This is a genomic window from Pseudomonas sp. MYb193 (genome assembly GCF_002966775.1).
Lineage (GTDB): Bacteria > Pseudomonadota > Gammaproteobacteria > Pseudomonadales > Pseudomonadaceae > Aquipseudomonas > Aquipseudomonas paracarnis.
In genome coordinates this window covers 1,951,007-2,873,752 of sequence record NZ_CP023269.1, presented here as the reverse complement: position 1 = coordinate 2,873,752, position 922,746 = coordinate 1,951,007, and the positions used below count along the sequence as shown (strand labels likewise).

Sequence of the window (922,746 nt, the reverse complement as noted above, 5' to 3'; positions counted from 1 at the left end):
TGATGCCCGGCATGACCGGCGTGGCCATGGCCAGGTTGCTGCGCCAGCGCCGCCCGGACCTGCCCGTGGTACTCGTCTCTGGCTACAGTGAGGAACTGGCAGACAGCGGCTACGAAGGCTTTGAGTTCCTCGCCAAGCCCTACTCCGCCGACCAGGTTGCGCGGGTGCTGGCCAAGGCGATGTGCAAGGATCAGTCGACGACCGCTACCTGATTGCGACCCGATGCCTTGGCCTGGTACAGGGCCTTGTCGGCGCTGTTCATCAAGCCATTCAGGTCCAGATGCTCAGTGCAGGTCGATGCCACGCCCAGGCTTGCACTCACCCCTTGTACCGGGGCGGCGGGCAAGTCATAAATCGTCTGGATCAACTGCTCGGCGATGCTGCGTGCAGTCTCCAACGAAGTGTTGGGCAGCAGCACCGCAAACTCTTCGCCCCCCAGGCGACCGTAGATATCGGTCTGGCGAAAGGACGCGCTGATCACCGCGCCAATCTGGCGCAACACCTGGTCGCCGGCCTGGTGGCCGTAGGTGTCATTGATGGCTTTGAAATGGTCCATGTCCATCATCAATGCACACAGCGGCTGCTGCTCGCGAAGGCACTGGGCATATAGCAACTGGGCCTTTTCGTAGAACGCCCGACGGTTCATCAGCCCGGTCAGTTCATCGGTCTGGGCGGCACGGGTGGAAATATGATGGGCGCGCTCCATTTGCCTCGTCAGGCGGAAGGCTTTTTCCAGGGCATCGGAGAGCTTGCGCGTCGCACCGACCACAAACGAAGCAAACACCAGCACCGCCAGCGCCACGCCAACCTGCATCGGCGAAGGCTGAAACAGCATCCATACCGTACAGGGAAGCAACACCAGCGCCATCGAGCCCAGCGTCATGTAGCGATAGGCTGAATAACAGGACACCGCGCTGACCGACATGCCCACGGTAAACAGCATCACCAGCACCTGGGACAAGCGGTCATCGACCGGCATCACCGCCAGCGCCCCGCCGCCCCAGATACCCGCCGACAGCATCAGCGTGACCCAGTAGTGGCGCTCCCAACGGGCGGGTGTGCGCCCCGCGTCAGGGCAGCGAAACCATTGCACAAACAGATGCAGGCGCACCAATGACGAGCCCGCCAGCAGTACCAGCCACACCAGGATGACCTGGTGATCGAATCGATCCCAGCACAGCCAGCAGAGCATGACGGCGCCCAGGTAGCTGCCGAAGATCGCCGAGAATGATTGACGAAAGAGCGGGTGCAAACGGTCGGTTCGCACCTGCTCTTCGATGAGGTGACCCTGATCTTGCCCAAGGTTATTCATGGGGTTGGCCTGTTTGACCGGCGACGGCAAAGGCGCCATTGTGGCACCTTGCCAGCAAGCCGAACAGCGGCATACGCTGCGCTAGAGCGTTTCAGGCTCCTGAGGTCGCAAAATCAGCACGCCCAGGGGCGGCAGGTTCAACGACAGCGACACCGGTTGCCCATGGCGCGGCTCATCCTGGGTAAACACGGCTCCGCCATTCCCGTAGTTGGAGCCGGCGTAGGTGTCGGCATCACTGTTGATCACCTCACTCCACCGCCCGCCAAACGGCACACCGACTGCGTAGCCTTCACGGGGCACCGGGGTGAAGTTGGCAACCACCAACACCGGCTTGCCATCCTTGCTCCAGCGCAGCCAGGCGTAGACGCTATTGATCGCGTCATCACCGATCAGCCATTGGAAGCCCTGGGGCGCATCGTCCTGTTCGTGCAGCGCCGGCTCTTCGCGGTACAGGCGGTTCAAATCGCCTACCAGCTTCTGCACCCCACGGTGCTCAGGGTATTGCAGCAAATACCAATCCAGTTGCTGGTCGTGGTTCCACTCACGCCATTGGCCAAATTCGCAGCCCATGAACAACAGCTTCTTGCCGGGGTGCATCCACATGAAACTGAGGTAGGCGCGCAGGTTGGCAAATTTCTGCCAGCGGTCGCCGGGCATCTTGTCGATCAGCGAGTGCTTGCCGTGCACCACCTCATCATGGGAAATCGGCAGGATAAAGCGCTCCGACCAGGCGTACACCAGCCCGAAACTCAGCTCGTTGTGATGATGGGCGCGGTACACCGGGTCTTGCTGGATGTAATGCAGGGAGTCGTGCATCCAGCCCATGTTCCATTTGTAATTGAACCCCAGGCCACCCTGTTGGGTAGGCTGGCTGACGCCGGGCCAGGCCGTGGACTCTTCGGCAATCACCAAGGCGCCCGGGGCTTCAAGGGCAACCACGTCATTCAGGTGCCGCAAGAAGTCGATGGCTTCCAGGTTCTCGCGACCGCCATGGCGGTTGGGCACCCATTCACCGGCCTTGCGCGAATAATCGCGATACAGCATGGAGGCCACTGCGTCCACGCGCAGGCCATCGACGTGAAAATGCTTGAGCCAGTGCAAGGCCGACGCGAGCATGAAACCGTGGACCTCGGTGCGGCCCAGGTTGTAGATCAGCGTGTCCCAGTCCTGGTGAAAGCCTTCCAGGGGGTTGGCGTATTCGTACAGCGCGGTACCGTCAAATTGCGCCAGGCCGTGGGTATCGGTGGGGAAATGCGCGGGCACCCAATCAAGGATCACGCCGATATCGGCCTGATGGCAGGCATTGACGAACCAGGCAAAGTCTTCCGGCGAGCCAAAGCGAGCACTGGGGGCAAACTGGGATAACGCCTGATAGCCCCAGGAGCCACCAAAGGGGTGTTCCATGATCGGCATCAGCTCGATATGGGTGAAGCCCAATTGTTGAACGTAAGGAATCAGCCGCTCAGCCAGTTCGCGCCAGCCATATTGACGGGCCACTTCACCGGCCTCGTCCAGCTCGCACTGCCAGGACCCCACATGCAGCTCGTAGATCGACAACGGCGCGGTGGTTTTCTGCTTGTCTCCCCGCGATTGCATCCACTCATGGTCCTGCCAATCCACTTGCAAAGGTGCGGCGACCTTCGAGGCGGTGTCCGGCGGCAGTTGGGTGGCCAGCGCCACAGGGTCGGCCTTGAGCGGCAGAATGCCGTGGGCGCCGAGAATTTCATACTTGTAGGCCGCGCCCGGCTGCAGGCGTGGAATGAAGATTTCCCACACGCCCGATGGATGGCGCAGGCGCATCGGGTGGCGGCGCCCGTCCCAGATATTGAAGTCTCCCACCACCGAAACCCGCCGTGCGTTCGGCGCCCAGACGGCAAAGCGCACGCCTTGCACGCCATCGACGCTGACCACCTGAGCCCCCAGGCAGTTGCCCAGGTCACGGTGATTGCCTTCGGCAAACAGGTACAGGTCCATTTCCCCCAGCAGCAATTGGCTGAAGCTGTAGGGGTCTTCGGTGATCTGCTCACCGCCGGCCCATTGGATTTTAAGCAGGTAGGGCTGGCGAGTGCGCAAGTGCCCGACAAACAGACCCGGCACCTGGGTGGCGTCGAGGCTGCCAACCGGTTCGCCCGTGTCACGCGTCAGTACTTGGACACTCAGGGCCTCCGGCAGGAACGCGCGGATAAACTGGCCGCCCTGCTCGTCATCATGGGGCCCCAGGACCGAAAAAGGATCGGGGTGCTCGGCGCGCACCAGCGCATCGACGTCCTTGGACGCCGGCAATGCCGTCAACTTGGGCTGCAGCGGTTCTCTCTGTGTAAAACTCATGACGTCTCCCCACCGCGTACAGGTTTAGATATAGGTGTCAGCCCGCTCAGCAAGCCGTGCAGCCCTTGCAGGGGCACCGGCAGCCAGGTCGGGCGGTTTTCTGCTTCGTAGGCCACTTCGTACGCGGCCTTTTCCAGGCTGAACAAGGTCAGCGCTGCGTCTTCGCCGTTGGCATCCTGCCAGTCATGCGCCAGTGTAGACGCAGCGGCCTGGTAAGCCTGGGTAAATGCTACGCGGGCTTCATTCAGGTAGCGGTCGGTCACACGTTTACGCGCAGCGTTCGCTTCTGGCGTGTGATCCACCCCCTGCACATTCAGCGCCATGGCCGCGGCATAATCGAAGGAACGCAGCACACCGCTCACATCTTTATAAGGGCTGTGTTTGCCGCGCCGTTCATGCAGCGGTCGCGCCGGTTCGCCCTCGAAGTCGATCAAGTAGGCATCGCCCTTGACCACCAATACCTGGCCCAGGTGCAAGTCACCATGGACGCGAATGCGCAACCCGCCCGCCGTGGCTTTGGCCAACGCCTGGACATGCGCCGCGATGGCTTTTTTCTGCGCCAGTAATTCACTGACCAACGCCTGGTCGGCGGGGTTCAACTGGCTTTGATTAAGCTTGAGCAACTGCAAGGCGCGGTCGATCTGGGCGCCGACATCCTTGGCCCAGGCTTGGGTGTCTTTGGCTGTGGTGGGTTCGGGTTTGAAAGCCTTGTCGGCGGTTGGCGCACCCAACACCAGGTGCATTTCACCCAGGCGCTGACCGAGCAAACCGGCAAAATCCGCCAGTTCGCCGAGGGCGTTGTAGTGCTGTTCCTGTTCAGAGATCGCGTCGGCCAGCTCATCGCGGATCGCGCGCTCCAGATTGTTCTGGGTCCAGCTCCAGGCATCGCCCTGATTGCTCAGGTAACCCTGGGCAATCATCAGCAGGTTGTCCTGCCCCTGCCCGTCGCGGCGGCTCATAAAGCCCAGCAGCGGCGAGATATTCGGGTAGCCGGCGCCGGTCAGGTAGGCACTCATTTCCAGCTCCGGGTGCACACCGGCGCTGACTTTACGAATCAGCTTGAGCACCAGGCTGTCACCGACCACCACCGAGCTGTTGGACTGCTCGGCAGACAAATAACGCACCGGCGATTCACGGGTCAGTTGCAGTGCGGCCAAGTGCTCAGTCGCCTCGAACCGCAGATCGCCGTCAGGGGTATTGAGCACAGTGCCGGCCTGCATGGCCTGGATCACCTCAAGGATAAAATGCTCAAGGCTGAAGGCATCGGTCACCAAACCTACCTGGCGAGTGCGTCGCACTCGGGCCAACGCCAACTGCTGGGGCAAGGCGCTGGTGAACTGGTCTTCGCCAAGGAAGCCCAAGGGCAGTTGGTAGCGGCTGACCTGGCCAGCACTGGTCACTTCGATCTCACTGAGCAACACCGGATGCTGCGGGTCGCCAAAACGCACGCCATACGCGATGTGCACCGTGTCGATTGCCGTATCTTTGCCGGCAAACCAGCGACGCTTGGGCAGCCAGGCGGGCAGTGAAGTCTGTTCCAGGCTGGTGCGGCAAGGTTCTTCCAGTAACTCTTCCATGCGTTTTTTCAGTACCAAAGTGGTGAAGTCAGGCATGCTTTGCGCCGGTTCCACATGCCAGCTGGGCATCTGGTTTTCCGCTGCCAGCACGAACCAATAGAAACCATAGGGCGCCAGGGTCAGCAGGAAATTCAGCTGGCCGATCGGCGGGAAGGCATTACCACCGAGCATCTCCACCGGCACCATGCCGGCAAAAGCCGACAGGTCCAGCTCCGCCGCCTGGGCGCTGCGCGACACATTGGCGACGCACAGGATGATCTCGGTGTGGCCGTCTTCGCCGGTGTATTCACGGGTGTAAGCCAGGATGCGCCTGTTAGTCGGCGAGAGCATTTTCAGGCTGCCACGGCCAAACGCTTTGGACTGCTTGCGCACTGCGAGCATGCGCCGGGTCCAGTTGAGCAATGAGTGCGGGTCCTGGGCTTGGGTCTCGACGTTGACCGACTGGTAACCGTATTGCGGGTCCATGATCGGCGGCAACACCAGGCTGGCCGGGTCGGCACGGGAAAATCCGCCATTGCGGTCGATGGACCATTGCATGGGCGTGCGCACGCCGTCACGGTCGCCCAGGTAGATGTTGTCGCCCATGCCGATTTCATCGCCGTAGTACAGGGTCGGCGTGCCCGGCATCGACAGCAACAGGCTGTTGAGCAATTCCACCCGCCGACGATCACGCTCCACCAGCGGCGCCAGGCGTCGCCGAATGCCCAGGTTGATACGGGCGCGGCGGTCTGCAGCGTAGTAGTTCCACAGGTAGTCGCGCTCTTTGTCGGTGACCATTTCCAGGGTCAGCTCATCATGGTTGCGCAGGAAAATTGCCCACTGGCAGTTGGCGGGAATCTCCGGGGTCTGGCGCAGAATGTCCGTGATGGGGAAGCGATCTTCCTGGGCCAACGCCATGTACATGCGCGGCATCAGCGGAAAGTGGAACGCCATGTGGCATTCATCGCCGTCGTCACCCTTTCTGTCGCCAAAGTACAGCTGCGTGTCTTCGGGCCACTGGTTGGCTTCGGCCAGCAGCATGCGGTCGGGGTAATGGGCGTCGATCTCGGCGCGGATCTGCTTGAGGACGTCGTGGGTTTCCGCCAGGTTTTCGTTGTTGGTGCCGTCCCGTTCGATCAGGTAGGGAATGGCGTCCAGGCGCAGGCCATCGATGCCCAGGTCGAGCCAATAGCGCATCACCGACAGCACCGCTTTCATGACCTGCGGGTTATCAAAGTTGAGGTCGGGTTGGTGCGAGTAAAAGCGGTGCCAGAAGTACTGGCCGGCCACCGGGTCCCAGGTCCAGTTGGATTTTTCGGTGTCGAGGAAAATAATGCGTGTGCCGTCGTATTTCTGGTCATCGTCCGACCACACGTAGAAGTCCCGTGCAGCCGAGCCTGGCTTGGCCTTGCGCGCACGCTGGAACCAGGGGTGCTGGTCGGAGGTGTGGTTGATCACCAGTTCAGTGATCACGCGCAGCCCGCGTTGGTGGGCTTGGGCAATAAAGCGCTTGGCGTCGGCCATCGTCCCGTAGTCGCTGTGCACGCCGCGGTATTCGGCAATGTCGTAGCCGTCATCACGCCGGGGAGACGGGTAGAACGGCAGCAGCCAGATGGTATTCACGCCGAGGTCGGCGATGTAGTCGAGCTTGGCGATCAGCCCGGCAAAGTCACCAATGCCGTCGTTGTTGGAGTCGAAATAGGATTTGACGTGAACCTGGTAGATCACCGCGTCTTTGTACCAGAGCGGGTCTTTGATAAAGGTGGCTGCCTTGGGTTTCTTGGCCATTGCAAACTCCTGAAAAACTCAACATTTTGCTAACTGAACCCGCTCCCTCACTTTCGATCCTCATCAGATTCAGGATGTGCTGATGCGCCAGATCCCGAACGGCATCTGCGGCTCCAGCCGGGTCCATTGGGTCTTGCCGTACCAGGTCCAGCGGTGGCCGTTCATCAAGTCTTCGCCCTGGGTCTGGGCATCGTCGGGCAAGCCCATCTCCCACAGCGGCAATTCAAAGTGGGCTTCCTGGGCGTTGTGCGGGTCGAGGTTGACGGCGACCAGAATGAAATTGCTGCCGTCTTCGCTGCGCTTGCCGAAATACAGAATGTTGTCGTTCCAGGCGTTGTAGAGCTTGAGCCCCAGGTGCGTGTGCAACGCCGGGTTCTGGCGGCGGATGCGGTTGAGCTGGGCGATCTCGGCGATGATGTTGCCCGGCGCGGTGAAGTCCCGAGGGCGGATTTCGTACTTCTCCGAGTCCAGGTATTCCTCTTTGCCCGGCACCGGCGCGGCTTCGCATAACTCAAAACCCGAATACATTCCCCACAGGCCCGAGCCCATCGTGGCCAGCGCAGCGCGGATCAGGAAGCCTGCGCGACCGGACTCATGCAGGAAACCCGGGTTGATGTCCGGCGTATTGACGAAGAAGTTCGGGCGGTAGCACTCACGCCAGGGCGACTGGTTCAGTTGGGCAAGGTACTCGCTCAGCTCAGCCTTGGTGTTGCGCCAGGTGAAGTAGGTATAGCTCTGGGAATAGCCGACCTTGCCCAGGCGCGCCATCATCGCCGGGGTGGTGAAAGCTTCGGCGAGGAAGATCACCTCCGGGTACTTGGCACGCACGTCGCTGATCAGCCATTGCCAGAACGGCAGCGGCTTGGTATGTGGGTTGTCGACGCGAAAGGTCTTCACGCCCTCTTCCACCCAGCCCACCACGATGTCACGCAGCTCGGTCCACAGGCTGGGGATGGCATCGGCCGCATAGAAATCGACGTTGACGATGTCCTGGTACTTTTTCGGCGGATTTTCCGCGTATTTGATCGTGCCGTCCGGGCGCCAGTTGAACCAACCCGGATGCTGTTTGAGCCACGGGTGGTCCTGGGAGCACTGGATGGCGAAATCCAGGGCGATTTCCAGGCCGTGTTCGGCAGCAGCCTTGACCAACCGGCGGAAATCATCGCGAGTGCCCAACTGCGGGTGAATAGCCTCGTGACCGCCCTCCTCACTGCCAATGGCGTAGGGGCTGCCCGGATCATCAGGGCCGGCGGTGAGTGAGTTGTTCTTGCCCTTGCGGTGGCTACGGCCGATAGGGTGGATCGGCGGGAAGTACAGCACGTCGAAGCCCATGTCGTGGATCATCGGCAAGCGTGCGTGCACGTCGTTAAAGGTGCCGTGCCGCGCCGGATCGTCAGTGATCGAGCGGGGAAACAGCTCGTACCAGCTGGCAAATTGTGCGGCTTCACGTTCCACGTCAATCGAGTACGCGGGGCTGACGCTCAAATAGGCGCGATGGTCGGCCTGGGTCATCAGGTGTGCACTGTCTTCGTGCAGGAACAACGCCACCTGCTCGGTTTCCAACAGGCCGGACAGCTCATGGTGCAACAGCATCAAGCGGTCACGCAGTTCGTTGTCACTGCGTTCGGCGGCCTGCAGCACCAGGCTACGGCCCTCCTGCAATTCGAGGCTGACCGGCACGCCAGCTTCATGCTTCTTGCGCAGTTCGTAACAGAAGCTGGCAAAGGTGTCGATCCAGGCTTCGATGCAGTACTCATGGCGGCCTTGGTGGGCCACGGTAAACGCGCCCTCCCAACCGTTGTTGCCGATATCCAGCATGACCACGCTGTGCCAGCTTTCGTCTCCCAGGGCGCGCCAGCGGATCAACACCGCCAGCTTATCGTGGCCATCGGCGAACACTTTGCTGGTGACATGAACCCGCTGGCCCACCACCGCCTTGACGGCAAACTCCCCGTTGTCGATGACCGGCATGGTGCTTTCGATCGCGATCCTGGGTAACAGCAGCGCCTGCGACAACGGCAGCACGGAGTCTTCTGGAACCAGTGTTTCGGCAGTCATCGAGCAGCTTCCCCTTACGCCCTTTGGACGCTCTTTGCTTGATACGAATTCAGAGACGGCGACGCTATCCTTGAGCTGGGCCGTTTAAAGTCCGAGCCTGGGCGCTGTCCAAAAGTTCAGGTGGATATACCGCCCCTGGGCGGAATCATTTCCAGCAGGCAATGGTCCACCGATAGAGCAAAGCACAAACGAGGCCATACCCATGAGTATCCCGATCCCCCCTGAACCCGAAGATCCGAATATCGACGCCCCCCCATTGCCCCCGCCCGAACCGGAACGCGACCCTGAACAGGAGCCGCCTGAAAACCAGCCGCCACCGGTGCAGGAACCGCCCACGACGATGCCGCCGGTTATTGCCTGACTCACAGACACGCAAGCACTTGCCCGTGAACACAATATCGCGGGCAAGCGCTACTGAGCTTTCCTACTTCAATCACCGACAATACCGAGATCCCGCTCTTGATGAACAAGATAGATTCAGTCTCCCGTACGCTGCCTCGCCCCCTTGCCGGCCGCAGACTATCTTGTCCGTTAAGCGAGTACCTTCTATGCGCACCTCACTACTGCCCCCGTTCTCGGATGTTCACGGCATCCAACAACCGCCAGTCAACGATCATCGGGAAAAACTGAACGATCTGTTCAGGGCCGGCCCAAGCGCAATCATGCGCACGAAAGAGCCTGACACGCCCGCCTCCACCCCTTCCACGGCGCCGCAAACCTTTACCTTGCCCAACCCAGCCCCCTCTGCGGACGTAGAGCCGAAGACGGCCGGTGCCGACGCCACCCAGCTTGCCCAACTTCGTGCGCTGACCAGCCAGCAGAACATTACCAATATGCTGCGCGCGCCCAACTCACACGAGACCTCCGGGCAGGTGATCACGATCCGACGGCTGTTAAGCAGGGAAACCGTCAAATCCTTGCTGCACGGCCCGGATGCAGACGAAGCGCGTAAATTGATTACCGATGTGAAGGAGCGTTTAGGTCAGTCAAGCCTGCAGATGATTCATGACCGATCCTCACATATCGAGGACCCGGGCTTGAGCCTTGAAGAAATTCGCGAGCGTACCTCCACTCTTGATCCCGAGGCAGGTTTCAACTGCGCTATGCAAATCGAGCGTGATCTACGCATTGAGAAGCTTTCTGCCATACAGCGAATGCGGCAAAGTACGCCTCTGGCTTCAGCCCTCTTTGATATCGGCAAAGAGGCGGACCTCGGCAACCCGCCCCCTCAACCGGATAATCCACCGCCCCCGGCAGAAAGCCTTAAACACAACAACAATGCCAGAATTGACAATGGTCAGACCTTTACCTTCCGTAGTACCCGCGAATCAAGCTTCGACGCACCTGTGCAAGTGATGGATTTTGATCGCCTCAGAGACAAACTTGATGTATCGGCAATCAGAAACCAACTCGGCAACAATCCATTGAAATTGGTAAGAAACTTCTCGGGAGCCAGTAGCGAGGTACAGATTCACTATAGCCCCGCCAACAATACAAGCGTGGTGATGATTTCCGGCAATCCGGGAGAGTCGCCCTTTGTGGTGAAAGCCTTCGGTGAGGTGAGATACGGCAACCTCATCACGTGACCTGCGTCACTCATCCTTCTCCAGCAGCTTGACGATCCGTGGCATCACGCTGAATACCGCCAGGGCCAGCAGCGTACTGAGCACCGCCGTCGATTCACGCCCCATTCCCGCCGCAACCCCAATGGCGGCGGTCATCCATAACCCGGCCGCGGTGGTCAGGCCCTTTACATGCTGGCCCTCGTCGTCTTCCTTGCCCTTGAGGATGGTGCCAGCGCCGAGAAAGCCAATGCCCGCGATAACCCCTTGAACCACACGACTCATGGCATCCGCCTGGTTGCCGGACATCTGCGGCACCAGCACGAACAGCGCGGCGCCCAGCGCCACCAGCATATGGGTGCGCACTCCGGCCGCCTTGCCCTTGTGTTCACGCTCAAACCCCAGGATGCCGCCGAGGATCGCCGCGATCAGCAGGCGCACGGTCACTTGGGTGAGTTGCCGGGCATCGCCAATGTCTGCGAATTCGGCTTGCAGCGTTTGCCACACCAGATGCCACCAGGCGTCCATGGATGCGCTCCTTTTTATTATGGATAGATAAAGGATGGACAGCGCAGACCGCCAGTCAGTTGCCTGGAACCCGTGCGCATGGCGGCCGCCTAACGCTGCATAGCCCACAAAACGGAGATTGTCATGACCGTACGCATCGAAAATCATCTGTGCTACTTCACGCTCGACGACAACGGCCAGGAACAAAGCCTGCCAGCCACCCGGGTGACCATCCTGACCGATCACGACAAAGCCATGTCTTATCTGGAACTGGCAGGTTCGCGCATCTACATCACCGAAGCCGAGGCGGACGCGCTGACGGTTGAAGGCGCAACCGATGGCCGTGAGCATGTAAAGGCGGACCAACCTGGTTCGGTGATTTAATTGATCTGCATCATCAGACCCGTTTAACCCCTGCACCCCTTTGGCCATGGGGTGCAGCAGATTGCCGCACAAGAACGCGTCAAGCCGATCTGATCCGCTTTTTATCACGCCACCTGAGTCTGTTATGCAAACAGTCTGTCGCCCATAGTTCGTCGGCCTGATGGAGGCTGATGAGCGAATGACCATGAGCGAACGAATCCCAACCGTGGAAACCTTTGAGCCCATTCACCCCAAGAAAGTGAAGGCCAAATCCAGCGACAACCTGATCCATACCCGCAGCTTTACCGGCTTGTTTCGCACCCTGCGAGTGGGCGGTGCCGGCCTGCTGTTCCTGGCTTTTTTCGGCACCGTGTGGCTGAACTGGGGTGGGCGCCAAGCGGTACTGTGGGACCTGGCCGAGAGCAAGTTCCACATTTTTGGTGCGACGTTCTGGCCCCAGGACTTCATCCTGCTCTCGGCGCTGTTGATCATCTGCGCCTTCGGCCTCTTCGCGATCACGGTGTTTGCCGGCCGCGTATGGTGCGGCTACACCTGCCCGCAAAGCTCGTTCACCTGGCTGTTCATGTGGTGCGAGAAGGTGACCGAAGGTGAGCGTAACCAGCGCATCAAACTTCAGGCCGCCCCCTGGAGCCTGAATAAGCTGGCGAGGCGCTCGGCCAAGCACACATTGTGGCTGGGTATCAGTGTGTTGACCGGGTTGACGTTTGTGGGCTACTTCACCCCGATCCGCCCCTTGGCCGCCGAACTGTTGACGTGGCAGATCGGTGGGGTGAGCCTGTTCTGGGTGCTGTTTTTTACAGGCGCCACCTACATCAATGCCGGCTGGCTACGCGAAGCGGTGTGCATGCACATGTGCCCCTATGCACGCTTCCAGAGCGTGATGTTTGATAAAGACACCCTGACCATTTCCTACGACACCGCCCGCGGCGAGCATCGTGGCCCGCGTAAACGTGACGTGCAGCCAGCCGAGGTTGGCCTTGGCGATTGCATCGATTGCCAGCTGTGCGTGCAGGTTTGTCCCACGGGCATCGACATCCGCGACGGCCTGCAAATGGAATGCATTGGTTGTGCGGCCTGCATCGACGCCTGTGATTCGATCATGGACAAAATGGGCTATGCCCGTGGCTTGGTCAGTTACACCAGTGAGCATCAATTGCAGGGTGGCAAGACCCACCTGCTAAGGCCGCGCCTGATCGGCTACAGTGCCGTGCTGCTGGTGATGATCGCGGCGTTGGTGGTGGCGCTGATTGAACGGCCGATGGTGTCGCTGGATGTGACCAAAGACCGAGGCATGTTCCGTGAAAACAGCCAGGGCTTGATCGAAAACATCTACAGCCTCAAGGTGATCAACAAGACCCAGCAGCGCCAGGACTACCGCCTGGAACTGGTGGATGCCGACGGGTTCCAGCTGCAAGGCAAGACCCAGGTCAGCCTGGCTGCCGGGGAAATTGTCGATATACCGGTGTCGGTAGCATTGCTGGCGGACACACCGGCCAGCAGCTCTCAAACCCTGCGTTTTAAAGTCACTGATGTGGATGAGCCTTGGATTTATACCGCTGCTGACAGCCGCTTCGTTGCGCCCTTGAATCGCTGATACTTGATCAACAATAAAAATCAAATGTGGGAGCTGGCTTGCCTGCGAAAACGGTAGAGCAGTAACAGATGCAGTGACTGACACACCGCCTTCGCAGGCAAGCCAGCTCCCACAGTTCGCCCTGCGTACACATTCAAAAAGCTAATTAGGCCGCCATGAAACGCTACGAAAAATTCGCCGACGACATCGCAGAACTGATCCGCTCCGGCGTCCTCGGCCCCGGCCAGCGCGTACCATCGGTACGCTATGCCAGCCAGGCCTACGGCGTCAGCCCGTCCACGGTGTTCCAGGCCTATTACTTGCTGGAGCGTCGTGGCCTGATCAGGGCACGCCCGCGTTCTGGCTACTTCGTCAACACCCACGCGCCGAGCCCGTTTTCCGAGCCGGTGGTGAGTGAGCAGGTGCATGAGTCCACCGATGTGGGTGTCAGTGAGCTGGTGTTCTCGGTACTGGACTCGATCAAAGACCCCAACACCGTGCCCTTCGGCTCGGCCTTCCCCAGCCCCATGCTGTTCCCGCTGCCGCGCCTGGCCCGCTCCCTGGCCAGTGCCAGCCGCGACATGGACCCACGCCTGGTGGTCACCGACATGTCGCCAGGCAACCCACAACTGCGCCGCCAGATTGCCCTGCGCTATATGGTCGGCGGCCTGATGCTGCCGATGGAGGAGTTGCTGATCACCAACGGCGCCCTGGAAGCACTCAACCTGTGCCTGCAGGCCGTGACCGAACCGGGCGACCTGGTCGCCATCGAAGCGCCGGCGTTCTACGCGTGTTTGCAGGTGCTTGAACGCCTGAAGCTCAAGGCTGTGGAGATCCCGGTGCACCCGCGCGACGGTATTGACCTGAACGCCCTGGCCCAAAGCCTTGAGCGCTATCCGATCAAGGCCTGCTGGACCATGACCAGCTTCCAGAACCCCATGGGCGCCACGTTGCCTGAAGAGAAAAAACAGGCGCTGGTGGAGCTGCTGCGCAGCCATCAAGTGCCGCTGATCGAAGATGACGTCTACGCCGAATTGTATTACGGGCAACAAGCCCCGAAACCGGCCAAGGCCTTCGACACCGAAGGGCTGGTGATGCATTGCGGCTCCTTTGCCAAGAGCCTGGCACCGGGTTACCGCGTGGGCTGGGTCGCCGCCGGGCGCTTCGCACAGAAGGTCGAGCGGCTGAAACTGATGACCTCATTGTGCCCGTCAATGCCGGCCCAGGCGGCGATTGCCGACTACCTGCAACACGGCGGCTATGACCGGCACCTGCGCAAACTGCGCTACGCCCTGGAAGAACAGCAGAGCGCCATGCTGGCGGCCATCGCTCGTTATTTTCCGGCGCAAACACGGGTCAGCCAGCCGGCGGGAGGCTATTTTCTGTGGTTGGAACTGCCGGAGCAGACCGACTCGCTGAAATTGTTCCAGATGGCCCTGGCCCAGGGCATCAGCATTGCGCCGGGGCCGATCTTTTCCGCCACTCAGCGGTTCAGAAACTGCATTCGCCTGAATTACGGAAGCCCTTGGAACGAGGCGTCGGAAAAGGCCATGGAGACATTAGGGCGGATCGTGCGCTCGTTTTAACGGCCGCCGCCCAAGTCGATAAACGTTCCGGTGGAATACGATGCCTTGTCCGACAGTAACCAGATAATCGCCTCTGCCACTTCATCCGGGCGCCCGCCACGCGCCATCGGGATACCGGATTCCAGCTTGCTGACCCGGTCCGGGTCTCCGCTCAGGGCATGGAAATCGGTAAAGATATAGCCAGGGCGCACGGCGTTGACGCGAATGCCCTCGCCCGCCACCTCCTTGGACAGCCCCAGGGTAAAGGTGTCCAGCGCGCCCTTGGAGGCCGCGTAGTCGACATACTCACCCGGCGAGCCCAGCCGCGCCGCCACCGATGACACGTTGACGATACTGCCGCCCTGCCCGCCATGCCGGGGCGACATGCGCAATACCGCGTGTTTGGCACACAGGATCGGGCCCAGCACATTGGTCTTGAGGATTTTGAGGATACGAAACTCGGACATCTCATCGACCCGCGACTTATGCCCCACGGTGCCGGCGTTATTCACCAGCGCGGTGACCCGACCCAGTTCCGTATCAACGCGATTGAACAGAGCGATCACTTCATCCTCGCTGCTGACATCGGCCCGCACGGCAATCGCCTGCGCACCCAGCGCGCGAACCTGATCCAGTACACGCAGGGCAGCGTCTTCATCAGACTGGTAGTTGATGCAGATGCGATAGCCTTGGCGAGCGGCGAGCAAGGCCGTCTGGGCGCCGATTCCACGACTGCCCCCGGTGATGATGACGACTTTGTCCATGGCTGCGGTCTCCCGATTCAACCGGATGTTCAGGGTTGGATCCAAGAATACCTGTCACAGACTGCTTTTGTCAGGCGCCGCCTGTTCAGCGCCCCGGATATTCGCCATGAAGCTATCGGCCGGCAGTGGGTGCCCCAACAAGTAACCTTGCAAAGAGTCACACCCCAGGCGGGTGAGGAAGTGCTGCTGCACATCGGTTTCCACCCCCTCGGCGACGATGCGCAGGCCCAGGGCCTGGCCGAGGGCCACGATGGCCGAGACGATGGCCGCGTCATCGCTGTCGTGTTCCAGGTCACGCACAAAACCGCGATCGATCTTCAGCTCGTTGGCCGGCAGGCGCTTGAGGTACATCAGGCTGGAGTAACCGGTGCCAAAGTCATCGATGGACAGGTCAACCCCCATGTCCGAGAGCTGCTGCAATACCGTCATGCTTGCATCAGCATCGCTCATGGCGGTGGTCTCGGTGATTTCCAGCGTGAGGCTGTTGGCCGGCAATTGGTGACGCTCCAGCGCGGCCGCTACGCTGTTAACCAACCCAGCATGGCAGAACTGCAACGCCGAGAGGTTAACGGCAATGCGCCAGTGCTCATAACCCTGGGCGTACCACTGGCTCATCTGGCGACAAGCTTCATCGAGTACCCATTCGCCGATGGGAATGATCAGCCCGGTTTTCTCCGCCAGTGCAATAAACGTAGCGGGCATCAGCAAGCCCTGATGCGGATGCTCCCAGCGCAACAGCGCCTCGGCCCCCACGGCAAGACCACTGACGGCGTCGAACTTGGGTTGGTAATGCAAACGAAATTGCCCCTGCTCAAGGGCAATGCGCAGGTCCTGCAGCAATTGCAGTTGTTTGCGTGCATTGGTGTTCATCGACACATCGAAGAAGCTGTAGCCATTCTTGCCCATGCCCTTGGCGTGATACATCGCCGCGTCGGCGTTCATCAGCAGCTCCTGGGGGTTGCTACCGTTGCCCGGGAACATGGCGATGCCGATGCTGGCCGAGATCTGCAACTGATGCTCGGCCACCGTGAACGTGCGGTTGATCAGGCCCACCTGGCGTTCGGCCAGGCCCATCGCATCATCGGGCTGGGTGAGTTGCACCAGCAACACGAACTCATCACCGCCGATGCGGGCCAGAGTGTCCTGGCTGCGCAAGTCCTCGCGCAGGCGCAAGCCGACTTCGCGCAGCAACTGGTCGCCCAGGTGATGACCAAAGGCATCGTTGACCGGTTTGAAACCATCCAGGTCGATAAACATCAAGGCAAAGCAACCGCCCCGCTCGTGCACCGCCTGGATGCCTTGTTGTATGCGATCTGCCAGCAAGGTGCGATTGGGCAGGCCGGTGAGCATGTCATGCAGGGCCAGGTGGGTGAGTTCCTGGTTGGCCAGGGTCAGGGAATCGGCGAGTACGGCGGTGCGCGCTTCCAGGCGCGCATCCAGCACCGAGGTCAACAGCGCAATGACCAATACCGCCAGCGAAGTAACCAAGACCAGGTTATCCAGGCCCTTGCCGCTCAGGCCCGTCAGTGCGGCACCGCAGAAGCTGTCATCGGCAAAGCGCGCCGCAGCCATCCCGGTGTAGTGCATCCCCACGATGGCCACGCCCATCACCACGGCTGCGCCGCCCCGAGCCAAGCGCACATAAGGTGTGTTACGTCGCAGGTTGAAGGCGATCCACAGCGCGGCGCCGGAAGCCACCACCGCGATCAACAACGAAGCGCCGAACAAGGCCGGGTCGTAGTCGATGCCCGGCGTCATGCGCATCGCGGCCATGCCGGTGTAATGCATGCTGGCGATACCGGCCCCCATCACCAGCGCGCCAAATGCCAGTTGCCAGGCCGGCAAGCGTGGCTGGCTGACCAGCCATAACGCGAAGCCGCTGGATAGCACCGCGATCAACAGCGAGAACAGGGTAATGCCTACCTCAAACCCGAGGGCAAACGGCAGACGCAGGGCCAACATCCCGATAAAGTGCATGGACCAGATGCCGACGCCCATCGCCACTGCGCCACCCGTGATCCACAGGTAAACGGCACGCCCCTTGGCGGTCGCGATACGCCCGGCCAGGTCCAAGGCGGTGTAAGACGCCAGAATGGCCACGCACAGGGAAATCACGACAAGGGAGGTTGAATAGCTACCGATCAGCATGGGACGTCTCGCAGGCGACCGGCGCAAAAGCCCGTGCCGGGTGGTAAATCGGGCGATTGTAGCGAGATTGATTCTGAGCAGGTGATTAATTAATCAGTTGGCCATTAGTGATTTTTTGGCGTCAATCGGATGGCTTTGTCAGGCTGTTCTCAACGACATCATGGACATCAAGACGTGCGGGGCTTGCGCAGATCCCCTGTGGGAGCGGGCTTGCCCGCGAAGGCGGTGTGTCAGTCACCGCATCTGCTACTGCACTAACGCTTTCGCAGATCAAGCCAGCTCCCACAGGGTACTGTGCTTGACTGACTGGCCTTGGGGCAAGCCCACACATTTGATCTTGCTCCCACAGGATGCGCGGCGTATCCGGTTACTCCTTTTCGGCCAGGGAGGTCTGGCCATCCCAGCCTCCGCCCAATGCTGCGATCAACTGCACACTGGCCACCAGCCGCGACTGCAGCAAGGTCAATACCGTGCGCTCGTTGCTCAATGCCGTCGCCTGCACCGTGACCACATCCAGATAGGCAATCAACCCGGCCTTGTACTGGTTTTCGGTCAAGCGCAAGGATTCACGCGCGGCTTCCAGTGCTTCATTGCTGACCACCGCCTCATCGGCGAGCACCTTGAGCTGGACCATGTAGTTTTCCACCTCCCGGAAACCGTCCAGTACGGTCTGGCGGTATTTGGCTACGGTCTCGTCATAGCTGGCCACGGTGCGGTCGACTTCCGCCGAGCGCTGGCCGCCATCGAACAGGGTCATCGCCAGTTTCGGCCCTACCGACCAGAAGCGGTTTGGCAGGCTGATCCAATCTTCATAGGTGCTGCTGGAGTAGCCCCCCGCCAAGCTCAAGGTCAGGTCGGGGTAATAGGCAGCCTTGGCCACGCCAATATTGGCGTTGGCGGCGATGACCGAGCGCTCGGCCGAGGCGATATCGGGGCGACGCTCCAGCAACTGGGACGGCAGGCTCACCGGTATCTGCGGCAGGGCCGGGATGTCTTTGCTCACCGCCAGGTTGAAGTTGGCTGGCGCCTCACCGATCAGTACGGCGATGGCGTTTTCCAATTGGGCACGCTGCCAGATCAGATCGATCAGGCTGGCCTGAGTGGTCTTGAGCTGGGTTTGCGCCTGGGCGATGGCATCCTTGCCAGCCACACCGGCACGGTATTGGTTTTCGGTCATTTTCAATGAACGCTGGTACGTGTCCAGCGTGGCTTGCAGCAGGCGCGTCTGTTCGTCCATGACGCGCAGTTGCAGGTAGCTCTGCACCAATTCCGATTGTTGGCTCAGGCGCATCGCGGCCAAGTCCGCGGAGCTCGCCTCGGCGCTGGCTTCGTTGGCCTCCAGGCCTCGGCGCAACTTGCCCCAGATATCGGCTTCCCAACTCACGCCCAACTGGGCGTTGAGGGTGTCGCGGATACCGCTGCTGGAACTGCTGAGGCTGGCACTGCTGCTGCCGGTGCCCTGGCTGGCGCGGGTCTTGCCGACGCTCAGGTCAACGCTGGGGTAAAAGGCCCCCCGTGAGCTGCGTACCAGCGCCTGTGCCTGGCGAAAACGCGCCTCGGCCTGGGCGACGGTCTGGTTGGACGTGTTGAGGCGCACCACCAGGTCATTGAGTTGTCGGTCACCGTACAGCTCCCACCAGGCGCCGCGGGCCAGGGAGTCGCTCGGGTTGGCCTGGCGCCAGCCCTGGGCCTCCTTGAACTGCACCGGCTCGATGACGTCCGGGCGTTTGTAGTCAGGGCCGATGGCGCAGGCGCTGAGCAACACACCACACATCATCACGGCCAATAACTTCATGCCATTGCCGGCAGCTTTATTGTGGCGAGGGAGCTTGCTCCCGCTGGAGGGCGAAGCACTCCCAGGCTTTTTTGGGGCCGCTTCAAAGCCCAGCGGGAGCAAGCTCCCTCGCCACAGCAGGCCCGCAGCTACGAGGGATTGGGTTGAGTCGGTCATAGCGCAGTGTCCAGGGCAGCATCGGTACGCACGCCGCGCCAGGCGTTGAAGCGATGGCGCGCGCGGTCCAGGTAAAGGTAAACCACCGGGGTGGTGTAAAGGGTCAGGACCTGGCTGAACACCAGGCCGCCAATAATGGTCAGGCCCAACGGGTGGCGCATCTCCGCACCATCACCACTGCCGAGCAGCAACGGCAAGGCACCGAGGATCGCGGCCAGGGTGGTCATCAGGATCGGCCGCAGGCGCAACAGGCAGGCGCTGCGGATCGACTCCAGCGGGCTCATGCCATCGTTGCGCTCCAATTGCAGCGCCAGGTCGATCATCAGGATCGCGTTCTTCTTCACCACGCCGATCAACAGGAACAAGCCCAGCAGGGAGATCAGGCTGAACTCGCCCCCCAGCAGGTAGATCGCCAACAACGCACCGACACCAGCCGACGGCAGCGTAGACAGGATGGTCAGCGGGTGGATGTAGCTTTCATACAAGATACCCAGCACCAGGTACACCGCCACCAGCGCGCCGAGAATCATGAACGGCTGGCCTTTCTGGGTCGCGGCGAACGCATCGGCAGTGCCGGCCATCTTGGCGATCACATCCTCGGGCAGCCCGACTTTGGCAATCGCACGCTCGATAGCCGCCGTGCCCTGCTCCACCGTGACCCCGGGCGCCATGTCAAAGGCGATATTCTCCGAAGCGAACTGGCCTTCATGGCTGACGCGGTCGTCGGCCAGGCTGTTCTCATAGTGGGCAATGGTCGACAATGGCACCCGTGCACCGTCGGCCGTGATCACCTGCATCTGGTTGAGGGTGATCGGGTCCTGGGCGTATTTGGGGTTGACCTCCATCACCACCTGGTACTGGTTGAGGCTGTCGTAAATGGTGGAAATCTGCCGTTGGCTGTAGGCGTTGTTGAGCACCGCCGTGACCATGTCCATGTCGATGCCCAGGCGCTTGGCCTGGTCGCGGTCGACAATCAACGTCACCTGGGCCGCGCCGCGGCCTTCGCGGGCGTCGATGGCGGTCAGCTCCGGCAACTCACGCATCGCCGCCACCACTTTCGGGTACCACAGGCGCAACGCGGCCAGGTCGCCACTTTGCAGGATGTAGGAATATTGCGCGCTGGTCTGGTCGCGGCCGCCCCCGAACTGCAGATCCTGGTCGGCCATGAGGAACAAGCGCCCGCCCGCCACCAGCGGCACCTCCTTGCGCAGGCGCTCGATCACCGCCTGGGCGGAGATCTTGCGTTCGCCAAGCGGCTTGAGGCGCACCAGCATCACTGCGTTGTTAGTGCCTTGGTTGCCACCGATAAAGCCGGCCACACTGAGCACCGCCGGGTCCTTGAGCACCGCCTGGCGAAAGATCTCCATCTTCGGCTGCATGACGCTGAACGACAGGCCATCGTCACCGCGCACAAAGCCGATCAACTGGCCGGTGTCCTGCTGGGGCATGAAGGTTTTGGGCACCACCACGTACAGCGCGATATTCACGCCCACTGTGACGAACAGGCTGAGCAAGGTCAGGCGCCGATGGCGCAGCACCCAATCCAGGCTGGTGGCGTAGCCGGCGACCATGCGCTCGTTGATCTTCTGGCTCCAGCGCTGCAAACCGGTCTGCCGGTCCTTCACATGCGGCTTCAACCAGCGAGCGCACAGCATGGGTGTCAAGGTCAGCGAGACAATCAGCGAGACGATGATCGCCGCCGACAAGGTGATGGAAAACTCGCGGAACAGGTTGGTAACAATGCCGCCCATGAACAGGATCGACAGGAACACCGCCACCAGCGACACGTTCATCGACAGCAAGGTAAAGCCCACTTCCTGGGCGCCCAGGTAGGCGGCTTTCATCGGTGGCACGCCCTCGTCGATGTGCCGGGAAATGTTCTCCAGCACCACGATGGCATCGTCCACGACCAAACCGGTGGCGAGGATCAGCGCCATCAGCGAAAAGTTATTCAGCGAAAAGCCATACAGGTACATCACCGCAAAGGTGCCCACCAGCGACACCGGCACCGCCAGGGTCGGGATCAGCGAAGCACGGAAGTTACCCAAGAACAGGTACACCACCAGGATCACCAGCCCCACGGCAATCAGCAGGGTCATTTCCGCCTCATGCAGGGTGGCAGTGATCACTGGCGAGCGGTCCATGGCCAGGCTGAGCTTGACGCTGGACGGCAACACCGCCTGCAACGCCGGCAACTGCGCCTTGATCTGCCGCACGGTTTCGATGATGTTGGCGCCGGACTGGCGGTTGATCACCAGCAACACCGCCGAATCATTGTTGAAGAAGCCGCTGTTGTAGCGGTCTTCCACCCCATCGGTGATCTTCGCCACGTCCTTGAGACGCAGGGCCGCGCCATCCTGATAACGAATCAGCAGGGGCTCATAGTCCTTGGCTTTCTCCAACTGGTCGTTGGCCTGGATCTGCCAGTTGCGCTCGCTGTCTTCCAGCGAGCCTTTGGGCCGGCGCTGGTTGGCATTGGCGATGGTGTTGCGCACATCGTCCAGGGCGACGCCATACTGATCGAGGGCCTTGGGTTCCAGTTCGATGCGCACCGCCGGCAGCGAACTGCCGCCGATCTGCACTTCGCCCACACCCGGCACCTGGGACAGGCTCTGGGACAGAATGGTCGAGGCCAGGTCGTACAACTGGCCCTTCTGCAACACGTCGGAGGTCAGCGACAGCACCATGATCGGCGCCTGGGACGGGTTGATCTTCTTGTAGGTGGGCATGCTGCGCATGCCACTGGGCAGCAGGTTGCGCGACGCGTTGATGGCCGCCTGCACTTCCCGCGCCGCACCGTTGATATCGCGGTCGGAATCGAACGCCAGAATCACCCGGGTAGAGCCCTGGCTCGACGAACTGCTCATGGTGGTGATACCGGCAATCGCGCCGAATGAGCGCTCCAGCGGCGTGGCCACCGTAGACGCCATCACCTCGGGGCTGGCGCCGGGCAAGCTGGCCGACACCACGATCACCGGAAAGTCGATCTGCGGCAATGGCGACACCGGCAACAAATTGAAGCTGACGCCACCGAGCAACATGATCGCCAGGCTCAGCAGCATAGTCGCGACCGGCCGGCGGATGAAAGGTCCGGACAGGTTCATGGCTCAACCGGCTCCAGGCGTTGTGGCTCTTTGCGCCAGCGCCGGCCAAGACGATCGAAGTACAGGTAGATCACCGGCGTGGTGAACAGCGTCAACACCTGGCTCACCAGCAACCCGCCGACCATCACCAGGCCCAGGGGCTGGCGCAGTTCGGCGCCGGAGCCGCTCGCTAGCATCAGAGGCACCGCGCCGAACAAGGCAGCCAGGGTGGTCATCAGGATTGGCCGGAAGCGCAACAGCGCGGCCTGGTAGATCGCGGTTTGCGGGTCCAGGCCCTGGTTGCGTTCGGCATCGAGGGCGAAGTCGATCATCATGATCGCGTTCTTTTTCACGATACCGATCAGCAGGATGATGCCGATGATCGCGATCATGCCCAGGTCATTGCCACTGAGCAGCAACGCCAGCAAGGCCCCCACCGCCGCCGACGGCAGGGTCGAGAGGATGGTGATTGGGTGGATATAGCTCTCATAGAGCACACCGAGCACGATGTACATGGTGACCACCGCCGCCAGGATCAACAGCAAGGTGCTCGACAACGAGGCTTCGAACGCCTGGGCCGCGCCCTGGAACTGGGTTTGCACGCCCACCGGCATGCCGATGTCCTTCTGGGTCTGGTTGATCAGTTCCACGCCTTTGCCCAGCGCTACGCCGGGCGCCAGGTTGAACGACATCATCACCGCCGGGAACTGGCCGATATGGGCAATTGCCAATTGCGCCTGGCGCTGTTCCACATGGGCCAGGCTCGACAGCCGTACCTGACCACCGTCAGTGGTTTTCACATGGATCTGGTTGAGGGCCGCCGGGCCGAGGGTTTCGCCGGACTGGGCCTGCAACACCACTCGATACTGGCTGGCCTGGGTGTAGATGGTGGAGATCTGGCGCTGGCCGAAGGCGTCATACAGCGCATCGGTGATGGTCGAGACACTTACGCCCAGGCGCGAGGCCGCGTCGCGGTCGATCACCAGGTACACCTGCAAGCCTTTGTCCTGCAGGTCACTGGCCACGTCGGTGAGTTCCGGCAACTGGCTGAGGGCGTGTACCAGTTTGCCGCTCCATAACGCCAACAACTCGGCGTCCGGGGAGGACATGCTGAACTGGTACTGGGTACGGCTGACCCGGTCCTCGATGGTGAGGTCCTGCACCGGTTGCATGAACAGGCGGATACCCACCAGCTTGTCGATCTGCGGTTGCAGGCGGGTGATGACCTCGGCTGCGCTCAAGTCGCGCTGGCCGTGAGCCTTGAGGTTGATGAGCAAGCGGCCGCTGTTGAGGGTGGCGTTATCGCCATCCACGCCAATGTAGGACGACAGGCTCTCGACCGCAGGGTCGGCGAGAATGATCTTCGCCAGTTCCTGCTGGCGCTGGCTCATGGCCGCAAAGGAAATCGACTGCGGCGCCTCGGAAATACCCTGGATCACCCCTGTGTCCTGCACCGGGAAAAAACCCTTGGGCACCACCAGGTACAGCACCACCGTAAGCCCCAGGGTGGCGATCGCCACCAGCAACGTCAGCGGCTGGTGCTTGAGCACCCATTGCAGCTTGCGGCCGTAAGCTTCGATCAACCAGTCAATCCAGGCGCCGCTGGCTTTGTAGAAGCGGCCCTGCTCTTCTTCCTTGGGTTCGCGCTTGAGCAGGCGCGCGCACATCATGGGCGTGAGTGTCAGCGACACTACCAGGGAAATCAGGATCGCCACTGCCAGGGTGATGGCGAACTCACGGAACAGCCGCCCGACCACGTCGGCCATGAACAGCAAAGGAATCAACACCGCGATCAACGACAGCGTCAGGGACACCAGGGTGAAACCGATCTGCTTGGCGCCCTTGAGCGCGGCCGCCATCGGCGTCTCGCCCTCCTCGATATAGCGCGAGATGTTCTCCAGCATCACGATGGCGTCGTCCACCACAAACCCGGTGGCGATGGTCAGGGCCATCAGCGTCAGGTTATTGATGGAGAATCCGGCCAGGTACATCACACCAAAGGTGCCCACCAGGGACAGCGGCACGGCGATGGACGGAATGATCGTGGCGCTGACTCGGCGCAGGAACAGGAACGTCACCATGACCACCAGGGCAATGGCGATCAGAAGCTCGTGTTGCACGTCTTTGACCGAAGCGCGGATGGTCTGGGTGCGGTCGGTGAGCACCGTCACGTCCAGGCCGGCCGGCAGGTTGTCGGTGATGCTCGGCAGCAGCGCCTTGATACGGTCTACCACCTCGATCACGTTGGCGCCCGGCTGGCGCTGGATATTGAGCAACACAGCCTGGTTCTCGTTGGCCCAGGCGGCGAGGCGCTCGTTTTCAGCGCCGTCGACGATCTGCGCGACATCCTTGAGCCGCAACGGAGCGCCATTGTTGTAGGCCAGGATCAGTTCGGCGTATTGCTCGGGCGAGACCAGTTGGTCGTTGGCGTCGAGCATCGAAACGCGGGTGGGGCCGTCAAAGTTACCTTTGGGCTGGTTGACGTTGGAGGCGGCGATCAGGGCGCGTACGTCCGAGAGGTTCAAGCCATTGGCCGCCAAGGCCTCGGGGTTGACCTTGATACGCACGGCCTGGCGCTGGCCACCGGCGATGCTGACCATGCCGACACCGCTGATCTGCGCGATTTTCTGCGCCATGCGTGTGTCGACCAAATCATTGAGCTTGGGCAGCAACATGGTCTTGGAGGTGATTGCCAGGGTCAGCACCGGGGTATCCGCCGGGTTGACCTTGTTGTACACCGGCGGCGCCGGCAGATCCTTGGGCAACAGGTTGGTGGCGGCGTTGATCGCGGCCTGCACCTGTTGCTCGGCAACGTCCATATTGATGTCGAGGTTGAAACGCAGGGTCAGCACCGAGGCGCCGCCGGAGCTGGTAGAGGCCATCTGGGTCAGCCCGGGCATCTGCCCGAACTGGCGCTCCAGCGGTGCGGTGACCGCGCTGGTCATCACATCGGGGCTGGCGCCGGGGTACAGGGTCATCACCCGGATAGTCGGGTAATCCACCTGGGGCAACGCCGACACCGGCAGCAGGCGGTACGAAATGATGCCGGCCAGGACAATGGCCAGCATGCTCAGCGTGGTGGCGACCGGGCGAAGGATGAACAGGCGCGACAGGTTCATGAACCGACCTTTTGCGCCTTGCCGGCGTCAGCCCCGGTCTCCCCTTTCGCTGCGGGCTTGCCTTGCAGGTGCTCGGTCGGCGTGGTCGGCACCTCGCTGCTGGCGTTGACTACTTCGATCTCGCTGCCGTCCTTGAGGCGGTCGGTGCCTTCCAGCACCACGCGGTCGCCAGCGACCAGGCCTTCCTTGATCACGGTGTTTTCACCATCGGTGTCACCTACCACCAAGGGCTGGACCTTGACCTTCTTGTCGCCGTCGAGCTTGTAGACAAAGGTGCCATTGTTGCCGAACTGGATCGCCGCAGATGGCGCCAGCACCACGTTCTTCAAGGTATCAGCCAGCAGGTGCACATTGACGAACTGGTTGGGGAACAGCGCCTGGTCCTTGTTATCGAAACGCGCCTTGAATTTCAGGGTGCCGGTGGTGACGTCAATCTGGTTGTCCAGGCTTTGCAGTACACCGACCGCCTGCTTTTTCACATCGCTACGGTCCCAGGCTTCCACTGGCAATTTGTTGCCAGCGTGGTAACGGGCCAGCACGGTTTCCAGGGTATTTTCCGGCAGGGTGAAGGCCACGCTGATTGGCTGGGTCTGGGTGATTACCGCCAGGGCGGTGGTGTCGTTGGCGGCGACGAGGTTGCCGACGTCAAGCTGGCGCAAACCGACCCGGCCGCTGATGGGCGCGCGGATTTTGGTGAACTCCAGGTTGAGCTTTGCGTCGTCCACCGCGCCCTGGTTGGTCTTGACCGTGCCCTGGTACTGCAATACCAGCGCTTCGGCGGTGTCCAGGGTTTGCTTGGCGATACTGTCCTGGGCGTACAGGTCGCGATAACGCTGTACATCGACCTGGGCGTTCTTCAACTGGGCCTGGTTCTGCAGCAAGGTGCCCTGGGCCTGGAGCAAGGCGTTCTGGTAGCTGCGCGGGTCGATTTCTGCCAGCAGGTCGCCGGCCTTGACCATTTGCCCTTCCTCGAAGGCGATCTTGACTAGCTCGCCGCCCACCCGGCTGCGCACATTAATGGTGTTCAGCGCCGTGACCGTACCCAGCGCCTTGTAGTACACCGGGAACTCACCCAGCACTGCAGGAGCCACGCGCACCGGCACTGGGCCAGTGGACCCGCCGAAGCCAGGGCGCGCCATGCCGGTTTTACCCGTGTGCCCGGCCGGAGCGTCTTTATGGGCCGCGCCGCTGGGCCAGAATTTCCAGCACAGGCCGGCGATAACCAGCAGCACGAGCAGGCCAAACAGCCAGCGGCGGGAGTTGCGGGGGGAGGATTGCATGGAGTGATCAACCATTGGGCGCGAGAGCTTCTACTTTGGGAGGCTGAAAGATAAGCACTGGGGGGCCTTAAGAAAAGCACCTTTACCGGCTATTTACCTTGGGCTTACAACTCTTAACTTCTGATCTTAGTCCACCGGCTATTTCGCTAAACCGCTGACGCTCAAATAAAAACGGCCTGGACTAGGCCAGGCCGCAATCATGCATCATACGTGTTACTGCCAAACGACAGTCATACGTAGAAACAGTTACTTCAACACAGCCAGGGCGGCGTCGTAGTTTGGCTCTTCAGCGATTTCCTTGACCAACTCGCTGTGCAGCACGTTATCGTTTTCATCCAGCACCACGACAGCGCGAGCGGTCAGGCCCTGCAGCGGGCCGTCAGCGATGGAGACACCATAGTCAACGGCGAAGTCGGCATTGCGGAAATCCGACAGGTTCTTAACGTTTTCCAGGCCTTCGGAGCCACAGAAACGCGCTTGGGCGAATGGCAGGTCGGAGGAGATGCACAGGACCACGGTGTTGGCCACATCGTTGGCCTGGGCATTGAACTTGCGCACGGAAGTGGCGCAGGTTGGGGTATCAACGCTTGGGAAGATGTTCAGCACTTTGCGCTTGCCGGCAAAGGTAGCCAGGGTGGCGTTGGACAGGTCGCCGGCAGTCAGGGTGAAGTCTGCAGCTTTGGCGCCGACTTTCGGCAGTTCGCCTTCAACCTGGACCGGGTTGCCTTTAAGGGTGACTTGAGCCATGAACGGAATCCTTATGCTGGTTTTTGGTTAAACAAATTCGAGAGGCGGAAGTTAACCACAAAGTGCCGACGCTACCTACCGCCAGACACAAATTGTCATGTCGTCAGGTTGTGGTTTAATTGCGCGCTTTTCGCCCGCCCTTCAAGGAAACCGTCGTCGATGAATCAGCCTGTCACCAAAGTCCTGGTCATTGGTTACGTCTGGCCGGAGCCCCGCTCCTCGGCCGCGGGCGGGCATATGATGCAAATCCTTGAGAGTTTTCTTACGCAAGGTTGGGACATTACCTTCAGCAGCCCCGCCACCATCGGCGAACACAAGGCCGACTTGCCGGCACTCGGGATCGCCGAACGCACCATCGAACTGAATAACAGCAGTTTCGATGACTTTGTCCGCGAACTGGCCCCGGATATCGTGCTGTTCGACCGTTTCATGATGGAGGAGCAATTTGGCTGGCGCGTAGAACAATGCTGCCCCAACGCCCTGCGCGTGCTGGAGACCTCCGACCTGCAAAGCCTGCGCGACGCCCGTCACCAGCGGCTCAAAGAGCAGGTGAAAGCCAAACCCGACAGCGACGACTTCAGCGCCCTGTTCGCGCCGGCGCTGGAAGACGAGTTCCAGCGCATGGCCGACACCGACCTGGCCAAACGCGAAATCGCCGCCATTTACCGCTGTGACATCAGCTTGATGATCTCCGACGTGGAAATCCGCCTGCTCACCGAACAGTTCAAGGTGCCTGCCGCCCTGCTCCACTGGTGCCCCTTGATGCTGCAACCGCCCACCGACGCATTTGCGCCCTTTGAAGACCGTGCGCATTTCCTCAGCATCGGTAACTTCCGCCACGCGCCCAATTGGGATGCGGTGCTGTGGATGAAGCACCGCCTGTGGCCACTGATCCGCCAACAACTGCCAGGCGCCCAATTGCATATCTACGGCGCCTACACCCCGCCCAAGGCCACCGCCCTGCACAATCAGGCCCAGGGCTTCCATGTAATGAACTGGGCCGAAGATGCGCTGCAAGTCATGACCGCCGCGCGCATCTGCCTGGCACCGTTGCGCTTTGGCGCGGGCATCAAGGGCAAGTTGGTCGACGCCATGCTGTGCGGCACGCCTAGTGTCACGACCCCAATCGGCGCCGAGGCCATGGGCGATGACCAGCCCTGGCCCGGCGTGATTGCACAGGATGCGCCGGCCCTGGCTGCGGCTGCCGTGGCCCTTTATCAGGACCGTGAGCGCTGGACCCGCGCCCAGGAACACGGGCGCCAACTGCTGGCCCGGCGCTATGACCAGAACATCCACGGGGCCGCCTTGGTGGAATGCCTGGAACGCTGTCGCCGCGACCTCGCTGCCCATCGCCGGGACAACTTCACCGGCAGCATGCTGCGCCACCACGCGCATAAAAGTACCCAATACATGTCCCAGTGGATCGAGGCGAAAAACCGCACCCTGTAAACACTGCTGCTGGCGAGGACGTGCGTGACGGGGCATTATCCCACGCAGCGATCACAATAAAGCGACGGCAGCATGACCCGAGCAACGCGCATTACTGACCCTTCCTACGAGTTGATGGACGACCACAACGGCCTGTCCATCATCTATCGCCAACACGGCTTCCCCTGCCCGCTGGTGCGCTGGCACTTCCACAAGGAATACGAGCTGCACCTGATCGTCGCCAGCTCCGGCAAGGTGTTTATTGGTGACTACATCGGCAACTTCTACCCGGAAAGCCTGTTCCTCACCGGCCCCAACCTGCCCCATAACTGGATCAGCCAGGTGGAAGAAGACGAAGTGGTGCCCAAGCGTGACATGCTGGTGAACTTCACCGATGACCTGTTCGAGAGCGGCAGCCATATTTTTGCTGAACTCAAGAACCTCGCACCGCTGCTGGAGCGCGCGCAGTACGGCATCGAGTTTCGCTGCAAAAAAACCATCACCCAGGCCATGACCTTGATGCAACACATCGAGGACGCCAAGGGCATGGCGCGCCTGGGGCAGTTTTTTATCTTGCTGGACGTGTTGAGCGTGTGCGAGGACTACCAATTGCTGTCCGGCGTAACCACGCCGCAATTGGCCGACGAGCACAGCATAGACCGCACCAACCGGGCAGTGGATTACATCTTTGCACATTACGCCCGCGAGCTGCCGCTGGAAGAAGTGGCGCAATACCTGGGGATGAAGCCGACGTATTTTTCCAGGGTGTTCAAACAAGCCACCGGGCGTACGTTCGTTGAGTTCGTCAATCGCCTGCGCATCAGCAAGTCCTGCGAGCTGCTGGCGGACGGTGATAAAGCCGTGACCGATGTGTGCTTCGAGTCCGGGTTCAACAATATCTCCAACTTCAACCGGCGCTTTCAGCAGCTCAAGGGGATGACGCCGTCACATTACCGGCGCCTGGCGGTGCAACGGTTGACTGAGCAGAACCTGGCTTGAGCAGGCATCCGTTCGTCTGAACTGGTAGATGTGACAGTTTCCTGCATCACGGCGATTGTTAACTCTGGCTCTGTGAATAGTCCATTGGAGCCCCGTCATGAAGAAAACACCCACCCCTCGTTCAATCAATGAGTTCAGCCGCTTTGAAATACCCGGAGAGACCTTCGGCTGGACCGGCGAAGGCCAGATACATATCGACAATTCCGACAAACAAAGTCGCTGGTTTTCGACATCGGTCAATAGAGACTGGGGCAAAGCGCTGACCGGGGCCGCCGACGTTGAAGTGGTCATCAGGCTGCGCGGCGAACAAGCCGGTGAAACACTCGTTGCCATACATCCGGAAGGAACAGGACGGCTCAACGACATATCAGTCGAAAAGCCAAGCCTTTATCGGTTCTACATCAGGTCCAAGGCGACCGGCGAGGTGTGGGTAAGCTTCAAATTTGACTCCAACCGAAAAATGGTGATCGAGAGCATCAGCGTGCTGGGGCCCGTTCGAAAAAAAACCGCTAAAGCACCCATACGCCCCTGACGGTCTGTCCACCACGGAAACATGGCGAGCAATAACTCTGCTGAAACGGCGCTGTTTCATACTCACCTCATGGAACCTTCCGAAGCCCTTTGTCACTCAGCCAAAGCGTCACCCAAGTACCTCAACAGGTGATGCTTTTGTGAAGCAGATAAAAGAGCCTCTATGATCAACGTTCAGTCGTCATCCGGTCCCCCCCCTCTCACTCGCTCAAACGTGACAAGTTTGCCCGTTAAGCTTGTGCACTCAATAGCACCGCACGTCATCGAGCTGTTCAAAACCCTGAACGATCGCCAAACCCGGACCTCAGACGCGCCGCGTGTCACGCAACCGTCACAAACACAGCCGCTTATCGAACAGCTGCTCAGGTTCGCAGCTTCCCCGACACAGCCGAGCCTGGCCGAGCAGATCAGCCGCCTGGTTGAAAACACGCCCGAACCATTGACCGACCCCGCCCTGCGCAACAAGGTGGAGCAACGTCTGAACCAGCCAAGCGCGCTCAACCCACAAAAAACCTACGCCCAGCTTATCCAGACCCTACTCGACAATCCTCAGCGCGGCGCATCCAACACGAACAGGCTCGTGTCGCGTGCACGACGGGATTTGCAGAACCTTGAATCGGCCCCAGCCTCACGAGCCGCGGCAATCCGCGCGTTCGCCGACGCCCTGGTTGATCGGGGTGACCGGCAACTGGCTAGCAATGTCGCCAACAGCCTGATCCGCCAGCGCCTCGACAGCGAGAATCGGCGTTCAAACAATGAGTCCGACAAGGTCGCCGTGCCCGCCGATTCCACCTTCGGCCAAGCCTGGGGCGAGCTGGCTGACGCGCTGAATGCAGAGCCGTTCAAATCGTTTGCCGAAGCCCGGAATATCGACATCTCCCAACTGATCATCCACCCCAGTGGAATCCTGAGGGAACTGCGCAACAACCGGGTTATCAACTTCCATCCGCACAACGACGCCGACTGGGCAGCCGCTTCGGGAGCGGTACTGGCAGCCGTCAAGAAACTGAGTGGTGAGCGTGCAGACCCGATTGTGTTCTACGGCCGCACACAGGCATCGGCGTATAACATCGCCAGCTTCTATGGTTTACAGCTGGGTAGTATCAGTGGCAACGACACGCTGTTCAGCATTGGGCAACTTTTGCGCGACGGCACATTCACGGCTTTGAGCAATACAGACGAACTCTTTGCGGCTCGCTACGCGCCCATCAAACATCAACAGAGGGAGGCCGGCCGATACATTGCCCAGGCGCCGACGCAACGGTTGAACGAGCGCCTGGCTGAGTTCGCGCATGCGCCTGCAGCGCAGAAGGTCCAAGAGGCCGATCAGGCACTCGCGCGGCTGTGCAGTCATGGGCTCATGAAACTGGTGCCGGGAACCGGCGCAAACGAATTTCCCGTGATGATCAAAGACATTCCTGAATATTCGACCTTCAATCAGCTGCGCAAACAATTGGCAGCGGTATTGACTGGTGATGCCTTTACAGCCTTCGCGCGGGAAAAGAACCTTGACCCAGCCAGTATTTGGATCAACCCGGTCAGCGGTGACCTGACCGGTAAAGTCAATAACGTCGACACCACCTTTACCGCCAATGATCTGTCCGGTTGGTTCGAGGTCTGGTCCCAGATAAAGGGCGCGGTTCAACAGTGGGCCGGTGGATCGCAGGCGGACGTGACATACCCCTCGCCGACGGTCGCATCGCTGTACGATGTGATGCATTTTTACAACGAAAGCATTCCATCCCAGCAAGACACCCGCCAGCACGACTGGCGACAACGCCAGCTCATCGCCTTGCTGACCCGAAGCACCCAGATGACCCGAAACAACGGTTTCCAGGCGCTGCTCGCAGAGACCGGAAGCGACACCCAGGGTGTCAAGGCGCGTCAGCAGTCGGTCGTGCGACAACTCACCGACGCGCCCTTATCTCCCTCTCCCCTTGAGGCCCTCGCCGCGGCGGTCGAGGCCAGGCCGAACATCGCAGTAAGCCCCGTCGACACACACGTCGAAACCCTGGAAAACGCGGACAGCGCACTGGCCGTCACTGTGCACCAAGCCCTGCTCGAACTCAAAGCCGACCCAGGCAAGGCCACATCTAAAATGATTGAGTCGATACCGGCCAACAGCCTGTTCGGTCACTGGCAGGCTTATTTGGGCAAAGCACTAAAGGCACGCGGCTTTACCGAGTGGGCGCGCAAACACAACGTCGAGTTGACGTCGCTGCGTTTCGACCCCAGCGACAAGGCGCTGATCGGCACAGTCAATGGCGTTGACCAGCGCTTTACCGCCCAGGACTTTGCGCAAAAGTATCCCGAACATTTCGACGTACTCGCCCCCGTACTGAATGCCGCCGAGGTGTTCAGCGCCCATGGCAAGACCATCAAATTGGTTCAACCGAACAACAGCGCTCCGCTCGAGTGGCTGAGCAGTTTTTATGGCATCAGTAACGACCCCACCAGCATGGCATTCGCTCGGCAGACGGAGTCGATGGGGCGGACTCAACAGTTCCCCAAGCCGCCGGAACACCCGGAGCGCCTGCTCAATTGGCTGAACACTCAACGCACGGCAGTGGGCAACAGTAACGACCGATATGCGCTGATCGGCCAGTTGCAAAGCGGCATCATCAATCGCGACGAAACGCAGAACTCGATGCGCTTCGTGGTCGATCCGGATTCATCCCATCACCCCAAGGGCGTCAAGACCGCCAGGGCATTTCTGACTGAAAACGGCTGGAAGGTCCCGCAATGGAAAGCCGAGACCGACAACCTGTTATTGGCGTTGCGCACACCTTTACCGCAATCGCCGCCTCTGGGCAATCTCTGGGGCTTTTTGTCCACGGATATCTCGCTCAGCACCGAACAGCGCAGCGCAGTAGTACAGCACGTCAAGCAGGGCATTGGCGCCGAGCAAAGCCTGCTCAACTACCTCAGCAAAGCGGTGCCCGACCTCAGTACCGAGCCTGGGCAGGCATTGGAGCAATTACTGTCCACCGACACGGCATTAGCGTTTGCGACCACACTGCAGACGGCGATGAAAGGCGCGCCCACCACCACCAGCCTCAAGCAATGGCTATTGACCGCCCTGGTGCTGGAGATCGACCCAGCGGCCAGCACACGGCGCAATGAGGTGGCGGGCTTCGACTTTACGCGCAGCGAAAACTGGGGGATGAACAACGAGCAAATAGTTGAGCAATTCAACCAGCACTTGGCGGGCGTGGAAAACTCCGAGGCCAATCTCACCTCGATTGCCGGGCATGTGCTGATGGCTGGCATGGCGCCGCAGTTTCGGGTCAAGAACATTCCGTCCTCTCTTACCATGGGTTCACCCCAGTGGGTCGCCTTTGTAACAGCGGTAAACCGCATCGAACAATTGGCCCCCGGTGCAACGGTAGGCGCCGACTACGCGAAAATCATGGATTCCCACAGGATCAAACCAATATCAAGGCCTGAAGCACTTCGGCTGGTCACCGCTCAAATGGCTCCCGTCCTGGATTGGGCTGCCGCCAACAACGTCATCGGCCCAAGCGCCAATCATGTCTACACCCAAGCGCAACTGGAGCAAGCCTTCGCGCGTTTGAGCACCCAAACCAGCCAGGTCAGTGAGGCAACGCGCTTTTTACGCGATGTTCCCCCGCCTCAACGGCGGAAAATGACGGTTGAGCTCCTCAAGAAAGCCTTCCCGCACATGCCTTCTGAAGTCAAAGGCCTCTGGAGAGAGGACGGCACGCTCTACGGCACCGTGGCATCACCCGCTGAAGCCTATGAAGCCGGGCAACTGGGCGACACCTACAAGCCCGCAAACCTGATTGATAAATGGATGACCTCGGCGAACAAGCCAGCCTGGGAAGCCAGGGACCCGAACATTCCTATCCAGGCATTGCATGACCGCGCCGCCGAACTGCCCGATGTCAATGAGGCGTTTGACGCGGCTATCGAAAAAGACTACCCGGTGCGTCGTGGTCACTCGATCGTCATGATCAAGCATCTGCTATCCAAGCTGCCCCAGGAGGACCGTAGAAGCCTGGCATTCGGCCGTTTGGAGTATTTCAGCGTTCGAGAAGCCGACGCCGGACCCTGGCATAATGCGAACCCCAAACAAAATAAAAAGGGCAAAAAAGGCAGCCACGGCCTGATTATTCGCTCCACCGACAACGCCGGCAACGTGCGTGATTACGGGGTCTACCCTGATGCGGGGATAGTAAAAAGAATCAATGGGCTGCCAGCGGACATTCCCCTGGGCGGCACCAACAAGGCATTTGGCAAGATCTACGACGGGAAAGACGAGGGGGCGCACACGCTGCCCCTGGACTTTGCTGCGTTCAGCTCATCCGCACCGCCGCGCGACGGGGTCAGCACCAAGGTCATCGTTGAATCCACCACACCAAAGACGCAGATCGATGGGGAACTGGTCAGCCAAAGCAGGGCAACGTTCGGAACACCCGACCAGAGCGTAGCGCCTGGCTATTTCGATGCCGAACTCGAAGACGTTGCCACTGTCTGCATCGATTCTCACTTTCTGAAGAAAGACGAGTTCAAGGCCATCAATACCGGGTTCAACCACCTGGAAAAAGAAGACCCTGGCCTGGCTGAACGACTCAATGCTCTGGCCTGCATGATCCCCGGCGTCAGCAGTATTGAGGACGTGATTCGAGGCGATTATGACGCTGCCACCAAGGACCTTCTGAACGATGCACTGAGCATTATCATTCCTGAAGGGCTTGCACGATTAGGCTCGATGGCCGCGAGGGCATTTGAAGGTGCCGCCTCTGAGATAGGCAGAGGGTTAGTGCAGGTCGCAGAGTCGGGTGAGCGGCAGGCGATCAGGGACATGACCGTTGCCAGCGCCTCCAGATCTTTCGGCGCGACCCATCGTATGCAAGGTGGGCAACTGGCCGAACAGAGCGCGGGTAAATTTGCTCAGCCGGCCGATATGGCGGAAGGTATTCTGCGCTCCGGAGCCAATGAGCCGGTCAAACTCAGTGCGGTACGCCAGGACGGTAGCTGGTATGCCTATGACGCGAAAGCACAGACAGTTTACGGGCCTGTGCTGGAAGGCTTTGTATCGGATACATCGTCGACGCTGCGCCTGGAGACCTTTTCAGATGGCGCTCAAGCGCTGGTGGTTGATAAGCCGCTGGCTGCCGACGCGTACACCATCCCTCGCGCCAATGGCTTTGATCTGGTCAACGAAGGCAAGGTCTACAGATATGACCCGAGTAAGCCCGGTTTATTAACTGACCTGGAATCTGCTGACCATTTCACACCGCGCGATGATTTTGAAGCCTTCTGCCCTGCCCCCTCTCTACCTGGTAGAAGCAGGCGAGGCGCCAATGACGAATGTTTTGTGAAAGTCATCAATGACGTGGAGGGTGAACTCACGCAGGAGTTGCAAGCGCTTGAACACTGCCGCCTTTATCCCTCCCCAGGCAAATCCATTTTCAATAGAAGCCGATACACTATTTTCGAGCGACGCCTATATAAAGTAACTGAAAGTGATGTAGGCGCCCGATTGACACCTACACTTGAGACTGCCCCCATCACCTATAAGCCTATTATTAGCGGAGAAATAATAAACGCTCCTGAATTCGGCTTCTATGGTGGACTTTCGAGTCAAGCATTTGAAGCGGAAACGTGCGTTGTAAAATTGGGAAGCATAAGTCAAATCTGTAATGACCAGCGCGAAATACGTGGACTGATACTGTCGGATATGCATGGCGACAAACAACTGATTATAGAGGCTGACACCAATGTATTTTATCGAGCAAAACTAACGAAACCGCCGCAAAGCACTCTATTTTTTGTACAGTGTAAGTTCTCCCCCTTCGACACAGACCTTGTAAAAAAATATCGAGGAAAACTGACCTTACGTCAAAGCGGCACTGCGGGGCGGCCTATAGATGCCAACCTTGTTTCGCTACCCAAGCTGAATACCGCCTATAAAAATCTTGAAAAGTCAGGTTTTACAAAGGAGTCCATTGCTACGCTAAAGGATCGGTGCGCGCGCATGACAGCGGAGCAACAGCGGGAAGTGGCCTATCAACTGCTTCAACACGGTGCGATTGAGACACCTGTGGCCCTGAAGCCGGGTAAAGCTCTACCGCTGGAAATACCGGAAAATTTTTCGCAACGCCCCCTTGCAGCGCAAAACCAATTTTATGCAGAACAGGCAAAAAACTCCGTCCGTCAAGCGCTGAGCGCTACAGGCCTAGGCCCAAGTAATTTGGTACTCTCACCAAGCGACCTTGCAAGAGCGGATGCGGCACAGGAGGTTATTCTCTGGTTACGCAATGCATATTCCAAGCTCCCGTCTAATTACGGCGACTTGATCATCAAGTCAGGGGCCGGAAATTGCGGAGAGATGAGCATTCTTTCAGCCGACCTCATCAATAAAAGTGGCGGGCGAGCTTACCGCTGGGAAGCAGGGGATGCCCATGCACTAACAATTGTGGGTGGCCCCTCTACCCGCCCTCGGCCAACAATCGATTTCTCCGAACCTGAATGGGCAGATGCATGGGTCGTGGATCCGTGGGCGAATATCGCATGTCGCGCCTCTGAGTACACTAAAGAGCTACGAGTGGTAATGAATAAATGGAATGAAAGTGGCTTGGTTATTCGTGAGGGTAATAATTTGAAAATGAGCCCGCTGGATGACACTTGGATTGATACGCTCATCAATAAGCCAAAAAGCCCGGTCAAGAGTGCCTATCAATAGAAAATAGGCATTGCACCTCTTCGGGCGCCTGAGCGGCGCTCGAAGACTATCAGTGCAAAAAAGTATCAGTCCCAGTGCTCCCAAGGATTTGTCACCGCCGCTTTTGAAGGCTGTAATCAACGCACACTCTTCCTGTCTCCTTGTAGGAAGACACAACAACAATAACCGTCCTTCTGTAGCCCCCTGGGCGCGGAAATGGAGTGCGCGATGAAGTTCACAGTAAAAACTCTGCTTGCCTGTTCTTGCATGACTGCATGCATGACCCTCAGCGCCGTCAGCCTTGGCGCGCAAACCCTGACCATTGCCACCGTCAACAACAGCGACATGATCCGCATGCAGAAGCTCTCGAAAACCTTCGAGGCCGAGCACCCGGAGATCAAGCTGAACTGGGTGGTGCTCGAAGAAAACGTCCTGCGCCAACGCCTCACCACCGACATCGCCACCCAGGGCGGGCAGTTTGATGTATTGACCATCGGCATGTACGAAGCCGCACTGTGGGGCGCCAAGGGTTGGCTGGAACCGATGAAAGACCTGCCGGTGTCCTATGACCTTGATGACGTGTTCCCTTCGGTGCGTGATGGTTTGTCCGTCAAAGGCTCCTTGTATGCCCTGCCGTTCTACGCCGAAAGCTCGATCACCTATTACCGCACCGACCTGTTCAAGGACGCCGGGCTGACCATGCCTGAGCACCCGACCTGGAGCCAGATCGGCGAATTTGCCGCCAAGCTCACCGACAAGTCCAAAGAGCAATATGGCCTGTGCCTGCGCGGCAAAGCCGGTTGGGGTGAGAACATGGCGCTGATCACCACCCTGGCCAACGGCTTCGGCGCGCGCTGGTTCGATGAGAAGTGGCAGCCGGAATTCAACGGCCCCGAGTGGAAGAACGCGCTGAACTTCTACGTCGACAACATGAAGAAATCCGGCCCGCCGGGTGCTTCCAGCAACGGCTTCAACGAGAACCTGGCACTGTTCAACAGCGGCAAGTGCGCGATCTGGGTGGATGCCAGCGTGGCGGGCTCGTTTGTTACCGACAAGAGCCAGAGCAAGGTCGCCGAGCATGTCGGCTTCACGTTTGCGCCCCACGAGAAGACCGACAAGGGCACGTCATGGCTGTATTCCTGGAGCCTGGCGATCCCGACCAGCTCCAAGGCCAAGGACGCCGCCAAGGTATTCACCACCTGGGCAACCTCCAAGGAATACGGCCAGCTTGTGGCCAAGACCGATGGCATCGCCAACGTACCACCGGGCACACGCACCTCGACCTACAGCGAGGAGTACATGAAGGCTGCGCCGTTCGCCAAGGTGACGCTGGAATCGCTGAAAGTGGCCGACCCGACCAAGCCGACCGAGAAACCGGTGCCGTATATCGGTATCCAGTTGGTGACCATTCCGGAATTCCAGGCGATTGGTACTCAGGTGGGCAAGTTCTTCTCGGGTGCGCTGACCGGTCAGCAGAGCGTCGATGCTGCATTGACCGCCGCGCAGACCACCACCGAGCGGGAAATGAAGCGGGCTGGTTATCCCAAGTAACCCAGCTTCACCCCCGCAAATACAGGAGCAGGGCTTTTGTGGGCGCTGGCTTGCCCGCGATGCAAACAACTCGGTCTATGAGTAGCACCGAGGCGATGCCATCGCAGGCAAGCCAGCTCCCACAGTGACCGCGCTCCGACGCAGATTCTGTAGGCATCTGACTGGTTCTGATCACCATGAATACACCTCCAAAAAACCGCCTGGCCAACCCCGGCTGGTTTCTCGTCAGCCCCTCGGTGGCCTTGCTGCTGCTGTGGATGATCGTGCCGCTGGGCATGACCCTGTACTTTTCGCTGATCCGCTACAACCTGCTCTACCCCGGCGAAAACCAATTCGTGGGGCTGGAGAACTTCAGCTACTTCATCACCGATTCGGGGTTCCTGCCCGGCGCCACCAATACCCTGTTGCTGGTGGGCAGCGTATTGCTGATCAGCGTGGTGTTGGGCGTGTTGATCAGTGCCCTGCTGGAGGCCAGCGAATTCCTCGGGCGCGGCATCGTGAGGGTGATGCTGATTTCGCCGTTCTTCATCATGCCCACCGTCGGCGCGTTGATCTGGAAGAATCTGATTTTCCACCCGGTGTCGGGGATTCTCGCCGCGGTGTGGAAGTTCTTCGGCGCCGAACCGGTGGACTGGCTGGCGCATTACCCGCTGCTGTCGATCATCATCATTGTGTCGTGGCAATGGCTGCCCTTTGCGATCCTGCTGCTGATGACCGCGATGCAGTCACTAGACCAAGAGCAAAAGGAAGCGGCACGCCTGGACGGTGCCGGCGCCATTGCGATTTTCTGGCACCTGACCCTGCCCCACCTGGCCCGCCCGATTGCCGTGGTGGTGATGATCGAAACCATCTTCCTGCTCTCGGTGTTCGCCGAAATCTTCACCACCACCAACGGTGGCCCCGGCTACGCCTCGACCAACCTCGCCTACCTGATCTACAACCAGGCGCTGGTGCAGTTCGACGTGGGCATGGCCTCGGCCGGCGGCTTGATTGCCGTGGTCATCGCCAATATCGCGGCGATCATCCTGGTGCGGATGATCGGCAAAAACCTGACTGACAAGCCTTGAGGGCCGCGCCATGACGCTTCAACAATCCCGCCGCCTGCAAAGCCTGTTGCTTGGCACGTTGGCCTGGGCCATTGCCATCCTGATTTTCTTCCCGATCTTCTGGATGGTGCTGACCAGTTTCAAGACCGAAATCGACGCGTTCGCCACGCCGCCGCAGTTCATCTTCACGCCGACGCTGGAGAACTACCTGCACATCAACGAGCGCAGCAACTACTTTGCCTACGCCTGGAACTCGGTGGTGATTTCGTTCAGCGCCACCGCCCTGTGCCTGCTGATTTCGGTACCGGCCGCCTACTCCATGGCGTTCTACGAAACCCAGCGCACCAAGGGCACGCTGCTGTGGATGCTGTCCACCAAGATGCTGCCGCCGGTGGGCGTGCTGATGCCGATCTACCTGCTGGCCAAGAGCTTTGGCCTGTTGGATACGCGCATTGCGCTGATCATCATCTACACCCTGATCAACCTGCCGATTGTGGTGTGGATGGTGTACACCTACTTCAAGGACATCCCCAAGGACATCCTCGAAGCCGCCCGCCTGGACGGCGCCACCCTGTGGCAGGAAATGGTGCGCGTGCTGCTGCCAATCGCCAAGGGTGGCCTGGCGTCCACGGTACTGCTGTCGTTGATCCTGTGTTGGAACGAGGCGTTCTGGTCGCTGAACCTGACCTCCTCCAGCGCCGCGCCGTTGACCGCCTTGATCGCCTCCTACTCCAGCCCCGAAGGCTTGTTCTGGGCCAAGCTGTCCGCCGTCTCCACGCTGGCCTGCGCGCCGATCCTGATCTTTGGCTGGATCAGCCAGAAGCAGTTGGTACGCGGTTTGTCCTTTGGCGCCGTCAAATAATAATTCGAAAAGGAGGCTCATCATGGCCAACCTGAAAATCAAGAATCTGCAAAAAGGCTTCGAAGGTTTTTCCATCATCAAGGGCATCGACCTGGAAGTGAACGACAAGGAATTCGTGGTGTTCGTCGGCCCGTCGGGCTGTGGCAAGTCCACCCTGCTGCGCCTGATCGCCGGCCTGGAAGAGGTCAGCGACGGCACCATCGAACTCGATGGCCGCGACATCACCGAAGTGACCCCGGCCAAGCGCGACCTGGCCATGGTGTTCCAGACCTACGCGCTGTACCCGCACATGAGCGTGCGCAAGAACATGTCGTTTGCCCTGGACCTGGCGGGCGTCGACAAGAAGCTGGTCGAGAGCAAAGTCAGCGAAGCGGCACGCATCCTTGAGCTGGGGCCTTTGCTGGAGCGCAAGCCCAAGCAACTCTCGGGTGGCCAGCGCCAGCGCGTGGCGATTGGCCGAGCGATTGTGCGCAACCCGAAGATCTTCCTGTTCGACGAACCGCTGTCCAACCTCGACGCCGCCCTGCGCGTGCAGATGCGCCTGGAGCTGGCGCGCCTGCATAAAGAACTGCAAGCCACCATGATCTACGTGACCCACGACCAGGTCGAAGCCATGACCCTGGCCGACAAGGTGGTGGTGCTCAACAGTGGACGCATCGAACAGGTCGGCTCGCCGCTGGAGCTGTACCACCAGCCTGCCAACCTGTTTGTGGCCGGTTTTCTCGGCACGCCGAAGATGGGCTTCCTCAAGGGCCAGGTCACCCGCGTCGACAGCCAAGGCTGTGAGGTGCAACTGGACGCCGGCACCCTGATCAGCCTGCCGTTGAGCGGCGCCACCCTGAGCGTGGGCAGCGCGGTAACCCTGGGCATTCGCCCGGAACATCTGGAAATCGCCGCGCCAGGGCAAACCACCCTGACCGTGACCGCTGACGTCGGCGAGCGCCTGGGCAGCGACACCTTCTGCCACGTCATCACCCGCAACGGCGAACCGCTGACCATGCGTATCCGTGGCGACATGGCCAGCCAATACGGCGAAACGCTGCAGTTGCACCTGGACCCGGCGCACTGCCATCTGTTCGACACCGATGGCGTAGCCGTGGCCCGTCCACTGCGCGCTGCCGCCTGATTTCGTGAGTATTTCCAGATGAAATTGAATAAAGCCAACCTCACCCAACTGGCGCCCGAAGTGCAGGTGCCGACCTACGCGCTTGCCGATATCCGCCAGGGCATCGCGCACATTGGCGTCGGCGGTTTCCACCGTGCGCACCAGGCGTTCTACACCGATGCCCTGATGAACACCGGCGAGGGCCTGGACTGGGGCATCTGCGGCGTCGGCCTGCGCAGTGAAGACCGCAAGGCCCGCGACGACCTGGCCGGCCAGGATTATTTGTTCACCCTGTATGAACTGGGCGACACCGACGACACGCAAGTGCGCGTGATCGGCTCGATCAGCGACATGCTGCTGGCCGAAGACGGCGCCCAGGCGCTGATCGATAAACTTGCCAGCCCCCAGATCCGCATCGTCTCGCTGACCATCACCGAAGGCGGCTACTGCATCGACGACAGCAACGGCGAGTTCATGGCCCACCTGCCGCAGATCCAGCATGACCTGGCGCACCCGAGAGCGCCGAAAACCGTGTTCGGCTTTATCTGCGCCGCGCTGACCCAGCGCCGCGCCGCTGGCACCCCGGCCTTTACGGTGATGTCCTGCGATAACCTGCCCCACAACGGCGCCGTCACCCGCAAGGCCTTGCTGGCCTTCGCCGCCCTGCACGACGCGGGGCTGCATGACTGGATCAAGGCCAACGTGAGCTTCCCAAACGCCATGGTTGACCGCATCACGCCCATGACCAGCACCGCCCACCGCCTGCAACTGCATGACCAGCACGGGATCGACGATGCCTGGCCGGTGGTGTGCGAGCCGTTTGTGCAGTGGGTGCTGGAAGACAAATTCGTCAACGGCCGCCCGGCCTGGGAAAAGGTCGGCGTGCAGTTCACCGATGACGTCACGCCTTACGAAGAAATGAAGATCGGCCTGCTCAACGGCAGCCACCTGGCCCTCACGTACCTGGGGTTCCTCAAGGGCTACCGGTTCGTTCACGAGACCATGAACGACCCCGTGTTCGTGGCGTACATGCGCGCCTACATGGACCTGGACGTCACGCCGAACCTGGCGCCGGTACCTGGTATCGACCTGACCGAATACAAGCAGACCCTGGTGGATCGCTTTTCCAACCAGGCGATTGCCGACCAGTTGGAGCGCGTATGCTCCGATGGTTCATCGAAGTTTCCCAAGTTCACCGTGCCGACCATCAACCGCCTGATTGCCGACAGCCGCGAGATGGACCGTGCCGCCCTGGTGGTGGCGGCCTGGGCGCTGTATTTGAAAGGCGTGGATGAAAACGGCGCGCGCTACAGCATCCCGGACCCACGGGCAGCGTTCTGCCAGGAGCTGGTGAGCGATGACGCGCTGATCAGCCAACGGTTGCTGGGGGTGGAAGAGATTTTTGGCACGGCTATTCCCAAGTCGGCGGCGTTTGTGGCAGCGTTCCAGCGTTGCTATGAAAGCCTGCGCGACAAAGGCGTCACCGCCACACTGCAAAACCTCCTGAACAAACCGGATTAAACATGTGGGAGCTGGCTTGCCAGCTCCCACATTGACCGTATTTTCAATCCAACAATAAGACTGCTGAGCACTCCATCATGACCCAGCAAAACCTCTACCTCGGCATCGACTGCGGCACCCAGGGCACCAAGGCCATCGTCCTCGATGCGTCCAGCGGCAAGGTGCTGGGCCTGGGCGCCGCGGCGCACACCTTGATCAGCGGCGCCAATGGCCGTCGTGAACAACATACCCAGGAGTGGCTGGACGCCTTCACCGCAGCCACCCATCGCGCCCTGCAACAGGCCGGCGTGGATGGCCAGGACATCCTCGGCATCGGCGTATCCGGCCAGCAACACGGCCTGGTGTTGCTGGATGATCAAGGCCAAGTGCTGCGCCCGGCCAAGCTGTGGTGCGACACCGAAACCACGCCGGAGAACGACCGGCTGCTGCACCATCTGGGCGGCGAACGCGGCTCTCTGGAGCGCCTGGGCGTGGTCATCGCACCAGGCTACACGGTGTCCAAGCTGCTCTGGACCCGCGAGCAGCACCCGGACGTCTTCGCGCGCATTGCCCATATCCTGCTGCCCCACGACTACCTCAACTACTGGCTCACCGGCCGCGCCTGCGCCGAGTATGGCGATGCGTCGGGTACCGGTTACTTCAACGTGCGCCGCCGCGAATGGGATGTGGCGTTGCTCCAGCACATCGACCCCAGTGGCCGCCTGCAAGCCGCTTTGCCGACACTGATCGAGGCCGACCAAGCGGTGGGCACGATCCTGCCGGCCATTGCCGAGCGCCTGGGCATCAACCCCGACGCGGTGGTGTCCAGTGGTGGCGGCGACAATATGATGGGCGCCATTGGCACCGGCAATATCGCCCCCGGCGTGATCACCATGAGCCTGGGCTCGTCGGGCACCGTGTATGCCTTTGCCGACCAGCCAAACGTCAGCCCCCAGGCCTCTGTGGCGACCTTCTGCTCCTCCAGCGGCGGTTGGCTGCCGCTGATCTGCACCATGAACCTGACTAACGCCACCGGGGTGATTCGCGAGCTGTTCGAACTGGACCTCGACACCTTCAACGCCCTGGTCGAACAGGCACCCATCGGCGCCGATGGGGTGAGCATGCTGCCGTTTCTCAACGGCGAACGCGTACCCGCCCTGCCCCACGCCACCGGCAGCCTGCAGGGCCTGACCATGACCAACCTGACCCGCGCCAACCTGTGCCGCGCGGTGGTCGAAGGCACCACCTTCGGCTTGCGTTACGGCCTGGACCTGCTGCGCCAGACCGGCCTGCAAAGCCAGAGCATCCGCCTGATCGGTGGCGGCTCGAAAAGCCCGCTGTGGCGGCAGATGGTCGCCGATATCATGCACACCGAAGTGGTGTGTACCGAACAGAGCGAGGCCGCCGCCCTGGGCGCGGCGATCCAGGCGGCGTGGTGCCAGAGCGGCGAACCGCTGGCCAGCCTGTGCGACAAATGCGTGAGCATTGACCCGTCCAGCCGCACCTTACCCGTGGCCGCCAATCTCAGTGCCTATCAACAGGCGTATCAGCGTTATCAACAGCACGTGGCAACCCTTTAAGAGCGAGCAACTATGTATCTGGTGTGTGGTGAAGCGCTGTTTGATTTCTTTAGCGAGGAGGATGCCAGCGGGCAGGCCGCCAAGCTCAATTACAAGGCGATTGCCGGTGGCTCGCCGTTCAACGTCGCGGTGGGTTTGCGCCGCCTGGGGATCGAGTCGGGGTTCTTCGCCGGCCTGTCCACCGATTACCTTGGACGGCGCTTGCAGCAAGTACTGAAAGACGAAGGTATCAGCGAACGCTTTCTGGTTGAGTTCGACGCGCCGACCACCCTCGCGATGGTAGCCGTGGGCGCCAATGGCTCGCCGCAGTACAGCTTTCGCGGTGAAGGCTGCGCCGACCGGCAATTGCAACTGACCCACTTGCCACCTTTGGGCGACGAGATTCGCGGGCTGCATGTGGGCTCGTTTTCGCTGGTGGTGCAACCGATTGGTGACACACTGCTCAGCCTGGTCAAGCGTGAAAGCGGCAAGCGCTTGATCAGCCTCGACCCCAACGTGCGCCTTAACCCGCAGCCCGATATTCACCTGTGGCGCGCACGCGTTGCAGAGCTGGTGCAACACGCCGACCTGATCAAGGTCAGCGACGAAGACCTGCATCTGCTCTACCCCGAGCAGTCACCAGAAAGCGTGCTGCAAGGTTGGCTGCAACACCGTTGCCAACTGGTATTTCTCACCCGCGGGGGCGATGGCGCGTCGGTGTTCAGCCGCCAGCATGGCACCTGGTCGCAACCTGCGGTCAAGGTGGTGATGGCCGATACGGTGGGCGCTGGTGATACTTTCCAGGCGGCGCTGATTGCGTGGCTGACGGAGCAGCAGTTGGATTCGGTTGACGGGCTGCAAAGACTGAGCCGCGAGCAGATCGACGCCATGCTGGGCTTCGCCATTCGTGCTGCCGCACTGACCTGCGGCAAGACCGGCCCGGACCTGCCCTATCGTCATCAGTTGAGCTGAACCGAGCGCCAAAAAACCAAAGTGCCATCACGCAGGCCACGTATTCCGTGGCCTGCGCATTATTCATCGAAAAAATTGCCATGCTGAAAAACTGTGCTAAACCCAAAACCAGGAGTAGTTATTACAACAAACACAGGATAGTTCCATGCCAAAGACCACAGGCCTTTCAACCCGTGCCGTTTTAGCTGTTGGCTTCCTTTCACTGCAGTACATGACCCCTCAATCCGCTCACGCCGCCTGCGTTCTCAGCCCGGGAACCGGTAACGATACCTACACGTGCGACAGCGGCAGCAGTCCCGGCCTGACCGATCTTTCCGGGGATAACAGCCTGACGCTCTCCACAGGCGGCACCATCAATGGCAACGTCACCTTTGGTCCGGGAGTGGATAGGGTGGAAATCCGCGACGGCCTGATTACCGGCGTGGTGCAGCAAGGTGCCGGTATCGATGATTTTCTAATGACAGGCGGGCAGATCCAGGCCCTGTTCCAGGGCGATGGCCTCGACACCTTCAGAATGGAGAACGGCAGAATCGTCGGGGCTTTTGAGGACGGCGATGTGGCCTACCAGAGCGGTGGCGCTATCGGCCGGGTCAATATGAAGCTGGATAAAAACTTCTATGAAATGACCGGGGGGACCATTGAAGGCAACCTGGTCACCGGCTTTGATGTCGACACGATCCGCATATTAAACGGCTTCATAGGTGGCAATATCAGCACCAGTGGCGGCGACGACAGCATCACCGTCAGTGGCGGCGTGATCAATGGCGAGATCCGCGCCAGCGTCGGCAACGATACGTTTAACTGGCTGGGTGGCGGCCAGATCAACTCGTCGGTATTGATGGGTGATGGCGACGACACCGCCCTGCTCCGTGGTCTCAGCGAAAGCCTGCTGGCCAATACGCCGTCCGTCGATGGTGGCCTCGGCAACGATCAACTGACGTTCGATAACACCACCGCCAGTACGCCCGCACGCTATGTCGGCTGGGAGACGGTCAACCTCAACAACGCCTCGCGCTTTGACCTGGCCGGGGATTTTTTTCTTGGCGACAGTGCGAGTAATACCGGTACGTTCAACATTGATGGCAGCAGCACGCTAGCGGTGACCCAAGGCGGTATCCGCCCCTACACCGCCGGGCAACTGGCGACGTTCAATAACGCCGGCACTGTCGACATGACCACCGACAACAGCGCGACCAGCGTGTTGACGGTGCATGGCAACTACGTGGGCAACAACGGCCAGTTGCATCTGCAAACCGTACTCGGCGACGACAACTCCGCCACCGACAAGCTGGTGGTATCCGACGGCAGCATCAGTGGCCACACGCAATTGGGCGTCAGCAACCTCGGCGGTGTCGGTGGGCTGACTCAAAATAACGGGATCGAGGTGGTTCAGGCACTCAACGGCGCCGTCAGCAGCACCGATGCGTTTGCCTTGAACGGCCAGGTCTCTGCCGGGGCCTATCAGTACATGCTGTTCAAGGGCGGCGTCACCGCCGGTACGGAAAACAACTGGTACTTGCGCTCCTCGGTGGTGGCCGTGCAACCGCCGGCCGTTCCGTCGCCGCCGCCGCCCGTTGTGCCGCCGGTTGTGGCGCCGCCTCCGATTCCAGTCACCCCACCTCAAGTGGACCCCGATGAACCGCCGACCGAACCGCCCACTGCACAGCCGGTGGCACCGATCGAGCCGCCCGCGCCACCGCCTAGCCAAGTCGCCGCAGTCACTTCGCCGCAATCGGCGGCCAGCAACCCTGTGCTTCCGAGCGCCGTGGCCGGTGCCGCGCCTATTGCGCTGTATCGCCTGGAGGTGCCGGTCTATTCAGTGGACATCCCCGCTGCGCAAGTAATGACGCTGCAAGCCCTCGGTACCTTCCATCAACGCCAGGGCGAGCAAAGCCTGCTGACCGAGACCGGTGCAGTGCCGGCAGGTTGGGGCCGCGCCTATGGCAGTGACTTCAACAAAAGCTGGTCGGGCACGGTAACGCCGAGTTTTGACGGCACGTCCAAGGGCTACCAGGTCGGTCATGACCTCTATGCCAGCGAAACCAGCGGCGGGCAGACCCAACGCTTTGGCCTGTTTATCGGCCAGAGTCGCCTGCGCGGCGACGTACAAGGGTTTGCGCTGGGGTGGCAGAACCATCGCTCCGGGCGGGTCAAACTCGACGGCGACAACTTCGGCGCCTACTGGACCCTCACCGATCCGACCGGCTGGTACGTCGACCTGGTCGCCATGGGCACTCGCCTGGACGGTGACAACAAGTCCGACCGAGGCGTGAAGATGGACATCGAGGGCCACGCTGTAACGTTATCCGCCGAGGCCGGCTACCCGCTCACGCTGTCCGAACATTGGGTGGTGGAGCCACAGGCCCAGGTGATCGGCCAGAAAATCGACTTGGATAGTCAGCACGATGGCATCTCCAAGGTCTCTTTTGATTCCCAGGAGTATTGGACCGGCCGCCTCGGCGCACGCCTCAAGGGCCGCTATCTGGTCAGCAATATGCCAGTAGAGCCGTACCTGCGGGCCAATGTCTGGCACACCTTCGGCGGTAGCGACACGGTGACGTTCGACGATGTGGACCGGATCAAGAGCGATCACAAGTCCTCCACGGCCGATGTCGGCGTCGGCGTCGTGGCTCAGTTGTCGTCCGCGTTCAGCGTTTATATGGAAGGGAGCTACGGGACCCAGCTCGATGACAATAATTTTGAGGGTGGCAGCGGCACGGTCGGCATGAGGGTGAAATGGTAAACGTGCTGACCGTCGCGGACAGCATTGGGCCTGGTCAATACCAGGCCCACAGGGTCACTCAAGCGACCAACTAGTGATAGTGACAACCTCGCCCGCCTGCTCGTTGCAGCACCGGTGCGTGGTTATGCTTGAGATCTTCACGCAACTCGGTGATCAGGTTGCAAATGGCTCGACTGCTGTCGAGTTTGTCAGCGTTTATGCCTTTGACTTCCAAATCCACCCGGTCGCGATCACGGTCGTCGTAGACTTTAATCGTCAACGAGGCATCTTCGGCTTTGGTGCATTCGCACCGTTTAGGCAGGAAACTGCCTTCAATAATGCTGCGAAGCTCTAGTTCTGAAAGCATGGCTAACCTCTCCTTTTTTGAGACTGCCAACAGTTATGTGTATCCGACAGGCACTTGCCTGCCACGTCTTGCCAACCCTGGAAGACGCTTTCAATCAATAAGCCTACTCGGCAAAAACTGCCGTGGTTGTAACCATTCCTCATAAGCAAACCGCTTCCTCATATTAAAGAAAGCCACCCTCCAGGCATCATCGTCGAACCGCTCCGATTAAACGTTTAACCCGCGGCATCGAGCCAAGCGCTTATGTGAAAAGCTTTTTTTCGGCAACATATAGCAAACAATCAACCCATCACCACTGAGCCGAAGGAGGTTTGCGATCAACATACGAAACATATACGATTCGTATATCAAATAAACACAGTGAACCTCATGGGCATCGTCAAGATCACCGATCAGCTGCACGAACAACTGCGCTTGGCCAGCGCCGCCATGGACCGTTCCATCAACGCCCAGGCCGAGTTCTGGATCAAGATCGGCCTGCTCGCCGAACTCAACCCGCAACTGCCCTACAACGAGCTGATCAACAAGCTGTTGCTGGACAAACCCGACCTGATCCGAGGGCGCAGCTGATGATCAAGACTCCCGCACAATTGGCCGTAATGCGTGAAGCCGGGCGCCTGTTGGCGCAAGTCTTCGACATGCTCGACGGCTTCGTCGCCGCCGGCCGCTCTACCCTGGAGCTGGACAGCGCCGTCGAAGCCTTCATCCGCAATGACCTCAAGGCCCGCCCTGCCAGCCTTGGGCAGTACGACTACCCCTTCTGCATCAACACCTCGATCAACGAAGTGGTGTGCCACGGCATGCCCAGCGCCAAGCAATTGCTCAAGGACGGCGACATCATCAACATCGACATCACCCTGGAAAAAGGCGGCTTCATTGCCGACTCCAGCAAGATGTACATGATGGGCAACGTGACGCCCAAGGCCAGGCGCCTGGTGGACATGACCTTCGAGGCGATGTGGGCCGGTATACGCCAGGTCAAGCCCGGGGCGCGTCTGGGCGATATCGGCCATGCTATCCAGAGCCATGCGCAAGCCAACGGCTACAGCGTGGTGCGCGAATACTGCGGCCACGGCATCGGCCGACAAATGCACGAAGAACCGCAAATCCTGCACTTCGGCCGACCTGGCACCGGCCTGGAACTGCGCGAAGGCATGGTGTTTACCATCGAACCGATGCTTAACCAGGGCAGCGCTAAAACCCGCAGCCTGAAAGACGGCTGGACGGTGGTCACCAAGGACAACAGCCTCTCGGCGCAATGGGAACACACCGTGGCAGTGACGGCGGACGGGTTTGAGGTGTTGACCTTGCAAGCCACTGCTTGAGTGGCAGAACGCTCTACCACACCTGACCCCGGCGCTTGAGCTCCAGGCGCCGCACGAACTCCTCCAGCACCAGGCTATACAGGTCGTCCTGCAAGTAGGCATCTTCGATCCCAGCATCCAGGTTGGGGTTGTCGTTGACCTCGATCACCACAACCCTGTCGCCCGACTGTTTGAGGTCCACGCCATAAAGCCCATCGCCGATCAGGTTGGCGGTTTTCACCGCCAGCTCCACCACCGCCTTGGGTGCCTCATGGACTGCCAGAGTGCGGCATTCGCCATTGATAGCCTGACCGATGGCCTTGTGGTTGTAGATCTGCCAATGGCCCTTGGACATGAAGTACTGGCAGGCAAAAATCGGCTTGCGATTGAGCACGCCGATGCGCCAGTCGTAGTCGGTGTAGAGGAATTCCTGGGCCAACAACAGCACCGAGTGCTCGAACAACTCAGCCGTGGCCTTGAGCAACGCCGCCTGGCTTTCCACCTTGATCACCCCACGGGAGAAACAGCCGTCGGGGATCTTCAACACCAGCGGGAAGCCCAGACGTTCGCCGATGCGTTCAAAGTCTTGCGGTCGTTCCTTGTAGAGAATCTCGGTGGCCGGCATGCCCAATTGGTGGCTGTTGAGCAGATCGGTGAGGTATACCTTGTTGGTACAGCGCAGGATCGATGCCGGGTCGTCCATCACCACCAATCCTTCGCTTTCGGCTTTCTTGGCAAAGCGATAGGTATGGTTGTCGAGGCTGGTGGTTTCGCGGATCAACAAGGCGTCATATTCGGCCAGACGGGCATAATCCTTGCGTTCGATCAAGTCCACATCAATGCCCAGGCCCTTGCCGACCCGCACGAAATTTTCCAGTGCGCGAGGATTGGAGGGCGGTAATTGTTCGTGAGGATCGTGCAGGATCGCCAAGTCATAACGGGCCAGACGGCGCAAGCGTGGCTGACGCCAGATCTTGCGGCTGAAGTTATCGAGGGCGTGGGCGAATTGATCTTCCTGATCGTCGCGCAACTTGTGCAATACACCACACTTGACCCCGCCGATATGCCAGCCGTTATGGTGACGAAACTCAACTAACAAGATCGGACTGGGAAAGGTTTCAAACAACTGACGAGCCAATTCCTGCAAGAGTTCTATATCCGTTCGACCGAAATAAAGTGTCAGAGTAAAGCCTTCGGTACTGCGATAGAGTTGATGGTTCAGGGCTTTTTCCAGGGTTTTATCCAAGTCATCCAGGGCCAACCCATACAGGGCTTTTTTGGTCAGCTCGCTGATGGTGCGTACCGAGGGAATCACCTTGTGCCCGCGTGCCTCGGCCAGCAAGGAGCAATAGTACCCGTGCCCCAGGTACTTGTAGCTGCGGCACAGGTTGATCACCTGGACACGCTTGCCCGTGTCGCTATCCCGCGTGTGCTCCAAGTACTCCTGAGCGGTGACGACGTGTTCACAGGGAAAGTAAGAGGCCCAATCTTCCTTGCGTTCGACAATAATGACAACGTGGCTCGAACGTTGGGCCGCAGCAGAAAAATAACTGTTGGATGTTATTGTCGCCGCAACGGTTTGCTCGGATACTTGACGCCAATGACTTTGTACCGCCGACATAATAATTGATCCGCTTTAGAGAACTCGACCTTTTCTATTAAGCACGATCATTTAGAGAAGTCCCGTTTCATTACGCAACTTTTACGGCGGTCTTATGGCTCTTTTCTTTCGCGTTGCAACCCTTGACGATATGTCCGACTTGGTGGCGTTGGAGCAGCAATGTTTCAGCAGCGACCGGCTGTCACCGCGCAGTGTGCGCTGGATGATCAGCCGGGCCAACGGCCAATTGTGGGTGGCGCAACAGCACGGCCAACTGCTTGGCTACGCGCTGGTGCTGTTTCGGCGCGGCACCCGGTTTGCGCGCTTGTATTCCCTGGCCATTGCCGAACATGCCCGCGGCCTTGGCCTGGGCAAACAGTTGCTGGCGCATATCGAAACCCGCGCGCTGGAGAAAGGTTGCGCGTACCTGCGCCTGGAAGTGCGCACCGACAACCCCGGCGCCCTCGCCCTGTATGAGCGCAACGGCTATCGACGCTTTGCCGTAGTCGACGATTACTACCAAGACCACAGTGACGCCCTGCGCCTGGAAAAAACCCTGCCCCCTGCGGGAGCGAGCTTGCTCGCGAAGGATGCCCAGGCACAGCGTTAAACCAGGCTACCCACTTTCTCGTTGAGATTATTTACGCGCAAGCCCACGCCGACATCAGCCTTGGCTTCCAACTCACGCACCAGCGGCAATACACGTTTGCCGAAATACTCCACTTCTTCCTGGAAGTGCAGAAAGCCTGCCAGCACCAAGTCCACACCCACGGCCTTGAGTGCCACGATGCGCTCGGCGATCTGCTGCGGCGTGCCGATCAGGTTGGTCTTGAAACCATCGTTGTATTGCACCAGGTCCTCAAAGCTGGACTTGGCCCAGTTCCCCTCGCCCTCCGGTGACGCCTTGCCCGCTTGCCTGGCCGCGTCACCAAAGGCGTTGACCGCCTCCGGGTCGGCTTCGTCAATGATCTGCGCCAGCACCGCACGTGCCTCCTCCTCCGTGTCGCGGGCGATCACGAAGGCGTTCACGCCCACCTTCACCGAATGGTGGTTGGCAGCGGCCTTGGCACGGATATCATCGACCTGGGCCTTGACCCCTTCAGGCGTGTTGCCATTGGTGAAATACCAATCCGACACCCGCGCCGCCATGTCCCGAGCCGCCCGCGAACTGCCACCCTGGAAGATCTCCGGCTGGCCCAGGGGCTTGGGCTTGAGGGTGTATTGGTTGAACCGATAGAAATCGCCCTTGAAGGTGAAATCGTCCTGGGTCCAGATGCCTTTGAGAGCACGGATAAACTCTTCGGAACGCCGATAGCGCTCATCATGCTCCAACCAATGCTCGCCAATGGCCTGGAACTCGCCCTTGAACCAGCCACTGACGATATTCACCGCAATACGGCCATTGGTCAGTTGGTCGATGGTCGCCAATTGCTTGGCCGCCAACGCCGGTTGCCACGGCCCGGGCAGGATCGCCGCGATGACCTTGAGGGTGGTGGTCGCCGCCAGCAACGCATGGCTGAACGCCACAGACTCATGCTGGTTCTCGGCGCCGTAGCCTGCGGTGAAGCGAATTTGCGTCAAGCCATATTCAAAGCCCGCCGCCTCCGCCAGTTGCGCCAGTTTGCGGTTGTAATCAATACCCCAGTGGGTGCGTTGTTCAATCTTGCTGACGACCAACCCACCGCTGACGTTGGGCACCCAATAGGCAAATTTCACGGCTTGCTGACTCATCGGACGCTACCTCGTACAGGGGATTTACAAGGGCTTATGCAGCAAGCGTGCCAGGGGCAGGCAAATGCCCGTAGCCTGGGGGGTTGCGGAAAAAAAGGGGGATTGAAGCGATGGCTTGCCAGTGTCTGGGATCGCAGCCGTTTGTGGATCTGCTGTTGCTGGAGCAACAGTGGCGACCAGCGCCGTCAAACGTATCCACGATGCGAAGCGAGTCGCTCTTGATCTTGCTCTTGCTCTTGATCTTGCTCTTGATCTTGCTCTTGCTCTTGATCTGCTTTTGATCTTAGGCGCCCCATCAAACCACGCTGGCCGGAATTCGACAGGGATTTGGGGGGTAAACCGGCAGGGATGCCGGTTTAGCCGCCCCGCGCCATGGATGGCGCGTGGCGGCGCCCCCCCAAATCACTGGCGGATTACGGGCACACCGAGCCTAGGCGAGGTGCCGAGTGGTGGGGCAAGAGCCCTTTGGTTACTTTGGGGCTTTTCCAAAGTGACCCGCCGTCAGGGCGGAACCCTAAGTGGCCGTTACCGCAGGAATGGATATGTACACAATCCAACTGCGTTGACTGTGAGGCCGTCATCGCAGGCAAGCCAGCTCCCACAGTTGGAGCGTGGGGTGTCAGGTTAGCAGGCGTCGGCTGTGAGGCCGCCTTCGCAGGCAAGCCAGCTCCCACAGTTGGAGCGTGGGGTGTCAGGTTAGCAGGTGTCGGCTGTGAGGCCGTCATCGCAGGCAAGCCAGCTCCCACAGTTGGAGCGTGGGGTGTCAGGTTAGCAGGCGTCGGCTGTGAGGCCGCCTTCGCAGGCAAGCCAGCTCCCACATTTGGAGCGTGGGGTGTCAGGCCACTTGCTCAGAACGCCAACTTGTACCCCACCGCCATCAACATCACCGCCAGGCACGGCCGCAGTACCCCGTCGGGAATCCTGCCGGTCATATGGCTGCCAACGTAGATCCCCGGCAGCGACCCCATCAGCAAAAAGCCCAGCAGATGCCAGTCCATGTTCCCCATGCTGGCATGGCCCAGGCCCGCCACTAATGTCAGGGGCACGGCATGGGCGATCTCGGTGCCAACCAGGCGCCGCGTGGCCAGGAACGGGTACAGGATAAACAGCGCCACCGTGCCCAGAGCGCCGGCGCCGATCGAGGTCAGGGCCACCATGGTGCCAAGGATCGCACCTGTCACAACAGTGAGCGCATTCAGATTGCGCGGGCGCAGATGGTAGGAATCGCCAGCATGACGCTGGGCAAAGGCCAACAGGCTTTTCTTGAACAGGATCGCCAGGGCCGTCAGCAGCAATACCACGCCAAGGGCCTGCTTGATCACCGCGTTCATCGCGCTGGGGTCGGTGTGCAGGCTGGCCAGGAACCATAACGTCAGCAACACCGCCGGCACGCTGCCCAGGGTGAGCCAGCCGGTGATGGTCCAGTCGATGTTCTTGTTCTTGCTGTGCACCAGCACACCACCAGACTTGGTGATCGCGGCGTACAGCAGGTCGGTGCCCACCGCAGTGGCTGGGTTGATGCCAAACCACAGCAGGATCGGGGTCATCAGCGAGCCGCCGCCCACCCCCGTCATGCCCACGATAAAACCCACGATCAGGCCGGCAACCACGAAACCAATATTACCTACATCCATTCCAGCTACCCGAGACCTTATAAATTTCTGGCCGCAGGATAGCGATTTTTCTTATAACCACTTATACCGATGCGATCTGAGTTTATGCTTTTTTGGCAATCTTCACTTTTTTTCGCAAAGCTCTGCATCCAATGGGCGGGCCTGGGCCGTAGTCATCAACGTAACCCTGCTGTTCTACCCAATGGAGAAACACCATGAACGCTAAAACACTGCTGTGCCTGTCCAGCTTGCTCCTCGCCGCACCGTCGGCGTTTGCCCAGGCGGGCCTGCCGGACAGCATCAAGGTGCCGGATGGCCACAAGGTGGCGATGCAAACCACCGGGGTCGGCGAAATCACCTATGAATGCCGCGACAAGGCCAACGCTGCCGGCCAGACCGAGTGGACCTTCGTCGGCCCCAAAGCCGTGTTGAACGACCGTAATGGCCAGCAGGTCGGCACCTACTTCGGCCCACCTGCCACGTGGCAGGCCAAGGACGGCTCGACCATCACCGGCACGCAATTGGCCGTGGCGCCGTCGAGCCCCGGTAACCTGCCCTATCAACTGGTCAAGGCCAACCCGGCCGAGGGCAAAGGTGCAATGAGTGGCGTGGCGTATATCCAGCGGGTGGCCCTCAAAGGCGGGGTCGCTCCCGCTACGCCGTGCACCACCGCGAACAAAGGCGCCAAGGAAGTGGTGAAATACCAGGCGGACTACATCTTCTGGGCCGCCAACTGAGCAAACTCAGCTACGCTGGCCTTGTAGGCGCGAGCAACCTCGCGCCTACAAGGCGTAGACGTCTCCTCAGTGGCAGGAATTCTGGTTTGGCTGAACTCATCTTTGATTATGAAGTGTGCCTGTTAGCCTGCGCCCGCGGCGATCATCGCGCCCTGCACCAGCTCTATGAGCAGGACAGCAGCCGCTTGCTCGGTGTGGCGCTGCGCATTACCCGCAACAAGGCACTGGCCGAGGACATCGTGCATGACGCCTTTATCAAGATCTGGCACGGCGCACGCAGTTTCGACCCCCTGCGAGGCTCCGCACGGGGATGGGTGTTCAGCGTGACTCGCCACCTGGCCCTGGACGTTGTACGCAGCACCGCGCGTGACGTGCCGCTGGACGATCAGTACGAGCCGCTGACAGAGCCTGCCCAGACCGTTGAGTTTGCGGCACGCTCCGGGCAGATCCACCAGTGCCTGGAGCGGCTCGACCCGACACGCCGCACCTGCATCCTGCACGCCTATGTGGACGGTTACTCCCACAGCGAAATTGCGCAAAAACTCAGTACTCCGCTGGGTACCGTCAAAGCCTGGATCAAACGCAGCCTCGCCGCCTTGCGGGAGTGCATGGCATGAACGACAGCCTGGATGAACTGGCCAGTGAATACGTGCTGGGGACCCTGCCCGCCGAACAGCGCGCTGAGGTGCAACAACGCCTGGCCCATGATGCGGCACTGCGTGCAGCGGTGGATGCCTGGGAGCAGCGTCTGTTGCCTCTGGTCGCGCTGGCACAACCAGTGCCGCCTTCGGCACAGCTGTGGCGGCGCATTGAACGCCGCATCAAAGCCCCCGAAACGAGCGTGGCGTGGTGGAACCTGCTGGCGTTCTGGCGCGGGCTTTCTGCCGCGGGCCTGATGGCAAGCGTGGTGCTGGCGGTTTTATTACTGACGCGCCCGCCCATCACCACACCCAGCTTCGTGGTGGTGCTGATGGCGCCGCAAAGCCAGGCACCGGGCTGGGTGGTGCAGGCCAGTGATAATCAGCAGATCCAATTGATTCCACTGGGGGTGATGGAGATTCCTGCCGACAAAGCCCTGGAGTTCTGGACCAAAGGCGATGGCTGGCAGGGGCCCGTATCCCTGGGGCTGGTCAAGCCGGGGCAGACCTTGTCGGTGCCGCTGGACAAGCTGCCGCCGCTGGCACCGAACCAGTTGTTTGAACTGACGCTGGAAGGGCCCAATGGCTCGCCCACCGGCAAACCCACCGGGCCGATTCACGGGATCGGCCGCGCAGTCAAAGTGCTTTGATCACGAAAGGTTAGGTAGCCACACACGAAACCGCGCCCCGCCCAAGGGAGACGCCAAGGCCGTCAAAGTGCCGCCTTGGGCCTCCAGGGCGCGCCGGCTGATCGCCAGGCCCAGGCCAAAGCCACCGGTTGCGCGGTCGCGGCTACGGTCCAGGCGGTAGAACGGCTCGAAGATGCGCTCGCGCTGGTCCGCCGGTATGCCGATGCCATCGTCGTCCACCCAGATTTCACAGCCTTTGGGGCATACGCGCACGCCCAACTGGATGCGCTTGTCGCAGTAGCGCGTCGCATTGCGCAGCAGGTTCTGCAAGGCCCTGGCAGTCAGGCGTGGGTCGAGGCTGAAGCGCTCCACGGCACAATCGAGGACCACATCGATGACAATATCGGGGTTTTCCAGCTCATCGTCGACGCTGCCCAACACGCTGTCGATAAACTCGTCGAGCGCCACCTCTACTCGCTCGGGCAGTTGCGCCGGGTTTTGCAGGCGGCTGTAAGACAGCAATTCCAGCACCAGCTCGTCCAGCTCCCGAATATGCGCCACCAGGCTTTGCAGGCGCTCGCGGCTGGCCGGGGGCAAGTCTTCGGAAAGCGCCAGGGCCAGCCCGAAATCCAGACGGGTGAGCGGCGTACGCAATTCATGGGAGACCGCATTGAGCAAATCGCGCTGCTGGTTCAAGAGGCGCTCGATATCGTCGGCCATGGTGTCGAATACCGCCGCCAGGCCGCCGATGCTGGAGCTGGGTGCGAGCCCCGTACGCGCCTCCAGATGGCCCTTGCCCAATAACGCGGCGGTACTTTTCAAACGCTCCAGGTCACGCCAGTGCGGACGCAGCCACACCAGCAGGCACGCCAGCAAGGCGGCACCGACCAGCACGTTCATCGACCAGTACAGCAGGTTCATGTCCAACGGGTCTGGCGGTACGGTCAACTTGACCGCGAACTGCTGGTTGATCGGCGAGCTGATTTCTTCCATCCAGCCCCACTCGCCCAGGCGGATCACTGGCTTGCCTTGCTCCAGTAACTGTTCTTCCTCAGGGGTATAGCGGGCGTCTTGACGCAGTAACAGTTGCACCCTCAACGGTGCAAAATCGCGGCTCAACTGGTCGGTGACCTGGGACCAACGCTCTACCGGTGCGCGCTGGTACTGCTTGACCATCAGCTTTTGCAGGCCACGGGACTGTTCGATGTTGTAGTCCATGTAGCGGTGTTCGAACAGCTGGATCACCAGCTTGGGAATCAGGTAAATCGCCGCACTGTAGGTGACGATGGTGATCAGGTAGAGGCGCAGCAGTACGCGAAACATGGTTCAGCATTCCCACTCGGAACGGCTGAACAGATACCCCTTGCCCCACACCGTCTTGATCTTGCGCGCCTCGCCCGCATGATCGTCGAACTTGCGCCGCAGCTTGGAGATGGCCACGTCCACCGAACGGTCGGTGCCGTTGAACTCGATACCGCGCAGGCGTTGCAGGATCTGATCGCGGCTGAGCACTTCGCCGGCATGCCGGGCCAGCACCACCAGCAGGTTGTATTCACCACTGGACAGCTCGACCGCCTGTTCGCGCCAGGTCACGGTGCGTTCGGACAGATCAATGCAGAGGTTGCCCATGACGATCTGGTCGCTGGCCACCTGAGGTTCGGACAGGCTGCTGCGACGCAGCAATGTGCGCACCCGAGCCAGCAATACGCGCGGCTCGCAGGGTTTGGTCACGTAGTCGTCGGCGCCCATCTCAAGGCCCAGAACCTGATCGTGGCTGTCATCGCGGGCGGTCAGCATCAGGATCGGCAGCCCCGCCGAATCGGCGCGCAGCAAACGGCACACCTGCAGGCCGTCGAGGCCCGGCAGCATCAGGTCGAGGATCACCAGGTCCGGCGGGTTCAGGCGTGCGCGCTCACGGACATGGTCGCCGCGGCTGAGCACGCTGACGTGGTAGCCATTGCGTTCCAGGTAGCTGGCAATCAGCTCGGAGAGTGCGGCGTCGTCTTCCACCAGTAGGATGTTGGGCATGGTGTTTCCAAATAATGCTGTTTGTTGGTGTGTTGCAGGATTGTGCAAGGATATACGCCCCCGACGCCCTGCGCGCCGTACCTTACACTTCTTCACAGACCCGCTACACAGCTTCACAGCACCACGGCGCAGGTGACCTTAGGATGCGCCAGTCAATATTGGGATAAGAGCATGTCGAAGAATCTGTTTGCGCCGTTTTGCCTGTTGGCCCTCACACTGGCGCTGAGCGCGTGTGGTCAGTCGGCAGACGAGGCGCCACAAATGCCCCTGGCCAAAGTACGGATCGAAACCCTGCAGGCCAAGCCACTCTCAATTACCAGCGAACTGAGCGGGCGCATCGCCGCACCGCGTATCGCCGAAGTACGCGCCCGGGTCGCCGGGGTGGTCATGCAGCGGGTGTTCAACGAAGGCCACGACGTCAAGCAAGGCGACGTGTTGTTCCGTATTGACCCGGCGCCGTTCAAGGCCGACCTGGACAGTGCCCAGGCCAACCTGAGCAAGGCCGAGGCCAATGCGTTCCAGGCACGCCTGCAAGAGCAGCGCTACAGCCAACTGGTCGAAGGCAACGCCATCAGCGGCCAGGAGTACGACAACGCCCGCGCCGCCCTGCGCCAGACCAACGCCGAAGTGGCCGCCAACAAGGCCGCCGTCGAGCGTGCCAAGCTGAACCTGGGCTATGCCACAGTAACCGCACCGATTTCCGGGCGCATCGGCCGCGCCCTGGTGACCGAAGGCGCGCTGGTCGGCCAGAACGAAGCCACGCCGCTGGCGATTATCCAGCAACTGGACCCGATCCACGCCGACCTCACCCAGTCCACCCGTGAGCTGAACGACCTGCGCCGCGCCTTTCGTGCCGGCAGCTTGAAGCAGGTCGGCCAGGACCAGGCCAAGGCCACCTTGATCCAGGACGACGGCAGCCTGTACCCGTTGCCAGGCAAATTGCTCTTCGCCGACATCAGCGTCGATCCGGGCACCGGGCAGATCATCCTGCGCAGCGAGTTCCCCAACCCGGACCTCGACCTGTTACCCGGCAGCTTTGTGCGGGTGCGCGTGGAACAGGCCGTGGACAAACAAGGTATCAGCTTGCCGCAACGCGCCATCACCCGCGACAGCGCTGGTATCCCGATGGTGTTGCTGCTGGACGCCGAACAGACCGTCAGCCAGCAACCGGTGGAGTTGGGTGCAGTGATAGACGATCGCTGGATCGTCACCAGCGGCCTCAAGCCCGGCGACCGCATCATCGTCGAGGGCCTGCAACACGCACGCCCCGGTGAAAAAGTTGAAGTGGACGACAGCCCGCTCGTAAAGGAATAACCCGTCATGCCGCAGTTCTTTATTGACCGCCCGATCTTCGCCTGGGTGGTGGCCCTGTTTATCCTGCTGGCGGGCTTCCTGGCGATCCCGCAATTGCCGGTGGCGCAGTACCCCAACGTCGCGCCACCCAAGGTGGAAATCTACGCGGTGTATCCCGGTGCCTCGGCCCAGACCCTGGATGAGAGCGTGGTCAGCCTGATCGAGCAAGAGCTCAACGGCGCCGATCACCTGCTGTATTTCGAATCCCAGAGCAGCCTGGGTTCGGCGACGATCACCGCCACGTTCCAGCCGGGCACCGACCCGGAAATGGCCCAGGTGGATGTGCAGAACCGCCTCAAGGTCGTCGAGCCGCGCCTGCCCCAGGCCGTGACACAGCAAGGCTTGCAGGTGGAAAAAGTCTCCGCCGGTTTCCTGCTGTTGGTCACATTGACGTCCAACGACGGCAAGCTTGACGACGTGGCGCTCAGTGATTACCTGGCGCGCAACGTGATGAACGAGCTCAAGCGCCTGGACGGGGTCGGCAAGGCCCAGTTGTATGGCGCCGAGCGAGCGATGCGTATCTGGATCGACCCGCAGAAGCTGATCGGTTTCAACCTCACGCCGGCCGACGTCAACGCCGCGATCAGTGCCCAGAACGCCCAGGTTTCAGCGGGCAGCATCGGTGACTTGCCGGGCACCCACACCCAGGAGATCACCGCGGCGGTGCTGGTCAAGGGGCAACTGTCCACCCCGGCGGAGTTTGCCGACATCGTGCTCAAGGCTAACCCCGATGGCTCCACCGTGCGCATCGGCGATGTGGCACGGGTGGAAGTCGGTAGCCAGGAATACCAGTTCTCCACCCGCCTGAACGGCAAGCCGTCTACCGCCGTCAGCGTGCAACTGTCGCCCGGCGCTAATGCCTTGAGCACCGCAACGCTGGTGCGGGCGAAAATGGACGAGTTGTCGCGCTACTTCCCTGCCAATGTGGAATACAAGATTCCCTACGACACTTCGCCCTTTGTCAAAGTCTCGATCACCAAGGTGGTCTACACCTTGCTGGAGGCGATGGCGCTGGTGTTCGCGGTGATGTTCCTGTTCCTGCAGAACGTGCGCTACACCTTGATTCCCACGCTGGTGGTGCCGATCGCGCTGATGGGCACCTTCGCCACCATGTTGCTGCTGGGCTTCTCGATCAACGTGCTGACCATGTTCGGCATGGTATTGGCTATCGGCATCCTGGTGGACGATGCCATCGTGGTGGTGGAAAACGTCGAGCGCATCATGGCCACCGAAGGCCTGTCGCCCAAAGAGGCGACGAAGAAAGCCATGGGCCAGATCACCGGGGCCATCATCGGTATCACCCTGGTGCTGGTGGCAGTGTTCCTGCCGATGGCCTTCATGCCGGGTTCGGTGGGCGTGATCTACCAGCAGTTCTCACTGTCGATGGCCACCTCGATCCTGTTCTCCGCTTTCCTGGCCCTGACCTTGACCCCGGCACTGTGCGCCACGCTGCTCAAGCCGATTGCCAAGGGCGAGCACCATGCCAAGGGTGGTTTCTTCGGCTGGTTCAACCAGCGCTTTGACCAACTCACCAACCGTTACGAAGGTTGGGTGGCCTATGCCCTCAAGCGCAGCGGCCGCTACCTGCTGATCTACCTGGTATTACTGGTGGGCATGGGCCTGTTGTTCAGCCGCCTGCCCTCCTCGTTCCTGCCGGTGGAAGACCAGGGCTACACCATCACTGATATCCAGTTGCCGCCGGGCGCCAGCAAGAACCGTACGGTGCAAGTGGCCGAACAGATCGAGGCGCATAACGCAGGCGAGCCTGGGGTGGGTGATACCACCATGATCATGGGCTTCAGCTTCTCCGGTTCCGGGCAAAACGCCGCGCTGGCGTTTACCACGCTCAAGGATTGGTCAGAGCGTGGCAGCGATGACTCCGCTTCCTCGATTGCCGATCGCGCCAACATGGCCTTCAGCGAACTCAAGGACGCGATTGCCTATGCAGTCCTGCCGCCACCGGTAGACGGCCTGGGCACTTCCAGTGGTTTCGAGTTCCGTTTGCAGGACCGCGGTGGCGTCGGCCACGCCGGGTTGATGGCCGCACGTACCGAATTGCTGGACGCTGCAGCGAAAAGCCCGATCCTGGCCAACGTGCGTGAAAGCGCCTTGGCTGAAGCACCACAAGTGCAGCTGGAAGTGGACCGCAAGCAGGCCAACGCCCTGGGTGTGTCGTTTGCCGACGTAGGCAACGTGCTGTCGTCGGCGATAGGCTCGGCGTATATCAACGACTTCCCCAACCAGGGCCGTATGCAGCGCGTGGTGGTGCAAGCCGAAGGCGACCAGCGCAGCCAGGTGGCCGACCTGATGAAAATCCACGTGCGCAACAACGCCGGGAAGATGGTGCCGCTGTCAGCCTTCGTCGAAGCCAAGTGGACCCAGGGCCCCACGCAGTTGACCCGTTACAACGGCTACCCGGCCATCGCCATCAGCGGCGAAGCCGCGCCGGGGCACAGCACCGGTGAGGCCATGAGCGAAATCCAGCGGCTGGTCAGCCAGTTGCCTGCAGGGCTGGGCCAGGAATGGACGGGTTTGTCGTTGCAGGAGCGCTTGTCCGGCTCTCAGGCACCGCTGCTGTTGGGCCTGTCGCTGCTGATCGTGTTCCTGTGCCTGGCCGCGCTGTATGAAAGCTGGTCGATTCCCACCTCGGTGTTGCTGGTGGTGCCGCTGGGGGTACTGGGTGCGGTGTTGGCCGTGAGCTTGCGCGGGATGCCCAACGACGTGTTCTTCAAGGTCGGCTTGATCACCATCATTGGCCTGTCGGCGAAGAACGCGATCTTGATTATCGAGTTCGCCAAGGACCTGTATGACCAGGGCGAGGATTTGATCGACGCCACCTTGAAAGCGGCACGGTTGCGACTGCGGCCGATCATCATGACGTCCCTGGCATTCATCCTCGGCGTGGTGCCGTTGGCGATTGCTACGGGGGCCAGCTCGGCCAGCCAGCAGGCGATTGGCACCGGTGTGATTGGCGGAATGATCACGGCGACATTGGCGGTGGTGTTTGTGCCGGTATTCTTCGTGGTGGTGATGAAGCTGGTGCGCAAGCGCCATAAACCAGACTGATCAGTGGGAGCTGGCTTGCCTGCGATGACAGCGGCACAGGCGACATAAGTGTTGCCTGAACCAGCGCTATCGCAGGCAAGCCAGCTCCCACAGGGTTATTGATTGCATTCATGATCAGGTACACCCGAATAAGCTATGGTGCTCACAAATAGTTATCTGTGAGCCACCATGCCCTTCCTCGCCCGCACCCACCCTCGCCTCTCATCCGCCGCCGTACTGGGCCTTGCGGTCGGCCTCCTGGTGCCGGCCGACACCCTTGCCAGCAAGATCCTGATCGGCTGGAACGCCGGGGTCTGGACCTACCTGATACTGATGCTCTGGTTGACCATTCGCGCCAAGGCCGAAGACGTCAAGCGCATCGCCGAAGTCGAAGACGAGAACGCCGGCCTGGTGCTGTTCATGGTGTGCATCGCCGCCATCGCCAGCCTGGCCACCATCACCTTCGAACTGGTGGGCAGCAAGGACCTGGCCACTTCCGAACGTCTGCTGCATTACGCTTTTACCGGGCTGACAGTGATCGGCTCCTGGCTGCTGATCGGGGTGATTTTCAGCGTGCACTACGCCAGGCTCTATTACACCTGGCAAGGCAAGGAGCCGGCGCTGCGCTTTGCCGAGGGCTTGCTCACCCCCAATTATTGGGACTTCCTGTATTTCTCCTTCACCATCGGCGTGGCCGTGCAGACCTCGGACGTGGGTGTCGCCACCCGTAGCTTGCGTAAAGTGGTGCTGGGGCAATCGTTGATCCGGTTTCTGTTCAATACCGCGATCCTGGGGTTCTCGATCAATATTGCGGCCGGGTTGTTTGGTTGAGCCTACCGATAAGATCCGACGAATGGAGGTCAATACCTGTTAGTTCTGACAGTTGCCAAGCGCCTAGTTGTAGCGCGCAATAGGCACACTCAGAAGGCTAGCGGAGCAAGAACATGGGTGGGCAAGGCACATTGATCAACAATCTGTTGGGCAACGGCAGCTTTAGCAAATATGGCGCCGAATGGACCACCCAAGACACCGTGGACTACTCGCGCCAATATTGCCGGGTACTCAACGGGCAGGCCTCTCAAGCCATCAATGCCACGGCGGAAACCACCTACCTGTTGAAATTCTGGAGCCAGGTCTTGTACCAGGGCAAGGGAGAGCTTCTGATCCAGCCCGATATTCCCGGTGCCGACGTGCGAATCGCACTCAACGACTTTCATCTGTGGAGAAAACAAGAGATCCGCATCACCACCCCGCCTGCAACAACCCTCATGACCGTGGCAATCACGGGGATAGCTGGCGAAGTGTGTGTCGACGAACTGAACCTGACTCAGGATACGAGCACTCCACCTCGGCCCGAGCTGGTACTCAATGGAGATTTTTCTGCAAACAGCGACCATTGGGATACGTCAGGCTCACCGATCGGTTCAGGCAGGCACTTTGACGGGGATACGTTTCAGGCAACTTTACAAGGCCAGGCCGGCCAGACCATCGCCGTGACCGGGGGAATCACTTACGAATTTTCGTTTCGTTCCCGAAGTGAATTCGGCGGGCACGGTTTTGCCCGATTCCAGGTGACCCCTACGGGGACATTCCCGGAAATCCGTGTAGGCGCGGCTGCCTGGACAACCTACACGGCAGACCTGGCAATGCCGCCCGCCACTACGGCCGTCACGATCGTCCTGATCGGTATAGATGGCGCAGTTTTTTTTGATGATGTTTCGTTGAAACGCAAAGCCTGATCCTTCCAGTACACCCAAGCGCCTCCTACCTTGACGCGGAGTCGCGAAACTACGCAGAGGAGATGCACCTATGTCAGTCGTTCAGTTGATTCGCAAACAAAAACCAAGGATTGCCAACCGGTATTTCAAAGGCGAAATTGATGGGGCAGACTTCACTGCCAAGGTGTTTGACATAAAAAAGAACGAAGACCGATGGACCCTTACCGCCAGCAAGGTAGACGACGATTTAGTCAAACATCAAATCCAACTCGTGTTTCCTGCCTCTTTTGAAAAACGCATCTACAAGTTGGAGGAGCATCTGGACGACATCAGACTGACGTATTCGACGAACAGTTTGTTGGACCCCATCCTGAGATATGGTGCCAGCGGCCTCATTGATTTGACCACTGTAGATCCCGCGAACACCCATGTTGCTGGCGCATTGCAACACATCCTCACCCGTGACGACGGCAACCCGGTGTCCACCATCACGGCCTTGTTCGACCTGAGTTGAAACTCAGGCACTCATGACCCAGCGTTTGCTATAAACCCAAAAAAGGAAGCCGAAGCTTCCTTTTTTGGGGTTCCCACTACTACTTACCAGCTGTAACGCAGACCTACGTTTGCCCCCCATGGCTGGTCAACGTGCTTGCCTTTGCTGTGTTCGAAATCAGCGTGCAACTGCAAGTTCTGCGATACCGCGACCGACACACCCGCGCCGAACTCGGCACGCGAACCCGACAAGTCGTTATTGAACACATGTCCGTTGACCGACGCCTTGTTGTTCTTGGCAAACTCATGGGCCACGGCCGTGCGCAGGTAGGGCTGGACGATGCTGCCATCGTTCATGATGAAATCGCGCCCCACCGTCACGCCGAGTTTGCCCAGCACCGAATGGGTGTTTTCACCTTTGGCCTGCAGCCCGTTGTCCAAGCCGTATTTCTTACCTTTGACCACCACTGTCGACGCCTGTGCAAACGGTTCGACAAAGAACTCATTGTCCAGTTTTATATTACGGCCCACCTCCGCCGATGCTCCCAGACCATTGGTTCCGTACTTGCCCTTGGCCTGAACACCATCGCTCATGGCAACCTTGGCATCGTTTTCGAAGCGGTTGGCTTTGACGACGCCGTCAAAGTAGTAACCGCTGTCGGCGTTCATCCACGTCGCATACAGGCCAGCGTAGTAGCTTTTTACGGCGCCTGAAGTACCCCGGCCCAAATCCAGGTCCGAGTCACTGTGCCCTGCCATTACACCGATTAACCATTGGCTGTCTTCACTGAGCGGCGTATCCACACCCAGGGAGAACCCACGCTGAGTCTGTTTGACACCCACGCCATTGGCATCCGCTACCGAATATTTGTTGCCATAACTGCGGATCCAGCCACCGGCCATTGCGTCGTTGTGACGCAGCTCGCCCATGCGACTGCGCAACGAGCTCATCTCGCCGTACCATACGGTCGGCGCAGTGTTGAACAGCGCCAGTACCGAGCGCGTGCCCGGGCTGATGGTGCGGGCATTGGGGTCAAGGAACCAGTCATTCCCCTCCTGTTTGAGCCCGTAAGACCAGGCACCGACATCCACAGCCCCTCCCACCAGGGAGAACTGCGCGTCGCCGCCGCCGGTGTGCACGATCTGTACGTCGCCTGGCGACACGGGTTCGAGCCCCGTGCTGGCCACCAACAGGCTATGTTGGCCAGTGGCGTCCCCCGCGATATTCAGAAAGTCGTTCAAGCCTGCGGCGAAATCGGCCCCCATCACAAAAGTACCGTTGCCGCTGAGCGTGTCCAGGTTCAACTGGTAGAACTCATTGGTTTCACCAAACTTGACGGTACCACCGGCGAGGTCCAGGTCGCCCACCAGGCTATTGCCAGTCAAATTCCACAACGAGCCATCGCCTATGCTCAAGCTGCTGACGTTCATCAGGGCGCCCGTCAGCGATGCATGGTTCTGCAAATTCAAGTTGGCGGTGCTGCCGGCCTCGACGATCACATTGCCAGTCAAGTGGCTGTTATTGACACGCATATTGGCCGTGGCCGTGCCGGTGACTTCGAGCAAGTTGCCGTTGCCACCAATCAGTTGCGAACCGTTGTTTACCTCTATATTGGCCGTCGGCACCCGCCCAGGTGCACCAGCGACCAGGATCGCAGCGCCTGTCTTGCCTTCGACCGTCGAGCGATCCAGCACCAGCGAGCCATCCTGGGTAGTGCTTGATCCACGGTTAAAGCGAACGCCATTGAGTTCACCAACCAGCATGCTGTTGTTCTGGGCAAAAGCCGAACCCCCTTGCAAAAGAACACCGGTACTGTTGGCGGCAGTCCCTTGCACCAGTGAGTTATCCAGAAACAGCTCGCTGTGTTGGGAAGCAGTCACACCCGATTGCGCACCTTTTATGGTGCTGTTGCTGACATCGGCACGCGAGCCACCCGGTGTCGAGACGTAGCGGTTGAGCAGCAGGCCGGTCGATCGGGTGCTTTCCAGGTGGCTATCGGAGATCGTCGCAGTGCCATTGGTCAGCTCCATTGCCGCAACGCCTGCCCTCTCGGTTTTAACGGTTGCGTTGTTGATGGCCACCTTGGACCCTTCCTGGGCAACAATGCGTTCAATATTGCTACCGCTGTTCACGGTCAACTGAGCACCGAGTCCGAGGATTGAGCCGGCGGTGGCACCATTGACCGTCAGGCTGGAGCCGGCTTGCAGCGCCCAGTTTGTTACCGGTTCGCCAGCTTCAATCACTTTGGACTCGCCAGGCGCCACAACCTGCTGGCTTGCCTGGGCCTGTACCGCAACCCCCAGCAGCAGGCCCAGCGACGACACTTTGACGGCCGCACTTAACGGTGAGAGTTTAAAAAGATACTTGATGGACATGCTGTAACACTCGCTCTGACTAAATATGCCTAAACCCAATGGCATGGCTCGTTCCGATGGAGTGGAGCCAGACCTGTAGAGGCCGCGAGGTTATAGATCCAAGAGGAAGTGGTAAGTAGGATATATCCGAAGATTGCGGAGTAATTGAGTAGCGTATTGGTATTAACAAAACACCAAGGCGCCGTGCGCCTTGGTGCTTGCAGCTCTGCTGCTATGGCGTATAAGGATCGCCATCGCAGAAGTTGTTGGACGTCAACATTCGGACGGGAATGACTGCGGGTACTGATTTGGCCGGCGTCCCTGCGACATCCAGAGAGTACTGGAACCAAATCGAGTTATAGCTCGGCGCAACCCCCGGGACCTTAAGGTGCGGATCGAAAGGTTCAAGCTCGAAGATAAACCCATTGTCCGCCATGTTTTTATCCAATGTGAGTGATCGAGTGTCTCGAGTAGACTCTATCGGAGCATCCCCATTAAGGCCCGTCGAGGCCACGAACTCAAATGTAACTTCTACACCATCAGCGAAAAACTCAGCGCTGGGTGGAATCCAGACTTCAATGTGTTTTTCCCCCTCAGGCGTGCCTGTGCCTTGAGGCCGCAAGGATGAACACGTAATCCTGCCACGGGGGTCAACGGCCCAGGCAAGCGTGTTGCGAAACACTGCGGGATCGAGCGAGTGGATAATCGCATCGTCCACTTCAACGGACGTGCTTGGCGAAAAGTTGCTATTGGCCGCGCCAGGACGACTGACACCGTAGAAAACGGGAATGTCATCGCCATTGCCCGCGGCGGCGATCGCGTCCTTGTCTACCTCAATCATAAAGGAATCACCAGCCCCCTCGCCCGGCGCAACCGTACGCGAACCTGCCGGGTTCAGCTTGCTTCCCCAATACAGCGTAATGACCATTCCGTCTGTCGGCTGAGGGTCGGCAGCCCACAGATTAAAATTCGCCTCGATGGGGCTGGCATGATCAATGTCGGCGGAATTCAGGTAGTTTGGCGTGGGAGTAGACGCGGGGCCCACGATAGTGACAGCGTCCAGGTCTGGACTCGGGTCTCCCGGCGTAGGTGCGCCCGGCCCTTCAACACTCAGATCAACGTCAACCAATACCTCAGCATCAGGCTTATTGACTGTCCCTGTCCTGACGATTTCATAAGTGATCGGCGTCGACACCGCGCCTGTCTGAGTAGCATATTCATCCAGAATCAGTTGACTTGAGGCCGTGAACTCAAAGGGAAATACGCCATTGAGTGGCAACAACCCGGAGGATTGCGCCCCCCAAATCAACCTGTATTGATCACCAGACTCCCATGCATAGCTGGGTATCGCCAACCTTACACCCGCTTTCCAAACCTCGATATCCACCAACTCATTCTCTGGAGGCACTACGAGGTCAATAGGATCCAACACCAGGTTGGCACTGCGTTTAAGCCTGCGGCCCGTAGTGATCCTGGAAATTTCACTGAGATTCCCAGCAGCATCTATCAATCGGTAATAGCCAAAATAATTACCATCTTCAAAATCTTCAAACGCCGAAATGGGCAGGTTGAACTCCACACCGCCACTTTCCATGGGGACGCTGCCCAAGGACGGAGCATCATCGGGTGGCTGCAGAGAAGTGAACCAGACCTGCGCAACGCCATCGCCGTCTTCAAAACCCGCGTAGCTGGAAATCTCGAAGTCAAAACCTCCCGGATTAAGGTCCAGAGTAGCTTGGGTAATGTCGACCCCCAGAGGAAGCGCGGTGGGGAAAACAATCCTTGCGGGGGCCTCAGTACGACCCGATGACTTGTAAGGCCCGTATAGATCAATCCTGACGCGCTCTGCAACGGAGAAGTCCTTATAGTCAGTGTCCGAAGCGGGCTTTACCTTAAACCTGACTTCAAACTCCCCATGCCCCAGAATATTATAATCAATGGTCAACCGGACGAGCGGCTGAGTAGGGTCAGTTTCGAGAATCATCGGCTCCAGTGGTGTCCATACAGCAACCCCAACTGGGCTGTATTCAATCTGTATCTCGTCGCCAATCTCCGGAAAGCCCCCCAGGGGACAATCAACCCGCAAACCAGCATGTTCGTCCAGGTAAGGCCGCCAGATCAAACCACTTACGCCGTTGAGCGCCTGAGAAAATATCGGCGCGTCTAATTTGGGATCATCCCAACCAAGTGTCGTTATTTTTTTTGCACTGTTAATTGCCATCTTAGTTCTCCTTGCGTGTAATAAAGCGCTCAAGAAGTTCCCGGACTGATAACCACACCAGCCTCACATAAAATCACCGGCAAGCCACCTACAACCAAGTTCAGATTGAGCACACTGTAAAACAATCAACAAAGGCACAGAAAAAGTTCAGCCAACTGCTGGAGATTTTCTAATCCGGCCCATTGCCGTTCGGCCCGCAGAATACGGGATCCGAGGTTGAATACCGGCGATCGATTTTTACGTAGCGAATAGACGAACTGCCAATCCGTGTTCCGTTGCGCCATACCGTGAACTCGGCATACGCACCCGCCTCGTTCTTCATGGGCTGAACATAAGGAATATAAGGCACCACAAAAACGTGATAGCCCTGACTCTCGTCAACATCCAACCAATCTTCTTTGAACACTTCAGAGGTTTCAGCGATCGGGCGGTCACCCGCAAACCCCCAAGTGCCTTGCCATTTCAATCGGAGCTCATCGCCGACTGCAATAGCTGCATGTTTATTCACATGCACATGAACCCCCTCCCAGATAGGAGGATCGGTCTGGCAATTCAACCACCCCGTTGTGCTGGCATGCGCAAACTCAGGGCGAGGAAACCTGACCGGCGGCACTATATTAATATTCACGAACTGGTTTGGCGCCAATTGTTCATTCACGCCATTACTCGTGCGATAACTAACCGGAAAAGCTGGATTATTAGGTGTTTCGGCAACTATCTCCCAAGGCACCCCGGTAAATGTCACTAATTGCCCTGGTTTATCGTCGGACTTAACAGTGTAGGAGGCAACTGGGTCTTCTCGGTCGCCCCAGTACAAGTCCAACCACTTACCGACAGCAGGTCCCTCCGGCAAGGCCACTGTCGCCGTGACACACTGGTCCGAATCACTGAAGTCCAAGTGGTTAGCGGTATCGGAAACAGCGCCTCGAATTTCAACTTTAGCCAAGTGCCGATTGTATTCAGCCGGTGCTTGGTCATGGTCCACCCCAAATACCCGGAAGTCAGCGTCGACACGTCGTACCGGCGATGGAACAGCCGTCGCAACACCGGCACGGTAAATAAAGTACCGAACCGGAACCTGGGTCTGTAGGTAGCCATTCTGGATCAATACAGACCAGCTCACCGGGACCACTTTTGGAAAACCGTCAACCGGCTCCCTGGCCAGAAGGATTCCATTCCAACTGACGGCCACCTCGTCGGTCGGATTCCAGTCGAAATAGGCACCAAATCTCACGTTTACGCCACTGCGGGCATCCGCGCGATCAATCAGGCCGTCATAGTCATAGGCAAGCACCTCGGGCGGTTGCAGTCCACTGGGGAGCGCTTGCAGGTTGATATAGACCGGTGTTGCCCCCGAGTAATTGGACTGCTGGTTTCCTGCCCGATCGCGAAGACCGTAGCGCAAAAAACGCGGCCCATTTGGCAGTTGGCGAAACAGCCCGGAAGGCACAGGGACTATCAGCGCCTCAGTGGTGCTGACAAAGGTATGCGTATAGGCCGCCAGAAAAGGGTTTGACTCCTCAGTCTCCAACAAAAAAATCAACCCGTCGTCAAACGCCTGGCGATCCAGATAGGTCGGAATTCGCAGCTCAACGAACTCATGTTCACTGATATAGGCCTCAGTGATGCCGTTATTGGCGACCTCCGGATCGATGAACATAGGCGGCATCAGAGGAGCCATCCCACCCGGCGGCATCCAATCCAGGGTGAACGCAGTGACATGCGGGCTGTGCTCTATACCGCCCGGCCCGTCAACGTAATAACTGAGGTCATAAGAGCCGCTGATCTTCAGCCAATTACCGCCTATGGACAGTTCTACCGGGAAATCATCCTCGGTAACGGGGCCTAACAAGGGAATCGGCGGCAAGGGGTAGGCGGGTTCCGGCGTATGAGGTTTGATTGAGAAATGGACATTGTCCGTTTCGCCGTATTGTGCCGGAAACCGCCAGATCTGCTGGAGTTCAATTTTAATCGGGTGGTACAGGAACTCAGTAGGGATCAGGCCGTTGGGATCATCGGAAAACGCATCCACCACGACGGCAGCCTTGAGTTCGGACATCTGCCCTGCGCCTGTAGCGCTGACAGATGTGTTGGCTGTTTTTTTTGATCCCATCATTAGGCGCTCCTTGATTTCCACGTGGCTGAATCAATCCGCTTCGCTGGCTCAAATTAGGCGCTTGTTTCATCGCGGTGGATACTGTCAGAACTAACAGGTAGATCGCTCCACTCGTCGGACAGCCCCCGAGCGCGCCGAAGAGCAACGCTTGACGCATTGATTGAGTTGGTGTTTCCTGAAACCGGTTTCAAAGCAGCCATAACCAACTTCAGAATAAGAAAGGCCCGCGACCGTGACTCCTTTTTCCGCCGCCCAGCGCACCCGTGTCACCATGCTCGACGTCGCCCAACGCGCCGGCGTTTCCAAAGCCAGCGTGTCGCGTTTTATCGGCGATGACCGCGCCCTGCTCTCCGACGCGATCGCGCTGCGCATCGAGCAAGCCATCGAACAGCTTGGCTACCGCCCCAACCAGATGGCCCGTGGTTTGAAACGTGGCCGCACGCGCCTGATCGGCATGCTGGTGGCCGATATCCGCAACCCCTATTCCATCGCCGTGATGCACGGCGTCGAAACCGCCTGCCGTCAGCACGGCTACAGCCTGGTGGTGTGCAACACCGACCGTGATGACGAGCAAGAGCGCCAACACCTGGCGGCGCTGCGCTCGTACAACATCGAAGGCTTGATCGTGAACACCCTGGGCCATCACCTCGACCAACTGCTGGAGCTGCAACAGGAAATGCCCCTTGTGCTGGTGGACCGCAAGGTCGCGCCGCTGCACAGCGACCTGGTGGGCCTGGATAACCCGGCGGCGGTGCGCATGGCGGTGGAACACCTGGAGCTGCAGGGTTACCGCGACGTGCTGCTCGTAAGCGAGACCACCGACGGCACCAGCTCACGCCTGGAACGCCTGGAGAGTTTCAACCACGAAATTGCCAAGCGCCCGGCGTTGACAGGCGCCGTGGTTGAACTGGATGGCAACCTGGAAAAGCGTCTGCAAGCCTTTCTCGCCAACCCCGGCCCCAAGGCAGTGTTTTGCGCCAACGGCGTGGCCGCACTGGCCTGCACCCGGGTGCTCAAGGCGCTGGGCTGCGACCTGTTCGGCGAGGTGGGCTTGATCGCCCTGGATGACCTGGACTGGTACCCGTTGGTGGGCAACGGCATCACCGCCCTCGCCCAACCGACGCAAGCGATTGGCGCCAGCGCCTTCGACTGTTTGCTCAAGCGCCTGCGCGGCGATACCGCACCCACCCGCACCCTGGATTTCTTACCCGAGCTGATTATCCGCGGCTCGACGCCCCCTTATGACCCTGGCTTTACTGTGGCGAGGGAGCTTGCTCCCGCTGCGGTGCGAAGCGCCGCCAAGAGCCGGTGACTGCTGCGCAGTCAAACGGGAGCAAGCTCCCTCGCCACAAGCAGTCAGTGTGTTCTTGTTGATAAAAATGAAACCGGTTTCAGAGGTAAACAACAATGCATAAATACCCCGTCTCCATCAGCCTTTCCAGCTACGGCGCCGACCTGGTTCGCCAGCAGGGCCAATTGAGTTTTGTCGCGCTGCTCTGCGCTGCCGGTGCCCAGCGCATTGAATGGCGTGAGGAGCTGCTGACCGACGAACACCCCGCCACCCTGGCCCAGGCCGCTGCCGCGCAAGGCCTGGACAGCGTGTTTTCCTCGCCCCTGGAACTCTGGGTCGCCGGCCGTGCCCAGCCCAATGCCGACCTGGCCGCTACCCTGGACCGTGCCCAGGCCTTTGGCTCGGGCTGGCTGAAGGTGTCCCTCGGTTACTTCACCGACACAAACGACATGGAAAGCCTGCACGCCCTGCTCAATCGCCACCCGGTCAAGCTACTGGTGGAAAACGACCAGACCCTGCACGGCGGGCGCATTGAACCGATGCAACGGTTTTTTACCGAAGTCGAACGCCGGGGCCTGCCGGTGAAAATGACCTTCGATATCGGTAACTGGCAGTGGCAAGACCAGTCCGCGCTCACTGCTGCGCGGTTGCTGGGCCGGCATGTGGACTACCTGCACTGCAAGGCTGTGGCCCGTCGCGCCGATAGCAAGCTCGTCGCCTTGCCACCGGGCGCCACCGACCTGCATCTGTGGGAACAACTGCTTAAACACATGACTCAAGGTATTACGCGCGCGGTGGAATTTCCGTTGCAGGGCGATGACCTGATCGAGGTCACCGCACAACAGGTCGCGACCCTGGCCCGCCTTGGCCAACCCCATGTGGAGAACGCCCATGTCTGAGATCGATATCCTCTCGTTTGGCGAAACCATGGCGATGTTTGTCGCCGAACAGACCGGCGACCTGGCGCAGGTCGGGCAGTTTCACAAACGCATTGCCGGCGCCGACAGCAACGTCGCCATCGGCCTGTCGCGCCTGGGGTTCAACGTGGCGTGGCTGAGCCGCGTGGGTAACGACTCCCTCGGGCGTTTTGTGGTCGATACCCTTAGCAAAGAGGGGCTCGATTGCAGCCATGTGGCCGTCGACCCACTGCACCCCACCGGCTTTCAACTCAAGTCTCGGGAAGAGGCCGGCGCCGACCCTCAAGTGGAGTATTTTCGCAAAGGCTCGGCGGCCAGCCACCTGTCCATCGATGCCATCCATCCGACACTGCTGCAAGCCCGCCATCTGCACGCCACCGGCATTCCGCCAGCGCTGTCCGATGCCACTCGCGCACTGTCGTTCGAGCTGATGACCCAAATGCGCAAGGCCGGGCGCAGTGTGTCGTTCGACCCGAACCTGCGCCCGTCCCTGTGGGCCAGCCAGGCGCAGATGATCCGCGAAATCAATGCGCTGGCCGCTTTGGCCGACTGGGTCCTGCCGGGCCTGGGCGAAGGTCGTCTGCTGACCGGTTTTGACGACCCGCAAGACATCGCCGCGTTCTATCTCGACAAGGGCGCCGAAGCCGTGGCGATCAAGCTCGGCGCCGAGGGCGCCTATTACCGCACCCATATGGACCAGGGTTTTGTCGCCGCCGTACCGGTGGTCAAGGTCGTGGATACCGTGGGCGCCGGCGATGGCTTTGCCGTGGGCATGATCAGCGCCCTGCTGGAAAACTTGAGCTTCCCCGAGGCCGTACAGCGCGGTAACTGGATCGGCAGCCGCGCCGTGCAGAGCCGTGGCGATATGGAGGGTTTGCCGACCCGCGCTGAATTACCCACCCGATCCGTTGCGTGACCCATTACCTGTTGCCACAACTACAACAAGCTCAGGAGCAACCCCATGGAAACCGTGAAACTCGCCACCCGTCGCTGGTGGTACATCATGCCTATCGTGTTTATCACCTACAGCCTGGCCTACCTCGACCGCGCCAACTACGGCTTCGCCGCCGCGTCCGGCATGGCCGAAGACCTGATGATCACGCCAGGCATGTCTTCGCTGCTCGGCGCACTGTTTTTCCTTGGCTACTTTTTCTTCCAGGTGCCGGGGGCGATCTACGCGCAAAAGCGCAGCGTCAAGAAACTGATCTTCGTCAGCCTGATCCTCTGGGGCGGCTTGGCGACGCTGACTGGCGTGGTGTCCAACGCCTACATGCTGATCGTCATCCGCTTCATGCTCGGGGTGGTCGAGGCCGCCGTGATGCCGGCCATGCTGGTGTACCTGTGCCACTGGTTCACCCGTGCCGAACGCTCACGGGCCAACACTTTCCTGATCCTCGGCAACCCGGTCACCATGCTGTGGATGTCGGTGGTGTCGGGCTACCTGGTGCAGCATTTCAGCTGGCGCTGGATGTTCATCATCGAGGGCCTGCCGGCGGTGTTGTGGGCGTTTATCTGGTGGAAGCTGGCCGATGAGCGCCCCAAGGATGCCAAGTGGCTGAGCGACGCCGAAAAGCACAGCCTGGAAACCGCCCTCGCCGCCGAGCAGGTGGGGATCAAGGCCGTGAAAAACTACGCCGAGGCATTCCGTTCGCCCAAGGTGATCATTCTCGCGTTGCAGTTTTTCTGCTGGAGCATTGGCGTGTACGGCTTCGTGCTGTGGTTGCCATCGATCCTCAAGGCCGGTTTGCAGATGGACATGGTCGAAGCCGGCTGGCTCTCGGCCCTGCCCTACCTGGCGGCGGTGATTGGCATGCTTGTGGTGTCCTGGGGTTCGGACAAGCTGCAGAAACGTAAGCGTTTTGTCTGGCCGCCGCTATTGATTGCGTCGATTGCCTTCTACGCGTCCTACGTGCTGGGCGCCGAACACTTCTGGTGGTCCTACACCCTGCTGGTGATCGCCGGGGCCTGCATGTATGCACCCTACGGCCCGTTTTTCGCCATCGTCCCGGAAATCCTCCCAGCCAACGTCGCCGGTGGCGCCATGGCGCTGATCAATAGCATGGGCGCCCTGGGCTCGTTCGGTGGCTCGTACCTGGTGGGCTACCTCAACAGCAGCACCGGCTCGCCCGGCGCTTCGTACCTGCTGATGAGCGGCGCGCTGCTGCTTTCCGTGGTGCTGACGATTTTCCTCAAGCCCGGCGCCAGTGACCGCTCGCCGACGCCAACCCTGGAATTGAAGGTAAAAACCTCATGAAAAAGTCTGTCGTGCTGTACAAAAAACTGTCCGCGCCGCTCATGGCTCGCCTGCACGAGCAGGTCGACGTCACGCTGATTGACGCTCTGGATGAAACCGGCCTGGCCAAGCTGCGCGATGCCCTCCCCACCGCCCAAGGCCTGCTGGGTGCAAGCCTGCGCCTGGATGCCCAGTTGCTCGACCTGGCACCCAAGCTGGAAGCAGTGGCCAGCGTCTCGGTGGGCGTCGACAACTACGATATCGATTACCTGACCCAACGCGGCATCCTGCTCAGCAACACCCCGGACGTGCTCACCGAAACCACCGCCGACACCGGCTTTGCGCTGATCCTGGCCACCGCCCGGCGCGTGGTAGAGCTGGCCGACATGGTGCGCGCCGGCCAATGGAACAAAAACATCGGCCCGGCGCATTTTGGCAGCGATGTACATGGCAAGACCCTCGGCATCATCGGCATGGGCCGCATCGGCGAAGCCCTGGCCCAACGCGGGCATTTTGGCTTCGGCATGCCGGTGATCTACCACAGCCACTCGCCCAAGCCGGCGGTTGAAGCACGCTTTGGCGCGCAGTACCGCAGCTTGCAGGACTTGCTCAAAGAGGCTGATTTTGTCTGCCTGACCCTGCCGTTGACCGCTGAGACCGAGAAGTTGATTGGCGCCGAGGAATTCGCGCTGATGGGGCCGGAGACGATTTTTATCAATATCTCCCGAGGCAAGGTGGTGGACGAGGCGGCACTGGTGCAGGCGTTGCAGCAACGCACTATCCGAGCGGCGGGGTTGGATGTGTTTGAGAAGGAGCCGCTGGATCACGCGTCGCCGTTGTTGCGGTTGAACAATGTGGTAGCCACGCCGCATATCGGCTCGGCCACCCATGAGACGCGGGAGGCGATGGCCAAGTGTGCGGTGGAGAATCTCCTGGCGGCATTGGCTGGCGAAAAGCCGGTAAACCTGGTGAATCCAGGGGCATGGCGGCACTGACACAACACAAGAGCAAAGGTGGAAGCTGGCTTGCCTGCGATAGCCATAGGTATCTACACAACTCTGAAGCGATCGACGGTAACCACGATGCTAAGCGAGCCGCTCTTGATCTTGATCTGGCTTTTGATCTGAAGCGCCCCGTCAAACCACGCTGGCCGAACGCAGGCTTGAAGTCGTGGGCAACCCGGCAGGACGCCGGGTTAGCCGCCCCGCGCCATGGATGGCGCGTGGCGGCGGCCCACGACTTCAAGCCTGCGTTCGGGCACACCGAGCCTAGGCGAGGTGCCGAGTGGTGGGGCGAAGGCCTTTTGGTTACTTTTGGGCCTTTCCAAAAGTGACCCGCTGTAAGAGCGGAACCATAGGTGGCCGTTACCGCAGGAACGGATATGTACGCGGTCAGATCCAACATCCTGGTCGGCTGTAAGGCCGCCATCGCAGGCAAGCCAGCTCCCACATTTGGATTGCGGCGCGTCAGTTAGATCAGCGTCGGCTGTCAGTCCGTCACGGGAGCAAGCGCCCTCGCCACAGGTCCAGCACCGGCCCAAGTTGTGTAGATCCCTATGCTGCGATAGCGGTAAGCCAACCCATGATGTGCTGACTGCAAGATTGCTATCGCAGGCAAGCCAGCTCCCACAGGGTGTTGTGGCAGCAGTTAGACGACGAACCTGGCCACCATCCCATTCAAATCAACCGCCAACCTCGACAGCTCATGGCTGGCCGCGCTGGTCTGGTTGGCGCCCGCCGCCGACTGGGTGGCCAGGTCGCGGATGTTGACCAGGTTGCGGTCCACCTCGCGGGAGACCTGGGCCTGCTCTTCCGAAGCGCTGGCAATCACCAGGTTGCGTTCGTTGATCAGGCTGATAGACGCAGTGATCTGCTCCAATGAGGCGCCGGCTGCGCGTGCCATTTCCAGGGTGCTCTGGCTGCGCTGGTTGCTCTGCTGCATGGACTGCACCGCCTCCCCGGTACCGTTCTGGATGCCGGCGACCATCTTCTCGATTTCCTGGGTCGACTGCGCGGTGCGATGGGCCAGGGCGCGCACTTCATCGGCGACCACCGCAAAGCCACGTCCGGCCTCGCCGGCACGGGCGGCTTCAATCGCTGCGTTGAGCGCCAGCAGGTTGGTTTGCTCGGCAATCGCGCGGATCACATCCAGCACCTTGCCGATATCCCGGCCCTGTGCGGCCAGGCCTTCAATCATCGCGGAGGTATTCTGTACGTCCTGGGTCATGGTCTGGATCGCACCGACGGTTTCCATCACCCGATCACGGCCTTCCCGCGCCGCCTGGTTGGACTGCCCGGACGCCTCAGAGGTGGAAACCGCGTTACGCGCCACCTCCTCCACTGCCGCCGTCATCTCATTGACGGCCGTGGCGGCCTGGTCGATTTCATTATTCTGCTGTTGCAGGCCACGGGACGCTTCCTCGGTGACCGCGCTCAACTCTTCCGCCGCCGACGCGAGCTGCGTGGCCGAACCCGCGATGTGCTGGATAGTCTGGCGCAGGCTGGCTTGCATGGTCGACAGCGCACTGAGCAACCGTGCCGGTTCGTCCTTGCCATCGTCCTCGATGGTTTTGCTCAGGTTGCCGGCGGCGATGGTCTCGGCCACTTCCACGGCCTTGCGCAGCGGGGTCACGATGCTGCGGGTCAGCAACCAGACCAGCAGCACGGTGAGCAATGCCGCCACCACGGAGACCGCCACCACACCGGTGATCGCTCCTTCGTAGCTTTGCCCGGCATCCTCGTCGGCCTGCTTGGCGTCGGCCGCATTGATGGCGATCAGCTTGTTCAGTTGCTCGCCCATCTGGTCAGTGCCGTCCTTGATACGGCTGTTGATCAGGGCGCGCATCTCATCGACCTTGCCTTGCTTGGACAATGCCACCATCTCGGCCTGGGCTTTGAGGTAGTTCTCCAGGGTGACGCCAAAGGCCTTGTACAGCGCAGCCTCCTCCGGGCCGGCAGGCAGCGTGGCGTATTTGGCCTGGGCGGTCTTGACCTTGTCAGCCAACACGCCGATGCGGGTCTCGGCTTCCTGCAGGGCGGCAGGTTCGCGGTTGACCAGCACGCGAAACGACAGGATGCGCAAGCGCAGCACGTTTTCGGTGATGGTACCCAGGTGAGTCATGCTGGGCAGCTGGTTCGCGCTCATGTCCTGGGAGGATTGGCGCATCTGCGTCATGCGATTGACCGCAAACACGCCCAACAGCACCACTAGAACCGCAATGAAGGCAAAACCGATAAACGCGCGAGGGGCAATATTCAGGTGACGGAGGGACATAGGGCTGCTCTCAGAAGTAGTGTTTGCGAGCGTCCTTGCCGCGAAACGATCCGTCAGCGTCAACGCGCTGCCCAGACCTTGGTCACCACTGTTGTCGTTGTAGTGTGGGCCTATGCTTGATATCGGCTGGGCCACGGCTTTAGCGCAGGGTTTTTATAAATATTTTTTTACACTTCAGGCGCCTGGCACTTTCTGGCATTCTGCGCCTCCATTTTCTGACCCGAGCCATCATTTTGTCTGACGCTCAAGCCCCCCGCCCGCGCTATAAATCCGACCTCATGTACGGCCTCGAAGACCGCCCGCACTTCACCGCCGCGATTTTTGCCGCGTTGCAGCATGTGTTGGCGAGTTTTGTCGGCATCATCACGCCCACCCTGATCGTCGGCGGCGTACTGGGGCTGGAAAGCGAAGTGCCGTACCTGGTGAGCATGGCGCTGTTTGTCTCGGGGCTTGGCACCTTTGTGCAGGCGCGCACTTTCGGGCCGGTGGGTTCGGGGCTGTTGTGCCTGCAAGGCACCAGTTTTTCCTTTATCAGCGTGATTTTGAGCGCCGGGTTCATGGTCAAGGCCCGGGGCGGCGGCACCGATGAAATCCTCTCGACGATCTTTGGCATCTGCTTTTTCGCGGCGTTTATCGAAGTGGTGCTCAGCCAGTTCATCGGCAAACTGCGCAAACTGATCACCCCGGTGGTGACCGGCACCATCATCACCTTGATGGGCTTGTCACTGATCAAGGTGGCAGTCACCGACATGGCTGGCGGCTATGGCGCCAGCGACCTGGGCGCCGCAGGCAACATGGGCCTGGCGGCCTTGGTGCTGCTGACCATCGTGGTACTCAACCGCTTCAACAACCCGTTCCTGCGCCTGGGTTCGATCGTGATCGGCCTGACCCTGGGCTTCGTAGTGGCGTGGCTGCTGGGCCGCGTCGACATGGCCGCCCTACCCCAGGTGCCGCTGATCAGCGTGCCGGTACCGTTCAAGTACGGTTTCTCGTTCGACTGGGTGGCGTTTATCCCGGTGGCGGTGATCTTCCTGATTTCGCCCCTTGAAGCCGCCGGTGACCTAACCGCCAACTCGATGATTTCCCAGCAACCGGTCAAGGGCCCGCTGTATATCAAGCGCATCAAGTCCGGCCTGCTGGCCGACGGCCTCAACTCCGCGATGGCCGCCACCTTCAACAGCCTGCCGATGGTGACCTTTGCCCAGAACAACGGCGTGATCCAATTGACCGGCGTGGCTAGCCGCTACGTGGCGTACTTCATTGCTGGCCTGCTGGTGCTGCTGGGGCTGTTTCCGATGATCGGCGCGGTGTTGCAACTGATGCCCAAGCCGGTACTCGGCGGTGCGACCCTGATCATGTTCGGCACCGTGGCCGTGGCCGGGATCAAGATCCTCGCCGAAGCGGGCCTGCATCGGCGTAATGTGCTGATCGTGGCGATTTCCCTAGGCATGGGCCTGGGCGTCGCCGCGGTGCCGGAAGTGTTGCGCGAGCTGCCCAAGGCGCTGCACAACATCTTCGAATCACCGATCACCGTGGGCGCATTCTGTGCAATCCTGCTGAACATTTTCCTGCCCGAAGAGTTCATAGAGCTGGAAGAAGATGAATTCGAGCCGGAGTCCTCTACCCTCAAGGTCATGCAGGACCCGGACGTCACCCAAAAGTAGGAGCATTTATTTATGCGCAAGCTCATGGTTCTATCGCTGTTGCTGCTGACCTTGAGCGCCTGCGCACTGTTCCCCAACCGCGACCCGGTGAACATCAATGTGGTGGGTATCGAGCCGCTGCAAAGCCAGGACCTGGAAGTGCGCTTTGCCGTGAAGCTGCGGGTGCAAAACCCCAATGAAGCGGCAATCGACTACAACGGCGTGGCCCTGGACCTGGAGGTCAATGGCCGGCCACTCGCTTCTGGCGTCAGCGATCAGGCTGGCAGCATCCCACGCTTTTCTGAAACCGTACTGATGGTGCCGGTCAGCGTTTCTGCATTTTCGGTGTTGCGCCAGACCCTGGGCCTGAGCCAGACCCAAAGCCTGAACAACCTGCCCTACGTGCTGCGCGGCAAACTGGCGGGAGGCCTGTTTGGCACCATGCGCTTTGTAGAGCGTGGCACCCTGGACTTGCCGAACACCGCCACCTGGTAAGTGGCTGAAAACCAAATGTGGGAGCTGGCTTGCCTGCGATGGCGGCGTGTCATTCAATTCATCTGTTACTGACGCACCGCCATCGCAGGCAAGCCAGCTCCCACAGGTTGATTGCGTTCAGTCAGTGATATAGCGAACGCCTGGCTTGGCGCGCTCGTCCACCACCAATTCAAAAATATCCGCCCGGGCGTAATGCCCCACTACGTCGTAGTCGTAGCGGGCCCGCACCAGATCATCGGTATCGATCTGCGCCGTCAACAACCCCGCCTCGCCCACCAACGGCCCCGCCAAAATATCGCCCATGGGCCCGACGATCACGCTGCCGCCGGCAATCAACGGACGGTCATCCGGCCAATTGGCAACCTCCACACCCAAGGCTTGAGGCGATGCCTGCACCTGGCAGGCGCTGACCACAAAGCAACGCCCTTCATGGGCGATATGGCGCATGCTCACCTGCCACATTTCGCGCTCGTCCACGGTGGGTGCACACCACACCTGAACGCCCTTGGCATACATCGCGGTGCGCAGCAACGGCATCATGTTTTCCCAGCACACCGCGCCGCCGATACGCCCCACCGCGGTGTCGACCACCGGCAGGGTCGAGCCGTCGCCCTTGCCCCAGATAAGCCGCTCGGTGCCGGTCGGCATCAGCTTGCGGTGCTTGGCCACCAGGCCGTGCGAGGGTTCGAAATACAACACCGTGCAGTACAGCGTGCTGCCACTGCGTTCGATCACGCCCAGCACCAGGCTGACACCGGTACGCGCCGACATCCCGGCCAGCGCCTCGGTTTCTGGCCCCGGTACGTCGATGGCATTGGCAAAATACCGCGCAAAGGCTTCCCGGCCCTCGGGCAGGCGATAACCCAATTGCGTGCCAAAGCTTTCGCCCTTGGGATAGCCGCCCAGCAACGCCTCGGGCATGACCACCAAGTGCGCGCCACTGCGCTGGATTTGATCCTCATAGGCCAGGATCTGCGCCAGGGTGTCAGCCTTGCCGCCAGGCAAGGCGCCGATTTGCAGGGCTGCAACAGTCGATACGGGCATCAGGCTCACTCCGATAGATAGGGGTTGCCCATTCTCCGGCCAGACTCGATCATGAATAAAGCCCACCTCAGTGCTAAATGATATGAGCCAAATGAATATCGCCCAGGTTGACCTGAACCTGCTCAAAACCTTCGAAGCCCTGCACGACGAGTCCAGTGCCAGCCGTGCGGCGCTGCGCCTGGGTGTGACGCAGTCGGCGATCAGCGCGGGCTTGCGGCGCTTGCGTGAGCTGTACGGCGACCCTTTGTTCGTGCGCACCGGACGCGGCCTGGCGCCCACATTGCGAGCCAATCAGTTGAAACCGGTGATCAGTGAGGCATTGGATCGCTGCCGCCAGAGCCTGGCGATGATCAGCCCGCAAAACCTGCACTACGAGGGGCGCTCGGTGGTGCTGGGGCTGTCAGATGATTTCGAGATTGCCTATGGCCGAAGCCTGATGGAGGCCATCGCACTGCGCCTGCCCAAGCTACGGGTGATCTTTCGCCAGACCTACAGCCAGATCGTCGCCGCCGCTCTGCTCGACCGCACGCTGGACCTGGCCATTACCGCCGGCGGTTTTACCGAGCGCAGGCTGAGCCGACAGGTGCTGGGGGAAGGTGACTATCGTTGCCTGGTAGACCCCCATAGCCTGGCGCCGGGCGAGGAGACTATCGACCTGCAAGGGTTTGTCACACGGGAACATGTATTGGTGTCGTCAGGCGGGTTTATCGGCATTACCGATGAAGGCTTGGCGGCGCACGGGCTGCGCCGCCACGTGTGCGCGTCCACCAGCCACTTTGCCGCGCTGCCGTATCTGCTCAAAGGCAGCACCGCAGTAGCAACCATTCCCGGGCATGCGGCCCACGCCATTGCGCAAATGACCGGCCTGCGCGTGCTGCCCTGCCCGCTGGCGCTACCGCATTACCCGGTGGAGTTGGGCTGGCGCACCCAGGCTCAGTTGGACCCGCTGTTGCTCAAGGTGCGCGAAGCGATTGTGGCGTGCTTTACTTTGCCGCCGCCATCAGCTTGTTGACTTCACTGCGCACCATGTTGGAAAACTCCGGCGGCGACATGCCATCGAGTTCGGCACGTACCCATTCGGCCCACTTGCCCTTGCGTTTGGCGCGCTCACCGAACAAGCGCGCGGCTTCGCCTTTGGCCTTGCCCAGGTTGGTTTGCCACAGGTCGTAGAGGCGCGACTTTTCATCTTCCAGCTCGGCGCGTTCGGCGAGGGTCTTGTTGGCGAGATTGAAGCTCATGTTGAATTACCTGCTGCACAAATAGGTGACATCTTACACTGTAGGCCCAAAGTTCCCGATCCGGATTTTGCCTCGGATGAGCGCGCTGGCAAAAAAACTGCAACTTTTGCCACCGCCCGATACTCCATTGTTCACTGCCACATCCACCTGCAAGGAGTCACTCAATGGCCCGCAAAACCGCCGCCCAAGCTGTCGAAGATCAAATCAAGGACCAAGCGTTCAGCGAACTGAGCGCATTGATCGAAGAATCGGACAAACTGCTCAAAAGCAGCGCATCCCTGGTGGGCGAGGAAGGTGAAACCCTGCGCGAGCAGGTTGCCATCAAACTCAAGCAAGCCCTGGAATCGGTGTCCAACGTGCGTGAACGCAGCAAGCCGGTTGTGGATGCCACCGAGACTTACATCGGTGGGCACCCATGGCAGACCGTGGCCATTTCCGCTGGCTTTGGCCTGGTGGTCGGCCTGTTGCTGGGTCGCCGTAACTGATCCATTCAGGCTGCGCATCGCGCAGCCTGTTTCATCCCGCCGCCAAGGCCCTCAACTCGCGCAACGCCTGCGCGTCCAGTTCGATTCCGGTTTCCTGCGACTTCGCCCTCGTACGATGGCGTCGGTCCCCCGGCAATCGACGCAGCCCCGCCGCATGCATCTGCCGCACCAGCTCCTGGCTGCGTTGGGCGAAGCTTTGCCCTGCGGTTTTACTCGGGTCGATCACGATAAGAAGCTGGCCTGTCCACGGCGTACGCGCGCCTGGGTGGTCCGTCCAATCGAATTCAAAAGAGAAGTTGCCGCCCGTCAACGCTGCCGCCAGCAACTCGACCATCATCGACAGTGCCGACCCCTTGTGCCCGCCAAATGGCAACAGTGCGCCGCCTTCCAGAATGGCTTTAGGGTCCTGGGTCGGCTGACCGAGGCTATCGACGCCCATGCCCGGTGGCAACCGCTCGCCTTTGCGTGCGGCGATTTGCACGTCGCCGTGGGCCATGGCGCTGGTGGCCAGGTCAAACACAATCGGCGCACCGTCGGCCCGTGGCGCCGCAAACGCGATGGGGTTGGTGCCGAACAACGGGCGATCCGCGCCGTGGGGCACCACACAGGTCATGCTGTTGACCACGCTGAGTGCCACCAGCCCCTCCTCGGCAAACGGCTCGACGTCCGGCCACAAGGCAGCAAAGTGATGGGAGTTATGGATCGCCAGCAACGCGATGCCGGCGCTGCGTGCCTTCTCCACCAGCAACGGGCGCGCCGCTGCCAGGGCCGGCTGGGCAAAACCATTGCCCGCGTCGACGCGCAAAAAGCCTGAGGCCACATCGGTCACGCTGGGGACGGCGGTGCCGTTGACCCATCCACTGGCCAGCGTCGAAAGGTAACCGGGGATGCGAAAAATACCGTGACTGTGGGCACCGTCACGCTCGGCACTTGCGCAGTTGTGCGCAAGAATCGCAGCAACCTGCGGCGATGTGCCGTGCCGGACGAAGACCTGTTGAAGTAACTCCACCAGTTCAGCGAAGCGGATCGAGGCACAAGCGGTGGCAACTGTCGACTGCGCAGACATTTGAAGCTCCGTTTTTATGATTGGAAGGGGCGACGAATGGGACATCCAGACCCTCGATTAAACACCACGCACTCTCTGCGTTGTCAACGTGTGCAGCGCTGAATATTTAACGCCTTGCACCACGGGCGCCTGCCTACCCTGTGCTTTTCCTGGCACGCCGGAGACAGGCTGTGGTTCGCTTAACCCCCCCGTATTTCTTCCCTGAGTTTCTCAAACCCCAAGGCAAAGCCTCGCCCACCGCTCGTGAACGCACGCTGGGGCTCACCGCCAAAGACCTTGATTGGCTGTACAACCTTTACCTGGCTACCGACGAGTCTCGGCAGGACACAAGCCGGCATGATCACCCCATGCGCGTTGAAAAGGTCCTGATCAACATTTCCGGCAAGCCCCCCATCCCCCTTGCCGGCGCGTTCGCGATCAGCCCGACACCCGACGCCGCCAAGGCGTTGCTCTACACCCCGGATAACGGCATACAGGTCTATGACAGCCACGCTGCCCTGCTGAGCGAGTTGATCGAGCAATTGGAAGACCCACTGCAGAGCGCCCCTTTGCTGAGCTACCTGTCGATGGACCAACGCAATGCGCTGGGCGCTGACTCGCCCATGGTGTTGACCACTCAGCTCATCGAGGGTGAAGTCATGCCGGAGCAAGCACGCATGCTCCAGGCCTGCCAGCTGGATAACGTCAAGGCCATGCTCGACCACCTGCAAAAAAACCCGACCTTGCCCGACATGCTCGACACGCTGCTGAGCGTCATGGCCCGCCCCCATTTCAAACACCTGGATCAGTGGGACACACGGGTCAATGTCTTCACCCGCGAAGCTGAGCAAGCAACGCCACGTTGGGTCAACTCGCTGACCTTGAGCGAAGCGCTGCTGCAATTTTATGTGCGCCATGGGTGGCCCAAAGGGCAGACACGCGAATACTCGAACCCAAAACATGACACCACTGGCTTCACTGCCTCCGAACGGGAAGAAGATCACCAGCGTTGGGAAGGCTTGATCGAACAAAGCTCCAGTACTTTCTCGAAGCTGTTGGAAAGCCTGCTGCAGACCTACTGGAATGAAGATATCGACAGCGGCACCTCGCGCGTGGATTTTTTTGCCCAGGTCGTGGCGCAGAAGTTTCGCCTCGATGTATTGCTCAGGCGCCAGGGCGAGATTATTACCGCCGAGGAAAGCCACGCACTTCAGGCCCTGTTCCTCCGCGACCAAAGCGCCCGCACTGCCCATGCCAAAAACCTCAGCGTGCAAAAGGTGCGCCTTTATGCACCCCATCAACATTACGTTGAACCAGCTAGCACCTTGATGCTCACCGAGCACCACGCGTACCTCTACACCCAATCGCACGGGTTACAGGTGCTGGAAAACCTCGACGACCTCAAAGACCGGTTACTGAGCATGCTCAAGGCCGAAGGCTACGAGGACGAATGGCTCAACTTCCTCTCATTGGATGAGCGCGACACGCTGCTCGGCCTGGACCCGATCGCCGTCGCGGCAAGGCCGATACCCGGCAATGTGTTCGTGACCTTGGTACAAGACATTGCGCGCAAGCAAACGGAGAACCTTAACCACGCCCTGGAAATCTACCGGCGCAGCGATGGCCAAGTGGACCTCGCAGCCCTGCTCGACAGTGCCCTGGACGTACGTGCCTTGCTCGACAATCAACTGGCCACACTGGAGACCAACGGGCGCTGGACCTTGCATCCGGTCACCCGCGGTAATGGCCGCCCTTCGACCGTCAAGGCCGAGCGCGCCCGGCTGCAGCTTCAAAACCTGCGGGCGATTGAGCGTGCGCTGGCGATGGAGCGCGCGCAACACCCGACCTTACGTAGCATCGTCGCTGACACGCTCAACGCTGAACTGCAACTGCAGCAACAGCCAGTCAAAGCCGACGACGTGTATATCAATACCTACGCTACGCGTGCCCAGGAGCGTGAAGAGCGTCCGGCAGTGCAGTCATTGACCATGCTTGAGCACTTCATTGAACGCCTGGCCCAAGAGGCGCCTGCGGTGCCCTTCTCGTCCAGGACGAAGTTCTATACACGGGGCGAAGGCAATGTCTTCATGCAATTGCCAAGCATGACGCTCAAGACGTTCAACACCGTCATCGAGCGCGTCCTGCTGCTGTTTTCCAAGCACGCCATGCGCCAGCAACCCCATGAATTTCTCGTCAAGACTCACGCCAAACACGCCCACTCGATGCTGGTGGGGTTACGCAGCGAAGCCGAGCTGAGGTCGCTGGATAAAACCCTGGCGCCCACAAGCCAGGCCATTCTCGACACGCTACTTCAGCCCGACAGTCTGTCGCGCTTGACACGCCATGGCCTTAACGAATTTTTGCCGGATGCCTATGGGTTGACGTTGGACTTGAACGCCGTGGATACGCCACAACCGCTGGCCAATACGTTCGTGATCACTGAGCGCGGCGGTATCGACCCGCAGCGCTCGGGCCAGGCGCTGCTCTGGACCCCGCGCCTGGGCTACGAAGTCTTTGCCTCGATCAACGCCCTGCGCGATGAAATCACCCAGCGCCTGGCGCACCCACTCAACAGCTTGAGCCTGCTGGAGAATCTGCCGTTCTGCTTGCGCGAGCCCCATCAGGCATTTCGCCAGGGCCCGCTGCAACGTATTGATCAGGACCTGTTGAATGACCGAGTAGACAGCTACAACGACGCGGTCATGGAAGGCGTGGATCACCTGCAATCCATGGGCCTGCGCGCCCGTGCCTTGCAGGACCGGTTGGACGCCGTCATCGAACAGCCTCCGCCCATCAACCTTGGCAGGGCAATCACACTGGCCGATGCCATGGTCAACCAGCAGGCACTGCCACTGTGGCTGGGTATGGCGCCGGCCCAGGACCAAACCCACCAGGCCGAGCTTCTGGAGCAATACTGCAACAACGCCGACGAGGAACACGACTACCTGCATGACATCCAACCCCTGCGTGCTTATGCCTTCACCACGCTGATGGCGCTGCTTGAGGCGCGCTTTCCCGGCCAGGCGCTCAACCCCGATCACATCCTGATCCCCACCGATGCAGTGCTCGATGTGAATGTCGACAACCTGACCGACTTTGCGTTGCGGCACTGGCCAAATCTGACGGTTCAACACATCCGCCCGCGTTCACGCACGGCAAAGCCATTACCGCAAGCCCTCGACGCAAGTGCCGTGATACAAATGGTGCGACAGTTGGATCTCAAAAGCGCTTATCAGCAACAGGTGCGAAGCCACCTTGAGGCGCAAACCGATGATGCACGCCAACGCAGGCGTCTGTTTTGCCGTCAGTTGCCGTGGCAAGCGCTGCAACACGCCCACGAGCAAAGGTTGCAGGAGCAGCTTTCCACCCGAGTCTTGAGCCTGGTCCAGCAGATTTTCGATATGCCGGACGCCGTGGCCCGAGCTTCACTCAGCGGGGCCACGGCGACGATTCGACCGCTGGAGCTGATCGCCACCGAAGGCGCCAGTACCGCCAAGGTGTTGGGCGTGTACCTGATCGGCCCGCAGTTTCCTGGCGAGGGTCCCCGGGTGCTCTACGCGCCGTACAGCGAACAGCATGTGTTCAAGGAATACGCGAATGAAACGGCCTTGCTGGATGAGATACAAAGGCCAGGCGCCCTGCAAGACTGGGTGCTTATGCACCTGGAAGATCCGCACCAGGCCACTTACCGCCACTTGCTGAAAAACAACCGGCATAGCCCGTCCGATATCCGCCTGGCCGCTTCGGCAGTGACGGGCAATGTGCTGCATTACCTGTTCAGCGAAAACACATTGATGTTGCTCAAGGTACTGGGCAGCCAATTCGAAGAGGGCGCCAAGGCCCTGTGGGATCACGCAACGCGTCTGTTCGGCAAGGACATCCCGACGGCGGTGCAGTTCATGGCCGGCAAACTCGCCTACCCGCTGGTGGTATGGCGCAGCTACACCTTGTTCAAGCGCTCGGCCGAAGCCTTGCAGCTACACCAGTGGAAGGCTGCATTCAAGGATTTCGTCAGGGGCGTGGCGCAAATGGCCGCCCTGCGCAGTGCGCTGGACGGCACCGCCATTGCCCCACCCACTGAAAAGGAGCGCTCGCTGGCCGAGCTGACAGATGGGTCACTGCCCGCAGCCACCACCCTCGCCACCTGGCATGTCACCTGCCCTTCGCGCACCCGGCTGCAGCCGTTCGAGGCACAGGATGTGGCGTTGCAAGACCTGAAAAAGAGCACGTTCAGCCAGGTGTATGAAGACCAGGAAAACTCGAAATACTACGTGCCGCTGGCCGGCAAGGTGTATAGCGTCAAGAAAGCCGCACAACACTGGCGCCTCGCCAACGACGAGCAGGTGGGGCCGTACATCGGCCGTAATGCGCAGGGCATATGGGTACTGGAGCTGGGCGGCCAGGAGCCGCGCTTCGGCAGGGCTCAGTCGTACCTCAAGACGTGGCGCAATGAAGTACGGGATATCAACATTGAAGCGGTCGGCATCCGCGATATTGGCGCGTTGACCTATTGGAAAGCCCAAGCCATCACTGAAGCGTTGAACTTTGCGACTTATTACGCGCTGAACTGCCGCCGCAACGTTGCGCGTTTTGCTGTACAACGCGACCCTGACAGCCGGGTTGGGCGATTTTTAGGGGAAATGTTTGGTGTCGTCACACTGACCCCGGACCAGGTCTTGAGAGTCACAAAAATAATCGACGAGATCATCGATGAACTCACCGACCCCAGCTTGACCGGTCCGAACTCCATGCGCTTTGTCGCGGGCACCAGCCGACAGGATCCGGCGTCGGATTATGCATTCATGATTCCCGCCGACAGAGAACGCAAGCTGTATCTGCTGAGCCGATTCTTCGACCCCAATCTGGACGTCTACCAGAACCGTCTGCTGGAGAATGTGGCGTTCAACATATCGACGCACGCCAGGGCCAGCACGCTGATTCACGAATTATCGCACTTGAAGCTCGACACCGTGGACATTGCCTATCTGGACAGCATGCGACCCTTCCCAGACTTGATCAATATCGCAAGGCCCGGCGCCGAAGTGCTTAAAACCACCCTGGAAGACCTGCGCAGCACCGCGTTATCGACGATGACGCCTGCAACGATGCTGTTCAAGACTCAAGACAGCCTCACCGAATTGTGGGAAGACTTTAAGCCTGGTTCTGCAATTGAAAAGAAAATTTTCAAGGCCACTGGCGCCAAGACCCTGCAGGACGCGAGGATCATTTTCATGTCAGTCCCTGATAAGCGTATTGACACCATCCTGGCCAACGCCGACTCGGTGACGTACCTGATCACCCATCTTGGCCGCCAGTTGGAGCCGGGGGCCTGAACGGCCCCCGGCGAGTGCATCAGTCTTTCTGGTCACGCAGCACGTTACCGGAAGCGCCGTCGATGCGCGCTTCATACACGATGCCATCGGACTTGCGACCTTTGACTTCCCAATAGCCATTGTCATCCGCTTCAGCGGCGTAGACCTCAATGTAGCCGGCCTTGGTTTTCGCCACCTCGATGGCTTTCTCAATGGTGATCCAGCCTGCACCCGGCTTGTCGGCCATGGCGGCGCCAGCGCTCAACAGCGCGGAAGTAGCACACAGGGCGATCAAGGTTTTCTTCAACATTTTCGTACTCCATAGTGGACGACAGGTTAATTCCTGATTTTTTAGGCGCACACAAACAAGAATAAGTTCCAATTGATGTGCAATCGCCATGATGCGGTTCTCGCCGTCTACCTTGGGAGGTTAGAATGTGGGAAATCAGGATGAGTTAATGAGCGAAAAGCCCCTTTCAGAAACCGAATATGACGCCATCACCGACGCCGCCGCGCATTGGTGCATGCGCCTGCATGCTGCAGATTGCACGGCGTACGAACGTCAGGCTTTTACCCAGTGGCACGATGGCCATCCGCTGCACGCCTTCGAATATGCAGCCATGCTCGAGATCTGGGACGTGGCCGACCATCTGCCCCGCGACAAGCCTGAGGCGGTGGTGGTCCCAATCAAGAAGCCGGCCAGCCGCTTGCGCACCTACGCGGTGGCCGCAGCGGTGTGCCTGGCAGCATTGCCGCTTGCCGCCTTCACCGGCTGGGAAGCGGGCTGGTTGCCCAGCTCATATGAACGGTTCGAAGCAGCCAATGGCTTGAAAAAAGTCACCCTGGGCGATGGCAGCCAAGTGGAGTTGAACCTGGGTACCGAGTTGGTCTACAGCCATTACAAGGATCAGCGCCGTGTCACCCTGAAAAAGGGCGAAGCGTTCTTCAACGTCACGCACGACAGCAACCACCCGTTTATCGTGCGGGCCGGCGAAGGCCAGGTGCGAGTGACCGGCACGCAGTTCAATGTCTGGGAATATGAAGATCAGGTGCGGGTGATGTTACTGGAGGGCTCGGTGCAGATCTCCAGCGACGGCGAGCATGCCAGTGTGCCGCTTAGCCCAGGCATGCAAGCCAGTTTCCGCCAGGGTGACGCCACCCCGCAGGTCGCCGCTATCAATCCCGATGACACCGCGCTGGCATGGCGCCAGGGCAAGCTGGTGCTCGACAACCTGCCCCTCACGGACGCCTTGCCCCTGATCAACCGCTACCTGAAAAAGCCGGTGATGCTTGCAGACGCCAGTACCGGTGCGATTCGCGTCGGCGGTATCTATAACATCAACGAGGTCAACAACCTCGTGCCCTCCCTGCCCAAGGTGTTGCCGGTCTACCTGACCCAAAACCAGGACGGCAACCCCGTGCTCAATTCCATTCCGCGTAAAACCCCCAAGGGCTGAACCCGCTCGCACGAAGCGGTACGTTTGGGCCGCGGGTGTCCGTTTTTGAAACACCTCCCTCACCTGCATCGCCCGCCGTGTGCGGATTCATGGTTCTGTCACAGGCAGTGTTACATGGCTGAGACAGCGTGAGGCGAGCACAGGTATGTCTCAAGCGCTCAGGACTGTTTCAAACCTGAAACAGGGGTGCCATCACTTTGCCTCGACTTTAGCCCAACCCCTTGAATATCAACATTTAATAAAAAGCGGCACGCCTTCTGCTCTTTCCCTGACAACGCTGTTTAGGGTCAGCGTTAAGAATAAGGACTGCCGCCGTGAACACACTCACACACGCCTCGTCGATAAACGTACTGCTGATCAGTTGCGTGCTCAGTGCAGGTGTCAGCCTGACGAGCCAGGCGGGTGACGGTGTGATCGTGACCGGGCGTACGGTACAGGGCCACATGTACGGGCGCACCTCCCTGCCCGACCCCTACCCCAATACCGCCAACGCCAACCCCAGCAAAGAGATCAACAGCGCCCTGACCGGCGAACTCAGTGACAGGGACATCGGCGGCATCAGCAGTGGTTCCAGCCTCGCCCGCACCCTTCAGCCCAATGGCAGCTTGTCGGGCCTGGGTGCCACCCAAAACAGCATGTCGACACTTGGCGCTGGCGCAGCGGCCGGCCACGGTGCGGGCAGCGGCGGCAGCATGGGCGGGCAGATCAGCGACTCGGTCCAGCGTGGCATGGCGCCGCTCAACAATCTCGGCAGCATGATGGGGGGCAAGTGATGAAGCGCGCCCTGTTGATATTCGCCCTGCTGGGCAGCGCCTCGGCAATGGCCGACAACAGCGCCGTGATCAACCACAGCGGCCAGCAGTATGACGGTGTGCTGTCGATCAACCAGGCCGCCGGCACGGGACAGCAAATGTCCAACAGCCGCGCCATCGCGCTCGGCGGCCAGGCCACCAACGTCGACATCCAGCGCGTCGACGGCAAGGTCGACCCGTCCCTGAACGCCAAGGCCGCGATCCAGGGCAACTCATTCAGCAGTGGCAACGGTGTGCTGGGCATCAACCAGTCTGCCGGGGCCAATAACCAATCCATCAACGCTGTGCGGATCAGCCTCAACCCTGGCCCGCAGAGCATCGATGACAGCGTCCTGTTGCAACAGAACACGACGACGCTGGCAACCGACTCAGGGCTCACCCCCACCACTGGCAGCCGCCAGGTCGTGACCAGCGACCAGGCCTTCACCGGCAGCCGAGGAGTGACACAGGTGAACCAGAGTGCCGGGGTGGGGAACCGAGTGGCTAACACCCTGGGCATCACTATCAAGTAACCGCTTGGTAGACGTTCGTTAGACCGTACCAACACTTAACCAACTAATTAGAAGCAAGGAGAAACACCATGAAACCTCAAATGGCTCTGAAACCAATGGTTTTCGCTCTCGCCGCACTCATGGCTGCTGCTGCTCAAGCGGGTGGCTGGCATCCAACCCCACAACCCACCGGTACCGTAGCCGCTGTGGTCACTGACGTACAAAAAAGCGAACACAACAAATTCGACGACACCAACACCGATAACAATGCATCAGCTGAAAATTCGGTAAATAGCAACAGCGGTAATGTCGGGGCCAACGTACAATCAGGTTCCGGCAACCAGGCTGACAACGCCGGCGCCATCTCCAGTGCCAAAGGCGACTTCGCCACCGTGTTTGCCGTGATTGATGTCGACCAAGGCAGCTCGCATAACAACTTCGTCAACAAAGGCACGCAAAACAACGCCTCCCTGGACAGCTCCATCACCGGCAACTCCGGCAACATGGGTTACAACGGCCAGGCCGGCCAGGGCAACCAGGGTAAAAACAACCTGGCCATCACCACCGCTGACGGCAAGAACATCGCAGCGGCTTCCAACACCGAGCAGAACTCGCTCAACAACAGCTACCTGAACACGGCCGCCAGCAGCCATGGTTATGGCAAGCCTCAGTACGTGTCCAACAACGCAAGCCTCGAAAACTCGGTTAACCGCAACTCCGGCAACGTAGGCGTCAACCTGCAATCCGGTGCGGGCAACCAAGGCAGCAACAGCCTGTCGATCGGCCAAGGTTGCAGCGTCTGCGCCAGCGGCGTGCGCTTCTGATCCAACGGGGCCTTGGCGACAAGGCCCTTTTTATTCCAGTGTCCAACAGGTCATTCGATCATGCGTATCGCGACCCTCACCCTCCTGATGTTACTCACCGGCACGACCTGGGCAGGCACCATGGCGATTTCCGCCATGCCCGGCGGTGCGGTGATTTTCAAGAAGGTGGAGAGCATTCGCGAGCGCCGGTTCGCCAACCTGGTGGAACAGAAAACCGATTTCAGCTGCGGTGCCGCGGCCCTCGCCACCATCCTGCGCCAGGCCTATTGGCTGGACGTCGACGAAGCACACATCATCAAAGGCATGCTGGTCACTGCCGACCAGGACCTGGTACGAACCCAGGGCTTTTCCATGCTGGATATGAAGCGCTACCTCGAAAGCATCGGCATGCGCGCCCGGGGCTACAAGATCGCGCCCGAGACCCTGCTGACCGTGAAAATCCCCGTGGTGGTGCTGCTGGAAATCCGCGGCTACAAGCACTTCGTGGTGTTGCAACGGGCCGACAAGGACTGGGTGTACATCGGTGACCCCGTATTGGGCCACAAGCGCTATTCCCATGACGATTTCGTCAAAGGCTGGAATGGCATTGTCTTCGCCGTACTGGGCGAGGGTTACGACAAGGCCAACGTCTTGCTCGACCCGCCCCTGCCGCTGACCGCCAAGAGCCAGATGAATGAGTTCCGGCCTGTGGGCGATGCCGAGCTGATGGATTTCGGTTTTATCCAGAGCGACTTCTTCTAGAAGCGCAATAAGGGGCAGGACGCCCCAGGAGCAGCAGATGAACACTTCCCGTTGGCTGACGGTCTTGTGTCTGGCCGCCTCAATGCCTGCTTATGCGTCCTCGGGGTTCAAGCCCATCGAACTCAAGGACGCCGAAATGGCCGAGCTGCGTGGCCGTTACGTGATGCCGGGGCGCATCATCAGCTTTGGCATTGTCATGAGCAGCACCTGGACCAATGCCGTCGGTGACAACATCACCGGCACGGCCAACATGCACATCGACAAGACCACCATTACTCCACAGTTCTACGTGCAAACCACCGGCTCGACCGGTACCGGCACGCGCCCCAACACCGGCACCGGAAATGTGGTCGGTGGTGCCGGCCTCGGCAGCGGCCAGGGCGTGACCCAAAGTGTACGCGCCGCCGGCGATGGCAACGCCGCCTACAACAATGTGGGCATCAACGTCGAAAATGGGGTTACCCCCGCCAATAATCTGCAGTCCGGCCAGGTGCTGGTGGCGGGCGGCACAGTGACCGGGGACAGCGCCGCGGGCCGTGTCAGCGTATCGGCCAACAGTGGCGGCGTGCAGATGGCCATCCAGGCCAATCACAACCAGGGCAACAGCCTGCAACAGATCGGCGCGGGGAATGTGCTGCAGGGCACGGTATTGACCGGCGATAGCAACCTTGTCAGAAACATCACCCAGATCAATGTCGTGATGAACAATAGCGGGCTGAATAACGCCGCGTTGAACTGCAACCTGGATCAACTCAAAGGCCTACGCACGCTAGGTTATTGAACTACGCTGACCCTCGACACTCACGCATTAGAAAAGGACGGCTTATTTCATGCATCGATCGTTATCGCTAAGTGCGGTGGTTTGTTTGAGTACGCTCTTGCCCGCATCCGTGCTGTATGCCGCGCCAGACGCTGACATCGAAACCCTGAAGAAGGAACTGCTGGAACTCAAGCAACGCTACGACGTGCAGCAAAAAGCCTTGGCCGTGCTGGAGCAGCGTGTGCGCCAGGTCGAGGACCAACCGGCAACGCCCGCCCCCAGGCGCCTGGCCAAATCACCGGCTGACTTCAAGAACGGCGCTAACACTGTCGCGGCTAGCGGTACGGGCGCAGCCGCGGCATCCGGTGGCGCTGGCGGGGGTGGCAGCTCCTACGGCCAGGCCCTCAAGGACGACTCGGCCCCTGCGCAAAGTGTGAGCAACCTGTACAACGAAGCCAGCGGCTTTTTCGGCAATGGCAAGTTCAGCGTGGAAACCGGCATCACCTATGCCCGTTATGACGCGCGCCAGTTGACGCTCAATGGTTTCCTGGCGCTGGACTCGATTTTCCTCGGCAACATCAACCTGGACCGGATCAAGTCCGACAGTTGGACCCTGGACCTTACCGGGCGCTACAACGTCGACAACCGCTGGCAGTTCGACCTGAACGTGCCGGTGGTGTACCGCGAGTCCACCTACCAGTCGGGCGGCGCCGGCAACGACGCCACCGCCACGTCCGAAGGTTCCGTGACTCGTGACCCGACCATCGGCGATGTCAACTTTGGCGTGGCGTACAAGTTCCTCGATGAAACCTCGACCTTGCCGGACGCGGTGGTATCCGTGCGCGTCAAGGCACCGACGGGCAAGGAGCCTTTTGGCATCAAACTGGTCCAGCAACCGAACAACGACAACCTCTACGTGCCCGAAAGCCTGCCCACGGGCAACGGGGTCTGGTCGGTCACACCGGGCATTTCCCTGGTCAAGACCTTCGACCCGGCCGTGTTGTTCGGTTCGTTGTCGTACACCCATAACTTTGAAGACTCGTTCGATGACATCAGCAGTCAAGTCAATCAGAAGGTGGGAGGCAAGGTGCGCCTGGGCGACAGCTTCCAGTTCGGGGTCGGCGTCGCCTTTGCCTTGAACGAGAAGATGAGCATGTCGTTCTCGGTTTCCGACCTGGTGCAGCGCAAGAGCAAGCTCAAGCCGGATGGCGGCGACTGGCAATCGGTGGTGTCCAGCGATGCCAACGCGGGCTACTTCAACGTGGGTATGACGATTGCCGCCTCGGATAACCTGACCATCGTGCCGAACCTTGCGATTGGCATGACCGATGATGCACCGGACTTTACGTTCAGCCTGAAATTCCCGTATTACTTCTGATTGGTTTGCCCGCAGGCGGTGGGTCAGTTGATGCATCTGTGACTGCACTCCCGCTTTCGCAGGCAAGCCAGCTCCCACATTGGCCCTGTATTGCCCACAGAATCAGCGCCTGGCACAGATCCCCTGTGGGAGCGGACTTGCCCGCGAAGGCGGAGTGTCAGTCACTGAATCTCTAACTGAACCACCGCTTTCGCAGGCAAGCCAGCTCCCACATTGGTTATGTATTGCCCACAAAATCAGCGCCTGGCACAGATCCCCTGTGGAAGCGGACTTGCCCGCGAAGGCGGCGTGCCAGTCACTGAGTTTTCAACTGAACCACCGCTATCGCAGGCAAGCCAGCTCCCACATTAGCCATGCATTGCCCACAGGATCAGCGCCTGGCACAGATCCCCTGTGGGAGAGGGATTGCCCGCGATAGCGGTGTGCCAGTCACCGAATCTTCAACTGAACCACCGCTATCGCAGGCAAGCCAGCTCCCACATTAGCCATGCATTGCCCACAGGATCAGCGCCTGGCACAGATCCCCTGTGGGAGCGGGCTTGCCCGCGAAAGCGGAGTGTCAGTCACTGAAGCTTTAACTGAACCACCGCTTTCGCAGGCAAGCCAACTCCCACTTTGGTTTTACCCGCCCTAGCGGATCTGGTGTTTGTGCAGCAACCGGTAGAACGTCGGCCGGGAAATCCCCAGCACGCGGGCCGCGACACTGAGGTTGTCGCTGTGCCGGTTGAGCACATCGCACAGCGCCTGACGTTCGGCACGGTGCTTGTAGTCTTCCAATGTCGCCATCGGCGCCGAAATGACCTGCTGGCCCTGCAGCCCCAGGTCAACCGCTTCGATCTGCCGCCCTTCGGCCAGCACCAGGCCGCGCCGTACGCGGTTGGCCAGTTCACGCACATTGCCCGGCCACGGGTGTTGCCCCATCGCCACCAAAGCCTCTTCGCTGAAACTGCGCGGGCGCCGTCCGGTTTCCTGGCTGTAGAAACGTGAAAAGTGGTTAGCCAGCATCGCCACGTCGCCATGGCGTTCGCGCAACGGCGCGGTGACCACTTGCAGCACATTCAGGCGGTAATACAGGTCTTCGCGAAAAGCGCCCTTCTCCACCGCGGCCTCGAGGTTGACGTGGGTGGCAGCCAACACGCGTACATCCACCGGGATCGGCTGGCTGCCACCAACGCGTTCGATGTGTTTTTCCTGAAGAAAGCGCAACAGGTTGGCTTGCAGCTCCATCGGCAGATCGCCGATTTCATCGAGGAACAGGGTGCCGCCGTTGGCCGCCTCAATACGTCCGATCTTGCGCTGGTGGGCGCCGGTGAACGCGCCTTTTTCGTGGCCGAACAACTCGGACTGGATCAGGTGTTCAGGGATGGCGCCGCAATTGATCGCGACGAACGGCTTGGCATGCCGTTGGGACTGGCGGTGCAAAGTCTTGGCCACTAACTCTTTGCCCGTGCCGCTGTCACCGCGGATCAGCACCGGGGACTCAGTAGGCGCCAACTTGGACAACAACTTGCGCAACTCTCGGATGGGACGGCTTTCGCCCAGCAATTCATGGGGCTCATCCACCGGGGCGTAGCCCTTGCCACGCAGGCGCGCCATGCCGAACGCACGGCCCAGGGTCACCTGCACCCGGGACACATCGAAGGGCAAGGTATGAAAGTCGAAAAACCATTCGCAGACAAAATCGCCGACGTTCTGCAAACGCAGTACATCCTGGCTGAGCACGGCGATCCACTCGGTGCCGCTGCGACCAATCAACTCTTTGACTGCTTCAGGGCGTTCCAGGTGATCGCGTTGCAAACGCAGCAGGCCCACATCGCAGGAGCGCTCACCTACCGCCTCCAAGGCACAGCTGTCCACTTCCCAGCCGGCGGTGCGTAAACCGGGTAATAACCCGTGGCAATCGTCACAGGGGTCGACCACCAGTAAGCGGCGTTGAGCGGGTGTCGCAACCATGACTGTTCCTTGGCGCCAATATTGTTAAAGTTATTTAGAAACAACAGTTTGTGTCGACTGTTGGTAACCCTAGCAAGATCTTGACGCTTACCTTGTACCCTTTCGCTATAAGCGTGGGCAAAAAGCCATGCCTGTTTCGTAGCGCGCCAGAAGTTGCTCGCCAGTGAAAGGTTTATTGCGCTTTCAAAACAGCCGCTTACATGACGTCAATCAGGGAACGTTAAAATTTCTTGCCCTAGCATGTGACCCGCACCCCACCATCGTGCATCAGTACAAGTAACCCACCGCACGGTCAGCCCAACCGCCGGTACTCACTTGAATGGGCATACAGAGAGAAGACCCAAATGAACGCTCCGCTGCGCATCAACGAAGCTCTTTTGATTGCAGACCGTGCCTTCCAGCCTTTTCAATGCGTGGCCTGGCACGATGGCGTTGGCGCCCTCAGCCTGAGCGTCATCGACCGCACCAACACCCGCATCGGCAGCAAACAGTTGCCGTCGACTGCCTATACCGACCCGGCCCAACTTGAAAACCTGCTATTGCAGGCCCGTGCCGAGCTCGATAAAGATGGCCACCAGTTGCAACACTGGGCGATGCCAAAGTAATGCAATGCAGCAACTTCCAGCCCAAGTAAAACTTGAGCTGGAAGTTGTACAGTCATACGTGCACGCTTAACGTGCGGCGAGAATAAAGCGTTCGAACGCCTCGGCAGCGCCGTCTTCGACATTGCTGCCGGTGACCACATTGGCCTGGCGCTTGACGGTTTCTTCGGCCTGGCCCATGGCAATCGACAACCCCGCCACATGAAACATCGCCGGGTCATTGCCACCGTCTCCAATCGCAGCCGTTTGTGCAAGCGGTACGCCCAGGTGTTCAGCCAGGGTTTTCAAGGCTTCGCCTTTATTGGCCAGCATCGCGGTCACGTCCAGATACACCGGCTGCGAACGCGACACCTGGGCCAACCCCTGCACTTTCGGCTGCAATTGCGCTTCCAGCTCCACCAGCAACTGGGTGTTGTTGCTGGCGGCGACGATCTTGTCGACCCTGTCCAGGTAAGGCTCGAAACTCTCCACCACTACCGGCCCATAGCCCAAGCCATCGGCTTCGCGCTGCACCATGGGCCCGGGCGGATCACGGCGCAGCCAGTCGCCATCGGCAAACACCCAGACTTCCACGTCCGGCTCGCTGGAAAACAGCGACAGGGTGATCAGCGCCGCTTCCGCCGGCAGATGATGAGCAATCAGGATGCTGCCATCCGGGTTGACCAACGTACCGCCATTAAAGCCAGCCACCGGCACATCGATGCCAAAGGTCTCGATCAAATGCCGCATGGCCTTGGGCGGACGCCCGCTGGCCAGGCTGAAAATCACCCCAGCCTCGCGCATAGCGCGAATGGCATCGGCGGTGCGTTGGCTGAGGCTGTGGTCGGGATGCAATAGCGTCCCGTCCACATCACTGAGGACAAACCGGGCGGGATGAATCGTCACGTCACTCATCCGAGGCTATGCCAGGCGCGGCCATCGCGGGCCAGCAAGGCATCGGCCGCCGCCGGGCCATCCTCACCAGCCTTGTAGGCCTGGATACCATCATCTTGCTTCCACGCATCCAGGAACGGCTGCACCGCACGCCAACCGTTCTCGATGTTGTCGGCGCGCTGGAACAGGGTCTGATCGCCGGTCATGCAGTCGTAGATCAGGGTTTCGTAACCCGTCGACGGCTGCATTTCGAAGAAGTCCTTGTAGTCAAAGCCCAACTCGATATTGGCCATCTCCAGGGTCGGCCCAGGCTGCTTGGCCAACAGGTCGAACCACATGCCTTCGTTCGGCTGGATCTGGATTTTCAGGTAAGTGGGCTTGAGCTCATCGACTTCGGTATCGCGAAATTGCGCATAAGGTGCCTGTTTGAAGCAGATCACGATCTCGGTGTCGCGGATGCTCATGCGCTTGCCGGTACGCAGGTAAAACGGCACACCGACCCAACGCCAGTTATCAATCATCACTTTTAGCGCGACGAACGTCTCGGTGCTGCTGTCCGGCGCGACGTTGGCTTCTTCGCGATAGCCGGGCAATGGCTTGCCGGCGATTTCGCCAGCGGTGTATTGGCCGCGCACCGAGTTGGCCCGCGCATCTTCCAGCGACCAGGGGCGGATCGCACCGACCACTTTGGCCTTCTCACCCCTCACCGCGTCGGCACCAAAGGCTGCCGGCGGCTCCATGGCGACCATTGCCAGCAGCTGGAACAGATGGTTGGGCACCATGTCGCGCAAGGTGCCGGTTTTTTCGAAAAAATTACCCCGGGTTTCAACGCCGACGGTTTCAGCGGCAGTAATTTGCACGTGATCGATATAGTGGTTGTTCCAGAACGCTTCGAACAGCACGTTGGAGAAACGGCTGACCAGGATGTTCTGCACCGTCTCCTTGCCCAGGTAATGGTCGATGCGGTAGATCTGCTTCTCGCTCATCACCTTGAGCAGGCAGGCGTTGAGCGCCTCGGCGGTGGCCAGGTCGGAGCCGAACGGCTTCTCGATAACCACGCGCCGAAAGCCCTCGTCCGTTTCATTCAACAAACCGGCACTGCCCAGGCGCTGCACCACTTCACTGAAGAAGCGCGGTGCAGTGGCGAGGTAGAACACCGCGTTGCCGGTGCCGCTGTCAGCGATCTTGCTGGCGATATCGGCATAGGTGCTGTCGTCGAGGAAATCGCCCTCGACGTAGCTGATGCCCTTGGCCAGTTGCGCCCACAACGCGGGGTCGAGGGCGTTCTCGGCATTGCCCCTGACTTTGCTGGAGGCTTCGGTACGAATGAAGTCCTCGAGTTTCTTGGCAAAGTCCGCATCGCTGATGGCGTTGTGATCAACACCGACGATACGCAGGCCATCACCGAGCAAACCGTCACGGCTGAGGTTGTACAGCGCCGGCATGAGCAGGCGCTTGACCAGGTCGCCATGGGCGCCAAACAGAAACAATGTGGTGGGTGGAGCAGGTTCGGCCTTGGGTTTCTTGCCGTTGGCGGTCATTTTTTGGAAGTCTCCACATGACCACCAAAGCCGAAGCGCATGGCAGACAGCATTTTGTCACCGTAGGTGCTCTGCTGGCGGGAACGGAAACGCGCGAACAGCGAGGTCGACAACACCGGAACCGGCACCGCCTGCTCCATCGCTGCTTCGATGGTCCAACGGCCTTCACCGCTGTCGGCCACGGAGCCCGAGTAGCCGTCGAGTTTCGGGTCGGTGGCCAGGGCGTCGGCGGTCAGGTCCAACAGCCAGGACGACACCACGCTGCCACGACGCCAGACTTCGGCGATGTCGCCAACGTTGAGGTCAAAGCGCTGGTCTTGCGGCAGGTTTTCCGAGTTCTTGGTCTTGAGGATGTCAAAACCTTCGGCAAACGCCTGCATCATCCCGTACTCGATGCCGTTGTGGATCATCTTGACGAAGTGCCCGGAACCCGCTGGGCCGGCGTGAATGTAGCCCTGCTCGGCACGTGGGTCGGCAGAGGCCGAACGGTCCTTGGTGCGCGGAATGTTACCCAGGCCCGGCGCCAGGCTTTTGAAGATCGGGTCGAGGCGATTCACGGTCTCGGTGTCGCCACCGATCATCATGCAATAGCCCCGTTCCAGGCCCCAGACGCCGCCCGAAGTGCCCACGTCCACATAGTGCAGGCCCTTTTCAGCCAGGGCCTTGCCGCGACGCACGTCGTCCTTGTAGTTGGTGTTGCCGCCGTCGATGATCACATCGCCGTCTTCCAGCAGTTCGCTCAGTGCGTTGATGGTGTCTTCGGTGGGCGCGCCCGCCGGCAACATGACCCAGACAGCACGGGGCTTTTGCAGGCCGGCCACCAGCGCTTTCAAGTCGGCAACGCCGGTGGCGCCCTCCTCGCTCAAGGCTTTGACGAAGGCTTCGTTACGGTCGTATACAACGGTGGTATGCCCATTGAGCATCAGGCGCCGCGCAATGTTACCGCCCATGCGGCCTAGTCCGATAATCCCCAGTTGCATGTGCTGATGCTCCTAACTTCTAAAAAATGTGTGACATAGTTTATAGCGCAATGAGGCTAATGAGGGTTAGTCCAGAGCGGATCCGTGTAGTTTCATGGCAAAAAAGTTGCCATCGTTTCACCATCACCCCGACAAAAGTCACACGACCACCAAAAATAAAAAAGTTCCCTTGCCACGAAAAAGAATTCAAACTTGCTTCCGACTGTTGCCAGAAACCTGTTTTGGCACCGCGATCTACCGGCTATTTGCGAGGTAAGCAATGAGCACAGCACAGATGACCCGTCCGCCACAGACCCTCTACGTCACCCTCCGTCGCGATGAATTGCGCCAGTTGAAAGACGAGCGCGATCAGTTGCAACAGGAAGTCCTGCGCCTGCGCTTGCACCTTCAAGCCCAGCTCGATCAGCCGTCGGATGCCAAGCCTGCCCTGTGCTGATGCCCGCGCCGAACGCGTTGTAAGGCAATACCTACAGAAAACTCACAAAGTTTTCACATTCCCCTCTTGATACTCCCGTTCCGCGATGCCGCTCACTTCCTGGGCGGCCCGATGTTGCGCGCCTGTGCGCGACAATCTATTTCTGATGGGGCGCTGGATGGCGATGTTCAAACGCAGCACGACGACTGCGAAAGGCTTTGATTGGGCCGGCCTTGGCTGGTTATTCCTGTTTTTCTGGTATTTCTCGGGTATTACCCAACTTCTTATCCAGCTGACCGGCACCTCCGGCTTCAGTGGCTTCCGCCAGGCCTTCTTCATGAGTGCGCTGTGGCTGGCGCCGATGCTGCTGTTCCCGCGTCGTACGCGCCTGCTCGCCGCCTTGATCGGCGTGGTGCTGTGGGCTTGCTCCATGGCGAGCCTGGGTTATTTCTTCATTTACCAGCAGGAATTCTCCCAGAGCGTCATCTTCATCATGTTCGAGTCGAACATCTCTGAAGCCGGCGAATACGCCACCCAATACTTTGCCTGGTGGATCGTGCTGGCGTTCATTGCCCACACCGCCTTCGCCATCTTCCTGTGGACGCGCTTGCGCCCGGTGTACCTGCCTCGCGGCCAGTCGATCGTGGCAGCCATTGCCATCGTCCTGGCGGTGGTGGGCTACCCACTGGTCAAGCAGATCGCCACCAGCGAAACCATGGAATTGGCCATCGATCGTTTTGAAACCCGCATCGAGCCTGCCGTGCCTTGGCAGATGATCGTCGCCTATCGTCGCTACACCGAGCAGTTGGACAACATGCAAGGCATGCTCACCAGTGCAAGCAAGATCCCGCCCTTGAACAACCTCAAGGACAGCATGGCCGGCCAGCCGTCCACACTTGTCTTGGTCATCGGCGAGTCGACCAACCGCCAGCGCATGAGCCTCTACGGCTACCCGCGCAACACCACGCCGGAGCTGGACAAGCTGCGCGACCAACTGGCCGTGTTCGATAACGTCATCACCCCGCGCCCCTACACCATTGAAGCGCTGCAACAGGTGCTGACCTTCGCTGACGAAGAAAACCCGGACCTGTACCTCAAGACACCGTCGATTGTCAGCGTGATGAAACAGGCTGGCTACAAGACCTTCTGGATCACCAACCAGCAGACCATGACCAAACGCAACACCATGCTCACGACCTTTTCCGAACAGGCCGACGAGCAGGTGTACCTGAACAACAACCGCAACCAGAACGCCCGTCAGTACGACGGCGATGTACTGGCGCCGTTTTCCAAGGCCCTGGCCGATACCGCCGAACGCAAGTTCATCGTGGTGCACCTGCTGGGCACCCACATGAGCTACCAGTATCGCTACCCGCAGACCTTCGACAAGTTCACCGACCGCCAGGGCGTGCCGGCGGGTGTCAGCGATGCGCAGTTGCCGACCTACAACAGCTATGACAACGCGGTGCTGTACAACGACTTCGTGGTCTCCAGCCTGATCAAGGACTACGCCAAGACCGACCCCAACGGCTTTTTGCTGTACCTCTCGGACCACGGCGAAGACGTGTTCGACTCCGCCGGCCACGACACCTTGGGGCGTAACGAAGGCAAGCCGACCGCGCCGATGTACACCATCCCGTTCATGGCCTACGCCTCGCCCAAATGGCGCGAAAGTCACGACTGGAGCTTCGCCGGCGACTTGCAGCGGCCTTACAGCAGTTCGCAGTTGATCCACACCTGGGCCGACATGGCAGGCTTGAGTTTCGATGAGCTGGACCACAGCAAGAGCCTGGTGAGCGACAGCTTCAAGCCTCGCCCCCTGTTGATCGGCAACCCTTACGAGACCAAGCAGAAGGCGCTGATCGACTTCAGCCTGATCAAGCCCAAGAAGGCCGACGGCGCCGAAGTGGTGGCCAAGTAAGCCAGGGTCTTGTAACAGAAAGATAACAATCATTCTCGTTTGAGCCTAAAGTTCCGCAGTTCCTTTCGTCTTTGAACCAAGCCCTCCCTGCCTGGGGAGGTATCAAAGACGACAAGGAGTCTGCAGCGATGTTTGCGCCCTTCACCCGTTCCATGACCTTCACCCTCGGCCTGTTCAGCCTGGCGCTGAGCCCGGATTCGCGGGCCGACACCGACCCCGATACAGCCCCCGCCAAAGCCCTGGAACTGGGCGCGACCACCATCAGCGCCGACGGCCTGGGCGCCACCACCGAGCACACCGGCGCCTACACTACTGGCTCGATGAGCACCGCCACGCGGCTGAACCTCTCCGTCAAGGAAACCCCGCAATCGATCTCGGTGATCACACGCCAGCAGATGGACGACTTCAATCTCAATACCCTGACGGATGTGTTGCGCCAGACCACGGGCGTCAACGTTCAGCATTACGACTCCGATCGTGTCTACTACTCCGCCCGAGGCTATGGCATCAGCAACTTCCAGGTTGACGGGATGCTCAACACTTTCGGCTACATGAAGACCGACGCCGACACCATCATCTACGACCGCATTGAAGTAGTGCGCGGCGCGACGGGCCTGACCACGGGCGCAGGCGACCCTTCGGCGACCGTCAACATGGTGCGCAAGCGCCCTACCGCCCAATGGCAGGCCAAGACCGGCATCAGTGGCGCCAGCCATGACAACTACTACAGCTACGTTGACGTGGGCGGCCCGCTGGCGTTCGACGGCAAACTGCGCGGGCGTAGCGTGCTGGCTTACCGCGACAGCAAGTCTTTTCGTGACAACTATGGGCTGCAGCGGGCGGTGGGCTACGGCATTCTCGAGGCTGACCTTTCCGACGATACCGTGCTGGCCGCAGGCTTTGATTACCAGGACAAACAGGTGCAAGGCACGTCTTGGGGCACCGTGCCCTACTGGAACAGCCAGGGCGGCAAGGCCAGGCTGCCCCGCTCCACCAACATGGCGGCGCACTGGAGTTCCTGGCCGCTGACCGACAAGACCACCTTCGCCACCCTCGACCATCGGCTCGGCGGCGACTGGCACCTGAAGGCCGCCTATACCCATCGCCAGAGCGACACCGATGGCAAGGTGTATTACGGCGGCGCCGGTTTCCCCAACCCCGACCGCAGCGGCATGACGGCTTGGGCCAGCCATATGCGCGGCACTTCGCGCATGGAGGCCATCGACCTCAACCTGGCCGGCAGCTACACGCTGCTGGGCCGCGAACACGCGCTGATGATGGGCTATGGCGAAGCCGCCCAACGGGATGTCTCGCCCTTCATGCGCAGCGACCTGCCAGCCAGCTATTACCCCATTCAGGACTGGAAGCACATGGGCGGCATCGGCAAGTTCACCGACCAGGTGACCGACCTGAAGGGTGAGCACAGCAAGAAACAACAGAAAGCCGGCTACCTGGCCACAAGGCTGAGCCTCACAGACAGCTTGCACGCCGTACTGGGCAGCCGTTACGGCAGTTGGGAGCTGGAAAGCGCAGAGCCCAAATACGATGCCAACGACCAACTGACCGCTTCGGGCAAAACCAGCCAGACCCACAATGATATGTGGACGCCCTACGCCGGCCTGCTCTACGACATCACGCCGCAGTACACCGTCTACGCCAGCTATACCGACATCTTCAAACCCCAGGACTACCGTGATGCCAACAAGAAGTACCTGGAGCCTGTGGTCGGCAGTAACTACGAAGTGGGCCTCAAGGGCAGTGTGCTGAACGAGCGTTTGAACCTGGCCGCCGCGTACTTCTGGAGTACCCAGGACAACGTCGCCGAGCGGGATGACTCAGTCCCGCCCAACCCGGTCACGGGCGAGGAGTACTACAAATCCGGCGGCAAAGGTAACAAGGTCAACGGCTTCGAGCTGGAAGCCGCCGGTGAAATCACGCCGGACTGGAACCTGTCCGCCGGCTACACCTACACCCATTCGGTCAATGGCTCTGACAAACGCAACAACACCAGCCAACCCTTGAACCTGGTGAAGATCTCCAGCGCCTATCGCCTGCCCGGCGCCTGGCGCAAACTGACGGTCGGCGGCGCCGTGAACTGGCAAAGCGAAACCTACGACTTCAGCAACCGCCCGACCGGGCAGCGCAACAGCGAAGGTAGGCCAATAACCACCCGGGCGAAAATCACGCAACAGGGCTACACCGTGGTCAATCTGATGTCGCGCTACCAGTTCGACGAACAGGTTTCGGCGTCGGTCAACGTGAACAACCTCTTTGATAAGAAATATTACGAGCGCGTTGGCTTTTATAACGGCGTGTATTGGGGCGAACCGCGCTCCGTCACGCTGGCATTGGATTGGAAGTTATAGCCTCGCACGTTGAAGTTAACAAAACTGTTAACTTCAACGGCATCTCCCGTTAATTCCCACTTAATAAGATAACGCCATAGTCGCTCCATGATCTGATCACGAAGCGACCAGACACCTATCACTTTAATGGGGATACCACTATGAAACTCTCGACCTTGATGCTGGCCAGCCTGATGACCCTGACCTCTGCCGCTGCCTTTGCAGAGGGCGGCGCAGAGCGCTCCAAGGAGTTCTACAACAACTTCAGCTTCATTCAGGAAAAAACCCACGGCAAGGCTGAGCAACAAGTTGCCAGCGCCGATGGCAAGTCGGTCAAGGCCGACTCGGTTGATCAGGCGCAACCGAACAGCTGAGTTAATGCTTACTTAATCCGTAGCACCCTGCGCCATTCTGCTCCGTTGGCAAAGGTTTATCGGGCGCCATTTAATGGCGCCTTTTTTTTGCCGGTTATTTATTACAACGATTTATTCCAGAACAACATCCGCCCATGGGCCGGATCAAACACTGAGTCGTCAAAACCGAACTTGCGGTACGCCGCCTGCGCCAGAGTATTGCCTTCCAGCACTTCGAGGGTAATCTTGCAGCAACCGCGCTGCCGGGCGATTTCCTCGACCTTTTGCAGCATCTTCTGACTCAACCCCAACCCCCGAAACTGCTCTTTCACCACCACATCATGGACATTGACCAAGGGCCGGCAGGCGAAGGTCGAAAAGCCCTCGAAACAATTGACCAACCCCGCTGGCTCCCCCCCGACGAACGCCAGCACACTGAACGCGTGTGGGCGCTTGGCCAGTTCGGCTGGCAACTGCTGCAAGAGATCGGCTGGCAGGCTATGGCCGCCGCCCATCGGATCTTCAGCGTAATGGTTGAGCAACAGGCCAATGGCGTCGGCGTGCACGGCGTTGGTATAGCTGGCTTGCAGCACCAGGATGTCTGGGGTGTCCATTTCCTTCCTCGATAGCGACAACCAGGGAATCGTTTCCCTTTGAGAGCTGCGATTGTAAGCGTGGAGTCGGCAGTAGATGAAGGAGATAAGCGACAAATCTCTGACAGAAAATGCGAAGCTTGCGCGCATCAAAGCGTGCAAAGAGCTTTGGAGCGGCGATTTTTCCTAGGTGGCGAAGCGTTCCAACTGCATCTCTTGCAGACGGCTCAGGGTGCGGCGGAAAGGAAACTCCAGGTAGCCTTCGGTGTACAGGCTGTGCAACGGCACCTCGGCGTCGATAAAGAGTGGCACTTTGCGGTCGTAGCATTCGTCCACTAACGCGATAAAACGCCGTACGCTGTCGTCATGCACCGACAACTGTGGCAACTCTCGATCCCCGGCCACCACGCGCTCGGCGCCGTCTTCGGTGCCACGGGCAATCCGGCCCGGGCGTTTCTGTGCACTGAGGTTGGGGACGTCTCCTAGCAGGATGGCGTGGAAGCGATCACATAACAGCATGAAATCCATCGCGGCCAGGGGCTGCTCACACAGGTCGGCATAGCGACACCAAAGCACGGTGTCACTGGCCTGCACCGTCATGATGGTGCGGTACCCTACGCTTACCACCCCGCTGGTCACGGTTTGGCCTTGGCTCAACTGTCGGAACAGCGCCGCCAGTGCCTCGGGCTGATTCACCCAATAGCGCTGCATGCCCACGCCGGGATGCAAGCGATGATCCTCGCCACCGTCCACGGCCACCACCTGCATATGCTGCTTGAGCGCGTCGATACCCGGCAGGAAACGCTCACGGTTGAAGCCACCGGCATACAACTGGTCGGGCGGCTGGTTGGACGTGCACACCATCACCACACCCTCTTCGAACATCACTTGGAACAGGCGGCCGAGAATGATCGCGTCACCGATATCATTCACAAACAATTCATCGAAGCACAGCACGCGCACCGCCTGGCTCAGTTCCCTGGCCAACGCCTGCAAGGGGTCCTGGGTGCCCGTGAGCTGGAATAAGCGCTGGTGCACCCACGCCATGAAGTGATGAAAATGCTGGCGCCGCGCAGGCACGCGCAAGCTTTGGTAGAACTGGTCCATCAACCAGGTCTTGCCACGCCCCACCGGGCCCCACAGGTAAACGCCGGCAATCGACGAACGCCCTTGATGCAAGGCCTCGTGACAGGTTTGCAAGGCTTGTACCGCCCGGCGCTGGGCGTCGTCGGCGACGAAACCTGGCTGGGCGATGGCATGTTGGTAAGCGGCGAGAGGCGAGTCAAAAGTCATGCTTGCCAGTATGACGGACGCAGAGCTGTCCAGGCGCGAAATCTTGGGCTGTTTGCCTGAGGCAAGCATGAGTATTTGCACAACGCTGTAGCGGTAGACGGTAACCACGATGCGAAGTGAGCCGCTGTCAGAGCGGAACCCTAGGTGGCCGTTACCGCAGGAATGGATATGTACGGTCTGATAACCCTGTGTCGGCTGGCATGCCGCCATCGCAGGCAAGCCAGCTCCCACAGTTGGAACCCGGCGTGTCAGGTAGAAATGCGTCGGCTGGCAGGCCGTCTTCGCAGGCAAACCAGCTCCCACAGTTGGAACCCGGCGCATCAGGTAGAAATGCGTCGGCTGGCAGGCCGTCTTCGCAGGCAAGCCAGCTCCCACAGGCCCCGCGTCGCATCGCGTTAGCGCAACACCGTGGCCCCCTTGCACGCCTGCCCCGCCCTCTCACAGATCTCCCACCCACCACCCAGCGCCTTATAGATCCCCACCACCGCCAAGCGCTGTTCCGTGCGCGCCGCCGTCAATGCCCGGCGGCTGGTGAAGTCCGCGCGTTCGGCCTCAAGCACATCCAGGTACACGCCCTCGCCTTGCGCAAACCGCTCGCGCGCAAAGCTGGCTGCCTCACGGTTGGCGGCCGCCTCCAACAGCCGCAAGCCCAGTGCGTTGCCGGCCGTACGGTTGGCCTGGAACGCATCATCGGTTTCCTGCAGGGCCCGCAACACGGTCTGGTCATAAGCGATCAACGCGGCCTGGGTGCGTGCCTCGCTGGCGGCAATCCGCGCTCGTACGCGCCCGGTGTCCAGCAGTGACCAGCGAATCACCGGCGCGATAAAGTTCGACTGCATGCCCGCATCGCCCAGGGCGCTGAGACTTCCGGCCAGCAAACCGATGGAACCCTGCACCTGGATATCCGGATACAAACCAGCGGTTTCCACGCCAATCTGCGCGGTCGCAGCCGCCAGCGTGCGTTCGGCCGCGGCAATATCGGCACGGCGCGCCAGCAAGCCGGCCGGGTCTCCCACCTGCAACGTGCGCAGGTTCAAGGTTTCACGCCCAGGCCGGGCCAGCGGTGGCTTGAACCCCTGGGGCGCTTGCCCCAGCAGCACCGCCAACGCGTTGGTTGACTTGGCGCGACGTCGCTCCAGGTCAGGCGCTACGGCCTCCACATTGCGCAACAAGGCCTCGGCACGCAGCCGGTCGAATTCGGTGGCGGCGCCGACGCTAACCATCTGCCCCACCAGGCCCAGGCTGTCGCGCTGGCTCTGGCTGATATCCGCGACCACCGCCTGTTCGGCTTCGATCCCTTGTAACTCGAACCAGGTAGCCGCGACCGTCGCCGCGACGCTCGCTTGCACGCTGCGCAGCAACGCCTGACGCGACCCCGCCTGGGCCTGGGCCGCCTCCACCGAGCGACGCACGCGCCCAAACAAGTCGATTTCCCAGGCTGCATCCACCGCCGCCCGAGTGGTTTCAATGGAGCGCTGCTCGCCGAACGGGGTCTCTACCTCGCTGCGCTGGCGGTGCTCGTAACCCAGGGCGGCGCCTCCGCTGGGCAGGAAGCCTTGGCGGCTTTCGCGCAACAGCGCCTTGGCTTCGTCCAGGCGTGCGGCGGCGATGCCGATGTCGTGGTTGGCCGCCAGTGCCTGTTGAATCAATTGGCTCAATGCCGGCTCGTCGAACACTTGCCACCACTGCACTTCGACCTCGCCCGCACCAAGCCCGGCGATGGGCGCGCCGAAGCTCGTCGCCCGCTGCGCAGCGGGCAGCACTGGCGCGGAATAGTCCGGCCCCACCGAGCCGCAACCGGCCAGCAGGGTCAACGACAACAGAAAAGCTGGATACGCCTGTTTCATGATGCGCTCTCCTTTAGCTGCACCGTCGGACTCGCCCCCTGACGCTGAACGCGCAGCGCCAGGCTGCGCATCACCACATAGAACACGGGCGTCAGGAACAGACCGAACAGCGTCACGCCCAACATCCCGGCAAACACCGCAACCCCCATGGCATGGCGCATCTCGGCCCCGGCGCCACTGGCAAACACCAACGGGACTACGCCGGCGATAAACGCCAGGGACGTCATCAAAATAGGGCGCAGGCGCAATTGGCAGGCGTGGATCACCGCTTCCAATGGGCTGGCGCCTTCGGCTTCAAGGCTGCGGGCAAACTCGACGATCAGGATGGCGTTCTTCGCCGCCAAGCCCACCAGCACCACCAACCCGATCTGCACGAACACGTTGTTGTCGCCCTCCACCAGCCACACGCCGAGGATTGCGCTGAGCAGGCACATGGGCACGATCAGCAACACCGCCAGCGGCAGCAGCCAACTGTTGTACTGCGCGGCAAGGATCAGATAAGCCAGCAGCACACACAGCGGGAAAATAAACAGCGCCGATGACCCGGCGAGCTTTTGCTGGTAGGTCAGGTCTGTCCATTCATAGGTCACGCCCTCGGGCAGTACCTCCTGGGCCAGGCGCTCCATGAGCGCAACCGCCTGCCCGGAGCTGACCCCTGGCATCGCGCCGCCAGAGATATCCGCCGAGGGATAGCCGTTGTAGTGAATCACCCGGTCAGGCCCGGAGCTCGGCGTGACCGTGACAAACGCCGACAACGGCAGCATGTCCCCGTCGGCGTTGCGCACCTGCAGACGACCGATGGCTTCGGCCTGCATGCGGTGGTCCGCATCGGCCTGGGCCGTGACTTTGTAGGTGCGACCAAACCGGTTGAAGTCATTGACATACAGCGACCCCAGATAGACCTGCAGCGACTCGAACACATCCGCCAGGCGCACGCCCTGGCTCTTGACCTGGGTGCGGTCGATGTCGACATTCAGTTGCGGCGCATTGACGTCCAGGCTGGTCATCAGCCCGGCCACCTGGCCTGACTCAGTGGCTTTGGTCATCAGTACCTGGGTCTGCTGCACCAGCGCCTCCAGCCCGACGCCGCCACGGTCTTCGACCTGCAGCTTGAAGCCCCCGGTGACCCCGAGACCCGGTACCGGTGGCGGCGGGAACACGCCGAGGAAGCCGTCGGGGATGCTCGCAAACTTGGCCTGCAGACGCCCGGCGATGGCGACCGCCGCCATATCCGGCGAGGTGCGCTCTTTAAACGGATCAAGCATGACGAACATCACCGCCGCATTCGGAACGTTGACGAAGCCGTTGACCGACAGCCCCGGGAACGCCACGACACTCTCGACCCCCGGCTCATCCAGGGCGATTTTCGACATTTGCCGCACCACCGCATCGGTACGCTCCAACGAGGCCGCGTTCGGCAGTTGGGCGATACCGACCAGGTAGTACTTGTCTTGCATCGGCACGAAGCCGGCCGGTACCGCGTTGAAGCCGAACCAGGTCAATGCGAGCAAACCGCCGTAAGCCAACAGCGCTACGCCACGACGGCCGACGACCTTGCGCACAGTGTTGCCATAGGCTTGCGGCGCACGCTGGAACGGCCGGCCCAGCACCTCCAACAGGCGTGCGGCGCGACCACGCAGGCTGCGCGGGTCATGCACCACAGCGGCATGCCGTGGCCGCAGCAACAGGCCGGCCAGCGCCGGGCTGAGGGTCAACGAGTTGACCGCCGAGAGGATGGTGGAAATCGCGATGGTCAGCGCAAATTGCCGATAGAACTCGCCTTGCAGGCCACTGAGAAACGCGGTGGGAATGAACACGGCCGCCAGCACCGAGGTGATCGCAATGATAGGGCCGGTGACCTCGCTCATCGCCCGTCGCGCAGCCTGCATCGGCTCCTCGCCGTTTTCGATATGCCGCTCGACGTTCTCCACCACCACGATTGCATCGTCGACCACGATGCCGATCGACAACACCAGGCCGAACAGCGACAAGGTATTGAGGGAGAAGCCCATCAGGTGCATGACCGCAAAGGTGCCGATGATCGATACCGGCACGGCCATCAAAGGAATCAGCGACGCGCGCCAGTTGCGCAGGAACACCACCACCACGAGTACCACAAGCAGGATCGCTTCCATCAGCGTGATGGCCACCGACTCCAGCGAAGCGCGCACAAACACCGTGGGGTCATAGGCAATCCGCGACACCAACCCCTCGGGGAAGCTGGTTTGCAGGCGCTGCATGGTATCGCGCACCGACTGCGCCACATCCAGCGCGTTTGCCCCAGGGCTCTGGATGATTTGCAAGGCCACCGCAGGCTCGCCGTCCAACAGGCTGCGCAGCGCGTAGGCATCGGCCCCCATCTCGATACGTGCCACATCGCGCAAGCGCGTGACCTGGCCGTTATCGCCGGTGCGAATGATGATGTCGCCGAACTGCTCTTCATCCGTCAGGCGCCCCAGGGTATTGACCGTGACTTGGAACGCCGCAGTGGAGTCCGGCGCCTGGCCGACCGAGCCGGCCGCCACTTGCACGTTCTGCTCGCGCACGGCAGCAATCACATCACCGGCGGTCAAGCCACGGGCGGCGATCAGGTCCGGGTCGAGCCACAGGCGCATGCTGTATTCACCCGCGCCCCACACCAGCACATCGTTGATCCCCGGCAGGCGCGACAACTCATCGCGCACCTGCAGGTAGGCATAGTTGGAGATGTAGAGCGGGTCATAACGTTGGTCGGGGGACAGCAGGTGGACCACCATGAGGATGTCCGGCGAGGTTTTCTGCGTGACCACACCCAGGCGCTGCACCTCTTCGGGCAAGCGCGGCAAAGCCCGCGAAACACGGTTCTGCACCTGGATCTGCGCCATGTCCGCATTGGTGCCCTGGGCGAACGTTGCGGTCAGGATCATGCGTCCATCGGTGGCCGACTGCGAGGTCATGTAAAGCATGCCCTCAACCCCGGTGATCACCTGTTCCAGCGGCGCCGCCACTGTCTGGGCAATCACCTGCGGGTTGGCCCCCGGATACGACGCCGTCACTTGCACCGTGGGCGGCGTGACGGCGGGATATTCGCTCAACGGTAGATGGAAGAAGGCCACGATGCCGCCGATCATCATCAACACCGACAGGACGATGGCGAAGATCGGTCGGTCAATGAAAAAGCGTGGGAAGCTCATTGCACGCCCCCCACCGCCAGCGGTGCTTCAAGCGGCTTGCCGTCAATACTGGCGGCCAGCGGTGTTACCTGCATGCCGGGGCGCACCAGCCCTTTGACGACAATGCGCTCGCCCGGTTGCAGGCCCTGCTCGATGACCCGCAGGCCGTCGACCACCGGGCCCACTTCCACCGGGCGGTACTCGGTCTTGTCGCCCTCACCGACAACCAGCACATAACGGCGGCCCTGGTCGGTGCCGATGGAATGGTCGGCAATCAACACCCGGGGTTGCGCTGCGCCGGTATCCAGCTTGACCTTGGCGAACAGCCCCGGCGTCAAGCGCCCGTCCCGGTTTTCCACCACCGCACGCACGCGCACCGTGCCAGTCTTGCGGTCGGCCGAGTTGGCCAGAAAATCCACGCGACCGGCCCGTGCATAGGTGGTGTCGTTGAGCATCGCCACCATGACCTTGGCGGCTTGGTCGCCCTTGGACCCGGCGTGTTGCCGCGTCGCTGCCAACGAATGCAGATAGGTGCGTTCATCCACATCGAAATACACATGCAAGGGGTCGATGGAAACAATCGTGGTCAGCGCTGTTTCCCCACGGGTGACATAGTTGCCTTCCGTCACCAGGGCGCGGTCGATACGCCCGCTGATAGGTGCGGTCACGCGGGTGTAACTCAGGTCCAGTTGGGCCGTATCCAGCGCAGCCCTGGCGGCCTCCACCTGCGCTCTGCCGGCGTTCAACGAAGCAACGGCGGTGTCGAGACGATCACGTGCCACCACCTTTTTGGCATATAACTGCTCGGCGCGGCCATGCTCGGCCTGGGCCAGCAACGCATTGGCCTCGGCCTCGCGCAGACGTGCCTTGGCTGCGTTCACTGCCGCCTGGAACATACGCGGGTCGATCACAAACAACGGGCTGCCCTTGGCCACGAACTGCCCTTCGGGCACGCTGACACTTTGCAGATAGCCACTGACTCGCGGGCGCAATTGAACCTGGTCGATGGCGGTCAACGAACCGGTGTACTCCACAAACGGCGTCACCGCACGCGCCACCACCTGGGCGACCGGCACGCCGGGTGGCTTGGCCGCTGCGGCTGGCGGCGCATTGTCCGAGCATCCGCCGAGCATCAACGCTACGGCCAACGCCCCGGTGATCAGGCTTACTGGTTTGGTGTACATCGTTCACCCTCCTTGGAATTTTCAAGACAAACCGACACTTGGGGTTTTTATCCGGCTTGCCATACTGGGAAGGTCAAGCGCTATAAAACCGGGGGGTGTGTTTTTGTCTGGGAAATACTTGGAGGTGAATCAAATGGCGGCCAGAGGGGCTTGGTGGCGCTCGGGGTTACCTGTCGAGGGTGGTTGAAGGTGGGAGCTGGCTTGCCTGCGAAGGGATCAACCCGGTTTGGCTGGTAGACCGAGGTGTCTGCATCGCAGGCAAGCCAGCTCCCACATTTGGATTGCGCGGTGTCAGCCAGGTATCTGTGGGCTCAGGCTCAGCTCCACGCCACCACCAGCAGGCCGGCGCCCAACACCAGGCACAACGGCGAATAGAAATAGGTATCCAGGCGAGCAAACCTCGACCCGCCGACCTTCTTGAAAAAACCCACCAGCTCCGAATCCCCGATCGCCCGGGCAAACATCAGCACGGCAATCGCGCTGATGCCCCATTGCAACGCCCCGTGGGACACCGGGGAGAAATACAGCCCGGCGCGCAGACACACGAGCAAGGCAATCGCCACCAGCCCCATCGCCACCAGAAAAGTCCCCAGCGCCGACGGCTTGAACGCCGGTCGCGGCCCGCTGGCAAACTCTCCGGGCAGTTGCGGGATAGCGGCCAGGCTGCCGAGCTTGCCACCCGCAGCCCAATACAGGTGCACCATGCTGATGAAGGTAAATACCCCGACGATCCATCGCGCAATCACAAAGCTCATGGTCGGCGCTCCATAAAAATGTGCGAATGAGGATAGTCGCCCTGAGTTTTTTTGCAGGCATTTCGTCGGTCGCTGATGATAAAGTGCCGCCCCATGAAACTCGCCCGTGCCGACCGCTCACTCATTGCCTGGATGCTCTACTGCTGCGTCCTGTTCAATGTGTTCGCCTGCAGCATTGGTCATGGGCAGATGGTGGGGATGCAGCTCAATGGCATCAGCGGCCAATTCTGTACGGTGGACCCACGTACCCAGGCGCCCCTGCCCAGCAATTCTACGGATGAGAGCCTGCCAACGCTGTCGAAGGCGTTTGGTTGCCCGCTGTGTTCTACCGGCGGCATGGGCCCGGCGCTCAACTCCCACCTGAATGTGGCAGTCCTGCCGCAACCCCATGCGCCGCCCGCAGCGGTGGTGCTCGCCGCCGACATTCCCGCCCGCTTCACCTGGCCTGCGGCTAATCCGCGCGCGCCACCTGCCTTCGCCTGATCCCTGCGCGTTCTGATCTGCACCGCTTCGTTTCCGTAAGGAGTACGGGAGCAGTGCGTTGTTTTCGAGCCAAGTTTTCAGGATTCAACCATGAAACATTTACCCCTGTTGGCGGGCCTGTTCGGCTGCCTGCCTGTTTGCGCCTCGGCCCTTGAGTTGGCGCCAACCACCATTGACGGCGAGCAAAGTGCCGAGCCTGGGCTGGCCCTGGACCAATCCAGCGGCATGGCCTCGCGCCTGGGCCTGAGCGTGCGGGAAACCCCGGCGTCGGTGGCCATTGCTAACCGCAACGATATCGAGCGCCACGGCGCCAAGACCTTCCGCGATGCGGCCAATACCCTGCCCGGCGTCAACGCCAGCGCGCCGCCTGGGTTTGGCGGGTTTGTCTCGTACCGAGGGTTTACCAGCAGCCAGATCACCCAGATGTTCAACGGCATCAATGTCGCCACGGGCCTGGCGCGGCCGGTGGATGCGTGGATCTATGATCGTGTCGAACTGGTAGGCGGCCCCTCCTCCTTGATCAACGGCGCAGGCTCAGTGGGTGGCTCGCTGAACTACGTGACCAAGCTGGCAAGCCGCGAGGAACAGGCCATCGAGGGCCAACTGAGCTATGGCAGTTACGACACCGCCGGTATGGCGTTCGGCCTCAACCATGCGCTGACCGAACCCGGCGCCGAAGTGCAGCACTACGCCCGCCTGGATGTGAGCCGCAACACCAATCACAGCTACATCGACCGCGACCGGCGCGATGCCTGGAGCGTGGCGTTTTCCCTGCTCAGCGACCTTACCCCGAACCTGTCCCACACCCTGGCGCTGGAATATCAGGACGAACATGAAGACAGCCCGTACTGGGGCACGCCGGTGCTCAACCCCAAGGCCGGTGAGCTGAAGATCGACAAGCACAACCGCTTCAATAACTACAACGTTGCCGACGGCCGTTATGAGCAACGCACGATCTGGGCACGCTCGATCATCGACTACCGGATCAACGACAGCACCACACTGAAAAATACCCTCTACCACCTCGACAGCCAGCGCGACTACCGCAACCTGGAGACCTACCAATACAACGCCGACAACAGCGCGGTGAACCGCTCGACGGCCTATCAGGTGCGCCACCAAGGCGCGCAGAACGGCAACCAGTTCGAACTGCGCCATGACACGAGCGTCTTCGGCCTCGCCACCACCTGGTCCGGCGGTTTTGAGTACAAGATCAACAGCACCACTAACAGCCCGTTGAACGTGCCGGGCAAAAGTACCGTAGACCCGAACCACTACGCCCCGGGGCACTTCTATGATATTCCCGGTACACAACCGGGTTTCGTCAAGGACAAGACCAACCAGGTGACTACCAAGGCACTGTTCGTGGAAAACCGTCTGGGACTGACGGATAAGCTCTCGCTGCTGACCGGCCTGCGCTATGACGCCATCGATCTGGACGTGACCAACCATCGTACGATCACCGCCACCAACCCGCGACACTTCAAGCGCAGTTGGGAGCCGGTAACGGGCCGGGCGGGCCTGACCTATCAGTTCATCCCCTCCGCCAACGTCTATGTGCAATACAGCACCGCCGTCGAACAGCCCAACACCACTACACAGGTGTTCGACGTGTCCACCGGCAAGCAATGGGAAATCGGCAGCAAGTTCGATTACCTGGAAGGCCGCGGTTCCGCCACGGTCGCCGCGTACAGGATCGAACGCAAGGACTTCGCCGTCACCGACCCGCTGGACCCGACCAGCAGCATCCCGGTGGGCGCGCAGTCGTCCAAGGGCATCGAACTGGCCAGTTCGTTGCGCATCACGCCGAGGCTATTGGCCGAAGGCAACTTCGCCTGGGTGGACGCGCAGTACGATGAGTTCAACGAGAAAATCGCCAGCGGCGCCGTGGTGTCGCGCAAGGGCAATACGCCAACCAACGTGCCCAAGCGCGTGGGTAACCTATGGTTGACCTATGACTTTGCCGAGGATTGGCAAGGCGGGGTGGATGCGCGCTATGTCGCCCAGGTGTATGCAGACAATGCCAACACCCAGACCGTACCGGCCTATACGCTGTTCGGCACCTTCCTGCGCTATAAGGTGGATGCGCATACCTCGGTAACCGGGCGCGTACGTAACCTGACTAACGAGGTGTATGCCGAGTTTGCCCATGTGTCGCCGGCGTACTATCTGGGGACGCCGAGGACCTTTGAGCTGGCCGTACAGACCAAATTCTAAAGCTTGAATACAGTCAAATGTGGGAGCTGGCTTGCCTGCGATAGCGGTGGGTCAGCATAAAAATATGTTGTCTGACACTCAGTCATCGCAGGCAAGCCAGCTCCCACATCTTGACCTTCACTCGATACAAAGACCGCCGGTTACTTGAGGCTCGCCTCGACCTTCCGCGCCACATCTTCCGTCAACCAGGCCTTCCACACCTGCGGATGTTCCTTGAGAAACGCCTGGGCCACCTCCCGAGGCGGCGTGTGGTGCTCGCTCATCGTCGCCAAGGCTTTGTTAAGCGGCTCGATGGGAAACTCGACCTTCTCGAAGAACTGGGCAATCTGTGGATGTTCCTGCTGGAACGGCGTCGACACGCCAATGCTCAGCTTGGAAGCCAATGAGCGTGTCGGCTTCGGGTTCGGGTTGTCTGCGTCAGTCAGGGTCTTCCACGCACCTGCATCAAATGGCGGTTCTTCCAGCTGGATCAATTTATAGCGCCCCATCAACGGGGTCGGCGACCAGTAATAGAACAGCACGGGCTTGCCCCGACGAATCGACGAAGCAATCTCCGCATCCAGCGCCGCGCCCGACCCGCTGCGGAAGTTCACGTAGCTGTCGTCCAGGCCATAAGCCTTGAGCTTCTGTTTGTTGACCACTTCGGAGGTCCAGCCAATGGGGCTGTTGAGAAAGCGCCCCTTGCCTGGGGATTCCGGGTCTTTGAACACGTCCTTGTAACGCGCCAGGTCCTGCACGCTTTTGAGGTCCGCAGCCAAGGGCTTGAGCCCTTTTGAGGGGTCACCCTTGATCACGTATTCCGGCACCCACCAGCCCTCGGTAGCGCCTTTGACGATATCGCCCAGGCCCGCCACCTTGCCTTCGGCTTCCGCCTTGACCCACACCGGGCTGCGGCCAGCCCATTCCTCGCCGATCACCTGGATGTCGTTCTTGGCCAGGGCGGTTTCCAGGGTAATGGTGGTACCAGGCAAGGTGTCGGTGGGCAGGTCATAGCCCTTCTCGACGATAAAGCGCAGCACTTCAGTGATCAGGCTGCCGCTTTCCCAGTTCAGGTCGGCAAAATGCACCGGTGCCTGGGCAGCCGATACCGGCAATGACAGACTCAGGGTCGTCAGGCCCGCCGCCAGCAGTGACTTCAATCCTTTCATGCCTGTGCACCTCGCGTTTTCGCAGTCATGGCGAACGGCTTTGCTGCGAATGCGCGAAGCCTCTGAATAGTTAAGTCAACTCAACTGTAGTAGAGGTTCCAAAAGACAAAGATGCACAGCGTATTTATCGCCTACTCGCTGGCCTTGAAGGTCACCAGTTCACCCTTGCGCCATTTGGCGGCTTTGCCAGTCACGGCCTTCAGGGTCTTGGTCAACCCTTCCTGCAATTGCTCATGGGCGGCGAATACCAGCATTACGCTGTGGCCTTCCTTGAACACAATACCCTGGCCTTCGTTCGACGACACAAAGGCGTAGTCGCCGAGGCCGTAGACGGTCAACTTGATATCGCGAAACCTCAATTCGAACTTGCCACCTTCGCGGCTGGGCAATACCGCTGCGCGAAAATGGTCACCTACTTTGAGTTCCAGACGTGGCTTGTCATCCACGACCAGCGCCGTTTCGGTATCGATTTCGGCGATATAAATACCTTCCGGCGTCTGTTCGGTGACGTAGACAAACCGAGATTGAAACTGCTTGACCAACTTTGCGCGCAAATCACCCAGCACGAATAACGCGTGCATATCCAGATTACTGACTGCCAAGGAAACGCCCCCACATCAAAAAAGCACTGGCCGCCAAAGCGAACAGCACAAAAAATGGCCGTTACGACACGATACAGAGTCATTAAAAAACTGAAGAGAACTCGTAAGGCTAGTACAAACCTCAACGGCGGACCTCATGGGAAGTCAACCGTGATACAGCAAATCACAGGTTCAACGACCCGAGAATACGGGTCTGCCGACTTCAGAGAATAACCCAATCAAAAATGCAGTTTTCCGACACCCCAACACAAAAAAACATCTGGGCATGGAACCAGTCACGAACTACCGACGACAATACTAGAACAGCAACCAGGGTGAAAACCACCCGAAACAACGCAGACAAGCTAACCGGATCGATCGACAGGAGCTGAGCATGCAACGACGTCAACACGACGCTACGTCTTTCCACACTCGTTCACCATGTCCCGACGAACAGCAATACTACTGCCTGCTGAACCTGAATGGGTACTCCAATTCGGTGCTTTACCAAGTTGTACCCGCAGGAAAGAACTTTTTTCATATTCTTGAAGTGCCCAGCGGCAAGATCAAGGGGTTTCGCAGCGATCACATCAAAGCCTGCGAACTGGCCAAGTCCCTTGAAGCCAAGCTGTACGCCTCAGGCGGCGGAATCGTTTCGTCGCCTGTATGACTTTACCGCGCCACAGCCCCTCAACAACTGCCATACTGGCCTGTCCATGGAAGTTTGCCCCCTCGCGGGTCAGGTTTCATCAACGCAGTTACCTTGAAGGGAAAGCCATACGTGACGGAATTTGATATTGGCGAATTTATTATCCACGGCGATGCGAGGGAAGTAGACGGTGAGTTTCAAGCGGTCATCATCATGCGAGCCAAACCACCGCTGAACAAGGTCACCGCGCACCAGGTGGAGAAAGACCGCTGGTTCAAAACCGCCGACGCAGCGGCCGTGGCTGGCAAAGAGGCGGCCAAGGCACTGAAGACCGCCGTGGATTGCGGCGCACTCAATACCTGACAACCCGATAGAACTCTAGCGTGCCCTGCCCCTCACATGTATGACGATAAGCCCGCATGGAGAACGCTATGGACACCACCATCCCAACCCTTGAAACCCTGTTCGAACAACTGGGGCTGGATTCCAGCCAGGAAGCCATCGAACGCTTTACCGCCGAACATCGACTGCCCGATGATGTAAAACTCATCGACGCGCCATTCTGGAGCGAACAGCAGGCGAACTTCCTCAGGGAACAATTGCAGGTCGACGCAGAATGGGCTCCCGCAGTGGATGATCTCAATGCGCTGCTGCATTAGCCTCCCCGCGCTTGATCAATGCAGGCTGTCTGACGCTTCCCTGCGCAACAGCGCTTGCCAGGCAGCCTGGCATTCTTGCGCCTCGTCCCGGCTGGCGAACGCAGTGCCGCGCTGCTCACCGTTGAGCAACACCACCCAGCAAGCTCGCTGGCCCAGGGCACGCAGGGTTTGGGGTACGCCACTGCCGATCATTACGGCCACATCGACTTTGTTTTGCATGGAGCTTCTCCGCAGCATTAGTTAGCTGGCTAACAATGTTGGCCATGCTACGGCTTTATTCCAGTTGGAAAAAGCTATCCACGGAATAGCTTCATTGCATAAACAGCAACAATGCCGATCCAGGGCGGCCAGCTAGAGAGCCGCCCCCTTCACCGCATCAGGCTTGACGCTGGTGCTTGTCGATCTGCTCGTGACGCTCTTGCGCTTCGATGCAGTACTTGGTGGTAGGACTGATCAGCAGGCGCTTGAGGCCGATAGGCTCGCCGCTGTCGTCACACCAGCCAAAGGAATCTTCCTTGATGCGTTCCAGAGCACGCTCAAGTTGCGGCAGCATGCGCTGGTCGCGGTCAATGGCGTTTACCAGCCAGGTGCGCTCTTCTTCGACAGAAGCCGCGTCAGCCGGGTCGGCCGGGGTGTCCAGGCTCTCAATGGCGATACGGTTCTGCTCAATGCGCTCGTGGTGCTCCACCTTCATGTCTTGCAGCAACTTCTCGAAAAAAGCGTGCTGTTCGGCATTCATGTAGTCATCCGCCGGCATGGCCAGCAACTTTTCCTTTGTCATTGATTTCTCTAATAAAAAAATACGTGCATTAAGGCGAATTAGGGAGCGTTCCGGCCGACCTGTGCAGGTCTCGGAAGGGCGCCATCCATTCCAAGCGCCACCCGGCACTCAATTTACGAGGGGCGGCAGTCTAAGGCCGACTTGAGGGCGCAGCAACTGAAAAGACAGGCATTTTTTCCCGATCAACCCCCAAAGGCACCAGGACGGGCTTGGCGAATGGTCATCGGAGTGCGTTTATAGCAAGAAATTCAGTGTTGTGGAGCTATATAGAAGACAAACGGTTGAAAGTGCCTGATCCCCTGTAGGAGCGAGCTTGCTGTGGCGAGGGAGCTTGCTCCCGCCGACCGCGCAGCAGTCTCCGGCTTTTGGGGGTGCTTCGCCCCCGCAAGCAAGCTTGCTCGCCACACAAGCTTGCTCCTACAAGGACAGGTACTCAGCGCTTGAGCTTGCGCTTGTTGCGGTATTGGTCGATCACCACCGCCACCACAATGATCAGGCCCTTGATGATGTCCTGGATATACGCATCCACCCCGACAAAGGTAAACCCGCTGGCCATGACGCCGAGGATCAGCGCGCCGATCACCGTGCCGGTGATGCGCCCTACTCCACCGGCCAGGCTGGTACCGCCGATCACTGCGGCGGCAATCGCGTCCAGCTCGTAGGACATGCCCATGCCGGCCTGCCCCGTCGCTGCACGTGCCGAGGCCACCACGCCGGCCAGGCCCGCCAGGAGACCGGCGATGCTATAGACGATGATCAGGTGACGCTTGACGTTGATCCCCGAAGTGCGCGCCGCCTGCATATTGCCGCCGATGGCATAGGTGTACTTGCCATACTTGGTGTAACGCAGGGCAATGTGGAAGATCACCGCCACCACCAGGAAGATAATCACCGGCATCGCGCCATGGCCGATCGCTGTGTAGGAGTCCGAGAGCATGCTCACCGGCTGGCCTTCGGTGTAATAGCGCGCCAGGCCACGGGCCGAGACCATCATGCCCAGCGTTGCGATAAACGGCGGGATGCCAGTGACCGCGATGATGCTGCCGTTGATCGCCCCCGCTAAAAGCCCTACGCCCAAGCCCATCGCCACCGGGATCCACACCGGCAAGTCGGTGAGGGACGGAAACACCGCCCGGGAAAAGTCGGAGGTCTGCGCCAGGCTGGCGGCGATCATCGCTGACAAGGCCAGCACCGAGCCGGACGACAAATCGATGCCCGTGGTGATGATCACCTGGGTCACACCGATGGCCAGCAGGCCGATGATCGACACCTGCAGGATCATCAGCACCAGGCGCTGGGAGTTCATCAGAAAGCTCTGGTCGCGCACGATCCAGCCGAACAATTCAAACACCAGGCCGATACCGATCAGCACCAGGAAGATACTCAGCTCGGTGGGCATGCGTCGACGGTTCTTGACCGGCGCGGTTGCCGGCTTGTTGTCTGTTATTGCGTTCATAACCCATCACCTTCTTAATCTGTAGATCAGTGGACTGCGGTCATCCCGGAAGCCAACTGCATGACTTTTTCCTGGGTCGCCTCGGCGCGATCCAGGGTGCCCATCAGTTCACCCTCGTGCATCACCATCACCCGGTCGCTCATGCCGAGCACTTCGGGCAGTTCGGAGGAAATCATGATCACCGCCATGCCTTCGCTGGCGAGGAAGGCGATCAAGCGGTAGATCTCGGCCTTGGCGCCCACATCGATACCACGCGTCGGCTCATCCAGGATCAGCAAGCGTGGGTTGGTCATCAGCCAGCGCGCCAGCAAGGCCTTTTGCTGATTACCGCCGGATAAGGTGTCGATGCATTGCTCCAGGGACGGGGTTTTCACCCGCAGCTTCTTGCACATGTCTTCACACAGGGCACGCAAGGCTTTCTGCTGGATAAAACCGTTGCCCGAATAGTGCGGCAACACCGCCATCTCCATGTTCTCCAGCACCGACAGGCACGGGAACAGGCCGCTGAGCTTGCGGTCCTCGGTCAACAGCGCAAAGCCTTTCTCAATGGCCATATGCGGGTCGGTAATGCGAACCGCCTTGCCGTCCAGGGTGATTTGCCCGCTGGAGCTTGGGGTGATACCGAAAATGGTTTCCGCCACGTTGGTGCGCCCGGAGCCCATCAGCCCGGCGATACCGAGGATCTCCCCGGCGTGCAGGTCGAACGATACGTCCTTGAATACGCCGTCCAGGCTCAGGTCGCGCACCGACAGCAGCAGGTCACCAATAGGTGTTTCGCGCACAGGAAACAGCTGGCTCAATTCACGTCCGACCATCATCGAGATGAGGCTGTCGCTGTTCATGCTGTCGGCCCGTTGCAAGCCGATGTATTGGCCGTCGCGGAACACCGCCACTTCATCGGCGATGGCGAACACTTCGTTCATCTTGTGGGTGATATAGACGATGCCTTTGCCCTGGGACTTAAGGTCGGCAATGATCGAAAACAGGTGGGCCACTTCCTTGTCGGTAATGGCCGAGGTGGGTTCATCCATGATCAGGATGTCGGAGTCGTAGGACACTGCCTTGGCAATCTCGACCATCTGCCGTTCGGCAATGCTCAGGTTGCCGACCTGTTCTTCGGGGTCGAGGTTGATGCGCAGACGCGCCAGCAACTCGGCGGTGCAGCGGTGCATTTCGCGGTGGTTGACCATGTGCAGGCTGTTGAGCTGTTCGCGGCCTATCCAGATGTTCTCGGCGATGCTCATATGGGGCATCAGATTGAGTTCCTGGTGGATCATCGCGATCCCGGCCTTTTGCGCGGCCAGCGGCGTTTCAAAGGTGATCGGCTTGCCACGCAGGCGAATTTCGCCGGCGTCGGGCTGGTAGATGCCGGCGATGATCTTCATCAGCGTCGACTTGCCCGCACCGTTCTCGCCCATCAACGCCAGCACCGTGCCGGGGCGCACCCGCAGCTGCACATCGTCCAGGGCCACGACACCGGGAAAGCCTTTGCTGATGTTGAGGATTTCCAGCAGGTAGGGTTCGTCCAGCGCCAGCGCCGGGTGGGCGGCGGGCTGAGACGTGGCGGCTTGAGCAAGCATAGGGAGGTACTCCATCTGCAGGGCGGCCGTGACCGCCCTGCCAGCTTTTGTTGTTATGTTGGGCTACTTAAAGTCTTTGACGTTGTCCGGAGTGATCAACTGGAACGGGATCACCACGTTCTGCTCAACCGGCTCCTTCTTGGCCATCTTGCGCGCTGCCTCCACGGAACCCACCGCCTGGCCCTTGGCGTCCTGGAAGGCCGAGGCGGCCATGTCACCCTTGGTGATCGCGTTCAAGCCATCGGGCGTGCCGTCGACACCGGCAATCAACACGCTGCCTTTTTCCTTGCCGGCCGATCTCAGGGCCATGGACGCCCCGATCGCCATCTCATCGTTGTTGGCCAGCACCGCATTGAAATCACGCCCTTGGGTCAGCCAGTCGTTGACCAGGGTCATGCCCCGGTCACGCAGCCAGGCGCCGGTCTGCTCCTGCTCGATCTTGATGTCCGGGTACTTGGCCAGCACTTCCTTGACACCCTTGGTGCGGTTGGTGGTGGAGTTGTTCGCCAGGTCACCCAACAGAATAACGACCTTGCCCTTGCCGCCGAGTTTTTCGGCGATGTATTGCATTTGCAGGCGGCCAGCCTCGACGTCATCGGAGGTCACGGCCACCACGTCCTTGGGCAAGTCTTTCTGGTCCGGGCGGCGGTTGACGAACACCAGCGGAATACCCGCCTTGGTCGCAGCCGCAATGATGTTCTTGGTCGACGCGGTATCGACCGGGTTGACGATAATGGCGTCGACTTTCTGGCTGATAAAGTTCTCGACCTGGCTCAATTGCTTGACCACATCGGCCCGCGCATCTTCAAACTGCAATTGCACGCCATCGCCCTTGGGATAGGACTTGGCTTGCTTGTCCATGTCCTCTCGCAGGTAGGTGAGGAAGGTGTCATCGAACGCTGACATCGTCACGCCCACCTTGAGATCGGCGGCGCCGGCAACGCCACTGGCCAGCAGCATGGACAAGGCCAGGGCGGTAAAACGGATCGGGGTCTTCATGAACGGTCTGTCTCCACTTTCTTGTTGGTTTTTTTTGACGTTGCGTTGATCAGGACTCGGCTGTCAGTCGCACCACCGGCGCGCCTGGAATGCAGCACACCAGCGCGCCCTGGTTTTCGACGCACAGCACATTCAGGAAGGAGAAGTAGAACGGCCGGGCGCGGGGCAGTCCGCGTGGCGCTTGGAGGGGGCGTAAAACTCGCAGTACAGCGTTGAAGATTTTCATCTGACGGTACCTGGTTGTTTTTGATCTTGTTTTTGTTGAGTCGCCCGTAGGTTCCGGGACGTACTTTATGCAACCTGGAAAAGACTGTATTAGAAAATAATTTCCATATCAACCTGTTTTAGAATTTTATTCTATTTTCGTCGAAACCACCTGCTGGCGCTCGGCACTCAGGCGCGCGGCGTCCAATATACGGGTGGTTTCCAGGGCGTCATAGGCATTGACCGGCAGCGCCCCCTGCCCCACCACGGCAGCTAGCAACTGCCGATAGAATTGGGGCCAGCAGCCCTTCTCCGACGGCACCCGCTCACGCTCCGGCCCTTGCTCAAACCAGCCCCAGCGTCGATGCTCCTCAGCGCCCCAGTGTTCACCTTCGGTTTTCGGTGACTTGCCGGCCAGCAGCGCTTCTTCCTGGCCATCCAATCCGTCGACGGTGTAACAGCCCAGGCTGCCACTGACGCGAAATCGCGGTGCCTGGCTGTTCTGCAACGCGTTGCCCCACAGGTGCGAAATCACGCCATTGGCATGGGTGAGGGAGACAAAGAAGCCGTGATCCACCGTGGGATGTTCTGGCGTGTAGTGCAATTGGGCGAACACCCGCTCCACCGGGCCGAACAGTTGCAACGCCTGGTCCACCAGATGGCTGCCCAGGTCGCGCAGCCAGCCGCCACCACTGGCATTGCCCACGGCCTGTGGGCTGTAGCGCTCCACGCGGGATTCAAAGCGGGTGATGGTGCCCAGGGCGCCGGCGTCGATCAGTTTGCGCAGGGTCAGGTAATCCGAATCCCAGCGCCGATTCTGGTAGACGCTGAGCAGCGAGCCCTGGCGCTCGGCAGCGGTAATCAGGGCCTGGGCTTGTTCGGCGTTGGCGGCAAAGGGTTTATCGCTGACCACCGCCACCCCGTGCTCGATGGCTTCCAGCACCAGGGCCGGGCGACCTTTGAGGGTGGTGGAAATCACCAGGGCATCGACGCCGGCTTCGACGATCTGGCCGATGGAGTCGAAGGCTTTGACACCCGGAAGGTCAGTACTCAGTTGCTGGCGACGTTCGGGTGAACGCGTCACCACGCCGACAAAGGTGGCGCCAGGCAGGGTGGCGATCAACGGCGCATGAAAAAAGCGTCCGCCGTGGCCGTAGCCCACTAGTCCGATTCGCATGCTCAACTCCAGAATTGATTTGGAAACCCAATCAACTGTGGGAGCTGGCTTGCCTGCGATAGCAGTGAGTCAGGCAATCAATCTATCACTGATAGACCGCTATCGCAGGCAAGCCAGCTCCCACAGTGTCAACCACTTTTCTGCAGTGAGTTAGCCGTAGAAGCGCGGGCGATCCGGCAGGCTGACTTTCACAATCTGCCCATTGCCCTGGGCTTCAATACACGCATCCGCCGCCACCGCCGCCGCAAACCCATCCCAGGCCGACGGCCCGCCAACCTGCCCGGCCAGCACGCTGTCGATAAACGCCTGCAATTCCACGTCATAGGCACCGATAAACCTATCCTTCCAATCCATCAGGATCGCGTTGGACAGCTTCGCGTCGCTGCGCAGTTGCACCTGAGATGGCTCCGGCAACTTGGCGATACCGCTCTCCCCCACCACTTCACACTGGATGTCGTAGCCGTATTGGCAGTTCACAAACACTTCCACGTCGATACGCGTGCCTTTGGCAGTTTCCAGCAGCACGATCTGCGGGTCGCGCAGGTGCGCCAGCGCCTTGCTGGTCTTGCGCGGGAACACCACCTGCACGGACACGTAGTCGTCGTTGAGCAGCCAACGCAGCACGTCCAACTCATGGATCAGGGTGTCGGTGATCGCCATGCCGGTGTTGTAGTTCTCGCCCACCGTGGGGTTACGGTGCGCGCAGTGCAGCATTAACGGCTCGCCGATCTGGCCACTGTCGATCACCGCCTTGAGGGCACGGTAGCCTTGGTCGTACGGGCGCATGAAACCCACCTGGACCAGGCGCTTACCGTGTGCCACTTCGGCCTCGACAATGTTGCGGCAGCCCTCGGCCGTCACCGCCAGGGGTTTTTCACAGAACACCGGTTTGCCGGCGGCAATCGCGGCCAGCACAAATTCTTCGTGGCTCGGCCCCCAGGACGTCACCAGTACCGCTTCGACCTCTGGCGAGTTGATCAACGCATGGCCGTCCGGGTATACCTCGGCGTCCAGCTTCAAGTCCGCCACCACCTGGGCCGCCTGCTCAAGGTTGATGTCGGTGACGGCCACCACCTGGCTGTTGAGCAAGGCCTGGCTGCAACGACGAATATGGTCCCGGCCAATGGCGCCCGTACCAATCACTCCAAGTTTCAAAGACATGCAAACACTCCTCTTGTTGTTAGTACTGCCGGGCCTTGGCCAGGTGTTCATTGAGTTTTTTGGCCGCTGCATTCGTACGTTCACTGGTGGACACTTGCGCCACACCCACACGCCACCACGACAGGTAGCCGTGGACCATGGTCTTGGGCAGCACCTTGATATCGATCAGCGTGGAGACGCTTTGCGTGCGGGCATCGGCCAACGCCGCTTCCAGCTGTTCCAGCGTGCTGACCTTGTAGGTCTTGCAACCGTAGGCCGCTGCGCTCATGGCGAAGTCCACCGGCACCAGGCCACCGTCGAGCTTGCCGCTCTCGGGGTTGCGGTAGCGGAACTCGGTGCCGAAGCTGTCCATGCCATTGCCAATCTGCAGGTTGTTGATGCAACCGAACGCCATGTTGTCCAACAGCACCACGTTGATCTTGCGGCGCTCCTGGATCGAAGTGGCCAGCTCCGAGTGCAGCATCATGTAGGAGCCATCGCCGACCAGGGCGTAGACCTCCTTGCTCGGCTCGGCCAGCTTCACGCCCAGGGCGGCATTGATCTCGTAGCCCATGCATGAATAGCCATACTCGACGTGGTAGGTGTTGACGCCCTTGCTGCGCCAGGCACGCTGCAAATCACCGGGCAGGCTGCCGGCGGCGGCCACGATGATTGCGTCATCGGCCAGGCGAGCATTGAGCACGCCAAGCACAGCGCTCTGGGTCAAGCACGAACCGGTCAGCTCGATGAATTCCCGCAGCACGGCACGGTCCAGATGGTCGTCGACTTCGGGGACAAACTCATCGCCCTGGTAGTGCACCTGATGCACGCGGTCGACTTCGGCGTCGAGTTGCGCCTTGGCGTCGGCGATCTGCTCGCCCCAGCCCGAACGGTAATCGCCCAGAGCATCTTCCAGTGCTTCAAAGGCGACTTTTGCATCTGCCAGCACTTGCACGCCGTCCAGCTTCAACGCATCGCAGGGGCTGATATTGAGGTTGAGAAACTTCACCTCGGGGTGCTTGAACAGCGATTTTGACGAGGTGGTGAAGTCGGTATAACGGGTGCCGATGCCAATAATCAGGTCGGCCTCAGGCGCCAGCAGGTTAGCCGCCAGGCAGCCGGTTTCGCCGATGCCGCCGACGTTCAGCGGATGGCTGGACACCACGGCGCTCTTGCCTGCCTGGGTCTCGGCGAACGGAATATCGAAACGCTCGGCAAAGGCTTGCAGGGCCTGGTTGGCGCCGGAGTATTTGACCCCGCCGCCGCAAATGATCAGCGGCTTGCGCTTGCCGCGAAACGCCGCCAGCGCGTCGCCGATCATGGCGCTGGTGGCCGGGCGTCGGTCGATGCGGTGCACGCGTTTTTGCAGGAAATAGTCGGGGTAGTCCCAGGCTTCGGCTTGTACATCCTGGGGCAAGGCCAGGGTCACCGCGCCGGTTTCAGCCGGGTCGGTCAGCACGCGCATGGCATGGATCGCCGCGGTCATCAGTTGCTCGGGGCGGTTGATGCGGTCCCAGTATTTGCTCACGGAGCGGAAGGCGTCGTTGGTGCTGATGCTCAGGTCGTGGAACTGCTCGATCTGCTGCAACACCGGGTCGGGCTGACGGCTGGCATAGACATCGCCGGGCAACAACAGCAACGGGATGCGGTTGGCGGTGGCGGTGGCTGCGGCGGTGAGCATATTCGCCGCGCCCGGCCCGACCGAGGCCGTACACGCATAAATCTTGCGGCGCAGGTGCTGCTTGGCGAACCCGATGGCGGCGTGGGCCATGCCTTGCTCATTGCGACCCTGATGCACCACCAGGTCGCCGCTGTCCTGCTCCAGGGCCTGGCCAAGGCCCAACACATTGCCATGCCCGAAAATAGTGAACACCCCGGCGACAAACTTGCTCTGTACGCCGTCGACTTCGATGTATTGGTTGTCCAGGAACTTCACCAGGGCCTGGGCCATGGTCAATCTTGTTGTGGTCATCACTTGCACCTATGAATGCAATTGGAATGTTCAACACCGATCCACGGTGGGAGCTGGCTTGCCTGCGATAGCGGTCTATCAGTTGCACAGGTATTGCCTGACACACCGCTATCGCAGGCAAGCCAGCTCCCACATTTTTGATCGCGTTATGGCAGGGGCTTTTGCAAATACGCCATGCTGCTGCCCAACGCCTGCCGGATATCCGCCAACCCGTGCACGCTTTCGGCAAACGGTTCGAACGACAGATAGCCGCTGTAGCCGGTGCTCAGCAAAGTATCGATCTGCGCCGCATTCCCGAGGATATCGTCCTCGCCCACCAGCACGCGGTGGCCGTCGCGGATCGAGTCCAGCGGCGCCTCGCGGTCTTCCACCCCGGAGATGTGCACCAGCCCGGTCAGTTCCGGGAAGAACTCATGCTCGCCGGCCAGGTGATGGTGAAAGGTGTCGTGCACCACACGAAACACATCCAGGCCACCGATGGCCTTGATTGCATCCACTGCCACGCGCTTGCGGCGCAGGGCGGATATGGTAAAGCCCAGGGGCTCGATGAAACCAAGAATCCCGTACTCGCGCAGGATCAACGCCAGCTCGCTCAACGCCGTGCGCAAACCAGCCGCGCGCTGCGCGTCGTTGCGCGTATCGCCAGGCTGATTGAACGGGCACATCACCAACCCCTGGGCCCCGCACTCACGAGCGTAGGTGGCCAGTTCGATTGCCTGGGCACGGCGTTCGTCATTCCACACATCAAAGGGGTACAGCGCGTTGATCGACAGCACCTTGATGCCCTGCGCTGCGCACAACTCACGCACGCGGCTGGCGGGTGTGCCGTATTCGATTTCACGGTTCTTGAGGTCGTTGCGGATCTCAATGGCCTCGCAGTTGAGAGCCGCCGCCAACTGGATGAAATCCGGCAGGGACAGGTTGGGGGCGACCATGCGGTTAAGGGCAAAACGTAGCGGCGACTTCATTGTTGTTGTTCTCCGTCCAACACCGTTTACAGGTCCAGCAGCCAGCTGTGCTGCGGGTCGTTATGAAAATGCCATGCACGCTTGGGGCCGGCCATCACGTTCAGGTAATAAGACTCGTAGCCGTACGGCACGCTGACCGGGTGATAGCCCTTGGGCACCACCACCAGGTCACTGTTTTCCACGGCCATGGCCTGGTCGATGCTGCGATCGTCGGTGTACACGCGCTGGAACACGAAGCCCTGAGGCGGGTTGACCTGGTGGTAGTAGGTCTCTTCCAGAAAGCTCTGGTGCGGCAGGTCGTCGGTGTCGTGCTTGTGCGGTGGGTAGCTGGAGGAATGCCCCGACGGCGTGCGCACTTCCACCACCAGCAGCGAATGGGCCGGCTCGCTGTCGGGCAAGATGTCGCACACATAGCGAGTGTTGGCGCCTTTGCCGCGCACACTGCGCTTGCACTGCTCGGGGCGGATCAAGCGCGGGGCAAAACCCGTAGCACCCGGCGCTGCGCAGACGGCAATCTGCACATCGCTCAGGGCCGTGACTCGGGCGTCAGTGCCCGGCGGCAAATAGGCGGCGAACGGTGACTTGTCTTCGAACACCGACTGGCGATCCCCCAGGTTCTGCCAATTGAAGCCTTCGCCTTCAATATTCACTCGACCGCTGAGCAGCACCAGGCACAGTTCCTGATCGCCCGCACTGACCGGCAGGGTTTCGCCCAGGCTCAGGCGATAGGCGGCAAAGCCTACGTACTCCAGGCGACCCGCCTCCAGGGCAACCATGGTTTGCCCGCGTTTGCTGCTTTTGACCAACAAGCTCATCACTCAAGTCCTCTGGTTGAGAAGCGCACGCAGGGTGTCGTAACCCTTCTTCGCGTAGATATAGCTGGGCGCCACGGCCGGGTCCTGCTCGGCTTCCACCACCAGCCAGCCCTTGTAGTTCGCCGCGAGCAACACATCCAGCAACGGTGCGAAGTCGATATCACCATCGCCGGGCACGGTAAAAGTGCCGTTGACGATGCAGTCCGGGAAGCTCCACATCTGGTTACGCGCCAGTTGCACCACGGGTTTGCGTACATCCTTGAAATGCACATGGCAGACGCGGTCGATATGCTTGCGCAGCACCTCAATGGGTTCGCCGCCGCCCATGTAGCAGTGGCCCGAATCAAACAGCAAGCCGACTTCCGAGCCCGTGCGTTTCATCAACTGGTCGATGTCCTCGGGGGATTCGACGTACGCGCCCATATGGTGGTGATAGGCCAGGCGCACGCCCTGGGACAAGGTGAAGCGCGCCAGCTCGGTAAGCTTGTCGGCGTAAGCCTGCCAGGCCTGTTCACTGTGAAAACGCGGACGCTCGATCAGGCGGATGCGCGAACCCTGGATCGAGTCGGCGACTTCACCGTACACCAGTACGTTGGCACCGTTTTGTTTGAGCAGTTCGACATGGCCGGCAATGGCCTCGATCTCCTCGGCCACCGAACGACGGGCCAGACGGCTGGAGTACCAACCGGACACCAGCGCCAGGTCATAAGGACGCAGCACGTCAGCGACGCCCTTGGCATCCTTGGGGAATTTGCCGTTGAGCTCAAAACCTTCGTAGCCGATGTCCTTGCCTTCGCTGAGGGCCGTGCTCAGCGGGGTCTCACCGCCGAGGGCCGGGAGGTCGTCGTTGCTCCAGGAGATCGGGTTGATGCCAATTCGGATTGCGGGCATGGCTGCACCTTTTGTTTTTATCTTCAGAATTCACTGGGATCTGCTTTGTGTGGGAGCTGGCTTGCCTGCGATAGCAGTGTGTCAGGCAGTACATTTGCAACTGATAGGTTGCTATCGCAGGCAAGCCAGCTCCCACATTTGATCGTATTTACCGTCGGGCGCTGAGCCAGGCATTGATGAGCTGTTCGAAGGTCGCCTGCACCTGCTGGATCAGCGTTTCATCATCAATCTCCCCCGCCATCCATGCCCGGCTCGGCTCGTGGAAGATCGTGCGGCCCACGGCAAACCCACGGCAGGTGCTGCTCTGGCTGGCTTGCTTGAAGCCATCGGCGAGAAACTCGGGGGAAGCATTCAGGCCCAGCAACACCACGCCACGGCAGTAGGGGTCGCGTTCCTGGATCAGTTCGTCGAGCTTTTTCCAGTCTGCGGCCGACTGGGTTTCGATCTTCCACCAAGCCGGGTAAATGCCCAGGTTGTACAGGCGCTTGAGGCTGCGGTAGAGCACGTCCGGGTAGGTGGACGGGTGATCCTTGGGCGGGATGACTTCCAGCAGCAGTTCGTGGCCACTGACCAACGACGCCTCGTACACCGCCTTGAGTTGCGCTTCCTGTTCAAGGCGCAGCATCGGCTCGTCATCGGGGTGAAACTGCACCAGGCACTTGATGATCTGTTCCTGGGGCCAGGCAATCAGGTTGCTGCCGATCGAACGCCCGTGCTCGAACGCCAGGGGCCGCGAGTTCTGCACTTCCACCGGGCGAGCGATCCACCAGCCGCGACCGCTGGCGGCGTTGAGTGCATCCTGGCCGAAGCGTTGGTCGGCGAGCAGGCCCACATCCGCCTCGACGCCCTGCTCGCTGAGTTTTCGCTCGACGCGTTCGATGGCCTGGATAAACAACTGCTTGATGTCGCTGATACGCTCAGGGGCCTGGCCACCTTTTTGCGCCAGCTCCACCAATTGCCAGCGGTGGTCGAAGGCAAAGATGAACAGTTGCTTCCAGGCTTTGCGCGGCACCGTGACACGGTGCAGGCGTTGCAGGGTCACGTCCTGGTCCGGCCGGGTGATGGGCACGGGGCTGTTGAACAGGTAATCGAGTTCGGCGGGGGTCGGCATCGCTGGCGCACAGGCGTGGCGCGATACCACCAGGCCGCCACAGGCATTGGCCAACTGGCTGCAACGCTCATCGCTGGCGTCATTGATCCAGCCGCTGAGAAAGCCCGACATAAAAGCATCGCCTGCGCCCAACACGTTGAGCACTTCAACCCGCACGCCAGGATAGATGGCCCCGTCTTCCAGGCGCGCCGGAATTGCGTCGTGAATCACCGTGCAGCCCTGAGGGCCGAGCTTGACCACCAAAGTGGCCGGGGTCAGTTCACGCACGGTGCGCAGGGCGGTGAGCAGGTCTTCACTGCCGCCGGCAATCAGGAACTCCTCCTCGGTGCCGACGATCAGGTCGAAACGCGGCAGGATCTTCTGCACATGCTGGCTCACATTCTGGTCGGCGACGAAACGGGTTTCGCCATCAGCCTTGCCCGCCAGGCCCCACAATACGGGGCGATAATCGATGTCCAGCACGCGCTTGACGTTGTGCTTGGCCGCATAATCCAGGGCCTGCAGACTGGCCTTGTACACGCCGTCGGTGGAAAAATGCGTACCGGTGATCAATAGCGCTTTGCTGGAGGCAATAAAGGCTTCGCTGATGTCTTCGGCGCGCAGGGCCATGTCGGCGCAGTTTTCGCGGTAGAACACCAGGGGGAAGGTTTCGCGGTCCTTGAGGCCCAGCAACACCAGGGCGGTGAGGCGCTCCGGGTCGACCTTGATGCCGCTGACATCACAGCCTTCACGGGCCAGGGATTCCACCAGGAAACGGCCCATATGGTCATCACCCACCCGGCTCAGCATCGCCGACTTGAGCCCAAGCCTGGCCGTGCCGAAAGCGATATTGGCGGAAGAACCGCCCAGATACTTGGCGAAGCTGGTCACATCCTCAAGCCGCGCACCGACTTGCTGCGCATAAAGATCGACGCCCAGGCGCCCGAGGCAAATCAGATCCAATTGACGCCCACTGGCAAAACGAGTCTGGCCCATGCTGGCTCCTGTTATTTTTATCAGCCTGCGTTGTGCCGCCGTGGCGACGGCAAACGCTCTTGGTGGGAGCAGACTAGAACGTCCGCTGGCAGCAATCAATATTTATTCCATAATTATTTTTAGTGGAATATTTTTTCCAATACCTCAGGATAGTGGCACGCCAGCGCCCATGCATCGTTTCAGCAGGCCACGCGGGCCGTGATGCCGGGGTATTTTTTTGCGCCTACCCTGTAGACTTGCGCCACCTATCAGCGCATCAGACGAACACGCCAGAAGGATTGCCCATGTCCCGCACCGATCCCGAGACTCCCCTGGAAGAAACTATCGCCAGCCCTCCGATCAATGCCGAACGCCTGTTGCAGCTGATCACCGACGAATATGAGAGCCTGCCGCGCCAGCTCAAGCGTATCGCCAGCTACATGAGCCAGCAGAGCGACCGGATCATGGTCGACCGGATCAGCGACATCGCCCGGGAATGCGAAGTGCACCCTTCGGCCATCGTGCGGTTTTCCCAGCGCTTCGGTTTCAGCGGGTTCAGTGAGATGCAGGCGCTGTTTCGCGAGGCGTATACGCACAAGACCACGCCGGTGCAAAACTACCAGCAGCGCATCCGCAGCATGATCGCCAACAAGTCCCAGAAGGCCAGCGGCGGCGACCTGGCGCGCGAGTGCGTCAACGCCACCCTGTCGGGCATCGAACGCTTGGGGCTGGAGTTGGACGACGCTGCCTTCGAGAAAGCCGTGGACCTGGTGGTCAATGCCGACAACATCTACGTGGTCGGCGTGCGCCGCTCCTTTGCGGTGGCCGACTACCTGGTCTACAACCTGCAGCACACCAACAAGCGCATCCACCTGATCTCGGGGCTAGGCGGCAGTTATCGCGAGCAGATGCGCAGCGTGCGCGCCAATGACCTGGTGATAGCCATCAGCTTCACGCCCTACGGCAAAGAGACCCAGCACTGCCTGCGCATCGCGCAGCATCACCAGGCCAAGACCCTGATCATCACCGACAGCAACCTGTCGCCCCTGGCCAAGCGGGCGAATGCGGTGCTGTTGGTCAATGAAGGTTCCTCGTTTGCTTTCCGCTCGCTGAGCGCCACGCTGTGCCTGTGCCAGGCGTTGTTTATTGCGGTGGCGTATCGGTTGGAACTCAAGGTGGATGAGATTCACGAACAGGTTGGGTTCGACGACTGACCCGCCACCTGTAGGCGCGAGCTTGCTCGCGAAAAACGCAAGAACGCCGCGGCCATTTTGAATGAACGCGGCGCCCAGCAGTTCTTCGCGAGCAAGCTCGCTCCTACAATTAGTGCATGAAAATTGCGATCAGGATGATCACCGGAATCGGCACGCCGAGGAACCACAGCAGTAATGAGCGCATCATGTTCTCCTTGAATTAACGAACGTAGTTTTCGGTTTCGACGTACACCACGGCATCTCGGCGGCGGCCGCCGAAGGTGGCGGCGAAGCTGGCGAAGAACGCACCAATGAGCAGGGCCACGAAGGTCCACAGCGAGGTGTAGGCCGCTACTTTCGCAGCGGTGTCAGCGGCTTGCTTGGCTTTGAGCTTGGCGTCTTCAACAGCCTTGCGCGCGTCGCCATAGACCTTGTCGATACGGGCTTCGGCATCGGCCTGGCTAAGGTTGGTGCGTTGGCTGATCAGTTGGGCCAGGTAGGCGCGATCTTCCGCTGCCAGTTGGCCGTCGTTGCTCAACGTACGCGTCAGGATACGACCGACCACGGCGTGGGCTGCATCATCGCTGACCGCCGCTGGGCGATCATCGCGGAACAGGCTGTCGACGTAGTAACCGAAGTCACCACTGTCGGCACCCTTTACAGAGCTGCCCGCAGCTTGGGTGAGGCCGCTGGCGGCGCCCGATGCCACGCTGGCGCCAGCTTTCACGCCGCCGCTGACCACACTGCTGACCGAGCCGACCACCAGCATCGCCGTGATCAATGTGGCCACTGCCCACGCCAGGAAGCCATGGGCGGTGTCGCGAAAGTACACCTCGTCCCCGTGCATATTGGCCCACTTCACCCGCAAACGACCGGCGATGTAACCGCCCAGGCCCGACGCAACGATCTGGGTGAACGCCAGCCAGACAATTGTGGAAATGCCAAGACCCTTGGCGCTGATACCGCTGTCAGCCCAGGGCGACACCGCCGAAAAGCCCAGGCCGAAGCCCAGCAATACCAAGATCAATGACAATGCAGCCGCCGCAGCGGCACCGGCGAAAATCGCCCCCCAGGAAACCCCGGAGAGCGTGCTTGACTCTTGCAGCGTGGATGAGGATGTGATCATTGTTGTTTTGCTCCAGGCACGAAAAATGATGTTACAAGTCTCAAAACGGACAGTGCAGGCAACGTGCCAGTCGCAACAAAAAATAAAACTCTTTAATTTCAATAACTTAATTAAATTGAACTTAACAAGATCATGCAGATTGCAATAAAAAGCTGCTCCAAGCGGGCGATCTGCATTCCCCGACTTGACGAGCCCTCCAGTGGGAGCGGGCTTGCTCGCGAACGCGGTGTACCAGTCCCTGAATCTTCAACTGAACCACCGCGATCGCAGGCAAGCCAGCTCCCACATTGTTCTGTGTCGAATGTGGAAGTTGGGGTCGGTTTCAGGAAGATGAAATTTTATTTAGGAAACATTCAGCAACTTCTTGGCAAAATGTCGCCACTTCTAGTGTGAACGCTCACCAGGTACTCCTATGACCCGCATTTTGACCATCGAGGATGACGCCGTAACGGCCCGCGAGATTGTCGCCGAGCTGAGTAGCCATGGACTGGACGTAGATTGGGTGGACAACGGCCGCGAGGGCCTGGTCCGTGCCGTGAGTGGGGATTACGACCTGATCACCCTCGACCGCATGCTGCCCGAGCTGGATGGCCTGGCCATCGTCACCACGTTGCGCACTATTGGGGTGTCTACGCCGATCCTGATGATCAGCGCCCTCTCCGATGTCGACGAGCGCGTGCGCGGCCTGCGTGCCGGCGGCGATGACTACCTGACCAAGCCGTTCGCCTCGGATGAAATGGCCGCCCGTGTCGAGGTGCTGCTGCGGCGTAAAAGCACGGTCCAGGAATTCGAAACCGCGCTGCGCGTGGCCGACCTGGAACTGAATCTGATCAGCCGCGAAGCCAGCCGGGCCGACCAGCCGCTGACCCTGCTGCCCACTGAATACAAACTGCTTGAATTCCTGATGCGCAACACCGGGCAGATCCTGTCGCGGATGATGATTTTCGAGGAAGTCTGGGGTTATCACTTCGACCCCGGCACCAACCTGATCGACGTGCACATCGGCCGTCTGCGCAAGAAAATCGACCCACCGGGCCTCACGCCGCTGATCCGCACGGTACGAGGCTCGGGCTATGTCATTGCTGAACCCCTCTAAAGGCTGGCGCTCTTCCAGCAGCCGCTTGCTGGCGCTGTACAGTTCGTTGTTCGTGGCGTGGAGTTGCATCCTCATGGGGGTGCTGTACTACGAGGTCTCAGGCTACCTCAGCGACTTGTCGCGCCATTCCCTGTTGCAGCGCCAGCATCTTTTCCAGCGTTTCGACGGCGAAGAACTGGTGGAAGCGCTGACCACCAGCATGACCTTCGACATGAAGGGTGTTGACGCCTATGGCCTGTTCGATGAGCAATTTCGCCCCTTGAGCGGGCCGATCCGCGCCGTACCACCCGACCTGCCGCTGGATGGCAAGATTTACGCCCTGACCAATTGCGTGCAATCCGATGACCCCAAACTGCCCAAGGACAGCTGCGATGCCGTGGCCACCCACACCGAAGACGGCCGCTGGCTGGTGTTGGTGCGCGCCAACGGCTCGTTGTTCGGAGTAACGCGGATTATCTGGCACGCCCTGCTGTGGGCGCTGTCCTTGACCATCATTCCTGGCGCTGCCGGCTGGCACCTGCTGCGCCGTCGCCCGTTGCGGCGCATTCGCGGGATCCAGGCCAGCGCCGAGGCCATCGTCGCCGGCGACCTCACGCACCGGTTGCCGCTGTCCAACCGGCGCGACGAGCTGGACATGCTCGCCGCCATCGTCAATGCCATGCTCGACCGCATCGAAAAACTGATGAACGAGGTCAAGGGCGTGTGCGACAACATTGCCCACGACCTGCGCACCCCGCTCACCCGCTTGCGCGCCCAGCTTTACCGCATCAAGCAACAAGCCGAGGAAGACTCGGCCCACGCGGTAAAGCTCGATGACGCCATCGCCGAAACCGACACACTGATGGCGCGTTTTCGCGGACTGCTGCGCATCTCGGAACTGGAAGACCACCAGCGTCGCTCAGGCTTCCTGGTGCTGGACCCGCTGCCGTTGCTGTGCGAACTGCATGATTTCTACCTGCCCCTGGCCGAAGAAGGCAAACTGGAGTTGGTGCTGCAGGGGCCTGATTCACTGCCGTGGGTTACCGGTGACCGTGCGCTGTTGTTTGAAGCCCTGGCCAACCTGCTGAGTAACTCGATCAAGTTCACCCCGCCCAAGGGCAAGGTGATCCTGCGAGCGGTCAACGACCTTGGGAGTACGCGCATCGAAGTGCTCGACTCCGGGCCAGGCATTCCGGCTGCCGAGCGCGCGTCGGTGTTCCAGCGTTTCTATCGGGTCGATGAGAGTGATCAGCAAGGCGGCTTTGGGCTGGGCCTGTCGATTGTGGCGGCGATCATCAACTTGCATGGCTTCAAGCTGGAGGTCGGCACCAGTGAGTTGGGCGGCGCCCGCCTGGTGCTGGAATGCCGCCAGCAACTGATGCCGGAATAAGCGTGCCCTAGAGCACGCTGCCCATGGCCTTGATCAACACCGGGTCACGCGCATAAATATCCGGCGCGTACACCAACTCGCCCTGGCGATCCACTTCTACGGTCCAATACCCCAACAGCACCGGTACCGGCGTGGCCAGCCTGAATTCATGAGTTTCGCCGGTCGCCAGCAGCTCATCGGTGCGGGTGCGTTCGGCGGGCGTTACGAGCAGATCGCGCAATAACAACGGTTGCTCGACCCGCACGCATCCCGAACTGAACGCCCGTGGGCCCTTGGTGAACAAGGGCTGGCTGGGGGTGTCATGCAGGTACACCGAATACGGATTGGGAAAGCGCATCACAATCTTGCCCAGCGGGTTACGCGGGCCGGCCTGCTGGCGCAGCAGGATATTGCCGGGGCGTGCCCAGTCGACTTGGTCGGGGGTCAATGGGTGACCTTCGGCGTCGAGCACTTGCAGGTTTTGCTGGCGCAGGTATTCAGGGTTGAGGCGGATGGCGGGCAGTTTGTCCTCGCGCATGATGGTCGGCGGGATGGTCCAGGTGGGGTTGAGGGTCAGCCGAGTGATGCGCGATTTGAGCAGTGGTGTCTGGCGTTCGGCACGGCCTACTTGCAGGCGGGTTTGCCACACCGGGATGCCGCTCTGGTACACGCTCAGTTGTGCGGCGGCCACATTGACCACGACACCTTCAGGCTCCAGGTCCTGGGCCAGCCAGCGGAAGCGCTCCAGGTTGATGCGCAGCTGTTCACGACGCACCGCCGGGCTGATATTGAGTTCGGCCACGGTGCCGGCGCCGACCACGCCGTCGGCCTGCAACGAGTGGCTGAGCTGGAACGCTTTCACCGCTTTGACCAGTTCGCCCTGGTATTGCTTGCCGTTGCCGCTGGGCAACTGGGCCAGGTAGCCACCGCTGTGCAGGCGCCGCGCCAGTTCCGGCACGCGGGGGTCGTTCATCCCCGGGCGCAACAACGCGCCCTCGGCGACCGGGTCCCAATGGGGCAGCGGTTGCTGGCGCACGCCGGCGTAGGCATTGCGCAGGCTGCGATACAAATCGGCGCTGGGCCGCGCCTGATCGAAGGCTTGGGCCATGTCTTGCAGGCCGGTGGCGGCGAACGCCAGTACCTCGGTATTAGGATCGCCGCTGGGCGGCTGTGAATGCCATAGAGGCTCAAAACGCGATTGCTGCAGGCGCCCGTAATGCAAATCTTGCAGGGCTTGCAGGTACTGCTGGCTGTTGGCGATATCGCTGCACAGCACGTTGGCCGTGGCATCCGCCGCAGGCAAGCTATAGTGGATGGGGTCCAGGCCATCGTCGGCAAGCATCAGCAACTGGCTGTGCAAGGCTTGCCGGCGTTCGTCAGCCGACCACAGCGGGGCATCGCCCTGCTGCTGATAAAAGGCTTGCAGGCGCACCAACGCGGCGGCATCGATACGCGGCGCAAGGTGCGGGCAGACACTGGTCAACTGCGCCAACGCCTGTTGCAGTGGCGCCAGCGCGACCGGTGCAGGGGTGGTGACGGGCAATGGCTCCACCGGCAGCGTTTCGGCTGTAGCGACCAATGGTGCAACGAGCAGGCAAATGCTCAAGTAACATGCGTGTTTTTTGAACAATTGACTTAGCTCCACTCCACAGCGGGGACTCGACTGTAGATGCTGACTTTTATACGCCTGCTCAGGCTAACCAGCCTGGGCTTGATCGCTGGGTGCCTGGCTTTATTGAGCAATGTTGCGCTCGCCGCCAATGGCACCTCTCCTTCCCTGTATAGCAGCCTGGCGCGCTCGGCTCCAGAACTCAATCCCACCGTACTGAAAAGCGCCCTGAGCGCCGTGCAGTGCGCGGTCAATAACGGCGAGGAACGTTCCGATCGTCTAGCGGTTATTGACTACTCCCAGCCCTCGACCGCCCGTCGCCTGTGGATCTTCGACCTGCGCAAAAAGACCCTGGTATTGCGCGACCTGGTGGCCCACGGTGCCAAGTCCGGGGAAAACTTCGCTACCCAGTTCTCAAATCTCGAGGGCAGCCACCAGTCGAGCCTGGGGTTGTTCCGCACCCAGGAAAGCTACCTGGGCGCCCATGGCTACTCGCTGCGCATGGACGGTCTGGAACCCGGCTTCAATGACCAGGCCCGCGACCGCGCCATCGTGATTCATGCCGCCGACTACGTCAGCCCCTTGTGGAGCAAGCGCGAAGGCCGCATCGGCCGCAGCCAGGGTTGCCCGGCCGTGCGCCCGCAAGTTGCCCGTCAAGTGGTGGACAAGCTCAAGGACGGGCAGTTCATGTTTTCGTGGTACCCCGACCAGCGCTGGCTGAAGTCGTCGACCTACCTCAATTGCAAACCCCAACAGGTGGCGAGTAGTCGTACAATCCGTGGCGGATAGCCTGTCCCCATAGATAAAAGAGAGCGTCGCATGCTTCTACACACCTCCACCTGGATCGAAATCGGGCAGTTCCTGGAACGCAGCCGCACGGTGGTGATTCCCATCGGTTCCAACGAGCAACATGGCCCCACCGGCCTGCTGGGCACTGACTGGATGTGCCCGGAGATCATCGCCCACCACGCCCAGAAGCACGCCGATATCCTGGTCGGCCCGACCTTCAATATCGGCATGGCCCAACACCACCTGGGCTTTCCCGGCACCATCTCCCTGCGCCCTTCCACCTTTATCGCCGCAATTGGCGACTGGGTGCGCTCGTTGGCCGGGCATGGTTTCGAAAAGATCCTGTTCCTGAACGGCCACGGCGGCAACATCGCCACGATTGAAGCGGCGTTCTCCGAGCTGTACGCCGAAGCCAGCTTCGCCCGCCGCCCGGCCGGGTTCGCGCTGAAGCTGGTGAACTGGTGGGACCTGGAAGGCGTCACTGACCTGGCCCAGCGTCAATTCCCGGTCGGGCATGGCAGCCACGCCACGCCGTCGGAAATTGCCGTGACGCAGTGGGCGTATCCGGACGCGATCAAGTCTGCCGACTACTCACCACGAATTGCCAACACCGGCCCGATCCGCGAGGCCCTGGACTTCCGGGCGCGCTTCCCTGATGGCCGCATGGGCTCTGACCCGGCGTTGGCCACCGTGGAGAAAGGCGGTGAGTTGGTGGCGTTGGCGGCGCAGGGATTGATCAAGACTGTCGACAGCTTCAGCAACGAAGCCAAACCCTGATCCAAATGGGGCCAATACCCTGTAGGACGTTGCCCCCGCCCACATTTGCATTTGCGTTGTGCCTGGTTTTATCTGCAATCCTGTGCGGCCTGCTCCAGCCGCGATGGCTTGATCGCCGAAGCCAGCGGCTTGCGCTCGTAAAGGAAGACCTTGGTGCCGTCCTGGGACTTGTAGGCCTCCAGCACATCATCGGCGGCAATCTTGCTGGTCAACAGCACCTTGGCGTGGCGCGAGTTCTGGGTGACGGTCGAGGTGATGCCGTGCTTTTCCAGCTTGGGCAATACGCATTGCACATAGCCGTCGGGGGTCTTGTTGGTTTGCAGGGTCAGTGATGGGGCATTGGGCGCCGTGATACAGCCGGTCAGCAATAACGAAGCACAAGCCAGGGCCGGGGCGAAGAAAGAGCGCATAAACATTCCTGAAAATAACCAAAAAGGGTTCACAACCATTCGCGGGTCAACCTGCGCGAACCAGGGCCTTGAGCGACGCATCGAACTGCTTCAGGGCATCTTGCTGTACATCGCGTTGTTGCTCGATCAGTGCAGCAATCTCCGGCGCCGCCTTGTCGTGCACCCACACTGACGGCACGTGCTTGTCCACCGAGCCTTCGGCCTTGGCGATAAACTGCAGGTTCGCGTCGTAGAAGCGTGCGACAAAGCGTGCTTCGACCCGGTCATTACGCTGGGTCAGCAATTGGTTATGGGTATCGAGCACCACAACCACATCCGGGTGCGCCTGCACCAGGGCATCCAGGCTGCTATAGACCGTCACCGAGAGAAAAGTGCCCTGCAACGAGTGCATCAACCAGTCGATCGCCAGTTCCGGGTCGGAGCTGTTGACGAACGCCTCGCGAATTCGCCCATCCAGGGCATCCTTGGCGCCGTTCAGCGCCATGGCGTGGTAGCGTTCAAGGTAGCTGAGGTTGTCGCGGGTGTTTTCACTGAACAACACCCCCACCGACTGGGCACGCTGCAGGGAGTCTACGCTACCCACCAGTGGCAGCAAATGGCCTGTACGCACTTCATCGGCCATCGCCGGGGTGGTCATGACCGCGGTGCCCAGCATCAGGGCCATCAAAGCCAACTGGATAATCGTCCTCATCGCGCATTTTCCTTGGGCTGCGTCTCGATGTGCAGATTCTGCGCGTTTGGCGAAAAAACAGAACTTGTGATCCTTGATGGTGACTATCATTTGAACCGATAGTGTCAGGCCGCCCATAAAATCTATAAGGACCCCGCCATGAAGCCCTACCAGAAAATCTTCGATCGTATCCGCGAGGCAGTACTGCCAGAGTTTCGCGAGCGAGTCGCCGACTACCTGGTCGAGTACGAAACCGTGCTGCTGGACTCACACGCCGACGCTGCAAAAGGCAGCGCCAGCGCTGAGCAACTGCGCGGCTACTTGCGCGGTTTGAACACCATGCGTGTTCTGGGCATGGCCGATTGGGAAGACCTCGACCGGCGCGTTGCCCAGCAGGCAGAGCTAGAGCGCGGGCCGTCGCAGCTCGACCCACTCGCGCACTGACGGCCGCTGCCACTGGCGTTGCGCGTAGGCCACCAGTTGCGCTGGCACCGGGTCGCCATTGAGGATCAGGCGATTGAGCATCACCGCCAGGTCCACATCGGCAATCGACCACTGCCCGCACAGGTACTCACGGTTATCCGCCAGCAAGGCTTGCGCCGCGCTGATCAACTTGGTCGCGGCGGCTTGAGCCTCTGCTGACAACGGCGGCCTCTTCTGCCCGCAGAACACCACCAGCGTCGAGCGCTCCTGGCGAATCGGCAGCAAGTCGCTGCGCAACCACGCTTGAACCTGTCGCGCCCTCGCCCGCTGCTGCACATCCGCCGGGTACACGCTGCTCTCGGGGTAGGCCTGGTCCAGGTACTCGGTGATGGCCGAAGACTCCGACAGCGCAAAATCACCGTCCAGCAGGGTCGGCACTCGCTGGGTCAGGGAGCGTCGGGCGTAATCTGCCGCCTGGTTCTGCCCGGCATCGAGGTCCAGGGTGAGGGTCTCGAACGTCAGGCCTTTTTCGCGCAAGGCGACAAACACCGACATGGCATAGGGGCTGGTGAACAGCGAATCAACGTAGAGGTGCAGCGGGCCTTGGCTCATGGGCAATCTCCTGGTGTGAGCCATCACGCTACGAGATCCGGGCCGATAAAGACAATGCAGGGTTTTTATGGGGGCATTCCTGGCGGGAATAGCGCGGCTAGTGGCAATATTATGGCTACCGCTGATTTTCAAGGAAGGAACAGCACATGAAACAAGCAGTTGTGGTTATCCACGGCATCGGCGAACAGCGCCCAATGGACACCTTGCGCGGCTTTGTCGAAGCGATGATCCCCACGGACACCACCGACGGCAAACCTCTGTACTGGAGCAAGCCGGATCGGCTGTCGCGCAACTTCGACCTGCGCGTACTGAAGTCCTCGGGCCGTACCTCGACGGATTTCTATGAGTACTACTGGGCCCACAAGATGCAGGGTACCAAGCTCGGCCATCTGCTGGGCTGGCTGTGGGATATCTTCAAGCGCCCGCGTCGCGACATTCCCGAGGCCATCGTACCGATCTGGCGCAGCACGCGCTGGACGGTGCTGGTGTTATTGCTGCTGGTTGCCAGCGGTACATTGGCCACGGCCTGGGGCCAATTGCCCCCCAGCGACAACCCTTTCGCCTTGATCCCCCTGCTGCTCGCGGCCATGGGACTGGGGCTGCGCTATTCGGCTCTGGCGTACCTGGGAGACGCCGCACGCTACCTCAGCCCCAACCCGCAGAATGTGATGGTGCGCGAGCAGATCCGTGCTGATGGTGTAGGCCTGCTGCGTGCCCTGCATAACCAGGGTGACTACGAGCGCATCATCGTCGTGGGTCACAGCCTGGGCAGCGTGATTGCCTATGACATCGTCGGCTACCTCTGGCATGAGTACCACGACCAACTGACCCAACTGATCCCCAGCAACCGTGAGCTGGCGGCCCGTTATGCCAACCGCGAACCGCTGCAATCGGTGGTCAAGGATGCCCTGCCCGCCGCCGGCGCCTTGCTGGACGGCAGCCTAAGCAGCCTGTTGAATTTTCGTCAGCAACAGGCCGAGGCGTTTGTCGAACAACGCGGCCTGGGCAACCTGTGGCGCATCACCGACCTGGTCACGGTCGGCAGCCCGATGGCTCACGCCAGCCTGTTGCTGGGCCGCAGCGTCAGTGACTTCAAACAGCGCATGGAACGTCGCGAAGCCCCGGCCTGCCCGCCGACCGAAGACACCCAAGGCTACGGCTACAACGCCCGCCAACCGCTGATGCTCGGCCAAAAGCCCCTCACCCCGCACTACCTGCACCACGCCGCAGCCTTTGCCGTCACGCGCTGGACCAACCTGTACTTCCCTGCCCCCTTCGGCCTGTTCGGCGATATCGTCGGCGGCCCGGTCAAGCCTGTGATGGGCGGCGGCGTGCTGGACTTGCCGGTGACCGTGGGCAACGGCAAAGGCTGGCTGGCCAAGTCCTGGCTCAGCCACACTCACTATTGGAGCGAACGCGGCGGTGCCCAGGGTTACCTCGACGCACTGGGCAAGGATGAACAGGCGATCACCCAAGGCCCGCGTCCTTCAGCCACTGAAGCGTTGCGTTGGGCGATAGACCTCAAGGGCGTGCGGCGGTTTCGCCGTATCGCCACACCGCAGAGCCTGGCGCCAGAACACGCCTAACCGGCGAAGCCACCGGCCTTGAGGAAGGCAAGTTCTTCATCGGTGCTCGCCCTGCCCAACACCCCATTACGATGGGGAAACCGCCCGAACCGCTCGATGATGTCGGCATGCTCCTTGGCCCAGTGGTAGGTGCTGGCATCCAACTGCTGGTTCAGGGCCAGGGAGCGTTGCTGGTCCTGCGGGTCTTCCGAATGTTCAAAAGGCAAATAGCAGAACGCGCGCAACTGAGGTTCAACCTGTTGATCCAATCCCGCGTCCACCATCTTTCGCGCATACAACCGCGCCAGCGGGTCGGTGGCGAACATATGCGCCGTGCCGCGAAAGGCGTTGCGCGGGTACTGATCCAGCAGGATCAATAACGCCAGCGCGCCATCCGCCGTGGTCAACCAATCTTCGAGTTCACGCCGTGCAGCCTGCATATGAGCCGCGTTGAATCTATCGCGAAAGTCCCTATCGAACCCCTCGTCCTTGGCAAACCAACGCTTGGGCCCCGCCTGTTTCCAGAACGCGATTACAGCTTCGGCCGAGTGTGGGGTCATGCTTGTCATCAGTGCCTCGCTTAATGTTATAGAATAACGTCAATATTTTGCCTGCGTGTGATCCTTAACTTATGACTGACGCTATGACTTTACGCAAACGCCTGCTCTCCATCGACGCCCTGCGCGGCCTGGTGATCCTGTTCATGTTGCTGGACCACGTGCGTGAAACCTTCTTGCTGCACCGCCAGGTCAGCGACCCCATGAGCATAGACAGCACCGAGCCTGCGTTGTTTTTCAGCCGCACCCTGGCCCACTTGTGCGCGCCGGTGTTTGTGCTGCTCACCGGATTGTCGGCTTGGCTGTACGGCCAGAAATATCAGGGTCGTCGCGACGTGTCGGCATTCTTGTTCAAGCGCGGGCTGTTCCTGGTGGTGCTGGAATTTACCCTGGTCAACTTCGCGTGGACCTTCCAACTGCCGCCCAGCGTGATCTACATGCAAGTGATCTGGGCCATCGGTATCAGCATGATCGCGCTTGCCGCGTTGGTCTGGCTACCGCGTGCCTGGCTGATCGGCTTGGCGCTGGTGATTATCGCCGGGCACAACCTGCTCGATGGGCTGCACTTCGCACCGGTTTCGATGTTGCATGTGCCGTGGGCCATCCTGCATGAACGCACCTGGATTGAAGTCTCTGAAAACCTGCGCCTGCGCACCACCTACCCGGTGCTGCCATGGATCGGTGTGATTGCCCTGGGTTACGGCCTCGGGCCATGGTTTGCCAACGCCACGCTGCCGGCTGTGCGTCAGCGTTATTTACTGGTCGCAGGGGTGGGCGCGTTGGTGGGCTTTGGGTTGTTGCGAGCGCTCAACGGCTATGGCGAGCAGCCTTGGCAGGCGTATGACAGCAGCGTGCTGACGCTGATGAGCTTTTTCAATATCACCAAGTACCCGCCTTCGTTGTTGTTCCTGGCGTTGACCCTGGGGATTGGCTTGCTGTTGCTGCTGGCGTTTGAACGCGCCGGGCATAAGCGCTGGATCGGTGTGCTGGCAGTGTTCGGCGCGGCGCCGATGTTCTTTTATCTGTTGCACCTCTATGTATTGAAAATACTCTATGTGGCTTGCGTTGCGTTGTTTGGCCTCAACCATGGCACTTACTTTGGCTTCGACGATATCGGTGCGGTGTGGTTGGCAGCGCTGCTGTTGCCGATTGCCCTGTACTTGCCCGTGCGTTGGTTCGCCGGCCTGAAAACACGGCGGCGAGACCTGGCGTGGCTCAAATACCTCTGACCTGATGCAGGCAAATTGTGCGGGGCGGTGTGTCAGTCACTGAATGTTTAACTGGACTACCGCTATCGCAGGCAAGCCAGCTCCCACACTGGTTACGCATCGCCCACATAATCAGCGCCTGCCACGGATCCCCTGTGGGAGCGGGCTTGCCCGCGAAAGCGGTGTGTCAGCCACTAAATATTCAACTGAACCACCGCTTTCGCAGGCAAGCCAGCTCCCACACTGGTTACGCATCGCCCACATAATCAGCGCCTGCCACGGATCCCCTGTGGGAGCGGGCTTGCCCGCGAAAGCGGTGTGTCAGCCACTAAATATTCAACTGAACCACCGCTTTCGCAGGCAAGCCAGCTCCCACACTGGTTACGCATCGCCCACACAATCAGCACCTGCCACAGATCCCCTGTGGGAGCGGGCTTGCTCGCGAAGGCGGTGTGTCAGCCACTACTGCTGTGACTGAAAGACCGCATTCGCGAGCAAGCCCGCTCCCACAGTTTTAACCGCGCCAGGCTCAGGAATCAGGCCAGTTCAGCACGCAGCTGTCGGGCCGCGGTGACCATATGAATGAGCGCCGCTTCAGTCTCCGGCCAGCCCCGCGTCTTCAAGCCGCAATCGGGGTTCACCCATAAGCGCTCTGCCGGAATCCGCTTGGCGGCCTTGCGCAGCAAGTTGGCCATTTCCGAGGCATCCGGCACCCGTGGCGAGTGGATGTCGTAGACCCCCGGGCCGATCTCATTCGGGTAGGCGAAGGCTTCGAACGCGTCGAGCAGCTCCATGTCCGAGCGTGAGGTTTCGATGGTGATCACGTCGGCATCCATGGCGGCGATGGACTCGATCACATCGTTGAACTCGCTGTAGCACATGTGGGTGTGGATCTGGGTTTCATCGCCCACGCCACTCGCGCACAAACGAAACACTTCAGTCGCCCAATCCAGGTAGTGCTGCCACTGCGCCTGGCGCAACGGCAAGCCCTCACGAAAAGCCGCTTCGTCGATCTGCACGATCTTGATGCCGGCCGCTTCCAGGTCCACCACTTCGTCACGAATCGCCAGGGCCAGTTGCCGGGCCTGCACTTCGCGGCTCAGGTCTTCCCGTGGGAACGACCACATCAACATGGTCACCGGGCCTGTGAGCATGCCCTTCATCACCTTGTCGGTGAGGCCTTGGGCATAGCGAATCCACTCCACGGTCATGGCTTTCGGGCGGCTCAGGTCGCCAACAATCACTGCGGGTTTCACACAGCGCGAACCATAGCTCTGCACCCACCCAAACCGGGTGAACGCGTAGCCATCCAGTTGTTCGGCGAAGTACTCAACCATGTCGTTACGCTCGGCTTCACCGTGCACCAACACGTCCAGGCCAAGGTTTTCCTGCACCTCGACAGCGTGCTTGATCTCACTGTGCATGGCTTCGACGTATTCGGCGTGGCTCAACTTGCCGGCCTTGTAGGACTGGCGCGCCAGGCGGATCGAAGCGGTCTGTGGAAACGAGCCGATGGTGGTGGTCGGGAACAATGGCAGATCAAGCCCGGCTCGCTGTTTCACGATGCGCTGGGCAAACGGCGACTGACGCTGGCTGTCCCGTGCAGTGATGGCCGCTACACGAGCTTGAACGGCAGGCTTGTGAATACGTGGCGATGCAGCGCGAGCTGCCTGTACTGCGCGGCTCTCAGCCAGGGCGGTGAGTACGCCAGGGGCTTGGGGCTGATCGACGGCCTTGGCCAGTAGCGCCACTTCCGCGCACTTCTGCACGGCGAAGGCCAGCCAGCTTTTCAGTTCGGCATCCAAATGGTCTTCCCGTTCCAGGTCCACCGGGCTGTGCAGCAGCGAGCAGGACGGCGCGACCCACAGGCGATCGCCCAACTTCTCATGGGCATGCTGCAAGGTGGCCAGGGCTTTTTCCAGGTCGCAACGCCACACATTTCGGCCGTTGACCACGCCCAGGGACAGCACCTTGTACGCTGGCAGGCGATCGAGGATGGTCGGGTACTGGTCCGGCGCACGCACCAGGTCGATATGCAGGCCATCCACCGGCAGGTTGGCAGCCAGGCCAAGGTTTTCTTCCAGGCCGCCGAAGTAAGTGGCCACCAATTTTTTCAGCGGGTCGCGCTGGATCAGGTTATAGGCGCGCTCAAAAGCGTTCTTCCAATCCTGAGGCAGATCGAGCGCAAGGATTGGCTCGTCGATCTGCACCCACTCCACGCCCAATTCGGCCAGGCGCTGGAATATCTGGCCATACAGCGGCAGCAGTCGCTCGAGCAGGTCGAGCTTGTCGAAGTCAGTGCCCTTGGCCTTGCCCAGCCACAAATAGGTCAGCGGGCCGATCACCACGGGCTTGACGCTGTGCCCCAGGTCGAGGGCTTCCTGAACCTCTTCGAAGAGTTGGTCCCACGCCAGGTGGAATTGCTGATCGACGCTGAACTCCGGCACCAGGTAGTGATAGTTGGTGTCGAACCACTTGGTCATCTCCTGGGCATGGGCACCGCCGCAGCAGCTGTCACTGACGCCACGCGCCATGGCGAACAAGGTATGCAACGTGGCCTGGCCATCGGCCGGCCGGAACCGCTCAGGGACCACGCCGAACATCAGCGAGTGGGTCAGCACTTGGTCGTACCAGGCGAAATCACCGACCGGCAACAGTTCGATGCCGGCTTGCTGTTGCAGGGCCCAGTGGGTGCTGCGCAAATCACGGCCAACGGCGCGCAGGCCGGCTTCGTCGAGCTCACCCTTCCAGAACGCTTCCTGCGCTTTTTTCAGTTCACGATCGCGTCCAATGCGTGGAAACCCGAGGGAATGAGCGACTGCCATGACTTACAACTCCGATGGTGTGATTGATGGCGGTCATTGTCGGCAGAGGGGTGTCTTGAGACAAACTCATTCTGTTCTAGATCATCACAAGATTTACTCATGTTCAGGTAAGCAGGATATTCGCGGCGCTATTGTTGATGTGTGGGGTGCCAGAACAGCCGTCATCGCGGCCTCGCTGAGGCTCGAGCGCTCCCACAGGAGGCGGCATGATTCTTATGAACGGTCATACTTACGCCCTATGCTTAACGTGGCGCGCAAAATCCGCCGGCTAACCTTTCGATCTGTTCCAAGTGCGGGCACAATGCGTGTCCTTTTTTGGCAGGCACCGCCGCAGGCTCTCAAAAATGATCAAAACGCCGTACTACCTCATCGATAAACAGAAGCTTCTGGTCAACATGCAGAAGATTGCCTACGTGCGCGAACAGTCCGGCGCCAAGGCTCTGCTGGCGCTCAAGTGCTTTGCCACCTGGTCGGTATTCGACTTGATGCAGCAATACATGGACGGCACCACCTCGTCGTCGCTGTATGAGCTCAAGCTCGGTCGCCAGAAGTTCGAAGGCGAAGCGCACGCCTACAGCGTGGCCTGGGCCGACGATGAAATCGAAGAGATGCTGGAGAACTGCGACAAGATCATCTTCAACTCCATCAGCCAGCTTCAGCGTTTTGCCGAACGCAGCGAAGGCAAGACCCGCGGCCTGCGTGTGAACCCGCAGGTGAGCAGCTCTGACTACCTGCTGGCCGACCCGGCGCGCCCGTTCAGCCGCCTGGGCGAGTGGGACCCGGTGAAGATCGATGGCGTGATCGATCAGATCTCCGGCTTCATGTTCCACAATAACTGCGAGAACGGTGACTTCAGCCTGTTCGACAAGATGCTCGGCACCATCGAGGAACGCTTCGGTGAACTGCTGCACAAGGTCAAGTGGGTCAGCCTCGGCGGCGGCATCCATTTCACCGGTGAAGGCTATGCACTGGATGCATTCTGCGCACGGCTCAAAGCGTTCTCCGAGAAGTACGGCGTGCAGGTCTACCTGGAACCCGGCGAAGCGGCGATCACCAACAGCGCCTCCCTGGAAGTCACCGTGCTCGACACTCTCTACAACGGCAAGAACCTCGCCGTGGTCGACAGCTCCATCGAAGCCCACCTGCTGGACCTGCTGATCTACCGCCTCAACGCCAAACTGGCGCCGAGCGAGGGTGAACACACCTACATGGTGTGCGGCAAATCCTGCCTGGCCGGGGACATCTTCGGCGAGTATCAATTTGATCGTCCGCTGGCCATCGGCGATCGGCTGTCGTTCATCGACACCGCAGGCTACACCATGGTCAAGAAAAACTGGTTCAACGGCCTGAAAATGCCGTCCATCGTAGTGAAACAACTCGACGGTACAGTCGAGTTGGTTCGTGAATTTGGTTACGACGACTACCTGTCCAGCCTGTCCTGAGCTGGCGGATAAAGGAGAGATAAAGCAATTGAAAAAGAACGTTCTTATCATTGGTGCAGGAGGTGTCGCCAAGGTGGTGGCCCACAAGTGCGCGCAGCACAACGACGAACTCGGTCGTATTGCTATCGCGTCGCGCAACATCTCCAAATGCCAGGCCATCATCGACAGCGTCAAGGCCAAGGGTAGCCTTAAGGTTCCCGCCGATATCCAAGCCTTCGCGCTGAACGCCCTGGACGTGGAAGCGACCAAGGCCCTGATCCGCGAGACCGATTCGCAGATCGTCATCAACGTCGGCTCCGCCTTCCTCAACATGTCGGTACTGCGTGCCTGCATCGACACGGGCGTGGCTTACCTCGACACCGCCATCCACGAAGAGCCGGGCAAGGTCTGCGAGACCCCGCCGTGGTACGGCAACTACGAGTGGAACCACCTGCAAGAGTGCAAACAGAAGAACATCACCGCCATCCTTGGCGTGGGCTTCGACCCAGGTGTCGTCAACGCGTATGCCGCGCTGGCGCAGCAACAGCATTTCGACCGCATTGATTCGATCGACATTCTCGACGTCAATGCCGGCTCCCATGGCAAATACTTCGCCACCAATTTCGATCCGGAAATCAACTTCCGCGAATTCACCGGGCAGGTGTGGAGCTGGCAGAACAGCCAGTGGACCAGCAACACCATGTTCGAAGTCAAACGCACCGACGACCTGCCGGTAGTCGGTTCGCAGAACCTCTACCTCACCGGCCACGATGAAGTGCACTCGCTGTCGAAAAACCTCGACGTGCCCAACGTGCGTTTCTGGATGAGCTTTGGCGAACACTACATCAACGTGTTCACCGTGCTGAAAAACCTCGGCCTGCTCTCCGAACAGCCGGTCAAGACCGCCGAAGGCCTGGAAGTGGTGCCGCTGAAAGTGGTCAAGGCCGTGCTGCCCGACCCGTCTTCGCTCGCCCCGGGCTACACCGGCAAGACCTGCATCGGTGACTTGGTCAAAGGCACCAAGGATGGCCAACCGCGTGAGATGTTCATCTACAACGTGGCTGATCATGAAGAGGCCTATGCCGAGACCGACAGCCAGGGCATCTCCTACACCGCAGGCGTACCACCGGTAGCCGCTGCGCTGCTGGTGGCGCGTGGCGAGTGGGATGTGAAGCACATGGCCAACGTCGAGGAACTACCGGCCGAGCCGTTCCTCAAGGCGCTGGATGTGATGGGCTTACCGACTCGGATCAAAGACGAGAACGGTGATCGGGCCTGGGATGCGACGCCCTGATAGGCCATAGCTGACCGAGCAAAAGAATGCGCCCCAAGGGGCGCATTTTTTGTTTTGGCTCACCTACAGCTCGAAGAACAATGAGGATCAAAATGTGGGAGCGGGCTTGCCCGCGATGGCGGCGTGTCAGTCAATGAGTCTGTCACTGAACCACCGCTTTCGCAGGCAAGCCAGCTCCCACACTGGTTATGGGTTGCCCACAGAATCGGCACCAGGCATAGATCCCTGTGGGAGCGGGCTTGCCCGCGATGGCGGCGTGTCAGTCAATGAGTCTGTCACTGAACCACCGCTTTCGCAGGCAAGCCAGCTCCCACACTGGTTATGGGTTGCCCACAGAATCGGCACCAGGCATAGATCCCTGTGGGAGCGGGCTTGCCCGCGATGGCGACCTGTCAGTCAATGATTCTCCAACTGAGCCACCGCTATCGCAGGCAAGCCAGCTCCCACACTGGTTGTGGGTTGCCCACAGAATCGGCACCAGGCATAGATCCCTGTGGGAGCGGGCTTGCCCGCGAAGGCGGCGTGTCAGTCACTGAATATTCAACTGAGCCACCGCTATCGCAGGCAAGCCAGCTCCCACACTGGTTATGGGTTGCCCACAGAATCGGCACCAGGCATAGATCCCTGTGGGAGCGGGCTTGCCCGCGAAGGCGGCGTGTCAGTCACTGAATATTCAACTGAGCCACCGCTATCGCAGGCAAGCCAGCTCCCACACTGGTTGTGGGTTGCCCACAGAATCGGCACCAGGCATAGATCCCTGTGGGAGCGGGCTTGCCCGCGAAGGCAGCGTGTCAGTCACTGAATATTCAACTGAGCCACCGCTATCGCGGGCAAGCCAGCTTCCACAAAAATAAAGATCTCACGGTCTCAAAACACCGACCACCCAATCCGCTCACTCAACAATTCCAATGCCTTCATCCCCGCCAGCGAATTGCCCGCTGCGTTCAGCTCCGGCGACCACACGCATACCGTGAACTGCCCCGGCACCACCGCGACGATCCCGCCGCCGACCCCGCTCTTGCCCGGCAGGCCCACGCGGTAGGCAAAATTGCCCGCCTCGTCATAAAGCCCGCTGGTGGCCATGATCGAGTTCACTTGCTTGGTCTGGCGCGCCGTCAGCACCTGCTCGCCACTGTGGGCACTCACGCCTTCATTGGCCAGGAAGCTGAACGCTCGGGCCAGGTCCAGGCAGCTCATCTGCAACGCGCAATAGTTGAAGTAGCTGTGCAGCACCGCGTCCACATCGTTATGAAAGTTGCCGAACGACTTCATCAGGTAGGCCATGGCCGCATTGCGCGCACCATGCTGGGCTTCAGATTCGGCCACGACGCTGTTGACCAGGATCTGCGGGTTGCCCGACAGGCGCCGTACAAAGTCGCGCATCGACAGAATCGGCACGGCGAAGCGCGACTGGTTGATGTCGCAGATCACCAGCGCGCCAGCGTTAATAAAGGGGTTGCGCGGGCGGCCACGTTCGAATTCCAGCTGCACCATGGAGTTGAACGGCTGCCCCGAGGGCTCATGGCCCAAGCGCTCCCAGATGGATTCGCCGCCATGGTCGATGGCCTGCACCAGGCTGAATACCTTGGAAATGCTCTGCACCGAAAACAGCGTGTCGGCATCACCGGCGCAGTAGGCCGCGCCATCGTTGCCGTATACCGCGATGCCGAGTTGGTTGGCGGGCACGTCGGCCAGCGCGGGAATGTAATCGGCGACTTTGCCGAGGCCGATCAAAGGGCGCACTTCGTCGAGGATCGACTCCAGCAGCGCCTGCATAGCTTGTCCTGTCATCTTTGTTCGAATCAGTGGTAAACGAGGCGCGGAGGATACTTCAGTGGGCGCGCAACACCCACACAATCTCTACCACCCGTTCGGCAATCACCACGTAGATCAGGATCAACAACAGTTGCAACGCCAAGTGATAACGCAATTTGGCCAGGCGGCGAATGCCGTCGCTGACGTTCAACAGCATCAGCACCGTGGACAGCACAATCAAGCCCCAGCCCGCGACGCTGGAGGCGAAGATACCGATCAGCAAGTCGCGCGGCCCCACTAGCGCGTTGGTCCCCGCCGCAAACAACAGCGCGCAGACCAACAGGTTTTTAACATTGTCGAAAATCTGCGTGCTCAGGTCGTTTTCCAGCAACGCCAGGTACCGCGTCCATAAAGTGCGCATGCTTGAGTACCGAGTGGGAAGGCTCGTCAATCAAGGTAGTTCAATTGTGGACGCTGTCGAGCTTTGGCCAGGCTCAGAAATACGCCACATCCGACACTTCTGCATCCAGCACATCCTGCGCCAACGCCCAGGCGCGGTCCTTGGACTCCACCACCAGCAGCGGGTAGCCCCAGGCCTTGCCGAACGTCACGGCAAAGGGCTTGAGGGCCAGGCGCTTGGCAGTGCTGGGCTCCACTTGGATCATGCCTTTGACGTAGGCGCGCAAGGCAGCCTTGTTTTTCTTCATCCAGATAGACGCGCGCTTGCGCTCTTCCTGAGCATGTTCGTGATTGTTCTCATCCACGGCTTTTTCGTGCAGCAGCAAGAAGGGCTGCTCACGGGCCAGCAGGCGTTCGAAAATCAGGAAGGCATCTTCCGGCCCGCCGTCGTCAGGCGCGTCGAAAAAGATTTTCACCACCGGGAAAGTTGAACTGTCGAGTCGCATGGCAAAGCTCCTTTGATGAGATTGGTTCTCATCATAGGGCGCGTGACGCTGGACAGCATTGCATAGAATAGCCAGAATATTTCGCAATCCAGCCAAGGCAGTTATCAGCATGGTTCATCACCGCCTCGACCAGTACGACCCCTGCCGGGTCCGCGACGCCGCCGCGATCCCTCGCTCGATTGTTGCAGTGGGCGCCTCGAGTACGTCCGAACGCTGGGAACATACCCCTCACCACCATCAACACGGGCAATTGATCTACACCTTGCGCGGCGTGGTGCATTGCGTGATCGAGGCGGGTATCTGGATCGTGCCGCCGCAATGCGCATTGTGGATTCCCGGCGGTGTGACCCACGCGGCCCGTGGCGCTGGCGAAGCAGATGTCTATTGCCTGTTGATCAACCCGGACGCCGCCAGCGCCCTGCCCCGGCAATGTTGCACGCTGTCGGTGTCGCCATTGCTGCACGAATTGATCGGCAAGGCGGTCAGCTTCCCGCAGCTCTACGACGAAGACGGCGCCCAGGGCCGGCTGGTGGCGACGTTACTCGACGAGTTGGCCCTGGCCCCCATCGAAGCCTTGCATTTGCCGATGCCCCAAGACCCCCGCTTGCATCGGCTGGCCAACAGCTTATTGGCCAACCCCGGCGATAAATCTACCTTGGGCGAATGGGCCGTGCGCATCGGCATGAGCGAACGCAGCATGACCCGCCTGCTGCTGGAAGAGATCGGCCTGAGCTTCGGTCGCTGGCGCCGGCAGTTGCATGTAATCCTTTCACTACAGCGCCTGGCCAACGGCGAGAGTGTGCAGAGCGTGGCGCTGGACCTGGGTTATGAAAATGCCAGCGGGTTTATCACCATGTTCCGCAAGGCCATGGGCCAACCGCCAGCCCGTTACCTGGCGGACCGTGCCAGTACCGTCGGGCCGCACAGCAACGCGTCAACTATCGCCTTGACGTGAGGTTTTGATGATCGTTCCCACGCTCTGAACTGACCCGACTCAGTTCTTGTAGTCGGTATCGGTACGCTCAAGCTGGCGCACCAGCGCACTCCAATGCCGCGCCACGCCCGGGCCTTCGCCATTGCTGAACACCTTGGCCTGCTGCTCGACCTTGGCCACCACCTCAGCCGGTGGGAAGGTCAACTCGGCATTCCCCGCTGCCTGTGCCGCAATCTGGATGTTGCAGGCCCGCTCCAGGCATTGTAGTTGCTGGAAGGCATGCTCGACGCTGACGCCGCCCGTCAACAAGCCGTGGTTACGCAGGATCATCACACTCTTGTCGCCCAAATCCGCCACCAGCCGTTCACGCTCGTCCAGGTCCAGCGCCACGCCTTCGTAACCGTGGTAAGCCACACGCCCCGAGAATGCGATAGCGTGCTGGGAGATCGGCAACAACCCCTGCTTCTGCGCCGACACCGCAATACCGTCGCGGGTGTGGGTGTGCAGCACCGCTTGCAAATCATGGCGTGCGCCGTGAATGGCGCTGTGGATCACATAGCCGGCGTAGTTGATCCCCAGGCCCGTAGGGTCATCGACAAGGGTGCCGTCCAGATCGACCTTGACCAGGTTGGAGGCGCTGATTTCGTCGAACAACAGCCCGAAAGCATTGATCAGGAAATGCGCCTCGGGCCCTGGCACCCGCGCCGAAAAATGCGTGTAGATATGATCGGTCCACTTGTACAACGCCGCCAGTCGGTAGGCCGCGGCCAACTTGACCCGCACCTCCCACTCTTGCGGTGTGACCCGCTGGCGCACATTGCTCAAGACACTGGAAATCGGCGTGACGCTACTCATGGCAAATCTTCCTGGATGACCTAAGGGACTTCCAGGCAAGACTAGGGGATGGTCATAAATAATAAAAAGCACATTTTAATCTAAGCTAATTATTATATTTTTTTATAAAAAATAGCAGTGGCAGCTTTCAGGCCGCCACAGGATCTCGTTCCTTTTCCACCGATCAACTCAGCAGGTTCAACGCCCGTTGTTGAGTTTCTCGTTGATTGCATCCGTTTGCCGTTCAATGTCCTTGATCGAGGTCGGCGTCACGACTTTGTCGATGGTTTCAGTCTTGGGGTTCGCAGGTTCAAGCGTCTGCCCTTTGGTGGCCTCGACATTACCTTTTTGCGCGTCTTCAGAGCTGACGGGGTCGGGGGTTTTATCGGCGGTTTTACGATCAGTCACAGTGCAATCCTCCTGGCAGTGGCAGGCCCCTGAGATGGCGGCCCTATGCAGCAGAACCCTGCGAATCCGGATTGGTTCAAGTCAATTGCCTCGTCTCACCGCTGGGCAAAAAAGCGCAAAAAAATTTAAACCTTTTACCCGCCTCTCGATTCAACAGTCAGGTAACGGCATCCCGCCATTTCCAAGGAGAGATACCATGAAAACTCGACTGATGAAACCGATGGGCCTTACCTTCATGCTGATTGCAGGCTCGATTTCCACCGCGATGGCGGCGACCTCCAACGACTTTGTCGACAACGCCGCCGAGGGCGGTATCACCGAGGTCGAAGCGGGCAAGCTGGCCCTGGAAAAAAGCAGCTCGGCGGACGTAAAGACCTTCGCCCAGCATATGGTCACAGACCATACCAAGGCCAATCAGGAACTGATGGCCCTGGCGAAAAAACTCGATATCGAAGTACCCGATGACGCTGCGCTCACCGACAAGGCGAAGAAAGCCATCCTGGAAATACGCGATGAATCCTTCGACAAGGCCTATGCCAACAACCAGGTAGCGGCCCATGAAAAAACCGTCGAACTGTTCAAGAAAGAAGCGGCCTCCTCGGACAATCCCGAGCTGAAAGCCTTCGCCACCAAGACCCTGCCCACCCTTGAAGCCCACCTGAAAATGGCCAAGGAACTGCAAACCAAATACGCCCATTAATCCATCCATGACCCAAGGAGACACTCGACCATGAGCTCGCAACTCAACGGCAAGCACATCCTCGTCATCACCTCCAACACCGGCATCGAGCGCGACGAGTTGCTCAAGCCTCTGGAGACGCTGCGTGGCTACGGCGCGACCGTAACGCACGCCTCCAGCAAAGGCGGCACTACCCAGACATTTGTCGGCGACACAGAAAAAGACCAGACCGTGGAATCCGACGTGCAACTGTCGGATGTTGTCAGCGCCGACTTCGATGCGCTGGTCATCCCGGGCGGTACAGTGAATGCCGATACACTGCGCCAGGATGCCGCCGCGCTGCGCTTGATCAATGAGTTCGTGCAGGCCGGCAAGACCATCGCGGCGATCTGCCACGGGCCATGGACCCTGATCGACGCTGGCGTGGTCAAGGGCAAAACCCTGACCGCCTATCAAAGCGTGCGCATCGACCTTGAAAACGCCGGCGCTGCCGGCGTGGTGGATGCCGAGGTTAAAGAGTGCCAGGCCAATGGCTGGACCTTGATCACCTCGCGTACGCCGGACGATCTACCGGCGTTCAATGAGGCGATTGCCAAGGCCGTCGGCGGCTGATCGGTTGACCGCAATGAAAACAGGCGCCCCATGGGCGCCTGTTTTTTATCACTCACCGCTTCAGCTTTTACGCTGCTGCGCCATTTCACGCTTGGGTCCGAACATCGCCCACGCAATCAACCCCAGCAGCGGCACGAACACCAGCACCACGACCCACAACCCCTTGGTCTCCCATCCGCCAGTGCTGCGCAAAACGATATTGATCGCCCAGAGTTCCAAGAGCAGCAGAACCACCGCCAATACGATCCAGATATACTCAATTTGCATGATTCACCTCCTGAAGTCTAAGCGTTAGGTCAAGCAGATGCCCCAAGGGTTCCATTAGAATTTTCCAGGCCACACTTTATGGCCGCCCCTTGCGCTGGAGCGTCAGCAACCGGTTGTGCGTTGTGCAACCTCAACGCGGCCCGACCATGCAAGCTGCACGACCTCCAAGCACACCGGAAAACACAACCAACTGATTTATAAGATAATTTTTAACAATAAAAGTTGGTACACCTGATGCAACCTTCCTCACCACGAGGCGTGCACTTCGACACGCCCGCATACCCCCCGTGAGGTTACCTATGAATGCCATCGACCTGCTCAAAGCCGACCATGAACGCGTCAAGACCCTGCTGACGCAGTTGAGCGAATCCACTGAACGCGGGGTAAAAAAGCGTACCGAGTTGTTGGCCAAACTCGAAATGGAGATCACCCTGCATACCCAACTCGAAGAAGAGATCCTCTACCCCGCGTTCAGAAAAGCCGGGGGCAAGGAACAGGACATCATGTACCACGAAGCCAAGGAAGAGCACCGTACCGTCGACTCGCTGGTACTGCCGGACTTGAAGAAAACCGACCCCTCGTCCACCGAGTTTTCCGGTCGCGTCAAAGTGGTCAAGGAGTTGCTTGAGCACCATATCGAAGAAGAAGAAACCGAGATGTTCCCTCAGGCCAAGAAACTGCTGGGTAAAGCGCTGCTCGAAGAGCTGGGAGCCGAGATGGAAGCGATGAAGGCCGCGCACAAAAAAGCCATGGCGAAAAAACCGCTGGCGGCGTAACGGCTACCTCCTCGCAGCAAGGTTCGCGCGCGCGCGACAGTGACCCACAGGCCCTGTCGCGCTATCGATTTGCACCGATGATTTCTCCTCGCTCACTCAGCGATCCGGCCGACCGAGCCGGCCTGGCGCCCCATGCTAGCGTGCCATTGCCCTTGGCAGTGGCCGGGGGCTTTCAGGAGATTCATCACAATGGACACCCATTCCCCCACCTATACCCACCTGTTCAAAGAGGACTGGCACCTGCTGTGTTCGGCCTCTTCCATGGCGGCAATCGACTCCCCGATCGCCTACCTGAAGGCGTTATACCTGTTTGCCCAAGCGCTGGAAAAAAGCGGTAAAGGCAAACAGCCCAAGATCACCCTCGACCGGCGACGACCCGAACTCAAGACACTGCCCCTGGACGAACGCAGCCTCAGCGCTGTGATTCCTCAACTCTCGATGATCAACGAAACCCTGTCCCGCCAGATCGACGCTCATCTCAAACAAACCCGCCGTGAATACCGCGGCCGCTCCCTTGATGAGGTGCTCGGCAGGCAACGCTTCCCCTTCGTGCTGCCGTTCGAACGCGCGCATCGCCAGTGCTGGCTCGGTTTGTCCGGCGGCAAGCCACAATTGGGCGAACTCAGTTACCGCATCAGCCTCAAGCTGCCCACCAGCCAGCGCGCGCAAAACACTTACGGCGTGGTCCGGCACGAGGCCTATGAAGCGCAACGTTTGCTGTCCGGGCTGAGCCCTGCCCAGCAGGTGTTATTGACCGAGCCTTTGTTAATAAGAACGGGAGACGTACAGGCAGAAGATTTTTTTACCCAGCACTATGGTACCCAGGAGCAGCCCCTTGAGGAGTTGTCCCACTGGTTGCAGAAAACCGGACTCACCGCCGATCAGACCGAAGCGCTACTGGCCTGCGGCAAGTATGTGCCGGTGCTGTCGAGCAATGTTCTGGCAAGCGCCCTGCCAACGCCGCCGGCCAAGCTGCGCCTGCACGACGGTGCCGCGTACGTGAACGGGCCGATCACCGAGGCTGGCGCGACCCAGTCGCCCCTGTCGATCACTACACAGGACAAGGGTGCTGCGCGCCTGCTCAATACCTCATGGGAACGTTACCAGCGCCTGCACCGAATGATCCGCCTGCAACGCTGGACGCAATTGCCCTTCGACGCACTCGACGCCCTGTCAACGAGCGTCGTGCGGCGTGAACACGAGGGCGACCCGGCGCGGCCCGCCAACGACAACACCCTGCGCGCACTGGGCGTCTATCGCTATCTGGAGCGCCGCTACAGCCTGTCATTGCAAGCCTTTGCCGCCGTGCTGGATGAGATACCGGTGTGGGCACCCGGCACTCGTCTGTCGCTGTACGACCAGCTGTTCAATCCCGCCCCGTTGCCAGGCCAGGCATTGACGCTGGACAGGCCGACACTGGCCTTGAGGGAGGAAATCCCGACAACCCTGCGCCACCAGCTCTGCGCCGGCCTGCACCTGAGCGACACCCCGGCCTCGTTGCACTGGCTGATCAAGCAGGCCCGCCTGCATCTACCCGCTGCTTGCCCGACGCTTACGTTTTATAGCGCGCTGTATCGCCAAACCCGGATCGCGCGGTTGTTCGGGCTGTCAGTGCTCGACAGCTACCATGTGGCAGCGCTGCTGGGCGGTAAGGATTACACCGCCCAACTGGTCAACCCGAGCCTGCGTCGCTCCGGCGTCAATGCCCCTGCCGACCTGCTCGATGTGCTGATGCAAATGGACTGGCTGGTCCGCTGGCTCAGCGACACGGGTCAAACGGTTGATCAGCTTCGCCGCCAATTGCTATTGGATGCCCAATCTCCAGCGCCCCACGTGCAGACGTACATCACCCAACTCGATGAGGTGGTCGAACTGACCCGGCATGGCCTGTTGGCGCAAGAAGACCTCGCTGACCTGTCATTGCCCCAGCCCGAGCCTGACACCAAAGCGGCGCCCATTGCCTGGCATGCCCTCATCGTACAAGGGCTGCTGCACAGCCAACCGCTGCTCAAGCCCGCGCCGCCCAAAGAACTGCCCAATGCGCTGGTGCAGCTTATCGAAGCCCAGACCCTGAGCCTCGACCCAGAAGGCAACACGGCTCTGCACAGCGATGCCAAACAGGCAGTGACCAAGAAGCTGGGCGCGTTCTACCAACAAATGCAGCCGCTGAAAGCAAAAATCGACACGCTGCTCAACGCTCCCTCACACCTTGCCGGTGACCCCGCCGCGTACCTGCAATGGCGCAAACTCGTGGTTCGACAAATTGCCCGAACCGCCACTGCCGAGTCCACCACGGAGCTGCACAAAAATGTACTGCTGAGCCTGCCGGATGCCGAAGTGTCCTTGGGGCTGGCAGTGAGCCGTGAGGCCTTGCAGGCCTTCGTGCTCCATCCGCACTGGCTGAGCCCGGACCACACCGCGGCCTCGCTGCTCAAGCTGACGCTGAGCACGCTGTACCTGCTGCAACGCTTTGCCCATTGCCTGAGCACCTACGGACTGGCCCAGGACAGCGTGCTCGCCTATTTGCAGTGTGCCAATTCATCCTCCGTCGAAGGCTCCGCCATAACTGACAATGAGGCTTGCACTTCGCAACTGGCCGCATTGCTCAAGTGGGATGTCGATGAAGTCAACCTGCTCGTTGAATCCCTGCCTGCCAAACAGGTGAAGACCCTGGCCGACCTGGACTGGCTCCTGCGTTGCCATGAAGCCGTCAGGCTCACCGGCCTCTCCGCCAGCGCCTTGCTCAAGGCTGCCGACCTGCATGCCACCTTGATGAATGAAGACTGGCAACACGTTGGCTCGGCATTGATCGCCACAGCCCCCTAACCCCGTTGTATTTCGCCTGGTTCAAGGAATGACCATGTCTGACACCCTCACCCAACACCTCAACGAACACCTGCGCGACGCGATGCTGGGGTTCTACCTCAACAGCGTGCTGCCTGAAGACACGGCAGTGGCCGATACCGTCAAGACCGTCGACGATGTCTATACCTATTGGCTGCTCGACCCCCAGGTCAGCCATACGGTGCCCACCACCCGTGTCGCCAGCGCCATTGCCAGCCTGCAGCAGTACATCACAGGCATTTACCTGGGCCTGGAGCCCGGCTACGACGAACAGGGCATGAGCGCTGACGAGCAGACCGAGTGGCGAGACCAGTTGCTGTCCTATTCACTGTGGCGCGCCCACCAGCAACTTCAGCACTACCCGGCCACCTACCTGAGCCCTACATTGCGCCATGACAAAAGCGACAACTTCAGGCAACTGGAGAACCAGCTCAACCAATTTCGCATCGAGCCTGCGCCGCTGCAGACAGCCGTCCACAGTTACCTCAGCCGCTTCGAAGCACTTGCCAACATCAAGACCCTCAATGGTTATATCGACGGTGATAAAGACAGCTTTGCCAGCAGCACTTATTACTTCACCGGCAAGTCCAGTCCGGAAAACACCTATTACTGGCGCACGCTGAAAATGGCCTCGGGCGACGCGGCCACTCCGCCAGCCTGGTCCTCCTGGCAAAAGATCCCGCTGTCGATTGACGATAACGTCCCCGAACAGACGATTCGCCCGGTGGTGTTCAACGGGCGCCTCTTCGTGGTGTGGGCCCAATGCATCAACCCGACGTCGTCGTCGAGGGACATCACCCCGATTGGACGAGGTGATGTCGAATCGGAGAAGGAATACCAACAACGGTTGGAAACCCGGATAAAGACCACCTATCTACAGTTGCGCTTGTACTTTTCCTATAAAAAACTGGATGACAGTTGGAGCGTGCCGCAGGCCTGCATTCAGGAATACAGCCTGGCACAGGGCCTTGACGAATTGAGTGCGGAAGACCTGATGAGTGCCACCGCGTCCATCGCCGTACTCGATTCACAAAGCCAACCGCCGTCCCTGTTCCTGGGCCTGAGCGCACAGCCGAACCATCAAACGGCTTCCTCGCACAACGGCCTGCATCGGCATTTCTTTCAAGCGGTACGGCTGGATCAACACTTCAACGTCCATTGGCTGGAAACCCTGGGCAGCACTCGGCGGATGTTCTCCTGGCATAAAGAGTCTGAACTGGCCGGGCGGTACCAGGCCCTGTTCGGGCACCACAACAGGTCAAGATTTCAATTCAGGGCGCCCGAAACGGTCCAGGTCAAAGTTCACTCCCTGACCAACAATGCGCCCCATGGCACCACCCATGGCTGGAATTACGAAGACAATCAACAGCATATCGGCAGTCTTTCGGCTGAGAGCGATATCCGGTTCAACCGAACGACGTCAGTACTGGAGGTCACCACCCGCCTGGCGAAACGCTTCGAACCGCACCGCACTGTCAGGTTCAGCAAGGCAGACGCACTGGTCAATTTGACCATGACCCTCAGCAGCAGCGGTCCTGCCCAGAACGAGACGCTGGCGTTAGGCCCCACCGCCGAGATTTTTCTGAAGAGCGCCAAGCTGGCAACCTTCTCCAACGTGCGCATTGACTTCACCCTCAAGTGCAACGAGACCGGCGTCAGCTATGCCCAATTCATAAAAAATGCAGCGAATCAGCCGACGACCTTTACCCTGCCGCAGATTGAAAAAGATCAAGAAAACCCGACAAGCACGACATTCAATCTGCGCGACCAACGCATTAGCCAAGAAGCCTTCGATTATTTTTTCAATACGCCGGACGCCACCTATACCGTCATTCTCTCGTTCTACAACAATCAAGCGGAGTCCAGCAGCCATGCCTACGACTTAGTACTGGACAAGGTCCAGGTCCAGCAGAAACAACGCCTGTACAAACCCGTGTTGATGTATCCCAGACAGGGAGACAGCGCTTTACCGGAAAGCCCTCACCGCAATAACACGGTACTCGTCGGCCTGGCAGACGCCTCTCGGCGCACCCTGCGCGACACGTTCACTGAACTCTCCGAAACGCACACGCTTGAGGCGCAGATCGAACTCTCCCCCTCGACCTTGCACCCCTACGACGAGGACTCCACTGACACGACGGCTTCCACATTGACGCTGATTCACGGCGTGTTGCTGCTGGAAAGCGATGTGCATTACCCCGACCCCATCATCCTGGGCTACGCGCTGAAAACCGCGACTTTCACCCTGCCGCCCGATAACAGCACCCCCATCATTCCACTGGCTCCGTTTATCCGGCGACTCGCTACCCCGCCCTATGGCACGGCAGAGTTCATCGACTTCAACGGGTCCACTATCGAGTCTCTCGATAAGCCTGAAAACAAACGGGCGCCCATACGCACCAACACCTGCGTGGCCGGGCTGCTGGCAAAAACCGCGGGCGCAGGTTTGCATGAGCTGTTTGCCTTGGCGCCGGATGCCTGGCGCGAGCCGCCATTGCCAGGCAAGAAAGACCCGAGCCCACTGGACTTCCACGGCCCCCATGGCACCTACTACTGGGAGTTGTTTCTTTACCTGCCCTGGCTGTTGGCACAACGCCTGAACCAGGAGCAGCAATACGCCGAGGCCGAAACGTGGATACGCTACGTGTTCGATCCCGTACACCCGTCCGGGTTCTGGCGCCTGCCTGCGCTGCTTACCAGTGCGCCACAACGCCACGACGTCTCGTCCGTGTCCCACCCATTGGCGACAAGCAGCGCGGTACATTTTCGTCAGGCGCTGTACCTGTTGTACGTCGACATCCTGCTCAATCGCGGGGATGCGGCCTACCGGCAAATGACCCGTGACGGCCTGGCCGACGCCAAGTTGTGGTACATCCGCGTCAAGGGCTTGCTCGGGCCAAGGCCGCCGCTCAACCCGGTCGATCCCTGGGCAGCCACGACCCTGGACAAACTGCAAAACCCTTCCACGCTCGATAGCACGACAGTACCTGCGGGCACCTCGCGGCTGTGTCGGTCCCTGAGCCCTGATCTGCTGCTGCGCTGGGACAAGATCGAATCTCGCCTGCACAACCTGCGCCATCACCTGGATCTGACCGGCAAACCCTTGAGTCTGCCGCTGTACGCCGCGACCCTGACGCCTCAAACGCTGCTTGCCGCGTACCAGCAAGGGGCGGTCGGCGCCAGCCTGCGCCCGTCGCTGCGCACCGCCCAGGCCGCGCACTATCGCTTCCAGGTGCTGCTGGGACACGCCTTGCAAGCGGTCGACAACCTGATCCAGTTGGGGACGACCTTACTGTCGTTGTTCGAACGCAAAGAGCAGGCCCAGTACCTGGAAACCCAGCAGCAGCAAGCCTGGGACTTGGCGAGGCTGGCCGTCGAGCAACAGGCCCAGGCCGTACAGTTCGATGCGAGGAACCAGGAGGCGCTGTTGGCAGGACGCCGCATGGTCGAAGCGCGGGTGGCGTTCTTCGAACAGCAGCTCAAGCGAGGCATCAGCCCGGCCGAGGCCCAGGCCACCCAGGAGTACCAAGACAGTGCGCGCTGGGACACCGCTGCCGCCGTGGCACAAGCCGGCGCGGGGCTGGCGATGCTGATACCGAATATTTTTGGCACCTCCAACGGCGGTGTGCGCTACGAGGGCGCTTTTCACGCCCTGCACGCGGCGTCCCAAGGCATTGCCAATGAAAAGCGCGCCAACGCTGCCCACCTGGACCGCACCGACCTGTTTGCCCGACGCGCCGCCGAGTGGGCCCATTCGCTGGAACAGGCACGCCTTGAGCTGGCCCAGGTCGACGCCCAACTGCAGGCTTATACCGAACAGCAAGCCCATACCCGCTTGCAACTGGGCCTGGCCCAGACCAGCCTGGCCCAGGCACGAAGCCTGTACGACCAGCTCGGCAAGCGCTTTACCAACGCCCAACTGTATCAATGGCTCAATGGCCAACTTTCCACTTTCTACTACCAAGCCTATGACTCGACCCTGTCGCTGTGCCTGGCGGCCGAGGCCTGCTGGCAGGAAGAACGGGCTCAGTGGGACAAGCACTTCATTCAAACCCAGCATTGGACCCATCAATATCGCGGCTTCAGCGCCGGCGAAGCGCTCAAGCAAAATCTACTGAGCATGAGTAACGCCTACGTCACCCACAACGAACGTTTGCTGGAGATCACTAAAACCGTGTCGCTGCGCCATCTGCACAGCCAAGACCCGATGGCCACGCGCGACATGCCCTGGGCCGCGCTTAAAGCCGACCTGGTAAAAACCGGCACCTTGACCTTTGAACTGACCCTCAAGCTGTTTGACGACGACTACCCAGGCCATTACCTGCGGCGTATCAAGCACGTCAGTGTGTCCCTGCCCGCCACGCTGGGCCCCTATGAAGACATCAAGGCCATCCTGACCCAAACCGCCAATACCACGCACGTCACCCCCGCGACCAGACACACCGAAGCTGCGGTAAAAAAAGACCTGCGCGCCAAACAGCAAATTGCCCTGTCCAGCGGGCTCAACGACAGCGGCTTGTTCACCTTGAACTTCGACAGCGACGAACGTTACCTGCCGTTCGAATACACAGGAGCGATCTCCACCTGGCAACTGACCTTTCCCAACCATGCCCGGCAAAACGCTCTACTCGAATCCCTCACCGATATCATCGTGCACCTGCGCTACACCGCTAAAAACACCGGAGGTCAACGATGAGCGTGCAGCCGCCCGAACTCTTGGAACCGAAGATTCCGGCGCTGCCCAAGGGCGGTGGCGCCATCCAGGGCCCCGGCGCGCAATGGGGCGCCGTGGGCACACGGGGTGAGGCGTGCCTGGAGGTGCCCTTGCCGATTTCGCCAGGCCGTGGCTTCACGCCGGCGCTGAGCCTGGGTTATCGCAGCGCCCTAGGCAACGGGCCCTTCGGCCTCGGCTGGGCGATGTCGGCAAGCGCCATCAGTCGTGATACCCGCAAAGGCATACCGGCCTACGGTGATGACGACCGTTTCATCAGCCCCCAAGGCATCGACATGATCCCTGAGCGTGATGCCGACGGCGAAATTCAGGCCACGACCTGGGACCACTATAACGGCCTGGCCCTGGGTGAATCCCACCGAGTGGTGCGCTATTTTCCGGTGATAGAAGCGCGCTTCGACCGTATCGAGCATTGGTCTTGCGACAGCGACAAGGCCGGGTTCTGGCTGGTTCAGGGGGCTGACGGCTGCGTGCACCTGTTCGGCAAGACCCTGATCGCGCGCTGTGCAGACCCGAACGACGACCTACGTGTTGCCCAATGGCTGTTGCAGGAAAGCCTCAACCCGCTGGGTGAACAGATCTATTACCACTACAAACACGACGACCAGCCGCCAAGCGCCGCCAGGGACTATCGCGCCCAGCGTTATCTGGCGCGGGTGTGCTACGGCAACCTCAAGCCCCTTGAGCATCTGGCGCTGTGGCGCGCGGACGCCCTTGCTGACAAGCAATGGCACTTCGAACTGCTGCTGGATTATGGTGAACGCCACACCGGCCTGAGCCAAGTGCCGACCTACGCCGAACAACACGCTTGGCCGGTCCGCAATGACCCGATCAGCAGTTATGCCTATGGCTTTGAACTCGGCACCCTGCGGCGGTGCCAGCAAGTGCTGATGTTTCATTACTTCCCCGACGAGCCGAGCCTGGGCGCCGAGCCGGTGCTGACGCGGCGTCTGTTGCTGGAGTACACCCATCGCCACGCCATCGGCAGTTGCCTGAACGCCGTGCACAACCAGGCCTTTGACGCCCAGGGGAACGCCAGTGCCTGGCCGCCTCTGGAACTGGCCTACAGCGCCTTCGTGCCGACGCTGGACGCCGCGCGCTACCAAGCGTTCGACGCCATGGCGGGCATCAACGACGGGCAGCATTATCAACTGGTCGACCTGTACCGCGACGGTTTGCCGGGCATCCTGCACCGCACCGATAAAAGCTGGTACTACCGCGAGCCGCTCAGGGCCCCCAACCCAGCCAGCAGCAATGCGCTGATCTATGGTCCATGGCAGGCCCTGCCACGCATCCCCCTCGCCGATACCGCCCAAGCCACGCGCCAGGCACTGGCGGATCTTGACGGCGATGGGCATCTGGAATGGGTGGTGGCGCAACCGGGGCTGAGTGGTTTTTTCAGCCTCGACTCGCAGCGGCAATGGTCGGGTTTCGTGCCTTTTGCGGCGATGCCCCAGGAGTTTTTCCATCCCCACGGGCAACTGGCCGACCTGATGGGCAGCGGGAGGCTGGACCTGGCCTTGATCGGCAGCGGTAGCGTGCGCCTGTATGCTCAGCGCCAGGACGGCGGGTTTGATCCTGGCCAGGAGGTGCGCCATGCGCCCGACGATGAGGGGCTACCCACCCTCAGCCATTCGCCGGCCGAATTGATCGCCTTTTGCGACCCCCTGGGCAGCGGCCAACAACACCTGGTGCGTATCCGCCATAACGAAATCAAATGCTGGCCCAACCTCGGCCGTGGACGCTTCGGCAAAGGGTTTGTCTTCGCCACACTGGCGTTCGACCACGCCAGCTTCGATGCCGCCCATATTCGCCTCGCAGACCTGGATGGTTCAGGCGCGGTGGACCTGATTTACCTGGCGCCTGAACACGTACAGATCTATATGAACCGCGCCGGCAGCGGGCTGGCATCGGAGCCACTGACACTGCGTTGGCCCGAGGGCGTGCGCCATGACGCGACGTGCCAGGTCAGCTTTGCCGACCTTCAAGGCCTGGGCTGTTCCAGCCTGATCCTGAGCGTGCCGCACATGACCCCCCAGCACTGGCGGTATGACTTCGTCAGTCTCAAACCGTATTTGTTAACCGCCACGCTCAACAACCGAGGGGCCACCACCCAGCTGAGCTACCGCAGCAGCGCCCAGGAATGGCTCGACGAAAAACAGCACTGGCAAACCCTGGGAGTGCCCCAAGGCAGTAGCCTTGCGTTCCCAGTGCAGGTGGTCAAGCGGCAACAGCAAAAGGACCTGGTCAGCGGCAACCGCTCCACCCAGTATTTTCGTTACCGGCAAGCCTGCTATGACCGTGAGGAGCGCCAGTTCCTCGGCTTTGGCCTGGTGTTGCACACCGAGCAGCCCCCTACGGCCGATGCGCAGCCTGGGGTGTTGACCAAACGCTGGTTCCACACCTTTGAGCCCTCGCAGGAGGCTTTTTACCCGGGCGACCCACAGGCGCCCGCGCTGGGGCCAACCTTGCTGGGCCAGTTGGAGACCGGGCGCACAGGAGACACGCTGATCGCCACGCCCGTCGCAACCACCCGCCGCGCGATGCAGCGTGCATTGGCGGGGAGCCTGCTGCGTGAAGAGGTGTATGCCGCCGCCGATGCGCCACCCCAGGCAGTGCCCTATTCGGTGCAGCAACAGCGCTATCTCATACGGCAATTAAGCCCGTCGGCCAAGGCCGGCGAACCGGCGGTGCTGCTGCCACTGTTGCTGGAGTCGCTAACCTGTCGCTACGAGCGCCAACCGGACGACCCGTGCTGTCGGCACATACTCAATCTGCGCTGGGACCGCTACGCCGGCAATCTGCACAGCGTGGTGGTCGACTATGCCCGTCGCAAGACAGCCAGCGACTCCCCACCGCCCGGGCCAGCCCACCAGCAGCAGTGGTGGCGTGACGCACACGACTCAGCGCAGCAGACGTATTACCTCAACGAAACCCGCGCCCGCTTCATTCACCTGGACGCCGCGCAGCGCTGGCGCTTGCACTTGCCCTACCAGCAACGAAGCAACGTACTGGTACTGAGCAAAGAGGCGTTAGCGATTGAAAAAATAAGCTATGAACACTTCATTGCGCAGGGCCCGTCCGATCCACTGGGAACATCTGCCGAACGCAGGCTGGGCGGCCTGTCGGTGCAGCACTACTGCGTGGCGGAGCACACCGAACCCTTGCCGGCCGGCACCGCGAGTTTTCAGGCGCTGCCTGCCTATATCGAGACAGCCGAACTCGATCAGCAAGCGCTGGAGGTGTATGAGGGCCGCACTGTCACTGCTACGCTGAGTGCGCAGCACTATCGGAGCATGGCCGCGTTCCTGTCACCGGACCCCGGGCAGGACGAGACTATCACCCTGTGGTCCCTCGGCCAGGGTTACACCCGTTACGGCCAGGCCGAAATGTTCTATCGGCCTCGTCGGCATCAGGCGAGCCTGAACCATGGATTCACGCAGTCCGAGTACGACCGCTATGGGCTGTACATCATCAAAGTGCAATTGGCGGACGGCTGCACGACCCAGGCGCAGTACGACTACCGCCTTGGCCTGCCGGTGACGGTGACTGACGCACAGCGTACACAACGCTACGCGCACTACGACGCCCACGGGCAGTTGCTGGCGACCGGCCTCAAGGGTGAGGAGCAAGGAAAACCCGTGGGCCATGATGCCCCAACGCCCTTCATCCGCACGCCCGATACGGGCCCGGCGCAGGCCCTGGCTGATCCGAAGGCGGCGTTGCTCAACGCTCAAAGCGCGTGCTTCTACGACGTGTTCAGTTGGATGGGGCGCATTCCACCCGCCAGCATCCAGGCGCAATGGGTAAGCAGCGGCTACCTGCTGCCCAGCGGGCATATTCGTGCCTCGGCGCTGGCACGCCTGAACAGCCTGAGCGCTGCGCTCCCCCATCATCAAACCCTCAAGCGCCTGATTCAGGCGGCCAGGCAAGTGCCGGTGCACGTCGTGGTACTGCACGCCGACCGTTGGCAAGGCACGTCGCAAACGGCGCAGATCCAGGTAGCCCTCGCCTTCAGCGACGGCTTTGGCCGCGTGCGGCAAACCCAGGAAAAGGCGCAACCGGGCCCGGCCTTTGCAGTCGATGACGCCGGTATGTTGAGCTCGGGTGCCGAGCCAACCGATGCCACTCGCCGTTGGCGGATCAGCGGCCGTGTGGAGTATGACAATCAGGGTTGCCTGGCGCGCACCTGGCGACCTTACTTTGCCGACCGTGCCGGCTATATCGACGATGCGGCCTTCAACACCTTGCGTCCCAGCGAGCAGCACTTTCATGACGCGTTGGGGCGCCCGGTACGCGTGCTCAATGCCAATGGCGACACGCGGCGCCAGACCTACCACGCCTGGTACAGCATCGCTGAAGACGAAAACGACACGCACGCGCCGGCCTGACAACAGAGCCGGGCCGTTACACGGCCCGCGCTCCTTGGCCTGACGTTGCGCGTATTAACGGCGGTGAGGGTCCATCACCCTGACCGCCCGATAGTTAAGCCCACTGATGTGCTGGATCATCACCCGATAGGCGCCACGACCGCGCTGCCCGCGATAACGCGGCAAGTCAAAACTGCGGACATTCTGCCCACCCGCCATGGCATGGCCGGTATGAAAATCCAGTGTGCGGTCTTCCAGCCGATCAATCACCCTTCTGAGAATTTCACCTCCGGGGCCATGTAATTCATTCTGAATAGGTGTGACGTCAATCTGGAGGGGCTCAGGCACCAGCCCGGAGGAAGGTCCCGGGCTTACCGGTTGCGCGGCGGGCACCTCAGAAGCGGAGCCTCTGCGGCCCACGCTCGTGACCCTGGTTTGCGGTTGTACTTCGGTATGGGTCAGCCCAGCCGCTGGCAGCGGGCTGGCGCCCACTTTGCGTGCCGGGGCGCGCAGTTCTATGCCTACAAACCCCAACCTGGCAAGCGTAAAGCTAGGGTTACGCTCCGTTCGTGAGGCTGTTTCAGCCCGGTCCCGATGCTCGGTGGGCCCAACGTACCCATAGAGACCGCCCCGCGCTGCCGGGGTCAGCCCGTAGGACAGTTTTTTAGTGTCGGCGGTAGCCAGACGGTGTTCCAGGAAAAAGTCCGCCAACTCGTTGACTTCATGTTCCGTAGCGCCCTGTCGGCGGCCCAGCTCTTGCGCGCCGGCCATTGCGGACTGCTCATAGAACGCTCTTCGCTGAACGTCAGTGGTGCTTAATCGCTGATGCGCGTAAAGCGCCACGCCCACCACACCTGAAATCAGCCCGAAATAAGCCAGTTCAGCCCTATAGCCTATCTCTACCCCTACTCCGTGCCCGATCAACAACACCAGGAGCAGAACCGTCACCACCTCCAGCATCGAGCGGCGCTGCAAACCGTCTTCGTCTACATAACCCATGGGGTTGTTCCCCACCATCGCATACAGGTTCAGCCCATCCACATCCCCCGCCGGGTCAGCGCTGATCCACCGCAACAACCACGGCGCGTAGTACCTGAAGCCGTAGTAATACAGCCCGCTGGCGTCGCGCTCCTTGCCCGAATAACGTCGGGTTTTATAGTTCGCCTCCAAGGCATTTTTTGCCGCCCACCAGGCAGTTGCGCCGAAGGGGTAATAACTTTCCTGGCTCAACAGGCCGGCTGCCTCGTCCAGCTCCAGAGTGCCGCTGCCCAAATGGTCGTCGAGGCTGAACCGCAGTTGCTCGTCCTGCATCTCCTCGGGGCGCTGCTGCTCCCACTGCAACCCTCTGACCGAATGGCGCCCGCCCGGAGCAAGCACCACGTTCAACCACTCGCCATCCGGCCCGTGGCGATGCAGCTCCAGCCCTGGCAGATAAAGCACTTCATGGGTGTGAGTCTGCGTCTTGCCATGTGCCACGCGACGCTTGATGACTCGCTGGCCGGCGCCGTCGTACAGATACACCTCATCGTCATGTTCGCCATTGTCACGCAGCACCTGCGCGACGCGAACCAACTGGTTGCGCCCGTTCCAGGTCAACGCCTGCCCAGGCGCCAGAGCCTGGAGATTGCCACTTTGGTCGAAGCCGTTGCCCAGGCCCGGCGCCTTTGCGCCCTCGCGGGCAATCACGCTGTGATTGCTGTGTTCGCCCACCTGCATCCGTTGGGTATAACCGCTGCCGGTGCTGGGCACATGGCGCATCTGCGTCAGGTTACTGGCCGAGTCGTAGGCATAGTGGCGGGTGTAGTTGCCCCAGAGGTTGTCGTCTGTGGCGCCGAACGTGATTCGCCCCGGCAGTGCGGATGCGCCAGTATTGCGCGCGTTTTCACGGCCAGTGGCCTTGATCAATCGCGACAGGCTGTCGTATTCGAATGTGCTTACTGCCTCCACCTGCACGTTGCTGGCCCAGCGGGTCGGCTGCGCCGCATCGCGGATGCGCAACACATTGCCGACCCGGTCGTAGCTGTAGAAGAGGTCTTGCAGTCGCTTGCCTGCCGAATCCTTGTGGTGGGCGCTCAAGCGTGTCAAACGTCCATCAGTGTCCGAATACTCGGCAACGCTGAGCACGCCATTACCCAAGCGTTCGCTCAACACCTGGCCCGAGGCGTTGACGCTGCGTTGATCCACCAGGGTCTTGCGCGCTCCGCTTTTGAACAGGATCTCGCTTTTCGTCAATTGGCCGTCGACACCGTATTGATATTGCTGGCGATTGCCGCGCGCGTCGACCTGCTCCAGGCGTTGCCCCAGCGCATCGTGCTGCCAGGTGGTGGTGAAGGTCTGGGCTTGCAACTGTGCATCCCGCTCACTCACGGGCAGCGGCCAGTCGGGCGCGGTGTGCGACGTGCACAGACGCCGGGTTTGCTCGGTGATGTTACCTTGCACGTCGTAGCGCTCAACGAGCAACGTGCCTGCCGGGTCATCGTGACGAATCATGCGGCCACAGCGATTGCGCGCCGCCTCCGTAGACGTCATGCCCGCGTAGGTCATGCGCTCGACACAGCGTTCAGCCGCCGCCTCCTCCGCGCGCTCGAATACCGCAACGGGGCGCAGCAACGGGTCGTATTCGAACCGCTGGCGCGTGCCTCGACTGTCCCACTGTTGCACGACCTGGCCGCCACTGCCGAGCAAGCGCGTCTGACGGCCCGCATCCACGCTGTCGGTGCTCAGCACTTGCCCGCCCAAGCTATAACGATGAGACAGATTGGGCTGCACGTCGGGATCGGCAGCGTGCAACTCGAACAGCCTGGGGTCCCACTGTTGCTGCAACAGGCCGCGAGCGTCGAACACCTGCCGCGTGACCTGCGCGCTGGGTGATTGCTGCGCGGTATTGCGATGGTACGCCACGCTGCGCACGGTCAACCCTCGCGGGTCGACCACCGTCAGCGTGGGCGTGTTGTGATGCAAAGAAGACATAACCTGATGACCTGGAAACCAAAGAAGCCTAGAGCCTAGTCATCAAGTCGGTGCCAGCCTGCGGGCCCCGCCCGCTGCGCAGTGTGCGGCGCTTCCGAGGCTGTCGTGAGGCTTACCGGGCGCGGCGCCTCAGGGCACTGGCCGCCAGCCGCTGAAGGCGCCTTGGGCGCCCAACGGGCACCAGGCAAAATCCCAGGCGGGCGGCGGCAATGCCGGTCGCGGCGCGGCTATCGAAGGGTGGCCCTTCCAGTCGAACAGGGTCCAATCGCGCCAGCTCAGGACAATGCCTGCCGCCGGGCTGTCATCCGTCAGCACCCAGCGCGCAGCAGCGGCGGCCATGAAGGCCTCGATCGGTTCCTCATCGATCTGTGTGCGGTACGCCGAACTCAGCAACCAGCGGCATACGTTCAGATGGTAGGTCCAGTCCAGCGGCGGCTGGTTGCGATAGGCCCAGGTCATGAAGGCGCGAAACAGGTTCAAGCCCTCCGGTGGGTCGAGCTTGAGCAACGCCGGGCAGATGTCGAACAAGGTATGCCAGTGAGGCAGCAGGCGTGCATCCAGGTGCACGAAGCAGCGCGAATTACTCGGGTAATCAGGCAGCGCCGGTTGCGCACGCAGGCGCCGCGACGCCTTGCTGACCAGGCGGCCGGCGCCGGCAGGCAATTGAGGGTTCATAGAGTGTTCTCACAATCGTGACGAGAGAATGCCTCCTGGTGACAGGAAGCCCAAGGCACACGTCAGGATGCGGAGAAGCGCGGGGGTTGGCCGAGGGCCAGGAATAGCGCGGAGGCGCCTTGTTGCGCCGCTCATGGGCGACACGCGGGGCTTGGGTGAGGCCGAGCAGCCAGGCCAGGCCGATCAGAAACACCAGGGCAACGGTAACCGCGTTGCACACCGGGCAGGCAAAGTAGTTCGAGATGTTGCTGGAGGACGGGTTCGCCAACCCTTTGTCGGAAATTGGCGACTGCCCGCCGTCCACCGAACAGAACAGCCCGCCGATGCCGTTGAGCTGCTGCCCCATCATCTGGCCATGCCCCAAACCGCAGGCGAACAGGTTCATCAGCACGCAGAAGTACAGGGCCCAGGCGATCAGTGAGCGGTCAGAGTGGCGCAATTTCATGGCGGCGACTCTACCACCGAAGCCATAAAAGGACGAAATGCGACGCGCCCCTGTGGCAGAACGTCGCAGATTACGCGCGCCGGCCAGGGTTGCTAGACTCTGCACCCTTCTCGTTACTCCTTTTCAAAGCCTGGCGGAGCAGCTCCACGGCCCTACAGGCGTTTCACAGGATGCACAGTTGATGAGTACGTTATTCACCCGCCGCAAAGTGCTGACCGGCATGGGCCTGTTGGGCCTGGGCAGCCTGCTGGGCGGCTGTGACTACAGCCCCAAGCTGAACTTCAAGTACGGCAAGGACCTCAGTGACAAGATCATGGGCCGCACCTTCAAGCTCAAGAACACCGACGGCGAAACCGTCACCCTGAGCTCGTACCGCGGCCTGATGCCGGTGGTGTTCTTCGGCTTCACCCAGTGCCCGGCCGTCTGCCCGACTGCCCTGGCCCGCGCCGCCCAGGCCAAGAAGCTGATGGGCCGCGATGGCAAGATCATGCAGGTGGTGTTCATCACCCTGGACCCCGAGCGCGACACCCCCGAAATTCTCGACAACTACGTCAAGGCCTTCGACCCAAGCTTCGAAGCGCTCTACGGTACCCCGGAAGAAATCGCCGTGGCCGCCAAGGAGTTCGGGATCTTTTATGAAAAGATCCCCGCCGGCGACACCTATACCCTCTCCCACACCGCCACCAGTTTCGTGTTCGACACCCGTGGCAACCTGCGCCTTGGCTTGCAGGCATCCCTTACCGCTCAAGAGTGCGCAGAAGACCTGCTCACCGTCATGGAGGTCTGCTAATGACTGCCGTTCAACACCTCAAGCGTCTCACCCTCGGTCTAACCCTGCTGGGCCTCGCTGCCCACGCCAGTGCCCAGGTACAAGTCACTGACGCCTGGGTACGCGCCTCCGTAGTGGGCCAACCGTCCAGTGGCGCCTTCATGACCCTCACCGCCGACAGCGACAGCAAACTGTTGAGCGTGGCATCGCCAGTGGCCAAGGACGTGCAGATTCATGAGATGAGCATGAAGGACGACGTCATGCGCATGGGCCCGGTGGACTCGGTGGCCTTGCCTGCCGGCAAAGCCGTCAAGCTCGACCCCAACGGCTACCACGTCATGTTGATGGGCCTGACCGGCCAGATCAAGGAAGGCGACCAGGTACCACTGACCCTTACGGTAGAAGATGCCAAGGGTGAAAAGCAGGCCGTCGAAGTGAAGGCAACGGCGCGTGGGCTGGATGGCATGGACCACAGCAAGATGGACCATAGCAAGATGCATTGATTGCGCAAACAAGCCTGCAGCTCTTGCTCTGCTCCCCAGTACGTTGGTTGAGGGTTGCCCCTCAACCATAGAATCTTCCACAGTTTGATTGCCGGGAGTGATCAGATAGGCTGTCAGGCCGCCCTCCCCAGGAATCATCGGTAATGCTGTTTGTCGTCATGCTCGGGGGCAAGCACCCGCGGGCCAGGATCGAAGTACACGATGTGGTGTTCGCCGTGGCGGACACCCTGCAAGCCACCTACCCGCAATTACGCGACGCCTGGTTCGGCAGCCCCAAAGGCGTACACATCGATTCATGGATGGCCGTCGATGGCGTCGACGGCTGGAAGGTTGAACTGAGCCACCTGGCGCCCCACGGCGATGCACACCGCCTGTACTTCATCAACCTGGGCGGTTACGAAGCCAATAGCTTTGGCGAGGCCCATCACTACTTGCTGGTGGTCGCCCGCAACAAACAGGAGGCCATGGGCAAAGGCAAGCAGCAGATGCTCAGCCACTGGTCCCAGGCCCACACCGACGCGGTGCTGGATATCGACGACTGCCTGCCCATCGACCTGGTGGACGGCCGCTATATCCACCTGGTGCAAGCGGCGCACCGACCGATCGTGCAGCGCAACGACTACCTTGTGCTGCCTTGAGCCCTCACGGCCAAAACAGTGCCAGCTGAAACCCAGTGGAACTTTGCCGAGAAATAACCGCCTGAATCCGGTACGCTCACCGTTTTTTACTCTAGGAGTTACTCACCATGGCCAAAGCCACCGCCCGTCACATCCTCGTTGCCTCTGAAGACAAGTGCAACGAACTCAAGGCCCAAATCGAAGGCGGCGCTGATTTCGCAGAAGTCGCTAAAGCCAACTCCAGCTGCCCATCCAGCCGCCAGGGCGGTGACCTCGGTTCGTTCGGCCCAGGCCAGATGGTCAAGGAATTCGACACCGTGGTCTTCAGTGCCCCGGTCAACACCGTGCAAGGCCCGGTGAAGACTCAGTTCGGCTACCACCTGCTGGAAGTCACCAGCCGCCAGGATTGATTCAATCCGCGCTGATGCTATAAACAACGGCCCGCCCTTTGGTGGGCCGTTGTGCATCTGATGACTGGCGATGCCCAGGCCGTTAGCGTACAAATCCTTATGACTCTTACCCGGCGCTCAAGGCTGATAATGCGATTGGCTTTTTCATCTCTACTCTGTTCCACCCTGGCCTTGCTAATGGCCAGCACTGCGGTGATCGCAGCCCCGCAAACCTACCTGACGGTGTACGGCGAGCCCGCCAAATACGCCGAAGGTTTCAGCCATTTCGACTATGCCAACCCCAACGCTCCCAAGGGCGGCAGCCTGCGGCGTTCCGCGCTGGAGGTGGGGCGGTTTGACCATGTGCTGCCGTATATCGACAAAGGCATCGGCGTTTCCCAGGTCGACGGCTGGGTGTATGCGCCCTTGGCGTTGCGCTCGCTGGATGAGCCTTACACCGTCTACGGCCTGGTGGCGCAAAAGATGGAGCGCGCCGACGATGGCCTGTCACTGCGCTTCTACCTGAACCCCAAGGCGCGCTTTGCCGATGGCAAGCCCATCACCGCGCAAGACGTGCGCTACAGCTTTGACGTGCTGATGACCCAAGGCAGCCTGCGCTTTCGCACGCTATTTGCCGACGTGAAGCACGTCGAGGTCGAAGGTGAGCGCCAGGTGCGCTTTGACTTTTCCAGCAACGAAAACCGTACCCTGCCCCTGGATATCGCCACCTTGCCGGTGTTCCCCGAGCACTGGTGGAAGACCCGCGACTTTGCCAACGGCGGCGGCTACGAAGCGCCACTGGGCAGCGGCCCCTACAAGGTCAGCAAGATCGACTCCGGCAGCACCATCACCTTCACCCGTGACCCCGACTGGTGGGGCAAGGACTTGCCGGTCAGCCGCGGCCTGTACAACTTCGATCACCTGAGCCTGGAGTACTTCGGCGACACCGAAGTAGCGCGCCAAGTGCTACGCGGCGGCGCCTATGATTTCAACCGTGAATTCTCCGCCACCGGTTACTCCATCGGCTACAACGGCCCGGCCCTGGACGATGGCCGCCTGCAGCGCGCGCACCTGGCCAAGGAGATGCCGCAGCCGGCCCAGGGCTATGTGTTCAACGTGCAAAAACCGATATTCAAGGATCGCCGCGTGCGCCAGGCCCTGGCGATGCTGTGGGATTTTGAATGGGCCAACCGGCAGATGATGCGCAACTTGTACATCCGCCAGCAGAGCTATTTCTCCAATAGCCCGCTGGCCGCCAGCCAGTTGCCCACCCCGGAAGAACTGGCGATCCTCGAACCCCTGCGCGGGCAGATTCCCGACGAGGTGTTTACCCAGGTGTTCAAGGCCCCGGTCACCGATGGCAGTGGCATGATCCGCGACAAACAGCTGCAAGCCTTGGCCCTGCTGGAAGACGCCGGCTGGAAACCTGTGGGCGACAAACTCGTCAATGCCCAGGGCGAGCCACTGGAATTCACCTTCCTCAACGTCCAGAACGGCCTCGAACGCCTGTTGCTGCCCTACAAACGCAACCTGGCACAGATCGGCATCACCCTGAATATCCGCCGCATCGACTCCTCGCAATACGTCAACCGACTGATGGCCCGCGACTACGACATGATCGTCACAGGTTTCCCGGTCACCACCTCGCCCGGCATGGAGCTGTACAACTATTTCGGCTCTGCCGCCGCGTTCGATTCGGGCGCCAACAACTACATCGTGCTCAAGGACCCGGCCGTCGATACGCTGATCCATGGCCTGGTCAAGGCTGACACCCAGGCCAAGATGCTCACCTATGCCCACGCCCTGGACCGCGTACTGCAATGGAATTACCTGTGGATCCCCAACTATTACCCACCGGGCACCTCCGCCGCATGGTGGAACCGTTTCGGGCGCCCGGCCATCGAGGCGAAGAACGACGAAGCCCTGGAAACCTGGTGGGAAGTCAGCCCCACCCCGCTGACGAACGAACAAATGCAGGCTGAGTTGAAAAAACGCGGAGAGGCCCACTGATGTTTGCCTATATCGTACGGCGCCTGCTGCTGATCATCCCGACGCTGGTGATCATCCTGCTGGTGAACTTCGTGATCGTGCAGGCCGCGCCCGGCGGGCCTGTGGAACAAGCCATCGCTCACCTGCAAGGCATTGGTAGCGGAGGTGTGGCGGGCGCATCCGGCGAAGGCATCAGCGGCTCGCGGGCCAGCCGCGGCCTGGACCCGAAGTTGATCAAGGACATCGAGAAACAATACGGCTTCGACAAATCCGCGCCGGAACGCCTGTGGTTGATGCTCAAGAACTATGCCCAGTTGAACTTCGGCAACAGTTTCTTCAGAGGCGCGACGGTGACGGACCTGATCCTGGAAAAGCTGCCCGTCACGATTTCCCTCGGCCTGTGGGCCACGTTGATTACCTACCTGGTGTCGATCCCGCTGGGCATACGCAAGGCCGTGCGCCATGGCAGCAGCTTTGATATGTGGAGCAGCACGGCCATCGTCATCGGTTACGCGATGCCGGCGTTCCTGTTCGCGATGTTCCTGATCGTGGTGTTCGCTGGCGGTACCTCGCTGAACTGGTTCCCGGTACGCGGGCTGGTCTCGGAAAACTTCGCCGAACTGAGCACCGTGGGCAAAATCGCGGACTACTTCTGGCACTTGGTACTGCCGGTAACGGCGCTGGTGATCGGCGGCTTTGCCACCTTGACCATCCTGACCAAGAACTCGTTCCTCAATGAAATTACCCGCCAATACGTGGTCACCGCCCGCGCCAAGGGTTTGAGCGAACGCCGGGTGCTGTACGGTCACGTGTTCCGCAATGCGATGTTGCTGGTGATCTCGGGGATTCCCCAGGCGTTTATCAGTGTGTTTTTTGCCGGCTCGCTGCTGATCGAGGTGATCTTCTCCCTCGATGGCCTCGGCCGCATGAGCTACGAGGCGGCCGTGTCCCGCGACTACCCGGTGGTGTTCGGCTCGCTGTTTATCTTCACCCTATTCGGCCTTCTGATAAAACTCATCGGTGACCTCTGCTACACCCTGGTGGACCCGCGTATCGACTTCGCCGCGAGGAACGCCTGATGCTCAACCTATCTCCCGTGGCTCGCCGGCGTTTCGAACGTTTCAAGAAAAACCGCCGTGGCTGGTGGTCGCTGTGGCTGTTTATCGGCCTGTTTATCCTGACCCTGGGCGGCGAGTTGATCGCCAATGACAAGCCGCTGGTGCTCAGTTTCAAGAACGAGCTGTATTTTCCGGTGTTCAAGCGCTACACCGAGCAGCAGTTCGGTGGGCAGTTGCCGTTCCAGGCGGACTACCGCAGTGACTACGTGCAAAAGCTCATCAAGCAGGATGGCGGCTGGATGCTGTTCCCGCCGATTCCGTTCAGCGATGACACACCCAACTATGAACTCACCCGCCCTGCCCCGAGCCCGCCGTCGGCGGTAAACTGGCTGGGCACCGATGACCAGTCCCGCGATGTGTTGGCGCGGGTGATCTTCGGTGCACGAGTGTCGATCCTGTTTGCCCTGGCCCTGACCGCCATCAGCGCGGTCATTGGCATTGCCGCCGGGGCACTGCAGGGGTACTACGGCGGCTGGGTGGATTTGCTCGGGCAACGCATCCTGGAGGTGTGGTCTGGCCTGCCGGTGCTGTACCTGCTGATTATCCTGTCGGGGTTTGTGGAGCCGAACTTCTGGTGGTTGCTGGGGATCATGGCGCTGTTTTCCTGGTTGGCCCTGGTGGACGTGGTGCGCGCCGAGTTCCTGCGCGGGCGCAACCTGGAATACGTCAAGGCCGCACGCGCCCTGGGTCTGGGCGACGGCAAGATCATTCGTCGGCATATCCTGCCCAACGCCATGACCGCGACCCTGAGCTATTTGCCGTTCATTTTGACCGGGGCGATATCCACCTTGAGCGCTCTGGATTTCCTCGGCTTCGGCATGCCCGCCGGCAGCGCCTCCCTGGGCGAACTGATCGGCCAGGGCAAGCAGAACTTGCAAGCGCCGTGGCTGGGCTTGACGGCGTTTTTCACCTTGGCGCTGATTCTGTCGTTGCTGGTGTTTATCGGCGAGGCACTGCGTGATGCCTTCGACCCCCGCTCATGAGTGACTGCGTATGAACCTGATCGAAATCCGCGACCTGTGCGTCGCCTTCAACGGCCAGACCGTCGTGCGCAACCTGAGCCTGGACGTGCGCCCTGGCGAGTGCCTGGCGCTGGTGGGCGAGTCGGGCTCGGGCAAGTCGGTGACGGCCCACTCTATCCTGCAACTGCTGCCGCAAGCCGGCACCGAAACACTGGGCTCCATCAAGTATCGCGGCCAGGAACTGATTGGCGCCTCACCGAGTACCTTGCAAAAATTGCGCGGTAACCGCATTGCCATGATCTTCCAGGAGCCGATGACCTCCCTGAACCCGCTGCACAGCATCGAAAAGCAGATCGGCGAAACCCTGCTGCTGCACAAGGGCCTGGGCGGCAAGGCGGCGCAGGCGCGCATCCTCGAACTGCTGGAACTGGTGGGCATCCAGAAACCCCAGGAGCGGCTCAAGGCCTACCCTCATCAATTGTCCGGCGGCCAGCGCCAGCGGGTGATGATCGCCATGGCCCTGGCCTGCGAGCCCGAACTGCTGATTGCCGACGAGCCCACCACGGCGCTGGACGTGACGGTGCAGCGCAAGATCCTGCTGCTGCTTAAATCTTTGCAGCAACGTTTGGGCATGTCGCTGCTGCTGATCAGCCATGACCTCAACCTGGTGCGCAGTATCGCCCAGCGGGTCTGCGTGATGCGTGCCGGGGAAATCGTCGAGCAAGCCGACTGCCAGGTCCTGTTCACCGCACCGCAGCATCCCTACAGCCGCCTGCTGCTGGACGCCGAGCCCTCGGGCGATGTGCTGTGCAGCGAGCCCCGTGAGACGGTACTGGAAGTGGATGACCTGAGCGTGCAATTCCCCCTCGGTGGCGGGCTGTTCCGGGCCAAGACCTACCTGCGCGCGGTGGACGGCATCAGCCTCAGTGTGCAGCGCGGCAAGACCCTGGGGATTGTTGGCGAGTCCGGTTCCGGCAAGTCCACCCTGGGCCAGGCGATCCTGCGCTTGCTCGACTCCAGCGGCAGCATTCGCTTTCAGGGTGAAGCTCTGGACCCGCTCAACCATCAGCAGATGCGCCCATGGCGCAAGCAGATGCAGGTGGTGTTCCAAGACCCCTATGGCAGCCTCAGCCCGCGCATGTCGGTGCAGCAGATCATCAGCGAGGGCCTGGAAGTGCACGCGCCGTGCAGCCTGGCCGAGCGTGACGCGCAAGTCATCCAGGTACTCAAGGACGTGGGCCTGGACCCCGCCAGCCGGCATCGCTACCCCCATGAGTTTTCCGGTGGCCAGCGCCAACGCATCGCCATTGCCCGCGCCCTGGTACTCAAGCCAGCGCTGATGTTGCTCGACGAACCCACCTCGGCCCTCGACCGTACAGTGCAGAAACAAGTGGTGGCGCTGCTGCGCGAACTGCAGGACAAATACGGCCTGACCTACCTGTTTATCAGCCATGACCTGGCGGTGGTGCGCGCCATGGCCCATGACATGATCGTGGTCAAGGATGGCAAGGTGGTGGAGCGTGGCGCGAGCCATGATGTGTTCGAATCGCCCCAACACCCGTACACCAAAGAACTGCTGGCAGCAGCGCACATCCCCTTGTGATGATTAACAGGATTTTGCCTCCATGAGCACTAGCCTCAAGGACTACCAACAGGTTCGCGGCCTGGCCATCCAGTCGCTGTTCAAGATCATCGAGCAGTCCAGCGAGGGCACGGTCATCGTCGACCGCGATGCAAATATCGTGTGGATGAACGAGCGTTACGCCAAGCGTTTTGGCCTCAAGAGCGCCGACCAAGCCATCGGCCAGCCTTGCGAGCAGGTAATTTCCAACAGCCTGCTGCGCCAGGTGGTGCGCAACGACCGGCCGATCCTGCTGGATATCCAGGACACTCCCAAAGGCCCGCTGGTGGTGATGCGCCTGCCGATCCACGACGAGGCCGGGGCGGTGATCGGCGCGATTGGCTTTGCGCTGTTCGATGAACTGCGCAACCTGTCGCCGTTGATCGAGCGCTACCTGAGCATGCAGCAGGAGCTGGCCTCCACGCGCTCGCTGCTGCGTTCGCGGCAAAGCAAATACAACTTCGCGCACTTTATCGGCACCAGCGCCGCCAGCCTTGAGGTCAAGCGCCGGGCGCGGCGCAGTGCGAGTGCCGAGTCGCCGGTATTGCTGCTCGGGGAAACCGGCACCGGCAAGGAACTGCTGGCCCAGGCCATTCACGGCGCATCGCCCCGGGCGCACAAAGCCTTTGTGAGCATCAACAGCGCGGCGATCCCCCATGACCTGCTTGAAGCCGAATTCTTCGGCACCGCACCCGGCGCCTTTACCGGTGCCGACCGCAAGGGTCGCCCCGGCAAGTTCCAGATTGCCCAGGGCGGCACGTTGTTTCTCGATGAAATCGGCGACATGCCGCTGCCACTGCAAAGCAAATTGCTGCGGGTGTTGCAGGAAAAGGAATTCGAACCGGTGGGCTCCAACGAGATGCTGCACAGCGATGTGCGGGTGATTGCCGCGACGTCCATGGACTTGGAAGCGGCGATCAAGCGTGGCGAGTTTCGCGCCGATCTGTATTACCGCCTCAACGTGCTGCCGATCCAAGTGCCGCCGCTGCGTGAACGGCTGGAGGATATTCCGGCGCTGAGCGAGGCGATTCTTGAGGAGTTGCGCAGCCAGCACGAACTGGACCGCGATGCCCTGGCGCTGTTGGCCCAACATGCCTGGCCGGGCAATATCCGCGAGCTGCGCAATGTGCTGGAGCGGGCGGCGTTGCTGAGTGATGACTTGGTGTTGAATGCCGAGGAGATACGCACAGCGATTGGCACTTTTACGCCGGTTGAACGCCGTGCGCTGGTGTCGATGGAGGAAGAGACATTCAGTGCGGCACGGGAACGGTTTGATCGGCAGGTGATCGCAGCCGCGCTCACGGCGTGTGAAGGGAATGTGGTAGAGGCGGCCAAGCGGTTGGGGCTTGGGCGGTCGACGTTGTATAAAAAAATGCTGGCGCTTGGAATAACCCAGTCTCATTAAAGAGACTACATTCCCACTATGGAGACAATCCTGTGTGGGAGCTGGCTTGCCTGCGATCGCGTTGGTTCAGCTAGAGAATATGGCACTGTGACACCGCTATCGCAGGCAAGCCAGCTCCCACAAGGGATCTCCACTCGTCTCTCGATTGAGACTGCCTTCTGGAAAACCGTCGTTAAAAAGTAAGTAAATTCATATATATCAACAACTTAAGAATCTGGCACACATCTCGCTATAGCGTCCTCCCAAAGCCTCACCCACAACAATAACAATCCAATGGAGACACACCATGAGTGTGATCATTGCCCTGGCCGCGCTCGCGCTGCTGATGCTGGCCGCCTACCGTGGCTATAGCGTTATCCTGTTCGCCCCCATCGCCGCCCTTGGCGCGGTGCTGCTCACCGACCCATCCGCCGTCGCACCCGCCTTTACCGGGGTGTTCATGGAAAAAATGGTCGGTTTTATCAAGCTGTATTTCCCGGTATTCCTGCTCGGTGCGGTGTTCGGCAAGCTCATTGAGCTGTCGGGGTTTTCGCGCTCGATCGTGGCCGCTGCGATCCGATTGCTCGGCACGCGCCAGGCGATGCTGGTGATCGTGCTGGTCTGCGCCCTGCTCACCTACGGTGGCGTGTCGCTGTTCGTGGTGGTGTTTGCGGTGTACCCGTTTGCCGCCGAGATGTTCCGCCAGAGCAATATCCCCAAGCGCCTGATCCCGGCGACCATCGCCCTCGGTGCCTTCTCGTTCACCATGGACGCCCTGCCCGGTACGCCGCAGATCCAGAACATCATCCCCAGCACCTTCTTCAACACCACCGCCTGGGCAGCGCCGTGGCTGGGGCTGATCGGCACGATCTTCGTGTTTTGCGCCGGCATGCTCTACCTCGCACGCCAGCGCAACAAGGCCCAGCGTGCCGGTGAAGGTTATGGCACCGAGTTGCGCAATGAGCCCGAAACCGCCGACAACCTGAGCTTGCCCAACCCGTGGCTCGCGTTGTCGCCGCTGATCCTGGTGGGGGTGATGAACCTGTTGTTCACCCACTGGATCCCGCAGTGGTACGGCAAGACCCACAGCCTCAGCCTGCCGGGCATGAGCGCGCCGGTGACCACCGAAATCGCCAAGCTCACCGCGATCTGGGCGGTGCAGGCGGCGTTGCTGGTGGGAATTATCGTGGTGCTGGTGTTCGGCTTCTCGGCGATCAAGAGCAAGCTGGCCGAAGGCAGTAAAAGCGCAGTAAGCGGTGCCTTGCTTGCGGCGATGAACACCGCGTCGGAATATGGATTTGGCGCCGTGATCGCCTCGCTGCCAGGCTTTCTGGTACTGGCGGACTGGCTCAAGGGCATCCCCAACCCGCTGGTCAACGAAGCGATCACCGTGACCTTGCTGGCCGGTATCACCGGCTCCGCTTCGGGAGGCATGAGCATCGCCCTCGCCGCGATGTCCGAGAGCTTTATTGCAGCCGCCCACGCGGCCAATATCCCCCTTGAGGTGCTGCACCGAGTCGCGGCCATGGCCAGCGGCGGCATGGACACCCTGCCCCACAACGGCGCGGTGATCACCCTGCTGGCGGTCACCGGGTTGACCCACCGCGAAGCCTACAAGGACATTTTTGGCATCACGATCATCAAGACCCTTGCGGTGTTCGTGGTGATCGGCACTTTCTACGCCACCGGCATTGTGTGAGGTTTTCATGACAACTTTGAATGGCAAGACCGCCCTGGTCACCGGCTCCACCAGCGGCATCGGCTTAGGGATTGCCCTGAGCCTGGCCAAGGCCGGCGCCAACCTGATTCTCAACGGCTTTGGCGACGCCAGCGCGGTGATCGCCCAGGTGCAGGCGTTTGGCGGCAAGGTCGGGCATCACCCGGCCGACGTCAGCGACCCCGCGCAAATCGCCGACATGCTCGCCTACGCCGAGCGCGAGTTCGGTGGCGTGGACATCCTGGTCAACAATGCCGGTATCCAGCATGTGGCAGCGGTAGAAGACTTCCCTGTGGAGCGCTGGGATTCGATCATCGCCATCAACCTGTCCTCGGTGTTCCACAGCACACGCCTGAGCTTGCCGGGCATGAAGGCCAAGGGCTGGGGGCGCATCGTCAATATCGCCTCGGTGCATGGGCAAGTCGGCTCAGTGGGCAAGGCGGCGTATGTGGCGGCCAAACATGGGGTGATCGGCCTCACCAAGGTGGTGGGCCTGGAAACCGCCACCAGCAATGTCACCTGCAACGCCATCTGCCCGGGCTGGGTGCTGACGCCGCTGGTGCAGAAGCAGATTGATGATCGCGTGGCTACTGGGGTAGACCCCCAGCAGGCGCAGCAGGATCTGTTGGCAGAGAAACAGCCGTCGCTGGAGTTTGTGACGCCGTCGCAGCTCGGGGAGCTGGTGCTGTTCTTGTGCAGTGAAGCCGGTGCACAGGTGCGCGGCGCGGCCTGGAACATCGATGGTGGCTGGCTGGCCCAGTAACTCAAACGCAGCCTATCTAATGTGGGAGCTGGCTTGCCTGCGATAGCATTGGGTCAGTTACCCGATCTATCACTGATACACCGCTATCGCAGGCAAGCCAGCTCCCACAATTTTAACAAGAGGCAGCTTATGTCCGACATCCTCTGGCAACCCTCCCCGGAACGCATCGCCAACACGCGCATGGATCAGTTCCGCCGCTTCATCAACCAGCGCCACGGCGTGCAGCTCCACGACTACCCTGCCCTGCACCAATGGAGCATCGACCAGCGCCCGGACTTCTGGCAGGCGATTGTCGCGTTCTTCGACGTGCAGTTTCGCAGCCCGCCCAGCGTCACGCTGATCGAAGACATCGAGATGCCCAGCGCCCAATGGTTTCCCGGCGCCACCCTGAACTTCGCCGAACACCTGTTGCGCCGCCGTGACGATCATCCTGCGGTGGTGGCTGTCAGCGAAGACGGCCAACGTGAACAATTGAGCTATGCGCAACTGGCGGAACAGGTTGCCGGCCTGCAAAAAAGCCTGCGGGCGGCCGGGGTCGGCATAGGTGACCGGGTGGCCGCGTGTATGCCCAACACCTGGCAAACCCTGGTTGGCATGCTCGCCACCACCAGCCTCGGTGCGATCTGGTCGTGCTCCTCGCCAGACTTCGGCACCCAGGGCGTCATCGACCGTTTCGGCCAGATCGAGCCCAAGGTGCTGATCACCTGCGCAGGCTACCGCTATGCCGGCAAGCACATCGACCAGAGCGCCAAGCTCAATGAAATCCTTGAACGCCTGCCCTCCCTGCAACAGCTGATCATCGTGCCTTACGCCAAGCCCGAAGCGCAGGCTGGGGACTACACCACCCACGCCCACGTCGCGCTGTGGGACGACTTCTATCAAGCCGGCGGCGAACCGGAATTTGTCGCGGTGCCGTTCGATCACCCGCTGTATATCCTTTATTCCAGCGGCACCACCGGCATCCCCAAGTGCATCATCCACGGCACTGGCGGCGTATTGCTGACGCACCTCAAGGAACACGGCCTGCATGCCGACCTGAACCGCGAGGACTGCCTGTTCTATTACACCACCTGCGGCTGGATGATGTGGAACTGGCTGGTGTCGGTGCTGGCGATCGGCGCCACCACGGTGCTGTACGACGGCTCGCCGTTCCACCCCGGCCCCGAACGCTTGATCGACCTGATCGATGCGGAAAAAATCAGCGTGTTCGGCACCAGCCCCAAATTCCTCGCCACCCTGGAAAAGTCCGGGTTGCAGCCGCGCCTGAGCCACGATCTGGGCAGCCTCAAGGGCTTGATTTCGACCGGCTCGCCGCTGTCGCCCCAGAGTTACGACTATGTGTACCGCGAGATCAAGGCTGAGCTGTGCCTGTCGTCGATGTCTGGTGGCACCGACATTGTCTCCTGCTTTGTGATCGGCAACCCGGTCCTGCCGGTGCGGCGCGGTGAGATGCAATGCAAGAGCCTGGCCATGGCCATCGAAGTGTGGGACGACCAGGGCCGGCCCCTGATCGGAGAGAAAGGCGAACTGGTGTGCACCCGGCATTTCCCTGCCATGCCCATCGGGTTGTGGAACGACCCGCAGCAGCAGAAACTGCGCGCTTCGTATTTCAGTCAGTTCCCCGGTGTATGGGCCCAGGGTGACTATGCCGAGCAACGCGCCAACGGCAGCCTGTTGATCCACGGGCGTTCCGATGCGGTGCTCAACCCCGGCGGCGTGCGCATTGGCACCGCCGAGATTTATCGCCAAGTGGAAAAGGTCCCGCAGGTGCTGGAAAGCCTCGCCATCGGTCAACGTTGGCAGGACGACGTGCGCGTGGTGCTGTTTGTGCGCCTGGATGATGGAATCGAACTGGACGAAGCGCTGCAACAGCAGATCCGCCAGGTGATTCGCGCCAACACCACACCGCGCCATGTGCCGACCAAGATCCTCGCTGTCACGGATATCCCCCGCACCATCAGCGGCAAAATCGTCGAATTGGCGGTGCGCAACGTGGTGCATGGTGAGCCGGTGAAAAACACCGATGCCCTGGCCAACCCCCAGGCACTGGAGCAATTTCGCGACAGAGCTGAGCTGGCTTATTAGATGAAAGGTTTCAGCGCTGATGCAGCGTTTTGAAGAAAAACCCTCAAGGCATGCTATTTTTCCGGGGTAGTCACCCGTTGTCTTTCCTTGGGGCAATGGGTGTTGTCATTTTTCAAAGCGTCATGCTCAGGGCTTTTTATGAATGGAACATCCACCGGTAGCGAAGCCGCTGCGTTGATCAAGCGGCTGGACTGGGCACAAAGCCCCCTCGGTGAGGCCAGTGAGTGGCCGCAAAGCCTGCGCACTGCCGTCGATATTGTCGTGCATTCACCCATGCCGATGGTGCTGCTGTGGGGCCCGCAGCTCACGCAACTCTATAACGATGGTTTTGCACACCTGATTGGTAGCAAGCACCCCGGCGCCCTGGGCCAGCCGGCGCACCACACCTGGCCAGAGCTTGAAAGCTTCGCCGCGCCGGTCTACGACGCCGTGCTCGGCGGCCAGGTGCGTACCTTCAGCGAGCAACGCTTTGTGCTGCACCGCCAGGGCTGCGATACCGAGATCTGGCTCGACCTGACCTACAGCCCGGTGCGCGACGAAAGCTGCCGGGTGGCCGGCATCCTGGTCACGGCCATTGAAACCAATGAGCGGCGCAGCAAAACCCTCGAACTGCAACAGCGTTCCGAAGCAAGCCTCAAGGCCCAGCACAACACCGAGCAACGCCTGCAACTCGCGTTGGCGGCCACCGACGCGGTGGGTACCTGGGACTGGGATATCGGTGAAGACCGTTTCATCGCCGACGCCCATTTCGCCTACCTGCATGGCGTCGACCCCAACGATTCAAGCCTGCTGCCCATCAGTGCCTACCTGCACGGCGTGCATCCCGAAGACCGGGGCACGGTGACGCGCAGCATCAAGCATTGCATCACCCATGGCACCGAGTACGCCGAGGAATACCGCCTGCAACAGGCCGATGGCCAGGTGCGCTGGGTGTTCGCCCGTGGCCGCTGCTACAAGGACCAACAGGGCCGGCCGGCGCGGTTCCTCGGCGCCGCGCTGGACCTCACCGAGCGCAAAAACACCGAACAGGCCTTGCGCCAGAGCCAGACCGAGCTGCAACTGATCATCAACGCCATGCCGGTGTTGATCGGCTACGTTGACCACGAACAGCGTTTTCGCCTCAACAACAGCGCTTACCTCGAGTGGTATGGCAAGACGCCCCAGGAGCTGTACGGCAAGACCATCCGCGAAGTGCTCGGCGACGAGGTGTATGCCGGGCGCGCAGACAAGATCGCCGCCGCGCTCAAGGGCAAGGCGTGCAGCTTCATGACGGTGACGCCTCATCGCGATGGCCGCCCCCGCCATGCGCTGATGAAGTACCTGCCGCGCTTTAGTAGTGACGGCTCGGTGAATGGTTTTTACATCTTTGTGATCGACGAGACCGAACGCAAGCTCACCGAAGAAGCCCTGCGCCACCTCAACGAGAACCTTGAAGAACGCGTGGCCCAGCGCACCCAGGCGCTGGCCGAGGCCAACCAGCGCCTGCAGAACGAGATGTTCGAGCGCGAACGTGCAGAAGATGCCCTGCGCCATGCGCAGAAGATGGAAGCGGTCGGCCAGCTCACCGGCGGTATCGCCCATGACTTCAACAATATGCTCACCGGCATCATCGGCAGCCTGGACCTGATGCAGCGCTATATTGCCGACGGGCGCAGCGACGATATCGGCCGTTTTGCCGATGCTGCCGTGTCCTCCGCCCACCGTGCCGCCGCCCTCACCCACCGGCTGCTGGCGTTCTCGCGGCGCCAGTCACTGGACCGTCGCCCCACCAACCCCAACCAACTGGTGGCGTCCCTGGAAGACCTGTTCCGGCGCACCAAGGGCGCGCATATCGAACTCAAGGTACAACTGGGCAAGGACATCTGGCCGGTGAACACCGACGCCAGCCAATTGGAAAACGCCCTGCTCAATCTGGTGATCAACGCCCGCGACGCCATGCCCGACGGCGGCGAGCTGCTGATCGAAACCGCCAACAGTTACCTGGACGGCACCGACATCACCACCCTGGAACCGGTCAAGGCCGGCGACTATGTGATGCTTGGCGTGAGCGACAACGGCAGCGGCATGGCGCCGAAAATCCTCGCCAAGGCGTTCGACCCGTTCTTTACCACCAAGCCCATCGGCCAAGGCACTGGCCTTGGGTTGTCGATGATCTACGGCTTTGCCCAGCAATCCGGCGGCCATGTGACCATCCAGAGCGAACCGGGCCAGGGCACCTGCGTGCGCCTGTACCTGCCGCGTTTGTATGGCACGGCGCTGGAAAGCAGCCTGCCCACCAGCCTGACCGAAGCGCCCGTGGCCCTGGCCGGTGAAGCGGTGGTGGTGGTCGAGGACGACCCGGCGGTGCGCATGCTGGTGGTCAATGTGCTCGACGAACTGGGCTACACCGCGCACCAGGCGGCGGATGCGCGGGCAGCGCTGCCGTTGCTGGAGTCGGATTTGCGTGTGGACTTGCTGGTGACCGACGTTGGCTTGCCCGGCATGAACGGCCGGCAACTGGCGGAAATCGCCCGCCAGCATCGCCCAGGCCTGCGCGTGCTGTTCATGACCGGTTATGCCGAGAAAGCCGCCGAGCGCCAGGGGTTCCTGGAGGACGGTATGGACATGGTCGCCAAGCCTTTTTCCATTGACCTGTTGGCCAACAAAATCCGTAGCATGATCGGCGTCGAGGCCTGAGTTCAGGCATAATCGCGCGCCGTCGCACAGCTGGTAGAGCCCCATGAAAGCCCAAGCCCGTCATATCCTGGTGAAAACCAGCGAAGAAGCCGAACAACTCAAGCAGCGCATTGCCAAGGGCGAAGCCTTTGATGTGCTGGCCAAGAAGTACTCCACCTGCCCGTCGGGCAAACGCGGTGGTGACCTGGGCGAAGTGCGGCCCGGGCAGATGGTGGGGGCGATTGATGCGGTGATCTTCAAGAAACCGGTGAAGGTGGTGCACGGGCCGATCAAGAGCAAGTTTGGGTATCACCTGGTGCAGGTGTTTTACCGGGATTGAGTGGATGGCTTCAGTCCGCTATCGCAGGCAAGCCAGCTCCCACATTTAGCGGTGTACACCCACTCAAATGTGGGAGCCGGGCTTGCCCGCGATCCGCCGCAGGCGGCCATTCATCTCGGTATTAAAGCCCCCGGCACCTGAATCACCCGGCTCGCCAGCCGATGCCCCGCCAAGGCAGCTTCTTGCGGCGAGCCACCGTTGAGCCGACTGGCCAGATACGCCGCACTGAACGAATCCCCCGCCGCCGTGGTGTCCACTACCTTCTCCACTTTCAACGCCGGCACCGCAAAACGCTCGCCCACGCAACGAATCAAGCACGCATCCGCTCCCCGTTTGAGCACCACTTCTGCAATCGACGGGTACGCCGCAAACACCTGCTCGCTATCCTCATAGCCAAACAACGCGCGCTCGTCATCCTCGGTGAGCAAGGCAATGTCCACTTCGGCCAACACCCTGCGATACGCCTCACGAGCCGTTTGCACATCAGCCCACAGCCGGGGCCTGTAGTTGTTATCGAACACCACCCTGGCGCCGCGCCGGCGGGCTTCGATCAGCGCCTGCAGTAAGCGCTCACGCCCAATGTTCCCCAGCACCGCCAGGGTAATGCCGCTGAAATACACCACGTCATAGCCCGGCAAGGCCGCCAGGACCGGCTCGGCGGCGGGCGTGGTGAAGCAGTCGCGCACGGCCGCTTCGTTGCGCCAGTAGAGGAATTTACGTTCGCCCTGGGCGTCAGTCTGGATGTAATACAAGCCCGGCAGGCGCCCAGGCAGACGCTGGACCCTGTCCAGGCCAAGGCCTTCGGCGCGCCAATGCGCGCACATGGCATCGCTGAAGCTGTCATCGCCCAGGGCGGTGACGTAGTCAACGCTGCCGGCATCGCCCAGCTCGCGGCGCAGGTACACAGCGGTGTTCAGGGTGTCGCCGCCGAAGCTCTGGTGCAGGCTGCCGTCGGCGCGGTGTTGCAGTTCGATCATGCATTCGCCGATGAGGGCGATGCGGGGGTGGGTGTTCATGGCAAAGTTCTCAGGTGTGCTGGAGGGCCCCATCGCGGGCAAGCCCGACTCCCACATTCGACTGCATTCCTTCAGTTAAAACGCGGTCACTGTGGGAGCTGGCTTGTCGGGTCGCCGCATCGCTGCGATAGCCGCGACTCGGTCTAGAAGCAGGTACGCAGAGACTCGACCACCTGCAACTGCTCATCCACCAGGCACCCCACCTGCCACTTGTCAAAGGTCAGGCAAGGGTGGGACGTACCAAAGGAAATGATGTCGCCAATACGCAATTCAACCTCCGGCGCCACAGTCATGAACGCATGCTGGTCCATCACCGCCGTGACCTTGCACCCGCTCACATCATCACCTTGCGCCGGCACGATCCCGGCCCTGTAGCGCTTGAGCGGCACTGGCAAACCGGCGTCGTAGGCCACGTCGCGCTTGCCCAGGGCAACCACCGCAAAACCAGGCTCCGGCAGCGACTGCACATGCGCCCAGACTTCCATTGCCGGGCGCAGGCCCTCGTTGAGGTCGCTGCGGCGTTCGAGTACGCAGCACTGCGCCTCTTTATAGATGCCATGGTCGTGGGCCACGTAACTGCCAGGGCGCAACACGCTGAGGAAACGGCCGGCGGCGTTTTGCGTTTCGAACGACTCGGCGATCAGGTCGTACCAGGCCGAGCCCGATGCGGTGATGATCGGCTTGGGCCGGTCGAACAGGCCGCTGTCTTGCAGCTCCACCGCCAGGCTCACCAGGCTGGCGGCGAAGGCGCGGATACCGCTGATGGCGTGCTCGCCGTGGATTACGCCTTCGTAACCCTCGATACCGGTGAGGGCCAATGCCGGCTGGGCCTGGATCGCCTTGGCCAGGTCGCGCACTTGCTGCTCGCTGCGGCAGCCGCACCGGCCACCGACCACGCCGTACTCGATCATCACGTTGAGGCGCTGGCCACGGGCGGCGAAGAACAGGCCCAGGTCGGCGACGTTATCCGGGTGATCGACCATGCAATGGAAGTCAAAATCCTTGTCGGCCAGCAGGTCCGCGATCAAGGCCATGTTCGCCGCACCCACCAGTTGGTTGGCCATCAGCACGCGACGCACGCCGCTGGCGTAGGCGGCGCGGGTCTGCACGGCGGTAGCCAGGGTGATGCCCCAGGCACCGGCGGCGATCTGGCGCTGGAACAGCGCGGGCATCATGCTGGTCTTGCCGTGGGGCGCCAGCTCCGCGCCGCTGCTGCGGACAAAGTCCTGCATCCAGCGGATGTTATGTTCCAGGGCGTCACGGTGCAGCACCAGAGCCGGCAGGCTGACATCGCGAACCAAATGGGCACCGACGGCGGCGGCACCTTTTTCAACGGCATTGAGGGCAGACATGGAAAACTCCTATTCGTTGATGCGCCGGGCCAGGCTGTTGGCACTGTCGATCAGTACCCGGCGATAGTCGTGGTAGTTTTTGCTCGCATCAGCCCGGGGGGCGACGATGCACAGGGTCGCGATGCTGACGCCCTGGGCATCGCGCACCGGGGCGGCAAAGCAGTGGGTGAAGGTGTCGGCCACACTGTCGAAGGAGAAGAACCCATCCAGACTGGCCTGGCGTATCTGCGCCAGGAAAGTGTCCAGCGGCAGGCGCAGGCCATCCGGCAGGATGAAATCGTCGGGATCGATCAGGTCGACGATCTGCTGATCGCTCAAATGCCCCAGCAACAAGCGTCCCGAGGCAGTCCACGGAATGGGCGCGTTTTCACCGATGTCCGAAGAAATACGGAAATGCCGCTGGCCCTCGCGCATCAGCGCCACCGTGTATTTGCGCCCGTTGAGCAGGCACATCTGCGCGGTTTCGTGGGTCTGGCTGACGATCTCCTGCAAGGCGTGGTCGGCCTCGCGGGTCAGGTCGAAGTGACGCAAGTGTGCCTGGCCGAGGAAATACAGCTGACGCCCCAGATACACGTGGCCGTCCTTGCCCACGGTCTCCAGGATGCGCCGCTCCAGCAACGACGCCACCAGTTCGTAGACCGTGGATTTGGGGCTGCCAATGCCGCTGGCAATATCATTCGGGCGCAGGGGTTGGCCGATTTCCTTGAGAAAATCGAGGATATCGAACGCACGGTCCAGGCCTTTGGCGCGGCGTTTGATGGTGTCTTCGGTCATGGTGGACTCGGTCCCCAGTGGTATGAATTCTTCTGTAGGAGCGAGCTTGCTCGCGAAAAACTCCAGGGCAACGCGTTCATAAACAATACCCGCGTTATCGTTGACGATCTTCGCGAGCAAGCTCGCTCCTACAGGGTTTGAATATTCAGTTTTTTTTCTTGTAGGCCACGCAATCGATCTCGACCTTGCAATCGACCATCATATTGGCCTGCACGCAGGCGCGCGCCGGGGCGTGTTCCGGGGTGAAGTATTCGCCGAATACCTTGTTGAAACTCCAGAAGTCCCGTGGGTCTTCCAACCATACGCCCACCCGCACCACATCCTTGAGTTCGTAGCCGGCTTCTTCGAGGATCGCCACCACGTTGCGCATCGTCTGGCGGGTTTGCTCGATGATGCCGCCATTGATGATTTCACCGTCCACCGCAGGCACCTGGCCCGACACGTACAGCCAGCCATCGGCTTCCACAGCGCGGGCGAACGGACGTGGCTGGCCGCCACCTGCGGTGCTGCCGGTGCCGTAACGAGTAATGCTCATAAAGTTGCTCCTTGTTAAAAACGAATGTTCTTGAGAAATTCTGCCAGGCGCGGCGACTGCGGCCGTTCGAAGATGTCCTTCGCACTGCCCTGCTCTTCAATGCGGCCCTGGTTCATGAAGACGATCTGGTCCGATACCTCGTAGGCAAAGCGCATCTCGTGGGTGACCAACAACATGGTCATGCCCTCCTCCGCCAACCCCTTGATCACGCTGAGCACTTCGCCCACCAACTCCGGGTCGAGGGCCGAGGTGACTTCGTCGAACAGCATCAGGCTGGGGTTCATGGCAATGGCCCGGGCAATGGCCACGCGTTGTTGCTGGCCACCGGACAATTGGCCGGGAAAGTGGTTGCGGCGCTCCAGCAGGCCGACGCGGTCCAGCCATTTTTCGGCCAGCGCCACCGCTTCATCCTTGCCCATTTTCTTGACCTTGAGCAAGCCGAGGGTGACGTTCTGCAGCGCGGTCAGGTGCGGGAACAGGTTGAATTGCTGGAACGCCATGCCGGTCATTGCGCGGTGCTGGGCGATCACCCGCTCCGGGTGGCGTACACGCTTGCCGCCGACATCGCTGTAGCCGATGGACTCGCCATCCAGGGTGATCTGCCCGCCCTGAAACTCTTCCAGCAGGTTCACGCAGCGCAGCAAGGTGGTCTTGCCCGAGCCGCTGGAGCCGATCAACGTCACCACATTGCCGCGCTGCATGGACAGGTCGACGCCCTTGAGCACTTCCACCTGGCCGTATTGTTTACGCAGGCCACGAATGTCCAGCAGCGCTGGGTTGGTTTGAGCTTGGTTCATGGCAAGGCCACCCGCTTTTCAATGTAGCGCCCGAATAATTCGATGGCGTAGTTGATGACAAAGAACAGAAAACCGGCGAACAGGTAGAACTCCAGGGTCATGAAGGTGCGCGCGATCACCTGCTGGGTACTGAGCAGCAATTCGGCCACACCGATCACCGACAGCAAGGTGGAAGCCTTGACGATTTCCGTAGAGGAGTTCACCCAGGTCGGCAAGATCTGCCGCAGCGCCTGGGGCAACAGCACGTAGCCCAGGGACTGATAAAACGTCAGGCCAATCGCCTTGCCCGCTTCCAATTGCCCACGGGGAATGGCCTGCAGCGCGCCGCGCACGATTTCCGATACATGGGAGCCACAGAACAAGGTGAGCCCGACCGCACCGGCCTGGAACGCACTGATTTGCCAGCCAAGGGCCGGCAGCATGTAGAAACATGCCAACACCAGCACAAACACCGGCGTGCCACGGATCAAATCGACATACAGACGGAACGGCGCACGCATCCAGAACTTGCCGTAGGTCAGGATCAACCCGGCGACGATGCCGATCAGGGTGCCAAAGACAATCGCCAGCGCCGAGACCGCCACGCTGGCCTGGAAGCCGGCCCAAAGGGTCTCGCGGGCGATCCACAATTCATGCAGCCAACTGGGGGATTCGTACATGGGACCCTTCCTTAACGACGGATAGCCAAACGCTGTTCCAGGTAACGGAGCAGCATGGCAATCAGGTAACAGGCAGCCACGTAGAGCGCGGTCGTGACCAGCCAGGTTTCAATCACCCGGTAGCTTTCGACGTTGATCTTGCGGGCGTAATAGGTCAGCTCCGGCACCGCAATCGCGGCGGCCAGGGAGGTGTCCTTGAACAGCGAGATGAAGTTGTTCGAGAGTGCCGGCAACACGTTGCGCAGCATCACCGGCACGGTGATGTAAGCGCGAATCCGCCACTCCCCCAGGCCGATGGCCAGGCCGGCCTCCCGCAAGCCCTTGGGAATATTCACCAGGCCTGCGCGGAATACCTCGGTGAGATAGGCGCCGGCATACAGCGACAGGGTGATGATGAACGAGGGAATCTTATCCAGCCGAATGCCCAGGGAGGGCAAGGCGAAGTAGATCAACAGGATCAACACCAGGATCGGGGTGTTGCGCACCACGGTGACATACACCGAGGCAATAATACGCAACGCGCGGTGCCTGGAAAGCATGGCAAACGCCATCAACAGGCCGATCACGCAGCCGATGGCGATCGACAGCAAAGCCAACTGTAGCCCAAGGCCGAGCCCCGCCAGCAAGGTGTCGAAATCACGCCAGACGGCGGCAAAGTTCAACTGATAGTTCATGGTCAGCAGCACCTGAAGGGGGCGTGTTCAAGCACGCCCCTGTTGTTGCGGGTCACTTGAATTCCACGGGAAAACCAATCGCCGGTTCTGGCAGGTCCACGCCGAACCACTGCTTGAACGAGGCTTTGTAGGTGGGGAATTCCACACCGGTCATGGCTTCGTGCAGCGCGGTGTTGACGAAATTCAGCCAGTCCTGGTCGCCGCGCTTGACCGCGCAGGCATAGGTTTGCGGGCTCCAGGCGTAGGTGGGGCTGCGGTAGCGGCCAGGGTTCTGCACCATCAGGTATTTGACCGAGGACTGGTCGGTGGCAGCAGCATCGGCGCGGCCTGAGTTCACGGCCTGGTACATCAGGTCAACGCTGTCGTACTGATCGACCTTGGCCTTGGGCAGTGCCTGGTGCACCAACTCTTCGGCATACACGTTCTGCAGCACAGCCACGGTGACGTCGTCGCCCGCCGCCTGCAGGTCTTCGATTTCCTTGTATTTGCTGTTATTGGGCAACAGCAAGCCGACGCCTTCCCGGTAGTACGGCAAGGTAAAGGCCACCTGCTGCGCACGGCTGGCGGTAACGGTGATGAACTGACAGCTCATGTCGACCTTGTCGGTGAGCAGGTTGGGAATACGTGCGTCAGACGACTGCACCACAAACTCCACCTTGCTCGGGTCATTGAACAAGCCTTTGGCCACGATGCGGCCGATGTCGATATCAAATCCCTGCAACTTGCCATCCGCTCCCTGGAAGTGCCACGGCGCATTGGTACTGCCTGTACCTACGATCAAGTGCCCACGCTTGAGCACATCATCGAGCTTGCTGTCCGCCGCCTGCACCACGCTGGCGAGGGAAGCCGATGCAGCGACGAGAAAAACACACGCTTTGAATACGGAAGGTCGGTGATGCATGACAAGCACTCCAGGGATTGTGTATTCCGCTATACCGGAACTTGGTATGTAACAACGGAATAGACAGCAGAAAGTGTGCCACAGGTACTGGAGGAAAAATATGTCGAGGTAAAAGTCTTTAGAGATCAGCGAGATAAAGATCGGATAGGCCCACGGGATTGCACCGACCTCGCAATCGGCTTGCTACTCAAAGCCACACACCGCTGTTACTGCGCACCCTTTTAGATCATTTGGGGCAGCAAGGTACACCTGTGAAGGTTGACAGTAGACGGTAGTCATCCACCGGCTTAGCGTTGGTAAAAACGACTGCGGCTTGAAGGGAGATCACCATGGGCGTTGCAACGAGCAGTATTTCCAGTGCCAAGGCGTTCGAACGGTTACTAAACACCCCACGCCCGGTATTCATTCTGTTCGTTTCAGAACACTGCCCCGCCTGCGCGCAGGCAGGCCCCTTATTCGAACTGCACGCCTGGAGGCATCCCAGAATCGTGAGCCTGGTAGTCGATTGCGCGCACACGCCGAGGCACCCTGAAGTAACAGGCACCCCGACGCTGCTGATCTACCTGAATGGCGCCCTGGTAGAAAAATTCAAAGGCTTCGGCCCCCTGGAAGAGCAGGCGCCGTTTGTGCAGGACATCTTCAGCCGTTATGACCTGAGCAAGGGCGCAAATGCACTTGCGTCACTCGACGCTCCTCCACTTCAGCCACAGTCAAACGCCAGCCTTCATGCTCCAGGCTATCGCCCACCACCGGCAAGCGGTCAAGCAGGCTCATCACCAAACCTGCCAGGGTTTGATAATCCTCGGTCGTCACCGCCTTGAAGCTCGTGCGTTGACGCACCAGGTTGAGGTTCAAGGCACCATTGGCACGGAAGCCATCGCCTTGCTCGACAATATCGGGCCCTTCGATTTCGCTGGCATCGGGCAATTCACCGGCGATGGATTCCAGAATATCCGTCATGCTCAATACGCCCATGAAGTCGCCGAATTCGTTGATCACGAACGCGATGTGAGTGGACTCCTGGCGCATCTGCTCCAGGGCATTGAGGATCGAAAAACTGTCCAGCAGGTTGATCGCCCGACGCGCCAGGTGTTCCAGGTTCGGCTCGTTGCCCGCCAGGTACTCCTTGAGTAACTCCTTCTTGTGCACAAAACCCAGGGGCTCATCCACCGCACCGTTACGGATCAACGGCAGACGCGAGTAGGACGAGTGCATCAGTTTCAGACGGATCGTCTCGGGGTCGTCCGCCAGGTCGATGCAATCAACCTTGGCCCTTGGCGTCATCAGGGTGCGAATCGGCCGCTCGGCCAGTTGCAGCACGCCGCTGATCATCACCCGTTCACGTCGGTCAAACAGCGGACCCTGCGCAGCATCCGGCTCGCCCAGCAGGTCAGCCACATCTTCACCCACCTCTTCCACCGCCAGGCTGCGGCCGCCCAACAAGCGCATCACCGCATGGGCGGTACGCTCACGCACCGGCAACACGCCCTGCGCCGACTTCTTGCGACGGGCTCGGGCGATCTGGTTGAACACCTCGATCAGAATCGAGAAGCCAATGGCCGCGTACAAGTAGCCCTTGGGAATATGGAAGCCCAGGCCTTCGGCGGTCAGGGCGAAACCGATCATCATCAGGAAGCCCAGGCACAGCATGATCACGGTGGGGTGCGCATTGACGAAACGGGTCAGCGGCTTGCTCGCCACGATCATCAGGCCGATGGACACGATCACGGCGATCATCATCACCGCCAGCTCGTCGACCATGCCCACGGCGGTAATCACCGCGTCGAGGGAGAACACCGCATCCAGCACCACGATCTGCGCGACGATCGGCCAGAACATGGCGTAAGCCACACTGCCCTTGTGCTGCGCCACATGGCCTTCAAGGCGCTCATGCAATTCCATGGTGGCCTTGAACAGCAGGAACACACCACCAAACAGCATGATCAGGTCACGGCCGGAGAAGCTCTTGTCGAACACCTCGAACAGCGGCTGGGTCAGGGTGACCAACCAGGAAATACTCGCCAACAGGCCCAGGCGCATCAACAGCGCCAGGGATAAACCGATCAAACGTGCACGGTCACGCTGCTCCGGCGGCAACTTGTCCGCCAGGATCGCGATAAACACCAGGTTGTCGATACCCAGTACCAGTTCCAGCACAATCAAAGTAGCAAGGCCGAGCCAGGCCGTAGGATCCGCTAACCATTCCATTTATAAATTCTCTGTCTTTAAAGTGTTCAGAACGCCGGGCACGGCAAAGTGCGGTCGTACGACCGGGACAAGGTTAGTTGACGGAATACGGGGTGCTTCAGCGGGAACAGCGACAGCGGTTGTCTTGGGGAAAGACGACTGGGAGGCTCCGAGAGGGTGTTCATGCAAGTCCTGAAATGACAAAAGGACTTGAATCCTACATTCGAAATACAAATTTCCCACAACGCAAAACTATTACAAAACCTGTAAACCCCCATCAAAAGCACAGCAACTCTTGTGGGAGCTGGCTTGCCTGCGATGCAGGCACCTCGGTGCATCAGGTAGACCGGGTCGATGCAATCGCAGGCAAGCCAGCTCCCACAGAAAGCCTGCCCGCCTGCGAGATAGACGACTCATCAGGTTTTACGAGTGGCATCGTCCAGCGCCAGGATGGTGTGGGCATTGGTGACGGTGGTCGCCAGCGTATTGATCACCCCCGAACGCAACGCCCCCAAGGTCGCCGCCGCCTTGGTGTTCTCGCTGGCAATCGCCACCACATCCGGGATGCGAAACAGCTCCTGCACCGTCAACCCGATCACGCGCCCCTGGATGGCGTTGACCGCCGGCTGGCCGTGAATGTCGATAAAGTCATAACCCATCATGTCGCCCACAGTGCCAGACAAACGCGCCTGGGCGATTTCCTGGGGCGAGAACCAGCCCATGCGCACCATGTTGCTGTTCTCGCTCATGTCGCCGATGCCGATCAAGGCAATATCGGCACGCCGGGCGCGGTCAAGGGTCGAACGCACCGTGTCGTTGTTGATCAGCACCCCGCGCAGTTCCGGGTTGGCCACCAGCGCCGGGGCGTACAGGCTTTCACTTTCGCCACCAAAGCGCAGGGCCAGGCGTCGGCAGATGTGGTCAGGGTTCATGTATTCGCCGGCCTTGAGCGAACCGCCGATGGCACACACGAAAGTGCAGTTGCGGGTCACCGGCAGAAACACGTTATCGGCCACCGCGCCGACGTTACGCCCCATGCCTACGGCAACGATCATCCCATCACTCAGGGTCTTGTTGAGGTAGTTGGCGACCAGGCTGGCAACCGCCGAGCGCTGGGTGTCGGGGTCGCTGTGGTCGACCGCGATCAAGGCGCGGTCGAGCTTGAAGCGCTCCACCAGCGCCCGCTCCAGCTCGTTGTTCATCGCCGGGTGCTGCAACACGCGCACCTCGACGATCCCTTCATCCCGAGCACGCTTGAGCAGGCGGCTGACTTTGGCCCGCGACAGGTCAAAGCGCTTGGCAATGGCCTCCTGAGTGACGTTCTCAAGGTAATAGAGCATCGCCACTTCGGTCATCTGATCGATATCACTGGCCATGCGCTGGGTACTGTCACTCATGGGGACGGGCTTCCGTTTCGGCGTCAAAGGCGCATTCTCCCGACTCTTGCCCCGCGCCGTCCACTACTGATGCCCATCGCGCTCGATCGCATTGATGCGTTCGACCTTGGCCCCGGACCGCGCCGCTTCGAACTCCGAGGCCAAAAACGCACTGACGATGCCTTTGGCCAACTCCGCACCGATGACCCGCGCACCGATGGAGAGGATTTGCGCATCGTTGCTCTTGCGCGCCCGCTCCGCCGAGTAGGTGTCATGGGCCTGGGCCGCACGGATGCCCAGCACCTTGTTGGCCGAGATGGCCATGCCTATGCCGGTGCCGCATACCAGCACGCCGAGGCGCTGTTGCCCGGCATTGATGGCGGTGGCCACGGCCAGGGCGATGTCCGGGTACAGCACCGGCGCCGTTGAATGCGTACCGAAGTCGGTCACCGGGTATCCCAACGCCTCGATATGGCGCTTCAACAACTCTTTGAGCTCAAAACCCGCTTCATCACATCCGATAGCCACCGGGAAAGGTGTGTTCATGGCGCCAAACTCCACTGATCAAATGATCACTTAGTGAAATATCTCTCACTCATTTCGCAAGCATTTACCCCTTGCTGTCAAGCGAGATTTAACTGACCTGCCAGTCAAAGCCCTATACCAAGGCAATAACCGCGTCAAAGATGAGAATCACACCTTTTAAGTGAAAGAGATTGACTGATCAGAATTTCATTTGATACACATATGATCACAGCGAAACATGACTGTGCGACCTAATAAGAATTCACAGCACGAGGACACGCCGATGGCCACGCCATTACTGCTCCAGGCTGAACACGTCGCCAAGGCTTACGCCGGGGTGCCAGCCCTGCGCGACGGGCGCCTTTCTCTGCGCGCCGGCAGCGTCCACGCCCTGTGCGGCGGCAACGGTGCCGGCAAGTCGACCTTCCTGAGCATCCTGATGGGCATCACCCAGCGTGACGCCGGCAGCATTCTGCTCAACGGCGCACCGGTGCAGTTCAATCGCCCGAGTGAAGCCTTGGCCGCGGGGATCGCAATGATCACTCAGGAGCTCGAACCCATCCCCTACATGACCGTCGCCGAAAACATCTGGCTGGGCCGCGAACCGCGCCGCGCCGGTTGCATCGTCGACAGCAAGGCCCTCAACCGCCGCACCCGCGAACTGCTCGAAAGCCTGGAGTTCGACGTCGACGCCACCAGCCCCATGCACCGCTTGAGCGTGGCGCAGATGCAATTGGTGGAAATCGCCAAGGCGTTCAGCCATGACTGCCAGGTGATGATCATGGACGAGCCCACCTCGGCCATCGGCGAGCGCGAGGCCGAAACCCTGTTCAAGGCGATTCGCCGCCTTACCGCGCGCGGTGCCGGCATCGTGTACGTGTCCCATCGACTGAGCGAACTGGCGCAGATCGCCGATGACTACAGCATCTTCCGTGATGGCGCCTTTGTCGAAAGCGGGCGCATGGCCGATATCGACCGCGACCACCTGGTGCGCGGCATTGTCGGCCAGGAACTGACGCGCATCGACCACAAGGCGGGCCGCGAATGTGCGGCCAGCACCTGCCTGCAAGTCGACAACCTGAGCCGCAACGGCGAGTTCCACGACATCAGCCTGCAGCTGCGCCGTGGCGAGATTCTCGGCATTTATGGGTTGATGGGCTCCGGGCGCAGTGAATTCCTCAATTGCATCTACGGCCTGACCGTGGCGGATTCCGGCAGCGTTACCTTGCAAGGCAAGCCCATGCCCATCGGGCAGCCCAAGGCGACCATCGACGCCGGCATGTCGCTGGTTACCGAAGACCGCAAGGACAGCGGCCTGGTGCTGACCGGCAGCATCCTGTCGAACATTGCACTGTCGGCCTATAAGCGCTTGTCGAGTTGGTCGCTGATCAACGCACGTAAAGAAGCGCAACTAGCCGAGGAGATGGTCAAGCGCTTGCAGATCAAGACCAGCTCCCTGGAGCTGCCGGTGGCATCAATGAGCGGCGGCAACCAGCAAAAGGTGGTGCTCGCCAAATGCCTGTCCACCGAGCCGGTATGCCTGCTCTGCGATGAACCCACCCGCGGCATCGACGAAGGCGCCAAACAGGAGATCTACCACCTGCTCGACCAGTTCGTGCGCGCCGGTGGCGCAGCCATTGTAGTGTCGTCGGAAGCACCGGAACTGCTGCACTTGAGCGACCGCATCGCCGTCTTCAAAGGCGGCCGGCTGGTCACTATCAGCACCGACACCGCCCTTTCCCAGGAAGCCTTGTTGAGTCTCGCCTCATGAATGCCAAAACCATCGTTGCTCCCGTTACTGCCGCGTCGCGCAACCGCCTGCGCCTGTCCCTCGACCGCTTCGGCCTGCCGCTGGTGTTTATCCTGCTGTGCGTGGTGATGGCGTTTTCCAGCGAATACTTCATGACCTGGCGCAACTGGATGGACATCCTGCGCCAGACCTCCATCAACGGCATTCTCGCCGTGGGCATGACTTATGTGATTTTGACCAAGGGCATCGACCTGTCGGTGGGGTCGATCCTGGCATTCGCCGGGTTGTGCAGCGCCATGGTCGCCACCCAGGGTTATGGCCTGTTGGCGGCGGTCAGCGCCGGGATGTTTGCCGGTGCGATGCTCGGGGTGGTCAACGGTTTCATGATCGCCAACCTGTCGATCCCGCCGTTCGTGGCCACCCTCGGCATGCTCAGCATCGCCCGGGGCATGACCTTTATTCTCAACGACGGCAGCCCGATCACCGACCTGCCCGACGCCTACCTGGCCTTGGGCATCGGCAAGGTCGGCCCGGTGGGCGTGCCGATCATCATCTTCGCCGTGGTCGCGCTTATTTTCTGGATGGTGCTGCGCTACACCACCTACGGCCGCTATGTGTATGCAGTGGGCGGCAACGAAAAAAGCGCGCGCACCTCCGGCATTGGCGTGCGCAAGGTGATGTTCTCGGTGTACGTGGTCTCGGGCCTGCTCGCCGGGTTGGCCGGCGTGGTGCTGTCGGCACGCACCACCTCTGCCCTGCCCCAGGCCGGGGTTTCCTATGAGTTGGACGCGATTGCCGCGGTGGTGATCGGTGGCACCAGCCTGTCGGGCGGTACCGGCAGCATTGTCGGCACCTTGTTCGGGGCACTGTTGATCGGCGTGATCAATAACGGCCTGAACCTGCTCGGCGTGTCCTCCTATTACCAGCAGGTCGCCAAGGGCCTGATCATCGTGTTTGCAGTACTGATCGACGTGTGGCGCAAGAAGAAACGCTGAAGAACGACCCATAACAATAACTGGAGTTCTACTTATGAAACTGGGTACCACCCTGGCCGCTGCGGCCGCCCTCTCCCTGCTCGCCAGCAGTATCGCCCTGGCCGCCGACGGCAAGACCTACAAGATCGGCGCAGCCGTCTATGGCCTCAAGGGTCAGTTCATGCAGAACTGGGTCCGCGAGCTCAAGGAACATCCGGCCGTCAAGGATGGCACCGTGCAGTTGACCGTGTTCGACGGCAACTACGACGCCCTGACCCAGAACAACCAGATCGAAAACATGGTGACCCAACGCTACGACGCGATTCTGTTCGTACCGATTGATACCAAGGCCGGCGTCGGTACCGTCAAGGCCGCCATGAGCAACGACGTGGTGGTCATCGCCTCCAATACGAAAGTAGCCGATGCCAGCGTGCCGTATGTGGGCAACGACGACGTGGAAGGCGGCCGCCTGCAGGCCCAGGCCATGGTCGACAAGCTCAATGGCAAGGGCAACGTGGTGATCATCCAGGGCCCGATTGGCCAGTCGGCGCAGATCGACCGGGAAAAAGGCGAGCTGGAAGTGCTGGGCAAACACCCGGACATCAAGATCATCGAAAAGAAAACCGCCAACTGGGACCGCGCCCAGGCCATGACGCTCACCGAAGACTGGCTCAACGCCCACCCCAAGGGCATCAATGGCGTGATCGCCCAGAATGACGACATGGCCCTGGGCGCCGTGCAGGCGCTGAAGTCCCATGGCCTCACCTCCAAGGATGTGCCCGTGACCTCTATCGACGGCATGCCGGATGCGATCCAGGCGGCGAAAAAGGACGAAGTCACCACTTTCCTCCAGGATGCCCAGGCCCAGTCCCAAGGCGCGCTGGACGTAGCGTTGCGTGCCCTGGCCGGCGACGACTACAAGCCACAATCGGTGATTTGGGAGCGCTATGCCAAGGACCTGAAATGGGCCGACGGCACGGCCAAGAACTACATCCTGCCGTGGGTGCCGGTGACCAATGCCAATGCGGACGCGCTGTACAAGCAAGTCAGCGGCGGTAAGTAGTCAGTGGCTTGAAACACAGTCAACTGTGGGCGCTGGCTTGCCTGCGATGCAGGCACCTCGGTGCATCAGGTAGACCGGGTTGATGCAATCGCAGGCAAGCCAGCTCCCACATTGGACCGCGTTCTACCTTTTGATCTGTAACGGGAGTTACTCATGTCTGGTTTCTGGAACCAAGCCTTCGACCTCAGCGGCCGTTGCGCGGTGATCACCGGTGGCGCCGCCGGCATCGGCCTGGCCTGCGCCACTTTGCTGGCGGAACGCGGCGCAAGGGTGGCGCTGCTGGACCGCGATCCGGCCGTGGTCGAGGTGGCCGCCAGCCTGGGTGCCGGGCACCTGGGCATTGCCGTCGACCTCGGGAGGATCGACCAGATACAACCGACCGTCGACAAGGTGTTCGCGCACTTCCAACGCCTGGATTATCTGATCAACAGCGCAGGCGTGGTGCTGCTGGACAAGGCCATCGAGGTCAGCGAAAGCGCCTGGGACACCACACTGGACATCAACCTCAAGGCCAGCTTTTTCATGGCCCAGGCCTGTGCCAGACATATGCTTGCCCAAGGCAGCGGGCGCATCGTCAACCTGGCGTCCCAGGCCGCCGTGATTGGCCTGGACCGTCACGTCGCCTACTGCGCCAGCAAAGCCGCCATCATCGGCATGACCAAGGTATTGGCCATGGAGTGGGCGCCGCAGATCAACGTCAACGCCATCTCCCCGACCATCGTCGAAACCGCCCTGGGCAAAAAAGCCTGGGCCGGCGAGGTGGGTGAGCGGGCCAAATTGCAGATTCCGGCAGGTCGCTTTGCCCAGCCGGAAGAAATCGCCGGGCTGGCGCTGTACCTGCTCAGCGACGCCGCACAGATGATCACCGGTGCCAACATGGTGATCGACGGCGGCTACAGCATTCAGTAATTCATCGTTATGTCGTGAGGTTTTGTCATGTCCACCGTCACCGAACGCACACCTGAACAACTCGCCCCGAGCATCCCGAAAACCATGCAGGCCGTGGTCTGCCACGGCCCGGAAGATTACCGCCTGGAAACCGTCGACGTGCCCACGCCCGGCCCCGACGAGATCCTGACCAAAGTCGAGCTGTGCGGCATTTGCATGGGCGATATCAAGACCTATCGCGGCGCGCCGTCCTTTTGGGGCGATGCCGAGCAACCGCGCTACGTGAAGCCGCCGATGATCCCCGGGCATGAGTTCGTGTGCCGCGTAGTCGCCCTTGGCCCAGGCGCCGAGAAACGCGGCGTGGCCGTGGGCGACCGGGTGATCTCCGAGCAGATCGTGCCATGCTGGGGCTGCCGCTTTTGCAACCACGGCCAGTACTGGATGTGCCAGAAGCACGACCTGTATGGCTTCCAGAACAATGTGCAGGGCGCCATGGCGCAATACATGATCTTCACCAAGGAAGGCATCATCCACAAAGTGCCGGAATCCATCGCCCCCGACGAAGCGATCCTGATCGAACCCTTGGCCTGCTCGCTGCACGCGGCGGAACGCGCCAACGTCGACCATGACGACATCGTGGTGGTCGCCGGCGCCGGCACCCTGGGCCTGGGCATCATCGGCGCAGTGCGGTTGCGCAACCCGAAAAAGCTCATTGTGCTGGACATGAAACCCGAACGCGCCGCCCTCGCCCTGCGCCTGGGCGCCGATGAAGTGTGGAACCCGGCCGAGGTGGACGTATTGGCGAAGATCCGCGAAATCACCGATGGCTACGGCTGCGACATTTATATCGAGGCGACCGGGCATCACAAGGCGGTGAACCAGGGCCTGGCGATGCTGCGCAAGCTGGGACGCTTTGTGGAATTCAGCGTGTTCAATGACGAGGCCACGGTGGATTGGTCGATCATCGGCGACCGCAAGGAACTGGATATCCTCGGCTCGCACCTGGGGCCATATATGTACCCAAGGGCCATAGACTTTATCGGCAACCGCAAGATCGACATGCGCGACGTGGTGACCCACAAGTTTGCGCTGGCGGATTTCAAGGAAGCGTTTGCAGTGATGGAGCGCGGCGATAAATCGCTGAAGGTGGTGCTCGAACCCTGATCTCAGTAACAACACAAAACCCTGTGAGAGCTGGCTTGCCTGCTCCCACAATGGAAGGGTGTCGCCCCTTAGAACAAGAACACAGGAACCCGCGTTATGAATCGAGTCATCAACGATCCCGACCAAGTGGTCGAAGACATGCTGCGCGGCATCCTGGTCGCGCACCCCGAACTGCGCCAGTACGAAAGCAACCCAAGGGTCATCGTCAAGGCCAGACCGTCCGCCCAGGGCCGCGTCGGCATTGTCACCGGCGGCGGCTCCGGGCATGAGCCGGCGTTCCTCGGCTATGTTGGCCCGGGCCTGGTGGATGCGGTGGCCGTCGGCGAGATTTTTTCCTCGCCCACCGCCAAGAGCTTTTTCGATGCCTTCCGCGCCGCCGACCATGGCGCAGGTGTTGCCTGCCTGTATGGCAATTACGCCGGCGACAATATGAACGTGAAGCTGGCAATGAAAATGGCCGCCAGCAAAGACATGCGCATCCGCACCGTGGTCGCCAACGACGACGTGGCCTCCGCGCCCAAGGCCGATATTGCCAAGCGTCGCGGCGTGGCCGGGGAGATCTTCATGTGGAAGATCGGCGGTGCCGCCGCTGCCCAGCATTACGACCTGGACGGCGTGATTCGGGTGGCGCAGAAAACCGTCGACCACTGCCGCTCGATTGGTATCGGCCTTACGCCCTGCACGATCGCCGCGGTGGGCAAGCCGAACTTCCAGATTCCCGACGGCCAGATGGAGCTGGGTATCGGCCATCATGGCGAACCGGGCATCGAAGTCATCCCGATTGAAGCGGCCGCCGCCATGGCCGAGCGCATGCTGGCGCCGATCCTCGCCGACCGCGATTTCAGCCAGGACGACAGCGTGGTGGTGCTGGTCTCGGGCCTGGGCGCCACCCCGGTGATGGAGTTGTATATTTTCTACGCCGAGGTGGAAAAACAGCTCAAGGCCAAAGGTTTGAAGATTCACCGTTGCTACGTGGGCAACTACTTCACGTCCCTGGAGATGATGGGCGTGACCTTGACCCTGCTCGGCCTCGACGCCGAGCTGAAAACCCTGATCGACCAACCCTGCCGCTCCATCGGCATGACCCAGGCGGAGTGAATCATGAGCCAGCGTTTTTCCACCCATGACGGTAGCGCCATTGTCGCCGACCTGGTCAGCGTGATCGTGGCCAACCGGGAGTACCTCAGCGAAGTCGACGGCGCTATAGGCGATGGCGACCATGGCATCAACATGGCCAAGGGCTTTGCCCATTGCGGCCGCACGATCGAAGGCCGCCAACTGACCCTGGCCGAAGCCCTGGATGAACTGACCCTGAGCCTGATGGAAGGCATCGGCGGCTCCATGGGGCCCTTGTATGGCAGCCTGTTTATCGGCATGGCCGACGAAGTGCGCGGCAGTGAAGACATCGACGCCGCCAGGTTCGCCCACCTGCTGCGCGGCGGCTTGACCTCGTTGCAGGACATCACCGAAGCGGGCGTGGGCGACAAGTGCTTGATGGACACGTTGATCCCGGCGGTGGAAGCCTTTGAACGGGCGCATGCAGCGGCGCGTTCTTTCAGCGATGCACTCGATGCGATGAAAAGCGCTGCTTCTCAAGGGCGGGATTCGACCAAGGACCTGGTGGCCAAGATTGGCCGAGCCAGTCGTTTGGGTGAGCGTTCCCTCGGCGTTCTGGATGCCGGGGCCGTGTCGTGCTGCCTGATCCTTACGCAGTTGGCGGACTCGATTAAACCCCGTTTGACCTGACATGGTCGAAAAACCAATGTGGGAGCGGGCTTGCTCGCGAATGCGGAGTGTCAGCCAGCAAATCTATTGACTGATATACCGCATTCGCGAGCAAGCCCGCTCACAAGGGACTACCTGGTTTTCAGTACTGGGTTACCAGAACCGCTGCTGGGTCAAGCGGCTCCACCAGGTCAACAGCACCCGGTCCACCGAACCGCTGGCCGCCAGGCCCACGCGCTCTTGCAGGCTCTTACGCTCGGCATAGTGCAGGTGGAACACTTCGGCGGTCTTGGCCTTGGTGGCCAGGTATTCATCGCTGGTTTGCAGCTCATCGACCAGTTGTTTGTCGAGAGCGGCAACCCCCAACCACACTTCGCCAGTGGCCACCTCGTCAATCGCCAACTGCGGGCGGTAACGCGAGACGAAGTTCTTGAACAACTGGTGGGTGATGTCCAGGTCCTCCTGGAACTTCTCCCGGCCTTTCTCGGTGTTTTCGCCAAACACAGTGAGCGTGCGCTTGTATTCACCGGCGGTCAGCACTTCAAAGTCGATGTCGTGCTTTTTAAGCAGGCGATTGACGTTGGGCAACTGCGCCACCACACCAATGGAACCGAGGATGGCGAAGGGTGCACTGATGATCTTCTCGCCGATGCACGCCATCATGTAGCCACCGCTGGCCGCGACTTTGTCGATGCACACGGTCAACGGCACGCCGGCCTGGCGGATACGCGCCAGTTGCGAGGAGGCCAGGCCATAGCTGTGCACCATGCCGCCGCCGCTTTCCAGGCGTAACACCACTTCATCCTTGGGCGTGGCCAGGCTCAGCAGTGCGGTGATTTCATGGCGCAGGCTTTCGGTGGCCGAGGCCTTGATGTCACCGTCGAAATCCAGCACGAATACCCGTGGCTTGAGCTCGGGCTTCTTCTTGTCTTTCTTCTTTTCAGCCTTGCTTTCGGACTTGCGCAGGGCCTTGAGCTGGTCCTTGTCGAGCAGGCTGGACTCCAGGCGCTCACGCAAGCCCTTGTAGAAATCATTCAGCTTGCTGACCTGCAATTGGCCGGCGGATTTACGACGACCTTTGCTGCGCAGTGCTGCAAAGCTGATCAGTACCACCAGAATAGCGACCACCAGGGTGACGGTCTTCGCCAGAAAGCTCGCGTATTCGGCCAAAAAATCCATATGTCTCCTTAAAAAATGCACTGCGCCAGGCGCGGATGGCCCCAGCATACCGACGCCACTGCGAAGGAGCCAGTGATCAAACCGCCAGCAGGCGGGCTCCAACGCGCTTTTAAAACAAGCGTATGTTTTTTCATTGACAGCTCGCAGGCATCCTCATAACCTCGCCAGACTTTCAACGTACCGGGAAAACGGACGTGGGCAGCATTTATCTGATTCGACATGGCCAGGCTTCCTTCGGTGCAGACGACTATGACGTCCTCTCGCCCATTGGCGTGGAACAAGCGCAAGTGCTCGGTCGCCACCTGGCAGACCTGGGCATTGCGTTTGACCGCTGCATCGCCGGCGACCTGCGTCGCCAGCAGCACACTGCCAGCGCCACGTTCGACCAGTACAGCGCCCTGGGCTTGCCGGTTCCGGCATTGGAAACAGACAGTGCGTTCAACGAGTTCGACGGCGAGGCGATCATTCGCGGCCTGTTACCCGACCTGCTCAGCAGTGAGCCGGATGCCGTGCACATCCTGCGCAATGGCCCGCAGAACCGCAGCGAGTTCCAACGCATTTTCGCCCTGATCATCGAACGCTGGCTGGCCGGCACCTATGATCCGCCCGGGCTGGAAAGCTGGCTGGGGTTTGTCGAGCGGGTCCAGGGTGGTTTGCAGCGGATCCTTGAAGCCGCGAACCACACCGACAAAATCGCCGTATTCACCTCCGGCGGCACCATCACCGCCCTGCTCCACCTGATTACCCGAATGCCTGCAGCCCAGGCCTTCGAAATGAACTGGCAAATTGTTAACACCTCGCTCAACCAACTGAAGTTCCGTGGTCGCGAGGTGGCACTGGCTTCCTTCAACAGTCACGCCCACTTGCAACTGTTGAAGGCGCCGCAGCTCATCACTTTCCGATGAACTGCGGCCAACCGTGACCCCAAGGTCACTGGACTCTACCCTTAAGGATCGAAACCATGACTGACGTAGCTAAAGCAGTAGAAGCAATGAAAGCCAAATTCAACCCAAGCGCTGCCGAAGGCCTGGACCTGGTGTTCGGTTTCCGTATCGACGACAGCAAGAATTTCTCGCTGGTGGTCAAGGACAAGACCTGCGAACTCAAAGAAGGCGAAAACCCTGACGCTCAGGTCACCCTGGTGATGGACAGCGAGACCCTGGAAGGCATCGTCGACGGCTCCACCGACGGCATGCAAGCGTTCATGGGCGGCAAGCTGCGCACCGAAGGCGACATGATGCTGGCGATGAAGCTGAGCGAGCTGTTCCCTTCCTGATTCACGGGTAACCCTGAATCCTGATCCCGCCTCCCCAGGCGGGATTTTTTTGCCTGCATTCTCGCGGTGAATGAAGATCCCCTGTGGGAGCTGGCTTGCCTGCGATGGCATCTACTCCATTTGCCGGACGCACCGCGGTGCCTGTATCGCAGGCAAGCCAGCTCCCACAGAAAAGCAAATCCGTAGGACTGCTCAGGTTTTTGGCTGTAGCAACAACGCCACCAACGCGCTCCACCCGGTCTGGTGTGAAGCCCCCAACCCTCGCCCTGTCTCACCATGAAAATACTCATGGAACAACACCAGGTCACGACTGGCCGGGTCTTCCTGCAACTGCGCATACCCCGCCATCGACGGCCGCACACCGTTTTCATCTTTAAGAAACAGCCGCGTCAGCCGCTCGCTGAGGCTGTCAGCCACTTCCTCGAGAGACGCCAGATACCCACTGCCCGTCGGGTACTCCACGGAAAAATGCTCTGCGTAATAGCGATGAAATTCGCGCAACGATTCAATCAGCATGTAATTGACCGGCATCCACAGCGGCCCGCGCCAATTGGAGTTGCCACCGTACAAGCGTGAGTCGGACTCACCGGGCTGGTAACTGGCACACAAGGTGTCGCCATTCATCTTCAACGCCAGGGGCTGCTCGGCGAACGCCTTGGACAGGGCGCGCACGCCAAAGGCCGACAAGAACTCCTGGTCATCCAGCATGCGTCGCAGCAAATCCTTGGTGCGTTCACCGCGCAGCAGCGCCAGCAACAGGCGGTTGCCCTGCCCCGGTTCGGTCCAGCGCGAAACCAGCCTGGCCAAGTCCGGCCGATGATGCATAAAGCCCAGCAGGCGCTCGCGCAAGCCTTCCAGGCCCTCGTGCTCGCGCTGTTCCAGCACCAGCACCGCGAACAGCGGCATTAACCCGACGATGGAGCGCAGGCGCACCGGTTCGCTCTGGCCATCAGGACGGTGCAGTACGTCGTAGAAAAACTGGTCCTGCTCATCCCACAAGCCTTCGGCGCTGTCATCGACGTGGTTGATAGCGCCGGCGATGTAGAGGAAATGCTCGAAAAACTTCACGGCAATGTCCACGTACACCACATTGCGCTTGGCCAACTCCAGGCCGATGCGCATCAGGTCCAGGGCATAGGCCGCCACCCAGGCGGTGCCATCGGCCTGGTCCAACTGGTAACCCGGCGGCAACGTGGCCGAGCGGTCGAACAAGGCGATATTGTCCAGGCCCAGAAAACCGCCCTGGAACAAGTTGCGGCCCTCGGCGTCCTTGCGGTTGACCCACCAGGAGAAATTCAGCAGCAGTTTGTGAAAGATCCGCTCCAGGAAATCCATGTCGCCCACGCCGGTCAACGCCTTGTCCTGCTGATATACGCGCCAGCTGGCCCAGGCGTGCACGGGCGGGTTGGCGTCGTCAAAGCGCCATTCGTAGGCCGGCAATTGGCCGTTGGGGTGCATGAAGCGGTCCTTTACCAGCAGCAACAGCTGTTGCTTGGCGTAACCGGGGTCGATCAGCGCGATGGCCACCGCCTGGAAGCCTTGATCCCAGGAGGCATACCAGGGGTATTCCCAAGTGTCGGGCATGGACAAGATGTCGAAGTTGCTCAGGTGCCGCCAATGAGTATTGCGGATAAACAGACGCTCGGGCGGTGGCGCGGGCTGAGCCGGGTCGCCGTCAAGCCACTGGTTCACGTCGAAATAGTACAGCTGCTTGGACCACAACAGGCCGGCCAGGGCCTGGCGTTGCACATTGCGCGCATCGTCATCGGCAAGGCCCTGTTGCAAGACCGCGTAGAAGTCATCGGCCTCCTGGCGGCGCTGTTCGAATAGCTTGCGCGCATTGACATCGGGCGCGTCCAAAGGCGCAAAACGCAGGTAAAGGGTTTTGCTTTCCTGGCCCGCCAGTTCAAGGGTGAAATGCGCGGCCACCTTGGTGCCGGCGTCCCGGCGAACGGCCGACTCAACCCCGCCCACCACGTAATCATTAATGCCATCCTTGAATGGCCCCGGCGCCGGTTGCCCGTCCAGTTTGGGCCGATTGGTTTCGTTTTCGCAGAACAGCCACTGCAACCCGTCCTGGCCCCAGGCACTGAGGTGGCGATCATCGAGCTCATGATGACGCGCCAGAACCCGCTCGCCGTCCAACCTCAAGCTGGGCTTGGGTGCATCGAAGGTCCAGCTCCAGTCATTGCGCGCCCAGAGCTGGGGCAGCACCTGCAGGCGTGTGGGTTGGTCCGAACGGTTATGCACGGTGACGCGCATGAAAATATCGTCGGGCTGATGCTTGGCGTATTCGACACTGACGTCGCAGTAGCGGTTGTCTGCAAACACACCGGTATCAAGGATTTCATACTCGGCATCCGCCAACCCACGACGGGCGTTTTCGGCGATCAGGTCAGCGTAGGGAAAGGCCGCATGGGGATATTTGTAGAGCATGCGCATGTAGGCATGGCTCGGCACGCCATCGACGAAAAAGTACAGTTCCTTGACGTCTTCACCGTGGTTGCCTTCGGCATTGTTAAGGCCGAACAGACGCTCCTTGAGGATTGCATCACGCTCGTTCCACAGTGCCAGGCCCAGGCACCAGCGTTGGGCCTTGTCACTGAAACCGGCCAATCCGTCCTCGCCCCATCGATAGGCGCGGCTGCGGGCGTGCTCATGGGGGAAGTAGGCCCAGGCATCGCCGTCGGCGCTGTAGTCTTCGCGCACCGTGCCCCATTGGCGCTCACTCAAGTACGGGCCCCACTCGCGCCACTGCCCGGCGTCTGGGGTTGCCAGGCGCTGGCCTTCGAGGGTGTCCAGCAGGTTGGTTGCGGGTTTGGCCGTCATTGGGTCCTCCTTCACCTACACAGTGGAGCGCAGTGTAGAGCCCAATGACGCCTGCTTGCACATGAAGACTTGGACGCAGGGTCAACTCATTCATTTGCAGAATGAAGTCCAGAGGAATCTTCGTTTGCAAGGCGGCCGGCGGCTCAACAAAATCAGACAAAGGCCACTTTCATCGCTCCAGTCATCAGGAATTTTTCTATGCACGCCACTGCACATGTCAGCCCTGACGAGATCCGCAAGGGCTTTTCCAAGGCCATGTCCGACATGTATCGAGATGAAGTTCCTTTATATGGGGCGTTGCTGGAATTGGTGGCCGAGACCAATGCACATGTGCTCGACAGCGAACCAGGCCTGGCGCACCAGCTGCAGCGTACCGGCGAAATCCAGCGCCTGGGCATGGAACGCCACGGCGCCATCCGCTTGGGCACCGCTGCGGAACTGGCGACTATCAGCCGTTTGTTCGCGGTGATGGGCATGCAACCGGTGGGCTACTACGACCTCACCCCCGCTGGCGTGCCTGTTCACTCCACCGCCTTTCGCGCCGTGCATGAACACGCGCTGCAAACCAGCCCGTTTCGCGTGTTCACTTCGTTGCTGCGCCTGGAACTGATCGAAAACCCCGACCTGCGCGCCTTCGCCGAAAGCGCCCTGGCCAAGCGCTCGATCTTTACCGCCGAGGCCTTGGCATTGATCGACCAGGCAGAGACCCAAGGCGGCTTGAATGCCAGCGATGCCGAGGCCTTTATCCGCCAGGCCCTGGAGACGTTCCGCTGGCACCACACTGCCACGGTCACCGGCGCCCAATATCAGCAACTGAGCGACCAGCACCGACTGATCGCCGACGTCGTCGCGTTCAAAGGCCCGCACATCAACCACCTGACCCCACGCACCCTGGACATCGACCAGGTGCAGGCGGCGATGCCCGGCAAAGGCATCACTCCCAAAGCCGTGATCGAAGGCCCACCTCGGCGCCAATGCCCGATCCTGCTGCGCCAGACCAGCTTCAAGGCCCTGGACGAACCCATCGCCTTCACCGATGCCCACGGCAGCCACAGCGCGCGCTTCGGCGAAATCGAACAACGCGGCGTCGCGCTTACGCCTAAAGGCCGCGCCCTGTACGACCAACTGCTGAACGCCGCCCGCGACGAACTCGGCGCGTTCCCCAATGAAGCCAACGCCGAGCGCTATGTGCAATTGATGGAACAGCACTTCCACGCCTTCCCCGATAACTACCCACAAATGCGCGAGCAGGGCTTGGCGTATTTTCGCTACTTCGTCACCGACAAGGGCTTGGCGGCACGCGGCCAGGCCGATCAGCCGCGCACATTGGAGGCGCTGGTCGGTGCCGGTCATGTGGCGGTGGAGCCGTTGGTGTATGAGGACTTTTTGCCGGTCAGTGCGGCGGGGATCTTCCAGTCAAACCTGGGGGATGGGGCGCAGAGTCACTACGCGGGCAACTCCAACCGAGATGCCTTCGAACAGGCGCTGGGGCGCAGGACGATTGATGAGTTGCAGTTGTATGAGCAGACGCAGCAGCGCTCAATGGATATATGCGTTGAAACGCTGTTGAAATGACTGGATGCAAGACCGAACGCCAAGCGTCACGGCGTTGATGGTAACCACGATGCGAAGCGAGCCGCTTTTGATCTTGATCTGCTTTTGATCTTAGGCGCCCCGTTAAACCACGCTGGCCGGAATTCGACAGGGATTTGGGGGGTAAACCGGCAGGGATGCCGGTTTAGCCGCCCCGCGCTATGGATGGCGCGTGGCGGCGGCCCCCCAAATCACTGGCGGATTACGGGCACACCGAGCCTAAGCGAGGTGCCGAGTGGTGGGGCAAGAGCGCTTTGCTTACTTTCGCGCTTTTCGAAAGTGAGCCGCCGTCGGGGCGGAACCCTAAGTGGCCGTTACCGCAGGAATGGATATGTACACGGTCCAACTGTGTTGACTGTCAGGCCGCCTTCGCGAGCAAGCCCGCTCCCACAGTTGGATCGCGGGGTGTCAGGTAGATAGGCGTCGGCTGGCAGGCCGCCATCGCAGGCAAGCCAGCTCCCACATTTGGACTGCGGGGGTGTCAGGTAGGTAGGCGTCGGCTGGGAGGCCGCCATCGCAGGCAAGCCAGCTCCCACATTTGGACTGCGGGGGTGTCAGGTGGATAGGCGTCGGCTGGGAGGCAGTCATCGCAGGCAAGCCAGCCACAGACAGCATTTTCAGCCGACCGATTCGGCCCGGTGTTGCATGAATTCTGAGGATGCCCACCCGGCTCAAACAACGCAATCCTTGCGCCGCAACAAGCCCCAGAGCCGAGTGGACGGGGCGCATCATAAGGAGAGAAGCGGCACTTGTCCTCCAGACAATTCTGAACAAATGTGCACATTCCGTGTGTGTAGCGAGGGAGCTTGCTCCCGCTCGGCTGCGCAGCCGCCGCCAATGGGGGCGCTTCGCACCCCAGCGGGAGCAAGCTCCCTCGCCACGGGTTGCGGGTTTGCTTAAGCCAGCCGCTGCGCGATTTTGTCTTTGATCGACAGCCGCTTCTTCTTCAGGTTCTCCACCTCTTCATCGCTGGCACTGGCTTTTTCCGCTTTTAGCACCTTGGCGTCGGCGTCGTCGTATTGAGTGAGCAGTGAGTCCAACCGGTTGTCTTGCGCCTTGCGCTTGTGAACGTCTTCCTTGCTCAATCCCAAGTCCTGATACAGGTCGTGTTTCACTGGCATGGCGTACCTCCACAGATTGATCGATGGTCTACGCCCTTGAAGCTAGCCCATTCCAACAAGACTTGTCATGTTTGAAGTCAAGAATGACCCGTTCGTCGCGCGAACGCGATGGGATCAAACCTTTGCCCCGCCCTGCCCTCCACTGTAGATCGCCACCCCAGGGAGAACGGTTTTATGAATCACGTTGCCACTGCTGCCGACACCCAATGCATCAATACCCTACGCACCCTGGCCATGGATGCCGTGCAGAAGGCCAATTCGGGTCACCCTGGCACGCCCATGGGCCTGGCGCCCGTGGGGTACACGCTGTGGAGTCGCTTCCTGCGTTATCACCCCGAACACCCCGACTGGCCCAACCGTGACCGTTTTGTGTTGTCGGTGGGGCATGCCTCGATGTTGCTGTATTCGCTATTGCATCTGGCCGGCGTGGTAGAGATCGACGCCCACGGCAAGCGTTCCGGCCAACCGGCCGTCAGCCTCGAGGATATCAAGCAGTTCCGGCAGATGGGCTCCAAGACCCCTGGTCACCCCGAGTACCGCATGACCACAGGCGTAGAAACCACCACCGGCCCGTTGGGCCAGGGCTGCGCCAACAGCGTGGGCATGGCCATGGCCGAGCGTTGGCTGGCTCAGCGCTTCAACCGCGACGGCCAGGTGCTGTTTGACTACGACGTCTACACCCTGTGCGGTGACGGCGACATGATGGAAGGCATCAGCAGCGAAGCCGCGTCCCTGGCCGGGCACTTGAAGCTCGATAACCTGTGCTGGGTCTACGACAACAACACCATCAGCATCGAGGGCCACACTGAGCTGGCGTTCAGTGAAGACGTGATCCAACGCTTCCAGGCGTATGGCTGGCACACCGTGCATGTCACCGACGCCAATGACTTGCAGGCCTTGAGCGTGGCATTGGAAACCTTCAAGGCCAACACCGGCGCGCCCACCTTGATCGTGGTGGACAGCGTGATCGGCTACGGCTCACCGCACAAGCACAATACCGCTGCTGCCCATGGCGAGCCGTTGGGGGACGATGAAATTCGCCTGACCAAGGCCGCCTATGGCTGGCCGCAGGATTCGAGCTTCCTGGTGCCGCAAGAGGCTCGCACAGTGTTGCGCGATGCCCTTTACGAACGTGCCGAGCCGTTGTATGCCGAATGGAACCAGGCCCTGGCCTCCCTCGACCCGCAACGGGCCGATGAACTGCAACGCATGCGCGCCGGGGAAATGCCCGAGCAATGGCAAGCGCACCTGCCAGACTTTGCCGCCGATGCCAAAGGCGTCGCCAGCCGTGCCTCAGGCGGCGAGGTGTTGAATGCCTTCGCCCAACAGATCCCCTGGCTGCTGGGCGGCTCGGCGGATTTGTCGCCCTCGACCAAGACCAACCTCACCTTCGACGACGCCGGGCGTTTCAGCGCGGATGATTACAGCGGGCGCAACCTGCACTTCGGTATTCGCGAACACGCCATGGGCGCAATCGCCAACGGCATGGCGCTGTCCTACCTGCGCCCGTATACCTCGACCTTCCTGGTATTCAGCGATTACATGAAACCGCCGATCCGCCTGGCGGCGATCATGGAATTACCCGTGATCTTCGTGTTTACCCATGACTCCATCGGCGTCGGCGAGGATGGACCGACACATCAGCCTATCGAACACCTCACCCAACTGCGGGCCACGCCGGGGCTGTTGACCTTGCGCCCGGGCGATGCCAATGAAACGCTGGAATTGTGGAAAGTCGCCTTGGCCCAGACTCATCGGCCCAGCTGTGTCGTGCTGTCACGCCAGCCGCTGCCCACCCTGGATCGCACCCAATACGCGACGGCCTGCGGTGCGGCCAAAGGTGCCTACGTGCTGGCCAGTGCGCAAAAGCCTGAGGTCATCCTGATAGGAACAGGCAGCGAAGTCAGCCTGGCGGTGGCCGCGTATGAGCAGCTCAAAGGTGAAGGCATTGCCGCCAGCGTGGTATCAATGCCCAGTTGGGAGCTGTTTGAAGACCAGGATCAAGCCTACCGCGACAGTGTGTTGCCGCCCGCAGTGAAAGCCCGCGTGGTGGTGGAACAGGCAGGTCCCTTGGGCTGGGACCGCTATGTCGGGCAGACCGGCGCCAAGGTGGTGATGAACAGCTTTGGCGCCTCGGCACCGCTGGCAAAGTTGCAGGAGAAATTCGGGTTTACCCTGGACAATGTGGTGAGGCTGGCCAAGCAACAGCTGCAGTTGGCTGAGCACTGACCCGCATAAGCGCGCGGGGCTGGTTCGCAGTCACGCCAGCAACCGCGCAAGTTCTTCACGGCAGTAGTCGACAAACAACTGCACCGGCTTGGTCAGCGGTGCACGGCGCAACCACACGGCCGACAACCCGGACCCCGTGACCGTTTCAGCCAAGGGAATGCACACCACCTTCTGCCCATCATAGGTGTACTCGCTGAAGGGTTTGGTCACCAGGACCGAGAACCCGAACCCGCGCCCCACCATGCCCCGCACCATTTCGATGGAGGGCGAGCTGAATACGATATTCGGGGTCAGCCCGCGCTCTTCGAAGATGCTCACGAAGTAGGTACGGCTGGGCAACACGTCCAGCAAAATCATTGGCTCCAGCACCAGGTCGGCCAAGGACACCCTGGCCTGCTGGGCGAAGCGGTGATCGGCCGGCAGCAACGCATAGGGCTGTTGGGGCGGCATCAGCGGCGTGGTCTCGATGGTGCCGCCCAGGTCGTGCTCAAACAACATCGCCACGTCGATACTGCCTGCGGTCAGCGCCTGCACCAATTCCTGCTGCTCGCCATCGCGGATGCGGATCTCCACCCCTGGCCAGCGCGCCTTGAAGCCGGCGATCAAGCGTGGCAGGTACAACGGCGCCACGGTTTCAAAGCAGCCGATGTCGATCTGCCCGGCCACCACGTCATTATCCGCCAGGGCGTTCTGCTCGAACTCATGGGCCACCCGCAACAGCTCCAACGCCTTGCGATAAAAGCGCGCGCCACTGGGCGTAAGGGAAACGCCCTGGGCGTGGTGGCGGATAAACAGCTGCACGCCAAAGCTGTCTTCCAGCTGTTTGATCGCCGTGGACACCGACGGCTGGGCGATATACAGCTTGCGCGACGCCTCGGCGACGCTGCCGCATTCGGCCGTGGTCACAAAATATCTGAGCTGGCGCAGGTTGTAGGCAGCCATCGGCACCTCCATAAACGTGGGTTTTCGCCCCAAACAGGTGCGCAGATACACCGGTTTTTCAAGCCATTGAAGCCCATGCAACATACCGGAGCAAAAAACCACGTGAGATATTTTTTTTAAGGTCTATAGCAACAAACTTACTAATTTACCTGCCTGCGTCCATTACAGATGATCACTCCAACAACAAAGCGCCGCCCGTGCAGCGCATAGCGAAGTACGTCCACGTACTCACCTTGCCTTGGAGCTCGTCATGGTTACCACTGCAACATCCTCCGCCCCACTCATCGAAAAACACACGATTGGATACGTGCCTCCGGAAGATCGCCATGGAAAGGTAAGAGACCTGTTCACCCTGTGGTTCGGCGGCAACATCGCGCCGTTGCCTATCGTCACTGGCGCACTGGGTGTGCAACTGTTCCACCTCAACCTGGTGTGGGGCATTGTCGCCATTCTTGTCGGCCATTTGGTCGGCGGTGTGTTGATGGCATTGCACTCAGCCCAGGGCCCGCAGATGGGCATCCCGCAGATGATCCAGAGCCGTGCTCAGTTCGGCTCCCTCGGCGCGTTGCTGGTGGTGGTGATTGCCGGGGTGATGTACATCGGCTTCTTCGCCTCCAACATTGTGCTGGCCGGTAAATCCCTGCATGGCGTGGTGGACGCCGTACCTGTACCGGTGGGCATCGTTATCGGCGCCATTGGTTCCGGGATCATCGGCATCATCGGCTATCGCTTCATCCACGTACTCAATCGCATCGGCACCTGGGTGCTTGGCGCCGGCATCGTGCTGGGCTTTGGCTACATCTTCACCCATGTACAGACCACGGATTTCCTCACCCGTGGCAGCTTCAACATCTCGGGTTGGCTGGCCACCGTTTCCCTGGCCGCGCTGTGGCAGATCGCCTTTGCGCCGTACGTGTCGGACTACTCCCGCTACCTGCCAGCCGACGTGCCGGTAGCCGCCACCTTCTGGACCACCTACCTGGGCTCGGCGCTGGGGTCGAGCCTGGCGTTCATCTTCGGCGCCGTGGCAGTGCTCGCCACACCGGTAGGCATGGACACCATGGACGCCGTCAAACTCGCCACCGGCGCCATCGGCCCGCTGATGCTGGTGCTGTTCCTGCTCAGCGTGATCAGCCATAACGCCCTCAACCTGTACGGCGCGGTGCTGTCGATCATCACCCTGGTACAGACCTTCGCCTACCGCTGGATCCCCACCGCGAAAAGCCGTGCGGTGCTCTCCATCATCGTGCTGGCTGCCTGTTCGATTGCGGCGGTGTTTGCCTCCCAAGACTTCATCGGTCACTTCGTCGACATGGTGCTGGTGCTGCTCGTGGTGTTGGTGCCCTGGACGGCGATCAACCTGATCGACTTCTACGCCATTCACAAAGGCCAATACGACATCGCCTCGATCTTCCGCGTGGATGGCGGCATCTACGGCAAATACAACCCCCAGGCGCTGCTAGCCTACGCGGTGGGGATCGCGGTGCAGATTCCGTTCATGAACACGCCGCTGTACGTGGGGCCGATTTCGCAGCACATCAACGGCGCGGACTTGTCGTGGGTGGTGGGGCTGGCGGTGACCTCGCCGTTGTACTTCTGGTTGGCGAGTCGGGACAGTGCGTATAAGCGCCGGATGGACAGTGGCAAGTTGGTGGGAGGGGTTTGATACAGACTCTCGGTCGCGCCTGCCCTACGCGTCACAACGTGTAGGCGCGCGTTATCGTTGACGTTTTTCGCGAGCAAGCTCGCTCCTGCAAGGGGTGATGAATGGCCGTGCGGTGCCATAGGCCCGATGTTTCTCTATGATGTGGCCTTTCACTGAACATCCCTGGAACCGCCCATGCCCACTCTCACCCTGCGCAACGCCCTGCCCACCGACGCCGCACGCTGCTTTCACATTGAAACCACCGCTTACGAAGGCGACGAAGCCGCAACGCTTGAAAAGATCGCCACGCGCATCGCGCAGTATCCCGAGGGATTTCTGATCCTGGAGGAAGATGGCGCAGTGGTGGGGTTCATCAACTCGGGCTGTGCCCATGAGGTGGTAATGTCGGACGAGGCCTTCAAGGAGTTGGTGGGCCATGACGCCGAGGCGCCGAATGTGGTGATTATGTCGGTGGTGGTCGACCCGGCCCATCAAGGCAAAGGCTATGCAAAAAGACTGATGACCGCGTTCGTGCAGCGCATGGGAACACTGGGCAAGCAGACGATTCATCTAATGTGCAAGCAACAGCATGTGCCGTTGTACACCCGCATGGGCTACACCTACGTGCGCCCTTCGCCGTCGGATCACGGTGGGATGGCGTGGCATGAAATGGTGATGGCGTTGAAAGCCACACCGTCGCAGTAGTGATTGTGTGTTGCAAGGCATGAAACTGCCGAAAAGCCGTGCAGGGAACGAATGCTTTTCAACAGGTAAAAATCCTGGATTTGTCTGTGCTGTCTGACGTCAAGCCTGACGCTGCAAAGCGTTATCTCAGATTGTGCCTACAGCAACTTCTCCCGCTGTATGAGCCAACCAAACAGGGGTTTCACACGCTTACATTCACGCGAAACAGGCCACATTGAGTGAAGGTTCCGGGCGCTGTAGCCTGCGAAACACCCCGCCAGGACCCTGCCCCGGCGGGGCATCTTCCTGGCTATCACAGAGGTGCAATCGTGTCTTCAATCAGTGGCTTCACCCCGTCCATCCCGACCTATCAACCTGTTTACGCAAGCAAGATCGATAACGATAAACCCAGGTACAACCCCTTGGAAGAAAACAGGGTTGGCGATGATGCAGAGGTGTCCGATGGCAAGTGCGGCTGGAAGAGCGTCGGCGACGAATATCGGGCCTACGCCAATCGCAATCGGTTTGATCGCCTCTTCCTGCCTTCGGACAAAAAAGCCATCCACGACGCGCAGATCCACCCTCTTCCCCATCGGTTTGATCAACACTTCCTGCCTTCTGACAAAAAAGCCATCCACGACGCGCAGTTCCACCCTCTTCCCCATCGGTTTGATCAACACTTCCTGCCTTCTGACAAAAAAGCCATCCACGACGCGCAGTTCCACCCTCTTCCCCATCGGTTTGATCAGATCTTCCTGCCTTCTGACAAAAAGGTCATCGACGACGCGCAGATCCACCCTCTTCCCCGTCGGTTTGATCACCTCTGCCTGCCTTCGGACCAAAAGGTCACCCACGACGCGCAGATCCACCCTCTTCCCCATCGGTTTGATCACGGTTACCTGCCTTCGGACCAAAAGGTCATCGACGACGCTCCGAGCGTCGCCAATCGCGCGCCCATAGATTCCTAAATCAAATCCGACGGCAAGGGCGGTTGGGTCAAGGCGTAACAGTGCAAACGACTGTTTGCTATCCAAGCCGTTGCGCCTCCCCATGGTATTGCCAAACACGCGCTTGCCATGGGTGGGGTGCGAAAGCGTGGGCATCCGCCAGCGAGTCACCAACTGCCGGAAGCCCCACCACCGCCACTGGAACCACCACCACCGGACGAGCTGCTGCTAGAACTGCTGGAACTTGAACCGGAGCCACCGCCCGAGCCAGATCCAGCCCCCTCGCCAACCTTGCCAAAGATAATCAGCGCGACAAACGATGCGATAGGAAACGCCAGCAGCCAGCCGTCGCGGCCGCCGTCAATCACCCATCCTGCCACCACGTACACCACTACCGCCGCCAGCAGCCGCACGATAAAACCGGCGCGGCTGGTGCGCCATGTCTCTCTCATGATCAGCAGCAGTACCAGGTACAACCCCAGCACCACCAAGACGCCCAATGGCCACAGCAGCCAATGGATGAAACTGACATCCACGTACTGGTTTGCCATAACCAACCCGAGGCTGTAAGCCAGCAGCCCGATCACACAGTAAAACAGCGTACGCACCTGCCACAGCGCGCCGAATATCGCGCCGCCTATCAACAGCGTCAGCGGCATGACAAACAGGAACATCGGCCACTCCAAACCGCCCGCCAGCAGCGTCAACAACAGCGTGGCCGCCACGGCGGCGATCAACGCCTTGCGCCAATGCAGCTTGCCGGCTGCAATCGCCACGCCGCCCAAGCCGCCCAGGATAAGCGCCGCCAGCAATGCGATGAATTGGGGGTTGATCCCGGCTCCCGCCAGTTGCGGCAGGTCACCGCCGTCCACCAGCACGGTCAGGGCGTCCACCCCCTGTTGCACACCGCCGGCAAAATCGCCCTGGCGAAACGCCGGGGTGATCTGTTCTTCAATAATACGATGGGCCAGCAGGTCAGTGACGATGCCTTCCAGGCCGTAGCCCACCTCGATACGTACCTTGCGGTCGTCCTTGGCCACCACCAGCAGGATGCCGTCGTTGACGTCCTTGCGTCCCAGTTTCCAGGCACGAAACAGCTGGTTGGCGTAGCCTTCGATATCGGCGCTGCCGGTGGTTGGCACCAGCAATACCGCCACTTGCGCGCCTTTGCGTTGTTCAAGGTCAGCCAGTTGTTGCTTGAGGCGCTGGGCGGTGCCCGAGTCGAGGGTGTTTGTCAGGTCAATGACCCGCTGATCAAGGGCTACCCCAATCGGCGAGGTGTCCGCATGAGCGGTGATCAACAGGCTGGAAAATACCAGGGCCAGTAGGCTGAACACCGAGTGCCGCACAAGCACGATCATGTATGGTTACCTGAAGTCTGTCCCTGAAGGCGCCGACTTTACCTTATCTGCGTGCAAACGCGTGACCCGGGGCCTGCGACTATCTAAACTGCCGATTAGCTGCATAGCAATAAGCCATCTACGGGACGCCCATGGACCTAAGTCACCGCAACAATGTACATGTGATGGGCAACGGTCCCTCGACCCTGGTGTTTTCCCACGGTTTTGGTTGCAACCAGGCCATGTGGAATGCCTTGGCACCGCACTTTTTCGACCGCTTTCGCGTGGTGCTGTATGACCTGGTCGGCGCCGGCATGTCGGACTTGAGTGCGTTCGACAAAGCCAAATACAGCCGCCTGGATGGCTATGCCCATGACATGAACGAGATTATCGACGCCTACGCCCAAGGCCCGGTGATTCTGGTGGGCCACTCGGTCAGCGCGATGATCGGCACCCTCGCCGACCGTTTCATCCCGCAGCGCATTGCCGCGCACGTGATGATTGGCCCATCGCCGCGCTATATCGATACCGAAGAATATGTCGGCGGTTTCAAGCGCGACGACATCGACGACCTGCTCGACACCCTCGACAGCAACTACCTCGGCTGGTCCAGCGCCATGGCCCCGGTGATCATGGGCGCCCCGACGCAGCCGCACCTGAGCGAGGCGCTCACCGACAGCTTCTGTCGCACCGAGCCGGACATCGCCAAGCAGTTCGCCCGCGTGACCTTCCTGTCGGATAACCGCCAGGATGTGTTCGGCCTGACCACCCCGGTGCTGATCCTGCAATCGACCGACGACCTGATCGCCCCCGTGGCAGTGGGTGAATACCTGCACACCGTATTACCTAACAGCACTTATTGCCTGGTCGAGAATGTCGGCCATTGCCCGCATATGAGCGCCCCCCAGGCGTGTGCCGCGGCGATGGACCGGTTCCTGGCCCCTTGGGCGGCTGCCGATGCCCGTTGACCCGCTGTTTGACAGCGCGGCCTGTGCCCTGGCGGTGACCCAGGAAGATGGCACGATCCTGCACGTCAACCCACGCTTGTGCGATTGGCTGGGCTTCACGGCGGCCCAACTGCTGGGCCGGCGTTTCCAGGACCTGCTGGCCATGGGCGGGCGGATTTTCTACCAGACGCACCTGGCGCCAATGCTGCGCATGCACGGCAGCGTCACCGAGGTGAAACTCGACATCCGCCATTGCAACGGGCACAAAGTCACGGTCTTGCTCAATGCCAACCAGCGCCAGCAGCCGGACGGCGTGGTGTATGACCTGGCGCTGTTCGGCACCACCGACCGTGACAAGTACGAGCGCGAACTGCTCAATGCGCGCAAGCAGGCCGAAGCCCTGCTGCAGGAAAAAACCGCCACGGAACTGGCCCTGCAACAGGCCCAGGCCGAGCTGAGCGAGGCCTACGCCATTGCCCAGCGCCGGGCGTTGTTTGCCGAACAGATGGTGGCGATTGTCAGCCACGACCTGAAAAACCCTCTGACGGCGATCCGCATGGCCGCCGACTTTCTCCAGCGCGGCGAGCGCACGGCCAAGGAGCGCCAGCTACTGGGACATATCGGCCAGTCTTCCGAACGCGCCCATCGCATGATCGCCGACCTGCTGGACTTCACCCAGGCCCGGGTCGGCCAGGGCATTACCATCAAGCCGCAACCGCTGGACCTGCATGGCGTTATTCATCGCAGCGTCGACGAACTGCGGGTGGCCTTCCCCAAGGCCACACTGGTGCATCACGCCGAGGGCCAGGGCGACGCCTGCCTGGACGCCGACCGTGTGCAACAGATGATCGGTAACCTGGTGGCCAACAGCGTGGCCTATGGCGACTTGCTGCAGCCGATTACCATCACCTCACGCCTGGGCGACAACACCTGCGCGGTTGCGGTGCACAACCACGGCCCGGCGATTCCCCAAACCCTGCTGGCCGGGTTGTTCGAACCCATGACCCGCGGCACCGACCAAGGCAGCGACGTGCGTAGCGTAGGCCTGGGCCTGTATATCGTGCGCGAACTGGCCAAAGTACATGGCGGCGACGTGGCGGTGAGTTCCTGTGCGAGTGCCGGCACCACGTTTACCGTGAAGTTCTAGTCCAGGTACGCGGTGCCCTGCATGATCGGCTCGACACGGCCGGTCAATATCACGCCGCCCTGCCCGTCCCATTGCACCGTGACCGCGCCACCGTCGCACTGGACTTCCACACGCTCATCGAGCAGCCCTCGCCGGATGCCGTTGACGACCGCCCCGCAACAGCATGAGCCGGACCCCAGCGGCACACCGCCGCCACGCTCCCAGATACGCAGGCGGATATGGCTGCGGTCCAGCACTTGCACGAAATGCACATTGGTCCTGGCCGGAAACAGCGGGTGAACTTCCAGGGTCGAGCCTATGGCCTCAATATCGAGCGCAGTCACATCCTCTACAAAAAACGTGCAATGCGGGTTGCCCATGCTGCACGCTGCCGGCTGGCCGTCGATAGGCAACACGCAGGTGTCCATCGCCTTGACCAAGGGTACCGACGCCCAGCCCAGCGAGGGTGCGCCCATGTCCACCGACACCCGCTGCCCATCAGCACGTGTGCATGTCAGCAAACCGCGGTCGCTAAGCAGCACAATGGCCTCGGCACCTGCCTCATGCATCAGGCGATCGGCCACGCCACGAGTCGCGCTGCCGCAGGTTTGCAGGCGTGTTCCGTCGGGGTTCCAGAACTGAACGCGCGCGGCGGCCTGCTCACAGTCGAGCACTACCGCCAGTTGATTGAAACCGATGCCGGTGCGGCGGTTACCCAGGTGGCGGGCAATCTGCGCATTAATGGGGTTATCCTCGCCACGGCGGTCGATGATAATGAAGTCATCGCCGTGGGCGTGCATCTTCACGAACGGCAGGGTCATGGGCGCTCCTGTGGGTGAAATGAGTCACGCGGTTCTAATACCACTGTAGGAGCGAGCTTGCTCGCGAAAAACTCACAGGCACCGCGTTTATCCAGGCAGTACGCGTTTTTGTTGGCGTTTTTCGCGAGCAAGCTCGCTCCTACATATGGGGTTGATGGGTCATGCTTATTGTATTCAGCGGCTTGCCTGGCAGTGGCAAGACCACGATTGCCAGGGAGCTGGCGCGACAGTTGGGCGCGGTTTACCTGCGTATTGATGTGATTGAGCAGGCGCTGCGGGAGGCTGCGGTGTTGGCGGGCGATGTGGGGGCCAGTGGCTACGGTGTGGCGAATGCGCTGGCGCTGAGTAACCTGCGCCTGGGACAGCGGGTGATCGCCGATTGTGTGAACCCGGTGAAGGAAAGCCGCGATGCCTGGCAAGCGGTGGCGACAGCGGCCGGCGTGGCACTGATCAATATCGAGGTAGTGTGTACCGATCAGCAGGCGCATCGGCGCCGAGTCGAAGGGCGTGTGGGCGATATTCCGGGGCTGGTGCCACCGACCTGGGAATCGGTACAGGTACATGAGTATGAACGTTGGGAGGCACCACCGTTAAGGCTGGATACGGCGCAGATGACGCCGGCAGAGGCTGTCGCGGCAGCCTTGCTCCATATAGGCTAAACCCCACCTGTGGCGAGGGAGCTTGCTCCCGCTGGGGCGCGAAGCGGCCCGCTCTTTGTGGGACTGCTACGCAGTCCAGCGGGAGCAAGCTCCGTCGCCACAATCTTTAGAAGTTACCGCGCAGCGCCTCAAGCCCGCCTTCGTAAATACCGGCAAACAATTCCTCGACTTGCGCATCGGTGGTACCCGCTGCCGGCGTGAACACGCCGGACCAGGTCACTTTCGCCGAGGTGTCCGTCAACGCTTCCACCTGCAAGGTCGACAGGTAAGCACTCACCGGAAACGGCGACGCTTCAATGGTGTAGCTGTAGGTGCGCGCCACGTTGTCGAAAGTCTGCAAGCGCTCGACAATCGTGCCGCCGTCAGCGGCGGTCAGGTGACGCACACGGCCACCCTCGCTCGGCTCGCTCTTGGCAATAAAAGGCAGCCAGTCGGGCAGGCTGTTGAAGCCGCCAATCAGTTGCCAGACCTGGTCGGCCGATACCGCAATTTCAATCACAGAAGAAGCTGTTGCCACAATCAATACTCCAGTCAGGAAAAAATCAGATTGCCATGCTGTCGACAACGCCGCCGTCGACCCGCAGCGCGGCACCGGTCGTCGCCGAAGACAGCGGTGAAGCAATGTACGCCACCAGGTTCGCCACTTCATCCACATTGGCCGCACGCTGGATGATCGAGGTGGGCCGCGCATGGCGCACAAACACATCTGCTTCGTCTCGGGCACTGCGCCCGGATTCGGCCGTGGCGTCCTTGAGCATGTGTTCCAGGCCATCGGTAAAGGTCGGCCCCGGCAAGATAGCATTCACCGTCACCCCTGTACCCGCCAGGCGCTTGGCCAGGCCGTGGGACACCGCCAGGTTGGCGCTTTTGGTCACTCCGTAGTTGATCATGTCAGCCGGCGTCGCCACGCCGGATTCGGACGACACGAAGATCACCCGGCCCCAGCCCTGCTCGACCATACCCGGCACATAATGCCGCGCCAGGCGCACGCCGGAGATCACATTGACCTCATAGAAGCGCGCCCACTCACTGTCCGGCGCGTCGAAGAAATCCACCGCGTCGAAGATGCCCAGGTTGTTGACCAGAATGTCGGCGCGGGGTTCGGCGACGAAGAGTTTCTGTGCGCCTTCAACGGTACCGAGGTCGGCCACTAAACCACGCAGTTGAGCAGCGGGAACCGCCTGGCGAATACTTGCCAAGGCGTCGTCCACCTTGCCTGCATCACGCCCGATCACCACCACCGTGGCGCCGGATTGCGCCAGGGCCTGGCTGATGCCTAGGCCGATACCGGCGGTGCTGCCGCTGACAATAGCCACTTTGCCGCTTACATCAATCTTCATGCTCAAGCTCCTTAACGTGAGAGAGGCAAAGGTGCACGGTCCGAGATCAAGCGGGCCTCGCGCAACGCTTGCCAGAAGGCTGCTGGAATCTGTTCAGACAACGCCGCGACGTCTTCGGCAATCCGCCCCGGACGACTGGCACCGGGAATCACCGCCGCCACCGCCGGATGCGCCAGTGAGAACTGTAGCGCAGCGGCCTTGATACTGACGCCAAACGTCTGGGCAATTGCCTTGATCTGCTCGACCTTGGCAATGATCGCAGGGCTGGCTTGCTGGTATTCAAAATGCGCACCACCAGCGAGGATGCCGGAGCTGTAAGGGCCACCGACGACGATCTCCACCTGCTGGGCGTGGGCCGCGTCCATCAGGCGCTGCAAGGCGCGGTCGTGGTCCAGCAGCGTATAGCGCCCCGCGAGCAGAAAACCATCAGGCCGGGCTTCGGTCAGGTCCAGGGTCAATTCGCAAGGCTCGACACGGTTGACGCCCAGCCCCCACGCCTTGATCACACCTTGCTCGCGCAAACGGGTGAGTACTTTGAAGGCGCCAGTGCGGGCCTGGTTGAAGTATTCCAGCCATTGGTCGCCGTAGAAATCCTGGGCGATGTCGTGAACCCACACGATGTCCAGGCGATCGGTTTGCAGGCGTGTCAGGCTGTCTTCAATGGAGCGCAGCGTGGCGTCGGCGCTGTAGTCATTGAGTATTTTATTCGGGCGGCCGTGTTCGAATACGCCGCTTTTTTCCCCAAGGTCACGGGCGGTTTCTTCGACTTCATCCAGAATCACCCGGCCGACCTTGGTGCTGAGCACGTAGTCATCGCGGTGATAGTTGGACAGGGCCTGGCCCAAGCGGATTTCCGACAGGCCCGAGCCGTAAAACGGCGCGGTATCGAAGTAACGCACGCCCTGGCTCCAGGCGGCCTCGACGGTGGCCTGGGCTTCTTCTTCGGGGATAGCGCGAAACATATTGCCCAAGGGGGCGGTGCCAAAGCCCAGTACGCCGGGCAGTGTGTCTTTCAAGCTCATGGTGGTTCCTCAATCGGCGCGAGGTCGCTGTGACCGTTGAGCAAATGCTAGATTGCGCTGATCAGACCGTCCAAGACATACTGCGACCAACTTGAGTCCTTGAAGGTCTTACATGATTGATCTACGCCAGTTGCGCTACTTCGAAGTGGTAGCCGAAGAAGAACACGTCGGCCGCGCCGCCGAGCGCTTGCACATTTCCCAATCGCCCCTGAGCCGGCAGATCGCCCAGCTCGAGGAACGCCTGGGCCTTACCCTGTTCGAACGCAGCCAGCAGCGTATCCGCTTGACCCGCGACGGCCAGACTTTCCTGGCCGAAACCAAGGCACTGCTGACCCACGCCAACCGCCTGGAGTCTCTGGGCAAGCGCCTGGGCCGCGGCGAAGAAGGCGGTTTGTGCATCGGTTATATCGAAAACGCCATGCACGCCGGTGTCTTGCCCAATGCCTTGCGCATACTGCGCGACGATCGGCCCGCCGTGCATATCAAGCTGTATAACCTGCCCTCCCTGGAACAACTCGAAGGTTTGCGCCAACGCAGCCTGGACATCGCCCTGGTGGGCGAACCACCTGCCGCCGACGACCCGGACCTGACCGCCTGGCAAGTACTCGATGACCCGATGCTACTGGCCCTGCCCGAACAGCATCCGCTGGTTCAACAACATGAGCTGTGGCCCGAACACCTGGCCGACCAACAATGGATCGGCGTGCAGCGCAAACCTGGCGCCAACCCGGCCGATGATTTCGTCGCCGCCTGTATCCGCGCCGGTTTCACCCCGCAGATCCCCATGGAGGCCAGCGAGCCCTTTACTGCATTAGGCCTGGTCGCGTCGGGGCTAGGGGTGGCGATGGTGCAAAAGGGCCTGAGCCGCAACGCTCCACCGGGCGTGGTATTGCGCGAACTGCCGTGGCTGGCCTACACCACACCGCTGTGGGCGGCCTGGCACCGCGTCAACTTGAGGCCGTTGGTGGAAACCTTTCGCAAAGTGCTGACCGAACCTGAGGCTATCTGACTGACGTCCCACAGGGTGTCTATGCCGGGTGATGACTTTGTGCGCAACGCAGAACCAGTGTGGGAGCTGGCTTGATCTGCGATAGCGGTGGTTCAGCCGCCATCAATGTTGGTGAACCGACGTCTTCGCGGGCAAGCCCGCTCCCACAGGCGACCTATGCCGGGTGATGACTTTGTGCGCAACGCAGAACCCGTGTGGGAGCTGGCTTGCCTGCGATAGCGGTGGTTCAGCCGCCATCAATGTTGGTGAACCGACGTCTTCGCGGGCAAGCCCGCTCCCACAGGGGATCTATGCCGGGTGATGATTTTGTGGGCAACGCCGGACCAGTGTGGGAGCTGGCTTGCCTGCGATAGCGGTGGTTCAGTTGAAGATTCAGTGACTGACACACCGCCTTCGCGAGCAAACCCGCTCCCACATTGGATCTCAGAGTGCTTCGCGCAACCGATACCACAACATCCCCAACGCCAGCAGTGGCGAGCGCAGCGCCTTGCCACCGGGAAAGGTCATGTGCGGCACCTGGCTGAAAATATCCAGGCCCTGGCTTGCACCCGCGTGTATCCCTTCGGCCAGCAACCGTGCGCACCAGTGCGTCACGTTCAAGCCGTGACCGGAATAGCCTTGGGCATAGAACACATTCGGGTATTGCTTGAGCCGCCCGACCTGGGGAAAACGGTTGGCGGTAATGCCGATCTTGCCGCCCCACTGGAATTCGATAGCCGTGTTGGCCAACTGCGGGAACACCTTGAGCATTTTCGGGCGCATGTACGCGGCGATGTCCTGGGGGTCGCGCCCCGAGTAGTGGCAGGCGCCACCGAACAACAGACGCCGGTCGGCGGTCAGCCGGTAGTAATCCAGGCCGACTTTCTGGTCGCACAGCGCCAGGTTCTGTGGGATCAACTGCTGGGCTACAGGCTCAGGCAGTGGCTCGGTGGCAATGATGTAGCTGCCCGCCGGCAGTACCTTGCCGCTCAAGCGCGGCTCCAGCTCTTCAAGATGGGCATTGCATGCCAGCACCAGGTTGGCTGCGCGCACGCTGCCGCCTGTGCAGCGCACCTGCACCGTCTCGCCATGGATCAGCTCCAGCACCGGGCTGTGTTCAAAGATACGCACCCCAAGGGCCTCGGCCGCCTGCGCTTCACCCAATACCAGGTTAAGCGGATGCAGATGCCCGGAACCCCTGTCGACCAGGCCGCCGGCATACGCCGTAGAGCCCACCACCTGTGCCATGTCTTGTGGGCCGACCAGCCGCGTTTCATGGGCATACCCCATGGCCGCCAGGTGCGCCTGTTCGCCCTTGAACGCCGCGAACTGCGCCGGAGTATTGGCGAGTTCGCAAAAACCCCAGCGCAGGTCGCAGTCGATGCCGTGCTCGGCAATGCGCTGGCCCACCAGAGCGACCGAGTCAATACCGGCACGCTCCAGGTAACGCACGCCCTCCTCGCCCACGTATTTGGCAAACCCGGAAACATCATGGCCAATGCCACGGATCAATTGCCCACCGTTGCGCCCGCTTGCGCCCCAACCGATGCAGCGCGCTTCCAGCAGCACCACCGAGAGCCCGCGCTGGGCCAGTTCGATGGCGGTGTTGACCCCGGTAAAGCCGCCGCCGATCACACACACATCGGCGCTCAGGTCTGCCTCAAGTGCGGGCCGCTGCGCCATGGCATTCGCCGAAGCGCGGTAATAGGACGGGGCGTGTTCATTGGGCTGCATCATCGGTTGGACTTCACTTTGCTCCAGGCGCGGGTCATCACGCGCATGGTCGCCGGCGTAGGCGTGGTGGAGATATAGAGTTTGTCGAGTACGTCCTGGGGCGGGTACACCTCAGGATTGTTCACCAGTTCCGCAGGCATGAACGGCTTGGCGGCCGGGTTGGCGTTGGCATAGCCCACCGAGGTGCTGACCTTGGCAATCACCTCAGGCTCAAGCAGGTAGTTGATGAACGCATGAGCTTGTTTGGGGTTGCTCGCGTCGGCCGGAATCGCCAACAGGTCGAACCACAGGTTGGAGCCTTCCTTGGGAATCGAGTACGCAATGTTCACCCCGTTCTTGGCTTCCTTGGCGCGGTTGGCGGCCTGGAACACATCGCCGGAATAACCGAAGGCCACGCAGATATTGCCGTTGGCCAGGTCCGAGATGTACTTGGAAGAGTGGAAATAGGTGATGTACGGCCGCAGCGTCAGCAGCTTGGCTTCGGCCTGCTTGTAGTCCTCGGCATTCTCGCTGCGTGGGTCCTTGCCCATGTAGTTGAGGATCGCCGGGAACAGCTCATCCGCTGAATCGAGGAAGGCCACGCCGCACTCATGCAGCTTCTTGATATTCTCCGGTTCAAACAGCACAGCCCACGAATCAATGCGGTCGATACCCAGCACTTGCTTGACCTTGTCGACGTTGTAGCCAATGCCATTGGTGCCCCACAGGTATGGCACCGAGTGAGCATTACCGGGGTCGTTCTGTTCCAGTAACTTCAGCAGCTTGGGGTCCAGGTTCTTGAAGTTGGGCAACTGCGCACGGTCAAGCTTGAGGAACGCACCGGCCTTCACCTGGCGTGCCAGGAAATGGTTGGACGGCACCACCACGTCATACCCGGTGCGCCCGGCGAGCAACTTGCCCTCCAGGGTTTCGTTGGAGTCGAACACATCGTAGATCACCTTGATGTCGGTCTTGGCCTGGAAGTCCGCCAAGGTGGTCTCACCAATGTAATCGGTCCAGTTGTAGACACTCACCGTCGGCGCCGCCTGGCCGGCACTGCTGAACGCCGCGACCAGGGCCAGTGGAAGAAGCTTGTTCACAAGACGCATATCGTCACCCCTCTTATGCTTGTTTTCAGACGCTCAACAGCAGGAACTCACGCTCCCACGAACTGATCACCCGCTTGAAATTCTCATGCTCGGCACGCTTGACCGCGACATAGCCGCGCACGAACTTCTCCCCCAGGTACTGCTTGACCGTGTCGCAATCCTCCATGCGCGCCAGCGCATCTTCGAGGGTGAACGGCAGGCGCAGGTTGCGGCGTTCATAGGCGCGGCCTTCCACCGGGGCACTGGGTTCGATGTGCTCGATCATGCCCAGGTAGCCACACAACAAGCTGGCAGCAATCGCCAGGTAAGGATTGGCATCGGCGCCCGGCAGGCGGTTTTCCACACGCATCGCCTCCGGGCTGGAAGTGGGTACGCGCAAGCCGACGGTGCGGTTCTCTTCGCCCCATTCGACGTTGACCGGCGCCGAGGTATCGGGCAGGAAGCGGCGGAACGAGTTCACATTGGGCGCGAACATCGGCAACAGCTTGGGGATGTACTTCTGCAAGCCGCCGATGTGATGCAGGAACAACGGGCTCATGGCGCCATCGGCATCGACAAACACCGGTTTGCCGGTCGCAATCTCCACCACGCTCTGGTGCAAATGCATGGCGCTGCCTGGCTCATCGGCCACTGGCTTGGCCATGAAGGTGGCGGCCACGTTGTGCTTGAGCGCGGCCTCGCGCAAGGTGCGCTTGAACACCGTGATCTGGTCGGCCAGGTCCAGGGCGTCGCCGTGGCGGAAGTTGATTTCCATCTGCGCCGGGCCGTCTTCGTGGATCAGCGTATCCAGGTCCAGGCCCTGGGCTTCGCACCAGTCATAGACATCTTCGAACAGCGGGTCGAATTCGTTGGCCGCATCGATAGAGAACGACTGGCGGCCGGTTTCGGCACGGCCGGAACGGCCAATCGGGGTTTTCAACGGCAGGTCCGGATCTTCGCAGCGCTGGGTCAGGTAGAACTCCATTTCCGGCGCGACAATCGGCTGCCAGCCTTGGTCGGTGTAGAGCTGCAGGACTTTCTTCAACACATTGCGCGGCGACAGCTCGATGGGGTTGCCCTGCTTGTCGAAGGTGTCGTGGATCACGATGGCGGTGGGTTCGATGGCCCACGGCACCACGTAAGTGGCGTTGGCGACCGGGCGGCAGATCATGTCGATATCGGCCGGGTCCAGCAGATCGTAGTAGATATCGTCGTCGACAAAGTCCCCGGTTACCGTTTGCAGCAACACACTTTCCGGCAGGCGCATGCCTCGCTCATGCAGGAACTTGTTGGTGGGTGCGATCTTGCCGCGTGCGATGCCAGTCAAGTCACTGATCACGCATTCGACTTCGGTAATCTTGTGTTCTTTCAGCCAGGTGGACAGCTGATCGAAGGGGGCGTTCATAAGGACCTCGTCTTGGGTGGGATGCGACGCCGGCTTGTACTCCCAGCGCATTGAGGTCTATCTTGGGCCAGCCTTGAAACGGCATCTATCCACTTTGCACGCGGCACAACGCACCAATAGAGTGCGCACGGATCACCATGACACAGGCAACCGCTTTGCGCGTACAGGCCTTCGCCACCGGCGATGTGGCCGCCCAATGCAGTGCGACACCCGGCTGGGTGCAGCAGTACCAGCAAATGTCCCCCGGGCATTTTGCCGGGCGGGTGCGCTACCTCGACCTGCAAGGGGTACAGGTGTACGAAGAGTGCATGAACACCCGCGTGGAGCAGCATTTCAACGCACCTGCCGGCGCCCTGGCGTTTTGTTTCGACGCCAGTGACAACGCGCTGTACCTGCTCAATGGCGAAAGCCGCAACACCTGGATCACCCCGGTAAACTACCGCGAAGTGGCCGTGGTGTTCGGCGCGCAGTTCGTCCAGCGCCAGGGCCTGGATATAGCCAAACTCGAAGGCTTGTTCATGGCACCGCTGACCTGTCGGCAAAATGCGCTGTTCACTCGCTGGCTGAGCGGCACCCTTACGCGCCTATCGGCACTGACCGACCCCATCAGCCGCGATGCCCTCACCCAGCAACTGCTCGACGACTGCCTGTTTATCCTCGATAACGCCTGCGTGTGCCTGGACGGCAGTTCATTGCAAAAGCGCAATGAAGAACGCCAATTGATGGCGCGCATCGGCGAATGGGCGGCGGATGCACCGGATGAAACCGCCAACCTGTTGGAACTGGCGCAGATTGCGGGTGTGCCGTTGCGCCAATTGCAGCAAGGGTTCAAGACCTACACGGGGATGAGCCCGGCGCAGTGGTTAAGGTTGCGTCGGTTGAACGGGGCGCGGCGTGAGTTGCTAAGTGGCGCTGATACCACCGTAGCCGAGGTGGCGATGAATTGGTCGTTCTGGCATTTGGGGCGGTTTTCAAACAGCTATCGGGCGCTTTTTCAGGAGCTGCCCAGCGAAACCCTGAAACGCTCCAGCTGAAAAAACACGCTTGACCTTGTGGGAGGGACAGGCCAAACCGTCCCTCCCTTGAACCTCAATCAGGGCTGCGCGTTCAAAAAGGTGGAGATCAGTTGATTGACCTGCTCCGCCGCCTCCAACTGCACCATATGCCCCTGCCCCGGCAATACATGCACCTGAGCCTGCAGCCCTTGGGCGTGGCTTGCCGGGATGATCGCATCGTCACTGCCCCAGATCACCAGGCTCGGCTGGCGGCCCACCTCGTTGCGAAGATCCAGCATCTGCCGCCCGCCATCGAACAGCTTGTGATCGAGCTGGCGCAACGCTTGATCCACCCCTTCCAGGCGCTTGAATTTGAGCATGTCCTCCAGCACTTGCCGCGTCACCAGCGCAGGGTTACTGAACAGTTGAGTCAATGGCGGCTTGAGCGCGTTACGGTTGTTGGCTTCGACAAAACCTCGCAGGTAATCGCCGTTGATATCGGCACCCAGACCGGCGCTGGCGATCAAGGTGATGGAGGCGATACGTGCAGGCGCCAGGCTGGCGACGGTGAGGGTCACCAGCCCACCCATGGAGTGGCCGGCCAAATGCACACGGTCGAGCGCCAGGTGGTCGAGCAATGCCAGTACGGCGTGACTGAGTTCGGCAGCGTCTCCCGTTTGCAGAGACTTGCCCGACTCCCCGTGCCCCGGCAGGTCCAGGGCAATCACCCGGCGTTCGGCGGCCAGGGCCGGTTGATTGAACAGCCAGTTGTTCAGATCGCCCCCGAAGCCGTGCACCAACACCAGCGGCGTGCCGCCCTCGCCCATGTCCAGATAACGCAGCAAGCGCCCGCCTACCTCGACTTTGTGTGCGCTGGGGCCGGCCTCTTCGGCTTCGGCGGCACTGGAGACGAACCCGGCGTTGAAGCTTTCGATCACGCTATCGATCTGAGCCTCTGTCGCCTCGCCCTCCACCACGATTCCCAGTAGAGCGCCCACCGGCAGGGTTTCATCACTGAGCGCCAGCACCCGACGCAGCACGCCGCTGAAAGGCGCCTCGACACTGCTGGAGATCTTGTCGGTCTCCACGTCCAGTACTTCCTCGCCCTTTTCCACTCGGTCGCCGGGTTGTTTGAGCCAGACATCGATGCGGCCCTCGGTCATCGACAGGCCCCATTTGGGCATGGTCAGGGTATGAATCATGCGGCGGTCCTCTTGTCGGCGATCTTCATCACGGCGGCTTCGATCTTCGCGGCGTTGGGGATGTACAGGTCTTCCAGGGCATCGGAAAACGGCACCGGGGTGTGCGGCGCGGTGACCATCTCGATGGGAGCGCGCAGGAAAGCGAACCCCCGCTGGGCCACCAGGGCACTGATGTCGGTGGCGACCGAGCAGCGCGGGTTGGATTCGTCGATCACCACCAGGCGCCCGGTTTTCTCGACGCTTTCAAGGATGCTGTCTTCATCCAGCGGGCTGGTGGTGCGCAGGTCCAGCACTTCACAATCAATGCCTTGACGCGCCAGGTTGGCCGCAGCCTCCAGGGCGATATGCAGCATGCGGCCGTAGGTCACCAGCGTCACATCCTTGCCCTCACGCACAAAGTTGGCTTCGCCAAACGGGACCGTGTACAGCTCTTGCGGTACGTCGCCCTGCATGCCGTAGAGCATTTTGTGCTCCAGGAAAATCACCGGGTCATTGTCGCGGATTGCCTGGATCAACATGCCCTTGGCGTCGTAGGGCGTGGCCGGGCATACCACCTTGAGGCCGGGGATATGCGTCCACATGGAGGTGAGCATTTGCGAATGCTGGGCAGCCGCCCGCAAACCGGCGCCGTACATGGTACGGATCACCAGCGGTGTAGTGGTTTTGCCACCGAACATATAGCGGAACTTGGCAGCCTGGTTGAGCAACTGGTCCAGGCAGCAGCCGATGAAGTCGACGAACATCAATTCGCATACTGGGCGCATGCCACGGGTAGCGGCGCCCACCGCCATGCCCACGTAGCCGACCTCAGACAACGGTGCGTCCAGCACGCGCCCGGGAAATTGCGGGTGCAAGCCCTTGGTCACGCCGAGCACGCCGCCCCATGCGTCCTGCTCACCGGGGGAACCGGTGCCACCGGCCACATCCTGACCGATGATAAATACGCTCTGGTCACGGCCCATCTCTTGGGCCAAGGCCTCATTGATCGCCTGCTGATAGCTGATTTTACGAGCCATTAGATTCTCTCCACGTCTTGTTTTTATAGGGTTGGTCAGCGGTAAGCCACGTAAACGTCGCTTAGCAGGTCGGCGGCCTGTGGCTTGGGATCGGTTTTGGCCAGGCGTACGGCGTCTTCGATCAACTGCGCCACTTCACCGTCGATGCGCTCGAACTGCGCTGCGTCCAGCCAGCCTTCGGCATGGCAGCGCTGACGGAACAAGGCCAGGCAATCGGCGCTTTCGCGCAGGTTTTTCACTTCGTCAGCGCCGCGATAGGTTTGCGCATCGCCCTCGAAGTGCCCGTAGAAACGGCTGAGCTTGACCTCGACCAGCGTTGGCCCGTCGCCTTGGCGCGCCCGCTCCACAGCAACGCCGAGCGCTTCATGCACCGCGAAAAAATCATTGCCGTCGACGATCACCCCCGGCATACCAAACCCGGCGGCGCGCTCGGCGATGTCTTTGCATGCCACCGACCAACCGGCGCCAGTGGCCTCGGCATAACCGTTGTTTTCGGCGACAAACAGACACGGCAGCTGCATGATCGACGCCAGGTTCATCGCTTCGAACACGGCACCTTCGTTGGAGCCACCGTCGCCAAAAAATGCCACTGCCACGCCCTGGCTCCCCTTGAGCTTGGCAGCCAGCGCCGCCCCCGCGGCCAACGGTGCGCCGGCACCGACAATGCCGTTGGCGCCGAGCATGCCTTTCTCCTGGTCGGCGATGTGCATGGAGCCGCCTTTGCCGCCGCACACGCCGGTTTTCTTGCCATAGATTTCGGCCATCATGCCGAACACGTCGACGCCCTTGGCGATGCAGTGTCCGTGGCCGCGGTGATTGGACGCGATGCAATCATCGTCATTGAGATGCGCCATGACGCCAGCGGCGCAGGCTTCCTGGCCGGCATACAGGTGAACGAAACCGGGGATCTCGCCGGTGGCGAACTCCACATGCAGGCGTTCTTCGAAATCGCGGATGGTGCGCATCACGGTGTAGGCATGCAGTAACTGATCGGTGCACAGGTGGGTGGACATCTTGTTGTTCTCCAGGTTGTCTCGACGCACAAAAGACTGGCTGCAGCCAGTGCCAAGCTGTTCAGCACAGCTTGTGCCAACCGTCGAGAAAACCTGGCAAAGCCTTGATCCAGAGCCGTGCCACACAGCGATGCCCAGGTAAGTGGTCGGCTAAATGTGAGACGCAACCACGCAGTTCGACCCTTGAGTCTCAGCGGCATGAGACGCAGCGTCTCAATGCAGGCGTTGGTCAAGGTGCCCTTGTCCGTGGGCGCACATGCGCGCTTAATGACGCGCATAACAACAAAGCTTGAGAACCGGAGGCTTTATGCTCGCCATGAACTCCAGGGAGCATGTCGACTGTGTCAGCCGCGTGGTCCGCAATGCCGAGCGCCTGCCCCAGGCGCCCGTGCCGTCGCTGATCTTCGATTCGTGGCGGCGGTCCATGGAGCAACACCGCCTGGACCCCGGCTCCCTGCAAGGTCCACGCATCCTCAGCGAACCCTTGCTCAAGGAATGCCGCGAGCGCGCCGAGCTGTTCATGCGCATCGCCGGCGAAGAAGTCGCGCAGTTGCACCACCGCGTGCGCCATGCCGACTACTGCGTGATGCTCACCGACGCCCAGGGCCAGACCATTGATCACCGTGTCGATGCGAACATTCGCACCGACTGCCGCAAGGCCGGCCTTTACCTGGGCACCTGCTGGTCGGAAGCCGAGGAAGGCACCTGCGGCGTGGCCACGGTGCTGACCAGTAAAACAGCGGTGACGGTGCACAAGCGTGATCACTTTCGCGCAGCGTTTATCGGCCTGACGTGTTCGGCTGCGCCCATCTTCGACCCGCAGGGCCACCTGCTGGGCGTGTTGGATGTCTCGGCGCTCAAGTCGCCGGATGACCGCGGCAGCCAGCACCTGATACGGCAGATGGTGGCGCAGAGCGCCCAGGCCATCGAAAACGCTTTTTTCATGCACAGCGCCCGGCAGCACTGGGTGTTACAAGCCCATAGCACTCCAGGCTTTGTCGACAGCCAACCCGACCTGCTGCTGGCCTGGGACCAGGACGGACGTCTGCACGCCTTGAACAGCAAGGCGCGTCAAGCCCTGCGCTTGCGCTTTGGCCAGTTGCCTGAGCATATCGGCGAAGTGTTCGACGTGGATGCATTGCGTGCAGCCACTGATCAGTCAACCCGGCAGTTGCACTGGCTGGGCAAGCCCGACGCGGTACACGTGAGGGTCAATGCACCCCGACGCCCCTCGGTTCGGGCGCTGCCAGAGACTCAAGTCGACCCGCGGATCCAGGAGCACCTGCGCCTGGCTGCGCGGGTCAAGGACCGCAACCTGCCCGTGCTGGTGCAAGGTGAAACCGGCGTCGGCAAAGAAGTCTTCGCCCGCCAGTTGCATGAGCACAGCACGCGCCGGGACGGGCCGTTTGTGGCGGTGAACTGCGCGGCGATTCCGGAAAGCCTGATTGAAAGCGAGCTGTTCGGCTATTCGCCCGGCGCCTTCACCGGAGCGTCCAGCAAAGGCATGAGCGGGCTGCTACTGCAAGCCGACGGCGGTACGTTGTTCCTCGACGAAATCGGCGATATGCCGCTGGCGTTGCAGACACGGTTGCTGCGGGTGCTGGCCGAGGGTGAAGTCGCGCCGTTGGGCGCAGCGAAAACCCGTGTGGTGAATATTCAGGTGATCTGCGCCAGCCACCGCGATTTAGCGGCGCTGGTCAGCGCGGGCCGATTCCGGGAAGACCTGTACTTTCGCCTGGGTTGTGCGCGCTTCTGCCTGCCACCGTTGCGCGAACGCACCGATAAGCTGGCCCTGATCAATCGGCTGTTGGAGCAAGAGGCGCGTAACAGTGGCGTGTCGTTGGGCATCGGCCAGGCCGCACTGCAATTGCTGCTGGGTTATGCGTGGCCGGGCAATGTGCGGCAACTGCGGCATGTGCTGGCGTACGCCTATGCGGTGTGCGAAGGCACTACGCTGCAAGTGGCGGATTTGCCGATTGATATCCGGGGCGAGCAGCCTCAAGGGCTGGCCGAACAGAGCGCCAGCCCCGAGCGTCAAATGGTTCTGGATGCGTTGATTCGCCATCGCTGGAAACCCTCACCTGCGGCACAGGCCCTGGGGATTTCAAGGGCAACCCTGTACCGACGCGTGAACCAGCTGGGTATTGATATGCCCGGCAAAACCCACTGATACAAGGGGTCGACTCCCACGCAGGCGAGTCGACCCACGCTGTCAGCGGTAGACCAGGCCACCGTCGATCAACGGCGCCTGCCCGGTCATATAGTCTGCGTCCGGGCCTGCCAGAAATGCCACAAACCCCGCCACATCCTCCGGCGTTTGCGCACGGCCCAAGGCAATCCCATCCACGTACTGCTTGTAGGTTGCCCCCACCTGCGCCCCGGTAATCTCGGCCATGCGCTTGTCGATCTCAACCCACATATCGGTGCCCACCACGCCGGGGCAATAGGCGTTTACCGTGATCCCCGCGCTCGCCAGTTCCTTGGCCGCCGCCTGGGTCAAGGCGCGCACCGCGAATTTGCTCGCCGAGTAGACTCCTAACAGCGCAAAGCCTTCATGCCCTGCGATTGAACAAGCATTGATGATTTTGCCCTTCTGCTTGAGCGCCTTGAACATGTTGGCGGCCGCCTGGATCCCCCAAAGCACGCCCTTGACGTTGATATCCAGGGTGCGCTCGACCTGCTGCGGGCTGACATCGAGCAATGAGTCGATCTGCGCCACTCCGGCGTTATTGACGATGATGTCGAATCCGCCCAGCGTCTGGTGGGCATGCTCGACCGCAGCCGTCACCTGTTCGCGCCTGGATACATCAGCGATGAACACAGAGGCTTTGCGGCCGGTGGCGACGATTTCGGCGGCCACGGCGTTGAGCTTGGCGCCGTCAATGTCCACCAACGCGACATCGGCGCCGTCCTGTGCAAGGCGCATGGCAATAGCCCGGCCTATGCCCTGCCCGGCGCCGGTGACCAGCGCGACTTTACCTGCGATACCCATGACAATCTCCTGAAACGATGAGGGGAGCCTTGTCTATCGCAAGCCGGCGCCTGGCTGTCGAGCCGCAACAGGATCGGCATCGCAGCTGAGACGGGTTGTCTCGCCGTGCGAACCTTGCGCGAAAGCTTGTAAAAGGCCGCGCTTATGCCTAGCTTAGGCGCCCCCCGCCCAGCGCTTTAAGGCCTTTACCCATGGTTTTGCGTTTTCGCCCCGTCGTCACTTCACGTTTCGCCCTCGGCCTGTTGCTCAGTGGCGGCATCGGCAGCAGCCTGGCCGCCGAGATCGAGTTGCCGACGGTAAAGGTCCAGGGCCAGGATGAGTCGGGCTACCGCAGTGAAACCGCGTCGGTGGGCGGCTTTGATGAAGCGCCGCTGTTGGACACCCCCGCCTCGATCACCGTGATCAACGCCGCGCTGATCAAGGACCAGCAGGCACGCTTGCTCAGTGAAGTGCTGCGCAACGATGCCTCAGTGGGCGACAGTTATGCGCCTATCGGTTATTACGAAAACTTCGTGGTGCGCGGCTTCTCGCTGAATGCAGCCAGCAGTTACAAGATCAACGGGCGCACCATCACCGGCGAGCAGAACGTCGCGCTGGAAAACAAGCAGCAGGTGGAAGTGCTCAAGGGCCTGGCGGGTTTGCAGAGCGGCATTTCCGAGCCCAGTGGCGTGATCAACTACGTGACCAAACGCCCCCAGGATGTGCGCTCGGTGACGGTGTCCACCGATGATCGTGGCAGTGGTTACATCGCCACCGATGTCGGCGGCTGGTTTGGCAGCGAGCAGCAGTTCGGCCTGCGCGCCAACGTCGCCCATGAAGACCTCAATTCCTATGTGGAACACGCCAACGGCCAGCGCGATTTCGTGTCCCTGGCCTTTGACTGGAACATCAGCCCCGACGCCGTGCTGCAACTGGACGCCGAGTACCAGAACAAGCAACAGCGTTCGGTACCGGGGTATCAACTGTTGGGGGGCACCGAAGTGCCCCACGGCGCTTCACCGAAGAAGCTGCTGGGGCACCAGACCGGCGGCAAGCAGGTGGGGATTGATTCACTGAACCTCAACGGCAAGTTTGAATACCGTTTCAGCGATCAATGGAAAGGCAGTGTCAGCGCGGCGCGTAGCAAGGTGGTGATTGATGACTACAGCTCGTTTGCCTGGGGTTGCTATGGTTCGGCCAGTTGCAGTTCCGCAAGCGTGCCGAACTACTTCAGCCCCGAAGGCAACTACGACGTCTACGACTACCGCAGCCCGGATGACACTCGCCGCGACGATGAAATCCAGGCGGCCATGACCGGCCTCTTCGACACCGCCGGCATCGGCCATGAACTGACCTTTGGCAGCAGCGCGTTTCGCCGAGTGATCGACAAACGCAAGTCGGTCAACGAATTCATCGGCACCGCCAATATCAACGAAGAGGTGCCGAGCTTTCCCCCGACCGACAAACCGTTGAACGACAGCCACCGCAACCTCGACAGCCGCCAGTACGGGCTGTTCGTCACCGACCGCATCCGCTTCAACGAGCACTGGCAAACCATCCTCGGCGGCCGTGAAGTGCGCCTGGACGAAAAAGCCTTCGACAGCGTCACCGGCAACCAGACGCGCCACACCCAACAGTACGTGTTCCTGCCCCAGGCCTCGTTGATCTACAAGCCGGTGGACAACGTTTCGCTGTACACCAGCTACAGCAAGGGCCTGTCCCTGGGCGGCACCGCGCCGTGGTTTGCAAACAATGCCGATGAAACACTCGCTCCCACCGTCTCGCGCCAGATCGAAGCCGGGGTGAAATACGACTGGCGCCGTATCAGCTTCACCGCCGCCGTGTTCCAGACGCGCCAGGCTTACCAGTACGCCAAGCCCGAAGGTGACACGTTCAACTACGTGCAGCAGGGCCAGCAAAAAAACACCGGCATTGAATTGTCCGCCAACGGCTGGGCCACCGACCGTCTGCAGATCGCCACCAGCGTGGCCGCGATCCGAGCGCGGGTGAGCGGCAGCGGCACGCCGGAATACGAAGGCCACCAGGCAATCAACGTGCCCAAGCTGCGCGCCAGCGTGTACGCCGACTATGCCCTGCCCTGGGTCAACGGCCTGGCGGTATTGGGCGGCGTGCAATACAGCGCCAAGAAGTCTGCCAATCGCACCGGCAACGTAGAAGTGGGCGACTACGCGGTGGTCAACGTCGGTAGCCGCTACACCACGAAGGTCGATGGCTACGAGACCGTGTTTCGCCTGAGCGTCGATAACCTGTTCGACAAGCGCTACTGGCGCGACGCGGGCGAGTATATGGGCGATGACTACCTGTTCCAGGGCGCACCGTTGACGGCGCGCCTGAGTGCTTCAGTAAATTTCTGAACCTGCGACTCTGTGGCGAGGGAGCTTGCTCCCGCTGGGGTGCGAAGCGCCCCCAAAAAACCGGCTCCAGCTTCGCTGTCGAGCGGGAGCAAGCTCCCTCGCCACAAAAAGCAGCAACTCTCCGATCGTTACTTGGGCATCTTGCGAAACCCCACCGCCAGGCGATTCCAGCTGTTGATGGTGGCGATGGCAACGCTCAGGTCGACTTGTTCCTGTGGGCTGAACTCCGCAGCCAGGGCGTTGAAGTCTTCGTCGGGGGCGTGGGTCTGGCTGAGCAAGGTCAGGCTTTCGGCCCAGGCCAGGGCAGCACGCTCGCGCGGCGTGAAGAACGGGGTTTCACGCCAGGCCGACACGGTGTACAGGCGCCGCTCGGTTTCGCCGCCCTTGCGTGCATCGGCGGTGTGCATGTCCAGGCAGAACGCGCAGCCGTTGATCTGCGAAACGCGCAGGCGCACCAGTTCCAGCAGTGGCAGTTCGATGGAGAGTTTGCCGACCGCCGCTTCCAGGGCGAGCATGGCTTTCATGGCGTCTGGGGAAGCGGTGTAGAAATCGGTACGGGTTTGCATGGTGTTGCTCCAGGACAGTGGGATTGGTGAGCAGGTTAGTCACCCCGGCGTCCTGGAGAAATAGCCAATCCGGGCGAAGAACAGGTGACCAATCTACAGGCCACGGTTCCTCAGCCATTGGATGAAGCCCTTCTTGACCGGTACCACGGGCGCGTCTTCGGTCAGGGCCTGGGCGGCATGGCGGCGGAAGTCCAGCAGCGCCTTCATGGCTTCGCCGATATCATGCCGGGCGTCCAGGCACGGCTTGAGGTATTCATTTTCGATGCGGTAGAGCGTGCAGTAGGTCTTGGCCGAAAAATCCGCCAGCGCCGCCTGGTCGGAGAGGATGCCGGACTCACCGATCACCTCCCCAGGGCCCATGCGCCCAGCCTCGAACTTGTGCCCGTCCTTGATCAACAGCACCGAGACCACGCCGGACTCGATGATGAACAGGTGATCGCTCACCTCCCCCGCCGCCAGGATCATCTCACCGGCGCGGTAGGTGTGCAGGGTCATGTTCTGGCTGAAGGTGTCTTTTTCTTCCTGACGCAAAGTGGAGAAGATCGACGAGCGCTCCAGCAATGCCCGGGCGCCAGACACCGCAGGCGGCGTGCTGCCTTCGGTGGCGGACAACAGCCCCACGCCCGCCGCCTGCAAATGCCGGTAGGCCAGGTCATAAAGCTGGTTGCGGGTTTCGCGCTTGAGGCCCATGGCCGGCACGAAGCCGCTGATCTCATATTCCACGCCACTGCCGGTGGACGCCTTGAACGCGACGCTGGGCGCCGGCTGGGCCAGCAACGGCCAGCAACGGCCGGCAGCCCTGCATCGCACGCTCCAGCGCTTCGATCACGGTTTGCGGGCGCGCATGGGGGCTGACTTGCAGGCTGACCGCCAGGCCGAACATGTCCGCCGGGCGCGAGAAGTTGATGATCTTGGCCTTGGCCGCCAGGGAGTTGGGGATCACCGCCAGGCTGCCCTGGGAGGTTTGCAGGCGCGTGGCGCGCCAGTCGATGTCGGTGACGCGGCCTTCGGTGCCGTCGATGGAGATCCAGTCATCGATCTGGTAAGGCTTGGTGGTATTGAGGACGATCCCGGAAAACACATCGCTCAGGGTGCTTTGCAAGGCCAGGCCGACGATGATCGCCACGGCACCGGAGGTGGCCAGCACGCCCTTGACCGGCAGGTCGAGCACGTAGGCCATGGCGGCGATGATCGCGATCAGGAAAATCACTGCGCCCATCAGGTCCTGCAACAAACGCCCGGTATGGCCGACCCGCTGCATCATCACCGCGCCGAGCAACACCGTGAGCGTGCGCGCGGCGAACAACCACCAGCCGATCTGCAGCGCCGTGGCGGCCAGGTGCAGGGTGGTGTCATCGGCATAGGGCGCCGCTTGCATGGGGTTCATGCCGTCGTTGAACAACACGGCACTGAATACCGCGAAAATCACCAGCCGCGCTGCGAGTTTCCAGTTGGCCAGGTTGGGGGAAATAAGGCGCCACACGGCGATGTCGATCAGGATCAACGCCACGGCGCACAGCATCGGGTGATCAGCGATAAATGAGGGCATCCAGGCGACTCCAGGGCGAATGCCGAGAAGATCGCATGAAATCAGAACCCTGGAAACAAAATGTAGGAGCTGGCTTGCCTGCGATGCAAACACCGCGGTGTATCAGCTACACCAGGGTGATGCTATCGCAGGCAAGCCAGCTCCCACAGGCGGCTGCGGTGAACCGTCAGGCGTGCATCTGCCCGAATTTGCCCGACTGGAAGTCGGCAAATGCCTGGTGAATCTCCTGCTCGGTGTTCATCACGAACGGACCGTGGCCGACGATGGGCTCGTCGATGGGTTCGCCGCTGAGCAGCAGCACCTTGGCGTCGTCGTTGGACTCCAGGGTCAGTTGCTTACCGTCGCGCTCGAACAGCGCCAATTGCCCCTGGCGTGCGACCTCGTCGCCGTTGATCAACAACGTGCCGCTGAGCACCACCAAGGCGGTGTTACGCCCGGCGTGCAGGTCCAGCGTGACCGCTTTACCGGCGTTGAGGCGCAAGTCCCATACGTCTATCGGCGTGAAGGTGCGGGCCGGGCCTTGAGTACCGGCAAATTCCCCGGCAATCAGGCGCAGGTGACCGGCGTCGTTTGCCAATGGCAGCACCGGAATGTCGCCATCGACGATGGTCTGGTAACCGGCATCCGCCATTTTGTCCTTGGCCGGCAGGTTGACCCACAGTTGCACCATCTCCAGTGCGCCGCCACTACGGGCGAAGTCTTGGGAGTGAAACTCTTCGTGCAGGATCCCTTTGGCTGCGGTCATCCATTGCACATCGCCCGGGCCGATTTTGCCGCCGGCACCGGTGGAATCGCGGTGCTCGACTTCGCCGTCGTAGACGATGGTCACGGTTTCAAAACCGCGATGCGGATGCTGGCCAACGCCGCGACGTTGTTCAGTCGGGGTGAATTCGGCCGGACCTGCGTGATCCAGCAACAGGAATGGGCTGATGTGCTTGCCCATGGTGTCGTAGGAAAACAGCGTGCGTACAGGGAAGCCGTCGCCGACCCAGTGGGCGCGGGGGCTGGTGTAGATACCAATCAGCTTTTTCATGGTGTACCTCCAAAGTGAGTACAGCTTAATTCGCCTCACCTCTGAGCACTAGACGGCAAAATTGGCCCTGATCGTTCTACATATAGAACGCTGTTTTAACCTGTGGGAGCGGGCTTGCTCGCGAAAGCGATGGGTCAGTCAGCACCAATATTGCTGACCCGGCCTCTTCGCGAGCAAGCCCGCTCCCACACGGGGACCTGCGCCTGAATGACCGGGATTATCCGAGGGCTGGATTAATTTATATTTCAACCATAATATAAGCAGAAAATTACGACCGTAATTTTTTGAACTATGGTCACCCTGGAGTTCGCCATGCCCCCTCTCCCCCTGCGTCTTCTCACGCCCCTGGCCCTGTTGATGTTCCTCAATGGCTGCAACAGCAAGGCCGATACCGCCCAGGTGCCAGTGCCGCGCCCGGTACTCGCCGCCAAGGTCGAAGCCGCCGGCACCCAGCAAAGTGCCTACACCGGCGTAGTAGCGGCACGCACAGAAAGCAACCTGGGCTTTCGGGTCAGCGGCAAGGTGATCGAGCGCAAGGTCGACCCCGGCCAGCACGTCTCCCGTGGTGACACCCTGTTGGTGCTGGACATCGGCGACTTCGAACTGGCGCTGCGCTCGGCCAAGAACCGCGTCAACGCCGCCCAGGCCCAACTGCGCCAGCGCCGTGACGATGAAAACCGTTACCAGCGCCTGGCCAGCACCGGCGCGGTGTCGCGGCAGATCTTCGACCAGTCGGCCACCAACCTGCGCGTCGCCCAGGCCGAACTGGCCGCGGCGCAATCGGATGCCAGCCAGATCGAAAACCGTCGCACTTATTCGGTACTCAAGGCCGATGGCGACGGCATCATCACCGACGTGCTGGCCGATCGCGGCCAAGTGGTGGCCGAAGGGCAAATCGTGGCGCGCCTGGCCCATGACGGCGCCCGCGAAGCCATCGTCAACCTGCCGGAGAACCGGCGTGACCTGGCTTCGCAAAAAGCCCTGGCGTTGCCCTTTGGCGCAGCGGACCAGGCCGTGACCGCCACCCTGCGCGAACTGTCCGCCAGCGCCGACCCGGTCACCCGCACCTACCGCGCACGTTACGTGCTGCAGGGTTCGGTCGAGCGTTTCGCCCTCGGCTCCACCATCACCGTGCGCCTGCAAGGCAACGGCCAACCCTTGCAAACCCGCGTGCCGATTGGCGCCTTGCAGGATGCGGGGCAAGGCTCGGGCGTCTGGCTGATTGGCGATGATCAAAAGATCAGCTTCGCCCCGGTGAAGGTCGCCAGCCTCGGCCAGGAAGACGCCTTGCTCGACAGCGGCGTAACACCCGGCCAAACCATCGTCGCCCTCGGCGCTCACCTGCTGCACAGCGGCGATACGGTGCGCTTGCTGCCCGCCCAGGCGCTGGCCCTCAACCGTCAGCAGGATCAATGAGTATGCGCGGGATCAACCTCTCCGAACTGGCCGTCAAGCACCGCGCCGTCACCTTGTTCTTGCTGATTGCGATCCTCGTCGCCGGGGTCATCGCGTTCGGTAAGCTGGGGCGCGCCGAAGACCCTTCGTTTACCGTCAAGGTCATGACCATCACCGCCGCCTGGCCCGGCGCCACCGCCCAGGAGATGCAGGAGCAAGTGGCCGACCGCCTGGAAAAGCGCCTGCAGGAACTGGACTACTACGACCGCGTCGAGACCATCGCCCAGCCAGGCTTCGTGTCGATGCGCATGACCTTCCTGGAGTCCACACGCCCGAGCGAGATTCAGGAGCTGTTCTACCAGACCCGCAAAAAACTCAGCGACGAAGCCACGCGCCTGCCCAAGGGCGTGATCGGGCCGTTTTTCAACGATGAATATTCCGACGTGTACTTTGCGTTGTACGCCCTGGAAGCCGAACACCTGCCCCATCGCCAACAAGTGCAAATGGCCGAGGAGCTGCGCCAGGGTTTGCTCAACCTGCCAGGGGTGAAGAAGGTCAATATCCTTGGCGAGCAGGCCCAGCGCGTGTTTGTAGAGTTTTCCTATGAGCGCCTGGCAACCCTGGGCATCAAGCCCGAACAGATCTTCGCCGCCCTCGCCGCACAAAATGCCGTGGCGCCCTCAGGCTTCGTCGAAACGGCGGGCGCCCGCGCTTATATCCGCATCGACGGCGCGTTCGACAGCCTGGCCTTGATCGAAAACGTGCCCCTGCAAGTCAATGGCCGCGTATTACGCATCGCCGATGTGGCCACCGTGAGCCGGGGTTATGAAGACCCGCCCAGTTATCGCATCCGCCATCAGGGCGACCCGGCGTTGATGCTGGGCGTGATCATGGAGAAGCACTGGAACGGCCTGGAACTGGACAAGAGCCTGCAGGCCCAGGAAGCCAGAATCCAGGCCGACCTGCCTCTGGGCGTGAACTTCGCCAAAGTCTCCGACCAGGCGAAAAACATCAGCCTGGCGGTCAACGAGTTCATGCTCAAATTCTTCGTGGCCCTGGCCGTGGTGATGCTGATCAGCCTGTTGGCCCTGGGCTTTCGCGTGGGGCTGGTGGTGGCGGCAGCCGTGCCGCTTACGCTGTCGATCGTGTTCGTGATCATGCTGGTCACCGGCCGTGAATTCGACCGCGTGACCCTCGGCGCATTGATCATCTCCCTGGGCCTGTTGGTGGACGACGCGATCATTGCCATCGAGATGATGGTGGTCAAACTCGAAGAAGGCTTTGACCGCATCCACGCGGCCACCTACGCCTGGAGTTCCACAGCAGCGCCGATGCTGACCGGCACCCTGGTCACCATCATCGGTTTTCTGCCGGTTGGGTTTGCGCGCTCCGGGGCGGGTGAATACGCCGGCAATATCTTCTGGATCGTGGGTTTCGCCCTGATTTCATCCTGGCTGGTGGCCGTGGTGTTCACGCCTTACCTGGGCGTGAAGTTGTTGCCGCAGATCAAGCCAGTGCCCGGCGGGCATGATGCGATTTATGCCGGGCGCTACTACCAGAAACTGCGCAGCCTGGTGGAGGCCTGCGTGCGCGGGCGCTGGCTGGTGACCGGGCTGGTGGTGGCCGCGTTCGTGGTGTGCGGCCTGGGTATGGCGGTGGTGAAGAAACAATTCTTCCCGGATTCCGACCGCTCGGAACTGATTCTGGAAGTGTATATGCCACCCGGCAGTGCGTTCAAAAGCACCGAAGCCGTGGCGGCGCAGGTGGAGAAGGCGCTGTTGCAAGAGCCGCAGACCAGTATGGTCGACACCTATGTGGGCGGCGGTGCACCGCGGTTTTTCCTGTCGTTGAACCCTGAAATGCCGGACCCGGCGTTCGCCAAGTTGATCGTGCAAACGCCGGACTCCCACGCCCGCGACGCGCTGAAACTGCGGATGCGTGAACGCATTGCGGCAGGCGAATTTCCGTCGGCGCGGGTACGGGTCACGCAGTTGGTATTTGGCCCGCCGGTGCCGTTCCCGGTGGTGTTTCGCGTCTCCGGGCCGGATCTGAATGTGCTGCGCGGGCTGTCTGAAGACGTGCGTCAGGTCGTGGCCGGCAACACGCTGACCAGAGACACCTTCCTCGAATGGGGCGAGCGTGCAAGCGGTTATCGCCTGGTGCTGGACCAGGATCGCTTGCGCTTGCTGGGTTTTACCCCCGACGAGGTCAAGTCCCAACTCAACGCCCTGCTCAGCGGCAACCCGATCACCGAAGTTCGCGAAGGCAACCGCACCGTCTCAGTGGTGGCCCGCGCCCAAGGCAGCCAACGCGAAGACCTGGCCAACCTCAACAACATGACACTGACCAACAGCGCCGGTACGTCGGTGCCGCTGGCCCAGGTCGGGCATTTCAAGGCGGTGATGGAAGAACCGATCCTCAAGCGCCGCGACCGCGCCACCACCGTGGAGGTACGCGCCGACATCATCGACGGCGTACAACCGCCCGATGTGGAAATGGCGGTGTACAAAGACCTGCAACCGCTGATCGCCAAGCTGCCCAGCGGTTACAAAATCGACATCGGCGGCCCGGTTGAGGAAAGCGCCAAGGCCAACGTGGCCCTGGCGGCGCTGTTTCCGATCATGATCCTGCTGACCCTCACGGTGATCATGTTCCAGGTGCGCTCGTTCGGCGTGATGTTCATGGTGTTCGCTACCGCGCCTTTGGGCCTGATTGGTGCAGTGCCGACTTTGTTGCTGTTCAACCAGCCGTTCGGCTTCAACGCGATCCTGGGCCTGATTGGCATCGGCGGCATTCTGATGCGCAATACGCTGATCTTCACCGACCAGATCCGCCAGAACCAGGACCACGGCATGGCGATTCGCGAAGCCATTATCGAAGCCACCGTGCGGCGTGCCCGCCCGGTGATCCTGACCGCACTGGCGGCGGCGCTGGCGTTTATTCCGTTGACGCTCTCGGTGTTCTGGTCGTCGCTGGCTTATGTGCTGATTGGCGGTGTGCTGGTGGGCACGGTGTTGACGCTGTTGTTCCTGCCGGCGCTGTGCAGCCTGGTACTGCGCGACAAGGTTGCTGAAACGTCCCACGTAACAGCCGGATAAGCTCTACTCCCCTCCGCTTTCCACCGCTGCAAAGTCCCTCGCCTGATCAAACAGTGCGAGGGATTGCAGATGGTTTTTCCTGTTAGTGCCTTGGTTACCTGGCCGCCCCCCTTGGGGAGCCGCCGCGTATGACCCAAGCAGCCCACATTACCTTTATCGAACACGAGCTGGATGGTTTCCATCAGAGCCTGGTGGAGTACCGCCAGCAGATGGGCGCCTGGTATTCGCGTGCGCTGGATACGGTCAGTCATGCGGCGGACATGCCTTCGTTGCTGGGTATGGATCGGGTGTTGCGGGTTGGGGATGCACAGCAGTCGGTCGGTCTTGGCGATGCGGACTTTTCCACCGTGGCCCGCTGTCCGGCAGGGGGTGTGCTGAAGATCCAGAGCAGGTTCGAGTCAGCGTACGACGTGGCGATCGGCAATATTCCGGTTGAAGTGATCGGGCTGGATGACGGCAGCTCCAGGGTCATCCTGCTCGACGAGCACGGCGACGGTTTCCACGAATGCGCCGCCGGCGGGCGCTATCAGGTAAGGGTTCAGGGCGGTGTTTCAGCGCAGCAAGTCGATGCCTTGTTTGCTTCCTATGCCGGGCTGACTGCGGATCTGGAGCAATGGCTGCGCGAGCAGTGGCAAGGCTTCAAGCCGCATTGGCAGCAATCCCCCGCCAGCGCAATAGGCAACGGCGTGCTCGCCGGCAGTTGGGCAGCGATCACGGAGGTGTGGGACAGCATCAAGCAGGTGCAGGCGATTCTTGAAGACCCGCTCAAGTTCGTCGAGCAACTGGGTAGCGAGGCGGCGAAGTTGGCGCAAATCGCCACCGATGCGCCCAAGGTCATGGAACAGGCGATGTTGCTGGCCAGTGATGAGGCGGCACTGTACCTGTTACTGCGCACCGCCATGATCTGGCTGGAGGCGTTACCGCCTAGTGAAGTTGCGCAAGCGGCCGCCGGTTTTATGGTATCGCTGCTGATTGACCTGGTGATTGGCGTGGTGTTGACCATCGCGCTGCCGGCAGCGGGCGTGGCGTATTTGAGTATGCGCCTGGTCAAGTACGGCGCAGGGATTCTTCAGTCAGCCGTGGGTTTCGTGACCGGTGTGCTGACGATCCTCACAACGTTCATGCGGGCGGTGGACCGCTACAAAGCGGTGGCGGTTCGCGGGGTGGTGGGAGGGCTGAAGCAAGGCACGGTGCAGATGCGCTGGCGAGCGCGGCAGAACGTAGTGCTGACGCAGAAAGAGCGTGTGGATGATGTGCCGGCGGTGGCTTCAAATCCTAAAGGCGATGCGGCGACGCCAGCGGACAAGACCGTTACCAACGGCTGCCCGGTGTCGATGGTCACCGGCGAGGAATTGCTGACCCTCACCGATGGCGCGCTGGATGGGATCTTGCCGTTTGCGTGGACGCGGCTGTACCGCACCAGTGCGGTGGAAGTCGATTGTGGGTTGGGGTTTGGCTGGAGCCATGCGCTGGCTCATCGGCTGGTGGTCTCCGGCGATTTGGTGGTGTGGACTGACCATGAGAACCGCTCGACTACCCTGCCCTTGCCCACCGTTTCTCGGCCCGCGATCACCAATAGCCTGGCCGAAGCGGCGATCTATTTGGGAGCCTCGCCTGATGAACTGGTGCTGGCCCAGGCCTCGCGTTTCTATCACTTTCGCGACGGTGTGCTCACAGCCATCAGCGATGCGTATGACAACCGGCTGCGCCTTTGCCGTGATCGCTCAGGACGGATTGAGCGGCTGGATAACGGTGCGGGTCGTTCGTTGCTGCTTCGTTATGAGCTGGACCGCATCGTCGCGGTGGACTACCAGGTTCATCGCGCCAAAGGGCGTGAGCCCTACGTTTGGGAAACCGAGCAGAACATCGTTTCCTACGCCTATGACGAAGCTGGACGACTGGTGTGTGCGACCAATGCCGTCGGTGAAAGCGAGCGTTATCGGTACGACGATCAGCACGTCATTGTCGAGCGGCAGTTAGCCGGTGGGGCGAGTTTCTTTTGGGAGTGGGAACGCGCGGGCAAGGCGGCGCGCTGCGTTCGGCATTGGGCGAGTTTTTCGCAGATGGACACGCGCTATGCCTGGGGCGATGACGGGCGTGTCACGGTGCATAACGCCGATGGTAGCCAGGAGGTGTATGTCCATGACCAGCGGGCGCGGTTGGTGCAGAGGATTGATCCGGACGGCGCCACGCACTTTAAATCCTACGACGACCAGGGCCGGCTGACCGTCGAGCAAGACCCGATGGGCGCGGTGACGGCCTATCAATATGACGACGCCGGACGCTTGGTGGCGCTGTTTCCGGGGGATGATGAGCCAACGTCCTACGAGCATGACAACGGTTTTGTACGGGTTGTCAGGCGTGGGGAGGCGGTCTGGAAATACGAGCGTAATGAGCAAGGCGATGTTACGCGTAGGACCGATCCCGATGGTGAGGTTACTGACTACAGTTACACCAAGCACGGGCAACTGACTGGAGTTTGGTACCCGGATCACAGTTGCCATCGACTGGTGTGGAGCGAACGCGGGCAGTTGCTTGAGGAGCAATTGCCCAATGGTGGGATCAAGCGTTATCGCTATGACGATCTGGGGCGGCAAGTTGCCTGTGAGGATGAACACGGCGCGCAGACCGGTTATGCATGGGACAGCGTCGGCAGGTTGATTCGCCTCGTCTTGCCAGGCGGTGCCACACGAGAATTCAGCTACAACCCCTACGGCAAAATCATCGCCGAACGCGACGAACTCGGCCACGTCACCCGCTACGAATACGCCGACGGCCTGCACCTGATCAGCCGCCGTCTCAACGCCGACGGCACCCAGGTCAAGTACCGCTACGACAACGCCCGGCTGCTGCTCACCGAGATCGAAAACGAAGCCGGCGAAACCTACCAACTCGACTACCACCCCAACGGCCTGATCCGCCAGGAAACCGGCTTCGACGGCCAGCGCACCGCCTATGCCTACGACCTCAACGGCAACCTGCTGGAGAAGACCGAATACGGCGACGATAACAGTCAGCTAATCACCCGCTACGAGCGCGACCACGCCGGTCGCCTCGTACGAAAAACCCTGCCCGATGCCAGCGTTGTCGACTATGGCTACGACCGCCAAGGCAACCTCCTCAGCGTCGAGGATGGCCACTGGGCGTTGGCCTACGAATACGACCGCCAAAACCGCCTCACCGCCGAACACCAGGGCTGGGGCACCCTGCGCTACGGCTACGACGCCTGCGGGCAACTGAAAACCCTGTGCCTGCCGGACAATAACCGCGTCACCTTCACCCACGACAAAGGCGGCCACCTCGCTACCGTCGAACTGAATGGCACGCTGCTGACCTCCCACCTTTTCCGTGCCGGTCGCGAGCACCAACGCCAACAAGGCCAACTGCTCAGCCACTACCACTACGACGACCAACACCGCCTGCACGCCCATGCGGTAACGCAGCAACAAAACCACCTCTACCAACGCCAATACGACTACGACAAAACCGGCAACCTCGCCCGCCTGCTCGACACCCGCAAAGGCGAACACCTTTACCGCTACGACCCGCTAAACCGCCTGACCCGCGCCGATCACTCCCAGGACGTCCAGGAACGCTTCGCCCACAACCCGGCCGGCAACCTGCTGATGCAAGACCGCCCCGGCCCGGACATCGTCGCGGCCAACCGCCTGATAATTCAGGGCGACCGCCATTACGACTACGACGCCTTCGGCAACCTTATCCGCGAACGACGCGGCAAAGGCCAGCAACTCGTCACCGAATATCACTACGACTGCCAGCATCGGTTAATCAGCATCACAAAACCGAACGGCGAAACCGCCAGCTATCGCTATGACCCGTTTGGGCGGCGCATCAGCAAAACCGTGGACGACAAAACCACCGAGTTTTTCTGGCAGGGCGACAAGCTGATAGCCGAACACCATGCAGAGCGCCATCGCAGCTACCTCTACGAGCCCGACAGCTTCCGCCCCTTGGCGCTGTTGGAAGGTTTCGGCCCAAGAGAAACCAAGCCCTACCACTACCAACTCGACCACCTCGGCACTCCGCAAGAACTGACCGACACCGAAGGCGAAATCGTCTGGTCCGCCCACTACCGCGCCTACGGCCAGATCGCCCGGCTCGACGTAGGCAAAATCGACAACCCGCTGCGGTTTCAAGGGCAGTATTTCGATGCGGAAAGCGGCCTGCACTACAACCGCCATCGCTACTACAATCCGGATATTGGTCGTTACTTGACGCCAGATCCAGTGAAGCTGGCGGGTGGGATCAATGGGTACCGGTATGTGGCCAATCCTACGGGGTGGGTAGATCCCTTAGGGCTGAGCTGTAAAGTTGGAATTTGTCCTGACTCAAAAGTCGGCGCTCCAGCAAAAAAAATACCCAGCAGCGTACTAGACGGGCATGAAAAAGCAGGCGGACATCTGATTAAGAAACACGTAGAGCGGACTGACTATCAATTGGTAGAACGGCTTGAGGCGGAGCCACATATACCTGCAGCGTCTACGTTCAAAACTTTAGAAGACGCAGAAGAACTTGTATCCAAAAGTTTGGCTTCGCATAGTCAGGAAATATCCAAATTCCTACAAGGAACAAAGGACAAGCATATTATCAGAGAACATTCGAGCCAACCCGTAGGCTTGAGCGTTATAAGAGGCACCACAGAATCCATACCTGTTTATAAGTTTATGCTAGTTTTAATTCGAAAACCAAAAATGCCCGACGGCTACCTTTTACTGACAGGATACCCAATAGAAAAATGAACAACCAACTAACTGAACTTCAGCAATTTTTTGGAGCTTACTTCCATCAAGACTGGGTAGATGAACACGCCACAGCTGACGAGGTCATTGATGCTTTTCTACTGGACTCCTCTACGGATGTAATCATCACCGTAAAAGAAGAAATTCTAGAACTGATCAAACACTATACAAACGAATCAAATCTTTTGGAGAACCTGCTACACAAACAGTATTGCTATTATTACTATCCGCACGAGTGGGCATCAGGGCCGCTTTGGCTGAGCCACATCGTAAGAAAAATTGAGAACTACTTAGTCCTCAAAAAATAATCGATCGCCCCCCTAAACAAATCAATACCGCCACTATAGGAAAAATCTTATGCAGTTAAGTACGCAGTTTAAAAGTCATCGAGCGCAGTTCGCTGTACTAAATGAGGTAACCACCAGAGCAGAACGCAATCTACCGCCTTTTACCGGGGAAGATTACTACGGCAACCCAATTGTCCGAATCGAAATGCAGGGTTGCGGAAGAGGATACATACCAAACCCTACTGATCGGGACAATCCAATACTTGATGAAAATATGGATGCAGCGATCGCAAAATTTGATCGCGAAACCAAAGAACTTTATACCGTATTCCCTGTGAGTAATGACCAATGCTGAAACACCCTTTTCTAGATGTCCCGTACGCACCGAAACTTCGACACCTACTCGGCCCGTTCGATATTTATGATCGCGAAGAGACTTTAGGCGAAGAGTTTTCACGTTACGACATCAACCTTGACACAGACAGAAGGCGACTGATCAAAAAACACATAATTGAGAAATCTTCAGATCTAAGCTATCGACATCGCAAGGTTTTATGCGACAAATTGGAGGCTGCACTTAGCGACGAAACCTTTGATTTTTCGCACTTATTGAGACAGGCTCCCGGCTATTATTGCACCCTGCCGTGGGGATGGAGTGAAATGGACAATCCAAAAGGTTTTTTCGAAGAAATTTATAGATTAACTAATGAATGGTGGAAAGAAGACCTCCAAAAAGCCAGCCTCGAAGACCCTGCCACATGGTGACTTCCACATTGAATATACCGAGTACTCAATGTGGGACGGGGCAAGCCCTAATACCAAATGTGTGAGCTGGCTTGCCTGCGAAAGTGGTACTGCAGTAACACATGCAGCGACTGACGCGCCGCCTTCGCGGGCAAGCCCGCTCCCACAGGGGGATCTGCGCTTACCTGGAACTCCTCCCACATTCAAACCCGCTTCGCTTTGCAATCCAATGATCTGTATGGAGAGGTTTATAGGTGAAGGGTATAAAAGGGATGAATTAGAATATGGAAAACAGAGATAACCCTTTGTGCATTTGAATGAAAACAGAAACCTCTTTACTGCTTACATGAACTTTTAAACATGAAAAGACAACCACAGCTATCAATACTTAAAGGATTATTATTTACCTACTGCATCGAAAACACCAGAGATGTGGACCGAGAAGAGCTAATTACTTCTATAAACGTGAACCATCACGAGGAACTCACATGGTTATTCAACAAGCTAACCAAGCCTGAATTCATCAAATATAAGCAAGATGAAAGAGAATGGCACATCAACACACTCCAGCATTTTCTCAGCGCGGACGAAAATTTTGAGTCCGTATTTTATCTATTTGACACTTACTTCGAAGATGAAATCATCGACAGAAGAGCCTTTATGAGAACATTACTTGAATGTCTAATTCGTTATCACGCTGAAGCGACAGCAGACGAGTAATCCAACAAAACAAAGCAAACACAACGCTCAAATCAACAAAGATCAAATGTGGGAGCTGGCTTGCCTGCGAAAGCGGTAGTGCAGTAACACATGCAGCGACTGACACACCGCCTTCGCGGGCAAGCCCGCTCCCACAGGGGATCTGCGTTTGCCGGACGGGCACTTCTCCCCCATTCAAACCCGATTCGTTCTGCAATCCAGTGTTCTGATCAGCGCTTGGAAAGCTCCATGATCATCCGACTCAACAAATAAACCCGCGGCACCACACTCTCCACCTCGGCATATTCCTCCGCCGTGTGAATATTACCCCCCACTATCCCAAACCCATCCAGCGTCGGCGTGCCTACCCCGGCGGACAAGCTGGCATCCGCCGCGCCGCCGCTGCCTTCGATGGTCAACTTGCGTCCCAGTTCGCCATAAATCCCTTGGGCTATCGCTACCAACTTATCCGACTCTGCGGTCTGCGGCATCGGTGGCAGGCCGCGCTGCAGGCTGGTTTTAACTTCGGTTTCCGGGATCAATTTGTTGGCTGAAACCCGCGCCAGGTCTTTCTCGATCCGGTCGAACTCTTCCGGCAAGGCCGCACGCACGTCGGCCTTGGCGGTGGCTTGGTCAGGGATGACGTTGGTGCGGTCACCGGCCTTGAGCACGGTGAAGTTGATGGTGGTTTTCTTGTCTTCATCGCCGAGTTTGCCCAGTTGCAGGATCTGGTGCGCGGCTTCCATGGCGGCGTTGCGTCCCAGTTCCGGCGCAACGCCGGCGTGGGCGGCCTTGCCTTTGACTTCGACCACCGCGGTGGCGCTGCCTTTGCGCCACACCACCAGGCCGTCGGCGGGGCGGCCGGGTTCCAGGTTCAGGGTCACGTCGTGGCCCTTGGCAGTGTTGCGGATCAGTTCGGAGGCGGCGTCGGAGCCGGTTTCTTCGCTGGCGTCGAGCAGGAAGGTGATCTGCGCGTAATCCTTGAAGCCCTGGCTTTTGAGGACCTTGAGCGCATAGATGCCCGCAACGATGCCGCCCTTGTCATCCATCACGCCGGGGCCGTAGGCGCGGCCGTCCTTGATGTGGAAGGGGCGCTCGGCAGCCGAGCCTTCCTTGAATACGGTGTCCATATGGGCCATCAGCAGGATCTTGGCCTTGCCGGTGCCTTTGAGGGTAGCGACCACATGGCTATTGTTGGCGGCTTTATCCGGCACCAATTCGATGGTGAAACCCAACTGTTTCAACTCATCCACGGCGATATCGCGCACTTGGGTCAGGCCCGGCTCGTAGCCTGAGCCCGAGTCGATATTCACCAGGCGCTCCAGCAGCTTCAAGGCTTCGGCCTTGTATTGTTCGGCCTGTTGCTGGATCTGTTTATGAGGCTCGGCGCTGTAGGCCGGCAGGCTGAAAGACAAGGCCAGGGTAGCGGCCAACAGGGTACACGGGAAGGTGAAGAGCATGGACCGATCCTTGTTTTTTGTTGGAGGGTGCCCCGCCACCCTACCCCACTAAACTGACCGCAACCAACTGCCCTGTACCGAACTGACCCGGTTGCGCCCGCTGCTCTTGGCCTCGTACAGCGCCTGGTCGGCGTCGTTGAGCCAACTGATGGAGTCGGCGTGGCTCGGCTGGTACGGCGCCAGGCCGATGCTCAGGCTCACTCGCAGTGTCGGGTCCTGGGCGTAGGCCAAGGCGTTGAAGCGACCGCGCAAGGCCTCCATCACCTCGGTGGCACGGTTGAGGGGCATGTCTGGCAGGATCACGCAGAACTCATCACCGCCATAGCGTCCGGCGAGGTCGGTAGTGCGCAGGTTCTGGCGCAGCACCTTGCTCAGTTGGCGCAGGACGATATCGCCAGTCACATGGCCGTAGGTATCGTTGATGGTCTTGAAGTGGTCGATGTCGATCAACGCGATGGCGGCACCGCCCGGGCCACGGCGACAACGTTGAAACTCGAGGTCCAGATGGTCCTTCCAGGCGCCGTGGTTGAGCAGGCCCGACAGGCTGTCGGTGCGGCTCAAGGCCAGCAGTTCACGTTTGTGGCGGGCCAAGGTGACGGCCTGGCGGTAGCAGATCCAGCCCAGGGCCAGGGGATACAGCATCAGGATCGGCAGGCAGGCATACAGCTGGGCCTGGGTGGTCACGGCGATAAATCCTGGTGTGAACAGCAGCAACGCGGTGCCCAGCCCCAGTGCCTGCGCCACCCAACCCGCGAACAGGAAGCGCGGCCCGCCAATGGCGACGTTGTTCATGCTCATCATCGACAAGGTGGTGACGCTGGGCAGCGGGTTGAAGTGCATCGCGCCAACCCAGAACCCACCGCAAAAGGAATCGAACAGCAGGCTGCGGCGTTCGCTGCGCAAGGTATTGGCCGAGCGCAACGAACATTGAAAAGCCAGGTGCGGCCACGCAAAGGCATTGATCAGCATCCAGGCCCACACCCACAGGGACGGATTCAACGGATACATGCCGAACGCCACGCACACAAAGCCGAGCGTCAGCCCCAGCACGCGAGATTTGTACAAGCGCAAAGCGAGCGGAAGTCCTTTTCCTCCGACGGCTGGCATGGTGGGGGCGATCCTGGGTGAATGCCTGGAGTCTATCAGGGCGACGTCAAATCGCCACTACCGCTTATTGGCTAATACTTCAGTGCGAAAACCCACGCGCCAGCATCAAGGCGACGCCCAGCAGCAACACGGCCGTGATTCGCTGCAACAACACCCGCCGCTTGGGGTTTTCCAGCACGTGTTTGATGCGCTGGCCGAAATAGCAATACAGGCAGCCGCTGGCAAATTGCAGCAGCAGGAAGGTCAGGCCAAGGATGGCGATGTCCGCCGCCGAACTGTGTTCACCGGCGCCGGCAAACTGCGGGAACACGGCGCTGAACATGATGATGGTCTTGGGGTTGGAAAACCCGGTCAACAGTCCTTTGCCAAACAAGCTGCGCGCGCCCTCGACCTTGTCGGCGTTGTTGATCGACACGCCACTGCTGGTCCACTGCTTGTAGGCCAGGTAAAGAATGTAGGCCACCCCGACAAACTGAATGGTCTGGGTAATGGCGAGGTTGCCCTTGATCAACTCCGAGAAGCCGACGGCAAAGATCAGGATTGAAATCAGGTACGACACACTGGCGCCGACCTGCGCCGGGATCGAACTGCGCAGGCCGTCCTTCAAGCCCAGGCTCAGCAACAGCAACGTCATGGGGCCCGGGCTGAAGGTCATGGTGGCGCAAAACAACAGAAAGTAGAGAAATGAAGACAGGGTTAACGCACTTGTCATGGCCAGCACCTTGAATAAAAAGAAACAGCAGCAACAGGGCGAACGCGGCCAGCGCTCGCCCCCGGCCAATCAGGCGACAGCGATTTCGGTGGTCAGGGAGTCGCGGTACATCACCGCCAGGTCAGCCAGGGCAGCCTTGGCGGTCTGGTTGCGGGTTTCAAACGCGACCAGGCCCTTCCAGTTGGTCTCGACAATGGCCTGCAGCACATCGGCGTAATCGCAGTTGCCGTCATGGATGCCGAAGTGCTGGTCTTGCACGCCGTTGTTGTTGCTGAAGGAAATGCCCTTGATCAGGTGGTGGTATTTGCGCACCACTTCTGCCGGCAGGCCGTTCTCGATGTTGGCGTGGCCGGCATCGAGGAAGAAATACACATTGCTGTGGGCTTGCAGGCGCTCGAACACAAAGGCGTATTCGGCTTCATGGGTAAAGATGTAGTGGAACGGCCGATAGTTGACGTAGTTGGACAGGTTCTCCAGGTAGATATCCGTGCCCTTGGCCTCGGCGTAGCGCGCCAGTTCCTGCACCGACTTGAGGTAATGCTCCAGGGCAACCTTCTTGGCCATCAGCACCATTTTCGGCTCGACGATGCAACCACCGTGAATGATCAACGGCGCGCCCAGGCGGCTGGCGATGTCGATTTCTTTTTTGACGTACTCCACAGCCGCACTACGGAAGGCTTCGACATCACTGCCCAACGGCGCTTTGAAGTTGCCATGGAAAACCGGCTTGACCCCCGTGGCCGCGATTTGCGCCTGCAGGCTCTCGATACGCGCCTCGGTCCAGTCATCGACCATTTCGCCGAACAGGCTGCCGTCGATGTACCAGTGGGTGCAGTCACCTTCGATGGCGGTTTGCAGGCCCTTTTCGGCGCCCAGGTACTTCTGGTGGGCCACACCGGTGCAGAACGGGACGGTGGCGTTGATCAGTTTGCTGTTCATGGGACGATTCCTTTCGTTGATGGAGTGTCAGGCAAATTGACGTTCAGGAAGATTGATGGCCATGAAATCGGCCTTGGTCACGCCGCAATCCGGGCATGTCCAGTCTTCAGGCACCTCTTCCCAAGGGGTGCCTGCGGGAATTCCGTCCTCCGGAATACCCAGTTCTTCTACGTACATAAAACCGCAGGGTGCGCACATATAAGTCTTCATGGAAATGCAAAATCCATTGCTCAGGTGTAGGAAATATCGCCATCTCCTGGCGAGATGCCGCGCAGTCTAGGGGAGTGGCATTGCGCAAGGCAGGTAAAGTGGTGCCTAATCCGGCCTAACTTCACCGGTAAAAGCACCGGCAAACACAAGGACGCGTCATGTTTGTATCCGCCATCGCTTTCGTAGAAGGCACGCCCAAGGTCCAGCAGATCGTCGAGGCGTTCAGCCAGGCCATCGAAAATGGCGAATGGGCACCGGGCAGCAAACTGCCATCCGTGCGTGAACTGACCCAGATCCTCGGCGTCAGCAAGTTCACCCTCAATGAGGCACTCGACCGCCTGCGCGGTCGCCACCTGCTCACCTCGAGCCAGGGCCGCGGCTACTTCGTGGCGATGGACAGCACCCGCCCTGCCTCGGTGACCTGGGTGGACCTATTGCCCCAAGACCTGCTCAGCGTATTGCGCCGGCCCTTGGCCACCGCCAGTGGCGAACTGCGCCCCGGTGGCGGGCACTTGCCGGAGGACTGGCTCAATGGCGAAGCGATCCGCCAGGCCATGCGCAGCGTAGTGCGTGCGCCGTCACTGCGCATCGCCGGGCTGGGCACGCCGGCGGGGCTGTTGCCGCTGCGCCAGGCGCTGCAACAGAAACTGCACGGCGAAGGCTTGTCGGTGCCGGTGGAACAGATCATCACCACACCCAATACCGTGCAGGGCCTGGACATGCTCATGCGCCTGCTCGCACGCCCCGGCGACACGGTGCTGCTCGACGCGCCGTGCTACTTCAACTTCCACGCCAACCTGGCGCTGCACGGCGTCAAAGTCATCACCATTGCACGCCGCCCCGACGGCTTTGACTTCAGCGCCCTCGAACAGCTGCTGGCCGAACACCGCCCCAGCCTGTATCTGACCACCAGCGTGTTGCACAATCCCACCGGCCACTCCTTCAGCCCCAGCCAAGCGTTTCGCCTGTTGCAACTGACCCAGCAGTACCACTGCCACATCGTCGAGGACGACCTCTACGGCGACTTGCACCCCAACCCTCCCCCACGCCTGGCCGCCGTCGCCGGGCTGGACCAGGTCACCTACCTGTCGGGGTTCTCGAAGATCCTGAGTGCCAACACCCGCGTCAGCTATGTCGTGGCCGCTCCGCAACTGGCCGCCAACCTGACCAACATGAAATTGATGAGCGGCGGCGTCACCTCGGAACTGTTCGAACAGATCGTCTACCGCATGCTCAGCGAAGGCAGCTACGCCAAGCACCGCAAACGCATGGTGCAGCGCCTGATGGAAGCCGGTGGGCGCGTCGAACAATGGCTCAAGCGCTGCGGGTGCGAACTGCCCATGGCGTATGAAGGCGGGATGTTCATCTGGGCACGCCTGCCGCCTGGCGTGAACGGCGAACTCCTGGCCCAGGAAGCCCTGAAACGCAGCATGGTACTGGCACCTGGCGCGCTCTTCGGCTACGACCCGGCCCACCGCGACTCAATGCGCTTCAATGTGGCCCACAGCGACGAACCACGGGTCCAGCGGGTGTTTGAGGCGCTATTGCTGCACGGTGTTGCACAGAGCAATCCCCGCGCAAAAAAGTGATACACGTCCACGGCGCAGCGCGCCTGCTTACCTGAGCGGCATCAAGGCAAATCAGGACCTCGGTGCATCAGGTACACAGGCGTCGCCCTGGGCGATCAGGAACTTCTTGCGATACGCCGCCGGCAGCATCCCCACCCGTTGCTGGAACAGACGCCGAAACGAGTTGCTGTCCTCATAGCCCACCGCATACGTGATGCTGGCGAGGGTCATGCGTGTTGACTCCAGCATCTGCTTGGCTCGTTCCAGGCGCAGGGTTTGCAGGTAGCCAATCGGCGTACAACCAGTGGCATCCTTGAAACGCCGCTTGAAATTACGCACGCCAAAACCAAAGCGCCGGGCCACCTCATCGATCACCATTGACTGGGCAAAGTGCTGCTCCAACCAATGCTGCACACGCAGGATCTGCGCATCACCGTGGCTTTTGGGCAGCGACCACATCGCGTAGGCCGACTGCTCGGTGCGGCCGGCATCGATCAGCAGGTACTTGCCGCAGGTATGAGCCAGCTCCGGCGAGCCGAAACGGCGGATCAGGTGCAGCATCAAGTCCATCGCCGCCGTAGCGCCCCCGCACGTGATCAGGCGATTGTCTTCGCAAAGGATCTGCCCCTCATCCAGGCTGACCTGGGCATATCGACGCCGGAAGAACCCGGCAAATGCCCAGTGAGTCGTCGCACGCAAGCCGTGCAATAGCCCGGTCTCGGCCAGCATGAAGGCCGCCGTGCACATCGACGCCAACACGGCGCCCTGCCCATGCTGCTCGCGCAACCAGGCGCCGTAGGCGGCAAACGTCGGCATGGCGTCCTTGAGGGTAAAGAGAAACCCGGGAATCAGCACCAGGTCGGTGTGCGCGATCTGCGCCAGTGAGCCCTGCACCTGCAGGCACTGCCCGCCCCATGCTGTCACCGGATGGCCGTCCATAGACGCGAGCATCACCTCAAACGGCGGGCTGTCAGCGAAGAGATTGGCCGCACTGAGCATTTCCATGGCCAGGGTGGCACTGGCAGCGGAGCATTGATCCGCCAGGAGCAAGGTGACATGCATGTAATAACTCCGGCTTGCACTTTTCGCATGTAATAAGTCATTTACGCATCTACTTTAGCCGATTCCGCCCCCGTACAGTGCGGCCATTGATCAACTGTCTGGCGTTTTTATGAATCTCTGGTTTCGATTACTGCACATGCTGTTGCGCCGCCCCTGGCGCAAACCGGTTCACGGCCTGGCCACCACGGTGGTGCGCATGCGGGTCTGGCCGCTGGACCTGGACCTGAACCGGCATGTCACCAATGGCCGGTATTTCACCCTGGCCGATGTGGCGCGTATGGATTTTGTGCTGCGCACCGGCGCCTTTCGCGTGGCACTGCGCCACAAGGCCATGCCGATAGTCGGCGATACCTGGGGCAAGTTTCGTCGGGAATTGAAGCTGTTCGAGGCATTCGAGGTGCATACCCGCATTCTCGGCTGGGACCACAAGTGGAACCTGATGGAGCACCGTTTTGTCAGCCATGGGCGAGTGGTCGGCGTGGTGGTGATGCGTGGGCTGTTTCGATCTGCCAAGGGCACCCTGCCCCCGGCCGAATTTATCCGCGAGTTGGGCTTGGACGACACCTCACCGCCGATGCCGCAATGGTTGAGCGACTGGGCACGCAGTTGCGATGAGATGAGTGCGCAATTGCGCGAGCAAGAGCAGGTTTAAAACCCCCTGCTAAGCCTCGCGTTTGAGTTTCAGATGCCGCGCATACCATGGCCGCTGCGGCACACGTTTGAACAGCCCCTTGAGCAGCGCTTCATCGGCACCGAAGGTAATGCGCAGGGCCAGCTTCATGATCTCTGGGTCCATCTCCATCGAGCGCCCCTGTTGCAGCCCCGGCGTGGTGCTGCAGCCGTGGGTGTCCGGGCCCAGCCACGGGTCACCTATTTCCACCCAGCGGCCTGGCGCAAACCAGGCTACGCCGTTGACTTCCAGTCGGCTCACCTCGCCTGGGTTGAAGCGCTCGTGGGCACGAAACCAGTCTTCGATGCGGTCATCGATCCAGCCGTGGAAATGCCAGAACACCGGGTTCACATGGGATGAAAACGGGTCGCCCAGAAAGTCGTTCTCCGGCGCATACCAACGTGCGGCAAAGTCTGCGGGGTCGCGGGCGAAGGGGACCGGGGCGCCGTTGGACGGGTCGCGGGGCACCGAGGCCCAGCGCATATGCAGCCAATCGTGCAGGCCCAGTTCCATTTCCGAGCCCAGTTGGCCCAGGGTCAACTTGGCCAGGTAACGCGGGTCGCGGTATTGCGATTCCCACACCTGGAAGTTGCTGTGGTAGGTCTCGGCCGCCTTGATATCGCTGACCCACTGGGTGTAGTCGGCGTCATCTGGCGCTGACCAACAGGGCGGCAGTGCGAAACCGTCGTGGTTGTCAAAGTAGCGTACAAATCCCAGGCGATCGCGCTCCAACGGCGGTTGCGGCTCGGGGAATTGCGGCCAGGAGGGCAAGTCCTGCATGGAACGTGCGGTGCCGAGCATGTGGCGGTGCATGAAGAAGAAGTCGATGCCCGAACCATTGCGGTCCTTGCGCTTGCCGCGGGCGTCGCGTTCCTGACCACGGGGCCCCGGTTGCCAGCCGATGCCACGCAGGGCCTCGCGTTTTTCTTCGGAGAGCTTGTGCCATTGGTCGCGGGTGGCGTGCCACAGTTGGTGAAACAGGCGGTGCTCGGGAGAAATCAGCCAGGCCAGCAAGGTCGGGTTGAGGCCGATGCGCTGGCGGGCTTCGGGGAACAGTTGTTTGTGGGCGATAAAACGGTTGTCGCGTTCGGTCAGCGCCAGGGGCCGCTCAAGGTCGAGGATGTGCCCGCTGAGGGTGGCGCTGCCGGCATTGCCGAAATCGGCCCAGACTTCATCCAGGGTCATCTTGAATTCATAGGCCGGCACGCCGCCGGCTGAATCGCGGTCGATCAAGCGCCAATAGAGCACGGCGCCCTCGCCCGTGAGCACATCACCCAAGACCCGATAGCGCGGCTCGCCTTCAGCGCGCAGCTGCTCGGCGGTGTCCAGGTAACCGCGCAGGCCACGCCCACGGGGGGCGATGTCGAGCAGCAACTCCAGGCCATGCAGCGGCAGGCCCGTAAGGCCCGCATCGCGGCCTTCCAGGCGCAGGCTCCAGACGCCCCGCAGGGTGTTCGCCAGGTGCTGGCCCTGGGTGTCAGCGAGGTCGACCGTGGCTTCGCCGGGGGTGATGGGAAACTCTTCTTCCCGTGTCAACTCGCGATGGGCATAAAAGGCCGCGGGCACGGCTGCACCGGTCAGCGCCAGGCCTGCGATGAACCCACGTCGGGAGATTGTCATTGGCTACCTTAGGAAACGGCTTGATCAGAGCTAGAACGTTTGCAGCCTGACGAAATTTACCGCCCTGCCCCCGCCACCTAAATTTCCCCCGTCATCGCTCGTTCTTCCCTGATAGCAAAGGCCTCAACTGACTGAGATGGCAATGACAAAATCACGTTCGAAAAAGGCGCTGTATATCGGCCTGCCGCTGGCCCTCGCTATCGGCGCCGGGGCCGGTTTCCTGGTCTGGGATCAGTGGTTCAAGGGCAACGCCGGCTACCCGCTGGAGGTGATCAAGCAGGCCAATGAAATGCAGGATCGCCTGTTGTCGTTCGACAGCCACATCACCCTGCCCCTGGATTTCGGCACGGCGGGCAACGAGGCCGACAAGGATGGCAGCGGCCAGTTCGACCTGGCCAAGGCAGCCCGCGGCCGATTGTCGGGCGCCGCGCTGACGATCTTCGGCTGGCCGGAAATCTGGAACGGCGCCAACGCCCCGCACAAGCCCACCGACGGTTTTGTCGAAGAGGCCCGGCACGAGCAGGAAGTGCGCTACAAGATCATCTCCGGCATGGTGCGTGACTTTCCCAACCAGGTGGGCATTGCCTACACCCCGGACGATATGCGACGCCTGCACGGCGAAGGCAAGTTCGCGATTTTTATCAGCATGCTCAACGCCTACCCCTTGGGCAATGACCTGAACCAGCTGGACTTGTGGGCCGCACGCGGCATGCGCATGTTCGGGTTCAGCTACATCGGCAATAACGCCTGGTCCGACTCGTCGCGCCCGCTGCCGTTCTTCAATGACTCCACCGATGCCCTCGAGGGCCTGTCGCCTATCGGCCAGCAAGCGGTGCATCGCCTCAATGACCTGGGGGTGATCATCGATGTGTCGCAGATGTCGACCAAGGCCCTGGAGCAAGTCGCGCAGTTGAGCCGCACGCCGATGGTGGCGTCGCACTCGGCGCCACGGGCATCGGTGGACATCCCGCGCAACCTCAGTGACAAGGAACTGCAACTGATCAAGAACAGCGGCGGCGTGGTGCAAGTGGTGGGTTTCCCCGCCTACCTGCGCCCCTTGAGCCAGCCGACCCAGGACAAGCTCAACACCTTGCGCGCACGCTTCGACCTGCCGCCACTGCCCAACCTGGCCATGGCCCTGATGCCCGGCGATGCAATCATTGCCGCCTGGCCCGAGCAACGCTTCGGCCAATACGCCAGCGCGCTGTACGGCATTCTCGAGGAAGAACCCAAGGCCACCCTCAAGGACCTGGGCGATGCCATCGACTACACCGTGCGCAAGATCGGCATCGATCATGTCGGCATTGCCTCGGACTTCAACGACGGCGGCGGCCTCCAGGGCTGGGAGAACGTCGGCGAGGTGCGCAACGTTACTGCTGAACTGATCCAGCGCGGCTACTCCGAAGCCGATATCGCCAAGCTGTGGGGAGGCAACTTCCTGCGGGTGTGGGACCAGGTACAAAAAGCCGCCAAGCCATTGGCCAATCGCTAACCACCACGAAGTAAGTCCATGACCGACCGCCGTACATTTCTCAAGCAGGCCGGCGTCTTTGCCGCGAGCCTGCCGCTGGGCACCGCGTTGCTGCCTCAGGCAGTAGCCGCTGTTACGAACGACCCATGGACGGGATTGAAGCAACTGTTCAACCAGGACCCCAATTACCTGCATTTTTCCAACTTTCTGGTGGCCTCGCACCCCAGGCCCGTGCGCGAGGCCATCGAACGCTACCGCCAACAGATCGACCGCAACCCTGGCCTGGCCATGGACTGGGACCTGCAGGAAGCCTGGAAGCGTGAGGGCCAGGTACGCGAGTGGGCCGGCCGCTACCTGAACGCCACGCCAGCGCAGATCGCCCTCACCGGCAGCACGTCCGAAGGGCTGGCGATGATCTATGGCGGGATCAAGGTGCGCGCCGACCAGGAAATCCTCACCACGGTGCATGAGCATTACGCTACCGAGTTCAGCCTGGACTTCCGGATACGCAAGGAGCAGACCCAGGTTCGTAAGATACGCCTGTTCAAAAACCCCAATCAGGTCTCGGCCGATGAAGTGCTGGGCAATATCCAGCGCAACATTCGCCCCAACACCCGTGTACTGGGCATGACCTGGGTGCAATCCGGCAGCGGCGTAAAACTGCCCATCGGTGAGATCGGCAAGCTGGTGGACGAACACAACCGCAACCGCGACGAGCCGGACCGCCTGCTCTATATCGTCGATGGTGTGCACGGCTTCGGCGTGGAAGACCTCGACTTCCCCGCTATGCACTGCGACTTCTTCATCGCAGGCACTCACAAATGGATGTTCGGCCCGCGTGGCACCGGCCTGGTGTGCGCCCGCGAGACCGAAAACAAATACGTCACACCGATGATTCCGACCTTCTCCGAAGACAAAAACTTCGCCACGACCATGACGCCTGGCGGCTACCACGCCTTCGAACATCGCTGGGCCGCCGACGAAGCCTTCAAGTTGCACCTGCAACTGGGCAAGGCGCCAGTGCAGACACGCATCCACGCCCTCAACACCGAACTCAAGGACCAACTGCTGGCCCACCCGCAGATCGAACTGGTGACGCCGCACAGCCCCGAGCTGTCAGCGGGCTTCACCTTCTTCCGGGTCAAGAACCAGGACAGCGATGCCATCGCGGCCTACCTGATGAAAAACCGTGTGGTAGTGGACGCAGTGGACCGTGACGTTGGCCCGGTGATTCGCACCTCGCCGGGCCTGCTTAACAACTCCGACGAGATCCAGCGCTTCATGACCCTGCTGAGCCAGCGGTTATGACCCCTTTTCCCTTTGAACGAGACGCCTCCATGATGCCATCCCGACTCAAACCGCTCACCGCATTGGCACTCACCGCCCTGTGCGGCGCCCTGCTGCCCGGCCTGGCCCAGGCCGCCGCCCCACAACCAGGCAAGGTCTTCAAAGACTGCAAGGACTGCCCGGAAATGGTGGTGCTGCCCGCCGGCACCTTCACCATGGGTACGCCGGACGACGAAGTGGGCCGCGAGCCTGACGAAGGCCCGATGCACGAGGTGACCTTCGCCAAGCCGTTCGCCATGAGCCGCTTCCATGTCACCGCCGGCGAATGGGACAGCTACGTGCGCCAGACCGGGGTCAAGATCGCCAATGGCGACGACCGCCCCGGCCGCGAATGCATCGCCAGCAAGCCGCGCTACCCCCAGGGGCCACGCCAACCGGCGGTGTGCATGGACATGGACGACATCAAGCAGTACGTGAGCTGGCTGTCGAAGAAGACCGGGCACACGTACCAGATGGTCAGCGAAGCCCAACGCGAATACGCCGCCCGCGCCGGCACCACCGGCCCGTTCCCCTTCCCGTTCGACGAAGGCAAGGGCTACAGCATCGCCCAGCACGCCAACACCTACGGCCCGGCGGACGGCTACAGCTATTCGTCGCCCGTGGGCAGCTACCCCCCGAATGCCTTTGGCATGTATGACATGCACGGCAATGTGTATGAGCGGGTGGCTGATTGCGAGCATCCGAACTACGTCGGCGCACCAACTGATGGCAGTGCCTGGGTGGAGCCCAACTGCGAGGCCTACCAGATCCGCGGCAATGACTGGGGCGAGGCGCCGGTGTTTTCACGCTCGGGTAATCGCAACAACATCTACCCGCAGACGCGCGGGGACTGGATCGGCTTTCGGGTCGTGCGCGAGCTCTAATACCTTGTAGGAGCGAGCTCGCTCGCGAAAAACGCCAACGATGACGCGTGTTCTCTGAATAAACGCGGCGTCTGTGAGATTTTCGCGAGCAAGCTCGCTCCTACAGGGTTCGCGCCCGCCTGTTCAGCCTTGTTTGGCCAACAGCTCCAGGCCTTCATGCAGCGCCGGGAACAGGCTGTTGTTGAAGTTGTTCCAGCGCAACTCAAGGATGGTGTCTTCGGGCGAAATCTCGGTCTTGAGCACGTCGTGGAACACCTCTCCCGAGTCGATGCCGTTATCCACGTAGTGAAATGACGCACCAGTCCAATACAACGGCTCGCACGCCTGAGTCGCTTTGGTTGCCCAGTCGGTGATCGCCTGCCCACGTGCGCCGTACAGCGCATTCCAGGTGGCGTACGCCCCACGGCGCTCGTAAGGCGACTCGAGGCGGGTGATGCCCGGATGAATGTTCATGATGCGCCGTGCAAACGGCGCACCCGGGCGCACCAGTTCGTCGAGGATCACCAGCAAACCATCCAGCACCACGATGTCAGCCTTCAACTCCACCAGGGTGTCATGCAGCCGACGCTCGAAATCCTGCTTGCCGGCGACATGTTCGGCGCTGCCTCGTGGCAGACGACGATAGGTCGACGGCACGCTGAGCAGCAGGTCATTGACCAACGTGCCTTGCACACGCAAATCCGCCGGGTACAACCACTGGCGACCCGGCTGGTAGGCGAAGCCGTAGTCCGCCACCAACTGCTGGTCCCGCGGGTTGTGCTCATCGTCGTCATACACCACGCCTACGAGGTTGTAAGCCTCGCCCAGAGACGTGTCGTTGAGCGAGCCCACCAGAAACTCCAGCACCGATTTCATATAGCGCTCGTGGTCTTTATAGGCCACCGGCTGCCCCGCCTTGTCGGCGGCGGCGTTTCTCAGGGACCAGACATACACCAGGTTCTTTTTCGTCATGTGTTTCGCTCTCGCTCAAAGGGCCACGCACGGCATTGATACACGTGCGCCTACAGAACAAGAACGAACCAGGCCCCGGGCAATTTATCGCTCACTGCCACCGCCCGGCACGCCGCGCTAAATAGTCACGCCACAGCTTCGTTTGTCATGGGTAAGGGTCTGTGTGCCCAGCCCCCTCTTTTCACTTTCCGGGAAGTATTTATGACCGACCCCAAGCGCGGCGCCTTCAAAGGTTTGCTCGCATTGCTCAGGCCCTTTCGCACCATCGTGACGGTCTCCGTCGCCCTTGGCATGGCGGGCGGCTTGGCCATTACCTTGCTGTTGGCGACGATTAACAATGCCCTGCATTCGGCGGGGGGGATGACTCAGGGTGTGGTGTTGACCTTCGCCGCGTTGTGCGTGGTGGCGCTGGTCAGCTCGATCATTTCCGACATCGGCACCAACTACGTCGGGCAACGGATCATTGCCGCCCTGCGCAAGGACCTGGGCGAAAAGGTGCTGTCAGCGCCCATCGGGCAGATCGAGCAATATCGCTCTCACCGCCTGATCCCGGTGCTGACCCACGACGTGGACACCATCAGCGACTTTTCCTTTGCCTTCACGCCCCTGGCCATCGCCGCCACCGTTACCCTGGGATGCCTGGGTTACCTGGCTTACCTGTCCGTGCCGATGTTCCTGATGATGGTGGTCGCAATCATCATCGGCAGCGCCGTGCAATTCATCGCGGGCGGCAAAGGCATCCAGGGCTTCGATCTGGCCCGTAGCCACGAAGATGAATTGCAGCGTTACTACAATGCGATTGCTTCGGGAGCCAAGGAACTGCGCATGCACCGTCCGCGGCGGTTTCGCATGAACACCCACCGCATCCAGGAAACCGCAGACCGCATCAGCGATATCCAGGTGCGTTCAGTCAACATCTATATCCTGGCCAAGACCTTTGGCTCGATGCTGTTCTTCGTGGTCATCGGCCTGGCCCTGGCAATGCAGGCCTACAACCCCAACCCCGACCCCACCGTGATTACCGGCTTCGTGCTGGTACTGCTGTATATGAAAGGCCCGTTGGAACACCTGCTGGGCTATTTGCCCGTGGTTGGCAAGGCGAAGATTGCCTTCGGGCGCATCAGCGAACTGTCTGAGCGCTTTTCTTCGCCCGAACCCCACTTGTTGATGGACGACAGTGAAGCGCCGAAGCCTGTGGTCAACAGCCTTGAACTGCGCGGCGTCAGCTACAGCCCGCCAGCGGTTGAAGGCAGCCAACCGTTCCACCTGGGGCCGATCAACCTGAGCATCAAGCAAGGCGATATCGTGTTTGTCGTGGGCGAGAACGGTAGCGGCAAAACCACCCTGATCAAGCTGCTGCTGGGCCTGTATCCGCCTCAGGCGGGTGAGATCCTGCTCAACGGTACAGCGGTGACCGACCCAGAGCGCGACGATTATCGCCAGTTGTTCACCACGGTGTTTTCCGACTATTACCTGTTCGATGACCTGGTACAAGGCAGCGCCACCCAGTCCCTGGACAGCGCCACCCAATACCTTGAGCGCCTGGAAATCGCGCACAAGGTCAGCGTCAAGGACGGCGTGTTCAGCACCACTGACCTGTCCACCGGCCAACGCAAGCGCCTGGCCCTGGTCAATGCCTGGCTGGAAGAGCGTCCGGTACTGGTGTTCGACGAGTGGGCCGCCGACCAGGACCCGGCCTTCCGCCGCATCTTCTACACCGAGCTGCTGCCGGACCTCAAACGCCTGGGCAAGACCATCATCGTGATCAGCCACGATGATCGTTATTTCGACATCGCCGATCATCTGGTGCGCCTGCGTGCCGGTCAGGTGGTGCATGAGATGGAGCCTGCATGAAGTACCGGAATAATTTTTTCCGGTTTTGCGAAGTAGGAACGTCTCACTAGTGGTAATGAGAACTAACCTCAATAAACACTTAGAATTGCCCACTTAAAACATAGAAGAGAAAGCATCCATGCCAGCACGACTCGGTCTCAGCCCCCTGAGCAAAGCGCTATCCATGCGCCGGGCCCTGAACATCAACCTCTTGCCCAGTGCCTTGGCGTTGGCTGTGTCGATGCCGATTGCAGGCTATGTGCAGGCCCAAGAGATCGAGTTGAATATTCCTGCGCAGTCGCTGGGGAGCGCACTGCAGGAATTTGGCCGCCAGACCAATGTACAAGTGCTCTACAGCCCGGGCGATGTGCAGGGCAAGAACAGCCCCGCCGTCAAGGGCAAGATGCAGCCGCAGCAGGCCATAGCTGCATTGCTGGCCGGTAGCCAGACCACCTATAACCTCAATGGCAATACCTTGACCGTCACTGCTGCTGGCAGCGGTGGTGGGCTGGAGCTGAGCCCGACGCAAGTGACCGCCAACTACTTGGGCAACGTCACCGAAGGTTCTGGTTCCTACACGCCTGGCACAATTGCCACGGCTACACGTTTGACGTTGACCCCACGGCAGACTCCGCAGTCGATCACTGTGGTGACTCGCCAGCACATCGAGGATTTTGGCCTCAACAACATGGATGACGTGATGCGCCATACGCCGGGCATCACCGTTTCCGCCTACGACTCCGACCGCACCAACTACTATTCCCGTGGTTTTTCGGTCAATAGTTTCCAGTACGACGGTATTCCATCGACTGTGCGTAACGTCGGCTATTCGGCGGGCAACACCCTGAGCGACATGGCGATCTACGACCGTGTTGAAGTCCTCAAGGGCGCTTCCGGCCTGCTCAACGGTGCCGGTTCCCTGGGTGCGACCATCAACTTGATCCGCAAGAAGCCAACCGCGGAATTCAAGGGCCATGTGCAATTGGGGGCGGGTTCCTGGGACAACTACCGCAGCGAAGTGGATGTCAGTGGCCCCTTGACCGACAGCGGCAATATCCGTGGCCGTGCGGTCGCTGCGTATCAGGACAAGAAGTCCTTTATGGACCACTACTCGCGCAAGACCGAAACCTACTACGGCATCACCGAGTTCGACCTGTCTCCCGATACCATGCTGACGGTGGGCTTCGATTACCAGGACAACATTCCGCAGGGTTCCAGTTGGTCCGGCTCCTTCCCGCTGGTCAACTCCAATGGCAGCATCAACAAAATGCCGCGCTCCTACAACAACGGCACCACCTGGAGCTCGTGGGAGCAAAACACGCGTACCGCCTTTGCCATGCTCGAGCATGACCTGGGCGACGGCTGGGTGACCAAATTCCAGCTTGACCACAAGATCAACGGCTACCACGCCGATCTGGGTTCGATCCAATTCGTCCAGCCGGCAGCAGATGGCACCGCTGAGATCAACGGGCAGAAATACACCGGCGAGACCAAGAGCACCTCGGCCGACCTCTACGCCACCGGCCCTTTCAGCCTGTTTGGCCGCGAGCATGAACTGGTGGTGGGCGGCTCGATCGGCACTTCACGCTGGCAAGGCAAGGGGTACTGGTCGCCGGAATGGCCTGGCGGTAACAAGGTCGATTTCTATAACTGGAACGGCCATATCGCCAAGCCTATTTACGGCCCTGCCCAACAGCACATCGACGACACTATCCGTCAAACCGGGTATTACCTGACCGCGCGTTTCAACGTGATTGACGACCTGAACGTGATCCTGGGTGGGCGCGTGGCCAACTATCACGTGACTGGCAACAACCCTTCCTACAAGGAAACCGGGCGGTTCATTCCTTACGCCGGTGTGATCTACGACCTCAACGACAACTTCTCGGTATACGCCAGCTACACCGATATCTTCCAACCTCAGGAAAGCACCTATAAGGACCGTAACGAGAAGCTGCTGGAGCCAGACGAAGGGCAGAATTACGAGTTGGGCCTCAAGGGCGAGTTTTTCGATGGCCGCCTCAACACCAGCATCGCTTACTTCGAAGTGCATGAGACTAATCGCCCCATCTCGGATGATGCCTACAACAACCAGACACCTGCCCCGAACAACTGGGCGTTCAAGAGCTCCAAGGCCGTCACCAAAGGCTACGAAGCGGAAATTTCCGGTGAGTTGAGCCCAGGCTGGCAACTTCAAGGTGGCTACACCCACAAGATCGTACGAGACGAAGACGACAAGAAACTCTCCACCTTCGAACCCGAGCATCAGGTCAACCTGAACACCACCTACAAACTCAAGGGCGACCTGGACAAGTTCACCATCGGTGGCGGTGTACGCTGGCAGACCAAAGGTTGGAACGAGATTTGGAACGGGCCACTTGAGAAAAACCAGGACATCACCCAGGAGTCCTACTGGTTGGTGGACTTGATGACCCGCTACCAGGTCACCAAGAACCTGTCGGCTACCGTCAACTTCAACAACATCTTCGACAAGTCTTACTACACCAACGTGGGCTTCTATAACTCGGCCGCCTACGGTGAGCCACGTAATGTGATGGTCAGCACGCGCTGGGACTTCTGATTCCACGCGTCGATCAATCAAACGCCCGGTGAGCGCCCCATGCTCACCGGGCTTTTTTTTGCGCGTGCAGAGATACTGGCGAAGAGGGATTGGAGCATAAAAAACCCGGACACTGGATCCGGGTTTTTGTGATTGAGCGGCGGCTTACCTCAACGCCTCTACCAAACTGCTGATAAACACCGCGCTGTCGATAATGCCGTCATGATCGGTCTCAATCATCACTGAGCGCTCGATGCGCCCTTGGCTGATCACCGTTGCCATTTGCTGCTCGATCAGGTCCTTGAAGCGCCCTGCCCGGCTCATGGACGCCCACCAACAAGTGACGGGCGCCTTGATCGGCTTGAAGTCAGCTTGCAGCAAACGCTCACTGAGTGCCCGGTCAACGTCCCAGGAAATCTGCGCCTCATTGCCACGCAGTAATTCATCCTTGATCACCGTGAAGGCTTCGCCCAAAGACTGTTCAGCCCAGTTCACAAATTCCTGCCATTGTCCCGCTTCATCCTCGCTATCCCGTTGGCATTGCTGCCAGGCGTGTTGGATGGACTCGGCGAACTCAGGAAACATAACCCCCAGCAACGCTGCGCGGCGCTCATTGGCTGAGATCTCGCGAGCGTCCTCGACCACCACTGCGTCCCAATAGGGTTTGACCCATTGCGGCGGCGCAGCGTCGATCCAGCCGACAAACTCCACTTCTCGGCCGGCTTGCTCCAGGCCGTAGGCTACCTCCATCGCCAGGTTGCCGCCCAATGACCAGCCACCCACGCGGAACGCACCTTGGGGTTGGGCCACCAACAATTGCGCGGTGTAGTCCTCGACCATTACCTGCCATTGCGGCACCGTGGCGCCCTCTTCGGCCAAGGCACGACACATGACCCCGAACACCGGGCGCTGCTCGCGCAAGGCCAGGGCAATCGCGGTGTAGCAATGCACCGAGCCGAAGCTTGGGTGGAACAGGAACAACGGCGTGCCTTGCGTCTGCTGGTTGAGCTTGACGATCAACGAAGACCGGCTATTGCCCTGCAGGCATTTGACCTGTCCCGCCACAGTAGGGTTAAGCATCAGTTGGCTGACAGACAGGTTCACGCCGCTGACCTTGCGAATTCGCTCCTTGAGCATCAGCACTCGCAATGAATGGCCACCGAGCTCGAAGAAGTTGTCGTTGAGCCCCACGCGCTCCACCTCCAGCACCTCGCGCCAGACCGCCGCGATTTGCTGCTCCATCTCGCTCACGGGCGCTTGGTATTGCGCGGCACCGTGAGCCTCTGGCTTGGGCAACGCCTTACGGTCCAGCTTGCCGTTCGGGCTCAACGGCATCTGCGCCAGTACCACCCACTGCGCCGGGACCATGTAGTCGGGCAACTGCTCGGCCAGGTGTGCAACCACCCATGCCTTCCACTCTTCAAGGGGCTGTTGCAGCACCAGGTAACCCACCAGGTGGGTACCGTCCACCGCCAGCACCGCGGCTTCGCGGACATTGTCGAGCTCCAGCAGGCGCGCTTCGATTTCGCCCAACTCTATGCGCAGGCCGCGCAGTTTGACCTGGTGATCGATGCGCCCGGCATATTCAATCACGCCATCATCGCGATAACGCGCCAGGTCACCGGTGCGATACAGACGTGTGCCGCTGCCGAACGGGTCGGTCACAAACCGCTCGGCGGTAAGCGCCGCACGGCGGTGATAACCCCGCGCCAAGCCAATACCGCCCAAATACAGTTCGCCCAGCACACCCACTGGCGCAGGTTCCAGGTTGTCGTCCAGCACGTAGCAGCCCAGGTTGGCAATGGGTCGGCCAATGGGTACGGCGTCGCGACCTTCCTCGACACAGGTCCAATGGGTTACGTCGATAGCGGCTTCGGTAGGGCCGTACAGGTTGTACAAGCCGGCGTGAGGCAATTTGGCGAACACCTGTTGCTGGGCATCCGCAGGCAACGCCTCCCCACTGCAAACGATGTGTTGCAGGCTCTGGCATGAAGTAACCGCCGCGTCTTGCAAGAACGCTTGCAACATGGAAGGCACGAAATGCAACGTGGTGACCTGTTGCTCGTTGATCAGCCGTACCAGCCTGGCTGGATCACGATGATCGCCCGGTGCCGCCACTACCAGACGCGCGCCGGTCATCAGCGGCCAGAAAAACTCCCACACCGACACGTCAAAGCTGAACGGAGTTTTCTGCAACACGCTGTCGTGCGGCGTGAGCCCATATGCCTGTTGCATCCAGCACAGGCGGTTGGTCAGCGCGATATGGCGGTTGCCAGCGCCCTTGGGCTGACCGGTGGAGCCGGAGGTGTAGATCACATAGGCAAGGCTTTCGCCGTGCACCGGGATATTCGGGTTGTGGCTGCTGAAGGTTTCCAGCCAGGTATCGCCACATTCCAGCACCAGGGTTTGTACACCGGCGGGAACCGGCAGTTGCGCCAGTAGATGAGCCTGGGTCAACAGCAGTTGCACACCACTGTCCTGCAGCATGTAGGCCAGGCGATCACGAGGATACTCAGGGTCCAGCGGCACATAAGCGCCACCGGCCTTGAGCACCGCCAACAGGCCAACCACCATCTCCACCGAGCGCTCTGCCGCCAGCCCCACCAGCACATCCGGGCCAACCCCGGCCATCATCAAGCGATGTGCCAGGCGATTGGCCCGGGCGTTCAACGCGCTGTAACTCAAGGCTTGCCCCGCGAAAATCAAGGCAGGTGCATCCGGTGTACGCAGCGCCTGAGCCTCGATCAGCGTGTGGACCGCTTGATCCAGCGGGTAATCCACCGCAGTCGCATTCCAATCATGCAATACCCACTGCCGCTCGGCCTGCGCCACTGAGGGCAACGCGCCAAGGCGTTGACTGCCGTCACTGGCCAGGGCCAGCAGCAACTGCTGGAAGTGCTCGGCCAAGCGCTGGATATGCGCGCCGCTGAAAGCCTGGCGGGAGTAGTTGAACTCCAAGCCCAGTGTCTGGCCTATAGCCAACAACACGGTCAATGGATAGTGGGTCTGTTCCAGGCTGTGCACTGCGCCAAAACGCAGCCCCGACGGTGCGCCCTGCTCCAGCGCCTCAGACACCGGGTAGTTCTCGAACACCAGGATACTGTCGAACAGCGCTTCTCCACCCAGCCCGGCCCAACGCTGGATCTCGAACAGCGGCGTGTGTTCATGCTCACGCAAGCCAACGTTCTGTTGCTGAAGTTGCTCCAGCCAATGGCTGACCGACATTTGCGCATCCGGCGTCGCCACCACCGGCAGCGTGTTAATGAACAAGCCGACCTGCTGTTCAATCCCACGCAGTTCCGCCGGACGCCCTGCTACCGTGGCGCCGAATGCTACGGTGGCTTGCCCGGTGTGGTGATGCAACAGCAACAACCAGGCGCCTTGCACCAGGGTATTGAGGGTCACCTTGTGACGTTGGGCGAAGGCTTTGAGGTGTTCGGTTTGCGCAGCATCCAGGCTCAAGCGATGCTCGCCATTGACCGCCTGGGCCGCATCCACCTCAGTCTCTACGGCACCGGCCAGGCGCGTGGGCGCCTGCAAGTTGACCAGTTGCGCCTGCCAGAACGCCTGGCTGACGGCTTTGTCCTGTGCCTGCAGCCAGGCGATGTAGTCGCGGTACCGCCCGGTCGGCGCTGGCAGCGGCTCACCGGCATACTGTTGCAACACCTCGCCGAACAGCTGCGAACCACTCCAGCCATCCATCAAAATATGGTGATTGGTGTAGATCAGGTGGTAGCTCATCGCCCCCGTGCGTACTAGCGTCAAGCTCAACAGCGGTGCCTGCTCCAGGACAAAACCTTGGGTGCGTGCCGACTCGGCCAGCTCATCCAGGGCCTGGTTGCAGTCCTTACGGGTCTGCCAATCCAACGCCATAAACGGCAGGCGCACCCGCTTGTAGACCACCTGCAAAGGCTGTTCAAGCTCCGCCTGCCAGACAAAACCGCTACGCAGGATCTCGTGGCGTTGCACCGCCACCTGCCAGGCCTGGTGGAAGCGCGCCACATCCAGGCCCTGCACATCAATGCGCATCTGGTTGATGTAGTCACCCGAACCCTCGCCGTACAGCGATTGGAACAGCATGCCTTGCTGCATGGGTGACAATGGGTACAGGTCTTCGACCTCAGCCACGTTCAGTGCCAAGCCATCCAACTGGTCCTGGGACAACCGCGCCAACGGGAAGTCCGACGGCGTCACGCCCTGATGCGCCGACTCACAACAATGATCAATCAGAGCCTTGAGTTCCAAGGCATAGTCGTCGGCCAAGCATTTGACGGTTGCTTCACCGAACATCGCCTGGCTGAAACTCCAGTTCAACTTCAGCTCGCCACCATAGACCTGACCGTTGATTTCCAGCCAGTTGCCCAAAGGTGCCTGCAGGCTTTGCTCGGCACCGCTGGCATCAGCGGTCGGCGTGAACAGTCCTGGCTGTTCGCCGCTGTCGAAGCTGGCATCGAACTGCCCTAGATAGTTGAAGGTGATACGTGGCTGCGGCAAGGCCGCCAACGCCTGTTGCGTTGCGGTATTACCCAGGTAACGCAGGGCACCGAACCCCAGGCCCTTGTCGGGCACGGCTCGCAGCTGCTCCTTGATGCGCTTGAGGGAGGCAGCCAGGGAATCGGCCGGTACCAGTTGCACAGGGTAAAGGCTGGTGAACCAACCGACAGTGCGAGTCAGGTCGATGTCATCGAACAGATCTTCGCGGCCATGACCTTCAAGCCGGATCAACGTCGAAGCCTCGCCGCTCCAGCGCGTAATAACTCGCGCCAGAGCAGTCAACAGCAGGTCATTGATCTGGGTGCGATAGGCACTCGGCGCGTCGTGCAGCAAGCGCCGAGTATAGGTGGCATCCAGGTGTGTGCTCACACTCAGGGCCAGTTGGTTGCTCAGGCTCGCCTGTGGATCGGCGCCCGGCAAACCGACCGGGCTGCCCTGCAATTGCGTCTGCCACCAAACCAGCTCGTGTTGTAACGCCGGGCTGTGGGCGTAGGTCTGCAGGCGAGCAGCCCAGGCGCGGGTGGCGCTGGTCTTGGCTGGCAGTGTCACAGGGGCGCCTTGGGCCAGTTGCTGATACGTGCTTTGCAAGTCTTCAAGCAGAATGCGCCACGACACACCGTCCACCACCAAGTGATGGATCACCAGCAACAAGCGCTGTGAACCGTCGGCCAACTGCGCCAACACCGCACGCAATAACGGGCCTGCGCCCAGGTCGAGACTGCGCTGGGCCTCTTCGCCCAAGGCTTCAAGTTCTTCGACGCTGTTCAATGTGGTTTGCCATAGCACCTGTTCAGCCTGGTGCTGATCCGGACCACGGTAGGCCGCGCTCCAGCCCTGTGCGCCCTCGACAAAGGTGCTGCGCAAGGCATCGTGATGCACGATCAACGCCTGCAGTGCGGCCAACAACAGCGGTACCTGCAACGGCTGGTGCGGTTGCAGCACCGCAGATTGGTTCCAGTGATGACGCTGGGGAATCTCATCGGCAAAAAAACTGTGTTGCACCGGCAACAACAGCAAATCGCCAGTCAGCGGCGACTGATCCATCTGCACCACACCGTCGCCTTCCCTCGCGACCGTCGCCAGGCTCTGCACTGTCTGATGCTGGAACAACTCCTTGGGCGTGAAACGCACACCCGCCTGGCGGGCGCGGCTGACCAGTTGAATCGAAATGATCGAATCGCCGCCCAGCTCGAAGAAATTATCATGCAGGCCCACCTGTGGCAGGCGTAGCACATCGGACCAGATCGCGGCGATCTTCTGCTCCAACTCGCTCTCGGGCGCCACATACACCTGCTGCATCTGGCTCACATCCGGCAGCGGCAAGCCCTTGCGGTCGAGCTTGCCGTTAGGGGTCAGTGGCATACGCTCAAGGAACATCAAGTGCGTCGGCACCATGTAGTCCGGCAAGCGGGCTTTCAAGGCGCGCCGCAACGTTTCGCGACCGTTTGATTGAGCGACAGCATCATCCAGGAGCGTCGGGTCCAGTGGTACTACATAGGCCACCAGTTGTTTGCCGGTCGGCCCCTCCTGAGCGACCACCACGGTTTCACCGACACTGGTTTGCTCGCGCAAGCGCGCTTCGATTTCCCCCAGTTCGATACGGAAACCACGGATCTTCACCTGATGGTCCACACGCCCCAGGTAATCCACTACGCCATCCGGACGCCCACGAGTCAGGTCGCCGCTGCGATACACGCGACTGCCGGGCTTGCCGAACGGGTCCGGCACGAAACGCTCGGCAGTCAGTGCCGGACGCTCCAGATAACCCCGCGCCACGCCCTCGCCGCCCAGGTACAACTCGCCGGCCACGCCGATGGGTTGCAGGTTCAGTTGCGCGTCCAAGACATAACCGCTGCGGTTACCCAACAAGGTGCCGATGGGCGCGTAGACGGCTCCGCAGGGGTCGCCCTTGCGTGCCTTCCACAGCAGCGGCGTAACCACGGTTTCGGTCGGGCCGTAGCCGTTGAACAGGTATTTAGGTTTCAGCGCGCGCCACGCCAGGTCATAGCTGGCTTGAGCAACGGCATCACCACCGAAGCAGTACACCCGCACTGGCGGTGGGTTGCCATCGCGCTCGGCATGTTCGGCCAACTGTTGCAGGTACACCGGTGGGAATACCGCCATGGTCACGTTGTGGCGATGCATCTGCTCGTAGGTGTATTCCGGCAGCCACAGGCTGTCATCACGGATCAACACGCTGGCGCCGTTGATCAACGGGTGCATCCAGCCTTCGTGGGAGCCGTCGAAAGCAAACGACATGAAGTGCAGTTCGCAATCGGCCGGTGAGGTTTCATAACGCTCGCCAGTGGCGATGATATGCGCCACCAGCGGGCCGTGTGACACCGCCACGCCCTTGGGCAAACCGGTGGAGCCGGAGGTGTAGATCACGTAGGCGAGGTTGTCGCCGTCCAGCGCCACAGTCGGGGCCGTATCGCTGTAATCCGCCCACGCTTGCACCTGATCCACCGCCAAGGCGTCGAGGCCGTCCGGGATCGGCAACCGGTGTTGCACGGCCGAATGGGTCAACAGCAATTTCGAGCGGCTGTCTTGCATCATGTACAGAAGGCGATCACGTGGGTATTCGATATCCAGCGGCACATACACACCGCCGGCTTTCATCACCGCCAGGAACGCCACCATGATCTCGGCACTGCGCGGCATGGCGATGGCCACCCGCACTTCCGGGCCGACGCCACGGGCGATCAAGGCATGGGCCAGGCGGTTGGCCTGGCGATCCAGTTCGCCGTAAGTCAGGGTTTGCGCGTCGAATTTCACCGCCACCGCGTCCGGGGTTTCGCGGGCGCGATCGCCGACCAATTCGTGCACCAGGCGCTCGGCCGAAAAGCCAGACTCCGTGCGGTTCCACAGTTGCAGGATCTGTTGTTGTTCGGTCGCGTCCAGCAGGCTTAACTGGCTGAGCTGCTGTCGTGGGTTGGCGACCATACCTTGCAGCAGGTTCTGCCAGTGACGCGCCATGCGTTGCACGGTGCTGGCTTCGAACAGGTCCTGGGCATAACCCAAAGTGGCCCATATACCTTCGGTGGACTCCTGAATATCCAGGTCCAGGTCGAAATGTGCGGTCTTGCTGTCCCAGTCCAGGCCTTCTACCCGCAGCCCTGGCAATTGGTGCTGAACCTGAGCCTGGCCGACGTCAGTCTGATGATTGAACATGACCTGGAACAGCGGATTGTGGCTCAGGCTACGCTCAGGTTGCAGGGCTTCGACCAGTTGTTCGAACGGTAAATCCTGGTGGGCCTGGGCTTGCAGGGCGCGTTGCCGAACGTGCTGCAGCAACTGCTCGACACTCATCTGCCCATGCACATCGGCCTTGAGCACCTGGGTGTTGACGAAGAAGCCAATCAAGCGCTCGGTCTCGCTGCGATTGCGGTTGGCAATCGGCACGCCGACGCGTATTTCTTCCTGGCCGCTGTAGCGGTGCAACAAGGTCTGGAACGATGCCAGCAACAACATGAACAGGGTCACGCCCTGCTGTTGGGCCAAAGCCTTGAGCCCCTGAGTGAGTTCCGGCGTCAGCTCGAATGCCAGGCGTGCGCCGCGGTGGCTCTGCACAGCCGGGCGCTGATGATCGAACGGCAACTCCAGCACGCTCTGCTCACCGCCCAACAGTTCACGCCAGTAGGCCAGTTGACGTTGCTTTTCACCGGCGTCCATCCAACTGCGCTGCCATACGGCATAGTCGGCATACTGGATCGGCAGCGCCGGCAACTGCACGTCCTGGCCCTGGCTGTAACCGGCATACAACTGCACCAGTTCCTCGACCACCAACTGCATCGACCAACCATCGGAGACGATGTGATGTTGCACCAACACCAACACATGCTCGTCGGCGGCCAGGCGCAACAGCGTGACTCGCAGCAACGGGCCTTGTTGCAGGTCGAACGGCTGGGCGATCAGCGCTTGCACCCTGGCTTTGAGCTGGGCGTCATCGACATCAGCCTGGGTGATCGGCAAGGACATTGGCGGCTCAATCACTTGCACCGCGCCGTCGTGATCCTGGCGGATATGGGTGCGCAGACTTTCATGGCGCGCCAGCAAGCTATCGAAACTGCGTTGCAACGCAGCCAGGTCCAATTGCCCTTTCAGGCGCAGCGCGCTGGGAATGTGATACGCCGCGCTGTGGGGTTCCAGTTGCCAGAGAAACCATTGTCGCTCCTGGGCGTAAGACAGCGGTAACGGCTGCACGCGCCCGGCCGACAGCAGGGCCGGCGCCGTTGGCGATGGGCTCTCCTGGGCTTGCATGGCCGCGACAAACGCCTCCAGCCGCGGGTGTTCGAACACGGCTTTGAGCGGCACTTCCAGGCTCAGGGTCTGGCGGATGCGTGACACCACCTGCATCGCCAACAAGGAATGCCCGCCCAGTTCGAAGAAGTGCTGGTTCAAGCCCACCCGTTCGACCCCCAGAATAGCCGCCCAGATCGCCGCCACCTGTTGTTGCAACGGGGTGACCGGCACCCGCCAATCCTGTTGTTCCACGCTGGCATCTGGCTTGGGCAGGGCCTGGCGATCCAGCTTGCCGTTGGGGTTGAGCGGCATGCGGTCGAGGAAGATCAGGTGCGCCGGCACCATGTAGTCCGGCAGGTGGTCGCGCAAGGTGGCCATCAGCTGTTCGCCCACCTCGGCGCGCTCGGTTTCAGACAGCGTCTGCGCAGGTACCAGGTAGGCCAGCAGTTGGTTGTCGGCAGCCAGCAACAGCGCTTCACGCACGCTGTCCTGGGCCAGCAGCACGGTTTCGATCTCACCCAGTTCTATGCGAAAACCACGGACCTTGACCTGGTGATCGACCCGCCCGACATACTCCACCACACCATCGGCGCGATAGCGCGCCAGGTCGCCGGTGCGGTACAGGCGCTCGCCGGATGGGCTGAACGGGTCAGCGACAAAGCGCTCGGCGGTCAGGCCTGGCCGCTGCAAATACGCACGGGCCAAGCCATTGGCGCTGGCGATATAGAGTTCACCCACGGCGCCCAGCGGTAGCAGGTTCAGGTCACGGTCCAGCACATACAGGCCACGCCCTGGTAGCGCCCGGCCAATGGGGCTGGCACCGCCGGCGCCGACGGCGCTCGGGTCAGTGCAGTCCAGCACGCTGGAAACCACGGTGGCCTCGGTAGGCCCGTAGGTATTGAGCAAGCGCACATGGCCAAGCCCGGCGCGCTGCCACAACAGCGGGCCGTCCAACGGCATGGCTTCGCCACCTATATGGATCTGGCGCAAGGCACCATAGGTTCTTGGGCCTGCTGCCAGGCAATCTTGCAGGAAAAGCTTCCAGTAGGCCGTGGGCAAGTCGGCCAGGGTAACGCCCTGGGTGATGATCTGCCGGTACAGCTCGGCACCGTCCCACAACTGCGGGCCACGCAGTACCACGGTGGCACCAAGGGTCAGCGCCGGGTACAGCTGCTCGACGAAACCGTCGAAGTTCAAGGTGGCAAACTGCAACACTCGGTCCTGGGCAACCAGCTGCGAGTAATCCGCCGCGATGCCAGCAAACTCACTCAGTGCAGCCTGGCTGATGGCAACCCCCTTGGGCTTGCCGGTGGAGCCGGAGGTGTAGATCACATACGCCAGGCTCTGGGGCTCGACATCAACCGGTAAATTACTGTCGGCACACAACGCCAACTGCGCCTGGACCCGGTCGATGTCCACCGCCAGCACCTGGGCCGGCAACGGCAGGCGCCCATGCAGGTGCGATTGAGTCAACACCAGGCCCACACCACTGTCCTCAAGCATATGCGCCAGGCGTTCGCGGGGGTACTCAGGGTCCAGCGGCACATAGGCCGCTCCTGTCTTGAGCACCGCGAGCAAGCTGACCACCATGGCAAAGGAGCGCTCCACGGCGATCCCCACCAGCCCTTGGGGGCCGACGCCCTGAGCCAGCAGGTAATGCGCCAGGCGGTTGGCCTGACGGTTCAGTTCTCCATAGCTGAGGGCCTGCTCATCCAGGGCCAGGGCCTGACGTTCCGGCTGCTGATCAGCCTGGGCTTCAAACAGCCGGTGTACAGCCTCAAAGGGGGTGACACCAGCCGGGGTGTTCCAATCCTGGAGCATCCTGTGTTGCTCAGCGGCGCTCGCCATCGGCAGTTCGCAGAGGCGGCTGCGGGGTGCACTCACCACCGCCTGCAGCAGGTGCTGCCAATGTTGCGCCAAGCGCTCGATGGTGGCGGCATCGAACAGGTCGGTGGCGTAGGTCAGCGCGGCCCAAAGCCCGTCGGCGGATTCATGGGTGTCCAGGCTCAGGTCAAAATGGGTGGTCTGGCTGTCCCAGTCCAGTTCCACCACACGCAGGCCCGGCAACTGTTGGCCTTCGCGGCCGCCCTGGGCCTCGGTCTGGTGGTTGAACATCACCTGGAACAATGGGTTGTGGCTCAAGCTGCGCTCGGGCTGCAACGCCACCACCAGTTGTTCGAACGGCAGGTCCTGATGGGCCTGGGCCTCCAAGGCGCGGCGTTTGGTTTGTTGCAGCAGTTCGGCAAAGCTCATCTGCCCGTCGAGGTCAGCCTTGAGCACCTGTGTATTGACGAAGAAGCCGATCAGCCGCTCGGTTTCGACGCGGTTACGGTTGGCGTTCGGCACGCCAATGCGGATATCCGACTGCCCGCTGTAGCGATACAACAGGGCTTGGAACGACGCCAGCAGTAGCATGAACGCGGTCACGCCCTCTTGCTGCGCCAGGCGCTTGAGGCCCGCCACCAACGTCGGTTGCAGATGCACCTGCAGGCTTGCACCGCGATGGCTTTGCTGCGCCGGGCGCGGGCGGTCAAGCGGCAATTCCAGCACCGGTTGCTCGCCGCCCAACAGGGCCTGCCAATACGCGAGTTGGCGCGCCTGTTCCCCGGCTTCCATCCAGCCGCGTTGCCACAGCGCGTAGTCGGCGTACTGGATCGGCAGTTCCGGGAGTTGCAGGTCATGGCCCTGGCTATGGGCGGCGTAGAGCTGCACCAGTTCCTCCACCATCACCTGCATGGACCAGCCATCGGAGACGATGTGGTGCTGCACCATCACCAGCACATGTTCATCCTCGGCCAGTTGCAACAACGTGACACGCAACAACGGCGCCTGGTGCAAATCGAACGGCCGCGCCACCTCCTCTTCCACCCGCGCCATCAACTGCGCTTGGTCGACATGCGCCTGCTGGATCTGCACCCGCGCCTGCGGCATCACTGCCTGCCACAGGCGTTCACCGTCCTCGACCAGTTGCGTGCGCAAGCTTTCATGACGTGCCAGCAGGCTGTCGAAACTACGTTGCAACGCTGCCAGGTCCAAGTGCCCGTGCAAACGCAGGGCGCCAGGGATGTGGTAGGCGGTGCTGTCCTTGTCCAGTTGCCAGAGGAACCACTGGCGTTCCTGGGCGTAAGACAACGTCGGTGTGTCGCTGTCGTGGCGGGTGGGAGCAATCGGCAGTTGAGCGAAACTCATGCCCCGGCTTTGCAGGCGCTGGTAAAACTGCTGGCGCTGCTCCAGAGGCAAGCGAAGAAAGCGCGACACCAGGTCGATATTAGGGTTGGAAAGCATGGTTCAAATCGCCTCTAGTTCGCTCAAAAAGTCACGAAGGTCATCAAAGTCTTCCACGCTGCCGGCGCGGAAAGTGGCTGCGGCCTGCACGTAGGCGCGCAGCGATTCAGTCTGGAACAGTTCCATCAACGGTACGTCCAGGCCGAGCTCGGCCTGCACCCGCGAGGTAATCTGGATCGCCAGCAAGGAGTGGCCACCGACATCAAAGAAGTTGTCGTTCAGGCCCACTTGCGGCAGGTGCAGAATGTCGGCCCAGATCGTGGCGATCTGCTGCTCAAGCTCGGTTTGCGGGGCCAGGTACTGCTGCTGCATCTGGCTCGCATCCGGCACCGGCAGGCCTTTGCGGTCGAGCTTGCCGTTGGGGGTCAGCGGCATCTGCGCCAGGAATACGAAGTGGCTGGGCACCATGTAGTCCGGCAGGTCGGCTTTCAGGGCACGACGCAGGGCGTCACGGAACTCAACCTGGTCGGCCAGGCTGGCGTCGGCCGGTACCACATAGGCCACCAGTTGTTTGCCGGTCGGCCCCTCCTGAGCGACCACCACGGTTTCACCGACACTGGCTTGCTCGCGCAAGCGCGCTTCGATTTCCCCCAGTTCGATACGGAAACCACGGATCTTCACCTGATGGTCCACACGCCCCAGGTAATCCACTACGCCATCCGGACGACCGCGGGTCAGGTCGCCGCTGCGATACACGCGACTGCCGGGCTTGCCGAACGGGTCCGGCACGAAGCGTTCGGCGGTTAACGCCGGACGCTCCAGATAACCCCGGGCCACGCCCTCGCCGCCCAGGTACAACTCGCCGGCTACGCCGATGGGCTGCAGGTTCAGTTGCGCATCCAACACGTAGCCACTGCGGTTGCCCAGCAAGGTACCGATGGGCGCGTAGACGGCTCCGCAGGGGTCGCCCTTGCGTGCCTTCCACAGCAGCGGCGTGACCACGGTTTCGGTCGGGCCGTAGCCGTTGAACAGGTATTTAGGTTTCAGCGCGCGCCACGCCAGGTCATAGCTGGCTTGAGCAACGGCATCACCACCGAAGCAGTACACCCGCACTGGCGGTGGGTTCCCATCGCGCTCGGCATGTTCGGCCAACTGTTGCAGGTACACCGGAGGGAATACCGCCATGGTCACGTTGTGGCGATGCATCTGCTCGTAGGTGTATTCCGGCAGCCACAGGCTGTCGTCACGGATCAACACGCTGGCGCCGTTGATCAGCGGGTGCATCCAGCCTTCGTGGGAGCCGTCGAAAGCGAACGACATGAAGTGCAGTTCGCAATCGGCCGGTGAGGTTTCATAGCGCTCGCCAGTGGCGATGATATGCGCCACCAGCGGGCCGTGTGACACCGCCACGCCCTTGGGCAAACCGGTGGAGCCGGAGGTGTAGATCACGTAGGCGAGGTTGTCGCCGTCCAGCGCCACATCCGGTGCCGTAGCGCTGTAACCGGCCCACTCTTCGGTGCGATCAATCGCCAGGGTATCCAGGCCCTCGGGGACTGGCAGTTGCTGCAACGCCCGGCTGTGAGTCAGCAGCAGTTGCGCACGGCTGTCTTGCATCATGTACAGCAGGCGATCACGTGGGTATTCGATATCCAGCGGCACATACACGCCACCAGCTTTCATCACCGCCAGGAACGCCACCATGATCTCGGCACTGCGCGGCATGGCGATGGCTACCCGCACTTCCGGGCCGACGCCACGGGCGATCAGGGCACGGGCCAGGCGGTTGGCCTGGCGATCCAGTTCACCGTAAGTCAGGGTTTGCGCGTCGAATTTAACCGCCACTGCGTCCGGGGTTTGCCGGGCGCGATCGCCGACCAATTCATGCACCAGGCGCTCGGCTGAGAAGCCGGCGTCGGCCTGGTTCCACAGCTCAAGAATCTGCTGTTGCTCGTCCTCGCCCAGCAGGCTCAATTGGCTGATGGGTTGCTGTGGGTCGATCACCATTGCCCGCAAGAGGTTCTGCCAATGCCCGGCCATGCGCTCGATGGTCGCCACGGCGAACAGATCGGTGGCATAACTCAGAGAGGCACGCAGGGCCGTCTGGCTTTCTTCCACATCCAGCGCCAGGTCGAACTGGGCCACGCCTTCGTCCAGATCCAGGACTTCGACGTGCAGGTCGGCCAGGCGATGCAGATGGCTGTCGGCAGCGCTCACACGGTGGTTGAACAACACTTGGAACAACGGGCTCAGGCTAAGGCTGCGCTCCGGTTGCAATGCCTGCACAAGCTGTTCGAACGGCAGGTCCTGGTGAGCCTGGGCCTCCAGGGAGCGCTGACGCACCTGGTGCAGCAGTTGCTCGGTGCTCATTTGCCCGTGGATATCGGCCTTGAGCACTTGGGTGTTGACGAAGAAGCCGATCAACCCCTCGGTTTCCAAGCGGTTGCGGTTGGCAATCGGCACGCCTACGCGCACATCTTCCTGGCCGCTGTAGCGATGCAGCAACGCCTGGTAAGACGCCAGCAGCAGCATCGGCAGCGTGACGCCAGCGTGCTGCGCCAGTGCGCGCAAACTGCCCAACAACTCCGGATGCAACTCGATACCCAAGCGTGCGCCACGATGGCTTGGCTGTGCCGGGCGCGGCTGGTCGAACGGCAACTCCAGCACCGGTTGCTCGCCGCTCAACTGCTCGCGCCAGTAGGCCAGTTGACGCGCCTGCTCCCCCGCCTCCATCCAACCGCGCTGCCACACGGCATAATCGGCGTACTGGATCGGCAGCGCCGGCAATTGCACGTCCTGGCCTTGGCTGTTAGCGGCATACGCCTGCACCAACTCCTCGACCATCAACTGCATCGACCAACCGTCAGAAACGATGTGATGCTGCACCAGCACCAGCACGTGGTCGTCCTCGGCCAGGCGCAGCAAGGTGGCCCGCAGCAGCGGCCCACGCAGCAGGTCGAAAGGCTGGGCGACCACCTGCGCGACCCGCGCCTTGAGGCCGGCATAGTCGCTGTCGACCTGCTCGATATCGACCCGGCCCTGGGCGTCAATGACTTGAACCGCGCCAGTGGCGTCCTGACGGAAATACGTGCGCAGGCTTTCATGGCGAGCCAGCAAGCTATCAAAGCTCTCTTGCAGCGCGGTCAGGTCCAACGGCCCCTGCAAACGCAAGGCGCTGGGGATGTGATACGCGGCGCCGGCCGGGTCCAGTTGCCAGAGGAACCACTGGCGCTCCTGGGCATAAGATAGCGGCAGAGGCTGCGTGCGGTCTGCCTTGATCAACGCCGGCGCGGTGACGCCCTCCTCGCCCAAGGCCCGCACGAAATCACCCAGTAGCGGCTGTTCGAACAAGGCCTTGAGTGGGACTTCCAGCGCCAGGGCCTGACGCACCCGTGACACCACCCGCGTGGCCAGCAATGAATGCCCGCCCAACTCGAAGAAATGATCGTCGAGGCCCACTTGGGGCAACTCCAGTACCTCGGCCCAGATCGCCGCCACCTGCTGCTCGCGCGGGGTGACGGGCGCTACATGGCCCTTGAGCGAGAGGCTGACATCCGGTTTGGGCAATGCCTTGCGGTCGAGCTTGCCGTTGGGGGTCAGCGGCAGGCTGTCGAGGAACAGCCACTGCGCGGGCACCATGTAGTCCGGCAAGCGCTCGCGCAGCGCGGTTTTATAGACCTGCGACGCCTGCGGCGCGGCGCTGACCAGGTAAGCGATCAGCCGGTCGTTATCGGCCAGCACCACGGCTTCGCGTACGCCGTCGAACTCACGCAAGCAGGCTTCGATTTCACCCAGCTCGATACGGAAACCCCGGACCTTGACCTGATGGTCGACGCGGCCGATGTATTCCACCAGGCCGTCGGCCCGATAGCGTGCCAGGTCACCGGTACGGTACAGGCGTTCGCCCGGAGCTCCAAACGGGTTGGGCACGAAGCGCTCAGCGGTCAGCGCCGGCTGCCCGTGGTAACCCCGCGCCAAGCCGACACCGCCGATCAGCAGCTCACCGGACACACCTTGGGGGCATGGCGTGAGACCGGCATTGAGGATGAACAAGCCGGTATTGGCGATGGGCCGTCCAACGAACGGCAATGCCTGGTGCAAACGATGAGCCGCCGACCAGATGGTGGTTTCCGTCGGGCCATAGAGGTTCCACAGTGGGCCTTGCAGTTCGAGCATGCGCTGGGCCAAATCGACGGGCAGCGCTTCGCCACCGCACAGGCAGGCGATGCCACGCAGTGAATGAGCCCGTGGGCTGTCGAGCAACATGCGCCAGGTCGAGGGCGTGGCTTGCAGCACATTCGCCGCCTGACGCTGAGCCAGATCGAGGATCGTCTCGGGGTCGAGGGCCGTTGCCTGGGTGCTCAGCAACACGGTACCGCCGACACTCAGCGGCACATACAGCTCCAGGGCGAAGATATCGAACGAGAAGGTGGTCAGCGACAACAGCCGCGCATCCTGGCCGATACTCAACGTGCCGGCCATGCCGCTGGTGAAGCTGCACAGCGCCTTGTGACGAACCATCACCCCTTTGGGCTTGCCAGTGGAGCCAGAGGTGTAGATCACGTAGGCCAGATGCTCCGGTGTCACGGCAACCTGGGGGTTGTGCTGCGCTGTGCCGGCCTCCTCCACCATCAGCACCTGCACGCCGTGCGGCTGAGCCAGGTGCCCCAGCAGGTGCGGTTGCGTCAGCAGTACTTGGGCGCGGCTGTCTTCAAGCATGTAGGCCAGGCGCTCTGCAGGGAATTGTGGGTCGAGCGGCACATAGGCGCCACCGGCCTTGAGGGTCGCGAGCAAGCCAACCACCATGTCCAGGGAACGCTCCACGTGTACTGCCACCAGCACGTCCGGGCCGACGCCCATGTCGATCAGACGATGGGCCAGCCGATTGGCGCGACGGTTGAGTTCGCCGTAGCTCAGGTGCTCGTCATTGAAGTGCAGCGCGATGGCGTCGGGTTGCGCCGCGGCCTGGGCCTCAAACAACTGGTGTACGCAGCGTTCGCGTGGGTAGTCGGTGTCGCTCCGGTTCCAGTCGTGCACCATGTGCTGCCATTGCGACGGGCTGAGCATCGCCAGGTCGTCCAAGGCCACCGAGGCATCCTGCAGGACTGCGCGCAGCAGGTTTTGCCAATGCTCGGCCAGGCGTTCCACGGTCGCCGCGTCAAACAGATCCGTGGCGTAAGTCAGCGAGGCCCAGAGACCGTCCACCGATTCCTCGGTTTCCAGGTTCAGGTCGAATTGCGTGCTGTGACCGGCCCAATCCACTGGCTGCAAAGCCAGGCCGGGCAATTGCACCGGGGCTGAACGCAGGCTGTCCTGATGGTTGAACATCACCTGGAACAGCGGGTTATGGCTCAGGCTGCGCTCGGGCTGCAACACTTGCACGAGCTGCTCGAACGGCAGGTCCTGATGGGCCTGCGCCTCCAGGGCACGCTGCTTGACCTGGGCCAGCAACTGGTCGAACGGCATCTGCCCGTGCACGTCAGCTTGCAGCACCTGGGTGTTGACGAAAAAGCCCAGCAGTCGCTCGGTTTCGAAGCGATTACGGTTGGCGACCGGTACGCCGACACGCACCTGTGCCTGGCCGCTGTAGCGGTGCAGCAAGGTCTGGAACGAGGCCAGCAACAGCATGAACAGCGTCACGTCCTGACGCTGGGCCAGGGCCTTGAGTTCAGTCAGCAGCGCACGCTCCAGATGAATCTGGCGGCGCGCGCCACGATGGCTCTGCACTGCGGGGCGTGGATAGTCCAGCGGCAGGTCCAGCAACGAATGTTCGTGCCCCAGACTAGCGCACCAGTAATCGAGCTGGCGTTGTTGTTCCCCAGCCGCCATCCAGTCGCGCTGCCACTGGGCGTAGTCGGCGTACTGGATCGGCAAGGCCGGCAACCCTGCGTCGCCTTGGTAGAGCGCCACCCACTCGTCGATCATCACTTGCATCGACCAGCCGTCAGAGATGATGTGGTGCTGGGTGATGACCAGCACATGGTGATCAGGCGCGACGATCAGCAACTTGACGCGCATCAGCGGGCCGTTGCGCAGGTCGAACGGGTGCTGGATCTCTTCGGTGACAGCCTGCTCGATAGCGCCGGCGTCGACCTCTTGTTGTTCAACCGGCACTGCCAGGCTTGGGTGGATGACTTGCACGGTGTGCTCGCCCGACTCCACAAAGGTGGTGCGCAGTGGTTCATGGCGCTGCACCAGGGCCTCGACGGCGCGCTCCAGCGCCGCGATGTGGAGTTCACCACGCAGGTGCAAGGCGCTGGGCACATGATAGGCCGCGCTGGTGGGATCCAATTGCCAGAGAAACCACTGCCGCTCCTGGGCAAAGGACAACGCCAGCGGCTGCTCACGGCCAACCGCCTGCATCACAGGCGCGGTATCGGCCTGCACGCCTGCGCACGCCGCTGCGAAAGCGGCCAGCGTCGGCTGTTCGAACAGGGCCCGCAACGGCACTTCCAGCTTGAGATCGTGGCGCACCCGGGAGATCACTTGGGTGGCCAGCAAGGAGTGGCCGCCGCGTTCGAAGAAGTGATCTTCCAGGCCAACCTGCTCGACCTGCAACACTGCTTGCCAGATCGCCGCCAACTGGATTTGCAATGGACTTTGCGGCGCCACGTAGGCGGCGCTGGCCTGGTTCAGGTCGGGTGTGGGCAGCGCACGGCGGTCGAGCTTGCCGTTGTGGTTCAACGGCAAGGCATCGAGGACCACCCAATGGCCCGGCACCATGTAGTCCGGCAACGTCTGGCGCAAGCGCGCCGCCAGTGCCTGGGCCTCCAGCGCTTGGCGTTCGGCGGGCACCACGTACGCCACCAACTGCACGCCGGTCGCGCTCGGCTGCGCAAGCACGGCGGCTTCTCGCACGTTGGGCAAGGCTTGCAGGCTGGCTTCGATTTCGCCCATTTCGATACGCAGGCCACGAATCTTCACTTGATGGTCGATACGCCCGACGTACTCCAGCGCACCCGCCGGGTTGTACCGGGCCAGGTCGCCACTGCGATAAAGCCGCGCACCGGGCATGGCGGAAAACGGGTCCGGCAAGAAGCGCTCGGCGGTCAGCGCCGGGCGGTCGAAATAGCGTTGCGCCAAGCCAACCTCAGCACCAATGCACAGCTCGCCCACGCCATCGGTGGCCAACAGTTCGAAACCGCTGTCGAGTACATACAGGCCGCGCCCGGCAATCGCCTGCCCGATTGGCACGCCGTAGGCATCGTTGGCATCGGCCAATTGGCACTCATGCACGCTGGAGACCACCGTGGCTTCGGTCGGCCCGTAGGTGTTGACCAGGCGCACATTGCCCAAGCCCGCGGCGTACCACGCACGCACGCCCTCCACTGACATGGCTTCACCCCCCACATGTACCTGGCGCAGCTTGCCCAGGGAGCGACGGTGCTCGGCGCACTCTTGCGCCAACAGGTACCAGTAGGCGGCGGGCAAATCGGCCAGGGTCACGCCCTGCTCGACAATCTCTTGCGCCAGTTGCCCGGCATCCCAGAGTTCGTCGCCACGCATGACCAACGCCGCGCCCGCACACAGGGGCGGGAAGCACTGTTCGACAAAACCATCGAAACTGAAGGTCGCAAACTGCAACACGCGGTCCTCGGCGCTCAGTCGGCTGTACAGCGTGGCGCTGTCACAGAACTGGCCAAGGGCGGCATGGTCGATGGCCACGCCTTTGGGCTGGCCGGTGGAGCCAGAGGTGTAGATCACATAGGCCAGGTCAGCCGCCGCCGCGTGATTAGGCGGATTGGTCGTCGGGTAGCCGGTCAGTTCGTCGCCACTGGCGCTGAAATCCATGCGGGTCAGGCCGCGGGGCAAAGGCAAGTCGGCGAGCAAGCCGGTTTCGCTGAGCAGCACGTCCAGGCGGCTGTCGGCGAGCATGTAGGCCAAACGTTCCGCCGGGTATTCAGGGTCCAGCGGTACGTAGGCCGCCCCGCTTTTGAGCACTGCCAGCAGGCTGACGATCAATTGCGGGCCACGCCGCGAAGCCAGGCCCACCCGTTGGCCGGGGCCGACACCCAGCGCCAACAGGCGATGGGCCAGGCGGTTGGCGCGCTGGTTCAACTGGGCGTAGCTCAAGCTGGCGTCACCAGCCTGTACAGCCAGGGCGTCTGGCGTCGCCTCGGCCTGGGCTGCGATACGCTGATGCACGCGTTCGTTGGCCTGGGGCGCTGCGGCTGAGCGGCTCAGAGCGAGCATCTGCCGTTGCGCAGGGACATCGAGAAGGCGCAGGTTGCCCAGCGGCATGTGAGCATCTGCGAGCAATTGCGCCAGCAGGTGTTGCAAGTTGGCGCTCAGCTGCGCCACGTGCGCCTCGCTGAACTGGGCACGGTCATAGCTGAATTCCAGGCGCAGGCTGGCGCCCAGTTCGATGCCCAGAGTCAATGGATAGTGCGTGCGCTCATGGTTGTGCAGTCGACCGAAGGTCAGGCCGGCCGGCGCGCCTTGCTTGAGCGCCTCGGCGACCGGGAAGTTCTCGAACACCAGCAAGGTGTCGAACAGCGCGCCTTGCTGGCCGGCCCAGCCCTGGATGTCGTAGAGCGGCACATGTTCATGGTCGCGCAGGCTGAGGTTGAGCGCTTGCAGTTCGCTGAGCCAGGTTGCGGCCGACTGGGCTGGCGAGGCTGCGCTGATGATCGGCAAGGTGTTGATGAACAGGCCCAGTTGCTGCTCGATCCCCGGCAGCGGTGCGGAACGCCCGGCCACGGTGGCACCGAAGGCGACGCAGTCCTGGCCGGTGTAGCGTTGCAGCAATAGGCTCCAAGCCCCTTGCAACAGAGTATTGAGGGTGACTTTGTGCTGGCGTGCGAACTCGCCGAGGCGGCGGGTAAAGTCGCTCTCCAGCGCCACGTGATGGTCAGCCATGCCCACCCCGTCTACCGGCGTGCGCAGCGCTTGCGCCAGCAGGGTCGGCGCCGGCAATGCCGCCAGGGCGTTTTTCCAGAACGCTTCGCCCGAGGATTGTTGTTGCAGCCAGGCGAGGTAATCGCGGAACTGCCCGAGCGGCGCCGGCACTGCCTGCCCCGCATAGTGAGCGATGACTTCACCGAGCAACTGCGCGTTACTCCAGCCGTCCATGAGGATGTGATGGCTGGTGAAGATAAAGTGCCAGGCCGCACCGGCACCGCGCGCCAGCGTCAGGCGAAACAGCGGCGCGGCATTCAGCGCAAAACCGCGTTCGCGTTCGGCTTGGGCCAGGGTGTCGAAATCGGCGTCGGGGTCTTCGATCACTTGCAGTTGCAGGTCGACCTGGCGCTGGATCAGCTGATGAGCACTGTCCAGGCCCAGCCAATGGAAGCTGCTGCGCAGGATGTCGTGACGGTCCAGTGCGGCCTGCCAGGCACGCCCGAAGGCGAGCAAATCAAGGCCCTCGATGTCCAGGCGCAACTGGTTGATGTAGGCCTGGGCCTCGGGTTCCAACAGGGTGTGGAACAGCATGCCTTGCTGCATCGGCGACAGCGGATAAAGGTCGGCAATCGCCGGCCCGGCCACGGGCAAGGCATCCAGTTGCTGCTGGGTGAGGCGTGCCAGCGGGAAATCCGACGGGCTCACCTGGCCTGCCGGCGTGGCACAACAATGCTCGATCAGCGCCCTGAGTTCGGCTGCGTACTCGTCCGCCAGACCTTGAACAGTTGCCGCCTCGAACATCTCCCGGCTGAACCCCCATTGCAATGACAGCTCGCCGCCATACACCTGACCTTCCAGTGTCAGCCAGTTGGCCAGCGGTGCCTCTGGATCCTGGGCCTGGCCACTGCCCTGACTGGCCGGCACAAACAGTGCCGACTCGTTGAACTGACGGTCGAACTGGCCCAGGTAGTTGAAGGTGATGCGCGGCGCGGTAAGGTTCGCCAGGCTTTCCTGCGCGTGTGGCGCGCCCAGGTAGCGCAGCAGGCCGTAGCCCAGGCCTTTGTCGGGCACGGCGCGCAGTTGTTCCTTCACCGCCTTGATCGCCTCGGGCAACTCGCCTTCGGCGTGCAGGCGCACCGGGTACAGGCTGGTGAACCAGCCGACGGTGCGGCTCAGGTCGATGTCGTCGAAGAGGTCTTCACGGCCGTGACCTTCCAATTGGATAAGCGCAGCAGATTGCTCGCTCCAGCGGCTGATCACCCGCGCCAAGGCGGTCAACAGCAGGTCGTTGACCTGGGTGCGATAGGCCGCTGGCGCGTCTTGCAGCAGTCGGCGGGTGTGCTCGACGTCGAGGCGTGTTTCCAGCTTGGCGCCCAGGCGGTTTTGCAGGCCGCCTTCGGGGTGATCACACGGCAGCTCGGCGTCGATGGATTGGGCTTGCCAGTAAGGCAGTTGCTCCTCGACGGTCTGCGCGTGGCGGTGCAACTGTTGCGCCCAGCGCTGGTAGGCACTGGTTTTTGCCGGCAGCACCTGTTCGCGGTAGGCCTGTTGCAGGTCTTCAAGCAGGATGCGCCAGGACACGCCATCCACCACCAAGTGATGGATCACCAACAGCACACGCTGGCTGCCATCGGCCATGCTCACCAACGCGGCGCGCAGCAGCGGGCCTTGGGCAAGGTCAAGGCTGCGCTGGGCTTCATCACACAGCGCCGCCAGCTCAGCGTCGGTGCCGGCCTGGCATTGCCACAACAGCGGTTCGCTGACATAGGCAGCATGGCTCTGCTGCCAGCCGCCAGCCTGCTGCACAAAGCGCAGGCGCAAAGCGTCGTGATGCTGGATCAACCGCGCCAGCGCGGCCTCCAACCGTGCAGGCTCAAGCACCTCACCGGGCACCAGCAACAAGGATTGATTCCAGTGATGCCGCGCCGGGATCGGCTGGTCGAAAAAACTGTGTTGCACGGGCGTCAGCATCACCTCGCCACTGACCGGGCCCTGGTCGATCAGGCTGACCTGCTCAAAGCGCGCCACCAGAGCCAGGCTGCGGATGCTCTGGTACTGGAACAGGTCACGCGGGCTCAGGCGAATGCCGGCCTGACGGGCGCGGCTTACCACCTGGATAGAGATGATCGAATCGCCGCCCAGCTCGAAGAAGTTATCGTCCTGGCCGACCTGCTCAACGCCCAGCACGTCGCTCCAGATGGCAGCCAGGGCTGTTTGCAGGTCGCCTTGGGGGGCGACAAATGCCTGTTGCAATGCCGCATCCGGCAGTGGCAACGCCTTGCGGTCGAGCTTGCCGTTGGCGGTCACCGGCAGCTTGGGCAGCGCAATGAAATGCGTCGGCACCATGTATTCCGGCAAGCTGCTGAGCAACCATTCCTTGAGGTCCGTTGGCGCCTCGCCTTCGTGTACAAGATAGGCGACCAACTGCTTGCCGCCCTGTACCAGTACCACGGCTTCGCGCACGTGTGGATGCTGCATAAGGCGTGCTTCGATTTCGCCCAGCTCGATACGCAAGCCGCGCAACTTGACCTGATGATCGAGACGGCCGAGGTATTCGATTACCCCATCGGCACGCTGGCGCACGCGGTCACCGGTGCGATACAGGCGTTCGCCCTTCAAGAACGAGCTGGGCACAAAACGTTCGGCGGTCAACGCCGGGCGTCGATGGTAACTGCGCGCCAGGCCGACGCCGCCCAGGTAGAGTTCGCCACTGACGCCGGCCGGCACCGGGTTGAGTTGCGCGTCCAGCACGTAGGTGCCGAGGTTGGCGATGGGGCGGCCGATGGGCACGCTGTCGGCGCCTTCGTCAATGCAGGTCCAGTGCGTGACGTCGATGGCCGCCTCGGTCGGGCCATAGAGGTTGTACAGCGCCGCAGCGGGCAACTTGGCGAACACTTGCTGTTGCGCATCCAGGGGCAAGGCTTCGCCGCTGCACACAATGCGCGTGAGGCTTGCGCACGCCTGTACGCCCGGCTCATGGATAAACGCCTGCAACATCGACGGCACGAAGTGCAAGGTGGTGATGGCGTGTCGGCCAATGGTGTCAATCAGGCGCGCCGGCTCACGGTGTTCGCCAGGCGCCGCGACCACCAGGCGGGCGCCGGTCATCAGCGGCCAGAAGAACTCCCACACCGACACGTCAAAGCTGAACGGGGTTTTCTGCAACACCGCGTCATTGGCACCCAGGCCATACGCCTGCTGCATCCAGCTCAAGCGGTTGACCAAGGCGCGATGGCTATTGCCGGCGCCTTTGGGCTTGCCGGTGGAGCCCGAGGTGTAGATCACGTAGGCCAGGTTCAGGGTATGCAAGGCCACGTTCGGCGATTCGCTGCTGTAGCCGTCGAGCCATAGCGCCGGCTGGTCCAGGGCAATTACCTGGATACCGGCGACGGGCAGCGACGCCAGCAAGCTCTGCTGGCTGAGCAGCAGTTGTATGCCGCTGTCTTCGATCATGTAGGCCAGGCGTTCCCGGGGGTACTCAGGGTCGAGGGGCACGTAGGCGCCACCGGACTTGAGAATCGCCAGCAGGCCAACCACCATTTCGATGGAGCGCTCGATGCAGATACCTACCAGCACGTCGGGCCCCACGCCCTGCTCGCCCAGGGCATGGGCCAACTGGTTGGCGCGCGCATCCAGCTGGGCGTAGGTCAAAATGGTGGTACCGAACAACAGTGCCGGTGCATCGGGGCTGCGCCGCGCCTGGTCTTCGATCAGGTGATGAATCCCGCGCTCGGTCGGGTACGCCTCGGCGGTCTGGTTCCAGGTGTGGACCAGCCGTTGCTGTTCAGCCGCGTCAAGCATGGGCAATTCGCCAATGCGCTGTTCGCCATCGAGCACCATGGCTTGCAACAGGCTGATCCAATGCCGGGCCATGCGCTCGATGGTGGGCGTATCGAACAAGTCATTGGCGTAGGTCAGCGCGGCATGCAGGGTGCCGGACTTTTCATAGGTGTCCAGGGTCAGGTCGAACTGGGTGGTGCGGCCTTGCCATTCCACCAGGGCCAGTTCCAGCCCCGATGCAGTGCTGACCGAGGCGATGTCGGCGACTACCGGCTGATGGTTATACATCACCTGGAACAGCGGCGTGTGGCTCAGGCTGCGCTCGATTTTCAGCGCTTCCACCAGCCGTTCGAAGGGCAGCTCCTGATGGGCCTGGGCGCCCAGGGCATGCTCCTTGATACCTTGCAGCAACTCGGCAACCCGCGTTTGCCCGGTCAGTTCGGTGCGCAAAACCTGGGTGTTGACGAAGAAACCGATCAGCCCCTCGACTTCGGTGCGATTGCGATTGGCAATCGGCACACCGACGCGAATGTCGCCCTGGCCGGTATAGCGGTGCAACAGCACATTGAAGGCACCGAGCAGCAGCATGAACAGGGTGACGTTGTGTTTTTGCGCGCAGCTGCGCAGTTGCGCGGCCAGTGCCGGCTCAATCGCGAAGTTGTGCCGTGTGCCTTGGTAGCTGGGCATGGCCGGGCGCGGGTGGTCGGTGGGCAGCTCCAGAACCGGATGTTCATCGCCCAGGCGAGCCTGCCAGTACTCCAACTGGCGGGCCTGCTCGCCCGCTTCCAGCCAGCGGCGCTGCCACAGGGCGTAGTCACTGTACTGGATGGGTAGCGCCGGCAGTTGGGGCGCTTCGTTGCGCTCATGGGCGTCATAGCAGCGGATGAACTCGTCGATCAGCACATTCATCGACCAACCGTCGGAAACGATGTGGTGCAGGGTCAGCAGCAGCACGTGTTCCTGCTCGGCAAGCTTGAGCAGTTGCACGCGCAGCAGTGGCCCGTGCTCCAGGTCGAACGGCAACAGCGATTGACGGGTGGCGGCGGCGTTGACGGCCTGCTCCCGTGCGTCGATGGCCAAGGCCGTGAAGTCCAGGTGCTCGACGGTCACCGACGGCTCCACCGCCACCTGCGCCAGCCGCTCATCAGCCTGACGCTGGAACACCGTGCGCAAGGTTTCGTGACGCGCCACCAGGCTGGCGAACGCTTGCTCCAGCGCTGGCAGGCTCAGCGCCCCCCTCAAGCGCACTGCGCCGGGCAAATTGTAGGCGCCGCTGGCCGGGTCCAACTGCCATAGAAACCACATGCGCTGCTGCGCGTAGGACAGCGCCTGGCGGTCCTCCACCTCCACCCCTGCCGGAATCGGAAACCTTGAAAAATCCACGCCTTCTTTCTGCAAGGCTTGCAGGAACAGTTGGCGTTTTTCCAGGGGCAGCCCGATAAACCGGCGAGCAAGTTTCAAGGAGTCTTCAGCATTCATTTCTTGGAATCCGGGGCAATAGGCGGGAAGCACAAAGGCACGTCGTCCCTATAAAACGAACCGGGCGGGGAAAAATTAGCGAGGGGATGGGTGGCGCCGAGTGAGCTGTCATCAGGGGTTACATCAATCCCCGGGAAGGGACGCGAACCTGAGCTAGGATTGACGAACACCACTTTTTGCAACTAAATTTAGTTACACGCAGGGACCGCCGTGTCCAAAAATGAAAAGCTGCTCGCCAAACTGCTCAATGAGCACATGGCATTTACCTGGTCTGAGCTCGTCACGTTATTACGCCGATTGGGATACACACAGATTGAAGGGGCTGGAAGCCGGGTCAAGTTCGACATTGGCGACCCCGGTGCAATGATCACCCTGCACAAGCCTCACCCCGGCAACGAACTGAAACACTACATTCGCCGCCAGATCATCGAACAATTGAAATCAGGAGAACTGATTCAGTGAACAACCAACTGAAACACAAAGGCTACATCGGCTCCATCGAAGCCAGCCTCGAAGACAACTGCCTGTTCGGCAAGATCCTCTTCATCAAGGCGCTGGTGAGCTACGAAGGCAAGACGGTCGCAGAGTTGGACGCCGCGTTCAAAGAGGCGGTGGAGGATTACCTCACTACGTGCCAGGCCCTGGGCCAGACACCCGAGAAACCCTGCAAGGGTTCATTCAACGTGCGTGTCGGCCACGACCTGCACCTGGCTGCGGCCCTGGCGGCGACTCGAAAAAAAGTAACGTTGAACGACCTCACGCGCCAGGCGCTCAACGAGTTCCTGCAGCAACATGGCGCAGAGGGGCTTGCCGCCGTTTGAACGCGAGCGTGCAGGCCAGGCGCCGGCGTCCCTGGCGTCTTTCGAGGCTAGGGGCGGGCGCAAGGGGCTAGGTCATGGTGCGCCCTTATCCCTTTCTCCAACGAAATTGATTCCAAACAGAACTAACGTATCCAATTGTATTTTTCGTCCAAGCTTCTAGATTGAAAAATCAAACGCCTTCCTTTCCTGACCCTTGGTCCGCAGTAACGTCCAATGGCATAGACACGCGGAGTCTTGCTATGAACGACATCACCCCACACTCAGCCCTGCCAAAAACCACAACCCGCCTCCAGCTTCCTGCCCTTGAATGCCCGCTACCGCTAAGGGTCGATGAAGCGCTAGGTGAGCACATCAATGAGCTGTTAGTCGGATGGGTGCGGCGAACCGGTATTTTCAAGGGTCAAGTGGCGCACGTAAGGGCCTCGAATTTCGGACGCTTCGTGATGCTGTGCCACCCCGACACCGACGACGTACAACGCTTGTTGTTGGCTGCAAAATGCATGGCCGCGTTGTTCGCGGTGGACGACCATTATTGTGATGACGAACGACGCGGCGCCAACCCCAAGTTATTGGGTGCGCGCTTATCACGGGCTCTGGCCACAATGGACAAGGCTTACCTGAACCCACCCTACGATCGCGCACTGAAACACACTCTTGAAGATGACCCCGTGCTGCGTGGCCTGAAAGGCTACATGAACCATCTGGACCGCTACGGCACGGCGTCCCAAAAGGCGCGCGTACGGCACGAGACCATCGCCATGTTCGTCAGCATGGGTGCAGAGGCGTCGTGGCGGATCGAACATAGCCTGCCCCACATCTGGGAGTATCTGGCGCATCGTCAGGTCAATAGCTTTATCCCCTGCATGGCCCTCATTGATATCGTTGGCGGCTATGAGCTTGAGGCCGATATCTATTTCTCTGCGCCTGTGCGTGAAGTGGTAACGCTGGCCGCCAGTACAACCATGATCGTCAATGACCTGTTCTCCGCCGCCAAAGAGCAACAGCCTGACCTCAGCGATTTCGACCTGCCCTCGTTGCTCGTACACGAACAGGGCCACTCGTTTCAGGATGCACTGGCGCTTAGTGCAGACATTCACAACGCACTCATGCGTCGCTACGAAACCAAGGCAAGGCAAGCCCTGGAAGGCGCCTCACCTTCGCTCCAACGATTCCTCGGCGGGGTAAAAGCGTGGCTGGCAGGCAATTACGAATGGCATCGGCACAGCGCTCGCTATCATGTTTGAACCGACCCGGCATTCAACCCAACCGTCGATACCCCAACACGGCTGAGCCCATGACGACGCACCCCGCCGCCAGCGCCACCCAAAAACCGCTGGTGGCGCCAAAGTGGTCGATCATCCATCCCGAACTGGCGGCGCCAATGGCCACGCCGATGCTCAGGCCGGTGATCAGCCAGGTCATGCCTTCGGTAAGACGGCTGGCCGGGACGATCTGCTCCACCATGGCCATCGACACAATCAAGGTGGGCGCGAAGAACAGCCCGGAGATAAAGATTGCAGCGGCCAAGCCGGGAATATTACTCACCAGCAGCAAGGGCAAGGTGGTCAACGCTGTGGCTACGCCGCAGTACAGGAACTGACGCGGCAACGGTGCCTTGAGTTTGAGGGCACCGAAGGCCAACCCCGCCAGGCACGAACCAATGGCATACACCGACAGCACGATACTCGCCGCCGCCGGCTGGCCTTGATGCTGGGCGAAGGCCACGCTGACCACATCCACCACGCCGACGATCACGCCCATGGCCAGCAGCAAAATCATCAGGATCAATACCGACGGCGCCGCAATCAGCCAGCGACCGTGTGCCCCCTGATGCGCGTGTACCGGTGGCTCGGTTTGCCGTTGCAACACAAAGGTGGTGACGCCCACCGCCAGCAACAGCGCCGCCACCAAGGGCCCGGCCTCTGGGAACACCGCCACACTCAACCCCACCGAAATGGGCGGGCCGATGATGAAGCACACCTCATCGAGTACCGACTCCAGGGCAAATGCGGTTTGCAGCCTGGGCTGGCCACGGTACAACTCGGTCCAGCGCGCTCGCACCATGGCCGACATATTGGGCATGCAGCCCGCCAGCGCGGCGAACAGAAACAGCGTCCAATTCGGCGCCTGCAACCGCGTACACAGCAGCAACATCAATAGCGCCCCGCCGCCGATCAGCGCGGCAATCGGCAGCACCCTGCCCTGGCTGTAGCGGTCCACCCAACGTGACACTTGCGGCGCGCAAATCGCCGTGGCCAGGGCAAACACTGCCGCCACCGAACCGGCCAGGCCATAGCCGCCATGCACCTGGGACAGCATGGTGATCAGGCCGATGCCGGTCATGGATATCGGCATGCGCGCCAGCATGCCAGCGAGCACAAAGGCCCGGGCACCAGGAACCTGGAATAATTCAGCGTAGGGGTTTGCCATCCTGCTCGACCTCTTGCTCGACGCCCTGGGCTTGCTATCTGAATCCATCAGGGCAAAATACATACGACGCGTATGTGGCAGATCATGCTTCGCATACGCAGCGTATGTCAATCACTTAGCCAAGAGACGCCCATGAGCCGAGCCCGAGCTGAAATGATCGAAGACACCCGCGCCCGCCTGATAGCGAGCGCGCGCCGGGCCTTCGCCACCCAAGGCTATGCCAATACCTCGATGGATGACTTCACTGCCCGCGCCGGCCTGACGCGCGGTGCGCTGTATCACCACTTTGGTGACAAAAAAGGGCTGCTGGCGGCGGTGGTCGCTCAACTCGACAGCGAGATGGACGCGCGCTTGCAACGCATCTCGGAGCAGGCCGTAGAGCCTTGGAGTGGTTTTTGCGAGCGCTGCCGGGCTTATCTGCGCATGGCCCAGGACCCGGAAATCCAGCGCATTGTATTGCAGGATGCACCGGCGGTACTGGGCGACACCGGCTCCCAACAACACTGCGTGGAATCCCTGCGCCAATTGCTGGAGGCCCTGATGCGAGCGGGCCTGATGCCGACGGCACCCAGCCACGCACTGGCGCAGTTGATCAACGGCAGCCTGGTCAATACCGCGTTGTGGATTGCCCGGGATGAACACCCGGGCACACGGCTGGAGGAAGGCTTGCAAGGCCTGGAGCTGCTCCTGCAGGGGCTGAGCCTCATACCAACCGTTTGATCTGCTTATGCCGCCACACCAGGCGGTAATAGGCGATCTGCAACACCAGCATCGCCAGGTAGGTCACCGGAAATGCCATCCACACCCCTTCCAATCCGAAGTGCGCGTTGAACAGATAGGCCATTGGCAGTTCCACGCCAAGCACGCAGAAGATCGAGATCGCCACCGGCATCAGCACCACGCCGCTGGCACGCATGATGCCGCCGATCACCGCCTGGAAGCCGAATACCAGAATGCTCCAGAGCATGATGTGCAGTAGGTGTTCGGCCCGCAGCCGTGCGCTGTCGTCGGTGATGAACAGGCCCAGCAACCAGTGGGACAGCCCATAGCCGAGCACGATCAAGCCACCGGTGAGGCACAGGTTGATCACAAGCCCCGTGCGCAGGATCGGCCCGATACGCTCCAGGCGCCCGGCGCCAATCGCCTGGGCGCCGAGGATCGAGGCGGTGATGGCAATCGACAGCGCCGGGAACTGTACATAGTTGACGATCTGCGTCACCGCGCCATAGGCCGCCGTGGCCTGGGAACCGTGGCCGTTGACCAGGGCCAGGATGACCAGCTCCGACAGCGATAGCACCACCATCTGCAAGCCCGTCGGCAGGCCGATGCGCAGGACTTTGCCGAGGATGACGCGGTCCAGGCGCAAGGCGGCAAGCAGCTCGCGGTCTGGCGCCATCACGTGGTTTTTGTGGCGCAGGCGCAGGACCAGAAACAGCATCGCCAAAGCGTTACCCACCAGCCCGGCATACACCGCACTCTGGATGCCCAAGGGCGGCAGGCCGATCCAGCCGCGAATCAGCGCAGGCGTCAGCAGCAAGCCCACCAGAGTTGAGACCATCAATGCCAGCAACGGCGAAATCGTGTCGCTGACCCCACGCAACAGTTGGGTATAGAGGATGAACACCAGCAGCAACGGCATGATCAACATCATCATCTGGGCGTAGCCCACGGCATCGTCGAGCACATCCACCGGCGTGCCCAACGCCTGCAATGCCGGGCGCGCAAACAGGCTGCCCAGCACGGCGGCCATCAGGCCCACCAACGCGCCCAGGGTCAGGGTGGCACCGGTAATCACCTTGACCATTCCGGTCTCCTGGGCGCCCCATGCCTGGCCGATCAACACCGAGGCGCCCGCCCCCAGGCCGATCACCAGGGCGATAAAGAAAAACACGATGGGAAACATCCCCGACACCGCGGCCAATGCCTGGGTGCCCAGCATCTGGCCAACGTAAATGCCGTTGAGGGTGCCGGAAAAGCTTTGCAGGAAATTGGACAGCACCATCGGTGCCAGGAACAACAGATAGATTTGCCACAGCGGGCGTTGCTGGGTGACGTCCATGAAGGTCTGAGCCCCTTGATTATTGGACTGGGAAGGCATTGCGCGACAGCCAGGCCAGGTAGGTGCGCACGTCCGTCGGCCAGTGCGCGATACTGTTCGAGAAGCCGTCCCTGTCCTGGGCAAACAGCGCACGCGAGGCGTCTTCAAAGCCCGGCAGATTGCCGCCAATCGCGCTCATGAAGCGATAGCTGGCCTCCTTGGCCTGGCGCAATTGATCAGCGCTGGCATGAGCCATACGCGCTTCATCCACCAACCGGCGCAAGGCAGCCGACGCACCACCACGCTGCTGGCCGAGCCACTCCCAATGACGTGGCAGCAATGTGACTTCCCGGGCGACGACGCCCAACTTCGGGCGGCCTACCGAGGGCGTTGCGGGTGGCTCGTCGTCGCTTTCGGCCTGGGGAGGGTGCGGCGCGTGACCTGCTGGCCACGGATAATCGACTTGAGTGCCCGTGGCGTCATCGAAGACCAGGAAGCTACCGGCGGGCAAAGCCTGGGCGACAAGGGACTCGGCCACATCGACATAGGTCCCCGCGGCGATGCATTGATGACCTGCGAACGCGGTGCAGAGGGAAAGGGTGTGCGTGGTCATCTTTTATTACCCGGATGTTATTTGTTTTACCCGGATAATATTAGGCTTAATTTGCCGACTTGCAAGGATCTTTTGCGGGCGCGATCTGCTTGTGGCACCTCGACCTAGGTGAACCTCTCTGGTCCCCCTGCTCCAGCAATCGCCGGACCTGCATCGATGGAAGCAAAACAGCGGACGCAGATTGATATCTCCCTCAATGCACTCACCAGTAGTGAGATGAGCGCCGGGGAAACCATCTTTGAATATCCCAATTGTCATTCCCTTACTTGCGAATGCATAAGAATGTAGAGCGTAAAGAATCAATACCTCGCAATCATGTAGGAGATTTTTCTTTTCTTTGACAGGTACTTCCCGTTCGCGGTTAAGCATCTTGTAGTTAATCGGAGGAATAGGAAAAGTACGCCACGCGCCACTACCGGCGAACGATCAGACAAGGAACGAGTATGGCGATTGATATGTTTGCGAAGCGTCTCGTTAATTCAGCGCACTTTCTTGATCTGCAGCCACTTTCCCGAGGTTCGGCACTATGAGTGGAAAGCCCGCCGCCCGCGTTACTGACCCTACGACATGTCCAATTCCGGGACATGGTGTCGCCTCCATCATCGAAGGTTCTCCTGACGTCTTCTTCGATGGTTTGCCCGCAGCGCGCCAAGGTGATCTATCTGCTTGCGGGAGCCCGATCAGTTCGGCCGTATCATCGACAGTTTTTATCAATGGAAAACCTGCCGCAACGCTCGGCAGTGTGGGTGAACATGGCAACGTGATCATCGGTGGATCGGGAACGGTGATCATAGGCGATCAATTCACACCGCCCCCACTCAGCCCCATGGTGCCATTGAGCAGTTCCAATACCCATTACTCTGGACGCTTTCAACTCATAGATCAGGAAACCGGAAAACCTATCGTTGGCCGCAAGGTAAAGGTTTGGTCGAGTGCCGGTTGGAACGCGCTCGACACCACGAATAGCGAAGGCATGACATCGTGGATTAGCCATGCTGCGTCAGAGTCTATCCATATTGACTTGGTGCAGGAAGGCGAAGAATGAATGGGCAACCCAGCCTTTCTCAGGGGGGCATGAGCCCAGACGGAAAGATTAACCCTGTGGGTATTCTGAAACCGAAGCTCGATCCCCAAGACAAGAACGTACTGTGCTCGGCAATTTGCTATTGCAGCGGCACGCCCAACATCAGCCAAGATGGCAAGCATCTCAAACAGGCCTGCGTGGCCCAGCGCCTTGGGGAGCTTGACGAGATTCTCCAGAGGCGCAGTCCGTATAAGCCCGAAGTCAGTTACGACATGACCAAGCGACCACCACGGCCAATCCTCGACAGCCAAACGGGGAATGGCCCTCATGGCTGGATACCGGGCTGGATCAACAAATATTGGAATGACGACCCAGAGCATCCACCGTTCAAACCCGGGAAAGGGATGATTCGCCGGCCCGATGTGGTGATCGTCAAGGACGCCAGCAAGCCGCCAACTCAGGACAACATCAAGCAAGTGGTGGAGATGAAGTTTCCACCTGACCCACCGAAAGTGGAGCAGGCGCAGGATTATGCGAACATTGCTGGCAACAAAAACAGGGTTGTTGAGATGACATCTACCGAATGCGACTGTAACCAGCAAAGTCAGCAGTCCAATGTGCCAGTGGAGCAGCTCGGGTGGGCCGCAGCCATCGCAGGGGGGATGATGTTTATCCTGACGCGTGGCCGCTCCCCTCGACCAATGACCCCCGCTTACTAATTCGGAGGAATGCCAATGGAACCGGAATTCAATGTGGCCGAAGAACTTGCCAAGCAACCACATCTGCTGGAAATACCCGGCCACTTGCTCATGAAGTGCGGACGCCAGAACTATATCGGCGCAGTGCTCTGCCTGCGCGGGACGCTTTATTTCAAGGATGCACACACACGTTTGGTACGGGAGGCACTGTGCCAGTGCTTTGACGACTTCAAGCGCTTGGCTGAGCCCTACCTCACTTGGGTCTGGCGCGAAGAGCCTCCTCAGGGTAAACCACTTTCAGCTTATGCCGAGGCAAAGCCATTACGCGACATGATGGAAGTAATGGATGAGGATGACCTTCTCAGCTTCTACTACCTCAGTGGTAAACAATCAAATGACGCCAGCGCTTGGCTCTTCAATGTGTTTGGTACGCGAGGATGGAAGGCAAAGATGGGGGATGAAATAAGCACTCTGGAGTTCTCAGTACCGCTTCTGTACCAAGAGCAAAACCCACTCAGCTTCCTGCGTTTGTACCTTGACTCAGCACGCCGATTGGCTCCAGAACAGGGTTACGCGGGACATGCCTTCAACCTTTCCGTCACCAACCGGGACGGCAACGAACCTACTGAAGCCTTTATGGCGGCACGCATGCCTGGTTTGGATGTGGGAACAGCCGGTCTACTGGCTAATATCCCCGAGTTCAAACCTACAAAAATCAAGACGGTCAGTTGGCTGACCTTGCTCGACCAAACTCGCCTGGAGTTGGTTGGCGGCCTGGAAGGATTACGTACGCAGCTACCCTCCAGCCATTTTGCATTCTATGACTACGGTAGCGGCGTAGTGATCCAGGCCGGCGCATACCCCTACCTTGGTGGTGATGCCGAGGATCCGAAGCCGGCCACCTACGTAATACTGAACCATGTACTCAAGGGCATTCGCTACGAGACGGTGGGTTCATTGCACGGCGGCTCTCATGACGGCGAGTTGCGGCTGGTGGACTGGTCGGCTGACCAGTGGCTCAAGCGCTTGGATGTGGATACAGGCGACATCCCCAGCTGGCATGCCAAGTTACTTCGCGACGAACCCTGCCTGGATGCTACAAATACTCTGCCAGGGCGCTTATAGACGCGGCGTAATTCTCGGAGCCCACCTGCTCGACCGCCAACTGACAGAGGCGATGGCCTCACCGGAATCTGCTTAACGCGCGACCACCACGACCAATTCTTCGCGGGTGCGACTGATGTTTGCACCAGCCTTGAGCAATTCGTCGACAGCCTGTACACCGCCCTCCTCGCTGATGCCTCGGCACGCCGGCAAATGCAGGACCACTTGCAATCCAGCTTTGAGCAACTGCAACGCAGTGGTCTTGACGCAATAGTCCAGGGCCAGGCCGCCGACGATTACGCGGGCCACGCCGTGGGCCTTGAGGTACTCGATGACGCCGGTGGACAGTTTGTCGTGCAGGTCGTGGTAACAGGCGCCGTAGGGGTGCAGGTCGGGCTCGACCCCTTTCCAGATGAAGTAGTCGTAGTCATAGGGCGTGGGCAACTCATCGAGCAGGGTGAACCCCTCGGTACCCGGCACGCAGTGGCTGACCCAGGTCACATCGGCATGGGCCAGGCCGGTGGGTTGCAGCATCTCGCTGTGCTGCGCAACCACCCAGGGTGCGTGGGGGGTGTGGGCGTCCTTGCTGCCGATGCGGTGGCCGGCGAGACTGGCCATGTAATTGAGTTCGGCACCAATGCCGTCGCCACCGGCCACTGGCAACTCGTTGGGACACAAAGGCGTGAAGCTCTTCTGGGCGTCGACGTCAAATGAAGCGATGGCGGCTTTCGAAAGGCTCATGGTCGTTCTCGGGGGGTCTGCACGTACGACCGCCTCCAGGCGAGCGTAGAAATCTTGAAGTATGGGACAGTTTACTGCGGGGATCGATGCGTTGCTGACTTACCCTATTCTCAAGAACGCTGAAGTTCAAAGGTGGGAGCTGGCTCGCCTGCAATGACGGGAGTGAATCCACCAACGCTATCGCAGGCAAGCCAGCTCCCACAGTTGGGTCAGCGTTAACCGCTAGTTCAGCCAATTGCCGCCATCGACGTTGTAGGTCTGGGCCACCACATAGTCGGCGTCCGTCGACGCTAGGAAGATCGCCATGCCAGTCAGGTCTTCAGCCGTGCCCATCCGCCCAAACGGCACCTCATCCCCTACGCGTTTTTTCTTCTCGCCAGGCGCCAGCCCTTCATGCCTGGCGAACAGCGCATCCACCCCATCCCAATGCTCGCCGTCCACCACACCAGGGGCGATAGCATTGACGTTGATGCCCTGCTTGATGAGATTCAAGCCCGCCGATTGCGTCAGGCTGATCACCGCCGCCTTGGTCGCGCAATAGACCGCCACCAAAGGCTCGCCCCGCCGCCCGGCCTGGCTGGCCATGTTGATGATCTTGCCGCCATGCCCCTGGTTGATCATCTGTCGGGCTGCGGCCTGCAGGGTGAACAGGGTGCCGGCGACGTTGATCGAGAACAGTCGTTCAAAGCTGTCGCGGGTGATGTCGACGATGGGCGCCAGGTCGAACAGGGCGGCGTTGTTGATCAGGATATCGAGCTTGCCGGCGTGGCTCACCACTGTGGCGATCGCCGCGTCGATGGAGGCTTGGTCGGTGACATCCATCGCCACGGCGTAAGCATGGGGCCCCAGTTCGGCGGCGGTGGCCTGGGCCTGCTGCAGGTTGATGTCGGCGATGGCCACGGTGGCGCCTTCAGCGATGTACGCCTGGGCGAACGCACGGCCAATGCCCCGCGCTGATCCGGTGATCAGCGCGCTTTTACCTTCGAGTCGTTTCATGGGTGATCCTGTAAAGGTTATTGCCGGTAGCCGGTGAGCACCGCCTAGAACAGCTTGCCGACCTTTGTTGTTGAGCCTCGATTACAGCAGCTTGGCCTACCGCCTCACAAACGGCTGGCGAATGCGAGGCTGATACTTTTTTAACCTGAGGCACAGGATCAAAAAAGTATCAGCCTCAGGCGAAACCAGGGCTAGCGCAGCGATTGCCAGTGCGGGTATTTTGGGAAAATTGCACCACCACAAGAGGCAGCACCATGCCCGTCAGCCCTGCTACCCTGTTCGAGCATCGCCCTGCGGAGCTTGAGGTGATCCTGCCAGAACCAGAACATGGTTTTCGCTGGTTCGAACATGACTATCCTTATGAACTGGCACGCTGGAACCACCACCCTGAATTCGAAATCCACCTGATCCGCCAAGGCAGCGGCAAGCTGGTGGCGGGCGACTATATCGGTGCATTCAGCGCCGGGCATGTCGCACTGATCGGCCCTGGCCTGCCCCACGACTGGATCGGTGACCTGGCCCCCGGCGAATACCTGCACGGGCGTGATGTGGTGCTGCAATTCGACGGCGCCGCCCTGCTCGCTCTGCGCACCACCCTGCCTGAGCTCGGTGATTTACAGTCACTGTTTGCACGGGCGCGACGGGGCATCGAATTCACCGGCGAGACCGCAACGAGCGCGGCACGGCTGATGGAGGCCATCGGCTGCGCCCATGGGCTGCAACGCCTGGCCCTGTTCCTGCAATTGCTCGACACCCTGAAGAACGCACCGCCTGCACAGGCCAATACCCTGGCCAGCCCGTGCTACGCACCGACCCTGGATGCGCGCAGCGCCGAACGTATCAACAAGGCGCTTGACTACCTGATGCGGGAACTGACCGGCGATGTACGCCTGTCGGACATTGCCCGGCAACTGGACATGAGCGAACCCGGCTTTTCGCGGTTTTTCAAACGCAACACCGGCCACGGCTTTATCGACCTGATGCGCAAGTTCCGCGTGCAGCGTGCCTGCCGCTTGCTGTTGCACAGCCAAATGTCAGTGGCGGACATCTGCTTTGAGGTGGGCTACGCCAACCTGTCGAATTTCAATCGCCACTTTCGGATCGAAATGCACCAGACGCCGAGTGAGTACCGGCGGCAGGCCGCACTTCAATTATTCACCCCGGTTACCCATCACCCGCCGCCTTACTCGCCCGCCCCTTGAGCCAGTGCCTGCTGTGCCAGACGGGCAACCTGCAACTCAATCATGGCACGCTCGCGCTCCTGGTCTTCCAGAAACCAGGCGGCAGACAACCCGGCATGAGCCACCACCCATTGCAACAAACGCGGACGTGAGAGGCCGGCCGCCAGGGCGATAACCCCAACCTGGCGGCGGAAACGCAGTGGATCGCTACTGGTCGGCAAGTCCGGATTGCAGATCAGATTAGCGTAATCGTAACCGCGCTCGCCCATCACCCGCTTTGGATCGATCGCCAGCCAGCCGCGAGGGCCAAAGTCGAGGATATTGTCGTGATGGCAATCACCGTGCAGTACCACAACCTCCTGTTGCGCAGCCAGCAATGTCCGGGCCGTCGCCGCGCAGTCGCGTAAGGCACCGCCCTCCTGTTCGGCGACGTGCCACAAGGATCTGAACCACTCATCCAGCCCAACCAACCCTTCGGGCGGCGACACACGAGGCGCATGCAGCCGGGCCAGGGTTGCGCAGGCGATCTGGCTGGCTTCGTCGTCCTGACCATTGAGGGCCATGCGCATCAAGGAACCTGGGCCCGTGGCGCGTTCCATTAACACTGCAGTGTGGTCATGGGCGAACACCCGTGCCGCACCGTCACCGGCCCACCAACTCAGCAGGCGGCCGCCGAGTTTTTCCTCAGGGGTATGAGCAATTTTCAACATCGCCGGCACGCCCTTCCAGCGGACCGGCAACAGGTGGCTGCCGGGTGTGACGATAGGCTCTCCATCGGCACTCAGCTCCCAGGCACGCAGGTAGTGTTCGAACATCAGATTCCTCCACAGGGGTGACGCATCAGGATGACAGAAATCCCACTGTTTTCCTGACCAAAGCGTCGGCTAATTGCTCTTTTTTCTAAACAGTTCAAGCCATTGACCCAAGTTGGTACAACCTGTGCAAACGTTTGCGGAACGAACTGGACCGCCAAGTTCACTCCTCCCCGTCGAATCGGGTTTAAACCGCGTAAGAATAAGGACTTTCAATGCACCCCACCTCAAAGCCTCGTGCTGGTCTTGGCGTTTCGTTGCTACTGGCTGCCGTTACGGGAGTACTCAGTGCACCCATTTTGGCGCAGGAAAAGCCCGTGGATGACTCAGCACAGGGCGAAACCCTCAGCCCTGAAGCCACCCCCCCGGCGAAAAAAGGCGTGTATCTGTCCGAGTGGTTTAACCAGGACCTCACACTGATTGGCAGCAAAGACATCAGTTTCGGCCCCAAGCCTCAAGATGACGTCTACCTGGAGTACGAGTACTTCGGGCGCAAGGGCCCCTTTGAGTTGTACGGCTATATCGATGTACCGAAGATCCTCACCATTGGTAACAGTAATGACAAAGGTGTGTGGGACCATGGCTCGCCGGTGTTCATGGAGCATGAACCGCGGATCTCCATCGACTACCTCGCAGGGCGCAGCCTGGCAATTGGCCCATTCAAGGAATGGTATGTGGCCTTTGACTGGATCTACGACCACGGCAGCCGCAAGGAAAACCGCGCCAACACTCTGTACAGCGGCCTGGGCACCGATATCGACACCCACTCGCGAGTCAACCTGTCGGCCAATTTCTACGGGCGCTACCAGTGGGAAAACTACGGCGCCAGCAATGAGTATTCCTGGGACGGCTACCGAGCGCAGATGAAGTACATCGTGCCCATCGGCAAGTTCGACAACGGCGCCTCGCTGACCTACATCGGTTTCACCAACTACGATTTCGGCTCGGACCTGCACAAGGACAACCCGGCGCGCACCGCCAACTCCCTGGTGGCCACCAACGTATTGCTGTACTCGTTTACCCACCTGCGCTTTACCCTGGTCGGCCGTTACTTTCACAACGGCGGCAACTGGGAGGATGGCAGCGAGTTGAATTTCGGCGAAGGCAACTTCCGCGCACGCTCAGACGGCTGGGGTTACTACGCTGGCGTGGGCTATCAATTCTGATCAAGGAGCTGTAGATGAACGCATTGACCCGTGTCTCGCTGGCCGTCGGCCTGGCCCTATTGCCTCACGTGGTGCTGGCGGATAACCCACCACCGATCAAACCCAAGGTGATGCTGATCACCATGTTCGCCCCCGAGGCGCAAACCTGGATCGACCGCCTCGAACTTAAACAAGAGGTACGCGTTCCGGGCTTGTCCGCCGAATATCCCGTGATTCGCTGCAACACCCAAGACGTGTGCCTGCTGGTGACCGGCATGGGCCAGACCAACGCTGCCGCGTCTACCCTGGCCCTGGCCTTGTCGCCCAAGTTCGACCTGCGCCAGAGTTACTTCCTGATCGCCGGAATCGCCGGTATCAGCCCCAAGCACGGCACCATCGGCACCGCCGCCTGGGCTCATTACCTGGTGGAGTTCGGCACGCAGTGGGAGCTGGATTCACGGGATGCACCCAAGGACTGGCCGACGGGCTATATCGGGATCAACACCAAGGGCCCCAACGAAAAACCACCGTTGGACTACAAGACCGAAGTGTTTGAGCTCAACCAAAAGCTGCAAGCCAAGGCGTTTGCTTTGTCGCACAAGGTGGAGCTGACAGAAAGCACAGAGTCCGCCGCCTGGCGCAAACACTACCCCGCCGCCCCGGCCAACCAGCCGCCGCAAGTCACCCGCTGCGACACCCTTGCGGGCAACACCTGGTTTTCCGGTACCCGGTTGAGCGAACGTGCCGAAGTCTGGACCAAGTTGCTCACCGACAACAAAGGCGAATACTGCACCACCCAACAGGAAGACAACTCCACCTACGAAGCGCTGCTGCGCGCCAGCCGCGAAGGCTTGGTGGATATCCAGCGTCTGGCCGTGGTGCGCGCAGGTTCCGACTTTGACCGGCCTTACCCTGGCTACAGCGAAGTGGACAACCTGCTCAAGTATGCGGACCAGGGTGGGTTTGTACCGGCGCTGGAAAACCTGTACCGCACGGGCAACCCGTTGGTCCAGGCGATCGTGAAGAACTGGTCGGCGTGGGAAAAAGGCGTTCCCGAAACCGAATAAAGATCAACACTGTGGGAGCGGGCTTGCTGTGGCGAGCAAGCTTGCTTGCGCTGGGGTGCGTAGCGCCCCCAAAAAAGCCGGCTCCAGCTGCGCTGTCGAGCGGGAGCAAGCTCCCTCGCCACAGCAAGCCCGCTCCCACATTTCTATCCATCACGGCAGGAAGATGATTTTGTCTGGGCTGCCGTTGTTCACTTCTGCATAGCACTGAACACCCTCCACCAACGCCACTTCACGCAACCCTGTAGGCAGCGGCAACAGGCCTTCATCAAAGAAGCGCCCAAACGCCTCCAGCATCACCGCGCATTGTTCGCAGCTATAGAGCAACGAGTTGATCCCCACCACCGACCCGCCCTTACGGTACAGCGCCAGGGCCGGTAACTGCACATGGCCGTCAACCGGTGCGGCGATGATGGCGATGCGGCCGAACGGTGCCAGCCCCGCCACCGCGGCAGGCAGCCAGAAACCGGTAGTGTCAAAGATCACGTCGGCGCCGCCCTTGAACACGGCCTGCACTTGCGCGCCCAGTTCCTCCGGCTTGCCCAAGGCAATCGCCTCCAGCCCTTGGGCCTGCAACATCTCGAGCTGATCGGCCTTGCGCACGGCCGCCAATACCTGCGCACCGCGTATCTTCGCCAGCGCCAACGCCGCACTGCCGACCGCGCCGTTGGCGCCGATCACCAGCAAGCGCGTGCCCTTGCCAACGCCGCTGCGCTCCAGGGCATCCCAGGCGGTGGTATAGGGCACACCGAGGCTGGCCGCCTGGGCAAAGCTCAAGTGCGTAGGTTTGTACGCCACGCCCTTGGCTGACACGCGCAGGTATTGGGCATGGGAACCGTCAGCGAAAAAGCCCAGGTCACGACCGGTGCCCCAAACCTCCTGGCCGAGCAATGCCTGCGGGCCTTCCACCACCACGCCTGCGAAGTCACGCCCAGGGATGCGTGGCAGCGTGGTGTAGGGGAAACGGCCAAGCACGTTTTTGACGTCGCTGGGGTTCAGGCCCGCCGCGTTGACCTTGACCAGCACTTCGCCGGCAGACGGTACCGGCATGGGCACCTCCACCAGGCGCAGGTGGGCGAGGTCGCCGGTGTCGGTAAATTGCAGTGCGTTCATAGAGGGCATCCGTGGAAGGGAAAAGGGATCAGGACAACCAACCACTGACCAACTGCCGCGCCATGGGCCAGAGCTTTTCGCCGAGCAGCATGCCCATCAGGCCGACCAGTGCGATAGCGGGCGGTGCAGGCGAGCGGAAGTCCAGCGCGCCGTAGATCACGCCGACAAACAGGCCGATGGCCAAGGAAATCAAATAGCTCATGAATGCTGTGCCCGGTTGATTGATGGGCTCAGTCTAGGGCGCGTCTACCGTGGGTATCGGCCAAGTGCTTCAGGATTTCGGCCATCCCCTGTACTGCGACGGTGACACTCCCAGTTCACGTCGGAACATGTCGCTGAAGCTGCTGGGCGAATAGCCCAGGGTACGCGCTATGCCGTTCACCGACTGGCCCTGGATCAACTCCGCCGCCGCCGTAGCCAACTGCACCTGACGGCGCCACTGGGCAAACCCCATGCCCAGGTGCTGCTGGAACAACCGCGCAAGGGTGCGCACACTGGCGCCCGCCGCCTCGGCGTGCTGCTCGAACGGGATGTCCAGGGAGGGCGACGCCATGACCGCCTGGCACGCATTGATCAGCCGACGATCCGCCGCTATCGGCATGGCGATGCGAATAGGCGAGCGACGTGCGCGTTGCAACTCCAACAGGGCCAGGCCCACCACAGCGTCATAGTAAACCGCATCACCGTGATCACCCTGCTCTACCAAGGTCACGATCAACTCCCGCAACAGGCGGCCCACTTCGATGACCTGCACCTGGTTGTCCAGCGTCGCCGCCAACGCCGGGCGCAGGTAGATATTACGCATCTGCAAATCGGAGACCACACGGATCCCGTGCTCCACCCCCGGCGGCAACCACACCGCGCGCTGGGGCGGCACTACCAGGGCTTCGCGGGGCGTCTCGACCCACATCACTCCGCTCATGGCGTAGAGCAACTGGCCCCAATCGTGGCTGTGCGGCTCTACGTACAACCCACGCGGGTAGGTACGCGCCAACGGCTGCACGGGAACGGCGTGATCACTGAGGTCGGGGGGCGCGGCCAGGGCCATGGCGGGTACACATCAATCGGGTCGGGAGACCATGGTAAAGACTGGTCGCCGGCAAGCGAACTGTTTTTACTCATCCTGCAGGCACCGGGTGCCCGGGCCTGCAGGTCAATCCTGTCAACCGTGGGCTGACTTGGCGCATTCGCAACCCGTCGCCGCCGCGCAGGGTTCACCATGAGCATGGTGCTCGGCACAGCCCTGGCAGCAATAGCCCTTGCCGTCTTTCATTATTGCGTCAGCGCCCAGTACACATTTGCAGTGAGGGCAAGCACAGGTTTGATCTGGCATGGTCAGACTCCTTTTTCATGGTCGTCCGGTGCGGCGAGCGCCGCACCTTAAGCAGTGACCCTGGGCAAGCAAGCATGGTTCAGCGCCGTCAGTCGGCCCGGCGGCTATTACTGCGGTACATGAACACCAACGCCAGGGCAAGCAATAGCATGGCGAGGATACGGCTGCCCGACAGCTCGATTGCCGGGTTGCCCAGCCAGCCAAAGTTGTCGATCAGCATGCCCATGCCCAGTTGCCCGACAATCACCGCCACCGTGGCGACGGCTGTGCCGACCACAGGCACCGCGCCGACCATCACCATCATGTACACCACGCCAAACAGGGCACCGGTCAATTGCCACTTTGGCACCTCCAGCAGGCTGACGGCCTGGGCCGGTTCGAAGAAAAATATCAACAGCGCCGTGGTCAGCGCGCCCACCGCGAAGGTCAACAGACTGCTGCGCAATACCCCCACCGTCTGGCCCAGACGCCCATTGATAGCGGCCTGCACACTCAGCACCGCCCCCGCTGCAATCACCACCACCAACAACATAAACAGATTCATCGCCTTAGCCTCGTGCAATCAGAACCAGAGCCGCCACAATCAACGCTAACGCGATCCAGCGGTCGCCATTGACCCGTTTGCGCGCCGTGCCGAACCAGCCGAAGTGGTCGATCAACACACTCTTGCCCACTTGGCCCGAGAGGATCGCGATCATGGTCATCGCGATGCCGATGTGCGGTGTAGCCAGGGTCAATACCACCACGTACATCGGCCCCAGAAACCCGCCGATCAGCTGCCAGCGCGGCAGTTGCGTGAAGGCCGGGCCCTTTTGCGGACCGCTGAACAGCAGCAGCAAAAACAGAATCGCCGTGCCAACACCAAAGATGCTCAACGTCGCCCACAAATGCCCGACCTGCGCGCCCAATGGCCCGAGCAACCCGGCCTCCACCGACAGGCCCATGCCCGCCAGAATTACCAACGGCAACAGCAGCAGCCGTAAAAGGTTATTGCTCGGCCTGGCCTGCGCCAAGCCTTCGGTAGAACGTGTCTGCATACATCACCCGTGTATCTCAAGAAGGGAAAAACATGGCGCGCATTATCCGGTGGCCGTGTTGTGCGATAAATGGGAATATGCGGACAACACCTTTGCGCAAAACGCACAGCCTGGAGAGATGATGCAGGGCTTGAATGAACTGAGCTTCAAGGCGCTACGCCTGTTTGTGGCCGTGCTGGACCAGGGCAGCTTTTCCGAAGTGGCCCGCCGCGAAAGCCTGGCGCCCTCCTCCATTTCGCGGCAGATTCAACTGATGGAACAGGCCGTCGGCCAGCAATTGCTCTACCGCCATACGCGCGCCGTCAGCCCCACCGAAGCCGGCCGCCTGCTGGGCCGTCACGCGCGCTTGCTACTGGAACAACTGGAGACCGCGAACCAGGCCCTGCAGGAGCAAGACAGCGAGCCCAGTGGCCTGGTGCGCATCAACGCGCCAATGGTGTTCGGCCAGCGTCACCTTTCACCCTGGCTGGGAGGGCTGTGCCGGCGTTACCCGAAGCTGCAACTGGATATCCAGCAGACCGACACCTTCGTCGACCCGCTGCAAGACGGCACCGACCTGCTGTTTCGTATCGGCGTGCTCAATGACTCGGGCATGCAGGCGCGCATCTTCGCGCCGCAACGCTTTCGCATCGCCGCCAGCCCCGCCTACCTGGCCCAGCATGGCACGCCGCGCCACCCCGACGAATTGGCCCACCACCACTGCCTGGCCTACAAAGGCATCACCGGTCAGCAGCGCTGGTTCTTCCGCCGCGGCCAGGGCGATTGGACCCCCTATAGCGTCAGCGGTCCCATCACCGGCAACCACGCCGACACCCTCACCCACGCCGCCGAACAGGGCCTGGGCCTGGTGGTGTTTCCGTCCTGGCTGATTGGCGAAAGCCTGCGCGCCGGCACCTTGCAGGCGGTGCTGAGTGAGTATGAGGTCGCGACAACCCTGGAGCCCCAACAGATCGCCGCGTTGTGGCCGGGCAGCCGCAGGCTCTCGTTGAAGGTGCGCACGGTGATCGACTATTTCGTGGAGTGTTTTGGGACGGTGCCGTATTGGGATCGGTGAGTGTGACCGCCCCCTGATGGAGCGCAAACTGTTCGAAGGCGGGGTTGAGAAAACGAGCACATGACTCAATCCTAGCTCAGAACACCCACTGCCCGATCAACCACGCATTCGCCCCACTGATCACCGCGAACAAAAACCACGCCAGCAGCCGCGTGGGTAGCCGGTTGACGAATGGCCCCATCAATTGCTTGTCGCCAGTCATGCGGATCAGCGGGTACAGCGCAAAGGGCAACTGCAGGCTCAGGACCACCTGGCTGAGAATCAGCAGCTTGCCGATGGCATCATCGCCCATCAGCCATACGCCTAGAAACGCCGGGATCAACGCCAGCCCACGGGTAATCAGGCGGCGCTGCCAGCAGGGTATGCGCAGGTTGAGGTAACCCTCCATGATCACTTGGCCGGCAATGGTGCCGGTAAAGGTCGAACTCTGGCCCGAAGCCAGCAAGGCTATACCGAACAGAATGCTGGCGAAAGCACCGCCGACCAAGGGATCGAGCAGGTGATAGGCGTCCTGGATCTCCACAACATCGGTATGGCCGGTCTTGTAGAAGGCTGCAGCCGCCAGCACCAGGATGGCGGCGTTGACCAACAGCGCCAAGGCCAGGGAGCCGATGGTGTCGATACGCGCCAGCTTGACCGCGTCCTGTTTGCTCGCCAGGTCCTTGCCGATCAGGCGGGTCTGCACGATGGAGGTGTGCAGGTAGAGGTTATGAGGCATGACCGTCGCGCCGAGAATACCGATGGCCAAGTACAACGGCGCCGCATCGCTGATAGCCGACAGTGACGGAGTGAAGCCACTGAGCACGTCGGGCCAGTAGGGTTTGATCAGCACCAGTTCGATGAAAAAGCACACGCCGATGGTGGCGACCAGCGCCAGCATGATCGCTTCCAGGCGGCGAAAACCACGATTTTGCAGGGCCAGGATCAACAGCGTATCGAAAGCAGTGATGACAATGCCGGTGGTCAGCGACACGCCCAGCAACAGGTGAAACGCCAGGGCGCAGCCGAGCACTTCGGCAAGGTCTGTGGCGATGATGGAGATTTCCGCCAACACCCATTGGGTACGAGCAGAGCGCTGGCTGTAGCGCTCACGGCACAGTTGCGCCAGGTCCTTGCCAGTGGCGATACCCAGCCGTGAACACAGGCACTGCACCGCCATCCCCGCCAGGCTAGCCAGCAGCACCACAAACAACAGGCTGTAGCCGTAGCGTGAACCGGCTTCAATGGCCGTTGCCCAGTTGCCGGGGTCCATGTAGCCGATTGAGATCAACAGGCCGGGGCCAGCGAACATCAGCACCCGTTTAAAAAACGAGGCCTTGGGATCAACAGCGACAGAGCCGGCCACTTCCGGCGGGCAGAACGGGGCGGTAGCGATTTTCGGCAGGCTGAATTTCACGCGGTATTCCAGGCAAATACACAAGACTTGGGCAGCAGCTTATCAGTCGGACGCGACCGTGCGCATCACCGTGTCTCGCGGCAGGTCAAACGCTTCCACCACTTGCACCACCAGTTCCAGTTCCTGGTTAAGGGCCTCGCGCTCCATGCGCTGGCGAATCACGCCGATCACCAGTACCGCCAGGGTGGTGATCGAATACGCCGGGCCGGAAAACGCTCGCACGCCGCTGACCAGCAACATCGCCGCAGCCAGCGCCTGGCCCACCACCGGAATCGCCGTGGCCGCACCGCGCCGCAGGATAAACCCGGTCAGCCCGGCCAACGCCGTGCCGCTCAAGGCGGTGGTGGCCGAACGCCCCAGATCAAAACGGTTGAACAGCCCCTGCTCTTTTTGTGCAGCCGCCTTGAGTTCGGCCTCGAACGCCTGGCGATCAGCGCGACTGAGTTTGTCCTTGTACTGCTCGATCAGTGTTTCTGCGACCTGCCCTTCGATCTCTGCCAGCGCCACGTGCTCAAGTGGTTGGTCGAATTTGATACCCAGGCGTTGCGCCACATCTTCGGCAATCTGGCGATAGCCCACGCCATGGCCACGGGCCAGGTTCATAAAGCTATCACCGCCCATGCGCTGCAATTCGATGGCCAGTTTCAACGGCTCGCGCACACTGGCATCAATCGCGGCACTGCGCTTTTGCGCCATCAGTTCGGCAAGAAACTTCAGCTCCTCCGGCCGCGCTTGCACCAATGCCGGGTACAGGTCCACGTCCGCTTCGGCAAAACGCACTTCACTGCTGCGTGAGTCCACACGGATCATGCCGCGCCGCTCCTGCAGCAAATCGGTGTACTGCACCACCGTCTTCAACTGCGGCCAATAGGCGGCATGATCGAAGCTGGCCAGGTGCACATTGGTGACCTTGGACTTGAGCGCGGGCGTTACGTCAATCGCATAGCGGCCAATGCAACGCTCGGTATCGGGTTTCATGGCCAGCGCCCAGTCCTTGCTGGAGTGGCAGTTGATCAACCGCCCCTTGAGCGGCGCCGACACATCATCCCAGGGGCTCGATGTACAAATCGCCCCGCCCATCAACAACAGGTTATCGAGCGGCAGTTCGCGAGCGATCTCGGGGCTGGCCAGCAAGCTCTTGACCAGGATACGCGCGCCCAGGGAGTGGCCGATCAGGTTGATGCGCCGTACCGGCAGCGACTGGTCGTGCAGGTAGCCGGCCAGCTCTGGCAATAACGTCTTGGCCACTTCATCGACCCGTGCCTCGACACTTTTGTAATGGTCGAGAAAATAGGCAATGGCCTTGCCCACGCCCACCGTCGCCGCGCCCAGGCCGCCACCGCCGAGCAACGAGGTGAGCACGTCCTTGAACGGTGCGAACAGGTTTTCCAGAAAATGCCCCGCCGGCCAGAACAACATCAGGTTGGTCGACCCTTCGATACCGGCCAGTTGCTCCTTGAAACTGCCCAGTTGCTGACGGTTGAAGAAGGCCGAATAACCGTGAACATAGAGATTGAGCACATCCCCCTGGGGCTCGCCACACAAGACGAACGTGGGTTTGCGGGTGCGGTGCATTTCATCCCACTGGTGTTGCATGGGGCGGTGACTCCTGGCGGCAAGGGATGGCGATAGTAACAAACAGAGCCGACAAGGAAGGTGAATCCTGACCAGCGTTCGCCACGCTCAGGACAATGGGAATAGCCTGAATCTGGCGAAGAGCCCAGCTACTTCAACAGGCAAAGTTGTCAATTTTGACCTGGCCATCCGGAAAAGTGGCGATGATTTCCAGCTCGCCCCCCATCGCACGTATGTAGTCACGCAACGTGCTGATGTACATATCAGTACGACGCTCCATCTTCGAAACCGCTGCCTGGTTGATATTCAATGCCTTTGCCAGGCTTGCCTGGCTCAGTTGCTGGGCTTTGCGCAACTCATGCAGCGGCATTTCTTTCAAGTGTTGCTGAAATATCTGCTCGGCATCGGCGCGCGCCTCAGGTGTCATGCGAGCTTTCAGTTCCGCGAATTTCTTAGCCATGGTCACGGCCCTCTTTACGCAATGAGTCTAAATGTACGTCGTACAGCTTCTCTGCCAAGGGTACGTACTCGTAGTACCAACGGTGCTGTGCGGTTTTATCGCCACCTATCAGCAACACTGCACGGCGCCGAAAATCGAAGGCATACAACACCCTGTAAGGTCGCCCTGCATGCTGTACCCGCAACTCTCGCAGGTTGCCGTGCCGAGCCCCCTTGATATCGCTGCTATGGGGAAAGCGCAGCCCAGGCCCGAACAGCCCCAGCAAATCAACACTGGCAGCCACCGACGATTGCTCCTTTGCATCCAAGCCATCCCACCACTCTTCGAATTCATCCGTGTATTCAACGTCCCAGACCATGCAAATATGCCACCCAAGGAATATAAACTCAAGTGCATAACTTTAGGCCGACATCGGTTGGTCGCCAGCCGTGTTCCGGAAGAAATTGTATTCACATCCTTCAGGCTGCCCGGTGAGCAATAAATGCCCTGCTTTCATGAACCAACGTACTTCTTCAAAAAATCCTCCAATCGGCATAGGGGGCGGCCTTCATAGGCCGCTCCCCTGCCACACCACCCGGCATGCGGGTCCGCACCGGGCGGTTCGAGAGATTGAGGTCAGGAGAGGCGTGGAAGTCCCAAGCGATCAAACCACGCGAGATTAAGCACCCAATTCAACGCCCATCGACTGTTATCCCACCAGCGACGGGTGTTGCATGCCACTTTCTGGGCGACTTCTTTACTCGCGCCAAGGGCTACTAGCTCTCGAAACACTGTCGTCCCTCGCTTCCATTGCTTGAGTTGGATCGCCCTAAGTCGATGCCGTATCCATTTGTCCAATTCACGCCAGACACCGGGTGTTTGCGACAACTTGAAGTAGGCTTTCCAACCCAACAAATAGGGACGTAGGAAGTCGATGACTTGCTGCAAGCTGCGGCCACATGAACGTCGGGTGAGCTGTCGGATACGTTGTTTGAATTGCTTTTGTGCCTTCTGAGATACCGCGTATTTGACTTCGTCACGAGCAAGCCAAAATTCGTAGCCCAGAAACTTACGGCCAAACGCACTCGCCACCGCGCTCTTGCTCTCGTTGACGATCAAGTGCAGCTTTCCATACAGACGTTTCAGCAACGCCATCACTCGGTGCCCAGCCTTCTTACTGCGAACATACACATTCGCGTCGTCGGCATAACGCACAAAACAATGGCCTCGGCGTTCAAGCTCTCGGTCCACTTCGTCCAGCAGCACATTCGCCAACAGTGGCGACAGCGGGCCGCCTTGCGGCGCCCCACAACGGCTTTTCTCGACCACTCCATTGATCTGCGCTCCCGCATCCAGATAAGCCCGGATCAGCCGTAGAACGGCGCGATCAGCAATCCGTTTGCCGAGGCGATCAATCAGAATGTCGTGATCAACCCGGTCGAAGAACTTCTCCAGATCAACATCCACGACTACTTTTCGGCCTGAAGATACGTAGCGCCGAGCCGTCGAAACAGCATCCTGAGCGCATCGTCCTGGCCGAAAACCGTAGCTGTATTCACTGAAAGTTGGATCAATAAGTGGCTGCAGGACTTGCAACAGCGCTTGCTGTATCAGCCGGTCGGTGACCGTCGGGATACCCAGTTCGCGCTCGCCACCGTCAGGCTTGGGAATTACCACACGCTTTACCGGACTGGGCCGGTAGGCGCCTGAAATGAGCTGTTCACGAACCTCAGGCCATTGGCACAGCAAACGTTCGGCAGTCTGGTCAATGCCCAGACCATCCACACCCGCTGCGCCTTTGTTAGCCTTAACCCGCTTCCAGGCCCGTTTCAGGTTCTCTCTCTCAAGGGCCCGTTCCAGCAGCCCTTGCCCTGCGTTATCGGGTTCATCTTGCGGGCGATTGACCTCGTCGCTGACAGGACTTCTCACGGCTTCACCGCTCGTTATCTCCATCCGCCCCGCGTTTGGCAGGCATCTGACTTCCGGTTTCTCGCATCAACATGGCCTATAACGCTCTCTCTCGTTCGGCCCTTCGTCAAAAAAAAAAAGACTACTACGGCCTCTGCTGACTTCTCGCTCCGGCTTGCGCCGTCGCCCTTTCAGGCGCAAGGCGAGATCTCCCCAGGTAAGAACGCAATCCTTCCCCGCACAACCGCCGGATTTACGCAGCCTGATCCTTGACCACAAGAGCTTCGCGATCTTTTGCTCGCTCGCCCTGATCGGCTTCGCCTTATATCCGATTCTTGTCCATCGGCTCGCGGTTTCGATTCACGCTTCCTCCCCACACTCGGTCACCCTCGTGCAGTTGCGCTTCACTTCGTTCGCTGTGGTCAGCTCACGGCGGGACTTTCACCCACAAGATTGCGCCCATGCTGGGCGCACAAAAAAACCGCCCTTTCGGGCGGTTCAAAAAACTCGGCCGTGATCAAAAACCGAGGGAGAAACTCACGGTCACTGCGTGGTCCTTGTCGTTACGCGAGAGTTGGCCCGAATAGCCCAGGCCGAGTCTGCCGTTCTGGCTGATCTGGTAATCCAGCCCCGCTTCCACCACTGCGCTGTCCTTGGCAATCGGCACGCCTTGGGTGCTGAACGAGCCACCGCCATTGATAAAGCTCAGGTCGGCGTCGGGCTTGGTATCACCGAAGGCATGGCGCCAGCCGATGCTGCCCCGCGGGGTGATTTTCGAGCCGTTGCCCAGGGTGATGGTCTGGCCAATGCGCACGCCCAAGGTCGAGTAGGTGATGTCCTGGTCGGCATCGCCACGCAGGGCTGCCGAACCGCCTTTTTCCTTGATGGTGTCGCTGTCGTAGTTGACGTAGGCCAGGCCGGCGAACGGTTCCAGGGCCACGCTAGGGGTTTGAATGGTGTAGCCGACTTCACCGAACACCTGCGCACTGCGTGCCTTGTAATCGGCTTTGAGGCGTTGGCCCTCGCCACCGACGGCCACGTTGCGTTTGCTTTCGACGTCATGCCAGCTGTACGCCACGCCCATGCGTGCGGCGAAGGCTTCCTGCTGGTAGGCGGTGTAGGCCATCAGGTGGTAGCTGTCCACATCGGCGCTGGAATTGCGGCGCTTGGCGTCCAGGTCGCTGCGGGTGTAGCCGGCGGCCACGCCCACGCGCCAGGCATCGTCCACTTGCTTGTCGGTGCCGAGCAGGAAGCCGCTGAGGTTGCGGTCCAGCTTGGCGGTGTTGCTGTCACCGCCCATATGGCCCCAGGTGCCGAGCACGCGCATCCAACCGACCATCTCGCCGTGGCAACCGGCGCTGCTCAGGTGGTTCTCGCTAGGTGCCAGGGCATTGCGCGGATCGTCCTCGCGGTAGCAACCGGGTTGGCGCAGACGCTCGTTGACCGCGTCACGCACGTAACGCGAATCTTCAAGCATGGCGCTGGCGGTGCTGGCGTGGATTTCGCCGGACAAGCTGTCGAAGGCTGCACGTGCCGCTGCCACATCTCCATTAAGCAGTGCGTTTTGCACCGCTGCGCCACCGACTGCGGTGCCTGTGCCCAACGCCGCCGCCACGCCGCGCTGGTTACCGGTGGCCGCCACGCTGGCGTAACTGACGTTGTTGCGGCTGACCGCCAGGGCCACTTGGGTTGGGCTGTAGTTCAATGCGGTATTAAGGAAAGCCAGGTTCTCCAGATTAGTGGTGGCAAAGGTACCGTTGACTGCGCCCGCGGTCAGCAGCGTATAGGTGGTGGCGCCGGCATAGGGTGCCAGGTTGACCACATTCAAGGTGCCGCCCAGGTTGGCGGTGCCGCCCACGGCCAGGGAGCCGGTGGTGGATGGGGTGATCACCAGGTTCAGCGCACCGGTACTGGCATTGGTGAAGTTGCCGGCCACGGTCAGCTTGCCGCTGTCGGGCGTCACCGAGCCGTTGTTGACCAGCGAACCGACACTGCCGTTACCGGTCAGCCCCGCACCGTTGGCCACGGTGACTTGGCCACCGAGCACGGCGCCTGGGTTGGCCGCGTTGCCCACTTGCAACACGCCCTCTTCCACCGCCACGGTGCCGCTGAACGGCTGGTTGCCGGTCAGCAACAGCGCGCCTGCGCCTTGCTTGATCAGCGCACCAGTACCGCTCAAGGTGCCGCTGAATTGGCCATTGGTGCGTTGGGCAAACAACAACCGCGCGTTGTTGAGGATCCTGCCACGCAGGCTGGTGGTGGTGCCCGCCAGCGTACCGCCACTGACGGTGGTGCCGCCGGTGTAGGTATTCGCGCCAGTCAGCAGCAAGGTACCGGCATCCAGTTTGTTGATGCCGCCGGTTCCCACCAGCGGTGCATCAATCTGGGTAGTCACGCCGGAATTGACTCGCACCGCCGCCAGGCTGCCATCCGCCGCGTTGGTCGGGCTCAAGCTGCCGCCTTCGCCGGCCGTCAGCACGTAGCCGGCGTCCAGCACTTGCAGGCCGGTGAAGCCTTGGTTGCCGACCACGGTCACGGTGCCGCCCTGCCCGCCAAATACCGCGAACTGGTTGGTGGACGCCTGCCCCTGGGTGCCGGTCGGGTCGGTCCAGTTGGTGCCCGGGCCCCAGGTGCCACTGCCACCTGTAATGGTGCCATCGGGATTGGTGGTGCCGCCGTTCCAGAACTGGATCTGGCCTGGCGCGGTTTGCACCACCAGGTTGAGCTGGTTGGCCAGCGCCGTCTGCAGGCTCAGGTTGCCCAGGGCCACCGGCAAGGTGCCAAAGGTGAGGCCGTTATCGGTCAAGCTGCCGCCGTAGCGGAACAGTTGGTACACGCCGACGCCGAAGCCGCCCGTATCGCTAACGTTGAGGGTGCCGTCCAGGGTCAGGTTGCCCGCCACGTTCACCGCCGTACTGGAGGCACCCGGTGCGCCGAGGGCGAAGTCCAGGGTGGTGCCCGATGACAAGGCCAGCGAACCCACCGACAGCGGCGTCGCGGCGCCGGCCTGGAGCACCGAGCCGTCTGCCATGTTCACCGCACCGCCCAGGGTGCCGCTGCCACCGAGGGTCGCGCCGCTGGCGACTTGTACCGCGGCGCTGTTCAAGGTGCCGTTGACCAGCAGGCTGCCGGTGTTGACGTTGGTGTTGCCGGTGAAGGTGTTAGTGCCGCTGAGCAGCAACGCACCGGTACCGGTTTTATTCAACACGCCGGTACCGGTGAGGTTGCCGGTGTAGGTGCCGTCGGTGGCTTGCTCAAAGGTCAACGTCGCGTTGTTGGCGATAGCGCCTTGCAGGCTGGTGGTGTTGCCCGTGGTGGTGCCGCCGTTGAGCGTGGTACCGCCGCTGTAGGTGTTGGCACCTGTCAGCAACAAGGCGCCGCTGCCGTTTTTCACCAGGCTGCCAGTGCCGCTGACCACGCCATTGAGGGCCAGGTCGTGGCTGCCGGCCAGGGTCAGCGGGCCACCCAGGTTGAGGGTATTGGCCAGTTGCAGGTCGGTGCTGCCATCCAGTTGCGCCGCGCCGCCGACCGTCAAGGCACCACTGCCCAGGGCAGCATTATTGCCAAGGATCAATTGACCGGCGTTCAGGCCAGTGCCGCCGCTGTAGCTGTTGACGCCATTGAGCGTCAGCGCTGCCGCACCGTTTTTCACCAGGCTGCCGCTGCCGCTGATAACCCCGTCGAGGGTCAGCGCGTTGCTGCCTGCCACCGCCAAGGCACCGTTGAGTACAGCCGCATTGGCCAGGCTGACCGCCGCGTTGCTGTCCAGGGTGGTGCCGCCGGCCGCCGTCAGAGCGCCTGTGCCGAGGGCACTGTTGTTGCCCACCACCAGGGTGCCGCCATTCAGCGCGGTACCGCCGGTGTAGCCATTATTGCCGTTGAGTACCAGGGTGCCGCTGTCGAGCTTGGCCAGGGTGCCAGCGCCGTTGAGGGTCACGCCCAGGGTCGCGGTGGCATTGGGGTCGACGCGCACCGCGGTGTTGCCGGTGCCGCCATTGACCAGGTTGAGCACGCCCGCCGTGCCGGAGCCCAGGGTGTAGCCATCAGTGACGAACTGCATGCCGGTGATGTTTTGCGTGCCGTCCACCGTCACGTTGCCCGCCGCGCCTTGGAACACCGCGAAGCTGTTGACCCAGCCTTGGTTGAGGGTGCCGTCGACATTGGTCCAGTTGGTATTGCCGGCGTTCCAGGTGCCGTTGCCGCCGTCAATCGCACCGTTGCCGATCAGGCTGTTGCCATCCCAGAACTGCACGGTGGTGTTGGGTGCAGTCACCAGCAGGTTGACCTTGCTGGTGATCGCGGTCTGCACTTGCAGGTCGCCCGGCACCACGCTGCCTGGCAGTGTGCCGAGCGCCAGGCCGTTATCGGTCAAGGCCCCGGTGTAGTTGATGAGGTTGTAGACGCCGCTGCCAAAGCCGCCGATATCGGTGACATTGAGGTTACCGTCCAGGGTCAGATTGCCGCCGACATTCAGCAGGCCTGTGCCGCCACCCAGCACCGGGGTGCCGAGGCCGACATCCAGGTTCGAGTTGCCACCCAGCACCAACGAGCCCACCGACAGTGTGCTGCCGGAGGCCAGGCCGATGTGCCCACCGTCGGCCACGGACACCGCGCCGGCCAATGAGCCGCTGCCGGCCAGGGTCGCGCCGCTGTTCACCGCCACCGTGCCGCTGGCCAGGGAACCTGTGACATTCAAGGTGCCGCCGTTGACGTTGGCTGCGCCGCTGATGCCATTGGTGCCGCTCAGGTTGAGCACCCCGCTGCCGTTTTTATCCAGGTTGCCGGCACCGTTGAGCGCGCCGCCAAAGCTGTTATCGAGGTTGCTGCCTCCCACCGCCAGCGTAGCGCCGCCCGCCACCTGCACCGTGCCGGTGCCAGCCAGGCTGTTGAGGTTGGCATTACCACCCAGGTTGAGGCTCGCTCCGCTGCCGACAGTGACGCCGGAGGTGGTGCCCAGCGCACCATTACCCGCCGTGGTCACGCTGCCGGCCGCCACGGTCAGTGGGCCGCTGAAGCTGTTGTTGCCGGTCAGCAGCAGGTCCGCCGCGCCATTCTTGATCAGCGCTGCATTGCCCGCGAGTACGCCGGCCAGGGTCAGGTTGTTGCTGCCAGCGACGCTGAGGTCGCCATTGAGGTTGACCGCATTGGCCAGCACCAGCGGCGTGCTATTGGCCAGGGTCGCCGCACCGCCGACGGTCAGCGCGCCCGAGCCCAGGGCCGTGGTGCTGCCGAGGGTCAGCGTACCGGCATTGAGTGCCGTGCCGCCGCTGTAGGTGTTGGCGCCGTTCAGGGTCAGGTTGGCGCCACCGGCCTTGGTCAACGAACCACTGCCGTCCACCACGCCGTTGAGGCTCAGGTCGTTGCTGCCGCCGACGGTGAGCGCGGCATTCAGGCTGGTGTTATTGGCCAGGGCCAACGCCGTGTTGGTGTCCAGGGTGGTTGCCCCATTGACCGCCAAGGCACCGCTGCCCAGGGCCGACGCATTGCCCAGGGTCAAGGAACCAGCATTCAATTGCGTGCCGCCCAGGTAGGCGTTGGCGCCGTTGAGCGTCAGGTTGCCCGCGCCGGTTTTGGTCAGGCCCCCGCTACCGCTGACCAGGCCGTTCAGGCTCAGGTCGGCGGTGCCCAAAATGCCCAGGTTGCCAGCCAGATTGACCGTATTGGCCAGGGCGACCGCCGTGCTGCTGTCGAGGGTGGTGCCGGCGGCCGCGTTCAGGGCGCCACTGCCCAGGGCCGTGTTGGAGGCCAGGATCAGGCCGCCTGCGTTGAGTGCGGTTGGGCCGGCATAGGTGTTGTTGCCACTGAGGGTCAGGTTGGCGATGCCATTCTTGATCAGGCTGCCCGTGCCCGCCACGGTGCCGGACAGGGTCAAGGCATTGCTGCCGCCGACGGTCAACGTACCGTTGACGTCCACATTGTTGGCCAGGTTGACCACAGCGTTGCTGTCCAAAGTGGTGCCATTGGCGGTGGTCAATACGCCGCTGCCCAGGGCACTGTCATTGCCGACCACCAGCGTGCCGCCATTGAGTGCGGTGCCGCCGGTGTAGCTGTTGGCGCCGTTGAGCACCAGGGTGCCGGTGTCGAGCTTGGCCAGGGTTCCACCGCCGTTGAGCGCGACGCCCAGGGTGGCGGTGACGCCAGGATCGACACGCACAGCGGTGTTGCCACCGGTGCCATTGAAGAGGGTCAAGGCCCCCGCCGTGCCACCCGCCAGGTTGTAGCCATCCGTGACGAACTGCAACCCAGTGATTGCTTGCGCGCCGTCAACCGTGACAGTGCCCGCCGTGCCTTGGAACACGGCAAAGCTGTTCGGGGTCCAGGCGGTGTTGAATGCACCGTTGACGCCGGTCCATTGGCTGCCGCCTGCACTCCAGGTGCCGCTGCCGCCTTCGATGGTGCCATTGCCCGTGGTTTGGCTGCCGTCCCAGAACTGCACGTTGGTGCTGCCGTTGACCAGCAGATTAACCTGGTTACCGATAGCGGTTTGCAGGTCCAGGTCGCTGGCCGGGATGTTCACCGGCAGGCTGCCCAGCAGCAGGCCGTTGTTGGTCAGGCCGCCGGTGTAGTCGATCAGGCGGTAGATACCCGCACCGAAGCCGCCGATATCCGTGACGTTGAGGGTGCCGTCCAGAGTCAGGTTGCCGTTGACCTGCACCAGCGCCGTGCCGCCCGTGGCGGGCGCGCCGAGGCCCGCATCCAGGTTGGAGTTGGCATTGAGCAGCAGCGAACCGGTGGTGAGGGTCGCGCCGGAATTGACGGCCAGGTGGCCGCCGTCGGCGATGCTCACATTACCCAGCAAGGTGCCGGTACCGCCGAGGGTGGCGCCACTGCCCACCGCCACATTGGCGCTGGCCAGTGAGCCATTGACGAGCAAGCTGCCGGCGTTGACCTGGGCATCGCCGGTCACCACGCTGAGGCCACCGAGGGTCAAGGCGCCTGTGCCGTCTTTGGTCAGGTTGCCGAGGCCTGCCACGACGCCGTCGAAAGTGCTGTCGAGGTTATTGTTGCCGACGCTCAAGGTGCTGCCGGCCCCTACTGTGGCAAGCCCGGTACCCGTGAGGGCGCCCAGGCTGGCGCTGCCGCCCAGGTTCAAGGAAGTACCGCTCGCCAGGTTGACCCCCGCGCCGACACCCAGTGCCCCATTGCCCAGCGTGGTGAGGCTGCCCGATTGCACATCGAACAGGCCGTTGAAGGTGTTAGTACCGGTGAGGCTCACATCCGCCGTGCCGGTTTTGACCAGGCTACCGCTGCCGGCCAGCACGCCGGCCAGGGTCAGGTTATTGTTGAGACCGCCCACGGTCAGCCCAGCGTTGAGGTTGACCGCATTGGCCAATACCAGCGGTGTGCTGTTGGCCAGCGTGGCCGCGCCGTTTACGTTCAAGGCGCCGGTACCCAGGGCCGCTGCCGTGCCCAGCGTCAGCGTGCCGGCGTTGAGGGTGGTGCCGCCCTGGAAGGTGTTGACGCCATTGAGGGTCAGGTTGGCTGCGCCGTCTTTGCTCAGGCCAGCCGTGCCGGTGACCAGGCCACCCAGGGTCAGGTCATTGCTGCCGGTGACGGCGAGGTTGGCGTCAAGCACGACGCCATTGCCCACGCTCAGCGCTGCCGTGTTATCCAGGGTCGCCGCGCCGCCAACGGTGAGGTTGCCCAGACCAAGGGCGGTGGCGCTGCCCAAGGTCAGCGTACCGGCGTTCAGGGTGGTGCCACCCAGGTAGGCGTTGGCGCCGCTGAGGATCAGATTGGCCGTGCCCTCCTTGGTCAGGCTGCCCGCACCGTTGATTGCGCCGCCGAGCGTCAGGTCAGCGGTGCCGCCGATGCCCAGGTTGCCCGCCAGGTTGATCGCGTTAGTGGTGGTGACCGCCGTGCTGGCGTCCAAGGTGGTACCGCCCGCGGCGTTCAATACGCCCGCGCCCAGCGCCGTATTGCTGGCCAGGATCAACCCGCCTGCGTTCAAGGCCACAGGGCCCAGGAAGGTATTGGTGCCGCCGAGTGTCAGGTCTGCCGCGCCATTCTTGATCAGGCCACCGGTGCCGCTGATGGCGCCATTGAGCGCCAATGCGTTGCTGCCGCCGACCGTCAGGCTGCCGTTGAGTACCGCATCATTGCCCAGGGTTACGGAGGCGTTGCTGTCCAGTGTGGTGCCCGCCGCAGCGGTCAGAGTGCCGGTGCCCAGCGCAGTGTTGCTGCCGACCACCAACGTACCGCCATCAAGCAAGGTGCCGCCGGTGTAGCTGTTGGCGCCATTGAGCACCAGCGTGCCGGTATCGAGTTTGTTCAGAACGCCCGCGCCGATGATATCGACGCCGAGTGTGGCAGTCGCCAGTGGGTCGACGCGCACGGCGAAGTTGCCACTGCCAGTGCTCAACTGCCCACCGGTGCCATTGACCAGGCTGTAGCCATCGGTAGCGAATTGCAGACCAGTGATGGTTTGCACGCCATTCACGCTGACAGTACCCGCCGCGCCTTGGAACACCGCAAAGCCGCCGCCCCAGGTCTGGTTGGAAAGGCCGTCGGCCGACGTCCAGTTGGTGCCGCCCGTTGTCCAGGTGCCGTTGCCACCGTCCACAGTGCCGTTGGCAATGGTGTTGCTGCCGTCCCAGAAACGAATATTCGGCGCCGCTACCACCAGGTTGACCTGGCTGCCCACTGAGGTCTGTACCAGCAGATCACCCAGGCCATAACCCAGCGGCACCGTGTTGATGTTCAATGCGCCGGTCAAGCCGCCGGTGTAGTTGATCAAGCGATACACACCAGCGCCGAAGCCACCGGCATCGCTCACATTGAGGTTGCCGGCCAGATTCACGTTGCCACCGACATTCATCAGCGAGGTCAGCGACGGTGCGCCAAGCGCCACATCCAGACTGGCCCCGGCACTCATGTTCAGGCCAGCGGCCGACAAGGTCGTGCCACTGCCCAGCGCCAACTGCCCGCCGCTATTGATATTCGCCGTACCCAAGAGCGAGCCACTGCCGGTGAGGGTGCCGCCGCTGTTCACGTCGACCAACGCGCTGCCCAGAGAACCATCGACATCCAGGGTGCCCGCGTTGATCGCCGTGTTACCGGTGATGCCATTGATTCCGTTGAGCGTGAGCGTGCCGGTACCCACCTTGATCAAGCTGCCCGCACCGCTCAGGTCACCGTCAAAGGTACTGCTGGTGTTCACGCCACCCACGGTGAGTTCCAAACCGCCGCCGACTGCCACGCCACCCGCACCACTGAGGCCGGCCAAGCTGGAATCGACGCCCAGGTTCAGCGCAGCGCCAGCGCTGACATCAACGCCGGAGGTGCTGCCCAATGCACCGGCGCTGCCGGTGGTGACGCTGCCGGAGACAATATTCAATGGCCCGGTAAACGTGTTGTTGCCGCTCAAGGTCAGGTCAGCCAAGCCATTTTTGATCAGCGCACTGGCGCCGCTGATCACGCCGCTGAGGTTCAGGTCATTGTTACCCGCGAGCGTCAGGTCGCCATTCAAGGCAATCCCGTTGCCCAGGGTGAAGGTCGCGCTGGTATCCAGAGTTGCCGCACCGCCGACCGTCAAGGGGCCTGCGCCCAAAGCGCCTGCCGTGCCCAAGGTCAACGTACCGGCGTTGAGGCTGGTGCCTCCGGTGAAAGTGTTGGTGCCGTTGAGGGTCAGGTTGGCCAGGCCATCCTTAATCAGCGCACCCGCACCGCTGACCACACCGCCCAGGGTCAGCCCATTGGTGCCGCCGACGGTCAGCCCGGCGTTGAGGACAATGTTATTGCCCAGCGCCACCGCCGAGTTGCTGTCCAGGGTTGCGGCGCCGCCAACGGTCAAGTTGCCCAGGCCAAGCGCCGTGTTGCTGCCGAGGGTCAGGCTGCCTGCATTCAGGGTGGTGCCACCCAGGAAGTTATTGTTGCCGCTGAGTGTCAGGCCGGCCGCGCCGTCTTTGGTCAGGCTGCCCGCACCGTTGACCGTGCCGCCCAGGGTCAGGTTGGCGCTGCCACCGATTCCAAGGTTACCGGCCAGGTTGATCGCGTTGGTCAGCGTGGCACTGGTACTGGCGTCCAGGGTCGTGCCCCCGGCTGCATTCAACGTACCCGCGCCCAAGGCATCGCTGGCGCCAACCACCAGCTTGCCGCTGTTCAGCGCAGTGTTGCCCAGGTAAGTGTTCGCTTGATTGAGGATCAGATCCGCCGGCCCGTTCTTGATCAAGCCGCCAAGGCCCGCCACCACGCCGTCAAGGGTCAGCGCGTTGCTGCCGCCGAGGGTCAGGTTACCGCCCAGGTTGAGGTTATTGCCCAGGCTCACTGCTGCACTGGCATCCAGCGTGGTACCCGCCGCGGCGTTCAACACACTGGCGCCGAGCGCAGTATTGGAGCCCACCACCAGCGAACCGGCGTTGAGGGCCGTAGCGCCGGTGTAGGTATTGTTGCCCGTAAGCGCCAGGCTCGATACGCCCTCCTTGATCAACCCGGAACCACCGCTGACAACCCCGCCAAGGGTCAGCGGGTTCACGCCGTCTACGGTCAGATTGGCGTTCAAGGTAATCGCATTGCTGGTGGTCAGCGCAGCATTGCTCTGCAAAGTACCTGCACCCGCCACGGTCAAGGCACCCGTGCCTAGCGCAGTGGCATTGCCCAGCGTGAGCGTGCCGGCGTTCAAGGTAGTGCCACCCTGGAAGGTGTTGGCGCCGCTGAGGATCAATTCGCCGGTCCCGGCTTTGTTCAAGCCAGTATTGCCCGAGATCAGGCCGCTCAAGGTCAGCCCGGTAGCAGCCCCCTGCACCGTCAGTCCACCGGTTCCGAGGGTCATCAGGTTAGCCAGCGTCAAGCCGTTGCCGGTGGCCTCGATAGCGCCGCCGTTAGACGTGAGCACACCGCTGCCAAATGTCGCGTTGTTATTGAATTGCGCCACACCGCCATTGAGCGTAGTGCTGCCGCTGACCAACGGCCCCTGCAACGTCCAGGTGCCACTGTTGATGGCCAGGTTGTTGAAGTTGACATAGTTGGCACTTGAAGCCGTGCCGGTGCCTGTACTGCCACCACCGACGCCCGTCGTGTTTTCAAGGATCAGCGAGTTGCTGCCGCCTGCGCCGCCGTCCACCTGGCCGGTGGGCGCGAACGTCAGGTTCACGCCGATCAGTCCGCCAAGGCTTAAGCCGAGGCCGCCGCCACTGGTCACTTGCGACCCCGTGACTGCCGTAAAGGTGTTGGTACTGGCGGTCCCCATCGACACGCCGCCAGAGATAGTGCCGGTGTTGCGGAACGTGTTTCCCGTAGCAGAGCTTTCGAACGCCACGCGCCCGGTTAGGGCGCCGTTGTTGGTCATATTGACCTGCCCGCCACCCTGCACGGCTACCACCGGGGTATCGGACGTGAACAGCGACAGACCGAGCAAGGAGGAAGAACCAATGACGCCGTCGTTGACAATCGTGGTGGTGCCGCCTGCGCCGTTGGTGGCATTGAGTGCCATGCCGCCCAGCGAGCCCAGGTTCAACCCAAGCACCGCGCCGGTACCTTTGATAACACCAGTGGCAGCGTTGGTGATGTTCAGCACATTGACTGCCGTGTTGCCGATCACCACACCACCGCTCAAGGCTGAAACCAACCCGAGTACCGCCGGGTCAATGGTGCCAGCGTTGTTCAATGTCGTGTTGTTGCCCGTCAGGTTCAGCGCAATGCCACCCACCAGTGTATTGAGCTGCGCGCCAGCGTTGACGTCGACCGTCAGGTTGTTTGCTGTACTGCTGAAGGTGTTGGGAAACAGCGGCAATATCGGCGCGCCCGTGCAGGTGACTGTCGCGCCGTCGATTGGACTCCCCGGGGTACAGGCGGCGAACACATCCGGGCTCGCCATGCCCATCACCAGCCCAGCCACTCCGAGGCGAATCGCGAGAGAAAGTGCAGAAATACGAGGTAAAGCGGCAGTCGCAAGTCTTCTATCCACGTTCTACTCCTTGTGGTCCAAGCCTTTCATCCGTGACTGCGTGCAAGCCTTGTTTCAACGATCCACACGCATCGAATTCGAAACACCTGACCGTGGTGACTACTGATCCAGTTTTTCGAAACGTTAGTAGACCCGCGCGAAAGCCATTGAATTAAATGGTATTAATACTTTCGTAAAACCGGCGTAAGAATGGGATGAGAGCCAACATCCATTGACTGTCGCGACAAAAATACAAGTTTCAAAATGTGAAAAAGCGCTCTAATAGCGCTCTATTTCCCCTGCTGTGGAATATTTTTGTGGCCCCCCGAGTTGATCTACGTAAACGATGGAGTTCGTGATGCCCCATGAAGGCAACCTGTTACAAGCAGCCGTGGTGTTCCTGTTCGCCGCCGTGCTGGCCGTGCCCCTGGCCAAGCGCCTGCAATTGGGCGCAGTGCTGGGCTATCTGTTTGCCGGTGTGATCATCGGCCCGTCGGTTCTCGGCCTGATCGGCAACCCGCAAAGCGTGGCGCAGTTCTCTGAACTGGGCGTGGTGCTGTTGCTGTTCATCATCGGCCTGGAGCTGTCGCCCAAACGCTTGTGGGTGATGCGCAAGGCAGTGTTCGGCGTCGGTCTGGCTCAGGTCCTGCTCACCGGTGTGGTGATGGGCGCGGTCGCTCTATGGCTGTTTGGCCAGTCGTGGAACAGCGCCATCGTGCTGGGCCTGGGCCTGGCGCTGTCGTCTACGGCGTTTGGCCTGCAAAGCCTGGCCGAACGCAAGGAGCTCAACCAACCCCACGGGCGTCTGGCCTTTGCCATCCTGTTGTTCCAGGACATCGCCGCCATCCCGCTGATCGCCATGGTGCCGTTGCTGGCCGGCAGCGATCATCCGACCACCGAAGCCCAGGGCCTGCAACATGTGTTGCAGATCCTCGGCAGCATCGCGGTGGTGATCATCGGCGGGCGCTACCTGTTGCGCCCGGTGTTTCGCATTGTGGCCAAGACCGGCCTGCGCGAAGTGTCCACCGCCACCGCGCTGCTGGTGGTGATCGGCACCGCCTGGCTGATGGAGTTGGTGGGCGTGTCCATGGCCCTCGGGGCCTTCCTCGCCGGCCTGCTGCTGGCGGATTCGGAATACCGCCACGAACTGGAATCCCAGATCGAGCCGTTCAAGGGCCTGCTGCTGGGGCTGTTTTTCATTAGCGTGGGCATGGGCGCCAACCTCAGTTTGCTGCTCAGCACGCCACTGGTGGTGATCGGCCTGACCCTGCTGCTGATCGGCTTGAAGCTGCCGCTGCTGTACGCCGTCGGGCGGATGGTGGGCGACCTCAATCGCGAAAGTGCCCTGCGCCTGGGCGTGGTGCTGGCGGCGGGGGGGGAGTTCGCCTTCGTGGTGTTCAAGATCGGTCGCGACCAGGGCTTGTTCGAACCGCAGCTGTACGACGTGCTGGTGCTCACCATCACCCTGTCCATGGCCGTGACTCCGCTGCTGTTGCTGGTGTGCCCGAAGCTGTTCAAACCCAAGGCCAAGCCGGTGGAAGTGCCCGAGGAATACCGCGCCATCGAAAGCGATGCGCCTCGCGTGGTCATCGCCGGCATGGGCCGGATGGGCCAGATCGTGGCGCGCATCCTGCGCGCGCAGAACATCTCGTTCATCGCCCTCGACACCTCGGTGGAAACCATCGAGCTGACCCGCAGTTTCGGCGGCATGCCGGTGTTCTACGGCGACCCCCAACGCCCGGAAATCCTCCACGCTGCCAAAGTCGATCAAGCGGAATTCTTCGTGATCGCCATGGACGACCCGGAGATCAACATCAAGACCGCCGAGCTGGTGCGCAACCTCTACCCGCACATGAAGATCATCGCCCGTGCGCGTAACCGCCAGCACGTACACCGCCTGGTGGACCTGGACGCTTCACCGGTGCGCGAAACCTTCTACTCCAGCCTGGAAATGAGCCGCCGTACCCTGGTCGGCCTCGGTTTGAGCCAGGCCCAGGCCGATGCGCGCATCAACCGCTTCAAGACCCACGACCAGCAGGTACTTGCCGCCCAACACGCGGTATACGACGACGCGGCCAAGGTCATGCAAACTGCCCAGGAAGCCCGTGCGGAACTGGCGCGCTTGTTTGAAATGGACAGGCTTGACGAGGAATCCTCCGACAAGCTGTGATGGGCTGGATGAACGAAATTGCGAATTTTCTGACAGAATACGCCGCAATTTCGTTCATTCCCGGAGTGCTTCATGGCCACGTTCACCAAAACCGCAATGCTGCTCGCCCTAGCGCTTACCGCCGGCAGCGTGTTCGCTGCCACCAAGCCCGCCACACAGACAATCTCCACCTTGGGTGGCAAGTTCACCTTCAAACTGCCCAAAGCCTACAGCGCCGACACCCTGCCCTCCGGCACGGCGCAAGACGGCACCGCTGACACCCAAGGCACCCTGTACGCCAACTCGACGACGAAAAGTGTGGTGATCGTCGCCGAAACCGTGCGCAACGATGGGGCAACTATCCAGGATAACGACCCGAAGTTCCTCGACGGCGCCGTGGCCGATTTCGTCAAGGACCAGAGCGCCGCCATGCCCGACTTCAAGAAACTGGGCGAGAAGAAACTCACCTACAAGGGCCTGGGCCTGCGCCAGGTGGACAGCAGCGCTACCCAAGGCGGTGGCAAGACCTTGAACTCCACGTTCCTGGGTGGTTCGGGCAACCATTTGCTGGTGATCCAGGCGATTTCCCGGGCGGACGATGTGAAGGGGCATGCGCAGTTGGTGAAGCAGATTACGGGCGGCAAATAACCCTCCTCTTTACAGCCAACACAAAACCCATGTGGGAACGGGCTTGCCCGCGATGGCGGTGTGTCAGTCACTCACTCTGTTACTGAGCCACCGCCATCGCAGCATAGGTATCTACATAACTCTGTTAGCTCAACGGTAACCACGATGCGAAGCGAGCCGCTTTTGATCTTGATCTGCTTTTGATCTCAGGCGCCCCGTTAAACCACGCTGGCCGGAATTCGACAGGGATTTGGGGGGTAAACCGGCAGGGATGCCGGTTTAGCCGCCCCGCGCCATGGATGGCGCGTGGCGGCGGCCCCCCAAATCACTGGCGGATTACGGGCACACCGAGCCTAAGCGAGGTGCCGAGTGGTGGGGCAAGAGCGCTTTGCTTACTTTCGCGCTTTTCGAAAGTGAGCCGCCGTCAGGGCGGAACCCTAAGTGGCCGTTACCGCAGGAATGGATATGTACACGGTCCAACTGTGTTGACTGTCAGGCCGTCTTCGCAGGCAAGCCAGCTCCCACATTGGATCGCGGGGCATCAGTTATATCTGTGTCGGCTGCCAGGCCGTCACGGGAGCAAGCTCCCTCGCCACAGATTTAGCGTCGTGCCGAAGTTGTGTAGATACCTATGGCCATCGCAGGCAAGCCAGCTCCCACATGTTCAAGCGCATTTCACTTCAGGCTTTTTTCTAGCCAGGCTTTCAAGTCCTGCACTTCCACTGCGCTGATGGTGTGATTCATTCCCGGGTACTCATGAAACTCCGGCTTGAGCCCCAACCCCGTCAGCACCTTGTTCGCCTGCGTTGCCGAGCTGAAGGGCAGCGCCTGATCCAAAGTGCCATGGCCGATAAAGATCGCCAGCTTGCCCATGGACGCATCAGGTTTGAGCGCAGACCTGAGCACCGGTAGCACGCTGCCACTGAGCGCAGCGATACCACGTACCAAGTCAGGTTCACGCAAGGCCACTTCATAGGACATGATCGCACCCTGGCTGAACCCCACCAGGAATACCCGATCACTTTGGGTGTGGTACTTGGCGGTAGCCTTGAGCACAAAGTCCTTGATCAGCCGGGCGCTGCTGAACAGTTCATCGGTCTCGCCGTTGTACTCAGGCTCATCGGTCTTGGTAAACCAACGATAACCTTGCGGCTCCACCGGCAGCGGCGCGCGCACCGACAGGTAGGTCCAGGTGGACGGCAACGCGTCCTTGATGCCAAACAGATCTTCCTCGTTGCTGCCAAACCCATGCAGGAAGATCACCAGCGGCTGGTTGCGCGCATCGCCCTGGGTCTGTTCCAGGTAGGACAACGGCAAGTCGGTGTGCAAGCCGGAGTCGGCATGAGCGGCGCCGGCCACCAGGGCCAAGGCGAGGGCAAGCTGTTTAAGCATCGGGTTTACCTCACGGTTTGCGCAACAAATAGGTGTCCATGATCCAGCCGTTTTCGAGGCGCGCCGCCTTGCGTACCCGTTCGATCTCTTCTGCCACGTGCGCCACTTTACCGCTGATCAGGATCTCGTCCGGGGTGCCCAGGTAGGCGCCCCAGTAAATATCCAGGTCCTGATCCGCCACACTGCGGTAGGAATCTTCGGCGTCGAGCATGACCACCAGGGTATCGGCATCACTCGCCTGCCCCGCCGCCAACCGGCGCCCAGTGGTGATTTCGATGGACTTGCCAATACGGTTGAGCGCCACCTTATGCTGCGCCGCCAGGGCTTGCACGCTGGTGATGCCGGGGATCACTTCAAACTCGAAGACACAGCGACCACTGGCAAGAATCGCCTGCAAGATGCGGATGGTGCTGTCGTACAGCGCCGGGTCGCCCCAGGCCAGGAACGCACCCACCTCACCGTCAGCCATTTCTTCGTTGATCATGCGTTCGAAGGTCTGCTGCTTATCGCGGTTGAGGTCTTGCACAGCGGTGGTGTAGTCGATTTCACCGCGCACACGCTCCGGGCAGTCGGCCTCGACAAAACGGTAGCCGGGCTCGGTGATGTAGGTGTCGCAGATTTCCCGGCGCAGGTCGATCAGCTTGTCCTTGCTCTGGCCCTTGTCCATCAGGAAGAACACGTCGGTACGGTTCAGCGCCTTCACGGCCTGCATCGTGATGTAGTCGGGGTTGCCGGCGCCAATGCCGATGATCAGGATGCGTTTCATGGGTTGCTCTCAGTACGGGGCGTTGATTTTGCCATGATCAACGCATCAGGCGTGAGTTTCCAGGCGCAGGCGCCAGACTGCATTGAAACGCAGCTCGGTGCGCGACAGCGGTTCGACATCGATCAGGTAGAACATCGATACTGGAAATTGCATGACGTACAGCATTGCAGCGCGGATGACCAAGGGATGTGTAACGGCCACCACATGGCCGGGTTGGCACTCCAGTGACCTCATCCATTCGCCCACGCGCGCGCAAATGTGGTCCACCGACTCGCCGCCATGGGGGGCACTGGCGCTGTCGGTGAGCCAAGTCATCAATTCATCGCGATCAAGCTGGGCAGTGTCCTGCCCCTTCCAATGGCCAAAATCGCCATCGCGTAACGCGGGCTCAACCACGGCGTGGTCACCGAACAACGTCGCCGTCTGGCGAGTCCGCGCTTCGGGCCCGCATATCAGGCGCACACTTTTGCGGAACCGATCCGCCAGTGACAGCCGCGCATTCTGCCAATCCATCAGCAACGATTCGTCATCGGGAAACCGCCCCTGCTTTTGCAAGGGGGTCACGGCATGACATACGAGAGTCAATCGGGTTGCTTGCATAGGCACCTCACTCTGTTCAGGGACGCGGCGCAGGGAAAACGGTGCCGTATTTCAACCTGTCACAACGAACAGGCAAAGGACTGTGGCACATGACGGCTCCCCGCATCAGCGGCTGTAACCCTTCGTATTAAGTGGATACGGAACACCTTCGTACAGAAAAGCCACGAAAATTCGCCACAGAAGGCGCGCTTTTCATAACGATAGACGGAGACTTCCATGACGATCCCGGCAGCCACGAACCATGTTCCACCCTCATCTTCGCAACAAACGCCAACAGGCACCTTTGCGTGGCCGGTCAACCCGGATGAAAGGCTGAAGTATGACATTGCTCAGCAGCCGGAAAATCCTGGTCGATCCGAGCCCGTTTCAAGACGCGCCCCAAGTTCGCCTCAATTTCTGCTCACTCAAGGACAAGTCAGCACGTTGGTGGAAAAGAGTGATGCCGAGCTGGCACAGCAGCTCAGCGCGGCATTGATGGGCCAGATCGCTGAGGAGCTCACAACCCACAGGCAGTCACTCACCGCCCCGACTCTCACCCAGGTTCCGCCTTTTTCCAGCTTCGGCCAAGCGTGGGCACGTTTTAACCAGGCGCTCAGGGCAGAGCCGTTTGCAACCTTTGCCAAAGCCCATCACATCGACCTGTCCAACTTCAGCTGGAACCCTCAAGAGGGAACCATGACGTGCATGATCAATGGCTCCCCCAACAGCTTCACGGAGTTCACCCCTGGCTGGTCACAGGCATCGGCGGACGTCGCCGCAGCGGCCAGAGAGCTGGGCGCCCCGTCGACAACCTGGTTCCGCTACACCGGCGAACACACGCCTCCCAGTTACCTGGTGGGAGACTTCTACGCTATCGCTAGAACCGAGCTTACGCGTAATCCGCGGGCCGTGATCGCGGCACTCCAGGACGCCGATACATTCCCCTCTCTGGTCATCCCCAACGGCCCTCTGCCATTGGACATCTCGCAACAGACCTTGCGTGCCAGGCAAGCACAACGCAGCGTGAAGGAGACGATCACCCAAGCCACCTTTGAACGCAGCGGCACACTTGCCGACTCCAGTCGCACACCGACGCCCGCCGAACGCGTCGAGGCGGCTGATCGGGAAGTGGCACGGGAGTGTGCCAGAATTCTCACGAGGATCGGCTATCAAAGGCGCATCGATGATCAGTCGCTAACCTTTCTCCCCTTCCTGAATGTGCCTGACGACTCTACCTACGCACACACACGCGAGGCGTTCGGCAAATGCTTCTCCAGCCCCGCTTTCCTGGCGTTTGCGAAAGAACATAATCTCGAGGTTTCATCCTTGTTTATCCACTTGCCGACAGGCCAGTTGGAAGGCTACGTACGAAACCCTGACGGCAGCCGTAAATCGATTGTTTTGCGCACGTCGACTTGCCCCCAATGGGCGGCCCTCGAACCCGACATTTCAAGCGCGGCCCGAAAATACGGGAGAAGCGGCTCGGTCTACGAGGGGCCCGTTCGTACCCAGCAAGCGCTGGATCTCTCTATGATGCTGGACTTTTACGGCGTGACTCGGGAAACCGGCTCAGAGCAGAAGTGGCTCGAACAAGTCGCAGGGCTCATCCGCGATGGCTTCCCCTCCTTGAAAAAAAACAACCCTTCTGCTGACACCTCGCGTGGGATTCGCGAACTGCAGCAGGCAGCCCTACAAACACTTGCAGGCATCACAACCCCTCCAACACCTACTGTCGTTCAAGCGCCTGCGCCGGTAACCACCGCCAAGCCGCCCGTCGCCAGCCCCGTGAGCGACATCGCCCACCGTCTGTTTAACGCAGAGCCCGGGTTGCAGTCGGTCGTATCGGGATTACTCAAGGACGCCATCGATGCGTCATTGAACCTCGATGTGGAGCAGTTGGCGTTCGCCGTTCCCGATCCGGACAATCCAGGTGAGTACATTGAAACACCGCTGATGGAAATGATCATCAGCCATGTCGCTGGAGGCGCCGCGCCGGTTTTCGACAGCGCTGGCAAATTCGTCGATACGCGCGAGGACGTGCTCGCCCGTACCGGCAAACCTGCGGGTACTGCACTTCCTATCGATAGGTCAGCGCTACAGAAGGCTATGAGCGAGTTGCCCGGCAAGCTGAACGAAACGCTTCGAGCGGCAAAGATCACGTATTGGAATGAGCCGCCGTTCAATGAGCCGGCCCCTGGGCTGAGTGCCGACACAGCGCTCAGTGTCACCCCGATTTACGCGGGTAGCCGGCGGTCAATGCTCGGCCAGCTGCTGCACAGCAACCTGCGCCTGGCCAGTTTAAAATCCCCAGGTCTCAATGACATACAGCGCGAAACACTGGATACGGTAGCAAGGTTTCCCCACGGGCACCTCAACCCCACAGACAACTCCAAGACAACCATTCACTTCATGGTCCGCACTGACCCGGCCAACCCAGACAGCCCGAACGTTCAAACCCCTAACCTGTTCATCGAACGCAAGGCTGGGGACCGCACCCTCGCTGTGCTGATGTGCGAACCCAGCGGAAAGGTTACCCCTTATGCTTCCCTGGATGCAGCCCAGCAGGCCTGGGAACAGCAAAACCCCGAGGCGCAACCACCGACCCGCACCGACAAGCCCAGCCTGAAAGCCTTCGACGCTGATGCGTTCTACCTGCAAGCGAACGTCATGATTAACAACGGGGACGCCAACGCCGACACTGATCCCGCGCTGATCGTGGCGCGACCATCCCAAGAGTCCGGGCTCAAGCGTCCCGAATGGTCAAAAACCGCCTCCGATGCCAATCGCTTTATTTACCATGACCTGCTTCTGGAGATGGCGGGCTTCGAGCGCCGGCACAAGGGCAAGAGCTTTGGCGGTGATATTCCGGACATTAGCACTTATATCCAGGATCAGATCAAAGCCCTCGACCCTCCACCTTTTCACTATGACATCAAGGATCTGGAAGTCATCTTTCACACGCCCTATGGCGCCCCGGCCAGCGGATTCGGATCAACCCAAACCACCACCCTGTCTTTCATCGAAACCTTCGTACGCAACCTTTCAGGATTACCACAAGGTCGGGTGGAGGTGCGTCACAAACCGACGGGCATTCATCTAGCCAAGCTCGGAAAAGAGGGCGAACTGGGTAAGCTGATTCAGCAAATCGATGCCGGCAAGAACTACCCCGAATTAGTCAGGCGCGAGCTGCTCGACGATCCTGAAAAAAAAACCAGGCGCCAAGCGCTGTTCGCCGAGCAAGTCCCGATTGAACTGAAAATGAGGGCCCTGGAACTGACGGCCAAAGGCGAGGCTGGCTTCGATAACGCCATGGGTTTTCGTTACCTCCAGGCAATACTGGATCCAACGCCAGGGAAGAAGTTCGTCAATGGCAACGAAATCACCGTGCGCCCGTTGGCGCTCATGCGCCTGCCCGGCGCGGTGCCCGATGTGGTCGAAAACATGTTCCTGATCGAACCCAAGGACATCACAGTCGGCCCGCACATTCTTTATCGCCCGTTGAATTCCAGCGCCCCCCTGCTGCAGTTTCCTTCGCGCCAGGCGCTAATGGAGTCTGTCCAGACACAGAAGGAACTACAAAAAGACATTCTTGCCTGGCTGCCTGATGAGACAACCCGCGCCGTCTACAGGCACGATGGCTTTCGCGAACCGCATATGCCGACATATACGCCCGTGTTCACGCCTGCGCCGCCCACACTGGCGACTCATGACCTGTCGTCCGAGCTGCAAACCGGGCAACTGATGGGCTACTTGTATGAAGCCAATTCAAGGGCGCTGACATCGCTGGCCGAACACCAGGCCGTATCCAACGGGGAAAGTCGCTGGGAAAGGATTAAAGAAGGGGCAGGCCTATTACTCAATACGGCATTTCTGTTCATGCCAGAGAGTGCCTTTTTAATCGGTATGCCGTTTCAGGCAGACAGCATCATAAGTGATATCAAGACGCTTACCGGGAGCAGGGAAGGAAACAAAGAAGCAGCTGCAACAGATTTATTCATCAACATAGCGATGTTAATGCTTCACCTCGCAAGAGCACACCCCACTCAAACCTCCTCACGTACTGGAGTCGCGGCCATTCATACGGTACCGCAGGAAACACGCGTAGGTGATTTACCGGCGGCGCCTTCGCCTGAGTCAGCATTACGTGAAGTGATTCGGTTGGGCGGTCCATGGAGGGGTTTCAAGGCCATCGATGGTGACATACAAACCTTCGAGGATATTTACAAAGGCGCCCCACGACTCAATATATTCGGACATGGGACTGAACCGGCCACCGGAGAGCCCGCGAAAGTCGTAGGCGCAAACGGCAAGTTCTATTCGGCGCAAGACATCGTCAATAAACTTCGTGCGGAAAAAATTGACTTCAGCAAATATAAAAACATTGTGCTTCGCGTCTGCTATTCCGGCGCAAACGGCCCGAACTCGCTGGGTGATGAAATCTCCAACCTGACCAACATACCCACCAAGTCATTCGCAGGTCCTGTGCACATGGATTATTTTTTGGGCAAAGACCCAACGGGCCTGTTCAAAACGTACTATCGGGAATTCAAAGCGAAATACCCCACGCTTTCTCCACGCGACATAAAGTTGCTCGCTGACTCGAAAGTGAAGTTGGATTTTGCCAAGAACAACCACCTTAATACGGTGGAAAAGACATCAGGAACGCTGCTGCGATTCAATATTGGCACCCAGAAAGAGCCTGAGATGGTTCAAGAACTTGTCGATTACCGGCCACATTACTCCTACCCTGCCCTGGACGCGGCCCACGTGTTGCCAGCCAATTCAGCCCGATAGCCTGTTTCGGCAGGTTTGCCAACACAACCCTGCCGTTTGATTACCAATATGCAAACACGGCGTCAGGCCAGCGCCGTTTTCGCAGACGCCACCCTAGGCGTGGCACCGACCACGAAGTCCTCCTTGCGCAACAACACCAGCGCTACCAACGACACCACCCCGGTCGCTACATAGAAATACCACGGCGAAGTAATGTCGCCTGTCACCTTGATCAACCAGGTGGAAATCAACGGCGCACTGCCGCCAAACACCGCGACGGGCACGTTATACGCCACGGCAATCCCAGTGGAGCGAATCCGCGTCGGCAACAGCTCACTCATCAACGCATAGGTTGACGACGCGTACAGCCCGAACAGAATCGCCACCGCCATCAACGGCGCGAAGAAGGTCGCCGGGGTGGCGGTCGGGGCGGATTTGAACAGCCATAACATCGCCAGGGTCGCCAGCGTGCCGATCACCATCAGGAACGGCTTGCGCCCGTATTTATCGGTAAAGGCCCCGCCAAACGGCATCACGAAAGCCGCCGAGAAGCTGGCGACGAACACGTAGAGCAAGGTGGTGCCACTGTCGAACTTGAGGATCTTGGCCATGTAGGTCGAGGCGAAGGTCAGCACCAGGTAGAAGATCGAGCTGTGCAAGGTGATGATAAAGAACACCAGGGCAATCGCCCGCTTCCACTGCCAGACCTCGCGCAGCGGCGCCCGCGAAGTTTGCCCGGCACGTTGCAGGGCCAGGAACTCAGGGCTGTCTTCGAGCTTGAGGCGGATGTACATGGAAATAAAGCCCAAGGGCGCGGCGATCAGGAACGGTACGCGCCAGGCCCATTCCTGCATGACCTCGGCGCCCAATACCCAGGTCATTCCGTTGGCCACGGCGCCACCGAGCAGCAGGCCGAGCACGGCGGTAACCATCAGCCAGCAGGTGGCAAAGCCCCGGCGACCGGGGCCGGCGTATTCAGAGATGAAGCTGGTGACGGTACCGATTTCGCCGCCCGCCGAGAAGCCCTGCACGCAGCGCACCAGGATCAGCAGGATCGGTGCGGCGATGCCCAGGCTGGCGTAGGTCGGCAACAGGCCCAGCATCACCGTGGAGCCGGTCATCATCACCAGCGCCATGATCAGGGTTTTGCGCCGGCCGATCTTGTCTGCCAGCGGGCCGAAGAACAGCCCACCCAAAGGGCGGATAAAAAAGCTCAGCGCAAACGCGGCAAAGCTGGCCAACAAGCTGGTGGTGGGGTCATCGGAGACGAAGAACGCCTGGCCGATATAGACCGCGAGAAAACCATACACGCCGTAGTCGTACCACTCGATCAAGTGGCCGGAGGTGGCGCCCAGAAACGCACGGCGGCGCTTGCGGACGGTGTCTTGTGCGGGATTGCCCATCGTGGGGACTCCTTGTCTGATTATCGATCCATGTTAAAGCGCGGCGATACTCGCGGTTTGCAGCCAATGTCGCAAGTCGGTCTTGAGAATCTTGCCGTAGCTGTTCTTCGGCAAGTCGCTGCGCCACACATATTTTTTCGGCTTTTTGAACGAGGCCATGCGCGCCAGGAACCACGCCGTCAGCTCGCCTTCGTCCAGCGGCTGGCCACTGCGGGTCACCACGAAGGCCACCACCGACTCACCCCATTGCGCGTCGGGCTCGCCCACCACGCACACTTCGAACACCTCGGGATGCTGGGCCAGCACTTCCTCGACTTCACGGGGGTACACGTTGCTGCCGCCACTGATGATCACGTCCTTGGAGCGATCCGTCAGGGTCAGGTAGCCGGCCGGGTCGAGGTAGCCGATGTCGCCGGTCAGCAGCCAACCGTCCACCAGCGTCTGGCGCGTGGCCTGCGGGTTGCGCCAGTAGCCTTGCATCACCGTGGCGCCACGCACCGCGATTTCACCGCGTAGGCCGGTGGGCAGTGGCTGGTGCTCGGCATCGAGAATGCGGATCTCGACACAGGCTTGCGCGTGGCCCACCGAGGCGGCCAGGGTGGCCCAGTCGGGGCGCTGGCGCTCGGCGATCAAGGCGCGTGGCAAGACGCTGATGGTCATCGGGCTCTCGCCCTGGCCGTAGATCTGCACCAGGCGCGGGCCGAAGGTGTCGACTGCTTCGCGCAAGTCGGCGAGGTACATGGGGCCGCCGCCGTAGACGATGGTCTTGATGCCGGCGCCGTGATAATCCTGGCGCCGGGCCTGTTCGACCATGCGCTTGACCATGGTCGGCGCAGCAAACAGCGACACCTGGCCCATGTGCTCGGCCAGCCCGAACAGCTCGGCGGCATCGAAGCCATGGGAGGCCGGGACCACATGGCGGGCGCCGCAGCGCACATGGATGAAGTTGTACAGGCCGGCGCCGTGAGACATAGGCGCGGCATACAGCGCCGCATCGTCGACGCTCACTTGATCGACATCCGTGGCGTAGCACAGCGACATGGCGATCAGGTTGCCGTGCGACAGCATCACGCCCTTGGAGCGCCCGGTGGTGCCAGAGGTATAGAACAGCCAGGCGAGGTCGTGATCCTGGCGGGGCACCGGCTGTTCCAGGCTGGGCCAACCATGGCTGGGCGGCAGCGGGTGGCCGTCCAATTCCGTGCAATGCGCGGGCAAATCCCGCGATGAAAACACCTGGCCGCCGTCGGTAAAGATCAACCGCGCCTCGGCATTATCAACAATCCACGCCGCTTCGCTGGGGTGTAGCTTGGCGTTGATCGGCACCGCCACCCCGCCCATCCACCAGATGGCGTAGAGCAGTTCCAGGTAGTCGCAGCTGTTTTTCATCAGCAGCGCCACCGCGTCTCCCGGCACCAGGCCATGCTGCTCCACCAGATGCGCAGCGCGTTGGCGCACGTGGGCGGCGAAGGTGGCGTAGTCGGCCACTTGCACGCTGCCGTCGAACAATGCCGGGCGTTGCGGGGCCCGACGCTGGGTGTCGTGCAGCCAGTTGGCAATGTTCATGACTCAGCTCCGGCGTGCCTGCAGGACCGAGGCGTAGTTGGCCACCGCCATGCCGCCCATGTTGAACACCAGGCCGAACTCCGGGTTGGGCACCGCCAGGCCAATCGGCTCGCCGGTCAATTGCCGGAACGCCAAGGCATGCATGGACACTCCCGTGGCGCCGACGGGATGCCCCTTGGCCTTGAGCCCGCCGGAAAGGTTCACCGGTAAGCGCCCGCCGGCGCGCACCACCCCACTGTCGAGCACGCGATGGCCTTCGCCCTTGGGCGCCAGGCCCATGGCTTCGTAGATCAGCAACTCGGCAATGGTGAAGCAGTCGTGCACTTCGGCGAAGCTCAGGTCAGCCAGGGTCACATTCGCCCCGCGCAGCGCTGCATGGATCGCGCGTTGCGGGCCCTCAAAGGCCAGAATGTCGCGCTGGGCGATGGGCAAGGTGTCGTTGACCTGGGTCATCGCCCGGATTTGCACCTCGCGACGGAACGCCCGCGCACGTTTGGGCGAGGCGAGGATGATCGCGGCGGCGCCATCGCTGATCAGCGAGCAATCGGTCAGGCGCAAGGAGTCAGCCACGAACGGGTTGCTTTGGGACACGTTGTTGCAGTGTTCGAAATTCATCTCCCGATGCATCTGCGCCAGCGGGTTGGCCATGGCATTGGAGTGGTTTTTGGTAGCGATGGCCGCCATCGAGCCCAGCGGGCAGTGATAACGCTCGGCGTATTGGCGGGCGGCGCGGCCGAACAACTGGGGGAAACTCAGGCCGGCTTCGGCCGGGTCGTTCTGGTAGCCGGCCCCGGCCAAGGCTTGGGTGACAGCGGCGGTGCTGGTGTGGGTCATCTTCTCGGCGCCCACCACCAGCACCAGCTCAGCACTGCCGGAGAGGATCGCATTGACCCCCGCCTGGATCGCCGCCGAGCCGGACGCACAGGCGTTTTCACAGCGAGTAGCCGGTTTGAAGCGCAGCCCGGGGTCGGCTTGCAATAGCAATGAGGCGGCAAACCCGTCGGGCACCAGCCCCGAGTTGAAATGGCCGAGGAACAACGCATCGATTTGCGACGCGTCAATCTCGGCGTCGCTCAGGGCTTCTCGGGTAACCTGGACGATCAGGTCTTCCAGCGTCGTGCCTTCCAGGCGACCAAAGCGGGAGTGACCAGCGGCAACAATGGAGACGCAATCAGCAGGCATAATCAATTTCTTCTGTTCTTGATTCGGACTTTACTTACAATGACCCACCCCTGATCGTGCGCCAATTCGTGTAACTACTTACACGGGTAAGTAGTAGCGCCCCAGGGCATTGAACAACGAGGCAGGATGCCCCATGACCGCGCTAGCCCAGCAATTTCCCGACCTCGAACGCCTGGCGTTCAAGCTGTCCCCTGCCCCGCAGATCGTCACCAGCGACCGCGTGATTCTCGACTGCAACGACGCTTTCCTGAAGCTGTTCGGCTATACGCGCGACGCACTGGTCAACCAGCTGACCCTGCTGATCTACCCGTCCCAGGCCGACTACCACGCCATCGGCAAGCGCAGCCATGACTGGCTTCTCGACAGCGACAACGGCTTTTATTCCGATGAACGCTTCATGCAGCACCACAATGGCGAAGTGTTCTGGGCCAAGTCCCACGGCTACACCCTCACCCCCAAAGACCCATTCAAACTGATGATCTGGCACTTCGAACGCCTGGACCGCATGCACCAGGGCACCGGCGACCTCACGCCCCGGGAGCGGGAAATCGCCATGCACATCGTCAACGGGTTCAAATCCAAAGAAATTGCCCTGCGCCTGGCGATCTCCCACCGCACCGTTGAGGTGCACCGGGCGCGGTTGATGAAGAAGCTTCAGGCCAAGACGGTGGTGGAGTTGGTGTCGAAGATCATCATGGTGGCCTGACCGATAAAGGCTGTTTAACCGATGCCCCGCGATCCAAATGTGTGGGCAGCCACAATGCCGCACAGTTAAACGAACGCAATGCCCAAAGCAACGAAGATCAAATGTGGGAGCTGGCTTGCCTGCGAAAGCGGTCGTGCAGTGATAGATGCAGTGACTGTCATGCCGCCTTCGCAGGCAAGCCAGCTCCCACAGTTTGATCGTGGGGTGTCAGCTAGAGAAGAGTCGGCTGGCAGGCCGTCATTTCAGGCAAGCCAGCTTCCACATTTGGATTGAGGGGCGTCAGGTAGACAAGCGTCGGCTGTCTGGGCCGCGTAGCTGAAACGTTCAACCGAGCACGTCCATACAATTCCCCACCGCCCTGCCCCCCTAACCTCACGGCTTTCGAACCCTCAGAAGCGCTGGAGAACGGGCATGGTTAACACAGCAACCAAGGTATCGCTGGCATTGACGCTGCTGGCAAGTGCGATGATGAGCAACGCGTTTGCCGCCACCCCGAACGTGGCCGTGGCGCCGCAGTACGACACCAGCCATGTGTATGTGGCGCCGGCCGATGTGGACCGTTTTGCGCAGAGTTTCCTCGCCACCTTCGGCGGCAAAAGCACGCCCCAGGTCGTGGTCAACGTGCTGCCGGTGCCGAGCAGCACCACCTCGCAATTGCTCCAGACCCCGGCGGGAACCGTGTCGTTGTTCGGCTTTACCACCCCCGTGCCTCACCCGTTCGGCCAGGAACGCAACGGCTATCTGGTCAAGGACATGGACGTAGCCCTCAAGGCCGCGCGGGACAATGGGGCCGATGTGATCGTCAGCGATTTCCCCGACCCCATCGGCCGTGACGCCGTGGTGCAATGGCCGGGTGGTGTGAACATGCAGCTGTACTGGCACACCAAGACCCCGGATTACACCGCCTTCGAAACCGTGCCGGAAAACCGCGTGTATGTGTCTCACGACAGCGCCGAGCGGTTTATCAAGGCGTTCCTGGGTTTCTCCCACGGCAAGGTAGTGAGCGACGATAAGCACGCCCCTGGGGTTGATGTCGGCCAAGCCGGCGGCCACTACCGCCGCGTCGAGATCGAATCGCCGTTCGGGCGCATGGCGGTGCTGGTCACCAACGGCCAACTGCCCTACCCGTTCGGCCACGACACCACCGGTTATCAGGTCAACGACCTCGCCGCCACCCTGGGCAAGGCCAGCGGGTCTGGCGCCAGAGTGCTGGTGCCGGCATTCGACAGCAAAGGTCGGCGCAGTGCGTTGGTGGAGTTCCCGGGCGGTTATGTCGCAGAAATCCACCAACTCAGCGCGGCAAAATGATTCGTCACGCAGGCTGGAGCCTGGCTGTGCTGTGGCCGTTGCTTGCTGGCAGCGTGCAGGCCGACGACCAGCCGGTACGCCCGGCGATCAAGGCCAACCGCTGGCAGGAAGACTGGTCTGTGCTCAAGGACCCGGCATTGCGCACGCAACCGCTGGACAACCTCAAGTACATCCCACTGTCCGCCGCCAACCCGTTCACCTACTTGTCGTTGGGCGCCACCTTGCGTGAACGCTTCGAGATGAACGACGCCAGCGGGTTCGGCGTGCGGGATGTACCGCGTGACCGCTACCTGATCCAGCGCTTTCAGGTGCACGCCGACTTGCACCTGAACGAGCACTGGCGGCTGTTCACCCAGTTGGAAGATGTGCGGGCCTATGACAAGACCACCATTGGCGGTGCCGACCAGAACCGCGTCGACCTGCGCCTGGCCTTTGCCGAATACGTGAAGACCTTCAACGCTGGCACCTTCAAGGCACGGGCTGGCCGCCAGGATTTCGCTTTCGACTTGCAGCGTTTCATCTCGTCACGGGACGGCCCGAATGTGCGGCAGTCGTTCGATGCGTTGTGGGCGGACTGGGAAACGCCGCAATGGCGCTTTATCGGGATCGCCAGCCAACCGGTGCAGTACCAGGATGGCCGGCATTTCGACGACAAGTCCAACAGCGACGCGCGCTTCCACATGCTACGGGTCGAGCGGCTGGTGGGCGGCACCAATGAGTTGTCGGCCTATTACGGCGTGTACGAGCGCAGTGCCGCCCATTACCTGGACGCCGACGGCGAAGAGACGCGCCAGTTGCTGGACGCCCGCCTCGGTGGCGCAGCCCAGGGGTTCGACTGGGACGTCGAAGCCATGCTGCAACGCGGCTCGGTGGGCAGCAAGACGATTCGCGCCTGGGCCGGTGGCAGCCGCACCGGCTACACCTTTGACACGCTGGCCTGGAAGCCGCGTATCGGCCTGCAACTGGATATCGCTTCCGGTGACCGCCAGGCCGGTGACGGCCGGGTCGGCACCTTCAACCCGCTGTTCCCCAATGGCTATTACTTTTCCCTGGCGGGCTATACCGGCTACAGCAACCTGATCCACGTCAAGCCGTCGATTACCGTCAAGCCCCTCGCCAAGCTCAGCGTGCAAACCGCTGTTGGCCTACTGTGGCGGCAGACCACCGCAGACGCCGTCTACGCCCAGCCCAACCTGGCCGTGGCTGGCACGGCGGGCCAAGGTGAGCGCTGGACCGGCGCCTACGCTCAACTGCGCACCGACTACGCCTTTACGCCCAACCTCAGCGGTGCGGTCGAGGCGGTGCACTACGCGGTCGGCCAGACCCTGCGTGATGCCGGTGGGCACGACAGCAATTACCTGGGCATGGAGCTCAAATTCAGTTGGTGAGACAAGCACATCCATACAAGCCTGGACACAGGTTTACGGCAATAGTGAGGCGGTTTTTACACCGCCCTTTTTCAGCCCTGCAAGGAGTTTCAGATGAGCACATTCGTTGCCAAAGACGGTACCCAGATCTACTTCAAGGACTGGGGCAGCGGTAAGCCCGTGCTGTTCAGCCACGGCTGGCCGCTGGATGCGGACATGTGGGAATACCAGATGGAATACCTGAGCAGCCGTGGCTTTCGCACCATTGCCTTTGACCGTCGTGGTTTTGGCCGCTCGGACCAGCCATGGACCGGTAACGACTACGACACCTTCGCTGACGATATGGCCCAGTTGATCGAACACCTGGACCTGCAGGACGTGACCCTGGTGGGCTTCTCCATGGGTGGCGGTGACGTGGCGCGCTACATCGCCCGCCACGGCAGTGCCCGTGTCGCCGGCCTGGTGTTGTTGGGCGCGGTCACGCCGATCTTCGGCCAGCAAGCCGACTACCCCCAAGGCGTGCCTGGTGAGGTGTTCGATGGCATCAAGGCCGGCCTGTTGAAGGATCGTGCGCAGTTCATCAGCGACTTCAACACGCCGTTCTTCGGTCTCAATAAAGGCCAGCACGTCTCGGAGGGTGTGCTCAGCCAAACCCTGCAGATCGCCATGCTCGCGTCGCTCAAATCCACCGTGGATTGCGTCACCGCGTTTTCGCAAACCGACTTCCGCCCGGACATGGCCAAAATCGACGTGCCGACCCTGGTGATCCATGGCGACGGCGACCAGATCGTGCCGTTCGACACCACCGGCAAAGCCGCGGCGCAGATGATCGAGGGCGCACAACTGAAGGTGTACAAGGATGCGCCGCACGGGTTTGCCGTAACCCACGCTCAACAGCTCAATGAAGACCTGCTTGGGTTCCTGAACCGCTGAACCACTTGAAACATCCTCTCCTTGTTTGGCCGGGAAAGCCCTGAGGGTGAGGGGTTGCTGGAGACCTTGGTATTCACGGCGGGTACGCAAACGCAAAAATAGTAAGCATCCATAAAAAAAGACGTCCAAAGACGTCTTTTTTTTGTGCCTGAAATCCAGTGACGCTTACAAGGCCAGGCGCAGTTCACCCCACCACCACGCCAGCCCCATAAGCCCTTTCATCGAAGCGGAGATCTCACCCACCGCTCTGCCGCTTCTTGCGCCCCTTCAACCGCCTGCTCATAACTCTCCCAATGGTCTCCCTCCACAAAGGCCGGTCGGGCATCCTCGCCTGGCAAGGTCAACCGGGCACCCACAGGAATATCCAGTGCCTGGCCCCAGCTGAAGCCAATCATCACGGTGACACCACTTTTTGTCACATATTCAATAGGATGGTCTCTATCAATACGTTCTGACATACGTCTCTCCTTGATCCGGCGCCACGTTCAGCGCTGGACGTTCGTTAGGTAAAATACCCCGTCAATGACTACTCATGCCGGCCATGTGCATGATCCCGCGAATACCACTGGCCACGATGCCGAGTGCAGCCACACTGGCGAGCCAAATAGCGATCAGCCAAAACACCCGCTTGTACCAAGGGCCTGCCTGATTTTGAGCGTGTGACACTTCAGAGCGTTCCATGGGCCAACTCCATTGTCAGGGCCGTCGCGGCGGCCAGCATGATCAGCGCCGTGCAAAACAGCAGGCTTAACTGCGCCACCTGCTTGTAAAACGGCATCGGTTTTTCAGCGTTAGTGGTAACCATCTCCAATCCTCACTTTTCCGCGGAAAACGTAGTAGCTCCAGCAGGTGTACATCAGGATGATCGGCAGGATAAACAGGGTGCCGATCAGGATGAACAGCTGGCTGGAAGGTGGCGATGCGGCGTCCCACAGGCTGATGGATGGCGGTACGATGTTCGGCCAGATGCTGAACGCCAGGCCGATATAGCCGAGGAAGACCAGCATCAGGGTGAACACGAACGGCCAGTGGGAATGGTGTTGACGCAAGGTCTTCAACAGCCCGACCAGGGCCAGTACGCCGAGCAGCAACAGGCCGCCGAACACCACGATGTGTGCGTGGGTGAACCAGCGCGTGGCGATTTCCGGGTGCAGCCAGGGGGTCCACACGCACAGCACGGCCACCACGGCCATCAGGGCGAAGGCCAGGTAATGGCTGAACAGGCGCATCCGCGACTCCAGCATGCCTTCGGTCTTGACCAGCAACCAGGTGCTGCCCAGCAGGGCGTACGCCACCACCAACCCTACGCCGCAGAACAGCGGGAACGGAGACAACCAGTCCAGGGTGCCGCCGGCAAACTGGCGATTTACCACCGGTATGCCGGCGATGTAGGTGCCGATCACCACACCCTGACAAAAGGTCGCCAGGAACGAGCCGCCGATAAACGCCATGTCCCAGATGTGCCGCTTCTGCGGGCTGGCCTTGAAGCGGAATTCAAACGCCACGCCGCGAAAGATCAGCCCGGCCAGCATGAAGATCAGCGGCAGGTACAACGCTTCCAGGATCACTGAGTACGCCAGCGGAAACGCGCCATACAACGCCGCACCGCCCAGGATCAGCCACGTCTCGTTGCCGTCCCATACCGGCGCCACGGTGTTCATCATCACGTCGCGCTCCTGCTCGTCCGGGATCAACGGAAACAGGATGCCCAACCCCAGGTCGAAGCCGTCCATGATTACGTACATCATCACCCCGAAGGCAATGATCACGCCCCATATCAACGACAGGTCTATACCTTGAATGCCCATGTGCAATCCCCTCGATCAGTTGGTGTGGTCGCCGGACGCGAGCGGCTCGGTAACGGCGGACAAGGGACGGCGTGGCGTACGGTCCTGGCCGGGGCCGCCTTGGGGCGGATGGTCGTGATGGGGCTGCGGCCCCTTGCGTACCAGCTTCATCATGTAGCCAATTCCCACGGCAAACACCGAGAAGTAGATCACCACGAACAACGCCAGGGAGATGCTCAACTGCGTGACGGTATGGTTGGACGCCGCGTCGGCGGTGCGCATCAGCCCGTAGACCACCCATGGCTGGCGCCCGACTTCGGTGGTGATCCAACCGGCGAGCATCGCGATCAGGCCGGTCGGCCCCATGAACAACACCAGGCGCAGGAACAGGCGATTGCGATACAGCGCGCCATTACGGCGCAATGCCAAGCCCAGTATCCCGGTGAGGATCATCAACATCCCCAGCCCGGCCATGATCCGGAAACTGAAGAAAATGATGGTCGAGTTCGGTCGGTCCTCTTTAGGGAAGCTCTTGAGCGCCGGGATCTGTTTGTCCAGGCTGTGGGTCAGGATCAGGCTGCCCAGGTACGGGACCTCGATCGCGTAGCGGGTCTTTTCGGCCTCCATGTCAGGGATACCGAACAACACCAGCGGCGTCGCGCCGTCACCGACGTTTTCCCAATGCCCTTCAATCGCGGCGATTTTTGCCGGTTGGTGCTCCAGAGTGTTGAGGCCATGGGCATCACCAACAACCGCCTGGATCGGCGCCACGATCAGCGCCATCCACAACGCCATCGAGAGCATCTTGCGCACTGCCGGGGTATCGTTTTTACGCAGCAAGTGCCAGGCCGCCGATGAGCCGACGAAGAACGCCGTGGCAACAAACGCAGCGATTGCCATGTGCGTCAGGCGGAACGGGAACGACGGGTTGAAGACGATGGCGAACCAGTCCAGCGGCATCACCCGGCCATCGACGATGGAAAAGCCCTGGGGAGTTTGCATCCAGCTGTTGGAGGCCAGGATCCAGAACGTCGAGATCAACGTACCGATGGCGACCATTACCGTGGCAAAGAAGTGCAACCCACGCCCAACTCGGTTCCAGCCAAACAGCATCACCCCCAAAAAGCCCGCTTCCAGGAAGAATGCCGTCAGCACTTCATAGGTGAGCAAGGGCCCGGTGATACTCCCGGCGAAGTCCGAGAACCGGCTCCAGTTAGTGCCGAATTCATACGCCATGACCAGGCCCGAAACCACGCCCATGCCGAAGTTGACGGCGAAGATTTTCGACCAGAAGTGATACAGGTCCTTGTAGACCGGATTGTCGGTTTTCAGCCACAAGCCTTCCAGCACAGCCAGGAAACTGGCCAGGCCGATGGTGATGGCGGGAAAGATGATGTGAAACGAGACCGTGAACGCGAACTGAATTCGCGCCAGGTCGAGCGCCTCGAGATTTAGCATGACGGTACCCTCATAGTGTCCAGTGATCAGCAAAACCCAGGGCGACCTGCCGGCCGCCCCGCCCGGCTCAAGCGCCGAGTGACTGAATCAGGTTGCTGGCCGGCGCAGGTTCAAGGCGAATAGCGATGAACTTCGACGTGGGAGTGAAGGTGCGGTCGCCATAGCTTTCCAGGGGCACCAGAGGGTTGGTTTCCGGGTAATAGGCGGCAGCCTGGCCAGGCGGAATGTCGTAGGCGATCAACGTAAAGCCGCTGACCCGACGCTCGCGCCCGTCGCCCCACAACGACACCATGTCGACCCTCTGCCCAGGCTCGTAACCCAGCTTGCGAATGTCCTGCTCATTGACGAACACCACGTCGCGCATGCCATAAACGCCGCGATAGCGGTCATCGAGCCCGTACAACGTGGTGTTGTACTGGTCGTGGGAACGCATGGTCTGCAGGATCAGGTCCGGCTTGACGTCAAGGTTGCGCACGCCTTCGCTGACCAGGTGGGCGGGCAGCTCACTCGGGGCAAACTGCGCTTTACCGCTGTCGGTTTGCCAGATGCGGTGCGCGGCGTTGTTGCGCAGGTGGAAGCCGCCCGGGTGCAGCAGTTTTGTGTTGAAGTCCTCGAAGCCGGGAATGGTGTCGGCGATCAAATCACGGATGCGGCCGTAGTCGGCCACCGTCCACAGCCAGTCAATGGGGTGCTTGCCCAGGGTCGCATTGGCGATCCCGGCGATGATGGCCGGTTCAGAGCGCATCAAGGGCGACTTGGGTTTCAGTTGGCCGTGGGAGATGTGCACCATGCTGAAGGTGTCTTCCACGGTCACGCCTTGCGGGCCTTCGGCCTGAATGTCGATATCGGTACGGCCCAGGCACGGCAGGATCAAGGCTTCGCGGCCGGTCACCAGGTGGCTGCGGTTGAGCTTGGTGGCGATGTGCACGGTCAGGTCGCACTTGCGCAATGCCGCATGGGTGCGCGGGGTGTCCGGCGTCGCTTGGGCAAAGTTGCCACCCAGGCCGATGAAGACTTTGGCGAGCCCCTGTTCCATGGCGGCAATCGCCATCACGGTGTTGTGACCATGGCGGCGCGGTACCTTGAAGTCAAAGCGCGCTTCCAGCGCATCGATCAGCTCCGGTGGCGCTAGCTCGTTGATGCCCATGGTGCGGTCGCCCTGCACGTTACTGTGCCCGCGCACCGGCGACAGCCCTGCGCCTGGCCGGCCGATATTGCCGCGCAATAGTTGCACGTTGATGATTTCCTGCACGGTCACCACCGAGTGCACGTGCTGGGTCACGCCCATCGCCCAGCACATGATCACCCGGTTGGCGCGGCGGTACATGCGCGCAGCCAGCTCTATATCGGCCAGGTTGAGGCCCGATTGTTCGACGATATGCTCCCACGAGGTGGCGTCCACCTGTGCCAGGTACTGTTCGAGACCCCAGGTGTGTTCGGCAATGAATGCGCGGTCGAACACCGCCTCTCCATTGTTTTCCAGGGCATCACGCTCCCACTCCAGCAGAAACTTGGCGATGCCTCGAAAGGCCGCCATGTCGCCGCCCAGCGCCGGACGGAAGTACGCCGACGAGGTGGGTTCGGAACCGTTGGTGAGCATCTCCAGCGGATGCTGCGGGTGTTGGAAACGTTCCAGCCCACGCTCCTTGAGTGGGTTGAAACAGATCACCTGGGCGCCGCGCTTCACCGCCTCGCGCAGTGGCTCAAGCATGCGTGGGTGGTTGGTGCCGGGGTTCTGGCCGATAACGAAAATCGCGTCGGCCTCCTCCAGGTCATCGAAAGTCACTGTACCTTTGCCTACGCCAACGCTGTCGTCCATGCCCAGGCCACTGGCTTCGTGGCACATGTTCGAACAATCGGGAAAGTTATTGGTACCGTAGGCGCGAACGAACAGCTGATACAAATAAGCCGCTTCGTTACTGGCGCGGCCCGAGGTATAGAACTCGGCCTGGTCCGGCGATTCCAGCTCGTTGAGGTGCTTGGCAATCAGGGCAAAGGCGTCGTCCCAACTGGTTTCGACATAACGATCCAGCGACGCGTCGTAGCGCATCGGATGGGTCAGACGCCCCTGGTATTCGAGCCAATAGTCACTTTGCGCCGCCAGCGACGACACCGTGTATTTATTGAAGAACGCCGGGTTGACCAGGCGCCCGGTGGCTTCCCAGTTCACCGCCTTGGCGCCGTTCTCGCAGAACTTGACCATGCCGCCTTCCGGCGATTCGCCCCATGCACAACCCGGGCAGTCAAAACCGCCATTCTGGTTGGTCTTGAGCATCGCGCGGATGTTCTTGAACGCGTTTTCACTGCCCAGCCAGCTTTGCGTCACCGCAATCAGCGCGCCCCAACCTGCGGCCGCCCCCTTGTACGGTTTATAACGTTCAACTTCGCTCATGGTAATTCTCCAAGACTTCACACGTAGGCGCGGGCCTAACTAAAGCCCTTATTGATGATTATTTTTCAGGCACTGCAAAACGCAAATCGGTTTAAAGCCCACTAAACCGGGTTCACGTCGACCGGTTTTAAGGGTCCAACATCGAGTTACGCATTTAGCCTATGCCGTGCATAAACAGCCTGTCTAATCACAAATAATGACCACTTCATCGACATGCTCTATTACGATAAATTGTTTTAAAAATCAAAAAGATAAAATAATAAAAGTCGAGTAAAACCCCCAATCAAAAGCCCATAGATTTCGTCGATCACTCGGTTGCTAATAGTGATTAGACGCGGCATTAAAACAACTCTAGCCTTGCTTTAAATAACGCGCTTACCTACATCGAGCGTCCAAACACCGTAGTTACACGCTCAGCGTCGCTGCCGAGGTTTTAATGACCGATCAAGTCTTGATGGATAGTTTTTCTCGCCGGGTCGACTACCTCAGGATGTCGGTGACCGACCGCTGCGATTTCCGCTGTGTGTATTGCATGGCCGAAGACATGGAATTCCTGCCACGTCAGAAAATCCTGACGCTGGAAGAGCTGTATCAACTGGCGCAGAGTTTTGTCGCACTGGGCACGCGCAAAATCCGCCTGACAGGCGGTGAACCCTTGATTCGTCCGGGCGTGGTCGAGCTGTGCAAGCGCATCGCGACGCTGCCCGGCCTGCGCGAGTTGTGCATGACCACCAACGGCTCGCAACTGGGCAAGCTGGCCGCGCCGCTGTTCGATGCCGGGCTCAAGCGCCTCAACATCAGCCTCGACAGCCTTGACCCCAAGCGCTTTCGTGAACTGACGCGCACCGGTGACCTGGCCAAGGTCATCGCCGGTATCGATGCGGCGAATGCGGCGGGCTTCCAACGCACCAAGCTCAACTGCGTGGTGATGAAGGGCCGCAACGACCACGAAATCAACGACCTCGTGGCGTTCGCCATTGACCGCGGCCTGGATATTTCCTTCATTGAAGAAATGCCCCTGGGGGTCATCAGCGAACACAGCCGTGCCGAGGCGTTCTATTCCAGCGCGCAGGTGCGCGAGCGTATCGCCGAGCGCTACACCCTGATCGACTCGGCAGAATCGACCCAGGGGCCTTCGCGTTACTGGCGCCTGGCCGAGGCGCCGCATATTCGCCTGGGCTTTATTTCACCCCACAGCCACAACTTCTGCGGCACCTGCAACCGCGTGCGCCTGACGGTTGAAGGCCGGTTGTTGCTGTGCCTGGGTAACGAGCATTCGGTCGACCTCAAGGAGGTGCTGCGGCGCTACCCGGGTGAACCAAAACGCCTGGAGAGTGCCATCGTTGAGTCGATGAAACTCAAGCCGTATCGGCACAACTTCGAGCTCAATGATGACGTGCAGGTTGTCCGCTTCATGAACATGACCGGTGGTTAACCCATCCGGTTTTATCCCTTCGCATTAAGGCCATTGCCCATGATCGTCAGAGCCAAACCCAACCTGATCGGTGTATTGACTTCGCTCAAGGGCTCCGTGGCCCGGCGTATCGCACTGCGCAGCCTGCTGGTGACACTGCTGGCCTCGGTGATTGTGCTGGTGGAGACGCTTCACCCGGCGTACTTCTCCAAGGTCAACGCCACGCCGTTCACGCTACTGGGCTTGTCACTTTCAATCTTCATGAGTTTTCGCAACAACGCCTGCTATGACCGCTGGTACGAAGGGCGCAAAGCCCTCGGCGCCATGGTGATGGATGTGCGCGTCATGATTCGCGAAACCCAAGTGATCAAGGATGCGCGCCAACGCAAAGAGATCCTGCGCAACCTGTGCGGGTTCGCCCACGCACTGAACGCCAGGCTGCGCAATGAAAATGAGTCCATCGCGGCAGCGCCCTGGCTCGACAAGCTGCCGTCGGCCAGCACCCCGAATCTCCCGGAAAGCATTATCGGCCGCGTGACCCAGCAGTGTTCGGCGCTGGCCGAGTCGGGGGGCTTCAGTGAATGGCGCTACCAACTGATGGCCAGGCACTTAAGCAACCTGACCCGTACGCAGACGATTTGCGAGCGCATCAAAAGTACGCCGCTGCCCTTCCCGTACACCCTCTTGTTGCACCGCACCAGCTACATGTTCTGCATCTTGCTGCCCTTCGCCATGGCCGAACCCCTGGGTTGGCTGACGCCGGTCTTCACCGCCATCGTGAGCTACACGTTTTTTGGGCTGGACGCGATTGGCGATGAGCTGGAAGACCCCTTCGGCTACGACGAAAACGACCTGCCAACCAATGCCATCGTGCGCACGATTGAACGCGAAGTGCTGCACGCCAACGGCGCGACACAACTGCCGCCCGTGCTCCAACCCATTGATTGTGTACTGAACTGACCCGAGGCCCCCATGAACGAACGCTCCCACACACTGACCCATCTGGACGCCGCAGGCCGGGCCAGCATGGTCGACGTCACGGACAAATCAGCAACCACCCGTGAGGCCCAGGCCCAGGCCTGGGTGCGCATGCAGCCGTCCACGCTGCAACTGATCCAGGCTAACGGGCACCCCAAGGGCGACGTGTTTGCGGTGGCCCGTATCGCCGGGATCATGGCGGCGAAGAAAACCCATGAACTGATCCCGCTCTGCCACCCGCTGATGCTCAGTTCGATTCACCTTGAACTGCGTGCTGTCGAGCCCGACAGCGTGCAGATCATCAGCACATGCCGGCTCAACGGCCAGACCGGCGTCGAGCTCGAAGCCCTGACCGCCGCCAGCGTAGCGGCCTTGACGATCTATGACATGTGCAAAGCGGTGGACCGCGGGATGATCATCGACCGGATCCAGTTGCTCAAAAAACAGGGTGGCAAGTCGGGCACCTTTGTCGCGGGTGACGCGCAATGATCCTGGTCAATTACTTTGCGCGCTATCGGGAACAGCTGGGCATCGGCGGCGAAAAAATCGCCCTGGACGGGTCGCTGCGCACCATTGCCGACCTCAGGCAGCACCTGTGCGCCCGAGGTGAAACCTGGCAGCAAGTGCTCGGTGAGACCAGCCTCATGTGCGCATTGAACCAGGAGCTGTGCACACCCGAAGCGCCGATAGAAGATTTCGATGAAATCGCCTTCTTCCCCCAAGTGACCGGAGGTTGATCAATGCCTGTTCAGGTTCAGACCGAGCTGTTTGATCTGGGTGAGCTGACCCGCAGCCTGCACGCCGAAGAACCGGGCGTCGGCGCCATAGCCACCTTTGTCGGCTATGTGCGCGATCTCAATCAGGGGGATCAGGTCAGCGAATTGTTCCTTGAACATTACCCGGGAATGACCGAACGCTCGCTGCAGCAGATCATCGATAGAGCCCATCAACGCTGGCCCCTGCAACGGGCGAGCATCGTCCACCGCGTGGGGGCATTGAAGGTCGGTGAACCCATCGTGTTCGTCGGTGTTGCCAGCGAACATCGCCAGGAAGCCTTCGATGCCTGCAATTTTTTGATGGACTACCTGAAGACTCACGCACCTTTCTGGAAGCGTGAACACACCCAGGCTGGTGAACGCTGGGTCGAGGGAAGGGAAAGTGACCAGTTGGCGGCCCAGCGCTGGCGCGCATAAAGCCTTTCGTTAATTGCCAAATACCCTGTGGGAGCTGGCTTGCCTGCGATGGCGGTTTTATCACTTACAGATTAGTTGACTGACCCACCGCCATCGCAGGCAAGCCAGCTCCCACACTTGGATCGCGGCGCACCCACTCGATACCTGCTAACTTAGCCTTAAAACAACTCGCTGAACGGAATGAACCGCGCCATGTCACCGACCCGCAGTGTGCAGCCCTCGGGGATTTCAAGCAGGCCGTCCGCCCACGAAGCTCCCAGCAGCACGCCCGAGCTCTGGTTCGGATACAGAATCGCCCGGCCCTCCTCCAGCTTGGCCCGCAGGTATTCGCGACGGCTGCCTGCTTTCGGCCAGTCAAACCCGACGTTAACCGGGAAGCTCAGGGGCGTGACGTCATCAACACCCTGGATACGCAACAGGTAAGCCCGTGCCAGCAGGCCGAACGTCACCAGCGCCGAGGCCGGATTGCCTGGCAAGCCGATGACAGGCACGTTACCGTAGTAGCCCACGGTCAAGGGCTTTCCCGGTTTGATCGCGAGTTTCCAGAATAACGGCTTACCGCTATCGCGCAGCACCTGGCCAAGGCAGTCGGCGTCTCCGGCTGACACCCCACCGGTGGTCAGGATCAAGTCGGCGACAGGTTGCAACTGTTCCAGCTTGAGCCGCGTGTGCTGCGGCTGGTCGGGAAGAATACCGCCATCGATGACGTCACAACCCAATGCACTCAGCCAATGGCTAAGCAAAATGCGATTGCTATTGTAGATACAGCCGGGCTTCAGCGTCGTACCCGGCTCAGCCAGTTCGTCCCCCGTGGACAGCAATGCCACCCGTGGGCGGAGTACCACCGATACATGGGTACAGCCTTGCGCGGCCGCGATGGCCAGCGCGAAAGGCCCGAGTCGCTTGCCGGCAGCAAGCAACACCTGCCCGGCACGGTTTTCCTGGCCTTGCGGACGGATATTCTGGCCCGCGCCAAGCGCCTGCTTGAAACGTATCCGTCCGTCCTCCAGTTGCTCGGCGTTCTCTTGCATCTCGACGCAATTGGCCCCAACGGGTACCGGTGCGCCGGTGAAGATTCGAGCGCAGGTGCCCGGCAGCAATGCCTCAGGTGAATGCCCGGCGAAAATCTGTTGCGACACGGTCAGCGGCTGGCCTTTCCAGTCGTCGACGTTCAAGGCGTATCCGTCCATGGCACTGTTCGGCCACGGCGGCAGATCCAGGGTCGCGATCAAGTCATTGGCCAGTACCCGTTGCCGTGCGTCGCTCAATGCTATCGACTCACTGCCTTGCAGGCGTCGCGCCTGCGCCATGGCCAACAGTGAAGCGATAGCCTCCTCCACTGACATGAGCTGTGACGGGCTCATCCCCGGGACTCGCACAAGGCCACCGATTTGAGGTGCGGCACAAAATTGCACGGCCTGTGGCGCGCATCCAACTGCTCGGCGAGGATACCCTCCCACGCCGTGCGGCAAGCGCCCGTCGAGCCCGGCAGGCAGCACACCAGCGTACCGTTGGCCAAACCGGCCAAGGCACGACTCTGTACCGTGGAGGTACCGATATCGAGGATGGATATCGCACGAAACAACTCACCAAAACCGTCAATCTGCTTGTCCAGCAAACAGTGGACCGCTTCAGGCGTACTGTCGCGCCCGGTGAAGCCTGTGCCCCCGGTAATCAGTACCACCTGAATCTGCTCGTCGGCGATCCAGGTCGCGACCTGCGCGCGGATTTTATACAGGTCATCCTTTAGCAGGTTGCGCTCGCTCAAACGGTGACCCGCCTCCAGCAGCCGGCTGACCAGCAGTTGCCCGGAGGTATCGTTGGCATATTCACGGGTATCACCGACGGTCAACACGGCCATATTCAGCGGAACAAACAATGCATCCGACTTCACGCTCATGTCACTCTCCTACAAGCCATTATTGAAACGATCACCAGAGGCTAAAGCGCCCATACAGCCACTGTCTAATCGTTACAGTTGACCGAATTATCGAGCGCTTCTATCACTGATATTTCCGGACGCCATTCACCGGTGATTGAGTGAGTCGATCAACCCTTCAATAGTCATGATTGGACGTACAGGTGCAAGAATGAGATCGTCTGCCTATCTCAATTCGCGGTATTCCTGCCATGCCAGCACGCTGCTCTCCTGAAGCTGCATCCAGCCCCTGTTCGATACTCCTGCTGGCGGGCGGACGCGGGGCACGTATGGGCGGGCGGGACAAAGGATTACTGGTGTGGAAAGATAAGCCGCTGATTGCCCATGTACAGGCCATCGTACGTCCGTTCACCGACGACTTGATCATTTCCTGCAACCGCAATGCAGCGCGTTATCGCGCGTATGCCGATCAATTGGTCGAAGACTCACAAAAGGATTTCCCGGGCCCCTTGGCCGGTGTTTTGGCCGGAGTTTCCGTTGCGCACCATCCCTGGCTGCTGGTGCTTGCTTGTGATGCTCCGAATATTGATGCCGCACTGATCAAAGCAATGCTCGAGGCGCGCCCCACGACCGGCGCCGCGCTAATGATCCAGCAGGCCGGGCAATGGCAGCCCATGTTCAGCCTGATCCCAACGGCGTTGTTGCCGCAGTTGAACCAGGCCTGGGATGAAGGCGAGCGCAGCCTGCTGCGCGCGCTGCTCAAGCATGAGCTGGTGGCATTGACCTGCGTAAGCGACGACCTGCGCCTGAGCAATTTCAATACCCCTGAATGGCTGGTTGGAAATCATTAGCGTGCACCGAAAAAGTCGACGGCACATTGATTAAAAGGGCAGAAACAGAATCGCTAAAATAATCCGTGGGTTCTGGCCACCAGCGTTAATAATTACCCCTCATTTATTCCGCAACAGGTGCCTTAGTGGATATCAAGCAGCTTAAATTCCTCATCGCGCTGGAGCAGACCCGGCACTTCGGCCAGGCGGCTGCGCGTTGCCACATCACCCAGCCGACCTTATCGATGCGTTTGCGTAATCTGGAGGATGAGCTGGGCCTGGAATTGGTTACCCGGGGCCAGCGTTTCGAAGGCTTTACACAGGCCGGTGAACGCGTGCTCGCCTGGGCCAGGACCTTGCTCGCCGCCCATGACGGGTTGTTCGCCGAAGCTGCAGCCTGTCGCGGCCAACTGGTCGGTAATTTGCGTCTGGGTCTGGTGCCGCTCAGCGGCTTCAATCCGATCAGCTACATTCAGGGCCTATCCCATACCTTCCCGGAACTCAAGTTCAACCTCACCTCGATGAGTTCGGACAAGATCATCGAAGCGCTGGGCACTAACCAACTGGACCTGGGGGTGTGTTACCTGGACCACGTAAACGCCAATTACCTAGAGTTTTTCGAACTGGGCGAAACCCGCGTCGGCCTGCTGTACGACACGCGCCACTTCCATTTCGAAGGTACCGAAATGAGCTGGGAAGACGCCGCCGAACTGCCCCTAGGCATGATCAGCAATGGCATGCACTATCGAAAGTCCATTGACCTGAGCTTTCGCAGCCGCGGCCTCGACCCTCAACCCATACTCGAGAGCGATTCGACGTATCAGCTGTTCCAGGCGATCCACAACGGTTTTTGCTGCGCGATTATGCCCCTGGACAGCGGCCTGGAAAGCCCGATCGAAAACCTGGCCTTTATCAACCTCCCGGACGCCAGCGTACTCGCGCCGCTGGGCATGGTGATGCGCAAAACCGAACCCCGCTCGGCCATCGCCGAAAAGTGTTTTGCGCAAGCCCAGAAATTGTTTGCGGCTAAGAGTACGGTCTAGCGTACGGGAGGGATGTTGATGGAGAGAGCAATGACTGCATTGCTACGCGAACCAGGCCTCATCGTGCTGAACTGCTTGCCCCGCCACACGGTCCCAACTCATACGCTCATCGCTACAGGAATTTTTCCATGACGCTTCCCCAAGAAATGACCCTGATCGAAATCACCACCCCTGGCGGGCCCGAGGTCTTGCAGCCGCGCAGCGCCGACGTGCCGGTGGCCGGGCCAGGCGAGATTCTGATTCGCGTGCACGCCGCCGGGGTCAACCGCCCAGACGCCTTGCAGCGCGCGGGCAAATACCCGATGAAGCCCGGCATGAGCCCGATTCCGGGGTTGGAAGTGGCCGGTGAAGTGGTGGCGCTGGGCACTGGCGTGAACGAATACAGCGTGGGCGACAAGGTTTGCGCCCTGACCAATGGCGGCGGCTATGCGCAGTATTGCGCGGTGCCGGCTACCCAGGCGCTACCGATCCCAGCGGGCATGGACTGGATTCAGGCCGCTGCCGTGCCGGAAACGTTCTTTACGGTCTGGGCCAACCTGTTCGGTCTCGGCGGTGCCCGCAAAGGCCAGCGCGCCTTGATCCACGGCGGCACCAGCGGCATCGGCACCACCGCGTTGATGCTTTGCCAGGAATTCGGCATCCAGGCATTCGCCACGGCGGGCAGTGCCGACAAATGCGCGGCGATTGCCAAGCTCGGTGCCGAGCCGATCAACTACCGCGAACAGGCATTTGCCGAGGTCGTCGCCAAACAGACAGATGGCAAAGGCGTCAACGTGATCCTCGACATCATGGGCGCCTCGTACCTGAACAATAACCTCAAGGCCCTGGGCATGGACGGCCACCTGGTGATCCTCGGCTTCCTCGGTGGTGGCAAGGCCAACGACGTCGACCTGCTGACCATCCTCGGCAAACGCGCGGTGATCACCGGCTCGCTGCTGCGGGCCCGCACGCGGGAAGAAAAGGCCGAGATTGCCGAGCAACTGCGCGAACATGTGTGGCCGGTACTCAGTGCCGGGCGCTGCCTGCCGATTATCGACCAGGTCTACGCCTACACCGACGCCGCCCAGGCCCATGCGCGGATGGAAGGTGGGGACCATATCGGCAAGATTGTGTTGCGGGTGGAGTGAGGCATTTTTGATGTAGAGAGGGGTCGCCTGGATGCCAGTCCGTCAAGCGCAGATCCCTGTGGGAGCGGGCTTGCCCGCGAAGGCAGTGGGCCAGTCAACATACATGTTTGCTGGGCCGACGTCTTCGCGAGCAAGCCCGCTCCCACATTTGATTTTCATTGGTTTGAGCATCGCGTGTCACTGGTGTACGGCATACACCGGATAGTCCACATACCCCGCCTGTGTCCCGCCATACAAGCCTTCGGTCTTCAACGCATTCAACGGCCAGCCATTGAACAGCCGCTGGGCCAAGTCCGGGTTGGCAATGAAGGGCCGTCCAAAGGCGATCAGGTCCGCCAACCCGGCCTCTACCAGCCGTGCGCCGCGCTCGGCGGTGTAGCGCCCGGCGTAGATGATCCTGCCGCTGAAGGTGGCGCGCACGGCCTGGCGAAATGTGTCGGGCAGGTCGGGGGCGTTGTCCCAGTCGGCCTCGGCAATGGACACATAGGCGAGGCCCGACGCTTCCAGCACTTTGATCGCTTCGATATAGGTAAGGTGCGGGTCTTCTTCCACCAGGCCGATGTAGACCCGGTCCTGATCGGTGCCACTGAACAGCGGCGAAAAGCGCACGCCCAGGCGTTCCGGCCCCACCACCTTGCACACCGCTTCGACAATCTCGCGCAGCAAGCGCAGGCGATTGTCCAGCGAGCCGCCGTACTCATCCTCACGGAGGTTGGAATGGGCCGAGATGAACTGGTTGACCAGGTAGCCGTTGGCCGCGTGAATTTCCACGCCGTCGAACCCGGCGTCCAGGGCATTGCGCGCAGCCTGGGCGTAGTGCCCTACCAGCTCTTCGATTTCCAGTGTGGTCAAGGCACGGGGGACGGGTGGCTGCACCAGTTCACCCCTACCCGGCCCGGTTTCAATGAAGGCTTTGGCTTGCAACGCCGGCAGCGCAGACGGGCCCACCGGGGCTCCACCGTCAGGTTGCAGCGGTGATGGGACACCCGCCCCACGTGCCATAGCTGGGCGAAGATCACACCGCCCTCGGCATGCACCGCTGCGGTGACTTTGCGCCAACCTTCGATTTGCGCCGGTGTATGAAGGCCCGGCGTCCACGCGTAGCCCTGGCCCCGGGGTTCGATCTGCGTACCCTCGCTAACCATGAACCCGGCACTGGCCCGCTGACGGTAGTACTCGGCCATCAGGTCGGTGGCGATATTACCCGGCTGGGCGCTGCGCTGGCGGGTCAGCGGCGGCAGTACGACACGGTTGTTCAAGCGGTGATGCCCCAGCTTGATCGGGGTGTTCAAGATGCATTCAGGCACGGCGATATTCCAAATTCAGGACGAACGAAAACCGTGGCGACTCCTGGGAGTCGCCACCGCGTAGAGCGGTTGATTAATTTAAGCGCAGAGTGTCAGCAGGGCCTTGGCCACTTCGCTGGAGCTGCCTGGGTTTTGCCCAGTTACCAGCAAACCGTCGACAATGACGAAGGATTGCCAGTCGGCGCCCTTCTCATACAGGCCGCCCAATTTACGAAACTCATCTTCAATCAGGAACGGCACGACCTCGGTCAACTGCACAGCGGCCTCTTCCGAGTTGGAGAACCCGGTGACGCGGCGGCCCTTGATCAACGGCTCACCGTTAACTGCCTTGACGTGACGCAAGGCACCCGGTGCATGGCACACAAAGCCAATGGGCTTGCCGGCCCGCTCGAAGGCTTCGATCAGCGCGATGGACACCGGCGACTCCGCCAGGTCCCACAGCGGACCGTGGCCGCCTGGGTAGAACACGGTGTCGAAGTCGGCGGCATTGACCGAGTCCAGCTTCACGGTGGTCGCCAGGGCTTGCTGCGCAGCCGGGTCTTTGCCGAAGCGCTCGGTCTGCTCGGTTTGCGCATCCGGTTCATCGCTCTTGGGGTCCAACGGCGGCTGGCCGCCGGCCGGAGAAGCCAACACCACTTCGGCGCCAGCGTCCTTGAACGCGTAATAAGGTGCGGCGAATTCTTCGAGCCAGAAGCCGGTCTTGCGCCCGGTATCGCCAAGCTGGTCGTGAGAGGTCAGTACCATTAATACTTTCATTTTCCAGTGCCTCGATCGATGTGAATAACAGGGTTTTCAGGGCTGCCCAACAACTGTTGGGTCAGCAGCAGCGCCTCGGCGAACGGCGCGGTGGTACGGGTGATCTTGCCCATGACGCTGGTTCCCAACCATAGCGCATACAAACGCCTGGCCAGGCTTTCGGGGGCCTGCTCGAACCTGAGCGAGCCGTCTTCGACGCCGCGTTGCAGGGCCACGGCAAGCAAGTCGATGGTGCGCGAAGTACCGCGTTGCAGCGCCAGCCGCATGGGTTCTGACAGATCGGAGACCTCCGCCCCAAGCTTCACGGCCAGGCATTTGCCGGCGTCGGTGCAGCCGGTGTGGTTGTCGATCCAGCCCTGCCAATAGCGCATCAGCCTGGCGTGGTGGGTCAATCCCGGCTGATCGAACAGCTGCTGCATGCCCTCGACGTAGTGGTCGAAATAGGTATCGAGTAACACCACGCCAAAGGCATCTTTGGAGTTGAAGTAGTGATAAAACGAGCCCTTGGGCACTTGCGCCGCTTGAAGGATCTCGTTCAAGCCCACCGCCGAAAACCCCTTGGCCCCGACAATGGATTGCGCCCGTTCAAGAATCGCTTGCCGCGCACTGCTGCTTGCGTTGCTCATGCTTGCCCCTCTGCGATTAGACCAGTCGTCTAGTGCGTTGGGCTCATGTTAGGCAGCGCGGCATTGGCTCACAATGTCATATCCGCAAGGATTCCGGACACGCACGAAAGTCGGTTGCCGTTTGCCGGGCACACGCCGACAATCGCTTCTCCCCCGCCCCTTGGAGAGATGCAATGCACAGCGTTGCGCTGATGGTTTACCCGAATTTCCAGTCGTTGAGCCTCAGCCTGGGCTCGGTGTTCGAGTGCGCCAACCTGCTGCGCGGCGAGCCGGCCTATGAGTTTCACCTAGTGTCGGAAAGCGGCGGCGCCGTGATGACCTCCCAGGGCTTTTCGGTGAACACCAGCGCGCTGCGCCCAGAGGGCTATGACACCTTGATTGTCAGCGGCTACCTGGAGTTTCGCCTGCCGGAAGCCAACCTGCTGGAACTGGTCAAGGCCGCGTCCGCGCAGTCGCGCCGGGTGGCGTCGTTATGCATGGGCATCTTTGTGCTGGCCGAGGCTGGCCTGCTGGCTGGCAAGCGCACCACCACCCACTGGATCCACGCCCCCGCGTTTCGCAAGCGTTACCCGGATATCCGCCTGGAAGAGGACAAGTTGTTCATTGTCGACGGCCAGGTGTGGACCGGTGCGGGCATGAGCGCCGGGGTCGACCTGGCGCTGGCGATGGTGGAGGACGACCTGGGCAGCGACCTGGCCCGTCGCATCGCACGCAAACTGGTGATTGCCCAGCGCCGTGGCAGCGAGCAGTCGCAACTGTCGGCCTTGCTGGAACTGGACCCCAAGTCCGACCGCGTGCAGCTGGCCCTGGCCTATGCCCGCGAAAACCTCACCCATGATTTGTCGGTGGACGCCCTGGCCGACGTTGCCCGGCTCAGCCCACGCCAGTTCAGCCGGGTGTTTCGCGAAGAAACCGGGCAGACCCCGGCCAAGGCCATTGAGGCCCTGCGCGTGGAGGCTGCGCGGGCAATGATGGAAACCAGCCGCCACCCGGTGGAAGTGGTGGCACGCGAAACCGGGTTTGGTGATCGCGAGCGCATGCGCCAGGCGTTCCTCAGGGCCTTCGGGCAGCCGCCCCAGGCGATGCAGCAGGTGCTGTTCAACCCGGGCTAGGCCCGTGACGGCCTGACAGCCGACTCCTATCTACCTGAAGTGCCATGATCCAAATGTGGGAGCTGGCTTGCCTGCGATGGCGGCCTACCAGCCGACACTTACCTACCTGACACCCCGCGATCACACTGTGGGAGCGGGCTTGCTCGCGAAGGCGGCCTGGCAGTCGACACAGTTGGATTGTGTACATATCTATTGCTGCGGTAACGGCCACTTAGGGTTCCGCCCTGACGGCGGCTCACTTTTGAAAAGCGCAAAAGTAAGCAAAACGCTCTTGCCCCACCACTCGGCACCTCGCTTAGGCTCGGTGTGCCCGTAATCCGCCAGTGATTTGGGGGGCCGCCGCCACGCGCCATCCATGGCGCGGGGCGGCTAAACCGGCATCCCTGCCGGTTTACCCCCCAAATCCCTGTCGAATTCCGGCCAGCGTGGTTTGACGGGGCGCTTAAGATCAAGATCAAAAGCAGATCAAGAGCAAGATCAAGATCAAGAGCGGCTCGCTTCGCATCGTGGTTACGGGGTTGATCGCCACAGCCTTGTTCAGATATCTATGCTCATCGAGAGAAAGCCCCAACCCCTCAATGCAACGAAGCCCGGGTAATCAGGTAGCTCACCAACTGCGGCTCATCGTCCAGTTCAATGCTCTGCACCGGACGCGGCAAGTTATCCAGTACGGTGCGCCAGAACGCCTGGGACACCTCGTCCTGATCATAGAAACGCACCAACCAATTGGCCGCGCCGCTGCACAGCACCTGGCTGGCGATGGCGCGGCCGATGCCTTTGCGGCGGTAGCGCTTGAGGATGAACAGGTCAGCCAGTTCCAACGCGTCGATGCCCGGCAGTTCGCTGCTTTCGATCAACAGGAAACCGGCGATATAGCCGTCTACCAGCAACAGGTTGGCGCTCCATTGCGGGTCGCTCCAATAGCGGGCCAGGTGTTCGTCATGGATGTAGTAACGCCCATCGGTCTCGACATCTTCTTGTTCCCAATCCGAAGACTCATAGGCGTAGTACTGGTAAAGATTACGGATCAGTTCAGCTTCTTCGGGGCCGGTCTGGATCAATTCGACGGTGGTTTCGGGCATGGGGCTCTCGGTGGAAAAACGCAGGGCGCCATTGTTCACAAAAGTGCTGCCCACGCCAATGGCTTGGCGAATCCTTTCTATTAGCTGAACCGATTGCAAATAGCGGTTGCCCTGGCCGAAATTCTGAAACATTTAGAATAAACTTCGCCGGTTTTCCCCTATTGCTCAAGGACACGTATTTTGACCAACGTCTGTACCGCCGGCCTGGATGTGGGCTTTGCCTCCCTGGATTACCTGCAAATCTTCATCCTTGGGGTGATCCAGGGCATTACTGAATTGCTGCCGGTGTCGTCCACCGCCCACATGCGAGTGGTGCCTGCCCTGCTCGGCTGGCAAGACCCCGGCTCGGCGTTTTCCGCGGCCATGCAATTGGCGGCGCTGGCGGCGGTAGTCAGCTATTTCTGGCGCGATGTGCGTCAGGTCACCACCGGCAGCATCAGTGCGGTGCGCCGGGGTGACTACAACGACCGCTGGTTCAAGCTCGCCGTGGCGATTGTGCTGGCAACCGTACCGATTGGCATTGCCGGCCTGGCGTTGTCGTCGACCTTGAATGCGTGCAACTCACCCTTGCGCGGGCTGATGGTGATCGGCATTTCCTGCGTGGTAATGGCGGTATTGCTGGCCCTGGCTGAAGTGCGCGCCCGCCATACCCGCGACGTAAGCCAGATGCGCTTGCGCGATGCGCTGATCGTGGGGGTCGCGCAGATCGGCGCGTTGATTCCCGGCGTATCGCGTTCGGGCTCCACGTTGACCGCGGCGCTGTTCCTGAACTTCAAACGCGAAGAAGCGGCGCGGTTTTCCTTCCTGTTGGGCTTGCCGGCCATCGCCCTGGCCGGCTTGAAAGAGTTGTGGGTGCTGCTGCGCGCCGACCTGCCCGCCCACGCCTGGCCGCACTTAATCTTTGGCCTGGTGGTGGCCAGCGTCTCGGCGTTTTTTGCCATCTGGGGCCTGATGAAATTTCTGGAGCGTTTCTCCACCTGGCCGTTCGTGATCTACCGTGCGCTGCTGGGGATCTTCCTGATTGTGGCGGTCAGCACCGGATTGTTGAGTTAAGCCGCCGGTTCGCGGTCGGCCAGCGCTTCGAGCAAGTCGGCCGAGGGCACGAAGAACAGGCCGCCGGTCACGGCCGTGCTGAAGTCGAGCAAGCGGTCGTAGTTGCCCACCGGACGACCGACAAACATGTTTTCCAGCATCTGTTCCAGAGGCTGAGGCGAGCGTGCGTAGCCGATGAAATAAGTGCCGAATTCGCCCGCGCCTGGGCGGCCGAAGGGCATGTTGTCGCGCAGGATCTTCACTTCTTCACCGTCCTGGTCAGTGATCACTGTCAGGGCGCTGTGGGAGTTGCTCGGCTTGGCGTCTTCGTCCAGTTCGATGTCCGATAATTTGGTGCGCCCGATCACCTTCTCTTGAGCCTCCACCGTCAAGCCATTCCACGCGGTCATGTTGTGCAGGTATTTCTGCACCAGCACATAGCTGCCGCCTTCGAACTCAGGGTCTTCATCGCCCACCAGGGTGAAGGCCTCGGCCTTGCGCCCCACCGGGTTCTCGGTGCCGTCGACGAAACCGATAATGCTGCGCATATCGAAGTAGCGAAAGCCCTGGACCTCGTCGACCACCTTCACGCTATCACCCAGGGCCGCCATCAGTTGGGTCGCCAGCTCGAAACACAGGTCCATCTGCTCGGCACGGATGTGCAGCAGGATGTCACCTGGGGTCGACACCGCCTTGCGCCCTTGCACACCGAACTCGCGAAACGGATGCAAGGCCGCCGGGCGCGGCGCGCCGAACAGGCGGTCCCAGGCATCCGAGCCAAACCCGCAAACGCAAGTCAGGTTGCCCGAGGGCACGCGCTTGCCTACCGAGCGCACCAGGCCTGCGATGTCGGCGCACCAGGCCCGCACGTTTTCAACCGCATCGGGCGCCAGGGTGGCGACCATGAAGATCGCGCTGCTGGTGATCGGGTGGCACACCGATTGCGGTTCGAGCGGAGGACGGACGGGGCAGGTTTTCATGGGCGTTCCACAGGCTGAGGGCGGTTTGAACCTGCGCAGATTAGCAGATCATCGATGGCAACTGGCCCACACCTGGCGAATCAGGGCTTTGAGCTTGAGCGCCTCGGCCCAGCGATCGGTGAGTTCGCGCCCCTGTGCGTCGCTAATCGCATAGGGTGGCGGGCCCAACTCGCAAGTGAAGGACAAGCTCTGCGGGGTGTCAGCGCGGCCCAGCCAGTGTTCGATCCCATAGCGCCACCAGCCGGTAAATCGCTCGACCCACGGTTGGTGCTGGGGAAAATCCAGACCAACCTGCACCTGTTCGCTGCTGGCGATGCGGCCATGAAAGCCCCAGCTGTGACGCAGGATGGTGCGTATCTGTTCGTCGTCTTCCACACTGCCGGGCTCGGGCAACTCGCGGCCAACCACGTAGTGGGACAGGTCTGCGAGCAGTTTCAGATCGGGCATCTGTGCCAGCAGGTCGAGGGTGAACAATAGGTCGTTGGTGAGCCGGTAACGGTGGGTTTCCAGCAGGATCGGGAAGTCCACCTGTTCGGCCAGGCGTTGCCAGCCGTCGATCAGCCTGGCCGCCTCGGCCTGGGTACGCGGGCGCACGTCGGCTTGCAAGGTGAGGTGGTGACAGCCGTAACGGCTGATCACCTCCAATGCCCTGGCCAGATCATCCACCGATTGCGGGAACAGTTGCCCTTCAATCTGCAAGCCCCTGGCCGTGGCCGCCGCGTGCAGACGCTGCACCGATGCAGGTGCCCAGTAATGGTCGGTGATGCCGTCATAACCGGCGGCGGCGATGCGGTCCAGTTGCGCTTCGAGGCTGCCGGGCTCGGTTTGCATGGCCCACATCGATTGGAATACTAACAACTGGCGCATGGTCAGCCTCGCAATAACAGCTTCAGGGATACCTCGGGGTCGGCCAGGCTGGCCGGGTTGAGCGGGATGTGGGCGGTGATCAAGCGCTCGCACAGCTTGACGTCCTTGGCTGCGCGGTTACCCAAGGCCCAACCGCAGGCACCCTGCAAACGGTGACGGTCGTCAAGGTAGAACAGCAGCAGGCCACCGTCGGGCAATTCCCGGCGAACCATCAGCGCAGTCATCACCCCGACGGTGTGCAAGCCCCACGCGTATTGATCGGACCAGAAACCCGGGATCGTCTCGAACGCCAACTCCCGCCCCAGCAGGTTCAACGCCGCGAGACGGCCCTGGGCTTCGGCGTTGCGCCAGGTTTCCTGGCGCTGATAAAGGCCCGCCAGGCGAAACTCGCACACATCCCCCGCCGCGTAGATATCCGCCGCACTGGTGCGCAACTGCGCGTCGACACGAATGCCCTGCCCGACTTCCAAGCCTGCCGCCGCGGCCAACTCGATGTTAGGCTGCATGCCAATGCCGACCACCACCAGGTCGCAGGGCAGCCGTTGCCCGTCGACCAGTTGCACGGCGTCGACGTGGATGCACTCCAGCGCGACGTTCAAACGCACATCCACACCCTGCTCACGGTGCAAGGCCAGCAACGCGTCACTGATCACCGGCGGCAAAACCCGCCCTGCCAGCCGTGGCCCGGCTTCCAGTAGCGTCACCTCGCAGCCCAGCCCCCGCGCTGTCGCCGCCACCTCCAAGCCGATAAAACCACCGCCGACCACCACCAGCCTGGCGCCTGGCTTTAATTCATTGCGCAAGACCAACGCGTCATCATGGGTGCGCAGGTAAAACACGTTGGCCTGCTCCTGGGGCAAGCGTCGCGCCCGGCCTCCGGTGGCCAGCAGCAGGCCGGCATAGCTCAACCATTGGCCGTCGGCCAGTTGCAGCCGGTGGTGCTGGGGCTCCAGGCGGCTGACCGGGTTGGCGGCGATATGCTCGACCCCGAGCACCGCCAACTGCTGGCTGTCGCACAGGCTGCATTGCGCCAGGTCGCTCGAACCTTGCAGCAAGCCCTTGGACAACGGTGGCCGTTCGTAGGGCAGATGCGCTTCATCGCCGATCAGGATCAGGCGCCCGCTGTAGCCTTCTTCACGCAGGGTCAGTGCCGCACGGCCACCGGCATGGCCGGCGCCGACGATGATCAGGGGGGCGTTCATCCTTTGGCCGTGACGGCGAGCAGCACCCGCCCCGCATCCACCCGCACGGGGTAGGTCTTGAGGTTGACGCACACCGGCGCGCCCAAGGCCTTGCCGGAGCGGTAATCAAAGCGCCCGTTGTGCTTGGGGCACTCGATCACATGGTCCATCACCAGGCCGTCGGCCAGGTGGATTTTCTCGTGGGTGCACAGGCCGGCGGTGGCGAAGAATTCGTTATCGGCTGAACGGAACACCGCATAGGTCTGCGCGCCGTGGTCGAAGCGCAGCACGTCTTCTGCTTCTATTTCGCCCACGGCGCAGACGTCGATCCATTGATCGTTCATACATTTATCTCCAATGACTGGCTCTTACTCTGTGGCGAGCGAGCTTGCTCGCGCTGGGCTGCGAAGCGGCCCTAGATTCGTCTGTACGGTGTAGGTCTGAAGGGTTATTGGGGCTGCTGCGCAGCCCAGCGGGAGCAAGCTCCCTCGCCACGGGTGGGGCGTTGGACGAAATAGCCGGGGTCGCTGCGCTGGCGCCAGATCGTCGGAATGATTTCCTGGTAGGCCTGCCACAAGTTGGCATACGGCGGCGGGCAGTCGCTGCGGATATCTTCGTGCAGTTGACTGAGCGCGTGGTAAGGCACCATCGGGTACATGTGATGTTCGAGGTGGTAGTTCATGTTCATGTAGATAAAGCGCAGCACGCGGTTCATGTAGATGGTGCGGCAGTTACTGCGGTGGTCGAGCACATCTTCGGCCAGGCCCACGTGTTGGCTGATTCCAAACAGGTAACCGAGCCAGGCGCCATAGAGGCTGGGCAGGCCCACCAGCATCAGCGGCAACCAGCTGTGCAGGTACAGCGCGGTGCCGATGATCAGGGCGTAGAGGCCGACCCAGATACGCGCATCTCGGTACACCTTGGGCCACTCGGATTCGGGGATGAAGTCCTGCTCCTGGGCGCTCATTCGTCCGAGCGCATGGCGGGCCACGCCGCTGAAGGTCTTCCAGGCCAGGGGCAGGTTGAACAGACTGAGGGCCATCATCCATAAGCTTGGCGGGCGCGGCTCGACGATCTCCGGGTCACGGCCGACGACGATGGTGTCGGTGTGATGACGGGCATGGCTCCAGCGCCACACGTGGGGTTCGAAGAGGCACATGAAGCTTGCCACCTGATACAGCGCATCGTTCATCCAGCGGGTCTTGAAGGCGGTGCCGTGGCCGGTTTCGTGCCAGCGCGGGTTGGAGGCCGTACCGTAGAGCACACCGTAGGCGATAAAGAATAGCACGCAGGCCCAAGTGCCCCAGAACCAGTAGCCGCCGACACCGGTGGCCAACAACGCCGAGAACCACAGGGCGGTGTCGCGCAAGGCCGGGCCGTCACGGCGTTGCATCAGGGCTTTCATGCGATTGCGCGGGATGGGCGACTGGTACCAACGGGCCGAGACCAGGCCCTTGTCGGCGGCGCGGGCCGCTTCGGGGCCGGTGAGGCTGTAGTCGCGCCGAGCGCGGTGAGCAGTGTGTCCAGGCATTGTTATTGTTCTCCGCAAGCGTGGGTTTCAGGGGCTTTGCGAAACCAACGATAGAGCGCGGCTAAATCACCCTCAAGGCCTTGAATCCATTCCCTATCAAGCTATCATCCAGGCCCAGCGGGGCTTGATAGTTTTCTATCAAGACGCTCAAGGGGCCTGCCATGCACAACAACAAACGCCCAACCATCGCCACCGTTGCCGCCCATGCGGGGCTCAGCGTTGCCACCGTCGACCGCGTGCTGAACGCCCGCGCGCCGGTCAACCCCGGCACGGCCGAACAGGTGTTCCAGGCCGCCGAAGCGGTGGGCTATTTCGCCGCACGTCTGATCGGCCAGCGCATTCGCGAACGTCGGCCCACCTACCGTTTCGGCGTGCTGTTGCTGGGCACCGCCCAAGCCTTCTATGCGCAGTTGGCCCACGCCATCAGCGAGGCAGCGCAGCATCACGCCACCGCCAACCTGAGCTGCCAGTTCGACTACATCAACGACCGCACCCCCGGCGCCATCGTCGCGCAAATCGAACAACTGGCCGTGCAGTGCGACGCCCTCGCGGTAGTCAGCTTCGCCCATCCGTTGATCAACGCCTGCCTGGCGCAGATCCGCACAGCGGGCGTGCCGGTGGTTGCCCTGCTCTCGGACATCCATGAACACGCTGCCGAACCCTATGTAGGCCAGGACAACCACGTGGTCGGGCGCACCATGGGCTGGCTGCTGGCGCGCACCTGCGGCGCACGCAAAGGCAGCGTGGGCATCCTGTTGGGCGGCCATCGTTTCCTCGGCCATCAGGCACGGGTCGAAGGCTTGCACAGCTACCTGGCCGAACACGCGCCGGGGCTCAAGCCGTTGGAGCCGCTGATCAACCTGGACAACTGCGATATCACCGAAGAAGCCACCCTCGACCTGCTCAGCCGCCATACCGATTTGCGTGGGTTATGTGTGGTCGGCGGTGGTGGCGATGGCGTGATCAACGCCCTGGCGCAACTGCCCAAGCGCCCGGCGCTGTGCTGCATCCTGCAAGAGTCCACGCCATTGTCGCGTCAGGCATTGAGCAACGGCTTGATTGATGTGGTGATGGACTCGCAACCACGGCAGACAGCGATAGCACTGGTGCAATTACTGGTGGCGCTGCAAAGCGCCGAAGCATTCGACCCGACGCGCCATAGGGTGCATATACCGCCGCAGATCGTGACCCCGGAAAACATGTCACCTGATTAATGACGAAGCCCGCTCCCACATTTTTTTACCGTGCCAGGACTTAATCCAAATCGCTGGCGCTATGCCGCTCGGGCAACTGATCATCCCCCGACACCCGGTTCACCCGCCGCCCACGCTGCACCGCCGGCCGCGCATCAATCGCATCCGCCCAGCGCATCACATGCTTGTATTCATGTACCGACAAAAACTCTGCCGCACCATACAAACGGCCTTTGACCAACCCACCGTACCAAGGCCATATGGCGATATCGGCAATGGTGTATTCATCCCCGGCGATGTATTGGCTGACCGCCAGGCGCTTATCCAGCACATCCAGTTGGCGCTTGGTCTCCATGGCGAAGCGGTTGATCGGGTATTCCATCTTGCTCGGCGCATAGGCATAAAAATGCCCGAAGCCACCGCCCAGATAAGGCGCGCTACCCATCTGCCAGAACAGCCACGACAGGCATTCAGCCCGGGCTGCGGGCTGCGTAGGCAGGAACGCACCGAACTTCTCGGCCAGGTACTGCAAAATCGCGCCTGATTCGAACACGCGAATAGGTGTGGCGCCGCTGTGGTCCATCAGCGCAGGAATCTTCGAGTTCGGGTTCACCGCCACAAAGCCACTGCCGAACTGGTCGCCGTCGCCGATCTTGATCAGCCAGGCGTCGTATTCCGCGCCGCTGTGCCCCAGCGCCAGCAGTTCTTCAAGCAGTATCGTGACTTTCTGCCCATTGGGCGTGGCCAGCGAATACAGTTGCAGCGGATGCTTGCCCACCGGCAGCGGCTTTTCGTGAGTGGCGCCGGCGATGGGCCGGTTGATGCTGGCGAAGGTGCCGCCGCTTTCGGCGTCCCAGGTCCAGACTTTGGCAGGTACGTACTCGGTCATAATCAATGCTCCAGAGGCGCTTGCGATCAACTAAGCGCTCCAGACTAAACCAAAGGTTGATGACTCGTCACACCTATCAGCATGGAAGATTCGGCATGAACGACCGACTCGACGACCGACTCGACGACCTCCTCGCCGACCACTTTCGCCCGCTAGACGGCACCATGCCCCGCGCTTCGTGGCGTTCCTCAGCAAGCCCGGTTACCAAGAGCCCTGTTCGCGTCGCTACACCCAACCGCCGTCGACGATAAAGTTCTGCGCCGAGCACATCGCCGAGGCATCCGAGGCCAAAAACAGCGCCATGTTGGCGATGTGTTCCGGCATCACGCTGCCGGGCAGGCACTGGCTGCGGGCGATGAGTTCCCTGGCGGCGTCGTCGACCCACATGGCCAGTTGTTTTTCGGTCATCACCCAACCCGGTACCAAGGTGTTGACGCGGATACGGTTGGGCCCCAGTTCCCGCGCCAGGGCTCGGGTCATGCCGTGGGCGGCGGCCTTGCTGGCGGCGTACACGGGGTAGCCGGCCGAGGCCATCATCCAGCCCACCGAGCCCAGGTTGATGATCGAGCCGCCACCGGCCTCTTTCATCATGGGCACCACCGCCTTGGCGGCAAAGAAGGCGTGCTTGAGGTTGACCGCAATGAGCTGGTCGAACATGTGCGAGTCGATTTCTTCCAGGCTGTGGCGCACATCGTTCGCTGCATTGTTGACCAATACCGTGATCGCCCCCAGGGAATGCTCGAAACGCCCGATCGCCGCACGGTAGCCGATCTCGTCGGTGATATCGCAGCACTCGAACTCGACACTGTGCCCTTTGGAGTTCAGCAACGCCGCCAGGCGTTCACCCTGGCTCTGTGCACGGTCCACAAACGCCACCTTGGCACCCTGCGCGGCGAAGGCCCGCACCATGAACTCGCCAATCCCCGAAGCCCCGCCGGAAACCAGCACGGTTTTGTCCTTGAGGTCGGGATAAATCGCTTGCTGGGTAGTCATAACAATCAGTGCTCCGCTTAATTAGTCTTATTTTATTTTGCAAGAACGGCGTTAAAGGCTATAAATCTGCTGTCATATCGACAAAATATCTCAAATTAGTAGAACTATTCCAGCAAAACAACAAAAGGAAGTTCGACCATGAAGCACCCTCGATACCTGCTGTCCGGCCTCGCGCTGTCCATGCTGATCGCCAGCGGCGGCGCGCACGCAGCCGGCCTTAGCAGCGAACACAAACCCTTCGGTAAAACCAACGATGGCACCGCCGTCGAACAGTACGTGTTGCGCAACAGCCACGGCATGCAAGCCACGGTGATCACTTACGGCGGTGTGCTGCAGTCGCTCAAGGTGCCGGACAAGCACGGCAAGCTCGACGACGTGGTACTGGGCTTCGACGACGTGCAAGGTTATCAAGGCGGTACCGCGTTTTTCGGCGCCACCATCGGCCGCTTCGGCAATCGCCTGGCCGGCGGCGCCTTCGAACTCGACGGCAAACGCTACCAGGTGCCGCTCAACGACGGCCCCAATTCATTGCATGGCGGCGCCCAGGGCTTCGACAAGCAGGTGTGGCAAGCCAAATCGGTCAAGGACAAAGACTCGGTGGGGGTCACCCTCACCTACCTGTCCAAGGACGGGGAAATGGGCTTTCCGGGCAACTTGAAGACCGAGGTCACCTACCGCCTCAACGACAACAACGAACTGCACATCGACTACACCGCCACCACCGACAAGCCCACGGTGCTCAACCTCACCAACCACAGCTACTTCAACCTGGCCGGCGCGGGCAACGGCGACATTCTCAAGCAGGTCGCCACCTTGCACGCCAGCCACTACACACCGGTGAATGCCACCTTGATTCCCACCGGCGAACTGGCGCCGGTCAAGGGCACGCCAATGGATTTCCTGAAACCGACCGCCATCGGCCAGCACATCAAGGACGACCATCCGCAGCTCAAATTCGCCGAGCCCAAGCAAGGTGGCTTCGACTTCAACTGGGCGCTGGATACCAAAGGGGACGTCAAGCAGTTGGCCGCCGAGGTGCATGATCCTGAATCAGGACGGCGTTTGCAGCTCTACACCACAGAGCCCGGCGTACAGTTTTATACCAGCAACTTCCTCGACGGTTCGGTGAAGGGCAAAGGCGGCAAGACCTATCAGCATTGGAGTGGGTTTACTTTGGAGACCCAGCATTTTCCGGATGCGCCTAACCAACCGAGCTTTGCCTCGACCCGCTTGAATCCTGGGCAGACTTACACCCAACACACTCTTTTCAAGTTCACCGCTGATTAAATTGTGGGAGCTGGCTTGCCTGCGATAGCGGTGGCACAGGCTACACAATTATTGCCTGAACCAACGCTATCGCAGGCAAGCCAGCTCCCACATTGGTTTTTCACAGCGCCTGGGCTCAGCGTTGTTTCATACGGTCGATGACCACGGCCAACAGCAGGATCGAACCACGGATCACATACTGGTAGAAGGTATCGATGTTCTTCAGGTTCATCGCATTCTCGATGATCGCCAGAATCAACACCCCGGCAATCACATGGCGGATCATGCCGATGCCGCCGCTCAGCGACACCCCACCCAGCACGCAGGCCGAGATCACCGTGAGCTCGAAGCCCTGGCCGATCATGGGCTGGCCGGAGGTCATGCGTGAAGCCAGGATCACTCCTGCCAGCGCGCCAATCAGGCCGTGCACGGCAAAAATCAGGATCTTGGTGCGGTCAACGTTCACGCCCGCCAGCAGAGCCGCCTCCGGGTTACCGCCGATGGCCATGGTGTTGCGCCCATAGGTGGTGTAGTTGAGCAGCCAGCCGAAGAACAGGAAGCAAACAAGGGTGATCAGGATCGGCACCGGCACACCCAACAATTGGCCGTTGCCGAACACGAAGAATTGCTCCTGGGACACGCCTACCGCCTTGCCGTCGGCAAAGATGTAAGCCAGGCCGCGCACGATCTGCATGGTCGCCAGCGTAGTGATCAAGGCGTTGACCCGCAGTTTGGCGATCACGATGCCATTGATCAGCCCCACCATCAGGCCCATCAGCAGCGCTGCGCCAATGCCCAGCATCACGCTGTCGGTATCGCGCATCACAATCGCCGCAACCACGCCGGCGCAGGCGATCACCGAGCCTACCGACAAGTCGAAGTGCCCCGAGGCCAGGCAGAACAGCATGGTGCACGCGGCGATGCCCACAGTGGAAATAGCCAGGCCCAGACCGCGCATGTTCAGTGGCGAGAGGAAGTTATCGATCAGCAGCGCGCACAGTATGAAGATGCCCACCGCCGCCAAGAGCATCGCCCAGTTATCGAGCAATGCGCGCATATCGAGGGGTTTGCGTGCCGAGGGCAGCGCGTTGTTTTGGATAGTCATGGTCGTCTCTCAGTTCGCCAGGCCGCGTGGCAAGGCCAGTTGCAGCAGGTTGGATTCAGTCGCGTGCTCGCGCAGTTGTTCGCCGCGCAGGGCGCCTTCGCACAGCACCAGGATGCGGTCGGAGATGCCCATCACTTCCATCAGGTCGCTGGACACCACGATCACCGCAATGCCACTGGCCGCCAGGTTATGGATGATCTGGTAGATCTCCGACTTGGCGCCGATGTCGATACCCCGGGTGGGTTCGTCCAACAGCAGGACCTTCATCGGCATCGACAACCAGCGGCCAAGGATGGCTTTCTGTTGGTTGCCGCCGGACAGGTACAGGATTTTCTGCTCGGCACTCGGCGTCTTGACCTTCATGGCCTGGATCTGCCGCTCGGCGTTGCCCCTCTCCCAGCCGTCGCGCAGCAACCAGCCGAACGAGGCATGGGCACTACGGGCGCTGATGTTGATATTTTCCGCCACGCTGGACAGCGGAATGATGCCTTCCTTTTTGCGGTCTTCCGGACACAGCAATACCCCGGCGGCGATGGCGTCGCGGGGTGAGCGCAGTTGCAGCGCTTGCCCGCACAGTTCCAGGCTGCCGGCACTGGCGCGCTCCAACCCACTGAGCAGGCGAAACAGCTCGGTACGCCCCGCGCCCACCAGCCCGAACAAGCCCAGGATCTCGCCCTTGCGCACCTGGAAACTGATTGGTTCACGCAGGCCGGGGCCGAGCAAGCCGTCCACCTTGAGCGCCACTTCGCCCTGCTCACGCGGTCGGTAATCGTAAATATCCTGGATATCGCGACCGACCATGCAGGTCACCAACTGATCGTGGGTCAGCGTGTTCATGTCCTCGAACGTGCGCACGTAGCGACCGTCCTTGAACACCGTCACTGCGTCGCAGATACGGAACACTTCTTCCATACGGTGCGACACGTAGAGCACCACTTTGCCCTCCTCGCGCAGGCGCGTGATGATCGCCATCAAGCGGTCGATTTCCCGCGCCGATAAACTGCTGGTGGGTTCATCAAAGGCGATCACATGGGCGCCACGGGACAGCGCCTTGGCGATTTCCACCAGTTGGCGCTGGCCCAGGGACAGGCGCCCGAGTTTCTCGTCGGGGTCGATTTCATCGGCCAGGCCCTTGAGGCAAGCCAGGGCCTGCTTGCGCAGCAGGCTCCGGTTGACCACGCCAAAGCGCGTGGGCAAATGCCCGAGGAACAGGTTCTCGGCCACGCTCATTTCCGGCACCAGGTGCAGCTCCTGGTGAATCACCGCCACACCGCAGGCGATGCTGTCGGCGGCGCATTTGAAGGCCATGGTCTGCGCGCCGATCTGCACCGTACCGCTGGACGGAATGTAGGCGCCGCCGAGGATTTTCAGCAGGGTCGACTTGCCGGCGCCGTTCTCGCCCATCAGCGCGTGCACCTGCCCCGGGTGGGCGGTGAAGCAAATGCCATCCAGCGCCTTGACCCCGGGAAAGGTCTTGCCGATGCCGTCAAACCGCAGGGCCGCAGCGGTCATTTCCACAGCCCGATCTTGGTCAGTTCTGCCTGGAAGTTTTCACGGGTGATCAGCGTCACTTCGTCCATGGCGGTGTATTTCGGCGGCTCGGTGCCCTGGGTGACCCACTCGTACATCATCTCAGCGGTTTTGTAGCCTTCAATGTGCGGGCTGGGCAGCATCGAGCCGAAGAAGCCGCTGTTGGCTTTCTTCAATTCGCCGATGGCGTCGGTGCCATTGATGCCGATACCGATCACATTGGCTGCGGCGAAACCGGCACTTTCGGTGGCGCGCACGCCGCCGAGCACGGTGTTGTCGTTCATGCCGCCGATGATCAGGTTCTTCGCGCTACCCGGCAGCTTGACCAGGGCCGAGTTGGTGGCGTCCATGCTGCCGGGTACGTCGAGGGTTTTCAGTGGGGCGGTGAGGATGTGATCTTTAGGAATGCCAGCCTCTTCCAGCGACTTGATCGAGCCGTCGGTGCGCTTCTTACCGGTGTCGAGCTCGTTGAAGGTGTTGATCACCGCATAGGTGTCCTTCCAGTCCCAACCGCGTTTTTTCGCTTCGGCGGCCATGGCGGCGCCCTGCTTCTGGCCCACTTCAAACGCGGCCATTCCAAGGTATGGCACGTCTTCCATGAAGTTGCCCTTGGCATCGACAAAGCGGTCATCCACGGCCATCACTTTCAAACCGTTGACCTTGGCCTTGGCAACGATGGCCGGGCCCAGGGACACGTCCGGCGGGCAGATCACGAAGCCTTTGGCGCCGTTGGCGGCCAGGCTGTCGATGGCCGAGAGGGTTTTCTCGCCGTCCGGCACCGCGATCTTGATGAGTTTGAAGCCTTTGTCCTGGGCGGCTTTTTCCGCAAACGCCCATTCCGTCTGGAACCACGGCTCTTCGGCCTGCTTGACCAGAAAACCGATCTTCACTTCTTCAGCGGATACGATGCTGCTGAGGCTGCTTAACGCAACAGCGGCAGCCAGAACGCGTAGAACCTTTTTCATGAACGACACCTCTTGTTGTTGTTTTTTGAGTCTTGGGGTTAACCGGCGAAACGATGGCAAGGCTTGCCAGGAACATCGACCTCAATGGCCAATACCGCACCATCAAGGGGGTGATCCAAGGGACTCGCCGCGCTGGTGATGTACAGCGTGGTGAGATCGGGCCCACCGAACACGCAACTGGTGGGACGGCTGACCGGTAGTTCGATGATGCGATCCACCTCACCTGAAGGCGTTAGCCGCAGCAGGCAACTGCCGTCCCAGCGCGCGTTCCAGATGTAGCCGTCGGCGTCCATGGCCGAGCCATCCGGCCCGCCGCGTGTGTGCGGCCCGAACCAGGCCTGGGCGGCGCCGAGTTGGCCGTCAGCCTGGATCGAATGCTGATAGAGCGTACCGTCCATGCTGTCGCCGAAATGCACCTGGCTGCCCGCCTCGTTCCAAAGCAAGGTGTTGGGAATGCCCAGGCCGGCCAGCAACGGCGTGACCCGCGCATCGGCATCGATGCGAAACAAGCCACCGGAGCGCCGGGTAATCGGCAGGTCTTCGCCCTGCTCGCCAATGTTGTTCTGCATGGTGCCCAACCACAGCCGGCCCTGGGCATCGCAGCGTGCTTCATTGCCGCGGTTGCCCGTTTGCGGGTCGGCTACGCACAGCAGGGTCAAGGCTTCGGTGGCCAGGTCCAGGCGATACACGCCGCTGCTCAAGGTCACCAGCGCATCGCCGCGTTCACAGGGGATGAACGCCGAGACGTGCTCGGGCAACTGCCACACCTGCAACTGCCCACCCATCAGACGCAGCGCCTGGCGGGCGGCGATATCCACCCAATACAGGGCCTGGGTCGGTACATCCCAGAACGGCCCTTCGCCCAACCGGGCACGGTGCGGGGTGACTGCGCTCAACGACATGAAGCCTCCTGATCAGTTACAGCGATTCGCGCGATGGCGTGCCATTTACCAGCCGCTGAATGCGCAAGGGGTTGGCGTTTTTCAACGCGTCGGGCAGCAGGCTATCAGGGTAGTTCTGGAAGCACACCGGGCGCAGGAAACGGTCGATGGCCAAGGTGCCGACCGAGGTGCCACGGGCGTCGGAAGTCGCCGGGTACGGCCCGCCGTGAACCATGGAATCGCACACCTCCACGCCAGTGGGGTAACCGTTGAGCAGGATGCGCCCGACTTTCTGTTCCAGCAGGGGCGTGAGTTCGGCGAACTGGTGCAGGTCGGTCGGTTCGCCGATGAGCGTGGCGGTCAATTGCCCGTGCAGCCCCTGCAGGGCGGCGCTGAGTTGGGCCTGATCGGCCACTTCGACGAACACCGTGGTGGGGCCGAAGACTTCTTCCTGGAGCACTTCATCGCCGTCAATCAACAGACGTACATCCGCCTTGAACAGTTGCGGTTGCGCCTGATTGCCCGATTGCGCGCTGCCCGCCAGATGCTGGATGCCCGGGTGAGACCGGAGTTTTTCCAGGCCCTTGCCGTAGCTGCCCAAGGTGCCGGCATTCAGCATGGTTTGTGGCGGTTGCTCGCCGATCAATTGCGCGACCTGCTGAGTGAACGCGGTGAACGCAGGCGAGGCGATACCGATCACCAGGCCTGGGTTGGTGCAGAACTGGCCGCAGCCTTGTACCACCGACGCGGTCAGGTCACGGGCAATGCTTTCAGCGCGGGCTTGCAGCGCCTGGGGCAGCACGATCACCGGGTTGATACTCGACATCTCGGCAAACACCGGGATCGGTTGCGGGCGCGCCGCGGCCATGTCGCAGAGGGCGCGGCCGCCTTTGAGCGAGCCGGTAAAGCCTACCGCCTGGATCGCCGGATGCTTGACCAGCGCCTCACCGACGCCGCCGCCAAAGATCATATTGAACACGCCGGCCGGCATCTCGGTGGCCTCGGCGGCACGAATGATTGCATCGGCCACGCGCTCGGCGGTCGCCATGTGCCCACTGTGGGCCTTGAACACCACCGGGCAGCCGGCGGCCAGCGCGGCAGCGGTGTCGCCGCCAGCCGTGGAAAATGCCAGGGGGAAGTTGCTGGCGCCGAACACCGCCACCGGGCCGAGGCCGATACGGTATTGGCGCAGGTCCGGGCGCGGCAGCGGCTGGCGCTCTGGCAAGGCCTTGTCGATACGCGCGCCGTAGAAGTCACCACGGCGCAGCACGGTGGCGAACAAACGCATCTGGCCGCTGGTGCGCCCGCGTTCGCCTTTGATGCGTGCGGCCGGCAAGGCGGTTTCGCGGCAGACCAGTTCGACGAAGTCATCGCCCAAGGCGTCCAGCTCATCGGCCACCGCATCCAGGAACTGCGCACGCCGTGCGGCGCTCAAGGCGCGATAGGCCGGGTAAGCCTGGGCCGCGGCCTGGGCGGCGGCGTCCACTTCCTGGGCAGTGGCCTGGTAGAAATCCTGGGGCAAGGCTTCGCCGGTGGTGGCATCGATACTGTGCAGCTTGGTGCTGCCGTTGGCGCTGCGCTGGCCGCCGATGTAGTTGTGGCCGAGGAACTGGGTCATGTTGATCTCCTTAAAGGGGGGTGACTTGGCCGGGTTCAAATGCCGCATCGCTGCTGCCGATACCGTTGATCAACGGCGCGCCGAATTCAGCCTGGCTGATCTCGAACACATCGCCCGGCTGGGTACGTATACCGTCGGCGAATGACAAGGTGGCGGTGCCGAAGAAGTGAATGTGCACATCACCCGGCTTGAGGAACTGGCTGTATTTGAAGTGGTGGTATTCGAGGTTTTCCAGGCTGTGGCACATATTGGCCTCGCCACTGAGGAATTCGTTCTGCCAGATGACCTCGCCGTTGCGCAGGATGCGGCTGGTGCCCGCCAGATGCTCGGGCAGTTCGCCCACGCGCAACTCCGGGCCATAGCTGCAACTGCGCAGCTTGGAATGGGCCAGGTACAGGTAGTTCTTGCGCTCCATCACATGGTCGGAGAACTCGTTGCCCACCGCAAAACCCAGGCGATAGGGTTTACGGTCATGCCCGATCACATAGAGGCCGCCGATTTCCGGCTCTTCGCCGGCGTCTTCGGCGAACGGCGGCACCGGGAAGGCCTGGCCCGGGCGCACGACGATGCTGCCATCGCCTTTGTAAAACCACTCCGGTTGCACACCGGCCTGGCCGGCGCCTGGTTTGCCGCCCTCCACGCCCCATTTGAAGATGCGCATGGTGTCGGTCATCGCGCTGTCGTCGCCGGCCTGCTGGTGCATCTTGTCGCGGGCCGAGGCACTGCCCAGGTGGGTGAGGCCAGTGCCGCTGATCAGCATATGGGCTGGGTCCGGGTGGTCCAGCGGCGGCAGGATTTTGTGTTCCGCCAACAAGGCGGCGTAGTCATGGCTGCCGCCCAGGCCGAGGGCTTCTACCTGTTGCTGCAACTTGCCGCCGGCATCGATGGCGGCCAGCGCGAGTTCACGCACGCTGTGGGCGCCGCGCACTTCGCGTACCTGGTTGCCTTCTACCACGCCGACGCGGCGCTCACCGTTGCTCAACTCGAACTGAACTAAACGCATGCAGGTTCTCCTGGATTTAAGTACGTGTGGCGCCACGGGCGCTGGCGGCGAATTGGTCAACGGGCAGCACGTGCTTGCGTTCCAGCAAGCGGTAGACCACGAGGGTCAGCAGCAACCCGAACACCATCACACCGGATAAGAAATACAAGCCTGAGGCCAGGTTGCCGGTGTACTCCTTGAGCGCACCGATCACGAACGGGCCGATGTAACCGCCGAGGTTGCCCACCGAGTTGATCAAGGCAATACCGGCCGCCGCACTGGCGCCGGCAAAAAAGCGCCCCGGCAGCGTCCAGAACACGGCGGTGCAGGAAAACATGGCAAACGCCGCCAGGCACAGCGCGGCCATTTGCAGCACTGGCACGGCAAGCCAGGCGCTGCAGAACAGGCCGATGGCGCCCAGTACATAGAGCACGGCGAGATGGCCGTAACGGTCGTTCAAGCGGTCGGAGCTGCGCGGGATGATCAACAGGCCGATGATGCCGAAGATATAGGGCACCGCGGAGATGAAGCCGGTGGTGAGGTCGCTGCCGCCAAACTGCTTGATCAGGGTCGGCAGCCACAGGCCGAGGCCGTAGATGCTCAGGGTCACCGGCAGGTAGAACAGCGCCAGCAGCAACACGCGCTTGTCTTTGAGCGCATGCAAGGGGTTGCCATGGCGCGTCTGGCCGTAGGCTTGCAGGTCTTTGTGCAGCTCGCCGGTGAGCCAGGTTTTTTCTTCCTCGCTCATCCAGCTGACCTGCTTCGGGCCGTCCGGCAGGTAGCGCAGCACCGGCCAGGTCAGCAGGATCGCCGGGCTGCCGATCACGATGAACAGCCACTGCCAGCCATGCAGGCCAAGGATGCCGTCCATGCCGAGCAAACCGCCGGACACCGGGCCGGTGATCATCATTGCAATAGGTTGGGAGAGGATGAACAGCCCGAGAATCTTGCCGCGATGGCGCACCGGGAACCACTGGGTGATGTAGTACAGCACGCCAGGAAAGAACCCCGCCTCCGCCGCGCCCAGCAGGAAGCGCATCACATAGAAGCTGTGCGGCCCCTGCACGAACGCCATGCCAATGGTGATGGCGCCCCAGGTGATCATGATGCGCGCAAACCAGCGCCGCGCGCCGAAGCGGTCGAGCATCAGGTTGCTGGGGATCTCGAACAAAAAGTAGCCGATGAAGAACAAGCCCGCGCCCAAGCCATAGGCAGCGTCACCGATGCCAACGTCGGCACCCATGTGCAGTTTGGCGAACCCTACGGCGGAACGGTCTACATAGGCGATCAGGTACAGCAGGATCAGGAAGGGAATCAGTTTCAGCGTGATGCGCCGAATAAGCCGCAGTTCCTGGCTCATGGGGTCGATCTCCGATTGTTGTTTTTATAGAAGCTCGGGGGACGCCTCTGGCGAAATTCGCCAGGGCCATACCTCAGTTAACATCGACTATATAGTATGACTATTTGCAAAACAACACTTCCAAAGCGGTGATTTTGCGCTTATGTTTAAGCACGCATAGAACATATAGTCATACAATAAGAGAAACGATCATGCCTGACAAAAAGCCCGGCCTACGCTCTGCCCAGTGGTTCGGTACCGCCGACAAAAACGGCTTCATGTACCGCAGCTGGATGAAGAACCAAGGCATTGCCGACCATCAGTTCCATGGCAAGCCGATCATCGGCATCTGTAACACCTGGTCGGAGCTGACCCCGTGCAATGCGCACTTCCGCCAGATCGCCGAGCACGTCAAGCGTGGCGTGATCGAGGCCGGAGGCTTCCCGGTGGAGTTCCCGGTGTTTTCCAATGGCGAATCCAACCTGCGCCCTACCGCCATGCTCACTCGCAACCTGGCGAGCATGGATGTGGAAGAAGCGATTCGCGGTAATCCGATTGATGGCGTGGTACTGCTCACCGGCTGCGACAAGACCACCCCGGCGCTGCTGATGGGCGCGGCCAGTTGTGATGTGCCGGCCATCGTGGTCACCGGCGGACCGATGCTCAACGGCAAGCACAAGGGCCAGGACATCGGCTCGGGGACGGTGGTGTGGCAGCTCAGCGAACAGGTCAAGGCCGGCACCATCACCCTGGATGACTTCCTCGCGGCCGAGGGCGGCATGTCGCGCTCGGCAGGCACCTGCAACACCATGGGCACCGCCTCGACCATGGCCTGCATGGCCGAGGCACTGGGCACTTCCCTGCCCCACAACGCGGCGATTCCGGCCGTGGATGCACGCCGCTATGTACTGGCGCACATGTCGGGCATGCGCGCCGTGGAGATGGTGCGTGAGGACTTGAAACTGTCGAAAATCCTCACCAAGGAGGCGTTTGAAAACGCTATCCGCGTGAACGCGGCCATCGGCGGCTCGACCAACGCCGTGATCCACTTGAAAGCCATCGCCGGGCGCATCGGCGTCGAACTCGACCTGGATGACTGGACCCGCATCGGCCGCGGCATGCCGACCATCGTCGACCTGCAGCCCTCCGGGCGCTTTCTGATGGAAGAGTTCTACTACGCTGGCGGCCTGCCCGCGGTGCTGCGTCGCCTGGGTGAGGCCAACCTGATCCCCCACCCCAACGCCTTGACGGTCAACGGCAAGTCCCTAGGCGAGAACACCAAGGATTCGCCGATCTACGGCCAAGACGAAGTGATCCGCACGCTGGACAACCCGATCCGCGCCGACGGCGGCATCTGCGTACTGCGTGGCAACCTCGCGCCCCTGGGCGCGGTGCTCAAGCCTTCGGCAGCGAGCCCCGAACTGATGCAGCACCGTGGCCGCGCCGTGGTGTTCGAGAACTTCGACATGTACAAGGCACGCATCAACGACCCGGAGCTGGACGTGGATGCCAATTCGATCCTGGTCATGAAGAACTGCGGCCCCAAGGGTTACCCCGGCATGGCCGAAGTCGGCAACATGGGCCTGCCCGCCAAGCTGCTGGCCCAGGGCGTGACAGACATGGTGCGCATTTCCGATGCGCGCATGAGCGGCACCGCCTACGGCACCGTGGTGTTGCACGTGGCACCGGAAGCCGCTGCTGGCGGGCCGTTGGCGACAGTGAAGGAAGGTGACTGGATCGAACTCGATTGCGCCAATGGCCGCCTGCACCTGGATATTCCAGACGCCGAGCTGGCAGCGCGCATGGCCGACCTGCCCCCCGCGCAGAACCTCATCGTCGGCGGCTATCGTCAGCTGTATATCGACCATGTGCTGCAAGCCGACCAGGGCTGCGACTTTGACTTCCTGGTGGGCTGCCGCGGCGCAGAAGTCCCACGGCATTCCCACTAATTGGGATGCTATGATGCGGCGAATCTAAGCCAGAGCCTCCCCGTCGTTATGGATCACCAGCCGCCCAAGCCGCGCAAGAGCCAGCATGCCCAGATCGTTCAGGACTTGGGCATGCACATCGTTTCCGGTCGCTTCAAGCCTGAAGAACGCTTGCCCATGGAAGCCACGCTGTGCGAGGAATACCAGGTCAGCCGCTCGGTATTGCGCGAAGCCACGCGGGTGCTCAGCGCCAAGGGCCTGGTGTATTCCAAGCCACGGGTGGGCGCGGTGGTACGGCCACGCTTGAAATGGCACCTGCTCGACCCGGACGTGCTGTCCTGGTTGATGCAGTCCACGCCCCACAGCGAGTTCTTCAACACCCTGGCCGGGGTGCGCCGCATTCTCGAACCGGAAATCGCCGCCATGGCCGCGACCACCGCCACCGACGAAGACATCGCCACCATCGAACAAGCCTACCAAGGCATGGAAACCGCCAAGACCCACGAGGACCTGTTACAGGCCGACCTGGACTTCCACCGGGCGATTGCCGACGCCACCCGCAACGACCTGCTCGCCTATATGTGCAACATGCTCTCGCTGCCGTTGCGCGAGTCGATCAACATCACCAACCGCCGTCCGGATATCCAGGGCCTGAGTCTGCCTCGGCACAAAGCGATCCTCACGGCGATCCAGAACCGCGATGCCCTGGGCGCACGGCATGCGTCGCTGGTGCAACTGGATGACACGCGGGTGGCGCTGGATACGGTGATGAACGTGTTGACGCCGTTGTGAGCCCGCGTCATTCCTGACTGTTATTGTTGGCCCTGGGGCAGGTGTTATCGCCCTCTTTTTTCAGCGCCAGCACGGCCTGGCGCTCGGACAGCAAGTGAGTGATAGCGCCGCCGATCGCAGCGGAAATCAACGCCAAGGCTTCTTTAGGCAGATTGATTGCCGCCCAGGTCAACCCACCGATCAGCAAGATGACAAACAGGATATTGAAACGTGACACGCCAAGTTTTATCGAGCGGACGATATCGGACGTGTCCTGCATTTTCTCGAAGCGTTTAAGGTCTTCGAACTTGCGCACCGATTCCAGGGTTTCCAGGTAATGGGTTTCGGCCCGCTTCAATTTCTTGATCACATCGGCTTCGAGCATGACCTCCTCTATCTCGATCCTGACCAGGCTGATATTGGCGCCTGGACGGCCGAGAATTTCCGAACTCAGCGAACTTTCGGCCAGCTCGGCCAGCAGATAGGTATAGGAGGTTTCGCTGATCTCCTTGGCATATTTTTGCAAGGCTGATGTGTAGCACTTGGTGGCGTACCGGGTGAACAGACGCTCGGCATCGTTGGTCTTTTTGATCAGGTCTTCAGCTTTCTCGATCAGTTCCCGTTCCATTTTTAATATCCCTATTAAGCGTGGCTTCGAAAAGCAATGAGCGCCGGCCGCTGCGCTGGCACGTTACGAGCAAACATCCCTCGATCGCCCGCCAGTGTCTACTGTCAAACCTGACAGGGAAGCTGATGCAGGCCACTGTGGCGAGGGAGCTTGCTCCCGCGACGGCCTGCCAGCCGACGCATATCCACCTGACGCGCCGCATTCCAAATGTGGGGGGGTCAGGTAGAGAAGTGTCGGCTGTCAGGCCGTCATCGCAGGCAAGCCAGCTCCCACAGTTGGAACGCGTAGCGTCAGGTAGATAGGGGCCGTTGCGGGAGCAATCTCCCTTGCCACAGGCCCTGCGTGGTACCGCAGCTGTTCATCACAGGGTGTAGGCGATGCCCACCTGCACGGTACGCGGTGCGCCGGGGTAGGCGTAGATATTGCCGAACGCGCCTTCTTCATATTCGCGGTTGAACAGGTTCTTCACATCCAGATTCAAGCGCACGTGCTCATTGACCTTGTAGTAGCCGAGCAGGTCGACCACGGTATAGGCGTCCATGGAGAATGCCGTATTGGCGGTCTGGCCGGCACGTTGGTCGACGTACTTGCCGCCGGCGCCCAGGCCCAGGCCTTTGAGCGCGCCGTCCTGGAACTCGTAGACGTTGAGCAGGCTGAAACTGTTGCGCGGGATGTTCATCAAGCGTGTGCCGGAGCGCAACGTGTTATCACGGGTGACTTCGGCATCTACATAGGCGTAACCGCCGATCACGCGCCATTCGGGCGTGAGGTTGCCTGCCACATTGAGGTCGAAGCCCCGACTGCGCACCTGGCCGGCCGCGACACTGAAGGTATTGTCCACGGGATCAGTGGTCAGCACGTTCTTCTTCTCGATCTGATAGATCGCCGCATCCACGCTCAACTGCCGGTCCAGCGCCTCCCACTTGATACCCATCTCGTAGGACTTGCCTTTCTCCGGCGCAAAACCACCGCCTTCGCGGCTGGCGCCAGTGTTGGGCTTGAACGAACGCGCAGCATCGGCATAGACCGCGAGGGTGTCGGTGAGGTCGTAGATCACACCCACGCGCGGGGTGACGGCGTTGTCGGCGGCCTGCCAGCTTTTACCTACATAGTTCTGGTAGTCATGCTCGAAACGCTCGAAGCGGGCACCGGCCAGTACTTTCAGCCGCTCAGTGAGGGCAACCTGGTCCTGTACAAAAGCGGCGTAGGTCTTGAGGTTTTCTTTGTCGTGGGTCGGCGTACGGGTCAGTGCCGGACGGGGTTGACCGTACACCGGGTCAAAGATGTCAATTGGATAGGTGCCCGCCGCGGCGCTGGAACGCTGGATAATCGACTTGTAGTCGTAGTCCTCGTATTCGATACCGGTGAGCAAGGTGTGATCGAAGCCGCCAGTGGAGAAGTGTCCTGTCAGGTTGAGCTGATAGTCCTTGTCGGTCCATTCCAGCTTGCGGTAGTTGAAGTTGCGTTGCAGGGTGCGGCCATCAGCGCCCAGGCTGCCCGGCCCGTTGGCTTCGATGGCATTGCCTTTCAAACTGCCATCCAACCACTGGAAACCGCCGCCCAGGGTCCAGTTGTCGCTCAGTGCATGCTCGAAACGCAACTGCGCCATGTTGTTGTCGTTGTGCAGCTTGCCAGCGTCCTTGTCGCCCCAGAACGTATCACGCGAGGGCGTGCCGCGCTGGTTGGGGAAGCGCGTCAGGCCACGGTCCAGCGGGTGGTTGTTGCGCATGAAGTCGCCTTCGAAGGTCACCTTGGTGTCATCGGTGGCCTGCCAGGTGATTACCGGCGTCACGCCGTAGCGTTCCGTCTCGACGTGATCGCGGAAGGTGTCGCCGCCCTCGCCCACTACGTTCAGGCGATAGGCCAGGCGGCCTTCCTCGTCCAGCGGGCCGGAGGCATCCAGGGTGCCGCGCTTCATGCCCTGGTCATTGAGCTGGCTGCCCAGGGTGACGGTGCGTTCGGCCAGCGGTTGCTTGGACACCACATTGAAGGTGCCGCCTGGGTCGCCACGGCCGTAGAGCATGGTCGCGGGGCCGCGCAGCACTTCCAGACGCTCGATGGTGTTGGCGTCCGGCATGTTCGGGTACCCGCGGTTGATCGGGAAACCGTTGCGGTAGAACTCACCGGTGGTGAAGCCGCGCACGGTAAAGGTGGTCAGGCCCTGACCGCCAAAATTGTTGGCACGGCCCACGCCGCCCGCGTAATCGAGGGCATCCTGCAAGCGCGTTGCACCGAGGTCTTCGACCACGTCCTTGGACACTACGCTGATGGACTGCGGGGTTTCATGAATGGCGGTGTCGGTGCGCGTCGCACTGGCTGAGCGTGTGGCGTGGTAGCCCTGCACGGGGCCTTGGGCCGACTCAAGGTCCGCGGTGGCGGTGACATTGGTCGCTTGCAGCTCGATACTGGGGTTCTCGGCAGGCATCTGCTCTGCCCACGCAAAGGGGAAAAACGCCTGGAGCACACAGATGGAAATCAGGGTACGACGCATGGGTGTAGAACCTAGTGAATGAGCCAGATGGGACGGCAAACCTGCCAAGAATTCGCCGCGCATCATATATCAAGGCATTCTCGTTTGATATCGGTTCTCATTTGTTATTTTTCACGTATCTGCTGTGTCTCCAGTGGGTAACGCAAAAACCACAGGCGAAAAAAAGCCACTCAATCGAGTGGCTCATGCAACGCGCAGGCATACCTCAGCGATAGCGTTCCAGCCAGTGCGCGTAAGGCGCCGGCAAGGTCCAGGAGGACTTGTCCACGCCCAGTTCCTTGGCGGCAAAGTAGGCCCAGTGCGGGTCAGCCAAATGTGCGCGCCCCACCGAAACCAGGTCCAGGTGCCCGGCCTGCAGTGCGCCTTGCGCCAGTTGCGGCGTGCCGAAGCCCCAGGCCGAGGTCACCGCAATACCGGCTTCACGGCGTACACGCTCAGCAATCGGGCCCATGAAGGCCGGGCCCCATGGGATGTTGGTGTCAGGAATGGTAAAGCCGACGCTGACGCTCAGCAGGTCCAGGCCACCGTCCTTGAAACGGCGGGCCAGTTCGATGGACTCGGTGAGGGTCTGCTCATCACGGCCGTCGTATTCGATCACACCGAACCGGGCGGTGAGCGGCAGGTTTTCCGGCCAGACTTCACGCACCGCAGCCAGGGTTTCGAGGAGGAAGCGGCTGCGGTTGTCGAAGCTGCCACCGTAGGCATCGGTACGCTGGTTGGAATGCTCAGAGAAAAAGCTCTGGCCCAGGTAGCCGTGGGCAAAGTGCAGCTCGATCCATTCAAAGCCGGCATCGCGAGCGCGGCGAGCCGCGTCGACGAAGTCCTGCTGCACGCGGGCAATGTCTTCCAGGGTCATGGCACGCGGTACGTTGGGCAAGTTGGCACCAAACGCGATGGCAGAGGGGGCGATGGTTTCCCAGCTACGGGGATCGGAGGCCGGGATGTGGTCATCACCTTCCCAGGGGCGATTGGCACTGGCTTTGCGACCGGCGTGGGCGATCTGAATGCCCGGCACCGAACCGGCGGCCTTGATGGCCTTGACCATGGGCACGAATGCCTGGGCGTGGGCGTCGCTCCAGATCCCGGCGCAGCCTGGGGTGATGCGTCCTTCAGGGGCGACCGCGGTGGCCTCGACTACCAGCAGGCCGGCTCCACCACGGGCCATGCCGGCCAGGTGGACGTGGTGCCAGTCGTTAACCATGCCGTCGTCGGCCATGTATTGGCACATCGGGGGGATAGCAATGCGATTGCGCAAGGTCACATCTTTGAGTTTGAACGGTTCGAACAAAGCCGACATTGAGAACTCCAGGAAGGGGTGGGTGATTCGATAGTTCGATGGTAATCGAACTATGGTATTGAACGCTACCCCCCTGTTATCATCCGCCCCATGCGAGCCTTCAAACACCCTACCCCGCAAGAATTGACGCTTGAGCGTGTGCTGTACGCCTTGAGCGACCCCGTACGCCTGGACATCGTGCGCTGCCTGGCCAACGTGCCAGAGGCCACCTGTGGCGAACTGGACGGTGGGCGACCCAAGTCCAGCATGTCCCATCACTTCCGGGTATTGCGCGATGCCGGCCTGGTGCACACCCGCAATGTGGGCACCACCCATATGAACTCGTTGCGCCGTGACGAACTGGAAAGCCGCTTCCCTGGGTTGCTGGCCAGCGTGTTGTCACAACACTAGACGCATAACTTCGGCGCGACGCCGGGCCTGTGGCGAGGGAGCTTGCTCCCGTAACGACCTGACAGCCGGCGCTGATCTAGCTGACGCACCGCGATCCAAATGTGGGAGCTGGCTTGCCTGCGATGGCGGCCTGACAGTCGCCCCATATCTACCTGACACCCCACAATCCAACTGTGGGAGCGGGCTTGCTCGCGAAGGCGGCCTGACAGCCGGCACAGTTATACCGAGTACATATCCATTCCTGCGGTAACAGCCACTTTCCGCCAGCGTGGTTTAACGGGGCGCTTAAGATCAAAAGCAGATCAAGATCAAGAGCGGCTCGCTTCGCATCGTGGTTGGCGTTGGCTGCTGCAACTTGGAAAGTTGTGCAGATACCTATGCACTAGACGCCAAGCCTCAGGACAAGACCGCCTTTAACAGCGCGCCGTCCAGGTGCACACAGTCCTTGCCATTGCGCTTGGCGCCGTACAGGTTCTTGTCAGCCATCTTGAGTACGGCCGACAACTCGTCGCCCGGCGAAAAACGCGCCATCCCCGCACTGCAGGTGTAATGGTGGGGCGCAGGCACACTGCTGCGGATCGCTTGCAACAAGTCCAGGGCATAATCACAGGCCACCTCCACATCGTCGCCCTGCAATAACACGCCGAACTCTTCCCCGCCGATCCGTCCAAAGCTGTGGCTGCCCTTGGCGTTTTTCAGGCAAAGGGCCATGGCGCGCAGAATCTTGTCCCCCACGTCGTGGCCATACAGATCGTTTTTTTCTTTGAAACTGTCGATATCCAACATGATGAAGTAGCCGCCCTGCTCCCCACCGAGCAACTTCTCGAAGCTCTGCATAAAAGCGCGCCGGTTGAGAATGGAGGTCAGGTAGTCGGTCTCGGCCAAGGCGCGAAACTCGCTTTCCACCAGCAATACCGAACGCAGGTTCTTCAAGTAGGAATAACTCAAGATAAACCCGATGGACACCGACGCCGCGCAGAACAGCAGCAAATACACCTCGGTGCCAACGTATATATCCGCCTGCATGGGCGGCCACAGGATCAGCCAGATCAATAGCGCATCGGCCAGGTAATCCTGGACACTGATAAACAAGATCGCGCTGCCCACCACCAGAGTCACGGCCAACGGCAGGCCATAGATACGCAACTCTTTGTTCATATGAATCAGATAAGCGAAGCCGACGGACAACAACACCATATAGGTGACCCCCAGCACTCGCCAGAGCAGAAAGTTCGTGGTGGTAGCATGTACCCGGCAAACAATCAGCAGGCCCACCGTGACGCCCAACATATAAAAATTCAACTTCAGGGCCGCAGGAATCAGGAGCATGCCGACCCAGGCAATAATCCCTACCCCTTCGGCTTGGGTCACCGCAGGTGACAACAAACTGCGCATTCTGGGCCGCAACTTCAAGTTAGCAGGCATCCTTACGCTCCCATCTCAATAGCATGCAGGCCCATCGCAAATGAAAAGGCCATGAACCGCTTTACCAGGCTGGCAAAGGGTGGCAGAACTTCCAGCCGGGTTTTGGAGTGGGCTTTGAAATAACCCTTTTCAACCCCCTCCTGCACCATACGGATAATGTGGGTCTTGGACACGGAAAGTTGCTTGGCCAAGGCCAGGTAGGAAGACGACCGGAAGGTGGCGCGGTCGTTCTCAGGGGCAAAGGCGTCGTTGTAGATCGCCAGCATCAACAGATGGCCGGCGTCGCGCTTCACCAGCCAATAACATTCGGGCAGCAAAACATCCACCGTCAATTCGGCGGCGAGAATCATGGCGAAGCCTTTGAAATAGAGCGCCAGGAACTCGCGATCATCCAGGTCCCGCATCTGCCGGAACACTTCCCTTTCGGGATAGAGCAGCGCCAACGACTCCGTGAGGGCGGTGAGCATCAACCGCGCTTCGCGGCAGGCTTCATCCGAGGGTGCATACACCCTGAAGCGACTGTCTTCGGGGTGCGGCGCAACCTCCATGAAACCCAGGGCCCGGAATAGCAAAAAAATCGATTCCAGGCTGTTTTTCGAACAATATTTGCGCGTTACGCACAAGGCTTTAACTTCTGCCAACAACGGCAGCGGTGTGGAAAAGTATTGGCTCAATAATGCAAACGACACCATCAAGCGGCTGTATTTAAGGGCACTCTTGTAGAAAAACGGTCGTCTCGAATAGGGCACGAGCAGCACGTGGTAATGCGCTCTCATGCACGATTCAAAATCCTTATGACGTTCGAGCGCTTGCGCGGTATTACACATAGCCAACTTCAACGAACTGACACGCATGAAAGAGCCCTGATCATCCAACTTGATGCCACTGATCTCAGCTACGAAATCCCTGCAGCCCGGCCCCAAAACAAATCACTTCAAAATCCCTGCCATTAATGGCTTTTTGCCTCGAACGCAATGTACAGCGATTGCCGGACAAGACGTCATCAGTACCAAAGTTGTTCCACAGTCAAATGCCCCGTGGCACACACTTGCGCGCAACCTTTGGTTACATTCTCTCCGCCTGGCGGTTAGAGAACTAATCGATTCAGCACACTGCGAACCTTCCTTCCTCGGCGGCGTCGTAACAGGGGATTGTTGCCAACCGCCCGCCGCGAGGTTCTCGTTTGAAAGCTGCCCTTCTGAAGAAATACCGCCTGATCATCAAGACCATGGGCTATGTGGGCTGGGCGTTGTTCTGGCTGTTGTTGTGGGATGTGGCAGTGACGGTGGATTTCATGCTGTTTCTCACTGCCAAGATCAATTTGCCGCTGATGCCCCTGACCTTGCTCGGCTCGGCACTGGTGGTGCTGATCAGTTTTCGCAACAGCAGCGCCTACAACCGCTGGTGGGAAGCACGCACGCTGTGGGGTGCGATGGTCAACAACTCGCGCAGTTTTGCCCGGCAAGTGTTGACCCTGCTCGATGACGCCCCTGGTGAGGTGAACCCGGTGAAGTCGACGCTGTTGCGCCGTCACGTGGCTTACGTCAATTGCCTGGCTGCGCACCTCAAGGGCCAGCCGTGCCCGGAGGAAGTGCGAGCCTTTATCCCCGCCGAAGAATTTGCGCGCAACGGCGCCACCAATAACTTCGCCAATGACATCCTCACCGGCTCGGCCTCGTTGCTGGCGCGCGAATACCAGGCCGGGCGCCTGGACAGCATCCGCCTGGCGCGGTTGGAGTCGACCCTGGTGGACCTCTCCAACGCCCAGGGCGGCATGGAGCGGATTGCCAACACGCCACTGCCCTACCCTTACGTGTACTTCCCGCGGCTATTTATTTCGTTATTCTGCCTGATCGTGCCGGTAGGCCTGGTCGAATCGCTCGGTTGGTTCACGCCGTTGGCCTCCACAGTCGTGGGCTTCATGCTGCTGGCCATCGAACGCATCGGCACCGACCTGCAAAGTCCGTTCAATTCCAGCGAACACCAGATCCAGATGGAAAGCATCTGCGAAACCATCGAGAAGAACCTGCAGTCGATGCGCCGCGATGCCCTGGTCGGTGACCCGATCGCCTGAAGCCCCCTCCTCAAGTGCCAACTCCCTCGGCCGATATACCGAGGGTACGCATGGCCTCGCCTCTCACAAAAACGCCTGCGACACGCAGTACCCATTTTTCTCCCCTTGCCAAAACTATAAATACCCGCGGGTGAAGTCATGAATATCAAGCAGAAGCTGACATGGGCGTTTGCGGCCATCGCGTGCGTGCCGGTCATCCTGGTCGCCATTATCGTGGTGCTGAACCTGCGCGAGGGTGCGCTGGCCAACTTCCTCGACAGCAGCGGCCGCGAGATCCGCCAGATCGACAATGGCATGCAGCAGTTTTTCGACGGCATCAGCCAGAATGTCGACTTCGTCGCCAAAGACCTGCGTGTGATCGCGGCCAAGAACCTCAAGAACTACGCCGGCGCCGATGCAGCGCAAATTCCGCTGACGCCGACCAACACCGAACTGCTGGCGATTTTTGATCAGTTCGCCAAAAGCCACCCCAGTACCGCCTACCTGTCCCTGGGACTGAGCGATGGCGGCTACGCCAGTTGGCCGGACGACGCCAAGCTGACGCAATACGACCCGCGCACCCGCCCCTGGTACCAGGCCGCCATTGCAGCGCCAGGCAAGACCGTGCGCACAGGCGCCTACTACTGGGCCCCGGACGATGTGGTGCTGATCGGCACCGTGCGCACCGTCGCGGATGCCACGGGTAACGTCCTTGGGGTGGTTGGCCTGGACGTGTCGCTCAAGCAACTCACCGAGCTGGTGCGCACCATCAAGCTGGGCGACAGCGGCTACCTGATGCTGGTGGAAGCCGACGGCAACGTGCTGGTGGACCCCAGCGATGCCACGCACAACTTCAAGCCCCTGTCGGGCCTGGGCGCGAACTACGCCGAACTGGCCAAGCACGGCGATGGCGTGACCGAGGTGAGCATCGATGGCGTGGCCTACATGGCTAACGTGGTCAGTTCCAAAGACTTGGGCTGGCGCTTTATCGGCCTGATCAAGCGTGACGAAGTGATGGCCGGCGCCACCCGCCTGACGTGGTTGATCGCGGCGATCGCCGCCGTACTGGCCGTGGTGTTCGCAATCGTCGGTGCCAGTTTCGCCCGTGTGATCGTGCGTCCGATTCGCGGTGTGGCCGACGGCCTGCAGGAAATCGCCGAAGGTGAAGGCGACCTCACGCGCCAGCTCAAAGTGCAAGGCAAGGATGAAACCGCCAGCCTGGCCGGCTGGTTCAACCAGTTCCTGAGCATGATCGCGCAACTGGTGCAGCGCATCGGCAACGCCTCCTCAGACCTGCAAACCGCCGCCGCCGACACCAGCGCCGTGGCCAACAATATGAACCAGGCCGCCGGCCGCCAGCGCGAAGCCGTGGAACTGGTGAGCACCGCGTTCAACGAGATGGTCGCCACCGCCAACGAAGTCGCGCGTTCATGCAGCGCCGCCGCCACGAGTGCCGATGAGGGCTATCGCGATGTGCACACCGGCCAGCAGCACATCGGCGAAGCCACCGGCAGCGTGCTCAAGCTCAGCGAAGACCTGCAAAAATCCACACAGACCATGCAGTTGCTCGAGCAAGACAGCCAGAACATCAACACCATCCTCGACACCATTCGTTCGATTGCCGAACAGACCAACCTGCTGGCGCTCAACGCCGCGATCGAAGCCGCCCGCGCTGGCGACCAGGGCCGCGGCTTTGCGGTGGTCGCCGATGAAGTGCGTGCACTGGCGCGTCGCACCGCCGACTCCACCGGCGAAATCGACAGCCTGCTGGGCAACCTCGCCCGCCGCACCCAGGAAGTCACCCAGCAGATGCAAGGCAGCTTGCTGGTGTCCAACACCAGCGTGGAGCGCATCCAGCAGGCCCGCGACAGCTTTGACAAGATCCGCGGCTCGGTGGACTCGATTCGCGACCAGAACACTCAGATCGCCACCGCCGCCGAAGAGCAGCACCAGGTGGCCGAAGAGATCAACCGGCATATCGCGCAGATCCACGCCGACGCGCAGTTGGTGGAAGGCTTTGCGCATTCGGCGCAGACCGGTTCAGGGCGGCTGACCGATATTTCCGGCCAGCTCAATGGGCTGGTGGGGCGCTTCAAGTTCTGATGCCCGCCCAATAAAGGCAGCGCTGTACCGTGGCGAGGGAGCTTGCTCCCGCTGGACTGCGTAGCAGTCCCAGTCTTTTAAATTAAGAGCGGGGCCGCTTCGCGCCCCAGCGGGAGCAAGCTCCCTCGCCACAGGGTACGCGTCGCCGGGTCCATCTATGCCGCCTCAGAGGCGGCCCTGCCCATCATCGCAGTACCTGCAGCAGTCTATTGCAGGACTCAAATGTACTAACCGGTTACTTATCTTGCTAAAATCGCGTCTTTGCCCTCTCTCACTCGAGTCCATTCGACATGAAACGAGCATCGCGCGCCGCTGGCGTCTCTAGATTCTTACTCCTGGGCCTGGGCGTCGTCATCGCCCTGCTCGGCCTTGCGCTTGCCGTCGGCGGCGCCAAACTGGTCAGCCTGGGAGGTTCCTGGTACTTCCTGCTGGGCGGCGTGGTCATGGCCATCTCCGGGCTGTTGATTGCCCGCTGCAAGCCTGCCGGCGCCTGGTTGTTCGCCGCGTTTCTAGTGGCTACCGCCGTGTGGGCGCTGGCCGACGTGGGCCTGCAATACTGGCCGCTGTTCTCGCGACTGTTCATGTTTGCGGTGATTGGCGTGGTGGTCGCACTGGTGTATCCGTTACTGGCCGGCAAACCGGCGCGGGGTGCCTATGGCGTCGCCGCCGTATTGGCGCTGGGCGTGGCGGTGGCAGCGGGCAATATGTTTGTCGCGCACCCCAGCGTTGCGCCCACCGGTGCAGGCCCGGGCATCACCCCGGTGGCTGCGGCCGATGCGCAGAAAGATTGGGCCCACTACGGTAATACCGAAGGTGGCAGCCGTTTCGCCGCGCTGGACCAGATCAACCGCGACAACATCGACAAGCTCAAGGTCGCCTGGACCTACCACACCGGCGACGTGGCCATCAGCGACGGTAACGGTGCCGAAGACCAACTGACGCCCCTGCAGATCGGCAACAAAGTGTTTATCTGCACCCCGCACAACAACCTGATCGCGCTGGATGCCGACACCGGCAAAGAACTGTGGAAAAACGAAGTCAACGCCAAATCGGCAGTGTGGCAGCGTTGCCGGGGCATGGCGTATTTCGACGCCAGCGCGCCGATTGCCCAGCCGACCCAGCCCGACAGCTCGCCGGTCCTGGCCGCCAGCGTGCCTGCCGGTGCGCAGTGCCAGCGTCGCCTGCTGACCAACACCATTGATGCACGCCTGATCGCCGTAGACGCCGACACCGGCAAGTTCTGCGAAGACTTCGGCACCCATGGCCAGGTGGACCTCAAGGCCGGCCTGGGCAATGTGCCGGACAGCTACTACCAACTGTCCTCGGCGCCGCTGATGGCCGGTACCACCGTCGTAGTCGGCGGTCGCGTGGCAGACAACGTGCAGACCGATATGCCCGGTGGCGTGATCCGTGGCTTTGACGTGATCACGGGTCAGATGCGCTGGGCCTTCGACCCAGGCAACCCTGAAGACAAGCAGGCCCCGACGGGCGATGCCACCTACGTGCGCAGCACCCCGAACAGCTGGGCGCCGATGTCTTACGACCCGCTGATGAACACGGTCTTTCTGCCGATGGGCAGCTCGTCCACCGATATCTACGGCGTGGAGCGCACCCAGCTCAACCACAAATACGGCGCTTCGGTGCTGGCACTCGACGCCTCCACCGGTGCCGAGAAGTGGGTCTACCAGACGGTTCACAACGACCTCTGGGACTTCGACCTGCCGATGCAGCCAAGCCTGATCGACTTCACCCCGCCAGGCAGCGACAAGGCCGTACCGGCCGTAGTCATCGGCACCAAGGCCGGGCAGATCTATGTGCTCGACCGCGCCACCGGCAAGCCGCTGACGGACGTGCAGGAAGTGCCGGTCAAAGCCGCGAACATTCCCAACGAGCCGTATTCCCTGACCCAGCCGAAATCCGTGGGCATGCCGCAGATCGGCGCGCAAACCCTCACCGAATCGGACATGTGGGGCGCGACGCCGTATGACCAGTTGCTGTGCCGCATCGACTTCAAGGGCATGCGCTACGACGGCCTGTACACCGCGCCGGGCACCGATAAATCCCTGAGCTTCCCGGGTTCCCTGGGCGGCATGAACTGGGGCAGCATTTCCACCGACCCGGTGCACGGTTTTATCTTCGTCAACGACATGCGCCTGGGCCTGTGGATCCAGATGATACCGTCGCAGAACAAGGCCCAGGCCTCTTCCGGTGGTGAAGCGCTGAACACCGGCATGGGCGCCGTGCCGCTCAAGGGCACGCCGTATGCGGTGAACAAAAACCGCTTCCTGTCGGTGGCCGGTATCCCATGCCAGGCACCGCCATTCGGCACCTTGACCGCCATCGACATGAAGACGCAAAAGGTCGCCTGGCAAGTACCGGTGGGCACGGTTGAAGACACCGGCCCCCTGGGTATCCGCATGCACCTGCCGATCAAGGTAGGCCTGCCGACCCTGGGCGGTACGCTGTCCACCCAAGGCGGCCTGATCTTTATCGCCGGCACCCAGGACTTCTACCTGCGCGCCTTCAACAGCGGCAATGGCGATGAAATCTGGAAAGCCCGCCTGCCCGTCGGCAGCCAGGGTGGGCCGATGACCTACGTGTCGCCGAAAACCGGCAAGCAATACATCGTCGTCACCGCCGGCGGCGCACGCCAGTCCACCGACCGTGGCGACTACGTGATCGCCTACGCCCTGCCGTAACCGCCCTCTGTTCGCGCGGTGCTCCGGCACCGCGCTTTGTGTTTGGAAAGATCCCCCATGACCCCTACTCCTCATACCGCCTGGCGCCTGGCGCTGGGCCTGGCCTTTGCGGCCGCCCTGCCCGTTCAAGCCGACGACACCACCCTGACCGGCGACTGGGGCGGCCTGCGCCGCGAACTCGACGCGCAAGGTGTGCGCTTTACCGGTGACTACAGCGGCGAGACCGCCTACAACGCCCACGGCGGCCAGCACCGTTCGGCGCGCTATTCGCAAAATATCAAGCTCGGCGTGCAGTTCGACCTGGGCAAGCTCTACGGCTTCAACAACGGCGACCGCATCCAGCTGACCCTCAACGACCGACGCGGCAACAGCGCCTCCGAGGACCTGGTGGGCAACCGCCTGCCGATCCAGGAAAACTACGGCGGCCTCTACACGCGCCTCACCGAGCTGAGCTACGAGCGCACGCTGTTCACCCCGGCGCTGAACCTCAAGCTGGGCTATATGGCCATGGGCAATGATCTCGGCGGCCTGGACAGCGGCATCCTGTGCAACTTCATGAACGCCGGGTTCTGCGGGCATCCGCTGAACATGTCCGGCGGCAGCGGCTGGGCCAACTACCCGAATGCGCACCTCGGTGCCCGGGTGAAATACGACTTTTCGCCCAACTGGCAACTGCGCGTGGCGGCGTTCAATGTCGACCCGTCCAGCAACGGCAACTCCAGCCGTGCCTGGCACCTGGGGCCCAAGCACACCACCGGCACCGTGGTGCCCATCGAGCTTATCTACAAGCATGCGGGCGCACTGCCCGGTGAATACAAGCTCGGTTATTACTACGACAGTTCCGATGTAAAACGCATTGGCAGCAACAAGGACGTCAGCGGGCGTGGCGGTCACTACCTCTTGATCGACCAGGCTGTGTGGGCCTCACAATCATCCCAAGGCCGTAGCCTGCACGCCTTCGGCCAGTACTCTGCCGCCAGCGAAGCGGCCTCGCCGTTCACCAAGTGGTATGGCGCAGGCGTGGTGCTGTACAAGCCGTTCGAAGGTCGCCCGCGCGATACCGTCGCCCTGGGCTATGGCCGCGCGGTGCCGAACCCGCGCAGCCGTGATGTGCAAGAGTTGGCTGCGTTCAATGCCGGGGCGTCCTACCCCTCAATCGACAGCGCCGAACAATTGATCGAACTCAGTTATGGCTACCAGGCCACGCCTTGGCTGACCTTGCGCCCGGATATGCAATACATCATCGAGCCGGGGGCGTTTTCCGGTGAGAGCATCGACAATGCGCTGGTGCTGGGCTTGCAGGTCAAAGCGATATTCTGACCGCCTGCCTCAGCCAGCCCCCAAGGATTTGCCGCGGCCACCGTTCTTGAGCATCGACGGGTTGATCCCGAACTGTTTACGGAACGCCGTGGCAAAGTGACTGGCGTTGGCATACCCCAGGTCCGAGGCGATGCGCATCACTGATTCATCGCCACTCATCAAGCGGCTGCGCGCCTGGATCATGCGGGTCTGCTGGAACATGCCGTAGACGCTGTTGGCGAACAGTTGGCGGAATCCGCGCGTGAGCTTGGGCTGGCTCAAACCGGATTCACGGGCCAACTCCGACAGGCTCGGCGCTTTGCCCAGGTCTTCCAGTAAACGATCGCGAGCACGCACCAACCGCTGACGGTCGGTGTGACTGACCCGGCAGGTGCATTCAGCGTCCTGGCGCGCTTCCAGGAACAAGCTCACCAGCGTGACACTCTGCCCGTACAACCACAGGCTGCTGCGTGGCTGGGCCGGCGCCAGCTGGGTGCCGTGGTCCATGGCCAGGCCGAGCATGTGCGCGGTGGCGCTCATTTCGCCGCTGCGATGGCCGTCGAGGAAGCAATGCTCGCAGGCCAAGGCTTTGTTCAGCAGCGGGTCGAGTTTCAATTCCCACTGAGCGAGCAGCTCGGGGCGGATCATCACGGTGATGTTGTCGATTTCGCCGTGCTGGTGATAAAGGCCATGGCGGCAGCGACCAAAGCTGATATTGCCCGCGCCTTCATCAATCGCATAGCGACGTTGCCGGCGCCCATCGTGAAAGCTGCACGCAGCCTTGCCCTTGAGCGAGTTGGTAAAACTGAAGTGAATGCATTCGCTGTCGTCCTGCAGCGGCAGTTCAACCGGCTGCTCGAACGTGCTTTGCCAACGCACGATATCCAAGCCCTCCTGCAGCGTCATGCGGGTGACGCGGCAATGCGCCCCTGGCCCCAGATCACTCCCATACCCGCCCGTAATGATTCGCGAGACTGGCATCGGCTCCCCTGCGCCTCCTTGAACGGCTGACATCGTAAATCTCCTGGCTGACCGGATACGGCTCGAATCAGATCACATCAGGGTAGAATCTTGCAATTGATAATTATTAGCATTTGGAGCGCCGCACGCTTTATCAAACCGCCGCTGCCCCTGCGCAACGCGCCTCGATCAACCTGTTCAGTCAAGGTCCCATCATGTCTGCACGAGGCAACACGACGGCTATCCGTCAATCTTGCTACAAATGTAATAGTATAACAATAGCGATTGCTTTGACACTGTCCCCTTCTGCCTTTGCCTCTGGCGAGCTATTGCAACTGCCAGCCTCGACAGTGACCGCACGCATGGCCCAGGAAGACCCCAAGGACGTGCCTATCAGCGTCAGCGTAATCAGCGGCGAACAGCTGCGCACACAACGCCTCGACACCCTCGAAAGCACCCTGCGCACCACCGCCGGCGTCAGCGTGAATTCTTCCGGCGGGCCGAATGATTTCAACGTGCTGATCCGCGGCGTCGGTTCGCTGTATCAAATGTCCATGGATGACAGCTCGGTGGCGTTCAATATCGACGGCGTGCCGGTGTCGTCGCGCAGCCTGGGCTTCGGCACACTGGATATCGATCGCATCGAAGTGCTCAAGGGTCCCCAGGGCACACTGTCCGGCGCCATCGGCCAGGCCGGCGCGGTGAATATCACCACGCGCCAACCCACCCGCGAACTGGAAGGTTATGTGCGTGGCGAAGTCGGCCAGAAAGGCCAGTTCCTCACCGAAGGCGCCATCGGCGGCCCGCTCAGTGATCGCTTCAGCGGCCGCCTGGCAGTGCGGCGTGCCGGCTACGACAGTTGGATCGACAACGACCAGACCCACCACCCCATCACCAAGCCACGCAATGAAGCCTATCGCGGCAGTCTGCTGTGGGACCTAAACGATGACACCCACCTGTTGCTCAGCGCCGAACGCCAGCAAACCGAACGCGCCACCAACTCCCTGGTGTTGCGCCCCTACGGCAGCCACCCGAGCCTGGACCTGACACCCGGCCTGTTCGACGACAACGACAAGACCACCGAGCGCTACACCCTCAAAGCCGATCACGACTTCGCCAACAGCCGCCTGACGTCCACCACGGCTACTGGCACCGCCGACTTCACGGGTTTGATCGCCTACGACAGCAAACTGATGGGCGCCCTCTACGGCACGCCCAGCGAGTTCTGGGTGGTGGACAAATCCTTCGAACGCAACTGGAGCCAGGACGTGCACCTGGGCTCATTGCCCGACGCTGAAGTGTTCTGGGTCGCCGGCGTCGCCGCCAGCCGCAACGAACGCAGTTACGATACCCCGCGCAACACCTACGGCACGTCCAGCGCCAGGTTCCGCGACTTCACCACCACCACTTACGCAGGCTACGGCGAAGTGACCTTCCCCCTCAGCGAACGCCTGAAACTCACCACCGGCTACCGCCACTCCTGGGACCGTAAGACTTACAACGGCCAATACTTCGCCGGCACCAGCGTCGTGGACGACTCGCGCAGACTGACCGACCACTACGGCACCGGCCGCGCCGCCCTGAGCTATGCGATCACCCCACAGACCAACGTCTATGTGCAACTGGCACGGGGCTATAAATCCGGCGGGTTCAACGACTATGCCTCCCAGGTCAGCGACAGCGCCCCCTACAAGGCCGCCGTCAGCAAAGCCGCTGAACTGGGCTTCAAAAGCACGACCGAAGAGGGTCGTGGCAGCCTCAATGGCGCGCTGTTCTATACCCGCGTGCACGATGACCATTTGCTCGGCTATGACGCGGCGACCTTCGCCACCAACGCCTTCAACGCCGACACCCGCACCCGCGGCGCCGAGCTGGAAGGCAGTTGGCGCTTCGACCAGGGCCTGACCGTGGCCGCCAGCGCCACCTACCTCGATGCCAAAATCACCCGTGGCGTGCAAGGCATCCAGGCCGGTGACGTCGCAGCCGGCAACCGCACCCCGGATGTGCCACGCTGGAGCGCCAACCTCAACGCCAGTTGGAAGCACCCACTGGGCAGCATCGCCAGCCTGGGTGATACCACTCTCAACACCAGCCTCAATTACCACCTGGTGGGTGAACGCGCGGCCGATCCGCAGAATCATTTCAACCTGGATAACTACGAGAAGCTCGACCTGCGGGCTGGGCTGGAGAGCAAGTTCGGGGAAGTTTATGCGTTCGCCGACAACCTGTTGAACCAGACGTACGACACCTACGGTTTCTACAGTGAGCCGGTAGCCTACGGCGGGCCATCGCGGCGGCGTACGTTGGGCGTGGGCTATACCTATCAATTCTGAACCGGCCAGGCTGTAGGAGCGAGCAAGCTCACTCCTACAGAGGGCAATGTATGCCTCAGAACTCGTAGCTGTACCCCACCCCCGCCGAACGCCCCCTGCCCGGCATCCCGGTCAGCACCGCGTCGGTGGAATAAGCGCCATACAAGTCATATCGCGCATCCAGCAAGTTATCGCCCCACAGATAAACTTCCGATCCACCGCTCTGCAGCCCCAAGTGCAAATCCAGCTTGGCGTAGCCCTTGAGGTCATAGTGATTCTGCGGATCAGCCGGGCGGTTTTTCTGCACGCGGTAGTTGAGCAACGTGTTCAGGCGCGGCGCCGGCAAGCCGAGCAGTTCACCCACGGGTTTGTTCCAGGCAATGCTGAAGTTGCCGCTCCACAGCGGCACGTCCGGCACGCGACTACCCTTGGCCACATCACCGCCGGACACCCCTGGCGCATCGGAGGTCACCACCGCGTTGGTGTAGCTGATGGCGCTGCCCAGGGTCAGTTCATCGGTGGCATGCCAGGTACTCGACAACTCGGCACCTTTGCTGCGGGTATCGGCATTCACCGCGCTGACCGCCAGGGACGTGAAGTCATAACCCAGCAAGTGGTCATCCTGCACGCGGGTGATGAACAACGCCCCTTCCAGGCTCAACGCACCGCCTTCGCTTTCATGCTTGAAACCGACTTCCGCGGAGTTCACCTTGGCTGCCTTGTAGGGTTGGCTGTCCTTGATTGACGTCGCGTAGTCGTTGAACCCGGCCGACTTGTAGCCCCGCGACAACACCGCGTACAGGTTGGTCTGGGGTGTCCATGCATAGCTCAGGGCCACGCGCCCGGTGTTGTAGTCGTCCTGCAAGCGTCGGCTGTCGTTGATCAGGTTGGCGCCACTGCTGTAATCAGCGCCGTAGGTCTTGCGGTCCCAAGTGTGGCGCAGGCCGGTGGTGAGCTTCCAGTCCTCGGCAATCGGGAAGGTCACTTCGCCGTACGCGGCATAGCTGTTGGTGGTGAAATCGCGCAGTTGCCGGGCGCCATTGGTGAAGTTGTTGGAGTCAAAACTGCGCTCGGAACGGGACAGGTTCACCCCGGTTACCCAGAACACATCGGCGTCAGCCAGTGATCCCAGGCGCAGGTCCTGGCTCCAGACTCGCTCATGGGCCGAGTCTTCGATCAGGTACTCAAAAGGCTGGCCGTACAACGCGCGGGTGATGTTGCGATCATAGCCCTTGACCGCATTGAAGTCGGTGCTGGTATAGGCGCTGATCGAGGTGATCCGGGCCTGGGCCAGGTCATGGTTGAGCTCGAAGGAATAACGCTCGTTGGTCTTCTTGTTGCCATTGAACGTGCCAGGGGTGTAGTCGAGGCTGGGGCGGTTGCCGAACGGTCGCAGGATCTCCAGGCCGGCATAGTGATCGGCGCGCTGGCGCTCAGCGGTCAGCAGGCCAGTGGTGCCAGCGTCGTTGTCCCACAACAGGCTGCCGCGCAGGGCCAGGTCGCGGGGTTTGGTCAGGGGGTCGCCGTCTTGTTGGTCATCGACCCAGTTATCAAAGCCGCTGCGACGCACGGCAATGCGCCCGGCCAACGACTCCGTCAACGGCCCGCCCACCGCACCTTCGGTCATGAACTGGCCTTGGTTGCCCACTTCGCCACGCACGTAGCCCTCCAGTTCGCGGGTGGGTTTGCGCGTGGTGACGTTGATCGCGCCCGCTTCGCTGTTACGCCCGAACAAGGTGCCTTGGGGCCCCTTGAGCACTTCCACTTGCTGCACGTCGAGGGTAGCCATCGCTGCGTTGCGCACCGACATCGGCACGCCGTCCACGTTCAGCACCACCGAGCCATCGTCCATGCTCATCTGGTTCAGCGAGCCAACCCCACGGATACGCACGTTGGCATCGTTGGCGCCGCCCCAGGAGTTCACATCCACCCCAGGCGTTGTGCGCAAGGCGTCTTCCAGGGTGCGTAAACGCCGGGTTTCGAGAGTTTGCCCATCGAGCACCGAAAGGCCGAACGGAATGTCCTTGGCACTTTCCTGGTTCAATCGCGCGCTCACCGTCACCGGCCCCAGCTCGATAGTCTCGGCATTGGCGGCCGGTTGAGCCTCAACGGCATAAGCCGCACACATCTGGCTGGACAAGGCCAGTGCCATGGCTTGGGTCAGCACGTTGGCACGCCAACCGATGGGGCGGCGTAGTGGCTGAATAGACAGTTCAGGTGACATGGCAAAGCTCCACAAGGCAGGGATGGTTCACATTCATTGCACAGGCCCCCAGCGCTTGAGCGCGGCGGCAATCGCGTGTTCGGAGGGCGCGCCCAGCAGGCGCTGAAGCTCAGTGGGCCATCCCTGGCCGTGACGGACGTCGGCGGTCATCGCCGTGAGGTGTTCGGGGGATTGCGCAGCCACCCAATCAAGGCTGACCAGCGCGGCATAGTGGGCCGCCCAGCCCTGTTCGCGAGCATCGGCCAGGGTGCCGACAGGCTCACCGTCATTACCCAGGGCGCGCGTCAGGTCGTCGGCCATCAGCTTGACCAGCGCGGCGCGGGCGCCAGCACCGTCGACGTCTTCCACGCACAGCAAGCCCACCGCCCCCGCCACACCCTGGCTCAACCCCAGGTAACCGGGGATCTGGCGCAGGTCGCTGGCCTCGATCAGCCATTGGCGGGCAAGCAGCTCGGCAATGTGGGCGCGACGCGTCCAGCGCCCGACGCCGACCGGCGCCACGTCCCAATTCGGTGACTGGCTGAGCAACAGATGGCCGTGGCTCAAACGGCTGGTGCCCATGCCAGCAGGCCACAGGCTCAGGTGCTCGACACGGGGCAGGCTGCCCAGGCGTCGTGCTACGCAGGCGCTCATTAAGTTCAGGTCTTGCTGTATTTCAGCACGGGTGTGCGCACGGCTGGGGTCTGCCTGAGTCGGCGTGACATAGGCAAAGTCCAGTGAGCCAAGGCTGCGACCGCTAAAGGTGCGGCCATCGACCTCGACCTGCCATTGCCAATCGCCGGCTGGGGCAACAGCCTCCACGGCCACCGCCGCGCCCGTCGGCAGTTGTGGCACCAACATTGGCAACCCGGCTTCACTGCGCTGGGCCGGCGCACGCAGTAGGCGCTCGCTGTCCAGGCCCAGGCGCGGCACCACGCGGCGCGCTTGCAGCCACACCCCCTGAGGCCCGAGCCAGAACGCCTCACCTTCGGCAGGCCAGCCGTCGGCGCGCACCGTCCAGTTCAATGCCACCTGGCAACCGCTCGCCGCGCAGCCGTCCAGAAGTACGCGCAGATGCTCGCTGGCCTGTTCGAACCTCACCGGCCGGCCCAGCACGCTGGCGCCTGTCACCTGCAGGCCCGGCGGAAGCTCGGCGTCCAGATGAGGGGCGACCACCCCCTGCAACGTCCATTGGCCCGCTACCTGTCGCGCCGCCGAATCAACCCGCAGTTGCAACTGCCCACCGGCCACCTGCCAGGCGCTCGCGCCGGGCAGCCAGCGCTGTTCCCAGTCAGCGCGTTCGGCACGTTGCGCAGCGACAGACTGGTAACCGCCCAACTCCACCAGATGCCGCTGCAACAGCACGCCGCTGCCAAGCATGCCCACAGCGCCGAGGGCCAGCAACGCCCCCGGCAAACCGAGCAAACCGTCGCGCACATCACTCAAGCGGCGCCGCTCTGGCCCACGGGGCAACGCCAGTGCCGCCACCGCGAGCAGCACCAGGCAACCGGCCAGTTTCCAACCGTCCAATGCGGCGAGAAACGCCACCCAAGGCGCCCAGCCGGTCAGCAGCGACACACTCACATGCGCGGGGATCGCCATGGCATAGGGCGGGTAACTGACCAGCCCCAATTCATGGTTGAGCACCAGGAAAAACGTCAGCAGCATCGAGGTGGCATACGCCAGGCCCGAGCGACGAATCAGCGCATGCACCAGCACCGTGAGCATCGCCAACTCCATCAGCGGCGGCGCGAACACCAGCGCTTGATAGACCAGCACAAAGCCCGGCGCCAGGCTGTCGGGCGCGGCAATCGCGCTGACCAGCAAGCTCGCCAGGCCCGGCACCAACGCCAGGGCCAGCGTCGCCAGCAGCACGCAGGCCACTCGCCCCAGCAGGCGCAACCACGCCGGCGCTGCAGTGGCCTGCAACATGGCGCCAATACCTTCGACATCATCGCGCCGGCACACCAGCCCAACCAAGGCTGCGACGATAAACGCGATCACCAGAAACAACGCGCTCGACAGCAGGGGCAGGGTCAGATCTGCCCGAGGCACCATCGGCCCACGCGCATGCCACACTCCGTGGACAAAACCACTGAGTACACCCATCACCAGCAGCAAGCCCAGGGCCACCCAGCCGATACGCCGGGCAAACACTTGGCGCGCCTGCCAACGCGCCTCGCACCACAAGGCCCGTGGCCACTGGCTGCCAACCAGCGGGCCAGGCAACGTCATGGCGTTCGCCAACCGCATCGGCGGCTCTGCCAACACCGCCCCGCTGCGCTTGCCCATCAAACCCTGACGTGTGGTACGGGCCAACACCACGGCCAGTAACAGCAGGGGCACTGCGCACCACAGCAGGCGGTTAAGCCAGAAACCCGAGGTCAGCGCCAACAGCGATTGGGATTTCTGCGCGGCACTCCAGGTTTCCACCTGGGCCTGGGCAAAGGTAAACAACGAGGGGTCCAGGCTGGCCGCCAACAGTGGGTTGATATGCCCGCCCTTGAGCACCACCACGGCAAACATCCACAACAGCATCAACACCGTCGCCAACCCGAATGGCGCGGCCAAGCCACGGCTGCGCAAGGCCAGCAGGTAATACAGCGCACCGATCCCGGTACTCACCGGCAATAACAAGGCGACCCAGGCAAATCCCAGCGCCGACCACATCGGCGCACCGATACTCGCCGCCGGTACCCAACCGAGCCAACCCAGCACCGGGCTGACCAAAAACCCGACGATCAGCGAACTGGCGAGCAAGCCGCCCACCAGCGCTGCACCAATGAACCGCCCCCACAACAATGCCGGCAACGACAGCGGCAAGGCCAGCAGCACCTCTTCCAACTGCGCCTTGCGGTCGCGCAGCGCCGGTTGTGCAAAAACCCAGGCCCAGGCGAAGAACAGAAAGAACATGCACCCGCACGACATCAGGTAGATCAGGCTCGGGGCATTGCGTGCAATGTCGCTGGCGCCCATTTTCTGCACGTAGTCGGCATTGGTCAGGGACATCAGCAAATAGCCGGTGAGGCCCAAAAACACCAGCAACGGTATGCCGCTGCGCAGCCCGGCGCGCACTTCCACCCAGGCTTCACGCATCAACAGAGCAAAGGTATTCATGCCTCGCCCGCCTCGCCGGCCTGGGCCAGCGCCAGGTAATAGATATCTTCCAGGCGCGGCGTGTGGGGCGTGAAGCGCGGATCAGCCGGGCGCTCGCCGTGCACGATTACCCGGCTGCCAACGGGGCTTGCGGCCACATGCAAGGCAGGCGGCAGCGGCTCACCACGGGCGAACGCAGCCTCCCACAAGCGGCCCTGTTCGGCGCGCAGCAAATCTGCCGGACGGCCTTCGATGATAATCCGCCCCCCGGCCAGCACCGCCAGGCGGCTGCACAGGTTCTCGACGTCTTCGACGATATGGGTCGACAACAGCACGATCGACTCGGCCGCCACATCCGCCAGCACCCGGTGAAAGCGGTTGCGCTCGGCCGGATCGAGGCCGGCGGTGGGCTCATCGACAATCAACAGACGCGGCGAGCCGATCAGGGCCATGGCGATGCCAAAGCGGCGCAACATGCCCCCCGAGTAAGTGGCGAGCGCGCGGTGCGCGGCTTCCTGCAGGTTGACCTTGGCCAGCAGGCCTTCGACTTCCTCACGGCGCTGGCGGCTGTGGGTGCGCCCCTTGAGCCAGGCGAACCGCTCAAGCAAATCTCGCGCACTCACCCCCGGGTACGTCCCCAACTGCTGCGGCAGGTAACCCAAGCGGCGGCGCAACTGCCCGGGCTCGGCGAGCACATCCAGCCCATCCAGTTCGATGCTGCCGACGTCCGGTTGCTGCAAGGTTGCCAGGGTGCGCATCAGGCTGCTTTTGCCCGCGCCATTGGGGCCGAGCAAACCGTACATGCCAGGGCCCACATTCAGGTCCACGCCGCGCAACGCTTGGACGCCATTGTTGTAGCGCTTGCGCAGACCGCGCACTTGTAAACCTGAATCGACTGACATCCACACCTCCATCAAGGGTCAAGCCCTGCAAAAGGGCGGCGAGCGACGGTAGTCAAGGGCGGCGGCGCGGCGCTACCCGATTCAAGTCATTTTCCAACCGTATCCCGCGCACTGATCGCCGCCATGGCCCGCCCCGGCGCCGCTGTCCCCCGCGCCAGGCAAACGGATACGGGGCAAAAACGATTCGATGCGGGTAGTCCACACAATGAGAATGACTAGCATCTTCTTCCACGCAGTTACCTGCCTTCAGCGCCTGGGCCAACGCCGGCCCGGGCCCTAGCGATGAGAAGACGTTGAGCCATGGCCACTCCCAGCACCTCAACCGCAACACTGTTGCGCCGTTCCCTGTCCGAAGCCCTGGGCCAGCCTGCCGAGCAGATCCCCCTGGAGGCCAACCTGATTGAATGGGGGCTCGATTCGGTGACCCTGATCCGCCTCGCCGGCCAATGGCGCCGCCAGGGCCTGGCCGCACGGTTCGCCGAACTGGTGGCCGACCCACGCCTGTGCGCCTGGCTGACGCTGCTGGACACCGAGCCGGTGACGCCCGCGCCCACCCATAGCCATGCGCACGACGGCCTACCCTTTGAACTGGCGCCCATGCAGCACGCGTACTGGGTCGGCCGTGCTCCTGGGCAACAGCTGGGCGGTGTGGCGGCGCACTTCTATAACGAATTCGACGGCCAGGACGTAGACCCGCTCCGCCTGGAAGCCGCCGTACAGGCCTTGCTGGCACGCCACCCCATGTTGCGTGCGCAGTTTCTGGAGGAGGGTCGCCAACAGATCCTGCCCCGTAGCCCATGGCCGGGGCTGAAGGTGCATGACCTGCGCCAGGCCGATGCCACACAACTGCAACAGCAACTGCAAGCCTTGCGCGCCGCGCTGTCACATCGCCAATTGGCGGTGGAACACGGCCAGGTGCTGGATATTCAGCTCTCGCTTTTGCCCCACGGCACCCGCCTGCACCTGAACCTGGACATGCTCGCCGCCGACGCCTTGAGCCTGCGCACCCTGCTGGGCGACCTGGTGCAGTTGTACCGCCAACAGCCCCTGCCCGCGCTGGCCTACAGCTTCCCGCGCTACCTGGCCGACCTGCGTCAGGAACAGGCCAGCCCCGAGCACCGAGCACGTCACCAACACGCCCGCGACTATTGGCTGCAGCGCCTGGACACCCTGCCCGGCGCCCCGCGCCTGCCCATCAAGCCCCAAGGCGATGAGCGCCAAGTGCGTCGCCGTCATCATTGGCTGGCGCCGTCCCAGCGCCAGGCATTTGAACGCCACGCCCGCGAGCACGCCCTCACCCCGGCCATGGCCCTGGCGGCGGTGTTTTGCGAAGCCCTCGGCGCCTGGTGCGAGACGCCCGAGCTGTTACTCAACCTGCCGCTGTTCAACCGCACGCCGTTGCATGAGGACGTCGAGCGCCTGGTCGGTGACTTTACCTCCTCGATCCTGCTGGCCTGGGATGGCCGTGTGACCGGCACCTTCGCCGCCCGTGCCACAGGGCTGCAACGACGCTTCCACAGCGATGCGACCCACAGTGCATTTACCGGGCTGGAGGTGTTGCGCGAGCTGTCGCGCCTGCGTGGTGAGCAAGTCCTGGCACCCGTGGTGTACACCAGTGCCCTGGGCCTGGGGGAGTTGTTCGCTGAGGGGGTGCAGGAGAGTTTCGGCCAGCCGGCCTGGATCATTTCCCAGGGCCCGCAGGTGTGGCTCGACGCCCAAGTCACCGAGCTGGATGGCGGCATTCTGGTTAACCTCGATGCCCGTGAAGGGCTGTTCGCCGAAGGCGTCCTGGATGGAATGTTCGACGCCTATACAGGCCTGTTGCAACGTTTGTGTCATGACGCAGCAGCCTGGGATCAAGCGACCCCGGCGCTGATCCCCAGCCGCCAGTTGGCCGCGCGCAGCGCCGCCCGGGGCCACGTTACGACGCTGCCGAGCCAACGTCTGCACGAAGGCTTTTTCACCCAGGCCCGGCTGACGCCTGCCCTCCCAGCCCTGTTGTACGGCGACCACGCCCTCAGCTATGGCGAGTTGGCCGAGCGCGCCCTGCGGGTTGCGGCGTACCTGGAGGGTCAGGGCCTGCAACACGGTGACGTGGTCGCCCTGCAACTGCCCAAGGGCCCCGAGCAGGTGATCGCCGTACTGGGAATCCTCGCGTGCAGCGCCACCTACCTGCCTATCGGCATCGACCAGCCCGCTGCGCGCTGCCGCACGATCTGCGACAACGCCGGTGCCCGCCTGCTGCTTACCCAACTGCCGCAGGCTGGCAGCGCACTGGCGGCGCCACGGGCCGGTGCGGTCAGCGACCTGGCCTATATCCTCTACACCTCCGGTTCCACCGGTGAACCCAAGGGCGTAGAGATCAGCCACCTGGCCGCCGCCAACACCCTGGAGGACCTGCAACGGCGCTTGCAGCTCAACCACGATGACCGAATCCTGTCGCTCTCGGCGCTGGAATTCGACCTGTCGGTATTCGACCTGTTTGCCCCACTGGCCTGCGGCGCGGCGGTGGTGTTGATCGAGCCCCAGGCCCAACGCGATGCCCTGCGCTGGCGCGAACTGGCCACTCAACACCGCGCCACCGTACTCAATTGCGTGCCGGCGCTGCTCGACATGCTGCTCGGCTGTGCCGATGCTCCGTTGCCCCTGCGGGCAGTCTTGCTGGGCGGAGACAAGGTTGCGCCGGAGCTGGCGCCACGCCTGTGGGCCCAAGCCCCCGGTTGCCGCTTCATGGCCCTGGGCGGTGCGACGGAAGCGGCGATTCACTCGACGCTGTTCGAAGTCGTGCCCGGCCAGGCGTTGCACTGGCACTGCCTGCCGTACGGCAAACCCTTGGATAACGTCAGCCTGCGCATCGTCGACCCGCAGGGTCATGACTGCCCGGACTGGGTGGCCGGCGAACTGTGGATTGGCGGGGCCGGAGTGGCCCAGGGTTATCGTGGCGACCCAGTGCGCAGTGCCGAACGCTTTGTGGTTTACAACGGCCTGCGCTGGTACCGCACCGGCGACAGTGCGCGCTACCACCCCGACGGTACGGTCGAGTTCCTGGGACGTAGCGACTTCCAGCTCAAGCTGCACGGCTACCGTATCGAGGCCGGTGAAGTGGAACACGCGCTGCTGGCCTGCCCCGGCGTCGACCAGGCGGTGGCGCTGCTCGTGGGCCAGCACCTGGCGGCGGTGGTGCGCCTGGCGAATGGCCCGATGCAACCTACCGCGTTGGAGTTCCCCGGCCTGGCCGAGCGCCTGCCGGCCTACATGATTCCCAGCCTGATCCTCGGCTGCGCGCAATGGCCGTTGACCACCAATGGCAAGGTGGACCGCAAGGTACTCCACGGCTGGCTGGCGGACCATCGCGGCACTTACCAGGCCTTGCTGTCGCCGCCCTGCGGCGCCATTGAACAACAGGTGGCCCGCGCCTGGCAGCAGTTGCTCGGCTGTGGCGAGGTGTACCGGGAGCACAACTTCTTCGCCCTGGGCGGCGACTCCCTGAGCGCCACGCGCCTGGTGCGCCTGTTAGCCGAACAAGGGCTGGGCGGCGCACGAATCGCCCAGGTATTCACCAAGCCAGTGCTGGCGCAGTTCTGCGCCGACCTGCATCAACAGGCCCAGGCCGAACCGCAACGCACCGTTGTCCCGGACCTGGCCCAACGTCACGCCCCCTTCCCCATGACAGAAGTGCAGCAAGCCTACTGGCTGGGTCGTGACCCGAGCCTGGTATTGGGCGGGGTGAGCTGCCATTTCTACCGCGAATACGACGTCGAAGACCTCGACCTGCCGCGCCTGCAAAACGCCCTCGGGCGCCTGATCGAACGCCACGAAATGCTGCGTGCGGTGTTCGATCAAACAGGCCAGGCACGCATCCTTCCCCAAGTACCCACCTTCGTGATCGGCCAACGCTACGTTTGCGTCGAAGACCTGCGTGAGCACTGTGCCCACCGCGTGTTCGATCCCGCCCAGTGGCCGCTGTTCGATGTGCAGGCGGTGACCCAAGGCCGGCATACCCGCCTGGCCATCAGCCTGGACAACCTGATCCTCGACGCCCTCAGCATCCTGCGGTTCTATGCCGAACTCGACGCGTTATATCGCGAACCGACGCTGGCCCTGCCACCGCTGCAGTTGTCCTTTCGCGACTACCAGATTCAGGCCGGCGTGGAACCCACCGAATTGCGCGCCGCGCAGCAGTTCTGGCAAGAACGCCTGCCCACCTTACCGCCGCACCCGCAACTGCCCCTGGCTGCCGACCCAGCCAGCCTGGGCCGACCGCGCTTCGAGCGCCTGCAAGGTCAGGTCAAGGCCCAGGCCTGGCAAGCGATCCTGGCCAAGGCCCAACAGCACAGCCTGACCGCCTCGGCGGTGCTGCTCTGTGCGTTTGCCGAAACCCTCGGGCGTTGGAGTACGCGGCCGGACCTGAGCCTCAACCTCACGCTATTCGACCGCCGGCCTATGCATCCGCAGATCGATCAGGTGATGGGCGACTTCACCTCCCTCACCCTGCTCGGCTACGTGCCCGTGGCCGGCGAACGCTGGCTCGACCGCGCCAGACGCACCCAGCACACCCTTGGCGAAGCCCTGGAACATCGCTGCGTGGGGTCGGTGAGCCTGTTGCGCCAATTGGCGCGCAGCAATGACGAGCACCAGGTGAGCATGCCGGTGGTGTTCACCAGCGCCCTGGGCGTACCGGATGGCACCGCCGCACCGGTGGACGGGCCCTTCGCCAGGCAGGTCTTCGGCCTTACCCAAACCCCGCAGGTGTGGCTCGACCATCAGGTGGTCGAAGCTGACGGCGGCATCGCCTTGAACTGGGACCGCGTGGTCGGGCTGTTCCCCGACGGGCTGGTCGAAGCAATGTTCGACGCCTACCTGCACAGCCTTGACTGGTTGGCCGAACACCCCTGGGACAGCGCCCCGCCCGACCTGCTGCCCCTGGCCCAGGCGCAGGTACGCGCACGGTTGAATGCCCCTGGCGCCAGCGTTGCGCAGGACCCGAGCCTGCACCAGGGCTTCTTCCAACAGGCGCACCAATCGCCGCTACGCCCTGCGCTGTTGTGGGGCGAGCATGGGAGCCTGAGCTACGGCGAACTGGCCGACCGCGCCCTGCGCATCGCCCGCAGCCTGATGGATGCAGGCGTGGCGGCCGGTGACCTGGTGGCAGTCTCCCTGGCCAAAGGCCCGCAACAGATCGCCAGTGTGCTGGGCGTGCTGGCAGCGGGCGCGGCCTACCTGCCGGTGGGAGTCGACCAACCCTTACAGCGCTGCCAGCGCATCCTGCAACAGGCCGGCGTTGGCCTGATCCTCGCCGAGCACGACCCACAACTACCTGGGGTCAAGCACCTCACGCCTTCAAAAGCACAATGCGCCGAACCGTTGTTAGCCCCCCTGGCCATGTGCGCCAACGAACTGGCCTACGTGATCTACACCTCCGGCTCCACCGGCCAGCCCAAGGGCGTGGAAATCACCCACCGCGCCGCGATGAATACCGTGGCCGAGATCAACCGTTGCTACGGCATCGACGCATCGGACCGTGGCCTGGCGCTGTCAGCACTGGACTTCGACCTGTCGGTGTATGACCTGTTCGGCCTGCTCTCGGTGGGTGGCGCCCTGGTGTTGATCGAAGAAGACCAGCGCCGCGACGCCCGCGCCTGGCTCAAGGCCCTGCAACACCATCGCGTAAGCCTGTGGAACAGCGTGCCGGCGCTGCTCGATATGTTGCTGGAAGCCAACGCGCTTGAGCGCCAAAGCCTGGGGTTGAAAGTGGCCCTACTGTCGGGCGACTGGATTGGCCTCGACCTGCCGCAACGCCTGCGCCAACAGGCACCGCAGTGCCGGTTTATCGCCCTCGGCGGCGCCACCGAAGCCGCGATCTGGTCCAACCACTTTGAAGTCCAGCAGCCGTTGCCGGGCTGGCGTTCAATCCCCTACGGCGTGCCACTGGCGAACCAGGCGTACCGGGTAGTGGACGCCCTTGGCCGCGACTGCCCGGACTGGGTCACTGGCGAGTTGTGGATCGGCGGCGCCGGCGTCGCACGGGGCTATCGCCATGCACCGCAGTTGAATGCCGAGCGCTTTATCGACGGTTGGTACCGCACCGGTGACCTGGGCCGCTACCGGCCCGACGGTTTGCTGGAGTTTCTTGGCCGCGCCGATACCCAGGTCAAGGTCCGTGGCCACCGTATCGAACTGGGAGAAATCGAAGCCGCGCTGGCCCGTCATCCCTGTGTAAACCAGGCCGTGGCGCTGGTCGCGGACACGCGCTTGCTGGCCGCAGTCGCTGCCAGCACCCACGCCGAAGTACTCGCCCAGCACTTGGAACACTGCCTGCCCGCGTATATGCGCCCGGAACAGATCCTGGTACTGGAACGCCTGCCCCTGAGCAGCAACGGCAAGGTGGACCGTCGCGCCTTGCTCGCCCCCTTGGCGGCTGCGGCACAGTCACGCCCCGCGCCGGACGAAGCCCCGTTGAGCGCCGCTGAACAGCGGGTCGCCGAGCTGTGGCAACAGTTGCTCAACGTGCCCAGCGTGTCACGCCACGACAACTTTTTCCGCCTGGGCGGCGACAGCCTGCTGGCCACGCGGTTTCTTGAAATGCTGCGCAGCCGCTTTGGCCTGGAACTGCCCATGGGCCAGCTGTTCGGCGCCGCCAGCCTGCTGGAAGTGGCGCACGCCCTTGAGCGCCAGCCCACCTCCGACACCGTTGAAGAAGGCCTCATCTGATGCCTGCGCAAACTCCCCCTCTTCCAGGAGCTGTCCCCATGCCCGCCGCCAAACTGTTAAGCGAACTCAAATCCCTGGGCGTCGAGCTCTGGCCCCAGGATGGCCAACTCAAATTCCGTGCGCCCCAGGGCCTGCTCAATGCCGAGCGCCTGGCGCAACTGCGTGAGCACAAGCAACAGATCCTGCACCTGCTGCTAACCCAGGAGCGGCCCGAGGTCGTGGCCGACCCGGCACAGCGCCACGCGCCTTTCCCGCTTACCGACGTACAGAACGCCTACCTGCTCGGGCGCCAGTCTTCGTTCGGCTACGGCAATGTCGCCTGCCACGGTTACCTGGAACTGAGCTGGCCGAGCCTCGACCCGCAGCAGGTGGAACAGGCGTGGAACCACCTGATCGCCCGGCATGACATGCTGCGCGCGGTGATCGCCAGCGAAGGCTCCCAGCGCGTGCTGGCCGAGGTCGCGCATTACCCGCTGGCCGTCACAGACCTGCGCGGCGCCACCCGCCAGCAGCACCAACACGGCGTACAACAGATTCGCCAGTCCATGGAGCAGAAGCTCTACCCGACCGAGGCCTGGCCACTGTTCGAGTTGCGCCTGAGTCGCAGCGACAGTGGTGACACCCTGCACTTTTCCATGGACTCGCTGATCGCCGACTGGGCCAGCGCGCAATTGCTGTTCAATGAGCTGGAGCAGTTGTTGCACGATCCAGAAGCCCGCTTGCCCACCCTGGACATCAGCTTTCGCGACTACCTGCTGGCCGAACGCGGCCTGCTCGAAGGCAGCCGCCACCAACGCGACCGCGACTACTGGCTGGCGCGCATCGACGAACTGCCCGCCGCACCGCAACTGCCGGCGCCCCTGAGCGGCGAAGACACCCGTGTACCGCGCTTTCAACGCCACTCGGCGCAACTCGACGCGTCGCAATGGGCCGCCCTGAAAAGAGCCGCCAGCGCCCTCGGTCTCACCCCTTCCATCGTGGTGCTCAGCACCTATGCCGGCACCTTGCAGCGCTGGAGCCAGCAACCCGCCTTCAGCCTCAACCTGACCCTGCTCAACCGCTTGCCCCTGCATCCGCAGGTGGGCCAGTTGGTGGGGGACTTCACCTCGGTCAGCCTGTTGCAGGTCAACGATCCCCAAGGCCAGGACTTCACCAGCCAGGCACGCCAACTGGGCAATCAATTGTTCGCCGACCTGGAGCATCGGCTGTTTTCCGGCATTCAAGTGATGCGTGAAATCGGCCGGCGTCGCGGCCGGGAAGCTGCCGCCATGCCGGTGGTGTTCACCAGTGCCATTGGCCTGGGGATCGAACCGCCGGCCAGCAGTCAGCGCCGGGTCGGCCACGGCATCACCCAGACACCCCAGGTCACCCTCGACTGCCAAGTGATGGACGACGCCCAGGGCCTGCACATTCACTGGGACGTGCGCCAAGGCGTGTTCCCAGACGGCCTCATCGAGGACATGCAACAAGCCTTCGTTGCCCAACTGCGATTGTTAGCCCTTGACCCGGCTGCCTGGGACCACCCCATGCACGTGCCGCTGCCGGCCTGGCAACAGCGTGAGCGTCTCGCCGCCAATGCCAGCGCCGCCCCGCTGCCCACCGGCCGCTTGCATGATGGCCTGCTGGCCATGGCGTGGGAACGGCCGCAGGCGCTGGCGGTGGTCGATGCCCACGGCAGCCTGACCTACGCCGCCTTGATGGAGCGCGCCCTGGCGGTGGCCGCGGCCTTGCATGCCGCCGGTTGCCGTGCCCAGGAACCGGTCGCAATCCTCATGCCCAAGGGCCGCGACCAAGTGATAGCGGCCTACGGTGTGCTACTGGCTGGCGCTGCCTACCTGCCCCTGGACAGCAACGCCCCGGCCGCACGCCGCGACCGCGTGCTGCACAGCGCCCAGGTTCGGCATGTGCTCGGCTGTTCCCAGGCGCTGCCCCAAGTGCCTTTACCCGACGGTCTGGCTTGGCATGCCATCGACCAATTGGCCCCAGCCATACAGGACTTCCCGGCACCCGACGGCAGCCCCGACGACCTTGCCTATGTGATCTACACCTCCGGCTCCACCGGGGAGCCCAAAGGGGTGATGATCAGCCACCGCGCCGCCCTCAATACCGTGCTGGACATCAACCGGCGCTTCGAGGTCAGCGCAACTGACCGCGTGCTGGGCCTGGCGCAACTGAGTTTCGACTTGTCGGTGTATGACCTGTTCGGCCCGCTTGCGGTCGGCGGCACCCTGGTGCTACCCGACCCGGCACGCGGCGCCGACCCGTCGCACTGGGCCGAGCTGGTGCAGCGCCATCAAGTGACGCTGTGGAATTCGGTACCGGCGCAGCTGCAGATGCTGACCCACTACCTGCAGGCCGAGCCACGGCCTTTGGACAGCCTGCGCCTGGCGCTGCTGTCGGGGGACTGGATCCCATTGAACCTGCCGCCCCAACTGCAAGCGTTGTTGCCAAGCCTGGCCCTGGTGGCCTTGGGTGGCGCCACCGAAGCCTCGATCTGGTCGAACCTGCACCCCATCGGCGCGATTGACCCGGCGTGGCGCAGCATTCCCTACGGCCTGCCGCTGGCCAACCAGGGTTTTCGCGTGCTGGACAGCCAATGGCGCGATGCGCCCACCTGGGTGCCGGGTGACCTGTATATCACCGGCGTCGGCCTGGCCCAGGGTTACCTGGGCGATCCAGCATTGAGCAACGCCCGGTTTTTCGCCCACCCGCTCGACGGCCAGCGGCTGTATCGCACCGGTGACCGGGGCCGCTACTTGCCGGGGGGGGAACTGGAGTTCCTCGGCCGTGAAGACGGCCAGGTCAAGATCCGTGGCCATCGTGTGGAGCTGGGCGAAATCGACGCCGCGTTGCTCGCCACGCCAGGCGTAGACAGTGCCGTCAGCCTGCTCAACGGCGAGCTGCTGGCCTTCGTCACCGCCGCGCGTGTCGAACCCGAACCGCTGCCGGGCGCGCCGTTGCTGAGCGCGGTGCAGCGTTACGCCGACACCCAGGTCGGCAGCTTCGATGCGCAGCAGGTACGCGACTATCAGGCCGACCTCAACGCCGCGGCATTGAGTTCCATGCTGGAGGTGATGCGCAAGGCCAAGCTATTTGGTGGTGCGTTGGCCGAGCCGGATACGGCCGCCATCCTGCAGGCCCTGCAAGCGCAACCCCGCCATCATTGGCTGGTACGCCGCTGGTTAGCGGCCTTGTGTGACGCGGGCCTGTTGCAACGCGAACAGTCCCGCTATCGCCTGCTGCACAGCGGGCCGACCCCGGCGCTGGCCTGGGGCCGGGTGGAACAGGCGGTCGCATGTGGGTTATGCAGCCAGGCGCTGCTCGACTACCAGCTCGACCATGTGCGGCAACTGCCACAACTGCTGCGTGGCGAGGTCAACCCGTTCGACCTGTTGTTCCCCCAGGGCCAGCAAGACCTGGCGTTGCAGCTGTACGGCGGGGATGCCGTCTCGCGCTACAACAACCACAGCATCGCCGCGTTGATCAACCGCCTCGCCACCCACCATGAGGGCGACGGCCCGCTGCGCATCCTGGAGATCGGCGCGGGCACCGGGGCCACCAGCGCCCCGGTGATCAGCCTGCTTGATGGCCTGGAAGTGGATTACCTGTTCACCGACATGACCGCCTTCTTCCTGCCGGCGGCCAAGCAACGCTTTGCCGACCACCCCTGGGTACGTTACGGCGTGCTGGACATTGACCAGGCCATTCGCCCACAGGGCTTGGCCAGCAACAGCGTGGACATCGTGCTGTGCGCGGGCATGCTCAACAGCGTCAAGGACATCGACAACGCCCTCGACCAGATCAGCGAATTGCTCAGCCCCGGTGGCTGGCTGGTGTTCAGCGAACCGACCGGTGAGTGGCCCGCCATCTTGCTGACCCAGGGCTTTATGATGACCCCGGTGGGCGGTGACCATGACCAGGGCCGCAGCGGCTTGCGCAGCGCCGAGACCTGGCAGGCACGGGTGCAGGCACTCGGCGGCGAAACTCTGCCAGCCCTGCCCGACGCCGACCACCCGCTGGCGGCTCTCGGCATGCAGGTGTTCGCCGCACGCTTGAAGGCCGGTTTCCAGCGTTTGAGCGTTGAGCACCTGCGCCGCGCCCTGGCGCAGCGCCTGCCGGACTACATGCTGCCGGCACACCTGCAAGTGCTCGACCGCCTGCCCCTGACCGCCAACGGCAAGGTCGACCGCCAGACCCTGGCCCTCTGGCGCCCCGCGGTGGATGCCCAGGCCGAAAGCAGCCAGGACGCGCCCAGCGACCCGCTCACCGCCGAGCTGTGCCGGGTGTGGGCCGAGGCCCTGGGCCTGGCGCAAATCGGCGCGGACGACAGCTTCTACGAGAAAGGCGCCGATTCGCTGATCCTCGCCCGCGTCGCCGGCCAGTTGCGCGAACAACTGCCCCAGGCCCACAGCCTGAGCTACGACACGCTACTGCGACAAATGCTCAACGAGCCGAATGTGCGGGCCCTGGCGCGCCTGCTCAACCACGGCCAAAGCACACCTGCCGCTGCGGCGCCTGACCAAGCGCAGCGCGCGCCCCACAGTAACGCCCTGGTAGTGCCGTTCGGCGGTGGCGAGAGCGGCCCGGTGCGGGTGATGTTCCATGCTGCCCTGGGCACGTTGGACTATTTCCATCACCTGGGCCGTGCACTGGCGGCTCAACAGGCCGGCCCGGTGATTGGCTTTGCGGTGGCCGACACCGCGCAATACTTGGCGCTGGAACCCAAGCGCCTGATCGAAAGGGTGGCCCAGGACTATGCCGATCGCTTGATCGCCGACGGCCATCAACGCTTCCAGTTGATCGGCTACTGCCTGGGTGGCCTGCTCGCCACCGAAGTTGCCCGGCGCCTGCTGGAGCGTGGCATGGAGGTGGTAAACCTGAGCCTGATCGACAGTATCCCGATGTTTATCGACACCGACGAAGAGCTGGCCTATGAGGCGATCTTCGTGCCCAACCTCAACCTGGACCCGGTGAAAACCGTGTTCGGCGCGCATATCGAAGACTACGACGTGTACCGCGCCATCGACCTGCTGATGGCCCGCGACAACCGCCGCGTACCCGCTGGTGCCATGGCCGCCCTGAGCGGCGATCCCGGCCTGGAGGCGCTGGCGCTGGCGGTGCAGCAACAGTCGGCACGCAGCCAGGAGGAGCGCCTGGCCGAGTACGCACGCCTGGCGTCTGGCCAGGCCGGCGTGCCCATCGGCCCCGAGCTGGTACCGACGCTGTTTCGCGTGTGCCGCCACAGCATGCGGGCGGCGCGGTTCGACCCGCCGCCGTTCCTCGGCAACATGACCTACTTGCGCTGCCTGGAGCAGCAATCGTTCGGTATCACCGGCGGCGTGGGGCACCTGGCGGCACCGTTCTGGGAAGACGCGTGCCTGGGTCAATTCACCCTGATCGACGTGCCCGGCAACCATTTCAGCGTGATCGAACCACCCCACGTGAACACCGTCACTGCCCACCTGCTTGAGGCCCTAGGGAAAAACTCATGACCACCGCCCTGGACACCCTCAAACGCCCGGTCAACCGCCTGATTCGCCTCGGTGTGGTGTTCGCCGCGATGGGCGCGCTGGTCAACCTGGTGCCCTTTATCGGCCTCACCGAACTGGGCCGCTTGCTGCTCGCCGGCAACGCCGACAGCCCCACGCTGTGGCGGTGGGCGGCCCTGGTAGTCATCGCCCTGAGCCTGGGGTGGATGGCCAGCGGCGTGGCGCTGTGGCTGACCCACCTGGCCGACCATCGCCTGCAATCGAGCTTGCGCGAAGCCATGGTGCGCAAGCTCGGCCGCGTGCCGTTGGGGTGGTACACCGACACTACCTCGGGCGCGGTGCGCAAGGTAGTGCAGGACGACCTTGAAGACCTGCACCACCTGGTCGCCCACCACGCGGTAGAACTCACCGCCGCCATTGTCACGCCGCTGGCGGGGCTGGTATGGCTGGCCACGTTGAACTGGCGCCTGGCGCTGCTGGCGGTGCTGACATTGCCGATCTATGCGGTGGCCTACGACCTGATGATGCGCGGCTTCGGCGCCAAGATGCGGTTGCTCGACAAGAGCATGACGCGGGTCAGCGCAGCGATTGTCGAGTTTGTCCACGGCATTGCCGTGGTCAAGGCGTTCGGCCAGGTGGGTCAGGCCCATCGCAGCTATCAACAGGCGGTCAATCAGTTCAGCACCCAGTACGCCGGTTGGGTCAAGCCGCTGCTGCGCCTGGAGGCGTTTTCGTCGATGGCCCTGAGCGTGCCAGTGATTCTGCTGATCAGCCTGGGGGTGGGCAGCGTGATGCTGGCCCAGGGCTGGATCACACCGTTGCAACTGTTCGCCGAAACTCTGGTGGCGGTGGTGATCCCGCAGTCACTGCTGGTGATCAACCAAAGCCTCACCGCGCAACGAACTGCCCTGGCGGCGGCCGACCGTATCGAAGCGCTGCTGGAGGTCGAAGAACTGCCCACGCCCAAGGTGAGCAGCCCCCCCCAGGGCAGCGACATAAGCTTTGAACAAGTGCAGTTCGGCTATGACCCCGCGCACCTGATCCTCAAGGGCGTCGACCTGCACTGCCCAGCCGGCAGCGTGACGGCGCTGGTGGGGGCTTCCGGTGCGGGCAAGTCAACCCTGGCCAAGCTGGTGCCGCGTTTTCACGACGTGAACGCCGGGCGAGTCTGCGTGGGCGGTGTGGATGTGCGCGAGATCGACCCGCGCCAGCTCTATCAGCACGTAGGGTTCGTGTTGCAGGACGCGCAACTGGTGCACGGTACCGTCGCCGACAACCTGCGCCTGGGCCGCCCCGAGGCCAGCGATGCCGAGGTCGAGGCGGCAGCGCGGTCGGCGCAGATTCATTCGCGCATTCAGGCACTGCCCCGGGGTTATCAGTCGGTGATCGGCGAGGACGCGATTTTTTCCGGCGGCGAGGCCCAGCGCCTGTCCATCGCCCGCACGCTATTGGCCGACACGCCGGTGCTGATCCTCGATGAAGCCACCTCCCACGCCGACCCCGAGTCCGAAGCCTTGATCCAGGATGCCTTGTCCGCCCTCGCTCGGGGCCGCACGGTGCTGGTGATCGCACACCGCCTGGCCAGTATCTGCGGCGTCGACCAGATCGTGGTGCTCGACCAGGGTCGCGTCATTGAAAGCGGGCGCCATGAACAGCTGCTGCAGGCCAACGGTGCCTACGCCCGGCTGTGGCGCGCCAGCGCCGAAACCACCGCCCCCGACCTGGAGATGTCCTTGTGATCCGCAGCCTCGTGACTTTATTGGGCCCGGCCCATGCCGCACGCTTGTACCGCTACCTGGCCTGGCTGGTGACCAGTGCCGTGCTGCAAGGGGTAGCCGTCGCGTTTCTGGTGCCGATCCTGCACGCGCTGTTTGCCGGTGACCTGCGCAGTGCCTGCCTATGGCTCGCCGGCCTGGCGGCGATGGCGGTGCTGACCTGCATTGCCCATTACCAGCAGGCCATGAAAGGCTTTGCGCTGGCCCTGGTGGTGTTGACCACCTTGCACGAGCGTCTTGGCCAGCACCTGGTGACCCTGCCCCTGGGCTGGTTCAACTCGGAAAAGGTCGGGCGCCTGTCGCGCAGCGCCACCAGCGGCACGCTGATGGTCACCGGCTTGTTTGCTCACTACCTGGGGCCAGTGGTGTCAGGTGTGGTGGTGCCGGCTACGGTGGCGTTGACCCTGTTCGTGTTTGACTGGCGCCTGGGCGTGACCGCGGTACTGTGCGCGCCGCTGATCTACTTTGCCCATCACTGGTCTGCGGTCGCCATCGGCAGCAACGATGCGCAGGTAGAGGCCGCCGCGACGCTGGCGGGTAACCGCGTGGTGGAGTTTGCTCGCTACCAGCAAGTGCTGCGCGCTTTCGGTCGCACCCAGGAGGGGTACGCACCTTTGCAGGCTGCCAACCTGGCGCAGAAACACGCCGGCGGCTCGATGCTGTCCCAGACCTTCCCGAAACTGCTGGCCGGTGGCTTGACGGTGCAACTGGCGTTTGCGCTGCTGGTGGGCGTGGGCATCGCCCTGGCCAGCCACGGCGAAATCGACGCCATCCAGTTGGTCGCCCTGCTCGCGCTGGCGGCGCGGTTTGTCGGGCCATTGGCCGAAGCGGCTGCGCGCAGCGGCTTGTTGCGCATGGCGGGCAACGACCTGGAACAACTGGTGAGTATCCTGCGCGAGCCGCCGTTGCCAGAGCCCGCCGTCAGCCAGCCCTTGACGGCGCCTGGCAGCCTGGCCTTCGACCAGGTCAGTTTCGCTTACCCCAGCGGGCCCAAGGTATTGCACCGCCTGTCGTTCAACGCCCCGGCCCACACGATGACCGCAATCGTCGGCGCCTCGGGCTCCGGCAAGACCACCGTCACGCGTTTGCTGATGCGTTTTTTCGATGCCAGCGAGGGCAGCGTCAAGGTGGGTGGCGTGGACGTTCGTGAACTGTCCAACGCAGCGCTGATGGCCCAGCTATCCCTGGTGATGCAGGACGTCTACCTGTTCGACGACAGCCTTGAGGCCAACATCCGCGTCGGCAGCCCCGACGCCAGCGCCGAACAAGTCGCCGAAGCGGCACGGCTGGCCGGCGTCGATGAAATCGTCGCGCGCTTGCCCCAGGGTTGGAACACCTCCGTGGGGGAAGGCGGTGCGGCGTTATCCGGCGGCGAACGCCAACGCGTGTCCCTGGCCCGCGCCTTGCTCAAGCGGGCGCCCATCGTGCTGCTGGATGAAGCCACAGCGGCCCTCGACCCGCACAACGAAGCCTTCGTGCAAGCGGCCATTGGCAGCCTGATGCAAAGTGCCACGGTGCTGGTGATCGCCCATCGCCTGCCAACCATCATGGCCGCCGACCAGATCCTGGTGTTGGATGAAGGATGCCTGGTGGAGTCTGGCACCCATGCCCAATTATTGGCCCGAGGCGGTCGCTACGCCGGGTTCTGGCATGACCGTCAGCGTGCCGGTGGCTGGCGCTTGAACGCCGAGGCCCAGCCATGCTGATCGGGGTGTTGGGCGCCAGTGGCGACGTGGGCCTGGCCAGTGCCCAGGCGTTGTTGACCCTGGGGATGAGCGATCTGCGCCTGGGCGGGCGCGATGCCGTCAAGGGCGCACACTGCATGCACCTGCTCCTGCAGCAATGGCCACAAGCGCGCCTGCAGTGGGCCTCGGTAGACTTCAACGACGCAAAAGCCATGGCTGCATTCGCCCGTGGCTGCGACGTGCTGCTCAACTGCGCGGGCCCATCCTGGCAGCTACAAGACCGTGCCGCCCACGCAGCGCTGCGGGCCGATGCTCATTACGTCGATGCCGCCGCCCCTGAGCAACTTGACCCGGCCCACTGGCGTGGCCGTTGCGCGGTGCTGGGCGCCGGCTTGCAACCGGGGCTTACCGGCCTGCTGCCGCGCTGGCTGGCCGAGCAAGGGTTTAGCCAAGTGCAGCGCCTCACCAGCTATTTCGGTTTGCGCGATCACTTCACTCGTGTGGCCGCCGATGACTTTTTGCAAGGCGCAGTGGATGGCAGCAGCGAACCGCTGGCAGCCTGGGAGCACGGCCGGCGTCATCGCGCCTTGCGCCGGCAACGCGACGTGTCGGTGCCCTGCTTTCCCGGCCGGGTTCACCTGCTGCCGTACCTCAACCTTGAGGGCGAACGCCTGGCCATGGACCTCAACCTGGACGCCGGCCAATGGTTCAACGTGATCGCCGACGGCCACGTTCTCAAAGCCCTCGACCAGGCCCATGGTTTGCCACGGGCCGACGCCGTGCAGCGGTTGTGCGAAGCCAGCCGGCTCGACCTCAGCGGCCAGGCGCCCTTCGTCACCCTGCTGCTGCAACTCGATGGAATGCACCACAACCAGGCCCTGACCCGCAGCCTGGTGCTCAGCGGTGCGGGCAATGCAGCGCTGACCGCCGCCATGGCAGCGGCCACGGTCATCAGCGTGGTGGAAGGTGAAATCCGCGCCGGCTGCCATGCCGCCGCCCAGGTCCTGCCGCCCGCCGCCAGCCTTGAACGCCTGCTGCGCACCTCGGCGATTCAGGCCCTGAACCTGCTGCACAGCCCGCTCGATCAACTGCATACCGCCGACGAAGGTTGCCTATGAACACGGCGTTGAACGAGCTGGAACAGCTGAGCCTGGGCGTGATGGCCCAGGTGTTGCTGCACACCCAAGCATTGCCGCTACAGGTATGGCGCAACGCCGAACAGGTCAACCAGGCGCTGGGCACAGCGGCACGGCATGCCTGGGTGGTACGGCGTTGGCTGGTGGCGTTGGGCGGTGCGGGCCTGCTGCGCGAAGCCGGTGAACGGGTGGCCTGGCGCACGCCGCCACCTGACCCGCAGCTCGGTGAATTGCCACGCCTGTATGGCGCGCTGGGCTTTCCCGCCAGCATGGCGCGCCTGCACACCCAAGTCATCGAGTGCCTGCCCGACCTGCTGCGTGATCAGTTCACCCTCACCCACTTGCTGATGCTCGGCGGCGACCCGGTAAAGGTATTGAGCGCCTACCAGCACAACCACTTCACCGCAACGATCAATCAAGCCCTGGCTGATCGCGCGCGGCAAATCAGCGCCGCTGATGGGCAGCTTAGGGTGCTGGAACTGGGTGGTGGCGCCGGCGGCACCACCGACGCAGTGCTGGCGGCGCTGCAAGCGTGCGAAAAGGACTATCGCTTCACCGACATCAGCTCGCTGTTTACCGGCGCCGCGCACCGCCAGTTTCGCCTTGAGACGGGCATGCAGTTCGGCCTGCTCGACCTCAATCGCAGCTTCAGCGGCCAGGGCATATTGCCAGGCACCCAGGACCTGGTGATCGCTGGCAATGCGCTGCACAACGCCCGCGACCTGCCTTACAGCCTTGGACAGATCCGCAGCAGCCTTCGAGACGGCGGCGCCTTGCTGTTCAGCGAATCCATCGCCGACAACCCGGCGATGCTGACCTTCATGCACCTGTTGCTGTCGCCCGCCGCCGATGCGCCGTTGCGCCCCCACGATGAAGCCTTCATGGCCGCCGATGCCTGGGACCTGGCCTTGCAGGCCACAGGTTTTGAGTTGCTTGAGGTATGGCCCCGCGCGTGCGACCCGCTCGCCGCCGCGGGGCAACGCTTGTTTCATGCCATAGGAGTTTGAGGATGAATGTCGATACCTTGCTCATCGACCTGCCCGCCGGAGCGCATCCCTGGCGTCTGCCGACCTTGACCGACCTGGGCGCGCATCAACAGGCACCGGCACGTTTGCTGGCGGTGCTTGAACGCCAGCGCCCGGCGGTGGTAGTGATGAGCGCCGAGCAGTTGGAGCGCCTGCTGGACTTTCCCGCCCTGGCCTTGAGTGATCTGAGCCATCTGGAGCAGTTGGTGTTCGTCAGCGAGCGCCCCGGCGACTGGCAACTGGCCGAACGCGCCGCAGCCCAGCTGGATTGCCACGTGCAGGGTTTCACCGAAGAGGGACGCGACCTGGCCGACCTCAAGCGTGAGCAACAGCGCTGGTGTGAGCGGGCCCTGGGGCACCCTCAGGTGAGTGCAGTTGCGCTGCACGGCCAGACCCTGTTCGCCGTGCCCCAGCGTTGTGAAGCGACTGCGGTGGACGATCATCTCGACGCAACCGAGGCAGCTGTCAATCAGCAGTTCAGCGTCACGCAATTGAACCAGGCCGTGCAGTTGAACCAACGCTTGAGCCACGCGGCCTTGCTGTCGATGCTTAACGGCCTGGAGCAATGCGGCTTGCTGCCGGCGCCGCTCAATGATGTGGCCCAAAGCCTGGCCAATGCCGGCATCGCTCCTGGTCACCGGCCCTTGATCGCACGCTGGCTGGACGTGTTGCACACCCAGCAACTGCTGCAGCGCAAGGGCGATCACCTGTATCCCAGCCTCGACGCCAGCGCCTGGAGCACCGCCACGTTGGACGACCTTTGGGCACAGTTGAGCCTGGACTGGGCACAAAACACTGGCGGCAGCACCACCCTTGACTATGCACGGGACAATGCCCGCCAGTTGCCAGCGCTGATGCGCGGCGAGTGCGCCGCCGTGCACCTGCTGTTTCCCCAAGGCCGCACCGATCGCGCAACGGCGCTGTACCGCGAAAGCCTGGCGGCGCAATACCAGCATCGCAGTGTGGCGCATTGGGTGGGGGCCTGGGCAGCGCGCCAACCCACCGATGCGCCGTTGCGGGTGCTGGAGGTCGGCGCCGGCACCGGCTCCACCACCCAGGCGGTGTTGCCGGCCCTGGCCAATGTAGCGGTGGACTACCTGTGCACCGACGTGTCGCGCTACTTCAGCGAACAGGCCGCCGAGCGCCTGCACGCCTGGCCATGGGTGCGCCACGGCGTGTTCGATATCGACCGCCCTGCCCTGGCCCAGGGTTATCACACCCAAAACTGGGACTTGATTGTCGCCGGCGGTGTACTCAATGCCGCCCGCGACACCGAGCGCTCCCTGGCCATTCTACTGACCTTGCTCAGGCCGGGCGGCTGGCTGGTGTTCAGCGAGCCGACCCAGGAGGAATTCTGGGTGATGGCGTCCCAGGCCTTCATGCTCAACCAGGCCAGCGATGAACGTGCACTCAGCAGCTGCACCTTCCTGGACCTCAACCAGTGGCAAGGCGCCCTGGCCCGTGCCGGCTTCCAGGGCAACCGCAGCCTGCCCGCCGCCCATCACCCGTTGGCGCGCCTGGGCCATCGCGTCTTCGTCGCCCAAGTGCCCGAGCAACGCCTGAGCCGTGCCGCGCTGGCGGCCCACCTGGAACACCCCGACCTGCAGCTTGAACTGCTCGACCGTCTGCCCGACCTGCCTACCGCCAAGGACTTGCCATGACCCCGCTGGCCTACCCCTTCAACGCCTTCACCGACCTGGCGCTGGCTGAGCCTTATCGCCATGCCCAGCAAGCGCCCGGCCTGCTGCGTATCCAGATGCCCATTGGCGCGCCCGCCTGGCTCGCCACCCGCTATGACGATGTGCGCCTGGTGCTGGGCGACCGGCGTTTCAGCCGCAGCGAGGCGTTTCGCCGTGACGATGCACCGCGGGCGTTCCCACGCATCGCCGGTGGCATTGTGATGATGGACCCGCCGCAGCTGACCCGCATTCGCTCCCGGGCTGCCCAGGCGTTTACCCGGCGCCGCGTCGAAGCCTTGCGCCCCCATGCGCGGGCCTATGCCCACCAGTTGATCGACCGCATGCTCGCCGCCGGCCCGCCGGCCGACTTGGTCAATGACTTTGCCTTGCCGCTGCCCCTGGCGTTGATTTGCCAATTGCTGGGCGTACCGCTGCACGATCGCGAACGTTTCAAACAGTGGAACGACTCGCTGCTGTCGACCCGCCCCGAAGACGCGGCCCTGACGCAACAGCACTTGGGCGAACTCGCGGTGTATATCAAGGGCCTGGTCGCCGAGCGCCGCCGCCACCCCCAGGACGACTTCATGACCGCCCTGGCCCAGGCCGACGAACAAGGCGAGTGTCTGAGCGAGGAACAGCTGCTGCTGTTGTGCATCGCCATCCTGGTCGCCGGCTACGAAGGCAGCGCCTCGCAAATTCCCAACTTCATCCTCGTGCTGCTGGACAACCCGCAGCAATGGCAACAGCTCAAGGCCCACCCCGAGCAGATCCCCCAGGCGGTGGAAGAGCTTTTGCGCTATATCCCGCTGGCCTCGGCGGCAATGTTTGTGCATTACGCCCTGCAAGACATTCAGGTGGGTGAAACCCTGGTGCGTCAAGGCGAGGCGGTATTCGCTTCAATCGGCGCGGCCAACCATGACCCGGCGCGCTTTGCCAACCCACAGGTCCTGGACCTGCAACGCGATACCCAAGGCCATTTCGGTTTCGGCCACGGCCTGCATCATTGCATCGGCGCGGCGCTGGCGCGGGTGGAGTTGCAGGAGGCGTTGCAGGCGCTGGTGCAACGCCTGCCCAGCTTGAAACGCTGCGGGGCAGTACAGTGGAAAACCGCGACCTTTTTTCGCGGTGCCCACTGCCTGCCGGTGACCTGGTCATGAGCCGCCCACGTCAACGCGTGATCGTTGCGGGCACCGCGTTTGGGCGCATTTACCTGCAAGCCCTGGCCCGGGCCCATGAGCGTTATGAGCTGGTGGGAATCCTGTCGCGCGGCAATGCCTACTCCCAGGCCTGCGCCGACCACTACGGCGTGCCACTGTACGAGGCCGTGGAACAGGTGCCGGACACCGTCGATATCGCCTGTGTGGTGGTGCGCTCCGGCGCGACCGGTGGCGCCGGCAGCGAACTGGCCCAGCAGTTGCTGCGCCGTGGCATCCATGTGTTGCAGGAACACCCGGTGCATCACCGCGAAATCGCCGCCTGCATGCAGGCGGCGCGCCAGGGCCAGGCGGCCTACGCGGTGAATACGCTGTACCCCAATATCCTCGCGATCCGGCGCTTTCTCGCGGTGGCCGACTACCTGCGCGAGCAACACGGGCTGGCCTATATCGACGCGGCCTGTAACAGCCAGGTGGCCTACCCCTTGCTCGACATTCTCGGGCGCCTGGCCGGTGGCCTGCGGCCTTGGGCATTTGCAGCACCCGCCGCCAGCGTCGGCGCACACCCCTTCACGCAGTTGAGCGCCAGTTTCAATGGCGTGCCCATCAGTCTGCGCGTGCAGAACCAAGTGCATCCCCAGGACCCGGACAACCATTCGTTTTTGATGCATCGCCTGGAAGTGGGCTGTGAAGCCGGCGTACTGAGCCTCTGCGATACCCACGGCCCGGTGCTGTGGAATCCGCGCCTGCATGCGCCACGGGACAGCACCGACCGCCTGATCATGGCGGGCACCGGCAGCGAACGACTGGCCGGGCCGACCATGGTGGTGCTCGACCCACAGATACCTGCCAGCTATCACCAGGTGTTCAACCAGGTGTGGCCAGATGCGGTCTGCCTCGCCCTGGACGCGTTGTGCGCCGACATCGAAACCTCCGCCCGACGCCTGCGCAGCGGCGTGTGGGCCACCGAGGTGTCGATGGCCTGGCGCGAAATGAACAGCCTGATCGGCATGCCCCAGTTGATTGAGCCGCCTGTTCCCCAGGCATTGCCGCTGGCCGAGTTGCACCGCCGCGCCGAGGCCATGCAACCCCCTGGCGCTGACCCCAGCGCTCAACTCTTGGGAGCCCTGCCCTTTTGAATACTGCCCAATTCCGTTCCTCCTGCAGCCACGTATTGCTGTGGGTACGCGACCTGCATCAGGCCGTGGCGAGTTTTCGCGCCGCCGGGTTCGAAGTCACCTACGCCACCGCCGAGGCCCGCGCCCAGCACGCGCACATTTGGTTCAGCCACGGGCCGATCATCGAGTTGCTCACCACGCCGCGCCACGCCTGGCTGTTCAAATGGCCCATCGACTGGCTGGCCGGGCGTGGTGCCGGGCGGCGCATGTTGCGCTGGGCCGCCCATGGCGAAGGCTTCTGTGACCTGGCGTTGCTGTGCGATGACGCAGCCCTGGCGCCGCGCCTGAAGGGCCTGGCGGCCAGCGGCGTGGCCATGGGCCGCGTGGTGAACTGGCAACGCACCTGTGCAGACGGCAGCCAGACGCGCTTTCGTTTTGTCTACCCGCGCCACGAGCGCCTGCCTTTTCTGGTGACGCCCTACACGCCCACGCAGCATCCGGCGCGGCTGATCCATCCCAACGGCGCCACTGGCCTGGCGGCCATTCACCTTGGCGTGAACCCCGCCGACCACACCGCCCTAAACCTGCTCGCGGGCGACGACCCTATGTTGCACCTGCAACCGGCCACCCACACCGGCGTCCAGGCGGTGCAGGTCGCCGGCCTGGCGCAACCACTGACCCTGCACGGCGCCCAATTGCTCGGCTGCCCGACTGCCCAAGGAGATCGCCATGCTTGATGGATGCACTGACTGGCCCGAAGATTTTATCCGCCGCTACCGCGAGCAAGGCTACTGGCAAGGCGTGCCCCTGGGCCAACTGCTGCGCGAGCAAGCCCAACGCACACCACAACGTGAAGCCCTGGTCGACGGCAACCGACGCTGGCGCTACGCCGAACTGGACCAACACGCCGACCGCCTGGCCGCTGGCCTCGCTGAGCGCGGGCTGGTCGCCGGCCAGCGGGTGCTGGTGCAACTGCCCAATATCGCTGAGTTTTTCAGCCTGACCTTCGCCCTGCTGCGCCTGGGAGTGATCCCGGTGTTTGCGCTACCAGCCCATCGCGAGCACGAATTGGCCCACCTGGCCCATCTGAGCCAGGCGGTGGCCTATGTGATTGTCGATCAGCACCTGGGCTTCGATTACCGGCCACTGGCGCGCACCCTGGTTGAACAGGTGCCGAGCCTGCAACAGGTGTGGGTGGTGGGCGCGGCCGAGGAGTTCGTGGCCCTTGCCGATTGTGTCGCCACACCCCGCGAGTTTACCGCGCCAGACGCCCGGGACGTCGCAGTACTGCTGTTGTCGGGCGGCACCACCGGCCTGCCCAAGCTGATCCCGCGTACCCACGACGACTACGCCTGCAACGCCCGGCTGGCGGCCCGCGCTTGTGGCTTCGACGACCACACCCGTTACCTGGCGGCGCTACCGGTGGCGCATAACTTCCCCTTGGCTTCCCCGGGCGCACTCGGCGTATTCAGTGTCGGGGGCACCTTGGTGCTGGCGCCGGAGCCGAGCCCGGACACCGCCTTCGAGCTGATTGAACGCGAACGTGTCACCCACACTGCGTTGATCCCACCCCTGGTGTTGCTGTGGCTGGAAGTGGCGCAATGGTCCGACAACGACCTCAGCAGCTTGCAATGGCTGCAAGTCGGCGGCGCGCGTCTCAAGGCGGAGATCGCCGCACGCATCGGCCCCGCCCTGGGCTGTGGCCTGCAACAGGTGTACGGCATGGCAGAGGGCTTGCTGTGTTTTACCCGGTTGGATGACCCGCAGAGGCTGGTCTTCGAAACCCAGGGCCTGCCACTGGCCGCTGCCGATGAGATCCGTATCGTCGATGCCGATGATGTAGCGGTCGCGCCCGGCGCCGTGGGAGAACTGCTGGTGCGCGGGCCCTACACCATTCGGGGCTACTACAACGCCGCCGAGCACAACCAGCGAGCGTTTACTGCCGATGGCTTTTATCGCAGCGGCGACCTGGTACGGCGCCTGCCCGAAGGGCATTTGGTTGTAGAAGGGCGCAGCAAGGATGTGATCAACCGCGGCGGCGAGAAGATCCCCGTGGAAGAGATCGAGAACCTGCTGCTGGGCCACCCGCTGATCCGCGATGTGGCGCTGGTGGCCCTGGCCGATGAGTTGCTGGGTGAACGTAGTTGCGCCTGCGTACTGGCCCACGACGAACAAATTGACCTGGCTTCGATCAACGCCTGGCTGCGAGAACGTGGGTTGGCCGCCTACAAGTTGCCGGACCGCTTGCAGGTGCTGCGCGAGTTTCCGCTGACACGCCTGGGCAAGGTCAACCGCAAGGCACTGGCGGAACAGGTGTTGGCATCATGAGCCGGTGGCTGCGCGTTTTGCGGGAGGGCCCGCAGCCCCGCGCACGCTGGGTGTGCCTGCCCCACGCCGGTGGCAGTGCGAGCTTCTACCGGCCGTGGCTGGCGCACCTGCCAGGGGATATCGACCTGCTGGCGGTGCAATACCCCGGCCGTGAAGAGCGCTTCAACGAGGCGCATGTGCCGTGCCTGGAGACCCTCGCCGAGCACATCAGCCAGGCGTTGCTGGCCTTGTCTGCGCGGCCCCTGCTGCTGTTTGGCCACAGCATGGGCGCGGCGCTGGCCTATGCCGTGGGCGTACACCTGGAAGCGGCCGCTGCCGGCCCGGCCCATGTGTTTGTCTCAGGCCATGCGCCGCCCCACCGGCAACCGCCCAGCGATCTGCACCGCCAGGACGACAGTGCACTGATCGCCGACATCCTGCGCCAGGACGCGCAGGCCGCCGACCTGTGGGCCAACCCGCAGTTGCGTGCGGTGTTCTTGCCCACGCTGCGCAGCGATTACCAGGCCATCGAAACCTGGCGCCCTGCACACCTGCCGCCCCTGGCGGCGCCGCTGGATGTGCTGCTGGCCCGCGATGACGCCGAAGTCAGCCTGGAACAGGCCCGCGCCTGGGCCGACCTGAGCGGCCATCTCCCGGATATCCGCCTGTTCGACGGCGACCACTTTTACCTCAAGCATCAGCCGCGACCGGTGATCGACCACCTGTTGCAACGCACCGCCTACCTTCAGGGAGACACATGATGAAAACCCCGGAACACTGCACCGGCCTTGCTGATATTCGCCACGCCATCGACAGCCTCGACCAACAGATCATCGACGCCCTGGGCCTGCGCATGCAGTACGTCAAGGCCGCCTCTGCATTCAAACCCGACCAGGCCAGCATCGCCGCCCCGGAGCGCGTCGCGGCGATGCTACCGCTGCGTCGGCAATGGGCGCAGGACGTCGGGCTGGATGGGGAGTTTATCGAAAGCCTGTTCAACCAGATCATCCATTGGTACATCGCCGAGCAGACCGCCTTCTGGCTGCAAAAAAAGAGCAAGGCCGTATGAACGCGGACGATTTGCTCAAAGTGTTCCAGGCCGCGCACCAACGAGCGGTGGCGTACCAACGGCCGGTGATTGCCGTCAGCGCATGCGCCGCGCCGACGCTCGCGCCCTTGGCGCTGTATCAAGCCCATCGGCAAGGTTTCTTCTGGTGCGCGCATTCGCCCGACCTGAGCCTGTTCGGCCTGGGCTGTACTTGGCAGATCGAAGCCAACGGGTCCCAACGCATGGCCGAGGTGGATCGCCAATGGTTCGCACTCTGCGCCGATGCGCTGGTACAAGGGCCACATGCGCCCTTGCTGCTGGGCGGCATGCGCTTCGATGACCAGCGACCCAGTGCCCCCCATTGGGCGCCCTTTGCCGACGCCAGTTTTCACCTCGCCCACTGGTTGCTCAGCGAGGACGCCAGCGGGCGCTGGCTGCGTTGCCAGCGCGTGATCGAGCCGGGCAGCGACCCCGCCGCACTGGCCCAGCAAAGCCTGGCCGCCTATGAACATCTGCTCAACCCCACCCACAACCCGGCAGCCACACCCACGGTGCTGGGCCGTAGCGCCTTGCCCCAATATCAATGGCAGGCCAAGGTCGAGACCGCACTGGACGCCATCGCCCAGGGTGAATTGAACAAAGTGGTGCTGGCGCGACATATCGACCACCGCCTGGACGCGGCCCTCGACACCGGCGCGGTGATGGGCCGCCTGTACGCACGCCGTAACGCCTCGCACCTGTTCGCGATCCACCGTGGCGACCATTGCTTCATGGGCGCCACCCCCGAGCGTTTGCTCAGCTGCGCGTCGGGCCACCTGAGCACCCACGCCCTGGCAGGCAGCACCCGCCGTGGGCTCAAGCCGAATGAGGACCAAGCGCTGGGTGAACGCCTATTGGCCGACCCGAAAGAGCAGCATGAGCATCAACTGGTGGTGCAGACCATCACCCAGGCGCTGCACGACAAGGTCAGCGACCTGCAGGCCGCATCCAGCCCCAGCCTCCTCAAACTGGCCACCGTGCAGCACTTGAGCACGCCGATCAGCGCCCGACTCAACGTGGGCAAGCGCCTGCTGGACGGTATCCAGGCCCTGCATCCCACGCCCGCCGTTGGCGGCCTGCCCAAGGCATCGGCTCTGGCGTTCATCCGCGAACATGAGGGTTTTGATCGTGGCTGGTACGCAGCGCCAGTGGGCTGGCTGGACGCCCAGGGCAATGGCGACTTCCTCGTGGCCCTGCGGTCGGCGCTGATCACCCCAAGGCATTGCCACGCGTTCGCCGGCTGCGGCATTGTCGAGGGCTCGCTGCCGGCCAATGAATACGAGGAAACACAGATCAAGCTGGCGAGTATGCAGCAGGCCTTGCAACTGGCCTGCCCTGCTGATACTGACGGGGCGTACAGCCAAATTCGCGGCGAAACACCGTATGCAGATACTGCGCAGAGGTGAAGCCGCAGCGTGCGGCAATGTCGGCGATAGCAAGGCTGTGGTTTTCCAGGCCTTTGGCGGCAGCGGCGAGTTTGAAGCGCAAAATCTCATCATGCACGCTGCAGCCACGCGCCTTGCGAAAATGCGCTTCCAGGGACGAGCGGGAAACACCGACATAAGCCGCGACCTGATCGGTCTTGATACCCTGGCAGGCGTACTGGCGGATAAACAACAAGGCCTGCATCACGTAAGGGTTGCCCAGGGGTTGATGCAGGCTGGAGGCCTGCACGTTGATGGCGTCCGGCGGCACCAGCACCTGCGTGCCCGTGCAGGGTTTGCCATGCAGCATCTGATGCAACAATGCCGCAGCGGTACGGCCCATGGTCTCCGTGCCCTGGATCACCGAGCTGAGCGGCACCCGCGTGAGGGTACGGGTCAGCGGGTCGTTGTCGATGCCGATCAACGCCACCTCCTCCGGCACCGCAATGCCCGCCGTCAGGCAGGCTTGCAGCAACTGCCGGGCGCGGGCATCCGTCACCGCGATAATGCCGATAGGCTTGGGCAAGCTGTGCAGCCAGGCAATCTGCTGCTCCACCGCGCTGTCCCACAACGGCGCACTGGTGCCCAGCCCGCGATACACCTCTACCTGCAAGCCATCACGCTGCATCAAGCGGCGAAAAGCTTTCTCACGCTCCTGGGCCCACCGATTGGCCTGGGCCTCGGGCAAGCTGAAACAGGCAAACCGCGTCAACCCCGCCTCCACCAGATGCTCGTAGGCCAACTTCATCAGGGCATGGTTATCGGTGGCCACATAGGGAATGCCCTTCGGGTACTTGCCCACGTCCTCATAAGACCCACCCACCGCCACCACCGGAAGCCGACTGCCGGCCAGCGCCTCGCCAATCAGCGGGTCATCGAAGTCAGCAATGATCCCATCGCCCTGCCAACGCTCGATACCGCGCAGGCGACAGAGGAAGTCCTCTTCCAGGAACAGGTCCCAGGATGCACGGGTGCTGCTCAGGTAATTGCCGATGCCGGCGATGATGCCGCGGTCGTAGATTTTGCTGCCGTTGAACAGCAAGGCGATGCGGTGAACGGGCGGTAGGGTTTTCATTGTTTTTGTCCTGGGGCCGGTCGGTGCAGATTAGGCGGGTAGGCCGGGGTTCTCAATCAATAGATGAGTGAACGGGTAGGCTTCAATTTGAGGTTTGCCTCGGCATAACCACCGAAACCCAATGATGTGTCAGGGCATGGGTGTAAAGTGCCGAGGGCTTTCAAGTTAAGAATCTCACCGCAGAACTACCTGAACTCCAGCAGAGCAACCCCGATCAACATCCAAATGAAGGCGATGATCATTGTTTTCAGATTAAGGGTAAGTCGAAGCTTTAAGTGAGGTGGGAAGTTTTCAAGATCGGTTGGGTCCAGCTCTCCATTAATGAGAGAAGCTTTTGGCCACAGTAGCATTCCCGAAATTTTACCCATCTCTAAAAGTGACCAAATCAAGCCTCGTTTTCCAAGGCTTGGCCCCCAGATATAGATATAACGGCTGTGCTTTAAGGCCTCCTTTATGGCGTCCATGTGACGATGGGTCAGGTACAGGCTGTATGTAAGGGTCAAAGTTGCAAGCAACATTGGCCCCCCTAGAAAGGAGATCGCGATCCAGAGAGGCCAAGTGTCAATACTGCTCATGGTTGATTAACTTGATAGAGTTTTTCTCCAATAGCTTCACCCGCCATCCCCCCGCCCGTCGTACCCACCCATGCGCCCGCTCCCACTATAGCCGCAACACAAATTACCCCGCCAACGCCTCCAGTCGCCACGCCCATTGCTATGCAAATAGAACCACTGGCAGCACCAGCCATCACTCCGCTCAAAGCCCCAAGAGAAGTAGACCCCACAAACTTTCCTACTTCCGTAAACTTGACCCTCTCGCAAGCCGCCCCAGAATCCCCGTTACACACCTGCTCAATAGCCAACAACGAAGACACTCCCCCAAGTCCAATACCGATATAACCCCCTGCCTTCATGTACTTCGTGGCACGGCTGACCGCCTCCACATGAGCGGCATACCCCGGAATCTGCCCCGGCCCACCCGCCTTGTCCCAGTGATGCACCAAGCTACGACTGGATATACCCAGGGCCGTTTTCAACTTTGGGTGATCGCCCAAGGTGGTCTGCCCGCGCAGGCGGGTGGAGTTGAGCAGATGAGCATCCAACTGGTTCATCAATCGTTGGCGATCAGTGAAGAACTGCGGTGACCTAAGGTGCCCGTGCTGCCGATAGCTGTCCTGATGCAGGCGTTCCATGGCCTGCAGCGTATCGCGCAAGTTGTTCAGGTGCTTTTCCATCACTACCGCACTGACGCCTAGCCAGGTTGAGGTCTGCCCGACGAACCCAGCGATTTCAGCTCCATGGCGATACAGAAAGTCGGCCTCGTCGGGTGTCAGCCCATCCAGTGATGCGCTGACATGTTGTGCAGCCTGCATCAGTTGCGCTTCCTGATAGGTGCAGGAGGTGTTGTTCGGGTCGCTGAGCACGATCATCGAGCCGGCTTTGACGTGGCTCGTACTCGGGTTCAGTGCTTGAAACTTGCGCATTACAGCCGGGTCGAGCGTCGGAAAAAGTGTGGCTTCCAGCGCCTCGCGGGGGATGCTTTTGGGGACGATATAAAAACCTGGTTCCTCGCCCTGCAAACCGGTAAATGCAACGGGGGACAAATTGGTTGAGGGGGTGTACGCAGACTGGGAGTGTGCAACGGGGTTGCCGCTGGCCACTGCTTGGGACATTTCGATTGTTCTACGGGGGCCTTGTGGTGCGGTGTTTCGGCTTTCATAGGTGGCTGTAAAAACCGAGGGAATCAGCCGGGCTTTACACGGGCAGTCACTGTGGCTGTCCAGCGTGCCCGCCATCAGCTTGCCGTGACTGTTCATGTAGTAAATGCCGCCAACGATCTTATAGGTTTTGCCATCTTTTCCGCAGCTGACCCGATCTCCTTCACGGGCGTGAAGGAGGCCATATAAGTTGATGCGGCTATCACCGTCCAGCACTTTGCCGCCGCAGGTGGTTTTATCACCCAGGCCAATGAAATAACCTACGCTCATGCTACTTCCTTACATTCATGTCGGATAAACCAGGGCGTTGCGCCCTGGCCAACTCATCACTCAATGGTAGGCAGGAAGTCTTCTGCCAATGGCACGCCGTGACGCTCGACAAAGAGTAACGAGTCCTGAAGTGTATTAACGATCTGGTCACCATTACTGAGGTGACTGCCTACCAATGCGAAGTCGCTATTACCTTCACCCGAGCCGGTCATGATAAGCGCCTGAGTGCCGTCGGCGTACTCCACGTAATCTCCTTTATGCGCGCCACGGACCTGCGAACCGTCAGCCAATCGAAATTCAAACTCCGATGCGGTTTTCTTGATGGTTCCACCGTTGCGGGTCTGACTGCCCTCAGTGGCGACTCGGTAAATAGCAATGGGCGGATGAGCGCTGCAATAAGCGCGTTGGTCTTTAACTAACTGCAGAGCCTGCTCATTAAAATGGGACAATTGTTGTTCCGTAAAGGGTGAACTATCTAATTGACTGAATACGTCAGACGTCAGGTCATTGGTATATAGCGAGGTGTGCGATGCGTTCATAAGTATTGCCCTTAGAGAGGTGGTCTTTGTTACCCCCAAACTTTGAAGAGGCATATCCCCACCGTAAAGTCAGACGTTTCCCTAAATCCTGTACTCCCTGCGCCGTTCTCAGCCCTTCACTCAAAATCGCACTCCCCTTTGGTGATTTTCATAATCAGCCGCCCAGGTGCCATTGCTAGTATCCAGACACCGCCCAGAACAATAAGGAAAACCCCATGCCGTACTTCCCCGGTGTCGAGAAGGTGTGCTTCGAAGGCCCTGCCAGCACCTCTGCCCTCGCGTTTCGTCACTACGACGCCAACAAACTGATCCTCGGCAAGCCCATGCGGGAGCACCTGCGCATGGCGGCCTGTTACTGGCATACCTTTGTGTGGCCGGGGGCGGATATGTTTGGGATGGGGACGTTCAAGCGCCCGTGGCAACGCAGTGGCGATCCGCTGGAGGTGGCCATCGGCAAGGCCGAGGCGGCGTTTGAGTTTTTTTCCAAGCTGGGCATCGACTACTACAGCTTTCACGACACCGATGTGGCGCCCGAAGGCAGCACGCTCAAGGAGTACCGCAACCATTTTGCGCAGATGGTCGACCACCTGGAGCGCCATCAGGAACAGACCGGCATCAAGCTGCTGTGGGGCACCGCCAATTGCTTCAGCAACCCGCGTTTTGCCGCCGGGGCGGCGAGCAACCCAGACCCAGAGGTGTTCGCCTTCGCCGCCGCCCAGGTGTTCAGCGCGATGAACGCCACGCTACGTCTCAAGGGCGCCAACTATGTGCTGTGGGGTGGCCGTGAAGGGTATGAAACCTTGCTCAACACCGACCTCAAGCGCGAGCGCGAACAGCTCGGGCGTTTTATGCGCATGGTGGTTGAACACAAGCACAAGATCGGCTTTACGGGTGACCTGTTGATCGAGCCCAAGCCCCAGGAGCCGACCAAACACCAATACGATTACGACAGCGCCACCGTGTTCGGCTTCCTGCATGAGTACGGCCTGGAACACGAGATCAAAGTGAACATCGAGGCCAACCACGCGACGCTGGCCGGGCACAGCTTTCATCATGAGATCGCCACCGCCGTGTCGTTGGGGATCTTCGGCAGTATCGACGCCAACCGAGGCGACCCGCAGAACGGCTGGGACACCGACCAGTTCCCCAACAGTGTCGAGGAGATGACCCTGGCCACCTATGAAATCCTCAAGGCCGGCGGGTTCAAGAACGGCGGCTATAACTTCGATTCCAAGGTGCGCCGCCAGAGCCTCGACGAGGTGGACCTGTTCCACGGGCATGTCGCCGCCATGGATGTGCTGGCCCTGGCGTTGGAGCGTGCGGCGGCGATGGTGCAGGACGACCGCTTGCAGCAGTTCAAGGACCAACGCTATGCCGGCTGGCAGCAGCCGTTGGGCCAGGCGGTGTTGGCCGGTGAGTTCAGCCTGGAGTCATTGGCTGAACATGCCTTTGCCAACGAGCTCAACCCACAGGCGGTGAGCGGGCGCCAGGAGATGCTTGAAGGCGTGGTGAATCGGTTTATCTACACCTGACTGTGGCCAGAGATTGCTCCCACTGGGGCGCGAAGCGGCCCCAAAAAATGGGAGTGCTACGCACTCCAGCGGGAGCAAGCTCCCTCGCCACGAAGAGGATCTTCACCTAGTGTCATTCCAACAACAATAAAAGGACGCACCACCATGAAGTCATTCAAACCTGCCCTGCTCGCCGCAGCCCTGGCGCTGCTCGCCCTGCCGGTGATGGCCGATCCTGCGCACCCGAAAATCGGTTTTTCCATCGACGACCTGCGCCTGGAGCGCTGGTCCCGCGACCGTGATTACTTTGTTGCCGCTGCGGAAAAGCTCGACGCCAAGGTGTTCGTGCAGTCTGCCGATGCCAACGAACAGAAGCAGATTGCCCAGATCGAAAACCTCATCTCCCGGGGCGTCGATGTGATCGTGATTGTGCCGTTCAACGCCACGGTGCTGACCAACGCGGTGGCCGAAGCCAAGAAGGCCGGGATCAAGGTGGTGTCCTATGATCGCCTGATCCTCAACGCCGACATCGACGCCTACATTTCCTTCGATAATGAAAAAGTCGGCGAAATGCAGGCCAGCGGCGTGTTGCAAGCGGCGCCCAAGGGCAATTACTTCCTGCTCGGCGGCGCGCCGACGGACAACAACGCCAAGGTGCTGCGCGAAGGTCAGATGAAGGTACTGCAACCGGCCATCGACAAAGGCGATATCAAGATCGTCGGCCAGCAATGGGTCAAGGAATGGAACCCCACCGAAGCCTTGAGCATTGTCGAGAACGCCCTGACCCGTAACGACAACAAGATCGACGCTATTGTCGCCTCCAACGACGCCACCGCCGGCGGTGCGATCCAGGCCCTGGCCGCGCAGAAGCTGGCGGGCAAGGTGCCGATCTCCGGCCAGGACGCTGACCTTGCGGCAATCAAGCGCGTGATCGATGGCACCCAGACCATGACCGTGTACAAACCGCTCAAGCTGATCGCCACCGAAGCGGCCAAGCTTTCGGTTCAGCTGGCACGCAGCGAACAGCCGACCTACAGCTCGCAATACGACAATGGCAGTAAAAAGGTCGACACCATCCTGCTCACCCCGACGCCGTTGACCAAAGCCAATATCGACCTGTTGGAAAAGGATGGTTTCTACACCAAAGAGCAGATCGCCGGGCAATGACCGTGGCCGCCGATTACCTGCTGCAAATGAACGGCATCGTCAAAAGCTTTGGCGGTGTCAACGCCCTCAACGGTATCGATATCAAGGTCAAGCCTGGGGAATGCGTGGGCCTGTGCGGTGAAAATGGTGCGGGTAAATCCACCTTGATGAAGGTGCTATCGGCGGTGTACCCGCACGGCACCTGGGCGGGGGAAATCCTCTGGGATGGGCAGCCGCTCAAGGCCCAGTCCATCCGCGAAACCGAGGCGGCCGGCATTGTCATCATTCACCAGGAACTGACCCTGGTGCCCGACCTGTCGGTGGCCGAGAACATTTTCATGGGCCACGAGCTGACCCTGCCCGCTGGGCGCATGAACTACCCGGCGATGCTGCACCGCGCCGAAGTCTTGATGCGCGAACTCAAGGTGCCAGACATGAATGTGGCGCTGCCGGTGTCGCAGTACGGCGGCGGCTACCAGCAACTGGTGGAGATCGCCAAGGCCCTGAACAAACAGGCACGCCTGTTGATCCTTGACGAGCCTTCCTCGGCTTTGACCCGTGGCGAAATCGAGGTGTTGCTGGAGATTATCAAGGGCCTGAAGGCCAAGGGCGTGGCCTGCGTGTACATCTCCCACAAGCTCGATGAAGTGGCAGCAGTGTGCGACACCATTGCGGTGATTCGCGACGGCAAGCACATCGCAACCACTGCCATGGCAGACATGGACATCCCCCGGATCATCACGCAGATGGTCGGCCGCGAAATGAGCAACCTCTACCCCACCGAACCCCATGAAGTGGGCGAGGTGATCTTCGAAGCGCGTAACGTCACCTGCTACGACGTCGACAACCCCAAGCGCAAGCGCGTCGACGACATCTCCTTCGTGCTCAGGCGCGGTGAAATCCTTGGCATCGCCGGCTTGGTGGGCGCCGGGCGCACGGAGTTGGTGTCGGCGCTGTTCGGCGCTTACCCCGGCCGCTATAGCGCCGAAGTATGGCTGGACGGCCAGGTGATCGATACGCGCACGCCGCTCAAGTCGATCCGCGCCGGGCTGTGCATGGTCCCAGAAGACCGCAAGCGCCAAGGCATCATCCCCGACCTGGGGGTAGGCCAGAACATTACCCTGGCGGTGCTCGACACCTACGCGCACATGACCCGCATCGACGCTGAGGCCGAACTGGGCAGCATCGACCAGCAGATCGCCCGCATGCACCTCAAGACCGCCAGCCCGTCGCTGCCGATCACCAGCCTCTCAGGCGGCAACCAGCAAAAGGCCGTGCTGGCGAAAATGCTGATGACCCAGCCCAAGGTGCTGATCCTCGACGAACCCACACGCGGGGTGGACGTGGGCGCCAAGTACGAGATCTACAAACTGATGGGCGCTCTGGCGGCCGAAGGCGTGTCGATCATCATGGTCTCCTCGGAACTGGCCGAAGTGCTCGGCGTGTCCAACCGCGTGCTGGTGATTGGCGACGGCCAGTTGCGGGGGGATTTCATCAATGACGGGCTCACCCAGGAACAGGTACTCGCCGCCGCGCTCAGCCATAACCCTAATGATCGGAAGACCGCGTAGATGAACCAGGTCAAACACCTTTTCACCCGCTACAAAATGCTCGCGCTGGTGATCGCCGTCGCGTTCATCTGGTTGTTTTTCAGTTGGCAGACCGAGGGCGGTTTTCTCACCCCGCGCAACCTCTCCAACCTGCTGCGGCAGATGTCGATCACCGGGATATTGGCGTGCGGCATGGTGCTGGTGATTATCAGCGGCGAGATCGACTTGTCGGTGGGCTCGTTGCTCGGGCTGTTGGGCGGGCTGGCGGCGATTCTGGATGTGGTCTATCACGTGCCGCTATTGGCCAACCTGAGCCTGGTGGCGCTGTGCGGCTTGATGATCGGCCTGGCCAACGGCTACATGACCGCTTACCTGCGCATCCCCTCGTTCATCGTCGGGCTGGGCGGAATGTTGGCGTTTCGCGGGATTCTGCTGGGGGTTACCGGCGGCACCACCATTGCGCCGGTGTCGCCGTCGCTGGTGTATGTGGGCCAGGGGTATTTGCCCCACAGTGTGGGCGCTGGGCTTGGCGTACTGCTGTTCGCACTGACGCTGTTCCTGACCTGGAAGCAGCGGCGCAACCGCGCACTGCATGGCTTGGCCGCGCACGCTTTGGTGCGCGACGTGTTACGCGTGGTATTGATCGGCGCGGTGCTCGCCGGGTTCGTCACCACCCTCAACAGCTACGACGGTATCCCCGTGCCGGTTCTGCTGTTGCTGGTGCTGCTCGGCGTATTCAGCTACGTCACCAGCCAGACCGTATTCGGCCGCCGCGTGTATGCGGTAGGCAGCAATATGGAAGCCACACGCCTATCCGGCATCAACGTGCAAGCGGTGAAACTGTGGATCTTCGGCATCATGGGGGTGATGTGCGCGCTGGCCGGCCTGGTCAACACCGCCCGCCTCGCTGCGGGTTCACCCTCGGCGGGCAACATGGGTGAACTCGATGCCATCGCGGCCTGTTTTATCGGCGGCACATCGATGCGCGGCGGCTCGGGCACCGTCTATGGCGCGTTGCTTGGCGCGTTGGTGATTACAAGTTTGGACAACGGCATGTCGATGCTCGATGTGGACAGCTACTGGCAGATGATTGTGAAGGGCAGCATTCTGGTGCTGGCGGTGTGGGTGGATGTGAGTACGCGCTCGGGCAGGCGATAACTCGTCCGCCAGAACACCACCGATCACCTGTGGGAGCTGGCTTGCCTGCTCCCACATTTGATCTTCATGGCTCCCCCACATTGATCTCATTTTTCCCTCAGGTTATTGCGGATAAAAACTAAAAGTCCATAATGGACAAATTAGTTTATCCGGAGAACCCCATGTCCACGACGCCCCTCGTCATCGACCAGGCCCAGGCCCGCACTTTATTGGCTCAAGTCGATGTACCCGCGATCCTGCGCAAACTGTTCCGCGACCTCGCCGCAGGGCAAGCGGTGCAGCCGGCGCAACAGCTGGTGGAATTTCCCCAAGGCGCCGGGGATTTCATCAACTACCTGGGCGTACTGGCCGGAGACGGGGTGTACGGGGTCAAGACCTCCCCCTATATCGTGCGTGATCAGGGCCCCCTGGTGACGGCCTGGACCCTGTTGATGTCGATGCACAGCGGCCAGCCGTTGCTGTTGTGCGATGCCGCTGAATTGACCACCGCACGCACTGCCGCCACGACGGCGTTGGCGGTGGATGCGCTGGCACCGGCGGCGGCGCAACGCCTGGCGATCATCGGCAGCGGCAAGGTCGCCCAGGCCCACCTGCGTTATGTGCAGAACCTGCGCGACTGGCAGCAAATCCGCCTGTACTCGCCAAGCCTGGGCAGCGCCAGCGCCGAAACGCGTGCGCAGTTGGCTAGCCTGGACCCGCGCCTGAGCCTCGTCGCAAGTTGTGAGGCCGCCCTGGAAGGCGCGGATGTGATCCTGCTGTGCACTTCGTCCGCCGGGCCGGTCATCGACCCCTCGCGCCTGAGCAAACCCGCGCTGATTACCTCCATCAGCACCAACGCGCCACGTGCCCATGAAGTACCGCCACATTGCCTCAACCAGATGCACGTATTCTGCGACTACCGCCAGACCACCCCAGGTTCAGCCGGTGAGATGCTGATCGCCAGCGAGCAGCACGGCTGGGACAAACGCACGATTATTGGCGACCTGCCCGAGTTGTTCAGCGACATGGCCCAGCGCCCCGACTACGATCGTCACGTCTTTTTCCGCTCCATCGGCCTGGGCCTGGAAGACATCGCCCTGGCCAATGCCCTGTACCAACGGCAGCGCTAATCAGGAGATTGTTATGCATCAGGCAGACTTCATCATCATCGGCGGCGGCATTGCCGGCGCGTCCACCGGGTTCTGGTTGTCGCAGCACGGCAAGGTCCTGGTGCTGGAGCGTGAAAACCACCCGGCCTATCACTCCACCGGGCGTTCGGCAGCGCTCTACACCGCCGCGTACGGCACCCCGCAAGTACGCGCGCTGACCTTGGCCAGCCGGGCCTTCTTCGACCAACCACCCGCAGGCTTTTGCGAACACCCCCTGCTGACGCCCCGGGGCGAAATGACCGTTGATTTCAACGGTGACCCGGCCGAACTCGACAGCCAGTACCTGAGCGCCAAGGCCACCGTAGAGCAGGTACAGCGCCTGACGGTCGATGAAGCCTGTGCACGCTTGCCGATCCTGCGCCGTGAAAAAGTCCACGGGGCAATCTACGACCCTACCGCCTGCGACATCGACACCGACGCCCTGCATCAAGGCTACCTGCGCGGTATCCGCCGCAACCAGGGCGAAGTGCGCACCGACAGCCATGTGCTGGGCTTGAGCCGCGACGCCGACGGCCTGTGGCAGGTGCGCACCCAGGATGCGACCTTCACCGCGCCGGTCATCATCAACGCCGCCGGTGCCTGGGCCGACCATATCGGCGGGCTGGCGGGCGCGGCGTCCATCGGCTTGCAGCCCAAGCGCCGCTCGGCCTTCGTCTTCGCTGGCCCCGAGGGCATGGACAGCCACGACTGGCCGATGCTGGTGGCCCTCGACGAAGCGTTCTACATGAAACCGGATGCCGGCATGTTCCTCGGCTCGCCGGCCAACGCCGACCCGGTAGAACCCCAGGACGTGCAACCCGAAGAGCTGGATATTGCCATGGGCATTTACCAGATCGAGGAAGCCACCACCCTGACCATCCGCCGGCCGACGCGAACCTGGGCCGGGCTGCGCAGTTTTGTGCAGGACGGTGATTTGCTGTCGGGCTTTGACCCGCAAGTACCGGGGCTGTTCTGGGTGGCAGCGCAAGGCGGCTATGGTATCCAGACCTCACCCGCCATGGGCCAGGCAAGCGCCGCCCTGGTGCGCGGTGAACCGCTGCCGGAGGCACTGACCCGGTTCGGCCTGGACGCTGGTATGCTCTCCCCGGTCCGCCTGGAGCCCCATTGATGAACACCGCTGAACAAGACAAGGTCATGCAGAACTTCCGCGCGATTGCCGATGCAATCGCCACGTTGTTCTTTCCCCATGCAGAAGTGGTGCTGCATGACCTGCGCACGCAAACCGTGGATTACATCGCCAATAACCTGTCCAAACGCAGCCTGGGTGACGACTCGTCCCTGGAGGACATGCTCGACGGCGACGTCAGCGAGGTGAATATCGGCCCTTACGAAAAGCTCAACTGGGACGGCCAGAAAATCCGCAGCCTGAGTACCGTGCTGCACGACCACAAAGGTCACCGGCTGGCTGTGTTGTGCATCAACCTGAATATTTCAATGTTCGAAACGGCCAAGGCAGCGCTGGATTTATTCCTGTCGCCAAGCAAGCTGATCGCACAGCCGGACGCGCTGTTTCGCGATGACTGGCAGGAACGCATCAACACCTTCCTGCATGCCTGGCTGCGCGAGCGGCAGTTGAGCCTGAACCTGTTGACCCGCGACCACAAACGCGAACTGGTGCTGGCGCTGCATGCTGAGGGAGCCTTCAAGGGCAAGAGCGCCTCCAACTATGTGGCCAATGTGCTGGGCATGGGGCGGGCGACGGTCTACAAGCATTTGAAGGAATTGAAGGCTTGAACCCTTTCTGACCACAGCGCCGATCCCCTGTGGGAGCTGTCGAGCTTTAGCGAGGCTGCGAAGGGGCCGGCAAGGTCAACATTTTCATCGCCTGACCCACCGCTTTCGCAGCCTCGCTAAAGCTCGACAGCTCCCACATTCACCGCGTATTTCCTTGGGTCAGTCGCCGTAGATATCGGCCTTGAAGTACTGCTGTGAAATCTTCTGGTATTCGCCGCTGGCGCGAATGCCGTCGATGGCCGCATTCAATTCGCTGACCAACTCGCCATTGCCCTTGCGTACTGCGATGCCGGCCCCCTCACCCACGTATTTCGGGTCTTTGAGCTCCGGGCCGACAAAGGCATAACCCTGCCCGCGCGGCATCGACAGGAAGTCGCTCAGGGGAATGGTGTCGGCAAAGATCGCATCCAGGCGCCCCGCTGCCAGATCCATGTAGATTTCTTCGTTATTGCTGTAGCGCTTGACGTTGATGCCCTTGGGCTCGAACACCTCGGTGGCATACCGGTCGGTAGTCGTGGCGCGCTGTACACCGACGTTCTTGCCCTTGAGGCTGGCGTACTGGTCATCCACCACGGCGCCGTCCTTCATCACCAGACGCGACGAGGTGAAGTAGTACTTGTGGGTGAAATCCACCGACTTCTTGCGGTCTTCGTTGATGGTCATGGACGACAACGCCATGTCGATCTTCTTGACCTTGAGGGACGGAATCAGCCCGTCGAACTCCCCTTCGATCCACACGCACTTGACCTTCATTTGCGCACACAGGGCGTTGCCAATGTCGTAGTCGAAACCCACGATCTTGCCGTCACCGGTTTTGGAGGCGAACGGTGGGTAAGCGGCCTCAATGCCAATACGCAGGGTTTTCTCGGCGGCCAGCAGGTGGCTGGCGGCAAACAGGCTCAGGGCCAGGACGGGAAGGAGATGGCGTTTCTTCATGGAGGGGTTCTCGCAAGTTGTTGTTGGTTTGGCAAGAGTGAAGAAAAACGTGCAGCGGCTATTTTGTACTTATAATTCCATACTGGACTTTTATGTGTTTGCCCGTCAACAGGCAAAAAAAATGTGGGAGGGCTTGAGCCTTCCCACATCAGATCCTGCAGCACAGCTTGAACGTTACTTGGACACCGGCATCGCAAACTCCGCGCCCTGCTCGATGCTCTCCGACCAGCGCTGCATGATCGACTTCTGCTTGGTGTAAAAACGTACACCCTCGGTGCCGTAGGCATGCATGTCGCCGAACAGGCTCTTCTTCCAGCCACCAAATCCGTGCCAGGCCATAGGCACCGGGATCGGCACGTTGATACCGACCATGCCCACTTCGATGCGCCGCGCAAACTCACGAGCAATGTTGCCATCGCGGGTGAAGCAGCTGACGCCGTTGCCGAACTCGTGATCGTTGACCAGCTTCACTGCCTCGGCAAAATCGTTGACCCGTACACAGGCCAGCACCGGGCCGAAGATTTCTTCGCGGTAGATGCTCATGTCCTGGGTCACGTGGTCGAACAAGGTCGCGCCGAGCCAGAAGCCGTTTTCCAGGCCGGGTTCGGTGGGCACGTAGTCACGGCCATCGAGCAGCAACTGCGCGCCCGCTTGTACACCCTGCTCAATGTAGCCACTGATGCGTTCCAGCGCGGCCCGCGACACGATCGGGCCCATCTCGGCTTTGAGATCGCGACCATCGGTGATGCGCAGCAGCTTGGCGCGTTCGGTCAAGGCGGCGATGACTTTGTCACCCACGTCGCCTACCAGCACCGCCACCGAGATCGCCATGCAGCGCTCGCCGGCACTGCCGTAGGCGGCGCCCATCAGCGCGTCCACGGTGCGTTCGATATCGGCGTCGGGCATCACCACCATATGGTTTTTCGCCCCGCCCAGGCCTTGCACGCGCTTGCCGTTGCGGGCGCCGCTCTCGTAGATGTACTGGGCAATCGGCGTGGAGCCGACGAAGCTCACGGCCTTGACGTCCGGGTGTTCGATCAGCGCGTCCACCGACTCTTTATCACCCTGCACCACGTTGAACACACCTTTGGGCAGGCCGGCTTCATGCAGCAACTCGGCCATGAACAGCGACGCGCTTGGGTCAGTCGGGCTGGGCTTGAGAATGAAGGTGTTACCCGCCGCAATGGCGATGGGGTACATCCACATCGGTACCATCACCGGGAAGTTGAACGGCGTCACGCCGGCGACCACGCCCAACGGCTGGCGCATCGTCCAGTTGTCCATGCCACGGGATACCTGGTCGGAGTGTTCGCCCTTGAGCAGGTTGGGAATGCCGCAGGCAAATTCGAGAATGTCGATGCCACGGTCGACTTCGCCCTGGGCATCGGTGAACACCTTGCCGTGCTCGGCGACGATGATGCGCGCCAGGTCGTCCTTGCGTTCGCGCAGCAGATGCAGGTACTCGAACAACACGCGGGCGCGACGGATCGGCGGGGTGTCGGCCCAACCGGCAAACGCGGCCTGGGCGGCGGCGACGGCTTCGGCCACGGTCTGGCGGCTGGCCAGGGCCACACGGGCGGTGACTTCACCGGTGGCCGGGTTGTAGACGTCCTGATAACGGTCATCGCGGCTGACGCGCTGGTCGTTGATGTAGTGCTCGATGGTTGCAGTCATGGCAGTCGATCCAGGTGGGTAGCGTTGGTCCACACGATAGGCTTTCGCTTTGTTCCGAACCAGAGCAGAATCCAGAACTTATTGTCCTTATATGCGAACAATACACCCATGGAAAAGGCTGAGATCGAAGGGCTGTGGACCCACATTCACTGGCTGTCAGTGCTGGAGGAACAAGGCACCTACACCGCCGCCGCCGCGCGCCTGGGGGTGAGCAAGTCAGCGGTGAGCCAGCGCATTTCCGACTTGGAAAAGGCCACGGGCACCCGGCTGGTGACGCGCACCACCCGCAGCGTGCGGCTGACCGATGCAGGGCTGTCACTGACTCGCGAAGTACGCAGCGCCTACGCGCAGATCGCCCGCAGTTTTTCCTCGGTGCGCGACTCGGTCGGGGAAATACGCGGGCTGGTGCGCCTGACCGCCCCCGTGGCGTTCGCCCGGCAACAACTGGTGCCGCACCTGTCTGGCTTTTTGCAGCAGTACCCACAGGTGCGTATTCAACTGGACGTCTCCGATGCCTTGAGCTCATTGGCCGCCGAGGGTTACGACCTGGCGGTGCGCCACGGCTTCCAGGTGCCCGAAACCCACGTGGCATGGAAGCTGTGCGACACCACCTCGGTACTGGTCGCCACCCATGATTACCTGCAACACCACGGTGAACCCCGCGAGCCGGGCGACCTGTCGGCCCACAACTGCCTGTTTTACCCACGCGGCACCGACCAACCCGCCTGGACCTTCGAACGCGGCAGCCACCCCATCGAGCGCCTCACCGTGCCCATCGCCGGCAGCTTCGCCACCAATAACAGCGAAGCCTTGCGCGACGCCGCACTCAACCACCTGGGCATCGCCCTGCTCCCGGACTTCAGCGCCCAGGCGGCGCTGGCCGCTGGCAAAGTGGTGCAGGTCTTGAAGGACTGGACACTCAAAGGCGCATTTGCCGATGAGATCTACTTGATACGGCCTTACTCACCCCATGTGCCCAAGTCGGTGAGTGCGTTGGTAGGCTACTTGAAAGAGAAGCTGTCGGGCGGGTTCCAATAGGTGCGAGCGCCTAATCCTGTCAAATACTTGCCTGATCCTCTGAACTTGAGGGCAATCGGATAGATAGCCCTTGCGCGTTGGTCTAGAGTTCGACGATGGGCGACCTGTAGTCGCACCACTCCTATAAGAACTCTGCAGTACCAACCGATGATCAGCAGGTGAGCCAGCCATGGAATTACGTATTAACCAAAAGGCCTATCAAGTCGAGGCCGAGGCAGACACGCCGTTGTTGTGGGTGATCCGCGACAATCTGGGCCTGACCGGCACCAAGTACGGCTGTGGCCTGGCCCAGTGCGGCGCCTGTTCGGTGCTAGTGGACGGCAATGTGGTGCGCTCGTGCGTGACGCCGGTAGCCGGGGTGGTCGGTCGCGAGATCACCACCATCGAAGCCATCGAGGCCGATGACGTAGGCAAACGCGTCGTCTCGGCCTGGGTCGAACATCAAGTAGCGCAATGCGGTTACTGCCAGTCCGGGCAGGTGATGGCGGCCACCGCGCTGCTCAAACATACCCCCGCGCCGACCAAGACGCAGATCGACGCGGCGATGGTCAACCTCTGCCGTTGCGGCACCTACAACGCGATCCACGCCGCCATGGATGCCTTGGCCGCCGGGAAGGAGACCGCCTGATGAACACCACCGAGATCATTCCCGGCGTTACCCTGGGCGAACCGATCAACCTGTCCCGTCGCCGCTTCCTGGCCAGCACTGCCGTGGGCGCGCTGGTGATCGGTTTCGGCTTGCCGCTGGGCACCTCCCGCGTGCAAGCCGCGACCGGCGCCGCCGCTGAACGCGGCACTCAAGTGCCCGCCTTCCTGGAGATTCGCCCCGACGGCAGCGTGCGCCTGCTCAGCCCCTTCATGGAAGGCGGCCAAGGCACCCACACCGCCATGGCGCAGATCGTCGGTGAAGAATTGGATGCCGACCCGGCCACATTCATCGTCGAAGCGGCCCCGCCCGGCGAAGCCTACGTGGTGATGGAAAATGGCATGCGCATCACCGGCGGCAGCATGTCGGTGCGCATGAGCTACCCGACCATGCGGCGCCTCGGCGCCCTCGCCCGCGCGATGCTGATGCAAGCCGGCGCAGAGCAACTGCGCGTACCGCTCAGCGAGCTGACCACCCAACCCGGTCGCGTGGTGCACGCCGCTTCCGGTCGCTCCCTGGGCTACGGCGAATTGGCAGGTGCCGCCCTGGATATGCCGGTGCCCGACCCGGCCAGCATCACCCTGCGCGACCCGAGCCAGTTCCGCTGGATCGGCAAGCCGGTCAAGCGCCTGGATGCCTATGACAAATCCACCGGCAAGGCGCAGTACACCATCGACCTGAAAATCGACGGCATGCTCCATGCCGCCGTCCAGCATGCGCCACGCCTGGGCATGACCGTGGGCAGCCTGCGCAACCAGGCGCAGGTGCAAGCCATGAAAGGCGTGCATTCGGTTCACACCCTGCCCGGCGCCGTAGCTGTGGTAGCTGAACGTTGGTGGCATGCCAAGCGGGCCGTCGAAGCCATCCAGGTGGAGTGGCTTGAAGCCGCCGCCGACTCCACCGTGCGGGCGATGCCAGCGGATTTCTCCAGCGACAAGTACCGCGACTTCCTCGCCGCCCAGCAAGGCCCGGCCCGCGATGACGAAAACGAAGGCGATGTGGCCGGCGCACTGGCCAGCGCCAAAACCCGCGTCGAAGCCACCTACCACAACCAGTACCTCAACCATGCCCAGTTGGAACCGCCTTCAGCCTTGGCACGCTTTAACCCCGACGGCACGCTGGAGGTGTGGCTGCCTAACCAGGCGCCGGATATGTTCCGTGCCGACATTGCCAAGCGCACCGGTCTGAGCATTGAGCAAATCACCCTGCACTCGCCGCTGCTGGGCGGCTTTTTCGGCCGGCATTTCCTGTATGACTCGGCAAATCCTTACCCGCAAGCCATCGCGTTGGCCAAGGCGGTGGGCCGGCCAATCAAGCTGATCTGGAGCCGTGAAGAAGAATTCGTGCGCGATGTATTGCGCCCGGTCGCCGTGGTCAAGTTCCGCGCTGCGCTGGATGACAAAGGCCTGCCTGTGGCCATCGAAGCGGTCAGCGCCACCGAAGGCCCCACAGAAGCCCTCAGTGGCAAACAAGGCGATCAGATCGACCCAACTGCCCTGGAAGGCTTGTCGGGCAAGAGTTATGCGATCCCCAACAAACGCATCGCGCAGATCTACGTCAAAGGCCCGGCCATGCTCGGTTACTGGCGTTCGGTGGGCAACTCGCTCAATGACTTTTTCTACGAGTCGTTCCTGGATGAGCTGGCGGACAAAGGCGGCCACGACCCTTACGAGCTGCGCCTGCACCTGCTGCGCGACAACCCGCGGCTGACTACCTTGTTGCAAGCGGTGGGTGAATTGTCGGGGGGCTGGAAGCGCGGCCCTTATACCGCAGAGGACGGTACACGCCGTGCTCGCGGCGTGGCCATGGCTTCGCCCTTTGGCTCTCACGCGGCGGTAGTCGCCGAAGTGTCGATCGAGAACGGCCAGGTCAAGGTCCACCATATCTGGGAGGCCATCGACCCGGGCAGCATCGTCAACCCGGCCATCATTCAAGCACAGGTCAGCGGCGCGGTAGCCTTGGGGCTGTCGCAAACGTTGCTGGAGGAAGCGGTGTACGTGGACGGTATGCCACGGGCGCGTAACTACGACCTTTATCCGATCCTGCCGCCCTCGCGTATGGCGCAGGTCCACGTGAAGATCGTGGAAAGCGGCGAAAAGATGGGTGGCATCGGTGAACCGCCATTGCCCGCCGTGGCACCGGCGGTGGTCAATGCGGTGGCACAGTTGACTGGCCAGCGCATTCGCAGCTTACCGTTGAGCCGCCACACCTTCAGCTAACCGACAGGGAACACCCATGAATAACCGCCGATTCGCAAGAACCGCAGGGTGGCTGGTGCTGCCCTGCGTGGTCGCCGCCGGCCTGCTGGCCTGGTACGTCACCCGCGAGCCTGCCTCGCCTTTTGAACAGCAACAGGCCACGAGTTTCGACCCCGCCTTGGTCAGCCGCGGTGAATACGTCGCGCGCGTGAGTGACTGCGTGGCCTGCCATAGCCTGGCCGGCAAGCAGCCTTTCGCCGGTGGCCTGGAAATGGCCACGCCGCTGGGGGCGATCCACGCCACCAACATCACCCCCGACCGCGAGCATGGCATCGGCACCTATAGCCTGGCGGACTTCGACCGCGCCGTACGCCACGGCGTAGCACCGGGTGGGCGACGACTCTACCCGGCCATGCCCTACCCGTCTTATGTGAAGCTCAGCGACGACGACATCCAGGCGCTGTACGCGTTTTTCATGAAAGGCGTGCAACCGGCCAACCAGCCTAATATCCCCAGCGACATCCCCTGGCCGCTCAATCTGCGTTGGCCCATCGCCCTGTGGAACGGTGTGTTTGCACCGACCGCGACCTATGCCGCCAAGCCCGGCCAGGACGCACTGTGGAACCGGGGCGCCTATATCGTCCAAGGCCCCGGCCACTGCGGCAGTTGCCACACACCACGGGGGCTGGCGTTCAACGAGAAAGCCCTGGACGAATCTGGCGCGCCATTCCTGGCCGGTGCCCTGCTCGACGGCTGGTACGCCCCCAGCTTGCGCCAGGACCACAACACCGGCCTGGGGCGCTGGAGTGAGGAACAGATCGTGCAGTTCCTCAAGACCGGTCGCAACCAGCATGCCGTGGTCTATGGCTCGATGACCGAAGCCTTCAACAACTCCACGCAGTTCATGCAGGACGATGACCTGGCCGCGATCGCTCGCTACCTCAAGTCACTGCCCGGCGACCCCCAGCGTGACGGCAGCCCCTGGCAATATCAGCCGGTAACGGCACGCTCGGATGTCCCCGGTGCCCACACGTACGCGACCCGCTGCGCCTCCTGCCATGGGCTCGACGGCAAAGGCCAGCCCGACTGGATGCCGCCTCTGGCCGGCGCTACCTCGGCCCTGGCCAAGGAAGATGCGTCCGCGATCAACATCACCCTCAACGGCTCACAACGCGTGGTCACCGCAGGCCTGCCGGACGCCTACCGCATGCCGGCGTTCCGTGAGCAATTGTCCGACTCGGAAATCGCCGACGTGCTGAGCTACGTGCGCGGTACCTGGGGCAACCACGGCGGCGCGGTCGATGCGAAGGCCGTGGGCAAGTTGCGCGGGCATACCGACCCGGCGAGCAGTAGCCCGATCATCCTGCATATGCGCTGATCGGTCGCGATCAACTGTGGGAGCTGGCTTGCCTGCGATGCAAACGCCTCGGTTCATCAGGTAAACCGAGTCGATGCATTCGCAGGCAAGCCAGCTCCCACAGTTGGGCGATGAGCATTCAGGTAGATAAGCGTCGGCTGCAAGGCCGCGCTATTTATTTTCGTCCGCCTTGCCTTCCTGCATCTGCACCGACGACTGGGTGCCACTGTTGTTGTCTTTAGTGGCGTTGTCGGCGTTGTCAAAACAGCCGTGCAGCATGAACGCGCTGCACAGGCCCAGGCACATATAAAGCTTCTTCATGAAGGTTCACCTGCTGGCGAGTGAGTGATATCCGCGTGACGACAGCAACATTCGTCCGCCCATGATCTATCTGTCTGGTACAGAGGCGCGTGCGTTCAAAAAACAGACCCTTGGCTGACGAATGGGGGCCGCGTATCAATCAAACGGGATCACCGAGATCTTGCCGTTGCGCTCAAGAATCGCGAAGCGGATCTGCTTGAGCTCGACAAGCCCTTGGGTGGACCGGGCCGCCTCAAGAATGTCACCCTCGTCCAGCCGCGCATGCTTGAGCCGTTTGTGCAGCACCTGGCCTTGCTCGACCAGCACCGTCGGCCCGCCATCGAGCACCCGCGCGAACCAGGCTGAACGCTGCTTGGCCAGCGAGAAGCCAATGTCGATGGCAATCAGGGTGGCGATGACCAGCACGGCGTTGGTCATCGAGAAATCTTCGCCCAGCAACGCCTGCTGGGTGGCTTCGCCGATGACCATCAACAAAACCAGGTCAAAGGTGGTGAGCTCGGCCAGCGTGCGCCTGCCGGCAACTTTGAACAGCACCAGCAGCACCAGGTAAATCGCCACAGCCCGCAGTACAGAGTCCATGGTTGCCCCTCGGAACAATGAATGGGAAACGACCGATTCATAGGGATTAGGTGACCACCGCGCCGCGGTGGTTCATTCTTTCGACGCTCCCCGGGGCACCATCTAAAAAGATGATGGTTTCAGCGCAACTGAATCGTTGAAATGATCGAAATTTCGGCGGCAACCCAGTTGATACCGGGGCGTTGGCAGCGGGTCACAGCTCTATATCGATCACGCTGAAGAAGGAACCCCTGTCATGCACGACTCACAACGCGCCTGGGAACTGGCCATGGTGCTGATTGCCAACGGCCGGATCCCCTTCGACCCCGCTAACCCGAGCGGTTCGGTGAAAATCCTCAACAAGCATTTGCAAGCGCTGGAAGCAGCGCTGCATGAAGAGGCAAGCACCGGCACGCCGCCGACAGATATCAGCACACGTGAGCGCCTGGGCAAAAACAGCAGCCGCAGGCCCTCATTGGTGTGTGCCGACTAGGCGTCAGGCTTTGGTTCGGTTACAGCCGATTCGACTCGGCAACTGGCCCTGCCTGGCCTTCAGCGTGGCTTGCATCGCTTGCGGCAAGGTGCTCCAGAACGTCAGCCCCGAGCGCTCCTCGATGTGATCCACGGTGACCTGGTAATCACAAAAATCTGCGCCCTTGGGGGTTTCCTGGTTCATCACGAATGAGGCGTAAAGACCCGTTTCCGGCGAACTGCCGACCACGATGATTTTCCAATAGCCGCTGGGGATGGTGTGCACTTTGTTCGTACCTGGCAACGAGCCAACAAAATGCTCATACAGCGGCCCGGTGGCCACATACACCTGATCGACGCCTGGCTCCTTGCTGAGAGTGCGCTCCTGGTCTTCCAGGCGCGCCCACGGCCCCTGGTTGAGTTCGGCTTTTTGCGGCGTGATGTTCGACAGGTAGTTGAGGGTTTGCCAATCGGCCACACCGGCCATTGACGCGAGGTTGGCCTGATGCCCCCGGTCGATTTTGAGCGCGACGTTGGCGCCGTTGTAATCCACCGGGTCCAGGGTTTCCCCGGCTGGAATATCCGGATCGGTGCGCCAGTCACGGGAGCGCCCGCTGGCGGCAGTGGTCTTAGTGATCTTGTAGGAGACCCAGTTGGCAAACTTGGTCGAGCCGTTGTTGTTCAACGTGTAGGCCTGGCGGTTCAACGTCACCGGGCTGCCGCCGGTGGGGCAGCCAACCGCGCAGTTATCGAACTGCAAGGGTGGCGCAGGGAGGACGGCGGATTGGCGTGTGGGCGTGGTACAGGCGGCCATCAACGGGATCAACGAAAACGCCAGGTACTTGAACGATGTGCTTCCTTGCATGGTGTTACTCCTTGGGATGTATCTGTTAAAAGACTGAATGGCCTCGGCCGATGCGCTTCCTGCGCAAGTCGAGATAACCATTGGAACACATAAACATTTCTAAACAACGACCGCAACCAGGCCAACAAACGTAACCCCTTCGCACCCTGTAACTGTGCTATAGCGGGCGATAGCATCGCCTCATCAATGCACAAGGGACTGTCATCAAGCACGTGGGGTCAAATGTTCAAACAGAGGATGCTCCACGACCATGGCTGAATACCTTCTGCCTCCCGCTGCCCCACACTGGCTGATCCGCCAAGCCACCCCCGACGATGTGCATGCCCTGGTCGCACTGGATGCCTACGCAACCGAGCATGCCAGCCGTCGCGTGTTTATCTATGACGCCGTGATTCGCCAGCAATGCCTTGTAGCCGCTGACGCTGACGTGTGCGCCGGCTACCTGGTGCTCACCCACGATTTTTTCAACCATGGGTTTATTGCGCTGGTGGTGGTTTCACCGTTGTACCAGCGCCAGGGCGTCGCCCTTCGTCTGCTGGCAGCGGCCGAAGCGGCCTGCAAGACGCCCAAGCTGTTCGCCTCGACCAATGCCTCAAACAGCGCGTCCCAGGCCCTGCTGATGAAAGCCGGCTTTATTCCCAGCGGGCAGATCGAGAATCTGGACGACGATGACCCTGAACACATTTACGTCAAATTCGTCCATTGATCCCGCTCAGGCCCAGGCAATCACCCGCGCGGCCAGGTAAAGACCCACGCCAAACACCCCATGGTTGATCACACTGCGCAGGCGATTCTTGCCTGGCGCGGCCGTCTTGGAGGATGCAAACCCGGCCCCCATCGCAGGCTGTATCAGCAACAGCGGGACGGCCACTGTCACCACACCGAGTATCAGTGCCGGCAAAATGGTGGGGGCCTGCAGCCAGGCAATCCCTTCAACCCACACTAGCGTGATCGCAAAAACAACGCCGGTGACGTAATGCGCGACCCAGCCCAGGGCCACTTCACCTCGAACGGATGACGCCCGCCCTATGCTGGCGTGAACAAACCGCCCTTGGCATGCATGGCCGACCCAACGCCCCACAAACGCGAAATTCAGCGTTGGAACCCCAAGAACCTTCATCAACAACATCCACATATCCATCACGGCGGTAGCTCCCACCCCCAACAGCACAACCTGTGCGACCACTTCCAGCGCTGCCATATCTACCTCTTATTCATGGACCCATTGAACGTGCGCAGGCATCATAGAAGTTGAAGTCAACTTCAAGTCAATGGGTTGCCAATGGATATCGCAGAGGTCGTCAAGCGCACGGGAGTCCCTGCCCATACCTTGCGTTTTTATGAGAAGAAAGGCCTGATCACCTCGATCAGCCCACCCGGTATTCGCCGCCAGTTTCCAGCGGCGGTGATTGAGCAGTTAGCGCTGATTGCACTTGGGCAGGCGGGTGGACTTTCGCTGGATGAAATACAGGCCATGCTATCGCCAAACGGCCAGGCCGATGTGGACAGAGCGGTGCTGCTGGCCAAGGCCGACGAGATTGATGCGACGGTCAGGCAACTGCGCGCCATGAGTCGTGGCTTGCGGCACGCGGCAGCCTGCCCTGCGCCTGATCACACGCAATGCCCGAACTTTCGTCGGCTGCTTAAAATCGCTGCCTCGGGGGTTTTTAAACGCGACACCGCCCGCCGACGCGCCGGTGTTCGCCCTGCTCATTCAAACGTTGAGGCCGTATGATTCGCGACTTTCGAAACGCTGATGTGGAACCTGTGCTGGACATCTGGTTGCAGGCGTCACTCCTGGCTCACCACTTCATCGCCCCCGCGTTCTGGCATGGCCAATTAAGCGCCATGCGTGAAATCTACCTGCCAAGCGCCGTGACACGCGTGTTTGAGGTTGATGGACAAGTGCGGGGGTTCAGTTGCGTGTATGAAAACACCTTGGCAGCGCTATTTGTCTCACCGGCTCATCAGGGCCGCGGAGTAGGCACGCAGTTGCTGGAAGATGCCATGGGGTCTAGAGCCGCTCTTCAACTGAGCGTGTATTCGCAGAATGTTGCCAGCATTCATTTCTACCAGAAGCACGGATTTATCGTCCTCAGCGAACAGCGGGACGAACACACGGGTCACCTTGAAAAGGTCATGCGCTGGGTATCTGATCGTTCACCCAGCCCACGGCCCTGAACCCGATGACCCGGCAAGATCAGCGGACTGGCCGGGGGAGCGCTACGCGGGAACCTTTTCTCGAATGCACAATCTGTGGTTCACCCTTTTGAACCGATCGAGACCCCGAGCATGCTAGTGAAAAAAGCCGTCCTCTGCCTGGCACTGCTGAGTGCCGGCTTCATCGCAGGCTATGCGGCCAAACCCACGCCGCAGCTGCAAGTCACCGCAGGCCAACTGATGGAGTGCGGCGAACTCATGATCCCGACGCTTGGGATGTAAGCCGCGCATACCCAGGTAAAAGCCGTTTCAGCCGCCCGAAGTCACGTCCGTAGGGGGCACGTTGAACCCATTGCGCCCCGCCGCCTTCGCACCGTAAAGCGCTGCATCGGCCGCCTCGACCAAACCCAACACCGGCTCCAGCCGTGAACTCGTGCCCGTCGCGATACCGATACTCACACTCACGCGCCCGAAAGGGCTGCCTGGGTGTGTAATGTTCTCCTGCTGCAGGCGCGCAAGAATGCGTTGCGCGACCACTGCAGCCCCTGCACTGTCAGTCGCGGGCATGATGATCGCCATTTCTTCGCCGCCATAGCGCGCCACCAGGTCCGACGGCCGCCGCACGCACGTTGCCAATAACGTGCTGACCGCCTGCAAGCAAGCATCTCCCGCGACGTGACCAAAGGCATCGTTGAAGCGTTTGAAATGGTCGATATCGATCATCAGCAATGCCAGTGACGTACCCTCGCGCTGCGCCCGGCGCGCTTCAACGGCCAGCGTTTGGTCAAAACAGCGGCGGTTGGCGAGGCCGGTCAGCGCATCCTTTTTCGCTAATAGCGCCAATTGCCGATTGGAGTCGAGCAACTGTTGCTGGGCGACACGCAACGCCTCTTCCGCCGCCGTACGCCTGCGGATATCCAGGATCAGAAACCAGCCGATCAGCCCCGTCAGCCCCAACAGCCCCACCACCACGACCGCTGACAGTGCCGCCTCGATGCGCCACGCCGCGAGGGCTTCGTGCTTGCCCAACGCGACCGTGGTGATCAGCGGCAGGGTTTCGCTCTTGCGAAAGGCATAGAGCCGCTCTACCCCGTCCAGGCTGGAGGTATAGGCCGCAGTGCCCACAGGCTGGTCGACGAGGTACTTGGAATAAATAGGCGAGGTGGAAAAGTTGCGGCCCATGTCCTGCTCGCGGAAGGGGTAACGCACCAGCAACGTGCCGTCGGCGTAGGACAGGCCGATGGCGCCCTCCTGGCCTACATCGAGTTTGCCGAACACCCGCAGAAAGTTTTCCACCCCCAGGGTCACAGCGACCACGCCAGCGAAGTTGCCCGCCGCGTCGTTGAAACGGCGGCTGATGGTCACCACCCATTCCTGGTTGGCGCGGCTTTGAATCGGCGGGCCAATAAAAGGTTCAGCGCTCGGATCGTCGCGATGGTGGATGAAATAGGCCCGATCACTGCTATTGGCGCCCTCCGGGATCGCGCGATTGGAAGACAGCAGCCACCGGCCCTGATGATCATAAATGGTGATGCCGCTCAACTGCGGCATCAGCGGCTGCTGTCGGTTGATCAGCGTGCTGATTCGCTGGATTTGCACCGGGCCACTGCCTTCGGTTTCCAGGCGCTCAACCAGCCCCAGCAACAGCAACGAGCTTTGCCGCACGATGCCTTCGGTATAGGTGTTAAGGGCCTGGGTCAGGTTCAAGCCATGCACATCCACTTCCGCCAGCGCACGGTCGCGGGAAGACAGGACTTTCCAAATCGTCAGCGAAGTCAGGGAACAGCCGATCACCAACAGCAACAGCATCACAAGACGGGTATCACGCTTCACGTCAGCACCTTAAGGAAGTCCGGTTTCCGTTCCAGCCATCATTCGAACGTCGGTACTCACAGGGGCAACCGGTTTCAGAGTGCCAGCATACAAGCAGTCTGTGCGGGCTGCAGCAACAGAGTGTGCGCGGAGCAGCATCAGGCGGGGCGCAACGCCATACGTACAGCCACGCCTGACCGAACCGGCCGGCTGGGCGCGCAGGGTATTCGGATTTTCGATTGTACTGATGTTGGCGCTTAAACTGGTGTTGGCGGTGCTGAGGTAGCTATGTGGGAGCGCGGGATTCACGGTTATGATCGGCGGCGAGCCCTAATGCCACTCTACCAAGCGAACGCAATGCTCAAAGCAACGAAGATCAACTGTGGGAGCTGGCTTGCCTGCGAAAGCGGTCGTGCTGTAACAGATGCAGTGACGGACACACCGCCTTAGCGGGCAAGCCCGCTCCCACATTTGGGGCGCAGTGGCCTGCTCGATCAGGCATCGAGCACTGCACGGATTTTCCGGGGAAGGTCAGCAGGCTGATACGGCTTGGGAATCAACTCGAACGCATGCACCTCTATCTCCGCGCGGGCCAGCGCGTCTTTCGCATAGCCGGTGGTCAGCAAGATCCTGATGTGCGGATACAAGCGCGACACCTCCCGCGCCAACGCCGCGCCATTCATAGCGCCGGGCATGATCAAGTCACTGAACACCAGGTCATACGTCGCCTGTTTGAGCATACCCAATGCCTCGGCGGCATTGAGGGCGATGTCGGTGTGGTAACCGTAGTCAGACAGAATGACCTGCACCAACTCGGCCACCTCGGGCCGGTCCTCCACGATCAGGATGCGTTCGTTACCTTGCGGTGAGATGGCTGTGGGGGTCTGCTCGACCCACAGCTGGCTGTCATCTGCAGGAAAGTACAAGCGAATCGTCGTACCGATGCCCGGGTCTGAATGAATCCGCGCCGTGCCGCCCGATTGCTTGACGAAGCCATACACCATCGACAACCCCAGGCCCGAGCCCTGGCCTTCTTCCTTGGTGGTGAAGAACGGCTGCATGACTTTGTCCTGAATACCTGCGTCGATGCCGTTGCCGTTATCGGAGACCGAAATACTCACGTAACAGCCCTCGGTCAACCCATCCCGCTCGGCACCGAGATCGCCGGGCACCTGGACGTTGCAGGTCTTGACGGTTACCGTCGGGTCAGCACGCCCGTGCAAAGCATCCTGGGCATTCGATAACAGGTGCTGCACTGCCAGTTCCGCCTGGACCGGGTCGATGCGGCAATTCCACAAATCGTCGGCAAGCTCCACATGCAACTCGACACCCTTCAGCGCACGCGCCATGAAGTCGGGGCGACCGAGCAAACTGTTCAAGTTGATCACCCGACTGTCGAGCCGTTGCTTGCGCGAAAACGCCAGCAACTGCTGGGTCAGGGTCTGAGCTTTTTGCGCCGCTGCCCTGGCACGGCTGGCACTGTTGACGATGCGCTGCGGATCGCTACCGGGGCGCTTGGCGCTCTGCTGGATCAAGTCGAGATAACCCATCATCACTTGCAGCAGGTTATTAAAGTCATGGGCGATGCCACCGGTCAGTTGCCCCAGTGCTTCCAAGTCTTGTGCGCGACGCACGCGCTGTTCAGCGTCGTGGCGCCGGCTCACGTCCAACTGCGAGGCGAAAAAATACACCAGCTGCCCACGTTCGTTGAACAACGGCGAAATGAACAGCTCGTTCCAGAAGGTCGAGCCGTCTTTGCGGTAATTGAGCACCTCGACACAGGCTTCATGGTGCTGCTCAACCGCGCGCTGCACCTGGTGCAGCGCGTTTTTATCGGTTTGGGGCCCTTGCAGGAACCTGCAATTGCGTCCGATCACTTCGTCCAGTTCAAAGCCTGTCAGGGTCAGGAACGCCTGGTTGGCAAAGATGATCGGGTTATCAAGCCCGGCGGGGTCGGTCACGATCATTGCACTGTGGCTGGCTTGCATGGCCGCAAAGAACAGGTCTTTGCGGCTGGCAGACAGCATTGCCAATTCCATACCGTCGACCACAGGCTTCTTCTTTGTCGCCAAGGTTCACCTCCAGATACGTGGTACGTGTTCCATGGACCGTGAAAACGCTGCGCAGTGCCATCTTCCCCCTGAAGGGCGCGGCGCCGTGGTTGGGCGCCGCGCCACCGTACAACCTTGGTCATGGCTCAGGTTTTGGGTGAAGTAACGGAACGCGACTGAAGTCGCTTGTTATGTAGAAGCATGAACAAATCTCCTCCGGCTTACGGAAAAAGGCGGCCAAGCATCGGGCGGCAACTTCGCCAACGACTGTGAAAACGCCTCGGAAGCATTCAACAACGAGCTAACTTTCAGCATAGGTTTCACGTAAAGGCTTTCGACGCTCAGTTGTGGACGACCCTCCTTCCAAAACCATTACTTTGCCAGTATTTACGCACAGTCATTGTGAGCTAGCCTTATCGCGCTGAGTCCTTTATGCGGTGAACTCATGGATACGTTAACGAAAGCCGAAATCGAAACGGCCCTTTCCGCTCGCCTCCCCAAGTGCGCGGTCAAGTGCGCGCTCAACGCGGACGGCAGCCTTTCAGTCACCGTAACGGCGCACGGTATGGATCAATTCACCGTCGCCAACATCAACCGCGCCCACTATCACGGCGTCTCGGGGATCAACCGGCTTGTTCGGGAAATACGTGAGGAAATGGTCATGGCCAGGCAGTCTTTCTGGCGGTCGTCGGTGGGGTAAAAGACATGGCGGACTCTACTGACGCAACGCTGCAACCGATCAAAGTTGATTACCTGCAAGACACGCTGTTCGGTGTGAACGCGCTCGCCAGCGATTGCATGGGGCAGCTTGTGCGCACTGCGCCAGACGTGCAGTTGCGGCTAGCGCCGCCATGGCCAGCGCAATTGCTGAAAGCCCACAGAGTTACCTTTGAATGGGACGGTCAGGTCTGTCGTGGCGTGGTGCAGCAGGTTGAAACCTTGACCAACGGCGACTTGCTGCTGGACATCGAACCGCAGCCGTAAACGCGCGCACTTGGCAGCATTAGGCGCGTTCACCCGCCATCGCCCGCTGGTGAAAATGCGGCAGCCATTTCAACGCGTGAAGGGAAGCGGCCAACTGCACCTGCTCACGGGAGCCCATGAAGCGTTCCTTGCGACTGAACACACTCAGCGCTCCCCCATTTCGATAGGCCCAGGCGAAACAAACGGTGCCTGGAGGAATGCCATCAATTCCATCCGGCCCCAGCAGGCCCGTGGTCGCTACCGCTACATCCGCAGGGCTGTCGCGCAGCGCGCCGTGAGCCATTTCCTGGGCGACCTCACAGCTGGTGAGATTGAAGGTATCGATGGTATAGCGACGCACGTTCAACAGCCGCTGTTTCGCCTCTGGCGAATACACCACGTACCCGCTTTCGATCCACGAGCCACTGCCGTCGATCTGCGAAAGCAAGGTGATGATCTTGCCAGCGGTACACGACTCGGCCGTCGTGACGACCAACTGATGGTGCTTGAGGTATTCAACGATAGAAGCAGCGACCGACATGCTGAGTGCTCCTGCGCAAAGGGTTTTTGCTGATTGATTTTTGTCAAAAAAACCGACTTGTAAAAAAGAATTTCGAAATTCTGCTGGGGTCTACAGAGGAACATCCCCCTAGGAGACAGCACCATGAAGTTCGCGAAATTCTGCCAGAAACTCTCCAACCAGGCGGGCAGCTCAAAAACCTTTCTGACGGCCGTCAGCTTGATAGCTGTCTGGGCGCTCACCGGGCCTTACTTTCATTACAACGACACCTGGCAGTTAATCATCAACACCTCCACCACCATCATCACCTTCCTGATGGTGTTCCTGATCCAGAATACCCAGAACCGCGACAACGATATTCTTCATCTGAAACTGGACGAGCTGATTCGTGCCACCAAAGAAGCTCACAATGCGGCGTTGAGCCTGGATAAGCTCGGGTCGCACGACCTGCAAAAATTGCGTGAGCAGTACAGCAAGCTGGGGCAACCCAAGCCGGTCGACGACATCAAGCAGGAGAAGAATTCTTCAAGCGGCCCGATCTGAGCCCTACGCCGGTCAGCGTACCTTGCGCCCTTGCACAACGTTGTAGGGATCGATGGTAACCATGATGCGAAGCGAACCCGCTCCAACGATTTGATCGCAGGGCGTCAGGTAGATAGGTGTCGACTGTCAGGCCGTCATCGCAGGCAAGCCAGCTCGCACATGAGTGGGTGTTCAACTCAAAGCATTTTGAACGCCCCGTACGCTCGTCTTTCCAATAAGAACAGGATCAAACCTGGCGCAGATTACCGGCAACAGGAGGCAGCCGACCATGACTGACACCCCAACCCACCGAGTAACCCAATCCCTATCCGCCGCAATAACACTGTCCCTGCTCAGCGCCTGCGCTGGCAACAACTCACCTTCGAATGTCGAGGCACCTGGGAAGCCGACAACGCCTTCGACCCGAACGCTGGAAGCCGGCGCCGCTCTGCTGCAATCACGCCCACCGATTGATGCCCTGAACGCCTACCTGGACGGTTTTCACTTCTACAACGGCCATCCCGATGTGCAAATGGAGGCGCATCACTACTGCGCAATCCTCAATGAGGAGGTCATCCAGTGTGTGATCTACGATGGCAACCGCAAGGATGCAAAGTTGATGGGCGTGGAGTACATCATCAGCGAGGCGCAGTTCAACACGCTGCCCGCGCCTGAACAGGCGCTGTGGCACAGCCATGTGCATGAAGTGAAGTCAGGGCAACTGGTCGCTCCGGGAATTCCTGAGGTGGCGGAACATGCGCTGATGGAGAAGCTGGTGCACACCTACGGCAAGACCTGGCACACCTGGCATACCGATCTGGATAAACGCCTGCCCCTGGGTGTCCCGCAGTTGATGATGGGGTTTACCGCTGATGGCCAGGCTGACCCGCGTATGGTCGCCGAACGAGATAAACGCCTGGGCATCGACAGTACAGAAAAGAAAAGTTCTCGCGCAGATATTGCCTCGCCGCCCATCGCACCCGGTGCAGACGCGTGGCGCCAGGGCAAGGTTATCCAGATCGCCGACCCAACACTGAAAGCTCATCAACATTGACACCGCCAGTCAGTCATTTGGATTGAACGATCATTTGCGGGCCTTTCTCTACCCAAGACCAGCCAATGATGATCCAGCCCTATGCCGTCGCCTACTCAACCAATGAACACACGGGCAACTGCCCCCTTTACATGAGGTAACCCAGCATGACTTACGACTACCAAGGTATTGCCAGTGTCATCACTGCCTCGCGCCATCTTGGAACGCCCTCAGATGAACGCCTAAACGAATCAAAAAACATCCAAATGAATAGTAGCGGTAAGCCGACCATCGCGCGTTTGGATTTTGACACGCCGTTGGATTGGCCCGGCAATCCCAACTTTATCACCGTCAATTTGCCCGACGGCTCCTCCGTCAGCGGGGTCATCGCCGAGCTGAACCGCCCGGCCGATGGGCCTGGATGGGTCACCTTCACGGTAGACGATTAGGTCTCGTCCACGCCCTGCGCCCAATCATCGAATTGTCGGACAACTTATTTGAATTATTTTTGACGTCAAATATCTGTAGTTCATGAGTATCAAGGAGGCCTCATGAAACACAACGACCTATTCACTATCGAGTACCAGCTGCATGGCGAGCCCAAGTCCTTCATCGTGCGCGCACCGCGCATGGACAATGCCGAGGCTTGGCATTGGGCCAGTTGCGACGCTGGTGTGGCGGTCATCCCCAAATTTGGGCAACACACGTTCAAGCGGGTGTCAAAACCGATGGCGGAGAAATACGGCATTACCCAGGTGCGCTGGAGTGGCGCGGCACAGATTCAATGGGCGGAGGGCCTCAGAGGATGAACAGTCAGACTCTTGGTTACACAACGACAAACAGGCGGGACGACGAGGTCACGCGAAACGCCGAGATGTTCTTCGAAGCGGATCGATTGGACGCGTTGGCGTACGAGATCATTGAGTCTTACAGCGGCGATGCGCAGACGTGGGCGCGGTTTACCGAGGCGAAGAAACGTGCGGATGCGCAGCGTACAGTGGCCTATCGAGAGTGGATGCGAATTCATCGTTCCAAGCGGAAATAACGTCAGCCGGCACGCATCAACCTGACACCCTACGATCCAAATGTGGGAGCTGGCTTGCCTGCGATAGCGGCCTGACAACCAATCAGGATGTCAGGCCGAGTGTATATCCCCTAGCGTTCACGCCCCTGACTCAGGGTCTGTCGAAGGGCCTCCAGGGGCAACACCGCCTTGCTCCCGTGCCTGTTGCCCGCCTGCCGGCGACTGCGATTTATCGTTTCGCTTAGCCGCCGGCGGGCGCACCTTGCGCTCAGAAGGATTCGGTTCGTGGTGCTTCGAGGCTTCGCTCATACCGCCCTCCTCAATCACTGATCAAAGTATCGGCTTGCCACCCGTCACGCCGTAGCGTTCGCCGGAGATGTAGCTGCCTTCATCCGACGCCAGCAGCACATAGATCGGCGCCACTTCCACTGGCTGGCCTGGGCGCCCCAGTGGGGTGTTGCCGCCAAAGTTTTTCACCATGTCCGGCGTCATCGTCGAGACGATCAATGGCGTCCAGATAGGCCCGGGTGCCACGCTGTTGACGCGAATCCCCCGCTCGCCGAGCATCTGCGCCAGGCCGGCGGTAAAGTTGGCAATCGCGCCTTTGGTGGCCGCATAGGGCAACAGGCTGGGGTTGGGCATATCGGAGTTGACCGAGCTGGTATTGATGATCGAACTGCCCTCGGCCATATGAGGCAGCGCGGCCTTGCAGATGCGAAACATCGCGGTGATGTTGACGTTGAAGGTTTTCACCCAGTCCTCGTCGGGGATGTCTTCCAGCGATTGATAGGTCATCTGGAACGCTGCGTTGTTGACCAGCACATCGATGCGGCCGAACTTCTCCACGGTGTCGTTGACGATGGCCGTGCACTGCGCCGCATCGCCCAGGTCGCCGGGCAGTAACAGGCATTGACGACCCGCCGCCTCGACCCAGCGTGCGGTCTCCTTGGCGTCTTCATGTTCATCCAGGTACGACACTGCCACGTCCGCGCCTTCACGTGCGAAGGCAATGGCCACGGCCCGTCCGATGCCGCTGTCGGCACCGGTGACCAAGGCGATTTTATTGGCGAGCCGGCCCGAGCCTTGGTACGACTGCTCACCGCAATCGGGCATCGGGTCCATCCTGCGTTGCTCACCGGGTACGGGCTGTTGCTGGGCGTTGAAGGGTGGTTTTGGATAGCTGTTCATCAGAACGTCTCCTGGGTGGGTTTCTCTTTGCGAGGGTTCGCCAGGAAGCGAAGTTCAGACGGATTTTCAGAAAATCGGATAACCGTGCAACCGCGGTGGCCACTCGTCAGTTTGATTAAACCTTCCGACGGTTGCGCGTCTCAACCGGGTCGTAGTGGTGTGTCGAATGACCGGGTGGCCTCAAGGCATTTTTTGTTGGCAGCAGGTTTTCAGCTATATTTCACTGTCGGTTCAGCCCTCGCCCTCGTTGTTCAAGTTCTTCCCTCTACACCCCGTCTTTTTGTGCGCCGTTAACCAAGGTTGGTATCTATGAAGTCTGCCCCCCGCGGTCCCCCAACGTACCGCAACGCAAAGATCTGACCCCCAGCAACTTGAATTTCCCGGTGGTGGGTATCGGTGCGTCGGCGGGCGGGCTGCAAGCCGTGAAAGCGTTTTTCGAGCACATGCCTAAAGACTGCGGCATGGCCTTCGTGGTGGTCCTGCATCTTTCGCCCGACCATCAAAGCGTGGCAGACAAGATCATCCAGGAAACGACCCGCATGCCGGTGTCGCAGGTCAATGACGCCACGCCCATCGAAAAGAATCACGTGTACGTCATCTCGCCAGCACAGCTCTTGAAGATGAATGATGGCTACCTCGCGGTCTCACCTTCCGTGCGCGAAGGTGGACCGCACATTGCCATCGACCTGTTTTTTCGCGACCTGGCAGACACCCATAAAGAACGCGCGTTTTGCCTGATCCTGTCCGGTACCGGCTCAGATGGCGCGGTGGGGCTGTCGCGCATCAAAGAGCAAGGCGGCATCACCCTGGTACAAGCACCGGAAGACGCCGAGTACGATGGCATGCCGCTGGCGGCCATCGAAACCCAGATGGTCGACCTGGTGCTGCCTGTGGTGGAAATGCCGCAGAAGCTGCTGGAACTGTGGCGCAATGCCCAGTCGATTGTGCTGCCCACCGCCAACGACCCTGAGATCAAGACCACCCCACCCAGCACCGAACGCGATGCCGCCGTGGCCGAGCAGCTGTTGCTGGATATTCTGATCCAGTTGCGCGCCAGTACCGGGCATGACTTCAAGCATTACAAGCGCGCCACGGTGTTACGTCGTATCGAGCGGCGCTTGCAGGTCACGGCCCAACCCGACCTCGCCACCTATTACAACTTCCTCCAGGCCAACCCGGACGAAACCAAGGCGTTGCTGGGCGACATGCTGATTGGCGTGACCAACTTCTTTCGCGACCGCGAGGCCTTCGAAGCGCTTGAGCGAGACGTGATCCCCAACCTGGTGAAGTCACTGGAAGACAGCGTGCCGCACCGTGAGGAAGTGCGTATCTGGTCGGCAGGATGCTCCACCGGCGAAGAGGCCTACAGCCTGGCGATGCTGGTGGCCGAGCAACTGGCGCTGGACGCCAGCGGTGCAAAGATGCAGGTGTTTGCCACTGATATTGATGAGCGGGCCATTACCCATGGCCGCAACGGCGTGTACCCCGAAGCGATCATCACCGACGTACCGCCTCAACGGTTGCGCCAGTACTTTGCCAAGGAGAAGAACCAGCACTACCGGGTGCGCAAGGAAATTCGGGAAAAGGTGCTGTTCGCCAAACACAGCCTGCTGGCCGACCCACCGTTCTCGCAGATCGACCTGATCGTGTGCCGCAACCTGTTGATCTACCTGGACCGCGAAGTGCAACGCGACATCCTGCAAATGTTCCATTTCGCGTTGCGTCCCGGTGGTTACCTGTTTCTCGGCTCCTCGGAGTCGGCCGACGGCTGCCTGGACCTGTTCGTACCGGTGGACAAGCGCAACCGCATTTTCAGGGTGCGTGCCGGCTCGTCCGCCGCGCGCCGCGCCCCGACGATGCCGCGAGGCGGCTATCTGCGCCCGAGCGCCACAACGCTGGCGATTGAAACCAAGGCGCCCAGCAAGGTCTCGTTCGCGGACATCCATCTGCGCGCTCTGGAAAAAGCCGCGCCGCCCAGCGTTATCGTGAATATGCAGGCCGATATCCTGCACATGAGCGAAGGCGCAGGTCGATTCCTGCGCTACGTGGCCGGCGAGGTGACGCACAACCTGCTGACGCTGGTGCATCCCGATTTACGCCTCGATATCCGCACCACGCTGTTTCAGGTCCAGCATTCAATAGCCCGGTGTCTTCGCGCAAGATCCGCATCCAACGCGAGCAAGGCCCCTTCCTGGTGGACATCAGCGCTCGCCCCTACCGCGATGAAGCGACCGAAAACGACTACGTGCTGGTGATCTTCCAGGAAACCGCCGTCGACCCACAGCTGCCCGACATCGACACTGTCAGCCAGGCCGAAAACGCGATCATGAGCAACCTGGAGCGCGAGCTGCAACGCACCAAGTTGCACCTGCAGGACACCATCGAACAGGCGGAAGTCTCCAGCGAGGAACTCAAGGCCTCCAACGAAGAAATGCAGGCCGTCAACGAAGAACTGCGCTCGGCCACCGAGGAGTTGGAAACCAGCAAGGAAGAGTTGCAGTCGATCAACGAAGAATTGCTGACCGTCAATTTCGAGCTCAAGACCAAGGTGGAAGAGACGGACAAGGTCAACGACTACCTGACCAACCTGATCGCGTCCACCGACATCGCCACGGTCTTCGTCGACCGCAACATGCGCATTCGCTGGTTCACGCCACGGGCCACGGATATTTTCAGCATGCTGCCGGTAGACACCGGGCGCTCGTTGCTGGACATCACCCACCGCCTCAATTATCCGCAAATGACCGAAGACGCCGCCAACGTGTTTGAGTCCTTGAGCATGATCGAGCGGGAAATCAGCAGCAACCACGACCGCTGGTACATCGCGCGGTTGCTGCCTTACCGCTCCAGTGAAGATCACATTGATGGCACCGTGCTGACCTTCATTGATATCACCAAGCGGCGCCAGGCCGAAGAGGAACTGCGCCTGGGTGAGGAGCGCATGCGCCTGGTTGCCGAGAGCACCCATGACTTTGCCATCATCATCCTCGATGACCATGGCGCCATCACCGACTGGAACACCGGTGCCGAACTGATCTTCGGCTACACCAAGGACGAGGTGCTGGGCGCTTACTACGACCTGATTTTCTCCCCGGAAGACCGCTCCGCTGGCGTGCCGGAGAGCGAACTGCGCACCGCCCGCGAACATGGGCGTGGCGAAGATGAACGCTGGCACGTGCGCAAGGACGGCAGCCGCTTCTATTGCAGTGGCGAGGTCACCCAGCTCAAGAGCAACAGTTTGCGCGGCTACGTCAAGATTGCCCGGGACCTTACCGGCCACAAGCGCACCCAGGATGAACAGAATCAGCGTTTGAAGGAAACCCAGACCAACAGCCACCTCAAGGATGAGTTCTTCGCGGTGATGTCCCACGAACTCAAGCACCCGTTGAACCTGATCCAGCTGAACGCCGAACTGTTGCGGCGCTTGCCCGCCACCAAAGTTGCGGGCCCGGCCATCAAGGCGGTCAATACCATCTGCGAAGCGGTGTCCAGCCAGGCGCGGATCATTGACGACCTGCTGGATGTCGCCCGGGTTCGCACGGGCAAGCTGAAGCTGAAAAAGCAACCGATCGACCTGATTCGCACCCTCAAGGACATTCATAGCGTGGTGCTTGCCGACGGCCATCGTCGCCAGGTCAGCCTTCAAACCCCTTCGGTGCCGGGGCCACTGATCGTTGACGTAGACCCCACGCGCATCGAGCAAGTGATCTGGAACCTGGTCAACAACGCCCTGAAATTCACCCCCGAGGACGGCCAGGTGCAGTTGGTGGTCAGCCGAACGGACGGGCGCGCGCAACTGGACGTCATCGACAGCGGCGCAGGCCTGGCCGCAGACAGCCTGGAGAAAATCTTCGACCTGTTCGGGCAAGCGGAAAACCAGCACCAGACCCACCAACGCGAAGGCCTGGGGATTGGTTTGTCGTTGGTGCGGCAATTGGTGGAGGCCCACGGCGGTTCGGTGAGCGTGCATTCGCGAGGGCTGGGCTTCGGTTGCACCTTTTCGATCTGGTTGCCGCTGTGCGAACAACAGGACTATCTGCTGGATAGCGGCGCTACCCAGAACGAAGATCAGCGCCTCAATGGCCTCAAGGTTTTACTGGTCGATGATTCAGCCGAAGTCCTTGAGGTGCTGAACATGCTGCTGGAAATGGAAGGCGCCCAAGTGAGCGCCTTCAACGACCCTTTAAGCGCACTTGAAACAGCCCGGGATGCCCAGTATGACGTGATTATTTCGGACATCGGCATGCCTAAAATGAATGGCCATGAGCTGATGCAGAAGCTGCGCAAATTAGGCCACCTTCGACAGGCTCCGGCTATTGCATTAACCGGCTACGGCGCTGGCAATGACCAGAAAAAGGCCACTGAATCAGGCTTTAATGCGCATGTCAGCAAACCCGTGGGCCATGACTCGTTGATCTCCTTGATCGAAAAACTGTGCCGCTCACGCCGTTAGGGTTGGGGTTGACGGTCAAGGGTAGATGAACTGAGAAAAGCGCACGGACGCCCCTGTTGGTCGCGACACCTGGGTATCCACACTGCCCACCGTGTCGCTGCGCAAGGTCAGGTACAGCACTGCCTGGCCGGCGCTGTCGCTCAGCATCCAGACGCTTACACCCTCCCCGGCCGCCCTGGCCTTGAGCGGCTGCGGCTGGAGCATCTCGATATTGAAACCGCGCAGCAGCTCACCGCTCAACTCGACCTCCAAGGGTTCTTGGGCCTTGCCTTGCACATGAATCACCAGCCCATCGGAGGCGCCATTGCGCAAAAAGCGTTGGTACTCCACGCGCAACTGCCCATCGGCACTGCGCACCTCGCGGGTGCTCAGCGGCCCGCTGGAAAACAGGCCCGCCAGGCTCAAACCCATCAGCACCAGCAGCGCGTACCAACCCACCCTTTCAAAGCGCCAGACCTTGCGCTGCAAGGCCATATCTTCCGGTACCGGGTAGTTGCGGCTCTGTAAGTCGTCGGGGTCTGGGTTGTTCATAGCGCGGCCCGGACTCAGCCCTTGCTGTGCTCGGGAGAAGACGGCCCCTTGGTGACACCCCGTGGGCCGGCAATCGCCCATATCGCGGCGCCCAGGAACGGCAGTACCACGACTACCGCACTCCAGCCTGCCTTGCTGGCCGAGGCGTTATCGCTGCGCCAGATGCTGTTGATGATCCACGCGTCGAGCAGTACGAGGATCACTGCCAGGCCTATCCAGAAGTAAGTGGTTTGCATGATGCACCTCCAGGTTATGTAACTTTTGGTGCGCAGGCGCAGGCAGGGTTCATTATTTTTGGGCTTTCTGCCTGGCGCTTGGTTTGCCGCCATCATGCGGGCAACTTCGCCGATCCATTCAGGAACGAACCTCTTTAAACGAGACGAGCTGAAACGTATCAGCTTTGGCAAAAGCACGAAATATGCACAAATGCATTTTTAACCTTGACCCATCGCGGCGAGTCCTCTAAATTCAAATAACTGTATATGAATACAGTATTTTGAAACCCTTCATGGACGAGGCTTACTATGAAAAGCACCCCTTCGAAATTTGGCAAAACACCCCATCAACCCAGCCTGTGGACCCGCGCCGATGCGCTCAAAGTCCATGCGGACGACCCCACCACCACCCAGCCGCTGGTCAGTGCGAACTTCCCGGTATTGAGTGACGAGGTTTTTATCTGGGACACCATGCCGCTGCGTGATATCGACGGCAACATCACCTCCGTTGACGGGTGGTCGGTGATCTTCACCCTCACTGCGGATCGCCACCCGAACGACCCGCAATACCTCGATCAGAATGGTAACTACGACGTCATCCGCGACTGGAACGATCGCCATGGCCGGGCAAAGATGTACTACTGGTTCTCCCGCACCGGCAAAGACTGGAAACTCGGCGGCCGGGTAATGGCTGAAGGGGTTTCACCCACCGTGCGCGAATGGGCTGGCACACCGATCCTGCTGAACGAACAAGGCGAAGTGGACCTGTACTACACCGCCGTCACGCCCGGCGCGACCATCGTCAAGGTGCGTGGCCGCGTGGTGACCACCGAGCACGGCGTCAGCCTGGTGGGCTTCGAGAAGGTCAAGCCGCTGTTCGAGGCGGACGGCAAGATGTACCAGACCGAAGCGCAAAACGCCTTCTGGGGCTTTCGCGATCCATGGCCATTCCGCGACCCGAAAGACGGCAAGCTGTACATGCTGTTCGAAGGCAACGTGGCCGGCGAGCGCGGTTCGCACAAGGTCGGTAAAGCCGAAATCGGCGACGTGCCACCCGGCTATGAAGAGGTCGGCAACTCGCGCTTCCAGACCGCCTGCGTCGGGATCGCCGTGGCCCGCGACGAAGACGGTGACGACTGGGAAATGCTGCCACCGCTGCTGACCGCGGTCGGCGTCAACGACCAGACCGAACGCCCGCACTTTGTGTTCCAGGACGGCAAGTACTACCTGTTCACCATCAGCCACACCTTCACCTACGCCGACGGTGTAACCGGCCCGGACGGGGTATACGGCTTCGTCGCCGATTCGCTGTTCGGCCCGTATGTGCCGTTGAACGGCTCTGGCCTGGTACTGGGCAACCCGTCCTCCCAACCGTTTCAGACCTACTCGCACTGCGTCATGCCCAACGGCCTGGTGACCTCCTTCATCGACAGCGTACCGACCGACGACACCGGCACGCAGATCCGTATCGGCGGCACCGAGGCACCGACGGTGGGCATCAAGATCAAAGGGCAGCAAACGTTCGTGGTCGCCGAGTATGACTACGGCTACATCCCGCCGATGCTCGACGTTACGCTCAAGTAAACGGAGGCTGTAAGACAACGGGTTTGAATTCGATGACAAACCCGTAGTGGATAGCATCGAGATATCCCGTCTGATGCAACTTACCCCACCTCACTGGCTACAAGGATGTAGCCAGTGAGGTGGGGTGTGCGCCGCACCTGTGGCGAGGGAGCTTGCTCCCGTAGCGGTTCGACAGCAGACGCTGATCTCACTGACACGCCGCGATCCAAATGTTGGGAGTACAGGTAGATACGCCTAGGCTGACAGGCCGTCACGGGAGCAAGCTCCCTCGCCACAGGTTCAGCGTCACATCACCGTTGCTTGGAGATTCAGGAAATATAAATCCCCGCCCCATTCAACTGAGTCATATTCACGCCAACCAACGTCACAGAATTGTCCCCGAAGGACAGCAGCGCGTTGTCCTCGAACATCGAGACATGGGAGCGATAATCGTATTGCTGTCCCAAGTCAGGAATACCCATGAACACCAGCTTATCGCTGGCCTGGTACCCCTCGACCCGGTCATTACCAAAGAGGCCGTTGAACAGGAAGGTATTGCTGCCACCGCCCGACACAATCAGGTCATTGCCCGCCCCGCCAACGGCGTGACCCACAATAAGCCAGGTCAGCGCCTGGCGGGTGATGTGTCCACGGCCTTTGCGCTGCTGCTCAAGGCCACCCAGGACGTGCGTCCGCAAGCCGCCACCAGCATCGTATTGACCTGCACGATTTCCATCACCAGCCATTGGCTGAGCAAACGCCTGCCGGACATCACCTCTTGTGTCGGCGGCGCAGTTGCGCGGAGGATCGACCCGAGTTCCGAAGTGCGCAACCTCGACCATGGCGATGCTGATCTGGCGATTCGCTACAGCCCTCGCAAGCATGCACTGAGCCATTCGGCGCTGTTGCAGCACTTCATCAACGGTTTGCTGCGCACCGCAGGGCAGCCGCCGGCATCCTCCGTCAGGTGTTTTTTTTCAGTTGCGCGAGGTAACGCTCCACTTCCCCCGATAACCAATGGGAGAACTCGCGTTGTTTATCTTCCGAACTTTCCCTGGGTGGCCACACCAGCCAATAGGGGTACGCGTACGGTGCACTGACGTCACACAGCTGGATCAGTTCGCCCCGCTCGATAGCGTCATGCACCAGGCTGCGCCGCTCCAGCGCGATGCCTTGCCCCAGGCGAACGGCTTCCAGCACCAGGTTGGAGTCATTGCTGCATAAACCCTTGCGCTCGCTGCCCATCTCGACACCTGCAGCCTCGCACCAGGGCAACCAGGACTCAGTGTTGTAGATGATGGTGCTGTCGACCACCTCCTGCGGTGTCTGCGGCAGGCGCCCGCCATTGAAATTTGGGGCGGCAACCACAACGACTTCATCATGAAACAACAGCTTTTGCTCGACGCCCTCCCAATCCCCCTTGCCCATGCGGATGCCGATATCCACTGACTCCTGATGCAGATTGGAGATGGTCAAGCTGGCTTGCAGACGAATGCCGATATCAGGGTAAAGCTGCTGAAAACCCGGCAGTCGCGGTAACAGCCAGGACCGGCCGAACGACGGCAGAACCGCTACCACCAACTCCCCCATCTTGGGCTGTGCCTGGATCAATCGGGTGGCCTCGGCGATGTCGCCCAGCGCTTTGCGGATCTGCAACGCATACAGGCGCCCATCCTCGCTGACTCGCAAGCCGCGCCCTTCGCGCACGAATAGCGTCAACCCCACAATTTCCTCCAGCACCTTGATCTGCTGGCTGATAGCAGAATGCGTGACGTGCAACTCCTTGGCAGCCAGGGTGACGCTCCCCAATCTGGAAGTGGCTTCGAAACTGCGCAGGCAGGTCAATGGAGGAAATGCACTCATGTAAGCTCAGCTAACCTGTTCTGGTAAAAATTATCGATATTTTGAGGGCTTTACCAACGTTAAAGTAACCTCAAATTAACAATCTCTGCCAGCCACGGGCGTCTTTCCGTTCCACCGTCACCTCGAGAACAGCGGAGCGTCTTCAATGAAAACCACCCTCATGGAACAAGGCCTCCGGACAGCCCGCCTCAACCAGGCCCCGCAGGTATTACTGACGAAAATAGACCAGGGGCGCCATGCCCTGAAATGGCTGGTGACCAAGGATCAACTACTCTCCTTCTGGCTGGAGCAGCAGGCCTATGTGATCGCGCTGAAGGGCCGCCATTGGATGACGTCCCAAGGCATTGATGTCTGCCTGAAACAAGGGACTTTCACCTGCCTTGCGCCGGGCCTGATCCTGCTGGAAGGCGAAGGGGAAATTGCGCTGTACCTGGCCGACCACAAGGCCACCCCCCGCGCCTGGGGGTTGCTGCTCAACCTGTACAAGTACCTCAAGCATCCCCACTGCACGTTGAAAATTACCCTGACGTAAATGGAGGTTTCATGAAACTGGTCGGCATGCTGGACTCGCCTTACGTGCGCCGCGTAGCAATTTCCCTGGATCTTTACGGCGTCGACTTTGAGCATCAGCCACTTTCGGTATTCAGCACCTACGAACAATTTGCCAGCATCAACCCGGTGGTAAAAGCGCCCAGCCTGGTGCTGGACGATTCAACCGTACTGATGGACTCAAGCCTGATTCTCGATTACTTCGAAGCGTTGGCCCCGACTGATAGAAAGCTGTTGCCACAGCAAGCCAGCGCGCGCGCCCAAGACCTACAGTTGATTGGCCTCGCCCTTGCTGCCTGTGAGAAAACCGTACAGATCGTGTATGAACATAACCTGCGCCCCGCAGAAAAACTCCACGAGCCCTGGCTCGACCGAGTAACCGGCCAGTTGCTGGCCGCCTACTCAGCCTTGGAAAAACGCCTGGCCCATGCGCCGGATGCAGGCTTGACCCAAGGTGCCATCAGCGCAGCAGTGGCCTGGTCGTTCAGCCAGTTCACAGTGGCCTCAGTGGTTAACGCCGAGGCCTTCCCGCACCTGCAGCGCCATGCTGGGAGGCTCGAGAAACACCCGGCCTTCAAGCGATACCCCATCGCATAAGCCCCCTGCAACGTACCACGAGCCGGCACCTGCCGGCTCTTTGCGCTGCGCTCACATGAACGGCCTCTATGTACACCGTCTTTTCCTCACCCACCGCCAATGGCTATAAAATCCTGCTGATGCTGGAGGCCCTGGCGGTCAGTTATGACATTTGCCACATCCATCTCGCCGGCGATGAACAACACCTTCCCGCGTATATGCAGGTGATCCCGCACGCCAAAATCTCGGTGCTGCTGGACAACGACAACCAGCAAGTGGTGGTGGAGTCTGCCACGGTGCTTCTATATCTGGCGGAAAAACACACACGTTTTGGCGGCACATCGCCCGTCCAACGCTGGCAAGTGATGCAGTGGCTGATCTGGCAAGTCAGCACATTGATCGCAAAGCCCCGCGCCGCAATCGGTAGCAGCGTCGCAGAGCCCGATAACCGCTTGGGTTGTAGCCGATTTCCGTCAGCCCCAGCACGGCCCACCGTAGCTTGCGTCTCGATTTCCTCCAGGTGATTGTTGAGCTCTTTACGCGCTTCTAGACTCCGCCGCCGTGGGGCAAGTCCCTTTCCCCTCATGATTCCCACAGGCGGCACGGCGCAGATTTTTTTGCCGCCGCCACTCGCAAGGAGAATTTCCTGGGCGGCGCTGAACTGAACTCAAAGCCACGACCGCCAAGGGCCGTGTGGTCAACTGCTCGACGGTCAATAACCCGAATTACTGCATCCTTTCCATCACCATGGATCAGGACAGGAAGGTTGTCGGGTTTGAGGCCGATGCAGGCGAACCGCTGCTGCCCAGTGGTTGCCAGTCAGTCAAATTTGGGCCGCCTTAGCCCTCTAGGTTGATGCTGGCGAACAAAAAGCGAAGCCTACCAACGTCATTTTCACCAATAAAGGATCGTTTTCGACAATGAAACCCGTCATCGTCGCCATCGCCCTACCGCTCTTTGCAGGCTGCGTCACGCCGAAATATTGGGAAGCTACCGGCGGCAACCCGTCCGATGGGCTGGTCCAACTCTCCTACGTACATACGCCATTCGAGCTCGGCCAAATCCGGGAATCCCAAGGTTTGGCGATCGCCACGGGGCGCTGCCAGTTTTGGGACTACGCACGCGCAGAACGCGAAGGTGCGGAGAAATCCGTGTGCCGAACGATGGGGCAATTTCATTGCCTGGAAACCACCGTGACTCAGGATTATCGGTGCCAAATGTGACATCCACCCAAAGCGCAACGAGGCAGTTTGGAAAACCGAATCAAAGGTGCAATGCGGGCGTGGACTCGCGAACGCCATGGACAGAAGGAACCCGGACACGCAGCGCAATCAGCAACGCAGCCAGCAGCATCAGCATCGCTGCCGCTATGAATACGCCCGCGCTGCCACCGAGGCTGAACACTGCTCCGCCAGCGGCGGCGCCCGTGGCGATGGCGGACTGCACAGATGCCACCACCATGCCCCCGGCGCTTTCCGCCTGATCAGGTACCGCGCTGGCGACCCAGTTCGACCACGCCACCGGCACACCGCCGAAGGCCAAGCCCCATATTGCCAGCAGTACTGCCTGCACCGGCAACGAGGGTGGCAACAGCACCAACGCCAGTGCTGCAACCCCGACCAGCGCAGGCATTAACACCAGAGTGGCCAGCGGGTGGTGCTCCAGCAGCCTGCCAGCCAACAGCGTGCCGAAGAAGTTCGCCACACCGAACCCCAGCAACATCAGCGACAGCCCTTGCGGGCCGATGCCGGTAGTGCCTTCCAGGAATGGCCGAACATAGGTGAACATCGCAAAGTGACCGCTATGCACCAGCACACAACCGAACATCCCCATGGCGATGCCCGGGCGCTGCAACACTTCGAAAACGGTGCGCAGACGTGCCGGCCGGCGCGGCGCGAGGCGCGGCAAAGTCAATGACTGAAAAGCCAGGGTCACCATGCCTACCGCCGCTGCTGCAAAGAACGCACTGCGCCAGCCGTATAGCCCACCCAGATAGCTGCCCAGCGGCACGGCAACAACCGTCCCGATAGCAATCCCGCTGAAAATGATCGAAAGCGCCCGAGGCAACAAAGCACTCGGCACCAAGCGCATCGCCACGGCCGCAGCCATGCTCCAGAACCCGCCTAGGGCAATCCCCAGCAAGATGCGCATCAACAACAGCACCGCGAAGCTGGAGGAAACGGCGACCAGAAGATTGGAGGCAACCATCAGCGTGGAAAACCCCAGCAACACCCAACGTCGGTCGATGCCGCGGGTCAGGCCTGGCACCAACAAACCGGCGAACAGCGCTACCACTGCTGTCACCGTTACCGCCTGGCCAGCCAGTGCTTCGGACACTCCCAGATCAGTCGCCATCAGTGTTAACAAACTGGCCGGAAGGTACTCAGCGGTCAGTAATCCGAACACCCCCATTGCCAGCGAGAAGACCGCCATCCACGCGGGGGCCGCAGGCTCTGCCTCCGAGAAGGCGCCGGGATGGCGGTTGGATACGGCATTACATATACAGTCAGTCATTGCATGGATCTCCAGTCTTCATTTCAAGCCGCAGTCTAGGCGCCGGAAACTGGATGATCTATGATCAAAAACCTCTACTTTTTGACTAAAACACCTGAACAATGTCTGCAGATCAGTTTGCTCTTTCCTCGGATCTCATCAACGAGCTGTTGCGCGGTATGCGCCTGCGTGGCGTCGAATACCGGCGTATACAAACGAGTCCGACTTTCGGTTTGGGTTTCGCTGAAAAACCTGGGCATGCCTGGTTCCATTTCATGGCGGTCGGCAATGCGGTACTGCGAATGGCGGACGGCACCACCTACACGCTGTCTGCCGGCAATGCCGTGTTCATCTCCCATGGCGCGGCCCATCAACTGTATTCCCATGCGGACGTACCCGTTCAGGACATCGACGGTCTAGACAGCGTCCCCCTCGGTGACACCGTGAGCGCGGTGCACACCGCAACCGATGCCAGCCCAACGCCGAGCACTATTTTGTTCAGTGGTTGCATGGAGTTTGAACTGGGCAGTATCCATGGCCTTGGCAAACTGATGCCGGGCCTGATGTTGATTGATGCCGGCGGCCAGCGCTACCCTGGACTGGTGCCTATCCTGACCACCATGGAACGCGAGGTCAGCGCCGCACGTGTGGGCTTCGCCGGTATCCTCGCGCGGTTGGCCGACGTGGTGGCCGCCATGGTCGTTCGCGGCTGGGTGGAGTGCGCTTGCGGTAATGCCTCTGGCCTGGTCGCCGCCTTGCGCGATCCACGCTTGGCCGGTGCGCTGCTAGCGCTCCATCAACAACCGGGCCGCGACTGGACCGTTGCCCAGTTGGCAGAGCAATGCAATACCTCACGCTCAGCCTTCGCGGATCGCTTCCAGGTGACGATTGGCATGACGCCGCTGCGCTATGTCACTGAACTGCGAATGCGGCTCGCAAGCCAGTGGCTGACCCTCGAAAGGCTGCCGATCGAAGAGGTAGCACAGCGATTGGGCTATACATCCCAGGCCGCTTTCAGCCGCGCATTCAAACGCATTACGGGCAAGACACCGGGATTAAGTCGCAAGGTGAGGCAGCCCGTTGTTACTTGACGCTGAGCGCATGTAGTCGAGGATCTGTGCCTCTGAATCATTTAACGCCCGTTACGTCGAGTAATGGGTCACGGCAGTGCAACAACGGCTAAAGGACTGTCAAGTATGACAGTAGACGCCTGCGACGACTCATCTGAGAATGAACGCCACGCGGCAAGAATTCCAGCCTCTGATCCTGGGCCTGCACGTTTGCCGCCAGCACTCGATGAGGGGCTCAGTCATGGAGATCACTGAATGCCGCGCCGCAGACAACGTCATCTTGACACTAAAGCAGCCGATGAACGCGCGACGCACACGCCTGCTGTGCGGGTATCTGCGCCAGATCAATCCGCCGGCCGAGTATTTGATCCTGGTCGAGGAATGGACGGCGCAAGCCCATTACGTGCAGTTCAACCAGATTACAAGGTGCGCGCGCATGACCAAAAAATTACGGCCACGCCTTGCCTGAGCATCCGCTCATGAACATGCGTTCACGTAGCATCAGCGTAACGCTAGCGATCGGCTTGTTCACCGCCATGGGGGTGGTGTAGGCAGAGCGCGGCCTCATTGAGCCGTCGCAGATACAAGAACTTTTATTGTATGGAGCAATCCTGCCCCCTTTACGAGCGCAGCGCCTCACCAATTTCTTCAATAGCAAAACCAACGTCATGCCCCGCACGAATCAACTCCGCAAACCGCAGCATCACTGAAGAGCCGACATCGTGGGACAGCGCCAAGGTCATCAGTTCGCGTATCGGTTCATCAAGCGCTGCTTCGACGCTGGGAGAACACGCCTGCCCTGTGAGCCAGGCAACAAGGGACGAGACCCTATGGCCAGGGGTATCTTCATCAACACCCAAAATCTCGCCTAACACCATTCCCAGTGTGCCTGCAGGATGTTGTTCCGGGCGGCTCCAAGTCTTGAGTTCAATTGACTCTCGCTGCACCTTTTCCAAGTTCCGCCGAATCTTTCCAGGAATGGTCGCCGCCGCTTTGGGGCGATTGTAGTACTCGCGGTTAGCTAAACTTGCGGCATCCCTGACAACCTTCCAGGCCACCGACCACAGCTGTGAAACACTGTAGGTATGCAAAGCTGCGCGCATAGTACTTTTAATTTCTGCCAGCTCTTGTTCCGACAGATCATGGTTATAGAGTTCGCACTGAGCGTCCAGATAGCGCATGACATCAGCGACTGCGTAATCAAGCCACAGGTTGAACAGCCCGTCAGCATCGGTATACACCCTATCCGACAGGTTACGAATGACCTCGTCCGCACGCCTTGATGCGACATCTGGCGCCAAACGATAGACAACCTGGTCCCTCAACACCCAAATCTCATCGCCCTCCCAATAGTAGGTGCCCGGGCTTGCTTTACTGGGGTCATCAAGGACGAGCCCAGCCTCACGCAATTGCAGCATGAAGTCATCGACATATCGAGGCGCCAGCCCTCGACAATCACCCGGTCTGAAGCCGCCACTGGTCAACCTCGGGGTAACAGCCCTGTCCAACGCCAGCAGAAGCACCACCTGATTATCCGGGACCGCTGAGTAGTCCACCGTACGAGTTAACTGCTTGCGTACGTATTCGGCCAACTGCCGTTCAAGCTCTGCGGCTTTGGTCTTTTTAGCCTCAAGCGCAATGGCGTCATGGTCGTTCTGACAAAGCGTACAAAGCTTCGTGGACCGTTGAGGGACCTTTTTGGCCTCTGAGCGATTTTTGATTTCGATCAATTCCGCACACTTGGGGCAGACCTGATTATCATCGAATGCATTGCAACGTTGCCGTACGAAGCTGGCGAGTGTAACGCCTGGAGCCATTTCAATAACGTCCGTCAGAGCGCTCACTTTTTCAAGGTACTGCCCTGACTCATCGACAGCCCAGTACCGCTCGATCAACTCAATTTCTTTAGGGTCTTCGGTCAACATTTGCAGCTTGATTGCCATCTAAGCAGTCCTGTTTCGCGTGTGATTATTTCGCACCCAGTCATCGCTGACTTATGGGCGTTCATAGGTGAGAGCTGTTGCGGCGAGCTTCTCGACCTTGTTCGGTTTTTTCTTTATTTGACGTTCTTCCAACAGAGTTCTGGGCAATACAAACCCTTCAAAACTGCGCTGTGTAATCGGGTTATTAGCCTTCTCCGCTCCAATCCGATAACGCATCAACCCATCGGCGACTGAAAAGGTCAGGTCCACACTGGTGTCGGTACGGCCATTTAGGTGCCCGCGACTCAACAGCCGGAACAACGACCACGGCCCGCGGTAGCTCAGGCTGGCGGTGTTGCCGGTGCTATGCACCAGAGTCAGTTGACTGCCATTGCTGTTGCCCAGGCTGTTGGGCCACACCAGACCGGTGCGCTGTGGCGCGCCGTGCTGGTAGGGGATCAGTTGGCCGTCGACGCTGAGCATGCTGCTCAGGCGAGTGGCACTCAGGGCCAGGGGTTCGATGGTGAGTTGCACGGCCAGATGGCCGCGGTGGTTGAAGAAGGTGTCGCGGATGCGCTCGGCCTTTTTCAGTTGCTCCAGCACGTCGCTGCGTACCAGGTAGCCGCCGAGGCTGTCGGAGTACAGGGCGTCGAGGTTGTCCTTGAGGAACACGTTCAGGTATTGGATCAGCATGGTTTGGGAGAATAAACTTCACACTTTCTTGCAGCAGTGACACGACGGTCATATAAGCAGCGCGGATCCCCGGCATTTCTTTCCTGACCGTGAGGGTCGACTGCTTGAATTGCTCCAGTGCATGCGCGGAATAGTGCAACGATTTAACCGACTCCATCACCCCTCCTTCACCTGATCAAACCAAAGTAGAAAGAAACAACTGTCGCCCACTTCCTACAAATAGAAAGTTAATGAACACAACACATGATTAAACCGCCCCGCAGGCGCAGAAAATTAACTATTGCCTGCAGTCAGCATGCGCTCAGAACTTCATCACACCATAGCGCAAAAAGACCATGCAACTTGTTCCAAGTTCGCAGTATTACGTGACTTCCCACAAATAAAAGCGAAATCAACGAAGCCACGCAAAGCCCTAGCTAGAGCTGTTTCGGAAAAGACTTACGAAACCAGAGAAAAATCTCACACAAAATTCAAGGATCGGTCCTACTTGCTACTTATATTGCATTCCGGCAAGTATTGTTCTCACATTGAGATGCAAAATTCGCCACGGGCTAGAAACTCACCCAAAGCAAGAAAAATCAGTCAACACGGCTACTTTCTACCGAACCGTTCATCATGGACGATATAATGTGAACCACGCCCATCCGCTCTGTACTCATTACTTGCAGTTAGCCAAGTGCGCTATCTCGTCCGATGACTTTATGGGAAGTGACCTACGGTATTGTCCAGAGTTTGAAGAACTCGAAAGCGAAGTGGGGCGCGAAGCCACATTTCATGAGACAGCGCAGACAGACTGGAAGCTGGTTCGCGAACGCAGCGAAACATTCCTTGAAACGCAGTCCAAAGACCTGCGCGTCGTAGCATGGCTGGCGTGGAGCCTGTTTCAGTGCGAATCCTATAAAGGCCTGCAAGCTGGCCTCGCCATGCTTCGCTATCTCATCAGCGACCATTGGGACGAGATCCACCCGCAGAAGCCGCGCACGCGGGCAGCGGCCGTCAGTTGGTTGTGCTTGCGCTTGGAGCAAATCCAATTTGAGCAGGTCGCCATCGCCGGGCAGCTTGCGCTTTTTCGCCAATTGATCGACGACCTACACGCCATTGAGGGCTCGCTATCTCATCACTTGGGCGAAGGGGCACCTCTGTTACTTCCGCTATGTCGTCGCCTGGACGAGTTGCTTACACGGGCCAGTCAAGGGCATCCAGAGCCCGGCACCCTGGGTGCCGCGTTCGCCCAGGTGAAGCACGTCGCGGAACAATTGATCACGCCTGGGGCACCGGTGGACAATGAAAAAACCGCCCATAAAACCCTTCGCACGCTTCAGGATCAGACCCGGCCACTGTGCCTGTACTGGCTCAAACAAAAATCCAGCGACATTCGAGCTTTACGCTTGGGCCGAACGCTACTCTGGCTGCCTATCGATACCCTGCCAGAACACAACGCCGAGAAGGTCACGGCACTGCGTGGCGTTCCCATCGACAAGTTGGCCGACTTTCAGGAGCGTTTTGCCCAACGGCAATACGCCGACCTGATGACTGAGCTGGAAGCCTGTACGGCCCGCTCTCCCTTCTGGCTGGATGGGCAACGCTTAACCTGGGAATGCCTTCAGGCCTTGCAGGCAGAACACGCCATGCGCGAAGTGGAAATCCAGCTGGCCCTGTTCCTGCAGCGCGTTCCCGGCTTGGAGGAATTACAGTTTCACGACGGCACCCCGTTCGCCGATCCGCAAACCCGATTGTGGATCCGCGCATCCGTCCTTCCCCACTTGAAAGCCAATGAGCCGCCGCCTGACCTTCACCCCAAAAATGGTGATGACACGACTGCACCGTGGGAGCAAAGCTTGCAGGACACCCTCCCCACCCTGCAGGCATCAGGCCTGAAAGCTGCCGTTCAGCACTTCAAAAAAGACATGCGCATGGCCGGGAATCGTCGCGAACACTTCCTCTGGCAACTGACACTCGCCCGCCTGAGCTTCCATGCCAAGAAATACGAACTGGCCAGGGTCCAGCTTAATGCCCTGGACACGTTGCTGCACAACAGCGGCCTGAATGATTGGGAGCCGGACCTCGTACTGGACGTACTCAATCTTTTGCATACCTGCTGCGAGCTGCTGCCGCAGAACCACGAAGTGCGCGAGCACAAAGAAGAAATTCACCGAAGGCTGTGCCACCTCGATGTTGAAGTGGTGCTCGACTAACCCCTCGGATCAACCCCGCGATGGAGAATGGACATGGCCAAAGAAGGCTCAGTTGCCCCCAAGGAACGTATCAACGTCACCTACAAACCTGCAACCGGAGGCGCGCAAGAACAGACCGAACTGCCGCTCAAGCTGATGGTGTTGGGTGACTTTACCCAGCGTCAGGACGAGCGCCGGATTGAGGACCGCAAACCCATCAGCATCGACAAGAACACCTTTGACGATGTGCTCGCCAAACAGGAAATACAACTGACCCTGGCGGTGCCCAACCGGCTTCAAGAGGATGCGGGCGACGACGAATTGGCCGTCCAGCTGAACATCCAGTCGTTGAAGGATTTTCATCCCGACCAACTGGTTGAACAGGTTCCTGAACTCAAGAAATTGATGGAGCTGCGCGATGCCCTGGTCTCGCTGAAAGGCCCCCTGGGCAATGCACCGGCATTCCGCAAAGCCATTGAGAGCGTGTTGGACGACGGCGATAGCCGTGAACGCGTACTCAAAGAATTGGGCCTAGCCGCCCGCCCTACTACGGACGCCTGATCCCCCGACAAGGAAGAGAGTACTCATGAGCACTCAAGCCGCCAAAGCCCAACAACACAGCACCGCCGACGTCGGCATCCTGGATCGCATCATTGCCGAAACCAGGCTGACACCGGATGACGATGCCTACCTGATTGCCAAGCGGGGCGTTTCAGCCTTTATCGAAGAACTGTTGAAACCGCAGAACAGTGGCGAGCCAGTCAAGAAAGCCATGGTCGACCGCATGATTGCGCAAATTGACGCCCGGCTCAGCGAGCAGATGGATGAGATCCTGCATCACCCGGACTTTCAATCGGCCGAATCAGCGTGGCGTGGGTTGCGGCTGTTGGTGGATCGCACCGACTTTCGCGAAAACATCAAGCTGGAAATCCTCAGCACGTCCAAACAGGACCTGCTCGACGATTTCGAAGACAGCCCCGAGCTGGTTCAGTCGGGTCTCTACAAGCACATCTACAGCGCGGAGTACGGGCAGTTCGGCGGTGAGCCCGTGGCAGCATTGATTGCCAACTACTATTTCGACCCCAGCGCACCTGATATCAAAACGCTGCAGTACGTTTCCGGTGTCGCCTGCATGGCGCATGCGCCATTCATTGCAGCCGCCGGCCCCAAGTTCTTCGGCCTGGAAAGCTTTACCGGCTTGCCGGACATCAAGGACCTGAAAGACCACTTCACCGGCCCGCAGTTTGCCAAATGGCAGAGTTTTCGCGAGGAGGATAACGCTCGCTACACGGCATTGACCGCGCCGCGTTTCCTCCTTCGTCAGCCCTACGATATGGAAGACAACCCCATCAAGCGTTTTGGGTACGCCGAGAACGTCGCACATAGCCACGAGTACTATCTGTGGGGCAACACAGCCTACGCGTTTGGTACGCGGCTGACCGACAGCTTTGCCAAGTTTCGCTGGTGCCCAAACATCATTGGCCCGCAAAGCGGCGGCGCGGTGGAAGACCTTCCCCTCCACCACTTCCAGAGCATGGGCGAGATTGAAACCAAGATTCCAACGGAGGTCCTGGTTTCCGATCGCCGCGAGTATGAACTGGCTGAAGAGGGTTTCATCGCACTGACCATGCGCAAGGGCAGTGACAACGCGGCGTTCTTCTCTGCCAACTCGGTTCAGAAACCGAAGAACTTTGGCAACAGCGACGAAGGTAAGGCGGCGGAGCTGAACTACAAGCTCGGCACTCAACTGCCCTACCTGTTCATCATCAACCGCTTGGCGCACTACATCAAAGTGCTGCAGCGCGAACAGCTCGGCTCGTGGAAGGAACGTACGGACCTGGAAACAGAGCTCAACAAGTGGATCCGCCAGTACGTCGCCGACCAGGAAAACCCCAGCGCCGAAGTGCGCGGCCGCCGCCCTTTGCGCGCTGCCGAGATCAGCGTCAGCGATGTGCAGGGTGAGCCGGGCTGGTATCGGGTCAGCCTGAATGTACGTCCGCACTTCAAGTACATGGGTGCCGACTTCACCCTATCGCTGGTCGGCAAGCTGGACAAGGAATAGGAGCACCACCATGTCGAGATACGGCAGCCTGTTTGAGCGGTTGAACAGCAGCGGAGCGCAGGCTCCCCGCCAGTCTCACGAGGCCGATCTCACGGCCTCGGTGGCCGGGCACCTGGCGAAAATGCTCAGTACCCGCGCAGGCAGCGTGCAAACCCTGCCTGACTACGGGCTGCCGGATCTCAACGACATGCGCCTGAGCCTGCATGACGCATTGAGCCAATCACGTCAGGCAATCGAACGCTTTATCGAACGCTATGAACCGCGGTTGAGCAAGGTTCAGGTGACCTCTTTACCCCGCGACCACCACCATTTGTCGTTGAGCTTTCGCATCTACGGCCTATTGGAGGTTGAAGGCGACAAACGTCCTGTTCAATTTGCTGCGAACCTGGATGGCAGTGGCCAGGTCACCCTACGCTGAGGAACTACTGATGTCTGCAAAACCTGCGGCCCGCAAGGGCGACCCAACCGCCGATGGCGACAGCAATCTGATTGATAGCGGCTCTCCCGATGTTCTGTTCGACGGTCTGCCGGCAGCGCGCGAAGGCGATACGACCGAGTGCGGCAGTGAGCTGTGCGATCAGCTGAGTTTGACAGTGCTGATCAATGGAAAAGCAGCGGTCATGGTGGACAGTGAAGGCAGTGCTGGAAATGTCGTGATGAGTGGGTCCAGGACCGTACTAATCGGAGATTCACCCTCCAAAGAGAATTCACACACGTCGCTGATCAATCTTCTTGCGAGTCCACCTACCCAAAAGCAACACGACAAACTCACCGAATATTTAGACTCCTTAATGTCACCCAAACCATCACCAAAACCTTGCCAGTGTAGCGGCACCGAAGTCACACAAATTTATGGTTACGACAGTATTCCAAGCTATTCAGGAGATATCCCCTCTCCATTCCCCTTGATGCCCTATGTTCCAGAAGCACACGAAGCCTTCAAGATCTACTTTCCCGCTAGCGAAATTCGCAGTTGGGTGCGTTCAGCCGCTGAGTACCACGGCATCCCACACGTTTTATTGGCTGTGATTATTCAACAAGAAAACTGGCCCAAAGCAGGTACTCTTCTGAAGATTGCCCAATTCGTCGAGCGCACCCTGACGACAATCTCTGCGATTACAGATGAGTTGATATTTGACCTATTCCCAGACAGGGTTTCCGCCAGCTCAAGTGGTTTGGCAAACATGAGCAGAGCAACGCTTAGAAATGCCGTGAAATATATAGAATTCAATTACAACAAGCCTCCCATGCCACCTGAAGTTCAGTACCGAATATTTGATTACAACCAAGATACCCGAATCCCTGGTGACGATTGGAAAGCTGATCTCTACTACTGCGCAGCGCACTTGCGAGAGTTGATTGATCGAGTCACTGGGCAGCTATGCCATAACGCAAAGGTCGACAAGGTACAACTTAGGGACATTATTTCCGCCTACAACGGGTCTGGCAAAGATGCAAGAAAATATGGGCGCGACGCTATCGCACTTCTAGAACGAGCAGACAAAGGCACGGACTATCTATATTTTTATGAAAAATAAAATCACAACCAAACGCATTTTTTATGCTTTCACGCTCTATGCAATATCAATGCTCATTACATTCACTAATCTATTCTCTAATACATTCATTCTCTTAACGGACCGAAGCAATTTCATCCCCGCCGAATCATCGATCCTATTTTTTGACCCCTACATCATTGACCAAGGCTCATCCAACAACTGGATATACGGAAAAGACAAAAAAAATTACTACTATTTTTCACACGACGACGACATACCTTACATCTATGTTTCAAAATCGAATACGTGCCCATACTTTGATAAAAATAATTATGAAACTTGGTGTAGCACTGTGAAAGGCCGACCAAATTAATCCCAACTTACAACTTGATTGCCCTACGACTTAGAACGGCAGGAAGTACAGATGTCACTCAACCACCACTACCAAAGTGAACTCACCGCCCTGCGCCAACTCGGCAAACGCTTTGCCGAGCGCAACCCGGCGTTGGCGCCGTTCCTGGCAGAAAGTGGACGTGACCCCGATGTCGAACGGGTGCTCGAAGGCGTCGCCTTCCTGACCGGCCGCTTGCGGCAAAAGCTGGATGACGAGCTGCCGGAACTGACGCATTCGCTGATGCATTTGCTGTGGCCCAACTACATGCGCCCGCTGCCCGCGTTCGGCATGCTGCAGTTTGAACCATTGACCCGCACCGGCCCGGCACAGTTGGTGCCGCGCCATACGCCGGTGCAGTCCACGCCGTTGCAGGGTGTGCAGTGCCGCTTCCAGACGGCCTTTGACACCGACGTTTTGCCGCTTGCGCTGAGCGGATTGGATTACACCATCACCAGTGACGGCGCGGTTCTGTCGCTGCGGTTGACACTGTGCGCCGACGGTCATCTGGGTGAGTTGAACCTTGAACGCTTACGCCTGCATTTGACGGGTGAACGCTACATCAGCCAACAGCTTTATCTGAGCCTACTGCAACAGTTGGACAGCGTGCAGTTGCGACTGTTGAGCGCAACAGGACAACCACTCGAAGACAGCAATGGCAATACCTACAACAGCATCCTGGAGCGTGAGCACGTGAAGCCGGTTGGCTTTGCCGAGAACGAGGCTCTGGTGCCCTACCCGCTCAACACATTCCGGGGATATCGGCACCTGCAGGAGTATTTCGCCTTCCCCGAGAAGTTTCTGTTTATCGACCTGGAAGGGCTGGATGTTCTGGCGACGCACCCAAAGGACGTGATCGAGCAGGCCCAGGGTCTAGAGCTGCGTTTTACCCTGCGTGGCGCCGGCACCCAGCGGATACAGCCTACCGTGGACAACATCCGGTTGTACTGCACACCGATCGTAAACCTGTTCAGCGACGATGCCGCACCGATCCGGCTTGATGGCAAACAGGACCGTTACCGGGTACTCCCCGGTACGCAGGATCCTGAGCATTTCGGTGTATTTTCGGTCGACAAAGTGATTGGCTGGAAGCCCGGCAACGCAGGGTACACCGAATATGCGTTGTTTGAGTCCTTCGAGCACGATGCCAGTTTCGAAGGTCCGGGAGCCAGGCCTCATTACAGCGTACGCCAGGAGCCGTCGATGGCAGCTGGCCGTCTGGACACCTATCTCAGTTTCGGCCAGCGCGATGCCAGCCAGAGCGAGACGATTTCGGTCGAGTTGACCTGCACCAACCAGAACCTCCCCAGCCAGTTAGGCGACGGCACCATCTGCTTGCCGTGTGTAGGAACGCCCTCTTCGCTGAGCTTTCGCAACATTGGCCTGATCACCCCCTGCTATGCCCCACCGCTGCACCGTGACTTCCTCTGGAAGCTGATCAGCAACATGTCGCTCAACTATTTGTCCTTGGCCAACGTCGAGGCCCTCAAGGTCATTCTCGAAACGTATGACTTGCCACGTTACTACGACAAGTACGCCGAGAAGATCAGCCGCCAACTGATGAGCAGCCTGATCGAGATCCGCCACCAGCACACCGATCGCCTCTACCGCGGCCTGCCCATACGTGGCGTGCGTACCCACCTGACCGTTGACACAAGTGGCTACCGCAGCGAGGGGGAACTGTACCTGTTCGCCTCGGTACTTAATGAGTTCTTCGCGCTGTACGCCAGCCTGAACTCCTTCCATCAACTGCACGTACACAGCAAGCAAGGAGAGGACTACGTATGGACGCCACGCATGGGGCAACAGCCTCTGCTCTAACGCCCTTGAGCCATGCGATCCGCGAGTACAGCCTGTTCCAGGGCGTACAGCAGGTGCTGACTCAACTCGCCAAAGCGGCCCCGGGCCTGAGCGATGAGGCACTGTACGAGCGCCTAGAATTTCAGGCCAATGCCAGCATGGGTTTCCCCGGCCGGGACATCGATCAGGTGCAGTTTTTTACCGAGAAAGGCGTCTCACGTGCCCGGCTGCGGATCAACCTGGTCAGCCTGCTCGGGGCGGGATCGCCGCTGCCATCCTTTTACAGTGAACAGGCGCTGGCCGACAGTGACGGTGGCCGCTGCACCCGTGATTTCATCAACCTGATCAACCATCGCTTGCAGTGCCTGCTGCTGCCTATCTGGCAGAAGTACCGCTATCACGCCCGGTTCCGCGCCGGCGCGCGTGATCCGCTGTCGGAACAGCTGTTTGCCTTGATTGGGCTCGGTGGGCAGCGCATCCGCCAAACCTCGGAATTGAACTGGAAACGCCTGCTTCCCTACCTAGGGCTGCTCAGCCTGCGTGCCCATTCCGCCGCGCTCATCGAGTCGGTACTGCGCTACTACTTCAAGCATGCCGACCTGTTCATCGAGCAGTGCCTGGTGCGACAGGTCGCCATTCCCCTGGATCAACAAAACGCATTGGGAAGAGCCAACCATCAACTGAACGAGACAGCTGTGCTGGGCGAGCAGACCGTCGACGGCGGCAGCCGATTCCGTGTGCACATCCGCCAACTGCGCTGGGACCAACTGCACGCCTACCTGCCGATCGGCGACGACTACCGCCCGTTGTGCGCCCTGGTGCGATTCACCTTACGGGACCCTTTGAGCTACGACATTCAGTTGCAGCTACGCCCCGACGAAATCCACGAACAACGCATTGGCGAAGACAACGAATGCCATCTGGGCTGGACCAGTTGGTTAGGCCATGAACACGCCGACGGCATCGTTTCATTGAATAGCGCACTAGAGGACAACTCCGATGATCAACGTTGATCTGCAGCATCTGGTCCAGGCATTGGATGCCGATTGCAAAGCTGAGCTGGAACGCAGTGCCGAACGCTGCATACGACGCGGAGGCCAGAAAGTTCTTATCGAGGACCTGCTGCTCGGGTTGTTGGAGCGCCCGCAAGGCATGCTCGTTCGCGCCCTGCAGGATGCTGCGATAGAGCCCGGTGAGTTGGAGCGGGTGCTGCATGCCACCAGCGGCCAGAGCGAATCCCGCAACCCGGTGTTTTCCACCGAACTGGTGCAATGGCTGCAAGATGCGCTGATGCTGGCGACGCTGGAGCTGCGCCAACCCTACATTGGTGAAGCGGCATTGCTGCTGGCCTTGCTACACAACCCTCAACGGTATGCCGGCAGCCAATACCAACCGCTCCTGGCGCGGTTGAATGCGACACGTCTTCGCGAGTACGCAGAGGCTACGGCCCCCGCTCTGACGCCCGACGCCTCCGGTACTTCTGCCGCCGCCGACTCCGCACTGCAACGTTTTACCCACGATCTCACCCAACAAGCAGTTGAGGGCAAGCTGGACCCGGTCTTGTGCCGGGATGACGAGATTCGGCAGATGATCGACATCCTCTCGCGCCGCCGCAAGAACAACCCCATCGTGGTCGGCGAAGCAGGCGTGGGCAAGACCGCCATCGTCGAAGGGCTGGCGTTGCGCATTGCAGCCAAAGAAGTCCCTGAGGCTCTCAGGCACATGCGCCTGTTAACGCTGGACCTGGGGTTGTTGCAGGCCGGGGCAAGCATCAAGGGCGAGTTTGAGCGGCGCCTTCAAGGGGTCATTGAGGAGGTGAAGAATGCTACCAAGCCAATCATTCTCTTCATTGACGAAGCCCATACCCTGATCGGCGCCGGCGCCCAGGCTGGCAGCTCTGATGCAGCCAACCTGCTCAAACCTGCGCTCGCACGCGGAGAATTGCGCACCATCGCCGCGACCACCTGGAGTGAGTACAAGAAGTACTTTGAAAAAGACCCCGCCCTGGCACGGCGCTTTCAACCCGTTCAGCTACATGAACCAACCGTCCAGCAGGCGGTAACGATTCTGCGTGGGCTTGCGCCGTTCTATGAGCAGAGCCACGGCGTCTACCTGCGCGATGACGCGGTCGTGGCCGCCGCTGAACTGTCGGCACGTTACCTGTCCGGCCGGCAGTTGCCCGATAAGGCGGTCGATGTCCTCGACACGGCCTGCGCCCGCGTACGCATCAGCCTCGCCGCAGCCCCCTCACTGCTTGAGCGCCTGCGCAATGAACTGGCCGAAGGTGAACGCCAACGTGAAGCGTTGCAGCGCGACCATGACGCCGGGCTGATAACCGACCCGCAAGTACTGGCCCAGCTGCATCAGCAGCTCGATGCCACGGCCACAGAAGTGACGGCCTTGGAAGCCGAATGGGTGACCCAGCGCGAGGCGGCAAAAAAGCTACTGGATCTGCGCCAGCAATGCGCCGCGCTGCGTCGCTCACCCGCCAACGAAGTACATTCATCATCGGCGCTGGAAGACCTTGAAGCACAACTGCTCGAAGCACAGTCGGCACTAGCAAACAGCCAGCGCTACAAACGCCTGGTCAGCCACGAGGTTTGCCCGCGCTTGGTGGCCGAGGTCATCAGCCACTGGACCGGCGTGCCCCTCTCCCATCTGGCGCGAGAGCACAACAGCGCCGTCGCCGAATTCGGCCACGCGTTGGGCCAGCGCGTGCTCGGCCAGCCGCAGGCGATCAGCGCACTGGATAGGGCGATGCGGGCCAATGCCGCCGGCCTCAATCGCAGCGACGCGCCGGTCGGCGTGTTTCTGCTGGTCGGCCCCAGTGGCGTGGGCAAAACGGAAACCGCCCTGGCCATGGCTGACCTGCTGTATGGCGGCGAGCGTTTCCTCACCACGATCAACATGGCCGAGTTTCAGGAAAAGCACACCGTATCGCGCCTGATCGGTTCACCGCCCGGTTATGTCGGCTATGGCGAGGGTGGCATGCTCACCGAAGCCGTGCGGCAAAAACCCTATTCGGTGTTGTTGCTGGATGAGGTCGAGAAAGCCGACCCCGAAGTGCTCAATCTGTTCTACCAAATCTTCGACAAGGGCGTGGCCAACGATGGCGAAGGGCGCGAGATCAACTTCCGCAATACCCTGATCCTGATGACCTCCAATCTGGCCAGCGAGCAGATCTCCGCCCGATGCGCCAGCGGTCAACCGCCCACCGCGCAAGACCTGGAACAGCTGATTCAACCGACCCTGGTTCGGCACTTCAAACCGGCGCTGCTGGCGCGCATGCGTGTCGTGCCGTACTACCCCATCGCGGGCGAGGTGCTGCACGCCCTGGTCGCACTGAAACTGCAACGCTTCGGTGAACGCCTGAAGTCGCGCAAGCTGCGTTTCAGCTTCAGCGACCACCTGATCGAGCACCTCGCACAGCAATGCACCGATGGCGCCAGCGGTGCCCGCCTGATCGATGCCCTGATTGATCAACACCTGCAACCTCAGATCGTGGACCGACTGCTCGCGGCAATGGCGGGTGGGCAGCCCGTGCAGCAGGTACACGCCAGCGTTGATGCCCAGGGAGCGGTAGCCTGTGAGTTCGCCTGAACCTGCAATCGACCAACTGATGCCCGACACCGAGGCGCTACTGCGTCACCTCGGTGAGCTGGCTCAGTTGACGGACGGCACCCGGCTTCAGGAGGGGCTGGTGACCACAGCGACGCAGTTGGCCCAATGCCCGCTGAGCTACCTGTTCGTGCTGGATGACACCGGCGCCGGGCTGAACCTGGCTGCCGCGTGGTGTGATGGTCAGTTACAAGCACAGGCCGCCGATAGCCAGCCGCGCAACTACATGAACGAGGCGTTGCTGCAGTACTGCCTGAGTCAGCAGCAAGCCTTGAACATCCCGTTGCTGAGCAACGGGCTGTATCAGACGGACTTTTTACCTGCCGGTGAGCCGGGCTGGCGCTGCCTGCTCTGCATCCCCTTGCATGATGTCTCACAGGGGCTTCGTGGGTTGCTGTTGGTCGCCGATCGCCACGCCCGTGATCTGAATTCGTCGTCTGCTTCGCTCTGCCATCTAGGGCATTTCGTACTCGTACAACTGGGGCGGCTGCGCCGTCTGCAACCAGCGCCGACAATACAGCCGAAACAGGCCAACACTTCCGATCAACCTGTCAGCAACTACGGCCTCCTTGGCAATAGCCCCTGCATGCAGGGTGTACGTGAGTTGATCAGCAAGGTGCTGGACTACCCGGTCAGCGTATTGGTCACCGGGGAGACGGGCACCGGCAAAGAGCTGGTGGCCCGTGCCATTCATGACAACGGCGCACGGGCCAGCAAAAGTTTTGTTGCACAAAACTGCGCCTCGCTTCCCGAGAACCTGCTGGAAAGTGAACTGTTCGGCTACGTGCGGGGCGCGTTCACTGGCGCCGATAGCCATCGCCCAGGTCTGTTCGATGCGGCCAATGGCGGCACCTTGTTCCTGGATGAAATCGGCGATATGCAACTGGCCTTGCAGGGCAAATTGTTGCGGGTATTGCAGGAGGGCGAAGTACGCCCGCTGGGCAGCAACAAGACCCACAAAGTGGATGTACGCATCATTGCCGCCACCCACCATAACCTGGAAGAGCTGGTGGAAGCCGGGCAATTTCGCCGGGATCTGTTCTATCGGCTGGCCTACTTTCCCATTGAACTGCCGCCACTGCGAGAACGTGGGGCGGATGTGCGGGCGCTCGCAGAACACTTCACTGCCACGTTCTGCACAACCTTGCAGCGCCCCACCTGCCACTGGTCACCGGAAGCACTGGCCTTGCTCGACAGTGAGAGCTTCCCAGGCAATGTGCGCCAGCTCAAGGCCCAGGTCGAGCGTGCGGTTTTGCTTTGTGAGCGTGGCGAACTGCTGCCCTGCCACCTCGATCCACGCCAGGCAAAACAAGTGGTGAAGCCCCCCACCAATCTTCAACAACGCCTCGACCAGCTCGAACGCGGGCTGCTGCTTGACTGCCTGCGCCGCAATGGAGGCAACCAAAGCCAGTCCGCGCGGGAGCTGCAGGTGTCCCGTCGCACCTTCCTCAATCGGTTGGCGCGTTTGGACATCAAGCCGGCCGAGCAGGACTTCAGACCGGTAAAAAAACCGACCAAACCCCACTTCCATGACCCGATGCTTCGCTCGAAAGGTATCTCAGGATGAGTCAATCCCCTCTCGCACTGTCACTACCCGATGTAGCCAATGACTTCAAAGTGCTGGCCTTCAAGGGCAATGAAGCCCTCAACACACCGTATCGCTTTGAGATCGAAGTGGTCAGCGATCGTGCCGATATCGACCTGGAAGGCCTGCTGCACCAACCGGCCTTCCTCGCCTTCGACGCCCAGGGCGCCGGCGTGCACGGTCAGATCCACAGCGTGGCCCAGGGCGAAACCGGGCGGCGCCTGACCCACTATCACCTGGTGTTGGTGCCGCGCCTGGCGTACCTGGCGCACGCTCACCAGCAACGTATGTTCCAGAACATGAACGTGCCGCAGATCATCGCCGCCGTGCTGGAAGGCCATGGCATCCTTGCCGACAGCTACCGCTTCCAGTGTGGCCCGACCGTGTACCCCGATCGTGACTACTGCACCCAGTACGACGAGACCGACCTCAACTTCCTGCAGCGCCTGTGCGCCGAGGAAGGCCTGAGCTACCACTTCCAGCACAGCGCCACCCAGCACCTGCTGGTGTTCGGCGATGACCAAACTGTATTCAGGAAACTGCCGGAGACGGCCTACCAGCCAAGTGCCGGGATGGCGGCCCAACATGCGGTGGTGTCACGTTTCGGCGTGCGAGTGGAAACCCGCGCCGCCCAGGTCAGCCGCCGCGACTACGATTTCCAGCAGCCGCACGTACGCCTGAGCGCCGAGCAGCGGGTAGTGGTGGCCGAGGGCGAACGCCCCCCGCCGTCGCTGGAAGATTACGACTACCCCGGCGAGTTCCGCGATGACGCCCGTGGCAGCCAATTGAGCAAGCGCGCCCTGGAACGGCACCGCCATGACTACCGCCTGGCCGAGGGCAAAAGCGACCAACCGGCCTTGGTCAGCGGCCATTTCCTACCGCTCACCGCCCACCCGCGCGCGGCCTGGAACGATCTATGGCTGCTGACCGCCCTCACCCATGAAGGCCGTCAGCCGCAGGTACTGGAAGAGGCAGTGACCAGCGACACCAGCAAAGATCCGGACGGTTTCCATCAGGGCTATCGCAACACCTTTACCGCCACGCCATGGGACACCCCCTATCGGCCGGAGCTGAAGCATCAACGCCATGTGATCCACGGCAGCCAGTCGGCGACCGTCACCGGCCCGGCCGGTGAAGAAGTGTTCTGCGATGAATTTGGTCGCGTCAAAGTGCAGTTCCCCTGGCAGCGCACCGGCCAGGCCGATGAACACAGCAGCTGCTGGTTGCGCGTGGCCAGCGCCTGGGCCGGCAACCAGTACGGCAGCGTGGTGATTCCGCGTATTGGGATGGAGGTCGAGGTGTCCTTTTTTGAAGGCGATCCCGACCGTCCCTACGTGTCGGCCTGCCTGCCCAACACCACCAACCCGGTGCCCTACCCGCTGCCCGCGAACAAAACCCAATCCGTCTTCAAGTCCTCCAGTACCCCCGGCGGTGGCGGCTTTAATGAAGTGCGCATCGAGGACAAGAAAGGCAGCGAAGAGATCCTCGTGCATGCCGAGCGCGACTGGCGCCAGATCGTCAAGCACGACCATACCCTGCATGTCGGCAATGTGCGGCGCACCACGGTTGGCGCCAATTGCTATACCGAGCTCAAGGCAGAGGAGCACCGCATCACACACGCGGAACGCATAGTTGCAGTGAAGGCAAGCGACCATTTGGATATCACGCTCAATCGTCACCTGAAAACGGGTGCAGGTGTGTTTGTTGAGGCAGGCCGGGAAATTCACTTCAAAGCAGGCGAGAAAGTGGTAATCGAGGCGCAGACCGAACTCTCCCTCAACACCTCGGCGGGATTTCTAAAAATAGACCCCAGCGGAGTCTGGCTCAACGGTGCATTAGTCGGCCTCAATTCAGGCGGAAATGCTGGCCTGGGAGCAGGCGTCACATTGCAAACGCCTCTCGCGCTCAATCCACCCGCCCTCACGAACGCTGGCATCAACTCGATGTCCCGGAATAAACCGTCGCCCCTGGCTGAAAAGCCAATGACTGCACAAAGCTTGCATAGCACCTTCGCCCTCGACCAACTGACAGATGTGGCAAAAGGTGCAACACCCGCTGAGTTTACATTGATGCTCGTACCGATCTTTGGCTACGACATCCCCGCCAAAACCTATATCAAGTTGCATGCCGCCCTCAATGAGGGAGCTATCGAAAACCCCAAGCACCGTGTGATGGAGATTGGCGACTACCCCGCCAGCTACGACAACCAAACTCGCACCATCAACGTACATCATGCGGCTATCAAGTCAGCGCACGAACAACCCGACGAAGCACGGCGGCTGCTGGCGATCCTGCTACACGAGTTTGGCCATCATATCGACAACGTACTTCGAACTGATCTGGCGGATAAGCACCCGGACGGCAGTTCCACCCTGGCAGAGGACGGTCTTCTGGACGAGGGCGCACGTTACGCCTATCGCATTGCGTTTTTTGACATCAAAAATAGTCACGAAACGATTTATGCCCACTACACCAGCGCAGACTACGACGGCCCCTTGAAAGTCGATTACAGCGAAGCGCAGGCGGCGATTCAGCGCAGCCAAGGCGCGGATGCCGAAGAACAGGAATATAAATCTGGTAGACGTGAAGGCTTTGGGGCTGGTCGTGGAGAGCACCATAAAGAGAAGCCCGGCAGTTCCTTTGGCCACGAGTCGATTGAAGATGCGTTAGAGAAAGTCGGCTTCACGGCGGAACAACGTAAGGCCATCTACTTCGGCAACTGGCTGCGCGACTACTCGCAGTTGGTTGATCCAAAGATTATTCGCGCAAAGACGGCGCCGAAGGATTTTTCGTCGAAGCGGTCGCGTGAGGTCATTACCCAGTTGGTGGATCTGCTGGCGTTTAAAGAATTTCATTCTCTTCGGAAGAACGACATAAGTGACGACTACGAGGTTGATGTAGAAAAACTGGGTGTCTATCGACCCACGCAACATATCGACAACCCCAAAAACCTGAGGCCTGATCCAGCCGATCCGCAAGCAATCGATCCCGAGTTTGAGCCATGGGTGCTGCCGGGTGATCCTCTGCTCGACATCCAGCCAAAACGCTCGATGAAGCGTTACATTCGCAACTCGGCAGAGTACATGCACGACAAGCTGCAAAAAGCAGCCACCAAGGGCGCTGATGCCGAAGGTATGCGTTGGTTTGGTGAGGCGCTGCATGTGCTGGAGGACTACTTTGCCCACTCCAACTATGTCGAGTTGAGCTTGCGTAAACTGGGTCATGACAAGGTATTACCTTGGACCTCCAAGACCGACTGCAAACATGGTTGGCCGGTCGTCACCGGCATGTTCAATTCCAGCGACGTGATTGCCAGCCTCGCGGAGCCGTTGGCAAAGATGCTGTTTCCGGTGAACCGGAATGACTTCGAAGCGAGTACTCCAGGCCATCGTTCCGACGCCGAAGAGATGATGTTGATTCTATTGGAAGATCACAGTGATCCGAGATGGAAGGAACGCCTCGAAGCATTATTGGCAGCCCGTGATAAATGGGCCGCCATGCCAGGCCACCAATACGTGGAAAAGGCCGGCTGGATCGTTGGCACGCCGTTACGCCTCTACATGAACGCTAATAACATGGCCTTTCAGGCGCTGCTGCAGTTGATCGGCAACAGTGTGGACGATGCACAAACCCTGTTGGAAGAAGACCCCAACACCAGTGGTTCAACCGACCCCAGCCACTCACAACTGGCCAAGGATCATGACAACCATCCGTTCCATGCCCTGGCCGCACAACTGGCGGGTCATGCCGTCGAACAGGTCGGTGCTGCCATGTACCGACACTGGCAAGGCGATACCGCCAGTGATCCTGCAACTCTGGCCAGCAGTTTTATCTGTCATCCCAACGACAGTACTTGGCAAGACTCGGTCGTTTCCAACTGGGCGAAAAGTCATCCCAAGGAAATCCTCCAAGGGGCCTCTGCAACAGATCTTGAGCACTTGCATGAAACTCATGCCAAACCAGCCTTAGAAAGGATCAAGCAAATAGGTAGCCGTGGCGAAGAAAACTGGAACTATATAAACAAGCACTACCTTGACTTATTTGGCGAACGGAACCAAATCAAATGAAACGCTTATTTTTAGTCACTATTTTTCTGGCATCGCCCGCATTTTTTGTACATGCCAAAGAAGCAAATTCGATATCACCCATTAATTACGCAGATTATTTCTTTGAAAAACTAAACAACTATTTGGATGAAGATGCAAACGAACGGCGCAAGCTTGATATCGCGCGTGCGCGCATTGTGCCCAAGGGGGCCAAACCTGAAGTCATTATTCGACGCACTGGCATAAGCTCATCTAAAGACCCTTACTTTTCCGACGGTATTTTATACAACGGCCAACGCATCACCATTACTGATCTACCCTCTCGTGCCATCGAAGTATTCGGTCCAGACTTCAGAGTTTATCAAAATCATCATGTTTGGGATAACTTGGGGATACGCATGTATGTCAGCACCCCCTCTCAGACCTATAACAACAAACCGAAGCCAGACTACATACAGTCTATCTCGATAGAGCTGAACCCCCCTCCTCCGGGAGAGCCGGTGTCCCCGGCAGAACCATCACATTATTTCAGTGGATATCTCGAACTGGATGGAGCAGGCATCGATAGCGAAACCAAAATATGGGAAGTACGAGCCCTTGTGGATCGTTCCGACCTTGCTGGCGGCCATCCCTATATCTTTTGCAAACAATCAATAACCATCTGCAAAATTCAAACTTACGGCGACGAGCGTACCGACTATGTTTCATTTTGGACTGACAAGGATCATGCCAACGGAAAGATTTATTCCGTCACTTATAGATTTGAAGGACATTATCGCTTTCGTCGTGACGAGCAGAACCGAATTATCAAATGAAAGACATAGATATTGGACAACTTTTTGCCGACCATAACTTTACGCCCCTTGCCCAGCCAAAGAAAAACGCCTGAAAAATCCTACATTATCCGTAGGACGCTTCTCGATTTGATTTCGACAGGCCAATTAACCCTGTAAGGCGTTCACACTTGCACGCCACAACTTTCGATAAGGACAGCGAATGTTCAACTCACAACAAAAAACAACTTTCAGCTTGACTATCGATAGCATCACGAACGACTTCAAAGTGCTGGCCTTCAAGGGCAATGAAGCCCTCAACACGCCGTATCGCTTCGAGATCGAAGTAGTCAGCGATCGTGCCGATATCGACCTGGAAGGCCTGCTGCACCAACCAGCCTTCCTCGCCTTCGACGCCCAAGGCGCCGGCGTGCACGGTCAGATCCACAGCGTGGCCCAGGGCGAAACCGGGCGGCGCCTGACCCACTATCACCTGGTGTTGGTGCCGCGCCTGGCGTACCTGGCGCACGCTCACCAGCAACGCATGTTCCAGAACATGAACGTGCCGAAGATCATCGCCGCCGTGCTGGAAGGCCATGGCATTCTCGCCGACAGCTACCGCTTCCAGTGTGGCCCGACCGTGTACCCCGATCGTGACTACTGCACCCAGTACGACGAGACCGACCTCAATTTCCTGCAACGCCTGTGCGCCGAGGAAGGCCTGAGCTACCACTTCCAGCACAGCGCCACCCAGCACCTGCTGGTGTTCGGCGATGACCAGACCGTATTCAGGAAACTGCCGGAGACGGCCTACCAGCCGGGCGCGGGAATGGCGGCACAGCATAGCGTGGTGTCACGTTTCGGTGTACGGGTGGAAACCCGCGCCGCCCAAGTCAGCCGTCGTGATTACGACTTCCAGCAACCGCACGTGTGCCTGAGCGCCGAACAGCGGGTGGTGGTGGCCGAGGGCGAGCGCGCCCCGCCGTCGCTGGAAGATTACGACTACCCCGGCGAGTTCCGCGATGACGCCCGTGGCAGCCAATTGAGCAAGCGCGCCCTGGAACGGCACCGCCATGACTACCGCCTGGCCGAGGGCAAAAGCGACCAACCGGCCTTGGTCAGCGGCCATTTCCTACCGCTCACCGCCCACCCGCGCGCGGCCTGGAACGATCTATGGCTGCTGACCGCCCTCACCCATGAAGGCCGTCAGCCGCAGGTACTGGAAGAGGCAGTGACCAGCGACACCAGCAAAGATCCGGACGGTTTCCATCAGGGCTATCGCAACACCTTTACCGCCACGCCATGGGACACCCCCTATCGGCCGGAGCTGAAGCATCAACGCCATGTGATCCACGGCAGCCAGTCGGCGACCGTCACCGGCCCGGCCGGTGAAGAAGTGTTCTGCGATGAATTTGGTCGCGTCAAAGTGCAGTTCCCCTGGCAGCGCACCGGCCAGGCCGATGAACACAGCAGCTGCTGGTTGCGCGTGGCCAGCGCCTGGGCCGGCAACCAGTACGGCAGCGTGGTGATTCCGCGTATTGGGATGGAGGTCGAGGTGTCCTTTTTTGAAGGCGATCCCGACCGTCCCTACGTGTCGGCCTGCCTGCCCAACACCACCAACCCGGTGCCCTACCCGCTGCCCGCGAACAAAACCCAATCCGTCTTCAAGTCCTCCAGTACCCCCGGCGGTGGCGGCTTTAATGAAGTGCGCATCGAGGACAAGAAAGGCAGCGAAGAGATCCTCGTGCATGCCGAGCGCGACTGGCGCCAGATCGTCAAGCACGACCATACCCTGCATGTCGGCAATGTGCGGCGCACCACGGTTGGCGCCAATTGCTATACCGAGCTCAAGGCAGAGGAGCACCGCATCACACACGCGGAACGCATAGTTGCAGTGAAGGCAAGCGACCATTTGGATATCACGCTCAATCGTCACCTGAAAACGGGTGCAGGTGTGTTTGTTGAGGCAGGCCGGGAAATTCACTTCAAAGCAGGCGAGAAAGTGGTAATCGAGGCGCAGACCGAACTCTCCCTCAACACCTCGGCGGGATTTCTAAAAATAGACCCCAGCGGAGTCTGGCTCAACGGTGCATTAGTCGGCCTCAATTCAGGCGGAAATGCTGGCCTGGGAGCAGGCGTCACATTGCAAACGCCTCTCGCGCTCAATCCACCCGCCCTCACGAACGCTGGCATCAACTCGATGTCCCGGAATAAACCGTCGCCCCTGGCTGAAAAGCCAATGACTGCACAAAGCTTGCATAGCACCTTCGCCCTCGACCAACTGACAGATGTGGCAAAAGGTGCAACACCCGCTGAGTTTACATTGATGCTCGTACCGATCTTTGGCTACGACATCCCCGCCAAAACCTATATCAAGTTGCATGCCGCCCTCAATGAGGGAGCTATCGAAAACCCCAAGCACCGTGTGATGGAGATTGGCGACTACCCCGCCAGCTACGACAACCAAACTCGCACCATCAACGTACATCATGCGGCTATCAAGTCAGCGCACGAACAACCCGACGAAGCACGGCGGCTGCTGGCGATCCTGCTACACGAGTTTGGCCATCATATCGACAACGTACTTCGAACTGATCTGGCGGATAAGCACCCGGACGGCAGTTCCACCCTGGCAGAGGATGGTCTTCTGGACGAGGGCGCACGTTACGCCTATCGCATCGCATTCTTTGACATCGAAAATAGTCACGAAACGATGTATGCCCACTACACCAGCGCAGACTACGACGGACCGTTGAAAGTCGATTACAGCGAAGCGCAGGCGGCGATTCAGCGCAGCCAAGGCGCGGATGCCGAGGAACAGGAATCTAAACTCGAAAGCCGTGAAGGATTCGGGGCCGGACGTGGGGAACACAATAAAGAGAAACCCGGCAGCTCATTCGGTCATGAGTCCATTGAAGATGCGCTGGGCAAAGCAGGCTTTACCGTAGCAGAACGCAAAGCCATCTACTTCGGTAACTGGCTGCGTGACTACTCACAATTGCTTGATCCGAAGATTGTACGAGCCCCCACAGCGCCTAAAGACTTCCCATCAAAGCTTTCTCGGGACACACTCACCAAGCTGGTTAATATCCTCGCCTTCAAGGAGTTTCACAGTCTTCAAACGACCAAAGATGGCCGCGAAGACTACACCGTTACTCAGAAAATGCTGGGTGTTTATCGACCAACAGAACATATCGATAATCCGAAAAATTTTAAACCCGATCCAGCTGACCCGAAAATTATTGATCGAGAGTTTGATTCTTGGGCACTGCCTGGCGACCCTCTACTCGCCGTACTGCCCCAAAAATCGATGAAGCGTTACATCCTCAACTCTGTTGAGTACATGCAAAATAGGCTGAATGACGCTGCGGCCGCAGGTCGCTCGGCCGAGGGCATGCGCTGGTTCGGAGAAGCACTGCATGTTCTTGAAGACTATTTTTCACATTCAAACTATGTGGAGTTAAGCTTACGCAAACTTGGGCATACAGAAGTGCTCCCTTGGACGGCAAAGACCGACTGTAAGCACGGTTGGCCAGTCGTTACCGGCATGTTCGGCTCTGCCGATATTATTGCGAGCTTGGCCGCCCCTTTTGCTCAGATGCTATTCCCAGTAGATAACAGTGACTTTGAAGCAACCATACCTGGCAAGCTCACAGAGTCAGATCAAATGATATTGATTCTGTTAGAAGAGCATAGCGACCAAAGATACTTCAAGTATTACAAAAAATATTTGGGATATCGAGATTGGGTGGCGGGCATCCCATTCAAGAGCGAAGCTGATAAAGTAGGATGGATTGCAAGAGCGCCAGTACGATTTGTGATCAATATCCAAAACATGGCCTATCAAGCAGTTCTACATCTCGTTGGCAACAGCGTTGACGACACACAGACCCTATGGGAGGACAACCCTAACATCTCTAACTCAACTGATCCCAGTCATTCTCAATTGGCGAAGGATCATGACAATCACCCTTTCCATAGCCTGGCCGCCGCTTTATCAATGCATGCAGTCGAGCAAGTTGGCCGTGCCATGCAAAAACAATGGCAAGGCGACAGTAACGCTTCCCCCGCCAAGCTGGCCAGCAGCTTTATCTGCCACCCCAACGACAGTACCTGGCAAGACGCAATAGTTGCGAATTGGGCGAAAAATCATGCCACCGAAATTCGTCAAGGCGCCTCCGCCACAGATCTAGAACACCTGCACAAGACTCACACCAAGCCCACTCTGGATAAAATTAAAAAGAAGGGAAAGGAGGGCGAGGAGAAATGGAACTACATAAAAAACAATCTCAAAGATCTATATCAAGAGTGGAGTCCATTTAAATGAAACCTAGCCTTCTACTGTCTATATCCCTTCTAGCTGTAATGAGTGCGGCCCATGCTGACATACCCCTCGCCCTTAACAAATTCGCAAGCCAGCTGAGCGAAAACTTTGAGAATTATATTAATGAAAGCCTTACTCGTCGTCGCCAGCATGACGCTGCGCGTGCGCGCATTGTGCCCAAGGGCGCCAAACCCGAAGTCATTATTCGACGCACCGGCATAGAATCATCTGGAAACCCTTACTTTGCCGATGGGATTTTATACAACGGGCAACGCATCACGATTACCGACACACCAGCTCGTGCCATTGAAGTGTTCGGACCTGACTTTAGAGTTTATCAAAGTCGTCATATTTGGGATAACTTAGGGATATCCATGCATGTCGCTACCCCCTCTCAATCTTTTAACAATAAGCCAAAACCAAAGTATATAAAGTCCATTTCTATAGATTTGAACCCTCCTCCTCCGGGGGAGCCTATTTCCCCAACAGAACCATCGCACTATTTCAGCGGGCATCTCGACCTGGATGGCGCGGGAATAGACAGCAAAACCAAAATATGGGAAGTGCGGGCCCTTGCGGATCGTTCCGGCCTTTCTGGCGGCCACCCCTATATCATTTGCATACAATCTAGAACTGTTTGCGAAGTCCAAAGTCTCGGCGATGAACGTAGCGACGAAGTCTCATTTTGGACAGACAAGGATCATGCAAATGGAAAGATTTATTCCGTCACTTACATGTATGAAGGTCATGACCGCTTTCGTCGTGACGAGCAGAACCGAATTATCAAATGAAAGACATAGATATTGGACAACTTTTTGCCGACCATAACTTTACGCCCCTTGCCCAGCCAAAGAAAAACGCCTGAAAAATCCTACATTATCCGTAGGACGCTTCTCGATTTGATTTCGACAGGCCAATTAACCCTGTAAGGCGTTCACACTTGCACGCCACAACTTTCGATAAGGACAGCGAATGTTCAACTCACAACAACAAGCAACTTTCAGCTTGACTATCGATAGCATCACGAACGACTTCAAAGTGCTGGCCTTCAAGGGCAATGAAGCCCTCAACACACCGTATCGCTTTGAGATCGAAGTGGTCAGCGATCGTGCCGATATCGACCTGGAAGGCCTGCTGCACCAACCGGCCTTCCTCGCCTTCGACGCCCAGGGCGCCGGCGTGCACGGTCAGATCCACAGCGTGGCCCAGGGCGAAACCGGGCGGCGCCTGACCCACTATCACCTGGTGTTGGTGCCGCGCCTGGCGTACCTGGCGCACGCTCACCAGCAACGCATGTTCCAGAACATGAACGTGCCGCAGATCATCGCCGCCGTGCTGGAAGGCCATGGCATCCTTGCCGACAGCTACCGCTTCCAGTGTGGCCCGACCGTGTACCCCGATCGTGACTACTGCACCCAGTACGACGAGACCGACCTCAACTTCCTGCAGCGCCTGTGCGCCGAGGAAGGCCTGAGCTACCACTTCCAGCACAGCGCCACCCAGCACCTGCTGGTGTTCGGCGATGACCAAACTGTATTCAGGAAACTGCCGGAGACGGCCTACCAGCCAGGTGCCGGGATGGCGGCCCAACATGCGGTGGTGTCACGTTTCGGCGTGCGAGTGGAAACCCGCGCCGCCCAGGTCAGCCGCCGCGACTACGATTTCCAGCAGCCGCACGTACGCCTGAGCGCCGAGCAGCGGGTAGTGGTGGCCGAGGGCGAACGCCCCCCGCCGCCGCTGGAAGATTACGACTACCCCGGCGACTTCCGCGATGACGCCCGTGGCAGCCAATTGAGCAAGCGCGCCCTGGAACGGCACCGCCATGACTACCGCTTGGCCGAGGGCAAAAGCGACCAACCGGCCTTGGTCAGCGGCCACTTCCTACCGCTCACCACCCACCCGCGCGCAGCCTGGAACGATCTATGGCTGCTGACCGCCCTCACCCATGAAGGCCGTCAACCGCAGGTACTGGAAGAGTCGGTGACCAGCGACACCAGCAAGGACCCGGACGGCTTCCATCAGGGCTATCGCAACACCTTTACCGCCACGCCATGGGACACCCCCTATCGGCCGGAGCTGAAGCATCAACGCCATGTGATCCACGGCAGCCAGTCGGCGACCGTCACCGGCCCGGCCGGTGAAGAAGTGTTCTGCGATGAATTTGGTCGCGTCAAAGTGCAGTTCCCCTGGCAGCGCACCGGCCAGGCCGATGAACACAGCAGCTGCTGGTTGCGCGTGGCCAGCGCCTGGGCCGGCAACCAGTACGGCAGCGTGGTGATTCCGCGTATTGGGATGGAGGTCGAGGTGTCCTTTTTTGAAGGCGATCCCGACCGTCCCTACGTGTCGGCCTGCCTGCCCAACACCACCAACCCGGTGCCCTACCCGCTGCCCGCGAACAAAACCCAATCCGTCTTCAAGTCCTCCAGTACCCCCGGCGGTGGCGGCTTTAATGAAGTGCGCATCGAGGACAAGAAAGGCAGCGAAGAGATCCTCGTGCATGCCGAGCGCGACTGGAACCAGATCGTCAAGCACGACCATACCCTGCATGTCGGCAATGTGCGGCGCACCACCGTTGGCGCCAATTGCTTTACCGAGCTGAAAGCGGAAGAGCATCACACGACCCACGGTGAACGCAAAGTAGCCATCAAAGCCAGCGATCACCTCGACATCGCCGAGAGCCAACATATCAAGGTGGGTATCGGGCAGTTTGTTGAAGCAGGTACCGAACTGCACTTCAAAGCCGGCGACAAGGTAGTTATCGAAGCCGGCGTAGAGATAACGCTGATGGCCGGTGGCAGCTTTGTGAAGATCGACCCCAGCGGGGTCTGGTGCAACGGCAAGCAGGTTGGGCTCAACGCTGGGGGCAACGCCGGCCAAGGTTCTGGCCTTCAACTGCTGTCCCCCCTGGAGCTGGCCCCCCCACCTCCGCCACTGGCCCCCGTACAGGCCAAGTTGATGCAAGTCGCACAGGAACAGGGCAGCGAACGCTGCCTGATCTGTGAAGCCTGCCAGGAGGGTGTATGCACACCAGCCTGATCTCCCTAACACACGCCACATATAGGAGCCCATCCGCATGAGCACGCCCTCCCTCCTGACCAGTCAGTGGCTGGGTGAGCAAAAGCGCCGCCAGCGCCAGTTGCTGGTCATTGCCAACCCGATGGCAGCGCCAAACCCGATACCAATGCTGTTTGCCAAGGCGCCGATACGTGATTACGTCAAGGTCTATCAAGGCACGCCGTTTGAAAACCTCGCGCCATTGGGACCATGGCTGGTACGCATCGACGTCAGCACAATGGCAGCCCTGTCTGCGCTACTGCAGTCGCCTGAGCACCACTGGGGGTGGGTTGCCAGTGCGGAGCAGTTGGACATGAACGAGGTGGTTGCGCACTGGCAAGCCCGCATGCTCATCCACTACGAGGACCAACGGGCGCTGTATCGCTTCCAGGACAACCGTGTCATCTCGCGTCATCTGAAAGCACTGGATAAAGAACAGATCCCGTTGTTGTTGGGGCCGCTTTGCAGCGCGTTGTGCTGGGACAGCAAACAATGGATAAGTGTGGACAACCCCTCCCCAGGCACCTACCCGGAGCCCTTCGATACGCCGTGGCTTCAAGTACCGCCTGCGGCTGAGCAATCTGCTGCAGCGCAGAAGGCCACGTTGGAAACATGGCTCTGGGAAAACCATCTGGACGCAACCCAGCAGTTACTAACCCGTGAGTCCCTGGCGACGTGGCTGCAGGTTCAGTTGGACAAGGCTGATAGCTGGGACTGGTCCAGGCAGAAGCAGGTTCACTTCCTGCTGGAACATCAACTCAACACTGACCTCGCCAACCTTCCGGCCTGGGCTCCGCGCGCGGAAGAGGATCCGGATGCACATTTTGTGAGAGCCCAACAAGAAATCCTGCTGGCCAACAAGGGAGCACTGGCATGAGGAGCCTTATCTCTGTGGGTTGTTTGAGCTTTCTGGCATTCAGTCTTAGCGCTTGCAGTTGGGTCGGTGCTCTCGCCACAGAGGGCCCGCTATCACTGACCGAACGTCGTGGCCTGGACAGTTTCACCCTGGTGGCCGATCTGCCCGATGGTTTCGGCCTCAGCATCACCGGTTGGTACGGCCCTGTCGACAAAACCCGACTCAATTGTCAGGTCACCAATCTTTACGACAACGAACAGCAGGCGCGCCATCTGGGCAAGGGCTTCGATATCCCGATTAATCCCGAGGCGAAGTCGACCTCACGCACTATTCCACTCACCTATTACGTCGGTGCGTGCGAGCTTCGATTAGGCAAAGTCAAGATGGACATCGACGGACGCTACGGCGAACAGATATGGCAGAAGACTTACGCCAACGCCAATTTTTACATCCACAAGCGCGCTCCCGAAGATGAGCAAGGCTTCGACGACAACGGCACTCGTCAAGTAGATGCTCAATGCACCTGGCTGTTCCAACAGAGCAAGGCCAAATCCCGTCTGGGTGAAATCAGCAAGCTGCTGACCTGCAAAGGCGCCGGCGCCAACCTGCAATACGACCAGTTAGCCGGCAAGACGGTGAAGCTGGCGATTGAGGTCAATCCAGTGGAGGAACCTTATCGTGATGACACTTGGATCAGGTTCCCTGAAGGATGGAAGCCATGCCTACCTAAAGATGGCTGGGAACGCTGCCAGAAGCCCCCTGTTTTTAAAACTTTCCAAATGAACGGCCAGACCTGCACGGTCTATCCCGGCTGCACGGAGTAATCACGGATGACTACTAAACTCAAGGAAACCTGTCCTAAACGTGGTTCGTGGTGCAGCTTTCGCCTGCTCTCACTGACACTTGCACTGTTCAGCCTAAATGCCTGCAGTTGGGTCGCCGTAGCCGCCAAAGAAGGCGCAGTCGCGGCCACCGGTCGATATGGCCTGGACAGCTTCACCTTCGAGGGCTCGCTGCCGGCGGAATTCGGTATGGACATCATGCCCTCATATGACCCGGTGGATCCAGAGAGCAGCGCCTGCCAGCGTCAGAACCTGTATGGCGAATGGAGCACGCGCTACTACGGCACCAGCGATAACGTACCCATTCAAGCGCAACCGCAGAGCTTTAAGCACAAGGTGCCACTGACCTACAGCGTTGGCCTGTGCACGATGCGGCTGACGGCGGTGGACCTGAATATCAATGGGCGCTACGGCCAGCAACGCTGGCAACAGACCTACGCCAATGGCGGCTTCAGGATTTTCAAACAACTCCCAGCAGACGCACCTAGGTTCAATAAAGACGGTGTGCGCTCTGTGACAGGCGAATGCAGCTGGGTATTTCAGCAAAGTCAGGCGAAATCCAGGTTTGGTGAAATCAGCAAGCTCCTCACCTGCGAAGCCTCCGGCACCCATCTGCAATATGACCAGTTGGCCGGCAAGACGGTGAAGTTGACCATTGAGGCCAATCCTGACGAGCGACCTTACTACAAAGACACCTGGATCAAATTCCCAAACGGCTGGAAGCCATGCAAGACAGAAGATAACGACTGGATTTGGTGCAGGACCCCTCCCACATTCCAAACCTTTCAAATGAACGGCCAGACCTGCACGGTCTATCCCGGCTGCACGGAGTAATCACGGATGATTAATCGCTTTTCCTGGAAGTGCCGGCTCCCCATACGCATTCGCCACTTGCGCCTATTCACGCTAGGCCTGGCGGCAACCACTCTGACCGCGTGCAGTTGGGTCGGTGTTTTCGCCACAGAAGGCCCGCTGCTACTGACGGAACGTCGTGGCCTGGACAGTTTCACCCTGGTGACCGACCTGCCTGATAACTTCGGCCTCAGCGTCACCGGTTGGTATGGTCCCGTCGATACAAACGGGCTCAATTGTCAGGTCACCAACCTTCACAACAACAAACAGCAAGCGCGCGAGCTGGGTAAGCGTTTCGATATCCCGATCAACACCGAGGCGAAGTCGACCTCACGCATTATTCCACTGACCTATTACGTCGGTGCCTGCAAGCTCCGGTTAGGCAAGGTTGAAATGGAGATTGACGGGCGCTACGGCGAACGGCCAAGGCAAAAAACCTATGCCGACGCGATCTTCTATATCCACAGGAAGGTTACCGATGATGAACAAGGCTTCGACAAGAACGGTACTCGTCAAGTAGATGCCCTGTGCACCTGGCTGTTCCAAGAAAGCAAATTACATCTTGAACTTACCAAACTGCTGACCTGCAGAGGCGCTGGCGCCAATCTGCAATACGACCAGTTGGCCGGCAAGACGGTGAAGTTGGCCATTGCGGTCAATCCGGAGGAAGAACCTTATCGCGATGACACGTGGATCAAGTTCCCTGAGGGATGGAAGCCATGCCAGCCCAAAGAAGGTTGGCAACGCTGCCAGAAGCCACCTGTTTTTAAAACTTTCCAAATGAACGGGCAGACCTGCACGGTCTATCCAGGTTGCACGGAGTAATTACGGATGACTACTAAATTCAAGGAAACCTGTCCTAAACGTGGTTCGTGGTGCAGCTTTCGCCTGGTGGACGAACATGGCGAAGGGACACCTTATGCCGGCCTTAATTACACTCTGCATGACCGCATGGGCATGGCCTACTCGGACACGCTTGATAGCGAGGGATACGCCCGCGTAGAAAATTTCTATTTCGGTCCGCTGGTGCTGGATCTTTCAATGCCTTACCAAGGTGGGGTAGACCCGTGGTATGAAGAGCTTCAAATCCGTAAGCATTTCAAGCTGCCACTAACAGCCCTCCAGATCGCCGCCGAGCAGTCTCCCACCGGCCCACGCACCAATGGCCTCACCTACAAGGCACGCGAACGCGCTGAAAAAGAGCAGGCCGCCTTTTTCCAGGTGGAAGTGCGTGACTTTACCAAGCCCGGCGAAGCCACCCACCTGCCAGACGCAGATACCACTTTCCAATCATGCCCGTCACCTTTTCTGAAAGAAGCCTGCACACACTCCAACACCCAACCCGGCGTCGCCTTGATGGCCAACAAGCACAATGTGCTCGAAGTCAAAGCCCTGCGCGCCTACAACCCATTGCTCTCACATGACAAAGGGTTCTGTGCACTCAACGCTTACCATTTATCGATCATGTCGCTGCTCAGCTACGCCCCGTTTCACAAGGACCGCGCCTATAACGAAGATCCAACTCCACCTCCCTATAAAGAAGCGGGCTGCATCGGCGCTGTGCTGCAGAGCCAGTTGGCTCGTTGTGAACGACCAACCCGCTTTAGTGACGGCGGGCCCTATCACCTACTCACAGAAGAGGTGCCTTACTCCAAACGCCTGGAAGTGGTCCCCTACAATCCGGTGCGCTATGCCAAGGAAGCTAAGGAAGGTTGGGAATACCCCGAGAAGGTGCATTTTCTTCACGATGAATCGGACAACCAAGCCTTCATCACCCATAACGACAAGGTGGTGCTGATCTCGGTAAGAGGTACCGCAGGTCTCAAAGATGCTCTACGAGACATGGACGCCAAGCAGGTTCCCTACCTTGCTGGCGAAGGGGGCAAAGGCAATGCCCACCGTGGTTTCTACAATTCCTTCGAAGTAACTCGCAAATTTGTCGAACGCTACATGGATGCGTTCTACACCGGCAATCAGACCATCATGGTCTGTGGTCACAGCCTCGGCGGTGCCATTGCTTTGTTGCTGGCGGAGTGGCTACGGCTGAGTGCAAGCAAACCCAAAGTCATGCTCTACACCATCGGCGCCCCTCGCGCCGGCAACCAATCCTTCGTCAAAGCCGCCGCCGACCTCACCCACCATCGCATCGTTAACCACAATGACCCGGTACCTGGGGTGCCCTCCACCTGGATGGACGCCGAATGGAAGATGGTACTCCCCGGCACCACCCTGCTGATCGCCTCCATCGGCTCGCCCTGGATCGGTCTGATGCTGACCCTTGGCGGCTTGCTCAACCTCAAGGACGATAACTACGAGCATCACGGCGAACAGTGGCACTTCATGCCACGCAAACTAGGTAAAAATTCGGTGCTGTGGCAACCAAGGTGCGCAGCCATCGAACAGAAGACGTGCGCCGAGTTCGCCGCCCATATCGAGCTCAAAGGCGATATGCCAAAACGGGCGGCGTTTCTCATGCAAGCCTTGTCGGCCGCTGAGCACTCCAGCGACGGCGGCTACAGTCGCAACGCGTTGACCACCCTGCTGCGCTGGCATGCCAGCGTTCAGCACCGCGGGGGGAAGTTGCTCACCCCCGACGAGCGCGAACAGATCGAAAAGCAGATCAAGCCGCTACGAGCAGAGATGGAAAAACCTATCAACCTTAGCTACGAACGTTTTAGACACAACCTTCGCAGCCGCCCCCATCCACGGCTCTCGCAAACCTCTGAAGTGGAACTGCGCGGACTTTTCCGAACAAGTCAGCAGCACCTTGAATCTCTTCAGAGTGATCAGACAAAAAGTCTGAGTCGAGCACAAGCACGCCTGAAAAATCAGGACGAACATCGACTCGGATGGCAACACGTTTTCGGTGACATCCCAAAGAGCGATGAACTCATCAAATTGATCGACGAGTGGCTTGATCGCCCTGAAAACAAAAAAGCCGCCGCGTTGGCCAAGGTATCCAGCCCCAGCGAAGAACAGCAGGCCTACGCCTGATTTAACCCCAAACAGTGACTTTCCTCATCGGCATGGGGCGGGCACCTGTTGCCAAAATTCAATGAAGGAGCGCCCGAATGCGTTGTTTTTCACCTGTTTTTCTTCTTCTCCTGCTGTGCATCAGCGGCTGTACCGGCAACTACGTATTCAGCGACCCGGATTACCGCCCACTCGGTGATCCTCGCGCGCTCAACCGCAGTCAATGAGGCAGAGATCTCGACATGCAAATGATCATGGAAATCCTCAATCCTCCGGCATCCCTGCCGGAGCACTCCCGCAGCCAAGTTTTCACCTCAGCCGGTGGCGTGGCGGGTCGCAACGATGACTGCCACTGGTGCATCCCCGACCCGACAAAACAGCTCTCCGGCCAACATGCACGCATCAGTTTTCACGACGGCGACTTTTACCTCACCGATACCAGCAGCAATGGTACCTGGGAGGTGGATACCGGCAAGCGCCTGACCAAGGACCGGCCGCTGCGCCTGCGCAATCGCGCCGTTTACCGGCTGAGCCAATTCGAGATCGGCGTCCGCCTGGTACAACCCTCGGACCTGCTCACCCTCGGCGCCGGGCGCCCACTGCCCGCCGACAGCGTGATCCGGGAAGACTACCTCGATGCCGACCCCATCACATTGCTCGACCGGGTAGCACATCAAGCCAGTGATGATGACCTGAGCGATGTGCTCAACACTTCGCCGAAAGTCGACCAGCACGATGATCACACTCAGCTGGAGGCCACCCATGTGCGGGTACCGACCCTGGCACCCGCGCCTACGGCCATGGCATCTCCAGCCCCGCTCTCCTCGACGCCTTTCTGGAATGAATTCGGAAGCGCCCTGGGTATGGACCTGCTCCATCTCTCCGATCACGAGCGTGAGACGCTGGCGGTCAATGCTGCCCACCTGCTGCGCAGTTGCACCACAGAGCTACAGCGATGCTTGCGCACCTGCGCCGAGCTCAAACACGACACCCGGATTGAATCGGACGCTGACGTTCGCCTGGACTCAGCAGCGGAGCTGGTGCATGCACCGCTGTCGGCCAGTTTGGCGCAAGTCGGTCGTAGCTGCCGCACGCTGCAACGCCATCAAGTGGCCACGCATGCCGCCAGCCGCACCGCGTTGCGTAATGCGGTGGAACAACTATCGCCGGCCAATGTGACCTTGCACTTCGAGCCAACCGCCTCGCGACGCTGGTTCATTGCACAAGGGCGATGGAAAACCTACTGCCGGCTGCATCAGGACCAACGCGAGGCACTCCTGCAACACCCTTTGGGAGAAGGCTACCCCCACGCCTACAACGAGCAGCAACGCCTGCTCGACACCTTTGAGCATCTGCCGACAGGAGAGATTTGATGCCTTACCTAATATCGTTGGCCTGCATGGCTTTGGGGCTGCTGCTGAGCGGGTGCTCGGCGCTATCCCCTTATTCTTCCATGACCAAACTGGAACTGTCCCTTGCCGCCAGCGAGGACGTGAATCCAGATATCCATGGCCGCCCTTCGCCCATCGTGTTGCGGCTGATGGAGCTCAAACACCCGGTGGCGTTTGAGAACGCCGACTTCTTCAGCCTGTATGAGCGCCCGAAGACTGCCCTGGCCGTCGATTTGGTGAACACCGAAGAGCTGGAGTTGAGCCCCGGCAAACAGGTCGAGCTCAAGTTGAGTGTGCAGCCCTCCAGCCACTACGTGGCCGTACTCGCCGCCTACCGCGATCTGCCAGAAACCCAGTGGCGCTATGTGATCCCACTGAAGCCCGCCGAGATCAACCGAACCCACCTAATACTCGATCAGCATGGCATACGCCCGCCTACCGATCCCAAGCCAGCCGCCGAGGGCAGACAATGAATACGGATAAGGCTGTCTGGAAAGATTGCCATCACTTACGCCTAATTTTGCTAGGCCTGCTGGCAACCACTCTCACAGCGTGCAGTTGGGTCGGTGTTCTCGCCACAGAGGGCCCGCTTTTATTGACCGAGCGTCGTGGCCTGGACAGTTTCACCCTGGTGGCCGACCTGCCTGATAATTTCGGCCTCAGCGTCACCGGTTGGTATGGTCCCGTCGATAAAAACGGGCTCAATTGTCAGGTCACCAACCTTCATAACAATAAACAGCAAGCGCGCGAGCTGGGTAAGCGTTTCGATATCCCGATCAACGCTGAGGCGAAGTCGACCTCACGCACCATCCCGCTTACCTATTACGTCGGTACCTGCAAGCTCCGGTTGGGCAAGGTTGAAATGGAGATTGACGGTCGTTACGGCGAACAACCCTGGCAAAAAACCTATGCCGACGCAATTTTCTATATCCACAAGCGCACTCCCGAAGATGAACAAAACTTCGACAACAACAGCACTCGGCAAGTAGATGCCCAGTGCACCTGGCTGTTCCAGCAGAGCAAAGCCAAATCCCGCTTAGGGGAAGTCAGCAAGCTGCTGATCTGCAAAGGCGCCGGCGCCAACCTGCAATACGACCAATTGGCCGGCAAGACGGTGAAGTTGGCCATTCAGGTCAATCCGGAGGAGCGACCTTCAGTGCGAAACCGCTGGATCAAAGGCGACAGTGGATGGAAGCCGTGTTTAGGCACAGAGAAATCTGATCGCTGCCAGCAACCGCCGATCTTCAAAACCTTCCTGATGAACGGGCAGACCTGCACGGTCTACCCCGGCTGCACGGAGTAATCACGGATGACTACAAAATTCAAGGAAACCTGTCCTAAACGTGGTTCGTGGTGCAGCTTTCGGCTGGTGGACGAACATGGCGAAGGGACGCCTTATGCCAGGCTCGATTACACCCTGCATGACCGCATGGGCATGGCCTACACGGGAACACTCGACGCTGAGGGTTATGCACGCCTGGAAAACTTCTATCTAGGTCCTCTGATACTCGACTTGTCGATGGCCTATCAATCCGGTGAGAAATGGTATGAGAACTTGGTCGAACGTGAGCATTTCCCGCTTCCACTGACTGCCCTCCAAGTCGCCGCCGAACAATCCCCCACAGGCCCACGCATTGATGGCCGCACCTACAAGGCACGCGAACGCGCCGAAAAAGAACAGGCCGTATTTTTCCAGGTTGAAGTAGGTGACTTCGTCAAACCAGGCGATGCTGCCCACCTACCGGAGGCCGATACCACGCTAAATTCGTGCCCCTCGCCCTTTCTCAAGGAAGCCTGCACCCACTCCAACACCCAACCCGGCATCGCCTTGATGGTCAACAAGCACAATGTGCTCGAAGTCAAAGCCTTGCGCGCCTACAACCCATTGCTCTCTCATAACAAAGGGTTCTGTGCACTGAATGCCTACCACTTGTCGATCATGTCGCTGCTCAGCTACGCCCCGTTTCACAAGGACCGCACCTATAACGAAGATCCAACGCCACCGCCCTATAAAGAAGCGGGCTGCATCGGCGCTGTGCTGCAAAGCCAACTAGCGCGCTGTGAAAGACCGACCCGCTTCAGCGACGGCGGCCCCTATCACCTACTCACCGAAGAAGTGCCCTACTCCAAACGCCTGGAAGTGGTGCCCTACAATCCGGTGCGCTATGCCAAGGAAGCTAAGGAAGGTTGGGCATACCCCGAGAAGGTACATTTTCTTCACGATGAATCGGACAACCAAGCCTTCATCACCCATAACGACAAGGTGGTGCTGATCTCGGTAAGAGGTACCGCAGGTCTCAAAGATGCTCTACGAGACATGGACGCCAAGCAGGTTCCCTACCTTGCCGATGAAGGCGGCAAAGGCAATGCACATCGTGGTTTTTACGACTCCTTCGAAGTAACCCGCAAATTTGTCGAACGCTACATGGACGCCTTCTACACCGGCAATCAGACCATCATGGTCTGTGGCCATAGTCTGGGCGGCGCTATTGCCTTACTACTAGCTGAGTGGCTACGACAAAAATATTCTGACGACATCCAGCTCTACACTATCGGCGCGCCACGAGCCGGAAATCAGTCCTTCGTCAAGTCCGCCGCCAGCCTTACCCACCATCGCATCGTTAACCACAACGACCCAGTGCCAGGAGTGCCCTCCACCTGGATGGACGCCGAATGGAAAATGGTGCTCCCCGGCACCACCTTGTTAATTGCCTCCATCGGCTCACCCTGGATCGGCCTGATGCTTACCCTTGGTGGGTTGCTCAACCTGAAAGACGATAACTACGAGCATCACGGTGAACAGTGGCACTTCATGCCACGCAAACCGGGTAAAAACTCAGTGCTGTGGCAACCAAGATGCGCCGCTATCGAACAGAAGACCTGCGCCGAATTCGCAGCCCATATCGAGCTCAAAGGCGATATGCCAAAACGGGCGGCGTTTCTCATGCAAGCCTTGTCGGCCGCTGAGCACTCCAGCGACGGCGGCTACAGTCGCAACGCGTTGACCACCCTGCTGCGCTGGCATGCCAGCGTTCAGCACCGCGGGGGGAAGTTGCTCACCCCCGACGAGCGCGAACAGATCGAAAAGCAGATCAAGCCGCTACGAGCAGAGATGGAAAAACCTATCAACCTTAGCTACGAACGTTTTAGACACAACCTTCGCAGCCGCCCCCATCCACGGCTCTCGCAAACCTCTGAAGTGGAACTGCGCGGACTTTTCCGAACAAGTCAGCAGCACCTTGAATCTCTTCAGAGTGATCAGACAAAAAGTCTGAGTCGAGCACAAGCACGCCTGAAAAATCAGGACGAACATCGACTCGGATGGCAACACGTTTTCGGTGACATCCCAAAGAGCGATGAACTCATCAAATTGATCGACGAGTGGCTTGATCGCCCAGAAAACAAAAAAGCCGCCGAGCTGGCCAAGGTGTCCAGCCCCAGCGACCAACAGCAGGCATACGCCTGAGTTAACCCCTAAGCAATGACCCTACCTCAACAAGATGGGGTTGGGGATCTGTTGCCAAAAAGTCAATAAGGAGCATCGGTATGCGTTGTTTTTCACCCGTTTTTCTTCTGCAGCCGTGCATAAGCAATGGCTGCCGCAACTACGTATTCAGCGACCCGGATACCCACCTGATACTCGATCAGCATGGCATACGCCCGCCTGCCGATCCCAAGCCAGCCGCCGAGGGCAGATCATGAATACGGATAAAACTGTCTGGAAAGAAGGCATGTTGCTGCGCCCGCAACACTTCCAACAGAACGACCGCTACTACGCGCACCAGCTGAACATGCGCACCCAGTTGACTAGCCCCTACAGCTGGGGCTTCTTCAATTTGGAAGTGGACACCAGCTACCTGAAACAGAGCAAGGTACTGGTTCGCGCCGCCTCAGGGGTCATGCCGGATGGCACCTTTTTCGAGCTGACCCATGACCATCAGGCACTGACACTGGATGTGCCGTCAAACACCTATGACGTGCCCGTCTACCTGGGGCTTCCGCTAGTCAGTGGCAGCCAGGTTGAGACCCGCGACCCCGCCCAGACTGACGCGCTGGCGCGCTACCTCAGCCATGATTGCGACGTGAGCGACTCGAACGCCGGCGCGCATACGACCAAGATGATGAGTTGTGCCCGCCCGGATCTCCAGCTACTGCTGGGTGAGCAGCGCCGTGACAGCGCGTTTGTCAAAATTAAGCTCTGCCACATCCAAGGCGTGGACAACAACAAAACTGTGATGCTGCAGTCAGGCTTTCAGCCCAGCCATCTGCATTTTCACGCCTGCAAAGTCCTGATTGAGAGCGTGGAGCAGGTACTCAACCAGCTCAACAGCCGCGGCGAAGCCATCGCTGACCGGATGCGCTCCACCGGCCAGATTGGGGGGGCCGAGCTGGGCGACTTCATGATGCTGCAGTTGATCAACCGCTCGGAGCTGCTGCTACGCCACTACCTGGCGATGGATCAGTTGCATCCCGAACAGGTCTATCGCAGCCTGCTAGCGTTGGTCGGGGACCTCTCCGCGTTCTCCAGCGCACGCAGGCCCGAGGCGGTACTCGCCGGCTATGACCACCAGGATCAGCTCGGGTGTTTCCTCAAGCTCCGGGACGAAATCAGCCAAGTGCTGTCGCTGGTTCTGGAACAGCACGCCGTCGAGCTGCCGCTGGAGCAACACAAATACGGCGTGCAGGTGGCGCGCATGGAAGACTCGTCCTTCCTCAAGAACGGCTACTTCGTACTGGTCGCCAGTGCCCAGTGCGAGATGGGCGAACTACGCCAGCGCCTGCCCCAGCATCTGAAAATCGGCACCGTCAACAGCATCCGCGACCTGGTCAATCTACATCTGCCCGGTATCAAGCTGAGCCCACTGCCTGTGGCACCCAGGCAGATCCCGTACCACACGGACAAATCGTATTTCAAGCTCGAACTCTCCACCCAGGACATCTCGGACCTGGAGAGCTCCCGTGGCTTCGCGCTTCACCTGTCGGGTGAATTCACCGCGCTTGAACTGCAATTCTGGGCCATCAGGAGCTGATCACCATGCAACGCGACACTTTTGGCAGCCTGGATAACAAGACCGTGATCGTCAACCTGGATGGCACGGCGCCCGCGCAGAGCGCATTGACCGACTTTGAACAGCCGCCGCGCTATGAAGAACTGGAATCGCACTATGTGTATTCGGCACGAAAGGAGGCCATCCAAACCTTCAGCATCAGCCCCAATCCCTTGGTGGCCGCAGCGGCAGATCTGCTTTCCGATGTGGTCAGGCTCAAGCAACGCAAACGCTGCAAGGACCTCATCAAGCTCAATAAACGCCTGAACAACGACATCAAGGCGTTCGAGCGCCGGACCCGATTGGCCGGGGTGGAACACTACGAAGTTCAGACCGCCCGGTACCTGCTATGCACCGTGGTTGACGAAGCGGTCCTGACCACCGAGTGGGGCAAGCACAGTGACTGGCCGCATCGCAGCCTGCTCAGCCACTTCCATAACGAGACCTCTGGCGGTGAGAAATTCTTCCTGCTGGTGGAGCGGGTGATCAAGAACCCGGCCCGGCACCTGCACATGCTTGAGCTGATGTACCTGTGCCTGTCGTTGGGGTTCAAGGGCAAGTACGCGATGGATACAACGGGCGGGAGCGTGGAGCTGGAAGAAATCCGCGACGACCTCTATCGGCACATTCGTCAATTGCGTGGCGACACCCCGCACGAGCTATCGCCGCAATGGCAGGGCCTGCTTCGAGAGCATCGAACACACACACGGTTGGTGCCGTGGTGGTTGGTAGCACTGTTCACTGTGATCAGCCTCGCCACGCTCTACGCCGGCTTTGCCTGGGTGCTGAAAGAGCAACGGGGAGCCGTGCTTGAGCCTTTCCAGTTGCCTGCGCCAACGGCGATTGAACCGACGAACAGCGTGCTGCCTAAGGAGGTTGCGAATGCGCCCTCCAATCGCTGATTCGGCTGCTGTGCCTGAACACAGAAGACCTCTGAAATGCCTGCGCCTGGGCATCCTTGCCATTGCCCTGCTCAGCCTGAATGCCTGCAGTTGGGTCGCCCTCGCCGCCAAGGAAGGTGCCGTCTCAGCCACCGGCCGCTACGGCCTGGACAGCTTCACCTTCGAGGGCACGCTGCCGGCGGAATTCGGTATGGACATCATGCCCTCGTATGACCCGGTCGATCCCGAGAGCAGCGTCTGTCAGCGCCAGGACCTGTATGGCGAATGGAGCCCTCGCTACTACGGCACCAGCGACAACATACCCATTCAGGCGCAACCGCAAACCTTTACCCATAAGGTGCCGCTGACCTACAGCGTTGGCCTGTGCAAGATGCGGCTGACGGCCCTGGATTTGAATATCAACGCTCGCCATGGCCAACAAAAGTGGCAACAGACCTACGCCAATGGTGGCTTCAGGATTTTCAAACAACTGCCGGCAGGCGCGCCTGGATTCGACGAAAAGGGCATTCGCTCCGTGAACGCGCAATGTAGCTGGCTGTTTCAGGAAAGCAAACTCTACCTTCAGCTATCGAAGCTCCTCACCTGTGAAGCCTCCGGCACCCATCTGCAATACGACCAGTTGGCCAGCAAGACGGTGAAGTTGGCTATCGAAGTCAGTTCGGAAGAACGACCTACGATGCGCAACAGATGGATCAAATCAGAAGCAGGTTGGAAACCCTGCCTCGGCACAGAAAAGTCTGATCGCTGCCAGCAACCACCGATCTTCAAAACCTTCCAAATGAACGGCCAGACCTGCACGGTCTATCCCGGCTGCGTGGAGTAATCACGGATGACTACAAAACTCAAGGAAACCTGCCCGAAACGCGGCTCGTGGTGCAGCTTTCGCCTGGTGGACGAACAGGGTGAAGCATCACCCTATGCTGGCCTTGATTACACCCTGCATGACCGCATGGGCATGGCCTACTCGGGAACGCTCGACAGTGAGGGTTACGCGCGCCTGGAGAACTTCTATTTCGGACCTTTGATACTCGATTTATCGACGCCCTATAAATCCGGTGAAAAATGGTATGAAGATTTAGTCGAACGTGAGCATTTCCCACTTCCTTTGACTGCCCTTCAGGTCGCCGCCGAGCAATCCCCCACTGGCCCGCGCAAAAACGACCGCACCTACCTGGCACGGCAACGCGCTGAAAAGGAGCAGGCCGCTTTTCTACAAGTGGAAGTGCGTGACTTTACCAAGCCCGGCGAAGCAGCCCACCTGCCGGAGGCCGATACCGCATTGGTTCCGCGGCCCTCGCCCTATCTCAAGGAGGCCTGCACCCACTCCAACACCCAGCCGGGCATCGCCTTGATGGCGAACAAGCACAATGTGCTGGAGGTCAAGGCTCTGCGTGCATTGAGCCCGCTGTTTTCACGCGATAAAGCCTTTTGCGCCTTGAACGCCTATCACCTGTCAATGATGGCCGTGCTCAGCTATGCATCGTTTCACCGGGAGCGCAAGCCCGAGGAAGCGCCGACGCCACCGCCCTACAGCGTGCCGGGCTGCATCGGCAGCGTTCTGCAGAGCCAGCTCGGGCATATGATCCCGCCGACCCAGTTCAAGCAAAGCGGTCCGTTCCATCTGCTGAGTGAAGAGGTGCCCTACTCCAAACGTCTGGAGGTAATGCCTTACGACCCAGAGCGTTATGCCAAGGAAGCCAAGGCCGACTGGAAGCACCCTGAACAGGTTCACTTTCTCCATCACAAGAAGACCGAAACCCAGGCCTTTATCACCCACAACGATAAGGTAGTGCTGATTTCGGTGCGCGGCAGCCAGGAGCTCGCCGACTTTCTGCGCGACGCGGATGCCCGACAGGTGCCCCATGCCGACGGTCAGGGAAAGATCCATCGAGGCTTTCATAATGCCTTTCTAGTCGCCCGGGCATTTGTAGAGCGATACATGGAAGCCTTTTATACGGGCAACCAAACCATTCTCGTCTGCGGGCATAGCTTGGGCGGCGCTATTGCTCTGCTTCTGGCCGAGTGGCTGCAACGCTTACCCAACAGTCCAGATATCCAGCTCTACACCTACGGATCCCCGCGCACCGGCAACCGGACCTTCGTCAAGGCTGCCCAGTCCCTGCCCCATCACCGACTGGTCAACCACAACGACCCGATTCCTGCCGTACCGGCCACCTGGATGGACGCCGAATGGAGAATGGCGCTGCCCGGCAGTGTCATCCTGATCGCCGGCATCGGCAACCCTTTGGTCGGGGCGCTCCTGCTGCTGGGTGGCCTGCTCAACCTGCGTGGCGATCCCTACCAGCACCATGGCGAACAGCGGCACTTCATGCCACGCAAAGCCGGCCTGACCGCCGCCTCATCAGTGCTCTGGCAACCCGGCTGTGCGGCCATCGAAGAACTGACCTGTGCGAAGTTCGCCGGCGCCATCGAGCTCAAAGGCGATATGCCCGCCCGCCAGTCCTTCGGCAAACAAATGCTGTCGATGGGCGAACACTTCAATGACCCCGGCTACGCCAATGCGGCATTGGCCACCGTGCTGCGCTGGTACGCCAGTGTTTCCCAGCGCGATGGCGCCCTGTTCACCGATTCAGAACGCAAACAGTTGGGCTTGCAAATCGACCTCGTTCAGACCGAGGTCGAGCAAGTCCCGGCGCTGACCTACACCCAGTTCCGCCACAACCTCAGACAGCGCACCGACCCCCGCTTTGATCGGTTGACCGAGCTGCAACTGCGCAGCCTGTTTCAGGACGGCCAGCAGCAACTGAACGCCTTGCGCACCCAGCAGCGCCAGGAGCTGAGCCGGGCGCAAAAACGCCTGAAAGCGCAAAGCGAGCGAACACTCGGTTGGCAGGATGTGTTTGGCGATGTCGCCGATAGCCCAGCCCTGCAGCAGTTGCTCAAGGCCTGGCTCACGCTGGACGCCAACCAGGCGGCAGCTGGCCTGGCCAAGGTCACCCCCAAAAAAAACGAACGGGCCTACGCCTGATTTCTGCCTCAGAGAGCCTCTTCGATGAAAAAGCTATTCACCTCACTGACCCGCCTCTTGGCCCAGACGTGGCTATGGAGCCTGCTCGTGGTTATCACTCTGGCCTTGCTGATCTGGTTCGCTGGCCCCTTGTTGGCGGTGGCTGATCACCGTTTCTGGGAAAGCGCCACGTCCCGGTTGCTGACCATCTGCGGGCTGTTGCTCGCCTGGGGCCTGTTTCTTGTCGCCAGTGATCGGCGCAAAGCCGCCGGTTCGGTAAACAACGACCAGGATCCCCTGCCGCCCTCACGGCGTGCTGTCGACAAGGAACAGGCCACACTGCGTCGCCTGTTCAAAAGCGCCGTGCAGACCCTGCAACGATCCGGGTTTTACAGCGGCCATAGTGCACGGTGGCGCAAAGAGTTGAAGTACTTACGCCTGGGTAGCCTTGCCATTGCCCTGTTCGGCCTGAACGCCTGCAGTTGGGTCGCCGTAGCCGCCAAGGAAGGCGCAGTCGCGGCCACCGGCCGCTACGGCCTGGACAGCTTCACTTTCGAGGGCACGCTGCCGGCGGAGTTCGGCATGGACATCATGCCCTCCTATGACCCGGTGGATCCCGAGAGCAGCGTCTGTCAGCGACAAAACCTGTATGGCGAATGGAGCCCGCGCTACTACGGCACCAGCGACAACATACCCATTCAGGCGCAACCGCAGAGCTTTAAGCACAAGGTTCCGCTGACCTACAGCGTTGGCTTGTGCAGGATGCAATTGACCTCCGTAGACCTGGATATCAATGGGCGCCATGGCCCTCAGCGTTGGCAACAGACCTACGCCAATGGTGGTTTCAGGATCTTCAAACAACTGCCGGCAGACGCACCTGGGTTCGACAAAGATGGCGTGCGCGCCGTGACCGCTGAATGCAGCTGGCTATTTCAGCAAAGCCAGGCCAAGTCACGCTTTGGCGAGCTTGAAAAGCTCCTCACTTGTGAGGCCACGGGAACCCATCTGCAATACGACCAGTTGGCCGGCAAGACAGTGAAGTTGGCCATTGAGGTCAATCCGGTGGAGGAACCCTACTACGACAACACCTGGATCAAGTTTCCGAATGGCTGGAAACCCTGCCTTCCCAAAGAGGGTGGATGGATCAAGTGCCAAGAACCTCCCATTTTCAAAACCTTTCAAATGAACGGGCAGACCTGCACGGTCTATCCCGGCTGCACGGAGTAATCACGGATGACTTTTAAACTCAAAGAAACCTGCCCTAAACGTGGCCTCTGGTGCAGCTTTCGCCTGGTTGACGAACATGGCGATGCGACACCTTATGCAGGCCTTGATTACACCCTGCATGACCGCTGGGGGATGTCTTACTCGGGCGTGCTTGATCATGAGGGGTATGGCTATCTGGAAAACTTCTACTACGGACCACTGATACTTGATCTTTCAATGCCTTATCGAGGAACTGTTGACCCTTGGTATGAAGTCATCCAGCAACGTAAAGCGTTCAAACTTCCCCTGACCGCCCTCCAGGTCGCCGCCGAACAATCCTCCAGCGGCCCACGCATCAATGGCCGCACCTACAAGGCACGCGAACGCGCCGAACAGGAGCAGGTTGCCTTTTTCCAAGTCGAAGTCCGCGACTTTGCCAAACCCGGAGAAGCTGCCCACCTGCCGGAGGCCGATATCACCTTGGATCCGCGCCCTTCGCCCTTTCTCAAGGAAGCTTGCACCCACTCCAACACCCAGCCCGGCATCGCCTTGATGGTCAACAAGCACAATGTGCTGGAAGTCAAAGCCCTGCGCGCATTAAGTCCGCTGTTTTCCCGTGACAAAGCCTTCTGTGCCCTGAACGCCTATCACCTGTCGATGATGGCCGTGCTCAGCTACGCCCCGTTTCACCGGGAACGCAAGCCTGACGAAGCGCCAACACCACCTCCCTACACCGTGCCGGGCTGCATTGGCAGCGTCCTGCAAAGCCAGCTCGGCCACCTGATCCCGCCGACCCAGTTCAAGCAAAGCGGTCCGTTCCATCTACTGAGTGAAGAGGTGCCTTACTCCAAGCGTCTGGAGATCATGCCTTACGACCCGGAACGCTACGCCAAGGAAGCCAAGGCCAATTGGAAGTACCCCGAGGAGGTTCATTTTCTCCATCACAAGAAGACTGAAACCCAGGCCTTTATTACCCACAACGATAAGGTGGTGTTGATTTCGGTACGTGGCAGTCAGGAGTTTGCTGATTTCCTGCGCGATGCGGATGCCCGACAAGTGCCCCATGCAGATGGTCAGGGAAAGATCCATCGCGGCTTTCATGATGCCTTTTTGGTCACCCGGAAGTTTGTAGATCAATACATGAAAGCGTTCTACCGCAATGGACAAACCATCATCGTCAGCGGCCACAGCCTCGGCGGCGCCATTGCCCTGCTGCTGGCCGAATGGCTACAACGCGAATACTCCGACGATATCCAGCTCTACACCTACGGTTCCCCACGCACCGGCAACCGGACCTTCGTCCAGGCCGCTCAGTCCCTGCCCCATCACCGCCTGGTCAACCACAACGACCCAATCCCGTCGGTACCGGCCACCTGGATGGACGCCGAATGGAAAATGGCGCTACCCGGCAGTGCCATGCTCATCGCCAGTATCGGCAACCCAATGATCGGTACCGTCCTGCTACTAGGGGGCCTGCTCAATCTACGTGGCGATCCCTACCAGCACCATGGCGAACAGCGGCACTTCATGCCACGCAAAGCCGGCCAAAGCGCCGCCTCGTCGGTGCTCTGGCAACCCGGCTGCGCGGCCATCGAAGAGCTGACCTGCGCGAAGTTCGCCGGCGCCATCGAGCTCAAAGGCGACATGCCCGCGCGCCAGTCCTTCGCCACGCAAGTGCTGTCGATGGGCGAACACTTCAATGACCCCGGCTATGCCAATGCCGCATTGGCCACCTTGCTGCGCTGGTACGCCAGCGTCTCCCGGGAGAAAGAAACGGGCGCGCTGTTCACCGACAGGGAGCGTAAGCAATTGGGCTTGCAGATCGAGTCCATTCAGGCCGAGGTCGAGCAGGTCCCGGCACTGACCTACACCCAGTTCCGCCACAACCTGCGAGGGCGAACCGACCTACGGTTCGATCGCCTGACCGAGCTGCAACTGCGCACGCTGTTCCAGGACGGCCAGCAGCAACTGAACGCCTTGCGCACCCAGCAGCGCCAGGAGCTGAGCCGGGCGCAAAAACGCCTGAAAGCGCAAAGCGAGCGAACACTCGGTTGGCAGGATGTGTTTGGCGATGTCGCCGATAGCCCAGCCCTGCAGCAGTTGCTCAAGGCCTGGCTCACGCTGGACGCCAACCAGGCGGCAGCTGGCCTGGCCAAGGTCACCCCCAAAAAAAACGAACGGGCCTACGCCTGATTTCTGCCTCAGAGAGCCTCTTCGATGAAAAAGCTATTCACCTCACTGACCCGCCTCTTGGCCCAGACGTGGCTATGGAGCCTGCTCGTGGTTATCACTCTGGCCTTGCTGATCTGGTTCGCTGGCCCCTTGTTGGCGGTGGCTGATCACCGTTTCTGGGAAAGCGCCACGTCCCGGTTGCTGACCATCTGCGGGCTGTTGCTCGCCTGGGGCCTGTTTCTTGTCGCCAGTGATCGGCGCAAAGCCGCCGGTTCGGTAAACAACGACCAGGATCCCCTGCCGCCCTCACGGCGTGCTGTCGACAAGGAACAGGCCACACTGCGTCGCCTGTTCAAAAGCGCCGTGCAGACGCTGCAACGATCCGGGTTGTACAGCGGCCATAGCGCACGCTGGCGCAAAGATTTGCCCTGGTACCTGATGATAGGCCCCGAAGGCGCAGGCAAGACCAGCCTGCTCGACCACTCCGGCGTCAAGTTCCCGCTCAACCAGCTGGACGGCCAGCAGAACAGCCCGCCGCCGGCGACCCAACAGTGTGACTGGTACTTCGCCGAACAAGGCGTGCTGCTTGATACCAGCGGCCGTTACCTGGCCGCACAGGAACCTGCGGACACCGAGGGGTGGCGTACCTTGCTGAAATTGTTGCGCCGTCGTCGGCGCAGCCGCCCTATCAATGGGGTGCTGGTCAATATTCCGATCAGCCTACTGCTGGACAGCAACCCCGAGCCGCTGAGACTCTTGGCCGGACAGGTCCGCAGCCGGCTACTGGACATCCATCAGCGCCTGCATAGCCGGCTGCCGGTGTACCTGGTACTCACCAAGGCCGATAATGTTCAAGGCTTCGATGCCTTTTTCAGTCAGCTCTCGCGAGAAGAAAGCCAACAGGTGTTGGGGATCAGCTTCAAGGAGGACCAGCAAGGCACCGACCCAGCGGTCCTGCATGAAACCTTCGAAGACCTGCTCCGGCGCTTGAACAGCCAGGTTGTGATGCGCCTGCAGCAGGAACGCAGCATCGAATCCAGGGGCCGCATTCTGGACTTCCCACACCGGCTCGGCCTGATCGGCACCCACCTGGCGCTGCTGGTTGAAACCGCCTTTGCCGGAAACCGCTATGAGCCTGCCAGCCAGTTACGCGGCGTCTACCTGGCCAGCGTTCCGCACTGGGACAGTGCCACCCCCAGCAGTGCCGCTGACCCGGAGGAGCTGGAAGCGCCGGTAGTAGCGCCACGTACGCTGCGCACAATGCGTGGTGCCCCGCGCTTTGTGCATCATCTGCTTACCCGCGTGGTATTTCCTGAAGCCGGATTGGCGGGGTTGGACGCACGGGAATCACGCCGCCTGCACTGGGGGCAACGGGCGTTGTACGCCGGCGCACTGGGTTGCCTGGCGTTGTTCGGGCTGCTGTGGATTGGTGGCTTCACGCAGAATCACCAACGCTTCGAACAGTTGCGCACCCTGGGCCAACAGTTCGGTCAGCAACTGGCGGCGATCACCCCCCAGGATGATGCACTGGGGGTCTTGCCCGAGCTGGAAACCAGTTACCGCGCCACACAGGTATTCCCGCCCCAGTCGGCACTGGCACTGCACGAGCGTACTGGCCTGTACCAAGGCGAGCCTGCCACCGCCGTTCTGCAGAAACGCTACCAGCATGAGCTGGACAGGCAATTGCTGCCGCGCGTTGCGCGTCAGTTGGAGGGGCAAATCCGCGCCAACCTGGGCAACCGGCAAGCACTGCTCGACAACCTGCGCACCTACCTGATGCTGGGCCGCCCGGAACACCGTGATAACGACACCCTCAAAGACTGGGTAGCCACGGACTGGGACCGGCGCTACGCGGGCAATGTGGCCGCGCAGGCAAGTATGAACGAACACTTCTCCCGCCTGCTGCAACAACCCTTCCAGTATCCACTCAACGACAGCCTGGTCACCCAGGCCCGCCAGGCGCTGCGCAAGGAGCCGCTGGCCCAGTTGGTCTACCGCAGCTTGCGCGAGCAGTCGCGCAACCTGCCGCCGTATCGTCTGGACGAACATCTTGGGCCGCAGGGGCTGGCGTTGACCGGAACCCATACGGTGATCCCAGGCCTGTACACACAGCAGGGCTATCAGCAGTACTTCCTGGTGCGCGGTGCAACGCTTGTACACGAGTTCCTGCGCGACAACTGGGTGATGGGCGAAAGCAGCAGCCTCAACCCCATCCAACTGCGCGACCTGCTGGCCGAACTGGAGCAACTGTACTTTCGCGACTACGGCGAGCACTGGGATCAGGCCTTGGCCAAGGTTGCGCTGCAACCGCTCAACAGCCTCGCCCAGGGGGCCGACCAGGCCGCCGCACTGATTGCCTCCAATTCGCCTCTGGTGCAGTTGTTGACGCAACTACGCGATAACACACGTTTCCCGACCGTCGGCGAAGCCGTAGCAGATGTAGCCGACGCCGCAGGCCAGATCGCGGACGTGGCAGGTCCTGTAGGCGGCCTCACGAAAGCGGTCGCCCAGAAAGCCACCACCACCCTGGCGGATAAACGTCCAATAACAGCCAAGGCCGCCCTGCAGCGGCGCTTCGAACCGCTCCATCGGCTGTTGGACGACAATGGCGGTACTGGCCCAGAACTGGCTCCAGCCATGGCCGCCCTCACCGACCTGCACCAACAATTGCTGGCGGTCAGCCAAGGCAACCAGCCCGATTACGCGGCCTTCGAACTGGCCAAATCCCGCCTCGGCGGCCAACGCAGTGCCCTGGATAGCGTACGCGCAGCGGCGGCCCGCTTACCCGCACCGATCACCCATTGGCTTCGCGGCATGAGCGACGACAACTGGCAACTGGTGCTGGGCGATGCCTACCACTACCTCAACAAGCGTTATCAGGGCGAGCTCTACAGCGTCTATACAACCGCGCTGCATGAGCGATATCCGTTCCATGCCCATAGTGCCAGCGATGTTGCGATCGCCGACTTCCGGGAGTTCTTCAAAGCCCAAGGCACTGTCGACAGTTTCTTCGATACCTACCTGAAACCCTTCGTCACCTTTGACGGTAACCAGTATCGCCTGCGCAGTGTCGAGGGCCGCAGCCTTCCGGTGTCCCGCGGCATCCTGCAGCAGATGAGCAACGTGCAACAGATCCGTCGTGGTTTCTTTGCCGAAAATGCCTCGGAACCCTTGATCAAATTCAGCCTGGAACCCTACTCGCTCGACGCCAACCTGAGTCGCGCCGACTTCCGCTTTGGTGACAAGCAGCTGGAATATCGGCATGGCCCCATCACGTCAGCCAACTTTCAGTGGCCCAACGAAGCGAGCGATGGCCTCACCAGCCTGCTGGTTGAAGATCTCAGCGGGCACCGCACGGGTATTCAGAAGAACACGGGGCAATGGTCATTGTTTCGGCTGTTCGACCTGATGGAAACCGAGGCGCATCGCGGGCGTGATGTGCTGATGCTGAAAGCCGATGTGGGTGGGCTGCGCGCCAACTACCTGCTGTTGAGCCAGCGTTCGCCCAACCCTTTCGACCTGACGGCAGTGCGCAACTTCCGTCTGCCGGCGGCGTTGTAATGATCGGGTCCTGGAGCAGTGCCGCCCACACTGACCCGGGCAAGGTGCGGGCGCGCAATGAGGATGCCTTTCTCAACTGCTCCGAGCGCGGGCTCTGGGCCGTTGCCGATGGCATGGGAGGCCACCAAGCCGGCGACCTTGCCAGCCGCCTGGTAGTCGACAGCCTGCTGGCCCTGCCGGCAGCGGGTGATTACGAGGAACGCCTGGCGCAGCTGCGCCAGTGCCTGCACTGGCTCAATCGTCGGCTCAATCAGGAGCTGACGGTGACGCCGCAGCGCCGGGACACCACCATGGGCAGCACGGTAGTGGCCCTGCTGATGCAGGACAACCGGCTGGCCTGTGTGTGGGCCGGCGACAGCCGCTGCTACCTCTGGCGCGACAATCGCCTCTACCAGCTTTCACGCGATCACTCCCTGCTGGAACACCTGGTGGCGCAGCAGCACATGAGCCTCGAACAGGCCTGCCTGCACCCCTCTGCCCAGGCGTTGACCCAGGCCATCGGCGCCAAAGCGCAGCTGGAACTGGACGTGCTGGAGCTCTCCCCCCGACCGGGTGATGTCTTCCTGTTGTGCAGCGATGGGTTGTATCAGGAACTCAGCAGCGAAACGGTCGGCCAGGCACTCAGCCTTGCCACGCCGCAGGCAGCCGTGAAGCAGCTGGTCGAATCCGCGCTACGCGGCCCGGCGCACGACAATCTGACGGCCGTGGTGGTGCGGCTATGAGCGACCTATACAGCGACATCATCACCGGCCTGCCGCCAGGGAAAAACGCCTCGCAGCCGACCTACTTCGCCTTCGCCGCACAACCTGATGTGGCCACTACCGCGACACCACTGGAACCCTTGCCGGAGCGGTTGAACGATCGCTATCGCCTGGAACGCCTGCTCGGCGTGGGGGGCATGAGCGCGGTTTACTGCGCCCACGACGCACTGCGTGCCCAGTTTGGTGACCCTCAGCCCTATGTGGCCATCAAGGTCATGAACGACAACCATGCGGCGTGCCCGGATGCCAATGCGTTGTTGTTCAGTGAATTTGCGCTGACCCAGCACCTGCACCATCCCCATGTGATCCGGCTTTACGACTATGCCGTCGATGGGCCATCGCAACGGGGTTTCATCAGCATGGAATGGCTGCAGGGTGCGCCCCTCGACCGGGTGATTGCCGAGTGCCCACAGGGGGTGTCCTGGGACCTACTGCAGCCGCTTGCGTTGGCCATGCTCGACGCCGTGGTGCACACCCACATCCACGGCGTGGTGCATGGCGATTTGAAGCCCAGCAACCTGATGCTGGGGGACAACGGTTTACGCCTGTTCGACTTCGGTTTGGCCGAATCGAATGACGCCCGCTTGCTCGGCCTGCCGCGATTGCAACGTGAGCGCATTGCCGCCTGGACACCCGGATACGCCGCACTGGAGCTGCTTGAGGGTGGCGAAATCAGCCAAGCCTCCGACCTCTACGCCCTCGCCTGTGTGCTGCACGAACTGGCCGGTGGCCAACATCCCTATCACCACCACAGCGCCAAGCAGGCCAAGACGCAGCGGCTGGACCGTACGTTGGTGTGCCCGCCACATCTGCCCCGTGCCTGCTGGCCGGCGCTGCAGGTCGCATTGAAGATCAACCCGGTCGCCCGGCGCATTTCAGCGCAGGAGCTACGCGCCGCCTTCAGTGAGGCGAATCGCCCACGCTGGTCAAGGTGGCTGCGCCCATGGCATGCCCCGCCGAACCGGATCTAGCGGAGGAGATGCACACGGAGCAATGCCACTGCCAAGAACTGATACGGCAGTGGCGATTCAAGGACAGAACAACAATTTGAAGGAGCTCATTGCCGATGAGCAGCGACAACTCAAAGAATTTGACGCCATCAGGTGTCTGCAGCCCCACACAGCCGAATAGCTTCCCCCCACACGTGCCGCTTGTACAACGGCAGTTTGATTGCGAGGATCGAGGGCCTCGAAAACCTGACAAAAACAAGCACATTGGCCACATCTACGAGTGGAGTAACGGGGAACGATTGGACCCGAACATAGATTGTCATCTCACGATCGGGGGAGAGACGACAATCCACAAACTTGCGAATGGTAAAGATCTTTTTTGCGAAGCTCCACCCGGCGAATATAAAGCTGAGTTGCTTCCGAATTTCGATGAGCAAAAGCTCACCACAGCCCGACAGGAACTCAAAGAAGCGCTTGACGCGATCATTAAACACGAGGAGGCCGAGACAGCTGCGCTACAGAAAATTCAAGACCAGCAGAGTGCGTTCAGCAATGCTCTTGATCTAACCGGCAGCGCCGTGAGTGGATTCTTTTTAAGTGGCGTTGGACTGATCAAAGACACCAAAGCGTGGTCAGACCTTATCAACCCGTTCAATCATTTTGCAAACGCTGCAATTTCTGCTTGGAATGCAAAAAGTAGCAATGGAAAATCTTGGGTCGAATCGTTCGCCAATAACTACTCAGAAGCACAGAAAAACGATCTCGTGAAGGCCCTCGGCTTTGATCCTTCAAAAATAAAACCTGAAGATCTTGCGCAAGCCTTTGAGATCGCTTGCTTCGTTTATGAAGACGCACCAAGCCAAGAGCTACTTAAAAATTTTTCGATTACCTACGTAAAAGTTCAGCACCGAAGGGAATGGGCGAAGGTTGCCGGAGCTGCAGTATTCGAGATCGTATTGGCTGCATTGTTGATTTTATTCACCGGAGGTGTCGGTCTTGCCGCTAGAGCGGCGGGATCTATTTCTACCAAGCTCCTGGGGCTTTTGAAAAAGCTTGGTGAAGTACTGAAAAAGCTGGGCGCCTGGCTAAGGTCCTACAGGATCAAATCAAATGGTACTGTGCGAGGCATATCGGGCAACGAGGCGGCTCCGGTTATCATTCCGCGGCCATCCCCAATCGTAATAAATGATATTCGAACACCATCATCCCCTCTTCAACAGGCAAGCGAAAGCACAACCAGCAACTCAACTAAGCCCGAATGGTTACGTCGAATTGATGCCGGAAACGAATTCAACAAAATTCAATCCGCTAACTATCCACACAACGAGGTTTACATCAACAAACCAGAAAGTAAAAAATACTATCGCCTAGACTCTTACAACCCAACAAGCGGAGAAATCATTTCCAGAAAGCATACGCAATTTTCAGATATCACAGAGCAGACAGGCAAAGACTATATTAGGGAAGCGGCAAATAAATACCCAGCGGGTTCCACAATAGCAAACGTTCCATCAAGTGGCGCACTGGCTGGACAAAAGCTTCAGGGCAGCTTAATATTAGAAGTTCCACCACAAGCAAAACCCGTCCCGCAGTCCATTCTGAAACTCGCAGACGATTCCGGAATACTAATTAGGGACACCAAAGGGGTTATTTACTAATGGAACACGAAATTTATTATTGCAAATCATGGTTTCGCTTAAAAAAAACCGCCATCGGAATCATGGATGAAGATACAGCAAAAGAAAAGCATATAGCGGGTGAGCCCTACGTCGCACTAATAGGATCCACTAGTACACCTTACAGTTTTATTGAAGTCATTCCTGACAAAGGGCTGATAGGTGTGGGGTTCCTCGACCAACAACAGCGAGAATATTTAACATATCAATTCCATAAAAAAACTGACAATCAGATATTTTTGAGCATGGCCATACATAGAGAATTTGAAACCGACACTGAAAAAGTAACGAATGGAACATGTTATCTCTTCAATGAAAACGGAAACGTCCTAGTTAGAAAAGAGACATTCACCCCTCACTCCATTGAGGAGATGACATCTACATTTGAACCAAGAAATAATTTTGAAAAATACCCATCATTTGGCGACTACTCTCGGCTTATAGTTGCCGACAGATAGGTACGTCTCAAATTCAGTGCAGCCAAGATCCAAGCTCGTACAGCTTGGCCTTAGCTGCATGGCTTATGTATACACTGCCTAATTTAATTATTTCTGTACCGACGCAAACTGCCGACAGCGGTAATAGCCAAACAAGATCACCAATGTCGGTGGGCTGCGCGCCAACTACCTACTGCTGAGCCTGCGTTCGCCCAACCCTTTCGACCTGACGGCAGTGCGTAACTTCCGTCTGCCGGCGGCATTGTAATGATCGGTACCTGGAGCAGTGCCGCCCACACTGACCCGGGCAAGGTGCGGGCGCGCAATGAGGACGCCTTTCTCAACTGCCCGAGCGCGGGCTCTGGGCCGTTGCCGATGCAAGGGCGGCCACCAAACCGGCGACCTCGCCAGCCGCCTGGTGGTCGACAGCCTGCTGGCCCTACCGGCAGCGACTGATTACGTGGAACGCCTGGCGCAACTGCGCCAGTACCTGCACTGGCTCAATCGTCGGCTCCATCAGGAACTGACGGTGACGCCACAACGCCGGGACGCCACCATGGGCAGCACGGTAGTGGCCCTGCTGATGCAGGACAACCGGCTGGCCTGTGTGTGGACCGGCGACAGCCGCTGCAATCAGCGACCTCTCATGGCACCACCACCAAGACAGCGGAAGAATGCAACTAATAGACAAAATCACTCATGACAAAACTGGCCACATTGGCGGCGACGCTATGAAAAATGGGAAATAACCATGTTCAAAATAAATAATTATAGTGATGAACAACTAGCTTTTGTCATTACCTGCTTGTTTCACGAATCAATCAACATGACTGAATTCCAAGAATGGTGCGTAAAAATATGCGAATCAGAGAGTGCACCAAGCTTTATTTATGACCTAATGACATTTGACGGAGCACTTTTTAAAATATTCAGAACTATTGGCTACACCCCCCATTGGGAGCACACAAAAAACGACGAGTACGCACTGTACGGCATTGCAGTGCTGCGCGGAATTCAGCCGTACGACATGCCAATAACTCCCACTGAAGCCTTAAACAAATTAGAAATATCCCCAGAAATCAAAAAACTTTTTACTGAGGTTTTTGACTTTATTAAACTTTAATGCACGGCGGTTGCAGGAACCGAGTGCAACACGGCTATTGAATTAAAGCAGCTGCGCCAGTGCCTGCACCGGCTCAATCGTCGGCTCCATCAGGAGCTGACGGTGACGCCACAACGGCGGGACACCACCATGGGCAGCACGGTGATGGCCCTGCTGATGCAGGATAACCGGCTGGCCTGTGTTTGGGCCGGCGACAGCCGCTGCTACCTCTGGCGCGACAATCGCCTCTACCAGCTTTCACGCGATCACTCCCTGCTGGAACACCTGGTGGCGCAGCAGCACATGAGCCTCGAACAGGCCTGCCAGCACCCCTCTGCCCAGGCGTTGACCCAGGCCATCGGCGCCAAAGCGCAACTGGAGCTGGACGTGCTGGAGCTCTCCCCCCGGCCGGGCGATGTCTTCCTGTTGTGCAGCGATGGCTTGTATCAGGAACTCAGCAACGAGGCGGTCGGCCAGGCACTCAGCCTTGCCACGCCGCAGGCAGCCGTGAAGCAACTGGTCGAATCCGCGCTGCGCGGCCCGGCGCACGACAACCTGACGGCCGTGGTGGTGCGGCTATGAGCGACCTGCACCGCGACATCATCACCGGCCTGCCGCCAGGGAAAAACGCCTCGCAGCCGACCTACTTTGCCTTCGCCGCACAACCTGATGTGGCCACTACAGCGATACCACTTGAACCCTTACCGGAGCGGTTGAACGATCGCTATCGCCTGGAACGCCTGCTCGGCGTGGGGGGCATGAGCGCCGTCTACTGCGCCCACGATGCACTGCGTGCTCAGTTTGGCGACCCTCAGCCCTATGTGGCGATCAAGGTCATGAACGACACCCATGCGGCGTGCCCGGACGCCAATGCCTTGCTGTTCAGTGAATTTGCGCTGACCCAGCACCTGCACCATCCCCATGTGATCCGGCTGTACGACTACGCCGTCGATGGACCATCGCAGCGGGGGTTCATCAGCATGGAATGGCTGCAAGGTGCGCCCCTCGACCGGGTGATTGCCGAGTGCCCGCAGGGAGTGTGCTGGGACCTGCTGCAGCCACTGGCGCTGGCCATGCTCGATGCGGTGGTGCATGCCCATCTCCACGGTGTGGTGCATGGCGATTTGAAGCCCAGCAACCTGATGCTGGGGGATAACGGGTTACGCCTGTTCGACTTCGGTTTGGCCGCCTCGAATGACGCCCGGTTGGTCGGCCTACCGCGATTGCAGCGTGAGCGCATTGCCGCCTGGACACCCGGATACGCCGCACTGGAGCTGCTTGAGGGTGGCGAGATCAGCCAAGCCTCCGACCTCTACGCCCTCGCCTGTGTGCTGTTCGAACTGGCCGGCGGCCAACATCCCTATCACCACTGCAGCGCCAAACAGGCCAAGACGCAGCGGCTGGACCGTACGTTGGTGTGCCCGCCGAATTTGCCCCGTGCCTGCTGGCCGGCGCTGCAGGTCGCCTTGAAGATCAACCCGGTCGCCCGGCGCATTTCAGCCCAGGAGCTACGCACCGCCTTCACTGAGGTGAATCGCCCACGCTGGTCAAGGTGGTTACGCCCTTGGCATGCCCCGCCGAACCCGATCTAGCTGAGGAGATACGCCCGAAGCATGCCACTGCCGAGAGTTGATACGGCAGTGGCTATTCAAGGACAGAACAACAATTTGAAGGAGCTCATTGCCGATGAGCAGCGACAACTCAAGGAAATTGACGCCATCAGGGGTCTGCAGCCCGACACAGCCGAATAAGTATGCCGCACATATGCCGCCTTCCCAACGCGAGTTTGATTGTCTGGAGGAACAGCGCCCCCGCGAACTGGATAAAAACCAACATATTGGACTTATCTTCGAGTGGGATAACGGGGAACGCTTGGACCCGAATATATCCTGCCATCTCACGATAGGTGGCAAAACAACAATTCATAGACTAGCGGATGGCAAAAACCTGTTTTGCCCGGCGCCAGCCAGTGAGTACGTAGCCCAACTACTTAAGGACGTTGACACCAATAAAAATCTTGACGAAGCCCGAGAGCAGCTCGCAAAAGCACTGGCCGAAATTATTGTTCATGAGAAAAAAGAAGCTGCGGCACTGAAAAAAATTCAAGATGAGCGAAATTTTGTTAGCAATTACGCACACCTGTACTACAAACAGGCACGCGGCTTCGCACTCACAGGTTGGAGATTTAGCAAAAACCTCAAGGAGTGGAACGATTTAATCAATCCATTCAACCAGCTGTCAAACGCACTCATTGCCGCATGGAATGCCGAAAGTACTGACGGAGCGTCCTGGACAAAATCACTTATTCAGAATTATTCGAAAAAACAGAAAGATGAGCTCATAGAGGCTCTTGGCTTCGACCCAAGCCAAATCGATATTGAGCAACTGGCCGAAGCTTATGAGTATGCGTGCTTTATTTACAGCGACTCACCCAGCAAAATACTAATTGGCAAATTTCTTCTGGAATATGTGATGGCTCAAAATCCAGAAGAAGTCGCCGAGTTTAGCGGAGCGGTTTTATTTGAAGTAGTGCTGGGCGCAATATTGATCTACTTAACTGGCGGCGTTGGCCTAGTGTTCAGGGCTGCGCGAGCCATAACCGACAACCTCTTGGCGCTACTACGAAAGGTTGGCGAGATCCTCATAAAAATCGCCAACCTCATCAAGAGTGCTACGATAAAATCAGCAAGCCTTGTACGAGGTGTCGCAGGCAAGGCGGCTAAGAGGGTCAGGATTCCAAGGCCCCAAAAAATCAACCCTGAGCCAATGCGGCAGCCATCGAACACGGTGCAACCCCCTTTGAGAACAGCCTATACTGAAGAAGTGGGTCAGCTCAAAAACCTCGGTGAACAAATGCGGCTAGAAGGAGAATCTCCAGAAAATATTGCTCGAAAACTCCATCAGATGCGCAGAGATCTCGGCGTCAAGTACAAAAATTTAACCCCTCCAGATAAACTGAAAGAAATACATATTCGAAACACAGAAAAATATGGCGACGAACTCGGACCAACGGTTGACTGGCTAAGGGGGCGCGGAAAAACTTGGGAACAAATTATCGAATCTTCCAGCCGCCCTGGTGGAAAGGATCTAGGACTCTAATATGAACGCACACACAAAATCAGCGATTCTCGGCGATGAATTCGACGAGATTCTTATCGACTCCATTCATACGACATTAGCCAGCTTGAAAGCATCCAGCGATGGAGCAGAGTGGGGCCTCGCAGGCTCTCAAGAGATAGAGACCTCAAAATTCATCATCGACGGTGTCGAAATCGAAATCGAGTCCGAGACATATATTGGAATTACGATCCGAGGAGACGTTTCGACTGTAGATCGTATTGCTGAACTGGTATCAATTGAATACGAGCGACGTACGACTGGGGAGCCGCAATCAAATTTCGAACCGATACTATCAAATGAGACTTATGGAGTTAAGCTATCAAATTTCGAGACCACAAAACAAACAATTGAAAAATTGCTAAATATTAATTTAAATATCGCATCTGACACATACGCGCCGCCTAGCGGTGCTCTCAAAAATATTTCAACCGAAACATTTGCGCTTTACCGCACCCCCCCTACCGACCCCAACGACCCCACTGGATACGACAGCATAAACTACCCGCACCTATTATATATAGCATCCACATCACGCCCCATTACCATAGAGCAATTACTTAAAAAAGATTCAAGATTCACCCTACTAAAATCCATAAGAAAGTCATAATAATTTTAGTCTTCGAAGAGGCCGTACTCATCCAAATCGTGAAGCACCACAGAAACAGTACAACTTCACGCCTTTATTTTTGAGTTGGTTGCGGCTACTTTGAAGTCTTTGCAGTTCATAAACTGCAGCAAGACAAAGCGACATCAGAATACGTTGAGAGTAACCCTACTTACGGAAAACCCTCGGAATAGCTTACTAATGGAATACGACATTTATCATTGCAAATCATGGTTTCGTTTAAAAAATCGCCATCGAAATCATGGGTGAAATGACAGCAAAAAAAGCACATTTCAGGTGAGCCCTACGTTGCACTAATAGGATCAACCAGCACACCCCTTTGCTTTATTGAAGTCATTCCTAACCAAGGAATGATAGGTGTTGGCTTCCTCGACCAACAGCAGCGAGAATATCTAACATACCAATTCCAAAAAACGACCGACGATCAAATATTCTTAAATATGGCCACACATAGAGAATTTGAAATTGACACCAACAAAGTCACGAATGGAACATGCTATATCTTCAGTGAGGACGGAAACGTCATCATAAGAAAGGAGGCATTCAGTCCTCACATCGTAGAGGAGGCCACGTCGACATTTGAGGCCAGAAACAACTATGAAAAATACCCTTCTTTTGGTGATTAGTCTCGACTTATAGTTGCCGACAGATAAGCACACTCCAATTTAATGTAGCCAAGAGCCGAGCTTTCCCTAATTAGTTTTTAGCTGCATTGCCTATGAATACACTGCAAATTGTCCTTAATAATTTTCTCTACCGACTTGAACGCGCCAGCAGGGTAATGGCCAAACAAGGCCACCACCCTTCTGACAAGAACCAGCCTTATGCAGCTACCGGATTCCGCCAGTCATCAGACCCCGTCGTCCCACTGATTTCATGGGTCCAAATGATTTTCCGATAGGTGAAATACACATCTTCAAGATGGGTAAAATGCGCCATCGCCGGGTCCTGGCAGTTGGGCATGCGCGACTTCACATCTACAATAATCGCGTCTTCCAGTTCGATTGAGTAATAGTGCTCTTGCTGCCCTTTTGCAGACGTTCGATACCAAGCAAGGTGACATTTTTCAAGACGCTCGCCCGAAGTCAAGGCGTTGAAAATCAGCGGTGAAGACTTGTCGAAGACCTTGGTGATCATCAACGGCTTGTGTACCCGCTGCCCGGTTGGTTGTCCCGACTGGGGGTCACGCGGGATGATCACTTGGTGATCAAACGCCTGAACCAGAATCTTATCTTCATGGCCTTGCTGGTAGATGTTGCCGACCGAATCCGCAGTGAAGGTACCGGATGTAATCGCTCCTTGCTTGCTACCCTCGATAATCATATAGGCAGGTGTTGGCATTGCATTTCTCCTTATTGGGTTGAAAGCACCGGCAAATGAACCTGTGCCCAATTTGAAACGCAAAACCAATGCCAATTACAAATATTTTTTTAATTCAACAACTTAAAATAACACCCATCTTTTCATCTATCACCACATAGCTCTGACCACTCAAAACTGTGCAGAGTTTTTCTCAACTTTCCAAGCCCACCTGTGTAACGTCCTGCATGCCTGAACCCCCTGATGAATCCGGGCGGGCCCTCGGCCAGAGGTGAGGCAAGAGTGCTAATGCTCAAAGCAAGCACAATACGACAATTCCCTCGAGCAGCTGCACGATCATCATCCACTCAAGGTGCTGGCCAGCGTCTATATCCCTACAAAGACGGGCGAATCAACTTGAGTTGCAGCGATGGTTGAGCATGGTCAATCGCATGCGTATGCACCAACACCGAGCGCGTTTTTTGACAGTAAATCCCGCCAGTAAAAAATATTTCACACGGCCGAGAACAGCTTTCTACACTCACCATAAATGCCCTTGATTGCTTGCCCAGACGGGCCCCAACACACCACACGATCAGTTGTTTTCCCCGCAAGTAAGGACGAGGCTCATGCCAGCTACCAAAAGTGTTTCACAACTGATTTTTGTGTTCTGGCCGAGGCACCGACTGTGCGTCCTCACGAGTGAAGAAACACGCTTGATTGAACATTTCCGTACGCTGTCGGAAACCGACCGGGTGGCGATGCGCTATTTGACCTGCGCCCTCAAGGAGGTGTCCCGTTTTTGACAGACTTGTACCTTGCCACCGCCAATCTGATGATGGATGCCAGATTGGTGGGCTTTCCGCTCAACCGCACCTCTATCCAGTCCGCCTCGAAAGATCGCTCCTACACCTTCGCCAAACACTTCCGACGGCCCCATCTGAAATACCCAACAGTCACGAAAAATGACGAGCCATTTTCTAAAATAAACGTTATTTATTCAGTTGTTTAGGGCAAGAAGCCCACGCGCCCGTTCATCTCATAAAGAAATAGTATCATGCTAAATACCTCATTTTTTCCCTCATTACGTACCGCCATCGGTACAGCCCTGCGGCCCCGACAGCTCAATCGAGAAGAAGAGCGCCTGGTCCACTACTACCGTTGCTTGTCGGAACAGGATCGTGAAGCGGTGCGCTGCCTGATGTTTGCGGTCAAGGAAACCAGCGAGGCGAACACCTTCACCCATAAAAAGTGACACCGTCATGGGTCAGCGAACGATGAAGTACCTGCGGGGTTGGACACGTTGCCAAGAGCCTGCCTCATGGAATTTTCCTACCCAGCCGAAACATACCTGCCGACCCCACAAGCCATGCCATTACGCACGTGTTTGTGACCGCGACCTCGCCGCCGAAACGTTCTACCTTGCTAGAGTACGAAGCCCCATCGCCGTGGAGGATCTGCATCTCCCCATGCCCGCCCTCGTCACCCTCCAGCCTCAATTCCCCTTCGGTGGCCTGACCATCTCCCGCTGTGTGGACGCCCTGATCCGACAGGATCTACTCGACCCGCTGCCCTATGTGCGCCGGCACATCTGCGGCGATTGGGGCGATGTGCGCGCAGAGCATCGGCGCTTCAACAACGCGACTCTGGAACTCGGCGGTTACCTACTGTCGTCCTACGCCATCAGTGACGGGTTGGACCTGTGTATCTTCACCGAAGCTGACCGGAACCTTACGGTAGTGTTCCTGCTGGATGAGTACTGACCACCGGCCATAAACCGGCATGTGCCTGATTCGGTTTGACAGACACCCGCCGCCAAGCATTCGATCACACTGCCCCCATGTTCGCTGGCGTCGCCGGCAACGTCCCAGGCGGTCAACGCCTTCAAGACCGCGGTGCGTCAATGGCACATTGGCCGCGTTATCCCTTCATCACTTCCGTCATCCCAAGGGACGCCCACGCTTGCGGTTGGGGAGTCCCGCGGTAGCAAGGAGGCCACCATGTCATTGCTCTTCAAAGGCAGCGATCTGAAGCCGGTGCTGGCAGAGGCTATCGCCAATCAATGTTCCATCATTCTGGTCAAGGACCAGGGCGTCTACTGGCTCGCCGAGCGCGGTGAACGCCAAGCCAATGGCCGCCAGAGGTTGCTTGCCTATGCGGTGGGCTGTAACCCCGATGTCGACGTATTCGACGACTGGTGGGCGTTGGCCCGCAAGGAGCTGGGCGGCGATGATTTCGCGGAACATTTCGACCCGCATTCGGAGGCGTTCACGCCCATCCTCAACGGTGAGGAGGATCTGGAACTGGCCGCCACGGCGCCCCATCTGATGTTGCGGACCGTCACGCCGTAACCCAATCAACCATCAGACCTTGAGCCCCCGCCTGCCGGCGGCTCTCTGCTACGTGCTCGCGCAGGGCTTCTCTACTCGCATTTCGCCCGGAATTTCTCGCCATCCCCTGTTTCCAGCCACTGTGCATTAACGCTCACCAGCCTGGCTATCTTATCGAGTTGCGAGTACGGGATACCACGAGAAAACCAATTGGTCAGCCGCTGTGGGCTGATCTTCAGAAATAGCGCGAAATCCATTGGCGCGATCTTGCACTCCGACAGCACTACCCGCAGACGCACGCCGGAACATTCCGCGCTGGCAGCGCGAAGCATCGTTGATCGTCGCCCTGTGTGCGTTTCTTTCCGTTGGCCGTAGACCATTCCTTGCTCCTTGTGTAGCTCCATGTGTTTTTTGCCCCTTTCACACTGCGGGTTCACTGAGTATAAACACCGCGTTCATGGGGTCCAATTCTCATGTCTCATAGCTTCTTCGGGTGAGCATTGGGGGCGCATCACGCAGCGAGGCCTTTTCAAGCAGTTGCCAGGATAGGAAGGTTGTCGGGGTTGAGCTGATGAAGGCGAGCTGCTGCTGTCGCATGATGGGGCAAGTCCACCGCCTGGAAACCACCGTGACTCAGGATTATCGGTACCAGAAGTGACGCGTGACCAAAGGTCGATGCGCGCCGGGAAGATGAATAAACAGTAGCAGGCTTGGTGACAGGTGAACTGAGCGAATCCAGGAGCAATACGAATTTGAGTCTTACCGGATCACCCTGAGCACCCACGGTTTTGCACACAAAAAAAGACGCCGAAGCGTCTATTCCGTAAATCACAGGCAAAAAAAAGCCACTCGTTAGAGTGGCTTTTTCTTTTATGCTTGGAGCGGGAAACGAGACTCGAACTCGCGACCCCGACCTTGGCAAGGTCGTGCTCTACCAACTGAGCTATTCCCGCTTGGTGATGCGCATTCTATAGAATCCTCAGCACCCGTCAACCCCTTGATTCAAAAAAGTTTTATTTCTTTTCAACGGTGGTTCGCAGATGGGGCCAGGCGGCGCGCAGATATTGCAGCATGGACCACAGGGTCAGACCGGCCGCGACCAGCAGCAAGGCGTAGCCCGTGAGGACCCAGAACGAAAAGTCCGACGGGTTGGCCAGCAGGATCACCAGCGCGAGCATCTGCGCGGCGGTTTTCCATTTGCCCATGTTCGATACGGCCACGTGGGCGCGGGCGCCGATTTCGGCCATCCATTCGCGCAGGGCCGAGACGACGATCTCGCGGCCGATGATGACGGCGGCCGGCAGGGTCAGCCACAGGTTGCCGTGTTCCTGCACCAGCAGCACCAGGGCGACGGCCACCATGAGTTTGTCGGCCACGGGGTCGAGGAACGCGCCGAACGGCGTGCTCTGCTCAAGGCGGCGTGCCAGGTAGCCGTCGAGCCAGTCGGTGGCGGCTGCGAAGGCAAATACCGAACTGGACGCGATGTAGCTCCATTCATACGGCAAATAGAACAACAAAATGAAAATCGGGATAAGCAGGACGCGTAGAACGGTGATCAGATTAGGGATATTCATCGGCACAACTGGCTACGAGGTGAGAAGGCATTCTATTCGCTATGCAGATTGGCATAAATCAATTCAGCGAGCTTTTTACTGATACCGGGTGCTTTGGCTATTTCGTCAATGCTGGCACGGGAGAGCTCCTGCAAGCCACCAAAATGTTTAAGCAAGTCGCGACGCCGCGTCGGGCCAACCCCCGCCACCCCTTCCAGGGTTGAGGTTCGCCGGGTTTTGCCACGGCGTGCGCGGTGGCCGGTAATAGCGAAACGGTGCGCTTCGTCGCGGATTTGTTGAATCAGGTGCAGTGCGGGTGAGTCGCCCTTCAAAGTGAACTCATGGGCGGCATCATTCAAGTACAACGTCTCGAAACCGGCCTTGCGCGTGGTGCCCTTGGCCACACCGAGCAGGATCAGGTCGGGCACCGCCAGTTCGTTGAGCACGTCACGGGCCATGGATAACTGGCCCTTGCCGCCGTCTACCAGCAGGATATCGGGCAACTTGCCCTCCCCATCCTTCAACTTGCTGAAACGCCGCGTGAGCGCCTGGTGCATGGCGGCGTAGTCATCGCCGGCGGTAACGCCTTCAATGTTGTAGCGCCGGTAGTCGGCCTTGATCGGCCCTTCCGGCCCGAATACCACGCAGGAGGCCACCGTGGCCTCACCGCTGGAGTGGCTGATGTCGTAGCACTCCAGGCGCTGGGGCGGCTCGTCCAGGTTGAGGACTTCGGCCAGGGCGTCGAAGCGTGCGGCAACGTGCTGTCGATTGGCCAGGCGCGCGCTCAGGGCCTGTTCGGCGTTGGTCACGGCCAGTTGCTGCCAGCGGGCACGGGTGCCGCGTACGCGGTGGCTGATGTCCAGCTCGCGGCCGCGCAAGGCGTGGATCGCTTCGATCAAAGTGGGGAAGTCTTCGTGCACCACATTGACGATCAGCTCCGACGGCAGGTCGCGCTCAGGGCTACTGACGTAGTACTGGCCAAGGAACGCGGCCATCACTTCTGCAACGTCTTCGTCGATACCGGTCTGCGGGAAGAAGTTCTTGCTGCCCAGCACCCGCCCGCCACGCACGCTGATCAGGTGCACACAGGCTCCCCCCGGGTTGACGAACGCAGCAATCACGTCGACGTCACCGGTGCCGCCTTCCATGCTTTGCTGGTCCTGGACGCGGCGCAGCAGGGAGATCTGGTCACGCAGTTCGGCAGCCTTTTCGAAATCCAGGGTGCTGGCCGCCTGCTCCATGGCCCCGGACAGCTCATCGGTGAGCGCGTTGCTGCGCCCCTCGAGGAACATCACCGAGTGGCGCACATCCTCGGCGTACTCTGCCGGCTCAACCAGGCCCACGCAGGGCGCCTTGCAGCGCTTGATCTGGTATTGCAGGCACGGTCGTGTGCGGTTCTTGTAGAAGCTGTCTTCGCACTGACGCACAAAAAAGGTTTTTTGCAGCAGGCTCAGGCTTTCACGAATCGCCCCGGCGCTGGGGTAAGGCCCGAAGTACTTACCCTTTTGCTTTTTTGCCCCGCGGTGAATGCTCAGGCGCGGAAAGTTGCCATCCGATAAAAACACGTAAGGGTAGGATTTATCATCACGCAGCAGGATGTTGTAAGGCGGCCGCCATTCCTTGATCAGCGTCTGCTCAAGCAGCAGCGCCTCGGTTTCATTGGCGGTGATGGTGGTTTCGACCTGGGCGATACGCGCCACCAAGGCGGCGGTTTTCGGCGCAAGACCGGTCTTGCGAAAGTAGCTCGCCAGACGGTTCTTCAGGTTCTTGGCTTTGCCCACGTAAAGCAGGCGCGCCTCGCTGTCGAACATGCGGTACACGCCGGGGCGGCCACTGCAGGTGGAGAGAAAGGCACTTGGATCAAACGGCGTAGTCATGTCAGGCGCTGGCGTCCACCATGCCGTGGCGCACCGCGAGCAGGGTCAATTCAACATCACTGCTGATGGCGAGCTTCTCGAAGATGCGATAGCGGTAGGTATTGACGGTTTTGGGCGACAGGCACAGCTTGTCGGAGATCGACTGCACTTTCTGGCAACCGACGATCATCAAGGCGATCTGGATTTCCCGCTCCGACAGCGTATCAAACGGCGAATCGCTGGTGGGCTGGAACGACTTGATCGCCAATTGTTGGGCAATCTGCGGGCTGATGTAACGCTGGCCGGCAAATACCAGGCGAATGGCTTGCACCATCTCGGCCAGGCCTGCGCCCTTGGTGAGGTAGCCGGCGGCACCGGCTTGCAGCAAACGGGTGGGGAACGGGTCTTCCTCGCACACCGTGACCACCACGACCTTGATGTCCGGGTGGCTGCGCAATAGCTTGGTCGTGGCACCAAGACCGCCAATCCCAGGCATCTTGACGTCCATCAGTACCACATCGGGCTTCAACTCCCGGGCCTTGATCAGGGATTCCTCCCCCGACTCCGCCTGGCCGACTACTTGCAGGCCGTCGATGTCAGCCAGCATTCGTGTAATGCCTGTACGAACGAGATCATGGTCATCGACTACTAGCACCCTAATCAAGCAGACACCTCGCGATATGGTCTTATAGGTTGCTGAACACCTTAGCAAAAAACCAAGGCGCAGACCTAGTTGCAAGTGTCATATATATAGAGATTCAACGTGCTGCGGCTGTTCGCCGGCTGGCGAACAGCACTGTTTCCTGGGCTAAAGGTCAGGAATCCTGGGGGTGCGACTTGGCTTTTCCGTTCACCACGGATGAATGCTCAGCCAAGGTACTGGTCAAGCGACGGATTGCGTCCTGGTCTTCCTTGAACATCGCTCGGTAATTGCCCAACACTTTTTCTTCGATCTTGCTCAGGTTATCCAGCTGGATCGGCGTTGGGCTGCCGGTCAACACGTACAGGATATCCACTCCTTTTTCGGCGACGCGAGACAAATAGTCGGCCTTGGGTGCACGACCACCGCTTTCATATTTGCCTTGGGCGTTCGCTTCAACGCCTCCAATCTCTCCAAAAACTTTCTGCGACAGGCCAAGTCGCTCTCTTTCTTGCCTTAAGCGCGAACCGATTCCACTCATTTGGATGTATGATCCTAAATTGGCACACCCCAAGAGGTGTCACACCATCACTTCGTTAAACAAACTTGAACGGTTTTGAACTATGCCCGGAATCCGTACTGCTGCACAAGCCAAGGCCTGGCTGGAACATCAAGGAAAGTCAGTTCAAGCGTTCGCCCGTGAGCATGGCGTAGACCCGGCAACCACCTATCAAGTGCTCGCCGGGCGAAAAAAGGGACGGCGTGGAGAAGCCCATAAAGTGGCGGTACTTCTGGGCATGAAAGAGGGCGTTATCGTGGATGAACCTGAAGCTCAATCCCACGATGAACAAAGCACTAGCTGACAGCAGTATGCGCTTATTTGTAGGACGTGCCTGTTTTAGTCCGATGTGAGTGCGCGACACTCACGCTCCATCCGCCAGAAGCCATCCTCTTCACCGACAATGCTCAACCCCAGGCGCTGATACAGCCTTCTTGCCGGGTTGGTCTTGAACACCGTCAAACGTAGAAAGCCCAGGCCCTCGACGCGTGCCTTGAGCGCCATTTGCTCCAGCACCCATGTGCCCGCGCCCTGCTTGCGGCAGCACGCCAGCAGGTGCAGCTCGCGGATATACAGGGCTTTCCCGTCGCGGCTCAGGCTGATAAAGCCCATCACGCCATCATCGTTGCAGATCAGCCAGTTCTCGCGGCCCGCCCAGGCCACGTCGAAGCCGTCGTTGGACCACAACAAGCCGTTCTGACGGTAGTAATGGCTCATGGCCTCCTGGGTCAGGGTGCGGGCAAACGGCAGGTCCTGCTCGGTGGCCCGGCGCAAATGAAACCTCATTCAGAGGGCGACCACTTGGCCGGTCCACTGCCCGCCATCGCGACGGGCGATCACCAACGCGTCGCCGACACCGGGGGCGGCAACAAGCAAGTTGCCATCGGCGGTCCAGATCGCACTGCGACCGGCACATGCCCAGCCTCCAGATGGGCCACCGTGGTTAGCCATCAGTACCAACAGGCCATGCTCGGCCGCATAGCCTTCAAGCAAAGCACTGTCCGCCGCGTAGCCTCCCTCGCTGATCAGTACGCCGGCGGCATACACCGTGGCGCCCGCTGCCGCCGCTTGACGTGGATGGCTGGCCTGGGAAAAGTCCGCACACACCGCCAATGCGATAAGCTCCTCTGCCAATCCCAGGGCTTCACCGCCCTGCCCCGCGGCAAATGCCAGCTCTTCGCCGGGGTGCAGATGCTGCTTGGTGTAGACGCCTACTGAACCGTCCGCCCCAAGCACCAGCGCGCCGATCAGCACACCTGTTTGTGGCGCCAGACGCACCGGCATGCCCACCACAGCCGTCAACCGCAGCTCCCGCGCCAGCTCACGCAACGGCGTCAACACGGCGTCTTGCGGGTCGATGGCCAAGTCGGCCGCCAGGGACGGCTCGTAGCCCGTCAGTGACAGTTCTGGAAACACCAGGCATTGCACGCCCTGTTCAGCCGCGGCCCGCATCAACGCCAGGTGCCGCTGGATATTGGCAGCGATATCGCCCGGGATGGAAACGGTTTGCGCCGCAGCAAGGGTCAAGGCAGTCATGGTCGCGTCCTGGCAATCACTGTTTGAGAGTTGTCAGCATATCCACACTTACCCCATAGCGGCATAGGTATCTACACAACGCTATAACGGTGGACGGTGCCTCGATGCGAAACGAGTCGCTCTTGATCTGCTTTTGATCTTGGTCTTAGGCGCCCCGTTAAACCACGCTGGCCGGCATTCCGGCTCTTTTCAAAAGTGAGCCGCTGTCAGAGCGGAACCCTAGGTGGCCGTTACCGCAGGAATGGATATGTACACGGTCCAACTGCGTTGACTGTCAGGCCGTCTTCGCAGGCAAGCCAGCTCCCACATTTGGATCGCGGTGCCTCAGCCAGATCAGCGCCGGCTGTCAGTCGCAGCAAAACTGTGTAGATACCTATGCCCATAGCGGTAAGTACTGCTACGCAATAGAAATTACTGATTGAATCCACCCGCACGCCTCTAGTAAGCTCCCCCCATCATTTGGAGAGCCCCATGTTGCCACTCACCCACACTCAGGTTTGCCCTGCTGCCAGCGCCTTGCGCTCGGTGTCGGCTATCCGTGTGAACGGTTCGAGCGCACTGGCCGGCTTTTATTTTGGGTATTGGTTTAGCCACTGGCGCGCCTGATACCTGAAATCGGCGCCCACTACTCAAGGGGTCGCCTACCAGAGAAATCTAAACCCCCGGTCGGCTCCCCGACCGGGGGTTTTGTTTTTTCAGCGCCTGATAACTTGTTTTTCACGCTCACTTAAAGGAATCACACCATGAACTACGCCACCTATTACCGCTACGACACTTGCACTGCATGGCGATTTAGCCAGCTCCGTTCGGGACAGCCTGCCGCCTCCGACCGGTCACCCCGTGGTGGCAAGCCAACACACGTAGCCGATACGGCCAATTGTCGAACACCCCAGTAGGCCAAGCGTGCGGGAATCGCCCGCCGCTTGCCCAGGAAGCCTTGAATATGAACTCCTCCGTCGCCGCTTTGCCCGTCTCTACCCTCAACAGCGCCAATGAAGCCTTGACCCAGCGTTTGCCCAGCGCTCTTGAACTCAAGCACCAACTCCCGCTCAGCCCGTTCCTCAACGAACAAGTCCACGCCCATCGCCAAGCCGTGCGCGCCATCCTCAATGGCGAAGACTCACGCTTGCTGGTGATTGTCGGCCCGTGCTCGATCCACGACCCGGAATCGGCCATGGAATACGCGCGCAATCTGAAGAAGCTCGCGCTTGAAGTCAGCGACCAGATGCTGCTGGTGATCCGTGCTTACGTCGAGAAACCGCGCACCACTGTGGGCTGGAAAGGCTTGGCCTACGATCCGCACTTGGACGGCAGCGATGACATGGCCGCCGGCCTGACCCTGTCCCGCGAACTGATGCGTGAAATGCTGCGCCTGGGCCTGCCGGTGGCCACCGAGTTGCTGCAACCCATGGCCGCCGGCTACTTCGATGACCTGCTCACTTGGGTCGCCATTGGCGCACGCACTACCGAATCGCAGATTCACCGCGAAATGGCCAGTGGCCTGGGCATGCCCGTGGGCTTCAAGAACGGCACCGACGGTGGCGTCGCCATTGCCTGCGATGCGATGCGTTCAGCGTCTCACCCGCATCGTCATTTCGGCGTGGACAGCCAGGGCCACCCGGCGATCATCCAGACGCCCGGCAACCCCGACACCCACCTGGTGCTGCGCGGCGGCCACCGTGGGCCCAACTACGATGCGCAAAGCGTGGCCGACGTAAAGCATGACCTGGCCAAGTCCAAGGTGGCGGCACGGATCATGGTCGATTGCAGCCATGCCAACAGCGGCAAGAACCCGCTGCGCCAACCGGCGGTATTCAATGACGTGCTGGAGCAGCGCTTGCAAGGTGATGCCTCGCTGGTCGGCATGATGCTTGAGAGTCACCTGTTCGAAGGCTGCCAGCCGCTGAGCGCGTCGATGAAATACGGCGTTTCGGTGACCGATGGTTGCCTGGGTTGGGACGGGACCGAGCAGTTGTTACGCAGTGCCGCTGAGCGGTTGCGGGAGCACGGCAAGGCCGACTGATCGGTGGGAATCAAAAACCTGGGAGAGGGCGGGACAGTTGACGAGCACTCGTGCGAGTGTTCAGATGCCCGCCTGTTTCAGGTGCCCCCTGCCGCCGTGCTTGGGGTGAAACGGGAAACCGGTACGCTCATATTGAGCAAGTCCGGTGCTGCCCCCGCAACGGTATATGCGTGATCCCTTCGACACACCACTGTGGCCCTCGCGCCATGGGAAGGTGAAGGTATCCATACGCATGAGCCCGGAGACCGGCCTGGAATTTCTGTTTGGCAAACTCCTGCGGTGGGCGGGCATGGGCCGGTATTGGCGTGTGCTCGATGCCTTCTCTTGCGTGCTTCTGCGAAGATACTTTCGAGAAGACTATGATCCGACATTCCTTCACTCCCTTGATCAGTTGCCTGTTCAGCCCGTTGCTGCTGGCCGACAACACGCCCCTGGTGCTCAACCCGCAAATCGTCTCGGCGCCCTCAGTGGAATCCGGCACTGTTGCGGCCATGGCCCAGTACGGCAGCAACGTCAACGTGGTCAGCCGCGAACAGATCGAGCGGGCCGGCCCTTCAGCCGACGTGTCGCGGGTGATGCAAATGTTCATTCCCGGGCTGTACGTGGCGCCGAAGAACGGCCCATTCGACTATGGCACCTATTCCCTGCTCGGCGGGCGCAACGATGACACCCTGATCCTGCTCGATGGCGTGCGCTTGAACAACCGCCTGTACGGTGGCCTGTACCTCGACACGCTGCCGGCCAATGCCATTGAACGCATCGAAGTGCTCAAGGGTGGCCAGAGCCTGCTGTTCGGTACCCAGGCGGTATCGGGCGTAATCAACATCGTGACTCGCAGCCCGCAGACGCGGACGGCTGCCGGCGAAGTGAATATGGGCCTCGACACCTTCGGCGGCACCACGGGTGACGCACGGGTCGAGAAGATTTTCGGCAACGGCTGGGGCGACCTGGGCGTGTTGGCCTACGTCAGCCGCAATGCGTCCGAGGGCTACCAGCCGTTTCGCAATCGCGATATGAAAAATGTCACGGACAAGAAACGCTCTTACGAAGTCACTACCTTCGGTACCAAGGCAGTTCAATCTTTTGGCGATGATTCGCGCCTGGAACTGTTCTACCAATACGCCGACGCCAACCTGGATTTCGCCCGTCCGGTAGCCTCTCACAAAACCACCAACGACCGTGTACAGCAAATCGCCACAGCCACGTTCGAGCAGAGCCTCGACGAACGCCTGAGTTATTTCGTCAAAGGCCACATCAACGATTGGGATACCCGCTATACCCGCATCAACAACCTAGACGGTGGTGGTACCCAGGTCATCAACCCTAACGACTACTGGGGCTTCACCGACTGGGGCGTGCAAGCCGAAGGCAAGGCCGAGTTGCCGGGCGGCCATGTAGTGATCGTCGGCAGCGACAACCAATGGTTCAAGGGCCAGGACGATGTGTTGGTGATCGACGATAACAAAGCCCAGGCCCACGCGCTGTATAGCCAACTGCGCCCGCAGATCGACGCCCTGCCCGACTGGCATCCCAGCCTCGGCGTACGCCACGAGGCAATGAGCGGCGGTGACAGTGCCACCGTTGGCATGCTCACGTCCCTCTACAACCTCAACGATCACTGGGCCTTGCGCGGCCAATACGGCACCGCCTACAAGCTGCCCAATGCCGAACAGCTGTTCGTCAACGAAGCGGACGAACAGGGCAACCGCCACCTCAAGCCAGAGAAAAGCCGCAACGCTGAACTGGGCCTCGACTACTCAGGGCAACTTGCGGAACGCGATTTCAGCGCCAGCGTCACCGTGTTCAAACGCAAGATCAGCGACCTGATCACTCTGGACGATGTGCAGTGGGTCAATGGTGAGGGCCAGATCCAAATGCGCGGTTTCGAGGCCGACGCCCGGTTGGCGCTCAACGACCAATGGAGCGTGCAGGCCGACATGACCCGCAACCTGACCGAATCCCGCGCCGGGGTCACCCTTAACGATATCCCCAGTTTTTTCTCCCGCTCACGCATCGGTTTTGAATCGCAAAACCGCCTATGGGGTGCAGGCGCGGCGCTGCGTTATATCCGCGATGTCATCAGCGCCAAGCAGGTCGAGTACGGGCATTATTCGGTGGTGGACGCCGACGCCTATCGCTATCTGGACAGTGCCCACCAGCATCGTTTGAGCCTGCTGGTGGAAAACCTGTTCGACCGCGACTACGTCACCAGTCGCGCCAACAACGTCGACAACCTCGGCCGCCCCTTCACCGCAGAGGTGCGTTACAGGTATCGCTTCTGATGGCCGACATCACGCCAATCGACGGGGTCGACACCCACCCCGACTGGTCGCGAATTCCTGACCACAGTCACCATGTGTTCCTGTGTACCGGCCCGCGCTGCACCCAGCGTGGAGCCTTGCAACTGTGGAAAGCCCTGCGCCGCCGGTTGCTGGAGCTGCAACGCATCGAAGTGCCCGACGGCGTGCTGCTGACCCGCACCCATTGCCAGTTCCCCTGCAACCTCGGGCCGGTGCTCACGGTTTACCCGCAGCGCTGCTGGTACGGCGTGCACAGCAAGGCGGATGTGATACGCCTGGTGGATATGCACCTGGCAGGCGGTGAAGTGGTTGACGATCTACTGCTCAAGGAGCGCGCATGAAAACGTGGTGCTTATGCTTGATCTTGATTGCCCTGCTCTGCGCAACACAGACGCTGGCAGACAATTACACCAATTGCGCCCAGGCCTGGACACTGCCACACGCGCCGCCCTCGCGCATCGTCGCCCTCAATCAACACGCGGCCGACCTCTTGCTGGCGCTGGATGCCAGGCCTTCAATGGTGGGCGTGGCCTATCTGGACGACAGCGACAACACGCATCGACAGGGCCGGTATTTCGAAGTGCCGGTGATTGCCGCCCAATATCCCTCCAGCGAAATGCTGTATGCACAGCGCCCCGACTTGGTGGTGGGCGGGTTCGCCAGCGCGTTCGGCAAGGGTGTGAGCTCACGCACTGGCCTGGCCGACAACGGCGTGGCGTCCTACCTGCTGGAGTCCGCGTGTGACGGGCACACCCTGGATTACTTCGCGCACATCCGCCAGGACCTGCTCACCCTTGGTGCCCTGCTGCACAAATCACAACGCGCCAAGGCCCTGAGCGACGCACTGGACGCCGACCTGCAACATGCCCAGGCATTGGCTGACAACGCCCAACCGGTATCGGTATTTTACTTGGACAGTGAGGTCAACGGCCTCGCCAGTGAAGGCCAACGGGGGTTTGTCACAGCACTGCTGGCCGCATCGGGTGCCCGCAATGTGCTGGCTGACATCCCCCTTTCACGAGTGACCGTGAACAGTGAAACCTTGCTGATGAAGGACCCTGACATCATTTTATTGGCCGACGCCCTGTGGTCCCCCGCTAACCGCAAGCGCCAATTGCTGACCACCGACCCGGTGTTATCGACGCTGCGAGCGGTGCGTGAGAACCGGATGATCGATATTCCGTTTACCCATTTAGTACCCGGCGTCGGCGGCGGCAAGGTGGCAATTGAACTGGCCAGTACATTTCGCGGCATACGGTAATCTGTAAGGAGCAAGCTCGCTCCTATGGCTGTGGACTAGGCCCGGGCCACCGGCATGCGGGACAACTCCCGCAGCCACGGCAACACCCGCAGGCCGTGGGCAGTCTCGCAGGGGTCGACGATGTCCATGAAGTGTTCGAGGTTGACGTGGTCCGGCACGCCCGGCAATCGCACTCGCACGGCCGGCGTTACGCCGCAAGGGGCGCCCAGGTCCAGATGCTCGTAGACGAGTACATGACGCACCTGGGGCTGAGGCTCATGGGCATGGGCCAACAGCCCTGCATTGGTTATCAGCACGTCGAAGGGTTCGGCAGGAATGGCAGTGAGAATCCGCACCTCTTCGAACGTTTGCACCGGCACGATCCGGTAATAGCCCAAGTGGTTGAGCATTTTCTCGATGTACAGGCGTTGCAGATGTTGTTCATCGGCAATCAGGATGGTCAATGCTTTGTTCGGCATGGCAAACCCCTGGGCAGGCAGTGCTCGACAGTGAGCGTCGCCCATTTTCCAGACATATGCCGACGAAAAAATCAGGCATATTCCCCCTTCATGTAAGAACTTTCCCAAATCCTCCGAAAGGCGATCAACCACAGTCAGGGCTGATTGCAATAAGCGCTTAAGCCATGATGCAAAACATCGATCGCCTCACCCACGCTTGCAACCGCTGGTCCCAATGCCTGACGGTCCTGCTGTTCACACGCCGCCTCCAATGCCTCACATACACTGATCAATGGGTTGGCCTTGACCATCCGCGCGCCTCCCTTGGCACGATGAGCCAGGTCGTGCAACTTGGCAAAGTCTGTCTGGCTTGCCAGCCGTGGCAGCAAGGCACGATCCGCCTCCAGGCTTTCGAGTAACGGCGCCAGCAATTCGACCAGCGCGGCATGATCATCCCCGGTCAGCGCAACCAGGGTGCTCAAGTTGAAGGTAGCCAAGGGTCGCGGGCTCGTGCCAACTGAACGCGACGCCAATGCCGCCCGCAAGTCGTCCAGCCCGGTGGGCTTGAACAGGCAGCCATCCATGCCAGCCTGCCGACAGCGCTCGGCTTCCTCCGGCTGGGCGTTGGCGGTGAACCCGAGTAACAGGCAGGGCTCCAGACTCCGCTCACGCTCCTGTGCGCGAATCTCCTGGGCCAGCTGATAGCCGTTCTTGAACGGCATGTTGCAATCGGTAATGACGCCGTCGAACTGCCCCGTTCGCCACTGCTCAAGCCCTTGGACACCGTCTTCGGCCGTGATGATACGGTGCCCCAGAAAGCTCAACTGTCGAGCCAGCAGCAAGCGGTTGGCCGGGTAGTCGTCCACCACCAGAATACTCAGCGCGCGCCCCTCTGGCGCCGCCTCTTGCACAGGCTCAATCGGGGCCGGCAGCGTGGTGGTCATGGCCAGGGTCAACGTCACGTCCACCCGAGTGCCGCGCCCCAACACACTACTCAAGTGCAATTGGCCGCCCATCATTTCGCACAGGCTGCGGCTGATCACCAACCCCAGCCCAGACCCGCTGCGTGCCGACTGCTGATTATTGCTGCCCTGGATGAACACACTGAACAACCGCTGCTGGTCGGTGACGCTGATTCCGATGCCAGTGTCTTGCACCCATAACTGCACGGCCAAGCGATCATCCTCGACCACCGCCTGCGCGACCAGGCTGACCTGCCCATGGGGAGTGAACTTGATGGCATTGCTCAGCAGATTCGAGACCACCTGCTTGAATCGCAGCGGGTCGACCAGCACCGCCTGGTCAATCAACGGGTCCAGCTCAACCTGCAGTGCCAACCCCTTGGCTCGGGCCAGCCCCTCGAATACACGTGCGACCGACGCCAACAACTCATGCAGGTTGGCGGGCTCCAGGGTCAGTGACAAATGCCCGGACTCGATCCGCGCTATATCGAGAATATCGCCGATCAGCTCCAACATACCCCGCGAAGCCACCGAGGCCACCTCCAGAGCATCGCGGTCGACCCGCCCCTGTTCGGCATTTTTCAAGGCCAGTTCGATCATGCCGATCACGGCGTTCATCGGCGTGCGGATCTCGTGACTCATGGTCGCCAGGAAGGTCGTCTTGGCGCGATTGGCGGCGTCGGCATCGTCCTTGGCTTCCTGTAGCTGGCCGAGCAGCCGGTGCCGTTCGCTCACGTCTACCCATCCGGCAATCATGCCCACCACCTTCTCGTCGCCGTCGCGGTACGGCAGCATCCACTGGTAAATGGTCAGCACATCGCCATTGGGCACCTTGAGTATTCGATCATGAATCTGCGGCTCGCCGCCGGCCATCAAGCGCAGGTAATCCTCATGAAACGACCGGGCCTGTGGCGGGTTTTCGATGTCGGTTTCCACCACGGTCCTGCCGATCACGTCTTCAAGTTTGTAGCCAAACACGTCGAGGTAGGCGTTATTGCAGGCCATCAGTCGCCCTTGGCGATCACGCACGTAAATCGGGTGCGGCGTGCCGTCGATCAATACGCTCATGAACCGCATCTGATCGCTCAGCGCTCGCTCGGCCTGCAGGCGCTTGCGAATCAGGCTGCGCAGGTAAATGGCCCAGCCCAGCGTGATTGCCAACAACAGCGCCGCCAACCCAAAGCCCTGAAGAATCACATTCCGATAACGCAACCAATAGCTGTCCTCGATGATGACCTCACTACGCCACTGGCCAATCAGTTCGTCCATTTCCTGAGGGGTGATGCTCAGCAGCGCCTTATCGAGGATCGAATACAGCTCCAACTGACTGCGATTTACCCCAAAGGTCACGCGTGCAGGCTCAATGCCAACCGTACTGCTGACACGCAGGCGGTCGCGGTAATACCGGCTGATCAGATAGCGTGCGCTGATCAACGAGTTGACCGCGCCGTCGGCGTCACCATTGGCCACCAGCGCCATGGCTTGCTGGGGGTTCTCCACGTCGACAAACATCACACCTGGAAAATTTTTCGCTATGTCCTCATGCAGGCCATTGCCGACCACCATGGCCAGGCGTTTGCCGACCATGTCCTCCAGCGTGAGCGGGCTGTGGGGACCGTTACGGGTTACCAGCACAAAGGGATTGGTCAGGTAAGGCCGGGTAAAACGCACTTTTTCAGCACGCTCCGCGCTAGGCGTGACGACCGCCAGCATGTCCGCCGTACCCGCACTGACGATATTGATCTGGCGCGGCAATGAGCCGCCCGGGACCACATCGAACTTCAAGCCGGTACGCAAGCTGATACGCGATAGTACCTCGGCACTCAACCCTTCGAACTGGCCTTGATCACCAATAAAAGATAACGGTAGAAAGTCATTGAGCACCGCGACTCTGACCCTCGGATTCTTTTGCACCCAACGTTGTTCGCTGGCACTCAAATGCAACCGGTCAACGCCGATTATCCCCAGGTTACCTCCGCTCCAGCGGCGCAGGATTTCCATCTGCTCGCTGGCGGGAATCGCCTCCAGCGCGGCATTGAGAATGGGCAGTAAACGTGTATTTTCGCGGGCGACGGCAAACGCAAACGGGTTGACTTCCAAGCCGGAAAAATCCGCCATACGTACATTGTTGAGGTGATTGCGATTGATCAGGTAGTTGCTGCTGATAGCATCCCCCAGATAGACGTCGGCGCGACCAAACGCTACGGCACCAATGGCTTCGAAAGTCGAGGCAAACAACTCCAATTGGGCCTGGGGGTAAAACGCCCGAACGGCGTCGGGCTGCATATAGTGATACAGCATCGCTACGCGCTTGCCCGCCAGGTCGTCATTCAACACCTGGCTATCGCCGCTGCGAGTCACCAGGGTCGGTTGATCGTTGGCGTAGGAGCGAGACAAAAGCAGTTGCGGGTCGGCCGCTTCGTAGCCATTGGCGGAACCGAGAAAATCCACACCTCCCTGCTTCAAGGCTTCGATCACTTCATCGCGGGTATCGTAACGCCGTACCTCTATGGAGATATGCAGGGCCTGACCCACCAGTGCGGCAAAATCGGCGGTGATACCTTCGAGCTCGTCGTTGTTATTGGTCAAGTCAAAAGGCGCGTAATCGGGAGCAGAAACCCCCATCAACAATGTGCGCCGCTCGCGCAGCCAGCGCCAATCAGACTCGTCCAGTGCTACTTGCGGGGTGTCAATACGTGAGTGCCCCAACAGCCGCAAAGCATGGGGCTCATCCAGGGCCACCGCGATCTGAGGTAACAGGCTCATCCAGAAGATCGTGGCGAACCTTATAAACGCGGTGGTGATCATCTCAATTCAGATCAGATGGTTGCGCTGGGCAAACTTGGATAAGTGCACTACCGAAGACATGCGTAACTTCTCCTTGAGTCGAGTCTTGTAAGTGCTGATGGTCTTGTGGCTCAGCAGCATCTGTTCGGCAATTTCCTTGTTGCCCAGCCCCAGGGCCAACATTTGCAATACGGTTAACTCACGGTCCGATAAGCACTCGATCATCTGCCGTTCCGTTTCTTGCAGATCATCGCGGCGCACCGAACTGGTCGGCAAACTGGGGAAGCAGCTGTAGCCCGACATGATCGCTTTGATAGCCTTTTGCAGCTCATCCAGCTCACCGGTCTTGGCGACGAACCCCATCGCACCGGAACGCATGCAACGGGTAGAAAAAAATACCGCCAGGTAGGAGGTCAGCACCAGAATCTTGCACGGCAAGCCCAACGCCTTGATGCGGCTGATAACCTCCAACCCGCCTAATTTAGGCATCGCCAGGTCGAGGATAATCAGCTCGGGACGTTGCTCCCTCGCCAACTGCATAGCGTCAGCGCCATCCCCCGCCTGAAAAATTTCATCAAACCCCTCCAATTGCAGGAGGTGTTTGACCGTTGCCCGGATAAACGGATGGTCATCCACAATTAATGCTTTGCTCATAAAACTTCCTTATGTGGACAAAATACCCTTACACATCACGCCGGACCTGGGTACCTGTGAGAAATGACAGTTCCGACAAGCGGCACTGCTTCCTTGGAGCGGTAACCAAGCAGTGTCTGGCCCTTTCAATTAACTCAACAGAGCGACGGACGCCGGACCTCAACGGCGCAACAGCCGCAAGTACCCAACTTTAGCAATGCAATGATGTTTCAACCGAAGGGATAATCCGGACAACATGTAGGATTTTTCCACATGCAAGCCTAGCCAATCCTGGCCAGCCCATAAGGATCAGTCGGTGGTGCTCGGACTCCAGAAGGCCTGCACCACCAGGGTTGACGTTGAGAGGCGCGCCACCAGCGCGTCCAGTTCGTCGCCATCCACCGACGTGGCGGCCAGTATGGCCTCGATTTCCACTTCGTCACTGCCGAACGGTCGCACGTCGACGTCGCTGGCAGGGTAGTTGCAGCGTGCCAGCTCGGCTTCCAGTAACACCATCACGGCCTGCTGCTGACTGCGGCGCGCAATGACATAGAGGATATTGGTGACCTCTGCCGACACCACGTCCAAGGGCTGACGATTGATGTTATTGACGATCGGCCGCAGCAAGGTATTGGCCGCCAGCACAAACAGCGTGCCCAGCAACGCCTCGAGGATCAGGTCGGCCCCGGCGCAGGCGCCCACCGCGGCCGAAGCCCAGAGGGTTGCGGCCGTGTTGAGCCCGCGCACATTGCCTTCTTCACGCATGATCACCCCAGCCCCCAGGAAGCCGATGCCCGACACCACGTAAGCGACCACGCGCACCGCGCCTTCCGCACCGCCCAGTCGGTTGGCCATGTCGACAAAGATCGCCGCGCCCACCGCCACCAGCACATTGGTACGTAAGCCGGCGGTGCGCTGGCGGTACTGGCGCTCGAACCCGATGAGGCCACCGAGAATAAACGCAGCGCTGAGGCTGACCACGGTGTCGACCAGGGAGTTGAGGTTTATGTTGTTGATTGCCTGCATAAGAAATCTCCATGAATGCAGCGGCACATTGGTAACTCGCAGGTCCCTGTGGGAGCTGGCTTGCCTGCGATAGCGGTATACCACCAATGAATCTGGCGACTGATACACCGTCATCGCGGGCAAGCCCGGCTCCCACAGGATTGGCGATGTTGCATGGAACCTGTTACTGCCAGCCAAACTTGCGAATGTAGTAGCCCTTCACCGCTTGGGTCAGCGCCATGTAAGCCAGCAAAATCACCGGCAGGAACACGAAGTACAGCGACGGCAGCGCCTGCAATTTGAAGTAGTGCGCCAAAGGCCCCATCGGCAGGAATATCCCCACGGCCATGATCACACCGGTCATCAACATCAACGGCAGCGCTGCGCGGCTTTGCAGGAATGGGATTTTCGGCGTGCGGATCATGTGCACGATCAGGGTCTGGGTCAGCAGCCCCACCACAAACCAGCCGGATTGAAATAGCGTTTGGTGGTCTGGGGTGTTGGCATCAAACACATACCACATGAGTGCGAACGTGGTGATGTCGAAGATCGAACTGATCGGTCCGAAAAACAACATGAAGCGCCCCACTTCCCCCGGCTGCCAGCGTTGCGGCGTGGCAAGCATCTCGTCATCGACGTTGTCGAACGGAATCGCAATCTGCGAGATGTCATACAGCAGATTTTGCACCAGCAGGTGCATCGGCAGCATCGGCAAAAACGGGATAAAGGCACTGGCCACCAATACCGAGAACACGTTGCCGAAGTTCGAACTGGCGGTCATCTTGATGTATTTGAGCATGTTGGCGAAGGTGCGCCGGCCTTCCAGCACGCCCTCCTCCAGGATCATCAGGCTCTTCTCCAGCAGGATGATGTCGGCCGCTTCCTTGGCGATGTCCACCGCACTGTCCACCGAAATCCCGATATCCGCCGTGCGCAACGCCGGAGCGTCGTTGATGCCATCGCCCATAAAGCCGACCACATGTCCGTTGGCCTTGAGCAGACGCACGATGCGCTCCTTGTGGCTGGGCGTGAGCTTGGCAAACACATTGGTGGTTTCCACGGCCAGGGCCAGTTCGACGTCGCTCATCGCTTCGATGTCGTTGCCCATCAGCAAGCCTTGTTGCTCCAGGCCCACTTCGCGGCAGATCTTCGCCGTGACGAGTTCGTTGTCGCCGGTCAACACTTTCACCGCCATGCCGTGAGCCTTCAGCGCTTTGAGGGCGGGGGCGGTGCTTTCCTTGGGCGGGTCGAGAAACGCCACGTAGCCGATCAGCGTCAGGTTGTTTTCATCGGCCAGGGTGTAGGTGTCACGTCCTGCCGGCATCGGCTGCGCCGCTACCGCCACCACCCGCAGCCCTTCTTCGTTAAAGGCCGCGGTCACCTGGCGAATGCGCGCCAGCAGTTCGTCGGTCAGTGCCTCATCGACGTCACCATGACGCACGCGATTGCACACCGACAAAATTTCCTCCACCGCCCCTTTGCAGATCAACAGGTGCGGTTGGTGCTCCTCGGCCACCACCACCGACATGCGGCGGCGGTTGAAGTCGAATGGGATCTCGTCGACCTTGTGGAACGCGGTACCGACTTTCAGCTCACGATGGATGTCCACATGCTCGAGCACGGCCACATCCAACAGGTTTTTCAGGCCGGTCTGGTAATAGCTGTTGAGGTAGGCCATTTCCAGCACGTCGTCCGACTCCTGGCCCCACACGTCCACATGGCGCGCCAGGAAAATCTTATCCTGGGTGAGCGTGCCGGTCTTGTCGGTGCACAGCACGTCCATGGCGCCGAAGTTCTGGATCGCGTCCAGGCGCTTGACGATGACCTTCTTGCGCGACAGAAACACCGCGCCCTTGGCCAAGGTCGAGGTGACGATCATGGGCAGCATTTCCGGGGTCAGGCCTACCGCAATCGACAGCGCGAACAGCAACGCCTCGGTCCAGTCGCCCTTGGTGAAGCCGTTGATGAACAGCACCAGCGGCGCCATCACAAACATAAAGCGAATCAGCAACCAACTGACCTTGTTGACCCCCTGCTGGAACGAGGTGGTCGCACGGTCCGTCGCCGTGACACGTTGCGCCAAGGCACCAAAATACGTGCTGTTGCCGGTGGCCAGGATGACCGCCGTGGCGGCGCCGGACACGACGTTGGTGCCCATGAACAGAATATTCTCCAACTCCAGCGGGTTGCGCGTGTGGGCGTCCTGCTGGTGGGCGAACTTTTCCACCGGCATGGATTCACCGGTCATCGCCGCCTGGCTGACGAACAAGTCCTTGGCGCTGAGCACGCGGCAGTCCGCGGGGATCATGTCGCCGGCCGACAATACAATCAGATCGCCTGGCACCAGTTGCTTGATCGGCAGTTCAATGCGCTTGGCAGTACCGCGGCGCAGCACCGTCGCGGTATTGCTCACCATGGCCTTCAAGGCGTCGGCGGCCTTGTTCGACTTGGCCTCCTGCCAGAAGCGCAACAGGGTCGAGAGCACCACCATGGAGAAAATCACCGTGGCGGCCTTCATGTCTTCGGTCAGCCAAGAGATCACCGCCAACAGGGTCAGCAGCAGGTTGAACGGATTCTTGTAGCAATGCCACAGGTGCACCCACCACGGCAGCGGCTGTTCGTGCTCGACTTCATTGAGGCCGTATTGCACGCGCAGGGCGTCGGCTTCCTGAGTGCTCAGGCCCTCGGCGTGGCTACCCAGCACGCCCAGCAATTGCACAGTGCTGCGGTTGGCAGAAGCCACCAGTGTCTGCGCCAGGCTGGGCGGTACTTCGCGGCTGACGCTGGCATCGGTCACGGTCTCCAGCATCGCCAGGCGGCGAAAATGCCGGGCGATATGCCGGGTCCGCAGGAAACCGGCGAAGAACTCTTTGAGCAAAGTGAGGTTCATGGTGTAACTCCTGCGCGAGGAAAAACCGTCGTGCAGGTACTGCCCGTCCACACCGCGCCCGTCACACAGGCACAGCCGAACCTGGCCCGCCCGCCGTAACAGGCAGGCGCGTCCGTAGCATCCAGGCGTTACCCAGGTGCTGGTCAGCGTCGATGAGAGGGAATCAGGCAGGTGCCAGGACTGGCCACCGCCGAGATGCCGCTTCTCGCTTTATGAGGCGAGACAACGGCATCAGGAAAATGCGCGTTACCTTGCCAAGTAGAGGCCGGTTACCGAAACCGGCCGACGACTGTCACTCGAACAAGTACCCACTGAGGGTCTCCGCTATTGATGAAAACGCGCGAAGCTTACGCCCCGATGTTGGCGGAGTAAACCGTAGGAAAGTGGCAGCCTGGTGAATTAAGAAGATTCTTCAGGATGGGTTCAGGAAAGAGCGTTTTGCTTACTTTTGTCTGGGCCGGCATTCCGGCTTTTCAAAAGTGAGCCGCTGTAAAAGCGGAACCCTGAGTAGCCGTTACCGCAGGAATGGATATGTACACGGTCCAACTGTGTTGACTGTCAGGCCGCCTTCGCAGGCAAGCCAGCTCCCACATTTGGATCGCGGTGCGTCAGCTCGATCAGCGTAGGCTGCCAGGCCGTCACGGGAGCAAGCTCCCTCGCCACAGGTCCAGCATCGCGCCGAAGTTGTGTAGATACCTATGCTGCGATAGCGGTGTGTCAGCTACAAATTCACTGCCTGGCACTCTGCATACGCAACGATACGGCGGCACGCCTAATCAGCGTCTACATGGGATTGATGTACATCCCTGGCTATGGCGTATCAGGTCGATCCCTTTCAACCAACGCCACGTAGTCTTCAATGCTAGCGCTGGCAACACCCTTTACCTGGATAGACACCTTATTCACCTGCCGACCCATCGTGATGCCCTCGCGGGTACGCACCTGTACATAGCCAAGTCTGGGCCAAAAACGCTCGGCCCTGGTATTGCCCACCACTACCGTCAGCCGCAGCCACTGGGCGCCCTTCGCCACCGCCCAGGCCTCAAGGTCCGCGTGCAAGCGCTGCGCCAGCCCGCTGCCGTGCCAGCGCGCCTGCACCAGCAGCAACCCGATGTGCCACACCCCGATGGCGAGCAAATCCGCGGCGATATTCACCACGGCGACCAGGTGGCCCTGCGCATCTCGGTAACCCAGCCAGTACAGGCGGCTGCAATGCCAGCCGGCGGGTAATTGGCCGCGTAATTCTTCCCGTGCTTCGGTCGGGGTAGCCGGTTCGCCATTCACCGCGATGAAGTAAGCCGGCGCCTGTTCAAAAAACTGCTGCAGCTCAGCTTCATCGCAGCCAAGCAGCTCAACCACCCGAATGCCTTCGAGGAAACTGCCAGGCAACTCCTGTGGATCAACGTCCATGTTCAACCTCTTCAATCATCCCGTGTCAGCACTTCCAGCAGTTCAATTTCGAAGCGCAGATTACTGTTGGGTTTGATATGCGCGCCCATCGAGCGCTCGCCATAGGCCAGGTGCGCCGGTACATACAACGAGCGTACACCGCCAACCTGCATGCCCATCAAGCCCTGGTCCCACCCCTTGATCACGCGGCCAGTGCCGATCACGCACTGGAACGGTTTGCCCCGTTCCCTGGAGGAATCGAACACCGTGCCATCTTCCAGGGTACCGGTGTATTGGGTGGTGATCAGCGCGCCCTTGACCACGGCTTTGCCGTCGCCCAGGCGGATGTCGGTGACCTGCAGTTCGTCGTTGCTCATGGGGTTCTCATTGAAGGGGCCAAAGGCTGGGGTTTTCCCAGAATCGGAGGGGTTTGGCAAGTGCAGGGAAATGGCCAACGTGATGGTGGACCGTTCGCTGGAATGCATACAGCCGCGTTAGCGCAATCCAATGTGGGAGCTGGCTTGCCTGCGAAGGCGGTGTGTCAGTCAATGCACCTGTGACTGCACGACCGCTTTCGCAGGCAAGCCAGCTCCCACATTGAATCTGCATGCATTCAGAGGTCGCCGTGTCGACCCTTTACAACCAATGCCAGAACCGGCTCCAGAACCCGCGCCCCAACTCATCCTTGCACCCGGCATATTGGCGCGCATACATCTGCGAACGCGCCTGTACCTTGCTCGCTACCGGCGGCAGCCAGGCTTTGCTGGCGTAGGTGCGCTGGCGGTAGCCGCCCCAGCCTTCGTGGTAGTTCAGGTACTGGCCGTAGGCATCGTATTTGTAGACGCCGTTGATGGTGTAGGTCTTGTCCATGTACCAGCCGATAAAGTCGATGGCGTCGTCGAAGTCTTCGCGATCAGCGCCGCTGCGGCCGGTGGCTTTGCGGTAGTCGTTCCATACTTCGTCCTTGGCCTGGGCATAGCCGGAAGCGGTAGAGACGCGGCCCCAAGGGATGATCCACAGCAGGTATTTACGCGGGGTCTTGGCGTCGTGGCGAAAGCCCGACTCCTGATACATGATGGCGAACGGCACTTGGATCGGCACGCCCCAGCGCTTTTGCGTGACCTTGGCGGCGTCGTACCAGTCGTCTTTTTCGCGGAAGATACCGCAGAGGTCGTTGGGCGTGCGTGGCGGCGAGGTGCCGCACGCCGCCAACAGGGAAGTGAGTAATAACAGTCCGACGGCTTTGCCTGCGCTCAAGGGTCACCTTTGTGGGATAAGGGTAAAATGCCAGCATTTTACCCCTTCACACCGGCGGCGTCCTTGCCGCAGACATCTTTAAGCCAACGGCACGCGACGGGTAGTCAGCGCGATACGACCAATAAAGAAGCTCAACGCCGCACCCAACAGCAGCATGGCCAAGGTGCTCCAGGCCGCGCGGGACAGTTGCTTGGCAGCGACTTCACCGGCTTCACGGGCTTTCTGTTCAGCCTGTTTTTTCAGCTCATCAACCTTTTGCATGGCTTGCTGATAAGCCTGGGCATAGTTGTCGACGATCCGCGTGGCTTCTTCTTTGCTCTTGCCAGTGCGGGCCGCGACGATGTTGACCAGCGCCTCTTTATCCGCTGCATTCAATGCTGGCTCGCCGGACGCTTTCACACGTTCGAACCATTGCTTGAGCTCATCACCGGCCTGGGCAGGATTGGTCGCTGCATCGGTAGCCGACTGCTTGCCATCGGCAGCTGCCTGATCGGCTTTCTGCTCGACATTGGCAGGGTCCAGTTCAGCCTTGCCGCTCTGCTTGAGCAAGGTATCCAGTTGGCCTTGCAGGCTGTTCCAGTCCAACTCGATGCCCTGCTCGTTCAACTGTTGCTTGATGCTATTGCCAATCCCTGGCGCGGCGGCAGCAATGCCACTGCCCGCAGCAGACAGACCTTTACCCACCACGTTGCCGGCCGTACCGACCACGCTGGAAGCCAGGCCCGCCAACAGCCAAGTGGTGAGCAAGGTGGTCAAGGTCCAGGTCAGCACCCCATGCAGGCCGCCACGATCCGGCGCGGTGCGGCCGGCCACGAACGCACCCAACGCGATGGCGACCAGTGTCGATACAAACAGCCAGATACCCGCGCCCGTGCCAAAACCGCTCAACGGGTTGCCCGCTTCCATCGGGTCAACGGCACTGGCGCCAATGGCGGTGCCCAACACACTCAAGACCAGGTAGGTGACCAGTGCGATTGCACTACCGGCCAGTACCGAGCTCCACGACACTCGAAACAGCGATCGATTGGTTTCATAGACAGTGGTCATACAAAGGTCCTTTTCAAATTGAGGAGCAAGGCAATGCGCCTTGATGGGTGTGAGTGTGGCGAAACGACATACGTTCAGTCCTGGCCCATATGCACCAGGTGATCTGGTGCATTCGCACTGCCCCGTGGGCAATTACTCTGCACTATCCTGAAGCCAGGATGTCGTAACCCAATGTGCCTTGCCCTGCCCTAATCGGAGACGTTATGACCCAGGATGTTCTCGCCAAAGAAACCAACCGCCGCCAACTGCAGACCATCATCTCGGGACTGTCCGACGGTGTGATTCTGGCCGAGGTCGACCAGACCATTCTCTGGGCCAATGAAGCGGCGTTGACCATGCATGGGGTCAGCGAGGTCAAGGAACTGGGCGCCAATACCGAGGCGTACGCCAAACGCTTTGCCCTGCGCTATCGCAACAACCATCCCTTGCCACTGGACAGCTACCCCCTCAGCCGCGTGGCTGCCGGCGAAGAGTTCAGCGATGTGGTGGTGGAAGTCACACCCGCCGACGACGAACACCGCAGTTGGGTACATCGCCTGCGCAGCCTGGTGCTGACCGATGCCCAGGGGGAACCTGAGTTGCTGGTACTGATCCTCAGCGACGCCACCGAATGGGCCAGCGCCGAGCAACGCTTTGAGAAAACCTTCAACGCCAACCCGGCGCCCGCGGTGATCTGTCGTCTAAGCGACCTGCGCTACATCAAGGTCAACCAGGGTTTTTTGGAGATGACCGGCTACAACCGCGACCAGGTCATCGGCAAATCCGTGTATGAACTGGATGTGCTGGAACAGGCCGAGCGCAAGGACCTGGCGATCCAGCGCCTGGGCGAAGGCGCGACCATCCCGCAGATGCAGGCCGAACTGAGACTGCCCGAAGGTGGCAGCAAACTGGTGATTGTCGCCGGCCAACCGTTGGACATGAACGAGGAAGACTGCATGCTGTTTTCCTTCACCGACCTGGAGCCACGGCGCAAAGCCGAGATCGCCCTGCGCCAGAGCGAAGAACGCTTCGCCAAATCCTTCCGCCTGACGCCCGTGCCGACCCTGGTATGCAGTGCCGACAACCGCCAGGTGGTAGACATCAACGAAGCCTTCATGAGCATCACCGGCTACATCAGCGAGGAATTGATTGGCAAATCCATCGAAGACATCAACTTCATCGACAGCCCCCAGGCCGGCGCGCAGTTGTTCGCCACCCTGGAAAAAGCCGGCAACCTTGAAGGCCAGGACCTCAAGGTGCGCAAGAAAGGCAACGAGGTGATCGACTGCGTGGTGTCCGCCGACACCGTGATTATCCAGGACGTACCCTGCTACCTGATGGTGCTGATGAACATCACCGAGCGCAAACGCTCGGAGCTGGAACTGGTGGCGGCCATCGAGGAAGTCATGCAGGACGCGTCCTGGTTCAGCCAGACCCTGATCGAGAAGCTGGCCAACGCCAAGAGCGTCAACAGCCCCAACCTGCCGAATGTTTCCTTCACCGACCTAACCGCCCGCGAGCGCGATGTATTGGGCCTGATCTGCGAGGGCCTGGCGGACAAAGAAATCGCCTCGCGCCTGAAACTGGCGCCCAACACCGTGCGCAACCATGTGGCTACGGTGTATTCCAAGCAGGGGGTGCACAGCCGTAGTGCAGCGATCGTCTGGGCCCGTGAACGCGGGCTGTTTGCCAGCGATTTGCGCCTGAAAAACAAACCCTGACCTTGCAAATGCACTAGTGCGACTAGTGCGAATTCGCCTTATTGCGCGAGGGTGCAAACAATAACCTTCAAGGGATCGTATTTATGCCTTGAAGGAACCCGCATGTTTACCCTCTCTCAACTGCGCAACTGCATCGAAGAAGGCCTGTCACCGCTGACGTGCGAATTCACCCTGTGCCGGGATGCGTCCTTGACCCTCAAGGTCTACGACGCCGAGACCGGCCGTGTCGACCTGGTGGTTACCGGCATCAGCACCAACCGCCTGCAGACCCCGCAGGAAGTGGCAAAAATGGTGGATGAGTTGCGCTACGAGCTGCAAAGCAACAACGTCGGCAAGCTCACGCTGGATGATTTGCCTTTATCGCCGCCCCAATGAAATAAAACACCCCGCCGGCAACGATAAACGCCCCCAGCATGTAGAACATGTAATGGGCCGGCAGGCTGGCCAACACCAGCCCACACAGCACCGGCCCCAGCGCGGCACCGAGGTTGGACAGGTTTTGCGCCCCGTAATACATGCCCCGCAGGTGGTCCGGGGCAATTCGGTCGATAAACATGTACTCGGCCGGGAACACGATGATCTCCCCGACAGTGAACACCGCCATCGCCAGCACCCAGCCCACCACGCTGGTGGACAGCCCGAAGCCAATCAACCCCAGCATGAACATGCTCAAGCCAGCGATCAGCCACTGGCTCAGGTAACGGTGCGAGATGCGCCGACCAATCAAGTACTGCAAGGCAATCACTAGCACGGCGTTGGTGGTCAGCACCGCGCTGATCACCGTGTAGGTGTATTCGGCGGTCGTGGTGGTCACCAGGTATTGCGACAGATAGGCCGTGAACTGGCCGAACACCACCGCGCTGAGTAAACCGCCGAGGGTGAAACACACCAGGCGACGGTCCTGCAGCAAAACGCGGGCGACGGCAAGGAACGGCACCGGCTTTTGCGTGGTGTCCACCGCGGCCAAGTTACGGTCACCCCAGCGCCCATACAGCAGAAAAAAACCCAGCCCCAACAGCGCCGACAGAATAAACGGCAGGCTGATATCCAGCTTGGCCACCAACGCGCCAAAGAACGGCCCTACGGCATAGCCAATATTGGTAAGCGTGTACTTGATGGAAAACACTTCGCTTCGCGCGTCTTCGGGCAGCAGGCTGGCGAAGCCGGCTTTCACCGCAATATCGATGACGGCGTAGGCCAGGTTGATCAGGATCAGGCAGCCATAGAACGACCAGATATTTTGCGCCAGCACCGTGCCGATAAACCCCAGCACAAACACCAGGCTCAAGCCGAGCAACAGGGGGTAACTATTGATGCGGTCGACCAGGAAACCGCCGTAGACACTGAGTAGCGAACCGACGATCAGCGAACTGCCGATTACCAGGCCGACCTGGGTAATGTCCAAGGCGAAATGGCTGGTGAGGTAGATCACGAGATAAGGAAAGGTGATGGCCTTGGCCAACGTCAGCAGCAACGTGGCGCACAGCAACAGGTTCACGGTGCGGGGGTAGTTTCTGATGGTGGCAAGCATCCTGCTCTCTTTTTGTAAAGGTAACGCGACCATTGCGGTCGGTTACCTTAACGCAAGAAACATGAAACGAGCAGGTGCCCAGGCGGGATTATTTCTTGACTGGCGTAATCTCGAGGATGGTGCCGTTGGTGGTCTTGAGCAGGACGTACTTGTCGCCTACGCGCGCCCACTGGCTTTCCTCTTCGGGCTGCTTGAGGCCGCGTTTTTTCCAATCGCTGATGGCCGACTCCTTGCGCATCAGGATATCCGGAGCGCGGTCGCCTTCTTTCAAATCACGAGCGTTGATGTTTGAAGGTTGCACGGTTTCCTGAGGGGTATCGCCGGCCTGCACTACAGCACTGACGGTGGAAAAGCTGGCAGCGACCAGCAGGCAAGCGGCTAAGGTTTTCGACTTCATGGGTGCTCCTTCAATTAATGGTGCGTACCCAGGTTCCGACCGCGGCGGCGCGTAATCATTCAGCCGTATTTCCCTGCGGCCAGAGATTGCTCCCGCTGGGCTGCGCAGTGGCCCCAACCCATTCACCGCATGTTTTCAGTGGGTACGCGGTCGGGCTTTTTGGGGCCGCTTCGCGGCCCAGCGGGAGCAAGCTCCCTCGCCACAGGGGGGGTACACCGTTATAGCCAGGCGGCGTCCCAGAGCGAGTAGGCGCCAACATGCTCGACCAGTCCGGCTCGAAGTGGGTTGGCGATGATATAGCGAGCAGCCTTGATAAGGTCGTCCTCCACTCGCACCGCACGATCGTGATAACCGTTCTGCCAGAAAGCACCCTGTGTGCGACGGGCTCGGTTGATGGTCAGTGTGCTTCGCGACTTCACTCGTTTCATCACTTCAGGCAGCTTCGCGCCTCGCAATTCAAATAACCAGTGAAGATGATCCGGCATAATGACCCAAGCCAAAGAGTTGACCAGCTCAAGGTCATGGGCTCGTTTGAGCTCGGCAACCAATAGCCGCCCCAGGTAAAGATCGGCAAATACCGGGCGACGTTGATAAACCACGGCAGTCACCAAATAAGCTCGACCAGGTTCTGAATAACGGCCACGTCGCAACAAATGAGAGTTGGGCTTGTGAAGCAATCCTTTGCTCCCCTGAATGGTTGAATGGTCCATTCAACCTAGCAGGCACCTGAGATGTCCCTGCCCAATACAGTTTCCCCATATTTCCCAATCCTTTGTGGCGAGGGAGCTTGCTCCCGCTGGGCTGCGCAGCAGCCCCAAAAAGCCACACCGCGCATCCACTGAACGCATGCGGTGAATGGGTTGGGGCCGCTTCGCTGCCCAGCGGGAGCAAGCTCCCTCGCCACAAGGGTTTGTGCATAGGGTTTGCGAGCGTGAAAATAATCGTGTAATTTTTCATGAAATTATTCGAATTAAATTTCATGACCCCTCAAGAAGAACTCGCCACCCTCGCGGCGCTGATCCACGACCTGCGCAAGCACAAGAAGCTCACCCTGGCCCAACTTGCGCAAAAAATCGAACGGTCGGTGGGGTTTCTGTCCCAGGTCGAACGTGGCCTGTCGCGCCCGACCGTGGCCGATTTAACCGCCATCAGTCACGCCCTCGATGTGCCCACCACCTATTTCTACAGCTTGCCCAAGCCCAAGGCGGTGGATTGGGTCACACGCCCCAACGAGCGGCGCACTGTGTATTACGCCAATGGCATCACCGACATCCTGGTGTCGCCGAGCATGCACGGCGCGTTCTCGATGCTCGATAGTCTGTTGGCCCCCGGTGCCAACAGCGGTGAGCAAAGCATGAGCGACCGCGCCGAGCAGGCCGGTTTTGTGCTGGAGGGCGAGCTGACGCTGTGGGTTGAGGGTGAGCCCGATGCGGTCACTCTCTACGAAGGCGACAGTTTCCACCTCGCCAGTTTCGCCCACTGCCGCTATGCCAACCTGACCGACCTGCCCGCCCGCGTCTTGTGGGTTTACAACTAGGAGCTGCACCCGTGAAAAGCCATTCCTCCACGTTGCTGGCCGAAGTACGGAGCTTTCGCCAGAACCACCCCGACGTGCGCTATGTCGACCTGATCGCCCTGGATATTCCCGGGCATTTCTACGGCAAGCGCTACCCCATGGAGATGCTTGAAAAAGTCGCCGCTGGCAGCCCGCTGAAGCTGCCGCAGAATGCGGTATTGCTGGGGGTCCAGGGGGGGTTGTTCAAGATTGGCGACTACTGCTTCAACGACGGCGACCCGGACGCCAATCGCCGATTGGTGCCCGGCACGCTCAAACCGGTGAACTGGGAGTCGCAGCCATTGGGACAAATGCTCATCACCTCGGACGGCACCGAAGCGCCCATCGAATTCGAACCCCGCGAAGTCCTGGCCAAGGTCCTGGAACGCTTGCAGCATCAGGGCATTCATCCCGTGGTGGCGTTTGAGCTGGAGTTCTACCTGTTCGATAAACAGCTGGAAAACGGCCTGCCACAATTTGCCCGCGACCCGCTCTGTGGGGATGCCGACGACCAGCCCAACCTGCATATCGAACGGCTGTCGCGTTTCAGCGACGTGCTCGACGACATGGCGCAAACCGCCAAGGACCAAGGCATCGACATCACGGTGATCACCGCCGAGATCGGCCCCGGCCAGTTCGAGATCAACTTCGGCCATTGCGATGACGGCCTGCGCGCCGCCGACTGGGCCGCCCTGTTCTGCCGCAGCACCCGTGGCGTCGCGCTCAAGCATGGTTACCGCGCCAGCTTCATGGCCAAACCCTATCTGCAATTTCCCGGCAGCGGCATGCACGTGCATGTCAGCCTTTACGACGCAGCGGGCAATAACTTGCTAGCGGCCCATCAGCAGCAGCCACTGCGCCACGCCGTAGCCGGTTGCCTGGAATTGCTGCCCCACTGCATGCCGATCTTCTCGCCCAACCACAACGCCTTCCGCCGCCTGGGCGGCACGGTCAACGCTGCGACGCGGGCGAGTTGGGGCTTTGAAGACCGCGATGCCTGTGTGCGCATCCCCGAGTCCGACCCGCGCAACCTGCGGATCGAGCACCGCCTGGCCAGCGCCGATGCCAACCCTTACCTGGTGCTGGCGGCAATCCTGGTGGGCCTGGAGCACGGGCTTGAGGCCAAGCGCGAACCCATCGCGCCATTGAACGAAGACCGCAACAGCGGCACCGATTTCCCGGTGGAAATGCTCGGCGCCGTGCGTGCCATGCAGCAACAACCAATACTGCGCGACAAGCTGGGCGCGGAATTTGTCGACGTGTATTGCGAGAACAAACGCCAGGATCACCTGGCCTTTCAACAAGAAATCCATGCGCGAGAATATCGCTGGTTTCTCTGACCCAATCATGGAAATGCAGATGAGCGACCAAGCCGCCCCGGCCCTCAAGGAAATCTTCAACATCGAACGCCTGCAACACATCGCCACCGAAATGACTGTGGTGTACCCGGCGTTCGACGCCAAGGGTTTTCTCCAGCACGCTTGCGTCGGGCTGGCCGATTTATCGGTGATGCAACGCATGGCCCGGGTCAGCGAGAGCCTGCACGCGGTGATCCCGCTGGATTATGCGCAAACCCTCAAGCTGCTTTACGCTCTGGCACCGCGCATCAACAGCGGCTTTGTCAGCCTGTTCCTGGCGCATTACGTGGCGAGTTATGGCCTGGGTGATTTCAAACGTTCAATGGCCGCGCTGAAGTTTTTCACCACCTTTGGTTCGGCCGAGTTCGCCATTCGCCACTTCTTACTGCACGATTTCGAGCGCACCTTGGCAGTGATGCAGCAATGGTCGCTGGATGGCAACGAACACGTACGCCGCCTGGCCAGTGAAGGCTCACGCCCTCGCCTGCCTTGGTCGTTTCGCCTCGCCAACGTGCAGGCCAACCCCGAGTTATGTGCGTCGATCCTGGATAACCTCAGGGCCGACAGCAGCCTCTATGTGCGCAAGTCGGTGGCCAACCACCTCAATGACATCACCAAGGACCACCCCGACTGGGTGCTCAACGTGCTCGAAGGCTGGAACCTGGCCAACGCCCACACCGCCTGGATCGCTCGCCATGCGTTGCGCAGCTTGATCAAGCAAGGGAACACCCGCGCGCTGACGATCATGGGGGCCGGAGCCAAGGCTGAGGTGACGATCCGTGGACTGAGCGTCACCCCCGCCGTGATCCGATTGGGCGAGCGGATCAATCTGTCATTCCAGCTGGAATCCACCGCCATCCACGCGCAAAAACTGGTGGTGGACTACGCCATCGACTACGTAAAAAGCGCTGGCCACAGCGCATCCAAAGTGTTCAAGCTCAAGGCTTTTACCTTGGGCGCCGGCGAACGGCAGACCATCAACCGCGAGCAGCACATCCGCGAATTGACCACGCGCAAGCACTACCCCGGCACGCATCGGATACATGTTTTGATCAACGGTGAACGCCTGGCCAGTGCAGAGTTCGAACTACTGAAACCTTGACACAAATCAAACAAAAGGCTCTAGCGCGGGCCTTTCAGCCCGATAAATTGTCGAACAATCCTGGCCTTTGCCGTTGAGATCCATTATCATCCGGCGCCTTCTCGCTACCCGCCGGGTAGCTGTTTCAATGTGTCACCCGAGGCGCCCATGTACCGTTTTTCGTTTCACCGCCCTTTGATTGCCATCAGCCTGGGGCTGGTTTCCCATTCCGTCAGCGCAGCCCTGCAACCCATAGCCGAAGCCCCGCTGGCCAGTGACACCGAGCTGCACTGCCACTTCAACCGCGACGCCAGCACCGACTGCACCACCACTTACCGCTACACGATCCTCAAGGCCAACGGCCGCGAAATGCTTTCGCGCATCGACTTCGACTACTCCGAAGCCGACACCTTTGAAGTGGTCAGCGCTCAGTCCACCCAGCCTGGCGCCAAGCCCGTCGCCCTGGCCGCCACGCAAATCGATACCCGCAGCGCACCCAACCCGGACCAAGGCTTCAGCCGCGACAAACAAACCTCCCTGGCCTTCCCCAACCTGCGCGTGGGCACGCAGATCCGCTACACGGTACGCCAGCATTACCCGGCCAAACCGCTGATGACTCAGTTCCACTATGTGCTCAAATTCGGGCCCAGCTCAGCCCGCCGCGATCGCTTCAAGGCGCGCTTTACCGCCGAACGGCCGATGCAGTGGCGCAGCGAATTGTTCGACGGTTTCAAGGTAACGCCTTCGAGCAACGGCAAGACCCTGGACGTGGTGCAAAAAGCCCCGACCTACCTCAACTACATCAATGAATCCTCCGCCGCCGCACTGCTGCGTGTCCCACGCCTGGAAGTGGGCAGCGCCGTGGACCGCCAGGCGTACTTCGGTGATTTCGCCCAGCGTTACAACCAGATCCTTGGCGCCACCCTGCCGGCGCAAGCCGCCGCCGCCGTGGCCGCCGCACGCAGCCTGGCGCCCGCTGAGCAAGTCGCGGCAATGATGCAGCACATCAATGATCATTACCGCTACCTGGGTGACTGGCGGGCGACCGAGCGCGGCTATGTGCCGTTCAGCCTCGCGGAAATCGAGCAGCACGGCTATGGCGACTGCAAGGACCTGGCGACGCTGCTGACGGCCATGCTCAAGGCCAGCGGCATCAAGGCTGAGACCGCATGGGTCAGCCGTGGCGACGTGGTCGATGCTCTGCTGATTCCTGGCACCCAGGCGCCGAACCACGCCATCGTGCGTGCCGAAGTGAATGGGCAGGTGTGGTGGCTTGACCCGACCAACCCGGTCTTCGCCCCTGGCCAGACCATGCCCGATATTCAAGACCGCTGGGTATTGGTCAACGATGCGCAGGGCCAGGTGCGTGAAGAACACATCCCACTGGAGCGCCCCGAAGTCTCGATACGCCTGGACAAACAGATGCAGTACGGCAAAGAGGGAGATGGCGCGGTCAAGGCGACTATTACCTTCAGCCGCCTGCCGCTGATGCAACTGAGCGTCGCAGACCGCCAGCAAGGCACCACCGCCACCGACCAGAACATCTGCGCCAACTTCGGCAACGATATCAGCGACTGCCAGATCACCCGCGAACCCACCCGCTTTGTGGTACATGACGGCTACAGCGTCACCGCTCGCATGAACGATCAGCGCGCCCTGGAAAAACTGGCCAATGACTATGTCTACACCGACCCGTCCTTGAAAGACCGCTGGGAGGGCTACATCAACTATCGCCGCCAGGGGCAAAAGGCTGACCTTTACCTGGGCAATCCTGAAACCTATGACTACACCTACACCCTGGCAGGCGGGAAGATGGAAAAAGCCATCCCCGGCTGCAAGGTGCGCTCGCCCTGGTACGACCTCGACCTGGACGGAAAACTGGAGGACGGCTCGCTGCGCTATCACTATCGTCTGAGCCAGAAAAAGCGCTGGCTGACCCATGCCGAAGTCACCAGCGATGCGTTCGGAAAGATGATTGAAGAGGCCCGGGCCTGTGCCGAGCAGGTGCATCAGGTAGTAAAGCTCTAGACTGTCCCTGACACACCACGATCCAAATGTGGGAGCTGGCTTGCCTGCGATGACGGCCGGTCAGCTTGCCCATCGGTGACTGACACACCGCCATCACAGGCAAGCCAGCCCCCACATTTTAATCCGTGTGTGTGTCAGCGGGATTCGCCGAGCAACAAGCCCTGCTCCCGTGCGCACAGCTCCACCACATAATCCCACAACACCCGCAGCCGCACCGACTTGTGCAGCTCCCGGCGCGAACTGATCCAATAGCTGCGCTGGATACCCTCCGCCGGCAGCAACGGCACCAACTCTCCATCCCCAGCCGCCATGAAACATGGCAACACCGCAATGCCCAACCCCGAACGCGCCGCCTGGTGCTGGGCGATCACGCTGGTGCTGTGGAACACCACCCGGGGGCTACGGCAGAAGCTGTTGAGGAACTTCAATTCCTGGCTGAACAGCAGGTCATCGACATAATCGATCCAGGCATGGGCAGAGAGGTCTTCACGTTTTTCGATGGGCGGGTTACGCGCCAGGTAGGCACGGCTGGCGTACAGCGCCAGACGATAATCGGTGAGTTTGCGCGTCACCAGTTGATCGGCGCTGGGGCGTTCCAAGTGAATGCTGATCTCCGCTTCGCGATTGAGGATGCTGACGAAACGCGGCACCGCGACCAGTTCCACCTCCAATCCTGGATAGCGTTCAAACAACCCGCCCATGCGTGCGGCCAGAAACATAACCCCCAGCCCTTCGGCTACGCCAAGGCGAATCTTGCCCAGGGGCGCCGCAGAGTGGGTGAGCTCGTCTTCGGCCAGCAGTGCCACATTTTCCATAGCCTCGGCATGTTTGAGCAATGCTTCGCCGGCAGGCGTCAGTTCATAGCCCTGGGCGTGCTGTACGAACAGCGCCGTGCCGAGGCTTTTCTCGATGGCGTCGATGTGCCGCGCCACGGTGGCATGCGTGGTTTTCAGGCGTTGGGCGGCGGTGAGCAGGCGGCCACTGCGCTGCAACTCGAGAAAAAACCGCAGGTCATTCCAGTCGAACATATCGCCTCCAGAGCCTGGGCCAGCCGGCGTTGTTTAAAAACGCACAGCGGGTGGGTAAAAACTAACATTTTTAAGACGAAAACTAACAACTAGGATGGGCCCAATAAGAAAAACAAGCGAGACCCCAGATGCCCAATGCAACTGCTGAATACGATTACATCGTCGTCGGCGCCGGCCCTGCCGGATGCCTGCTGGCCAATCGTCTGTCCGCCAACCCGGCTCACCGTGTCCTGCTGCTGGAAGCCGGTGGCCGCGACAACTACCCCTGGATCCATATCCCCGTCGGCTACCTGTTCTGCATCGGCAACCCACGCACCGACTGGTGCTTCAAGACCGAATCCCAAGCCGGCCTGCAGGGGCGCGCCTTGAGTTACCCACGGGGCAAAGTGCTGGGCGGCTGCTCGTCCATCAACGGCATGATCTACATGCGCGGCCAGGCCCAGGACTACGATGGCTGGGCGGCGGCGGGCAACGCGGGCTGGGCTTGGAAAGACGTTCTGCCGCTGTTCAAACAGAGCGAAAACCATTTTGCCGGCGGCTCTGAATTCCACAGCGAGGGCGGCGAGTGGCGCGTCGAGCAACAGCGCCTGTCGTGGCCGATCCTCGATGCGTTTCGTGAGGCGGCTGCCCAAAGCGGCATCGCCAATATCAATGACTTCAACCAGGGCGACAACGAGGGCTGCGGTTACTTCCAGGTCAACCAGAAAGCCGGTGTGCGCTGGAATGCGGCCAAGGCGTTCCTCAAGCCGATCCGCCAGCGCCCCAACCTCACCGTGCTGACTGAGGTAGAGGTTGAGCGTGTGCTACTGGAAAACGGTCGTGCCTCGCAGGTACTGGGACGCCAACACGGCCAGGCACTGAGCTGGAAGGCGCGCAAAGAGATCGTACTGTGCGCCGGCTCGGTGGGTTCGCCGGGCATTCTGCAACGCTCAGGAATCGGCCCTTCCCATGTGCTCAAGCCGCTGGGTATCAACGTGGTGCACGAGCTGCCAGGCGTTGGCGGCAACCTGCAAGATCACCTGCAACTGCGCCTGATCTACAAACTGGAAAATGCCCGCACCCTGAACCAGATCGCCGGCACATTGTGGGGCAAGATGGGCATGGGCCTGCGCTACCTGTACGACCGCAGCGGCCCGCTGTCGATGGCGCCCAGCCAGCTTGGCGCGTTTGCCCGCTCCGGCCCGGAGCAGACCTCGGCCAACCTGCAATACCATGTGCAGCCACTGTCCCTGGAACGCTTTGGCGAACCGTTGCACGGCTTCCCGGCATTTACCGCGTCGGTCTGCGACCTGCGCCCGCAAAGTCGCGGCCGGGTGGATATCCGTTCGACCAACCCGGCGGATGCGCCGCTGATACAGCCTAATTACCTCAGCCACCCCGAAGACTTGCGCGTGGCCGCCGACGCTATTCGCCTGACCCGGCGCATCGTCGCCGCTCCGGCCCTGAGCCAGTTCAAACCGGTGGAATACCTGCCCGGCGAAGCCCTGCAAACTGAAGAACAACTGCACGAGGCCGCCGCACGGATCGGCACCACGATTTTCCATCCGGTGGGCACCTGCCGCATGGGCGATGACAAAGACGCCGTGGTCGACAGCCAGCTGCGCGTACACGGCATTCCCGGCCTGCGCATTGCCGATGCGTCGATCATGCCGCGCATTACCTCCGGCAATACCTGCTCACCCACGCTGATGATCGCGGAGAAGGCCGCGCAGCTGATCCTGTCACCCAACACTGCAGGAGCGAGCTTGCTCGCGAAAAACCCACCAGCACCGCGCACCACAGGGCACCCCGCGTAACCATTAACGCTATATGAAGTTGAAAAACACCGGCGCCGAGGTCAGCGCCGACAGTGGAACAACAATAAATAATCACTGTGAGGGACACCCGATGTCAGAACATGCTCAACCCCTGGGCTCGGCGGCCAGTGCAAGTACCGCCAACGAATCAAGAAAGGTCATCTTTGCCTCCTCTTTGGGGACGGTGTTCGAGTGGTATGACTTTTTCCTCTACGGCGCCCTGGCGGCGGTGATCAGCAAGCAGTTCTTTGCCGGGGTCAACGACACCACGGCGTTTATCTTTGCCTTGATGGCCTTTGCCGCAGGCTTTGTAGTGCGGCCATTCGGTGCGCTGGTGTTCGGCCGCCTGGGCGATATGATCGGGCGCAAATACACCTTCCTCGTGACCATCATCCTGATGGGCGTGGCAACCTTCTGCGTCGGGTTGCTGCCGACCTACGCCAGCATCGGCATTGCTGCGCCGATCATCCTCATTGTGCTGCGCATGCTGCAGGGCCTGGCGCTGGGCGGTGAGTACGGTGGCGCCGCCACCTACGTGGCCGAGCATGCGCCACCGGGCAAGCGCGGCCTGCACACCAGCTGGATTCAATCCACCGCCACCCTGGGCCTGCTGCTGTCGCTGCTGGTAGTGCTGGCCTGCCGTTACTTCACCGGCGATCAGTTCGAAGTGTGGGGCTGGCGCATTCCGTTCCTGTTTTCCATCGTGCTGCTGGGCATCTCGACCTGGATCCGCATGAGCCTGCACGAGTCGCCCGCCTTCTTGAAGATGAAAGAGGAAGGCAAGGCCTGCAAGGCGCCGATTCGCGAGTCCTTCGGCAAATGGGAAAACCTCAAGGTGGTGCTGATCGCGCTGTTCAGTATCAACGGCGGGCAGGCGGTGACCTTCTACGCGGCGCAGTTTTATGTGCTGTTCTTCCTCACCCAGTTCCTGCGCATGGACCCGGCCCTGGCCAATATGCTGTTGATCATCAGCGTAGTGATCGGCGCGCCGTTCTTTATCCTGTTTGGCTGGCTGTCGGACAAGGTCGGGCGCAAGCCGGTGCTGATGCTCGGCCTGCTGCTGGCGACCGTGCTGTACTTCCCGATCTTCAAGGGCCTGGCGCACTACACCAACCCCGCAATGGACCAGGCCAGCCAACAGGCGCCGATCACCGTACTGGCCGACCCGGCCACCTGCACCTTCCAGTTCGACCCAGTAGGCAAGGCTCGTTTTGACAGCCCCTGCGACAAGGTCAAGACCTTCCTGGTCAAACAAGGCCTGCCCTACAGCAGCGCCGCCGCCCCTGCGGGCAGCCCGGTGCAAGTGAGCGTCGGCGATGTGCGTATCGACGGCTTTGATGAAGCGGCCCTGCGTGGCGCCGTGGCCCTGGCCGGTTACCCGTCATCGGCGGATGTGGCCCAGGTCAACAAGGTCATGGTGGTGGTGCTGATCGTCGTGCTGATCCTGATCGCAGCCATGTGCTACGGGCCCTTGGCGGCGCTGATGGTGGAGCTGTTTCCGACGCGCATCCGCTACACCTCGATGTCCCTGCCCTACCACATCGGTAACGGTTGGTTTGGCGGGTTCCTGCCGACGGTGTCGTTTGCCTTGGTGGTGTACACCGGCGATATCTTCTATGGGTTGTGGTACCCGGTGGTGGTGACGGGCGTGAGCCTGATCGTCGGGTTGTTCTGCCTCAAGGAAACCCGGCATGTGGATATCGAAAACAACTGATACCTCTGCCCTGTAGGAGCGAGCTTGCTCGCGAAGAATCTGAGAGCAACGCGGGGCACCAGGCGCCCCGCGTCATCGTTAACGACCTTCGCGAGCAAGCTCGCTCCTACAGCGGCGTATGGCACCCACACAAATTGCTGTACATCCATACAGATAATGGTTGCTCAAACCCCTTCAAATAAGCATCCTGCAAGGCATCAACCCGATCTGATGTGATGACCATGCGGCTGTACCTCTGTGAAAAACCCTCCCAGGCCAAGGACATCGCGGCCGTGCTCGGCGCCAGCCGCCGCGGCGATGGGTGCTGGCTGGGTAATGGAGTCACGGTCACCTGGTGCATCGGCCACCTGCTGGAAACCGCCCCGCCCGACGCCTACGACGCCAAATACAAACGCTGGGTGCTGGCAGACCTGCCGATCGTCCCGGAAAAATGGAAGATGCTGGTCAAGCCCAAGACCGCCAGCCAATACAAGGCCGTCAAGCGCTTGCTGGGGGAAGCCCAGGAACTGGTGATCGCCACCGACGCCGACCGTGAAGGCGAGATGATCGCCCGTGAACTGGTGGAACACTGCCGCTACCGCGGGCCGATCCAGCGGCTGTGGCTGTCGGCCCTCGACGACGCCTCCATTCACAAGGCCCTGGCGGCGCTCAAACCCGGTGCAGAAACCTTCAGCCTGTATCACTCGGCCCTGGGGCGCTCGCGCGCCGACTGGCTGATCGGCATGAACATGAGCCGCCTGTTTACCCTGCTGGGGCGCCAATCCGGTTACCAGGGCGTACTCCCCGTAGGCCGGGTGCAAACCCCGACCCTGCGCCTGGTGGTGGACCGTGATCGCAGCATTGCCGACTTCGTGCCGGTGGCCTACTGGGCCATTGATGTCGACCTGCGCCACGATAACATCACCTTCACCGCCCAATGGCGCGCCCCTGAAGATGCCTGTGACGACCAGGGCCGGTGCCTCAACCCGCAACTGGCGCGGGACACCGCCGACGCCATGCTCAACGCCGCCACGGCGCGGCTGGTGAAGCTGCGTACCGAGCGCATGCGCGAAGTGGCGCCCCTGCCCTTCGACCTCGGCACCTTGCAGGAGATCTGTTCGAAGAAGCTCGGCCTGGGTGCCCAGGAAACCCTGGATATCGCCCAATCCCTGTACGAAACCCATAAGGCCATCACCTACCCGCGCAGCGATTGCGGCTACCTGCCATTGAGCCAGCACAGTGAAGCGCCGAAGATCCTTGCGGCGCTGGGCCGTGCGGACACGGCGGTCAACGAGCTGATGTCGCACATCGACCCTCGGCGCCGTTCGCGGGCCTGGAACGACGCGAAAGTCAGCGCCCACCACGGCATCATCCCCACCGGAGCCGGCAAGGAGGTCAGCCAACTGACCGGCAAGCACCGTGCGGTCTATACGCTGATTCGTGCGCGCTACCTGGCGCAGTTCCTGCCCAACCATGAATACGACCGCACCCAGGCCGATTTCGACTGTGCCGGCCAGGCGTTGCGCGCGGTGGGCAAAGTCATTATTGAACCGGGCTGGAAACGCGCCTTGCCCGAAGCGCTGGCACCCGCCAAAGGTCGCGAAGCGCCTGCGCCCCAAGCTTTGCCGACGCTGGCGCAGGGCCACGACTACGCCGTGGCCAAGGTCAACCTCAAGGACCTGTGGACCCAACCGCCCAAGCCCTTTACCGAAGGCGACCTGATCAAGGCCATGAAAAACGTCGCCAAGCTGGTGGAGGACCCGTTGCTCAAGCAAAAACTCAAGGACACCACGGGCATCGGCACCGAGGCCACCCGCGCCGGGATCATCCAGGGCTTGCTGGATCGCGGTTATCTGGTGAAAAACGGCAAGGCCCTGTCGGCAACCCCGGCCGCGTTCAGCCTGATCGACGCGGTGCCCCGGGCCATCGCCGACCCCGGCACCACCGCCATCTGGGAACAGGCGCTGGACATGGTGCAAAGCGGCGAAATGAGCCTGGAGGAATTCGTCGCCAAGCAAGCGGCGTGGATGAGCAAGCAGGTGGCACGCTGTAACGGCATGCGCATGACTATCACTGGCCCCGCCAGCCCGGCTGGCCGAGGTGCAACGCCGTGGAAAAAGAAGCGCAAGGCCGCCCCACGTAAAGCTGGCACCAGCCCCAAGCGCGGAAAAAAACCGGCAAATCCGGGATAAATACCGAAAAAAACTGGCACATGACGTTTTTCGACAGGTTTAACGCCGCATTGGCCCTTGCTCCGGCGGGTTCGGTCTAGGATTCTGTAGGGGATCTGGACTACCAACAACAACACCGGAGTGGCCGCCATGAAGACCGTTGCACAACTGCTGAAAGCCAAGGACCAGAAAAACCAGGACGTCCACACGATCAAATGGGACCACACCGTGTTTGAAGCGCTGGTGCGGATGTCCGAGAAAAACGTCGGTGCCTTGCCAGTGGTCAGGGATGACGTGGTGGTCGGCATCATCAGTGAACGGGATTACGCACGTAAAATCATGCTCAAGGGCCTCTCGTCAGTTACCACCAAGGTCCATGAGGTGATGAGCTCGCCGGTGATCACTGTGGATACTCACAAGAGTGTCGAGGAATGCATGAACATCATGACCGACAGTCACCTGCGCCACCTGCCGGTGGTCGAAGACGGCAAACTGCTGGGCCTGCTGTCCATCGGTGACCTGGTCAAGGAAGCAATTGCCGAACAAGCGGCCTTGATCCAGCAGCTGGAACAGTACATCCGCGGCGAATAGGGGGAACCCATGCTCGACACGCTGGACCATCAGGAAGACCACCTCGACACCCTGCACCGGGCCATGACCGGCCGGCGTTTCCTGGTGCTGACCGGCGCAGGGATCAGTACATCTTCGGGTATCCCGGACTACCGGGACGGGGAAGGTGTACGCCGGGGCAAGCCACCGATGATGTACCAGGAATTCCTCGCCACTCCCGAGGCGCGGCGCCGCTACTGGGCGCGGGCGATGCTGGGGTGGCCACGGGTGCGCATTGCCCAGCCGAACAAGGCCCACCTGGCGCTCGCGACGCTGCAGCACCTTGGCCATATCAGCGGGTTGATCACGCAGAACGTCGACACCCTGCATGACCAGGCCGGCAGCCAGGATGTGATCGAGCTGCATGGCAGCTTGCATCGGGTGCTGTGCCTGGATTGCCAATTGCGTAGCGAGCGCGACGTGATCCAGCGGCAGATGGAGGTCGATAACCCGCACATGGCAAAGGTTCATGCGGTGCAAGCGCCGGATGGCGACACCTTGCTCGATCCGGCGTTTGAACAGCGCTTCCAGGTACCCCGCTGCCCGCACTGCAATGGCGAACGGCTGAAACCGGATGTGGTGTTCTTTGGCGAGAACGTCGCGCCGGCGACGGCGCTCAAGGCAATGACGGCGGTAGAGCATGCCGAAGGGCTGTTGGTGGTGGGGTCGTCGCTGATGGCCTATTCGGCGTTTCGCCTGTGCAAGGCGATGGTTGAACAGGGTAAGCCGGTGATTGCCATCAACCTGGGCAAGACTCGGGGGGATGAGTTGTTGCAGGTGAAGATCCAGGCGTCTTGCGAGCAACTGTTACCCTTATTGACCGAGAGATTGAGATAGCGACACATCAACATGTGGGAACTGGCTTGCCTGCGATAGCAGTGTGTCAGGCAAACATGTACCCACTCACGCACCGCCATCGCAGGCAAGCCAGCTCCCACAGGGTTCTGCGTAAATTCGCCACCAAAATCCCGCGACCCACCGCACAGAAAATGACGCCCAAGTCACGTTTTCGCGCATTCCCCCGTCCCCACGGCAATTTATGTAGTGAGTAAAAATAATCACTACATAACCGTTGACGTAACCTTTTTGTCCTTGCATGATCTAGACGTCTCTCGGATCGAGAGCGTTGGTAACAAGCGTTTCGAACAGGCTCGTCTGACCGCCGAGCTGTTTTTCCGGATGTGCACTGCCCACAAGGCAGATCGATGAAGCTGACCGGCCCCGAAAGGGACAGGTACAAGGCGCTCAAACGCGGCTTGTCTTCGCAATCAGAGCATTGCGTAGCAGTTCATCAGCAAGACTACATGCATCAGCTTCAAGACCCTGCCCGTATTCGGCAGCCCGTCGCTGACGCCCGGTTTTAGTGACCGGAGACAACTTACTGGTATTAACGAATCAACTGATAGATCGCCAACTGGTCAAGGGGCTTACACATGAATCTGAACAACCAACCAACTATCGATGAATTGGCTGAGATGTTCGCAGCGCAGAAAGACACACTCGACGACCATATCCTGTGGATTGGCAAATCGGGCGAAGTGCAAATTGACTGCCTGGCGCCCCATACCGAAGAAGCCGAGTTTGACCGTAACAACCGTGAGCTGGCGGCGCGCCTGAAGATGTACCGCCGCGGCCAGGGTTATGTCGGCAAGAAGGCCGCCGCTGATCGCAACTTTATCGAGCAAGTATTCGACACACTTAACAATGCCTGGGCGTCTTTCAAAGACAGCTCGCAAGTTAAAGTGATCGACCGTTACTACTAAGTAGTGCTCAATCAATGTGGGAGTTGGCTTGCCAGCTCCCACATTTGTATTTACCGGTTTAGAAAGTTGGAAACCTGCCCTTCCCCGCCTCATCCCGAAAGATATCAAACAACACCTGCGCCGCCGCCGACAGTTCATGCCCCGGCTTGGTCAGCACCCCAATCGGCCGCTCGATCACCGGGCCAGTCAAGGTAATGCAACGGGCTCCCGCCTCCTCCATCTGCCTGGCGCATAACGCTGGCACTGCACTAACCCCCAAACCGCTGGCAACCATCTTGCCCACCGTCGCCAGTTGATGGCTTTCCAAGGCAACGGGCAATTTCATCTGCAAGGCGCCGAGGTGTTCTTCCAGCATCACCCGCACAGTGGAAGGCCGCTGCAGGGTGATGAACGGCTGCTCCAACAAGGCTTTCCAGTCGATTTCAGCACGCTGTGCCAAAGCTGAATCTCCCGGGACCACGGCGACAAAGCGATCCAGGTACAACGGCGTGAACGCCAATGACGAACCTTCGGACGGCTCGAACGCCACCCCCAGCTCCACCTGACGGTCGCGCACCATCTCCAGCACCTGCTCATTGATCAGGTCATGCACCGTCACGTTCACCTGAGGGTAACGGGCGCGGAATATCTTCAGGATCGGCGGCAACAGGTTGCCGGCGAACGACGGCATAGCGGCCACCGTGACGCGGCCGCGCTGCAAGGTAAAACGCTGGCGCAGTTCGTCTTCGGCGTTGTCCCAATCGGCAATCAACCGGCGGGCCAGGGGCAGCAGGGACTCACCTTCAGGGGTCAGCGCGACGTTACGGGTATTACGGCTGAACAGGCGCCCGCCCAAGCCTTCTTCCAAGCCCTTGATGGTCAAGCTCAACGCCGATTGAGAGAGGTGCAAACGCTCGCAGGCCGCGGCAAAACTCAGGCTTTGCGCGACGGCGAGAAAGGCACGCATCTGTTTGACGGTCATGACGCAGCTCCGGACGACGATTGGACTATGCTGTTTTCTAAATCAATCAACCTTAAAAAACAACTTAACAAATCAATCCGCTGGCGCAACACTCAACTCACTGGCTGGACCACAAACAATAAAAGAGGTGCATATGGCAGGTTTCGATAAACGCGTGGCGTCCTATGAAGAAGCGCTGGCAGGCCTGGAAGACGGCATGACCGTGCTCTCCGGTGGTTTTGGCCTGTGTGGCATTCCGGAAAACCTCATTGCCGAAATCAAGCGCAAAGGCACCCGCGACCTGACGGTGGTTTCCAACAACTGCGGCGTCGATGGCTTCGGCCTGGGCGTGCTGCTGGAACAGAAGCAGATCAGCAAAGTGATCGCTTCCTACGTGGGTGAAAACGCCCTCTTCGAGAAACAACTGCTCAGCGGCGAGATTGAGGTGGTGCTTACCCCTCAAGGCACCCTGGCAGAAAAAATGCGCGCAGGCGGGGCCGGCATCCCGGCCTTCTTTACCGCCACCGGCGTCGGCACCCCCGTTGCCGAAGGCAAGGAGACCCGCGAATTCAAGGGTCGCCCGTATCTGATGGAAGAGTCCATCACCGGAGACTTTGCCATCGTCAAAGGCTGGAAAGCCGACCACTTCGGTAACGTTATCTACCGTCACACCGCCCAGAACTTCAACCCGCTGGCCGCCACCGCCGGCAAGATCACCGTGGTCGAAGTCGAGGAAATCGTTGAACCGGGCGAGCTGGACCCGGCGCAGATCCACACCCCTGGCATCTACGTCGACCGGATCATCTGCGGCACCTTCGAAAAGCGCATTGAACAGCGCACCGTCCGCAAATAATCCCCGTCCAGACAATAAGAGGAAACAATCATGGCGCTTACCCGCGAACAAATGGCTCAACGCGTTGCCCGCGAGATGCAGGACGGTTACTACGTGAACCTCGGTATCGGCATTCCGACCCTGGTGGCCAACTACATCCCCGACGGCATGGAAGTGATGCTGCAATCGGAAAACGGCCTGCTTGGCATGGGCCCGTTCCCGACCGAAGAAACCATCGACGCCGACATGATCAACGCCGGCAAGCAGACCGTCACCGCACGCATCGGCGCCTCGATCTTCTCTTCCGCCGAGTCGTTCGCGATGATTCGCGGTGGGCATGTCGACCTCACCGTACTGGGCGCATTCGAAGTGGACGTACAGGGCAACATCGCTTCTTGGATGATCCCCGGCAAGCTGGTCAAGGGCATGGGCGGTGCCATGGACCTGGTGGCCGGCGCAGAAAACATCATTGTGATCATGACTCACGCATCCAAAGACGGTGAGTCCAAGTTGCTCAGCCAATGCAGCCTGCCGCTGACCGGTGCCAACTGCATCAAGCGTGTACTCACGGACCTGGCGTACCTGGAAATCGAAAATGGCGCTTTTGTCCTCAAGGAACGCGCACCTGGCGTCAGCGTTGAAGAGATTGTGAGCAAGACCGCCGGTAAACTGATCGTCCCGGACCACGTTCCAGAAATGCACTTCCAGTGAGGACAGATTCCATGCAAGACGTCGTGATTGTTGCTGCCACCCGCACCGCCGTGGGCAGCTTCCAAGGTTCGCTGGCGAACATTCCGGCCCCGGAACTGGGCGCCGCCGTGATCCGTCGCCTGCTGGAGCAGACCGGCCTGGACCCGGTGCAAGTGGATGAAGTGATCCTCGGCCAGGTGCTCACCGCAGGCAGCGGCCAGAACCCGGCGCGCCAGGCTTCGATCCTTGCCGGCCTGCCCCACGCCGTGCCGAGCCTGACCCTGAACAAGGTCTGCGGTTCGGGCCTCAAGGCCCTGCACCTGGGCGCGCAGGCCATTCGTTGCGGCGACGCCGAGGTGGTCATTGCCGGTGGCATGGAGAATATGAGCCTGGCCCCGTACGTATTGCCCGCCGCGCGCACCGGGTTGCGCATGGGCCACGCGAAGATGATCGACAGCATGATCACCGACGGCCTGTGGGATGCGTTCAACGATTACCACATGGGCATCACCGCCGAGAACCTGGTGGACAAGTACGGCATCAGCCGCGAAGCCCAGGACGCCTTTGCCGCCGCCTCCCAGCAAAAAGCTGCCGCCGCTATCGAAGCCGGACGCTTTGCCGATGAGATCACGCCAATCCTGATTCCCCAGCGCAAAGGCGACCCGGTGGCCTTCGCGGTGGACGAACAACCCCGCGCCGGCACCACCGCCGAATCCCTGGCCAAGCTCAAGCCTGCGTTCAAGAAAGACGGCAGCGTCACCGCCGGCAACGCCTCCAGCCTGAACGACGGCGCTGCGGCCGTGTTGCTGATGAGCGCCGACAAAGCCAAGGCACTCGGCCTGCCCGTACTGGCGCGTATCGCCAGCTACGCCAACGCGGGCGTCGACCCGGCCATCATGGGCATCGGCCCGGTCTCGGCCACCCGCCGCTGCCTGGACAAGGCCGGCTGGCAGCTTGCGGACCTGGACCTGATCGAAGCCAACGAAGCCTTCGCCGCGCAATCACTGGCGGTGGGCAAAGAGCTGGAGTGGGACGCGCAGAAGGTCAACGTCAACGGCGGCGCTATCGCCATCGGCCACCCGATCGGTGCTTCAGGCTGCCGCGTACTGGTGACCCTGCTGCACGAAATGATCAAGCGCGATGCCAAGAAAGGTTTGGCAACGCTGTGCATCGGTGGCGGCCAAGGTGTCGCCCTGGCGCTCGAACGCAACTGAATCGGATCCCTATTGTGGCGAGGGAGCTTGCTCCCGTTGGGCTGCGTAGCAGCCCCATGCCAATAAGAGCAACACAGAAAAGGCCCGGCTCCACGAAAAGCCAGGCCTTTTCTTTTATCGATCCCCCTGAATGAACTCGATCAAAATGTGGGAGCTGGCTTGCCTGCTCCCACATTTGATCTCACTGCCTGTCAGCTTGCGGCACCGCGAACACCGCGCTCGCCCGCAGCACCACACGCTCCTGCTCCTGCTCCTGCACCTGCACCTGCACCCGCACCCGCACCCGCACCCGCACCTGCAAACTCAGCGTGGCAAACGCCATCAGCCGGGCAAATCCCGGGCAATGCTTTGCGTTAATGGGCCAGACCCGCTTTAATCTCGGCCAATTTCTCCTGCACATTTCAAGGAAACGCCATGCGCCACCTGGACGGCAACTCCCACCCGCTTCGCGCGCCGCTGTTGATCTTGCTCGCCGGCCTGGCCTTGGCCGGTTGTTCCCCCAAGGACCACTCTCGCGCCACCGTCATCAATGGCGAACAGGGCAAGGCCGGGGCGCAACTGGCCTATGAGCATGAATTGACCCTGGCCCTGCCCGGCGCCCTGCTTGCGCCGCGTATGCAGGCCACTCGTGAGGCGTGTGAAACGGCGCGCTTTGGTGCCTGCAATATCCTTGGCATTACCGAAGACGGCCAGGGTGGCCAGATCATCCTGCGAATCGCGCCCACGGGGGTGGAGCCGATGGTCGCCCTGGCGGCCGAAGGCGGTAAGCTCGGCCAGCGCATCACCACTGCCGAAGACCTGGCCGATGCCGTGGCAGATGTGCGCCGCCGCCAGGACCGCCTGCAAGCCCAGCAGCAACGCCTCGATGAACTGGCCAAGCGCAAGGACATCACCGTCAGCGACCTGATCGTCCTCAGCAAAGAGCAAGCCGGCATTGAAAACGAGCTGCAGGAACTGGCTCAGGTTGCCGCCGGCCAGCAACGCCGCCTCGACACCAACCGCGTGACCTTGAACTTCCGTTCCTCCGACGGCGCCAACCAGGTGTCAAGGTTCACCCGGATGTTCAGCAACCTGGGAGACAACCTGGTGAACGGCACCGCAGACGCCCTGGAACGTGCCAGCTATGTGCTGCCCTTCGTGATCCTGGCGTTCCCGGTGGTGTGGTTGTGGGTGGGCTTGTGGCGCCGGTTCGTCAAGCGCCGCAGTTGATCAGCGCTTCATGCAGCGCTGGTAACGCTCATCCACGCGTTTGGCAAACCAGGCCGTGGTCAGGTTGCGGGTGATCTTCGGGCTCTTGAGCACAATACCCGGCAGGATCGCCCGTGGCAGCGGCTTGCCGGCCGCCTGGTCAGCCAAGGCGAAGACGCGCTTGTACAAGGTGCTGTCCTCAAAATCCAACTGCTCGCCCTGCTCCAGTTGGCTGCGGATGCTCGGGTTGCGCATATCCAACTTCGCCCCCAGTGAACGCACCGCCAGCTCGGTGGTGCCGGGCAACAATGAGCCATAGCGGATCAAATCCCCATCCAGCGCCAGCTCTTTGCCTGAAACACGGCTGACCGCGGCCTGGAACGCGGCATTGCGGCTGGCGTACCAACCGGCGTTGAAATCGGCAAAGCGGTACAGCGGCTGATCGTAGCTCACCGGGTAACCGAGCAAGTGGGCGATGCCGAAGTACATGCCGCCGCGACGGGTGAACACTTCGCGGCGAATCGTGCCGTCCACCATGTAGGGATAACCCCGCGCCTGTTTCTGCGCAAAGTCGATACTGACCTGCATGGGGCCAGCAGTGTGTACCGGGTTGAACCCGCCAAACAGCGTATTGCCCAGGGGCACCATGCTGATGAAATCGTCAAAAATCGCGCTCAGGTCCTTTTCCGTACGGGCGGCATTCAAACGGTCGGCGTAGGTTTTGCCGGTGGGCGAGCGCAGTTGCAAGGCGCTGCGCACCACGAAGGCCGGCACATGCACCTTGCCGGCGCGGCGCAGGATTTCATCCTGGGCGATCTTGCCCATGCCCGGCACCGGCGGGTCGACCTGATAGGTGGACTCCTGCTCGGTCACCGCCAGCACCGCACAGATGTTTTCGGTGCTGGGGTAGATTTTCTGGGTGTCGAACGCGGTGTAGATGTCCTGGGCCCAACCGTTACGGTCCGCAACCTTGGCCGGCAGCAGGCGCACGATCTGCGCCTTCACCTCGGCTTCACTGCGCTCGGGCTGCTGGGGGCCACGGGAAGTTGAGCACCCGGCCAGTACCAGTAAAGGAATAAGGCAGAGCAGCAGACGGGTTGAATACATGAGGCTTCCTTGGTTAACGACGGGCCGGGCAGTGCTGATATCGACAGGTAAGTCTAACCGGGGTTCGTCGACATGCCGAACCCAGTGCCTGACAGTAACTGAAACATCCCACACCACTGCCGGATAAGCTCTACTCCTCGCCCCGGCAAACCTCTGCAAAGTCCCTCGCCTGATCAAACGGTGCGAGGGAGTGCAGATGGTTTTTTTCGTGACGCGTACGGTTGACGGGGCCGCCACTTGAACCCGGCCATTGGCAGGCTGGCGCTGACGCCAATGAACGTGGAAACGGTCGACGTCGAGGGCGTCTTCCGTGACTTTCGCGATTGCTTGAACACCTTTGACGAGTGGGCCAAAAGCTTTTGGAGCTTCTCCGCGCTGGACGTCGAACAGGTGTTCAAGGTCGGGGATGACGTCGCGCTGGTTGCCCCGGTCAATCGCTCCCTGTTTCCCAGCAGCACCGTCGCCACCTGCCAGGCCACGGGTACCTTGACCCTGGTGCATATGTTCCAGAGCACGAGGTTCGTACCCATCGGCAACACCCCGGTGATCGTGCAACGCGTTGATCCAAACGGCGGCCCGCTGGGCGAGCCCCTCCATAAGACCATCGGCCCCAGTGGCATCCTCGAAGTCACCGAGTGCGATCGCAACCAGCAATACCGGGTGAGTTTCTACCCCAACGTTTCCCAGGATCACCTCAAGGCGCTATATGCGTCCTACCAATCGGTGATCGCAGCGTTGGAAGCCCGGCTGCGCGAAGAGTGGACCGACACCTTCCAGGCCCAATGGAAAAATTACACAGACGCCCGCCCGCTTGAGCGGCGCCGCCTGCTGGAAGCGGCTTTTGCCAGTGGGTTAGGCAAGGCGCTTTACAGCCTGTGGGACAACATTGGCGAGCTGTCTGCGCTGCTGGCGGACCTCAAGCCCAACAGCGAAAAGCTACTGCACTACCTTTCGCAAACTGAGCTCGACGAACTGCTGACCCTGGGCAGTGATGCGATAGCCCAGGGCTTGTTGGTACTCAGTGACGAGCCGCTGCTGTTTATCTACCTGTCGGCTCTGGTCAGCTGGATGCGCATGCTCCCGCCGCCGGAGATGGCGGAACTGTGGGGTGAAATTACCGGTGAGGTGCTGATCAATCTACTGCTGATTCGCGTCTTGGGTGCGATGGGCGTGGTGGTGCGATTGGGGGCTCGTATGCTCAGCCACGTCAAATCCGGGCGGGCGCGGGCGTTGTTGGAACTGCTGGCCAAGCAGGTGGCGGGGCCTCGGCTGGAGCCCCATGTGGAGGCCGCAAAGCCGGTGTTGCTGAGCAGTGCGGCGACGCCGGTCAAGGTAGTGCCAGTGGTGCCCTTGAAGGCAGGCGACACGCTGGTTTCGAACCCGGTGCCGATGGTGCGCGGCAAGACCCAGCGCACCACGTTGGTTCGTCAGGAGCCTGTCGATGATGTGCCGGCTGTGGCGTCGAACCCGAAGGGGGATGCGGCGGCGCCTGCGGATAAGACCGTTACCAACGGCTGCCCGGTGTCGATGGTCACCGGCGAGGAATTGCTGACCCTTACCGACGGCGCGCTGGATGGGATCTTGCCGTTTGAGTGGACACGGCTGTACCGCACCAGTGCGGTGGATGTGGATTGTGGGTTGGGGTTTGGCTGGAGTCATGGGCTGGCTCATCGGCTGGTGGTGTCGGGCGATTCGGTGGTGTGGACCGACCATGAGAACCGCTCGACTACCCTGCCCTTGCCCACCGACTCTCGGCCCGCGATCACCAATAGCCTGGCCGAAGCGGCGATCTATTTGGGAGCCTCGCCTGATGAACTGGTGCTGGCCCAGGCGTCGCGTTTCTACCACTTTCGCGACGGTGTGCTGACAACCATCAGCGATGCGTATGACAACCGGCTGCGCATTTGCCGGGATCGTTCCGGGCGGATTGAGCGGCTGGATAACGGTGCTGGTCGTTCGCTACTACTGCGCTATGAACTGGACCGCATCGTCGCGGTGGACTACCAGGTTCATCGCGCCAAAGGGCGTGAGCCCTACGTTTGGGAAACCGAGCAGAACATCGTTTCCTACGCCTATGACGAAGCTGAACGACTGGTGTGTGCGACCAATGCCGTCGGTGAAAGCGAGCGTTATCGGTACGACGATCAGCACGTCATTGTCGAGCGGCAGTTAGCCGGTGGGGCGAGTTTCTTTTGGGAATGGGAACACGCGGGCAAGGCGGCGCGCTGCGTTCGGCATTGGGCGAGTTTTTCGCAGATGGACACGCGCTATGCCTGGGGCGATGACGGGCGTGTCACGGTGCATAACGCCGATGGCAGCCAGGAGGTGTATGTCCATGACCAGCGGGCACGGCTGGTGCAGCGCATCGATCCAGACGGCGCTCAGCATTACAAATCTTACGATGACAAAGGCCGGCTGACCGTCGAGCAAGACCCGATGGGCGCGGTGACGGCCTATCAATATGACGACGCCGGACGCTTGGTGGCACTGTTTCCGGGGGATGATGAGCCAACGTCCTACGAGCATGACAACGGTTTTGTACGGGTTGTCAGGCGTGGGGAGGCGGTCTGGAAATACGAGCGTAATGAGCAAGGCGATGTTACGCGTAGGACCGATCCCGATGGTGAGGTTACTGACTACAGCTACAACAAGCACGGGCAACTGACCGGGATTTGGTATCCGGATCACAGTTGCCATCGACTGGTGTGGAACGAACGGGGGCAGTTGCTTGAGGAGCAATTGCCCAATGGTGGGATCAAGCGTTATCGCTATGACGACTTGGGGCATCAAGTTGCCTGTGAGGATGAACACGGCGCGCAGATAGCCTATGAATGGGACAGCGTCGGTAGGCTGATTCGCCTCGTCTTGCCAGGCGGTGCCACACGAGAATTCAGCTACAACCCCTACGGCAAAATCATCGCCGAACGCGACGAACTCGGCCACGTCACCCGCTACGAATACGCCGACGGCCTGCACCTGATCAGCCGCCGTCTCAACGCCGACGGCACCCAGGTCAAGTACCGCTACGACAACGCCCGGCTGCTGCTCACCGAGATCGAAAACGAAGCCGGCGAAACCTACCAACTCGACTACCACCCCAACGGCCTGATCCGCCAGGAAACCGGCTTCGACGGCCAGCGCACCGCCTATGCCTACGACCTCAACGGCAACCTGCTGGAGAAGACCGAATACGGCGACGATAACAGTCAGCTAATCACCCGCTACGAGCGCGACCACGCCGGTCGCCTCGTCCGAAAAACCCTGCCCGATGCCAGCGTTGTCGACTATGCCTACGACCGCCAAGGCAACCTCCTCAGCGTCGAAGACGGTCACTGGGCGCTGGCCTACGAATACGACCGCCAAAACCGCCTCACCGCCGAACACCAGGGCTGGGGCGCCCTGCGTTACGGCTACGACGCCTGCGGCCAGCTGAAAAACCTGTGCCTGCCGGACAATAACCGCGTCACCTTCACCCACGATAAAGGCGGCCACCTCGCTACCGTCGAACTCAACGGTGAAGTGCTCACCTCACATCTATTCAAGAGCGGCCGAGAGCATCAGCGCCAGCAAGGCCAACTGCTCAGCCACTACCACTACGACGACCAGAATCGCCTGCACGCCCACGCCGTTACGCAGCAGCAAAACTACCTCTACCAACGCCAATACGACTACGACAAAAGCGGCAACCTCACCCGCCTGCTCGACACCCGCAAGGGTGAACACCTTTACCGCTACGACCCCCTCGCCCGCCTGACCCGCGCCGATCACTCGCAAGACGTACAGGAACGCTTCGCCCACAACCCGGCCGGCAACCTGCTGATGCAAGACCGCCCCGGCCCGGACATCGTCGCGGCGAATCGTCTGATGATCCAGGGCGACCGCCATTACGACTACGACGCCTTCGGCAACCTCATCCGCGAACGACGCGGCAAAGGCCAGCAACTCGTCACCGAATATCACTACGACTGCCAGCATCGGTTAATCAGCATCACAAAACCGAACGGCGAAACCGCCAGCTATCGCTATGACCCGTTTGGGCGGCGTATCAGCAAGACCGTAGACGGCAAGACCACCGAGTTTTTCTGGCAAGGCGACAAGCTGATAGCCGAACACCATGCAGAGCGTCATCGCAGCTACCTCTACGAACCCGACAGCTTCCGCCCATTGGCACTATTGGAAGGTTTCGGCCCAAAAGAAACCAAGCCCTACCACTACCAACTCGACCACCTCGGCACCCCGCAGGAAATGATCAGCCCCGAAGGCGAAATCGTCTGGTCCGCCCACTACCGCGCCTTCGGCCAGATCGCCCGGCTCGACGTGGGCAAAGTCGACAACCCACTGCGGTTTCAAGGGCAGTATTTCGATGCGGAAAGCGGCCTGCACTACAACCGCCATCGCTACTACAATCCGGATATTGGTCGCTACCTGACACCGGACCCGGTGAAGTTGGCGGGTGGGATCAATGGGTACCAGTACGTGCCCAACCCTACTGGATGGGTGGATCCGCTAGGACTCAGTAAATGCCCCGGCGAATGCGGCTCCATTGAAGGCGTTGAAGATTCGACAACCAGCGCAAAAACCAAAGACAGCCAGCCGGCGCTGCCTGCACCTGATGAAATTGAGTGGACAGCTCATGGCTACAAGCACAGCCCTTCAAAGAAAATGCCTTGGAAAGATATTTTGGCAACAACTAAGTCTGGTCCTGCAAAGTACAAGCCAGGTATAAATATTGAAAATATAGAAAGAGAAGCCTATAAAAATGGCAGAACGACTACCAATGGAAAGCCGTGGAAAGTGATGGAGTATCCTGAGACCATTGGCGCTAGCGAAGGAGTATCCAGCCGCTGGATACGCATTGAATTGAGTGCGAAAACAATTCACGGCCACCCTATTTCAGAGCAAGAATTTCGGAGATTAACTAAATGATCTCGTTAGATTTCCTACAAGGCAAAATCACTTACGACGAGCTATCGACGTTGCAGGACTCAGGGATTGAACATCAAGCCCACAACCTGAAGGAGGATATGCTTCAGGTGGAGTATCCAGACGGCTTCCTCATTGACGTAGGTTGGTACCCTTCATTCGATGCAAAAGGACACTTCCAAATCAAGGTCGTCAAAGACTATGAATGGGACTATCCCACCTTAACGCTTACCGCGCAGTCAATTGGGGCGCTAAGCAAACTACTGCTGCTCGCTCAAATATCGATTAACACAGAACTTCAAAAAAACACCGCTTCGTTGATTGCTTGATAACATCCAATAAAGCGCTACCTCTCAAGTTTGCACCTGTGACGAGCAAGCTCGCCACAGGTTCAGCGACGCCCTTAAATCCCCGCCACCGCCAAATCCATCGCAAAATACGTAAATATCAAATCCGCCCCCGCCCGCTTGATCGACCCCAACGTCTCGCGCACCACTCGATTCTCATCAATCGCCCCGGCCTGTGCGCCGAACTTGATCATCGCGTACTCACCGCTCACCTGGTACGCCGCCACCGGCAGGCGCGAGGCTTCGCGGATGTCGCGGATGATGTCGAGGTAGGCACCGGCAGGCTTGACCATCAGCGCATCGGCGCCTTCCTGTTCGTCCAGCAGCGATTCGCGCACGGCTTCGCGGCGGTTCATCGGGTTCATCTGGTAGCTTTTGCGGTCGCCCTTGAGCGCGCTGCCGCCGGCTTCGCGGAAGGGGCCGTAGAGGGCCGACGCGAATTTGGTGGAGTAGGCCATGATCGGGATGTGGGTGAAGCCGGCGTCATCCAGGGCGCGGCGGATGGCCTGGACCTGGCCGTCCATCGCGGCTGAAGGGGCGATCACGTCGGCGCCGGCACGGGCGGCGGCCACGGCTTGTTTGCCGAGGTTGACCAGGGTCGCGTCGTTGTCGACATGGGCACCGTGCATCACGCCGCAGTGGCCGTGGTCGGTGTATTCGCAGAAGCAGGTGTCGGACATCACGATCATTTCCGGCACGGCGTCCTTGATGATCGAGGACATGCGCGAAACCAGGCCGCGTTCTTTCCAGGTGTCGCTGCCGCTGGCGTCGAGGTGGTGGGAGACGCCGAAGGTCATCACCGACTTGATGCCGGCGCGGGCGTAACGCTCGATCTCACCGGCGAGTTTTTTCTCAGGAATGCGCAACACACCCGGCATGCTGGTGATGGGCACGAAGTCGTCGATTTCTTCTTCGACAAAAATCGGCAGTACCAGGTCGTTGAGGGTGAACTCACTTTCCTGGAACAGGCCACGCAGCTCCGGGGAGCGGCGCAGGCGACGTGGGCGGGCTTGGGGGAACTGGCTGGTCATGGCAATCCTGAAAAATGGCTGAACACTTTGGGGCGAAAGCTTATGCCCCCAAGTCCCGGCAACACAAATGCCGAGGGGCCAATAGTGTATTGCCGGGTGCGTAACAATTCATTGATCTACAGCTGTAGACGCCCTTCGATGCACAACGCTACGGCGCCGCCCACCCAGATTTCATCGCCCTGACGCTCGATATTAATACGCCCCGCTCGCCCGATCGCCGTGCCTTGGCTGACCACGTAACGGCTGGGCGCCAGGCCCTCGGCGAGCAGCCATTGGGCCACGCCGGCATTCAAGCTGCCGGTGGCCGGGTCTTCGGCGGCGCCATCGCCAGCGACAAAAGCGCGCACTTCAAATTGCGCGTCCACCGCATCACGCGTCGGATCACAGGGAGCGATCACCCCTACGGCCAGACCCAGCAGTTGCGCATAGTCCGGTTGCAACGCAAGCACCGCGTCACGATCAGCCAGCATCACCGCCAGCCAACCCGCACCATTGTCGACCCACTGGCTGCGCACAATCTCCTCGGGCGCCAGCTTTAATGCCAGGCGTACGCGCTCCAGCAACGGCGCCTCCACGGGTCCTGTACGCAACAATGGCGGCGCGATGAACGCCAGTTGGTCAGCTTGGCGACGAATACGCACCAAGCCGATTTCGCACTCCTGGATAATCTCCTCCCCACGTGGCACGCCGCCAGCCTGCAACCAGGCGTGGCAACTGCCCAAGGTCGGATGCCCGGCGAACGGCAGCTCTTTGAGGGTGGTGAAGATTCTTACCCGATAGTCAGCACGTGGGTCGCGCGGCGTCAGTAAAAACGTGGTTTCGCTGAGGTTGGTCCAATTGGCAAAGTCCGCCATCTGCTGGTCGGTGAAGCTATCGGCCCCCAGCACCACGGCCAAGGGGTTGCCTTTGAGCGGCACGCTGCTGAATACATCCAGTTGTTGAAAATCGAAAGTCGGCATGCTTTAGCTCGGAATGTTCAGGCCACGGATCACCGCAGGACGTGCGACAAAGCCGTCCAGCGCGCGCAGTACGTTAGGGAAATCGGTGATGCCTACCAGGTCACCGGACTCGTAGAACCCGATCAGGTTGCGAACCCACGGAAAGGTCGCAATGTCGGCGATGCTGTACTCGTCGCCCATGATCCAGGTGCGGCCCAACAGACGCTTTTCGAGCACGCCCAGCAAGCGTCGCGATTCGGCGGCGTAGCGATCACGCGGGCGCTTGTCCTCATACGCCTTGCCGGCGAATTTGTTGAAGAACCCCAGTTGACCAAACATCGGGCCAATGCCGCCCATCTGGAACATCAACCATTGCAGGGTTTCATAGCGCGTGGCCGGGTCTTCGGAGAGCAACTGGCTGGTCTTTTCCGCCAGGTAAATGAGGATCGCGCCGGATTCGAACAACGCCAACGGCTGCCCGCTCGGGCCGTTGGGGTCGATGATCGCAGGGATCTTGTTGTTGGGGTTCAGGGACAGGAACTCGGGAGACAACTGGTCCTGGGAGTCGAAGCTGACCTTGTGCGCCTCATAAGGCAGGCCCAGTTCTTCGAGCATGATCGACACCTTGACGCCGTTGGGCGTAGGCAACGAATACAACTGCAGGCGTTCCGGGTGCTGGGCGGGCCATTTGCTGTTGATCGGGAAAGCGGCGAGTGCGTTCATCGAGAACCCCCTGGTCGGAAAGTCCCCATGATAGTCATCTGCCTGCCATCGTGCATGGGTCATCGTTGCGCAACATTTGCCAGCTAGTATCCCGCGTGGGCGAACCAAAGCGCCCGAATACACTCTTAAGAACGCCCGAACAATGAATGGAGGCTGCTTGCTATATCGACAGGGAACACCGCAGGACGCTGATGCGTCACTGGGGCCGGGCTTGTCCGCCTTAACCCGACGCACGAAGACTCGAACCTATCATGAAGATCAAGCCTCTGCGCCTTGTGCCACGACTCAAACGTTATTCCTACATGGTATTGCCGCTGCTGCTGGTCAGCGCTGCCATCGTCACCGCCCTGGACGCCCGTGAAAGCCGTGCGCAACCGGTCGATGGCGTGCAAACCCTGGTATTCCTGCGCCACGGCGAAAAACCGGCCGGAGGCCTGGGCCAACTCAATTGCCAGGGCCTGAACCGCGCCATGAACCTGGCGACCCTGCTACCGGAAAAGTTCGGCAAAGCCAACTATGTGTTCGCTGCCAACCCGACGCGTAACGTCGAGGAAGGCGAACTGGATAACTCCTACAGCTACATTCGCCCACTGATCACCATCAGCCCCAGCGCGATCAAGCTCGGCCTGCCGGTGAATATCGAGTTCTCAGCGAATGACACCAGTGCCCTGGCCGAAGAACTGGTCGAGGACAAGTACCGCAACGCGACCATCTACACGGCCTGGTCCCATGGTTACTTGCCGGAACTGATCAACAAAGTCGCCAGCGAAGCGGCAGGCGAAAAACACACCATTACCGATGATTGGTCTGGAAATGACTACGACTCCCTGTACGTGCTGACATTGACCTGGCACAACGGCAAGGCTTCGCTGCTCAGCCGCAACTACAAGCAAGGGCTGAATAACGGTGGGGAAAACTGCCCGGACCCGACCCAGGTCAGCGCAGATATCTGAAGCTTGGACCGCAGGGGCGTATGATGCCGGGCTATCGACTCACCTGCGGATCCTCTCCATGTCCAACCTCGCTTCCACCCAGCCCAACCGCGGCTGGGCATTCTGGTGCAAACCTGCGCTGTTTCTCCTGGTGGCCTGCATCGGCCTCTACTATGTGAAGTGGTCGCCCTACTACCTCAAGGCGTTTGTAGCGGCCGACAACCACAGCATTGGCGCCTCGATTCTCAATGACCAGCAAAGCTCGCCTCTGGCGGCGGCGCTGGCCTATGCCCAGGTGTATTTCCTGGCCATCTGGAAAGCCGCCGTACTGGCAGTGATCCTCGGTTCATTGCTGCAGGTATTGATCCCCCGCGACTGGCTGCTACGCCTGTTTGGCCGCGCCGGGCTGGGTTCGACCCTGCGCGGTGGGCTGTTCGCCCTGCCGGGGATGATGTGCAGTTGCTGCGCGGCCCCGGTGGCGGCGGGCATGCGCCGCCAGCAGGTGTCGGTCGGCGCGGCGCTGGCGTTCTGGATTGCCAACCCGGTATTGAACCCGGCGACATTGGTGTTCATGGGCTTTGTGCTGGGCTGGGGTTTCACCGCGCTGCGGCTGGTGGCGGGGATTGTGCTGGTGGTGGGCGTGTCCCTGGTGGCACAGCGCATTGCGCGCCCGGACCAGGTGCCGGAAGCAGCACTTGAAGCCGTTGCCGACGTCAGCACAGTGGAGTCGCAACCGTTCCTGAGCCGCTGGTTACGCACGCTGTGGCAGCTGTTCTGGAGCACTATCCCGGTGTATATCCTGGCGGTGCTGATCCTCGGCGCGGCGCGGGTGTGGCTGTTCCCTCATGTGGACGGGGCGATGGCCGACAGCCTCGTGTGGCTGGTGCCGCTGGCGATTGTGGGCACGCTGTTCGTGATTCCGACAGCGGCAGAGATTCCCATCGTACAAACCATGATGGCCCTGGGCATGGGCACCGGCCCGGCCGTGGCCTTGCTGATGACCCTGCCGAGCGTGAGCCTGCCGTCGCTGTTGATGCTGCGCAAGGATTTCGATGCGCGGGTGCTGGTGACGGTGGCCGGCTTGACCATGCTCGTGGGGGTGGTGTGTGGGTTGATTGGGGCGGTGATTCTTTAGAGTTTCAGTGGGGCTGATGGCCTCATCGCAGGCAAGCCAGCTCCCACCTTTGTATGTATTCACACTTCAAAAGGTGGGAGCTGGCTTGCCTGCGATGGCGTCCGAAAGGTCACCCCACCCGAGATGCTCGCTCGCGCAAATACTCCACCACCGCACCCTGCTCCCCGGCAAACTCGATACGCGCGCCCTTGCTCTCGCGCTGGAACGCATACATCGGGTCGTAATACTCACGCAGCAAGCCTTCAATCCATACCCGATGCAACTCCACTGCGCCGCTGCGTGCCTGTTCGGCCAGGGCCTCCTGCAACACCGCCTGCAGCCGTTGGAAACGCTCACCGCCCAGGCGCTTGTGAATATTGGCCAGGCTCTGCGTCAGGCGCTCGGCAAATAATCGCTGGCCGGTTTCCCCAAACACCTCAATGAACTCGGCGCACAGATCCACCACGTAATCCTTCAGGATGCGCTCGACACGGCCCTCGACGCTGTCTTCCAGCCACACCATAGGAAACGTCTGCATGCCCTTGTGCAATGGCAGCGGCAGCGCACAGCTGCCGATCATGCGGCTCTCGTCCTCGACCACAAACTGCTCGATACCACCTGCGCGCTTCTTCAGCAAATCCACCGCCAGGCGATTTTCGAAGTCGATATTGGAGGGTTGCGCCGTGGCGCGCTTGCCAAAACTGGAACCGCGATGGTTAGCGTGCCCTTCCAAATCCAGGGCATTGCGCAGTTGGCCGAGCACTTCGGTCTTGCCGGTGCCGGTCATGCCGCCCAGCAGTACGAAATCACACTGGGCAGTCGCCTGCTCCAGGGTTTCCAGCAGGAAGGTACGCATGGCCTTATAGCCACCGCCGACGCGGGGGTATTCGATGCCTGCTTCGGTTTTCAACCATTGCTGCACGATCTGCGAACGCAAACCGCCCCGAAAGCAGTACAGGTAGCCATTGGGGTTAGCCTGGGCAAACTGCGCCCACTGTTCGATGCGCTCGGCCTTGATTGCCCCCGACACCAGTTCATGCCCCAGCACGATTGCCGCTTGCTGGCCTTGCTGCTTGTAACAGGTGCCGACCCGCTGGCGCTCATCGTCGGTCATCAGCGGCAGGTTGATCACCCCGGGGAACGCGCCCTTGGTGAATTCGACCGGCGCGCGGGTATCCATCATCGGGCGGTCATTGAGGAAAATGTCGCGGTAATCGGTGATGTCCGTCGCCATCAAATCACCTCAACCGCGTTGGTCTGTCGCTCCAGCAGTTCACCGATAGGCTCAAGGGCCAAGCCCAGCTCGGCAGCCACGGCGTGGAACTCGGCATCACCTTCCGGGGTAACGGCGATCAGCAGGCCACCGCTGGTCTGGGGGTCGCACAGCACGCGCTTGTGCAGCTCCTGCACACGCCCCAGCTTGCTGGCGTAGCTCTCGAAGTTGCGCAAGGTGCCACCCGGCACACACCCCTGGTCCAGGTAATACTCCACCCCCGGCAGGCGCGGAACCTTTGCATAGTCGATGCGGGCCGTCAGGCCACTGCCATCGGCCATTTCCACCAGGTGGCCGAGCAGGCCGAAACCGGTGACATCGGTCATGGCAGTCACACCGGCCAACTTGCCGAAACGGCTGCCCGGCTTGTTGAGTGTGCACATCCAGTCACGCGCCAGGCCGATATCCGCCTCGCGCAGCTTGCCCTTCTTCTCGGCGGTGGTGAGGATGCCGATGCCCAGGGGCTTGGTCAGGTACAGGCGGCAACCGGCAGTGGCCGTGTCGTTACGCTTCATATGGCGCTTTTGCACGATGCCGGTCACGGCCAGGCCGAAGATCGGCTCCGGCGCGTCGATGGAATGCCCGCCCGCAAGCGGAATGCCAGCTGCGTCGCACACCGCCCGACCGCCGCGAATCACTTCGCGGGCAATCTCCGGCGCGAGCACATTGACCGGCCAGCCGAGAATGGCGATGGCCATCAAGGGATCGCCGCCCATGGCGTAGATATCGCTGATGGCATTGGTGGCGGCGATGCGGCCGAAGTCGAATGGGTCGTCGACAATCGGCATGAAAAAGTCCGTGGTGGACACCACGCCGCGCTCGTCGTCGATGGCGTATACCGCCGCATCGTCGCGGGAGGCATTGCCCACCCACAGGTTGGGGTCGAGGTTCTGTGCACCGCTGCCCGCAAGGATCACTTCCAGGACCTGGGGCGAAATCTTGCAACCGCAACCCGCACCGTGGCTGTACTGGGTAAGGCGAATCGGCTCGTTCATGGGGGACCTCAAGCTATCAAGTGGGCCGATTCTAGCAGACAGCAAAAGGCCGGCTGGGCTCTTGTGAGCACAGCCGGCCTGTTTGTTCAGCGGTTACTGGCGCGCAGCGAGCAAACGTGCGTGCCGGTTACGCCGGGCGATGTTCAAGCATTCGATCGCAGCCGAGAACGCCATGGCCGCATACACGTAGCCTTTTGGCACGTGGGCGCCGAAGCCTTCGGCGATCAGCGTCATGCCGATCATGATCAAGAAGCCCAGGGCCAGCATCACCACGGTCGGGTTGTCGTTGATGAACTTGGCCAACGGCTCAGCGGCCACCAGCATCACGATCACCGAGACCACCACGGCAATGATCATGATCGGCAAGTGCTCGGTCATGCCCACGGCGGTGATGATGCTGTCGATGGAAAACACCAGGTCGAGCATCAGGATCTGGCCGATGGCGGCGGCAAAACCGATGGTCACGGTGTTGCTGACAGTTGCCTTCTCTTCAGGCTCCGGGTCCATGCTGTGATGGATCTCGGTGGTTGCCTTCCACACCAGGAACAGGCCGCCGGCGATCAGGATCATGTCCTTCCACGAGAACGCCTGGCCGAACACTTCGAACACCGGTGTCGTCAATTGCACGATGAATGCGATGGTGCTCAGCAGGCCCAGGCGCAAGATCAACGCCATGCTGATACCAATGCGCCGCGCCTTGGCCCGGTGCTTCTCCGGCAGTTTGTTGGTGAGAATCGAGATAAAGATCAGGTTATCGATGCCCAGCACGATTTCCATGACGATCAAGGTCGCCAGTGCGACCCAGGCGGTGGGGCTGGCGGCCAGTTGTAGAAGGTAATCCATAGGTCAGTCCTGACGTGGTAGTGCTGGGGAATTAGGTTTCTTTGGTGTCGGATTCAGCAGCGTTTTCGGCGTCTTTTTCCTGCTTCTCAGGGCTGATCAAGCCCTGGGTTGCTTCACTCAATGCCTGCTCGGCGGCCTTGTGGGTGTCGTCGATGGCCTGCTTGGCCGACTCGGTGGCTTTGCCCAGCACCTGTTGCGCGCTTTTCTCGACTTGATCACAGCCGCTGACCACTACCAATGAAAGCGCAAGCAACGACGCCGCGCCCAGGGAATTGAGTTTCATGATGTATTCCTCGTTAGAACCATTGGGTCCAAGTAGTGGCCCCTCGATAGCGAGGCATTCTATGCAGGCGAACAGTTCAGGAAAATTCGTATTTTTCTCGCGTATACTTCGATTTTTACGAAGTGTAGGCCGTGATGCTCAATTATCGACAACTGCATTACTTCTGGGTGGTGGCCAAGACCGGTAGCATCGTGCGCGCCTGTGAGCAATTGAACCTCACGCCGCAGACCATCAGCGGGCAGATCAGCCTGTTGGAGCAGACCTTCGGTATTGCCCTGTTTCAGCGGGTCGGGCGCCAGCTTGAACTGACCGAAGCCGGGCGCCAGGCGCTGCCCTACGCCGAGCAGATGTTCCAGACCGGCAATGAACTGGAGGCGATGCTGCGCGCCCAGCCTGACGAGCAGCAGATCCCGTTCCGCGTTGGGGTGGCGGATGTGGTGCCCAAATCCATCGTGTACCGGCTGATCGCGCCGACCATGGAGTTGAGCGAACCGATCCGCATCACCTGCCGTGAAGACAAACTCGAACGTTTACTGGCCGACCTGGCGATCCAGCGCCTGGACCTGGTGATTTCCGACAGCCCCATGCCCACGCACTTGGACATCAAGGGCTACAGCCAGAAGCTGGGAGAATGCGGCATCAGTTTTTTCGCCACCCAGGCGTTGGCTGACCAGCATGGTGGGGATTTCCCACAGTGTTTGCAGGGCGCACCGCTGTTGATTCCGGGCGCTGAGACCGTGGTGCGCAGCCGTTTGCAGCGCTGGTTTGCCGAACAGCAAATTCAACCCCGCATCATCGGCGAGTTCGACGACAGCGCCTTGATGCAGGCCTTCGGGCAATCCGGCAGTGGGATTTTTATCGCGCCCAGCGTGATCGCCGACGAGGTGGTGCGCCAATACGGCGTGGCGCTGATTGGCCAGACCGATGCGGTGACCGAGTCGTTTTATGCGATCTCAGTGGAGCGCAAGGTCAAGCACCCCGGCATTGTGGCGATTACCGAGGGTGCCCGGCGGGAGTTGTTTACCGCCCTGCCCTGATCGCTCAGGCATTGAGCGCCGTGGGTTTGGCGGTCATCAGCCACAGTGCGAGCAGGATCGACACCAGGATAAACCCCGAAGCGGCAAACCCCAGGCTGCCCAGGCCAAGGGTGTCGATGACATGCCCGCCCACCATCGCGCCCAGGCCAATGCCGAGGTTGGCGCCGGCGATATTCAGCGACGCGGCAAACGCCGGTGCATGGGGCGCGGCCTTCATCAAGCGCACATGGCTGACCAGGAACATCGCCGCCTGGGTCACGCCCCACACCGCCATCGCCGCGGCCAGGCCGATGGTCGAGTGAATCGCCGGCACCACTGCCACCATGCCCGCGATCATGAACCCGCAGAACACCATGGACGCAATCAACGGATGACGATCCACGGCGCGTCCGCCCAGGGAGTTGCCAATCAGCCCGACCGCGCCAAAGCCCATCAGGCACCAGCCCACCAATGTACCGTCGAAGCCGGCCAGCCGCTCAAGGATATCTGCCAGGTAGGTATAGGCGGTGAACATGCCACTGAACACCAGGATCGACAGCAGGATATGCCCCTGCATCACCGGGCTGCGCAGGATCTTGAATTGTGAGCGCAAGCTGGCTTGCTGGTGCTTGGCCGCGGTAACCGGCAGGTACACATACAGCAGCAATGCCTTGGCCAGGGCAATCACCGCGAGCACGGCGAACGCGGTGCGCCAGCCGAACATATCGGAAATCAGCGTGCCCACCGGAATACCAAATACGGTGGCGCACACAATGCCAAAGCCGATTTTTTCAATCGCACGCCCGGCGAACTCAGGGCCGACAATGTCTACCGCCGTTTCGCTGGCGAGGGCCCAGAACACTGGCAAGCCCAGGGCGGGAATCAAACGGGCCATGGCCATCACCCAGATATTCGGCGCCAATGCCGCCACGGTATTGGCCGCTGCAAACATGATCAGGATGCTGATAAACAGGCGCTTGCGCGAAAAACGCGCGCAGTAGGCCGTGAGGAACGGGCCGAACGCTGCCACGGTGAACGCGAACAGCGTCACCAGCAGCCCGGCCTGAGACACGCTGACGTTCAGGTCCCGAGCAATCGACGGCAACAGGCCGACGATGACGAATTCTGTGGTCAGCACGGTAAAACCAGCGGCTGACAGCAGCAGGATAGGAAACAACATGAAAACTCCAGAAACGACGACATCAACGACAGCCCGAAGGGCCCGCTGACGGAGAGGAAAGATGAGAGGGAGGAATCTTAACAGAACATGTCCGGATTTGACCAAGCCCGACTGAAACGGGTGACGGAATGCCGCAGCAAACGAGACGTGTCCTACAGCATGCTAGACTTCGCGCCTACTTCCTACAGTACTTTCTGCCTGCAATGCTGTGCCCTACTAAAAAAACTAGAGACAACTCTTTATGACTGCTGCCCCTTCCCTGTTGCAACGTTTAATGCGCGTCAGCCTGGTCACCCAAATTGTCATCGGCCTGATTGCCGGGATCGTGCTGGCCCTGCTGTTCCCCGAGGCCGCGCGCGCCACCGGTTTTATCGGCAAGGTGTTTGTCACGGCGCTGAAGGCTGTCGCGCCGATCCTGGTGTTTGTGCTGGTCATGGCCTCGATTGCCAACCATAAGCATGGCCAGGAAACCCATATCCGACCGATCCTGTTCCTGTATCTGCTCGGCACCTTTGCCGCCGCCGTGGTTGCGGTGGTTGCCAGCATGATGTTTCCGTCGTTCCTGGTATTGGCTACCCATGACGCCACGGTGAGCGCTCCTGGAGGCATTGGCGAAGTGTTGCAAAGCCTGCTGCTCAGTGTGGTGGATAACCCGGTCAGTGCACTGATGAACGCCAACTTCATCGGCATTCTCGCCTGGGCCATCGGCATGGGCATCGCTATTCGCCATGCCGGTGAGACCACCCGTACGGTATTGGACGACTTGTCCAACGGCGTCACCCTGATCGTACGCGTGGTGATCCGCTTCGCCCCGCTGGGTATCTTCGGTCTTGTGGCCTCCACCCTGGCCACCTCGGGTTTCGACGCCCTGCTCGGCTATGCCCACCTGCTGGTCGTGCTGATCGGCTGCATGTTGTTCGTGGCACTGGTGATCAACCCGGCCATCGTGTTCTGGAAACTGCGTCGCAACCCTTACCCGCTGGTGCTGATGTGCCTGCGCGAAAGCGGCATCACCGCGTTTTTCACCCGCAGCTCGGCGGCGAACATTCCGGTCAACCTGGCGCTGAGCAAACGCCTGGGCCTGCATGAAGACACCTACTCGGTGTCGATCCCCCTCGGTGCCACCATCAACATGGCCGGCGCCGCCATCACTATCACCGTGCTGACCCTGGCGGCCGTGCACACCCTGGGCATCGCCGTGGACATGCCGACTGCCGTGCTGCTCAGCGTGGTCGCTGCGGTGTGTGCCTGCGGTGCATCGGGGGTGGCGGGTGGTTCGCTGCTGTTGATTCCCCTGGCGTGCAGCCTGTTTGGCATCCCCAGTGAAATCGCCATGCAGGTAGTGGCCGTCGGTTTCATCATCGGCGTGCTGCAGGACTCGGCGGAAACCGCACTCAACTCGTCTACCGATGTGCTGTTTACCGCGGCGGCGTGTTTGGGCAAGGAAGAACAGGCCGCTTAACACAGCCCCATAAAAAAGCCCGGTGCCGTTCGCAGAGAACGGCACCGGGCTTTTTTGTGCTTGCGGGTTTAGAACGCGCCCATGTAATCGCGCTTGCCCACTTCCACACCGTTATGACGCAGCAGCGCATAAGCGGTGGTGACGTGGAAGAAGAACTGCGGCAGGCCGTAGGTCAGCAGGTAGGACTGACCGCTGAAGCGCTTCTCTTTCGGGGTGCCGGGGCGGGTGACGATCTCGATGCCTTCCTTGCCGTCGATCTGCTCGGGCTTGATGGTGTCGACAAAGGCCAGGACCTTGGCGATCAGCGCTTGCAGGTCGGCAAAGGTGACTTCGCTGTCTTCGTATTTCGGTACTTCGATTTCGGCCAGGCGTGCCGACACACCTTTGGCGAAGTCCACGGCGATCTGCACCTGGCGCACCAACGGGAACATGTCCGGGAACAGGCGCGCTTGCAGCAAGGCGTTGGGCTCGATGTTCTTGGCGCTGGCGTGGGCTTCAGCTTTGTTCAGCACATCGCTGAGGGCGTTGAGCATTTGCTTGAAGACCGGGATGGAAGCGGCGTACAGGGAAATAGTCATGACAGTCTCACGGTAATGGCGGGGTTGGAACCAGCCGCGATTATAGCCATGCCTGGCGCTTGTCTTTTATTTTTTCAAGCTTAGGCTAAGGGGCTTCACTGCATAGGGAAAGCGCGATGACCGCCGAGCACGACACCGACACCCCTGAGCCGCGCCTGAACAGCACGGAAATCCGCATCCTGGGCTGCCTGATCGAAAAACAGGCGACCAACCCGGAAACCTACCCCCTCACCCTCAACGCCTTGGTGCTGGCCTGCAACCAGAAGACCAGCCGCGAGCCGGTGATGAACCTCAGCCAAGGCCAGGTCGGCCAGAGCCTGCGCGCGCTCGAAGGCCAAGGCTTCACGCGCCTGGTGATGGGCAGCCGCGCCGACCGCTGGGAGCACCGTGTGGACAAGGCCCTGGAACTGGTGCCGGCCCAGGTGATCCTGACCGGGCTGCTGTTCCTGCGGGGGCCGCAGACGGTCAACGAGTTGCTCACCCGCAGCGGGCGCATGCATGATTTCGAGGATGCCGAACAGGTCGTGCATCAGCTCGAACGCCTGATTGCTCGGGGGTTGGCGCTGCTGGTGCCGCGTCAGGCGGGGCAGCGTGAAGACCGATACACCCATGCGCTGGGGGACCCAGCGGATATTGAGGCGATTATGACCGCGAGGGGGAATCCGGTAGAGCGTAGCGCGGGGGCTGTTTCGGTGGAGCGGATTGAAGAGCTGGAAGCGCGGATTGCCGCACTGGAAGAACGGCTGGCGCAGCTGGAACAGGCATAACGCAGATAAACATGTGGGAGCTGGCTTGCCTGCGATAGCCATTGGTATCGACACAACTTTGTAGGTTGCAGCAGCCGACGGTAACCACGATGCGAAGCGAGCCGCTCTTGATCTTGCTCTGCTTTTGATCTTAGGCGCCCCGTTAAACCACGCTGGCCGAACGCAGGCTTGAATTCGTGGGTAACCCGGCAGGACGCCGGGTTAGCCGCCCCGCGCCATGGATGGCGCGTGGCGGCGGCCCACGGATTCAAGCCTGTGTTCGGGCACACCGAGCCTGAGCGAGGTGCCGAGTGGTGGGGCAAGAGCGTTTTGCTTACTTTTGCGCATTTTTTCAAAAGTGAGCCGCTGTCAGAGCGGAACCCTAAGTAGCCGTTACCGCAGGAATGGATATGTACTCGGTATTACGGCGTCGACTGTGAGGCCGTCTTCGCAGGCAAGCCAGCTCCCACAGTTGGATCGTGGGGTGTCAGGTAGATAGCCGTCGCCTGGCAGGCCGCCATCGCAGGCAAGCCAGCTCCCACAGTTGGATCGTGGGGTGTCAGGTAGATAGCCGTCGCCTGGCAGGCCGCCATCGCAGGCGAGCCAGCTCCCACAGTTGGATCGTGGGGTATCAGGTAGATAGCCGTCGCCTGGCAGGCCGCCATCGCAGGCAAGCCAGCTCCCACAGTTGGATCGTGGGGTGTCAGGTAGATAGCCGTCGCCTGGCAGGCCGCCATCGCAGGCGAGCCAGCTCCCACAGTTGGATCGCGTGTGCGTCAGTTAGATCACCGAATGGTTGTGCGTAAGGCTTTAGCTGCGGGCGAAGGCCACCGCTGCCTCGAACTGCTCCTGCGTAGGCCGCACGCCGGTATAAAGCACAAACTGCTCCAACGCCTGGATAGCGATCACTTCCAGCCCGGTAATCACCCGCTTGCCCTGGGCACGACCACGCACGATCAACGGCGTTTCCGCCGGGATCGCCACCACATCGAAGACCGTCTCAGCCTGATCGATTGCCTCGGCCTCAAACGCCAACGCATCCGCCTCGACCCCGCCGGTCATGCCGATGGGCGTCACGTTGATCAGCATCTGTGGACGCTGGCTGCCCAGATCCGCCTGCCACGTGTACCCCAGGTTCCTGGCCAATGCCTGGCCCGCCACCTCATTACGCGCCACGATCACGCCATTGGCGTACCCCCCGTCACGCAAGGCGCTGGCGACCGCCTTGGCCATGCCGCCGCTGCCGCGCATGGCGAAGCTGGAGTCCTTGGGCACCGCGTGTTTTTTCAGCAATTGCTCAATGGCGATGTAGTCGGTGTTGTAAGCCTTGAGGTGGCCGTTGGTGTTGACGATGGTGTTCAGGGAGTCGATGGCTTGAACCGAATCGTCGAGTTCGTCCATCAAGGCAATGGCAGCCTCCTTGAACGGCATGGACACCCCGCAACCCCGCACACCCAGGGCGCGGATACCGCCGATCGCGCCGGGCAAGTCCTGGCTGCTGAAGGCTTTATAGTAAAAATTCAGACCCAGCTGTTCATACAGGTGGTTATGAAAACGCAGGCCAAAGTTCCCAGGGCGCGCCGACAGCGACATGCACAGTTGGGTGTCCTTGTTGGGGTGCATCTGCATGGATAACTCCTTGAAGTAAGCAAATCGGTACAGACCTTACACAACCTTTACCCATTGGCCGTGCTGTTTTCTCGAAATACGTTGTCTTAAAAGTATCCCCGCGACAATCCTTGAGTCTATTGATTGCAGACCACAAGCGCAGGGGCTAACCGAGGAAAGACCATCATGCGTAAACTCCCCAGGATCGCCTTGCTTATCGGCGCACTCGCGATGGCCGGCCAAGCCTCCGCCCACGGTGGTGGTTGGGGTGGCCCGGCCGTGTTCGGTGCGCTTGTCGGCGCAGCGGTAGTCGGCTCTGTGGTTGCCAGCCAACCGCGTGAGGTGTATGTGCAACAACCGGTGTATGTGCAGCCGCAGCCGGTGTATGCCGCTCCGCCGCCGGTCTACTACGCGCCACCGCCACCGGTGTATGTGCAACAGCAGGTTTACTATCGCCCGGCGCCCGTCTACTACGGCCCACCGCGCGGTTATTATGGGCCGCCTCGCGGCTATTACGGCCCGCCCCACGGCTACTACCGCCATGGTTGGTAAGTTTTAATCCGTTGACAGCCACAGGCCTCGCCCACACGCGGGGCCTTTTTTTGCCTGGGAAGTCCGGATTAATCCTGCCAGTGTCGCTGTGAGAACAACGTACGAGCAGCAATCCCACATGATAAGCGTCAAATATCCTCTTGATCGATGGCGGGCTGCGCTGTCATGTTTGCGTCACAAAACAGTCGCACTATCGACCCAGTCCAGCCAATAACAATTAAGGACGATTGACCATGCCCACACAAAACCCGCACCGCACCGCCGGCCTTTGCACCTCCAGCAAGGTCTACAGCGCCTTGACTGAACTCAAGCACCTCGAAGGCCATCGCAGCGCCAAGTTCCTGGCATTGCTGGCAGAAAACCTGGTGCGCAAGGGCCTGCTCAGTGAGCACGAAGTGGTGAACATGCTCGACCAGGTGGTGGATTAACGCCTGGCGTTGATGTCGACTATCGAGCCAGGTGATTTTTCCCAGGCACCGGCAAACCGTAAGGTGACCTCCATAACGTTTGGAGGTACTTATGCCCACTATTCAAATCATGTCCGTCATCGGCAGCGCCGTCCCCGCCCCTCTGCGCAAACTGGGCTTGCTCGCCTGCTGGTACGTTGTGCGCGATGGCGAGCCGATCAGCGGCCCGCTCACTTCGTTATCCGATGCCGAAACACAGCGCCGAATGGCAACCGACTTCAGGCTCGAGGCCTGAACGCTATGGCAATGGCAACTTGACCCGCGGCTTGGTTTCGACGAACAACGCCCAGCACGACATGAACAACGCTGCCACCAGCGGCCCGATCACAAAGCCGTTAAGGCCGAACACCGACAGGCCGCCCAAGGTCGAGATCAGGATCAGGTAGTCCGGCATCTTGGTGTCCTTGCCCACCAGGATCGGGCGTAGCACGTTGTCCACCAGGCCAATCACGAACACCCCGAACAGCCCCAGCACCACGCCCTGCCAGATCGAACCGCTCAACAGGAAATAAACCGCCACCGGCCCCCAGACCAGCCCGGCACCCACCGCTGGCAGTAGTGACAGGAACGCCATCAGCACGGCCCAGAGCAAGGCACTCGGGATGTCCAGAAACCAGAAGATCAAGCCTCCCAGCGCACCTTGGGTCACAGCCACCAGCACGTTGCCCTTGACCGTGGCGCGTACCACGCGGTTGAACTTGAGCTGCAGGCGACGCTTTTGCGGCTCGGCCAACGGTACTGCCGTGCGCACCTTGCGTACCAGTTCCGGGCCATCGCGCAGCAGGAAAAACAGCAGGTACAGCATGATGAAAAAGCTCACCAGGAAATCAAACGTACCCTGGCCGAAGCTGAACGCCTGGGAGGCAAAGAACTGACTGCCCTGCATCGCGCCCTTGACCACTTTTTCCCGCAGCCCTTCGAGGTTGCCCATGCCGAAGCGGTCGAGCAATTGCTGGAAATACGGCGGTAGAACGTTCTTGAATTGCTCGATATAACCCGCTACGTCGAGTTTGCCGCTCTCGATGTTTTTGTAGAGCGTGGCCCCCTCTTGCACCAGCAAAGCACTGGTGATGATCACCGGCAGAATCGCGATCACCAGGCACACCATCAAGGTGGTCAGGGAGGTCAGGTTGCGGTTCCAGCTAAAACGTTGCTGCAGGCGGCGCTGCATCGGCGCAAAGATAATGCCCAGGATCACGGCCCAGAACACCGCACCGTAGAACGGCAGCAATATCCAGATAAAAGCCACGGTGACCAAGGCCAGTAGCAGCAACAGGGTTTTGAATTGCAGGTTGGTTTGATTCATGTCCGGTCCATGTCAGAAAAACAGGGCCGATGGCGGCCCTGTTGCTTAGTCCGCAGCCAAACGTGGGAGTGCCCTTGTTTATCGAACAAGCATAGATCGCGTTATTTAGACCTGGATCAATATCCCGTTATCGCTCCAGCACTACCCTCGCGCCTTTTTGCGACCCACCCCCATGCGCCCGATAACTGCCCCCGAACTGCTCGCTCCCGCCGGCACCCTGAAAAACATGCGCTACGCCTTCGCCTACGGTGCCGACGCGGTCTATGCCGGCCAGCCGCGCTACAGCCTGCGGGTGCGCAATAACGAGTTCGACCACGCCAACCTGGCCCTCGGCATCCAGGAAGCCCATGACCAGGGCAAGCGCTTCTACGTGGTGGTGAACATTGCGCCGCACAACGCCAAGCTCAAGACCTTCCTCAAGGACCTGGCGCCCGTGATCGCCATGGGCCCGGATGCGCTGATCATGTCCGATCCTGGGCTGATCATGCTGGTGCGCCAGCACTTCCCGCAGATGCCGATCCACCTGTCGGTACAGGCCAATACGGTGAACTGGGCCAGCGTGGCGTTCTGGCAGCAACAAGGCATTTGCAGGGTGATTCTGTCGCGGGAGCTGTCCCTGGAAGAGATCGGCGAAATCCGCCAGCAGGTGCCGACGATGGAGTTGGAGGTGTTTGTACATGGCGCCTTGTGCATGGCCTATTCCGGGCGGTGCCTGCTGTCGGGCTATATGAACAAACGCGATGCCAACCAGGGCAGTTGCACCAATGCCTGCCGCTGGAAATACCAGGCCACGCCGGCAGTGGAGAATGCCACTGGCGATATCGTCCATGAATACCAACCCACATTGGGCATCGGCACACCCACCGATCAGGTGTTCCTGCTACAAGAGGCCAATCGCCCCGATTCCCCCATGCCCGCTTTCGAAGACGAACACGGCACCTACATCATGAACGCCAAGGACCTGCGGGCCGTGCAGCATGTGGAGCGCCTGGCACAGATGGGCGTGCATTCGTTGAAGATCGAAGGCCGCACCAAGTCCCACTTCTACTGCGCGCGCACCACCCAGGTGTACCGCCAGGCCATCGATGACGCAGTGGCCGGCCGGGCATTTGACCGCGGCCTGATGACCAACCTCGACTCCCTGGCCCAGCGTGGCTACACCGAAGGTTTTCTGCGCCGCCACGTGCACGATGAATACCAGAACTACCAGAACGGCAGCTCGATTTCCGAGCGCCAGCAGTTTGTCGGGGAGCTGACCGGCGAGCGCCGTGGCGCGTTGGCCGAGGTGAAGGTGAAGAATCGCTTTGCGCTGGGCGACCACCTGGAGTTGATGACGCCCGCCGGCAATTTTCATTTTGACTTGCCGAGCCTGCATAACGCCAAGGGCGAAAGCATTGAGGTGGCGCCGGGGGACGGGCATACGGTGTATGTGCCGATTCCGGCGCAGATGGACCTGCGTTTTGGCCTGCTGATGCGCGACGTTTAAACCCTGCCATGGGTTGAATGGATCAGATCCTGAACTGGCCCACCAACTGCCCCAGGCGCTGGCCCAGGTCTGCCAGGCTGCGAGACGTCTGAGCGCCCAATTGGGTTTCGTCCGCCACGCTGTCTACCGCTACGGCAATCTGATGCACGCTGCGGTTGATCTCTTCCGCCACGGCGGTCTGCTCTTCGGCGGCGCTGGCGATCTGGGCGTTCATTGAGTTAATGGTGCCAATCAGTTGCGCCATGGTGTCCAGGGACGCGCCGGCCTGGTTGGCCTGGGCCGAGGTGCCGTCGCCAGCATCGCTGGAGCGGCGCATAGCGTCCACGGCCGCCTCGGTGCCTTTTTGCAGGCGATCGATCATGCCCTGGATTTCCTGGGTGCTGGTTTGGGTGCGACTGGCCAGGGCACGCACTTCATCGGCGACCACGGCAAAGCCACGCCCAGCCTCCCCGGCCCGTGCGGCCTCGATGGCAGCGTTGAGCGCCAGCAGGTTGGTTTGCTCGGCGATGGAGCGGATCACGCCGAGCACACTGACGATTGACGACACATCCTGCTGCAGGCTGTCCAGGGACACGCCGCTGCTGCGGATGTCGTTCACCAGCGCATGGATCTGCGCGATGCTGCCGTCCACTACCCGCTTGGCGGCCTGGCCTTCGGCGTCGGTCTGCTGCGCAGCGACGGCGGCGCCTTGGGCACTGCGTGCCACTTCGTGGGCAGCCGAGGACATCTGGTTGATCGCGGTGGCCACCTGGTCGGTCTCGTGGCGCTGGCGTTCCATGGCCTGTTCAGAGCGCTGGGCCTGCTCGGACACCTGGCTCACCAGCCCGGTGAGTTGGGCGGTCATGTCGGTGATCTGGCGCACCAGGCCATGGATTTTATCGACAAAGCGGTTGAATGCACCGGCCAGATCGCCGAGTTCATCCTGGCTGGTAATGGCCAGGCGGCGCGTCAGGTCGCCTTCACCCGCGGCGATGTCATCAAGGTTGGCCTTCATCAGGTGCAGCGGGCGCAGGATGGTATTGGCCAGCAGCATGCCCACGGCGGCGATCACCAGCAACACCACCACGGCCACGCCGAGGATGCTCAACAGTACGCCTTGCATGCGCTTCTCGACTTTTGCCTGCACCACCGCCACTTGGGCGTCGATGCTATCAAGGTTCACCGAGGTGCCGATCACCATGTCCCACTTGGGCAGGTACTCGGTATAGCCGAGCTTGGGCACCAGCTCGGTCTGGCCGGGCTGGGTCGAGCTGTATTGCAGGTAGTGGGTGCCGTCCTTGCCAACCTTGACCAGGTCGCGGTTGACGTAGACGCCGTTGGGGTCGCGGTTGTCCTTGAAGCTTTTGCCCACGCCGTCCGGGCTGTTGCCCTTGAACAGGCGGATGGTCTCGGAGTCGTAGCCGAAGAAATAGCCGTCTTTGCCGTAGCTGGTATTGGATAACAACTTGACCACCTGCGCCCGCGCCGCGCTGTCGCCGGGGGCTGCTGCGTCGTAGAGCGGCTTGATGGTGGTCATGGCCACCTCGACATAACTTTGCAGGGTGGCCTTGGCGTCGTTGAGCAGGCGCTGACGGGTTTCATCCACCTCGTTGCGGGCCTGGCCCTGCAGAATCCACACGGTGGTCAGGCTGATGACCACGGCAAACAACAACACCGGCACGACAGCAAGGGCCAGGACTTTGGCCTTCAAACTCAGACGCATGGCTTTTCTCTCTTGTTAGTGGCGACTTGAGAGGTTAACGGCCATGTGAGCGATTACTGTAGGCGCGAGCTTGTGTGGCCAGAGATTGCTCGCGCTCGGGTGCGCAGCGCCCGCACGCTTTTTTGGGGCTGCTTCGCAGCCCAGCGGGAGCAAGCTCCCTCGCCACAGAGGTTCTCGCCTGGATCAGAGCGTCATCGCAGCCAGCCAGCCGAACGCCAGCAGCGGCAGGTTGTAGTGCAGGAAGGTCGGCACCACGGTGTCCCAGATATGGTGGTGCTGGCCGTCGATGTTCAGGCCGGAGGTGGGGCCGAGGGTGGAGTCCGAGGCGGGCGAACCGGCGTCGCCCAAGGCGCCGGCGGTACCAACGATGCACACGATGGCCACCGGGCTGAAGCCCAACTGCACACACAGCGGCACGAAAATCGCCGCGAGGATCGGCACCGTGGAAAACGACGAGCCGATGCCCATGGTCACCAACAACCCCACCAGCAGCATCAACAACGCGCCGACGCCCCGGCTATGGCCGATGAACGCCGCCGAGGTTTGTACCAGCGAATTCACGTCACCGGTGGCTTTGAGTACTTCGGCAAAACCTGAGGACGCGATCATGATGAAGCCGATCATCGCCATCATTTTCATGCCTTCGGTGAACAGGTCATCGGTATCGCGCCAGCGCACGATGCCCGACACCGAGAAGATCAGGAACCCGGCCAGGGCGCCGATGATCATCGAGTCCAGCCACAACTGGATGATGAACGCCGAGGCGATCGCCAGGCCGGCCACCAGCAGGGTCAGCGGGTTGTACTGCACCGCCACTTGCTCGACACGCTCGATTTTCTTCAGGTCGTACACACGCTTTTTGCGGTAGCTGATCAACACCGCCACCAGCAGGCCGACCACCATGCCCAGCGCCGGCAAGCCCATGGCGTGGGTGACATTGACCCCGCTGATATCCACCCCGCTCTTGGCGACGTTGGCCAGCAGGATCTGATTGAGGAAGATATTGCCAAAGCCCACCGGCAGAAACATGTACGGGGTGATCAGGCCGAAGGTCATCACGCAGGCGATCAGGCGACGGTCCAGTTGCAGCTTGGTCAGCACATACAACAGCGGCGGTACCAGCAGCGGAATAAACGCAATGTGGATCGGCAAGATGTTCTGCGAGGCAATCGCCACCACCCATAACAGGCCGATCAGCAGCCATTTGACGTGGTTGCCACCGCTGGCGTCCTGACGGTCCACCAGCAGCAAGGCTTTGTCCGCCAAGGCATGGGCCAGCCCGGACTTGGCAATCGCCACGGCGAAAGCGCCGAGCAATGCGTAGGACAAGGCCACGGTTGCGCCGCCGCCCAGCCCGCCGTTGAAGGCCTTGAGCGTGGCCTCGATACCCAGGCCACCGGTCAAGCCGCCCACCAGGGCGCCGACGATAATGGCGATGACCACATGCACGCGGGACAGGCTGAGTACCAGCATGGTGCCGACCGCGGCGATGACTGCGTTAATCATGGTTACCTCAAGCAGAAACAAAAAAGACAGGCATGCCCGCGCGCGGCCCATGGGAACAGCTGCCGGCGTGCAGGCTTGAAAGAGGTCTTATTAGAGGGCGCGCACTTTGCAGGAGCTGGGCTGCCATGTCAAAAACTGTGGTGAGGCAAAGCCCTCTGCACGGATAAAGAATTACAGGCACTGGCCGATACGCTGTCTCTATGTGCTTTCAGGTAAGGATGTCCCGATGTCGCTCAGGCAGCTCTCCATTCAATGGAAAATCACCCTGCTGGCGGGCCTCTGCCTGCTGGGGATCGTGACCCTGCTGGTGGGTCTGTCGCTGTATCGCATGGCGCAGAGCTCCCAGCAGGTCAAGGCGTCCAGCATGCAGATGCTCGACGAAGCCGCCCAGTCGCGCATCGAGGCCCAAGGCGAAGTGCAGGCGCTGGGCATTCGCCAGCAGTTCATGGATGCCTACCAATACGGCCACGGTTTTTCCCGCCAGGTGCTGTTTTTGCGCGAGCAGGCCGAGAAGCGCTTTCTCGATGCCTTCGACACCCGTGAAGACCTGACGCGCCAGGTCAAGGCCGCCCTGCAGGCCAACCCCGACCTGCTCGGCCTGTCCCTGGTGTTCGAAGCCAATGCGCTGGACGGCAAGGACGAACTGTTCGCCAACCAGGCGGAACTGGGCAGCAATGACAAAGGCCGTTTCGCCCTGTACTGGTCGCAACCGACGCCGGGGAAAATCACCTCGATGGCGCTGCCCGAGAGCGACATGGCCGACACCTCCATCGGCCCCAGCGGCGAAAAGGCCAACGCCTGGTTCACCTGCCCGCGCACGACTCTCAAGCCTTGTGTGATCGAGCCCTACTTCTATGTGATCGACGGCCAGAACGTGCTGATGACCAGCATCGTGTTCCCGCTGATGGTCAATGGCAAAGTCATCGCCTCGCTGTCGGTGGATATCAACCTCAACAGCCTGCAGACGGTCAGCCAACAGGCCAGCCAGAAACTGTACGACGGCCAGACCCAGGTCAGCATCCTCAGCGCCACTGGCTTATTGGCTGGCTACAGCCCGGATGCCAGCAAACTCAGCCAACGCCTGGAGCAGGTCGACCCGGCCAGCGGCGCACAGCTGACCAGTGCCTTGGCCAGCAGTACCCAGACCCGCAGCCTGCGCACCGACCACCAACTCAAGGTACTCGCGCCTTTTGCGCCCATTCCCGGCGGTAAGGCGTGGGGCGTATTGCTGGATGTACCGGAAAAAGTCCTGGTCGCCCCCGCCGAAGCGCTGAAAAACCAGCTGGACGCCGACAACGCCAAAGGCACCCTGCTGGAACTGGGCCTGGGCCTGCTCGCCGCCGTGGTCGGCTTGATCCTGGTGTGGCTGATGGCGCGCAGCGTGACCCGGCCAATCCTCGGCGTGGCGCACATGCTTGAGGATATCGCCAGCGGCGAAGGCGACCTGACCCGGCGCCTGGCCTATGCCAAACAGGACGAACTGGGCCAATTGGCCGGCTGGTTCAACCGCTTCCTCGACAAGCTGCAGCCGATCATTGCCGAGGTCAAACGCTCGGTGCAGGACGCTCGCGGCACCGCCGACCAGTCCGCAGCCATTGCCACGCAAACCAGCGCCGGCATGGAGCAGCAGTACCGTCAGGTGGATCAGGTGGCCACCGCATCCCACGAAATGAGCGCCACCGCCCAGGATGTGGCTCGCAGCGCCGCCCAGGCGGCCCAAGCCGCCCGAGATGCCGACCAGGCGACTCGCCAAGGCTTGACGGTTATCGACCGCACCACCGCCAACATTGGCGAGCTCGCCGCCGACATGAGCACCGCCATGACCCAAGTTGAAGGCCTGGCCGCCAACAGCGAACAGATCGGCTCGGTGCTCGAAGTGATTCGCGGCATCGCCGAGCAGACCAACCTGTTGGCGCTCAACGCCGCCATCGAAGCCGCTCGCGCCGGTGAAGCCGGCCGCGGTTTTGCCGTGGTCGCCGACGAAGTGCGCAACCTGGCACGGCGCACCCAGGAATCGGTGGAAGAAACCCGCCTGGTGATCGAACAATTGCAAACCGGTACCAGCGACGTGGTCGGCTCCATGGGCAACAGCTATCGCCAGGCCCAGGGCAGCGTCGAACAGGTCGGCCAGGCCGTCACCGCCTTGCGCCAGATTGGCGATGCGGTCACGGTGATCAGTGATATGAACCTGCAAATCGCCAGCGCCGCGGAAGAGCAAAGCGCCGTGGCCGAAGAGATCAACAGCAACGTGGCGACCATTCGCGATGTGACCGAGTCGTTGTCGGAGCAGGCCAATGAATCGGCGCGGGTCAGCCAGGCGTTGAACAGCCTGGCGAACCAGCAGCAGGGGTTGATGGATCAGTTTCGGGTCTGAATGTAGCAAGGCTTTTCTGTGGGAGCCGGGCTTGCCCGCGATGCAGACACCTCGGTATTTCAGATAAACCGAGTCGATGCTATCGCAGGCAAGCCAGCTCCCACATTTTGAGCGGTGGTGTGCCAGTGTCAGCGGCGTGGCAACTGGATCAATACCTTGAGCCCACCCAGCTCGCTCTCTTGCAGTTGCAACACCCCACCCCACACCTCAACAATGTCGCGCACGATCCCCAAACCCAGGCCATGGCCAACCCTTTGCTCATCCAGGCGTGCGCCACGGTTGAACACTTGGTCGCGCTGGGCCTCGGGAATGCCGGGGCCGTCGTCTTCCACCGCCAGCCGATAGCCCTGTGGCGTCTCGCTGACGCTCAGGCATACCTCGGCGTCCGCCCATTTACAGGCGTTGTCCAACAGATTGCCCAGCAGTTCCAGCAGGTCTTCACGGTCCCAGGGCAGTTGCAGGCCCGGCGCCACCTGATAGCTGAGGTCCAGGTGTTCGCCGTGGATCATGCGCAGGGTGGCCAGTAAACCGGGCAGCTCTTGTTCACAGTCAAACAACGCGCCCGGCAAGGCATCACCCGCCAGGCGCGCACGGTTGAGTTCACGGTTGAGGCGCTGCTGCACCTGCTCCAATTGCTCGCGCAGCAACTGGCTCAGTTGCGGATGATCCTTGAGCGCGTCACTGGAAGCGGCGCTCAACAACACTGCCAGCGGGGTTTTCAGCGCATGCCCCAGGTTGCCGAGGGCGTTGCGCGAGCGCTTGAGACTGTCTTCGGTGTGCGCCAACAGGTGGTTGATCTGCGCCACCAGTGGCTCCAGCTCAAGCGGCACCTGGGTATCGAGTTGCGAGCGCTGGCCTTGTTGCAGTTGGGCGATCTGGTTGCGTGCGGTCTCCAGGGGGCGCAGGGCACGGCGCACGGTGACCCGTTGCAGGATCAGCACCAACAGCAGCGCCGCCAGCCCCATCACCAGGCCGACCTGGCGCATCAGGCGAAAGCTCTCGCGCACAGGCGTGTAGTCCTGGGCCACGCTGATGGAAATCGATTGGCCGAAGCGCTTGTAGTCCGAGCGCAGCACCAACAGTTGCTGGCCTTCGGGCCCCAGTTGCAGGTTGCCCTTGAGCCCCGCCACCGGGAGCCGGGGCAGTTCCTGGTCCCACAATGAACGGGAGCGCCAATGCACATCGGCAAAGTCGATACGAAAGTAATGCCCGGAAAACGGCCGCTGGTACGCCGGCGACAGGCGTTGCTCATCCAACTGCACGCCGTTGGGCCCACGCACCAGCGCCACCAGCAGGTTTTCGCTGTCGTTGCGCAAGCCCGCTTCAAGGTAGCGCTGCAAACCCGCCTCGAACAACCACAGGCTGGTTTGCGCCAGCACCACGCCGACGATCACCATCACGCTGATCAACCCCAGGCTCAAGCGCCGCTGGATCGACCTCATGCCGGGGTGGCGCCGAAACGGTAGCCCTGGCCGCGCCGGGTCTCGATCACGCTGCGGCCCAATTTGCGCCTTAGATGGTTGACGTGCACCTCCAGCACATTGGAGTCGCGCTCGGTCTCGCCGTCATACAAGTGTTCGGCCAGGTGGCTTTTGGACAGGATCTGTTCGGGATGCAGCATGAAATAGCGCAACAAACGAAACTCGGCAGCCGTCAGCTGGATCTCGGCGCCGTCACGTAGCACGCACTGGCGACCTTCATCCAAATGCAGGCCGGCAGCTTGCAGGGTGGGTTGGTTCGTCTGGCCGTGGGAGCGGCGCAGCAGCGACTGGATGCGCAGGTACAGCTCTTCGGGGTGAAAGGGTTTGCTCAGGTAATCATCGGCGCCGGCCTTGAGCCCTTCGATACGCTCGGCCCAGGAATCGCGGGCCGTGAGGATCAGCACTGGGATGGCCAACGAGGCGGCGCGCCATTGCGCCAGCACTTCAAGCCCGGGTAAACCGGGCAAGCCAAGGTCGAGGATGATCAAGTCATACGGCTCGCTGCGTCCCTGATACACGGCGTCGCGGCCATCGGCCAGCCAGTCGACCGCGTAGCCCTGGCGCTGCAGGCCGGCCATCAGTTCGTCGGCCAGGGGCACGTTGTCTTCCACCAGGAGCAGGCGCATCAGTCTTCCTCATCTTTGATCAGGTCGCCATTGGTGGCGTCCAGCTTGATCTCGCGCACCACGCCCTCGGTGGTCACCAGTTCCACTTCATAGGCGTATTGCCCGTGTTTCTTTTCCAGTTCGGCTTCCAGCAGCCGTGAGCCGGGGTATCGCGCCATGGCCTGCTGCAACAGCTGTTCCAATGGCAGGATGACGCCTTGTTGGCGCAGGGCCAGGGCTTCGTCCTGGTTGAGGTCGCGGGCCGCCAGGCTGGAACAGAACACCATGAGCACCAGCGCCACGCGACTGCCGACGCGTAAATTTACCTTCATTACGTATCCTGATGATTCTTGAGAACCTGCCCGGTGAGCGCGTTCAATTCAACGTCCCATTCAATGCCGTCTGCATCTCGTAGCTCGACTTCATAGACGTACTTGCCGTATTCCTCATCCAAATCGGTGTCCAGCAGCGTCGAACCAGGGTGAAGGGCCAGGGCCGTAGCTTCCAATTGATCGAAAGCGACAATTGTAACAGTGGCCGGCACGATCAGTGGCTTGTCGGGGTCCACGGCGGCGGCCGGGGTCGCCGTAACGAGGATGATAGCGGCGGCGCCCAGGCCAGTGAGGCGCTTCATGATAAGTCTCCGTTACATGATGTTTTCCTACGCCGGCCACGGTACGCGCTGCAACTTAACTGAAACTGAATTGCCACCATGGCAATTCCAGTCAAGCCATTTTTCCCACTGCCTGCGAGATTTCCTATACTGCCCCGCTCGCCTCAACAGAGACCGGTATGACAGCCATCCATATCAAGTTCCCGGCCTTGACACTCAAGGCCGGTAAACGCGCCATCACCCGCATCCGCGAGCAGGGCCTTGCGCCTGCCGACGTCGGTATCCTCCCCGGCGCGGCGGGCGGCCCCAAGGCTCTTGGTATCCAAGGGCTCGACCTGGCGCTGTTCGGTGATTGGTTGCCCCGTGCGCCGCGCGAGCGTGCGCTGATCGGCGCGTCCATTGGCTCCTGGCGGTTTGCCAGCGCCTGCCTGCCCGACCCGGTGCAAGGCTTGCTCGACCTGGGCCGGCTGTACAACGAACAGCGCTTCGCCAAAGGTGTGACCATGGCGCAAGTCAGCCAGAGCTGCCAACGCATGCTCGACGACCTGCTGGCCGGGCGCGATGCGCGGGTGCTGGACAACCCCGACTATCGGCTGAACATCATGGTGGTCAAGAGCCACGGTTTGCTCGCCGATGACCACCGTGGGCGGCTGGGGCTGGGCCTGTCATCGGTGATTGCCGATAACCTGCGGGGCCGCGCACGGCTGTCGCGGCATTTCGAGCGGCTGATCATCCACGACCCGCGCCAGGCGCCCCCTGTACACCCCCTGAAGGATTTCCCCTCGCGCTTCCTCACCCTGGACGTGGGTAACCTGCGCCAAGCGTTGCTCGCGTCCGGGTCGATCCCCATGGTCATGCAAGGCGTGCGCGACCTGCCTGGAGCCGGGGCCGGCACCTACCGCGACGGCGGCCTGCTGGACTATCACCTCGACCTGCCCTACCACGGCGATGACATCGTGCTGTACCCGCATTTTACTGACCGGGTCATCCCCGGCTGGTTCGACAAGGGCCTGCCATGGCGGCGCAGCAACCAGCAAGGCTTGCAGGATGTATTACTGCTGGCGCCGTCCAGGGACTACCTGGCCCGCCTGCCCCACGGCAAGCTGCCAGACCGCAGCGACTTCAAGCGTTTTATGGGCGATGACCCTGGCCGCAACAAATATTGGCAAACTGCCATGAGCGAGAGCCAACGGCTGGGGGATGAGTTTTTGGCATTGGCGGATAACGGCAAGCTCGGCGACCGTTTGCTAGCCCTTTGACCGCATGGGCGCCTGCGGCCGAGGGGCGGTATGCGCAGAGGTTGATCAAGCTGTTAAACTCGCCGCCTGCCAGACACCTGACCGAGCTGAAAACACTGTGGAAATCTTCAAGGAATTTACATTCGAATCCGCCCACCGCCTGCCCCACGTACCGGAAGGCCACAAATGCGGGCGCCTGCATGGGCATTCGTTCAAGGTGGCCATCCACCTGAGCGGCGACCTGGATCCCCATACCGGCTGGATTCGCGACTTCTCGGAGATCAAGGCGATTTTCAAGCCGCTCTATGAACGCCTCGACCACAACTACCTCAACGACATTCCCGGCCTTGAAAACCCTACCAGCGAAGTACTGGCCAAGTGGATCTGGAATGAACTGAAACCTTTGCTGCCGGAACTCAGTGCGATCCGTATCCACGAGACCTGCACCAGTGGGTGCATTTATCGCGGCGAGTAAGTGATCGAGTGTTGAAAAGACCACCTGCGGAGAATGTCACTGTGGCGAGGGAGCTTGCTCCCGCTGGGTCGCGAAGCGGCCCCAAAAGATGGGACTGCTACGCAGCCCAACGGGAGCAAGCTCCCTCGCCACAGGTCACTGTTTGTTCGCTCTAGCTCTTAATTGGCTGACATTGCCAACTGTAGGTGTTTTTTTCGAAGCGGCGGGCTGATCCATTAGGAAAACCCGCACAGACGCCGATCGACTGAGCCAGTTTGGCTCACCGCTGCACTGCTTTTGCGCTGATTGGGAGGGGGCGGCCTTATAAAGGGCTTACTCCGTCAGCGCATACCTGCCTGCACCTGCATTGGCACGCAGGATGCACACGACCTGGGTCACCACTCAGGGAGCAGCCCCCATGACGCAACAAGACCCCGGCAACGACTACCCTCTCAGCGAAGTCCCCTTGCACGCGCGCAAGGGTCTGGCCTCTACGGCCATGGTGTTGCTGGGGTTCACCTTTTTTACCGCGACCATGTTCGCCGGCGGCAAGCTGGGGGTAGCGTTCAGCTTCATCGACATGCTCGGCGTCGTGGCCCTGGGTAACCTGTTGTTGGGTATCTACGCCGCAGGCTTGGGTTACATCGCGTTCAAGAGCGGCTTGAACTCGGTGTTGATGGGGCGCTTCTGCTTTGGCGAAGTGGGCAGCAAGCTCAGTGACTTGATCCTCGGTTTTACCCAGATCGGCTGGTATGCCTGGGGCACGGCCACGGCTGCGGTGGTATTGGGCAAGTATTTCCAATTGAGCCAGGGCAGTGTGCAGGGGCTGATGGTGATATTTGGCTTATTGTTCTGCGCCACCGCCTACGTGGGGTATCGCGGCTTGGAAATCCTGTCCTACATCGCGGTGCCGGCCATGGGCATCCTGTTGATGCTGTCGATGTGGGTCGCCACCGTGAAGGTCGGCGGGCTGGAGGGGCTGCTGGCGGTGGTGCCCAGCGCTGAGCTGGACTTGTCCACCGCCATCACCCTGGTGTTCGGGACCTTTGTCAGCGGGGCAACCCAGGCCACCAACTGGACACGGTTTTCGCGCTCGGCCAAGGTTGCGGTGCTGGCCAGCCTGATCGGCTTTTTTGTCGGCAATGGCTTGATGGTGCTGATCGGGGCCTATGGCGCCATCGTCTATCAGCAACCGGATGTAGTGGAAGTCTTGCTGCTGCAAGGTTTCGCCACGGCGGCGATGGCGATGTTGCTGCTCAATATCTGGAGCACCCAGGACAACACCATCTACAACTTCGCCGTCGCCGGTTGCAACCTGCTACGTACCCAGCGTCGCAAGAGCGTGACCCTGGCCGGCGCGGTGATCGGCACCCTGCTCGCCTTGTTCGGCATGTACGACTTGTTGGTGCCGTACCTGATCCTGCTGGGCACGGTCATCCCGCCGATAGGAGGCGTGATCATGGCGGACTTCTTCTATCGCTATCGCGGCCAATATCCGCGCTTGGCAGAGGCTCACTTACCGGCATTCAATTGGCCAGGTCTGATCGCGTATGGGGTGGGCACCGTGGTCGCGTTCAACTCGCCGTGGGTCGCACCGTTGGTGGGAATTTTTGCCGCATCGCTGACCTATGTGCTGCTCAGCGCCATACTACGCGTCATGACCGCCCGGACATCGGTATCGCCCTGAGGATCTGGCGGCTGTCTGCCTGATTGTTTTTAGCCAAGAGGAACTTGCCCATGCACATCATCAATGCCCGCCTGCGCAACCGTGAAGGCCTGCATGATCTGCACCTGGAAAATGGCCGGATCGCCAGCATCACTGCGCAAACCGGAGCGCCCATACTGATGGGCGGCGACTTGGACGCCGCCGGCAACCTGGTCATACCGCCCTTTGTCGAGCCCCACATCCACCTCGACGCCACCCTCACCGCCGGCGAGCCGCGCTGGAACATGAGCGGTACGCTGTTTGAAGGCATCGAGTGCTGGGGCGAACGCAAGGCCACCATTACTCTGGAAGACACCAAGACCCGGGCCAAAAAAACCATTCAGGCTCTCGCCGCCCATGGCATCCAGCATGTGCGCACCCATGTCGACGTCACCGACCCGGACCTCACCGCACTCAAGGCCCTGGTGGAGGTACGTGAAGAGAGCTCGCATCTGATCGACCTGCAAATCGTTGCCTTCCCCCAGGAAGGCATCGAGTCCTTCCGCAATGGTCGCGAGTTAATGGAGGAAGCCATTCGCCTGGGTGCCGATGTGATCGGTGGCATCCCCCACTTCGAATACACCCGCGACCAAGGCGTGAGTTCGGTGAAGTTCCTCATGGATCTGGCCGAGCGTACTGGCTGCCTGGTGGACGTGCACTGTGACGAAACCGATGACCCCCACTCACGCTTTCTCGAAGTCCTCGCGGAAGAAGCCCGCAGCCGCGACATGGGTGCCCGCGTGACCGCCAGCCATACCACCGCCATGGGTTCCTACGACAATGCTTACTGCGCCAAGCTGTTTCGCCTGCTAGGGCACTCCGGCATCAGCTTTGTCTCGTGCCCCACCGAAAGCATCCACCTGCAGGGCCGCTTCGACAACTTCCCGAAACGCCGTGGTGTCACCCGTGTGAACGAACTGCTTGAGGCCGGCATGAACGTGTGTTTCGGCCAGGATTCCATCGTCGATCCCTGGTACCCGCTGGGTAACGGCAACATTCTGCGAGTACTGGAGGCCGGTCTGCACATCTGCCATATGCTCGGTTACCGCAATTTGCAAAACGCCCTGGACCTGGTCACCGACAACAGTGCCAAAGCCATGGCCCTGGGCGATCGTTATGGGTTGCAAGCAGGTCGCCCGGCCAACCTGCTGATCCTGTCGGCCGACAGCGACTACGAAGTCATACGTAGCCAGGGCCTGCCGTTGTACTCGATTCGCAACGGCAAGGTACTGATGAAACGGCAACCGGCACAGGTAGAGTTTATGTAACCGCGTGGGTTAGACGACTGAGTCGATGTCCAACGTTTGCACCCGTGCCTGTTCATCGTGGGAAGGCGGCGGGACGCTGGTGAATTGGGCCGGCTCACGATTCTCGCGATGGCGGAACCAACGCTTGAGGCTCGCTTGCAGATGTGCAGAAGAGGCATGGCTGCCGTAGACATCGCGGGCTTGCAGGCGACGCCAGCGCAGGCTTGCCAAGCGCTCGCGGCTGGTGTGCAAACGGTCGATCTCTGCGTTCAAGGCATCAGTAGGTTCATGGCTACGATCATTGGCAGGGCGCCGCAGAGCAAGTTCACGCCGCTTGGCCCGTAGTTGCTCGCGCATGTCTTCAAAGGCCCGGTCGAGCAGCTCGAATTCCCTCTGGGTCACCAACGAGCCCTCACTCTCCAGAGTTTGTTGCCAGCGGCGCAATGTCGCCCACGCCGCGGGGATGTAGCTGGTGGTCATGAAGTGCTGGTCGGCTTGAAACAGCTGCCTCAGCACATTATCGCGGTCGGGCATGTCGCCCTGCAGTTGCAATGCGCGGTTGCAACCCGCCTCTTGAAGCGATTCACAGCCAGGCTTCCATAACACCGAGGAATGGCTACCATCCGGGAGCGTGATCGGCATGAAGTGATATTGTTCACCATGATGTCGATAGGGGTTGCCGCCCACGCGCACCAGCCCTGCGGCGAACAACAGGCCACCGGGTAAAGGGTTGCTGAATAGCGTGATGGCCCCGGGAATCCAGAGCTTGGCGGTGGTATTCATCCAGGGCGCCGGGACGCTGGGGACAGGGTCGTTGTGGTTGACGATGCGGTGGTGGACCAGGGAAGAGGCACCGGAGGTAAAGTCAGAGTCGGCGGCGCGGGGGGCGCCGTAGGTGTAGAGCAGGATGTTGTAATGGGCATCCTGGGCTCGGCGCAGCCCTTCGGCCAACAGCAATGCAATGGCGCCTCCGAGGCTGTGGCCGCAAATTACGATGCGCTGGCCCACATGAAACTGATCAAGGTATTGCAATACGAAATCACGCATAGCCCGGTAGGCCTGGTAAAAACCACCGTGCGCTTTTCCAACACCGTCGTCGAAAGACACCTGATGGGCGTCGGCGTCGCGTAATACGTCGGCACGGCTGACCGTTCCTCGCACAGAAATCAGGATGACTTCATCGTGGTGGGTGATGAAGGCCTGGGTGTCAGTACCGAATTTTTCATCATCGAAAAAGTGCAGACGTGCGGGATGCTCCTGCTCTTCGTTTCGTTCCGGGCGATTTTGGGGATACAACACGGGATCGAACGGCAGGATTTCGAAGCGTTGGGAGTAAGGGATATCTTCGTAGATCGGGTAAAAACGGTGTGATTGCTTCGGATCAATTCGCCAGGCTTCGTGATACACCGAAAGCTGTTCAGCGAATAAATTTCCAACGCTCGGATCCAACGGAAACCGGACTTCGTCTAAGGGTTTTTCGGCGGGGGCCTGTCCAAAATCGCAGTAACTCAACGCAGCAAACAATGCCAGTTGGTATAGGTTCAGGGCGCAGAAGCCGTCTTCGGTGGATAAGATGGGGCGTAAGGCCCGTAGTGGTCGCACTTCCAGAACGGTGTGCTTGTTGGGGAACAGTACGATACCCACCAATGAAGGCTGAGGCGGGCCGAAGCCCAGATCGGCCATCATTTTCAGTGCGTGACGCTTGGGAGAGTGGACTCGAGGCGTTGTCGGAGGCAAATGGGCGACATGACGAACTAAATCTCTAACTTCGACTTGATAAAATCTGTTGGGTTGATGTTGAGCGAGATTGGCTTCAATACGACGTCCGTCGACCGCAGCAAATCTGGTTTGCTCAGCACGAACTTGAAGCTCGGTGATAGGTAGCTGATAAGTCGGCCGCATCATTAACCGACGATATGGCTGCTCGGTTCCTGAATACAGATCGTCAAAAACGAGTACCACAGGACCGCTGTAAATATCTTTTAGCTTGGCGAATCCTTCCCCGTTCAATCTACCTTTGTACTCTCGTCCAGCGCTGTCGCGGACCGTATACGACAGGCCGCCGTACGTCGCCCCAACTCCAGTTTCATCGACCAAGCAAAAACTCACCCATTGCCCTCGCAATGAACAAGCTGGCGTGCTGTCACTGAAAAAGGGTCGCTTCCTTGCGTCCAAATACATGGCTTACTCCTTATTACTCACACGATGGATAAATATTACAAATGCGGCCATCCGGCATTTTTATCGGTTTAAAGTCGGTGGTATTGCCGTTGCAATAAGCGTCCCGATCGGCAAAGTTTTTACCCCTACATCGCTTCCATCCACCTGGAACATTTATCCAATTATCGTCAAAGGCGGGTCGTTCCTCATCAGTCAAATTCAACACAACCTTGAGCTTTCTTCCCGACAGTTGATCTCTTTGTACAACGCCCCCTACCCGCGACTCTTGCAAGTTTCCCATCGAATCCAATGAATTGCAGATCAGGAGTTTTCTAATCGCATGCAAAGGCCCTACCGTCCGAAAGTGCCACTTACATTGCCCAAGTATTTCCTGCACACCCGAGTCGGGCATCCCCGGTAGCTCGGCCTCCAAACGGTCTCGAATGGAAATACTCCCGAAATTCCCGCCCACATCCGTACTCCGCGTCCCCCACTTCGCATAGAAGTCAAATTCCACGCTGCGCAGGACCAACGGACATCCTTCTACCGTTTCAGTCAGTGGCAACTCGTAACTCACACTGCTCGCCACAGGCTTGTAGTCTGTAAAAAAGACTTTCCGCTCAGGTCTTTTGCCTCGCCGCCGAGGCAAGGTGCAGGTCTCACCCGTTGCGGGGCGGTAGTTGGCAGCCGTTTTAAGTTCAAATTGCGCCGGCAAATCCACCTCCAATGTAAAACGCTCCACCGTCCTCCCCGTACACCCCGACAGCCACGCAGCCGCAACAACCAGCAACACCCACCCTATCCACCTATTCACTTTTCCCTACCTCCCTGTGCCACTGCTCCACCACTCGTTCAAAATGCTCCCCTGGCGCCTCACCGGCCCTCGGCTGCCAATGGATAACACTGCTTCGGGTCGCCTCTGCCAAACGACGCACCACCAGAAATTCGAGCTTCTCCGGCTCCCGCCATTGCCAGGCGCGCGCCTGCGCCAGTACCTGGGCCAGCCAAATCCTTGGGTCTTGGAATTCGACCAATGCCGCCAGGTCTTCACTGTGTTCCGCCAACAGGTAACGCAGGATATTGGCGTTCAGGATGGCTTCGGCATGGGGGTTGGGTGTATCGAGCCAAGGCGGGAGCCGAGGCGCTGGGTAATCGCCCGGTGCAGGGTTTTCGTGATGGCACCAATGGCCTTCGTGCCAATAGCACACACTGATCAGCGGCCCGAGGTAGACCGGCCAATGCTCTTTGGCCAGATAGGCCAAGGCGCGGGCCAAGGTGCGGTTGTCGTGAATGCGGTAAAGCGCCTGCTGGCCCTCCGGCCCTATCAGGAGCCTTTCGCGCCAATGGCGCGCCACATCCGCCAAGTCGGTAGCCGACAAGCTCGCGAGCCACCCCCAGTTTGACTCCGGGTGTTGCAACAGATCAGCCAGGGCGGGTTCATTGATCTGCTCAAGCAAGAGGATGATCGGGCCAGAACTCGCCAGCTCCGCCGCGGCGGTATCGCTATAGAGATTGCAATAGTGCGACGGGGCGCAACCTGCCAATAGAGGCTGGCGAGTCTCGTGGCTACCCTCCACTATCAGGCACAATCGGTGCCCGTTCTGCAGCTGTTGGGCCATCCAACGATGGGGCAAGCTGTCCATCAAGCCGCCCTCTGCGTGATATCGCACAGGCCTTCGCGACAGCGCTCGCACAGGGGGCAAAAGTCCGCGTCCAGTTGCCTGGCCAAGTCCATGACGATGCTTTGCACTGCCGATAACTGCGCGCCAGCGAGCAAAGCCGGGCTCACCGAACTGTTTGCGACCGGCGAACCGGCCTGGGTGAGGGGCCTGCTGCTTGAGATACTGCCCGCTTGCATCACCAAGTGTTCCCCGCCAGCCATCAAGCTCAGTTGCGCACCGGCCTCAATGACCAGGCTGGCACCGGCCTTGAGGTGAACCTGCTGCCCAGCTTCGATCACCAGACTCTGGCCAACGCGAGTCAGGCTATCGCCCTCTACCTCCAGGCGACTGTCATGACCCACCCGTTGTTCCAGGTCACGCTGGGCGTGCAGGTAGATGAGCTCTTCGCCGCGTCGATCTTCAACGTGCAGCTCGTTAGCCCCTCCACCATCCGGTGAACTGCGGCTACGCAGCACGCTGCGTGTCTTGTGCTGCGGCAAGGGATAGGCTGGCAGGTGTGATGCATTGGGCAGGCAACCCGTAACGAGAGGGTGGTCCGGGTCGCCCTCCAGAAAGCTCACCAGCACTTCCATGCCTACCCGTGGAATCACCATGGCCCCAAACCCGTCCCCCGCCCAACCGGACGCCACGCGCAGCCAGCAACTGCTCGCCCCCTCGCGGTTGTCCATACGATCCCAATGAAAGCGCACCCTCACCCGACCATAGGCATCGCAATGCACGTCTTCGCCCGCAGGCCCGGTTACCGTCGCGGTCTGGCTGCCACTGATCGTTGGCCTGGGATGCTTGAGGGCCGGTCGATGCACTGCACGCCAAGGTGTCGCGGTGAATCGGTTGCGATAGCCCTGGAATCCACTGGCTTCAACTATCGACTCCTCCAACACCTGCGGCTGGTAACCCTCATGACGCACCGAAGTCAGCAGCCATAAATCGTTGCAGAGTGGGTCGGGGTGATCACATAGCTCTAGGAAGTGACCACTGCACAATGCCGGCTGGTCGCTCTTGCCCAACACCCTGTGGCGATCACGCTGGTGACGCTCCAGGCCGCGTCGCGCCAGCTGCGCGCCGCGCGCATGCCCCTTAAAACCGGCAGGGTAGGCATAGTCTTCCAAAGCTTGCGCCTGCCCGGCACCGGCATGTTTTTGCAAGCGAAATGAAGGGTGCTCGAAGTCATAGTCACGACGTACAGTGCGCCGGCTGCGCGTCTCCAATCGCAGGTCGAAACGCTGTACAACACGGCTCTGGAGCGCCGGATCAGGCGACGAACAATACCGCTGCACCGGCAACCGTCGAAATACTGTCTGGTCATCACCGAACACCAGCAGATGATTGTCCACGCTGTGACGAAAGTGATAGTGGATGCCCTCCTCTTCACACAGCCGCTGGATAAAATGCAGGTCGGACTCCCTGTACTGCACGCAAAACGCGCGTGGCGGATACACCACCGGCCCGAGTTCAAAGGCATAGGCGTCAGAGAAGATGCCGTGGTGTTCGAGGACCGTCGCAATGATTTGCGGTACGCTGCGCTGCTGGAAAATCCGCTGGTCGCAACGATGGGCAAGGGATGCCAGACGTGGAGCCAGCGTGATGTGATAACGGGTGAGTCGCGCACCGGGATCGTCCCGACCGATGGCGTAGACGTACCCATGCAGGCCCTGCCCTGCTTCCCCGAAGTCCAGATAGGCGGGTTTATGAAGCAATGCCTCCAGGTCAAGAGAAGGATCTTCGCTGACTAACTGCACCTGTATGAAGTAAGGTTGATCGAGGGCTTCGCTGCCTTTGAACGCTACTACCTGAAGATCTGTATTTATTTCTGAAAGGATCAATTTGAAACATGACGAAAGAAAATTGTTAACCATCCTTTGTTACCCGCTATCAACTTTTCGATTGAACGACTCTCTTTCGCCAACGCCAACTGGATTGGAAAAAAGCACCTGAACATGCTCAAGCTTAGCGATTTCAGGCGATTTTCGGCCCGCACCGAATAAAAAAGAAGTTTCGTACAACGAGGATGGAAGTGTCTTTTTACAAAATATTAATACTTTCCATAACAAACAGAAAACGCGGACTGTTGCTTGTCTCTTTACAACTAAGCTTTAAGGAAACAGCTGACACTAATTCAAGGCGCCTGCTGCTCCGAGGTCTAAATAGTTAGTCGCGCCGTCCCGAAAAGACTCACACTCAGCACATTTCCAGACTCAGTCTGCAATCGCACTGGCGCCGTGCCACCCGGCATCACCACCGCCAAGGGGCCAAACTCGGGCCTGCCCAACGCCAGCCAGAAGCCTGGCACCTGTTCATGCTTCGCCGGCTCGACATAGGTGATCACGGGCGATACCGCATCCGGCTTGTCGTGATACACCCGCAACTCGCTACCGTGCACCATTAACCCCTGGTCGGTTAACGCCTGAGCAAAAATGGTCAGGCCATTACCACTGCGTTCGGCGAGAGAACTGTCGGTATTGATGATCAGCAGATCAAACGGTGGCCGTGCTTGAAATGGCCCGACTAACAAACCATCACAGCGATACGCCTTTGCACCGGCCGGTGGTGGTAATGCACCCCAGCCACATTCGGACGCAATGGCCGACGCGGCCCACATCTTGCGCGTGCTTGCAGCCAAGCGGGCGTTGTCGGGCACATCGATACCCAGACCGCGCAAATGGGCCGGGCTGACCACCCCATAGATATTTCCGCGTGCATCGTAGAACCGAGTCATGACCACGCCAGCCAGAGATTTTTCATCGATTCGTCCGCTCACTTATCGACCACCGGGACAGCAGCGTATTACAGAACGGTCGATCTGTGGGAGGTGGGCGCAAAGGCAGTAAGCCACTGCAAGAACCTGGGGTTCAGCCACTCCTGCAGGGAGTACACACCTTCCGGACCACCTCCTACAGGTTCGACCATTCCTACGTGGTTACCCGACGCCAAAGCGTTCCATTTTTTGTAAAAAAAAGCTCGCGATCTGCGTTTTTAATCCTGATCACAAAAGGAACCCAGCTCGCTCGACAGGGCCTGATGTGCAAGGATGTCGCGCCGGACATCGTTCGTTGAACGCCAAACCAAGGATTTTTCATGACTGCCATTCCCACCCCTGCCCCCGTGGTTCCCGGGCGGCTGGAGCAGATGTCGACCCGCATCGCTTTTTTTATCGCAGGCTTTGGTATCGCCGCCTGGGCGCCTTTGGTGCCGTACGCCAAGGCGCGTGCAAATCTGAATGAAGGCACCCTTGGCCTGCTGTTGTTGTGCCTGGGGGTGGGGTCGATCATCGCGATGCCCGCTGCGGGCGTGCTGGCATCTCGCTTTGGCTGCCGACGCGTGCTCACCGCAGGGACGCTGATGATCTGCCTGGCCCTGCCGATGCTGGCCACTGTCAGTTCGATCCCGCTGTTGATCGCGGGGTTATTCCTGTTTGGCGCGGGCCTGGGCACCGTGGACTCCACCGTCAACCTGCAAGCGGTGATCGTTGAGCGCGCCAGTGGCAAAACCATGATGTCGGGCTTTCACGGGTTGTTCAGCCTGGGGGGCATTGTCGGCGCAGCGGGGGTTGCGGGGTTGCTGGGGCTGGGCCTGTCGCCATTGCAGGCGACTCTGGTGGTCGTCGTTATCACGGTGGCGGCGCTGTTGAAAGCCGCACCGCATTTGTTGCCTTATGGCAGCAAAAGCTCGGGACCGGCATTTGCAGTGCCCCATGGCGTGGTGTTGTTTATCGGTTGCCTGTGTTTCATCGTATTCCTGGCTGAAGGTGCCGTGCTGGATTGGAGTGCTGTGTTCCTCAGCGCCGAGCGCGGCCTGGATGAGGCTTACGCCGGCCTGGGGTACGCGGCATTTGCCTTGACCATGACTGCTGGACGCCTGACCGGCGATGCCATTGTTCGACGCCTGGGGCCCACTCGCGTAATCGTGCTCGGTGGCGCGCTGGCCTGTGCCGGCTTGCTCCTCGCGACCCTATTGCCAGCGTGGGAAACGGCGCTGCTCGGCTACGCGCTGGTGGGTGCAGGGTGTTCGAATATCGTACCGGTACTGTATACCGCCGTGGGTAAGCAAACGGTGATGCCAGAGCATATTGCAGTGCCTGCCATCACCACATTGGGCTACGCCGGGATTCTCGCCGGCCCCGCCATGATTGGCTTTATCGCCCATGGCAGCAGCTTGAGTACTGCGTTCATCCTGATCGCGGTATTGCTGGCTGCAGTAGCCATCAGTGGAAAAATCCTCAAGGTATAAGTCCAAGCTTCAACGCGCTTTGCGAGCATCGTCCTGCTCCCGCCAACGTTCGAGGCTTTTGTTGCTGAGCCAACCGTCCTTGTGAGGCGGGCCAAACAGTCGTGTGCCATTGGCTCGCTGTAATGACGACAGCAAACCCGGACGGTCAAGAATATTCTTCGCTGTGTAGACACTGAGCTCGCTGTATTGGGACCTGGGCATGCCTGTAGACGTATCCAGCACAGGCGCGCCGTGTTGATCTACCTCATACGGGTCTTGCATTACCGACCGAAGCTTGGCTATTTCAACGTACTGATGCGTTTCAAAGAGATAGGTTCGATCCATGGTCTCGTCTCGCAGGTGCGCAAACTGGCTTTGCAGCGCTTGCACCACCTGTGCATTGCTTTGAGCATGAAACGGATCCTGGCTGAAAACACTTGGAGAGCTGTTGCCCTGCAAGGTCTGGGCAGCAGTACGGAGGCTGTCACGTGTGATATCGCCATCACGGCTGAAGATAGCGTCGCTTAGCCGAGGCCGTTTGAGAATTTCTCTGACGACCTGGATCGCGTTGTCCAACACCTCGTTTTCACCCGTCGGTTGAGCAGCGATCCGCTGCATGGACGTCCAAGTCAAGCGCCCGTCATTCAGGAACGGGTGCACCACGCCGAAGGATTTTTCCAAGGCCTTTGCCAACTGGCTATCCTTTGTAGTCGCACTCGGCAGGGAACCACTGGCCCGCTCAACAGGGGAGTTCTGCAAGTCTCGATAGCGCAGAGCGGATAAGGTCCCACGCAAGAGAAAGGGTTTGTGCGAGCCTCCAGCCGAGGGCGCGGACGGGGCTTCATACCAGGTTTCAGATTGGCAGACCGGTGGTGGAGTGGTTGATTGTGCGGCCAGCCTGTCGGGAGGAAGCGGCCGGCCGGAAGGTACTGCACCCTTAATTGTCATGGGTTTTCTCCAACTCTTTTCAGATGCATATCCGCTGGGTGGTCTGTGCCGTGATGGGCAAAATCAACGAATAGACTCTCCTCAGGCAGGTACCTCATGTGTGGTTGGATGGGCTCGACAGTTCCGAGTAAAAGGCTAATACCAATGACAATATGTAAAACCGTGGTCAACCACCCTCATCCAGCTTTCGCCTACGCCACCAGCCTGCCAGGCTGTTGATCAAGCCGGTGTCTTTCAATGAATCGCCACCGGCCCCCGGCGTCTGCAACTCCGCCAGCAGGCCCCGGGAAAAATCATCCGAAACGGGCGCCTGGAATTTGCGCTCGCCGGCATAAGCCTTCATGCGCCGCGCCTCGGCCTCATATTCGGTCGACTCAAAGGGAAGACTTTGCGACGCTGCGCACTCCTCTGGCATTGCCAGACTCGCTTGCTGGGTGTTGTGCAAAAGGTCGAGAGGGCCAGGTTTGGGGGAATTAAACGAGGTTGAAGTCATATGTTTCCCTCATTCGAAAGCTGAAAAAACGGCATGCCAAATCACTACCGCAGGTACCACCTATGTGGCAACCGGGAATAATTCGTTCCTTGAAACATATAAAACTGGCGCCACCTCAAAAAGGTGGCGCCGCAAGAGCGGTCAGCGGGACAACGAGTACAACCCTCTACGGCTGATCTTCCCATCGCCGTATTTACTGAAGTGGTTATCCATTTTTTCGAGCACGTCACTGCGCGTGAGTATTTCCTGGGATAACTGAATCAGATGGTCCTTGGCTGCATCGCCACTGAGCGGCTTGCGCGCCCACTCTTTCAGCTCGCTGATTTTCAGGCTTGAGCCCCCGCTCCTTTTCTTCAACTCGTCGAAATGATCAAGCAGCTCACCGGCCAGTTCCTTGTCAGTCTTGTACTTGAAGTAGTTTTCTCCTTTGATCACCATATTCAGTTTTTGCCGGTCGATAAGACCATCCAGGGCGCCGGTGGAACTGTGCCGATCCATCGCTGCCATCAGTTCCGGGCGTCGTAGCAGCTCATTGGCCAGGCGGATGTTCTCGTTCATGACGGGGTTAGGTGACCACCCTCTTTTCGCCATCGCAAGAATGCTGTCAACGCTGACGTAGCCAGGCTTCTTCGGGTCTCTGAAGGCATTGAAGCTGTCGAGCAGTTGTTGGGCCAACTCTTCGCGGTTCTTCAACGCGTACTGCGGATCCGGCCTGCCGGGGGCGGGCGGACACGGTCGACCTGCGGTGGGGTCCGGTCGTGGTGGAGGATTGCTCTCAATAGGATTCGGTCTGGGGGGCGGGTTGCTGCAACCTGGGTTCGGCCTTGGCGGCCGATGTTCACAATCAGGATGCGTGGGCGGCCGATGTCCGCTGAAGCAATGACCGACCCACTGCTTGAATTGGCTCAGCAAACTCTGCGCCCCCTGCGGGCTGTGGTGACGCCCATGCGCGTCAGCCGCGGTGGTCGGCACCTGAGGACTACCAAATACCGGCCCATCCTTGTTCTCCCTGGATTGGAAATTAACATGGGCAGCATTCTGGCCATTGAAAGAACGCGCAGCAGCAGCCTCGTTAGCGACTTTGATGTCGACCTTGGCCGGTGGAAGGTCAGACGTTGCTGAAGCAGAGACGGGTGTATCCAACATCGATACCGACATAAGTTTCTCCATGACAGTGGGCGATTTTCAGCTTGTCGCTCCAACGCAATGTCGAAGCCCATCAGCTTTCCCATGTGTGGTTTTGCGTCGGAATCAGTTCCTGATCCAGCAACAATATGTGATCAAGGTGTAGGAACGCTTGGATAGCGGCGATCTTCTAGCGATGTATGGGCGGTGCCCCTGGCCCCGGGCCAAAAAAAATCGCGACCTTTGAGATCGCGATTTTTCTTCATCGGCTAAAGCTCAAAACCCTACGCTTGCCTGTAGGAAGAACGTGCGAGGCTCACCCAGGTACAACCCTGCATTGTTGTCGCTAGAGCGTGTGTAATGCTGCTGGTCGAAGACATTCTTCACGCCCACGCCCAGTTTCAGGTTCGACAGTTGCGCGCCAAAGTCGTAGCCGCTGCGCAGGTTGACCGAGACATACCCGGGGATATCACCGTATTGGCCATCAGCAGAGCCTTGGGTGATATAGGTGGTGCCGGTGCCGGGCGCACGCTGGCCGGACTGGGCATAGACGTCCAGGTTGTGGGTCCAGTGGTTGACATCGTAACGCAGGCCCAGGGTCGCCACTTGGCGGGAATACAGTGGCAGGTCACGGCCCTTGAACGGTACATCACCTTCGGAGGTGGCCTTGGTGTAGGTGAAGCCCGCGTTGGCGGTCAGGCCGTCGAGGCGCGGGTCGAGGTTGGACAGGTCGTAATGGGCTGATGCTTCGATGCCGCTGTGCTTGGTGGCGCCGAGGTTGGTCCAGCCCACGTCATTGCTGACGTATTGCAGTTCATCCGAGAAGTCGATGTAGAACAGCGTCACTTCGCCGCCCCAGACGCTGTCGTTGTAGCGCGTACCGACCTCGTAGGTCTTGGCCTTTTCCGGGTTCAGGCCGTTGGCCGTCTGGTCGCCGGTACCGCCCTGGCCGAGTTGGAAATACTGCAGGCTGCCGAAGGAGGTTTCGTAGTTTGCGAACAGTTTCCAGGCGTCAGACACGTGGTACATCACGCTCAGCGCCGGCAGCGGTTCGTTGTTGTGGACCTCGCGGCGTTTTTCCTCGGTACGCTTGCCGTTCAGGGCAACGACCGGGCGGTCATGCCATTCGGTACGGATATCTTCAAAGCGAATGCCCGGGGTGATGGTCCATTTGCCAATATCGATTTTGTTATCGATATAGAAGGCGTTGGCTTCAGTGCCCCCCGTGCGGTCCTGATACACGTGACCGTCGCTCTGCCCGCCCGGCGTCGGTACGTTGTTGACCAGGTTCAGGCTGGTGGCCTCCTCGTGCATGCCTTCTTTGAGGTAGCGATAACCCACATTGACTTCCTGGGTACTGGGCCCCAGGTCAAACACATGGGACACACGCGGCTCGATGCCGAAGGTGTAGTAGGTGCGCGGGTAGGAGCTGAGGGTCTTGAGATCGCGGTTGGCAATGTTGCTGCCACGGAAACTGTCGGAATAGTAAGTCAGCACTTCGGCCTGGGTGCGGTCGTCGATCTGGCGGATGTACTTGAACGACACGTCCTTGCGGCGCCCGCTGAAGTTGTCCCAGTCACGCACCGATTGGTACGGGTTGGCATCGAACTGCTTCTGGGTCAGGCCGCCGGGCATATCGGCGCTGGCATCGTAATAGTGGAAGTTCAGCGAGAAATCGTCTTGATCGGTCGGCGCCCAGTGGGTTTTGAAGATCACATCATCGATGTCGTTGCCGTTGTTGCTGTTGCGGTAACCGTTACCGTTGACCCCGGAGTACAGCAGCGCGGCGCCGATACCGTTGTCGGCCGTGCCGCCGATAAAGGCATTCTCTACATGCTTCCAGCCACCGTGGGCAGACGTTTGCAGGGTGGTGCCGACTTCACCGGAGAAGTCTTGCGGGATCGCACGGGTCACGAAGTTGATCACGCCGCCGACGTTCTGTGGCCCATAACGCACTGAACCCGCACCGCGGACAACGTCGATACTTTCCAGGTTACCGGCAGAAATCGGCGCCATCGACAGCTGTGGCTGGCCATAGGGAGCGAACGCAGCCGGTACGCCGTCAATCAGCACGGTGGAGCGCGGTGACAGGCGCGAGGTCAGGCCGCGTACGCCGACGTTGAGGGAAATATCACTGCCGCCGGTGCCGTTGGATTCCTGCACTTGCACGCCAGGCACGCGGCGCAGGACGTCACCGATGTTCATCGCGCCCTGCTCTACCATGGCTTCGCGTCGAATGACGGTGCGTGCGCCGGGATGGTTCTGCACCACTTCGGCATCGGCGTCGGCAAGCCAGTCGCCCACCACCTTGATATCGGTGACCCCCAGTTCCAGCGGTGAGCCCGCTTCACCGGTGCCGCGGCTCACCGGACGCAAGGTCACGGAGCCGGCGTCAATCTGGTAATCCAGGCCACTGCCTTGCAGTAATTGCCGCAGGGCTTGTTCGGGCGAGAGGTTGCCATCGACCGCAGGAGCTTGCTTGCCGGCAACCATATCGGTGCTGAAGAACACTTGCAGCGAGGTCTGCTGGCCCAATTGGCTCAAGGCTGCGCCGAGGGATTGCGCACGAATGTGGATACCCTCGGCAGCCTGTGCGGTACTGATGGCAACGGCCAGGGCCAAGGGCGCCCAGCGGGAAATTTTATTGTTGTGGGGGGCAAGTTTTTTCACGTCGAACCTAGTCCTGTGATCGCAAGCATGCGCGGCCGTTAATGCAAACCAGTTGCAGTTGCAGGAGAAGACGAAGAACTCGAAAAAAACCTGAATGTCAGCGCGAAATAATTTCCTGGCTACCGTCCGGCAAAGTGCGCAAGGCGACCGGCAGGATGTGGGGCAAGGCCTTGAGCAAGGCATCGGTATCGCTGGAGTTGAAGACACTGCTCAAGCGCAGATTGCCCACCGCTGCCGTACCGACACGCAGCGGTTGCTCGCGGTAGCGCGACACTTCCCGCGCCACGTCGACCAGGGTGGCGTTGTTGAACACCAGTTTACCGTTGCGCCACGCGGTCAGTTCTTCAGGGTTCACCGCGTAGGCCGCCGCCACTTGGCCTTGGGGATCGACATGGGTGCCACGCCCGGCGGTGAGCGTGACGATGTGATCGGATGCCCGGCCCTGCACCTTGACCGTGCCGGCTTCGACCGCCACGCGGGTCTGGTCCGCCTCCCGACGTACATCAAAGCGCGTGCCGGTGACGGTCACCTGCCCTGCCCCGGCTGCGACCACAAACGGGCGCCCGGCGTCATGCTGCACGCTGAACATCGCCTCGCCCTGCTTGAGTTCCACGCCCCGACGGCCCTTTTCGTAGTGAACCGCGACCACGCTGCGGCTGTTGAGGTCCATCACGGAACCGTCGGGCAAGGTCACCTGACGATGCTCGCCTAACCGCGTGCTGAATTCGGCATTGTAGGGCTTTGGCTGCCCCAGCCCGCTGTACGCACCCAGGCCCACTGCAACGGCGACCACACTGGCGGCCACGGCATAACGCAGCAGCGCACGCCGTCCAAGGCGCTCGGTCGGCGCATCGCCCAGCGCCTGCAAGCGGGCCTTGGGCAGCAAATCCGTCGCACTCCATAGCCCTTGCAGCACATCGATTTCGTACTGATGCGCGGGCTGCGACCTGCGCCAGGCATCGAAACATTGACGTTCCTGGGCGCTCAATGGGCCGTCTTGCAGGCGTACAAACCACTGCGCGGCCTCATCACGGACACGGTTATCCATCGTGGAAGATCCTGTTTCAAAGCCGGTCATGGCGCGCTCGCATCCAGACGATCACGCAGATGCCGCAGGGTGCGGATCATATACTTTTCCACCATGTTTTTAGACAGCCCCAGGCGTGTGGCGATTTCCTGCTGGGTGAGCCCTTCGATCTTTTGCCAGATGAAAATCCTGCGACAGTTGAGCGGCAACTCGGCCAGCGCCCGCTCGATGGCGTCGGCCAACTGGATGGCATGCATGTAATGCTCCGGGTCGCTACTGTGAGGCGTGCTGTGATCAGCCGCCTGCAACGTCAACGCCTCGCGGCGGTCTTCGCGGCGGTAGGCATCCACCGCAATATTGCGCGCGGTTTGATGCAGGTAAGCGCGCGGTTGCGCCACCTCGCAGGCAGCGGACTCAAGCACCCGCACGAAGGTGTCGTGCGCCAGGTCTTCGGCTTGCTGACGGTTTCTCAGGCGGCGCGTCCAGGTGCCGATCAACTCTTCGTAGTGCTCGAAAAAGCCTGTTCTGCGGGGCGGCTGAGGAGTCATCGCGAGAGCACTGGGGAGGCGGGGCGTGAATAGTAATGCTTCCTATTAAGCAGGGCAATTGCAGCTCATCGCCCCCCACTATTTGTTTGAAATGATCTCACTCATGTATTGATGCAAATCGCGAAAGTCTTTAACGCTCCAGGCATGTGGCGCGATCTTTACGCCATTGTCTTGCAGCGTCTTGGGGATCAGGTTGCCATTGGGGCGAAGGATGACCGAGGAGACGATAACGCCCGGATAATCATGGAATCGTTTCTTGAAGGTGGCAGTTGTCAGGTCGGGGGTTGGCGGATTACTTTTTTTTGCCAATGGCCCCGTGCCTTTGATATCGGGCCCGTGGCACACAGCACAGCGCTGTAGATACAGCGCTTTACCATTGCTGTTTTCCGCGACGCACAAGGCTGTCTGAGCCAGTGATAAAGCGGCCACTACGCCGCTGAGTAATAGTTTCATCCATCGGGTATCGGCCCACGCATGCATTCCATCGCTTCCTGTATTGCCCTTTGTTTTCAGCATCATACGATAAAGTCGCGCTTTGCCCGAGTTGGGCGTAAGCGCCAGGGGGTGAACTTCCGCTCCCAGCCGCCAGTCAGCAAGAAGGACTCTCATAAAACGGTGGGTGGGCGATGCAGATTTCCTTGCAGCAACAAGTGGCCCTGGTCACCGGGGCCAGTTCCGGCATTGGCGCGGGCGCGGCCAAAGCCCTGGCCGCGGCAGGCGCGGCGGTAGTGCTTAACTACAACTCCCAGGCGGCACCGACTGAGGCCCTCGCCGCGCAGATCAATGCCAACGGCGGCCGAGCGCTTGCGATTGGCGGCGATGTGTCCAAGGAGGCCGATGTCGAACGCCTGTTCGAGCAAACCCTCGACGCCTTCGGCCATCTGGATATTCTGGTGGCCAACTCCGGCCTGCAAAAAGACGCCAATCTGGTCGATATGACCCTTGAGGATTGGAACACGGTGATTGGCGTCAACCTCACCGGGCAGTTCCTCTGCGCGCGCGCGGCGGTGCGTATCTTCAATCGCCAGGGTATTCGCGAAGGTGTGTCACGGGCCGCCGGCAAAATCATCCATATGAGTTCGGTGCATCAAGTCATCCCCTGGGCCGGACATGTGAATTACGCCGCGTCCAAGGGCGGCGTGGAGATGCTGATGCGCACCCTCGCCCAGGAAGTCAGCGAACAGCGCATCCGTATCAACGGCATTGCGCCTGGGGCGATTCGCACGGCGATCAACCGCGCAGCCACTGAAGGCGCTGCAGAAAAAGAGCTGCTCAAATTGATTCCTTATGGCCGCGTCGGTGATGTGGAAGATGTGGCCAATGCGGTGGTTTGGCTGGCCAGCGATGCCTCTGATTATGTGGTTGGCAGCACCTTGTTCATCGATGGCGGTATGAGCCTCTACCCGGAGTTCCGTGGCAATGGTTGATTTCAAGAACGAACCTCAAAGCGCCATTGATGCCCACGGGATCATTGGCGACATGCGCAGCGCGGCACTGGTGAACGACCGCGGCAGCATCGACTTCTTCTGCTGGCCGGAATTCGACAGCCCTTCGGTGTTTTGCGCACTGCTCGACACGCCCGAGGCCGGCACGTTCCAGCTTACCCCGGACCTACCCAACGCCCGCCGCGAGCAGATCTACCTGCCCGACACCAATGTGCTGCAGACTCGCTGGCTGAGCGATGAAGCGGTGGTGGAGATCACCGACCTGCTGACCGTCAGCGAAAACGTCGATGAACTGCCCTTGCTGATCAGGCGGGTACGGGTGGTCAGTGGCAAGGCGACTATCCACCTGAGCTGCACCGTGCGCCACGACTATGCCCGGGCCCCCACCGAGGCGAATGCCGAGGCTGCCAGCGTGGTGTTCACCGCCAGCGGCCAGCCCGGCCTGCGCCTGATTGGCAGCCAGCCGCTGACCCTCCAAGGCAACACCGCCATCGCCACCTTTACCCTCGCCCAGGATGAAGGCGCCGAATTTGTCCTCGGTGGCCAGGAGGATGCGCGCGTCACCAACGACTGTACCGACCTCTACCTGGAGCGCACCTTGAAGTTCTGGCGCGGTTGGATCAGCCAGTCCAACTATCGCGGGCGCTGGCGCGAGATGGTCAACCGCTCGGCCCTGGCGCTGAAACTCCTGACCTCGCGCAAACACGGCGCCATCATCGCCGCGGCCACGTTCGGGCTGCCGGAAACGCCCGGCGGCGAACGCAACTGGGACTACCGCTATACCTGGATCCGCGATGCCTCGTTCACCGTCTATGCGTTCATGCGCCTGGGTTTCGTCGAGGAAGCCAACGCCTATATGCGCTGGCTCAGGGGCCGGGTCAGCGACTGCTGCGGCCAGCCGACCAAGATCAACATCCTGTACGGCATCGACGGTCGCCAGGAACTGCCGGAAACCACCCTCGACCACTTGAGCGGCCACGGCGGCGCCCAGCCGGTGCGGGTGGGCAACGAAGCGTTCGACCAGATCCAGCTGGATATCTACGGCGAACTGATGGACGCGGTTTATCTGGTCAACAAGTACGGCGAAGCCATCTCCCACCAAGGCTGGAAACACACGGTGGAAGTGGTCGACCAAGTGTGTGAGATCTGGAACCACAAAGACGTGGGCATCTGGGAAATGCGCGGTGAGCAGCACCACTTCCTGCACTCACGCCTGATGTGCTGGGTGGCCCTGGACCGTGCCATTCGCCTGGCCTCCAAACGTTCGCTGCCGGCCCCGTTCGCACGCTGGGACCAGACGCGCCAGGCGATCTACGCCGACATCTGGACTAACTTCTGGAACGAAGAACGCGGGCATTTTGTGCAGCATACCGGCAGCACCGCCCTCGACGGCTCGATGCTGTTGATGCCGCTGGTGCGCTTTGTCGCCGCCACGGACCCGCGCTGGCTATCGACACTGGAAGCGATCCAGAAGAGCCTGGTGCGCGACGGCATGGTCTACCGCTACCGCAATGACGATAGCCAGATCGATGGGCTGCAAGGCGTCGAAGGCGCGTTTGCCGCCTGTTCGTTCTGGTACGTCGAATGCCTGGCGCGCGCCGGGCAAGTTGAAAAGGCCCATCTGGAATTCGAACAGTTGCTGCGTTACGCCAACCCGCTGGGGTTGTACGCCGAAGAGTTCGACAGCCAGGCCCGGCACCTGGGCAACACGCCCCAGGCCTTGAGCCACTTGGCATTGATCAGTGCGGCAACGTTCCTGGACCGCAAACTCAGCGGGGAGAAAACCGTATGGCAACCGTAACGTCCCCCGCCCCGCTGCTGTATGTGCGCACAACCCTGCTTGATGTGGCTTACGAAACCCACGGCCCCATCGATGGCGAACCGGTGATCCTGTTGCATGGCTTCCCCTACGACCCACGGGGCTACGACGACATCGCGCCGGTGCTGGCTGAACGTGGTTATCGGGTATTGGTCCCGTATTTACGCGGTTATGGCCCGACGCGATTTATCAACACGCAAGTGATGCGCTCTGGCCAACAGGCAGCGCTGGCCAAGGACTTGCTCGACTTCATGGATGCATTGTCGATCCCGCAAGCCACCCTCGCCGGCTTTGACTGGGGTGGGCGCGCCGCCTGTATTGTCGCGGCGCTATGGCCGCAGCGGGTGCGCGGCCTGGTGACCGGCGATGGCTACAACATCCAGGCCATCAGCCAGTCGCTCAAGCCCAGGCCACCTGAGACAGAGCACCGGCTCTGGTATCAGTACTACTTTCACACCCAGCGCGGGGTCGACGGCTTGACGGCCAACCGGCGTGAACTCTGCCAATTGCTCTGGACGCTGTGGTCACCGTCCTGGGCCGAAGGGCCAAGCCGCTACGCCCTGACCGCGCCGTCGTTTGATAACCCGGATTTTGTCGAGGTGGTGATTCACTCCTATCGCCATCGCTTCATGTATGCGCCGGGTGATCCCGCGCTGGAATACATCGAGCAGGCGCTGGAGCCGCAACCGCCGATATCAGTACCGAGCATTTCGCTGTGCGGGGCCGACGATGGCGTGGGCCCACCGTCGCTGGAGGATGATGACGTGGAGCACTTCAGCGGTTTTTATCGCCGCCAGGTGTTGCCCGGCGTGGGTCATAACGTTTTCCAGGAAGCGCCTCAGGTCACGCTTCAAGCTTTGCTGGAACTACTGGAGCGGTGAAAAACGCTCTCGATAAGCCTGGGGCGTCACCGACAAAGCCCTTAGAAAGCTGCGGCGCAAAGTCTCTTCACAGCCAAAACCGCATTGCCTGGCGATACGCTTGATGGAGGTTGTGCTATCTGCCAGTTGCCGGCGTGCGTTTTCGACGCGAATCAGTTCCACAGCCCGCGCCGGGGTTTGGCCAGTCTCGGTGCGGTAGTGGCGTACAAAGCTGCGCTCGCTCATGCCAGCCTGGGCCGCCAGGGTGGCGATGCTCAGATCCAGCGTCAGGTGATCGGCTATCCAGGCATGCAGCTCGGCAAAACGGCTGTCGCTCTTTTGCAGGGATAACGTCACGCTGAATTGCGACTGACCGCCAGGGCGCTTGAGGAACACCACCAAGTGGCGCGCCACCTCCAGGGCAATCTCACGCCCCAGGTCATCCTCTACCAGGGCCAGGCACAGGTCGATCCCGGCGGTCACACCAGCAGACGTCCACACCGCACCTTGCTGGATGAAAATCGGATTGGCCTCCACCGTGAGCGCAGGGAACTTGCGCGCCAGTTCTTCACAGCGCGTCCAGTGCGTGGCCACGCGGCAGCCATCGAGCAAACCACTGGCGGCCAGCAGAAAAGCCCCGGTGCAAACCGAAGCCATGCGCCGGGTGTAATGGGATTTATCGCGCACCCACTGCACCAGCGCCGGGTCCTCGGCAGCGCCGTACACGCCCCAGCCACCGGCGATCACCAGGGTGTCGCAGGGCTGGTCAATGGCGGGCAGCGGCTCAGCCAGCAGCGCCAGGCCGGAGGACGTCATCACCGGCTCAGCCTGAGCGGCGATGACGTTGACCGCGTAGGGCAATGGCAAATCATGCTGGCGCGCCAAATCGTTAGCCGATGCGAATACCTGTAGAGGCCCGGTGACATCGAGTACCTGGGCATTCTCAAACGCGAGTACATGAATAATTTTAGGCATGATTGGCGAGATTAGTGGGCTCAATGGCGTATTCGCCAAAGCCTAGGCTTCTACAGTGAGCACGTCCATTCCTTTTCGGAGCTTGAATCATGACCTTGCAGATCGGCTTTCTGTTGTTCCCCGGCATCCAGCAACTGGACCTTACCGGCCCCTATGATGTCCTCGGTTCGCTGCCAGACGTGAAGCTGCACCTGGTGTGGAAAGACCTCGCGCCGATCACCTCCAGCACTGGCCTGGTGTTCACGCCGACCATGACCTACGCCGACTGCCCGAACCTGGATGTGCTTTGCGTACCCGGCGGCGCCGGTGTGGGCCCATTGATGGAAGACCCGCAAACCCTGGACTTCCTCAAGGCCCAGGCCCAGACAGTGCGCTACATGACCTCGGTGTGCACCGGCTCACTGGTACTGGGCGCGGCAGGGTTGCTGCGCGGTCGCAAGGCCACCACCCATTGGGCCTACCACCACCTGCTCGCCCCGCTCGGTGCCATCCCCGTACAGGAACGTGTGGTGCGTGATGGCAACCTGTTTACCGGCGGCGGGATCACCGCCGGCATCGATTTTGCCCTGACTTTGGCCGCGGAGTTGTACAGCGAAGCGGCGGCGCAACTGGTGCAACTGCAGATCGAATACGCGCCGGCCCCACCGTTTGACTCAGGCCGCCCGGAGACAGCGCCCCGGCATGTGCTGGAGGAAGCCAACAAGCGCACGGTGGAGTCACGCAAAGTGCGCGGGGAGATTGTTGCGCGGGCGGCTGCGCGGTTGGGGTGAATTTGGATTTCTCACGTCCGGTCGCTGAATTTGCAGCGACTGGGAAGGTCCGTGGGAATGAACCGGTTTCAACGCTTGAACGTGAGGTAAGTCCTAGACCGCTGTACGAAACTCCTTTTGATTATTTCGGTGCTCAACGGCTGTCCAGTTGTAGCCGACAGTAATCACGATGCGAAGCGAGTCACTCTTGATCTTGGGCGCCCCGTTAAACCACGCTGGCCGAACGCAAGCGAGGTGCCGAGTGGCGGGGCAAGAGCGTTTTGCTTACTTTTGCGCTTTTTTTCAGAAGTGAGCCGCTGTCAGAGCGGAACCCTAGGTGGCCGTTACCGCAGGAATGGATATGTACACGGTATAGCTGTGTCGACTGTCAGGCCGCCTTCGCGAGCAAGCCCGCTCCCACAATTGGATCGTGGGGTGTCAGGTAGAGAGGCGTCGGCTGTCAGGCCATCATCGCAGGCAAGCCAGCTCCCACATTTGGATTGTGGGGTGTCAGGTAGATGAGCATCGGCTGTCGGGCCGTCACGGGAGCAAGCTCCCTCGCCACAAAGAAACTTGCTTGGCTTCCCGCGTGGCTTCAGGCAGGACGTGACATCACCGCCAAGCGCACAGCCAACGCCATCAGCACGGCCGCCAAGCCCCATTTCTGCAGCCAGGCGCTTTTTGTGCGTTTGGCGAAAAAGCGGCTGAGCGCTCCGCCAAACAGGCCCAACAATACATGAAACACGCTCGCGATCAACGTCAACACACCGCCCAGCACCATCAGTTGCAAGGCGATAGGCCCCGCCTCGGGCCGCACAAACTGTGGCAGGAACACCATGAAAAACAACAACGCCTTGGGGTTGAGCAAGCTGTTGAGCATGGCCTGCAGAAACACTCGGCCCAACGCCACGCGGCCGACGTGAGCGGTGCCCAGGCCGGGGCGTTTCTGCAAGGTTTTGAAGACCAGCCACAGCAGGTAAATCACGCCGGCATAACGGATCAGATCGAATGCCGGTGGCCAACTGGCGACCAACGCCGTCACCCCCATGGCGGTCAACGCTGTCAGCAACAGGTCGGCCACGCCAATGCCCAGGGCCGAGGCCACGCCGCCGCGCCAGCCATGGGTGACGCCCTGACTGATGACAAACGCCATGTTCGGCCCCGGTGACAGCAGCAACAGCAACACAGCGCCGGAAAAAACGCCGAGTGTGACGAGGCTGATCATGGTTGAACCGTCCGCTGGAAAAAATCCAGATTAATCGGCGTTTGCAGGCCCTACAAAAAATTGTGCTGGATACATTGCTCACGCAGCGAACCGAGTGATTGCTGAATGCCACGACCAACGTCTAGAATGCGAAACATTATCAATTAAGCCTGCTGCGCCAGGATGACCATGTCGAGCGATCACCCACTGGACCCTGCTGCCATCGGCCAGCTTTACCAAGCCCACCATTCCTGGCTGCGCGGCTGGTTGAGCCGGCGCACGGGCTGCCATGAGCGCGCCGCTGACCTCGCGCAGGACACCTTCGTGCGCCTGCTCAACGCGCGTCAGCAACAGACTTTGCAGCAGCCGCGCGCGTATCTGAGCAGCATCGCGCGCAGCTTGATGATCGACCAATACCGGCGCCGCGAACTGGAACGCGCCTACCTGGAGAGCCTGGCGCACTTCCCGCAAGTAGAGGTGCCGAGCGAAGAAACAAAGCGGCTGATCCTCGACAGCCTGGAGCGCATTGACCGTTTGCTCGACCAGCTCAAGCCGCGGGTACGCGAGGCGTTCCTGTTGGCCCAGTTGGACGGCCTGACCTGCCCGCAGATCGCCTTGCGCCTGGGCGTGTCCAAGGCCACGGTGGAACGCGATCTGTCCAAGGCGCTGCACGCCTGTTACCGGTTGCGCTATGCCGACTCCTGACTCGCGCCTGGTCGACCAGGCCATCCAGTGGATGATCAAGCTGCGCTACAACACCGCCGACGACGCCAGCACCGCGGCCTTTGACCAGTGGCTGCACACCAGCGAGGCGCATCAACAGGCCTGGCAACGGGTCGCCACCCTGAATGACGATTTCAACCACTTGCCGGCGCATGTCAGTCGCCATGCACTCGACGGCGCACGCCAGCACATCAGCCGTCGTGAAAGCCTGAAACTGCTCGGGCTGTTTGCCGGCGCCGCAGGTTTAGCCTGGCTGGGCCGCGACTACACGCCCCTGCCCGCCTTGATGGCGGACTACCGCACTGCCACTGGCGAGCGGCGCTGGGTAACATTGGAGGATGGCAGCAAAGTCCAGCTCAACAGCGCCAGTGCCGTCGACATTACCTCCAGCGCCGAACAACGGCTGGTGAACCTGCGCCAGGGTGAAATATTGATCAATACCGGCGCCGACCACCGCCCGCTATGGGTGCATACCCGCGACGGTTACCTGCGCGCCCTCGGCACGCGCTTGCTGGTGCGCGAAGAACCCCAAGGCACCCTGCTGGCCGTGCAACAGGGTGCGGTGGCGGTGTTTGCCGATCGCCATGACAGCGCCGCACGCCAGGTGATCAAGCCCGGGGAACAGGTGATGTTCAACCGCAGCGGCATTCGCCCTTCCCCCAACAACGGCCTGGACCCCTGGGCCTGGAGTGACGGCGTGATCAGCGCCCACAACATGCGCCTGGACGACTTCCTGGCCGAGCTGGGCCGCTATCGCAATGGGTTGGTGCGTTGCAGCGAAGCCGTGGCAGGGTTGCGGGTTTCGGGCACTTACCAACTGGACGACACCGACCAGGTGCTCAAGTTGGTGGCTCAATCGCTAGCGATTGATGTGACCTACCGCAGCCGCTACTGGGTGACAGTCTCCGCTCGGGTATGACCGGCCAAAAATAAATGAGGTGAATTCTCATTGCCATTCGACCTGTAAGGAAAGGCCGATCAACAGGCTGGTTTGTCCACTTCCTTCAGGAGCATCCCGCGGTCATGCAAGCGTTCCCCTCACTGCGTTTACCTCTCAGGCACGCCATCAAGGCGACCCTCCTCGGCGCGTGCCTGGCGGCCAGTACCCTGCCGTATAGCGCAGGTGCCCAGCCACCCGGCGGCGAACGCCAGGCGCGCAGTTGGAATATCGCCCCCGGCCCACTGGCCGGCGCCCTTGATCAATTTGCGCGGCAGGCCGGTATCAGCGTGTCGTATGACGCCGGCAGCGTAGCCGGCAAAAGCAGTGCTGGGCTGAGCGGCGCTCTGGAAACACAACAGGCCCTGAGCCGACTGCTTCAAGGCCAGGGCTTGCAAGCTCAAAGCCAGGGTCCGAACGCTTGGTTACTGTTGCCCCAACAGGCCGCCAACTCGACCCTGAACCTGGGCGCCACCACCATTACCGGCGAACGCCTGGGCGCTACTACCGAAGGCAGCGGCTCCTACACCACCGGCGCGGTGACCATCGGCAAGGGCGAACACAGCCTGCGACAAACGCCGCAATCGGTGAGCGTGATGACCCGCAAACTCATGGATGACCAGAACATCACCACCATCGACCAATTGCTGGAGCGCACCCCGGGGATCACCAGCTACGAATCGCCCATGGGCGGCAAGTATTTCTACTCCCGGGGCTTCAAGATGCTCGGCCAGTACCAGTTCGATGGAGTACCGCTGGACATTGGCAAGGACTACATACAAGCCGACAGTTTCAGCGCGAACATGGCGATCTATGATCGGGTAGAAGTCCTCAAAGGCGCTGCTGGCATGCTCAAGGGTGCCGGCACGGCCAGTGGTGCGGTGAACTTCGTGCGCAAGCGGCCCCAGGACAAGCCCACCACCAGCCTTGGCCTGTCGGCGGGCACCTGGGATAACTACCACGCCGAGTTCGACACCGGCGGCCCGTTGAACGACAGCGGCACGGTGCGTGGCCGTGCATCGGTCAGCCAACAGAATCGAGGCTCCTACATGGACCTTGCAAAGCGCCAGGACCAGGCGTTTTACGCGGCCCTGGACATGGATATCAGCCCTGACACCACTTTAGGCTTCGGTGCCAGCTATGAGGATGTCGATTCCACGCCGTGCTGGAGTGGCCTGCCGCGTTACCGCGACGGCAAAAGCCTCGGTCTGAGCCGCTCCACCTGCCTGGGCCAAGCCTGGAACGACTGGCAAAGCCAGCGCACCACGCTGTTCGCCGATGTGACTCACCACTTCAATGACGCCTGGAAACTCAAAGTCAGCGCCGTACACAGCCGCAACCTGCAAGACATCAAATACGCTGCCAGCGAAAGCACCGTGGACTATGGCAACCCGGCCCCCACACTCACCAGCTACGCAGCATTGCTGGACTACGACCACAAAGACTACGGCCTGGATGCCTATATCGATGGTCAATTTGAAGCCTTTGGCCTGCAACATGAGTTGATCCTCGGCGCCAATGGCAGTCGTGGTACCCAAGACGATGTCTATGCGATCCGCAACCTGCCCCAGCGCCAAAGCGTTTTCAACCCCAATCACCACTTCCCGGAACCTGCCGACGATACCTTCTGGCCCAACATGTACCGTGGCGGCACCGTCAACGAAACCGCCACCCAATACGGCGCTTACGCCACCTTGCGCCTGCGTCTGGCCGAGCCTCTGATGCTGGTTCTGGGCAGTCGCGTGAGCTGGTACGAAAACCGCCGCAAATCCCTGAACCTGGCGTGGGGCGAGTGGGCCGACCAGGACGCACGCACCAAGGAAACCGGGGTGGTCACGCCGTTTGCCGCGTTGATCTATGACCTCAATGACAACCTCTCGGTGTACACCAGCTACGCCGATATCTTCCAGCCACAAAGCTCCTACGCCACGGTCAGCGGTTCGGCCCTCAAGCCGAAAATGGGGGAGAACTATGAGTTGGGCATCAAGGGCGAATGGTTTGACGGGCGCCTGAACAGCTCCCTGGCGGTGTTTCGCGCCATCGAAAAAAACGCCGCCCAAACCGATTTCGAGACCCGCTGCGGTAGCTCCTCCGACGGCTACTGCTACACCGACACGGGCAAAGTTCGCGCCCAGGGGGTCGAGGCCGAGCTGAGCGGCGAATTGCTTGAACGCCTGCAAGTGTTCGGCGGCTATACCTACACGCAAACCAAAAACCTGAAGAACATCGACAGCGCAGCCGAAGGCGCGGTGTCCAACACCTACGTACCACGGCATATGCTGCGCTTGTGGGGCGACTACCAGTTGGACGGTGCGCTCTCGAAATGGACAGTCGGCGCAGGGGTCAACGCCCAGAGCAGCAACTACCGCTTGCAAACCATCAAGCTGGAACAGGCCGGATATGCGTTGTGGAATGCGCGCCTGGCGTATCAGGTGGACGACACCTGGACGGTGGCGCTCAACGGCAACAACCTGTTCGATAAAAACTACTACCAGACCGTGGGTACAGCAGGCTGGGGTAATCTCTACGGGGAGCCGCGTAACCTTACGCTGAGCCTCAAAGGCAACTTCTAAGCGCTGCCCCTCTCCTCCACCAGAGCCGGTACGCCGGCCCTGGTTCGCTGTGCCCCTTCCTCATGCACCGCCATCAAAAAGCTTTTCGTCGCTGGCAGGCAAATCCCTACGTTTATTCCTACACTCCAAAAAGCCATCATCGATTCTCGATTATTCTGAAATACCCACCACACACGTCAACAAACCGTCATAACATGGAGACCTTGAGAGGAACATCAAATAAAAAGGACAAAAAGCCAAATCATTGACACAAATCCTCAAGGGAGCCACTATTTAGCCATCACCCAGTAAATGCCTGCGCGTAGACAGACATTACGGATTACCCAGCAACAGAAGTCGTTCGATTTGCACCACTTGTAAAGCACACATGCCTTATGGATGAGCAGACGAATAGGAACGTTCTGGTGGTGTATTGAGGATCTGATTTATGCGCGGTAAGTCGTCGGTTGATAGCCTGTTTTTAACTCGCACCGGTTTCGTTGAGTTTTTTGTCGTTTTCGTAAAACTGCTTCACGGGCTGACCGCAATCTCGCCGGCGATCATCCTGCTGTTCTACCCGGATCCCGTCGCTGAGCACATGCGCGCTCACTATCTGGGCCTGCTGGCGTTCTTTGCGATCCTGACCATTATTTTGTTCCAGGCCTTGGGGGTTTACTCCGATGACCTGTTCAGCAATCGCCTGCGTTTTCGTGTGATGCTGGTGGCCTGGGTCTCGGCATTTTGCATCCTGTTGTTCATGTACCAGATCCTGCTTCTGTTCCCGCAGTTGAGCCCTCGCAACCTGGCGTTCTGGTTTTGCGCGAGCCTGTTGCTGTTTGGCCTGGAGCGGATACTGATGCTGCGCCTGTATCGCCATTTGATGGACAACGGCAAATTCCTCCAGCGCACCGTGATCCTGGGCTTTACCGATACGGCCGTGCATGTGGCTGAACACCTGTCGCGCAACAGTGATATCCGCTCCGGCCTCATCGGTTTTATCGACGACCGTACCGAGCGTATTCCCAAAGAACTGAGCCGCTTGCCGTTGCTGGGCAATACCCGCGACCTGGAAAAGCTGATCCGCTCCGAACAGGTCAACCAGGTGATGATCACCCTGCCCTGGGCCGCCGAGCAGCGCATCAATGGGCTGGTCAAGCGCCTGCGGCAGATGTCGGTGAACGTCATGTTGGTGCCGGACATGGCCGCCTTGCGCTACGGCCATAACCGTATCACCGATGTGGGCGGCATCCTGATGTTCAACACCTCGCAGTTGCCACTGCGCGGCTGGTCGCCCTTTATCAAGCGTTGCGAAGACCTGCTGCTGGCCAGCATCGGTCTGTTGCTGCTGTCGCCGGTGATGCTGGTGACCGCCATCGCGATCAAACTCGATTCCAAGGGCCCGGTGCTGTTTCGCCAGAAGCGCTTTGGCTACAACGACAACCTGATCCGCGTGTTCAAGTTCCGCTCGATGTACGTCGAGCAGACCGACCTCAACGCCGAAAACCAGACCACGCGCCAGGACCCGCGCATCACCCGGGTGGGAAGGATCATCCGCAAGACCAGCATCGATGAGCTGCCACAACTGTTCAACGTGCTGCTGGGCAATATGTCGATGGTCGGCCCGCGCCCTCACGCCACGGCCACCAAGGCCGCCGGGATTCCTTTCGAGGAGGCGGTCAGCGAATACAGTTCGCGCCATCGGGTCAAGCCTGGCATCACCGGCTGGGCGCAGATCAACGGTTACCGCGGCGAGACCGATACGCTGTTCAAGATTCAGAAGCGGGTCGAATACGACCTGGAATACATCGCCAAATGGTCCGTGTGGCTGGACCTTTACATCGTTTTCATGACGGTCCCGGCCGTTCTTTCCACCAAGGAAGTCTATTGATGAACCCACTTAACGGATTGATTCCCTGCATCATCTCCGGTGGTTCGGGTACGCGGCTGTGGCCGGTTTCGCGACAGAACATGCCCAAGCCCTTCATGCGTATGCGCGACGACCAGAGCCTGTTGCAGAAGACCTTCCTGCGGGCCAGTCACTTGCCGGGCGTCGACAGCATCCTGACCGTGACCAACCGCGACCTGCTGTTTCGCACCCTGGACGACTACCGAGCGGTGAACACCCAGCGCCTGGGCCTCGACCTGCTGCTGGAGCCGTTTGGCCGCAACACCGCCGCCGCCATCGCCGTGGCCGCCTTGCACGTGCAAGAGCATTTTGGCGCAGACGCGCAGTTGCTGGTGATGCCGGCCGATCATCTGGTCCTCGATGAAGGCGCCTTTGCCGAGGCGGTGGAAAAAGCCCGCGCACTGGCCGAGGCCGGTTACCTGGTGACCTTTGGCATCCAGCCTGACCGAGCAGAAACCGGCTTTGGCTATATCGAACAAGGGCCGGCACTGGGCGCTGGGTTTCGAGTGCAGCGCTTTGTCGAAAAGCCCGACCTGGCCACCGCCCAAGGCTACCTGGACGGCGGCAAGCACCTGTGGAACGGCGGCATGTTCTGCTTCAAGGCAGCCACCCTACTGGAAGAATTGGCCAGCCACGCCCCGGCGGTTCTAGAGGCGGCCAAGGCTGCACTGGAGCACAGCCAGAGCCTGCAAAACAGCAGCAGTCGCCAACGCGAACTGAGCCCTGAAGGTTTCGCCAGCGCGCCGGATATCTCCATTGATGTGGCGCTGATGGAAAAATCCGCCCAGGTGGCGGTCGTGCCCTGCGACATAGGCTGGAGCGATATCGGCTCCTGGGAAGCCCTGCGCCAACTCACGCCCAGTGACGACAATGGCAACCAGGTCAATGGCGAGGCAATCCTGCACGACGTGCAAAATTGCTATATCGACTCGCCCAAACGAGTACTCGGTGCAGTGGGTGTGCGCGACCTGATCATCGTCGACACCCCGGATGCCCTGCTGATTGCCGACGCCCATCGCAGCCAGGACGTGCGGCATATCGTTGCCGAACTCAAGCGCCAGAATCACCCGGCGTTCAGCCTGCATCGCACCGTCACCCGCCCGTGGGGCACCTACACGGTGCTGGAAGAAAGCACGCGGTTCAAAATCAAGCGCATCGTGGTCAAGCCCAAAGGTTCGCTATCCCTGCAGATGCACCATCACCGCAGCGAGCATTGGGTGGTGGTCAGCGGCGCAGCGATGATCACCAATGGCGAGCGCGAGATCCTGCTCAACATGAACGAGTCCACCTACATTCCCGCCGGGCACAAACACCGCCTGACCAACCCCGGCATCATCGACCTGGTGATGATCGAGGTACAGAGCGGTGAGTACCTGGGTGAAGACGACATCGTGCGCTATGACGACATCTACGGCCGCGCGCCGGTTGAAGTGAAGCCCTGATGCGTACGTCATTGATCATCCCCACCCGCAACGCGGCCAGCCATCTGGATCGCCTGCTGCCAGCGCTGCGCATGCAGACTTTGCAACCGGATGAAATGCTGGTGGTCGACAGCGCATCGAGCGATGCCACCGTGGCGCGCTTTCGCGAATTCGGCGCCCGCGTGGAGCGGATCGATGCACGTGATTTCAACCACGGCGGTACCCGGCGCTGGGCCAGTGAACAGGTGGGCGGCGACGCCTTGATCGTCATGACCCAGGACGCGATCCCCGCCACCGCCGAGACCTTCGCCAACCTGATCAGCGAGCTGCAACTGGAGCCGCTCAATGGCGTGGCCTATGGACGGCAGCTGCCGCACCCCGGTGCCGGCGTGCTCGGCGCGCAGTCGCGGCATTTCAATTACCCGGCGGCCAGCCGCACTAAGCGCCTGGACGATGCAGCGCAACTAGGCATCAAGACCTGCTTCAGCTCCGACTCATTTTCGGTGTACCGACGCAGCGCCCTGAGCGCGGTGGGCGGTTTCCCCCAGGATGTGATTGGCAGTGAAGACGCCTATGTAGCCGCGCGCATGCTGCTGGCCGGCTACCAGGTGCGCTACGCCGCGAGTGCGCAGGTTTATCACTCCCACGATTACCGCTTGCTGGAAGAGTTTCGCCGCTACTTCGATATCGGTGTGTTCTACGGCCGCGAGCCGTGGATTCGCCAGGCGTTTGGCGACGCCGGCGGCGAAGGCAAACGTTATGTGCTGGCCGAACTGCACGCATTGCGCGAGGCCAACGCGCTGTACCGCGCCCCCGAAGTGGTGGTGCGCAGTGCCTTTAAATTGCTGGGTTACCGCCTCGGCCACCTTGAACGCCACCTGCCCAACGCGCTTAAACGGCGCCTGGGCATGTTTTCCACCTACTGGACTTGAGCCGTCATGAAGACTATCAACCGACGTTCCCGTCTTACCCTGCTCGGCCTCTTGAGCGCCTCAATCTGGCTGGCTGGCTGTTCGACCCCCGCGCGGGTGCCGCTTCCTGACAACGATACGCTCAAGGCAGGTCATCAAGCGGCACTGACCCTGGCCGACCTGCCGCCGCCGCAGGTGCTGATCCAGAGCGGCGACTCGCTGCGTATCGTGCGTGATGCCCAGGAACCGGCGGCGGCCGATGACATGACGGTGTTCGTGGTGCGCCCCGACGGCGTGATCTCAGTGCCCAATATTGGCCGGGTCAAGGCGGCCTTGCGCACGCCCGAAGACCTGGGCAAGGAAATCACCGAGAAGTACAAGCGCATTTACCGCGAACCTGCGGTGACGGTGAACATCGCCAGCGCACCGAGCAACAAGGTGTTTATCGGCGGTGCGGTGCCTAACCCGGCATTTTTCGACCTGGCCGGCAACGTCAGCGTCGAGCAGGCACTGCTCAGTTCCGGTGGTGTATTGCCCTCGGCGGATGCCTCCAACGTGGCCTTGCTGCGCACCGGGCCAGATGGCAAGTACAAGACGTACTTCATCAGCCTGGAGAGCATGCTGACCAACCCCAATCAGCCGCGCGTGGCCTTGCAGCGCGGCGACTTGATCTTTGTGCCGCAGTCGGGCATCGGCGCGACGGTGGAGGCTGTGGATATGTATTTCACAAAGCTGTTTCCGGTTAGCAAAGGGATTGGACTGGGCTTGAATTATCAGCTCAATGGCAACAAGTCCGGCGATACCTATATCAGCGCTCCACAATGATTATGACGCAGGCTTTATATCACTTGAGCACGCTGATTTTATTCGATGAACAACATCTATCCAACGGAGTGATCCTGTGATCGAAATCCGCTCTCTTCGCGACCTGCTGCGGCTGTTTTTCATCTACCGCCGCGAATTCAAACTAGCCGTGATCACCACAATCGTCGTCGCGGTGCTGGGTGCCTTCCTGTTGCCGGCCCGCTACGAGTCGGACGCACGCTTGCTGGTCAAGCCGGGGCGAGACAACACCACCTTGCCGATCGAAGCCGCCAATCGCCAGACGCTGATTGCCCCGAGCACCCAGCACGACCCGATTGTCGACGAAGAAAAAATGCTCACCGGCCGGCCCATCGTGCATATCGTTGCCGAGCGCTATATGGCGATGACCGCCGAACCGCCGCAAGGCTTCTGGAAGGTGACCAAGTTCTACATCAAAAAGGGCGTTGGCGAAGTCATCAATGGCATTCGTAGTGTGCTGCAGTTCGTCGGCCTTGCCGAGAAACAAAGCCCGCTGGAGCGCTTGGCGACCTCACTGGAGAAGAACTTCACCGCCGGTCACGAACCGGGGTCTTCGGTGATCGAGATTTCCTTTACCTGGGACGACCCGGCGGTGGCGCAAAAAATCGTCGAGGAATGGGTCAACGCCTACCTCGAAGAACGTGCGCGGATTCTTGGGCGCAAGAGCCTGCACACCTTCTATGAAACCGAACGCGCCAAGGTGGCGGAGAATATCCAGAGCCTGAAAGATCAGTTGCAAGGCCGCTTGAAGCAGATCGACTCGATCAGTGTCGATGCGCGCCTGAAGAACCTGACCAACCAGATCGACCGCGTCACCGACGCCAAGGTCAGTGCTCAGAACCAGATCTCAGGGATTCGCAGCCTCCTGGCCAACGCCAGCCAGCAGATCAAGAGCCAGCCGGCAGACGTGGTGACGATGCGCGAAACGAGCCTCAACCCCACCCAGCTCGACCTCAAGCGCCAGCTCAATGCGCTGCAAGTGGAGCGGGCACGGCTGTTGCGCACTTACCTGCCGGGTACGCCGCAGGTCAATCAGATCGAGCAGAACATCCGCGACATGGAAGCGCTCAGTGCTCAGGAAGCCACACGCCTGGAACGCTCGCAAAACACCGCGCCCAACAGCCTGGTGATCAACGTCAAACAGCAAATGATCGACGCCCAGTTGCAAGAGCGCAAACTGGCCGGGGAAATCGAGAACTACGACAAGACCCTTGCCGAACTGCGCACCCAGCGTGACCAGGCGATGACCGATGAACCGCAACTCAATACCCTGAGCCAACAACTGCGCACGGCCGAAAAGAGCTATGCCTTGTACTCGGACAATCTTGAACAGGCGCGAATCGACCATGAACTGGACAACAGCCAGATCAGCAACATCGCCCTGATCGAACACGCCACCCTCAACCCGGCACGCGTGTTTCCCAAGAGCCTGCTGATGCTGTTGTTCGCCATTCCCGCCGGCGTGGCCGTGGGCTTGCTGACCATCTATGTGCTGTACCTGCTGGACCAGCGCATCCACGATGGCACCCGCTTGCAGGAGATGTTCCATGTGCCGCTGTGGAGCAGCATTCCCGATGTACAGGACGCAACGCCGGCAGCCGTCACCGCCAGCCTTTATCGCTTGTACAGCCTGCTGCCCCTGGATCGCATCGCCGCCGAAGGTTTCGCCCTGGGCCTGACCTCGGCGCGCCATGGCGAGGGTGTGACCTTTATCGCCTCGCAACTCAAGCGTTTGCTGGAGGAGCGTGGCCATCGCGTCTCGGTCGATGGGGCGAACGCGCCAACGCCGGGTGAAGTATTACTGCTGGACGCCTCGGCGCTGTCCTCCAACCCGCAGGCGTTCCTGACGCTGCGCCGCGCCGACCAGATCGTGCTGGTAATCGAGGCCCGCACCAGCACCGTACCGACGATCGAAAATGCCGTGTCGTTGCTGACCACTGCATTCGGCAAAGTCGATGGCATGATCCTCAACCGCCGCCGCTTCGAAGTGCCGGCCAAGGTGCTGGCGCGACTCAACAGCTGGCGTGGGGCGGCCTGATGCGTATCGCATTGCTGGCGCCGCTGCCACCGGAGCAGACCGGGATCGCCGATTACGCCGCGCACTTGCGCAACGCGTTGATCGAACAGGGCCTGGAGGTGGTGACCCCGCTCGCCGGCTGCCTGGAGCTGCCTGAACAGTTGAAGCGCCTGCAGGCCTTTGACTGGCGCAGCGTGGACCTGGTGCATGCTGAACTGGGAGGTGGACGCTTCGGTGAGTTCCAGGCGCTGGAGTACCTGCGCCGGGCGCAACCGCACCTGCCGTTGACCGCCACGGTGCATGACCCGGAGCGCCTGATCTGGCGCCGGGCCAAGCTGTTTCTCCCCTTGACGCTACTTGAACGCCTGCCCCACCCGCTGCCCCAAGCGGCCGCGCTGTTGGCCGACCCGCTGACCTTGCACGAAGAACGGCGCTTGGCCAAAGGTATGCGCCGGCTGATCACCCTCACCCGCCTGGGCGGCGACTGCCTGCGCCAGCGCATGGGCCTGCGCCCGCAACAGGTGGCGGTAATTGCCCATGGCAACCTGCCCATCGCGCCCCAGGCCTTGCCGCCACTGGCGCCGTTGCGCCTGCTGTATTTCGGCTTTATCTACCGTGGCAAGGGCATTGAGGACCTGCTCCAGGCCCTGGCCCAATCACTGGCCGCCCACCCGCAATGCCGAGGCCAGGTACGCCTGACCCTGGCCGGTGGCACCGCGCCGGAAATGACTTTTGACCCCGCCGGCAACTACCTCGATGGCCTGCGCCAGCAGATCAGCGCGCTGCACTTGGAGGATGTGGTGGACTGGCAACTGGACCTGCCCTCGGCGCAGATTCCTTCTACGATCCAGGCGCACCATGTGATGGTGCTGCCCTATCGCGAATCGAAAAAACTCAGTTTCCTGGGGCAGATGCGCGGCACCAGTGGCGCGCTGTCGTGGGCCAATGCATGCGGCCGCGGGGTGATCACCTCCAACGCCCGCGCCTTTGCCGAAGAGGTGGCCGGCGGCAATGGCATCACCTATCAGCAGGGCGATACAGCGTCCTTGAGCAACGCCTTGAACCGCTTGATCCTCGACCCGCAACAGGCGCAGCAATGGGCCGACCGGGCGGGAGAAATCGGCCGCCAACGCCAGTGGGCCAACACGGCCCAGCGGTTTGCTGAATTATTTCGGGATGCTTGTAAGGAACCGTTGCGATGAACCTGTCATCCGTTCGCCCAGTGTGGCGCTACTTGCCGCTGGCGCTGTCAATCGCCGTCGGTAGCGCCCTGCTGTTGAGTGAAAAAGTTGATGCGCAGCCGGTCAACCTGGCCCCGGAGCGCACCATAGTCTGGAAGGACTTCCTCGGCGTGAACGCGCACTTCCTGTGGTTCACACCCGAGCAGTACCGCAAGCAGATCAAGCAATATAAAAAGCTAGGGTTGCAATGGGTGCGGGTCGACCTGCACTGGGATCGCCTGGAACCCAAGGAAGACGAGTATCAGCTGAGCACCTTCGACGAACTAGACCGCACCCTGACCGCCGAAAAACTGCGCTCGGTGTTTTACCTGGTGGGCTCGGCGCCCTTTATCACCACCGCACCCAAGGGCGTGCCGTTCCAAGACCAGTATCAGCCACGGGACGCCAACATCTATGCGATGCGCCTGGCCGTCCTGGCCAAGCGCTACCCGAATATCGATGCCTGGCAGGTGTGGAATGAACAGAACCTGCCGAACAACTGGCGCCCTAAAGTCAACGCCAAGGAATACGCGCAGTTGTTGTTGGCCAGTCACAAGGCCTTGAACATTGCTGCGCCCGACAAACTGCAAGTCATGGGCGGCATGGCGTATTACAGCCAGATGCCGCCCCGTGGCAAAACCCTGATGTTTGAAGCCCTCGGCGCGCTGGGCGTGCAAAGCCTGGGCATGGTCGCGGCGTATCACCCTTATTCGATGACCCCGGAAACCGATGAGCCAGGCAAGAACGAAGTGCTGCTGCGCGGCGATCAACTCAATTCGATGCTCCACGGTGCCGGGATCAAGCAGGTATGGGCCACTGAATGGGGCTGGTCCAGCTATGCCGGCCCCAAGGAAATGCAGGACCTGATCGGTATCGACGGGCAAGCCGATTACACCTTGCGCCGCCTGGCCTTGATGGCTTCCCAGGACTACCAGAAGATCTTTCTGTTCGCCTTGTCTGACCTCGACCAACGCGCCTCGCCACGCGACCAGCATTACGGCCTGTTGAACCTTGATGGCGAACCCAAGCCGGTATACACCGCCCTCGCCCGCTTCCTGGAGATCACCGGCCCCACGCTTAAACCCGGCAACACGCCGCCGTTGCAGGATGTACCAGACAGTTTCTACAGCGTGGCCTGGACCCGCCCTGACGGAAAACACCTGCTGATGTATTGGAGTGCCGAAGGCAGCAACATCAGCCTGCCCAGCATCAAACGCGCAGAACTGCTGGACCCGCTGACCGGCGCCCGGCAAACCCTGAGCGACGACAACGGTATTCGCCCGGTGGTGAAGCCAAGTTTGCAGATACTGGTGTGGTAGCCCTGGGCATGGAGAGCTGTACATGAGAATCCTATGGATTGTGCCCTACCTGCCGTGGCCGACCACCAGCGGCGGCAAAACGCGGCAGTACCATTTGCTGCGCACCTTGAGTGAGCGCGGGCATCGCATCACGCTGCTGGCGCAATCAAAAACGCTGGCCGATGACGCGGTGCATGCGGCCTTGGAGCCGTTGCTCGAACGCTTGATCGTCGTACCGCGCCGGCCACTGAAACACCCGCTGACCCTGCTCGGTGGCGTGTTCGCCCCCTGGCCGCTGTTGACCACGGTCAACGGCCTATCGGCACCGTTGCAGGCACAGTTTGCGCAACTGTTGAACGAGCGCTGGGACGTGATTCAGGTGGAACACAGCTACAGCCTGCAGCCGTTCCTGCGTACCCTGCAGCAGCAACGGCGCGACTTTGTGCTGACCGAGCACAACCTGGAATCGAGCCTCGGCGGCGCCACTTACGACCGCTTCCCGAAGTGGGCCGCACCGTTTGTACAGTATGACCAGTGGCGCTGCCGACAATGGGAACGCAAGGCATTCGATACCGCCGCCCAGGTAGTCGCCGTGACCGAGGCGGACGCCCAGGCCATGCGGCCATTGTCATCGACGCCGGTGACCGTGGTGGTCAACGGGGTGGACAGCCGAGCCTTTGCCGAGGTCAGCGCTGATGCGCAGAGCCAGCGCCTGTTGTTCGTTGGCAACTACGAATATGCACCGAACCTGGACGCCGTGCAGTGGCTGCTCGAAGAAATCTTCCCCAGGATCTGGTTGCAGTGCCCGAATGCGCGCCTGGCGGTGGTCGGCTATGGCTTACCCGAACACTGGCGCGAGCGTTGGCCAGATGAGCGTATCGAGTGGCTGGGTTTTGTTCCCGACCTGTGCGCCTTGCAGCGCCGCTGCGCCGGTTTTGTCGCCCCGTTGCGCCATGGCGGCGGCTCCAAGCTCAAAGTGCTGGAGGCGATGGCCGCCGGCTTGCCTCTGGTCAGCACGGCCCAGGGTGTCTCCGGGTTGGCGGTGCAGCCCCAGGTGCATTACCTGGCCGGCGAAAACGCCGAGGCCCTGGCCGACGCCGTTGTGCGCCTGCTGGATGAACCGGCGCTGGCCGGGCGGCTGGCCGATGCCGCACGCGACTATGCGCGTCACTACCACGACTGGGCGGTGGCGGCTAACGAACTGGAGCACCTCTACCGCAGCTTGCTCACCGCCAAGGAGTCTCAGCCATGCGTGTAGCCCTGGACTATCGCCCCGCCACAGTTGCGCCGTCTTCGGGCATCGCCCGCCAGGTCGTGGCTCTGGAAGACGCCCTGCGCGCACGCGGCAACACCGAGGTGGTGCTGTTCACCGAGGCGCCCCTGGACCATCCACAACGCCAGACTGCCGTTTGCCCGGCCTGGGCCAGCCCGCTGGACGGCCTGCAACGCCCACAAGTGCGCCTGCGGTTCGAGCGCGGTTTCTTGCCCAAGGCTTTGCACGAGCAGCAGATCGACCTGTACATCGCCACGGCCAATATGGGCTTGCCGCTGTGCCGCAAACCCGCTGGCACCCGCTATGTGCTGGTGTTGCATGACCTGTTTCAGCTCACCCACCGCAACTTCCATCGATCCAAACTCAAAGCCCTGGCCTACCGCCTGATCGACGGGGCCTCGATTGCCTGGTCGGTGTGGCAGGCTGATCGGGTGTGGTGCCCTTCGCAGTTTTCCTGCAATGAGGCCGCGCGCCTGTTCCCCTGGGCCCGGGCCAAGTTCCGCGTGCTGAACAACCTAGTGCCCGAATTGAATGCAGCGCCAGAGCCGCTGCCAACCAACCTGCCGACACACTACTGGCTGGTTGTGGGCACGCGGGAGCCGCGCAAGAACATGGAGTTCTTCCTGCGCCAATGGCAGGCCTGCCGTGCGCTGAACCCTGACGTGCCGGACATGGTCCTGGTGGGCCACGCCAGCGATGTACCGACGGCACTTGGTGACCTGCCGGGCCTGCATTGGTGCACCGGTTTGTCGGACGGCCAACTGCAAGCACTCTACCGCCATGCCGCGTGCCTGTGGCAGCCATCCTATGCCGAGGGCTTCGGCCTGCCAGTGGTGGAAGCCTTGAGTGTCGGCACGCCGGTCGCGGTGGCACGCGGCAGCGCCCTGGATGAAATCGCGCCGCCCAACGCCCCGCGCTTCGCCCCCCATGATGCCGAGCAATTGCAAAACGTCATGCAACAACTGGCAGCCGCCGATGCCACGCAAGACGGCGAAACACACCGCGCCTGGGCCCGGCAATTTGCCGAACCGGCCTATCGCTCACGCGTGGACACTTTGCTCAAGGAATTGGATCGCTAATGCTGCCAGGAAAATTCGTCAGTCTGCTGCTGGGCCTGGTGTTCGGCGGGTTGCTGTTGGCCCTGTCGCCGATCAAGGTCATGCTGGTCGTGGCCGGTGTAGCCGTGGCTTTGACGCTGATCCGCTTTCCCCTGTGGGGCTTGCTGATTTTCGCGGTACTGGCCACCAGTATTCCCTACACCACCTTGCAACTGGGTATCCGCACCACCGTCAGCGAGGCGGTGCTGGGGCTGACTTGGGTCGGAGTGTTCTGGCAATCGTTCATCGGCAAGACCCGTGGTTTCATGCTGTGGCGGCCGACCGAGCGGGCGCTGATGTGGCTGATGCTGTTCAGCACCATTCCGTTTATCTGGGGCATGTTGATCATCCATGCCGAAGGCAACGGGCCGGTGAACTGGGTGCGCTGGCTGATGAACCTGTCGATGCTGTTTATCGTGCCGCTGCTGCTACGCACCGATGCCGACCGCGACAAGGTGGTGGTCGCCCTGTTGCTGGGTAACCTGGCGATGCTGTTGCTGTCGATCTTCATGTTCCTGAAGACGCGCAACGCGATGTCGATGATCGATATTCTCACCGACCTCAAATACGCCCACCCGGAAGCGGTGAAGGATATTTTCTCTGCCAACTACACGCGCATGGCCTCGCCCTGGGTGCACCCCAACCTGACCGGTGGCGTGCTGGTGCTGTTTATTCCCCTGGCACTGTTTTATGGCTGGACCCGCAGCGGCTGGCGCCGGGCGCTGGGTCTGGCGGTGGCGGTGCTGGGGTGTGCCGGCTTGCTGCTGAGCATTTCCCGCGGAGCCATCGTGGCCTTGGCGCTGGTGTTGATCTGGCTGGCCTACAAGCGCGTGCCGAACAGCGGACGCATCATCGGTATCGGGGCGGCGTTCGCCGTTGCGCTGGTGATGTTCTATCCGCCGTTGCAGGACCGCTTGATGACCATCTTCTCGACCACCAACGCCAGTACCGAAATCCGCTTTGACGAGTACGCCAAGTTCCCCGCCGCCATGGCGACCTTCCCCCTGGGGATCGGCTTCAAGATCGACCCGCCCGTGCCCGGCACCAATCTGTTGGGGATCTCAAACCTGTGGCTGAACTTCATCTACAAGGTCGGCATTCCAGGGATGCTGCTGTTTATCACCGTCACCCTGTTGTGGTGGCGCGAAGTGCGGCCCCTGGGCCAGGTGCGCAAGGTCACCGCCGACAATGCGCTGTGGCTGGGGTGCATCTGTGGCGTGTTAGCGGCGCTGCTGACGGGGATTTTCGACCACTATTTCAGCTTCACCTTTGTACTGATCGCGCTGTTCTGGCTGTTGATGGGCATGAGCCTGCAACAGGTGCGCCTGCGCCCCACCGTTACCGCCACCGTTCCTGCTACTGCGCCAAAGGATAACCGACCATGAAGCACCGGATGATTCACTCCACCGACTTGCGCGACCGTCTCCCCATGCTGGCCAGTGAACTAGGCGTAAGCCTGCCAGACCTGGAAGAGGCGCTGGACTGGTGCCTGGCCAACGACGTGGTATTTGAAGAAGGCGAAGGCGACAACAAGCGGTTCTGGATCAGCTCCATCGACCTGGAAACTGCGATTGAACACCCGGTGGCCCGACGCCTGTTCCGCCGGATGAAACAGGACCTTGCGGCCGAGTTACTGCCCCGTTACGGCAAAAACTGGGCAACCGTCAAAGACCGCTGGCGCAGTGCCTGGGACATGGCCTACAACATCTTGATCAACAAGATCCCCAGCCACCATGTGCGCATTGCCTGGCTGCGCCTGGGTGGCGCGAAGATCGGCAAGGGCTCCAGCTTGTGGCGTAACACCGAAGTTCTGGGCATGCACAATTTGGTGGTCGGCGACGATTCGGTAATCGGTTGGCATTGCCAAGTGGACGCCCGCGCCGGACTGGTGATCGGCAACCATGTGGCGATTGCGTCGCATGTTCTGCTCATCGCCGGCAGCCATGATTTGCAGGCGCCGGAGTTCTGGTCGATTTCCGGGCCGACTTACATCGACGACTACGTCTGGATCGGCAGCCGTGCGTTGATCGGCTTCGGCACGCACCTGGGCTATGGTTCGGTGATAAGCGCCAATACCGTGGTGGCCAAAGCCGTTGCGCCCTACAAAATCATTGGCGGAAGTGGTGCCAAAATCATGGGCGAGCGTTGCCATGACCTGAACTATAAGGTGGGTGGCAAGGGCCTGTTCACCCTGTTTCACTGATGTTCGGCAGCACGCTCTGGCTGACCCTGGCGACGCTCGCCGGGTTGGTGGCCGGTTTTGCACGAGAATGGCTACTGGTGGCGGCCTGGGGCGCGGGCAGTCGCAGCGACGGGTTTCTGGTGGCGGTGTTTTTGCCCGAAGCATTGCGCATGACCCTGGCTGCCGGCTTGCTCGCAGCGGCGGCCCTGCCCCTCTATCAGCAACGCGACCCACACCGCCAGCAAGCTTGGTTGGCCTGCCTGTCCCCCCGCCTGCTGGGGGTGGGCCTGGCGCTGTTTGCCATACTGGCGCTGGGCGCGCCGCTGTGGGTGCGCCTGATCGGGCCCGGCCTGGACGCCGCGGCCCATGCACAAGCCGCCGCCAACCTGCGCTGGCTGGCCGCCTGTGCGCCAGGCCTGGTGATGCATGGGCTGTTCAGTATTCCCTTGCAGGCACGCCAACGTTTTGTCCTGCCAGGCCTGGGCTCTTTACTGTTCAATCTGCCACCGGTGCTGTACCTGTTTATCCGCGGCAGTTCCAGCGACAGTGCCGAACTGGCCATGAGCTTTTTTGCTGGCAGTGTCTTGATGTGCCTGCCGTTGCTGGCGCCGGTCTGGTCTTTCGGCTGGCGGCCGTGGCAGGTCACCGGCGACCCTCTGGCCGGCCGCGAATTGCTGGGGCGCATCGGGCCGTTGTTGGCCAGCAACGTGGCCAGCCAGGGCCTGGCGCTACTGGAACGATTGATCGCCAGTTTCCTGGGGGAAGGCGCTGTTACGTGGGTTAACCTCGCACGCAAGCTGATCAACCTGCCATTGATCGCCCTGATGAGCCTCAACCAAGTGCTGCTGGGCATGATGAGCGGCGAGCAAGGTCAACAGCGCCTGGCCCTGCTGCGCCGCGGCCTGGATGCAGCGACCCTGCTGAGCCTGCCTGCAGCCTTCGGCCTGATTGGCGCCAGCCCCACGCTGATCCATCTGCTGATGCCCGCCCAGAGCGTCGACGGCCCACTGCCGGCGCTGCTGGCCTGGTTCGCCACGCCACTGGTGTTTGGCGCCTGGAACGCCATGCTCGCCCGCTATGCCTATGCCAGCGGCGACACGCGCCTGCCACTCAACTGCGAACTGCTGGGCAGCCTGGTCAACGCCGCTTTGCTGGTGGTGCTGCCCTATTGTTTCGGCCTGCCGGGGATCGCCTTGGCGGCGTTGGGTGGCGTGGTGGTGACCAACGTGTTGCTAATGCACCGCCAGCAACTGCTCGGCCAACTGGGCTGGCCGTTGCAGTGGGGCTTGAGCGGGGTTCTGTTGGGTGTGGCGGCGCTGGCCCTGCATCCATTGCACAACGATGGGTGGCAGTTGGGGTTAAGTAGCCTGGCCGGCGCGCTGGTGTTGGTGGGGCTGGGGCTTTGGCTCAAGCCGTGGAAAGCCTGAGGCCGCTTCCCACCAGAACGGTGGGTGGGGGCCTGTTCAATCCTCCAGTGGCTTAGGGGTTTTGTTGCCGGGCTTGGCGGGTTTGGTGCCCTTGGCTGGAGCGGCTGCAACAGGCTCCGGTTCCGCAGGGGCGGCAAGCTCCTTTTCCGCCATCGGCATCTGGTCGATGGCGCTGAAGAATTCCTTCAGGTCAAGGCTGTCCGGCGGCACGGTTTTCTCGAGTTTCTTCTCGCCGTCCTTGCCGATCAGAATCACTTTGGTGCCGCTGCCGACGCCGAGCTTGAGGGCACGGATCAGTGCGTTGGTTTCAGGCGGCGTGAGCTTTTTGCTGTCTTTGGGATCCTTGGCGAACTTCTCCCCTTCGGCACCAATGCTGCCGAACTTCACGGTGTAGAACACCATGCTGCGCTCTTCGAACGCCTGCTTGGTGGCAGCCTCTTCCAGTTGTTTCTTCAGCGTTGCCAGTGTCGGGTTTCCAGCATCAAGCTCCACGACCACCAGTGGGCGCGTCTTGCCCAATTCCTGCTTGAGCGGATTATCATCAGCGGCCAACAAAGGCCCCGTAAAAGCCATCAAGGTAGCCAGGGTCAGCGACCGGATGAGCATGCGCACCTCCTTTGAATTCCATGCAGGGTTCTTGAGTTTCATGTCTGCGACAGCCAAATTCAAGGATGATTCCTACACCACTTTGAGAAGCGTAGGTCAGGAAGCCCGCTACGCAAGGGCTTGGACAGTGGCTCGGTCATTGTTTCTTCCGGTTACGAGACCTTCCACTGCGGCCAATGCCGGGCAAAAACGGGGGCCACGACAGGGTCAGCGTCTACCCGCTCCAGGCTCTGCGCAAAGCCCGGCGCCAGGTTGCCGAGCACCTCACGCGCGTCGTCCCAACGCGACACCGCCGCCGCCATGATGCCCAGTGCATTCGGCGCGTTGCTCGGGGTAAACAGCTGGCCGGCAAACTGATCGGCAAACACGACCCAAGCCTGGCGCAGGTAGCGCCGTGTGCCGCTGACCAGTTGCGCTTGTTGCGCCTCATCGGCATTGCCCAACCAGCGTTGCGGGTAGTCGATGATGCCGATCGCCGAATAGCAGTTGGCGGCGATATACAGCAAGCCGCGCAGGATCTGCGCACGATCGCCGGCCAGCAATTCGGCCTTGGGATACTCCAGGCCCAAGTGGATCAGGATCGCGGCGCTTTCGGTCAGTACCTGGCCATTTGGAGTGACCAGGGTGGGGATCTGTTTGAGTGGATTGATACGTGCAAGCGCGTCGCTACCCTCGCCGTCCTGCCAGGAACTGGCCTGCACGCGATGCCACGGCACTGCGCAGCGCCGCAGGGCAATTTCGATCATGCAGGAGCCGGATTCGTCGGTGCCATAAAGGGTGTACATGGGCGTTTCCTCCTGAGCGATGGGCAATATCGAGCCTGTGGTCGATTAGCTAGAATAGCCCCATCTGCCCGCCTACCAGGGTACCGAAATCGTCATTCACGAACGGCAGGATTGCGTCAGCCACGGGCTGCAATTGGCGCGTGACGTAGTGGTCGTAGTCGATGGGTGCCCGCCGCACTTCCAGCGGTTCCGGGCCGTTGACGCTGATCACGTAGCTGATCCAGCCACCACGCTGATACTGGCGCGGGCGGCCCAGGCGGTCGTTGTACTCGTCTGCCAGGCGCGCGGCGCGTACGTGGGGCGGGACGTTGCGTTCGTAGTCGTGCAAGGGCCGGCGCAGGCGTTTGCGGTAGATCAACAACTCATCGAATTCGCCGCTCAAGGTACGCCGCACGTAGTCGCGTATGTAGTCCTGATGGGGTTGGCGGTGGAAGATGCGTTGGTAGAGTTCCTGCTGGAATTGCCGGGCCAGGGGCGACCAGTCGCTGCGCACGGTTTCCAGGCCTTTATAGACCATTTCTTCGCTGCCATCTTCGCGCACGACCAGGCCGGCATAGCGCTTTTTGCTGCCCTCCTCGGCGCCACGAATGGTCGGCATCAGGAAGCGACTGAAGTGGGTTTCGTATTGCAGTTCCAGGGCGCTTTGCAGGCCGTACTCGTTGCTCAGGTGCGCGCCACCAGTTGTTGACGTGCTGCACCAGCGCCAGGCCGATGCGATTGGCGTCCTGCGCAGAGTGCGCGCTGCCCAGCCAGACGAAGGTGGAGTCGGTGTCGCCGTAAATCACCTCGTACCCTTGGGCCTCAACCAGTGCACGGGTCTGGCGCATGATCTGATGCCCACGCAGGGTAATCGAGGACGCCAGCCGGGTGTCGAAGAACCGGCAGCCGCTGGAGCCGAGCACACCGTAAAAGGCGTTCATGATGATCTTCAGTGCCTGGGACAACGGCGCATTGCGTTCGCGCTTGGCCTCTTCGCGGCCTTCCGACACCCGCGTGACAATGGACGGCAGGCAATGCCGGGTGCGGGAGAAGCGCGCCCCGCGAAAGCCTTCCACCGAATCGCTGTCGTCGGGATGCTTGAGACCTTCGATCAAGCCCACCGGGTCGATGAGGAAGCTGCGGATGATCGACGGGTAAAGGCTTTTGTAGTCCAGCACCAGCACCGACTCATAGAGGCCTGGGCGCGAGTCCATGACAAAACCGCCGGGGCTGGCTTGGGGCGGTTTGTCGCCCAGGTTCGGTGCTACAAAACCCTGGCGGTGCATCAACGGCATGTACAGGTGGGTGAAGGCGGCCACGGAGCCGCCGTTGCGGTCGGCCGGCAACCCGGTGACGCTGGCCCGTTCCAGCAGGAACTTGAGCAACTCGGTCTTTTCGAAAATCCGCGTGACCAGTTCGCAGTCCTTGAGGTTGTAGCGCGCCAGGGCAGGCTTGTCCTCGGCAAACATGCGGTTGATTTCGTCCATGCGCTGGTACGGCGTGGAGATGTCCTTGCCTTCGCCGAGCAGGGTTTGCGCAACGTTTTCCAGGCTGAAGGATTCAAAACTCCAAGTCGCCGAACGCAGCGCTTCGATACCGTCGATGATCAGTCTTCCTGCCGCCGCCGCAAAGTAGTGATTGCGGCTGCCGTGTTCGCGCCAGGCCATGGCTTCACCGCCACGTCCCAGCAACAGCGGCACGTTCAGGCGTTGGGCGTGTTCGTGGAGTACGCGCAGGTCGAACTGCACCACGTTCCAGCCGATGATCGCGTCGGGGTCGAAAGTGGCCAGCCATTGGTTGAGGTGTTCGATCAGTTGAGCGCGGGTGTCGCAATAGTTGAGCTTGAAATCCACGGCGTCGGTTTTGTTCGGCGGGCCGAGCATGTACACCTGGCGTTCGCCACAGCCTTCAAGAGCGATGGAGTAGAGATCGCCCTGGGCGGTGGTCTCGATGTCCAAGGACACCAGCTTCAAGGGAGGACGGTAGTCGGGGGCTGGCTTCATTTGCGCGTCGAGCAAGGTGCCGCTCGCATCCGCAGTGCCGCCGAACCACACCGGGGCGGTGATAAAGCGCTCCATCATGTAGCGCTCGGGCGGCCGCACGTCACCTTCGTACACATCGACCCCGGCAGCGCGCAGGCGCTTCTCGATGTCCATCAACTGGCGGTGCTGGCGGGCATAGAGGCCCAGAACCGGACGGTGATGAAAGTCGCATAGCTGCAAGGGCCGCAACTCGAGATCGCGCTCCCCCTTGAGCAGCCAATCGAGTGGCTTGCGATGGGCCTCTGGGATGAACACCACCGAGGTCTGCACGGGTAGGCGAATGCACCTTGGCCCTTGGTCGGTGGCCAGCCAGAAGCTGACCTCCGTACCGGTCGGGGTATCGCGCCAATGCCGGGTCAGGACAAAACCCTGCTGTAAATCCACCGTACCGCACCTCAGGAATCGCTTTCAGGGCGTGATTCTACTCGGCATCCGTGCAAACGCCACCACCGACCGCTGTGTGCATGAAGGCCAGCAAATCAAGAAAAGGCATCGAGCTGAACGTGCTTTGTGAGCCCGTCAGCGGCCTGTCTGCCTAGCGGAGTGAAGACTGCCCTCCGGTGTGCCCCATCACCTTATTGGGGGCTTGCTCAGATAATTTTCGATATTGCTCATTTGCTCGTCCCAGCCACGGGAGTTCATCTTGAAGGCTTTCTGACGACGCGCTTCGGGCACCTTGTCAAAACCGGACTCGACGACCCGCAACAGGATGCCTGGGGCGCGATCTTCAATCGTGAACTCCACCAGCGTCGGTGCCTCTTTGTCATAGTCGACGCCCTCTTCCACTGCGAAAGGATGCCACCAGAAGGAAAACAGCGTTTGGGGCAGGATACGTTCGACCCTGGCCTTCCACACGACATGTTCATAACCTGGATAGGTAATCGGCGCTTCGATGGTTTCCCCAGCCACAAAGGTTTTACCCTTAAGCGCGATACCGAACCAGCGTCCAAATTGCTCGGCCTCCGTGAGAGCCTCCCAGACCTGTTTACGTGACGCATTGAGCAGGACTTTACGTTCGATGCGATCTAATACGTGCATAAGTCACCTCCTTCATTGAACAGTAGGCGACATCAATCAATGCGCAACCTTGCGTTGTGCGCGATGATGATGACCCCTCCTTGCCTGGCCATAGGTTATGACTGACCCACTGAATGGAAGTTGCTTGTGCAAAGGTGTGCGCTATCAAGTGGACAGCCTGGACATGCCCATCAGCCACTGCCACTGCGCAAGCTGCCGCAAGGCGCACGCGGCCGCGTTTGTTGCCACGGCCGGGGTGATGCGTGAACATTTTCGCTGGACACTCGGTGAGGAGCTGCTGTCGTCCTTTGAGTCTTCGCCGGGCAAATTCAGACATTTCTGCTCACGCTGCGGCTCACATCTGATCGCTGAACGTGGGCATCAGCCCCACGTGATCGTCCGGGTGGCGACGCTGGATGATGATCCGGGCGTCAGGGCCACCTCGCACATCTGGACGGCCCATGAAGTGTCCTGGCTGGCCTATGACGGCGTAGCGCGCTGGGATGAGTGGGCGGTTTGAGTCAAACCCTTGGGTCGCCGGGTGCCTTGGCCGGCGCTGCATATTGCGGCTTGAGATGGCCTTCCTGGTCGAGCAGCCAAGCATCCATGATCTGTCGCACCACAGGCCCGGCTACACGGCCGCCGGCCTCACCGTTTTCGATCATGACTGAAATCACGATTTTCGGGTGTTCGGCCGGCGCGAAACCGACGAACAAGGCGTTATCGCGATGCCGCTCCAACGTCTTGTTGCGGTTGTAGCGCTCACCCTGCTTGATCGCCACCACCTGGGCGGTACCACTCTTGCCGGCGATGCGGTATTGCGCGCCTTGCGCTGCCGCTCGGGCGATACCGCGGGGATCGTGCATCACCAATTGCATGCCGTGGTTGACCTGCTCCCAGTCACGCGGGTCCTTGAGGATCACGTTGGGCATTGGGTGCTCATCCACCGGTGGCACACCATTGATTGTCTTGGCCAGGTGCGGTCGGTTCCATACGCCTTTGTTGGCGATCAATGCCGTGGCCTGGGCCAATTGCAACGGTGTCACTTGCATGTAGCCTTGGCCAATACCGAGGATCACGGTTTCGCCTGGGAACCACGGCTGGCGTCGGGTTGCACGCTTCCAGGCCTGGGATGGCATTAAGCCGGCAGACTCTTCGAACATATCCAGGGACACTTTCTGACCCAGGCCGAACTCGGCCAGATAGTCGTGCAGGCGATCGATCCCGAGCTTATGGGCCAGATCGTAGAAGTAAGTGTCGTTGGAACGCATGATGGCCGCGTCCATGTCCACCCAGCCGTCACCACTGTGGTTCCAGTTGCGGTATTTATGGTCAAAGTCTGGCAACTGATAGTAACCCGGGTCGAACACTCGGGTTTGTGGAGTAACAACGCCACTGTCGAGACCGGCGATGGCCACTTCCGGCTTGATGGTTGAACCCGGCGCATAGAGCCCGCGTAGCACGCGGTTGAACAGCGGTCGGTCAATGGAGTCGTGTAGCGCAGCGTACTCCTTGAAGCTAATGCCTGTGACAAACAAGTTCGGATCGAAACTCGGTTTACTGACCATAGCCAGTACTTCACCGGTCTGCGGGTCCAGGGCGACCACCGAACCACGACGGTCACCCAAGGCCTCTTCGGCAGCTTCCTGTAGCTTGACGTCGAGGCTCAGGACGATGTTTTTACCAGGGATCGGATCGGTGTGCTTGAGCACGCGCAGCACACGGCCCTGTGCGTTGGTCTCTACCTCTTCATAACCGACATGGCCATGCAGTTCAGACTCGTAAAAACGCTCGATTCCGGTTTTGCCGATAGATTGGGTACCGCGGTACTCCACCGAATCAAGGGTCTTGGATTCCTTTTCGTTAATACGACCGACGTAGCCAATGGAGTGGGCAAAGTGCGCGCCCAGGGGGTAGTGGCGAACGAACTGTGGCTCCACGTCCACCCCTGGTAGACGGAACTCGTTGACGGCCAAAACGGCGATCTGCTCTTCGGTCAACTCGTAGAACAACGTGACGGGAACAAACGGGTGGCGGGCCTGCTTGAGCGCCTTATCAAACACCGCACGGTCTTCGGCAGGCAGATGCAGCAGATTGACGATTTCGTCCAGTTCACCCTTGAGGTCGGCTGTGCGCTCACGGGTGATGGTCAAGTTGTAACTCGGGCGGTTGTCGGCCAGGACCACACCATTACGGTCATAGATCAAGCCGCGAGTCGGTGTGATGGGCAGTACGTGGACCCGGTTGTTTTCCGAAATTGTGGAGTGATAGTCGTACTGCACGACTTGCAAAAAATACATACGCCCCACCAAGGCGCACGTGATCCCAATTACCAGCAATGCGCAGGCAAACAAACGTTTGTTGACCAAACGGTTTTCTTTTTCGTGATCTTTGATAGGTATTGGTTCAGGCATTTCTACAGCATCTCGTTGGAAAAGGTCGACGCCGCATCCTGCGGATAAAGATCAATCCTTGTGAAAATGTGCTGCACCATAGCAAAAATGCAGAAACACTTTGTATCGAATTCCCTCAACGGCAGCTTATTTAATGTTGCTGAAAGCGCTGGAATTTTCGAGCGCCCAAAACAAAACCCCAACTGCTTTCGCAATTGGGGTTTCGGAATTTAATCTTGACGATGACCTACTCTCACATGGGGAAACCCCACACTACCATCGGCGATGCATCGTTTCACTGCTGAGTTCGGGATGGGATCAGGTGGTTCCAATGCTCTATGGTCGTCAAGAAATTCGGGTACTGAGTCGTGGCCAGCTGGCCTCGCTTCAGCAAATTGGGTATGTGATAGATCGTGGTGTTTTGTGAGCGTCGAACTTTCGGTTCATTGCGTCTTCACACACCGCAATCTGGCCTTTCGACTCAAATTGCTTGGGTGTTATATGGTCAAGCCTCACGGGCAATTAGTATTGGTTAGCTCAACGCCTCACAGCGCTTACACACCCAACCTATCAACGTCGTAGTCTTCGACGGCCCTTCAGGGAACTCAAGGTTCCAGTGAGATCTCATCTTGAGGCTAGTTTCCCGCTTAGATGCTTTCAGCGGTTATCTATTCCGAACATAGCTACCCGGCAATGCCACTGGCGTGACAACCGGAACACCAGAGGTTCGTCCACTCCGGTCCTCTCGTACTAGGAGCAGCCCCTCTCAAATCTCAAACGTCCACGGCAGATAGGGACCGAACTGTCTCACGACGTTCTAAACCCAGCTCGCGTACCACTTTAAATGGCGAACAGCCATACCCTTGGGACCGGCTTCAGCCCCAGGATGTGATGAGCCGACATCGAGGTGCCAAACACCGCCGTCGATATGAACTCTTGGGCGGTATCAGCCTGTTATCCCCGGAGTACCTTTTATCCGTTGAGCGATGGCCCTTCCATACAGAACCACCGGATCACTAAGACCTACTTTCGTACCTGCTCGACGTGTCTGTCTCGCAGTCAAGCGCGCTTTTGCCTTTATACTCTACGACCGATTTCCGACCGGTCTGAGCGCACCTTCGTACTCCTCCGTTACTCTTTAGGAGGAGACCGCCCCAGTCAAACTACCCACCATACACTGTCCTCGATCCGGATAACGGACCTGAGTTAGAACCTCAAAGTTGCCAGGGTGGTATTTCAAGGATGGCTCCACGCAGACTGGCGTCCACGCTTCAAAGCCTCCCACCTATCCTACACAAGCAAATTCAAAGTCCAGTGCAAAGCTATAGTAAAGGTTCACGGGGTCTTTCCGTCTAGCCGCGGATACACTGCATCTTCACAGCGATTTCAATTTCACTGAGTCTCGGGTGGAGACAGCGCCGCCATCGTTACGCCATTCGTGCAGGTCGGAACTTACCCGACAAGGAATTTCGCTACCTTAGGACCGTTATAGTTACGGCCGCCGTTTACCGGGGCTTCGATCAAGAGCTTCGCGTTAGCTAACCCCATCAATTAACCTTCCGGCACCGGGCAGGCGTCACACCCTATACGTCCACTTTCGTGTTTGCAGAGTGCTGTGTTTTTAATAAACAGTCGCAGCGGCCTGGTATCTTCGACCGGCATGAGCTTACGGAGCAAGTCCTTCACCCTCACCGGCGCACCTTCTCCCGAAGTTACGGTGCCATTTTGCCTAGTTCCTTCACCCGAGTTCTCTCAAGCGCCTTGGTATTCTCTACCCAACCACCTGTGTCGGTTTGGGGTACGGTTCCTGGTTACCTGAAGCTTAGAAGCTTTTCTTGGAAGCATGGCATCAACCACTTCGTTATCTAAAAGATAACTCGTCATCAGCTCTCGGCCTTGAAATCCCGGATTTACCTAAGATTTCAGCCTACCACCTTAAACTTGGACAACCAACGCCAAGCTGGCCTAGCCTTCTCCGTCCCTCCATCGCAATAACCAGAAGTACAGGAATATTAACCTGTTTTCCATCGACTACGCTTTTCAGCCTCGCCTTAGGGACCGACTAACCCTGCGTCGATTAACGTTGCGCAGGAAACCTTGGTCTTTCGGCGTGGGTGTTTTTCACACCCATTATCGTTACTCATGTCAGCATTCGCACTTCTGATACCTCCAGCAAGCTTCTCAACTCACCTTCACAGGCTTACAGAACGCTCCTCTACCGCATCACTTACGTGATACCCGTAGCTTCGGTGTATGGTTTGAGCCCCGTTACATCTTCCGCGCAGGCCGACTCGACTAGTGAGCTATTACGCTTTCTTTAAAGGGTGGCTGCTTCTAAGCCAACCTCCTAGCTGTCTAAGCCTTCCCACATCGTTTCCCACTTAACCATAACTTTGGGACCTTAGCTGACGGTCTGGGTTGTTTCCCTTTTCACGACGGACGTTAGCACCCGCCGTGTGTCTCCCATGCTCGGCACTTGTAGGTATTCGGAGTTTGCATCGGTTTGGTAAGTCGGGATGACCCCCTAGCCGAAACAGTGCTCTACCCCCTACAGTGATACATGAGGCGCTACCTAAATAGCTTTCGAGGAGAACCAGCTATCTCCGAGCTTGATTAGCCTTTCACTCCGATCCACAGGTCATCCGCTAACTTTTCAACGGTAGTCGGTTCGGTCCTCCAGTTAGTGTTACCCAACCTTCAACCTGCCCATGGATAGATCGCCCGGTTTCGGGTCTATTCCCAGCGACTAGACGCCCTATTAAGACTCGCTTTCGCTACGCCTCCCCTATTCGGTTAAGCTCGCCACTGAAAATAAGTCGCTGACCCATTATACAAAAGGTACGCAGTCACCCAACAAAGTGGGCTCCCACTGCTTGTACGCATACGGTTTCAGGATCTATTTCACTCCCCTCTCCGGGGTTCTTTTCGCCTTTCCCTCACGGTACTAGTTCACTATCGGTCAGTCAGTAGTATTTAGCCTTGGAGGATGGTCCCCCCATATTCAGACAAAGTTTCTCGTGCTCCGTCCTACTCGATTTCATGACTAAGAGATTTTCGCGTACAGGGCTATCACCCACTATGGCCGCACTTTCCAGAGCGTTCCGCTAATCTCAAAGCCACTTAAGGGCTAGTCCCCGTTCGCTCGCCACTACTAAGGGAATCTCGGTTGATTTCTTTTCCTCAGGGTACTTAGATGTTTCAGTTCCCCTGGTTCGCCTCTTGCACCTATGTATTCAGTACAAGATAACCATCTTATGATGGCTGGGTTCCCCCATTCAGACATCTCCGGATCAAAGTCTGTTTGCCGACTCCCCGAAGCTTTTCGCAGGCTACCACGTCTTTCATCGCCTCTGACTGCCAAGGCATCCACCGTATGCGCTTCTTCACTTGACCATATAACCCCAAGCAATCTGGTTATACTGTGAAGACGACATTCGCCGAAAATTCGAATTTCTCAGTTAAGAGAACTCACAAATTTTACCTTAGCCTGATCCGTTACCAGTGAAAGTAACGTTCAGTCTATCTTTCTATCACATACCCAAATTTTTAAAGAACGAACTAGTCAAAGACTAGAAATCAACATTCACCATCACAACAATGGAATGCTCATTTCTAAGCTTTATACAAACAGAAGCAGTAGTGGTGGAGCCAAACGGGATCGAACCGTTGACCTCCTGCGTGCAAGGCAGGCGCTCTCCCAGCTGAGCTATGGCCCCGTATTTCTACAGGCGTTTCCCACACAAAATTGGTGGGTCTGGGCAGATTCGAACTGCCGACCTCACCCTTATCAGGGGTGCGCTCTAACCAACTAAGCTACAACCCTTTAGGCTGCTTCTTTCGTCTTCTTCAATGAATCAAGCAATTCGTGTGGGAACTTATGGAGCAGCTGATGTCGTCGATTAAGGAGGTGATCCAGCCGCAGGTTCCCCTACGGCTACCTTGTTACGACTTCACCCCAGTCATGAATCACACCGTGGTAACCGTCCTCCCGAAGGTTAGACTAGCTACTTCTGGTGCAACCCACTCCCATGGTGTGACGGGCGGTGTGTACAAGGCCCGGGAACGTATTCACCGCGACATTCTGATTCGCGATTACTAGCGATTCCGACTTCACGCAGTCGAGTTGCAGACTGCGATCCGGACTACGATCGGTTTTATGGGATTAGCTCCACCTCGCGGCTTGGCAACCCTCTGTACCGACCATTGTAGCACGTGTGTAGCCCAGGCCGTAAGGGCCATGATGACTTGACGTCATCCCCACCTTCCTCCGGTTTGTCACCGGCAGTCTCCTTAGAGTGCCCACCATTACGTGCTGGTAACTAAGGACAAGGGTTGCGCTCGTTACGGGACTTAACCCAACATCTCACGACACGAGCTGACGACAGCCATGCAGCACCTGTCTCAATGTTCCCGAAGGCACCAATCTATCTCTAGAAAGTTCATTGGATGTCAAGGCCTGGTAAGGTTCTTCGCGTTGCTTCGAATTAAACCACATGCTCCACCGCTTGTGCGGGCCCCCGTCAATTCATTTGAGTTTTAACCTTGCGGCCGTACTCCCCAGGCGGTCAACTTAATGCGTTAGCTGCGCCACTAAAAGCTCAAGGCTTCCAACGGCTAGTTGACATCGTTTACGGCGTGGACTACCAGGGTATCTAATCCTGTTTGCTCCCCACGCTTTCGCACCTCAGTGTCAGTATTAGTCCAGGTGGTCGCCTTCGCCACTGGTGTTCCTTCCTATATCTACGCATTTCACCGCTACACAGGAAATTCCACCACCCTCTACCATACTCTAGTCAGTCAGTTTTGAATGCAGTTCCCAGGTTGAGCCCGGGGATTTCACATCCAACTTAACAAACCACCTACGCGCGCTTTACGCCCAGTAATTCCGATTAACGCTTGCACCCTCTGTATTACCGCGGCTGCTGGCACAGAGTTAGCCGGTGCTTATTCTGTCGGTAACGTCAAAATTGCAGAGTATTAATCTACAACCCTTCCTCCCAACTTAAAGTGCTTTACAATCCGAAGACCTTCTTCACACACGCGGCATGGCTGGATCAGGCTTTCGCCCATTGTCCAATATTCCCCACTGCTGCCTCCCGTAGGAGTCTGGACCGTGTCTCAGTTCCAGTGTGACTGATCATCCTCTCAGACCAGTTACGGATCGTCGCCTTGGTGAGCCATTACCCCACCAACTAGCTAATCCGACCTAGGCTCATCTGATAGCGCAAGGCCCGAAGGTCCCCTGCTTTCTCCCGTAGGACGTATGCGGTATTAGCGTCCGTTTCCGAACGTTATCCCCCACTACCAGGCAGATTCCTAGGCATTACTCACCCGTCCGCCGCTCTCAAGAGAAGCAAGCTTCTCTCTACCGCTCGACTTGCATGTGTTAGGCCTGCCGCCAGCGTTCAATCTGAGCCATGATCAAACTCTTCAGTTCAAACATCTTTGGGTTTTTAAGAAACCCTAAACTTGGCTCAGCAATCGTTGGTTACATCTTTGATTTCTCGCGGAGTAACTTGTGATGCTGATAATCTTGTTGACTATCAGTCTGACTCCACAAGCACCCACACGAATTGCTTGATTCAGTTGTTAAAGAGCGGTTGGTTAAGATCTTTCGTCTCAACCGAGGCGCGCATTCTACAGCAGCCTCATTTGCTGTCAAGTGGTTATTTTCAGAAGATTTCGAAGGTTTCTTCAACAACTTCAACCACTTGCGCTTGCGATCTCTCGTAAGCGGGAGGCGAATTCTACAGCGTTACACGCTGCTGTCAACACCTCTTTTTCAACTTCCTTTTGGCTTCGATGAACTGAAGCAACTTGCTGCCGAAAACTGCGTAACTCATTGTTTACCAAGGAGTTTTCCGTTTCGACTGCGCCGGAAGTGGGGCGAATTATAGGCTTCCAGAATCTGCCGTCAACCCAATTATTCGGTTTTTCTATCAAATACCTCAAAAACCCGATATCCCCACTATATAGACAGCTACAAGTCAGTATTTGAGCAATATATTGCTCATTCGTTGACAGTTAAGCATCATAGCGCCAGGTATTTATCGATCATGACTTCGGAAGAACTACCGCAATGACCACCCCACCTCGCAGCCTGGCATCCGTATTGTTTCCGATCGGCCTGCTATTGATCGCCATGGCGTCCATCCAATCCGGTGCGTCATTGGCCAAAAGCATGTTTCCTATTGTTGGCGCACAAGGCACCACTGCTCTGCGTTTGATTTTCGCCAGTGTGATCATGCTGGTGCTATTACGCCCATGGCGCGCCACGCTGACAGCCAAGTCCTTGCGCACGGTGATCATTTACGGGATGGCGCTGGGCGGCATGAACTTCCTCTTCTATATGTCCCTTCGCACCGTACCGCTGGGGATTGCCGTAGCACTCGAATTCACAGGCCCGCTTGCCGTCGCTATCTATGCCTCGCGCCGAGCTGTCGACTTCCTGTGGATTGCCCTGGCTATCATCGGCCTGCTGCTGTTGATTCCGACGGGCGAGGCCAGTAGCGGTATCGACTGGGTCGGCGCGGCGTACGCACTGGGCGCAGGCGGATGCTGGGCCCTGTATATTTTGTTCGGCCAAAAGGCTGGGAACGACAATGGTGTTCAGACCGCCGCACTCGGCGTAATGATTGCCGCCCTGTTCGTCGCACCGATCGGCATCGTGCATGCGGGCGCCGCACTGCTGACGCCCGCCCTGATCCCTATCGCCATTGGCGTCGCGATTCTGTCCACCGCCTTGCCCTACACCTTGGAGATGGTGGCACTGACTCGCCTCCCTGCTCGCACCTTCGGCACGCTCATGAGCATCGAACCGGCGTTCGGCGCCCTCTCCGGCCTGCTCTTTCTGCATGAGCACTTATCCCTGGCCCAATGGCTGGCCATCACCTGCATTATCCTGGCTTCCGTAGGCGCCACGTTGACGATGCGCAACGAATCCAAACCACTGGTGCCTGCCGACTGATCATCTTTAAAGCCAGCTCTGGTATTTGCCGCTCATTTAGGCCATGTTTAGACCGTAACCGAATGTCATTCATGGAGAATTTCGACACGGACAGCATGAACGCTTCGCTCGAGAGCGAGTAAAGCGGCTCTGTTCTTCTGCAGGGCGGCTATTAAGGATGGGAATGAAACGAATTTTGATACTGTTGCTGGTTGTGGGCATCGCTGGCTGTGCTGCAACCACAAAAACAGAAGTGAAACGGGGTAAAAAAGGGCTGCATATCAACTGTTCTGGCCTGTCCTCCTCCTGGGACCAGTGCTACACCAGTGCAGCCAACTCATGCGGTGCCAAGGGCTACCGGGTGATAGCCAAATCCGGCGACAATTCCGAGGAGCCTGGGGACTATCCCTTCGGCCTCAACCCTGCTGGCTATACCAGCCGCAGTATGATCGTCATCTGCAAATAGCTGCCCGAGCAGTCTTTCCTGACTGCTCATCTTAAATTCCGGCCAATTGCGGCACGAAGGCTAAACTCCTGCTCGATCATCGAGCCAATGGAGTTCCCATGCCGCACAACAAGAAAATCGTATTAGTAGTGGGTGCCGGTGACGCGACCGGCGGCGCCATAGCCAAACGTTTTGCCCGCGAAGGCTACATCGCCTGCGTCACCCGTCGCAGCGCTGACAAACTGCAGCCCCTGGTGGACAGCATTCAATTGGCAGGCGGTGAAGCCCATGGCTTTGCCTGTGATGCCCGCAAAGAAGACGACGTGATCGCGCTGGTCGAGCAAATCGAAACCGAGCTGGGGCCTATTGAAGCGTTCGTCTTCAACATCGGCGCCAATGTGCCGTGCAGCATTCTGGAAGAAACCGCACGCAAGTACTTCAAGATCTGGGAGATGGCGTGCTTCTCCGGTTTCCTGAACGCACGGGAAGTCGCCAAGCGCATGGTCACGCGTAACCGCGGCACTATCCTGTTCACCGGCGCCACCGCCGGCTTGCGCGGAAGCGCGGGGTTTGCCGCCTTCGCTGGCGCCAAGCATGGGATACGTGCCCTGGCACAGAGCATGGCGCGGGAGTTAGGCCCGATGAACATCCATGTCGCCCATGTGGTGGTCGACGGAGCAATCGATACCGACTTCATTCGCGAGAACTTCCCGCAAAAATACGCCCTCAAGGATCAGGACGCCCTCCTCAACCCGGACCATATTGCCGACAACTACTGGTTCCTGCATCGCCAGCCACGGGACGCCTGGACGTTCGAACTGGACCTGCGCCCCTGGAACGAAACCTGGTGACTCCCTCTATAACAATAAGTAGTGAGTACAGACCATGAGTAAAACCCTGGAGTTCTTCTTTGATCTCGGCAGCCCCGCCACTTACCTGGCCTATACCCAGTTGCCGGCGCTGTGCGCCAAAACGGGCGCACAGGTGGTGTATCAACCGATGCTGTTGGGCGGTGTATTCAAGGCCACGGGCAATGCCTCGCCGATCATGGTACCCGCCAAGGGTCGCTATATGCTCGATGACCTGACGCGTTACGCCAAACGCTACAACGTGCCGCTCAGGTTCAACCCACACTTTCCCATCAATACCTTGGTGCTGATGCGCGCCGTCACCGGCATTCAAATCCACCAGCCTGAGCGTTTCCTCGACTTCATCGACTGCCTGTTCCGCGCACTCTGGGTGGAAGGCTGTCACCTGGGCGACCCAGAGGTCGTGGCCAATGTGCTCACCGAACAGGGGTTCGATCCCGAGCAGGTACTGGCCCTGTCCAATGATGCAGCCGTCAAGGACGCTCTCAAGGACAAAACCGAACAAGCCATTAAACGCGGCGTGTTCGGCGCTCCCAGTTTCTTTGTAGGAAACCAGCTGTTTTTCGGCCAGGACCGTCTGGACTTTGTGCGTGAAGCCCTCAGCTAGATGTTGATTGCGGCCGGCAATGCCTTGGCCGCAACCGATCAAATCGCCGCAGTGCGCACCTGCAACCATTCAAGCGCTGCACCCTTGAGCAGCGGGCTCAAACGCTCACGCACCTGGGCGTGATACGCGTTGAACCATTCACGCTCATCCGCCGTTAGCAACGACGGCTCCAGGCAGCGGGTATCAATCGGGCACAGGGTCAGGGTTTCGAACTTGAGAAATTCGCCAAACTCGGTCTTGCCCGCTTCACGGTTCAACACTAGGTTCTCAATGCGCACGCCCCAACGGCCAGGGCGATAAGTACCCGGCTCAATTGAAGTGATCATCCCTGGCTGCATCGCCGTTTGTGGCGCCGCAGCAGCCTGATAGGCAATCACCTGCGGGCCTTCATGTACGTTGAGGAAATAACCTACGCCGTGGCCCGTGCCGTGACCGTAGTCCACGCCTTCTGCCCAGATCGGCGCACGGGCAATGGCATCCAGCAACGGTGAAAGAATGCCCTTGGGGAACTGCGCACGGGACAGAGCGATCACGCCCTTGAGCACTCGCGTGCAATCGCGTTTCTGCTCCTCACTCGGTGTACCGATAGGCACCATCCGCGTGATGTCCGTGGTTCCGCCCAGGTACTGGCCGCCGGAGTCGATCAACAGCAAGCCATCACCTTCGATCAGCGCATGCTCTTCTTCGGTGGCATGGTAATGCGGCATCGCGCCGTTGGCGTTGAAGGCGGCAATGGTGTTGAAACTCAGCGATACATAGCCGGGGCGGCGGGTACGCGCAGCGGTCAGGTGCTCGTCAATCGTCAGTTCGGTAATGCGCTCACGGCCCAGGGCGCTATCGAGCCAGGCAAAGAATTCGCACAGCGCCGCCCCATCCTGCTCCATGGCTTGGCGGATATGTTCCGCGTCCGCCAGGCTCTTGCGGGATTTGGCCAGTGTGGTGGGGTTGAGGCTTTCAACCAGCTTGACGCCCGCGTCGAGGTTTTCCAGCAAGCCGGCGGTGACGCGGGCGGGGTCTACTTGCAAGCTTGCACCCGCCGGTACCGCTCGCAGCGCTTGCGCCACCTCGCTGTAATCACGCAGGGTCACGCCATCCTGCTCAAGCACCGCCCGCAGTTGCGCATCGACCTTGCCCAACGCCACAAACAAAGTGGCCTGTTGCTGATTGATCAAAGCAAAGGACACAAACACCGGATTGAACGACACATCAGCGCCGCGCAGGTTGAATAGCCAGGCGATGTCATCCAGCGTCGCGATGAAATGCCAATCGGCGCCCTTGTCTTTCAAACTGGCACGCAAGGCGGCCAGTTTCTCGCCACGACTGACGGTGGCTTGGGGCGGCAGATGCTGATAGATCGGCTGGTTCGGCAACGCCGGGCGGTCTTGCCAGACTTCATCGAGCACATCGATATCGGTACGCAGACGCGCGCCACGCTCGGCTAATTTGCCACCCAGGGTACGTGCCGAGGCCACGGCCATGACCGCACCGTCCACCGCCACCACGCCACCCTCAGGGGTTTGCTCGGCCAGCCACTCCAACGGTCCAGGCTGACCCGGTTGCAGCTTCACCAACTCGATACCGCTGCCCTTGAGCTCCTTGGTCGCTTGCTCCCAATAACGGCTATCCGCCCAGACCCCGGCAAACTCCGCCGTGACGATCAGGGTGCCCACCGAACCATGAAACCCGGACAACCACTGGCGCCCTTGCCAGTAACCCGGCAAATACTCGGACAAGTGCGGGTCCGCCGACGGCACCAGCAGGGCGTGAATGCCTTCGCGGCGCATCAGTTCACGGGTATGCGCCAAGCGCTGGGGAACCGTTCCATGGGTCAAAGGCTGCGTACTCATTGTGTCTCCTGCTAACCACTAATAATTGTTATGTATTGCAAATGAAGTATCAGACAGCCCAGAACGCTGGTGCGCTGGCCTGTACCGTCTTGATCAATTGCACAGCGTCGTCGATATCCCGCTCGGTGGTGAACCGGCCCAGGCTCAAGCGAATAGTGCGACCAGCGCTGCGGGCATCATGCCCCAGGGCCACCAGGACGTGGGACGGTGCATTGCTAGCCGAATTGCACGCTGAAGTCGCCGAAAAGGCAATGCCCGCACTCAAGGCGGCAGCATTGAATTCGCCTTCGCTGAACGTCAGGCTGAGAGTGTGGGGAATACGCTGGGTTGGGCTGCCATTGAGGCGTACTCCGGGAATCGAAGCCAACTGCTCCAACAAGCGCTCACGCAAGGCCACGATCTGCGCCTTTTCCTCAGCAAAGTACGCCGCCGCCAGAGCGAACGCCGTGCCCATGCCCGCAATCTGATGCGTCGCCAGGGTGCCCGAACGCAAGCCACCTTCGTGGCCGCCGCCATGAATCTGTGCCAACACTTTCTGCTGCGCACGAGGCCCAACGTACAGCGCGCCAATGCCTTTTGGGCCGTAGAGCTTGTGGGCGGAAAAAGACATCAAATCCACCGACCACTGCGCCAGGTCAATGGCAACCTTGCCCGCCCCCTGTGCCGCATCCACGTGAAACAGCGCGCCCTGCTCACGCACCCGCGCGCCGATAGCCGGAATGTCGTTAAGGGTGCCCAGTTCATTATTGACCAGCATCAACGACACCAGGAAGGTGTCCTCACGCAATGCCTCACTGACAGCCTGAACGCTGATCAAGCCATCGGCATCGGGCACCAGATAGGTCACAGCCACGCCGGCTTCCTGCAACTGCCGCGCGGTGTCGAGTGTGGCCTTGTGCTCGATCTGGCTGGTGATGATATGCCCACCCGCCAGCCCTCGCGCCTGGGCCACCCCTTTGATCGCAAGGTTGTTGGACTCGGTGGCACCGGAAGTCCAGACAATTTGCTCAGGCTGGGCGCCGACCAATTCGGCTACCTGCCGTCGCGCCTGCTCAACCGTTTGCCGGGCCGCCTGGCCGAATGCATGGGAACTGGACGCAGGGTTGCCAAAATTGGCATTGAAACCCAGGCATTCGACCATCACCTGGATAACTCGCTCATCCACTGGCGTGGTGGCGGCATAGTCGAAATACAACGGACGTTTATTCATGGCGTAAAACTCGCAGAGCGTGTTCCCGAGAGCGGCGTCCCGGGGGCATCGAACAGAACAGAGGTCGTCAGGTTTAACTGATCGAGTGCCATTGAAGAAGAACCACGTGATGTAAATGTGCGTAGGAACGCTCCTGATTTTCAGCTTAACAGGCTCAAAGGCGATTGGGTGCAAATGCAAAAAGCCGAAAAATCCGCCATACGGATTTTTCGGCTTTTAGTGCAGCGCCAGGCGACTCAAACGTTAGTAAACAACCCGCTCACCGGATCGATGTTTCCGTTGTAGGGCACAACGGTTCCGGCTGCCCGGGCGATGGTGGCCCAGATTCGCTGCATATCGACCATTTTATTGCCAATGACCGGGTTGCCTTCTTGTTGACGATCACCCTGGGTCGTGATGTTGAAATAGCGTCCTGCGCCATCGCCGCTCTTCAACAACCCGCTGGCCCCGCCCATCAGTACCAGCGGCATATCCTTCGTATGCTCGGGGGCACCATCGGCCATCTCGCTGGTGAATACCACAAGCGTGTGTTCAAGCAGGCTGTCACCCGGCACGTCGGGATCGGCACGCTTCGCCAACTCGTCCATGAACAACTTGGCTCGCTGGGTATACCACTGCCGGGATCGTTTCCATACGTCCAGCCCGGCATAACGATGGGCGCAATCATGGGGGTTGGTCACATTACTGACGTCCAGGATATTGAGCGACTCCGCCGAGCGCCCGACTTGAATCGTCGCTACACGCGTGATGCCACACCCCAGCGCTGTGGCAACCACCTGATGGTGGTGATGCTGTACCTGGTTACGAAATTCCGCAGATTTGAACGGCAACGTGTCCATCTGCAAAGGCGAACATTCGCCAATGGGTGGCAGAGTTTCTTCCATGTCTTTCATGACCTGCTCAACCGAATCAAGCTGCATATCGAGCTTCTGTTTTTGCGCCCCCGCAAGCCTGCCTCGCAGCTCGTTGATATCCGCCAGCACCGGATCAAATACATGCCTGTTCCGCACCTGCTGCTCGCGCACCTCACGACTGACCGTGCCAAAGATTTTCTCGTACATCAACACCGGGTCCTGCTCAGGCCTGCGCATTGCGCCGCCATTTTCCGGCCCTTCCCAGGATACCTGCCAGGCGGTCCCGTCAATGCCTGAATGCGGTCCGGCAAAAAGACTCCGCTGGGACGGATCGGTCCCCGGCATATGGCGGCCAAGCAACACATCAATCGACGCCATCTTCTTCTCACGGTCGCGCAACGCCCACGTCCAGCCGTTATGGCCTTCATTGCCGGGGCCCAGAATCGTGCCACGCAGGTACAAGGACTGGTTTTTATAGGCCGCAAGCTCCTGGCTGACCTCGTTGAGCTGGAAGTCGGAAGTGTCCAAAGCTTCGGCAACGGGATGCCAGAGGCCTCGACCATCACTGGAATAGGCGGTTGCAGAGTCGACTGCCAGGCCATCAGGTACCACAAAGAAAACCACCTTCAACCTGGCCTGCTGGCTTTGCCCAGCCAAGGCCATGCGCGCCAGGCCACACTGGGTGAGCGGGCCGAACACACCTACCGCAGCCAGGCCGGTCAGAAAGCGACGACGACTTTTCAAGATATCCATGATCAATCCCTCTGCGTCTTGAATTGGAACGCGTTGGAGGTGCCCAGCGTGCGCAGCATTGCTGGTAATGAGCCATTGCCCTTCAGCCCGTCGATCAATGCCTTGACCGTTGCGGAAGTGGACTCGTCGGATTTGTTGCCCGAAGCGAAACGGAAATAGCTATCCGCCATGCAGAACAGAGACGCCGAGTTGTGCGCGATCAGCTTGGAGATACCTCGCACATCGTCGATAGGCACTGTGCCATCAGCCCCGATGAACGGACCGGACGACTTGATCGGCAACTGCACAGGGAACTGCGCGTAGTTGTAGGCAGGCTCCTGCTGGCGATAGCGCCCGGCAGCGTCGTAATGCTCCATCGAGGCACCGGTGTCGTTCATGTACTGATGGCACTGCCAGCAACGCCCCTGCGAAGCCTGCTCACCATTGATCAAGTCCCAGCGCTCGCGGGTACTGATCGCACGCGCAGGGTAGGTCGGCTCCGTCGGTTCGGCTTCGACCGGCGCACCAAACTCCCGGCAAAAAAGCTGCTCGCGAATGGCAATGCCGCGCTTGACCAGTGAGGTGACCTGATAGTCAGAGGTAGAGGCCTGAAAAAGCCCCAAGTGCAACAAGCCACCCCGTTTCTCATCCACCGCGACTTTATGCAGCGTGTCACCCGTTACGCCGCCGATACCGTAGTGCTCGGCCAGCGCCTTATTGAGGAACGTCACACCGGGGTTGAACAGCTCGTCCAGCGTCCCTTTGCCGTCAAGCATCACATGACGGGTCAACAAGGCCTGCTCCTGGGTCATCAACTGGATCATCTGTGCACTCAGGCCGGGCTTCTCCTGCACCCCGCGCTGAGTCTTGATGTAGTAACTGATGAACCGATTGAACTGCTCAAGCCCACGCTCAGTGCGCATCATCCGGTCTATTTCTGCGCTGATTTGCTGCACTGTCTGCAGCTCGTTGCGCTCTGCCTTGGCCAGCAGTTGCGCGTCCGGAGTGGTGCCTTGATAGGTGTAGGACAATGCGGTTGCGGTCTCATACGGGGTGAGCTTGTAGACCTCGGCCTGCCCCGCGACAGCCTGGCCCAACTCCGAGCGATACAAGAAGTTGGGCGACAACAGCAGCGCAGCGATCAGCGCCCGCTCGCCGTGTTCATCCAACACCGCCTGATAACGCGACAACTCTGACGGACTCAAATGACGGCGGAACACTTGATAACTCAGGGCACTGACCTCAAGGGTACCGGCAGTGGATTTGAAGCGTTTTACACGTTGAGGTGCCACCTGCTCGGCAATCGACACCGCCATGTGATACAGCAGCTTGGTGTCTTCAGCCTGCAACAGCCCTTTGCTGGATTCGCCCGGAAACTTGAAGTCCTTCTCGGATTTATCCGCCGGCAGCTTCTGGGTATTGACCTCCACGCCCAGTATGTCCTTGATACTGGCCGCGTATTCATCGCGCGTCAGCAAGCGCAACTGGCGCTGACCGTGAGCCTCGCTCGGGCTCAGGAAGGGCGCCCACACCACCTCAAACAAATGCTTGCTGATCTCGGTCGCACAGGTGGTGTCGCAGTGCCCGGCCACTGGCATGGTTTCGATGTTCGACACCAACTTCTCCTGGCCGGCAGCGCTCCAATGCACCGCCATACGTAGGTTTTTGAAGTATTCCACCGCATGGCATTTGGTGCAGGATTCAGCAAGCACCGTCTCGCCCAACTTCGGCTCACGACGGTAACTGATAGGTGTCAATTGCTCGTCCTGGCTTTCTTCGTTGATAAACAGCGATACCTTTTCCGGCTGGGGCATTTCCTGGGAGTAAAAAGGAAAAGTGATCTCGTAATTCCCGTAGTCCAGAAGCTCAGTGACACTCTCCCCCCATGGCACCTGCACCACTTTTTTAGGCGTGTTGCTCGTATAGTCCTTGAGCTTGAGGGTGAAATGCCAAGTGGGGTCCGTTACCGACGCAGGCTTGGGGGGCGCCAACACCGTGACCTTGACATCCAGCTTGATCGGCCGCTCACGGTACTGCATGTTCAACATGTGTTTGTTGTTGTCTTCAGACAAGGTGAACGAAGTATTGCGCGTCTGCGGAATCCAGTTTTTCACATCGTTGAGCCGAACCTGATAAGTACCGTAAGGCAAACCCTTGAGGACCAATGCCGCATAACTGTCAGCAGGGTTGAAGGATGCATGGAACTGACGGGTATTACCGCCCGGAGAGATCAGCGTCCCACTGATCATCTCACTCTCCAGCTCAGGTGCCGGCGCTAGTGCCGGCTGCAGGGTCAACGTTGTATCCGGCAAGCCCGCAGGGTCATAACTGACGCGATAGATCACCCCGGCGACGTCATCGGAGATCAGCAGGCTGTTGTCCGCTAGCGCCAGGAAGTCAGCCGGCCGGCCAATGCAGGAGTCATCCAGGCAATACACATCGAAACGCAGTGGGTCCTGGATAAACCCGTTGATCAACGGGATCTGATTGACCACCCGCGTTCCGTCCTGGATCGAGACGAGTCGCACATCCATACCCGGCCGCTCGGCCGTACCCGCCCCATGCACGGCAACCAGCATGTTCTGCGAACGTGTGCGAGCCGGGTAACCACTCCAGAACTTCAGCCCCAGGGGTGCGGTGTTGGTCCCCAATTCAAAGGCGGCCGGCACATAGTCTTTCGGGTCGACCTGCTGCTGGGATTTATCGGAAACAATCGCGCCCTGGACCAAGGGCGGCTGGATCACACCCGGGTTACCAAACTCCTCATCGGTGAAACCCGGCGTGCCTTTGCCAAACAGATAGGGCACGCCGAAGTGCAGGCTTGGGCCGCTGATGCGGTTGATTTCGTCGGGGTTGGGGTAGCCCTGGCGGTTGTTGTCGGTGAACCAGATTTCACCGGTCTGCGGGTTCCAGTCGAACCCCACAGAGTTGCGCACCCCTTTTGCAAGAATCTGCGCTTTACCGGTCACGGTGTCGTAACGCAGTAACGTGCCGTAACGCGGGTCAGGCGGGATCATGCACAAGTTGCAAGGAATGCCAACGGCGGTGTACAGGCCAGTGTCGGTGGGATCCAGCGGGTTGAAATGCAAAGGATGCTTCATATGCCAGAAGCGCGTGCTGGAACCAGACGCCACGGAAGGCAGAGGAAATGGCGCATCATCGGCGGGGAATTTGAACACCAGTTCAGGCGAAGGATCCTTGTAATGCGCATCGGCATCGCGCAAACGATAGAGACCGCCAGTGGTCGAGTAGTACAAATCACCGTCGCGATACACCACACCGTGCGGCTCCTCCAACCCGCTGGCAATCACGTAGATGCCGGTAGGTTTGCCGGCATTGTCCAGGGGCAAGGCATAGATCATATCGGCGATTTTCCCGTCATAGACGTAGGACGGAATCGCACTGGAGCCCACATAGAGGACGCTCTTGCCCATCGCCATCTGCCGAGGCTGTATCAGCCCCTGGGCAAACAATTCAATCTTGACCCCTGGCAGGCCGCTGAGCCTGCCCACCTGCACCGGTGGCCGATACTTCAGGGTGACCGCCTGTTCCTCACCCTCCTCTCGCAGGAAGGAAACGATACGCGGTGTGTTCAAGGGCACAAACCCACCAGCGGGGTTCATCACCAGTTGGTAGTCGCAGGCCTTCAGGTTATCGAGGTGAATGGTTTCGCCGGACTTGGCACTGATCGGGATCTCCTCGGCTTTGCAGCGCAATACACCAGTGACTACCTGATCGGCCCGCGCCACGCCCGGGGTTGGCTGGCTGATCGGCCCCCGACCGCTTAACGTGCTGAAGTTCAGGGTCAGACGGTTACCCTGGAAGCCACCGCATTCCCCCAGATCCTTCCAGGCATCGCCCCAAATCTCGACACCATGAGAGGATGGCTGCCCGGGGTTGTAATCGGACTGGTTGCACCATTGCCAACTGCCCGGCCCGTGCGGCGACTTGTCAGTATCCTTCCAACATTCGAACTCGTGGGTTTTGTCCTGCTGGTTTTTGTTCTGCACCTGGTCGCCTTGTTCGTAGACGGTCCCAGCTTCGTAGGCGGGTGCCGTACAGGCCGCCGCCGAAACCTCCACACTCAGCAACGCGAAGACCAAGCCGGACAAACCCCAACCACAGCGCGAAACAAGCAAACCCCACCCGATCGACATCCTCATGATCACCAGCCTCAATGGCAGGCCAGGCGTATTTCTATCGAAGAAAGACTGCGCAGTTTCACGATCCCGTCAGAAAGCACCCAGCACGGAGTCACGCGCCGCGAACGGCTGGCGCAACCCGAAGTACATTCAATTTGGAATGTCTTGCAATGCTATTCCACAGCGAAACTACGACATGGCACGAAGCCAAAGAGACAGGAAAAATCAGACACTCGACTCAACCATCCGCCTGCATCATGCAGCCGTGATGCGTTGCTAAGGCTAAGTTCTAGCCGAAAGATATCAGCTCGTCAAACCGGAAGACGTACCTCTCGTCACCCGGCTCTCAACTCGCACGGCCGCTGCGCTGTGCAGCGCGCTGTGCGTTCATTTCAGCCTGCTGATCAAAGCCAAAGGTTTTCTGTGGCTGGCCAGTCAGGGCAGCACGCTGCTGTTGGTATTCATCAAATGACAACCCGCGACGACTCAACGCTTCCAACGCCAACTGTTTGGTTTCTTCTGCCGTGTAAGGGCGCATCTCAGGTGAAGGGTGAGTCGCGCACCCGGCGAGAACAGAGATGACAAACAGTAACGAAATAGCGAGTAGACGGTTCATGGCGGCGGTCCTGCTGAGAAGGTTTCGAGTCAATGAACACAGGCTACTCCCGCCCCCCTGCCATGAAAAATCAACGCCCGTGATAGTCGCTATCAACCGTTACAGCAGGTTCGATAGCGCGCCCCACATATTCACTTTAGATCTATAAATATTAAAATACATTCATTTACGGAATAAAACCAACCCTTTATAAGTGGCGTCACGTAGCCCGACTGTTCGCCACGCAACGGTCGCCATGGCGACAGCCCTTCAACGAGGTGCCCATGCAGTTGTTGACTCTACCGCCCTCCCCCACACTCGCGACCTCGATCCGCGCCACCGCTCAGGTCTTTGAGGACCCTAAATCCCAGGCCTTGCTCAACCACATCCAGCAAGTGGCGCCCAGCGACGCAAGCGTGTTGATCATCGGCGAAACCGGTACCGGCAAAGAGCTGGTGGCGCGCCATATCCACAACCTCAGCGCGCGGCGCAACCGGCCGTTCATCGCGGTGAATTGTGGGGCCTTCGCTGAATCCCTGGTGGAAGCCGAGCTGTTCGGCCATGACAAAGGTGCCTTTACCGGTGCCCTGAGCGCCAAGGCCGGCTGGTTCGAAGAGGCTGACGGCGGTACCTTGTTCCTCGATGAGATCGGCGATCTGCCAATAGCGATCCAGGTCAAACTGTTGCGGGTGTTGCAGGAGCGTGAAGTCGTACGCCTGGCCTCGCGCAAAAGCATTGCGATTGATGTGCGCGTGCTCGCCGCGACCAACGTACAACTGGAAAAGGCCATCAACGCCGGGCATTTCCGCGAGGACCTCTACTACCGTCTCGGCGTGGTCAGCCTGGAACTCAGCCCGCTGCGCGAGCGCCCTGGCGATATCCTGCCGCTGACCTGGCACTTTATCGAAGTCTACCGTCGGCGCCTGGGCTACGGCCCGATCACCATCAGCCGTGAGGCCGAGCACAAGCTCAAGAGCTACAGCTGGCCAGGCAACATCCGCGAATTGGAAAACGTCATCCATCACACCCTACTGACCTGTCACAAGGGCGTGATAGGGCGCGACGATTTGCGCCTGTCGAACATGCGTATCGAGCGTCAGGACGACAACCCGCACCACATTGATAACAGCGCCGAAGCCTTGCTGGCGCGGGCGTTTCAAACGCTGTTCGAGGAACAGGCCGGCGCCCTGCATGGAAAGGTCGAAGACGCACTCTTACGTGCGGCCTACCGCTTCAGCCATTACAACCAGGTGCATACCGCCAACCTGCTGGGCCTGAGCCGCAACGTCACGCGCTCGCGCTTGATCAAGCTCGGCGAGCTGGCGGTGAACAAACGTCGACCTGGCGAAAACGTGCAGGGCGGGCGGATGCTGCATTTATCCATTTAGGCGACAGTGCAGCGCGTTGTCATGGCTGCGCTCGAAGCTTTGCAGCACCTGGAACGAACCGAAGGTCACCGCCGTTGCCTGGTGGGCGCGAATCAGCGTCCAGAAATCTTCGCCGCGCTGCTCGAAGTACTTGAACGCCGCCTCGCCATCTGCGCGCGATTGCCATTGCAAGTAATTGAGCACCCGCCGGCCGTCCTCGCTGACCTGCACGCTGGCACTCAGAAAACCATCGTGGCCCTCGGCCAGTCGTTCGCTTTGAGTGGACAAGGCCGCCACCAGGGCATCTTGCTGCTGGGGGTTGATCTGAAACTCGATCAATTGAGTGAAGCTACGACACTTCTCCGATACCTGCATGAACACTCCCCTCTCTTTGTAGGCAGAATCTTGCGATTCGATGCCCCGCAGGGTAAAACCTCTAGTTAAGTCGAGGTCAAGCACTGTTTGGGAGATGTTCATGCTCAATAAGGAACTCAGCGTCGGGCAGCTCGCTGCTCGCAGCGGCGTAGCGGTTACTGCCCTGCACTTCTACGAGGCAAAAGGGCTGATCAAGAGCAATCGCAATGCGGGTAACCAGCGGCGTTATCCACGGGATGTATTGCGGCGCGTAGTGGTGATCAAGATCGCCCAGCGCTTGGGCATTCCGCTGGCTACCATTGGTGAGGCATTACGCACCTTGCCCGATGAGCGCGCACCCAATGTTCACGACTGGGAGCGCCTATCGGCGTTGTGGCGTGAAGATCTGGATGAGCGCATCAACAAACTGGTGCTGCTGCGCGACAAGCTCAATGGCTGCATCGGTTGCGGGTGCTTATCGATGGAGGCGTGCCCGTTGCGCAATCAGGACGATAAGCTCGCTGAGTATGGGCCGGGCGCCCAACTGCTGGAGCCCACCACACCGCCTTGATAAAAGCACCTCGTCGGTTGCCCGCAGGCCACGCATCACGTGGCCTATAGTGAAATGTTCATACCTCGACTCAGGGAGAATGTCATGAACGTTAAAGCTATTCCCGACGGTTATCACAGCCTCACACCTTATATGGGCATCGACAAAGCGGGCGAGGCCATCGATTTCTACAAAAAAGCCTTTGGCGCCACGCAAGTCATGCGCCTGGACATGCCCGACGGCAGGGTGGGTCATGCCGAACTGCGGATTGGTGATTCGTCGCTGATGCTCGGTACGCCCTGCGATCAAATGGCCCTGCGCAATCCGGATGAGCGCACCAGCATTGGTCTGCATCTGTATGTGGAAGATGTGGATGCACAATTTCAACGAGCGGTTGATGCCGGCGCCACCGCGGTGTCCGAGCCGAAGGATCAGTTTTATGGCGACCGCTCTGCGAGCGTGAAAGATCCGTTCGGTCATCTCTGGTTCCTGGCCACACACAAGGAAGACCTCACCGAGGAGCAGATCCGCCAGCGCGCCATGGAGTTGTTCAAGCAAGGCTGATAGTTGCAACGCAATACACATCCCATGTGGGAGCTGGTTTTGCCTGCAATGAGACGACTCGGTGCATCCGTTGGATCGAGTCGATGTCATCGCAGCATAGGTATCTACACAACTTTGTAGGCTGTAGTAGCCGACGGTAACCACGATGCGAAGCGAGACGCTCTTGATCTTGATCTTGATCTGCTTTTGATCTTAGGCGCCCCGTTAAACCACGCTGGCCGGAATTCGACAGGGATTTGGGGGGTAAACCGGCAGGGATGCCGGTTTAGCCGCCCCGCGCCATGGATGGCGCGTGGCGGCGACCCCCCAAATCACTGGCGGATTACGGGCACACCGAGCCTGGGCGAGGTGCCGAGTGGTGGGGCAAGAGCCCTTTGGTTACTTTGGGGCTTTTCCAAAGTGACCCGCCGTCAGGGCGGAACCCTAAGTGGCCGTTACCGCAGGAATGGATATGTACACGGTCCGACTGTGTTGACTGTCAAGCCGTCTTCGCAGGCAAGCCAGCTCCCACAGTTGGATCGCGGTGCGTCAGTTAGATCAGCGTCGGCTGCCAGGCCGTCGCGGGAGCAAGCTCCCTCGCCACAGGTTTAGCGTCGTACCGAAGTTGTGTAGATACCTATGGTCATCGCAGGCAAGCCAGCTCCCACAGGGTTACGCCATACCCTGAATGCAATCCTGAAACATTTTCTTTCATATACGCCTTAGGGATTTCTCATTCTCATCCGTCTTAACTTAGATACAGCCTGTCGCGTCAGCAAAAGCTACGACTGGCCTTTTCCGGGCCTCCATCGCCCCCTCCGATCAAGACCCTCATTCATATGTCGAAGAAGTCACGCTCCAAACTCTGGTTTCTCGTTCATAGCTGGCTGGCGTTGCCCATCTGGTTCTTTGTACTGATCGTCTGCGTCACCGGCACCCTGGCCGTGGTGAGCCAGGAAATCGTGTGGCTGGCCAACCCGGATATCCGCGCCAGCAAGCCGTCGGATGAAGCCCAGCCGTTGAGCTTTGACCAGGTGATCGCGGCCATCAAGCGCGATGAACCCAAGGCTATCGTCCAGTCCATCATCCGCCCGGATGAGTCGCACTTCGCGCTAAGCGTTGGCCTCAGCTACCCGGATGGGCGCTCCGTGGAGGTGTATGCCAACCCCTATACCGGAGCGATCCAAGGCATCAGCCCCTCGTTCAACTTCCAGCAATTCACTCGTGCCCTGCACGGCTGGTGGCTAGTGCCGTTCACCAATGGGTACAGTTGGGGCTGGTACCTGGTGTCCGCGTTGGGCTTGCCGCTGCTCGCCTCGCTGATCACCGGGCTGGTGGTGTACAAGCGCTTCTGGAAAGGCTTCCTGCGCCCTACCCTGCGCATCCGCCACGGCGCGCGAATCTTCTGGGGCGACTTTCACCGCCTGAGCGGCATCTGGTCGATCTGGTTTATCGCGGTCATTTCTATCACCGGCACCTGGTTCCTGATCGAGGCTGTCCTGGGTGACAACCAGATATCCATTTCCAGTGAACCCATCGTGCCAGTGATCGCACGGGATAAGGTGCCGCTGTCGGCGCCGGGCGTGCCGGCACCGATGATCCCTATCGACAAGGCGATCGACATCGCCGCCGAGCGAATCCCCGGCCTGGATGCCAGCTTTGTATTCATGCCAAGCAACGCCTACAGCCACCTGCAGATCGGCGGGCGTGGCTGGTACCCGTTGATGTTCCAGACCGCACAGCTGAACCCCTATGACGGTGAAATCGCGGTCTCCAACCTGTTGTCCGACCGTACCCCGCTGGAATTCGTCACCGAGTCGATGCGCCCACTGCACACCGGGGACTTTGGCGGTTTGTGGATCAAGCTGATCTGGGCATTCTTCGGCCTGGTGCTGAGCATGATGGTATTGAGCGGCTTACTGATCTGGACCAAGCGCACCGCCCTGGCCACCCTCAACGCCCTCAAGCGCGAGGCCAAGACGCAACGTCAGCACGCGCCCATCCCGGCCATGCACGCCGACACCTCGGAGGCCCAGCGATGAGCAAGGTCGCAACCGTACCCCCGTCCCCGCTGCGCGCCTTTTGGCTGAAATGGCGTTTCCATATCAACATCCTGCTGTTGCTGGTGCCGCTGGGGTTCATGCCCAAATACTTTGCCGACGCCGCGTTGTTTCGCGGGGATACCGGCATCGGCGAGCGCGTGGCCGGGCAAGTGCAAGTCGGCCCCTGGAGCCTGACGCTGGCTGAGTTTCGCAACGAAGGCCCGAGCCCGAACCCGGCTGGCCCGATGAAGTTCTTCAACGCTGCCCTGTGCGATACCTGTGCCGAGCAGGTCAAGGCCACTTACCTGCGTATCGGCAAACCCCGCAGCCTGCGCGCCGCCGGAGTGATCTTCTTCGGCACGCCGTACCGTATGGGCGCCGCCCTGCCGATCCCCGAACGCACCCCGGCGGACGCCGAAATATGGGTGACCATGGAAGGGTGGGACGGCAGCATGCACCAGGGTTCCATCCCGCTGAGCCAGGCCTCGCCTGCCACCATTGCCTGGCTGAACAAGCAAGGAGTCAAACCATGACGTTCAAGCGCTTCACCCGCGCCGCGCTGTTGCTGTGCGCCGGCCTGAGCACCACCGCCTTTGCCCACAACCCGATGTGCGAATGCAAGGAAATCCCCGGCGAGCAGATCCAGTGCAAAGGCGGCTTCTCCGACGGCAGTGGCGCCCCCGGCGTTACCCTGGATGTGATCGGCTACGACGAAACCATCCTGGTGCCGGGCAAGCTCGGCGAGGATTCGACCCTGACTTTCAAGAAGCCCGCCGCCGAGTTCTACGTGCTCTTCGATGCCGGCCCCGGCCACGTGGTGGAAATCGACCAAGCGGATATCCCGTCGCAATGAGTACCACACAGGTTGTACGCCCCGCGGGCGCGGGCCACGAAACCCTTTATGTGTTGCTGTTGTGTCTGATCATCCTCGCTGTGGCGGGCACGGTCGTGGCGCTGCATGGGGAAACCCAGGAAGTCGCGGCGGTGCCAAGCCATCAATTGGACGCCCGCCGCGACCTGAGCGCGGCCGAGCAAGGCATCTACGCCGACCTGCGGGTGACCCTGGATGAAATCCACCTGTTGCAGCAGGAACACAGCGCCCTGCCGACGCCTGAGCAACTGGCCGAAGAAGGCTTCGCTCCCTTTGCCCAGGACGCTAGCTCAGTAAGCCGCGGCGGCCACCGCTGGCAGTTGCTGGCACCGGCTGCCTACCTGGGCTTGAGCCAGGCGCCGGCCACCAGCGGTTCGCTGCTGATGCGCGTGCAAGGCAGTGAGCCGGATATCTGGCTCAACCGCAGCGCCAACCTTGCCGCCCCATCCGACCTCACTGACCAGGCGCTGATCGCGGCCGGCTGGCAGCAGGTGGTCGCGCAATTCGATGCCGGCGTTACCCGCCAGCACCGTCACTGAACGAGAAGACCGATTGCCCATGTCTATGTCATCGCCCCTGTTGCGCCTGTTGCTGGTTGGCCTGTTCAGCCTGATGCTCGCCCCCCTTGCCAATGCCGAGGCGGCCAAGCGCCTGCGTATCGGCATTACCTTGCACCCCTATTACAGCTATGTAGCCAATATCGTGGGCGACAAGGCCGAAGTGGTGCCGCTGATTCCCGCCGGTTTCAACCCCCACGCCTACGAGCCGCGCGCCGAAGACATCAAGCGCATCGGCACCCTGGATGTGATCGTGCTCAACGGCGTCGGCCATGACGACTTCGCCGACCGCATGATCGCCACCAGCGAGCGCCCGGACATCCCGGTGATCGAAGCCAACGCCAACGTGCCGCTGCTCGCCGCTACCGGTAACGCGGCACGCGGTGCGGGCAAGGTGGTCAACCCGCACACCTTCCTGTCAATCAGCGCGTCGATTGCCCAGGTCAATAACATTGCCCGTGAGTTGGGCAAGCTCGACCCGGACAACGCCAAAACCTACACCCAGAACGCCCGCGCCTACGGCAAGCGCCTGCGTCAGATGCGCGCCGACGCCCTGGCCAAGCTGACCAGCGCGCCCAACCCGGACCTGCGCGTCGCCACCGTACACGCGGCCTACGACTACCTGTTGCGCGAGTTTGGCCTGGAGGTCACCGCCGTGGTCGAACCGGCCCACGGTATCGAACCAAGCCCCAGCCAGCTGAAAAAGACCATCGATGAACTGCGTGCTCTGGATGTGAAAGTGATCTTCTCGGAGATGGATTTCCCGTCCACCTACGTCGATACCATCCAGCGTGAATCCGGGGTCAAGCTGTACCCGCTGTCGCATATTTCCTACGGCGAATACAGCGCCGAGAAGTACGAAGTGGAGATGACCGGCAACCTCAACACCGTAGTACGGGCGATTCAGGAGTCGGGAGCATGACCGCCGCACAGCAACTGAACCCCGTCAGCGTCGGCCCCACCCTGAACTTCGACCAGGTCTCGCTGACCCTGGGGCGCACCGTGATCCTTGATGGCGTGAGTTTCCAGGTACAACCGGGCAGCATCCATGCGCTGGTCGGCCCCAACGGCGGCGGCAAAAGCTCGCTGATCAAGACCCTGTTGGGGCAGACGCCGCACCAGGGGCGTTTGAGCCTGGAATGGCCAACCACACCCGGCACCATCGGTTACGTGCCCCAGGCGCTGGAATTTGACCGGGGCTTGCCGATGACTGTGGACGATTTCATGGCTGCCATGTGCCAGCGTCGCCCGGCGTTTCTGGGCCTGTCCAGGCATTACGCAGCAGCGATTGGCGATGCCCTTGAGCGCGTCGGCATGCAAGACAAGCGCAAGCGCCGCATGGGCGCGTTGTCCGGCGGTGAGCGCCAGCGCGTACTGCTGGCCCAGGGGCTGATTCCGGCGCCGCAGTTGCTGGTGCTGGATGAGCCGATGTCGGCCCTCGACGAGGCGGGTATCCAGGTGTTCGAACGGCTACTGAACGACTGGCGCCTGGCTGGGATTACGGTGCTGTGGATCGAGCACGACCTGGAGGCCGTTGGCCGCCTGGCCGACCGCGTCACCGGTCTGAACCGCCGCGTGCTGTTCGACGCCATACCGAAAGAGGCGCTGACCCCGGACCGCCTGCTCACTCTGTTCTCCACCCACCCTCGGAGCCCGGCGCCATGAGTTATGAAGCCTTTCGCTTGATGGTCCAGGGCTGGGCCTCTTCCGGTTACCTGCCAGAAGCCCTGGCCTACGGGTTTGTGGTCAACGCCCTGCTCGCCGGCTTGTTGATCGGCCCGGTACTCGGCGGCCTGGGCACGCTGGTGGTGGTCAAGCGCTTTGCGTTTTTCTCCGAAGCGGTCGGCCATGCCGCGCTGACCGGCGTGGCCGTGGGCATCCTGCTGGGCGAACCCTATACCGGGCCTTATGGCAGCCTGTTTGGCTACTGCCTGCTGTTCGGCATCCTGCTCAATTACCTGCGTAACCGCACCGGCCTGGCGCCCGATACCTTGATCGGCGTGTTCCTGTCCGTGTCCCTGGCACTGGGGGCAAGCCTGCTGCTGATCCTGGCCGGCAAGATCAACGTGCACATTCTCGAGAACGTGCTGTTTGGCTCAGTGCTGACGGTCAACGGCAACGATCTGCTGGTACTGGCCATTGTCGGCTCGCTGGTGATGGCCCTGGCATTGCCGCTGTACAACCGCATCATGCTGGCCAGTTTCAACCCGCAATTGGCGGCAGTGCGCGGGGTGGCGGTGAAAAGCCTGGACTACCTGTTCGTGATCCTGGTGACCCTGATCACCGTGGCCGCGGTCAAGGTCATCGGCGCAATCCTGGTCGGCGCCTTACTGGTGATTCCTGCCGCTGCGGCGCGCCTGTTGAGCCAGTCACTCAAAGGGTTTTTCTGGATCTCGGTGTTGATCGCTACCGTCAGCACCCTGTGCGGCATCCTGCTGCCGATCATCTTCGACCTGCCCATCCCATCCGGCGCCGCCATCATTCTGGTTGCCGGTATCGCCTTCGCCTTCGCCGCCATCGCCCGTGGCGTTGTGCCCAGCCTCAAAGGGAATCTTGGATAATGCGCCCTGTCTTTCGCCCACTGGCCCTGGCCATCGCTTGCTTGATGAGTACGTCGGCGCTGGCCGTCGACGGTTTCGACGCCAAGGACTTCAAAGTCAACCAGGGCCTCGGTCACGCATCCCTGACCAAGACCAAGCAGCCGGTCAAGGTGCTGGCCTCGCTGCCGATTACCTACGGCTTGGCCGAGGCACTGCTCAAAGGCACCAACGTAGCGCTTGAACGCGCCGCGCCGGCTAATCTGCCGGGTTCGCGGCAGGTGTCCTACTTCACCGGCCGCGGTGCTGCGGCATTGAACAAGTTGGCGCTGGACGCCGACGCGGCCATCGGCCTGCGCTCGCTGTGGGCCGATGACCCGCTGTACCCCGTGGCGCGGCGCAGCAATATCCGCATCGTCGAAGTCGATGCCGCACGCCCGGTGGACGGCGGCTTGCCGGGTATCGCAGTACAACCGGGTGTCCCCGACGGTTTGAACAGCCAACCCTGGCAATCGAGCAACAATATGGGGCGCATGGCCGACGTGATGGCCGCCGACCTGAGCCGCCTGGCCCCGGCTGCCAAACCCAGGATCGACGCTAACCTGGCCGCGCTCAAACAGCGTTTACTCAAGCTCACCGCCGACAGCGAGGCGCGCTTGGCCAAGGCCGACAACCTGAGTGTGTTCAGCTTGAGCGATCACTTCGCGTACCTGGTCAGCAGCTTGAACCTGGAAGTGCTCGGCACCGATGCACGGCCCGATGCCGAGTGGACGCCCGAGGCGCTGCAAAAACTCAGCAACACGTTGAAGGACAACGATGTGGCCGTGGTGCTGCATCACCGTCAACCCAGCGATGCAGTCAAAACCGCCATCACTGCCGGCGGCTCCAGACTGTTGGTATTGAATGTGGACGGTGCCGACCCGGTGACGGAGTTGGAAACCAATGTGGACCAAGTGATCAAGGCACTTACGCCCTAGGCAAACCACCGATCCGTCAGGGATAAACTCGGTTCAATGTGGGAGCTGGCTTGCCTGCGATGCGGGCGCCTCGGTTTGTCAGGCCTACCGCGTCGATGCCATCGCAGGCAAGCCAGCTCCCACATGGGTTCGCGGTGCACCAGCCGCTACACCACATCCACACCCACATGAATCGCATCATGCCGCCAGAACTCCAGGTCGCAGTCGATCAGGCGTTGATGCTGGTCGTAATTGACCCGGGCGATGCGCAAGCCCGGGCTGCCTACCGAGACGCGCAGCGCAGCGGCCGCTTCCACCGGCAGTGAGGTCGGCACAATCTCGAAACGCACCCGCCCGTAGTGCAAGTCATATTTGCTGGCATACAGCTCAGTCATCGACTGATTCAAATCACACGCCAGGATCCCCGGAAAATACTGCGGGTTCAGATAGTGCTCGACATACAACACCAGGCGCCCGTCAATCCTGCGCCCCCGGCAAATCTGGATCACGCTCGACAACGCCGGCAACTGCAACCACGCGCACACCGCCGCCGACGCCGGTTGCAAGCGTGCGGAAATGACCTGCGTGGAAGCCTCACGCCCCTGGTCGCTGACCATCGCGTGAAAATGGCTGCGCTGCATCAGGTTATAAGCCAGCCGTGGCGGTGAGACGAACCAACCCCGACGCTCTTCGCGGTAGATCTGCCCTTGGGCCTCGAGCTGTAACAAGGCTTCCCGCACGGTAATCCGAGTGGTACCAAACAACTCGCTGAGCTTGCGTTCGGCGGGCAGTTTGCTGGCAGGCGGCAACAGGCCATGGTCGATCTGCTCCTGCAGCGCCAGGCCGATGGAAGTTACCGCCTTGATTGCCTCATCACGCATCAACGTTACCTATCTGGACTAGACCAGCACCGTTCAGGTGCACAAAACGCGCTCTATCTGGGCTTTTGCTGCTGTGTGCCAGCCTAGGCACTCCACATGACCGACAGATGACAAAGGCTGTCGACTGCCTCTACCACCCCCTGCAATACATCGGCCAAGTCCAGGGCCTGCGGGCACTTGGGCATGGTCTACGCTAAGTCGGAGCTGAGCGACATCAGCGTTTCAAAAACGACACCGACATGAAACTGTCATCCAGGGGGCCTAGATTGGCTCAGGTATTGCTGACCTAGACCAAACCACCGCTAACGTTCAGATAAAACGCCGCGTTGAAAACGCCCAAAGGAGCTTCGGATGAAACAGCTTTTCCTGGCATCACTGTTAGGCTCGACCATTGCCATGTGCACCGCCGCCATGGCTGCTGATACCGATCTAAAAACCTTGGAAGCCGCCGCCAAAGCGGAAGGCGCCGTCAACAGCGTCGGCATGCCCGATGACTGGGCCAACTGGAAAGGCACCTGGGAAGACCTGGCCAAGACCTACGGCCTCAAGCACATCGACACCGACATGAGCTCGGCCCAGGAAATCGCCAAGTTCAAAGCCGAAAAAGATAACGCCAGCGCCGACATCGGTGACGTGGGCGCAGCCTTCGGCCCGATCGCGGTGAAACAGGAAGTCACCCAGCCGTACAAACCGTCCACCTGGGCGCAGGTGCCGGATTGGGCGAAAGACAAGGACGGTCACTGGGCCCTGGCCTACACCGGCACCATCGCCTTTATCGTCAACAAGAAGCTGCTGCACGGCTCCGAAGTGCCCACCACCTGGGCTGACCTGCAAACCGGTAAATACAAGGTCTCGGTGGGTGACGTGAGCACCGCCGCCCAGGCTTCGAACGCAGTACTCGCCGCAGCCATCGCCAACAAAGGCGACGAGAAAAACATCGCGCCGGGCCTGCAATTCTTCACCAAGATCGCCCAGCAAGGTCGCCTCTCGCTGTCCAATCCGACCATCGCCACCATGGAAAAAGGCGAAGTCGAAGTGGGTCTCGTCTGGGACTTCAACGGCCTGAGCTACAAGGCCAAGATGGCCAACCCCGATGACTACGTGGTGCTGATCCCCTCGGATGGCTCGGTGAAATCCGGCTACACCACCATCATCAACAAATACGCCAAGCACCCGAACGCCGCCAAGCTCACCCGCGAATATATCTTCAGCGATGCCGGCCAGCTCAACCTGGCACGCGGCAATGCGCGTCCGATCCGGGCTGAAACCGACTTGAAACTGCCGGCAGACGTTGCCAAAAACCTGATTCCTGGCGAGCAGTACACCAAGGCCAACCCGCAGCCGATCAAGGATGCCGATGCCTGGGAAGCGACGTCCAAGAAGCTGCCACAGATGTGGAACGAGCAGGTCATCGTAGAAATGAAGTAATCGGTCTCTCTGATCCAAAGGCGGTCAGTGTGGGAGCTGGCTTGCTGTGGCGAGGGAGCTTGCTCCCGCTCGACAGCGTAGCTGGAGCCGGCTTTTTGGGGGTGGTCCGCACCCCAGCGCAAGCAAGCTTGCTCGCCACAACAAGCCAGCTCCCACATTTGATCCCATTCCAAGTTGATACTGAGCCATACCCTCTGTTGCGGAGCCCCAGCCCCCATGAAGCACAATGTCATCCTTGTGGTGCTCGACGGCCTCAACTTCGAGGTTGCGCGGCACGCCATGGGGCACTTGCAGGCCTACGTCGGCGCAGGACGCGCAGCCCTCTACACACTGGAATGTGAACTGCCTGCCCTGTCCCGCCCGTTGTATGAATGCATCCTAACCGGCGTGCCGCCGATCCAAAGCGGTATCGTGCACAACAACGTCTCGCGCCTGTCCACCCAGCGCAGCATTTTCCATTACGCCACCGACGCCGGCTTGAGCACCGCTGCGGCGGCTTACCATTGGGTCAGCGAGTTGTATAACCGCACGCCCTTTCTCGCCGCCCGCGATCGTCATACCGACGACAAGGCCCTGGCGATCCAGCACGGGCATTTCTACTGGAATGACCACTACCCCGATTCCCACCTGTTCGCCGACGCCGAAAGCCTGCGGCTCAAGCACGCGCCAAACTTTTTGCTGGTGCACCCGATGAACATCGACGACGCCGGCCACAAGCATGGCCTCGACACTGCGCAATACCGCAACAGCGCGCGTTCGGCTGACATTATCCTGGCCGACTACCTGCAAGGCTGGCTCGATGCCGGTTACCAGATACTGGTCACCGCCGACCATGGCATGAACAACGACCGCTCCCACAACGGCCTGTTGCGCGAAGAACGGGAAGTGCCACTGTTTGTCATCGGTGACGCCTTCAGCCTGGACACCGACGCCGTGCCTAAACAGACCGACCTGTGCGGCACCGTCTGCGAACTGCTCGGCGTGCCCCACGACAAACCTGTGTGCCGGGAGCTGCTCAAGTGAATGCACTGACCCGCGGCAAATGGCTGGCCCTGTTATGCCTGCTGCCCTTCGCACTGTTCTTTATCGTGTTCGAGATCGCACCGCTGGTGTGGGTGCTGATCAGCAGCCTGCAAACCGAAGAGGCCGGCTGGAGCCTGGAAAACTTCACCCGCATCTTCACCTCGAAGTTCTACCGGCAGGCCATCCAGTTCAGCCTGGAGATCAGTTTCTACTCCAGCATCTTCGGCATCATCATCGCCACCCTGGGCAGCTACTCACTGCGCCGGGTGGATTCGCCGTTGCGCAACTTCGTCACCGCGTTCGCCAACATGACCAGCAACTTCGCCGGAGTCCCGCTGGCCTTCGCGTTCATCATCCTGCTGGGGTTCAACGGCAGCATCACCCTCATGCTCAAGCAGGCCGGGATCATCGAGGACTTCAACCTGTACTCGAAAACCGGCTTGATCATCCTCTATACCTACTTCCAGATTCCCCTCGGCGTACTGCTGCTCTACCCGGCCTTTGACGCATTGCGCGAAGACTGGCGTGAATCGGCCGCCCTGCTCGGTGCGAATGGCTGGCAGTTCTGGCGACATATCGGCCTGCCGGTGCTCACCCCGGCCCTGCTCGGAACCTTTGTGATCCTGCTGGCCAATGCTCTCGGCGCCTACGCCACGGTCTATGCGCTTACTACCGGCAACTTCAACGTGCTGCCGATTCGCATTGCCGGCCTGGTCTCCGGCGATGTGTCGCTGGACCCGAACATGGCCAGCGCCCTGGCCGTGGTGCTGGTGGCGCTGATGACCGTGGTCACGGTGGTGCATCAACTGCTGCTCAAGAGGAGCTACCATGTCTCGCGCTGAAGCCGGTACGGCCTCCCTCTACCATCGGGTGGTGGTGTACCTGTTGTTCCTGATCCTGGTGCTGCCGCTGGTGGGCACTTTTGTCTACTCGATTTCCAGCAGTTGGTCGGCAACCATCCTGCCCGCCGGCTTCAGCGTGAAATGGTATGTACAGCTGTGGAGCGACCCGCGCTTTCTGATGGCCTTCGGGCAATCGTTGCTGGTCTGCGTGGGCGCACTTATCCTCTCGGTGGTGTTGATCTTGCCGCTGCTGTTCGTGGTGCATTACCACTTTCCCAAGCTCGACGCGCTGATGAACATCCTGATCCTGCTGCCCTTTGCGGTGCCGCCGGTGGTGTCCTCGGTAGGCTTGCTGCAACTGTACGGTTCCGGGCCGCTGGCGATGGTGGGCACGCCGTGGATTTTGATCGGCTGCTACTTCACCGTCGCGCTGCCGTTCATGTACCGCGCGATCACCAACAACCTGCAAGCCATCAACCTGCGCGACCTGATGGACGCTTCGCAACTGCTCGGCGCCAGCACCTGGCAGGCCGCGATCCTGGTGGTGCTGCCCAACCTGCGCAAGGGCCTGATGGTGGCGCTGCTGTTGTCGTTCTCGTTCCTGTTTGGCGAGTTCGTGTTCGCCAACATCCTCGTCGGCACCCGCTACGAAACCCTGCAGGTGTACCTCAACAACATGCGCAACAGCAGTGGCCATTTCACCAGTGCCGTGGTGATCTCCTATTTCTTCTTCGTGCTGGTACTGACCTGGGCCGCCACTCTCTTGAACAAGGACAAAAGCCAATGAGCTTCGTCAGCGTCCAACACCTGCAAAAAGGCTACGCCGGCACCCCGGTGTTCAGCGATATCAATTGCGAGGTCGCCAAAGGCGAGTTCGTCACCCTGCTCGGCCCGTCCGGTTGCGGCAAATCCACCCTGCTGCGCTGCATCGCCGGGCTTACGCCGGTGGACAGTGGCCAAATCCTCCTGGATGGCCAGGACATCGTGCCCCTGAGCCCACAGAAGCGCCAGATCGGCATGGTGTTCCAGAGCTACGCGCTGTTCCCCAACATGACTGTGGAACAGAACGTTGCCTTCGGCCTGCGCATGCAAAAGGTCAACGCCGACGACAGTCACAAGCGCGTGCAAGAAGTGCTGCAACTGGTGGAACTCAAGGACCTGGCCGGCCGCTATCCGCACCAGATGTCCGGTGGCCAGTGCCAGCGCGTCGCCCTCGCCCGCTCCTTGGTGACCCGCCCGCGCCTGCTGTTGCTGGATGAACCGCTGTCGGCATTGGATGCACGTATTCGCAAGCACTTGCGCGAGCAGATCCGCCAGATCCAGCGTGAGCTGGGGCTGACCACGATCTTTGTGACACATGACCAGGAAGAAGCGCTGACCATGTCCGACCGCATCTTTTTGATGAACCAGGGCAAGATCGTGCAGAGCGGCGATGCCGAAACCCTCTATACCGCGCCGGTGGATGTGTTCGCTGCTGGGTTTATCGGCAACTACAACCTGCTCGATGCCGACAAGGCCAGCCAGCTGCTGCAGCGACCGATCAGCGGGCGCATCGCGATTCGCCCCGAGGCCATCGAGTTGAGCCGCAGCGGCGAGCTCGATGCGTTGGTGCGTAGCCACAGCCTGCTGGGTAACGTGATTCGCTACCGCATCGAAGCCCGTGGTGTCGAGCTGGTGGTGGACGTGCTCAATCGTTCGGCCGACGACCTGCATCCGGACGGCCAACGCCTGGCACTTTCCATCGACCCCAGCGCACTGTGTGAAGTAGCCTGACAGGCAGCGACCTATTGAGAGAGAGCATCACCGATGGCATTGGTAATTTTTGATCTGGACGACACCTTGATCCACGGCGACTGCGCCACGCTGTGGAGCGAACAGATGGGCCGCCTCGGCTGGGTAGACCCTGAGTCATTCATGCGCAGGAACAACGAGCTGATGGATGCCTACAGCCAGGGCAAGCTGTTGATGGAAGATTTCATGGATTTCAGCCTGGAGCCGATGATCGGCCGAACCCCGGAAGAAATCGAGCACCTGGTGGAGCCGTGGGTCGAGGACGTGATCGAGCCGCTGATCTACAGCGACGCCACCAAGACCATCGCCCGCCACCGCGCGAACGGTGACCGGATCCTGGTGATTTCCGCTTCGGGCACTCACCTGGTCACGCCGATTGCTGCGCGTATCGGTATCGAGGAAGTGCTGGGGATTAACCTGAGCGTCAGCCATGGGGTATACGACGGCAAGACAGAGGGTGTACTGACTTACCGTGAAGGCAAGATCACGCGGTTGCTGGAATGGCTGGAGCAGGAAGGCGAAACCCTTGAAGGTGCCTATTTCTATTCGGACTCGCGCAATGATTTACCGCTGCTGCTCAAGGTGGATCACCCGCAGGTGGTGAACCCGGACCCGGTGTTGCGCGCCCATGCCGAACAGGCCGGCTGGCCGATCCACCACTGGACCTGAATCAATAGACATCAACCTGTGGGAGCTGGCTTGCCGGCGATAGCCATAGGTATCTACATAACTCTGTTAGCTCAACGGTAACCACGATGCGAAGCGAGCCGCTCTTGATCTGCTTTTGATCTTAGGCGCCCCGTTAAACCACGCTGGCCGGAATTCGACAGGGACTTGGGGGGTAAACCGGCAGGGATGCCGGTTTAGCCGCCCCGCGCCATGGATGGCGCGTGGCGGCGGCCCCCCAAATCACTGGCGGATTACGGGCACACCGAGCCTAAGCGAGGTGCCGAGTGGTGGGGCAAGAGCGTTTTGCTTACTTTGCCGCTTTTGCAAAGTGAGCCGCCGTCAGGGCGGAACCCTAAGTGGCCGTTACCGCAGGAATGGATATGTACACGGTCCAACTGTGTTGACTGTCAGGCCGTCTTCGCAGGCAAGCCAGCTCCCACATTGGATCGCGGGGCATCAGTTATATCTGTGTCGGCTGCCAGGCCGTCACGGGAGCAAGCTCCCTCGCCACAGATTTAGCGTCGTGCCGAAGTTGTGTAGATACCTATGCTGCGATAGCGGTGCAACAGATGAAGAATTCTTCACTGTTGCACCGCTATCGCCGGCAAGCCAGCTCTCACACTGACTGCATTTCAATCTAGGATTCGGTCAGGCTATTGGCAATATGGACTACACCGGACGTAGGACGAGGTTGTTCTAGCCCCCCACATCACCGTCAACGCCTTGCAATGCTTTCACAGTGCCTCCATAGTGAGTCTGGACTGAGCCCGGTGCTGTAGCGCCGGGCTTTTTGCATTATGCGACCGGACCATATGGAACCGGCTCCCTCAAAGACGGCCTAATATGCGTTATCAATTGCCCCCGCGTCGAATCAGCATGAAGCATCTGTTCCCCAGCACCGCCCTCGCTTTTTTCATTGGTCTCGGCTTCGCGTCGATGTCGACCAATACGTTCGCAGCCAATAGCTGGGACAACCTTCAGCCTGATCGCGATGAGGTGATTGCCAGCCTTAACGTCGTCGAGTTGCTCAAGCGCCATCACTACAGCAAGCCGCCGCTGGACGACGCTCGCTCGGTGATCATCTACGACAGCTACCTCAAGCTGCTGGACCCCTCGCGCAGCTACTTCCTGGCCAGCGATATCGCTGAGTTCGACAAGTGGAAGACCCAATTCGACGACTTCCTCAAGAGCGGCGACCTGCAACCCGGCTTCACCATCTACAAGCGTTACCTGGACCGCGTCAAAGCGCGTCTGGACTTCGCGTTGGGTGAGCTGAACAAGGGCGTCGACAAGCTCGATTTCACCCAGAAAGAAACCCTTCTGGTAGACCGCAAGGACGCCCCTTGGCTGACCAGCACCGCAGCCCTGGACGACCTGTGGCGCAAACGCGTCAAGGACGAAGTGCTGCGCTTGAAGATCGCCGGCAAAGAGCCCAAGGCCATTCAAGAACTGCTGACCAAGCGCTACAAAAACCAGCTGGCGCGCCTGGACCAGACCCGTGCCGAGGATATCTTCCAGGCCTACATCAACACCTTTGCGATGTCCTACGACCCGCACACCAATTATCTGTCGCCAGATAACGCGGAAAATTTCGATATCAATATGAGTCTGTCCCTGGAAGGCATCGGTGCCGTCCTGCAAAGCGACAATGACCAGGTGAAGATCGTGCGTTTGGTGCCAGCAGGCCCTGCTGACAAAACCAAGCAAGTGGCACCGGCCGACAAGATCATCGGCGTGGCCCAGGCCGACAAAGAGATGGTCGATGTGGTTGGCTGGCGCCTGGACGAAGTGGTCAAGCTGATCCGTGGGCCTAAAGGCAGCGTGGTGCGCCTGGAAGTGATTCCGCACACCAATGCACCGAACGACCAGACCAGCAAGATCGTGTCCATCACCCGTGAAGCGGTGAAGCTCGAAGACCAGGCCGTGCAGAAGAAAGTCCTCAACCTCAAGCAGGATGGCAAGGACTACAAGCTGGGCGTGATTGAAATCCCGGCCTTCTACCTGGACTTCAAGGCGTTCCGCGCCGGTGATCCGGACTACAAGTCCACCACCCGCGACGTGAAGAAAATCCTGACAGAACTGCAGAAAGAGAAAGTCGACGGTGTGGTCATCGACCTGCGCAACAACGGCGGCGGCTCCCTGCAGGAAGCTACCGAGCTGACCAGCCTGTTTATCGACAAGGGCCCGACCGTGTTGGTACGCAACGCTGACGGCCGTGTCGACGTGCTCGAAGACGAGAACCCGGGGGCCTTCTACAAAGGGCCGATGGCGCTGCTGGTCAACCGCCTCTCGGCCTCGGCCTCGGAGATTTTCGCCGGTGCCATGCAGGACTACCACCGTGCATTGATCATCGGCGGCCAGACCTTCGGCAAAGGCACCGTGCAGACCATCCAACCGCTGAACCATGGCGAGCTTAAGCTGACACTGGCCAAGTTCTACCGGGTATCCGGGCAGAGCACCCAGCATCAGGGCGTACTGCCGGATATCGATTTCCCGTCGATCATCGACACCAAGGAAATCGGCGAAAGTGCCCTGCCTGAAGCCATGCCGTGGGACACCATCCGCCCTGCGATCAAGCCGGCGTCGGATCCGTTCAAGCCCTTCCTGGCTCAGTTGAAGGCTGACCATGACACCCGCTCTGCCAAGGACGCCGAGTTCGTGTTTATTCGCGACAAGCTGGCCCTGGCCAAGAAGCTGATGGAAGAGAAGACCGTCAGCCTCAACGAAGCGGATCGCCGTGCACAGCACTCCAGCATCGAGAATCAGCAACTGGTGCTGGAAAACACCCGCCGCAAGGCCAAGGGTGAAGACCCGCTCAAAGAGCTGAAGAAAGAAGATGAAGACGCGCTGCCGACCGAGGCGGATAAAACCAAGCCGGAAGACGACGCTTACTTGGCCGAGACTGGCCGGATCCTGCTGGATTATCTGAAAATCACCAAGCAGGTGGCCAAGCAGTAAATGATGGCGATTTAATGTGATCGCTCCTCGGAGTGTCATCATATAGACATCATTCTGTCGTGAAATAAAAGGACCGCAGGTTTACGCCTGCGGTCCTTTTTTTTGATCGAGACCGCCATGACCATGACCGAACAGCTGGATGCATTGGGCTCAATCCTGGCTCAAGGCAGTTTGCACAGCCTGTTCCAACCGATCATCTGCCTGTCGGAGCGGCGTATCCTCGGTTATGAAGCCCTCAGTCGTGGCCCGTCCAACAGCCCGCTGCACTCCCCCGTCGCACTGTTCTCGGTGGCCAGCCACGCCGGGCGCCTGAGCGAATTGGACATGGCGTGTCGAGAGAGTGCATGCCGGCGCTTCAGCGAGCAGAAACTGCCCGGCAAGCTGTTCCTCAATATCTCGCCGGGATCCTTGATGGAGCACGCACATCAGCCAGGGCGCACGCTGCAACTGTTGCGCGACTTCGGCATTTCTCCCAGCCAGGTGGTGATCGAGCTAACCGAGCAGGCACCCACCGACGATTTCGCGCTGTTGCAAACTGCCTTGCACCACTACCGCGACATGGGTTTTGCCATCGCACTGGATGACTTGGGCGCCGGTTATTCCAGCTTGCGTTTGTGGTCCGAACTGCGCCCGGACTACGTGAAGATCGACCGGCACTTTATCGACGGCATTCACCAGGACGCCCTCAAGCGTGAGTTTGTCGGCTCGATCCTACAGATCGCCAGGGCGTCCCGCGCCCAAGTGATTGCCGAGGGCATCGAGCTGCCGGAAGAACTGGCAGTGTTGACGGAGATGGGCGTCGACCTGGTCCAGGGCTACCTACTCTGCCGCCCTCAAGAAAAGCCACCGCAGGAAGCGCGCCTGATGTTGCCCAAGCCGGATAACGCCACGCTGGCCCTCAATGACGAAGGCAGTGACCTGAGCGCCCTGCTCAATGAGCAGCCCGCCGTGGATCAAGACACCGCCACCGCCCAAGTGCTGGAATCATTCCGCCGCCAGGCCAACCTCAACTCGCTGGCGGTGTTGGACGGCCGTCGTTGCCCGGTCGGCATTGTGCACCGGCACTCGTTGTCGGACGCGTTGCTCAAGCCATTCGCGACCGATTTGTTTGCGCGCAAACCCATCAGCCGCTTGATGAGCGATGATTTTTTGGCGGTGGAGCTGAGCCAGTCCTTGCAACAGGTCAGCCGTTTACTCACCAGCCGCGCACGACAACGCATCGAAGAGGATTTCATCATTACCCTGAACGGTGATTACCTGGGGCTGGGTAGGGTCATCGACGTGCTCAAGTTGATCACGGAGCTGAAAATCCAGCAGGCCCGCTACGCCAACCCGTTGACCTTGTTGCCTGGCAATGTGCCGATCCAGCAGTGCCTCACCCGGCTACTGCAGCAACAGCGCGAGTCGGTGATCTGCTATGTGGATATCGACAGTTTCAAACCGTTCAACGACATCTACGGCTACGGGCGCGGGGATGAAGTGCTGCTGTGCCTGGCGCAGTGCCTCAACGACCGGGTAGACCCCAGCCGCGACTTTGTCGGGCATATTGGTGGGGATGATTTTTTGCTGGTGCTGGGCCCGCAGGATTGGCGCAAGCGGCTCAACCAGTTGCTGGATGACTTCCATACCCAATGCCGACGCTTCTACCGCGCTGAACACCTGGAGTCTGGGTGCTTCGTGGCCCTTAATCGCCAGGGCGTGCGTCAGGAGTATGCGTTGCTGTCGCTGTCCATCGGCGTGGTGCATTTGTATCCACAGGCCTGTGCACAACTCGATGCCAGCCAGTTGGCAGAGCTGGCGTCACAAGCCAAGCACCATGCCAAGGATGTTGCAGGCTACAGCATCCACGTGATCGACAGCATGGACACCTGCTCCCAGGCGCTTTAGGCCTCGGCGGACTCCGGATACTCGTACTCGAACACCCGCACCACTTCGGAAGCATGCCAGGACGCGGCGGCCACGCCATCAGAAGGCCCGCTGAACCGCCCCAGGCGCTCCACACATTCGAAAAAACCGGTGCGCGGCAGGCGGCTGGCGCCCTGGCTGATCACCAGGGAACTGCGCAGCGGCTGCTCGGCCTTGGCATCCAGCGCCGCCAGGTGCTCCAGGGCCGCCGCCAGGGTCTGCATGGCCGGCGTGGGGAATTGCAGGCGCTCAAGCAGCGCACGGTACGTGAGCAAATGGCGCTGGCGCCGCGCCTGATCCAGTTCGTTGAGCAACCCATCCCAGTGTTGACGGCTAATACGTAGGCTCAAGACTCATCCCTCCAACCTGCTACGCCCAATTCCCAAGCCAGGCTGCGGCGAATGGCGGCATCCGGCTGGCGTTCACCACTTTCAATCAATCCAAGGTATGAGGGGCTGATCCCCACTGTGCGTGCCAGGGTCTCGATAGCCAGCCCCTTGGCTTCACGCAGGCCGCGCAGGGCTGCGAGCGGGCGCAGGTCCTGATCAATGGCGGTAGAGGCGGCAGGGGAAGAAGCGGATGTAGGTTGCTGCTGACCGGCAGCTTTTAGCAGCGCCTGGTACTGGTCCCATGGCAACACCGCGTATTCGGGTGCGCCATCGCGTGAAATGATCTGAATATCCATGACTGCCCCGTAGGATAAAAACACTTACTAAGTAAGTTCTTTCCTTAGAAGTGTAATCCTAACAGCCACGAAGGTCGCCGGGGGATACCCGGCATCATTAGTTTTTTTGCGGGTTTTCCCGGGCCAGCAGCTCAGGCGTCGCTGGCAGGCGCTCAACCACTGCGAGTTTTTCCGGGCGTTGCGCATCGCGCCACGCACGAAAGGCGCTCAGTTCGCCGCTCAGGGTCTTCATGACCCATGCCAGCACGGCGATGTCGTCGAGCATGCCGAACATGGGGAGAAAGTCCGGAATCGCATCAATCGGGCTGAGAAAGTACATCAGCCCCGCCACCACCGAGATCAGCGCCTTCGGGCTGATCGCTCGGTATTCGCCGCGCCAGTAAGCCAGGCACAGGGCCTGAAGCAATTTCAGATCGTCCTTTAGCTGGCCCAGCCGATTCCCCTGGCTTGAGCCTTTGGCCGCGACGGCAAACAGCAAGGTCGGCAAACGCCCCCGGCCGAGCAGACGTGCGGCCATGGGCAGGAAACGGGTGAAATTGAACGGTGGTTTCATAGGGCACTCCAGTTCCAGGCGACATAAAAGGTTATCCACACAAATTGTGGATAACCTTGTGAACAGAGCCTGTTTTATCGGCTGAAAGCCACGGACTACAAGGCCTACAGTCAGATCGGGCGTTTTTTGCGCACATAAAAAAAACCCAAGAATTCATTGACTTGGCGTGTATGTGCGGCTACCCGTGCTCGAGTCTTATATCAGACTGTATCCGGTTGCGGACGTTCGTTTGGATTTGCAGAGGCTTCAACGTAGGGGCTGGCTGGCGTGCGATAGCGATAGCCATAGACATCTACACGACCCGGTACGACGTGGCAGCCTGCCAGCCGATGCCTATCTCTCAGACACCCTGGGCTCCAAATGTGGGAGCTGGCTTGCCTGCGATTGCCTTACGCATCAACACAACTTTACAGGCTGTAGCAGCCAACGCTAACCACGATGCGAAGCGAGCCGCTCTTGATCTTGATCTGCTTTTGATCTTAGGCGCCCCGTTAAACCACGCTGGCCGGAATTCGACAGGGATTTGGGGGGTAAACCGGCAGGGATGCCGGTTTAGCCGCCCCGCGCCATGGATGGCGCGTGGCGGCGGCCCCCCAAATCACTGGCGGATTACGGGCACACCGAGCCTGAGCGAGGTGCCGAGTGGTGGGGCAAGAGCGTTTTGCTTACTTTGCCGCTCTTGCAAAGTGAGCCGCCGTCAGGGCGGAACCCTATGTGGCCGTTACCGCAGCAATGGATATGTACACAATCCAACTGTGTTGATTGCCAGGCCGCCTTCGCGAGCAAGCCCGCTCCCACAGGTTGATCGTGGTGTGTCAGTTAGTAGGTGTAGGCTGGCAGGCCGTCATCGCAGGCAAGCCAGCTCCCACATTTGGAGTGCTGAGCGTCTGGCGGTCATCACAGCGATGCGGCAACCCGACAAGCCAGCGCCCACAGAAATTTTTTGCATCGTTTGATACAACCCCGAAAACAACAACGCCCCGTCGAGACGGGGCGTTGTGTGTTCAGGCGCCGATTACTTCTTGGCGGCTGGTGCAGCAGGTGCGTCTGCTGCTTCTGCCTTGGCTGGGTCCTTGATGGCCAGCAGCTCCAGGTCGAATACCAACACGGAGTTGGCCGGGATCGCCGGGCTCGGGCTCTGGGCGCCGTAGGCCAGGTCGGACGGGATGTACAACTCGACCTTCTCGCCAACATGCATCAGTTGCAAGCCTTCGACCCAACCCGGGATCACGCCGCTGACCGGCAGGTCGATCGGGCTACCACGATCTACAGAGCTGTCAAAGGTAGTGCCGTTGGTGAGCTTGCCGGTGTAGTGAACAGTCACCACGTCGGTTGGCTTAGGCTGTGCGCCGTCGGCCTTCTTCACGATCTTGTACTGCAGACCGGAAGCGGTGGTGACGACGCCGTCTTTCTTGGCGTTGTCTTCGAGGAATTTCTTGCCAGCGGCTGCCGACTCTTCGCTCATTTTGGTCATGCGTTCTTCAGCACGCTTTTGCAGTGCGGCAAACGCTTCAACCAGCTCATCGTCCTTGAGCTTCTGCTCTTTCTTGCCGACGGCATCTTCGATGCCTTGGGCAACAGCTTTGGAGTCCAGGTCGTCCATGCCTTCTTGGGCAAGGCTCTTACCCATGTTCAGGCCGATGCCGTAGGAAGCTTTCTGCGCCGGGGTTTTCAGCTCTACGCTGGTTTGCGAATCACAACCCGCAAGTACCAGGCTAACCAGGGCCACCGCCGCCGCCAACCGATGCTGTTTCATGCTATTTCCTTGTTCATGCGCCAAAAGGGCATTCGAATAAAGTCGCGAGCTTATCAGGCGGCCCCGACCAATGGCTACCGGCATGTGAGCAGGAAACTTCTGATAAGTTCACGTGTTTAAAAGCATTTCCATTTATCATGGGCCACCGCGACGGATCGCGGGACCGCCTGCCAGCAGGCTAATCGCTACTTGCCGCACCTGTGGCGCAGTGGCATAACAACGCGACAATTCGACAAGGATAGTTATCTTGCGCATTTTTTCCCGAGTTTTAATCCTGATACTGATCGCACTAAGCCTGATCCTGGCCGTGGTGCTCTATTACACCCTCAACCCCAAGCTGCCGGATTACGTGCCCGTGAAACAGGTGCACTATCAGGAGCAATGGAGTGCCGCCGACCGCCAGACCTACTACTTCACGCCCCAGGGCACTCAAGTGAAAGGCCTGCATTACGACTGGTTCACCGCCCTGGAGCTGCCGTTCTCCGAGCAACGCTTTGCCGCGCCGCAGTACCTGGCGCGCTTTGGCTTCCTGGTCGATCCCAAACAGGTGCCCACCGCGCAAAACCCTGGCAACCTGCCGGTAGGGTTCGCCCGGCACCAGAACGCCGACAGCAAGGCTCAGTACCTGGATATCACCTGTGCGGCCTGCCACACCGGCGAATTGCACTTCAAGGGTCAGGCCCTGCGTATCGACGGCGGCTCGGCGCAACACGTACTGCCCTCCAGCGTTCCCACGTTGCGTGGCGGCAGTTTCGGCCAGGCCCTGGTCGCCAGCCTGGCCGCTACCTATTACAACCCATGGAAGTTCGAGCGCTTTGCCCACAAGGTCCTGGGGGATCAGTACGACGCCCAGCGCGATCAACTGCGCAAGGACTTCAAGCAATCGCTGAACCAGTTCCTCAAGGTTGCCTGGAATGACACCCACCGTGGCCTTTACCCCACCGAAGAAGGCCCGGGCCGTACTGACGCCTTTGGGCGCATCGCCAACGCCAGTTTTGGCGACGCTATTTCCCCAGACAATTATCGCGTTGCCAATGCGCCAGTGGACTACCCGCAGCTGTGGGACATCTGGACCTTCGACTGGGTGCAGTGGAATGGCTCGGCCCAGCAGCCCATGGCGCGCAATATCGGCGAAGCCCTTGGCGTAGGCGCGACCCTGACGTTCTTCGACGCTGCCGGGCAACCGCTCCAGGGCGATGACCGCTACCCGTCCAGCGTACGGGTGCGCGACCTGCACCTGATCGAAGAAACCCTGCAACGGCTCAAACCGCCGACCTGGCCGCAAGACTTGTTCGGTGCCATCGACAAGCCCCTCGCCGCCCAGGGTCGCGCACTCTTTGCCGAGAACTGCGCCGGCTGCCACCTACCCACCGTCACCCAAGAAAGTGGCCGTCCGGTGCAGCAGTTGAAAATGCTGCCGGTGAACTACATCGGCACCGACCCCGGCACGGCCAACAACATTGCCGACCAACGCTATGACCTCAGCGCGTTGCAATGGGACCCGGCCGAACTGGCCCGGCTCAATGTCGAACTGCACCCTACCCCCACCGCGCCGCTGGACCTGAAAAAAATGTCAGTGGCCCAGGGCTTGGCCTATGTCACCGCCTTCGTCGAAGAGCATGCCTACCGTGCGGCCGGCGTGACCCCGGCCGAGCGCCCGGCCCTGGACGGGTTCGGCCTGCCCATCGGCGTGCGCGAGTTGCGTGCCTACAAAGCGCGGCCACTGGCAGGCGTATGGGCCACCCCACCGTTCCTGCACAACGGTTCGGTGCCGACGATCTATCAACTGCTCTCGCCCCAGGACGAACGCAGCACCACCTTCTATAAAGGCACCTTCAACTACGACCCGCGTCACCTTGGGTTTGAGACCATCGCCTTCAAGAATGCCTTCCTGTTCGATACCAGAATCACCGGCAACCACAACAGCGGCCACGAATTCCGTGCCGGCAAGCGTGGCAATGGCGTGATCGGCCGCGGCTTGCTGCCGCAGGAACGCTGGGCGCTGCTCGAATACCTCAAGGTGCTGGGCGGCCCGCTGGAGCAACAACTGCCATGATTATCCGATCGCAAAACAAGGACCGTTCCATGCTTGCTCGTCTCTGGCTGCGCTTTGGCGCCTTTGTTGGCAAAACCCTGTTGTGGCTGCTGGGCCTGGGCCTGCTGGCGTGGGTGTTGGCCACGGCCTGGTTCGCCTGGCAGCACAGGGGCCCGGTGTCGGTGAAGGAACAGATCCCGCCGGGTGAAGCGGCGATGACCCAAGGCATCATCCAGACCGCCGTGCGCATCGTTGATCAGCATCGCGAAGGCACTCGCTACCTGCGTGATGCCCATGCCAAGGCCCATGGGTGCGTGAAAGCCGAGGTCAGCGTTCTGACAGATCTCGACCCGGCCTTGCGCCAGGGTGTGTTTGCCGAGCCGGGCAAGACCTGGCAGGCGACGATGCGCCTGTCCAACGGCAACGCTTATCCGCAATTCGACAGCATCCGCGATGCCCGCGGCATGGCCATCAAGCTGTTGGATGTGCCGGGCAAGCAACTGATGGCAGATCAGCAAGCGCGCACCGAACAGGATTTCGTGATGTTCAGCCACCCGAACTTCTTTGTCAGCGATGTCGCGGAATACGCGCAAAACATCGGCGCGCAAGCGGATGGCAAGAAGGTCCTGGCTTTCTTTCCCAAGCTCGACCCGCGCAGTTGGCAAGTGCGTCACTTGTTTATCGCCCTGGCAACCCTGGCGCCCGCACCGGCCAGCCCGACGCAGACGACTTACTTTTCAGTGTCGCCCTACAAGTTTGGCGCGGCCAACGCCAAGTTTCGCGTCGCGCCAGACCCACAAAGCTGCCCGGGTTATGTGCTGCCCAAACAGAACCAGGCCCTGCCGAACTTCCTGCGCAGCGCGCTCAACCAGCAACTGTCCACCGACCGTGTAGACGCGTGTTTTGTGCTGCAGATCCAGCGGCAAAACCCGCAGGCGTTCATGCCCATCGAAGACACCAGCATCGAATGGAAGGAAAGCGACGCGCCGTATGAAACCGTGGCCAAGGTCAGGATTCCCGCCCAGGACTTCGACACGCCGGCGCAGAACCTGGCGTGCGATAACCAGTCGTTCAACCCCTGGTTCGGGCTGGAAGCGCACCGCCCCATCGGCGGCATCAACCGGCTGCGCAAAGCCGTGTATGAGGCCGTCAGCGATTACCGCCACAGCCGCAACGCACCGTAAGGCGCGTTAAATCGCAGGCGAAAAAAAAACCCGCTCAATGAGCGGGTTTCTTGTGGCTACCTGGCGTTCAGTGTTCCAGGTGACCGAATATGGCGCAGCGGACGGGACTCGAACCCGCGACCCCCGGCGTGACAGGCCGGTATTCTAACCGACTGAACTACCGCTGCGCGTAACACTTGAAGCGAATGGTGGGTGATGACGGGATCGAACCGCCGACCCTCTGCTTGTAAGGCAGATGCTCTCCCAGCTGAGCTAATCACCCTTCGTTTCGGTGTGGGCGCATCATACACCAAAAAATCGTAATGTCTTGATTTAAATGCAATTTATTTAAAAAAAGTTTAACGCACGATTTTTTGCCATATTTCGGACAGAAAAAAACCCGCTCAATGAGCGGGCTTTCTTTGGTTACCTGGCGTTCAGCGTTCCAGGTGACCGAATATGGCGCAGCGGACGGGACTCGAACCCGCGACCCCCGGCGTGACAGGCCGGTATTCTAACCGACTGAACTACCGCTGCGCGTAACACTTGAAGCGAATGGTGGGTGATGACGGGATCGAACCGCCGACCCTCTGCTTGTAAGGCAGATGCTCTCCCAGCTGAGCTAATCACCCTTCGTTTCGGTGTGGCGCGCATTCTACGGAGCGACCCCAAGTCTGGCAAGCACTTTCTTAAATCTTTTTTTTCAGCCCTTCCAATGGCTTAGGCAGGGTTGGCCTGCGGCGTGATCAAGAGAATAATGCCCTCCTTTGTATAGAGGAGAGACTCACCCCATGTGGTTCAAGAACCTGCTTATCTATCGCCTGACCCAAGATCTGCCTGTTGATGCCGAGGCGTTGGAAGCGGCCATGGCCACCAAGCTGGCGCGCCCTTGTGCAAGCCAGGAGTTGACCACTTACGGTTTCGTCGCGCCTTTTGGTAAAGGTGAAGACGCTCCCCTGGTTCACGTCAGCGGAGATTTTTTGCTGATTGCTGCGCGCAAGGAAGAACGCATCCTGCCAGGTAGCGTGGTGCGTGACGCACTTAAAGAGAAAGTCGAAGAAATCGAAGCCGAGCAGATGCGCAAGGTCTATAAGAAGGAGCGCGACCAGATCAAGGATGAAATCATCCAGGCCTTCCTGCCGCGCGCCTTTATCCGTCGCTCGTCGACCTTCGCTGCGATCGCGCCGAAACAAGGCCTGATCCTGGTCAACTCGGCCAGCCCCAAGCGCGCCGAAGACCTGCTGTCGACCCTGCGTGAAGTGATCGGCACCCTGCCGGTCCGCCCGCTGACGGTAAAAACCGCCCCGACTGCAATCATGACCGACTGGGTCACCACCCAGAAACCGGCCGATGACTTCTTCGTCCTCGACGAATGCGAACTGCGCGACACCCACGAAGACGGCGGCATCGTGCGCTGCAAACGCCAGGACCTGACCGGCGAAGAGATCCAGCTGCACCTGACCACCGGCAAGGTCGTAACCCAACTGTCCCTGGCGTGGCAGGACAAGTTGTCCTTCATGCTCGACGACAAAATGACCGTCAAGCGCCTGAAGTTCGAAGACCTGCTGCAAGATCAGGCGGAACAGGACGGCGGCGACGAAGCCCTGGGCCAACTGGATGCCAGCTTTACCTTGATGATGCTGACCTTCGGCGATTTCCTGCCGGCGTTGGTCGAGGCACTGGGCGGCGAAGAGACACCACAGGGCATCTAAGCAACACCGATCCAATGCGGGCACAGTCAGTGTGGGAGCTGGCTTGCCTGCGATAGCGGAGTGTCAGCCAGAGTAGTGCCGACTGACACTCCGCTATCGCAGGCAAGTCAGCTCCCACATTTGATTGCATCAACAACTCGGAAATCGAATAAAAAAGGACATCCCCATGCGCGCACTCGCCGCCTTGAGCCGCTTTGTCGGCAACACCTTTGCCTACTGGGTGTTGATCTTTGCCGTTGTCGCCTTTCTCCAACCCAGCTGGTTCATCGGCCTGAAAAGCGCCATCGTCCCACTGCTGGGCCTGGTGATGTTCGGCATGGGGTTGACCTTGAAACTGGAAGACTTCGCCGAAGTCGCTCGCCACCCGTGGCGCGTGGCCTTGGGCGTGGTCGCGCATTTCGTGATCATGCCGGGCGTGGCATGGTTGCTGTGCCAGGCATTCCATTTGCCGGCGGAAATTGCCGTTGGCGTGATCCTGGTCGGCTGTTGCCCAAGTGGCACGTCGTCCAACGTCATGACCTGGCTGGCCCGGGGTGACCTGGCGTTATCGGTGGCGATTGCCGCGGTCACCACCCTCCTCGCGCCGCTGCTCACACCGGCATTGATCTGGCTGCTGGCCTCGGCCTGGCTGCCGGTGTCGTTCATGGAGCTGTTCTGGTCGATCCTGCAAGTGGTGCTGCTGCCCATCGTACTGGGCGTGGTCGCGCAGCGCTTGCTCGGTGATCGGGTAAGGCATGCGGTGGATGTGCTGCCACTGGTGTCGGTGGTCAGCATTGTGATCATCGTCGCGGCCGTGGTTGCCGCAAGCCAGGGCAAGATTGCCGAGTCGGGCCTGCTGATCATGGCCGTAGTGATGCTGCACAACAGCTTCGGTTACCTGCTGGGCTATTTCACCGGGCGCCTGTTCAAGTTGCCCTTGGCGCAACGCAAGTCGCTGGCCCTGGAAGTGGGCATGCAGAACTCCGGGCTGGGTGCCGCCTTGGCCAGTGCGCACTTTTCGCCACTGGCGGCGGTGCCCAGTGCGTTGTTCAGCGTCTGGCACAATATTTCCGGCGCATTGCTGTCGACCTATTTCCGCCGCATGAGCGAAAAGGAAGACCGCCGCGCCCTGGAAACCACGCCGTAACTTGATCGCCTGGTCCAATTTCGGCACTCTACCGAACTTCGCGGGGACGACCTCGCGACGCTATCAAGCGCTTACCCGGGGACGACCCCACTTTGATAGAAGCGAGGTCATCATGTCCTGGATCATTCTGTTTTTTGCCGGGTTGTTTGAAGTGGGCTGGGCCGTCGGCCTGAAGTACACCGACGGGTTCAGCAAGCCGCTGCCCACCGCCCTGACGATTGCCGCCATGGCTGTCAGCCTTGGATTGTTGGGGCTGGCCATGAAGGAACTGCCGCTGGGCACCGCCTATGCCATCTGGACCGGCGTGGGGGCCGTGGGCACGGTGATTGCCGGGATTATCCTGTTTGGGGAATCCATGGCGCTGTTTCGGTTGGCCAGTGTGGCATTGATTATTTGCGGGCTGATTGGGCTCAAGATCTCGACTTAAGCCACTATCGCTATCGCAGGCAAGCCAGCTCCCACATTTGACTGTATTCACAATTCAATAGGTGGGAGCTGGCTTGCCTGCGATGAGCATAGGTATCTACACAACTTCGGCACGACGCTAAATCTGTGGCGAGGGAGCTTGCTCCCGTGACGGCCTGGCAGCCGACACAGATATAACTGATGCCCCGCGATCCAATGTGGGAGCTGGCTTGCCTGCGAAGACGGCCTGACAGTCAACACAGTTGGACCGTGTACATATCCATTCCTGCGGTAACGGCCACTTAGGGTTCCGCCCTGACGGCGGCTCACTTTGCAAAAGCGGCAAAGTAAGCAAAACGCTCTTGCCCCACCACTCGGCACCTCGCCCAGGCTCGGTGTGCCCGTAATCCGCCAGTGATTTGGGGGGTCGCCTAAGATCAAAAGCAGATCAAGATCAAGAGCGGCTCGCTTCGCATCGTGGTTACCGTTGAGCTAACAGAGTTATGTAGATACCTATGCTGCGATGAGGCCCTGATAAACAACAAAAAACTACCTGGCACTCCCCCGCAAACCGCCCACCACAGCGTGCAACTGCTCAGGCGTTGCCGCCTCCACAGCCACCGGCTCGCCCGCCACCAGCACCACCCGCGACCAGATCCGATGAAACACACCCTTGTTCGGATCACGGCTGAAGAAACTCCCCCACAACCCCTGCAATGCCATCGGGATCACCGGCACCGGCGTCTCCTCCAGGATGCGCGTCACCCCACCGCGAAACTCATTCATCTCGCCATCAGCTGTCAGCTTGCCTTCCGGGAAGATGCACACCAACTCGCCATCCTTGAGGTACTGGGCAATGCGCGCGAACGCCTGTTCGTAGATCTGAATGTCTTCATGGCGCCCGGCAATCGGAATAGCCCCGGCGGTGCGGAAGATAAAATTGAGCACCGGCAAGCGGTAGATCTTGTAGTACATGACAAAGCGAATCGGCCGACGTACTGCGCCGCCAATCAACAGCGCATCGACAAACGACACATGGTTGCACACCAGCAACGCCGCGCCTTCATCCGGGATGGCTTGCAGGTTGCGATGCTCCACGCGGTACATGGAATGGCTGAGCAGCCAGATCATGAAGCGCATGGTGAACTCGGGGACGATTTTAAAGATGTAAGTGTTAATCGCGATGTTGAGCAGCGACACCACCAGGAACAACTCGGGGATCGACAGCTTGGCCACGCTCAACAGCAGAATGGACACGATGGCCGAGACCACCATGAACAGTGCATTGAGAATGTTGTTCGCCGCGATCACCCGTGCCCGTTCGTTCTCGGCGGTACGCGACTGGATCAGCGCATACAGCGGCACGATGTAAAAGCCGCCGAACACACCCAGGCCGAGGATATCGAGCAGCACCCACCACGCCTGGCCGTAGCTGAGCACAGCGAGCCAATCGTTGGCTTGCACGTTCTGCGGGAAGCCGCCGGAGTGCCACCACAGCAGCAAGCCGAACACGGTCAGGCCAAATGAGCCAAACGGCACCAGGCCGATTTCCACCTTACGCCCGGAGAGCTTTTCGCACAGCATCGAGCCCAGGGCGATGCCCACCGAGAACACCGTGAGGATCAAGGTCACCACGGTTTCATCGCCGTACAACCATTCCTTGGCATAGGCAGGGATTTGCGTGAGGTAGATCGCGCCGACAAACCAGAACCATGAGTTGCCGACAATCGAGCGCGACACCGCCGGCGTCTGCCCCAGGCCCATGCGTAACGTCGCCCAGGACTGAGTGAAGATATTCCAGTCCAGGCGCAGCTGCGGTGTCGAAGCCGCTGCGCGGGGGATGCTGCGGCTGGCCAGGTAGCCCAGCACCGCCACGGCCACAATCGCCACCGCCACCACCGGCGCGTAATGGGTGGAAGACATCATGATCCCGGCACCGATGGTGCCGGCCAAAATTGCCAGGAACGTGCCCATCTCCACCAGGCCGTTACCGCCGACCAACTCATCGTCGTGCAATGCCTGGGGCATGATCGAGTATTTCACCGGGCCGAACAGCGCCGAGTGAGTGCCCATGGCAAACAGCGCCAGCAGCATCAGCTCAAGATGATTGGTCAGAAAGCCCGCCGCGCCCACCGCCATGATCAGGATCTCACCGATCTTGATCGCCCGGATCAACGCGTCCTTGTTGAATTTTTCACCAAACTGTCCGGCCAACGCCGAGAACAGGAAGAACGGCAGGATAAACAACAAGGCGCACAGGTTGACCCAGATGGAGCGGTCGCCCTCGATGGTGAGCTTGTAAAGGATGGCCAGGATCAGCGACTGCTTGAAGATGTTGTCGTTGAACGCGCCTAGCAACTGGGTGATGAAAAACGGCAAGAAGCGCCGCGTGCGCAGCAAGGTGAATTGGGAAGGATGGCTCATCGTCGTCCGTGTTCCTGCGTGGCCTTTATTTATCAGGCCACGACTTTACCTAATCCTGCTTACTTATTCGCTAGCCCGGCAATACAAGGCGAAACAAAAAGCTCGCCTTTATAAGCACCCTGCACGGTGCGCTTGGCCACGATCAGCCACATCAGCGCCAGCGCAACCACCAGCACACTGCCAAACACACTGAAAAACGCCAGCTGCAACAGGCTCGCCAATTTAAGCGTGGCCAAGGCGTAAACCCCCAATGGGAAGGTGAAGCCCCACCAGCCCAGGTTGAACGGGATACCGGCGCGCAGGTAACGCAGGGTGATCAACACCGCAATCAACATCCACCACAAGCCGAAGCCCCACAGGGTGATGCCCGCAATCAGGCCCAGGCCGTGGGCCATTTCACCGACACTGGCCAGGCCATTGGCGGCAAAGATCCCAGGGGCATCCGTACCGAGCAGCAACATGCCCAGGGCACCGGTACCGATCGGGCCTAGGGCCAACCAGCTCGACGCTGCCATATTGGCGTGAGGCAACTTATGCAAGGCCATGCGCAGCATCAGGATGGTCAGGATGCTGAACGCTACCGGCAGGGAAAACGCCCACAGCACGTAGCTGGTCACCAACATCACCAGTTGCGAATGGGCATCGGCCAAGTGCGGCGCGAGCAAGCCGCCGCTGGCCGCCGCCACTTCGGCCGCCACCACAGGCAACAGCCAGACAGCGGTCATCTGGTCGATGCTGTGCTCCTGGCGGGTGAACATCATGAACGGGATCAGTACGCCGCAGGCCAGGGACATGGCGACGTCCAGCCACCACAAGGCCTCGGCCAACGGGATCACATCACCGCCCCAGCGCGGCAGGCCGAACAGCAGCAAGCCGTTGAGAATGGTCGCCAGCCCCATGGGGATGGTGCCGAAGAACATCGAGACCGTTGAGTGCCCGAAGATGCGTCGCGCCTCGTGGAAAAACATCACCCAGCGGGCGGCATACAGCACGCTGAACAGCACAAACAGGCCAATGGTGAACAGCCACAGGCCCTCGGCGACGGCATGCATGCCGGGCAGGTTGACTGGCAGCTGGGCCAAGGCCAGCGCCAGCACACCAGTGCCCATGGTCGCGGCAAACCAGTTCGGGGTGAACTGGCGAATCACTTCCCGGGGACGGGCCAGGTGACTGAAGGGTTTGTAGCGGTGAGTGGTCGAGCAGGTCATGGGTTAATCCTCTTCCTCATTTGAGGTTGAGGCCATGATAGAACCTGATCGAATATCTATATAACGGGTAATATCTCTAACTGTTATCTGTTTCATCTATATTAACCACGATCATGCCCTCGCCCTTGCTGGCGCCGAGTCCCGCCACCACAACCCACCAAGGGCCCCGAGAGACAGCAAGATAAGCACCGCACCGTAGCCGTCCGTGGTCGCGACCAGGCCAAACACGCGGCTCAGGTTACCCGCCAACAACGCCGGCACGCAGAACGCCAGGTAGCTCAATACATAGAACGCCGACATCAGGCCCGCCCGCTCATGGGGCAACGCCAGGCCCACGATGCTGCGCACACTGCCCATGAAGCCGCCGCCGAACCCCAGGCCTGCGATCACACTGGCGACAAAGAACAGCCACAGGCTGGCGGTGTTTACGGCAACCAGCAGCAACCCCACGCCCACGGCCAGCAGTGCAGCCGACACGCTCATGACCCTGTCAGCCGCGTAGTTGCGCAGACTGTAGATCATCACCGCGCCGCTCAAGGTCACCACCGCCACCAGCCCGCCGCCGATCAAGTGCGAGGTCGACCCGGTGGCGACACGCACCAACGACGGTGCCAACGAGGAAAAGAACCCACCCAGCGCCCACACGGCCACATTCAATGGCATCGCCAGCCACAACGCGCGGCGCGCCTGCGGCGGCACATGCAGGGTTGGCGCCAGGGACTTCAAGGCGCCGGGTATGCGACTGACCGTTTCAGGCAGGCGCCACACATACAGAGCCTGCAACACCATCAAGCCCAGCAGGGTGTAGTAGATCAATTGGGTTGGCCACGGCGCGAACTCCACCAGCAGCCCGCTGCCCAGGCCACCACTGGCCATGCCGAGCATCGGTGCAAGGCTGTTGAGCATCGGGCCGCGGACGCGGTCGGTATCGAGCAGCGTCGCACTCAATACCGCTGTGGCAGTGCCAGTCGCGAAACCCTGCAGCGCGCGGGCGGCCAGCAGGCAGGCGGTGCTGTCCGCGTGGATAAACAGCAGCATCGCCACACTATTGAGCAGCAGCGCGGCGAAGATCACCGGCTTGCGCCCCAGGTAATCCGAGAGCGACCCCACCGTCAGCAGGGCCGCCAGCAGGCTCACGGCATAGACACCAAAGATGGCCGTGAGCATGGCCGCCGAAAAATGCAGGTGGTCTTGATACACCTGGTACAACGGCGTCGGCGCGCTGGAGGCGGCGAGAAAGGTCAGCACCATGATCACTAGAAACGCCAGGCTGGACCGCTGAGAGATGACACTGGACATGGGCACGCTCCGCTAAAGCTAATATTTTGCTTTTATGCAGTGTGCTATTCGCTGGCGCTTAAAGCAAATTCTTTGTGTTAAGGTCTTGCCCATGGCGATCAAAGAAGGCCTTCGCCCGGGGGGCCGTAGTGCCCGGGTACAAGAATCCGTCCACAGGGCGGTGCGCGAATTGCTGGAGGCCCATGAGCGTTCCAGCGTCACCGTGCCGATGATTGCGGCATGTGCAGGCGTCACGCCGTCGACCATTTACCGGCGCTGGGGCGATCTGTCAGTACTGCTCGCCGACGTCGCCCTGGCCCGTATGCGCCCCGATACCGAACCGGCCAACACCGGCAGCCTGCGTGGCGACCTGCAAGCCTGGGCCGAGCAATACCTGGATGAGATGAGTTCGGACGTAGGCCGCAACATGATGCGCGACGTGCAAAGCAGCCCGACGCCAGGGTATTGCGTGAGCATCCTGAGTGGGCAGTTGCAGGTGATTGTTGACCGCTACCCGCAGGAACAGCCGCCGAGCGTTGACCATCTGATCAACCTGCTCGCCGCACCGACGGTGTTTCGTATTCTGTTTTCGGCCCAGCCTTTGGCGGTAGAAGAACTGCATGCCCTGATCGAACTGGCACTGAAAATCTAAGGCACGTGCGCCGACCAGAATGTGGGAGCTGGCTTGCCTGCGATGCAGACACCTCCGTACACCCGTCAAGCGAAGTCGATACCATCGCAGGCAAGCCAGCTCCCACATTTGCTCTGTGTGCATCCAATAAAAAACGGCCTCTGATGAGGCCGTTTTGTTATTTCCAATCCCACATCATGTACGCATCCCACGCCCACTCACCAGTAACCGCGCACAACCGATATACAAGACGATGGTGGCGACGATCATAAAGGTGATCGCCACACTGATCTTGATATCCGACACGCCCAAAATGCCGTAGCGGAAGGCGTTGACCATGTGCAGTACCGGGTTGGCCAGGGACACCGTCTGCCAGAACGGCGGCAGCAAGGTGATGGAATAAAACACCCCGCCCAGGTAGGTCAACGGCGTCAGCACGAAGGTCGGGATGATGGAAATATCATCGAAGTTGCGTGCGAATACGGCGTTGATAAAGCCCAGCAGCGAGAAGATTGTCGCCGTCAGCACGACCACCAGAATGGTGACCCCCAGGTGATGCACCTGCAGGTGGGTAAAGAACAGCGACAGCAGCGTCACGATCACTCCCACCATCAGGCCACGCAACACGCCGCCCAAGGTGTAGCCGATGAGGATGGTGTGCGGTGACACCGGCGAGACCATCAGCTCTTCAATGGAGCGCTGGAACTTGCTGCCAAAGAAACTCGACACCACGTTGCCGTAAGAGTTGGTGATCACCGACATCATGATCAGGCCCGGCACGATGTATTCCATGTAGGTGAAGCCACCCATGTCGCCGATCTGCCGGCCGATCAGGTTACCGAAGATCACAAAGTACAGGACCATGGTGATCGCCGGTGGCAGCAGGGTCTGCGGCCAGATCCGGGTAAAGCGCTTCACTTCGCGATAGACAATGGTTTGCAGCGCGACGAGGTTGGGTTGCAGTTCGGAACTCATAACGCCACCTTCGCCAGATTTTTCTCCACCAGGGACACGAACAACTCCTCCAGGCGATTGGTTTTATTACGCAGGCTCAGCACTTCGATGCTCTGAGTCGCCAACTGGGTGAACAGCGCGGTAATGCCCATGGCCTTATCCACCTGCACCTCCAGGGTGTGGCTGTCCACCAGCCGGCTTGGGTAGCCGAGCAACTGGGGCGCCACCGACAGGTTGTTCTTCAGGTCGAGCAGGAAGGTTTCCACATGCAACTGGCCCAGCAGGTTGCGCATGCTGGTGTTCTCGACAATGGTGCCGTGGTCGATGATGCCAATGTTGCGGCACAACTGCTCAGCCTCTTCCAGGTAGTGGGTGGTGAGGATGATGGTGATGCCCTTCTCGTTCAGTTCGGTGAGGAAGGTCCACATCGAGCGGCGTAGCTCGATGTCCACGCCGGCGGTAGGTTCGTCGAGGATCAACAGGCGCGGCTCATGCACCAGGGCGCGGGCGATCATCAGGCGTCGCTTCATGCCACCGGACAGCGAGCGCGAAGGTACGTCACGCTTGTCCCACAGGCCCAGTTGAGTCAGGTACTGCTCGGCGCGTTCCTTGGCGACTTTCGCCGGAATGCCGTAGTAGCCGGCCTGGGTCACGACAATGTCGAAGGTCTTTTCGAACTGGTTGAAATTGAATTCCTGGGGCACCACGCCAATGGAGCGCTTGAGCGCCGCCGGGGATTTGTCCAGGTCATGCCCGAAGATATTCACCGTGCCGCTGGTCTTGTTGACCAGGGTGGAGAGAATGCCGATGGTGGTGGATTTGCCGGCACCGTTGGGGCCGAGCAAGGCGAAGAAGTCACCTTCGGCAACGTCCAGATCGATACCACTCAGGGCCTGGAAACCGTTGCCGTAGGTTTTGGTTAGCTGCCGGATGGACAGAGCGGAACTCATATGGAAGTACGCACCAAAGAAGGGAATAGAAAGAATAGATGAAGGCACACCGCAGGTAGTTCAACCTGCGATGCAGTGCGAGCATGGTGCGTGCCCATGCCGCACAAGTACAGTCACCCGTATTAATAGTGTGTATTAAGTCAACGCGGTCATCACCGCCTTGCGGTAGGCCGGGCGCTGTTGCAAGCGCTGGTACCAGGCCTCCAGATGGGGCATGGCAGGGCGTTCGATGGGCATCTCGAACCAGGCGTAGATGAAGCAGCCCAAGGGAATATCGCCCATGCCGAACGCCTGGCCGGACAGGTAGGGTTGCTCGGCGAGGGCTTGTTCGACGGTTTTGAGCGCGTCGATACAGGCTTGGCGCCCGGCATTGATGCTGTCCCAGTTTTGCTGGTCAGCCGGGGTGCGCACGATGCCCCAGAACACCGCTTTGAACGGATCGGCGAGCGTGGAAGTGGTCCAGTCCATCCACTTTTCGGCGTTGGCCCGGGCTTGCAGGTCGCTGGGGTAAAAGTCCGATGCCTGCTTGGCGCACAGGTAACGCACGATGGTGTTGGATTCCCACAGCACAAAGTCGCCATCTTCGATCACCGGCACCCGGCCATTGGGGTTCATGGCCCGGTATTGCGGGGTATCGACCACACCAAAAGCCCCGCCCGCATCAATTGCTTCATAGTCCAGGCCGAGTTCCTCGGCGCACCACAGTGCTTTCCTGACGTTTGATGAATTTTTACGCCCCCAGATCTTCAGCATGACCGCGCCTTATCGTTGATGAACATGGCTTGATGAACGCAGCAGCATACGCCGGTTCAGCCGCGGCTTAAATCGCCCTGCATATCGCCGAGCAAGGTGGGCGCGTCGTCGCCAAACAGGTGCGGGTAGCACTGGCGGATATGCCCGAAGAAAAATGCTTCGGGCACGTCAGCAAATTGCCCGTGGTCCACCACGTACTCCATAGAACGCTGGCCCTGGCGATTGAACGCGTGGAACACGCTGTCGTGCAGGCCATCGAATTCCAACGGCGGCACGTCGAACACTTCGCACAGTTGCTGGTTGAACGCCGGAGTGGCCTTGACCCAGCGGCCGTTCAGGTAAAGCTCGGTATAACCGTGCATGGCGAACACGTCACTTTTGAGCAGAGCGAGCAGTCGCGGTGTGGACAGGTGGTTGCGCACGTCCGCCAGGCCAATGCGTGCGGGAATGCCGCAGTGGCGCGCGCAAGCGGCGAGCAACGTAGCTTTGGGCACACAGTAGCTTTCGCCGGCCGCCAGGGCGAAGCTGGCGCTCAAGGTGTTGGGGTCACGGCTGAAGGTATAGGGGTTGTAGCGAATGGCCTCACGCACCGCGTAGTAAAGACTGACTGCCTGGTCACTTAAATCCGGGCGGGTTCCGCGATGTTTCTCGGCGAACTCCACCACCACAGGGTGGTCACTATCGATGAAGCGGCTGGGACTCAAGTACGTATTCATGAGCTTGATCTCCGAGGGGAGCCTGGAGTTTAACCACCAGGCCCGCCAGAGAGATAACGACGATTCGGCCAAATGCCGGCGCCGGCTGATGGGTTGCCCAGTACACCTTGTTACACCCTGATCACCCGGCTTGTTCGGATGCCGACTAAGCTCCCTGGTGGTTTCGCCCCTGGTTTCACGGAGGATTGCATATGCTGTTGTTGTGGATACTGGTGCTGGTGGTCGGCATTGCCTACCTGGCACACCGCCGAACTGCCCCCCTGCCCGCCCTGGGCGTGGTCGCCGTCTACCTGCTGGCGATGGGCGCCTGGAGCCACGCACCGGGCTGGCTGCTGCTGATCTTCTGGGTACTCCTGGCCGTGGTGGCCGCGCCTTTGCTGCTGCCTGACCTGCGCCGCCAATACTTCACCAAGCCGCTGTTCAGCTGGTTCCAGAAAGTGCTGCCGCCGATGTCCGAGACCGAGCGCGATGCGATTGATGCCGGTACCGTGTGGTGGGACGGCGAGCTGTTCAGTGGCCGCCCGGACTGGGACAAATTGCTGGCCTACCCCAAGGCGCAATTGACCGAGGAAGAGCAGGCGTTCATCGACGGCCCCACCGAAGAACTCTGCGCCATGGTCAGCGACTGGGAAATCGGCCAGGCCATGGACCTGCCGCCGCAAGCCTGGGAACACATCAAAACCCATGGCTTCTTCGCCCTGATCATTCCCAAGGAGTACGGTGGCAAGGGCTTCTCCGCCTATGCCCACTCCCAGGTCGCCATGAAGCTCGCGACCCGCAGCGGTGACCTGGCCTCCACCGTGATGGTCCCCAACTCCCTCGGCCCCGCCGAACTGCTGCTGCACTATGGCACCGAGGAACAGCGCAATCATTACCTGCCGCGCCTGGCCCGTGGCGACGACATCCCGTGCTTCGCCCTCACCGGCCCGCTGGCCGGCTCCGATGCGGGCGCCATGCCCGACACCGGCGTGATCTGCAAAGGCGAATGGCAAGGCAAGGAAACCCTCGGCCTGCGCCTGAACTGGGAAAAGCGCTACATCACCCTCGGTCCCGTCGCGACCTTGCTCGGCCTCGCCTTCAAGGCCCATGACCCGGACCACCTGTTGGGTGAAGAAGAAGACCTGGGCATCAGCCTCGCGTTGATTCCTACCGACACCCCTGGCGTGGAAATCGGCCGTCGTCACCTGCCGCTTGGCGCTGCCTTCATGAACGGCCCCAACTCCGGCAAAGATGTGTTCATCCCCCTGGAATACCTGATCGGTGGCCAGGAAATGCTCGGCAAGGGCTGGATGATGCTGATGAACTGCCTGTCGGTCGGCCGTTCGATCTCGCTGCCCGCCGTCGGCACCGGCGCCGCCAAGTTCACCAGCCTGGTGACCGGCCAATACGCCCAGGTGCGCGAACAGTTCAACGTACCGCTGTCGGCCTTCGAAGGCATCCAGGAAGCCCTGGCACGCATCGGTGGCAACGCCTGGCTGATGGACAGCGCGCGCATGCTCACCGCCAACGCCGTGGACCTGGGCGAGAAGCCGTCGGTGTTGTCGGCGATCCTCAAGTACCACCTGACCGAACGCGGCCGTGAGTGCATCAGCCACGCCATGGACGTGCACGGCGGCAAGGGCATCATCATGGGCCCCAACAACTACCTGGGCCGCAACTGGCAGGGCGCACCGATCTTCATCACCGTGGAAGGCGCAAATATCCTTTCGCGTAACCTGATGATCTTCGGCCAGGGCGCGATTCGCTGCCACCCCTTCGTGCTCAAGGAAATGGCCCTGGCCGGCCGCGAAGACCATGACCAGGCGTTGAAGGAATTCGACGGCCTGCTGATGCAACACATCGGCTTCGCCGTCAGCAACGCCGCCAGCACCCTGGTGCTGAACCTGGGCTTCGGGCACTTCGAAAAAGCCCCGGGCAACCGTTTGAGCCAGGGCTACTTCCGTGCCCTGAACCGCCAGGCGGCTGCGTTTGCCCTGCTGGCCGACCTGAGCATGATGTTGCTGGGTGGCGAGCTCAAGCGCCGCGAACGCCTGTCCGCTCGCCTGGGTGATGTGCTCAGCCACATGTACCTGGCGTCGGCGGCGCTCAAGCGTTATCACGACCTGGACTCGCCGGACCATCTGGAGCCGCTGTTTGCCTGGGCAATGGAAGAAAGCCTGGGCGAATCGGAACGCGCATTGGATGAGCTGCTCAGCAACTTCCCGAACAAGGTGCTGGGCTGCCTGTTGCGGGTGATCGTGTTCCCATTCGGGCGTCGTCATACCGGGCCGTCCGACGCGCTGGATGCCGAAGTGGCAGCCGTGATCGGCCGCGCCAAGGGCGACCCGACCCTGGAAGAATTGCTGGCCGGCTGTTATCGCCCGCAATCAGCAGAAGATCCCGTGGGCGCCCTGCAACATGCCTACGACCTGCTCGGTGCCAGCCACCCCTTGCAGAAAAAACTCCACAGCGCGCTCAAAAGCGGCCAGGTCAAGCCGGCTGCCGGCGAGCATGCCATCGACGCAGCCCTGCAGGCCGGCGTGCTGCAACCGGCCGAGGCACAAACCTTGCGCGATGCCGAGGCTGCGCGACGCAAGGTGATCGACGTGGATGATTTCAGCAAGGAAGAGCTGCTGCAGGCAGAAGGTAAAGTCCGCTGAGTCGAGCGGTCATATAAAAACGGGCGCGAGAGGCTTATACTCTCGCGCCCGTTTTTGCTTTAGAGGCCTTATCTCGTGTCCAACGTCGTTGCCGATCATCTTGTCTTGCTCGACCACTTGCGCAGCATCCTGGTTGCCGTCGGCGAAGCCGAACAGGTACCCGAGGAAAGCCACTCGCTGTTCCTGGAGCGTTTCGACGAACTGCGCGCCCTGTTGCCAATCGACCCGATCGAAAGCCAGTACCTGGGCCAGGACCTGATGAGCCAGGTCATCCTGCGCTACCCGCAAATCGCCCACCTGGTGCCCCGTGACCTGCTGTGGTTCTTTGGCGGCGACTGCCTGCACTTCATGCCCGACGAAGAACTGGACCTGTACCAGGCCCTGGAAGAACGTCGCTATGAAGCCGAACAGAACGACGAACCGTTCGACTGGAACCAGGAAAAACAGCTGCTGGCGATGCCTCAGGACCAGAGCAAACACTGACAGTTCTGAGCGGCACAGGCCCCATGTGGGAGCGGGCTTGCTCGCGAATGCAATCTCTCAGTTATACATAAGTAGACTGACCCACCGCATTCGCGAGCAAGCCTGCTCCCACAGTTTTACCGCGCTCCTACCGTCGGTGCAGCGTGGGCTCCTTGGCCATGCACTCCACCAGATAATCGATAAACACCCGCAACTTCGGCGGCAGGTAACGTGTGGGCGAATGCAGCAACCACGCCTCGCCATGGTACGACGCAATAAAATCCCACCCTGGCAACACCTGCACCAACTCCCCCGCTTCCAACGCATGCCGTGCGGTGAAATACGGCAAGCTGGCAATCCCGACATGCTGCAACGCCGCCTCCAGTCGCACCCCGGTGTGGTTCGCCGCATACCGGCCGCGTACGCCGACCGTTACCGCCTTGCCAGCCTGGCGGAACTTCCAGCGTGAATCTCCCGGCGTCTCACCCAGATAGATGCAACTGTGCCCGAGCAGATCATGGGGATGGCTCGGTGTACCGTGCTCGGCCAAGTACTGTGGCGTCGCGCACAGCAAATGTTCGATGGGCAACAGCTGGCGCCCGACCAAACCTGGCGGTGGGCTGTCGGTGATGCGGATGCTCAAGTCGACGTTGTCGTCGATCAAATCCACATGCCTATCTTCCAGGATCAATTGCACATCCACCTTGGGATAGCGCCGCAAAAATTCCGGCATATGCGGGTGCACCACGAATCGCCCCACCGCCTTGGGTACACTGACCCGCACCAGGCCCTCGGCTTCATGGGTAAATTGCCCACTGATTTCCATCACCGAGCGCGCCGCATTGACCATCTCCTGGCAACGCTTGAACACTTCCTCGCCGCCCTCGCTCAGGCGCAGCTTGCGCGTGGTGCGTTGCAGCAGGCGCGTGGCCAGGGCTTGTTCCAGGCGCGAGATGCTGCGGCTCACCGCCGAAGGTGAAACGCTGAGTTGCCGCGCCGCTTCGGAGAAGCTGCCGGTTTCCACGACCTTGACGAAAATCGCCATTTCACCCAATAGCGGCAAAGGAAGATTGATGCTCATGACGCACAGGTCCATTGATAATTGAACGAATTATCACCCATCTGCGCACTATTTATACTGCCCACAGAACCCTGATGCGGATGTAGATGATGACCGAGCGCCTGTTTTTTACCCACGACCACCTGACGGCCGAGCTGGAAGTGCTCAGTTGCACCCCGTACGAAGAGCAATTCGCCGTGATTGTGCAGTCGACCATTTTCCATCCTCAAGGCGGAGGCCAGCCGTCCGACACCGGCTGGCTCGGCGACAGTCAGGTGCTGCGAGTCATGCAGGAAGCAGGACAGGTGGTGCACTACGTCGACCGCCCCCTGGAACCTGGCCTCGTCGTTGCACGAGTCGACGCACAGCGCCGCGCCTTGCATACGCGTCTGCATTCGGCGGGGCACTTGATTGGCAATGCCGGCGAACGCCTGGGCTGGATGCCGATCAAGGCCCACCATTGGCCCGGCGAAGGCAAGATCACCTTTATCCGCGGCCAGACCGCGCAAGACATGGATGCGCAGGCGCTCCAGCAGTGGGTCAATACATGGATCGCCGCCGACTATTCCCGCCATATGACGCTGGAAGACGGCACCCGCGAAGTCGGCTTCGGCGAATTACCGGCGTACGCCTGTGGCGGTACGCATGTTCAAGCGTTGAGCGAACTGGGCCAGGTAACGATCCTGGCGTTGTCGGAGAAAAAAGGCGCGCTCTCGGTGCGCTATGAAATCAATGTGGGAGGAGGCTTGCCTTAATGCCATTCAGTTAAGCTCAGTTCCCTGTGGGAGCTGGCTTGCCTGCGAAAGCGTTAGTGCAGTAGCAGATGCAGTGACTGACACACCGCTATCGGGGGCAAGCCCCCTCCCACATTGGATCGCCCCAGAGAAACAGGCTACACGGCAATAGCCCCCGCCCTGCTCGGCTCAACCACGAACGACTTCAACGTCGACACCGTCGCCGCCGGGTCACGCGGATCACTGATCGCCCGAAAATTCGTCAACATGGTGTTGGCCGCCAACTCCACCGACACATACCCACGCTGGCGACTGTCGAAAAACTTCACATGCGGGTTGAGCGGCATGATCTTCATGAACGCGTCGTAGGGAGGGCCATCTGAGGTGACCGACGAGCCGACGAACTCGGTGGCGACCACCGCCGAGTCTGGCCTGTCGGCGTCGAGATGCAGGTCGGTGGCCCAGAACGAATGTATATCCCCTCCCCAGAACACCGGGTTCTTCACGCGATTGCGCACGATCGACGCCAGCATCCGTGAGCGGTTCGCCATGTAGCCATCCCAACCATCGGTCCAGCGGCCAAGCTTATGGTTGGTCAAGTCACGCTGCATCAGCGGCGCCACCAGCAAATCCTGGGCGATGACATTCCACTGCGCACTGGACTGGGCAAACCCCTGGTCCAGCCAAGACTCTTGCTGCCAGCCGAGCAACGTGCGGCCAGGGTCACGCAGGCCGTTGCAAGGGGTGGTGACAATATGCCCTTGGTGGCTGCCATTGGCCGCGATGCAGGGTTGCTCGGAACGGTACTGGCGACCGTCGAGCACATGAAAACGCGCGAGCCGCCCATAGTCCAGGCGCCGGTAGATGCGCATGTCCGGCCCCTTCGGCACGCTGCTGGCACGCAGGGGCATGTGTTCGTAAAACGCCTGGTACGCCGCGGCCCGTTGCTTGAGAAACTGCGCCACCGCCACCTTCGGGTCCTGGGACCAGCGGTTGGCGTAGTCATTCTGTACTTCGTGATCGTCCCAGGTTACGACGCTGGGAGCCGCGGCGTGCAGGGCCTGCAGGTCTGGATCAGTCTTGTACAGTGCGTAGCGGTTGCGGTAATCAATCAGGCTTTGCGCATTGCCGCTGCCGTGAGAACGAAACACCTTGCCCGAATCCGCAGCATAGGAACTGTCGTAAATATAATCACCGAGGAAAAACACCAGGTCAGGCTGCTCGGCAGCAAGGTGTCGGTAGGCGCTGAAGTAACCGCGCTCCCAGTGCGAGCAGGACACAAACCCCAGCCGGGCCGAGGCCATGGCCTGCAGCGGCGGCATCGTGCGGGACTGGCCCACCGGGCTCTGCGCACCGAGCCCTTCAAACTGGTACCAATACGGCCGATCCGCCGCCAGCCCCGCCACTTCGACATGCACTGCGTGAGCGAAGCGCGGCGTCGCCAGAACCTCCCCCTGCCTCACAATACGCGTCATCGCCGCATCGCTGGCCACCCGCCAACGCACCGGCACCGAGCGACTCAGGCCGCCACGGCCATCCGCGGCGTTGAATAACGGCGCCAGGCGCGTCCAGATCACAAATCCATCTGGCAACGGGTCGCCGGAAGCCACGCCGAGGGTGAACGGATAATCCACCCCGGCACTGCGCGCGAACGGGCTGAGAATCGAAAACGCGGTAGCGACCGCCAGCCCGCCAAGGACCCGGCGCCGGCCGTGGTCCACTTCGCCGCTCACAGGCAGCGCTCCCAGTCGTCGCGCACGGTGGCAAACCCGAGCATGTCCTCATACACGCCGTTCTTTAAAAACGCCTGGCGCATGCAACCTTCATAACGCAGGCCGATCTTTTCCATGACCCGCGCCGACTCCTTGTTGCGCGCGAAACACTGGCTGCCCACGCGCTGCAACCCTAGCGCCTCGAACCCGAAGTCCATCACCGCGCTCGCCGCTTCAGCCGCATATCCCTGGTTACGGCAGTGCGCCGCCACCCAGCCACCCAAGTGCCCATAGTGATGCCGAGCATTGATACGCAGGCTGACCATGCCGACCAATTCGTCGGTGCCGCGCACATGCATCCCCAGGTTCAGCAGCTCACCGGTGCGGTACTTGTCAGCGATCCCCGCAATAAAATCCTGCGCGGTTTCCAGGGTGTAGGGCGATGGAATGTTCGCCGTGTTGTCGGCAATTTTCGGCCCGTTGGCAAGCGTGAAAAGCACCTGCGCCTGGTGCATTTGCAGGGCGCACAACAACAGTCGCGGGGTCGTCAATTGAGGCAATGCAGTAGGCATGGAGGCCGGCTCTCAAGATAAATTTCTCAAGCATGGATGCCCCGAGTGTCAGTTTCATTACGCCCGAAAACTGACCGGTAAGTTTTCTGAAAGACGCGTCCTAGACGCCTCTAAACGGTCAATTAAAGTTAACCAATCGGTCATTTTTGGCTGTTAGCGTTTTGCCCCTAATTCAATGACGGGGTAACGGAATGAGAACCTGGGACGAACCCAAGAAACGCAAGGCGCACATCGAGCTGATCCCGATGATCGACGTGATGATGTTCCTGCTGGTGTTTTTCGTACTGGTGAGCCTGAACGTGATTCCCGCGCTCGGCATGAAGACCCAATTGCCCAGCGCCAGCAGTTCCCAGCAGCTCAAGCCGCAGAACAAATTCATCCTCACCCTGGGCCTGGAAGGCCAGTTGCAACTGGACGGCAAGGACCTGACGGTGGATGCCCTGGTGCCGGCGCTGAAGGCGGCCGAAAAGCCCGATACCAAGTCGACGATCATCGTCAACAGCGACAAAGGCGTGGAGGTTTCGCGCCTGGTGGAAGTGATGGACACCCTGCGCCTGGGTGGCTTCACCTCCGTGTCCATCGCCACGCGTAAGTCCTGATCATGTACGTTCTGTTTCGTGCGCGTCAGCTGCTGGGCAGTGTTCCGGCCCTGATCGCCCTGGTGCTGATTGCACTGGGTATCCAGTCCCAGACGTTGAAGGTCGAGCCGGTGTATGACGAGTCGGCGGTCGAATTGGCCTTGGTTGAGCCGGAACCGGAAGTCATACCGGAACCGGTGGTGGAGCAAGAACCACCACCGCCGGTGATCGAAGAGGAAGAGGCCGAGCCGGCGCCCCCGCCGCCACCGCCCAAGCCGCTGCCAAAACCCGAACCCAAGCCAAAGCCAAAACCTGTGCCCAAGCCTGCGCCCGTGGTCGCCAAGCCCGTGCCGACGCCGCCACCGGTGGCCGCCAAGCCAGCCCCGGCCGCCGTCACCCAAGCGGCGCCGACGCCTGCCCCACCGGCGCCACCGAAGGTCGATGGCCAGGCCCTGGAAAGCGGTTACCTCAAAGGCTTGCGCAACGAACTGGACACCTACAAGCAGTACCCCACCGGGCGCCAGGCGTCCCTCGAACGCCCGAGCGGCGAGGTGGTGGTGTGGCTGCTGGTAGACCGTCAAGGCCGCGTACTCGACTCAGGTTTACAAACCCAGGCCTCGAGCATGTTGCTCAACCGGGCCGCCACCAACAGCTTGCGTCGCATCAAGCAAGTCAAACCGTTCCCCGAGCAAGCCTTCGGGGGGCGCAATGAGCAGCGCTTCACCGCCACCTTCAACTACAGCGTGCAATAAGCACCCGACACCAGGACGACAGTGATGAAGTTCACCCGTATTCATCTGGCACTTGTGGCCGCGACCAGCATGACCCAGGGACTGGTCATGGCAGAGACCAGCGACGTCGGCACCATTGGGGTACAAGGCAAGGCGACCGCCGGGGGCGGTTACATGGTGCCGGAGGAAAGCATCAAGGGCCGCTCCACGGTGACCAAGGAAGCACTGGATAAACAGGCGGCCACCGGCAATGCCATCGACAAACTCAAGTACACCCCAGGCTTGAACATCTCCAGTGAAGACAACACCGGCCTGTCGGGCTTTCGCTTCACCATGCGCGGCATGAACTCCGACCAGGTGGGCATGTCGGTGGACGGCATGCCGATCAACGACTCCGGCAACTACGCGCTGTATTCCAACCTGCTGGGCGACCCGGAAAACATCGATCAGATCTTCGTCACCCAGGGCGCTTCGGAATCCGACGGCCCGCACATCGGATCCAGCGGCGGCAACATTGGCATCGTGACCATTCGCCCGACCAAGGAAACCGGCGCCTTCGTCAAACAGATCGTCGGCAGCAATGCCACGCGCAAGACCTTTGCCCGCCTCAATACCGGAGAAATCAACGGCCTGAGCAACTGGCTGTCGGTGTCCCATACCGAAGGTGAGATGTGGCGCGGTTCGGGCGCGGTACGCGCGGACAAGGTGGAGTGGAACAGCTTTTTCGACGCCGGCAATGGCAACACCGCCAACCTGATCCTCAAGTATCACGAGCAGGACAACAACAGTTACAGCCAGTTGACCAAGGCGCAATTCCAGCAGAACGGCCGCAAGTACGACCCCTACCCGGCTACGCCGACCGTGGGCAGCAACGGCAAATACAACAGCTACTACGGCCTGGCGCAGAACCCGTTCCAGACCTTCACCGCCGTGCTCAACACCCAGTTCAAACTGGCCGATAACCTGGCGCTTTCGGTGATCCCGTATTACTACTGGGGCAATGGCAGCGGCGTCGGCTCGTCCGCCTACGCACTCAACCGCGGCTCGAACCAGGGCGGCGTGTTCGACCTGGGCAACTTGCCCACCGCCGCCCAATACAACGCCGACGGCACACCCAACAGCGGCGTGTACTACCGCCCTTCACGCACGCAAACCTGGCGTCCGGGTATCACCACCAAGCTGACCTGGGACCTTGGCGACCACAGCCTGCAATTCGGTTACTGGTACGAGCGCGCACGCCAGAGCCAGACCCAGCCGTTCATTCCGCTCAAGAGCAACGGCAAGCCAGTGGACACCTGGCCAGATTCCAACAGCGCCATCGTCGATGCCAACGGCAACACCGTGCAGGGGCGCGACCGTTTCACCGTGACGCCAGCGCAAAAGGTCTGGGCCCAGGACACCTGGTACATCAACCCGGACTGGACCCTCATCGCAGGCCTGGCCTACATGAACGTCGAGCGTGAAGGCACCAACCACGGCAGCCTCAACGAACGCCCGGAAAAACGTAACCAGACCTACAACAAACTGCTGCCCAACGCCGGCCTGAAATACCAGTTGGACGAGCGTGACCAGTTGTTCTACAGCCTGTCGCGCAACATGCGGGTACCGCAGAACTACGTGCTCTACGACAAAGGCGCCGGCTCGATCGACGCCGAACCGGAAACCAGCTGGAACCATGAACTGGGCTGGCGCTACAGCGGCGACGATATGAACCTGGCCGCCACCCTGTTCTACATGGACTTCAAGAACCGCCAGGTTTCGTCCCGGGACATCAACGGTGACTTTGCCGACATCAACGCCGGCTCCGTGGTCAACAAAGGCCTGGAGCTGGAGTGGAGCGGCCAGTTGCCCCACCACTTCAATTACTACACCTCCTACACCTACACCAAGGCCGAGCAGCAGGATGACCTGACCGTCTACAACGCCGGCAAACCCATCGTGCTGCCCACCAGTGGCAAGCAGTTCGCCAACGTGCCCAAGAACATGCTGGCGGCCAACATCGGGTATGACGATGGGCGCTTCTACGGCACCTTCGGCGGCAAGTACACCAGCAAGCTCTACGGCGACCTGACCAACGACGAGGCGATTTCCGGTCGCACCGTGTTCAACCTCGGCGCCGGTATTTACCTGCCGGTGGACAAGAAAGTGGTCAAGGACGCGACCCTGCGCCTGAACGTCGACAACCTGTTCGACAAGAAATACCTGGACGGCGTGTACACCACCAAGACCAACGCGGCCAGCTACAGCGGTTTCCGCGATGGCGACCCCGCGTACATCGTCGGCCTGGACCGTACCGTCACGGTTTCGCTGGAAGCGAATTTCTAAGACTCACCCCAAGAGGAACACCATCATGGATATGAACCTGCTCCACGACGTCACCTTCTATGTGATGTACGCGGCGATGGCCATTGCGATCTTCATCGCCATCGAACGCGGTATCTACTTCGCCTACGTGCGCCGCCAGGCACGCGCATTGATCGACGCCCTGGGCGCCAATGTGCACAGCGAGCGTGACCTGCCGGACAACCTGACCCGTCGCGACAGCCTGCCGCTGAACATGATCTTGCCGGTGCTGGCCCAGAAGGCGACCCACGGTTCGCGCAAGGACCTGGACGACGAAATCGATACCCAATACCTGAAGACCCGCGCCCCACTGGCCCGCAGCCTGTGGATCATCGAGACCATCACCACCGCCGCCCCACTGCTGGGCCTGCTGGGCACCATTCTCGGCATCATCGACACCTTCAAGGCGCTGGCCACCGCGGGCGTATCGGACCCAGGGCAGATTTCCGGGGGTATCGGTACGGCGTTGTTCGCCACGGGATTAGGTATCGCCATCGCGCTGTTTTGCGTGGTGTTTCACAACTTTTTCCAGGACAGCCTGGAGCGCATCAACGACCAGTTGAAGATCCTGTTGATCCGCGCCGCCACCGGCGCCCGCGCACAGGATGAAGTGCCCCATCGCGTGCCCACCCCGCTGCACAGCCGCACAGCCTGACCTGCAGGGCGGGCGCCTTGGGCGCTCGTCTTTACCTTTGGTGCGATGAGACGCTTATGTCCCTTTCGATAAAGTTGCGTATTGCCGGCCTGACCGGCTTGCTCCTCAGTCCGCTGGCCCAGGCGGACTTTTCCATTCCAGGTTTTGAATTGGTGCATACCGTGCCTGTGGACACCGCCCTGGGCACCGACGATTTGCGCCAGCCCGGCCCGGTATGGATCGAGCTGTTCGACGGCGCCAAAAGCCACATTGACATCGGCCAGTTCTACGCCGCGGACCACCCTGGCTCGGTGATGAATACGGTGCTTGAACACCTGGAAGCCGCCGGCAAACGCGGCGTGAAGATTCGTTTCCTGCTCGAAGAAAAAGGCATCAAGCTGTCGGATGCCACCACCCTGGAACGCTTGCGCGCCATTCCCAACCTGACCTTGCGCGTGCTGCCCTACGGGCAACTGAGCGGCGGCATCATCCACGCCAAATACCTGCTGGTGGATGGCAAGCAGGCGTTTGTCGGCAGTCAGAATTTCGACTGGCGCGCCTTGGAACATATCCACGAAACCGGGCTGCGGATCACTGACAAAACGGTGGTGGGCCAAGTGCAGGCGATCTTCGAGCAAGACTGGCAAGCCCAGGCTGCGCTGGCGGGTAAACAACCGGTGCCGCTGCCCGCCAGCGGCCCGGCACCCGCACGTACCGGCAACTATCTGGTGGCCAGCCCGCAACGCTACAACCCGCCCGGCGTGGGCGACTCACAGCTGGAACTGCCGCGCCTGCTGGGCGAAGCCCAAAAAGAGGTGCGCGTGCAATTGCTCGACTATGCGCCGCTGTCCTACGGACCGGATCGAACCCGGCCCTACTATGCGGTGATCGACAACGCCGTGCGCGCCGCCGCAGCCCGTGGCGTGTCGATCAAACTGATGGTGTCCAACTGGAATACCGACCCGCTGGAACTGCCCTATCTCAAAAGCCTGGCGGTGCTGCCCAATATTGAGATCAAGATCGTCACCCTGCCCGAAGCCAAGCAAGGCTTTATCCCTTATGCGCGGGTGATACACAGCAAAACCATGGAGATCGACGGGCAAGTGGCGTGGGTCGGCACCAGCAATTGGTTGGGCGGCTACCTGGATAATTCGCGCAATCTGGAGGTGGTGATGCGCAGTGAGGCGATGGCCAGGCGTGTAGGCCAGTTGCATGAACAACTGTGGGATGGGCCTTACGCTAGAGCCTTGAGCGTGACGCAAGAGTATCCCGCCCCCCACCCTGGCCAGCATTGACCTTGGGCACCTGAGTAATGGTAGTGTGTGGAAATGTTTCTGTCTCTTCCGTCAGAAATCTCCTACTCACTACCTGCAAAGGAATGCCTTCAACCATGCACTTTCCACTTAAGCAATTGGCGGTTGCCACCCTGTTCGCCGCCAGCCTTTCGGCCGTCGCCACACCCGCTTTCGCCAACATCAGCGCAGACCAGAGCACGGCAATCCTGAAGCAGTTCAACGAGACCTCGGTTACCGATTTCCGCGGTTTCCTCGGCACTCTTGCCCAAGGCGAGCTGGGCAAAACGGCCGACACCGGCCCGGCTATCAGCGCGTTTGTGGGCAACAAACCCCTGAGCGCCGAGCAGCAGAACGAGATCAATCGCCTGCTGGGCATTTACACCCGCGTTAAATATGGCAAAGCCGCGCTCGAAACCCTGCGTGAACTGGTGGAAGTCCCGACGTTCAACGTAGACGGTCTGCCACAGTACAAAAACCCGGAATTCCTCAAGATTGCCGCGAAGATCGAGGCCCTGGCCAAGTCCTTCAACCTGAACTTCCGTAACGTCGACAACCGCGTGTACGAAATTTCCTTGGAAGGCAGCGGTGATGAAGTCGTGGGTGTGCACGCCCATGCCGATGTGGTGCCCGTTACCCCGGAAAACTGGGTGCTGCAAGACGGCACCAAACTCGACCCGTTCAAGGTCACGCTGATTGGCGACCGCATGTATGGCCGCGGTACCGAGGATGACAAGAACGGCATCGTGGTGGCGATGTACGCCATGAAAGTGATCAAGGAAGAAAAACTGCCACTGGCGCGCACGTTCAAGCTGCTGGTAGACACCACTGAAGAAACCGCCGGTGATGCCATTCCTTACTACTTCGAACGCAACCCCGTGCCGCAATACAACCTGGCGCTGGATGGCGGTTACCCGGTGGTGATCGCCGAGAAAGGCTCCGGCACCGTGATGGCCACCTTCCCGGTGCGCAAGGGCGAAGGCAAAGGCGCAGAAATCATCGCGATGACCGGCGGCAAGGCGAACAACCAGATTCCGTCGGCCTCGGTGGCCACGCTGGTCAGCGACAGCCCCGCCGAACTGGCCGCCAGCCTGCAACGGGCCGGTGCCGACTATGCCAAGCGCAACGGTGGCAATTTCCAGGTGACGGCCAAGGTCGATGGCAAGGATGTCAAACTAACGGTTACCGGCGTATCCGCTCACTCTTCCGAGCCTGAAACCGGGGTCAACCCGGTGGCGCGCATGCTGGACCTGATCCACAGCCTCGACGGCAAGGTCGCCCTCCAGCACAACCACATCACCGATGCCGCGCGCTATGCCGCCGACAACTGGGGCCTGGATTACCTGGGCGGCAAATTGGGTGTGGGCTACGCGGATGATTTCATGGGGCCGTTGACCACCTCGCTGACGTTTGTGGGGCAGGATGACAAAGCCTTCAAACTGGCCGTGAACCTGCGCGCACCGAAAGGTAAAACCCCGGAGGCGCTCAAGGCGCAAATCGAGCAGAAGCTGAACGCCTGGGACAAGAACGCCAAGGTCAACGTGAGCTTCACTTACTCGTTGGACACGCCGATGTACCGCAACCCTGAAGGCGAATGGGTAAAAGCCTTGCTGGCAGTGGCCACTGAAAACCTGGGCATGGCGCACAAATTCGGCACCTCGGCCGGCGCAACCTCGGTGCACGACCTGCCCAACGGCGTGCAATTCGGCCTGGCCCGCCCGGAAGAGAAGTACACCGGGCACACCGACAGCGAATTCAAGACCGTCGACCAGTTCCTGCTGGACCTGCAGATCGTCACTGAAATGATGGGCCGCGTCGGGCAATTGCCGAAGCTCTGACCCATCTGGTACCCAAGCGAGGCTGCGAAGGCAGCGGCACAGGCACCCTCTTCAGCGCCTGAACCACCGCTTTCGCAGCCTCGCTAAAGCTCGACAGCTCCCACAGGGGATCGGCGGCGCTGGGTTGATCTCGATTCGCAGGGCTATCGCGCCAAATACAACTTCCGACAACAACACCGCCCAAATGTGGGAGCTGTCGAGCCCCGGCGAGGCTGCGATGGCGGCGGTACGGGCAAAATCTTCAGCGCCTGAACCACCGCTTTCGCAGCCTCGCTAAAGCTCGACAGCTCCCACAGGAGATCGGCGGCGCTGGGTTGATCTCGGTTCACAGGGCTATCGCACCAAACACAACTCCCGACAACAACACCGCCCAAATGTGGGAGCTGTCGAGCCCCGGCGAGGCTGCGATGGCGGCGGTACAGGCAACATTTTCATCGCCTGAACCACCGCTTTCGCAGCCTCGCTAAAGCTCGACAGCTCCCACAGGGGATCGGCGGCGCTGGGTTGATCTCGGCTCACAGGGCTATCGCGCCAAATACAACCCCCGACAACAACACCGCCCAAATGTGGGAGCTGTCGAGCCCTGGCGAGGCTGCGATGGCGGCGGTACAGGCAACATTTTCATCGCCTGAACCACCGCTTTCGCAGCCTCGCTGAAGCTCGACAGCTCCCACAGGGGATCGGCGGCGCTGGGTTGATCTCGGTTCACAGGGCTATCGCACCAAACACAATTCCCGACAACAACACCGCCCAAATGTGGGAGCTGTCGAGCCCCGGCGAGGCTGCGATGGCGGCGGTACAGGCAACATTTTCATCGCCTGAACCACCGCTTTCGCAGCCTCGCTGAAGCTCGACAGCTCCCACAGGGGATCGGCGGCGCTGGGTTGATCTCGGTTCACAGGGCTATCGCACCAAACACAACTCCCGACAACAACACCGCCCAAATGTGGGAGCTGTCGAGCCCCGGCGAGGCTGCGATGGCGGCGGTACGGGCAAAATCTTCATCGCCTGAACCACCGCTTTCGCAGCCTCGCTGAAGCTCGACAGCTCCCACAGGGGATCGGCGTTGTGGGTGAGATCTCGCTTTGCAGGGCCATCGCGTCAAAAACAACTCGGCAACAATGACAGCTCTTCAGCCTTGCAACATCAGCATGTCTTCAAAGAACCCACCCACCGGCTCAGTGGGATGGCACAGCTGGATCTCCAATACCCAGGCCATTTCACTCGGTGGGATCTCCAGGTCAGCCAACTCCTTGCTTTCGAACAATGCATGGGGAAAATCCGCAAGGCGGTGCCCCGCCAGGTTGCGCGCCAGCCTCCAGCCCTTTGACGCAGCGCTCTGCTCGGCGAAGTCGTAGAGCTCACGCCCGGTCAGACCACGCAGCCACGCCTGGCGTGTTTCATCGAAGACTTCATGCAACGCCGTCGTACAGGCCTGGTGCAACGGCCCATCGCCAAACACAAACGTATCGCCATAGTCGCCTTCGTAGCCATCCCACACCGGGCCAAGATCGACCACGGCAATGTCATTAGCGCGCAGCCTGCGCTGACGATCAATACCCTCGCGCGGTGGGCGCACAGTGTCGGCGCCAAAACGAATGTAGGTCGGATGCCAAGTGTGCGAAGCGCCCATGGCCTGCAGTTGCTGGGCCGCCATCTCAAGGGCCTCGCCGGTGGTCATGCCGACTTTCAACTGGCTGGCAATCGCCGCCAGGGCACGTATGGATTTTTCCCGTGCAGCCAGCATGCCGTCCAAGGAATAACGCGGGCCGACTTTCTCCCACACCGGGTCAAACGATAGGGAGACTGCTCCAGCACTTGACCGACCACTGGCGACAAACGCCTCTGCGATAAACCGGTGGCTGGGCAACCCCGCTTCAAGGCAGTGGATGCGTACCTGGCCGAGCATTGCACCGTTGCCGCACGCATAGACCTGGGCCTGTTCCCACTGATGCCCATGACTCATTGCAACCTCCTGAACCCTGCCCTCGGAGGACCGCACGGGATGCCAGCGAAAACGGGGATGCTCAAGCATCAGGTGGTCGAGGAAGGCGCTGTCATAAAAGTCCGCCGATTGCGCACCGCCCCAATACAACGTCACGTCGACATCGCGCTTGAGCGCGGTCAGCAAGATAGGCTTGATGCCCGCGTAACCAGTACCCGTAGCGAATAGCACCACGGGCGCCGCCACATCGTCCTGCCAGGTACAGGCACCAAACGGCCCCTCCACGTGCAGACGCTCACCCACGGCGAGACCACCTAGGATACCCTCGGAAAAATACCCGCCACTTACCCGGCGAATCTGGAAGACCAAGCGCCCATCGTCCTCATCGGGCAGGTTGGCAATCGAGAAGCAGCGCGTGTCACCGTCCGCCAGGTGGAACTTGAGGTATTGACCAGCCCGCACCGCCACTGGGGTTTCGGGCATCAATACCAACTCGATCACATCGGGGCCCAACGCACGCTTGCTGTGAACCTGCGCTGCCACTACCAGCGCGGGCGTATCCAGCGACCAGCCGGGAATATGCAGGCGCATGTCGCCACAGGCGTGGCTCTGGCATAACAACATCTCATTGGCTGCCAAAGGATAAGAAGGCTGCGACGTACCCGGCGCCAGGCGTTTGGCCCGGTACGCACCTTCGGCGACCACCACCTTGCACGAACCGCAGGCGCCACGGCGGCAGGAGAACGGCACGGCCAGGCCACTGGCGAGCATGGCGTCGAGCAAGAGTTCGTCGCCCGCTTCAAAGGTTTTCCCCGAGGGCGACAGTTCGATGACATGACGTTTATTCATAAAGACCTCGGGATAAGTAAGGCTTGATTGTTGCGCTAGACTAGGCCCATTAAAACCTCCAGATTTGGATACTTCAGATGGTCCAGATGCGTAAATGGCGTCCACTGCTCCGGCTTGAAGAAGGTGCAAGCCAGGCGTCTTACCGCAAGATCGCCGAAGGCTTGGTCAACGCTATCCTCGAAGGCCGCCTGCCGCCCGGGACGTTACTGCCGGGCACGCGGGAAATGGCACACTTGCTCGACGTCAACCGCAAGACGGTGATCCTGGCCTACGAAGAAGCCATGACCAAGGGCTGGCTGACCAGCGAGCCGCGCCGTGGCACCTTCGTTAATGTAAAGCTGACACCCAAACAGCTGCCCAGCGTTACGCAACCGTCATTCGCGCCGCCGTTACTGGAGCAACCGCTGGTACCCTATTTCACCCATAACGCCCAAGTGGTCGCTCTACAGCATCGGCGCGATGCGCTGTTTTTCGACAACGGCACCAGCGACCACCGCCTGCTGCCCCAGGCAGTTCTGCACCGTTACTATCGCCACGCACTGCGCAACAGCTTTGCCTCCAATACCGTGCGCTACGGCAGCGAAGGCACCGGCTATCACTTGCGCTGCGCCCTGGCCGAGATGCTGCGCAACAACCGTGGATTGACGGTCACTGCCGAAAATATCTGCCTGACCCAGGGCACCCAGATGTCCCTGTTCCTGAGCGCCAACCTGCTGCTCAAACCCGGCGACGTGGTTCTGGTGGAACGCCTGAGCTACCCACCGGCATGGGCAATTTTCCGCAAGCTCGGGGCGAAGTTGGTCACGGTCGACATCGATGATGAAGGTTGCCGCACCGACCAGGTCGAGCACTTATGCCGTGAACACAAGGTGCGCATGATTTACCTCACGCCTCATCACCAATTCCCCACCACCGTGAGCTTGCACGCTGCACGCCGGCAGCACTTGCTGACGTTGGCCGCGCTGCATGACTTCTGCATTATCGAAGAGGACTACGACCACGAATATCATTTCAGTGGCCGCCCTTACCTGCCGCTGGCCAGTGACCGCGCCCAACGCCATGTGCTCTACATCGGCTCGTTGTCAAAGGTGCTGGGCTCGACGTTCCGCTGCAGCTATATCGTGGCGCCCACCTCTGTGATTGAAGCCCTGCAACGCAATGCCGCGCTGATGCTGGGCGATACCGACGCGGTCGCTCAAGCCATGCTGGCAGACCTGATCAATGACGGGGAGTTGAAGAAGCATTTGCGCCGCGTGTCGAAAGAATATCGGGCGCGCCGCACGGTATTGCAAGATTGCCTGGATCAGGCGTTTGGTGCTCGCATACAAGTGCGCGAGCCCGAGGGTGGCTTGGCGCTATGGGTACGTTTGGAGGAAGAAATAGACGTCGATAAGTTGGCAAGCACCGCACTGGAGCACGGCGTTGTGGTGCGCAGTGGTCGTCAGTTTTCCCCCAACGACCAACCGGTAAACGCGCTGCGCCTGGGCTTTGCCTCCCTCGACCGGGACGAAATCCAGCAAGCCACTCAGCGCCTGGCCCAGGCGATGAACGCCATGGGCAAGCGCTGAAAAACTTACCCTGTGGCCCCTAGGAATGGCAGCGCCAGGTACAACTTGATCACCACAGCGTTAGCGATATCGATGAAGAACGCGCCCACCATCGGTACCACCAGAAACGCGATCTGCGAGGGCCCGAAGCGCTGCGTCACCGCCTGCATATTGGCAATCGCCGTAGGCGTGGCGCCTAGCCCGAAGCCGCAATGGCCTGCCGCCAGCACCGCCGCATCGTAGTTGCGGCCCATCACCCGGAACGTCACGAAAATCGCGAACAGCGCCATCAGCAATGCCTGTGCGGCCAGCAGAACGACAATCGGCAAAGCCAGTGCCGCCAAGTCCCAGAGCTTGAGTGACATCAGCGCCATCGCCAGGAACAACGACAAACTGACATTGCCCAGCACCGAGACTTCGCGCTCGAACACCTGATGCCAGCCGAGCATCGACAGCCCATTGCGCAGCACCACACCCACGAACAGTACGCACACAAACGTCGGCAATTCGAATGCGGTGCCCTGGATGGCGGCATTCAACAAGTTGCCGCCCTGCAGGCTGATCGCCACCAGCGCCAGGGTTTCGATAAACGAAAACGCGGTGATCAGGCGCTCTTCGTTCGGTTGCTCGAACCCCTTGGCCAGGCTCGATTGCGGATGCCCAATACCTGGAACCTCGACCCGCTTGATCAGAAAACGCGCCACGGGCCCGCCGATCAGGCCACCGAGCACCAGGCCAAAGGTCGCCGAGGCAATCGCCAATTCAGACGCAGACGCCACGCCATACTGCTCACTGAACACCGCGCCCCAGGCCGCACCGGTGCCATGCCCACCGGACAAGGTCACCGAGCCCGCGAGCAGGCCCATCAATGGGTCAAGCCCGAGCGCCGAGGCCAGCGCGATACCCATGGCGTTTTGCACCACCAGCAGGCCCGTTACCACCAACAGAAACACCGCCAGGATCCGCCCGCCTTTCTTCAGGCTGGCAAAATCGGCGTTCAAACCGATAGTGGCAAAGAACGCCAGCATCAACGGGGTTTGCAATGAAGGATCGAAGCGTACTTCGATATCGGCAAACGCGCGCAACGCCAGGAGCAGCATGGCGACCAACAGGCCACCGGCTACTGGTTCCGGAATGTTGTAGGTACGTAAGAAGCCGATGCGAGCCACAAGCCCGCGCCCCAGCAATAGCACCAGTGAAGCGGCAACGAGGGTTGAATAGAAATCGAGTTGAAGCATCCGGTCAGTTCTCTGAAGTGGACAAGGAGAATGGGTGGCCAGAGTAGAGAGCACAGGGCGAAAAGGTATCGCCCCCACAAAAAACACAGACTTTCCCTACAAGCCTCACAATAATAACCTACAACCGCCTGCACCTCGCCCCTCCAGAGATACGCACAGTAGACTTATCGACGACGCCTTCGCAGCAGAGGCCAGTTGGAGGCGATCTCCCCCGGCTCAGCGTCACGCCCTGCGACTCGCACCAGGTCTGGAAACTCAAGCAACAGGGCACGATTGCCCCGGCCAATGTGCTCCATCACGGCCAGGGTAATGTTTTCACGCACCATGCCCGTCGAAACGTAATACATGGCCCAGGCTTGCTCTGGCGTACAGAGGCCGATCTGTTCTTCAATCTCTTTGTAGGCCTTGTAGTCGTCCGACTCTAAATAACGCTGATCACGACCCTGGCGCATGCTGTCTCCCTCCCCGACCGCGTCACGTACCGCTTTTGACCTTGGTCCAGACCCGTGTCCCAATGCGCTCCGCCTTCAGCGGCAAGGGCTCAAGCGGAACCAGTGTGGCCATAGTCTTTTTATCGGGATAGATCCAAGGGTTATCCCGCAACTTTTGCTCGACGAACTCAGTGGCATCCTTGTTGGCGTTGGGATAGAGCATGTAGTTGGACGTCTTGGCTATCACCTGTGGCTGCAGCATGTAGTTGATGAACGCCAGAGCGGCCTTTGGGTGGCGAGCATCCTTGAGCAACACCCAGTTTTCAGACCAGACCAAGGCGCCTTCGCGCGGCAGGCTGTAGGCAATCTTGCGACCGCTGTTGGACTTTTCATTAATCGCCTGAGCGGCCAGCGCACCATTGGCCCAGCCTACGACCGCGCAGATGTTGCCGTCGGCCAAGTCGGTGTCGATCCGGGAAGAGTCGAAATAGAGCACATAGGGGCGGATTTTCAACAGCAGCGCCTGGGCCTTCTGGTAATCCTCTGGATCGGTACTGTTGCTGGGCAGCCCCAGGTAGTGCAAGGCGATCGAAATGATTTCGCTGGGGGAGTCGAGCATGGCGACGCCACAAGACTTGAGCTTGCTGATGTTTTCTTCTTTGAAGATCAGGTCCCAACTGTCCACCGGGGCGTCATCGCCCAGCGCCGCCTTGACTTTATCCACGTCGTAGCCAATGCCAGTGGTACCCCAGACATAGGGCACGGCGTAGCGATTGCCTGGGTCATTGACCGCCAGCAGGGAGAGGATGTCAGGGTCGATGTGCGAAAGGTTACTCAACTGCGCGCGATCCAGCGGCTGCAGCACCCCAGCCTTGATCAAGCCGGGTAATACATTGGAGGTGGCCACGACCAGGTCATAGCCGGTGCGCCCAGCCATGACCTTGCTCTGCATGATTTCGGCGCTGTCGAAAGCATCCATATGCAGCTTGATGCCGGTCTCCTGCTGGAATTGCCTGGGCGTCTGCGGTTCAAGAAACCCGAACCAGTTATACAGATACACCGAAGATTCAGCGGCGGCTGCGGGCGTGCTGGTTGCAGCCCCCAGGAGCGAAGCTAAAAAAATAGCTCGCAAGTGTGCTCGACTCATATGACTATCCCTGTCCACACGACACGCCTTCATGGCTATCGTAAGCTCGGGGTGAATATACCGAGCATCAACGAATAGTAAATACCTACAAGTACTTAGCTCTGGCCTGCAAAGCCCTAACCCTAAAGGGGTAGAACATGTCGCTTGACCTTCATAGCCTGGCTTGGCACCGATCGGTTGGAAAACTGATCATGCAGCTCAATCGCCCGGAGTTCTGGAGTTCGTTAACCATCAAGGTCCACCGCCGCAACATCTACAGCAAGCTGAATATCAAATCTCAGTCCGAACTGTTTGCGCGTTTTTTCATGCCGCGGCAAGAGATCCCTTCGACGCTTTGAACGGGGTGGTGCGCTGGCGAAGTAAATTGCGCACAAACAAAAACGCCGATCATCACTGATCGGCGTTTTCGTTAAATATGGAGCGGGAAACGAGACTCGAACTCGCGACCCCGACCTTGGCAAGGTCGTGCTCTACCAACTGAGCTATTCCCGCAAATGGCGTCCCCTAGGGGACTCGAACCCCTGTTACCGCCGTGAAAGGGCGGTGTCCTAGGCCACTAGACGAAGGGGACACGCTACTGAAACACATGGTGTGTGTTCCAGTGCCCAGAGGCCTTGTCCGAAGACTTGGTCCTGGTTTCACTCAATGCCGCCCGAAGGCCACACTGCTTGTAAATTGGAGCGGGAAACGAGACTCGAACTCGCGACCCCGACCTTGGCAAGGTCGTGCTCTACCAACTGAGCTATTCCCGCATATGGCGTCCCCTAGGGGACTCGAACCCCTGTTACCGCCGTGAAAGGGCGGTGTCCTAGGCCACTAGACGAAGGGGACACACCTACAACATTCACTCCCTACCGCGTTTCGCTGTGTGCTTTACGCTGTAAGTGGCGCGCATTCTATGGATGGATTGAAAGGTCGTCAACCCCCAAGGATAAATTTATTTAAATCAATGACTTCGCCATGGTTTCACGGCCTTCGCGGGCATTGGCACCGTCCGAGCCTTGGCGCCTATATTCTGGCGTTCGACAAGACGCTATAGTTCACCCTGACAAATGATGGCAATGTGCATCTATTCAGGAAGCGCCTACCTATATAGAAGAAATCACCTGGGCAACTGGTCGATCGGTCCTATCCGCCGGATGACCCAGTCACTACACTCCACAGCACACCCTATTAAAGAGGTCACACCGGTGACACCACTCATGATCACCCTGCTGGTAATAGCCGGGATCGTAATACTGATCGCCATTGGCTACATGAACCACGTGGTGGAAAACAACAAGCTGGAAAAGAAGCGTACCGAGATCGAGCTTAACGATCGGCTGCGTCGCTGCGGTGAAATCACCGAGACCTTCCCCGGCCAACTGATGACCCCAGCGCTCAAGCTGTTGCTGGCTCGCCTGGAACTGAACGTCAACCAGCGCCTGTTGAACCTCAACAAGTCCAGCGCACCGCTCAAGGCCCGCATCACCGAATTGAATGCGCTGATCGCCCAAGGCGAATCGATTCCGGTGCCCAACCCACCGGCCCCGATCCAGACCGAAGCCAAGGCCAAGGACGTGCGCTTTTTGCTCGAAGCCCTGCACGGCCAAGTCACCCGCGCCGCCCAGGACGGCTTCCTGCCGACCAACGAGGCCAAGCACTGGATCAAGGAAATCCGTCATATCCTGGTGCTGCTGCACATCGAGTTTTTCAACAACCTCGGCCAGCACGCCCTGCTGCAAGGCCAACCCGGCCAGGCACGCCTGGCGTTCGAGCGCGGCGTGCAGTACCTGCGCAAACAGCCGGAGCCGGTGCTCTACAGCGCCCAGTTGCAACTGCTGGAGTCCCAACTGGCGCGCGCCAACTCCACAGTGCTGACCAACAGCAAGCCGGCCGAGGACGAAGTCAACGAGCTGACCGAGGGCTTGAAAGTCGTCGACGCCGATGCCGAGTGGAAGAAGAAAGCTATTTACGATTGATGGCAACGCGACGCAATGCTCAAAGCAACGACGATCAAAGGTGGAAGCTGGCTTGCCTGCGAAGACGTCGGCCCAGCAAACATTGATGTTGACTGACACACCGCTTTCGCGAGCAAGCCCGCTCCCACAGTGGGATTGTGGGGTGTCAGGTAGGTGAGCATCGGCTGGCAGGCCTTCATCGCAGGCAAGCCAGCTCCCACAGTGAAATCATCACATGCCATCAATGTGCACCTATCCTCCCGCCCCCGACTAGCGTAAAAAAGTGCCCCTCACTCCGTGAAATTAGAGGCCTGTTATGCCTGTCGCCGTGATTGATGGACAACCGCTGCACTATATCGACCAGGGCGCCGGCCCTGTCGTGCTACTGGGTTCGAGTTACCTGTGGGCCAGCGACATGTGGGCGCCGCAGATTGAAGCACTGTCGCAGCAATACCGCGTGATCGTCCCCGAGTTGTGGGGCCACGGTGAGTCCGGGCCGTTGCCAGCACCCACCCATTCCCTGGATGACCTCGCCCGCCAGGCCCTGGCGCTGCTGGATCACCTGAGCATCGAGCAAGCCAACCTGGTGGGCCTCTCGGTCGGCGGCATGTGGGGCGCACGCCTGGCATTGCAAGCTCCCGAGCGCATCAACAGCGTAGTGCTGATGGACACCTACCTCGGGGCCGAACCCGAAGCAACGCGCCAGTATTATTTCTCGCTGTTCAAGATGATTGAAGACGCCGGGGCGATCCCCGAACCGTTGCTGGATGTGATCGCACCGATCTTCTTCCGCCCGGGCATCGACCGCGAATCCGCGCTGTACCGGGACTTTCGCCAGTCACTGCAAGACTTCCCCAGAGAACGCTTACTGGACAGCATTGTGCCGCTGGGCCGCCTGATCTTCAGCCGCGAAGACATCTTGGCGCACTTACCTGCATTGGACTCCGACACCACCCTGGTGATGTGCGGCGAGCAGGACAAACCCCGGCCACCCGCCGAGTCCGAGGAAATGGCCGACCTGATCGGTTGCAGCCTGATCCTGATCCCCGAAGCCGGGCATATCTCCAGCCGCGAGAACCCGGATTTCGTCAACGAGGCGCTGCTGACCTTCCTCGCCAACCACGCCTGATCGCCCAGCCCTCAGATCGCAGCGTCTACGCTGCGATCAAAGGCGGAAATGCCCCACCATCCCCTTGAGTTGCGCACCCAACTGCGCCAACTGGATGCTCGAGGCGGCATTGCCTTGCATGCTCAACGCAGAATGATCGGCACTCGCCCGAATACTGGTGACGCTGCGGTTGATCTCTTCGGCCACCGAGCTTTGCTCCTCGGCGGCGGCGGCGATCTGTTGGTTCATCTGCTGGATCAATGAAACAGCCGCCGCAATGCTGCCCAAGGCCCCTTCGGTTTCCAGCGCATCACTGACCGCCAGTTTCACCAACTCGCCACTCTGCTGGATCTGCTGCACCGAGGACTGCGCCGCACTGCGCAGCGTGCTGACCAGCCGTTCGATTTCCTCGGTCGATTGCTGGGTGCGCTTGGCCAGTGCCCGCACTTCATCGGCCACCACTGCGAAGCCACGCCCCTGCTCACCGGCACGCGCCGCCTCAATCGCAGCGTTCAAAGCCAGCAAGTTGGTCTGTTCGGCCACGCTCTGGATCACGCTCAAGACGGTACCTATATTCTGGATTTGCGCGCTAAGGCTTTCGATACTGGCGCTGGCACTGTTGCTGGATGTGGCCAGCAACTCGATCCGCTGCAGACTCATGCGCACCACCTGCTGGCCGCTATCGACCTTGGCATCCGCGGTCTGCGCGGCTTGGGCCGCCTGCTCGGCATTGCGTGCCACATCGTGCACCGTGGCGGTCATCTGGTTCATCGCCGTAGCGACTTGCTCGGTTTCGTCCTTCTGGTTGCTGACTTCGGCAGTGGTTTGCTCGGTGACGCTGGACAATGAATGCGCGGAGCTGGCGAGCTGTTCGATCCCCGCCTGCAACCCGCTGACCATCTGGCTCAAGCTGTTGCCCATCTGCTGCATCGCCTGCATCAGTTGGCCGATTTCATCACGCCGGCTGATCTCCATGCGCCCACTCAGGTCACCCGAGGCGATCTGCTGGGCCACGGCGATCACTGCCCGCAACGGCGTAACAATCAAGCGGGTGATCACCCATGCAGCGATCAAGCCCACCAGCAGCGCCAGGGCAGATGAACCGATGATCAGCAGCGTGCTGTGCTGCAACTGCGTTTGCATGGACTGGTCTTCGGCGGCGTACGCCTGGTTGACCCTATTCACCACTTGCTCGGCGCGGTCATGCAATTGCGTGTAGACCACTTTTTCCTGGGCCAGCAGCCCGGTGTATTCGCCGAGCTTTTCACTGAACGACGCGATATGCCCGGAGACTTCATTGAGCACTGTCTGGTAGCCGGGGTCCTTGACCGTGGTTTTGAGTTTCTCGACTTCAGCCAGGGCCTGGTCGGCTTGCTCGATCTTGCCCTGCCCGGCGTCGTCTGCGTCCGCCCTGCGGCTCTGATCCAGGCGCACCCGCGCTTCGTTCATGGCCTGCAACATCAGCCGCGACACCTGGCTGACCTGCCCTGCCTGCTCGATAAACTCCGCGCCCTCCTTGCCTTGGCTTTCCTTGAGGCCATAGGCGCCGTCGTCCGCCAGCCCGGCTTGCAGCACATCCAGGTTATTGGCCACGCTGGACACCGACCAACTGGCCATTTCCAGCGCTAGGTCTTTGGTCTGGGTCAACTCGACGAACTCATCGAATGCCTGGCGATAGGCGACCAAGGCTTGCTCAACGTCACCCATCACTCGCTCGTTGCTGGCAGACCGAGCCTTGAGACGCGTGGCCTGGGCCAGCAGCGCATCGACACTGGCATGCAGGGCATCAACGGCCTTGGGGTCGGCGTGCAACGCATAGTCTTGCTCGATCACGCGCACCTTGAGCAGGTCGCTGTTGAGCGTCGACATCGACGTAAGGCCTTCGAAGCGCTGGCCGATGGTCTGCAGGGACCACACACCGATGGCCGCTACCAAGGCCGTCAGCAGCAGTACCAGGGTAAACCCCAAGCCGAGTTTTTTTGCCATACCGAGGTTGGCGAAACGTCGTTGCACGCCCGAAATCATTGCACTTGATCCTCTTGCAATGGCAAATGCCATAAGCCAGGTTTACAAGCAGCGAGATTCGCAACCCCGAGGCACTGAGCACAAGCCGCTGGCGCCGGAATAATGGCAAAAAGCTACATGCGCGTCGTTTTCAGAATGGTTGAGGTCGATCTTGCCGCGCCCATGGCTCGGAACAGCGTCAATGCGCGTTGATCAGCCGCGTAGGCCACATTGATGCGTAACCATTCGCTGCGCTCACCCGTGGGGCTGAACAGTGCGCCGGGCGACAGCAACACACCCAGCCGCTGGGCGCAGGCTTGCAATCGCAAGGGGTCGGCCATGCCTGGTCGTGCCCACAGGAACATCCCGCCCGCGGGTGCGGCAAATACCTGCCACTCTTCATCCTCCAGTACCTGCAACGTGGCGGCCATCTGCGCATTCAAGCGCTTGCGCAGGCGCTGCACCCACTTACGATAAGTGCCGTTACTCAGCAACGTCGCCACCATGGCTTCGGCAAACCGTGAAGTGCCGATGCCTGTCAGGGTCTTGAGCTGGGCCAATTGCGTAATGATCGCAGCACTGGCACACAGGTAACCCACGCGCAGGGCGCTGCTCAGGGTTTTGGAAAAGCTCGACACATAGATCACCCGATCATCATGGGCCAGCGCTGACAAGCGCGTGCAACTGGCATGCTGCAGGTCGCCGTACACATCCTCTTCGATAATCAGGAAGTCGAGTTCGCGGGCCAGCGCCAACAACCGCTCCGCCACCGGACGGCACAGGCTGGTGCCGGTGGGGTTGTGATACAGGCTGTTGATGAACAGGCACTTGGGCCGATGGGTTTGCAGCAGCGCTTCCAATGCCGGGATATCCGGGCCGCCATGGGCACGTGGCACTTGCAGCAGCGTGACCCCCCGAAAGGCCAGTTGGCGGTAGAGATTGCCATACCCGGGTGTTTCGACCACCACCTCATCACCGGGCTTGAGCAACGTGCGTATCAGCAGGTCCTGGGCATGGCTGGCGCCATGGGTGGTGAGGATACAGTCCAGGCTGGTGGGCACGTGAATCTGGGTCAGGCGCTTGAGCAGTTGTTCGCGCAACGCCGGCAGCCCCAAGGGTGTGCTGTAGTTGAACAGGCCACCAGTGTCGGTACGGCTCAGTTCACGGATCGCGTAGCTGATGTCATCGCTTTCGCGCCAGGTGTCGGGTAACCAACCGCAGCCCAACTTCAGCTCGCCCAGCGGGCTATCGGTAAATGCACCCCAGCCTTGTTCCGCACCTTCATACCAATGGTTTTCGTGGGCCGTGGCGGGATGCGCCACCACGAACCCCGAACCCTGCCTGGGAGCCAGCAGCCCCTGGGCCACCAAGCGCTCGAATGCCTCGATCACGCTGGACTGGCTCAGCAGGTTATCGAGGGCCAATTGGCGAATGGACGGCAAGCGTGTGCCAGGGCTCACCCCCTCCTTGCGAATCCATTCTGCCACCGCGCCGACGATCTGCTGAACAACCGGTACCAGGGCTTGTCGATCGATCCCTAAATCCATGAGCCACTCACTTAAACTGTCTGTTAACCCAAAGCAGTTAAGCACAGAAGCCTGGTAAAGCCGGTCGCAAACTTTTATTAAATTATTGATTTTATTAGATTATTTACCTGAAGAAACATATTCAGCCACGGCACTCTGCCAGCTATGGAAACGCCCCACATCACCCCGCGCTCTTTTCAAACAGCGTGCCAAGCGCGGTCCTAGATCGCCGTCGCGCCACCGTCCACCGCCAGGGCCTGACCGGTGGTAAACGCTGCGCCATCACTGCACAGGTACAACACGGCGCTGGCGATTTCCTCAACCTTGCCAATGCGTCCCACCGGGTGCATGGCTGCGGCAAACTCAGCCTTGCGTGGGTCGGCCTCATAGGCGCGACGAAACATGTCGGTATCAATCACGGCCGGGCAGACGGCATTCACGCGAATTTTCTTCTTCGCGTACTCGATGGCTGCCGACTTGGTAAGGCCAATCACCGCATGCTTGGACGCCGCATAGATGCTCATCTTCGGTGCCGCCCCCAGCCCCGCCACCGATGCGGTGTTAACGATGGCCCCACCGCCCTGAGCCAACAGCAACGGCAACTGATACTTCATGCACAGCCACACGCCTTTGACGTTAACCCCCATGATCGCATCGAACTCATCGAGACTGCCGTCAGCCAGTTTGCCCTTCTCGATTTCGATGCCGGCGTTGTTGAAGGCGTAGTCCAGGCGCCCATAGGTGGCGACGGTCTGTGCCATCAATTGCTGCACGTCCGTGTCGAGCGTGACGTTGCAGCGCACAAATATCCCTTCGCCACCGGCCTGGTGGATCAGTGCCACAGTACCCTCGCCGCCTGCCACATCAAGGTCCGCGACCACCACCTTCAAGCCTTCGGCGGCGAATGCCAGCGCGGTGGCGCGGCCAATACCAGCAGCGGCGCCGGTCACCAAGGCGACCTGGCCGGAAAACGTCATGCTCATGGGAACTGTCCTGTGGGGTTAGTAACGGTGGAGCGAGTCTAGCCAACGCCGGGAGCCGTGCGTCAGCACTATCAGAAGGCCGGTTGGCGCTGCATGAATCGCAGTGATAAAGCCGCCCGGCTGATTATCAGCGAGGCCTATTGCCGGGCATTCGCCTGCTTTGCACACCCTTGCCCTTCTGCCACTGAGGGTCTATCACTCATGTTCCATTTCTAAAGAGTCCTTGCCATGACCGCCCAGACCAACCGCCAATTTCTGCTCGCCAAACGCCCGGTCGGTGCCGCCACGCGCGAGACCTTCACTTACCAGGAAGTGCCGGTGGGCGAACCCCAGGACGGCCAGGTGCTGGTGCGCAATGAATACCTGTCCCTCGACCCGGCCATGCGTGGCTGGATGAATGAAGGCAAGTCCTACATCCCACCAGTAGGCATCGGCGAAGTGATGCGCGCCCTGGGCGTAGGCAAGGTGATTGCCTCGAAGCATCCGAACTTCGCGGTGGGGGACTACGTGAACGGTGCACTGGGCGTGCAGGATTACTTCCTTGGCGAGCCCCGTGGTTTCTATAAAGTGGACCCCAAGCTAGCGCCCCTGCCCCGCTACCTGTCCGCCCTGGGCATGACCGGCATGACGGCGTACTTTGCCCTGCTGGAGACCGGCGCCCCGAAAACCGGTGACACCGTGGTGATCTCCGGTGCTGCCGGTGCCGTGGGTAGCATCGCCGGGCAGATCGCCAAGCTCAAAGGCTGTCGCGTGGTGGGGATCGCCGGTGGCGCCGAAAAGTGCAAGTTCCTGGTGGATGAGCTGGGCTTCGACGCCGCTATCGACTACAAAACTGAAGACGTGCCCGCCGCCCTCAAGCGCGAGTGCCCCAAAGGCGTGGACGTGTATTTCGATAACGTCGGCGGCGATATTCTCGACGCCGTGCTCAGTCGCCTGGCGCTCAAAGCCCGCGTGGTAATTTGCGGCGCAATCAGCCAGTACAACAACAAGGAAGCGGTCAAAGGCCCGGCCAACTACCTGTCATTGCTGGTCAATCGTGCGCGCATGGAAGGCTTTGTGGTGATGGACCACGCGGCGAACTTCGCGGCGGCGGGCCAGGAAATGGCCGGCTGGATGGCCCAGGGCAAGCTCAAGAGCAAGGAAGATATTGTCGAAGGGCTGGAGACATTCCCGGAAACGCTGATGAAGCTGTTCAATGGCGAGAACTTCGGGAAGTTGGTGCTCAAAGTCAGCTGACACACCACAAAAACAGATGTGGGAGCTGGCTTGCCTGCGATGCAAGCAACTCGGTCTCTAAGTGATACCGAGTTGATACTATCGCAGGCAAGCCAGCTCCCACATTTTTGCCGCTCTAAAAATCAGGCGATCTCGGCGACGACCGCTGCCAACGCCTTGGCAGGATCCGCTGCCTGGCTGATCGGACGGCCAATCACCAGATAGTCAGAGCCCGCATCCAGGGCCTGGCGTGGGGTCAGGATGCGGCGCTGGTCATCCTGGGCGCTGCCGGTAGGACGGATACCCGGTGTCACCAGTTGCAGCGAGGGGTGAGCGTTCTTCAGGGCCTGGGCTTCCAGGGCTGAGCACACCAGGCCGTCGAGGCCGGCTTTCTGCGCCAGGGCTGCCAGGCGCAACACCTGAACCTGCGGCTCGATATCCAGGCCAATGCCCGCCAGGTCCTCGCGCTCCATGCTGGTGAGCACGGTTACACCGATCAACAACGGTTTTGGGCCGCTGCGCTGTTCCAGCACTTCGCGGCAGGCGCTCATCATGCGCAGGCCACCGGAGCAGTGCACATTGACCATCCACACGCCCATCTCGGCCGCGGCTTTGACGGCCATCGCCGTGGTGTTGGGGATGTCATGGAATTTCAGATCCAGGAACACTTCGAAGCCTTTGTCACGCAGGGTGCCGACGATTTCCGCCGCGCAACTGGTGAACAGTTCCTTGCCGACTTTGACCCGGCAAAGCTTGGGGTCCAACTGGTCAGCCAGCTTCAGTGCGGCGTCACGGGTGGGGTAATCCAGGGCGACGATGATAGGAGTCTGGCAGACGGACATTGGAATGGGCTCTCAGGCAAGTCGAAATCGGCGCGGATTGTAGCGCAAGCAGCGCCGTTGCGGGATCCGATGATCGGTAAATACCGATCAAGCGCCCAATATAGGCGATTCAGGGTGATTGTTTCAGCGCCGATACATTCACGACATGCCCTCAATACGCCGTCCGGCTAGCCTCGCGCACATGACCGCCCGCCCAGCACTTCCAGCCCTGGAACTGGGCGCCTATGCTGACAGCCACAACCAGGCAGATGACCTCGCTATGCATACCCCTTGCGACCCTGTAAACGAAGCGCCAAAAGACGCGGTGATCGCCGAAGACAAGCGCTGGAACACCCGCGCGCTGATTGTCGACGACGACGTGCCGATCCGCGAACTGCTGATCGACTACCTGGCACGCTTCAATATTCTCGCCTCAGGCGTCACCGACGGCACCGCCATGCGCCAAGCCATGCAAGCGGAGACCTTCGATGTGGTGGTGCTCGACCTGATGCTGCCGGGCGAAGACGGGCTGACATTGTGCCGCTGGCTGCGCGCCGAGTCGGACATTCCGATCCTGATGCTCACCGCCCGCTGCGAACCCACCGACCGCATCATCGGCCTGGAACTGGGGGCAGACGATTATATGTCCAAGCCGTTCGAACCCCGGGAACTGGTCGCGCGTATCCAGACAATCTTGCGCCGGGTGCGTGATGACCGCACCGAACAGCGGGCCAATATCCGTTTCGACAATTGGCGCCTGAACAGCGTGCTGCGCCAGTTGGTGGCCGATGATGGCCTGGTGGTGCCGCTGTCCAACGCCGAGTTTCGTTTGTTGTGGGTGTTCATAGAACGCCCGCGCCGTGTGCTGAGCCGCGAACAGCTGTTGGACGCGGCCCGCGGGCGCTCTATCGAGGCCTTTGATCGCAGCATCGACTTGCTGGTGTCGCGCCTGCGTCAGAAACTGGGGGATGACCCCAAGGCTCCGCAACTGATCAAGACCGTACGCGGCGAAGGCTACCTGTTCGACGCCCGGGATATCGGTTGATGCGCGCCCCCTTCAATACGCTGTTCGGGCGACTGTTCGGCCTGTTGCTGGTGGCGATTGTGCTGGCCCATGTGCTGGCGTTCTTCTGGTTCCACCACTACGGCCCACCGCCACCGCCCCGCGCGGCGTTCGTCGAACAACCGGACGGCAGTCTCACGCCCTTGCGCAAGGCGCCTCGCCCCTGGTTTGGCGGCCCGGTGGTGCCCCTGACATTTCAATTTATCTCGCTGATCATCGCCGCCTGGTACGGCGCCAAACTGCTGAGCCGGCCGATCCAGCGCCTGAGCGCGGCGGCCGAGCGCTTGAGCGTCGACCTCGACAGCCCGCCCCTGGTGGAATCCGGGCCTCGCGAAGCACGCCAGGCGGCCTCGACCTTCAACCTGATGCAAAAGCGCATCCGCGAACAAGTCAGCCAGCGCGCCCGCATGCTCGGCGCGGTCTCCCATGACCTGCGCACCCCACTCTCGCGCCTCAAGCTGCGCCTGGAACAGATCGAAGACCCCAAGTTGCAAGGCCAGATGCGCCAGGATCTGGACGACATGATCGGCATGCTGGATGCCACCTTGAGCTACCTGCACGAACAGCGCACCAGCGAGACGCGGCATTGGCTCGACGTACAGGCATTGGTGGAATCCCTGAGTGAAAACGCTCAGGACCAAGGCCGCGACGTGAAATTTTCCGGCACCTGTACACCGTTGCAGGTACAGCCGATGGCCCTGCGTTCATGCCTGAACAATTTGATCGACAACGCCCTGCGCTATGCCGGCACCGCCCGGGTAGAACTGGCTGACAGCCGTGGCGCCCTGGTGATACGGGTGATCGACCACGGCCCGGGAATCGCCGCCGATAAGCGCGAAGCGGTGTTCGAGCCGTTCTTTCGCCTGGAGGGATCGCGCAACCGCAATTCCGGAGGGGTCGGTTTGGGGATGACCATTGCCAGGGAAGCCGTCGAGCGACTCGGCGGCCACCTGAGCCTGGAAGATACACCGGGCGGTGGGTTGACGGCGGTGATGTGGTTGCCGAGGGTTTAAGCACTCCCATTTACCTGACGCGCCGCGATCCAAATGTGGGAGCTGGCTTGCCTGCGATTGCGCAGTGTCAGTCGATGAAGTGTTGGCTGGCCCACCGCTATCGCAGGCAAGCCAGCTCCCACAAGTACTGCGGCGCACCACAGTTAGGTACACCCATCAGTTACAGGGTTTGTCTTCACGACGCACTTGCGCCTGGCTCGCGCTCCAGTCTGTCAACAGGCTGTAGGCCACCGCCAGCAACGTCGGGCCAATAAACAGGCCGATAAAGCCGAACGCTATCAACCCACCAAACACACCCAACAGCACAATCACCAACGGCAGGTTGCCGCCACGGCTGATCAGGTACGGCTTGAGCACGTTATCCACGCCGCTGATCACGAACGTGCCCCACACGCCCAGGAATACCGCGTAGGTGTAATCGCCCTTCCACACCAGCCACGCCGTGGCCGGAATCCACACCAGCGGCGGCCCCATGGGAATAAGGCTGAGCAGGAAAGTCACGATACCCAGCACCAGCGCGCCCGGTACGCCAGCGATTAGAAAGCCGATCAGCGCCAGCAGCGCCTGGGCCGCAGCGGTGCCGATCACACCATTGACCACCCGCTGCACCGTGCCGGCCACCAGTTCGATGTAATAGCCAGCGCGCTCGCCAATCAGGCGCTCCAACAGGCGGTGCACAAACATCGCCAGGCGCGGCCCGTCACGGTAGAAAAAGAACACGAAGACCAGGCTCAGGGTCAGCTCAAGAATGCCGCCGCCAATTTGCGCACTGCGCGCCAACAACCAATTGCCGACCTGACCCAGGTACGGCTTGATGCTCACCATCAGCGCCGCGCCTTGTTGATCAATGCTGTCCCAGGTCGCCACCAGGCGCTCGCCTACGAAGGGGATCGACCCCAACCAGGTCGGCGCCTCGGGCAAGCCGTCGACCTGGATGTCCTTGATCAGCGCCACCGCATCACGCACATGGTCAGCCAGGTTGAACCCCAGCCATACCAATGGCACCGCCACCAGCAACATCCAGCCCAACGTCAGGATGCCAGCGGCCAGGGATTCTCGGCCGCCGAGCCAACGGGTGAGCAAACGCATCAGCGGCCAGCTGGCAAATGCCAGCACCGCGCCCCAGAACAGCGCCGACCAGAACGGCGCCATGACCCAGAAGCTGGCACCAAACAGCACCAGCAGCAGGATTTGCACCAGCAGGCGATCGTTATTGAGCATCGGGTATCTCGAAAAGAAGGCTGTAGAAAGAGAGCTTAGGCGAACGGCGCGGGTCCGTTCGCCCTGTGGTGCTTAGCGTATCAGATGCAGATGCAGCCCTTGGGTTTCACCGGTGCCGGTTTCCAGACGGGCGGTGCGCACGCCCTTCTCCACCAGCGCCTGGCGCCAGGCCTCGGCCTGCGGCCCGCTCAGGCTCACGCGCAGGGTGGTGTCGAGGTTCAAGGCTCGGGATATCAAGGTCAGCCAGGTGTCATCCGGCTTGGCAACCAGCGCGGGAAAATCCAGCTCGCCGGTGCTTTTGAGTTCACGCAGCAGGGTGGCCGAGGTGGGCAGCAGCTCGCCCAAGGGCGCGCTGGCGTCGAGTTGCTCCACATGCAGGTAGGCGCGGCGGTTACCACGGGTGATGCCGTACAACGCGATCAGGGAATTGTCCTGCGGGGCGGCCAGGCGTAGCAGCAGGTATTCCTGTTGGCCGTCAGCGCCCACCAGCTTGGCGTTGCCAAACACTTCGTTGGCCCACAGGCTGCTTTCGCCACAATCGCGGGCCTTGCACCAGAACAACAACTGCGCACCCTTGGCCTGCAAGGCTTCGCGCGTTGCGGTAAAGGCGGCGCTGGAGCTGTGTTCGGCGGGCAATTCATAGGTGATTGCAGTGGCTGGGCCGCGTGCGATGGCCTGGCCTTCATAACGCAACTGGCCGCTGATCTTGCGGATCGCGCCCATGGGGTAGATGCGTTCCTTGTCTTCAGCGGGGCGGTAATCGACGATTTGCGCATCAACCTGGCGGGCTACCGCCGGTAGATCCTGGCTGCCGGGCAGATCGGCGGCAAATACCAGGGGGCTGAAACAGCAAAGGCCAAGGGCACGGATACGTCCTTTACCCAGGCTCATCGGATCAGTGAGCCCTGGCCAATGTTGGTCACAGCGATATCGAGTGTGTTCATGGTTGACTCCCTTTCAATCCGCCCAGCCTCGGCAGTTGACCCCGCCAAGTCAAGGCGTGGAGAAGAACCGATTGAAACAGTCTGCAACAAGAGCCGCACCGGGCTCGTCATTCAGGTGTAAATGATGGCCGCCTGGCAGCGTGGTAACCGTGAAGGGTAGCTGAGAAAGCAATTCGGAATGTTTCGCCAGCATGCCGTCAGCCGCGACCACCAACTGGGTAGGGCACCCTACCCTTCGCACGAAGGCCATGGCTTGTTCGTCGGTCAGGCGCATCGGCGACGCCAGGGTCAGGCGGCTATCGCTGCGCCAGGTGTAACCGCCCGGTACGGGCATCAAACCGCGCTGGGCCAGGAGCTGCGCCGCTTCACGGCTGACCGCCACCACGTCTTTCATCCGCGCCTCGACCGCTCGATCAAGGCTGTTGTAGACCGGCTTGCGCTTGTCCTGCAGGCTCAATTGCGCCTGCAACGCCATGCCCAGGCGCTCGGCCGCGTTCTCGCCGCTGGCGGTCGGTGGGATCACGCCGTCAATCAGGCCCAGGTGTGTCACCCGCTCCGGCAAGGCCCCGGCCACTACCAGAGAGACGATGGCGCCCAGGGAGTGGCCAAGTAATGCAAAACGTTTCCAGCCCAGTTGCTCAGCCACCTGCAGCACGTCGTAGACGTAATCCCACAAGGCATAACCGGCGCCAGCCGGGCGGTGCGCCGAGTGCCCATGCCCCGCCATGTCCAGAGCGACGATGCGCAACCCTCGCAGCCTGGGCGCCAGGCGCGCAAAGCTGTTGGCGTTGTCCAGCCAACCATGGAGGGCAATTACCGGCAGGCCGTCCTCGGGCCCGAACAGATGCGCGGCCAGTTCGATGTGCGGCAGGCTCAGGCGTACCTCTTCGACGGGCGTACTCATGCGCAACTGCGCTCACGGGCCTGCCAGCGGGCGAACAGGGTCTTGATCAAGGCAGCAGTGTCCTGAGGGCGTTCGAGGGGAAACATATGGCCGCCGGGCATGGTGAGCATTTCGCCCATGGGCAAGCGGTCGACACCGCTGGCATGGTGACGCATCACCACCCGGCTCTGGCGGCCACGCACCACGGCCAGCGGCACCTTCAACTGGCGCACCTGGCCCGGGCTGGTGTGGGGCACGCCGCGATAGATGCTGATTTCGGTGGCAGGGTCGAACCGCAGGCGCAGGCAGTCGCCCACTTGCTGCAGGCCATGTTGCAGGTACGCGTCAAAGCAATCGGGATCAAAGCCACGGAACAGGGTCTTGCCGGCGAAATAGCTGCGCGCGGTGTCCAGGTCGGTGAATTCTTCGCGCCGGCCAAGCGTGCGCCCAGCCGGGGTGAGGCGGTCGATAAAACCAAAGCGCTTGGCAGCGCGGATCACCCAGCGGTCTGCGCGGGTGAGCACCGGCGAATCCAGCATCACCACGCCCCGGTACAGCTGCGGGCAGCGCATGGCCGCGTGTAAATGCAGCACGCCACCCAGGGAATGGCCCACGCCCCATACAGGCTCTGGCTGCTGCTCCAGATGATGGATCAGCTCGTCCACCAGGTTCTGCCAGTTATCATCCACCGGGAACCTGGGGTCGTGACCGTGCTGTGGCAGATGGGCCACCGCATATTCCGGGGCCAGGGCGGCAAACAGCTTGCCGTAGGTGGCCGAAGGGAAGCCATTGGCGTGGGTAAAAAACACGTGCTGCGACATACAGGTTCCATCAACAAAAACAGAGGGGGATTGTCACCATGCCCGGCCCCTACAGCAATGACTGTAACTGCCAGGAATGATGACACTCACGCCACGCGCTATCGCGCCGGCGGTTGTTCACCCAGCGGCACCACGGCCATGGTCAGGCGCGAGACACAACTGGCCTTGCCCTCGTCGCTGCTCAGGCGGATGTCCCACACCTGGGTGGTACGCCCGATATGAATAGCCTTGGCCACCGCAGTTACCCGGCCGCTGCGCACGCCGCGAAGGTGGTTGGCGTTGACCTCCAGGCCCACGCAATAGAACTTGCTTGCATCAATGCACAAGTAGGCGGCCATGGAGCCGACACTTTCGGCCAGCACCACCGAGGCGCCGCCGTGCAGCAGGCCGTAGGGCTGATGGGTGCGGTGGTCGACCACCATACTGGCGGTAAGGGATTCGTCGTCGAAGCTTTCGAAACGAATATCCAGCATTTCACCGATGGTGTTTTTCTGGATCGCGTTGAGGTGTTCGATATTCGGTTGGGTACGCCACAGGCTCATACGGTTGTCCTTGTTGGTTTTATTACGACCCTAATCCTGCCACAGAACGGTTTCGGCGCGCGCGCTCCATGCTTGCAATTGTGGCCCGTACGTCGACTCGATCACGTTGCGTTTGATCTTCAAGGTCGGCGTGAGAAAACCATTTTCCACCGCCCAGTGGTCTTTCACCACCACCAAGTGCCCCATGCGTTCATGCTTGTCCAGGCCCGCGTTCACCTGTGCCAGCCAGCGCTCAAGGCCGCTGCCGAGAGCTTGGCGGTCCTCGCCGGGTGCCGACAACACGCACAGCCCGATCGGCGCGCTGAGCCCCTCGCCGACCACACACACCTGTTCAATACGTGCATGTTCGGCCAGGCGGTTTTCAATCGGCGCCGGGGCCACGTATTTGCCTTTGCTGGTCTTGAAAATTTCCTTGAGACGTCCGGTCAGGCGCAGGCGACCGTCCGCGTCCTGCTCGCCCTTGTCACCCGTACGCAGGAAGCCATCTGCAGTGAGCGTATCTGCGGTTTTCTGCGGGTCCTTGAAGTAGCCCAACATGGTCGCGCCACTGCGTACCTGCACTTCGCCTGACGGGTCGATACGCACTTGCACGCCTGGGCAGGGCTGGCCGATCCAACCGAGCGTTTGCCCACCTGGGCGACACACATGGGAATAGCCGCAGTTTTCGGTCATGCCGTACACCTCCAGCACATCCAGGCCCAGGCGCTGATACCAACGCAGCAACGCCTCGGGCACCGGCGCGGCGCCGGACAGGGCGATGCGCAGCGCATCCAGCCCCAGGCCGGCGAGAATTTTATGGCCGACGCGTTTGCCGATGAAAGGCAGGCGTAACAGAGTATCGAGGCGTTTTTCCGGGATTTTGGCGTAGACGCCCAGTTGGAATTTGGTCCAGATGCGCGGCACGCCAAACAAGGCCGTCGGCCGCGCCCTGCGCAGATCGGTGAGGAAGGTTTCCAGGCTCTCGGCGAAAAAAACGGTTTGCCCGGTATAGATCGACGCCATTTCTACAAACATCCTCTCCGCCACATGGCATAGCGGCAGGTACGACAGCAACCGATCATCCTCCCCGAGGCCGAACAACTCGGTACCGCCCGAAGCAGCAAACCCCAAGGCGCCGAAACTGTGCATCACCCCTTTAGGCAGGCCGGTCGTACCGGAGGTGTAGATGATAGTGGCCAGGCCGGCGGCATCCGGTAGCGGGTTGTCCTGGATCGGTGAACAGGCTTGCAGGTCCGCCCAAGTGAAATCGAAAGTCCCTTCAGGGGGGCACAGCGGCAGGCTGACAGTCGGCACATCCGCAGGAACGCCAGGCGCCATCGCCGGCCAATCATCAAGCTTACCGATCAGCGCCAACCGCGCCTGCGAGTGAGTCAGCACATGGGCGACTGAGTCCGCGGTGAGGTTGGGATAAAGCGGCACCGACACATGCCCGGCCATCCAGATCGCCAGGTCGGCGATGATCCAGTGGGCGCAGTTTTTTGAAATCAGCGCAATGTGCGAGCCCTGGGGCAACTCCCGCGCACGCAGCCAGTGCGCGGCACAACGAGCCTGGTGGCCGACCTCGCCCCAGGTGAGGGCCTGCACCTCACCGCCGCCGATGGGCTGAACGAGGAAGACTTTGCGCGGGTGCCGCGCTTCACGCTCGAAGAAGACCTGCAACGGCAAACGAAAAGCGACAGGCATGGGACGCGCTCCTTTGTGATCCGAGATACAGCCAACCAAGCACTTGCTTGGTTGACTATATAGCACAGACGAAGGAAACGGCCTGCCGCTAACCACGATGCGAAGCGAGACGCTCTTGATCTGCTCTTGATCTTGATCTGCTTTTGATCTTAGGCGCCCCATCAAACCACGCTGGCCGTAATTCGACAGGGAGTGGGGGGTAAACCGGCAGGGATGTCGTCATCGCAGGCAAGCCAGCTCCCACAATTGGATCGCGGGTGTCAGCGAGATAGGTGTCGGCTGGCAGGCCGTCGCGGGAGCAAGCTCCCTCGCCACAGCGTCGCACGGTGCCTAGGGATTCTTCACATCCACCAAACTCATCAACCCCGCCAACGGAAAATCACCCTCAAGCTCCGCCAAACTGGCCGTGTACATCGGCTGTGGCTGGCGCTGGTGCCCATGCTGCAGAAAACTGATCAGGCTGCCCACCAGCGGTTGGTGGCTAACCAACAGCACGTTGTCATCGGTATCGAGTTTCTCCAGCACTCGCTGGACATCCCCATCGGGCGTCAGCCACGGCACCGTGCAGATCTCAGGCTCAAACCCCAGCACATCGCGCACCAACTGCGCCGTCTGCTGCGCCCTAACATAAGGGCTGGCAATGATGGCGCCCAAGGGCTGGCCAATCAGGTGCGTAGCACTGCGCAATACTTCAGCACGCCCATGCTCGGTAAGGTTGCGTTCAGCGTCCGTGCGCGCATGCGCTTGGGCCTCTCCGTGACGCAGAATCCATACCTTCATAGCTTCGGCTCTTCATCACGCACCGGGTGCGGTGCCGGCGGTACGCTGTGGGCCGCTTCGCCTTCGGGCGCGCGCGGGGTTGGCCAATCGGCGAACGGCCAGGGCTTTTGTTCGGTGTGGAAGCTGCCGAAGCGGCCAATCTGCGCCAGGAACTGGCTGAGGCTGTCGCCAAAGTTCATCAGGCCCAGGTTCGGTGCGCCGTAGATCAGCCGGTAAATCAATTGCACCACCACCAGCGCACCGAGCAGGAATTGGGCTACCTGCCACACCAGCACAAATACCAGCATCCACAGGATGCGCAAGCCAATCGACTCGTATGGGGGGGCAGCTTTGGGATCGTTCATGACGCGTTCCTCAGTTGAAACCACTGGTGGAAATAAAGTCGACATCGGTCTTGGGCTCGGCCCGCATCAGCAACTCGATGACCTGGTTCAGGGTGCGCCCTTCGAACAGGATCGCATGCAGGCCGGCGACCAGCGGCATGTACACGCCCACTTCCTGGGCCCTGGCCTTCAAGACCTTGAGGGTGTTGACCCCCTCGGCCACTTCGCCCAGACGCGTCACCGCTTCCTCCAGGCTCAGCCCTTGGCCCAAGGCGAACCCGACCTGGTAGTTGCGGCTTTTGGGCGAAGAACAGGTGACGATCAAGTCCCCTACGCCCGCCAGGCCGAGGAAGGTCATCGGGTTGGCGCCCTGGTTCACCGCAAAACGTGTCATCTCGGCCAGTGCGCGGGTAATCAGCATGCTCTTGGTGTTTTCGCCCATGCCCAGGGCCACGGCCATGCCAGCAATGATCGCGTAGACGTTTTTCAAGGCCCCGCCCAATTCGACGCCGAAGCGATCGGCGCTGGCGTAGACCCGGAAGGTACGGCCGTGCAGCACGGCCTGGACGCGCTCGCACAAAGCCTCGTCTTCACTGGCGACCACGGTGGCGGTCAACGCGTGCTCGGCGACTTCCCGTGCAAGGTTTGGCCCGGACAGCACGCCAATGCGTGCCTGAGGGGCAATTTCGGTGAGGATTTCACTCATCAACTTGAAAGTATGGGCTTCGATGCCCTTGGTCAGGCTGACCAGTAACTTGCCGGCCAAGCGTTCGGCGTGTGGCGCCAGTACCGAGCGCAAGGCGCTGGAAGGCAGCGCGACAAAGCACAGGTCGCAGGCCGTGAGGGTTTCCAGCAGGTCGGTCACCGGCTCGACGGCGGGATGAATCTTGATACCTTTAAGGTAACGAGGGTTTTCGCGATGCACGCGAATGGCTTCGGCCTGCTCGGGATCGCGCATCCACTGGCGCACCGCGTGACCGTTCTCGGCCAGCAGGTTAGCCACGGCGGTACCAAAACTTCCGCCTCCCAGGACCGCAATAGGGCGCTGTTCAGTCATATGCAATCCGTTAATCCATACCAGTGGCGATGGCGGCATTATACGGGGCGCCCCGCTTGCGGCCAGCCCCCGTATCAATTCGCGCGAGTCAGAAAATGCCAGAGGCGTGCGAAGTAAATGCAAGTCCGACGACTGGCAAACAGCCGCACCTCGGTTAACATGGGCGGCTATCCGCAATTAACAAGGCCGTGCCGTGTATCTGGGCCCTCCTCCTCGCTCATCATTATTGTTGCTGCTGTTGTGTGCTACCTGCGCGCAGGCCGACGATCTGTTCCTCGACAGCCAGCCGCTGCCCCAGGTCTTGACCGCCACGCGCCTCAAGCAATCGGCCGCCGCCGTGCCCGGCAGCATGACGGTGATCGACAGTGAGCTGATCAAGGCCAGCGGCGCCCGGGACATCTCGGAACTGCTGCGGCTGGTCCCGGGGATGATGGTCGGCTACACCAGCGGCAACCAGGCGTCGGTGAATTACCATGGCACCAGCGCCAGTGACGCACGGCGCATGCAGGTGCTGATCGACGGTCGCTCGGTCTATCGCGCCGGCCTGGCCACGGTGGATTGGAGCGATATCCCGGTGGCCATGGAGGACATCGAGCGCATTGAGGTCTTTCGCGGCCCCAACACCGTCAGCTACGGTGCCAATGCGCTGATGGCGGTGGTGAATATTCTCACCCGCTCGCCAGCCAACAGCCACGGCTCGCGGGTAAAGGTCATCCGTGGTGAGCGTGGCATCAATGACTTCTATGCCAGCCAGGGTGTGGGCTGGGAGACCGGCAATTTGCGCTTGTCTCTGTCCGGGCAACAGGACGATGGTTTTGACAGCGACGCGGTCGGCGCCGACCGCCGTGACGGGCGTCGCCTCAACCGTTTCAGCCTGGCGGTGAGCCAGGCCTTGAACGCGCAACAAAGTCTCGATTGGCAACTGAACGTCAAGGAAGGCACCAACCAGCGCCCTTATACCTACACCCCGGTGTTTGCCGGAATTACCGAAGGCGGCACCAATTCTGATGTCACCGCCAAGGACTACGCAGGGTCCCTGCGCTGGAACTTCGACTTCAACCCCGACCACAGCCTGTATATCCAGGGCTCGGCACAGCAATGGGACCGCAAGCAAATCTGGAAAGCCTGTGACGCCAAGGCCTCGTTCAGCCCTGAACTGACCCAGCTATGGCAGCTCAACCCCAACTATGCCGAATTGCTGGCACGGCACATGGACACCTACAGCCAAGGCTCCGCCCCACCGGGTAACGCCGCCGAACAGGCCTTGGCCAACCAGGTGCTGGACCAGTGGCGCAACGGTGCCAACCAAAGCGTGTGCGGCGATATCGACCAAAGCACCCGCGAAAGCCGCTACGACGTGGAGATCCAGGACACGCTCAGCCTCTCCGACAGCCTGCGCCTGGTCAGCGGCATGAATTACCGCTATGACCGCGCCGACTCCGAAACCTACTTCAATGGCACCCTGGACGACACCACCTGGCGCCTGTTCGGCCACCTGGAATGGCGCGCCAGCGAGCACTGGCTGCTGCAAGGTGGCGCCATGTACGAAGACACCCACCTGAGCGGCAACTCGCTCACGCCGCGTGTGGCGGTCAATTACCTGATCAATCCCCGCCACGGCTTGCGTGCGGTGTACTCCGAGGCAATCCGCTCGCCGGACATGTTCGAGAACAACGTCAATTGGAGCTACCGCGTCACCAATCTCAGCTCCCCGACCTACGGGCAAAACGCCGGTCAATATTTTGTCGTGACGCGCGGCCCCGGCAACCTCGACAAAGAGTTGATGCGCTCGCGCGAGCTAGGCTACAACGGCTTCTTTGCCGAGCTGGGGCTGAATGTCGACGTGAAGCTGTTCTATGACGAAATCACCGACATGATCAGCTCGCCGCTGCGCAACAACCAATACATCGCCAGCAACGCCAACAGCTCGCGCTTTAGCGGTGCCGAGTCGCAGTTCGACTGGCGCGTGAGTAACGCCGACCGCCTGCGCCTGACCTATGCTTATGTAGACGCCACCTCCAGCAACCCGCTGGACAAAGCGCAAACCGCGCGTAACAGTGGCTCGGCCGGTTGGCTGCGTGAGTGGGGCCAGGGTTGGTCCAGCGCCTTGTTCTACTATGGCGACGACGCACTCAACCAATATCGCTTCCAGCGGGTCGACCTGCGGGTGGCCAAGCGCATTGCCGTAGGCAAAGCCAATGTGGAGCTGGCGGGCATGTTGCAGCAACGCCTGGACAACCAGCCCACCACCTGGGCCGACAACAACTACGACCATCGCCACGTTCTCTACTTCAGCGCCGAGCTGGACTTCTGACATGGCCGACCAGTCACGGATGACCCTCTTCTTGGCTTCACGGTTTTGGCGCCGCGCCCTGCTGCTCGCGTGCCTGTTGCTGGCGGCGCCGGCGTGGAGCGCAAACATCCTGCTGACGGCCGCCGAAGACAGCACCGGCGTGCGCGCCTTTACCCAGGCCCTTGCCCAACAACGCCCCGAAGACCAGGTGAGCTTCACGCCACTCAAGCAGTTGCCAGCGCCCAGTCACCTGCCTGCCAGCACACGCCTGATTCTCCTTGACCTGCCGAGTCTGGACTGGCGCCTGCAGGATGCTCAGGGGCCACCAACCCTGGTGCTGCGCATCAGCCGTCTGCAGGCCCGACAACGCCTGGGCAACTTGCACCCGGCAAAAATCAGTCTGCTATGGAGCGACCCGCCGCTGGAACGTCAGTTGCGCCTGATCGCCAATATCCTGCCCCAGGCCCGGCGCGTCGGCGTGCTGTACGGCGTCGATAGCGAGTTCCTGCTGCGCGAACTGATCCAGTTCGCCAAACCCATGGGCCTGGAAATCATGCCCCAGCTCTGGGACAACACCAGCGACAGTCGCCCACTGCAAACCCTGTTCAAAAACAGCGACGTGCTACTGGGCCTCGACGACCCGCAGCTGTACAACCCCAAGACCGTAAAAAACCTGTTGCTGAGCAGCTACGCCCAACAACTGCCGTTGGTGGGGCCCAACGCTGGGTTTGTGCGGGCCGGCAGCCTGGCCAGCACCTACAGCGATCAATCCGACTGGCTCGCGGTACTGGACCAACTGCTGGACCAGCCGCCGGCCAGTTGGCCCAGCACGCTCTACCCGCAGTACTTCAAAGTCGTGGGCAACCCACAAGTCGCGCGCTCACTGGGCATCGAACAGGTCGATGAAATCGCCGTTGCCGCCCGCCTGGCCGAAGGAGAACAACGCCCATGACCTTGCGCCGTCGTTGGGATATCAACACCCGCACCCAGCTCATTACCCTGGGCCCTGCGCTGCTGTTGACCCTGCTGCTCATCACCTTCTTCACCTTCGTGCGCATCCAGGACTTGCGCCAGGAGCTGGACCACACCGGTCAATTGATCGCCAACCAGCTGGCGCCTGCCACTGAGTACGGCGTGATTTCCGGCAACAACGATGTGCTTGAAACCCTGCTGCGTGCGACCTTGGCCACACCCCATGTGCGCTTCCTGGAGATCCAGGACAGCGCCGAGAACATTTTGGTGTATGTGGAGCAGCCGTCCGAGCGGCATGACCGTTCGCTGTCGGTGAAGGTGTTCCAGGCACCGATCCGCCTGCAACACATCCAGCTCAACAATGACTTTTTCCAGGACAACCTCAGCGAACCCAAGGCCCCCCGCGCGGACTACCTGGGGCGGGTGATTGTGGGCATGTCCAACGACGCCTTCAGCCAGCGCCAGCAGGAAATCCTGTTCAAGGCAGGGGTACTGGCGCTGTTTGCCCTGCTGTTTACCTTCCTGCTGGCGCGACGCTTGTCGGCCAGCCTGTCACAGCCGATCAGCGCCATGGGGCACGCGGTCAAGGCCATCCAGCAAGGCGATTACAAGACGCCACTGCCCATCGTCGATGACTCGGAATTGGGCGACCTCTCGCGGCATATCAACAACCTGGCCGAGGGCCTTCAACAGGCCAGTCGCGAACAGCAACAAGCCATGGCCCAGTTGATCCAGACCCGTGAAGAAGCCGAGCGGGCGAACAACGCCAAGTCGGATTTTCTGGCGATGATGAGCCACGAACTGCGCACGCCCATGAACGGCGTGCTGGGCATGCTGCAACTGCTGGAAACCACGGAGATGACCGAGGAGCAGACCGAGTACGCGGCGCTGGCGTGCGAGTCCACCGAGCATTTGCTCAAGGTGATCAATGACATCCTCGATTTCTCACGCATTGAACGCGCCGCCCTGGAACTGGAACATATTCCGTTCAACCTGGCCGATCTGATCAACAGCTGCGCCCAGGCTTTCCAGCACAGCGCCCAGCAGCGCGGGCTGAGCCTGGAACTGCCCATTCCCATGGGCATGGAGGCTCTGCGTGTGCGCGGCGACCCGACGCGGATCCGCCAGATTCTGGTGAACCTGATCGGCAATGCATTGAAATTTACCGAACATGGCAGCGTGACCGTGGAGCCCCACTGGCAAACCCTGGACCATGAGTTGGTGTGGTTCACCTGCACCGTACGCGACAGCGGTATCGGTATTTCCGCCGAACGCCTGGATTTGATGTTCGATGCATTCCAGCAGGCAGACAGCTCCATTTCCAGGCGTTACGGTGGCACGGGCCTGGGCCTGCCGATTGCGCGCACCCTGGCCGAACGTATGGGTGGCACCTTGCGCGCCCAGAGCGAAGAAGGTCGAGGTTCAGTGTTCACCTTGGAGATTCCGCTGGCCATTGACCAGCAGCATGCGCCGGTCACCGCACCTGACGCGCTTGGCAAAGCCAGCGCCGGCGATGGGCGCCATGTGCTGTTGGTAGAGGACAACCCGGTCAACCGCACCGTGGTCGAAGCGATGCTGCGCAGCCTGGGCTTTGAAGTCAGCCTGGCCACGGACGGCGCCGAAGCGATCCGCAGCGCCGAGAGCCTGATTTTCACCGCTATCCTGATGGATTGTCGCCTGCCCTTGATCGACGGCTACGAAGCCACACGGCAGATTCGCCAACTGCCCGGTTGCGCCGATCTGCCCATCATCGCCCTGACGGCCAACGCCTTGCAGGGCGATCGCGAAGCCTGCCTGGCAGCCGGAATGAACGATTACCTGGCCAAGCCGTTCAAACGCACGGATTTGCAGCAAATCCTGCAGCGCTGGGTGCAATAGCGCCGCGCCATCAGCCAACTGCGACTGGCGTGAAAGACGAAAGTGCGGCAGTCTTAGGCACCCGAACGGGCTGATAAACAGGCCCGGTTTAAAATTTCAGTGAACAAGTGTACATTCAGTGCCTTGCCGCTGTGACTTTCACTACAACGCAATAGTCTATGTGTAGGCTGCCGCTATGAGGCATGAACGCTTCATTCGGTTCGGGAAGATTTGCCCTACCCTGCCGCATGGGATTATTGAGGAGCTCGCATGACCAAACAAAACGCCTTTACTCGGGAAGACCTGCTGCGCTGCAGTCGCGGTGAGCTGTTCGGCCCAGGTAACGCGCAACTGCCCGCCCCGAACATGCTGATGGTGGATCGCATCACCCATATCAGCGAAGAGGGTGGCAAGTACGGCAAAGGTGAATTGGTCGCCGAGCTGGATATCACCCCTGACCTGTGGTTCTTCGCTTGCCACTTCGAAGGCGACCCTGTGATGCCAGGTTGCCTGGGCCTTGACGCCATGTGGCAACTGGTCGGCTTCTACCTGGGCTGGCAAGGCCTGCCGGGCCGCGGTCGCGCCCTGGGTTCGGGCGAAGTGAAGTTCTTTGGCCAGGTACTGCCGAGCGCCAAGAAAGTCACCTACAACATTCAAATCAAGCGCGTCCTCAAGGGCAAGCTGAACCTGGCCATTGCCGACGGTTCGGTGACTGTCGACGGTCGCGAGATCTATACTGCCGAAGGCCTTCGGGTCGGCGTATTCACTTCCACTGACAACTTTTAAGGGTTATCCGCATGCGCCGCGTCGTTATCACTGGTCTGGGCATCGTTTCTTGCCTGGGCAATGACAAAGAGACCGTCACCGCTAACCTGCGTGCAAGTCGCCCTGGCATCCGCTTCAACCCGGAATATGCCGAAATGGGTCTGCGTAGCCAGGTTTCCGGCTCCATTGACCTGCCCATCGAAGAACTGATCGATCGCAAGATCTATCGCTTCGTCGGCCACGCTGCCGCCTACGCCTACCTGGCCATGAAAGACGCGATCGCCGACTCCGGCCTGAGCGAAGACCAGGTTTCGAACGTACGCACCGGCCTGATCGCCGGCTCCGGCGGCGCATCGACCCTCAACCAGATGGAAGCGCTGGACATCCTGCGCGAAAAAGGCGTGAAGCGCGTCGGCCCTTACCGTGTCACGCGGACCATGGGCAGCACCGTTTCCGCCTGCCTGGCTACGCCGTTCCAGATCAAGGGCGTGAACTACTCGATCTCCTCCGCATGCGCCACCAGCGCCCACTGCATCGGGACTGCCGTTGAGCAGATCCAACTGGGCAAGCAGGACATCGTGTTTGCCGGCGGCGGTGAAGAAGAGCATTGGAGCCAGTCTTTCCTGTTCGACGCCATGGGTGCCTTGTCCACCCAGTACAACGAAACCCCGGAAAAAGCCTCCCGTGCCTACGACGCCAAGCGTGACGGTTTCGTCATCGCCGGTGGTGGTGGCATGGTGGTGGTCGAGGAGCTGGAACACGCCCTGGCCCGTGGCGCGAAGATCTACGCGGAAATCGTCGGCTACGGCGCGACGTCCGACGGCTACGACATGGTTGCGCCAAGCGGTGAAGGCGCCATCCGCTGCATGCAGATGGCAATGTCCACCGTCGATACCCCAATCGACTACCTGAACACCCACGGCACTTCGACCCCGGTCGGCGATGCCAAGGAAATGGAAGGCGTGCGCGCGGTATTTGGCGACAAGGCTCCGAAGATCAGCTCCACCAAGAGCCTGTCGGGTCACTCCCTGGGCGCCGCTGGCGTTCACGAAGCGATCTATTGCCTGCTGATGATGGAAGGCAACTTCATGGCCGGCTCGGCCAACATCGACGAGATTGATCCGGTTGTGGCCGATATGCCAATCCTGACCAAGACCGTTGAAAACGCCAAGATCGACACCGTGATGAGCAACAGCTTTGGTTTTGGTGGCACCAATGCCACCTTGGTACTCAAGCGCTGGCAGGGCAAGTAAGCTCGCAGGTTGATCACACGAAAAAGCCCCGACTGGTTCGGGGCTTTTTTTGCGCTTTGATTTGAAACCGCGTCGCCTTCATCGCAGGCAAGCCAGCTCCCACATTCGACCGCGTTCATCCTGAAGGAATACGGTCCAGTGTGGGAGCTGGCTTGCCTGCGGCTGGGCCGCCCCGGTTCCCCGCCCTACACCGAAAACCGCGCCACCATCGAATTCAGATCCACCGCCAACCGCGACAACTCCTGACTCGCTGCACTGGTCTGGTTAGCCCCGGTCGATGTCTGGTGCGCCAGGTCGCGGATATTCATCAGGTTACGATCCACCTCCCGAGCCACCGCCGCCTGCTGCTCCGACGCGCTGGCAATCACCAGGTTGCGTTCGTTGATCAAGGTGAATGCCGAGGCAATCTCTTCCAGGGCCATGCCCGCCGATTTGGCGATATCCAGTGTAGAGCGCGCCCGTGTATTGCTCTGCTGCATCGAGCTGACAGCCTGGTCGGTGCCCTGCTGAATCCCGCTGATCATCTGCTCGATTTCCTGGGTCGACTGTTGCGTGCGATGGGCCAAGGCCCGCACTTCATCGGCTACCACCGCAAACCCGCGCCCGGCATCCCCCGCTCGCGCCGCTTCAATCGCCGCGTTCAGTGCCAGCAAGTTGGTTTGCTCGGCAATCGAGCGAATCACATCCAGCACTGTGCTGATGCCATAGACCTTTTGCGCCAGCGCTTCGACCTGGGTCACATTGGCGGTCACATCGGTCGCGAGGGCTTCAATCGACACCACCGTCTGCTGCACCTGCTCACGCCCTTGCTGGGCAATCCGGTCGGATTCGCGAGATGCCTGGGACGTGGCCACGGCATTGCTCGCTACCTCCTCCACCGCCACCGTCATCTGATTGACTGCCGTGGCCGCCTGTTCGATTTCCTGGTTCTGCTGGTGCAAACCACGGGTCGCATCCTCGGTGACGCAACTGAGCTCTTCGGAAGCCGACGCCAATTGGTTCGACGATTCTGAGATGCGCCGGATAGTGTCGCGCAAGCTCTCCTGCATGCGCTTGAGCGCCTGTTGCAAGCGCGCCGGCTCGTCGCTGCCACTGAGCCTGATGTCGCCCGTCAAGTCGCCACTGGCAACGCCCTGGGCCACTTTCAACGACTGTGCCAGCGGCAGCACGATGCTGCGCGTCAGCAACACCGCCAGGCCAATCGTGATCAACGCCGTGACGCCAATCATGACCATCACCCAGACCCGCGACTGGCTGAACACCTGCTGTGCCAGCCGGGCGGCCTCGTTGGCGCTGGACTTGTTCAGATTGACCAACTCACGCAGCGTCACGGCCATCTGGTCAGCCATCTGATTCATTTCGCCATTGACCACCGCAATGGCCTCCTCCAGCCGATTGGCCTTGGATAAGCCCACCACCTGCTCCTGGCGTTGCAGGTACTGCTGCTCCTCGACCTTGAAGCGATCAAACAGCACGCGCTCCTCAGGCAAGACGATCAATGCCTCGTAAACGCCTTCAGCGTGGTGCAAACCGGTTTTGATCTCGGCAATTTTCTGCTCGTTCTGCGCCACCGCCTGGGGGTCGCGGTTGACCAGCAAGCGCAACGTCAGCGCCCGAATGCGCAACACATCCTGGTTCATCTCCCCCACCGCCATCACGCTGGGCAGCCAATTGGTCTCCACCTGGTCCGACTGCTGGCGCATATTGGCCATCTGCAACAGGGCAAAGCCGCCCAAGACGAACACCATCAACGCCAGCACACCAAAGCCCAGGCCGGCGCGAGGGGCGATATTCAAACTGCGGATATTCATGCCAGGGTTCCTTCCAAAAGTACTGCATCCACCTGCAGCGGGTCTCTTGGACGTTATCGGCACCTCAGGTCATTGGCATAAGATCAAAACGCGATATCAACGCGCGTCGCCATCGCGAGACGGCTTGGGCAGGATGGCCAGGAAATTGTCGCGCGCAACCTTGTAGGCAACGTCTTCGGGCAACGCATCGAGGAAAGGATCGAAACGGCGCATCTCCTTGCCCAACTTATTGAAGCGCCCCACAACATCGGAGCCGAGCATGAAGCGATCCGGGAAGCGCTCCACCAGCGCAACCCATTGCGGCCGTGGCTTGCCGGCGTCATCCAGCAGATAGGGCGTGAGCATGCTCCAGGACAGGTCGATATACAGGTTGGGGTACGCCTCAAGCAGGCGCGTCAGGGTAGGCAACAAGAAGTCCATCTGCACCTGATGACGGTGAATTTCCTTGCTGGTACCGGCATGGGCCCAGATAAAACGCGTGTGCGGGTGATTGCGTAACGGCTGTTCGACTTCCGCCAGGTACAGCGGGTTGCGCTCACGTTTGGAGGTGATGTTGGAGTGCAGCAGCACCGGCAGGTCGTTTTCGGCCGCCAGGTGATAGATGCGCGTCATGGCTTCGTTATTGGCACGCGGGGTGTCGCCGGAGGTCAGGGCGGTAAGGTCATCGTGCCGGGTGAACACTTCACCGATGCCCTGCCACAGCCCTGGATTGAGGTCGAGCATGCGCTGGATATGGACCGCAGAGTTCTTGTCGTTGGGATTGAAACCGGCGAGAAAGGGATGAAAGTGCTGACGTTGCTCGGGGGAAAGTTTATTGACCGCCGCCGCGACGATCACATCCGTGGCGCTGTACCAATAGGCATCGGCGTCGTCACCGGCGTAGTAGCGCGGGCGCTTGGGCTCGTCTTCGTGCCATTTCTTGGCCACGGGAATCCCGGAAATCATGACGTGTTCAATGCGGTTGTCCGCCATGGCCTTGAGCAGCTTGTCCATGCCAGCGGTTTCCTGGAAAAAATCCACGTAGTGCAGGTGCGCGTCGCTGTAGGCATAGTCACGGGCCTGCGCGACAAGGCTGCTGGCGGCGAGCAACAAGGCAAGACTCAGGCGGGCTCCAGACACGGTAAAACCTCAATAAGGGTTGATACGGGTAGACCTTGCGCCAGCCTTCAGGGTTCAGCATGGAAAAAACCGGAACACTGGGGTGCCAGCATGCTCTATAACTGCATGACCTTCATCCTGCGCCCTTATGAGGTTTGCCATGCCTGTTACCGTTAATACGCTGAACGCTGAAAACTTCCGTCACAGCGTGAATATCAATAATCACGAGCTGTTTACCGACCTGCCCAAGAGCCTGGGCGGTGACGACTCGGCGCCCTCCCCCCACGATTATTTCGATGCTGCGCTGGCGTCGTGCAAAGCCTTGACCGTAAGGCTCTACGCGCAGAAAAAAGATATCCCGCTGACCGGCGTGACCGTGGAGGTCACTCACGACAGCGACGAAGAGCAAAAGGGTAAATACAAGCTCAACGTCAAGCTGACCCTCAAGGGCGTACTCACTGACGCCCAGCGCGATGAACTGCATCGCGTGGCCGATAAGTGCCCGGTACATAAGCTGATGACCACCGCCGAAGTCACTATCGAGACGAAATTGTCGGAAGGCGCCTTCAGCCAATAGCCCCAACTTCCCATCGAGCGGGTTATGCTCAAAGCATCCAACCCGCTCAGACTGGGATGCCCATGACCACCCTCACCGTGATTCGCCCTCGCCCCGAAGATGTAGAAGGCCAGCCTATCCTGCGGCCCCTGCCCTCGCGTGAATGCCGCAGCGTCGGGCCCTTTGTGTTTTTCGACCATATGCTGCCGACCCGCTACGCACCGGGTAACGGCATGAATATCCGCCAGCATCCCCACATCGGCCTGTCCACCCTCACCTACCTGTTTGAAGGCACCTTGCAGCATAAAGACAGCCTTGGCTCGGACCAGGTGGTGCAAGCCGGCGATGTCAGCTGGATGACCGCCGGCAGCGCGATTGCCCACGTCGAGCGCACACCTGAAGCGGTCAAGGCCAGGGGTTTCAACCTGCATGGCCTGCAGGTGTGGCTGGCCTCGCCCAAGGACCACGAGACCGGGCCCGGACACTACAGCCATCACCCAGCCGCAAGTTTGCCGATAAGCGATAACCTCGGCGTGCAGGTGCGTTTGATCGCCGGTGATGGTTTTTGCCTCAGATCACCGGTGCCGGTGCTGTCGCCGACGCTGTATGCCGAGGTACAGATGCAAACCGCCACCACCCTGTTGATTCCGGATGAACATGAGGAACGTGCGGTGTATGTGCTGGAGGGTGAGGTGCAATTGGACGGTGAAGCCCTGGAGGTCAACAGCTTGGTGGTATTGCCGACTGGGCAGGAGATGACTCTGTATGCCGAGAGTGATTGCCACCTGATGGTATTTGGCGGGGCACCGCTGGATGGGCCACGGCGGATCAACTGGAATTTTGTGGCGAGCGACCCGGCTGTGATCGAGCAGGCGAGACAGCGTTGGGCGGCTGGGGATTGGCCCACTGTGCCGGGGGAGTCAGAAAGAATCGAGTTGCCTGTTAGATAGCATTCGCGAGCAAGCCCGCTCCCACATTTGACTGCGTTCACAGATCGAAATGTGGGAGCGGGCTTGCTCGCGAAAAGGCCCGAACAGGCGCCGAAGCATCAGCCTTTGAACACTTCATCCAACAAGTTATGCATCGACTGGAAAGCCCGTGCGGCGGTCTTGGCGTCGTACATCATCTTGCCCGGCACATTGGCATGGGGGTCAGTGAAGGAATGCACCGCGCCGCCGTAACTGAGCAACTGCCAATCCACACCCGCCGCGTTCATTTCATCTTCGAACGCCGGCAATTGCTCTTTGGGTACCAACGGGTCCGAGGCGCCATGCAGCACCAGCACTGAACCCTTGATGTTTTTCGCGTCTGCGGGGTTCGGTGTATCCAGAGTGCCATGGAACGACACGGCAGCCTTCAGCGGCGCGCCGGTACGGGCCAGCTCCAGGGAGCAGCAACCGCCAAAGCAGAAGCCGAAGGTGGCCAGTTTCGATGTGTCCACTGCGGCTTCAGTCTGGCCTTGCAGTTGCTCGAAGGCGGCTTGCATGCGCTTGTTCAGCAACGGGCGATCATTCTTCAACGGCATCATCGCCGCGCCCGCTTCATCGCCATTTGAAGGACGTACGTTTTGCCCGTAGAGGTCGGCAATCAGCACCACGTAGCCTTTGCCGGCAACGGCCTGCGCGATCTCTTCGGCCCCCGCACTCACGCCCATCCAGTTCGGCGCCATCAGCAGTCCCGGCAACGGGCCCTTGTGGCTGGCATCGAATGCCAGACGGCTTTCATAAGACTGGCCATCAATCTGATAGACCACGGAACGTACAATGACTTGGCTCATGATTCACTCCAGTTGAGGTGCGCACAAACGAAAAAACCCGCCGAAGCGGGTTTTTCTACAACGGTGTTAAACCGACAATTCAACCAACAGCTTGTTCAGTCGGCGCACATACGCGGCCGGGTCCTTCAAGCTGTCGCCGGCTGCCAGGGCGGCCTGGTCGAAGAGGATGTGCGACAGGTCGCCAAACCGCTCTTCGCTCTGCTCGCCATCGAGTTTCTCGATCAACGGGTGAGATGGGTTGAACTCGAAGATCGGCTTGGAATCCGGCACTTTCTGGCCGCTGGCTTCGAGGATCTGGCGCATTTGCATGCCCAGGTCCTGCTCGCCGATGGCCAGGATCGCCGGGGAATCGGTCAGGCGGTGGGAAACCCGCACTTCACTCACCGCTTCGCCCAGGGAAGCCTTGATGCGCTCAACCAGGCCCTCTTTGGACTTGGCGACTTCTTCGGCTTCTTTCTTCTCTTCTTCGGAGTCCAGGTTACCCAGGTCCAGGTCACCACGGGCCACGTCGACGAAGGTTTTGCCGTCGAACTCGGTGAGGTAGCTCATCAGCCACTCATCGATGCGGTCGGTCAGCAGCAGCACTTCGATGCCTTTCTTGCGGAAGACTTCCAGGTGCGGGCTGTTCTTGACCTGGGCGTAGGTTTCGCCGGTCAGGTAGTAGATCTTGTCCTGACCTTCCTTGGCACGTGCCAGGTAGTCAGCCAGGGACACAACCTGCTCGCCGTCTTCGCCTTGAGTCGAGGCAAAACGCAGCAAACCGGCGATTTTTTCCTTGTTGGCAAAATCTTCCGCCGGGCCTTCTTTCATGACCTGGCCGAAGTTTTTCCAGAAGCTCTTGTATTGCTCAGGCTCGTTCTTCGCCAGCTTTTCCAGCATGTCGAGTACGCGCTTGGTCAGCGCCGACTTCATGGAATCGATGATCGGGTCTTTCTGCAGGATTTCCCGCGACACGTTCAGCGACAGGTCGTTGGAGTCGACCACACCTTTGATAAAGCGCAGGTACAGCGGCAGGAAGGATTCCGCCTGGTCCATTACGAACACGCGCTGCACGTACAGCTTCAGGCCTTTTGGCGCCTCACGCTGGTACAGGTCGAACGGAGCACGGGCCGGTACGTAGAGCAGCGAGCTGTATTCGAGCTTGCCTTCAACCTTGTTGTGGCTCCAGCTCAGCGGGTTCTCGTAGTCGTGCCCGATGTGCTTGTAAAACTCCTGGTATTCCTCGTCCTTGATCTCGGTACGCGGACGGGTCCACAGGGCGCTGGCGCGGTTGACGGTTTCCCACTCCACCGCGGGAGCTTCTTCGCCTTCGGCAACGGTCTGTTCCTTGGGCAACTCGATCGGCAACGCGATGTGGTCGGAATACTTCTTGATGATGTTGCGCAGGCGCCAGCCATCGGCGAATTCGTCTTCACCGGCTTTCAGGTGCAGCACGATGCGCGTGCCACGGTCAGCCTTGTCGATAGTGGCGATTTCAAATTCGCCCTCGCCCTTGGAAGCCCAGTGCACGCCCTCGCTGGCGTCAAGGCCGGCGCGGCGGCTGAATACTTCAACCTTGTCGGCGACGATGAAGGCCGAATAGAAGCCCACGCCGAATTGGCCGATCAGGTGAGAGTCTTTTTTCTGGTCGCCCGACAGGTTCTTCATGAAATCTGCGGTGCCGGACTTGGCGATGGTCCCCAGGTGGGTGATCGCATCGTCACGGCTCATGCCGATACCGTTGTCTTCGAGGGTGACGGTCTTGGCGTCTTTGTCGTAGCTCACACGGATCTTGAGTTCCGCGCCGCCTTCCAGCAACTCAGGCTTGGACAGGGCTTCGAAACGTAATTTATCGACAGCGTCAGAGGCGTTCGAGATCAATTCGCGAAGGAAAATTTCCTTGTTGGAATACAGCGAATGGATCATGAGGTGCAGCAGTTGCTTCACCTCGGTCTGGAAGCCCAGGGTTTCCTTTTGAGTTTCCACACTCATGGTCATCAAACTCCAATTGGATGGCAATGGCCGCGCCCTTGAGGGTTGGCGGCGGGTTGTCATCAAAGTTGGGGACTAAGACCAGGATTTCAAGGGCGAACCAATTCCTCAATTTTGAAATGTGCCCGGGCAGTGGCAATCGGTTCGGCCGGTGTGCTCTGCCAGGCGGTAATCGCCACGTTGGCCACGCGCCGGCCCTGGCGCCATACCTGACACTTGGCATAAGTGTCCCGAAACTGGCCGGCGCGCAGGTAATCCAGGGAGAAGTCGATGATTTTCGGCAGGCCCGGAGCGCCAGTGAACACCAGCAGGTGCATGGCGGCTGCCAGCTCCATGAAGCCGGCGATCACCCCGCCATGCAACGCTGGCAATATGGGGTTACCAATATTGTCCTTGCTGGCCGGCAGGCGAAACAGCAACTCATCCCCCAGGCGGGTGCATTCGATGCCGATCAGTCTGGCATAGGGCACCAGCTCGAGCAGCGCATCGTAGTTGCCACGGTCGAGGGCTTGCTCCAGGCGCGTCTTGAACCGATGCGTCATGCCTGTTCTCCCTTGATGACAGTGCCCAAGCCTTGGGTGCCTTTGAGGCGCTTGCCCATGCGCATGAACGTGCCTACCACATGGGCGATAGGTTGTTGCGGGTCATCCTGATAAGCAACGCCACGGGTGAAGATCACGTCGGTGGTGACCCGGTAGCATTGCGCGAAGCCATACACCGGCTTATGGGGTTCGGCGGGATGCATGTAGTCGATACGCAGGTCCAGGGTGGGGCACACCTCGAACTCGGGCAATACGCACAGGGTCGCCATGCCGCAAGCGGTGTCCATCAAGGAGGTCAGCGCGCCGCCGTGGATCACCCCGGTCAGGGGATCACCGACAATATGCGGCCCATAAGGCAGTACGAGGGTCATGCCCTCCTCGCTGGCTTCATGCACCGCCACACCCAGCACCTGGCAATGGCGCAGGGCCGAAACGAAGCGCACGGCACGCTCCAACAAAGGGTTTTCGGTCATTGTGTTTAGACTCTTATTAGTGTGAATTCGGCGGATGGGAATGACTGGGTAAAGTTCCTGTACGAAACATGCTATATATCTGTGGGACATAAGGAACTAATGCTGGCCCCTTGGGTTCGAAAGGCCAGTAGATATCTTCAATAAGGAGAAACACCCCATGCGTAAGACATTAGCTATTTCCATGATGCTGGCCGCTGCTCTCGGTCTGGCTGCCTGCGACAAGAAATCCGAAGACAAAGCCCAAGACGCTGCTGCACATGCTGAGCAAGCTCAGCAAGATATGGCTAAAGCACAGGATAAAGTGAACGACGCTGCGAAAGAAAACGCCGAAGCTGCCAAAGCTCAGGCCGAATCGAACGAAGCGGCTGCAAAAGAAGCTGCACCTGCCGCACCTGCAGAACCTGCCAAGCAGTAATCGCAGGGTTTAAAGCTGTATTGCAGCAAAAAGAAAGCCCGCTGACCAAGCGGGCTTTTCTTTGTCCGGGATTTGCTGCCAGCGCTACGATGCGCCCTCTTTTACAGCGTCGACTGCCGGCATATCGGTCGGGGTGTACACCATCACCTGCAATACATCGGAATGGAACTCGCGGCGGTACAGCACCAACACCACCCCACTGCTCATCAACATGAACAACCAGGGGCTGACAAACCAGGCCAGCATGGTCATGCCGAAGTAATACGCACGCAGGCCAAAGTTGAACTGGTTGGCCGCCATCGAAATCACCCGCGCCGCCCGCAAGGCAAATGCATTGCGCTCCTGCTCCGACACATGTCGTTCACCAATCATCGGCGCCGAGCCCACCAGCACCGCCGCGAAGTTGTACTGACGCATGCACCAGCTGAAAGTAAAAAACGCATAGACAAATACCAGGGCCAGGCACAGCAACTTGACCTCCGACATGCCCTGGGACGCCTGCTGCACCATCGGAATATCTGCCAGCAACGACACCGCCCGCTCCGAAGCACCGAGCACGGTCAGGATACCCGCAAGGATGATCAAGGTACTGGAGGCAAAGAACGAGGCATTACGCTCCAGGTTGCCGATCACGCTGGCATCGGCGATGCGGTTATCGCGCAACAGCATGCGGCGCATCCAGTCTTCACGGTACAGGTGCAACACGCTGGCCAGGCAGGCCGTATCTCGAGCTTTCCAAGTGGCGTAACGGGTATAGCCGCCCCAGCACAGGATGAACCACAGGGCGGCAAGCAGGTGGACTTGATTGGTTTCGACGAACGACATGCGGGTCCTTCTAAATGTGAGCCCGGTGAGTTGTGCAACAAATATCAAAACCCCGGTCGTACTACCTGTCTTTTATGAGAATTCCTGTTTCCAGATATGCATGAGTTCGGCCTTGGAACCAATAGGACGCCTCCACTCACTTAGTTGGCCCCAAGGCACGAAGCCTTGATCATTTCTCAGGCGGAAGGAACTGCATATCTATCCTTAGGATGTTAAATGCGCTCAACGTCTCTCTCTGTCAGCCAAACACATGCGCCGCAAGCGATCCAGCTGTCCGTGGGCACAGCCTCTGAATCGACAACGCAACACCCGCCTTTATCGCATCACCCTCAGCCCAAGCCGTTGGGACTAGACCCGGATGATCGGATCAAAATCCAAGTAGCCGGCATAAAGCCAGTCGTTGCCAATGATACAGGGCCGAACGCAGTCGCCGCGCAATCCCAATTGATTGAGCAGCATCAGGCGTACAACCAGAAAATTATTGATTTACTCAGTCACCAGATGACATTCCAACGCTTTACCCAGGCTCAGTTGAAAAAAGCCTTTCCCCAGCTCACATCAATCGACCCGAACATTATCCACGTCAACACCTATCGAAAACAGCCGCCGGCAGAGCCCGTGCTGATTTCTACGCAAACCTTATCGGAGGCATTGCTCGAAAAAGTCGCGCAAGTCCACATAAACGCCGTCACTGGCACGCCCAACACTGAAGAGCACAGTGCCGACATACAAACGGGCTTTTACATTGACGGACCTGCGGGTGCTCCCCAAACCAGGTTGGAGCATCAGGGTTCCCTGCTGACGCTTGCACACGATATCGCAACCCGCTTTTCAGGCGCGCTCAGTAGCTACTGGAAAAGATCACCCGTAGGCTCCCCCAAGCAGCCATCACGTTCAGCCCAACTGCTCGCCCTGCATCGGCAAATGCTTTCCACCGAGGCAGCCCTGCGGGTTGAAGACGGAACCCTCAGCGAGGCTGGCAAAAAGTTGATCGACACAGCCTTTCAGTACCCCACCCTTGAAGCACGCGAGCGCGAACTTCCCGCAGGGGATCGGCCTGGGGTGTATCCGATCCGGATAGATGACAACTCCGCCAGCGGCGCATTTTTAGCCGGTTGTTTTCTTATCACTCGCAGCGACGGCTCGTCGGCCGATGCACCTTACACCGCAAGTGACACCCGTAATATCGGGCTGGATGACACCACCGGGCCTGTAGTGCTTTACACCCCCGGGGACGGTTTCGAGGAGTTCGCGAGCCCTGGCAAAGCCCGCGAAGCATTGATGCAGAGAATCGATAATGATGACGAGAAGGCCAACCTGCTACTCAAAAGTCTACCGGTGTCGGTAGAGCACAGTCGAAACCCTCCGTGGGGTGATGATTTAATGCTGGGATTCGCCCCTGTCTGCGGCGACGTCGTGGCACAAACCTTTCCCCAGTTGTTGCAGCGACAGGCTGACGAGGTCAATGAAACCATGCGGGCCGGGTTCGCCCAAGCGCAAGCCGAAGCTGGCTCCTCTCGCACACCGTCGTTGCTCTCTGCCCAAACTGTCGAAACCATCAATGATGCAGCGGATCTTTCACTGCATTTCGATGGCAGTAATGCCCTGCTCGCACGCAATGAACAACTGCACAACAAACTGCAACCACAATGGCTTAAAGAACTGACTCCCCAACAAGAAACGAGCTATAGGGAGCTGGAGGAAGCACAGGATACAAGCCTTACGCACTTGCAAGCGCTGTTGGTAAACATCCCGGCCCCCCACATTTTCGCCAAACAGTTGCTGGCCCAGGCGTTGAAAGCCAAGCTGCCGGGCCGCTACCAGCACGAGGAAATAGACCCAGACCGCGTGATGGTTCAGATGACCACACAGCAGTCGAGCAATCGCGGCCTTTTAGGTTCGGCAAACGCACCAAAGCCGCAGATTCACACTCGATCGCTGACCGACCTGGCTCTCATGAACACAACGCCATGGCATGAAAGCTCGCCGACGAGCACCTGGGCCGCTCGCGTCGTAAGTGCCAGCGGAAAATACCTGCTTACCCTGGATAAGCCGTTTCTCGAGGGCCTGATCAGCCAAACCGATGTGGGCGGCAAATACCTCAAACTACTGGATGACAAACTCAGCCCCACTGCCGCCTCCGACGAAGCCAGGGTGCTGCCCGACGCGTGGAAAAACCATCTGAAGGCAAAGATGGCCAAGGACGCGTTCATCACCAGCCTGGATCCCGATGCCTATCTGAACAGGCAAAAAATCGCCGAACAATGGATCGAAGCGACACTTGAGCATAGCGACTCCACCACCTGGCCAATCGTGAATGGTGCGTCCATCGTCTCGCATAGAGTGGTCCTGAACGGCAAACCCGTCCAGGGCATGATGGTCATCAAACCGACCAACCACCCCTCGCTGGTGCTGTACAGCCCGGATGCTCCCGACGGACGTCCTTTCAGAGAAATTGTGGACGAGGATCAACTTAACACGCTGCTGAACACGTCCGAGTGGATGTCCTACATGGATCAGCGGGTATCACCTGTTGATCGATATAATATTCACGACACCCTGTTTTTGCCTCAGCTCGGCACGTGGCTCAAGAAATTCGCGGCCGACCATGAAGCGGGCATCCGACTGAAGCCGTTCAAAGGTAGCATCACTGAAAACCTGTACATGCAGGAGGTGGGGTTACTCAGAGGGAGAGCGTCGGTTGGGATGACAACCAGCGCAGAGGTATCGGCCCGATCCGCAGCCAACAAATTAATGTTCGCCGCAGACATAGCCCAATTCGTTCTAAGCCTCATCCCGGTCAACGCTGGTATGTCAGCCACCAACAGGCTCTCCAAGGCTGCGCTAAGAACGTTGCGTACACCCGGACGAAGCCTGCCCAAGCTCCTCACCCAACCGGGACGCTGGGGGGCGGTGTACGACGATTTCGCCATGGCTGCGTCGGGTATCCCTTTACTCAAAAGGACCCCGTTGCGCCCAGTGTTCAGAACCCCTGGGCGCACGCTCCAACGGCGACTGACAAACACGGCAGGTACAAATGGTACGCCAAGCGGTCACGTCGTACCGGTTCCGGGTACGTCGATATCGGGCGGCCGCCCCTCAAGCATCCCGACCCAATTGCCGAACGCGGCCCACCCTGTACAGAACCGTGGGGACCTCGCCGCGCACGCACTGGATAATCAGCTACTGGCAGGAAAACCGCTCAGCACCACCAGGCCACAACAAGTCGGTGAAAAATGGTTGATCCGTTACACCGATAACTCAAACGTGAGTAGGGTCTATCAAATAAGCCCAGCGTTCAAATTCGAATCAGGATTTGTAAACGTTATAAACCCCGAAACAAAGCGTCGGGTGGCTACGCTTTTGAACAAAGGGAACGGCGAATGGGTGCTAACCGGTTTGCCGGGAGGCGCCAAACTACCCCAAACGCTAGACCCCCTACCGCAGTCTCATTCTGCCTCCTCGGCGGAAAACCTAGTGCCTGCAAGCAGCTCTTCCACCTCCGGCAGTTGGCGAATAGAGCCGCCCATTCGAAAACCACTCGCAGTGCTGGTCAATACCAGGGCTCGTGACCTGAACGCCGAGCTGCATCTGGCCGGAGCGGCATTGAACCCCCGAGCGGCCCGAGCGGAACTAGTTCGCATCACAAAGCCGGATGACCTGAAGGTTGTATTGAAACCCGACACAGTCAGCAAGTTCGTCTTCACTCAAGACAACCAACTGATCATCGGTACTATCGACAAAAGTGCACCGCCAAAATGGTTATCACATCCTGCCATCGCGGAAATCGGCGCTGGCAGTGGCCAATCAGAAAAGGTAGTCAGCGCAGGCTATATAAGGAAAGACGCCTTCGGGAAATTCCACCTTTCCGATGTCTCTGGACACTATCTACCCAAAAAAAGCGATTTAAGGCCCGCCCAGGAATATTTGAGGAACATGGGAGTGGATTCGACAAAGAGCAAGTTCCCGATACCCTGAAACAGGCAGCCTGGCTTGGCACTGCGTACAAAAAAAGCCCCGGATCATTTGATCCGGGGCTTTTTAATTGCAGCGTATAAGTCAGAGGTTTTAAGCGATCGCTTCGCTGCGCTTGCCCAGCATACGGTCAATCACCACGGCCACGACCAGCGTCATCACCGACGGCACCAGCCACGCCAAGCCTTGTTCGCTCAACGGCAGGTTTACCAGTTGCGTAGGCATCCAACCCGCCAGGCCCGCACCCTTGAGTGCGTCGATGCAGCCAAAGATGAACGACACCAGCATCACCGGGCCGACAATACGGCCCTGTTCCTGCCAGAACCCTTTGCAGAAGCTCAAGGCCACCAACACGATGCACGGCGGGTAGATCGCGGTCAGCACCGGGATCGAGAAGGCAATGAGTTTGGTCAAGCCCAGGTTGGACACAAACAGCGAGAACAGTGCCAGGATCACCACCAGGGTCTTGTAGGACAGCGGCAGGATCTTACTGAAGTACTCGGCGCAGGCACAGGTCAGGCCCACGGCGGTCACCAGGCATGCCAGGGAAATCAGCACGGCGAGGAAACCACTACCCAGGGAGCCGAACGTGTATTGCACATAGGCGTGCAGTACCGCCGCGCCATTGCTGGCACCTGCAGCCACGGCATGGCTGCCCGAACCCAGACGGAACAGGCTGACGTACACCAGTGCCAGGCCCACGCCGGCAATCAGCCCGGCAATGATCGCGTAACGGGTGATCAGCTTGGGTGACTCTACGCCACGGGAGCGAATAGCGTTGACGATCACAATGCCGAACACCAGGGCGCCCAGGGTATCCATGGTCAGGTAACCATTGATAAAGCCTTGGGAGAACGGCGCGGCAACGTATTCCGGCGTGGCAACCCCCACCTCACCGGCGGGCAAGGCAAACGCAGCGATACCGAGGATAGCCAGGGCGATGATCTTCAGCGGCGCCAGGAAACGACCCACGGTGTCCAGCAGTCGCCCTGGATACAGGGAGACAAAGAACACCACCAGGAAATACACCGAGCTGTAGAGGAACAGCGCCAACGGGCTTTCACCGGTCAAGGGCGCCAGGCCCACTTCAAACGATACTGTTGCGGTGCGTGGGGTCGCAAACAGCGGGCCCACTGCCAGGTAGGCCGCTGCCGCCAGCAGGCCACCGGCAATCTTGCCAATCGGGCTGCTCAGCGCGTCCATGCCACCACCGACCTTGGCCAGGGCGATCACGGTGACCACCGGCAAACCGACTGCGGTGATCAGAAAGCCCAGCGCCGCCATCCACACATGCGGCCCGGACTGCAAACCCACGATAGGCGGGAAGATGATGTTGCCGGCGCCCACGAACAGGGCAAAGGTCATAAAGCCCAGCGCCAGGATATCCTGGCTTTTCAACACTTTCATTTGAGGAAATACCACACTACTGAATCGGAATTTAGAGAGGGCTTCCCTATGGATGAGGGAAATGCTGCCAGCCCTTGTGGGGACCGACCGGTCTAGCGCGCAGCTTCCTTTTGGGACGCGGACGCATAAAGAGGCGGCTAGAGTACAGAATCAGGCTGACAAACGCACTGTTGCGGGGCGAACTGTCCGATAAGCGACATTTCAATGTCGCGTTTTCATACTTAATTGGGCAACACAGAACCCTGTGGGAGCTGGCTTGCCTGCGATGGCATCGACTCGGTTTGGCTGATGCACCCAGTTGTCTGTATCGCAGGCAAGCCAGCTCCCACATTGAACCGAGCACATTCGTCAATCTGGCTATATCCAGAATGCACAAAGGCCACCCGAAGGTGGCCTTTGTGTGGTGAAGCGTCAGCTAAGCGCGAGGCTTACTTGACAGCCCAACCGGTCAGCTCGGCCAGGGCCTTGCCGATGTCTGCCAGCGAACGCACGGTTTTAACGCCTGCGTCTTGCAGTGCAGCGAATTTCTCGTCTGCAGTGCCTTTGCCGCCAGAGATGATTGCGCCAGCATGGCCCATGCGCTTGCCCGCAGGGGCAGTCACACCAGCGATGTAGGAAACAACCGGCTTGGTCACGTGTGCCTTGATGTAGGCAGCCGCTTCTTCTTCAGCCGAACCGCCGATCTCACCGATCATCACGATCGCTTCGGTCTTCGGGTCTTCCTGGAACAGCTTCAGGATGTCGATGAAGTTGGAGCCTGGGATCGGGTCACCGCCGATGCCGACGCAAGTCGACTGACCGAAACCGGCGTCAGTGGTCTGCTTCACAGCTTCGTAGGTCAGGGTGCCGGAACGGGAAACGATACCGACTTTACCTGGCAAGTGAATGTGACCTGGCATGATGCCGATCTTGCATTCGCCTGGGGTGATCACGCCTGGGCAGTTAGGGCCGATCAGGACTACGCCCAGCTCGTCGCACTTAACTTTAGCGTCCAGCATGTCCAGGGTAGGAATGCCTTCGGTGATGCAGACGATCAGCTTGATGCCGCCGAACGCCGCTTCCAGGATCGAGTCCTTGCAGAAAGGAGCTGGAACGTAGATCACGCTGGCAGTGGCGCCAGTGGCTTCTACTGCTTCTTTCACAGTGTTGAACACGGGCAGGCCCAGGTGCTCGGTGCCGCCTTTGCCTGGTGTTACGCCGCCAACCATCTGGGTGCCGTATTCGATGGCTTGCTGGGTGTGGAAACTACCTTGCGAACCGGTAATACCCTGGCAGATAACTTTGGTGTCTTTATTGATCAGGACGCTCATTACTTGCCCTCCGCAGCTTTGACAACTTGTTGAGCAGCGTCGGTCAGGCTGGTAGCCGCGATGATGTTCAAACCGCTTTCTGCCAGTACTTTAGCGCCCAGTTCAGCGTTGTTACCTTCAAGGCGAACAACAACCGGGATTTTAACGCCGACTTCTTTCACTGCACCGATGATGCCTTCGGCAATCATGTCGCAACGAACGATGCCGCCGAAGATGTTGACCAGTACTGCGGCGACATTGGAGTCGGACAGGATGATCTTGAACGCTTCGGTAACGCGTTCCTTGGTAGCGCCACCACCTACGTCGAGGAAGTTGGCTGGCTTGCCGCCATGCAGGTTGACGATGTCCATGGTACCCATGGCCAGGCCGGCACCGTTGACCATGCAGCCGATGTTACCTTCCAGGGCTACGTAGTTCAGTTCGAACTTGGCAGCGTGCGCTTCGCGCGGATCGTCTTGCGACGGATCGTGGAAAGTCTTCAGCTTAGGCTGACGGTACATGGCGTTGGCGTCGATGTTGATCTTGGCATCGAGGCAGTGCAGATCGCCGTCAGCCTTGATCACCAGCGGGTTCACTTCCAGCAGGGCCAGATCGTGATCCTGGAACAGTTTGGCCAGACCTACGAAGATCTTGGCGAACTGGGCAACTTGCTTGCCTTCCAGGCCCAGCTGGAAAGCCAGCTCGCGACCCTGGAATGGCTGAGCGCCAACCAGTGGATCGATAGTGGCCTTCAGAATTTTTTCTGGGGTTTCGTGAGCGATTTTCTCGATGTCCACGCCACCTTCGGTGGAAGCCATGAACACGATGCGACGGCTCGAACGGTCAACGACAGCGCCCAGGTACAGCTCTTTAGCGATATCAGTGCACGATTCAACCAGGATCTTGGTGACTGGTTGGCCATTGGCATCAGTCTGGTAAGTCACCAGACGCTTGCCCAGCCACTGCTGTGCGAAGGCCTTGGCGTCTTCTTTGCTGCGAACCAGCTTGACGCCGCCCGCTTTACCGCGACCACCGGCGTGGACCTGGGCTTTGACAACCCACTCGCTGCCGCCGATTTTGTCGCAAGCTTCTGCTGCTGCTTCCGGGGTGTCTACTGCGTAGCCCTTGGAAACTGGCAGGCCGTATTCAGCGAACAGCTGCTTACCCTGATACTCGTGAAGATTCATGCTTTTTACCGTCTTCGTTAGGTACTGCGCATTCGGCGCTGCGCTCATTATGAGTGCCGCGCCACCTGTGACTGCTGCTTGCGCAACTTGCGGGGCTTATGGCCCGTAAAGCTGCGCAAGGCTGCGTCCAGCGGATATTCCGCGGTGAGTCTTGCGCGCAAGGCTCACGACGGGCAACTCCGCCGTGGTTTCTTATTATCTCGCTTAGCGCTTCTTGCGGTTGGCGATGTGGATGGCGCCGCCATTCACTGCCAACGCTGCTTCGTGCAACGCTTCGGACAGGGTCGGATGGGAGAAGACCATCATGCCCAAGTCCTCGGCACTGGTGCCGAATTCCATGCCGATCGCGCCTTGCTGAACCAATTCTGCAGCGCTTGGGCCAATCACGTGGACGCCCAAAACGCGGTCAGTCTTGGCATCAGCGATGACTTTGACAAAACCACCGGTGTCGTTGGCTGCCATGGCACGGCCAGAAGCGGCAAACGGGAAGGTGCCGACGTTAACTTCAACGCCTTCAGCTTTCAACTGCTGTTCGTTCTTGCCGACCCATGCAATTTCCGGGTGGGTGTAGATAACCGATGGGATCAGGTCGTAGTTCATCTGGGTCTTGTGACCCTTGATGCGCTCGACAACCATGATGCCTTCTTCGGAAGCCTTGTGGGCCAGCATCATGCCACGAACCACGTCGCCAATGGCATAGACGCCAGGCACGGTGGTAGCGCAATGATCGTCAACGTGGATGAAGCCACGCTCGTCGATGTTCACGCCGCTGTCGGAAGCCAACAGGTCATTGGTCACTGGGCGGCGACCAACGGCAACGATCAGCTTGTCGAAGGTGATGGTCTGCTCGCCGTCTTTATCGGTGTAGGTCACCACGACTTCGTCGCCGTTGACCTTGGAACCGGTAACACGGGCGCCAAGCTTGATGTCCAGACCTTGTTTGGTCAGGGTTTTCAGCGCTTCCTTGGAGACTGCAGTGTCAGCCGCCAGCAGGAACGTGTCCAGGGCTTCCAGCACGGTGACTTCAGCGCCCAGACGGGACCATACCGAGCCCAGCTCCAGACCGATGACGCCAGCGCCGATCACGCCCAGGCGCTTAGGTACAGCCTGGAATTCCAGGGCGCCGGTCGAATCAACGATCACGTTGTTATCAACAGGTGCAGGTGGAATGTCGATTGGACGCGAACCTGGCGCCAGGATCACGTTTTCGGCTTCGATGACTTCAACCGAACCGTCTGGCTTGGTGACTTCAACTTTCTTGCCGGCCAGCAGCTTGCCGTGGCCTTGAATCGAAGTAACGCCGTTGGCCTTGAACAAGGTGGCAACGCCGGAAGTCAGGCCTTTGACGATGTTGGCTTTACGGCCGACCATTGCTGGTACGTCCATGGTCACGCCAGCATGGTTGATGCCGTGGATCGCGAAGCCGTCTTGGGCTTCATGGAATTTCCAGGAGCTGTCCAGCAGCGCCTTGGACGGAATGCAACCCACGTTCAGGCAAGTACCGCCCAACGCCAGTTTGCCTTCCTTGTCGGTGTACTTTTCGATGCAAGCAGTGGAGAGGCCCAGTTGCGCAGCCTTGATGGCGGCAACATAGCCGCCAGGGCCTGCACCAATCACTACAACGTCAAATTTCTGTGTCATGAAAATAGATCCTCTATTTGCGACAAGCTTCTAGCCACACGTTGCAAGCCAAGCTGCTTTTTCCTACAGCTTGTAGCTCGCAACGTGCGACTGCTTCTATCAGATGTCCAGGAGCAGGCGAGCCGGGTCTTCCAGCAGGTTCTTGATGGTCACCAGGAACGTCACGGCTTCTTTACCGTCGATCAGGCGGTGATCGTAAGACAGTGCCAGGTACATCATTGGGCGGATCACGACTTGGCCGTTGATGGCCATCGGACGCTGGATGATGTTGTGCATGCCCAGGATCGCGGCTTGCGGTGGGTTGACGATCGGCGTCGACATCATCGAACCGAAGGTACCACCGTTGGTGATGGTGAAGGTACCGCCGGTCATCTCGTCGATGGTCAGCTTGCCGTCACGGGCTTTCTTGCCGAAGCCAGCGATGCCGCCTTCGATTTCGGCCAGGCTCATCAGCTCGGCGTTACGCAGGACTGGAACCACCAGGCCACGGTCGCTGGAGACGGCAACGCCGATATCTGCGTAGCCGTGGTAAACGATGTCGCCGCCGTCGATGGAAGCGTTGACTGCCGGGAAGCGCTTCAGCGCTTCGGTGGCCGCTTTCACGAAGAACGACATGAAGCCCAGGCGCACGCCGTTGTGGGACTTCTCGAACAGGTCCTTGTACTTAGAACGCAGGGCCATGACTTCGGTCATGTCGACTTCGTTGAAGGTGGTCAGCATCGCCATGTTCGACTGAGCTTCAACCAGGCGCTTGGCCACGGTGGCACGTACGCGAGTCATCGGTACGCGCTTCTCGGTGCGGTCGCCAGCGGCAAACACAGGCGCAGCGGCAGCAGGAGTTGCAGCCTTGGCAGGTGCGGCAGCCGGAGCGTTCTTCTTGGCTTCAACTGCGGCAACCACGTCTTCCTTGGTCACACGGCCATCTTTGCCGGTGCCCTTGATGGAAGCCAGGTTGATGCCGTTTTCTTCAGCCAGTTGACGCGCAGCCGGGGCAGCGATTGGATCTTCGCCACCGGCTGCCGGTGCAGCGGCAGGCGCCGAAGCAGCCGTTGCAGCAGCGGCAGGAGCAGGCGCTGCAGCAGCGCTGCCCTCTTCGATCGAGCCCAACACCTGGTTCGACAGAACGGTAGCGCCCTCTTCCGCAACGATCGCGCCCAGCACGCCGTCAGCTTCGGCCAATACTTCCAGAACGACTTTGTCGGTCTCGATGTCGACGATCAGGTCGTCACGCTTGACGGCCTCGCCTGGTTTCTTGTGCCAGGTGGCAACGGTGCCATCGGCAACCGATTCCGGGAATGACGGGGCTTTGATTTCGATAGCCATTATCTGTAGGTCCTTAAAATTCGGTTTCAGTCAGCGCGAAGGCGTTAAACAGTGAAAGCATCTTGCAGCAGTTTTTCCTGCTGCTCGGCGTGCATCGACGCATAACCACAGGCAGGTGCAGCAGAAGCATCACGACCGGCGTACTCAAGGACCAAGGCCTTGTTGTGGTTGCCGATGCTGCGACGCAGATGATGCTGGCTGCTGTACCAGGCGCCCTGGTTCATCGGTTCTTCCTGACACCACACCACGTTCGTGAGGTTGGTGTAAGGCGCGATGATCTCCATGAGGTCATCTTCCGGGAACGGATAAAGCTGCTCGATACGCACGATGGCGATGTCTTCGCGGCCTTCGGCACGGCGTTTTTCCAGCAGATCGTAGTAGACCTTGCCGCTGCACAGGATCAGGCGAGTGACCTTGGCGGCGTCCAGCGTATCGATCTCTGGAATCACGGTCTGGAACGAACCTTGGGCCAGATCTTCCAGGGTCGAAACGGCCAGTTTGTGACGCAACAGCGACTTCGGCGTCAGCACCACCAGCGGCTTGCGCAGCGGACGGATCACCTGGCGGCGCAGCAAGTGGTAGATCTGGGCCGGGGTCGTCGGCACGCACACCTGAATGTTGTGCTCGGCGCACAGTTGCAGGTAACGCTCCAGACGGGCCGAGGAGTGCTCCGGGCCCTGACCTTCATAACCGTGTGGCAGCAGCATGGTCAGACCGCACAGACGGCCCCACTTGTGCTCGCCGCTGGTGATGAACTGGTCGATAACCACCTGGGCACCGTTGGCGAAGTCGCCGAACTGGGCTTCCCAGATCACCAGCGCGTTCGGCGTGGTGGTCGAGTAACCGTATTCGAACGCCAGTACGGCTTCTTCGGACAGGAACGAATCGTACAGGTCGAAACGTGGCTGGCCTTCGTACAGGTTCTGCAACGGGATGTAGGTGCCCGCGTCTTTCTGGTTGTGCAATACAGCATGACGGTGCGAGAACGTACCGCGGCCGATATCCTGGCCGGTCATGCGGATCGGGTGACCTTCGAACGCCAGGGTCGCGTACGCCATGGTTTCGGCGTAACCCCAGTTGATCGGCAGGCCACCGGCTTGCATCTTCTGACGGTCTTCGTAGATCTTCGCAACCTGGCGCTGTACGACGAAGCCTTCGGGAATTTCCAACAGCTTGGCGGACAGTTCCTGCAACGTCTTCAAATCGAACGAGGTATCGTGACGGGCAGTCCAGGTGTGGCCCAGGTATGGGCGCCAGTCAACGAACAGCTCTTTGTTCGGCTCCTTGACCAGGCTTTTCACTACATGCAGGCCGTTGTCCAGCGCGTTGCGGTATTCGTCGACTTTCGCCTGAACACGCGCATCGTCAACCACGCCGGCCTTGGTCAGGCTTTCGGCGTACAGCTCACGGGTGGTGCGCTGCTTGGTGATCTGCTGGTACATCAACGGCTGGGTGCCGCTTGGCTCGTCCGCTTCGTTGTGACCGCGACGGCGGTAGCAAACCAGGTCGATGACCACGTCACGCTTGAACTGCATGCGGTAGTCGACAGCCAGTTGAGTCACGAACAGCACGGCTTCCGGATCATCGCCATTCACATGGAGGATCGGCGCCTGAATCATCTTGGCAACGTCGGTGGCGTACTCGGTGGAGCGCGCATCCAACGGGTTGCTGATGGTGAAGCCCACTTGGTTGTTGATGACGATGTGAACGGTACCGCCGGTCTTGAAGCCGCGAGTCTGCGACATCTGGAACGTTTCCAGGACCACGCCTTGACCGGCGAATGCCGCGTCACCGTGGATGGAAATCGGCAGAACCTTCTCACCGGTAGAATCGTTACGACGATCCTGGCGTGCACGTACCGAACCCTCGACCACTGGCGAAACGATTTCCAGGTGGGAGGGGTTGAATGCCATGGCCAGGTGAACTTCACCGCCGGTGGTCATCACGTTGGACGAGAAGCCCTGGTGGTATTTAACGTCACCGGAACCCAACTCGACCTTCTTCTTGCCTTCGAACTCGTCGAACAGCTCACGCGGGTTCTTGCCGAAGGTGTTGACCAACACGTTCAGGCGACCACGGTGAGCCATGCCGATCACGATTTCCTTGGTGCCATAGGAACCGGAACGCTGGATCAGCTCGTCGAGCATCGGAATCAGGCTTTCGCCGCCTTCCAGGCCGAAACGCTTGGTGCCTGGGTATTTGGTGCCCAGGTATTTCTCGAGGCCTTCGGCCGCGGTCACACGCTCCAGCAGGTGGCCGCGCACATCGGCGGACAATACCGGACGGCCACGCACGCCTTCCAGGCGGTGCTGGAACCACTGGCGCTGCTCGGAATCGGTTATGTGCGTGAATTCAGCGCCGATGGTGCGGCAATATGTCTGCTGCAACGCTTCGTGAATTTCGCGTAGGCTCGCTTCCTCTTTGCCGATGAACAGGTCGCCGGCACGGAAGGTCGTATCAAGATCGGCATTGGTCAAGCCGTAATGATTGATCGACAGGTCTGCAGGTGCAGGACGCTGCCACAGCCCCAGCGGGTCAAGCTGGGCTGCCTGGTGGCCACGCATACGGTAGGCCTGGATCAGTCGCAGTACTTCAACTTGCTTCTTCTCGTGCTCACTGCTCACGCTGCCGGCGGAAACCGGTTGGGCGCGGCGCTGGTTCTTTGCCAGCAGCACGAACTGATCGCGAATTGTTGCGTGCGATACATCGGTGGCAGCGTTGCCGTCTGAAGACAACGTCTGAAATTTGGTGCGCCATTCTTCTGGCACAGCGTTAGGGTCGTGCAGGTAGAGCTCATAAAGCTCTTCCACATAGGCAGCGTTACCACCTGAAAGATAGCCGCTGTTCCACATGCGCTGCATCACGCTTTCTTGCATGCTTGGTCACCCTCGATTTGGGGACACCACCGGCGAAAACACCGAGTCTGCTTGCAAAAGGCCAAGTGCAGCGACCAAAACAAGCCACTTAGGATCACGCTGATAGTTCGGGTACCAACCCGAATGCCCCTGCTTGTCTCATTTCTTCAAAATAAGAGCCGCGGCTTTGTAAGTCGCTGCTCAAGTTAAAACTACGGCGCCGGTTGAAGCCTGCGCCGTAGCATTTACGGGCACAACGGTCCTGCTTTTACTACAACGTCAGTTACACGCCGCTCTGCAGCAGCATGTTACGGATGTGACCAATGGCCTTAGTCGGGTTCAGGCCTTTAGGACATACGTTGACGCAGTTCATGATCCCGCGGCAGCGGAATACGCTGAACGGGTCATCCAGCGAAGCCAGACGCTCGGACGTCTTGGTGTCGCGGCTGTCTGCCAGGAAGCGGTAGGCTTGCAGCAGCGCAGCTGGACCCAGGAACTTGTCCGGGTTCCACCAGAAGGACGGGCAGGATGTCGAGCAGCAAGCGCACAGGATGCACTCGTACAGGCCATCGAGCTTTTCACGCTCTTCCGGGGACTGCAGACGCTCGATGGCCGGAGCCGGCGTGTCGTTCTGCAGGAACGGCTTAACTTTCTCGTATTGCTTGTAGAAGATGCTCATATCGACGACCAGGTCACGGATAACCGGCAAACCTGGCAGCGGACGAACGATCAGCTTGTTGCCTTTGACCACGGCGGACAGCGGCGTGATGCACGCCAGGCCGTTTTTGCCGTTGATGTTCATGCCGTCGGAACCGCACACACCTTCACGGCAAGAGCGACGATAGGAGAAACCCTCGTCCTGCTCTTTGATCAGTGCCAGTACATCCAGCACCATCAGGTCTTTACCACCGGTATCGACCTGGAATTCCTGCATGAACGGCGCAGCGTCCTGATCAGGGTTGTAGCGATAAACACTGACTTTCAACATGGCAGCCACCCTTAGTAAGTCCGAATCTTCGGTTCAAACGTCGGTACCGTCTTCGGCGAGAAGTTCACGGCACGCTTGGTTACGCGCTTGTCACCCGGGAAGTACAGGGTGTGGCACAACCAGTTTTCGTCGTCGCGATCTTCGAAGTCTTCACGAGCGTGAGCGCCACGGGATTCTTTACGAACCTCGGCGGCGATCGCCGTCGCTTCAGCCACTTCCAGCAGGTTTTGCAGCTCAAGGGCTTCGATACGAGCGGTGTTGAACGCCTGGCTCTTATCGTTGATCTTGACGTTGGCGATGCGCTTGCGCAGGTCGGCCAGCTGGGCGATGCCCTTCTGCATGTATTCGCCAGTACGGAACACACCGAAGTAGTTCTGCATGCAGCTTTGCAGCTCGCGACGCAGGGTTGCTACGTCTTCGCCATCAGTGCGCTCGTTCAGAGCGTTCAGACGCGCCAGGGCAGCTTCGATGTTGGCGTCGGTGGCGTCATCGTATTCGATGCCGTCAGTCAGCGCTTTTTCCAGGTGCAGGCCGGCCGCGCGACCGAATACCACCAGGTCAAGCAGCGAGTTGCCGCCCAGGCGGTTGGCACCGTGAACCGATACGCAAGCCACTTCGCCTACCGCGAACAGACCATGGATGATCTCGTCTTCGCCTTCGGCGTTCTGGGTGATTGCCTGGCCGTGAATGTTGGTCGGCACGCCGCCCATCATATAGTGGCAAGTTGGAACCACCGGAACCGGAGCAACTACCGGGTCAACGTGGGCAAAGGTCTTGGACAGCTCGCAGATACCAGGCAGGCGGCTGTGCAGCACTTCTTCGCCCAGGTGATCGAGCTTGAGCAGTACGTGGTCGCCATTCGGGCCACAGCCGTTACCGGCGATGATTTCTTTAACCATCGAACGGGCCACAACGTCACGACCCGCCAAGTCTTTGGCGTTCGGAGCATAACGCTCCATGAAACGCTCGCCGTGCTTGTTGATCAGGTAACCACCTTCACCACGGCAACCTTCGGTCACCAGTACACCGGCGCCGGCGATGCCGGTCGGGTGGAACTGCCACATTTCGATGTCTTGTACCGGTACGCCAGCACGCAGAGCCATGCCGACGCCGTCACCGGTGTTGATCAGGGCATTGGTGGTCGACGCGTAGATACGACCTGCACCACCGGTCGCCAGCACAGTAGCCTTGGCGCGGATGTAGGTGGTTTCACCGGTTTCGATGCAGATGGCGATCACACCGACGAACTCGCCTTGTGCGTTCTTGACCAGGTCAACCGCATAGTACTCGTTCAGGAACGTGGTACCGGCTTTCAGGTTGCCTTGGTAAAGGGTATGCAGCAGCGCGTGACCAGTACGGTCGGACGCAGCGCAGGTACGGGCAGCCTGGCCGCCTTTACCGTAATCCTTGGACTGGCCACCGAATGGACGCTGGTAGATACGGCCTTGTTCGGTACGGGAGAACGGCAGACCCATGTGGTCCAGCTCGAACACCGCGGCCGGGCCTTCCTGACACATGTATTCGATAGCGTCCTGGTCACCGATGTAGTCGGAACCCTTGACGGTATCGTACATGTGCCAGCGCCAGTCATCGTTCGGGTCGGCAGAGGCGATGGCGCAGGTGATGCCACCCTGGGCCGATACGGTGTGCGAGCGCGTCGGGAACACCTTGGTGATCACGGCAGTCTTGTGACCGCCCTGAGCCAGCTGCAGCGCAGCGCGCATGCCAGCACCGCCGCCACCAATAATGATGGCATCGAATGAAATAGTTGGAATGTTAGCCATGAATCAGATACCCCAAAGAATCTGCACACCCCAGACGAAGTAAGCGAACATCGCAACGCCGCATACTGCCTGGAAGAGGAAACGTACTGCAGTCGCGGACTTGCCCAGCGCCATCGGCGTCAGGTAGTCAGTCGCGATGGTCCACATGCCAACCCAGGCGTGAGCGCCCAGGGCTACAAGGGCCAGCAGACTGAAGATTCGCATCGCATTGTGGGAAAACAGGCCGTGCCATTGCTCATAGCCGATGCCCGGGTTTGCGACGAGGTATCCGATCAGGAAAATGAAATAAGCCGCGAGAACGACCGCAGACACACGCTGTGCCATCCAGTCATAGAGGCCCGAACGCGACAGATTCGTTACGCTGGTTACCATATCCAAACTCCTGCCAGAACGATCAGCACCACGGAAATGGCGACGATGATTTTCGAGCCCAGGCGGCCGCCTTCCAGCGTCTCACCGATGCCCATGTCCATGATCAAGTGGCGCACACCGGCTACCAGGTGATACAGAAGAGAGGACAGGAGGCCCCATGCTACGAACTTGGCCAGCGGGCTGGTCAAGCATGCCTTCACCTCGGCGTATCCTTCCTCGGAACCCAGGGATTTGCTCAATGCATAAAGCATGATGCCCAAGCCCAGGAACAGGATGATGCCGGAAACACGGTGCAGGAACGACGTAACGCCGGTGATGGGGAGTTTGATGGTCCTTAGGTCTAGGTTTACAGGTCGTTGGCTATTCACGGCTTTTTTTCACACTGAAGAGCCCCTAACAATCAGGGCAAAGTTGTTGGGGAGTGCGACTGGTCAGGTAAGCACCACCCAGGGAGTGCGACCCCCAATGAAAGCAAGCCCAAAAGCCCTTGGCGGTCGGTGGCCGAGTATAGACAGTTAGGTTACTAATGACAACGCGCACACCTCACCCTAATAGCTGATTGCGCTGGCGGGATAAAAGGCGTAAATGGCAGTCAATTTCGACGAAAAAGTACGGTTAAAGCCTTCTGGCGCAAGACTTTAGGCAAATTGACATCTGGATTTATATCAATATAGTGGTGCGGGCCCTGCGTGGGGGGTCTGTCTGATGATTTGAAGCATAAATAGGAGGCCACATGGCTGACAAAAAAGCGCAGTTGATCATCGAGGGCGCAGCCCCCGTCGAGCTGCCCATTTTAACCGGCACCGTTGGTCCCGATGTTATCGACGTACGGGGCCTGACGGCCACGGGCCGTTTTACTTTCGACCCAGGCTTCATGTCGACCGCTTCCTGCGAGTCGAAGATCACCTATATCGATGGTGACAATGGCATTCTGCTTCATCGCGGCTACCCGATCGAGCAACTGGCTGAAAAGTCGGACTACCTGGAAACCTGCTACCTGCTGCTAAATGGCGAATTGCCAACAGCCGAGCAGAAAGCCCAGTTCGTCAGCACCGTGAAGAACCACACCATGGTTCACGAGCAGTTGAAGACCTTCTTCAACGGCTTCCGTCGCGACGCCCACCCGATGGCCGTCATGTGCGGTGTAGTAGGCGCCCTGTCGGCCTTCTATCACGACTCCCTGGACATCAATAACCCGCAGCATCGCGAAATTTCCGCGATCCGCCTGGTTGCCAAGATGCCTACCCTGGCCGCAATGGTTTACAAGTACTCCATGGGCCAACCCATGATGTACCCGCGCAACGACCTGACGTACGCGGAAAACTTCTTGCACATGATGTTCAACACCCCGTGCGAGATCAAACCGATCAGCCCGGTGCTCGCCAAGGCCATGGACCGGATCTTCATCCTCCACGCCGACCACGAGCAGAACGCTTCCACCTCTACCGTGCGCCTGGCGGGCTCTTCGGGTGCCAACCCGTTCGCCTGTATTGCCGCCGGTATCGCCGCACTGTGGGGCCCTGCCCACGGCGGTGCGAACGAAGCCGTATTGACCATGCTCGATGAAATCGGCGATGTGTCCAACATCGACACCTTCATCGCCAAGGCCAAGGACAAGAACGATCCGTTCAAGCTGATGGGCTTCGGTCACCGGGTCTACAAGAACCGCGACCCGCGCGCTACCGTCATGAAGCAGACCTGCGACGAAGTGTTGAAGGAACTGGGCATCAAGAACGATCCGCAACTCGAACTGGCCATGCGCCTGGAAGAGATCGCCCTGACCGACCCGTACTTCATCGAACGCTCGCTGTACCCGAACGTCGACTTCTACTCGGGGATCATCCTCAAGGCGATCGGCATTCCAACCAGCATGTTCACCGTGATCTTCGCCCTGGCGCGGACCGTGGGCTGGATCTCTCACTGGAAGGAAATGCTCTCCAGCCCGTACAAGATTGGCCGCCCGCGCCAGCTGTACACCGGCTACGAGTCGCGTGACATCACCAAGCTGGAAGACCGCAAGTAAGCACTTAACGGCTTGTTTGTCATGAGAACGGCCTCCCTTAGTGGAGGCCGTTTTTGTTGGTGTGGCCTGACCTACCGTCATCGCAGGCAAGCCAGCTCCCACATTGGACCGCATTCCAACAAAAGGACACGGCCCAGTGTGGGAGCCGGGTTCGCCCGCGATGAGCATAGGTATCTACATAACTCTGTTAGCTCAACGGTAACCACGATGCGAAGCGAGCCGCTCTTGATCTTGATCTGCTTTTGATCTTAGGCGCCCCGTTAAACCACGCTGGCCGGAATTCGACAGGGATTTGGGGGGTAAACCGGCAGGGATGCCGGTTTAGCCGCCCCGCGCCATGGATGGCGCGTGGCGGCGGCCCCCCAAATCACTGGCGGATTACGGGCACACCGAGCCTAAGCGAGGTGCCGAGTGGTGGGGCAAGAGCGCTTTGCTTACTTTCGCGCTTTTCGAAAGTGAGCCGCCGTCAGGGCGGAACCCTAAGTGGCCGTTACCGCAGGAATGGATATGTACACGGTCCAACTGTGTTGACTGTCAGGCCGTCTTCGCAGGCAAGCCAGCTCCCACATTGGATCGCAGGGCATCAGTTATATCTGTGTCGGCTGCCAGGCCGTCACGGGAGCAAGCTCCCTCGCCACAGATTTAGCGTCGTGCCGAAGTTGTGTAGATACCTATGCCGCGATGAGGCCAGCCCAGGCAAAAAAATACCCCGGCCTTGCGACCGGGGTATCTCTTATGCAACTGACGACTTAGTGATTAACCGCCCCGCTCGCCCCCAGGCCAGTCTGCGAACGCACAAACTGTGGGAAGTACAGCGCACGCTCTTTCTCTGCCGCCGCCGATTTGTCGGTGATGGAGAAGAACCAGATGCCGATGAACGCAATGATCATCGAGAACAGCGCCGGGTACTCGTACGGGAAGATCGCCTTTTCATGGTGCAGGATCGAAACCCAGATGGTCGGGCCGAGGATCATCAGGCCCACGGCACTGATCAAGCCCAACCAGCCGCCAATCATGGCGCCACGGGTGGTGAGGTTTTTCCAGTACATGGAAAGCAGCAGCACCGGGAAGTTACAGCTGGCGGCAATCGAGAACGCCAGGCCGACCATGAACGCGATGTTCTGGCTTTCGAACAGGATACCCAAACCAATCGCCAGCACAGCCAGGGCGATGGTGGTGATCTTCGATACGCGGATTTCATCCTTCTCGTTGGCCTTGCCTTTCTTGATCACGCTGGCATACAGGTCATGGGACACCGCCGAAGCACCCGCCAGGGTCAGGCCCGCAACCACCGCCAGGATGGTGGCAAACGCCACGGCCGAGATGAAGCCCAGGAAGATACTGCCACCCACCGCGTTGGCCAGGTGCACCGCCGCCATGTTATTGCCACCGAGCAAGGCGCCTGCTGCATCCTTGAACGCCGGGTTGGTGCTGACCAGCAGGATCGCGCCGAAGCCGATGATGAAGGTCAGGATATAGAAGTAGCCGATGAAGCCGGTTGCGTACAGCACGCTCTTACGCGCTTCCTTGGCGTCGCTTACCGTGAAGAAGCGCATCAGGATGTGCGGCAGGCCGGCGGTACCGAACATCAGTGCCAGGCCCAGCGAGAACGCCGAGATCGGGTCTTTCACCAGGCCGCCGGGGCTCATGATCGCCTCACCTTTAGGGTGAACCTTGATCGCCTCGGAGAACAGCATGTTGAAGTCGAAGTTGACGTGCTTCATCACCATCAGCGCCATGAACGAGGCACCGGACAGCAACAGTACCGCCTTGATGATCTGCACCCAGGTGGTCGCCAACATGCCGCCGAACAGCACGTACAGGCACATCAGGATCCCCACAAGGATCACCGCCACATGGTAATCAAGGCCAAAGAGCAGCTGGATCAGCTTGCCCGCGCCAACCATCTGCGCGATCAGGTAGAACGCCACCACCACCAGCGAGCCACACGCCGACAGGCTGCGGATCTGGGTTTGCCCCAGGCGATAGGACGCCACGTCGGCAAAGGTGTATTTGCCCAGGTTACGCAAGCGCTCGGCGATCAGGAACAGAATGATCGGCCAGCCCACAAGGAAGCCGATCGAGTAGATCAAGCCGTCGTAGCCGGAGGTGAACACCAACGCGGAAATCCCCAGGAAGGACGCCGCCGACATGTAGTCACCGGCAATCGCCAGACCGTTTTGGAAACCGGTGATCTTGCCGCCGGCCGCATAGTAGTCGGCCGCCGACTTGTTGCGCTTGGATGCCCAGTAGGTGATGCACAACGTCGCGCCGACAAAGGCCACGAACATCAGAATCGCTGCAATATTCAGCGGTTGTTTATGCACTTCACCCGTCAATGCATCTGCCGCCCAAACGGCGGGCGCAACGACTGAAGCGCCGAATACAGCCAATAGACGACGGATCATTGCGCAGCCTCCTTGAGAATCGCATTGTTCAGGTCGTCGAATTCGCCGTTGGCGCGTCGCACATAGATGCCGGTAAGGATGAAGGCCGAGACAATCAGCCCGACCCCGATAGGGATACCCCAGGTAATGGATGAACCGGGGCTGAGCTTGGCCCCCAGTACTTGCGGCCCGTAGGCAATCAACAGGATGAAACCGGAGTAAAGCCCGAGCATGATCGCCGAGAGAATCCAGGCGAACCTTTCCCTTTTCCTGACCAGCTCCTTGAAACGCGGGCTGTTTTGAATCGAGAGGTAAATGCTGTCGTTCATTGTTTTTATCCTCGCAGCACAGCTTTTTATTATTTTGGAACGTATCCACTGTATGCGGCTGCGCAATGGGTTCCAGACGACCTTAGTAGTAGATCGAGCTTAGCGAGGATTTGTAAAAAGTGTAGGAGCGAGCTTGCTCGCGAAAAACGTCAACGATAACGCGTTCATTCTGGATGATCGCGGTGCCTGTGCGTTCTTCGCGAGCAAGCTCGCTCCTACAATTGGGGCGGGGTTATTTAGCAGTCCATTCGGCGACGCGCTCGGGGTGCTTGGCTACCCAGTCCTTGGCCGCTGCGTCCGGCTTGGCGCCTTCTTGAATCGCCAGCATGACTTCACCGATTTCATCCTTGGAGGCCCACTGGAATTTCTTCAGGAAGGCTGCGACTTCCGGCGCTTTCTTCTCCAGGCCCTTGCTGCCGATGCTGTTGACGGTTTCAGCAGCACCATAAATCCCTTTTGGGTCGTCCAGGAAACGCAGTTTCCACTTGGCGAACATCCAGTGCGGTACCCAACCGGTGACCGCAATCGACTCCTGCTTGTCTTCGGCGCGGGTCAGTTCGGCAATCATCGCCGCACCCGAGCTGGCTTGCAGTTTGTAGTCCAGGCCATATTGCTTGATAGCTTCGTCGGTCTTGAGCATTACGCCTGAACCGGCGTCGATGCCGACGATCTTGTTCTTGAAGGTGGTGTCGGTCTTGAGGTCTTCGATGGACTTGGCCTTGACGTATTCCGGCACGATCAGGCCGATCTTGGCATCCTTGAAGTTGGGGCCGTAGTCGACCACCTTGTCCTTGTTCTTGGTCCAGTATTCACCGTGGGTCACCGGTAGCCAGGCGGAAAGCATGGCATCGAGTTTGCCGGTGGCGACGCCCTGCCACATGATCCCGGTGGCAACCGCTTGCAGTTTTACGTCGTAGCCGAGCTTTTGCTTGATCACCTCTGCCGCCACATGAGTAGTGGCCACGCTGTCGGACCAGCCGTCCACGTAACCGATGCTCAGGGTCTTGCTGTCGGCACTGGCCAGTGTGGAGCCCATCGCAACTACCAGAGTGGCAACTGCGCCCAAGAGTCGTCGCATCTTCATAGTACTTCCCCGAAAGTGCTGCGCCCGACGGATGCCGAGCGACGTCAAACTGTTGTTATAGGGTGCACCGCGCCCCCTTCACGCGCATCGATCCGGTTGCTGAGGCATCAGTGGAGTACTGACAGTTTTATCTTCAACCTGCGTAGGCATTTGCCCTGCTCTGTCAGCGACCTTGGTTGAGCAGGAAACGACATCACATCGCCAGCAGGATGCTTTGTAGGCGTTATCGCCAGAATCCCGCCCGAAGTTTGCATGTCAAAATTATGCAGCCCCACAGGGCTGCGGCAAATCCGGGTAAGATGCGCGCCTTTGCTCCCCCAGATAAGCCGACCATGCCCGCGACTGCCCGCTTCCCTGCCCTGCCCTATTTCTTCGCCTTGATCCTCGGCGTGTTTGCCCTTGTCGGCTACTGGTACGGCCTCGGCCGGCCCGTGGTGTTGCCAGACGTCGCCAGCGCCAGCCATAAGCTGCAATGTGCGTCCTACACACCGTTCGACAAAGACCAATCCCCATTCGACCAGCCGTTCAGGTTGCGCACCGAGCGCATGGACGCCGACCTGGCGCTGCTCGCTACGCGCTTTGAATGCATTCGCACCTACTCCATGACCGGCCTGGAGGCCCTGCCGGACATGGCGCGCAAGCATGGGTTGAAAGTGATGGCCGGGGCCTGGGTCAGCAGCGACCCCGTGGCGACCGAAAAAGAGATCAACGAGTTGATCGCGGCGGCCAACGCCAGCCCGGACGTGGTGACCTCGGTGATCGTCGGCAACGAAGCCCTGCTGCGCAAGGAAGTCACCGCCAAGCAACTGGTGGCGCTGATCCATCAGGTTAAAAGCCAGATCAAGCAGCCCGTCACCTATGCCGATGTCTGGGAGTTCTGGTTGCAACACCCGGAAATCGAGCCTGCGGTGGACTTCCTGACCATTCACCTGTTGCCGTATTGGGAAGATGAGCCGTCCGGCATCGACCAGGCGCTCAAGCACGTGGGCGATGTGCGCCAGACCTTCGGCCATAAATTCGCGCCCAAGGACATCGTGATCGGCGAAACCGGCTGGCCCAGCGAAGGCCGGCAGCGCGAAACCGCCGTGCCCAGCCGGGTCAATGAGGCCAGGTTCATGCGCGGCTTCGTGGCCATGGCCGAAGCCAATGGCTGGCGCTACAACCTGATCGAAGCCTTTGACCAGCCATGGAAACGTGCGAGTGAAGGGGCTGTGGGTGGTTACTGGGGGCTGTTCGATGCAGACCGTCAGGACAAAGGTATCCTCGCCGGCCCGGTGACCAATGTGCCGTACTGGCCACTGTGGCTGGGCGTCGGCGGGCTCATCCTGCTGGGCACCCTGGTGCTCGGCGGCCGTGTTCGCAGCACTCGCTCTGCGCTAATACTGCCGTTGCTAGGGGCCGTCGCAGCATGCTCCATTGGCAGTTGGGCCGAACTGACCCGCGTCACTGCGCGTTTCAACGATGAATGGCTATGGGCAGGCTTGCTGGTGGTCTTGAACCTGCTGGTGCTGGCTCATGCCGCGCTGGCCCTCAGCGCCCGGCAAGGCTGGCGTGAGCGCGGGTTCAACTGGCTGGAGCAGCGCGCCGGCTGGCTGATTGCAATCGCCGGGTTTGCCGGTGCGGTGATGATGCTGGCGCTGGTGTTTGACCCGCGCTATCGCAGCTTTCCAAGCGCAGCGCTGGTGTTACCGGCCCTGGTGTACCTGATACGCCCGGTGACCGGGCCACGTCGGGAGATTGCGTTGCTGGCCTTTATCATCGGTGCCGGCGTTGCGCCGCAGATGTACCGTGAAGGGCTGTTGAACCAGCAGGCCTGGGGTTGGGCAGTGGTCAGCGTGCTGATGGTTGCGGCTTTGTGGCGTTGCTTGCGAGTGCGCAGGGCGTAACACCGCTATCGCAGGCAAGCCAGCTCCCACAGTTGACCGTGCTCACAGATAGAAATGTGTGAACCCAATCAACTGTGGGAGCTGGCTTGCCTGCGATGAGCATAGGTATCTACACAACTTCGGCACGACGCTAAATCTGTGGCGAGGGAGCTTGCTCCCGTGACGGCCTGGCAGCCGACACAGATATAACTGATGCCCCGCGATCCAATGTGGGAGCTGGCTTGCCTGCGAAGACGGCCTGACAGTCAACACAGTTGGACCGTGCACATATCCATTCCTGCGGTAACTGCCACTTAGGGTTCCGCCCTGACGGCGGCTCACTTTCGAAAAGCGCGAAAGTAAGCAAAGCGCTCTTGCCCCACCACTCGGCACCTCGCTTAGGCTCGGTGTGCCCGTAATCCGCCAGTGATTTGGGGGGCCGCCGCCACGCGCCATCCATGGCGCGGGGCGGCTAAACCGGCATCCCTGCCGGTTTACCCCCCAAATCCCTGTCGAATTCCGGCCAGCGTGGTTTAACGGGGCGCCTAAGATCAAAAGCAGATCAAGATCAAGAGCGGCTCGCTTCGCATCGTGGTTACCGTTGAGCTAACAGAGTTATGTAGATACCTATGCTGCGATGAGGCCACATCAGGCGCCGCGAGGCTTCCTGACCAACCGCAACCCCGCAATCACCACCGCAAACACCGCAAACGTCGTGTTGTACAGCGCCAGCGCCGGCAACCCGAACACCAACCCCACCACTGCCAACGCCCACCCCGCACGCCCCGGTACAAAAAAGCCCAGCACCGAAGTGATCAACGCCGCCCACCCCAGCAGCTTGAAATGAATCATCAAACCCATGTTCGAACGCACCTGGCATTCCCAGCGGCTGGCCTCATCAGCGCAGATGCCAACCCATTGCCCATCCTCCATGAAGCCATAGCGTGCGGCATAACTGGCGGCCAGCCATAACGGCAGGGCAATAAGCAGCAGGATCAACGGCAAACGACGGGACATGGGGCACTCCGATAGGCAAAAACGGCGCCCAGCTTAATCCCACGGCGGCCGTTAGCAAGGTGTTCGCGCAGATATCTGTTCAACAATGCATGGCAAAGTGTATCGTTTCGCTACTATTACCCCGATTCCGACATTTAATTCCGACTTTTCGTGCCGAGTGTTGGCACTTCGGTGACAAGGCGGTGGTCATAGCCTGCGAACTTCATTCAGCCCGTTCCTCTTAGGGATTAAGTCATGCTCCGTTCCTTGCGCTGTGCTGCCTTGCTGGGCAGCCTATTTTTGAGTGCGTCAGCACTGGCCGTCGATATCGACCAAGCCAGCTATGGCTACCCTTTGACCAACCCGTTCGAAGCGACCATCGCCACCACACCTCCCGATCTGCGGCCAACCCTGCCGAACGACGACGAAATCAACCAATCCGATTACACCCTGAATATGCGCCCCGAGCGCGAGTTCAGCCTGCCGGACAATTTCTGGGCGGTGAAGAAACTCACCTACCGCATTGCCAAGCAGGACCGTGCTGCGCCTTTGATCTTCCTGATCGCCGGCACCGGCGCACGCTTTGACAGCAGCATCAACGAATACCTGAAAAAGCTGTACTACCAGGCCGGCTACCATGTGGTGCAGCTCTCCTCGCCAACCAGCTTCGACTTCATCAGCGCCGCTTCGCGCTTCGCCACCCCGGGTATCACCCAGGAAGATGCCGAAGACATGTACCGCGTGATGCAAGCTGTGCGTGCACAAAATGCCTCGTTGCCAGTGACCGACTTCTACCTCACCGGCTACAGCCTGGGCGCCCTGGATGCGGCGTTTGTCAGCAAGCTGGATGAGACCCGCCGCAGCTTCAACTTCAAGAAAGTGCTGCTGCTCAACCCGCCGGTCAACCTCTACACCTCGATCACCAACCTCGACAAGCTGGTACAGACCGAGGTCAAGGGCATCAACAACAGCACCACCTTCTATGAGTTGGTACTGAGCAAACTGACGCGTTACTTCCAGCAAAAAGGCTACATCGACCTCAACGATGCCTTGCTCTATGACTTCCAGCAGTCCAAGCAGCACCTGAGCAATGAACAGATGGCCATGCTGATCGGCACCTCGTTCCGCTTCTCGGCCGCTGACATTGCGTTCACTTCGGACTTGATCAACCGCCGTGGCCTGATCATTCCGCCCAAGTACCCGATCACTGAAGGCACCAGCCTCACGCCGTTCCTCAAGCGTGCCCTGCAGTGTGACTTCGACTGCTACCTCACCGAACAAGTGATCCCGATGTGGCGCGCTCGTTCCGATGGCGGCAGCCTGCTGCAACTGATCGATCAGGTCAGCTTGTACGCCCTCAAGGACTACCTGCGCGACAGCCCGAAAATCGCCGTGATGCATAACGCCGACGATGTGATCCTCGGCCCTGGCGACCTGGGTTTCCTGCGTAAAACCTTCGGCGATCGCTTGACCGTCTACCCGCTGGGCGGCCACTGCGGCAACCTCAATTACCGCGTCAACGCCGACGCCATGCTGGAGTTCTTCCGTGGCTAAATATCTTCTGCTGCTCGCCGCACTGATGTGCGCAGGCGTGGCCAATGCCGACAACAGCAAGGCCCAAGAACCCGTCAAGGTCGATGCGGACGGCTTCAAGGAGCCGCTGACCAAGCTCAAGTTCAACCCAGGCTTGGACCAGCGTGAGTTCGAACGTTCCACGCTCACCGCGCTCAACGTCTACGACCCACTGGAGTCGTGGAACCGTCGCGTGTACCACTTCAACTATCGCTTCGACCAGTGGGTGTTCCTGCCGGTGGTGAACGGTTACCGCTACGTCACGCCGAGCTTCCTGCGCACCGGCGTGAGCAACTTCTTCAACAATTTGGGCGATGTGCCCAACCTGATGAACAGCTTGTTGCAACTCAAGGGCCACCGCTCCCTGGAAACCACCGGGCGCCTGCTGGTCAACACCACCATTGGCATCGCCGGCCTGTGGGACCCGGCCACCGCCATGGGCCTGCCGCGCCAGAGCGAAGACTTCGGCCAGACCCTGGGCTTCTACGGTGTACCGGGTGGCGCCTACCTGATGCTGCCGATCTTCGGCCCGTCGAACCTGCGTGACACCGGCGGCCTGCTGGTGGACTACAGCGCCGAATCGCAGATCAACTTCCTCAACGTATCCGAAGTCAGCTCCAACCATCCGGAAGTCTGGGCCCTGCGCGCCGTCGACAAGCGCTACCAGACCAGCTTCCGCTACGGCCAGATGAACTCGCCGTTCGAGTATGAGAAGGTGCGGTATATCTACACCGAATCGCGCAAGTTGCAGATCGCCGAGTAAACAGCAGCGATAAAAAAAGGCCATTCGATTGAATGGCCTTTTTTATGCATGCGGTTTCACCCTCGCAGCGCTTTCCAGCCCTTGCCCACCACGCTGACCACTGCCAGAACAACGGCGCCGGCGATGATCCCCGCCACCGCATTGAGCAGCGTTGGCATCAGCCACGCCAACGCGCCGGTGCTCTGGCTCACGGTTTCGACCCAATGATGCACCACGGGCACGCCATGGGTGAGGATGCCGCCACCGACCATGAACATCGCCGCCGTGCCAATCACCGACAAGCTCTTCATCATGTAGGGGGCCGCACTCAGAATCGCGCCGCCAATACTGCGCGCCACCTGGCCCGGCTTCTGCGTCAGCCACAGCCCCAGGTCGTCGAGCTTGACGATACCGGCCACCAATCCATATACGCCGATGGTCATGACAATGGCGATACCCGACAGCACGATCACCTGCTGCGTGAGCTGCGCGTCGGCGACGATGCCGAGGGTGATGGCAATGATTTCGGCGGAAAGAATAAAGTCGGTACGGATCGCGCCCTTGATCTTGTCTTTCTCGAACGCCACCAGATCGGTTGCCGGGTCGGCCACAGCTTCAGCCAACTGTGCGTGTTCGGCTTGATCTTCAGCCTTGCTGTGCAGGAATTTGTGCGCGAGCTTTTCGAAGCCCTCGAAACACAGGTAGGCGCCGCCGAGCATCAACAGCGGTATCACCGCCCAGGGTGCAAAGGCGCTGATCAACAGGGCCGTCGGCACCAGGATCAGCTTGTTGATAAACGAGCCCTTGGCCACCGCCCACACCACCGGGATTTCTCGCTCGGCGCGCACGCCGGAGACCTGCTGGGCGTTCAGTGCAAGGTCATCGCCCAGCACGCCCGATGTCTTCTTGGCGGCCATTTTTGTCATCAGCGCGACGTCATCGAGTACCGCCGCGATATCGTCAATCAACACCAACAAGCTGCTTCCTGCCATGAACCGGACTTCCGTTAGAGAGAGATGGCGCGAGCATAGCGCGGCGCAAGGCGTTGCGGGCAGATTGTTGAGGCTTGCAGATGGCCGGTGCTACCATGCGCAACCGCCTGTCATGGCAAGGAAACGTCTGGTTTATGAGCAGCATTCGCGAGCGCAACAAAGAAAAAATCCTGCGGGCGGCGAGCGAGGAGTTTGCCGACAAGGGCTTCGCCGCGACCAAAACCAGCGACATCGCCGCCAAGGCCGGGCTGCCCAAGCCCAACGTCTATTACTACTTCAAGTCCAAGGACAACCTTTACCGCGAAGTGCTCGAAAGCATTATCGAGCCGATCCTGGCCGCCTCCACGCCGTTCAACCCCGAAGGCGAGCCCAAGGAAGTATTGAGCAACTACATCCGCTCCAAAATCCGCATCTCCCGCGACCTGCCGTTCGCTTCCAAGGTGTTCGCCAGCGAAATCATGCACGGCGCCCCACACCTGAGCGCCGACCAGGTTGAGCAGCTCAACGCTCAGGCCAAGCACAATATCGACTGCATTCAGAGCTGGGTTGACCGTGGCCTGATCGCAGCGATCGACCCCAACCACCTGATGTTCAGCATCTGGGCGGCGACCCAGACCTATGCCGATTTCGACTGGCAGATCTCAGCGGTGACTGGCAAGGCCAAGCTGGATGAGGCCGATTATGAGGCGGCGGCGCAGACGATTATTCGGTTGGTGCTCAAGGGGTGTGAGCCGGATTGATAGACCGCGGCGAGGCTATCGCAGGCAAGCCAGCTTCCACCCGGATTTGCGCCGGACACAAAATGTAAAATGGTCACAATCCCCTGTGGGAGCGGGCTTGCCCGCGATAGCGCCCATCCAGACACATCCTGCTAAAAGCCCGCCGATCAGCCTTCGCCCCTCAGTCTAGCCTCTCAGAACACCACCTGAAGAGAGGCCACGGAATGCCTGATTTACCTGCTTCAAAACGCCTGCGCATCGGCCGCTATAACGAGTCCAACCGCATTTACCTGCTCACCACCAACACCCTTGAACGCGAGCCCATCTTCAGCGACTTCAGACTCGGCCGCCTGGTCGTACAACAATTCAGGATCGCCCAATATAAAGGGCTCGCAACATCATTGGCCTGGGTGGTAATGCCTGATCATTTCCATTGGCTTGTTTCTCTGGAGAAAGGTTCACTTGCCGACTTGATGCGACAAGTTAAATCCAAGAGCACCCGAGTGGTGAATGCGGTGGCTGGTCGCCAAGGTCGCCTCTGGCAACCGGGCTTTCATGACCATGCCGTGCGTCGAGAGGAAAGCCTTGAGGGGATTGCACGTTACATCGTAGCCAATCCACTCAGGGCCGGGCTGGTAAAGAAGCTTGGTGACTATCCGCTGTGGGATGCCATTTGGGTTTGACTGGAGACCGAGTCGACTGCATCGCAGGCAAGCCAGCTCCCACACTGATTGCACTCACACAGTTGAATTTGTGAACACCGCCAATGTGGGAGCTGGCTTGCCTGCGATAGCTTACTCACAGTCAGAACGATTCAAGCCGACGCCCCCGCATCCGCCATCAACCCCACTCCTTCTATCGCCGTGATCGCACACTGCTCGTCAATATCGGACGTATCCCCGCTGATCCCGATCGCGCCCAGCACCATGCCGCTCTGATCCCGAATCAACACCCCACCCGGCGCCGGCACGACGCTGCCCTGCCCCAGGCTGTTCAACGCCGCGATAAACGCCGGGCGCTGTTGGGCGTCCAGTGCCAGCAAACGTGAACCCTTGCCCAGGGCAATGGCGCCCCAGGCCTTGCCGATGGCGATTTGCGGGCGTAGCAGGCTGGCGCCGTCTTCGCGTTGCAGGGTGACCAGGTGGCCGCCGCTGTCGAGCACGGCGATGGTCAGTGGCGCAGCCGAAATGGTGCGGCCTGCAGTAAGGGCCTGGGTGGCCAGTTGAGTGGCGAGTTTCAAGGTTAAAGCGCTCATGGGTGCCGTCCTTATCTTGTTATGGGTAATGCGGTGAGGTCTGTTTGATCAGATGCTCGATCACACAAATAGAACACAATGATGTTTATTTTTGTATACAATATTTTTCAACAAAAGCTCCACACGTCGAAAAAAGCGCTTCCGACGAACGCAAAGGTCAGTTTACGAAAGGCATTGACCAACGCCGCTCGCCGTGAATACACTTTGGATAGACACCACTTGTATACAATTACAAAACGCAAGAGGCACCAAAACCATGAGCAAAATGAGAGCAATCGAAGCCGCCGTCCTGGTGATGCGCCGTGAAGGTGTGGATACCGCCTTCGGTATCCCAGGCGCCGCGATCAACCCGCTGTATTCGGCCTTGCAGAAGGTGGGTGGCATCGATCACGTCCTTGCTCGCCACGTTGAAGGCGCCTCGCACATGGCCGAGGGCTACACCCGTACCAAGGCCGGCAACATCGGCGTGTGCATCGGCACGTCGGGCCCGGCGGGTACCGATATGGTCACCGGCCTGTACAGCGCCTCGGCCGACTCGATCCCGATCCTGTGCATTACCGGCCAAGCCCCCCGCGCCCGGATGCACAAGGAAGACTTCCAGGCCGTTGACATCACCAGCATCGTCAAGCCAGTGACCAAGTGGGCAACCACGGTGCTGGAGCCCGGCCAAGTGCCTTACGCGTTCCAGAAAGCCTTCTATGAAATGCGCTCCGGCCGCCCTGGCCCGGTGTTGATCGACCTGCCGTTCGACGTACAGATGGCCGAGATCGAATTCGACATCGACGCCTACCAGCCGCTGCCTCTGGCCAAGCCGCTGGCGACCCGTGTGCAAGTGGAAAAAGCCCTGGCTCTGCTCGACGCAGCCGAACGCCCATTGCTGGTGAGCGGTGGCGGCGTGATCAACGCCGACGCCAGCGAGTTGCTGGTGGAGTTCGCTGAGCTGACCGGCATCCCGGTGATCCCGACCCTGATGGGCTGGGGCACTATCCCGGACGACCATCCGCTGATGGTGGGCATGGTCGGCCTGCAAACCTCGCACCGCTACGGCAACGCGACGATGCTCAAGTCGGACGTGGTACTGGGCATCGGCAACCGCTGGGCCAACCGTCACACCGGTTCGGTAGAGGTGTACACCGAAGGCCGTAAATTCATTCACGTCGACATCGAGCCGACTCAGATTGGCCGCGTGTTCACGCCGGACCTGGGCATCGTTTCCGACGCCGGCTCCGCGCTGACGATGTTCATTGAAGTGGCCCGCGAGTGGAAAGCCGCCGGCAAGCTCAAGGATCGCAGTGCCTGGTTGCATGACTGCCAACAACGCAAGGCCACCCTGCACCGCAAGACTCACTTCGACAACGTGCCGGTCAAGCCGCAACGCGTTTACGAAGAGATGAACCAGGTGTTCGGCAAAGACACCTGCTACGTCAGCACCATCGGCCTGTCGCAGATTGCCGGCGCGCAATTCTTGCATGTATACAAGCCCCGCCACTGGATCAACTGCGGCCAGGCTGGCCCACTGGGCTGGACCATTCCCGCGGCGCTGGGCGTGGTCAAGGCCGACCCGAGCCGCAAAGTGGTGGCCTTGTCGGGCGACTATGACTTCCAGTTCATGATCGAAGAACTGGCGGTGGGCGCACAGTTCAAGCTGCCGTACATCCATGTGGTAGTGAACAACTCTTACCTGGGCCTGATCCGCCAGGCCCAGCGTGGGTTCGAGATGGACTACTGCGTGCAGCTGTCCTTCGACAACCTCAACGCCCCCGAACTCAACGGCTATGGCGTCGACCATGTGGCCGTTGCCGAGGGCCTGGGTTGCAAGGCCCTGCGTGTGTTCGAGCCAGGCCAGATCCAACCGGCCTTGCGCCGCGCCCAAGAGATGATCGAAGAATTCAAGGTGCCGGTGATCGTTGAGATTATTCTGGAGCGGGTGACCAATATTTCCATGGGCACCGAGATCAACGCCGTCAATGAATTCGAAGACCTGGCCCTGGTCGGCAACGACGCGCCGACTGCCATTTCCCTGCTCGATTAAGGAGAACCCTATGCCGCGCTTTGCTGCCAACCTGTCCATGCTGTTTACCGAACAGGATTTCCTTGCCCGCTTCAAAGCGGCTGCCGATGCCGGCTTCCAGGGCGTGGAGTACCTGTTCCCGTATGAATTCAGCTCTGCCGACATCAAGGCGCAGTTGGACGCCAACGGCCTGACCCAGGTGTTGTTCAACCTGCCTGCCGGTGACTGGGCCAAGGGCGAGCGCGGCCTGGCTTGCCACCCGGACCGGGTCGAGGAGTTCCGTGCCGGGGTCAAACTGGCAATCGCCTATGCTCAGGTCTTGGGCAACACCCAGGTCAACTGCCTGGCGGGTATCCGGCCCCAGGGCGTTGATGACGAGACCGTGGAAAAGACCTTTGTCGCCAACCTCAAGTACGCCGCCGAGAAGCTGCAGGCGGCGGGTATCAAGCTGGTGATGGAGATGATCAACACCCGCGACATTCCCGGCTTCTACCTCAACAACACGGCGCAGGCCCTGTCGATTCGCGAGCAAGTGGGCAGCGCCAATCTGTTCCTGCAATACGACATCTACCACATGCAAATCATGGAAGGCGACCTGGCGCGGACCATGGCGGCGCACCTGGGCGAGATCAACCACATTCAACTGGCGGATAACCCTGGGCGCAACGAACCAGGTACCGGTGAGATCAACTACCGCTTCCTGTTCGAGCATCTGGACCGCATTGGTTACGCGGGTTGGGTCGGCTGTGAATACAAGCCGTTGACCACTACCGAGGCGGGCTTGGGTTGGCTCAAAACCCACAACGCCATCTGACAACTGACACAACACAAAACAATGTGGGAGCTGGCTTGCCTGCGATGCGGACACCCCGGTGTATCAGGCATACGGGGGTGATGCCATCGCAGGCAAGCCAGCTCCCACATGAAAAGAGGATTTTGATCATGGCTAAAATCGGATTTATCGGCACCGGCATCATGGGCCAACCCATGGCCGCCAACCTGCAGAAAGCAGGCCATCAACTGTTTCTCTCCGAACATCACGGCAAGGCTCCAGCTGAACTGATCAGCGCCGGCGCCGTGGCGCTGGCCAACCCGCAACAAGTGGCCCAGGAAGCCGAGTTCATCATTGTCATGGTGCCCGACACCCCTCAAGTCGATGACGTGCTGTTTCGCACCGACGGCGTGGCTGCTGGCCTGTCGCCGAACAAGGTGGTGATCGACATGAGCTCGATCTCCCCTACTGCCACCAAAGCATTCGCCGCCAAGGTCAACCAGGCCGGCGCACAGTACCTGGACGCCCCGGTGTCCGGTGGTGAAGTCGGTGCCAAGGCCGGCACCTTGAGCATTATGGTCGGTGGCGAACCGCAGACGTTCGAACGCGCGCTGCCGCTGTTCCAGAGCATGGGCAAAAACATCACCCTGGTAGGCGGCAATGGCGATGGCCAGACCGCCAAGGTGGCCAACCAGATCATCGTTGCCCTGAACATCCAGGCGGTGGCCGAAGCGTTGTTGTTCGCCTCCAAAAACGGCGCCGACCCGGCCAAGGTGCGGGAAGCGCTGATGGGTGGCTTTGCATCGTCCAAGATCCTGGAAGTGCACGGCGAGCGCATGATCAAGGGCACCTTTGACCCGGGTTTCCGCATCAACCTGCACCAGAAGGACCTGAACCTGGCCCTGGCCGGCGCCAAGGAACTGGGGATCAACCTGCCGAACACCGCCGGCACCCAGCAAGTGTTCAGCACCTGCACGGCACTTGGCGGCGGCAACTGGGACCACTCGGCGCTGATCAAGGGCCTGGAGCATATGGCGAACTTCTCGATTCGCGATAAATAACCCAGCTTGAAATGCACTCCAGTGTGGGAGCTGGCTTGCCTGCTCCCACCTTTGAATGCGCTGCACCTCTAATAACAAGAATCCCCCGGGAGCCCGCTTATGTCGGTCGATCCGCAACACCTGCTTCGCGAGCTGTTTGCCACAGCCATCGATGCCGCCCACCCCCGGCAAGTCCTTGAACCCTACCTGCCTGCCGACCGCAGTGGCCGTGTGATCGTGATCGGCGCCGGTAAAGCCGCGGCCGCTATGGCATTGGTCGTCGAAGATTGTTGGCAGGGCGAAGTCTCGGGGCTGGTGGTCACCCGCTATGGCCATGGCGCGCCATGCAAAAAAATCGAAGTGGTCGAAGCCGCCCACCCGGTTCCGGATGCGGCCGGCCTGGCCGTGGCCCAGCGCGTGCTGGAACTGATCAGCCATCTGGGTGAAGACGACCGTGTGATCTTCCTGCTCTCCGGCGGTGGCTCGGCATTACTCGCCCTGCCCGCCGAGGGCATCACCCTGGCGGACAAACAAGCCATCAACAAAGCCCTGCTTAAATCCGGCGCCACCATTGGCGAGATGAATTGCGTGCGCAAGCACCTCTCGGCCATCAAGGGCGGGCGCTTGGCCAAGGCCGCGTGGCCAGCCACGGTGTACACCTACGCGATCTCCGATGTACCGGGCGACCAGGCCACGGTGATCGCCTCGGGCCCGACGGTCGGCGACCCGAGCACCTCGCAACAGGCCCTGGCGATCCTCAAGCGTTACCACATCGACGCCCCCGCTTCGGTGCGCAGTTGGTTGCAGAACCCGGCCTCGGAAACCGTCAAGCCCGGCGACCCGGTGCTTGCCCGCAGCCACTTCCAATTGATCGCCCGCCCGCAGCAATCCCTGGAAGCGGTGGCGGTCAAAGTGCGCCAGGCCGGTTTCAGCCCGTTGATCCTCGGTGACCTGGAAGGCGAAGCCCGCGATGTGGCCAAGGTACACGCCGGCATCGCCCGGCAGATCGTGCAGCACGGCCAGCCACTGGCGGCGCCTTGCGTGATTCTGTCGGGGGGCGAAACCACCGTCACTGTACGCGGCGACGGCCGTGGCGGGCGCAATGCGGAATTCCTCTTGAGCCTCACCGACAGCCTCAAGGGCCTGCCCGGCGTGTACGCCCTGGCCGGCGATACCGATGGCATCGACGGTTCAGAAGACAACGCCGGCGCGATCATGAGCCCCTGCAGCTACCGCCGTGCCGAAGCCCTGGGCCTGTCGGCCAGTGATGAGCTGGACAACAACAACGGCTACGGCTATTTCGCCGCCCTGGGCGACTTGATCGTCACCGAGCCGACGCGCACCAACGTCAACGACTTCCGCGCCATCCTGATCCTCGAGACTGCCAACCATGACGCCTGACAAGAAGGTCAAAATCCTCGCCACCCTGGGCCCGGCCACCGACGGTATCGACGACATCCGCGAGCTGGTGGAGGCCGGGGTGAATATCTTCCGCCTCAACTTCAGCCACGGCGACCACGCCGACCATGCCCAGCGCTACCAGTGGATTCGCCAGGTCGAGCGCCAGCTCAACTACCCGCTCGGTATCCTCATGGACCTGCAAGGGCCGAAGCTGCGGGTGGGACGCTTTGCCGAGGGCAAGGTGCAGCTCGTACGCGGCCAGGCCCTGCGCCTGGACCTGGATGAAACCTTGGGCGACCAACGCCGGGTCAACCTGCCCCACCCGGAAATCATCGCGGCCCTGGAGCCGGGCATGGACCTGCTGCTCGACGACGGCAAGCTGCGCCTGCGCGTGATCACCAAGCATGCCGACGCCATCGACACCACCGTGCTCAATGGCGGCGAACTGTCTGACCGCAAAGGTGTGAACGTCCCACAAGCGCTGTTGGAACTGAGCCCACTCACCGCCAAGGACCGCCGCGACCTGAGCTTCGGCCTGGAGCTGGGTGTGGACTGGGTGGCGCTGTCGTTTGTGCAGCGCCCGGAAGACATCCGCGAAGCCCGCGAGCTGATCGGCGATAAAGCGTTTTTGATGGCCAAGATCGAAAAGCCTTCGGCGGTGCAACGGTTGCGTGAAATCGCCGAACTGAGTGACGCGATCATGGTGGCCCGGGGTGATTTGGGCGTGGAAGTGCCGGCCGAGAGCGTGCCGCAGATCCAGAAAGACATCATCAGCACCTGCCGCCAACTGGGTAAGCCGGTGGTGGTGGCCACGCAGATGCTCGAATCCATGCGTTTCTCTCCGGCACCCACCCGCGCTGAAGTCACCGATGTCGCCAACGCGGTGGCTGAAGGTGCCGACGCGGTAATGCTGTCGGCGGAAACCGCCTCGGGCGAGTACCCGCTGGAAGCGGTGCAGATGATGAGCAAGATCATCCGCCAGGTCGAAAACGGCCCGGACTACCAGGCACAGCTGGATGTCAGCCGGCCCAAGGCAGATGCCACGGTGTCGGACGCCATCAGCTGCGCGATCCGCCGCATCAGCAGCATCCTGCCGGTGGCGGTGCTGGTGAACTACAGCGAGTCCGGCAGTTCCAGCTTGCGCGCCGCGCGGGAGCGGCCCGTGGCGCCGATCCTCAACCTCACACCCAACCTGTCCACGGCGCGACGCCTGAGCGTGGCGTGGGGCGTGCACTCGGTGGTCAATGATCGGCTGCGCCAGGTGGATGAGGTGTGTTCCACCGCACTGGAAATTGCCCAGGCCCAGGGCATGGCGCAGCGTGGCGATACCTTGGTGATTACCGCAGGGGTGCCGTTCGGGCAGCCGGGGTCCACCAATTCGCTGCGTATAGAGACGCTGATTTAGCGCCTGTCAGGGCCTCATCGCGGGCAAGCCCGGCTCCCACCTTTGATCGAGTTTGCATGTCGAACATCAATCAAATGTGGGAGCTGGCTTGCCTGCGATGAGGGCAACTCGGTCTTATTGACTCAACCCAAATGCACAACCCAACCTGCCCCGACTGGGCCGAAGCCCTGCTCAACGGCTTCAGCCAAATCTTCCTGCAGCGCCACCCGCTGTGCGGCCTGCTGTGCCTGCTGGCGATCCTGATCGGTGCCCCGGCCTTGCTTGGCGGTGCCTTGCTGGGGGGCGTCGCAGGGTTGCTCACGGCCCAGCGCCGGGGGTATCCCAAGGCCGAGCGCCAGGCCGGGCTGTATAGCTACAACGGCGTATTGCTGGGCCTGTTGATCAGCCAGCACTTTGCCTGGTCGGCGCTGGTGCCGCCGCTGATCCTGGCGTGCGGCGGCTTGAGTGCCATCCTCACTCGGCACTGGTTGAAACACGCGACCCAACCCCTGGATTTACCAGCGTACACCGCCCCCTTTGTTGGCCTGGGCTGGTTGCTGCTCGGCCAGGCCCCGGAGAACACCCTTGCGCTGAGCGAGCCCGACACTGTCGCTGTACTGGCCGCACCCTTCACCGGCCTCGGGCAAATCATGCTGTTGGACCAGCCCCTGGCGGGTGTGCTGATCGCCCTGGGCTTGCTGCTGGCCGACCGTCGCGCCGTCGCGTGGGCCTTGGGCGGCGCCACTCTCGGCATGCTGGCCGGCCTGTGGTTGAACGACCCCACTGGCGCCCTGCTCGGCCTGCACAGCTATAACCCCGCGCTGGCCGCACTGGCCCTGTGCTCGTCGCGTCGCCAGCCTTGGTTGCCACTGCTGGGTATCGGCCTGGCCATCCTGCTCACCCCTGGCTTTGGCGGCCTGCACCTGCCCGCGCTGACCGCGCCATTTATCCTCGCGTGCTGGCTGGTGCGCGCCGGTCAGCGAATGCTGCACAAGCCTCACATGGACAGCCCGTTCGAATCGCCCTAGGCTTGCTCGATATTCGTTTCAGGCAGGGTTTATGGACAGCAACAACGACTGGCGCCAGCGCCTCTACATCATGGTGTTCCAAAGCGACACCGTCGCCGGGCGGCGCTTTGACGGCATCCTGCTGCTGATCATCCTCGCCAGCCTGGTGATCGTGATGCTCGACAGCATCGACACAATCCATCAGAACTACGCCGACGTGCTGGCCTATATCGAGTGGGGCTTCACGCTGATCTTCGCCATCGAGTACGGCCTGCGCCTGTATTGCTCGCCCAAGCCGCTGCGCTATGCCTTCAGTTTTTATGGCTTGGTGGACCTGCTCGCCATCGTCCCCGGCATCCTCGCGCTGTACTACAGCGACGCCCAGTATCTGCTGATCATCCGCATCATCCGGATGCTGCGCATCTTCCGCGTGCTCAAGCTCAGCCCGTATCTCAAGCAGGCCAACTACCTGATGGCGGCGCTGCGCGGCAGCAAGCAGAAAATCGTGGTGTTCCTGGTCAGCGTGTGCACCCTGGTGACGGTGTTCGGCACCTTGATGTACGTGATCGAAGGCCCGGAACATGGCTTTACCAGTATTCCCAAGGGCATCTACTGGGCGATCGTCACCCTGACCACCGTGGGCTTCGGCGATATCGTGCCCAAGACGCCCCTGGGCCAGGTGATTTCATCGCTGGTGATGATCACCGGTTACTCGATCATCGCCGTGCCGACGGGTATTTTTACCGCTGAACTGGCCAGTGCCATGCGCGGCGAACAGCTGCATACCGACTGCCCAGTGTGCAAGAAGGACAGCCATGAACCCAACGCCGCGTTTTGCGCGCGCTGTGGCAGCAATCTGTTTCGCAAACTGGAATAAGCAAAGTTCGTTTTAATCTTTAAAGCTCTATGCAGGCCCGGCTATAGTCGCTGGCAAATTGCCTCCCCTCTTCTCGAACAACAAGGAATGAGCAGTGAAAAAAATCCTCAGCGCCTCTCTACTGGCCGCCGGCCTGGCCTTGGCGGGCTCCGCCCAGGCAGCGACCACCCTGCTCAACGTCTCCTACGACGTGATGCGCGACTTCTACAAGGACTACAACGCCGCTTTCCAGAAGCACTGGGCAGCCGAGCATCCGGACGACAAGCTGACGTTGCAGATGTCCTTCGGCGGCTCCAGCAAACAGGCGCGGTCGGTGATCGACGGCCTGCCCGCCGACGTGATCACGATGAACATGGCTACCGATATCAATGCCCTGGTCGACAACGGCAAGCTGGTGCCGGACAACTGGGTGACACGCCTGCCGAACAACAGTGCGCCATTCACCTCAGCCACGGTGTTTATTGTGCGCAAAGGTAACCCCAAGGCCCTGAAGGACTGGCCCGACCTGCTCAAGGACGGCGTGCAGGTAATCGTGCCCAACCCTAAGACCTCGGGTAACGGCCGCTACACCTATCTGTCGGCCTGGGGTTACGTGCTGAAGAACGGCGGCGATGAAGAAAAGGCCAAGACCTTCGTTGGCAAGTTGTTCAAGCAAGCGCCAGTGCTGGACACCGGTGGCCGCGCCGCCACCACCACCTTCATGACCAACCAGATTGGCGACGTGCTGGTGACCTTTGAAAACGAAGCAGAAATGATCGCCCGCGAGTTTGGCCGTGATCAGTTCGAAGTGGTCTATCCAAGCGTTTCCGCCGAAGCCGAACCGCCGGTGTCGGTGGTGGATAAAGTGGTCGAGAAAAAAGGCAGCCGCGCCGTGGCCGAGGACTACCTCAAGTATCTGTGGTCGCCCGAAGGCCAGGAAATTGCGGCCAACAACTACCTGCGCCCCCGGGACCCGAAGGTGCTGGCCAAGTACACCGACCGATTCCCGAAGGTGGACTTCCTGTCGGTGGAGAAGACCTTCGGCGACTGGCGCACAGTGCAAAAGACCCATTTCAATGATGGCGGGGTGTTTGACCAGATCTACTCTGGCCAATAACCCATCTGACTGAATCAACTCGGTCAAACCTGTGGGAGCTGGCTTGCCTGCGAAAGCGCTCTATCAGTCATATTTCTGGTGACTGGTGCACCGCCATCGCAGGCAAGCCAGCTCCCACTTTTTTGCGTAGGGCAGATGTGTCTGAATGTATCATCAGCCGGCATAAGTGATATCACCACAAGCAGCCTACTCACTTGAGAGCCTTGCCTTTACTCTCTCACGCCATCGTCCTTCGCCTTTATGAGTACACCATGAACGCAACCTCTCACGCTGCAGGCACCATGACCCGGGGCATGGTCATGCTGTTCGCGTTTTGCTGCGGCGCCATCGTCGCCAACATCTACTACGCGCAACCGATCATCGAGCTGATTGCCCCAGACATTGGCCTGACGCCGGCAATGGCCAGCCTGATCGTGTCCCTCACGCAAATCGGCTATGCCCTGGGCCTGTTTTTCCTGGTGCCTCTGGGCGACCTGCTGGAAAACCGCAAGCTGATGATCGCCACCACCGTCGTGGCGATCGCCAGCCTGTTGGGTGCGGCGTTTATCGAACAGCCGAATCTGTTCTTGCTGGTGTCGCTGCTGATCGGTTTCAGTTCCGTCTCGGTGCAGATCCTGATTCCGCTGGCCGCACACCTGGCGCCGGCCGAATCCCGGGGCCGGGTGGTCGGCAGCATCATGGGCGGCCTGCTGCTGGGCATCCTGCTGGCACGGCCGGTGTCGAGCGTGGTGGCCGACCACTTCGGTTGGCGTGCGATGTTCATGGCGGCCGCCGCACTGATGGCGTTTATCAGCGTGGTGCTGATGCTGACAATCCCCAAGCGTCAGCCCGATCACAGTGCCAGCTACGGCCAGTTGCTGCGCTCCCTGGGCACCCTGTTGCGTGAGCAACCGCTGTTGCGCCAGCGGGCGTTCTACCAGGGTTGCATGTTCGCCGCCTTCAGCCTGTTCTGGACCGCCGTACCACTGGAACTGGCACGTAACCACGGCCTGAGCCAAAGCGAGATCGCACTGTTTGCCCTGGTGGGTGCCCTTGGCGCCATCGCCGCGCCCATGGCTGGTCGCCTGGCCGATGCCGGCCATACCCACCGCGCCTCGTTGCTGGCGATGCTGTTTGGCGCGCTGAGTTTCCTGCCGGCGTTGGTACACCCGCTCTACAGCGTGATCAGCCTGGCAGTCACCGGTGTGGTTCTGGACTTCTGCGTGCAGATGAATATGGTCCTCGGCCAGCGCGCCATCTACGCCCTCGATGCCAACAGCCGCAGCCGCCTGAACGCGCTGTACATGACCAGCATTTTTATCGGCGGTGCGTTCGGTTCGGCGATTGCCAGCAGCGTGTATGAACATGGCGGCTGGTTGGCCGTCATGCTGGTGGGCAGCGCATTTGCGCTGGTGGCCTTGTTGCGCTTCCTGAGCGCGTCACGTAAAGCCGCGTTGGCCACTGCCCAAGCGTCCTGACGGGGCCTTCGGCTCATAAAAACTTTTCACAACGCACAAAGGGGCGGGACTTAATCAACCATTGAGTAAGTCCCGCCCCGCGTTGCGTCAAACAATCGCGCCCCCTGCCGCCCCTGTAGAGTTTTCAACGAAGTTCAACGCTATCTTGCCGTCGCGTGCCATTTGCGACAGGTCGACCTTATCTTTCTCCGGGTTTTATCTGAGCGCTGGCATTATCCATGCACTACTGGGTCAGGTGCTCACGCTATGCCCGTGCTCCAGGCAACACAGCAAGCGTTCGACGGTATGCGCCAACGGGCCGGAATTATCCAATACGAACAACCCCGCGCCATGACCGGCAATCAATTCGGCAGTGAACCGCGCATTGCGCGCGAGGCGCTCCTCGATATCCGCCAATGACTCCCGCCCACGCGCAATCAGACGCTGGCGCAGCACCGCTTGGTCCACCGTCAGCAGCAATACCAGCAAGGTCGGATAACGCTCACGGGTTTGCGCCAGGTGCGCACGGGAACCGTTGACCAGTACGTCGTCCCCCGCGGCCAGCCAATCGTCGATTTCCCTGGGGATGCCGTAGGACAAGCCGTTAGCCTGCCAGCTCAAGGCAAATGCGCCCTCGGCCTCCATGGCCGCAAACTGCTCGGGGCTCACACCTTGCGCCGCTTCGCCCACCGCCTCCGCGGACCGAGTGATCACCCGTCGCACCATGCGGCACCCACGCTCAACCAGACGTGGGCGTGCGGCATCCAGCAGACTGTCTTTGCCCGAACCCGATGGCCCGATGAGATAGATCAACCTGCCTGCCATTAAAAACCCTCTTCGCTTGTCCCCACACCGGTGCATCCCCGGGACCACTGCGCGGCGCCTGGTTTGCAACCGGGGAGCCGCGTCGTAGTAGCCGCAGGAAAGTATACCTAGCAATCCTTCCCACGCCAGGCCAGCAATCGCCACATCACTACAGCGCACTGCGCATTCGGCGCATACACCGGGCTTTAATTGCTTGGCCCTACCGTGATCTACACAGTGCGTTTGAAAGCCATGAAAAAGGCGACCCTCAGGCCTAATGTCAGTCAGTTAAGAGCGAGAGCAGACAACCAGTGACTTGTGGCGAGGGAGCTTGCTCCCGCTGGACTGCGTAGCAGTCCCATTTTTGGGGCCGCTTCGCGCCCCAGCGGGAGCAAGCTCCCTCGCCACAGTTACCGATTCTGTCTTAACTGACTGGCATTAACCCTCAGGCCGCCTTTTGTCATTGCGCGTAGTGCTTGCTCAACCCCGGCGGCACGCCTTGCACGTTGGTCTCTTCCCATGGCCCGTTGGGGCTGATGGAGCGGCTCCAGCCGTTGCTCCAACGGTAGTAAGTGCGCTGGCGGTAGAAGGTGTCAGGCTGATCGTCGAGCACGTACACCTGCATCTTGCCGTCCCAGTGGCTGGCGGCGCCCGGCGGTGGGGCAAAGGTCGGCGACTTGCTTGGCAGCGGTTTGGCCGGTGGCGTCACCGGGCCGGAAGGTTTGGTGCTGGGCTTGGTGCTCGGCTGGGTCGAGGGGCCAGACGGTGGAATAGTCGGGCCGGTCGGCGCCGGAGGTGGGCGGTGGACCGCACAGGCGCTCAGGCCGAGTACCAGGCTGAGCAAGGTGATGCGTGCAAATGCGGTCATGGGTGTGTCCTCAGAATTACTGGTCCGGAGTGTCGATGGTCAGTTGCTGCAACGCAGTGGTGCTGCTGGCCAACGGTTGGCTGCGGCCGATCCATTCGCCAGTGGTCGGTTGGCCGGCCCGGGATATGCGCGCAACCAGTTGGACTTCGGGGAAGTTGGACAGTTTCAACTGCGGCATCATCGCGTCGGCATCGCCCAGTTCGACGGTGACCGGCAATGCGTCGACGGTCACACGCTTGGCAGCCAAGGGCGCCGGGGGGCCGTTTACGGCGCGGGCAAAGATGAACACGCTGTCGCCTGGCAGGACGTTGGCCTTCACTTCGGCAGATAAGTCCACCCGCACGGTCAGTAGCGCCTTGGGCGCCGGAGCCACGCTGCCACCGCTCTCCTTGAGCTTCTCTGCCGCGCGATCAATCCCGCCTTGCAGGGCGACACGGGAATTGTCTTCTGGCGGCAGTTGCGCGAGCAGGCGGTTCCAGTAGTCGATGGCTTCCTGATAACGCTGGCCCTCAAAGGCAGCGATACCCAACAGGCCAAGACTGGTGACTTCCTTGGGATCGAGCTTCAAGGCTTCGTCGGTCAGCGCTTGAACCTGAGGCGACCATTGTTTGTTGTCTGCAAAGTACTGCGCCTGGGCCCATTGGCCGAGCAGTTCCGGTTGGCGCCCGGCCAACGCAACCGTACGTTCAAAGACTTTGGCGGCATCGCCGGCACGGTCCTGGGCCATATAGGCGCGCCCAAGGAAGTACAACCCTTCTGCCGAATCCGGTTGTGCAGCGGCGGCGCGTTCCAGGCGGCGGGTCATGTCGGCCATGGACACCGGCGGTTGGGAAAACTCACGGGTCAGTTCAACCTTGTCGCTCGCGCCATAATGCAGGTACAGCGCAACGCCCAGCACAGGCACCAGAAACGCCGCCAAAAACGGCAGCGGTTTGCCTAACCGCGATTCGCGGGGCTTTTCCACACCTTCAGTGTCGGCCAGCAACTCACGGGCCGCTTCGGCGCGGCCGGTGTCGAGCTGCGCGGTATTCAACACACCTTCGTCCTGCTGCGCTTGCAGCTCGGCGACGCGTTCCTGGTACAGCGCCACGTTCAACGCGGTGCGATCCTCTTCACGCTGGGCACGACGGCCACGCAACACAGGGATCAACAGGAAACTCAGGGCAATCAGTAGCAGCAAACCGGCTGCGAGCCAGAAATCAATCATCAGTCTTGGTGTCCAGCAATTGGTCGAGGCGTTTACGCTCTTCAGGGGACAGCGCATCGGCGCCATCAATCGGTGCGACACGGCGCCGACGCACGATCACGGCCATTACCACCACGCCGGCCAGCAACAGCCCGGCCGGGCCAAACCACAGCAGCGCGGTCTTGCCGGTGAGTGCCGGTTTGTAGCGTACGAAATCACCGTAGCGGTCGACCATGAAGTCGATGATCTGCTGGTCGTCCTTGCCCTCCCCCAGCATGCGGAAAATCTCTCTGCGCAGGTCGGTGGCGATCGGGGCGTTGGAGTCGGCGATGTCCTGGTTCTGGCATTTGGGGCAGCGCAGTTCCTTGGTCAGGTCGCGGAAACGCTCACGCTGCGCGTCGTTGGCGAATTCATAGGTGTCGATGGCGGCGTGGGCCACGCCGGCCAGGCCCAGGGCTAAAACGGCAGCGGTCAACCAACGCTTCATGGCTTGGCCTCATCGACCAGGGCCTGGTACTTGGCGGCCAGTTGCTCACGCCACACCGTTTCGTCGATCACGCCGACGAACTTGTCGCGGATCACACCTTTGGCGTCGATGAAGAACGTTTCCGGCGCGCCGTACACACCCAGGTTCAATCCCAGGTTGCCGTCTTCGTCGCGGATATCCAGCTGGTACGGGTTATGAAACTCCGCCAACCACTTCACGGCCGCCGCATTGTCGTCCTTGTAGTTGATGCCGTAGATCACCACACCCTTCTCGGCCAGCTTGTTCAACACCGGGTGTTCGACGCGGCAAGAGATGCACCAGGTGGCCCACACGTTGACCAGCGCCGGCTTGCCCTGCAAGTCTGCCTGGGTCAGGGTCTTGTCACCCTGCACCGTTGGCAGGTTGAAGGCGGGGAACGGCTTGCCGATCATCGCCGAAGGCAGCTCGGCAGGGTCCAGGTACAACCCGCGATACAGGAACACCGCCACCAGCAGGAACAACGCCAGCGGCACAACCATCAACCAACGCTTCATACCGCAGCTCCCGAAAGGCCAAGCGCTTCACGCACCCGGCTCTTGACCTTGACCCGATAGCGCCGGTCCAGCGCTGCGAGCAACCCGCCGAACCCGGTGAGCAAACCGCCGAACCAGATCCAGCGCACGAAGGGTTTGACATGCACGCGCACGGCCCAGGCGCCGTCGCCCAGGGGTTCACCGAGGGCCACATACAGGTCACGGGTGAAACCGGCGTCGATACCAGCCTCGGTCATCATCGAACTCTGCACGGTGTACAGGCGTTTCTCCGGGTGCAGCACGGCGATTTCCTTGCCATTGCGCACTACGCGCACCGTGCCTTTGTCGGAAGTGAAGTTCGGCCCTTCGAAGTGCTTGGCACCTTCGAAGATGAAGTGGTAACCGGCCAGGTCCATGGACTCGCCCGGCGCCAGGCGCAGGTCGCGCTCGGCGCTGTTCTGGCTGGACAGCACTACCCCAAGGGCGCACACCGCGATACCAATGTGGGCGATCTGCATGCCCCAGTAGCTGCGGGTCAGGGTGGGCAGGCCCTTGAGCAAACCCTTGTGGCGCGTCTTGTCGACGATGTCCCGCACGCCAGCCAGCAACACCCAGGCCGCCAGCAGGAACGTCGCGAGTACCGCCCAATTGAAGTCGCCGTAGGCGAACCCGGCGATCACCGCCAGGGCCACGCTGCCGAGCAGCACCGGCATCAGCATGCCCGCCAGCCATTTCACCGGGGTGTCTTTCCAGCGCACCAGCACGCCGACCGCCATCACCACCATCAACAGGCCCATCAACGGGATGAACAACGCATTGAAGTACGGCGGCCCCACGGACAGCTTGGCGCCGCTCAAGGCGTCCAGCACCAGCGGGTAGAGGGTGCCGAGCAGGATCATCGACGCGGCTACCACCAGCACCAGGTTATTGCCCAGCAACAGGGTTTCCCGCGACCACAGGTTGAAACCGACCTGGCTTTTGACCACCGGCGCGCGCAAGGCAAACAGGGTGAGCGAGCCGCCGACGACAAACAGCAGGAAGATCAGGATGAACACGCCGCGCTCAGGGTCTGAGGCAAACGCATGCACCGAGGTCAGCACGCCCGAGCGCACCAGGAAAGTGCCGAGCAGGCTGAGGGAAAACGCCGCGATGGCGAGCAGTACCGTCCAGCTCTTGAACACGCCACGTTTTTCGGTGACGGCCAGGGAGTGAATCAGCGCGGTACCCACCAGCCACGGCATGAAGGAGGCGTTTTCCACCGGGTCCCAGAACCACCAGCCGCCCCAGCCGAGTTCGTAGTAGGCCCACCATGAGCCCAGGGTGATACCGATACCGAGGAAGGCCCAGGCAACGATGGTCCATGGCCGTGACCAGCGCGCCCAGGCGGCGTCGAGACGCCCGCCGAGCAAGGCGGCGATGGCAAACGCGAAGGCCACGGAGAACCCCACATAACCCATGTAGAGCATCGGCGGGTGCACGATCAGGCCAATATCCTGCAGCAACGGGTTGAGGTCGTGACCGTCCACCGGGATCTGCGGCAGGATGCGGGTGAACGGGTTGGAGGTCATGATCAGGAACAGCAGGAAGCCGATGCTGATCATGCCCATCACCGCCAGCACCCGCGCCAGCATCACTTGCGGCAATTGGCGCGAGAACACCGAGACGGCGAAAGTCCAGCCGCCGAGGATCAAGGCCCACAACAGCAATGAACCTTCGTGGGCACCCCACACGGCGCTGAACTTGTAGTACCAGGGCAAAGCGCTGTTGGAGTTGTTGGCAACGTAGGCGACCGAAAAATCGTCGGTCATGAAGGCGTAGGTCAGGCACCCAAAGGCGAACAGCAGGAAGGCAAACTGGCCCCAGGCGGCCGGCTGCGCCAGGCTCATCCACAGGCGGTCGCCGCGCCAGGCACCGAGCAAGGGCACCACGGCCTGGACCACGGCAAAGCACAGCGCGAGGATCATCGCCAACTGGCCCAGCTCCGGAATAAACAGTGCGGACGTCATGGCTCAGCCCTCCTTGACTGGGGTGGCGGGAGCGGTTTGGCCGCTGTCTTTCAAGGCTTTGGTGACCTCGGGCGGCATGTATTTTTCATCGTGCTTGGCCAGCACTTCGTCAGCCACTACCACGCCATCGGCGTTGAGCTTGCCCAGGGCGACAATGCCCTGGCCTTCCCGGAACAGGTCCGGGAGGATGCCGCGATAGGTGATGGTCACGGCCTTGTTGAAATCGGTGACGACGAAGGTCACGTCCAACGAATCGCCGGAACGCTTCAACGAGCCCTGCTCTACCATGCCGCCAGCGCGGATGCGCGTATCGACCGGTGCCTCGCCATTGGCGATCTGGGTGGGCGTATAGAACAGGTTGATGTTCTGCTGCAGGGCGCTCAGGGCCAGGGTCACGGCAATGCCGACGCCGGCCAGGATGGCAAGGATGATCAACAGACGCTTTCTACGCAGCGGATTCACTTTTCGGTCTCCCGGCGCAGACGTCGCGCCTCTTGTTGCAGGTAACGCTTGCGGGCCAGGATCGGCGCGGCGACGTTGAGGGCCAGCACCGCCAGGCAGATGCCATAGGCCGTCCAGACATACAGGCCGTGGTGGCCCATGGCGAGAAAATCGCTGAAAGAAGCAAAACTCATCCACGTACTCCCAGGCAATTTTGCACTTCGGCTTTCACCCAACTGGTACGGGCTTCACGCTTGAGCACTTCAAGGCGCATGCGCAGCAGCAATACGGCGCCGAAGAAACAGTAGAAGCCCAGCACCATCAACAGCAACGGCGCCCACATCTCCACGGGCATCGCCGGTTTTTCGGTGAGGGTGAAGGTGGCGCCCTGGTGCAGAGTGTTCCACCACTCCACCGAGTACTTGATGATCGGGATGTTGATCACGCCGACAATCGCCAGCACCGCGCAGGCCTTGGCGGCGCTGTCACGGTTGCTGATGGCGTTGCCCAGGGCAATCAGGCCGAAATACAGGAACAGCAGGATCAGCATCGAGGTCAGGCGCGCATCCCACACCCACCATGAGCCCCAGGTCGGCTTGCCCCAGATCGCACCGGTCACCAGTGCCACGGCGGTCATCCATGCACCGATCGGCGCGGCGCATTGCAGGGCCACGTCGGCCAGCTTCATCTTCCATACCAGGCCGACGATGCCACACACCGCCAGCATCACATAGCAGGACTGGGCCAGCATCGCGGCAGGTACGTGGATATAGATGATGCGAAAGCTATTGCCTTGCTGATAGTCCGGCGGCGCAAAGGCCAGGCCCCAGACCAGGCCAGTGCCGATCAGCAGGATGGCGGCGATACTCAACCACGGCAGCAGCTTGCCACTGATGCCATAAAACCATTTGGGCGAGCCGAGCTTGTGAAACCAGGTCCAGTTCATTGCTGTTTCCATCACGGTGCTTTTCGTCGTGGCGAAAAGCTCAGGGTCTTTACTGACTCAGCGTCATTGACGCCGGGTCAGACCTCATTATTCACCGACGCTGATTTTCAGGCCGGCGGCTATAGCAAAAGGTGTCAGGGTTACCGCCAGGGCGGTCAGGCTACCCAGCCACAAGAGGTAACCGGTCGCCGGCATGCCCATGAGCGCGGCTTGCAACGCGCCACTGCCCAGGATCAACACCGGGATATACAAAGGCAGAATCAACAGGGCCAGCAACAGCCCGCCCCGTTTCAAGCCGACGGTCAACGCTGCGCCCACCGCCCCCAACAGGCTGAGCACCGGCGTGCCGAGTAACAAAGACAGGAGCAGCACCGGCAGGCATTCAACGGGCAACCCAAGCATCATGGCAAGCAGTGGCGAGAGCAAGACTAGCGCCAAGCCGGAAAAAACCCAGTGTGCCAGCACCTTGGCCAGTACCAGAAGTGGCAACGGGTGCGACGAAAGGACCCACTGCTCCAGGGAACCGTCTTCGAAATCACTGCGAAACAGCCCGTCCAGCGAGAGCAGAACCGATAAAAGCGCGGCGACCCACACCAGTCCTGGGGACAAGGTTTGCAACAGTTTAGTCTCCGGGCCAACCGCCAGCGGGAACAGCGCGATCACGATGGCAAAGAACACCAGCGGGTTGGCCAGTTCGGCGGGGCGACGGCACAACAGCCGGGCTTCGCGGGCGACCAACAGGGCGAACACACTCATAGCGACCACCGCCCCAGGTCCAACTCACGGTAGCCAGCGGGCATGCGCGCCAAAGTGTGGTGGGTGGTGAGCACCACCAGGCCGCCTTGCTCGCAGTGCTGGGCCAGGTGTGCTTCGAGTTGAGCCACGCCTTGTTTGTCGAGGGCGGTGAAAGGTTCGTCGAGAATCCACAACGGCGGGCCGGGCAAGTACAAGCGGGCCAGGGCCACGCGGCGCTGCTGGCCGGCGGACAGGGTGTGGCAGGGAACGTCCTCAAAGCCCTTGAGGCCCACCGCGGCCAGGGCCTGCCAAATGGCGTCACGGGAAGCAGGATGATGCAGGGCGCTGAGCCAACTGAGGTTTTCTTCAGCAGTGAGTACGTCTTTGATGCCGGCGGCGTGGCCGATCCAGATCAGGTTGCGCGCCAGCTCGCTACGCTGTCCGTTCAAGGGCTTGCCGTTGAGATGCACCACGCCGGCCGTCGGCTGCATCAGCCCAGCCAGCAGGCGCAACAGGCTGGTCTTGCCGCTGCCATTGGGGCCACTGATTTGCACCATGTCCCCACCCGTCAGCCGCAGGTCGAGTTGCTCGAACAGCAGGCGCAGGTCGCGTTCACAGGCAAGCGCTACGGCTTCAAGAAGAGGGCTGGTCAAAAGATCGCGGGCCTTTACGGTTCAAGTCGGCGGTGCAGCGGCCGTTATAGAGAGATGCACAATAACGGCTTTGGCGACCGATTTTAGAGAGCTGGATCAAATAGTTGTGAGGTTTTTACCGCTCTCTTTGCAGACGGGCGGCATTATACATGCGATGCCCTACTCTAAAGAGGGCAATTTCCCCAGAGACGATGCGCACGATGACCGGTGAGATCAACCTTCCTCCACTGCCGCCAACCTCCGCGCCCCGGCCCGCACCGCTGCCGGCCGCCGGCGAGCTGCTCAAACTGTTAGAGCCGCAGGCTGGGTTGATCGACCCGGGGAAAACCGTGAACGCCGAGGTCATCGCGCTTAAACAAGGCGGCGAGGCCTTTCAGTTACTGCTCAAACTGACCCTCGAAGGCGGTCGCCAGGCGCTGGTGCAGGCCAGCAGTGCCCAACCCTTGCCCCTGGGCAGCAATGTGGCGGTGAGCCAGACGCCTGCGGGCAACCTGGCCATTACCTTGCAGCAAGCCATGAGTGCCAACGTGGCCGCTCTCACTCGCCTCGACCCCCACCAGATGCCGGTGGGTACGTTGTTGCAAGCCAAGGTGCTGACCACGCAGATGCTACCCCAGGGCACGGCGCAACCGGCGATCTATCGCTCGCTGGTGAGTGTGCTCAATAACGCCCTGGCCGGTGCCACCCTCACCCTGGAAAGCCCCCAGCCGCTGAGGGTGGGCAGCTTGCTCAGTGCCGTGGTGCAGAACGCGCAGACCCTGAACTTCGTACCGCTAAGCGGCCTGAAGGACCAACTGGCCGTGACGCAGCAACTTGCCACTCAGCAAAGTCGCCAAGGCTCGCTGGATGCGGTGTTCACCGCCTTGCAAAACCTGCCCCGTGGCGACAGCACATCGGCCGAGCTGCGGGCCGCCGCCGAGCGATTGTTGGCGGCCTTGCCCGATCTGGCACAGGTCAGCAACCCCAAGGTGCTGGCTCAGGTGGTGCAGAACAGCGGCGCCTTTCTGGAAGCCAAACTGCTCGCCGGCCAGAACCCGCAAATCCCACCGTTGGACATGAAAGGCGCGCTGTTACGCCTGGTCGCAGACCTGCTGCCCGCCCTGCCCGCCAGCACCAACCTGAATGCGATCCTCGCCGCCAATACCCTGGCCCAGGTGTTGCCGCACTTTGTGCGCAGCCCGCTGAACACCCTCGGCCAGGTCGGCGCCCGGCAGACACCTGCCGGCTTCCCGCTGCCCGAAAGACTGATGGCAAAACTGGAAGGTGAAGGCGACCTGGAAAATCTGCTACGCCTGGCCGCCGGGGCGATCTCGCGCTTGCAGAGCCATCAACTGTCGAGCCTGGAACAGACCGGCACCACCGCCGACGGACGCCTGCAAACGACCTGGCAGTTGGAGATTCCCATGCGCACCCTGCAAGACATCGTGCCGTTGCAGGTCAAGTTCCAACGCGAGGAGCCCGCGCCAGACAAGGACCAGCCCGAGCGCAAGGATAAAAAAGACCCGAAACAGATGCTTTGGCGCGTCGAACTGGCCTTCGACATGGAGCCGCTGGGGCCGTTGCAAGTTCAGGCGCAGCTGTCCCAGGGCAAACTGTCCAGCCAGTTATGGGCCAGCCGCCCTTTCACGGCCAGCCTGATCGAAAGCCACTTGGGCAGCCTGCGTGAGCGCCTGGTCTCATCCGGGCTCAACGTCGGCGACCTGGATTGCCACCTGGGCACCCCGCCACGCGGGCCAAAAACCGGACTGGAGCAACGCTGGGTGGATGAAACCGCATGAGAAACGCCGACCCGCCCCGCCAGGCCATCGCCCTCAAGTACGACGGCCAACAGGCCCCTACCCTGACAGCCAAAGGCGATGATGCCCTGGCCGAAGCCATCCTCAAGCTGGCACGGGAGAATGAAGTACCGATCTATGAAAACGCCGAGTTGGTGAAGCTGCTGGCGCGCATGGAACTGGGGGACAGCATTCCGGAAGAGTTGTACCGCACGATTGCCGAGATCATTGCGTTTGCCTGGACGTTGAAGGGCAAGTTCCCGGCGGGCTACGACCCGGATGCGGGGCCGGTGGAGCGGGATGTCACTGAGCAGGGTGACGATTACTGATTGCTCATGAGGCCCATACACCAACCAACTGTGGGAGCTGGCTTGCCTGCGATAGCGGTGGGTCAGCCTGATGTCAGGTGACTGATACACCGCTATCGCAGCATAGGTATCTACACAACTCTGTAGCGCTCAACGGTAACCACGATGCGAAGCGAGCCGCTCTTGATCTTGATCTTGATCTGCTTTTGATCTTGATCTCAGGCGCCCCGTTAAACCACGCTGGCCGAAATTCGACAGGGATTTGGGGGGTAAACCGGCAGGGATGCCGGTTTAGCCGCCCCGCGCCATGGATGGCGCGTGGCGGCGGCCCCCCAAATCACTGGCGGATTACGGGCACACCGAGCTCAAGCGAGGTGCCGAGTGGTGGGGCAAGAGCCTTTTGCTTACTTTTGGGCTCCTTTCAAAAGTGAGCCGCTGTCAGAGCGGAACCCTAAGCGGCCGTTACCGCAGGAATGGATATACACCCGGTATAACGGTGTCGACTGTGAGGCCGTCTTCGCAGGCAAGCCAGCTCCCACATTTGGATCGCGTTGCGTCAGCTAGATCAGCGCTGTCAGGCCGTCACGGGAGCAGGTTCACTCGCCACAGGGTCAGTGTCGTACTGAAGTTGTGTAGATACCTATGGCTATCGCAGGCAAGCCCACACACATTTTTGATCTGTGTTCAGTTCAGGACTTCGCTCAAAGGAATGAAGTTGACCCGGTCGCCGATGGCCAGCGTGGTCCCTTCCATCACCTCGACAAAGCCTTCAGCCCACGCCGCACTGCGCAGCACCCCGGAGCTTTGGTTGCGGTAGATGATCGCCTTGCCCTGTTCGATCCGCCCGCGCAGGTACTCGCGGCGGTTGCCGGGTTTGGGCCAGACGAACCCTGCCGGCACTTCGAAGCGCAGCGGCTGCACCTCCAGCACACCTTGACGGCGCAACAGATACGGGCGCGCCAGCAGCGCAAAAGTCACCAGGGTCGACGCCGGATTGCCCGGAAGGCCGATCACCGGCACGCCACGAAAATGCCCGAAGGTCAGCGGCTTGCCCGGTTTGATCGCCAGCTTCCACAGCGCCAGCTCACCCTCTTCCCGCAAGGCAATGCCGAGGAAGTCCGCTTCGCCCACCGACACACCGCCGGTCGAGAGGATCAGGTCAACGCTGCCCAGCCCCGCCAGGCGCGCGCGGGTCTGTTCCAGATCATCCGGAAGAATCCCGGCATCGATCACTTCGCAGCCCATGCGCATCAGCCAACTGCACAGCACGCGGCGGTTGCTGTTGTAGATCTGCCCAGGGCCGAGCGGCAACCCTGGCTCGATCAGTTCGTCGCCGGTCGACAACACGGCCACGCGTACGCGCCGCACCACCTCGAGTCGATCACGTCCAAGAGACGCGGCCAAACCGAGTTCGATAGGGCCCAGGCGGGTGCCGGCACTGAGTACGGTCTCGCCGACCGTGGTCTCTTGGCCCTGAGGCCGGATGTTGTCGCCCATCTGCAATGGCTCGGTGAAACTCACGCGCTGGTCGGTATGCACCACGGCGTTTTCCTGCATCTGCACGCAGTCAGCGCCTTGGGGCACCGGCGCGCCAGTAAAGATGCGCGCACAGGTGCCGGCCGCCAAGGGTTCAGGGGCAGTGCCGGCGAAAATCCGCTGGCTCACCACTAAGGGTTCGCCGGTCCAGTCCGCCAGGCGCACGGCGTAGCCGTCCATGGCACTGTTGGGCCACGGTGGCAGGTCGAGTGTGGAGATCAGGTCCTGGGCCAATACCCGGCCATCACACTCAGCCAGGGGCAGTACTTCCTGCTCGCGGATCGGCGCGGCGGCGGCCATGTCGAGCAAACGCTGCAGGGCTGCTTCCACCGGCATCAGGGCGCCGGTCTTGCCGGGCTTATCCACGGGATTCACAAGGTTCGGCCTGCTTCAGATGCGGGACGAAGTTGCACGGGCGGTGACGGTTATCCAGCTGCTCGGCGAGGATGCCGTCCCAACCAGTGCGCACGGCATTGGTGGAGCCCGGCAGGCAGCACACCAGGGTGCCATTGGCCAACCCCGCCAGGGCGCGAGATTGCACGGTGGAGGTGCCGATATCGGCCACGGAGATCTGGCGGAACAGCTCGCCAAAACCATCGACCTGCTTGTCGAGCAGGCAGCTCACTGCTTCAGGGGTACTGTCGCGACCGGTGAAGCCGGTGCCGCCGGTAATCAGCACCACCTGCACCACGTCTTCGGCGATCCAGTGGGCCACCTGGGCGCGAATCTTGTAAAGGTCGTCCTTGAGCAGCACGCGCTCGGCCAGGCGGTGGCCGGCGGCCGTGAGGCGGTCAACAAAGACCTGGCCGGAGGTGTCAGTCTCCAGGGTGCGGGTGTCGCTGACGGTCAATACAGCAATATTCAGGGGTACAAAGGGCGCATCGGCCTTGGCTTTCATGGCACGGTCCGGTTGTCGAAGGAACAGCCCGATGTTATATCACAGGCCCCTGTTTCCCTGCCGCAGCGCAACCACCATGACGTTTGAATTTCCTTCCCTGCCGTGTTCGATCCTGTTGCTGGCCGGTGGTCGCGGCCAACGCATGGGCGGGCAGGACAAAGGGCTGCTGGAATGGCAAGGCCAGCCCTTGATCGCCCACCTGCACCAGTTGGCCCGGCCGCTCACCGATGACCTGATCATCTCGTGCAACCGCAACCATGAACGCTACGCGCTCTATGCCGACCAACAGGTGAGCGATGACAACCCGGGCTTCCCCGGCCCGCTGGCAGGTATCCGTGCAGGACTCTTCGCCGCACGCCATGAGCATCTGCTGATATTGCCTTGCGATGTGCCGCAGATCGATGCGCGACTGCTCGCCGACCTGCGTGCGACCGCACGACGCAACCCGCAGGCGCCGGTGATGGTGCGCCAGGGTGAATGCTGGGAACCCTTGCTGTGCATCATTCCCACGAGCCTGAAAAACCAAGTGGAACAGGCATGGCAAGCGGGTGAGCGCAGCCCGCGTAAGCTCTGGCTGCAACTGGGCGCGGTGGCCTTGGAATGCCCGGCCGATGACCCGCGCCTGGCCAATCTTAATACGCCCGAGCTGTTGCACCCCCGGGCTGGCATGTCAGAATGAACCCTGCACAAGGAACTTTGCCGGCGTCCCGTACGTCACAAGGTCAGCAATTTAAAAGTATTCTCTCGGAGACAAACTCATGACTCAACGGACCATCGCCGCTCTCATGCTTGCACTGGGCCTCGCCACCCTCGCCGGTTGCGCTTCGCCAACAGTGATCACCCTGAATGACGGTCGCGAAATCCAGGCCGTCGACACCCCGAAGTACGATGAAGATTCGGGCTTCTACGAATTCGAACAACTGGACGGCAAGCACACCCGTATCAATAAAGATCAGGTTCGCACCGTTAAAGACCTGTAAGCCTCAGCGCTTGCACACAAGGCCCGCCTCGCGCGGGCCTTGTTGTTCCTGGGGTTTACCAGTCCAGGGTGATCTGGCTGCGGAAGCTGCGTTGTTCACCGCTTACCGGGTCGATAAAGCGCACGCCCTGGGCCAGTAGCTTGAGTGGCTTGGCGTAATCGTCCTCGGCATCCTTGATCACTTCGGGGTAGAACGGGTCATTACAGATGCTCGCCCCGAGCGCCGTCATATGCACGCGCAGCTGGTGCTTCTTGCCGGTCACCGGGAACAGGCCGTAGCGCCATAGATCAGCGTTTTTCTCGCGCACCTCTACCGCCGTCTCGGTGTTGCTGGCACCCGGCCCTTCCTGCATGCGAAAGAAAGGTTCGCCATCCACCAAACGGCTTTTGTGCACCAACGGGAAGCTGAGGTGCGGCAAGGCCGGAGCGATGGCTTCGTAGAATTTGTCGATACGTCGCGTGGGAAACAATTGCTGATAGGCCGAACGGCTGTGCGGGTTGGCGGAGAACAGCACCAACCCCGCCGTATGTCGGTCGATGCGATGCAGGGGCACCAGGGCGGGATTGTCCAGGCGCCGGATCAAGCGTCGCAACAAGGTGTGCTCGACGTACTCGCCAGCGGGTGTCACTGGCAGGAAATGCGGTTTGTCCGCCACCACCAGGTGCTCATCCGCGTACAGGATGTTTTCCTGCACCGGAATCACTTTCTCGTTGGGCACTTCGCGAAAGTAATAGATGCACAAGCCTTCCTTGTAGCCCAGGCCCACGCTGATCGGGCTGCCATTGACATCCAGCACCCGGCCGCGGGCAATGCGGTCCAACCACTGTTCGCGGCCGATGGCCGGAAAGTGTGCGCACAGGCAATCGAGCACCGTCACCCAGGAGCCCGGCGGCAAGTACAGGGTGCTGGCTTGGTGCTGGGAGGGGGAAAAAACGGAAGTGGACATGCCGACGCTCAAAGCCTGGAAAACAGGCGGGCATTATCGCCCATGGCGCACGATTGCCTAGGGCCTATCTCAGGCCTTGGCCAGTTGAGCCCGCAGCACCGGCGAGGCGCTTGCCGCCTCGGTGAATTCCTTGAGCCAGCGCAGCACGTCCACCGCTTCCCAACGGCCCGGGTCATACAGCGCGTAGAGCAAGCCCTGATAACCCACCACATCGAGCTGCTTGTGATAACCGGCGCGCTGGAACAGCGCCTCGATTTCCGCGAAGCAGGTGTTGAAATGCACTTTGTTAAACGGTGTCTTGCCTTCCGTGACCAGGCCATCGAGGCGCAGTTCGTTCACCGCGTCACGCACCACATCGGCGGACATGCGATTGACGCTGCTTTTAAGTTGTTCAACATTCACCACGGGCGTTCCCTCTATTCAATCGCTGTACGAATATACAGTAACTTAATATTTGGAAAGCCGCCATCGCATAAATCTCAGCGCAGGAAGGTAACCACCTGCGCGGTGTCGAACGGCCAGTCCAGTTCCGCCCCGGTGTCCGTGCGGCGAAGCACCGGAATCCGCAGGCCGTAGACGTCTGTCAGGTCCTCCGGATCGGCGATATCCACCAACTCCACCAACAGCCCGTGTTCGACGAGCGGCATGACTTCGGCTTCGGCAATCTCACACAGATGGCAACCCAGGGTGCCGAACAGCTGGCATACAGGAAGCATGATGAAAGGACTCGAACAAGAAACGAACCTCCATTCTAATCCCAACAAGCCCCTGTAGGAGCGAGCTTGCTCGCGAAAAACTCCCGCGCGCCGCGTTCACTCAGGAACCCCGCGTTATCGTTGACGTTTTTCGCGAGCAAGCTCGCTCCTACGGCGCAAAAAGCCTGATCCAGATCACCATGGCGTATAACTGATTCAGCGATTCTCGCGGCTTTTTGCCGCTCGCCCTGCAACGGAGATGCCTGTGTTCGCCAACCTGCTGATTATTCTGGCCTCATCCCTGGTGGTGATTGCACTGTTTCGCCGGCTGCAGTTGCCGCCCGTGCTGGGCTACCTGTGCGTAGGCCTGGCAGTGGGCCCCACCGCGCTGGACTGGGTCAATGACAACGAAGACTTGCCAGACCTGGCCGAGATGGGTGTGGTGTTCCTGCTGTTTTCCCTGGGGCTTGAGTTTTCCCTGTCGAAAATGTTGGCGCTGCGCAGCGTGGTATTTGGCCTGGGCAGCCTGCAAGTGCTGGGGTGCGGGGCCTTGCTGGGCGCGTTATTGATGAGCTTTGGCCTCGCACCTGGCGTCGCGTTGTTACTGGGCGCAGGGCTGGCGTTATCGTCCACCGCCATTGTCAGCAAGGAGTTGACCAGCCTGGGTGAAGTCTTCAGCAGTCATGGGCAGAATGCGATCGGCGTGTTGCTGTTCCAGGATGTCGTAGCGGTGTTGCTGCTGACATTGGTACCGGTATTTGCCGGCAGCAGCGACCAAGCCTGGTACTGGGCGCTGCCGCTGACCTTGGGCAAAACCGTGGTGCTGTTCGTGGGCCTGTTGTTCGCCAGCCGCTGGCTGCTGCCGCGCCTGTTCCGTGAAGTCGCCGCGTCTCATTCGGCGGAACTGTTTGTGCTGCTGGCGCTGGTAATTGTCTTGCTCACCGCCTGGCTCACCCACCTGCTGGGCCTGTCCCCTGCCCTCGGTGCATTCCTGGCCGGCATGCTGCTGGGGGAAAGTCATTACCGACACCAGATCGAAGCCGATATCCGCCCGTTTCGCGACATCCTGCTGGGGCTGTTTTTTGTCAGCATCGGCATGCTCATCGATCTGCAGTTGTTCGTCAGCCACAGCCTGTTGATCCTCGGCCTGACGCTCACGCTGATGCTGGTCAAAGGCAGCGTCGTCGCGGCGCTGGTCAAGTGGCGTAACAGTGACACCGAAACAGCCTGGCGCAGCGGTCTGGCGCTGGCCCAGGGCGGCGAGTTCTGTTTTGCGCTGATGGCGCAGATGCAGCAGAGCCGGTTGATTCCCGATGAGTTCAACGGCCTGCTACTGGCTGCCACCTTCTGCTCGATGCTGCTGACACCGCTGCTGTTACGTGCGGCACCGGCCATCGCGCTGCGCCTGCATCGCAAGCCCAACCAGCAAGTGCAACTGGAAAACATCACCGCGCTCAACGCTCAATTGCACGGACACGTGGTGATTTGCGGGTATGGCCGGGTAGGCCAGTCCATCGGGCGCTTTATGCGCCGCGAACAACAGGCGTTTATCGCCCTGGATGATGACCCCGAACGGGTGCAGGAAGCCGCCACCGAGGACAGCAATGTGCATTACGGCGACTGCCGCCGCCGTGCATTACTCAGCGCCGTCGGCCTGGAACGGGCGCGGTTGGTGGTGATCGCGGTGGATAACAGCGATGTCGCCCTGGTGGTGCTCAAGGAGGCGCGGCAGATCAACCCAGACGTGCCGATCCTGGTGCGCACACGCGATGACACCCAGTTGGCTGAACTCAAGGCCGCGGGCGCCAGCGAGGTGGTGCCCGAGTTGCTGGAGTCGAGCCTGATGCTCGCCTCCCACGCCCTGATCCTGCTGGGCCTGCCGGACCAACAGGTGCAGGCGCGAGTGAATGAAGTACGGCGCAACCACTATCGCCTGCTGCACGGTTTCTACCCACCGCCACACACTGACGAAGACGCGCCGATCAGTCCTGACTGACCGCGCCGATCTTGTGGATCGACAGGTCCGCGCCGTAATACTCCTGTTCCTGGCTCAAGCGCAGCCCTTGCACGCGCTTGATCACGCCGTACACCAGCAAGCCGCCGCCAAATGCTACCGCCACGCCCAGCCCGGTGCCGATCAACTGGCTGATCAGGCTCACGCCGCCCAGCCCACCCAGGGCAGCCTGCCCGAAGATGCCGCAGGCAATGCCGCCCCACACGCCACACAAGCCATGCAACGGCCACACCCCCAGCACGTCGTCGATCTTCCAGCGCACCTGGGCAGCGATAAAGCACCACACGAACAAGCCGCCAGCGACCACACCCGTGACCAGCGCGCCCACCGGATGCATCAGGTCGGAACCGGCGCAGATTGCCACCAACCCGGCCAAAGGACCGTTGTGCAGAAAACCGGGATCGTTACGGCCAATTACCAGGGCAGCCACGGTGCCGCCGACCATGGCCATCAGCGAATTGACGGCCACCAGACCACTGACGCCATTGAGGGTTTGCGCGCTCATCACGTTAAAGCCGAACCAGCCCACGATCAGAATCCACGAGCCCAGCGCGAGGAAAGGAATGCTCGACGGCGCAAACGCCACCAGGCGCCCTTCACGATAACGCCCATTGCGCGGGCCCAGCAGCAACACCGCCGCCAGCGCCAGCCAGCCGCCCATGGCGTGAACCACCACGGAACCGGCAAAGTCGTGGAAGCTGGCGCCAAAGGTTGCGAGCAGCCATGCTTGCAGGCCAAGGTTGCCGTTCCATACCAGGCCTTCGAAGAACGGGTAGATAAACGCCACGATCAGCGCCGTGGCACACAGCTGCGGGGCAAACTTCGCACGCTCGGCAATCCCGCCGGAAATAATTGCCGGAATCGCCGCGGCAAACGTCAGCAGGAAGAAAAACTTCACCAGGCCGTAGCCATGATCGGCGCTGATCACCGCGGCCGGTTGCAGGAAGCTCACACCGTAGGAAATCCAATAGCCTATAAAGAAATAGGCCAGCGTTGAAATCGCGAAATCGCTGAGGATTTTCGACAAGGCGTTGACCTGGTTCTTCTGGCGCACCGTGCCAACCTCAAGGAAGGCAAAGCCGGCGTGCATGGCCAGCACCATGACCGCGCCAATCAGAATGAACAAGGTATTGGAACTGTGGACGAGGGTGTCCACCGCGCTTTGCAAGTTTTCCATGGAGGTTGGCAGGCCTGCATCAAGGCAAAAAGCACCAAAGCGGTTCAAGCCAGGGTTTCGCGCACTAAATTGGCACCGTCGGCTCCGCCTTTCTTCAGAGGGCGTGAACCGCTTTAGCGCAGCGATCAACACAACAGGCCGTTGCCGAAAGGGTTTTTCCGCGAAATTAAGTGATTTAGGGTAAGGTTTTCCAAGGTTTTCACCTCGACCGCCCGGATTCAGCGCAGGCTCCAGAACCTGCGCACCAAGGCAAAGCAAAAGCTGTACCACACAATTGCAATGAACCTTCAGCGAACGCCGCGACTCGAAACCACACGTACAGATCAGCTACCCACGGAGATAACCATGGCCGGTAAAACAGCAAAGACTGCTCAAGAGATACTGATGGAGGATTTTCAAACCCTGGTCAGCGATACCGAAAAGCTGCTGGACGACACTGCCGTGCTGGCCGGTGACCAGGCTGACGAGCTGCGCACCAAGATCCACGAGAGCCTGCTCAAGGCCCGCGAGACCCTGCAACTGACCGAAGACTCATTGCGCGAGCGCGGCCAGGCGGCAATCACCGCCACCGAAGACTACGTGCAAGCCAACCCATGGCAGTCGGTCGGCATTGCTGCCGGCGTAGGCTTTTTGATCGGTCTATTGGCTACAAGGCGCTAACCATGTCTATCGGCGAATCCAGCTCATCCACGAGCGCACATTCCTCAGCAAGCGGTTCAACTTCCCGACGCCTGGGCGCAGCTGTGCTGGGCTTGCTGCACAGTCATGTCGAGTTGTTCGGCATTGAATTACAAGAGCAAAAGGCCCGTACCGTCAGCCTGTTGCTATTTGCCGGCCTGGCGTTGGTGTTTGCCCTGCTGTTGCTGGTGGGGTTGTCGACGCTGGTGATGATCCTGGTGTGGGACACGGGCTATCGCCTGACCGGCATCATCTGCCTCTGCGTGTTCTACAGCCTGGCCGCTGCGTTCTGCGGTGTGCGCTTGAAGGCGGCGGTATTCGATGAGTCCACGCCCTTCCACGCCACGCTCGAAGAACTGGCCAATGACCGGGAGCGCCTGCTGCCATGAGCATGACTGAGATCCCGCAAAATACTTCTCGCCGGGAAATGCGCAAAGCCTTGATTCGCCTGCGCATGGAAATGCACCGCCAGGAAATCCGTCATGAGTCCCAACAACTCATGGCGCCCCTGCACAAAATGCGCAACATGCGCCACAACTGGCAGGACAGCCTGGGCATCAAGCACGCGCCGTTGTGGGGCGTGGCGGCGGTTACGCTGATGGGCTTCTTTACCGGCAAGGGCGCCAAGGGCGGCAGTATCAGCAGCATCACGCGCCTTGTGCGGCTAGGTGCCGGCTTGATCCCCCTGATCAAGTTGGCCATGCAAGGCTCTTCGCGCAAAAGCTGACCCTCGTGAGCCGATGACCGCAATGACCAGACACCTGCTGGTCATTGCGGTTTTTTGCGCTGCCTGTTAATTGATACCGACGCGGCCGACCGCTGGATTCGCCTGCCCTTGAAGGCCGAACCGGGAAGCTGGAACTGTCATTCACACTACGGAGAGCCTGCGCCTTGGATTGGCCCACCCTGCTAACCCGCGAACGTCTTGGAAAACCCCTGCACAGCCCTGAAGAACTGGGCCGCAGCCCCTTCCACAAAGATCACGACCGCATTATTTTCTCCGGCGCGTTCCGGCGCCTGGGACGCAAGACCCAAGTGCATCCGGTTTCGAGCAACGACCATATCCACACACGCTTGACCCACTCCCTGGAAGTCAGCTGCGTGGGGCGCTCACTCGGCATGCGCGTGGGCGAAACCCTGCGCAGCGCCCTGCCCGACTGGTGCGACCCCAGCGACCTGGGCATGGTGGTGCAATCGGCCTGCCTGGCCCATGACATCGGCAACCCGCCATTCGGGCATTCCGGCGAAGACGCCATTCGCCACTGGTTCCAACAGGCCGCCGGGCGAGGTTGGCTGGATGGCATGAGCAGCGCCGAACGCAATGACTTCCTTAACTTCGAAGGCAATGCCCAGGGCTTTCGGGTACTCACCCAACTTGAATACCACCAGTTCGACGGCGGCACGCGGCTGACCTACGCCACCTTGGGCACGTACCTCAAATACCCCTGGACTGCCCGTCACGCCGACTCGCTGGGCTACAAGAAACACAAGTTCGGCTGTTACCAGAGCGAGTTGCCAATTCTTGAGCAGATCGCCCACAAGCTTGGCTTGCCCCAGTTAGAGGAGCAACGGTGGGCGCGTCACCCGCTCGTCTACCTGATGGAGGCAGCCGACGACATCTGCTACGCGTTGATCGACCTGGAAGATGGCCTGGAAATGGAGCTTCTGCAGTACAGCGAAGTGGAGTCGTTGTTGCTCGACCTGGTCGGTGATGACCTGCCACAAACCTATCGCCAGCTGGGCCCATTGGACTCTCGCCGCCGCAAGCTGGCGATCCTGCGTGGCAAAGCCATCGAGCACCTGACCAATGCGGCTGCGCAGGCGTTTGTCGAACAGCAGGACGCCCTGCTGGCCGGCACGCTGCAGGGAGATCTGGTGGAGCATATGCACGGCCCGGCAAAGCGCTGCGTGCTGGATGCCAAAGACATGGCTCGCAAGAAAATTTTCCAGGACAAGCGCAAGACATTGCATGAAATCGGCGCTTACACCACCTTGGAAATCCTGCTGAACGCGTTCTGCGGCGCGGCCCTTGAACAACATGGCGGGCGAACACCGTCGTTCAAGAATCGGCGCATTCTCGATTTGCTGGGCAACAGCGCACCTGACCCCGCCTGGCCACTGCACGCCTCGTTCCTGCGAATGATCGACTTCATTGCTGGTATGACCGACAGCTACGCCACCGAAATGGCACGGGAAATGACTGGGCGTTCCAGCCCTCAGTAACGCTTGCATCCGACCGCCTGTTCCCTGAAACGAATTGCCCTACGATGGGAACAGAGCGGACTGATCGAATTCGTACAAGCATCCGAAGAATAATCACGCGTTCCCAACCGACCGAGCAATTCTACTGCCCCCATCGACGCTTGCCTCACTGTGTGCTTTCTATGCCCAGATACTCTCTTCGTATTCTTTTGGTGGAGGATCACCCGTTTCAACTTCTGGCCACCCAATGCCTGCTCAACAGCTTCGGCTTCGATCAACTGACTGCGGTGGAAAACGCAGAGCAGGCCATACGCACAATGAGCCAGTCCGAACATCCCTTTGACCTGATGTTGTGCGACCAATGCCTGCCCGACCTGCCCGGACTTGAACTAGTGGAAATCGCCAACCGTCGGCGCTTCATTACCAGCGCTATTCTGTTAAGCGGGTTACCCACGCCAGAACTGATGAGCCTGACAAAACAAGCCTCGCAACGAAGTCTTCCGCTTCTTGGCTACTTATCAAAACCGTTGAACAAGGACGAACTTGAAAAGTTAATCGGCTTAACTTTTACCCCCCCTACGTAGGACTTTAAACATCTCCTTCGACGAAATACGCTACGAAGCCCGCCGTAAAAACTCAAGCCTATCACCATGCCACGATTGCGTTCGAAACGCTCACATGCTCTGTCACGACCACCCATCAACTTGTAGGCGTATACCTTTTTAATTGTAGGAACTTTCCTGTTTTGCATCTACTGCTCGTGCGCTTCATGCCGTGCCCTTATCTTCTGAGCTAATGTGCCCGCTTTATTTGCACCTGCATGGAATGTGATTATGAACTCAGTTTTTATTATCGATGACCACCCCGTTATCCGGCTTGCTATTCGAATGTTGCTGGAGCACGAAGGTTACAAGGTCGTCGGCGAAACAGACAACGGGTGCGATGCCATACAAATGGTCCGTGAGTGCCTTCCAGACTTGGTGATTCTGGATATCAGCATCCCGAAACTCGACGGTCTCGAGGTGCTCTGCCGATTCAATGCCATGAACACCTCCATGAAGACCCTGGTGCTCACGGCCCAGTGCCCGACGCTATTTGCTACGCGGTGCATGCGCTCGGGCGCCGAAGGCTACGTGTGCAAGGAGGGTGACCTGAGCGAATTGCTGAGCGCCATTCGCGCTGTCCTGTCCGGCTACAACTACTTCCCCAGCCAGGCATTGAGTGGCCCCGGAGCCGAAGGCATGGATGTCCAGGAGCTGGAACTGTTCAAGTCAGTTAATGACCGAGAGTTGATGGTCCTGCAACTTTTTGCGCAAGGTCGCACTAACAAGGAAATTGCCAAAGGTATGTTTTTAAGTAACAAGACGGTCAGTACTTATAAAAAGAGACTCATGCAGAAACTCAAAGCCAAATCCTTGGTAGAACTCATCGAGATGGCAAAACGAAACGCGCTAGTGTGAGAAAGCGGATGCCCAGGCGTATAAAGGACTATCTGATTATATTAAGTGCCGGTTTGTACTTCAGCACTACCGTGCTGGCGGAGCACCAAACCAGCCCGGAACGTTTCACCCTCTTGAGTCGTGCGGGAGCTGTTCAACTGGACACTCATTTTGACAAGGCCCAGCGCCAGTGGCTGCAGAACAAACGTGAACTCACGCTGGGGACATCCAAACCTGATTACCCGCCCTTCGACCTCACTTCCAGCGGCCATGACTACGAAGGCCTTACCGCCGACTACGCAGGATTACTGGCCAAGGCACTCTCCCTGCCAATCAATGTGATGCGCTACCCCTCCCGAGCGGCGGCCATTCGTGCCCTGGAAGCCGGGGAAATTGACCTGCTGGGCTCCTCAAACGGGTTTGAAGCTGCGACGCCAAATCTTATCCTCTCCGAACCCTATGCCGTGGACCAGCCGGTGCTGGTCACGCGCGAGGGAGAAACCCGCAGCCTCAGCGAAGGCCTCGATGGGCTGCGCCTGAGCCTTGTCTATCACTACCTGCCGCTCAACGAGGTGGAAAAGCTGTACCCCAAGGCGAGCATCCGCGCCTACCCGTCCTATCAGAATGCCTTGAATGCAGTGGCCTTCGACCAGGCGGATGTGTTTCTCGGTGACACCATTTCCACCCATTACATGATCAACAAGGGCTATCTCAAAAACATTCGCATGGCCAACTTCGGCAAGCATGAAGCTTATGGCTTCAGTTTTGCCATGCGCCAGGACAACCGGATGCTACTCAGCATTGTCGATTCAGTCCTGGCCTCGGTGCCCATCAACGAAAGGGAAAGCATTGCCAAGCGCTGGAGCGCCGGCAGCGACATCCTGCTGACCGACAAGAAACTGCAACTGACCCAGCGCGAAGAGCGCTGGCTCAAAGAGCATCCGGTGGTCACCGTGGTCGTCAACGAAACTTTCGCGCCCCTGACGTTCTTCGATGCAGACGGCAATTTTCGCGGTATCACCGCCGATCTGCTGGAGTTGATACGCCTGCGCACGGGCCTGCGTTTTTCGATCCAGCGCGGTCGGGACGTCAACGCGATGATCCACCAGGTGGCAACCCAGAACGTCGATATGATCGGAGCCATCGTTCCAAGCAACGAACGAGACTCACAGCTGAATTTCAGCCGCCCCTACCTCGAAAACTCCTATGTGCTGTTGACGCGCAAAGAGCCAGGGGCGCCCGCTAACATGGAGCAAATGGCAGGAAAGCGCCTGGCGCTAACCCAGGGCAACCCCTTGGCCGCAACCCTCAGCAAGGACTTTCCTGGCATTCACCTGGTGGAAACCAGTGATACATTCAGAGCATCTGAGCTGCTCGCACAGGGACAAGTGGAGGGGGCCGTGAACAGCCTGGTGATCGCCAACTACTTCCTGTCTTCCCAGGTTTTCCAGGACCGCCTGCAAATCAGCGCCAGCATCGGCACCACCCCCGCGACCTTCACTCTGGCCACCTCGCGCCAAGCCACGGAATTGAGCTCGATCATCGACAAGGCCCTGCTCAGCATTGCCCCGGATGAAATGGGTGTGATCAACAGTCGCTGGCGTGGCTACACCGCCGCCTCAGACAGCTATTGGCGTAATTACCATCAACTGATCGCGCGCATAATCATTGGCACCGGGCTGTTGCTATTGATTTCCCTGGCCTGGAACGCCTACATGCGTCGCCAGATCAAGCATCGAAAAATGGCCGAACGCGCCCTCAACGATCAGTTCGAGTTCATGCGTGCACTGGTCAATGAAACGCCCCATCCGATCTACGTGCGCGACCGCAATGGGTTGTTGCAGACCTGTAACGACAGCTACCTGCAGGTGTTCGACGTCAAGCGCGAAGAGGTGATCGGCAAAAGCGTGACCCAGATGACCATGGCGCTGGCGTCGGAGGCAGCCCAATATCATGCTGACTATCTGCGTGTGGTGGCCGAGGGTAACCCGCTGATCCTCGATCGCAGCCTGCATATCCACGACAAGAAACTGACTATCTATCACTGGATCCTTCCCTACCGCGACTCTACGGGTGAAGTCCAGGGCATCATCGGTGGCTGGATCGATATCAGTGACCGACGCCAGCTATTCGATGAACTACGCGCTGCCAAGGAGCGTGCCGACGAAGCCAACCGCGCCAAGAGCACGTTCCTGGCAACCATGAGCCACGAGATTCGCACCCCGATGAACGCTGTGATCGGCATGCTCGAACTGACGCTCAAGCGCGCCGACCAAGGACACCTTGACCGTCCGGCGATCGAGGTAGCGTACAACTCGGCCAGAGACCTGCTGGAGCTGATCGGTGACATTCTCGACATCGCGCGTATCGAGTCCGGCCGCCTCAGCCTGGCGCCGGAGCGCGTCAACCTGCGGGAGGTCATTGAATCAGTGGTGCGCGTCTTCGACGGTCTCGCACGGCAGAAAACCCTCAGCCTGCTGCTGGAGTTCAAACCCGACCTGAACGATATCGAGGTGCTGATAGACCCGCTGCGCTTCAAGCAGGTGCTATCGAACCTTGTGAGCAACGCGATCAAGTTCACCGAACAAGGGCAGGTCAAGATCAAGGTCGAGCTGCAGCCTACCCAGGCCCCGGAGCAGATCGAGCTGAAACTGGTGGTGGAAGATACCGGCATCGGCATCAGCCGGGATGACCAACAGCGCCTGTTCGAACCCTTTGCCCAGGCGGACAACTCCGGGCAACTGGCGCGCAGTGGCGCGGGCCTGGGGCTGGTGATCTGCCGCAGCCTGTGCGCGATGATGGGCGGCCAATTGAGCCTGAGCAGCGTGCCCATGGTGGGCACCCAGGTGCACGTCAACCTGAGCATGCCTCGCCTGCAAGCGATCCAGGCGGTGGGTGAACACACGCCGCCAACGCCGGCCACCGCACGGGTGCTTAACGTACTGGTGGTAGACGACCACCCGGCGAATCGCCTGCTGATGTGCCAGCAATTGGGCTACCTGGGGCATAAATTCATCGCCGCCGAGCACGGAGCCGCAGGGTTCCAGGCCTGGCGTAAAGAGCATTTCGACCTGGTAATTGCCGACTGCAACATGCCCATCATGAATGGCTACGAACTGAGCCGTTCAATCCGTGAATATGAGCAACGCGAACAATTGGTGCCCTGCGTGGTACTGGGCTTTACCGCCAACGCCCAGCCGGAGGAAAGGCAACGGTGCGTGCAAGCCGGCATGGATGACTGCCTGTTCAAACCCATCAGCCTTACCATATTAGAGCGCCAGCTGGCACATATCGTCCCTGAAGCCGCGCCCCAACGGCTGGACCTCGAATGCCTGGAAGCGCTGACCGGCGGTGATCCACAGTTGAGTCGACGCTTGCTGGAGGAGCTGCTGAGCAGCAGCCTTCACGACCGCAGGGTCCTTATCGAACTGCGGGATCGACACGCGCCCCCCTCGGACATCATTGAGCAAGCCCACAAGATCAAGGGTGCCGCCCGCATCGTTCAAGCCCATTCGTTGGCGGGGCAATGCGAAACCTTGGAGCAAACCTGTTCTCGCAATGACGAGTGGGCCGTGATCGAAAGCGGCATCAGGGCCCTGGAACAGCTCATGCTGGAATTGGAGAAGATGCTGCGGGCTCAACTGGATGAGCTGCAAGACCCATAGCACCAAGGCCCGTCGTGGCGGGAGCGAGTAAATACGCTCCTACCGCGACCAGCATAAGTACCCACCGCTTCAGCAGTCGGTCAACTGCAGGAAAATCTCCGCCAGCCGCTCAATCCCCACCTGGTCCTGAGGGGTAAAGCGGCCCAGCAATGGGCTGTCGAGATCAAGGACACCAATCAGTTGGCCGTCCTTGACCAATGGCACCACCAATTCACTGTTCGAAGCGCTGTCGCAGGCGATATGGCCTGGGAACGCGTGCACGTCCTCCACGCGCTGGGTTTTCCGTGAGGCCGCAGCCGCACCACACACACCGCGACCAAACGGAATGCGCACACAGGCGATCTGCCCCTGAAAGGGCCCAAGCACCAGCTCTTCGTTACGATTGAGGTAAAAGCCAGCCCAGTTCAAGTCATCCAACTGGTTGAACAGGAACGCGGAAAACTGCGCACTGTTGGCAATAAAATCGCGCTCATCAGCCAGCAATGACTCCAGTTGCGCGCAGAGCATGGCATAGCCATCAAGGCCGCTGCCGGCCTGTTGTAAATCGATCATGGTTGACGTTCCAGCAATTTAAGACCCACCCAGTAACGGGCGAATTGATAGGCGCACCGGCCATTGCGGTTGCCGCGCCCAGTGGCCCAACGCACCGCGAGAACGTCAAGCTGCTCATCGCGTTGCCACTGCAAGCCGGCCTTGCTGGCCAACTCACCGATCCAGTGTTCCACCACATCCAGGAAATGCTCCTGGGTAAAAGGGTAGAACGACAACCACAAGCCAAAACGATCCGACAAGGCAATCTTGTCTTCAACCGCCTCGCTCGGGTGCAATTCGCCATCCACGCGTTTCCAGTTGTCATTGTCGCTCTGGTTTTCCGGCACAAGGTGGCGACGGTTCGACGTGGCGTACAGCAGCACGTTTTCCGGCGCCTGTTCCAGGGAACCATCCAGCACGCTCTTGAGCACGCGATAGTCACCTTCGCCGGCCTCGAACGATAGGTCATCGCAAAACAAAATGAAGCGTTGTGGTAGCTTGACCAGTTGCTCGACCACCCGCGGCAGGTCAGCCAGGTGGTCACGCTCGATCTCGATAAGACGCAGGCCGGCGTTGGCGTGCTGGGCGAGCAAGGCCCGGACCATGGAAGACTTGCCGGTGCCACGCGAACCCCATAACAGCGCATGGTTGGCGGGTAACCCATCGAGGAACTGTTGGGTGTTGCGCGCCAGTTGTTCACGTTGTTTGTCGACACCGATCAGGTCCGACAGGCGCATGTCCAGGCTCACTTCCAACGGTAACAGGAAGCCATTGCGACCTTCGCGCTGCCAACGGGCGGCCAGGCATTGGTGCCAGTCGATCGCCTGGCGTGGGGCGGGTAACAACGGTTCCAGGCGAGCCAGCACCGCGTCGGCGCGCTCAAGAAAGGCATTCAATCGAGAATCCACAGCTATTCCTCTGGCAACTTCTTGCAAAAGATGGCGTATTGGCAACCCTGCGGCAAACTGCAGGGCTGCATCAAACAAACGATTCATGCCGGGCGAGCAAAAGCTTGTGGATGTTCAGCTATGCTTGCCGGGCGAAGGGAAACGCTAAGTGGTTCAACACTCGATGGATATCAAGTTCGCCCACCGCTTGTCTTATAAACAAGCCAGATTGACTGTGCTGGTCGGTTTCGTCTTGGGAACCCTGCTCAGTCTGATCCAAATCGGCATTGATTATGCCAGTGAAGACGCATCCATCAACCGTGAAATACGCTCACTGATTGAAATCAGCCATAACCCGGCGTCACGAATCGCCTACAACATCGATGCCGAACTCGCCCAGGAACTGACCTTGGGCCTGCTGCACTCCCCCGCCATCATCCGCGCGCAGTTGATCGACAACAATGGCGTGGTGCTGGCCGACGTCAACCGTCCGCGCAAGGAAAGCAACTATCGGCCGGTCAGCGACTTTCTGTTTGGTGCCAATCGCCAATTCGAAGACCGACTGTTTCTCAGCCATATGCCCAACGACTCCCTTGGTGTGCTACGCCTGGACGTCGATACTTATGCCTTTGGCAGCCGTTTCCTGCATCGCGCCGAGATCACTCTGCTCAACGGCTTCGCCCGCAGCCTGCTGCTCACCGGGATTTTGCTCGGCCTGTTCTACGTAATGCTCACCCAACCGCTGGTGCGCATTATCCGCGAGCTGAGCACACGCAAACAGGCGCGCCTGGATTGCCCACCGGGGCATGAACACGATGAAATCGGCGTGCTGGTCAGCGTCGCCAACCAACAATTCGAAAACATGGAAACCGAGATCCAGCAACGGCGCCATGCCGAAGATCGCCTCACGGAGTATCTGGGGCAACTGGAAAATATCGTTTCTGCGCGCACCCTCGAACTCAAGGCCAGCAACCAACGCTTGAGCCAGTCCAATGATGAGCTGGAGGCGGCGAAAATGACTGCCCTGGGCATGGCTCAGGCACGGGCAGCATTCCTGGCCAATATGAGCCATGAAATCCGCACGCCGCTCAATGGGTTGCTGGGTATGATTGCCCTCTCACTGGATAGCCCGCTGACCGCCGAACAGCGCCAGCAACTGTCCATTGCCCATGACTCAGGCAAAGTGCTGGTGGAGTTGCTCAACGATATTCTTGACCTGTCCAAGTTCGACGCCGGCCAGCTGGAACTGGAGCATATCCCGTTCGACCTGGGTTCATTGGTGGAAGATACCGCCAACCTGCTCTCGCAAAATGCCGCTCCGAGTGTGGAACTGACCTGTCTGATCGACCCGCAATTTCCCGCCCAGGTGGTCGGCGACCCTACCCGTGTGCGGCAGATCGTCAGTAACTTGCTCTCCAACGCCTTGAAGTTCACCCGCTTTGGCCGCGTCGATGTGCGCCTGCGCGCCTTGGAAGGTCGGGTCAGCATTGAAGTGTGCGATACCGGCATTGGCATCGCCCAGGAAGCCCAGGTGAAAATTTTCCAGCCGTTCACCCAGGCCGGCGCTGGCATTACCCGCCAGTTTGGCGGAACGGGATTGGGCCTGGCGTTGACTCATAACCTGTGCGAAGCCATGCAAGGCCGCTTGAGTATCAGCTCGGAGGTGGGCTTTGGCAGCCAGTTCTGCGCCGACCTTCCACTGCCCGCACATTTGCCTGCCATGCACTATGCACCGCTCACGGGCGAGGTGATCGCCATTACCAACGCCGGCGGAGGGCTAACGGAGCTGCTCACCACGCTATTGCCCTCTTGGGGGCTGACACCGCGCTGCTATTCCCAGGACGATGATTTGAGCGGGCTGGTGCCCGACCTGTTGATCACCGACTGCCCTGAATGCTTGTTCCGCTTGCGCCCGGGCATCAGCGCGCCGATTCTGCTGGTTACCGCCTATGGCAACTTTTTGCCCAGCGAAGAAGTCACGGCCCTGGCGCCGCTGCAGCAACAAGCGCGCCCATTGAGCCGCAACGCGCTGTACCAGATCCTGCAACGCAACCTGCGCAGCGGCGCGCAACTGGTGCTCGACCCGGTCCAGATAGAAACCGCACCGCTTGCGCACCGCGCGCGCATCCTGCTGGTGGAGGACAACGCGGTCAATCAACTGGTGGCCAAGGGCATGCTCAGCAAGCTCGGGTGTGAGGTGATCGTCGCGGCCCATGGCGGCGAAGCCCTCAAGCTTCTGGAGGACCAGCGCTTCGACTTGGTGTTGATGGACTGCAACATGCCTGTGATGGATGGCTATGAGGCCAGCCGACAAATTCGCCGCAGCGGGCGTTGGCCGGACTTACCCATTGTTGCCTTGACCGCCAACGCGATGGCCGAAGAACGCGAGCGTTGCCGGGCCGCGGGAATGAACGATTACCTGGCCAAGCCGTTTCGCCGGGAAGAACTCAACGCCTTACTGGAACTGTGGGTACCTAAAACAACCAGCCTCTGATGGGTACCCGCAATATTGCGGTCATTTGAGCAGGGCTTCAATCTCCTGGGTCAAGTCCTGAGGCTTGGTGGTTGGCGCAAAACGCTTGACCTGCTTGCCATCACGGCCGATGAGAAACTTGGTGAAGTTCCACTTGATGTTCTTGGAACCCAGCAGCCCCGGGGCCTGTTTTTTCAACTGCACAAACAACGGGTGGGCATCGCTGCCATTGACGTCGATTTTCTTGAACAGCGGAAAACTGACACCAAAGTTCAGCTCGCAGAACTCGGATATCGCGCCTTCATTGCCGGGTTCCTGCTTGCCGAACTGGTTGCAGGGAAAGCCGAGCACCACCAGCCCCTGGTCCTTGTATTGCTGCCAAAGTTGCTCGAGGCCCTTGTACTGCGGGGTGAAGCCGCATTTGCTCGCGGTGTTGACCACCAGAATGGCCTTGCCGGCAAAATCGGCCAAGGTCTTTTGCTCACCCTTGATGGTGGTGCAAGGGATGCTCAGCAGGGAGTCGCTCATGGCAATGCCTCAAGTCAGGGAAAGAAGAGCCTTATTTGTAGGAGCGAGCTTGCTCGCGAAAAACTATCAGACGCCGCGTTCATTCAGGAAACCCGCGGTATCGTTGACGTTTTTCGCGAGCAAGCTCGCTCCTACAGGGACCATGCAAGCCTAGCGCGGCACCAGCTCCAGGCATACCGAATTGATGCAGTAGCGCAGGCCCGTCGGCGGTGGGCCGTCCGGGAACACATGCCCCAAGTGTGCGTCACACTTGGCGCAGGTGACTTCGGTGCGAATCATGCCGTGGCTGACATCGCGGATCTCGACCATCGCGCTGTCGGCGATCGGCTCAAAGAAGCTGGGCCAGCCACAGCCGGAATCAAACTTCGCCTTGGAATCGAACAGCGGCTCGTTGCAGCAGATGCAGTGGTAGACGCCGTCGGTCTTGGTGGCGTTGTACTTGCCGCTGAACGGTCGCTCGGTACCCTTGAGACGGCACACGTTGTACTGTTCCGGATCGAGCATCGCCTTCCATTCATCTACAGTTTTCTGCAACTTATCCATCGATACACCTCGGCAACTGAAAAACCCTGATCTGTGTCTTTTCCATGGATCAGGCGGCACGTATGATTGCGCCTCTTCAAAACGCCAGTCTGGCACCCGCGCCATCGGCATTCAAACGTATTTATGGGTGCGGGCCGTGCAGGCTTCACCCTACGGTAGTGCCTACGCCGTCGGGATCGTTCATTTTCAGGATCACATCGCCATGCAGGTCAGCAAATCGAACAAGCTCGCCAACGTCTGCTATGACATTCGCGGCCCAGTGCTCAAGCACGCTAAACGCCTGGAAGAGGAAGGCCATCGCATCCTCAAGCTGAACATTGGCAACCCGGCGCCGTTTGGTTTCGAAGCGCCGGACGAAATCCTCCAGGATGTGATCCGCAACCTGCCGACCGCCCAGGGTTACAGCGACTCCAAGGGCCTGTTCAGCGCGCGCAAGGCGGTGATGCAGTACTACCAGCAGAAGCAGGTCGAAGGCGTCGGCATCGAGGACATCTACCTGGGCAACGGCGTGTCCGAGCTGATCGTGATGTCCATGCAGGCGTTGCTCAACAATGGCGATGAAGTCCTGGTGCCAGCCCCGGATTACCCGCTGTGGACCGCCGCCGTGACCTTGGCGGGCGGCCACCCGGTGCATTACCTGTGTGATGAGGGCGCCGACTGGTTCCCGGACCTGGCCGACATCAAGGCCAAGATCACACCCAACACCAAGGCCCTGGTGATCATCAACCCGAACAACCCCACTGGCGCCGTGTACTCCAGGGAAGTATTGCTGGGCATGCTGGAACTGGCGCGTCAGCACAACCTGGTGGTGTTCTCCGACGAGATCTACGACAAGATCCTCTACGATGACGCCGTGCATATCTGCACTGCCTCCCTGGCCCCGGACCTGCTGTGCCTGACCTTCAATGGCCTGTCCAAGTCCTACCGCGTGGCGGGTTTCCGCTCCGGCTGGATCGCCATCTCCGGCCCCAAGCACAATGCGCAAAGCTACATCGAAGGCATCGACATGCTGGCCAACATGCGCCTGTGCGCCAACGTACCGAGCCAGCACGCGATCCAGACCGCCCTCGGCGGCTACCAGAGCATCAACGACCTGATCCTGCCCCAAGGTCGCCTGCTGGAGCAACGTAACCGCACCTGGGAGTTGCTCAACGCTATCCCCGGTGTGAGCTGTGTGAAGCCCATGGGCGCGCTTTACGCATTCCCGCGGATCGACCCGAAAGTCTGCCCGATCCTCAACGACGAGAAGTTCGTGCTCGACCTGCTGCTGTCGGAAAAACTGCTGGTCGTGCAAGGTACCGCCTTCAACTGGCCATGGCCGGATCACTTCCGCGTGGTGACATTGCCACGTGTGGATGACCTGGAGATGGCGATTGGTCGCATCGGTAACTTCCTGAAGTCCTATCGCCAGTAAGGCAATTGACGCTGTACGACTCACAAAGGGTCGTACAGCGATTATCTGGCAACACTTCTGTGTCACTTACTTGCGGTTGTACTTCATTTGGCCCCTGCCGATGACGTGCCCCCTATAATCACGGGGCGACAGGGTAGCATCGGGTCGATCAGGGCTGACAATACAGGTCGGAAAATCCCTTCAAGGCCCTACGCCAACGGTGTAGGACACAGTTTGAAATAGTCCCCCGGTTGAATCACCCCATGCCGCACCTTATATACCCCGCAGTGAGCGACATATTAAGCATGAGGAGAATTCTACAACCATGATGCGCATCCTGCTGTTCTTGGCCACTAACCTGGCAGTCGTACTGATTGCCAGCGTCACCCTGAGCCTTTTTGGCTTCAACGGGTTCATGGCGGCCAATGGGGTTGATCTGAACCTCAATCAGCTGCTGATTTTCTGTGCAGTCTTTGGTTTTGCCGGTTCGCTGTTCTCGCTGTTCATCTCCAAGTGGATGGCAAAGATGAGCACCAGCACCCAGATCATCACGCAACCACGCACTCGCCATGAACAATGGCTGATGCAAACCGTGGAGCAGTTGTCTCAAGAAGCAGGCATCAAAATGCCCGAAGTCGGGATTTTCCCGGCTTATGAGGCCAACGCCTTTGCGACCGGCTGGAACAAGAACGACGCGCTGGTAGCCGTGAGCCAGGGCCTGCTGGAGCGGTTTTCGCCCGACGAAGTCAAGGCGGTGCTGGCCCACGAGATCGGTCACGTGGCCAACGGTGACATGGTCACCCTGGCGCTGGTACAGGGCGTGGTGAACACCTTCGTGATGTTCTTTGCGCGGATCATCGGCAACTTCGTCGACAAGGTCATCTTCAAGAACGAAGAAGGCCGTGGCATTGCCTACTTCGTGGCGACCATTTTCGCCGAGCTGGTCCTGGGCTTCCTGGCCAGCGCCATCGTGATGTGGTTCTCGCGCAAACGCGAGTTCCGCGCAGATGAAGCCGGCGCACGCCTGGCAGGCACCAGCGCAATGATCGGCGCGCTGCAACGCTTGCGCTCCGAACAGGGCCTGCCGGTGCATATGCCCGACAGCCTGACCGCCTTCGGCATCAACGGCGGCATCAAGCAGGGCCTGGCTCGCCTGTTCATGAGCCACCCGCCGCTGGAAGAGCGGATTGACGCACTGCGTCGCCGGGGCTGATAGCCGGATGACTCAACAAGGGGGCGATCTGATCGCCCCTTTTTTGTGCCTGCTGATTTCACCGCTCGCCCCTACAAAAGGAAAAACCCTTTTAGCGCCTGGTCAGCCGATAAGCACGCTCTTCAAGGCGAGTAACACCGTCCTGCAGGAACTTTCCGCTCTCCCTCAGGATGTCCCGCTCCTCCAGCCGCTCCAACGCCCAATGCAGTGCAAATAGCACCTGCACTTCCTCGTCCGTGACAGCAAAGGGTGGGCCGGCCTTCTGCCCCTGGTCGTAATCGAGGGTAATCAGCAACCCCTGGCAGCCTGAGGGCAGCAAGGCATTCAGATGCTCTGCGTATTGCGCGCGCATCAGTGGCGGCAATGCTATCAACGCTGCGCGGTCATAAACGGCGCTGCAACCGGCCAGCGCCCCGGCATCGAGGCTAAAGAAATCGCCACACCACAGCTCGATCATGCTGGCCTGGTAGACCTTGAAGGCGCCCTGCTGACTGACGTGCGGCACAAGCCCCTGCTCGCTGAAGAACGCCTCAACCGCCTGCTCCGACAGCTCCACGCCCACTACCTGGTACCCCTGGCTCTTGAGCCATACCAAGTCAAGGCTTTTGCCACATAACGGCACCAGCACTTTTGCCCCCTCGGCCACCCCCAGCCTTGGCCAGTGCCTCTGCAAATAGGGATTAACCTCGTGCTGATGGAAACCGATCTGATTGCTCGCCCAGCGGTCCTGCCAAAATTCAGGCTGCATGAATCACTCCGAAAATTCGATCAAAAGGCGCTAAAACTTATATTAGATTTAGATCGATGATCTGATTGAAGATGGCTCCATCTTAACCCTCAGGACTCTGCTCATGCTCCCCAGCCTGTTTATCTCCCACGGCTCGCCCATGCTGGCCTTGCAACCCGGGGCCAGCGGTCCTGCGCTGCAGCGCCTGGCTGCCGAACTGCCACGGCCCAAAGCCATTGTGGTGGTGTCGGCGCATTGGGAAAGCCCGGACCTGCTGGTCAGCGGCAGTGCTGCCCCCGAAACCTGGCACGACTTCGGTGGCTTTCCGCGCGAGCTGTTTGCGGTGCAATACCCCGCGCCGGGTGACCCGCAGCTGGCCAGTGAGATCGTCGAACTGCTGCACGCCGACGGTCTGGCTGCACGTATTGACGAGCAACGCCCCTTCGACCACGGCACCTGGGTCCCGCTGTCGCTGATGTACCCGGCAGCGGACATCCCGGTGGTACAAGTGTCCTTGCCCAGCCGCCTGGGCCCGGCTTTGCAGACTCGAGTCGGGCATGCACTCGCGAGCCTGCGCGAACAGGGTGTGCTGCTGATCGGCTCCGGCAGCATCACCCACAACCTGGGCGAACTGGATTGGCGCGCCGGGCCGGAGACGATCACACCGTGGGCCCGGGAATTTCGCGACTGGGTGGTCGACAAACTAGCGGCCAATGACGACGCCGCCTTGCATGACTATCGCCGCCAGGCGCCACATGCCGTGCGCAGCCATCCCAGCGATGAACATTTGCTGCCGCTGTACTTTGCGCGGGGTGCGGGCGCAGATTTCAGCGTGGCGCACCAAGGCTTCACACTGGGTGCCTTGGGCATGGATATCTATCGCTTTGGCTGACACCGTTATACCTGTGGGAGCTGGCTTGCCTGCTCTCACAGTTGATCGCGTCGGAGCCTAAAACATGAGGCGAAAAAAAATCCCCGAACCAGTCGGGGATTTTTTATGTGCGATCAATCAGCCCATGGGCGGATCAATCTTCGCGGTAGCGACGCAGCTTGAGCTGCTTACCGGCAACGCGAGTGTCTTTCAGCTTGGCCAGCAGTTTTTCCAGGCCGTCTTCCGGCAGCTCCACCAGGGAGAAGCTGTCACGCACCTGGATGCGACCGATGGCTTCACGTGCCAGGCCACCCTCGTTGAGGATAGCGCCCAGCAGGTTCTTGGCCGCGATACCGTCACGCGCACCCAGCGCGGTACGGCAACGAGCACGGCCTTCAGCCAATGGCACTGGAGCACGACGCTCACGGTCACCACGGTCTGGACGGTCACCGGAACGCTCTGGACGATCACCGCGTGGCGCGCTGTTCGGAACCAGTGGACGTTCCTTTTCGATGGCTGCCAGGGTCAGGGCCTGACCATTGGTAGCTTTGCGCAGCAGGGCTGCAGCCAGGGCACGCGGGGTGCAACCGATATCGGCGGTCAGGCGGTCCAGCAGGTCGCCGTGGGTCGATTCAGCGTCAGCCACCAGTGGCGCCAGGCTGTTGGTCAGTTTCTTGATGCGCGCATCGAGAACGGCCTGGGCATCCGGCAGGCGGACTTCGGCAACTTTCTGGCCGGTAACACGCTCGATCACTTGCAGCATGCGGCGCTCACGTGGAGTCACCAGCAGCAATGCACGACCTTCGCGACCGGCACGGCCAGTACGGCCGATACGGTGAACGTAGGACTCTGGATCGTAAGGCATGTCAACGTTGAACACGTGGGTGATACGTGGAACGTCGAGGCCACGGGCAGCAACGTCGGTCGCCACAACGATGTCCAGACGGCCATCCTTGAGGGAGTCGATCACGCGCTCACGCTGGTTCTGGGCAATGTCCCCGTTCAGCGCAGCGGCTTTGTAGCCTTTGGCTTCCAGGGCGCTGGCCAGGTCCAGGGTCGCTTGCTTGGTGCGCACGAACATGATCAGGGCGTCGAAGTCTTCGACTTCCAGCAGGCTCAATACAGCCGAGGTCTTCTGGTCAGCGTGAACCAACAGGTGAGCCTGTTCGATCGCGGTAACGGTCTGGGTCTTGGTCTGGATCTTAACGTGCTCCGGATCGCGCAGGTGGCGTTCGGCAATGGCACGGATGGACTGCGGCAGGGTAGCCGAGAACAGTACGGTCTGACGGGTCGCTGGCAGTGCCTTGAAGATGACTTCCAGGTCATCCATGAAGCCCAGCTTCAACATTTCGTCAGCTTCGTCCAGAACCAGGTGGTTCACGGTCGACAGGACTTTTTCGTCACGACGCAGGTGGTCGCACAGACGGCCCGGAGTGGCGACAACGATCTGTGCGCCATTACGGATTGCCTTGAGTTGTGGGCCCATAGGCGCGCCGCCGTAAACGGCCACAACAGTTACACCCGGCATTTGCTTGGCGTAGGTTTCAAAGGCGGTTGCTACTTGCAGCGCCAACTCACGGGTTGGCGCCAGGATCAGGGCTTGCGGCTCGCGCTTGGCAGGATCGATGCAGTGCAGAATAGGCAGGGCGAACGCGGCGGTTTTACCGGTACCGGTTTGCGCCTGGCCAATCATGTCCTTACCGGCCATGATGATCGGGATCGATTGCTGCTGAATCGCCGAAGGTTCTTCGTAGCCGGTCGCTGCGACGGCTGCAAGAATATTCGGGTTAAGATTAAAAGCGGCGAAGCCGCCGGTTTCCTGGGTCATGGGTCTGCCTCTAAGTGCATCCGCAAAGACCCATGCTCCAAAGCTGCGCATGCCGTGTTGAGACTCAAGAGTCGCCCTGGCTGCTTTGTCGGCGGGGATTTGCGAAAACGAATGAATGAAAAAGATTCGTCAAGGAAGAGTCCGCTGTGCGGACGTGCAGCCGAAGCTGACTTCGGGGAATTGCGCTACCTAAACGCGGCCCGGTTAAAGGCCGGCGCGCACTATACCGGAAATAGCTGAAAAAGGGAGCTTTTTTTATCGCCAGGCGCCGATAAACCGCACTGGGTCGCGCGCTTTGCAGATCCGTGCGCCAGGGTCTATTTTTCAAAGGCCCGGCCCTGTTGGTCATCGAGCTTAAACGGTTCACCCACCCATTGAGACCCTTTGGTCTGAAACCTCACCTGCGCCCCGAGGGCACACCCGATGAATCAAGCCAGCAGTAGCCGTGTCAGCCGCGCACTTGAGGGCCATGTTCTATTGCTAGGCCTGGACCGCGTGGCCAAGCGCAACGCCTTTGACCTGGATTTGCTCAATGACCTGAGCCTGGCCTATGGCGAATTTGATCGAAACGATGACGCACGTGTGGCCGTGGTGTTTGCCCATGGCGATCACTTCACCGCAGGGCTGGACCTGGCCAATGTCAGCGGCGTAATGGCCGGCGGCTGGCAACCGCCGCTGGGAGGGTGCGACCCGTGGGGGGTGTTTGCCGGCCCGCGCGTGAGCAAGCCGGTAATCGTCGCCGCCCAAGGTTACTGTCTGACCATTGGTATCGAGTTGATGCTGGCGGCGGATATCAACCTCTGCGCCAGCAATACCCGCTTCGCCCAGATGGAGGTGCAACGCGGCATCTTTCCGTTTGGCGGCGCGACATTGCGCTTTCATCAGATTGCCGGCTGGGGCAATGCGATGCGCTGGCTGCTCACCGGCGACGAATTCGACGCCCATGAGGCCCTGCGCCTGGGGTTGGTCCAGGAAGTGATGGCCAGTGAAGACCTGCTGCCCCGTGCCATTGAATTGGCCAACCGCATTGCGCGCCAGGCGCCGCTGGGTGTGCAGGCCACGTTGATGTCGGCACGCCTGGCGCGCATGGAGGGTGAGGCCGTCGCAGCCGCCGCGCTGCCGCCCATGGTGGGTAAACTGCTCAACAGTGAGGATGCCAAGGAGGGTGTTCGGGCGATGGTCGAGAAGCGGCCCGGGGTGTTCAAGGGGATTTGACCAAACTGAATTAGCCGTCGCCAGTGAGGGCCTCTTCGCGGGCAAGCCCGCTCCCACAGGGGACTGCATTTCAACACAGAGTGCAATTCGACTGTGGGCTTGCCCGCGAAAGCGTCCGAACTGACAACTAAGTTGCTGGCCGAATCGCCTTGATCAACGGCTGCAACGAATACCCCAATCGCGGCGCCAAGGCTTCGGCGCGGGCTGACAGCGCATCCAGGTCCAGCACCTGATCCAGCTCCGAAGGCACCAATAGAATCACATTGCCCTCCTTCACCGGCAGCTCCCAGTAATGCCGGTGGTACAACCCACGCAGCAACGCCGCCCCCAGCGGTTTGCCGTCATCGGTGGCCCACTGGTTGATCACCAGCCAGCCGCCGGGGTTGAGTTTCTTCTGACAGTTTTCCAGGAAGGTCCAGGCCAGATGCCCAACGCCCGGGCCGACATCGGTGTAGAGGTCGACGAAAATCAGATCGGCCGATTCAGCACTGTCGAGCAATTGCAGCGCGTCACCAATGCGGATGTACAAGCGCGGATCGTCATCCAGCCCCAGATATTCAATCGCCAGGCGCGGTACATCGGGGCGCAGCTCAATGGCTTCGACATCCTCCAGCGCCAGGAACTTGAGGCATGCCTGGGTCAACGTGCCCGCGCCCAGGCCGAGGAACAACGCACTTTCCGGCTGTTCATGGCACAACGCGCCGATCAGCATCGCGCGGGTGTAGTCGTACTCCAGCCAGCTCGGGTCAGCGGTGAACACACAGCTTTGCTCGATGGCGTCGCCAAATTCGAGAAAGCGGTAATCAGCCACTTCAAGCACACGGATCATGCCGAATTCATCATGGACTTCGGCCAGCAGGCGCTCGACACGCTCCTCGCTCATCACTACTCCTAAAGGGTTTACCGCACGACAAAGGCGCGATTGTCGGCCAAGCGGCAACCACAGGTCACGCACTAATTGCTGCTAACATTGACGCCCTAACATCCACCTGCAAACGAGTTCATGATGAGCCACCCCTGGAGTCCCGATAGCTGGCGAGCCCTGCCGATCCAGCAGCAACCCCGATACCCGGACGCCGCGCACTTGGAGCAAGTGGAGCAGAGCCTGGCGAGCTACCCGCCCCTGGTGTTTGCCGGCGAAGCCCGCGAATTGCGCCGTCAGTTTGCCGAAGTGACCCAGGGTCGTGCCTTCCTGCTGCAAGGTGGCGATTGCGCCGAGAGCTTCGCCGAGTTTTCCGCCGCGAAGATCCGCGACACCTTCAAGGTGCTGCTGCAGATGGCCATTGTCATGACCTTCGCAGCCGGTTGCCCGGTGGTGAAAGTCGGGCGCATGGCCGGCCAGTTCGCCAAGCCACGTTCGGCCAACGATGAAACCATCGACGGCATCACCCTGCCCGCCTACCGTGGCGATATCGTCAACGGCATCGGCTTCGACGAAAAAAGCCGCGTGCCAGACCCGGACCGCCTGTTGCAGTCCTACCACCAGTCCACCGCCACCCTCAACCTGCTGCGCGCCTTTGCCCAGGGCGGTTTTGCCGACCTGCACCAAGTGCACAAGTGGAACCTGGATTTCATCGCCAACTCCGCCCTCGCCGAAAAGTACAGCCAACTGGCCGACCGCATCGACGAAACCCTGGCCTTCATGCGCGCCTGTGGCATGGACAGCTCGCCGCAATTGCGCGAAACCAGCTTCTTCACCGCCCACGAAGCGTTGCTGCTCAACTATGAACAAGCCTTCGTACGCCGCGACAGCCTGACCAACGATTACTACGACTGCTCGGCGCATATGCTGTGGATCGGCGACCGTACCCGTCAGTTGGACGGCGCCCATGTCGAGTTCCTGCGCGGGGTGAACAACCCTATTGGTGTGAAAGTCGGACCGAGCATGAACCCGGACGACCTGATCCGCCTGATCGACATCCTCAACCCGGATAACGACCCTGGCCGCCTCAACCTCATTGCCCGTATGGGTGCAGGCAAAGTCGGCGACCATTTGCCCAACCTGATCCGTGCCGTGCAGCGCGAGGGCAAGCAAGTGCTGTGGAGTTGCGACCCAATGCACGGCAATACCATCAAGGCCAGCAGTGGCTACAAGACCCGCGATTTTGCGCAGATCCTTGGCGAAGTGAAGGATTTCTTCCAGGTGCACCAGGCAGAAGGCAGCTACGCCGGCGGGATCCATATCGAGATGACCGGGCAGAACGTCACCGAATGCATCGGCGGCGCACGGCCGATCACCGAAGATGGCCTGTCAGACCGCTACCACACCCATTGCGACCCACGGATGAATGCCGATCAGTCGCTGGAGTTGGCGTTCCTGATTGCCGAGACCTTGAAACAGGTAAAGCGCTGACGTTTTATCGACGGGGATGACGCCATCGCGGGCAAGCCCGGCTCCCACATTTGAACGCGTTTCTCTGTGGGAGCCGGGCTTGCCCGCGATAGGCATAGGTATCTACATAACTCTGTTAGCTCAACGGTAACCACGATGCGAAGCGAGCCGCTCTTGATCTGCTTTTGATCTTAGGCGCCCCGTTAAACCACGCTGGCCGGAATTCGACAGGGATTTGGGGGGTAAACCGGCAGGGATGCCGGTTTAGCCGCCCCGCGCCATGGATGGCGCGTGGCGGCGACCCCCCAAATCACTGGCGGATTACGGGCACACCGAGCCTGGGCGAGGTGCCGAGTGGTGGGGCAAGAGCGTTTTGCTTACTTTGGCCTGGGCCGGCATCCCGGCTTTTGCAAAGTGAGCCGCCGTCAGGGCGGAACCCTAAGTGGCCGTTACCGCAGGAATGGATATGTACACGGTCCAACTGTGTTGACTGTCAGGCCGTCTTCGCAGGCAAGCCAGCTCCCACATTGGATCGCGGGGCATCAGTTATATCTGTGTCGGCTGCCAGGCCGTCACGGGAGCAAGCTCCCTCGCCACAGATTTAGCGTCGTGCCGAAGTTGTGTAGATACCTATGCCGCGATAGGGCCTTAAAGGCTGACATCCCGGTTCAGCATCGCAGCCCTCAACCGGGCAGCACTGGGCCGCTGGCAATTGAGCTGGATCTGTTCCAGCCCTAGCCAGTCGGCCATCTTTCGCAGGTTCAAGGCCAGCGCCAACATACCTTCCTCATCCAGCCCAGGTTCTTCCTCGTGCACGGCATGCACGGCCAGGCGCCCATGGGCACGCTCGGCCCGCAGGTCGACGCGTGCGGCAATGCGTTCGTTGTGGAGAAACGGCAGGACGTAATAGCCATACACGCGTCTTTCTTGCGGCGTGTAGATCTCCAGGCGGTAGCGAAAGTCGAACAAGCGCTCGGTGCGGCTGCGCTCCCATATCAGCGAATCGAACGGCGACAACAAAGCACTAGCCGGCACGTTGCGCGGCAGTTTGGGCGCCGCCAGGCAATACGCTGGTTGTTTCCAGCCCCGCACCTGGCACGCCAGCAGTTGCCCATCCTCGACCAGCTCGACCAAGCGGTTGCGGCTGTCGGCGGGGTCGAGGCGAAAATAATCGCGCAGGTCTTTTTCAGTGGCGACACCCAATGCAGTCGCACTGTGCAACAGCAAGCCACGCTGCGCTTCACCTTCACTCATGGAGACCCTGAGCACCTCTGCGGGAATAACACGCTCGGGCAGATCATAAAGCCGCTCAAACCCTCGACGACCGGCAACCGTAACCAGGCCAGCGGCGAACAGCCATTCCAGCGCGTGCTTTTCATCACTCCAATCCCACCAGGGCCCGGCACGCTCCTCGCGGGTCGACAAGCTACCCGCCCCCACGGCGCCCTGCTGTTCGACGGTGCGCAACACGCGCTGAATCGTCGCCTGCTGCTCACGGCCAAAACGTGCCATCTGCGAATAGATCCCCTGCCCTTGCCGGGCGCGCTCCATACGCCAACCCATCAACGGGTACAGCGTCAAGGGCAGCAGCGACGCCTCATGCCCCCAGTATTCAAACAGAGTACGCCGCCGTCCCAGGCTCCAGGCCGCCTGCTCAAGAATCGATGGGGAATAAGAACCAAGGCGGGAAAACACGGGCAGGTAGTGGGAACGCACCAGCGCATTGACCGAGTCGATCTGTAAAACGCCCAGGCGCTCGATCAAGCGGTTGAGGTGCGTGGCCTTTATCTGTGCAGGCGCCTGGCGCCCGGAAAACCCCTGGGCAGCCAGCGCCATGCGTCGAGCTTGCTTGAGTGAAATACACAGGTCGGCGGGCATGGCGATCTCCATTGAGGCTCGCGCCCTACCCTACTGCATCCGGGCTTATTTTCGCAGCGGGTCTTCCCAGAAATGCCGATGGCTTTCCTGGGCGACGTCGGCGCGATTGAGCCCGATGTCCTTGAGTGCGTCATCGCTCAGGGTCGCCAGCATCTGCCGCTCCTGATGCAACAGCTGCCAACGCGCGAATGTGTGAAACAGCCCGGAAAACAGCCAGTTATCCGTCGATATGAAACCTTTTTGACCTTTCATCTTCTCGCCCTCCAGTGGGGATGACGACAGTGTGTGCCTGGCATTATGATCAATCCAACGAATGTTTCTTATGCATTACATCTCAGAGATTGATCAATTGTCCGCCTATCCCAGCATCGACACAGACGTGCTGCGCACCTTCGTCGCCATTGCCGACCAGGGCGGTTTCACCCGTGCCGGCGAGACGGTCAATCGCACTCAATCGGCGGTTAGCATGCAGATGAAGCGTCTGGAAGAAGACGTGTTGCAGCGCAAACTGTTCGAGCGCGATGGCCGGCAGGTACGGCTCACGCCCGAAGGCCAGGTGCTGCTGGGCTATGCGCGGCGCATCCTGAAATTGCACAGTGAAGTGTTCAATACCCTGCGCGAGCCGCATATGGTGGGATTGGTGCGCATCGGCACGCCGGATGACTATGTGATGCGCTTTCTGCCAGGGATCCTGAAACAGTTCTCCAAAGCCTACCCACTGATTCAAATCGAAATGCACTGCGAAGCATCGACCGTATTGATGCAGCGGCGGGACCTGGCGCTGACCGTGATCAGCCGCGAGCCCGGCAATGATCTGGGTGAGTTGTTGCGTACTGAACGCATGGTGTGGGCAGCATCACCGTGCTTTTGTGTGGAGGAGCACGATGCCCTGCCCCTGGCGGTGTCCGGCGACGAGTGCCTGTACACCCATTGGGCACGTGCCGCATTGGACGCGGCCGGGCGAGATTATCGCCTGGCCTATCACAGCTCTAACGGAGCAGCGATCCTGGCAGTGGTGAGTGCGGGCCTGGCTGCGATGGTCAGCATGGAAAGCCTGGTCACCGACGACCTGCGAGTGCTCGGCAGCGACGAAGGCTTCCCGCCATTGCCGTCGATGAACCTGCGCTTGCTGCGTAACCCGCAGATGACCTCGCCGATCACCGAGTGCCTGGCGGACTACATCGTCGAAGGCTTCAAACTTTAAAGGTAAGCATCACCGCGCACACCACCAAAAAGCCACAGAACAGGCCGCGCAACAGACGCTCCGGCAAGGCATGAGCCACTTTCACGCCCCAACTGATACTCAGCAGGCCACCCACCGCCAGCGGCAAGCCGATCATCCAGTCCACCTCGTGGTGCCAGGCATAGGTGACCAGGGTCACACCGGTACTGGGCAACGCCAAGGCCAACGACAACCCTTGGGCAACCACTTGAGTAGTGCCGAACACGCTGGTGAGTACCGGTGTGGCCACCACCGCGCCACCGACCCCGAACAGCCCGCCCATGGAGCCGGATGCCGCGCCCAAGACGCCAAGCCAGGGCCAGGAATAACGCATTTGCGTGGTGGGCGGCGCGTTGCGGGTGAACATGCGCAGCAAGTTGTAGGCAGACAGCGCCACCAAGAACGCAATAAAACCAATGCGCATGGCGCCCGCATCCAGCCCCACCGCCCAGATCGATCCCAGCCAGGCAAAGCAAAAGCCGGTCAGCCCCAAGGGTAAGGCGTGACGCAACTCGATGCGGTTACGCTGGTGATAGCGCCACAGGGCGAGCATCACGTTCGGCACGACCATCACCAAAGCGGTGCCCTGGGCAATTTGCTGATCCAGCCCGAACAACACGCCGAGTACCGGGATAGCAATCAGCCCGCCGCCGATGCCAAACAGCCCACCCACGGTGCCCAACGCCGCACCCAATGCCAGGTACATCACTAAATCCCACACCGCTCGCTACTCCGCTATTCCAAGCTTGGCATGCTACGCAGTCGGCCCTGGCGCGGAAACGCACAGCAACGCACAATGGCTGTGCCAATTTCGCATAAGCGTCGAGCCATGAACCCCAACACCTTGACCGACCAACTCAGCCTGTTTCTGGATGTGCTGGAAGCAGGCAGTTTTTCCGCCGCCGCGCGCCGCCATCCGCTGACACCTTCCGCCGTGGCCCGGCGTATCGACAGCCTGGAGAACTCAGTGGGCAGCCGCCTGTTCCAACGCAGCACCCATGCGGTGGTGCCCACCTCGGCGGGCCTGGCCTTTGCCGAGCGGGCACGACGGATTGTCAGCGAGTTGCAGTTGGCACGGGCCGAAGCGGTTTCGCTGAGCCATGCGCCGGAAGGGTTGATCCGGGTCGATGCGCCCGCAGCATTCGGCCGCCGGCACCTGGCGCCGGTCATTGCGGACTTTTTGAACCTGTACCCCGGACTGGACGTGCACCTGCACTTGATCGACAGCTTTGTCGATATGCAGGGCGCGCATCTGGGTAAGGTCGATCTGGTTCTGCGCGCTGGACATATTGTCGATACCCGGCTGGTCGCTACGCCGTTGGCGAGTATCGTGCGTATCGCCTGCGCCAGCCCCGCGTACCTGAAAAGCCGTGGCACGCCGGCCCATCCTCGAGAGCTGAGCGAACATGATGGCCTGGACTGGGACGGGCTGGCGCCAATGTTCGCCTGGCGCTTCGAACTGGACGGGCGCCGCACCACCTATCGCCCCCGGCGCATCCGCATGAGCGCCAATAATGCCGAAGCCCTGCTCTCGGGTGCACTGGCCGGGCTGGGCATCGCTCACCTGCCGACCTGGTTGGCCAGTGAATACCTGGTACGCGGCGAACTGTTGCCGCTGTTTTGCGAAGACGGTTTGCCCAGCCCGGAAACCGCCGGCATCTATGCGCTGCGCCTGGAACAGCAGCCCAATGCTCGCAGCCGGTTGCTGCTCGAATATCTCAAATCCCGTTTCAGCCCGGTGCCGCCTTGGGATCTGGCATTGCAAAGTGGCCTGGTCTGAAGCCGAGGACAACAATTATCTGGCGCATTAAAGATTTGCCCGCTAGATTCCAGCCCAGACATGCTTTTTCGAGACGCCACCATGAGCAAAAACCCTGACCCTTGCGAATCGCTGTTGCTGGACAACCAGCTGTGCTTCGCCCTGCACTCTACTTCATTGCTGATGACCAAGGTCTACAAGCCGCTGCTCCAAGCCATCGGCCTGACCTACCCGCAATACCTGGCCATGATGGTGCTGTGGGAAGAGGATGAATTGACCGTCAGCGAAATCAGCAGCCGCCTGCTGACGGATCCAGGCTCCATGACGCCACTGCTCAAGCGCCTGGAAGCCGAGGGCCTGCTCAGCCGTACCCGCAGCCGCGAAGATGAACGAGTGGTAGTCGTGGAACTGACCGACGCCGGGCGCGCCTTGCAGCAGAAGGCCAAGGATGTTCCGCAATGCATCCTGGGCGCCAGCGGGATGGCGCTGGAGCAATTGCGCAAGCTGCAAGGAGACCTGATCGCGTTGCGCGCCAATCTGCAAACCAGCATCTGACGCAACACACACCTAAAAAAGTGGGAGCTGGCTTGCCTGCGATGGCGGTACATCAGTCAACAATGCATTGACTGACACACCGTCATCGCAAGCAAGCCAGCTCCCACTTTTTGCTCTGCGGTGCCCTCAAATTTTTTAATCAGCCAAAAAGCTGAAAAATTAACTTGCGCACTAAACATTAGCGCTATACATTCACCTCACCGACTACTTAGCGCGCAAATGTTTAGCGCAAAACCACAGAGGAACGCCCCATGCAAACGCTCTATACCGCAGTAGCCACCGCCACTGGCGGCCGTGATGGTCGCGCCGTTTCCAGCGACAATATCCTCGACGTCAAACTGTCGACTCCCAAGGAGTTGGGTGGCGCCGGTGGCCAGGCCACTAACCCCGAACAATTGTTTGCTGCCGGCTACTCCGCCTGCTTTATCGGCGCACTGAAATTCGTTGCCAGCCAGACCAAACGCAAAATCCCGGATGACGCTTCGATCACCGCCCACGTTGGCATCGGCCAGATCCCGGGCGGCTTCGGCCTGGATATCGACCTGCATGTCAGCCTGCCGGGCCTGGCCCAGGATGACGCGCAAAGCCTGGTCGACGCCGCGCACCAGGTCTGCCCATACTCCAACGCCACCCGTGGCAACGTTGATGTGCGCTTGCATGTAACGGTCTGAAAAACAGACGCCCATGAAAAAGCCCGACTCAAGGTCGGGCTTTTCTTCGTATCGCCGGGGCCAGAATTACTTCTTGGCGCGACCTTTGTACGAACCACCTTCACGGGTGTCGATCTCGATCATGTCGCCGATTTCGATGAAGTCTGCAACGCTCAGCTCGGTACCGTTCTTCAGTTTGGCAGGCTTCATCACCTTGCCGGAAGTGTCACCGCGAGCCGAACCTTCGGTGTAGTCAACCTGACGCACGATGGTGGTCGGCAGCTCTACGGAAACCAGGCGATCTTCGAAGAAGATAGCTTCGCAGACGTCTTCCATGCCTTCTTCGATGAACGGCAGAACGGCTTCGATATCTTCAGCGTTCAGCTCGTACATGGTGTAGTCGGTGGTGTCCATGAACGTGTAGGTGTCGCCGCTGATGAAGGACAGGGTCGCTTCTTTGCGGTCGAGGATTACGTCGTCCAGTTTGTCATCGGCGCTGTAGACGATCTCGGTCTTGTAACCGGTCAGCAGGTTCTTCAGCTTGGTCTTCATGATTGCGCTGTTACGACCAGACTTGGTGAACTCAGCTTTCTGAACCAGCCAAGGGTCGTTTTCGAGACGGATCACTGTACCGGGTTTCAGTTCTTTACCAGTTTTCATTGCGTATATCCGAAATTTGGATGGGATTGACAAAAATCAAGGTGGCGTATCATATCCAACTTTCATAAAACTGTACCAGCGCCGTCGCAAGATCGGCCTGCAAGCCTTGTTCCAGACACCACTTCTCAGCGTGCTGGGTGACCTCGGGCCAGTGTTCCAGCAGCATTTTCCAGGACTGAGCCATATCGCCATCAGCGTTCCAGGCTTGCCAAAGCGTGACGACGGCAGCCTTGGCGGCCGGTGAAAGTGCGGCGGTGTACAGTTCCAGGAAGGCATCGAGCTTGTCCAGGTGGATGTCTTCGTCCTGGCGGTAGATGTGCCATAGCATTGGCCTCCCCGCCCACTGGGCACGCACGAACGAGTCTTCGCCACGTACGGCGTTGAATTCGCAGCACCATAGCAATCGGTCATATTGCTCCTGACGCACGAATGCAATGACCTGAACGGTCAGCGCGCCGCGCACCTGAATGTCTCCCGCCGACAAACTGCTCACCCCCAGCCAGCGTTGCACATCCCCCAGAATGCGCCCTTCCGGCACCAGCAAGTGCGTCCTGCGCCCATCGGCTGCCAGCACGTCCAGCCAGCCGGCCAACCCGTCATTCTCATAGGCAAACAGCGACATTAAACGCGCGCCGGCCGTCGGAGCAACGCCCAGGCTTTGCAGGAACTGTTGTTGCGCGGCGGCGTCCTGCTGAAATGCCCGGCGTCGCTCCAACAAACCGGCTTCGCGCAACAGGCCGCCGGTGCCAGGGCGAAACCCGGGGAAGAAAAAGTATTTCTGCACGCCTTTGTACTTCACCGAAGGCAAGCGATGACAGCCCACCACCCAGTCTTCGGCGCTGAGGTAATCCAGGTTCATCCACAATGGCACACGCTCACGCTCGGCCATGCAGTCCATGTACTCAGGCGGTAGCTGGCAGGCGAACGCAGCAATCACCACATCGGCCGGGTGCGCGCCTGGCCATTCGGCCGGCCAGTGACGCACTTCGACGCCCTCTTGCCATTGCTGGCCCACCTGCACATCAATGTCCGGGCACATGCGTTCGAAGGCCCGCAGGTCATCGACCCACAAGCGCACGTCACAGCCATGCTCCACCACCAACTGCCGGGCCAGGCGCCAGGTCACGCCGATGTCGCCGTAGTTGTCGACGACACTGCAAAAAATATCCCAGCGGGCTTTCATTCCGGGCTCCATCGATCAAAGGTTCGATTGTCCGCATAAATGCGTGGATGCAGAAGGCTTGATCGCGATTATTCTGCACGGAGGCTGTGCGACAATCACCGTCATGCCGTCAATGCCTGCCAGGAGGCTCTCATGTCTGACCGTCCGTTGTCGCTGCTCAAACTCTGCATCGCGATTGCCGCAGGCGTGTGGCTAGGGTTTATCGCCATTGCGCTGACCACCTGGCTGGCGTCTCGCTACCTGTTCCCCCAGAGCCTGGCGCCGGTGGCACAGGCGGTTCAGCAATTGGGCAAACCGGCGATGGTTGAGCCGCAGCCACCGAACGGTCTGTTCGAACAGTACCAACAGAACCTGCAAAAACAGGCACAACAACAGGCCCTGGACCAGGCCCGAAGCAACGCGCGTAACCTGTCCAACCCCAAATGCCAGTTCTGGCTGCAACAAGACCAGAACGCCCCCAATGAAAAGACGCGGGCCAATGTCCTGCAATTCTGCGATTGATGCCAAATACCGCCATGAATAAACACGCCGTGCTCCAGTTGATCCTGGAAAAGCTCACCGTCGACCTCGACATCGTCCGACGCGCCGCGCAGACCGCCTACGAAACCGCGACCCACGAAGAAAACATTGCCGAGAACAAATACGACACCCTCGGCCTGGAGGCTTCGTACCTGGCCACCGGGCAGGCCCGGCGAGTGGAGGAGATCAAGCAATCGCTGGTGCTGTGCCAGCAACTGCAGCTACGTGCATACGATGATCGACGCGGGATAGAGATAGGCACGCTGGTGGGCCTGGAAGACGAGGACGGTCGTCAGCAATGGCTGTTCCTGGCGCCGGATGCAGCGGGTTTGAAAGTGGATGTGGTCGGGCAACCGGTGACCGTCATCACGCCGCGCTCGCCGTTGGGCAAAGGCCTGTTGGGCAAGCGTATCGATGAAGAGGTGGAGATTCTGGTGGCCGGCGCTCGGCAGCACTTTACGGTTACCGAGGCCAGATAACCTACAGGGTCATTGCGGTCAGTGGACGGGCAATTCAACGCCGTCGAACAACTCTTCCAGCTCTTGCTTGTTGTGGCACTGGATCGCCTTGGCCATCACTTCACGGGTCAGGTGCGGTGCGAACTTCTCGATGAAGTCGCACATGAAGCCGCGCAGGAAGGTGCCGCGGCGGAAACCGATCTTGGTCACGCTGGACTCGAACAGTTCGCTGGCATCCAGCACCACAAGGTCTTTGTCCAGGTTGGTGTCGACCGCCATCTTGGCGACGATCCCGACGCCCAGGCCCAGGCGAACATAGGTCTTGATCACGTCGGCATCGGCAGCGGTGAACACCACCTTGGGCGTGAGGCCGCGATGGCTGAACGCTTCGTCGAGCTTGGAACGGCCGGTAAAGCCGAACACGTACGTCACGATCGGGTATTCAGCCAAGGCTTCCAGGGTCAGCTTCGGCAGCTTGGCCAAAGGGTGCCCCTGGGGCACAACCACGCAGCGGTTCCAACGGTAGCAAGGCATCATTACCAGGTCGCCGAACAATTCCAGGGCCTCGGTGGCGATGGCAAAATCGACGGTGCCGTCAGCGGCCATTTCGGCAATCTGCATGGGCGAACCCTGGTGCATGTGCAGCGCTACGTCTGGGTATTGTTTGATGAAATCACGGATCACCGGCGGCAATGCATAGCGCGCCTGGGTGTGAGTGGTGGCGATCGACAAGGTGCCTTTCTTCTCGTTGGAGAACTCCTGGGCGATCTGCTTGATGCTTTCGACTTTACGCAGGATCTCGCCGGCGGTGGTGATGATGCGCTCGCCAGCTGGAGTGACGCGGGTCAAGTGTTTGCCGCTGCGTGCGAAGACTTCGACGCCCAACTCGTCTTCGAGCAGGCGGATCTGCTTGCTGATACCAGGCTGCGAGGTATAGAGGCTTTGAGCGGTAGCGGAAACGTTGAGGTCGTGGTGCGCCACTTCCCAGATGTAGCGCAGTTGTTGAAGCTTCATATGAATCCCTCAAAGCAGATAGACGCCACGGGTATCAGCGACGGTATATAACTATATTAAAGGTTTAACGGATAAATCTAGAACTTTTTATCGTTTTTACCGATCAACTATCGTCACTGCGCCGACGCTGCAGCGACGGCACCAGGTAAACCGGCACCGGGGACAACTGCAACACCCGTGCGGCGGTACGCCCAAGGGGGACGGCCACCCCGGTTGCCTGGCTATGACTGCCTACGACCAGCAAGTCGACGGACAGTTTTCGCAACTGGTCGAGAATCACCTCGCAAGGGTCCCCCTGGATAACCTTGACCGAGCGAATCCATTGCAGGTCCTGCTCCCCTTCCTCCCACTCCTCGCGAAAGCTGTCCAGCACGCGCTGTTCAATCGTCGCCATCACCGTGCTCAGCCCCTTGCTCTGCCATTCGCTCAAGGCGGTTTCATCAAGGTAGCTCTGCAACACCGATTCGGCGAACAAGCCAATGGGCTCGACCACGTGGATCACATACAGGTCAGCCTTGAACGTTCGCGCCAGCGCCACTGCATGTTGCATCACATAGGGTGCATACAGACCGAGGTCCGTGGCAAACAGCATCGAGCGAATCATAAAACCTCCTGGACTGCCAGGATGGCGGGAATTGAATGAGCTTAGCAGCTAGCTCTCGGTCTGGATTCTCAACTCATTGCTGATGCCATGGGGCACGTGCCCGGTGGCCACTACCTCCCTGGCTTTCTCGCAATGGCCGGCCTGGTCATCGAAAAACACATCGGCGGCAAAGGCTTCCAGAAACGCGGATTTTTCCAGGCCACCGAGGAACAGCGACTCATCCAGGCGGATATCCCACTCGCGCAACGTGCGGATCACGCGTTCATGGGACGGTGCCGAACGTGCGGTGACCAACGCGGTACGGATCGGGCAGGCCTCATCGGCAAACTCGCGTTGCAACAGGTTCAGTGCCGCCAGGAAGCCCTTGAACGGACCGCCGTGCAAAGGCTGGCGCGCCGACTCTCGCTCGCTGGCCTGGAAGGCTGCCAGCCCGCCGGCCTGGTAGACACGCTCGGACTCATCGGAGAACAGCACGGCATCGCCATCGAATGCGATGCGCAGCTCTTCGCTGGAAGCGCGGCGCGGGCCGCCAGACAAAATCGTCGCGGCCGCAAACCCGGCATCGAGGGCGCTGCGCACATCTTCAGCATGGGTGGAGAGAAACAGATGACAACCGAAGGCGGCCAAATAGGGATAGGGACTACGCCCGCCTACGAAAGCGGCGCGGGAAATATCCAGGCCGTAATGCTGGATCGAGTTGAACACCCGCAGCCCGGTATCGGCACTGTTGCGCGACACCAACACCACCTCGACCCGCGCACGCCCCAGGCTGGCATTCAGGCTCAGCAGCTTCTTGACCAGCGGGAAGGCATCGCCAGGCTCGAGGGTTTCTTCCTCGTGCTCGATCTGGTATTTGCGGTAAGCCTCGACCCCTTCAGCCAGATAAACCTTGTGGCTGTCACTCAGGTCGAACAGCGCTCGTGAGGAAATCGCCAGCACCAGTTTGTCAGCCAATCCCTTCACCATGGTAGTTCCCCCCAATCAGCGGTTGTGCCGATCAATAAAACTCAAGGCCTGATAGAGCGCCTGCATGCGTGGCAGTTCGCAACCGGCCGCTTTGGCAGCGGCCAAGGGGCGGGCGTAGATGGCCGCCAGCTCCAGCGGCCGCTTGTGCAGATGGTCGTGGTACATGCTGGGCAGGTAGTCGTCCATGGTTTCTGTCATGGCGAACATCTGCCCAGCGTAACTGGCAGGAATTTCATGCCCGCAGGCATGAGCGCCCTGCACCACCTCGGCCATCAGCGCCTGGATCAACTCGCGGCTGGACTCATCGGCCATCATGGCCGTGGTGCCCGTGCCCAGCAACACAGAGAGGCCGTTGAACGGCACGTTCCAGACCAGCTTGTGCCAACGCGCCAGATGCACATTGGCCATGGCCTGGGACTCGATGCCAGCTTGATGAAACAGCCCGGCACCGGCTTCGACAATCGCCTGTTGCTGCACCTCGTCGTTGGCCGCCGTGCCACTGTGATAGCCCAGGTTGACCCGGCCCAACGCCTGATGCTCGACCACACCGGGGGCCGAGCGGTGCACACCGATGTAGCACAGGCCGCCCAACAGATGCAGCGACGGCGGCAGGTGTTCACGCAGGCTGTCTTCCACATCGAGGCCGTTTTGCAAGAGCACCACTTTGGCCTCCGGCGCCGCCACCTGGGCGATGGTTGGCGCCAGGTCCACATTGCCGGTGGACTTGGTGCCCACCAGTAGCCAGTCGCACGGCGGCATGTCGGCGGCGCTGGCATAAGCCTGCACCGGATGCAGGTGCAGTTGCCCATGCACCGTACTGTTGACGTGCAGGCCATGCCTGCTCACCGCGGCATATTCGCTGCGCAACAAGAAATGCACATCGAAGCCGGCACGCGCCAGCATCAGTCCGTAGTAACCACCAATGGCACCGGTACCGATAATGCCAATGCGTGGCGACGGGGCTGCAACTGCGGTCATGGCAAATCCTCTGGTATTCGATTGAGCGCCTGGTTTACGCATTCGGCGAGGTCGGATGCTGTAAGACGTGTCTGTAATTGCCCAAGGAATTGACCCTCGCACACCAGGAACAACGCCGGCAAATGAAAGATCTGGTAGCGTTCCACCGCACCGCCGTTGTGCCCGGCATCCACCCAGCACACGCGGTCCACCGGCAAGTGCCAGCCAGGCAACTGCTGGCGTGCCCAGCGGCAACTGGCACAACCGACACTGGTGAACACTACCAGCGAAATACCTGGCAATCCCAGCAATTGCTGGTCAATATCCAGGTCGGTCAATTCCAGTTCCTTCACTATACTGCTGCCATTGCCGTCAACTGGACGGCGCTCGGAGTCCGTGTACATGGGTCGTTTTTTACCTCACCCTGATGATGTCGCTGTCGAGTTGATCCAACGTCCCTCTCCCGCCCTGCCCCGTCAACGCCTGCACACTATCGGCCGCGGCGGCGTCGCCTGCAATTGGCCACGTGCCTGGCGCGCCGGCACGGCGGTTGACCTGCATATCCCTTCCCTGGGGCCCAGCGCCCGTTATCCGGGCTATGTCGCCTGGTGCCGCAAAGTCGAACAGGGCTATCGCATCGGTATTTGCTTTACCGATGAACACGCCTTGTTCGGTGCGCGAATGGGCGAGCAAGTGTGCCAGATCGAGCGTTACTGCCGCCTGCACGAAGATGCCGAGCCAACGCCTGCGCAACTTGAAGCCATGGCCCGTGACTGGGTGTCGCGCCATGCCGGCGAGTTCTCCCATGAGGCGATTGTGCAGCCAGCGCTGGATTAAACCGGGCTTTGCCCATTGTCGCGGGCCCGTGTTACGCGCTAAGGTTCCTCCCCCCTGCATTCAAATCATGCTGTGCCCGCCGCACGGGGATAGCTGGCGGCCGGCACCCGTGACCCTGGCGAGTAACACGATGGCTGATTTACCGATCAATGACCTTAACGTTGAATCCAACGAGACCCTGATCACCCCCGATCAGCTCAAGCGCGAAATCCCCCTGAGCGACGCTGCCCTGCAGACCGTCACCAAGGGCCGCGAAGTCATCCGTGACATTCTCGACGGCACCGACCACCGCCTGTTCGTGGTGATCGGGCCCTGCTCTATCCACGACCTCAAGGCCGCCCACGAATATGCCGAGCGCCTCAAGGTGCTGGCGGCAGAGGTGTCCGACACCTTGTACCTGGTCATGCGCGTGTATTTCGAGAAACCGCGTACCACCGTCGGCTGGAAAGGCTTGATCAACGACCCGTACCTGGACGACTCCTTCAAAATCCAGGATGGCTTGCACATCGGTCGCAAGCTGCTGCTGGACCTGGCTGAAATGGGCCTGCCCACCGCAACCGAAGCCCTCGACCCGATCTCCCCGCAATACCTGCAGGACCTGATCAGTTGGTCGGCCATCGGCGCACGCACCACCGAATCCCAGACGCACCGCGAAATGGCGTCCGGCCTGTCTTCGGCCGTAGGCTTCAAGAACGGCACTGACGGCGGCCTGACCGTGGCGATCAATGCGCTGCAATCGGTCTCCAGCCCTCACCGTTTCCTGGGTATCAACCAGGAAGGCGGCGTGTCTATCGTGACGACCAAGGGCAACGCCTACGGTCACGTGGTGCTGCGTGGTGGCAATGGCAAGCCCAACTATGATTCGGTCAGCGTCGCGTTGTGCGAACAGGCACTGAACAAGGCCAAGATCAAGCCAAACATCATGGTTGACTGCAGCCACGCCAACTCCAACAAAGACCCGGCGTTGCAGCCGCTGGTGATGGAGAACGTTGCCAACCAGATTCTGGAGGGCAACCAGTCGATCATCGGCTTGATGGTCGAGAGCCATTTGAACTGGGGTTGCCAGGCGATTCCAAAAGACTTGGCCGATTTGCAATACGGCGTGTCGATCACCGATGCCTGCATCGACTGGTCCGCCACTGAAACCACCCTGCGCAGCATGCATGCCAAACTCAAGGACGTGTTGCCCCAGCGCAAACGCACCTGAGCCAATACCTGTTTCGCGCACACAAAAACGCCGGGCCAAGCCCGGCGTTTTGTATTGGCAACTGGTCAGTTACAGCTTCGCAGCATGGCGCTGGTGGCGCTCCATATAGCGTTCGACATAGGAGCATGAGGGGATCACCGTGTAGCCAGCCTCTTCGGCAAACTTCAAGGCTTCCTCGGTCAACGCAGCCGCAATGCCTCGCCCCCGCAGTGCGTTGGGCACGAAGGTGCGATAGATATCCAGGGTCTGCTTCCCGAGGTCCATGTAGGTCAGGTAGGCACGATGACCGTCCACATTGGTCTCGAACTGATGACCAGCCTGGTCATGGTGGATGGACAACGCCTCGCTCATCACTACTCCTCGCGGGTCTGAATTAACGACCCTACCTTACCGATGTTTTTCCGGCGAAGGAACATCTACGCCACCCCGTGCCGGTTTCGACAGCGAGAAAACCGTGAGCGCTCACAACCAGCACATAGGGAATAGTAGGCACCAATCCTGAAATTGCTCAAGGCGCACTCGTCATCCCCTGCCGCTGGTGGATATAGAAAGGGCCTCGATCAACCGGTGACCGATAGCCTGAACATTGCCGGCAGTTGAACCTTGAGACGAACTGGCGCACTTAAAGTCACCTCTAGATGCGCGAAAGATGCCTGCCGCAGTAAAGCCGAGCGCAACCAAAGTGCCCCGCTTCGTTATATAAAATTTCATCTGTTTACAAGGCTTAACACATGCGGGCCGGCCCTTTCAGCCTGGATCCAATGTTCGTCGAGGTGCAAAAAGCTGGACAGTTTTCATACAGACCGCCAAAAGATTAGCCAAAATAGATTCGGTACAAGAATTTTTTTTGCTTCTTGCGCAACGTCAGTTTACTTACTACAAGTAATGGGTAGTATGTACGCCGGCTATTAGCTCACTCTGAGAAAGTAGCCATTAAATTGAAAGTCCTTGAAGGGGAACACGATGAACAACGTTCTGAAATTCTCTGCTCTGGCTCTGGCCGCAGTTCTGGCTACCGGTTGCAGCAGCGTCTCCAAAGAAACCGAAGCTCGTCTGACTGCAACTGAAGACGCAGCAGCTCGCTCCCAGGCCCGTGCAGACGAAGCATACCGTAAAGCTGATGAAGCTCTGGCTGCTGCTCAAAAAGCACAACAGACTGCTGACGAAGCTAACGAGCGCGCTCTGCGCATGCTTGAAAAAGCAAGCCGCAAGTAATAATCCTTCGGGGTTGTTATCAAGCCGATCCATTTATGGGTCGGCTTTTTTTTGCCTTTGATTTGGCGTGTGGGAGCGGGCTTGCTCGCGAAAGCGGTGGATCAGTCAACATCAATGTTTTCTGGGCCGACGTCTTCGCGAGCAAGCCCGCTCCCACAGGGATATTCGCTCAGGCTTATTATTGAAGATCGAGCGGGGTGCTGGACGCCACAGGTGCGCCGCCTGGCACTCCAATTTCGGTCGGCAAGCCATCCTCGGCGGCGACCACATCACGCACCTGGTCCCAGTTGACCCGCAGGTTATTGGACAGGTCTTCGCGCTTGAGCAACGCATTGATGACAGCGGTGTGCTTGTCGACCACCGATGGCGTACCGTCATCGTTCAACGGCGTGTGAGCCTCAAGGTAAACCTTGCCACCACTGCTGCCGAACTTGTACGCGTCATTGATGATGCGCACTGACGTGCCTACCGGCACCATGCCCGCCATTTCCAACACGTTGTTATTGAACATGCGGAAGCAACCGTGGCTGGTGCGCGTGCCGATACCAAACTTCATGTTGGAGCCGTGAATCAGGTAACCCGGCGTGCCCAGGGTGAACTTGAAGGGCCCCAGCGGGTTGTCCGGGCCGGCAGGCACCACGTTGGGCAGCGGGTCACCGTTGGCGGCGTGCTCGGCCTTGATCGAGGCCGGTGGCGTCCAGGTCGGATTCGGCGTCTTGGCGATGATACTGGTATGGGCGATCGGCGAACCCCAGCCTTCCCGGCCAATGCCCAGGGGGAAGGTATAGACGACGTTATGGCCTTTTGGATAGTAGTAGAGCCGGTATTCCGCCAGGTTGATCACAATGCCTTCCCGCGGCCCGGGCGGCAGGATAAAGCGTGTCGGCAGCACAATCTCGGTGCCCGCACCTGGCAACCAGGCATCGACACCCGGGTTGGCCGCAACCATTTCCGAATAGCCCAGGTCGTAGGTGGTGCCAAGGTCGGCAAAGGTGTCTTCGTACTTGGCCTTGATCACTTGGACCTGGCCAACAATGTCCTCACCGGGCGGCGGCAAGGGCAACTGCAAGGCCGCCGCCGAGCCCGCCGCACAAAGCGCAGCAAGAGACAGGCAGCAGGTGACGACGGAAAGGCGCGACAACATCCGGAAAATCCTTCGCAAGACGACGGGTGGGGAAAAATTGATTGTATACGGCTTCGCAGTGCCAAGCTTCAAGCTGTTTTACAGCTCGAAGCGCAGCTCCGGCCAGATCGGAGGCGTGCCGCGCTTTTGCGATTCGAGAATTGCCCGGCATAACGGGCAGAGTCGCTGGTCTTGGAAAATCGAGCGGTTGACCGATGACCAGCGTGGCTGTGCCGGCAATAGAGTGCCGCAGAGCGTGCGATCGATCGAGCCGCCCAGTTCCAATTGACGCGCCACCAAATGCACCCGCACTTCCTGGCAGGCGAACAGGTCCAGCTGCTCGTCCGGCTCGATCAGTTGGTAGTTAAACAGGGACCAGGCAGGGCGCGACATCGAGGGCTCCAAATCGGGGGGGCGCCACCTTAGCCGAAAGCCTGCCGGTAGAAAAGCGTCATAACAGCGGTTTTAGCGTTGGCCAGACATTTTCCAGCAACTTGTCTTGCGCCCCGACTGCCGGGTGTAGCCCGTCAGCCTGCATCAACTCCGGATGGCCACCCACGCCCTCGAGGAAAAACGGCACAAACGGCACCTTTTCTTTCTGTGCCACATCACCGAATACCTTGGCAAAGGCTTCGACATAGCGCTTGCCGTAATTGGGCGGAATCTGCATGCCCAACAGCAGCACCTTGGCGCCGCTGTCCCGGGACTGCTGGATCATCGAGGCAAGATTTTGTTGCAATTGCGCAGGCGGCTGGCCGCGCAAGCCATCGTTGCCACCCAACTCGATCACCACAACGTCCGGTTTGTGCGTTGCAAGCGCCGCGGGCAGCCGCGCGAGGCCTCCCGCGCTGGTGTCGCCACTGATGGAAGCATTGACCACTTTATCGTCAAAACCCTCCTGCTTGAGCCGTTGCTCCAGCAACGCGACCCACCCTTTGCGGGTATCCAGGCCGAAACCGGCACTGATACTATCGCCAACGATCAGGACTGTACCCGCCGCTGCGTTCTGGGCCATGCACATCAAGGCCAGGCCAGCACTCAAAAACCACACTCGCATCGGATTCTCCATGGGCGCAAGCATTCTCACCGCGCGAAACCTTAGCAAAGTGGTTCCCAGCGCGGAAGGTGAACTGACTATCCTGCACGAACTGAGCCTGGAACTGAACAAGGGCGATAGCCTGGCTATCGTCGGCAGCTCCGGTTCCGGCAAATCCACGCTACTGGGCCTGCTGGCCGGCCTCGACCTGCCCAGCAGCGGCGAAGTCACCCTGGCCGGGCAAGCCCTGAGCACCCTCGACGAAGACCAGCGCGCACGCATCCGTGCCGAGCATGTGGGCTTCGTATTCCAATCCTTCCAATTGCTCGACAGCTTGAATGCACTAGAAAACGTGATGCTGCCGCTGGAGCTGGACGGTCGCCAGGACGCCCGCGAGCGAGCCAAACACCTGCTGGAGCGCGTAGGCCTGGGCCAGCGCCTGACCCACTCGCCCCGTCAGCTGTCCGGTGGCGAACAACAACGCGTGGCGATAGCCCGTGCGTTTGCCGCCGAACCGGACGTGCTCTTTGCCGACGAGCCCACCGGCAACCTCGACAGCCATACTGGCGAGCGCATCAGCGATCTGCTGTTCGAGTTGAATAAAGAGAGCGGTACGACCCTGGTACTGGTCACCCACGACGAGCGCCTGGCCCACCGTTGCCGACGCCTGATCCGCCTTGAAGCCGGCCTGATGGTCGCGCCCCTGGAGCCTTGATGGCACGTTTGCCGCTGTTGCGTCTGTTCAGCCTTGCCATGCGTCAGTTACTGCGCGATGCCCGCGCCGGCGAATTGCGCGTGCTGTTCTTTGCCCTGCTGGTGGCCGTGGCTGCCAGCACCGCCATCGGCTACTTTGGTGCGCGCCTCAACGGCGCCATGCTGCTGCGCGCCACCGAATTCCTCGGCGCCGACCTGGTGCTCGAAGGCAGCTCGCCGGCCCGGCCCGAGCAAATCAAATCCGGGACCGAACTGGGCCTGGATCACGCTCGTATCGTGGAGTTCTCCAGCGTTATCGCCACCGATAATGGCATCCAGCTCTCCAGCATCAAGGCGGTCAACGAGCAGTACCCCTTGCGCGGCGAGCTTAAAAGCAGCACCGAGCCCTTCGGTACGCAAACCCCTGGCGGTGGTCCCAAACCCGGTGACGCCTGGGTGGAAGCACGATTGCTGACGGCGCTGGACCTGAAAATCGGCGACAGCATCGATGTCGGCATGAAGACCCTGCGCCTGGCGCGCATCCTGACCTACGAGCCCGACCGGGCCGGGAACTTCTACAGCCTCACGCCCAGGGTCATGATCAACCTGGCGGACCTGGACGCCACCGGTGTCGTCCAGCCAGGCAGCCGTGTGAGCTACCGCGAACTATGGCGTGCGCCACAAGGCAGCACTGCGCTGCAAACCTATCGCGACCTGGTCAAACCGGGCCTGGCTGCCAACCAGCGGCTGCAGGACTCCCGCGATGGCAACCAGCAAATCGGCGGCGCACTGGGCAAGGCCGAACGTTACCTGAACATGGCCAGCCTGGTGGCCGTGCTGCTGGCTGGCGTGGCCGTGGCGCTGTCGGCCAACCGCTTCGCCAGTCGACGGTTCGATGCCAGCGCGTTGTTGCGCTGCCTGGGCCTGTCGCGCCGTGAAGCCATGCTGCTGTTCAGCCTGCAACTGAGCGTGCTGGGCTTGCTGGCAAGCCTGGCCGGCGCCCTGCTCGGCTGGCTGGCGCAATTTGGCCTGTTCTACTTCCTGCACGACCTGCTGCCCGCCGACGTACCGCCAGGCGGGTTGCTGCCGGCTGTCGCCGGGATCGGCACCGGGCTGGTGGCCCTCGCCGGCTTCGCCCTCCCGCCGCTGGCCGCACTGGGGCGGGTACCACCGCTGCGGGTATTGCGCCGCGATTTGCTGCCTATTCCTTCAAGCACTTGGATGGTCTATGGCGCGGCACTGTTTGCCTTGGGCCTGATCATGTGGCGCCTGAGCCTGGACCTGGTATTGACCTTCGCGTTACTCGGCGGCGGTGTAGTCGCTGCGCTGCTCCTGGGTGGCTTGCTGCTGTTGTTGCTACAGAGCCTGCGGCGGTTACTGGCTCGCGCCTCCCTGCCGTGGCGCCTGGGCCTGGGCCAATTGTTGCGTCACCCGTTGGCGGCAGCGGGCCAATCCCTGGCCTTTGGCTTGATCCTGTTGTCCATGGGGTTGATCGCGCTGTTGCGGGGCGAATTGCTCGACACCTGGCAAAACCAGTTGCCCAAGGATGCGCCCAACTACTTCGCGCTGAATATCCTGCCAGCCGACAAGGACGCCTTTGGCGCCCGGCTGCTGGACGTCCAGGCACAAGCAGCGCCGCTCTACCCGGTGGTGCCAGGGCGCTTGATCAGCATCAATGGCGAAGCCGTGCAGGAGATTGTCAGCAAGGACTCCAGTGGCGACCGTGCCACTCAACGTGACCTGAGCCTGACTTGGGCAGCCGACCTGCCAGCGGGTAACGTCCTGACGGCAGGTACTTGGTGGTCGGCGCAACCCACTGACGGGGTTCCTGGCGTATCGGTGGAAGCCAAAGTGGCCGAGAGCTTGAAGCTCAAGCTCAACGACCATCTGTTGTTCACCATCGGCGGGGAAAACCGTGAAGCGCGGGTCACCAGCCTGCGTACCATCAACTGGGATAACTTCCAGCCCAACTTCTTCATGATTTTCCAACCGGGCACCTTGAAGGATCTGCCCGCGACCTACCTCACCAGCTTCTATCTGGCTCCCGGCCATGACCAACAGATCGTCGACCTGTCACGGGCCTTCCCGGCGGTCACTATCCTGCAGGTCGAGGCCCTGCTGGAGCAGTTGCGCAGCATCCTTGCCCAAGTAACGCTGGCAGTCGAATACGTGCTGTTGTTTGTCCTCGCGGCGGGCATGGCAGTGTTGTTCTCTGGCCTGCAGGCCACCCTGGATGAACGAATCCGCCAGGGTGCATTACTGCGCGCCTTGGGTGCCGAGCGTAAGTTGCTGGTCAAGGCCCGACGCATTGAGTTCGGCCTGCTGGGCGCTGTCAGCGGCTTGTTGGCGGCACTGGGCACCGAACTGGTGACCTGGGTGCTGTACCGCTATGCATTTGACCTGGCGTGGCATCCCCACCCGTGGTTGTTACTGCTGCCCGTAATCGGTGCCTTGCTGATTGGCGCTGCCGGGGTATTTGGCACGCGCCGCGCACTGAATGCCAGCCCGCTGACCGTTCTGCGCGAAAGCTGACCCCCGATGGCGCGTACTCTGCCAAGGGTACGTGCCATCAGGCCGGCTTTACATATTCGATCTTGGTGATCCACCAGCACACCTCTCCGCCTGGGGTCTGTACGACTGCCTCGTCATCCACCTCCTTGCGCAGCAGGGCCCGTGCCATGGGTGAGTCGATGGAGATGTAATCCATACGGTCGTAGATCTCGTCATAACCCACGATGCGAAAACGCTTGGTCTCGCCCTGTTCGTTTTCGATTTCGACCCATGCGCCGAAAAACACCTTTCCCTCCTGCTCGGGCATGTACTCCACCACCCGCATGTCTTCCAGGCGTTTGCGCAGGTAACGCACCCGTCGGTCGATCTCGCGCAGCAGCTTCTTGTTGTACTGGTAATCGGCGTTTTCACTGCGATCTCCCAGGGAGGCTGCCCAGGTCACTTTACGCGTGGTATCCGGACGTTTTTCACGCCATAGGTAATCCAGCTCTTTTTTCAGCGCTTCATGACCCTCTTTGGTAATCAGCTTGGTACTCAAACGCTCACATCCCCAGGCAATGTCTAATGGTGCCGATACGCCAGGGCATCATGCCCAGGCAGCGGCTGGCTGGGACTGATGATAAATGAACCCTGGAAAGTATCCAGGCCGGCGCCCCCTGTAACCTCACCCATGGCCCTCCAGGACTTGATCCAACTCAAGCAGCATGCCCTGCATGCGCTGGCGCATGCCGGACAGCTGCAACATCATCATTGTCAGTTTTTCGGCTTTCTGACTGACCTCCAACCCCTGCTTCTGCAAATAGGTATGGCGCTGCTCAAGTTCACGGCCTTTTTCATCCAGTTGGCTCTGCTGCTGTTGCAGGGACGCCTGCCACTGTTCGAGCATTTGTTCTTTCTCGAGGACGGCGCATTTTTTTTGCGTCAACTCTTGGGCGACCTTGGCCAGATTGCTCAGCGCGCTGTCCATTTCAAGCAAAGAGGTATGTTCCAGGTGGGCAGGCGGGTCCAAGTGGTCGGGCTCGGGTGGCTCCAGCCGCAGGTTGTTTGGCTCAAACTGACTGTCATTTTGTTCATCCGGGACAGGCGGCGCACTGGTCTTGACCTGCAACTGTGGGATCGCGGCCAGCGACTGCGCCGGCTCTTCAAAGGTGTCTTCATCCATAGGCTGCGGCACAGCCGTGGGTGTGCGCGGATTTCGGGGCGGCGCAACCATTTGCGACGAAAAGCGAATGGACGGCACGATCACTGCGCTGCTTTCGATCGCAGGCAACGCCGGCGCAGACATACTCAAGGTGATCACCTTCATGACCAATGCCTTCTTGATGATCACCGAGTGATGATCCTCGGGCCTGGCAGGCGGCAGCCGGCAGCCCTTCAAGTCAATAAAGTGAAAGGGAACCTCAGCGTCGCCAATCGAGCTTGCCTTCGAACCTGACGCGGCCGCCATCATCAGGATCTGCTTGAAGACCTGCATCGCTGATTGCAGGTCCTCTTTTGAATCAACCCCCCCCAGAAAATAGCGTTCGAGCTTTTTACGTAATACCGCGATATAGACCCGGGAGTGACCGGGTTCGGTCTCCTCATCCAGGCTATACACGAGAAAGTTGGACCCGGTTTGCGTGACAGCGAACCCACACAGCAACGCGCCGTTAACGGGCGCGTCTTCGTCGTTACGTTCAAGAACAAGAGTACGTAGAAGCATCATGGCAATCAGGCCTCATTACAAAAGAAAAAACCTTATATAAACACCAGATAAACATCCGAGCTTTAATAAGTCTTCCAAACAAAACAATTGTTTCAGCGAATTATCGAGCCGAACGTAGGATTCTTCTTATTAGTTACGTCTCGCGTTCCCAAGCCACTTTATTGAACGTACCCTTTTTAAAGTTCTCTCCCATACGGCCGGCACCTCTCACACGCCCTGCAAAACTTATTCGGTAAAAATATGATCGAGATAAGCAACTTGACAAAACAGCTGGGCAAAAAAAGCGTTATCACCAACCTCTCCTTCTGCGCCCAGCGCCAGGAGTGTGTGGCCCTGCTGGGAGAGAGTGGTGCAGGAAAAACAGCACTGCTGAGTTTGATTGCCGGGGCAATCAAACCTACTTCAGGGCAAATCACTATCCAAGGCTTCAGTACTCAGACCCACTCACTCCAAGCCAAAAAAGTCGTTGGCTATCAACTCCAGGACGGCCTCAATCATCACAGGATGTCCGTCAGGCATATGCTCAATTTTATTGCCGCTATTCGCGGTTTGAGCGGTGTTGAAAAGCGCAGTCGAGTCGAGCAAGTAGTCACGCGACTGGAACTGCTGCCCGTGCTCAACTGCCCGATCGATGTGCTTCCACTTGGCTTGAAGCGCAGAGTCGCAATGGCCCAGGCACTCCTGCACTCCCCAAGCCTGCTTCTGCTGGATGAGCCCACGGAGGGACTATGTCCTGATCAACGGCTCAAGTTCAGGGCACTCATCCAATCCCTGACCGAGGAAATGACGATCATCATCGCCTCCCGCCGTTACCAAGAGTTAGCGGATACCTGCACCCGTGCCTTGGTCATCGCCGACGGCCGCCTGGTGGCCGACGCTTCACTGCCGGATCTGCAACGCAGTTCCCGGCATTTCCAAGCGGTGACCCTGGCGGCGGACACCCCGCTGGATTTGCTGGCGCTTGCCGTATTACCCGGCGTCGCAGGCATCGAAGAAGACCGGCATGCCCCCGGCAAGGTGACTGTTCTGGCCATGCCCGGGCACTCCATCTTCCCTTCAATCAACGCGCTCATCACCCACCGTGGCTGGAACATAACGTCAATGAATCTGGAGCCGGGTCGCCTGAACGATGTCGTTCACCATCTGAGCCATGAGGTAAATCCTTGAGACTGCTAGCCATCATTTTCAAACGACAACTCTCCAGCTTTGC

At 60.4% G+C, this 922,746-nt stretch carries 744 protein-coding genes, 11 tRNA genes, 3 rRNA genes, 20 pseudogenes and 1 riboswitch (2 of these 779 only partly in view); of the genes and pseudogenes, 414 read left to right on the top strand and 364 right to left on the bottom strand.

Annotated features, from left to right (window positions below):
• A protein-coding gene (locus CLM72_RS13150; protein ID WP_105226735.1) for a GAF domain-containing protein crosses the window boundary here: on the top strand, positions 1-212 show its 3' end. The gene continues 1,993 nt to the left of window position 1, outside the view; 212 of the gene's 2,205 nt are visible here — the last part of the coding sequence; the start codon falls outside the window, past its left edge; its stop codon occupies positions 210-212.
• On the opposite strand, the gene CLM72_RS13145 is transcribed toward CLM72_RS13150, so the two are convergent.
• The 4 genes from CLM72_RS13145 to CLM72_RS13130 form a co-directional block, all read right to left on the bottom strand.
• Positions 191-1,351, bottom strand: coding sequence for a diguanylate cyclase (locus CLM72_RS13145; RefSeq protein ID WP_105226734.1), 1,161 nt, complete (start codon positions 1,349-1,351; stop codon positions 191-193). The genes CLM72_RS13150 and CLM72_RS13145 overlap by 22 nt on opposite strands.
• 42 nt (positions 1,352-1,393) lie before the next feature.
• Positions 1,394-3,640, bottom strand: coding sequence for a 1,4-alpha-glucan branching protein GlgB (gene glgB / locus CLM72_RS13140; protein WP_105226733.1), 2,247 nt, complete (start codon positions 3,638-3,640; stop codon positions 1,394-1,396).
• On the bottom strand, positions 3,637-6,984 hold the full coding sequence (gene treS, locus CLM72_RS13135; protein WP_105226732.1) for a maltose alpha-D-glucosyltransferase: 3,348 nt from the start codon (positions 6,982-6,984) through the stop codon (positions 3,637-3,639). Before treS ends, glgB begins: the two co-directional genes overlap by 4 nt.
• Positions 6,985-7,053: 69 nt before the next feature.
• Positions 7,054-9,042, bottom strand: coding sequence for an alpha-1,4-glucan--maltose-1-phosphate maltosyltransferase (locus CLM72_RS13130; protein WP_105226731.1), 1,989 nt, complete (start codon positions 9,040-9,042; stop codon positions 7,054-7,056).
• Positions 9,043-9,244: 202 nt separating this feature from the next.
• Between CLM72_RS13130 and CLM72_RS28965 the strand changes: the two genes are divergently transcribed.
• A complete protein-coding gene (locus CLM72_RS28965; RefSeq protein WP_167514236.1) occupies positions 9,245-9,403 on the top strand; it encodes a hypothetical protein in 159 nt (52 codons plus the stop codon).
• 187 nt (positions 9,404-9,590) lie between these two features.
• A complete protein-coding gene (locus tag CLM72_RS13125; protein ID WP_105226730.1) occupies positions 9,591-10,628 on the top strand; it encodes a M10 family metallopeptidase C-terminal domain-containing protein in 1,038 nt (345 codons plus the stop codon).
• 6 nt (positions 10,629-10,634) lie between these two features.
• Here the strand turns inward: CLM72_RS13125 and CLM72_RS13120 are convergent, their stop codons facing one another.
• Positions 10,635-11,132, bottom strand: coding sequence for an MgtC/SapB family protein (locus tag CLM72_RS13120; RefSeq protein WP_105226729.1), 498 nt, complete (start codon positions 11,130-11,132; stop codon positions 10,635-10,637).
• Positions 11,133-11,255: 123 nt separating this feature from the next.
• Between CLM72_RS13120 and CLM72_RS13115 the strand changes: the two genes are divergently transcribed.
• The 3 genes from CLM72_RS13115 (at position 11,256) to mapR (ending at position 14,654) form a co-directional block, all read left to right on the top strand.
• Entirely contained in the window at positions 11,256-11,495 is a 240-nt protein-coding gene (locus CLM72_RS13115; RefSeq protein ID WP_034127638.1) for a DUF3203 family protein, read from the top strand.
• Positions 11,496-11,679: 184 nt separating this feature from the next.
• On the top strand, positions 11,680-13,089 hold the full coding sequence (ccoG, locus tag CLM72_RS13110) for a cytochrome c oxidase accessory protein CcoG (RefSeq protein WP_105229132.1): 1,410 nt from the start codon (positions 11,680-11,682) through the stop codon (positions 13,087-13,089).
• A 155-nt stretch (positions 13,090-13,244) separates the two neighbouring features.
• Positions 13,245-14,654, top strand: a complete 1,410-nt coding sequence (gene mapR / locus CLM72_RS13105) for a GntR family transcriptional regulator MpaR (protein WP_054898710.1) — start codon at positions 13,245-13,247, stop codon at positions 14,652-14,654.
• Here mapR and CLM72_RS13100 read toward each other — a convergent pair.
• From CLM72_RS13100 to tpx, 7 genes are all read right to left on the bottom strand, one after another.
• On the bottom strand, positions 14,651-15,397 hold the full coding sequence (locus CLM72_RS13100; protein WP_034127640.1) for an SDR family oxidoreductase: 747 nt from the start codon (positions 15,395-15,397) through the stop codon (positions 14,651-14,653). The two genes, mapR and CLM72_RS13100, sit on opposite strands and share 4 nt — an antisense overlap.
• 54 nt (positions 15,398-15,451) lie before the next feature.
• Positions 15,452-17,545 carry a bifunctional diguanylate cyclase/phosphodiesterase gene (locus CLM72_RS13095; protein WP_105226728.1) on the bottom strand — a complete coding sequence of 698 codons (2,094 nt, stop codon included), beginning with the start codon at positions 17,543-17,545 and terminating at the stop codon, positions 15,452-15,454.
• A gap of 367 nt (positions 17,546-17,912) precedes the next feature.
• Entirely contained in the window at positions 17,913-19,340 is a 1,428-nt protein-coding gene (locus CLM72_RS13090; RefSeq protein WP_057977224.1) for an efflux transporter outer membrane subunit, read from the bottom strand.
• A gap of 152 nt (positions 19,341-19,492) precedes the next feature.
• Positions 19,493-22,600, bottom strand: a complete 3,108-nt coding sequence (locus tag CLM72_RS13080; RefSeq protein ID WP_105226726.1) for an efflux RND transporter permease subunit — start codon at positions 22,598-22,600, stop codon at positions 19,493-19,495.
• A complete protein-coding gene (locus CLM72_RS13075) occupies positions 22,597-25,698 on the bottom strand; it encodes an MdtB/MuxB family multidrug efflux RND transporter permease subunit (RefSeq protein ID WP_014718694.1) in 3,102 nt (1,033 codons plus the stop codon). The genes CLM72_RS13080 and CLM72_RS13075 overlap by 4 nt, the downstream gene beginning before the upstream one ends.
• Positions 25,695-26,993 carry an MdtA/MuxA family multidrug efflux RND transporter periplasmic adaptor subunit gene (locus CLM72_RS13070; RefSeq protein WP_105226725.1) on the bottom strand — a complete coding sequence of 433 codons (1,299 nt, stop codon included), beginning with the start codon at positions 26,991-26,993 and terminating at the stop codon, positions 25,695-25,697. The genes CLM72_RS13075 and CLM72_RS13070 overlap by 4 nt, the downstream gene beginning before the upstream one ends.
• 231 nt (positions 26,994-27,224) lie before the next feature.
• Positions 27,225-27,725, bottom strand: coding sequence for a thiol peroxidase (gene tpx / locus CLM72_RS13065; RefSeq protein ID WP_003190967.1), 501 nt, complete (start codon positions 27,723-27,725; stop codon positions 27,225-27,227).
• A gap of 159 nt (positions 27,726-27,884) precedes the next feature.
• On the opposite strand from tpx, the gene CLM72_RS13060 reads away from it, so the two are divergent.
• The 12 genes from CLM72_RS13060 (at position 27,885) to CLM72_RS13005 (ending at position 48,709) form a co-directional block, all read left to right on the top strand.
• Positions 27,885-29,174 (top strand): glycosyltransferase, encoded by a 1,290-nt coding sequence (locus tag CLM72_RS13060; protein ID WP_105226724.1) that lies wholly within the window; start codon positions 27,885-27,887, stop codon positions 29,172-29,174.
• A gap of 72 nt (positions 29,175-29,246) precedes the next feature.
• Positions 29,247-30,152, top strand: coding sequence for an AraC family transcriptional regulator (locus CLM72_RS13055; RefSeq protein WP_105226723.1), 906 nt, complete (start codon positions 29,247-29,249; stop codon positions 30,150-30,152).
• Between the two features lie 97 nt (positions 30,153-30,249).
• On the top strand, positions 30,250-30,684 hold the full coding sequence (locus CLM72_RS13050; RefSeq protein WP_105226722.1) for a hypothetical protein: 435 nt from the start codon (positions 30,250-30,252) through the stop codon (positions 30,682-30,684).
• A 162-nt stretch (positions 30,685-30,846) separates the two neighbouring features.
• Complete coding sequence (locus CLM72_RS13045) at positions 30,847-37,392, top strand: hypothetical protein (protein WP_105226721.1); 6,546 nt, start codon at positions 30,847-30,849, stop codon at positions 37,390-37,392.
• A gap of 207 nt (positions 37,393-37,599) precedes the next feature.
• Positions 37,600-38,922 (top strand): sugar ABC transporter substrate-binding protein, encoded by a 1,323-nt coding sequence (locus tag CLM72_RS13040; protein WP_105226720.1) that lies wholly within the window; start codon positions 37,600-37,602, stop codon positions 38,920-38,922.
• A gap of 176 nt (positions 38,923-39,098) precedes the next feature.
• Entirely contained in the window at positions 39,099-39,989 is an 891-nt protein-coding gene (locus tag CLM72_RS13035; protein WP_105226719.1) for a carbohydrate ABC transporter permease, read from the top strand.
• A gap of 10 nt (positions 39,990-39,999) precedes the next feature.
• Entirely contained in the window at positions 40,000-40,830 is an 831-nt protein-coding gene (locus CLM72_RS13030; RefSeq protein WP_005788583.1) for a carbohydrate ABC transporter permease, read from the top strand.
• 22 nt (positions 40,831-40,852) lie between these two features.
• On the top strand, positions 40,853-41,956 hold the full coding sequence (locus CLM72_RS13025; RefSeq protein WP_057977216.1) for an ABC transporter ATP-binding protein: 1,104 nt from the start codon (positions 40,853-40,855) through the stop codon (positions 41,954-41,956).
• An 18-nt stretch (positions 41,957-41,974) separates the two neighbouring features.
• Positions 41,975-43,456: a mannitol dehydrogenase family protein gene (locus tag CLM72_RS13020; protein WP_105226718.1), complete on the top strand. Its 1,482-nt coding sequence runs from the start codon at positions 41,975-41,977 to the stop codon at positions 43,454-43,456.
• A 77-nt stretch (positions 43,457-43,533) separates the two neighbouring features.
• A complete protein-coding gene (xylB, locus tag CLM72_RS13015) occupies positions 43,534-45,015 on the top strand; it encodes a xylulokinase (protein WP_105226717.1) in 1,482 nt (493 codons plus the stop codon).
• Positions 45,016-45,027: 12 nt separating this feature from the next.
• Positions 45,028-45,966, top strand: a complete 939-nt coding sequence (locus CLM72_RS13010) for a carbohydrate kinase (RefSeq protein WP_105226716.1) — start codon at positions 45,028-45,030, stop codon at positions 45,964-45,966.
• A gap of 145 nt (positions 45,967-46,111) precedes the next feature.
• Positions 46,112-48,709, top strand: coding sequence for an autotransporter outer membrane beta-barrel domain-containing protein (locus CLM72_RS13005; protein WP_105226715.1), 2,598 nt, complete (start codon positions 46,112-46,114; stop codon positions 48,707-48,709).
• A 70-nt stretch (positions 48,710-48,779) separates the two neighbouring features.
• Here CLM72_RS13005 and CLM72_RS13000 read toward each other — a convergent pair whose 3' ends face one another.
• On the bottom strand, positions 48,780-49,055 hold the full coding sequence (locus CLM72_RS13000) for a DUF1652 domain-containing protein (protein ID WP_105226714.1): 276 nt from the start codon (positions 49,053-49,055) through the stop codon (positions 48,780-48,782).
• A 369-nt stretch (positions 49,056-49,424) separates the two neighbouring features.
• Here CLM72_RS13000 and CLM72_RS12995 point away from each other — a divergent pair, with 369 nt between their 5' ends.
• Positions 49,425-49,625: a ParD-like family protein gene (locus CLM72_RS12995; protein ID WP_058425498.1), complete on the top strand. Its 201-nt coding sequence runs from the start codon at positions 49,425-49,427 to the stop codon at positions 49,623-49,625.
• On the top strand, positions 49,625-50,380 hold the full coding sequence (map, locus tag CLM72_RS12990) for a type I methionyl aminopeptidase (protein WP_105226713.1): 756 nt from the start codon (positions 49,625-49,627) through the stop codon (positions 50,378-50,380). The genes CLM72_RS12995 and map overlap by 1 nt, the downstream gene beginning before the upstream one ends.
• Positions 50,381-50,393: 13 nt before the next feature.
• On the opposite strand, the gene CLM72_RS12985 is transcribed toward map, so the two are convergent.
• Positions 50,394-51,980, bottom strand: a complete 1,587-nt coding sequence (locus CLM72_RS12985; RefSeq protein WP_105226712.1) for a RimK family protein — start codon at positions 51,978-51,980, stop codon at positions 50,394-50,396.
• Between the two features lie 94 nt (positions 51,981-52,074).
• Between CLM72_RS12985 and CLM72_RS12980 the strand changes: the two are divergent.
• Positions 52,075-52,518, top strand: a pseudogene (locus tag CLM72_RS12980) (GNAT family N-acetyltransferase); the annotation flags it as partial.
• Positions 52,519-52,565: 47 nt separating this feature from the next.
• Here the strand turns inward: CLM72_RS12980 and sfnG are convergent.
• The gene (sfnG, locus tag CLM72_RS12975) at positions 52,566-53,690 is read right to left on the bottom strand and encodes a dimethylsulfone monooxygenase SfnG (RefSeq protein ID WP_105226710.1); all 1,125 of its coding nucleotides are present in this window, start codon (positions 53,688-53,690) and stop codon (positions 52,566-52,568) included.
• A gap of 848 nt (positions 53,691-54,538) precedes the next feature.
• Positions 54,539-55,324, bottom strand: a complete 786-nt coding sequence (locus tag CLM72_RS12965) for a sulfite exporter TauE/SafE family protein (RefSeq protein WP_054921460.1) — start codon at positions 55,322-55,324, stop codon at positions 54,539-54,541.
• 194 nt (positions 55,325-55,518) lie between these two features.
• Here CLM72_RS12965 and CLM72_RS12960 point away from each other — a divergent pair, with 194 nt between their 5' ends.
• From CLM72_RS12960 to CLM72_RS12950, 3 genes are all read left to right on the top strand, one after another.
• On the top strand, positions 55,519-56,040 hold the full coding sequence (locus CLM72_RS12960) for a DUF3455 domain-containing protein (protein ID WP_034127670.1): 522 nt from the start codon (positions 55,519-55,521) through the stop codon (positions 56,038-56,040).
• Between the two features lie 86 nt (positions 56,041-56,126).
• A complete protein-coding gene (locus CLM72_RS12955) occupies positions 56,127-56,657 on the top strand; it encodes a sigma-70 family RNA polymerase sigma factor (protein ID WP_105226708.1) in 531 nt (176 codons plus the stop codon).
• Positions 56,654-57,328 (top strand): anti-sigma factor domain-containing protein, encoded by a 675-nt coding sequence (locus CLM72_RS12950; RefSeq protein WP_105226707.1) that lies wholly within the window; start codon positions 56,654-56,656, stop codon positions 57,326-57,328. The genes CLM72_RS12955 and CLM72_RS12950 overlap by 4 nt, the downstream gene beginning before the upstream one ends.
• Here CLM72_RS12950 and CLM72_RS12945 read toward each other — a convergent pair whose 3' ends face one another.
• A complete protein-coding gene (locus tag CLM72_RS12945) occupies positions 57,329-58,630 on the bottom strand; it encodes an ATP-binding protein (RefSeq protein WP_105226706.1) in 1,302 nt (433 codons plus the stop codon).
• Between the two features lie 3 nt (positions 58,631-58,633).
• Positions 58,634-59,335 (bottom strand): response regulator transcription factor, encoded by a 702-nt coding sequence (locus CLM72_RS12940; RefSeq protein WP_003190934.1) that lies wholly within the window; start codon positions 59,333-59,335, stop codon positions 58,634-58,636.
• Positions 59,336-59,506: 171 nt separating this feature from the next.
• Here CLM72_RS12940 and CLM72_RS12935 point away from each other — a divergent pair, with 171 nt between their 5' ends.
• The 5 genes from CLM72_RS12935 (at position 59,507) to CLM72_RS12915 (ending at position 65,965) form a co-directional block, all read left to right on the top strand.
• Positions 59,507-60,649, top strand: coding sequence for an efflux RND transporter periplasmic adaptor subunit (locus tag CLM72_RS12935; protein WP_105226705.1), 1,143 nt, complete (start codon positions 59,507-59,509; stop codon positions 60,647-60,649).
• Positions 60,650-60,655: 6 nt separating this feature from the next.
• Positions 60,656-63,754 carry an efflux RND transporter permease subunit gene (locus CLM72_RS12930; protein ID WP_105226704.1) on the top strand — a complete coding sequence of 1,033 codons (3,099 nt, stop codon included), beginning with the start codon at positions 60,656-60,658 and terminating at the stop codon, positions 63,752-63,754.
• A 168-nt stretch (positions 63,755-63,922) separates the two neighbouring features.
• Positions 63,923-64,564, top strand: a complete 642-nt coding sequence (locus CLM72_RS12925) for a DUF1345 domain-containing protein (protein WP_105226703.1) — start codon at positions 63,923-63,925, stop codon at positions 64,562-64,564.
• Between the two features lie 113 nt (positions 64,565-64,677).
• Positions 64,678-65,472, top strand: coding sequence for a hypothetical protein (locus CLM72_RS12920; protein WP_105226702.1), 795 nt, complete (start codon positions 64,678-64,680; stop codon positions 65,470-65,472).
• A 70-nt stretch (positions 65,473-65,542) separates the two neighbouring features.
• Complete coding sequence (locus CLM72_RS12915; protein WP_105226701.1) at positions 65,543-65,965, top strand: hypothetical protein; 423 nt, start codon at positions 65,543-65,545, stop codon at positions 65,963-65,965.
• A gap of 83 nt (positions 65,966-66,048) precedes the next feature.
• On the opposite strand, the gene CLM72_RS12910 is transcribed toward CLM72_RS12915, so the two are convergent.
• From CLM72_RS12910 to CLM72_RS12900, 3 genes are all read right to left on the bottom strand, one after another.
• Positions 66,049-68,319, bottom strand: coding sequence for an autotransporter outer membrane beta-barrel domain-containing protein (locus tag CLM72_RS12910; protein ID WP_105226700.1), 2,271 nt, complete (start codon positions 68,317-68,319; stop codon positions 66,049-66,051).
• A gap of 211 nt (positions 68,320-68,530) precedes the next feature.
• Positions 68,531-70,519, bottom strand: a complete 1,989-nt coding sequence (locus tag CLM72_RS12905) for a hypothetical protein (RefSeq protein ID WP_105226699.1) — start codon at positions 70,517-70,519, stop codon at positions 68,531-68,533.
• Between the two features lie 169 nt (positions 70,520-70,688).
• A complete protein-coding gene (locus CLM72_RS12900) occupies positions 70,689-72,635 on the bottom strand; it encodes a hypothetical protein (RefSeq protein WP_105226698.1) in 1,947 nt (648 codons plus the stop codon).
• Positions 72,636-72,867: 232 nt separating this feature from the next.
• Here CLM72_RS12900 and CLM72_RS12895 point away from each other — a divergent pair, with 232 nt between their 5' ends.
• The 5 genes from CLM72_RS12895 (at position 72,868) to CLM72_RS12875 (ending at position 78,071) form a co-directional block, all read left to right on the top strand.
• A complete protein-coding gene (locus tag CLM72_RS12895) occupies positions 72,868-73,947 on the top strand; it encodes a LacI family DNA-binding transcriptional regulator (protein ID WP_305888531.1) in 1,080 nt (359 codons plus the stop codon).
• Between the two features lie 95 nt (positions 73,948-74,042).
• Positions 74,043-74,825: a sugar phosphate isomerase/epimerase gene (locus CLM72_RS12890; protein ID WP_105226697.1), complete on the top strand. Its 783-nt coding sequence runs from the start codon at positions 74,043-74,045 to the stop codon at positions 74,823-74,825.
• Positions 74,818-75,759 carry a sugar kinase gene (locus CLM72_RS12885; RefSeq protein ID WP_105226696.1) on the top strand — a complete coding sequence of 314 codons (942 nt, stop codon included), beginning with the start codon at positions 74,818-74,820 and terminating at the stop codon, positions 75,757-75,759. Before CLM72_RS12890 ends, CLM72_RS12885 begins: the two co-directional genes overlap by 8 nt.
• Before the next feature lie 45 nt (positions 75,760-75,804).
• Positions 75,805-77,097 carry an MFS transporter gene (locus tag CLM72_RS12880; RefSeq protein ID WP_034127684.1) on the top strand — a complete coding sequence of 431 codons (1,293 nt, stop codon included), beginning with the start codon at positions 75,805-75,807 and terminating at the stop codon, positions 77,095-77,097.
• Positions 77,094-78,071, top strand: a complete 978-nt coding sequence (locus CLM72_RS12875; RefSeq protein WP_105226695.1) for a D-glycerate dehydrogenase — start codon at positions 77,094-77,096, stop codon at positions 78,069-78,071. The genes CLM72_RS12880 and CLM72_RS12875 overlap by 4 nt, the downstream gene beginning before the upstream one ends.
• Before the next feature lie 652 nt (positions 78,072-78,723).
• Here CLM72_RS12875 and CLM72_RS12865 read toward each other — a convergent pair.
• A complete protein-coding gene (locus CLM72_RS12865) occupies positions 78,724-80,349 on the bottom strand; it encodes a methyl-accepting chemotaxis protein (protein ID WP_105226694.1) in 1,626 nt (541 codons plus the stop codon).
• Positions 80,350-80,582: 233 nt separating this feature from the next.
• Here CLM72_RS12865 and CLM72_RS12860 point away from each other — a divergent pair, with 233 nt between their 5' ends.
• Together CLM72_RS12860 and CLM72_RS12855 are read left to right on the top strand one after the other, a co-directional pair.
• Positions 80,583-82,013: a nucleobase:cation symporter-2 family protein gene (locus CLM72_RS12860; RefSeq protein WP_032901653.1), complete on the top strand. Its 1,431-nt coding sequence runs from the start codon at positions 80,583-80,585 to the stop codon at positions 82,011-82,013.
• Positions 82,014-82,025: 12 nt separating this feature from the next.
• Positions 82,026-82,487 (top strand): LEA type 2 family protein, encoded by a 462-nt coding sequence (locus CLM72_RS12855; protein WP_003190908.1) that lies wholly within the window; start codon positions 82,026-82,028, stop codon positions 82,485-82,487.
• 117 nt (positions 82,488-82,604) lie between these two features.
• On the opposite strand, the gene CLM72_RS12850 is transcribed toward CLM72_RS12855, so the two are convergent.
• Positions 82,605-83,531, bottom strand: a complete 927-nt coding sequence (locus CLM72_RS12850) for a carbon-nitrogen hydrolase family protein (RefSeq protein ID WP_105226693.1) — start codon at positions 83,529-83,531, stop codon at positions 82,605-82,607.
• Positions 83,532-83,622: 91 nt separating this feature from the next.
• Here CLM72_RS12850 and CLM72_RS12845 point away from each other — a divergent pair, with 91 nt between their 5' ends.
• Positions 83,623-84,543, top strand: a complete 921-nt coding sequence (locus CLM72_RS12845) for a LysR family transcriptional regulator (RefSeq protein ID WP_054897478.1) — start codon at positions 83,623-83,625, stop codon at positions 84,541-84,543.
• On the opposite strand, the gene CLM72_RS12840 is transcribed toward CLM72_RS12845, so the two are convergent.
• Positions 84,515-84,769, bottom strand: coding sequence for a hypothetical protein (locus CLM72_RS12840; RefSeq protein ID WP_003190904.1), 255 nt, complete (start codon positions 84,767-84,769; stop codon positions 84,515-84,517). The two genes, CLM72_RS12845 and CLM72_RS12840, sit on opposite strands and share 29 nt — an antisense overlap.
• A 164-nt stretch (positions 84,770-84,933) precedes the next feature.
• Between CLM72_RS12840 and CLM72_RS12835 the strand changes: the two genes are divergently transcribed.
• The gene (locus CLM72_RS12835; protein ID WP_019817806.1) at positions 84,934-85,254 is read left to right on the top strand and encodes a YqjD family protein; all 321 of its coding nucleotides are present in this window, start codon (positions 84,934-84,936) and stop codon (positions 85,252-85,254) included.
• 31 nt (positions 85,255-85,285) lie between these two features.
• Here CLM72_RS12835 and CLM72_RS12830 read toward each other — a convergent pair whose 3' ends face one another.
• Positions 85,286-86,320, bottom strand: coding sequence for an Ldh family oxidoreductase (locus CLM72_RS12830; RefSeq protein WP_072447818.1), 1,035 nt, complete (start codon positions 86,318-86,320; stop codon positions 85,286-85,288).
• 170 nt (positions 86,321-86,490) lie between these two features.
• On the opposite strand from CLM72_RS12830, the gene CLM72_RS12825 reads away from it, so the two are divergent.
• A complete protein-coding gene (locus CLM72_RS12825; protein WP_105226692.1) occupies positions 86,491-91,632 on the top strand; it encodes a dermonecrotic toxin domain-containing protein in 5,142 nt (1,713 codons plus the stop codon).
• 19 nt (positions 91,633-91,651) lie between these two features.
• Here the strand turns inward: CLM72_RS12825 and CLM72_RS12820 are convergent, their stop codons facing one another.
• Positions 91,652-91,921: a PepSY domain-containing protein gene (locus CLM72_RS12820; RefSeq protein WP_014718736.1), complete on the bottom strand. Its 270-nt coding sequence runs from the start codon at positions 91,919-91,921 to the stop codon at positions 91,652-91,654.
• A gap of 148 nt (positions 91,922-92,069) precedes the next feature.
• Here CLM72_RS12820 and CLM72_RS12815 point away from each other — a divergent pair, with 148 nt between their 5' ends.
• The 7 genes from CLM72_RS12815 (at position 92,070) to CLM72_RS12785 (ending at position 98,074) form a co-directional block, all read left to right on the top strand.
• A complete protein-coding gene (locus tag CLM72_RS12815) occupies positions 92,070-93,068 on the top strand; it encodes a FecR family protein (RefSeq protein ID WP_105226691.1) in 999 nt (332 codons plus the stop codon).
• Between the two features lie 314 nt (positions 93,069-93,382).
• Positions 93,383-93,841: a hypothetical protein gene (locus tag CLM72_RS12810; RefSeq protein ID WP_105226690.1), complete on the top strand. Its 459-nt coding sequence runs from the start codon at positions 93,383-93,385 to the stop codon at positions 93,839-93,841.
• A complete protein-coding gene (locus tag CLM72_RS12805) occupies positions 93,841-94,392 on the top strand; it encodes an adhesin (protein WP_096144301.1) in 552 nt (183 codons plus the stop codon). Before CLM72_RS12810 ends, CLM72_RS12805 begins: the two co-directional genes overlap by 1 nt.
• A gap of 68 nt (positions 94,393-94,460) precedes the next feature.
• Positions 94,461-95,195: a hypothetical protein gene (locus tag CLM72_RS12800; protein ID WP_105226689.1), complete on the top strand. Its 735-nt coding sequence runs from the start codon at positions 94,461-94,463 to the stop codon at positions 95,193-95,195.
• A 60-nt stretch (positions 95,196-95,255) separates the two neighbouring features.
• Complete coding sequence (locus CLM72_RS12795) at positions 95,256-95,936, top strand: C39 family peptidase (protein WP_019817800.1); 681 nt, start codon at positions 95,256-95,258, stop codon at positions 95,934-95,936.
• 37 nt (positions 95,937-95,973) lie between these two features.
• Entirely contained in the window at positions 95,974-96,717 is a 744-nt protein-coding gene (locus tag CLM72_RS12790; RefSeq protein WP_105226688.1) for a hypothetical protein, read from the top strand.
• 49 nt (positions 96,718-96,766) lie between these two features.
• On the top strand, positions 96,767-98,074 hold the full coding sequence (locus tag CLM72_RS12785; RefSeq protein ID WP_105226687.1) for a hypothetical protein: 1,308 nt from the start codon (positions 96,767-96,769) through the stop codon (positions 98,072-98,074).
• Between the two features lie 630 nt (positions 98,075-98,704).
• Here CLM72_RS12785 and CLM72_RS12780 read toward each other — a convergent pair.
• Positions 98,705-100,027: a sigma-54 dependent transcriptional regulator gene (locus CLM72_RS12780; protein ID WP_034127717.1), complete on the bottom strand. Its 1,323-nt coding sequence runs from the start codon at positions 100,025-100,027 to the stop codon at positions 98,705-98,707.
• Between the two features lie 344 nt (positions 100,028-100,371).
• Here CLM72_RS12780 and CLM72_RS12775 point away from each other — a divergent pair, with 344 nt between their 5' ends.
• A complete protein-coding gene (locus tag CLM72_RS12775) occupies positions 100,372-100,632 on the top strand; it encodes a hypothetical protein (RefSeq protein WP_034127718.1) in 261 nt (86 codons plus the stop codon).
• Between the two features lie 66 nt (positions 100,633-100,698).
• On the opposite strand, the gene CLM72_RS12770 is transcribed toward CLM72_RS12775, so the two are convergent.
• From CLM72_RS12770 to gnd, 3 genes are read right to left on the bottom strand one after another with little or no spacing between them, the layout of a single operon-like run.
• The gene (locus CLM72_RS12770; RefSeq protein WP_105226686.1) at positions 100,699-101,523 is read right to left on the bottom strand and encodes an HAD family hydrolase; all 825 of its coding nucleotides are present in this window, start codon (positions 101,521-101,523) and stop codon (positions 100,699-100,701) included.
• Complete coding sequence (zwf, locus tag CLM72_RS12765; RefSeq protein WP_032892093.1) at positions 101,520-103,043, bottom strand: glucose-6-phosphate dehydrogenase; 1,524 nt, start codon at positions 103,041-103,043, stop codon at positions 101,520-101,522. Before zwf ends, CLM72_RS12770 begins: the two co-directional genes overlap by 4 nt.
• Positions 103,040-104,023: a phosphogluconate dehydrogenase (NAD(+)-dependent, decarboxylating) gene (gene gnd, locus CLM72_RS12760; RefSeq protein ID WP_057702872.1), complete on the bottom strand. Its 984-nt coding sequence runs from the start codon at positions 104,021-104,023 to the stop codon at positions 103,040-103,042. Before gnd ends, zwf begins: the two co-directional genes overlap by 4 nt.
• A 259-nt stretch (positions 104,024-104,282) precedes the next feature.
• Here gnd and CLM72_RS28960 point away from each other — a divergent pair, with 259 nt between their 5' ends.
• From CLM72_RS28960 to CLM72_RS12745, 4 genes are all read left to right on the top strand, one after another.
• Complete coding sequence (locus CLM72_RS28960) at positions 104,283-104,459, top strand: DUF6026 family protein (protein ID WP_196492057.1); 177 nt, start codon at positions 104,283-104,285, stop codon at positions 104,457-104,459.
• A 157-nt stretch (positions 104,460-104,616) separates the two neighbouring features.
• On the top strand, positions 104,617-106,359 hold the full coding sequence (locus tag CLM72_RS12755; protein WP_032892095.1) for a phosphoethanolamine transferase CptA: 1,743 nt from the start codon (positions 104,617-104,619) through the stop codon (positions 106,357-106,359).
• A gap of 128 nt (positions 106,360-106,487) precedes the next feature.
• Complete coding sequence (locus tag CLM72_RS12750; protein ID WP_105226685.1) at positions 106,488-108,725, top strand: TonB-dependent siderophore receptor; 2,238 nt, start codon at positions 106,488-106,490, stop codon at positions 108,723-108,725.
• Between the two features lie 140 nt (positions 108,726-108,865).
• Complete coding sequence (locus tag CLM72_RS12745) at positions 108,866-109,078, top strand: hypothetical protein (protein WP_105226684.1); 213 nt, start codon at positions 108,866-108,868, stop codon at positions 109,076-109,078.
• Between the two features lie 101 nt (positions 109,079-109,179).
• Here the strand turns inward: CLM72_RS12745 and CLM72_RS12740 are convergent, their stop codons facing one another.
• The 6 genes from CLM72_RS12740 to CLM72_RS12715 all read right to left on the bottom strand — a co-directional run bounded on the left by CLM72_RS12740 (position 109,180) and on the right by CLM72_RS12715 (position 117,881).
• Entirely contained in the window at positions 109,180-109,671 is a 492-nt protein-coding gene (locus CLM72_RS12740) for a GNAT family N-acetyltransferase (protein WP_105226683.1), read from the bottom strand.
• A 165-nt stretch (positions 109,672-109,836) separates the two neighbouring features.
• Entirely contained in the window at positions 109,837-110,943 is a 1,107-nt protein-coding gene (zapE, locus tag CLM72_RS12735; protein ID WP_105229130.1) for a cell division protein ZapE, read from the bottom strand.
• A 395-nt stretch (positions 110,944-111,338) separates the two neighbouring features.
• Complete coding sequence (locus tag CLM72_RS12730; RefSeq protein WP_105226682.1) at positions 111,339-112,790, bottom strand: efflux transporter outer membrane subunit; 1,452 nt, start codon at positions 112,788-112,790, stop codon at positions 111,339-111,341.
• Complete coding sequence (locus CLM72_RS12725; protein WP_105226681.1) at positions 112,787-115,963, bottom strand: efflux RND transporter permease subunit; 3,177 nt, start codon at positions 115,961-115,963, stop codon at positions 112,787-112,789. The genes CLM72_RS12730 and CLM72_RS12725 overlap by 4 nt, the downstream gene beginning before the upstream one ends.
• Positions 115,960-117,126 (bottom strand): efflux RND transporter periplasmic adaptor subunit, encoded by a 1,167-nt coding sequence (locus CLM72_RS12720; protein ID WP_105226680.1) that lies wholly within the window; start codon positions 117,124-117,126, stop codon positions 115,960-115,962. The genes CLM72_RS12725 and CLM72_RS12720 overlap by 4 nt, the downstream gene beginning before the upstream one ends.
• 317 nt (positions 117,127-117,443) lie before the next feature.
• A complete protein-coding gene (locus CLM72_RS12715) occupies positions 117,444-117,881 on the bottom strand; it encodes a DUF3995 domain-containing protein (protein WP_034125683.1) in 438 nt (145 codons plus the stop codon).
• A 93-nt stretch (positions 117,882-117,974) separates the two neighbouring features.
• Between CLM72_RS12715 and CLM72_RS12710 the strand changes: the two genes are divergently transcribed.
• Both CLM72_RS12710 and CLM72_RS12705 read left to right on the top strand, forming a co-directional pair.
• The gene (locus CLM72_RS12710; RefSeq protein ID WP_032897017.1) at positions 117,975-118,364 is read left to right on the top strand and encodes a DUF2946 domain-containing protein; all 390 of its coding nucleotides are present in this window, start codon (positions 117,975-117,977) and stop codon (positions 118,362-118,364) included.
• Between the two features lie 90 nt (positions 118,365-118,454).
• Positions 118,455-120,581 (top strand): TonB-dependent siderophore receptor, encoded by a 2,127-nt coding sequence (locus CLM72_RS12705; RefSeq protein ID WP_105226679.1) that lies wholly within the window; start codon positions 118,455-118,457, stop codon positions 120,579-120,581.
• Between the two features lie 140 nt (positions 120,582-120,721).
• On the opposite strand, the gene CLM72_RS12700 is transcribed toward CLM72_RS12705, so the two are convergent.
• Both CLM72_RS12700 and CLM72_RS12695 read right to left on the bottom strand, forming a co-directional pair.
• Positions 120,722-121,729, bottom strand: a complete 1,008-nt coding sequence (locus tag CLM72_RS12700; protein WP_105226678.1) for an ABC transporter substrate-binding protein — start codon at positions 121,727-121,729, stop codon at positions 120,722-120,724.
• A gap of 131 nt (positions 121,730-121,860) precedes the next feature.
• Positions 121,861-122,310 (bottom strand): hypothetical protein, encoded by a 450-nt coding sequence (locus CLM72_RS12695; RefSeq protein WP_052199932.1) that lies wholly within the window; start codon positions 122,308-122,310, stop codon positions 121,861-121,863.
• A 394-nt stretch (positions 122,311-122,704) separates the two neighbouring features.
• Between CLM72_RS12695 and CLM72_RS12690 the strand changes: the two genes are divergently transcribed.
• From CLM72_RS12690 to CLM72_RS12680, 3 genes are all read left to right on the top strand, one after another.
• On the top strand, positions 122,705-122,980 hold the full coding sequence (locus tag CLM72_RS12690; RefSeq protein ID WP_105226677.1) for a hypothetical protein: 276 nt from the start codon (positions 122,705-122,707) through the stop codon (positions 122,978-122,980).
• A gap of 111 nt (positions 122,981-123,091) precedes the next feature.
• Entirely contained in the window at positions 123,092-123,322 is a 231-nt protein-coding gene (locus tag CLM72_RS12685; RefSeq protein ID WP_034125688.1) for a hypothetical protein, read from the top strand.
• A gap of 68 nt (positions 123,323-123,390) precedes the next feature.
• The gene (locus tag CLM72_RS12680; protein ID WP_105226676.1) at positions 123,391-123,618 is read left to right on the top strand and encodes a DUF2789 domain-containing protein; all 228 of its coding nucleotides are present in this window, start codon (positions 123,391-123,393) and stop codon (positions 123,616-123,618) included.
• 15 nt (positions 123,619-123,633) lie between these two features.
• Here CLM72_RS12680 and CLM72_RS12675 read toward each other — a convergent pair whose 3' ends face one another.
• The 13 genes from CLM72_RS12675 to iolC all read right to left on the bottom strand — a co-directional run bounded on the left by CLM72_RS12675 (position 123,634) and on the right by iolC (position 137,687).
• Complete coding sequence (locus CLM72_RS12675; protein WP_034125690.1) at positions 123,634-123,837, bottom strand: hypothetical protein; 204 nt, start codon at positions 123,835-123,837, stop codon at positions 123,634-123,636.
• A gap of 157 nt (positions 123,838-123,994) precedes the next feature.
• Positions 123,995-124,399, bottom strand: coding sequence for a TraR/DksA C4-type zinc finger protein (locus CLM72_RS12670; protein WP_003191666.1), 405 nt, complete (start codon positions 124,397-124,399; stop codon positions 123,995-123,997).
• 433 nt (positions 124,400-124,832) lie between these two features.
• Positions 124,833-125,855, bottom strand: coding sequence for an ABC transporter permease (locus tag CLM72_RS12665; RefSeq protein ID WP_003191668.1), 1,023 nt, complete (start codon positions 125,853-125,855; stop codon positions 124,833-124,835).
• A gap of 26 nt (positions 125,856-125,881) precedes the next feature.
• A complete protein-coding gene (locus CLM72_RS12660; RefSeq protein ID WP_032897009.1) occupies positions 125,882-127,435 on the bottom strand; it encodes a sugar ABC transporter ATP-binding protein in 1,554 nt (517 codons plus the stop codon).
• A gap of 63 nt (positions 127,436-127,498) precedes the next feature.
• Positions 127,499-128,434 (bottom strand): sugar ABC transporter substrate-binding protein, encoded by a 936-nt coding sequence (locus tag CLM72_RS12655; RefSeq protein WP_005787737.1) that lies wholly within the window; start codon positions 128,432-128,434, stop codon positions 127,499-127,501.
• Between the two features lie 49 nt (positions 128,435-128,483).
• Entirely contained in the window at positions 128,484-128,660 is a 177-nt protein-coding gene (locus CLM72_RS28955; protein WP_003191673.1) for a hypothetical protein, read from the bottom strand.
• A 126-nt stretch (positions 128,661-128,786) separates the two neighbouring features.
• Positions 128,787-129,815: a Gfo/Idh/MocA family oxidoreductase gene (locus tag CLM72_RS12650; protein ID WP_105226675.1), complete on the bottom strand. Its 1,029-nt coding sequence runs from the start codon at positions 129,813-129,815 to the stop codon at positions 128,787-128,789.
• A gap of 150 nt (positions 129,816-129,965) precedes the next feature.
• Complete coding sequence (locus CLM72_RS12645) at positions 129,966-130,976, bottom strand: Gfo/Idh/MocA family protein (RefSeq protein ID WP_105226674.1); 1,011 nt, start codon at positions 130,974-130,976, stop codon at positions 129,966-129,968.
• 19 nt (positions 130,977-130,995) lie between these two features.
• Positions 130,996-132,927 (bottom strand): 3D-(3,5/4)-trihydroxycyclohexane-1,2-dione acylhydrolase (decyclizing), encoded by a 1,932-nt coding sequence (gene iolD / locus CLM72_RS12640; RefSeq protein WP_105226673.1) that lies wholly within the window; start codon positions 132,925-132,927, stop codon positions 130,996-130,998.
• Positions 132,928-133,073: 146 nt separating this feature from the next.
• On the bottom strand, positions 133,074-133,895 hold the full coding sequence (locus tag CLM72_RS12635) for a TIM barrel protein (protein WP_105226672.1): 822 nt from the start codon (positions 133,893-133,895) through the stop codon (positions 133,074-133,076).
• Between the two features lie 26 nt (positions 133,896-133,921).
• A complete protein-coding gene (gene iolB, locus CLM72_RS12630; RefSeq protein WP_019817190.1) occupies positions 133,922-134,710 on the bottom strand; it encodes a 5-deoxy-glucuronate isomerase in 789 nt (262 codons plus the stop codon).
• A 3-nt stretch (positions 134,711-134,713) separates the two neighbouring features.
• Positions 134,714-135,601 carry a myo-inosose-2 dehydratase gene (iolE, locus tag CLM72_RS12625; RefSeq protein ID WP_105226671.1) on the bottom strand — a complete coding sequence of 296 codons (888 nt, stop codon included), beginning with the start codon at positions 135,599-135,601 and terminating at the stop codon, positions 134,714-134,716.
• A 148-nt stretch (positions 135,602-135,749) separates the two neighbouring features.
• Positions 135,750-137,687 (bottom strand): 5-dehydro-2-deoxygluconokinase, encoded by a 1,938-nt coding sequence (gene iolC / locus CLM72_RS12620; protein WP_105226670.1) that lies wholly within the window; start codon positions 137,685-137,687, stop codon positions 135,750-135,752.
• A gap of 284 nt (positions 137,688-137,971) precedes the next feature.
• On the opposite strand from iolC, the gene CLM72_RS12615 reads away from it, so the two are divergent.
• The gene (locus CLM72_RS12615; protein ID WP_105226669.1) at positions 137,972-138,880 is read left to right on the top strand and encodes a MurR/RpiR family transcriptional regulator; all 909 of its coding nucleotides are present in this window, start codon (positions 137,972-137,974) and stop codon (positions 138,878-138,880) included.
• Positions 138,881-139,079: 199 nt separating this feature from the next.
• Here CLM72_RS12615 and CLM72_RS12610 read toward each other — a convergent pair whose 3' ends face one another.
• Positions 139,080-139,985 (bottom strand): hypothetical protein, encoded by a 906-nt coding sequence (locus tag CLM72_RS12610; protein WP_105226668.1) that lies wholly within the window; start codon positions 139,983-139,985, stop codon positions 139,080-139,082.
• A gap of 412 nt (positions 139,986-140,397) precedes the next feature.
• Here CLM72_RS12610 and CLM72_RS12605 point away from each other — a divergent pair, with 412 nt between their 5' ends.
• On the top strand, positions 140,398-141,081 hold the full coding sequence (locus CLM72_RS12605) for a response regulator transcription factor (RefSeq protein ID WP_003191687.1): 684 nt from the start codon (positions 140,398-140,400) through the stop codon (positions 141,079-141,081).
• Positions 141,059-142,450: a HAMP domain-containing sensor histidine kinase gene (locus CLM72_RS12600; protein WP_105226667.1), complete on the top strand. Its 1,392-nt coding sequence runs from the start codon at positions 141,059-141,061 to the stop codon at positions 142,448-142,450. The genes CLM72_RS12605 and CLM72_RS12600 overlap by 23 nt, the downstream gene beginning before the upstream one ends.
• 7 nt (positions 142,451-142,457) lie before the next feature.
• Here the strand turns inward: CLM72_RS12600 and CLM72_RS12595 are convergent, their stop codons facing one another.
• Positions 142,458-144,059: a murein L,D-transpeptidase gene (locus CLM72_RS12595; protein WP_105226666.1), complete on the bottom strand. Its 1,602-nt coding sequence runs from the start codon at positions 144,057-144,059 to the stop codon at positions 142,458-142,460.
• 39 nt (positions 144,060-144,098) lie between these two features.
• On the opposite strand from CLM72_RS12595, the gene CLM72_RS12590 reads away from it, so the two are divergent.
• Together CLM72_RS12590 and CLM72_RS12585 are read left to right on the top strand one after the other, a co-directional pair.
• The gene (locus CLM72_RS12590; protein ID WP_105226665.1) at positions 144,099-144,827 is read left to right on the top strand and encodes a murein L,D-transpeptidase catalytic domain family protein; all 729 of its coding nucleotides are present in this window, start codon (positions 144,099-144,101) and stop codon (positions 144,825-144,827) included.
• A gap of 30 nt (positions 144,828-144,857) precedes the next feature.
• Positions 144,858-145,604 carry a creatininase family protein gene (locus CLM72_RS12585; RefSeq protein WP_105226664.1) on the top strand — a complete coding sequence of 249 codons (747 nt, stop codon included), beginning with the start codon at positions 144,858-144,860 and terminating at the stop codon, positions 145,602-145,604.
• A gap of 68 nt (positions 145,605-145,672) precedes the next feature.
• On the opposite strand, the gene CLM72_RS12580 is transcribed toward CLM72_RS12585, so the two are convergent.
• Together CLM72_RS12580 and CLM72_RS12575 are read right to left on the bottom strand one after the other, a co-directional pair.
• The gene (locus CLM72_RS12580) at positions 145,673-146,014 is read right to left on the bottom strand and encodes a hypothetical protein (protein ID WP_034125705.1); all 342 of its coding nucleotides are present in this window, start codon (positions 146,012-146,014) and stop codon (positions 145,673-145,675) included.
• 46 nt (positions 146,015-146,060) lie between these two features.
• On the bottom strand, positions 146,061-146,705 hold the full coding sequence (locus tag CLM72_RS12575) for an ATPase (protein ID WP_105226663.1): 645 nt from the start codon (positions 146,703-146,705) through the stop codon (positions 146,061-146,063).
• 138 nt (positions 146,706-146,843) lie between these two features.
• Here CLM72_RS12575 and CLM72_RS12570 point away from each other — a divergent pair, with 138 nt between their 5' ends.
• Positions 146,844-147,128 carry a hypothetical protein gene (locus CLM72_RS12570; protein WP_034125707.1) on the top strand — a complete coding sequence of 95 codons (285 nt, stop codon included), beginning with the start codon at positions 146,844-146,846 and terminating at the stop codon, positions 147,126-147,128.
• Here CLM72_RS12570 and yfcF read toward each other — a convergent pair.
• On the bottom strand, positions 147,087-147,719 hold the full coding sequence (gene yfcF / locus CLM72_RS12565; protein ID WP_105226662.1) for a glutathione transferase: 633 nt from the start codon (positions 147,717-147,719) through the stop codon (positions 147,087-147,089). The genes CLM72_RS12570 and yfcF overlap by 42 nt on opposite strands.
• A 146-nt stretch (positions 147,720-147,865) precedes the next feature.
• Between yfcF and CLM72_RS12560 the strand changes: the two genes are divergently transcribed.
• Positions 147,866-149,305, top strand: a complete 1,440-nt coding sequence (locus tag CLM72_RS12560; RefSeq protein WP_105226661.1) for a hypothetical protein — start codon at positions 147,866-147,868, stop codon at positions 149,303-149,305.
• Here the strand turns inward: CLM72_RS12560 and CLM72_RS12555 are convergent.
• Positions 149,302-149,844: a DUF924 family protein gene (locus CLM72_RS12555; RefSeq protein ID WP_105226660.1), complete on the bottom strand. Its 543-nt coding sequence runs from the start codon at positions 149,842-149,844 to the stop codon at positions 149,302-149,304. The genes CLM72_RS12560 and CLM72_RS12555 overlap by 4 nt on opposite strands.
• Before the next feature lie 71 nt (positions 149,845-149,915).
• Between CLM72_RS12555 and CLM72_RS12550 the strand changes: the two genes are divergently transcribed.
• Positions 149,916-151,070, top strand: a complete 1,155-nt coding sequence (locus tag CLM72_RS12550; RefSeq protein ID WP_105226659.1) for a DUF1624 domain-containing protein — start codon at positions 149,916-149,918, stop codon at positions 151,068-151,070.
• A 515-nt stretch (positions 151,071-151,585) separates the two neighbouring features.
• On the opposite strand, the gene metE is transcribed toward CLM72_RS12550, so the two are convergent.
• Entirely contained in the window at positions 151,586-153,874 is a 2,289-nt protein-coding gene (metE, locus tag CLM72_RS12545; RefSeq protein WP_105226658.1) for a 5-methyltetrahydropteroyltriglutamate--homocysteine S-methyltransferase, read from the bottom strand.
• Positions 153,875-154,218: 344 nt separating this feature from the next.
• Here metE and CLM72_RS12540 point away from each other — a divergent pair, with 344 nt between their 5' ends.
• Both CLM72_RS12540 and CLM72_RS12535 read left to right on the top strand, forming a co-directional pair.
• Entirely contained in the window at positions 154,219-155,316 is a 1,098-nt protein-coding gene (locus CLM72_RS12540; protein ID WP_105226657.1) for a carboxynorspermidine decarboxylase, read from the top strand.
• Between the two features lie 28 nt (positions 155,317-155,344).
• Positions 155,345-156,589 (top strand): saccharopine dehydrogenase family protein, encoded by a 1,245-nt coding sequence (locus CLM72_RS12535; RefSeq protein ID WP_105226656.1) that lies wholly within the window; start codon positions 155,345-155,347, stop codon positions 156,587-156,589.
• 867 nt (positions 156,590-157,456) lie between these two features.
• Here CLM72_RS12535 and glsB read toward each other — a convergent pair.
• The 3 genes from glsB to CLM72_RS12520 all read right to left on the bottom strand — a co-directional run bounded on the left by glsB (position 157,457) and on the right by CLM72_RS12520 (position 159,249).
• Complete coding sequence (gene glsB, locus CLM72_RS12530; protein ID WP_105226655.1) at positions 157,457-158,365, bottom strand: glutaminase B; 909 nt, start codon at positions 158,363-158,365, stop codon at positions 157,457-157,459.
• Between the two features lie 55 nt (positions 158,366-158,420).
• A complete protein-coding gene (locus CLM72_RS12525; protein WP_103451477.1) occupies positions 158,421-158,765 on the bottom strand; it encodes a hypothetical protein in 345 nt (114 codons plus the stop codon).
• 73 nt (positions 158,766-158,838) lie between these two features.
• Positions 158,839-159,249, bottom strand: a complete 411-nt coding sequence (locus CLM72_RS12520; RefSeq protein WP_105226654.1) for a hypothetical protein — start codon at positions 159,247-159,249, stop codon at positions 158,839-158,841.
• Between the two features lie 109 nt (positions 159,250-159,358).
• On the opposite strand from CLM72_RS12520, the gene CLM72_RS12515 reads away from it, so the two are divergent.
• Positions 159,359-160,204 (top strand): helix-turn-helix domain-containing protein, encoded by an 846-nt coding sequence (locus CLM72_RS12515; RefSeq protein WP_105226653.1) that lies wholly within the window; start codon positions 159,359-159,361, stop codon positions 160,202-160,204.
• Between the two features lie 39 nt (positions 160,205-160,243).
• Here the strand turns inward: CLM72_RS12515 and CLM72_RS12510 are convergent, their stop codons facing one another.
• Positions 160,244-161,038 carry a class II aldolase/adducin family protein gene (locus CLM72_RS12510; RefSeq protein ID WP_105226652.1) on the bottom strand — a complete coding sequence of 265 codons (795 nt, stop codon included), beginning with the start codon at positions 161,036-161,038 and terminating at the stop codon, positions 160,244-160,246.
• Positions 161,039-161,215: 177 nt separating this feature from the next.
• Entirely contained in the window at positions 161,216-161,425 is a 210-nt protein-coding gene (locus CLM72_RS12505) for a hypothetical protein (protein ID WP_034125717.1), read from the bottom strand.
• A 196-nt stretch (positions 161,426-161,621) separates the two neighbouring features.
• On the opposite strand from CLM72_RS12505, the gene CLM72_RS12500 reads away from it, so the two are divergent.
• Both CLM72_RS12500 and CLM72_RS12495 read left to right on the top strand, forming a co-directional pair.
• The gene (locus CLM72_RS12500; protein ID WP_105226651.1) at positions 161,622-162,125 is read left to right on the top strand and encodes a DUF4142 domain-containing protein; all 504 of its coding nucleotides are present in this window, start codon (positions 161,622-161,624) and stop codon (positions 162,123-162,125) included.
• 30 nt (positions 162,126-162,155) lie between these two features.
• The gene (locus CLM72_RS12495) at positions 162,156-162,716 is read left to right on the top strand and encodes a type 1 glutamine amidotransferase domain-containing protein (protein ID WP_105226650.1); all 561 of its coding nucleotides are present in this window, start codon (positions 162,156-162,158) and stop codon (positions 162,714-162,716) included.
• A gap of 60 nt (positions 162,717-162,776) precedes the next feature.
• Here CLM72_RS12495 and CLM72_RS12490 read toward each other — a convergent pair whose 3' ends face one another.
• Positions 162,777-162,983, bottom strand: coding sequence for a hypothetical protein (locus CLM72_RS12490; protein WP_003191730.1), 207 nt, complete (start codon positions 162,981-162,983; stop codon positions 162,777-162,779).
• A gap of 299 nt (positions 162,984-163,282) precedes the next feature.
• Here CLM72_RS12490 and CLM72_RS12485 point away from each other — a divergent pair, with 299 nt between their 5' ends.
• The 4 genes from CLM72_RS12485 (at position 163,283) to CLM72_RS12470 (ending at position 175,726) form a co-directional block, all read left to right on the top strand.
• Positions 163,283-163,759 carry a hemerythrin domain-containing protein gene (locus CLM72_RS12485; RefSeq protein ID WP_003191732.1) on the top strand — a complete coding sequence of 159 codons (477 nt, stop codon included), beginning with the start codon at positions 163,283-163,285 and terminating at the stop codon, positions 163,757-163,759.
• A gap of 189 nt (positions 163,760-163,948) precedes the next feature.
• On the top strand, positions 163,949-166,585 hold the full coding sequence (locus CLM72_RS12480; protein WP_105226649.1) for a Tc toxin subunit A: 2,637 nt from the start codon (positions 163,949-163,951) through the stop codon (positions 166,583-166,585).
• 34 nt (positions 166,586-166,619) lie between these two features.
• Positions 166,620-171,299 carry a neuraminidase-like domain-containing protein gene (locus tag CLM72_RS12475; RefSeq protein ID WP_105226648.1) on the top strand — a complete coding sequence of 1,560 codons (4,680 nt, stop codon included), beginning with the start codon at positions 166,620-166,622 and terminating at the stop codon, positions 171,297-171,299.
• A complete protein-coding gene (locus CLM72_RS12470) occupies positions 171,296-175,726 on the top strand; it encodes a SpvB/TcaC N-terminal domain-containing protein (RefSeq protein WP_105226647.1) in 4,431 nt (1,476 codons plus the stop codon). Before CLM72_RS12475 ends, CLM72_RS12470 begins: the two co-directional genes overlap by 4 nt.
• A gap of 54 nt (positions 175,727-175,780) precedes the next feature.
• Here the strand turns inward: CLM72_RS12470 and CLM72_RS12465 are convergent, their stop codons facing one another.
• From CLM72_RS12465 to CLM72_RS12455, 3 genes and pseudogenes are all read right to left on the bottom strand, one after another.
• The gene (locus tag CLM72_RS12465) at positions 175,781-178,675 is read right to left on the bottom strand and encodes an RHS repeat-associated core domain-containing protein (protein ID WP_105226646.1); all 2,895 of its coding nucleotides are present in this window, start codon (positions 178,673-178,675) and stop codon (positions 175,781-175,783) included.
• A 129-nt stretch (positions 178,676-178,804) separates the two neighbouring features.
• Positions 178,805-179,350, bottom strand: coding sequence for a putative natural product biosynthesis protein (locus CLM72_RS12460; protein ID WP_105226645.1), 546 nt, complete (start codon positions 179,348-179,350; stop codon positions 178,805-178,807).
• 70 nt (positions 179,351-179,420) lie between these two features.
• Positions 179,421-179,795 (bottom strand): annotated as a pseudogene (locus CLM72_RS12455) (DUF2946 domain-containing protein); the annotation flags it as partial.
• Between the two features lie 181 nt (positions 179,796-179,976).
• Between CLM72_RS12455 and CLM72_RS12450 the strand changes: the two are divergent.
• The 14 genes from CLM72_RS12450 (at position 179,977) to CLM72_RS12385 (ending at position 196,707) form a co-directional block, all read left to right on the top strand.
• The gene (locus CLM72_RS12450) at positions 179,977-180,585 is read left to right on the top strand and encodes an SCO family protein (protein ID WP_034125726.1); all 609 of its coding nucleotides are present in this window, start codon (positions 179,977-179,979) and stop codon (positions 180,583-180,585) included.
• The gene (locus CLM72_RS12445) at positions 180,585-181,067 is read left to right on the top strand and encodes a copper chaperone PCu(A)C (protein ID WP_105226644.1); all 483 of its coding nucleotides are present in this window, start codon (positions 180,585-180,587) and stop codon (positions 181,065-181,067) included. The genes CLM72_RS12450 and CLM72_RS12445 overlap by 1 nt, the downstream gene beginning before the upstream one ends.
• Positions 181,068-181,210: 143 nt before the next feature.
• Entirely contained in the window at positions 181,211-181,705 is a 495-nt protein-coding gene (locus CLM72_RS12440; RefSeq protein ID WP_105226643.1) for a DUF1543 domain-containing protein, read from the top strand.
• Positions 181,706-181,812: 107 nt separating this feature from the next.
• Positions 181,813-182,094 carry a peptidylprolyl isomerase gene (locus CLM72_RS12435; protein ID WP_014718212.1) on the top strand — a complete coding sequence of 94 codons (282 nt, stop codon included), beginning with the start codon at positions 181,813-181,815 and terminating at the stop codon, positions 182,092-182,094.
• A gap of 129 nt (positions 182,095-182,223) precedes the next feature.
• Complete coding sequence (locus tag CLM72_RS12430) at positions 182,224-184,083, top strand: extracellular solute-binding protein (protein WP_105226642.1); 1,860 nt, start codon at positions 182,224-182,226, stop codon at positions 184,081-184,083.
• Complete coding sequence (locus tag CLM72_RS12425; RefSeq protein ID WP_105226641.1) at positions 184,083-185,141, top strand: microcin C ABC transporter permease YejB; 1,059 nt, start codon at positions 184,083-184,085, stop codon at positions 185,139-185,141. The genes CLM72_RS12430 and CLM72_RS12425 overlap by 1 nt, the downstream gene beginning before the upstream one ends.
• Positions 185,141-186,163, top strand: a complete 1,023-nt coding sequence (locus tag CLM72_RS12420) for an ABC transporter permease (RefSeq protein ID WP_032896898.1) — start codon at positions 185,141-185,143, stop codon at positions 186,161-186,163. Before CLM72_RS12425 ends, CLM72_RS12420 begins: the two co-directional genes overlap by 1 nt.
• A gap of 10 nt (positions 186,164-186,173) precedes the next feature.
• Positions 186,174-187,745 carry an ABC transporter ATP-binding protein gene (locus tag CLM72_RS12415; protein ID WP_105226640.1) on the top strand — a complete coding sequence of 524 codons (1,572 nt, stop codon included), beginning with the start codon at positions 186,174-186,176 and terminating at the stop codon, positions 187,743-187,745.
• A gap of 22 nt (positions 187,746-187,767) precedes the next feature.
• Entirely contained in the window at positions 187,768-189,168 is a 1,401-nt protein-coding gene (locus tag CLM72_RS12410; protein ID WP_105226639.1) for a sigma-54-dependent Fis family transcriptional regulator, read from the top strand.
• A gap of 286 nt (positions 189,169-189,454) precedes the next feature.
• Entirely contained in the window at positions 189,455-190,846 is a 1,392-nt protein-coding gene (locus tag CLM72_RS12405) for a GntP family permease (RefSeq protein ID WP_003191810.1), read from the top strand.
• A gap of 7 nt (positions 190,847-190,853) precedes the next feature.
• Positions 190,854-191,627 carry a 3-hydroxybutyrate dehydrogenase gene (locus CLM72_RS12400; protein WP_003191811.1) on the top strand — a complete coding sequence of 258 codons (774 nt, stop codon included), beginning with the start codon at positions 190,854-190,856 and terminating at the stop codon, positions 191,625-191,627.
• 129 nt (positions 191,628-191,756) lie between these two features.
• Positions 191,757-193,712: an acetoacetate--CoA ligase gene (locus CLM72_RS12395; RefSeq protein WP_105226638.1), complete on the top strand. Its 1,956-nt coding sequence runs from the start codon at positions 191,757-191,759 to the stop codon at positions 193,710-193,712.
• Between the two features lie 138 nt (positions 193,713-193,850).
• Positions 193,851-196,388, top strand: coding sequence for a PAS domain-containing protein (locus CLM72_RS12390; protein WP_105226637.1), 2,538 nt, complete (start codon positions 193,851-193,853; stop codon positions 196,386-196,388).
• Positions 196,389-196,431: 43 nt separating this feature from the next.
• The gene (locus tag CLM72_RS12385; protein ID WP_003174397.1) at positions 196,432-196,707 is read left to right on the top strand and encodes a peptidylprolyl isomerase; all 276 of its coding nucleotides are present in this window, start codon (positions 196,432-196,434) and stop codon (positions 196,705-196,707) included.
• A gap of 110 nt (positions 196,708-196,817) precedes the next feature.
• On the opposite strand, the gene CLM72_RS12380 is transcribed toward CLM72_RS12385, so the two are convergent.
• The 8 genes from CLM72_RS12380 to CLM72_RS12345 form a co-directional block, all read right to left on the bottom strand.
• Positions 196,818-197,723 (bottom strand): sugar kinase, encoded by a 906-nt coding sequence (locus CLM72_RS12380; RefSeq protein ID WP_105229129.1) that lies wholly within the window; start codon positions 197,721-197,723, stop codon positions 196,818-196,820.
• 143 nt (positions 197,724-197,866) lie between these two features.
• A complete protein-coding gene (locus tag CLM72_RS12375) occupies positions 197,867-199,075 on the bottom strand; it encodes an amino acid deaminase (protein WP_105226636.1) in 1,209 nt (402 codons plus the stop codon).
• A gap of 9 nt (positions 199,076-199,084) precedes the next feature.
• The gene (locus CLM72_RS12370) at positions 199,085-199,849 is read right to left on the bottom strand and encodes an IclR family transcriptional regulator (protein ID WP_034125739.1); all 765 of its coding nucleotides are present in this window, start codon (positions 199,847-199,849) and stop codon (positions 199,085-199,087) included.
• 145 nt (positions 199,850-199,994) lie between these two features.
• The gene (locus tag CLM72_RS12365) at positions 199,995-200,384 is read right to left on the bottom strand and encodes a RidA family protein (protein ID WP_105226635.1); all 390 of its coding nucleotides are present in this window, start codon (positions 200,382-200,384) and stop codon (positions 199,995-199,997) included.
• A gap of 14 nt (positions 200,385-200,398) precedes the next feature.
• Positions 200,399-201,181 carry an amino acid ABC transporter ATP-binding protein gene (locus CLM72_RS12360; RefSeq protein WP_020301585.1) on the bottom strand — a complete coding sequence of 261 codons (783 nt, stop codon included), beginning with the start codon at positions 201,179-201,181 and terminating at the stop codon, positions 200,399-200,401.
• Positions 201,178-201,840, bottom strand: a complete 663-nt coding sequence (locus CLM72_RS12355) for an amino acid ABC transporter permease (protein ID WP_034135844.1) — start codon at positions 201,838-201,840, stop codon at positions 201,178-201,180. The genes CLM72_RS12360 and CLM72_RS12355 overlap by 4 nt, the downstream gene beginning before the upstream one ends.
• Before the next feature lie 11 nt (positions 201,841-201,851).
• Complete coding sequence (locus CLM72_RS12350) at positions 201,852-202,514, bottom strand: amino acid ABC transporter permease (protein ID WP_034125741.1); 663 nt, start codon at positions 202,512-202,514, stop codon at positions 201,852-201,854.
• A 52-nt stretch (positions 202,515-202,566) separates the two neighbouring features.
• The gene (locus tag CLM72_RS12345) at positions 202,567-203,415 is read right to left on the bottom strand and encodes a transporter substrate-binding domain-containing protein (protein ID WP_034125742.1); all 849 of its coding nucleotides are present in this window, start codon (positions 203,413-203,415) and stop codon (positions 202,567-202,569) included.
• 329 nt (positions 203,416-203,744) lie between these two features.
• On the opposite strand from CLM72_RS12345, the pseudogene CLM72_RS12340 reads away from it, so the two are divergent.
• A pseudogene (locus CLM72_RS12340) lies at positions 203,745-204,017 on the top strand (thioredoxin family protein); the annotation flags it as partial.
• Positions 204,018-204,054: 37 nt separating this feature from the next.
• On the opposite strand, the gene CLM72_RS12335 reads toward CLM72_RS12340, so the two are convergent.
• The 3 genes from CLM72_RS12335 to rpiB all read right to left on the bottom strand — a co-directional run bounded on the left by CLM72_RS12335 (position 204,055) and on the right by rpiB (position 207,524).
• Complete coding sequence (locus CLM72_RS12335; RefSeq protein WP_105226634.1) at positions 204,055-205,623, bottom strand: TerC family protein; 1,569 nt, start codon at positions 205,621-205,623, stop codon at positions 204,055-204,057.
• A gap of 395 nt (positions 205,624-206,018) precedes the next feature.
• The gene (locus CLM72_RS12330; protein ID WP_034125745.1) at positions 206,019-206,999 is read right to left on the bottom strand and encodes a sugar-binding transcriptional regulator; all 981 of its coding nucleotides are present in this window, start codon (positions 206,997-206,999) and stop codon (positions 206,019-206,021) included.
• A 63-nt stretch (positions 207,000-207,062) separates the two neighbouring features.
• On the bottom strand, positions 207,063-207,524 hold the full coding sequence (gene rpiB / locus CLM72_RS12325; RefSeq protein WP_105226633.1) for a ribose 5-phosphate isomerase B: 462 nt from the start codon (positions 207,522-207,524) through the stop codon (positions 207,063-207,065).
• Between the two features lie 262 nt (positions 207,525-207,786).
• Here rpiB and CLM72_RS12320 point away from each other — a divergent pair, with 262 nt between their 5' ends.
• The 7 genes from CLM72_RS12320 to dhaL all read left to right on the top strand — a co-directional run bounded on the left by CLM72_RS12320 (position 207,787) and on the right by dhaL (position 215,088).
• Positions 207,787-209,274 (top strand): sugar ABC transporter ATP-binding protein, encoded by a 1,488-nt coding sequence (locus tag CLM72_RS12320; RefSeq protein ID WP_105226632.1) that lies wholly within the window; start codon positions 207,787-207,789, stop codon positions 209,272-209,274.
• Positions 209,271-210,248, top strand: coding sequence for an ABC transporter permease (locus tag CLM72_RS12315; protein ID WP_105226631.1), 978 nt, complete (start codon positions 209,271-209,273; stop codon positions 210,246-210,248). The genes CLM72_RS12320 and CLM72_RS12315 overlap by 4 nt, the downstream gene beginning before the upstream one ends.
• Positions 210,249-210,282: 34 nt before the next feature.
• Complete coding sequence (locus CLM72_RS12310) at positions 210,283-211,290, top strand: substrate-binding domain-containing protein (protein WP_105226630.1); 1,008 nt, start codon at positions 210,283-210,285, stop codon at positions 211,288-211,290.
• A gap of 153 nt (positions 211,291-211,443) precedes the next feature.
• The gene (locus tag CLM72_RS12305) at positions 211,444-212,199 is read left to right on the top strand and encodes an SDR family oxidoreductase (RefSeq protein WP_105226629.1); all 756 of its coding nucleotides are present in this window, start codon (positions 211,444-211,446) and stop codon (positions 212,197-212,199) included.
• Positions 212,200-212,226: 27 nt separating this feature from the next.
• Positions 212,227-213,342 carry an erythritol/L-threitol dehydrogenase gene (locus CLM72_RS12300; RefSeq protein WP_019817618.1) on the top strand — a complete coding sequence of 372 codons (1,116 nt, stop codon included), beginning with the start codon at positions 212,227-212,229 and terminating at the stop codon, positions 213,340-213,342.
• Positions 213,343-213,438: 96 nt separating this feature from the next.
• Positions 213,439-214,440, top strand: coding sequence for a dihydroxyacetone kinase subunit DhaK (locus tag CLM72_RS12295; RefSeq protein ID WP_105226628.1), 1,002 nt, complete (start codon positions 213,439-213,441; stop codon positions 214,438-214,440).
• A 3-nt stretch (positions 214,441-214,443) separates the two neighbouring features.
• A complete protein-coding gene (gene dhaL / locus CLM72_RS12290) occupies positions 214,444-215,088 on the top strand; it encodes a dihydroxyacetone kinase subunit DhaL (protein ID WP_105226627.1) in 645 nt (214 codons plus the stop codon).
• Positions 215,089-215,220: 132 nt separating this feature from the next.
• Here dhaL and sohB read toward each other — a convergent pair whose 3' ends face one another.
• The gene (sohB, locus tag CLM72_RS12285) at positions 215,221-216,246 is read right to left on the bottom strand and encodes a protease SohB (protein WP_105226626.1); all 1,026 of its coding nucleotides are present in this window, start codon (positions 216,244-216,246) and stop codon (positions 215,221-215,223) included.
• 194 nt (positions 216,247-216,440) lie between these two features.
• Between sohB and CLM72_RS12280 the strand changes: the two genes are divergently transcribed.
• Complete coding sequence (locus CLM72_RS12280) at positions 216,441-217,151, top strand: histidine phosphatase family protein (protein ID WP_034135852.1); 711 nt, start codon at positions 216,441-216,443, stop codon at positions 217,149-217,151.
• A 56-nt stretch (positions 217,152-217,207) separates the two neighbouring features.
• Complete coding sequence (locus CLM72_RS12275) at positions 217,208-217,522, top strand: SCP2 sterol-binding domain-containing protein (protein WP_034125754.1); 315 nt, start codon at positions 217,208-217,210, stop codon at positions 217,520-217,522.
• Between the two features lie 192 nt (positions 217,523-217,714).
• Here the strand turns inward: CLM72_RS12275 and CLM72_RS12270 are convergent, their stop codons facing one another.
• Entirely contained in the window at positions 217,715-220,351 is a 2,637-nt protein-coding gene (locus CLM72_RS12270; protein ID WP_105226625.1) for a glucosidase, read from the bottom strand.
• Positions 220,352-220,549: 198 nt separating this feature from the next.
• On the opposite strand from CLM72_RS12270, the gene CLM72_RS12265 reads away from it, so the two are divergent.
• Positions 220,550-221,926: a VOC family protein gene (locus CLM72_RS12265; RefSeq protein WP_105226624.1), complete on the top strand. Its 1,377-nt coding sequence runs from the start codon at positions 220,550-220,552 to the stop codon at positions 221,924-221,926.
• Between the two features lie 914 nt (positions 221,927-222,840).
• Here CLM72_RS12265 and CLM72_RS12250 read toward each other — a convergent pair.
• Positions 222,841-223,065: a YdcH family protein gene (locus tag CLM72_RS12250; protein WP_105226621.1), complete on the bottom strand. Its 225-nt coding sequence runs from the start codon at positions 223,063-223,065 to the stop codon at positions 222,841-222,843.
• Between the two features lie 174 nt (positions 223,066-223,239).
• Between CLM72_RS12250 and tkt the strand changes: the two genes are divergently transcribed.
• Positions 223,240-225,294, top strand: coding sequence for a transketolase (gene tkt, locus CLM72_RS12245; RefSeq protein ID WP_105226620.1), 2,055 nt, complete (start codon positions 223,240-223,242; stop codon positions 225,292-225,294).
• A gap of 30 nt (positions 225,295-225,324) precedes the next feature.
• Here the strand turns inward: tkt and CLM72_RS12240 are convergent, their stop codons facing one another.
• On the bottom strand, positions 225,325-226,236 hold the full coding sequence (locus CLM72_RS12240) for a LysR substrate-binding domain-containing protein (protein WP_105226619.1): 912 nt from the start codon (positions 226,234-226,236) through the stop codon (positions 225,325-225,327).
• Between the two features lie 250 nt (positions 226,237-226,486).
• On the opposite strand from CLM72_RS12240, the gene CLM72_RS12235 reads away from it, so the two are divergent.
• The 3 genes from CLM72_RS12235 (at position 226,487) to CLM72_RS28755 (ending at position 229,533) form a co-directional block, all read left to right on the top strand.
• Complete coding sequence (locus CLM72_RS12235) at positions 226,487-227,902, top strand: cytosine permease (RefSeq protein WP_105226618.1); 1,416 nt, start codon at positions 226,487-226,489, stop codon at positions 227,900-227,902.
• Positions 227,903-228,076: 174 nt separating this feature from the next.
• Complete coding sequence (locus tag CLM72_RS12230) at positions 228,077-228,586, top strand: GNAT family N-acetyltransferase (protein WP_060765081.1); 510 nt, start codon at positions 228,077-228,079, stop codon at positions 228,584-228,586.
• Between the two features lie 308 nt (positions 228,587-228,894).
• Entirely contained in the window at positions 228,895-229,533 is a 639-nt protein-coding gene (locus CLM72_RS28755) for a hypothetical protein (protein WP_158688682.1), read from the top strand.
• 146 nt (positions 229,534-229,679) lie between these two features.
• Here the strand turns inward: CLM72_RS28755 and CLM72_RS12220 are convergent, their stop codons facing one another.
• Complete coding sequence (locus CLM72_RS12220; protein ID WP_105226616.1) at positions 229,680-230,873, bottom strand: YgcG family protein; 1,194 nt, start codon at positions 230,871-230,873, stop codon at positions 229,680-229,682.
• A 131-nt stretch (positions 230,874-231,004) separates the two neighbouring features.
• Between CLM72_RS12220 and CLM72_RS12215 the strand changes: the two genes are divergently transcribed.
• Positions 231,005-231,820 carry an alpha/beta fold hydrolase gene (locus tag CLM72_RS12215; RefSeq protein ID WP_105226615.1) on the top strand — a complete coding sequence of 272 codons (816 nt, stop codon included), beginning with the start codon at positions 231,005-231,007 and terminating at the stop codon, positions 231,818-231,820.
• A complete protein-coding gene (locus CLM72_RS12210; protein WP_034125767.1) occupies positions 231,810-232,946 on the top strand; it encodes a PAS domain-containing sensor histidine kinase in 1,137 nt (378 codons plus the stop codon). The genes CLM72_RS12215 and CLM72_RS12210 overlap by 11 nt, the downstream gene beginning before the upstream one ends.
• On the opposite strand, the gene dapF is transcribed toward CLM72_RS12210, so the two are convergent.
• On the bottom strand, positions 232,943-233,746 hold the full coding sequence (dapF, locus tag CLM72_RS12205) for a diaminopimelate epimerase (protein ID WP_105226614.1): 804 nt from the start codon (positions 233,744-233,746) through the stop codon (positions 232,943-232,945). The two genes, CLM72_RS12210 and dapF, sit on opposite strands and share 4 nt — an antisense overlap.
• Positions 233,747-233,907: 161 nt before the next feature.
• Here dapF and CLM72_RS12200 point away from each other — a divergent pair, with 161 nt between their 5' ends.
• Entirely contained in the window at positions 233,908-234,405 is a 498-nt protein-coding gene (locus CLM72_RS12200) for an AAA family ATPase (RefSeq protein ID WP_105226613.1), read from the top strand.
• 106 nt (positions 234,406-234,511) lie between these two features.
• Here the strand turns inward: CLM72_RS12200 and CLM72_RS12190 are convergent, their stop codons facing one another.
• The 3 genes from CLM72_RS12190 to CLM72_RS12180 are packed head-to-tail and all read right to left on the bottom strand — an operon-like array spanning position 234,512 to position 236,767.
• Positions 234,512-234,922, bottom strand: a complete 411-nt coding sequence (locus CLM72_RS12190; RefSeq protein WP_034125770.1) for an SRPBCC family protein — start codon at positions 234,920-234,922, stop codon at positions 234,512-234,514.
• Positions 234,923-234,947: 25 nt separating this feature from the next.
• Positions 234,948-235,745 carry an SDR family NAD(P)-dependent oxidoreductase gene (locus tag CLM72_RS12185; RefSeq protein WP_105226611.1) on the bottom strand — a complete coding sequence of 266 codons (798 nt, stop codon included), beginning with the start codon at positions 235,743-235,745 and terminating at the stop codon, positions 234,948-234,950.
• A gap of 11 nt (positions 235,746-235,756) precedes the next feature.
• Entirely contained in the window at positions 235,757-236,767 is a 1,011-nt protein-coding gene (locus CLM72_RS12180; protein ID WP_105226610.1) for an aldo/keto reductase, read from the bottom strand.
• Positions 236,768-236,879: 112 nt separating this feature from the next.
• Here CLM72_RS12180 and CLM72_RS12175 point away from each other — a divergent pair, with 112 nt between their 5' ends.
• Positions 236,880-237,776, top strand: coding sequence for a LysR substrate-binding domain-containing protein (locus CLM72_RS12175; RefSeq protein ID WP_105226609.1), 897 nt, complete (start codon positions 236,880-236,882; stop codon positions 237,774-237,776).
• A 423-nt stretch (positions 237,777-238,199) separates the two neighbouring features.
• On the opposite strand, the gene CLM72_RS12170 is transcribed toward CLM72_RS12175, so the two are convergent.
• Genes CLM72_RS12170 through CLM72_RS12160 form a run of 3 tightly spaced genes read right to left on the bottom strand, consistent with a single transcriptional unit; the run spans position 238,200 to position 241,961 of the window.
• Positions 238,200-239,492 carry an FAD-binding oxidoreductase gene (locus CLM72_RS12170; RefSeq protein ID WP_105226608.1) on the bottom strand — a complete coding sequence of 431 codons (1,293 nt, stop codon included), beginning with the start codon at positions 239,490-239,492 and terminating at the stop codon, positions 238,200-238,202.
• Entirely contained in the window at positions 239,489-240,577 is a 1,089-nt protein-coding gene (locus tag CLM72_RS12165) for a polyamine ABC transporter substrate-binding protein (protein WP_105226607.1), read from the bottom strand. The genes CLM72_RS12170 and CLM72_RS12165 overlap by 4 nt, the downstream gene beginning before the upstream one ends.
• Before the next feature lie 25 nt (positions 240,578-240,602).
• Positions 240,603-241,961, bottom strand: a complete 1,359-nt coding sequence (locus tag CLM72_RS12160) for a glutamine synthetase family protein (protein WP_105229128.1) — start codon at positions 241,959-241,961, stop codon at positions 240,603-240,605.
• A gap of 137 nt (positions 241,962-242,098) precedes the next feature.
• On the opposite strand from CLM72_RS12160, the gene CLM72_RS12155 reads away from it, so the two are divergent.
• Positions 242,099-242,995 carry a helix-turn-helix domain-containing protein gene (locus tag CLM72_RS12155; protein WP_105226606.1) on the top strand — a complete coding sequence of 299 codons (897 nt, stop codon included), beginning with the start codon at positions 242,099-242,101 and terminating at the stop codon, positions 242,993-242,995.
• A 59-nt stretch (positions 242,996-243,054) separates the two neighbouring features.
• Here the strand turns inward: CLM72_RS12155 and CLM72_RS12150 are convergent, their stop codons facing one another.
• Genes CLM72_RS12150 through CLM72_RS12140 form a run of 3 tightly spaced genes read right to left on the bottom strand, consistent with a single transcriptional unit; the run spans position 243,055 to position 246,187 of the window.
• A complete protein-coding gene (locus CLM72_RS12150) occupies positions 243,055-244,158 on the bottom strand; it encodes an acetoin dehydrogenase dihydrolipoyllysine-residue acetyltransferase subunit (RefSeq protein WP_105226605.1) in 1,104 nt (367 codons plus the stop codon).
• Entirely contained in the window at positions 244,155-245,174 is a 1,020-nt protein-coding gene (locus CLM72_RS12145) for an alpha-ketoacid dehydrogenase subunit beta (RefSeq protein WP_105226604.1), read from the bottom strand. Before CLM72_RS12145 ends, CLM72_RS12150 begins: the two co-directional genes overlap by 4 nt.
• A gap of 35 nt (positions 245,175-245,209) precedes the next feature.
• Positions 245,210-246,187 (bottom strand): thiamine pyrophosphate-dependent dehydrogenase E1 component subunit alpha, encoded by a 978-nt coding sequence (locus CLM72_RS12140; RefSeq protein WP_057977155.1) that lies wholly within the window; start codon positions 246,185-246,187, stop codon positions 245,210-245,212.
• Positions 246,188-246,494: 307 nt separating this feature from the next.
• Between CLM72_RS12140 and CLM72_RS12135 the strand changes: the two genes are divergently transcribed.
• The gene (locus CLM72_RS12135) at positions 246,495-248,357 is read left to right on the top strand and encodes a sigma-54-dependent Fis family transcriptional regulator (RefSeq protein ID WP_105226603.1); all 1,863 of its coding nucleotides are present in this window, start codon (positions 246,495-246,497) and stop codon (positions 248,355-248,357) included.
• Between the two features lie 42 nt (positions 248,358-248,399).
• Here the strand turns inward: CLM72_RS12135 and CLM72_RS12130 are convergent, their stop codons facing one another.
• Positions 248,400-249,179 (bottom strand): acetoin reductase, encoded by a 780-nt coding sequence (locus CLM72_RS12130; protein WP_034125782.1) that lies wholly within the window; start codon positions 249,177-249,179, stop codon positions 248,400-248,402.
• A gap of 191 nt (positions 249,180-249,370) precedes the next feature.
• Between CLM72_RS12130 and CLM72_RS12125 the strand changes: the two genes are divergently transcribed.
• Complete coding sequence (locus CLM72_RS12125; RefSeq protein ID WP_105226602.1) at positions 249,371-251,533, top strand: TonB-dependent siderophore receptor; 2,163 nt, start codon at positions 249,371-249,373, stop codon at positions 251,531-251,533.
• A gap of 128 nt (positions 251,534-251,661) precedes the next feature.
• Here the strand turns inward: CLM72_RS12125 and CLM72_RS12120 are convergent, their stop codons facing one another.
• The 3 genes and pseudogenes from CLM72_RS12120 to CLM72_RS12105 all read right to left on the bottom strand — a co-directional run bounded on the left by CLM72_RS12120 (position 251,662) and on the right by CLM72_RS12105 (position 254,681).
• Positions 251,662-252,099, bottom strand: a complete 438-nt coding sequence (locus tag CLM72_RS12120) for a carboxymuconolactone decarboxylase family protein (protein ID WP_057014381.1) — start codon at positions 252,097-252,099, stop codon at positions 251,662-251,664.
• Between the two features lie 93 nt (positions 252,100-252,192).
• Positions 252,193-253,648 (bottom strand): annotated as a pseudogene (locus tag CLM72_RS12115) (mechanosensitive ion channel domain-containing protein).
• Positions 253,649-253,814: 166 nt separating this feature from the next.
• Entirely contained in the window at positions 253,815-254,681 is an 867-nt protein-coding gene (locus tag CLM72_RS12105) for a pirin family protein (protein WP_105226600.1), read from the bottom strand.
• A 312-nt stretch (positions 254,682-254,993) separates the two neighbouring features.
• On the opposite strand from CLM72_RS12105, the gene CLM72_RS12100 reads away from it, so the two are divergent.
• The 7 genes from CLM72_RS12100 to CLM72_RS12070 all read left to right on the top strand — a co-directional run bounded on the left by CLM72_RS12100 (position 254,994) and on the right by CLM72_RS12070 (position 265,685).
• Positions 254,994-256,097: an efflux RND transporter periplasmic adaptor subunit gene (locus CLM72_RS12100; RefSeq protein WP_105229127.1), complete on the top strand. Its 1,104-nt coding sequence runs from the start codon at positions 254,994-254,996 to the stop codon at positions 256,095-256,097.
• A 2-nt stretch (positions 256,098-256,099) separates the two neighbouring features.
• Positions 256,100-259,174 (top strand): efflux RND transporter permease subunit, encoded by a 3,075-nt coding sequence (locus tag CLM72_RS12095; protein ID WP_105226599.1) that lies wholly within the window; start codon positions 256,100-256,102, stop codon positions 259,172-259,174.
• A 128-nt stretch (positions 259,175-259,302) separates the two neighbouring features.
• Complete coding sequence (locus CLM72_RS12090) at positions 259,303-263,934, top strand: RHS repeat-associated core domain-containing protein (RefSeq protein WP_105226598.1); 4,632 nt, start codon at positions 259,303-259,305, stop codon at positions 263,932-263,934.
• Complete coding sequence (locus CLM72_RS12085) at positions 263,931-264,242, top strand: contact-dependent growth inhibition system immunity protein (RefSeq protein WP_105226597.1); 312 nt, start codon at positions 263,931-263,933, stop codon at positions 264,240-264,242. The genes CLM72_RS12090 and CLM72_RS12085 overlap by 4 nt, the downstream gene beginning before the upstream one ends.
• Positions 264,243-264,291: 49 nt before the next feature.
• Positions 264,292-264,576 (top strand): hypothetical protein, encoded by a 285-nt coding sequence (locus tag CLM72_RS12080; RefSeq protein ID WP_105226596.1) that lies wholly within the window; start codon positions 264,292-264,294, stop codon positions 264,574-264,576.
• Entirely contained in the window at positions 264,570-264,986 is a 417-nt protein-coding gene (locus CLM72_RS12075) for a hypothetical protein (protein ID WP_105226595.1), read from the top strand. Before CLM72_RS12080 ends, CLM72_RS12075 begins: the two co-directional genes overlap by 7 nt.
• 339 nt (positions 264,987-265,325) lie before the next feature.
• The gene (locus CLM72_RS12070) at positions 265,326-265,685 is read left to right on the top strand and encodes a hypothetical protein (protein ID WP_105226594.1); all 360 of its coding nucleotides are present in this window, start codon (positions 265,326-265,328) and stop codon (positions 265,683-265,685) included.
• A gap of 209 nt (positions 265,686-265,894) precedes the next feature.
• Here the strand turns inward: CLM72_RS12070 and CLM72_RS12065 are convergent, their stop codons facing one another.
• From CLM72_RS12065 to CLM72_RS12045, 5 genes are all read right to left on the bottom strand, one after another.
• Positions 265,895-267,124, bottom strand: coding sequence for a M20/M25/M40 family metallo-hydrolase (locus tag CLM72_RS12065; protein ID WP_105226593.1), 1,230 nt, complete (start codon positions 267,122-267,124; stop codon positions 265,895-265,897).
• A 48-nt stretch (positions 267,125-267,172) separates the two neighbouring features.
• Entirely contained in the window at positions 267,173-268,231 is a 1,059-nt protein-coding gene (locus CLM72_RS12060) for a diguanylate cyclase (RefSeq protein ID WP_105226592.1), read from the bottom strand.
• A gap of 79 nt (positions 268,232-268,310) precedes the next feature.
• Complete coding sequence (locus CLM72_RS12055) at positions 268,311-268,943, bottom strand: LysE family translocator (RefSeq protein WP_034127731.1); 633 nt, start codon at positions 268,941-268,943, stop codon at positions 268,311-268,313.
• Positions 268,944-269,012: 69 nt separating this feature from the next.
• Positions 269,013-269,882 (bottom strand): sugar phosphate isomerase/epimerase, encoded by an 870-nt coding sequence (locus CLM72_RS12050; protein ID WP_034127732.1) that lies wholly within the window; start codon positions 269,880-269,882, stop codon positions 269,013-269,015.
• 27 nt (positions 269,883-269,909) lie between these two features.
• Positions 269,910-270,092, bottom strand: coding sequence for a rubredoxin (locus tag CLM72_RS12045; RefSeq protein WP_014718115.1), 183 nt, complete (start codon positions 270,090-270,092; stop codon positions 269,910-269,912).
• A gap of 158 nt (positions 270,093-270,250) precedes the next feature.
• Between CLM72_RS12045 and CLM72_RS12040 the strand changes: the two genes are divergently transcribed.
• Positions 270,251-271,681, top strand: a complete 1,431-nt coding sequence (locus CLM72_RS12040; protein WP_105226591.1) for a PLP-dependent aminotransferase family protein — start codon at positions 270,251-270,253, stop codon at positions 271,679-271,681.
• Between the two features lie 51 nt (positions 271,682-271,732).
• On the opposite strand, the gene CLM72_RS12035 is transcribed toward CLM72_RS12040, so the two are convergent.
• The gene (locus CLM72_RS12035) at positions 271,733-272,722 is read right to left on the bottom strand and encodes a GlxA family transcriptional regulator (RefSeq protein ID WP_105226590.1); all 990 of its coding nucleotides are present in this window, start codon (positions 272,720-272,722) and stop codon (positions 271,733-271,735) included.
• A 109-nt stretch (positions 272,723-272,831) separates the two neighbouring features.
• On the opposite strand from CLM72_RS12035, the gene CLM72_RS12030 reads away from it, so the two are divergent.
• Positions 272,832-273,374, top strand: coding sequence for a thioesterase family protein (locus tag CLM72_RS12030; protein ID WP_105226589.1), 543 nt, complete (start codon positions 272,832-272,834; stop codon positions 273,372-273,374).
• Positions 273,375-273,383: 9 nt separating this feature from the next.
• Here the strand turns inward: CLM72_RS12030 and CLM72_RS12025 are convergent, their stop codons facing one another.
• Positions 273,384-275,012, bottom strand: a complete 1,629-nt coding sequence (locus tag CLM72_RS12025) for a PvdJ/PvdD/PvdP-like protein (RefSeq protein ID WP_105226588.1) — start codon at positions 275,010-275,012, stop codon at positions 273,384-273,386.
• A gap of 142 nt (positions 275,013-275,154) precedes the next feature.
• Here CLM72_RS12025 and pvdM point away from each other — a divergent pair, with 142 nt between their 5' ends.
• From pvdM to CLM72_RS12010, 3 genes are read left to right on the top strand one after another with little or no spacing between them, the layout of a single operon-like run.
• Positions 275,155-276,504 carry a pyoverdine-tailoring dipeptidase-like protein PvdM gene (pvdM, locus tag CLM72_RS12020; RefSeq protein ID WP_034127737.1) on the top strand — a complete coding sequence of 450 codons (1,350 nt, stop codon included), beginning with the start codon at positions 275,155-275,157 and terminating at the stop codon, positions 276,502-276,504.
• 18 nt (positions 276,505-276,522) lie between these two features.
• On the top strand, positions 276,523-277,791 hold the full coding sequence (locus CLM72_RS12015) for an aminotransferase class V-fold PLP-dependent enzyme (protein WP_105226587.1): 1,269 nt from the start codon (positions 276,523-276,525) through the stop codon (positions 277,789-277,791).
• A gap of 29 nt (positions 277,792-277,820) precedes the next feature.
• Positions 277,821-278,693 (top strand): formylglycine-generating enzyme family protein, encoded by an 873-nt coding sequence (locus tag CLM72_RS12010; RefSeq protein WP_034127738.1) that lies wholly within the window; start codon positions 277,821-277,823, stop codon positions 278,691-278,693.
• Positions 278,694-278,816: 123 nt separating this feature from the next.
• Here CLM72_RS12010 and CLM72_RS12005 read toward each other — a convergent pair whose 3' ends face one another.
• A complete protein-coding gene (locus tag CLM72_RS12005; RefSeq protein WP_014718818.1) occupies positions 278,817-279,644 on the bottom strand; it encodes a N(5)-hydroxyornithine transformylase PvdF in 828 nt (275 codons plus the stop codon).
• 201 nt (positions 279,645-279,845) lie between these two features.
• On the opposite strand from CLM72_RS12005, the gene CLM72_RS12000 reads away from it, so the two are divergent.
• Positions 279,846-281,498, top strand: a complete 1,653-nt coding sequence (locus CLM72_RS12000; protein ID WP_019816834.1) for a cyclic peptide export ABC transporter — start codon at positions 279,846-279,848, stop codon at positions 281,496-281,498.
• Positions 281,499-281,616: 118 nt separating this feature from the next.
• A complete protein-coding gene (locus tag CLM72_RS11995) occupies positions 281,617-284,058 on the top strand; it encodes a TonB-dependent siderophore receptor (RefSeq protein WP_105226586.1) in 2,442 nt (813 codons plus the stop codon).
• Positions 284,059-284,202: 144 nt separating this feature from the next.
• Here the strand turns inward: CLM72_RS11995 and CLM72_RS11990 are convergent, their stop codons facing one another.
• Positions 284,203-296,058, bottom strand: coding sequence for a non-ribosomal peptide synthetase (locus tag CLM72_RS11990; RefSeq protein ID WP_105226585.1), 11,856 nt, complete (start codon positions 296,056-296,058; stop codon positions 284,203-284,205).
• A gap of 3 nt (positions 296,059-296,061) precedes the next feature.
• Positions 296,062-310,095: a non-ribosomal peptide synthase/polyketide synthase gene (locus tag CLM72_RS11985; protein ID WP_105226584.1), complete on the bottom strand. Its 14,034-nt coding sequence runs from the start codon at positions 310,093-310,095 to the stop codon at positions 296,062-296,064.
• Positions 310,096-310,305: 210 nt separating this feature from the next.
• Between CLM72_RS11985 and CLM72_RS11980 the strand changes: the two genes are divergently transcribed.
• The 3 genes from CLM72_RS11980 to CLM72_RS11970 all read left to right on the top strand — a co-directional run bounded on the left by CLM72_RS11980 (position 310,306) and on the right by CLM72_RS11970 (position 312,160).
• Positions 310,306-310,557 carry a type II toxin-antitoxin system HicA family toxin gene (locus tag CLM72_RS11980; protein WP_105226583.1) on the top strand — a complete coding sequence of 84 codons (252 nt, stop codon included), beginning with the start codon at positions 310,306-310,308 and terminating at the stop codon, positions 310,555-310,557.
• Positions 310,554-310,916 (top strand): type II toxin-antitoxin system HicB family antitoxin, encoded by a 363-nt coding sequence (locus CLM72_RS11975; protein ID WP_105226582.1) that lies wholly within the window; start codon positions 310,554-310,556, stop codon positions 310,914-310,916. Before CLM72_RS11980 ends, CLM72_RS11975 begins: the two co-directional genes overlap by 4 nt.
• Before the next feature lie 239 nt (positions 310,917-311,155).
• Positions 311,156-312,160, top strand: coding sequence for a family 2 encapsulin nanocompartment cargo protein terpene cyclase (locus CLM72_RS11970; RefSeq protein WP_146120474.1), 1,005 nt, complete (start codon positions 311,156-311,158; stop codon positions 312,158-312,160).
• Between the two features lie 13 nt (positions 312,161-312,173).
• Here CLM72_RS11970 and CLM72_RS11965 read toward each other — a convergent pair whose 3' ends face one another.
• Positions 312,174-313,346 carry an MFS transporter gene (locus CLM72_RS11965; protein WP_105226580.1) on the bottom strand — a complete coding sequence of 391 codons (1,173 nt, stop codon included), beginning with the start codon at positions 313,344-313,346 and terminating at the stop codon, positions 312,174-312,176.
• A 132-nt stretch (positions 313,347-313,478) separates the two neighbouring features.
• Here CLM72_RS11965 and CLM72_RS11960 point away from each other — a divergent pair, with 132 nt between their 5' ends.
• Positions 313,479-314,066: a TetR/AcrR family transcriptional regulator gene (locus tag CLM72_RS11960; RefSeq protein ID WP_105226579.1), complete on the top strand. Its 588-nt coding sequence runs from the start codon at positions 313,479-313,481 to the stop codon at positions 314,064-314,066.
• Here CLM72_RS11960 and CLM72_RS11955 read toward each other — a convergent pair.
• Together CLM72_RS11955 and CLM72_RS11950 are read right to left on the bottom strand one after the other, a co-directional pair.
• Positions 314,050-315,405 carry an MATE family efflux transporter gene (locus CLM72_RS11955; RefSeq protein WP_105226578.1) on the bottom strand — a complete coding sequence of 452 codons (1,356 nt, stop codon included), beginning with the start codon at positions 315,403-315,405 and terminating at the stop codon, positions 314,050-314,052. The genes CLM72_RS11960 and CLM72_RS11955 overlap by 17 nt on opposite strands.
• A 19-nt stretch (positions 315,406-315,424) precedes the next feature.
• Positions 315,425-315,997 carry a DUF2239 family protein gene (locus CLM72_RS11950; RefSeq protein ID WP_054897051.1) on the bottom strand — a complete coding sequence of 191 codons (573 nt, stop codon included), beginning with the start codon at positions 315,995-315,997 and terminating at the stop codon, positions 315,425-315,427.
• Positions 315,998-316,523: 526 nt separating this feature from the next.
• Between CLM72_RS11950 and CLM72_RS11940 the strand changes: the two genes are divergently transcribed.
• The 3 genes from CLM72_RS11940 to CLM72_RS11930 are packed head-to-tail and all read left to right on the top strand — an operon-like array spanning position 316,524 to position 318,844.
• A complete protein-coding gene (locus tag CLM72_RS11940; protein WP_082430432.1) occupies positions 316,524-317,042 on the top strand; it encodes a PAAR domain-containing protein in 519 nt (172 codons plus the stop codon).
• Positions 317,039-317,740 (top strand): VRR-NUC domain-containing protein, encoded by a 702-nt coding sequence (locus tag CLM72_RS11935; protein WP_105226577.1) that lies wholly within the window; start codon positions 317,039-317,041, stop codon positions 317,738-317,740. The genes CLM72_RS11940 and CLM72_RS11935 overlap by 4 nt, the downstream gene beginning before the upstream one ends.
• A 15-nt stretch (positions 317,741-317,755) precedes the next feature.
• On the top strand, positions 317,756-318,844 hold the full coding sequence (locus CLM72_RS11930) for a DUF3396 domain-containing protein (RefSeq protein WP_054918663.1): 1,089 nt from the start codon (positions 317,756-317,758) through the stop codon (positions 318,842-318,844).
• 72 nt (positions 318,845-318,916) lie between these two features.
• On the opposite strand, the gene CLM72_RS11925 is transcribed toward CLM72_RS11930, so the two are convergent.
• Both CLM72_RS11925 and CLM72_RS11920 read right to left on the bottom strand, forming a co-directional pair.
• Positions 318,917-319,564 carry a nicotinamidase gene (locus CLM72_RS11925; protein WP_105226576.1) on the bottom strand — a complete coding sequence of 216 codons (648 nt, stop codon included), beginning with the start codon at positions 319,562-319,564 and terminating at the stop codon, positions 318,917-318,919.
• 222 nt (positions 319,565-319,786) lie between these two features.
• Positions 319,787-320,560 (bottom strand): L-iditol 2-dehydrogenase, encoded by a 774-nt coding sequence (locus CLM72_RS11920; RefSeq protein ID WP_105226575.1) that lies wholly within the window; start codon positions 320,558-320,560, stop codon positions 319,787-319,789.
• A 254-nt stretch (positions 320,561-320,814) separates the two neighbouring features.
• Here CLM72_RS11920 and CLM72_RS11915 point away from each other — a divergent pair, with 254 nt between their 5' ends.
• A complete protein-coding gene (locus tag CLM72_RS11915) occupies positions 320,815-321,762 on the top strand; it encodes an AraC family transcriptional regulator (protein WP_105226574.1) in 948 nt (315 codons plus the stop codon).
• On the opposite strand, the gene CLM72_RS11910 is transcribed toward CLM72_RS11915, so the two are convergent.
• Positions 321,744-322,556 carry an aminoglycoside phosphotransferase family protein gene (locus CLM72_RS11910; RefSeq protein ID WP_105226573.1) on the bottom strand — a complete coding sequence of 271 codons (813 nt, stop codon included), beginning with the start codon at positions 322,554-322,556 and terminating at the stop codon, positions 321,744-321,746. The two genes, CLM72_RS11915 and CLM72_RS11910, sit on opposite strands and share 19 nt — an antisense overlap.
• Before the next feature lie 212 nt (positions 322,557-322,768).
• On the opposite strand from CLM72_RS11910, the gene CLM72_RS11905 reads away from it, so the two are divergent.
• Together CLM72_RS11905 and CLM72_RS11900 are read left to right on the top strand one after the other, a co-directional pair.
• On the top strand, positions 322,769-323,719 hold the full coding sequence (locus CLM72_RS11905; protein WP_105226572.1) for a nucleoside-specific channel-forming protein Tsx: 951 nt from the start codon (positions 322,769-322,771) through the stop codon (positions 323,717-323,719).
• Between the two features lie 14 nt (positions 323,720-323,733).
• A complete protein-coding gene (locus CLM72_RS11900; protein ID WP_105226571.1) occupies positions 323,734-324,765 on the top strand; it encodes a purine nucleoside permease in 1,032 nt (343 codons plus the stop codon).
• Positions 324,766-324,915: 150 nt separating this feature from the next.
• Here CLM72_RS11900 and CLM72_RS11895 read toward each other — a convergent pair whose 3' ends face one another.
• From CLM72_RS11895 to CLM72_RS11870, 6 genes are all read right to left on the bottom strand, one after another.
• Entirely contained in the window at positions 324,916-325,875 is a 960-nt protein-coding gene (locus tag CLM72_RS11895) for a zinc-binding alcohol dehydrogenase family protein (protein ID WP_105226570.1), read from the bottom strand.
• A gap of 28 nt (positions 325,876-325,903) precedes the next feature.
• A complete protein-coding gene (locus CLM72_RS11890; protein WP_014718843.1) occupies positions 325,904-326,077 on the bottom strand; it encodes a DUF1427 family protein in 174 nt (57 codons plus the stop codon).
• Positions 326,078-326,146: 69 nt separating this feature from the next.
• Positions 326,147-326,923, bottom strand: coding sequence for a helix-turn-helix transcriptional regulator (locus CLM72_RS11885; RefSeq protein ID WP_105226569.1), 777 nt, complete (start codon positions 326,921-326,923; stop codon positions 326,147-326,149).
• A gap of 114 nt (positions 326,924-327,037) precedes the next feature.
• The gene (locus CLM72_RS11880) at positions 327,038-327,208 is read right to left on the bottom strand and encodes a putative metallothionein (RefSeq protein ID WP_019816816.1); all 171 of its coding nucleotides are present in this window, start codon (positions 327,206-327,208) and stop codon (positions 327,038-327,040) included.
• Between the two features lie 88 nt (positions 327,209-327,296).
• A complete protein-coding gene (locus tag CLM72_RS11875; protein WP_003191976.1) occupies positions 327,297-327,752 on the bottom strand; it encodes a DMT family transporter in 456 nt (151 codons plus the stop codon).
• A gap of 4 nt (positions 327,753-327,756) precedes the next feature.
• Complete coding sequence (locus tag CLM72_RS11870; RefSeq protein ID WP_105226568.1) at positions 327,757-328,245, bottom strand: DMT family transporter; 489 nt, start codon at positions 328,243-328,245, stop codon at positions 327,757-327,759.
• A gap of 121 nt (positions 328,246-328,366) precedes the next feature.
• Here CLM72_RS11870 and CLM72_RS11865 point away from each other — a divergent pair, with 121 nt between their 5' ends.
• Complete coding sequence (locus tag CLM72_RS11865) at positions 328,367-329,299, top strand: LysR family transcriptional regulator (protein WP_105226567.1); 933 nt, start codon at positions 328,367-328,369, stop codon at positions 329,297-329,299.
• A 76-nt stretch (positions 329,300-329,375) separates the two neighbouring features.
• On the opposite strand, the gene CLM72_RS11860 is transcribed toward CLM72_RS11865, so the two are convergent.
• The 6 genes from CLM72_RS11860 to CLM72_RS11830 form a co-directional block, all read right to left on the bottom strand.
• A complete protein-coding gene (locus CLM72_RS11860) occupies positions 329,376-330,695 on the bottom strand; it encodes an Nramp family divalent metal transporter (protein WP_054918680.1) in 1,320 nt (439 codons plus the stop codon).
• 42 nt (positions 330,696-330,737) lie between these two features.
• Entirely contained in the window at positions 330,738-332,291 is a 1,554-nt protein-coding gene (locus tag CLM72_RS11855) for a DUF726 domain-containing protein (RefSeq protein ID WP_105226566.1), read from the bottom strand.
• A 133-nt stretch (positions 332,292-332,424) separates the two neighbouring features.
• Positions 332,425-332,730 carry an XRE family transcriptional regulator gene (locus CLM72_RS11850; protein WP_105226565.1) on the bottom strand — a complete coding sequence of 102 codons (306 nt, stop codon included), beginning with the start codon at positions 332,728-332,730 and terminating at the stop codon, positions 332,425-332,427.
• The gene (locus CLM72_RS11845; protein ID WP_105226564.1) at positions 332,723-333,088 is read right to left on the bottom strand and encodes a type II toxin-antitoxin system RelE/ParE family toxin; all 366 of its coding nucleotides are present in this window, start codon (positions 333,086-333,088) and stop codon (positions 332,723-332,725) included. The genes CLM72_RS11850 and CLM72_RS11845 overlap by 8 nt, the downstream gene beginning before the upstream one ends.
• 257 nt (positions 333,089-333,345) lie before the next feature.
• Positions 333,346-334,662, bottom strand: a complete 1,317-nt coding sequence (gene ltrA, locus CLM72_RS11840; protein WP_218275511.1) for a group II intron reverse transcriptase/maturase — start codon at positions 334,660-334,662, stop codon at positions 333,346-333,348.
• Between the two features lie 472 nt (positions 334,663-335,134).
• Positions 335,135-346,522 carry an autotransporter-associated beta strand repeat-containing protein gene (locus CLM72_RS11830; RefSeq protein WP_105226563.1) on the bottom strand — a complete coding sequence of 3,796 codons (11,388 nt, stop codon included), beginning with the start codon at positions 346,520-346,522 and terminating at the stop codon, positions 335,135-335,137.
• A gap of 337 nt (positions 346,523-346,859) precedes the next feature.
• On the opposite strand from CLM72_RS11830, the gene CLM72_RS11825 reads away from it, so the two are divergent.
• Positions 346,860-348,671 carry a monovalent cation:proton antiporter-2 (CPA2) family protein gene (locus CLM72_RS11825; protein ID WP_034127310.1) on the top strand — a complete coding sequence of 604 codons (1,812 nt, stop codon included), beginning with the start codon at positions 346,860-346,862 and terminating at the stop codon, positions 348,669-348,671.
• 72 nt (positions 348,672-348,743) lie between these two features.
• Entirely contained in the window at positions 348,744-349,298 is a 555-nt protein-coding gene (locus tag CLM72_RS11820) for a hypothetical protein (protein ID WP_105226562.1), read from the top strand.
• Positions 349,299-349,952: 654 nt separating this feature from the next.
• Here CLM72_RS11820 and CLM72_RS11805 read toward each other — a convergent pair.
• Genes CLM72_RS11805 through CLM72_RS11795 form a run of 3 tightly spaced genes read right to left on the bottom strand, consistent with a single transcriptional unit; the run spans position 349,953 to position 352,035 of the window.
• Positions 349,953-350,669 carry an alpha/beta hydrolase gene (locus CLM72_RS11805; protein WP_105226560.1) on the bottom strand — a complete coding sequence of 239 codons (717 nt, stop codon included), beginning with the start codon at positions 350,667-350,669 and terminating at the stop codon, positions 349,953-349,955.
• Positions 350,670-350,679: 10 nt separating this feature from the next.
• Complete coding sequence (gene cobF, locus CLM72_RS11800; protein ID WP_054898541.1) at positions 350,680-351,435, bottom strand: precorrin-6A synthase (deacetylating); 756 nt, start codon at positions 351,433-351,435, stop codon at positions 350,680-350,682.
• Between the two features lie 45 nt (positions 351,436-351,480).
• Positions 351,481-352,035: a histidine phosphatase family protein gene (locus CLM72_RS11795; RefSeq protein WP_105226559.1), complete on the bottom strand. Its 555-nt coding sequence runs from the start codon at positions 352,033-352,035 to the stop codon at positions 351,481-351,483.
• Positions 352,036-352,251: 216 nt separating this feature from the next.
• Between CLM72_RS11795 and CLM72_RS11790 the strand changes: the two genes are divergently transcribed.
• The gene (locus tag CLM72_RS11790) at positions 352,252-356,808 is read left to right on the top strand and encodes a DUF6543 domain-containing protein (protein WP_146120489.1); all 4,557 of its coding nucleotides are present in this window, start codon (positions 352,252-352,254) and stop codon (positions 356,806-356,808) included.
• Between the two features lie 62 nt (positions 356,809-356,870).
• Here CLM72_RS11790 and CLM72_RS11785 read toward each other — a convergent pair whose 3' ends face one another.
• The 3 genes from CLM72_RS11785 to CLM72_RS11775 are packed head-to-tail and all read right to left on the bottom strand — an operon-like array spanning position 356,871 to position 360,935.
• Positions 356,871-358,190, bottom strand: coding sequence for an MFS transporter (locus tag CLM72_RS11785; protein WP_105226557.1), 1,320 nt, complete (start codon positions 358,188-358,190; stop codon positions 356,871-356,873).
• A 33-nt stretch (positions 358,191-358,223) separates the two neighbouring features.
• The gene (locus tag CLM72_RS11780) at positions 358,224-359,753 is read right to left on the bottom strand and encodes a class I adenylate-forming enzyme family protein (protein WP_105226556.1); all 1,530 of its coding nucleotides are present in this window, start codon (positions 359,751-359,753) and stop codon (positions 358,224-358,226) included.
• Positions 359,754-359,756: 3 nt separating this feature from the next.
• Positions 359,757-360,935 (bottom strand): acetyl-CoA acetyltransferase, encoded by a 1,179-nt coding sequence (locus tag CLM72_RS11775; RefSeq protein WP_054898545.1) that lies wholly within the window; start codon positions 360,933-360,935, stop codon positions 359,757-359,759.
• Positions 360,936-361,068: 133 nt separating this feature from the next.
• Between CLM72_RS11775 and CLM72_RS11770 the strand changes: the two genes are divergently transcribed.
• The 4 genes from CLM72_RS11770 (at position 361,069) to CLM72_RS11755 (ending at position 365,249) form a co-directional block, all read left to right on the top strand.
• Positions 361,069-361,641: a LuxR C-terminal-related transcriptional regulator gene (locus tag CLM72_RS11770; protein ID WP_003190613.1), complete on the top strand. Its 573-nt coding sequence runs from the start codon at positions 361,069-361,071 to the stop codon at positions 361,639-361,641.
• Positions 361,642-362,052: 411 nt separating this feature from the next.
• Complete coding sequence (locus CLM72_RS11765) at positions 362,053-362,949, top strand: VOC family protein (RefSeq protein WP_105226555.1); 897 nt, start codon at positions 362,053-362,055, stop codon at positions 362,947-362,949.
• Positions 362,946-364,337, top strand: coding sequence for an alginate export family protein (locus tag CLM72_RS11760; RefSeq protein ID WP_105226554.1), 1,392 nt, complete (start codon positions 362,946-362,948; stop codon positions 364,335-364,337). The genes CLM72_RS11765 and CLM72_RS11760 overlap by 4 nt, the downstream gene beginning before the upstream one ends.
• Before the next feature lie 93 nt (positions 364,338-364,430).
• On the top strand, positions 364,431-365,249 hold the full coding sequence (locus CLM72_RS11755) for an alpha/beta fold hydrolase (protein WP_105226553.1): 819 nt from the start codon (positions 364,431-364,433) through the stop codon (positions 365,247-365,249).
• 218 nt (positions 365,250-365,467) lie between these two features.
• On the opposite strand, the gene CLM72_RS11750 is transcribed toward CLM72_RS11755, so the two are convergent.
• The 6 genes from CLM72_RS11750 to CLM72_RS11730 all read right to left on the bottom strand — a co-directional run bounded on the left by CLM72_RS11750 (position 365,468) and on the right by CLM72_RS11730 (position 370,886).
• Entirely contained in the window at positions 365,468-365,707 is a 240-nt protein-coding gene (locus tag CLM72_RS11750) for a hypothetical protein (RefSeq protein ID WP_105226552.1), read from the bottom strand.
• Between the two features lie 61 nt (positions 365,708-365,768).
• Entirely contained in the window at positions 365,769-365,930 is a 162-nt protein-coding gene (locus CLM72_RS11745) for a DUF2474 domain-containing protein (protein WP_105226551.1), read from the bottom strand.
• Positions 365,917-366,054, bottom strand: a complete 138-nt coding sequence (locus CLM72_RS28950; RefSeq protein WP_168220173.1) for a hypothetical protein — start codon at positions 366,052-366,054, stop codon at positions 365,917-365,919. The genes CLM72_RS11745 and CLM72_RS28950 overlap by 14 nt, the downstream gene beginning before the upstream one ends.
• Positions 366,041-367,057, bottom strand: a complete 1,017-nt coding sequence (gene cydB / locus CLM72_RS11740) for a cytochrome d ubiquinol oxidase subunit II (protein ID WP_105226550.1) — start codon at positions 367,055-367,057, stop codon at positions 366,041-366,043. Before cydB ends, CLM72_RS28950 begins: the two co-directional genes overlap by 14 nt.
• Before the next feature lie 15 nt (positions 367,058-367,072).
• Positions 367,073-368,494: a cytochrome ubiquinol oxidase subunit I gene (locus tag CLM72_RS11735; protein WP_105226549.1), complete on the bottom strand. Its 1,422-nt coding sequence runs from the start codon at positions 368,492-368,494 to the stop codon at positions 367,073-367,075.
• A 67-nt stretch (positions 368,495-368,561) separates the two neighbouring features.
• Positions 368,562-370,886: an FdhF/YdeP family oxidoreductase gene (locus CLM72_RS11730; RefSeq protein WP_105226548.1), complete on the bottom strand. Its 2,325-nt coding sequence runs from the start codon at positions 370,884-370,886 to the stop codon at positions 368,562-368,564.
• A 436-nt stretch (positions 370,887-371,322) separates the two neighbouring features.
• Between CLM72_RS11730 and moaA the strand changes: the two genes are divergently transcribed.
• Genes moaA through moaE form a run of 5 tightly spaced genes read left to right on the top strand, consistent with a single transcriptional unit; the run spans position 371,323 to position 374,471 of the window.
• The gene (moaA, locus tag CLM72_RS11725) at positions 371,323-372,321 is read left to right on the top strand and encodes a GTP 3',8-cyclase MoaA (RefSeq protein WP_072435727.1); all 999 of its coding nucleotides are present in this window, start codon (positions 371,323-371,325) and stop codon (positions 372,319-372,321) included.
• A 39-nt stretch (positions 372,322-372,360) separates the two neighbouring features.
• Entirely contained in the window at positions 372,361-373,260 is a 900-nt protein-coding gene (locus CLM72_RS11720) for a bestrophin family protein (protein WP_105226547.1), read from the top strand.
• Positions 373,261-373,272: 12 nt separating this feature from the next.
• On the top strand, positions 373,273-373,767 hold the full coding sequence (gene moaC / locus CLM72_RS11715; RefSeq protein ID WP_105226546.1) for a cyclic pyranopterin monophosphate synthase MoaC: 495 nt from the start codon (positions 373,273-373,275) through the stop codon (positions 373,765-373,767).
• Positions 373,764-374,015 (top strand): molybdopterin converting factor subunit 1, encoded by a 252-nt coding sequence (gene moaD / locus CLM72_RS11710; protein WP_105226545.1) that lies wholly within the window; start codon positions 373,764-373,766, stop codon positions 374,013-374,015. The genes moaC and moaD overlap by 4 nt, the downstream gene beginning before the upstream one ends.
• Before the next feature lie 3 nt (positions 374,016-374,018).
• The gene (moaE, locus tag CLM72_RS11705) at positions 374,019-374,471 is read left to right on the top strand and encodes a molybdopterin synthase catalytic subunit MoaE (RefSeq protein ID WP_105226544.1); all 453 of its coding nucleotides are present in this window, start codon (positions 374,019-374,021) and stop codon (positions 374,469-374,471) included.
• A gap of 158 nt (positions 374,472-374,629) precedes the next feature.
• Here moaE and glp (CLM72_RS11700) read toward each other — a convergent pair whose 3' ends face one another.
• On the bottom strand, positions 374,630-375,835 hold the full coding sequence (gene glp, locus CLM72_RS11700; RefSeq protein WP_105226543.1) for a gephyrin-like molybdotransferase Glp: 1,206 nt from the start codon (positions 375,833-375,835) through the stop codon (positions 374,630-374,632).
• Positions 375,832-376,371 carry a molybdenum cofactor biosynthesis protein B gene (gene moaB / locus CLM72_RS11695; RefSeq protein ID WP_105226542.1) on the bottom strand — a complete coding sequence of 180 codons (540 nt, stop codon included), beginning with the start codon at positions 376,369-376,371 and terminating at the stop codon, positions 375,832-375,834. The genes glp (CLM72_RS11700) and moaB (CLM72_RS11695) overlap by 4 nt, the downstream gene beginning before the upstream one ends.
• Before the next feature lie 230 nt (positions 376,372-376,601).
• Here moaB (CLM72_RS11695) and mobA (CLM72_RS11690) point away from each other — a divergent pair, with 230 nt between their 5' ends.
• The 3 genes from mobA (CLM72_RS11690) (at position 376,602) to CLM72_RS11680 (ending at position 379,350) form a co-directional block, all read left to right on the top strand.
• The gene (gene mobA / locus CLM72_RS11690) at positions 376,602-377,201 is read left to right on the top strand and encodes a molybdenum cofactor guanylyltransferase MobA (protein ID WP_105226541.1); all 600 of its coding nucleotides are present in this window, start codon (positions 376,602-376,604) and stop codon (positions 377,199-377,201) included.
• A 125-nt stretch (positions 377,202-377,326) separates the two neighbouring features.
• Positions 377,327-378,223, top strand: coding sequence for a LysR family transcriptional regulator (locus CLM72_RS11685; protein WP_105226540.1), 897 nt, complete (start codon positions 377,327-377,329; stop codon positions 378,221-378,223).
• Positions 378,224-378,351: 128 nt separating this feature from the next.
• Entirely contained in the window at positions 378,352-379,350 is a 999-nt protein-coding gene (locus tag CLM72_RS11680; RefSeq protein ID WP_105226539.1) for an NAD(P)H-quinone oxidoreductase, read from the top strand.
• Positions 379,351-379,527: 177 nt separating this feature from the next.
• Here the strand turns inward: CLM72_RS11680 and CLM72_RS11670 are convergent.
• The 3 genes and pseudogenes from CLM72_RS11670 to CLM72_RS11660 form a co-directional block, all read right to left on the bottom strand.
• A pseudogene (locus CLM72_RS11670) lies at positions 379,528-380,657 on the bottom strand (alkene reductase).
• A gap of 78 nt (positions 380,658-380,735) precedes the next feature.
• The gene (locus tag CLM72_RS11665) at positions 380,736-381,413 is read right to left on the bottom strand and encodes a type 1 glutamine amidotransferase domain-containing protein (protein WP_105226538.1); all 678 of its coding nucleotides are present in this window, start codon (positions 381,411-381,413) and stop codon (positions 380,736-380,738) included.
• The gene (locus CLM72_RS11660; RefSeq protein WP_105226537.1) at positions 381,410-382,039 is read right to left on the bottom strand and encodes a TetR/AcrR family transcriptional regulator; all 630 of its coding nucleotides are present in this window, start codon (positions 382,037-382,039) and stop codon (positions 381,410-381,412) included. The genes CLM72_RS11665 and CLM72_RS11660 overlap by 4 nt, the downstream gene beginning before the upstream one ends.
• A gap of 173 nt (positions 382,040-382,212) precedes the next feature.
• On the opposite strand from CLM72_RS11660, the gene CLM72_RS11655 reads away from it, so the two are divergent.
• Complete coding sequence (locus CLM72_RS11655; protein ID WP_034127293.1) at positions 382,213-383,151, top strand: GlxA family transcriptional regulator; 939 nt, start codon at positions 382,213-382,215, stop codon at positions 383,149-383,151.
• A gap of 575 nt (positions 383,152-383,726) precedes the next feature.
• Here the strand turns inward: CLM72_RS11655 and CLM72_RS11650 are convergent.
• Positions 383,727-384,365, bottom strand: a complete 639-nt coding sequence (locus tag CLM72_RS11650; protein WP_105226536.1) for a GNAT family N-acetyltransferase — start codon at positions 384,363-384,365, stop codon at positions 383,727-383,729.
• Positions 384,366-384,413: 48 nt separating this feature from the next.
• Here CLM72_RS11650 and CLM72_RS11645 point away from each other — a divergent pair, with 48 nt between their 5' ends.
• On the top strand, positions 384,414-385,286 hold the full coding sequence (locus tag CLM72_RS11645; protein WP_089042668.1) for an undecaprenyl-diphosphate phosphatase: 873 nt from the start codon (positions 384,414-384,416) through the stop codon (positions 385,284-385,286).
• Here the strand turns inward: CLM72_RS11645 and CLM72_RS11640 are convergent.
• The 5 genes from CLM72_RS11640 to CLM72_RS11620 form a co-directional block, all read right to left on the bottom strand.
• Positions 385,283-386,245 (bottom strand): Dyp-type peroxidase, encoded by a 963-nt coding sequence (locus CLM72_RS11640; RefSeq protein ID WP_105226535.1) that lies wholly within the window; start codon positions 386,243-386,245, stop codon positions 385,283-385,285. The genes CLM72_RS11645 and CLM72_RS11640 overlap by 4 nt on opposite strands.
• 48 nt (positions 386,246-386,293) lie before the next feature.
• Entirely contained in the window at positions 386,294-387,112 is an 819-nt protein-coding gene (locus CLM72_RS11635; RefSeq protein ID WP_105226534.1) for a sugar phosphate isomerase/epimerase, read from the bottom strand.
• Positions 387,113-387,114: 2 nt separating this feature from the next.
• Positions 387,115-388,314 (bottom strand): NAD(P)/FAD-dependent oxidoreductase, encoded by a 1,200-nt coding sequence (locus CLM72_RS11630; RefSeq protein WP_105226533.1) that lies wholly within the window; start codon positions 388,312-388,314, stop codon positions 387,115-387,117.
• On the bottom strand, positions 388,311-388,637 hold the full coding sequence (locus CLM72_RS11625) for a MocE family 2Fe-2S type ferredoxin (RefSeq protein ID WP_105226532.1): 327 nt from the start codon (positions 388,635-388,637) through the stop codon (positions 388,311-388,313). The genes CLM72_RS11630 and CLM72_RS11625 overlap by 4 nt, the downstream gene beginning before the upstream one ends.
• A 104-nt stretch (positions 388,638-388,741) precedes the next feature.
• Positions 388,742-389,824 (bottom strand): fatty acid desaturase family protein, encoded by a 1,083-nt coding sequence (locus CLM72_RS11620; protein WP_105226531.1) that lies wholly within the window; start codon positions 389,822-389,824, stop codon positions 388,742-388,744.
• A 161-nt stretch (positions 389,825-389,985) separates the two neighbouring features.
• On the opposite strand from CLM72_RS11620, the gene CLM72_RS11615 reads away from it, so the two are divergent.
• Positions 389,986-391,038 (top strand): LacI family DNA-binding transcriptional regulator, encoded by a 1,053-nt coding sequence (locus CLM72_RS11615; protein WP_105226530.1) that lies wholly within the window; start codon positions 389,986-389,988, stop codon positions 391,036-391,038.
• 40 nt (positions 391,039-391,078) lie between these two features.
• Here CLM72_RS11615 and yghU read toward each other — a convergent pair whose 3' ends face one another.
• Both yghU and CLM72_RS11605 read right to left on the bottom strand, forming a co-directional pair.
• Positions 391,079-391,906: a glutathione-dependent disulfide-bond oxidoreductase gene (yghU, locus tag CLM72_RS11610; protein ID WP_105226529.1), complete on the bottom strand. Its 828-nt coding sequence runs from the start codon at positions 391,904-391,906 to the stop codon at positions 391,079-391,081.
• A gap of 225 nt (positions 391,907-392,131) precedes the next feature.
• Entirely contained in the window at positions 392,132-392,899 is a 768-nt protein-coding gene (locus CLM72_RS11605; protein WP_105226528.1) for an SDR family NAD(P)-dependent oxidoreductase, read from the bottom strand.
• 138 nt (positions 392,900-393,037) lie between these two features.
• On the opposite strand from CLM72_RS11605, the gene CLM72_RS11600 reads away from it, so the two are divergent.
• Positions 393,038-394,186 carry an aldose epimerase family protein gene (locus CLM72_RS11600; RefSeq protein ID WP_105226527.1) on the top strand — a complete coding sequence of 383 codons (1,149 nt, stop codon included), beginning with the start codon at positions 393,038-393,040 and terminating at the stop codon, positions 394,184-394,186.
• Between the two features lie 115 nt (positions 394,187-394,301).
• Here CLM72_RS11600 and araH read toward each other — a convergent pair whose 3' ends face one another.
• From araH to CLM72_RS11565, 7 genes are read right to left on the bottom strand one after another with little or no spacing between them, the layout of a single operon-like run.
• Positions 394,302-395,270 carry an L-arabinose ABC transporter permease AraH gene (gene araH, locus CLM72_RS11595; protein ID WP_105226526.1) on the bottom strand — a complete coding sequence of 323 codons (969 nt, stop codon included), beginning with the start codon at positions 395,268-395,270 and terminating at the stop codon, positions 394,302-394,304.
• A 9-nt stretch (positions 395,271-395,279) separates the two neighbouring features.
• Positions 395,280-396,782, bottom strand: a complete 1,503-nt coding sequence (araG, locus tag CLM72_RS11590; RefSeq protein WP_105226525.1) for an L-arabinose ABC transporter ATP-binding protein AraG — start codon at positions 396,780-396,782, stop codon at positions 395,280-395,282.
• A complete protein-coding gene (locus tag CLM72_RS11585; RefSeq protein ID WP_105226524.1) occupies positions 396,779-397,765 on the bottom strand; it encodes a substrate-binding domain-containing protein in 987 nt (328 codons plus the stop codon). The genes araG and CLM72_RS11585 overlap by 4 nt, the downstream gene beginning before the upstream one ends.
• A 38-nt stretch (positions 397,766-397,803) precedes the next feature.
• Positions 397,804-398,667: an SMP-30/gluconolactonase/LRE family protein gene (locus tag CLM72_RS11580; RefSeq protein WP_105226523.1), complete on the bottom strand. Its 864-nt coding sequence runs from the start codon at positions 398,665-398,667 to the stop codon at positions 397,804-397,806.
• A gap of 16 nt (positions 398,668-398,683) precedes the next feature.
• Positions 398,684-400,264 (bottom strand): aldehyde dehydrogenase (NADP(+)), encoded by a 1,581-nt coding sequence (locus CLM72_RS11575; protein ID WP_105226522.1) that lies wholly within the window; start codon positions 400,262-400,264, stop codon positions 398,684-398,686.
• 10 nt (positions 400,265-400,274) lie between these two features.
• Entirely contained in the window at positions 400,275-401,267 is a 993-nt protein-coding gene (gene araD1, locus CLM72_RS11570; RefSeq protein ID WP_060763640.1) for an AraD1 family protein, read from the bottom strand.
• A gap of 16 nt (positions 401,268-401,283) precedes the next feature.
• A complete protein-coding gene (locus CLM72_RS11565) occupies positions 401,284-402,606 on the bottom strand; it encodes an MFS transporter (RefSeq protein ID WP_105226521.1) in 1,323 nt (440 codons plus the stop codon).
• A 191-nt stretch (positions 402,607-402,797) separates the two neighbouring features.
• On the opposite strand from CLM72_RS11565, the gene CLM72_RS11560 reads away from it, so the two are divergent.
• Both CLM72_RS11560 and CLM72_RS11555 read left to right on the top strand, forming a co-directional pair.
• Positions 402,798-404,534 carry an IlvD/Edd family dehydratase gene (locus tag CLM72_RS11560; protein ID WP_003190553.1) on the top strand — a complete coding sequence of 579 codons (1,737 nt, stop codon included), beginning with the start codon at positions 402,798-402,800 and terminating at the stop codon, positions 404,532-404,534.
• A gap of 48 nt (positions 404,535-404,582) precedes the next feature.
• Positions 404,583-405,305, top strand: coding sequence for a FadR/GntR family transcriptional regulator (locus CLM72_RS11555; protein ID WP_034126739.1), 723 nt, complete (start codon positions 404,583-404,585; stop codon positions 405,303-405,305).
• 7 nt (positions 405,306-405,312) lie between these two features.
• Here the strand turns inward: CLM72_RS11555 and CLM72_RS11550 are convergent, their stop codons facing one another.
• The 3 genes from CLM72_RS11550 to CLM72_RS11535 all read right to left on the bottom strand — a co-directional run bounded on the left by CLM72_RS11550 (position 405,313) and on the right by CLM72_RS11535 (position 409,700).
• Positions 405,313-405,912 (bottom strand): hypothetical protein, encoded by a 600-nt coding sequence (locus CLM72_RS11550; protein WP_034126738.1) that lies wholly within the window; start codon positions 405,910-405,912, stop codon positions 405,313-405,315.
• Positions 405,913-406,273: 361 nt separating this feature from the next.
• Entirely contained in the window at positions 406,274-408,403 is a 2,130-nt protein-coding gene (locus tag CLM72_RS11540) for a TonB-dependent siderophore receptor (protein WP_105226519.1), read from the bottom strand.
• Positions 408,404-408,608: 205 nt separating this feature from the next.
• Positions 408,609-409,700: an NADH:flavin oxidoreductase/NADH oxidase gene (locus CLM72_RS11535; RefSeq protein WP_105226518.1), complete on the bottom strand. Its 1,092-nt coding sequence runs from the start codon at positions 409,698-409,700 to the stop codon at positions 408,609-408,611.
• Between the two features lie 90 nt (positions 409,701-409,790).
• Here CLM72_RS11535 and CLM72_RS11530 point away from each other — a divergent pair, with 90 nt between their 5' ends.
• A complete protein-coding gene (locus tag CLM72_RS11530; RefSeq protein ID WP_105226517.1) occupies positions 409,791-410,090 on the top strand; it encodes a helix-turn-helix transcriptional regulator in 300 nt (99 codons plus the stop codon).
• A 396-nt stretch (positions 410,091-410,486) separates the two neighbouring features.
• Here the strand turns inward: CLM72_RS11530 and CLM72_RS11525 are convergent, their stop codons facing one another.
• Both CLM72_RS11525 and CLM72_RS11520 read right to left on the bottom strand, forming a co-directional pair.
• Entirely contained in the window at positions 410,487-411,515 is a 1,029-nt protein-coding gene (locus CLM72_RS11525; RefSeq protein WP_072448543.1) for a GGDEF domain-containing protein, read from the bottom strand.
• Between the two features lie 2 nt (positions 411,516-411,517).
• Positions 411,518-412,369 (bottom strand): hypothetical protein, encoded by an 852-nt coding sequence (locus tag CLM72_RS11520; protein ID WP_169922168.1) that lies wholly within the window; start codon positions 412,367-412,369, stop codon positions 411,518-411,520.
• Positions 412,370-412,698: 329 nt separating this feature from the next.
• Between CLM72_RS11520 and CLM72_RS11515 the strand changes: the two genes are divergently transcribed.
• The 5 genes and pseudogenes from CLM72_RS11515 (at position 412,699) to CLM72_RS11500 (ending at position 419,690) form a co-directional block, all read left to right on the top strand.
• On the top strand, positions 412,699-413,589 hold the full coding sequence (locus CLM72_RS11515) for a bestrophin family protein (protein ID WP_003190542.1): 891 nt from the start codon (positions 412,699-412,701) through the stop codon (positions 413,587-413,589).
• A gap of 138 nt (positions 413,590-413,727) precedes the next feature.
• A pseudogene (locus CLM72_RS29590) lies at positions 413,728-414,807 on the top strand (cache domain-containing protein); the annotation flags it as partial.
• 327 nt (positions 414,808-415,134) lie between these two features.
• A pseudogene (locus CLM72_RS29585) lies at positions 415,135-415,671 on the top strand (methyl-accepting chemotaxis protein); the annotation flags it as partial.
• 290 nt (positions 415,672-415,961) lie between these two features.
• The gene (locus tag CLM72_RS11505; protein WP_105226515.1) at positions 415,962-418,370 is read left to right on the top strand and encodes a glucose/quinate/shikimate family membrane-bound PQQ-dependent dehydrogenase; all 2,409 of its coding nucleotides are present in this window, start codon (positions 415,962-415,964) and stop codon (positions 418,368-418,370) included.
• Between the two features lie 57 nt (positions 418,371-418,427).
• Positions 418,428-419,690 carry a carbohydrate porin gene (locus CLM72_RS11500; RefSeq protein WP_105226514.1) on the top strand — a complete coding sequence of 421 codons (1,263 nt, stop codon included), beginning with the start codon at positions 418,428-418,430 and terminating at the stop codon, positions 419,688-419,690.
• 9 nt (positions 419,691-419,699) lie between these two features.
• Here the strand turns inward: CLM72_RS11500 and CLM72_RS11495 are convergent, their stop codons facing one another.
• Positions 419,700-420,683 carry an AraC family transcriptional regulator gene (locus tag CLM72_RS11495; RefSeq protein WP_236265713.1) on the bottom strand — a complete coding sequence of 328 codons (984 nt, stop codon included), beginning with the start codon at positions 420,681-420,683 and terminating at the stop codon, positions 419,700-419,702.
• Positions 420,684-420,919: 236 nt separating this feature from the next.
• Between CLM72_RS11495 and CLM72_RS11490 the strand changes: the two genes are divergently transcribed.
• A complete protein-coding gene (locus tag CLM72_RS11490; RefSeq protein WP_256595381.1) occupies positions 420,920-422,962 on the top strand; it encodes a TonB-dependent receptor in 2,043 nt (680 codons plus the stop codon).
• 55 nt (positions 422,963-423,017) lie between these two features.
• On the opposite strand, the gene CLM72_RS11485 is transcribed toward CLM72_RS11490, so the two are convergent.
• The 3 genes from CLM72_RS11485 to CLM72_RS11475 are packed head-to-tail and all read right to left on the bottom strand — an operon-like array spanning position 423,018 to position 429,142.
• On the bottom strand, positions 423,018-425,165 hold the full coding sequence (locus CLM72_RS11485) for a TonB-dependent receptor (RefSeq protein ID WP_105226512.1): 2,148 nt from the start codon (positions 425,163-425,165) through the stop codon (positions 423,018-423,020).
• Between the two features lie 33 nt (positions 425,166-425,198).
• Positions 425,199-428,261: a hypothetical protein gene (locus CLM72_RS11480; protein WP_105226511.1), complete on the bottom strand. Its 3,063-nt coding sequence runs from the start codon at positions 428,259-428,261 to the stop codon at positions 425,199-425,201.
• Positions 428,258-429,142 carry an ABC transporter ATP-binding protein gene (locus CLM72_RS11475; RefSeq protein ID WP_105226510.1) on the bottom strand — a complete coding sequence of 295 codons (885 nt, stop codon included), beginning with the start codon at positions 429,140-429,142 and terminating at the stop codon, positions 428,258-428,260. Before CLM72_RS11475 ends, CLM72_RS11480 begins: the two co-directional genes overlap by 4 nt.
• A 300-nt stretch (positions 429,143-429,442) precedes the next feature.
• Between CLM72_RS11475 and CLM72_RS11470 the strand changes: the two genes are divergently transcribed.
• The 14 genes from CLM72_RS11470 to CLM72_RS11405 are packed head-to-tail and all read left to right on the top strand — an operon-like array spanning position 429,443 to position 455,714.
• On the top strand, positions 429,443-435,853 hold the full coding sequence (locus CLM72_RS11470) for a non-ribosomal peptide synthetase (RefSeq protein WP_105226509.1): 6,411 nt from the start codon (positions 429,443-429,445) through the stop codon (positions 435,851-435,853).
• Positions 435,854-435,891: 38 nt separating this feature from the next.
• Positions 435,892-441,345 (top strand): non-ribosomal peptide synthetase, encoded by a 5,454-nt coding sequence (locus CLM72_RS11465; protein ID WP_105226508.1) that lies wholly within the window; start codon positions 435,892-435,894, stop codon positions 441,343-441,345.
• Positions 441,342-443,081, top strand: coding sequence for an ABC transporter ATP-binding protein (locus tag CLM72_RS11460; RefSeq protein ID WP_105226507.1), 1,740 nt, complete (start codon positions 441,342-441,344; stop codon positions 443,079-443,081). Before CLM72_RS11465 ends, CLM72_RS11460 begins: the two co-directional genes overlap by 4 nt.
• Positions 443,078-444,823 (top strand): ABC transporter ATP-binding protein, encoded by a 1,746-nt coding sequence (locus CLM72_RS11455; protein WP_105226506.1) that lies wholly within the window; start codon positions 443,078-443,080, stop codon positions 444,821-444,823. Before CLM72_RS11460 ends, CLM72_RS11455 begins: the two co-directional genes overlap by 4 nt.
• Positions 444,817-445,920 carry a saccharopine dehydrogenase NADP-binding domain-containing protein gene (locus tag CLM72_RS11450; protein WP_105226505.1) on the top strand — a complete coding sequence of 368 codons (1,104 nt, stop codon included), beginning with the start codon at positions 444,817-444,819 and terminating at the stop codon, positions 445,918-445,920. Before CLM72_RS11455 ends, CLM72_RS11450 begins: the two co-directional genes overlap by 7 nt.
• Complete coding sequence (locus CLM72_RS11445; protein ID WP_105226504.1) at positions 445,917-446,945, top strand: class I SAM-dependent methyltransferase; 1,029 nt, start codon at positions 445,917-445,919, stop codon at positions 446,943-446,945. The genes CLM72_RS11450 and CLM72_RS11445 overlap by 4 nt, the downstream gene beginning before the upstream one ends.
• A gap of 2 nt (positions 446,946-446,947) precedes the next feature.
• Positions 446,948-448,624: a class I SAM-dependent methyltransferase gene (locus tag CLM72_RS11440; protein WP_105226503.1), complete on the top strand. Its 1,677-nt coding sequence runs from the start codon at positions 446,948-446,950 to the stop codon at positions 448,622-448,624.
• Entirely contained in the window at positions 448,621-449,799 is a 1,179-nt protein-coding gene (locus CLM72_RS11435) for a cytochrome P450 (RefSeq protein ID WP_105226502.1), read from the top strand. The genes CLM72_RS11440 and CLM72_RS11435 overlap by 4 nt, the downstream gene beginning before the upstream one ends.
• Positions 449,796-450,935: a Gfo/Idh/MocA family oxidoreductase gene (locus tag CLM72_RS11430; RefSeq protein ID WP_105226501.1), complete on the top strand. Its 1,140-nt coding sequence runs from the start codon at positions 449,796-449,798 to the stop codon at positions 450,933-450,935. Before CLM72_RS11435 ends, CLM72_RS11430 begins: the two co-directional genes overlap by 4 nt.
• Positions 450,932-451,651, top strand: coding sequence for a VOC family protein (locus CLM72_RS11425; protein WP_105226500.1), 720 nt, complete (start codon positions 450,932-450,934; stop codon positions 451,649-451,651). Before CLM72_RS11430 ends, CLM72_RS11425 begins: the two co-directional genes overlap by 4 nt.
• Positions 451,644-453,242, top strand: coding sequence for a (2,3-dihydroxybenzoyl)adenylate synthase (locus tag CLM72_RS11420; protein WP_105226499.1), 1,599 nt, complete (start codon positions 451,644-451,646; stop codon positions 453,240-453,242). The genes CLM72_RS11425 and CLM72_RS11420 overlap by 8 nt, the downstream gene beginning before the upstream one ends.
• Complete coding sequence (locus CLM72_RS11415) at positions 453,239-453,982, top strand: thioesterase II family protein (protein WP_105226498.1); 744 nt, start codon at positions 453,239-453,241, stop codon at positions 453,980-453,982. Before CLM72_RS11420 ends, CLM72_RS11415 begins: the two co-directional genes overlap by 4 nt.
• Positions 453,982-454,290, top strand: coding sequence for an isochorismate lyase (locus CLM72_RS11410; protein ID WP_073525513.1), 309 nt, complete (start codon positions 453,982-453,984; stop codon positions 454,288-454,290). Before CLM72_RS11415 ends, CLM72_RS11410 begins: the two co-directional genes overlap by 1 nt.
• Positions 454,287-455,714 carry an isochorismate synthase gene (locus CLM72_RS11405; RefSeq protein WP_105226497.1) on the top strand — a complete coding sequence of 476 codons (1,428 nt, stop codon included), beginning with the start codon at positions 454,287-454,289 and terminating at the stop codon, positions 455,712-455,714. The genes CLM72_RS11410 and CLM72_RS11405 overlap by 4 nt, the downstream gene beginning before the upstream one ends.
• Here the strand turns inward: CLM72_RS11405 and CLM72_RS11400 are convergent.
• The 4 genes from CLM72_RS11400 to CLM72_RS11385 form a co-directional block, all read right to left on the bottom strand.
• Positions 455,602-456,807, bottom strand: a complete 1,206-nt coding sequence (locus CLM72_RS11400; protein WP_105226496.1) for a XylR family transcriptional regulator — start codon at positions 456,805-456,807, stop codon at positions 455,602-455,604. The genes CLM72_RS11405 and CLM72_RS11400 overlap by 113 nt on opposite strands.
• Before the next feature lie 185 nt (positions 456,808-456,992).
• Positions 456,993-457,382: a hypothetical protein gene (locus CLM72_RS11395; RefSeq protein ID WP_105226495.1), complete on the bottom strand. Its 390-nt coding sequence runs from the start codon at positions 457,380-457,382 to the stop codon at positions 456,993-456,995.
• Positions 457,379-458,794, bottom strand: coding sequence for a PAAR domain-containing protein (locus tag CLM72_RS11390; protein ID WP_105226494.1), 1,416 nt, complete (start codon positions 458,792-458,794; stop codon positions 457,379-457,381). Before CLM72_RS11390 ends, CLM72_RS11395 begins: the two co-directional genes overlap by 4 nt.
• A 56-nt stretch (positions 458,795-458,850) precedes the next feature.
• Positions 458,851-459,333 (bottom strand): hypothetical protein, encoded by a 483-nt coding sequence (locus tag CLM72_RS11385; RefSeq protein WP_105229124.1) that lies wholly within the window; start codon positions 459,331-459,333, stop codon positions 458,851-458,853.
• 215 nt (positions 459,334-459,548) lie between these two features.
• Here CLM72_RS11385 and xylA point away from each other — a divergent pair, with 215 nt between their 5' ends.
• The 7 genes from xylA to CLM72_RS11350 all read left to right on the top strand — a co-directional run bounded on the left by xylA (position 459,549) and on the right by CLM72_RS11350 (position 467,580).
• A complete protein-coding gene (gene xylA, locus CLM72_RS11380; protein ID WP_105226493.1) occupies positions 459,549-460,865 on the top strand; it encodes a xylose isomerase in 1,317 nt (438 codons plus the stop codon).
• Between the two features lie 144 nt (positions 460,866-461,009).
• Positions 461,010-462,011 (top strand): D-xylose ABC transporter substrate-binding protein, encoded by a 1,002-nt coding sequence (gene xylF / locus CLM72_RS11375; RefSeq protein WP_103452539.1) that lies wholly within the window; start codon positions 461,010-461,012, stop codon positions 462,009-462,011.
• Positions 462,008-463,561, top strand: a complete 1,554-nt coding sequence (xylG, locus tag CLM72_RS11370) for a D-xylose ABC transporter ATP-binding protein (protein ID WP_105226492.1) — start codon at positions 462,008-462,010, stop codon at positions 463,559-463,561. Before xylF ends, xylG begins: the two co-directional genes overlap by 4 nt.
• Entirely contained in the window at positions 463,562-464,698 is a 1,137-nt protein-coding gene (locus CLM72_RS11365) for a sugar ABC transporter permease (RefSeq protein ID WP_105226491.1), read from the top strand.
• A gap of 161 nt (positions 464,699-464,859) precedes the next feature.
• The gene (locus tag CLM72_RS11360) at positions 464,860-465,807 is read left to right on the top strand and encodes an ornithine cyclodeaminase family protein (protein ID WP_105226490.1); all 948 of its coding nucleotides are present in this window, start codon (positions 464,860-464,862) and stop codon (positions 465,805-465,807) included.
• A 13-nt stretch (positions 465,808-465,820) separates the two neighbouring features.
• Positions 465,821-466,954: an FAD-binding oxidoreductase gene (locus tag CLM72_RS11355; protein WP_105226489.1), complete on the top strand. Its 1,134-nt coding sequence runs from the start codon at positions 465,821-465,823 to the stop codon at positions 466,952-466,954.
• Positions 466,954-467,580: a transcriptional regulator gene (locus CLM72_RS11350; RefSeq protein ID WP_057978045.1), complete on the top strand. Its 627-nt coding sequence runs from the start codon at positions 466,954-466,956 to the stop codon at positions 467,578-467,580. The genes CLM72_RS11355 and CLM72_RS11350 overlap by 1 nt, the downstream gene beginning before the upstream one ends.
• Before the next feature lie 159 nt (positions 467,581-467,739).
• On the opposite strand, the gene CLM72_RS11345 is transcribed toward CLM72_RS11350, so the two are convergent.
• Both CLM72_RS11345 and CLM72_RS11340 read right to left on the bottom strand, forming a co-directional pair.
• Positions 467,740-468,516, bottom strand: a complete 777-nt coding sequence (locus tag CLM72_RS11345) for an ABC transporter substrate-binding protein (RefSeq protein WP_105226488.1) — start codon at positions 468,514-468,516, stop codon at positions 467,740-467,742.
• A 174-nt stretch (positions 468,517-468,690) separates the two neighbouring features.
• Positions 468,691-470,190: a CoA-acylating methylmalonate-semialdehyde dehydrogenase gene (locus tag CLM72_RS11340; RefSeq protein ID WP_034127123.1), complete on the bottom strand. Its 1,500-nt coding sequence runs from the start codon at positions 470,188-470,190 to the stop codon at positions 468,691-468,693.
• A 108-nt stretch (positions 470,191-470,298) separates the two neighbouring features.
• Here CLM72_RS11340 and CLM72_RS11335 point away from each other — a divergent pair, with 108 nt between their 5' ends.
• The 4 genes from CLM72_RS11335 (at position 470,299) to CLM72_RS11320 (ending at position 475,450) form a co-directional block, all read left to right on the top strand.
• Entirely contained in the window at positions 470,299-471,228 is a 930-nt protein-coding gene (locus CLM72_RS11335; protein WP_105226487.1) for a LysR family transcriptional regulator, read from the top strand.
• Between the two features lie 169 nt (positions 471,229-471,397).
• Positions 471,398-471,856, top strand: a complete 459-nt coding sequence (locus CLM72_RS11330; protein ID WP_105226486.1) for a (2Fe-2S)-binding protein — start codon at positions 471,398-471,400, stop codon at positions 471,854-471,856.
• Positions 471,856-474,093, top strand: a complete 2,238-nt coding sequence (locus tag CLM72_RS11325; RefSeq protein ID WP_105226485.1) for a molybdopterin cofactor-binding domain-containing protein — start codon at positions 471,856-471,858, stop codon at positions 474,091-474,093. Before CLM72_RS11330 ends, CLM72_RS11325 begins: the two co-directional genes overlap by 1 nt.
• A 16-nt stretch (positions 474,094-474,109) precedes the next feature.
• Positions 474,110-475,450 (top strand): cytochrome c, encoded by a 1,341-nt coding sequence (locus CLM72_RS11320; RefSeq protein WP_105226484.1) that lies wholly within the window; start codon positions 474,110-474,112, stop codon positions 475,448-475,450.
• A gap of 150 nt (positions 475,451-475,600) precedes the next feature.
• On the opposite strand, the gene CLM72_RS28945 is transcribed toward CLM72_RS11320, so the two are convergent.
• The gene (locus CLM72_RS28945) at positions 475,601-475,750 is read right to left on the bottom strand and encodes a hypothetical protein (protein ID WP_164919367.1); all 150 of its coding nucleotides are present in this window, start codon (positions 475,748-475,750) and stop codon (positions 475,601-475,603) included.
• A 135-nt stretch (positions 475,751-475,885) separates the two neighbouring features.
• Positions 475,886-476,329: a DUF421 domain-containing protein gene (locus tag CLM72_RS11315; RefSeq protein WP_034127111.1), complete on the bottom strand. Its 444-nt coding sequence runs from the start codon at positions 476,327-476,329 to the stop codon at positions 475,886-475,888.
• 235 nt (positions 476,330-476,564) lie between these two features.
• Here CLM72_RS11315 and CLM72_RS11310 point away from each other — a divergent pair, with 235 nt between their 5' ends.
• On the top strand, positions 476,565-476,801 hold the full coding sequence (locus CLM72_RS11310) for a hypothetical protein (RefSeq protein WP_105226483.1): 237 nt from the start codon (positions 476,565-476,567) through the stop codon (positions 476,799-476,801).
• Between the two features lie 3 nt (positions 476,802-476,804).
• Here CLM72_RS11310 and CLM72_RS11305 read toward each other — a convergent pair whose 3' ends face one another.
• Positions 476,805-477,644, bottom strand: a complete 840-nt coding sequence (locus CLM72_RS11305) for a DNA/RNA non-specific endonuclease (protein ID WP_105226482.1) — start codon at positions 477,642-477,644, stop codon at positions 476,805-476,807.
• 250 nt (positions 477,645-477,894) lie between these two features.
• On the opposite strand from CLM72_RS11305, the gene CLM72_RS11300 reads away from it, so the two are divergent.
• Entirely contained in the window at positions 477,895-478,350 is a 456-nt protein-coding gene (locus tag CLM72_RS11300) for a GNAT family N-acetyltransferase (RefSeq protein ID WP_105226481.1), read from the top strand.
• A 6-nt stretch (positions 478,351-478,356) separates the two neighbouring features.
• Here the strand turns inward: CLM72_RS11300 and CLM72_RS11295 are convergent, their stop codons facing one another.
• Entirely contained in the window at positions 478,357-478,845 is a 489-nt protein-coding gene (locus CLM72_RS11295; RefSeq protein ID WP_105226480.1) for a DUF2938 domain-containing protein, read from the bottom strand.
• Positions 478,846-478,926: 81 nt separating this feature from the next.
• Here CLM72_RS11295 and CLM72_RS11290 point away from each other — a divergent pair, with 81 nt between their 5' ends.
• The 3 genes from CLM72_RS11290 (at position 478,927) to CLM72_RS28940 (ending at position 480,086) form a co-directional block, all read left to right on the top strand.
• On the top strand, positions 478,927-479,379 hold the full coding sequence (locus CLM72_RS11290; RefSeq protein WP_105226479.1) for a helix-turn-helix domain-containing protein: 453 nt from the start codon (positions 478,927-478,929) through the stop codon (positions 479,377-479,379).
• A complete protein-coding gene (locus tag CLM72_RS11285) occupies positions 479,376-479,825 on the top strand; it encodes a GNAT family N-acetyltransferase (protein WP_105226478.1) in 450 nt (149 codons plus the stop codon). The genes CLM72_RS11290 and CLM72_RS11285 overlap by 4 nt, the downstream gene beginning before the upstream one ends.
• 111 nt (positions 479,826-479,936) lie before the next feature.
• On the top strand, positions 479,937-480,086 hold the full coding sequence (locus CLM72_RS28940) for a hypothetical protein (protein WP_019821496.1): 150 nt from the start codon (positions 479,937-479,939) through the stop codon (positions 480,084-480,086).
• A gap of 27 nt (positions 480,087-480,113) precedes the next feature.
• On the opposite strand, the gene CLM72_RS11275 is transcribed toward CLM72_RS28940, so the two are convergent.
• Both CLM72_RS11275 and CLM72_RS11265 read right to left on the bottom strand, forming a co-directional pair.
• Positions 480,114-481,637 (bottom strand): sensor domain-containing diguanylate cyclase, encoded by a 1,524-nt coding sequence (locus tag CLM72_RS11275; protein WP_105226476.1) that lies wholly within the window; start codon positions 481,635-481,637, stop codon positions 480,114-480,116.
• A gap of 473 nt (positions 481,638-482,110) precedes the next feature.
• Complete coding sequence (locus CLM72_RS11265; RefSeq protein WP_177430932.1) at positions 482,111-483,688, bottom strand: histidine kinase famiy protein; 1,578 nt, start codon at positions 483,686-483,688, stop codon at positions 482,111-482,113.
• Positions 483,689-484,112: 424 nt separating this feature from the next.
• Here CLM72_RS11265 and CLM72_RS11260 point away from each other — a divergent pair, with 424 nt between their 5' ends.
• Positions 484,113-484,367: a hypothetical protein gene (locus tag CLM72_RS11260; RefSeq protein WP_105226474.1), complete on the top strand. Its 255-nt coding sequence runs from the start codon at positions 484,113-484,115 to the stop codon at positions 484,365-484,367.
• A gap of 5 nt (positions 484,368-484,372) precedes the next feature.
• Complete coding sequence (locus CLM72_RS11255) at positions 484,373-484,651, top strand: hypothetical protein (RefSeq protein WP_105226473.1); 279 nt, start codon at positions 484,373-484,375, stop codon at positions 484,649-484,651.
• A gap of 19 nt (positions 484,652-484,670) precedes the next feature.
• Here CLM72_RS11255 and CLM72_RS11250 read toward each other — a convergent pair whose 3' ends face one another.
• Positions 484,671-485,171: a CinA family protein gene (locus CLM72_RS11250; RefSeq protein WP_105226472.1), complete on the bottom strand. Its 501-nt coding sequence runs from the start codon at positions 485,169-485,171 to the stop codon at positions 484,671-484,673.
• Between the two features lie 123 nt (positions 485,172-485,294).
• Here CLM72_RS11250 and CLM72_RS11245 point away from each other — a divergent pair, with 123 nt between their 5' ends.
• The 5 genes from CLM72_RS11245 (at position 485,295) to CLM72_RS11225 (ending at position 487,750) form a co-directional block, all read left to right on the top strand.
• A complete protein-coding gene (locus tag CLM72_RS11245) occupies positions 485,295-485,693 on the top strand; it encodes a low affinity iron permease family protein (protein WP_105226471.1) in 399 nt (132 codons plus the stop codon).
• Positions 485,694-485,961: 268 nt separating this feature from the next.
• Positions 485,962-486,726: an OBAP family protein gene (locus tag CLM72_RS11240; protein WP_105226470.1), complete on the top strand. Its 765-nt coding sequence runs from the start codon at positions 485,962-485,964 to the stop codon at positions 486,724-486,726.
• Between the two features lie 146 nt (positions 486,727-486,872).
• Positions 486,873-487,154, top strand: a complete 282-nt coding sequence (locus CLM72_RS11235) for a hypothetical protein (protein WP_105226469.1) — start codon at positions 486,873-486,875, stop codon at positions 487,152-487,154.
• A 102-nt stretch (positions 487,155-487,256) separates the two neighbouring features.
• Positions 487,257-487,514 carry a DUF6555 family protein gene (locus CLM72_RS11230; RefSeq protein WP_003190423.1) on the top strand — a complete coding sequence of 86 codons (258 nt, stop codon included), beginning with the start codon at positions 487,257-487,259 and terminating at the stop codon, positions 487,512-487,514.
• A complete protein-coding gene (locus tag CLM72_RS11225) occupies positions 487,511-487,750 on the top strand; it encodes a hypothetical protein (RefSeq protein WP_019821471.1) in 240 nt (79 codons plus the stop codon). The genes CLM72_RS11230 and CLM72_RS11225 overlap by 4 nt, the downstream gene beginning before the upstream one ends.
• Before the next feature lie 309 nt (positions 487,751-488,059).
• Here CLM72_RS11225 and CLM72_RS11220 read toward each other — a convergent pair whose 3' ends face one another.
• Positions 488,060-488,917 (bottom strand): SDR family oxidoreductase, encoded by an 858-nt coding sequence (locus CLM72_RS11220; protein ID WP_105226468.1) that lies wholly within the window; start codon positions 488,915-488,917, stop codon positions 488,060-488,062.
• A gap of 305 nt (positions 488,918-489,222) precedes the next feature.
• On the opposite strand from CLM72_RS11220, the pseudogene CLM72_RS11215 reads away from it, so the two are divergent.
• Positions 489,223-493,370, top strand: a pseudogene (locus CLM72_RS11215) (CheR family methyltransferase).
• Between the two features lie 15 nt (positions 493,371-493,385).
• Here the strand turns inward: CLM72_RS11215 and CLM72_RS11210 are convergent.
• Both CLM72_RS11210 and CLM72_RS11205 read right to left on the bottom strand, forming a co-directional pair.
• Complete coding sequence (locus CLM72_RS11210; protein ID WP_105226467.1) at positions 493,386-493,901, bottom strand: hypothetical protein; 516 nt, start codon at positions 493,899-493,901, stop codon at positions 493,386-493,388.
• A 14-nt stretch (positions 493,902-493,915) separates the two neighbouring features.
• On the bottom strand, positions 493,916-494,137 hold the full coding sequence (locus CLM72_RS11205) for a PLDc N-terminal domain-containing protein (RefSeq protein ID WP_003190416.1): 222 nt from the start codon (positions 494,135-494,137) through the stop codon (positions 493,916-493,918).
• 288 nt (positions 494,138-494,425) lie between these two features.
• Here CLM72_RS11205 and CLM72_RS11200 point away from each other — a divergent pair, with 288 nt between their 5' ends.
• Entirely contained in the window at positions 494,426-495,700 is a 1,275-nt protein-coding gene (locus CLM72_RS11200) for a glycoside hydrolase family 68 protein (protein WP_057978089.1), read from the top strand.
• Between the two features lie 308 nt (positions 495,701-496,008).
• Here the strand turns inward: CLM72_RS11200 and CLM72_RS29250 are convergent, their stop codons facing one another.
• The gene (locus CLM72_RS29250) at positions 496,009-496,563 is read right to left on the bottom strand and encodes a hypothetical protein (protein WP_232914425.1); all 555 of its coding nucleotides are present in this window, start codon (positions 496,561-496,563) and stop codon (positions 496,009-496,011) included.
• 79 nt (positions 496,564-496,642) lie between these two features.
• Positions 496,643-497,542, bottom strand: a complete 900-nt coding sequence (locus tag CLM72_RS11190) for a LysR substrate-binding domain-containing protein (protein ID WP_105226466.1) — start codon at positions 497,540-497,542, stop codon at positions 496,643-496,645.
• A 145-nt stretch (positions 497,543-497,687) separates the two neighbouring features.
• On the opposite strand from CLM72_RS11190, the gene CLM72_RS11185 reads away from it, so the two are divergent.
• From CLM72_RS11185 to yecR, 4 genes are all read left to right on the top strand, one after another.
• On the top strand, positions 497,688-498,074 hold the full coding sequence (locus tag CLM72_RS11185; protein ID WP_105226465.1) for a hypothetical protein: 387 nt from the start codon (positions 497,688-497,690) through the stop codon (positions 498,072-498,074).
• 11 nt (positions 498,075-498,085) lie between these two features.
• Positions 498,086-498,688, top strand: coding sequence for a glutathione S-transferase (locus CLM72_RS11180; protein WP_105226464.1), 603 nt, complete (start codon positions 498,086-498,088; stop codon positions 498,686-498,688).
• Positions 498,689-498,756: 68 nt separating this feature from the next.
• Complete coding sequence (locus tag CLM72_RS11175) at positions 498,757-499,191, top strand: glutathione S-transferase family protein (protein WP_105226463.1); 435 nt, start codon at positions 498,757-498,759, stop codon at positions 499,189-499,191.
• A gap of 396 nt (positions 499,192-499,587) precedes the next feature.
• Positions 499,588-499,890, top strand: coding sequence for a YecR family lipoprotein (gene yecR, locus CLM72_RS11165; RefSeq protein WP_089042627.1), 303 nt, complete (start codon positions 499,588-499,590; stop codon positions 499,888-499,890).
• A 40-nt stretch (positions 499,891-499,930) separates the two neighbouring features.
• On the opposite strand, the gene CLM72_RS11160 is transcribed toward yecR, so the two are convergent.
• The gene (locus CLM72_RS11160) at positions 499,931-501,181 is read right to left on the bottom strand and encodes an MFS transporter (protein WP_105226462.1); all 1,251 of its coding nucleotides are present in this window, start codon (positions 501,179-501,181) and stop codon (positions 499,931-499,933) included.
• Between the two features lie 101 nt (positions 501,182-501,282).
• Between CLM72_RS11160 and CLM72_RS11155 the strand changes: the two genes are divergently transcribed.
• Both CLM72_RS11155 and CLM72_RS11150 read left to right on the top strand, forming a co-directional pair.
• The gene (locus tag CLM72_RS11155) at positions 501,283-502,251 is read left to right on the top strand and encodes an AraC family transcriptional regulator (protein ID WP_105226461.1); all 969 of its coding nucleotides are present in this window, start codon (positions 501,283-501,285) and stop codon (positions 502,249-502,251) included.
• A gap of 220 nt (positions 502,252-502,471) precedes the next feature.
• Positions 502,472-502,699 (top strand): hypothetical protein, encoded by a 228-nt coding sequence (locus tag CLM72_RS11150; RefSeq protein ID WP_054895720.1) that lies wholly within the window; start codon positions 502,472-502,474, stop codon positions 502,697-502,699.
• A gap of 151 nt (positions 502,700-502,850) precedes the next feature.
• On the opposite strand, the gene CLM72_RS11145 is transcribed toward CLM72_RS11150, so the two are convergent.
• Positions 502,851-504,173, bottom strand: a complete 1,323-nt coding sequence (locus CLM72_RS11145; protein ID WP_105226459.1) for a hypothetical protein — start codon at positions 504,171-504,173, stop codon at positions 502,851-502,853.
• 51 nt (positions 504,174-504,224) lie between these two features.
• Positions 504,225-504,836: pseudogene (locus CLM72_RS11140) on the bottom strand (type VI secretion IcmF C-terminal domain-containing protein); the annotation flags it as partial.
• 638 nt (positions 504,837-505,474) lie between these two features.
• Between CLM72_RS11140 and tssA the strand changes: the two are divergent.
• From tssA to CLM72_RS10935, 44 genes and pseudogenes are all read left to right on the top strand, one after another.
• A complete protein-coding gene (tssA, locus tag CLM72_RS11135) occupies positions 505,475-507,040 on the top strand; it encodes a type VI secretion system protein TssA (RefSeq protein ID WP_105226458.1) in 1,566 nt (521 codons plus the stop codon).
• A 33-nt stretch (positions 507,041-507,073) separates the two neighbouring features.
• Positions 507,074-507,580, top strand: a complete 507-nt coding sequence (gene tssB, locus CLM72_RS11130; RefSeq protein ID WP_105226457.1) for a type VI secretion system contractile sheath small subunit — start codon at positions 507,074-507,076, stop codon at positions 507,578-507,580.
• A 25-nt stretch (positions 507,581-507,605) separates the two neighbouring features.
• Positions 507,606-509,081, top strand: a complete 1,476-nt coding sequence (gene tssC / locus CLM72_RS11125; RefSeq protein WP_105226456.1) for a type VI secretion system contractile sheath large subunit — start codon at positions 507,606-507,608, stop codon at positions 509,079-509,081.
• Between the two features lie 10 nt (positions 509,082-509,091).
• On the top strand, positions 509,092-509,499 hold the full coding sequence (gene tssE / locus CLM72_RS11120; RefSeq protein ID WP_105226455.1) for a type VI secretion system baseplate subunit TssE: 408 nt from the start codon (positions 509,092-509,094) through the stop codon (positions 509,497-509,499).
• A gap of 10 nt (positions 509,500-509,509) precedes the next feature.
• Entirely contained in the window at positions 509,510-510,619 is a 1,110-nt protein-coding gene (locus CLM72_RS29245; RefSeq protein WP_233098221.1) for a PAAR domain-containing protein, read from the top strand.
• A 385-nt stretch (positions 510,620-511,004) separates the two neighbouring features.
• Entirely contained in the window at positions 511,005-512,792 is a 1,788-nt protein-coding gene (gene tssF / locus CLM72_RS11100) for a type VI secretion system baseplate subunit TssF (RefSeq protein ID WP_105226453.1), read from the top strand.
• Positions 512,756-513,784: a type VI secretion system baseplate subunit TssG gene (gene tssG, locus CLM72_RS11095; protein ID WP_105226452.1), complete on the top strand. Its 1,029-nt coding sequence runs from the start codon at positions 512,756-512,758 to the stop codon at positions 513,782-513,784. Before tssF ends, tssG begins: the two co-directional genes overlap by 37 nt.
• Positions 513,771-516,371, top strand: a complete 2,601-nt coding sequence (gene tssH / locus CLM72_RS11090; protein ID WP_105226451.1) for a type VI secretion system ATPase TssH — start codon at positions 513,771-513,773, stop codon at positions 516,369-516,371. The genes tssG and tssH overlap by 14 nt, the downstream gene beginning before the upstream one ends.
• 19 nt (positions 516,372-516,390) lie before the next feature.
• Positions 516,391-517,956, top strand: coding sequence for a sigma-54-dependent Fis family transcriptional regulator (locus tag CLM72_RS11085; RefSeq protein WP_105229122.1), 1,566 nt, complete (start codon positions 516,391-516,393; stop codon positions 517,954-517,956).
• Positions 517,953-519,935, top strand: a pseudogene (locus tag CLM72_RS29240) (type VI secretion system tip protein VgrG); the annotation flags it as partial. The gene CLM72_RS11085 and the pseudogene CLM72_RS29240, both read left to right, overlap by 4 nt.
• On the top strand, positions 519,918-522,041 hold the full coding sequence (locus tag CLM72_RS29235) for an HET-C-related protein (protein ID WP_371920472.1): 2,124 nt from the start codon (positions 519,918-519,920) through the stop codon (positions 522,039-522,041). The pseudogene CLM72_RS29240 and the gene CLM72_RS29235, both read left to right, overlap by 18 nt.
• A complete protein-coding gene (locus tag CLM72_RS28750) occupies positions 522,038-522,835 on the top strand; it encodes a hypothetical protein (RefSeq protein ID WP_146120507.1) in 798 nt (265 codons plus the stop codon). The genes CLM72_RS29235 and CLM72_RS28750 overlap by 4 nt, the downstream gene beginning before the upstream one ends.
• A 181-nt stretch (positions 522,836-523,016) precedes the next feature.
• Positions 523,017-525,011: pseudogene (locus tag CLM72_RS29580) on the top strand (type VI secretion system tip protein VgrG); the annotation flags it as partial.
• Complete coding sequence (locus CLM72_RS29575) at positions 524,994-527,120, top strand: HET-C-related protein (RefSeq protein WP_371920471.1); 2,127 nt, start codon at positions 524,994-524,996, stop codon at positions 527,118-527,120. The pseudogene CLM72_RS29580 and the gene CLM72_RS29575, both read left to right, overlap by 18 nt.
• Positions 527,117-527,908 (top strand): hypothetical protein, encoded by a 792-nt coding sequence (locus CLM72_RS28745; protein ID WP_146120508.1) that lies wholly within the window; start codon positions 527,117-527,119, stop codon positions 527,906-527,908. The genes CLM72_RS29575 and CLM72_RS28745 overlap by 4 nt, the downstream gene beginning before the upstream one ends.
• Before the next feature lie 181 nt (positions 527,909-528,089).
• Positions 528,090-530,153 carry a type VI secretion system tip protein VgrG gene (locus CLM72_RS11070; protein ID WP_105226448.1) on the top strand — a complete coding sequence of 688 codons (2,064 nt, stop codon included), beginning with the start codon at positions 528,090-528,092 and terminating at the stop codon, positions 530,151-530,153.
• A gap of 37 nt (positions 530,154-530,190) precedes the next feature.
• On the top strand, positions 530,191-531,048 hold the full coding sequence (locus tag CLM72_RS11065) for a DUF4123 domain-containing protein (RefSeq protein WP_105226447.1): 858 nt from the start codon (positions 530,191-530,193) through the stop codon (positions 531,046-531,048).
• Positions 531,045-531,851: a hypothetical protein gene (locus tag CLM72_RS11060; protein WP_146120467.1), complete on the top strand. Its 807-nt coding sequence runs from the start codon at positions 531,045-531,047 to the stop codon at positions 531,849-531,851. The genes CLM72_RS11065 and CLM72_RS11060 overlap by 4 nt, the downstream gene beginning before the upstream one ends.
• Positions 531,852-531,857: 6 nt before the next feature.
• Positions 531,858-532,703, top strand: a complete 846-nt coding sequence (locus tag CLM72_RS11055; RefSeq protein WP_044273210.1) for a hypothetical protein — start codon at positions 531,858-531,860, stop codon at positions 532,701-532,703.
• A 6-nt stretch (positions 532,704-532,709) separates the two neighbouring features.
• Complete coding sequence (locus CLM72_RS11050; protein ID WP_105226445.1) at positions 532,710-533,546, top strand: hypothetical protein; 837 nt, start codon at positions 532,710-532,712, stop codon at positions 533,544-533,546.
• 6 nt (positions 533,547-533,552) lie between these two features.
• Positions 533,553-535,715: a lipase family protein gene (locus CLM72_RS11045; RefSeq protein ID WP_105226444.1), complete on the top strand. Its 2,163-nt coding sequence runs from the start codon at positions 533,553-533,555 to the stop codon at positions 535,713-535,715.
• 221 nt (positions 535,716-535,936) lie between these two features.
• Entirely contained in the window at positions 535,937-537,067 is a 1,131-nt protein-coding gene (gene tagH, locus CLM72_RS11035) for a type VI secretion system-associated FHA domain protein TagH (RefSeq protein ID WP_105226442.1), read from the top strand.
• Positions 537,067-537,558 carry a type VI secretion system lipoprotein TssJ gene (gene tssJ, locus CLM72_RS11030; RefSeq protein ID WP_105226441.1) on the top strand — a complete coding sequence of 164 codons (492 nt, stop codon included), beginning with the start codon at positions 537,067-537,069 and terminating at the stop codon, positions 537,556-537,558. The genes tagH and tssJ overlap by 1 nt, the downstream gene beginning before the upstream one ends.
• Positions 537,559-537,716: 158 nt before the next feature.
• On the top strand, positions 537,717-538,388 hold the full coding sequence (locus CLM72_RS11025; protein WP_256595370.1) for a hypothetical protein: 672 nt from the start codon (positions 537,717-537,719) through the stop codon (positions 538,386-538,388).
• Between the two features lie 6 nt (positions 538,389-538,394).
• The gene (locus tag CLM72_RS11020) at positions 538,395-540,551 is read left to right on the top strand and encodes a lipase family protein (RefSeq protein WP_256595369.1); all 2,157 of its coding nucleotides are present in this window, start codon (positions 538,395-538,397) and stop codon (positions 540,549-540,551) included.
• 232 nt (positions 540,552-540,783) lie between these two features.
• A complete protein-coding gene (gene tssK, locus CLM72_RS11015) occupies positions 540,784-542,115 on the top strand; it encodes a type VI secretion system baseplate subunit TssK (protein WP_105226439.1) in 1,332 nt (443 codons plus the stop codon).
• A gap of 5 nt (positions 542,116-542,120) precedes the next feature.
• Positions 542,121-543,035 carry a type IVB secretion system protein IcmH/DotU gene (gene icmH / locus CLM72_RS11010; protein ID WP_105226438.1) on the top strand — a complete coding sequence of 305 codons (915 nt, stop codon included), beginning with the start codon at positions 542,121-542,123 and terminating at the stop codon, positions 543,033-543,035.
• Positions 543,016-543,858, top strand: coding sequence for a hypothetical protein (locus CLM72_RS11005; protein ID WP_105226437.1), 843 nt, complete (start codon positions 543,016-543,018; stop codon positions 543,856-543,858). Before icmH ends, CLM72_RS11005 begins: the two co-directional genes overlap by 20 nt.
• A gap of 6 nt (positions 543,859-543,864) precedes the next feature.
• Positions 543,865-546,024 carry an alpha/beta hydrolase fold domain-containing protein gene (locus tag CLM72_RS11000; protein ID WP_256595368.1) on the top strand — a complete coding sequence of 720 codons (2,160 nt, stop codon included), beginning with the start codon at positions 543,865-543,867 and terminating at the stop codon, positions 546,022-546,024.
• A gap of 24 nt (positions 546,025-546,048) precedes the next feature.
• The gene (locus tag CLM72_RS10995; RefSeq protein WP_105226436.1) at positions 546,049-547,230 is read left to right on the top strand and encodes a hypothetical protein; all 1,182 of its coding nucleotides are present in this window, start codon (positions 546,049-546,051) and stop codon (positions 547,228-547,230) included.
• A 6-nt stretch (positions 547,231-547,236) separates the two neighbouring features.
• Entirely contained in the window at positions 547,237-549,402 is a 2,166-nt protein-coding gene (locus CLM72_RS10990) for an alpha/beta hydrolase fold domain-containing protein (protein WP_256595367.1), read from the top strand.
• Positions 549,403-549,426: 24 nt separating this feature from the next.
• Positions 549,427-552,942 carry a type VI secretion system membrane subunit TssM gene (tssM, locus tag CLM72_RS10985; protein WP_105226435.1) on the top strand — a complete coding sequence of 1,172 codons (3,516 nt, stop codon included), beginning with the start codon at positions 549,427-549,429 and terminating at the stop codon, positions 552,940-552,942.
• Positions 552,942-553,664 (top strand): PP2C family serine/threonine-protein phosphatase, encoded by a 723-nt coding sequence (locus CLM72_RS10980; protein ID WP_105226434.1) that lies wholly within the window; start codon positions 552,942-552,944, stop codon positions 553,662-553,664. The genes tssM and CLM72_RS10980 overlap by 1 nt, the downstream gene beginning before the upstream one ends.
• Entirely contained in the window at positions 553,661-554,674 is a 1,014-nt protein-coding gene (locus tag CLM72_RS10975; protein ID WP_105226433.1) for a serine/threonine-protein kinase, read from the top strand. The genes CLM72_RS10980 and CLM72_RS10975 overlap by 4 nt, the downstream gene beginning before the upstream one ends.
• 95 nt (positions 554,675-554,769) lie before the next feature.
• Positions 554,770-556,311, top strand: a complete 1,542-nt coding sequence (locus CLM72_RS29065; protein WP_177430931.1) for a hypothetical protein — start codon at positions 554,770-554,772, stop codon at positions 556,309-556,311.
• Positions 556,311-556,787, top strand: a complete 477-nt coding sequence (locus CLM72_RS10965; RefSeq protein ID WP_105226432.1) for a lytic transglycosylase — start codon at positions 556,311-556,313, stop codon at positions 556,785-556,787. The genes CLM72_RS29065 and CLM72_RS10965 overlap by 1 nt, the downstream gene beginning before the upstream one ends.
• Positions 556,788-556,929: 142 nt before the next feature.
• A pseudogene (locus tag CLM72_RS29570) lies at positions 556,930-557,034 on the top strand (hypothetical protein); the annotation flags it as partial.
• Positions 557,034-557,397 (top strand): annotated as a pseudogene (locus tag CLM72_RS29225) (PP2C family serine/threonine-protein phosphatase); the annotation flags it as partial. The pseudogenes CLM72_RS29570 and CLM72_RS29225, both read left to right, overlap by 1 nt.
• Before the next feature lie 43 nt (positions 557,398-557,440).
• The gene (locus CLM72_RS29565) at positions 557,441-557,515 is read left to right on the top strand and encodes a hypothetical protein (RefSeq protein WP_105229118.1); all 75 of its coding nucleotides are present in this window, start codon (positions 557,441-557,443) and stop codon (positions 557,513-557,515) included.
• 2 nt (positions 557,516-557,517) lie between these two features.
• Positions 557,518-557,889 carry a hypothetical protein gene (locus tag CLM72_RS10955; RefSeq protein ID WP_105226431.1) on the top strand — a complete coding sequence of 124 codons (372 nt, stop codon included), beginning with the start codon at positions 557,518-557,520 and terminating at the stop codon, positions 557,887-557,889.
• Positions 557,890-557,931: 42 nt separating this feature from the next.
• Positions 557,932-558,450: pseudogene (locus CLM72_RS10950) on the top strand (PP2C family serine/threonine-protein phosphatase); the annotation flags it as partial.
• Positions 558,447-559,460 (top strand): serine/threonine-protein kinase, encoded by a 1,014-nt coding sequence (locus tag CLM72_RS10945; protein WP_105226429.1) that lies wholly within the window; start codon positions 558,447-558,449, stop codon positions 559,458-559,460. The pseudogene CLM72_RS10950 and the gene CLM72_RS10945, both read left to right, overlap by 4 nt.
• A gap of 94 nt (positions 559,461-559,554) precedes the next feature.
• Entirely contained in the window at positions 559,555-560,967 is a 1,413-nt protein-coding gene (locus CLM72_RS10940; RefSeq protein ID WP_146120466.1) for a hypothetical protein, read from the top strand.
• Position 560,968: 1 nt separating this feature from the next.
• Positions 560,969-561,595 (top strand): hypothetical protein, encoded by a 627-nt coding sequence (locus CLM72_RS10935; RefSeq protein ID WP_105226427.1) that lies wholly within the window; start codon positions 560,969-560,971, stop codon positions 561,593-561,595.
• Between the two features lie 840 nt (positions 561,596-562,435).
• Here the strand turns inward: CLM72_RS10935 and CLM72_RS10925 are convergent.
• A complete protein-coding gene (locus CLM72_RS10925) occupies positions 562,436-562,954 on the bottom strand; it encodes an Hcp family type VI secretion system effector (protein ID WP_105226426.1) in 519 nt (172 codons plus the stop codon).
• 587 nt (positions 562,955-563,541) lie between these two features.
• On the opposite strand from CLM72_RS10925, the gene CLM72_RS28740 reads away from it, so the two are divergent.
• From CLM72_RS28740 to CLM72_RS10905, 4 genes are all read left to right on the top strand, one after another.
• Entirely contained in the window at positions 563,542-563,718 is a 177-nt protein-coding gene (locus CLM72_RS28740; RefSeq protein ID WP_158688681.1) for a hypothetical protein, read from the top strand.
• Between the two features lie 251 nt (positions 563,719-563,969).
• Complete coding sequence (locus CLM72_RS10915) at positions 563,970-564,167, top strand: hypothetical protein (protein ID WP_105226424.1); 198 nt, start codon at positions 563,970-563,972, stop codon at positions 564,165-564,167.
• Between the two features lie 214 nt (positions 564,168-564,381).
• Positions 564,382-564,675 (top strand): hypothetical protein, encoded by a 294-nt coding sequence (locus CLM72_RS10910; protein ID WP_105226423.1) that lies wholly within the window; start codon positions 564,382-564,384, stop codon positions 564,673-564,675.
• Between the two features lie 237 nt (positions 564,676-564,912).
• Positions 564,913-565,263 (top strand): DUF3085 domain-containing protein, encoded by a 351-nt coding sequence (locus tag CLM72_RS10905; RefSeq protein WP_105226422.1) that lies wholly within the window; start codon positions 564,913-564,915, stop codon positions 565,261-565,263.
• Between the two features lie 71 nt (positions 565,264-565,334).
• Here CLM72_RS10905 and CLM72_RS10900 read toward each other — a convergent pair whose 3' ends face one another.
• The 6 genes from CLM72_RS10900 to CLM72_RS10875 form a co-directional block, all read right to left on the bottom strand.
• A complete protein-coding gene (locus CLM72_RS10900) occupies positions 565,335-565,622 on the bottom strand; it encodes a helix-turn-helix transcriptional regulator (RefSeq protein ID WP_105226421.1) in 288 nt (95 codons plus the stop codon).
• A 497-nt stretch (positions 565,623-566,119) separates the two neighbouring features.
• Positions 566,120-566,195, bottom strand: a tRNA-Gly gene (locus CLM72_RS10895).
• Positions 566,196-566,255: 60 nt separating this feature from the next.
• Positions 566,256-566,816 (bottom strand): CDP-diacylglycerol--glycerol-3-phosphate 3-phosphatidyltransferase, encoded by a 561-nt coding sequence (gene pgsA / locus CLM72_RS10890; protein ID WP_105226420.1) that lies wholly within the window; start codon positions 566,814-566,816, stop codon positions 566,256-566,258.
• Between the two features lie 32 nt (positions 566,817-566,848).
• Positions 566,849-568,672 carry an excinuclease ABC subunit UvrC gene (uvrC, locus tag CLM72_RS10885; protein ID WP_105226419.1) on the bottom strand — a complete coding sequence of 608 codons (1,824 nt, stop codon included), beginning with the start codon at positions 568,670-568,672 and terminating at the stop codon, positions 566,849-566,851.
• 1 nt (position 568,673) lies between these two features.
• Positions 568,674-569,315, bottom strand: a complete 642-nt coding sequence (gene uvrY, locus CLM72_RS10880; protein WP_005786991.1) for a UvrY/SirA/GacA family response regulator transcription factor — start codon at positions 569,313-569,315, stop codon at positions 568,674-568,676.
• Positions 569,316-569,466: 151 nt separating this feature from the next.
• Positions 569,467-569,832, bottom strand: a complete 366-nt coding sequence (locus CLM72_RS10875) for a helix-turn-helix domain-containing protein (RefSeq protein ID WP_054895748.1) — start codon at positions 569,830-569,832, stop codon at positions 569,467-569,469.
• Positions 569,833-569,914: 82 nt separating this feature from the next.
• Between CLM72_RS10875 and CLM72_RS10870 the strand changes: the two genes are divergently transcribed.
• Positions 569,915-570,154, top strand: a complete 240-nt coding sequence (locus CLM72_RS10870; RefSeq protein WP_044273192.1) for a DNA-binding protein — start codon at positions 569,915-569,917, stop codon at positions 570,152-570,154.
• Positions 570,155-570,189: 35 nt separating this feature from the next.
• Here the strand turns inward: CLM72_RS10870 and CLM72_RS10865 are convergent, their stop codons facing one another.
• Together CLM72_RS10865 and CLM72_RS10860 are read right to left on the bottom strand one after the other, a co-directional pair.
• Positions 570,190-570,636 (bottom strand): GNAT family N-acetyltransferase, encoded by a 447-nt coding sequence (locus CLM72_RS10865; RefSeq protein ID WP_105226418.1) that lies wholly within the window; start codon positions 570,634-570,636, stop codon positions 570,190-570,192.
• Positions 570,637-571,386, bottom strand: a complete 750-nt coding sequence (locus CLM72_RS10860) for a carbon-nitrogen hydrolase family protein (protein ID WP_105226417.1) — start codon at positions 571,384-571,386, stop codon at positions 570,637-570,639.
• 943 nt (positions 571,387-572,329) lie between these two features.
• On the opposite strand from CLM72_RS10860, the gene CLM72_RS10855 reads away from it, so the two are divergent.
• The 4 genes from CLM72_RS10855 to CLM72_RS10840 all read left to right on the top strand — a co-directional run bounded on the left by CLM72_RS10855 (position 572,330) and on the right by CLM72_RS10840 (position 576,970).
• On the top strand, positions 572,330-573,409 hold the full coding sequence (locus CLM72_RS10855; protein ID WP_105226416.1) for a 3-deoxy-7-phosphoheptulonate synthase: 1,080 nt from the start codon (positions 572,330-572,332) through the stop codon (positions 573,407-573,409).
• A 62-nt stretch (positions 573,410-573,471) separates the two neighbouring features.
• Positions 573,472-573,678: riboswitch (cobalamin riboswitch) on the top strand.
• Positions 573,679-573,768: 90 nt separating this feature from the next.
• Positions 573,769-575,691: a TonB-dependent siderophore receptor gene (locus tag CLM72_RS10850; RefSeq protein ID WP_105226415.1), complete on the top strand. Its 1,923-nt coding sequence runs from the start codon at positions 573,769-573,771 to the stop codon at positions 575,689-575,691.
• Complete coding sequence (locus CLM72_RS10845) at positions 575,691-576,050, top strand: ferredoxin (protein WP_105226414.1); 360 nt, start codon at positions 575,691-575,693, stop codon at positions 576,048-576,050. Before CLM72_RS10850 ends, CLM72_RS10845 begins: the two co-directional genes overlap by 1 nt.
• The gene (locus CLM72_RS10840; RefSeq protein ID WP_105226413.1) at positions 576,047-576,970 is read left to right on the top strand and encodes an ABC transporter substrate-binding protein; all 924 of its coding nucleotides are present in this window, start codon (positions 576,047-576,049) and stop codon (positions 576,968-576,970) included. The genes CLM72_RS10845 and CLM72_RS10840 overlap by 4 nt, the downstream gene beginning before the upstream one ends.
• Positions 576,971-577,005: 35 nt before the next feature.
• On the opposite strand, the gene CLM72_RS10835 is transcribed toward CLM72_RS10840, so the two are convergent.
• The 9 genes from CLM72_RS10835 to CLM72_RS10795 all read right to left on the bottom strand — a co-directional run bounded on the left by CLM72_RS10835 (position 577,006) and on the right by CLM72_RS10795 (position 589,377).
• Positions 577,006-577,428 carry a chemotaxis protein CheY gene (locus CLM72_RS10835; RefSeq protein WP_105226412.1) on the bottom strand — a complete coding sequence of 141 codons (423 nt, stop codon included), beginning with the start codon at positions 577,426-577,428 and terminating at the stop codon, positions 577,006-577,008.
• A 134-nt stretch (positions 577,429-577,562) separates the two neighbouring features.
• Positions 577,563-581,177 (bottom strand): transporter substrate-binding domain-containing protein, encoded by a 3,615-nt coding sequence (locus CLM72_RS10830; RefSeq protein WP_177430930.1) that lies wholly within the window; start codon positions 581,175-581,177, stop codon positions 577,563-577,565.
• 6 nt (positions 581,178-581,183) lie between these two features.
• Positions 581,184-581,810 carry a response regulator transcription factor gene (locus CLM72_RS10825; protein WP_034127079.1) on the bottom strand — a complete coding sequence of 209 codons (627 nt, stop codon included), beginning with the start codon at positions 581,808-581,810 and terminating at the stop codon, positions 581,184-581,186.
• A 288-nt stretch (positions 581,811-582,098) separates the two neighbouring features.
• Positions 582,099-582,815 carry an MgtC/SapB family protein gene (locus tag CLM72_RS10820; protein ID WP_003190369.1) on the bottom strand — a complete coding sequence of 239 codons (717 nt, stop codon included), beginning with the start codon at positions 582,813-582,815 and terminating at the stop codon, positions 582,099-582,101.
• Positions 582,816-582,978: 163 nt separating this feature from the next.
• Entirely contained in the window at positions 582,979-585,684 is a 2,706-nt protein-coding gene (gene mgtA, locus CLM72_RS10815; protein ID WP_105226411.1) for a magnesium-translocating P-type ATPase, read from the bottom strand.
• 810 nt (positions 585,685-586,494) lie between these two features.
• Positions 586,495-587,094, bottom strand: a complete 600-nt coding sequence (locus tag CLM72_RS10810; protein ID WP_105226410.1) for a GNAT family N-acetyltransferase — start codon at positions 587,092-587,094, stop codon at positions 586,495-586,497.
• A gap of 11 nt (positions 587,095-587,105) precedes the next feature.
• Positions 587,106-587,450: an FKBP-type peptidyl-prolyl cis-trans isomerase gene (locus CLM72_RS10805; protein WP_105226409.1), complete on the bottom strand. Its 345-nt coding sequence runs from the start codon at positions 587,448-587,450 to the stop codon at positions 587,106-587,108.
• Positions 587,451-587,709: 259 nt separating this feature from the next.
• Positions 587,710-588,330 (bottom strand): lipoprotein, encoded by a 621-nt coding sequence (locus tag CLM72_RS10800; RefSeq protein ID WP_034127075.1) that lies wholly within the window; start codon positions 588,328-588,330, stop codon positions 587,710-587,712.
• Between the two features lie 78 nt (positions 588,331-588,408).
• Positions 588,409-589,377, bottom strand: a complete 969-nt coding sequence (locus CLM72_RS10795) for a hypothetical protein (RefSeq protein ID WP_105226408.1) — start codon at positions 589,375-589,377, stop codon at positions 588,409-588,411.
• Positions 589,378-589,580: 203 nt separating this feature from the next.
• Between CLM72_RS10795 and CLM72_RS10790 the strand changes: the two genes are divergently transcribed.
• Together CLM72_RS10790 and CLM72_RS10785 are read left to right on the top strand one after the other, a co-directional pair.
• On the top strand, positions 589,581-591,077 hold the full coding sequence (locus CLM72_RS10790; RefSeq protein ID WP_105226407.1) for a helix-turn-helix transcriptional regulator: 1,497 nt from the start codon (positions 589,581-589,583) through the stop codon (positions 591,075-591,077).
• Between the two features lie 102 nt (positions 591,078-591,179).
• Entirely contained in the window at positions 591,180-591,452 is a 273-nt protein-coding gene (locus tag CLM72_RS10785) for a DUF1652 domain-containing protein (protein ID WP_105226406.1), read from the top strand.
• Here the strand turns inward: CLM72_RS10785 and CLM72_RS10780 are convergent.
• The 3 genes from CLM72_RS10780 to CLM72_RS10770 all read right to left on the bottom strand — a co-directional run bounded on the left by CLM72_RS10780 (position 591,415) and on the right by CLM72_RS10770 (position 593,715).
• Positions 591,415-592,608 (bottom strand): MFS transporter, encoded by a 1,194-nt coding sequence (locus CLM72_RS10780; protein ID WP_105226405.1) that lies wholly within the window; start codon positions 592,606-592,608, stop codon positions 591,415-591,417. The genes CLM72_RS10785 and CLM72_RS10780 overlap by 38 nt on opposite strands.
• 88 nt (positions 592,609-592,696) lie before the next feature.
• Complete coding sequence (locus CLM72_RS10775) at positions 592,697-593,005, bottom strand: RcnB family protein (RefSeq protein WP_056787665.1); 309 nt, start codon at positions 593,003-593,005, stop codon at positions 592,697-592,699.
• 218 nt (positions 593,006-593,223) lie between these two features.
• Positions 593,224-593,715, bottom strand: a complete 492-nt coding sequence (locus CLM72_RS10770; protein WP_233475128.1) for a transposase — start codon at positions 593,713-593,715, stop codon at positions 593,224-593,226.
• A gap of 269 nt (positions 593,716-593,984) precedes the next feature.
• Here CLM72_RS10770 and CLM72_RS10760 point away from each other — a divergent pair, with 269 nt between their 5' ends.
• The 4 genes from CLM72_RS10760 to CLM72_RS10745 all read left to right on the top strand — a co-directional run bounded on the left by CLM72_RS10760 (position 593,985) and on the right by CLM72_RS10745 (position 599,027).
• Positions 593,985-594,542, top strand: a complete 558-nt coding sequence (locus tag CLM72_RS10760; RefSeq protein ID WP_105226404.1) for a helix-turn-helix domain-containing protein — start codon at positions 593,985-593,987, stop codon at positions 594,540-594,542.
• Positions 594,543-594,553: 11 nt separating this feature from the next.
• On the top strand, positions 594,554-595,900 hold the full coding sequence (locus CLM72_RS10755) for a glutamine synthetase family protein (protein WP_105226403.1): 1,347 nt from the start codon (positions 594,554-594,556) through the stop codon (positions 595,898-595,900).
• Positions 595,901-595,919: 19 nt separating this feature from the next.
• Positions 595,920-597,020, top strand: a complete 1,101-nt coding sequence (locus CLM72_RS10750) for a DNA alkylation repair protein (protein ID WP_105226402.1) — start codon at positions 595,920-595,922, stop codon at positions 597,018-597,020.
• Positions 597,021-597,167: 147 nt separating this feature from the next.
• A complete protein-coding gene (locus CLM72_RS10745) occupies positions 597,168-599,027 on the top strand; it encodes a DUF3857 domain-containing transglutaminase family protein (protein WP_105226401.1) in 1,860 nt (619 codons plus the stop codon).
• 134 nt (positions 599,028-599,161) lie between these two features.
• On the opposite strand, the gene CLM72_RS10740 is transcribed toward CLM72_RS10745, so the two are convergent.
• Positions 599,162-600,055: a LysR family transcriptional regulator gene (locus CLM72_RS10740; RefSeq protein WP_034127066.1), complete on the bottom strand. Its 894-nt coding sequence runs from the start codon at positions 600,053-600,055 to the stop codon at positions 599,162-599,164.
• Between the two features lie 128 nt (positions 600,056-600,183).
• Between CLM72_RS10740 and CLM72_RS10735 the strand changes: the two genes are divergently transcribed.
• The 6 genes from CLM72_RS10735 (at position 600,184) to CLM72_RS10700 (ending at position 608,087) form a co-directional block, all read left to right on the top strand.
• Positions 600,184-601,851: a GMC family oxidoreductase gene (locus CLM72_RS10735; protein WP_105226400.1), complete on the top strand. Its 1,668-nt coding sequence runs from the start codon at positions 600,184-600,186 to the stop codon at positions 601,849-601,851.
• Between the two features lie 91 nt (positions 601,852-601,942).
• Positions 601,943-603,565: an MFS transporter gene (locus CLM72_RS10730; RefSeq protein ID WP_105226399.1), complete on the top strand. Its 1,623-nt coding sequence runs from the start codon at positions 601,943-601,945 to the stop codon at positions 603,563-603,565.
• Positions 603,566-603,786: 221 nt separating this feature from the next.
• Complete coding sequence (locus CLM72_RS10720; RefSeq protein ID WP_105229115.1) at positions 603,787-605,736, top strand: DNA topoisomerase III; 1,950 nt, start codon at positions 603,787-603,789, stop codon at positions 605,734-605,736.
• 129 nt (positions 605,737-605,865) lie between these two features.
• On the top strand, positions 605,866-606,306 hold the full coding sequence (locus CLM72_RS10715; protein ID WP_034127063.1) for a CBS domain-containing protein: 441 nt from the start codon (positions 605,866-605,868) through the stop codon (positions 606,304-606,306).
• A 9-nt stretch (positions 606,307-606,315) separates the two neighbouring features.
• The gene (locus CLM72_RS10710; protein WP_105226398.1) at positions 606,316-607,161 is read left to right on the top strand and encodes an NAD-dependent protein deacetylase; all 846 of its coding nucleotides are present in this window, start codon (positions 606,316-606,318) and stop codon (positions 607,159-607,161) included.
• A 596-nt stretch (positions 607,162-607,757) separates the two neighbouring features.
• Complete coding sequence (locus CLM72_RS10700; RefSeq protein WP_003190335.1) at positions 607,758-608,087, top strand: hypothetical protein; 330 nt, start codon at positions 607,758-607,760, stop codon at positions 608,085-608,087.
• 58 nt (positions 608,088-608,145) lie between these two features.
• Here CLM72_RS10700 and CLM72_RS10695 read toward each other — a convergent pair whose 3' ends face one another.
• Positions 608,146-609,048: a LysR family transcriptional regulator gene (locus CLM72_RS10695; protein WP_105226396.1), complete on the bottom strand. Its 903-nt coding sequence runs from the start codon at positions 609,046-609,048 to the stop codon at positions 608,146-608,148.
• A gap of 133 nt (positions 609,049-609,181) precedes the next feature.
• Here CLM72_RS10695 and CLM72_RS10690 point away from each other — a divergent pair, with 133 nt between their 5' ends.
• Genes CLM72_RS10690 through CLM72_RS10680 form a run of 3 tightly spaced genes read left to right on the top strand, consistent with a single transcriptional unit; the run spans position 609,182 to position 611,763 of the window.
• Positions 609,182-609,880, top strand: coding sequence for a CoA transferase subunit A (locus CLM72_RS10690; RefSeq protein WP_003190329.1), 699 nt, complete (start codon positions 609,182-609,184; stop codon positions 609,878-609,880).
• A 30-nt stretch (positions 609,881-609,910) separates the two neighbouring features.
• Positions 609,911-610,570, top strand: coding sequence for a CoA transferase subunit B (locus CLM72_RS10685; protein ID WP_005786928.1), 660 nt, complete (start codon positions 609,911-609,913; stop codon positions 610,568-610,570).
• Positions 610,571-610,581: 11 nt separating this feature from the next.
• Entirely contained in the window at positions 610,582-611,763 is a 1,182-nt protein-coding gene (locus CLM72_RS10680; RefSeq protein ID WP_105226395.1) for an acetyl-CoA C-acetyltransferase, read from the top strand.
• Between the two features lie 181 nt (positions 611,764-611,944).
• On the opposite strand, the gene CLM72_RS28930 is transcribed toward CLM72_RS10680, so the two are convergent.
• Positions 611,945-612,085, bottom strand: a complete 141-nt coding sequence (locus CLM72_RS28930; RefSeq protein ID WP_168220156.1) for a hypothetical protein — start codon at positions 612,083-612,085, stop codon at positions 611,945-611,947.
• A gap of 92 nt (positions 612,086-612,177) precedes the next feature.
• On the opposite strand from CLM72_RS28930, the gene CLM72_RS10670 reads away from it, so the two are divergent.
• The gene (locus CLM72_RS10670) at positions 612,178-612,972 is read left to right on the top strand and encodes a DUF4349 domain-containing protein (RefSeq protein ID WP_003190322.1); all 795 of its coding nucleotides are present in this window, start codon (positions 612,178-612,180) and stop codon (positions 612,970-612,972) included.
• Here CLM72_RS10670 and CLM72_RS10665 read toward each other — a convergent pair whose 3' ends face one another.
• The gene (locus CLM72_RS10665; protein ID WP_105226393.1) at positions 612,973-614,058 is read right to left on the bottom strand and encodes a DUF1615 domain-containing protein; all 1,086 of its coding nucleotides are present in this window, start codon (positions 614,056-614,058) and stop codon (positions 612,973-612,975) included.
• Positions 614,059-614,331: 273 nt separating this feature from the next.
• On the opposite strand from CLM72_RS10665, the gene CLM72_RS10660 reads away from it, so the two are divergent.
• Both CLM72_RS10660 and CLM72_RS10655 read left to right on the top strand, forming a co-directional pair.
• A complete protein-coding gene (locus CLM72_RS10660; RefSeq protein ID WP_256595414.1) occupies positions 614,332-618,984 on the top strand; it encodes an RHS repeat-associated core domain-containing protein in 4,653 nt (1,550 codons plus the stop codon).
• Positions 618,981-619,310, top strand: a complete 330-nt coding sequence (locus CLM72_RS10655) for a hypothetical protein (protein WP_020302050.1) — start codon at positions 618,981-618,983, stop codon at positions 619,308-619,310. Before CLM72_RS10660 ends, CLM72_RS10655 begins: the two co-directional genes overlap by 4 nt.
• A 74-nt stretch (positions 619,311-619,384) precedes the next feature.
• Here CLM72_RS10655 and hemB read toward each other — a convergent pair whose 3' ends face one another.
• The 3 genes from hemB to CLM72_RS10640 form a co-directional block, all read right to left on the bottom strand.
• Positions 619,385-620,359 (bottom strand): porphobilinogen synthase, encoded by a 975-nt coding sequence (gene hemB, locus CLM72_RS10650; RefSeq protein WP_105226391.1) that lies wholly within the window; start codon positions 620,357-620,359, stop codon positions 619,385-619,387.
• Positions 620,360-620,475: 116 nt separating this feature from the next.
• On the bottom strand, positions 620,476-621,318 hold the full coding sequence (locus CLM72_RS10645; protein WP_105226390.1) for a PhzF family phenazine biosynthesis protein: 843 nt from the start codon (positions 621,316-621,318) through the stop codon (positions 620,476-620,478).
• 3 nt (positions 621,319-621,321) lie between these two features.
• Complete coding sequence (locus CLM72_RS10640) at positions 621,322-622,020, bottom strand: glutathione S-transferase N-terminal domain-containing protein (RefSeq protein ID WP_105226389.1); 699 nt, start codon at positions 622,018-622,020, stop codon at positions 621,322-621,324.
• A gap of 251 nt (positions 622,021-622,271) precedes the next feature.
• On the opposite strand from CLM72_RS10640, the gene CLM72_RS10635 reads away from it, so the two are divergent.
• On the top strand, positions 622,272-622,973 hold the full coding sequence (locus CLM72_RS10635) for a hypothetical protein (protein ID WP_019817513.1): 702 nt from the start codon (positions 622,272-622,274) through the stop codon (positions 622,971-622,973).
• A 58-nt stretch (positions 622,974-623,031) separates the two neighbouring features.
• Positions 623,032-624,087 carry a permease gene (locus CLM72_RS10630; protein WP_032903692.1) on the top strand — a complete coding sequence of 352 codons (1,056 nt, stop codon included), beginning with the start codon at positions 623,032-623,034 and terminating at the stop codon, positions 624,085-624,087.
• Positions 624,088-624,196: 109 nt separating this feature from the next.
• On the opposite strand, the gene mnmH is transcribed toward CLM72_RS10630, so the two are convergent.
• The 4 genes from mnmH to CLM72_RS10610 form a co-directional block, all read right to left on the bottom strand.
• A complete protein-coding gene (mnmH, locus tag CLM72_RS10625) occupies positions 624,197-625,300 on the bottom strand; it encodes a tRNA 2-selenouridine(34) synthase MnmH (protein WP_105226388.1) in 1,104 nt (367 codons plus the stop codon).
• Complete coding sequence (selD, locus tag CLM72_RS10620; protein WP_020302053.1) at positions 625,300-626,334, bottom strand: selenide, water dikinase SelD; 1,035 nt, start codon at positions 626,332-626,334, stop codon at positions 625,300-625,302. Before selD ends, mnmH begins: the two co-directional genes overlap by 1 nt.
• Positions 626,335-626,427: 93 nt before the next feature.
• On the bottom strand, positions 626,428-627,177 hold the full coding sequence (locus CLM72_RS10615; protein WP_014717958.1) for a TerC family protein: 750 nt from the start codon (positions 627,175-627,177) through the stop codon (positions 626,428-626,430).
• A 31-nt stretch (positions 627,178-627,208) separates the two neighbouring features.
• Positions 627,209-627,460: a hypothetical protein gene (locus CLM72_RS10610; protein ID WP_034125796.1), complete on the bottom strand. Its 252-nt coding sequence runs from the start codon at positions 627,458-627,460 to the stop codon at positions 627,209-627,211.
• 134 nt (positions 627,461-627,594) lie between these two features.
• Between CLM72_RS10610 and nhaR the strand changes: the two genes are divergently transcribed.
• On the top strand, positions 627,595-628,497 hold the full coding sequence (gene nhaR, locus CLM72_RS10605; RefSeq protein ID WP_034125797.1) for a transcriptional activator NhaR: 903 nt from the start codon (positions 627,595-627,597) through the stop codon (positions 628,495-628,497).
• Positions 628,498-628,501: 4 nt separating this feature from the next.
• On the opposite strand, the gene CLM72_RS10600 is transcribed toward nhaR, so the two are convergent.
• Complete coding sequence (locus CLM72_RS10600) at positions 628,502-629,656, bottom strand: MFS transporter (protein WP_105226387.1); 1,155 nt, start codon at positions 629,654-629,656, stop codon at positions 628,502-628,504.
• A gap of 241 nt (positions 629,657-629,897) precedes the next feature.
• Here CLM72_RS10600 and sstT point away from each other — a divergent pair, with 241 nt between their 5' ends.
• Positions 629,898-631,118, top strand: coding sequence for a serine/threonine transporter SstT (gene sstT / locus CLM72_RS10595; RefSeq protein ID WP_057976629.1), 1,221 nt, complete (start codon positions 629,898-629,900; stop codon positions 631,116-631,118).
• Positions 631,119-631,186: 68 nt separating this feature from the next.
• Here sstT and CLM72_RS10590 read toward each other — a convergent pair whose 3' ends face one another.
• Complete coding sequence (locus CLM72_RS10590) at positions 631,187-631,696, bottom strand: DUF1993 family protein (protein ID WP_003190292.1); 510 nt, start codon at positions 631,694-631,696, stop codon at positions 631,187-631,189.
• Positions 631,697-631,812: 116 nt separating this feature from the next.
• Here CLM72_RS10590 and CLM72_RS10585 point away from each other — a divergent pair, with 116 nt between their 5' ends.
• Complete coding sequence (locus CLM72_RS10585; RefSeq protein ID WP_054898808.1) at positions 631,813-632,463, top strand: YceH family protein; 651 nt, start codon at positions 631,813-631,815, stop codon at positions 632,461-632,463.
• 789 nt (positions 632,464-633,252) lie between these two features.
• Here the strand turns inward: CLM72_RS10585 and CLM72_RS10570 are convergent.
• A complete protein-coding gene (locus tag CLM72_RS10570) occupies positions 633,253-634,071 on the bottom strand; it encodes a shikimate 5-dehydrogenase (protein WP_105226385.1) in 819 nt (272 codons plus the stop codon).
• A 165-nt stretch (positions 634,072-634,236) separates the two neighbouring features.
• Here CLM72_RS10570 and CLM72_RS10565 point away from each other — a divergent pair, with 165 nt between their 5' ends.
• The 3 genes from CLM72_RS10565 to CLM72_RS10555 all read left to right on the top strand — a co-directional run bounded on the left by CLM72_RS10565 (position 634,237) and on the right by CLM72_RS10555 (position 635,304).
• A complete protein-coding gene (locus CLM72_RS10565) occupies positions 634,237-634,602 on the top strand; it encodes a hypothetical protein (RefSeq protein ID WP_003190286.1) in 366 nt (121 codons plus the stop codon).
• 233 nt (positions 634,603-634,835) lie between these two features.
• Complete coding sequence (locus CLM72_RS10560; protein WP_003190284.1) at positions 634,836-635,030, top strand: hypothetical protein; 195 nt, start codon at positions 634,836-634,838, stop codon at positions 635,028-635,030.
• 91 nt (positions 635,031-635,121) lie between these two features.
• Positions 635,122-635,304 carry a hypothetical protein gene (locus tag CLM72_RS10555; protein WP_034125803.1) on the top strand — a complete coding sequence of 61 codons (183 nt, stop codon included), beginning with the start codon at positions 635,122-635,124 and terminating at the stop codon, positions 635,302-635,304.
• Positions 635,305-635,307: 3 nt separating this feature from the next.
• Here the strand turns inward: CLM72_RS10555 and CLM72_RS10550 are convergent, their stop codons facing one another.
• Positions 635,308-636,375 (bottom strand): AI-2E family transporter, encoded by a 1,068-nt coding sequence (locus CLM72_RS10550; RefSeq protein ID WP_019818663.1) that lies wholly within the window; start codon positions 636,373-636,375, stop codon positions 635,308-635,310.
• Positions 636,376-636,547: 172 nt separating this feature from the next.
• Between CLM72_RS10550 and yegQ the strand changes: the two genes are divergently transcribed.
• Positions 636,548-637,861: a tRNA 5-hydroxyuridine modification protein YegQ gene (yegQ, locus tag CLM72_RS10545; RefSeq protein ID WP_105226384.1), complete on the top strand. Its 1,314-nt coding sequence runs from the start codon at positions 636,548-636,550 to the stop codon at positions 637,859-637,861.
• A gap of 22 nt (positions 637,862-637,883) precedes the next feature.
• Here yegQ and CLM72_RS29560 read toward each other — a convergent pair whose 3' ends face one another.
• From CLM72_RS29560 to CLM72_RS10535, 3 genes and pseudogenes are all read right to left on the bottom strand, one after another.
• Positions 637,884-638,639, bottom strand: coding sequence for a methyl-accepting chemotaxis protein (locus CLM72_RS29560; protein WP_370004746.1), 756 nt, complete (start codon positions 638,637-638,639; stop codon positions 637,884-637,886).
• A gap of 102 nt (positions 638,640-638,741) precedes the next feature.
• Positions 638,742-639,563: pseudogene (locus tag CLM72_RS29555) on the bottom strand (cache domain-containing protein); the annotation flags it as partial.
• A 183-nt stretch (positions 639,564-639,746) separates the two neighbouring features.
• Positions 639,747-641,066 carry a Na+/H+ antiporter family protein gene (locus tag CLM72_RS10535; protein ID WP_164919368.1) on the bottom strand — a complete coding sequence of 440 codons (1,320 nt, stop codon included), beginning with the start codon at positions 641,064-641,066 and terminating at the stop codon, positions 639,747-639,749.
• Between the two features lie 229 nt (positions 641,067-641,295).
• Here CLM72_RS10535 and CLM72_RS29550 point away from each other — a divergent pair.
• Positions 641,296-642,585 (top strand): annotated as a pseudogene (locus tag CLM72_RS29550) (HAMP domain-containing protein); the annotation flags it as partial.
• A 102-nt stretch (positions 642,586-642,687) separates the two neighbouring features.
• The gene (locus tag CLM72_RS29545) at positions 642,688-643,443 is read left to right on the top strand and encodes a methyl-accepting chemotaxis protein (protein ID WP_370694801.1); all 756 of its coding nucleotides are present in this window, start codon (positions 642,688-642,690) and stop codon (positions 643,441-643,443) included.
• 128 nt (positions 643,444-643,571) lie between these two features.
• Here the strand turns inward: CLM72_RS29545 and CLM72_RS10525 are convergent, their stop codons facing one another.
• The 4 genes from CLM72_RS10525 to CLM72_RS10510 are packed head-to-tail and all read right to left on the bottom strand — an operon-like array spanning position 643,572 to position 646,163.
• A complete protein-coding gene (locus CLM72_RS10525) occupies positions 643,572-644,885 on the bottom strand; it encodes a sensor histidine kinase (RefSeq protein WP_105226381.1) in 1,314 nt (437 codons plus the stop codon).
• Positions 644,882-645,550 (bottom strand): response regulator transcription factor, encoded by a 669-nt coding sequence (locus CLM72_RS10520; protein WP_034125807.1) that lies wholly within the window; start codon positions 645,548-645,550, stop codon positions 644,882-644,884. The genes CLM72_RS10525 and CLM72_RS10520 overlap by 4 nt, the downstream gene beginning before the upstream one ends.
• Entirely contained in the window at positions 645,550-645,861 is a 312-nt protein-coding gene (locus CLM72_RS10515) for a PepSY domain-containing protein (protein WP_003190266.1), read from the bottom strand. Before CLM72_RS10515 ends, CLM72_RS10520 begins: the two co-directional genes overlap by 1 nt.
• Positions 645,861-646,163, bottom strand: a complete 303-nt coding sequence (locus CLM72_RS10510) for a PepSY domain-containing protein (protein WP_105226380.1) — start codon at positions 646,161-646,163, stop codon at positions 645,861-645,863. The genes CLM72_RS10515 and CLM72_RS10510 overlap by 1 nt, the downstream gene beginning before the upstream one ends.
• A gap of 158 nt (positions 646,164-646,321) precedes the next feature.
• Between CLM72_RS10510 and CLM72_RS10505 the strand changes: the two genes are divergently transcribed.
• The 4 genes from CLM72_RS10505 (at position 646,322) to codA (ending at position 650,807) form a co-directional block, all read left to right on the top strand.
• Positions 646,322-647,401, top strand: coding sequence for a hypothetical protein (locus CLM72_RS10505; RefSeq protein WP_054898802.1), 1,080 nt, complete (start codon positions 646,322-646,324; stop codon positions 647,399-647,401).
• A 97-nt stretch (positions 647,402-647,498) separates the two neighbouring features.
• Positions 647,499-647,855 (top strand): 6-carboxytetrahydropterin synthase QueD, encoded by a 357-nt coding sequence (gene queD / locus CLM72_RS10500; RefSeq protein ID WP_003190259.1) that lies wholly within the window; start codon positions 647,499-647,501, stop codon positions 647,853-647,855.
• Positions 647,856-648,252: 397 nt separating this feature from the next.
• On the top strand, positions 648,253-649,521 hold the full coding sequence (gene codB, locus CLM72_RS10495) for a cytosine permease (protein WP_105226379.1): 1,269 nt from the start codon (positions 648,253-648,255) through the stop codon (positions 649,519-649,521).
• Between the two features lie 50 nt (positions 649,522-649,571).
• Positions 649,572-650,807 (top strand): cytosine deaminase, encoded by a 1,236-nt coding sequence (gene codA, locus CLM72_RS10490; protein ID WP_105226378.1) that lies wholly within the window; start codon positions 649,572-649,574, stop codon positions 650,805-650,807.
• 9 nt (positions 650,808-650,816) lie between these two features.
• On the opposite strand, the gene CLM72_RS10485 is transcribed toward codA, so the two are convergent.
• From CLM72_RS10485 to CLM72_RS10465, 5 genes and pseudogenes are all read right to left on the bottom strand, one after another.
• Complete coding sequence (locus tag CLM72_RS10485; RefSeq protein ID WP_105226377.1) at positions 650,817-652,967, bottom strand: lipase family protein; 2,151 nt, start codon at positions 652,965-652,967, stop codon at positions 650,817-650,819.
• Positions 652,968-652,980: 13 nt separating this feature from the next.
• Positions 652,981-653,760: a hypothetical protein gene (locus CLM72_RS10480; RefSeq protein ID WP_371920446.1), complete on the bottom strand. Its 780-nt coding sequence runs from the start codon at positions 653,758-653,760 to the stop codon at positions 652,981-652,983.
• Positions 653,753-654,589 carry a DUF4123 domain-containing protein gene (locus CLM72_RS10475; RefSeq protein ID WP_105226376.1) on the bottom strand — a complete coding sequence of 279 codons (837 nt, stop codon included), beginning with the start codon at positions 654,587-654,589 and terminating at the stop codon, positions 653,753-653,755. Before CLM72_RS10475 ends, CLM72_RS10480 begins: the two co-directional genes overlap by 8 nt.
• Positions 654,589-656,484 (bottom strand): type VI secretion system tip protein TssI/VgrG, encoded by a 1,896-nt coding sequence (gene tssI, locus CLM72_RS10470; protein WP_105226375.1) that lies wholly within the window; start codon positions 656,482-656,484, stop codon positions 654,589-654,591. Before tssI ends, CLM72_RS10475 begins: the two co-directional genes overlap by 1 nt.
• Positions 656,485-656,864: 380 nt before the next feature.
• Positions 656,865-657,344 (bottom strand): annotated as a pseudogene (locus CLM72_RS10465) (diaminopimelate epimerase); the annotation flags it as partial.
• Positions 657,345-657,703: 359 nt separating this feature from the next.
• On the opposite strand from CLM72_RS10465, the gene CLM72_RS10460 reads away from it, so the two are divergent.
• The gene (locus CLM72_RS10460; protein ID WP_105226373.1) at positions 657,704-658,855 is read left to right on the top strand and encodes an MFS transporter; all 1,152 of its coding nucleotides are present in this window, start codon (positions 657,704-657,706) and stop codon (positions 658,853-658,855) included.
• A gap of 9 nt (positions 658,856-658,864) precedes the next feature.
• Here the strand turns inward: CLM72_RS10460 and CLM72_RS29050 are convergent, their stop codons facing one another.
• The 7 genes from CLM72_RS29050 to CLM72_RS10420 form a co-directional block, all read right to left on the bottom strand.
• Positions 658,865-659,527 (bottom strand): type III secretion effector protein, encoded by a 663-nt coding sequence (locus CLM72_RS29050; protein WP_233475384.1) that lies wholly within the window; start codon positions 659,525-659,527, stop codon positions 658,865-658,867.
• 421 nt (positions 659,528-659,948) lie between these two features.
• Positions 659,949-660,197, bottom strand: a complete 249-nt coding sequence (locus CLM72_RS10450; RefSeq protein WP_229999849.1) for a type III secretion protein — start codon at positions 660,195-660,197, stop codon at positions 659,949-659,951.
• A 219-nt stretch (positions 660,198-660,416) separates the two neighbouring features.
• The gene (locus tag CLM72_RS29045) at positions 660,417-661,433 is read right to left on the bottom strand and encodes a type III secretion effector protein (protein WP_177430928.1); all 1,017 of its coding nucleotides are present in this window, start codon (positions 661,431-661,433) and stop codon (positions 660,417-660,419) included.
• Between the two features lie 243 nt (positions 661,434-661,676).
• Positions 661,677-664,070 carry a TonB-dependent receptor gene (locus tag CLM72_RS10435; RefSeq protein ID WP_105226371.1) on the bottom strand — a complete coding sequence of 798 codons (2,394 nt, stop codon included), beginning with the start codon at positions 664,068-664,070 and terminating at the stop codon, positions 661,677-661,679.
• 97 nt (positions 664,071-664,167) lie between these two features.
• Positions 664,168-665,118: a FecR family protein gene (locus CLM72_RS10430; protein WP_105226370.1), complete on the bottom strand. Its 951-nt coding sequence runs from the start codon at positions 665,116-665,118 to the stop codon at positions 664,168-664,170.
• A 26-nt stretch (positions 665,119-665,144) separates the two neighbouring features.
• Positions 665,145-665,645 carry a sigma-70 family RNA polymerase sigma factor gene (locus CLM72_RS10425; RefSeq protein ID WP_054898227.1) on the bottom strand — a complete coding sequence of 167 codons (501 nt, stop codon included), beginning with the start codon at positions 665,643-665,645 and terminating at the stop codon, positions 665,145-665,147.
• Between the two features lie 78 nt (positions 665,646-665,723).
• Positions 665,724-666,125, bottom strand: coding sequence for a cytochrome c (locus tag CLM72_RS10420; RefSeq protein WP_105229111.1), 402 nt, complete (start codon positions 666,123-666,125; stop codon positions 665,724-665,726).
• Positions 666,126-666,271: 146 nt separating this feature from the next.
• Here CLM72_RS10420 and CLM72_RS10415 point away from each other — a divergent pair, with 146 nt between their 5' ends.
• The 3 genes from CLM72_RS10415 to CLM72_RS10405 are packed head-to-tail and all read left to right on the top strand — an operon-like array spanning position 666,272 to position 669,790.
• Positions 666,272-667,072, top strand: a complete 801-nt coding sequence (locus CLM72_RS10415) for a glucose 1-dehydrogenase (RefSeq protein WP_105226369.1) — start codon at positions 666,272-666,274, stop codon at positions 667,070-667,072.
• Positions 667,065-668,891, top strand: a complete 1,827-nt coding sequence (locus tag CLM72_RS10410; protein ID WP_105226368.1) for a glycoside hydrolase family 15 protein — start codon at positions 667,065-667,067, stop codon at positions 668,889-668,891. Before CLM72_RS10415 ends, CLM72_RS10410 begins: the two co-directional genes overlap by 8 nt.
• A complete protein-coding gene (locus CLM72_RS10405) occupies positions 668,879-669,790 on the top strand; it encodes an alpha/beta fold hydrolase (RefSeq protein ID WP_105226367.1) in 912 nt (303 codons plus the stop codon). Before CLM72_RS10410 ends, CLM72_RS10405 begins: the two co-directional genes overlap by 13 nt.
• On the opposite strand, the gene CLM72_RS10400 is transcribed toward CLM72_RS10405, so the two are convergent.
• Positions 669,776-670,744: a GlxA family transcriptional regulator gene (locus CLM72_RS10400; protein ID WP_105226366.1), complete on the bottom strand. Its 969-nt coding sequence runs from the start codon at positions 670,742-670,744 to the stop codon at positions 669,776-669,778. The two genes, CLM72_RS10405 and CLM72_RS10400, sit on opposite strands and share 15 nt — an antisense overlap.
• 89 nt (positions 670,745-670,833) lie before the next feature.
• Between CLM72_RS10400 and inhA the strand changes: the two genes are divergently transcribed.
• A complete protein-coding gene (gene inhA / locus CLM72_RS10395) occupies positions 670,834-671,514 on the top strand; it encodes an isonitrile hydratase (RefSeq protein WP_034125827.1) in 681 nt (226 codons plus the stop codon).
• Positions 671,515-672,088: 574 nt separating this feature from the next.
• Here the strand turns inward: inhA and CLM72_RS10390 are convergent.
• Positions 672,089-672,718 (bottom strand): LysE family translocator, encoded by a 630-nt coding sequence (locus CLM72_RS10390; RefSeq protein ID WP_105226365.1) that lies wholly within the window; start codon positions 672,716-672,718, stop codon positions 672,089-672,091.
• Between the two features lie 168 nt (positions 672,719-672,886).
• Between CLM72_RS10390 and CLM72_RS10385 the strand changes: the two genes are divergently transcribed.
• The 15 genes from CLM72_RS10385 to CLM72_RS10315 all read left to right on the top strand — a co-directional run bounded on the left by CLM72_RS10385 (position 672,887) and on the right by CLM72_RS10315 (position 692,504).
• Positions 672,887-673,402 (top strand): sigma-70 family RNA polymerase sigma factor, encoded by a 516-nt coding sequence (locus CLM72_RS10385; protein WP_034125829.1) that lies wholly within the window; start codon positions 672,887-672,889, stop codon positions 673,400-673,402.
• A complete protein-coding gene (locus tag CLM72_RS10380; RefSeq protein ID WP_105226364.1) occupies positions 673,389-674,339 on the top strand; it encodes a FecR domain-containing protein in 951 nt (316 codons plus the stop codon). Before CLM72_RS10385 ends, CLM72_RS10380 begins: the two co-directional genes overlap by 14 nt.
• A 104-nt stretch (positions 674,340-674,443) precedes the next feature.
• The gene (locus CLM72_RS10375) at positions 674,444-676,930 is read left to right on the top strand and encodes a TonB-dependent receptor (RefSeq protein ID WP_105226363.1); all 2,487 of its coding nucleotides are present in this window, start codon (positions 674,444-674,446) and stop codon (positions 676,928-676,930) included.
• Between the two features lie 427 nt (positions 676,931-677,357).
• A complete protein-coding gene (locus CLM72_RS10370; RefSeq protein ID WP_105226362.1) occupies positions 677,358-678,797 on the top strand; it encodes an undecaprenyl-phosphate glucose phosphotransferase in 1,440 nt (479 codons plus the stop codon).
• Positions 678,797-680,257, top strand: a complete 1,461-nt coding sequence (locus CLM72_RS10365; RefSeq protein ID WP_105226361.1) for a mannose-1-phosphate guanylyltransferase/mannose-6-phosphate isomerase — start codon at positions 678,797-678,799, stop codon at positions 680,255-680,257. The genes CLM72_RS10370 and CLM72_RS10365 overlap by 1 nt, the downstream gene beginning before the upstream one ends.
• On the top strand, positions 680,257-681,168 hold the full coding sequence (locus CLM72_RS10360) for a glycosyltransferase family 2 protein (RefSeq protein WP_105226360.1): 912 nt from the start codon (positions 680,257-680,259) through the stop codon (positions 681,166-681,168). Before CLM72_RS10365 ends, CLM72_RS10360 begins: the two co-directional genes overlap by 1 nt.
• A gap of 6 nt (positions 681,169-681,174) precedes the next feature.
• Positions 681,175-681,972, top strand: coding sequence for a polysaccharide biosynthesis/export family protein (locus CLM72_RS10355; RefSeq protein WP_105226359.1), 798 nt, complete (start codon positions 681,175-681,177; stop codon positions 681,970-681,972).
• A 76-nt stretch (positions 681,973-682,048) separates the two neighbouring features.
• Positions 682,049-684,028: an exopolysaccharide transport family protein gene (locus CLM72_RS10350; RefSeq protein WP_105226358.1), complete on the top strand. Its 1,980-nt coding sequence runs from the start codon at positions 682,049-682,051 to the stop codon at positions 684,026-684,028.
• Complete coding sequence (locus CLM72_RS10345) at positions 684,028-685,209, top strand: glycosyltransferase (protein WP_105226357.1); 1,182 nt, start codon at positions 684,028-684,030, stop codon at positions 685,207-685,209. Before CLM72_RS10350 ends, CLM72_RS10345 begins: the two co-directional genes overlap by 1 nt.
• Positions 685,206-686,546 (top strand): beta-galactosidase, encoded by a 1,341-nt coding sequence (locus CLM72_RS10340; RefSeq protein ID WP_105226356.1) that lies wholly within the window; start codon positions 685,206-685,208, stop codon positions 686,544-686,546. Before CLM72_RS10345 ends, CLM72_RS10340 begins: the two co-directional genes overlap by 4 nt.
• 22 nt (positions 686,547-686,568) lie before the next feature.
• On the top strand, positions 686,569-687,783 hold the full coding sequence (locus tag CLM72_RS10335; RefSeq protein ID WP_105226355.1) for a glycosyltransferase family 4 protein: 1,215 nt from the start codon (positions 686,569-686,571) through the stop codon (positions 687,781-687,783).
• Positions 687,774-688,877 carry a glycosyltransferase family 1 protein gene (locus CLM72_RS10330; protein ID WP_105226354.1) on the top strand — a complete coding sequence of 368 codons (1,104 nt, stop codon included), beginning with the start codon at positions 687,774-687,776 and terminating at the stop codon, positions 688,875-688,877. Before CLM72_RS10335 ends, CLM72_RS10330 begins: the two co-directional genes overlap by 10 nt.
• Positions 688,877-690,280: an O-antigen ligase gene (locus tag CLM72_RS10325; protein ID WP_105226353.1), complete on the top strand. Its 1,404-nt coding sequence runs from the start codon at positions 688,877-688,879 to the stop codon at positions 690,278-690,280. The genes CLM72_RS10330 and CLM72_RS10325 overlap by 1 nt, the downstream gene beginning before the upstream one ends.
• Positions 690,277-691,098, top strand: coding sequence for an acyltransferase (locus CLM72_RS10320; RefSeq protein ID WP_105226352.1), 822 nt, complete (start codon positions 690,277-690,279; stop codon positions 691,096-691,098). Before CLM72_RS10325 ends, CLM72_RS10320 begins: the two co-directional genes overlap by 4 nt.
• Positions 691,098-692,504: a lipid II flippase MurJ gene (locus CLM72_RS10315; RefSeq protein ID WP_105226351.1), complete on the top strand. Its 1,407-nt coding sequence runs from the start codon at positions 691,098-691,100 to the stop codon at positions 692,502-692,504. The genes CLM72_RS10320 and CLM72_RS10315 overlap by 1 nt, the downstream gene beginning before the upstream one ends.
• Before the next feature lie 36 nt (positions 692,505-692,540).
• Here CLM72_RS10315 and CLM72_RS10310 read toward each other — a convergent pair whose 3' ends face one another.
• The 4 genes and pseudogenes from CLM72_RS10310 to CLM72_RS10295 form a co-directional block, all read right to left on the bottom strand.
• The gene (locus CLM72_RS10310) at positions 692,541-693,110 is read right to left on the bottom strand and encodes a DUF4174 domain-containing protein (protein ID WP_105226350.1); all 570 of its coding nucleotides are present in this window, start codon (positions 693,108-693,110) and stop codon (positions 692,541-692,543) included.
• A gap of 152 nt (positions 693,111-693,262) precedes the next feature.
• The gene (locus CLM72_RS10305) at positions 693,263-693,895 is read right to left on the bottom strand and encodes a glutathione S-transferase family protein (protein WP_105226349.1); all 633 of its coding nucleotides are present in this window, start codon (positions 693,893-693,895) and stop codon (positions 693,263-693,265) included.
• Between the two features lie 49 nt (positions 693,896-693,944).
• Positions 693,945-696,300 (bottom strand): annotated as a pseudogene (locus CLM72_RS10300) (DNA polymerase II).
• Positions 696,301-696,486: 186 nt separating this feature from the next.
• Entirely contained in the window at positions 696,487-696,954 is a 468-nt protein-coding gene (locus tag CLM72_RS10295) for an SRPBCC family protein (protein WP_105226348.1), read from the bottom strand.
• Positions 696,955-697,051: 97 nt separating this feature from the next.
• On the opposite strand from CLM72_RS10295, the gene CLM72_RS10290 reads away from it, so the two are divergent.
• Positions 697,052-697,453, top strand: a complete 402-nt coding sequence (locus CLM72_RS10290; protein ID WP_105226347.1) for a GFA family protein — start codon at positions 697,052-697,054, stop codon at positions 697,451-697,453.
• Position 697,454: 1 nt separating this feature from the next.
• Here the strand turns inward: CLM72_RS10290 and mrdA are convergent, their stop codons facing one another.
• From mrdA to CLM72_RS10260, 6 genes are all read right to left on the bottom strand, one after another.
• The gene (gene mrdA, locus CLM72_RS10285; RefSeq protein WP_054898205.1) at positions 697,455-699,347 is read right to left on the bottom strand and encodes a penicillin-binding protein 2; all 1,893 of its coding nucleotides are present in this window, start codon (positions 699,345-699,347) and stop codon (positions 697,455-697,457) included.
• A 213-nt stretch (positions 699,348-699,560) separates the two neighbouring features.
• Positions 699,561-699,676: ribosomal RNA gene (gene rrf / locus CLM72_RS10280) — 5S ribosomal RNA — on the bottom strand.
• Positions 699,677-699,827: 151 nt separating this feature from the next.
• A 23S ribosomal RNA gene (locus CLM72_RS10275) occupies positions 699,828-702,719 on the bottom strand.
• Positions 702,720-702,966: 247 nt separating this feature from the next.
• Positions 702,967-703,042 (bottom strand) — tRNA-Ala (locus CLM72_RS10270).
• 30 nt (positions 703,043-703,072) lie between these two features.
• A tRNA-Ile gene (locus CLM72_RS10265) sits at positions 703,073-703,148 on the bottom strand.
• Between the two features lie 78 nt (positions 703,149-703,226).
• A 16S ribosomal RNA gene (locus tag CLM72_RS10260) occupies positions 703,227-704,763 on the bottom strand.
• The 16S, 23S and 5S rRNA genes sit together here with 2 tRNA genes alongside, the layout of an rRNA operon.
• Before the next feature lie 642 nt (positions 704,764-705,405).
• Here CLM72_RS10260 and rhtA point away from each other — a divergent pair.
• The 4 genes from rhtA to CLM72_RS10240 all read left to right on the top strand — a co-directional run bounded on the left by rhtA (position 705,406) and on the right by CLM72_RS10240 (position 708,193).
• Positions 705,406-706,293: a threonine/homoserine exporter RhtA gene (gene rhtA / locus CLM72_RS10255; protein WP_105226346.1), complete on the top strand. Its 888-nt coding sequence runs from the start codon at positions 705,406-705,408 to the stop codon at positions 706,291-706,293.
• A gap of 163 nt (positions 706,294-706,456) precedes the next feature.
• On the top strand, positions 706,457-706,738 hold the full coding sequence (locus CLM72_RS10250; RefSeq protein WP_003190182.1) for a hypothetical protein: 282 nt from the start codon (positions 706,457-706,459) through the stop codon (positions 706,736-706,738).
• Positions 706,739-706,836: 98 nt separating this feature from the next.
• Entirely contained in the window at positions 706,837-707,568 is a 732-nt protein-coding gene (locus tag CLM72_RS10245; protein ID WP_105226345.1) for an SDR family oxidoreductase, read from the top strand.
• Positions 707,569-707,602: 34 nt separating this feature from the next.
• On the top strand, positions 707,603-708,193 hold the full coding sequence (locus CLM72_RS10240; protein ID WP_105226344.1) for a 2-hydroxychromene-2-carboxylate isomerase: 591 nt from the start codon (positions 707,603-707,605) through the stop codon (positions 708,191-708,193).
• 38 nt (positions 708,194-708,231) lie between these two features.
• On the opposite strand, the gene CLM72_RS10235 is transcribed toward CLM72_RS10240, so the two are convergent.
• From CLM72_RS10235 to CLM72_RS10215, 5 genes are all read right to left on the bottom strand, one after another.
• Entirely contained in the window at positions 708,232-710,040 is a 1,809-nt protein-coding gene (locus CLM72_RS10235) for an aminopeptidase P family protein (protein WP_105226343.1), read from the bottom strand.
• Between the two features lie 49 nt (positions 710,041-710,089).
• On the bottom strand, positions 710,090-711,250 hold the full coding sequence (locus tag CLM72_RS10230; RefSeq protein ID WP_072448078.1) for a cysteine desulfurase family protein: 1,161 nt from the start codon (positions 711,248-711,250) through the stop codon (positions 710,090-710,092).
• Positions 711,251-711,486: 236 nt separating this feature from the next.
• Positions 711,487-712,857 carry a DUF1552 domain-containing protein gene (locus CLM72_RS10225; RefSeq protein ID WP_105226342.1) on the bottom strand — a complete coding sequence of 457 codons (1,371 nt, stop codon included), beginning with the start codon at positions 712,855-712,857 and terminating at the stop codon, positions 711,487-711,489.
• 2 nt (positions 712,858-712,859) lie between these two features.
• Entirely contained in the window at positions 712,860-716,993 is a 4,134-nt protein-coding gene (locus CLM72_RS10220; RefSeq protein WP_256595351.1) for a DUF1592 domain-containing protein, read from the bottom strand.
• Between the two features lie 331 nt (positions 716,994-717,324).
• Positions 717,325-717,594, bottom strand: coding sequence for a hypothetical protein (locus tag CLM72_RS10215; RefSeq protein WP_105226340.1), 270 nt, complete (start codon positions 717,592-717,594; stop codon positions 717,325-717,327).
• 263 nt (positions 717,595-717,857) lie between these two features.
• Between CLM72_RS10215 and CLM72_RS10210 the strand changes: the two genes are divergently transcribed.
• A complete protein-coding gene (locus tag CLM72_RS10210) occupies positions 717,858-718,961 on the top strand; it encodes a sigma-54-dependent Fis family transcriptional regulator (RefSeq protein ID WP_105226339.1) in 1,104 nt (367 codons plus the stop codon).
• Here the strand turns inward: CLM72_RS10210 and CLM72_RS10205 are convergent.
• Positions 718,950-719,315, bottom strand: coding sequence for an antibiotic biosynthesis monooxygenase (locus CLM72_RS10205; RefSeq protein ID WP_105229110.1), 366 nt, complete (start codon positions 719,313-719,315; stop codon positions 718,950-718,952). The genes CLM72_RS10210 and CLM72_RS10205 overlap by 12 nt on opposite strands.
• A gap of 100 nt (positions 719,316-719,415) precedes the next feature.
• Here CLM72_RS10205 and soxR point away from each other — a divergent pair, with 100 nt between their 5' ends.
• From soxR to CLM72_RS10150, 10 genes are all read left to right on the top strand, one after another.
• Positions 719,416-719,865 carry a redox-sensitive transcriptional activator SoxR gene (soxR, locus tag CLM72_RS10200; protein WP_034127251.1) on the top strand — a complete coding sequence of 150 codons (450 nt, stop codon included), beginning with the start codon at positions 719,416-719,418 and terminating at the stop codon, positions 719,863-719,865.
• 84 nt (positions 719,866-719,949) lie between these two features.
• Positions 719,950-720,408: a VOC family protein gene (locus CLM72_RS10195; RefSeq protein WP_105226338.1), complete on the top strand. Its 459-nt coding sequence runs from the start codon at positions 719,950-719,952 to the stop codon at positions 720,406-720,408.
• Positions 720,409-721,226: 818 nt separating this feature from the next.
• Entirely contained in the window at positions 721,227-722,429 is a 1,203-nt protein-coding gene (locus tag CLM72_RS10185; RefSeq protein WP_105226337.1) for a PepSY domain-containing protein, read from the top strand.
• Complete coding sequence (locus tag CLM72_RS10180) at positions 722,426-722,962, top strand: hypothetical protein (RefSeq protein ID WP_019817260.1); 537 nt, start codon at positions 722,426-722,428, stop codon at positions 722,960-722,962. The genes CLM72_RS10185 and CLM72_RS10180 overlap by 4 nt, the downstream gene beginning before the upstream one ends.
• Complete coding sequence (locus CLM72_RS10175; protein ID WP_020301064.1) at positions 722,959-723,282, top strand: hypothetical protein; 324 nt, start codon at positions 722,959-722,961, stop codon at positions 723,280-723,282. Before CLM72_RS10180 ends, CLM72_RS10175 begins: the two co-directional genes overlap by 4 nt.
• Positions 723,279-723,839, top strand: a complete 561-nt coding sequence (locus CLM72_RS10170; protein WP_014717807.1) for a DUF6162 family protein — start codon at positions 723,279-723,281, stop codon at positions 723,837-723,839. The genes CLM72_RS10175 and CLM72_RS10170 overlap by 4 nt, the downstream gene beginning before the upstream one ends.
• Before the next feature lie 19 nt (positions 723,840-723,858).
• Positions 723,859-724,779, top strand: coding sequence for a metal ABC transporter substrate-binding protein (locus tag CLM72_RS10165; protein ID WP_054897879.1), 921 nt, complete (start codon positions 723,859-723,861; stop codon positions 724,777-724,779).
• Positions 724,776-725,522 (top strand): metal ABC transporter ATP-binding protein, encoded by a 747-nt coding sequence (locus tag CLM72_RS10160; RefSeq protein WP_105226336.1) that lies wholly within the window; start codon positions 724,776-724,778, stop codon positions 725,520-725,522. Before CLM72_RS10165 ends, CLM72_RS10160 begins: the two co-directional genes overlap by 4 nt.
• Positions 725,519-726,418, top strand: a complete 900-nt coding sequence (locus CLM72_RS10155) for a metal ABC transporter permease (protein WP_003190154.1) — start codon at positions 725,519-725,521, stop codon at positions 726,416-726,418. The genes CLM72_RS10160 and CLM72_RS10155 overlap by 4 nt, the downstream gene beginning before the upstream one ends.
• Positions 726,418-727,371, top strand: a complete 954-nt coding sequence (locus CLM72_RS10150) for a metal ABC transporter solute-binding protein, Zn/Mn family (protein ID WP_105226335.1) — start codon at positions 726,418-726,420, stop codon at positions 727,369-727,371. Before CLM72_RS10155 ends, CLM72_RS10150 begins: the two co-directional genes overlap by 1 nt.
• 146 nt (positions 727,372-727,517) lie before the next feature.
• Here the strand turns inward: CLM72_RS10150 and CLM72_RS10145 are convergent, their stop codons facing one another.
• A complete protein-coding gene (locus CLM72_RS10145; protein WP_003190151.1) occupies positions 727,518-728,231 on the bottom strand; it encodes a UTRA domain-containing protein in 714 nt (237 codons plus the stop codon).
• A gap of 351 nt (positions 728,232-728,582) precedes the next feature.
• Here CLM72_RS10145 and CLM72_RS10140 point away from each other — a divergent pair, with 351 nt between their 5' ends.
• The 8 genes from CLM72_RS10140 to CLM72_RS10100 all read left to right on the top strand — a co-directional run bounded on the left by CLM72_RS10140 (position 728,583) and on the right by CLM72_RS10100 (position 738,829).
• Positions 728,583-729,659, top strand: a complete 1,077-nt coding sequence (locus CLM72_RS10140; RefSeq protein WP_003190150.1) for an ABC transporter substrate-binding protein — start codon at positions 728,583-728,585, stop codon at positions 729,657-729,659.
• Between the two features lie 216 nt (positions 729,660-729,875).
• On the top strand, positions 729,876-730,682 hold the full coding sequence (locus CLM72_RS10135) for an alkaline phosphatase family protein (RefSeq protein ID WP_105226334.1): 807 nt from the start codon (positions 729,876-729,878) through the stop codon (positions 730,680-730,682).
• Positions 730,679-731,524: an ABC transporter permease subunit gene (locus CLM72_RS10130; RefSeq protein ID WP_003190145.1), complete on the top strand. Its 846-nt coding sequence runs from the start codon at positions 730,679-730,681 to the stop codon at positions 731,522-731,524. The genes CLM72_RS10135 and CLM72_RS10130 overlap by 4 nt, the downstream gene beginning before the upstream one ends.
• Positions 731,511-732,311 (top strand): ABC transporter permease, encoded by an 801-nt coding sequence (locus CLM72_RS10125; RefSeq protein WP_032892564.1) that lies wholly within the window; start codon positions 731,511-731,513, stop codon positions 732,309-732,311. The genes CLM72_RS10130 and CLM72_RS10125 overlap by 14 nt, the downstream gene beginning before the upstream one ends.
• Positions 732,308-733,297 (top strand): ABC transporter ATP-binding protein, encoded by a 990-nt coding sequence (locus tag CLM72_RS10120; protein WP_034127242.1) that lies wholly within the window; start codon positions 732,308-732,310, stop codon positions 733,295-733,297. Before CLM72_RS10125 ends, CLM72_RS10120 begins: the two co-directional genes overlap by 4 nt.
• Before the next feature lie 33 nt (positions 733,298-733,330).
• Positions 733,331-733,984, top strand: coding sequence for an HAD family phosphatase (locus tag CLM72_RS10115; RefSeq protein WP_034127241.1), 654 nt, complete (start codon positions 733,331-733,333; stop codon positions 733,982-733,984).
• Between the two features lie 876 nt (positions 733,985-734,860).
• Positions 734,861-736,942 (top strand): carboxy terminal-processing peptidase, encoded by a 2,082-nt coding sequence (locus tag CLM72_RS10105; RefSeq protein WP_223816873.1) that lies wholly within the window; start codon positions 734,861-734,863, stop codon positions 736,940-736,942.
• 117 nt (positions 736,943-737,059) lie between these two features.
• Positions 737,060-738,829 (top strand): bifunctional diguanylate cyclase/phosphodiesterase, encoded by a 1,770-nt coding sequence (locus tag CLM72_RS10100; RefSeq protein WP_105229109.1) that lies wholly within the window; start codon positions 737,060-737,062, stop codon positions 738,827-738,829.
• Here the strand turns inward: CLM72_RS10100 and CLM72_RS10095 are convergent.
• The 4 genes from CLM72_RS10095 to CLM72_RS10075 all read right to left on the bottom strand — a co-directional run bounded on the left by CLM72_RS10095 (position 738,826) and on the right by CLM72_RS10075 (position 741,841).
• Positions 738,826-739,197 (bottom strand): hypothetical protein, encoded by a 372-nt coding sequence (locus CLM72_RS10095; protein WP_005786715.1) that lies wholly within the window; start codon positions 739,195-739,197, stop codon positions 738,826-738,828. The genes CLM72_RS10100 and CLM72_RS10095 overlap by 4 nt on opposite strands.
• Positions 739,194-739,532 carry a helix-turn-helix transcriptional regulator gene (locus CLM72_RS10090; protein ID WP_105226332.1) on the bottom strand — a complete coding sequence of 113 codons (339 nt, stop codon included), beginning with the start codon at positions 739,530-739,532 and terminating at the stop codon, positions 739,194-739,196. The genes CLM72_RS10095 and CLM72_RS10090 overlap by 4 nt, the downstream gene beginning before the upstream one ends.
• 97 nt (positions 739,533-739,629) lie before the next feature.
• Complete coding sequence (locus CLM72_RS10085) at positions 739,630-740,085, bottom strand: YkvA family protein (RefSeq protein WP_056788425.1); 456 nt, start codon at positions 740,083-740,085, stop codon at positions 739,630-739,632.
• A 1,015-nt stretch (positions 740,086-741,100) separates the two neighbouring features.
• A complete protein-coding gene (locus CLM72_RS10075) occupies positions 741,101-741,841 on the bottom strand; it encodes an FKBP-type peptidyl-prolyl cis-trans isomerase (RefSeq protein WP_003190133.1) in 741 nt (246 codons plus the stop codon).
• Between the two features lie 247 nt (positions 741,842-742,088).
• On the opposite strand from CLM72_RS10075, the gene CLM72_RS10070 reads away from it, so the two are divergent.
• Both CLM72_RS10070 and CLM72_RS10065 read left to right on the top strand, forming a co-directional pair.
• The gene (locus CLM72_RS10070) at positions 742,089-743,897 is read left to right on the top strand and encodes a di-heme-cytochrome C peroxidase (RefSeq protein WP_105226331.1); all 1,809 of its coding nucleotides are present in this window, start codon (positions 742,089-742,091) and stop codon (positions 743,895-743,897) included.
• 29 nt (positions 743,898-743,926) lie between these two features.
• Complete coding sequence (locus CLM72_RS10065) at positions 743,927-745,060, top strand: catalase family protein (protein ID WP_105229108.1); 1,134 nt, start codon at positions 743,927-743,929, stop codon at positions 745,058-745,060.
• Between the two features lie 90 nt (positions 745,061-745,150).
• Here CLM72_RS10065 and CLM72_RS10060 read toward each other — a convergent pair.
• The 4 genes from CLM72_RS10060 to CLM72_RS10045 form a co-directional block, all read right to left on the bottom strand.
• Positions 745,151-745,227: transfer RNA gene (locus CLM72_RS10060), tRNA-Asp, on the bottom strand.
• A 19-nt stretch (positions 745,228-745,246) separates the two neighbouring features.
• Positions 745,247-745,322, bottom strand: a tRNA-Val gene (locus tag CLM72_RS10055).
• A gap of 177 nt (positions 745,323-745,499) precedes the next feature.
• Positions 745,500-745,576 (bottom strand) — tRNA-Asp (locus tag CLM72_RS10050).
• A gap of 19 nt (positions 745,577-745,595) precedes the next feature.
• Positions 745,596-745,671, bottom strand: a tRNA-Val gene (locus CLM72_RS10045).
• Positions 745,672-745,830: 159 nt separating this feature from the next.
• Here CLM72_RS10045 and rdgC point away from each other — a divergent pair.
• The 3 genes from rdgC (at position 745,831) to sugE (ending at position 748,304) form a co-directional block, all read left to right on the top strand.
• The gene (gene rdgC, locus CLM72_RS10040; protein WP_005786703.1) at positions 745,831-746,751 is read left to right on the top strand and encodes a recombination-associated protein RdgC; all 921 of its coding nucleotides are present in this window, start codon (positions 745,831-745,833) and stop codon (positions 746,749-746,751) included.
• A 166-nt stretch (positions 746,752-746,917) separates the two neighbouring features.
• Entirely contained in the window at positions 746,918-747,877 is a 960-nt protein-coding gene (locus tag CLM72_RS10035) for a bile acid:sodium symporter family protein (protein ID WP_003190129.1), read from the top strand.
• 112 nt (positions 747,878-747,989) lie between these two features.
• A complete protein-coding gene (gene sugE, locus CLM72_RS10030) occupies positions 747,990-748,304 on the top strand; it encodes a quaternary ammonium compound efflux SMR transporter SugE (protein WP_010211634.1) in 315 nt (104 codons plus the stop codon).
• Between the two features lie 527 nt (positions 748,305-748,831).
• Here the strand turns inward: sugE and CLM72_RS10020 are convergent.
• From CLM72_RS10020 to CLM72_RS10010, 3 genes are all read right to left on the bottom strand, one after another.
• Positions 748,832-750,706, bottom strand: a complete 1,875-nt coding sequence (locus tag CLM72_RS10020) for an MFS transporter (RefSeq protein ID WP_105226329.1) — start codon at positions 750,704-750,706, stop codon at positions 748,832-748,834.
• 59 nt (positions 750,707-750,765) lie between these two features.
• Positions 750,766-751,914, bottom strand: a complete 1,149-nt coding sequence (locus tag CLM72_RS10015) for a TDT family transporter (RefSeq protein ID WP_105226328.1) — start codon at positions 751,912-751,914, stop codon at positions 750,766-750,768.
• 111 nt (positions 751,915-752,025) lie between these two features.
• Entirely contained in the window at positions 752,026-753,213 is a 1,188-nt protein-coding gene (locus tag CLM72_RS10010; RefSeq protein WP_105226327.1) for an MFS transporter, read from the bottom strand.
• Positions 753,214-753,304: 91 nt separating this feature from the next.
• Here CLM72_RS10010 and CLM72_RS10005 point away from each other — a divergent pair, with 91 nt between their 5' ends.
• On the top strand, positions 753,305-753,844 hold the full coding sequence (locus CLM72_RS10005; RefSeq protein ID WP_089042723.1) for a TetR/AcrR family transcriptional regulator: 540 nt from the start codon (positions 753,305-753,307) through the stop codon (positions 753,842-753,844).
• Positions 753,845-754,018: 174 nt separating this feature from the next.
• Here CLM72_RS10005 and CLM72_RS09995 read toward each other — a convergent pair whose 3' ends face one another.
• The 4 genes from CLM72_RS09995 to CLM72_RS09980 all read right to left on the bottom strand — a co-directional run bounded on the left by CLM72_RS09995 (position 754,019) and on the right by CLM72_RS09980 (position 757,196).
• A complete protein-coding gene (locus CLM72_RS09995; protein WP_003190115.1) occupies positions 754,019-754,798 on the bottom strand; it encodes an ABC transporter permease in 780 nt (259 codons plus the stop codon).
• Positions 754,795-755,727, bottom strand: coding sequence for an ABC transporter ATP-binding protein (locus CLM72_RS09990; RefSeq protein WP_105226325.1), 933 nt, complete (start codon positions 755,725-755,727; stop codon positions 754,795-754,797). The genes CLM72_RS09995 and CLM72_RS09990 overlap by 4 nt, the downstream gene beginning before the upstream one ends.
• A 135-nt stretch (positions 755,728-755,862) precedes the next feature.
• Complete coding sequence (locus tag CLM72_RS09985) at positions 755,863-756,480, bottom strand: glutathione S-transferase family protein (RefSeq protein ID WP_032892575.1); 618 nt, start codon at positions 756,478-756,480, stop codon at positions 755,863-755,865.
• Between the two features lie 56 nt (positions 756,481-756,536).
• Positions 756,537-757,196, bottom strand: a complete 660-nt coding sequence (locus CLM72_RS09980) for a transglutaminase family protein (protein ID WP_054897863.1) — start codon at positions 757,194-757,196, stop codon at positions 756,537-756,539.
• Between the two features lie 191 nt (positions 757,197-757,387).
• On the opposite strand from CLM72_RS09980, the gene CLM72_RS09975 reads away from it, so the two are divergent.
• Positions 757,388-759,835, top strand: a complete 2,448-nt coding sequence (locus tag CLM72_RS09975; RefSeq protein WP_105226324.1) for an acyl-CoA dehydrogenase — start codon at positions 757,388-757,390, stop codon at positions 759,833-759,835.
• Between the two features lie 75 nt (positions 759,836-759,910).
• A complete protein-coding gene (locus CLM72_RS09970; protein ID WP_003190109.1) occupies positions 759,911-760,318 on the top strand; it encodes a PA2817 family protein in 408 nt (135 codons plus the stop codon).
• A 127-nt stretch (positions 760,319-760,445) separates the two neighbouring features.
• Here CLM72_RS09970 and CLM72_RS09965 read toward each other — a convergent pair whose 3' ends face one another.
• A complete protein-coding gene (locus tag CLM72_RS09965; RefSeq protein ID WP_105226323.1) occupies positions 760,446-761,378 on the bottom strand; it encodes a LysR family transcriptional regulator in 933 nt (310 codons plus the stop codon).
• 89 nt (positions 761,379-761,467) lie between these two features.
• Between CLM72_RS09965 and CLM72_RS09960 the strand changes: the two genes are divergently transcribed.
• Positions 761,468-762,112: a hypothetical protein gene (locus CLM72_RS09960; RefSeq protein WP_105229107.1), complete on the top strand. Its 645-nt coding sequence runs from the start codon at positions 761,468-761,470 to the stop codon at positions 762,110-762,112.
• 137 nt (positions 762,113-762,249) lie between these two features.
• Here the strand turns inward: CLM72_RS09960 and CLM72_RS09955 are convergent, their stop codons facing one another.
• Both CLM72_RS09955 and CLM72_RS09950 read right to left on the bottom strand, forming a co-directional pair.
• Complete coding sequence (locus CLM72_RS09955) at positions 762,250-763,824, bottom strand: alkaline phosphatase (protein WP_105226322.1); 1,575 nt, start codon at positions 763,822-763,824, stop codon at positions 762,250-762,252.
• Complete coding sequence (locus CLM72_RS09950) at positions 763,821-764,375, bottom strand: GNAT family N-acetyltransferase (RefSeq protein WP_105226321.1); 555 nt, start codon at positions 764,373-764,375, stop codon at positions 763,821-763,823. Before CLM72_RS09950 ends, CLM72_RS09955 begins: the two co-directional genes overlap by 4 nt.
• Before the next feature lie 191 nt (positions 764,376-764,566).
• Between CLM72_RS09950 and CLM72_RS09945 the strand changes: the two genes are divergently transcribed.
• From CLM72_RS09945 to CLM72_RS09920, 6 genes are all read left to right on the top strand, one after another.
• Positions 764,567-764,974, top strand: a complete 408-nt coding sequence (locus CLM72_RS09945; protein ID WP_005786670.1) for a biopolymer transporter ExbD — start codon at positions 764,567-764,569, stop codon at positions 764,972-764,974.
• Positions 764,975-764,976: 2 nt separating this feature from the next.
• Positions 764,977-765,705 carry an energy transducer TonB gene (locus tag CLM72_RS09940; RefSeq protein ID WP_054921700.1) on the top strand — a complete coding sequence of 243 codons (729 nt, stop codon included), beginning with the start codon at positions 764,977-764,979 and terminating at the stop codon, positions 765,703-765,705.
• A gap of 24 nt (positions 765,706-765,729) precedes the next feature.
• Positions 765,730-768,009 carry a TonB-dependent receptor gene (locus CLM72_RS09935; protein WP_105226320.1) on the top strand — a complete coding sequence of 760 codons (2,280 nt, stop codon included), beginning with the start codon at positions 765,730-765,732 and terminating at the stop codon, positions 768,007-768,009.
• A 25-nt stretch (positions 768,010-768,034) separates the two neighbouring features.
• Positions 768,035-768,682 carry a MotA/TolQ/ExbB proton channel family protein gene (locus tag CLM72_RS09930; RefSeq protein WP_105226319.1) on the top strand — a complete coding sequence of 216 codons (648 nt, stop codon included), beginning with the start codon at positions 768,035-768,037 and terminating at the stop codon, positions 768,680-768,682.
• A gap of 56 nt (positions 768,683-768,738) precedes the next feature.
• Positions 768,739-769,956: a phospholipase D-like domain-containing protein gene (locus CLM72_RS09925; protein WP_105226318.1), complete on the top strand. Its 1,218-nt coding sequence runs from the start codon at positions 768,739-768,741 to the stop codon at positions 769,954-769,956.
• Positions 769,957-770,051: 95 nt separating this feature from the next.
• A complete protein-coding gene (locus CLM72_RS09920; RefSeq protein WP_105226317.1) occupies positions 770,052-771,791 on the top strand; it encodes a dipeptidase in 1,740 nt (579 codons plus the stop codon).
• Positions 771,792-772,923: 1,132 nt separating this feature from the next.
• On the opposite strand, the gene CLM72_RS09915 is transcribed toward CLM72_RS09920, so the two are convergent.
• A complete protein-coding gene (locus tag CLM72_RS09915; protein ID WP_105226316.1) occupies positions 772,924-774,585 on the bottom strand; it encodes a M24 family metallopeptidase in 1,662 nt (553 codons plus the stop codon).
• Positions 774,586-774,662: 77 nt separating this feature from the next.
• Here CLM72_RS09915 and CLM72_RS09910 point away from each other — a divergent pair, with 77 nt between their 5' ends.
• Complete coding sequence (locus CLM72_RS09910) at positions 774,663-776,153, top strand: PLP-dependent aminotransferase family protein (RefSeq protein WP_105226315.1); 1,491 nt, start codon at positions 774,663-774,665, stop codon at positions 776,151-776,153.
• A 5-nt stretch (positions 776,154-776,158) separates the two neighbouring features.
• Here the strand turns inward: CLM72_RS09910 and gltS are convergent, their stop codons facing one another.
• From gltS to CLM72_RS09895, 3 genes are all read right to left on the bottom strand, one after another.
• Positions 776,159-777,370: a sodium/glutamate symporter gene (gltS, locus tag CLM72_RS09905; protein WP_105226314.1), complete on the bottom strand. Its 1,212-nt coding sequence runs from the start codon at positions 777,368-777,370 to the stop codon at positions 776,159-776,161.
• Between the two features lie 164 nt (positions 777,371-777,534).
• Positions 777,535-777,822, bottom strand: a complete 288-nt coding sequence (locus CLM72_RS09900; RefSeq protein ID WP_105226313.1) for a hypothetical protein — start codon at positions 777,820-777,822, stop codon at positions 777,535-777,537.
• A 22-nt stretch (positions 777,823-777,844) separates the two neighbouring features.
• Positions 777,845-778,948: a polyamine ABC transporter substrate-binding protein gene (locus CLM72_RS09895; RefSeq protein ID WP_105226312.1), complete on the bottom strand. Its 1,104-nt coding sequence runs from the start codon at positions 778,946-778,948 to the stop codon at positions 777,845-777,847.
• A 218-nt stretch (positions 778,949-779,166) separates the two neighbouring features.
• On the opposite strand from CLM72_RS09895, the pseudogene CLM72_RS29040 reads away from it, so the two are divergent.
• A pseudogene (locus CLM72_RS29040) lies at positions 779,167-779,286 on the top strand (LuxR C-terminal-related transcriptional regulator); the annotation flags it as partial.
• 78 nt (positions 779,287-779,364) lie between these two features.
• Here CLM72_RS29040 and CLM72_RS09885 read toward each other — a convergent pair.
• From CLM72_RS09885 to CLM72_RS09870, 4 genes are all read right to left on the bottom strand, one after another.
• A tRNA-Gly gene (locus tag CLM72_RS09885) sits at positions 779,365-779,440 on the bottom strand.
• 3 nt (positions 779,441-779,443) lie between these two features.
• A tRNA-Glu gene (locus tag CLM72_RS09880) sits at positions 779,444-779,519 on the bottom strand.
• Between the two features lie 105 nt (positions 779,520-779,624).
• Positions 779,625-779,700 (bottom strand) — tRNA-Gly (locus CLM72_RS09875).
• Positions 779,701-779,703: 3 nt separating this feature from the next.
• Positions 779,704-779,779, bottom strand: a tRNA-Glu gene (locus CLM72_RS09870).
• A gap of 359 nt (positions 779,780-780,138) precedes the next feature.
• On the opposite strand from CLM72_RS09870, the gene CLM72_RS09865 reads away from it, so the two are divergent.
• Both CLM72_RS09865 and CLM72_RS09855 read left to right on the top strand, forming a co-directional pair.
• The gene (locus CLM72_RS09865) at positions 780,139-780,909 is read left to right on the top strand and encodes a hypothetical protein (RefSeq protein ID WP_168220170.1); all 771 of its coding nucleotides are present in this window, start codon (positions 780,139-780,141) and stop codon (positions 780,907-780,909) included.
• A 295-nt stretch (positions 780,910-781,204) separates the two neighbouring features.
• Positions 781,205-782,017 (top strand): alpha/beta fold hydrolase, encoded by an 813-nt coding sequence (locus CLM72_RS09855; protein WP_054898853.1) that lies wholly within the window; start codon positions 781,205-781,207, stop codon positions 782,015-782,017.
• A gap of 36 nt (positions 782,018-782,053) precedes the next feature.
• Here the strand turns inward: CLM72_RS09855 and CLM72_RS29540 are convergent, their stop codons facing one another.
• The 4 genes and pseudogenes from CLM72_RS29540 to CLM72_RS09840 all read right to left on the bottom strand — a co-directional run bounded on the left by CLM72_RS29540 (position 782,054) and on the right by CLM72_RS09840 (position 786,509).
• Complete coding sequence (locus CLM72_RS29540; protein WP_370706333.1) at positions 782,054-782,896, bottom strand: methyl-accepting chemotaxis protein; 843 nt, start codon at positions 782,894-782,896, stop codon at positions 782,054-782,056.
• Between the two features lie 15 nt (positions 782,897-782,911).
• Positions 782,912-783,139 (bottom strand): annotated as a pseudogene (locus CLM72_RS29535) (HAMP domain-containing protein); the annotation flags it as partial.
• Between the two features lie 995 nt (positions 783,140-784,134).
• Positions 784,135-785,547, bottom strand: coding sequence for a PLP-dependent aminotransferase family protein (locus CLM72_RS09845; RefSeq protein WP_105226307.1), 1,413 nt, complete (start codon positions 785,545-785,547; stop codon positions 784,135-784,137).
• Positions 785,548-785,747: 200 nt separating this feature from the next.
• Positions 785,748-786,509: an SDR family oxidoreductase gene (locus CLM72_RS09840; protein ID WP_003190072.1), complete on the bottom strand. Its 762-nt coding sequence runs from the start codon at positions 786,507-786,509 to the stop codon at positions 785,748-785,750.
• 228 nt (positions 786,510-786,737) lie between these two features.
• Between CLM72_RS09840 and CLM72_RS09835 the strand changes: the two genes are divergently transcribed.
• On the top strand, positions 786,738-787,745 hold the full coding sequence (locus CLM72_RS09835; RefSeq protein WP_089042713.1) for an NADP-dependent oxidoreductase: 1,008 nt from the start codon (positions 786,738-786,740) through the stop codon (positions 787,743-787,745).
• 122 nt (positions 787,746-787,867) lie between these two features.
• On the opposite strand, the gene pyrF is transcribed toward CLM72_RS09835, so the two are convergent.
• A complete protein-coding gene (gene pyrF / locus CLM72_RS09825; protein ID WP_003190068.1) occupies positions 787,868-788,566 on the bottom strand; it encodes an orotidine-5'-phosphate decarboxylase in 699 nt (232 codons plus the stop codon).
• Between the two features lie 259 nt (positions 788,567-788,825).
• Here pyrF and CLM72_RS09820 point away from each other — a divergent pair, with 259 nt between their 5' ends.
• Positions 788,826-789,590, top strand: coding sequence for a response regulator (locus tag CLM72_RS09820; protein ID WP_034127268.1), 765 nt, complete (start codon positions 788,826-788,828; stop codon positions 789,588-789,590).
• On the top strand, positions 789,590-790,621 hold the full coding sequence (locus CLM72_RS09815; protein ID WP_089042712.1) for a HAMP domain-containing sensor histidine kinase: 1,032 nt from the start codon (positions 789,590-789,592) through the stop codon (positions 790,619-790,621). The genes CLM72_RS09820 and CLM72_RS09815 overlap by 1 nt, the downstream gene beginning before the upstream one ends.
• Positions 790,622-790,777: 156 nt before the next feature.
• Here CLM72_RS09815 and CLM72_RS09810 read toward each other — a convergent pair whose 3' ends face one another.
• The 9 genes from CLM72_RS09810 to CLM72_RS09770 all read right to left on the bottom strand — a co-directional run bounded on the left by CLM72_RS09810 (position 790,778) and on the right by CLM72_RS09770 (position 798,875).
• Entirely contained in the window at positions 790,778-791,842 is a 1,065-nt protein-coding gene (locus CLM72_RS09810) for an AI-2E family transporter (protein WP_105226306.1), read from the bottom strand.
• 72 nt (positions 791,843-791,914) lie between these two features.
• Positions 791,915-792,733, bottom strand: coding sequence for a DUF4892 domain-containing protein (locus tag CLM72_RS09805; protein WP_105226305.1), 819 nt, complete (start codon positions 792,731-792,733; stop codon positions 791,915-791,917).
• 102 nt (positions 792,734-792,835) lie between these two features.
• A complete protein-coding gene (locus CLM72_RS09800; RefSeq protein ID WP_105226304.1) occupies positions 792,836-793,690 on the bottom strand; it encodes an alpha/beta hydrolase in 855 nt (284 codons plus the stop codon).
• The gene (locus CLM72_RS09795; protein ID WP_105226303.1) at positions 793,687-794,490 is read right to left on the bottom strand and encodes an alpha/beta fold hydrolase; all 804 of its coding nucleotides are present in this window, start codon (positions 794,488-794,490) and stop codon (positions 793,687-793,689) included. The genes CLM72_RS09800 and CLM72_RS09795 overlap by 4 nt, the downstream gene beginning before the upstream one ends.
• A gap of 98 nt (positions 794,491-794,588) precedes the next feature.
• A complete protein-coding gene (locus CLM72_RS09790; RefSeq protein WP_014717751.1) occupies positions 794,589-795,032 on the bottom strand; it encodes a hotdog fold thioesterase in 444 nt (147 codons plus the stop codon).
• Between the two features lie 30 nt (positions 795,033-795,062).
• Complete coding sequence (locus CLM72_RS09785) at positions 795,063-796,715, bottom strand: AMP-binding protein (protein ID WP_105226302.1); 1,653 nt, start codon at positions 796,713-796,715, stop codon at positions 795,063-795,065.
• A 330-nt stretch (positions 796,716-797,045) separates the two neighbouring features.
• A complete protein-coding gene (gene sixA / locus CLM72_RS09780; protein WP_105226301.1) occupies positions 797,046-797,495 on the bottom strand; it encodes a phosphohistidine phosphatase SixA in 450 nt (149 codons plus the stop codon).
• Complete coding sequence (locus CLM72_RS09775) at positions 797,492-797,839, bottom strand: DUF4389 domain-containing protein (RefSeq protein ID WP_105226300.1); 348 nt, start codon at positions 797,837-797,839, stop codon at positions 797,492-797,494. Before CLM72_RS09775 ends, sixA begins: the two co-directional genes overlap by 4 nt.
• Before the next feature lie 10 nt (positions 797,840-797,849).
• Positions 797,850-798,875 (bottom strand): NAD(P)H-dependent glycerol-3-phosphate dehydrogenase, encoded by a 1,026-nt coding sequence (locus CLM72_RS09770; protein ID WP_105226299.1) that lies wholly within the window; start codon positions 798,873-798,875, stop codon positions 797,850-797,852.
• Positions 798,876-799,068: 193 nt separating this feature from the next.
• Here CLM72_RS09770 and CLM72_RS09765 point away from each other — a divergent pair, with 193 nt between their 5' ends.
• The 5 genes from CLM72_RS09765 (at position 799,069) to fabB (ending at position 806,015) form a co-directional block, all read left to right on the top strand.
• Entirely contained in the window at positions 799,069-801,189 is a 2,121-nt protein-coding gene (locus CLM72_RS09765; protein WP_105226298.1) for a TonB-dependent siderophore receptor, read from the top strand.
• 1 nt (position 801,190) lies between these two features.
• The gene (locus CLM72_RS09760) at positions 801,191-802,120 is read left to right on the top strand and encodes an ABC transporter substrate-binding protein (RefSeq protein WP_105226297.1); all 930 of its coding nucleotides are present in this window, start codon (positions 801,191-801,193) and stop codon (positions 802,118-802,120) included.
• Positions 802,117-804,018, top strand: coding sequence for an ATP-binding protein (locus tag CLM72_RS09755; protein WP_054899022.1), 1,902 nt, complete (start codon positions 802,117-802,119; stop codon positions 804,016-804,018). The genes CLM72_RS09760 and CLM72_RS09755 overlap by 4 nt, the downstream gene beginning before the upstream one ends.
• 249 nt (positions 804,019-804,267) lie before the next feature.
• On the top strand, positions 804,268-804,783 hold the full coding sequence (gene fabA / locus CLM72_RS09750; RefSeq protein ID WP_003190035.1) for a 3-hydroxyacyl-[acyl-carrier-protein] dehydratase FabA: 516 nt from the start codon (positions 804,268-804,270) through the stop codon (positions 804,781-804,783).
• Between the two features lie 11 nt (positions 804,784-804,794).
• Entirely contained in the window at positions 804,795-806,015 is a 1,221-nt protein-coding gene (fabB, locus tag CLM72_RS09745) for a beta-ketoacyl-ACP synthase I (protein ID WP_105226296.1), read from the top strand.
• 185 nt (positions 806,016-806,200) lie between these two features.
• On the opposite strand, the gene CLM72_RS09740 is transcribed toward fabB, so the two are convergent.
• Both CLM72_RS09740 and CLM72_RS09735 read right to left on the bottom strand, forming a co-directional pair.
• Positions 806,201-807,826 carry a methyl-accepting chemotaxis protein gene (locus CLM72_RS09740; protein ID WP_105226295.1) on the bottom strand — a complete coding sequence of 542 codons (1,626 nt, stop codon included), beginning with the start codon at positions 807,824-807,826 and terminating at the stop codon, positions 806,201-806,203.
• A 96-nt stretch (positions 807,827-807,922) separates the two neighbouring features.
• Positions 807,923-808,945, bottom strand: coding sequence for an amidohydrolase family protein (locus CLM72_RS09735; protein ID WP_105226294.1), 1,023 nt, complete (start codon positions 808,943-808,945; stop codon positions 807,923-807,925).
• A 139-nt stretch (positions 808,946-809,084) separates the two neighbouring features.
• Between CLM72_RS09735 and CLM72_RS09730 the strand changes: the two genes are divergently transcribed.
• Positions 809,085-809,501: an OsmC family protein gene (locus tag CLM72_RS09730; protein ID WP_034127200.1), complete on the top strand. Its 417-nt coding sequence runs from the start codon at positions 809,085-809,087 to the stop codon at positions 809,499-809,501.
• A 62-nt stretch (positions 809,502-809,563) separates the two neighbouring features.
• Complete coding sequence (locus CLM72_RS09725; RefSeq protein WP_054899020.1) at positions 809,564-810,430, top strand: pirin family protein; 867 nt, start codon at positions 809,564-809,566, stop codon at positions 810,428-810,430.
• A 98-nt stretch (positions 810,431-810,528) separates the two neighbouring features.
• Here the strand turns inward: CLM72_RS09725 and CLM72_RS09720 are convergent, their stop codons facing one another.
• The 4 genes from CLM72_RS09720 to CLM72_RS09705 all read right to left on the bottom strand — a co-directional run bounded on the left by CLM72_RS09720 (position 810,529) and on the right by CLM72_RS09705 (position 814,243).
• A complete protein-coding gene (locus tag CLM72_RS09720) occupies positions 810,529-811,257 on the bottom strand; it encodes a dienelactone hydrolase family protein (protein WP_105226293.1) in 729 nt (242 codons plus the stop codon).
• A 66-nt stretch (positions 811,258-811,323) separates the two neighbouring features.
• Positions 811,324-813,228, bottom strand: a complete 1,905-nt coding sequence (gene htpG, locus CLM72_RS09715; RefSeq protein ID WP_014717738.1) for a molecular chaperone HtpG — start codon at positions 813,226-813,228, stop codon at positions 811,324-811,326.
• 89 nt (positions 813,229-813,317) lie between these two features.
• Positions 813,318-813,770: a PaaI family thioesterase gene (locus CLM72_RS09710; protein WP_054898383.1), complete on the bottom strand. Its 453-nt coding sequence runs from the start codon at positions 813,768-813,770 to the stop codon at positions 813,318-813,320.
• Complete coding sequence (locus CLM72_RS09705; protein ID WP_105226292.1) at positions 813,767-814,243, bottom strand: PaaI family thioesterase; 477 nt, start codon at positions 814,241-814,243, stop codon at positions 813,767-813,769. The genes CLM72_RS09710 and CLM72_RS09705 overlap by 4 nt, the downstream gene beginning before the upstream one ends.
• A 157-nt stretch (positions 814,244-814,400) precedes the next feature.
• Between CLM72_RS09705 and CLM72_RS09700 the strand changes: the two genes are divergently transcribed.
• Positions 814,401-814,658, top strand: a complete 258-nt coding sequence (locus CLM72_RS09700) for a hypothetical protein (RefSeq protein ID WP_034127196.1) — start codon at positions 814,401-814,403, stop codon at positions 814,656-814,658.
• An 84-nt stretch (positions 814,659-814,742) separates the two neighbouring features.
• Here CLM72_RS09700 and CLM72_RS09695 read toward each other — a convergent pair whose 3' ends face one another.
• Entirely contained in the window at positions 814,743-815,483 is a 741-nt protein-coding gene (locus CLM72_RS09695) for a DUF599 domain-containing protein (RefSeq protein WP_034127195.1), read from the bottom strand.
• 216 nt (positions 815,484-815,699) lie between these two features.
• On the opposite strand from CLM72_RS09695, the gene CLM72_RS09690 reads away from it, so the two are divergent.
• Positions 815,700-819,461 (top strand): dermonecrotic toxin domain-containing protein, encoded by a 3,762-nt coding sequence (locus tag CLM72_RS09690; protein ID WP_105226291.1) that lies wholly within the window; start codon positions 815,700-815,702, stop codon positions 819,459-819,461.
• A gap of 90 nt (positions 819,462-819,551) precedes the next feature.
• On the opposite strand, the gene brnQ is transcribed toward CLM72_RS09690, so the two are convergent.
• From brnQ to sdhC, 10 genes are all read right to left on the bottom strand, one after another.
• Positions 819,552-820,865 (bottom strand): branched-chain amino acid transport system II carrier protein, encoded by a 1,314-nt coding sequence (gene brnQ, locus CLM72_RS09685; protein ID WP_003190014.1) that lies wholly within the window; start codon positions 820,863-820,865, stop codon positions 819,552-819,554.
• A 428-nt stretch (positions 820,866-821,293) separates the two neighbouring features.
• Positions 821,294-822,175, bottom strand: a complete 882-nt coding sequence (gene sucD / locus CLM72_RS09680; RefSeq protein WP_003190013.1) for a succinate--CoA ligase subunit alpha — start codon at positions 822,173-822,175, stop codon at positions 821,294-821,296.
• Positions 822,175-823,341, bottom strand: a complete 1,167-nt coding sequence (sucC, locus tag CLM72_RS09675; RefSeq protein WP_003190011.1) for an ADP-forming succinate--CoA ligase subunit beta — start codon at positions 823,339-823,341, stop codon at positions 822,175-822,177. Before sucC ends, sucD begins: the two co-directional genes overlap by 1 nt.
• A gap of 204 nt (positions 823,342-823,545) precedes the next feature.
• Positions 823,546-824,982, bottom strand: coding sequence for a dihydrolipoyl dehydrogenase (lpdA, locus tag CLM72_RS09670; protein WP_105226290.1), 1,437 nt, complete (start codon positions 824,980-824,982; stop codon positions 823,546-823,548).
• Positions 824,983-825,081: 99 nt separating this feature from the next.
• Positions 825,082-826,305 carry a 2-oxoglutarate dehydrogenase complex dihydrolipoyllysine-residue succinyltransferase gene (odhB, locus tag CLM72_RS09665; protein ID WP_105226289.1) on the bottom strand — a complete coding sequence of 408 codons (1,224 nt, stop codon included), beginning with the start codon at positions 826,303-826,305 and terminating at the stop codon, positions 825,082-825,084.
• A 44-nt stretch (positions 826,306-826,349) separates the two neighbouring features.
• Complete coding sequence (locus CLM72_RS09660) at positions 826,350-829,181, bottom strand: 2-oxoglutarate dehydrogenase E1 component (RefSeq protein WP_014717731.1); 2,832 nt, start codon at positions 829,179-829,181, stop codon at positions 826,350-826,352.
• 262 nt (positions 829,182-829,443) lie between these two features.
• Positions 829,444-830,148 carry a succinate dehydrogenase iron-sulfur subunit gene (locus CLM72_RS09655; protein ID WP_003172807.1) on the bottom strand — a complete coding sequence of 235 codons (705 nt, stop codon included), beginning with the start codon at positions 830,146-830,148 and terminating at the stop codon, positions 829,444-829,446.
• Positions 830,149-830,159: 11 nt separating this feature from the next.
• Positions 830,160-831,932, bottom strand: a complete 1,773-nt coding sequence (gene sdhA / locus CLM72_RS09650; protein ID WP_010211741.1) for a succinate dehydrogenase flavoprotein subunit — start codon at positions 831,930-831,932, stop codon at positions 830,160-830,162.
• Between the two features lie 3 nt (positions 831,933-831,935).
• Positions 831,936-832,304: a succinate dehydrogenase, hydrophobic membrane anchor protein gene (gene sdhD / locus CLM72_RS09645; protein WP_003172805.1), complete on the bottom strand. Its 369-nt coding sequence runs from the start codon at positions 832,302-832,304 to the stop codon at positions 831,936-831,938.
• Positions 832,298-832,672, bottom strand: a complete 375-nt coding sequence (gene sdhC / locus CLM72_RS09640) for a succinate dehydrogenase, cytochrome b556 subunit (RefSeq protein ID WP_014717729.1) — start codon at positions 832,670-832,672, stop codon at positions 832,298-832,300. The genes sdhD and sdhC overlap by 7 nt, the downstream gene beginning before the upstream one ends.
• A 365-nt stretch (positions 832,673-833,037) precedes the next feature.
• Between sdhC and gltA the strand changes: the two genes are divergently transcribed.
• Positions 833,038-834,327, top strand: a complete 1,290-nt coding sequence (gene gltA / locus CLM72_RS09635) for a citrate synthase (protein ID WP_014717728.1) — start codon at positions 833,038-833,040, stop codon at positions 834,325-834,327.
• Positions 834,328-835,076: 749 nt separating this feature from the next.
• Here gltA and CLM72_RS09625 read toward each other — a convergent pair.
• From CLM72_RS09625 to CLM72_RS09615, 3 genes are all read right to left on the bottom strand, one after another.
• Positions 835,077-836,735 (bottom strand): cation acetate symporter, encoded by a 1,659-nt coding sequence (locus CLM72_RS09625; protein ID WP_105226287.1) that lies wholly within the window; start codon positions 836,733-836,735, stop codon positions 835,077-835,079.
• Entirely contained in the window at positions 836,732-837,043 is a 312-nt protein-coding gene (locus CLM72_RS09620) for a DUF485 domain-containing protein (protein WP_057014105.1), read from the bottom strand. The genes CLM72_RS09625 and CLM72_RS09620 overlap by 4 nt, the downstream gene beginning before the upstream one ends.
• A gap of 232 nt (positions 837,044-837,275) precedes the next feature.
• Positions 837,276-838,127, bottom strand: a complete 852-nt coding sequence (locus CLM72_RS09615) for a glycine betaine ABC transporter substrate-binding protein (RefSeq protein WP_105226286.1) — start codon at positions 838,125-838,127, stop codon at positions 837,276-837,278.
• A gap of 332 nt (positions 838,128-838,459) precedes the next feature.
• On the opposite strand from CLM72_RS09615, the gene CLM72_RS09610 reads away from it, so the two are divergent.
• On the top strand, positions 838,460-840,013 hold the full coding sequence (locus tag CLM72_RS09610; RefSeq protein WP_105226285.1) for a glycosyl hydrolase family 17 protein: 1,554 nt from the start codon (positions 838,460-838,462) through the stop codon (positions 840,011-840,013).
• A 627-nt stretch (positions 840,014-840,640) separates the two neighbouring features.
• Here CLM72_RS09610 and CLM72_RS09600 read toward each other — a convergent pair.
• Positions 840,641-841,009 (bottom strand): hypothetical protein, encoded by a 369-nt coding sequence (locus CLM72_RS09600; RefSeq protein WP_105226283.1) that lies wholly within the window; start codon positions 841,007-841,009, stop codon positions 840,641-840,643.
• Between the two features lie 234 nt (positions 841,010-841,243).
• Between CLM72_RS09600 and CLM72_RS09595 the strand changes: the two genes are divergently transcribed.
• Positions 841,244-842,542, top strand: coding sequence for a serine/threonine protein kinase (locus tag CLM72_RS09595; protein WP_105226282.1), 1,299 nt, complete (start codon positions 841,244-841,246; stop codon positions 842,540-842,542).
• A complete protein-coding gene (locus CLM72_RS09590) occupies positions 842,535-843,323 on the top strand; it encodes a VacJ family lipoprotein (RefSeq protein WP_003189993.1) in 789 nt (262 codons plus the stop codon). Before CLM72_RS09595 ends, CLM72_RS09590 begins: the two co-directional genes overlap by 8 nt.
• Before the next feature lie 56 nt (positions 843,324-843,379).
• On the opposite strand, the gene CLM72_RS09585 is transcribed toward CLM72_RS09590, so the two are convergent.
• Positions 843,380-844,294 carry a DUF808 domain-containing protein gene (locus CLM72_RS09585; protein WP_105226281.1) on the bottom strand — a complete coding sequence of 305 codons (915 nt, stop codon included), beginning with the start codon at positions 844,292-844,294 and terminating at the stop codon, positions 843,380-843,382.
• A gap of 134 nt (positions 844,295-844,428) precedes the next feature.
• Between CLM72_RS09585 and CLM72_RS09580 the strand changes: the two genes are divergently transcribed.
• Positions 844,429-845,034, top strand: a complete 606-nt coding sequence (locus CLM72_RS09580) for a TetR/AcrR family transcriptional regulator (protein ID WP_032897537.1) — start codon at positions 844,429-844,431, stop codon at positions 845,032-845,034.
• Positions 845,035-845,237: 203 nt separating this feature from the next.
• Entirely contained in the window at positions 845,238-845,696 is a 459-nt protein-coding gene (locus CLM72_RS09575; protein ID WP_105226280.1) for a transposase, read from the top strand.
• A 131-nt stretch (positions 845,697-845,827) separates the two neighbouring features.
• Here the strand turns inward: CLM72_RS09575 and CLM72_RS09570 are convergent, their stop codons facing one another.
• Complete coding sequence (locus tag CLM72_RS09570) at positions 845,828-846,268, bottom strand: heme-binding protein (RefSeq protein ID WP_105226279.1); 441 nt, start codon at positions 846,266-846,268, stop codon at positions 845,828-845,830.
• Positions 846,269-846,524: 256 nt separating this feature from the next.
• Here CLM72_RS09570 and gcl point away from each other — a divergent pair, with 256 nt between their 5' ends.
• The 9 genes from gcl to CLM72_RS09525 all read left to right on the top strand — a co-directional run bounded on the left by gcl (position 846,525) and on the right by CLM72_RS09525 (position 857,313).
• Positions 846,525-848,300, top strand: coding sequence for a glyoxylate carboligase (gene gcl, locus CLM72_RS09565; RefSeq protein WP_003189987.1), 1,776 nt, complete (start codon positions 846,525-846,527; stop codon positions 848,298-848,300).
• A 10-nt stretch (positions 848,301-848,310) separates the two neighbouring features.
• Positions 848,311-849,093, top strand: coding sequence for a hydroxypyruvate isomerase (gene hyi, locus CLM72_RS09560; RefSeq protein WP_014717718.1), 783 nt, complete (start codon positions 848,311-848,313; stop codon positions 849,091-849,093).
• A gap of 128 nt (positions 849,094-849,221) precedes the next feature.
• Positions 849,222-850,112, top strand: a complete 891-nt coding sequence (locus tag CLM72_RS09555) for a 2-hydroxy-3-oxopropionate reductase (RefSeq protein WP_105226278.1) — start codon at positions 849,222-849,224, stop codon at positions 850,110-850,112.
• A 99-nt stretch (positions 850,113-850,211) separates the two neighbouring features.
• Positions 850,212-851,492: a glycerate kinase gene (locus CLM72_RS09550; RefSeq protein ID WP_105226277.1), complete on the top strand. Its 1,281-nt coding sequence runs from the start codon at positions 850,212-850,214 to the stop codon at positions 851,490-851,492.
• Positions 851,482-852,897 carry a pyruvate kinase gene (gene pyk / locus CLM72_RS09545; protein WP_014717715.1) on the top strand — a complete coding sequence of 472 codons (1,416 nt, stop codon included), beginning with the start codon at positions 851,482-851,484 and terminating at the stop codon, positions 852,895-852,897. Before CLM72_RS09550 ends, pyk begins: the two co-directional genes overlap by 11 nt.
• A 131-nt stretch (positions 852,898-853,028) precedes the next feature.
• Positions 853,029-853,904 (top strand): urea transporter, encoded by an 876-nt coding sequence (locus tag CLM72_RS09540; protein ID WP_054898372.1) that lies wholly within the window; start codon positions 853,029-853,031, stop codon positions 853,902-853,904.
• Positions 853,905-853,935: 31 nt separating this feature from the next.
• Positions 853,936-854,760, top strand: a complete 825-nt coding sequence (locus CLM72_RS09535) for an ion transporter (RefSeq protein WP_014717713.1) — start codon at positions 853,936-853,938, stop codon at positions 854,758-854,760.
• Between the two features lie 94 nt (positions 854,761-854,854).
• Positions 854,855-855,856, top strand: coding sequence for a sulfate ABC transporter substrate-binding protein (locus CLM72_RS09530; protein WP_034127182.1), 1,002 nt, complete (start codon positions 854,855-854,857; stop codon positions 855,854-855,856).
• A 251-nt stretch (positions 855,857-856,107) separates the two neighbouring features.
• On the top strand, positions 856,108-857,313 hold the full coding sequence (locus tag CLM72_RS09525) for an MFS transporter (protein ID WP_105226276.1): 1,206 nt from the start codon (positions 856,108-856,110) through the stop codon (positions 857,311-857,313).
• Between the two features lie 231 nt (positions 857,314-857,544).
• Here the strand turns inward: CLM72_RS09525 and phnN are convergent, their stop codons facing one another.
• The 11 genes from phnN to ccmA all read right to left on the bottom strand — a co-directional run bounded on the left by phnN (position 857,545) and on the right by ccmA (position 865,930).
• Positions 857,545-858,117 carry a phosphonate metabolism protein/1,5-bisphosphokinase (PRPP-forming) PhnN gene (gene phnN / locus CLM72_RS09520; protein WP_105226275.1) on the bottom strand — a complete coding sequence of 191 codons (573 nt, stop codon included), beginning with the start codon at positions 858,115-858,117 and terminating at the stop codon, positions 857,545-857,547.
• Positions 858,118-858,556: 439 nt separating this feature from the next.
• Positions 858,557-858,964, bottom strand: a complete 408-nt coding sequence (locus CLM72_RS09515) for a hypothetical protein (RefSeq protein WP_105226274.1) — start codon at positions 858,962-858,964, stop codon at positions 858,557-858,559.
• A gap of 16 nt (positions 858,965-858,980) precedes the next feature.
• Positions 858,981-860,171, bottom strand: coding sequence for a c-type cytochrome biogenesis protein CcmI (gene ccmI / locus CLM72_RS09510; protein WP_105226273.1), 1,191 nt, complete (start codon positions 860,169-860,171; stop codon positions 858,981-858,983).
• Positions 860,164-860,637 carry a cytochrome c-type biogenesis protein gene (locus CLM72_RS09505; RefSeq protein ID WP_020301388.1) on the bottom strand — a complete coding sequence of 158 codons (474 nt, stop codon included), beginning with the start codon at positions 860,635-860,637 and terminating at the stop codon, positions 860,164-860,166. Before CLM72_RS09505 ends, ccmI begins: the two co-directional genes overlap by 8 nt.
• Positions 860,634-861,170 carry a DsbE family thiol:disulfide interchange protein gene (locus CLM72_RS09500; RefSeq protein WP_089042699.1) on the bottom strand — a complete coding sequence of 179 codons (537 nt, stop codon included), beginning with the start codon at positions 861,168-861,170 and terminating at the stop codon, positions 860,634-860,636. The genes CLM72_RS09505 and CLM72_RS09500 overlap by 4 nt, the downstream gene beginning before the upstream one ends.
• Positions 861,167-863,155 (bottom strand): heme lyase CcmF/NrfE family subunit, encoded by a 1,989-nt coding sequence (locus tag CLM72_RS09495; protein WP_003189956.1) that lies wholly within the window; start codon positions 863,153-863,155, stop codon positions 861,167-861,169. The genes CLM72_RS09500 and CLM72_RS09495 overlap by 4 nt, the downstream gene beginning before the upstream one ends.
• 3 nt (positions 863,156-863,158) lie before the next feature.
• Positions 863,159-863,617, bottom strand: coding sequence for a cytochrome c maturation protein CcmE (ccmE, locus tag CLM72_RS09490; RefSeq protein ID WP_014717703.1), 459 nt, complete (start codon positions 863,615-863,617; stop codon positions 863,159-863,161).
• Positions 863,614-863,790: a heme exporter protein CcmD gene (ccmD, locus tag CLM72_RS09485; RefSeq protein WP_003172771.1), complete on the bottom strand. Its 177-nt coding sequence runs from the start codon at positions 863,788-863,790 to the stop codon at positions 863,614-863,616. The genes ccmE and ccmD overlap by 4 nt, the downstream gene beginning before the upstream one ends.
• Complete coding sequence (locus CLM72_RS09480; RefSeq protein ID WP_105226272.1) at positions 863,787-864,542, bottom strand: heme ABC transporter permease; 756 nt, start codon at positions 864,540-864,542, stop codon at positions 863,787-863,789. Before CLM72_RS09480 ends, ccmD begins: the two co-directional genes overlap by 4 nt.
• Positions 864,543-864,629: 87 nt before the next feature.
• Positions 864,630-865,298 (bottom strand): heme exporter protein CcmB, encoded by a 669-nt coding sequence (ccmB, locus tag CLM72_RS09475; protein ID WP_014717701.1) that lies wholly within the window; start codon positions 865,296-865,298, stop codon positions 864,630-864,632.
• The gene (gene ccmA / locus CLM72_RS09470; RefSeq protein WP_105226271.1) at positions 865,295-865,930 is read right to left on the bottom strand and encodes a cytochrome c biogenesis heme-transporting ATPase CcmA; all 636 of its coding nucleotides are present in this window, start codon (positions 865,928-865,930) and stop codon (positions 865,295-865,297) included. Before ccmA ends, ccmB begins: the two co-directional genes overlap by 4 nt.
• A 200-nt stretch (positions 865,931-866,130) precedes the next feature.
• Here ccmA and CLM72_RS09465 point away from each other — a divergent pair, with 200 nt between their 5' ends.
• Both CLM72_RS09465 and CLM72_RS09460 read left to right on the top strand, forming a co-directional pair.
• A complete protein-coding gene (locus CLM72_RS09465; RefSeq protein ID WP_105229106.1) occupies positions 866,131-867,708 on the top strand; it encodes a flagellar hook-length control protein FliK in 1,578 nt (525 codons plus the stop codon).
• Complete coding sequence (locus tag CLM72_RS09460) at positions 867,705-868,034, top strand: EscU/YscU/HrcU family type III secretion system export apparatus switch protein (RefSeq protein WP_105226270.1); 330 nt, start codon at positions 867,705-867,707, stop codon at positions 868,032-868,034. Before CLM72_RS09465 ends, CLM72_RS09460 begins: the two co-directional genes overlap by 4 nt.
• Before the next feature lie 663 nt (positions 868,035-868,697).
• Here the strand turns inward: CLM72_RS09460 and glp (CLM72_RS09450) are convergent.
• The gene (gene glp / locus CLM72_RS09450) at positions 868,698-869,924 is read right to left on the bottom strand and encodes a gephyrin-like molybdotransferase Glp (RefSeq protein ID WP_105226269.1); all 1,227 of its coding nucleotides are present in this window, start codon (positions 869,922-869,924) and stop codon (positions 868,698-868,700) included.
• On the bottom strand, positions 869,908-870,447 hold the full coding sequence (gene moaB, locus CLM72_RS09445) for a molybdenum cofactor biosynthesis protein B (RefSeq protein ID WP_014717696.1): 540 nt from the start codon (positions 870,445-870,447) through the stop codon (positions 869,908-869,910). The genes glp (CLM72_RS09450) and moaB (CLM72_RS09445) overlap by 17 nt, the downstream gene beginning before the upstream one ends.
• Positions 870,448-870,523: 76 nt before the next feature.
• On the opposite strand from moaB (CLM72_RS09445), the gene mobA (CLM72_RS09440) reads away from it, so the two are divergent.
• Positions 870,524-871,126: a molybdenum cofactor guanylyltransferase MobA gene (mobA, locus tag CLM72_RS09440; protein WP_105229105.1), complete on the top strand. Its 603-nt coding sequence runs from the start codon at positions 870,524-870,526 to the stop codon at positions 871,124-871,126.
• Between the two features lie 79 nt (positions 871,127-871,205).
• Positions 871,206-871,427: a YgdI/YgdR family lipoprotein gene (locus tag CLM72_RS09435; protein WP_003189935.1), complete on the top strand. Its 222-nt coding sequence runs from the start codon at positions 871,206-871,208 to the stop codon at positions 871,425-871,427.
• A 55-nt stretch (positions 871,428-871,482) separates the two neighbouring features.
• On the opposite strand, the gene CLM72_RS09430 is transcribed toward CLM72_RS09435, so the two are convergent.
• From CLM72_RS09430 to CLM72_RS09420, 3 genes are all read right to left on the bottom strand, one after another.
• Positions 871,483-872,373 carry a pseudouridine synthase gene (locus CLM72_RS09430; protein ID WP_105226268.1) on the bottom strand — a complete coding sequence of 297 codons (891 nt, stop codon included), beginning with the start codon at positions 872,371-872,373 and terminating at the stop codon, positions 871,483-871,485.
• Between the two features lie 69 nt (positions 872,374-872,442).
• Entirely contained in the window at positions 872,443-872,778 is a 336-nt protein-coding gene (locus tag CLM72_RS09425) for a hypothetical protein (RefSeq protein ID WP_003189932.1), read from the bottom strand.
• Between the two features lie 74 nt (positions 872,779-872,852).
• The gene (locus tag CLM72_RS09420) at positions 872,853-873,089 is read right to left on the bottom strand and encodes a glutaredoxin family protein (RefSeq protein WP_105226267.1); all 237 of its coding nucleotides are present in this window, start codon (positions 873,087-873,089) and stop codon (positions 872,853-872,855) included.
• 238 nt (positions 873,090-873,327) lie between these two features.
• Between CLM72_RS09420 and CLM72_RS09410 the strand changes: the two genes are divergently transcribed.
• A complete protein-coding gene (locus CLM72_RS09410) occupies positions 873,328-875,064 on the top strand; it encodes a monovalent cation:proton antiporter-2 (CPA2) family protein (protein WP_146120483.1) in 1,737 nt (578 codons plus the stop codon).
• Here the strand turns inward: CLM72_RS09410 and CLM72_RS09405 are convergent.
• A complete protein-coding gene (locus CLM72_RS09405; protein ID WP_034127164.1) occupies positions 875,051-876,259 on the bottom strand; it encodes an ammonium transporter in 1,209 nt (402 codons plus the stop codon). The genes CLM72_RS09410 and CLM72_RS09405 overlap by 14 nt on opposite strands.
• Before the next feature lie 345 nt (positions 876,260-876,604).
• On the opposite strand from CLM72_RS09405, the gene CLM72_RS09400 reads away from it, so the two are divergent.
• The 7 genes from CLM72_RS09400 to CLM72_RS09370 all read left to right on the top strand — a co-directional run bounded on the left by CLM72_RS09400 (position 876,605) and on the right by CLM72_RS09370 (position 884,243).
• Complete coding sequence (locus CLM72_RS09400; RefSeq protein WP_003189926.1) at positions 876,605-876,919, top strand: YqjD family protein; 315 nt, start codon at positions 876,605-876,607, stop codon at positions 876,917-876,919.
• Between the two features lie 2 nt (positions 876,920-876,921).
• Positions 876,922-877,326 (top strand): phage holin family protein, encoded by a 405-nt coding sequence (locus CLM72_RS09395; protein ID WP_005786473.1) that lies wholly within the window; start codon positions 876,922-876,924, stop codon positions 877,324-877,326.
• Positions 877,323-877,664, top strand: coding sequence for a hypothetical protein (locus tag CLM72_RS09390; RefSeq protein WP_034127163.1), 342 nt, complete (start codon positions 877,323-877,325; stop codon positions 877,662-877,664). Before CLM72_RS09395 ends, CLM72_RS09390 begins: the two co-directional genes overlap by 4 nt.
• Before the next feature lie 164 nt (positions 877,665-877,828).
• Positions 877,829-879,160: a deoxyguanosinetriphosphate triphosphohydrolase gene (locus CLM72_RS09385; protein ID WP_034127162.1), complete on the top strand. Its 1,332-nt coding sequence runs from the start codon at positions 877,829-877,831 to the stop codon at positions 879,158-879,160.
• A gap of 161 nt (positions 879,161-879,321) precedes the next feature.
• Entirely contained in the window at positions 879,322-879,723 is a 402-nt protein-coding gene (locus CLM72_RS09380; protein WP_105226264.1) for a response regulator, read from the top strand.
• Between the two features lie 249 nt (positions 879,724-879,972).
• Positions 879,973-880,599, top strand: coding sequence for a response regulator transcription factor (locus tag CLM72_RS09375; RefSeq protein WP_034127160.1), 627 nt, complete (start codon positions 879,973-879,975; stop codon positions 880,597-880,599).
• Positions 880,600-880,607: 8 nt separating this feature from the next.
• The gene (locus CLM72_RS09370) at positions 880,608-884,243 is read left to right on the top strand and encodes a transporter substrate-binding domain-containing protein (protein WP_105226263.1); all 3,636 of its coding nucleotides are present in this window, start codon (positions 880,608-880,610) and stop codon (positions 884,241-884,243) included.
• 69 nt (positions 884,244-884,312) lie between these two features.
• Here the strand turns inward: CLM72_RS09370 and CLM72_RS09365 are convergent, their stop codons facing one another.
• Both CLM72_RS09365 and CLM72_RS09360 read right to left on the bottom strand, forming a co-directional pair.
• Positions 884,313-884,795 (bottom strand): GAF domain-containing protein, encoded by a 483-nt coding sequence (locus CLM72_RS09365; RefSeq protein ID WP_073521721.1) that lies wholly within the window; start codon positions 884,793-884,795, stop codon positions 884,313-884,315.
• Positions 884,792-885,682 (bottom strand): ATP-binding protein, encoded by an 891-nt coding sequence (locus CLM72_RS09360; protein WP_034127157.1) that lies wholly within the window; start codon positions 885,680-885,682, stop codon positions 884,792-884,794. The genes CLM72_RS09365 and CLM72_RS09360 overlap by 4 nt, the downstream gene beginning before the upstream one ends.
• 163 nt (positions 885,683-885,845) lie before the next feature.
• On the opposite strand from CLM72_RS09360, the gene CLM72_RS09355 reads away from it, so the two are divergent.
• The gene (locus tag CLM72_RS09355) at positions 885,846-888,155 is read left to right on the top strand and encodes a response regulator (protein WP_105226262.1); all 2,310 of its coding nucleotides are present in this window, start codon (positions 885,846-885,848) and stop codon (positions 888,153-888,155) included.
• Positions 888,156-888,176: 21 nt separating this feature from the next.
• Here CLM72_RS09355 and CLM72_RS09350 read toward each other — a convergent pair whose 3' ends face one another.
• Together CLM72_RS09350 and msrB are read right to left on the bottom strand one after the other, a co-directional pair.
• Positions 888,177-888,662, bottom strand: a complete 486-nt coding sequence (locus CLM72_RS09350; RefSeq protein WP_034127155.1) for a glutathione peroxidase — start codon at positions 888,660-888,662, stop codon at positions 888,177-888,179.
• 150 nt (positions 888,663-888,812) lie between these two features.
• On the bottom strand, positions 888,813-889,205 hold the full coding sequence (msrB, locus tag CLM72_RS09345; protein WP_105226261.1) for a peptide-methionine (R)-S-oxide reductase MsrB: 393 nt from the start codon (positions 889,203-889,205) through the stop codon (positions 888,813-888,815).
• A 202-nt stretch (positions 889,206-889,407) separates the two neighbouring features.
• On the opposite strand from msrB, the gene CLM72_RS09340 reads away from it, so the two are divergent.
• Together CLM72_RS09340 and htpX are read left to right on the top strand one after the other, a co-directional pair.
• Positions 889,408-890,619 carry a pyridoxal phosphate-dependent aminotransferase gene (locus CLM72_RS09340; protein ID WP_044273990.1) on the top strand — a complete coding sequence of 404 codons (1,212 nt, stop codon included), beginning with the start codon at positions 889,408-889,410 and terminating at the stop codon, positions 890,617-890,619.
• Between the two features lie 304 nt (positions 890,620-890,923).
• Positions 890,924-891,811 carry a protease HtpX gene (gene htpX / locus CLM72_RS09335; protein ID WP_003189904.1) on the top strand — a complete coding sequence of 296 codons (888 nt, stop codon included), beginning with the start codon at positions 890,924-890,926 and terminating at the stop codon, positions 891,809-891,811.
• A 91-nt stretch (positions 891,812-891,902) separates the two neighbouring features.
• Here the strand turns inward: htpX and CLM72_RS09330 are convergent, their stop codons facing one another.
• Complete coding sequence (locus tag CLM72_RS09330; RefSeq protein WP_105226260.1) at positions 891,903-892,559, bottom strand: thiopurine S-methyltransferase; 657 nt, start codon at positions 892,557-892,559, stop codon at positions 891,903-891,905.
• Between the two features lie 103 nt (positions 892,560-892,662).
• Here CLM72_RS09330 and CLM72_RS09325 point away from each other — a divergent pair, with 103 nt between their 5' ends.
• Entirely contained in the window at positions 892,663-893,430 is a 768-nt protein-coding gene (locus tag CLM72_RS09325) for a class III extradiol ring-cleavage dioxygenase (protein WP_105226259.1), read from the top strand.
• A 133-nt stretch (positions 893,431-893,563) separates the two neighbouring features.
• Here CLM72_RS09325 and CLM72_RS09320 read toward each other — a convergent pair whose 3' ends face one another.
• Positions 893,564-895,237: a DEAD/DEAH box helicase gene (locus CLM72_RS09320; RefSeq protein WP_014717677.1), complete on the bottom strand. Its 1,674-nt coding sequence runs from the start codon at positions 895,235-895,237 to the stop codon at positions 893,564-893,566.
• Between the two features lie 423 nt (positions 895,238-895,660).
• Between CLM72_RS09320 and CLM72_RS09315 the strand changes: the two genes are divergently transcribed.
• Positions 895,661-896,452, top strand: a complete 792-nt coding sequence (locus CLM72_RS09315; protein ID WP_105226258.1) for a crotonase/enoyl-CoA hydratase family protein — start codon at positions 895,661-895,663, stop codon at positions 896,450-896,452.
• A gap of 127 nt (positions 896,453-896,579) precedes the next feature.
• Here the strand turns inward: CLM72_RS09315 and CLM72_RS09310 are convergent, their stop codons facing one another.
• A complete protein-coding gene (locus tag CLM72_RS09310; protein WP_034127149.1) occupies positions 896,580-897,335 on the bottom strand; it encodes a spermidine synthase in 756 nt (251 codons plus the stop codon).
• 123 nt (positions 897,336-897,458) lie between these two features.
• Between CLM72_RS09310 and CLM72_RS09305 the strand changes: the two genes are divergently transcribed.
• Positions 897,459-898,805, top strand: coding sequence for a class II 3-deoxy-7-phosphoheptulonate synthase (locus tag CLM72_RS09305; protein WP_105226257.1), 1,347 nt, complete (start codon positions 897,459-897,461; stop codon positions 898,803-898,805).
• Positions 898,806-899,432: 627 nt separating this feature from the next.
• On the opposite strand, the gene CLM72_RS09300 is transcribed toward CLM72_RS09305, so the two are convergent.
• Positions 899,433-900,662 (bottom strand): winged helix-turn-helix domain-containing protein, encoded by a 1,230-nt coding sequence (locus CLM72_RS09300; protein ID WP_105226256.1) that lies wholly within the window; start codon positions 900,660-900,662, stop codon positions 899,433-899,435.
• A 45-nt stretch (positions 900,663-900,707) separates the two neighbouring features.
• Positions 900,708-900,914 carry a DUF1127 domain-containing protein gene (locus tag CLM72_RS09295; RefSeq protein WP_105226255.1) on the bottom strand — a complete coding sequence of 69 codons (207 nt, stop codon included), beginning with the start codon at positions 900,912-900,914 and terminating at the stop codon, positions 900,708-900,710.
• A gap of 70 nt (positions 900,915-900,984) precedes the next feature.
• Here CLM72_RS09295 and CLM72_RS09290 point away from each other — a divergent pair, with 70 nt between their 5' ends.
• Positions 900,985-901,866 (top strand): LysR family transcriptional regulator, encoded by an 882-nt coding sequence (locus CLM72_RS09290; protein ID WP_105226254.1) that lies wholly within the window; start codon positions 900,985-900,987, stop codon positions 901,864-901,866.
• Here CLM72_RS09290 and CLM72_RS09285 read toward each other — a convergent pair.
• The gene (locus CLM72_RS09285; RefSeq protein WP_105226253.1) at positions 901,856-902,605 is read right to left on the bottom strand and encodes a sulfite exporter TauE/SafE family protein; all 750 of its coding nucleotides are present in this window, start codon (positions 902,603-902,605) and stop codon (positions 901,856-901,858) included. The genes CLM72_RS09290 and CLM72_RS09285 overlap by 11 nt on opposite strands.
• Positions 902,606-902,713: 108 nt before the next feature.
• Between CLM72_RS09285 and CLM72_RS09280 the strand changes: the two genes are divergently transcribed.
• The 3 genes from CLM72_RS09280 to CLM72_RS09270 all read left to right on the top strand — a co-directional run bounded on the left by CLM72_RS09280 (position 902,714) and on the right by CLM72_RS09270 (position 904,869).
• On the top strand, positions 902,714-903,664 hold the full coding sequence (locus tag CLM72_RS09280) for a LysR family transcriptional regulator (RefSeq protein WP_072448175.1): 951 nt from the start codon (positions 902,714-902,716) through the stop codon (positions 903,662-903,664).
• 81 nt (positions 903,665-903,745) lie between these two features.
• Positions 903,746-904,198 (top strand): MarR family winged helix-turn-helix transcriptional regulator, encoded by a 453-nt coding sequence (locus CLM72_RS09275; protein ID WP_105229104.1) that lies wholly within the window; start codon positions 903,746-903,748, stop codon positions 904,196-904,198.
• A gap of 251 nt (positions 904,199-904,449) precedes the next feature.
• Positions 904,450-904,869, top strand: coding sequence for an organic hydroperoxide resistance protein (locus tag CLM72_RS09270; protein WP_034126737.1), 420 nt, complete (start codon positions 904,450-904,452; stop codon positions 904,867-904,869).
• 66 nt (positions 904,870-904,935) lie between these two features.
• Here CLM72_RS09270 and CLM72_RS09265 read toward each other — a convergent pair whose 3' ends face one another.
• Positions 904,936-905,508: an elongation factor P gene (locus tag CLM72_RS09265; RefSeq protein ID WP_032892737.1), complete on the bottom strand. Its 573-nt coding sequence runs from the start codon at positions 905,506-905,508 to the stop codon at positions 904,936-904,938.
• Positions 905,509-905,557: 49 nt separating this feature from the next.
• Positions 905,558-906,691, bottom strand: coding sequence for an elongation factor P maturation arginine rhamnosyltransferase EarP (earP, locus tag CLM72_RS09260; protein WP_105226252.1), 1,134 nt, complete (start codon positions 906,689-906,691; stop codon positions 905,558-905,560).
• A gap of 132 nt (positions 906,692-906,823) precedes the next feature.
• Between earP and CLM72_RS09255 the strand changes: the two genes are divergently transcribed.
• Together CLM72_RS09255 and CLM72_RS09250 are read left to right on the top strand one after the other, a co-directional pair.
• A complete protein-coding gene (locus tag CLM72_RS09255) occupies positions 906,824-907,192 on the top strand; it encodes a hypothetical protein (RefSeq protein ID WP_105226251.1) in 369 nt (122 codons plus the stop codon).
• Between the two features lie 14 nt (positions 907,193-907,206).
• Positions 907,207-907,689 (top strand): GreA/GreB family elongation factor, encoded by a 483-nt coding sequence (locus tag CLM72_RS09250; RefSeq protein ID WP_105229103.1) that lies wholly within the window; start codon positions 907,207-907,209, stop codon positions 907,687-907,689.
• An 18-nt stretch (positions 907,690-907,707) separates the two neighbouring features.
• Here the strand turns inward: CLM72_RS09250 and cysB are convergent, their stop codons facing one another.
• The 5 genes from cysB to CLM72_RS09225 form a co-directional block, all read right to left on the bottom strand.
• Positions 907,708-908,682, bottom strand: coding sequence for an HTH-type transcriptional regulator CysB (gene cysB / locus CLM72_RS09245; RefSeq protein WP_003189876.1), 975 nt, complete (start codon positions 908,680-908,682; stop codon positions 907,708-907,710).
• A 103-nt stretch (positions 908,683-908,785) separates the two neighbouring features.
• On the bottom strand, positions 908,786-909,286 hold the full coding sequence (locus CLM72_RS09240; RefSeq protein ID WP_034126733.1) for a universal stress protein: 501 nt from the start codon (positions 909,284-909,286) through the stop codon (positions 908,786-908,788).
• Positions 909,287-909,334: 48 nt separating this feature from the next.
• A complete protein-coding gene (locus tag CLM72_RS09235; RefSeq protein ID WP_034126732.1) occupies positions 909,335-910,252 on the bottom strand; it encodes a 5'-nucleotidase in 918 nt (305 codons plus the stop codon).
• 15 nt (positions 910,253-910,267) lie between these two features.
• On the bottom strand, positions 910,268-911,230 hold the full coding sequence (locus tag CLM72_RS09230) for a putative 2-dehydropantoate 2-reductase (RefSeq protein ID WP_105226250.1): 963 nt from the start codon (positions 911,228-911,230) through the stop codon (positions 910,268-910,270).
• On the bottom strand, positions 911,227-911,613 hold the full coding sequence (locus CLM72_RS09225) for a thioredoxin (protein WP_105226249.1): 387 nt from the start codon (positions 911,611-911,613) through the stop codon (positions 911,227-911,229). The genes CLM72_RS09230 and CLM72_RS09225 overlap by 4 nt, the downstream gene beginning before the upstream one ends.
• Here CLM72_RS09225 and CLM72_RS09220 point away from each other — a divergent pair.
• Both CLM72_RS09220 and CLM72_RS09215 read left to right on the top strand, forming a co-directional pair.
• Complete coding sequence (locus tag CLM72_RS09220; protein WP_057976648.1) at positions 911,612-912,046, top strand: hypothetical protein; 435 nt, start codon at positions 911,612-911,614, stop codon at positions 912,044-912,046. The two genes, CLM72_RS09225 and CLM72_RS09220, sit on opposite strands and share 2 nt — an antisense overlap.
• Before the next feature lie 130 nt (positions 912,047-912,176).
• The gene (locus CLM72_RS09215) at positions 912,177-913,253 is read left to right on the top strand and encodes a 3-deoxy-7-phosphoheptulonate synthase (RefSeq protein ID WP_003189871.1); all 1,077 of its coding nucleotides are present in this window, start codon (positions 912,177-912,179) and stop codon (positions 913,251-913,253) included.
• 69 nt (positions 913,254-913,322) lie between these two features.
• Here CLM72_RS09215 and CLM72_RS09210 read toward each other — a convergent pair whose 3' ends face one another.
• Complete coding sequence (locus CLM72_RS09210; protein WP_003189869.1) at positions 913,323-913,604, bottom strand: GNAT family N-acetyltransferase; 282 nt, start codon at positions 913,602-913,604, stop codon at positions 913,323-913,325.
• A 612-nt stretch (positions 913,605-914,216) separates the two neighbouring features.
• Here CLM72_RS09210 and oprI point away from each other — a divergent pair.
• The gene (oprI, locus tag CLM72_RS09205; protein ID WP_003172710.1) at positions 914,217-914,468 is read left to right on the top strand and encodes an outer membrane lipoprotei OprI; all 252 of its coding nucleotides are present in this window, start codon (positions 914,217-914,219) and stop codon (positions 914,466-914,468) included.
• Positions 914,469-914,646: 178 nt separating this feature from the next.
• On the opposite strand, the gene CLM72_RS09195 is transcribed toward oprI, so the two are convergent.
• The 3 genes from CLM72_RS09195 to CLM72_RS09185 form a co-directional block, all read right to left on the bottom strand.
• Positions 914,647-915,612, bottom strand: coding sequence for a L,D-transpeptidase family protein (locus tag CLM72_RS09195; RefSeq protein ID WP_105226248.1), 966 nt, complete (start codon positions 915,610-915,612; stop codon positions 914,647-914,649).
• Between the two features lie 78 nt (positions 915,613-915,690).
• Positions 915,691-915,984: a hypothetical protein gene (locus tag CLM72_RS09190; RefSeq protein ID WP_003189866.1), complete on the bottom strand. Its 294-nt coding sequence runs from the start codon at positions 915,982-915,984 to the stop codon at positions 915,691-915,693.
• Positions 915,985-916,042: 58 nt separating this feature from the next.
• Positions 916,043-916,648: an arylesterase gene (locus CLM72_RS09185; RefSeq protein WP_054920159.1), complete on the bottom strand. Its 606-nt coding sequence runs from the start codon at positions 916,646-916,648 to the stop codon at positions 916,043-916,045.
• 10 nt (positions 916,649-916,658) lie between these two features.
• Here CLM72_RS09185 and CLM72_RS09180 point away from each other — a divergent pair, with 10 nt between their 5' ends.
• A complete protein-coding gene (locus tag CLM72_RS09180; RefSeq protein WP_003189864.1) occupies positions 916,659-917,342 on the top strand; it encodes an ABC transporter ATP-binding protein in 684 nt (227 codons plus the stop codon).
• The gene (locus CLM72_RS09175) at positions 917,342-919,852 is read left to right on the top strand and encodes an ABC transporter permease (RefSeq protein ID WP_105226247.1); all 2,511 of its coding nucleotides are present in this window, start codon (positions 917,342-917,344) and stop codon (positions 919,850-919,852) included. The genes CLM72_RS09180 and CLM72_RS09175 overlap by 1 nt, the downstream gene beginning before the upstream one ends.
• A gap of 37 nt (positions 919,853-919,889) precedes the next feature.
• Here the strand turns inward: CLM72_RS09175 and greB are convergent, their stop codons facing one another.
• Entirely contained in the window at positions 919,890-920,369 is a 480-nt protein-coding gene (gene greB, locus CLM72_RS09170) for a transcription elongation factor GreB (protein ID WP_034126726.1), read from the bottom strand.
• A gap of 126 nt (positions 920,370-920,495) precedes the next feature.
• Positions 920,496-921,536, bottom strand: a complete 1,041-nt coding sequence (locus tag CLM72_RS09165; protein WP_105226246.1) for a hypothetical protein — start codon at positions 921,534-921,536, stop codon at positions 920,496-920,498.
• A gap of 240 nt (positions 921,537-921,776) precedes the next feature.
• Between CLM72_RS09165 and CLM72_RS09160 the strand changes: the two genes are divergently transcribed.
• The gene (locus CLM72_RS09160) at positions 921,777-922,703 is read left to right on the top strand and encodes an ABC transporter ATP-binding protein (RefSeq protein WP_057976642.1); all 927 of its coding nucleotides are present in this window, start codon (positions 921,777-921,779) and stop codon (positions 922,701-922,703) included.
• Positions 922,700-922,746 carry the 5' portion of an ABC transporter permease gene (locus CLM72_RS09155; protein WP_105226245.1) on the top strand. 679 nt of this gene lie beyond the right edge of the window, so 47 of the gene's 726 nt are visible here — the first part of the coding sequence; it begins with the start codon at positions 922,700-922,702; its stop codon lies beyond the right edge, outside the window. Before CLM72_RS09160 ends, CLM72_RS09155 begins: the two co-directional genes overlap by 4 nt.

What these genes read in the sequence shown, in the direction of transcription:
- CLM72_RS10610 (WP_034125796.1), bottom strand. Translation starts at nt 627,460, where the DNA reads ATGAAACTCAATTCCCTGGGCGCGGCGTCGTTGCTTGCGCTTTCATTG.
- xylB (WP_105226717.1), top strand. Translation starts at nt 43,534, where the DNA reads ATGACCCAGCAAAACCTCTACCTCGGCATCGACTGCGGCACCCAGGGC.
- CLM72_RS10965 (WP_105226432.1), top strand. Translation starts at nt 556,311, where the DNA reads ATGGAACACGAAATTTATTATTGCAAATCATGGTTTCGCTTAAAAAAA.
- CLM72_RS11825 (WP_034127310.1), top strand. Translation starts at nt 346,860, where the DNA reads ATGCCCCATGAAGGCAACCTGTTACAAGCAGCCGTGGTGTTCCTGTTC.
- CLM72_RS10900 (WP_105226421.1), bottom strand. Translation starts at nt 565,622, where the DNA reads ATGGTCTACGGCCAACGGAAAGAAACGCACACAGGGCGACGATCAACG.
- CLM72_RS13060 (WP_105226724.1), top strand. Translation starts at nt 27,885, where the DNA reads ATGAATCAGCCTGTCACCAAAGTCCTGGTCATTGGTTACGTCTGGCCG.
- CLM72_RS09215 (WP_003189871.1), top strand. Translation starts at nt 912,177, where the DNA reads ATGGCTGATTTACCGATCAATGACCTTAACGTTGAATCCAACGAGACC.
- CLM72_RS10140 (WP_003190150.1), top strand. Translation starts at nt 728,583, where the DNA reads ATGAAACAGCTTTTCCTGGCATCACTGTTAGGCTCGACCATTGCCATG.
- CLM72_RS10645 (WP_105226390.1), bottom strand. Translation starts at nt 621,318, where the DNA reads ATGCCGACTTTCGATTTTCAACAACTGGATGTATTCAGCAGCGTGCCG.
- CLM72_RS12775 (WP_034127718.1), top strand. Translation starts at nt 100,372, where the DNA reads ATGAACGCTCCGCTGCGCATCAACGAAGCTCTTTTGATTGCAGACCGT.
- CLM72_RS11360 (WP_105226490.1), top strand. Translation starts at nt 464,860, where the DNA reads ATGTCCACGACGCCCCTCGTCATCGACCAGGCCCAGGCCCGCACTTTA.
- uvrC (WP_105226419.1), bottom strand. Translation starts at nt 568,672, where the DNA reads ATGACTACGCCGTTTGATCCAAGTGCCTTTCTCTCCACCTGCAGTGGC.
- CLM72_RS09820 (WP_034127268.1), top strand. Translation starts at nt 788,826, where the DNA reads ATGCATACCCCTTGCGACCCTGTAAACGAAGCGCCAAAAGACGCGGTG.
- CLM72_RS13145 (WP_105226734.1), bottom strand. Translation starts at nt 1,351, where the DNA reads ATGGCGCCTTTGCCGTCGCCGGTCAAACAGGCCAACCCCATGAATAAC.
- sohB (WP_105226626.1), bottom strand. Translation starts at nt 216,246, where the DNA reads ATGGATTTTTTGGCCGAATACGCGAGCTTTCTGGCGAAGACCGTCACC.
- CLM72_RS10505 (WP_054898802.1), top strand. Translation starts at nt 646,322, where the DNA reads ATGACAGCCATCCATATCAAGTTCCCGGCCTTGACACTCAAGGCCGGT.
- CLM72_RS10035 (WP_003190129.1), top strand. Translation starts at nt 746,918, where the DNA reads ATGCGCGCACTCGCCGCCTTGAGCCGCTTTGTCGGCAACACCTTTGCC.
- CLM72_RS09660 (WP_014717731.1), bottom strand. Translation starts at nt 829,181, where the DNA reads ATGCAAGAAAGCGTGATGCAGCGCATGTGGAACAGCGGCTATCTTTCA.
- CLM72_RS12180 (WP_105226610.1), bottom strand. Translation starts at nt 236,767, where the DNA reads ATGAGCTTGAAAGACACACTGCCCGGCGTACTGGGCTTTGGCACCGCC.
- CLM72_RS10310 (WP_105226350.1), bottom strand. Translation starts at nt 693,110, where the DNA reads ATGCTCATCCGGTCGCTGACCCTGGCTACCTTGATGGCTTTTACGGGG.
- CLM72_RS09920 (WP_105226317.1), top strand. Translation starts at nt 770,052, where the DNA reads ATGCACTTTCCACTTAAGCAATTGGCGGTTGCCACCCTGTTCGCCGCC.
- CLM72_RS10160 (WP_105226336.1), top strand. Translation starts at nt 724,776, where the DNA reads ATGACCGCCGCACAGCAACTGAACCCCGTCAGCGTCGGCCCCACCCTG.
- CLM72_RS11750 (WP_105226552.1), bottom strand. Translation starts at nt 365,707, where the DNA reads ATGTCAGAACGTATTGATAGAGACCATCCTATTGAATATGTGACAAAA.
- codB (WP_105226379.1), top strand. Translation starts at nt 648,253, where the DNA reads ATGACGCAACAAGACCCCGGCAACGACTACCCTCTCAGCGAAGTCCCC.
- CLM72_RS13050 (WP_105226722.1), top strand. Translation starts at nt 30,250, where the DNA reads ATGAAGAAAACACCCACCCCTCGTTCAATCAATGAGTTCAGCCGCTTT.
- CLM72_RS10550 (WP_019818663.1), bottom strand. Translation starts at nt 636,375, where the DNA reads ATGAATCAAACCAACCTGCAATTCAAAACCCTGTTGCTGCTACTGGCC.
- CLM72_RS09220 (WP_057976648.1), top strand. Translation starts at nt 911,612, where the DNA reads ATGGGTCGTTTTTTACCTCACCCTGATGATGTCGCTGTCGAGTTGATC.
- CLM72_RS12060 (WP_105226592.1), bottom strand. Translation starts at nt 268,231, where the DNA reads ATGCCAGCCGTCGGAGGAAAAGGACTTCCGCTCGCTTTGCGCTTGTAC.
- CLM72_RS12460 (WP_105226645.1), bottom strand. Translation starts at nt 179,350, where the DNA reads ATGAACCCTCAATTGCCTGCCGGCGCCGGCCGCCTGGTCAGCAAGGCG.
- CLM72_RS11540 (WP_105226519.1), bottom strand. Translation starts at nt 408,403, where the DNA reads ATGCGTCGTACCCTGATTTCCATCTGTGTGCTCCAGGCGTTTTTCCCC.
- CLM72_RS10475 (WP_105226376.1), bottom strand. Translation starts at nt 654,589, where the DNA reads ATGGACAGCTTGCCCCATCGTTGGATGGCCCAACAGCTGCAGAACGGG.
- CLM72_RS12665 (WP_003191668.1), bottom strand. Translation starts at nt 125,855, where the DNA reads ATGAACGCAATAACAGACAACAAGCCGGCAACCGCGCCGGTCAAGAAC.
- CLM72_RS09225 (WP_105226249.1), bottom strand. Translation starts at nt 911,613, where the DNA reads ATGTACACGGACTCCGAGCGCCGTCCAGTTGACGGCAATGGCAGCAGT.
- CLM72_RS11060 (WP_146120467.1), top strand. Translation starts at nt 531,045, where the DNA reads ATGAGGAGCCTTATCTCTGTGGGTTGTTTGAGCTTTCTGGCATTCAGT.
- CLM72_RS10320 (WP_105226352.1), top strand. Translation starts at nt 690,277, where the DNA reads ATGAAGCACCGGATGATTCACTCCACCGACTTGCGCGACCGTCTCCCC.
- CLM72_RS12710 (WP_032897017.1), top strand. Translation starts at nt 117,975, where the DNA reads ATGAAACTCGCCCGTGCCGACCGCTCACTCATTGCCTGGATGCTCTAC.
- CLM72_RS29560 (WP_370004746.1), bottom strand. Translation starts at nt 638,639, where the DNA reads ATGGAACGCCAGCGCCACGAGACCGACCAGGTGGCCACCGCGATCAAC.
- CLM72_RS09505 (WP_020301388.1), bottom strand. Translation starts at nt 860,637, where the DNA reads ATGAAGCGTTGGTTGACCGCTGCCGTTTTAGCCCTGGGCCTGGCCGGC.
- xylG (WP_105226492.1), top strand. Translation starts at nt 462,008, where the DNA reads ATGACCGTGGCCGCCGATTACCTGCTGCAAATGAACGGCATCGTCAAA.
- tagH (WP_105226442.1), top strand. Translation starts at nt 535,937, where the DNA reads ATGCAAATGATCATGGAAATCCTCAATCCTCCGGCATCCCTGCCGGAG.
- CLM72_RS11050 (WP_105226445.1), top strand. Translation starts at nt 532,710, where the DNA reads ATGATTAATCGCTTTTCCTGGAAGTGCCGGCTCCCCATACGCATTCGC.
- CLM72_RS09570 (WP_105226279.1), bottom strand. Translation starts at nt 846,268, where the DNA reads ATGAGCGCTTTAACCTTGAAACTCGCCACTCAACTGGCCACCCAGGCC.
- CLM72_RS12820 (WP_014718736.1), bottom strand. Translation starts at nt 91,921, where the DNA reads ATGTTGAAGAAAACCTTGATCGCCCTGTGTGCTACTTCCGCGCTGTTG.
- CLM72_RS09995 (WP_003190115.1), bottom strand. Translation starts at nt 754,798, where the DNA reads ATGAGTTCCGAACTGCAACCCAACCTCGTCGCGCTGCAAACCATTGTC.
- CLM72_RS10805 (WP_105226409.1), bottom strand. Translation starts at nt 587,450, where the DNA reads ATGAGCAACGACGAACTGCAGGTCACCGACATCCGCCTGGGCGACGGC.
- CLM72_RS09910 (WP_105226315.1), top strand. Translation starts at nt 774,663, where the DNA reads ATGGTCCAGATGCGTAAATGGCGTCCACTGCTCCGGCTTGAAGAAGGT.
- odhB (WP_105226289.1), bottom strand. Translation starts at nt 826,305, where the DNA reads ATGGCTATCGAAATCAAAGCCCCGTCATTCCCGGAATCGGTTGCCGAT.
- CLM72_RS12755 (WP_032892095.1), top strand. Translation starts at nt 104,617, where the DNA reads ATGGCGATGTTCAAACGCAGCACGACGACTGCGAAAGGCTTTGATTGG.
- soxR (WP_034127251.1), top strand. Translation starts at nt 719,416, where the DNA reads ATGCTCAATAAGGAACTCAGCGTCGGGCAGCTCGCTGCTCGCAGCGGC.
- sdhA (WP_010211741.1), bottom strand. Translation starts at nt 831,932, where the DNA reads ATGGCTAACATTCCAACTATTTCATTCGATGCCATCATTATTGGTGGC.
- sucC (WP_003190011.1), bottom strand. Translation starts at nt 823,341, where the DNA reads ATGAATCTTCACGAGTATCAGGGTAAGCAGCTGTTCGCTGAATACGGC.
- glgB (WP_105226733.1), bottom strand. Translation starts at nt 3,640, where the DNA reads ATGAGTTTTACACAGAGAGAACCGCTGCAGCCCAAGTTGACGGCATTG.
- CLM72_RS09195 (WP_105226248.1), bottom strand. Translation starts at nt 915,612, where the DNA reads ATGTTGTCGCGCCTTTCCGTCGTCACCTGCTGCCTGTCTCTTGCTGCG.
- CLM72_RS11845 (WP_105226564.1), bottom strand. Translation starts at nt 333,088, where the DNA reads ATGGTCTGGGACGTTGAATACACGGATGAATTCGAAGAGTGGTGGGAT.
- selD (WP_020302053.1), bottom strand. Translation starts at nt 626,334, where the DNA reads ATGAACGAGCCGATTCGCCTTACCCAGTACAGCCACGGTGCGGGTTGC.
- CLM72_RS11530 (WP_105226517.1), top strand. Translation starts at nt 409,791, where the DNA reads ATGCGAGCCTTCAAACACCCTACCCCGCAAGAATTGACGCTTGAGCGT.
- CLM72_RS10180 (WP_019817260.1), top strand. Translation starts at nt 722,426, where the DNA reads ATGAGCAAGGTCGCAACCGTACCCCCGTCCCCGCTGCGCGCCTTTTGG.
- CLM72_RS09845 (WP_105226307.1), bottom strand. Translation starts at nt 785,547, where the DNA reads ATGGATTTAGGGATCGATCGACAAGCCCTGGTACCGGTTGTTCAGCAG.
- CLM72_RS11895 (WP_105226570.1), bottom strand. Translation starts at nt 325,875, where the DNA reads ATGAACGCACTGCAATTTACCGACACCGGCGACCTCGCCCACCTGCGC.
- CLM72_RS10105 (WP_223816873.1), top strand. Translation starts at nt 734,861, where the DNA reads ATGAAGCATCTGTTCCCCAGCACCGCCCTCGCTTTTTTCATTGGTCTC.
- CLM72_RS09895 (WP_105226312.1), bottom strand. Translation starts at nt 778,948, where the DNA reads ATGAGTCGAGCACACTTGCGAGCTATTTTTTTAGCTTCGCTCCTGGGG.
- CLM72_RS13030 (WP_005788583.1), top strand. Translation starts at nt 40,000, where the DNA reads ATGACGCTTCAACAATCCCGCCGCCTGCAAAGCCTGTTGCTTGGCACG.
- CLM72_RS12880 (WP_034127684.1), top strand. Translation starts at nt 75,805, where the DNA reads ATGGAAACCGTGAAACTCGCCACCCGTCGCTGGTGGTACATCATGCCT.
- CLM72_RS12680 (WP_105226676.1), top strand. Translation starts at nt 123,391, where the DNA reads ATGGACACCACCATCCCAACCCTTGAAACCCTGTTCGAACAACTGGGG.
- phnN (WP_105226275.1), bottom strand. Translation starts at nt 858,117, where the DNA reads ATGGCAGGCAGGTTGATCTATCTCATCGGGCCATCGGGTTCGGGCAAA.
- CLM72_RS11780 (WP_105226556.1), bottom strand. Translation starts at nt 359,753, where the DNA reads ATGAACATTGCCAACTGGCTGCACGACACCCAGCGTCGGGCCCCGCAA.
- CLM72_RS11940 (WP_082430432.1), top strand. Translation starts at nt 316,524, where the DNA reads ATGAGTGGAAAGCCCGCCGCCCGCGTTACTGACCCTACGACATGTCCA.
- CLM72_RS12275 (WP_034125754.1), top strand. Translation starts at nt 217,208, where the DNA reads ATGACTGACGTAGCTAAAGCAGTAGAAGCAATGAAAGCCAAATTCAAC.
- CLM72_RS11880 (WP_019816816.1), bottom strand. Translation starts at nt 327,208, where the DNA reads ATGCCAGATCAAACCTGTGCTTGCCCTCACTGCAAATGTGTACTGGGC.
- CLM72_RS12005 (WP_014718818.1), bottom strand. Translation starts at nt 279,644, where the DNA reads ATGACGAAAAAGAACCTGGTGTATGTCTGGTCCCTGAGAAACGCCGCC.
- CLM72_RS09370 (WP_105226263.1), top strand. Translation starts at nt 880,608, where the DNA reads ATGCCCAGGCGTATAAAGGACTATCTGATTATATTAAGTGCCGGTTTG.
- CLM72_RS13070 (WP_105226725.1), bottom strand. Translation starts at nt 26,993, where the DNA reads ATGGTTGATCACTCCATGCAATCCTCCCCCCGCAACTCCCGCCGCTGG.
- CLM72_RS12720 (WP_105226680.1), bottom strand. Translation starts at nt 117,126, where the DNA reads ATGTACACCAAACCAGTAAGCCTGATCACCGGGGCGTTGGCCGTAGCG.
- CLM72_RS11615 (WP_105226530.1), top strand. Translation starts at nt 389,986, where the DNA reads ATGCACAACAACAAACGCCCAACCATCGCCACCGTTGCCGCCCATGCG.
- CLM72_RS12780 (WP_034127717.1), bottom strand. Translation starts at nt 100,027, where the DNA reads ATGGTTGCGACACCCGCTCAACGCCGCTTACTGGTGGTCGACCCCTGT.
- mapR (WP_054898710.1), top strand. Translation starts at nt 13,245, where the DNA reads ATGAAACGCTACGAAAAATTCGCCGACGACATCGCAGAACTGATCCGC.
- CLM72_RS10695 (WP_105226396.1), bottom strand. Translation starts at nt 609,048, where the DNA reads ATGACCGTCAAACAGATGCGTGCCTTTCTCGCCGTCGCGCAAAGCCTG.
- CLM72_RS10145 (WP_003190151.1), bottom strand. Translation starts at nt 728,231, where the DNA reads ATGCGTGATGAGGCAATCAAGGCGGTAACTTCCATCGGCCTGGCGCTG.
- CLM72_RS11735 (WP_105226549.1), bottom strand. Translation starts at nt 368,494, where the DNA reads ATGCTAAATCTCGAGGCGCTCGACCTGGCGCGAATTCAGTTCGCGTTC.
- CLM72_RS10935 (WP_105226427.1), top strand. Translation starts at nt 560,969, where the DNA reads ATGAACGCACACACAAAATCAGCGATTCTCGGCGATGAATTCGACGAG.
- CLM72_RS10510 (WP_105226380.1), bottom strand. Translation starts at nt 646,163, where the DNA reads ATGAAGCGCCTCACTGGCCTGGGCGCCGCCGCTATCATCCTCGTTACG.
- CLM72_RS12555 (WP_105226660.1), bottom strand. Translation starts at nt 149,844, where the DNA reads ATGACCCCACACTCGGCCGAAGCTGTAATCGCGTTCTGGAAACAGGCG.
- CLM72_RS12480 (WP_105226649.1), top strand. Translation starts at nt 163,949, where the DNA reads ATGGACACCCATTCCCCCACCTATACCCACCTGTTCAAAGAGGACTGG.
- CLM72_RS10135 (WP_105226334.1), top strand. Translation starts at nt 729,876, where the DNA reads ATGAAGCACAATGTCATCCTTGTGGTGCTCGACGGCCTCAACTTCGAG.
- CLM72_RS09945 (WP_005786670.1), top strand. Translation starts at nt 764,567, where the DNA reads ATGAGAACCTGGGACGAACCCAAGAAACGCAAGGCGCACATCGAGCTG.
- ccmB (WP_014717701.1), bottom strand. Translation starts at nt 865,298, where the DNA reads ATGAGTGTGTTCGCCCTGTTGGTCGCCCGCGAAGCCCGGCTGTTGTGC.
- CLM72_RS28940 (WP_019821496.1), top strand. Translation starts at nt 479,937, where the DNA reads ATGCTAGTGAAAAAAGCCGTCCTCTGCCTGGCACTGCTGAGTGCCGGC.
- pvdM (WP_034127737.1), top strand. Translation starts at nt 275,155, where the DNA reads ATGACAAAATCACGTTCGAAAAAGGCGCTGTATATCGGCCTGCCGCTG.
- CLM72_RS09480 (WP_105226272.1), bottom strand. Translation starts at nt 864,542, where the DNA reads ATGAACTGGACCTGGTTTCACAAGCTCGGCTCGCCCAAATGGTTTTAT.
- rpiB (WP_105226633.1), bottom strand. Translation starts at nt 207,524, where the DNA reads ATGAACACACCTTTCCCGGTGGCTATCGGATGTGATGAAGCGGGTTTT.
- CLM72_RS11995 (WP_105226586.1), top strand. Translation starts at nt 281,617, where the DNA reads ATGCCAGCACGACTCGGTCTCAGCCCCCTGAGCAAAGCGCTATCCATG.
- CLM72_RS11305 (WP_105226482.1), bottom strand. Translation starts at nt 477,644, where the DNA reads ATGCAAGGAAGCACATCGTTCAAGTACCTGGCGTTTTCGTTGATCCCG.
- CLM72_RS12200 (WP_105226613.1), top strand. Translation starts at nt 233,908, where the DNA reads ATGCTTATTGTATTCAGCGGCTTGCCTGGCAGTGGCAAGACCACGATT.
- glsB (WP_105226655.1), bottom strand. Translation starts at nt 158,365, where the DNA reads ATGCAGGCGCTGCTGGAGTCGATCCTCGACGAAGTGCGCCCTTTGATC.
- CLM72_RS09575 (WP_105226280.1), top strand. Translation starts at nt 845,238, where the DNA reads ATGCCTGATTTACCTGCTTCAAAACGCCTGCGCATCGGCCGCTATAAC.
- CLM72_RS28750 (WP_146120507.1), top strand. Translation starts at nt 522,038, where the DNA reads ATGAAACGCTTATTTTTAGTCACTATTTTTCTGGCATCGCCCGCATTT.
- CLM72_RS10945 (WP_105226429.1), top strand. Translation starts at nt 558,447, where the DNA reads ATGAGCGACCTGCACCGCGACATCATCACCGGCCTGCCGCCAGGGAAA.
- CLM72_RS10425 (WP_054898227.1), bottom strand. Translation starts at nt 665,645, where the DNA reads ATGACTCCTCAGCCGCCCCGCAGAACAGGCTTTTTCGAGCACTACGAA.
- CLM72_RS12040 (WP_105226591.1), top strand. Translation starts at nt 270,251, where the DNA reads ATGTTTGTATCCGCCATCGCTTTCGTAGAAGGCACGCCCAAGGTCCAG.
- CLM72_RS11150 (WP_054895720.1), top strand. Translation starts at nt 502,472, where the DNA reads ATGGAGATCACTGAATGCCGCGCCGCAGACAACGTCATCTTGACACTA.
- CLM72_RS12495 (WP_105226650.1), top strand. Translation starts at nt 162,156, where the DNA reads ATGAGCTCGCAACTCAACGGCAAGCACATCCTCGTCATCACCTCCAAC.
- CLM72_RS09835 (WP_089042713.1), top strand. Translation starts at nt 786,738, where the DNA reads ATGACCGCCCAGACCAACCGCCAATTTCTGCTCGCCAAACGCCCGGTC.
- CLM72_RS12520 (WP_105226654.1), bottom strand. Translation starts at nt 159,249, where the DNA reads ATGCGACTCGACAGTTCAACTTTCCCGGTGGTGAAAATCTTTTTCGAC.
- CLM72_RS12840 (WP_003190904.1), bottom strand. Translation starts at nt 84,769, where the DNA reads ATGAGCTTCAATCTCGCCAACAAGACCCTCGCCGAACGCGCCGAGCTG.
- CLM72_RS12120 (WP_057014381.1), bottom strand. Translation starts at nt 252,099, where the DNA reads ATGCAAACCCGTACCGATTTCTACACCGCTTCCCCAGACGCCATGAAA.
- CLM72_RS11970 (WP_146120474.1), top strand. Translation starts at nt 311,156, where the DNA reads ATGAACGACATCACCCCACACTCAGCCCTGCCAAAAACCACAACCCGC.
- CLM72_RS11495 (WP_236265713.1), bottom strand. Translation starts at nt 420,683, where the DNA reads ATGTCAGCCGTTCAAGGAGGCGCAGGGGAGCCGATGCCAGTCTCGCGA.
- CLM72_RS12875 (WP_105226695.1), top strand. Translation starts at nt 77,094, where the DNA reads ATGAAAAAGTCTGTCGTGCTGTACAAAAAACTGTCCGCGCCGCTCATG.
- CLM72_RS10450 (WP_229999849.1), bottom strand. Translation starts at nt 660,197, where the DNA reads ATGCCAGAGGAGTGCGCAGCGTCGCAAAGTCTTCCCTTTGAGTCGACC.
- CLM72_RS12845 (WP_054897478.1), top strand. Translation starts at nt 83,623, where the DNA reads ATGAATATCGCCCAGGTTGACCTGAACCTGCTCAAAACCTTCGAAGCC.
- CLM72_RS11925 (WP_105226576.1), bottom strand. Translation starts at nt 319,564, where the DNA reads ATGAGCCTTTCGAAAGCCGCCATCGCTTCATTTGACGTCGACGCCCAG.
- CLM72_RS10155 (WP_003190154.1), top strand. Translation starts at nt 725,519, where the DNA reads ATGAGTTATGAAGCCTTTCGCTTGATGGTCCAGGGCTGGGCCTCTTCC.
- CLM72_RS12000 (WP_019816834.1), top strand. Translation starts at nt 279,846, where the DNA reads ATGACCGACCCCAAGCGCGGCGCCTTCAAAGGTTTGCTCGCATTGCTC.
- CLM72_RS09405 (WP_034127164.1), bottom strand. Translation starts at nt 876,259, where the DNA reads ATGGAAAACTTGCAAAGCGCGGTGGACACCCTCGTCCACAGTTCCAAT.
- CLM72_RS13020 (WP_105226718.1), top strand. Translation starts at nt 41,975, where the DNA reads ATGAAATTGAATAAAGCCAACCTCACCCAACTGGCGCCCGAAGTGCAG.
- nhaR (WP_034125797.1), top strand. Translation starts at nt 627,595, where the DNA reads ATGCTCAATTATCGACAACTGCATTACTTCTGGGTGGTGGCCAAGACC.
- CLM72_RS09180 (WP_003189864.1), top strand. Translation starts at nt 916,659, where the DNA reads ATGGGCGCAAGCATTCTCACCGCGCGAAACCTTAGCAAAGTGGTTCCC.
- CLM72_RS11235 (WP_105226469.1), top strand. Translation starts at nt 486,873, where the DNA reads ATGACTTACGACTACCAAGGTATTGCCAGTGTCATCACTGCCTCGCGC.
- CLM72_RS12105 (WP_105226600.1), bottom strand. Translation starts at nt 254,681, where the DNA reads ATGAAAAAGCTGATTGGTATCTACACCAGCCCCCGCGCCCACTGGGTC.
- CLM72_RS10075 (WP_003190133.1), bottom strand. Translation starts at nt 741,841, where the DNA reads ATGAAACAGCATCGGTTGGCGGCGGCGGTGGCCCTGGTTAGCCTGGTA.
- CLM72_RS09290 (WP_105226254.1), top strand. Translation starts at nt 900,985, where the DNA reads ATGCATTACATCTCAGAGATTGATCAATTGTCCGCCTATCCCAGCATC.
- CLM72_RS11190 (WP_105226466.1), bottom strand. Translation starts at nt 497,542, where the DNA reads ATGAGTGCATTTCCTCCATTGACCTGCCTGCGCAGTTTCGAAGCCACT.
- CLM72_RS28955 (WP_003191673.1), bottom strand. Translation starts at nt 128,660, where the DNA reads ATGAAAATCTTCAACGCTGTACTGCGAGTTTTACGCCCCCTCCAAGCG.
- CLM72_RS11640 (WP_105226535.1), bottom strand. Translation starts at nt 386,245, where the DNA reads ATGAAAACCTGCCCCGTCCGTCCTCCGCTCGAACCGCAATCGGTGTGC.
- CLM72_RS10120 (WP_034127242.1), top strand. Translation starts at nt 732,308, where the DNA reads ATGAGCTTCGTCAGCGTCCAACACCTGCAAAAAGGCTACGCCGGCACC.
- CLM72_RS09535 (WP_014717713.1), top strand. Translation starts at nt 853,936, where the DNA reads ATGGACAGCAACAACGACTGGCGCCAGCGCCTCTACATCATGGTGTTC.
- CLM72_RS10910 (WP_105226423.1), top strand. Translation starts at nt 564,382, where the DNA reads ATGCCCGCCCTCGTCACCCTCCAGCCTCAATTCCCCTTCGGTGGCCTG.
- CLM72_RS11255 (WP_105226473.1), top strand. Translation starts at nt 484,373, where the DNA reads ATGGCGGACTCTACTGACGCAACGCTGCAACCGATCAAAGTTGATTAC.
- CLM72_RS09730 (WP_034127200.1), top strand. Translation starts at nt 809,085, where the DNA reads ATGCCTGTTACCGTTAATACGCTGAACGCTGAAAACTTCCGTCACAGC.
- CLM72_RS11795 (WP_105226559.1), bottom strand. Translation starts at nt 352,035, where the DNA reads ATGCAAGCAACCCGATTGACTCTCGTATGTCATGCCGTGACCCCCTTG.
- codA (WP_105226378.1), top strand. Translation starts at nt 649,572, where the DNA reads ATGCACATCATCAATGCCCGCCTGCGCAACCGTGAAGGCCTGCATGAT.
- CLM72_RS12365 (WP_105226635.1), bottom strand. Translation starts at nt 200,384, where the DNA reads ATGAGCATTACTCGTTACGGCACCGGCAGCACCGCAGGTGGCGGCCAG.
- tssI (WP_105226375.1), bottom strand. Translation starts at nt 656,484, where the DNA reads ATGGTTAACAATTTTCTTTCGTCATGTTTCAAATTGATCCTTTCAGAA.
- CLM72_RS12380 (WP_105229129.1), bottom strand. Translation starts at nt 197,723, where the DNA reads ATGAACACCCACCCCCGCATCGCCCTCATCGGCGAATGCATGATCGAA.
- CLM72_RS28745 (WP_146120508.1), top strand. Translation starts at nt 527,117, where the DNA reads ATGAAACCTAGCCTTCTACTGTCTATATCCCTTCTAGCTGTAATGAGT.
- CLM72_RS11070 (WP_105226448.1), top strand. Translation starts at nt 528,090, where the DNA reads ATGTTCAACTCACAACAACAAGCAACTTTCAGCTTGACTATCGATAGC.
- CLM72_RS11175 (WP_105226463.1), top strand. Translation starts at nt 498,757, where the DNA reads ATGTACACCGTCTTTTCCTCACCCACCGCCAATGGCTATAAAATCCTG.
- CLM72_RS11465 (WP_105226508.1), top strand. Translation starts at nt 435,892, where the DNA reads ATGCCCGCCGCCAAACTGTTAAGCGAACTCAAATCCCTGGGCGTCGAG.
- CLM72_RS11055 (WP_044273210.1), top strand. Translation starts at nt 531,858, where the DNA reads ATGACTACTAAACTCAAGGAAACCTGTCCTAAACGTGGTTCGTGGTGC.
- CLM72_RS09550 (WP_105226277.1), top strand. Translation starts at nt 850,212, where the DNA reads ATGTCGGTCGATCCGCAACACCTGCTTCGCGAGCTGTTTGCCACAGCC.
- CLM72_RS29235 (WP_371920472.1), top strand. Translation starts at nt 519,918, where the DNA reads ATGTCCCGGAATAAACCGTCGCCCCTGGCTGAAAAGCCAATGACTGCA.
- CLM72_RS10810 (WP_105226410.1), bottom strand. Translation starts at nt 587,094, where the DNA reads ATGGACGTTGATCCACAGGAGTTGCCTGGCAGTTTCCTCGAAGGCATT.
- CLM72_RS11440 (WP_105226503.1), top strand. Translation starts at nt 446,948, where the DNA reads ATGAATGTCGATACCTTGCTCATCGACCTGCCCGCCGGAGCGCATCCC.
- CLM72_RS10735 (WP_105226400.1), top strand. Translation starts at nt 600,184, where the DNA reads ATGCCCAATGCAACTGCTGAATACGATTACATCGTCGTCGGCGCCGGC.
- CLM72_RS12070 (WP_105226594.1), top strand. Translation starts at nt 265,326, where the DNA reads ATGAAAAGACAACCACAGCTATCAATACTTAAAGGATTATTATTTACC.
- CLM72_RS10820 (WP_003190369.1), bottom strand. Translation starts at nt 582,815, where the DNA reads ATGCAGGCAATCAACAACATAAACCTCAACTCCCTGGTCGACACCGTG.
- CLM72_RS12985 (WP_105226712.1), bottom strand. Translation starts at nt 51,980, where the DNA reads ATGTCGGCGGTACAAAGTCATTGGCGTCAAGTATCCGAGCAAACCGTT.
- CLM72_RS12430 (WP_105226642.1), top strand. Translation starts at nt 182,224, where the DNA reads ATGCGATTGGCTTTTTCATCTCTACTCTGTTCCACCCTGGCCTTGCTA.
- CLM72_RS12915 (WP_105226701.1), top strand. Translation starts at nt 65,543, where the DNA reads ATGTCAGTCGTTCAGTTGATTCGCAAACAAAAACCAAGGATTGCCAAC.
- CLM72_RS09420 (WP_105226267.1), bottom strand. Translation starts at nt 873,089, where the DNA reads ATGCTTCCTGTATGCCAGCTGTTCGGCACCCTGGGTTGCCATCTGTGT.
- iolB (WP_019817190.1), bottom strand. Translation starts at nt 134,710, where the DNA reads ATGAGCTTGTTGGTCAAAAGCAGCAAACGCGGGCAAACCATGGTTGCC.
- CLM72_RS09235 (WP_034126732.1), bottom strand. Translation starts at nt 910,252, where the DNA reads ATGGTGAAGGGATTGGCTGACAAACTGGTGCTGGCGATTTCCTCACGA.
- CLM72_RS12240 (WP_105226619.1), bottom strand. Translation starts at nt 226,236, where the DNA reads ATGGCTGCCTACAACCTGCGCCAGCTCAGATATTTTGTGACCACGGCC.
- CLM72_RS09350 (WP_034127155.1), bottom strand. Translation starts at nt 888,662, where the DNA reads ATGAGCGACTCCCTGCTGAGCATCCCTTGCACCACCATCAAGGGTGAG.
- iolD (WP_105226673.1), bottom strand. Translation starts at nt 132,927, where the DNA reads ATGACCACAACAAGATTGACCATGGCCCAGGCCCTGGTGAAGTTCCTG.
- CLM72_RS12170 (WP_105226608.1), bottom strand. Translation starts at nt 239,492, where the DNA reads ATGATGCAGCCCAATGAACACGCCCCGTCCTATTACCGCGCTTCGGCG.
- CLM72_RS12700 (WP_105226678.1), bottom strand. Translation starts at nt 121,729, where the DNA reads ATGAAAGGATTGAAGTCACTGCTGGCGGCGGGCCTGACGACCCTGAGT.
- CLM72_RS12360 (WP_020301585.1), bottom strand. Translation starts at nt 201,181, where the DNA reads ATGAACCAAGCTCAAACCAACCCAGCGCTGCTGGACATTCGTGGCCTG.
- CLM72_RS09230 (WP_105226250.1), bottom strand. Translation starts at nt 911,230, where the DNA reads ATGACCGCAGTTGCAGCCCCGTCGCCACGCATTGGCATTATCGGTACC.
- pyrF (WP_003190068.1), bottom strand. Translation starts at nt 788,566, where the DNA reads ATGTCCGTCTGCCAGACTCCTATCATCGTCGCCCTGGATTACCCCACC.
- dhaL (WP_105226627.1), top strand. Translation starts at nt 214,444, where the DNA reads ATGAGCCAGCGTTTTTCCACCCATGACGGTAGCGCCATTGTCGCCGAC.
- CLM72_RS12795 (WP_019817800.1), top strand. Translation starts at nt 95,256, where the DNA reads ATGCGTATCGCGACCCTCACCCTCCTGATGTTACTCACCGGCACGACC.
- CLM72_RS12525 (WP_103451477.1), bottom strand. Translation starts at nt 158,765, where the DNA reads ATGCGCACTTTATGGACGCGGTACCTGGCGTTGCTGGAAAACGACCTG.
- metE (WP_105226658.1), bottom strand. Translation starts at nt 153,874, where the DNA reads ATGGCAGTCGCTCATTCCCTCGGGTTTCCACGCATTGGACGCGATCGT.
- CLM72_RS13130 (WP_105226731.1), bottom strand. Translation starts at nt 9,042, where the DNA reads ATGACTGCCGAAACACTGGTTCCAGAAGACTCCGTGCTGCCGTTGTCG.
- CLM72_RS09935 (WP_105226320.1), top strand. Translation starts at nt 765,730, where the DNA reads ATGAAGTTCACCCGTATTCATCTGGCACTTGTGGCCGCGACCAGCATG.
- CLM72_RS11355 (WP_105226489.1), top strand. Translation starts at nt 465,821, where the DNA reads ATGCATCAGGCAGACTTCATCATCATCGGCGGCGGCATTGCCGGCGCG.
- CLM72_RS12705 (WP_105226679.1), top strand. Translation starts at nt 118,455, where the DNA reads ATGAAACATTTACCCCTGTTGGCGGGCCTGTTCGGCTGCCTGCCTGTT.
- CLM72_RS10170 (WP_014717807.1), top strand. Translation starts at nt 723,279, where the DNA reads ATGAGTACCACACAGGTTGTACGCCCCGCGGGCGCGGGCCACGAAACC.
- CLM72_RS11065 (WP_105226447.1), top strand. Translation starts at nt 530,191, where the DNA reads ATGAGCACGCCCTCCCTCCTGACCAGTCAGTGGCTGGGTGAGCAAAAG.
- CLM72_RS11325 (WP_105226485.1), top strand. Translation starts at nt 471,856, where the DNA reads ATGAACACCACCGAGATCATTCCCGGCGTTACCCTGGGCGAACCGATC.
- CLM72_RS12615 (WP_105226669.1), top strand. Translation starts at nt 137,972, where the DNA reads ATGTCCCGCACCGATCCCGAGACTCCCCTGGAAGAAACTATCGCCAGC.
- CLM72_RS11525 (WP_072448543.1), bottom strand. Translation starts at nt 411,515, where the DNA reads ATGCCTGCTAACTTGAAGTTGCGGCCCAGAATGCGCAGTTTGTTGTCA.
- CLM72_RS13025 (WP_057977216.1), top strand. Translation starts at nt 40,853, where the DNA reads ATGGCCAACCTGAAAATCAAGAATCTGCAAAAAGGCTTCGAAGGTTTT.
- CLM72_RS11260 (WP_105226474.1), top strand. Translation starts at nt 484,113, where the DNA reads ATGGATACGTTAACGAAAGCCGAAATCGAAACGGCCCTTTCCGCTCGC.
- CLM72_RS12305 (WP_105226629.1), top strand. Translation starts at nt 211,444, where the DNA reads ATGTCTGGTTTCTGGAACCAAGCCTTCGACCTCAGCGGCCGTTGCGCG.
- CLM72_RS11220 (WP_105226468.1), bottom strand. Translation starts at nt 488,917, where the DNA reads ATGAACAGCTATCCAAAACCACCCTTCAACGCCCAGCAACAGCCCGTA.
- CLM72_RS12330 (WP_034125745.1), bottom strand. Translation starts at nt 206,999, where the DNA reads ATGAGTGACAGTACCCAGCGCATGGCCAGTGATATCGATCAGATGACC.
- CLM72_RS09770 (WP_105226299.1), bottom strand. Translation starts at nt 798,875, where the DNA reads ATGACTGAACAGCGCCCTATTGCGGTCCTGGGAGGCGGAAGTTTTGGT.
- CLM72_RS11145 (WP_105226459.1), bottom strand. Translation starts at nt 504,173, where the DNA reads ATGGCAATCAAGCTGCAAATGTTGACCGAAGACCCTAAAGAAATTGAG.
- CLM72_RS12575 (WP_105226663.1), bottom strand. Translation starts at nt 146,705, where the DNA reads ATGAGGACGATTATCCAGTTGGCTTTGATGGCCCTGATGCTGGGCACC.
- CLM72_RS12440 (WP_105226643.1), top strand. Translation starts at nt 181,211, where the DNA reads ATGCTGTTTGTCGTCATGCTCGGGGGCAAGCACCCGCGGGCCAGGATC.
- sdhD (WP_003172805.1), bottom strand. Translation starts at nt 832,304, where the DNA reads ATGGTAACCAGCGTAACGAATCTGTCGCGTTCGGGCCTCTATGACTGG.
- CLM72_RS09950 (WP_105226321.1), bottom strand. Translation starts at nt 764,375, where the DNA reads ATGCCTACTGCATTGCCTCAATTGACGACCCCGCGACTGTTGTTGTGC.
- CLM72_RS10635 (WP_019817513.1), top strand. Translation starts at nt 622,272, where the DNA reads ATGAAGATCAAGCCTCTGCGCCTTGTGCCACGACTCAAACGTTATTCC.
- sfnG (WP_105226710.1), bottom strand. Translation starts at nt 53,690, where the DNA reads ATGAGTCAGCAAGCCGTGAAATTTGCCTATTGGGTGCCCAACGTCAGC.
- CLM72_RS13100 (WP_034127640.1), bottom strand. Translation starts at nt 15,397, where the DNA reads ATGGACAAAGTCGTCATCATCACCGGGGGCAGTCGTGGAATCGGCGCC.
- CLM72_RS12350 (WP_034125741.1), bottom strand. Translation starts at nt 202,514, where the DNA reads ATGAACTATCAGTTGAACTTTGCCGCCGTCTGGCGTGATTTCGACACC.
- CLM72_RS28950 (WP_168220173.1), bottom strand. Translation starts at nt 366,054, where the DNA reads ATGGTTACCACTAACGCTGAAAAACCGATGCCGTTTTACAAGCAGGTG.
- CLM72_RS10795 (WP_105226408.1), bottom strand. Translation starts at nt 589,377, where the DNA reads ATGACCACTGTCTATGAAACCAATCGATCGCTGTTTCGAGTGTCGTGG.
- CLM72_RS10315 (WP_105226351.1), top strand. Translation starts at nt 691,098, where the DNA reads ATGTTCGGCAGCACGCTCTGGCTGACCCTGGCGACGCTCGCCGGGTTG.
- CLM72_RS12400 (WP_003191811.1), top strand. Translation starts at nt 190,854, where the DNA reads ATGACAACTTTGAATGGCAAGACCGCCCTGGTCACCGGCTCCACCAGC.
- CLM72_RS11300 (WP_105226481.1), top strand. Translation starts at nt 477,895, where the DNA reads ATGGCTGAATACCTTCTGCCTCCCGCTGCCCCACACTGGCTGATCCGC.
- CLM72_RS13005 (WP_105226715.1), top strand. Translation starts at nt 46,112, where the DNA reads ATGCCAAAGACCACAGGCCTTTCAACCCGTGCCGTTTTAGCTGTTGGC.
- CLM72_RS10980 (WP_105226434.1), top strand. Translation starts at nt 552,942, where the DNA reads ATGATCGGGTCCTGGAGCAGTGCCGCCCACACTGACCCGGGCAAGGTG.
- CLM72_RS11770 (WP_003190613.1), top strand. Translation starts at nt 361,069, where the DNA reads ATGACCGCGCTAGCCCAGCAATTTCCCGACCTCGAACGCCTGGCGTTC.
- CLM72_RS12100 (WP_105229127.1), top strand. Translation starts at nt 254,994, where the DNA reads ATGCCCCCTCTCCCCCTGCGTCTTCTCACGCCCCTGGCCCTGTTGATG.
- CLM72_RS09165 (WP_105226246.1), bottom strand. Translation starts at nt 921,536, where the DNA reads ATGATGCTTCTACGTACTCTTGTTCTTGAACGTAACGACGAAGACGCG.
- tssH (WP_105226451.1), top strand. Translation starts at nt 513,771, where the DNA reads ATGATCAACGTTGATCTGCAGCATCTGGTCCAGGCATTGGATGCCGAT.
- CLM72_RS12370 (WP_034125739.1), bottom strand. Translation starts at nt 199,849, where the DNA reads ATGACCGAAGACACCATCAAACGCCGCGCCAAAGGCCTGGACCGTGCG.
- CLM72_RS10760 (WP_105226404.1), top strand. Translation starts at nt 593,985, where the DNA reads ATGACCCCTCAAGAAGAACTCGCCACCCTCGCGGCGCTGATCCACGAC.
- CLM72_RS11250 (WP_105226472.1), bottom strand. Translation starts at nt 485,171, where the DNA reads ATGTCGGTCGCTGCTTCTATCGTTGAATACCTCAAGCACCATCAGTTG.
- CLM72_RS10325 (WP_105226353.1), top strand. Translation starts at nt 688,877, where the DNA reads ATGCTGCCAGGAAAATTCGTCAGTCTGCTGCTGGGCCTGGTGTTCGGC.
- zapE (WP_105229130.1), bottom strand. Translation starts at nt 110,943, where the DNA reads ATGACTTTTGACTCGCCTCTCGCCGCTTACCAACATGCCATCGCCCAG.
- CLM72_RS10905 (WP_105226422.1), top strand. Translation starts at nt 564,913, where the DNA reads ATGTCATTGCTCTTCAAAGGCAGCGATCTGAAGCCGGTGCTGGCAGAG.
- CLM72_RS09365 (WP_073521721.1), bottom strand. Translation starts at nt 884,795, where the DNA reads ATGATCGATTTACAACAGGCCGGCAGCGGCCTTGATGGCTATGCCATG.
- CLM72_RS10020 (WP_105226329.1), bottom strand. Translation starts at nt 750,706, where the DNA reads ATGAGCCATCCTTCCCAATTCACCTTGCTGCGCACGCGGCGCTTCTTG.
- sixA (WP_105226301.1), bottom strand. Translation starts at nt 797,495, where the DNA reads ATGAAGGTATGGATTCTGCGTCACGGAGAGGCCCAAGCGCATGCGCGC.
- CLM72_RS12315 (WP_105226631.1), top strand. Translation starts at nt 209,271, where the DNA reads ATGAATGCCAAAACCATCGTTGCTCCCGTTACTGCCGCGTCGCGCAAC.
- CLM72_RS10150 (WP_105226335.1), top strand. Translation starts at nt 726,418, where the DNA reads ATGCGCCCTGTCTTTCGCCCACTGGCCCTGGCCATCGCTTGCTTGATG.
- CLM72_RS09380 (WP_105226264.1), top strand. Translation starts at nt 879,322, where the DNA reads ATGCCCAGATACTCTCTTCGTATTCTTTTGGTGGAGGATCACCCGTTT.
- CLM72_RS10925 (WP_105226426.1), bottom strand. Translation starts at nt 562,954, where the DNA reads ATGCCAACACCTGCCTATATGATTATCGAGGGTAGCAAGCAAGGAGCG.
- CLM72_RS10115 (WP_034127241.1), top strand. Translation starts at nt 733,331, where the DNA reads ATGGCATTGGTAATTTTTGATCTGGACGACACCTTGATCCACGGCGAC.
- CLM72_RS11210 (WP_105226467.1), bottom strand. Translation starts at nt 493,901, where the DNA reads ATGAACAACCCAGACCCCGACGACTTACAGAGCCGCAACTACCCGGTA.
- CLM72_RS13125 (WP_105226730.1), top strand. Translation starts at nt 9,591, where the DNA reads ATGCGCACCTCACTACTGCCCCCGTTCTCGGATGTTCACGGCATCCAA.
- CLM72_RS11955 (WP_105226578.1), bottom strand. Translation starts at nt 315,405, where the DNA reads ATGGACGTCACCCAGCAACGCCCGCTGTGGCAAATCTATCTGTTGTTC.
- CLM72_RS09975 (WP_105226324.1), top strand. Translation starts at nt 757,388, where the DNA reads ATGCTGTTGTTGTGGATACTGGTGCTGGTGGTCGGCATTGCCTACCTG.
- CLM72_RS10515 (WP_003190266.1), bottom strand. Translation starts at nt 645,861, where the DNA reads ATGAAGGTAAATTTACGCGTCGGCAGTCGCGTGGCGCTGGTGCTCATG.
- CLM72_RS09815 (WP_089042712.1), top strand. Translation starts at nt 789,590, where the DNA reads ATGCGCGCCCCCTTCAATACGCTGTTCGGGCGACTGTTCGGCCTGTTG.
- tkt (WP_105226620.1), top strand. Translation starts at nt 223,240, where the DNA reads ATGAATCACGTTGCCACTGCTGCCGACACCCAATGCATCAATACCCTA.
- CLM72_RS12390 (WP_105226637.1), top strand. Translation starts at nt 193,851, where the DNA reads ATGAATGGAACATCCACCGGTAGCGAAGCCGCTGCGTTGATCAAGCGG.
- CLM72_RS10355 (WP_105226359.1), top strand. Translation starts at nt 681,175, where the DNA reads ATGAAGACTATCAACCGACGTTCCCGTCTTACCCTGCTCGGCCTCTTG.
- CLM72_RS09965 (WP_105226323.1), bottom strand. Translation starts at nt 761,378, where the DNA reads ATGAGCATCAATCTTCCTTTGCCGCTATTGGGTGAAATGGCGATTTTC.
- CLM72_RS09525 (WP_105226276.1), top strand. Translation starts at nt 856,108, where the DNA reads ATGAACGCAACCTCTCACGCTGCAGGCACCATGACCCGGGGCATGGTC.
- CLM72_RS09295 (WP_105226255.1), bottom strand. Translation starts at nt 900,914, where the DNA reads ATGAAAGGTCAAAAAGGTTTCATATCGACGGATAACTGGCTGTTTTCC.
- CLM72_RS11005 (WP_105226437.1), top strand. Translation starts at nt 543,016, where the DNA reads ATGCGCCCTCCAATCGCTGATTCGGCTGCTGTGCCTGAACACAGAAGA.
- iolC (WP_105226670.1), bottom strand. Translation starts at nt 137,687, where the DNA reads ATGGGCCAGACTCGTTTTGCCAGTGGGCGTCAATTGGATCTGATTTGC.
- CLM72_RS12790 (WP_105226688.1), top strand. Translation starts at nt 95,974, where the DNA reads ATGAACACTTCCCGTTGGCTGACGGTCTTGTGTCTGGCCGCCTCAATG.
- CLM72_RS10005 (WP_089042723.1), top strand. Translation starts at nt 753,305, where the DNA reads ATGGCGATCAAAGAAGGCCTTCGCCCGGGGGGCCGTAGTGCCCGGGTA.
- CLM72_RS11985 (WP_105226584.1), bottom strand. Translation starts at nt 310,095, where the DNA reads ATGAATGCTGAAGACTCCTTGAAACTTGCTCGCCGGTTTATCGGGCTG.
- CLM72_RS09325 (WP_105226259.1), top strand. Translation starts at nt 892,663, where the DNA reads ATGCTCCCCAGCCTGTTTATCTCCCACGGCTCGCCCATGCTGGCCTTG.
- CLM72_RS11730 (WP_105226548.1), bottom strand. Translation starts at nt 370,886, where the DNA reads ATGAGCGAAGTTGAACGTTATAAACCGTACAAGGGGGCGGCCGCAGGT.
- tssC (WP_105226456.1), top strand. Translation starts at nt 507,606, where the DNA reads ATGAGCACTCAAGCCGCCAAAGCCCAACAACACAGCACCGCCGACGTC.
- CLM72_RS10850 (WP_105226415.1), top strand. Translation starts at nt 573,769, where the DNA reads ATGATCCGACATTCCTTCACTCCCTTGATCAGTTGCCTGTTCAGCCCG.
- CLM72_RS12670 (WP_003191666.1), bottom strand. Translation starts at nt 124,399, where the DNA reads ATGACAAAGGAAAAGTTGCTGGCCATGCCGGCGGATGACTACATGAAT.
- CLM72_RS09160 (WP_057976642.1), top strand. Translation starts at nt 921,777, where the DNA reads ATGATCGAGATAAGCAACTTGACAAAACAGCTGGGCAAAAAAAGCGTT.
- CLM72_RS29575 (WP_371920471.1), top strand. Translation starts at nt 524,994, where the DNA reads ATGTCCCGGAATAAACCGTCGCCCCTGGCTGAAAAGCCAATGACTGCA.
- CLM72_RS10860 (WP_105226417.1), bottom strand. Translation starts at nt 571,386, where the DNA reads ATGACTGCCTTGACCCTTGCTGCGGCGCAAACCGTTTCCATCCCGGGC.
- CLM72_RS12090 (WP_105226598.1), top strand. Translation starts at nt 259,303, where the DNA reads ATGACCCAAGCAGCCCACATTACCTTTATCGAACACGAGCTGGATGGT.
- CLM72_RS09315 (WP_105226258.1), top strand. Translation starts at nt 895,661, where the DNA reads ATGAATCAAGCCAGCAGTAGCCGTGTCAGCCGCGCACTTGAGGGCCAT.
- CLM72_RS12965 (WP_054921460.1), bottom strand. Translation starts at nt 55,324, where the DNA reads ATGGATGTAGGTAATATTGGTTTCGTGGTTGCCGGCCTGATCGTGGGT.
- tssK (WP_105226439.1), top strand. Translation starts at nt 540,784, where the DNA reads ATGAATACGGATAAAACTGTCTGGAAAGAAGGCATGTTGCTGCGCCCG.
- pgsA (WP_105226420.1), bottom strand. Translation starts at nt 566,816, where the DNA reads ATGAATATCCCTAATCTGATCACCGTTCTACGCGTCCTGCTTATCCCG.
- CLM72_RS09190 (WP_003189866.1), bottom strand. Translation starts at nt 915,984, where the DNA reads ATGTCGCGCCCTGCCTGGTCCCTGTTTAACTACCAACTGATCGAGCCG.
- CLM72_RS12395 (WP_105226638.1), top strand. Translation starts at nt 191,757, where the DNA reads ATGTCCGACATCCTCTGGCAACCCTCCCCGGAACGCATCGCCAACACG.
- CLM72_RS12210 (WP_034125767.1), top strand. Translation starts at nt 231,810, where the DNA reads ATGCCCGTTGACCCGCTGTTTGACAGCGCGGCCTGTGCCCTGGCGGTG.
- CLM72_RS10015 (WP_105226328.1), bottom strand. Translation starts at nt 751,914, where the DNA reads ATGACCTGCTCGACCACTCACCGCTACAAACCCTTCAGTCACCTGGCC.
- CLM72_RS11790 (WP_146120489.1), top strand. Translation starts at nt 352,252, where the DNA reads ATGACGATCCCGGCAGCCACGAACCATGTTCCACCCTCATCTTCGCAA.
- CLM72_RS12850 (WP_105226693.1), bottom strand. Translation starts at nt 83,531, where the DNA reads ATGCCCGTATCGACTGTTGCAGCCCTGCAAATCGGCGCCTTGCCTGGC.
- CLM72_RS11310 (WP_105226483.1), top strand. Translation starts at nt 476,565, where the DNA reads ATGCACGACTCACAACGCGCCTGGGAACTGGCCATGGTGCTGATTGCC.
- CLM72_RS10125 (WP_032892564.1), top strand. Translation starts at nt 731,511, where the DNA reads ATGTCTCGCGCTGAAGCCGGTACGGCCTCCCTCTACCATCGGGTGGTG.
- CLM72_RS09795 (WP_105226303.1), bottom strand. Translation starts at nt 794,490, where the DNA reads ATGTCGCAGCACGTGTTTTTTACCCACGCCAATGGCTTCCCTTCGGCC.
- CLM72_RS11445 (WP_105226504.1), top strand. Translation starts at nt 445,917, where the DNA reads ATGAACACGGCGTTGAACGAGCTGGAACAGCTGAGCCTGGGCGTGATG.
- CLM72_RS10715 (WP_034127063.1), top strand. Translation starts at nt 605,866, where the DNA reads ATGAAGACCGTTGCACAACTGCTGAAAGCCAAGGACCAGAAAAACCAG.
- icmH (WP_105226438.1), top strand. Translation starts at nt 542,121, where the DNA reads ATGCAACGCGACACTTTTGGCAGCCTGGATAACAAGACCGTGATCGTC.
- CLM72_RS12025 (WP_105226588.1), bottom strand. Translation starts at nt 275,012, where the DNA reads ATGACAATCTCCCGACGTGGGTTCATCGCAGGCCTGGCGCTGACCGGT.
- CLM72_RS10185 (WP_105226337.1), top strand. Translation starts at nt 721,227, where the DNA reads ATGTCGAAGAAGTCACGCTCCAAACTCTGGTTTCTCGTTCATAGCTGG.
- CLM72_RS10995 (WP_105226436.1), top strand. Translation starts at nt 546,049, where the DNA reads ATGAAAAAGCTATTCACCTCACTGACCCGCCTCTTGGCCCAGACGTGG.
- CLM72_RS09700 (WP_034127196.1), top strand. Translation starts at nt 814,401, where the DNA reads ATGCGTAAGACATTAGCTATTTCCATGATGCTGGCCGCTGCTCTCGGT.
- CLM72_RS10400 (WP_105226366.1), bottom strand. Translation starts at nt 670,744, where the DNA reads ATGCCTAAAATTATTCATGTACTCGCGTTTGAGAATGCCCAGGTACTC.
- CLM72_RS11890 (WP_014718843.1), bottom strand. Translation starts at nt 326,077, where the DNA reads ATGAGCTATTTGATTTCCTTGGCCATCGGCCTGTTTGTCGGCGTGATC.
- CLM72_RS11660 (WP_105226537.1), bottom strand. Translation starts at nt 382,039, where the DNA reads ATGAGCAACGCAAGCAGCAGTGCGCGGCAAGCGATTCTTGAACGGGCG.
- mnmH (WP_105226388.1), bottom strand. Translation starts at nt 625,300, where the DNA reads ATGGCGACGGACATCACCGATTACCGCGACATTTTCCTCAATGACCGC.
- gltS (WP_105226314.1), bottom strand. Translation starts at nt 777,370, where the DNA reads ATGCTTCAACTCGATTTCTATTCAACCCTCGTTGCCGCTTCACTGGTG.
- CLM72_RS11295 (WP_105226480.1), bottom strand. Translation starts at nt 478,845, where the DNA reads ATGGCAGCGCTGGAAGTGGTCGCACAGGTTGTGCTGTTGGGGGTGGGA.
- CLM72_RS10845 (WP_105226414.1), top strand. Translation starts at nt 575,691, where the DNA reads ATGGCCGACATCACGCCAATCGACGGGGTCGACACCCACCCCGACTGG.
- moaC (WP_105226546.1), top strand. Translation starts at nt 373,273, where the DNA reads ATGAACGAACGCTCCCACACACTGACCCATCTGGACGCCGCAGGCCGG.
- CLM72_RS13035 (WP_105226719.1), top strand. Translation starts at nt 39,099, where the DNA reads ATGAATACACCTCCAAAAAACCGCCTGGCCAACCCCGGCTGGTTTCTC.
- CLM72_RS09300 (WP_105226256.1), bottom strand. Translation starts at nt 900,662, where the DNA reads ATGCCCGCCGACCTGTGTATTTCACTCAAGCAAGCTCGACGCATGGCG.
- CLM72_RS11555 (WP_034126739.1), top strand. Translation starts at nt 404,583, where the DNA reads ATGGATCACCAGCCGCCCAAGCCGCGCAAGAGCCAGCATGCCCAGATC.
- CLM72_RS28740 (WP_158688681.1), top strand. Translation starts at nt 563,542, where the DNA reads ATGCCAGCTACCAAAAGTGTTTCACAACTGATTTTTGTGTTCTGGCCG.
- xylA (WP_105226493.1), top strand. Translation starts at nt 459,549, where the DNA reads ATGCCGTACTTCCCCGGTGTCGAGAAGGTGTGCTTCGAAGGCCCTGCC.
- CLM72_RS10680 (WP_105226395.1), top strand. Translation starts at nt 610,582, where the DNA reads ATGCAAGACGTCGTGATTGTTGCTGCCACCCGCACCGCCGTGGGCAGC.
- CLM72_RS10295 (WP_105226348.1), bottom strand. Translation starts at nt 696,954, where the DNA reads ATGCACGTATTAGATCGCATCGAACGTAAAGTCCTGCTCAATGCGTCA.
- CLM72_RS09760 (WP_105226297.1), top strand. Translation starts at nt 801,191, where the DNA reads ATGGCCGACCAGTCACGGATGACCCTCTTCTTGGCTTCACGGTTTTGG.
- CLM72_RS29545 (WP_370694801.1), top strand. Translation starts at nt 642,688, where the DNA reads ATGGAGCAGCAGTACCGTCAGGTGGATCAGGTGGCCACCGCATCCCAC.
- CLM72_RS11650 (WP_105226536.1), bottom strand. Translation starts at nt 384,365, where the DNA reads ATGTTTCAGAATTTCGGCCAGGGCAACCGCTATTTGCAATCGGTTCAG.
- CLM72_RS11630 (WP_105226533.1), bottom strand. Translation starts at nt 388,314, where the DNA reads ATGAACGCCCCCCTGATCATCGTCGGCGCCGGCCATGCCGGTGGCCGT.
- CLM72_RS11500 (WP_105226514.1), top strand. Translation starts at nt 418,428, where the DNA reads ATGACCCCTACTCCTCATACCGCCTGGCGCCTGGCGCTGGGCCTGGCC.
- CLM72_RS10565 (WP_003190286.1), top strand. Translation starts at nt 634,237, where the DNA reads ATGCGTAAACTCCCCAGGATCGCCTTGCTTATCGGCGCACTCGCGATG.
- CLM72_RS12235 (WP_105226618.1), top strand. Translation starts at nt 226,487, where the DNA reads ATGGTTACCACTGCAACATCCTCCGCCCCACTCATCGAAAAACACACG.
- CLM72_RS28965 (WP_167514236.1), top strand. Translation starts at nt 9,245, where the DNA reads ATGAGTATCCCGATCCCCCCTGAACCCGAAGATCCGAATATCGACGCC.
- CLM72_RS12320 (WP_105226632.1), top strand. Translation starts at nt 207,787, where the DNA reads ATGGCCACGCCATTACTGCTCCAGGCTGAACACGTCGCCAAGGCTTAC.
- CLM72_RS12185 (WP_105226611.1), bottom strand. Translation starts at nt 235,745, where the DNA reads ATGAAGATTGATGTAAGCGGCAAAGTGGCTATTGTCAGCGGCAGCACC.
- CLM72_RS12730 (WP_105226682.1), bottom strand. Translation starts at nt 112,790, where the DNA reads ATGAAACAGGCGTATCCAGCTTTTCTGTTGTCGTTGACCCTGCTGGCC.
- CLM72_RS12160 (WP_105229128.1), bottom strand. Translation starts at nt 241,961, where the DNA reads ATGAACGCCCCCTTCGATCAGCTGTCCACCTGGCTGAAAGAACACAAG.
- CLM72_RS10560 (WP_003190284.1), top strand. Translation starts at nt 634,836, where the DNA reads ATGCCCACACAAAACCCGCACCGCACCGCCGGCCTTTGCACCTCCAGC.
- CLM72_RS10410 (WP_105226368.1), top strand. Translation starts at nt 667,065, where the DNA reads ATGGTTGATTTCAAGAACGAACCTCAAAGCGCCATTGATGCCCACGGG.
- tssG (WP_105226452.1), top strand. Translation starts at nt 512,756, where the DNA reads ATGGACGCCACGCATGGGGCAACAGCCTCTGCTCTAACGCCCTTGAGC.
- CLM72_RS12140 (WP_057977155.1), bottom strand. Translation starts at nt 246,187, where the DNA reads ATGTCCACCCACCTGTGCACCGATCAGTTACTGCATGCCTACACCGTG.
- CLM72_RS10700 (WP_003190335.1), top strand. Translation starts at nt 607,758, where the DNA reads ATGAATCTGAACAACCAACCAACTATCGATGAATTGGCTGAGATGTTC.
- CLM72_RS11335 (WP_105226487.1), top strand. Translation starts at nt 470,299, where the DNA reads ATGGAAAAGGCTGAGATCGAAGGGCTGTGGACCCACATTCACTGGCTG.
- CLM72_RS10520 (WP_034125807.1), bottom strand. Translation starts at nt 645,550, where the DNA reads ATGCGCCTGCTCCTGGTGGAAGACAACGTGCCCCTGGCCGACGAACTG.
- CLM72_RS11905 (WP_105226572.1), top strand. Translation starts at nt 322,769, where the DNA reads ATGCACCCCACCTCAAAGCCTCGTGCTGGTCTTGGCGTTTCGTTGCTA.
- CLM72_RS10250 (WP_003190182.1), top strand. Translation starts at nt 706,457, where the DNA reads ATGAAACGAATTTTGATACTGTTGCTGGTTGTGGGCATCGCTGGCTGT.
- CLM72_RS10555 (WP_034125803.1), top strand. Translation starts at nt 635,122, where the DNA reads ATGCCCACTATTCAAATCATGTCCGTCATCGGCAGCGCCGTCCCCGCC.
- CLM72_RS09210 (WP_003189869.1), bottom strand. Translation starts at nt 913,604, where the DNA reads ATGAGCGAGGCGTTGTCCATCCACCATGACCAGGCTGGTCATCAGTTC.
- CLM72_RS10975 (WP_105226433.1), top strand. Translation starts at nt 553,661, where the DNA reads ATGAGCGACCTATACAGCGACATCATCACCGGCCTGCCGCCAGGGAAA.
- CLM72_RS11680 (WP_105226539.1), top strand. Translation starts at nt 378,352, where the DNA reads ATGACGCTTCCCCAAGAAATGACCCTGATCGAAATCACCACCCCTGGC.
- CLM72_RS09185 (WP_054920159.1), bottom strand. Translation starts at nt 916,648, where the DNA reads ATGCGAGTGTGGTTTTTGAGTGCTGGCCTGGCCTTGATGTGCATGGCC.
- CLM72_RS11315 (WP_034127111.1), bottom strand. Translation starts at nt 476,329, where the DNA reads ATGGACTCTGTACTGCGGGCTGTGGCGATTTACCTGGTGCTGCTGGTG.
- CLM72_RS10305 (WP_105226349.1), bottom strand. Translation starts at nt 693,895, where the DNA reads ATGTACACCCTTTATGGCACCGACGAATCCGGCTCCTGCATGATCGAA.
- CLM72_RS12715 (WP_034125683.1), bottom strand. Translation starts at nt 117,881, where the DNA reads ATGAGCTTTGTGATTGCGCGATGGATCGTCGGGGTATTTACCTTCATC.
- CLM72_RS09500 (WP_089042699.1), bottom strand. Translation starts at nt 861,170, where the DNA reads ATGAAGCGTTGGTTGATGGTTGTGCCGCTGGCGTTGTTCCTGCTGGTG.
- CLM72_RS12570 (WP_034125707.1), top strand. Translation starts at nt 146,844, where the DNA reads ATGAAGCCCTACCAGAAAATCTTCGATCGTATCCGCGAGGCAGTACTG.
- CLM72_RS10340 (WP_105226356.1), top strand. Translation starts at nt 685,206, where the DNA reads ATGAACCTGTCATCCGTTCGCCCAGTGTGGCGCTACTTGCCGCTGGCG.
- CLM72_RS10865 (WP_105226418.1), bottom strand. Translation starts at nt 570,636, where the DNA reads ATGAGGTTTCATTTGCGCCGGGCCACCGAGCAGGACCTGCCGTTTGCC.
- CLM72_RS12085 (WP_105226597.1), top strand. Translation starts at nt 263,931, where the DNA reads ATGAACAACCAACTAACTGAACTTCAGCAATTTTTTGGAGCTTACTTC.
- CLM72_RS11600 (WP_105226527.1), top strand. Translation starts at nt 393,038, where the DNA reads ATGAAGCACCCTCGATACCTGCTGTCCGGCCTCGCGCTGTCCATGCTG.
- CLM72_RS10830 (WP_177430930.1), bottom strand. Translation starts at nt 581,177, where the DNA reads ATGATCACCACCGCGTTTATAAGGTTCGCCACGATCTTCTGGATGAGC.
- CLM72_RS10640 (WP_105226389.1), bottom strand. Translation starts at nt 622,020, where the DNA reads ATGAACGCACTCGCCGCTTTCCCGATCAACAGCAAATGGCCCGCCCAG.
- CLM72_RS12405 (WP_003191810.1), top strand. Translation starts at nt 189,455, where the DNA reads ATGAGTGTGATCATTGCCCTGGCCGCGCTCGCGCTGCTGATGCTGGCC.
- CLM72_RS10525 (WP_105226381.1), bottom strand. Translation starts at nt 644,885, where the DNA reads ATGAGGTCGATCCAGCGGCGCTTGAGCCTGGGGTTGATCAGCGTGATG.
- tssB (WP_105226457.1), top strand. Translation starts at nt 507,074, where the DNA reads ATGGCCAAAGAAGGCTCAGTTGCCCCCAAGGAACGTATCAACGTCACC.
- CLM72_RS12600 (WP_105226667.1), top strand. Translation starts at nt 141,059, where the DNA reads ATGTCATTGCTGAACCCCTCTAAAGGCTGGCGCTCTTCCAGCAGCCGC.
- CLM72_RS10090 (WP_105226332.1), bottom strand. Translation starts at nt 739,532, where the DNA reads ATGGATATTCAGATCATTTCACGCGATGGCGCACCCGAATACGCGGTG.
- CLM72_RS11565 (WP_105226521.1), bottom strand. Translation starts at nt 402,606, where the DNA reads ATGAGCCAGGAACTGCGGCTTATTCGGCGCATCACGCTGAAACTGATT.
- CLM72_RS11990 (WP_105226585.1), bottom strand. Translation starts at nt 296,058, where the DNA reads ATGCTTTCCAACCCTAATATCGACCTGGTGTCGCGCTTTCTTCGCTTG.
- CLM72_RS12345 (WP_034125742.1), bottom strand. Translation starts at nt 203,415, where the DNA reads ATGCATCACCGACCTTCCGTATTCAAAGCGTGTGTTTTTCTCGTCGCT.
- CLM72_RS12885 (WP_105226696.1), top strand. Translation starts at nt 74,818, where the DNA reads ATGTCTGAGATCGATATCCTCTCGTTTGGCGAAACCATGGCGATGTTT.
- CLM72_RS10690 (WP_003190329.1), top strand. Translation starts at nt 609,182, where the DNA reads ATGGCAGGTTTCGATAAACGCGTGGCGTCCTATGAAGAAGCGCTGGCA.
- CLM72_RS10720 (WP_105229115.1), top strand. Translation starts at nt 603,787, where the DNA reads ATGCGGCTGTACCTCTGTGAAAAACCCTCCCAGGCCAAGGACATCGCG.
- CLM72_RS11950 (WP_054897051.1), bottom strand. Translation starts at nt 315,997, where the DNA reads ATGACCACGCACACCCTTTCCCTCTGCACCGCGTTCGCAGGTCATCAA.
- CLM72_RS11475 (WP_105226510.1), bottom strand. Translation starts at nt 429,142, where the DNA reads ATGTCAGTCGATTCAGGTTTACAAGTGCGCGGTCTGCGCAAGCGCTAC.
- CLM72_RS09710 (WP_054898383.1), bottom strand. Translation starts at nt 813,770, where the DNA reads ATGACGCATCGGTTCAAGACGCGCCTGGAGCAAGCCCTCGACCGTGGC.
- tssJ (WP_105226441.1), top strand. Translation starts at nt 537,067, where the DNA reads ATGCCTTACCTAATATCGTTGGCCTGCATGGCTTTGGGGCTGCTGCTG.
- CLM72_RS12510 (WP_105226652.1), bottom strand. Translation starts at nt 161,038, where the DNA reads ATGAGTAGCGTCACGCCGATTTCCAGTGTCTTGAGCAATGTGCGCCAG.
- CLM72_RS10175 (WP_020301064.1), top strand. Translation starts at nt 722,959, where the DNA reads ATGACGTTCAAGCGCTTCACCCGCGCCGCGCTGTTGCTGTGCGCCGGC.
- CLM72_RS11965 (WP_105226580.1), bottom strand. Translation starts at nt 313,346, where the DNA reads ATGGCAAACCCCTACGCTGAATTATTCCAGGTTCCTGGTGCCCGGGCC.
- CLM72_RS11585 (WP_105226524.1), bottom strand. Translation starts at nt 397,765, where the DNA reads ATGAAAAAGGTTCTACGCGTTCTGGCTGCCGCTGTTGCGTTAAGCAGC.
- CLM72_RS11655 (WP_034127293.1), top strand. Translation starts at nt 382,213, where the DNA reads ATGCACAGCGTTGCGCTGATGGTTTACCCGAATTTCCAGTCGTTGAGC.
- CLM72_RS11180 (WP_105226464.1), top strand. Translation starts at nt 498,086, where the DNA reads ATGAAACTGGTCGGCATGCTGGACTCGCCTTACGTGCGCCGCGTAGCA.
- CLM72_RS09840 (WP_003190072.1), bottom strand. Translation starts at nt 786,509, where the DNA reads ATGAGCATGACGTTTTCCGGCCAGGTCGCCTTGGTGACCGGCGCCGCT.
- tssF (WP_105226453.1), top strand. Translation starts at nt 511,005, where the DNA reads ATGTCACTCAACCACCACTACCAAAGTGAACTCACCGCCCTGCGCCAA.
- CLM72_RS10485 (WP_105226377.1), bottom strand. Translation starts at nt 652,967, where the DNA reads ATGTATTTGGACGCAAGGAAGCGACCCTTTTTCAGTGACAGCACGCCA.
- CLM72_RS13040 (WP_105226720.1), top strand. Translation starts at nt 37,600, where the DNA reads ATGAAGTTCACAGTAAAAACTCTGCTTGCCTGTTCTTGCATGACTGCA.
- CLM72_RS11480 (WP_105226511.1), bottom strand. Translation starts at nt 428,261, where the DNA reads ATGAATACCTTTGCTCTGTTGATGCGTGAAGCCTGGGTGGAAGTGCGC.
- CLM72_RS11625 (WP_105226532.1), bottom strand. Translation starts at nt 388,637, where the DNA reads ATGAACGATCAATGGATCGACGTCTGCGCCGTGGGCGAAATAGAAGCA.
- CLM72_RS11430 (WP_105226501.1), top strand. Translation starts at nt 449,796, where the DNA reads ATGAGCCGCCCACGTCAACGCGTGATCGTTGCGGGCACCGCGTTTGGG.
- CLM72_RS09580 (WP_032897537.1), top strand. Translation starts at nt 844,429, where the DNA reads ATGAGCAGCATTCGCGAGCGCAACAAAGAAAAAATCCTGCGGGCGGCG.
- CLM72_RS10235 (WP_105226343.1), bottom strand. Translation starts at nt 710,040, where the DNA reads ATGAGTACGCAGCCTTTGACCCATGGAACGGTTCCCCAGCGCTTGGCG.
- CLM72_RS10065 (WP_105229108.1), top strand. Translation starts at nt 743,927, where the DNA reads ATGCTTGCTCGTCTCTGGCTGCGCTTTGGCGCCTTTGTTGGCAAAACC.
- CLM72_RS10710 (WP_105226398.1), top strand. Translation starts at nt 606,316, where the DNA reads ATGCTCGACACGCTGGACCATCAGGAAGACCACCTCGACACCCTGCAC.
- CLM72_RS13045 (WP_105226721.1), top strand. Translation starts at nt 30,847, where the DNA reads ATGATCAACGTTCAGTCGTCATCCGGTCCCCCCCCTCTCACTCGCTCA.
- CLM72_RS09430 (WP_105226268.1), bottom strand. Translation starts at nt 872,373, where the DNA reads ATGTCCACTTCCGTTTTTTCCCCCTCCCAGCACCAAGCCAGCACCCTG.
- CLM72_RS10990 (WP_256595367.1), top strand. Translation starts at nt 547,237, where the DNA reads ATGACTTTTAAACTCAAAGAAACCTGCCCTAAACGTGGCCTCTGGTGC.
- CLM72_RS10210 (WP_105226339.1), top strand. Translation starts at nt 717,858, where the DNA reads ATGCAGTTGTTGACTCTACCGCCCTCCCCCACACTCGCGACCTCGATC.
- CLM72_RS09585 (WP_105226281.1), bottom strand. Translation starts at nt 844,294, where the DNA reads ATGGCAGGAAGCAGCTTGTTGGTGTTGATTGACGATATCGCGGCGGTA.
- CLM72_RS11820 (WP_105226562.1), top strand. Translation starts at nt 348,744, where the DNA reads ATGGCCACGTTCACCAAAACCGCAATGCTGCTCGCCCTAGCGCTTACC.
- CLM72_RS12035 (WP_105226590.1), bottom strand. Translation starts at nt 272,722, where the DNA reads ATGCATGTCACCTTGCTCCTGGCGGATCAATGCTCCGCTGCCAGTGCC.
- CLM72_RS10840 (WP_105226413.1), top strand. Translation starts at nt 576,047, where the DNA reads ATGAAAACGTGGTGCTTATGCTTGATCTTGATTGCCCTGCTCTGCGCA.
- CLM72_RS11855 (WP_105226566.1), bottom strand. Translation starts at nt 332,291, where the DNA reads ATGCAACACCAGTGGGATGAAATGCACCGCACCCGCAAACCCACGTTC.
- CLM72_RS12940 (WP_003190934.1), bottom strand. Translation starts at nt 59,335, where the DNA reads ATGCCCAACATCCTACTGGTGGAAGACGACGCCGCACTCTCCGAGCTG.
- CLM72_RS10940 (WP_146120466.1), top strand. Translation starts at nt 559,555, where the DNA reads ATGAGCAGCGACAACTCAAGGAAATTGACGCCATCAGGGGTCTGCAGC.
- CLM72_RS09695 (WP_034127195.1), bottom strand. Translation starts at nt 815,483, where the DNA reads ATGTCGTTCGTCGAAACCAATCAAGTCCACCTGCTTGCCGCCCTGTGG.
- CLM72_RS12550 (WP_105226659.1), top strand. Translation starts at nt 149,916, where the DNA reads ATGACTGACGCTATGACTTTACGCAAACGCCTGCTCTCCATCGACGCC.
- CLM72_RS12450 (WP_034125726.1), top strand. Translation starts at nt 179,977, where the DNA reads ATGAGTACGTTATTCACCCGCCGCAAAGTGCTGACCGGCATGGGCCTG.
- CLM72_RS10745 (WP_105226401.1), top strand. Translation starts at nt 597,168, where the DNA reads ATGTACCGTTTTTCGTTTCACCGCCCTTTGATTGCCATCAGCCTGGGG.
- CLM72_RS10660 (WP_256595414.1), top strand. Translation starts at nt 614,332, where the DNA reads ATGAACGTGGAAACGGTCGACGTCGAGGGCGTCTTCCGTGACTTTCGC.
- CLM72_RS10195 (WP_105226338.1), top strand. Translation starts at nt 719,950, where the DNA reads ATGAACGTTAAAGCTATTCCCGACGGTTATCACAGCCTCACACCTTAT.
- CLM72_RS12830 (WP_072447818.1), bottom strand. Translation starts at nt 86,320, where the DNA reads ATGTCTGCGCAGTCGACAGTTGCCACCGCTTGTGCCTCGATCCGCTTC.
- CLM72_RS09755 (WP_054899022.1), top strand. Translation starts at nt 802,117, where the DNA reads ATGACCTTGCGCCGTCGTTGGGATATCAACACCCGCACCCAGCTCATT.
- CLM72_RS09775 (WP_105226300.1), bottom strand. Translation starts at nt 797,839, where the DNA reads ATGAACGATCCCAAAGCTGCCCCCCCATACGAGTCGATTGGCTTGCGC.
- CLM72_RS11850 (WP_105226565.1), bottom strand. Translation starts at nt 332,730, where the DNA reads ATGGCTAAGAAATTCGCGGAACTGAAAGCTCGCATGACACCTGAGGCG.
- sstT (WP_057976629.1), top strand. Translation starts at nt 629,898, where the DNA reads ATGACTGCTGCCCCTTCCCTGTTGCAACGTTTAATGCGCGTCAGCCTG.
- CLM72_RS12435 (WP_014718212.1), top strand. Translation starts at nt 181,813, where the DNA reads ATGGCCAAAGCCACCGCCCGTCACATCCTCGTTGCCTCTGAAGACAAG.
- CLM72_RS10165 (WP_054897879.1), top strand. Translation starts at nt 723,859, where the DNA reads ATGTCTATGTCATCGCCCCTGTTGCGCCTGTTGCTGGTTGGCCTGTTC.
- CLM72_RS12145 (WP_105226604.1), bottom strand. Translation starts at nt 245,174, where the DNA reads ATGGCTCGTAAAATCAGCTATCAGCAGGCGATCAATGAGGCCTTGGCC.
- CLM72_RS12930 (WP_105226704.1), top strand. Translation starts at nt 60,656, where the DNA reads ATGCCGCAGTTCTTTATTGACCGCCCGATCTTCGCCTGGGTGGTGGCC.
- CLM72_RS09460 (WP_105226270.1), top strand. Translation starts at nt 867,705, where the DNA reads ATGAGAAACGCCGACCCGCCCCGCCAGGCCATCGCCCTCAAGTACGAC.
- CLM72_RS13075 (WP_014718694.1), bottom strand. Translation starts at nt 25,698, where the DNA reads ATGAACCTGTCGCGCCTGTTCATCCTTCGCCCGGTCGCCACCACGCTG.
- earP (WP_105226252.1), bottom strand. Translation starts at nt 906,691, where the DNA reads ATGAAAGCCCGCTGGGATATTTTTTGCAGTGTCGTCGACAACTACGGC.
- CLM72_RS10010 (WP_105226327.1), bottom strand. Translation starts at nt 753,213, where the DNA reads ATGTCCAGTGTCATCTCTCAGCGGTCCAGCCTGGCGTTTCTAGTGATC.
- CLM72_RS11775 (WP_054898545.1), bottom strand. Translation starts at nt 360,935, where the DNA reads ATGCCTGCTGATTGCGTCTCCATTGTTGCCGCTGGTCACTCCCGCTTT.
- CLM72_RS11200 (WP_057978089.1), top strand. Translation starts at nt 494,426, where the DNA reads ATGAAAAGCACCCCTTCGAAATTTGGCAAAACACCCCATCAACCCAGC.
- CLM72_RS11000 (WP_256595368.1), top strand. Translation starts at nt 543,865, where the DNA reads ATGACTACAAAACTCAAGGAAACCTGCCCGAAACGCGGCTCGTGGTGC.
- ccoG (WP_105229132.1), top strand. Translation starts at nt 11,680, where the DNA reads ATGAGCGAACGAATCCCAACCGTGGAAACCTTTGAGCCCATTCACCCC.
- CLM72_RS10585 (WP_054898808.1), top strand. Translation starts at nt 631,813, where the DNA reads ATGACCGCCGAGCACGACACCGACACCCCTGAGCCGCGCCTGAACAGC.
- CLM72_RS11805 (WP_105226560.1), bottom strand. Translation starts at nt 350,669, where the DNA reads ATGCTTAAACAGCTTGCCCTCGCCTTGGCCCTGGTGGCCGGCGCCGCT.
- inhA (WP_034125827.1), top strand. Translation starts at nt 670,834, where the DNA reads ATGACCTTGCAGATCGGCTTTCTGTTGTTCCCCGGCATCCAGCAACTG.
- CLM72_RS11390 (WP_105226494.1), bottom strand. Translation starts at nt 458,794, where the DNA reads ATGAGCGTAGGTTATTTCATTGGCCTGGGTGATAAAACCACCTGCGGC.
- sugE (WP_010211634.1), top strand. Translation starts at nt 747,990, where the DNA reads ATGTCCTGGATCATTCTGTTTTTTGCCGGGTTGTTTGAAGTGGGCTGG.
- CLM72_RS10380 (WP_105226364.1), top strand. Translation starts at nt 673,389, where the DNA reads ATGCCGACTCCTGACTCGCGCCTGGTCGACCAGGCCATCCAGTGGATG.
- moaB (WP_014717696.1), bottom strand. Translation starts at nt 870,447, where the DNA reads ATGAAAGCCAAGGCCGATGCGCCCTTTGTACCCCTGAATATTGCTGTA.
- CLM72_RS13000 (WP_105226714.1), bottom strand. Translation starts at nt 49,055, where the DNA reads ATGCTTTCAGAACTAGAGCTTCGCAGCATTATTGAAGGCAGTTTCCTG.
- CLM72_RS11350 (WP_057978045.1), top strand. Translation starts at nt 466,954, where the DNA reads ATGAACACCGCTGAACAAGACAAGGTCATGCAGAACTTCCGCGCGATT.
- CLM72_RS11665 (WP_105226538.1), bottom strand. Translation starts at nt 381,413, where the DNA reads ATGAAAGTATTAATGGTACTGACCTCTCACGACCAGCTTGGCGATACC.
- tpx (WP_003190967.1), bottom strand. Translation starts at nt 27,725, where the DNA reads ATGGCTCAAGTCACCCTTAAAGGCAACCCGGTCCAGGTTGAAGGCGAA.
- CLM72_RS10665 (WP_105226393.1), bottom strand. Translation starts at nt 614,058, where the DNA reads ATGTATTCAACCCGTCTGCTGCTCTGCCTTATTCCTTTACTGGTACTG.
- CLM72_RS11415 (WP_105226498.1), top strand. Translation starts at nt 453,239, where the DNA reads ATGAGCCGGTGGCTGCGCGTTTTGCGGGAGGGCCCGCAGCCCCGCGCA.
- CLM72_RS10875 (WP_054895748.1), bottom strand. Translation starts at nt 569,832, where the DNA reads ATGAGTGGAATCGGTTCGCGCTTAAGGCAAGAAAGAGAGCGACTTGGC.
- CLM72_RS09925 (WP_105226318.1), top strand. Translation starts at nt 768,739, where the DNA reads ATGTCCCTTTCGATAAAGTTGCGTATTGCCGGCCTGACCGGCTTGCTC.
- CLM72_RS11450 (WP_105226505.1), top strand. Translation starts at nt 444,817, where the DNA reads ATGCTGATCGGGGTGTTGGGCGCCAGTGGCGACGTGGGCCTGGCCAGT.
- CLM72_RS12420 (WP_032896898.1), top strand. Translation starts at nt 185,141, where the DNA reads ATGCTCAACCTATCTCCCGTGGCTCGCCGGCGTTTCGAACGTTTCAAG.
- CLM72_RS09270 (WP_034126737.1), top strand. Translation starts at nt 904,450, where the DNA reads ATGCAAACGCTCTATACCGCAGTAGCCACCGCCACTGGCGGCCGTGAT.
- CLM72_RS09960 (WP_105229107.1), top strand. Translation starts at nt 761,468, where the DNA reads ATGACCGAGCGCCTGTTTTTTACCCACGACCACCTGACGGCCGAGCTG.
- map (WP_105226713.1), top strand. Translation starts at nt 49,625, where the DNA reads ATGATCAAGACTCCCGCACAATTGGCCGTAATGCGTGAAGCCGGGCGC.
- CLM72_RS11225 (WP_019821471.1), top strand. Translation starts at nt 487,511, where the DNA reads ATGAACAGTCAGACTCTTGGTTACACAACGACAAACAGGCGGGACGAC.
- CLM72_RS11245 (WP_105226471.1), top strand. Translation starts at nt 485,295, where the DNA reads ATGAAGTTCGCGAAATTCTGCCAGAAACTCTCCAACCAGGCGGGCAGC.
- mobA (WP_105229105.1), top strand. Translation starts at nt 870,524, where the DNA reads ATGACGTTTGAATTTCCTTCCCTGCCGTGTTCGATCCTGTTGCTGGCC.
- CLM72_RS09240 (WP_034126733.1), bottom strand. Translation starts at nt 909,286, where the DNA reads ATGATTCGCTCGATGCTGTTTGCCACGGACCTCGGTCTGTATGCACCC.
- CLM72_RS11605 (WP_105226528.1), bottom strand. Translation starts at nt 392,899, where the DNA reads ATGACTACCCAGCAAGCGATTTATCCCGACCTCAAGGACAAAACCGTG.
- CLM72_RS10365 (WP_105226361.1), top strand. Translation starts at nt 678,797, where the DNA reads ATGAACCCACTTAACGGATTGATTCCCTGCATCATCTCCGGTGGTTCG.
- CLM72_RS12220 (WP_105226616.1), bottom strand. Translation starts at nt 230,873, where the DNA reads ATGATCGTGCTTGTGCGGCACTCGGTGTTCAGCCTACTGGCCCTGGTA.
- CLM72_RS11885 (WP_105226569.1), bottom strand. Translation starts at nt 326,923, where the DNA reads ATGGCCCTGGCCGCGCCCCCCGACCTCAGTGATCACGCCGTTCCCGTG.
- CLM72_RS11550 (WP_034126738.1), bottom strand. Translation starts at nt 405,912, where the DNA reads ATGGAACGGGAACTGATCGAGAAAGCTGAAGACCTGATCAAAAAGACC.
- CLM72_RS12475 (WP_105226648.1), top strand. Translation starts at nt 166,620, where the DNA reads ATGTCTGACACCCTCACCCAACACCTCAACGAACACCTGCGCGACGCG.
- CLM72_RS11405 (WP_105226497.1), top strand. Translation starts at nt 454,287, where the DNA reads ATGAACGCGGACGATTTGCTCAAAGTGTTCCAGGCCGCGCACCAACGA.
- moaD (WP_105226545.1), top strand. Translation starts at nt 373,764, where the DNA reads ATGATCCTGGTCAATTACTTTGCGCGCTATCGGGAACAGCTGGGCATC.
- CLM72_RS12605 (WP_003191687.1), top strand. Translation starts at nt 140,398, where the DNA reads ATGACCCGCATTTTGACCATCGAGGATGACGCCGTAACGGCCCGCGAG.
- CLM72_RS09620 (WP_057014105.1), bottom strand. Translation starts at nt 837,043, where the DNA reads ATGAACGACAGCATTTACCTCTCGATTCAAAACAGCCCGCGTTTCAAG.
- rdgC (WP_005786703.1), top strand. Translation starts at nt 745,831, where the DNA reads ATGTGGTTCAAGAACCTGCTTATCTATCGCCTGACCCAAGATCTGCCT.
- CLM72_RS12490 (WP_003191730.1), bottom strand. Translation starts at nt 162,983, where the DNA reads ATGCAAATTGAGTATATCTGGATCGTATTGGCGGTGGTTCTGCTGCTC.
- CLM72_RS11935 (WP_105226577.1), top strand. Translation starts at nt 317,039, where the DNA reads ATGAATGGGCAACCCAGCCTTTCTCAGGGGGGCATGAGCCCAGACGGA.
- CLM72_RS12015 (WP_105226587.1), top strand. Translation starts at nt 276,523, where the DNA reads ATGACCGACCGCCGTACATTTCTCAAGCAGGCCGGCGTCTTTGCCGCG.
- mobA (WP_105226541.1), top strand. Translation starts at nt 376,602, where the DNA reads ATGCCAGCACGCTGCTCTCCTGAAGCTGCATCCAGCCCCTGTTCGATA.
- zwf (WP_032892093.1), bottom strand. Translation starts at nt 103,043, where the DNA reads ATGACCGCCAACGGCAAGAAACCCAAGGCCGAACCTGCTCCACCCACC.
- CLM72_RS11620 (WP_105226531.1), bottom strand. Translation starts at nt 389,824, where the DNA reads ATGCCTGGACACACTGCTCACCGCGCTCGGCGCGACTACAGCCTCACC.
- cobF (WP_054898541.1), bottom strand. Translation starts at nt 351,435, where the DNA reads ATGAAACGCATCCTGATCATCGGCATTGGCGCCGGCAACCCCGACTAC.
- fabB (WP_105226296.1), top strand. Translation starts at nt 804,795, where the DNA reads ATGCGCCGCGTCGTTATCACTGGTCTGGGCATCGTTTCTTGCCTGGGC.
- CLM72_RS12310 (WP_105226630.1), top strand. Translation starts at nt 210,283, where the DNA reads ATGAAACTGGGTACCACCCTGGCCGCTGCGGCCGCCCTCTCCCTGCTC.
- CLM72_RS12805 (WP_096144301.1), top strand. Translation starts at nt 93,841, where the DNA reads ATGAAGCGCGCCCTGTTGATATTCGCCCTGCTGGGCAGCGCCTCGGCA.
- CLM72_RS11205 (WP_003190416.1), bottom strand. Translation starts at nt 494,137, where the DNA reads ATGCAAACCACTTACTTCTGGATAGGCCTGGCAGTGATCCTCGTACTG.
- CLM72_RS11575 (WP_105226522.1), bottom strand. Translation starts at nt 400,264, where the DNA reads ATGACCCAGTTCCTCGGCCACAACTACATCGGCGGCCAGCGCAGCGCC.
- CLM72_RS10370 (WP_105226362.1), top strand. Translation starts at nt 677,358, where the DNA reads ATGCGCGGTAAGTCGTCGGTTGATAGCCTGTTTTTAACTCGCACCGGT.
- CLM72_RS11560 (WP_003190553.1), top strand. Translation starts at nt 402,798, where the DNA reads ATGCCTGACAAAAAGCCCGGCCTACGCTCTGCCCAGTGGTTCGGTACC.
- CLM72_RS11435 (WP_105226502.1), top strand. Translation starts at nt 448,621, where the DNA reads ATGACCCCGCTGGCCTACCCCTTCAACGCCTTCACCGACCTGGCGCTG.
- CLM72_RS10240 (WP_105226344.1), top strand. Translation starts at nt 707,603, where the DNA reads ATGAGTAAAACCCTGGAGTTCTTCTTTGATCTCGGCAGCCCCGCCACT.
- CLM72_RS11910 (WP_105226573.1), bottom strand. Translation starts at nt 322,556, where the DNA reads ATGTTCGAACACTACCTGCGTGCCTGGGAGCTGAGTGCCGATGGAGAG.
- CLM72_RS10420 (WP_105229111.1), bottom strand. Translation starts at nt 666,125, where the DNA reads ATGCATGCGTGGGCCGATACCCGATGGATGAAACTATTACTCAGCGGC.
- CLM72_RS12150 (WP_105226605.1), bottom strand. Translation starts at nt 244,158, where the DNA reads ATGATTCATACCCTGACCATGCCCAAATGGGGCCTGTCGATGACCGAG.
- CLM72_RS12660 (WP_032897009.1), bottom strand. Translation starts at nt 127,435, where the DNA reads ATGCTTGCTCAAGCCGCCACGTCTCAGCCCGCCGCCCACCCGGCGCTG.
- CLM72_RS11760 (WP_105226554.1), top strand. Translation starts at nt 362,946, where the DNA reads ATGATTCGTCACGCAGGCTGGAGCCTGGCTGTGCTGTGGCCGTTGCTT.
- CLM72_RS12925 (WP_105226703.1), top strand. Translation starts at nt 63,923, where the DNA reads ATGCCCTTCCTCGCCCGCACCCACCCTCGCCTCTCATCCGCCGCCGTA.
- CLM72_RS12250 (WP_105226621.1), bottom strand. Translation starts at nt 223,065, where the DNA reads ATGCCAGTGAAACACGACCTGTATCAGGACTTGGGATTGAGCAAGGAA.
- CLM72_RS10335 (WP_105226355.1), top strand. Translation starts at nt 686,569, where the DNA reads ATGAGAATCCTATGGATTGTGCCCTACCTGCCGTGGCCGACCACCAGC.
- CLM72_RS11160 (WP_105226462.1), bottom strand. Translation starts at nt 501,181, where the DNA reads ATGACTGACTGTATATGTAATGCCGTATCCAACCGCCATCCCGGCGCC.
- CLM72_RS09655 (WP_003172807.1), bottom strand. Translation starts at nt 830,148, where the DNA reads ATGTTGAAAGTCAGTGTTTATCGCTACAACCCTGATCAGGACGCTGCG.
- CLM72_RS09980 (WP_054897863.1), bottom strand. Translation starts at nt 757,196, where the DNA reads ATGAATACGTACTTGAGTCCCAGCCGCTTCATCGATAGTGACCACCCT.
- CLM72_RS12415 (WP_105226640.1), top strand. Translation starts at nt 186,174, where the DNA reads ATGAACCTGATCGAAATCCGCGACCTGTGCGTCGCCTTCAACGGCCAG.
- CLM72_RS12485 (WP_003191732.1), top strand. Translation starts at nt 163,283, where the DNA reads ATGAATGCCATCGACCTGCTCAAAGCCGACCATGAACGCGTCAAGACC.
- CLM72_RS09515 (WP_105226274.1), bottom strand. Translation starts at nt 858,964, where the DNA reads ATGACCGCATTTGCACGCATCACCTTGCTCAGCCTGGTACTCGGCCTG.
- CLM72_RS10855 (WP_105226416.1), top strand. Translation starts at nt 572,330, where the DNA reads ATGAACTCCTCCGTCGCCGCTTTGCCCGTCTCTACCCTCAACAGCGCC.
- CLM72_RS13010 (WP_105226716.1), top strand. Translation starts at nt 45,028, where the DNA reads ATGTATCTGGTGTGTGGTGAAGCGCTGTTTGATTTCTTTAGCGAGGAG.
- cydB (WP_105226550.1), bottom strand. Translation starts at nt 367,057, where the DNA reads ATGGGCATTCAAGGTATAGACCTGTCGTTGATATGGGGCGTGATCATT.
- CLM72_RS09720 (WP_105226293.1), bottom strand. Translation starts at nt 811,257, where the DNA reads ATGAGCCAAGTCATTGTACGTTCCGTGGTCTATCAGATTGATGGCCAG.
- CLM72_RS12580 (WP_034125705.1), bottom strand. Translation starts at nt 146,014, where the DNA reads ATGCGCTCTTTCTTCGCCCCGGCCCTGGCTTGTGCTTCGTTATTGCTG.
- CLM72_RS12725 (WP_105226681.1), bottom strand. Translation starts at nt 115,963, where the DNA reads ATGAGCTTCCCACGCTTTTTCATTGACCGACCGATCTTCGCCATCGTC.
- CLM72_RS09400 (WP_003189926.1), top strand. Translation starts at nt 876,605, where the DNA reads ATGGCCGGTAAAACAGCAAAGACTGCTCAAGAGATACTGATGGAGGAT.
- moaB (WP_105226542.1), bottom strand. Translation starts at nt 376,371, where the DNA reads ATGAGCGTGAAGTCGGATGCATTGTTTGTTCCGCTGAATATGGCCGTG.
- CLM72_RS12130 (WP_034125782.1), bottom strand. Translation starts at nt 249,179, where the DNA reads ATGGGTATCGCAGGTAAAGTCGCGCTGGTCACCGGCGCCGGGCAGGGC.
- CLM72_RS12465 (WP_105226646.1), bottom strand. Translation starts at nt 178,675, where the DNA reads ATGTCTTCTTTGCATCACAACACGCCCACGCTGACGGTGGTCGACCCG.
- CLM72_RS11720 (WP_105226547.1), top strand. Translation starts at nt 372,361, where the DNA reads ATGATCGTCAGAGCCAAACCCAACCTGATCGGTGTATTGACTTCGCTC.
- CLM72_RS10630 (WP_032903692.1), top strand. Translation starts at nt 623,032, where the DNA reads ATGTCCAACCTCGCTTCCACCCAGCCCAACCGCGGCTGGGCATTCTGG.
- treS (WP_105226732.1), bottom strand. Translation starts at nt 6,984, where the DNA reads ATGGCCAAGAAACCCAAGGCAGCCACCTTTATCAAAGACCCGCTCTGG.
- hyi (WP_014717718.1), top strand. Translation starts at nt 848,311, where the DNA reads ATGCCGCGCTTTGCTGCCAACCTGTCCATGCTGTTTACCGAACAGGAT.
- CLM72_RS12740 (WP_105226683.1), bottom strand. Translation starts at nt 109,671, where the DNA reads ATGGACACCCCAGACATCCTGGTGCTGCAAGCCAGCTATACCAACGCC.
- CLM72_RS12960 (WP_034127670.1), top strand. Translation starts at nt 55,519, where the DNA reads ATGAACGCTAAAACACTGCTGTGCCTGTCCAGCTTGCTCCTCGCCGCA.
- CLM72_RS12075 (WP_105226595.1), top strand. Translation starts at nt 264,570, where the DNA reads ATGCTGAAACACCCTTTTCTAGATGTCCCGTACGCACCGAAACTTCGA.
- CLM72_RS11460 (WP_105226507.1), top strand. Translation starts at nt 441,342, where the DNA reads ATGACCACCGCCCTGGACACCCTCAAACGCCCGGTCAACCGCCTGATT.
- CLM72_RS12995 (WP_058425498.1), top strand. Translation starts at nt 49,425, where the DNA reads ATGGGCATCGTCAAGATCACCGATCAGCTGCACGAACAACTGCGCTTG.
- mrdA (WP_054898205.1), bottom strand. Translation starts at nt 699,347, where the DNA reads ATGCCTGAACCAATACCTATCAAAGATCACGAAAAAGAAAACCGTTTG.
- CLM72_RS09785 (WP_105226302.1), bottom strand. Translation starts at nt 796,715, where the DNA reads ATGCCTGTCGCTTTTCGTTTGCCGTTGCAGGTCTTCTTCGAGCGTGAA.
- oprI (WP_003172710.1), top strand. Translation starts at nt 914,217, where the DNA reads ATGAACAACGTTCTGAAATTCTCTGCTCTGGCTCTGGCCGCAGTTCTG.
- iolE (WP_105226671.1), bottom strand. Translation starts at nt 135,601, where the DNA reads ATGCCCGCAATCCGAATTGGCATCAACCCGATCTCCTGGAGCAACGAC.
- CLM72_RS09410 (WP_146120483.1), top strand. Translation starts at nt 873,328, where the DNA reads ATGCCTGTGTTCGCCAACCTGCTGATTATTCTGGCCTCATCCCTGGTG.
- CLM72_RS12010 (WP_034127738.1), top strand. Translation starts at nt 277,821, where the DNA reads ATGATGCCATCCCGACTCAAACCGCTCACCGCATTGGCACTCACCGCC.
- CLM72_RS12905 (WP_105226699.1), bottom strand. Translation starts at nt 70,519, where the DNA reads ATGGCAATTAACAGTGCAAAAAAAATAACGACACTTGGTTGGGATGAT.
- CLM72_RS09810 (WP_105226306.1), bottom strand. Translation starts at nt 791,842, where the DNA reads ATGCTCAATAACGATCGCCTGCTGGTGCAAATCCTGCTGCTGGTGCTG.
- CLM72_RS12610 (WP_105226668.1), bottom strand. Translation starts at nt 139,985, where the DNA reads ATGATCACATCCTCATCCACGCTGCAAGAGTCAAGCACGCTCTCCGGG.
- CLM72_RS12745 (WP_105226684.1), top strand. Translation starts at nt 108,866, where the DNA reads ATGAAACTCTCGACCTTGATGCTGGCCAGCCTGATGACCCTGACCTCT.
- CLM72_RS09915 (WP_105226316.1), bottom strand. Translation starts at nt 774,585, where the DNA reads ATGAATAAACGTCATGTCATCGAACTGTCGCCCTCGGGGAAAACCTTT.
- lpdA (WP_105226290.1), bottom strand. Translation starts at nt 824,982, where the DNA reads ATGACACAGAAATTTGACGTTGTAGTGATTGGTGCAGGCCCTGGCGGC.
- CLM72_RS11240 (WP_105226470.1), top strand. Translation starts at nt 485,962, where the DNA reads ATGACTGACACCCCAACCCACCGAGTAACCCAATCCCTATCCGCCGCA.
- CLM72_RS10385 (WP_034125829.1), top strand. Translation starts at nt 672,887, where the DNA reads ATGTCGAGCGATCACCCACTGGACCCTGCTGCCATCGGCCAGCTTTAC.
- CLM72_RS12355 (WP_034135844.1), bottom strand. Translation starts at nt 201,840, where the DNA reads ATGTACGAATCCCCCAGTTGGCTGCATGAATTGTGGATCGCCCGCGAG.
- CLM72_RS12855 (WP_003190908.1), top strand. Translation starts at nt 82,026, where the DNA reads ATGCGCAAGCTCATGGTTCTATCGCTGTTGCTGCTGACCTTGAGCGCC.
- CLM72_RS09800 (WP_105226304.1), bottom strand. Translation starts at nt 793,690, where the DNA reads ATGAGTACGCCCGTCGAAGAGGTACGCCTGAGCCTGCCGCACATCGAA.
- CLM72_RS12500 (WP_105226651.1), top strand. Translation starts at nt 161,622, where the DNA reads ATGAAAACTCGACTGATGAAACCGATGGGCCTTACCTTCATGCTGATT.
- CLM72_RS09390 (WP_034127163.1), top strand. Translation starts at nt 877,323, where the DNA reads ATGAGCATGACTGAGATCCCGCAAAATACTTCTCGCCGGGAAATGCGC.
- msrB (WP_105226261.1), bottom strand. Translation starts at nt 889,205, where the DNA reads ATGGATAAGTTGCAGAAAACTGTAGATGAATGGAAGGCGATGCTCGAT.
- CLM72_RS10780 (WP_105226405.1), bottom strand. Translation starts at nt 592,608, where the DNA reads ATGCTTGCCACCATCAGAAACTACCCCCGCACCGTGAACCTGTTGCTG.
- CLM72_RS12865 (WP_105226694.1), bottom strand. Translation starts at nt 80,349, where the DNA reads ATGTCCCTCCGTCACCTGAATATTGCCCCTCGCGCGTTTATCGGTTTT.
- CLM72_RS10955 (WP_105226431.1), top strand. Translation starts at nt 557,518, where the DNA reads ATGTTCAAAATAAATAATTATAGTGATGAACAACTAGCTTTTGTCATT.
- CLM72_RS11785 (WP_105226557.1), bottom strand. Translation starts at nt 358,190, where the DNA reads ATGGGCAATCCCGCACAAGACACCGTCCGCAAGCGCCGCCGTGCGTTT.
- CLM72_RS12950 (WP_105226707.1), top strand. Translation starts at nt 56,654, where the DNA reads ATGAACGACAGCCTGGATGAACTGGCCAGTGAATACGTGCTGGGGACC.
- CLM72_RS12135 (WP_105226603.1), top strand. Translation starts at nt 246,495, where the DNA reads ATGCTCGCCATGAACTCCAGGGAGCATGTCGACTGTGTCAGCCGCGTG.
- CLM72_RS09540 (WP_054898372.1), top strand. Translation starts at nt 853,029, where the DNA reads ATGCACAACCCAACCTGCCCCGACTGGGCCGAAGCCCTGCTCAACGGC.
- CLM72_RS12155 (WP_105226606.1), top strand. Translation starts at nt 242,099, where the DNA reads ATGACACAGGCAACCGCTTTGCGCGTACAGGCCTTCGCCACCGGCGAT.
- CLM72_RS11635 (WP_105226534.1), bottom strand. Translation starts at nt 387,112, where the DNA reads ATGCGCCAGTTGTTAGTATTCCAATCGATGTGGGCCATGCAAACCGAG.
- CLM72_RS09395 (WP_005786473.1), top strand. Translation starts at nt 876,922, where the DNA reads ATGTCTATCGGCGAATCCAGCTCATCCACGAGCGCACATTCCTCAGCA.
- CLM72_RS10085 (WP_056788425.1), bottom strand. Translation starts at nt 740,085, where the DNA reads ATGAAACCACCGTTCAATTTCACCCGTTTCCTGCCCATGGCCGCACGT.
- CLM72_RS12560 (WP_105226661.1), top strand. Translation starts at nt 147,866, where the DNA reads ATGAAACAAGCAGTTGTGGTTATCCACGGCATCGGCGAACAGCGCCCA.
- CLM72_RS10430 (WP_105226370.1), bottom strand. Translation starts at nt 665,118, where the DNA reads ATGGATAACCGTGTCCGTGATGAGGCCGCGCAGTGGTTTGTACGCCTG.
- htpG (WP_014717738.1), bottom strand. Translation starts at nt 813,228, where the DNA reads ATGAGTGTGGAAACTCAAAAGGAAACCCTGGGCTTCCAGACCGAGGTG.
- CLM72_RS12215 (WP_105226615.1), top strand. Translation starts at nt 231,005, where the DNA reads ATGGACCTAAGTCACCGCAACAATGTACATGTGATGGGCAACGGTCCC.
- CLM72_RS10570 (WP_105226385.1), bottom strand. Translation starts at nt 634,071, where the DNA reads ATGCAGATGCACCCCAACAAGGACACCCAACTGTGCATGTCGCTGTCG.
- CLM72_RS10375 (WP_105226363.1), top strand. Translation starts at nt 674,444, where the DNA reads ATGCAAGCGTTCCCCTCACTGCGTTTACCTCTCAGGCACGCCATCAAG.
- CLM72_RS10230 (WP_072448078.1), bottom strand. Translation starts at nt 711,250, where the DNA reads ATGAATAAACGTCCGTTGTATTTCGACTATGCCGCCACCACGCCAGTG.
- CLM72_RS09275 (WP_105229104.1), top strand. Translation starts at nt 903,746, where the DNA reads ATGAGCAAAAACCCTGACCCTTGCGAATCGCTGTTGCTGGACAACCAG.
- CLM72_RS09310 (WP_034127149.1), bottom strand. Translation starts at nt 897,335, where the DNA reads ATGAGCGAGGAGCGTGTCGAGCGCCTGCTGGCCGAAGTCCATGATGAA.
- CLM72_RS13080 (WP_105226726.1), bottom strand. Translation starts at nt 22,600, where the DNA reads ATGAACCTGTCCGGACCTTTCATCCGCCGGCCGGTCGCGACTATGCTG.
- CLM72_RS09265 (WP_032892737.1), bottom strand. Translation starts at nt 905,508, where the DNA reads ATGAAAACTGGTAAAGAACTGAAACCCGGTACAGTGATCCGTCTCGAA.
- CLM72_RS09625 (WP_105226287.1), bottom strand. Translation starts at nt 836,735, where the DNA reads ATGATCCGTCGTCTATTGGCTGTATTCGGCGCTTCAGTCGTTGCGCCC.
- tssM (WP_105226435.1), top strand. Translation starts at nt 549,427, where the DNA reads ATGAAAAAGCTATTCACCTCACTGACCCGCCTCTTGGCCCAGACGTGG.
- CLM72_RS12910 (WP_105226700.1), bottom strand. Translation starts at nt 68,319, where the DNA reads ATGTCCATCAAGTATCTTTTTAAACTCTCACCGTTAAGTGCGGCCGTC.
- araG (WP_105226525.1), bottom strand. Translation starts at nt 396,782, where the DNA reads ATGACCGCTGCGGCCCTGCGGTTTGACGGCATCGGCAAGACCTTTCCC.
- CLM72_RS10740 (WP_034127066.1), bottom strand. Translation starts at nt 600,055, where the DNA reads ATGTTCGACTGGAATGACCTGCGGTTTTTTCTCGAGTTGCAGCGCAGT.
- CLM72_RS10835 (WP_105226412.1), bottom strand. Translation starts at nt 577,428, where the DNA reads ATGCCGAACAAAGCATTGACCATCCTGATTGCCGATGAACAACATCTG.
- CLM72_RS12690 (WP_105226677.1), top strand. Translation starts at nt 122,705, where the DNA reads ATGCAACGACGTCAACACGACGCTACGTCTTTCCACACTCGTTCACCA.
- CLM72_RS12920 (WP_105226702.1), top strand. Translation starts at nt 64,678, where the DNA reads ATGGGTGGGCAAGGCACATTGATCAACAATCTGTTGGGCAACGGCAGC.
- CLM72_RS11580 (WP_105226523.1), bottom strand. Translation starts at nt 398,667, where the DNA reads ATGTCGTTGAGCGCAGTCACCCCGCACCGTGCCCGGTTGGGCGAAGGG.
- CLM72_RS12695 (WP_052199932.1), bottom strand. Translation starts at nt 122,310, where the DNA reads ATGCACGCGTTATTCGTGCTGGGTGATTTGCGCGCAAAGTTGGTCAAG.
- CLM72_RS10330 (WP_105226354.1), top strand. Translation starts at nt 687,774, where the DNA reads ATGCGTGTAGCCCTGGACTATCGCCCCGCCACAGTTGCGCCGTCTTCG.
- CLM72_RS11865 (WP_105226567.1), top strand. Translation starts at nt 328,367, where the DNA reads ATGCAGGGCTTGAATGAACTGAGCTTCAAGGCGCTACGCCTGTTTGTG.
- CLM72_RS11285 (WP_105226478.1), top strand. Translation starts at nt 479,376, where the DNA reads ATGATTCGCGACTTTCGAAACGCTGATGTGGAACCTGTGCTGGACATC.
- CLM72_RS09705 (WP_105226292.1), bottom strand. Translation starts at nt 814,243, where the DNA reads ATGACCGAAAACCCTTTGTTGGAGCGTGCCGTGCGCTTCGTTTCGGCC.
- CLM72_RS10345 (WP_105226357.1), top strand. Translation starts at nt 684,028, where the DNA reads ATGCGTATCGCATTGCTGGCGCCGCTGCCACCGGAGCAGACCGGGATC.
- CLM72_RS11085 (WP_105229122.1), top strand. Translation starts at nt 516,391, where the DNA reads ATGCCCGACACCGAGGCGCTACTGCGTCACCTCGGTGAGCTGGCTCAG.
- CLM72_RS12635 (WP_105226672.1), bottom strand. Translation starts at nt 133,895, where the DNA reads ATGAAGTCGCCGCTACGTTTTGCCCTTAACCGCATGGTCGCCCCCAAC.
- CLM72_RS12175 (WP_105226609.1), top strand. Translation starts at nt 236,880, where the DNA reads ATGATTGATCTACGCCAGTTGCGCTACTTCGAAGTGGTAGCCGAAGAA.
- CLM72_RS29540 (WP_370706333.1), bottom strand. Translation starts at nt 782,896, where the DNA reads ATGGTCAGCGGGTTGCAGGCGGGGATCGAACAGCTCGCCAGCTCCGCG.
- CLM72_RS09435 (WP_003189935.1), top strand. Translation starts at nt 871,206, where the DNA reads ATGACTCAACGGACCATCGCCGCTCTCATGCTTGCACTGGGCCTCGCC.
- CLM72_RS12165 (WP_105226607.1), bottom strand. Translation starts at nt 240,577, where the DNA reads ATGCGTCTTGTGAACAAGCTTCTTCCACTGGCCCTGGTCGCGGCGTTC.
- CLM72_RS10360 (WP_105226360.1), top strand. Translation starts at nt 680,257, where the DNA reads ATGCGTACGTCATTGATCATCCCCACCCGCAACGCGGCCAGCCATCTG.
- CLM72_RS09330 (WP_105226260.1), bottom strand. Translation starts at nt 892,559, where the DNA reads ATGCAGCCTGAATTTTGGCAGGACCGCTGGGCGAGCAATCAGATCGGT.
- CLM72_RS11915 (WP_105226574.1), top strand. Translation starts at nt 320,815, where the DNA reads ATGCCCGTCAGCCCTGCTACCCTGTTCGAGCATCGCCCTGCGGAGCTT.
- CLM72_RS10775 (WP_056787665.1), bottom strand. Translation starts at nt 593,005, where the DNA reads ATGAAGTCGAAAACCTTAGCCGCTTGCCTGCTGGTCGCTGCCAGCTTT.
- CLM72_RS09600 (WP_105226283.1), bottom strand. Translation starts at nt 841,009, where the DNA reads ATGTCCCGTCGTTTGCCGTTGATCCTGCTGCTTATTGCCCTGCCGTTA.
- CLM72_RS12800 (WP_105226689.1), top strand. Translation starts at nt 94,461, where the DNA reads ATGAAACCTCAAATGGCTCTGAAACCAATGGTTTTCGCTCTCGCCGCA.
- fabA (WP_003190035.1), top strand. Translation starts at nt 804,268, where the DNA reads ATGACCAAACAAAACGCCTTTACTCGGGAAGACCTGCTGCGCTGCAGT.
- CLM72_RS10825 (WP_034127079.1), bottom strand. Translation starts at nt 581,810, where the DNA reads ATGAGCAAAGCATTAATTGTGGATGACCATCCGTTTATCCGGGCAACG.
- CLM72_RS12445 (WP_105226644.1), top strand. Translation starts at nt 180,585, where the DNA reads ATGACTGCCGTTCAACACCTCAAGCGTCTCACCCTCGGTCTAACCCTG.
- CLM72_RS09610 (WP_105226285.1), top strand. Translation starts at nt 838,460, where the DNA reads ATGCCCGCGACTGCCCGCTTCCCTGCCCTGCCCTATTTCTTCGCCTTG.
- CLM72_RS12515 (WP_105226653.1), top strand. Translation starts at nt 159,359, where the DNA reads ATGGTTCATCACCGCCTCGACCAGTACGACCCCTGCCGGGTCCGCGAC.
- CLM72_RS29045 (WP_177430928.1), bottom strand. Translation starts at nt 661,433, where the DNA reads ATGTCGGTATCGATGTTGGATACACCCGTCTCTGCTTCAGCAACGTCT.
- rhtA (WP_105226346.1), top strand. Translation starts at nt 705,406, where the DNA reads ATGACCACCCCACCTCGCAGCCTGGCATCCGTATTGTTTCCGATCGGC.
- CLM72_RS11485 (WP_105226512.1), bottom strand. Translation starts at nt 425,165, where the DNA reads ATGTCACCTGAACTGTCTATTCAGCCACTACGCCGCCCCATCGGTTGG.
- CLM72_RS12095 (WP_105226599.1), top strand. Translation starts at nt 256,100, where the DNA reads ATGCGCGGGATCAACCTCTCCGAACTGGCCGTCAAGCACCGCGCCGTC.
- CLM72_RS09690 (WP_105226291.1), top strand. Translation starts at nt 815,700, where the DNA reads ATGCGCTCAACGTCTCTCTCTGTCAGCCAAACACATGCGCCGCAAGCG.
- CLM72_RS11745 (WP_105226551.1), bottom strand. Translation starts at nt 365,930, where the DNA reads ATGGAACGCTCTGAAGTGTCACACGCTCAAAATCAGGCAGGCCCTTGG.
- CLM72_RS11930 (WP_054918663.1), top strand. Translation starts at nt 317,756, where the DNA reads ATGGAACCGGAATTCAATGTGGCCGAAGAACTTGCCAAGCAACCACAT.
- pyk (WP_014717715.1), top strand. Translation starts at nt 851,482, where the DNA reads ATGACGCCTGACAAGAAGGTCAAAATCCTCGCCACCCTGGGCCCGGCC.
- CLM72_RS13055 (WP_105226723.1), top strand. Translation starts at nt 29,247, where the DNA reads ATGACCCGAGCAACGCGCATTACTGACCCTTCCTACGAGTTGATGGAC.
- CLM72_RS11385 (WP_105229124.1), bottom strand. Translation starts at nt 459,333, where the DNA reads ATGAACGCATCGCACACCTCGCTATATACCAATGACCTGACGTCTGAC.
- CLM72_RS12295 (WP_105226628.1), top strand. Translation starts at nt 213,439, where the DNA reads ATGAATCGAGTCATCAACGATCCCGACCAAGTGGTCGAAGACATGCTG.
- CLM72_RS10405 (WP_105226367.1), top strand. Translation starts at nt 668,879, where the DNA reads ATGGCAACCGTAACGTCCCCCGCCCCGCTGCTGTATGTGCGCACAACC.
- CLM72_RS12125 (WP_105226602.1), top strand. Translation starts at nt 249,371, where the DNA reads ATGGTTTTGCGTTTTCGCCCCGTCGTCACTTCACGTTTCGCCCTCGGC.
- CLM72_RS09250 (WP_105229103.1), top strand. Translation starts at nt 907,207, where the DNA reads ATGAATAAACACGCCGTGCTCCAGTTGATCCTGGAAAAGCTCACCGTC.
- CLM72_RS09280 (WP_072448175.1), top strand. Translation starts at nt 902,714, where the DNA reads ATGAACCCCAACACCTTGACCGACCAACTCAGCCTGTTTCTGGATGTG.
- CLM72_RS29245 (WP_233098221.1), top strand. Translation starts at nt 509,510, where the DNA reads ATGTCTGCAAAACCTGCGGCCCGCAAGGGCGACCCAACCGCCGATGGC.
- CLM72_RS11320 (WP_105226484.1), top strand. Translation starts at nt 474,110, where the DNA reads ATGAATAACCGCCGATTCGCAAGAACCGCAGGGTGGCTGGTGCTGCCC.
- hemB (WP_105226391.1), bottom strand. Translation starts at nt 620,359, where the DNA reads ATGACCAGCCAGTTCCCCCAAGCCCGCCCACGTCGCCTGCGCCGCTCC.
- CLM72_RS10415 (WP_105226369.1), top strand. Translation starts at nt 666,272, where the DNA reads ATGCAGATTTCCTTGCAGCAACAAGTGGCCCTGGTCACCGGGGCCAGT.
- CLM72_RS09595 (WP_105226282.1), top strand. Translation starts at nt 841,244, where the DNA reads ATGCTCCGTTCCTTGCGCTGTGCTGCCTTGCTGGGCAGCCTATTTTTG.
- CLM72_RS11365 (WP_105226491.1), top strand. Translation starts at nt 463,562, where the DNA reads ATGAACCAGGTCAAACACCTTTTCACCCGCTACAAAATGCTCGCGCTG.
- CLM72_RS11960 (WP_105226579.1), top strand. Translation starts at nt 313,479, where the DNA reads ATGAGCCGAGCCCGAGCTGAAATGATCGAAGACACCCGCGCCCGCCTG.
- CLM72_RS12815 (WP_105226691.1), top strand. Translation starts at nt 92,070, where the DNA reads ATGAGCGAAAAGCCCCTTTCAGAAACCGAATATGACGCCATCACCGAC.
- CLM72_RS12300 (WP_019817618.1), top strand. Translation starts at nt 212,227, where the DNA reads ATGTCCACCGTCACCGAACGCACACCTGAACAACTCGCCCCGAGCATC.
- CLM72_RS11290 (WP_105226479.1), top strand. Translation starts at nt 478,927, where the DNA reads ATGGATATCGCAGAGGTCGTCAAGCGCACGGGAGTCCCTGCCCATACC.
- CLM72_RS11330 (WP_105226486.1), top strand. Translation starts at nt 471,398, where the DNA reads ATGGAATTACGTATTAACCAAAAGGCCTATCAAGTCGAGGCCGAGGCA.
- xylF (WP_103452539.1), top strand. Translation starts at nt 461,010, where the DNA reads ATGAAGTCATTCAAACCTGCCCTGCTCGCCGCAGCCCTGGCGCTGCTC.
- CLM72_RS10685 (WP_005786928.1), top strand. Translation starts at nt 609,911, where the DNA reads ATGGCGCTTACCCGCGAACAAATGGCTCAACGCGTTGCCCGCGAGATG.
- CLM72_RS11535 (WP_105226518.1), bottom strand. Translation starts at nt 409,700, where the DNA reads ATGTCGGCTTTGTTCGAACCGTTCAAACTCAAAGATGTGACCTTGCGC.
- CLM72_RS13090 (WP_057977224.1), bottom strand. Translation starts at nt 19,340, where the DNA reads ATGAAGTTATTGGCCGTGATGATGTGTGGTGTGTTGCTCAGCGCCTGC.
- CLM72_RS10225 (WP_105226342.1), bottom strand. Translation starts at nt 712,857, where the DNA reads ATGGATATCTTGAAAAGTCGTCGTCGCTTTCTGACCGGCCTGGCTGCG.
- CLM72_RS09465 (WP_105229106.1), top strand. Translation starts at nt 866,131, where the DNA reads ATGACCGGTGAGATCAACCTTCCTCCACTGCCGCCAACCTCCGCGCCC.
- dapF (WP_105226614.1), bottom strand. Translation starts at nt 233,746, where the DNA reads ATGACCCTGCCGTTCGTGAAGATGCACGCCCACGGCGATGACTTCATT.
- CLM72_RS10615 (WP_014717958.1), bottom strand. Translation starts at nt 627,177, where the DNA reads ATGGATTACCTTCTACAACTGGCCGCCAGCCCCACCGCCTGGGTCGCA.
- CLM72_RS11520 (WP_169922168.1), bottom strand. Translation starts at nt 412,369, where the DNA reads ATGCGTGTCAGTTCGTTGAAGTTGGCTATGTGTAATACCGCGCAAGCG.
- CLM72_RS10655 (WP_020302050.1), top strand. Translation starts at nt 618,981, where the DNA reads ATGATCTCGTTAGATTTCCTACAAGGCAAAATCACTTACGACGAGCTA.
- CLM72_RS09725 (WP_054899020.1), top strand. Translation starts at nt 809,564, where the DNA reads ATGACCACCCTCACCGTGATTCGCCCTCGCCCCGAAGATGTAGAAGGC.
- CLM72_RS10790 (WP_105226407.1), top strand. Translation starts at nt 589,581, where the DNA reads ATGACCCAGGATGTTCTCGCCAAAGAAACCAACCGCCGCCAACTGCAG.
- CLM72_RS11400 (WP_105226496.1), bottom strand. Translation starts at nt 456,807, where the DNA reads ATGAAAACCCTACCGCCCGTTCACCGCATCGCCTTGCTGTTCAACGGC.
- CLM72_RS09615 (WP_105226286.1), bottom strand. Translation starts at nt 838,127, where the DNA reads ATGAAGATGCGACGACTCTTGGGCGCAGTTGCCACTCTGGTAGTTGCG.
- CLM72_RS09375 (WP_034127160.1), top strand. Translation starts at nt 879,973, where the DNA reads ATGAACTCAGTTTTTATTATCGATGACCACCCCGTTATCCGGCTTGCT.
- araD1 (WP_060763640.1), bottom strand. Translation starts at nt 401,267, where the DNA reads ATGCGTTTAGTTCAGTTCGAGTTGAGCAACGGTGAGCGCCGCGTCGGC.
- CLM72_RS12890 (WP_105226697.1), top strand. Translation starts at nt 74,043, where the DNA reads ATGCATAAATACCCCGTCTCCATCAGCCTTTCCAGCTACGGCGCCGAC.
- CLM72_RS13115 (WP_034127638.1), top strand. Translation starts at nt 11,256, where the DNA reads ATGACCGTACGCATCGAAAATCATCTGTGCTACTTCACGCTCGACGAC.
- CLM72_RS10100 (WP_105229109.1), top strand. Translation starts at nt 737,060, where the DNA reads ATGACCATGACCGAACAGCTGGATGCATTGGGCTCAATCCTGGCTCAA.
- brnQ (WP_003190014.1), bottom strand. Translation starts at nt 820,865, where the DNA reads ATGAAAGTGTTGAAAAGCCAGGATATCCTGGCGCTGGGCTTTATGACC.
- gnd (WP_057702872.1), bottom strand. Translation starts at nt 104,023, where the DNA reads ATGCAACTGGGGATTATCGGACTAGGCCGCATGGGCGGTAACATTGCG.
- sucD (WP_003190013.1), bottom strand. Translation starts at nt 822,175, where the DNA reads ATGAGCGTCCTGATCAATAAAGACACCAAAGTTATCTGCCAGGGTATT.
- CLM72_RS09790 (WP_014717751.1), bottom strand. Translation starts at nt 795,032, where the DNA reads ATGAGCCTGTGGCGTACCCAACCGAATATCGAACACCTCAACGCGATC.
- CLM72_RS12375 (WP_105226636.1), bottom strand. Translation starts at nt 199,075, where the DNA reads ATGTCTGCCCTCAATGCCGTTGAAAAAGGTGCCGCCGCCGTCGGTGCC.
- CLM72_RS12675 (WP_034125690.1), bottom strand. Translation starts at nt 123,837, where the DNA reads ATGCAAAACAAAGTCGATGTGGCCGTAATGATCGGCAGTGGCGTACCC.
- CLM72_RS12080 (WP_105226596.1), top strand. Translation starts at nt 264,292, where the DNA reads ATGCAGTTAAGTACGCAGTTTAAAAGTCATCGAGCGCAGTTCGCTGTA.
- CLM72_RS12270 (WP_105226625.1), bottom strand. Translation starts at nt 220,351, where the DNA reads ATGACGGCCAAACCCGCAACCAACCTGCTGGACACCCTCGAAGGCCAG.
- CLM72_RS09255 (WP_105226251.1), top strand. Translation starts at nt 906,824, where the DNA reads ATGTCTGACCGTCCGTTGTCGCTGCTCAAACTCTGCATCGCGATTGCC.
- CLM72_RS10770 (WP_233475128.1), bottom strand. Translation starts at nt 593,715, where the DNA reads ATGGACCATTCAACCATTCAGGGGAGCAAAGGATTGCTTCACAAGCCC.
- CLM72_RS12945 (WP_105226706.1), bottom strand. Translation starts at nt 58,630, where the DNA reads ATGTTTCGCGTACTGCTGCGCCTCTACCTGATCACCATCGTCACCTAC.
- CLM72_RS28945 (WP_164919367.1), bottom strand. Translation starts at nt 475,750, where the DNA reads ATGAAGAAGCTTTATATGTGCCTGGGCCTGTGCAGCGCGTTCATGCTG.
- CLM72_RS10590 (WP_003190292.1), bottom strand. Translation starts at nt 631,696, where the DNA reads ATGACTATTTCCCTGTACGCCGCTTCCATCCCGGTCTTCAAGCAAATG.
- CLM72_RS10870 (WP_044273192.1), top strand. Translation starts at nt 569,915, where the DNA reads ATGCCCGGAATCCGTACTGCTGCACAAGCCAAGGCCTGGCTGGAACAT.
- CLM72_RS12470 (WP_105226647.1), top strand. Translation starts at nt 171,296, where the DNA reads ATGAGCGTGCAGCCGCCCGAACTCTTGGAACCGAAGATTCCGGCGCTG.
- CLM72_RS10245 (WP_105226345.1), top strand. Translation starts at nt 706,837, where the DNA reads ATGCCGCACAACAAGAAAATCGTATTAGTAGTGGGTGCCGGTGACGCG.
- ccmI (WP_105226273.1), bottom strand. Translation starts at nt 860,171, where the DNA reads ATGATTGATTTCTGGCTCGCAGCCGGTTTGCTGCTACTGATTGCCCTG.
- CLM72_RS09985 (WP_032892575.1), bottom strand. Translation starts at nt 756,480, where the DNA reads ATGCTGAAGATCTGGGGGCGTAAAAATTCATCAAACGTCAGGAAAGCA.
- CLM72_RS12655 (WP_005787737.1), bottom strand. Translation starts at nt 128,434, where the DNA reads ATGAAGACCCCGATCCGTTTTACCGCCCTGGCCTTGTCCATGCTGCTG.
- CLM72_RS10750 (WP_105226402.1), top strand. Translation starts at nt 595,920, where the DNA reads ATGAGCGACCAAGCCGCCCCGGCCCTCAAGGAAATCTTCAACATCGAA.
- CLM72_RS11410 (WP_073525513.1), top strand. Translation starts at nt 453,982, where the DNA reads ATGAAAACCCCGGAACACTGCACCGGCCTTGCTGATATTCGCCACGCC.
- CLM72_RS11155 (WP_105226461.1), top strand. Translation starts at nt 501,283, where the DNA reads ATGTCTGCAGATCAGTTTGCTCTTTCCTCGGATCTCATCAACGAGCTG.
- CLM72_RS12645 (WP_105226674.1), bottom strand. Translation starts at nt 130,976, where the DNA reads ATGTCTTTGAAACTTGGAGTGATTGGTACGGGCGCCATTGGCCGGGAC.
- CLM72_RS11420 (WP_105226499.1), top strand. Translation starts at nt 451,644, where the DNA reads ATGCTTGATGGATGCACTGACTGGCCCGAAGATTTTATCCGCCGCTAC.
- CLM72_RS12055 (WP_034127731.1), bottom strand. Translation starts at nt 268,943, where the DNA reads ATGACAAGTGCGTTAACCCTGTCTTCATTTCTCTACTTTCTGTTGTTT.
- CLM72_RS12935 (WP_105226705.1), top strand. Translation starts at nt 59,507, where the DNA reads ATGTCGAAGAATCTGTTTGCGCCGTTTTGCCTGTTGGCCCTCACACTG.
- CLM72_RS10290 (WP_105226347.1), top strand. Translation starts at nt 697,052, where the DNA reads ATGACTGACCCACTGAATGGAAGTTGCTTGTGCAAAGGTGTGCGCTAT.
- CLM72_RS11900 (WP_105226571.1), top strand. Translation starts at nt 323,734, where the DNA reads ATGAACGCATTGACCCGTGTCTCGCTGGCCGTCGGCCTGGCCCTATTG.
- CLM72_RS11765 (WP_105226555.1), top strand. Translation starts at nt 362,053, where the DNA reads ATGGTTAACACAGCAACCAAGGTATCGCTGGCATTGACGCTGCTGGCA.
- CLM72_RS10730 (WP_105226399.1), top strand. Translation starts at nt 601,943, where the DNA reads ATGTCAGAACATGCTCAACCCCTGGGCTCGGCGGCCAGTGCAAGTACC.
- CLM72_RS12540 (WP_105226657.1), top strand. Translation starts at nt 154,219, where the DNA reads ATGATCAAAACGCCGTACTACCTCATCGATAAACAGAAGCTTCTGGTC.
- CLM72_RS10785 (WP_105226406.1), top strand. Translation starts at nt 591,180, where the DNA reads ATGTTTACCCTCTCTCAACTGCGCAACTGCATCGAAGAAGGCCTGTCA.
- CLM72_RS11185 (WP_105226465.1), top strand. Translation starts at nt 497,688, where the DNA reads ATGAAAACCACCCTCATGGAACAAGGCCTCCGGACAGCCCGCCTCAAC.
- cysB (WP_003189876.1), bottom strand. Translation starts at nt 908,682, where the DNA reads ATGAAGCTTCAACAACTGCGCTACATCTGGGAAGTGGCGCACCACGAC.
- moaA (WP_072435727.1), top strand. Translation starts at nt 371,323, where the DNA reads ATGACCGATCAAGTCTTGATGGATAGTTTTTCTCGCCGGGTCGACTAC.
- CLM72_RS09320 (WP_014717677.1), bottom strand. Translation starts at nt 895,237, where the DNA reads ATGACCCAGGAAACCGGCGGCTTCGCCGCTTTTAATCTTAACCCGAAT.
- mgtA (WP_105226411.1), bottom strand. Translation starts at nt 585,684, where the DNA reads ATGAACCTCACTTTGCTCAAAGAGTTCTTCGCCGGTTTCCTGCGGACC.
- CLM72_RS12335 (WP_105226634.1), bottom strand. Translation starts at nt 205,623, where the DNA reads ATGGAATGGTTAGCGGATCCTACGGCCTGGCTCGGCCTTGCTACTTTG.
- CLM72_RS29250 (WP_232914425.1), bottom strand. Translation starts at nt 496,563, where the DNA reads ATGCTTGCGAGGGCTGTAGCGAATCGCCAGATCAGCATCGCCATGGTC.
- gcl (WP_003189987.1), top strand. Translation starts at nt 846,525, where the DNA reads ATGAGCAAAATGAGAGCAATCGAAGCCGCCGTCCTGGTGATGCGCCGT.
- CLM72_RS10915 (WP_105226424.1), top strand. Translation starts at nt 563,970, where the DNA reads ATGCTAAATACCTCATTTTTTCCCTCATTACGTACCGCCATCGGTACA.
- tssE (WP_105226455.1), top strand. Translation starts at nt 509,092, where the DNA reads ATGTCGAGATACGGCAGCCTGTTTGAGCGGTTGAACAGCAGCGGAGCG.
- CLM72_RS13120 (WP_105226729.1), bottom strand. Translation starts at nt 11,132, where the DNA reads ATGGACGCCTGGTGGCATCTGGTGTGGCAAACGCTGCAAGCCGAATTC.
- CLM72_RS13095 (WP_105226728.1), bottom strand. Translation starts at nt 17,545, where the DNA reads ATGCTGATCGGTAGCTATTCAACCTCCCTTGTCGTGATTTCCCTGTGC.
- CLM72_RS10390 (WP_105226365.1), bottom strand. Translation starts at nt 672,718, where the DNA reads ATGATCAGCCTCGTCACACTCGGCGTTTTTTCCGGCGCTGTGTTGCTG.
- CLM72_RS11505 (WP_105226515.1), top strand. Translation starts at nt 415,962, where the DNA reads ATGAAACGAGCATCGCGCGCCGCTGGCGTCTCTAGATTCTTACTCCTG.
- CLM72_RS12585 (WP_105226664.1), top strand. Translation starts at nt 144,858, where the DNA reads ATGCTTCTACACACCTCCACCTGGATCGAAATCGGGCAGTTCCTGGAA.
- CLM72_RS10220 (WP_256595351.1), bottom strand. Translation starts at nt 716,993, where the DNA reads ATGTCGATCGGGTGGGGTTTGCTTGTTTCGCGCTGTGGTTGGGGTTTG.
- CLM72_RS10460 (WP_105226373.1), top strand. Translation starts at nt 657,704, where the DNA reads ATGACTGCCATTCCCACCCCTGCCCCCGTGGTTCCCGGGCGGCTGGAG.
- CLM72_RS11920 (WP_105226575.1), bottom strand. Translation starts at nt 320,560, where the DNA reads ATGAAACGACTCGAAGGTAAAAGCGCGCTGATCACCGGATCAGCGCGG.
- yegQ (WP_105226384.1), top strand. Translation starts at nt 636,548, where the DNA reads ATGCGCCCGATAACTGCCCCCGAACTGCTCGCTCCCGCCGGCACCCTG.
- CLM72_RS12050 (WP_034127732.1), bottom strand. Translation starts at nt 269,882, where the DNA reads ATGAACAGCAAACTGATCAACGCCACCGTCCCGTTCTGCACCGGTGTG.
- yecR (WP_089042627.1), top strand. Translation starts at nt 499,588, where the DNA reads ATGAAACCCGTCATCGTCGCCATCGCCCTACCGCTCTTTGCAGGCTGC.
- CLM72_RS10215 (WP_105226340.1), bottom strand. Translation starts at nt 717,594, where the DNA reads ATGAACCGTCTACTCGCTATTTCGTTACTGTTTGTCATCTCTGTTCTC.
- gltA (WP_014717728.1), top strand. Translation starts at nt 833,038, where the DNA reads ATGGCTGACAAAAAAGCGCAGTTGATCATCGAGGGCGCAGCCCCCGTC.
- moaE (WP_105226544.1), top strand. Translation starts at nt 374,019, where the DNA reads ATGCCTGTTCAGGTTCAGACCGAGCTGTTTGATCTGGGTGAGCTGACC.
- ltrA (WP_218275511.1), bottom strand. Translation starts at nt 334,662, where the DNA reads ATGGAGATAACGAGCGGTGAAGCCGTGAGAAGTCCTGTCAGCGACGAG.
- CLM72_RS28960 (WP_196492057.1), top strand. Translation starts at nt 104,283, where the DNA reads ATGAGCACAGCACAGATGACCCGTCCGCCACAGACCCTCTACGTCACC.
- CLM72_RS12265 (WP_105226624.1), top strand. Translation starts at nt 220,550, where the DNA reads ATGCACGCCACTGCACATGTCAGCCCTGACGAGATCCGCAAGGGCTTT.
- CLM72_RS12410 (WP_105226639.1), top strand. Translation starts at nt 187,768, where the DNA reads ATGAGCACTAGCCTCAAGGACTACCAACAGGTTCGCGGCCTGGCCATC.
- CLM72_RS09855 (WP_054898853.1), top strand. Translation starts at nt 781,205, where the DNA reads ATGCCTGTCGCCGTGATTGATGGACAACCGCTGCACTATATCGACCAG.
- CLM72_RS09175 (WP_105226247.1), top strand. Translation starts at nt 917,342, where the DNA reads ATGGCACGTTTGCCGCTGTTGCGTCTGTTCAGCCTTGCCATGCGTCAG.
- CLM72_RS11230 (WP_003190423.1), top strand. Translation starts at nt 487,257, where the DNA reads ATGAAACACAACGACCTATTCACTATCGAGTACCAGCTGCATGGCGAG.
- CLM72_RS09900 (WP_105226313.1), bottom strand. Translation starts at nt 777,822, where the DNA reads ATGCGCCAGGGTCGTGATCAGCGTTATTTAGAGTCGGACGACTACAAG.
- CLM72_RS09930 (WP_105226319.1), top strand. Translation starts at nt 768,035, where the DNA reads ATGGATATGAACCTGCTCCACGACGTCACCTTCTATGTGATGTACGCG.
- CLM72_RS11470 (WP_105226509.1), top strand. Translation starts at nt 429,443, where the DNA reads ATGGCCACTCCCAGCACCTCAACCGCAACACTGTTGCGCCGTTCCCTG.
- CLM72_RS12065 (WP_105226593.1), bottom strand. Translation starts at nt 267,124, where the DNA reads ATGCTCTTCACCTTCCCGTGTACCCTGTTGGCCGCTACCCTGGCCTTG.
- CLM72_RS28930 (WP_168220156.1), bottom strand. Translation starts at nt 612,085, where the DNA reads ATGGCGTTTGCCACGCTGAGTTTGCAGGTGCGGGTGCGGGTGCGGGTG.
- araH (WP_105226526.1), bottom strand. Translation starts at nt 395,270, where the DNA reads ATGACTATCCAAAACAACGCGCTGCCCTCGGCACGCAAACCCCTCGAT.
- CLM72_RS12230 (WP_060765081.1), top strand. Translation starts at nt 228,077, where the DNA reads ATGCCCACTCTCACCCTGCGCAACGCCCTGCCCACCGACGCCGCACGC.
- CLM72_RS12030 (WP_105226589.1), top strand. Translation starts at nt 272,832, where the DNA reads ATGAATCTCTGGTTTCGATTACTGCACATGCTGTTGCGCCGCCCCTGG.
- CLM72_RS11755 (WP_105226553.1), top strand. Translation starts at nt 364,431, where the DNA reads ATGAGCACATTCGTTGCCAAAGACGGTACCCAGATCTACTTCAAGGAC.
- CLM72_RS29065 (WP_177430931.1), top strand. Translation starts at nt 554,770, where the DNA reads ATGAGCAGCGACAACTCAAAGAATTTGACGCCATCAGGTGTCTGCAGC.
- CLM72_RS09305 (WP_105226257.1), top strand. Translation starts at nt 897,459, where the DNA reads ATGAGCCACCCCTGGAGTCCCGATAGCTGGCGAGCCCTGCCGATCCAG.
- CLM72_RS12785 (WP_105226687.1), top strand. Translation starts at nt 96,767, where the DNA reads ATGCATCGATCGTTATCGCTAAGTGCGGTGGTTTGTTTGAGTACGCTC.
- CLM72_RS12770 (WP_105226686.1), bottom strand. Translation starts at nt 101,523, where the DNA reads ATGAGTGACGTGACGATTCATCCCGCCCGGTTTGTCCTCAGTGATGTG.
- CLM72_RS09355 (WP_105226262.1), top strand. Translation starts at nt 885,846, where the DNA reads ATGGATATCAAGTTCGCCCACCGCTTGTCTTATAAACAAGCCAGATTG.
- CLM72_RS10600 (WP_105226387.1), bottom strand. Translation starts at nt 629,656, where the DNA reads ATGTTGTTTCCTATCCTGCTGCTGTCAGCCGCTGGTTTTACCGTGCTG.
- glp (WP_105226543.1), bottom strand. Translation starts at nt 375,835, where the DNA reads ATGAGCCCGTCACAGCTCATGTCAGTGGAGGAGGCTATCGCTTCACTG.
- CLM72_RS09340 (WP_044273990.1), top strand. Translation starts at nt 889,408, where the DNA reads ATGCAGGTCAGCAAATCGAACAAGCTCGCCAACGTCTGCTATGACATT.
- CLM72_RS12750 (WP_105226685.1), top strand. Translation starts at nt 106,488, where the DNA reads ATGTTTGCGCCCTTCACCCGTTCCATGACCTTCACCCTCGGCCTGTTC.
- CLM72_RS09495 (WP_003189956.1), bottom strand. Translation starts at nt 863,155, where the DNA reads ATGACGTCCGCACTGTTTATTCCGGAGCTGGGCCAGTTGGCGATGATC.
- CLM72_RS10205 (WP_105229110.1), bottom strand. Translation starts at nt 719,315, where the DNA reads ATGCAGGTATCGGAGAAGTGTCGTAGCTTCACTCAATTGATCGAGTTT.
- CLM72_RS09740 (WP_105226295.1), bottom strand. Translation starts at nt 807,826, where the DNA reads ATGAATATCCGCAGTTTGAATATCGCCCCTCGCGCCGGCCTGGGCTTT.
- htpX (WP_003189904.1), top strand. Translation starts at nt 890,924, where the DNA reads ATGATGCGCATCCTGCTGTTCTTGGCCACTAACCTGGCAGTCGTACTG.
- CLM72_RS11020 (WP_256595369.1), top strand. Translation starts at nt 538,395, where the DNA reads ATGACTACAAAATTCAAGGAAACCTGTCCTAAACGTGGTTCGTGGTGC.
- CLM72_RS11395 (WP_105226495.1), bottom strand. Translation starts at nt 457,382, where the DNA reads ATGAGCAGTATTGACACTTGGCCTCTCTGGATCGCGATCTCCTTTCTA.
- CLM72_RS11340 (WP_034127123.1), bottom strand. Translation starts at nt 470,190, where the DNA reads ATGACTGCAACCATCGAGCACTACATCAACGACCAGCGCGTCAGCCGC.
- CLM72_RS09555 (WP_105226278.1), top strand. Translation starts at nt 849,222, where the DNA reads ATGGCTAAAATCGGATTTATCGGCACCGGCATCATGGGCCAACCCATG.
- CLM72_RS11345 (WP_105226488.1), bottom strand. Translation starts at nt 468,516, where the DNA reads ATGAAGAAACGCCATCTCCTTCCCGTCCTGGCCCTGAGCCTGTTTGCC.
- CLM72_RS11045 (WP_105226444.1), top strand. Translation starts at nt 533,553, where the DNA reads ATGACTACTAAATTCAAGGAAACCTGTCCTAAACGTGGTTCGTGGTGC.
- CLM72_RS09990 (WP_105226325.1), bottom strand. Translation starts at nt 755,727, where the DNA reads ATGAGTTCCGCTCTGTCCATCCGGCAGCTAACCAAAACCTACGGCAAC.
- CLM72_RS10670 (WP_003190322.1), top strand. Translation starts at nt 612,178, where the DNA reads ATGCGCCACCTGGACGGCAACTCCCACCCGCTTCGCGCGCCGCTGTTG.
- CLM72_RS12045 (WP_014718115.1), bottom strand. Translation starts at nt 270,092, where the DNA reads ATGAAGACTTATATGTGCGCACCCTGCGGTTTTATGTACGTAGAAGAA.
- CLM72_RS12835 (WP_019817806.1), top strand. Translation starts at nt 84,934, where the DNA reads ATGGCCCGCAAAACCGCCGCCCAAGCTGTCGAAGATCAAATCAAGGAC.
- yfcF (WP_105226662.1), bottom strand. Translation starts at nt 147,719, where the DNA reads ATGAGCCAAGGCCCGCTGCACCTCTACGTTGATTCGCTGTTCACCAGC.
- CLM72_RS12900 (WP_105226698.1), bottom strand. Translation starts at nt 72,635, where the DNA reads ATGATGGGATCAAAAAAAACAGCCAACACATCTGTCAGCGCTACAGGC.
- CLM72_RS09940 (WP_054921700.1), top strand. Translation starts at nt 764,977, where the DNA reads ATGTACGTTCTGTTTCGTGCGCGTCAGCTGCTGGGCAGTGTTCCGGCC.
- yghU (WP_105226529.1), bottom strand. Translation starts at nt 391,906, where the DNA reads ATGACCGAGTACGTACCTGCCAAAGTCTGGACCTGGGACGCCGAAAGC.
- CLM72_RS11870 (WP_105226568.1), bottom strand. Translation starts at nt 328,245, where the DNA reads ATGCAGACACGTTCTACCGAAGGCTTGGCGCAGGCCAGGCCGAGCAAT.
- CLM72_RS12650 (WP_105226675.1), bottom strand. Translation starts at nt 129,815, where the DNA reads ATGCGAATCGGACTAGTGGGCTACGGCCACGGCGGACGCTTTTTTCAT.
- CLM72_RS12590 (WP_105226665.1), top strand. Translation starts at nt 144,099, where the DNA reads ATGCTGACTTTTATACGCCTGCTCAGGCTAACCAGCCTGGGCTTGATC.
- CLM72_RS12425 (WP_105226641.1), top strand. Translation starts at nt 184,083, where the DNA reads ATGTTTGCCTATATCGTACGGCGCCTGCTGCTGATCATCCCGACGCTG.
- CLM72_RS12385 (WP_003174397.1), top strand. Translation starts at nt 196,432, where the DNA reads ATGAAAGCCCAAGCCCGTCATATCCTGGTGAAAACCAGCGAAGAAGCC.
- ccmD (WP_003172771.1), bottom strand. Translation starts at nt 863,790, where the DNA reads ATGAGTTTTGCTTCTTTCAGCGATTTTCTCGCCATGGGCCACCACGGC.
- CLM72_RS09805 (WP_105226305.1), bottom strand. Translation starts at nt 792,733, where the DNA reads ATGAGCCTGGGTAAAGGACGTATCCGTGCCCTTGGCCTTTGCTGTTTC.
- CLM72_RS11875 (WP_003191976.1), bottom strand. Translation starts at nt 327,752, where the DNA reads ATGAATCTGTTTATGTTGTTGGTGGTGGTGATTGCAGCGGGGGCGGTG.